Below are 843937 nucleotides of genomic sequence, written 5' to 3'. Positions count from 1 at the left end.
CAGCGACCTTTTTTTTCCAACTCCGGGAGCACCTGTTCCCGCCAGGATGCAATCCGAAGTTCGTTCCGCTCAGCAGCCCGCCCATCTGGCATCTGTGGGCTGAACCCCAACTTTCGTAGGATTTTACGGACGTGATCATGGTGGTACCACACCTCGAAGTGCCGCCCGATCAGCTCTGCCACGCGTTTTGTCGTCCAAGTTTCGTCAGGAAACCCATGCTGCAGAGCACCCTCCCGCAGGAGGGTGCGAAGCTGGTCGTGCTGAGACTCAGTCAGCCGAGCAGGACGACCAGAGCTGACCGTCGCTTGCAAGCTTCCCTTCTTTCTGAGCCGAGCACTCCAAGAAGTCACCGTGAGCACGGAGACGCCGAAGTGAGCAGCAATTTCGCGGTGTGTGTGGCTGCCTTGCTGCAGCCACTCGGTAGCAGCCAGACGCCGCTCCTCAAGTTGGGCACGAGAATATTGGTTCGGTTGCCATTCCACGGTCCCTAGAGTTTAGCAGCGCATACTTACGCCGTTATCAATAGTACGGCGGCGGTTGCGGCGGCCTTCATGGAGCGATTTGATTTTCATGATGCCGTTATCCGCGTCGTGCTTTTGGAAGGCCGGCCGGAAGACGCCTGCCGGATTGAACTGAATTGCCGCGAGGCCGCGTCGGGCGAATGGCTCGGCCTCCGCCTTCGCGTTGAGCAGCTGGGGGCTTTCCGCAAATCACCTCGCCGAGAGCCTGGGTCTGAAGCCGACCGATACCGCCGTAGATGGTGAGATTTGTTGGGAAGGAAAGCTTGAGTTTGAGAGCTAAAGCTTGTGCGCTGGTCTCTCAAGCCACATGGCTAACGCTTTTCTCGCTGCGGTTTATCCTGTTCTGTATCTCCTTTTCACTCAGCTCTTTAGGGTCCATCATGCCCTCGCCTCGCTGCTGGCGAGTGCAAACAGGGACTTTCAGGCGGCAAGCTGTAGCCTGCTCGGCACCTGCTGATACGGAGTCGGTCAGAGGTGCTGAGGGTGGCACCGGCTCTGATGGCGGCCGCAGCAGAGAAAGCCGAGGAGAAGGAAACGCAGCCGTAGCGGCGTGGCTGGCCGGCATTCTGTTCATACAGACGGGAGAATGGGGTGTTAGGGTGGCCCATGCAACAAGCGTCACGTGAAGGACGTAGTGGTGGGCTCTCGGCCCTGTTCAAGGTGGTGATGGCCCTGCTGCTGGTAGGCTTTCTGGCAGGGCTGGCCCTGCTGTGGCAGTACGGCCCACGCTTTGGGCTTTATTTGGTGCCGCCCACGCCTGCAGCCTATGCGGACACGGCCCTGAGCATGATGAATAATGGCTACTATGCTACGGGCGAGAAATGGCGTAAGGCACGTGCGGATGCTGTTGCAGCCACCCGGGAAGCCCCCAACTACGCAGCTATTTTCCCTGCGCTGCGGGAAGCGCTGGCAGTAGCTGGTGGCCCACACTCCAAACTGCTGGATGAAGGCCAAAGCCTCTCCGAGCGCATGGGGCCGCTGCAAAGTCCTGCCCTTGAAACCTCGGGTGGAATGACTATGGTGAAGGTGCCCGCAGTGGTGGCAGATGAAGTTGAGGTTCTGCAAAATTACGCGGATACGTTGGCTCAGGGATTGGTGAATGCCAAGGCTGCGACCAGCTGCGGCTGGATCATTGATCTACGGAACAATACGGGCGGCAACATGGAACCCATGCTGGCGGGGCTGAGCCCGCTGCTGGGCAATGGCCGCGTCGGTGGATTTGTGGATAATCAGGGCAATGCGACCGAGCTGTCTCTTCAAGACGGCGCAGTGCAACTCGGCGGCAGCTCAACGTTCAAAACGCCGCACTACCAAGAGGTCACTGGGCCGATTGCTGTGCTTCAGGATGGGCGGACGGCATCTTCTGGTGAGGTCGCGCTGCTGGCGTTTTATGGGCGCAGCAACACTCGCACATTCGGTGCGCCCAGTGCCGGGCTGTCGTCGGCCAATCAGGTTCGTAAGCTGTATGGTGGCACGGAAATGCTGGTGACCGTGGCACTGGACACGGACGCTGCGGGCAAGGTGTACGGCAATGTGCTTGAGCCGCAGCAGCCCACCGATCCCCAAGCAGCGCCGGAAGCGGCGCGTGCGTGGTTGATGGAGCAGTGTCACTAACCTGAGGCCGCAATCCTACGCGGTATTCGCCTGGCATGCCACAATCCTTTCATGACCAAAACCAAGCTGACCTATGTCACCGACACCTACTACATCTGGTATTGAGGCTTCAGCGAGGCGCTGCGGGGCTTTGCGTTGCGGTCCAGAACGCGGACCTTATCCATCTGGAAGTGCTGCCTGGTGGCCTGCTGGTCGGGGACCGGGTGCAGCCGGTCGGCGATAAACCCCGCCTGCTGGAATCGGCGGCGCGAGTAACAGAGATCATGGGCGTCCCTACCGGCGAGAGCTTTCGCCGGGCAGCCCCTTCTGAGGTCATTTCATATCAGTCGCGGAATACGCTGCTGGGGAACTGCACCAGGCTCTCGTTGCCGTCCCGACCCACGGCGGCCACGCCGAAGTAGTAGTTGTCCACCACCAGGCCGGTCATGGTGTATTCGTTGGTGCCGGCCGGCACCCAGACCGAGTGGCTCCACTGCGGCTCGGTGGTCAGGCGGTAGTAGATCTTGTGGCCCAGCAGGTTACGGCTGGGAGTGGGTTTCCAGCGCAGTTTGACAGCTGGCTGCACACCGCCGCCTAGGGCCACCTCGGTCGGTGCCGGGGGCGCCCAGCCCAGCGAGGCCAGCGCCGCCACGTTGGCGCCGGTCAGGCGGGCCGCGTAATCGAAATTCACGCCTTCAATCACGTCACCGTACTGGATCCCATTCTCGGTGCGGATGTCCTGGTGCTGACGGTTGTAGTTCTCGTTGGTTTCCATCACGCGCACGGCGGGAAAGCCAGCGTCGTTGAAAGGAGTGTGATGCCCGCCGCGTCCGAAACGGTCCAGGCGGTAGACCAGCATGGGGTTCAGCTGCGGCAGATAAGTCTGGGCGGTGCGGTGGATGTAGCGGGCCAGCTGCCGGCTGGGACCGTCCACCTCGCCGCCATAAAAGCGCCGCCGCTGTAGCGTCTGTCTGCTCATCGGCGCCCTGAAAGTAAGGCTCCGAGAAGATCCGGAAGCTCTGGTTGTCAATGACGCCGTTGACGCCTTCAATGTTGCCGATCATGTCGTTGTTCAGCACACCGATGATATTCCAGCCTTCTTCCTTGGCTTTCTTGGCCAGGAAGGTGCCCCCGTAAAGGTTCTGTTCTTCACCGCTCAGTCCTGCAAAGAGAATGGAGTTGGCAAAACGGTACTGGCTGAGGACCCTTGCCGCCTCAATGGTGCCCGACAGGCCGCTGGCATTGTCATTGGCGCCGGGGCTGACCAAGGTGGAGTTCATCACGTCCGAGACCCGGCTATCGATATCGCCGGACATGATGACATAGTCGTTGGGCCGATCGGTGCCGCGCAGCACGGCATAAACGTTGGTGACATAAGTGTCGCGGTCAATCCGCTCGCTGCCGGCCGGCACCAGCGTCCGCTGCTCGTAAATTTCAAGGCAGCCCCCACACTGCTGGCTGATTTTCTCGAATTCGCCTTTCATCCAGCGGGTGGCGGCACCTATGCCCTGCGTCTCTGAGGCCGTATCCGACATGGTGTGGCGGGTGCCAAAGCCGACCAGAGTGCGAATATCCTGTTCAATCCGGCCTGCCTGAGGAGCGGCGGCCAGCTGCATGACTCTGGGATCAAAAGCCGGCGCCGGCGCACGGAGCCGCGTCTGGACCGTGCCCTGCTGAGGCGTACGTTGCGGCCGTTCGTTGGCTGCAGACTGCGCTGGCTGACCGGAAGTCACAGCGGCAGGTGCAGCTGCTGGAGCCGTCACTGGCTGAGCCCCACCATCGGTAGCAGCCCGAGCCTGGGTCAGCAAAGCAAAGCTCATAAAGGCCAGCAACAGACTTGTTTTTTTGAACATAAGCTAAATTAGCGCTTTTTAAGATTGAGAAGCATGTTATGAAATAAGGGTTAAAATACAAGGTTTTTTACTTGTGAGATGCTTAGACTGCGCTACGAAGCTTCCGAGAGTCTGTCATTTGCTCTCGCTCTGCCGCTCCCGGATGGCCTCCAGAGCCGCGCCTACGTGAATAGTGTGGTTCATGTCGTGTTTCTGGAAGACCAGAATGCCCTGAGGATCAATCACGAACGAAGCGCGGCCGGCCACCCCGAGCAGGCCGGTCAGGCCGCCCAGCACGCCATAAGCCCGGCAGATGGTCTTGTCGGCGTCGGGCAGCAGGGGATAGGACAGCCCGCATTTCTCGCGGAAAGCGGCCTGCCCGCTGGGGGCGTCGGTGCTGATGCCAATGACCTGGGCATTCAGCGCCGTGAACTGCGGCAGGAACTGCTCGAATTTCTGGGCCTCGATCGAGCAGCCGTAGCTGTTGGCCTTGGGATAGAAGTACAGCACCACCCACCGCCCGCGCAGGTCGTGCAGCGTCACCGTCTGGCCGTCGTCGCTGACGCCGCTGAAATCGGGGGCCGGCTGGCCGGTCTGAGGTTTCATGGCCCCAGCCTAGCGGGTCAGGGAGAAGAAACCGGCAGGGCCGGGCTGGCCCGGAATTCTGCCGGCTTTTCGTGTGGGCGGAAGAATCGTTAAAGCAGGTTGCCGCTGCGGCCGAACACTTCCCAGATTTCCAGTTCGTTGCGGCCGGCCAGGGTGCCTTCCGGCAGGGTACGCCCGCCCTTGTGACCTTCTTTGAAGCTGGGGCTCTGCCGCCACGCTTCGAACGCCTCGCGGCTTTCCCAGTAGGTCAGCACGGTATAGGGCTGGCCCGGCGCGGTGGGGCGCAGCAGATGGGTGGCGAGGAACCCAGGCCGCTCTTCCACCTGACCGGGGCGGTTCAGAAAGCGCTCCTCGAATGCCCCGGCGTGCTCGGGGTTGACCGGAATGCGGTTGGCAACGGCAATCATTACAGGTCCTGCCAGACCGTGTCGCAGCGGTGCAGGCTGCGGAAATCGTCGGTCGTGTCCACGCCCTGTGGCTGGAAGGTGGCGACCGGAGCGCCACTGCGTTTCAGGCCGGGCCACTGCGGCAGGCCGGCGCCGTTGGGGTTGCCTGTCTTGGCGAAGTTGGCCCAGTAGGTGCGCATGGCGAGGGCCTGCTGGGCCTGCTGCGGCGTAAATTTGGCCGGGTCGCCCAGGCTGGCCGGAGCGTCAAAGATGCTGGGCAGTTCGGCGGCGTGGTAGGCCCCGTAGCTGGGAATTCCGGCGGTGGTGGGCACACTGATCGGTGCGCTGCGGTCGCGGAATTCGTAAGCGTAGACGGGCGCGCCGGCGCTGAGGTCACGGGCCAGATCGTTGGTGGGGCAGGCGAACACGCTATCGGTGGCCGCTGCCGCTGCAGACAGCGTGCGGGTGCCGGAGGCGCCCACCGGATAACTACTCAGCACCCGCAGCGCGCGGCCCCGGTTCAGTGCCAGGTTGAGCCCCAGGTACTCACGGGAGGAAAGGTCGCGGCGGGGGTCCCCCACCAGGGCGGCGAAGATGCGGGCTTCGTCCAGGTTGCTGCCGATCAGGACCGGCACCCGCTGCTGCTCACCGGCCGCAAAAACCCGGGCCGGGTCGCGTGGCAGGGTGGCGTCGCCAAACAGCGGGGGGAAGGGCACCAGACCTGGCAGCAGGCCCTCCGGCTGGGCGCGGGCCAGCCGCTCGGCCGGCAGGGCCCGCAGGCAGGCGGCGTCGTTGACGTCACAGCCCAGGGCCTGGGTCACCCGCTGGCTGTTGGCCACTGCCTCGGTGCGGGACACCGTGATGCCCTGCGCAGTGCAGGGGCCGCTCTGGATGATGGCCTTGTCGAAGAGGCCACGCGCTTCTGGAGCCACCAGCTGCTGGCAGATGCTCATGCCGCCGGCCGACTCGCCAAAGACAGTCACGTTGCGGGCGTCTCCACCAAATGCGGCGATGTTCTGCCGCACCCACTTCAGCGCCAGTTGCTGGTCCAGCAGACCATAGTTGCCTACGCGGCCACTGCCGTCATTCAGGCTTTCGGCGGCCAGGAAGCCCAGAGCGCCCAAGCGGTAGTTCAGGCTGACCGCCACCACATTCTGCTCACGTGCCAGTCGGCTGAGGTCATAGTCGCTGCCTGCGCCGTTCTGATAGCTGCCGCCGTGAATCCAGACCATGACCGGCAGCGGGCGGGCAGCCTGCGCCGTGCCTGCAGGGGCATACACGTTCAGCGTCAGGCAATCCTCGGCGCCGCGGGTGCGTTCAGGCTGTCCGGGATAAGACACCGTCTGGAGGCAGGCCGGGCCCGCAGCCGTGGCGACCCGGTTTTCCTCCCAGCGGGGCAGCGCTTTCGGGGCCCGCCAGCGTTGCTCGCCCACCGGCGGCTGCGCGTAGGGCAGGCCCATCCAGCGCTGCACGCCGCTCTGTGTGAAGCCGGTCACCGGGCCGGCCGGAGCGTCAACGCGGGTGGCCGGGTCCGGGGTTGGGCGGGCCGCAGCACTCTGGGGCGCGCCGCCCTGGGCCGCAGCGGCATTCTGCCGGACCGTGTCCTGGGATGTCGCCGGAGACATCGCAGGCTGAACAGCACCACTCTGAACAGCACCACTCTGAGCAGTGCCACTCTGGGCGGTGGCGGCTCCCAGCGAGAGCAGGGCGGTGGCGGCAGACAGCAGGGCAAGTCGTTTCATAGGGTCCTCCAGAAAGGGGGGAAAAGGGAAAGGGACGAGCGAAGAAAGCGGCAGATGGAAAGGGAAGAAAGAGAGGAGAGAGGGCTGAGTCAGGCTGACCAGAACTCGCCCAGTTCGGCAGCCAGGCGTTCGCCCTGTGCGGCACCCGCCCGAGCGGTGGCGGTGCGGGTGGCCGCCGAGAGCAGGTCAGGCCCAATAGCCTCGGCCGAGGCCTGATCCGGAGCCACCACCCGCACCGCTGCGCCGCCGGCTTCCAGGGCCTGCACTTCGGCCTGCAGAGAGGGCAGGTTGCCCAGCGGCATCAGCGCCACCACCAGCACCCGGCCGGCTCCGGCGGCCAGATCGGCGTTGGCGCCCGAGCGCACGCCGCCGTCCATATAGCGCCGGCCCTGAATGGCGACCGGCGCCCAGACCCCCGGCACCGCGCAGCTGGCCGCCACCGCCTGAAGCAGCGGCACGCCCGAGTCGCGGGTAAAGACGCGGGCCTCACCACTTTCGGCGTCAACCGCGGTCAGCTGCAACTGGCCCTGCGGCCACTCGCTCACCGGTAGGTCAAAGCGGGCGCTGAGCTGCGCTTCGGTTTCCGGTTCCAGGCCGCGTTCCAGCGCCCACTGACCGATGCGGCGGCGAATATTCAGCGGGTCGGGGCCGGCCTCGCGCACCAGCGCCTGAAACGCCCGGGCAAAGTCCAGCCCGGCGCCGGGCACGGCAGGCTGGCGCGGCGTGGCCGGCAGCTGCAGCTGATGCTCCAGCAGGGCTTCAGGTTCCTGCTCCGAAAGCAGCTGCGTGCCCACCGACGCCCCTGCCGAGGTCCCGATGGTGAGGTCCGGGCGCTCGCCGGCGTCGCTCAGGTTCAGCCCCTGTCGGGCCAGGCCAGTCAGCAGGCCCGCGCCCCAGGCAATGCCAGTCAGGCCGCCGCCGCTCAGTACCAGTGCCCTTGTCGCATCGTTGGTCATGTCTCTCATTGAATGCCTCTTCCTGCTGTTTTTCCGTGAAGTGAATGGGATATCTGATTCCGGGCGGAACGCCTGGGGGGCAGTCAGGCCCGGCGGCGCCTCAACACCGCGCCGAGGCCCATCTCGGCCGAGATGCGGGCTAGGGCCAGCAGCGGCGTCTCGCCGGCCTTGACCGACTCGCCCCGGGCCAGCCGGCGCATGGCGTCCTCGTACCAGGCAATTTCCAGGTAGCTGCTGCGGTCCAGCGGCCTTATCCCAGTCCGGAGGGGATGCACGTCGCTGCTGGCGTCCTTGCCGCTGAGCACCTGCCGGCTGAAGGCTGGGTCCGCCACCAGCGGCCGGCCCAGGCCCACCAGGTCGGCGGTGCCGTTCGCCACGGCGCTGCGGATGGTCGCCGCGTCACGGAACCCGCCGGTCACGCACACCGGCACGCCCGCCACTGCCCGCGCCCGCCGCGAGAAATCGGCAAAGAAGCCGCCGCGTTCGCCCTGGCCCAGCATCATCATCGGTTTCTCGTAGGTGCCGCCCGACAGCTCGATCAGGTCACAGCCCCGCTCGCCCAGCGCCTGCACCACGCGCAGGCTGTCTTCTTCCGAAAAGCCGCCCCGCATGAAATCGGACGAGTTCAGCTTCACGCCGACCGGAAAGCGTGGGCCCACCGCCGCCCGCACCGCGCTGAAGGTTTCCAGCAGAAAACGCATTCGGTTGTCCAGGCTGCCGCCGTACTCGTCGGTGCGGACATTGTGCCGGGGCGAGAGGAACTGTGACATCAGGTACCCGTGCGCCGCATGCAGCTGCACCCCGCTGAAGCCGGCCTGCTGCGCCAGCCGCGCCGAGCGGGCAAAGCGGGCACTCAGCTCATGGATTTCAGTCACTGTCAGCTCGCGCGGGGTTTCGAATGCGCGGGCCATGCCGCCGGAAAAAGGAAGGGCAGAGGGCGCCACCGTGCCGCCGGCATTCAGGCCCCGGGGTGCCTGCTTGCCGGGGTGGTTCAGCTGCACCCACGCCTGCGCGCCGTCCCGCTGCCCCTGCACCGCCCAGCTGTGGAACTCGGCCAGATGCCGCTCATCTTCCAGCACCACGTTGCCGGGCTCGCCCAGGGCGCGGGCGTCCACCATCACGTTGCCGGTCAGCAGCACGGCGGTGCCGCCCTCTGCCCAGCGGGCATACAGCGCCGGCAATTCGGGCCGGGGGGCGTGGTCGCGGGTGCCCAGCGCCTCGCTCATGGCGCCTTTTACCAGGCGGTTTTTCACGCTGACACCGCAGGGCAGCGTGAGGGGGTCGGTCACAGCAGTCATGAGGGGCAGTCTAGGCGCAGCCCTGCCGCCCGCAACATGAAGAGGCCTTGCCGCAGGCTTTAGCTGAGGTTGAGTTGACCGCCATAAAGAGCATTTGGCACAGGATTGGCCCAGCGGAGTGGCTATGGTCAGGTTAACTTTCATAGCCTGCGCTCTACTGCCGGGCTCTGTCTTTCCTTCCTTTCCTTCCGAGGCTCTATGACTGTGTCCCATACTTCTGCTTCCCTGGCCGGCTACCGGCCCCCGCTGCCCTCCGAGTCCTTTGCTGAGCGCGCCGAGGCAGCGTTCCGCGAGAAAATTCTGGCCCCCGATTTTCCCTGTGTGGCGGCCAAGGCGTCGGTGAATACCGACATGTACCGCCTGCACACTTACGGTGAAATGGCGACGCTGGGCAGCACGCTGGCGCTGGCCCGTGACCTGCGGGCTTTTCAGGCCGAGCAAAAGACACTGGATTCCGATTTCACCAGTTTCGTCAGCGTGTTCGAGGCCCCGGCCGAGATGGACGAACTGACTTTCGAGCAGCTGGTCTGGGAACAGCTGCACGCCCTGTCGCTGCTGGATGACCAGCCCTACAGCGAGGAGGTCAGCAGCGACTCCACCGCCCCCGATTTTGGCTACTCGTTCGGCGGTCAGGCTTTCTTTATCGTGGGCCTGCATCCCGGCGCCTCCCGCACCGCGCGGCGTTTCGCCTACCCGATGCTGGTCTTCAACTCGCATCACCAGTTCCGCCGGCTCAAGGCCGATGGGCGCTGGACCCGCTTTCAGCAGACCATTCGCGCCCGCGATATGAAGTTGCAGGGCTCCATCAACCCCAACCTGGCCGACTTCGGCACCGCTTCCGAGGCGCGGCAGTATTCTGGCCGGGCCGTGGAGCCGGACTGGCAGGCCCCGTTTGGCCGTTGCCCGTTCGGCTTTGATGCCGGAGGAGAGAACCCCGCAGCCCCGGCAGCGCGGCAAGAGGAGGAAAACGATTCATGACCCAACCCACTGACGGCTCCGGCCGTGACGAGACCCGCTACGACCTGACCCGGATTCCGCCCCAGAGCGGCAGCGGCTTTACCATGCAAAAGGGAGACCTTCTGGTGGTGATTGACCCCCAGGGCGAACAGGTGTCTGACCTGATGGCTTTTGCCGCCGGCAACAAGGAAGAATGGCTCTCTTCAGGCCGCACCTTCGACTACAACGAGACTATCTACCTGACCACCGGGCACGTGCTGTATTCCAACCGCTCGCGCCCAATGTTCACCCTGCTGCGCGACGACGTGGGCCGGCACGACTTCCTGCTGACGCCCTGCTCCACCGAAACTTTCGAGCTCCTCTACCCGCCCGGCACCGCCGAGGGCCACCCCAGCTGCTTTTCCAATCTGGTGCAGGCCTTTGCGCCCTACGGCATTCAGCCGGACCAGATTCCCACCACCATGAACATTTTCATGAATGTGCTGGTAGACGAGCAGGGCCGGGTCAACATCGGCCCGCCCATCTCGCAGCCGGGGCAGCGCCTGGAGCTGCGGGCCGAGATGGACCTGATCGTGGGCCTGACCGCCTGCTCGGCTGAGGGCAGCAACAACGGCACCTTCAAGCCGATTGATTATTTCGTGATTCCGGCCGCCGACCTGCCAGACAGCGCAGCGCAGTAAGCGAGTGCAGTAAACAAGTCAAGAAAGACCGCAACGCCGGCCTCACCAGGTTCTCTGGCAGGGCCGGCGTTTTCTCCGGAAGATCCGGGCAGCAAAAACCCCGCCGGGCGTGGCGGGGTGGATGGTGGCGACAGAGAGACTTGAACTCTCGACCTCACGATTATGAGTCGTGCGCTCTAACCAGCTGAGCTACGTCGCCTCAGGGCCGATATAGAGTAGCGTGATCGCCTGTGGGATGCAAGGGGGGCGGGGCCGCCGGGACGCTTACGGGTTGGTAAAAAAATGCTCGGAGCTGCCGCAGCGCTCGCAATCGGCGTAAAAGCGCAGGCCCTGTTTGCGGGTGCGGGTCGGCTCGCCGCAGTTGCGGCAGGCCCGGCGCGGCAGCGGGGTGTTGGCCCCGCAGTCCTGGCACTTGAAGTAATAGCTGTGGCCGAACAGGATTTTCAGGTGGGGGCTATGACACTGAGAGCAGGTCGGCAGCCACGCTCCAGCAGACGCTGGTGCAGCGGCTGCCCGCTTGGCCCCTGCTGGGGTGGGGCGCTTGTGCGGTACCGTTCTGGCCTGATCTTTCATCTGGCCTGGAGCCCCTTTGCCTCGCTCATCCCGCTGAGCCGGGGCGGATGCCGCTGGCAGTTTCTTCTCGCGGTGCTGCATCAGCAGAAAGCGGGAAACACGCTCGAATTCCTCGGCATTCAGGGTCAGGGCGGCGCGTCCCTGGGCGGCCTGCTGCTCAATCAGGCCCCGCGCGCGCTCCGGCACCTGATCAGCCTTGCAGACGGAGGGACGCTGCCCTTTGGTCTGCAGCACTCCCCGGTCACTGATGGCCACCAGCCCATCGATCTGCCAGCTGCTGAAGTCGCCCTGTAGCAGCCCAAAGAGAGTTTTGCGCCGCAGCTGGGCGGCGTGATCCTGGAGCAGTTGCCGCAGCAACTCGGCCTGCCGCTGGGCTTGCAGCACCGGCGAGGGCATGCCCTGCCAGTCACCATTCCACTTGCGCGACCATTCCTCGCGCTCGTTGATCCTGACGGCTGTCGAGACGCTCTTGCTCTCCACGATAATCATGCCGCTGCGGTGCAGGATCAGGTGATCCAGCTGGGCAGTTTCGCCCTTTCGCTGCAGCCGCAGGTTGTTGAAGACATGCACCGCCTGGTCCTCCCCAAACGCTCGCTGAAGATAGTGGGCCATTTGCTGCTCGGCCTCGTCGCCGGCGCGCTGGAATTTGTCCCTGGTGGGGGTGGGGCGGTGTTCTTTGACGATCATGGCTGCCTTACTCTAGCGGGAACCGGCGCGCAGCATGACAAAAAATGACGCCCGGGACAGACAATAAAAAAAGACCCGGCGGTTGAGCCAGGTCTTTTCTTCGGTTTGGTGGAGCTGAGGGGATTCGAACCCCTGACCTTCTGAATGCCATTCAGACGCGCTCCCAACTGCGCCACAGCCCCGAAGGCTCAGATAGATTACAGCGGAGACTGGGGCTTGTCAACACCCGGCCTCCGCGTTTGCCGGTTCAGGCTGGATTGCCCTGGTTCTGGTCGGCGCTGGCCTGAGCCTGTTGCGCCGCCAGCTGCACGTAGCCGTTGATCAGGTGAATTACCACCGGGTTGTGGGTGTGTACTCCGTGGGCTTCAGTTTCGGCATCGTTGGGCACGAAATGGACGATCACGGCGGCTTCGGCGTCGCGGGTCAGCAGGAAAGCTTCCTGGCCGGCCGCGGCGATGGGCGGCAGGCCCGTCAGGTCCGCCCGGACCAGGTCCACGCCGCGCGGGCAGAGTGATTCCAGCCGGTCGGCCAATTCCTGACTGCCGGCCATGTGCACCTGCTGCCGGGCGTTCAGAATCAGGTCCTCGCACAGCGAGCGCAGCGCCGCTTCGCCGTTGAGGTGATAGACCGCCTCGGGCGCCGGGTCGGGGGTCAGGCGCGACAGGTCGCGGTCCAGGGCTTCTAAGCGGTCACTGAAAGCACGCCGCGAACGGGTCAGATATTCGCGGGCGCTGAGCGGCGCGTATTCTAGCGGGTTTTGCCCCACCTTGCTGGCCAGCCCGCGGCCTTCGAGGCGCTCTAAGGTCTCATAGATTTTGGGCCGGGGAATCCCCGCCTGACGCGCCACCCGCGCCGGCACCGAGCGGCCCAGGGCCAACAGGGCCGTGTAGGCCCTCGCTTCATATTCGGTCAGGCCCAGGGCTTGCAGATGAATGACAGCGCTCACAGCTTTAGCATAAGGCACGCCTGTATAGGCCGGTAGTGAGATATACGCTGTTCATGAAGCCATAAAAGGTGACCCGCGCTGCTGAGTCACGGCAAAACGAGAGTCAAAGCCAGCCCAGCAGCCTTGGATGAAGATAAGCGGCTTATTCAGTCTTTGTCTCTGGGCCTCTAGAGGGCAGCGGCCAGCCGGGCAATCACCGCAGTTTTTTTCTTTCCTGCACGGCCAGCTGGTCTACCCGTTCGTTCTCATCGTGGCCGGCGTGGCCCTTGACCCACACGAAGGTCAGCTCGTGAATCCGCGCCTGCTCAATCAGGGCTTCCCAGAGGTCCTGATTCTTGACTGGCTCGCGACTGGCCGTCTTCCAGCCGTTGCGCATCCAGCCGGTGATCCAGCCGTCGGTAAAAGCTTTGCGCAGATACTGGCTGTCGGTCACCACCTGCACCTGACAGGGCCGCTTGAGGACCAGCAGGCCTTCGAGCAGCCCGCGCAGCTCCATGCGGTTGTTGGTGGTCTGCGTTTCGTTGCCGCTCAGCACCAGTTCGTGCTCGCCGTAGCGCAGGATGGTGGCCCAGCCACCGTGGCCCCGAGTGGTATCACACGCTCCGTCGCTAAACAGCGTGACCCGCTGACCGCTGACCGGAGCCGCCGGCTGAATGATGGCCCGCAGGGGCAGGCGGTCGCGCGCTGCAGCGTCTTTTCGGGTTCGTGGGCCTGGGCGCATCACAGTCTGGGAACTGTAGTGACCGGGGGTGCGTAGTGTCAAGTATGAAGCGCGTTCCTCCCGATCCCGGCAGCGGCCCCTGGCCGGACCAGCCGGCACCCCTGATCTCTGAGCCGGCTGCACACGGGCTGCGGGCCCCTGTGCCTGGCCTGGGTGTTCCGTCGGCGCTCCAGGCAGACGAGCGCACACCGGCCCTGGTGATTCACCTCTCGCCGCTGCTGGCTTTCGTGCTGCCGGCTTTCGGCAACCTGCTGGGCCCGCTGGCGGCGTGGCTGGTCTACCGCGACCGCAGCCCCCTGCTGGACAGCCAGGGCAAGGAAGCCCTCAACTTCCAGCTGTCTATGCTGATTTATTCGTTCGTGGGCACGCTGCTGCTGCTGGGCCTCTCGGCGCTGGGTTTCCTGGGCGGCTTTCTGGGCGCGGCGGCCGGCTCGGACCTGGCGGCTGGCATGGGCCTGTTCAGCGGCGCCGGGCTGCTGATGGCCCTGCTGCTGGGCGGATTTTTTCTCTACCTCCTGCCGATTGTCTTCATGGTGCTGGCGGCCCTGAGCGTCTCGGAAGGGCAGCCCTACCGTTATCCCCTGACCCTGCGGCTGCTGAAGTGAACAGTGGCAGACAGATGGCTGCTTTAGAGTGAGCAGCATGTTCAAGCTGTTCCGCCGCTCCGGTCAGGCCGGCCCGCAGTCCGGGCCCACAGAGCCGGCCCAGACCACCCTTTCTGCGCGTCCTGAAGTTCGGCGCAGCCAGAAGAGCAGTCAGCCGAAGGGCGGCGCTGCGCCGGCCCAATCATCTGCACCTGCCAAAGAATCCGGGCAGGCCGAAGAAGCTGTGCGTGCCGCCGGCCCCGAGCCGATCGTCCTAAGCCAGACGGTGCCCATGCGGGCCCGCCCCGAGGTGCTGTACCGGCTGGCGTTGGTGCCCACCCGGCGCGCCGCCTGGGATTCCAACATGGCCGAATCCGGCTGGGTAGACGACGCCCAGACCCTGAAAAACGGTGCCCGCGCCCGTTTCCGGCTGGTGCGCCGCATGAGTGGCCTGAAGTTTGAGGTGGAATACGGCGGCCTAAAAACCTCGCGCAGCGGTGGCTGGCGCAGCGTGCGCGGCGTGGGCCCGCTGGAGCAGTTGTCACAGCAGTGGACTTTCCAGCAGGTGCAGGGGCAGCCGGTCACTCAGGTGACCCTGACCCTGCGCGGGCAGGTGCGCTACCGCTGGGTACGTGCCCAGGTGGAGCGGATGCTCTACAACATGCTGCAGACCACCCTGCTGGATATGCAGCGCGAGATAGACGCCCCCACCGCCGGCCGCATCGAGGAGCTGAATCAGGAGGCGCGCCGCCAGCAGGAACAGCAGCGCAAGGCCGAGAAAGCCGCCCGCAAGGCAGCCAGGAAACGCCGCTAGATGCCCCAGCCTGCTTCTGAGCCACCCGTATCTGTACCGCCGCCGGAGCCTCCCGGCCGCCGGCCCGGTCTGCTGCGGCGCTGGCAGCTGGCCTACGCGCAGGCCAGTCCGCTGGGCAAGACCGTGCGCGACCTGGGCCTGGCTTACGGCGGCTACTTGCTGCTGCTGCCCCTAACACTGCTGCCGCAGTTCGCCATGAGCGAAGACAACGCCGCCGGTATCGGTGAGGCGTTTCAGACGGGCCTGGGCGGCTCCAACCCGTATCTGATTCTGGCCGGCGCAGCCCTGCTGCTCACCGTGCTGGCGCCGGTGGTCGAGGAACTGCTGTTCCGGGGTATTCCGCTGCTGCTGCGGCTGGGCCTGGACAGGGTGCTGCCGGCCCGCTTTCACCGCGCTGTCAGTGCAGTGCTGGGGGTGGCCTCGGCGGTGGTGTTCGCCCAGTCGCATAATCTGATGCCCGGCACCCTGCCGCTGCCGCAGCTGTGGCTGGGCCTGCTGACCTGGCGCGCCGCCAGCACCCGGGGCCTGCGCTACTCCATGTTGCTGCACGGCATGAACAACGGCGTGGTGGTCATCATATTCCTGCTGCTGTTTCTGACGCTGGGGCCAGATGTCCTGCAGGACGTGTCCACGCCTGCCCAGGCCCTGCCACTGCTCTCACCGGCGCCATAAATTCGGGTCGCTGCGGCGCGGTTTCCGGAAGGGTTCACGGGGGCTTATTTCTGAGCCTGAGCTGGGCAGAGGGCGCGTATCATGCCCCCATGACAGCAACGACGAAAACCGCAGCAGCGTTGGGCATGATCGGCCTGGGCAAGATGGGCGGCAACATGGTGCGCCGGCTTCTGGCAGGCGGCTGCCGGGTGGTGGGCTTTGACCGCGACGCCGCCGTGGTGGCCGGGCTGACCGAGCAGGGCATGGAAGGAGCGGCCAGCGTGGGCGCCATGCTGGAGCAGCTGGGTGAACCCGGCACCCGGGCCGTGTGGATGATGGTGCCGGCCGGGCCCATCACCCAGAGCGTGCTGGACGATCTGGCCGCCCAGATGGCGCCGGGCGACATCATCATTGACGGGGGCAACTCTAACTACAAAGACACCATGCGCCGCGCCGAGGAACTGCGTGCCCAGGGCCTGCACTATGTGGACGTGGGCACGTCCGGCGGGGTCTGGGGCCTCAAGGAAGGCTACGCCATGATGGTGGGCGGCGAGCAGGAGGCGGTGGAGCGCCTGCGGCCGCTGCTGGAAACGCTGGCCCCGGCGCCCGACCGTGGCTGGGGCCGGATGGGCCCGAGCGGCTCGGGGCACTACGTGAAGATGGTCCACAACGGCATCGAGTACGGCATGATGCAGGCTTACGCCGAGGGCTTCGAGCTGATGCGGGCCAAGGACGATTTCGGGCTGGATATGGGCCAGATTGCCGAACTGTGGCGCCACGGCAGCGTGATCCGCTCCTGGCTGCTGGACCTGACCGCCGAAGCGCTGCAGTCCGACACCGACCTCAGTGGTGTGAGCGATTACGTGGCCGACTCGGGCGAGGGCCGCTGGACCATCATTGATTCGATTGAAGAAGGCGTGCCCACCCCGGTCATCACCCTGGCCACCCAGATGCGTTTCCTTAGCCAGCAGGAGCTGAGCTACGCCGGCCAGATGCTCAGCGTGATGCGCCGCGCGTTTGGCGGCCACGCCGTCAAGACGGTGGAAGCCCACCGCGAAGAGGGGCTGGTGCCGGATATCAACCCTGCCCAGACCAGCGCCGCCGAACAGCTGGGTGAAACTGGCCAGCAGCGCGTGAAGGACCCCGAATGAGCAGCAAATCTCCCAAAGCCAGCAAGGCCAATAAAACCAAGGCCAGCCAGGACAAGGTAAAGGCCAGCCGCGGGGTGGCCGACACCGCCAGCGCTAAAAGCAGCCAGAAGGCCGGCAAGGCCCAGGCAACTGCTCAGGCCCAGAAAGCTGACAAAACCCAGAAAGCTGTCAAAACCCCGAAAGCGGCCAAGGCCCAGAAGGGGGCCAAGGCGGCCAAAGCCAGCGCTCCAAAAGCGGCCGGCAAGAAGCGCGCCGCTTCTCAGCCTGCGCCCAAACCGCAACCGGCCGCCGCCGCTGCCCCGGCGGGTCAGACTCAGCCAGGCGCGGCCACGGAGCCGGTCGGCAACCCTTTCCGCGACGTGATGCACCGGCAGAGCGCCCCCGAGCCGGCCACGCTGGTGATTTTCGGGGTCACCGGTGATCTCTCGCGGCGCAAGCTGCTGCCGGCCATTTTTGGGCTGTTCCAAGACGGCCTGCTGAATAGCGCGGTGCAGGTGCTGGGTATCGGCCGCCAGGAGATGGCGGCGGGCGAGTTCCGCAGCTACGTGGAAAAGGCCCTGCGCGAAAGCAGCGAAACCGACCAGATTGACGAGGGCAGCCTGCAGGCCTTCTTGCAGACGCTGGATTACCGTTTTGGCGACCTCTCGCAGCCGGATGTCTATGCCCAGATCGCCACTTTCTGTGACGAGCGCGATACGTCCAACGCCCTGTTTTATCTCTCGCTGCCGCCCAGCCTGTTTATCACCGTCAGCGACGGGCTGGCCGGGCAGGGCCTCCACCGTCAGGACGAGGGCTGGCGCCGGCTGGTGATCGAAAAACCGTTCGGGCGCGACCTGCAATCGGCCCGCGAGTTGCAGGCCCGGCTGACCCGCTACTGGGACGAGTCGCAGATTTACCGCATTGACCATTATCTGGGCAAGGAAACGGTGCAGAACCTGCTGGCGATCCGGTTCGGCAACGCCATTTTCGAGCCACTGTGGAACCGCAACCTGATTGACCATGTGCAGATCACGGCCTCCGAGGACCTGGGGCTGGAAGGCCGCGCCGCCTACTACGAGGAAGCCGGCGTGGTGCGCGACATGCTGCAAAATCACCTGCTGCAGCTGCTGGCCCTGACCGCGATGGAACCGCCTGCGCCCGGCTCGCCCGATGCCCTGCGCGACGAGAAAGTCAAAGTCTTTCAGGCGATTGGCCGGATTACCCCCGAAACGGCCGATCAGGTGGCGGTGCGCGGGCAGTACGCAGCCGGCACCCTCTACGGCGAGCGGCTGGCCGCCTACACCGACGAGGAAGGCGTCAGCCCCGACTCGCGGACGGCCACCTACGTAGCGGTGCGGCTGGAAGTGGACAACTGGCGCTGGCAGGGTGTGCCGTTTTTCCTGCGGACCGGCAAGCGGCTGCCCAAAAAAGTCACGGAAATCGCGGTGGTCTTCAAGCGCCCGCCGCTGAGCATCTTTCCCAATGTGGAGCGCAACGTGCTGGCCTTCCGGATTCAGCCGGATGAAGGGGTCAGCCTCAAGATCAGCTCCAAGATGCCGGGGCAGGAGATGGACCTGCGCGAGGTGGTGATGGACTTCCGCTACGACGCGTTCGGTGCGCCGCTGGAGAGCCCTTACTCGCGCCTGCTGCTGGACGCCCTGACCGGCGACGCTTCGCTGTTTCCCCGCGAGGAGGAAGTGATGGAATCCTGGCGCATTGTGCAGGGCCTGATCGACGCCTGGGAAGGCCAGGGCCGCCCGCAGCTGTACACCAGCGGTACCTGGGGCCCCGACGACGCCGACCGTCTGATCGGTGAGGACCGGCGCTGGAGACGGCTGTGAGCCCGGCCGCTCAGAAACGTGCGGCCCAGAGTCATGCCGCGCAGGGCCAGGCACCCGACCCGGCCTGCCTGGAGCCGCGCCTGACCACGGTGCGCGGCGCTGAGAACACTATCGGTGAACTGTGGGACTGCCTGGGTGTGCAAACCCGCGCGGCCACCGGCAACCTGGTGGCGCTGACCGAGCGCACCCACCTGAAAAAAGTGGAAGCGGCGCTGGCCGGGCTGCAGGGCCGCTACGCCGGGCGGCAGATTATCGGCGTGCTGGAAGGCAGCGACGTGGTCGAGGTGCAGGTCAGCCTGGTGCCGCAGGAGGGTGGGCGCTACGTGGAGCGGCTGGTGCTGGAAGCGGACGAGGAACAGCTGCGCGGCGCCATCCTGCCGCTGCTGCGCCCGGCCACCCTCAACTACATCTGGTGGGCGGCCGAGCGCCGGCCCGGCGGCCCGCTGCTGGCCGAGCTGACCGAACTGGCCGACAAGGTCATCTGTGATTCGCTGACGCTGGAGATCTGCCCGGGCCGGCATTACGCCCTGGCCGATCTGGGCTGGCCGCGCCTGAGCGGCTGGCGCGAGGCGTTAGCGCAGGTTTTCGACCGCCCCGAGGCGGCCCGGCAGCTGCCAGGGCTGCACGAGCTGCACCTGACTTACGCCGGGCAGAACGCACTGCCGGCGCAGTTGTTCGGCGCCTGGGTGGCCGACACCCTGGGCTGGCCGCATCTGGACGCTGTGCTGATCGAGTCCGAGGACTGTGGCCGCGAGAATAGTGACCTGTGCCGCGCCGAGCTGCTGGGGCCGGACGCCCGTTTCGTGCTGGAGGCCGATGAAGGCGGCACCCTGCACACCCACGCCGAGTGGCCAGAGGGCAGTTTCCAGACCAGCATGCATCTGCGCCGCATGACGCTGGCTGCCGGCCTGGCCGAAGCGCTGGCTGACGTCCACTCCTATCCCGCTTTTGAGCGGGCCTGGGCGCGGGTACATGCTGAGGACGCCTGGCGCTCTGGTCAGGAGACTGGCTGAAGCCTGGCACTCAGGAACATCAAAAAGCAGGCTGCGGTTCCACAAATGGGTGGAACCGCAGCCTGCTAACCCGTCTCTAGTGCTCTGGCTCAGGTTCCCGGAGCGAAGCGGGTGCTGCCCCGCAACCGCACAGCCGCGTAATAGGCCGCGGCCGCCGAGTAACAACTGAGCTGCGCATTGGCCGGCTTGCGCTCACAGATGGCCCACAGGTTCCGGCGGAAAGCCTCGTCGCTGGCGCGGCGGTTGGCCGCCGTCGGTTCCAGCACCCGCAGGTTGTGATAGGCAAAATCATGCACGTTGCAGGCCGGGGTAAAGTCCTCCCGGTGGCCCAAATCCAGCCCTTTGGGCGTGCTGCACCCGTTGCCTTCCCAGTCCAGCTCCGGCCAGAGCGGCTCCAGCCGGGGCCGGGCGGCCGCCAGCGCTTCAGGCGTGCCCCAGCCCAGCTGTTTGATCAGGGCAACAGCCTCGCTGGAGCGGGCCAGCAGGCTGGGAGGTGCCGGCTGCGGATGAAACGCCGGTGTGCAGCCGCTGAGCGCCAGACCCAGCAGGGCACCGGCGCCGGCCTGCTGCCACCGGCTCAGCATCAGCGGGCCGCGCTGATCAGGGCAGGAACGATCTCGTTCACGTCGCCCACGATGCCGTAGTCGGCCACCTTGAAGATGGGCGCTTCGGCGTCCTTGTTGATTGCCACGATGTACTTGCTCTTGCCCATGCCGGACAGGTGCTGCACCGCGCCGCTCACGCCCAGGGCGATATAAGCGCCGGGCTGCACGGTCTTCCCGGTCTGGCCCACCTGCTCACTGTAGGGGCGCCAGCCGGCGTCCACCACGGCGCGGGTCGCACCCACACCGGCACCGATGGCGTCGGCCAGGCCTTCGACCAGGGTGCCGAAGTTCTCGGAGCTGCCCACGCCGCGGCCGCCGGTCACGATCACGTCGGCTTCGGTCAGCGCCACGCGGTCCAGCTTTTCTTCGTTCTTGCCGGTCACCTGCAAGCGGGCCTGCGGCAGTTCCAGTTCCACGTCGTACTGGTCGGCAGTCTGGCCAGTGGCGGCCGCCGGGTTAAAGGCGCCGGGCTTGACGGTCACTACCACGGTGGGGGCGCTGGCCTGCTGGGTTTCGGTCACGCGGGCCAGGTACGAGTAACGCTGGCTCTGCAGGCCGCCGTCCACTGCCTGCAGGGCAATGGCGTCTTCCAGGTAGGGGGCGTCCAGCTTGACGGCCACGCGGGGCGCGTATTCACGGCCCGAGCGGCTGCCGCCGATCATGACCACGCTGGCCTGACCCTGCTGGGCAATCTGGGTGGCGGCGGCGGCCCACAGTTCGGCGTTGTACTGGGCCAGTTCGGGGCGGTCGGCCACCAGCACCTGATCGGCGTACTGGGCGGCCTGGTTGGCAATGTCACTCACGCCGCTGCCCAGCACCAGCACGGTCACGGGGCCGCTCTGGCCTGAAGCGCGGGCCGCCTGAATCATTTCGGCGGTGGACTTGGACAGCTGGCCGTCTTTGTATTCGGCAATAATCAGAATCATTTAAGGCACTCCTTCGGTTGGAAAGGGGAGAAGAGAAAACGGCTGGAAGGTTCGGGGTCCACCCGGCGCCCGGCGCATAGCCTGGGCGAGGCAGAACTCAGTTCAGGACTTTGGCTTCGTTGCGCAGCAGGTTCAGCAGTTCCTGCGCGGCGGCCTGCGGGTCCTTGCCGTCGATCAGCTGGTTCTTGCGCTGGCGCACCTGAATCTCGCTGCTCACCAGCTGCACGCCGTTTTCGGCGCCGAAGCGGCCCAGGTCTTCTTTGCGCAGTTCCTTTTTCTTGGCCTTCATGATGTTGGGCAGGGTGGGGTAGCGCGGTTCGTTCAGGCCCTGCTGGGTGGTGACCACGGCGGGCAGTTCCATCTGGAAGTTCTCGCTGCCGCTGTCCACATCGTGCTTGCCGGTCAGGGTGGTCCCGCTGATGCTCAGATCGTTGGTCCAGGTGGCCTGGGGCCAGCCCAGGCGTTCGGCGGTCGCGGCACCCAGGGCCTGGCTGTCCCAGTCGGCCTGCTGGCCGCCGGCCAGGATCAGCTGCACGCCTTCTTCCTGGGCGATGGTCGCCACGATGCGGCTCACGGCGATCGGGTCCATATAGCCTTCGGTTTCCACATGAATGGCGCGGTCAATGCCCATCGCCAGCGCGGTGCGCAGGGCGTCTTCGGTCTGGGCCGGGCCCACGGCCAGGCCGATGATCTCTTCAACGTCGGCGCCGCTTTCGCGCAGCTGCAGCGACTCTTCCACGCCGTACTCGTCCATACCGTCAATCACCATGGTGGTGCTGCTCAGATCTATCTGGCCACCGGCCGCTTTCACACGGGCTTCGGCGTCGGGAACTTGGCGAATCAGGGTCAGAATTTTCATAAGTGTCCTCCTGGAGAGCTGCTGGGCCGCCTCCTCGCTCTACTGCTTTGCTTTGGTGCGGCCCCGCTTCCGATTGATTCCGGCCTTTTCAGTCTAAAACAGGCCGCCTCCCCCGAATCCCCGGTAGCTGACACTGCGGCCGGGACGGAAAAGGTGGGGGAGAACGGCGCGGTGTCCATAAACTTGTACCGAGTTCAATTTTGCCGAAGTCTAACAGATTTGGCCGGTGGATTTGACGGGTCGATTTGGCCGGGCATTGGCGGTCGCTCAAGACTTTGGCCCTGCATATAGGGTCTGTTTTCAGAATCGCGTCACCCTGGCCCCCTAAACTGGAACTTATGAAAAAGATTCTGACAGTTGCAGTGCTGGCAGCCCTGGGCGTGGCCGGCGCTCAGAGTGGGGCTCGGACCCAGGTGGGCCAGAGTGGCGTGGAACTGGGCCTGACCGGTGGGTATGCCGGCGGCACGGGCGCCGAAGTGTTCGTCCATGTGCCTGCGGTGGCCGGCCCCATGGGCGTCAAGGTGAGCGGCAGCTTTGCCAACATCAAGGACGCAGTGAATGACGAAGCTGTTACCGGCGGCCTGTTCGACTTTGCCCAGGCAGGGTATACCGAGTCCGGCAGCCAGACGGTCTTTGGTGTGGACGGCACCTACCGCTTGGGCCAGGTGGCCCAGGGCGCCGATACCCTAGTCTATGCCGGTGGCCGCTACGGCGCCTTCAAAGCCAATGTGAGTGACGGAAATGGCAAAACTTCCACCTACTCCAGCAGTGCGTTCGGTGTGGGCGGCGGCTTACAGGTGGCTTATCCGGTGGCCAACAACGTGAGTGTGGTGGGCGACCTGGGTGTGGACCAGTTCTTTGGCGGCAATATCACCTACACCGACAGCTCCGGCCGCAGTGAAACCAGCCGTCCCGGTGACCCGGCCTACGCCACCCAGGACGAAATCTTCAACCAGCCCAGCACCGACATCAAGGCCAAAGTGGGCGTCAAGGTCCGGCTCTAAGCTGAGAACTTTTCCAGAACCCTGCAGCCTTTAGGGTTCCTTGCGGGCCGCCCCTGACCGGGTGGCCCGCTTTCTTTGTGGTCAGGCAACGCGGCCTATCATTTCAGGGTGACACGTTCCCGTCCTCCCCGGAAAGCTGCGCCCACGCAGACCACCGAGCCGGCCACCCAGACAGCGCCCCAGCTACAACCGATGGCGCCCGAGCCGCAGGGACCTATCCCCCTGCAGGAGGTCTCGCGGCCAGCAGCGCCGGGCCTTTCTTGGTTGCAGCGGGCTTTCGGCGTGGCACTGGCAGGAGCGGCTGGGCTGGCGATCATGTCTCTGCTGTTTGTCTTCTCGCTGGTCGCCTTCGTGACGGGCTATGGGACAGTCGGCACGGTGTTGCTGGCGCTGTTGCTGCTGGCTGCGCTAGGCACCGCTTACTTTGGGGTGCAGACCGCTCGCCGCAGTCTGAAAACCGGGCAGCAACAACTGCAGCGAGTTCAGCAGCGGGTGGGAGAGGCCCAGGAGCAGGTGCAGCAGCAATCGGCCCGGCGAGAACTGGTACGGCTCTGGACCCGTTACGGGACCCGGCTGCCGCCCCAGGTGCGGCCGGCGCTGCGCGGCGCCATCACGGCGACCGATGAGGCTCTGAAAGCCGTAGAAGGCGAACTCGGCCGCGAGCGCTACGAGGCGCAGCAGGCCGCCACCCGTGATCTGCCCGAGCTGCTGGACCTGTACAGCCGCGTGGGAAGTGATTCCGCCGAGCTGGCCGAGCTGGAACGTTCGCTGGCGCTGATTGAGCAGCGGATGCGTCAGATTGCCGCTTATATCACCGCCGAACAGCAACGTGAGTTTGCGGTACGCCGCGAATATCTCAACGACAAGTATGCCGAGGACTTACTGGACCCTGACCGCCCGCGGCCTTAAAGTGCTTCCCAAGTTTGACCAAAGTCACTTTGTGACTCTTCTCATGGATATGCCGCTGAGGCTGTCAGACTGGGACCTATGAAACATTTCGTGTTCCCGACCGCACAGCAGGCCGATGCTTTTGCCAACGAACTGAAGACCCAGGGCCTGGTGCGTGAAGACAGCCGCCAGCATGCCTACACCCAGGGCCAGACCGAAGGCTTCACTGGCCGCAGCACTGGCACCCAGTACACCACCGATCACTACGCAGCCGGCACCTACAGTGAAACTGCCGGCACCGAAGGCACCGATGTGGGCCAGGAAGCCATGAAGGGCACCGCTGTAGGCGCTGTGACCGGCGCTGCCGCTGGTCTGGCCGGCGCTGCTCTGGCCGGCGCGACTGCCGCTACCGTGGCAACCGGTGGCCTGGCTGCTCCCCTGATCGGCCTGACCCTGCTGGGCAGTGGCGTGGGCGCCGCTGTGGGCGCCGCTGGTGAAGCGGCCCGCGAAGCCGACGACGCCACCTACTACGACACCTACGACACCCCCTCGACCCAGTACAGCGCCCTGAACGAAACTTACCAGGGCGGTGGCCGCGCTGTGGCCGTGGATGACAACGTGCCCGAAGGCGCCCTGATGGACGCTGTCGCCAAGCACGGCGGCCGTCAGGTCAGCTGAGTTAAAGCTTCAGAGTAAATTCAAGTAAAAAAGTGGCAGCGTTCAGGCGCTGCCGCTTCATCTATCTTTTCGCCGCCCAACTGAAAAACCCCGCCATTGAATGACGGGGCTGTTCTTATCTCTTTGGTGTTTCAGAATAGAAGCTCAGCGCAGCTTTTCTGCCAGCCAGCGGCCCAGCTCGCTGATCTGTATCCGCTCCTGCGCCAGGGTGTCACGGTCACGGACCGTCACGGTGTTGGTCAGGGCTTCATCGTCGCCCTTGCCCACGGTATCGAAATCCACCGTTACGCAAAACGGTGTGCCCACTTCGTCGTGGCGGCGGTAAGCTTTGCCGATGTTGCCGCTTTCTTCGAGCAGAATGCGGCCCAGCCCCAGCTTCTGCAGATCGGCCTTGATCTGCCGGGCTAGGTCCACCAGTTCGGGCTTGTTGCGGGCCAGCGGAATCACCGCCACCTTGATGGGTGCGAGGTGTGGCTTCAGCTTCAGCACGGTGCGCTCGTTGCCGTTCTCCAGGGTTTCCTTGTGGTACGCCTCGCTCAGCACCGCCAGCATGGCGCGGTCCACGCCGGCCGAGGGCTCAATCACGAACGGCACCACCGGCTTGTTGGTGTCGGGGTGCGGAATGGTCAGCTTGGCGATGGAATCGTTGTTCTCCATCACCTGCGCGGTCAGCCCCAGTTCGGCCTGACCCTTGGTGTGCGAACCCAGGTCAAAATCGGTGCGGTTGGCGATGCCTTCGATTTCATCGTGGCCCAGGGTGGGGAAATCGTACATCAGGTCGTAGGTGCGCTTGGAGTAGTGCGCCAGGTCGTCCTTGGGCACGTTCTCCACGATGATCTTCTCGCGCGGCACGCCCTGGTCTTCCCACCATTGCAGGCGCTTTTGCAGCCAGTGCTCGTGCCACTCCTCATCGGTGCCGGGGGCGCAGAAGAACTCGATTTCCATCTGCTCCATCTCGCGCACCCGGAACACGAAGTTGCGCGGAGTGATCTCGTTGCGGAACGCCTTGCCGATCTGGGCGATACCGAACGGCAGCCGGCGGCTGGTGGAGTCCACCACATTCTTGAAGTTCAGGAAGATGCCCTGAGCGGTTTCGGGGCGCAGGTAGCCGAAAGAGTCCTCGTCGGCCACCGGGCCGATGGAAGTCTTGAACATCATGTTGAAGGGGCGCGGCTCGGTCCACTCGCCCACTTCGCCGCTGAAAGCGTCACGCACGCCGGCTTCCACCAGAATCTCGGCGGCGCGGGCCGGCTGCTCCATCAAGCGGGCCGAAACGGCGGCGATGTTGTCGGGCGATTCGTTCACGGCAGCGGCGACTTTGGCCAGCACGTCGGCCTTCTGGTCCTTGACCAGGTGGTCCAGGCGGTAACGCTTCTTGGTCTTCTTGTTGTCCACCATCGGGTCGTTGAAGGTGGCCTCGTGGCCGGAGTGCCGCAGCGCCAGCCGGTGCATGATGATCGAGGCGTCGAGGCCCTCCATATCGTCGCGCTCGTAGATGTTGGCGCGCCACCAGGCGTTCTTGATGTTGTTCTTCAGCTCCACGCCGAGGGGGCCGTAATCGTAAAAGCCCTGCAGGCCGCCGTAGATTTCACTGCTCTGAAAAATGAATCCGCGGCGCTTGCACAGGCTGACCAGTTCTTCCATCGTTTGTGCGGGCATGGTGTTTGTCCTTTCTTCCTTCGGGGTTCGCGGCAGGCGCTGAGGCACCCTGCCATAAAACGTGCCATAACAAAAAACGTCCCGGACGAGCCTGCACTGCACACTCATCCGGGGACGCACGGGACATGCGCGGTTCCACCCCAGTTCCGGCTGTGGCCCCACGCGTAAAACGCTGTGGCCGCTTTCCGGCACCTTTTCCTGTTGCTGTGGCTCCCCGCCTGCCTTTCTCGCTGCTGCCCGTCGCCTGACTTTCACCGTCTCAGGCTCGCTCGTGATGGCCTTGCAGCGGTACTCCTTGCGGCTCTCTGCCTGGATGCATTGTGGCGTGGCACTATGGAAAAATGCAAACATGACCGCCAATATTGACCGCTGGGCGCAACTGCTCAGCCATGAGCGCCTGCACGCTGCGCGCAGCCGGGGACACGCCGCTCATGACGAGGAAACGGGCCGGAGCGAGTTTGATGCCGACTACGGACGCCTGATTTTTTCCAGTGCATTTCGCCGCTTGCAGGATAAGACCCAGGTCTTTCCGCTGGCCAAGTCGGACTACACCCGTACGCGGCTGACTCACACACTGGAAGTGGCGAACGTGGGGCGTGGACTAGGCAAACATTTTGGGCTGCTCCTGCAAAAGCGCGGCGAGTTGCCGGGGCATCTGCACCCCGAAGACGTGGCCACCATCGTCAGCGTGGCCTGTCTGGCGCACGACATCGGCAATCCACCGTTTGGACACAGCGGCGAGGCGGCTATTCAGGAGTGGGCACAGCGGCACGAAAGCACGTTGCATGCGCAGATGTCGGCAGTGGAGTTCGGGGACCTGCGGCGCTTCGAGGGGAATGCCCAGAGCTTCCGCATTCTGGCCAGACTGTGGGCGCGTCAGCGTGAAGGTGGCGCACGGTTGACCCTGGCCAGTTACGGTGCCCTGCTCAAATACCCACGTGGCAGCGGACATGAGCGCGACAAAACTGACTGCGCAGGCAAAAAATTCAACTACTTTCAGGCGGATGCGACACTGGCAGAGGCAGTACGTGTGGGCCTCGGCTTGAGCGAACGCCGCGGTGCAGGCTGCTTTGCGCGGCATCCGCTGGTGTACCTGATGGAAGCCGCCGACGACATCTGCTACCGCGTGGTTGACCTGGAAGACTCGGAAGAGGCCGGGGTCATCTCGCGTGAACGTTTTGATGAGCTGCTGCGGCCCTTCTTGCCGGATTATTTACGCCGCATGTCCACTGCCGAATTGCGTGAACGCTCTACTTCCGAGCTCCGCGCACATGCCATTGGCGCGCTGATGGCTGCCGTAATGCATGTGGCGACCGCGCATCTGGACGAGTTGCGGGAAGGCACCTTCACACTGGCCCTGATAGATGCGATAGACCCGGAGATGCATGCCAGCTATGAAGCTCTGGGGGATGAAGTCAGGAAGACCGCCTATATAGATTCCCGGGTGCTGCAAGTAGAGTTTGCAGGCTTCAAGGTGATTGGCGGGCTACTGGACGAGTTGATGCAGGCGCTTCCGCCTAGCCTGGAGAGCAACGAGCGGCTCAGTAGCTCAGGACAGAAGTTGCTGAAGCTGCTGCCCAAGAAATACCTGCTGGTGCGGCCTGACGCGGACTTTCACGCTTTTGCCAAAGATGCAGACGCCGAAGCTATCGTGCGTGAACTGACGCCCTATGAGCGCACCTTGGTCATGACCGATTACGTTTCGGGGATGACAGACAGCTACGCGCTGGACATGCACCGCATCCTGACAGGGGTAAAGCTGCCCTAGCGTAGCGCTGCTGTGCGTCTGTCCGGGGCTGCCCCGGCCCCGGCTCTAAACTACCGGTATGACTCAGCCTTCTGAAAGCTCTTTCCAGGCCAGCGTTTCCAGTCTCAGCACGGCCGAGGTGCTGGACGCCCTGCGCGTGCAGCCGCAGCGCCCGCTGGAATTTTGGCTGCACGGCGAGCGGCTGGTGCCGGCCGGCTACCACCTCACCGAAATCGGCGCCGTCAGCACCGAGGCGGTGGACTGCGGCGGCCGGGTGGACCGCTGGCGCGAGACGGTGTTTCAGCTGATGGACGGCACCCCGGAAGAGGCGGAGCGTGGGTTCATGACCACCCGCAAGGCCCTGGCCATCTATGACCGGGTGGTCGGCCAGATCACGCTGGACCCGGCCGCCCCGGTGCGCTTCGAGTACGGCAACCTGTCCCGGCCGGCGCTGCGCTACGGCGTGGAGCGGCTGGAGCAGACGGATGAGCGGCTGACCGTTCACCTCAGCCTGCCGGGCGTGCAGTGCAAGGCGGGCGACGCCTGCAGGCTACCGGCCGGTCTGGTCACGGCGGGCGGCGAACTGACGGTGATGAGTACAGGCAGCTGTGAACCGGGCGGAGGCTGCTAGAGCCGGGCCTTTTGCCGCTGTGGAAGTATCATCGGAGTAAGTCACGCCTCTGGCTTTCCCGTATCCAGCCTGCACTGAGCTTCAGTCTCTCCGGATGCTGCGCAGTTGCACCTTCAGGTGGTCCAGACGCCTTCTTTGCAGCGGCGTGCGTGGGTCGGGAGCCAGAGTCAAGCTGGAGTGCCGGGCCAGAGCATCCACGACCTCATGATGGGTCAGGCCGTCAGTAGCAAGGTGATCTGCGGAGTCTAGAGCGGCCAGTCCATGCAAGCAGCGGTCTATCTGCTCGGCGCCCCAGCTGCTTGCTCCTTCGCCCCGCGAGCGCAAACGGCGCAGCAGGGTTTCCCGTGACGCCAGCAGGGCGGCGTGCCGCACCTCTATGCCGGCCCGGCGCAGGCCGCCCACGATGTCATCAAAATAATCCGGGTTCACCAGTGTCATAGGTACGATGATGAAGCGATTGCTGTGTAGGGCGCTGCGGGCCAGCAGGTCGCGGGTGCCGCTGCGCCACAGGGCGGTGTCCTGAAAATCGCCGCGCAGCTCCGGTGGGGTCATGCGCTGAATCCCGAAGCCCAGCTGCTCCGGGTCGCAGACGAACGCGCCGGGAAGGCGGAAGGCTAGGGCGTAAAGGGCGTAAGCTGCCTGGGTCTTGCCCACCCCAAAAGGACCATTAATCCACAGTACCGGCATAGGCGCAGCATAGCCATTTCTCTGACTGCCGCTGTGCCATGCTGCCGGTATGACCGACCCCCGCGTTTTTGCCAGCGTGCAGGCTCTCTGGAGTGGCGCTGCACTGGCCGACCCTTATCCGGTGTACCGGCAGCTTCACCGCCTGACTGACGGAGATGGGCTGCTGAACATTCCAGAGCTGGGCGGCACCTTTGCCGTATCGCACGCGGCCGCCAGCGCGGTGCTGCGCTCGCCGCAGGCCCGCTCGGCCGAGTGGGGGGTTAGCTACAGCGACGGTTCGCGGTTGCTGCAGCACATGATGCTGTTTCAAAACGGCGCTGAACACGCCCGGCTGCGTGTGGCTGAACATGCGCGAGCTGGGCATTGACTTGCTGACTTCGGCGCCGCAAAAAGGCTGGAGCAGCACCCCCTGCGCCGGCCTGGTGATGATGAGCGAGGCCGCCCGCGCCCGGGTGGAGGCCACCGAATCGGTCAGCTTCAGCCTGGACCTGAAAAAGTGGCTGAGCATCATGCAGGCCTATGAGGCCGGCGGCCATGCCTACCACGCCACCATGCCCACCGACGGCCTGCGCCAGTTCCGCGATACCGTCCGCGAAATCAAGGCCTTCGGGCTGGCCGAGGCCGAAGCGGCGCAGTGGGAACTGGGCCGGCAGGTGCGGCAGCTGCTGGAAGAGGCCGGTTTCCCCAGCGTGGCCGCCCCCCGCTTCCAGGCCCCCGGCGTGGTGGTCTGCTACACCGACCGCGAGGACATCCGCACCGGGCGCGCTTTTGCCCAGGCCGGCCTCCAGATCGCGGCAGGTGTGCCGCTGCAGTGCGGCGAGCCGGATGACTTCTCTACTTTCCGCCTGGGCCTGTTCGGGCTCGACAAATTGCAGGACGTGCCCGGCACGGTGACCCGCTTCCGTCAGGGGCTGGAACAGGTGCTGGCGGACCGCTGAGTGGTTGCCGGATAAGCGCTGAGCGCCGGGCTCTGACTCCCTAGCACACCAGTCGCCGGCGGCAGCTTTGCCCCGGCGGCTCTGCCGAATCAGGCATAGTGGGGGAGTGATGCAGCTCAAGGTGGCTTCCCATTCCGCGCCCAAGGCGCTGGCCGGCGCGGTGTCCGGCCTCCTGCGTGAGTCGCCGCAGGTGGAACTTCAGGCAGTCGGGCCGCAGGCGGTCAATCAGGCGGTCAAGGCGCTGGCCATCGCACGCGGCTACCTCGAAGGCGACGGCATCGACCTGATCGTGCAGCCGACGTTTGCACCGGCCAGCCGCGGCGGGGTGCAGATGCTGCTGCTGGTCACGGCCATTCGCCGGCTTTAGCCTGGGCTTAAGGTTCGGTTGCTATGCTGCAACCATCCGCAAGTACGGCACGTATTGCAGGTTGTGGGGATACGGCGGACTCGCTTGTTCGACACTGCTCCGCCGCAGACTGACTGAATTTCCGGCCCGGCTCAGGCCAAAGTGGCCCCTGGCGCGGAATCACAACTAAGGAGAACGATTGATGGACCCGATGATGTATAGCGCCGGCGGGAGCACATCCTATATGCCGCTGATTTTGCTGTTGATGGTGCTGTCGTTTGCTGTGCAGTTCTGGCTCAAGAACACCTACGGCCGCTGGATGAACGTGCGCAACAGCGCCGGCCTGACCGGGGCCGAGGTGGCCCGCCGCATGCTGGATGATGCCGGATTGCAGCACGTGCCGGTCAAAATGACTCCCGGTGAACTGAGCGACCACTACGACCCCATCAAGGACGAGGTGTACCTCAGCGAATCCAACTTCCGCCTGCCCAGCGTGGCGGGTGCTGCGGTGGCCGCGCACGAGGTGGGCCACGCCATTCAGGACAAAATCAGCATGCCGGCCCTGGTGGCCCGTGGCAAGCTGGCGGTGCCGCTGTCGATCGGCAGCAACCTGGCGCCGTGGATGTTCCTGATCGGTCTGGCGCTGCACTTTGGCCCGCTGATCTGGCTGGGCGTAATTCTGTTCGGTGGCGCGCTGCTGTTTCACCTGATTACCCTGCCGGTGGAGTTCGACGCCAGCCGCCGCGCCCTGGCTTACCTGCGCTCCAACGGCCTAGTCTCGGCCGGCGCCGAGAGCAGTGGTGCCCAGAAGGTGCTGACTGTGGCTGCCATGACCTACGTGCTGGCTTTCGCCATGGCGCTGGCCCAGTTCCTGCACTTCCTGGGCCTGGCCCGCAGCGACGACTGAGCCCTGGGGAGACCCAGCAGGCAATAAAAAAAGCGGCAGAGGGGAGAACCCTCTTGCCGCTTTTTTACTGCTGGATACCTGGCCTCAGACGTTGAAGCCGAACATCCGCATCTGGCGCTTGCCGTCTTCGGTCATCATTTCCATGTTCCACGGTGGCGTCCAGACGAATTCCACATTCACGTCGGACACGCCGTCCAGGCGGCCCACAGCCATTTCGGCGTCGGCGCGGATCAGGTCCTGTACCGGGCAGCCCACGCTGGTCAGGGTCATGGTGATCTCCACCTGTCCCGTGGGGTTAATCTCCACCTCGTAGATCAAGCCCAGGTCAACCACGTTCACCGGGATTTCCGGGTCCTTGACGATCTTGAGGGCTTCGAGTACCTGCTCGGTGGTGGGCAGGTCGCTGGCCGGCTGAACGTGGGGCAGATCCTGCGCGACCCAGTCGTTGGTGCCGCCCTGCAGGTTGTGCAGGCGGCTTTCGTCGTAGCCATGCTGGGCCAGGAACTCGGCGGCCTGCATGGAGCGCACGCCACTGCGGCAGATCAGAATGGTGTCCCGGTCCTGGGGAATTTCGCTGTAGCGCTCGGTCAGCTGGCTGAGGGGAATGTTGACGGCGCCTTCGGCATGCACGTCGGCGTACTCGTTTTCCTCGCGCACATCAATCAGCTGGTACTGATCGGTCTGCTGCAGCTTCTCGCTGGCTTCCTGGGGCGACAGTTCTCGAATAGACATAGAGCCAGCATAATTCAAGCGGCCGGGGTGAAATGTAGGGCCCCCTGACGCCGGCAGCGCGGGCTAGACTCGGGGTCATGACTCTCCCGCCGCTGCCCGGTTCTCAGGTCACCTTGATTGATCTGCGCCCCCAGGAACTGCGCTTTGCCGACCCGCTGGAAAAGCTGCTGCCGCAACACCCGGTGCGGGCGGTGTCGCTGGCCGCCATCGAGCAGGGCCAGCACGGGCTGACCCCGGCCGACGGCCCGCTGCTGGTACTGTGCGAGCGGGGCGTGCGCTCGCCGCTGGCCGCCCGCTTTCTGGAAGCCGACGGGCTGGACGCCCAGGTGTATCCCGGCGGCGTGCCGGCCCTGAAACGGGCCCTGAGTTCCCAGGAGTACTGAGTTCGCAGGAACACACTGATTCTGGAGCAGCGCCCCCGGCTTCAGGCGTCGCGCCGCAGCTGCCCGCAGGCCCACCAGGCCAGCGAATAGAGCAGCACGCTGCTGACGAACAGCGGCAGGTAGCCCCAGCGGTCGGCGGCCAGCCCACCCAGCACCGGAGCAAACAGGGCCACGCCCACCAGCGTGTTGAGGGTCCCGATATAGCGCCCACGCGACTCAGGCGGCGAGATGTTGAGCAGGTGATTGTTGTTGCCCAGGTTAAAGCCCTGCACCGCCACGCTGGAGAGCACGAACACCAGTCCGTAGGCCAGCGGCGGCCAGCCGAAGTGTCCGGCCAGCAGGGCGGTGGCCGGTGCCAGGGCCGCAAAAGCGGCCGCGTAGCGCAGAATCCGCCTGGAGCCTTTGCGCTCGGCCACCCGCTGCCAGCCCACGTTGCTGAGCGGGGCCGCCGCCGTGGTCGCCATCACGAAGGTGCCCAGTGACGCCGCCGGGAAGTCCAGGTCGCGCAGGGCGTACACCGCGTAAAAAGGCTCGCTGACAGCCCCAAAAGCCAGCAGCAGGCGCACGTTCTGAAAAGCTTTCAGGGCCGAATCCTGGAGCGAGTGCGGAATGGCGCGCAGTTCGCTGCGAAAGTTTCCCGGTGGCAGCGGCTGGTCCGGTGGTTCTTCCACCCGGCCGAACACGCCGTACCCGGCGGTCAGCGCCACGGTGCCCAGCAGGAAAATCAGGGCGTAGTTGTAGGGAAAAGCCAGCCCCGAACCCAGAATCCAGCGCACGCCCAGCCCCGAGAAGAAGGCCAGCAGTCCGCCGTAGAGGTTGCGGGTGCCGAAAAACCAGGCCCGGCGCGGCGCCGGCACCGTCTTGCTGACAATCTCCAGCCAGGGCAGCCCCGAGACGCCCGAGGCCAGGGCATTGACCAGCATCGCCAGCAAAAAGACCGTCAGGCAGAGGGCCGGCCAGTCGGTCAGGAAAGCGGCGCAGGCGGCCATCAGCAGGTAAGTGACCGTGCGCACCGTGGCGGCTGAGCGGTACAGCGGCAGCTTGTGCGTCAGCGGGCGCGCCCGCGCCGCGATATACAGCTGCGGCAGCATCCAGCCGCCCTGCCCGATGGCCGGCAGCAGCCCGATCACCACGTTGGGCGCGCCCAGCTTGGCCGCGAACCCGGCCATCACGATGGCCACGTTCATAAAGCCCTCGCCCAGCAGTACCAGCCAGCCGTTGAGCACGCCCAGGCGTTCGTTGGCAGACCAGTCCCGCCAGGGGCGAGTCAGAGAAGGACGCGGCATCCGCTGCATTATGCGCTCAGCTCTTGGCTCAGAGCTTGCCGCAGTTTCAGGCGCCCTGCGCCCGGGCGGCCCGCATCAGGGCCTGATCCTGCAGCAGGTCCAGCGCCGCGATGACTTCGCGCGAGCTGGCGGAGAAGCTGGTGACCAGCTGCCGCTGGGCGTGGGTGCGTTCGCCGGCCTCCACCGCTTCCAGCACCCCGGCCGCCTCGCGGTGAAAGTGGGCATGTTTGGCGCGCAGGTCGGTAAAGGCCGGCAGCTCGCCGTAGGCCCGTTCGCCGTCGCTGTGAATCCATTTGCCTAGAGCGCAGTTGTGGTCGGCCCGCACCGCACTGATGTCGAAGTCCTCTTGGCTCTCGCCCTGAATGGCGTCGCGCAGCCGCTTGGTCCAGTTCAGGTGTGCCTGCACGGCGCCGGGAATATCCAGCGTGGCAAGGTCGGCGTTGTCGGGATCGACCGATTCCGGTGCAACCGTGAGTGTTGGCCTGATAAAAATATTTTTAACCCAATCGAAAAAACCCATGCGCATCAAGCTATTCCGTGCCTCAGACAGAGAACTGACAGAACGCTGGATTAAAACCCGGCGGCAGATGTTTTGCTGAGTGCTCTGGAAAGGCCCGGCGGCAAGAAAATCTGTCAGGCACGAAAGAATCATCCCAGAAAAGATATTTAGCCTAAACCAGAGAGAATGAAAAAACCAATATCTCTGATATTAACAGCCTTTGTTGGACTGACCAGTTCAGCTCAGGCACAGGCAAACTGGACTGACCTGTGGCGGCTGTTGGGTACAGGCCAGTCCACCGTCCCCGGCGGCGACCTCGTCTACCAGTTGAAAGATGGGAAAGGCACGTCAGTTAATGTGGCCGCCAGCATACAAACCACAGGAGGATACGCATCTGCCATAGAGCTGACAGCTTTCAAGTTCGGCGGCCGCCTCAATGCGGCTGAAGTCGGGCTGCTAGCTTCTGATGTGAACCGGTTGGCGCAACAATGCTTCAACAGTTCACCGGACCGGAGTGCGGATATTCGCTGATTCTTGCTGAACAATAAGGCCGAAAATCGTAGCATTTTTTATACTGCTGGCACTCGCGGTGATGAGGCCGGGTTCGGTCCGCTGCGGGTGGCAGTCTCCAAACGGAATAATACCCAGGCCGATTCCATGTCCGTAGCTCTAAGCCGCAGTGGCCGACCTGGCACAGCCTCCTGGGTCAAGACCTGCGGGTTTTCTGGCTGACCCCTGGACCCCCTGGCCTGCGCTGCCACCTGCGCCGCCTGCCAATGTTCCCCAGTCCATCAACCTGGCCGCGCTGGCCCGCTACACTGGCCTGCTATGCTGACGCCCCCTGCCGTGCCCACCCCCCTGACCCGCAAGCCCGAAGTGATGGCCCCCGCCGGCGGCCGCGCCCAGATCCGGGCAGCGATAGAGGCCGGGGCCGACGCCGTGTTTTTCGGGGTGAATCCGCCCGAGGCAGACGCGCGGCAGGGCGGGGCCGGCTTTCATGCGCGGGCCAAAGTGGGTATCGCGTCCGAGGAACTGCCGGAAGTGATGCGCGAACTGCACGAGCGGGGCGTGCAGGGTTTTGTGACCTTCAACATTCTGGTGTTTGACCGTGAACTGCGCCGCGCCGAGAAAAGCCTGATCGCGCTGGCCGAAGCGGGCGTGGACGCCGTGATCGTGCAGGACCATGGGGTGGCCCGGCTGGCCCACGACATCTGCCCGGACCTGCACATCCACGGCTCGACCCAGATGAGCATCACCTCGGCCGAGGGCGCCGAGCTGGCCCGCCGGTTCGGGGCCAACCGGGTGGTGCTGGGCCGCGAGCTGAGCCTGAGCGACATCGAGCGCATTCGCCGCCAGACCGACCTGGAGCTGGAAACCTTCGTGCACGGGGCGCTGTGCGTAAGCTACTCGGGCCAGTGCTTTTCCTCCGAGGCCTGGGGTGGCCGCTCGGCCAACCGGGGGCAGTGCGCCCAGGCCTGCCGCCTGCCCTACGAGATGTTCGTGGACGGCGAGTACCGCGACCTGGGCGACGCCCGCTACCTGCTGTCGCCCGGCGACCTCTACACCCTGCACCAGATTCCCGAACTGGTCAGAATTAGCGTGGACTGCCTCAAGATTGAAGGCCGCTACAAGGACGCCGAGTTCGTGGCACTGACCACCGCGGCTTACCGCCGCGCGGTGGACGAAGCCTGGGCCGGGCTACCGCTGTCGGTGACGCCGCAGGAAGAACAGGACCTGGAGCAGATCTACTCGCGGGGGCTGGGGCCGCACTTCATGACCGGCACCAACCATCAGGCGGTGGTGCGTGGGCGCGCGCCCCGGCACCGTGGCGTGCGGGTGGGCACTGTGCGTGGTGTCACCGAGCGCGGCGTGCTGGTGGAGCTGGAACAGCCGGTCAAGCCCGGCGACGGTCTGGTGTTCGACCCCGCCAACTGGCGCAAGCCCGAGGGCCGCGAGGAAGGCGGCTTCGTGTACGGCCTGTGGCAAAGCGGCGTGCAGGTGGAAGCCGGGAATGTGCGCCCCGGCCGAGTCTACGAGCTGCGGTTCGGACGCGGCGCGGTGGACGGCGGCCGCGTGCGCGAGGGCGACCCGGTGTGGCGCACCCAGGACCCGGGCCTGAACGCCCGCATCCGCCCGCTGACCGACGCGGCCGACCCGGTGTACACCCGCCCGCTGGCGGCGCAGTTCGTGGGCCGACTGGGCGAGCTGCCCGCGCTGACCCTCACCGACGAAGAAGGCCGCAGCGTGACCGTGCAGGGCGAGAGCCCGCTGGGGGGGGCCCGCAACCGCGCTCTGGACGAGGCCGGTCTGCGCGAGCAGCTGGGGAAACTGGGCGGCACCGGCTATCACCTGGGCGAGTTCAGCGCCGAGCTGGAGCCGGGGCTGTTCCTGCCGCTGGGCGCGCTGAATGCCCTGCGCCGCGACGCGGTGGGTGCCCTGACCGAACTGCGCGGCCAGACCCCCGAGCGGACGGCGGTGCCGCAGCTGGCGGAAGCGCTGCGGGCCAGCGTGCAGCCGAGCGCAGCGGCCCCGGCCAGCCTGCCGCCGCAGCTGCACGTGCTGGTGCGGACACCCGAGCAACTGGAAGCCGCGCTGGCAGAGCGCCCCGACTCCATCACTCTGGATTATCTGGAACTCTATGGCCTGAAACCCAGCGTGCAGCGGGTCAAGGACGCCGGCATCACGGTGCGGGTCGCCAGCCCGCGCATTCTCAAGCCCACCGAGCAGAACCTCCAGAAATTCCTGCTGGGTCTGGACGCCGAGCTGCTGGTGCGCTCCGGTGGCCTGCTGGAAGGCCTGCAAGGTGTGGACGCGCCGCATCCGCTGACCGGTGACTTTTCCCTCAACGCCGCTAACGTGCTCACCACCCGCGCCCTGCTGGACCTGGGCCTTAGCCGCATTACACCCACTCATGACCTGAACGCGCAGCAAATCAGCGAGCTGGCCGAGTTGGTGGGCCCTGAGTCTCTGGAGCCGATCGCCTATCAGCACCTGCCGGTCTTTCACACCGAGCACTGCGTGTTCTGCCGCTTTCTCAGCGACGGCACCAACTACACCAACTGTGGCCACCCCTGCGAGTCACACCGGGTGGCCCTGAAAGACGAGCGCGGCGTGCAGCACCCGGTGATGGCCGATGTGGGCTGCCGCAACACGGTGTTCGAGGGCCGCCCGCAGGTGGCCGGCATGCACCTGGACGACTGGCGGGCGGCGGGCCTGCGGCACTTCCGGCTGGAATTCGTCCACGAGACGCCCAAGCAGGTGCGCGAGGTCATCGCCCTGCACCGGGACTACCTGGACGGCCGCCTGAGCAGCGCCGAGCTGGAAGAAGCGCTGGAAGGCCTGGGCGAGCAGGGCGTGACCGAGGGCAGCCTCTTCGTGCCGCGCGACTTCGGACTGCTGGACGAACTGCCGATGGTGTGAGCGTCAGCGGCGCTCCATGCTGCCCAGCAGAGCATCCAGACCCAGCTCGAAGCCGCCGGCCGGCCCGCTGGCTCCGAACAGGCCGCTGCGCTCCAGCTCGGCGTACCCATGCAGGAAGGTCCAGTAAGCGACTGCCCAGCCGGTGTCGTCCGGGTTGCCGCTGAGCCGGCCGACCAGCGCCAGCAGCGTATTCCAGAGCTGTTTGCCGGCACTCTGGGCCAGCGCCTCGGCACTGCGGGGAGCCGCCGGCTGCAGCAGCAGGGCATACAGATGGGGATGCTGGCGGGCATAGTCCAGATATTGCTGCGCGGCCTGCACCAGGGCTGCGCGCGCTGACGTGGCTGACCCGGCGGCCTTCTGGAGCTGGCGGTCCAGCTGCGCAGCGGCCAGGTCGCTCATGGCGTCCAGCAGCGTTTCGCGGCCGGGAAAGTGCCGGTACAGGCTACTGGGACGCACCTGCAGCTGTTCGGCCAGGGGGCGCATGGTAAGCGCTTCAGGGCCGCCGCTTTCCAGCAGAGTCAGTGCTGTGTCCAGAATCTGTTCGCGGCTGAGTTTGGCAGGTTGAGGCACGGTGAACAGTGTACGCCTTGAACTCTTGCCTTCCAAAACGTACGGCGTTCACCATGAAAACGAACGCCGTACGTTTTGTCTGGCCCGCAGCCCTGAGCGCCGAGGTTCCGACCGATCTCTGGCTGCCTGCCTCGCCGCAGCAGGTCTGGGCGGTGCTGAGCGATGTGGAACGCTACCCGGAGTGGAACCCAGTCATCGTGCGGCTGGACGGGCCGCTGGTCGCGGGAGCACGCATCACGTTTACCAATCGCAGTGTGGATGGACAGGAGATGACCTTTCGCCCTCGCCTGCTGACGGTGCAGCCGGATCAGGAACTGCGCTGGCAGGGGCAGCTGGGTCTGCCTGGCCTGTTCGACGGCGAACATTATTTTCTGCTCAGCGCTGAGAACGGCGGCACCCGGCTGGTTCACGGCGAGCATGTCCGGGGCCTGCTGGTGCCGTTGATGCGCGGCCGGCTGCGCGGCGATATCCGCGACAACTTCGGGCGGATGAACGAGGCGCTGGCACGGCGGCTGCAGGCCCAGGGCTGAAGCGGGGCTCTGCGGGCCGGGAAGCTCCCGCCCTCAGCCTTCCAGCTGCACGGCAGCATTCACCATAAAATCCGTTTGCAGAGCGTAATCCTTGCCGCCGGCATAGTCGCTGGCGGTCAAGACCAGGTTCACGTCCAGCACCCAGCGCCCGCCCTGTGAGTCGTACAGTTTGACGGCCAATGGAAAACTGAGCATCAGGCTGGTGAGGTGCCCGGCTGCGTCCTGCTCCGAGCGCTGCTGCGGCGGCTCCAGCAGGTCCAGGTGCAGCAGCTGGGCGCCGGCATCCTGAGACGCCAGGGCCGCGTGGACCTCGCCGGTCAGGAGGGCTGCGGCATTGCTGGTCAGCCGGGCCAGCAACGCGGCGGCGCCTGCGGCATGTTCCAGCCCAGTCAGGTACACGGTCTGGCCGCCGGGCAGGCTATGGCTGTGGACGGAAACCATGCCGGGCAGTCTAGCGGAGCCTGGCCTGGAGCCGGGAACCTGACCGACCCTGCACGGGGCTGTGCCAAGTTCGCCAGCCGGCGCCCCCTACACTGCGCGGGTGAGAGAGCAGCTCATACAAGTCAGCGACTATACCAAGCGCTTCGGACAGCAGACAGCGGTGGACAACCTCAGCTTCAGCGTGGGCGCAGGCGAGTTGTTCGGGCTGCTGGGCAGCAACGGGGCTGGCAAGACCACCACCATCCGGGCGCTGGTGGGGCTGACTCGGCCTACCGCCGGCGCTGTGCGGGTGGCCGGCTACGACGTATGGGCGCAGCCGCTGCAGGCCAAGGCCGCCTTCGGCTATATCCCCGACCGGCCCTACCTGTACGGCAAGCTGACTGCCCGTGAGCTGCTGCGGTTCGTGGCCGACCTTTACCGGGTGCCGAACCCTGGCCCAGAGATCGAGCGCTGGCTGGAGCTGTTTCGCCTGACCGAGTACGGCAATGAACTGGTGGAAACCTATTCGCACGGCATGCGCCAGAAAGTTGCCATTATCGCGGCAATGCTGCCCGACCCGCCGGTGCTGATTGTGGACGAACCGATGGTGGGGCTGGACCCCCACGCGGCGCGGCAGGTGCGTGAGCTGTTCCGTGCCCACGCCGACCGGGGCCGCGCCGTGCTGCTGACCACCCACTCGCTCCCGCTGGCCGAGGCCGTCTGTGACCGGCTGGTGGTGCTGGACCGAGGCCGGGTGCTGGGCGCCGGGACCATGGACGATCTGCGCGCCCAGACCGGCACCGTGGCCGGCGGAGTCGAAGGAGATAGCCTAGAACGGGTGTTTTTCCGGCTGCTGGAAGAAGAACAGATGAACGAACGCGCCGCCAGGGCCACGGCTGGGGCCGCCGAATGAGCCGCAGCGCGCCGTCGCTGCTGGCCCTCAAAGCCCGTGCCTCGGCCAATGCGTTTGCGCGGGCCAACAAACTGGGCTATCTGCTGCTGGGCCTGCTGGCCCTGGCGCTGATGTACGCCGGCGTAAAGGGCAGCTGGCAGGCGCTGAATTTCCTGGGCACTTTCGGAGATATCGGCTTGGCGGTGTTTGCACGGGTGCTGGAAATCGGGCTGATCGTGCTGACTTCCGGGGTGGCGTTCAGCGCCACTACAGCGGCCATCACCACGCTGTACCTCAGCGACGACCTCAATTTCCTGCTGGCACAGCCGCTGCCTGCCGCGCGGGTGTTCGGGCTGAAGGTCTTCGAGACTTTCCTGAACACGGCGCTGGTGCCGCTGCTGCTCACCTTGCCGGTGCTGCTGACCCTGGCGGCGTTTCTGGGGGCACCGGTCTGGGCGTATCCGGTCATTGTGCTGACCGGCGTGACCATCTTTGCTGCGCCGGTGGGCCTGGGCGCGCTGCTGGCGGTGGGCCTGATGCGGGCAGCACCGGCCGGCCGGGTGCGCGATGTGGCGACCGGGCTGGGCGTCGTCTTCAGCGCCGGGCTGGTGTTTGCGGTGCGGGCGATGCGCCCCGAGACTATCTTGAACCGGCTGCAGAACCCTGAAGATTTTGCCCGGGTGCTCAGCGAGTTTGCCGGCCCCACCAACCCGCTCCTGCCGCCTTCCTGGGCTGCACAGGGCGTGTGGCAAGCGGCGCGGGGCGAAATGCCACTGGCCCTGGTGCCGCTGCTGGCCCTGACCGCCGGTCTGCTGGCCCTGGCAACCTGGCTGGCCGGCAAGGCCTATCAGGAAGGTTGGGCCCGCGCTCTGGATTCGAGCACGCCCAAGCTGGACCCCCGGCCGCGCGGCCCCAGCGCCGGCGAACGCTGGCTGGGCCGGCTCGGTCCGGCCGGCACCCTGGCCTACAAGGACTGGCGGCTGATTCTGCGCGACCCCACCCAGTGGAGCCAGCTGCTGGTGGTGGTGGCCCTGGCCGGTGTGTACCTGATTTCGGTGCAGGGCGTGCCGCTGCCTTACCCACAATTCCGCGAGATTCTGGGTTATCTGCAGCTGGTCTTTCAGGGCTTTATCGTGGGCGCGGTGGCCGTGCGGCTGTCGTTTCCGGCGGTCAGTCTGGAGGGCCGCGCTTTCTGGCTGCTGCGTACTGGCCCCATTACCGCCCGGCAACTGGTGCTGAGCAAGTTTCTGTCGTTGCTGCCAGTCACGCTGCTGCTCAGTGTGGGGCTGGCGGTGGCCAGCGGCCGCATCATGGCAGTGGGGCCGGCGGTGATGCTGGTCGGGCTGCTGCTGGCCGTCAGCAACGCGCTGGTGATCACGGCGCTGGGCACCGGCATGGGCGCGGCCAACCCACGCTTTACCGCCGACAACCCGGCCGAAATCGGCGTCAGCCCGGCGGGGCTGGGCTTTATGGGCCTCAGCCTGCTGTACGCGGCCGGCTCGGCGGCGCTGCTGGGCAAAGCGGCCATCGGCAGCATCCTGCGCCCCGACCTGTTTTCCGGCTTCTCGGCGCTGTGGTCGCTGGAAGGCGTGCTGGGCCTGAGCGCCCTGCTGCTGCTGACCGTCTTCGGTACCTGGGGCGCCCTGCGGTTCGGCTGGCGGGGGCTGGAGCGCTGGGAATAGGCGCCTGCCGGGCCGGAAACTGCCTACTCGCAGCTCAGCGCCGCTTCCCGCGAGGCCCAGACATACTGCACCTGCTGGGGTGGCAGCGCCCGCAGAATGGCGGCCCGGCTCTGTGCAGGCTGGGCGCTGGCCTGAACGAGGTTCCCGGCGCGGTCATAGTCCAGCTGAATACGGCTGAGCCGCCGCCCCGCCTGCCAGCGCTCCTGCGTGACCTGGTTCTGCCGCCCGGCCCAGTCCAGCCAGAAGTTCCACTCGGTCCGCGCTGCGCCGCCCAACTCCACCTTCCGGAAACGCCGCAGCGTGCCGCGCCCATCGCGCCAGAAGGTCCGCGCTTCCTGACGGCCGCCACAGGGGTCCCGCCAGACGCGAGTCCGGGCGTGGTAGTGGCCCGCCGCAATCTGTTGGTTCACGAATGCGGCATTGTCGCTGGGAGCCGCCAGAGCGCCGGGCAGGCTGATCAGCAGCGCCAGGGACGGCACGAGGCGGGGCAGCAGGAAAGGGCGCATGGGCCCAGGCTAGCGTCTGTTCTGCACCGCAGCGTTGGGCAGCTGAGTAAAGTGCCGGGCTGTCAGACAGCGCTGTGGAAGCGGGCCAGCCGCCCCACCCAGCGCCGGGTCTGCGCCGGCGAGCGCAGCCGCATCACGTCCAGGTGGGGAGAGCGGGCCAGCTGGCGGGGCGTGGTGCGCCTCCGTTTCCAGTGAGTTTTGAAGAACCAGCGCAGAATGCCGTCGCGTGCCAGCAGGGTCTGCCACTGCTCCCGGTTGCCGTTCCAGAGTTCCTCACGCGTCCACATCCGCCGCAGCGTGCGCGTCAGCAGCCGCCAGAACACCACCGGAGCTGGGTAGTCCAGCCACACCACGGTGTCCGCACGCGGCCAGCTGATGTCCTGCGCTTTGGTGTAGTTGCCGTCCATCACCCAGGCGTCCTGCGCGGTAAAGGCGTCCACGGCGGCGCGGAACTCTGCAAGCGGCGCTTCCTGCCAGCCAGCCAGATGCTGCCAGGCGTCCTGCTCGGCGTGGGGAAGCCCCAGCACCCGCCCCAGTTCGCGGGCCAGGGTGGTCTTGCCGCTGCCGGTGGTGCCGATGACAAGGATTCGCCGTGGATGAGGTTTGAGCATCAGGGACTGAAGCTAGCGTGCCGGGCCCGGAAGAGGAATGCGCCAGATGGCTTAGCGGCGCGGGAAACAAAAGACAACCGCCGCTCCCGGTTGGAAACGGCGGTCCATCTGGTGGAGGCTAAGAGATTCGAACTCTTGACCCTCCGCTTGCAAAGCGGATGCTCTCCCGCTGAGCTAAGCCCCCTCAGCGCTGAAGAATCTTAGCACGGTTCTCATTTGTTGGCAAGCGTTACCCTGTGAAGCATGACGCACCTTTTTCCCCGCACGGCTTCCCGCTCGGGCCTCAGTGACACCATCGCCGCCGTGGCGACGGCGCCGGGGCATGCGGGGGTGGGGGTGGTGCGGGTCAGCGGCCCGCAGGCCCTGCCGCTGGCCGACCGGCTCTTCCGGGGTCGCTGCCAGCCTTCGGCCACGCCGGGCGGCCGTTTCCTGTTCGGACACCTGCTGGACGCGCAGGGCGAGGTGCTGGACGAGGGCCTGTGTCTGATTTTCCGGGGTCCGCATTCCTACACCGGCGAGGACGTGGCCGAATTCCAGACCCACGGCAGCCCCGCCGTGCTGGCCGAGGTGCTGACCCGTTCGCTGGAGCTGGGTGCTCGCCCTGCCCGGCCCGGCGAGTTCACGCTGCGGGCCTATCTGGCCGGCCGGCTGGACCTGACCCAGGCCGAAGCGGTGCTGAATCTGGTGGAATCCAGCACCGACACCGCCCGCCGGCAGGCCACCCTGGGGCTGTCGGGGGCGCTGGGCGAGCGGGTAGACGCCATCGCCCGCGACCTGACCCTGACTCTGTCCAGCATCGCCGCGCTGCTGGACTACCCCGACGAGGGCGTGCCGGAAGCGGAGCGCCAGGCCCCGCTGGCCCGCGCCGCCGCCGAACTGGAAGCCCTGCTGGGCACCGCGCAGGCCGGGCGGGCGGCGAATCAGGGTGCCCGCATCGCCTTGGTCGGGGCGCCCAACGCCGGCAAATCCAGCCTGCTGAATGCGCTGCTGGGCTACGAACGCTCGATCGTCACGCCGATTGCGGGCACCACCCGCGATTATCTGGAAGCGGGCCTCTCGCTGGCCGGAGTGCCGGTCACGCTGGTAGACACTGCCGGCCTGCGCGATACCGCAGACGTGGTGGAAGCGGCCGGGGTGCGGCAGGCCTACGCCCTGGCCGAAGGCGCCGACCTGGTGCTTACCCTCAGCGACGGCTCGCAGCCGCGTGAAGCGCTGCCGCTGACCCTACCGGCCGGCGCGCGGGCCATTCACCTGCGCACCAAGGCCGACCTGCTGGCCGCATGGGACGACCCCGCCTGCCTGCCGGTCAGCGCCCAGACCGGCGAGGGCCTGCCGGAACTGCGGGAGCGGCTCCAGGCCGAGTTGCTGGGCGACGCCTCCCGCAGTGAAGCCTGGCTGGGCAGCGAGCGGCAGGCCGACGCTGCCCGCCGGGCGCTGGAGCATGTGCAGCTGGCGCAGTCGCTTCCCGACGACCTGGCCTCCATCGAGCTGGAAGAAGCGCTGCTGGCACTTGCGGAGCTGACCGGCCGCGACGTGAAGGACGACGTGGTGGACGCCGTCTTTCGCAACTTCTGCGTGGGGAAATAGGGCAGAGGGGGCGAGGCACAGCCCACAGCCCGCAGCCGCTCTTATCCCACGCCCCCGGGCGCTCCTTACACTGCAGCATGCCCAAAATGACATATTGGATGGCTCTGACACTGGCCCTGTGGCCGGCTTCTGCCCTGGCGGGCGGCGGCAGCTCCGCTCCTGTGGCTGCGTCTGGAACGATGGTTTCGGCTGCCTCTATCCCCGCTTTACCTCTGCGCCGTGCGGAGCCGGCGGGCACGGTCTCTGCTCCTCGGTCTCCTGCTCCTCAGCCCTCTGCTCCTCAGGCCCCCGCAGTCCAGACCGAGAACACCACCCTCGCCCTGGGCGACTTCCAGAGTCCGGCGCAGTGGACTTATCCGGCGCAGCCCCAGGCCAGCGGCCGCGTACCCGCCGTCCTGCTGATTCACGGCTCCAGCCCGGCCGATATGGACTTTACCTACACCGGGCCGCAGGGACAGGTCGTGTCCAGCATCTTCAAGGACATCTCGCAGGCGCTGGGGCAGAGCGGCATTGCCAGCCTGCGCTACAACAAGCGTTATGTGAGCGGCCCCGGTCAGGTGGACTATGCCCGCTTTTACGGCCAAGCTGACCTGAACACCTTCCTGGCCGACGCCCAGACCGCTCTGGACACCATGCGCCACAACCCCTGCATAGACCCGAAGCAGATTTATGTGTATGGCTGGAGCGAAGGCAGCACTGTGGCTGCCGAACTGGTGCGCCGCAACCCCGATGTGGCGGGCCTGATCGTGCAGGGGCCGGTGGCGCTGGACTGGCCTGAACTCTTTGAAGCCCAGCTGACCGATGTGCAGTTGCCTTATCTGCGCCAGGTGGCTCCTGGCGGCCTGAGTGCCGAGAATCTGGCCGCCGTGCTGGCCGCGCCGGGCGCCGGCCTGGTGGCCCGCAACGCCGTGGGCTTTGCACTAGACCCCAGCAGCTTTACGGGCGGCGCGCCCAAACTCAACCCCGCTGCCGACCGTGATGGAAATGGCGTGATTGATCTGGACAGCGAGTACCTGACCGGGGCGCGGCAGAGCCTGGCGACGCAGCTGAACTCGCCTGCCGGATTCCTGAACATCTACAGCCCGGCGCGGGCGCTGCCCAGCGTGACCGCTCAGGCGCCGCAGCTGAAGGTGCCGGTGCTGGTCCTGCAAGGCACCAACGACGCCAACACGCCCGCCGCTTACCTGCCGCGCCTGACGGAAGCGCTGGACGCGGCCAGGGTGGACAGCACAGTGCGCCTGTATCCTGGCCTGGGCCACAGCCTGGGGCCGGCCACCAGCCTGGTGGCCGATGATTTCGCGCCGATTGCCCAAGAACCGCTGCGGGACTTGGTGAAGTGGCTGAGAGAAAAGAGCAGCCAGAAGTAGGCTGCGTCAGGGGCGGCAGGAAGGCCGGCGCCTCAGCTTTCCTCCGCCATCCCCAGCACGTCCAGCACGCCGCTGCCACGGGTGGCGTCTTCCAGCGCCTGAGCGAAGCTGGCCTCGTCCTCAGGGTAAAGCTGCAGCGGCAGCGTTACGCCTTCGGGTGTGTAAGCTTCCTCGCCCTTGATCACGTCCCAAGTGTCCAGCAGGTGGTACAGGGCGCCCTGCTCGGCAAAACCCACGCTGACCGTGGCTTGCAGCCGGGGCCGCACCACGAGGTGCTGGGCGGTCCGCAGCACCTCGGCCGCGCCGCCGCCGTAGGCCCGCGCCAGCCCGCCGGTGCCCAGCTTGACGCCGCCGTAATAGCGCACCACCACCACCATCACGTGTTGCAGCTCCTGGCCCTCGATGGCCCGCAGGATAGGCGCACCTGCCGTGCCGCCCGGTTCGCCGTCGTCGTTGAAGCGGTATAGCTCGCCGATGCGGTAAGCCCAGCAGTGGTGGGTGGCGTCCGGGTATTTGGCGCGCACTTCGGCCAGAAAAGCCAGCGCGTCCTGCGGGGTGTCGGCGCGGCGGGCATAAGCCAGGAACTCGCTGTTCTCGATCACGCTGCCGCAGCGGTGCGGAGCCGCCAGGGTGGTAAAAGGGTCGGGCAGCCGGGCGATGTCGGTCACAGCAGGCCCCGGCGCTCCAGTTCGGCCCGCGCCTGCCACAGCACCAGACAACTGCTGCCGTCCTGAATCTCGCCGCGTGCCAGCCGGGCGTAGGCTTCCGCCAGCGGCACGGTGAACCGCTCGATGGTTTCGGTGGCCTCGTGCGCCGTGTCGCCCAGGCGTACACCCAGTGCCAGCAGCGGCAGAAACACCACCCCGCTGATGCTGGGCTGCGTGTAAAAGCCCGGCAGCGCCACCCACTCGGCCGCCTCGCCGCCCACTTCCTCTTTCAGCTCGCGTGCGGCGGCGTCCAGCGGGGCCTCGCCACGCTCCACGCCGCCGGCCACGATCTCGGTGATGGTGGCCCGCAGCGGATAGCGGTATTGCCGGATCAGCACCGCTTCGCCGGCTTCCGTCACCGGCAACACGAATACGGCCTGGTGCCCACGCGGGCGGTACTGATAGTCGGTTTCCACGCCGGGGCGCACCTGTACCCGGTCCTGCAACACGCGGCGGGGCGGCCCGGCGAGTTCCTGGCTGCTCAGCGTCTGCCAGGGCTGCTGCTTGTCCTCGGTCAGCCGGGCCCAGCTCGGATGGGGCTGAAAACTCATGGTTCAGGCTAGCAGAAGCGGGCCTTACATCACCCGGTACATCCAGCCGTGCCGGTCCTCCTGTCGGCCGTACTGAATGCCGGTCAGGGTGTCATAAATCTCGGCGGTCACTGCTCCCTGCGCCAGTTCCACCTCGCCGCCTTCAAAGCCCAGCCGGCCGATGGGCGTGACCACCGCCGCCGTGCCGCAGGCGAACATCTCCGACACCTCGCCGCTGCGGATGTCCTGCACCAGCGCTTCAAAATTGATGGCCGTTTCCTCGACCTGCCGGCCCGCGCCGCGCAGCAGCTGGATGATGGCCGAGCGGGTGCCGCCTTCTAGGATGGTGCCGGTCAGCCCGGGTGTTTGCACCGTGCCGTCGCGGCGCACCACGAACACGTTCATGCCGCCCAGTTCTTCCAGGTTGGTGCCATGCACGCTGTCCAGGTAACAGACCTGCTCGTAGCCCTGGGCCTGAGCTTCCTGCTGCGGCAGCAGCGACGCGGCGTAGTTGCCGCCGGTCTTGGCGGCGCCGATACCGCCGGGGCCGGCGCGGTGGTACTGCTGGGTGACCCAGATGCTGACCGGTGCAAAGCCGTTCTTGAAATACGGCCCGCTGGGGCTGGCAATGCACAGATACCGCGCCGAGGCGCTGGGCTTGACCCCCAGCCCCGCGCCGTCACCGAAGATGAAAGGTCGCAGGTACAGGCTGCCGCCTTCCACGTGCGGCACGTACTCGTGGTCGGCCCGGATCAGGTCCACCAGGCTGGCCAGGAAATCCTCGGCCGGCAGTTCGGGCAGCGCCATCCGCCGGCAGGACGCTGCCAGCCGCTCGGCATTGAACATCGGCCGGAACAGCCAGATGCTGCCGTCGGCGTGCCGGTAGGCCTTGAGGCCCTCGAACACTTCCTGGGCGTAATGCAGCACGTTGGCGCTGGGGTCCAGCGGAATGGGGCCGTAGGGCAGCAATTGCAGCTCGCTCCAGCCGGTCTCGGCGGTCCAGCGTGCCGAGGCCATATGGTCGCTGAAATCGCTCCCAAAGCGCAGGTTCTGCATGATCTGTTCGCGCTCGGCGGCGCTGCGGGGGCGGGAACCTTCGCCGGTAGCGTAGCGGCCCTGCACGGTATCGGCGGTGGGCGCAGGGCGAGTGGCGGCGTCTTCGAGGGTGGTGGGTCGGGGTCCGGTCATAGGGAGTCTCCAGTCGGTGGGATGGGGCGGGTTCTTCAGCGAAACAAAATGATGTTAGGGTACCGGCAGTCTAGAGGACGCCGGCCAGCCTTGCAGGCGGAGCTGGGGGCCAGCCGGCCAATCTCAGCGCCGCTGCCCGGAGTCAGAGTGCCTGTTCGATATCGGCCTGCAGGTCGGCCAGTTCTTCCAGGCCCACCGTCATCCGGATGGTCTGCGGGCTGACACCGGCAGCGCGGCGCGCTTCCTCGGGCACCCGGCCGTGGGTGGTGGTCCAGGGATGCACCACCAGAGTGCGGGTGTCGCCCAGGTTGGGAGCGATACGCAGCAGCCCCAGCCGGCTCAGGAACCGTGAAGGGTCCGGCACGTCAAAAGTCAGGATGGCGCCCTTGCCATGCGGCAGATAACACTGCGCCCGCTCATACGAAGGGTGGCCCGGCAGCCCGCAGTAGCTCACGGCGCTGACCTTCTCCTGTTCGGCCAGCCACTCGGCCAGGGCCTGCGCCGTGGCGCACTCGCGGTCCAGCCGCACGCCCACCGTTTCCAGTCCCTGTCCCAGCAGAAAAGCCGAATGGGGCGCCAGGGTCATGCCCAGCTGACTGGCGCCCAGCCAGCGCTGCCACTGCGCCAGTGCCTGCTCGCCGTGCAGGGCCAGCGGGCTGCGCCCTCCGCCCCCGGTAAAAATGGGATTGCGGCTCAGGTCCGCGCCGTGGCCTACGCTGATGCTGCCGCCCATGACGCTGCCGTGCCCACCGGCCCATTTGGTCAGGCTCTGCACGCTCATGTCGGCGCCGTGTTCCAGCGGGCGCACCAGGTAGCCGGCGCCGCCCACCGTGTTGTCAATCGCCAGCAGGGCGCCGGCGGCGTGTGCCACCTCCGCCAGGCCACTCACGTCGGCCACGTCGCCGCTGGGATTCGAAATCATCTCGGCCCACAGTACCCGGGTACTCGGGCGCAGCGCCGCCTGCATCGCTGCGGGGCTGCCGTCGGTAAAGGTCGTCTCGATGCCCATCAGCGGCAAGACATTTTGCAGCAACCCGGCCGAGCCGCCGAACAGCGTGGCCGCCGAGACGATATGATCGCCGGCCCGGCACACGCTCATCAGTGCCGTGAAGGTGGCCGCCTGACCGCTGGAAAGCGCCAGGGTATGCGCGGCGCCTTCGAGGCTGCTGAGGCGTTCTTCGAGCTGCTGCACGGTCGGGTTCTGCATCCGGGCGTAACTCAGGCCGCCGCCACCGGCGAATTCTTCCTGTGCCTGTTCCAGATTCTCGAACTGAAACGCGGCCGCCGTATGAACCGGCAGGCCGATGCTCTGGCCCAGGCCGCGCGGAATCGCGCTCTGTACCGCGCGGGTGGCGTAGCCCCAGCCGGGTGCGGCCGGGTTCGGCTCTCCAGAGTGGGAGTGGGTGGTCGGCACCGGACAGTCTTGATCGTTCCCCATAGGTCACTGTAGTCCATCCGTTTGTCAGCGTTTCTGCGTGCAGCGCTGCCAGACAGCAGAAAACCCGTACCTGGGGAAGGTACGGGCTGCTTTGGTCAGGGGTGGGAGTGAGTGACTCAGTCGGTCGCGGGGGCCGGGGGCAGGCCCGGTTCCGGGCGAATCACAGTGGTTTCGCCTTCCTGACCCTGCACGCGGGCCACGGCGTCACGCACCACTTCGCCGGTAATCAGTTCCTGGGTCAGCAGGGCTTCGGCCACCTCGTGAATGGCGTCCTTGTACTCGGCAACCAAGGCCTTGGAGCGTTCGTAGGCACGGTATAGAATCCGCTTCACGTCCTCGTCCACCAGCTGAGCGGTGTGTTCGGAGTAGTTGCGGGTCTTGGCCATGTCCTCGCCCAGGAAGACGGGGCCGCCGTCGTCAGGGTTCAGGGCCATGTTGGCGAAGTTGTCGCCCATGCCCCACTCCAGCACCATCTTGCGGGCCATGTTGGTGGCCTTTCGGAAATCGTCGGCAGCGCCGCTGGTCACGGTGCCGATAAAGAATTCCTCGGCGGCGCGGCCACCCAGCGACACGACCAGCTGGTTTTCCAGCTTCTCGCGGCTCATCAGCACGTTTTCTTCTGGCAGGTAGAACGCGGCACCCAGCGCCCGGCCACGCGGAATAATGCTGACCTTCTGCAGTTTGTCGCTGCCAGGAATCACGGCGGCGGTCACGGCGTGCCCGGCTTCGTGATAGGCGATGGCGCGCTTTTCCTCGGGCCGGATGGTCAGCGAGCTGTTTTCCAGGCCCAGGGTGATCTTGTCGAGCGCCCGGTAAAAGTCGCTCATGTCGATCTTGGTCTTGCCGATGCGGGCCGCTTCCAGCGCCGCTTCGTTGGTCACGTTCTTGAGGTCGGCGCCCGAGAAGTAAGGGGTGCTCTGGGCAATTTCCGGCACGTTGACGCCTTCGCCCAGCGGCTTGTTGCGCAGGTGCACCTTGAGAATGGCCTCGCGCTCCTTGAGGTTGGGCAGGTCGATGGTCACCTGACGGTCGAAGCGGCCGGGGCGCAGCAGCGCGGGGTCCAGCACGTCGGGGCGGTTGGTGGCGGCCAGCACGATCACGTTGCTGGTCTTGTCGAAGCCGTCCATCTCGGAGAGGATCTGGTTGAGGGTCTGCTCGCGTTCGTCGTGTCCGCCGCCGATGCCGGCACCGCGCTTGCGGCCGATTGAGTCGATTTCGTCGATGAACATGATGGCCGGAGCGTTCTTGCGGGCGTCCTCGAACAGGGTCCGCACGCGGCTGGCGCCCACACCCACGAACATTTCCATGAATTCCGAAGCACTCACCGAGAAGAAAGGCACGTCGGCTTCACCGGCAATGGCGCGGGCCAGCAGGGTTTTCCCGGTTCCGGGAGGGCCCACCAAGAGCACACCCTTGGGAATCTCGGCGCCGATCTGGTGGTACTTGCCGGGGTTCTTCAGGAAGTCCACGACTTCGACCAGCTCTTTTTTGGCTTCTTCGTGCCCGGCCACGTCGGTGAACTTGGTTTCGACCTTGTTCTCCTTGCCGTACTTCTTGGCCTTGCTCTGGCCGAACTGCATCATGCCGCCCTGCGAGCTCTGCGCCCGGACGAAGAAGAAGTAGAACAGCGCGGCCAGCATCAGCAGCGGCAGCAGGCTCAGCAGAATGCTGAACCACTGGCTGGGCTCGCGGAAATTGACGGTGACGCCCTGCTTACGCAGTTCAGGCACCAGTTCGTCGTCGCGCACAGCCGAGGAGGGCGCGAGCTGCACCGTAACACCCTTGACTTCACGCGGCTGCGTGCCGCCGGGGGTGTCCACGTTCACCTGCGTCGGGGCAGTCAGATCGACCGTGGCACGCGAGCCCACGATATCGACCCGCTCGACCCGGTCCTGCTGCAGCAGGTTCTGGAATTCGGAATAGTTGACGGTGGGACGGCCCACGTTCGCGGTCTGCGAGAACATCAGCATCAGCGTGAGCACGAACAGGACAATCAGCCAGGGATTGAGCTTTTTCAAGAAAGGACCTCTGGGGAGTGAAGAAATGACCCGCGGGATGCCCCGCCTTATCGGGGGCCTGCGCAGCCTTGCTGGCGGCCGGTCAGGTCAGTGGCGTCAGTCTACCAACCCCCTGTTAAGAGATAGGGGCAAAAGACACCCGGCGCGGCGGCCGGAGCTTGACGGTTTCCTTAACCGGCCGGGAACCGGGCTTATCTTTGCGGTCATGGGGCGCATGGGTGCAGGCGCTTGGAGCGGGCTGCCGGCACATAGGTGCAGCTGACTCAGTCCAGCCGGTCGGTGCTCTGGGGCCGGGATGCGGCGTGGTCGCCATTTTCCTGCTGCGGTGCAGCGTTGTGTGACAGCGGGCTGTGCAGCAGTGGATTGTTCACAGCTGTGTTGTGCGCCGGGTCCAGTGGTGCGCCAGGCTGAGGTGCCGTAGGCGGGGCCGGGCGCTGGGTTGCCTGGGCAGGCGGGTTTAGAGAGCGGCCATGCTTGGTCCAGCCAAAGGCCCGCAGGGCGTCGGCCACCAGCCAGACGGTCAGCAGTCCCCACAGCACGGCAGGCAGCCAGCTCCCCGCGCTGGCGGCGCGGTAGGCGAGGGCGGCGGTCAGCACGCCCAGCAGCAGGCTGAGCACGAGGATGACCAGAGGCGAGGGACGGCGCTTGCCCAACATGCCTGGCAGTCTAGCCGCAGCTTTCTCACAGGGGCCCTACAGCACAGCGGCCCTGCAAGTTTCCGTCCCCGCTGGCCCGTGACAGAAGCTCTCCCCGTACACTGGAGCATATGAGTGCTTCTTCCCCCGTTTCCCCGGCAGACGCGCCCAAGGTGCTGGTGATGGTCAGCGGCAGCGTGGCGGCCATCAAGGCGCCTGCGGCGCTGCGGCGGCTGCGTGAGGCCGGCGCCCGGACCCAGGTGATTGCCACCCGCGCCGCCCTGGAGTTCGTGACCCCGCTGAGCCTGAGCACCGCCGGCGCCTGCGAAGTGGCGACCGACACGACCTGGTTTGCCGCGCAGCCGCAGGCCCAGCACCTGACTCTGGCCCGCTGTGACGTGGCTGTAATCGTGGGTGCCGGGGCCGACGCTCTGGCCCGCGCCGCGCAGGGCCGCGCCGAGGATTTGCTCAGTGCCACGCTACTCAGCGTGCGGGGCCCAGTGCTGTGGGTGCCGGCCATGAATGAACGGATGTGGCAGCATCCTGCCGTGCAGGCCAATGTGGAACGCCTGCGCAGTTTCGGGCACCATTTTCTGGGGCCGGTGTTCGGGGCCTTTGGTACGGCGGGCGAGGGAGAAGGTCTGGGCCGGATGGCCGAGCCGGAAGACATCGCCGCCGAAACGCTGCGCCTGGCCCGCCCCCGGCCGCAGGACCTGGCCGGCCGGAAAGTGGTGGTCTCGGCCGGGCCGACCCGCGAATACCTCGACCCGGTGCGGTATATCAGCAACCCCAGTTCCGGCAAGATGGGCTTTGCGGTGGCCGAGGCGGCGGCGGCGCGCGGCGCGGACGTGACGCTGATCAGCGGGCCGGCGCAGCTGCCTACGCCGGCCGGTGTGCGGCGGGTAGACATCCAGAGCGCTCTGGAACTGCACAGCGCCGTGGTGCAGGCTGCGCAGGACGCCGACTTGGTAGTGATGACCGCAGCGGTGGCTGACTACCGCGCCGCCGAGGTCAAGACCGAGAAAGAAGCCAAGGGCGGCGAAACCAAGACCATCGAGCTGGTGAAGAACCCGGATATTCTGGCCGCGTTGGGCGCCGACAAGGGCCGGCGGGTGCTGGTGGGCTTCGCTATGGAAACCCACGCCGGGGTGGAGCGCGCCGCTGGCAAGGCCCAGCGCAAGAACGCCGATTTTATCCTGCTGAACTACCCCACCCAGGAGGGCACCGCTTTCGGCGGCGACGACAATCAGGTCACGCTGGTCCGTGCCGACGGTTCCCACGAAGCCTGGCCGCGCCTCAGCAAACGCGAGGTGGCTGAGCGCCTGCTGGACCAGGCACAGGCCCTTTTGCCGGCGAATTAACTGCCGACAAACAGGAACTGGGCCGGGGAGCGCCGCCGGGTACGCTACACTGGGCCAGCGCTGTCTAAGCGGCTCCGACCCACAGTTGAAGAAAGCCTGTAGATTTATTCAGATATTCTGCATAAAATAACGCTCGTGCTATCGAAAGAACAACGCCAGCGTCTGATCCAGGACATCATCACCCGTGAAAGCATCTCGACGCAGGCCGAACTGGTCGAGCGGCTGCGGGCCGATGGGATCGCCGTCACGCAGGCCACCGTCAGCCGCGACATCAACGAACTGCGGCTGGTGCGCCTGCCGGTCGGCAAGGGCCGGCACCGTTACGCGCTGGCGCATGTGCAGAGCGAACTGGACCTCAGCGACGAAATCGCCCGGCTGTTTCAGAACTTTGTGCATGATATTGACCACGGCGAGAACATCCTGGTCATCAACACTGCCGAGGGCCATGCCAGCGGCGTGGCGTTGATTCTGGACCGCCTGCGCCGCGACGACATCGTGGGTACCCTGGCCGGGGAAAACACCATTCTGCTGGTGGCCCGTACCACCGCCGACGCCGAAGCCCTGGTCGAGGAACTGCACGAGCTGATGATGGGCTAAAGGCCCCGGCCTGATTCCTCGCTGGGGCCGGGAATCAGAGGTCAGGGAATATCGTCCTCATCCAGGGCAGGCAGGTCGCCCACCGGCAGGTCCACATAGGCCTGGGCGCCCTGGCCCGGCTGACTTTCCAGCCAGATGCGCCCTCCGTGGGCGTCCACGATTGAGCGGGCGATGCTGAGGCCCAGCCCGGCGCCGCCACGGTCACGGCTGCGCGAGTCTTCCAGGCGGTAGAAGCGGTCGAACAGTTTTTCCAGCTGTTCCTGGGCAATCCCGGGGCCGTTGTCCGAGACGCTGAGGCGCAGCCAGCCCGGTTGCGGCTGCACCGAGCCCAGTTCGATCCGGGTCGCGCCGGCTTTCAGGGCGTTGCTGATCAGGTTGTTCAGCACCTGCCGCAGCCGGTCTGGGTCGGCCTCGAAGGGAATGTCCGCGCCGCTGCTGACCAGCGCAGCGCCCTCGCCTTCCACCATCGGGCGCAGTTCACGCACGATTTCTTGCAGCAGCATCTGCGAAAACAGCAGCTGGGGCTTCAGTGTTAGCACCCCGCCGTCGGAACGGGCCAGTTGCAGCAGGCTACCGATCAGGTCGGTCATCCGGGCCGATTCACGCTGAATAATCTGTATGCTTTCGCGTTGCTGTGGGTCCAGCTGTGTGCGCCGCAGGAGGTAGGTGGCATGCCCGCCGATGGCCGTGACCGGGGTGCGCAGTTCGTGGCTGGCGTCGCTGGTAAAGCGGCGCTGCACCTCGAAGCTGTCTTCCAGCCGTTCCAGCATCCCGTTAAAGGCCAAAGCCAGCGCCTCGACCTCGTCGTCCGACTGCGGCACCGGCACCCGGGCCTGCAGGTTCTGTGAATCGATGCCCTCCACTGCCTGCCGGACCGCGCTGAGCGGCCGCAGGGCCCAGCCGGCCAGCGCATAGGCCCCGATACCGGCCAGGAAGCTGCCGATCAGGAGCAACGCTCCCATGATCAGCTGCAAGCGGGCCAGCGTGCGGTTGACTGCGGTCAGGCTGCGGCCCACGAAGGTCACCGCAACCAGGTCTTCGCGGCCGCCACCCTCCTTATAAAAGGGCAGAGAAGTCAGGGTGACCAGAATCCGCATAGGCTCAGGCTCAGCAAACTGCGGCTTGACCGAGCGGCTGATTAGGATCTGGCCGGAAGGTGCTTCTAGCAGGCGTGCCAGTTCGTGGTCGCTCAGTTCCAGCGGTGCCTGCGGGTCAATGCCTACCGGCCGCAGGCGCAGCGCTGCACTCTGCTTATGCACGAAATCCAGCAGCGCTTGCCGCGCGGCACTGTCCTTTGCAGCTGCCCATTCGGTCTGTAAGTTGGCGGTCTGCGAACTGGGCACCACCGGGTCTACCTGCACGACCGATGAGGGAAACTGGCTGCGAACCGCGGCCAGACTGCCACCGTCGGTGCGGTTGTCGCCTGCCGTCAGGTGCAGTCCCGGCACCAGCGCTATGAACTGGGTTTGGGTGTCGGCCAGGTCATTTTCCAGCGACCGCTCCAGGTCGTGCCGCATCATGGTCTGCACGGCAATGGCCGTCAGCAGCAGCAGGATGACCAGCAGAGCGGTGTAGAAAGTCGTCAGCCGGCGGCGCAGGGTGGTGGCGCGCCAGCGCTGACGGAGAGACTCCAGCATGACCGTTATTCTTCGCGCAGCACGTAGCCTACGCCGCGAACGGTATGAATCAGTCGGCGCTCACCGCCCTCTTCCAGCTTGCGGCGCAGGTAGCCGATATAAACGTCCACCACGTTGCTGCCGCCAGTGTATTCCGGCCAGACTTTTTCCTCGACTTCGAAGCGGGAAAAGACCTTGCCGGGGTTGCGGGCCAGCAGCTCCAGCAGCTCGAATTCCTTGGCAGACAACTCCACACGCCGTCCGCCCCGGAAAATCTCGCGGCCGTCCAGGTTCATCACCAGGTCGGCCACCCGCACCTCGCCGGTTACGGCCGGGTTCACGCGGCGCAGGTGAGCGCGCACGCGGGCCAGCAATTCCTCGATGGAAAAGGGCTTGATCAGGTAATCGTCAGCGCCCGAATCCAGGCCCTCGACCTTGTCCTGGATGCCGTCCTTGGCCGTCAGGATGATGATGGGGGTGTTGCTGGTCTTGCGGATGCGCCGGGCAACTTCCAGGCCGTCCAGCACCGGCAGCATCAGGTCCAGTACCACCAAGTCGGGAGCGACCTCGCGGAACTTGCTCAGCCCGGTGACGCCATCGTAGGCCACATCGGTGCTGTACCCTTCCGCCCCCAGTTCCAACTCAATGAAGCGGGCAATTTCTTTTTCGTCTTCGATGACGAGAACCAGGGGCTTGCGTTCCATGACGGCAGTCTAGTGGCATTCTCATGAGAAGGCGGGTGTGATCCTTAACCGGCTTTCATTTCATCACTGCCGGGGTGCAGGTTGGAAGGCACCGCGCGGTAGAAAACGGCCCCACTGCTCTGTAGCAACTCAAAACCGCGCAGGGGCGGTAGCGCCCGTGGCTGTAGCCGGCTGAAGCCCTGGCCGGGGCGGCTTTCTAGCAGCTGTGCCATTTCAGGACACAGTAGGGTCTCGCCGGGCAGGGCATTGCTGCACAGGCGCTGCGCCAGATGCAGCGGCAGGCCGCACGGCTGCGGCTCACGCCAGGGCAGGAGGGCCAGTTCTCCGGCGGCCAGCCCGGCCCGCAGGGTTAAGCTCAGGTCAAGTGCTCCAGCCAGCGGCAGGGCGCCCGTCAGCTGATGCGCCTGCTGCGCAGCTTCCAGCGCAGCTCCGGCCTGATCCGCCGGCCAGCAGGCCAGCGCAGCGTCACCCTGCAGGGGGAGAAGCCACCCCCCATATCCTTCCAGCAACTCCACTATTTGCAGGCTCCACTGGTTTAGTAGGGCGGACCAAGTAGAAAGGGGCAATTGCTGCGCCAGCGCGGTGCTGCCAACCAGATCCAGCATCAGAACACAGGACTGCGCGGCGGTGGAAAGAGGGAGTGCCTGAGCGGGGGGGTCAGGAAATAATTGCATAGGAAGCCTCAAGGGGGAGATTTGGAATATTTCCAGAAAGATCTGAAGATTAGAGCCAAATGATATCTCCTATAAGTCCCTGAAAAGTGTGCTGTGAACTTTTCAACTCCTCTGTCTTCAAGCTTCCTTTTAAGAAGTATGGATAGGACGAAAAAAAGCAGTGCCAAGGCATCTGCTATGCCTGGCACCTTCATGGAATATTCCAAATATCTTAGGCTGTTTTGTCAGTCCCTCTCTTCATTTGGCTGCCCTTTATGAGCCTCTCTCGGCCTTTTTCTCTAAGCGGTAACCATGTAAAGGGGACAGAGTGGTAAAACGCAACCACTCGCCCACCTGTACGGGTAGGGTCCAGCTGCCGGCCGGGTAGGGGGGATAAGATGGGCAGCTCAGGACCAGCGGCAAGCCAGCGTCAACCACCACGGCGCGGCGGGTCTGAGCGATCACCTGGCCCACCCCCTGTAAGCTGGAACGGCCCAGCGACTCAGCCCAGGGCTGCTCTGGCGGGGAGCCTTCCAGGTGGGTCAGATCCGGATCAATCAGGCCGTGGATCACCACGCGGGCCGGGCCAGTGGGCAGATATGGGCCGCAGCGGTCCAGCAGATACAGTGCCAGATCCCCACAGGCGAATTCCAGCAGAAACGAACCTTCCGGCCGGGGCAGCAGCTCTCCCTGCGCGGCGTAGGCGGCATAAGCGTCGGCAAAATCTCCGGGCGAACTTTCCAGCATCTCTAGCCCGCCTCAGCCTACCAGGGTGCGCCAGGTCACGTCGGCCACCACGCCCACCAGCATGGTGATGGCCAGCCACATGTTGGCGTCGAAGAAAGCGACGTTGGCGCGGGTCAGGTCGTCAGGGCGCACAATGGCATGTTCATAGAACAGAATGCCTCCCATGATCATTGCGGCCAGGTAATACCAGCCGCTGGCATGCACCGACCAGCCCACCGCCAGCAGCAGCAGGAAAGTCAGCAGGTGGCTCCACTTGGCAATCTGCAGCGCCTTGGGAATGCCAAAGCGGGCCGGAATGCTCTTGATACCGCTGCGCCGGTCAAAGTCATAGTCCATGGTGGCATAGATGGTGTCCAGCCCGATCATCCAGAAGATGACCACTGCCCATAGCAACCAGGCCGGCAGCGCAAAAGCGCCGGTTACCGCGATCCAGCCGCCGGCCGCCGCTGCCCCGTCGGTGATGCCCAGCCAGACATGGCACAGCCAAGTAAACCGCTTGGTGTAGGAATAGCCGATCAGGAAGACTACTGCCAGGGGCAGCAGGGCCATACACAGAGGATTGAGCTGCCACGCAGCAAAGATGAGGACCGCCAGGCTGACCGCCACCAGCGCCCAGGCCGCGCCCGGCGAGACCTTACCGGCCGGAATTTCACGGCCCTGGGTGCGGGGGTTGCGGGCGTCAATAAAGCGGTCAATGACCCGGTTGGCTCCCATGGCCGCCGTACGTGCCGCTGCCATCGCCACCGTCACCCAGATCAGGGTGTGCCAGCCGGGCCAGCCGGTCCCGTTTTGCCAGTAAGAAGCCAGCAGCATCCCGGCGTAGGCGAACGGCAAGGCAAACACGGTGTGCTCGAACTTGACCATCTCTAGGAACTGTTTTGGTGTGTTGGTGGGGGCGGCAGAGGCAGGCAAACTCACGTCTGTTCAGCATAAGCCCTGCCTGACGCATCCAGGGGGCCCCCTTCACAAAGCGGAGAAATCTGCTATAGTGCCGGGCGCGCAAGGAAGGCGAGGCGTAGCGCAGGCCGGTAGCGCACTTGGTTTGGGACCAAGGGGTCGCAGGTTCGAATCCTGTCGCCTCGACCATTAAAACTCCCTTGCACAACTTATGCGGGATTGGTGTAGTGGTAGCACAGCAGCCTTCCAAGCTTCTGGCCTCGGTTCGAGTCCGTGATCCCGCTCCAGACGAGACTTCCCCCGCGGGGAAGTTTTTTCTTTTTCTTGGCGCCGGCCTGCTGCTGCGCTATCATGACGCGGCTGACGCGCCGATGCACCCTTAGCTCAGCTGGATAGAGCAACCGCCTTCTAAGCGGTCGGTCGTAGGTTCAAGTCCTACAGGGTGCGCCAGAGGATTCCCCGCCTGGTGCGGGGCATTTTTTATTTACCTCAAGCGCACTTCAATCGTGGGTCTGCTCGCCCCGTTTGCTGCGGCCACGCTGCACCTGCAGCTCAGCGGCTGGCACATTTTCCAGCATGCCGTTTTCGGTAACGAGGTCCACCTGCCCGGCCAGGGGATGTAGCTTGGTCACTTTGCCGCAGGCGCCGCTTTCGGTGTGACAGGCGCGGGTGCCGCGGCGTGGCAGGTCACGCAGCAGTTCCAGGTACATTGGGTGTTCGTACTGCAAGCAGCACATCAGCCGGCCACATGGCCCGCTCAATTTATCGGGATTCAGGGGCAGTTGCTGATCTCGGGCCATCCGGATGGTGATGGGCGGCAATTCCTGTAAAAAGCGGCTGGAACAGTTTTCCCGCCCACAGGCCCCGATGGCACCCAGCACCACGGCCTGCTCGCGGGCTCCCACTGCTGTGAAATTGACCCGTGCCGGGGTGTACTGCCTGACTTCGGCAATCAGCCCCCGCAGGTCCAGACGGTCCTCGGCCGAGTAACTGAGGGTCAGCAGCGCCTCATCCAGCGTGAATTCCAGGCTGACGATCTTGACGGCCAAACGTAGCGCCCGTGCCTGTGCCCGCAGCGCCCACTTGATGTCCTCAGCCAAGGCGCTGAGGCGGGCCGCCTGTGCCAGGTCTTCCGGGGTGGCTGCCCGCAGAATCTCACCGCTGGGAGCTTGAGCAGCGTGGGGGCTGTCAGGTGCTGCCTCGCCGCGTGCCGAGGCCAGTTCCGGCCCCCGCTGGCCCTGGACGACCACCGGCGTGCCGCTGGGATAGGACTGCTCACTGATGACGGCATGAAGGGCCGGGCTGCGGGGGTAACGGACAAGCTGCATCTCTGTTCAGCATGCCACGCCGGGAGGCCGCGTATGGTGCCGCCCGGCGGGTTCTTGTCCGGAAGGTGCCTAGAACAAATGAAAAGCCCCCGCACGGGGCAGGAGCCAAAAAGGGGTGGTGCCGGCGGGGGGACTCGAACCCCCACGGTTTCCCGCTTGATTTTGAGTCAAGTGCGTCTACCAATTCCGCCACGCCGGCGCTGGGGCTTATTCGGCCAGACCTTCCAAATCTAGCGTGCTGCGGAAAGCCGGTCAACCTACAGGGCACTGGCTCTCCCTATGGGCGTGGCGGGCAGGCCGAAAAATGAGGCACGGCCTCAGCAAAATTGAAGAGAAGCCGCCCAGCGCTTAGGCGCCCTGTAGCGTAAGGCATGCGACGCTTACTTCCTTTTGCAGCCCTGTTGATAGTTCCCTCTGCGCTGGCTGGTGGTGCTGGCATGCCGCTGTCTGTGGCTCCCGCTGGACAGACCAGCCCGGTCACTTACCACCCCTCGGGCGGCACGCTGCCGTTTTCCGACGCGGTGGAAGTGGGCCACACCCTTTATCTCTCGGGCAAAATCGGTACTGGCGCCGACGGCAAGCTGGTGCCCGGCGGCGTGCAGGCCGAAACCCGGCAGGTCCTGGCCAATATTGAAGCCTCGCTGAACAAATACGGCTACGTGCGCGCCAATCTGGTCAAATGCACGGTCATGCTGGCAGATATGGGGGACTTTGCCGCCATGAACGAAATCTACGGCGCCTGGATGCCCCGGCCCTACCCGGCCCGCTCGGCCATGGGCGTGTCGGGTCTGGCCGCTGGGGCCAAAGTCGAAATCGAGTGCATCGCTGCCCGCTGAGTTGAACGCTGGCAGGCTGTCTCAGCACTGGGTCCAGCACAGCTGAGCGCCTGCCAACTGGAAGCTGGCCCGCCGCTTGGCCTACTGAGCGCATGATGTCCAGCGTGCCTGGGCCGAAGCCGGCGGCAGCCACCTCGGCCCAGGCAGCTGCCTCGGTGGTGGGCTGTACATCCACTTCTGACGGCACTTCTGGCAGGTTCCGTAGGTCATGTGTGTAAAGGTGCGGCAGGTAGTCCAGCCGGTAGCCCCATGCATTCAGGGCCGGCAGCAGGTATGGCAGGTCGGAAGAGAGCAGCTTGACCGTTGCCGGAAGCTGCTGCGCTGTGCAGAAAGCTTCGAACTCATAACTTGCACCTTGCATAGCTGAGCGAATAGCCGTGCTGGCGCAGGAATTCTTGCTCTTTCCGAAGCTGGCCCAGCAGGTGGTTGAGCCTGACTTCGGGGAACAAGGCGTAGAGAGCCAAGCGTGCAGCTTCCTTCAAGGTCAGGGCCTCTGAGCGGTGCAGCGTCGTCAGGGTGAAGGCCAGGAAGACCATCAAAATCCAGCGGTCCAGACCCCTGGCAGTTCGCAGCGCGAACTGCGCCAACCCAAACTGATGCTTCCCTTCTTTGAAAAACGACTCCAGTGCCCAGCGCCGTTTTCCTTCGGCCAGGATGTCATCCCCCTCTAACAGCTCAGACGACACCGCGAAGAATTCGCGGTCCCCACGGTCCATCCTCCCCAGAGACAGCGTTTCCAGAGGCCAGTTGGCGAGGTTGACGTACCCCCCATGCGGACAGTCCGCCACCGTCACCTGTCCAGGATGGTCTGTGCGTCGGTTGCTCCGCACACCCACCACGAACTCAAAACCCAGGCGCTGCACACCGTCCAGAAAGACAGCGGATTCGAATCCGCTGTCCGCCAGTACGCAGACCTGAAAGCGTTTCCCCACGAAGTCTGGCACCTCTTCCAGCAAGTCGAGGGCCAGCGTGACCGGGGTGCTGGTGTGCTTGCCCTGGTAGATCCGGTAAGAAATGGGGAACTTCAGTTCCCCATACTCGGCGAACAGGACCACCAGATGGATGCCGTGCCTGCCGTTGTAGACGCTGACGTAGGGCAGTTGAGTCCCCACCTTTTCCACCGTGGTCAGGTCCACACTGAGACGCAGACGAGGTCTGCGTTTGTGACGAGCCGCGTCCAGCAACATGCGCCATTGGGTGTCCTGCATCTCTTCCCAGCAACGGTCTGAATCCCAGTCGTAGATGTTGAAGAAACGGCTGAGTGCACTGGGGCTGACTCCCTCTGCCTGGCTGAACTTGGTCTTCTGACCTGGACTGTGGAAGAGGTGCAGCGAAGCCTCCAGGCTTCGCCGTTGGTACAGCGTCTCTGGAATGTCCAGAATCCGCTGTGAGAGAATATGGGTGCGCTCCCCTGAAACCTGTTTGTACACACTTCCAGAATTTCAGCTCTGGGAGCGCTTTTTGTCTCCCTATACAGGTGCAAGTTCTGAGTCGAAGGCCGCCCATTCTGTAGCTGTAGGTGCGCGCTGACCGCTGTGCCAAGCGGTGTCGAGCGGCGCACCCCGGCCAGCTTGTGCGGCCACCAGTGGCCCGAACTCATGCGCTTTGCCTCCGCTGAGCAGGGCACTGCGGCGGTGCGCCGCGATTTCGGCAGCGAGAAGCTGGGGCATGGAAGCAAGCATAAGAACAGTCTAGAAGGAACGCGACCTTTGCTCCCAGCCGGCGGCCATAAAGCGGGCGGGCTGCCGCAACTCTATGGCCGGGGCCCCGAAATCCCCCGCGCCCATCCCCTAAACTAGAGGGCAATGACCCGCAGCCCCCAGATCCGTAACTTTTCCATCATCGCCCACGTGGACCACGGCAAATCCACGCTGGCCGACCGTATCCTCGAACACCTCGGCGCGATGGGCGAGCGCGATAAGCGCGACCAAACCCTCGATACGCTGGAGCTGGAGCGCGAGCGCGGCATCACCATTAAATCCACGCCCATTCGCCTGAAATATCTGCGTGGCGACGAAGAATACATCTTCAACCTGATCGATACGCCCGGGCACGTGGACTTCAACTATGAGGTGTCGCGCTCGCTGGCCGCCTGCGAGGGCGTGCTGCTGCTGGTGGACGCCTCGCAGGGCGTGGAGGCGCAGACCATCGTGAACGCCTACCTCGCCATCGACAACGACCTGGAAATCGTGCCGGTGGTGAACAAGATCGACCTGCCGGCCGCCGACCCCGAGGGCGCTGCGCAGGAGCTGGAAGAGGTGATTGGGATTCCCGCCGAGGACGCCGTGTTCGCCAGCGGCAAGACCGGCCAGGGCGTGCCTGACATCCTCGAAGCCATTGTGGAAAAGATTCCGGCGCCGGTCGGCGACCCGGAAGCGCCGCTCAAAGCGCTGATTTTCGATTCCTTTTACGACGCTTACCAGGGCGTCATCCTGTTTGTACGGGTGCTGGAGGGCACCATCAACCCCAAGGACCAGATTTATCTGATGAACGCCGGCAAGTCCTTTGAGGTGGACAAGGTGGGCACTTTCAGCCCCGGCCTGGTGGTGGGCGACACCCTGGGCGCTGGCGCGGTGGGCTGGGTGGCCGCCGGCATCAAGGACATTCAGGATGCACAGGTGGGCGACACCCTGACTGGCCGGGATGAGCGCACTGCCGAAGCGTTCCCTGGCTTCAAGCCCGCGCAGCCGGTGGTGTTCTCGGGCCTTTATCCCACCGACACCGAGGATTACCGCAAGCTGCGTGAAGCTCTGGAAAAACTCAAATTGAACGACGCCGCCTTCTCCTTCGAGCCGGAAACTTCCGAGGCGCTGGGCTTCGGCTTTCGCTGCGGCTTTCTGGGGCTGCTGCACGCCGAAATCATCCAGGAGCGGCTGGAGCGCGAGTACGACCTCGACCTGATCGCCACTGCGCCCGCCGTGGTCTACCGGGTCACGCTGACCAATGGTGACGTGTTCGAGACCCAGAACCCCGCCGAGTTCCCCACCCGCGACCGGATCGAGTTGGTGGAGGAGCCTTACATCAAGCTGAGCGTGATGGTGCCTGAGGATTATGTGGGCCCGGTGATGCAGCTGCTGCAGGAGCGCCGCGGCGCCATGCAGACCATGAACTACGTGGGCAAGCGGGTAGAACTGGTCTATGAGGTGCCGTTCGCGGAAATCCTCTACGACTTCCACGACCGCCTGAAATCCATCTCGCGCGGATACGCCAGCATGGACTACGAGCAGATCGGCTACCGCGAGGGCGACCTGCGCAAGGTGGACATCATGGTCAACAACGAGGTGATCGACGCCCTGGCCGTGATCGTGCACGAATCCAAGTCCTACAGCCTGGGCCGCAAGATCGTGGACAAAATGGCCGAGGTGATTCCCCGGCAGATGTTCCCGGTGCCGGTGCAGGCCACCATCGGCGGCAAGATCATCGCCCGCGCCACCGTCAAGGCGTACCGCAAGGACGTGCTGGCCAAGTGTTACGGCGGCGATATCACCCGCAAGAAGAAGCTGCTGGAAAAGCAGAAAAAGGGCCGCGCCCGCATGAAGCAGTTCGGCACGGTGGAGGTGCCGCAGGAAGCTTTCTTGGCGGTGCTGGCTTCCGAAGACTGAGGCCTGGGCGTCCCTTCGGTGTGGGGAGCGGCCGTGTGGGGAGCAGCTGTGGCAGTCTGAAGGTTCCCCCGCTGCTCTGCACATCCGGCAATTTGTTAATAGAGCCGACAATGGCAGCATGACCCTGAGCCGCCCTCCCCACGCGCCCGAATTCGACAGCACCCTGGCGTTGCTGTCCGAGGGCTATCCCTTTTTTCTGCGCCGCGCCCGGCAACTGCACACGCCGGTCTTTGGCTTCCGGCTGGCCGGCGTGCCGTTCAAGGCCCTGAGCGGCGAGGCCGCCGCCCGGCTCTTTTACGATGAGGCGCTGTTTCAGCGTGAAGGCGGCACCCCGCCGCCCCTCAAGCACACGCTGCTGGGCGTAGGCGGGGTGCAGGGGCTGGACGACGCCGAGCACCGCTGGCGCAAGGACATGTTCATGTCGCTGATGACCCCGGCGGCCCTGGCCGAGATGCAGGCCATCACCCTGCGGCAGTGGCACGCTTACGCCGCCAAATGGGAAACCGCAGGAGAAATCGTGCTGCTGGACGAGGTCTCGGAGCTGCTGGCCCGCGCTGCCTGCGAGTGGGCCGGCGTGCCGCTGCCGGAAGCCGAAGTGCCGCTGCGGACCCGGCAACTGCGTGATCTGATCGAATCACCGGCGGCCCTCGACTTCAAGCAGGTGCAGGGCCGGCTCTCGCGCCGCGCCGCTGAGGCCTGGGCCGGGCGGATGGTCGCTGGCGTCCGCAGCGGCACGCTGGACGCCCCGGAAGGCCGCGCCCTGAAAGTGATTGCGCTGCACCGTGACCTCAGCGGTGAGCTGCTGACGCCCAAGGTGGCGGCGGTGGAGGTGCTGAATATTATCCGGCCCATCGTGGCGGTGGCCCGCTACGTGGTGTTTGAAGCTCTGGCGCTGCACGAATATCCTGCCGAGCAGGCGCGGGTGCGTCAGGGCGGCGCGGCCGAGGCCCGGCAATTCGCGCAGGAGGTGCGGCGCTTCTATCCCTTTTTCCCGGCGGCGCCTGCCCTGGTCCGTGAGACGTTTCGCTGGCAGGGGGTTACCTTCCGGCCCGGCGACCGGGTGATGCTGGACCTGTTCGGCACCAGCCGCGAGCAGGCGGTCTGGGGCGACCCCGACACCTTCCGCCCGGCCCGCTTTGCGACCTGGGACGGTTCGCCGTTCAACTTCGTGCCGCAGGGCGGCGGTGATCACTGGCTGGGGCACCGCTGCGCCGGCGAGTGGCTCACTATTGACCTGATGGTGCAAGCCGCGCAGTTCCTGACACGCGAGCTGACCTACCGGGTGCCGCCGCAGAACCTGGCGGTAAAATACAGCCGAATGCCGGCGCAGCCCCAGAGCGGATTCGTGACTGCGGACGTGCGCCGCAAGGAGGCGTAACTACGGCAACCTCAAGAGTCAAACGTGGCCGCCGCCTGCTGCTGGGCCTGGGCAGCCTGCTGCTGCTGCGCCGGGCCATGCGCTCGCCGCAGGCCCTGAGTAATCTCAACCGCGCCGTGCTGACGGCCGGGCTACAGCTGCACCGCGACCTGCGGTATGGCCCCGCCCCGCGGCAGACTCTGGACCTCTATGCACCGGCCAAAGCCAAGGATCTGCCGGTGATTCTGTTTATTCACGGTGGCTCGTGGGACCACGGCGACAAATCCGAGTACCGCTTTGTGGGTGAGAGCTTTGCCCGGGCCGGGTATCTGGTGGCCGTCATCAACTATCACCTGGCGCCGGAACACCGCTACCCGGTTTATATCCGTGACGCGGCGCTGGCGCTGGCCTGGCTGCGTGAGCATGCCGCGCAGTACGGCGGCGACCCCCAGCGGCTGTTCGTGGTGGGCCACTCGGCCGGGGCGTTCAACGCTGTGGAACTGACGGTTCACGGGCAGTGGCTGGAGGAAGTGGGCCTGACTCTGGCCGCGCTGGCAGGCGTGGTGGGCATCGCCGGCCCTTACGTGTACGATTTTCGCGACTATCCCACCCGGACCGCTTTCCCGGAGGGCGCCGACCCGGAAACGGTAATGCCGGTTTACCATGTGCGCCCCGACGCCCCACCCCACCTGCTGCTGGCTGCCGAGCAGGACCAGATGATTCCGCTGGAAAGCGCGCTGGAGATGGAAAAAGCGCTGCAGGCCGGCGGGGTTCCGGTCCGGCGGCGGGTATTGCCCCGGCTCAACCACTACACCAGCGTCGCGGCGCTGGCGCTGCCATTACCTTTCTGGGCGACACTCGCCCCGCCGTTCTCGAATTCTTGGATGAGCGTCTACGCGCTCTGGAGGCTGCCTCATGACCCGATCTCTTTTCCGTTCCGCTGCCCTGCTAGCCCCTGCTGCTCTGACTGCCGGCCTCACGGGCTGCTCTTCTCAGAACCTGCCACAGGACCTCAACCGCCTGGTGTCTACTGGCGGCTTGACCGTGCAGGCCGATCAGGCGTATGGCAGCGGCCCGCGCCAGCAGCTGGACATCTACGCGCCGGCCGGGGTTCATAACGCGCCTACTGTGCTGTTTATCCACGGCGGCAGCTGGAACAGCGGCAGTAAAGCCGAATACCGCTTTGTGGGCGAGAGCCTGGCGCGGGCCGGCTACGTGGTGGGCGTGATGAATTACCGCCTGGCACCTGAATACCGCTACCCCAGCTATGTGCAGGACAGCGCGCAGGCCCTGGCTTTTTTGCGGTCCCACGCCGCGCGGTACGGCGGCAGCCCCGACAACCTGTTTGTGATGGGCCACTCGGCCGGCGGCTTCAATGCGGTGGAAACGGTGGTCAACGAACGCTGGCTGAGTGAAGTCGGCGTGCCGGTGTCGTCGGTGCGCGGGGTGATCGGGCTGGCCGGGCCGTACTCCTACGATTTCCGGCAATTCTCCAGCCGCGAAGCTTTCCCGCAGGGCGGCACCCCCGACGAGATCATGCCCGACCGCCATGTGCGCCGGGACGCGCCGCCGCACCTGCTGCTGACCGCAGAAAACGACGGCACCGTGGCGCCCCAGAATGCTGTGAACATGGAGCGTGCCCTGAAAGCTGCCGGTGTGCCGGTAGAACGCCGCGAGATCCGCGGGGTCAACCATGTCACCATCGTGGCTGCACTGGCCCGGCCGCTGGGCTGGCTGGGCGACACCCGCAGCCAGGTACTGGACTTTATCGAGGCTCACCGCCTGCGCTAGAGCCTGCTTGCCTCCCTGCCTTCTGCCCCCCTGCCTGTGAGGAACCTCGCGCGGCACCTTACGGCAAGCTTTGGACTGCGGCCCCCCATCCATTCGGCGCGGGGGGCCGCCCCGTAGGGTGGTGGGCATGAAAGTCTCTTTTCACCTGTCAGCTCCGCCGGCGGGCGTGCCGGCCGTGTCCAGTCTGGGCGGCATTCAGGCCCTGCGCCGCGACCTGTTCCGGGTGCGGCTGCCCATGGTCAATGTCTATCTGCTGGGCGAGCCGGGTGGGCGCTGGGTGCTGGTAGACGCCGGCATGCCCGGCACCGCTGGCCTGATTCTGCGGGCGGCCCGCGAAATTCACGGTGCCCAGGCTCCCGCTGCCATCGTGATGACCCACGGTCACTTCGACCATGTGGGCGCGCTGCACGACCTGCTGCACCACTGGCCGGTGCCGGTTTACGCGCACGAGCTGGAACTGCCGTTTCTGACCGGTGAGGCGGCTTATCCGTTCCCCGATCCCACTGTGGGCGGCGTGATGAGCCTGCTGTCGCCAGCTTTCCTGCCCGGCCCCTTCGATTTTCGGCCGCAGGTCCGGGCGCTTTCGGGAGATGGGCCGGAAGGGGGTCAGGTGCCGCACGTAACCGGCTGGCGCTGGCTGCACACGCCCGGCCACGCTCCGGGCCATGTCTCACTGTGGCGCGAAGCTGACCGCACCCTGGTGGCCGGCGACGCTTTCGTGACCACCCCGCAGCAGACGGCCAGCGGCGCCCTGCTGAACGAGCCCATGCAGGTGGAAGGCCCGCCTCCCTATTACACGCCCAACTGGGAAGCGGCCCGCGCCTCGGTGCAGCGGCTGGCAGAGCTGGAGCCGGACCTGGCCGCGACCGGCCACGGCCACCCGATGGCCGGCGAGCCCCTGCGCCGTGAGCTGAGCGAGCTGGCCCGCCGCTTCGATGCCGAAGCGCTGCCCCCGCGCGGCTGGTATCTGTCGCACCCGGTACCCACCGAGCGGCGTGAACCCGGCGACCCCGACCCGGTCCGCACCCTCTTTCTGGGCAGCCTCGCTGCCGCAGCGGCGGCTGGGGCATGGCTGCGCCTGCGTCGCTGACACCTACGGCACCCTGCTGACAACCCATAGAAAAGCCGCGCTCCCGACTTGCTCGGAGCGCGGCTTTCTGGTTTTCTGCCCGGTTTACTTGAACTTGACCGAGTTCAGGATGGGGGTAAAGGTCTTGTCGCGGTTGGCGGCGTAGGTGGCAGGCTTGTCCAGCAGCTGGAAAGCGTAGACGTTCTTGGCGCCCAGGCCCATCCACAGCCGCATGCGCAGCTCGTTGCCGCCGCCGGTCAGCGAGTATTCCATTTCCTTGCCGGCGATATTACCGTAGGTGGCTTCCTTGGCACCCAGGCGCTTGAGGTTGATAGAACCGTTGTTGCTCAGTTCCTTTTCAAAGGCGGCCACAGCCTTGGGCAGCGTGTTGACGGCGGCCGTCTTGGGGATGTAAGTCAGGCGGATCAGCGGCAGGAAGGGTGCTTTCTGCGCCGAGGTCAGGTTCACGCCGGCAGGGCCTTTCATCTGCAGGCCGTACCAGTCGGCTGGCAGGCTGACGGTGTAGGGCAGGGCGTTTTCGGTGTAAGACACGTACTTCTGGGCCGAGGCGGGAGCAGCCAGCATGGTGACGGCAGCTGCGGCCAGGGCGATCTGGGGCTTGAAGTTCATGCCTTTACGCTAACAACCCCGTATGAGCGGAAGATTGGCCGAGCCTGACGGTTTTCTGATCTGGACAGGGAATTTCTTCTCCTGGCTGGCCCGGCTGCCTGTGCTCAGTTCTTATGGGAGGGTGCTGGCCGCTGGCCACAGCCGCAGCGGCACCGTGCCCAGAATGTCCTGGGACCGCACCGGGCCGTACTGCCGCGAATCCAGGCTGCTGCCCACCCGGCGGTTGTCGCCCATCACCCAGACCTCGCCGGGGCCCAGGGTACGCGGTGCCTGGTCTTCCAAGAACCCTTCCGCCGATACGTAACTCTCGGCCAGGGCACGGCCGTTGACCCAGACCCGGCCGCCGCGCAGCTCCAGACGGTCGCCCGGCACCGCCAGCACCCGCTTGATGTGGGCGGGCCGCGTCTGGAATTCCAATCCCAACAGTGAATGGGCAGTGTAAGCGTAGGGGCTGTCCGGCGGCCCCCGGAACACCACCACGCTGCCGCGCCGGGGAAAGTCCGGGTCCAGCCAGCGCGGGTATTTCAGCAGCAGCAAGGTGTCGCCGCTGTGCAGGGTAGGGTTCATGGAGTCGCCGCTCACCCGCGCCAGCGACGCGCCGAAGGCCAGCACCAGCCACAGCGCCAGGGTGCCCAGCAGCCAGGGCCAGCCCTCGTTCCAGAAAGTCCGGGCGCGGCCCGGTGGGCGGGGAGCAGGCGGCGTGGCAGAAGCAGGCGGCATCTCCAGAAGTCTAGAGCCTGAAGTTTAGAGGTTGTTCAGCCCCACGCCGCGGCCGGCCGCTTGCCGTTAGTCTGGAGGCCATGAGCCAGGAACTGAAAATTGACAAACACCAAGAAGGCACCGGCGCCCAGGCCCAGAAGGGGGATGTCGTCAGCGTGCACTACACCGGCCGCCTGGAAAACGGCCAGAAGTTCGACTCCAGCCACGACCGCGGCGAACCGATCCAGTTCGTGCTGGGCGCCGGGCAGGTCATCGCCGGCTGGGACCAGGGCATTGAGGGCATGCGGGTGGGCGATCAGGCCACCCTGACCATTCCCAGTGACCTGGCCTATGGCCTCCGCGGCGTTCCCGGTGTGATTCCCGGCGGCGCCACCCTGATTTTTGACGTGGAACTGGTGAACACTCGCCGCGGCTGAAGCCGCCTTTCTCTCCCCAATAGCTTTGCCGCGCCGTCTGGCGGTTCTGGCCTTCTTGCAGGCCGGGGCCGCTAGACTACTTTTTATGAGCAGAAGACGCCGGACGCGCCGGGCGGCGCCACCGCGTGACCGCTACGAGATGCAGCGCGAGCGCAATTACCAGTTCTGGAAGTCCAACCTGCTGGTCGACGCGGTGATGACGGTGATCGTGGCGCTGGGCCGTATCTGGGGGCGCTGAGCTTCAGCCTCTATCATGCGGGAACCTATGGCTGACGTGACCCGCAAAGACCTTGTCCACGCCCTGAACTCTGCCGCCGACCTGCTGGACGTGCTGGGCAGCGACGAGGGCGGCTTCCGGGCGGCAGCCTACCGCAATGCCGCCCGCAACCTCGACCGCTCCGAAACGTCCCTGGACGAACTGCGGGAGACCCGCTTTGCCGGCGTGCCCAAGGTCGGCAAGGGCATTGCCGCCGAGCTGATGGGCTACCTGGACAGCGGCCGCTTTGCTCCCCTGGACGAGGCCGCCGAACAGATTCCCGAAGGGGTGCAGAGCCTCTTTGCGGTGCGTGGCCTGGGCCCCAAGAAAGTGCGGGCCCTCTGGGACGCCGGCATTGATTCGTTGCCGAGACTGCGCGGCGCCGCCCAGAGCGGCGAGCTGGCGGCTGTGAAAGGCTTCGGGGCCAAGGGCGCTCAGGCGCTGGGACAGGCCGCGCAGTTCGTGCTGGATTCTCAGGACCGCTTCTTGCTGTCTCAGGGCCTGCTGGCCGGTGAGGGCGTGCAGCAGGCCCTCGCCGGTGCGGGGCTGGAAGCGCAGTTCAGCGGTGACCTGGGCCGGTTGCGCGATACCCTGCCGGGAGCCGACCTCGACCTGACCGGCGACCCGGCCGCCTGGGCCAGTGCCCTGGCCGGCACCGAGGGCTGGGAAGCCGGCGAAAGCAGCGCCGAGACCCTGAGCGGTCGCTTCGGCAGCGTGCCGGTCACGCTACACCGAGCAGCGGCCGGGTCGCCGGCTTTCCGGCCGTTCGACGAGCCGGAGCATGCCGGCCTGGACTTGCCCGACCCAGCCGAGCTGATTCAGACCCATGACATCCGTGGCATGCTGCACACCCACACGGTCTGGTCTGACGGGGTCTCTACCCTGCGTGAGATGGTAGACAGTGTGCTGGCACTGGGCCACGAGTACCTGGGCACCGGCGACCACTCGCAGTCGGCCGCCTACGCGGGCGGTATGACGCCGGAGCGCCTGCGCGAGTACATCGCCGAGATTCGCGGCCTGCAGGCAGAGGGCCTGCCCATCCTGGCCGGAGCCGAGGTGGACATTCTGGCCGATGGTTCGCTGGACTATGACGACGAACTGCTGGCCGAGCTGGATTACGTGGTGGCCAGCGTGCATTCGGCTTTCGGGCTGAGCCAGGCCGACCAGACCGAGCGGCTGGTGCGGGCCGCCTCGCACCCGCTGGTCAGCATTCTGGGTCACCCCACCGGCCGTCTGCTGCTGCGCCGCGAAGGCTACGCGGTGGACATCGACGCTGTGCTGGACGCCTGCGCCGCCGGCAACACCGCCGCCGAGATCAACGCCAACCCCTGGCGGCTGGACCTGCGCTGGCAAGACGCCCTGCGCTGGCGCAGCCGGGTCCGCTTCTCCATCAACACCGACGCCCACTCGCCGCGCGGCCTGCGCGACGTTCGCTACGGGGTGATGATGGCCCAGAAAGCCGGCCTGACCCCGGCCGACGTGGTCAATTGCCTGGAGCGTGACGCTTTTAAAGCCTGGGCACGCGGCTGACCGAATCCCGCCGGGGGAGGTCACTGCCGGAGCCGGGGGCCGCAGGCTAGAGTGGCTGCATGTACTACATCCGCAACGCCGACAATCATGACGTGACCGTCAACCTGGCGCTGGAAGCTTACCTGATTCGCCACCGGCTGGTGGACGGGCCGCTGCTGCTCTTTTACATCAACGACCCCTGCGTGATCGTGGGGCGCAACCAGAACACCATCGAGGAAATTGACCGTGACTACACCGAGTCGCACGGGGTGCCGGTGGTGCGCCGCTTCTCGGGCGGGGGCGCGGTGTATCAGGACCAGGGCAACCTCTGCTACTGCTTTATCAAGGACGACGACGGCTCTTTCCGGGATTTCGGCAGTTTCACCGGGCCGGTGGTGGAAGCCCTGCAGCGAATGGGAGCCAGCGACGCCGCGCTGCGTGGGCGCAACGACCTGGTGATCGGGGACCAGAAGATTTCCGGCAACGCCATGTATGTTTCGGGCGGCCGGATGACCGCGCACGGCACCCTGCTGTACGACGTGAACCTGGAAAATGTGGCAGCCGCGCTAAGACCTCCCCGCGAGAAAATCGAATCCAAAGGCATCAAGTCGGTGCGGGCCCGCGTGACCAACATCCGCCCCCACCTGGCGCCCGAGTATCAGCGCCTCAGCACCGGCGAGTTCCGCGACGAGATTCTGCGGCAGCTGGCCCAGCAGAGCGGCGGCGAGGCCACCGAGTATCAGCTGACACAGCACGACTGGCAGGAAATCGAGAAGATTCGCCAGGAGTATTTCCTGAATTGGGACTGGAACTTTGGCCGCTCGCCCGACTTCACGCTGGAGCGCCGCCGCAAATTTACCGGCGGACTGATTGACGTGCGGATGAACGTGGAGGAAAAACACATCAAGGACATCCGCATCTATGGTGATTTCTTTGCTCTGGACGACGTGACCGACCTGGAACGCGCCCTGACTGGCGTGCCCTACCGCCCTGAGGACATTGAGGCGGCCCTGGCGCCCTTCGACCTGAGCCGCTATTTCGGGGCGGTGGAGCGAGAGGAGTTCCTGCGGCTGGTCATCTGACCAGTCATTTGAAAGGCGCCGGGGCCGTTTCCCACCAGTTGCCGCGTGCCAACAGCAGGCCGAGGGCCAGCGCGGGGGCGTCCGGGTGGCTGCGGGCCTCATAGTCCCGGCACAGCGCCAGCAGCTGCGCCCTGAATTCGTCGGTGTCGCGCTCGCCCAGGCGCAGCTCCCGCAGGGTGAACAGTTGCGGCGCGGCAAAGCTGACCGGCAGGGGGCCGTCTAGCGTGCCCAATTCCAGCCGCCCCGCAGCCAGCCAGTACCCCCAGTCATCCCGGTCCTGCATGGCCGCCTGCGCAATCAGGTCTACCAGATGCCGCAGGCGGTCGCCATACTGCTGCCAGAAGAACTCGCTCACGCTGGCGGCGCCGGTCTGGGTATAGGGCACCAGCCAGGGCTGCGGCACCTGATAAAGGCGGATGGGGCGGCCCCGCCGGCGGCGTTCGCCCACTTGCGCGGCGATGCCGGCGCGCCGGAGTTTGTCCACGGTGCTGTAGGCCCGCCGCCCACTGATGCCGAGTTGTGCCGCCAGGTCGCCAACACTTAGCGGCTCACGCATCAGGGCGTGGAGCGCGAACAGCAGGTCCGGGTCCAGCAGCAGTTTGGCTTGGTGGGGCAGGACAACTCTCGGCTTGGGCATAGGTGTTTCCCAGGGTAGTGGTTCTCAACCTCGGCCGGACGCTTGGCCTGGAAGTTCAGGGCCGCTTTGCTGAGGTCATGCTCTGGCACCAACGTTCCTTTGGGGTGTGGCTTCTGGCCACCGCGCAAAACAGTTTCGGCTCGGCCCTTTCGGCGGCGGCAGTCAGCTTTCTGGTTCTGGAGCAGACGGGAGACGGGGCGGCCCTCGCCCTGACGCTGGCCCTGGGATTCCTGCCGGCTCTGCTGTTGCCACTGGTGGGTGTGTGGACAGACCGGCTGCCTCTGCAGTGGCCGCTGGTGAGCGCGGCGGTGCTGGGCGGCGCGGTGCAGTTGGCCCTGGCCGGGGCGGCGCTCAACCTGTCTGCTCTGGGCTGGACAGCCATTCCGGCCGGCTGGCTTTTTGCGGCGGCTCTTATTGGCGGCCTCGCCAGTGTCTGGGCGCAGCCGGCAGCGCAAAGTGCGGTGCCGCTGCTGGTCGGTGCCGATGGCCTGAGCTGGGCCAACGGGTTGCTGACGGGCACGCGGCAAACGGCCACCCTGCTCGGCTTTCTGGCGGGGGGTGGGCTGGTGGCGCTGGCAGGCGCCCTAGCTGCACTGCTGGTTGATGGGCTGACTTACCTGATAGCTGCACTGCTGACGGGTCTGCTGGTAAAGTTTCCGCCCCGCCCCTCGCGGCTGCCGGCCGCCTCCCCGCTGGCTGAACTCCGCGCCGGGGTCCAGACCTTGTGGCAGACACGGTCTCTGCGTCTGCTGCCCTGGCTGCTGCTGGCCCTGAACGCGGCGGGCGCTCCCCTGGAGGTGCTGATCCCGGCCGAAATGGAACGCCTGGGTGCAGGCGCAGCTGGTTACAGCGGCTTTCTGACCGCTCAGATGCTGGGCAGCCTGCTGGCCGGAGCTGGGACTGCCTGGGCCGGGCAGCACCTGCCGGCCCGCGCCGCCGTGCTGGGCTGGGGGCTAGGCGCGGTGGGTCTGCTGCTGCTTGCCGGCCTGCCAGCTGCCATAGGCACTGCTGTGCCGCTTGCCTGGGCAGCAGCGGCGCTGTTCGGCTTCGGAATGGCTCTCAGCAATGTCCTGATCATGACTCTGGTGGGTCAGAGTGTTCCGTCTGAGCAGCTGGGACGGGTCTTTGGCGTGCTGGGCAGTGTAAGCATGCTAGGCATGCCCCTGACCCTGCTGGCGCTGGCCGCCTGGGTGGGCCGGGTGCCGGCACCGGGGACCTCTTTCTGGCACTGGCGGCTACTCTGGTGCTGTGCGCTGCTGCCTTATGGCGCACCCTTGCCGGCGCTGGGGGGGCGCAGGGAGCAGGTGCCTGAGCTGCCCTTGGGGAGTCTGGGGCCAGCCCGGTGCACCTGCTTTACTCCGCCAGCAGCGCCTCGACGAATTCGGCAGCGTTGAAGGGTTGCAGGTCGTCGGCCTGTTCACCCACCCCGATAAACTTGATCGGCACCCCCAGCTCGCGCACGATGGGAATCAGGATGCCGCCCTTGGCGGTGCCGTCCAGCTTGGTGACCACCACGCCGCTCAGCGGCACCGACTCGTTGAATTTCTTGGCCTGTTGCAGGCCATTCTGGCCGGTCACGGCGTCCAGCACCATCCAGACTTCGGCCGGTTCGCCCTCGTCGGCCTTGCCGATGACCCGGTGCACCTTTTGCAGCTCCTGCATCAGGTTGTGCTGGTTGTGCAGTCGCCCGGCGGTATCCACCAGCAACAGGTCGGTGCCGCGGGCCTTGCGCGAGCTGGCGGCGTCGAACGCCACAGCGGCAGGGTCGCCGCCCTCGCGGCCCTGAATGACCGGCACGCCCAGGCGGTCGCCCCAGACTTCCAGCTGGGCACCGGCGGCGGCACGGAAAGTATCGCCGGCAGCGAACATCACGCTTTTGCCGTGCTCCATGTAGTGCTGGCCCAGCTTGGCAATGGTGGTGGTTTTGCCCACCCCGTTCACACCGATCACCATCACCACGTGCCCAGCCGGCTGCACCGGCGAGGGCGTCACGGCCGGCTGGAACCATGGGGACAGGCCGCTGTCATCTTCTTCGGCCTGTCCGGGCGGCTGCAGCTGCTCGATCAGGGCGTCGGACAGCGCTGCCAGCAGGTCGGGCCGGCGGCTGCTCTGCACGCTTTCCAGAATCTCGGCCGTGGCGGGGCCACCCACGTCGGCGGCCAGCAGGGCCATTTCCAGGTCTTCGAGCACCTCGGCGTTGCGGGCGTAAGAACGGAGATCCCGGCCCAGAAAGCCGGCATTCTGATTCAATTGGGCGCGGGTTTTTTGCAGCCCCCCGCGCAGTCGATCTGCCCATGTCATGCTCATACCATAGCGCCTGCCTGGCGCGGCAGCCGGGAGAGAAAACGCAATCTGCCGTGGGGGGCCTGCTCCGCTCAGTTGAGCAGCCGTGCCGGGGCCGCCGCCTGCTCGCGCCGCAGCCGGATCAGCCGCAGCCGCAGCGCCGGCAGCTGGGTGCGGGCCAGCGGGCCACGGTGCAGGGTTCTTTCGCCGCCGGGCAGCGGCAGGGTCAGCACCGGCACGTGATGGCCGTAAAGCTCGATCAGCCGGTCGTCGCCGGCAATGTCCATGCGTTCAAAGGGCAGGTCCCATTCCAGCAGCAGCGTTTCGGCCTGCTGGCACAGCTTGCAGCCGCTGCGGGTGTAGAAAACCGGGGTGGGGAAGGCGGCAGGTGAGTCGGTCATGCTGCCTGCGGTGTAGCACGGCGGGGCCGGTCTGCGCCAGACACTCTGTCCTGGCTGCCTTGGCCCCACGGTTGCCCCTACAATGTGGGCGATGCAGGCAAGGGCGCTCAGGCAGCACGAAATTCAGCAGCGTGGCGGACGGCAGAACAGGCGCTGGGCCAGGAGAGCGGCCTGGGCGGTGGCCCTGCTGCTGGTCCCGGCTGGAATGGCTGCTGGTGAAGCCGCTGCGGTTCCGGCCGGAGCTGTGACGTCGCCTGCCGTGACCCGTTCCGCGCCGGTCGCCCTTTCTCTGGAACTGCGGCAGGCGGCCGGGCAGAACCGGGTGTTCGTGTCGCTGCCGGCTGGCACGGTGCCTTTTGCCCCACAGGCCGGGGCGGAGGGTGGCGCGGCCTGGGTGGAGCTTCCGTTTGAGCTGGCCGTGCAGCAAGGCCGCTTGGGCACCGACGTGCCGGCCTACGCGGCCCAGGGCCATCGCCTCAGCCTGACGCTGGGGCCCGGCATCGGTGGGGTGCGCGCCCAGTTCTGGCCGGCGGTGGGCAGCTGGCCGCCGGGACTGGTCTTGGACCTGCTGCCGGTTGGATCAGAGGGCGCTTCCATTCAGCCCCGGTCTGCGTCTCAGCCTGGCCCGGCTGTGGCCGCTTCGCCTGCGCCGCTGCCACGGGCCACCCCGGCCGTGCCAGCGCCCGCTGTTCCCACCTCTCCCAAGGCCGGGCCTGTCCGGGCCAGCATCGTGCTGGACCCCGGACACGGTGGCATTGACCCCGGCATGACCAGCCGCTGGGTGCGCGAGGCAGACGTGAATCTGGATGTGGCGCTCCGCACGGCGCGGGCGCTGGAAGCCCACGGGGTGGCCGTCACCCTGACCCGCCGCAATGACAGCCACCTGAACCCCGACAAGGCCACCGACCTGAACCTGCGCTCGCGGATGGCGACCACCGGGCAGGTCAGTGCCTTTGTCAGCGTGCATGTCAATGCGGCGGCCAGTCCGGCGGCGCAGGGCATCGAAACCTATTATTTCGGGCAGCCACTGGCAGTCCAGGGCCGCAGTCTGGCGCTGCGCGAAAATGGCGGGGGAGACGTGGGCGCCGCGCTCACCGATCAGGCGGCCCGCTCGGCGCAGGGGGTGCTGGGCGATCTGCTCTCGCAGACCAAGCTGAGCTTTTCCCGCCGGCTGGCCGCTCTGGTCCAGGCCGAACTGGTGGCCGCCACCGGGGCGCAGAACCGTGGAGTGAGGACCGATGCCTTTTATGTGATTCGCAGCCCCACCACCCCCGCCATCCTGACCGAGCTGGGCTTCGGGTCCAGCCCGGCAGAAGGGCCGCGCCTGGCTTCTGCCGAGTACCGCCAGCGGCAGGCCGACGCCCTGGCACGGGCGGTGCTGCGCTTTCTGAACGCCCGCTAGCCCCTGCTTAGGGAGCAGCTGGCCCGGCCCGCTCCGGCACCCGGCGCACCAGCAAAATCCCGGCCACGAAAAACAGCGCCGCCAGCCCGAACACGGCCGTGTACCCGGCGGTGCCCCCGCCGCGGTTGAGGCTGTCCAGCAGGCTGCCCATCGGCAGGCTGACCACCTGCGGCGCCACAAAGGCCACGTGCCAGACGCCCATATCGCGGGCGTAGCTATTTTCGCTGGGCAGGGCGTCGCTGCCCAGTGCCCAGTCCACACTGGTAAAGGCCCCGAACCCCAGCCCAAACAGCGCGGCAATGCCCAGCGCCGGGAGATAACTGCCGTTCAGAATCAGCAGCACGGCGGCCAGCGCCATCATCCCGCCGGCGGCATAAATCACCGGTTTGCGGCCCAGCCGGTCGCTCAGTTGCCCGCCCAGCAGGGCGCTCACGATGCTGGCCACGATGATGGCCGCCAGCATCACCGAGGTGCTCTGCTCGGGGTTGCTCTGGCGCAGGACATCGCGGTTGTAGTAGTTCAGGAAAGGCTGCACCGAGTATTGGCCCAGCGCAAACAGCACCCGGGTCCAGAACACCCAGAAAAAGGGCGGATAGGCGAACAGCTCCCGCAGGCTGAGGCTGGGAGCTGTGGAGCCAGCAGAAGATGCCGGGGAGGGTTGTGGAGCGGCGGCCTGGTCGGCGCCAGCCACGCCCCGCAGCGTGATCAGGGCCGGCAGGGACAGCACGGCGGCAATCAGCAGATAGTTGGCGGCCGGGGGCAGGTGCAGCGCCGCGATGGCAAATGTGCTGCCGGCGGCCAGCAGCTGCCCCACTGCCTGCAGGGTCGCCATCACGCCCGAGTAGTGGCCGCGTTGCTGCACCGGCACCAGCTGCGGAATCAGCGCCGAGTAGGGCGCGGTGGCGTAATTATTGCCAAACTGCACCAGCAGGAAACCCAGCACGAACACCCCGAATCCGGCCGTGCCGCTCAGCCCGGCCACCGCGCCGCCCATCACCGCCAGCCCCAGCAGGTTGATCGTCAGCCCCCAGCGCAGGTAGGGCAGCCGCCGGCCGCTGCGGTCACTCTGCGCTCCCACGATAGGCGGCAGCACCAGCGCCACCAGCGCGCCCACCGCTGTCAGCAGGCCCAGCCAGGTGCCCTTGGCCGCCTCGCCCATAAACTGCACCACGCCGGCCGGCATGGCAATCAAGAGCAGCACCAGCCAGTGAAAAGCGGTACCGAACCAGAAAGCGGACAGGACAGCCGGATGCGGCGGCCCGGGGACAGGCTGTGGGATTTTGGGGGGCATCTGCAAGCCAAGTATAAAAGAGGGACACGGCTGCTGGCCCGGCCAACGAGCGGTGCGTCCTCCATGCTCTAGAGTAAGACCATGACGGCTTTTCTCGGGCGTGTGTGGCGGTGCGGTACGCTGCTGGGCCTGCTGAGTATCTGCCCCGGCGCGGTGCTGGCGGCCGCGCCTGCTCCGGCGGGCGCTGTTCCGGCTGTGGCGACTCCCGCAACAGTGGCAGATGCCGCCCCTGCTCAGGAGGACCTGCTGGCCGTCATCGGCAGTGGCCCCAGCGCCCTGCGGCTGACCCGCGCCGATTTCGAGCGGGCTTTCCGGCTGGCGGTGGGCGAATTGCTCAACCGCCAGGGCCTGCCGCTGCGCGACGATCTGTTTCAGGCTTTTGCGCCGTCTCGCAGCCAGTTTTTCGAGCAGTATGTCCGCGACCGGAAAACCGAGTATCTGGCCCGTCAGGCCCTACCGGATTTCGTTTACAGTGGGCCGCCGCGCATCGGGCCGCAGTCGTTTGCCCGGCCACAGGGCTACGCCGACTATCTCAGCGGCGCCGGATATCAGGGCGAGGCCGACTATCTGCAGGAAATGGCCCGCCGGGCGCTGACCGAAGCCTACCGCCAGCAACTGCTGCAGCGGTTTACTTTCAGCGACGCGGCCGTGCGGAACTTTTACGACCTCAACCGCGCCCGCTTCGTGCAGCGTGATGAAGCCTGCGCCCGGCATATCCTGGTGCTGGACGAGGCCCAGGCCCGCGACCTGCGCCAGCTACTGCTCTCGGGCGCTGACTTTGCGCTGCTGGCCCAGTCGGAAAGCCGTGACCCCGGCAGCGCATCGCGTGGGGGCGACCTGGGCTGCTTTGCCCCGGGCCAGACGGCTGACGCGTTCGATACTGCCCTGTTCGCCGGCATCCTGGGCGCCCCGCGGGTGGTGCAAACGGACCAGGGCTGGCATGTGCTGGAAGTGACCGAGCGCCGCCGCGCCGGGCTGCTGCCGCTGGAGCAGGCCGCCCCGCAGGTGCGCGAGTCGCTGGCCCGCAGTGCGGCTGCCCGGCTGCTGAACACCCAGCTGGCACAGGTGCCGGCGCAGCTCTTTCCGGAGCATCTGATGGGTGGCCCGCAGCCCTAAAGTTTCGGGCCGGGCTGAGCTGACTGGTTCAGCTGCCGAACGATCCGCTGCAAAAGCGTCCCTGCTGGTCCAGCGGCACGCTGCCGTCCGGAAAGAGGGTCAGCCCGGTCAGCGACTGGACCTTGGCCGGCGTCACCTCGTAGCGGCTGAAGCTGGTGTCGCTGGGCTGTGAGCGGTTGGGAATTACGAACGCGCGGGCTTCCTTGCCGGACACCACCACCTTGAACAGCGAATCCGGCACCGCCACTCCCTCCCCGATGGTCTTGGGATGTTTGCTCAGCACCGGCCCGCTCAGCACGAAGACCCCGCCCCGGTCACCTGCGCAGCTGCGCACCGCACTTTCCAGCGCCGCCCAGACGCCGGTGTTCATATGGTGGTTTTGCGGCACCATGTTGCTCAGGTAAAAGGATTCCTGCATGGCCTGTGGGCTGGACTTGAAATCGGCCGCTGGCGCCATGTGCCCGCGGTCGTAGCCGCTGCTGCGGTAATCGTTCAGCCCGGCGCTCTCACCGGCTGGCAGGTCGGGGTCCGGCACAAAGTTGTCCTGGCGCTGTACGTTGCCGCCCAGTTCAGTGGGGGAGAGGTATTCGCCCACCACCCGTGGCACGTGCCAGGCCGGATCGTAGAGCACCACATATTCCTGGCGGCACAGCAGCCGGGTGGAGACGCCGGCCGCTTCGGGGATGCCGCCGCGCCACTCGTCACGGCACTGGGCCGGGTCGCCCAGGGCGCCGGGCACCCGTTCACCGGAAGGCACCGGCAACCCGAGGTCGCCACCGCAGCCCCACAGGGCCGCCGCGCCGGCCACCAGGAGGCCCAGCAGCGAGAGGACAGTCTGATTGGTTCGGTTGGTCTGGGCGGAAGCTGACTTGCGCGGCATCGGCCGTCTATTCTAGCGGGCTCCCGCTCCGGCCGGGCACTGCCTGCCTACTGGTCCAGCTCGCTCAGCACCGCCCGGCCGATCACCAGCTGCTGAATCTCACTGGTGCCCTCATAGATTTCGGTGATTTTGGCGTCGCGGTAAAGTTTTTCTACCGGGTACTCGGCGCTGTAGCCGTTGCCGCCGAAAATCTGCACGGCGCTGCGGGTCACTTCCACGGCGGCTTCGCTGCCCAGCAGCTTGGCCATGCTGGCTTCCTTGGAAAACTTCTGCCCCGCGTCTTTCAGCCAGGCGGCCTTGAGGCCCACCAGCCGCGCCGCTTCCAGCTGGGTGGCCATCCTCGCCAGCCGGAAGCTCACTGCCTGGTGCCCCGCGATGGGCTTGCCGAACTGCTCGCGCTCGGCAGCGTAACGGGCGGCATGTTACAGCGCGGCCTGGGCAATGCCCACCCCCAGCATCCCGATCCCGATGCGGCCCGAATCCAGGCTGGACAGCGCGATGATCAGGCCCTGGCCTTCCTCGCCAATCATCTGGCTGGCCGGCACCCGCACATTCTCGAACGACACTGTGGTGGTGTGGGCGGCGTGCTGCCCCATCTTTTCCTCGGGCCGGCCAAAGCTTAGGCCTGGGGTGCCATCTTCCACCACAAAGCAGCTCACCCCACGGGCACCCTCGCCGCCGGTGCGGGCCATCACCATATAGATGTCGGCGTGGCCGCCGGACGTGATCCAGGCTTTAGATCCGCTGATCAGCCAGTCGTCGCCGTCGCGCACGGCGCGGGTCTTCAGGCTGGCGGCGTCGCTGCCGGCCTGTGGCTCGGTCAGGCAAAAAGCCCCCAGTTTCTCGCCGGCCGCCAGTGGCCGCAGGAAACGCTCCCGCTGCTCGTCGGTGCCATAGTTCAGAATCATCTGCTCGGGCAGGCCGTTCTGCACGCTCACAATCACCGCCACGCTGGGGTCGGCGGCGGCGATTTCGGCCAGGCACAGCGCATAGGTCACGCTGTCCAGCTCGGCGCCGTCCCACTCCTCGGGCACGGTGGCGCCCAGCAGACCCAGCTCGGCCAGACCTCGCAGCTGTGGCTCGGGCCATTTATGCTCACGGTCGTATTCGCGGGCCAGCGGCGCGATTTCACTGCGGCAAAAATCGCGCACATGCTGCACGATCAGCCGCCCCTCGTCATCCAGGGCAAAATTCATTTGTGGCATAGCAGCAGGCTAGCAGACCGGCCGCTGGGCCGGGGATTTCAGCCAGGGGCCAAGTCCAGCCAGGCGGGACCCCTGTCTAGCTGCAGCTCCTGCCGGGCTCAGGGTGCAGCTCTGTCCAGCTCGGCCTGGAGTGCCGCCTCAATCCCTTTGCCGCGCCAGCCGGCCGCTACGCTGATCAGCGGCTCAGCGCCCCCGGGCAGGGCCAACGCTGCGCCGATTACGCTGCCGCCGGCAATCGCCAGCGCAGCCTGCTGCACCTGTTCCAGATCAGCCTCAGGCAGCAATTGGCCGGCCGCTTTTGCCAAAGCTGGAGCCAGCGGCAGCAGCGGCCGGGTCACCCGCACCCGGGCGGGCAGCGGGGGCACACTCACTGCGCCGGGCCCTGTTCAATGGTGCCGGACCAGGGCTCGTAGCGGGTTTCGACCCGGTCGGTGTGGCTGCCCTTGGCATCTTTGATGGTGCGGTTGATGTGCAGGTACATGCCGGGGCGTGAACCCTCGACATAACGCCGCTGCCCGGGGGCCAGGTTGGGGTTCAGCACGTAGTGCGGCGCCGGGGCCGGCATCTGCGCGGTCACGACCGCGTCGCTGACCGTCACCTCGCGCTTGGGCTTGGTTCCCCACAGTTCCACCCGCAGGCGGCTGTGGGCGTTGTCGTTCAGCGTGCGCACCACCAGCGGGGCGCCGGTGTCGTTTTTCATCACCAGATCCAGGCCGGGATCGTACACCGCCGCCTCAAAGCCGGTCTGGGGCTCGTAGTAGGGCACCCGGTAGGTGTGCTGGTTGCGCTCCACCACCGGCAGACCCGCCTTATACAGGCTGCGGAAGGCGGTGGTGGATACCTGGCAGACCCCGCCGCCCAGGCCGTCCACCGTCTGCCCGCCCGAGATGATCAGCCCGCTCACGAAGCCGTCCTTGGCGGTGATGCCGCCCACCGCCTGCAGGAAGCTGAAGTTCTGGCCGGCCGGCACCACATAACCGTCCAGCTTCTGGGCGGCCACCCGCACGTTTTCGCGCCTTGATTCGCTGCTGCCGTCGTAGGTACTCTCGCCGGTGGCGATAAGTTGCAGCTTCGCCGGGTCGGGCAGGTCGTCCACCGTGAAGCTGGGCTGGGTGGTCTTGGCCGGCCAGACCGAGGTCTTCGTTTCCGGGTTCAGCAGGTCGCGCTCGAAGATCTTGCGGGCCTCGCTGCGCTGCACCTCGTATCCGCTGCGGCCTTCCTTGGGCAGCCACTGGCTTCCCTGCGCCACATAGCGGGCTGGCACGGCCGGATGGTCTACCTGCGCCAGCACGCTGTCGAAGGTCTTCTGGATGGCTTTGGCGTCGGGCTTGATGCCGTCTCGGGTCGCCCAGTACAGGTCCGCCACCTGCGGCACCGGCAGGGTAATGGCCGCGTCCGAATCTTTCAGCTGCACCTTCAGAGGCCGCAGCAGCGCGTTGCCTTTGTCCACCTGCGCTTTCAGTTTGGCCGGCGAATACTGCGAGGACACCGCCTGGAAAGGTACTGTCAGCTCGGTCTGGTCGGGGTGCGCGGCAAACTGCTGGGCGGCGGCCTGGGTGTCGGCGCGCTTGCCCTCGCGGCCGCCAGCCACCACGTAGCGGTAAGCTTTGCCGTCAAATTTCACCTCGCCGTCCTGGGGGGCAAAGCCCAGCGGGGCCGTCAGCTCAGCCAGCTTTCCGGCGGCTTTCTGGGGGTCCACTTTCGCGCTGACCTCGAAGTTGGCCGGCTGCGCCGAGCCGGTCAGGTGGCTCAGCCGCTCGGGCCAGCTGCGGCCAGTGGTGTAGGCCTGCGCCTGTTCAAGTGCAGCAGCTGTATCACGCTGCCAGCCCAGCTCGGCCGCGCTGACTTGCCAGCTCTGGTCGCCGGCCTTCACAGTGATCTGCGGCGCCGTGGGAAGGCGCCCGCTCAGCTGTGCCTGGGCCTGCTCGGTGCTCAGGCCGCCCACATCCACGCCCCCGACCCGCACACCGGGAGCCAGCTTGCCGTTGCTCTGCCCCAGGCTGAGGGCCAGGGCACTGCCCAGCAAAACAGTCAGGGCGGCGGCGCCCCAGATCCAGGGGGCGGAGCGGCGTGGGGGCGTCGGACGTTCGTTGGGGGCGGCATTCTCAGGCATCACATCCAGTCTAACAAGCCGGCCGGCCACCGGAGGTTAACGGTGCCGGCTGCTGCAGCCTTCATGAAGATGCCTGCCGTCAGGGCACGGCCAGTGGGTGCCCCCTTCCCCTCAGGGCTCCGGCACTGGCGCCGCGGCGGCCTGCGCTTCGGCGGCCTCGGCTGCGGCGTTGTCCATCGCCACCGCCACCTTATCGCCGTCTTCCAGGGCCACCACGAACTGGCTGCCTTCCAGCCGCACCCGGGTCAGAATCTGCTCGTCGCCGCTGGGCCGGGTGGCCGCGTGCAGCTCGATGTAATCCCGCAGCGGGGTGTTGATCACCTTGGAAGCCAGCACCTCCTCCACCTGAAAGATGCCGCCGGAGTTGTTCATGGTCACGCTGATCCGCACCGGGCGCTCCCGGCCCGGCTCAATCACCACCTGATCCACCGCCAGTGCGCTGATGGAGTGGATGTCCACGCTGCCCATCTTGAAAGCCTTGCGGCCGCGCCCTTTGGTGATGTCGGTGCCGTCGGCCACAGCCGTGATGCCGCCTTCGATGGTCAGGGGCGGCGGGTTCAGGTCGTGGCAGTTGATGGCGCCCAGGATAAAAGATCGCACCTTGATCCGCTTGAAGGGGTCGCTGTACAGCGGCGTCATGATCCGGTCCAGAATCGGAATTGCCAGGTTGACCCCGTGGACTTCGTGCCCGGCGCGGTGCACCTGGTTGCCGATGTCGTGCAGCATGGTGCTGAGAATCACCGTCAGCAGCACGTCGTCCTCATCTCCGATTCCACTCCCGATCAGGTCCGGCTTAACCCCGCCGCCCAGCAGCAGATGGGTGATGGTGATGCCCGCCGCGCCGGTGATGAAGGCGTGGACCCGGCCGTGATCGTTGTAACCCAGCTTGCGCATGGTGATGTAGTTCGCCATGTCCCAGTGCGCCAGGGCTTCGGGGTCGTTTTGCAGCGCCTCGAAAGCGGCCAGCGCCCGGGGCGCGTCGCTGAGGTCCGAGCGCAGCGACGCCTGCGCCGCGTCAATCAGCTTGGCCTTGGGCGTCTCGAAGCGCAGCTGCGGGTCGCGGTCCGGCTCCGGCGGCTGAATGGCGGCCAGGCGGGGATCACCGTCCAGCACCTCCAGCCGGAAGGTGCCGGTGCCCTGTCCGCTCTGGCACCCGCTGCCCGCTTGGGTTTCCTGCTCTGCCGGCTCCTTTTTCATTACTCGCCCTTGAATTCAGGCCGGCGCTTGTCCAAAAAGGCGCGGGTGCCTTCGGCAAAGTCGCTGGTGGCAACCGCCATGCCGAACAAGTCGGCCTCGATTTCCATGCCTTCTTCCACGCTGATGTGTGCGCCCCGGCGTACCGCTTCCTTGATCAGCGCCAGCGAAATCGGGGCGTTGCGGATCATCTGCTCGGCCACTTCACGGGCCTTGCTCAGCGGCTCGTCGGAGACATAGTTCACCAGGCCCATCTGCAGCGCTTCCTCGGCGTCAACCTGGCGGCCAGTTATCAGCATGTCCAGCGCGCGGCCGGCTCCGATCAGGCGTGGCAGGCGCTGGGTGCCGCCAAAGCCAGGAATCACGCCCAGGCTGGCTTCGGGCAGGCCCATTCGGGCACGCGGCGAGGCGATCCGGATGTCACAGGCCAGCGCCAGCTCCAGGCCGCCGCCCAGGGCAAAGCCCTGAATGCATGCGATGGTGGGCAGCGGCAGGTTATTCAGCGACTGCATCACTTCCTGCCCGCTCAGCGACAGCTCGCGGCCCGAGTAGACATTGTTCAGTTCACTCAGCTCACTGATATCGGCCCCGGCCACAAAAGCCTTCTCGCCGGCGCCGGTCACGATCAGGGCGCTGATGTCGGCGTTCTCGGCAATCAGGTCCACCACCTGTCCGATTTCCGTCAGGGTATCGCTGTTCAGGGCATTCAGTGCCTTGGGCCGGTTGATGGTCAGCACTGCCAGGGAGCCGTGCTGGTCCAGCTGCAGGTTGGAGAATTCCAGTTCATCAAAGAGGGTCATGCCCCTATAGTGGCACGCTGCGCCCGGCCGGAGAAACGGGGGAGTCCCTGAGGCTGGGCGCCTGCCCCAGACCTTCTGGTCAGCTGCCAAAAAAACCGCCCCCGGGGGAGCGGTTCCAGGAATGGAAGCCTCTGCGGCCTCCATCTGTCCAGGATCAGCGGACGCGCACGCCCTGGGACTTCAGCAGGCGGCGGGCGGTGGCGGTGGGCTGAGCGCCCTGTTCCAGCCAGTGCTGCGCACGCTCGACATCCACCTTCAGGAAGGTTTCGGACTTCTTGCGGGGGTCGTAGTAGCCCAGGTTTTCGATGTAACCGCCGTCACGGGGGCGGCGGGCATCGGCAACGACGATGCGGTAGTGGGGGTTGTGGGCCGAGCCAAAACGGGACAAACGAATCTTAACCATAGTAAATGCCTCAAGAATTTGGATTTGAGGGTGTGTCCGCCTGTAGGAGAAGCGGAACTATGCGCCTTACCAGCAGCCACGCAAAAAGCGCACCGCAGCAGCTTAGCAGAGGCGCCCCTGAGCCTGCAAGCAGAGCTGCGGCGTGCAGTGGGGTTTTCCCTTGCCCCTGCCCCGGCCAGATGCTAGGCTGAGGTGTTGCCGCGCCTAGACGCGCTGGCTATATCCAGGAGGATTAGGAGTTCATGGAAGATAAGACCCAGACCCCCGCCCAGGAAGGCGGGACGATTCAGCCCGATATGGGCACCGAGACCGCGACCCAGAGTGATGTGCAGCAGGAGCAGGAGCAGGAGCAGGTTCAGACCGAACAGGCCCAGCCCCAGGCTGCCCAGAGCGATGACCGCGATTACCCCGAAATGACCATGGAAGACGTGCTGGCGAGCGAAGCTCAGGAGCCCCAGAACGTCAACCGTGGCGATATTGTTGACGGCACCGTGGTGTTTATCGGTTCCGAAGGCATCGCCGTGGATATCGGCGCCAAGGTGGAAGGCATTGTGCCCCTGACCCAGCTGGGCGACGAGCCAATGACTGCCGAGGAAGCCCAGGCCCAGTACAAGCCTGGCGATCCCATCACCACTTACGTAGTGCGTGTGGACATGACCACCGGCCAGATTGTTCTCTCCAAGAAGCGCGCTGACCAGAACAAGGGCTGGCGCGTGCTGGAGAAGATGCAGGAAGAAGGCCAGACCTTCGAAGTTGATGTCTTGGAAAAGGTCCGTGGTGGTCTGGTGGCCCAGGTCGAAGGCATCCGCGCCTTCCTGCCGGCCAGCCAGGTGGACACCCGCCGCGTCAACGATCTGGATCCTTACGTTGGCAAGCCCCTGCAGGTGCAGCTGATTGAGCTGAACCGCAAGCGCAACCGCGTGATCATCAGCCACCGCGCCATTCTGGATGCCCAGAAGGAGCAGGCCAAGCAGGAAACCATGACCCACCTGGAATCCGGAGCCGTATTTGAAGGCACCGTGGTGGAAATCACCGATTTCGGTGTGTTTGTGAACCTGGGCGGCATCGACGGTCTGGTGCACCGCAGCGAGCTGACCTATGGCCGTTTCAATCACCCGCGCGAAGTGGTGTCGGTGGGCGATAAGGTTCAGGTGCAGGTGATCGACGTGGACGAAAGCCGCGAGCGTATCAACCTGAGCATGAAGGCCCTGACCAACGATCCCTGGGAAGGTGCCATGGACCGCTACAGCATTGGCCAGCGCGTCAAGGGCAAGGTCACCAACCTGACCAACTTCGGCGCTTTTGTCGAACTGGAACCCGGCCTCGAAGGTCTGGTGCACGTCAGCGAAATGAGCTGGACCAAGCGCGTGCGTCACCCCAATGAAGTGCTGACCGAAGGCGAAGAAACCGAGGCCGTGATCTTGCGAATGGACCCGGTGGAGCGCCGCATCAGCCTGGGTATTCGTCAGACCACGGATGATCCCTGGAGTGCCCTGCCCGACCGTTACCCGCCCGGCACCCCGGTGAAGGGTCACGTGACTGGCCTGACTGACTTCGGTGTCTTTATGGAAATCGAAGAAGGCATCGAGGGTCTGATTCACATCAGCGAACTGGATACCCAGCGTGTGAACAACCCGGCTGATCTGTTCAAGAAGGGCGACGAGATTGAAGCCGTCATCCTGAACATTGATCCTGTTGAGCAGCGCGCTAGCCTGTCGCGCCGCCGTGCGCTGGGTGGCGGCCCGGCTCCCCGCGAAGGTGGCAACCGTGACTTCGTCAGCCAGGGTGGCGGCAGCCGCAGCGACCGCTACAGTGGTGGTGGTGGAGGACGTGGCGGCCGCGGTGGCCGTGGTTCCGACTACAACTACTCGGCCAAAGATGCTAGCCAGGGCGGCAAGATCAGCACCAAGCTGGGCGACGTTTACGCTGACCTGTTCGCGCAGTTCGGCATGACCTCCGACAGCGATAAGAGCGAGAAGGCGGCCGATGAAAGCCAGGTCGAAAAGGTGCCCGGTATTCCCGACGCCGAATCGCCTAAGATGACCCCCGGAGAAGCTGTAGAGCTGACAGAAGGGTACGACAGCAGCGATACTGAAAATCAGTAAGAGCTGAAGTCTATTCCTGATTGGGAATGATCAAGAGGAAGGGCCAAGCGTAATGCTTGGCCCTTCCTCTTATGTTGCTGCGACGGCCTCTGCCCATATAGTTGAGGAGTTAGGCGACTAAAGGCTGTCACTACAAAGCCAGATCAACTGCAGAGTGAGAGAAAGCAAAAAAAGAGGAGGCCAACTGGCCTCCTCTTTTGCTCTGCCTGGAACTTAGCTGCGCTTGCGGTAGCTGTCGCCGAAGCGCTTGGAGAACTTCTCCACACGGCCTTCGGTGTCAACGAAGCGTTCTTCGCCGGTCCAGAAGGGGTGCGAGCCACTCCACACGTCCACGTGAATTTCGGGGCGGGTGGACAGGGTTTCCATCACGACCTGGCCCTGGTAGATAATTTTGCAGGGGACGGCCTTGGGGTGCAGATCATTCTTCATGGTTTCCTCCTTGACCACGTCTGGTGCGTGATCTTGAACCTTGAAATTATATCATAGCTCGCTGCAGGGCTGCTTGCAGCTTCAGATTGCGAGGCAATTTTACCGGCAACCAAAGAATAAAACGGCAAAATTAAAAAGGGGAAGGGCATAGCCCCCTCCCCTCAAGACGTCGCTAAAGTTACTGGATAACCTTGGTCACGACGCCGGCGCCGACGGTGCGGCCACCTTCGCGGATGGCGAAGCGCAGGCCTTCTTCCATGGCGATGGGCTTGATCAGCTCCACGGTGAACTCGATGTTGTCACCGGGCATCACCATTTCCACGCCTTCTTTCAGCTCCACCACGCCAGTCACGTCCGTGGTCCGGAAGTAGAACTGGGGGCGGTAACCGCCGAAGAACGCGCTGTGACGGCCACCTTCGTCCTTGCTCAGGATGTACACGCTGGCTTCGAACTTGGTGTGCGGGGTGATGCTGCCGGGCTTGGCCAGCACCTGTCCGCGTTCCACGTCGTCACGGTTCACACCGCGCAGCAGCACGCCCACGTTGTCGCCCGCCATGCCCTGATCCAGCAGCTTACGGTGCATTTCCACGCCGGTCACGGTGGTCTTCTTGGTGTCGGTCAGACCCACGATTTCCACTTCGTCGCCAACCTTCACGATGCCACGCTCCACACGGCCGGTCGCCACAGTACCGCGGCCGGTGATGGTGAACACGTCTTCGACAGGCATCAGGAAGCTCTTATCGGTGTCGCGTTCCGGGGTGGGGATGTAAGAGTCGATCGCGTCCAGCAGTTCCCAGATGCGGTCCACCCATTCGTCTTCGCCGCGGGCGGTCTTGGGGTTGGCCTGCAGGGCTTCGAGAGCCTTCAGGGCGCTGCCCTTGATGATCGGCAGATCATCGCCGGGGAATTCGTAGTTGCTGAGCAGTTCGCGAACTTCCATTTCGACCAGCTCGAGCAGTTCTTCGTCGTCGACCATGTCGACCTTGTTCATGAACACGACGATGTAAGGCACGCCGACCTGACGGGCGAGCAGGATGTGCTCGCGGGTCTGGGGCATAGGGCCGTCAGCGGAGCTGACGACCAGGATGGCGCCGTCCATCTGAGCTGCGCCGGTGATCATGTTCTTGACGTAGTCGGCGTGACCGGGGCAGTCCACGTGGGAGTAGTGACGGCCTTCGGTGTTGTATTCGACGTGGCTGGTGTTGATGGTGATACCGCGGGCCTTTTCTTCAGGGGCCTTGTCGATCTGGTCGTAAGCCAGGGTTTCGATGGTGTCGTCCATCGCAGCAGCGGTGAAGGTGATGGCCGCGGTCAGGGTAGTCTTACCGTGGTCAACGTGTCCGATGGTGCCCACGTTCACGTGGGGCTTGGTGCGTTCAAACGTACCTTTTGCCATATGTTCCTCCTGGGTTCTTTACCCGCTGGCGGGTAAGCCTTACTAGAATACACAACCTCTGCTCCTAAAAACACCGGCTGTGTCAGCTTGGCCCACTGCGCAGTATGACCAAAAAAAGTGACTTGCTTTCTAGGGCAAGTCACGGTCTGGAGCTCCTGGTCGGAATTGAACCGACGACCTCTCCCTTACCAAGGGAGTGCTCTACCTCTGAGCTACAGGAGCAGTACACCTCTGAAGGTGGTGGTGGGCAGGGGCGGATTCGAACCGCCGTACTCGTACGAGAACAGATTTACAGTCTGTCGCCTTTAACCACTCGGCCACCTACCCATGCTGCATTCAGTTATTCTTCGGCTCCGCATATGATTTGGAGCCACCCAGGAGAATTGAACTCCCAACCTTCCGATTACAAGTCGGGTGCTCTACCAGTTGAGCTAGGGTGGCTTGGCTTCCCTGTTTCAACCTTGCAGCCCGGTGAACCGAGCGGGGTCCCAGGTCAGAAGCTTGCTGCCGGCCTCCTTTGGCCCTCGCTCACTTCCGGATGGAGATAGTAACACCGGCGCCCAGGCGTGTCAACACTTCCTATTTTTCCGGCCACAATTTTCTTCAATCTCTCTCTGGCCGGCGGCTATTAGCCCAGGTGGGACAGGTGAGACCACCTCTGCAAGCCGGAGCACGGACAGAGGAGCCTGACCGCACTACACTAAACCTCTTGAGTCGGCTGCGGCGGACGAGACATATCAGGCCGGTAGAGAAGTTCGGCAAAGAGAAGAAGAAGGAGCCATCTGCGGCGAGAAGCTGCAAGCCACGAGGCGCTGTGGACTGCCGGGTGCGCGGTCCGGTAAAGGAGAATAGATGGACCGAAACCTGAGAGCACTGTGGGCTTATCTTTACCGGCACTGCCGGCAGTACCTGATTGGTATCGGGGCCGTGATGCTGTCCAACCTGGCGGCGCTGCTGCCTTTTTACTTTATCCGCCTGATCATCGACGGCCTGACGGCGCGGGTTGAGGGCGGCAGCCTGGCGGCCATCACCCTGACGCAGATCGGCTGGTATTCGCTGGGCATCGTGCTGGCCTCGCTGGTGTCGGGTGCGCTGACGCTGGTCATGCGCCGGCAGATCATCGTGGCCTCGCGCCAGATTGAGTACGAGGTTCGCCGCGACCTGTTCGCGCACCTCCAAACGCTGGACAAGGCCTATTTTGACCGGGCCCGCACCGGTGACCTGATGAACCGCCTGACCGGCGACCTGGGTTCGGTGCGGGAAATGCTGGGCTTTGGCGCCTGGCAGATCGTGAATATCGCGGCGTCCTTTACGGCCAGTCTGGCTGTCATGTTCTCGCTGAGCTGGCAGCTGACCCTGGTGGTGGTGGCGATTATGCCGATCATCGTCGGGGCTCTGTATGTGCTGGCCCGCATGATTAATGTGCGCCACACCTGGGTGCAGGAGCAGAACAGCCTGATCGCTGCCAAGTCGCAGGAGAACTTCAGCGGGGCGCGGGTGGTCAAGGGTTACGCGATGGAAGAACGTGAGCTGGAAGAGTACCGGGCCATGAACCTGGAACTGCTGCGCCGCAATATCGCTCTGACCAAGGTGGATGGGCCGCTGCGGTCGTTTGCGACCCTGCTGCTGGGCCTGGCCTTCGGGCTGGTGCTGCTGGTGGGGGGGCGCCAGATTCTGCAGGGCAATGGCGGCTTTACGGTAGGGATGTTCGTGCAGTTTGTGGGCACCCTGGACCGGCTGGCCTGGCCGATGCTGATGGCCGGCTGGATCACCTCGGTCACGCAGCGGGGGCTGGCGTCGTGGCGCCGGCTGGCCGAACTGTTCGACGCCCGCCCGGAAGTGGTGCGGATTCCCGAGGAAGCTGCCCCGCCGCTGCCTATTCGCGGCGAGGTGGACCTGAAACATGTGACCCTGCGCTACGGCTCCGCTGAGGTGCTGCACGACATCAACCTGCATATTCCGGCGGGAACTTTTCTGGGCGTCACCGGCCCGACCGGCAGTGGCAAGACCAGCCTGGCTCACCTGATTACCCGTGCGGTGGACCCCAGTGAGGGCCGGGTAGAACTGGACGGCCGCGACCTGCGGGCCATTCCGACCCAGCAGCTGCGCGAGGCAGTCGGCGTGGTGCCGCAGGAACCCTTCCTGTTCAGCGATACCCTGGCCAACAACATCACTTTTGGCCTGGAGCGCGAGCGCCTGCCGGTGATTCCGACTGGCGTCAGCGTGCTGGACGTTCCTGAGCCGCCGCTGATTCCCCAGCGTCCCGACGAGGGCCAGGTTCACCGCGCCGCCGAGCTGGCCGGGCTGGCTGGCGACGTGGAGCAGTTTCCCGAGGGCTATGGCACCATGCTCGGCGAGCGCGGCGTCACCCTGAGTGGGGGCCAGCGGCAGCGCACGGCGATTGCCCGCGCCATTGCCCGCGAGCCACGGGTACTGATTCTGGACGACAGCCTCAGCGCGGTGGATACCGAAACCGAGCGCCGCATCATCGAGGGCCTGCGTGAAGTGAGCAAGGGCCGCACCGTGATTCTGATTGCCCACCGCATCAGCACGCTGCGGCACGCTGACACCATCGCTGTGCTGGAAGAGGGCCGCCTGACCGAGCAGGGTAGCCACGAGGAACTGCTGGCCCTGGGCGGCCACTACGCCGAGCTGGACCGGCTCCAGAGCCTCAGCAGCGATGTCGAGCACGACGATGATGATAAGCCTGCCGAGCAACCGGCGCCGCCCATCCCCGTCCGTGCAGGAGGAACCGCATGACCCGCCCCGAAACGCTGAAACCTGAAACCCAGGATCTGGACTTCGCGCTGGTGCGGCGCATTCTGCGCTACGTGCGGCCCTACCTGATGCTGGCGCTGGGCGCAGTGGTGCTGACCCTGGCCCACTCGCTGATTCAGCCGCAGTTTGCCCTGATTCAGAAACATGCCATCGATGCCTATCTGGTGCCGTTCGAGCGCGACCGGGGTCTGGATACGGCCGCGCTGTACCAGGGCCTACTGACCGTGGCGCTGGGCTATATGGGCCTGCGCGTGCTGGATTTTGTGGTGCAGTACGCTTCCACCCTGGCAATCGGTTACCTGGGCCAGAATGTATTGCGCGATATCCGCGCCGACGTGTTCGGCAAATTGCAGCGCCTGCAGCTTTCCTACTTTGACCGCAACCCGGTGGGCCGGCTGATTACCCGCGTGACCAGCGACGTGGACGCCATCAACCAGTTCATTACCGGCGGCCTGGTCAGCCTGATCAACTCGGTGTTCCTGATTCTGGCCTACGTGTGGATCATGCTCAGTGTGGACTGGCGCCTCAGCCTGATCAGCTTTACGGTGCTGCCGCTGATGTACTGGGCCACCAATTTTTTCCGGGGCAAAATGCGCCAGGCTTTTCGCCGCACCCGGGTAGAGCAGGCCATCGTCAACACCCAGCTGAACGAGAACATCTCCGGGGCCATGACCGTGCAGCTGTTCGGGCGTGAGGCCCGCTCGGCGCTGGACTTTGACCATGCCAACCGCAACCTGCTGGCCGCGCACACCAACTCGGTGCAGTGGTTCTCGCTGTTCATGCCCACCGTGGCGTTGCTGGGCCAGTTGGCGGTGGCGCTGGTGGTGTACTTCGCCGCCTATTTCCTGTTGCAGGATCAGGCTGCAGGCGTGGTCGCCGGCGTAACGGTGGGGACCATCTTCGCCTTCGTGCAGTTCACCCAGCAGCTGTTCCAGCCGATTCAGGACCTGGCAGATGTATTCAACAACCTGCAGGCCGCGATGGCTTCCAGCGAGCGCATTTTCGAGGTGCTGGACGAGGAGGAAGAGATCACCGACCGGCCGGACGCCGCCTCGCTGGGCCAGCTGGAAGGCCGGGTTGACCTGGAAAATGTCTGGTTCGCCTACGACGCGGACGTCACCGCCGACACCCCCGACGACGATCCCCGCTGGATTCTGCGCGGTGTGGACCTGCATATCCGCCCCGGCGAAAGCGTGGCGCTGGTGGGAGCGACCGGGGCCGGCAAGACCAGCGTGACTGCCCTGATCAGCCGCTTCTACGATGTGCAGCGCGGCGCCGTCAAGGTGGACGGGCACGATGTGCGCGAACTGCGCCAGCATGACCTGCGCCGGCATGTGGGCGTGGTGTTGCAGGATGTCTTCCTGTTTGCCGGCACCATCGCTTCCAACCTCTCGCTGGGCAACCCGGCGGTAACCCAGGCCCAGATTGAGGAAGCCTGCCGCTATGTGGGCGTGCACGACTACATCATGAGCCTGCCGGGTGGCTACCAGACCGAAGTCCGCGAGCGCGGCGCCGGCCTCAGCACCGGCCAGAAACAGCTGCTGGCCTTTGCGCGGGCGCTGCTTCAGAATCCCGACATCATTCTTGTGCTGGACGAAGCCACCGCCAACGTGGACACCGAAACCGAGCTGCGCATTCAGGCGGCGCTGGAGCGGGTGATGCAGGGCCGCACGTCCATCATCATCGCCCACCGCCTCAGCACCATCGAAGGCTGTGACCGCATCGTGGTGATGCGCCGGGGCCGGATCGTGGAGCAGGGCAGCCACCAGGAACTGCTGGCGCAGGGCGGCTATTACTCCCGCCTGCAGCAGTTGCAGTACGCCGGACAAAGCCGCTTGGCCTGAGCAGGCGAGAAAGAAGCGCAGAGAGTAGGGGCGCAGAGAGCAGGGGCGGGGAAACCGGAGTGATCGGGCTTCCCACCCCTGCTCTCTGCCTGGCTCTGTCTGGCGTACCCGGCCACGGCCCCCAGAAACTGCGCACTACCGGCGCCCGGCTCTTGATTCGGCTTCCAGAATGACGCTAAAATGCTTCGGTTGAACCTGGGCCAGACGGGTTGCTCTGTCCACGGTTTCGGCAGCCACACCGCTCACCTGGATGCTGACAGGAAGAGAGAGCCACAGCGGCTCCGCTCGCGAGGGTGAAGGCATATTTCCAGCCCCAGATAGGAGTGATTGAACTGCCAACTGTACAGCAGCTTGTCCGTAAGGGTCGTAAGACCGTTGCCAAGAAGACCAAAGTGCCCGCTCTGAAGGGAAGCCCCTTCCGCCGTGGCGTGTGCACCGTGGTGAAAACCACCACCCCCAAAAAGCCCAACTCGGCTATGCGTAAGATTGCCCGTGTGCGCCTGAGCAGCGGCTATGAAGTGACCGCCTACATCCCCGGTGAAGGCCACAACCTGCAGGAACACTCCGTGGTGCTGATCCGCGGCGGCCGTGTGAAGGACCTTCCCGGTGTGCGTTACCACATCGTCCGTGGCGCGCTGGACACCCAGGGTGTGAAGGACCGGAACCAGGCCCGCAGTAAGTACGGCACAAAGAAGCCCAAAGCGGCCAAATAATCAGCCGGGACAGCCCGGGCCAGCGCCTTCTAAAGCGTGACGCCTGGGTTTCCCTGCTGCCGCAGCCGCCCCGGCCATCTGCCTCTATGCAGCTTCCGGCAGTGCCGTAAAAGCCTGAATTTTCCCTTTCCCTAACCCACTTTCTCCAAGGAGGAAAACTGAATGTCCCGTCGCCGTAGAGCAGAAGTGCGCCAACTGCAGCCCGACCTGGTTTACCAGGACGTGCTGGTGAGCGCCATGATCAACCGTCTGATGCAGGACGGCAAGAAGAACCTGGCCAGCCGTATTTTTTACGGAGCCTGCCGCCTGATCCAGGAACGCACCGGCCAGGAGCCCCTCAAGGTCTTCAAGGAAGCCTTTGAGAATATCAAGCCCCGCGTGGAAGTGCGCAGCCGCCGCGTGGGCGGCAGCACCTACCAGGTGCCTGTGGAGTTCGATAAGAATCCCCGCCGCCAGCAGAGCCTGACCCTGCGCTGGATGGTAAACGCCGCCAACAGCCGCCCCGAGCGCACCGCGATTGAGCGTCTGGCCGGCGAAATCATGGACGCTGCCGAAGGCCGTGGCGGCGCCATGAAGAAAAAAGACGACGTGGAGCGCATGGCCGAAGCCAACCGCGCCTACGCCCACTACCGCTGGTAATCGCTGCAGCTGGGGCAGGGGAAAGCAGGCCAGTCTTGGTTCCTGGCCCCTGCCCTTCTTGCAGAAGATGTTCAGCCTGAACGCTTTAACGTGCAGCGCGTGACAGATTGATCACGTAGGGCTGCCAAGATGAGGGAGTCTATGACCACCAAAGCCCAGAATTACCTGCAGAACTTCCGTAACATCGGGATTGCCGCGCACATTGACGCCGGCAAGACCACCACCACCGAGCGCATCCTGTACTACACCGGACGCATTCACCAGATCGGCGAAACCCACGAAGGCGCTTCGCAGATGGACTGGATGGAGCAGGAACGCGAGCGCGGCATTACCATCACCGCCGCCGCTACCACTGCCAAGTGGACCCGCTCCGGCACCGACGACGTCTACACCGTCAACATCATCGATACCCCCGGACACGTGGACTTCACCATTGAAGTAGAACGCTCCATGCGCGTGCTGGACGGCGCTGTGGCCGTGTTCGACGCTTCTCAGGGCGTGGAACCGCAGAGCGAAACCGTGTGGCGGCAGGCTGACCGTTACGGCGTGCCCCGTATCGCTTTCGCCAACAAGATGGACAAGACCGGCGCCAGCTTCGAACTGGTAATCAACGACATCAAGGAACGCCTAGGCGCTATTCCCGCTCCCGTGCAGTACCCGATGGGCGCTGAAAACGACTTCAAGGGCATCATTGATGTGATCCGCCGCCGCGCTTACTTCTACACCAACGACCTGGGTACTGACATCCGCGAGGAAGATGTGCCGGCCGAGTACAGCGAAAAGGTTGAAGAAATGCGCAGCCAGCTGATCGAAGCCGCGGCCGAAGTGGACGAAGAACTGATGATGATGTACCTCGAAGGCGAAGAGCCCAACGAGGAACAGCTGGTGGCTGCCCTGCGTCAGGGCACCGTCGAAAAGCAGATCTTCCCCGTGCTGTGCGGCAGCTCCCTGAAGAACAAGGGTGTACAGCTGCTGCTGGACGCTGTGGTGGATTATCTGCCCAGCCCCCTGGACGTGCCCCCCATCAAGGGCACCGTGGTGGACACCGAGGGCGAAACCATGGACTTCCCAGCCGATCCGGAAGGCCACCTGGCCGCGCTGGCGTTCAAGATCATGGCTGACCCTTACGTGGGCCGCCTGACCTTCGTGCGCGTGTACTCGGGCACCATGACCTCGGGCAGCTACATCTACAACGCTTCCAAGGGCAAGCGCGAACGCGTAGGCCGTCTGCTGAAGATGCACGCCAACAGCCGCGAAGAAGTGGATACCCTCAAGGCCGGCGAGCTGGGCGCCGTGATCGGGCTTAAGGACTCCGGTACCGGTAACACCCTGATCGGTGACGGTGACCCCGAAGTGCTGCTGGAAAGCATTGACGTGCCCGAACCCGTGATCAAGCTGGCCATTGAGCCCAAGACCAAGGCTGACCAGGAAAAGATGGGCCTGGGCCTGAGCAAGCTGGCCGAAGAAGACCCCACCTTCAGGGTGGAAACCGATGCCGAAAGCGGCCAGACCACCATCGCCGGCATGGGCGAGCTGCACCTGGAAATCCTGGTGGACCGCCTGAAGCGTGAATTCAAGGTGGAAGCCAACGTGGGCGCGCCCCAGGTGGCCTACCGCGAAACCATCACCAAGCCGGTGGACGTGGACAGCAAGTTCGCCCGTCAGTCGGGCGGCCGTGGTCAGTACGGCCACGTGAAGATCAAGGCTGAACCCCTGCAGCCCGGCGAAGGCTTCGTGTTCGAAAACGCCGTGGTGGGCGGTACCGTGCCCAAGGAGTACATCGCTCCTGCCCAGAAGGGTATCGAAGAAGCCATGCAGAGCGGCCCCATGCTGGGCTTCCCGGTGGTGGACCTGAAGGTTACCCTGTATGACGGCTCCTACCACGAAGTGGACTCCTCGGAAATGGCGTTTAAGATCGCCGGCTCCATGGCGCTGAAGGACGCGGTGCAGAAGGGCGCTCCGGCCATCCTGGAACCCGTGATGCGCGTTGAAGTGACCGTGCCGGAAGAGTACATGGGCGACATCATCGGCGATCTGAACAGCCGCCGCGGTCAGGTGCAGGGCATGGAAGCCCGCGGTAACGCGCAGCTGGTCAAGGCCTTCGTGCCCCTGAGTGAGATGTTCGGTTACGCCACCGACATGCGCTCCATGACCCAGGGCCGTGCCAACTACTCCATGTTCTTCGATCACTACAGCCAGGTGCCCAACAACCTGGCCCAGGAACTGATCAAGAAGTAAGGCCTCCCGCTTTTCCTGGAGAGCCGCTTTCCCGCGCAGGGAGAGCGGCTCCCTTTTTTATTTTCTTGGGTTTTTATTTCGTTAGGGTCGGCCGCCTTTTGCGAAGCCGGTTCCTGCCGCTGACCGCTAAGGCAGTTAAACTGCTAGGAATGACCCGCCAGAACACCCCCGATAAGACCCCCGATGCTTCCCGCCGCCCGGTTCCCAGCCAGCTGAAATGGCTGACCTTGCCCCTGACGATTGAGCTGATCAGCAACAGCATCGGCCTGCTGAGCCTGCCATTTGCGCAGGAGGAACTGATTGCCCAGATTCAGGCCACCCTGCCGCAGATGGGCATGGACGTGGAACTGACCCCGGCTATGCTCCAGACCACGCTCTGGACCACTTTCTTTCTGCTGATGGCCCTGACCCTGCTGGCTTATTACGTGCTAGAAGGCGTCAAAGACGGCCGGGGCTGGGCCTGGGTAATGTGTATCCTGATCGGCGTCTTCTCGCTGCTGAACCTGCCGTTCGGCCCTTTTATCGGGCTGGCGTTGCTGTACGGGGCTTTCCAGCCGCAGGTGCGCGCCTATTTCGGCTGCTGAGTTCTGAAAGGCTGGGGGCTGCTGGCCTTAGCCTGGCTCGGCACCCCAAAGAAAAAGGCGAGGAAGCGGCCCATCACGCTTTCCTCGCCTTGTCTTGTAGGGTGTCCTGCTCCCCGGGGCCTTATTCCTCGGCCTGCTGGCCCTTGCGCCCTTTCTTGTAAGGGCCTTTTTCCTTCCACTTCAGCCGCACCGGCACGCCGGCCAGGTCCAGGTCGTCGCGGATGCGGTTCTGGATAAAGCCTTCATAGGAGCGGGTCACGTAGTCGGCGCGGTTGCAGAAGATGGCAAAAGTAGGCGGCGCCGTTTCCACCTGGGTCATAAAGTACATCTTGAGCGGCCGGCCCCCGAAGTTGGGCACCGAGTGCTTGATCTGCCAGATTTCCAGCCAGCGGTTCAGCTCGGCGGTGGGGACGCGGGACTGCCACTTGTCGTACAGCTTCATGGCCTCGGCCAGCATGTCGTGGATGCCGTAGTCGTTGATGGCGCTGGTGTACACCCGCGGTGCATAGGCGATGTGGAACAGCTTCTGGTCCAGCTCCTTTTCGGTGCGCTTGAGTTCCTCGTCAGGCACCAGGTCCCACTTGTTGACCACCACGATGACTGGCTTGCCGCTGTCGTATGCCAGGTTTGCCAGCTTCAGCTCATGGTCGCCCAGGTCGTTGGCGTTGAGCACCAGCCAGATCAGGTCACTGCGCTCAATCGCGGCCTGCGAACGCTGAATGGCGTAGTCCTCAATGGCGGTGTCGGGCTTTTTGCGGATACCGGCGGTATCCACCAGCACGAAGCGCTGGCCGCCGTAGTCCCACTCCACGTCCAGGCTGTCGCGGGTGGTGCCGGGCACATCGGCCACGATGGCGCGGTCCGACTGGGTGATGGCGTTCAGCAGGCTGGATTTGCCCACGTTGGGCCGCCCGATCAGCGAGATGCGTATAGGTGCCACTTCTGACACGTCACCCTCGTCTTCGGGCAGGTGCTCCATGACGCGGTCCATCAGGTCGTCCAGGCCGCGGGCGTGCTCGGCGCTGATGGCAACCGGCTCACCGAAGCCCAGCGCCCACAGTTCGGCCAGATAGGGCTCGTGCTTGGGCGAATCGATCTTGTTGGCGACCACCACCACCGGCTTGCCCAGCCGGCGCAGCCAGTCGGCCACCTCGTAGTCGGCGGCACTCAGGCCGTCGCGGGGGTCCAACACGAAAATGACGGCGTCGGCGCCTTCCAGCGCCCACTCGGCTTTCTCGCGGATGACCATTTCCCACTCGTCACCGCTCCACAGGCCCCCGGTGTCCACCAGGGTGATGCGGTGGTTGTGGTGCAGCATGACGGCTTCCTTGGCGTCACGGGTCACACCGGGAAAGTCGGCCACCACGGCCTCGCGGCGGCCAATCAGGCGGTTGAACAGACTGGACTTGCCCACGTTGGGCCGGCCCACAATAGCTACTTTATGCATATAGACGCTCCTTTCGGTGCCGAGGCTCCCAGCGCGTCTATGCGGGGGCCTCGCCGCTGTCCGCGCCGGCACTTACTGCGCGGAGATGTGGTGGTTCACTATAAAGGACAGCTGCCTGACCTGGCTGTGAGCGCGGGCGTGATCTACCCTGGGGCCATGCAGGAACCGCCCCCGGATCACGCCCCACTTGACCCCATGCCCCCGGCCGCTGCCGCTCACGGCCGGATCGTGGTGACCCTGACTGGCGCCGGCGGCCAGCGCCTGACCCGCCTGGCCCGGGCCGCCGGCTGGCAGGCAGCGCTCTGGCCGGGGCTGACTTTTGTGCCCACCGGAAGGGCGGAGCAGCTGCGTAACCTGGGATCTTACAGTTGGCTGGCGCTGACCAGCCCACAGGGGGCGCGCAGCCTGATTCAGGGGTTGGAGGAACTGCACCTGAGCCCAGCGGCGCTGGCAGGCCTGCGGGTGGCGGCAGTGGGGGAGGGCACCGCCCGGCCGCTGGCCCGCTGGGGCCGCTCGCCCGACTTCGTGCCGGGGCAGGCCGACGCCCACTCGCTGGCCGCTGAATTGCCTTCCCGGCCCGGCGAGCAGGTGCTGCATGTGACCGGCGAAGGCAGCCGTGACCGCTTGCAGCGGGGGCTGGCTGACCGGGGGACCATTTACCGGCGGCTGGACCTGTACCGCTCACAGGCGGTCCACTACTCGGCCGAGGCCCGGCGGGACCTGACCGGCGCCGACTGGGTGGTGGTGGCCTCCGGTAGAGCGGCGGCGGGCCTGGCCGAGCAGCTGGGCACAGCGCTGCCCATTCTGGCGATGGGAAACCAGACGGCAGAGGCAGCCCGCGCGGCAGGCTTTGCCCGGGTGCGGCAGGCGGCGGAGCCGTCGGTGGAAGGACTGCTGGCCGCTCTGGGCGAACCCGCCTAAGAGGGGGGAGGAGAAGCCTCTCAAAAAGCGGCCCGCCCGACCGGTAGGAAACAAAAAAGTGCGTCCAGGCCGCTGTCTGAACGGTCAGTCTGGGACGGCCGCCCCCTGAAAACTGGAGTATGCTGGTGGCTGTTTTTGGGGCGTGCCTGCCTGCTCTGGCCCCTGTCGCCGCTGGCGCCGCCCTCACTGTTCCGCGCTGACGTCCGGCCCCGGCCGGCCTGCCAGCCCAGCTGCTCGGCCCACGCTCTACTTGCTTTCTTTCTGTTCCGTTTCGTGGAGGACTCTTTTGCTGCTGACTTGTCCCACGGCCCAGTCTTTGCTGGGCACCGCTGCCAACCCGCATCCCACCCTCGACTTCGCTGTGGTGGGCCTGAACCATCAAACGGCGCCGGTCTCGGTCCGTGAGCAGGCGGCTGTGCCGGTGCAGGGCGCCGGGGTGCTGTACGGCACCCTGCGCGAGTACGCCGACGAAGTGATGGTGGTCGCCACCTGTAACCGCACTGAGATTTATCTGGCCGGGGTCCACGGCTCGCTGGAAGCGGCGTTTAATCAGGCTTTCCAGGGTGACTTTACGGGTTATTTCTATCTGCACCATGAGCTTGACGCGGTGCAGCATCTTTACCGGGTGGTGGCTGGCCTGGACAGCCTGGTGGTGGGCGAGACCCAGATTCAGGGTCAGGTCAAGCGGGCGTTGGCCGAAGCTGGCAGCTTCCAGGCCACCGGCACCCTGATGAACAAGGTGGTGCAGAGTGCGCTGGCTGCCGGCAAACGGGTACGCAGCGAAACCGGGCTGAGCGACCGGGTGGTCAGCGTGTCGAGCGCCGCGGTGGAACTGGCGCACGAGGTACTGGGCGACTTGCAGGGCCACACCGCCCTGATTCTGGGCGCCGGTGAAACGGCCGAGCTGACCATGACCCACCTGCGGGCCGCCGGGGTTTCGGACGTGCTGGTGGTCAACCGCACCGAGGAGCGGGCCCGCTCACTGGCCGACCGCTGGGGTGGGCGCACCTGCCCTTATCAGGAGCTGCAGCGTGCCCTGCCACAGGCGGATGTGGTGATCGCTTCGGCGGCCGCACCGCACTGGGTGGTGCAGGGCGCTGATGCCCGGCAGGCCCTGCAGCAACGCGGTGGCCGGCCACTGTTCTTCTTCGATATCAGCCTGCCGCGAATCCTGGCGCCCGACATTGCGGAGGTGCCGGGAGCTTATCTTTATAACCTCGACGATCTGAACAGCATCGTGGCGCGCAACCTGGAATGGCGCCGCTCCACATTGCCGCAGGCGGAGGCCATCATCCGCGAGGCCGTGGCCGAGCTGCTGCGCTGGCACCTGACCCGCGACGCCCAGCTGCGCCGCCGTGCGGCTGCGGCGGCCCTGGCCGGCTGAGCAGCGCTGGCGGCAAGGCTGCAGGGCATGAGGCATGGTATAGGGGCACCGGCCAGACTTGCCCCGGGCTGCATGCTCTAGGCTGGGGCCATGAGCACTTTTTTCACCCCCGTGCCGTCGGGTGCGCTGCGGGTTACCGGGTCCGACCGCCTCGATTTTGTGCAGGGGCAGATGACCAACGACCTGCGCAGCTGCCCGGTGCCCGGCTATGTGGCCGCCTGCTTTCTGAACGTGCGTGGGCAGACCGAGCAGTTTGCCCGGATTTACCGCCGCCCTAACGACATCTACCTGCATCTGGACACCGGGCAAGCGCCCGAGCTGGCTGCCCGGCTGCGCCGCTATGTCATCTTCGATCAGGTGGAAATTGAGGACCTCAGTGACGACTTGCGGACCTTGCATCTGTGGGGCCGCTGGCCCGCAGCCCCGCAGCTGGCCGGCTGGCCGCAGGAGGCCGCTCAACTCGGTGCCGCTTGGACCGTTCAGCTGGGAGAAGCGCAGGTCCTGCTGGGCGCGGTGAACCGCAGTGGGCAGACCGGGCTGGACCTGCACTATCTGGCCCGGCAGGAGGCGCAGGTCCTGGAACACCTGCGGGCCGGCCTGACCCTGAGCGAGCGGTCCTGGGACGACCTGCAAGCAGCGCGGGTGGCGGCGGGCCTGCCCGACCCGGTGGCCGACGGCTTCCTGGGCTTTTTGCCGCAGGAGGTGGGCCTGGATCTCGGTGGGCCGCTGCCGGCCATCAGCTACCGCAAGGGCTGCTATGTGGGGCAGGAAATCATGGCGCGGTTGGAGGCCCGGGGCCAGGCCCGCTACGGCCTGAGCCGGCTGCAGGTGCCGGCCGGCACCCCGGTGCGCAGTGAGGTGCAGTCGGGCAGCCGGACCGTAGGCCAGACTGGACTGGAAGCCGGCGGCCTGGCGCTGTGCCGCCTGCGGCTGGACCTGCCTGCAGATGCGGCCCTGACTGTGAACGGCCAGCCGGTGGCCTTGGCTGCCGGTTCCCTTCCGTCCGGCGATGAGCGCTGACCCGGCAGGACCAAGCGGGCCCCTGACTCGCCAGCTGGCGCAGCTGACCGCCGGGCTCTCTACTGCTGATCCGGTGGAGCTGGTCCGAGCGGCCCGGCAAGCTTACGGCAGTTCCTTCGGGCTGACCGCCGCCGTGGGGGCTGTGCTGGGCCTGATTGGCCTGTGGCTGCGGCCGCTGGACCTGGGGGCCGAGACCGTACCGCTGACCCTGCTGGGCCTGGCCGCCGCGCTGGCCACCCTGATGTTCTGGCTGAGTGGCCGGCAATTGCGTCAGGCACTCGGTCGAGGCGGCACCGCCCGGCAGCGCCGCACCCAGTTGCTGGCGGCGGCTTTCGGGCTGGCGGCAGCGCCAGCGATTCCCTGGCTGCTGGCCTGCGCCGCGCTGCCGCGCCCGGGGCTGGCAGTGGCATTGGCCGCGCTGGCAGCTGTCACCTATGGCCTGGGCTGGCAGCAGCTGGGCCACTGGGCCCGTCTGCTCTGAGCGTTTCCCCCTGGTGTCTCACCGTTAGTAGAACAACACAAAAGGCACGGACCCAGCGCCCGTGCCTTTTGTGTGGAGAGATAGGGTCTAGTTCAGCGAGTGCGCGGGTCAAAGGCGTCGCGCAGGGCGTCACCGAAGAGGTTGAACGCCAGGCTGAACAGCACGATGAATCCTGCCGGGTACATCAGCACGTACCAGTATTCCGGCTTCAGCCAGGGGCGGGCAAAGTCGATCATCTGCCCCCACTCGGTGTAGCCCACCGGGTAGCCCAAGCCCAGGAACGACAGCGCTGCCACGCCCAGCGGCACCGTTGCCAGGTCCATCACGGCCAGGGTCAGCAAGGTGGCCACCGAATTGGGAACCACGTGCTTGAAGATCAGCCGGGCGTCGCTGCCGCCCAGAGCGCGGGCGGCGTCCACATATTCCATGCGGCGGGTCTTGAGCACGTCGGCACGAACATAGGTGGAGTAGCCGGACCAGCCGGTAATTACGAAGGCGATGATGATCGGAATGGTGGGGTCACCACCGGGGTTCTTGGCACGCAGAATGGTCAGGATCACGATGGTCAGCACCAGACCAGGCATGGCGAAGATCACGTCGATAAAGCGCTGGATAACATTATCCACCCAGCCGCCGAAGAAGCCCGAAATGGCCCCGACGATGGTACCGATGATCACGTTGATCGCCACGATGATAAAGGCCAGCTTGAACACCAGCCGGGTGCCCCAGATCATGCCGTGGAAGATGTTGTAGCCGTTCACGGTGCCAAAGGGAGCCTTGGCGCTGGGCGGCTGCGGGGCCTGCGCGAAGCTGATGCGCTGGGTCTGGTAGCACGAGAGCGGCGGCGCGAACATGGCCTTCCACATCACCGGGCTGGCCGGGTTATAGACCTGGCTCTGCTCGGTCATGCCCAGGTCGCGTGAGCAGTTGAACTTGGGCGGCGCGATCATGGGCGCGAACAGGGCCACCAGACCGAACAGCAGGGTGATCAGCATGCCGATCATGGCCAGCTTGTTGCGGCGCAGCTTGCGCATCGGCTTGCCCTGCCAGAAGTTCTGGAAGCGCGAGGTTTTCTTAACAGCCGGGACGTTCTGGGGAGTAGCGGTGGTCATCAGTCGTACCTCACGCGGGGATCAACGAGGGTGAAGCCGATATCGATCAGGGTGCGGATCACGACCACCAGCAGGGCCACGAAGATCGAGTATCCCAGCACCGAGGGAATATCCAGCGCGCGGGCCGAGTCGAGCAGCCAGCGGCCGATTCCGGGATAGGCATAGATGGATTCGGTGATCATCGAACCGGTCAGCAGGCCCAGCAGAATAAAGCCGCCCGAGTTGATGATCGGAATCAGGGCGTTGCGGCGGGCGTGCTTGTTGTTCACCACGCGTTTGCTGAGGCCCTTGGAGCGGGCGGTGCGCACGAAGTCGCTGGTCAGTGCTTCGAGCATGCTGGTACGCATCAGCTTCACGATGGTCGCAGTAATCACCAGCGAGAGCGTGGTTACTGGCAGCACCAGGTGAGAGAGGACGTCGCGGGCAATCCGCCACTGGCCGTTCAGCATGGCGTCGATGCTCAGCATCCCGGTGTACTTGTGGAGCTGTCCGGAGGCCACCAGCTGGTCCATCAGCAGGCGGTTTTCCACCGTGACCTGTCCGGGGCCAGGGGCCCAGCCCAGGTAGCCGTAAAACACGGCCAGCAGCACGATCCCCAGCACGAAGCTGGGCACCGAGAAGGCCAGCACCGCCAGTATGCGGATGATCTGGTCAACCACGCCGTCTTTTTTCAGTGCCGAGAGGGTGCCCAGCCAGACGCCGAGAACGATGATAGGAATAAAAGCGAAGAGGGTGAGCTCGATGGTGTTGGGCAGCCGGGTGAGGATGGCCTGCAGCACCGGCTCACCGACCGACTTGGAAAAGCCCAGGTCGCCCTGCAGGGCACTTTGCAGCCACTTGCCGTACTGCACCAAGAAAGACTGGTCCAGGCCGCGCTCGCGGATGATCTGGTCGATGTGGGCGGCTTGCTGCTCGTTGCGGACATAGCCCTGGGCACGCTGCACAGGAGTCAGCAGCATGGTCAGAGCCAGCACCAGCATGGTCAGCACCAGCATGATGAACGGGATCTGAAGCAGGCGTTTGACAATCAGATTGAACATTTCAGCTCCTGAAATGAGGAAGGGAAAACCGGGTGAAGGCCGGTGGGGGGAAAAGCAGGTCCAGAGAGAACCTGCCTGTTCGGAAGGAGAGGACGGGGTCCTCGCTGAGCCGGAACGCCTGAAAACAGGCCCGTTTCAGTAAAAAGAGATGGTCTTGCCCAGCAGCATAGCCTGCGCTGGGAAAGCCGGGGGCCGCCCGGGTACCTCGGCTGACTGGAACCATATGCCGCCGGGCCCAAGCGTCCTCGCCCAGGCGCAACTTCTGCTGGGTGGGACGGAGGGCGAAAAACGGAGCACACTGAAAGGTTCACTGACCCGGCCACAATACACCATTGTGAAAACTGGGTAAATATTCAGCCGCCTGCTGGCCCGGGCCGGCCGCGCTGCCTGTAGCCCAGGGGCAGGCGCATGAGCGTGTGCAGCAGCGCGGTGCGGCGTCAGGCAGGCACTAAGATAGAAAGGTATGGAACTGAACATCAACAAGAACGTGATGCGCGACATCGTCATGGCCGCTGTGGAGGACATTGACGGCATCTGCATCGCGCCTGTGCCCAACCCGGTTGGTGAGGTGCTCAAGGACAGCGAGACGGCCATGCTGCCCCGGGCGCTGCGCCTGACCCAGTCGCCTGAGGGCCGTTTTAGTGTGGACCTGGGCCTGAATGTGGATTACGGCCAGAACCTGCTGGACCTGGCCGCCCGCGCCCAGCGCTCGGTGGCCGAGAACCTGGAACTGATGTGCGGCTGCCAGGTGGACGCGGTGAATATTTCGGTGCTGGGCGTGTCGTTGCCGGCCAACCCGCGCGGCGCCCAGGCGGGGGCACTCTCTTGACCCGCCGCCGTGAACGCGGCGCCCCCAGCGGCAGCCGCCGCGCCGCCCGCGAGTTCGCCTTCCGCGCCCTGTTTGAGTCGGAGCGCGGCGAGCTGCCGCTGGAACAGGTGTTTATGCGCACCGCCGCTCAGATGCACGAGGGCGGCGACGACACCCTGACCCCGCTGACTCCCGAAGCTGTGGCTTTTGCCCGGTCGCTGGCCGAGGGCCTGGACATGCACTGGGAAGAGGTTCAGGACGCGCTGCACCGCACTATCCGGGGCTGGTCCTTTGACCAGATGGCCCAGACAGACCTGAACATCCTGCGCCTGGCCGCCTACGAGATGATGTTCACCAGTGAGCCTCACCCCCCGGTGATCGAGAGTGCCGTGCGGATTGCCCGCAAGTTTGGCGGCGAGGATTCGGGCCGTTTTGTCAACGGCGTGCTGGGCACCCTCAGCCGCAGCCTGGCCGAGCAGGCCCGCAGTCAGGACCGGCAGCCGGAAGCGGGCGCGGCGGAGGAAAGTGCCGCAAACGACGCTCTGGCCGGTTCCCCGGCCGAGCAGGACTAGGCGGTGCCGGCCCTGAATCTGGCCGGCCGGCCGGTGGCCGAGCAGCTGCTGGCCCGGGCAGCCGAGCGGGTGCAGCACCTGCCGCGTGCGCCCCGGCTGGCGCTGGTGCGGGTGGGCGACGACCCCGCCAGCGAAAGCTACGTGCGTTCCAAGGACAAGAAAGCGCATCAGGTCGGCATTCAGAGCGAGGTTCATGCCCTTGCGGAAAGCACGTCCTCGGCCGAGCTGCTGGCTCTGGTCGAGCGGCTGAATGCCGACCCCGGGGTAGACGGCATTCTGGTGCAGCTGCCGCTCCCGGCCCACATCGACGAGGAGCCGGTGCTGCTGGCGATAAACCCCGCCAAGGACGTGGACGGCTTTCACCCGGTGAACGTGGCGCAGATGTGGGCTGGCCGCGCTCGGCTGAATCCCTGCACGCCGGCCGGCGTTCTGGAGTTGCTGGCCTTTTACGGCATTCCGGTCGCGGGACGGCGCGCCGTAGTGGTGGGCCGCAGCGAGATCGTGGGCCGGCCAATGGCCGCCATGCTGCTGGGCCGTGACGCCACCGTGACCATCGCCCACAGCCGCACCGCCGACCTGGGCGCCGTAACCCGCGAAGCCGACATCCTGGTGGTGGCCGTGGGCCGCCCGCAGTTCATCACACCCGAGATGGTGAAGCCGGGCGCCACCGTGATCGATGTGGGCATCAACCGCACCGAGGTGGACGGCAAAGGCAAAATCGTGGGCGACGTTCACCCGGACGTGGCTGGCGTGGCCGGCGGCTTGACCCCGGTGCCGGGTGGCGTGGGGCTGCTGACGGTGGCGCAGCTGATGGCCAACACGGTGACGGCGGCGGAACTGCGGCGGCTGGACCGCTGAACCGGGCACCGGCAGCCCCTGCCCTGCGGCCCTCGGCCTTACCGCTGGGGGCCGGTTTTTGGCTACGCTGGGGCATGGGCAGACGCGAACGCTTTTCGCAGTACGAGTGGGCTGCATGGCCGGATGAAGGCTTGCAACAGGCTTACCGAGTGCCCTTTTTGGAGGATCTGGCCGTTGTACGGGTGGACTGGCGACAGCTGCCTTTCACCAATCCCTATGAGCTGCAAATTGACGTATGGCCCATGACGGCGTTGAGGCCAGAGCGTCTGCTCAAGCTGACCTGGACAGACCGGGTTTATGCGCTTGAACTGTATCCGGAGGAATATTCGCAGCCTTTTGCCGAAACTTGCTCCTGGCGCGGCGACTCGCCGGATTCGTCTTTTCTGGAAGTGATGAACGACCCGGACCCCTGGGTCACCGAAATTCTGCTGGAAAATCCGAGCTACGGAGTTTTCCCTCTGGGCGGGCGCCCGGTACAGGTGCATCCCGATACCTGGGAGCGCAACAAAGGAAATGAGGGCTGGGAGACGCCTACAGGCCGCTTTTCTCCGCCAGGGTCATGCCCCGCGCCTCTGGCCCTTTCCCAGGAGGCCGAGCTGGAACAACCCTGCCCCCGCTACCGTCACCTGTTTATTTCTTCTCTGTCCATGATGGTAGAAATTCTCTGTGAGGGCCTGCCGCGCTGGGAGTGGGTGGAAATCCCCGAAGGCAACTGAAGCCAGGGCTTAGACTGTCGGGCATGAGCTTCGAGTCGCTGCCCCAGCTAGAGATGGACGGTGGGGAATCCACCACCCTGCCCGCATTCGCCGCCATTCCGCGCCGCCAGACCGTGAGCGTGAACGTGGGCGGGGTGATGGTGGGATCGGCCCATCCCATCGTGGTGCAGAGCATGACCAACACCCACACCGCTGACGCCGAGGCCACCGCCATGCAGGTGGCGCAGCTGGCCCGCGCCGGCTCGGAACTGGTGCGCGTGACGGTGAACACCGGCGAGGCCGCCGCCGCCTTGCCCGAAATCGTGCAGCGGCTGGCCGACCTCGGCATTCAGGTGCCGATTGTGGGCGACTTTCACTACAACGGCCACAAATTGCTACGTGAGCACCCCGAAGCAGCCCGGTTGCTGGCGAAGTACCGCATCAACCCCGGCAACGTGGGCGCCGGGCAGCGGCACGACGCCAACTTCGCCACCATGATCGAGGTGGCCAAGGAGTACGGCAAGCCGGTGCGGATCGGGGTGAACTGGGGCAGCCTGGACCAGCAGGTGCTGGCGCGGCTGATGGACGAGAACGCCGCCCGGGGCAACCCGCGCAGCCCCACCGACGTGACCATCGACGCGATGGTGGTCTCGGCGCTCGAATCGGCAGCCTACGCGGAAAAGCTGGGGCTGCCGCACGACAAGATCATCATCAGCGTCAAGGTGAGCAGCGCCCCCGAGCTGTGGGCGGTATACCGCCGGCTGGCCGCGCAGTGCGACTACCCGCTGCACCTGGGCCTGACCGAAGCCGGCATGGGCATGAAGGGCATGGTGGCGACCTCGGTGGCGCTGGCCCCACTGCTCACCGAAGGCATTGGGGACACCATCCGCGTGAGCCTGACGCCGGAGCCGGGCGCCAGCCGCAAGCTGGAAGTGGAAGTGGCCCAGCAGATTCTGCAGAGTCTGGGCCTGCGCCAGTTTTTGCCACAGGTCACGAGTTGCCCCGGCTGCGGGCGCACCACCTCCACCTTCTTCCAGAGCCTGGCTCAGAAGATTCAGGACTATATCCGTGACCAGATGCCCGAGTGGAAGGCCCGCTACCCCGGTGTAGAAGACATGCAGGTGGCGGTAATGGGCTGCGTGGTGAACGGCCCCGGCGAGAGCAAGCACGCGCACATCGGCATTTCGCTGCCTGGCACCGGCGAGGACCCCCGCGCCCCGGTGTATCAGGACGGCCAGCTGCTGACCACCCTGAAAGGCCCCCGCATTGCCGAGGACTTCCAGGAATTGCTGGAAAAATACGTGCGGGAGCATTACGGCCAGCCACAGGTCTGAAAGCTGGGAGACCTCTGGAGCATGGGTCGCCTACCGCCTGGTCTATGAACGCTGGGGCGGGGAGCCTCAGCCGCCAGAGGTGGTCAGTGGTTATCTGGCCGAGGTGGCCCGGCGGCATGGCTGGACCTGGCACCCCGAACCCGGCGACCTTTACCAGCTGCGTGCTGTGGACCGCTTCGGCGCCAGCCTGGGCTGGGTGTTGCTGAGCAGCAACATTGCTGCTGTGGCGGCTGCGCCCTGCCAGCCCTATGTGACGCCCTGGCCTTTGCTGGGTGCCGGATTGTTGGATACGGGGCCGCTCTGGGACGCCCTCAGTGCGTCTGGTGTGCTGGTATTGCCGGACCCTGCCTGGCTGACCGCCGACCTTACTTCCAGCGAGCGGGCTAGACTGCTCGCCTCGGCTGCCGGCAATGGCTGGGAGGCGAAAGCGGTACAAAAGGAACGCCCCGGCACGCGGGCAGAGGTGCTCTTCAACACTTGGGACTGAGAGACTAAGACTTACACCAGCTCGTACAGGCCGCCCGCCACATCACGCAGGCGGCCTTCTTCTTTCAGCCGCCGGATCACGTGAATGGCCTGCGCCTCGGTCAGCGGGGAAGAGGCAGTCACGTCGGCCAGGCTGAAGCGCCCGCCGCAGCGGTAGGCCAGCCGCAGCAGCATTCGCTCCTGCACGTCGGCTGCGTCGGCACGGTTTTCCCGCGAGCCGAACAGCCGCCACAGCGCGTAGCCGGCCGCGACCCCCAGCAGCAGGGCCACCGGCATCATCCGCACGGCAAAGTCGGGGTCGGCGGCGCTGTCGGCCAGCGCGCGGGCCTGGGCGTGGGCCGCCGCAATCTGCTCGGGGGTGGCGTTTGCGGCCGCTTCCAGCCGGCGGGCGTCGCCGCGGGCGCCCAGATAACGGAAAATGGCCCCCAGGTTGCCATGCACGTAAAAGGCGGCAAAAGAAATCAGGCTGAAAGCGAAACCGAAAGTGGCCGCCGTCAGGGTCCGCAGAAACGTCATGGCGCCCATGCTACCCCTGGCCGGGAGGCGGCGGGCCGGGGCCGACTATACTGGCAGGCAATGAGCAGTTCGCAGCGGCAAAAATTCGGACTTGGTACGCCTTCTTCCTGGGGGTTGGGGGCCCTCCTGTTGCTGCCGGTGGGCCTGGGCAGCTGTGCCCGGCAGAACGACACCTTCCAGCCCCGCATCGTGGTCACGTCGCCCGAAGGCGGCGGGGTCGCCAAGGCCGACGACCTTTATCTCAAGGGCTACGTGATGGACGACCGCGGCGCCATTCAGCTCACCATCAACGATCAGGCTGTGCCGCTGGACGAGGGCAGCACCAAGATTCGCTACTTCAACTACCGGCCCAAAGTGCAGGGCGATAAGAACACCTTCGTGTTCAAGGCCCGCGACCGCGCCGGCAACGAAAGCAACCTGACCATGAACCTGGAACTGGACCCCCAGCCGCCGACCGTGCAGATCACTTCCTTCGAGCGCTTTGGTAAGACCATCCGGGTGGCGGGCGTGGCAACCGACAACGATCAGGTGGCCGAGGTGCTGGTGGACGGCCGCCGCCTGAACATCGCGGTGGACCAGAAAGTCACTTTCTATGCCGAAACGCAGGGCATCTACGCCGACGTGACCGTGATTGACCGCGCCGGCAACAAGGTCGAGCGCCGCGTTCAGTAAGGTGACCCGCTCAGGTGATTCAGTAGAGTGGTGAAGTCCAGCAAGACGGCACGGTCAAGTCCAACAGCACCCCGCCGCCTGACCCCGGCCGAGCTGCCGGCTCCGGACTGGTGGCCGGCTGCCGCTGAGGCACTGCTGGCCGCCCATGGCTATGGCCCACAGGGCCTGGCGCTGACCCCCAACCCCGAGCCGCTCGACGGCCTGATTCGCCTGATTCTGGCCCAGCAGAACACCTGGGCGGTGGCGCAGCGGCAGTGGGAAGCCCTCAAAGCCGCCTACCCGCGCTGGGAAGCGGCGCTGCTGGCCGAGCCGGATGAGATCGCGGCTGTGCTGAAAGGCGCTGGCGGTGGCCTGGCGCAGTCCAAGGCCAAAAGCATCTGGGGCATTTTGCAGCGGCTAGCAGAGGAGCGGGGCCAGCCCTCGCTGCGTTTCCTGCGCCGCCTGCCGCCCACTGAGGCCCGCGCTTTCCTGCAAGGGCTGCCTGGCGTGGGCCGGCGCACCGCCAGCTTGCTGCTGCTGTTTCATCTGGCACAGCCGGCGGCGGCCGTGGACGGCAATATCGAGCGGCTGCTGCACCGGCTGGAAGTGGTGCCGCCCGGCTGGAAGGCCGACCGGCAGGAAGAATGGCTCGAAGGCGTGCTGCCCGCTGATGCCGCCTACCGCGCCGCTTTTCACCGGGCCGGTGTGCGGCATGGCCGCGAGATTTGCACCCGGCGCGACCCGGCCTGTCCCGCCTGCGTGCTGCGGACGTGGTGCTCCTCGGCGCAGTTTTTTATGGGTGATGGGAATGCGGCCGCGCGCCCCACTGACTGAATGGGGTCCCAGTCTGAAACCTCCAACTGGAACGGCCGCGCCGACTGTGCTCTGCTGGCGCCGGTCAGCGTGGGCCATCTGCTAAACTGGACTGTTTATGCGTGTCTACGTACTGAGCGTGAGCAGCAGCCGGCTGAAAGTGGGGCTGGCGGATCTGACCCTGCCGGCCAGCGAGGGCGGCCCCGGGGCGCCTGAAGCGCTGGGGCCGGACGGCCGGCTGACCCTGAATCTGACCCGGGCCGACCTGCCGGTGGGCGACGACCTCCTCAACGGCACCGGCCTGAACCTGGAAAGCACCCTGGCGTATCTGGATCGCGAAACGGCCGACTGGCCCCGCCCCGACGCGGTGGCGACCCTGGCGCAGTGGGAGGACTCTTTTATGCTCGGCCACTGGGCGGCCCGCCCACAGGTCATCCGCACCGAGCCGGAGCAGTTGCCGCTGGCGCAGCAGAACCTGCCTACTGGAGCGGTGCTGGGCACCCGCGGCCTGCAACTGGCGATTGCCTGGGCACAGGCCCTGGGCGTGCCGCTGCTGACCGTGCCGCTGCCCCAGAGCGCCGAGCTGCCCCCTGAAGCCCGCGAAACCGGCATTCCGGGCCTGCGCCGCGAGCCACGCTTTCACGTGCTCAATTCGGAAATGGCGGCCCGTGAGGGAGCTTTCAACGTGGGTAAGCGTTTCAGTGAAGCGGCGGTGGTGGCCGCTCACCTGGGCAGCACCAGCAGCGTGACGGCCTATCAGGGCGGCCGGGTGGTCAACACCACCGGCTCGGGCCTGTTCGGCGGTCCGCTGGGGCTGCGGCAGGCCGGAATGCTGGCTCCTGCCACCTTGCAGCGCCTCTGGGAAGAAGCTGAGCAGGGCCAGCAGACCGCGCACCCCTGGACCGAGTTCTGGACCGGCGGAGGTGGGCTGCGTGCCCTGACCGGCTGCGGCACCGTACATGAGCTGATGACCAGCGAGGACAGCAGCCCGCAGGTGCAGGCGGCCGCCGCCGCTTTCGTGCATCAGGTGGCCTGCGCGGTGGGACAGCAGGTGGGGGCGTTGACCGTGCGCCCCGACGCCATCGTGCTGGCCGGCCCGCTGGCCCGCTGGGACAGCGTGATGGACCGCCTGGAAGCCCGGCTCAGCTGGATGGCCCCGGTCTTTGTTATCCCCGGCGACCCGGAATTCGAAGCGGTGGCCCGCGCCGCCGGCCGGGCGCTGATGGGCTGGGCGCCGGTGTCGGCCTGGCCGCCGGTGGCGGAAGATCTGGTACCGGAAGAAGCCGCTGGCCAGACTCAGGCTGTACAGCCGGCCCAGGCAGCGCAGACGGCTCAGCCGGCCGCTGAGCAGCCTGCTCCCAGCGCGTTACACTGAGCGGGCAGATGAAGCACCGAGGCCGCCGCCGCGAAACCGATCACACCCCCATCCGCGCCACCGCGATGTGGCGGGTGGATCAGGTGTTTCTGGCCCGTAAAGGTCAGCGGCTGGAAGTCACCTGCTCGCTGGTGAATGACCAGGGTGACCTGCGCAACCTCTCGGTGGTGGCTCCCACCTCCGACCCGGCCGAGGCGGTGCGGCATGCGGCGCAGTACGTGGCGGCTAAGGGCAACGTGTACTCGGCCAGCGAGGCGCGGCTGCGTTGGGCCCACGCCCAGATGCACACCGAGCAGGACGCCCTGGAGCGCGACTTCGAGCTGGAAGACGAGTTCTTTGACGCTTTCGAGGAAGTGCGCTTGGAAGTGCTGGACCGCCTCAGCTGAGTTGAGCCTCTCCCTTGACAGAACTGCCCAGCGGGGTTATTCTCTTTGAGCGCTGGAAACAGCCAAACGAAATAACGCAGGGTAGAGCAGTCTGGTAGCTCGTCGGGCTCATAACCCGGAGGTCGCAGGTTCAAATCCTGTCCCTGCAACCAAAGACATCACCCCCGCCGCGGGGTGGTTTTTTTTATGCTTTGTTGACCGCTTCTTGGGATCTGCCGCTCCGCCGGCGCCTTTGGTAAGGTGCCGCAGTGTTGTGCCCTGCTGGGCGCGGGATGATGGGGCTATGACTCAGAGTGAACATGGAACCGAACAGGCCATCTTTGCCGGTGGTTGCTTCTGGTGCACCGAAGCGGTGATGCTGCGGGTGTGCGGTGTGCAGCGGGTGGAAAGCGGCTATATCGGCGGCCGGCGCCCCAATCCTAGCTACGAACAGGTCTGCACCGGCGTCACTGGCCATGCCGAAGCGGTACGGGTGACCTTCGACCCTGCGCAGGTGACTTACCGCGACCTGCTGCACATCTTCTTCGGCACCCACGACCCCACCAGCCTTAACCGTCAGGGCGCCGACCGCGGCACCCAGTACCGCAGCGCCCTTTTCCCGCTGAACGATGCCCAGCGCGCCGAAGCCCAGGCCGTGATTGACGAACTGAACGCCAGCACCTACGACGGCCGCATCGTAACCAGCCTTGAGGACAACAGCGAGTTCTACGTGGCCGAGGACTATCACCAGGATTACTTTGCCAACAACCCCCAAAACCCTTACTGTGGCGCTGTGGTGGCCCCCAAGGTCGCCAAGCTGCGGCAAAGCTACTCGCACTTTCTCAGCGAGTAAGCGCGCTCTAGGCTGGGCAGGTTTTTAACCACTGGCACGGCCCTTTCTGTCATCTTCAGGCTTTTGCCGCAGCCGGGCGAAAGCCTGTTATGTTGAACCATGCAGCAAGTTGTGGCCGTCATCGGAGGAAGCCCGCAAGATACCCGGCTGGGCGCTGAAATTCTGCGCCCGCAGGGAGTCAGGCTGCTGGAGCGGCCCATCTCAGACTCGCCACGGTCGCAGACCCGCTTTCAGAACGCCGACCCGGCAGCCCGGCAGGATCATATGCGCGGCGTGCTGCGCGAGGTGCAGCAGCAGGGGGCGCAGGGCGTCTATGTGTACTGCAACTCGCTGAGCGGCTCCACCGACTTGCCCAGCCTCAGCCGCGAGTTGGCCCTGCCGCTGGTCACGCCGCTGCACGCTTACCGCGAGTGGGCCGGGGAATACCGCGCCCTGGGCGTCATGGCGGCCAATGCCAGCGGCCACGCCGGGATTGAGCGCACCTTGCTGGAAGCCAACCCACAGCTGCGCCTGACCCAGTTCGGCAGCCTGGACCTGGCCGACGCTGTCGAGGAGGGGCGCCCGCCGGAAGAAATTGTCCGCGATTTCCACCTGGCCGAGCTGACCATGCTGCTCTCGCAGTTGGGCGCGCAGGCCATCGTGCTGGGCTGCACCCACTTTCCAGCGTTCCGCTCGGCGTTGGCACCACTCAGCCCGGTGCCGCTGCTGGACCCCGCCAACGAGATGTGGCGGCAGCTGGCGCAGCAACTGCTCTAGGGAGAATCCTGCGGCCGGGCGCGTCTGGCTTGCCCGGCTTCTGTTATGCTGCTGGGCGGTAGACGGAAAGGCCGTCTGCGTTATTCATCCTTTTTTCCAGCAGTCCCGTGAGGCTGCACCCGCCCCGTGAGGCAGGAGAAGGAGCGACGAAATGAACCATTCCCTGATATGCCGTCAGCCCGAGCTGAACGGTGATTTTTTTTGTGCGCCGCTGTGCCTGAGCGGAGGCTGCCATGCCTGACGCCGCACAGCCCAAAGCCGTGATTCTGGACAGCCACGAGGTGCGCCGCGCCATGACTCGCATTGCCCACGAGATTATCGAGCGCAACAAGGGCGCCGAGGGCCTGGCCCTGATCGGGGTACATACCCGCGGCATTCCCCTGGCCGAACGCCTGGCCGCCAAGCTCAGTGAACTGGAAGGGGTCGAGGTGCCCACCGGCAGCCTGGACATCACCCTGTACCGCGACGACCTGAGCGAGGTGGCCCGGCAGCCGATCATCCGCGAGACGCAGGTGCCGTTCGACCTGGCGGTGCGCCGGGTGATTCTGGTGGACGATGTGCTGTTCACCGGCCGCACCGTGCGCGCCGCGCTCGACGCCCTGATTGACATCGGCCGGCCCAGCGGGATTCAGCTGGCGGTGCTGGTGGACCGGGGACACCGCGAACTGCCGATCCGCGCCGACTACGTGGGCAAGAACCTGCCCACCGCGCAGGACGAGGTGGTCAAGGTGAAACTGCAGGAAACCGACGGCACCGACAGTGTAGAGCTGTGGGACGGCACTGCGTTGAACAGTGCCGCGCTGAGCGGCGCCGCGCAGGACGGGGAAGGAGAGCGCGCATGACTGCCACAGGAATAGCTGGCCGCCCCAGACATCTACTGGACTTTCAGGACTGGTCCCCGGAGCGCCTCGGTGCCTTGCTGGACGGAGCCGACACCATGCTGAATGTGCTGTCGCGGCCGGTGAAAAAGGTGCCGGCCCTGCAGGGCCTGAGCGTGTGTACTGCGTTTTTCGAGAATTCCACCCGCACCAAGACCAGCTTTGAGCTGGCCGCCCGCCGCATGAGCGCCGACGTGGTGAGCTTTGCGGCCGGCAGCTCCAGCGTGAGCAAAGGCGAATCCTTGCGCGACACGGTCGAAACGCTGACCGCGTACCAGATGGACGCCTATATCGTGCGGCACTCGGCTTCGGGGGCGGCGCATCTGGTGGCCCGTTACTCCGGCAAGCCGGTGATCAACGCGGGCGACGGCCGCCGGGCCCATCCCACCCAGGCGCTGCTGGACGCTTACACCATTCGCCAGCAATACGGCGAGCTGCAGGGCAAAAAAGTGGCAATCGTGGGCGACATTCTGCACAGCCGAGTGGCCCGCTCCAACGCCGAGCTGCTGCCCAAGCTGGGCGCCGAGGTGGTGCTGTGCGGCCCCGCCACGCTGCTCCCGCTGGAACTGGGGCAGATGCCGGGCGTGACCGTGACCACCGACCCGCGCGCGGCGGTGCGCGGTGCCCACGCCGTGATGGCGCTGCGGCTGCAAAAAGAGCGGATGCAGGGCGGCTACTTGGCGTCCATGCAGGACTATATCGACACCTATCAGGTAAATGAGGCCCTGCTGGCCGAAGCCGAGGACGGCGCCATCGTGCTGCACCCTGGTCCGATGAACCGCGACCTGGAAATCAGCAGTGAGGTGGCCGACGGTGAGCGGAGCCGCATCCTCAAGCAGGTCGCCAACGGTCAGGCCGTGCGGATGAGCGTGCTGTACCACCTGCTGGTGGGCCGGGACTAGGACCGGATGAGCCAGCGGAGGCAAGCTGTGAGCATGAGTGCGAATGATCAACTTAGATCAAACCGGCGCACCCTGCCGCTGCTCTTTGCTCTGGTATTGCCCTCGGCGGCGCTGGCGTGCAGTCCGGCAGAGCCGATGATCCAGACCTGGGACGCGGGCACTCTCCCACACGGCTGGGAATCACGGCCCTGCAGCGCCGACTGGCAGCGGCAAGCCGGCGAGTTCGGGCGGGTGAGCTGTTACCAGCTGCCGGCTGGTACCTCTACGACCCGCATTGCCCAGGATGCCTGGCTGACCACCCTGGACCAGCTGTTGGTCGGGCACCCCGGCCCCCAGCACCAGCGGCTGACACGAACCTTTGGTTCGGAAGAAGTGCTGGACATTTATAACAAAGGGCAGCGGGGTATCTTCGTGAATTCCCTGTGGCAAAGACCTGCAGAGGCTTTCCTCCGTGACCAGCTGCGGGGAGTGGCCCAGGCGGCTCAGAAGCCAGGCGCGCAGCTGCCGGCGGGCCGCCCCGCCTGGCTGGGCGATGAGCGCCGGCACTGCAGCGAGCTGGCACCGCTGGATCACCGCTTTTTTGCCAGTTGCCGGGCAGAACTGCGCACCATGCAGGACGTGGACATTACGAGTGCCTCCGGTGAAACCCGGCTGGCACCGCTGCTCACTTTTCGCCTGCGCGCTGCGGCTGGGCTGCCGGCTGAACTGACGACTCCCCGTGATTATGCGGCTTATCTGACGGCCGGCGGCGGGTGCGCCGAAACCAGGGTTGCCGGGCTGAATGCCAAGCAGTACGCCGGCGTCTGGCCTCTGTATTGACTCTCCTGCATTGACTTTCCTGCCTGCTCCACCTCCGCTTTCCGTTTCTTCTCATTTCTTCCAAGGAGAACCCATGAACCTGACTTTTACCATCACCGACGTCAAGCGCCTCGGCAGCTCTGAGCGCCAGAGTGTCACCATCGAAGACGGCCTCATCAAAGGCTGGAACCTGCCCGCAGAGCAGCACGGCGAAACCGTGGACGGGCGCGGCGGCACCATCATCCCCGCGCTGATAGAACCGCACGCTCACCTGCGCGAGCCCGGCCAGACCGAAAAAGAAGACCTGGCCTCGGGCCTGGCGGCAGCGGCGGCGGGCGGCTACGGCAACGTGGTCTGCATGCCCAACACCACCCCGGTGATTGACGACCCGGCTGTTGTGCGGGCGCTGCAGGAAAAAGCGGCCGGACTGGGGCTGGCGCGGCTGCATGTGTCGGCGGCGCTGACCCAGGGCCAGGCCGGCGAGCAGCTGGCCGAGCTGAGCGCCCTCAAGGAAGCCGGTGCGGTGATGTTCACCGACGACGGCCGCACCAACGAGAACGCCCGTGTGCTGCAGCTGGGGCTGGAATATGCCGGCAGCCTGGACATGGTGGTCAGCGTGCACGCTGAAGACGCGACCCTGCGCGCCGACGGAGTGATGAACGAGGGCGAGGTATCGCAGGCTCTGGGCGTGCCGGGCAACCCCACCGCCGCCGAGGCCGCCCGCATTGCCCGCGACATGGAAATCGTGGCCTGGCTGCACGAACGGGGCAACCGGCCCCGCCTGCACGTGCAGCACCTTTCCAGTGCCGCCGGCCTGAACCGGGTGCGCGAAGCCAAGCGCCGTGGCCTGCCGGTCACCTGTGAGGTCAGCCCGCACCACCTCACCCTGACCGACGAGCGGCTGCGGTCCTTCGACGCCATGTACAAAGTGGCTCCGCCGCTGCGCACCCAGGCCGACGCCGACGAGCTGTTTGAGGGGCTGCTGGACGGCACGGTGGACTGCATCGGCACTGACCACGCGCCGCACACCCGCGCCGAAAAGGAGCGCGACCTGTTGGAAGCGCCCTTTGGTATTCCCTATATCGAGGTGGCCTGGCCGGTGATGTACACCCGCTTTGCCGAGAAGCTGGGCCTGGAAAAGCTGGTGGACCTGATGACCGCTGGCCCTGCCCGCGTGCTGGGCTGGCCCGAACCCAGCCTGGACGCCGGCGCCCCCGCCGACCTGATGGTGTTCGACCCGGACACCGAGCGCAAGGTGAACCCTGCGACCTTCCAGAGCAAGGCCAAGTTCTGCCCCTACGCCGGCGAAACCCTAAGGGGCTGGCCGCTGCTGACAGTGGTGGGCGGCGTGGTGGCCCACAGCGCTGAAGGCTGAACTATAGCCAGATTCCCGTGAAATCCTGGCCAGAACCGTGCTGATCTGCCGGCCCAGCCGGGGCAAGACATGACACTGCCGCAGGTGCTGGAGAGTTCCGTCTCCAGCTGCCTGCGGCTGTGGTGTAAAGGGTGCTGCTGACCTTGTTTAGTCGCCGGCGGGGGCCACGGCCGCGCCGTTGTAGCGTTCGCGGTCCAGCGTGCCTTCGCTGCGGCTGGTCAGGGTGCCGGCCACCATGGAGCCGCTCACGTTCAGGGCGGTGCGGCCCATGTCGATCAGCGGTTCCACAGAAATCAGGATGCCGGCCAGCGCCACCGGCAGGTTCATGCTGGACAGCACCAGAATGGCCGCAAAGGTGGCGCCGCCGCCCACCCCGGCCACCCCGAAGGAGCTGAGGGCCACCACGCCCATCAGGGTCAGGATGAAGTCGGGGGTCATGGGGTTGATGCCTACGGTGGGCGCAATCATGAACGCCAGCATGGCGGGGTAGACGCCGGCGCAGCCGTTCTGCCCGATAGAGATACCTAGCGAGCCGGCCAAGTTGGCGGTGCCTTCTTCCACGCCCAGCTGTTCACGCTGCGCCTGAATATTCAGCGGCAGGGTGCCGGCGCTGGAGCGCGAGCTGAAAGCGAACAGCATGACCGGGGCGGCTTTACGCAGGTAGGTCAGCGGGTTGAGGCCCGACAGTGCCAGCGCGGCCAGCTGCACCAGCAGCATGGTAATCAGCGCGGCGTAGCTGGCCAGCACGAACTTGCCCAGGTCCACGATGGCGGCGTAGTTGGTGGCGGCCACGGTAGAAGCCAGAATCGCCAGCACGCCGTAAGGGGTCAGGCGCAAAATCAGCTGCACCAGCCGCATGGTCACGGCGTGCAGGGCGTCCACACCGCTGCGGAAGGTGGCGGCCTCGGCCGGTTTCTTGTCGGCAATGCCCAGGTAAGCGATGCCCAGCAGCGCCGCGAAAATCACCGTGGCGATAGTGGACGTGGGCCGCGCTCCGGTCAGGTCGAGAAAGGGGTTGGTGGGCAGCAGTTCCAGCAGGCGCTGCGGCACGGTCTGCGCGCCCACGGTGGCCGCCTTTTCGGCGATGGTGGCGCCGCGTTCCAGCTCAGCCTGGCCCTGCACGATCTGCGAGGCGTCCAGCCCAAACAGGGCCACACTCGCCATGCCGATCAGGGCGGCGACGGCAGTCAGGCCCACCAGCCAGGCAATCACGCGCCCGGCGGTGCCGGCCAGGTTGCGGCGGGTGTCCATCCGGGTCAGGGCCGCCAGGATGGAGATAAAGACCAGCGGCATGGAAATCATTTGCAGCAGGTGCACGTAGCCGGTGCCGGCCAGCGCGTACCAGTCGCGCACGGCGTCCAGCGTGTCGGCGTCCTGCCCGGTCAGCAGGTGCAGGGCGCCGCCCAGCAGCAGACCCAGGCCCAGGGCCGTGAATACCCGGGCGGAAAAAGAATAGTGTTGCCGGTTCATCCAGTACAGCAGGGCAAACAGCAGCAGCAAGGCGGCAACACTGAGAATGACAGTCAGGGTCATGGGCACTCCTTGAAATGGGGGATTGGGGGAGGGCGAACAAAAGAAAACAGCAGGCGCCGGTCCTTTCTGAGGCAGAAGAGGACTGGAACCTGCTGGAACTGGCGCCGCAAGCTGAGGGAAGGAAAGTTCAGCGCGGGGAGTGCTTCACCAGACCGGGGGCCGCCGTCCAGCCGGAGCCGGACAACAGCTGCCTGCGGGTCTGGGCATCAGCATCACTCCTGAACTTTAGGTTTCTGGCAGCTGTCATGTCAAGAGAATCAATAACTTACTTTGCTTTTGCCTATACCTTTTCCTGCCGGCGACCCTGTTTGGGGTTTCCTTGAGGCAGCCAGCGTCTGTGCAGAGCGCGGCGTTATCCTGCCTGTCATGACCCGGCACGATATGAACGACATGGACATCAACCTCGGTGAAGACGTGCAGGTGGACGACACCAAGCCCGAAATCACCGCCGAGAAGCTGGAAAACGAGGACGTGCTGCGCAGTGGCACCGCCGAGGACATGAGCAACCCTAACGACGAGCCCGGTTTTGCCGACGGCCGCCGGGGTGGCTGGGACGGCGAAGACCGCCAGGGCGACCCCAACTCATTGTCCGGCAGTGACCTGGGGGGCGAGGAGCACGGCGGCGCAGGCACCGGCAGCAGCGGCGGCATTGACGGCGGCCCGCAGCGCTGAGTGCAGTCACGGCATTTGCCTGTGCAGGCGGCCTTTCCCGGAGAGGGGAGGGCCGCCTGAATTTTGCCTGCTGTTTGCCCTGCCGGGCGGCGGCCGGGCGCTACACTGGCCCCTATGACCGATTCCGCTCCCCTCACTTCTTACCGCGTCCAGATTGGGTCTGTGACCCGCGACCTGCCGGTGGTGCCAGTTTCTGACACCACTCGCGTGGCCCTGTTCAACATGCTGGGCGACACCGAAGTCACCGAAGCAGCCGGCAAAGAGCTGGCCAAGCGGCTGCCGGGCGACATCAAGATTCTGGTGACACCCGAGGTCAAAGCGCTGTCGCTGGCGCACGTGATCAGCCGCGAGTCGGGCGTGCCCTACGTGGTGGTGCGCAAGACCCAGAAGCCCTACATGGTGGACCCGGTGGTGCGCGACGTGGTGAGCATCACCACCGGCAAGCCCCAGACCCTGGTGATGGACGGCCTGGACGTGCAGAAAATCCGCGGTCAGAAAGTGGCCATTGTGGACGACGTGGTGTCCAGCGGCGGCACCCTCAACTCGCTGCGCGAAATCATCGAGGAAGTGGGCGGTGACCTCAGCGCGGTGCTGGCCGTGTTCACCGAAGGCGAGGAGCGCCCCGAGGTGACGGCACTGGGTCACCTGCCGCTGTTCTGAGCTTTCTGGGATGAGGCCTCCCGGCATGCTGACCCTGGCCCAGCGCAGCAACTTCCTGCCCCCGGTGGCCTGGGGGTATCCGGCGTGGCGGGCCCGGTCGCTGACGCTGCTGAGCGGCCAGCGCTTTTCGCTGCAGCGTGAAGCGGCTCTGTTCCTGGGGCACTGCCGCCCGCACCTGGGCGAGGCCTGGCTGGATATCGGCACCAGCGCCGGGTTCTATGCTGGGGTTCTGGCTGCTCAGGGCTGCCAGGTCACCGCCACCGACTTCAGCCCGGCCATGCTGCAGGTGGCCCGCCGCCGCAGCGGAAGTTCCCGGATTCGCTGGGCGCAACAGAACAGCGAAACCCTACCGCCCGACTGGGCTGGCCGCTTTGACGGCGTGACCATCGGGGCCACCCTGAACGAAACGGCTGACCCGGCCGCGTTGCTGCGCTCGGCGGCAGCGGCCCTGCGCCCCGGCGGCCAGCTGTGGCTGATGTTCCTGACGGCCACCGGCGGCCCGGTGCAGCGCTGCCTGGCCCGGCCGGTACTGGGCGGGCTGACTTTTCCTACAGGCGACTGGGTCACCGCGCAGCTGCCCGGCTGCCCGCTGGTCACGGCTGTGCAGTACGGTGCGGTGCGCTTCGAGCGGCGGGTGCGGGAGGCTTGAAGCCTGACTACCGCTGAAGGCGCAGGGCACGGTGCGGAGCTGGGCAATCCTCTAGGCTGGAGTTCATGACTGGAAGCGACAAGAGGCAACGTCTGACCGCCCTGGTGACGGGCACCGTGCAGGGGGTAGGCTACCGCTATTTCGTGCAGCGCCGCGCCCGCGACATGGAGCTGAGCGGCTACGCCGAGAACCTCAGCGACGGCCGGGTGGAGGTGGTGGCCGAGGGCTGGCCCGAGGACCTCGACCGGCTGGTGCACTGGCTCAAGCAGGGCCCGCCCCACGCCCGGGTGGAGGGCGTCGAATCCCAGCTGAGCGAGGCCACCGGCCTGCGGGGCTTTCATATCTACTGACCTGTTACCCGCTGGTCTGCTTGGTGGCCTGACCGGGGTGATTCTGGCCGGGGGGCGGTCGCGCCGCTTCGGGTCCGACAAGGCCCTGATCCAGCTCGGCGGCCTGACCCTGCTGGAACGGGTGGCCGCCAGCCTGGCCGGGTGCCCCCGGCGCCTGCTGCTGGCCCCGCCGGACCGTTACCGCTTGCCCGGCTGGACCGTGCAGTCCGAGCGCCGCCCCGGCGAGGGCCCGCTGGCTGCTCTAGAAACCGCTTTGGCCTGGGCTGAAGCGCAGGCGGGGCCCGGCTGGGTGGCCCTCAGCGGCACCGATTACCCGCTGCTGACCCCGGCGGTCTGGCAGGCTCTGGCGGCAGCGCGGCGCCCTGGAGGCCTGCTGGTGGGCTTTCAGGGCGCCGGCGGCCCGGACTCGCTCCCCGCCCTCTACCACACCACCCTGCGCCCCCGGGTCACGGCAGCTCTGGACGCCGGTGAGCGGCGATTGCTGCCCCCCTGGCTGCGGGACGCCGGCGAATGGCTGGTCCCGGCCCGGTTGGACCTGCCCGCTGCCCTGCTGGCCGACGCCGACACCCCCGCCGAGCTGGCCGCCCTGGCGGATCATCTGCCGCTGGAGGAAGTATGAAGCGGCCCGGTTCACTGCTGCGGGCTGGCTGGCTGGCGGTGGCTCTGACCGCCTGTAGTGACCAGCCCAGCCGCCAGAATGACGCAGCGACTGCTTCTCCAGCGGCCGCCGCGTCCAACTCTCCCGCCCATAAACCGGCAGTGGCGGCTTCCGGTACTGCGTCCAAGCCCCATCAGCCGGCTGCCCAGGCTGAAGCTCCGGGCCAGCGGTCTTTTAACAAGCACTGTGCTGGCTGCCACGGCAGCGCGGCCGGGGGCGGCTTCGGACCGGCGCTGAGGCCAGCGGCGCGCTGGTCGCCCGAGCGCTTTACGGCCGCCGTGCGACAGGGTCGGGGTGCCGCTGGCCCGCTGCTGTCCAGCATGCCCCGCTTCACGCCTGAAGTACTGTCCGACGCTTCACTTGCCCAGATTCAGCACTACCTGCGCACGCTGCCCTAAGAGGAAAGGCCGGCACTTCCGGCTTCCCTCAGCGCTCCGGCTCAGGACATGGCCGCGGCCACCACCTGCTCGGCTTCGGCCAGCACCTGCTGGAGATGCTCTTCGCCACGGAAGCTCTCGGCGTAAATCTTGTAGATGTCCTCGGTGCCGCTGGGCCGGGCGGCAAACCAGGCCTGCTCGGTGGTCACTTTCAGGCCGCCGATCGGCTGATCGTTGCCGGGCGCCCGGGTAAAGCGTCCGGTGATAGGGTCGCCGGCCAGGGCAGCCGCCTGCACCGCTTCGGGGCTCAGGCCGCTCAGCACTTTTTTCTGCTCGGCGCTGGCGGGGGCGTCCCGGCGAGCGTAAGCCGTGGCACCATAGCGCTCGCTGAGGGCTGCAAAGCGCTCGGCGGGGTTCTGGCCGGTACGCGCGGTGATTTCAGCCGCCAGTAGCCCGGCGATAATGCCGTCCTTGTCGGTGCTCCAGGGGCGGCCGTCCATCCGCAGAAAGCTGGCGCCAGCCGATTCCTCGCCGCCAAAGCCCAAGCTGCCGCCGAGCAGGCCCTCCACGAAATACTTGAAGCCCACCGGCACTTCCACCAGCCGGCGGCCCAGGCCCGCCGCGACCCGGTCAATCAGCGCCGAGCTGACCAGCGTCTTGCCGACGCCTGCCTCTGCCGGCCAGCCGGGGCGGTTCTGGAACAGATAATCGATCATCACTGCCAGATAGTGGTTGGGGTTCATCAGGCCCTGCGGGGTCACGATGCCGTGCCGGTCGGCGTCGGGGTCGTTGCCGATCGCCACGTCGAAGCGGTCTCGGTACTCCAGCAGCCCGGCCATCGCGTAGGGGCTGGAGCAGTCCATGCGAATCTTGCCGTCCTTGTCCAGCGGCATAAAGGCAAAGCGCGGGTCGATTTCCCGGTTCACGATTTCCAGGCCCAGCTGCCAGCGCTGCTCGATCGCTTCCCAGACCGGCAGGCTGCTGCCGCCCAGCGGGTCCACCCCGATCCGTATGCCCGCCTGGCGGATGGCGTCTAGATCAATCACTTCCGGCAGCGCTTCCACGTAAGGCGCGATAAAATCGAAAGTCTCCACAGCGGCCAGTGCGGCTTCCAGCGGCTGCTGCTTCACCTCGCGCAGCCCGCCGGCCAGCAGTTCGTTGGCCCGCGCCTGAATCTGGCCGGTCACGTCGGTGTCGGCCGGGCCACCGCTGGGCGGGTTGTATTTGAAGCCGCCGTCCTGCGGGGGGTTGTGACTGGGGGTGATCACGATGCCGTCGGCTTGCGCGGCCGGCTGCCCGGCATTGTGGGTCAAAATGGCGTGGCTGACCAGCGGCGTGGGAGTGAACTGCCCCGGCGTGGCCCGCACCCGGACCCCGTTGGCTGTCAGCACCCGCAGCGCCGTCAGAAAGGCGGGTTCGCTCAGGGCGTGGGTGTCGGCCCCCAGATACAGCGGCCCGCTGATGCCGGCTCCGGCGCGGTACTCGGCAGTCGCCTGACTGATGGCCAGGATGTGGCTTTCGGTAAAGGAACCGTCCAGCGAGGTGCCGCGGTGCCCACTGGTGCCGAAGGCGACCCGCTGCCCGGCCTGCGAGGGGTCCGGGCGGCGCTCGTAGTAGGCCGCCACCAGGTGCGGAATAGAGGTCAACTGGTCCAGAGGAGCGCGTTTTCCGGCAAGTGGATGGGTCATGGCCGGAGTCTAACGCCCGCTCTCAGCCGGAGCGGCGCAGCCTTAAGGAAGGGTCTGTCTGGCGCTGCGTGGCCTGACGGCGGTGCCGGCCGGGCCGCGCAGAGGGGGGTGCTACAGTGAGGCTGGAAACGCCGGGAGGCGGCAAAATGTGGTTGAGAGTTTCTTTGCTTCCGCTGAACTGCCGCCGCACAGCGTTTATGCTGATGGGCATATCGTGTGCCTGATTTCAAAGAATCAGGCGCGTCTTTCGGAGGACGGAATGCAAGAAGAACGGAAAACATCCATGGGCAGTGCCATCGTCGATGTCTTTGACGCCGGAGTAGCGCTGGTCAAAGCCGAGATCAACTCGTTTGCCCACACGCTCGGTGAGCTGGCCAAGTCCAAGGGTCTGGGCCTGATCATGCTGCTGTCGGCCCTGGTGCCGCTGACCTTGGCCCTGATCTTTTTGATCCTGGCAGTGTACTTCGGTCTGGTGGCCCTGGGCCTGCCCTGGTGGGCAGCCGCGCTGGTCATGTTCCTGGGCAGCCTGCTGGTCGCGGCCGTGATGGTGGCCCTGGGCATCAACAAGCTCAGCGAAGGCATCGGCCAGGAAAACCGCAGCCTGACCGAAGACGAGCGCTTGGAAGCCGAATACCTGGCCGAGCAGCGCCGCCGCCGCACCGAAGGCGCTGCTCCTGTCAGTGGCGCTGTGGTCGCTACCGGCGTGCCGGTCACGGTGGGCACCCAGCAGCGTCCGGTCGCCCACTACGAGCAGGGCGGTCAGGTGCAGACCAGTGCCTTCCAGCCTAGTGAAACCCAGTACGGTCAGAGCCACACCACCGTGGTGAGTGGCGGACCCAGCGTGCAGCGCGTGAGTGACGCTGGCCTGCGTGAGCCTGGCGAACCCAGCGGCATGGTGCAGCCTGACGTGGAAGGCGCTTACCCGGTTCCAGTGTACGAGCCCGGTGCTGAAGGCCGCGCAGAGTACTACGGTCAGGGCCTGAACGAGAAACTTGACCCCCAGACCCACGGTTCGCACCAGCCGGAGCACGATCCCAACGTAGTTCATCCTGAAGTGCTGGAAGGTGCCCCTGAGGTGCGGGTCAGCACCCAGCCCACCTACGCCGAGGATATGAGCCGCGCCGACCAAGGAGAACGCAAATGAGCAACAATGACCGCCCCCAGGCTGAACCTGTGGTGCTGCGGGCGCCGTCCAGCGACGGGACCCGTTACGAGGAAGTGCGTCTGCCGCTGACCGAAAAGGACCTGGCTCGCGAACGCCTGCGTGCCAAAGTGGACGTGCTGGCCGAAACCGCCAGCCTCAAAGTGCAACTGCAAAAAGAACCGCTCAAGATGCTGGGCGGCGCCTCGGCTGTTGGCGCGGTGCTGGGCCTGGCGCTGGGCAGCCAGCTGAAGCGCACCAAGAAGATTTACGTGGACGCCAACTCGCCAGTGAAGTACCAGAAGCGGCTGCTCAAGGCCCAGCAAAAGGAACAGGGCACCGACCTGGGCGGCGCACTGGTCGCCACGTTGGTAACGGTCGGCGCCCGCGCCCTGAGCAACACCATGGTGCGTGACCGCCTGCAGAACATGGCCGAAGATCTGCTGGTCAAGGCCGGCCAAAACCCGCAGGGCGGCCAGCCGGCCAGCCGCTCGGGTGGAAACAGCGCTGGCGGCCAGACCCGCCAGGTCGCCTCTGCGCTGCCCCGTCAGAACCAGAGCGTCGCTGCAGCTCCGGCTCGCCAGACCAGCAACCCGGCTGTCAGCCGCTTTCTGAAGCCGGGCAGTAACCCTGCTGAAGCCACCAGTGCTCCGGCCACCACCAGTACCACCGTGACTGCTGCCCCCAGTGCGCAAACGCAGACCCAGCCGGCGGCTGCGGCCCCCGCTCCAGCCAATTCCGGCATGGAAGCGCAGTTTGCCCACGCTCCGGCTCCGGCAGCGGGCACTCCGGAAGACCCCAATGGCCCGGTGCGTCACGCTGAAGTTCCTGGCAGCACGGTAAGTGCTCTGGCCGACGGTGCCCCTATTCAGCGGACTGAGCTGAAGAACCCCAACGCCGGCTGAGCCAAGCTCGGTACGATAAAAAAGACCCCCAGCGTGTGGCTGGGGGTCTTTTTTGCTGCCTGCTGAGATTCAGCTCCCGGCTGCCTTCTCATCTGCTGCCTGCGGCGCCCGCTCATCTAGCCAGTCAAGGATGATCTGGGCCGTTTCAGGGCCGCCCTGGTCGTTCAGCAATTCGTGGTAGCCACCTTCGATCAGGCGCAGGGTCTTGTCCTCGCTGGCGATGACCTGCACGAAACGCTGGCTGCCGGCCGGGTCGGCGATGTGGTCGTCGCTGCCGTGTACCACCAGTGCCGGCAGCTTGAAACTGGGATAAAGTTTCCAGCCACCCTGGCTGGCCTGCAGCATGGTGGCCGCCGTCAGCGCCGGCACCTTGCCGTGATACACCTGCGGGTCGGCCTGATAGGAGCGGACCGATTCCGGCAGGTGGCTCAGGTCGGCGGTGTCCAGCTCGGCCACCGGGAGCGAAGGCGCCAGCCGGGCCAGCAGCGGCGCAGCGCGGCGGGCAATCGCCGGTTCGTTCTCACCGATCAGCAGGGCCGGGCTGCTCAGCACCACACCGCTCAGGCCCCGGGGATCACGCGCCGCACTCAGGGCCGTGACCAGTCCGCCCAGCGAGTGGCCCAGCGCGTACACAGGTAGCGGCTGCCGGCGCAGCTGTTCGCGGGCCTTGAGATGGTCGCGGACCAGGGTTTCCACGTTCACCACGGCCCGGCGGCCCAGCGACTGCCCGTGGCTGCGCTGATCGTACCCGTAGACATCAAAGCCCAGGTCCAGCAGGGCCGGGATCAGCTGCTGGTAGTGGGTCACGTAGCGCGACAGATACTCCCCGAACCCGTGGGTCAGCAAGATGGCAGCGCGGGGATGGGCAGCCTTCCAGGCGCGACCCTCGACCGGGGCGCCGGTGGCCCAGACATGGGCAGACACGTTCACCCGCCCAGCATAGCAGCGCTGCACCGTCTGATAGGGTTGGTCGCATGGACTGGCTGTATGCGCTCATTTACGGGGTGGTTGAAGGGATCACCGAATTTCTGCCGATCAGTTCGACCGGGCACCTGATCGTCGCTGGACACCTGATGGGGGTGCCCTGGACCAAGGAAGTCAAGGACACCTTCGAGGTGGTCATTCAGGGCGGGGCCATTCTGTCGGTATTGGTGTACTACTGGAAAGATTTCGTAAGCCAGGCACAGGCGCTGAAAGCGGGCGGCGCACCGGCGCAGGACACCAAGCAGCTGTGGCTGGGTGTGCTGGTGGCCTGCTTGCCGGCCGCGCTGCTGGGCTTTGCCTTCAGCGACGTGATCAAGCAGTACCTGTTCCGCCCCAGCGTGGTGGCCTGGGCCCTGATCGTGGGCGGGGTGATTATCTGGTGGCTGGAAGAGCGCAAAACCCAGCCCACCGTGCATTCCATCGAGAAAATTGGCCTGAAGCGCTCGCTGATCATCGGTGCAGTGCAGTGCCTGGCGCTGCTGTGGCCCGGCTTCTCCCGCTCGGCCAGTTCCATCCTGGGCGGCATGCTGACCGGTCTGGACCGGCCTACCGCCACCAAGTTCAGCTTTTACCTGGGCATTCCGACCCTGGGCGGCGCCGCGCTGGTGGACCTGCTGCGCAGCCTGGACCAGCTGGCCGAAATCGGGTTGGGCACTGTGGCGATCGGGGCCGTCACCTCGTTTATCGTGGCTTACCTGTCGATCGGCTGGCTACTGCGTTTCGTGGCGACCAACAACTTCAAGCCGTTTGCGGTGTACCGTGTGATTGTGGGTGCCCTGATTCTGGCCCTGGTCTACAGCGGCAACTTGACCAACACGATCTGACCCGGCCTGGAGCCTCTCCCGCTGGCCCCGGCTTGGCTTGATAAAGAAAAGCTTACGCGCTGGGCAGACCGGCAGCGGCGGCGCCCGCTTTAGCATAAGCGGGTGCTTGACGTTTTTTCCCAGCCGGCCGACGGCATCCAGGATGCGCCCCACGACTCCCGCCTTAGCGCGGCGGGCTATCAGGTGGGCCTGCGGGCCATCAAACTGAACTGTGCCCACGACCGCCACACTCTAACCGAGGAACTGATGATGGGCCTCTCGGTGCCGCTGGAGACCACCGAAAGCTGGGACGCCCTGCTGGACGCCCTGACCCGGCCTGACCAGCCGGAGCGGTTCGGCATTCTGCTGCTGGGCTACCGCGACTTTCGCTACCGAATGCCGCGCCTCAGCAACGAACTGGACGCCACACTGACCGAGGCCCAGCGGCGGTTGGCCGCTCAGGGCAAGCAGCTGTACCTGCTGGCCGCCTATCCGGAAGCCGACCCACGGCATTTCTGAGTCGTTGTGGCCCAGAGTTTCGTGACCTCTGATCCGGCAGGCTTCCGCCCGCTTGGGCTATGCTGCCTTAGTGACTACTGAGCCGCTGCCCACGCCAGACGCCGGGCTGACCTACATTCTGGGGATTGATACCTCCTGTGACGACACCGGCGTAGGTGTGGTGCAGCTGACCCCGGCCGGGCCCCAGGTCCGGTCCAATATTATCTGGTCGCAGACCGTGCATGCCGAGTACGGCGGCGTGATGCCGGAACTGGCCAGCCGTGAGCACGTGGAGCGGATTGATACTCTGCTGCCGCGAGCACTGTCTGAAGCTGGTATTGGCCTACCGGACCTGGACGTGGTCGCGGCCACCAGTGGGCCGGGGCTGATGGGCGCCCTGCTGGTGGGCCTGATGTATGGCAAGGGGCTGGCCCAGGCTCTGAACTTGTCTTTTTACGCCACCCACCACCTGGAGGGCCACATTTACGCAGCGGCCAGTGAGGAGGGTCTGACCCCGCCGTATCTGGCGCTGGTGGTTTCCGGCGGGCACACCCACCTGTTTGATGTGACTGGCCCCGGCGAGTACCGCCTGGTGGGCGCCACCCGCGATGACGCGGCAGGCGAGGCCTTCGACAAAGTGGCCCGCCTGGCCGGCCTGGGCTACCCCGGCGGCCCCGCCATCAGCGCGGCTGCCGAGCGGGGTGATTCCCAGGCCGTGCCGTTCAAGCCGCCGCTGCAGGGCCAGCAGGGCTTCGAGTTCAGTTTCAGTGGTCTGAAGACGGCGGCCCTGCTGGCTTTTCAGCGGGGCGCCAGCCCCGAGGACCTGGCGGCCAGCTTTCAGCGAGCGGTGGTGCGGTCGCTGGTAGACACCACGGTGCGTGCGGCAGAAGCTCTGGGCCGGGAAACGGTGGTGGTCTCGGGCGGGGTGGCGGCCAACCGGGCGCTGCGTGAAGCCTTTGCCGCCACCGGTCTGCGGACCGCCTTTCCGGCCGGCGGCCTGAACACCGACAACGGCGCCATGATTGCGCTGGCCGGGGCGGCGGCGCTGCGGTCGGGCCGACCACCCAGCCGGCTGGACGGCGGCGCGGCGGCCTATGTGCCGCTGGCCCCGCTGCTGGCAAACCCGGACTTGGACACCTCGGCCCGGCGCAAGGCAAGGTAAAATACGCCTGTGCTGGTCTTCCGACTGCTGATGATTCTGGTGGGGCTGCTGGTGGGGTACGCCGCCAGCCAGGCCCTGTCTCTGACGCAAAACGGTAATGAGATGGCCCTGGTGAACAACGCTAGCCTGATGCTGGCCGGCGCCCTGATCGCTTTTCTGATCACGCCGCGCCTGGAGCCGGCGCTGTCCCGCCGCTTCGAACAGCTGCGGACGTGGTACAGCTCGCTGACCCCCAGCACGGTGGCGGCCGCAACCTTTGGCCTGATCGTGGCGCTGCTGCTGAGTGTGCTGCTTTCCAATCTGTTGGCAGGCCTGCCGTTTTATTCCTGGCCCATCAGTGTGCTGGTGACCCTGGGCCTGGGCTGGTTTTTCGTAACCTACTCGGTGCGGCACGCCGACGCTTTCGGGCTCCTCGCCAGTCAGCAGCAGGTGCGGCGCAAGCGCGGCAGCAAGATTCTGGACACCAACGTGATTATCGACGGGCGCATCGTGGAACTGGTCAAGGCGGGCTTTCTGGAAGGGGACCTGCTGGTGCCGGGTTTCGTGCTGCGCGAGCTACAACTGCTGGCCGATCACTCGGACGCGCAGCGCCGCACCCGTGGCAAACGCGGGCTGGCCGTGCTGGAAGAGCTGCAGGGACTGCGTCCACTGCGCATTGACGACTGGGACGACCCCAGCCTGGACAAGGTGGACGACAAACTGATCCGCTTTGCCCGCGAGACCGGCAGCAAGCTGGTCAGCAACGACAATGCCCTGAGCCGCATTGCCAAGCTGCAGGATGTGGACGTGCTGAGCGTCCACGAGGCGGCGGTGGCTCTGCGCCCGCAGGTGCAGGCGGGCGATTACCTCACCATTACCGTCAGCAAGGGTGGGCAGCAGCAGGGACAGGGCGTGGGCTACCTCGAAGACGGCACCATGGTGGTGGTAGAAGGTGGGCTCAAGTTCAAGGGCAAGCCGCTGCGGGTGATGGTGGTCAACAACGTGCAGACCAACGTGGGCCGCATGATCTTCGCCAAGCCGGATGAGGCTGCCTGACCCTGCCGGGGCCCCAGCAGGCCGGGACATGACCGTTGTCTAAAGGTGGGACCCGGCCAGCCGGCGGCCTTCCAGGGGCTAGGCTGAGGACCTAAGGAGTGCTTTCTTGCCGCAGATTCAACCCGCCATGAACCCGCACGCGCAGGAAGTCTGCCGCCAGATGACGCGGCGACACAGCCAGACCTTTTACCTGGGGTCACTCTTTTTTCCGCCGGTCCAGCGTCCGGCCGTCTGGGCGGTGTATGCCGCCTGCCGCGAGGTGGACGATCTGGTGGACGAACCGGGCCATGACCCTGCGGCGGCCGTTGAAGGTTGGTGGCAGCGGATGCAGGGCGCTTTTGCCGGCGAGGCCGCGCCGGGCGACCCGGTGGCGCAGGGGCTGGCCTGGGCCGCACAGCGGTATCCGCTGGACCTGAATGCCTTTGCCGATCTGCGCGCCGGGATGGAGCTGGACCTGCAAATGGATCAGCAGGGCCGCCGCTACGCCAGCCTGGCCGAGCTGGACCACTACTGCTACTGCGTGGGCGGCGTGGTGGGGCTGATGATTGCGCCCATCAGCGGGTATTCGGGCGGGCCACAGACTGTGCAGCAGGCGCTGCGGCTGGGCCAGGCCATGCAGATGACCAACATCCTGCGCGACGTGGGCGAGGACTGGGGACGCCGGCGCCTTTACCTGCCGCTGGATCTGCTGGCCCAGTTCGGCGTCACTGAGCAGGATATCGCGGCCGGCCGGGTCACCCCGCAGTACCGCGCCCTGATGGCGCACCTGAGTGCGCGCGCCCGCGCCGACTACGCTTATGGCCGCGCCGGACTGCCGCAGTTGCATGGGCGGGGGCGCTGGGCCGTGGCGGTGGCCGCCGAGCTGTACGAGGGCATCCTCGACGAGCTGGAAGCCAACGACTTCGACAACCTCAGCCGCCGGGCCATTGTCAGCCGGGGCCGTAAGCTGCGCCTGACCGCCCGCGCTGCCTTACAGGAAAGCGCGTCCCGCTGCTCCTTACGCGGCCGCCGCTGCCGCTCCGGAGCCGCCTGATTCTATGAACTCAGGGGCCGGGGCCTCTTGCTTTTCGCGTCCTTTTCTCTATCCCTCTAACGATCACCGGCCGCCCGTATCTCGTTTTCGTTTTCCTTCTCTGAACCCCCCCTTCCCTTTCTCTCCGAGGTGCCATGTCTATTTCTGTTTCTCCTTCCAGCCAGTCTGCCTCTGACCGCTCCACAGCCCCCCTGCGCAAGACCGCGCTGATTATCGGCTCGGGCTTTGGCGGCCTCAGCATGGGAATTCGCCTGCAAAGTCTGGGCTTCGATACCCAGATTCTGGAGCGGCTCGACGCCCCCGGCGGCCGCGCCTACCAGAAGCGCACCGAGGACGGCTACGTGTTCGACATGGGCCCCACCGTGCTGACGGTGCCCCACTTTATCGAGGAGCTGTTTGCGCTGGAGCGTGACCAGGCCGCTCTGGACGCTGCCGACTACCCACCCTCCACCCTGACCGGCGAACGCATTAAAGAAGGCTTGAGCGGCGGCCCGCGCACCAGCGATTACGTGCAGCTGGTGCCGATTCTGCCTTTTTACCGCATCTATTTCGATGACGGCACCTTCTTCGATTACGATGGCGACCCGGAACACACCCGCCAGCAGATTGCCGAGCTGGCCCCGGAAGACTTGCAGGGCTACGAGGACTTTAACCGCGACGCCCGCGCCATTTTCGAGCGGGGTTTTCTGGAACTGGGCTACACCCACTTTGGCGATCTGCCGACCATGCTGGCGGTGGTCCCCGACCTGCTGCGGCTGGACGCGGTGCGCACGCTGTTCTCGTTCACGTCCAAGTATTTCGCCAGCGACAAGATGCGGCAGGTGTTCTCGTTTGAAACTCTGCTGGTGGGCGGTAACCCGCTGAGCGTGCCGGCGATTTACGCCATGATTCACTTTGTCGAGAAGACCTGGGGCATTCACTACGCGATGGGCGGCACCGGGGCGCTGGTGCAGGCGCTGGTGCGCAAGTACGAGGAGCTGGGCGGCCAGATTCGCTACGGGGCCGGGGTAGAGGAGATTCTGACCACGCCGCGCCCTGGCCTGCTGGGCAAGCCGGCAGCGCGGGGCGTGCGGCTAGAAAGCGGCGAGGAGTTGCAGGCCGATATTGTCGTCAGCAACGGTGACTGGGCCAACACCTACCTCAAGCGACTGCCGGCGGCGGCCCGGCGGGTCAACAGCGACCTGCGCGTAAAAGCGGCGGCCCAGAGTATGGGCCTGGTGGTGGTGTATTTCGGGTTCCGGGACGAAGGCTACCCGCCGCTGGACCTGCGGCACCACAACATCATCCTGGGGCCGCGCTACGAGGAACTGCTGGGCGAGATCTTCAGCGGCGGTGCGCTGGGCGAGGATTTCAGCCAGTACCTGCACATTCCCACCCTGACCGACCCTGCGCTGGCCCCAGCCGGACACCACGCCGCCTACACCCTGATTCCGGTGCCCAACATGGCCGGGCGCGGCGCGGCGCTGAACTGGGCGGAGGAGGGGCCTGCGCTGGTGCGCCGGGTGATGGAATTCCTGGAAGAGCGCGGCTACATTCCCCACCTGGCCGAGCGGCTGACCCACCTGGAATGGATCACGCCCGATTACTTCGACCAGACGCTGGACAGCTACGTGGGCAACGCCTTTGGGCCGGAACCGAAGCTGATTCAGAGTGCTTTTTTCCGCCCGCACAATCGCAGCGAGGATGTGGAGGGGCTGTATCTGGTTGGCGCCAGCGCCCAGCCCGGCGGCGGCACCCCTAGCGTGATGATGTCGGCCAAGATGACGGCCCGGCTGATTGCCGAGGATTTCGGGATTCACCCGGACATCACGGGCGCAGTGCCGACGGGATACCCTACGGAATGACTTCCAGGCCCTACCCTGGCTCCCAGACCCCCGCCGAAGCCGTGGCCGAGCTACGCGCCTATCTGAAGCAGGCCGACACGGCTCAGGCGCGCCGGGGCCGGCATACCGAACTGGAACCGCTGACCCCCGCCATGCTGGCCGACACCGCCGCCGACTACGCCCGCTTGCTGGAAGCGGTGCGCCTGCTCTCGGAGCGCTACCCGGACGGCGAAGCATTGGCCGCCGATTACGACGCCTTTGCAGGGGCAAATGTGCTGCTGCGGGCGGCAGCCATCTCGGCCCTGAACCTGCTGGATACGCCCTGGCCCAGCTTTCCACGCCTGGGCCTGAACGACAGATTCGAGTATGAGGGGAGTGGGGCCGAGTTCGTGCGGGTCAAGGTGTCCGGGGCTGAAGTGATCCAGCGGCGCGGGCCAGCCAAAAAATGGACGGGCCCGCGCCGCTGGACGCCTGGAGGTTGGCGGCTCAGCTCTCCAGCCGCATCACCGTGCTGCCGGCAATGCTCTTGCTGACCAGCAGCTGGCTGGGCAGGCGCTCGCTGAGGCTTTCCACGTGCGTGACCACACCCACCATGCGGCCTTGGGTGCGCAGGTTCTCCAGCGCGCCGGCCACTGCTTCCATCGCCTGCGGGTCCAGAGTGCCGAAACCTTCGTCCAGAAACAGCGCGCCCAGAATCCGGTTGCCGGCCAGATAATCGCTCAGGGCAATCGCCAGGCTGAGCGAGGCCAGGAAGGTTTCGCCGCCCGACAGGGTCTTGACCCCGCGTGTCTCGCCGGCGTTCCAGAGGTCCTGCACGGCGTAGTCGCTGCCGTCGAGTGTCAGGCGGTAGCGGCCGTCGCTGATTTCAAAGAGGATGTGCCCGGCCCCGGTCAGCAGGTTGGCCTCGACCTCGGCCAGCAGGAATTGCTGGAACTCGTTGGCTTTCAGGCTATTGGCCAGGGTCTTCCAGGTGTCCATCCGTTCGCTGAGGCCACCAGTCTGCGCCTCGATTTCGGTCTTGCGGGCCAGGCGTTCGGCGGCACTTTTCTCCTCGGCTTCCAGGCGGCCGGCCTCGCTCCGCCCGGCGCCAATCTGGGCGTCCAGCGTGTGCAGCCGCGCTTGCAGACCCGGCAGGGCTTCCGGGTCGTATTCGGCGCCGCCCAGCGCCGCAGTCAACTGTTCACCCAGCGCGGCTTCCTGGGCGCTGAGGCTGTCCAGGCCGGCTCGCCAGCTCTGGGCCGCCTGCTCCAGCGCCAGGATGTCGCTTTCGGGCAGGGCGGCCGCTTTGGCGGCTTCGGCGCTCAGGCCCGACTGCTCCAGGGCGGCGTGCAGCTCCTGGGCAGCTTCGTCGGCCTCACGGCGGCGGCTCTCGGCATTCGTGCGCACCGAGCTGAGGGTGGCCTGGGCGGCAGCGGCAGCGCTGCTGGCTTCGGCCAGAGCCTGCGCGGCGGCCGTCAGGTTCCGGCGAATCTCGCCGATACGGGCCTGGGCCTTCTGGCGTTCGGCGGCCGGGTTCGGCCCGAAGGACCGCACCTGCTCGGCCAGGCCGGCCAGCAGGCGAGCCACCTGCTCGGCCGGGTCGCCGGCAATGCGTTCCAGCGCGGCGCGGTTATCGGCTTCGTCCTGGTCCAGCTGGGCCTGGGTGTCGCGCAGTTCGGCCTCGCGGCGGGCCAGGTCCTTGTCCAGCACGCCCAGTTCGGCGGTGGTTTCCTTGTACTGGGCGCGCAGGTCGTCGCGTAGGGCTGTGGCAGCGCTCAGGGCCTGGCGCAGCTGCTCGACCTCGGCCGTGCTGGGATGGGCCGGCAGGTGCGAAGCGTCTACCGGCTGCCCACACAGCGGGCAGGGTTCGCCCCCGCGCAGGTCCTGGGCAAAGGCGGCCAGCCCGGCGCGGCTTTCGGCGGCTCGCAGCTCGCTTTCGGCGTCTTTGGCCCGCTCGCCGGCCGCCTTGCCCTCGGCCAGAATGCGGGTCTGCTGGGCCTGGCGCAGCGCCTGCCGTTCCCGGTCGGCCGCAAAGCGTTCCTGATTGGCCTGGTGAGCGGCGCGGCGACTGCTCAGCTGCACCCGCTCCAGCCGCAGCTTTTCCAGTCGGTCGGCGTCGGCTTTGGCGGCCGCGTGGGCGTCTTCATCCCAGGGAAGCGGCTGGGCGTGGCGGCTGTCCGGAGTGCCCCCGGCGCGCTTCAGGCGGGCGGCCAGGGCCTCGGCGTCGCGCAGGGTCTCGGCGCGGGCTTCCAGGTCGGGAATCTGGGCTTCGGTCGCCTGGGCCTGCGCCTGCGCGGCACCCGCCTGCTCGGCGGCCTGCTGGGCTTGCTCGGCCTGTGCCTGGGCAGAACGCAGCTCGCTTTCTTCGCGCCCCAGGGCAATGCGGGCGCGGCCTTCGCGGTCAATCAGGGGCAGAATGCCGGCCACCCGCCGGGCCTGGGCGGCCCGCTCGGCGCCGCGCTCAATCTCGGCCTGGCGGCCCTGCTGCACAGCCAACCGGCGCCGGGCTTCTTCACGCGATTGCCACAGCCCCGCCACGTCCTGCCAGCGAACCATGCCTGCCGCGACTTCCTCACGCTCGTCCTGCCAGGTGTCCAGCTGCTCGGCCAGGGCGGCCCGCGCCCCGCGCAGTTCCTTCACCTGCGCCGCACTCACCCCGGCGTATTCGTTTTCCAGCAGGGCGTGCAGGCTGCTCAGCTCGAAACCCAGCGCCTTGGCCTGGTCGCCGGCGTAGCGGTGCATGGCGCGCACGTTGTCCAGGCCCATCAGCTCGCCCAGCAGTTCCTGGCGCTCCTTGCCGGTGCCGTGCAGCAGCCGGGCAAATTCGCCCTGCGGCAGCAGCACCGAGCGGGCAAAGGTCCGGAAGTCCAGCCCCACCAGCTCCTGCACCCGGGCGCTCACCACCCGCTGCCCGGCGCCGGGGGCCAGGTCTTTCCAGCGGCCGTCCGGCTGGCGCTGTTCCAGCCGGGTCTCGTTCTCGGCGGTGCGGCGGCCCTTGGTGCGGGCCACCCGGTACACCTGCGGCCCCTGCTCGGTTTGTAGTTCGAACACCAGCGCCACCGAGAGGGCCTGCTCGCCCTGCGAAATCAGCGCGTCCAGGCCAGTGGCGCCCAGGCGGGCCGTCTGCCCGTACAGCGCAAAGGTCATGGCGTCCAGCAGCGAGCTCTTGCCGCTGCCGGTCGGCCCCACCACCGCGAACAGGTCCAGCCCGTCAAAGTCCACCTCGGTGTGCTGGCGAAAAGCGGTAAAGCCGCTGAGGGTCAGGTGCAGCGGTCTCATACGGCGGCCTCTTCCTCGCCCTGGCCGCCGTCCACGTGGCTCAGCACGGCGTCCTGCGCTTCCCGGAAGGCTGCCCGCTGGCTGTCGGGCAGTGCCCCGCGCCTTTCCTGCCAGTAGCGCTCGTACAGCTCCATCAGGCTGAGGCCCTCGCGCTTGAGGCTGGGCAGGGCCAGGTCGTCCTGGGTGGCGCTCAGTTCCACGGCCAGCGCCGAGGGCAGCACTTTCAACACCCGGTCTTTTAGGCCGGCGGTGGCGGTGCCCTTGGGCGCCTCGACCAGCACTTTCAGCAGGGCACCGTCGGCCCGCTCGCGCTCGCGTTCCAGCCGGGCTTCCACCTGTTCCAGCGGCACCCGCAGGGTCCGCAGCTCACGGCCGCTGCTCAGCGGAATGGGGGTCACGCGGGCCGGCTGACCGGGCGAAACTTCCACCAGATTCACCTGTTTTTTCTCGCCGCCCTCGCCAAAGTCCAGCTGAATGACGCTGCCTGGGTAGTGCGCCAGCGGGGCGCCCGACATCTGCTGCGGCCGGTGAATGTGGCCCAGCGCCACGTACTGCGCGGTGGCCGGCAGCTGCTGCTCGGAGACGGTGTAGGCGTTGTCCAGGTGAAACTGCATCGTCTTTTCCGAGCCGCTGGGCTGGGCGCCGTCCAGCGTGGCATGTAGCATCAGCATGTTGACGTTGCCCGGCTGAAAGCCCCGGCTGAGGTGGTTCAGGAAAAAGTCCATCCCCTGACGGTATTTCTGCCGCCACTCGCCCACCTCGCCGCCCAGCAGGTCGGCGCCGCGAATCAGCCGCCGCTCCGAGAGGTAGGGCAGGGCGCCCACTGTCAGCGTTTCGCCGCTGCGGGTGGGCACGTGCCGGATCAGGGCGGCCGGGTCGGCGGTCACTTCGGCCACCAGCTGCACGTCAACCACGTTCAGCAGCCCGGTGACCGAGGCCAGCCGCGCCGCCGAGTCGTGGTTGCCGGCAATGGCGACGGCCGGAATCCCGGCGGCGCGCAGTTGCAGGAAAAAATCGAAAATGGCCGTTTCGGCATCGGCGCTGGGATTCGCCGTGTCGAACAGGTCGCCGCTGATCAGCACGGCGTCGGCCCGCTCGCTGACGGCCAGCCCCGCAATCTCGGTCAGGGCCGCGTGAATTTCGGGGGTCCGGTCAAAGCCTCTCAGCACGCGCCCAGCGTGAAAGTCGGCGGTGTGCAGTACGCGCATAACAGAAAGTCTAGCGCCTGGCCCGGGGCAGGGCCAGTGGCCGAAAGGGAAAGGGTTACTCGATGACTTCGGCGGCCTGGGTGGTCGTCTTCATGCGGAAGACCATATTCATGGTGCCGGCGTCCTTGCCGGTCATGGTCACGTTGAGCCGCATCCGCATCTCCTGGGTCGTGTTGAGGCTGCTGGGCAGGCCATTGGCACGGTAGCTGGACTGGCCCATCACGTTCAGGTCGGTGATGCTCGCGTTCGTCTGCATGGCACCGCTGCCGTCCGGGTTCTGGGCGCTGAAGCTCACCTTCCAGGGCTGCGCCTTGCCGATGGCGTCAAATACGTAGCGGCCCTGGGCATCAGTGCCGCGGTAGGTGGTCACGCTGGTCACGGTCAGCGGGTCGGCCTTGATGTTCTGGAAAGTGGCCTGAACCTCGGCGGCCTCGTCTTCGCTCAGGTCGGCAGACATCGACCCGACCAGGCCGCCCATCAGACCGCCCAGCAGCGCCTGCATATCTACTGTCTGGGTGCTGGTTTTGCTCTGGCCGGGCACCAGCGGAAAGCCGTACACGCCGGTGTCCTGCCCACCACTGACATTGTTCAGCTGGTCCTGGCTCAGTGCGGCGAAGGTCTGCTGAATCTCTTTGTTGTCGGATTCGATGCGGGTGGCGGTCAGGCGGCCGTCGGCGGCAATCCGCTGAATCACGCGCAGGGTAAAGTCATCCATTTCGCTTTCGGCCGGCATCTGGGTGGTGACCGAGGTGATCAGTTCACGTGAGCCGTCAGGGAAGACCTGGCCCACCGAAATCACCACGTCGGTCGGCGCGACCTCGGTGTCGCCCATTTCGGCAAACATCTGGCGCATTTCCTTGATGTCGTCCTGGCTCATTTCCTTGGCGGCGCTGCCGGTCGCCTGCACGTCTTCCAGCTCTATCTGCACCTTGGAAGTCTGACGCAGGGTCACGCTGGTGCCGCTGGGCGCCGTCAGCATGAACGTCCGGGCCTGAGCCGGCGTCATGGGCACCGGCTTGCCCGGGGTGGGTTCACCGACGGCAATGCTGGTGACAGGTGCCGGCACCGGCTTGCCCGGGGTGGGTTCGCCGACAGCGATGCTGCGAACGGGCGCGGGGCGCTGAGCCGGGGCGTTGAGCGGCAGCGCAGGAATCACCAGCGTGCTGCTCTGGAAGGTGCTGCCCGTGACCGGACGGGGCTGCGCCGGCGCCGGCGCAGGGCCGACGGGCGGCTGATATCCACCGGCCAGAGCCACAGGAGCAGAGACCAGCAGGGCACTCAAAATCAGTTTTCTCATACCTGATGGTACGGGGCGCTGGGGCCGCACGTTCCCACCGGGCCACTGTATGAACAGTGGGTAAACGTGGGAGGGCTAGGCTTGCATACCCGCTCCTCCGGTCCTTCTCCCGCCAGTACCTGCTGCCCCGAGCGGTTCGCCCAGCAGAAAGTGTGCGGTCAGGGTAAATAGGGTCTGGATATGGTCCAGATTGTCGAAGGTATGGTTGGAGTCCTCGATCAGGGCCAGCTCGGTGCCGGGACCCAGGGCCTCGGCATACCGCTCACCCCAGGCGCTGGGACAGTCCTCGTCGGCGTCGCCGTGCAGCACGGCCGCCACTCCGCCCCACTGCCGGGCGGCCCTGAGCGGGTTGAGCCGCAGCACCTCTTCCAGAAAGGGCCGGCCCAGCGGCCAGCCGCTGAGGTCCTGCGTGCCGGCCGGCAGCTGGCCGCCGGGGAGGTATTGCAGGAAATAGTCGGGCAGGGCCGGCGCCCACAGCGCCAGCCGGTGCGGGTTCACGCTCGCCGCGCTCTGCGCCGCCAGCAGGCCGCCCAGCGAGTGTCCCAACAGCATCAGCCGCTCGGGGTCGGTGTCCGGGTGGGCGCGCAGCCAGCCGGCGGCCGCCTGCACATCTTCCAGCTGCCGGGCCGGGGTAACGGCCGCAAAGTCGCCCTGCGAGTCGCCGTAGCCCCGGAAGTCGAAGCGCAGCACAGCCACGCCGCGCGCCGCCATCTGGCGGGCAAACAGGGTGTGCAGCCGGTGGTCGCCCGCCTTGTGGCCGGTAAAGCCGTGCAACATCAGCAGCGCGGGCCAGCCCCGGGCCGGGCGTTCCTGGCCCGCGCCGGCCGGCAGGTGCAGCAGACCGACCAGTTGTTCTTCACCCACCCGGAAACGAACCGGTTCCTCGTGCAGCAGCGTCATGGCAGACAGTCTAGAGGGTGACGGCCCGGCCCATCCGGGCTGCAGGTGCCCGTTCCAGCGCTCCGGCGCCAGCCGGGAAAAGCAGGGCCGCGGGAACGCTGGTCTGCTTGTCCAAATGCTTGCCCAAAAAGGCACCCGCACAACGGCCGCCCGGCGCCCGGGGCCTCTACAATAACTGCCGATGACCGCCGATCTGCCTGCCGAGCCTTTTGACATCCAGGGCGCGGTGCAGCGCGTGAGATTCCGCGCCGACAGCGGCTTTACCGTGATGACTGCCGACATTACCGGCCCCTACGGCGAGGACGAGGACGCCGCCGTGGTGGGCGTGATGCCCCCGCTGGACGCCGGCGACGGCTTCAAAGCGCTGGTGAAACTGGAAGAGCACAAGGACTACGGCTACCAGTACCGGGTGCTGAATCTGGTGCTCTCGGCGCAGCCGGCCGACCTCTCGGAAGAAGGGGTGGCCGCCTACCTGCAAGCCCGGGTGGGTGGCGTGGGCAAGGTTCTGGCCGGGCGCATTGCCGGGATGTTCGGCTCTGCCACCTTTGATGTGCTGGAAGAAGATCCACAGAAGCTGCTGCAGGTGCCGGGTGTCTCGGCGTCCACCCTGCACAAGATGGTCGCCAGCTGGGGCGAGCAGGGCCAGGAGCGGCGCACCCTGGCGGCGTTGCAGGGGCTGGGCCTGAGCATCAGCCAGGCGCAGCGGGCGCTGAAGCACTTTGGCGAAACGGCGGTGGAGACGTTGCAGGCTGACCTCTACACCCTGACCGAGGTGGAAGGCATCGGCTTTCTGACTGCCGACAAGCTGGCCCGCGAGCGCGGCATGGCCCTGACCGACCCGCGCCGGCTGACGGCCGCCGCCGTCTACGCGCTGCAACTGGCGGCCCAGGCCGGCGGGCACTCTTATCTGCCGCGCGCCCGCGCCGAGAAAGGCGTGGTGTATTCCACCCGCGTGTCGGAGGAGCTGGCGCACGAGGCGGTCAGCCGCGCCCTGGAACTGGACCGCCTCAAGGCCGATTACGACGCTGAGGGAAATGAGCGCATCTACCTGCCGCAGGCCCTGCGCGCCGAGAAAAAGCTGGCCCGCCTGATTCGCACCCTGCTGGCGACTCCGCCGCAAGAGGAATGGGCGGTGCCGGCCGGCGCGGGCATCGGCCTGAGCGAGGAACAGGCCAGCGTGCTGGACCTCTTGACCGGCGAGCGGCTGGTGGTGCTGACCGGCGGTCCCGGCACCGGCAAAAGCACCGCGACCAAGGCGGTGGTGGAAGTGGCCGAGGAACTGCGGCTGGAAGTGGGTCTGTGCGCCCCCACCGGCAAGGCTGCGCGGCGGCTGGGCGAGGTGACCGGCCGCCCCGCGCACACGGTACACCGCCTGCTGGGCTACGGCCCGAACGGGTTCCGGCACAACCATCTGGAGCCGGCCCCCTACGACCTGATTATCGTGGACGAGGTGAGCATGATGGGCGACGCGCTGATGCTGGCCCTGCTGAACGCGGTGCCGCCCGGCGCCCGGCTGCTGCTGGTGGGCGACACCAATCAGCTGCCGCCCATTGACGCTGGCCTGCCGCTGGGCGCCTTGACCCAGGCGGCCCCCACCGTGCGGCTGGAGAAGGTGTACCGCCAGGCCGCCGAAAACCCCATTATCGGCGCGGCGCACCGGCTGCTGCACGGCCAGCCCCCGCAGTGGCAGCGCATGAACGATGACGGTGACGACGAGGCCCGCGCCCAGCTCAGCCTGACCGAGGTGGACGCCGACGCCGGCGCCCGCCGGGTAGCGCTGGTGGTGCGCGAACTCGGCGGCCCGGCGCGGGCGCAGGTGCTCTCGCCGATGCGGCGCGGGCCGCTGGGTGTGGAGCGGCTGAATACGGTGCTGCAGCAGACCTTCAACCCCGGCGAGGGCGGCGTCAAGGTGGGCGGAGACGGGCTGGCCCGCGCCGGCGACGTGGTGGTGCAGACCAAGAACGACTACGACAACGAGATTTTCAACGGCACCCTGGGCACGGTGCTGGAAGAACGCGGCAGCCGGCTGCTGGTGGACTTTGACGGCAACGTGGTGGAGCTGGGCGGCATGGAGCTGTTCAACCTGCAACTCGGCTACGCGCTCACCGTTCACCGCGCCCAGGGCAGCGAGTGGCCGGCCGTGGTGGGCGTGCTGCACGAGGCGCATATGCCGATGCTCTCGCGGCCGCTGGCCTACACCGCCCTGACCCGCGCCCGCGAGGAATTCCACGCGGTAGGCTCGGCTTCGGCCTGGGCGCGGGCGGCCACTGCCCAGAAGGAAGAGCGCTACACGGCGCTGCTGGAACGGGTGCGGGGGCGCTGAAGAGCGTCTCTCCGGCCGCTCTGCCCGAACCCGCTACAATTCCTCCATGCAGTACGTCTCCACTCGCGGCTTTGCGGACCTAGGCACCTTCACGGACGTGCTGCTCTCTGGCCTGGCCCCCGACGGCGGGCTGGCGATGCCCCTGCGGATTCCCACCTTCAACCAGCCGGAGCTGGAGCGCCTGCGCCTGCTCAGCTACCCGGAGCTGGCCTACGAGGTGATGCGCCCTTTCATTTGCGACATTCCGGAAGCTGACCTGCGCCGGCTGCTGGAAGACACCTACCGCCCGGAGGTGTTCGGCAGTGCGGACATCACGCCGCTCACACCGCTGGGCCAGTCGGGGCTCTCGCTGCTGGAACTGTCCAACGGCCCCAGCCTCGCTTTCAAGGACATGGCGATGCAGTTTCTGGGCCACGCCTTTGAGTATGTGCTGGAAAAACGCGACCAGCGCGTGAATATTCTGGGTGCTACCTCCGGCGATACCGGCAGTGCTGCCGAATACGCCATGCGGGGCAAGCAGCGGGTGAACGTTTTTATGCTCTCGCCAAGAGGCCGGATGAGCCGCTTTCAGCAGGCCCAGATGTACAGCCTGGATGAACCGAACATCTTCAACATTGCCGTGGAAGGCGTGTTTGACGACTGCCAGGACCTGGTCAAAGGGGTGAATGCCGACGCCGAATTCAAGGCCCGCTATGACATTGGCGCCGTGAACTCCATCAACTGGGGCCGGGTGCTGGCGCAGGCGGTGTATTACTTCAAGGGCTATTTTGCGCTGGGGCTGCCGCAGGGCGCTGAGGCGGATTTCTGCGTGCCTAGCGGCAACTTTGGCAATGTGTTTGCCGGTTATCTCGCCAAGATGATGGGTCTGCCGATAGGGCAGCTGATCGTGGCCAGCAACGAGAACAGCGTGCTGCACGAGTTCTTCGGGAGCGGCATATATCACGTCTGGCCGGCCGACCGGGTGGCGGTCACTTCCAGCCCCAGCATGGACATCGGCAAGGCATCCAACTTCGAGCGTTTTCTGTACCTGATGGCCGGCAGTGACCCGGCCCAGACGGCAGAGTGGTGGGCCGAGGTGGCTGCGGGCCGCCCGGTGGACCTGCGCGGCACCGCCCACTGGGACGCGGTGGGGACCAGCGGTTTCCGGGCCGGACGCAGCACCCATGCCGACCGGCTGGCGACTATTCGCCGGGTGGACGCCGAATTCGGCCGCCTGATTGATCCCCACACCGCCGACGGCGTGCTGGTGGGTGCCCGCTTCCGGCGCGAAGGGGTGCCGATGGTCTGCCTGGAAACCGCTCTACCGGCCAAGTTCGGGGAAACGGTGCAGGAGGCGGTGGGCCGGATGCCGCAGCGCCCGGCGCAGTTTGAGGGCATTGAAGACCTTCCACGCCACTGCGAGGTGCTGCCCAACGACGCAGAGGCGCTCAAACACTTCATTGCGGAGAAGCTGGACCGGCAGGACTAAGACTGGCGGCCGCGTAAGCCAGTCCCGAGTGACGGCGCCTGGCGCCTTACAATTGTCAGGGAAGAAAAGCTGGCTGCGGGGATTTGTCTGGACATTTCGGACAAGACTGGACAGTCTTCGCCGGCTGCACCTATACTGCGCCCACTCGGCGGCCTGTTTCTCTGGGCCGCCTGTCAGGACACCCCATGACCCAGCCCACGCCCACCCCCGATCAAACGGCCCCGCGCGCCCTGCGCCTGGGGCTGGTGGGCTATGGGCGCATGGGCCACATCATCCGGATGGTGGCCGAGGAGCGGGGACACCGGGTCACGGCCATTGTTGATCCGCACGCGCCTGGTGCCACAGCTCCGGCGCTGACTCCGGAACTGGCAGAGCAGGTGGATGCCGTGATCGATTTCTCGGCGGCAGCCACCGCCCGCGACAACCTCCGCTTTTATGGCCGCAGCGGCCTGCCGGCGGTGGTCGGCACCACCGGCTGGTACGAGCAGCTGCCGGCCATTCAGGCCGAACTGGCCGAACTGCCCGCCGCCATCATCTGGTCGGGTAATTTCTCGATCGGGGTGCGGCTGTTTACCCGGCTGGCCGCACAGGCGGCGGCGCTGTTTGCACCTTTTGCCGATTACGACGCCTTGCTCCACGAGTTCCACCACGCCGGCAAGGCCGATAGCCCCAGCGGCACCGCCCTGGAACTGGCGCAGGCCGTGCAGGCCGAATGGACCCGGCAGCCAGAGTTGGAAATTGGCCGGCTGGACCGCCAGCGCCGCCCTGACGAGCTGCACCTGTCCAGCACCCGGGGCGGGTATTTTCCCGGCACCCACACGGTGATGTTCGACAGCCCCGCCGACACGGTTGAGCTGACCCACCGCGCCCGCACCCGGGAGGGCTTTGCGGCCGGCGCTGTGCAGGCGGCCGAGTGGCTGGTGCGGGGCACTCGGGCGGGCCGGCGCGGCCTATTTACCCTGGATGAACTGCTGGACGATGTCTTCGCCTCACGCGGCACCCAGCCTAAATCCAAACCTTCTCCGGATACCGCAGCGCGAAAACGCTAGAGGTTATCCGGAGAACGTTCTGATGTCCCTGTGAGAGAGGGGCCGCCCGGCGCAGCTGCCGCCGAACAGCCGTTCCCCTGAGGCCCACCCCGGCCCTGGATAACCTCACCTTTTCCCCGGCGTCCTTGCCCGCGCAGAGGGCCGCCTGCCCTGCACTTCCAAACCCCCTGGCCGCGCCGGCCCGCCCCCCGTTCCCACAGGAGAACCCCCACCATGACCACCGATACCTTGCGTCCCCTTGACCTCAGTGGCGTGTATACCGCGCTGATCACCCCTTTTACCCGTGACGGCTGGGTGGATGAAGCCGCCCTGGCCGACCTGATCGAATACCAGATTGAGTCGGGTGTCAGCGGGCTGGTGCCCTGCGGCACCACCGGCGAAAGCCCCACCCTGTCCCACGCCGAGCACGACCATGTGGTGGATTTCACCGTGCGGCAGGCGGCCGGGCGGGTGCCTGTGATTGCCGGCACCGGTTCCAACTCCACCGCCGAAGCCATTCAGCTCAGCCAGCATGCCGAGATGAGTGGAGTAGACGGCGTGCTGCTGATCAGCCCCTACTACAACAAGCCCACCCAGAAGGGCCTCTACCAGCATTTCCGGGCGGTGGCCGAAGCTGTCAACATTCCGGTCGTCCTCTACAACATTCAGGGACGCACTGCCGTCAACATCGAAACGCCCACCCTGGTGCGGTTGGCCCAAGACTGCCACAACATCGTGGGCGTCAAGGAAGCCAGCGGCAGCCTGGAGCAGATGTCGGGCGTTATTGAGCAGCGCCTGCCCGGCTTTCAGGTGGTGAGCGGCGACGACAACATGGTGCTGGACCTGCTGGAACTCGGCGGGCACGGCGTGATTTCGGTGGCGAGCAATGTCATCCCTGCGCAGATGGCCGAACTGGTGCGGCTGGCCCGCGCCGGGCAGCAGGCGGAAGCCCGCGCCCTGGAAGCCACCCTGGAACCGTTTTTCCGCGCCTGCTTCTGCGAGACCAACCCCATCCCCATCAAGACTGCGCTGGCCGAATACGGCTGGTGCGAGGAAACTTTCCGCCTGCCGATGACCACCCTGGAAGACGAGGCGCACCGCGAGCAGCTGTTGGACGCCCTGCGCCCGCTGGACGTGCGCCGGCGCACTCAGGACGCCTGACGGCCCCCGGCCAGCTCCCGCGCCGCTTATTCCCTTTCTCTTCCCAACGCTTTCCGAGGACCACCATGGCAAAAATCAATTCCAACTACCGCAAGCTCTCTGCCGGCTACCTGTTTCCCGAAATCAACCGCCGGGTGCGTGAATACGCCGCCCAGCACCCGGAATTGCCCCTTCACCGCCTGGGCATCGGCAACACCACCGAGCCGCTGACACCGGCGGTGCTGCGTGGCCTGCATGAGCGGGTGGATGCCCTGGGCCAGCGCGATACCTACACCGGCTACGGCGACGAGCAGGGCGAACCCGAACTGCGTGAGGCCCTGGTGGCCTACTACGCGGAGCGCGGCGTGACCCTGGACCCAGGCGAAATCTTCGTGAGCGACGGCGCCAAGGCCGACGCCGCCAACATCCAGAATCTGTTTGCGCAGGAGAGCGTGGTGGCCATTCAGAACCCGGCTTATCCGGTGTACGTGGACAGCAATGTGGTGGCCGGCCGCACCGGCGAGTACGACCCCCAGGCCGGTGCTTACGCGGGCCTGGTGCTGCTGGAAGGCAATCCGGACAACGGCTGGTTCGCCGCGCCCCCTGAGGAAAAGGTAGACGTGGTGTATCTGTGCAGCCCCAACAATCCCACCGGCGCGGTGGCGACCCGCCAGCAGCTGTCCGAGTGGGTGGACTACGCCCGGCAGCACCGGGCCGTCATCATCTTCGATGCCGCCTACGCCGAGTACATCGCTGACCCGGAGTTGCCGCGCTCCATCTACGAGATTGCCGGGGCCGAGGAGTGTGCCATTGAGCTGACCTCTTTTAGCAAGTTCGCGGGCTTTACCGGCGTGCGGCTGGGCTGGGCGGTGGTGCCGCTGGCCCTGCGCACCGAAGACAGCGAACCCGGCGAGCTGAACCGGATGTGGAACCGCCGCCAGAGCACCTTTTTCAACGGGGCCAGCAACATTGCCCAGAGCGGCGGCGCAGCGGCCCTCAGCCCGGCGGGGCAGGCTGAAAACCGGGCCCTGGTGGCCTATTACATGGAAAACGCCCGCATCATCCGCGCGGCGCTGCGCGAGCTGGGGCTGGACGTGACTGGCGGCGACAACGCGCCCTACCTGTGGGTGAAGACCCCTGGCAGCCTGGGCAGCTGGGACTTTTTCGACCAACTGCTGCAGGAAGCCCAGGTGGTCGTAACCCCCGGTGCGGGCTTCGGCTCGGCCGGAGAAGGCTACGTGCGCTTCTCGGCTTTTGGGCACCGTGAAAACATCGAGGCGGCGGTGCGCAGCTTGCAGAGCAACCTGACCCTTTAAGCCTTCCAGGCGCTCTACTTCCCTTTTTCTCTTCTTCCTCCCCGAAGGACACTTGCCATGACCCAGAAAACCCTGCCGGCCACCGAACAGCGCCTCACCGAACTGGCGCACGAACTGCCCACCCCGTTTCACCTCTACGACGAACGCGGCATCCGCGAGAATGCCCGCACCTTTATGCAGGCGTTTGCCTGGGCGCCGGGCTTCCGCAACTACTACGCGGTCAAGGCAGCTCCCACGCCTGCGCTGCTGAAAATCCTGGCCGAAGAAGGCTTCGGGGCCGACTGCTCGTCGCTGCCGGAGCTGGAGCTGGCGCAGCGTTGCGGCATCACCGGCGAGCACATCATGTTCACTTCCAACGACACGCCGCCGGAAGAGTTCCGCCGCGCCGCCGAGCTGGGAGCCGTCATCAACCTCGACGATATCACCCATATCGCGGCGCTGGAAGATGCGCTGGGCGGCCGCCTGCCGGAACTGCTGTCGTTCCGCTACAACCCCGGCCCCGAGCGCACCGGCAACGCGATTATCGGCAACCCGGTAGAAGCCAAGTACGGCGTGACTTCGGAGCAATTGCTGGACTGCTACCGCACCGCTCAGGAAAAGGGCGTGCGGCGCTTTGCCCTGCACACCATGGTCGCCAGCAATGAGCTGGACCCGCAGTTCATCATCGAAACGGCCCGGATGCTGTTCACTCTGGCGGTAAAGCTCCGGGACGAACTAGGTATCCAGCTGGAATTCGTGAACCTGGGCGGCGGCATCGGCATTCCTTACCGCCCGCAGGAGCAGGCCATGAGCTATCAGGAGGTGTCGGACGGCATCCGGAAGCTCTACGGTGAGATCATTCAGCCGGCCGGGCTGGACGGCCTGCGCCTCAGCTTCGAGTGTGGCCGGGTGATGACCGGGCCTTACGGGTATCTGGTCAGCCAGGTGCGGCACGTGACCCGCAAGTACAAGGATTACGTGGGCCTTGACGCCTCTATGGCGAACCTGATGCGCCCGGCGATGTACGGCAGCTATCACCACATCACCGTGCTGAACAAGCCGCAGGACGCTCCCCGGCAAGTGGTGGACGTGACCGGCTCACTGTGCGAGAACAATGACAAATTCGCTATTGACCGTGAGTTGCCGGTGATGCAGCCGGGCGACGTGGTGGTGATTCACGACGCTGGGGCCCACGGGCACAGCATGGGCTTTAACTACAACGGCAAACTGCGCAGCGCCGAGTACCTGCTGCGCGAGGACGGCCGCGTGGAGATGATTCGCCGCGCCGAGACGCTGGACGACCTGTTCGCCACCCTGGAGTGGTGACCGGCAGCGGAGCTCAGCGCCGGCGCCGCTTGGTGCAGTACATCTGCTGATCGGCCTGCCCCAGCAGAGCCTCGTAGTTCTGGGGGCTGCGTCCCAGGGCGTAGCCCACCGAGGTGTCCACCTGTAGGGTGCGCTGGCCCTGCTGGAGCGGGGCCGCCACGCTGCGCTGCAACTGCTGCGCGAAAGCTCCTGCCTGTGCCGCTTCCGTGAGGCCCGGCATCACCACCACGAACTCGTCGCCGCCCCAGCGAAAAATCCGTCCGGGCGCCGGGACGGCCTGTTGCAGCTGCCCGGCAACATGCTGCAGCATCCGGTCACCGGCCGTGTGGCCATAGGTGTCGTTGATTTCCTTGAAGCCGTTCAGGTCCAGCGAGAAGATGGCGTAGGGCTCGGTGTCGCCCAGGCCATAGCCGAAAAACTGGGTCAGTGCGGTGCGGTTGGAGAGCCCGGTCAGCTCGTCGTGGTAGGCCAGGTATTCCAGCTGGGCGCGGCTGTGCTGCAGTTCGCGGGTCAGGTCCTGACTGTCGCGGGCAGCCAGCCACTGCCGCGCCGTGACCATGGCCACCACCGCCAACGTGCCCCACAGAATGCCCTGGCTGCGCACCGAATCGGCCGGCAGCGTGAGTGCCAGAATCACGCAGACCACCAGCGCGGCTGCGTAGGGCAGCAACCGCAACAGCGGTTCGGCTGTCGCGGGCTGCGCGGGTCGCCGGTTCAGCGGCCAGAGCGCTGCGGCTTGCAGGGCAATGCCCCAGGACCACAGCAGGTCGGGCAGCGTGGCCGGCTGGTAGGTACGTCCCGGATCCAGATAAAGAATGTCGGCAATCACGAACCCGGTTAGGCCGACGCCCAGCAACAGGTGGGAGAGGTACTGGCGCTGTACCTGCAGCAGCACCATGCTGAGGCCCAGCACCAGCAGGTCCAGCAAAACGTAACTGAAATTCAGCAGGCCGAAAGGCCCCTGCAGGTTGTCCAGCAGCCGGCCAAGCAGCCGCTCCCACAGCACGATGCCGATGGTGCCGGCAATAATCAGCCCGTCCAGCGCGCGCCCGGCCTGCCGGCGGGTGGTGGGCTCTGCTGGCAGCAATCCCAGCAGGGCGGCCGTCATCAGCAGGTAGTAGCCCAGGTAAAAAATGTCTGCTGACGAAAACGCAGGGTAGGGCAGACCCCTCAGGTCCAGCGCGGTCAGCGCCGCGTCGCCGCCGAACTGGGCCAGGAAGGCCAGCAGGAAAGTGACCGGCACGCCCCTACGGCGCCAGAGCTGCCCGGCCAGCAGGACACTGGCGGCCAGCACACCCAGCGACAGCAGGCTGCCGGGCCACGCCGGCCCGGTGACCTGAGGCCCCAGACCACGTAGCAGGGTCCAGGCGGTCTGCCCCAGCAGCAGGGCAGCCAGCGGCAGCAGGGCAGTGCGGGAAAGCGGCGGCGGTCTGTTCACCTGATCAGCCGGCAGGCTAGCAAGCCGGGGGGGGCGCCGGCTCTTACAGCGTTCAAGGTGGCCGGGTCTGGAAAGTTCCGTCATCGCTGCCGCCCTGACCAGACGCGGGCAGGCTAACGGTGCTGACCACTGCGGGCCTTGGTGCTGTACATGTCGCTGTCGGCCAGGCCCAGCAGGGCTTCGTGGCTGTGGTTGCCCCGCCCTAGCGCGTAGCCTACCGACGTACCCACCCGCAGCGGCTGTCCGCGGTGCAGCATGGGTTCTTGCAAGCTGACGGTCAGCAGCCGGATCAGCGCTTCTGCCTCGGTGCTGCGTTCCAGGCCCGGCACCACAATCACGAATTCGTCGCCGCCCCAGCGAAAGATCTGCCCCGGCGCGGCCACTGCCCTGTTCAGCTGCCGGGCGGCATGGTGCAGCATCCGGTCACCTGTGGCGTGGCCGTAGGTATCGTTGATGTACTTGAACCCGTCCAGGTCCAGAGAAAAGATGGCATACGGCTCGGCAGGCCCCACGTGGTCCTCGAAAAACTGGTTGAAGGCCGAGCGGTTGGGAAGTCCGGTCAGGTCGTCGTGGTAGGCGAGATGTTCCAGCTCATGGCGGCTGGCTTCCAGTTGCTGCTGCATCTGCCGGTTGGCCCGGCTGGTTTCGGCCTGCCGCAGCATCACCAGACACACCACGGCCACGCTGCCTACCGAGACACCCAGCTGGCTCCAGGTGTGCTGCAGGTGCGCCGCCTGCAAACGGGGGTCGGTCTGGACCGCTGGCAAGAGTACGTCGCGCACAGCGCCCTCCAGCAGCAACGCGCAGCAGATGGCCACAGCGACATAGGGCAGGCGCCGCAGCAGTGGCTGCATTCTGGCTGGCAGTGGGCCACCCAGGCGTGGGGCCTGCGCACAGAGGTGCGGCAGCTGCCGGATACCCAGCGCCAGCAGGGTGCTGCCCCAGACCCACAGCAGCGGCTGCAACATCTCGCTGGTCTGTCCGGCCAGCAAGGCCAGATCGGCGGCGGCAAAGCACAACAGGCCCGCTGCACCCAGCGTGATGGCCGGGCCGCGGGCGCCGCGCAGCCACAGCATTGCCAGCAGTGTGATGCCGAGCAGCTGCGCGGCGGCGTAAGTCAGCAGCAGCGCTGCCAACAGCGGCTGCGTGTGCGCGGCGGCCACCTGGGTATCCAGCCCCAGTATCCAGACGACTACCCCGGCCGTGGTGGAGACGATCAAGGTGTCGGTCAGGGCCAGCCGCCCCGGCCAGCGCCCAGCACGCCGCAGCCGGTCCCAGCTTAGGCCCAGGGCCACGTCCAGCAGCACAAAAAACAGGCTGCCCAGCAGCAGAAAGGCTGGGGAGAGCCAGCTGGCCCCGTTTTGCTGAGAGCCGCTGAAATATTCCAGAGCACTCAGCAGTGGCGCCATCATGGCCGCTGCCAGCAGCGCCGCAGTGCGGGTCCGCTCCTGGAGCCACACCTGCACCGCCAGCAGGCCGGCGAAGACCTGCACGGCAGCAAAAAGCCAGCCGGAGGCTCCCGGCATTCCGGGCAGGTGCACAAAGCCCAGGGCCAGCGCGGTATAGACCAAGGCCGCCAGCAGCAGCAGGGCGGGCAGTGGCGCGGGAGGAGCTGTGGGGGTTGGGGGCGGGAGGCACTCTGGTCATGGGGCCGGAAAGGGTCCCGGGCAGCGGTGGCCCGGCGACTACACTGAGCAGTATGAAGCCCGCCCCTATACCGAAACATGACACCTCACCTCAGTCTTCTTATTTTCAGATTCGCGCGGCGCAGTTGCCCCCGGCGCTGCGTGAATATGGCGCGCCGCCCACCAAGCCGGGTGTGCGCGGCTATCCCGGCGTGGACGACGCCCAGCTGTTGCTGTTCCAGACCATGCTCAAGCGCAAGGTGCGGGGGCCAGTGCTGGACCTGAGTGCGATGGGCGGGCTGCTGGCCTCGCTGCCCGGTGTCGAGCTGCGCCCGGTGGAAGGCGCGGCGGCGGCGCTGACCGCGCTGCGGGCCGACGGATTGGAGCCGGTGGTGGCGGCTCCCGGAGACGACCTGCAGGCCCACTTCCCGGAGCCGGCCCGCACGGTGGCCTGCGTGCTGGCCGGTGACCGCGGTACTGCGTATGCCCAGGCCCAGGTCAGCTGGGCGCACGCCCACACTCCTCCCGGCGGCAAACTCTACCTGGCCGGCGACAAGGCCAAAGGCTTTGACCGCTACGTGCGGGCCGCGTCGCGGGCGTTCGGAACCGGCGAAACCATTGCCCGTGATGGAGGCATGCGGGTGGCGGTCCTGACCCGCCGCCCCGGCCCCACCCCCGAGTTACCAGCTGCCGAGAGCTACGAAGATCACGGCGTGAAAGTGGCGGGCCTGCCCGGCGTATTCAGCGCGGCCCGGGCAGACAAGGCCACCGGCATTCTGCTGGACACCTTGAGCGCCCTGCCAGGGCTGGACCTCAGCGGGCAGGCGGTACTGGACCTGGGCTGCGGCACCGGCCTGATCGGAGCCTGGGCCGCGCAGCGCGGCGCTGCCGTGACCCTGGCAGACGGCGACTTGCAGAGCGTGCGCAGCGCCCGGCTGACGCTGGAGGCCAATGGGCTGGCAGGTGAGGCCGTGCACTCGGATGTAGATTCGGAACTGGGCGAACGCCGCTTTGACCTGATTCTGACCAACCCGCCGTTTCACGTGGGGCGCGGCGTGGTGCTGGATGTGGCGCGCGAGTTCATCGCGGCGGCCCGCCGGCGGCTGAACCCCGGCGGCCGGCTGATTCTGGTCGCCAACGATTTCCTGCCGTACGAAGCCGAGCTGGCTGCCCTGGGGCCTGCCGAAGTACTGACCCATGAACGGGGGTTCAAGGTTCTGTCAGCCTGTAAGCGCGCTTAAACACATCCTGGCGCAGCGGCCGGATGCTAAACTACTGTGTTAATTTGTCCTGCCTGTCCCCGCCCACCGTCATTTGACCTGATCTGCTTTATCCTGCGCTTTTTTGCCAGTTGACCCGGCCCCTGCCCCCTCCGGTGCCTTTTCTGCACCCCTGGCCCCGGGCCGCTGGCACAGCGTACCGGGCAGCGCTTTTCCTTAATTCCTTCGCTTCTTTCCTCACTCTCCTGACCCCTGGAGGACCCATGGCTGAATCCAAGACTGCCAAGACCAAAAAAGCTGCTTCTGCTGCCGCGCCCGAAAAGGCAGCGGCCCCCAAGCCTGCCAAAAAGCCCACCGCCCGTAAAAAAGTCACCGCTGAAGACGCGGCCAAGGCCAAGCCAGCCCGCAAGGCGGCGGCCAAAAAACCGGCAGCCAAGAAGGCAGCCAAGCCGGCCGCCGGCGCTGAAGCGGCCGACGCCGACCGCCCGGCCCGCAAGGCCGACGGCTCGGACCGCGCCTACTACGCGCACCCAGCCATTCAGGAGCTGCTGAAGAATGCTAAGGCCAGCGGCCTGGTAACCAGTGAGGACGCCGCCGCCGCGCTGGCGACCGCGCTGGAAGCCAGCGGCATGGACCCCGACTCTAGCGATGAATTCGATGACCTGCAGCTGTACCTGGCGTCCAAGAACATCGAAGTGCAGGATGACGAGGACCCCGACGACGACACTGACAGCGACAGCGACAAGGAAGATGACGACGACGGCGAAGAAGAAGAGCGCTACTACGACGACATGCCCCGCGCCGTTTCCAACGACCCGGTGCGCCAGTACCTGCACGAGATCGGCCGAGTGCCGCTGCTGACCCTGGAAGAGGAAATCGCGCTGGCCCGCCGCATCGAAGACGGTGAATTTGCCCGCGTGGAGCTGGAAGAAAAGGGCGAGGAGCTGGACGACCGTGGCCGCCGCGCCCTGCAGCGCCGCATGGAAGACGGCGCCGCCGCCCGCCAGGGCCTGATCGAGGCCAACCTACGACTGGTGGTTTCGATCGCCAAGAAGTACACCGGCCGTGGCCTGAACTTCCTGGACCTGATTCAGGAAGGCAACCAGGGCCTGATCCGCGCCGTCGAGAAGTTCGAGTACCGCCGCCGCTACAAGTTCTCCACCTACGCCACTTGGTGGATCCGGCAGGCCATCAACCGCGCGATTGCCGACCAGGCCCGCACCATCCGTATTCCGGTGCACATGGTAGAAACCATCAACAAACTGACCCGCACCGCCCGGCAGCTGCAGCAGGAGCTGAGCCGCGAGGCGCTGCCCGAGGAAATCGCCGAAGCGATGGGTCCCGGCTGGGACGCCAACAAGGTGGAAGAAGTGCAGAAGGTCAGCCAGGAGCCGGTCAGCCTGGAAACCCCGATCGGTGACGAAAAGGACTCCTTCTACGGTGACTTTATCCCCGACGACAACCTCGACAGCCCGGTGGACAACGCCGCCAAGACCCTGCTCAGCGAGGAACTGGAAAAGGCCCTGGGTAAGCTCACCGAGCGCGAGGCGATGGTTCTGAAATTCCGCAAGGGCCTGGTAGACGGCCGCGAACACACCCTGGAGGAAGTGGGCCAGCGCTTCAACGTGACCCGCGAACGCATCCGCCAAATTGAGAACAAGGCGCTGCGCAAGCTGAAGTACCATGAAAGCCGCACCCGCAAGCTGCGCGATTTCCTGGAATAAGCTGCTCGCTACAAGCCAGTCAGGCAAAACCAGACAAGCCTCACCGCCGGGTGGGGCTTCTTTTTTGTGGGCCGCCCAGGAGCTTTGGCCCGCCGCGCCGAACAGGCGGGCTTTGGCCTCTGCTGTTTTCCATCCCCGCTGTTTTTGGCCCGCCGTTTTGGCATAGTGCCTTTATGACCCTGCCCAACGATCCAGAACAACTGCTGGAATTTGCCAACGGCATCATCGCCCAGCAGAGCTTTTCTACCCTGATTGGTGCTCGCTTCACGGCCATTGGTGACGGCATCGCCACGCTGGAAGTGCCGCTGCGGGATGACCTGCGCCAGCACCACGGGTTCGCGCACGGGGGCCTGATGGGCAGCATGGCCGACATCACCCTGACCTTTGTGGGCGCGCTGCACCTGGGCCCGCAGGTGCTGACCAGCGAGTTCAAAATCAATTTTATTCGCCCGGCGGTGGGTGAGAAACTGGTGGCCCGTGGGCAGCTGGTGGGCGGCACCTCGCGTCAGGCCGTGACCCGCTGTGACATCTACGCTGTGCGCTCCGGCGAGGACGGCCAGCTGGGCGAAGATAGACAGCCCAGCGAGAAACTGGTCGCCACCGCCCTCGGCACCATCGCGCTGCCGGACGCGGCCCCGCGCTCCAGCTGAGGCAGGCGGGGGCAGCGGCGCTGCTTATACTTGGGCCATGACACAAGCTGCGCCGGCGGCCGCTGGACCGTTCCCCCTGTGGCGTACCGTGGCCTTTGCCGCCCTGTCTCTGGTACTGGCCGGGATGGTGCCGCTGCCGGCGCTGCTGGGCCTGATGGCCGTCTTTGCCCTGACGGCCCAGGACACCCTGCGAGCTTACCGCTCTCAGCTCACCTTGTTGGTGCTGGCTGTGAACCTGCTGGTCACCCTCTGGCTGGCCATGCAGGCCGGGAATCAGCACTACATGGTGGCGGCCTTTTTCGTGGTGATCGCGCAGATGGCCACTGCATTTTTGGTCGTGCAGGCTGCCGAGCGTGCTGAGGAGCGCCGTGGGCGCGGCTGGCTGTGGCTGCTGCCGGCCTTCGTGCTGGCGCCGCACCCGCTGGGCCTGGTCAGCCTGGGGGCGGCCATTCTGCTGCAGCGCGGCACCGACGATGACACCCTGACGGGCGGCCGCTGGCAGGGTACCCGTCAGGACGCCCCTGGCTCCTCCGGTCGGGCGCCGGTCCTCTGGCCCTGGTTGGCCGGCGCGGCCGCTGCAGCGCTGCTGGCCGGCCTGCTGCTGCCCCGCGCCTCTTTGTGGGATCAGGCCACCGACTATATGGGCGTGACCGAGCACATCACGGTGGTGGACCATTCGGCTGTGCCGGGGGCTCCTGCTAAGCCGTCAGCGCTGCCGGGCTTACCGTCGGCACCGACTTTCCTGCCCGGCACTCCGGGGGCGGGTGCCAGCCAGGGCCTTGAGCGCACCGCGCAGGGCTATCTGAATCTGCTTGCGGTGCTGCTCCTGCTGACCATCATTCTTGCGGCGCTGTTCGGCCTCTGGCGTCAGCTGCGCCGTCCCGGTGGGCCTCCGGACTGGCGGCGGGTCTGGCCCCTGCTGGCGTTGCTGGCCCTGCCGCTCAGCCTGCTGGCGGTGATGCTGGCCGCCCAGTTTCAGGCGCTGGACATCACCGTGGCGGACGGCCAGCACGCGCCGGCACCTGCAGGCGGCGACGCCGGGCCGCTGGAAGCCGCCGTGCAGATAGTGGTGGACCTACTGGTGAATACGCCGCTGGGCAATCCGAATATCTACAACCTGCTGTTTCTGCTGCTGGGCACCCTGTTGCTGTTCGCCGTGCTAGCCGGGGTCTGGCGGCTGCTGACCGCCCGCTCCCGCGAGATCTATGCCTACGCGGAAACCCATGAGGCCGCCCCGGTGACGGCGTCTGCTCCGGTGGCGGCCTCTGCTCCGCTGCACCGGGTCCGGCTGGCTTACGCGCAGGTGGAACGGCATCTGACTGCAGCCGGGCGGCCGCGCCGTTCCAGCGAAACTCCCGCCGAATACCTGCGCCGGGTGGCCGCCGAGTGGCCGTCGCTGGCGGCGCCGCTGGCGACTCTGGGCGCCGCCTACAGCCCGGTGCGCTACGGCGGTGGCATCAGCGAGGGTCAGGCTGAGCAGGCCGAGAGAAGCGCCGCCGAGGTGCTGGCAACGCAGCCATCGGGGAAGTAGCCATGAATCGTCAGGTGTCGCTCTCCAGAATCATCATCCATGCGGCCTTGCCGCTCGTTCTTTGGGGCTGGCTGCCGTTCTGGGCTGTGCTGCTGCTGTGTTTGCTTTTCGCGGTAACGGCGCGGCGCGAAGAGTGGGAAATGTACCGCCTGTTGGGCGGAGCGCTGCTGGTGGGTTTCAGCTTCTGGCCGCTGCTGGAGGCTCAGTTCTCGGCGGGCGGCTGGCTTCCCGACTGGTGGCTCGCGCTGCTGCTGTTCTTGCGGTTGGTGGCCCTGTGGCTGGCGTGCCGCGCTGCCGAACTGCTGGCAGATGAGGGTGGCTCCTCCCGCAGTGAAACCCTGCGTGGCTGGGTGTTCTTGCTGCTGCCGCTGTTGTTGGCTCCGCACCCCGTGGGGCTGCTGGGGCTGGTGGCCGGCGCCCTGCTGCGGCCGGGACATGAGCGGACGCTGGCGCGGGCGGGCCGGCCGTTCCGCCCTGTACAGTCCAGTTCTGAGCCAAGCCGCGGGCAGAGTTTCTGGCAGACGCGGTGGGGGCAGGGTGCCTTGCCTCTGGCGGCGGTGCTGCTGATAGCGCTGTTGCTGCCCAGAACGTCTCTCCTCGGGCAGGTGGATGGCCGGGTGGCCGCTTCCCTGGAAACCATTCAGGCGGAAACGGTGGGCTGACAGGCGTATGCCTACCGCTGCGACAATGCTGACCCCACCACCTGCGGTCAGCAGGAATGGTATAGGCAGCAGGCCGTGCAGTCCGCGCCCACTGCAGGGTGCGACCCGGACCAGAAGGGCGTGACCTGGTTTGTTCGCGGAGGCCGGCGGCTGGGCACCAACGGCTGCGGCCTTTCGGAAGGCACGCAGAACATGGCCAAAGCCACGCTCGCCGCCGAGCAGCCCGCCGGTGGGGGCCGCTCCTGGGCCCGGGCTTGGTGGCTGGCCGGAGTGATGGGCCTGGCCCTGCTGGTGGTTTTTTTCCTGCGGCGTCATACCAAGCCTGCGGCACCTCCAGCCCCAACCACTCGGGCGTCCGTTTCTTCTCCTCCTGCCTCTGCTTTTGCTGCGCCCCTGCACCGCGTCCGCGCTGCCTACGCCCGTACCGAGGCTCACCTGAGCGCCGCTGGCCTGAGCCGCCGGGAAGCTGAAACCCCGGCCGAGTACCTGCGGCGAGTGGCCGCCGAGTGGCCGGGGCAAGCCGCCCCGCTGGCGACTCTGGGCGCGGCTTACGGCCCGGTGCGTTACGGCGGTGGCGTGACCGACGCTCAGGCTGAGGCTGCCGAGGGAGCCGCCGCGCTCATCCTGGCTGGCGCCCCGCCTGCCGCTCCCGTATCCTCCTCGGAACATTCCGCTGCTGATCGTTCTTCCTCCTCCGAAAGGCAAGGCCCCGCATGACCCAACCCGGCATGACCGACACTGACCCGCAGTTTTCTTCCGCCCCAGCCAGCGCTGTGATGGACCGCGTGCAGGCCAACGTGGCCCGCGTGCTGGTCGGCAAGGAGGATGTGACCCGGCTGGCGCTGGCCGGTATTCTGGCCGGCGGGCACATCCTGCTGGAAGACGCTCCCGGCACCGGCAAGACCATGCTGGCACGCGCCCTGGCCGCCAGTCTGGGCCTGGACTTTGCCCGCGTGCAGTTCACGCCCGACCTGCTGCCCAGCGACGTGACCGGGGTCAGCATCTACCGCGAGGGGCAGTTTCAGTTCGTGCCTGGCCCCATTTTTACCGGCATCCTGCTGGCCGACGAAATCAACCGCGCCACCCCCAAAACCCAGTCGGCGCTGCTCGAAGCGATGGGGGAGGGGCAGGTGACCGAGTCCGGCGTCACCCACCAGCTGCCCCGGCCTTTTGTGGTTATCGCCACCCAGAACCCGGTGGAGCACGAGGGCACCTACGCCCTGCCCGAAGCTCAGCTGGACCGTTTCCTGCTCAAGCTGTCGGTGGGCTACCCGGATCTGGAGCAGGAGGTGCAGATGCTGGGCCGGCTGCAATCCGCCCACCCGATAGACACGCTGGCGGCGGTGGCCGGTCCTGCCGACCTGCTGGCGGCGCAGCGGGCCGTGCGCGAAATCCGGGTCAGCCCCGACCTGCAGCGCTATCTGGCCTCCATCGTGGCGGCCACCCGCACGCACCCGCGCATCAGCCTGGGCGCCGGCCCCCGCGCTTCGCTGGGCATTCAGGCGGCGGCGCAGGCGCTGGCGTATCTGGCCGGGTGCGACTTCGTGACGCCAGATGACGTGAAGGCGGCCGCCCGCGGCGTGCTGCCTCACCGCTTACTGTTGAATATCGAGGCGCGGATGGCCGACATCGGCGCGGCGTCGCTGGTAGAAGAGATTCTGGGCACGGTGCCGGTGCCGGTCGAAACCCCCGGCGCGGTTGCCCAGGCCCAGGCTGCTCAGTCCCAGGCCACCTCCGAATCCACTTCCTCGGCAGGCTGAGCAGGTGAGTGCTGGCCTGCTCAGCGCATTCATCTGGCTGCTGTTTCTGGCGGCCCTGGCGGGGCTCGTCTGGTGGCTGTACCGGGGGCCGCCCCGCGTGGAGCTGACCCGTGAGCTGCGCCCGGCCGGCATGGTGGGCCAGGCCCAGCCGCTGACCGTCACTGCCGACATCGAAACGCGCCTGCCCACTCGCCTGGTGCTGGAAGACCCGCCCCCCCGCGCCGTGGTGCCGAGCCGCCCGGTGGTGTTTGGCGGGCTGTGGCAGGGCCGCCACACGGAGCACCTGGAGCTGACCCTGCAGCCCAACCGCCGGGGCGTGTACCGCTGGGAAGGCGCCGTGCTGCGCTGGGCCGATCCGCTGGGCCTGTTCTGGCGCTCCAGGCTGCTGGAGGTGCCGGCCAGCCTGGAAGCCTATCCCCAGACCCACGGTGTTGTCCTGCCGGAACTGCTGCGCCCGCTGCTCTCCGAAGGCCAGCTCACCCGCAATCTGGGCCTCAGCGACCCCATCAGCCTGCGGGGAGCGCGGCCCTACGTACCGGGCGACGCGCCGGGGCAGATTCACTGGAAGCTCTCGGCCCGCTCGCTCTCTACCGGCGGCGCCGGCAGCGTGCCGATGATCCGCGAACTGGAGCGCACGGCGGCTAGTTCGGTCACCATTTATCTGGATACGGGTGGCAACGCCACCTACCTCGAAAGCGCGGTGCGGTTGGCAGCCAGCCTGGCGGCGCAGGCCTGGGCAGATGGCCTACCCGTGTCCCTGGCAACGGCCGAGGGACAGACCCCGCCCGACCGCGCCGCTGAGGCCCAGCGGGCGGTCCTGCGTGCCCTGGCCGAGCTGGAGGGCAGCGGTCAGGCAGCGCCTGTGCTGCACCCGCCCCGCCCCGGCACCAACCTATTGGTAATCACCCAGTTTGCCCCCCCAGAACTGGTCACCCAGGCCCTGCGGGCCCGCGCCACCGCCAGCCGGGTCGCCATTATCGCCATGCCGGAAGGCTTTTACCTGGAACCCGGCGAGACCCCCCGCAAGCAGTGGGCCGGCGCCCCCGACACGGTGCGGCAGCTGGAAAAGCAGGCCGGCGTGCTGGCGGAGCGCGGCGTGCTGGTCTTTGTGCTGCGTGGCAACCAATCGGTGCTGCGGCTGAGCTGAGGCCAGGCCTGTGTTTCCGTGCTGGCAGGCGCCCCGCAATCTGTACTCCAGCACTCGGATTTATTCTGCCGAGCTGGTACAATGGGGAACGGCCAGATAGGAATGATTCCTAACAGAATGGCGGGAAACGAATATTTCGTGCCAAGCGCCAATACAGGAGGCAAGCTATGACGCACCAACTCGAAATCAAGAACCTGCACGCGTCCGTCGGCGATCAGCCGATTCTGAAGGGCATCAACCTGGTGGTGCCGCGCGGCGAACTGCACGCCATCATGGGCCCCAACGGCAACGGCAAGAGCACCCTTGCCAAGGTCATCGTGGGTGACCCCGAATACACCGTGACCGAAGGCGAAGTGCTGGTAGACGGCGTGAATATCCTGGATATGGAACCCGACGAGCGGGCCCGCCTGGGCGTGTTCCTGGCGTTCCAGTACCCGGTGGAAATCCCCGGCGTGACCATCGCCAACTTCCTGCGCCTCGCCATGCAGGCCCGCAAGCCCGAAGGTGAAGAAGTCTCGTTCAGCGAGTTCTACGGCAAGCTGCAAAGTGCACTCAAGACCCTGGAATGGGACGAGAGCATCGTGGAGCGTTACCTCAACGAAGGCATGTCTGGCGGCGAGAAGAAGCGCAACGAAATCCTGCAGATGCTGATGCTGGAACCCAACTACATCATTATGGACGAAACCGATTCGGGCCTGGACGTGGACGCCCTGAAGATCGTTTCGCACGGCGTGAACACCCTGCGCGGCCCCAACCTGGGCGGCTTGATCATCACCCACTACCAGCGCCTGCTGGACTACATCACCCCCGACAAGGTGCACATCATCGTGAACGGCCGCGTGGTGGAAACCGGGGGCCCCGAACTCGCCAAGAAGCTCGACACCGAGGGCTACGACTGGGTGAAGGAACTGGCGACCGCCTGAGAACTGGAATGGCGCGGTAACGGCGGTCAAAGCGGAGTTCTGCAGGAACCTGCTTAACCGCTCCCCGCGACCTTTTCCGGCACTTCAGGCCTTCTGCCCGCTTTTAAGGAGTCAAGATGACTGTCAATCCCGAAGCAGCAAGCATCAACACCGAATACGAATACGGCTGGAGCAACCCCGAGCGCTATGCCATCAAGGCCCCTAAGGGCCTGAGCCGCGAAGTGGTCGAGATGATCTCCAAGGCCAAGGACGAGCCGCAGTGGATGCTGGATTTCCGGCTCAAGGCGCTGGATATTTTCCTGAGCAAGCCGATGCCCGAGTGGGGTGCCGACCTCAGTGACCTGGACCTGGAAGACATCTACTACTACATCAAGCCCGAAGGTTACAACGCCCGCTCCTGGGACGACGTGCCCGAGGACGTAAAGCAGACCTTCGAGCGTCTGGGCATTCCCGAAGCCGAGCGCGCCGCGCTGGCCGGCGTGGGTGCACAGTACGAATCCGAAATGGTGTACCACAACCTCAAGGAAGAGTGGGAAAAGCTGGGCGTGGTCTTCCTGAGTATCGAAGACGGCATGCGCGAGTATCCCGAGCTGTTCCGTGAATACTTCGCCACTGTCATTCCTCCCGAAGACAACAAGTTCGCTGCCCTCAACTCGGCGGTGTGGTCGGGCGGTTCCTTCGTGTACGTGCCCAAGGGCGTAAAGGTGGATATTCCGCTGCAGACCTACTTCCGCATCAACGCGGAAAACAGCGGCCAGTTCGAGCGCACCCTGATCATCATCGAAGACGGCGCGCAGGCCCACTACATCGAAGGCTGCACCGCGCCCGCCTACAACAGTGATTCCTTCCACTCGGGCGTGATTGAAATCGTGGTGAAGGAAGGCGCCCGCTTCCGCTACTCCACCATCCAGAACTGGAGCCACAACGTTTACAACCTGGTGACCCAGCGCGCCGCCGTGTACGGCAGCGGCGTGATGGAATGGGTGGACGGCAACCTGGGCAGCAAGGTGACCATGAAGTACCCGGCCTGCTACCTGCTGGAAGACGGCGCCCGCGGCGAAGTGCTGAGCATCGCCATGGCCAGCCGCGGCCAGCACCAAGACGCCGGGGCCAAGATTGTTCACTTCGCGCCGCACACCAGCGGTTCTATCGTGTCCAAGTCCATCTCTAAGGACAGTGGCCGCAGCTCCTACCGCGGTCTGGTCAAGATCTACGAAGGTGCCCGCGGCGCCAAGACCAACGTGGAATGTGACGCCCTGCTGCTGGACGAGGAAGCCCGCACCGACACCTACCCCTACATCGAAATTGAGGAAAAGAGCGCCTCGGTGGGCCACGAAGCCACCGTCTCCAAGATCAACGACGAGCAGATTCTGTACCTGCAAAGCCGTGGCCTGAGCGAAGACGAAGCGGCGGGCCTGATTGTGCGCGGCTTTATTGAGCCGATTGCCAAGGAACTGCCGCTGGAATATGCGGTGGAACTGAACCGCTTGATTGAATTGGAAATGGAAGGTTCGGTGGGTTAACCGCTTGAGGGTATAAGGCAGCCATGCAAAGACGAAACCTGAAAATCTGGGGAATCGCCTTGGCCGCACTCGTTGCGGCAGCGTGGCTGTCTCTTACTGGCTGGGAGTATGGCGCAAAAACCTGGAACTTTCGGGCCGCGCACCGGGTGGTGGCCGTTAAGGACGTAACCAGGGACGGCCCATCTATGCCTTTCAGCTACCGGGACGTGTATTTTGTTACCACGCCGGAAAGCGCAGAAGCCGATGTCAAAGCTTGCGCCGCCGCCTTCGGGCATGACATGACGTCGGAGACGCAATTCACTCGCTGCCATGCCTTTCTTTCTGCTCATTCAGCCCAGCTGCAAATGCAGGCCAGTAAGGCCATCAAATGCGAAATTGCCCACTCAGAGCAGACACCTTATATGGATGCCAAGACAGTCAAAGTCGTCATTGAACGGGTGGCAACATGTGACCTTGGCTAAGGCCCAGCTTCTTTGCCCCCGCACCTTGCAGCTGGGTCAGTTTAGTGAGATGGCTCCGCTCCCGCCCCATCCCCTCACCAAGAGGAAAAACCCGAAACCACATGCTTTTTATCCAACAAATCACTGATTTTTCCTGCTGCTGGCCGCCCTGCTGTGGCTGTGGCTGTGGGCCACATCTGGCGGCGTGAACAGCTGGCAAACCTGGCTGTTCCGCGCCGGGCATCAGGTTGACAGTGTCACCGACGAGAACTACGGCTCGCATGAGGTGCGCTTTGTGCTGCGGCCCGGCGAAGATGTGGCGGCTGTACACGGCTGTGCACGGTCATTTGATAAGCAGCTGATGTCGGAGGGGATGTATGTGTACTGCATTGCTTACGCTTCGGCCACAGAAGCGCAGCAGGCGAAGCAGGGCGGGCCGTTTTGTGAGCGTGGCCGTGCCATTCAGCAGCTCTACAGTTCTGGTGCGCGCGCCGAGGTGTTCTTGAACCCTGAGCAGGGCTGTACCCGTTCGCCCCGGTTCCTGCCGGATTATGCCCGTACAGCGGGATAATACCCCGCAGATATGCTCTTGTCTTTTTCCGCTTTCAATGTTAAGGAGTCTCCATGACCAAATTTACTGAAACCCTCGCGCAGGTCGGTGGCCCGGAGTGGCTGACCGCCAAGCGCCAAGAATCGCTGGCCCTGTTCGAGTCGCTGCCGGTGCCCACCGAGGACGTGGAAGCCTGGAAGTACACCCGCGTAGAGGTGGACTTTGACAGCCTGCAGCCGCACCCCAAGCGGGACACGGTGCAGGACGTGTCGCAGCTGCCGGCCAGTGTGCAAAAACGCCTGAGCAGCACCGACGCCGGCGCATTTCTGGTGTTCGACGGTCCCGACGTGGTGTACCGCACCGAGCTGCCGCAGGAGCTGCAGGACAAGGGCGTGATCTTCACCGACCTGAAAACGGCTGTGGAACAGCATGCCGATCTGGTGCAGGGCTACCTCTACTCGGTGGTGCCGGCCGAAGTTCCTGACGACACCACCATCGCTGCGCCCGGCACCACGCCCAGCAAGTCGCCCGATCCCTCCGAGGGCAAATTCTCGGCGCTGGCGGCGGCCCTGTGGACCAACGGTGCTTTCGTGTACGTGCCGCGCGGGGTAGAGGTTGATCTGCCGCTGGGTTCCTTCCGGGTGATGAGCGCGGCGGACAGCTACACTGCCACCCGCACCCTGGTGGTGGCCGAGGACAACGCCGGCGTGACCTTTATCGATGAGCAGGACTCTGAGCCGCTGCAGAACGCTTACGCCATCGGCGCGGTGGAGCTGGTCGTCAAGCAGGGCGCACGTCTGCGCTATGTTTCCATCCAGAACTGGGGCAAAGGCGTGACCCACATCCAGCGCCAGCGCGGCGATGTGGACCGGGACGGCAAGCTGAATAGCCTGGTGGTGACCATGGGCGCCACCCTCAGCCGCACCGAAATGCAGAGCTACGTGCGCGGCAGCGGCGCCGAGAGCGAAATGCTGGCGCTGTACTTTGCTGACGAGGACCAGCACTTCGACCACTACACCCTGCAGCACCACGCCGCGCCGAACGCCTACTCCGACCTGCTGTATAAGGGCGTAGGCGCTGACCAGAGCGTGGGCGTGTTCAGCGGCATGATCAAGGTGGATCTGGGCGCCCAGAAGACCGACGCCTACCAGAAGCACCGCACCCTGATGCTGAGCAGCGAGGCCCGCAACTTCAGCGTGCCGCAGTTGGAAATCAATGCCAACGACGTGCGCTGCAGCCACGGTTCCACCACCGGCCCGGTGGGCGAGGAAGAGATGTTCTACCTGCGCTCGCGCGGCATCAACAAGGAAACGGCCGAGAAGATGCTGGTGACGGCTTTCCTGGAAGACGTGCTGAGCCGCGTGCCGCTGAAAAGCGTGACCGACTACATCGAAGGCATCATCGCCGAGAAGGTGGGCGCAGTCTAAGCCTCTGCCTCTTTTTCTGAGCGGTCAGTTTCCCCGGAGACTGGCCGCTTTTTCTGCGTGGTGTGCAGTTGCCGTAGGCCAGGCAAGGGGGCAAGTGGGGCAGACCCGCTCACATGCCACTTCACGGCTGGATGACTCCTGCCCGCTCAGCCTCCTGGAGCAATCGCTCTGCCGCTTGCCAGAGCTGTGGGAAGTCGGCCAGTGCGCTGCGCTTAAGCTTCAGCACGCGCCGCACGGTCAGCTCGGGGACCGCTCCTGCGCAGCCCAGACCACCTGCGCCGTCTGCAGTCTGGCCCCAGGTCAGCAGCATGGGTTGGAGCGAATCCAGCGCCTTTGCAAAGCGGGATTCTGGGGTCCGCTGCACTTCGTATTCTTGCCAGAGCGCGGTGAATTTGGCGGCTTGAGGTTCGGGCAAGAGCCCAAACAACTGCTTAGCAGCCTTGGCTTCGGCGGCGGCTTGGGCGGCCAGCGCCTCCGCCTGGGCGTCAAAGTGCAGGTCGCCCGCCCCAATTTCGACCAGGTCATGCACCAGCAGCAGACGAACCACCTGGGCCATGTCGGTTCCGGCGGGGGCGTACTCGGCCAGCGTCAGGGCCATCAGCGCCAAATGCCAGGAATGCTCGGCGCTGTTCTCGGGGCGGCTGCCGTCGTGCAACCGGGTGGTCCGGACAACAGACTTGAGCCGGTCACAGCTCAGCAGGAAATCCAGTTGGGCGGCCAGCGTAGGGTCGGTCATGCAGCACTCTACTGCTCTCCCCTGAACCGCTTCAGCTTATGACAGCTCCACTTCGCCGTCGTCCTCGCCCCACCACTGAATGCGCCGGGCGTCCACGGCCAGCATCACCAGCCCTTCGGTATCTAATCCGTCCCCGAACCACTGCCGCAGCTCCTCGTGCCAGTGATCTTTCATCACTCGCCGGTCGGTCAGCACGCGGGCTTCGCCCTGCACAGCCACAAACAAGAAGCCTTTTTCAGCTCTGAAATTCAGCTGCACATGTTTGTTTTTCTCTATATCGCGCACCATGCGTGAATCCTGCCAGGTGAAAAAGTAGCTGGTGCCGCTGTATTCCACCTCACCATTGTTGCTCATGGGCCGTGAGGACAGGCGGCCGTAATCGCTTACGGTGGTCAGGAGGCACAGGTCAATGCCGCGCATCTTGGCGGCAATATCTTTCAGGGTTTTGGCGGGCATGGCTTCAGCTTAGTGCAGGCCCTGTGTGAAAGACCGCCAAAACCGCCGGGAGCTGGGCTGAGCTGCCCGGCGGGAGGGGGTCTGTTCGGCCTGTGAGTTTACAGCCGGGCCAGTTCCCCACGGATGGTCTGGGCCAGCGCGGCGACGCCCCGGTCAATGTCCTCCAGCCCCGCGCTGCTGAAGCTTAGGCGCATGGTGTTCTGCCCGCCGCCCAGCGCGTAGAAGCACTCGCCGATCATGTAGGCCACCTTGCGCTCCACGGCGCGGGGCAGCATGGCAGTGGTGTTTACGCCGGTGGGCAGGGTCAGCCATAGAAACATGCCGCCTTCCGGCACCGTGTGTGTCACGCCCTGCGGCAGTTCGCGGTCCAGCACGGCCAGCATGTGGTCTGCGCGGGTGGCATACGACTGACGCAGTTTCTCGGTCTGCTCCGGCAGCAGTGGCAGCAGCTCGGTCACGATCATCTGGTTCAAGGTCGGCGTATGCATGTCGGCACCCTGCTTGGCCAGCACCAGCTTCTCGGTGATGGGCCGGGCCGCCATCACCCAGGCGTCGCGCAGGCCGGGAGCCAGCGTCTTGGAAAAGCTGGAGCAGTACAGCACGTGGCTGCGGTCGGGGTCGCCGCCGGTTCGCCGCAGCATCAGCTCGGCCAGGCTGGGAATAGGATCACCGCTGAAGCGCAGCTGGCCATAAGGATCGTCCTCCACCACAAATACGCCGTACTGGCTGGTCAGGTCCAGCAACTTTTCCCGCCGCTCCAGGCTGAGGGTGCGGCCGGTGGGGTTCTGAAAGTTGGGAATGGTGTAGATGAATTTGGGCGTGCGGCCCTGTGCGGCCAGGTCGCGCAGCACTTCGGCCAGAGCGTCCATGTCGATGCCGTGCTCATCGGTGGGAACAGCGGCGAAGTTGGGCCGGTAGGGCACGAACGACTGCACGGCGCCCATGTAGGTGGGGGTTTCCACCAGGATGGTGTCGCCGGGGTCAATAAAGATCTTGGCGACCAGGTCCAGCGACTGCTGCCCACCGGTCATGATCTGGATATGTTCCGGGGTCACGCGGCCCGCGCCGGGACAGGTGTTCTCGGCCAGCCACTCGCGCAGCGGCAGGAAGCCCTCGGTGGTGCCGTACTGCACGGCCTTCCAGCCGTAGCGGTCCAGGGCCTGAGCGCTGGCCTGGGCAATGCGGTCCATCGGGAACAGCTCGGGGGCCGGCAGCCCGCCGCCGAAGTTGACCAGGCCGGGCACCTGCGCCATCCGGAGCATGTCGCGCAGGGCGCTGCCGTTCACCGCACCGATACCGGCGCTGAAGGCCGCTTCAAACGCCGGTACAGCTGCTTGCGGCTGTGGGTGGGTGGTGAACTGGCTCTGGCTCCTGTCGGCTGTTCCGAGGGTTCCTTGCATGGGCCCAGCGTAGCGCAGCGGGCAATAAAAAATCAAAAGAACTGCTTCTGCTTCTATCTAAAAGAGAAAGAGAGAATCTGAAGCAATAAAATTTTAAGAACCGGCCCTCGTCCTGCCTGTAGGTCGGCTTTAGCTACAGGTAAAGCGGCTCATCTCCGGGTAGGTGGGCCCCCGGCCGCAATCTTTCTTTGGCAGCCCCTGAGGAGCCTAGGGGTAAGAAGGAGCAAAAAGTGTGCTTAGAACGCACCTTTGCTCCTTCCCTGCCTTCGTCGTTACCAGCCGCGTAACATGGCTCAGGCGCCGCGTGGGCGAGCCAGCACTTCCAGGTCGCCCAGGATGGCGGCAGCGGCCTTTTCCCCGCTTTCCAGCGCGCCCTGAATTCCGCTGAGACTGGTTACTTCCGAGGCCAGAAAGACATTTGGTAGTGCTGTACTGTGGCCGGGCAGCGTCTGCGCGTAACCGGCCGGTTGGGGGTACTGCACGTGCGGAATCCGGTCCACCGCCAGCAGGTCCAAGTCATCCACGGCGCCCCCGTACCACTCGCGCAGTTCGGCCAGGGCCAGCTCGGCCAGGGCGTCGTCATCGCCTTCAGGGATGCCCCACAGCGAGGTGATCAGCAGACCACGCTCGCCGGGCACCCGGTCCGGAAACACCTGGTCCAGCCACAGGACCTGATTCAGCCAGCCGCTGGGCCGGGCGTTCAGCTGCAGCCGGGGCTGCGGTTCCAGGGCTCCGGGCGCCCGGAAATGCAGGTAAGCGCTGCTGAGGCTGCCACGGTCCACCGGCCGAGGGTCGCCCGGCTGCTCGCCCAACAGCCGGGCGGCCGCAGGCGGGTCGGTGGCCACGATGACCTGCGCGGCCCGCATCTCGCCGGCGCTGGTCTGCAGGGTCACGCCGTCAGGGCCGCTCTGCAGGCTGTCTACCCGCACGCTGCGCTGCACGTCAAGGCCGGCCGCCAGCTGACGGGGCAGCTCGCTCATGCCCCGCCGGGGAATAGCCACGTCGCCGGTGATCAGCAGCCGCATGTAGTACTGAAACAGCGCCGCACTGGTCTTCATCTCGCGGTCGATGACCAGGCCGCCAAAAAAGGGAGCAAAGAACCGTTCCAGCGACCGCTCCGAGAAACCGCGCCCCAGCAGAAACTCGCGGGTGCTGGTGTCGGGGCCGTTCAGCAGGGCGTGGGGCGGCTGGGCCAGCAGCTCGGCGGCCAGCCGGGCGGCGTGCAGACGGTCGGCTGCAGTCATGGCACCGGCGGTCAGGTCGCCGGGCAGGGCACCGGGGTCACGGCGGGGGTCGCCCATGATCTCGGCCACGCCCCCTTCCTGGCGCAGCACCGCTGAGGGCCTGAGAACCACCAGGTCCAGCGCGTCATAGTCGAACTGCCGGCGGGCCGCCGGGTAATCGGTAAACATGCCCAGAAAGCCAGCGTCGATGGTGTAGCCGTCCACGTCGCGGCTCCAGACCCGGCCGCCCAGGTGCTCGTTTTTCTCCAGCACCCGCACCCGCTTGCCGGCCCGGTGCAGGGTCCGCGCGGCGCACAGGCCAGCCAGCCCGGCCCCCACGACGATAATGTCAGCAGTTTCAGAAAGCATGGCTCAGCCTAGAGCATCTGCTCCTGCTCCGGCTCAGGCGGGTTCCTGCTTCCAGCCCGGCACCCCGGCAATGCGGCGCTCGGCCCAGGCAAGGTCGGTGCGGTCCGGCCGGCACAGGTCCCACTCGCGCCCACCGGCGTAAGCGCCCATTACCCCGAAATCCGCGCTGTGGCTGGGGCAACAGTGCCCGGTACCCGCAGGCAGCAGCAGCACGTCTCCAGCCTGCACGGTCAGCTGCGGGCCGCCTGCGCCGCCCAGAATGACCTGTGCCTGTCCGCGCAGCACGGCCAGCGCTTCATGGGCGGTGCTGTGGTAGTGGTGAAAAGGGTAGATGCCGCCCTGCCAGCTGCCGCTCCAGTCACGCTCCAGCAGGTGCTGCCGGACCGCCTCCGGTGCGAGGTCCGTCAGGGCAGCGGGGTAGAGACGCGCAGCCAGCTGGTTGTTGGGCGCCTGGCCGCTAGGGACGGGCAGAGTTACCGAAACCGTCTGTGTGGTCATGCTCAGAGCTTAGCGGGCAGCTGTTCGCCCCAGCAAAAGCGCCACCAAAGGCGGACCATAAAAAAACCGGACCCACCCTGAGGGGAGCCCGGTTTCAAAAGCTCAGGAAAGACTCAGTTGTTTTCCTGGCCGCTCTTGGAGCGGATTTCTTCGGCCTTGTGGTTGTCCTTGTCCAGCTGACGGCCTTCGGTGCCTTCCTTGGTCTCGTCTTCGGTGTCCTGACCCATCGCGGCAGCTTCGGCGCCAGCAGCAGCGGCGGCTTCGGCTTCGGCAGCCAGTTCTTCTTCGGTCAGGCGGGGAGGCAGGATGCTGAGCACGGCAATTTCAGGCTCCATCACCAGCTTGACGCCTTCGGGCAGCTGCAGCTCGCCGGCGGTGATGTTGTCACCGATGGCCATGCCGGTCACGTCGGCCACGATTTCGTGGGGGATGCGGCGCGGGCCGGGGGCCAGCACGGTGATGTTGTGGTGCACGACGTCCAGCAGGCCGCCTTCGACTTCGCCCTGCGACTTGCCGGTCACGGTCAGCGGCACGTTGGCTTCGATTTCCTGGCCGTAGGTGACCATGTAGAAATCCACGTGCATGGGCACGCGGCGGCGCTTGTCCATCTGCACGGTCTTGACCAGTGCGGGGAAAGCTTCGGCGCCGTCGATGCTGATATCGAACAGGCCACTGATGCCCTGCTCACGGAAGATCTTGTCGAACATCTTGCGTTCGATGGCAAAGGAAACGTTCTTTTCCTTGTTGTAGGCGACGGCAGGGATCATGCCCTGTTCCAGCTTCTCGCCGCTCTTGCGGGCTTTTGCGTTAATATCCATAGTTTCCTCCAGGGGACCGTGCCTGTCCGTTACCGCGTGCCTTTAAGTGGGCCGCAGGCGCGCAGGGGGCGGGGCCACTCTTGGGGAGGGTGGTCAGCGCCGCCAGGCCACTGCTCGGAAAAATCCTGACCCGTATGGGTCCAGGCAACCGCAGCAGTATAGCAGACTTCGCGGCGCTTCCCCAGGCCAGAGGCCCCCGCTATGTGGCATAGTGGGGCGAATATGATTAGCGTAACTGACCTGCGTAACGGAACCAAAGTGGAAATGGACGGCGGCCTGTGGGAATGCCTGGATTACCTGCACCAGAAGATCGGCCGCGGCGGCGCCAAGGTGGTCGCCAAGTTCCGCAACCTGGAAACCGGCTCCATCGTGGACCGCACCTTCAACTCTGGTGAAAAGCTCCAGGACATCTTTATTGAAGGCAAGACCATGCAGTACCTCTACCCCGACGGCTCTGACTTCGTGTTCATGGACATGGAAACCTTCGACCAGGTGAACCTCAACGGCGTGCTGGTGGGTGACGCCAGCAAGTTCATGAAGGAAAACACCGAAGTGGAAGTGCAGTTCTACGGCGACAAGCCCCTGAAGATCACCCTGCCCAACCAGGTGATTCTGAAGATCACCCAGACCGACCCCGGTGTGCGCGGCGACACCGTGAGCGGCGGCACCAAGCCCGCCACCCTGGAAACCGGCGCCATTGTGCAGGTGCCTCTGTTCGTGGAACAGGACACCTCCATCAAGGTGGATACCCGCAGCGGCGAATACCTCAGCCGCGCCTGATTCCGGCTTTCCTGGCCGCTCCTGTCCCGCTGCGGGCAGGGGCGGTTTGTTTTGGTGGCAGCGGAAGCCAGCGCCCCGGCGCCCCTGGTTGTTGCAGTCCTTTTTTCGCTGCACCCTGTCCCGGCCTGCGGCGGCTGGCGGCACCGGCGGGTAGTGTGGCATCATCGGATGAGTCCCAGACTGACAATCCAGCTGTTCCTCAGGAGGAAAGAATCATGAATCCAGAAGATCTCAAGAAGATTCTCGACGCTCTGGCCCAGGCCGACGTGCGCGAGTTCAGCCTCAAAACCGGCTCTTTCGACCTGGACCTGCGCCGTGGCCCCCAGGCCGGCGGCCCTGGTCTGCCTGCCGCCGCGCCCGCTGCTCCGGCCTACCTGCCTGCCGCGCCTGCACCTATGCCGGCTCCGGCCGTTGCCTCCGCTCCCACCCCGGCGAGCGAGGCAAGCAGCGCTGCTGCACCCGCAGAAGCAGCGCCTGCCCCAGCAGAACCGGCCCCAGCGACTGCTCAGGTGCCGGTCGCCGCGCCGGCCAGCGCCGGCACCCCGGTCAAGGCGCCCATCGTGGGCACCTTCTACGCTTCCAGCAGCCCCGACGCCGCCCCTTACGTCAAGGTGGGCGACCGCGTTCAGGAAGGTCAGGTGCTGTGCATCATCGAAGCGATGAAACTGATGAACGAGATCGAAGCCGAAAGCAGCGGCGTGATCCGCGAAATCCTCGTCAAGAACGCCGAGCCGGTGGAGTTCGGTCAGACGCTGTTCATCATCGAGTAAACCCGGAGGGGCGTGGGGAGAGGCCAACCGCGCGGACCGCCGCGCCTAAGCTTTCCCCGCGCCCGCGCCCTTGCCGGAGGCAAAGCATGTTCAAGAAAATCCTGATCGCCAACCGGGGCGAAATCGCCCTGCGGATCATTCGCACTGCCCGCGAAATGGGCATCCAGACGGTGGTGGTGTATTCCACTGCCGACGAAAAGAGCCTGCCGGTGCTGCTGGCCGACGAATCGGTCTGCGTGGGTCCGCCTGCTTCGACCGATTCGTATCTCAAGGTGCAGAACGTCATCTCGGCGGCGCTGATGACCGGCGCTGAGGCCATTCACCCCGGCTACGGCTTTCTGGCCGAGAACCCCGACTTTGCCGAGATGTGCCGCGACCACGGCCTGGTCTTTATCGGCCCGACCCCTGAAAGCATGCGCGAGCTGGGCAGCAAGGCGGGCGGGCGCGAGATCGCGGCGGCGTCCAACGTGCCCACCGTGCCCGGCACCGGCGTGCTGGAAGGCACCGAGGCGGCTTTGAGCGCAGCCCGCGAAATCGGCTATCCGGTGCTGCTCAAGGCGTCGGCGGGCGGCGGCGGGCGCGGGCAGAAGGTGATTCGCTCAGACGAGGAGATGCAAAAGGGCTTCGCGCAGGCGCAGGAAGAAGCCCGGCTGTACTTCGGGGACCCGGCCATCATCATGGAAAAGTTCCTGGAAGAATTCCGCCACGTGGAAGTGCAGGTGATGGGCGACGGCCAGGGGCACGTCATCCACATCGGGGAGCGCGACTGCTCTATTCAGCGGCGCAACCAGAAGATGATTGAGGAAGCGCCTTCCACGCTGCCGGACGACCTGCGCCAGGAAATTCTGGCTGCTGGTGTGCGCCTGGCGAAGTACGTGAACTACGCCGGAGCCGGCACGCTGGAGTTCATTGTGGACCGGGCCGGCAACTACTACTTCATGGAGATGAACACCCGTATTCAGGTGGAACACTGCGTGTCCGAGATGATTTCGGGGCTGGATTTCGTGCGGCTGCAGATTCAGATTGCGGCGGGCGAGGGCCTGCATCTGCAGCAGGAGGACGTGCGGCTCCAGGGCCACGCCATCGAGTGCCGCATCAACGCCGAGGACCCCGACAAGGATTTCCGCCCGGCAGCGGGCAAAATCGAGGACGTTCACTTTGCCGGTGGCCCCAAGACCCGCATTGACAGCCATGTGTACAGCGGTTACTCGATTCCGCCGCACTACGACAGCCTGATCGGCAAGCTGATTGTCCACGACGACACCCGCGAACAGGGCATCGCCCGCATGAAGCGTGCCCTCGGTGAAACCGTGATTCAGGGGCCGAAGACGACCATTCCCCTGTACATCAAAATCATGGACAACCCCTTTTATCAGCAGGGCTCGGTGCTGACCAATTTCCTGAAGACGCGCATGGAGATGTGAGGGTTACTTCCGCGAACGGAGTGAGTAACCGTTGAAGGCCACCCTGCAATTGCTTTTGCTGTACTGAAGCTTAGAAAGACACCCCGTCAGCTTGCCTTAACCTTTTCTCGTTACAGTTGGCCGCAGATGCTCCCGCTCAGGCTGGGGCGTTGGCGGCCTTATTTTTTGTGGGGAGGTGTGGGCGTGAACAAAGGGGTGTTGGGTATAAGTTTCTTGGCATGAGCTTTGGCGGGCTGCACAACATCCATGACGGCTGAAACGCAGACGGTGCGGGCAGGTGACTTGCAAGTCAAGCTGGAAGCGCCGCGGTGGGTGTGGGACCGTAGCCTCTACCCGCTGAAGGTGACATACACCAACGTGGGCGACGCGCCAGTGGAGATGATGGACCCGTTTCAGTGCCCCTACATCTGGCAAGTGGAGGATGTGAGCACGGGAATCGTGCCAGAGCCAGAAAGGGCAGTGAACTATGGCTGCACCACTGAACTTCGCCCGCCCATCCCGCTTGGCCCTGGCAAGAGCTTGCGCGTGACCAACAAAGCCATCATTGGCGGGTTTCCGAAAGGCAAATACCGCATTCCCGCCAAGGTTTTGCCCGTGCATGTTGAGTACCGTAATCCTACTGAAGCTCCGCCCAGTCAGCAGGGGTTGGAGGAAGCGCATCCCGCGCCGCAGGAGGTACGCTTTGAAATCCGCTGAAGTGCTGAAAACCGTCCTGAAAGTCCTGGGCCTTGGCGTGCTGGCGTTGGTCGCTTGCGTCGTTTTTTTCATCTATGCCCCCCAAATCTTCTGGGGCAACTCGCAGGTGACGGCCACTTCGCAGGAGCGCGGTGGCCTCAGCGTCCGGCTGACGCACCCCCGGGTGGTGAAGGGGCGCGGTGACAGGATGACCATGACAGTGGTGAACCATACGTCTGGGCCGGTGACGCTAACTGAGCCGTTCAGCTGTTTTTCTACCGACTACACCCCCAAGTTCTATGACCAGCAGGGCAAACTGCATAGGGCAGACAGCACGGTGACCTGCCTGACCGTTGCCCTGCCGCCCATCACCCTCCCGGCGAATGGGTCGGAAACGGCGCAGGTAAGCCTCAATGTCGGGGGCGTCCCGCCCGGCAAGTACAAGGTGGTTTACGACTTCTCGCTTATCAGGCGAAACAGCGACCCGGACGCCCAGAATGTGGCTTTTACACAGGTGCGGCTCCCCCAGACGACAGAGATGCAGGTCGTGCCCTGGTGGCGGCTGTTCTAGTCCCTGCACCCAAGCCGCCGCTGCGCTTCTTCCAGCGTGAAGGTGTATGGCTTCACCTCCGGATGCGTGCGCCCCGGCTGGTATGTCACCGTGTCCGCGCCCCACTCGGCTTGCCCGGCCCACTCGGCACCCGGCCAGTACCCGCGCTCTAGCCTCTGCTGTGGGTGGGCGGTGCAGCGCAGGGTCAGGGCGTAATCACTCACTCGGCCATTGACGCCAGCGCCGCTTCAGATATCCACGCCGGCCAGCTCGTAGCCTTGCCAGGCGGCAGCTTCGATCGGGGGGCGCCAGACGTGAGAATCCTGATGCGAGTTGCCACAGCCTGCCAGGGAGAGGAGCAGTGGGAGCAGGAACCGGACCCGGCTTAGTGGCATGAGAGTTCTCCCGCTTCGGCCAGCCTGAAGGCATACGGCCTGGCCTTGCTCCCAGACCGGGGGCTGAGGGTGACTTTTTCCTGTGTCCATGCCACCTCTTCGCCGCCCCATCCACCCGCGCCCGGCCAGTACCCACGCTCCAGCTTCCGCTGTGGACGCTCGGCGCAGCGCAGGATGAGGGCGCTGTCAAAGTCCGCGATGTCTACGGCGGCCAGTTCATACCCCGCCCAGGCGGGGGTGGAAGCCAGAGGCCGCCAGACGTGGATGTCTCGCCGCGCAGGATGGCCGAAGCCATAAGCCAGAGGCACCACGATGCCGCCCAGTAGCAGCGGTACCACCACGGCCAGGGCAATGGGGAAGGGCAGAGGCAGACGCACCCCCACAGGATAGCCCCGCTAGACTGCCATTCATGACCCGCCGCTTCCGTGCCGTCGCTGTGCAGCCGCAGTGGCATGTAGACGACTTCACCACGCCCGCCGCCTTTGGGCGCTGGATGCAGGGGCAACTGGCACTGGCCCGCCCGCAGCTGGCGCCGGACCGGCCCAATCTGGTGGTGCTGACCGAGTTGAACGGCCTGCCGTTGCTGTTGCTGGGTGGGGTGAGGGCACAGACCTTTGAAGGCGCGGCCCGCGAGCTGGTGCTGCGCCACTGGCCGGCCGTGCTGCGGCTGATGCTGACCGAACGCGTCTCGGCCATCCGCGCCGTGCAGCTGCATCTGTCGCGCCTGACTGTGCCGCTGTACCTGAGCGTGTGCCGCAATCTGGCCCTGAGCCACGGGGTCTACCTCTGCGCCGGGTCGCTGCCGCTGCCGCGTTACCGGCTGGACGGGCGCGGGCGCATCCGCCGGGTGCCGGGCGTGCTGACCAACGCCAGCGTCATCTTCGGGCCGGATGGACGCCTGATAGGTGTGACCGACAAAGTGCACCTCACCCCGCCGGAGCAGCGCGGTGGGCTGGACTTCACGCCGGGCCGGCTGGACGAGCTGCGGGTCTTTCCCACGCCGGTGGGCGACCTGGGCGTGGCGATTTCGTTGGACGCTTTCCGCGCCGATGTGCGCGGGCGCCTGCAGGCGCAGGGCTGCACGGTGCTGCTGCAACCGGACGCCAACGGCTCGGCCTGGACGGCGGATGAGGGGCTGCCGCCCGACCCGTCCTGCATTCGCCCGCAGCCGCTGGCCTGGCTGGAGTCCAGCTGGCAGGCCACCACGTCGGGGCAGTTCCGCTCCACGGTGAACCCGATGGTGGTGGGCAACCTGCTGGACCTGACTTTTGACGGCCAGAGCGCCATCACTGGGCAGCTGGACGAAGGCGGAGAAGCCCGGAGCTATGTGATGACCGGGCCGCGTGGGGGTTTCCTGGCGCTGCTGCCCTGGGTGGCAGAGGGGTCAGACGAGGCACTGCGCGAGGCGGGCCGGCGGCGGGCGGCCGGCAGCGGCGACCCGCTGGAGAACCGTTACCGCACCGGCGTACTGGCGGCGGACTTGGACTTGCCCCCCTCTGCGGCGCCGGCGCCGGAGCCTACAGAGCACGAACAGGCGCTGCGGGCCTGGCTGTCTGGCCGTGCAGGCTGGCCGGCCTGAAGCCTTACCAGCTGCTGCCCCCGTTGTTGCCCCCGCCGCTGCTGCCACTGCTGCCGCTGCTCCAGGAATCGCCGCCTCCACTGCTGAAGCTGGAAGGACTGTCAGAGTGGTGCTGCGCCGCCTGCTGGGCGTTCCACTGGGCCTGCTCGGCGGCCTGTCGGGCCAGATCGGCCTGGTAATTCTGCCAGCTCTGATCAGACTGCGAGGCAGCCAGCAGCGCCCCGAACTGCCGGGCAATATCCACCCCGCTGCTGTCCTCGCGCCAGTCCCGCAGCTGGCCTTGCAGGTTGCGCAGGCGGCCCAGCCGGCGGCTGAGTTCCGGAGTTTGCTGCTCGGCCAGGCCCCGCTGGGTGTCTTCAATCTGCTGGCCCAGGGTCTTTTCGGCGTCGAACAGCAGTCGGTCGCGCTCGGCGGCTTCCTCGGCGGCCTCACGCCGCCATCGGGCCGCGCGCTGCCAGGCGCCGAAGCCCCACCAGCCCAGCCCACCGGCGCCCAGGCCCACGCCGGCCCAGACCCACCAGGGCAGCGGCTCAGGCGGTTCCAGGCCAGGGCCGGCGAAAGTCTCCGTGTCGGCCACTGCGGCCGGCGCCGGCTGCTCACGCAGCAACTCTTCCAGGCGGGCCAGCGTACCCGGATGGGCGAAGTCCAGCGACGGGTCGCCCTCCCGTGCCTGGTCCAGCGCCTGCTGCGCCGCGCCGTAGTCGCCCAGCTGCACCAGCGCCAGCGCCCGAAGGTAAAAGGCTTTGGGGTCGTCGCCCTCGGCCAGCAGCACGTCGGCAATCAGGCCCAGCGCCGCTTGCGGGTCGGTCTGCACCACCCGGTCGATGCCCTTGGGCGACTCGTAGGGCACCGAGAGGTCTTCTTCGTCCCACTGCGGCAGCGCCTGGGCCTCGGCCAGGACGGTGCGGGCTTCGTCCAGCCGGTTCTGGCGGGCCAGAATCCGCGCCAGCACCACCCGTGCCCGCGCCGAATCCGGCCGGGCCGCTGCGGCGGCGCGGGCGGCGGCCTCGGCCTGATCCAGCTGGCCGCTGTCCATCAGCTCCAGCACCTCGTCCGGGGTCAGCAGGGTCAGGACCGGCGCCCCGGCCAGCAGCTGCGTGGCCAGGGCCGCCTGGGGGGAGCGGTGAGGCAGCTGGGCCTGCGCGGCGCCATACACGCCGCTGGTCAGCGGAAGCAGCAGGGCCAGCAGTAGGCGGGCGGGCCGGACGGCGGGTCGGGGCAGCTCTGGCATAGGGAAGACCTCCTTGCCGCCGGTACGCAGCGGCGGCCCGCAAGGTTCTCGCCCCTGCCCCGGATGGCAGATGGTCAGCCGCGAATGGCGGCCAGCACCGCTGGAATGGCGTCCGGGTTTTCCAGGCTGCTCAGGTCGCCCTGCGCCTCGCCGCTGCCCAGCAGATCGCGCAGTACCCGGCGCATGATTTTGCCGCTGCGGGTGCGCGGCACCGTGTCCACCACCACCACACGCCCGGGGCGGGCAATGGCCCCTACCTCGCGCACGATGGCCTCGCTCAGCTCATGTTCCAGGGCCGCTCCTTTCTCTGCGCCGCCGCGGGGCACCACGAAAGCCACCGGCAGGGTGCCTTTCAGGTCGTCGTCTATGCCCACCACCGCCGCTTCGCTCACGGCCGGGTGGGTGATCAGCGCCGCTTCCAGCTCCATCGTCCCGATGCGGTGCCCGGCCACGTTGATCACATCGTCCAGCCGCCCGGTGACCCACAGCTGCCCGTCGTCGTCGATCAGGGCGGCGTCGTGGGCGGCGTAGCGGCCAGGGAAACTGCTCAGGTAGGTGCTCTCGTAGCGGCGGTGGTCGCCCCAGACCGTGCGCGCCAGCGAGGGAAATGGCTCGCTCAGTGTCAGGGCGCCCAGCTCGCCGGCCCCGGCGGGGGTGCCGTCTTCGCGCAGCACCTCGGCGCGGTAGCCGGGCAAGGGGTGCCCGCAGCTGCCGGCCCGGGTGGGGGTCAGGCCCACCATCGAGCTGGCCCAGGCGGTGCCGGTCTCGGTCTGGCCGTAGGTATTGTTCACGAACAGCCGGCCGCCGCCCAGCTGCCGCAGCGTCCAGTGAAAGGTTTCAGGGTCCAGCGGTTCACCTACCAGCGCCACCAGTTCCAGCCGGCTAAGGTCATACTGCCCAGCCAGCTCATCGCCGGCGCGGCGCATCATTCTCAGGGCGGTGGGCGCAGTGAAGATCTTGGTGACGCCGTAGCGCTGCATGATGTCGTAGGGCCGCCCGAAGTCCGGCGTGTCGATGCTGCCCTCGTACACCACGTGGGTGGCTCCGTGCGCCAGCCCGCCCACCAGCGCGAAGATGGGAAAAGTCAGCCAGCCCACGTCGGCGGTGCACCAATACACGTCGTGCGGCTGCAGGTTCGGCGACCATTTCACGTTGGCGTAGGCCCCGGTCAGGAACCCAATGCCCGAGTGGACCAGTCCCTTGGGTTTGGAGGTGGTGCCGGAGGTGTAAATGATAAAGCCGGGGTCGTTGGCTTCCAGCTCGGCCGGTGCGGCGCGGCGCTCGGTGGCGTCCAGCAGGGTCTGAAAGTCCAGCTCACCCGCCGGTAGCGGGGCTTCAGGATCAAGGCGCCGCGCCACGATCACCTGCGGCCGGCTGCTAGCGGGCGCGAACTCAATGCCGGCCAGCGCCTCGTCCAGCGTGGTTTTGAGGTCTACCCTGCGGCCGCGGCGCAGCGTGCCATCGGTGCAGACAATCACCTTGGGCGCGGCGTCTTCCAGCCGGTCCCGCACCGCGCCGGCGCTGAAGCCCGCAAAAATCACCGAGTAAATGGCCCCGATCCGGTAGCAGGCATGAATGGCGATAAACGCTTCCGGGGCGTTGGACATATAAACTGCCACCCGGTCCCCCCGACTCACGCCCAGGTCCTGCAGCGCAGCGGCAAAGCGGGCCACGGCGTCGGTCAGGCGGCCGTAAGTCCATTCCTCGCGCTGCCCGTCCTCGCGCTCGTAGAGCAGCGCGGTGCGCTCGGCCGGCCAGCGGTCCAGGCAGTTCACGCTGACATTGCCGGTGGCCCCTGGAAAATACCGGAAATCCCCGAAAGTGCCTTCCAGCCCCCGCGTGGGCGGCCTGAACCAGTCCAGTTCGCCGGCAATTCTCAGCCAGTACTCCTCGGGGCTGAGCTTCAGCCATTCCTGCGCCTCTTCGGCGTCAAACGGCCATTCCTGGGCCAGCAGGTCGGTGGGCGGAACCAGCGGTTGGTTGAGCAGCGCGAAATCCATGTTCATCGGGAAAGCTCCTGACCGGGGCCGGGCCGGCTGCGCCTGCGGGTTTTGGCGTGGCCGCCACTGCAGCGTGCCCGGTCCCTTCCCTGCCTATGGGCGGGGCGGGAAAGTGAGGCTGGCAAAAAAGAGAGACTGAATTGTGGAGATGCCGGCATCTTAGCCCAGGCGCCGGCAGCTTGTCACGCGCGGCCCAGCCTTTAGAATGCGGCCCGTGACCTCCGCACTCCCGTCCGGCCCCGGCCTTCTCCCGCCCGGCAGGCAGCCCCTGCTGGTGATCGATATCGGCAACACCAGCACGGTGCTGGGCCTGACCGGCGAGAGCGGGGGCATGGTGGATACCTGGCGTATCCGCACCAACCGCGAGATGCTCCCCGACGACCTGGCCCGGCAGGTGCGCAGCCTGTTCAGCATGGGCGGGCACGCGCTGCCCCGGCAGGCGGTACTGAGCAGCGTGGCCCCGCCGGTAGGCGAGAACTACGCCGAGGGCCTGCAGCGACGCTTCGGAATGGAAGTGTTCTCGGTGTCCAGCGCCAGCTTGCCGCAGGTGCGGGTGGAGCTGGACGACCCCTCGGTGGTGGGGGCCGACCGGCTGTGTAACCTGTTCGGCGCCGAGAAGTACCTGCGCCAGACCGGCTCTGAATACGCCATCGTGGTGGATTTCGGCACCTCTACCAACTTCGATGTGATTGGCCGGGGCCGCCGCTTTCTGGGTGGCGTGCTGGCGACCGGCCCGCAGGTGAGCGCCGACGCGCTGTTTACCCGCGCGGCCAAGCTGCCGCGTATTGCCCTGGAAGCCCCAGCCCAGGCGATTGGCCGCAACACAGTGGACGCCCTGAAGTCGGGGCTGGTGTTCGGTTACGCCGAGATGGTGGACGGCCTGCTGCGCCGGCTGCGCGCCGAGCTGGACGCCCCGGCCGTGACCGTCGCCACCGGCGGGTTTTCCAACGTGCTGCGCGGCATCTGCACCCAGGTAGACTTCTACGACGAGGGCCTGACCCTACGCGGCCTGATTGAGCTGTGGGAGCAAAAAGTCCAGGAAGAACAGGAGGAACGGGCATGACCGCGCCGGACCGCGCCTCAGCTTCTGCCAGCACGCCGGAGCCGCAGCAGGCCCTCTATATCGGCCGCTTTCAGCCGCCGCACCACGCGCATGTGGCCTCGGCGCTGGCGGCGCTGGAACATGCGCCCCGGCTCACGCTGGGCCTGGGCAGCGCCAACCTGGCCCGTTCCATCAAGAACCCCTGGACCCCGCAGGAGCGCGCCGAGCTGTGGCAGCTGGCCCTGACCGAAGCCGGCATAGACGTGGAGCGGGTGCGGTTCTGCCCGCTGCCCGACCGCTTCGATGCCGAGCGCTGGGCGGCCGACGTGCGCGGCCTGTTCGCGCCCGGCGAAAAGGTGCTGTTGGTGGGCTACGAGAAAGACGATTCCAGCGCCTACCTGCACTGGTTTCCTGGCTGGACACGGCTGGTGCTGCCGGAACTGGAAGGCGGCATCAGCGCCACCGAACTGCGCCGCGCCTATTTTCTGGAGGGGCCGCACTCGCCGCTGCTGGCCCAGCATCTGCCGGCCGCCACGCTGCCCTGGTTGCAGCGCTGGGCCCAGGCGCCCGACTACGCCCGGTTGCAGGCCGAGTGGGCCGCTGTAGCTGCGGCGCAGGCGGCCGCCCCCGGTGACAGCCGGCGCGAGCAGCTGTGGCTGTGGCAGGCCGGCGCAGATATTCATCTGCGGGTCCGCCATGACCCCATCGGAGACGGGCTCTGGGAGCTGCCGGGTGTGGGCTTGCCGGCCGGCAACGCAGGCGTTGGCACCCTGTACAGTGGCGGCGGCCGGACCCTCACCGGCGAGACGCTCAGTTGGGTAGAGCAGGCCGCGCCCCCGGCCGAGCTGCGCGGCGACCTGCTGCGGGTGCCGTTGGCCGAAGCCCTGGCGAACCCCCGGCAGTTCTACGCCGATCATGCGGTCATCCTGGAGAAGTTGCTGGGTTGACCGGGCCGCCGCCGCATGGCCGCAGGCGTGACAGATTCGCTTCACCTTCGCCGCGTATACTCAGCAGTAATGTTCCGAGTTCCTAAAGTTCTAGACAAACTCTTTGATAACAACCAGCGGGATGTGAATACCATCATCCGCACGGTCGTGCAGCCGGTCAACGCGCTGGAAGAGGAAATGAAAGGCGTCGAGGACCTGGCCGGGGCCTTTATGCAGCTGCGAAAGCGGGTGCAAGAAGGCGGCGAGACCCTTGACGACGTGATCGTGCCGGCTTTTGCCCTGATTCGTGAAGCGGGCAGCCGCTCGATCGGCAAGCGCCATTACGACGTGCAGCTGATCGGCGGCACGGCGCTGCACCAGGGCCGCATCGCGGAGATGCGCACCGGCGAGGGCAAGACGCTGGTGGCGACCCTGGCGCTGGCGCTCAATGCCCTGGAAGGCAAAGGCTGTCACTTGGTCACGGTGAACGATTACCTGGCGAAAGTGGGCATGGAGGAAATGAGCCTGCTGTACCGCACCCTGGGCCTCACCGTGGGCCTGGTGACGCGCGACATGCAGCCGCACGAGCGCCAAGCCGCCTACCAGGCCGACATCACCTACATCACCAACTCCGAGCTGGGCTTCGACTACCTGCGCGATAACATGGCCCAGAGCAAGGATTCGCTGGTGCTGCGCCCCGACCACCCTTTGCACTACGCCATCGTGGACGAGGTGGACTCGATTCTGATCGACGAGGCCCGCACCCCGCTGATCATTTCGGGCGCCGCCGAAAAGGCCACCGACCAGTATTACGTGATGAGCAAGCTGATTCGCCGTCTGCAAAAGGGCGAACCGGCCGAACCCGGTGTGCGCGAGGAACCGACCGGCGACTACGTGATCGAGGAAAAAGGCAAGCAGGTTCACCTCACCGAGCAGGGCATTGACAAGATCGAGCGGCTGCTGGGCATGGACGATCTCTACAGCCCCCAAAACATGGACAAGGCGCACATGATTCAGCAGGCCATCCGCGCCGCCGAGCTGTACCACCGCGAAAAAGACTACATCGTGAACGCCGAGGGCGAGGTCATCATCATCGACGAGTTCACCGGCCGCTCGATGCCGGGCCGCCGCTACGGCGAAGGGCTGCACCAGGCCATCGAAGCCAAGGAAGGCGTGAAGATCGAAAACGAGAACCAGACCCTGGCGACCGTGACCTATCAGAACTTCTTCCGGCTGTACGACAAGTTCGCCGGCATGACCGGGACCGCCAAGACCGAGGAAAAGGAATTCCTGGACATCTACGGCTCCGACGTTCTGGTGATTCCCACCAACCGCCCGATTCAGCGCGTGGACCTCAACGACCTGGTGTACCGCACCCGTGGCGGCAAATACGACGCGGTGGTGCGCGAGGTACAGGAAGTCCATGCCACCGGCCGGCCAGTGCTGATCGGCACGGCCAGCATCAACACCTCCGAGGAGATGAGCGCCAAGCTGCAGGAAGCCGGCATCCAGCACGCCGTATTGAACGCCAAGTTCGAGGCGCAGGAAGCCAGTATCGTGGCGCAGGCGGGCCGCTCGGGCACCGTGACCATTGCCACCAACATGGCTGGGCGCGGCACTGACATCATGCTGGGCGGCAACGACGAATTCATGATCGGGGAAGCGCTGGAACAGAACTTCGGCATCAGCCGCTACGCCCCCGAGGCCGAAGCCTTTATCAAGGCGGTCAGCCGCGGCAACGACAACGTATATGAGCTGGGCGCCCAGATTCCCGGCGTGTCCCGTGAGTTCGTGCAGCAGGCAGTGCAGCTGCACGCCGATACCCTGGCTGACCGCGACCGGGTCCGCGAGCTGGGTGGCCTGCACATCATCGGCACCGAGCGCCACGAGTCGCGCCGGATTGACAACCAGCTGCGCGGCCGCGCCGGCCGTCAGGGTGACCCCGGCTCCAGCCGCTTTTACCTGAGCTTTGATGACGACCTGATGCGGCTGTTCGCCAACGAGCGCGTGGTCGCCATGATGGACCGGGTGGGCTTCGACGATTCCGAAGCCATCGAGGCCAAGATGGTGACCGGCGCCATCGAAAAGGCGCAGTCGCGGGTGGAAGACCGCAACTTCGGGATCCGTAAGCAGCTGCTGGAATTCGACAACGTGATGAGCAACCAGCGCGAAACCATCTACGCTCAGCGCCGTGAAGTGCTGCTGGGCGAGGACGAGGAAGTCGAGCTGTCGGTGGAAGGCATGGTGGGCGACTACCTGGAACTGCTGCTGGATCAGTTCGCGCCGCCCGAGCAGTCTCCTGAGGACTGGGATCTGGAAACCCTGCGGGCCAGCGTGCTGGAAGCCATTCCCCAGCTGGAAAACTTCGATTTCGAGTCGCTGCGTTCGGTCAGTCCCGACGAGATGGACCAGCTACTGGTGTCGGCGGCGGCCGACGCCCTCGATGCCCGCAAGGAAGAGCTGAGCCCCACCATGCTCAACAGCCTCTCGCGCTACGTGATGCTGCAGGTGGTGGACCAGAACTGGAAGGAGCACCTTTACAACATGGACGTGTTGCGCCAGGGCATTGGCCTGCGCGGCTACGGCCAGCGCGACCCCTTCACCGAGTACAAGTTTGAAGCCACCAACATGTTCAACGAGATGATCGACACCCTCAAGGGCAGCGTGACCAAGCAGGTATTCCGGATGCAGTTCGGCTGAGCCATCCCGTTCCGGCCAGCGGTAAAGCAAAAGAGGAAAAAGAGGAAGGGCCGCCCAGCCGGAGCGCGGGCGGCCCTTCCTCTACGTTGGTGGTTGTTGTATTTGCTTACTTCAGTTCCGGCAGCTCCAATAGGGCTTCCAGCGCGGCGTAGGCGTCGGGGCGGGCCAGCAGCATCACCTCGTCTTCACGCAGAAGGCGCAGGCTGCGGCGCGGCAGGATGATTTCGCCGTCGCGCACCACGCCGGCCACTTCCACGCTGGGCGGCAGGGCCAGTTGCCCGATGGCGACCCCGCCCCAGGAGGCCGGCACCGGGCGGCGGTAGAGTTGCTGCTCGCCGCTGCCCGGCTGCGCCGCTGCGCTGCGCCGGCTGGCTTCGGCCAGAACCACTGCGGCGGCGTCGGCTTCCTCGGAGCGTTTGGAGCGGGAAGCCACCTGCGCGGGCAGCAGGCCCTGGCTGCCGCTCAGCACATGCGCCAGGCCGGTGGCCAGCAGCGCGGCGGGCAGCATGGCTTCGCCGCCCCAGGCCACCGCCAGCAGGGTGGCGGCCACCGGCACGTTGTGAGTCACGGTGAGAAAAGCGGCCGCGCCCAGCAGGGTCCCGAAGGCCGGGTCACCGCCCAGTAAGCCGCTCAGGCCGGTGCCTAGCAGCCCGCCCAGAGCCGCGCTGGGCAGTACGCCGGCGCCGAAAGCCAGCGCGGCACCCAGGGTCAGCAGCAGCCAGCGCCAGCCGGCCGTTTGCAGGGCACTACTGCCATCCAGCAGGCCGCTGAGGCCCAGGCCCATCCAGCCGCTGCCACCGCCCAGCACCTGTGGGCCCACCAGCAGCACCAGCCCGGCGGTCAGGGCACCGAAAGCGGCGCCGGCCAGTACCCGCGCCAGCACGCCGCGTAGCCGGGGGAGGCGCGCCGTGACGCGCAGCGCCAGCCAGGCTGCTGCAACGGCCGCCAGCGTTACTGCCAGGCCCAGCGGCAGGTCGGCCAGGCCCAGGCCGTCCAGCTGCGGGGTCATAAACAGCGGCTGGAAACCGAAAAACAGCCCATACACTGCGTAGGCCGTGACAGCAGAAAGCACGCACGACATCAGCACCTCGTACTCGAATTCGAGGCGGCGGTACAGCACCTCGGCCACCAGGACAGCGGCGGCCAGCGGTGCGTGCAGCACGGCGCCCAGGCCGGCAGCGGTCCCGGCCAGCACCAGGGTGCGGTTCTCACTGGCGCTCAGCCGGGTCATCAGGCCCAGCAAGCGGGTACCCAGCCGGCCCAGGGCGGCAAAGGCAGCGTCGCGCCCCACCAGTAGGCCTCCGGCTGACCCCAGCGCAGTGGCGCTGAGCGACTGGATTTCGCTGTCCAGCGCCCAGCGCTGCTCAGCGTCACTGCGCTTGCCCAGGCCAATGCGCACCACCTGATTGAGTGGCTCGCCGTCGCGGGGCATCAGCCAGACATACAGGGCGCCCAGGGCCGGCAGCAGCAGCAAGCCTAGGTGCTGAGGCGTGCCAAAGCTCATCATCAGGCCACCCTCGCCGGGAGCGCCGGGCGGCGCGTAGCCGGTGATAGACGCTGCAGCGCGGCTCAGGACTTCCAGCCCCAGCCGCAGCGCGGCGGCCAGCAGCCCGGTCAGCAGGCCGCCAGCCAGGCTGAGCAGCACCGGCCGCCCGCTCTGCCAGCGGCGCAGCAGCTTCTGTTGGCTGAACTGGGGCAGGGTGGGAAGGGTGGGCGGATGCATTCCCTTATGCTAAGCCATGCGGGCATGAGATCCGGATAGGAGGCCCCGTAGGCACATTGACGGCGAGTAGCGCACACGCCGGCACGCCCGCAGCGAACTTGCTATGCTGCGGCCCGACAATGAGTTCCGCTGTGCCGCCTTCTTCTTCCTCTGTCCGCCGTCGCCGCCGGCCCAACCGGCTGTGGGTCCGGCTGGGCCGCATTCCGCTGATGCCGATGGCACTGTGCCTGCTGTGCGGACTGGGCAGCGTGCAGATGCTGTTTCATATGGGTAACGGCATCTACCGCTCAGTGACCTGGGAACAGGAAACCCGGCAGACCCAGGCCGAAAACGCCCATCTGCGCCAGGAAATTCAGATTCTGAACGATGCCAAGGCACAGCTGAACAACCCCGAGTATCTGGAGCAGCAGGCTCGCTGCTGGGGTTATGTGGGCCGCGACGAAAAAGTCTTGGTGGTGCAGAATGCGCCGGCCAAGGTGGGCAGCAACTGCGACGAGTACCGCCTGCCCTGAATTTGTCTGCACAGGCGACGTAACACAAAAATGCCACCTCGCGCTAAGCGAAGTGGCACCTTTTGGCGGGCCCTGAAGGACTTGAACCCTCGACCTACGGTTTTGGAGACCGCCGCTCTACCAACTGAGCTAAGAACCCATGTTCTCCAGGCATCGTGCCCTGGAAGCTGAAACAGTTTAGCAGCCTCACCGGCGGCGTGCAAGGGGAGGGGCCGGGGCGCAGGCACTGGAACAGGTGCTGGAAGTAGTTAGGATAGAGAGCAAGGTTCCAATATTTTTCTGGCGTGCCGCCCCGTCCTACCTGTTTCCCGAGGAGAGTGATCCTGCCCGTGACGACCCGACCCATCTGCACCCTACCGACGCATCTGCCGCGACCATCGCCGCGACCCGCAACCGCATTCTGGCCACCACCGACGGCAGTGAACTGGGCAACCGCGCCCTGGAACATGCCCAGTCGCTGAGCCGGGCGCTGGGGGCCGAGCTGGTGATTCTGTATGTGCAGCGCGACCCCAGCGGCCCGATAGACGAATACAGCCGTGACCGGATCACTCCGGCCGACCTGCGCCGGCATCAGGAGCGGCTGACGGCGCTGCTGAGCGAGCGGTATCCGGACGCCAGACTGCGTTTCGAGCCGCGCTTGGGTAAGAGCATTCAGCGCATTGTGGTGCGGGTGCGCGAGCAGGAAGAGGCCAAAATGATCGTGATGTCCACCCACGGCCGCAGCGGCCTGCGCCGCGCCCTGCTGGGCAGCGTGGCCGAGGAAATCATGAAAAAAGCCCGGGTGCCGGTGTTGCTGATCAAGGGGGATCAGCCGGTGGTGAACTGGTGAGCCTGGGCAGACGCGGTCAGACTGCCCAGGCCCCGGTCCGATCTGTTCAGAGCAGGCCGCCGCCCAGTGTCAGCCGCAGCGCCGCCAGCCCGATCACCACGACGTTGAATGTCACCGCGCCCCGGTCGCGGGCCAGCACACCCAGCAGCAGTCCGAGCAGCGCCGGGGGCAACACCAGGAACCAGTTGAGCCAGCCGAGCAGCGGCAGCAAGCCGGCCATCAGACCCAGAAGCCCCAGAAAACCCAGCAGGATGGACAGGAATCTCATACCCCTCAGTACGTGCCCGGCGCTTCCGGGGTTCCCGGCCAGGCGTTTGTGGCACTTTCCAGCACCGGGTCACGAGGCGAAGTCGGTTGGCCGCCCGGCCGGTGTAGCCTGAAGGGCGTGACTTCCCCAAGCCGCCGCCGACCTGCCGCCCGCCTGCCCGGGGGGGCCACCAAACGCGCCCCGCTGGTGCTGGCGGCCCTGCGCCGCCTGTACCCGGACGCCCGCACCGAGCTGCAATTCCGTGACCCGTTCGAGCTGCTGGTGGCGACCGTGCTGAGTGCCCAGGCCACCGACGTAAGCGTGAACGCGGCTACTCCGGCGCTGTTTGCGGCCTACCCAGACGCAGCGGCCATGAGTCTGGCCGAGCCGGAAGACATCGAACCGTATATCCGCAGCATCGGGCTGTACCGGGCCAAGGCGAAGAACCTGGCCACCCTGGCCCGGCAGCTGATGGAGCGCCACGGTGGCGAGGTGCCCAACGACTTTGACGCGGTGGTGGCGCTGGCCGGCGCGGGCCGCAAGACCGCCAATGTGGTGCTCAGCAACGCTTACGGTCGGCCTGCCATTGCGGTGGATACCCATGTGGGCCGGCTCTCGCGCCGCCTGGGTCTCAGCGCGCAGACCGACCCCAATCGGGTCGAGGCCGACCTGATGCGGCTCTTTCCCGAAGAGGACTGGATTTTCCTGCACCACGCCCTGATTTTGCATGGCCGCCGGGTCTGTCTGGCCCGCCGCCCGCTGTGTGGGCAGTGTGCTCTGGCCGAATTCTGCCCCCGGATCGGCGTCGAGCCACGCTGATGGCCCGCTCCCGTTACTCTTCCCAGATCTGGCTGTTTCTGGCGGCCAGCTTCTCGTTTGGGTTGTCGCAGGCGTTTGTGGCGCTGTTTCTGAATTTCTATCTGCGCGAACTGGGCTTGGGGCCGCAGTGGCAGGGCATCATCAACGCGCTGCCGGCCCTGACCCTGGCTGCCGTCAGTCTGCCGCTGGTGGTGCTGGCCCGGCGGCTCAGTAACGCGCGGGTCATTCAGTTGGGTGCGGTGCTCAGCGTGCTGGGTCTGGGCCTGATTGCGCTGGCCCCCCGGCGCACTGCTGGCGATGGCCGGCGCCCTGCTGCAGGGCATGGGCAGCGCGGCGCTGGCGGTGTCGGGCGCCCCTTTCATGGCCAACAACTCCGACGAGCGGACCCGGGTGGGCCTCTTCACCATCCAGAGTGCCCTGATGGTGGGGGCCGGCTTCGTGGGCAACATGCTGGGTGGGCAGTTGCCGGGCCTCTACGCCGGCTGGACTGGCGCTGACCCCGGCAGTTTGGGTGCCCTGCGCACCGCCATGCTGGTGGCGGCGGCGTTGCAGCTGCTGGGCACCCTGCCCACCCTGGGCCTGCGCCCCAGCGTCAAGCCGGCGCAGCCGGGCCGCCGCGGCGCCCTGAGCATTCAGGACAAGCCCACCATGTTCCGGCTGGTGCTGCCCACCGTTTTTGTGGGTCTGGGGGCCGGCGCGACCATTCCTTTTCTGAACGTGTATATCGAGGGCCGCTTTGGCATCAGCTATTCCAGCCTGGGTACTCTCTTTGCCTGGACCAGCCTGGCTACGGCCGCCACGGTCCTGATTCAGCCCTGGCTGGTGCGGCGGCTGGGGCAGCTGGGAGCGGTGCTGGCGGTGCAGGCCTCCAGTCTGCCGTTTCTGGTGCTGCTGGGCTTTGCGCCTTATCTGTGGATGGTCACGCTGGCGCTGTTTATGCGCGGGGCCCTGATGAACGCCACCGGGCCGGTGTATTCGTCGTACGCGATGTCGGTGCTGAACGAGGCCGACCGGCCGATGTACTCGGCCACCAACACCATTCTCTGGAGCGGCAGCTGGGCGCTGGCCAGCCTCGCCTCGGGGGCGCTGCGGGCCGCCGGCTGGTTCGATTTCGCCACCAACTTCAACATCCTGTTTGCTTTTACGCTCCTGATGTACCTGGGCAACACCCTGGCCATCTATCTGGGTGTGTACCTGCCTGACCAACGCGGCGAGCTGCGCCGGCTGGGCGCAGAGGACTGAGCAGGCAGGGGAGAGGGGCCGGCGCTGGCCAGAACCAGTGTCCAGGACGGAGAATTCTTTTCTGTCCGGGAGAATGCACTAGACTGAGAACATGACCGATGCTGCCCGCCCCACCGAAAAAGGTGCCAGTCAAGCCACTTCGTCTGCCGCTCCAGGTGACCGGATAGCCACGCTGTTCGAAGTTCAGGACCTGGACCTGCAACTCGACGGACTGAGTGCCCGCGAGGCCGAACTGCCCGAGGAACTGACCGGGCTGCGCCGCGAGATGGACGACCTGAACAACCGCCTGGAAGACACCGAAATGGTGCTGGAACGCATAGAAGCCCAGACCCGCCGCCTGGACCTGGACCTGAAGACCACCCATGAGCAGATGGACCGCACCCGCGCCGAGCAGGAGAAGAACGCGTTCGATGCCCGCGCGCAGGCACAGTACGGCAGCCGGCTGCAGCAGCTGTCCGAGCGCGCCGAGGAGATGGAAGAGGACCTGGCCCCGCTGCGCGAGCGCGAAAGCAGCCTGCTGGCCGAATCCAAGGCCCTGCGTGAGCAGCACCGCGCCCTGCGCCCCCGCCTGGGCGAGCTGGAAGAGGCCGACGAGCAGCGCATTGCCGACCTGCGCGCTTCGGGTGAAGACATGCGCGAACGCCGCAAAGCCCTGCTGGGCCAGGTGGACCCCCGCACCGCCCGCGAGTACGAGACCATCCGCCGCTCCAAGGGCGGTCTGGGCATCGCCACGCTGGTGTCAGGCCGCTGCTCGGCCTGCAACGTGAGCCTGCCGGTCAACGTGCAGCAGCGGGTGTCGGCTGGCCGGGTGCCGCCGGTCAAGTGCCCCTCTTGCGGCCGTTTCCTGCTGACCCGCGCAGACGCCTGAAGCTCTGGCTCTGGTCTGCCCGCGCCGCGTTCAGCAAATGCTTGCACGCCTGTACCTCTGGCGCACTGATTGACAATCCGTTCCGGTAAGAGCCGGGGCCTCCCTCCCCTCCGGCCCTGGCTCTTACCGCGTCCTTTCTTTTCTGGAGAACCCTCTGACATGACCTCATCCGAACCGTCCGTTCCGGCTCCGGCCGATACCTCCCACACCCAGCACGTCAGCGACCAGCAGCGTCAGTCGGTGGCGCAGCACTTTGACGACAACGCTCAGCACATCGCCCGCCGCCAGTATCTTCAGCCGGATGACGGCGACCTGAGCGGCATGTTCAGCCGCATCGCCGGTTGGGTGGCCGCTGCCGAGCCGGAAGCGGAGCGCGAACGCTGGGCCGCAGGGTTCTTCGACCTGATGGCGTCCAAACGCTTTTGCCCCGGTGGCCGCGTGCTGGCTGGTGCCGGCACCCAGCATGGCAACGTGCTGAACTGCTTCGTGCAGGGCGCCACCGAACATGACCCCAGTTCGTTTGCCGGGGTGATGGAGGTGGCTTCCAAGCTGGCCCTGGTCACCAAAGTGGGCGGCGGCAATGGCGTGAACCTGGACGTGTACCGCCCCCGCTCCGGCGAGCGGCAGGCCGACGGCGGCGTGCGCGGCTGGGCTTACATGAGCGCCGAGCACCCCGACGTGTACGACTTTGTCCAGGGCCTGATGCGCCCCCCCACCCAGCCCGACGGCGACAAGGAGCCGGTGGCGGTCCGCAACTGGACCCGGGTGGTGTATGGGCAGGCCCTCAGCCCCGAGCTGACCCGGCTGGCCCGCGTCAACGGCGTGCAGGTGGTGCCCGCGCTGCCGGACGGCGTGCCGCGCGTGCCCGACGATATGGCCGGCATCATCGAAGCGGCCCGGCAGGTGGCCGAAACTGCCGGCCTGGGCCTGGAACCCCGGCTGGACCTCAGCGAGATGCGCCCCGAGGGTGCCCCGATCAGAGGCTCCGGCGGCACGTCTTCCGGCCCGGTCAGCTTCCTGCTGGAAATCTTCGACAACTTTCTGGAGTGGGCCAACCGCGGCGCCGAGCAGAGCGGCCCGGTCAACACCCTGCGCTACGTGTACGCGCCGGTGCTGCGGGTAGTGCGCCAGGGCGGCACCCGGCGCGGCGCGGGCATGGCGACCATCGCCATCGGGCACCCCGACGTGCTGGACTTCCTGACCGCCAAGGACCTCGACCGTGAGGGCGCCGAGGGCGATATCAGCACCTTCAACATCTCCATTCTGATCGGCACCGACTTCTGGGACACTCTGGAGCAGGGCGGCCTCTGGGTGCTGGACCCGCAGGAAGTGCCCGGCAAGTATTACCCGGTGCCCCAAAGTGGCGAGTACAGCGGCGAGTTGCCGCAGCTGCCGGCACGGGCGGCCGACGGCGCCCAGGCCATTCCGGTGTACAGCGGCGGCGTGCCAGCGCAGTGGCTGTGGGATCAGATCGCGCAGCACGCCTGGAGCACCGGCGAACCGGGCCTGATTTTCAACGACCGGGTCAACGAATACAGCGCCCTGAAGAATCTGGGCGAACGCTACGAGATTCGCAGCACCAACCCCTGCGGCGAGATTCCCCTCACGGTGGGTGAACCCTGCGACCTGGGCGCCATCAACCTGGCCGCCTACGTGAAGGGCAGCGAGTTCGACGAGGCGGCTTTCCGCGCCGATGTCCGCAGCTGCGTGCGCTTTTTGGATGACGTGCTGGACGTGAATGTGTTTGCGCTGGACGACAACCGCGAGACCAGCCAGGATCTGCGCCGCCTGGGCCTGGGCGTGATGGGCCTGGCCGACGCCCTGATCAAGCTGGGCCTGCGCTACGACTCCGAAGCGGGCCGCGAGACCATCTACCAGATCATGAGTACGCTGCGCGAGGAAGCGGTGGCCGAAAGTGAGCGCCTAGGCACCGAGCGCGGCGTGTACCCGGTCTTTGCGCGGCATCAGGAACAGATTCCCCACCCGCCGCGCCGCAACGTGGCAGTGCTGACGGTGGCCCCGACCGGCACCACTTCCATGCTGATGGGTGTCAGCAGCGGCATCGAGCCGGTGTTCAGCCCTTTTATCTGGCGCAAGATCGGCGCCGAGTACCGCGCCCTGCTGCACCCCCTCTTTGTGGAGATGCTGGGCAGCTACCCGCCCGCCGCCGGCATGGAGAAAGCCGGAGAGTGGGACTGGGACAAGGTGACCGAAGCGGTCAGCGAGAACCACGGCAGTGTGGTGGGCCTCAGCTTTATTCCGGCGGCGTTGCAGCAGGTGTTCGTATGCGCCCACGATATCTCCCCGGTAGACCATGTGCGGATGCAGGGCACCGTGCAACGGGCCTTTGATGACGGCGGGCAGTTCGCCGCCAACAGCCTCTCCAAGACCATCAACCTGCCCAACTCGGCCACCGTTCAGGATGTGCAGGACGCCTACGCCGAGGCTTACCGCACCGGCTGTAAGGGCATCACCGTGTACCGCGACGGTTCGCGGCAGTTCCAGGTGCTGAGCACCTCCAAAAGCAAGGCTGCCGAGGAAACTGCAGCGGCAGAAGAAGAGGCGGCGGGCGGCGCTCCGGCCACGCCCACGGCGGCTGCCCCGGCGGCCGGCAAGCCCGTGTTCCCCCGCCCGGCCCGCCTGAGCGGCGTGACCGATATGGTCAAGCTGACTGACCCCGGCACCGGGCAGCGCCGCTCTTTCCTGGTGACGGTCAACGGCATGGACGGTCACCCGGTCGAGGTGCTGGTCACCTCCGGCCGCGCCGGCGACGAGGCCAACGCCGACTCCGAAGCGCTGGGCCGGGTGGTCAGCATCGCCCTGCAGTACGGTGTGCCGGCCGGCGCCCTGGTCAAGACCCTGCGCGGCATCAACGGTGGCCTGTTCGGCTCCTACAACGGGCGCCTGGTGGGCTCCAAGGCCGACCTGATCGCGGTGGCGCTGGAAACCTTCGGCAAGGACGCGGCGGGCGGGACCGGCCGGCCAGCGGCGCGTGCTGCCGCCCCCGACCCGGCCCCGGCTACCGGCGCACCCAGCCTCAGCGGCGCCAGCGGCCTCGGCAGCGCCAGCAGTCAGCCTGAAGAGGGCCACGGCATCAGCACTGCCGGGCTGGAACAGGACCGCGAACGCTGCCCGATGTGCGAGGAAAAAGCCGTGATCCGTGAGGAAGGCTGTATGAAGTGCCAGGCCTGCGGCTACAGCAAGTGCGGCTGAGCAGTCCGGCCTGAAAGAAAATGACAGAGGGGAGGGGGGCAGGAAGAAAACCCGCCCTTCTGTCCTTTGCCTTTCATCTGCGCCTGTTATGCTGAGGGCAAACGCTGCGTGGGCTCCGGGCTAAGGCCCCGGCAGCCGCCCACTGGGCCCCTGAGGTACTGCCATGAACATCATTCTGACCGTTTTCCTGATCATTTACGCCCTCGTTGCGGTGGGCATCGTCTTTTTTGTGCTGCTGCAAACGCCCAAGCAGGCGGGTCTCTCGCCCAGCATGGCGTCGGGCGGTGACCTGTTTGGCGGCCAGGGGGTCGAAGGCGGCCTGATCCGCACCTCGGCCATCCTGGGTGGCCTGTTTATGCTGCTGGCCCTCCTAATTGACTACATTTCCTGAAGTTTCTGAAACGTTGGTCAGCTGCTTTTCGGCCCCACCATAGCGCATGGCTGGTGGGGGCGTTAATTTAGTTTTAGAAATGTGGAACACTCTCCCCGCCCGCTGCTGCACGGCCTCCTCTGGCTGCCGGCAGGCTGTCTGTACTTATGCAGGCGGCTGCATTAACAGGCGCCGGCGCCTGCAACGGTTGCCTGAACCTGGAATGAACAAACCATGTATGATGGCGGGCGTGTTCCGAACTGGAGGAAAATAATGACCCAACAGGGCGAAGTCCTGCTGGCCGTAAAAGGCCTCAAGACGTATTTCAATACGGACGAAGGTGTCGTCAAGAGCGTGGACGGCGTGACCTTTACTCTGAACAAGGGCGAAACGCTGGCCGTGGTCGGTGAGTCGGGGTCCGGAAAAAGCGTGACCAGTCTCAGCGTGATGCGCCTGATTCCCACCCCTCCCGGTGAGATTGCGGGCGGCGAGATTCTGTTCAATGACCGCGGCACCGTCAAGGACCTGACCAAGGTCTCCGAGGCCGAGATGCGGACCATTCGCGGCAACGAGATCTCCATGATCTTCCAGGAGCCGATGACCTCGCTGAACCCGGTCTATACCGTGGGCGACCAGATTGCCGAAGCGGTGATGCTGCACCAGAACAAGAACGCCAAGGAAGCCCGGCAGGCTGCCATCGATATGCTGAAGTTCGTGGGTATTCCGGCGCCCGAAAAGCGGGTGGACGAGTATCCCCACCAGCTGTCCGGCGGTATGCGTCAGCGCGTGATGATCGCCATGGCGCTCTCGTGCAACCCGGCGCTGCTCATCGCCGACGAGCCCACCACTGCGCTTGACGTGACCATTCAGGCGCAGATTCTGGACCTGATGCGCAAGCTGCAAGAAGAAATCGGCATGTCCATCCTGTTCATCACCCACAACCTGGGCGTGGTGGCAGAAATGGCCGACCGCGTGGTGGTGATGTACGGCGGCCGCGTGGTGGAAGAAGGCGATGTGGTCGAGATTTTCAAGGCTCCGCGCCACCCCTACACCATGGGCCTGCTGAACTCGATTCCCCGCCCGCTGACCGCCGAGGAAGCGGCCAACAAGAAGAAACTGCGCCTGGAAGCGATTCCCGGCAACGTGGTGAACCCGCTGAACCTGCCGCCCGGTTGTGCCTTTGAGCCGCGCTGCAAGTTCGCACTGCCCGCCTGCCGTGAGGCCGTACCCGCGCTGGAAGACACCGGCGGCGGCCACAGCGCCCGCTGCATCCGCTGGCAGGAATTTGAAGCGGTGCAGGAAAAGGGTGAGGAGTACCACACCCTGCACAGCCAGGAGGTGGCCCAGTGACTCGCCTGGAGAACGACGCGCCCCAGACCAGTGCAGCCGTCACCGAAGTAATTCCCGGTGCGGCAGGCAGTGTGACCGTGAGCGGCGACATGGCTGCTCCTGCGTCCTCGGTGGCGCCCGCAGCGCCAGCTGGGGCCATGCAGTCGGTGATGATCGGGACTTCGGTGCAGACCGGCGAGCCGGTGATGGCCGAAGTGCCGGCCTTCGTCCACGAGGGCACGCCCGGCGAAGCGCTGCTGAGTGTGCGCGACCTGCAAAAGCACTTCCCGATCAAGGGCGGCTTTTTCGGGCGCACCGTGGGTTCGGTCAAGGCCGTGGACGGCGTCACCTTTGACCTGTACCGCGGCGAAGTGGTGGGCCTGGTGGGCGAGTCGGGTTCCGGCAAGACCACCGTGGGCCGCACCCTGCTGCGGCTGATCGAACCGACCGGCGGCGACATCGTCTTCAAGGGCAAAGACGTCGTGAAGATGGACAAGCGTGCGCTGCGCGAGGTGCGCCGCGACATGCAGATCATCTTCCAGGATCCTTTTGCCAGCCTGGACCCCCGCATGACGGTCGAGGAAATCATCGGTGAGGCGCTGGATATCCACAAGCTGCACCAGGGCCCCGAGCGCAAGCCGCGCATTGCCGAACTGCTGCAGCGCGTGGGCATTCGCCCCGAGCAGATGGTTCGCTACCCACACGAGTTCTCGGGTGGTCAGCGCCAGCGCATCGGGATTGCCCGCGCCCTGGCGGTGGACCCCGACTTTATCGTGGCCGACGAGCCGGTTTCGGCGCTGGACGTGTCTATTCAGGCACAGGTGGTCAACCTGCTTCAGGATCTGCAGCAGGAACTGGGCCTTACCGTGCTGTTTATCGCGCACGACCTGCTGGTGGTGGAGTACATCTGTGACCGCATCATCGTGATGTACCTGGGCAAGATCATGGAAATTGCCCCCAGCCACCAGCTAAACAACGACCCCCAGCACCCCTACACCGAGGCGCTGCTGTCGGCCGCGCCGGTGCCGGACCCCACCATCAAGCGCCAGCGCATCATTCTGGAAGGCGATATCCCCAGCCCCATCAACCCGCCGAGTGGCTGCGTATTCCGCACCCGCTGCCGCTACGCGATTCCGCAGTGTGCCGAGGTGCTGCCGGCCCTGCGTGAGGTCAAGCCGGGCCAGTTCAAGGCCTGTATCCGCGACGATATTCTCTAAAGCGGCCCTGACGCTGTGGGGGCGGTTCCGGAAGGGGAGAACCTGACCGGGGCCGCCCCCTTTCTGTCTTTCTGCGAGGTGAAACATGAACCCTCTGGCTCTACTGAAGCGCTCGCTGACCAGCGGCTACTTTAATTTCACGTCCAGAAGCGGGCGGCGCGAGTACATCGTCTTTTCCCTGTCGGCCTGGCTGTTTCTGCTCTTGTCGGTTGGCATTGGCGTCCTGCTGCTTCCAGACTTTATCGCAGAAGACGCTCCGCTTACGCTTGCACAGAAGGTCTTCTTGGGACTGTTCACGCTGGTGTTGTTCGGATTGATTCCTCCCACCCTGGCAGTGAACGTACGCCGGCTGCATGATATGGGGCGCGGTGAAGGGCTCTACATCGCTGTGCTGGTGCTTTCCTTTATTCCGCTGCTGGGTGTGCTGATTCAGCTGCTGTTTACCCTCTATCTGGCGGTGGCCCCTGGACAGCCGGTGCCCAACCGCTGGGGCCCGCCCCCGCTGGAGCGCTGAAGCCCCGGCGCTGAAGCTGACGCCTGGCTGAAGCGAAATGAAAGGCCAGGCACTCTGGCCTTCACGGCGCGTTCCCGGCTGGACCTTAGCATCAGAGCATGAATACAAAAACGAACTGGGGCCTGGCCCTGCTGGGCGCTCTGACAGTGGCCGGCCTGGGAACGCTGGCTGGGCGCGGGCTGGAGCTGCCCGGCAGCGTAGCCCAAGCGCAAACCAGCCCAGAGAGCCCGGGTGGGAAGCAGACGGCAGGTGAACAGGGGACAGATGAGCAGACCCGGCCGGCCGCCAGCGAGTTGCGACTGTACGGCACTTTTGCTGAGGTGAGGACGCCCGTTACGGCGGCCGGAAAGAGCCTCAGCTACAGCTGGCCTGAAAACGCCTGGCAGGGGCTGGTGCCCGGCTCGCTGGACCTGGAGGGCCTGCCCTACACCCGCGCCGTTCATGCGCTGGATGCGCCCTGGCTGCAGCGCTATGAGGGCCAGGAAGTGACTCTCTATGAGGAAGGCCGCGCCAGCCGGGTCACGCTGATTCGTGCCCGCGACGGCCTGATCCGGGACCGCCGGGGGCAGTTCCGTCAGGTGCCGCCGCAGGAGCTGGCCGTGCCCGACCAGCCTCCCCTGGGCGGCAAAGGCGTAACCACCTCCACCTTCGACCTGCCCTCGCCCGGCAGCGGCACACTGACCTATCTGACCCGCTCGCTCGGCTGGTCACCGCGTTACACCCTGAATCTGGGCGGCGGCGCAGAGGGTGGCCCAGAGGACAGTGCAGACCCTCGCCCCAGCTCTCAGCGCTGGCCGACCTGCACAACCACAGTGACCTGGCCTATCAGGTGCAGACCACCGAACTGCTGGCAGGTGACGTGGGCCTGACGCCGGAGCCGGGTTCTCCGCTGGCGCGCGCCCAGACCACTGCGGCCACAGCGGAAACCGGCAGGGCCGCTTACGACATTGCCGCGCTGGAGAGCCTGAACAGGATTTACCGCTACGCCCTGCCGGGGCCGTTCGAGTTGCCGGCGGGCAGCACCGTCACCCTGCCCTTTATGACGCCGGCACTGAGCGACTTTGCCGCCTACGCGGGGTTGAACGCCGGGTTCAGTGCCCAGAGTACCCAGGGCGTGCTGAACCGCTCTTACCGCTTCCGGGCCGATCAGCCGCTGCCGGGGGGCACGCTGACCGTGCGCGAGCAGGGCCGCCTGGCCGGCCAGACCCGGCTGTCAGAAACTGCCGCTGGGCAGCCGGTGAACTTCTCGCTGGGCCGTGACCCGGACCTGAGCTACATCCGCAGTGTGGAAAAGGGCGCCGTGGTCCCGGAAGGAAAAGCCAAACGGGTGACCTACCGCGTGACTTACCGCCTGAAAAATGCCCGCTCAGAGCCGGTCCGCGCCGAAATCAACGAGCAGGTGTACGGTGACGCTCGGGTGAGCGGCGACGCTCAGCTGCAGGGCGGCAAGGTCCATCTGACTGCTGGGGTACCGGCCGGCGGCGGGCTGACCCGCAGCTTTACGGTCAGCCTGCGGCAGTAGCTGCAAAGAGCACCTCGGGTGGTCAGAAGCCGGCGGCCCGGCCAAATGACGACGGATGATGGCGGCCTCATCTGCGGCCGCCATCATCCTGCTCTCATGGTGGGTCAGGCGAGAGATGCCAGAGTCGGGATATGAAAAAAATCATGCTGGCTTTATTGGCTGCTCCGCTGCTGCTGGGGGCGGCCCAGGCCGCCGGGTCCCAGGCGGCGAACGCTGCGGCGGCGGACACCCAGAAAACGGATACTCAAGCCACTGAGCCGCAGAGAAGCGGCGCCCGCAGCGCCCCCGCGCAGGCGCCGGCAGAGCGGCAGCCCCTGAACGCCGATCTGCGGCTGTACCAGGATTTTGCCGAGGTGCGCCAGCCGGTGACGCCCCAGGGCGGCTCCCTGACGGTGGTGTGGCCCCAGAGTGCCTGGAGTGGCCTGATCCGCGATTCGCTGGAGCTGGAAGGTCTGCCCTACACCCGCGCCGTGCATGAAACCCAGGCGAGCTGGCTGGAAGGGCTGGAAGGCCGCCAGGTCGTGCTGCACGAACCCGGCCGTGACCCCGAGCGCGTGACCCTGGTACGTGCCCGTGACGTGCTGATCCGGGACGCGCAGGGCCTGTACCGCCGGGTGGATGCCGCGCAGCTGGCCTTTCCGGTGCTGCCGCCTGAAAGCGGTTACGGCGCGCTGCCAGTCAGCACCTTTACCCTAGCGGCTCCGGCTGCCGGCAAAGGCACCCTGAGCTACCTGACCCGTTCGCTCAGCTGGACCCCGCGCTACACCCTGCGTATCATCGGCGGCAAGCCCACGTTAGAAGCCCTGGCGGACGTGACCAACGGCACCGAGCTGAACTATCAGGTGGGCAGCACCGAGCTGCTGGCCGGCGATGTGAACCTGAACCGCGACTACGAGATGTACCGTGCGGTACCGGCTGCCGCCAACTTCGTTGCTGACACACAGAGCACCTCCGCCGGCAAAATCGCTCAGCAGGAAAGCCTCAACGGCATTTACCGCTACGCGCTGACCGAAGCGTTCGCCCTGCCGGCAAACAGCACCGTGACCCTGCCTTTCATGACGCCGGCCGTGAAAGATTTTGAAGCCTACGCGGGCCTCAAGCGCGGCTTTTCCGAGCAGGGTGACCGGGGCGTACTGAACCGCTACTACCGCTTCAAGGCCGACCGTGCCTTGCCCGGCGGCGGCCTGACCGTGCGCGAGGACGGCCGCGTGACCGGACAGACCCGCGTGCAGGAAACGGCGGCGGGGCAGCCGGTGGACTTCGCCCTGGGCCGCGACCCGGACGTGAGCTACCTGCGCTCGGTCCGCACCGTGAGCCGCAGCAGCCGCGCCGCCGTCTTTAAAGTTACTTACGCGCTGGAAAACAGCAAGCGGCAGCCGGTGAAGGTGGAAATCACCGAGACGGTCTATAGCGACCGCGCCGAGGTGAAGGCCGGGGCCGGAACGCAGGGCGAAGGCGTCAGCCGCAGCGGCAATGACGCCCGCCTGGCCCTGACCCTGCCGGCCGGCGGCCGGGCCGAGCGCACCTTTACCGTGACTATCCCGCAGTAAGGCTCGGGCACCTCCCAGCAAGACTGCCGTCCTCCCGGCCCGCACGCCGGGGGATTTTTTCCTCCGGTTTTTGCTGTGTTCCGGCCGGCCAGCGGCGGCCGGGGTGGCATACTGCGGGGCGTATGTCCGATTCGACTCAGCCCACCCCTGTTTCGTCTGATTCTGCCCGGCCCGGTGCCGCTGCTGTCCAACCGGCTGCCTCTCAGCCGCGCCGCCGCGTGCTGCTGCTGGCCGGCGGGCAGTCCGAGGAGCACGAGGTCAGCCTGTCCAGCGCCCGCTCGGTGCTGGCCGCGCTTCCCGCCGACCGCTATGACGTGACTGCGGTGGTCATTTCCAAGCAGGGCCGCTGGCTGCCCCCGGCCGAAACCGCGCAGGCTCTGGGCGCGGGCGTGGCCGAGTCGGGCGGCGCCCCCATGCTGCAGCAGGTGGCCGACGCTGCCGGCTACGACGTGGTGTTTCCGCTGCTGCACGGCCCAATGGGCGAAGACGGCACCGTGCAGGGCCTGCTGACCTTAGCGGGGCTGCCGTTTGTGGGCAGTGGCGTGCTGGGCAGCAGTGTGGGCATGGACAAGATCATGTCCAAGCTGGTGCTGGAAGCGGTGGGGATTCCGCAGGTGGCGTGGCGGCAGGCCAGCCGCGCCGAGTGGCAGCATGACCCGCAGGGCGTGCAGCGCCGCGCCGCCGAGCTGGGCTTTCCGCTGTTCGTCAAGCCGGCCAACATGGGCAGCAGCGTGGGCGTGAGCAAGGTTCATGACGCCGGCGAGCTGGAGGGCGCCCTAACCCTGGCTTTCCAGCACGACCGTCGGGTCATCATCGAAGCGGCCGCCGGCGCCAAGCCCCGCGAGGTGGAAGTGGGCATCCTGGGCAACGATGACCCCATTGCCAGCCCGGTGGGTGAACTGCGCTTCGACACCGACTTTTACGACTACGACACCAAATACACCGGGGGCCGCGCCGAGATGTTGATTCCGGCGCCGCTGCCTGAAGGGGTGCCGGAGCGGATTCAGGCGCTGGCGTTGCAGGCTTACCGCGCGCTGGACTGCGCCGGGCTGAGCCGGGTGGATTTCTTCTATGTGGAGGAAACCGGGGAACTGGTCCTCAACGAGATCAACACCATGCCCGGCTTTACCACCACGTCTATGTACCCTTCGCTGCTGGAGGCGTACGGCCTGAGCTACCCGGAACTGGTGGCCCGCCTGATTGAGCTGGCGCTGGAAAAGCGCTGACCTGCCCCGGAGGGGAGGAGAAGACCAGGGCCGGCCATTGCTGCGCCCTGTGACAGTCCTGCCAGCTTAACTGAGGCCATACTCAGTTATGGCGAGACCCAAGATCATCGAGACCGAGGACCTGGTGGCCGCCGCCCGCAGCGCCTTTCTGGAGCAGGGGGTGGGCGTCAGCACCGCTGAAATTGCGCGGCGGGCCGGGATTTCCGAGGGCACCCTCTTCAGCCGCTTTGCCACCAAAGAAGAGCTGTTCGAGGAAGCCATCGGCCTGAGCCGCTACGGGCGCTGGCGCTCTGAGCTGCTGGCACAGGTGGGGCGGGGCGAGGTGCGCCGTAACCTGGAACGCTGCGCCATGAGTTACCTGCAAGAAGCTCAGGACCTGCTCGACGCCCTGATGCTGGTCTTTTCGCGCGGGCACGCACCCGAGCATAACCCGCTGCTGGCCCGCCTGGGCAATCCGCTGGAGCAGGACACCGGCACCCTGGCCGGCTACCTGCGCGCCGAGCTGGAACTGGGCCGGCTGCGCCCGCTGGATACCGAACTGACTGCCCTGACCATTACCGGGGCCCTCAGTCAGTGGCTGCAGCAGGGGCGAATGCCGGCCTGCGGCGCCCCCCAGCCCGAGCGCGATCCGGGCCGCTTCGTGCGTGGCCTGTTCGACCTGCTGTGGCCCGGAATGGAACCTAAATGAGTCCTGACTTGAAAACCTGGCGTTCAGTCCACAGACTGGACACAGCCGCCCCCCGCCCCTCTTTCCCTGACGCAGGTGCCCTATGAACCGTTTTCGTTTGTCTTCCGTCTTGCTGCTGTCCGCGCTGCTGCCCGCCCTCGGCGGCTGCCGCCCTGCCGAACCCGCCGCCGAGCCGGCACCCCGGGTGGACGTATCTGCTCCCCCGCCCAAGGTGACGGCCCAGCCGGTGCAGGTGCTGGTGGCCGAGCGCGGCGCCCTGCGGGCCGAACGCCGGGTGACTGGCTCTGCCGAAGCCAGCCGCACCAGCAGTGTGGCGGCCCTGACCAGCGGCGCCCTGCTGGGCTACGACGTGGCCGAGGGCCAGAGCGTGGCGGCCGGCGGCGTGGTGGCCCGGCTGGACGACACCGACGCCCGCCAGGCCGTGCAGAACGCCCGCGCCCAGCTGGAACAGGCCCGCATCAGCGAGCAGAGCGCACGGCAAAGCCTCAGCGAGAATGCCGGGGCGCTGGAGGCAGCCGTGACGGCGGCGCAGTCCAGCCTTGACCTGTCGCAGCGGGAACTGCGGCGTGCCGAGGACGCTGGAGATGCCACCCCGGCCGCCCAGCTGGAAGCCGCCCGTGACCGGGTCACCCAGGCCCGCGCCGGGCTGGCCCAGGCTCAGGCGCAGCTGGCCGCCAACCGGGCTGGCACCGGCGGCACCGGCGCCAACCTGGAACTGCTGCGCTCGCAGGTGCAGTCGGCCCAGGCGGCTGTCACCCAGGCCGAAGACCGTCTGGGCCGCGCCCGCGTCACGGCGCCTTTTGCCGGCGTGGTGAGCAAGCAGCTGGTCCAACCAGGCGAATTTGCCGCCCAGGGCAGCCCGGTCTTCCGGCTAGTGGACGCCTCGGCGATCCGGGCGGCGTTCAGCGTGCCTCCGCAGGACGCCGCGCAGCTGTCTCCCGGCACCCGCATGAACCTGGGTTACGGCGGCACCAACTACGTGGCGGTGGTGGAAGGCGGCGAGCGGATTGCCGGCGAGGACCGGCAGGTACCACTGCGCGCCCGCATTCAGGGCGGCCGCGATATTCCGCTGGGGGCCAGCGTGCAGATTCGCTACCGCCTGGAACTGGCAGACGGCGTGCTGGTGCCCAGCCGCGCCATCAATGTCTCGGGTGCCGAGAACTACGTGTATGTGGCTGAAGGCGGCGTGGCCCGCCGGGTGCCGGTCACGGTGCAGGCGGAGAGCGACGGCCGGGTGGCGGTCAGCGGCCTGCCTGACGGTGCCCGGCTGATTTACCCGGTGCCCAGCTCACTGCGGGACGGCTCGAAAGTGCAGGTGCAGCCGGCTGCCAGGGCTGCTGCCGCTTCCGGCACCGCCACCGAAGGAGGAGACTCGTGAGCCAGCCGCAATCCGAATCCGGGGATAAGCCGCAGGCCAGCGCCCCGCTGCCGACCTCCGGCACGCCCGCGCCCGGGTACGACCGTTACGGCCGGCCCGACCCCTTTAAACCCCGCCCCCGGCCGCCTGCCCGACGGCTCGCCCGAACCATTGATTCACCCGGCGGTGCGCTTCAGCGTGCGCAACGTGGTGTTTTCTATCGGGATTTTCGTGGTGGTGGTGCTGCTGGGCCTGATCTCGGCCAGCCGTCTGGGCACCGACCTGCTGCCCAATTTCGAGGTGCCGGTGCTGGCGGTCAGCACCACTTACCCCGGTGCCAGCCCCGAACAGGTCAACCGCGAGGTCAGCACCCGGATCGAGAATGCCATCAGCACCGTGGCGGGCGTGACCGACGTGAACACCACTTCGGTCAGCAGCCAGTCGGCCGTGGTGATCACTTTTCAGGACGGGGTGGATATCGATTCGGCGGCCAACTCGGTGTCGCAGGCGGTCTCGGCCATCCGGGGCGCCCTGCCCGACGGCGCACAGGCTCCGGTGGTGCAGAAGTTCGACCCCAACGCTCAGCCGATTCTGACCCTGGCGCTGCTCTCGGGCGGCGTCGGCCCCGCCGAGGCGGCCCGCTACGCCGAAGACATTCTGGTGCCGCGCCTGCAACGCCTGCCGGGCGTGGCCGACGTGTCGGTGTCGGGTGGCCGCGAGCGGCGGGTGGAAGTGCTGCTGGACCCCGCCCGGATGAACACCTACAGCCTGAGCGCCGCGCAGGTGACCGGCGCCATCGGTGCCTCGGCGCTGGATATGCCGGCCGGCACCCTGGTGCAAGACGGCCAGGAAATCGCCTTTTCCACCCGCAACACGCCCGCCACCCTGCAGGACGTGGGCAACATCCTGGTGGATTCGTCGCGCGGCATTCAGATCAACGACATAGCCGACGTGCGCGACGCCAGCGAGGACGTCAGCAACCTCTCGCGGGTCAACCGGCAGCCGGCGGTGCTGCTGGATATCCGCAAGACCAGCGGCAGCAACTCGGTGGCGGTATCGAGCGCTGTGCGTGACGCCGTATCGGAGCAGGCCGCCGAGTTGCCGGCCGGCTACAGCCTGAGCGTGGCGACCGACACCACCGACATCACCCGTGCCACCGTGAACGATACCCTGCGCGAATTCCTGATTGCGGTGGCGGCGGTGGGCGTGATCGTGCTGCTGTTCCTAGGCCGGCTCAGCACCGTGTTTGCGGTGATTCTGGCGGTGCCTATCTCCATCAGCGCGGCGCCGCTGGTCTACAGCCAGCTGGGCTTTACCTTCAACATCGTCTCGCTGCTGGCGATCATTGTGGCGATCGGGATCGTGGTAGATGACTCTATTGTGGTGGCTGAGAACGTGCAGCGCTACCGCGACCTGGGCTACGGCCGGCTCAAGTCGGTGCTGCTGGGCGGCTCGGAAGTGTTCTCGGCCGTCACGGCGGCCAGCTTCGCGCTGCTCTCGGTGCTGATTCCGCTGAGCCTGATGCCGGGGCTGCTGGGGCAGTTCTTCAGCCAGTTCGGGCTGGGGCTCTCAGCCGCCATCCTGATGAGCTGGCTGGAAAGTCTGCTGTTCTTGACGGTGCGGCTGGCCTACACCCGCGACCGTGAGCCGGTGAGCTGGGCCGGCCTGCCCGGTGTGCTGGCGCAGTTCCCGGCCATGCTGGGCCAGGCGCTGAGCGGCGTGCGGACCGGGCGCGGCCTGCTGGCGCTGCTGCTGGCCGGCGCCGCCACCTGGCTGCTGGCCGACTGGGCGGCGCTGCGGCAAGGCTACCGGCTGGAACCCTGGGGCCTGGCCCTGATCAGCCTGCTGGCCCCGCTGACCCTGGCCGTGTTCCGTTACGTTACGGCCGCTTTGCTGGGCCTGCTGGAAGCCCTGACCGGCACCCTGCACCGCGGCACCGAAGCGGTGGTCTCGGCGCTGGCCCGCGCTTACGCTCGCTCGGTGCGCTGGCTGCTGGACCGGCCCTGGGCAGCGGTGCTGGCCGCCGGGCTGTTCTTGCTGAGTGCCCCGCTGGCGCTGCGCAGCGTGGGCTTCAGCTTTGTGCCGAAAAGTGACTCGGGCCTGCTGACGGTGCAGGTGGAATTGCCGCGCGGCAGTTCGCTGGACGCCACCAACGCCCTGACCGCGCGGGTAGAAGACGCCCTGATCGCCAAGCCGGAAGTCAAGCTGGTGCAGGCCGACGTGGGCTCCGGCGGCCCGCTGGCCGGCGCCCGCTCCAACGAATCGAACATCACCGTGAACCTGTCGCCCAAAGAGGAGCGCCCCGGCGTGCAGGACCTGGTCGAGCGTTACCGCACCGAGCTGGCTCCGCTGGCGGCGGCCGTCCCCGGCGCCGAAGTGCGGGTGTCATCGGTGGAAGCTGGCCCGGCCGGCAGCAGTGACATCAGCCTGGCGCTGGCCGCGCCCAATCAGGCCCTGCTGCGCCAGCGGCACGAGAAGGTCATTCAGCTGCTGCGTGACGACCCCAACGTGGCCAGCGTGACCAGCAGCCTGAGCGACACCCGCCAGGAACGGGTCTTTGTGCCGGACCCGGCCCGTCTGAGCGGCACCGGCCTGACCGCCAACGACGTTGCGGGTGCCCTGCGCACCTACAACGAGGGCAGCGTGGCCGGACAGCTGCGCCAGGGCGACACCGGCGAGGACATCGTGGTGCGGCTGGACCCGGCTCGGGTGCCCACCGAGCAGGCCCTGCTGGGCCAGACCGTTTACGCGCCGGCCCTGCGGGCCAATGTGCCGCTGGCCTCGCTGGGCGAATTCCGGATCGGGGAAGCGCCGGCCACGCTCTCGCGGCTGAACAAGGCCTTTACCGCCACGCTAGATATTGATCTGGTGCCGGGCGGCCCCAATGCCTTCGCTTACGGCAAGCAGCTCACCGACAAGGTGACTGCTGCCGGCCTGCTGACCGACAACGTGACCCTGGGCAACGCCAGTGCGTTCGGCAGCGCGGGCCTCACCCAGGACCTGATTTTCTACGGTCCGGTGCTGGTCGCGCTGGCGGCGCTGCTCACCTATCTGGTGCTGGGCAGCCAGTTCAACTCGTTCCGCTACCCGCTGTACCTGCTGCTGCCGGTGCCCCTGGCGCTGGTGGGCGGGCTTTGGTCGCTGAATATCTTCCGCACCGACCTGGACGTCATCACCATGATCGGGATGGTGATTCTGCTGGGTCTGAGTACCAAGAACTCCATCCTGTATCTGGAATTCGTGACCGAACGCCTGCGCTCGCAGCCGCTGCGGGCCGCCCTGATCGAAGCGGCCGAACTGCGCTTCCGGCCCATCCTGATGACCACCCTGACGGTGCTGGTCATCAGCATCCCGCTGATTCTGGGCCAGGGCGACGGCGCCGAGTTCCGCCGTGGCCTGGGCATCGTGATTCTGGGCGGTATCGTGACCTCCACGCTGCTCACCTTCTATGTGGTGCCCAGCGTGTTCTACTTGGGTGAACGCGGCCGCCAGAATACCCCTCCGGCGCCGGATGAAGCCCTGCCCACGGCAGAACCCGCCCCGGCCCCGCTCTGATTCCGGGGCCCCGCCTCCCCCCCCGGCGGCGGGGCCAGAAAAGTTGGCCTTAAAGTTAGCCTTTCCTTGATGCTGCCAGCGGCGCCTGCACCTGTTCGGTGCGGCGCCGTTACACTGTGGGCATACTGCGTGGGGATCACCTGCCCCTGGCAGCAAACCAAACAAGACCACACAGGGCCGGGCCCGGGTGCCCGCGCCAAGGAGCAGACAGAACACTATGGAATGGAGAAATCTTCCCGGCAGCGGCGGCGGATTCGAGGATAGAGGGGGAGGCGGCGGTGGTGGCGGTGGCCTGGCCATCGGCGGCATCGGCGGCCTGCTCTTGATGCTGGTGGCGGCCTTTTTCGGCATTGACCCGCGCATCGTGGCCAACAGCGGCGTGGTGCAGCAGCAACCGGCCCAGACGCAGACTCAGGCTCAATCCGGCGGGCAGCGCGACGAACTGAGCGATTTTCTCGACAGCATCGCCAAAAGCACCAACCAGGTCTGGGGCGACATCTTCAGCAAGGCGGGCCAGCAGTACACTCAGCCCAAATTCGCACGCTTCATCGGCCGTACCCAGACCGGCTGCGGCACCGGCACCAGCGGCATGGGGCCGTTCTATTGCCCAGTAGACAGCACCGTGTACCTCGACCCCAGCTTCTTCAATGAGATGCAGCAGCAACTGGGCGGCGGCGGCGACTTCGCCTACTCCTACGTGATCGCGCACGAGGTGGGGCACCACGTCCAGAACGAACTGGGCATCGCCGATCAGGTGCAGCGCCAGCAGCAGCGGATGTCCGAAGCCCAGGCCAACCGCCTAAGCGTGCGCACCGAGCTGCAGGCCGACTGCTTTGCCGGTGTGTGGGGCAATCACGTCTCGGACCTGGCCAAGCTGAACCAGGGCGACGTGCGTGAAGCGGTAGACACTGCCTCTGCCATTGGGGACGACACCCTGCAGTCGCGTGGCCGTGGCTACGTGGAGCCGGATTCCTTTACTCACGGCACGTCCGAGCAGCGAGTCAAGTGGTTCATGCAGGGCTTCAAGAGTGGCAGCCCTGACCAGTGCGACACCTTTAACGTGGATTACCGTCAGCTCTGAGCTGCTCTTAAGCAGTCCTGCTCACAACACAAAAAAGCCCCCCGCTTCTTCCCTTGTGAGAGGAAAAGCGGGGGGCTTTTTTATAGGGTTGCAGCTTACGCAGGTTTACATTGCCGGCATTGGGCTGGGGATACCGGGCACCGAGTCAGGCATACCAGGCATCCCGGGGGTGTCGGGGTTGCTGGGGGCATCCGGCGTGGGCAGGCCGGGGGTGTCTGGGTTGGGGTGGTCCTGAACCGGGGTGGGATCGGTGTCCTGTCCGGGCATCCGCTCCGGGCGGGGCGAAGGCACATCGGTAGGTTCGTTGGCGGGGCTGGGGGGACGGTCGTAAGGGCCGGTCGCTTGTTGCAGAGTCATCAGAAAACCTCCATCTGGGAACGGCAAAAGGGGGGGCGTACCTTCAGCATGGCACGCCCCCCGGGCCCAAACGTGACCCGCCGCGCTTGCTCAGCGCTTTCTAAATGAAATGTGCCGCTTTGGCGCCTTGCCTGAGTGGCTGTCCCGTTCTCGCTTCAGTTTTCGGGGTCGTCCAGCACGTAGGCCAGCATCAGGCGGCCGGTCTGTTCCAGCGCCTGGGTGTGGGTCCGCTCATACGAGTGGCTGGCGTCCACGCCGGGGCCGATCAGGGCCACTGGGAAGTCACCACCGGCCCGCCACGCCGCCGTGCCGTCCGAGGCGTAGTAGGGGTAGATGTCCACCCTGAGGTCCACTCCGCTGCGGGCGGCCACCTGCCGCAGCCGGCTGCTCAGGGCGTGGTCGTAGGGGCCGCCGCTGTCGCCCACGCAGAGGGTGCAGTGGTGCTCGGAGCTGGTCTGACCTTCGCCTACAGCGGCCATGTCCACCGCAATCAGCTCGTCCGTGTGCGGCGGAATCCCAGTGGCGGCGCCGTGACCGACTTCCTCGTAAGTGGTCACGTGGAAAGCCACGCTGCGCACAGGCGGCTGCTGCACCAGCACCCGGGTCAGGGCCAGAAACAGCGCCACCGCCGCTTTGTTGTCGATGTGGCGTGACTTGAGGTAGCCCGAGGGCATCAGCCGAGGCCGGGCGTCCAGCGAGACGAAATCGCCCACTTCCACACCCAGCACCCGCGTTTCGCTGGCCGAAGCGGTCACCTCGTCCAGCCGCACTTCCATTACGCTGGCGTCGCGCTTCAGGTCGCGCAGCGCCGGGCCGTGCACGTGGCTGCTCTGCTTGGTGTTGACCACTGTGCCGGTCAGCACCCGGCCCAGCTGGGTGTGCACCTTTACGTCCTCGCCTTCGATGGTGGCCCAGTCGTAGCCGCCCAGCATGCTCAGGGCCAGCCGGCCCGAGGGCTTGATGGCCTTGACCATCGCGCCCAGGGTGTCCACATGCCCGCTGAAAGTGACGTGGCCTTCGCGGCGCCCGGCGATTTCCCAGCTGAGCGAGCCTTTGCGGTTGCGGGCGCTTGGCACGCCCATCGCGGCCAGCTCGGCCTCGATCAATTCCACGGCGGCGGCCGTGTAGCCGGTGGGGCTGGGAGTATCCAGCAGACGGATCAGCACGTCCAGGGTGTAGTCCAGGTCCAGCGCGGGCAGGTCTTGCGATTTAAGGGTATTCATGCGGGCTCCTGTGGGTCGAAAGGGAAAGGGGAGAGTGGAATCAAGGAAAGCTGGCGACCCGCTCCCAGCGGCAGTAGCTCAGGCGCCTTGGTCCAGCGGCAACACGTGCAGGGTCAGGCCGTACTGCGTCGCACTGTCCAGCACGGCGGTCAGTTCGGGGGCGTCCGGCACGGCCAGCACGTCCAGCTCGGTGACGCCCATCGCCTGCAGCTGCGCGGCCAGGGTCTGCCCGCCGATCAGTTCGCCGGAAAAAGGATCACGGCCGGACGCCCGCACCAGCAGGTCGCCGTCCTCGGCGCGGATGTCTGGGTGCAGCACCCAGTCCCGCGAGAAGGTGTCCGGGGTCTGCGGAAACAGCCCGCCGTCCCACTGCACCAGAATGACCGGCAGGCCCTGTTCGCGGGCCTGCTGGAGACGCTGCCTGAAGTGCCGCAGGCGGGGATGATCGCCGGCAGAAGTGTCGAAATGGTGCCGCTGTACCGTCACAAAAAGCGGCAGCCGTGAAACAGAAGTCATGACACTGATGATAATGGTCTGAGAAGGTCTCCGGTAGGAAATCTCTCACCTGCGCCGGGGCCACCCGGGGTCCCGGCTGCTTTCAGCGGTCTTTGCCCTCCGCTGCAGCCGGTGCCTGTGCCTTGATGGTGGCAATGCTGGCGCCGCTGTCCACGTACACGGTCTGCCCGGTCATGCCGGTGCTGAGGTCGCTCAGCAGGAACAGGCCCAGGTTGCCCACTTCCTCGGGGGTGGGGTTGCGGCCCAGGGGAGCCACTTCGGCGGCGCTGCCGTACAGGGTGGCGAATGCGGGAATTGAGCGAGCGGCGATGGTCCGCATCGGCCCGGCGCTGATGGTGTTCACCCGAATCTGGCGCTCGCCCAGTTCCACCGCCAGGTAGCGGGTGGCCGCTTCCAGCGCGGCCTTGGCGGCGCCCATCACGTTGTACTTGGGCACCACCCGCTGCGAAGCCTGGAAGGTGAGGCTCACGATGCTGCCGCCGTCGCGCAGCAGCGGCTCGGCGTGCCGGGCGGCGCTGACCAGGGTATAGGCGCTGACGTTCATGGCAGTGTTCCAGTCCTCGGCGGTGGTGTCCAGAAAGCGGCCTTCCATCGCGGCGCGCGGCGCGAAGCCGATAGCATGCACCAGAAAGTCCAGCTCCCCGAATTCGTCCTTGGCCCGCTGAAACAGCGCCGTCAGGTCTTCTTCGCTGGTGGCGTCACACTGCTGAATCCAGGTGCCGGGGCGGCCAGCGGTCAGCTTTTCCAGCTCGCCCTTGAGGCGCTCGCCCTGGTAGGAGAAGCCGACCTGGCAGCCCGCTTCCAGCAGCCGCTCGGCGATGGCCCAGCCCAGCGAGCGGGCGTTGGCTACGCCCATCACCAGGGCGCGCTTGTCTGACATATCAATGCTAAGACTCATGCAGAAAAGTCTAGAGCATACATTTTTTTGGACCGCATCCAATCTTTTGGCGCCTTTGCCACTTTGCTGGTTATGGCTGCGGGCTCTCCAGAGCTGGGGAGGGATGCAGAATAAAACCGGCGTCAGAGTACCGAGAGACTCCGGGCCGCATACTGCCGGGGTGTCAGGCCTTTCTCCTTCTTTGCCGCTGGCGCCCCTGCCATTGGTGCGCTGCCCCCTGATTGCGCTGCCGCACGGCTTTACCACCCGGCGCGGTGGGCTCTCCGGCGGGCCCTATACGGGGCTGAACCTGGACGACCGGCAGGATGACCCGGCGACCGTGACCGAGAACCGCCGGCTGGCCGCTGCCGCGCTGGGCTACCGCCCGCATGAGGTGGCCCGGCTGGAGCAGGTTCACGGGCTGGACGTGCGGCCGGCCCGGGCCGGCGTGCAGACCGGCGACGCCCTGGTCACCGCTGACCCGGACCTGTTGCTCGCCATCGGCACCGCCGACTGCTACCCCATCCTGCTGGCCGATGAAGAAGCCGGCGTGATCGGCGCTGCGCACGCCGGCTGGCGCGGTACGACTGGGCGCATCGCCGCCCTGACTCTGGCCGCCATGACCCGGCTGGGTGCCCGCCCAGAGCGCACCCGCGCCGCCATCGGCGTGGGTATCTGCGCGGCGCAGTATCCGGTGGGGCAGGAGGTGGCGCAGGCTTTTCAGGCCGCCGGGCTGGGCGAGCACCTCGGTCCCGGGCGTCATCTTGACCTGGGCGCGACCAACCGCCAGATTCTGCTGGAAGCCGGGGTGGCTCCGCAGCACCTGTGGCAGGCCGGCGGGTGCAGCACCGACGCCCAGTTCTATTCTTATCGCCGCGACGCCGGGGTGACTGGGCGAATGTGGGGCATGATTGGCCTGCGTAGCGTGGCTCAGTTCATAGACCCCGCTGCCGGCTCCACTGAGCAGGACTCTTTTGAACAAAGCTATTCCGGACAGACACAGTCACTCTATGAAAGGCTGACCCCATGAGCCTGCTGAAACCGGACGATCTGATTCGTGGCGTGGCTGAAATCACGCCGGAATTTCTGGCGGTGCGTGGCCTGCGGGGTCTGCTGCTGGACCTGGACAATACTCTGGTGCCTTACCACTCCTATGACGATCACCCCGGCTCGGTGCGCTGGGTGCAGGAGATGAGCGGCGCAGGCATCCGGCTGGCCCTGCTCAGCAACGCCACCGCCCGCCGGGCCGAGGAATGGCGCGGCCGTCTGACCCTGGAAGGCGCTGGCATGGCCGGCAAGCCCAACCCGGCCGTTTTTCGCCGGGGCGCACGGAGGCTGGGGCTGCCCCCTCAGCAGGTGGGCATGGTGGGTGATCAGCTGTTTACCGACGTGCTGGGCGGCAATCTGGCCGGCCTCCACACCATTTTGGTCCATCCGCTGATTGACAATGCCCTGCCGCACACCCGCTTTGCCCGGATGCTGGAACGCTGGGTGCTGGCCCGCCACGGCCATGACTGGGGCCCACAGGTCTGGCAGCTGGTGGAGGAAAGCAGTGAGGGGAAGCACGGCACGCTGAATCACGCCTTACAGGAACCACCGCAGGCCGCCGCAGGCGCGCCCGCTGAACGCCGCGCTCCGGCCGGGCGCGGGCAGGAGGACATATGACACTCTCTATTGCAGACCGTAAACTGGGCGCTGTCCTGCTGGACGGCGGCTATATCAGTGACGACGACTTACAGCGCATGCTGGTGCGCCACGCCGAGGTCGGCGGGCGCTTGGCCGACGTGATGATTGATTCGGGCGTGGTGGGCGAAAAGCGTCTGGCCCATGCCATCGAGACCAGCCTGGGCATTCCGGTGGTGGACCTGATGACGGTTGAGCCTGAGCCGGAAGCGTTGGCCGCCTTGCCGGGCCAGCAGGCTCAGAACGCCGGCGCGCTGCCGTTCGCGCTGGAAGGGGACCTGCTCAAAGTCGCCATGATCGATCCTCTCTCGACCATCACGGTCGAGGTGCTGGAAGACGAGACCGGCTACGACATCGAGCCGTATCAGGCCATGCGGTCCGCGCTCAATTGGCGAATTGCCCTGCACTACCCCGAGCTGGGGCTGGAGCCGCAGCGCCCTGATCAGGCGCCGGCCGGCCAGGAACGGCTGGGCGATTATCTGGTGCGCAGCGCCCTGATCACGCCTCAGCAGCTGGAAAATGGCCTGAAGTTTCAGGAGCGGACCGGCGAGCCGCTGGGGCAAGTGCTGGTGGGACAGGGCGCCCTGAGCGAGGAACAGCTTTACCGCTCGCTGGCCGATCAGCACGGGCTGGAGTTCCTGGCTGATCTCAGCGGTATGACGGTGCCGGAACGGGTGCTGGACGTACTCTCGCGTTCCGACGCGGTGCGTTATGGTGCCCTGCCGCTCAGCCAGCAGCCGGAAGGGTACGAAATCGTCACCTACGACCCGCGGCACCTGGAGCAGGTTCAGGCGCTGGTCGGGTCGCCGGTGCGGTTCCTGATGAGCCTGCCTGGTCAGGTAGAAAAAGCCATCGAGAACTTTTACCCGGCTCCGGCCCCAGCTCCCTTCCGCGACGAGATGCAGTCGATCTATGCCCAGAGCGCCGGGCAGGCCAAGTCGCTGTCCGATGTGATCATGGAAATGGGCTTTGCCGACTCTGGCGATATCGAAGCGGCCATGCAGCAGCAGCAGCAGGGCGGCGGCCGGCTGGAAGATACCCTGGTGCAAAGCGGCAAGCTGAGCCCCGAGATGCTGGCGCAGTCGCTGGCGACCCAGCTGGGCTACGAATTTATTGACCCGGCCCGGAACCCCCCCGACAGCGGGGTCTCGATGATGGTGCCGGAAGCCACCGCCCGGCGCTATACCGTGGCGCCGGTGCGGCTGGAAGGCGAAGCATTGGTGGTCGCCATGAAAGATCCCCGCAACGTCTTTGCGCTGGATGACCTACGGCTGATCACCGGCCGCGAGATCACCCCCGCCGTGATGGTGGAAAAGGAAATCACCCGCCTGATCGAGAAATACTTCGGTTCCAAGGACATGGCCGAGCTGAACCAGCGCCTGCTGGAAGAAAGCCGCGAGCGCCAGAAGTTGCAGGAATCGTCACAGGAAGTGGATACCGCCCTGGACGACAATGCAGTGGTCCGCACGGTGGAAAACCTGATCCGGGAAGCGGTCTTGCAGGACGTCAGCGACATTCACATCGAACCCACCGAAACCGAGGTGCTGGTGCGCTACCGCATTGACGGTGCGCTGCGCCAGCACGCCGCACTGCCCAAAGGCTCGGCGCAGGCGCTGCTGGCCCGCATCAAGATCATGGGCGGGCTGGACATCGCCGAGCGGCGGGTGCCGCAGGACGGCCGCGTGCGCTTCCGTAAGGGCGCCATCGACATTGACCTGCGTCTGTCCACCCTGCCTACCGTTTACGGCGAGAAAGCCGTAATGCGTCTGCTGCAGAAAGCCGAAAACATCCCCGAAGTGGAGCAACTGGGCTTTTCCGACCACAATTTCCGCCGCTATATGGAAGTGATCGACAAGCCCAACGGCATCTTTCTGGTCACTGGCCCGACCGGCTCGGGCAAGTCGTTCACCAGTTTCTCCACGCTCAAGCGCATCGCCAAGCCGGAGAAGAACACCACCACCATCGAGGACCCGGTGGAATACGAGATTCCTGGCATCATGCAGAGCCAGGTGAACAACGCCGCCGGCATGACCTTCGCCCGGGCGCTGCGGGCGTTCCTGCGCCAGGACCCCGACATCATCTTCGTGGGGGAAATCCGTGACGGCGAAACGGCCAAGATCGCCACCGAAGCGGCGCTGACCGGGCACCTGGTGCTGGCGACCCTGCACACCAACGACGCCGCCGGCGCCATCGTGCGCCTGGAAGAAATGGGCGTGGAGCTGTTTAACATCGGCGCCGCCGTGATCGGGGTGCTGGCCCAGCGACTGGTGCGGCGGGTGTGCAAGGACTGCGCCCAGCCCACCACCGCCGACCCGGAAGTGCTGCGCCGGCTGGGCCTCAGCGAAGCGGATATTCAGGGCGCCCAGCTGATGAAAGGGGCCGGCTGCCCCCGCTGCGGCGGCACCGGCTACAAGGGCCGCACCGGCATTCACGAGCTGATGGTCATCGACGACACCATCCGCCGCGCCATCAATGCCGGCAAGACCGCCACCGACATCAAAGACATCGCCATTGACGAAGGGGAGATGTGGACCCTGCGCACAGACGGTATTCACAAGGCGCTGCAGGGCATCACCACCCTGGAAGAAGTGCTGGCAGTGACCAGCAACTGACGCCTGACTGGTCCTTTCCGTATTTCTTTGATTCCCCGCTCACAAGGAGACTGCTGCCATGACCCAGATTGCCCCTGACATTACTGACATCCTGAAATACGCCGCCGAGAGCGACGCGTCCGACGTGATTCTGACTGTAGGTCTGCCTCCGCAGTTCAAACTGCAGGGCCGCTATGAATCCAAGGACGAAGACGCCGTGCTCAAGCCGGTGGATACCCGCCGGCTGATGTATTCGATGATGAACGAAAAACAGCAGCGCACCTTTGAAGAGCGCCGCGAGCTGGACTTCTCGTTTGCGCTGGGTGACAAGGCCCGCTTCCGTGTGAACGCCTTTATGCAGCGCGGCAATGTGGGCGGCGTGATGCGTCTGATTCCTACCAAGGTTCGCTCGGTGCAGGAGATGGGGCTGCCGCAGAACGTCATCGACATCGCCAATGCGCCGCGCGGGTTGGTGCTGGTGACCGGCCCGACCGGCTCGGGGAAGAGCACTACCCTGGCCGCCATGATCGACCACATCAACGCCACCAAGCGCTTGCATATCGTGACCATCGAAGACCCGATCGAATTTATGCACGAGCACAAGCAGAGCATCATCAACCAGCGCGAGGTGCATGCCGACACCATGAGTTTCGAGAATGCTCTGCGCGCCTCGCTGCGTCAGGCCCCCGACGTGATTCTGGTGGGCGAAATGCGCGACTACGAAACCATCAAAGCCGCCGTGACCGCCGCCGAAACCGGGCACCTGGTGATGGGCACCCTGCACACCAACTCGGCGCCCGAGTCGATTGACCGCATCGTGGACGTGTTTCCCGAAGAGCAGCAGGAACAGATCCGGGTGCAGCTGGCCAACAACCTGGTGGCCATCATGACCCAGCAGTTGCTGCCGCGCGCCGACGGCAACGGCCGGGTGCTGGCCTATGAACTGCTGATTGCCAACCCGGCCATCCGCGCCTTGATCCGCGAGGGCAAGACCTACCAGATCGTCAGCTCGATGCAGACCGGCACCCGTGAGGGCATGGTCACCATGGACGCTTTCTTGGCACAGCTGTACCACCGCCGAGTGATCTCTTACGACGCCGGGCTGGAGCGGGCGGTCGACAGCAAGGAGTTTGCCCGGCTGGCTTCCGACAAGAGCGGCGACCTTGGCGGCAACATTCCGGCCGCCGGTTATGGCACCGCAGGCGGCGGCGCGGCAGCCGCACAGTCGGGCTATGGGCGGGGCAGCGCTGCGGGGGGTCCCGCTGGCGACCCCGGCAAGACCTACGGCCGCGGCTGAGACCCTGAGCGTTTAAGCGAAATAGAGTAAAACCCCGCCCCGAGAACGCATCTCTAGGGGCGGGGTTTTATTACTGACGATCAGGCTCAGGCGCCACTCAGGCGCCAGGTTGGGGGCGCTCGGGCTTGGGTGCGCTGACCGGGTCGGGGGTCAGGTCATCATTCTGCTCAGGCTTGGACAGCAGCAGCAGGCTCAGCACTTCACTGACCTTCTCGACCGAATGGACCTTCAGGTCGCCACGAATGCTTTCCGGCACGTCCTGCAGGTTGGGTTCGTTGTCTTTGGGGAAGATGACTTCGCGGATTCCGCCCTGGTGCGCGGCCAGCAGCTTTTCCTTCAGGCCGCCGATCGGCAGTACCCGGCCGCGCAGGCTGATTTCGCCGGTCATGGCCACGTCCATCCGCACCGGGCGTCCGGTCACGGCACTGATGATGGCGGTCGCGATGGTGATGCCGGCGCTGGGGCCGTCCTTGGGGGTGGCGCCGTCCGGGAAGTGGACGTGCAGGTCCATGTTCTTGTGGAAGTCGGGGTCAGCGCCGTATTCGGCGGCGTGGGCGCGCAGATAGGCAATGGCAGCAGCCACGCTTTCCTTCATCACGTCACCCAGCGAGCCGGTCATGTTGACCTTGCCGCTGCCCGGAGTGGCCAGCGCTTCGACCAGCAGCATGGTACCGCCCACGCTGGTCCAGGCCAGGCCCTGCGCCACGCCCACCTGGGGTTCCTTTTCCATCTTTTCGGGGTGGTGCAGCGCCACACCCAGGTAGTCGGGAATCTGCGGCGCGTCGATCACTCGCACGCCTTCCCAGGGGTGTTCCAGCAGCTCGCGGGCGGCCTTACGGGCCAGCTTGCTGATCTGGCGGTCCAGGTTCCGCACGCCGCTTTCGGCGGTGTATTCCTCCACCATGCGGTTCAGCGCGGCGTCGGTGATTTCCAGCCGGCCTTCGAGGCCGTGCGCCTTGATCTGCCGCGGCACCCGGTAGCGCTTGGCGATTTCCACCTTTTCCTGCTGGGTGTAGCCGGGAATCTGAATGACTTCCATGCGGTCCAGCAGCGGCCGGGGAATGGTCTGCAGGCTGTTGGCGGTGGTGATAAACATCACCTGCGAGAGGTCGTAGGGCACTTCCAGGTAGTGGTCCTGGAAAGTGTGATTCTGCTCGGGGTCCAGCACTTCCAGCATGGCGCTGGAAGGGTCACCGCGCCAGTCGCTGGACATCTTGTCGATTTCGTCCAGCAGGACGACGGGGTTCACCACACCGGCCTGCTTCATGCCCTGAATGATGCGGCCCGGCATCGAGCCGATGTAGGTGCGGCGGTGGCCGCGCACTTCGGCCTCGTCACGCATGCCGCCCAGTGCCATCCGCACGAACTTGCGGTTGAGGCTGCGGGCAATACTCTTGCCCAGCGAGGTCTTACCAACCCCGGGAGGGCCGACCAGGCACAGAATTGGGGCGCGCAGCTCGGCATCGTCGGTGCGTTCCTCGGCGGTACGTTCCTGGCGCTGCTCCTCGGTTTCGCCTTCCTTGTGGGTCAGCTGCCGCACGGCCAGGAATTCCAGAATGCGGTCTTTCACGTCGCCCAGGGCGTAGTGATCGGCATTCAGGATGTCCTCGGTGCGCGAGATGTCCAGGATTTCCTCGTCGCGCTGGCTCCAGGGCAGGTCCAGCAGCCATTCCACGTAGTTGCGGACCACGGTGCTTTCGGGGCTGCCTCCAGGCGTGCGTTCCAGGCGCTGAATTTCCTTGAGGGCCTTGTCCTTGACGCTCTGGGGCATACCGGCTGCTTCCAGCCGTTCCTTGAGCGCTTCGGCCTCGGCAGGGCCGTCTTCGCCGCCACCCAGCTCCTGACCGATGGCCTTCATCTGTTCGCGCAGGTAGTATTCGCGCTGGTTGGCGTCCATCTGCTCCTTGATGCGCCCAGCGATCTTCTTGTCGAGATTGAAGCGTTCCAGGTCACGGGTCAGGAAGCCCAGCACTTTTTCCAGGCGGGGGCGCAGTTCGGGCTCGGCCAACACAGCCTGCTTGTCTTCCACTTCCCAGGTGGCGTGATGGGTCACGCTATCGGCCAGCAGGCCGGCGTCGCTGAGGGCCTTCAGGTTTTCCAGCTGGTAGTTGTCCAGGCGCAGGCTCTTATTCTGGCGCTGGTATTCCTCAAAGCTGGACTTGATTTCGCTGACCAGTACGTCCAGCACCCGGGCCGCTTCGGCGTCGGGGGTGGCAATCTGGAAGGTTTCGGCCCGCACCCGCATGTAGGTGCTGGGCACTTCGTCCAGCACCCGGGCGCGCTCCTGCGCTTCAACCAGCACCTGATAGGTGTTGTCGGGCATCCGCACCACCTGCTTGACCACGCCCAGCACGCCAGTATCGAATAGCTCGGCGGCGGTGGGGTCGTCGGTGCGGGCTTCGCGCTGGGTCAGCAGCAGCACGCGGCGGTCGGCGGCCTGCGCTTCGTCCACGGCACGCTTGGACTTGGGCCGACCCACGTCCACATTCATGGTCATGCCCGGTATCAGGACGATATTTCTTAGTGCAACTACGGGAAGTTCCCAGATCATTCGGTGCTCCTTTGCGGAGAAGGTGGTAAAGGGAGAGATTCGGGGGCAGCCGGTATAGCGCGGCACCCCACTCTGCTAGACAAGCAGTCTAGAAGCTGGGGTGCGGGAACGCTGTAATGTGCGTTGCGATCTTACAGAAGATTAAGCAGACTTCTTGAGTCCCTTAGACTCAAGCAGGCGCATCGGATGATCGATGTGTTCCGGCTCGAACTTCAGGTCCTTGAGGCCCTCAAGCGGCAGCTCGAACAGCAGATCGGTCATGGCTTTTTCCAGCACTGCGCGCAGGCCACGGGCACCGGTCTTGCGCTCGCGGGCCCGCTTGGCGACTTCCTGCAGAGCTTCTTCGGTAAAGGTCAGATCCACGCCCTGAAAGCCGAACAGCGCCTGGTACTGCCGGATAATGGCACCTTGCGGCTCGGTGAGAATCCGCACCAGGGCGTCTTCGTCGAGGTCCTGCAGCTGCACCACCAGCGGCAACCGGCCCACGAACTCGGGAATCAGGCCGAATTTGACCAGATCCTCAGGCATAAAGCGCACTTCTTCGTGCTCTTCACCCTTGGCCTCGGCGCCAAAGCCCACGCTGCGCACGTTGGTGCGGCTGCGGGCAATGTCTTCCATGCCGTCGAACGCACCGCCCACGATAAACAGGATGTTGCGGGTGTCGACCTGCACCAGTTCCTGCTGAGGGTGCTTGCGGCCGCCCTGCGGCGGCACCTGCGCGGTGGTACCTTCGATGATCTTCAGCAGGGCCTGCTGCACGCCTTCGCCCGAGACGTCACGGGTGATGGAGGTGCCTTCGGACTTGCGGGCGATCTTGTCGATTTCGTCCACGTAGATGATGCCGCGCTCGGCCGCCTGCGGGTCGTAGTCGGCCGACTGCAGCAGGCGCACGATCACGTTTTCCACGTCATCGCCCACGTAGCCGGCTTCGGTCAGGGTGGTGGCGTCAGCAATAGCAAACGGCACTTCCAGCATCTCGGCCAGGCTCTGGGCCAGCAGGGTCTTGCCGGTGCCGGTCGGGCCGATCAGGAGGATGTTGCTCTTTTGCAGGCCGGCGTCGGGGTGCGACAGGCGCTGGTAGTGGTTCACCACGGCCACGGCCAGGGCTTTTTTGGCCTCGTCCTGACCGATCACGAATTCGTCGAGGTAGGCCTTGATTTCCTTGGGGCTGGGCAGTTCGGCCAGGTCGAACTCGGCGCCGGACTTTTTCATGCTCTGGCGCACCAGTTCCGAGGCGCGCTCGGCGCATTCGTTGCAGATAAAGGCGGTACGCCCGGGCGCTTCGATCAGCTGGGCGATCTGGGGGTGCTGCCGTCCACAAAACGAGCAGCGGTCACCGGTGACAGGTTTGGTCATGCGTTCTCCGTATCGTTGGTGCGTTCGATGACCTGATCAATCAGGCCGTATTCCTGGGCTTCGGCGGGCGACATGAAGTAGTCGCGCTCCATATCGCGCAGCAGTTTGTCGTGCGGCAGGTCGGTGTGCTTGTGGTAGATGCCCACCAGCTGATCGCGCAGGTTCAGCACTTCCTTGGCCTGCACTTCCAGGTCGGGGGTGTTGCCGCGGAAGCCGGCGCTGCCCTGGTGAATCATGATGCGGCTGTTGGGCAACGCCATGCGCTTGCCCTTGTCGCCGGCCATTAGGAGCACGCTGCCCATGCTCATGGCCATGCCCACGCAGATGGTGCTGATAGGAGCGCGCACATACTGCATGGTGTCGTAAATGGCGAGGCCCGCGTACACTTCACCGCCGGGGCAGTTGATGTACATCTGGATTTCCTGCTCGGGGTTCTGCGAGTCGAGCAGCAGCAGCTGCGCCACGATGGAGTTGGCCATCTGTGATTCCACCGGAGTGCCGACGAAGATGATGCGGTCCTTGAGCAGGCGCGAGTAGATGTCGTATGTCCGCTCGCCGCGCCCGGTCTGTTCAATCACGTAGGGGATGACACTCATACCCTCCAGTATCGCACGCACACTGCAGATAAAGGGAGGCAAAACAGACGTTAGGACAGCAGCTGACGAATTGATGAATATGGTCTCCCGGCTGCCCGGCCGGAGTGCGGCCGCCCCAGCAAAGCGCCGCGGAAAAGCCAAGCACCGGTTTTTCCGGTGCCGCTTTCCCACGGCGTCTAGATGTTTTTCATGCCGGCTGGCCGGGCGCTTCAATCCACGATCAGCGGAATCAGCACCGGATTGCGGCCGGTGGCCTTGCGCACGAAGCGGCGCACCTGCCCGTACATATCGTCGCGGACATCTTCAAGCCGGCGCTTGCTGCGCAGGCCCTCGGTCACGGCTTCCAGGGCCACCCGCTGGATTTCGGCGTCCAGCTCGGGGTTGGCCCGGGCAAACCCGCGCGAGACGACTTCTACATGCGGGGTGGGGTGCAGCACGGCCGTCAGCACCATGATGCCGTCCTGGCTCATGGCGCTGCGGTTCACCAGGATGTCGTCGCCGATGTCGCCCACGCCCAGGCCGTCCACATACACGGCGCCGGCCGGCACCGTGCCGGTCACCTTGAACTCGTTTTCTTCCAGGTGAACGATGTCGCCGTTGCGGGCAATCAGGGTGCGCTGCGGGGGCTGCGGCAGAGTCTGGGCCAGCCGGGCGTGGTTGATCTGGTGGCGCGGTTCGCCGTGCCAGGGCAGGAAGTACTTGGGCCGCACCAGATTCAGCACTTCGGCCAGCTCCTCGCGGCTGCCGTGGCCCGAGGCGTGGACCTTGTAGGTAGGCGGGTAATACACGTCGGTGCCGATCTCGTAGAGGTGGTTGATCACCAGATTGACCGCTTCCTCGTTGCCGGGAATCGGGTTGCTGGACAGAATCACCGAGTCGCCGCGCTTGAGGGCGATCTTGGCGTGGTTGCCGAAGGCCAGGCGGCTCAGCACGCTCATCGGCTGGCCCTGCGAGCCGGTGCAGAGAAACAGCACCTGCGAGTCCTGCAGACCCGCCACCTGATCCGAGGTCAGGAACGGCTCGGGCGCTTTCATAAAGCCCAGTTCCTGCGCCACCTGGGTGTATTTCAGCATCGAGCGGCCCTCGATGACCACCCGGCGGCCCTGGCGGTGGGCGATGTCCAGAATGTTCTGCAGCCGCAGCACCTGCGAGGCGAAGGTGGTCAGGAACACCCGGCCACGGCAGCCGGCAATCACTTCTTCGAGGTTGCGGGCAATCTCGGTTTCGGTGGGGGTGCGGCCCGGGCGCTCGGCGTTGGTAGAGTCGCTCAGCAGCAGCAGCACGCCCTCGTCACCGGCCTGCTTGAGCCTGGCGAGGTCACTCAGCTTGCCGTCACCGGGTTCCTCGTCCAGCTTGAAGTCGCCGGTATGCACCACCTGACCGACCGGCGTCTTGAGCACGTAGCCGGTGTTGTCGGGGATGGAGTGGGTCATCCGGAAGACGTCCATCTGGAAGTGCTGGCCGAAGTGCAGCCGGTCGCCGGCTTCCACCTCGCGGAAATCGACGTCACTGTCCTTGATGCCGAACTCGCGGAACTTCTCGCGGACCAGGCCCAGCGTCAGGGCGCCGCCGTAAATCGGCACCTTGGGCAGCCGGGGAACCAGATAGGGCAGACCGCCGATGTGGTCCTCGTGGCCGTGTGTCAGGTACCACCCTTTGATCAGGCCGGCGTTCTGCAGCAGATAGTCCATCCGGGGAATAATCAGGTCAATGCCCGGTTGGCTGGCGTCGGGAAAAGCCAGGCCGCCGTCTACCAGCAGGATTTCGTCTTCGTAGCGGTAAGCGGTGATGTTCTTGCCGATTTCACCCATGCCGCCCAGGGGGATGACCTGGAGGTGCGGGGCGGGCGTATCGCCGGTGTTGTTTTGGTTCATGGGGCTCCTTGGGGCCTGCCCAGGTACGGGCAGCGGCTGGACTCTCCCGCGTTCAGGGTGTGTCCAGTGGGGGATAGGGATTCGTTTCCAGCTTCCCCTCTGCCGGGGGCCGCACAGTGCCGGAAAGCAGAGAGCAGGAAAGAAAGAGGGCGAAAAGAGACGGTGGAAGGCGGAGTGAGGCCGGCCAGCCAGCTCGGGCGAAACACGGAAAAAACCGGAACACCAGTCCGGGAAGCCAGGCACTGCCGCAGTAGCCTTACGCTACCACAGCCGCCGCCCCCACTTCCGGGCAGTTTCTGGGGCGGAAAAGCGGCGCGGCTGTCTTTGCCGCCCACAGGCAGCGGCCGCTTCATCCCCCTTAAGGAAGCGTTATGATGAGGGGTAATGAGCGAACATCACATCTTGATCATCGAGGACGATCTGGACATCGCCAACGTCCTGAAGCTGGACCTGACCGATGCTGGATGCCAGGTGGACCACGCCGACGTGGCGATGACCGGCCTGATCAAGGCCCGCGAAGACAACCCGGATCTGATCATCCTGGACCTGGGCCTGCCCGACTTCGACGGCGGCGACGTGGTGCAGCGCCTGCGCAAGAACAGCGCCGTGCCGATCATCGTGCTGACTGCCCGCGACACCGTGGATGAAAAGGTGCGCCTGCTGGGCCTGGGGGCCGATGACTACATCATCAAGCCTTTTCACCCCGACGAGCTGCTGGCCCGGGTCAAAGTGCAGCTGCGCCAGCGCGTCACCGAAAGCCTGACGATGGGTGACCTGACCCTGGACCCCCAGAAGCGCCTGGCGACCTACAAGGGCGAGGAACTGCGGCTGAGCCCCAAGGAATTCGACATTCTCAGCCTGCTGATTCGCCAGCCGGGCCGGGTGTACTCGCGCGCCGAGATCGGCCAGGAAATCTGGCAGGGCCGCCTGCCCGAAGGCAGTAACGTGGTGGATGTCCACATGGCCAACCTGCGTGCCAAGCTGCGCGACCTGGACGGCTACGGCCTGCTGCGCACCGTGCGCGGCGTGGGTTATGCCCTGCGCGGCTGAGCACTGTCTGATAACAAAAAAGCCCCGGCCATCTGCCAGGGCTTTTTTGCATCTGTGGGTGATCTGACCCTGGACGCTGGCCGCAGCGGGCAGCCCGGCAGAGGTTACAGACAGCCGGCTCCGGCTGCCAGGACCGGTTGCGCCAGTGCCGCTTCCTGAAGCGCCCGCACCACGGCGTTGGTCAGACTTTCCAAGGTCGGTTGCTCGGCCAGCACCAGCCGGGAGAAACCGGCCGCACGGGCAGCCTGTTCGGTCTGGGGCCCGATCACGGCGGCCGTGAAATTGGTGCCGGCCACCTGCGCCAGAGCGCGGACACCGGCCGCTGAGGCCAGGGTCACCACCTGCGCCTCTTGCAGCTGGGCCTGCTGCGCTGCCGTCAGTCGCGCCGGTGCCGTGCGGTAGGTTTCGAGCGGCAGGTAGTCGAGCCCGCGCTCGGCGAGGCCCTGCTCCAGTACCGGGTCGGCATGCTGCGAGGTGGCGTGCAGCACGGTCTCGCCCGGCTCGGCCGGCAGTTCGGCAGCCAAAAAGCGTGAGCCGGAGCGGGTGGGCACCAGGTTGGGCGCCAGGCCAAACTCCCGCAGGGCCTGAGCAGTGCCGCTGCCCACCGCGGCCAGCTGCGCACCGGCCAGCAGCCGCAGGTCACGGCCAGCGGCCAGCAGGGTCTGGACCAGCGCACGCACCGCGTACTCGCTGCTGAACAGCAGCCAGCCGCTGAAACCGCTCAGCGCGCCGACCACCGTGCGTGGGCTGGAAGCCGGCTGAAAATTGAGCAGTGGAATCTCGCTGACCTGGGCTCCCTGGGCGCGCAGGAGCGCCGCCAGCTCACTGGCCGCCTGCACCCGGGTGCGGGTGACGGCCACCCGGGCACCTTGCAGGGGCAAAGATCGCGTGCCGGCCTCATCCGGGTGAAACCAGTCCAGTCGGCGGTGCAGCGCTGCTGGCTCGCCCACCACCGTCACGGCAGGGGCGCTCAGCCCGGCGGCCCGCACCCGCTCTGGCAGGTCGGCCAGCGTGCCCAGTACTGTGCGCTGCTGCGGCGTGCTGGCCCACTGGATGCAGGCGGCCGGCGTCTGCGGGCTGCGCCCGGCCGCGATCAGGTCACCTGTAATCTGCTGAAGGTGCCGCAGGCCCATCAGGAACACCAGGGTATCGACCCCGCCCAGCTCGGCATAAGAGGCTGGGCCATGCCGGTCGGTGCCGGTCAGCACGGCAAAGCTACGGCCCGCGCCCCGGTGCGTAACCGGAATCCCGGCGTAGGCGGCGGCCGCCAGCGCGCTGCTGACACCCGGCACGATTTCAAACGGCACTCCGGCCGCCTGGCAGGCCAGCGCTTCCTCGCTGCCGCGCCCGAACACGAAGGGATCGCCGCCCTTGAGCCGCACCACCCGCTGGCCGCCGCCCTGCCGGGCTTTGCTGACCAACAGGGCGTTGATGTCGTCCTGTGACCAAGACTGCTGGAAGCCGCGCTTGCCCACCTCCACGGTTTCGGCCTGTGGGCAGAGTGCTAGCAGGGCCGGGCTGACCAGGGCGTCGACCAGCACCACGTCGGCCTGTTCCAGCCGGGTGCGGGCCCGCAGGGTCAGCAGACCAGGGTCGCCGGGGCCGGCCCCGACCAGCGAGACGAACGGTTCAGACATGGGGAGCCTCCTGGGGCAGGGTGCCGGGCTTATCGGGCAGATCAGGCACAGGCACATCCAGCTGCCCACGCACTGCCGAGACCAGCAGAGTACAGGCTTCGGGGCAGGGAAGGGCCGGGCCGCCATTCAGAAAGGGAGGCTGCAGGACCTCCTGCGCCCAGAGAGCTGTTCGCAGGCAGCGCCCACAGACCTCCTCCCGCGCCCGGGCCAGTTGCTGGGGCGTGGCCTGGCCCACCCGCCGGTAAATCCCGCTTTGCCGCGCTGCTGTCTCGGCCCAGGGGATGACCAGCAGCTCGGCGTCCAGCCAGGCGGAAGCTTCTTCCAGCACGCCGGGATATACCGCGTGCAGGGCGGTTCGCAGGTCGGGCCCGGCCACGTGTGTCTGCCAGCCGCGCCGTAGGCCGCGCAGCGTGCGGATAGGGCGGTGTTCGCCTGCGGCAGTGCGGCCGGTAAAGGCGCTCAGGTCTTCTGGTGGGACGGCAGTCAGACTCCTCGGCTGGCTGTCCTGGTCAGCCCTGGTCCGGTCAGCCCAGTGGCGCAGCTCGAACGCGCCGCCCGGCTGGAGAGTAATACTCAGTTCGCCCACGCGCAGTTCACCTGCGCCCGTCTGCTCGGTCACGGTGGCCAGCCGCCGGCCGGCCCGCTGCCAGGCGGGGTGCTCCGGTGCCGGGTCGCTGCCGGCCAGACTGGCGTGGGCAAGTTCCAGGATTACCGCCGTCACGGCCGGATGGGTGCCGACCGGCCGGGCATAAAATACCTGGCGCGGCCCGCTTTCCGTCTCTATCCGGCTCTGCGGCCCCGTCAGGCCCAGGTCGGCCGGGATGGTTTCCTGGGTGTGCCAGCCTTCCGAGGCGAAGAAGGGAACCAGAATCACTTCGGGGGCCTGGGTCAGCGTGGGCCAGTCCTGCACCCGTGGCTCCTGGTCAAGGTACAGCGCGGCGACTTCGGCAAACTGCCCACGGCCGCGCAGCGCCCCGGCGGCCGCTTCGATGGCGGCGGCGCTGCGTTTATCGCGGCCGGTGCCGTGGCCCAGTACCACCAGCGCGGTGCGGGCCGGGTCCCAGTCGCCACGCACTTCCCGCGCCCGCGCCAGGAGAACTTCCGGCATGCCCGGCTGCACCCCGTAAGGCCGCAGGTAACGAATTCGCCGCCCGCCCTGTTCGGTCAGGCTGACCGGCTGCGCGGGCCCGGCCTCTGGTGCTAGGGCAGAGACCGGTGCCAGGCCCAGTTCCCGCGGAATCACCTGCCCGGTGAAGTACCCTTCCGAGACGAACAGCGGCACCACCGTCACGTCGCAGAAGCGGGCCTGCCGCAATAGACCGCGCAGCGCCGGCTCATCCTTCCAGTAGCCCTCCAGCACCTCGCCGAACACCCCCTGCGCGCGGACGGCCGCCGCATGTTGCCGCACCGCCGAGGCCGAATCCGCGTTCAGGTGCGAACCATGCCCCAGCAGAATCAGGCTGCGGCCCTGCGGCACTGTCCCCCGCCCGGTTGCTCTTTGTGGCGTGCTGGACGGCTCAACAGCTCTGGTGTCGCTTGTATTCCTCACAAACAGAGTTTACATTTACCAATACCAGTTATTCCAGTAACAAATAGCTGGCGCTCAGCCGGCTTTTTTTGTTACTCGCCTCTCATTTGAATACACAACGGAGCGCCCCATGTCCGATATCGAAGCCCTGAAAAAAGAATTGCCCCCCTTCCAGATTTTTGACCTGATTCCCCAGTACGCCGCCGCCGAGCAAATCGACCCCGAGAAAATCGACCTGCTGAAGTGGGCCGGCGTGTACCCGCAGCGCCCGCAGGAAGACGGCTTCCTGATGATGCGCGTGAAGGTGCCTACCGCCGAGTTGCACGCCGACGCGTTGCGGGTAGTCGCCAGTATCTCCGAGGACTTCGGACGCGGGCTGCTCGACGTGACCGACCGTCAGGCGTTCCAGTTTCATTGGCTGCGGATTCAGGACATTCCCGAGATTCTGAACCGGCTGGAAACGGTGGGCCTGCACACCAAGGGGGCCTGCGGCGACACCGTGCGCGCCGTGATCGCCTCGCCGCTGGCCGGTCTCGACGCCCGCGAGAAAATCGACGTGCGCCCGCTGGCCGCCGCGATGGAAGGCACCCTCAGCGGCAACCACGACTTCGAGGACCTGCCGCGCAAGTTCAAAATCAGCCTGACGGCCACCCCCGAGCTGGAAGGCATTCACCTCATCAACGACATCGGGTTTCTGGCGCATGAGGTCGATGGTGAAATCGGTTTTGACGTCTGGGTGGGCGGTGGCCTGGGCGCGGTCGCGCACCTCGCCGAGCGGCTGGGCGTGTTCATCCGGCCCGACGAGGTGGTCGAAGTGGGCCGCGCCATCGCGGGGGCGTACCGCGACCATGGCTACCGGGTGAACCGCAAAAAGAGCCGCCTGAAGTACCTCATCAAGGACCTCGGCCCGGCGAAGTTCCGCGAAATTGTGGAAACCGAGTACCTGGGTCGCCCGCTGCGCGACGGCCCGCCCGCACCGGTGGCCCGCTTCGGCGGCAGCGACGTGCTGGGTGTCAACCCGCAGAAAGACGGCCTGAACTACGTGGTGCTGACCACCACCGTGGGCCGTATCACCCCCGAGAAGGCCCGCCGCCTGGCTGACCTCGCTGAAAAGTACGGCAACGGGTACCTGCGGACCACCGCCTTCCAGAACATGATGATTCCCAACGTGCCCAGCGAGCGGGTGGACGCGCTAGTGGCCGAGTTGCAGGAGCTGGAACTGGCGCCCAAAGCCACGCTGCGCGGCACCACCATCGCCTGCACGGGTACGCAGTTTTGCCGCCTGGCGCAGACCGAAACCAAGGCGCGGGTGGCGGGCATGATTGACGAGCTGGAGCCGAGGCACAACGACCTCGACGTGCCGTTCGTCATCAACCTGACCGGCTGCTCGAACGCCTGCACCCGCTATCAGGTGGCCGACCTGGGCTTCATGGGCGCGCTGCGGGCCAACAAGGAAACCGGCAGCGAGGACGAGGTCTACAACGTGCACCTCGCCGGCAGCATCGGGCAGGCGCAGCGCACCGGCACCAAACTCAGGGGCATTGTGCCCGCCGAGCGGCTCACCGAGTACACCGACCGGGTGTTGAGCGACTTCAAGGCGAACAAGGCGCCGGGCGAGAGCTTCGTGGAATACGCCGACCGGGTAGGCCATCAGCGTTTCACTCCCGACGCTGTGCTGAGCGGCGAGCTGGTCGGCGCATGACAGCTGCCGCTGGGCGGGTTGTCTGGTTCACCGGCCTCTCCGGCGCGGGCAAAAGTACCCTGGCGACTGCCCTCTATGACGAACTGACCGCGCGCGGCGAAGCGGTGGAACTGCTCGACGGCGACGCCGTGCGCGAGAATTTGAGCAAAGGGCTGGGCTTTTCCAGAGAAGACCGCGACACCAACGTGCGCCGCATCGCCTTCGTGGCGGGCCTGCTCGCGGGGCACGGGGTCACGGTGCTCGTCAGCGCCATCAGCCCCTACGCCGACACCCGCCGCGAGGTGCTCGCCAGCTTGCCAAATGCGCTTGAGGTCTTCGTGGACGCGCCGCTGGAAGTCGTTACCGAGCGCGACGTGAAGGGCCTTTACCTCAAAGCCCTGGCTGGAGAAATCCCGCACTTTACGGGTGTCTCCGACCCCTACGAGGCGCCGGAAAATCCTGACCTGCACCTGCGGACCGACCGCATCAGCGTGGAAGACGGGGTAGGGCAACTGCTGGCGAGGCTGGAACAGGTGGGGGTTGAGCGATGACCGCTGAGCTGAGTTTCTCCGAGTTGGGAACCCCCGAGCAGGGCGGCGAGGCGCTCACCACCGAGCCGCGCGCTCCCCGCAGCGCACCGGGTCATGCCGACGCCTCGGCCCCCGCCTTCACGCCCGAGACTGACCCGCGTGACATCATCCGCTGGGCGCTGGCCGCGCACCCCGACCTGCTGATGCCGAGTGCCTTCAACCTCAACGGGGTGGTGCTGCTCGACCTTGCGGCGCAGGCGGGCTACCGGGGCGAGGTCGTCTTCGTGGACACCGGCTACCACTTCCCCGAAACGCTGGCGACCCGTGACCGGCTGGAAGGCCGCTACCCCGAGCTGACCTTCGTGACATTGAATGTGGGCGCGGCCCCGGAGGACGGCCAGACGCCCCCCGACCTGTACGTCAGCGACCCCGACGCCTGCTGCGCGGCCCGCAAGGTGGACCCTTTGCAGCAGTACCTGAAGCGGCAGAGCCCTTCGGCACTGCTCAACGCCCGCAGCCGCGACCAGGCGAGCACCCGCGCCGACATCCCCTTCGTGGAGGAGGGCGGCGCCCGGCGCAAGGTCAACCCGCTGGCCCACTGGACCCGTGAGCGACTGGAAGCCTACGCCGCCGCGCCGTGAAGCCCGGCGAGGACGCCCGCGCCGGCCGCTGGGCGGGCCGAGGCAAGACCGAATGCGGGCTGTGGCAAGGCGAGAACCGGTTGTAGATAGTCACTGGTTGATGGTTGATAGACCAGCTTCCGCACCTACATCAGACTCAAAATCACCTCCCCCTCTTGTCTATAAGTTGACCTTTCCCATCAACTATCAACCCTCGACCATTAACCCCTGACCATCACCGGAGACTCCCATGACCACTTTCCAGACCGCTCCCGTCACCCTTCCTGCGCCCCTGGGCGGCTCTCTGGTGCGCCGCATCTGGCGGCCCGGTCAGGACTTTGACCCCGCCGAACTCGCGGGCCGGCCCCGGCTGGAGCTCGGCAGCCGCAGCCTGGCCGACCTCGAAATGATCACCACTGGCGCCTACTCACCGCTCACCGGCTTTGTGGGCGAGGCCGATTACCTCAGCATCATCGAGCACCTGCGACTGGCTGACGGCACGCCCTGGAGCCTGCCCATCACGCTGCCGGTCACGCCGGAGCAGGCGGCTGGGCTGAGTGGCCGGATAGTTCTGACGCACGGCGGCGAGCCAATCGGCACCCTCGACATCGAGGAAAAGTACGCGGCGCAGAAAGAGCTGGAAGCCCGCGAAGTCTACCGCACGGGGGACGCGGCGCACCCCGGCGTGGCGGCGCTGTACGCCCAGGGCGACGTGTATCTGGCCGGGCCGGTCACGCTGTTCGAGGTGCCGCGCGGCGAGTTTCCCCGCGCCCACCGCACGCCCGCCGAGGTGCGCGAGGTCATCGAGGCACGCGGCTGGCGCTCCACCGTCGCCTTCCAGACCCGCAACCCCATCCACCGTGCCCACGAGTACCTGCAAAAAGTCGCGTTGGAACTGGTGGACGGCCTGCTGCTGCACCCGTTGGTCGGGCAGACGAAAGGCGACGACGTGCCCGCTGCCACCCGCATGGAAGCCTATGAGGTGCTGCTGCGCGGCTACTACCCGCAGGAGCGCACGCTGCTGAGCGTGTACCCCGCTGCCATGCGCTACGCCGGGCCGCGTGAGGCGATTGTCCACGCGCTGAGCCGCCGCAACTACGGGGCCACCCATTTCATCGTGGGACGCGACCACGCGGGCGTCGGAGATTATTACGGCACTTACGACGCGCAGGAGATTTTCAACACCTACAGCGCCGAGGAACTGGGCATCCGCATTCTGAAGTTCGAGCACACCTTCTACTGCCAGAGTTGCGGCCAACTGGTCAGCCCCCGCACCTGCCCGCACGACTCGTCATACCACCTCGTGCTGAGCGGGACTAAAGTGCGCGAGAAGCTGCGTGCTGGAGACAACCTGCCCGCCGAGTTCACCCGCCCCGAGGTGGCCGAGGTGCTGAGAAAAGCCTACCGCCGGTAAAGGAGGAGGGCCTGCGTGCCGGCGGCAGGCCCCCTTGCCTGGCTTCGGCTTCCCACCAGGTTGGCCCTCATGCCCTCTAAGTCTCCGGTTGGAATCCACAGCTCCCGAGGCTCGGTCTCGCGTCCGACCACCTGAACGCCGGAGCGCGGGGCAAAGCCGCTGCGGACGCCGAAGCGGGCCACGAAAAGCCTCCTGCCGAGTCACTGCGCTGCGCGTTCCAGGCGCGGGCAATGCCCCCAGCGTAACCCTGCTTCAGCACCGGATAAAAGATGGGCTGGTCAGGCAGCCTGAGCGGCCACGCTCGCCGGCCGCTTTCGGCCCCAGACGCAGTTCTTGCCGCCCGGTAGAGCGGTACAGCATGACCGTTTCGCCTGGCTGCGGCCAGGGAACGGTGGGTCCGGCCTTGGGGGAACGAGGGAGGCCCTGCCGGTTCATGGAAGCAGCAGCTGGGATAGAGAAAAGGGGAGCGACGCCTGGGCCGCTCCCCGTACTGCCGGCTGGGGCAGGGTTCAGATCTCCTTGACCGCCCAGTCGAAGCCGCCTTCTTGCTGCGGGTGCTTGCCGGTCACGGTGGCGTAAGCGGCCCGCTCCGGCGTGAGGTAAGTCTGGGCCACCCGGTTCACGTCGTCCAGCGTTACGGTGAGCAGCCGGGCCAGGTATGCTTCCTTGACCTCTACCGAGAAGCCGGAGTGGTCGCCGAAAAAGCGCATCCGGCCCACCGTGTCGGGGCTGGTGAGGGGATCAAGGGCCTTGCTGGCGCCCAGAATCGCTTCGGTGAGGTGGCTGGCCTTCAGGCGGCCGCCGCTCAGGAAGCTGGGGATACCGGCGAACACCTCGAAGGTGCGGCCCAGCTGCGGATCGCGGTAGCTGCTGAGGGTAAAGACCCCGGCGCGGCTGTCCAGCCCGGCGCTGGCTCCGTAGGCGCCGCCCTTCTCGCGGATTTCCTTGAGTAGGTATTCGCTGCGCAGCAGCCGCGTCAGCACCAGCAGGGCCGCGCTGTCGGGGTGGGTGAACGGCACGGTCTGCCAGGCCGCCGCGTTGAAGCTGACCGGCGAATCGGTCACGAAGGCCTGCGGCTGGCGGCCCAGCAGCAGGATGTCCGGCTGCGCCGCGTGGCCGCCGGCCGCGAATACCTGACCCAGGCTGGAAAGGTCCAGCGACAGGTCGTCTGGGGTGGCGGTCAGGGCCAGCAGCGCTTCACTGCCGGGCAGCAGGGCGGTAATGTCACCGAAAGTACCCAGCAGGCCGCTGAGGTCGGCATCTGGCTTGCTGAGTGCCCTGAGATACTCGAAGCTGGAGAGGCCGCTCATGGTTTCCTGCAGGGCCCCGGCGCGGCTGACCTGCGCGGCGGCCAGGCGCTCGGCGTAAGCGTTGCCAGCGCTGACCACACTGTTTTTCAGGGCAGCGTAACGTTGGGCCAGCAGCTGCCGCAGCCGTGGCTCGGTGAACTGTGGGTCGGCCAGCAGGTCGCGCATCAGTGCCGTGAGGTGCTCGCCGTTGCGGGCCAGCGCCTTGCCGCTTAGGGTCAGCGAGAGCTGCACGGTGTCCAGGTCGTCCGGGGCGTGTCCTACCCCAACGCTGGCGCCGATGCCGCCGGTCACGGCTTCGATGCGGCGGGCCAGCGCCAGATAGTCGCGCTCACCTGCGCCCGACTGGGTCAGTGCCCCGGCGTATAGCGGCAGCGCCCGCAGCTGGTCCTGGGTCACTTCCGGTAAACGGGCCTGAACGTCCAGGTAGGTCAGGCCGCCGGTGGGCTGGGGAATCCGGCCGAGGGTGGCGGCGCCGGCCGGTTCTTCGTGGTAGTCCGGGCGCGGCAGCTGGCGGGTCACGTCGCTCAGGCCCAGCGAGGGCAGCACCGATTCGTCTGGCTCATGGGCCTGGGCAGCGGCCAGCGCGGCGCTGTCGGCCACGATCTGGGCGCGGCCCGCGTCGTCCAGCGCGGCGCCCATCCGGGCCACCTGCTCGCGCTCGTCGGCTTCGGTCTGTTCGGCCAGAGTGGGGTCGGGTGTCAGGGTCAGGGTCACGCGGTCGGGGCTGTCCAACAGCCGGCGCAGCATCGGCTCGAACACCGGCCCCGCTCGCAGGTCCTCGCGCAGCCGGGTCAGCTCCGGTTCCAGCCGCAGCGCATCCGCCGGGTGGCCGCCGTACATCCAGGTGCCCATCATGCCGAACATTACGCCCAGGCCGTAGGGAAAGCCGGCGTTGCTCACTTCACGGCTGCTCAGCTCGAACTGGTGCAGGCTGCTCTCGATCAGTTCGGGGTCCAGGCCCTCATCGGCAATCTGGCGCAGGGTGTCCAGCACCAGAGTTTCCACCGCGTCTGTCTGGCCCAGCGGCAGGCCCTTGAGGCCGGCGGCAAAAGCGCCCTGGCGGTAGGAATCGCGGTAGCCGCCCACGTCGGCCAGCGAGGTGCCCAGGCCCGAATCGATCAGCGGCTGGGTCAGCGGCGCGGCCGGGTTGCCCAGCAAAACGTCGCTCAGCACGCTCCAGCGCAGGTTCTCGCTGGGGTCGGCGCTGTGGCCCAGTCGCCAGCCCACCACCACCTGCGAGCCGCGCTCCAGATCGCTGCCGGCGTAGGTCACTTCCTCGCGGCGCGGCGCATCGAAGCCGGCCTGGTCGGGAATGCTCACGTCCAGCGTCTGGGCGTCGAAGCGGCTCATCACCTCGCGCTCGATCACGTCCAGTACCTCTTCCAGCGGCATGTTGCCGTAGGAATAAAAGTAAGCGTTGGAAGGATGGTAGTGCGCGGCGTGAAAAGCCCGCATGCCCTCGTAGCTCAGGTTGGGAATCTCGGCAGGGTTGCCGCCCGAGTTGTTGGCATAGGTCAGGTCCGGGTACAGCGCCTTGCCGAAGGCCCGGTACAGCACGCTGCCGGGGGTCGCCATCGCACCTTTCATCTCGTTGTACACCACGCCGCCCAGTTTCAGCGGGCTGCTGGGGTCGTCGGGGGTCTCAAACTCCAGCCGCCAGCCGTCCTGCAAGAAGCTCTCGCGGCGCAGCAGCGGGAAAAAGGTGGCGTCCAAGTACACCGAGAGCAGGTTGAAAAAGTCGGTGCGGTTGCGGGTGGAAAAGGGGTAGGTGGTCCAGTCGGCGGCCGTCATGGCGTTCATGAAGGTGCTGAGCGACCGGGGAATCATGGTGAAAAAGGGGTCGGCCACCGGGTACTTTTCCGAGCCCATCAGCACGTTGTGTTCCAGGATGTGCGCCACACCGCTGGAATCCTGCGGCACGGTGGGGAAGGTGACGCCAAAAGCGAGATTGTCGTCCTCGCGCTGCACGTGGGCGTGCCGGGCGCCATTCTCGTGGCGCAGCAGCACCAGCGTGCCCTGCATCTCGGGCAGGTCGCAGACCTCTTCGGTCAGGTAGCGGCCTATCTTCTGGCCGGCTTGGGGCAACTTGGGAAGGGTCATAGTCATGCCCTCATGTTAGGCGCTACGGAGGGGAAGGAAGGGCGACCCGCTGCCGTTTCGGGGCCTCTGCCGCCGGCGATGCCGCTATCCTGACGCCCGATGACCACCCCTTTTGCCGAAGCCGTCACCGAACGCACCCGCACGCTGAACACCCGGCTGTGCGTGGGCCTGGACCCGCGCCTCAGCCACTACCGCGACGCCGACCACCTGCGCCAGCACACGCTGGAAGTGCTGGAAGCCACTGCGCCTTTTGCGGCCGCCGTCAAGCCGCAGCTGGCCTTTTACGAGGCGCTGGGCATCCAGGGCCTTCAGATTCTGGAAGAGGTCTGCGCCGCCGCCCGCGCCCTGGACCTGCCGCTGATTCTGGATGCCAAGCGCGGCGACATCGGCTCAACCGCTGAAGCCTACGCCGAGGCCTGGCTGACCCGTCAGCACGCCGGCGCGGCGCTCACCGTGAACCCTTTTCTGGGGTTTGGCACCCTGCAACCTTTTGTGCAGGCGGCCCGCGAGAACGGCGGCGGCCTGTTCGTACTGGTCAAGACCTCCAACCCCGATCAGGCGGACCTGCAGGGCGAGGGCATCAGCGAGCGCGTGGCGGCCGAGGTGGCCCGCCTGGGCACCGAGGAAGACAGCGAGTATGCCAGCGTGGGCGCTGTGGTGGGCGCCACGCACCCAAGCGACCTGGCCCTTTTCCGGGGGCTGATGCCCCAGGCCCTGTTGCTGCTGCCGGGACTGGGCGCGCAGGGAGCGCAGGCACGTGACCTGGCCGGAGCTTTTCACCCCGGCGGCACCGGCGCCCTGGCCAGCGCCAGCCGGGGCGTGCAGTATGCCAGCGGCCTGGACGTAGCAGCGGCGCAGGAAGCCGCCCGCACCTTCCGCGACGAGCTGAATGCAGCGCTGAGGTAGGCGGCTGGCCGGCAGCAAAAGAGACCCGGCTCCCCTCTGTGGGGCCGGGCCTCTTTTGTGGGTGTAAAGGCGCTCAGGCCTGAGCGGGGTTCTCGCCGGCTTCCAGTTCCAGGCCGGCAATCTCTTCCGGTTGGAAGAAGTATTTCTCGTTGCACCAGTGGCAGACCACTTCCTGGCCGCCTTCGTCCTGCATGTCCTGGCGCTCGGCTTCGTCAAAGAACATCAGGCTGCTGGCGGCGCGTTCACGCGAGCAGCGGCAGTCGAAGACCCAGGGCTCGGCATCTTCGCTGATCTGTGGTTCCAGGCCTTCCAGGGCGCGCTGCACGGTGCCCAGCAGGCCCACCTCGCGCATGGAGGTGGTCAGCAGGCCGATGCCGGCGATGTTCTGCTCCAGCTTGCTGAGGGTGGCGTCGCTCACGCCGGGCATCGCCTGCACCAGCAGGCCGCCGCTGACGGCCACCCGGCCGCCTTCTTCATACACGCCCAGCAGCAGCGCGTTGGGAATCTGTTCGCTGCGGGCCAGGTAGGTGCTGATGTCCTCGGCAATCTCACCGCTGACCAGTTCCACGCTGCCGGTCCAGGGCTCGGCGTTGGTCAGCAGCCGGGTCACGGCCAGTTCGCCTTCCTTGCCCACTACGCCGCTCACGTCCAGCTTGCCGTCGCTCTCGCGGGGGGGGAGGTCGGCGCCGGGCTCATGCACGTAGCCGCGCACGCTGCCGGGGTGGTAATTGCCGCCCACTTCGCCGCCGGCCGTGCCTTCAGCCACCACCCAGCCGATAGGGCCGCCGCCCTGAATGCGGACCGCCACCCGGCTGCCCACATCCTTGCCCAGCACCACCGACAGCAGACCGGCGCCCAGCAGGGTGCGGCCCAGCGCCGCCGTGGCGGTCTTGCTGAGATGATGGCGCTGGCGAACTTCTTCCACGATTTGGGTGCCGTCAATGGCGACCACCCGTAAAGTCCCCTGGGCGGCAATTCCGCGCAGGAGATAAGACTGTGCATAGGCAGAATCGGTCATTAATCCAATCTAGGGCAACTTGCCGAGCGACATGGTGCGGTTGGAGGCACTCTGACCTGCGGCAGGCGGGGCCCTGAGGGGCAGACAGCGGGGGAAAAACAGCATAAACACTCTCCAGAGGAGCTGAAGCTTCTACGGAATGACAGAGAAAAAGCTGGTTCGGTCCCGCAGCTGAGTGTCAAGAGAACCGTAATTTACAGACTTCCGCAAACGTTCGATAGCTAAGTTCTGTTCCTCTTTTTCAAATGCCTTTTCTGCCGGGATGTTAACTTATGCAAATTTATCTCATTTTATACAGTTTTCTGACCGGCTCTTTATAGACGTGAGGAAAACATGTAAGATTTACGTCTGGCGAGTTCAATTGACCCTGTGCCTGCCGGCTTGCTGCCGGCCGGTCAACCGCCCTGTGCTGCTGGCCCCTGCCGGCCGGTGGCCCCGAGGAGAACGAACATGAAAAGAATCTTTGCCCTGACCTCTTTGGCCCTGCTGCTGGGCTCGTGTGCCAACAACTCGGACACCACCTCCAGCACCACCACGACCACAACCACCACTTCCAGCACGAGCACCGAAACCGCTTCCGGCGCGGCGACTCCGGCCTCGGGCGCCGCGACCGTTTCGGCCGCCGGCAAGACCGACACCCTGGTCATTCAGCGCTCCAGCGATATTCCCACCACCGACCCCGGCACCTCCTACGACACGGCCAGCGGCGAAGTGCTGCAGAACGTCTACGAAACGCTGCTGTCCTACAAGGGCAAGTCCCTGAGCGACTTTGAAGGCGTGCTGGCAACCGAGTGGAAGGCCAATGACGCCGGCACCGAGTACCGCTTCACCCTGCGCCCCGATGTGAAGTTCCACACCGGCAACCCCTTCAAGTGCGCCGACGCCGAATACACCTTCCGGCGCAACCTGGTGACCAACGGCTCCGAATCGGGCAACTGGTTCCTGTCCGAGTCGCTGCTGGGCACCGGCTCCAACGCCAACGACGACAAGAGCATCACCTGGGACAAGATCAGCAACGCTGTGAAGTGTGACGGTGAAACCCTGGTCTTCACCCTGCCCAAGGCCGACCCAGCCTTCCTGGCCAAGCTGGCTTACACCGGCCAGGGCATCCTGGACTCCAAGCACGCCAAGGAAATCGGCGAGTGGGACGGCACCGAGGGCAACATGATGAAGCACGTGGGCGTGGACCTGACCGGCAGCCCCCTGGCCAAGGACCCCAGCGGCACCGGCCCCTACAAGATCGTCAGCAACGACTCGACCGGCGTGACCCTCAAGGCCTTTGACGGCTACTGGGGCGGCGCGGCGCCCATCAAGAACGTGGTGCTGAGCATCGTGCCCGAGCAGGCCAGCCGCCTGCAGGCTTTCCTCAACGGTGACGCCGACATGGTGGAAACTGGCGGCCGCGAAGTGGTGCAGACCCAGTTGGCCGGCCAGCCTGGCGTGACGGTGGTGGACGACCTGGAAACCCCCAGCACCTACGGCTTTACCATGAACCAGAACCTGGAAGGCAGCCCCAACCTGGGCAGCGGCAAGTGGGGTGACGGTATCCCCGCCAACTTCTTCCAGGACGCCAACATGCGCAAGTGCTTCGTGGACGCTTTCGACTACGATTCCTACATCCAGCAGGTGCAGATGGGTAAGGGCGAACAGCTCAACACCATGCTGCCCAAGTCCTTCCTGGGCTACGACCAGAGCCTCCCGGTCGCCAAGATGGACATGAACGCGTCCGAGGAAGCCTGTAAGGCGGCCCACGGCGGTCAGGCCTGGGAAAACGGCTTTACCCTGAACGCGGCCTACCGTGAAAACGACAAGGCCATGCAGACGGCGCTGGAAATCCTCAAGCAGAACATCGAAGGCATGAACCCCAAGTTCAAGATGAACCTCAAGCCTCTGCAGTGGAGCGAAGTGATCAGCAAGGCCAACGAACAGCCGATGATCTACGTGGGCTGGTCGCCTGACTACGCCGACCCGGACAACTTCATGCGCACCTTCTACCACTCCAAGGGCTTCTACCACGGCCGCGCGGGCTTTACCGAACCCGAACTGGACAAGCTGATTGACCAGGCACGCGACACCACCGACGAAGCTCAGCGCAAGCAGCTCTACAGCCAAATCGCCAAGCTGGCTGCCGAGAAGAACCTGTACATCCAGCTGCCGACCCAGGTGGGCGTCGCCGTGGTGCGCTCCAACGTGCAGGGCGCGACCGCCGAGAACTACAACCCCCTGAACAACAACACCTGGCTGTGGAAGGACCTGAGCAAGACTCAGTGATCTGATTCCTGGCAGGCGGCAGCGTCCTCAACCGGCTGCCGCCGCGCCCCCACAGTCCCAGAACCTGTGCCCCTGGCCCCGCGCCGGGGGTTTTTTCATGGGTTTGGCTGGTGAGCAAAAGGGAGATGAATAATTCATCCGGCACGGCCAGAACCTGCTGCTTTAAGGGCCAGTGGCGCTGGCTTTTACCGTATGGCAGAAGTCCGGAGGCAGCCAAGGAGCTTTGCCGGGGTATCGGATGAAAATAAGTTACAGGCCACTGGAATCTTTCGTCATGATTGTGTATTGTTACTCATCAGCTGTTTTATCTTCCCTTTGGCTTCCGGAATGGGGAAAAGGTTTTTTCTCCGTGTAAGAGCGCCTTTTTAATCCCCATTTTCGTGGACATTGGGTGAGAAGCTGGCCAACCTGCGGAAGGCCGGAGTGGTTGCATAGCTATTCCGGCCTTCTGATCCCCCCCAACAGAGGAGTACACATGAAAAAATCCGCCATCCTGCTGACCACCCTGGCCATGACGCTGGCTGCTTGCAGCACCAAGACCGAAACCACCACCAGCTCCACCACCACCTCGGCGGCGACCAGCACCGATACGGCCAGCACCACGTCCACCACTGACGCTTCGGGCACCACTGCGGCCAGCACGTCCGGCGCGGCGGCAAGTGGCACCGGCAAGACTGGTAAGGACACCATGGTCATTCAGGAATCCTCGGATATTCCTACTATGGACCCCGGCACCTCGTACGACACGGCCAGCGGCGAGATGTTGGAAAACATGTACGAAACGCTGCTGACCTTCAAAGGCACCTCTATCAACCAGTTTGAGGGCCTATTGGCCACCGACTGGAAGGAAGAGGATGGCGGCAAGCGCTACCGCTTCACCCTGCGCCCCGATGTGAAGTTCCACACCGGCAACCCCTTCAAGTGCGCCGACGCCGAATACACCTTCCGGCGCAACCTGGTGACCAACGGCTCCGAATCGGGCAACTGGTTCCTGTCCGAGTCGCTGCTGGGCACCGGCTCCAACGCCAACGACGACAAGAGCATCACCTGGGACAAGATCAGCAACGCTGTGAAGTGTGACGGCGAAACCCTGGTTTTCACCCTGCCCAAGGTGGACCCGGCCTTCCTATCCAAGCTGGCCTACACCGGCCAGGCCATCGTGGACTCCAAGCACGCCAAGGAAATTGGCGAGTGGGACGGCACCGAAAAGACCTGGAAGGATGCTGTGGGCGCCGACCTCAAGAAGAGTGCGCTGGCTAAGGACCCCAGCGGCACCGGTCCTTACAAGCTGGTGAGCGCCGACGCCAACACTATGACCTTTAAGGCGTTTGACGGCTACTGGGGCGGAGAAGCCCCCATCAAGAACGTGGTGCGTCAGCTGGTGCCTGAAGAATCCAGCCGTGTCCAGGCATTCCTGAACGGTGACGCCGACCGTGTCGAGTTCCCTAGCCGCGAAGTGATTGATACCCAGGTGAAGGGTCAGCCTGGCGTAACGGTGGAAGAGGGCGTGCCTGCCCTGAGCGCTTACGCTTTCCTGATGAACCAAAACCTGGAAGGCAGCACCAATATCGGCAGCGGCAAGTGGGGTGACGGTGTGCCCACCAACTTCTTCCAGGATGCCAACATGCGCAAGTGCTTTGTGGAAGCCTTCGATTACGACCAGTACATCGAACAGGTGTACATGGGCCACGCCAAGAAGCGCAATTTCATGCTGCCCCCCGAATTCCTGGGCTATGACGAAAGCATCGAGCCGGCCAAGTTCGACCTGAAGGCCGCTGCGGACGACTGCAAGGCAGCCCACGGCGGCGCGGCCTGGGAAAACGGCTTTACTGTGAACGCCGCTTACCACGAGGGCGGCAAGAGCATGCAGACGGCCCTGGAAATCCTGAAGCAAAATATCGAATCGCTGAACCCCAAGTTCAAGGTAAATGTGGTTCCCAAGCAGTGGAGCGAGATCATCGACCAGAAGAACAAGGAAGTGGTCGTGTACGGTGGTTGGTCGCCTGACTACGCCGACCCGGACAACTTCGTGCACACCATGTACCACTCCAAGGGTTACTACGCTCCCCGCGACGGCATCAACGACGCCGAAATCGACAAGTGGATCGATGAAGCCCGCAGCACCACCGACGTGGAAAAGCGTAAGGGTCTCTACAAACAGATTGCCCAGAAGGCCATGGACCAGTCCTACTTCATCCTGCTGCCGGTGCCCGAAGGTCAGAACGTGTACCGCGACAACCTGCAGGGCAAGACCGTCGCCACCACCAACCCCATGCTGGCCGGTGGTTGGCTGTGGAAAAACCTCAGCAAGACCCAGTGAGCTTCGCTCCCAGTTCCCTCTGAGCCTTTGCAGTCTCAAAGAAAGCTGCCCCCAGTGTGGGGCGGCTTTTTTGTGGTGCCCTTTCTGTCCTGCGGTTGCCTGGGAAGGCCAGCATAAATAGGGAGGGGGAGAGAAACGAGAAAATCAGGAACCGGCTGCCGCGCGGCTCCTGACTCTTAGGTTGAGGCTTGATTTGAGGAGAACCCAGTTAGGCCAGGTCTTCTACGATCTGGGCCATGTCCTTGCGGATACAGCTGAACATCGGGGTGTCCTGCAGGGTGTAGTTGCTGGCTTCGGTGTAGCGCAGGCGGTGAACCAGGTCCACGAATTCCTGCGGGTAATCGGAATCGAAGGCCACCACGAATTCCTGATCGTCGATGCCGTAGGAGTAGCTGGTGTTGATGCGCACGCCCTTGAACGGCTCGGAGGCGTAGATGTGTTCGTCCATCATGCCCTGACGGGAGTAGGGGGTCAGGTCGTACCATTCCCGTTTTTTCACGAAGGGATAGATGAACAGGTATTTGCCCTTGCCCGGCAGCATTTCCAGGCCGTGGCCGCTGCCTTCGATCCGCACCACATATTGGCTGCGCTTTTGCATGCTGAGGTAGTTGTAGGGCTGCGTCAGGTAGCCCATCAGCCGGGTGCGGTTCAGCCGGGCCTGAGCGTCCTGGAATTCGGCCGGGTCAAAAGCGATACGCCAGAGCATGAAATCGGTATCGCCGCGCACGCCCACCAGCGAGTAGGTGCGCTGAATCAGGCCCTTTTCAGCCGGGGCGCCTTCGGTCCAGCCTTCTGCGGCCCGCAGAAATTCGGTCTTGATCTCCTCACGCTCGGCGCGGGGCAGGCGGCGGAAAGCCGGGTCCAGCTTGTAAAAAGCGTAGTTGAGGTACTGGCGGTTGGCGTGGTCCGGTTCCTTCTGGCCCACCTGCCCGCTGGGGTCCAGGTCCACCATCCGGCCGCGGCCCTTGCGGGCGGCCACGGCGGGACCACTGGGCTGCATCGGCTGCCCACCGGCTTCACCAGCCGGGGCGCTGGGGGCCTGGGTGGCGGCCGGGCCGGGGGCTGCGGCTTGTTCTTCGGAGTTGCTCATGGCCTGTATTGTGCCACGTTTGCCCTGGCGGCTCGGGGGACGATTTTCCCGTCCTGGACTGACTGAAAGGTCGGTCGGGGAGTGTCACTGGGCTCCCTTTTGAGCCTGAGACTCTGGGCCATGGCTGCATTACCCTGAAGGCATGCCGTTCAAACACATTTCCTTCCTGACCCGCGACCTGGACCGGACCCTGACCTTCTACGCCTTGCTGGGCGCTGAGGAACTCAAGCGTCTGCAAACTGCTGAAGGGTACAGCCGCGCCGTGCTTGACCTGGGCGGGGGCGGCCGGGTCCAGTTTTTCCAGATTGCGGGCGAACTGCCGGCGCCACACCCGCACTGGGCCGAGCATCTGGCGCTGTATGTTGCTGACCTGCCGGCTCTGGTCCAGCGGCTCCAGGCGGCCGGCTATCCCCTCAGCCGGCCCCTGCAACCCAGCCCCGGCGGCCGCTTGATGGCTTTCGTGCAGGACCCGGACGGCCGCTCGGTGGAGCTGTTGCAGCAGGACTGAAGCCTGTTCAGCCGGGCGGCAGCCAACATGGCATGAAAAACCCCACCAGCGCAGCTGCGGGCGGGGGACTTCTGTAGGCGCGGCTGTCGCCGGAGCGCTTAGGGGCCTTCGGTGTACACCTTGGAGGAGTAGTAGTACTTCTCGACGGCCAGCTTGCCCAGCGCCACCAGCGGCACGGCGATCAGGGCGCCGGCAAAGCCCATCAGGCTGGCACCGATCAGGATGCTCAGCAGCACGGTGATGGGGTGTAGGTCGGTGGTCTTGGACAGCACGATCGGGCTGAGGAAGCTGCCCTCGACCTGATTGGCAACCACGAACACGGCGATGGCCAGCAGCACTTTGGTGATGCCCATCGGCGCCGCCAGCAGGACCGCCGGAATGGCCCCGATGATCGGTCCCAGGTAGGGAATGATGTTGAAGATGCCGGCCAGAAAGCCGATCGCCAGTGCGCTGGGAATTCCCAGCAGGCTCAGGCCAATGGCCACCACGGTGCCCACGAACAGGGCGATCAGCAGCTGCCCGCGCACATAGCCGCCGATGGCGGTGCCGGCCAGGTCCGAGAATTCCAGCACCTTGGGCTGCCAGGGGCGCGGAAACATCTTCAGCATGGCCTTGTTGACCCGGCTGTAGTCCAGCATCAGGTACACGCTCATCAGAATGATGATCAGCAGCTGTCCCAGCACGCTGCCGATGGTGGCGATCGAGGTGAACAGCGCGCCCTGCGGATTCAGCCACCTTTGCAGGATGGGCACCAGGTTGTTGCCCAGATTCTGAATATAGGTCTGGATCGTTTCGGTCACCCGGCCGCGTGCTTCTTCTAGGCCCGAAACACCGTGGGAATTCAGCCACTGAATCCAGCCGTCGGCCCAGCCCTGCACGTTCTGCACCAGCTGCGGCAGCTGCCGCAGCAGGTCAATCAGCTGCCCAGCAATGGTACCCAGCAACAAGCCTGCCAGGGTCAGCACGCCGGCCAGCAGCAGCAGCACGAACAGCACGCCAAGGCCGCGTGGCACCCGGCCCCGCTCCAGCCAGTTCAGCATCGGGTTGGCGATATAGGCGATCAGGTAAGCGACGGCAAAGCTGACCAGAATAGAGCTGATCTGGCCGGCAAAGAAGTAAGCGGCCACAGCCAGCAGCGCGAAGATAACCAGACGGAACCAGGGATTGCGCCAGGCGTACTGAAAAGCATTGGGAGGTTTGGGGCCAGAAATCACCCCTGCAGTATAGAAAGGTGGGCGGCATGGGAAGATGCGCCGCTCCTTAGCGAAACTTGGCCGTCCGGCTGAGGTGCTGGGGGGCTTCCGGGCGCGCCGGGGCGCAGAAGGCCTGCACCCGGCCGGGCAGATGCTCTAGACTCGGGGCCATGTCGACTGAAAGAACCTTTGCCATGATCAAACCCGACGGCGTGCGCCGTGGGCTGACCGCCGAAATTCTGCGCCGCATCGAGCTCAAGGGCTACCGCGTGGTGGGCCTGAAGCTGTACCAGATTCCCCGCGAAACCGCCGAAAGCCATTACGGCGAGCACCGCGAGAAGCCCTTTTTCGGTGAGCTGGTGGACTTCATCACCTCTGGCCCGGTGGTGGCTCTGGCCCTGGAAGGCGAAAACGCTATTTCCGGCTGGCGCAGCATGATGGGCGCCACCAACCCCGCCAGCGCTGCGCCCGGCACCATTCGCGGCGACCTGGCCACCAGCATGAGCGAGAACGTGACCCACGGTTCCGACAGCCCCGAAAGCGCCCAGCGCGAACTGGGCCTGTTCTTCCGCGAGGACGAACTGCTCGGCTGAGCCCATCGCTCTGACCCCTTTTCGGCTCCCGGTGCCCCGGCACCTGGGGCTTTTTTTGATGCTTCCGGTGTGACTCCTGTTCAGAGCTGCCGCTTTCGGGAATGGGCGGGGCCACTGGCCGGCTGCCGGCGCCTTATGCTGCAAGCATGCCGCATCACCTTGCCCTGGCCCTGACCGGATTTCTGCTGCTGACCCTGCTCACCCTGGGCCTGGGGCTACAGCTGCGGCTGTGGCAAACCGCGCGGCGCTGGCATCACCTGCTGTTTTTCGCGGTGGTCACTGGGGTACTGCTCAGCGGGGGGCTGGCCTGGCGGGCGGGCCGGACCTGGCTCTGGCTGCTGCCAGCGCTGGGGCTGCTGCTGCTGATGCCGCGCACCCGGCCGGGCCGCGGCGACCATTGGCGGCTGGCCCTGGTCAGCGCGGCGGCTTTTGTGCTGGGGGCCTGGGGAAGCTGGTAGGGCTCTGTCCTTCCAGGCCAGTCTGCCGCCGGCTCAGACCTCGGCCAGGGTGCCTAGCCCTCGGCGCTGGGCTTCCTGGTAGGCGCCCAGCGCTACTGCCAGGTCGAAATAGGCGGCTCCCACGCACTTGAAGAAGATGATCTCGTCTGCCGTTTCGCGGCCCGGCCGGGTGCCACAGGCCACACCCGCCAGGTCGGAATGCACCTGCTCAAAGCTCCAGAGCCCCTGCTCCTGCGCGTAGATCAGTTCGCCGGCCTCGTGCCGGGGGCCTTCCAGGGTGTCCAGGACAATCTTGTCGGCCCGCTGCACCGTGACCAGGTCTACCTCGCGCATGGACGGCAGGTAACTGCCGATGCCGCTGAGAAAGGTGCCCGGCTGCAGCGCCGCGCCGTCAAACACCGGGGTGCGGGACTGGGTTGCAGTGACCACCATGTCGGAAGCTTCGACCAGAGCCTCGGCGCTGGGGGCCACCAGAATCTCGGTGCCGGGCAGTTCGGGGCGCAGGGCTTCCGCCAGCTGCTGGGCCTTGTCGGCGCTCAGGTTGAACAGCCGCAGCTCGCGCAGTTCGCGCACCGCGGCCACCCCCCGAATCTGGTCGGGGGCCATTCCCCCGGTGCCGATCACGCCCAGGCGGCCCGCGTCCGGCCGGGCCAGATGGTCGGCGGCAATGCCGGTCAGGGCGCCGGTGCGCAGCCGGGTGAGGTGCGAGGCGTTCAGCAGGGCGGTATGCTCCCCGGTTGCAGCGTCGGTCAGCAGGGTCACGGCCTGGGTGGTGGGCCGCCCCTGGGCCGGGTTCTGCGGAAAGACCGACACCACCTTGCTGCCCAGTACTCCCTTGTTATCTAGCGCTCCCTTGCTACCTAGCGCCCCCAGCTCACCGATGGCGCTGGGCATATACAGGGTGCTGGCTTGCCCCGGCGACTCCAGCACCAGCCGGGGCGGGTTCTGCACCTGCCCGGCCTGCTGGGCCTCCAGCGCCGGCAGCAGGTCGCGCAGGGCCTCGCGTATGCCGTAAAAGGAGCGAATCTGCGCCTCACTGAGAATCAGCATGTCTTCAGCCCACCTGTTTGCCGGGAAGCGGGTCGAGCTGCTCGCCCTGGCGCTCGCGCACCCCTGCCACCGAGATCAGCGAGATGACTGCCGCCAGAATGATGTAAATGGCGACCGGCACATAGGAATTGTCATAGGCTTTTAGCAGCGCCGTGGCGACCAGCGGCGCTGTGCCGCCGGCCAGGGCCGCCCCGATCTGGTAGCCCAGGGTGATGCCGGTGTAGCGCACGTTGGACCGGAAGATTTCCGAGAACATGGTGCCCAGCACCGCCGTAATCGGCGCCCAGATGAACCCCAGGCCGATGATGGTGGCCAGAATCAGCAGCGGCACCGATTGCTGTTGCAGTAGCCAGAAATAGGGAAAGGCAAACAGCGCCATGGCCACCGTTCCGCCGATGTACAGCGGCTTGCGGCCCACCCGGTCCGAGAGCGCGCCCATCGCAGGAATCAGCAAGGTGGTGAACACGGTGCCCACCGTGACGGCCAGCAGGGTGCTGGTGCGGTCAAAGCCCAGCTGGGTGGTCGCATACGACACCACAAAGGTGCTGAAGATATAAAAGGGTGCCGTTTCTACCACCTTGGCACCGATGGCGATCAACACCTCGCGCCAGTGGGTCCGCAGGGTTTCCAGCAGCGGCACCTCGGCCAGTTCGCCCTGCTCGCGCGCCGCTTTGAACGAAGGCGTTTCGTCAATTTCCTGGCGTACCCACAGCCCGAAGACAATCAGCAGGGTGCTGAAGAGGAACGGCACCCGCCAGCCCCAGCTGAGAAACTGTTCTTCCGGCAGCAGGGTCATCAGCGACAGTGCCACGGTGCCCAGCAACATGCCCAGCGCCACGCCCATCTGCGGCACGCTGCCGAACAGGCCGCGTTTTTCTTTGGGGGCGTATTCCACCGCCAGCAGCAGCGCGCCGCCCCACTCGCCGCCGATGCCCAGGCCCTGAATCAGCCGCAGCAGAATCAGCAGCAAAGGGGCCCAGATGCCGATCATGTCGTAGGTGGGCAGCAGCCCGATGCCGACCGTAGCCACGCCCATCAGCGACAGGGTCAGCACCAGCGTCTGCTTGCGCCCGATCCGGTCTCCGATATGGCTGAACAGTACCCCACCAAAAGGCCGGATAAAAAAGGCCAGTGCCAGGGTGGCGTAGGAAAGCAGCAGGCCCACGGTGGGGTCGTGGGTGGGGAAGAACAATTTATTGAACACCAGGCCCGAGACGGTCCCGTACAGGAAATAGTCGAACCATTCGATGGTGCTTCCGGCCAGGCTGGCCAGCAGGACCCGGCGCGGCAGGGCGCCGGAAGGGAGAGCGGCAGCGGGGGTAGGTTGAGACATCAGGACTCCTCGGTGGGCCGCCTGCGCCAATAGGGAAAAAGCGGGAAAACAGGCGGCCAGATTGAAATGGGGTAGGTGTGACTATAGCGCCGCACCCGCCCCAGCGCGGTAGGCTGGCAGAGTGGAACTTCTTGATGGCATGCTGGCCCGCCGCACCACCAACGGCCCTTTCCGGCCCGACCCGGTCTCGCGTGAGCACCAGCGCATCCTGATGCGGGTGGCGCAGGCGGCCCCCAGCCATTTCAACTCGCAGCCCTGGCGCTTCGTGCTGATCGAGAACCCCGAGACCATCGCCCGCATCGCCGAGATTTCCGGCGAGAGCATGACCGAGCTGATTGACGCCGGGGTATTTTTCGAGCGTTACCGCCGCTATTTCCGCTTCACGCAGGCCGAGATGGAAGAGCGGCGCGACGGCATTCATATCGATCACCTGCCGGCGCCGCTGCGGCCTTTTACCCGGCACATCTTCAGCGACTCGGGCATCAGCATGATGCGCCGGCTGGGCGTGCCCAAGAAGCTGGGCGAAGACAACCGCAAGTTGGTGGCCGGCAGCCCTCTGCTGATGGCCGTGCTGCTGGACAAAGAGGAATACCGCCCCGGCGAACTGAGCGGGTTCTACTCGGTGTTCGGCATGGGCGCCGCGGTAGAAAACATCTGGAACGCTGTGGGCGAGCTGGGCATGGGCATTCAATTCGTCTCTACCCCGATGGAAATTCCCCGGCAGTGGCAGGCCATCCGCGAGCTGCTGAATGTGCCGCCCGAGCTGGAGCTGATGGCCGTGTACCGCCTGGGTTACCTGCCGTACGATCAGGGCCGGCCCAGCATTGACTGGAGCAGCCGGCACCGCAAACGGCCCTCGCAGTACGTGTACCGCGAGAAAGTAGGCCAGCCCGAGCAGGACGAGGAGTAAGACACAGAGTTGCTGGCAGGGGCGGAGACACCGCCTGTAACCCGTGAGGCCCGGTCCCTGGCTGTGGGACAACAAGAGGGCGCCGCCACTATTGGTGCCGGGCGCACCTTTCACAATAGGGCCGACCGGGTGCAGCCTTTTTCCGGGGCCGGGTGAGCGTTTTCTTTCTGGCCCCCGCAGGCCAGAGCTGAGCCCCTGAGGGAGCCCTATGAACCAACAACCGCCCGAACAGCCCGCCCCGCAGCCGGGAGCAGCGGCCGAGCCTGTTTCTTCCCCGCAGCCGCCGGCCGGTGCAGCCGCCGCCGGCACTTTTGCCCTGGGCGGTGACCTGCCAGTGGCCCGGCTGGGCTTCGGCGCCCTGCATACCGTGGGGCGTGGCGGCTGGGGGGAACCGGCCGACCCGGCCCTGGTGCAGGAACTGCTGGCGCTGTTGCCGCAGCTGGGCGTCAGCCTGATTGACACTGCCGACGCTTACGGGCCGCACATCAGCGAGGAACGGATCCGGCAGGCCCTGCACCCCTACGACACCGTGGTGGTGGCCACCAAGGGCGGGCAGGTGCGCCCCGGCCCCGGCGAGTGGCGGGCGCTGGGCCGGCCGGAGTATCTCAAGCAGGCCGCGCTGCTCTCGCGCCGCCGCCTGGGGGTCGAAAGCATTGACCTGTGGCAGCTGCACCGAATCGACCGCCGGGTGCCGCGCGACGAACAGTTCAGTGCTATCCGGGAACTGCGCGAGGAAGGCGTGATCCGGCATGTGGGCCTCAGCGAGTGCCAGATTGAAGACATTGAGCTGGCGCAGCGCTACTTTCCGGTGGCGACCGTGCAGAACATGTACAACCTGGTTTACCGCAGAAGCGAGGATGTCCTGAATTACTGCGCCGCGCAGGGCATCGGTTTTATGCCCTGGAATCCGCTGGGCGCCGGGCAGCTAACAGGTCAGGGCAGTGTGCTGGACGAGGTGGCCGCCGAGCTACAAGCGACCCCGGCGCAGGTGGCGCTGGCCTGGCTGCTGCGCCGTAGCCCGGTCATGCTGCCGATTCCCGGCACCGGCCGCCCCTCGCACCTGCGCGAGAACGTGGCGGCGGCCTCGCTGGTGCTGAGTGACGAACAGTTCGCTCGCCTGGACCGGGCCGGCCAGAGCCAGTGGCACCAGGAACTCTCCGACGAAGAAGAACTGCTTTAAGGGCGCGTTGAACCTGCCCTGACCTTTGGCGTCAGGGGAGGCGGTAAGGTGTAGATTAAACGCAGGTTCCTGACTCTTGCATTGGCAACTTCCAGTTGAACACTAGGAGTACTTGTCTGCCTTGCCCCTGTCTGCTTGTCTCTGTCCAGACTGGTCGAGACGGTGCCGGAGCCAATCAGGAATCCTCTGAGGAGACCATCTTATGAAGCAATTTCTGACCTTTGCCGCCCTGCCCCTGATTGCCTCTCTCACCCTGTCACAGGCCCTGGCTGTGCCGGCAGCCGATCCGGTACCCGCTTACAAGGATGTTGTAGCAGAAGTGACCGCCGACGACTACCGCGCCGTGGGCGCGCCGGTGCAGGGCCGCCTGGAAACGGACGGTCAGCGCCTGATTCCGCTCAAGGTGCCGGCCAATGGCAACTATCTGGTGCTGGCCGCCTGTGATGACGAATGTTATGACATCGACCTGTCGCTGTTCGGCGCCGACGGAACCCTGCTGTACCGCGACGACTATGATGACGACTTTCCGGTGGTGTACGGTGACAAGCTGAAAGCTGGCCAGACCATCTACGCCATGATCAGGATGTACGACTGCGCGAATGAAAAGGACGGCTGCCAGTACCGCCTGGGCCTGTTTGCCGAGAAGTAACAAAGTCAAGCGCGGGAAATGACCGTTGGATGGGGCTGCCTGGGAATTTCCGGGGCGGCCCCTTCTTGTTGACCTCACTTTTCCTGCCACGCCTGCGGTGAAGGTTACGGCCGGCTGCTTGGCTCGGGAGCACAATAGACGGTATGACACAGACCCCCGTGCTGCGCTCCCTGGTGACCGGGACCCCTCCCTACCAGGCCACCCAGGCCCAGATTCAGCAGACTGCCGAGCAACTGTTTCCCCGCCTCGCTTCGCGGTCCAGTCTGCAGGGCGTGTTTCACAATGCCCGCATTGACGAGCGCGCCGTGTCGCGGCCGCTGGACTGGTACCTGACTCCCCACTCCTTTGCCGAGAAGAACGCCGTGTTTGTGCAGGAAGCCCGCGCCTTGATCGGGCGGCTGTCTCAGCAGGCGCTGGACGAAGCGGGCGTGTCCCCACAGGACATTGACGCCGTGGTGGTGGTGAATACCACCGGCATCAGCACCCCCAGCCTGGACGCCTGGCTGATTCAGCACCTGGGCATCAGCCCGCAGGCGGCCCGGCTGCCGGTCTGGGGCCTGGGCTGCGCCGGTGGGGCCGGCGGGCTGGCCCGCGCCGCCGACCTGGTGCGGGCCGGACACCGCGCCGTGCTGTACGTGGCTGTGGAGCTGTGCAGCCTGACTTTTCTGCCGCAGGACGAATCCACCTCCAACTGGGTGGGCCTGGCCCTCTTTGCCGACGGCGCGGCCGCAGCGGTCCTGACCGCCCCTGACCTGGACGCGGCTCCGGCGCGGCTGGCGCTGCACGGTGCTCGCTCGACCCTGATTCCCGACAGCGAGGACATCATGGGTTGGGACGTGGTGGACGCGGGCCTGCGGGTCCGTTTCAGCCGCAGTATTCCTGCCCTGGTCCGCGAGATGATGGCAGGCAACGTAGCCGAGACACTGGACAGCGCCGGCTGGACTCAGGATGACCTGTCCTTTTACGCCGTTCACCCCGGCGGCGTGAAGGTGCTGGAAGCTTACGGCGAGGTGCTCAACCTGTCACCGGATGACCTGAGCGCCAGCTGGGACGTGCTGCGGCGCCACGGCAACATGAGCAGCGCCACCGTGCTGTTTGTGCTGGAACGGTTGCTGGCGTCCGGCGTGAAGGGGCGCGGCCTGCTGAGCGCGATGGGCCCGGGCTTCAGCGCTGAACAGGTGTTGCTCGAAGCCCTCTAACCTCCAGCTCTGTGATGACAGGGGTCAGCGAAATGCGTCCCAGAGCCGCGCCGCTGGCCCCTATGCTCTGCTACCCTGGCCCCTATGGCAAATCCTGATTTTGTAGGGCTGGTCACTTCGGTGCAGGCCACGGCGGAAGCGGCCCTGGGCCAGCTCAATGCGGCCACCAGCAGCGCGGCCCGCGACGGCCTGCTGGACGAATCGCGCTCGGCGCAGGTGGCCGAGCGTTCCCTGCGGCTGCTGGTGATGCTGGCCGAGAAGACCCGCGGCAACCTCGACTTTGAAGAAGCCGAGATTCTCAGCGACGCGGTGGCCTCGGTGCGCGAGCTGCAGGCAGCGAAAGCGGCTCAGGCCGGGGCAGCGGCGGCGGAGCCGAACTGATGCGGGCGGTCCTGCAGCGGGCGGCGCAGGGCCGCTGCACGGTGGAGGGGCAGGTAACCGGCCAGATCGGGCAGGGCCTGGTCGTGCTGCTGGGCGTGGGCCCGGAGGACACCTCCGCCGAGGCTGAGCAGCTGGCACAAAAAGTTGCCCGGCTACGCATCTTCAGCGATGATGCTGGCAAGATGAACCTCTCGGTGACGGATATCGGCGGCGCCGTACTCAGCATCAGCCAGTTCACCCTCTATGCCGACACCCGGCGCGGGAACCGGCCCAGCTTTACCGGCGCGGCCGCTCCGGCGCAGGCTCAGAAACTGTATCAGGCCTTCAACGCCGCGCTGCGTGCCGAGAACTTGCCAGTGGAGGAGGGCATCTTCGGCGCAGATATGCAGATTGAACTGCTCAACGACGGCCCGGTCACCCTGCTGCTGGACACGGACGACTGGAAATAAGCTTGCTGGCTGGCCGCTGCCGCAACCGGCAGCTCTGACACAGCAAAAAGCCGGGCAACGGGGAATCCTGTTGCCCGGCTTTTTATGGCTTGGAGATTACTTCAGCTTGGCCAGCAGCTGCTGGGCAGCCTGCTTGTCGCGCTTGTCCCAGAAGGTGTTGGCGGGCAGCGATACAGCCTTGTTCAGCTGGGCCACGGCCTGGGCCTTGTTGCTGTTGCCCAGCAGCATCAGGGCGCGGGCGTATTCCAGGCGGTGAATGATGCGGTTAGGTTCTAGGCCGATGGCCTTGTTGAAGTTAGGCACCACCTGATCAGGCTTGGCGCCGGTGGCTGCGCGGGCTGCGCCACCCTTGGCAGACAGTTCGGCGTTCCACAGACCCAGGGCCACGTAGGCACTGGCCATGTTGGGCTTGAGGCTGATGGCCTTTTGCAGGTTGGTCTTCATGTTGCCGGCCAGGCTGAGGCTCTGCAGGATACCGGCACTCTGGGCCAGACGGCCCTGGGCGCGGGCCAGCTCAAAGTAGCCTTCAGCATTGTTCTTGTTCATGCTGATGGCCTTCTGAGCGTAGCCCTGAGCCTGCTGGTAAAGGGCCTTATTGCCGTTCATGCCGGCACCCAGGGTGGTGGCTTCAGCGGCCAGGGCGTAACCGTCGCTGGTGTTCAGTGCGGCGGCCGCTTTGGCGGCGCCCTGCCAGTCGCCGGAATCCAGTTTGCTCTGGGCAGCGCTGAGGCTCTGGGCGCCGGCGGTGCTGAGGGTCAGGGCTACGCCCAGGGCAAGAGTAGGCATCGGGGTCTTGTACATAGTCTCCTCCGAGGCAAGACCGCATAGCAGCGGCTGCCCATTGTTCAGTCTGGTAAGTCTGTGAGCTTCAATGGAGCAGAAGCCCTACCCAGGCCTGAATATCTGTTTGATTTGAATCGAGTCCAAGTTTAGCCTCGGTCAAATGAACAAAACGGGAGCTGAAATACAAGTACCTTGACAAATTGTCAGCTGGATTTTAAATCGTTTGTCAAGAGCGGCCAGCAAGGCAGCAGAAACGGCGGCCTGTAGAGTTTGGCCGCCGCACAGCTTGGCTGCTCTGCCCGCTTCAGGGACGCTGGCCCAGACGCTCCAGCCCTTCGCTGGCCTGGGGATAGACAGGCCGCAGCGCCAGGGCACGGCGGTAAGCGGCAGCCGCCTGCTCGGGCTGCGTAGCGGCGGCCGCGCTGCTGCGTTCCAGGCTGAGACCCAGGTAATAGAACGCTTCGGGGTTCTCGCCGGTGGTGGCGGCGTCAGCAAAGTTGGCACGGGCGCGGGGCAGGTCGCCGGCGTCCAGATTCAGCCGGCCCAGATAATACGAGAAGTCGGGGTAGCTGCCGCCGCTCAGCTGTGGCGCTCGCTCCAGCTGTTCACGGGCAGTGCGCGGTTCGCGTGCCAGGTAACTGACCACCCCATACTGCCCCGCTGCATAGGCACTGGCCGGGGCCAGCTGCACCGCCAGTGCGGCCTGTGGGCGGGCCACCGCAAAGTTGCCGCCCTCGGCCAGCAGGCGGGCAAAGTAGGCGCGGTTGAGGCCGTCACGCGGCTGCGCCAGTACGGCCCGCTGAATGGTGGCGGTGGCGCCCGGCAGGTCACCGCTGGCGTACTGGGTTTCGGCCAGGTTGAACAGAATTACGCTCTCCTGCGGGTTGAGGCGGCTGGCCTGCTGAAAAGCCCGCACTGCGCCCGGCAGGTCGCCCTGAAAGCGCAACACATAGCCGCGCTCGTTCCAGATCTTGCTGCCTTCGGTGCCCCGGCGGCTGGCAGGAAGGCTGCTTAGCGCCCCTTCGGCGGCGTCCAGAGCGCTCAGCGCCGCACGCAGCTGGGGGTCGCTGTTGGCGGCTGGCCTGGTGCCAGCTGACTCAGCACTGCCCGGCTGAGGCAGCCGCGACTGGCGGAAAGCCTGTGAATAGGCCTGCGAAAGCGCGATCCGGGCACTGATGTTGGCCGGGTCCAGTTCAATCAGGCGGTTCAGGGTGGCGGCGGCCGCCTCGCTCTGGCCCAGCCGGGTCTGCGAGCGGGCCAGCCCCAGCAGGGCGTCGGGGTTGGTTGGGTTAGCGCGCACGGCAGCGTCATAGGCCACAGCGGCCCGCTGGAAGTTGCCCTGGCCGTAATAGAACTGGCCCACCGTCACATAATTGCTGGCCGAGATGGCCGGAGCCGGGGTGGGCGTCTGCACTTCAGCCTGTGCCTGAGCGGCCGGCAACGTCAACGCGAGGAGTCCGGCGCTCAGCCGCAACCACTTGGAAGTCAGAATGCTCACAGTTCCTCCACTATAAAACGGGACTCATGAACCCTGTGTTCATACCCAAAACGTCTCTGTTCAGGCTGTCCCTGCCTGAATGTTCAGGTCCAAAAAAAGCCCCCGGCGTGGGGGCCTGGGGCTCAAAAGCCGGCAGAAAGTTCAGCGGCTCTGAGGCAGACGAGTCTGGCCCACGTCACTGCCGGCCACCGATTCCGGCGTCTGGTCTACCTGCTTGGCTTTGTCCAGCATGCCCTGTTCCTGCACATCTTTGATGTCGTGCAGGTTGTTGGTGTCTTTGTCGCCACCTTCGGGGCTGGTCTCGGTCCGGGCGGGATGGTTCGGGTCACTCATGGGTTGTACCTCCTGTCTGAGATGAATTGAGCGTAACGCGCCTACACCGGCCGGGGGATGGAAAAGGCCTTGTGAGATCATTGACGCTCCGGCTGTCTTCTCAGTCGTCCCAGCCTTCTGGGCCGCCTTCGCCGCCGCCCTCACCACTGAAGGTCTTTTGCAGCCCACTAACCAGGGCCTGGGTTTCGGCTGGGGTCAGGCGCGCTTCAGGGTGCAGCGGCAGGTAGGTCTTTTCGGGCATTTCGCCCTTCTGCACCGTTTTGGCCGCCTCGTCAGCTTCCGGGCCGAAACCGGGCACACTCACGTTGAATTTGGAGCGGCCTTCATCCACGTGGTTCTGAACCAGCCAGGAGACGGGGGCCACGTTGGAATACCACGGCCAGGTGGTCTGGTTGCTGTGGCAGGCGGCGCAGGCCCGCGTGAACAGTTGCTCGGTCTGGGGGCTGTCCCACGGCGGCGTGGCTTGCACCGGCGGATTGGTGTGGGCACGGCCGTAGGGAATCAGTTGCAGCAATACCAGGGCGGCGGCCAGAGCTCCCAGCCACTTGGCCCAATTGCCAGTAGAACGGTTGCCGGAAGTGCGGTTGCTGGAGGGGCGGGGGCCAGTGGCCTGCAGGTGACGTTCGGGAGGGGTCATAGTGAGGTTCTCCTACTTGAATGCGGAAAGAGGGGCGGGGTTGGAAAAAAAGAAGGCGGGCGGGACCAACTGCCCGGCGGCGCCTTCCCTTTATTTCTCTAGTTCTCCTAGACCTGACGGCGCAGCAGGCGCAGGCCCATGAACACCACGAACACGGTGCCGCCTTCGTGCGCCACCACGCCCAGCGGCAGCGGCACGTGTCCGGCAATCGCCAGCGGCGAAATTAGCAGGATGACGCCGAAAGCGAAGGTCAGGTTGAATTTCACAGTGCGCCGGGCTTCGCGGGCCAGCCGCACGGCGCCGCCCAGCTTGTTCAGGTCACTCTGCATCAGCACCACGTCGGCCGATTCGATGGCCACGTCGGTACCGGAGCCGACCGCCACGCCCAGGTCGGCGCGGGCCAGGGCCGGAGCGTCGTTCACGCCGTCGCCCATCATGGCCACCGGGGCCGGCAGCTCACCGATAATCCGCAGCTTGTCTTCGGGGAGCAGCTCGTCGCGGTACTCGCTGAGGCCCACTTCCTGCGCCACGCCGGCGGCCTTCAGCCCGGCCACTGCCTGAGCGATGCCGGGGCGCAGCGCGTCGGCCACGCCCATCACGCCCAGCACCTGAGAGCCCAGACCGATTACCACTGTCGAGCTGCCCTGTGCGTTCAGCTCGGCCAGGGCAGTGTCCTGGGCAGGGGTCAGTGACGCACCTTCACGCTGCATCAGCCGCAGATTGCCGGCCCAGGCCTTATCGCCATTTTCTGTCCGCGCTTCGATGCCGTGGCCGGGAATGGCCTGGGCGTCACTGACCCGCTGCGGCGCAATGCCGCGCTCCTGCGCCGCCTGCACGATGGCCTGGGCGATGGGGTGCTCGGAGTGCGCTTCCAGGCCGGCGGCCAGCGCCAGCGCGGCCGGTTCGTCGTCGGCCACGGTGCGGGTCAGGGTCATCTTGGCCTGGGTCAGGGTGCCGGTCTTATCGAAGGCAACTGTATTCACGCCGGCCAAAGCGTCCAGCGCGGCGCTGCTCTTGAACAGCACACCACCTCTGGCCGCCGCTGCCATCGCGCTCAGCATCACGGCGGGGGTGGAAATTACCACGGCGCAGGGGCTGGCGACCACCATAAAGGTCATGGCGCGGTACCAGGCCGCCGCCGTCTCCAGCCCGCCCAGGAAATGCAGCCCGGCGAACACCAGCGGCACCGCCAGCAGCACGGTGGTGGCGTAGGGGCTTTCCCAGCGTTCGGTCAGCGTTTCGGTGCGGCTTTTCTCGGTCTGGGCTTGTTCCATCAGGCCCACCAGCCGTGCCAGGGTACTTTCTCCGGCGGGGCGCACGACTTCGGCCTCCACGCTGCCGTTCAGGTTCACGGTGCCCGACGCCAGCTCGGCGCCTACGGCCTTATCCACCGGGCGGCTTTCGCCGGTGATGGGTGATTCGTCCACGGCCGTGTTGCCCTGCACCACCCGCGCGTCGGCGGCGATGCGCTCGCCGGGGCGCACCAGCAGCAGGTCGCCCACCTGAATCTCGCCCAGCTGACACCAGCGCTCCACTCCGTCACGCCGGATGGTGGCGCCTTCGGGGCTGAGGTCCATCAGCGCGGCGATGGCGTTCTTGGTGCGGCCCATCGCCCAGTCCTGCAGGGTGTTGGAGAGGCTGAACAGGAACAGCAAAATGGCGCCGTCAGCAGCTTGCCCGATGCTGGCGGCCCCCAGTGCGGCCAGCACCATCAGCAGGTCCACGTCCAGCTGGCGCTCGGTGGTCAGGGTGTGAATGGCTTCGCGGGCCGCCGGAATGCCGCCGGTCAGGAAAGCCAGCAGGTAGCCGCCCTACATCAGGGCCGGCAGCTTCAGCAGATATTCGCCCAGCAGGCCCACCAACGTCAGGCAGGTCAGCAGCACCGCGCGGCGCAGCTCGGGCGAAAGCCGGAAAGCCTGGGTGGCCGGCGCCTCCGTCTGGGGGGCCGGCGGCACTGGCTGGCCATTCTTATTGACAGTAGAAGGTGAGGTCATCTTCGGCTCCTTGGAAAGCGTTGATTATTGAGAATCGTTCCTACTAAGGATATTGTAACCTATCCTTATGCCGCTCTCAACGCAGGAAACATACCGGAGTAGTCGGGATTGAGACTGCCTGAGCAGGCCCAAAAAAACCCGCCGCCTGGGCCGGGCGACGGGGAAGGAGTAGAGAGTTCGCTCTGTATAGCTTAGTCGCTGCGGCTCCAGAGGTACTCGTCCCGCCACGGCTCGCCCCGGCGAATCTGCGGCACTGGCAGCCCCAGCACCCGCGCTCCACCCTTGACGGCCGCCCGCAGCAGCACGCGGGGGTCCATTTCGGGATAGCGCTCACGGGCAAAAGCCAGCTCATCGCGAATATCCAGCGTTTCGCCGCTCGCCACCGAGTCGGTGCCCAGCGCGACCTCAACCCCCGCCGCCAGGAACTCGGCCAGCGGAAAGCGCCCGCATTCCAGGTTGGCGTTGGAGCGCGGGCAGCTGACCACGGCGCACCCGGCCTCCGCCACCCGGCGGATGTCCTCTGCAGTCACGTTCACCATGTGCACCAGCGTGGGCCGGTGCCGCAGCACTCCCAGTTCATCCAGGTAGCGCACCGGGGTCAGGTCCGGCTCCGGCGGGCGGCCCATCACTTCCGCGAACGTGGCCGGATACAGGGCGGGCAGCCGGTGCTCCCAGATGGGGCCGGCGCCGGTGGCGTACAGTTCCAGCTCGCCAGGATGCTCGGCGGTATGAATCTGTACCGGCAGGCCCTCGCCGGCCGCGTACTCGGTCACCAGCTGCAGCAGCGGAGCGCTGACCGTGTAGGTGGCGTGCGGCGAGACCCCCACCCGCAGCCCACCGGGGCGCTCCAGCCGGCGGAAACCCTCTATCTGCTCGCGGAAGCGGGCAAAGCGTTCCTGGGCCTGCTCGGGGCGGGGCCCCAGCACCTCGAAATACAGCACGCCGCTCAGGTCTTCGCGGGGCAGCAGCGCTTCCATCACCGCCGGATCCCAGACGATGTCGCCTACCGGCTGCCCCAGCCGCGCCAGGGTTTCTGCGCCGGCCAGGGCTCCGGCCAGCCCACGCTGGGCCTGCTGGGCGACCGCCACTTCAGGAATCCAGCGAAAATAGGGCAGCGCCTGAAAGCGGTAGGCGCTCATGTCCAGGTGGGTGTGGGCGTTGGCCGGCAGCGGGGAGATGATGTCGCCGGCGTCCACCTCACGCGCCTGGGGATAATTCTGCCGCAGCAAATCCGGATGGCCGGTGGCCGCCACCGCCGGCTTGGATGCGAGGGAGCCGCGCGAGACGATCACGCCGCCGGGCGACTGCGCTCCGCCGAGGCCGGTAAAAAGGGTGCCGGCGGTATACAGGATGGGGAAGAGGTCAGCGGAGGTTTGGGCGGGCTGGGGGTCGGTCATGCCCCCAGTATCTCCCGCAGCGTCTGCCGCGCCTGCGCCACCTGAGACGCCACGGTGCAGCGCTCGCGCAGGTCGAAGCCCAGGCTAGGGCGGTCCTCTGCTGCCGGCCGCAGTTCCGAAAAAGAGCCGTGAACCGCCCGGACCCCGCTTCGCCGCAGCAATTCGGGCAGGTGGCCTGGACGGACTCCGCTGCCAGCCAGCACCTCGAAGTGGGGGCCAGCCTGGGTTTGCAAGTGCCACAGCTGGTCAGCGCCGGCCAGCGCCGTGGGGGCGCCTCCCGAGGTGAGCACGCCGCTGTACCCCCAGCCCTGCAGCTGTTCCAGACTCTGCTGCAGATCAGCGCTCAGGTCAAAAGCGCGGTGGCACACCGCCTGCAGGCCGGCCGCAGCCGCGACCTCGGCCCAGAGGCGCATGGCGGCCGCGTCCAGTTCGCCGTTTTCCGCCAGGGCGCCTACCACCACGCCGGCGGCCCCGGCCTGCGCCGCATCCTGGAGTTCTTCCGCCATCAGCCCCACTTCATCCGGGGTGAACTGGAAGGGGCCTTCGCGGACGCGTATCAGCACATGCACCGGCACGCCCAGCGCGCACACGGCGCGGGTCAGCGCCGGCGAGGGTGTCAGGCCGCCGCTGCTGAGGCCGCTGCACAGTTCCAGCCGGTCGGCGCCTCCCGAGACGGCCTGCCGGGCGCTGCTCAGGCTGTCCACGCAGACTTCCAGCAGCGGCCCGGCGGCCGGTTCCGGTGCGGCTGCCACGCTTCAGCCTTCGCCCAAGCTGGGCCGCTGCTGCGCAGCGTACATGGCGGCCCCCACGATGCCGGCTTCGTTCTTCAGGGCGGCCGGGACCACCCGGCTGCGTTCCAGCTGCACGTAAGGCAGCCATTTGTCGGCCTTTTTGCTGACGCCGCCGCCCACCACGAACAGCGTGGGGCTGAACAGCAACTCTAGGTGGTTCAGGTAACGGCTGACCCGCCCGCCCCATTCCTCGTAACTGAGGCCCTTGTCCTCGCGTACCCGCGCCGAGGCCCAGCTTTCGGCGTGCCGGGCCTTGCCACTGCGGCTTTGCAGGAAGAGGTGGCCCAGTTCGGTGTTGGGCACCAGCTGCCCGTCCATCAGCAGGGCCGAGCCGATGCCGGTGCCCAGCGTGACCACCAGTACGGTGCCCTGCACGCCCTGCGCGGCCCCGAAGCGGGCTTCGGCCAGTCCGGCGGCGTCGGCGTCGTTCAGCAGGTGCACGTCAAAGTCGTCGCCCAGACCCTGGGTCATGAAAGTATCGGCGTCCATGCCCACCCACTGCTCGCTCACGTTGGCAGCGCTCAGGGTGCGGCCCCCCTGCACGATGCCGGGAAACGTCACCCCCACCGTGCCCTGATAGTCGAAATGCCGCATCAGCTGGCCCAGCACGTCCAGCACGGCGTCCGGCTCAGCGCCCTGGGGAGTAGGGATTCGCATTCGCTCGGCCAGCAGTTCGCCGGTTGTCACATCCACTGGCGCCGCTTTCATGCCACTGCCGCCGATATCCACGCCTAAGACCACGTCCATGGGGCAAATGCTAGCAGAGAGTCCCGGGGCCGCCGCGCCCCATAAAAAAACCGCCCCGGAGGGCGGCATTCTGCTTAAGCTGAACTGAGACTCAGGCGGCCTTCTGGCCTTCGCGGGCCTGCTTGGCGGTGTCCACCAGGGCCTTGAAGGTTTCGGGTTCGCGGGCGGCGATGTCGGCCAGCACCTTGCGGTTGAGGTCCACACCGGCCAGCTTCAGGCCGTTCATGAAGGTGGAGTAGTTCATGCCGTGCAGGCGGGCGCCGGCGTTGATACGCTGGATCCACAGGCGGCGGAAGTCACGCTTCTTGTTGCGGCGGTCGCGGTACTCGTAGGTCGCGGCGTTCAGCAGGGTCTGGAAGGCATTGCGGTACTGCTTGGAGCGAGAACCCCAGAAGCCCTTGGCCCGCTTCAGGACCTTCTTGTGACGGCGGCGGCGGATGATACCAGTCTTAGCGCGAGCCATTATTTACCTCCTGCGTAAGGCTTCATCGCCTTCATACGGGCCCATTCGCTCTTGGCCAGCACAAAGCCCTTGCCCTTTTTGCTGATGTCGTTCCCGCTCTTGCCGGTGTTCTGGTGGCGCTTGCCACTCTTGAACGCCATGACTTTGCCGGTTGCCGTGATCTTAATCCGGCGGGTGGCGCTCTTCTTGGTCTTCATCTTGGGCATAGTTCTCCTTTGAGGCGGTCCGGCATCTGCGTGCAGCAGAGCCGCCGTCTGGGGGTCAGGCCACTTTCAGCTTGTGTTTTGAAAGTCGTTAGGCGCCTGTTCTTACACCCCACTTTGCCAACTGAAAATTGTAGCGTTCCGGCGGTGGCGGTTCAAGTCGCCCGGGATGGATGCTGTCCCTGCACGATTTCCAGCCGGTTGCCCCAGGGGTCCTGTAAAAAAAGGCGCGGCACGCCGGCTTCCTCGTCGGCCTGCCAGGAGACGCCATGGGTGTCCAGTTGCTGGCCCACCGCCCCCAGGTCGGCGCAGCGCAGGGCCGGATGGCCTTTGTGGCGTGCCTGGAAATCCGCTGCCACGCCGACGTGAAGTTGCCGTCCATCCGGCAGCCCGAACCAGCAGCCGCCACGGGCAGCCAGGATCGGGGGCTTGCTCAACTCCGGCAGACCCAGCACTCCGGTGAAAAATTGCCGTGCGGCCGCCTCACAGCCAGCGGGGGCCTCTATCTGCACATGGTCCAGTCCGGTCAGCAAGGTCATGCCATAAAGGTAAGGCTTGCAAGTGATGCTGTGTTGTCACCAGCAGAAGTACAATTTACAATACCAGCACGCCGCTGTGCTTGGCCTTGTCCTGCGGTTCCACGTGAATGGTGACCCGGGTACCCTCAATTTCCGTTTCCAGCACGTTTTCCAGTCGGTCACAGATGGCGTGGGCTTCCGAGACCGTCATGTCGCCCGGCACCACCAGATGAAGCTCGATAAAGGTGATGCGCCCGGCGGTGCGGGTCAGCAGGTCATGGGCTTCCAGGGCGCCCTGGGCATGCTGCGCCAGCAGTTCTCGGATGTGGGCCTGGGTCTGCGGGTCGGCGCCGGCGTCCATCAGGCCGCCCACTGAGTCGCGCATCAGGTGCCAGCCGCTCCAGAGAATATTGAGGGCCACCGCACAGGCCAGCAGCGGGTCGAGCAGGGACCAGCCGGTCAGCCGGGCCAGCACCACGCCGGCCAGCACACCGGCCGAGGACACCACGTCGCTCAGCAGGTGCTTGCCGTCGGCCTGCAGTGCGGGCGAGCGGAATTGCTGCCCGGCCCGCAGCAGCCGCGAGGCCCACAGCCCGTTGACCACCGAGGCACCCACGCTGAGCGCCAGCCCCAGCGGGGGCAGCGTGACCGGCGCCGGGTGCAGCAGGTGCGGCGCCGCTTCCCACAGGATGGCCAGGGCTGCCAGCACGATCAAGACCCCTTCCAGCACGGCGCTGAGGTACTCGGCCTTGGAGTGCCCGAAGGGGTGATTCTCGTCGGCCGGGCGTGCAGAGACCCGCAGCGCGATCAGCGCCGCAACTGCAGCTGCCACGTTGATGATGCTTTCCAGGGCGTCTGAATACAGCGCCAGCGAGCCGGTCAGCCGGTAGGCCAGCCACTTCAGGCCCAGTACCAAGGCGGCGATGCCCACGCTGCCCCAGGCCAGCCGGATCAGCCGGGGGGCAGCGGGAGCGGGGGCAGGCTGGGCAGTCATAACAGTTCAGGGTAGCAGCCGGGCCGGGGGCGTACCGCCACTTCTGCACCCTCTGGCAGCAGGAAGCCGCGCAGGGTGCCGGCGCTCAGATCAACGATCAGGTAGGGAACCGCGTAGCTGGCCGCGGCGATGTCGGTGGCGCTGGGCTGCTGTGGCCCCCGGGGGTGGCTGTGGAACAGGCCCACCAGAGACAGCTGCTGCGCGCGCAGTTCCCGCAGGGCGCGGATCAATGCGGCGGGGTCGGCGCGGTACTGCACCTCGGCCCGCTCGGCCACGTTGGGCAGCGGCACGTAGACCTGAGCCTGCCAGCCCTCGCCGCTGCTGGTCCCGCCCAGCACGCCCACGCACTCTCTGGGCTGCTCCCGGCGGGCGTGGGCCCACAGCTGCCGGCGCAGGACCAGAGGCAACCACACGGTGGACAGGGCCGCAGACATGCCCAGAGCATACCCGCTGCTCCGCTTGTCTGCCCTGTCCTCAATCTGCTGCCCTGCCTTTACCTGGCGGCCGGGCCTCAGCTTTTGTCCGGCCCGGTGTTGACCGGCCCGGTGTTGACCGGCCCAGTGTTGTCCGGCCCAGTGTTGTCCGGCCCGGCGGCGCCCGGCTGATATGCTGGGGGGCGTGTCTAAGGCCCGCAGCGCTCAGGGGCGCAAGTCAAAATCTCCGGCCTCCCGCCGCCCGGCGGTGGCCCCAGCGGCCGGCTCTCCTCTCGACAGCGAGGCCATCGGGCTGCTGCTGATCGCGCTGGGGCTGTTTCTGGCGCTGTCTTTGCTGCTGCCGCTGCTGGATTCGCTGGGCGGTGGGCGGCTGAGTGGGCACCAGCCGCAGGGGGGCTTCAATCTGACCGGCACGGTGCGGGGCTTTTTCGTGCGTTGGCTGGGCTGGGCGGCGTATCTGCTGCCGGTCATTCCGCTGGGCTACGGTGCCCTGATCTTTACCGGCCGCTCGCTGCGGCGTTTCAGCCTGCGCCTGCTGGGCGGGGCGCTGGTGGCCCTGTCGCTGTCACTGCTGACGGCGCCGTTCTGGCCGGGTGTGGCCGGGGCGCTGGCTGTGCGGCTGCTGCACCCGGTGCTGGCGACGGTCGGGCTGGCCGCGCTGCTGCTGCCGCTGGCCCTGCTGCTGCTGGGGCTGGACCTGCTGCGCGGTCAGGCTCCGCTGAGCCATTTCCGGCAGGTGGGCCGGGGCTTTAGCCGCGCCGCCGTGTCGGGGGCCGACCGAATGGAAGATCTGGTGCAGGAACGCCGCGAGGGCCGCGAGGTGGCCCGCTCACGCGGCGCGCTGCGCGGTGAGCTGCGCCGGCACCTCTCGCAGCTGAGCGGCCTGCTGGAGCTGCGCCCCGAACATCCCGAACTGAAGCTGCAAGAAGGCGAGGTGCGGGCGGTGCTGGCCGAGGTACGTGGGCTGTCCGAGCAGGACGTGACCCACTACACGGCCGCCCTGCAGGACTGGGACCGCGCCCTGGAAGCTGCTGCCGTGCAGGAAATCGAAGCCCTGCGGGCGCGCCTGAGCAGCGAGAGCCAGCCGGCCGGCGACGTGGGTACCCAGGTGGAGGAAAAAGCCGAGGCGATTCGCCGGGGTCGCTGCGAGCTGGGCGCCGAATTGCACGCCACCCAGGCCAGCGCCGCGCTGGATGAGGTCCGCCACCGCCTGGTGGGTGAACTGACCCGTCTCGCGCAGCGGGCCGGCCGGCTGGAACGGGCCCGCAGCGCCGCCGATGCCCAGCTGGCCAAGGCTGCCAGGAACGGCAAAAAGGCTCCCGCCCTAGCGGCCCGGCTCAAGCTGCTGGGCCGGGAAAGTCGCGCCCATGCCGGCCGGCAGGAAGGCTGGCAAGCGCTGGCTGACGCTTGGACTGACTGGCAGACCCTGGAACCGCTATTCAGTGGCTGGCCCGACCTGGCCGCCGCTTATGACCGCTCGCCCAGCGAGGAAGCCGGCGCGGCGCTGGCCAAAGCGCTGGCTGCTCAGCCGCTGGATACCCTGCGCGAGCGGGCCGCCTGGACTGCAGCGCTGCAGGACGGCACCTTTCCGGCGCCGGTGGGCGGCATGCCGGCGGGGCAAGCCGCCCCTGTTATGTCTCCGGCCCCCGCGTCCGCGGCTCATCCCAAGCCGGCCCGCGCCCGGCCCGCCGCTGCGGCCAAGGTTGCTATCGAGGCAGAGCCCCCGGCCACCGACCCGGCCCTGGCTTTCGACTTTGCCGGCGATGTGCTGGAGGAACTGGCGCCCGCTGCACCGCCTGCCCCAACACGAAACCGCAGTGCAGCGTCCCCGGTTCCCCGCCCCGGCCCCACTGAGGAAGTGGACCCGGCCGCTGAAGTGGAGCCAGCTGACGACTGGCAACCTCCAGCTCCGCTGGCCCAGCCTGCACAGCGCACCGCCGACACCCCGCCCTGGGAGGGCTCCCGGGTGGGCGCCGCCCGCATGACGGTCAGCAGCCACGCGGCCCCGGAGCGCCCCCAACCGCAGCCTCAGCAGGCCGAGCGGCCCAAGCAGGGCGCGCTGGAACTGGCGCTGCCCTCCACCGACCTGCTGGACCCCATTCCGGCGGCGGCCCTCAACACCGCCGCGCTGGATGTGTCGGCCCGGCAGCGGGCGGCGCTGATCGACCAGACCCTGGCCGAATTCAACCTGCAAGCCCGGGTGGTGGACTTTGCCCGTGGACCCACCGTGACCCGCTACGAAATCGAGCCGGCCCCCGGCGAGAAAATCAGCCGCATCGCTTCGCTCTCCAACGACCTGGCCCGCGCGCTGGCGGTGGCGGGCGTGCGTATCGAGGCACCGGTGCCGGGCAAGAGCGTGATCGGCCTGGAAGTGCCCAACGCCGACCGCGAGCCGGTCACCTTTCACCAGGCGGTGGCTGCGCCCTCCTTCCAGCGCTCCAAGGCGGCGCTGCCCATCATCCTGGGCAAAAGCATTGACGGCGAGTTGCTGGTGGGCGACCTGGCCAAGATGCCACACCTCCTGATTGCCGGCTCGACCGGCTCGGGCAAGTCAGTGTGCGTCAACACCCTGATCAACTCGCTGCTGTTCCGCTTTTATCCCCAGGAACTGCGCTTCCTCATGATCGACCCCAAGATGGTGGAGCTGACTCCCTACGACGGCATTCCCCATCTGGTGCGCGGCGTGGTGACCAACCCGGTGGACGCCGCCGGGGTGCTGCTGGGCGCGGTGGCCCACATGGAGCGCCGCTACAAGATGATGAGCCAGGTGGGCGCCAAGAACCTGGGGCAGTTCAACGCCAAGATGCGCCAGACTGGCGAGCCGGAGTTGCCGCACCTGATCATCATCATCGACGAGCTGGCCGACCTGATGATCACCAGCCCCAAGGAGGTGGAAGCGGCCATTATGCGCCTGGCCCAGATGGCGCGCGCCACCGGCATGCACCTGGTGCTGGCGACCCAGCGGCCCAGCGTGGACATCCTGACCTCGCTCATCAAGGTGAACGTGCCGGCGCGGGTGGCTTTTGCGGTCAGCTCCGGGCACGATTCGCGCACCATTCTGGATTCGCTGGGGGCCGAGCGCCTGACCGGCATGGGCGACATGCTGTTTTACCAGCCGGGCCTGATCAAGCCGGTGCGGTTGCAGGGGCCGTTTATCAGCGAGGAAGAATCGGTGCGGGTCACTGGCCAGCTCAAGCGGATGATTTTTGAAGACCAGTTCGCGGAAGCTTACGGCGCAGACTTTGACGGCGCAGTGATGGCCGAAGGCCCCGGCGCCGACCCCGCCCAGATGGATTTCTCGGACCCCTACCTGCGCCAGGCGGCGCAGATCGTGGTGGAAGAGGGCCAGGGCAGCGTCTCGCGGCTGCAGCGCCGCCTCAGCGTGGGCCACGCCCGCGCCGGCAAGCTGATGGACATGCTCGAAGCGATGGGCATTGTCAGCAAGCACCAGGGCAGCAAGCCGCGCGATGTGCTTATTACCGAAGCCGACCTGCCGGAGTATTTCGGGCGCTGAGCTGAGGGAAGGGATGGGGGGGCGCCGACCAGCGCTGCAGCATGCTAGGGTCAGCCCATGAAAAGAGCTGATGCTCTGGCTGCCCTCTTGCTGTGCAGTGGCGCGGGTCTGGCAGCGCCTGCCCACGCCGCAGAGGTGAAACCGGTGTTTGCGGGAGAAGAGGCGTGGCCTATCGTGCCGCCCACCCGTTGTCCTAAGCTGCTGCAGGCCGCCTCAGTTCAGCAAAATGGCGCCAGTGTGCCGGAAAAGATTTACCGCTACGGGGCGCAGCTACAGACGGGCCAGCCCCTCCAGGTGGGCAGCTGCTGGAAAGGTAGACTGAACGGTGACCTGTTTATCCTGACCGGCTACACTTCTGCCTCTGCCGAAGGAGCGGTCATGCTGCAGTACCGTGGGCGAACCACTGTGCAGCCCTTGGGGCTGGGCACGCCGAATGTCCTGGCTTTTACCGGCCGGGCCGTCTGCTACTTGCCGAATCCGGCCAAAGGGATAGTGCAGGGCTTCGATATCGTCACCGGCCGCTCAGTCGCTGTGGGGGTTTGCCCTCAGCCGGCTGAGAGCCGCTCTGTCCTCGGCCTGAACAAAAGCTATCCTTTCGGCTACGGCGTGCGGCGCCTGGACGATTGAGCGGTTACTGCTTGATCACGGGGGAGGGCCACCGGCGGCTGTTAAGCCCAGCAGTGCCCGCGCTCCGCTTTCGCACTCCCGGCGGTAAGCGTGCAGGTCGGGCTGCTCCTCGGCCACGAAGCGCAGGCTGAGGCCCTCGACCAGCGCGCGGAGTTGCCGGGCGCGGGCGTCGGTGCCGCTCACGCCACCCAGCCGGGCCAGTTCCAGGTCCAGGGCGTGGGTCTGCGTCAGAAACTCGCGCTGCACGGCCATCAGTGCAGGGTCGTGGGCGGCGGCACTCTGAAAGTCCAGCCACACGGTATAAAAGCGCCGGGTGTTCTCTACGCCGTAAAACTGGTTTTCTACGTAGGCCCGCAGCTTGGCTTCGGGCGTTTCTGCCTGCCGCAGCGCCCGGCGAGTGGCGGCGGTCATGGTGCGGGTAAAGCGCTGCATCGCCGCCGTGAGCAGCCCCGCCTTGGAGCCGAAATGGTACATCAGCGTGCCGCGGCTCACACCAGCCTCGGCGGCGATATCGGCCAGGGTCACAGCGTGGTAGCCGCGCTCATAGATGGCCTGATAGACCGCGACCACCAGCGCAGTGCGGCGCTGCCGGTCCTGAATGGGGTCTACCCGGCGCGCCACAGCCTGCTCCCGCCGCTCCAGCGGCCCTCAGCCGGCATCGAATTCAATCCAGCGGGCCAGGTCAGGCCAGCAGGTGGCCGGCAGCGCGGCGGCCGCCTGCGAGCGGCCCGGCGGCAGCGCCGAAATGGTGCGGGCGCGGGTGCTGCCGGTCACGGTCCTGAGCACACCGCCCTGCGACAGGTACAGCTGCGCCACCTGGGCTTCACCCTGAGCACTGGGATAGACATAGGAGGCGAACAGGCCCCAGGTTTGCCCGCGTAATACCGGCCGCACCTGAATGTCCCGCACGCCCTGGCGGCTCAGCCCAGTCTTCAGGGCGCCGGCCAGCCGTGCGGCCGAGGCTTGGTCGCGCAGCAGCGGAAACGCTTGCCCCCGCCGCTCAGCGCGGTAGGTACACTGCCGGGCCGGGTCGGCCCACTGTCCAGCGGAAACCTCAGTCCATTTTCCCTGCGGAGCTGCGTGGGCGGCAGGCAGGAGGGCGAACAACGACAGGGCAGTGACAAACAGCGGGCGGCGCACGCCCCGTATCCTAGCGCGGCGCCCTCCGAATGGAGGCTCACTTTCCGCTAGGCTGTGCCCTATGCCCGTTTTTGCGGTGGATAAACCTCTTGGCTTGACGTCCCACGATGTGGTGGGCCGGGTGCGGCGGCTGCGCGGCACCCGGCGGGTCGGACACACCGGCACCCTGGACCCGCTGGCGACCGGCGTGCTGGTGGTCTGCGTAGAAGACAGCACCAAAGTGGTGCAGTTTATGGAGCGTGACTCCAAGGACTATCTGGCCTGGGTCAGCCTGGGAGGCAGCACCCCGACCCTGGACGCCGAAGGTCCGCTGGAGACCCGGTCGCCTGCTGACATGCCGTCACAGGCCGCGTTGGAGGAAGCTCTAGCCGGCTTTCTGGGCGACATTCAGCAGGTGCCGCCGCAGTACAGCGCCATTCAGGTGGGCGGCCGCCGGGCCTACGATGTGGCGCGGCGCGGAGGAGAGCTGGACCTGCCGGCCCGCCCGGTGACCATTCACCGGCTGGAGTTGCTGGGCGTCTACTCGTCGCTGGCGCAGGCACCGCAGCGGGTGAGCCGGGGTGCGGGCGGGTGGGCGCCGGACCCGGCCGGCCGCGAGGTGCCATTGCCGCCCGCCCTGGGCGAGTTTCCCACCCTGCTGCTCCGCGCTTCGGTGGGCAGCGGGACCTATCTGCGCTCGCTGGCCCGCGACCTGGGCACGGCGCTGGGCCAGCCGGCGCACCTTTCGGGCCTGCTGCGCACCCGCGCCGGCGCCTATGACCTGGCCGACTGCCTGCCGCTGGACGCGGTGGCCGACGCCGAGGGCCACTCTGACCTGAGCGCCCTGCCGTTTCCACAAGTGGAGGTCTCCGAGCAGACAGCTGCCGAACTGCGCCAGGGCAAGCGCCCCCGCTGCGCCGAAACGGGCCGCCTGACCGTGACCCACGCCGGCCGGCTGGTGGCTGTGGTGGACGGCGACGGTGAGCAGTGGAAAGTGGTGCGGGCCTGGAACTGAGCCGGCCGCAGCCCGCCAGCGCCCCCTTGCTAGACTGGGCGGATGAAGCGCGACCTAGACCGTTCTTTCGGCCCCCAGGACGAGGGCCCCGATATTGACGTGGAGGAGCTGGTAGAGTTCCTGGCTCAGCAGGTGGTGGATGACCCGGCGCAGGTGCAGGTGTACCGCCAGGGCCAGACCCTGCTGATCCGGGTGGGCGAGGGTGAAGAAGGCCGGCTGATCGGCCGCCAGGGCCGGGTCATTCAGGCCATTCGCACCCTGGCCCGCAGCGCCACCTCGCCCCGCGCCCGGCTGACGGTGGATTTGGACGGCCCGCGCGCAGGCCAGGGCAGTGGCCGCTCCTCCTTCTCCAGCCGGGAGCGCCGCTCGTGAACGCCCCCGAGAACACCACCCGGGTGGGCTATTTTCTGGGGCCGCAGGGCCTCAAGGGCGGCATCAAGCTGTTCGTGGTGGGCGAGGCCGAGCAGCTGGCCGAGCTGCCCCGCGTGTGGGTGGAAGGCTGGGGCTGGCTGAAGCTGCGCCGCACCGAGCTGACCTACCCCGGCATCGCCCTCTTCCTGAGTGGCATAGAGACTCGCGAGGCCGCTGCCGACCTGCGCGGCGCCCAGGTTTACGCCCACGACAATGAGTTGCCGGGGCTGGAAGAAGGCAGCTACTACTACCATCAGCTGCGCGGCCTGCCGGTGCTGAGCGGCGGCGCACAGGTCGGTGACGTGGTGGATGTGATGGACATGGGCTACCAGGACCTGCTGGTGGTCTCGCATGAGTACGGTGAGTCGCAGGTGCCGCTGCAGGCGCCCTACGTGGTGATTGAAGAAGATGACAGTGGCCAGCCGGCCCGCATTCTGCTGACCGAGGACACCCCGGCGGGCCTATTGGGCGAGCCGGATGCTGCGGAGAGCTGGGACGACGACTGGGACGGGGCAGACGACCGGCCAGCAGGAGCGGACGAAGAAGAGTGAGCCCGGTGCTGACTTTTTCCGTGCTGACCCTGTTCCCTGAACTGCTGCGCCCCTTTGCCGCCGAGGCCCTGCTGGGCAAGGCACAGGAGCGCGGGCTGGTGCAGGTGAATCTGCACGACCTGCGGCAGTGGTCCGGCAACCGGCACCACAAGGTGGATGACACCCCTTACGGCGGCGGCGCCGGTATGGTGATTCGGGTGGACGTGGTGGCCCGCGCCCTGGAAGCACTGCGTGAGCAGGGGCCGGTAGACGAAGTGGTGATGCTGACCCCGGCCGGCGAGACTTTCCGGCAGGCTACCGCTGAAGCCTGGGCCGCGCGCGGCGGCCACTGGGTGATTCTGTGCGGACGCTATGAAGGCTTTGACGCCCGCGTGGAGCGGCTGGTCACCCGCGAAGTGAGCATCGGTGACTTTGTGATGATGGGCGGCGAGGCGGCGGCCGCCTGCATCATGGAAGCGGTGGCGCGGCTGATCCCCGGCGTGCTGGGCGCGGAAGCTTCGCATCAGGACGATTCGTTCAGTTCGGGTCTGCTGGACTATCCGGAATATACCCGCCCGCAGGTCTGGGAAGGGGAGGGGGTGCCGGAGATTCTGCAGGGCGGCAACCACGGCGCCATTGCCGCCTGGCGGCGAGCACAGGCGCTGGGCCGCACCCTGGAACGCCGCCCCGACCTGCTGCCCACCGCCGGCCTGACCCCACAGGACTCTGCCGAACTGCTGCGGCTGGGAGCCAGCACCGAACAGCTGGCCGGCTGGAATGCCCCCGAGCCGCCCAGGCCAAAAGCCAAACGGCGTAAGAAAAAAGCCGCAGAGCCGGCATAAAAAAAGCCCCCGCAGGGGGGGGCAGCGTCAGAGGGGGCGCTCAGACGCCCAGGCGCTCGCGGCCACGGCGGGTCATCAGTTCCGGGTGGCCGGTGTCCAGCAGCGCCTCGTCGCGAATGCGGCAGGAGTCGCACAGGCCACAGGGCTCGGTGCCCCCGCTGTAGCAGCTCCAGGTGAGGTCCACCGGCACGCCCACGTCCAGCGCGGTGCGGACGATATCGGCCTTACTCATCTCCAGCAGCGGGGCGACCAGTCGTGCGCCGTGCCCCTCGCGGCCAGCCATCGTGGCCAGGTCGGCCAGGGTCTGGTAGGCGGCCAGATAGTCGGGCCGGCAGTCGGGATAGCCGGAGTAATCCACCGCCGTGATGCCCAGGTGCAGGCTGCCTGCGTCTATCGCTTCGGCCAGGGAAAGACCCACCGCAATAAAGACGGTGTTGCGCCCCGGCACGTAGGTGGGCGGAATCACGCCGCCCGGGGTGGCGTCCAGCGGCACGTCAATGGCCTGGTCGGTCAGAGCGCTGCCGCCAAAACTGCCGATGTTGATGTCAATGATGCGGTGTTCCGCCCCGAAGTGCGCGGCAATCTTGGCGGCCCGTTCCAGCTCCACGGTATGGCGCTGGCCGTAGCGAAAACTCAGGGCCGCCGGCTGGTAGCCGTTTCGGACGGCCAGGCCCAGCACCGTGCTGGAATCCAGCCCGCCCGACAGCAGCACCACGGCGCGGGGGTTGTCGTTGGGGAAAGTCATGTCTAGTACCCTAGCCTTTCGTTCCCGCCCAGCGGGATCAGGCGCTTGTCACTGTGCTCGTCCAGCTCATCTGCGCGGTACAGCTTGTGCATCTGGTAGCCGGCCCGCAGGCGCGGGTCTGCCTTGACAGCGTCGGTGATGGCGTTCAGCACCCGCATATCGCGCTCGCGGGCGCGGCTCCATTCCGGGTGCAGCCAGATCACTGCGTCGTCCCGCAGGCCACCCAGGGTCGCCAGTCCGGCCTGGATATCTTCCGGCTCGTGCACGATGATTTTTACCTCGTCGGCGCGGGCCACCACTTCCGGCAGCGGCCAGGTCTGGGTGGGCTTGGGCGACAGTGTGACCCAGTCCAGGCGGCCCTGCAGCGGGGCGATCCCGCTGGTCTCGATGTGCACCTGCCGGCCCAGCGCGTGCAGCGCTTCTGCTAGCGGGCCAAGGTCGAACAGAATCGGCTCGCCTCCGGTGATGATCACCACCGCGCCGGGCGGGCTTTCCTCGGCCACGGCGCGGGCCAGGGTGCCTGCGTCCAGCAGCTGCACAGCCGCCGGGCGGAAATCGGGGTGCCAGGTGCCGGCGCTGTCGCACCAGGGGCAGTGCTGCGGGCACCCGTACAGCCGGATAAAGTAAGCGGCCCGGCCCAGATGCACGCCCTCGCCCTGCCAGGTGTAGAAGCGCTCGTAGACCGGGTATTTGAGCGTGGAAGCAGAGGGCGCGGAGTTGCCTGGCCCTTCCGCTTCCCGCTCTACCAGCTCATTCCCAGTATTCACAGCACGACTCCGGCGTTTCCCACAGGAAGACCCGCAGTTTCAGGTCGGCGCCGTCGTCGCCCGCTTCCAGGTCCTGATGAATGCGGCGCATGGTCTCGCGGTGCAGAAAAGCGGCAATCACCTCGGCGGTGGTGTCAGCTCCGAGCTCAGGATGCTCGTTGAGGAACATATGGTCCAGCCCGCCCTGCTCCACGTCCTTCTTGGCCCATTTTAGGCTCTTGAAATCCGCCACCATGATGTCGCGCTTGATAAAGGCGCTGGGGCGCAGGCGCCCGCTTTCCAGTTCCATCCGCACCCGGTAGGTGTGGCCGTGCAGCCGCCCGCAGGGGCCGTCGTAGCCTTCAATAATGTGCGCCGAGTCGAAGGTGAACTCAGTAGACAGCTTCCAGGGCATCAGCTTTTCTGATCCTCGGCCACGTAGTTGGCCTTGACCACCGTGCGAATGCCGCCGCGCAGGCCATAGTCACAGTCAATGCTCAGGCTCAGCGGGTCCAGCAGCCCCACCAGGTCGGCCAGCACCCGCCGGGTGGCATGCTCGTGGAAGATGCCCACGAAGCGGTAGGAGGTCAGGTAGTACTTCAGGCTCTTGAGTTCCACGCACTTTTCGCGCGGCACGTAGCGGATCTCCAGCCGGCCGAAATCCGGCAGGCCGCTCCAGGGGCACACCGGGCTGAACTCGTCGGTGGTGATCACGATTTCGCTAGGCTCGCCCGGGTACTTGACCGGGTCGTCCTCGCGCATGGCCGGAAAGGTGCCCAGCACGTCCACGTCGATGGCGTCCAGGCCCTTGACGTCGTAACGGCGGTCGAAGCCGCCGCAGTCTTGCTGGGTGTCGGCAGGTTGGGTATCAGTCATGGTGTTTTCCTCCTCGGCGCCGGCGGGCCAGCTGTGACCACGGCGCAGGCCGGCAAAACAGGCCGGCCCGGAGCCCAGTCTAAGCGAAAGGTGCCCCGGCACAGTGTGCTTCTGGCCCAGTGTGCTTCCAGTCCAGTGTGCCTCTGGGCTGGTGTGATTCCGGATCGGTGTGTTTCTGGCGGCGGTCAGCGTCCGTCAGGCTCAGCTCTGAAACCGGGCGCCAAAATAAAAGCCACAGCGCACCTGGGGGTGTCTGCGGCCTGTTGTAGGCTCGCCTGTTTTTCAGGCAGCCCAGGTGCTTCTGAAAAAATCAGAGGGCGGTGGGGTCGGGGAAGGCCTGCGCCTTGTCGGCCTGGTCGTGCTCATTGTCGCGCAGCAGCCCTTCGGAACCCGCTTCTCCCACCTCGGGCGCGGCCGGCTGCGCTTCGCTGTCGGGGCGGCCAGTGTCGGGGTTCATGTTGGTGTCGGCAGTGGAACGGTCTCCAGGATCGGTCATGGGTCCACTGTGCCGCCTGCGCCTCCCCGGCAGGTGAAGCCGAATTTAGCGCGTCTACATGGAGCGCGCGCCCACCGCCTCGCCTACGCTGCGGAACCCTTCGCGCTCCAGCAGTCGGCTCAGGCCACGGGCAATTTCGGCTGGCAGGGTGGGCCCGCCGTAAATCAGGCCCGAGTAGACTTCCACCAGGCTGGCGCCGGCCAGAATCTTCTCGAAGGCGTCCTCGGCGCTGAAGATGCCGCCCACTCCCACAACCGGCACCCGGCCGCGTGCCTGCTGAAAGCCCAACCGGACCAGCTCTGTAGAGCGCTCCCGCAGCGGCCGCCCGCTCAGGCCGCCGCTTTCGCCCCGGTAGGAGCTGCGCAGCCCTTCGCGGCTCAGGGTGGTGTTGGAGATGATCAGGCCGTCGGCGCCTGCCTGCAAGACCGCGTCCACACTGGCTTCGAAATCGGCCGGGTGCAGGTCGGGGGCCAGTTTGACCAGCACCGGCGGCCGGCGGCGAGTGGTGCGCACCCGCTGCAACTCGGCCTCTTCCATGATCTCGTGCACCAGCGCCCGCAGGTCGCCGGCCGCCTGCAGGGCCCGCAGCCCCGGCGTATTGGGGCTGCTCACGTTGACGGCGAAAGCGTCGGCCACCGGATACAGCGCGGCCACGCAGCGGCGGTAATCCAGCGCCGCTTGCTCGTTGGGCGTCACCTTGTTCTTGCCGATGTTGACCCACACCGGGCACAGCCGGGAGCTTCCTTCCAGCCGCTCGCGCACCGCTTCCACGCCGTCGTTGTTAAAGCCCATCCGGTTGATCAGGGCGTCGTCTTCCGGCAGGCGGAACAGCCGGGGCCGCTCGTTGCCGCTCTGCGCCCGTGGGGTGATGGTGCCCACCTCCAGAAAGCCGAACCCCATCGCCCCGAAAGCCGGCACCGCTTCGGCGTTCTTGTCCAGCCCGGCCGCCAGCCCCAGCGGCGAGGCGAAATCACGGCCCCACAGCGTCTGGTGCAGCGCGGGGTTGCGTGGCAGGCTCAGCTCACGTGCCAGCCCTGGCAGCCCCGGCAGCTGTCCGGCGCGGCTCAGGCCCGCGATGGTGAGGTGGTGAATCTCCTCGGGATCGCGGCGAAACAGCTGCGGCTTGATCAGGTCACGGTAGAGGTGCATGTCGGGGCCCAGTTTACATGGCGGGGGCGCGACCTAACGGGCAGCGTCTGTGAGTCGTGAAGCGGGCTGCACCTCTCTGCCGGGCGGCCCCAGCACCTCGGCTGCCACCTGTAAGAAAGCGTCCAGCAGGGCGTCACGCTGCTCCCGAGGCCACACGGCCACGATGTCCACCAGCGGAGCGTCTTCCAGCGGGCGGTACGCCACGCCGTTCATGCCCAGCCCCTGAAAAAAGCTGATCGGCAGGAAAATCCCCACCCCCGCCGACACCAGCGAGAGCAGGGTGGGCACCTCCAGCGCCTCCTGCACCACCTGCGGGGTAAAGCCGGCCTCAGCGCACCACTGCATCACCTGATCGAAATAGGTGGCCCGCTGATGCCGGGGGAAAAACACGAAGTCCTCGTCTTTGAGGTCCTGGATCTTCAGCCGGGGCCGCGCCGCCAGCGGGTGCGAGGCGGGCAGTGCCGCCACCAGCGGCTCGCGCCACAGCGGCGCCGAATCCAGGCCGGGGTCGCGCACCGGCAGCAGCAGCAACCCCACCGAAATCTGCTCGCTGCGCAGCGCTTCCTCCTGCTCCTGTGCGCTCAGCTCGCGCAGTTCCACGCCCACCTCGGGAAAGCGTTCCTTGAACACCCGCACGATGTCCGGCAGGCCGCCGAAAGCCAGCCCGCTGACAAAGCCCACCGTCAGCCGGCCCACCTCGCCGCGCGCCGCCCGGCGGGTGCGTTCCAGTGTCTGGTCGGCCAGGGCCAGCGTTGCGCGAGCTCCGCTCAGGAACTCGCGGCCGGCCGGGGTCAGCCGGACTCGCCGGGTGCTGCGCTCCACCAGCGGCACGCCCACCTCCTCTTCCAGCCGGCGCACCGAACTGCTCAGCGCCTGCTGCACCACATAAACCCGCTCGGCGGCGCGTCCGAAGTGGCCTTCTTCGGCCAGGGCAATAAAATGGCGCAGGTGGCGAAGTTCCATGCGGGAGATGCTAAAGCGCAGGCCGGGTGGGGCGCTCGCCGGAAGTCACAGAGCTGCGTTAGCCTGGGGGCATGACCACGCCGCCGCGCTCCCGCCGCCGCGTGCCGCTCTGGGCCGCCGTGCTCGGCGCAGCGCTGGCGTTTTGGCTGGGGATTTGGACGATGTCGCCCAAAAGTGACACCATTTAGACCATGTGCGGGCATACACCTTTTTGCCCCGACCCGCTGGTGTATCTCAGCAACCTTGAACGCCAGCCTAATACCCTTGAGCAGTACGCTATTAACTTGCACCCACTGGAAAGCCGCCGCGTAGAGTTCGAGTTCGACTCGGCTGGACCGTGGGGCTGCCGCCTGAGATGGAATTGGAGGTCATTGAGGTCAGCCGTGAACAGTTTGAACCCAGGTACGAGCCGCTGAGTTACCGTGTTCCGCCTCTGAAGGGGTGGGGCGAGGCGACCTTGTATGAGGACCACGAACTCAAGGTCACCACCCCCAATATTCGCGGGAAAATGCCAACGGTAGGCCGTTTCCTGGTCATCGTCGCCGCCAAACGTGAGCTATCACAGGGCCGCAATGCGCTGAATTTCTATGTGCGGAAGCCCAGCACGCGCTGGGGCGGCAGCGGGCAGGTGTCGCTGCTGGTCTGGACACACAGCCACTGACGCCTCTGGGTCGCGGGCCAGCTGCCAGCTCACCCCATCCATTCACCATTAGATTTGGTTAATCGGTCTGCGTCCCTTTGTTGGCGTGGGCTGACAGAGCAGGCCTAGAATACGTTTATGACTCATCTTCCCGCTATTCCCCCCCGCGTGCGGCTGCCCGATCAGCAGCGCGAGGAGCTGAACCAGACCGAGACCCGCGAGTGGATCGATTCGCTGGCCTACGTGCTGGCCGATGGTGGCCGCAAGCGCAGCGCCGAACTGCTTGAAGCCTTGGACGCCTGGGCTTACGACCGTGGCGTGCCCATCGAGTACAAGCAGAGCACGCCGTACATCAACACCATTTCCTCGGGCCGGCAGCCCGACTACCCCGGTGACATGGAGCTGGAACACCGCATCCGCAACATCATCCGCTGGAACGCCGTGGTGATGGTCATCCGTGCCAACAAGGCGTCGGACGGCATCGGCGGGCACCTGGCCTCCTACGCCTCCAGCGCCGAGCTGCTGGAAGTGGGCTTCAACCACTTTTTCCGTGGCGCCGGCGCCGGCAAGGACCGCGACCTGGTGTTTTTCCAGGGGCACATCAGCCCCGGCATCTACGCCCGCTCCTTCCTGGAAGGCCGCTTCGACGAGGCGCGGCTGAACAACTTCCGCCGTGAACTGCAGCCCGACGGCCCCGGCCTGAGCAGCTACCCGCACCCCTGGCTGATGCCCGACTACTGGGAATTCCCCACCGTCAGCATGGGCCTGGGCCCCTTGCAGGCGGTGTATCAGGCCCGCTTCATGAAGTACCTGGAAAACCGTGGCCTCAAGGAAAAGGGCGACGGCAAAGTCTGGGCCTTTATGGGCGACGGCGAGATGGACGAGCCGCAGTCGGTGGCCGGGCTGCGCTTTGCCGCCTACGAGAACCTCGACAACCTGATTTTCGTGCTGAATGCCAACCTCCAGCGGCTGGACGGCCCGGTGCGCGCCAACTCCAAGGTGATTCAGGAGTTCGAGGCGCTGTTCCGTGGCGCCGGCTGGAACGTGATCAAAGTGGTGTGGGGCAGCAAGTGGGACGAACTGCTGACCAAGGAAGGCGCGCCGCTGATCATTCAGCGTTTCGAGCGCATGGTGGACGGCGAGTCGCAGCGCTACGCCGCGTTTGGGGCCAAGGAGCTGCGCGAGCAGTTCTTCAACACCCCCGAGTTGCAGCAGCTGATTGCCGAGTGGCGTGACGACGACCTGGCCCAGCTGAACCGTGGCGGCCACGACGTGCAGAAGGTCTATGCCGCCTATCAGGCTGCCGTGCAGCATAAAGGCAGCCCCACCGTGATCATCACCCGCACGGTGAAGGGCTACGGCCTGGGCGAAAGCGCCGAGGCCCGCAACGTGGCGCACCAGGTCAAGAAGCTGGACTTCGAGGCCATGAAGAACCTGCGCGATCTGCTGGACATCCCCCTGAACGACGAGCAAGTGGAGCACCTGGAGTTCTACCACCCCGGCGAGGACAGCCCCGAAGTGCAGTATGTGAAAGCACAGCGCGAGCAGCTGGGCGGGTTCATGCCGGCGCGCCAGGCCGAGTATCCCCACCCCACTGTGCCCGACGGCAAGTTCTACGAGGAATACGCGGCCGGCAGCGGCGAGCGTGAACTGAGCACCACCATGGCCGCCGTGAGCATCATGTCCAAGCTGCTGCGCGACAAGCAGATCGGTAAGTACATCGTGCCCATCGTGCCCGACGAGGCCCGCACCTTCGGGATGGACGCCCTGGTGCCGCGCGTGGGTATCTACTCGCCGCGCGGCCAGACCTACACCCCGGTGGACAGCGGTTCGCTGATGTACTACAAGGAAGCGGTGGACGGTCAGATGCTGGAAGAAGGCATCACCGAAGACGGCGCGATGGCCTCGTGGATTGCGGCCGGCACGGCCTATGCCCACTTCGGTATTCCTACCATGCCCTTTTACATGCTGTATTCCATGTTCGGCATGCAGCGGGTGGGCGACCTGGTCTGGGCCGCCGCCGACCAGCGCGCCCGTGGCTTTATCCTGGGCGCCACCGCGGGCCGCACCACCCTGGCGGGTGAGGGCCTGCAGCACCAAGACGGCAACAGCCACCTGCAAGCCTACGTGGTGCCCAACCTCAAGACCTACGATCCGGCTTTCGCTTACGAGCTGGCGGTGATTTTCGAGCACGGCATCCAGCGGATGTATGTGGAAGGCATCGACGAGTTTTATTACGTGACCGTGGACAACGAAAACGAGCGTCAGCCGGCCATGCCGGAAGACCACGAACGGGTCCGCGAGGGCATCGTCCGGGGCATGTACCTGTTCCAGCCGGCCGCCGACGCGCAGGGCCAGGAACTGCGTGCCCAGCTGCTGGCCTCCGGCCCGGCGATGGGCGCCGCACAGGAAGCGGTGGAACTGCTCAAGAAGTACGGCGTGGCGGCCGACCTGTGGAGCGTGACCTCGTACAAGGAACTGCATCAGGACGCCCTGCTGACCCAGCGCTGGAACATGCTGCACCCTACCGAGGACCCCAAAGTGTCTTTCGTGGCCAGTCAGCTGGACGAGCAGAGCGCACCCGGCGTACTGGTGTCGGTCAGCGACTATGTCAAGCTCGGCGCCGAGGGCCTTAACGGCCACCTCAGCCGCAAGCTCTGGACGCTGGGCACCGACGGCTTCGGCCGCAGCGAGGCCCGCGAGGAACTGCGCGACTTCTTCGAGGTAGACGCCCGGCACGTGGCTCTGACCGCCCTGTACGCGCTCAAGGACGAAGGCAAGCTGAAGGGCGAAGTGGTGGCGCAGGCGCTGCAGGACTTCGGTATTGACCCGGAGCGGCAGGCCCCGGTGCTGCGCTGAGTTGACCGGGCCAGACTGGAAGAGTGCAGCTTGGTTCCAGCCTGGCCTTTCCGACGTTTTTATTCATCAACACTCCAGAGGAGCCGAACAATGGCAACTGAACTGAAACTGCCCGACGTGGGCGACAATATTGAGCAGGCCACTGTGGTGACCATTCTGGTGAACCCCGGCGACACCATTTCCGAGGGCGACCCCATCATCGAAATCGAGACCGATAAGGCCGTGGTGGAAGTCCCGGCCACCGCTGGCGGCACGGTCGAGAGCATCGCCGTCAGCGTGGGTGACAAGGTGGCGGTGGGTGGCACCCTGCTGACCCTGGGCGGGGATAGGGCCGGCGCCCAGAGCGGCAGCAGTAGCAGCGACAGCGACGCTCCCCAGCAGGGCGACGGTGACCGCGCCATGCAGGCAGAGAGCACCACCACCAGCCCCAGTGATGCGCAGGCCAACAACGTGGCCGCCGAACAGCAACGCGCCCAGCAGGCCGAGGCCACTGGCGAAGCCGGCACGACCACTTCGGGTACGTCGGCTGCGGCCTCGGCGCCGGCCAGCGCGGGCGCCCAGAGTGCCGGCCAACAAGTGGTGCTGCCCGACGTGGGCGACAATATTGAGCAGGCCACTGTGGTGACCATTCTGGTGAACCCCGGCGACACCATTTCTGAGGGCGACCCCATCATCGAAATCGAAACCGACAAGGCTGTGGTAGAAGTCCCCGCCACCGCCGGCGGCACCGTGCAGAGCGTGAACGTGAAGGTGGGCGATCAGGTGAAGGTGGGCGCTCCGTTGCTGACCCTGAGTGGCGGCGCAGACAATGCGGCGCCCAGCGCTCAGCCGGCCGCATCCGCTGAAGCCGGCCAGCCTGCACCGGCAGCGCCACAGTCCGCCGCAGCCCCGACCGGCGAAGCCAGCGCTGCTGCCGGACAGCCAGCCGCCCAGGCCGCTGCACCACAGCAGTCCGGCACCCGGAACCCCAAAACCTACGAGGGCCGGCCCATCGTGCCGGCGGCCCCCAGCGTGCGCCGTCTGGCCCGTGAAATGCACATTGATATTCACGATGTGCACGGCACTGGCATCGCCGGGCGCATCAGCGAAGAAGACGTGCGCCGCACTGCCGGCACGCCCACGGCCCCGGCTGCAGCGGCTACGGCAGGTGCTCAGCCGGCGGCGCAGGCCCCAGTCGCCGCTGCACAGGCGCTGCCTGACTTCTCCAAGTGGGGCAACGTGACCCGCGAGGACATGAACGGCATTCGCCGCGCCACCGTGCGCTCCATGACCCAGGCCTGGACCACCATCCCGATGGTCACCCACTTCGACAAGGCCGACGTGACCGTGATGGAAGAAACCCGCAAGCGTTACGGCGAGCGGGTGCAGAAGGCCGGCGGCAAGCTCACCATGACCCATATCCTGATGAAGGTGGTGGCGAATGCCCTGCACCGTTTCCCCAAGTTTGGGGCCAGCCTGGACCTACAGAACGAACAGGTCGTCTACAAGGACTTCGTCAACATCGGCGTGGCGGTGGATACCCCGGTGGGCCTGCTGGTGCCGGTGGTCAAGGACGCCGACAAGAAGAGCATCACCGAACTGGTGCTGGACCTGACCGACCTGGCCGAGCGCGCCCGTGAACGCAAGCTCAAGCCCGACGAGATGCAGGGCGCGACCTTTACCATCTCCAACCTGGGCGGCATCGGCGGCCACGCTTTTACGCCGATCGTCAACAGCCCAGAAGTGGCGATTTTGGGTGTGTCGCGCGGCGGCATCGAGCCGGTCTGGAACCGGGAAAAAGGCGAGTTCGAGCCGCGCAACATGCTGCCGCTCTCGCTCACCTACGACCACCGCCTGATTGACGGCGCTGACGCGGCCCGCTTCCTGCGCTTTATTGCCGAGTCGCTGGAAGACCCGTTCCTGATCTCACTCTGAAGCTGATGAGAATCTGAGAAGGAAGCCGGCTGGTGGGCGTTGTCCCCCGGCCGGCTTTCTTCTATCTCACCTGTTGCCCCGTCCCAATGCGGCGGGCTTGCTAGCATAGGCTGTTATGAGTCAGCCGCTTGCCCTGTCCCCGCAGCCTGTCGCCCTCGCCATCAGCGGTGGGGGAGCGCGGTCTTTTTATCAGGTGGGGGCGCTGCAGGCGCTGGAAGATGCCGGCTTTACTTTCGGGGCGTTGGCCGGAACGTCGTCAGGGGCTATTCTGGCGGCGCTGCTGGCCGCCGGTCACACCGGGCGCGAGGTGCAGTCGCTGGTGCGCGAGGGGCACCCGCCCGGCTGGTTCGACCTGACCCTGGGGCGCGGGCTGGTGCAGCCGACCGGCCTGCAGGACTGGCTGACAGAGGTGCTGCCGGAAAATTTCGAAGACCTTCCCCTGCCGCTGATTATTCCGGCGACCGATATCCAGACCGGCGAGGAAGTCTCGTTTACCAAAGGCCCGCTGGTGCCGGCCATCATGGCCAGCAGCGCTTTTACCGGGGCCGTGTATCCCCTCAACTGCGAGGGCCGCTGGCTCTCGGATGGCGGGCTGGTCAACGAGGTTCCGGCTGATCTGGCCCGGCGCATCAGCCGGCTGCCCCTGATTGCGCTGGACGCCACTGCGCCGCTGCTGGAGCTGGATTTTCCTAAGCCCGGAACCAAGCGGGGCGGCCTGCTGGGGCTGGTGTCCACCCAGTCACCCACCCTGCCCGAGATTCTGCTGCAGGCCTTTACCATTACCCAGGGGCACCTCACCCACCGCAAGTTGCAGGAGGCGGCCCCCGAGTGGCTGGTGGATTTTGACCCGCTGCGCGACCTGACGCTGCAGAACCTGGATCAGCTGGACCGTGGGGTGGAAATCGGCTACGGCTTTATGCAGGACCTGCTGGACCGCCAGGCCCAGGCCGGCGCTGACGCTGACGAATCGGCGCCTGAGCAGAGTGTTTGAGCCTGGCCGCATTTAACGCCGGCGGGGGGGCCGGGACAGATCCGGGCCACCAGAGGAGCGGCGGCCCAGGCGCTCGCTGGGGCGTTCTTCTGTGGTCGTGTCGGCAGCTTCTTCACCGGCCAGGTCGTTCCAGTCTTCCTCGTCCCAGGAGTGATCACGCCAGCGGCGGCCAGCAGCCGGCGTGGGAATTACGGGGCTGGCCGGCTCAGGCTCTTCTTCCGGCGCCCAATCCATCCGACGTGGGCCGTGCTCGTCCTCATCCCAGGCTTCTGTAGGCCATTCCTCGGCGTCCCACTCGGCGGTGTCTTCAGGAGTGTCCATCTCCCAGCTGGGATCGTCCAGCAGCGTTTCTTCCGGCTCGGTGGTTGGAGGCACGCTGCCTGGCTGCGGCCCGGCTGCTGCGTCGGCCTTGGCTTTCACCCGGCGCTGGCGCGAGGGCCGGGGGGGGAAGGCCAGACCCAGCAAGCCCAGAATGCCCAGCAGTCCCCAGGGAAAACCCGGCGCCGGCAGCTTGACGACCGTGGCCGGCCGGGGCGCTTCGGTCACGGCTGCGGTGGCTGGTTCTGACGCAGCCGTGGTTGCTGCCGAGGTGCTGGCAGCAGAGGCTTCAGAGGTCTGGGTCTGTGAGGCGGCCAGCGGGGCAGGGGTAGGCGCGGCCGCCTGGGCCCCCGGCAGAGCCAGCAGCGCGGTGAGCAAAAAGGCGGGCAGGGCAGTGGAACGCATGGAGCTTCACTGTATAACGCCGCTCAGCGCAGGTAGTGTTCCCACTCCGGCTGGGTCTGCGCGAACTGGCCGTGCGCGAACGCCCGGAAGGATGGCACCCGTGGCCCGTGCTGCAGCGGCATCTGGGCCTCTTCGGGGGTGCGGCTGCCCTTGCGCTGGTTACAGTCGCGGCAGGCGGTGGTCACGTTGGTCCATTCGTGCCGGCCTCCCCGTGAGCGGGGCATCACATGGTCCAGGGTCAGATTCTCGCCGCTGCCGCAGTACTGGCAGGTAAAGGCGTCGCGCCGCAGCACATTGCGGCGGTTGAACGGCACCGCGAAGGTATTGGGCCGGCGCACATAACGCCGCAGCCGGATCACGCTGGGCACCTGCATGACGGTAGAAGGCGAGCGCACCACGTCGCGGCTTTCTTCCAGAACCTCGGCCACCCCGAACTGCGTCAGGGTGATGGCCCGCTTGATGCTGGTCACCTGAAGCGGCTCATACGAAGCGTTGAGCACCAGTACCCGTGCCGCATTCAGGTCACTGGCCGGCCGGCCGGTTGGCCGCGGTTCTTCCCGTCCCGCATGGTTCATGGCCGCATTTTAAGGGCAGGAAGTTAGGGAGATGTGAGCATTAAGGCACAGGCAGCCTCACGACCGCCACGCTCCGTCACCTTCAGGATTGCCAATCACCTGGCAGAAGTGGCTTTCAGACTCCCGTCTGCCAGGCTGGCATTGGCTTACTTGCCGCTGCGCCGGGGAACGATGGTTACGGCCAGCTTGGCACTGGTTTCAATTTCCGCCGCGTCGCCGCTCTGGTCCTCGCCGGGGGCTGGCAGGTACTTTGCCTGCACGCCCCAGTCGAAGCGGTTGCTGACGGCATTGTCCCTGGCCCGCACCCGGATGGGGAAGACGTCACCCACATGCACTACTGTTTTGGGCAGGTCAATCACCAGATCGTCACTCATGCTCTGGCCGCTCAGCTGAAAGGCGCCGGGGTGCCGGTCGCGCTGGTAGCCACCGATGCGGCCCTGCAGCTCGCGGCTTTGGCCGTTTTCCAGGGTGATTTCGCTCAGCTGCTTGCCGCCGGGTTCCGCCACGATCAGGTAGCCGCCGGCGCAGCCCAGGTTCCGCAGTTGCCCGATGTCGTAGGCCGACAGCAGCAGCGAGGGCACAAAGGAAGCCATCACCAGCCCCAGCCCGAACATGGCCTTGGGCCGGTCGTTCCACTGCGAAGCGGTCAGCGCCAGGCCGCCGGGCCCCAGCAGCAGCGGCATCAGCAGCGCCAAGACCGTGTGGCCCCGGCAGGGGTCTGAGAGAAACAATTGCCCCAGCCAGCGCACCAGCAACACGGCGGCGGCGGCCAAGGCCCAGCCCAGCAGGAAGGGCCGCAGCGGCCAGCCGAACGGCTCTTGCCCAGAGTCAATGTCGGTAAGGTGTGGCCCCGGAAATCCCGGTTGCCCGCCGGGCGTCGCCGGGCCGGTCAAGAGGCCACGGGTTCCGGAACCTGCGCGGCTTCGCAGCAGGGGCAGACGCCCATGAATTCCAGCCGGACATCGGTCACCCGGAAGCCCTGCGGCAGGGCTCCGGCCGGCAGCGGCGGCACCAGCTCGGCGTCAATATCGAAAATCGCGCCGCACTGCCGGCAGACGGCGTGGTGGTGGTGCTCGTCCTCGCGGCGAAAATCGTAGCAGGTGGCCCCGCCGGCCCGCTCAATCGTCACGGCCACGCCGTCACGCACCAGGGCGTCCAGGGTGCGGTAAACCGTCCCCAGACTGACCGTGGGCTGGAGTTTGCGGACTTCGGAATGGATCCAGGCGGCGTCGGGATGACAGCGGGCTGCGCGTAACACCTCGATGACCGCCTGGCGCTGCTTGGTCTGGCGTACCATCGTCATGCCTTCCAGCATAGCAAACCGCCTGCCACCGCCCTGAGACGGACGCTACGGTCGGGGCGCGCTGGACCTACAAGCGCCAGGCAGAACCTGCGGCACAATAAGTTATATGCCTGACCGCCTGCTGCCGCTGCTGACCGATACTCCCCAGTCCGGTGACGCCCTGGGTGCGGCCCTGGAGCTGAGCCGCGTCACCGTCCACTCGCTGGCCCACCGCCTGCAGGAGCAGGGCGTGCCGCTAGAGGTGAGCCGGGCCGGCTACGCGCTGGCCGCCGGCACACCGGCGCCAGGGCTGGTGCCGGTGCGGGGGCAGTTTGGTCAGGCGCTGCGGTATTTCGGGGAGGTGAGCAGCACCCAGGACACCCTGCATGACTGGGCCGCCGACCCGCAGAGCCCCGCTTCCCACGGCGCCGTGGTGGTGGCCGAGCGGCAGACGGCCGGCCGGGGCCGCCGGGGCCGCACCTGGCAGACCAGCGGCGGCAGTCTGGTGTTCAGCGTGTTGCTGCGGGGGCCGCTGCCACTGGCGAGCTTGCCCACCCTGCCGCTGGCCGCCGGCGTGGCGCTGCAGCGGGCGGTGGGCGGCGGGTTCCTGAAGTGGCCCAACGACCTGCTGGACGGAGAGGACCGTAAGCTGGCCGGCATCCTGCTGGAAGCGGAGCTGCGCGGCGAGGAAGCCCGGCAGGCGGTGCTGGGCATCGGCATTAACGTGAGCCAGGCGCCTTCCGGGGCCGCCACCGCCGAGCAGTTCCGCCCCGGCGTGTCCCGCGCCGAGCTGCTGGCCGATGTGCTGGGCGAACTGGAACACTGGCTCTCGGCCCCGGTTCCCGAAGTGCTGGATGCCTGGCGAGCGGTGAGCGCCACCCTGGGCCGCCAGGTGCGCTTTGAGCTGCCGGGCCAGAGCGCCCAGAACGGACAGAGTGGTGTGCTGGAAGGCCGGGCCAGCGACCTGGACGACCAGGGCAGCCTGCTGGTCTCCTTGCCGGACGGACAGTTGGTCCGGGTCGGAGCGGGCGACGTGGAACTGGTCGGACGCCTGACACCGGCCCAGACTGAGCTTTAGCCTTCAGCGAGTGGGGGAAAAGAGAATTGGACCGGGTTTACAGGCACCGGTTCGGTCGGGGCGCCCTCTGGCCGAACGGGGTGGCCTGGGCTATGCTGAGGCATTCCAAACCACAGCGGTTCCCTGCTTTCCGGTGTCCAGCATGGGCCGGGTTTCAGCTGGCCTGCCGCTGTGACCGATAAAAGGAGACTTCCCTATGACCCAGACCACCCACCCCACCCTGGCCGGCACGCTGGCCCCTGCTCCCTCGTTTGTCCGCGACCTGCTGCTCGTCGCCGGCGGCGCCCTGCTGGTCGCCCTGTTTGCCCAGGCTGAGATTCCGCTGCAGCCGGTGCCGATCACTCTGCAAACCCTGGGTGTGCTGCTGGTCGGTGCAGCCCTGGGCTGGAAGCGCGGCTTTGCGGCCCTGGCCCTGTACCTGGTGCTGGGCGCAGCGGGCCTGCCGGTGTTTGCCGGAGGCAGCGCTTCTATCGCCAAGTTTTTTGGGCCGACCGGCGGCTGTCTGCTGAGCTATCCCTTTGCCGCGGCCATGATTGGCTGGCTGGTGCAGCGTTTTGGGCTGGACCGCAACGTTCCCGGCGCCGCCGCAGCGATGCTGGCGGCCAGCGTGGTGATTTACGCTTTCGGCCTGCCCTGGCTGAGCGCCGTGACCGGCATGCACGGTCAGACGCTGCTGGCAAACGGTCTCTACCCCTTTGTCCTGGGCGACGCCCTTAAGATCGGCCTGGCCGCCTTGCTGCTGCCGGCAGCCTGGGCTTTCGCGCGCCGCTGAGTTTATACAGATAAAGAAAGCCCCCTCCTTCAGCGGGAGAGGGCTTCTTCTATCTACCGAGCGGAACTCAGACAGTGATTTCCGCGAAGCGGGCGTTCTTCTGAATAAAGTCCTTGCGCGGCTGCACGTCGCTGCCCATCAGGTCCTCGAAGATATCGTTGGCAATAAGCAGGTCGTCGATGGTGACGCGCTTCAGCACCCGGGTTTCGGGGTTCATGGTGGTGTCCCACAGCTGATCGGCGTTCATTTCGCCCAGACCCTTGAAGCGCTGAATCTCGAATTTCTTGCCGGCCTTGTTGGCTTCGGTCACCTTGGCGCGCAGTTCTTCGTCGCTGTAGAGGTACTCGCCGGTCTTCTGGCGGCCCACCGTGATGCGGTACAGCGGCGGCTGGGCAATGTAGAGGTGGCCATGCTCCACCACCGGCTTCATGTACCGGAAGAAGAAGGTCAGCAGCAGCGTGGTGATGTGGCCGCCGTCCATGTCGGCGTCGGTCATGATGATGATCTTGTGGTAGCGCAGCTGCTCCACGTCGAACCGCAGGTGCTCGCCGCTGCCGTCCACCCCGGCGCCAATGGCCGCGATCATGCTGCGAATCTCGGCGTTCTTGAGGCTCTTGTTCAGCTCGGCTTTTTCCACGTTCAGAATCTTGCCACGCAGCGGCAAAATCGCCTGGAAACGGCGTTCACGGCCACTCTTGGCACTGCCGCCGGCCGAGTTCCCTTCCACGATAAACAGCTCGCTCTCGGTGGGGTCCTGGCTGGAGCAGTCGGCCAGCTTGCCGGGCAGGTCGTCGTTTTCCAGCGGGTTGGAGCGCCGCACGATGTCGCGGGCCTTGCGGGCGGCTTCACGGGCGCGGGCTGCCTCGGCAGCTTTTTCCACGATGGTCTTGCCGACCTTGGGGTTTTCTTCCAGGAACTCGGCGAACTTCTCGCCCACGATGGCATTGACGGCCGTCTGCGCTTCGGAGTTCAGCAGCTTGACCTTGGCCTGAGACTCGAACTGCGGGTCGCCCAGCTTCACGCTGATCACGCAGTAAATGCCTTCCAGCAGGTCATCGCCGCTGGGGGCAGGGTTGCCGGACTTGATCAGGTTCTTGTCCTTGGCGTACTTGTTGAGGATACGGGTGTAAGCCGTCTTGAAGCCGGTCAGCGGGGTGCCGCCGTCGCGGGTGCGGATCATGTTGGCGTAGGTCAGGATGTTGTCGCTGGCGTAGCTGTTGGCGTGGATAAACGCCACTTCCACCTCGACCTCGTTGCTGGTGCCGCGCATCACGATGGGCTGGTCGTACAGCAGCTTGGTGCTGTCGGACACCAGCGACTGGGCAAAGTTGGCGATGCCGCCCTGCTCGTGGAAGACTTCTTCGCGCACTTCGCCGCCGTAGAGTTCGGTGCGCTCGTCGCGCAGCACGATCCGCAGGCCGGTCAGGTAAGCCAGCTCGCGCAGGCGGCGGCGAATCCGGTCATAGTCGAAGCGGTTCTCGAACTCCTTGAACACTTCCGAGTCCGGGTGAAAGCTGACTTTGGTGCTCCAGGTCACGTCCCCCGGCGTCTTGCCCAGCACTTCCAGCGGGGTGGTCACGTCGCCTTTTTCAAAGCGGATGTGGTGCAGCTGCCCGCCCTTGTTGACGGTCACGTCCAGGTAAGAGCTCAGCGCGTTCACCACGCTGGAGCCCACGCCGTGCAGCCCGCCCGACACCTTGTAGGCGCCCTGGCCGAACTTGCCCCCGGCGTGCAGCTCGGTGAAGATCACTTCGATGGCGGGGCGGCCCTCGGACTTCATCACGTCGACCGGAATCCCGCGGCCGTTGTCGGTCACGGTGGCGCTGCCGTCGGCGTGCATGGTCACGGTGATTTCGTTGGCGAAGCCGGCCAGGCCCTCGTCAATGGCGTTGTCGATGATTTCGGTCAGCAGCTGGTGATAGCCGTCGACGCCGGTGCCGCCCTGCACGTACATGCCGGGGCGCTTGCGAACGGCTTCGAGGCCCTTGAGGATGCTGATGGAATCGGCCGTGTAGTTGCTGTTGGGGTTGGTCATGGTCCTCCTGTGAAGCGGCGCCGCTCGGGCGGCCAGTTCCGGCTTCTGGTGTTGGGGTATTGTTTGCCCTGACCGCTGCTAGAGCAGAAAAGGAGCGACGCGGGCAAGGGAGAAATGTTGAGTCAGAGGCCGTGCTGGCCCCTGTGCAGGCACCTTCACAGTCTAGCACGTGAGGCAGGTTTTGCGAAATGCAAAACTGAGAATATGTTCTGAGCGTAATCAGCTGGCCAGCGGCCCCGCCCGAAGCGTGACCCTTTTCATAGTTGCCGGGTTCGGGGCACAATGGAAGGCAACATGCCACGACCCCTCCCTCTGTTCTGCCTGGGCCTGCTGCTGCTGGCCGGCTGCTCGGCCCCAGGCGCCGGGCCGGCTGACTCCTCGGCCGCTGCCACCACCGCCCCGGCAGAAGCCTGCGCCCTGCCCGGAGACGACGCTGCGGCCCTGCCGACCCAGACCCGCGCCGTGTTCATGCTGGACACCAGTGGCAGCATGGTGGGTCTGGGTGACGGCCGGGCAGACATCTTTGCCGGGGTCAAGGCGGCCATCGTGCGCTACGTGAACGAGCGCCGGCCGCAGGCGCTGGAGCTGTTCACTTTCGACAGCGGGCTGCGCTCGCACCACAGCTACACTCTGCCGGCTGACCGCGCCGCTTTTGACCGGGACATGGCGGCCCTGCAGGCCAATGGCAACAACACTTATCTCTACCGCTCGCTGAACAAGGCGCTGCCCACCATCCGCCCCGATCCCAAGCAGCTCACCAACGTGTTCGTGCTGACCGACGGGGTTGACAACGACCCGGCCCGCCGGGTGAGTGCCGCGCAGGGGCTGTCGGCTTTTCAGGCGCGCGGCCCGCTGGACAGCTTTCACTATCTGGCCCTGGGCACCCAGATTCCGGCCGACGCCCTGCAGGCGGTGCAGGCCAGCCGCTACGCCGAGGCCCGCACCTACCCGGTGGGCCAGCTGCCGGACCTGACCAGCCTGGGCACCCGTATTCAGCCGGTGCGCTCGCCGGAAGCCCTCAGCCTGAACCTGCCTGACGGCACGCCGGTGCAGCTGGCCATGCCGATGCTGCCGCGCCTGAGCCAGGTGTCGCTGCAAAAGGACCGGGTGGAGAGCAGTACGGTGCCGCTGCGGGTGCTGGGTCAGGTGCCCGACGGCACCGCCGGGCTGCTGTGCGCCGAGCCGGACCAGGCACCGGCCGCGCAGGCCCAGGCCTCCGGTGTGCAGGCTTCGGGAACGGCCACCGCAGCCCAGGCGGCTGGCGGCGTCATCCGGCCGCAGCGCACCCTGCTACGTTTTGCCCTCTCCGGCACCGAGGGCCTGCGCTGGCTGAACCCCGGCGCCGACCGCCGCCTGCGCCCCGGCGAGTCGGTCACGCTGCGCTACGCCCTCAGCCCGGCTGTGCGCGATAAGGATCTGCTGGGTTCGGGCTTCAATGTGGCGCCGGCCGGTGGCCTGAGCCCCGAGCTGCTGTACGAGCCGGGCAGCCGGCAGGTGGGCATCCGGGTGACCAACACCGGGCTGGCCGCCGGTCAGAGCGTGCCACTGGAATGGCTGCTGCCCGGCGGCACCGCGCTGCCGCTGACCACCATCACCGGTGGGGCCGGCACGCTGGCCGGACAGGTGGTGCCGGTGGCCGATACCCGCCCGGGCCGGGCCGAGCCGGACGCTGGCCCTGATCCGGACAGCGCAAACCCAGCCAGCGCAGCCCAGGCTTCAGGTGCGGCGACGACCGCCCGCCAGCCTGGGAAGCGCTCGCTCTGGCCGTTGCTGCTGGGCCTGGCCCTGCTGGGTGGGCTGCTGGCCCTGGCGCTGGTGGCCCGGCAGAGGCAGCAGGTGCGCCGCCGCGCCGCCAGCGCTGCGCCGCTGATTGCCGAGCGAGCCCGCAGCACCGGCGGGGAAGAGCGGGTGCGCTACGTGACGGTGTCGCAGGCGGAGCCGGTCAGCCCGGCGGCCGCTTACAGCCCCGCCTTCGAGCAGGACGTGCCCACCATCGAGGGCCTGGAATATTCGGAAGACCGGTTTCTGTGCCTGTTCGGCACCGACGGGCGGATGGGCGCAGTCAACGCGCCGGCCAGCGGCGCTTTCGACGTGGGACAGGTGGCCGGCGTGCCGCACCTCAGCGGCCTGCGAATGGAGCGGCACCGCGCCGGGCTGCGGCTGCTGCGGGTGCCGGCCGACCTGGAAGTCTCGCAGGGCACCCGGCTGCTGTCGCCCGGCGATGTGGTGCGCCCCGGCACCTTGCTGGGGCTCCAGATGGCCGAATCCAGCCGCGCCCGCACCCCACCTCTGGGCGAGCTGAGCGGCCTGGGCCTGCCGCTGCGCCTGACCTCCGACGGCGCGACCCTCAAGGTGATCGGCCGCTACGCCGAGCATCACCTGGGGCTGCCGGGCGGCATCACCGACCTGGGCGACGCCTGCAAGGCACCCTCGCTGCGTGGCCTGCGGGTCACGCTGCTGGGCGGCCGGGTCCTGATCGCCGATATTCCGGCGCGGCTGCGGCTGCTGCGCCCGCGCCTGCGCGGCGAGCCTGGCCCCAACCCGCCGCTGCGCCCCGGGACTTTCCTGCCCGCCGGCACCGAAGTACAGTTCAAGGGATATGAGGACGCCGAGTGATTGACTTTCTAAAAACGCTGCACGATTTTGTCTGGCCCAACAGCTGGGTGGCGGCTTTCCCGCTGCTGTCGCTGGCGCCCACGCCACTGGCGCTGGCTTCCACCGTTCTGTTCATCTGGAGCCTGGCGCCGGCCTTCAAGGGCCGGGTGGGTGCCGGCTTTCTGGGCTGGCTGGGCCTGACCTGCGTGCTGGCGCTGCTGCCGGTCGTCACCGGGCTGATTCTGGCCATCAGCGGCGGCAAGGTGCCCAGCGCCGTCGCCGCGCCCGCCGACGTGCAGCAGCGGCTGTGCGGCCAGGTATCCGACCTGACCCGCTACTGCCTGCCCGCCGACCCGCCACGCGACCTGGAACACTGGATGTACACCGCCTTTACCCTCTTTAGTCTGCTGGCTGTCGGGGCGCTGGCCCGTGGCCGCTGGAACGGTGACTTTCTGGGCGTGAATATCGGCCTAAAGCTGCTGCCGATCATCACCCTGTTTCTGGCCGGCTGCGTATACATGATTGGCCGGGTGGCGCTGGTGCCGGGCAATGCGGTGGGGGCCTGAGGCTGGACAACCGGCAGGGCAGGCGCCGGGCTGGTTTTTGCTCTAGCCTCGGCCCACGCCTGTCTTTCAGCCGCTTGACCTGAACTCCTGGCCCCGCGCGGACACCTTCCGGCATTACCAGGCTGCCTCCTGCACCTTCAACGTGACGGCCGAGGTGGAGGTCACGGCCCTGAAAGCGGCGCCGGTGCCGTTCGCTCCGGCGCTGATCTATTCCATCTGCCAGGCGGTCAATACCCTGCCGGCCCTGCGGATGACCCTGCAAGGCGGCCAGCCGGGCGTCTGGGACAGGATTCTGCCGGCCTATACAGTCTTCCGGCCAGAGAGCGAGACCTTCGCAGTGCTCTGGACCGAGCTGGCAGATTCCTTCCCGGCTTTCCTGGCGGCTTTTCAGGCTGACCAGGCCGCTTTCGCAGCCAGCCCCGGCTTCCAGCCCAAGGGACCGGCGGGACCGGCGCCGGCCGGAGCTATTAACATTTCTATCGTTCCCTGGCTGGGCCTGAGCGCCTTCGAGCTGTCGTTCGCCGGCGAAGACGAGTATCTGCTGCCGGTGTTCACGGCGGGCCGCTATCAGGAACGGGCCGGGCGGCTCTGGCTGCCATTGGCGGTCAAGGTCAATCACGCCGCCTGTGACGGCTGGCATGTGGCCCAGTTTTACCAGGAGTTGCAGGGGCGCCTGGACAGCTTTCAGCCTGGGCAAGGCTAATAGGAAAAAGCCGCCGGAGCAGAACTCGTCCTCCGGCGGCTTTTTCCTGCTTTGCTGCGGCTCAGCGTACCTGCGAGCCGCCGGGCAGCGGCTTATCCACCGTCAGCAGGTCCAGCTCGCCGTTCTCGCCCTCGGCGCTCAGGATCATGCCCTGGCTCATGATGCCGCGCATCTTGCGGGGGGCCAGGTTCGCCACGATCACCACCCGCTTGCCCACCAGCTCGGCCGGCTCAGGGAACCACTTGCGGATCCCGCTCAGGATGGTGCGTTCTTCGTCTCCCACCTTGAGGGTGAACTTGAGCAGCTTGTCGGCGTTTTCCAGCGGTTCACAGGCCAGCACTTCGGCCAGGCGCAGGTCCACCTTCAGGAAATCGTCAATGGTGATTTCGGGGGTGCTTTCCTCGGCAGCTTCCGGGGCCTGAGCCTGGGCCTGCTCGGTGGCAGCAGGCTGATCGGCGGTCGTTTCGGACATGGTGTGTGCTCCTTCTGGGCGGGATTTCTTCTTGGACTTCTTGTCTGCGGCGTTGCTGGCAGGGGTGGCGGCCGCTTCCGTCTCGCCGGGCTTTTCGGGCAGCTCCAGCTTGGGGAACAGCACATCGCCGGCCTGAATGCGGGTGCCGGCCGGGGTCAGGCCCCAGGCTTCTTCCAGCACGTAGTTCTCGCCTCCCAGGCCCAGCTGCCGGCGCAGTTCGCGGGCCTTGCCGGGGATGGCGCCTTCCAGGGCCACACTGGCAATCCGCAGGCCCTCGGCCACGGTGTACAGCACGGTGTCCAGCCGGCCGGCCTGTGCCTCGTCCTTGGCCAGCTTCCAGGGCTCGCTCTCGGCAATGTAGCGGTTCAGGTCGCGCACAAAGGCCATGGCGGCGTCCAGGGCCATATTCAGCCGGAAGTCGCCCACCAGCCCCAGCACCCGGCCTGGCAGTGCCCGAGCGTCGCTGATAATGCGCTGCTCGCGCTCGCCGTACTCGCCGGGCGTCGGAATCACGCCAGCGCGGTATTTCTCGATCATGCTGAGGCTGCGGGCCAGCAGGTTGCCCAGGTCGTTGGCCAGCTCACCGTTGTGGCGGCTCACCAGAATCGTCTCGCCGTAGGGGGTGTCGGCACCCATGCTGGATTCGCGCAGCAGACTGTAGCGAATAGAATCCAGCGGAAAATCGGCCACCAGCGTTTCGGGGTCGATAGCGTTGCCCAGCGACTTGCCCATCTTGCGGCCGTCCTCGGCCAGGATGTGGCTGTGGACAATCAGGCGCTCGTACATCGGCAGCCCGGCAGACTTCAGCATGGTGGGCCAGAAAATGGCGTGCGGCTTGAGAATATCCTTGCCAATCACGTGCCAGGTCTGCCCGGTCACGTCCTCGGGTGCGCCCTTGCTGACTGGGCCCGAGAGGTAAGCCAGCAGCGCGTCGAACCACACGTAGGTGACGTGTTCGGGGTCCCAGGGAATCGGCACACCCCAGGGAATCCGCTCGCGGGGCCGCGAGATGCTGAGGTCGCCCAGCGGCTCGCGCAGCATTTCCAGCACCTCGTTGCGGAAGCCGGTCGGCTGAATCAGGTCCGGGTGGGCTTCCAGATACTCACGCAGCCAGGGCTGGTACTTTTCCATCTTGAAAAAGTAGTTGGCCTCGCGCCGCAGTTCGGGCGGCTCCTTGTCGCCGGGCACGCGCCAGACACCGTCGGGGCCTTCCACCAGTTCCTTTTCGGTCACGTAGCGTTCGCTGCCCACCGAATACAGGCCCTCGTACTCGGCAAAGTAGATGTCGCCGGCGTCATAGACCCGCTGCAAAATCCGCTGCACGAATTCCTGGTGCTGGGGATCGGTGGTGCGGACAAACTCGTCCAGGCTGATGTCCAGCCGTTTCCACAGGCCCTGGAAAGCCCGCTCGGAGAGGTCGTTGACCAGTTCCTGGGCGGTCAGGCCCTGCGCGGCAGCGGCCTTGAGAATCTTTTCGCCGTGCTCGTCGGTGCCCAGCAGCAGGTGAGTGGGCCGGCCCGAGAGGCGCTGATAGCGGGCGATGGCGTCGGCCAGAATCTTTTCAAAGACGTGGCCGATGTGCGGCACGCCGTTGGCATAGTCGATGGCGGTGGTGATAAACAGTTGGTTTTCGGGAATAGTTTCAGTTTCAGTGTGAGTCATGCAGCTTCCTTTTGCCGGGCCGCGTGGCAGGCAGGGCAGAGAGCTTCAGTCTAGCCCCCCGCCCCGCGCCGGCCCGCCCGGCGGGAGTCTCAGAGGCCGAAGCGGGCGTAGATGTCGTCCACGTGCCGCAGGTACCACTGCAGGTCGAAGGCGGCGTCCAGCTCCTCTGCGCTGAGTGGGCTTTCCGGGTCCTGGGCCAGCAGGTCGCGCAGCCCTTCGCCGGTTTCCCAGGAGCGCAGGGCGTTGCGCTGCACGATGCCATAAGCGTCCTCGCGCAGCATGCCTTTTTCGTCGATCAAGGCGTGCAGCACCCGCTGGCTGAACACCAGCCCGCCCAGGTCGCCCAGGTTTTTCAGCATCCGCTCTGGGAACACCACCAGATTGTCCAGTACGCCGGTCAGCCGGCGCAGCGCATAGCTGGCGGCGGCAGTGGAATCGGGCAGAATGACGCGCTCGGCGCTGGAGTGCGAGATATCACGTTCGTGCCACAGCGCCACGTTTTCTAGGGCGGTCATGGCGTTGCCACGCAGCAGTCTGCTCAAACCGGTCACGTTCTCGGTCAGGATGGGGTTTTTCTTGTGCGGCATCGAGCTGCTGCCGGTCTGTCCCTTACCGAACGGCTCCATCGCCTCGCGCACTTCCGAGCGCTGCAGGTGCCGGATTTCCAGCGCGATTTTCTCGATGGTGGTGCCCAGAATCGCCAGGGCCATCATCAGTTCGGCGTGGCGGTCACGGGCCAGCGTCTGGTTGGTGACCGGGGCGGCCTGCCAGCCCCAAGCCTTGGCCACCGCTTCTTCAATCTGGGGGCTGACATGGGCGAAAGTGCCCACGCTGCCGCTCAGCATCACGACCTGCACGCGCTTTCTGGCCGCCTGCAGCCGTTCGAGGTCACGGTCCAGCGCCGCCATCCAATTTAGGAACTTCAGCCCGAAGGTCATCGGCTCGGCGTGGATGCCGTGGGTGCGGCCCACCGTGGGGGTGTGTTTGTACTCTGCGGCCTGCCGGCGGCATACGTCCCGCATCTTCTCGGTGTCAGCAATGATGATGCTCATGGCCTCGTCCAGCAGCAGGTTCTGGGCGGTGTCCACCACGTCGGTGGAGGTCAGGCCGTGGTGAATGAAGCGGGCTTCCTCGCCGTAGCGGTCGGTCAGCGCCCGGGTAAAGGCCACGATGTCGTGCCGGGTCACGGCTTCAATCTCGGCCACCTTCTGGGCAAAAGCCTCGTCCAGCGGGTCCTGCTCGGCCTTGCGGACCAGGGCTTCGTAGGCGCTCTGCGGCACCTCGCCGTTGGCGGCCTGGGCCTGCATGGCGCTCAGCTCCACTTTCAGCCAGGCGCGGTAGCGGTTCGCCTCGGACCAGAGGGTCTTCATTTCGGGGGTCAGGTAGCGGTCAATCATGTCAGGTCAGCTTAACGTCTGCGCCTCCCGGCCGGCGCGGAAGGGGTCTGGGAAGCAACGCTATCCGCAGATTCCGGCAAACCAAACCGGGCCGGAGAGAGCCGCACCGCTCTTTCCGGCCCGGGCCGGCCCCGGCGTTGTCCGGGGCTGGTTGATTCAGCGCTTTACTGCTTGACTACCCGCGCGCCACGCGGCAGGGCGCGCAGCTGTGCCTCGGTCACGCCGGTGTTGGTCTTGAAGTTGGTGACATTCAGGTCTACCGCCAGCTGACCGTCCGGCTGGAACATCTGCACCCGGGTGGGCCGCCAGCCCTGCGAGGTCACCCACACGTTGGCGGTGCCGGCCTTGGGGTTTTGCTTGGAGGTGGCCTGCAGCTTGAACAGCCGGCCACCGCCCGCGTTGCTGGTGCCCAGCAGCCGGACGTTGTAGCCGCTGCTGAGGTTGGCAGCGCTGCCCAGCTGGGTAAAGTCCAGCCCCAGGCCCGAGTTCTGGCCGGCGCGGTTCAGCGGCGAGACGGTGATCTGGTTGGAGAGGCTCCAGTACTGGCGCACTTCCCGGCGGTCAGACACGATCACGTCGCCGCTGAGGCTCTGCGGCTGGCGGAATTCCATCCGCACCACTTCGCGCGCCGGGATGGTGCGGACCAGAGCGTTCATGTTCTGGTTGGCGCCCTGCATCAGCAGGCGGCCGGAAAGCCGGAACGACAGGTCATGGGCGTTTTTCTGCATCTGGTCAACTTTGTAAAGCACGTCGTTGGCCGTCTGGGCGCTGGCCTGGGGCAGCAGGGCCAGCGCAGCGGTAAGAGAAAGGAGGACAGCTTTTTTCACAGGCTTAGTCTGTCATGAGACCCGGTGAGAACACCGCCGCCTGGCTGACGTTGGGTTAACGTCCTCAGCGCCCCGGAGTGTGACTGTGACGGCATTTGAGCGGTTGCGGACCAGGCTCAGTTGCGGCCCTCTGTCTGGTCTGATGGCCGGTGCAGCGGCAGCAGCAGTACGGCCCGGGCGGCGGTGCCGGCGGCGCCGGTGCTGCCCCGCACTTCCAGCTGGCCTTCTCCTGGCAGTGGCAACAGCAGCGCGGCGTCCCACTGCGCTCCCAGGCTGCCGCCGCTGCTGTCCCCGTTCGTCCAGGCGTCCGAGAGTGCGGCGCCCAGTTCCAGCTGTGAATCCTTTCCCAGCAGGTCGTAGCCCTGCCAGCGGGCGGTCAGTTCGCGGTGGGGGCCCAGCACGGTGGCCAGTGTTGTGCGCGAGCTTTGGCTGTCCCAGCCGGCGCCCAGCCGTAGCCCGGCACCCGTAGCGCGCTGCTCAGCGCCCAGCCGCAAGGTAAGGGTGCCCTGCGACTCGGCCCAGCTGTCGGGGTCCTGGTCGGCGGGGCTGACCAGTGCCAGCACGGCCGGGGCGCCGTCCACACTCCAGAGCTGCGGGCGCAGTTCCAGGTCGGCAGCGGTGCCCGCCTGATGGCCCCACTCGCGGGTCAGGGCGCCGAAGATGCCCGGCGCCAGCCGCCCACGCAGTGTGGCGGCCGCGTTGCTGCCCTGCGGGCGCCGGTCGGGGGTGGGGTCGCTCAGAGTGTCCAGCGGGCGCAGCAGCAGCAGCGGCGCGCTGAAGGTTTCCCCGTCTAGCTGCAGCTCCACCGGGCCGGCTGCCAGCCGGGCGTCGGCTGCCAGCCGGGCGCCGCCCTGCTCGCCTGAGCCACTCTCTCTGGCGGGAGTGCCCCAGAGCCACTGTGCCTCGCTGCCGGCTTCCGCGCTGCCCAGCAGCGGCAGCACCAGCGCCTGAGTATAACGGGCGCTGCCGTGCTGCCCACCGACCGTGAAGTCTAGCGTACCCCGGCCCAGCGCCACGCTGCGTAGGCCCAGCGCGGGGGAGACGCCCTGGGGGCTGGCCTCTGCGCCCAGGGTGATGCCGGCCTGGTCCAGCGCCTGCGACAGCGGCACAGCGGGCGGCAGCAGGCGGGCGGCAGCTCCGGCGGCTGAAAGCTGGTCAGGCTGAGTCTGATTGGGCTGAGTTTGATTGAGCCGGGCCGGTTGCACCTGTGCTGGGGGTTGGGTCTGGGCCTGGGCGCCGGGGGGCAGCAGCGCCGCCAGAGTCAGCAGCGAGAGGGCAGAGGCAGAGAACAAGCGGGACATGCTTTTACCATAGGTCACTGCGGGAGCCGGGTGGCATAGTTGACCCTGGCAGATGCCCAGGCCAGCTTCCAGGCTTGGCGGCAGTTCATGAAATCCTGGGCAAAGCGGCCCGCCAAGCGCCTAAACTGCCGCCATGAACCGTTCTTCTTTTGTCGGTTTCGGCCAGCGGGCGGCGCTGCTGGCCGGCCTGGGTGCCGCCCTGACTGCCTGCGCGCCGGCCCAGCTGAGTGGCCCGGCGGTGCAAGTGCCCACCTTTGAAACCCGCAGTGTCCGCCTCAGTGGCATTACCCTGCCGCAGGGCGGCCAGAGCGGCACGGCGCAGCTGCAGCTGGCGGTGCAGGTGCAGAACCCCAACGCTTTTCCGCTGCGGCTGCGTTCCTTCGATACCGACCTGTACCTGACCGGCCAGCCGGTGGCGCACCTGACCCTGCCGGATGTGGCCTTGCCTGCCCACGGCAGCGCCCTGCAGTCGGCCCAGGCCAGCGTGCCGCTGAACCTGAACGTGGCTTCCGAACTGCTGAAGGTGGCACGCGGCCAGGGCGTACCTTACCGCCTGGACGGCACCTTCACCGCCGACTTGGGCGTACTGGGCACCCCCACTTTTGGCCCGCTGACATTGACGCAGGGGCAGTGGCAGCAGCCGGCTATCCTGCCTTTCTGAGCCGGGGGGTCAGGGCATAGGGGAAGGTAGAAACTCTGCGCCGCGCCCGGCCAGCAGCCGCTCTACGCTGGCCTGCACCTGCGGGTGTTCATCACCGCGCAGCCGTTCCACCTCGGCCCATTCGCCCCACTGCGCCAGCGCCCAGGCGGCCGCCTCGCGCACCTCCCAGGCAGGGTCCTCGCGGCCGGCCAGCAGCAGCGGCCAGCCGCGGGGGGCGCGCAGATTGCCCAGCACATTCAGCGCGTTGCGGGCCATGCCCTTGCGGCGCGGGCGCAGCATGGCGCTGCCAGCCCACTCGCGGGCAAACTGCCGCTCGGAAACGCCGAAAAAGCGGCTGAGGTCCGGGTGTGCGAATTCCGGCCGGGGCTGGAATAGATGCGCCAGCGTGCCGGCCTTCACGCTCCAGGGACAGACCCCGCAGCAGATGTCACAGCCGAACAGCCACTCGCCCAGCGCGGCGCGGTGTTCCCACGGCAGCGGCCCGCGGTGTTCGATGGTCAGGTAACTCAGGCAGCGGTTCGCGTCAATCTTGCGGTCCGGTCCGATCGCGCCGGTGGGGCAGCTTTGCCCGCAGCGAAAGCAGCGCCCGCAGCGGTCGGGGTGAGCCTCTGGCGTCCCGGCCGGTGGCAGATCGGTCAGCAGTACCGCCAGCGTGAAAAAGGCACCCAGTTCGGTGCTGACCAGCATGCCGCTCTTGCTGCGCCAGCCCAGAAAGGACCGGGCGCCCAGCAGCCGCTCCATCACTGGGCCGTGGTCCACATAGCCCCTGGAGCGTACGCCCAGCGCGGCCGCCTCGGTGCTCAGGCGGTCCAGCACCGGCTGCAACTGGTCATGGTAGTCGGGGGTCCAGGCGTAGCGGGCCACCCGCCCCAGCCGGATACCGCCGGGCGGTGGGGGTGGCTCGGCGTACGCGTGCGAGATGCCCAGCACCAGCACCCGTCCGGCCCCGGTCAGCGACGTTCCCAGGTCGGCGCGGCGCGGCAGTTGCCGTTCCAGATAATCCATCCCGGCGTGCCGGCCCTGCGCCAGCCAGCCGGCGTATTCCTCGGCAGCGGCGGCCGGCACCTGCGCGTCGGCCCAGCCCACCACGTCAGCTCCCAGCTCCAGGGCCAGGTCAGAGAGGGTTTCGGCGGCAGCTTCGGCGTTCATTGCGGGGCCGAGTGTACTCCAGCAGCTTACCCGGCTGCTGGAAGCTCTACTCGATTTCCAGAATCATCGGGTGCGCCAGCCCGGCCGCCTGCGCGGCTTTCAGGGCGGCGCGGCCGTCGCTGGCTTCCACTGCCGCCATGAAGTGGGGGTCGGCGCTCAGGCTGACCAACACCCAGAAGTCTCCCCAGACCTGCAGGCCAAAGGCGCGGTCCATCACCTCGGCGGCCGTCTCCCAGACCGGCTCGGAGAGGTATTCCAGCGGGGCGATGTAGTGCAGTTCGCCGTCGGTGCCGGGGGTGCGGGCCACGTCACGGGCGTACTGCCGTTTCTCGTGGGTGCTGAGCGATTCCCAGTAGCCTTCGGTGCAGTAGCGCGCCGGAAAAGCGCTGAAGGTGTCGCGGCAGCGGGTGGGCCGCGACTCGTACTCACTGCACTGCCCGGTTTCCCGGTCCAGCAACGGACAGTAACCCACTTCCAGCCGGTGCCGCCGCACATACACGTCCTCGTCGGGCGCGGTGCGGGCGTTGGCGATCACCTTGCGGGCGTGTACCTGCACGTCAGCCAGCTTCTCCGCGCTCAGGGCGTCACGGACGACCAGCGCTTCGGCCAGACTGAGGCGAATCGGCATATTGCAACACCCGAAGCAGCCCGCGCCGCAAAACACCTGCCCGCCCTGGCGGGTAAAGCCGTCCAACCAGCGGCTGGCCTCGGTGCCGTAGTCGGCGTAGGCGTCCTGCACGGCAGCTGTCGCCATCCGGGTGGCCGGGGTGGGGGAAGGAACCGGCGCCGTCACAGGGCCGGGCCAGCGTTCTTAACTTGGGGAAAGTGGACTTGGGGAAAGTGGCCTCTCATTGCCCCCTATACTAGAGCCACTGTGTTCCTATTCAACCGACCGAAAAAGGACGAGGCCAGCAGCTCCCGGCCTGAAGAGCGCAGCCCGGCCACAGCGGCGGGCGATCCCACCCGCGTGCTGGCCGATCTGCTGGGCCGGCCCAACGTGGAAGGGTTGCTGGAAGGCGCCCTGGCGCACGCAGCGCAGCTGCTGGACAGCCCGGCCAAGGGCTACGCGGTGCTGCGCCGCGGCCAAGACGTGATCACGGCGGTGCATGGCTACCCCCGCTCACTGATCGGTCTCAGCCTGTCGGGCCCCTGGGCACAGATGCGCCCCCGCCTGCTGGCCGATGGCGCCCGCGAGCTGTATTCCATGAACACTCCGGAGGTGGTGCGCCAGCTGGACGCTGCCGGCATGAACGATATCCGCGTTTCGGCCATCGTGCCGCTGGTGGACAAGGGCCGCAACGTGGGTGCCCTGGTGCTGGACCTGCCCTCGGGCAGCGTGTCGGCCCAGCAGCAGGACGCCCTGAACCGCTGGGGCAGCGCCGTCACCCCGCTGCTGAGCGTGTTCGATGCCCGTGAGGAATGGCGCCAGGGATTGCGTCAGCTGACGGTGGCACTGGTCGAAGCGGTGGAGTCGCAGGACTTCGACGCTCTGGGCCACGCCCAGAAGGTGGCCGAGGTGAGTGGGCAGCTGGGCCGCAGCCTGGGCCTCAACGAGCGCGAGCTGGAGCAGCTGTGGTACGGCGCCATTCTGCACGACATCGGCAAGATCAACGGCGAGCAGGGCCATGCCAGCATCGGCGCCAACTTCCTGCACGGAGTGCCGCACTTGGCCGACGCTCAGAAAGCCATCCGGCACCACCACGAACATTTTGACGGCAGCGGTGAGCCCGACCATCTGGTGGGCGAGGATATTCCGCTGTATGCCCGCATCGTGGCGGTGGCCGACGCCCTGGTGCATGTGGGCGACGCCGGCCGCCTCAAGGGCCAGGCCGGCAAGAACCTGGACCCCCGCATCGTGGATCTGGCCCAGAAGTTGCCCCCACTGGACGGCTGAACCGAGCTGGGCCGGTGCCCCTGGGCGCAGCAAAAATCATCCGCAGCCCCCTGTAGCTTGCTGGGGCTGCGGATTTTGTGTGGTTCCGGGCGGTTCTGTGGCCCACTCAGGAGGTGGTTGGCTGGCCGACTGGCTGCGCCGGGGCGGCCGGTTCCTCGGCTGGGGCCATGACGGCTTCTTCCAGCGGTTCGGCCGCCGCCTCAGCTGGAGCCACGGCCGGAGCCGGAGCGGCGGCCGGCTGCGGCACCGGGCGGCGGGCGGCGCGCTCCATCTGGGCCAGGCCCCGGTTCACTTCACGCTGCGCGGAGTGGATGATGCCCAGCGCCGCGCCCATCACCAGCATGGATGAGAAGCCATAGCTGACCAACGGCAGCGGAACCCCGGTGACCGGGAAAAAGCCCACCGCCACGGCCAGGTTGATCATGGCCTGGCCCACAATCAAAAACATGCAGCCCACCGCCAGCACCGCCGAGCCGTGAACCGAGGGGCTGAGTGGCCGCACCTTCGAAGCCTGCTGCGCGATTTTCAGTGAGGCGGCCACAATCAGCCAGTAGGCGAACAGCACCGCCGCCACGCCGACAAAGCCTAGGCTGAAGCCGATCGAGGAAATCACCAAGTCGGTGTGGGCGGCAAACAGTTCGAACCGTGGCGCGTCCGGTCCCAGACCCCACAGGCCGCCGTTGGTCAGGTCACGGTGCGCCTTGCCAATCTGGTCGAGGCCCTGTTCCAGCACCTCATCGCGCTCGGTATGGCCGAACAGGCGCTCCTGAATGTAAGGGTTACGCTCCAGATACACGCTGATAAACGGCAGGCTGAGTAGCCCCAGGCCTAGCAAAAAAGCCGCAATATTGGTGATTCGCACGCCGGCCGAGTACATCACCACCACACCCAGCGCGAAGGTCAGCACGCTGGTGCCCAGGTCCGGCTCGACCAGAATCAGCAGGGTCGTGATGACGATCATGCCAGTGGCGCTGAGCAGTTTCTTGTACACGCCCCGGCGGGCAAAGAAGGAAGCCAGTTGCAGCACCAGCCCCAGCTTGGCGATTTCTGAAGGCTGAAAGCGCAGTGGCCCAAAGTCCAGCCAGCGGCGGGTGCCGCTGCTCTCGGCGGTGCCCACGCCGATAAACAGCACCATCACCAGCATCACCAGCGAGACCAGCCAGACCCACACGCCGCCTTTGAGAAAAACTTTGGGCCGCAGCTGCGCGACGCCCAGGGTCACGGCCAGCGACAGCAGCGCCTTGAGGCCGTGGTCCAGCGCCAGCCCTGGCTTGGCGTTGGCTACCCCGACCAGCCCCAGCACCAGCAGCAGAATCTGCGCAATGAGAAGGGGCAGGTTCATGGCCGGTCTCCGGGGGCCGGCTGGGCTGCGGTCCACTCCTGCACCGCCTGCCGGAAAGCGGCGCCGCGCTCCTGGTAGTTGCGGTACAGGTCGAACGACGTGCCAATCGGTGCCAGCAGCACGGTGCCCCGGCCTTCCGGTAGGTGGGTCATCGCCTGCGCGACGGCGGCCTGCATGGCGGCCATGCCGTCCTGCGCGGTGATGATGTCGCTGGGCAGGCCCAGTTCTGCGGCAAAGCGGGGCCCGTCTTCACCAAAGGCCACCACCTGCCGCACCCGGCCCTGCGCCGTTTCACGCAGCGGGGCCAGCTCGGCGCCCTTGTCGCGGCCACCCACCACCCAGACGATGGGCGGGCGGGCATGTTCCAGGGCCGACTGCACCGCCAGCGTGCGGGTGGCAATCGAGTCCTCGATGAACTGCACCCCCCGCCAGCGGCCCACTTCCTCGAAGCGGCCCCCCAGCGGCCGGGCCTGCCGCAGTGCCTGCGTCAGCCGGCCAGCCAGGTCCGGCACCTCACGGCCTAGCACTAGCAGGGCCGCTTCGGTGGCCAGCACGGCGGCAGCGGCGTTGGCCGGGTGAATGCCGCTGGGCAGTTCGGCCGGGTCCAGCAGCGGGGTGCCATCTGAGAGTGCCAGCCGCGCTGGGTCGAAATGCCGAGCCTGTGGCAGCGCTAGCAGACCGCGCAGGTGTTCGCCTTGCAACTGCATGGCCGGAGGCAGCAACAGCACATCGCCTGGCTGTTGCCCGTCGGCAATATGCAGTTTGGCGGCGTGATAGTTCTCTACGCTGCCGTGCCGGTCGAGGTGATCTATCCCCAGATTGGTGATGATCGCCACCGGGAAGCGCGTGCCGGCGATGCGTTCCAGCTGGAAACTGCTCAGCTCCACCACCGCGACCTCGCAGCGGTCGATCACGTCCAGCAGGGGGGGGTCGATATTGCCGCCTTCCAGGGCATTCACGCCGGCGGCCCGCAGCAGCTGCGCCGTCAGGGTGGTGGTGCCGCCCTTGCCGGCGGTGCCGGTCACGCCCACCAGGGTCACGCCGGGGCGCTGCCGGGCCGCCAGCGCCACCTCACCGATAATCTCGGCGCCGGAGCTCTGCAGCGCCAGCAGATCTGGGTGGTCAATCGGTACACCGGGCGCGGCCACCACGGTCTGGTAGCGCCGGTCTAGTGAGCCCGGCTGGAAGCCCAGTTCCTGCATCAGGGCCTGGTCCTCTGCGCCGGGGTTCGCGTCCAGCCACTCGGCCGCGAGGCCCTCGCCGTGCAGAAAACGGGCCACGCCGCGCCCGCTGCGGCCCAGACCGTAAATCAGCCAGGGGGGATCGGAGGAAAGGGAGTCTTGCTGCCTCTGGTCAGTCACAGCGCCTATGTTACGCGTCTTTGACCGGGGGCGCGGGGTCAAAGGTGGGGCGCTGGCCCAGGCAAAAGCCCAGAGAACAAACCCAGAGAACAAGCCGGTCACAAAAACAGGCAAAAGGAAGGGCGGCGCCCGCTGGTCAGGACGGGCGCCGCTTTTCTCAGGGGTCAGGCTGGGCCGGCTATTTCAGTTGAACAGGTCAATCAGCCGGTAGACGATCCAGCCCAGCACCAGGCAAGTAGGAATGGTGAAAATCCAGGCCTGCACGATCTTGCCGGCCACTTGCCACTTCACTTTCTTGAAGCCCTTGGTGGTGCCCACGCCCATGATGGCGCTGGACATGGTATGGGTGGTGCTGACCGGGATCCCCAGCGACGAGGCGCCGTCAATAATCAGCGCGGCGCTGGTTTCGGCCACGAAGCCGTCCACCGGCTTGAGGTCCACCACCTTGAAGCCCATGGTCTTGATGATGCGCCAGCCGCCAATGGCTGTGCCCAGGCCCATCGCAGTGGCGCAGGCATAGATGACCCACAGCGGCACGTGGTCGTACTGGGTGCCGAAATAGGCGCTCAGCGCGAAAGTCACGATCCCCATGGTCTTCTGGGCATCGTTGCGGCCGTGCGAGTAGGCCATGAAGGCGGCACTCAGAATCTGCAGCACCCGGAAATTGCGCGTGACCGCCGCCGGTTTCATCCAGCGCAGCACCAGCCATGACAGCAGGGCCATCAGGATAATCGGCGCGATAAAGCCCAGAATGGGGCTGTAAACCAGGCCCTTGAGGGTCTTGATCACCCCGTCGGGAATGATGATGCCCCAGCCGCCAGAGGCCACCCCGGCCCCCACCAGGCTGAAGATCAGCGCGTGGCTGGAGCTGCTGGGCAGGCCCTTCCACCAGGTGAACAGGTTCCAGATCACGGCGCTGACCAGGGCCGCGCCCACCAGTTCCAGCGTGGCGTACTGCTGCGGCACGATGTCCGAACTGATGGTCTTGGCCACGGCGGTGCCGGTCAGGGCGCCCACCACGTTCAGCACGGCCGCCATGGCGATGGCCTGCTGCGGGGTCAGCACCCGGGTGGCGACCGAGGTGGCGATGGCGTTGGCGGTGTCGTGAAAGCCGTTGATGAAGTCGAAAATCAGTGCCAGGGTCACGATGGCAATCAGGCCGAGAAGAGCCGCTTCCATAAAGTTCAGGCTCCCTTACGCGTTTTTCAGCAGAATGTTTTCGACCGTCTTGGCAACCCGCTGCGCCTGATCGGTGGCGTTTTCCAGCAGTTCCACGATCTCGCCCGAGCGCATCGCCAGAATCATCTGCGGCACTTCGGTCACGCCTTCGTAGAGCCGGCGGGCCACCTCGTCACCGATCAGATCGGCTTCGCCCTCCAGCTGCCGGATCTGCCCGGCCAGGGTCTGCAGCTGCGTTACCTGCCGGCCGTCTTCCAGCATCGGCATGCCCTGAGCCAGCAGGGCGCACTGCTGCTCCAGAATGCGGGCCAGCTGCGCCATCTGCGGCAGCGGCTGCGGAATGCTATAGAGGCTCATTTTGCGGGCGGCTTCTTCCATGTCGTCTACCAGGTCGTCCAGCTCGTGGTTTAGCGACAGGATATCCTCGCGGTCGAAGGGCACGATAAACGACTCGGCCAGCAGGTTGGTCAGCTCGCCGGCAATCCGGTCGCCCTCGTGTTCCAGGTCCAGCACACGCTGCACTTTGATGTCCACATCGGTGTAGTTTTCCAGCAGGTCCACCAGGGCCTGGGCCGTGGTGTGGGCATTGCGGGCGCTCTCGGCAAACTTGGCCGAGAACTTGGGATTTTGAGGCATAAATTTAGACAGCACTTTTCTCCACTCTCCTAACGCGTTCAGTATGTCAGGGGAGTGTCTGCCGTGTCATGTGGAGCCCGGGGTGGTGGGTCGCAGCCACTGAAAGCGTCCCTTTGGGCCGGCGTTCCCCAGTCTCATCCGCCGTCAGCTGGGAGCTGACAGGGTGGGGGTATGCCTGCACTGCTCTGCCGTCCGGTCCGTACCCTGGCCCTCGCTCTCCTGTCCGGCTTACTGTGCGCTGGAAGTGGGCTGGCTGCGACTGCTGGCCTGCACATTTTCCAGACCAAATCTGGCCAGCAGATTTATACGACAGTTGCTCCGGCTCGGGGTGTAGCAGTGCGTGGCAACCAGTTGTATTACCGCCAGAATCCCAATCTAAATGGCCGGGTGCTTTTTGACGCTGACCAGTACGGTAAGAACTCGGTGCTGCTAAGCGCGGCGCTGGGCCGGCAGAATGAGGTTTATGTTCTCGCCAACCTGCAAAAAGGGACGGAGAGCCAAAGCACGGTCCTCAGAATCAGAATCAGCGACGGTCTGGTCCTCAACAAGCTGCCACTGCGCCAGCTGGGCCTGGACAATGTCTCGCCGGCCGGGTTTGCCTATGACCAGTCCACTGGTGCGGTAAAGGTGCAGGCTGGGCGGGGGGACATGGTGCGGAGCGGCATTCCTTCTGCACGCAGCGGGACCTTCTGGGTCAGGGTGGCGGGCAAGCCCAGCATCGTCCGGGAGCGGCTGGACTGAGTAGGCCCAGTATTGGGTAGGCCCAGTTTAAGCAAGTACAGTTCAGGTAGGCCCGGTTTCTGTAAATCGCAGGCACAGGGCAGCGGGAAGAAGAGTGCTGTTCTCCTTCCCGCTGCCCTGTGCGTTTTCGCTCAGTCCTCGAAACGCTTCAGCACGTCGCGGCTGATCACCAGGCGCTGCACTTCGTCGGTGCCTTCGCCGATACGGGTCAGGCGGTTGTCGCGCCAGAAGCGTTCCACCGGGTACTCCTTGATGTAGCCGTAGCCGCCCAGCATCTGAATGGCCTCGTCGCAGGCTTCCACGCCCACCACGGTGGCGTAGTACTTGGCGCGGGCCACCGGAATGGTGAAGTTCTGCCCGGCGTCCTTGAGGTCGGCGGCCTTGCGAATAAGTAAGCGGGCGGCTTCCAGTTTGGTGTCCATCTCGGCCAGGCGGAAGGCGATGTTCTGGTTGTAGGCCAGCGGTTTGCCGAACTGCTGCCGGCCCAGGGTATAGCGGGCAGCGTATTCGAAGGCAGCGCGGCCCAGGCCCAGTCCCATCGCCCCGATACCCACGCGGCCGCCGTCCAGCACCCGCATCACGTCCTTGAAGGCATTGCCACGTTCACCCAGCAGTGCTTCGGCCGGTAGGTGAATATCCTCGAAAATCAGCTGCGCGGTGTCGCTGGAGCGCAGGCCCAGTTTGTCTTCCTTGCGGCCGATAGAAAAGCCTTGGACCTCGTCGCGGTTAAAGACAAAGGCGCTGATGCCGTCGTTCTTGCCCTTGCCCTCGCGGGGCGGGTCGGTGCGGGCCAGAATCACGTAGGTGCCGGCCACACTGCCCTGGGTGATGAAGTTCTTGGAGCCGTTCAGAATCCACGAGCCGTCCGGTTGCTCCTTGGCGTTGGTCTGCAGGCCGGCGCTGTCCGAGCCGCTGCCGGGTTCGGTCAGGCCCCAGGCGCCCAGCTTCTGCGCGCTGGCCAGGTCAGGCAGGAACTTGCGCTTCTGTTCCTCGTTGCCGCCGATCAGGATGTGGCCCTGGCACAGCGAGTTGTGGCTGGCCACCGTCAGGCAGAGTGAACCGTCCACCACGCCAATTTCTTCGATGATCATGGCGAAGGTGGCCGTGCTGAGGCCGGCGCCGCCGTATTCCTCGGGGGTCTGGGCGCCCATGATGCCCATCGCACCCAGCTCGCGGACCAGCTCGAAGGGAAATTCGCCGGTCTGGTCGCGCTCGGCGGCGCCCGGTTCCACCTTGTTCTTCAGGAAGGAGCGCAGCGAGGAAATGATGGTGCGCTGTTCGTCGTTCATGGGGGTGAGGTTGGGGTTGGCGGTCTGGGTCTGGCGGTCAAGGGTGCTGGTCATAGGGAGTACCTCCGGAATGGGGGGGAGCGGGGAGCTGTGAGCTGTGAGCTTTGAGGCTGCAGGTTGATGGGGGAGGAGCGGCTGGCCGGGGAGCTTACACCTGAAAGACACCCACCCGCAGTTCTTCCTGCCGGGGGTTCTGGGCGCAGGCTTCCAGCGACCGGATCAGGCGGGCGCGGGTGTCGTTGGGCTCGATGATCTCGTCCACCCACAGCCGGGCGGCGGCGTGGCGGGGGTCGAGTTCGGTGTCGTATTTTGACTTCACCTCGTCGTAGAGACGCTGGAGCTCCTCGTCGTCCGGCTCGTGGCCGCTGCGCCCCAGGGCCGCCAGCTGGATATCCAGCAGCGTCTTGGCCGCCGCGTTGCCGCTCATCACGGCGTATTTGGCGCTGGGCCACGCGAAGATGAAGCGTGGGCCGTAGGCTTTGCCGTTCATGGCGTAGTTGCCCGCGCCAAAGCTGCCGCCGGTGATGATGGTGATTTTGGGCACCACGCTGTTGGACACGGCGTTCACCAGTTTGGCGCCCCGGCGGATAATCCCTTCCTGCTCGGAGTCGCGGCCAACCATGAAGCCGGTCACGTCGCTCAGGAACACCAGGGGCACGCCCGCCTGATTGGCGTCGAGGATGAAACGGGCGGCCTTGTCTGCCGAGTCGCCGTAGATGACGCCGCCGACCTCGATGCGGGTGGTCAGGCCCGGAATGCCCCCGGCCTTCATCCGCTTCTTGATCACGGTGCGCTGGTTCGCCACGAAAGCTGCCGGAAAGCCACCCACCCGCGCAAACCCGCAGACGATGGTTTCGCCGTATTCGGGCTTGAATTCGTGGAACTCGCCGCCGTCAGCCAGTGACTTGATCAGCTCGCGCACGTCGTAGGTTTTGGTGCTGTCGAAGCCCACCAGCTCGGTGAGGTCGCGCTCCGGCGGGGCCTGAATCTCGCTGTTGGGCGTGCGGCGCCGGGCAAACGGGGCCAGCTCGCCCTGCGCGTACAGCCCGGCCAGTGCATGGATTCGCCGCAGGGCGCTCTCGTCGTCCGGTTCCTTGTAATCCACCGTGCCGGCGATGCTAGCGTGCATCTCGGCGCCGCCCAGCTCCTCGCTGTCCACGACCTGCCCGATAGCCGCCTTGACCAGCGCCGGGCCGGCCAGATACAGCCCGCTGCCCTCGGTCATGATCAGGGTGTCGCACATCACCGGCAGGTAAGCGCCGCCCGCCACGCAGTTGCCCATGATGGCGGCAATCTGGGGAATGCCCTGCGCCGACATCCGCGCATTCAGATAAAAGACCCGCCCGAAATCGTCCTGATCCGGGAAAATCTCGTCCTGCATCGGCAGGTACACGCCTGCCGAGTCCACCAGATACACCACCGGCAGGTGATTTTCCAGCGCGATGGTCTGCGCCCGGATCACCTTTTTGGCGGTGATGGGGAAAAAGGCGCCGGCTTTTACGGTGACGTCGTTGGCGACGATCATCCAGGGCCGTCCCTCGATCTGCCCGATGCCGGTGACCGTGCCGCCGCTGGGGCAACCGCCCACGTCCCCGTACATGCCGTAGCCGGCGAAAGTCATCAGTTCGTCGAATTCGCTGCCCTCATCCAGGAGCTGCCGGATGCGCTCGCGGGCCGTGAGGCGGTGCTTGTCGTGTTGTCTCTGCTGCGCTTTTGGGCCGCCCCCTGCCCGCATCTGCTCGGCGCTGCTCTGCAATTCCTGCAGGGCCTGCGACCAGGACGCGGACAGAGGCTGCGCGGCCTCTGCGCCGGTGCTATTCGGTTTCATGTGTAAAGCGAGTGTACCAAAAAAGCCCGCCAGGGACGAACGTCCATTCGGCGGGCCGCGTGACACCTCAAGGGTTTTTCTCAGGCCCGTTCCACCCATAGCGGCCCCTGCGGACCTAGAGTCAGCCCCGGCACGGGCGTGGTGCGGCCGTGCAGCGCCCGGAGCGGCGGCAACGACGCCAGCGTTTCACCCAGCAGCAGGTTGGCGAGGTGCATGCCCAGGCAGGTACGCTCGCCGCCGCCAAACGGCAGGTAAGCCCAGGCCGGTGGCTTGTGCGCCCAGCGCTCCGGAAGAAACTCGCTGGGCGCGTCCCAGAGTGCCTGGTCGCGGTGGGTCAGATAGGTGGAATACAGCGCCAGGGTACCGGCCGGGAGCAGATGACCGTGCCAGTCGAGGTCGCGGCCCAGTCGGCGGCTGCCCATCCAGCCGGGTGGATAGAGGCGCAGCACCTCCTTGATGACGGCTGGGTGCTGCTCCGGCGTGTGGCACTGCGGGGCCTGGGCCAACTCCCAGACAGCGTAGGCCAGGGCGTGGGTGGTGGTGTCGTGGGCGGCGGCCAGGGACACGCGGGCGTCTTCCATCCAACCCGGCTGCCGAATCAGCGTGCTGAGCAGGTCGGGCCGGGGGGCGGCGGCGCGGGCGCGGCCCAGCCGCAGCAGCTCACGGCGCACGGCTGCCAGCGTGGCCGGGCGCGGCAGCATCGGCGCTGGAAAAGGCCGGCGCAGGGGAGCCAGAAACCGCTCCAGCAGGGCGCTGTCAAAGTCGCCCGAGAAATAGGCCACGTTCAGCAGCTGGCGCACGGCGCTGTCAGCCCAGGCCAGGGCGTTGGTGGGGGCGTAGGGAAAAGCTGGCATCTGCCGCCTGAGCTCTGCCGTCATCTCAGCCAGCGCCGCCCGCGAGAAACCGGGGTTGAGGTCCCGGCGCCGCTCAACGTGCTGCGGCGCGTCGGTCACGATGACGCCGCCGTTGAGATAAGGCACCAGACTGGAAAAACTGCCCCGGCTGCGGAAGGTTGGCAGGTCGGTCAGCACGGCGCGGTTCCATTCCGGCGAGAATCCCACCACGGCGGGCCGGCCCAGATTCAGGCTGAACACGTCCAGCCCGGCGGCGCGGGCGGCCTGGGCGCCGGCTTCCAGCAGCGGCAGTGGGGCCGTTCCCCACTCCGGCAAGTGACCCAGCGGCGCGGGCACATGGGGATTCAGAGGCGGGTAAGGCAGGTTCACCGGCTCAGGCTAGCGCGCAGATCACGTGGCAAATGATTTGGGCGTGGCCAGATGAAGCCAGGACAACCAGATGCTGACCGGTTCTATTGCGCAACATTCAGATCTTTAGATACTGCCTGGAACATAATGGAAAGATTATTGTCATATCCACGTTATTATTGATAACGGCGTAAGTATGCGCTGCTAAACTCTAGGGACCGTGGAATGGCAACCGAACCAATATTCTCGTGCCCAACTTGAGGAGCGGCGTCTGGCTGCTACCGAGTGGCTGCAGCAAGGCAGCCACACACACCGCGAAATTGCTGCTCACTTCGGCGTCTCCGTGCTCACGGTGACTTCTTGGAGTGCTCGGCTCAGAAAGAAGGGAAGCTTGCAAGCGACGGTCAGCTCTGGTCGTCCTGCTCGGCTGACTGAGTCTCAGCACGACCAGCTTCGCACCCTCCTGCGGGAGGGTGCTCTGCAGCATGGGTTTCCTGACGAAACTTGGACGACAAAACGCGTGGCAGAGCTGATCGGGCGGCACTTCGAGGTGTGGTACCACCATGATCACGTCCGTAAAATCCTACGAAAGTTGGGGTTCAGCCCACAGATGCCAGATGGGCGGGCTGCTGAGCGGAACGAACTTCGGATTGCATCCTGGCGGGAACAGGTGCTCCCGGAGTTGGAAAAAAAAGGTCGCTGAGGGAGCCACAATCATCTATCTGGATGAGGTCGGATTCTCGTTGAAAGGCGTGCGAAGGCGAACGTGGTCACCCAGGGGCGTCACGCCCCTGGTCACGCTCAGAGCGAACTGGGAGAAGCTTTCGACGATTGGGGCGATCACTTCAGATGGACGATTCTTCCAGCACACAACATCCGGAGCGATCCGCAGTGGAGAAGTCATCCGATTCTTTGGGCACATCCTGCGCCAAGTTCAGGGGAACATCGTCGTGGTGCTGGACAATGCGAGAATTCATCACGCGAAAGTGACCCAGGCGTTCGTGGGTTCCCACGAACGCCTCTCTCTGATCTTTCTGCCTCCGTATGCTCCAGAGTTGAACCCGATCGAGTTGGTGTGGGCCTACGTCAAGCGCAATGTGTTGGGGAACTTTTGTGCCCACTCCATCAGAGCGCTGAAAAAGAGGCTTGTCACCGCCTGGCAGCGGGTCCGCTATATTCACCTGCCCCGTCAGCTTATGGACGCCAACTTACGCCGCTATCAATAATTTGTCCATGTGCCGGCCATTCTAACGGCCCGGCGCCGGCGGGGGAAACAGGTCTCCTAGGGATCACAGAACCTCAGCCAGATATTACGTTTATAGCGTATTACGTCCCAGACAGACTTTTCCGCGATACACTGCCCCCTATGCGTATTCGTCTCGACCCCTGGCCGGTGGACACCCAGAGCGCCCAGCTCACCCTGACGCCGTTCCGGGGAGATGTGTTCGATGTGGAAGGAGACTGGCGGGCGGTGGCCCCCCAGCCACTGCCCCAGAGCCTGCGCCGGGTGCTGGTGGTAGACGGCCGGCCGCGGATGGAAGCCCGGCTACTGCTGGAAGACGACCGCCAGGAGCTGAGCGTGGCAGGCTTTGGAGCCTACGCGGTGGGCGCGGTGGACCTTTGCCCGCACGGCACCCGGCAGGCCCACTTTCATGGGGTCGAGTCACAGCGGCTGCTGGCCCACAGCGGCGACCTGCGGCTGCAAGCCGAGGAACTGATTCCCCGCAACCCCCAGACCGGCCGGCTGATCTACCAGCCGCTGCGGTTTCACGGCAGCGACGTTCTGGGTGCGCAGGCCGCCATTCAAAAAGCCATGCTGGACGCCGAGCGAGCGCTGGCCTCGGCACTGGCTTCTCCCTTGCCGCTGGACGAGGAAGACCCGGACATGTTGCCCGACACCCTGGTGCTACAGGACGGCCCGGTGCGGGTGGGCGAGCAGGGCCGCGCGGTGCTGGGCTATATCAAGAGCCTCCACACCGACTACCTGGGCGCCGACCGCAGCGCCCTGCTGCGCGAGATGAAATGCGGCGAGCGCACCCCCATCCTGCGCTTCACGGTGGGCGACACCGGCGAGGAAGGCAGCCGGCAGACGGGCCGCGAGCAGCGCTTTACCTGGTTCGTGCGCCTGGCCGAAGCCGAGTTTTATCAGCATCCGCTGGCCGGGGTGATGCGGCTGGAAATGCATGCCCCTGAAGACGTGGATTTCGTGCCGCGCGCCGTGCGTGACATTGCCGACCTCTCCGGCACGCTGCTGTGCCGGCTGGGCAGTCAGCCGCACAAGGACGGCCGCGCGCCACAGAACCTGGTGCCCACCGCCGCGCTGGAACAGGAAATGAGCCGCCGCCTGGGCAACGCCGAGCTGGTGACCCGCCGCATCCGCGCCCATCTGGCTGCGCAGCACGCCCACGCCTGATGGCCCGAGAATTGTTTTTGCTGGGCGGCGTGGCCGCCCTGGACGCGTTTACCCCGCCCTGGCTGGAAGTCTGCGGGGAGCGGATTGCCGTGCTGTCGCATGCTCAGAGTGAGCGGCACGCGGCGCTGTACCGCGAGCTCTGGCCTGAGCGGCAGGTGGAGTTCGTGGCCCCGGCCGGGGACGGAACACTGGACCTGGACAGCGCCGCTGCGGTCATCTCCGGCGCCTCGGCGCTGTTCGTGGCCGGCGGCGAGACGGCCCGTTATCAGGAGCTGTACAGCACTGGTCCGCTGCGCGACCTGCTGCGGACCCGCTACCGCGCCGGCGTGCCCTACGCGGGCCTGTCGGCCGGGGCGCTGCTGGCGATGGAACACTGCCTGATTCCCGGCGAGGACAGCGCGGGCGGTGCCGACCATTTCCTGCCGGGCCTGGGCCTGCTGCCCGGCACGCTGCTGGGCGTTCACTTTGCCGAGCGGGGGGGTGCCGCCGCGCTGCACCGGCATCTGCGCGAGCGGCACGTTGCGACCGGCTGGGGCCTGGATGACGGGGTCACGCTGCATTTCTGCGACGAAGATCACCCGGTCAGCTATGGCGGCCCAGCTTTTCTGATGCGGCTATAACCTTTACTGCTCGCCTGTCTCTCGCTCCCCTTTTTCTATTCATCTGGAGTATTTCCCATGACCGATTTTGACCTGGCTGCCCCTGCCCTTCATCACCCTGCTCAGAATATTGGCCTGGTGATGGGCACTGAAGACGCCACGCCCACCGGCTTTTGGTTCGCCGTACTGCCCGGTGCCTCGGTGCAGATGGACGATCTGGTGGCGGTGCAGACCACCAAGCCCGACGGCAGCCCGGTGCGGTTCTTCGGCATCGTGGACCATGTGCGCACCCGGCACGAGGGCGTCAAGTTCGATTCCGACGTGCAGGACGTGATCCAGGGCATCCTGCCCGCCTCGGTCAGCTACGCGGCGCGGGTGCTGGTGACCCGGGTGGACCCCGAGGACTTTATTCCCCCGCAGCCGGGCGACCCGGTGCGGCACGCGGTGGGCGAGGAACTGGCGCTGGCCTTGAGCGCCGATAAGATGGACGACACCTTCGCCGGTGGCCTGCTGGCCGACGGACAGGTGCTGCCTATCAACTACCAGTTCGTGAACGGCGAACAGGGCGGCCACATCAACATTTCGGGGATCTCCGGGGTGGCGACCAAGACCAGTTACGCTCTCTTCTTGCTGCATTCCATCTTTCAGGGCGAGGTGCTGCGCAAGCGCCAGGAAGGCCACAATACCCGTGCCCTGATTTTTAACGTCAAGGGTGAGGACCTGCTGTTTCTGGACCAGCCCAACGCCCGCGTTGACGAGAAAGAAGGCCGGGTCAACGCCCGCAAAGGCTTTGGTGCCCAGGGCCGCTACGCCCGGCTGGGATTGCCGCAGCAGCCTTTTCGGAACGTGCAGTTTCTGGCCCCGCCCATCAGTGCCGGCGGCGACGCCATTCTGCCGGACGTGAAGCAGCGTAGCTCCGGCGTCACGGCGTTCGTGTTCTCGCTGCGCGAATTCTGCGAGCGGCGAATGCTGGCTTACGTATTCTCGGACGCGGCCAGCAGCCTGAACCTCGGTTTCGTGATCGGCAACGTGGAAGAACGCCTCTTCCGGCTGGCGCAGGAGCAAAAAGGCAGCGGCACCGGCCTGACCGTCTCCGACTGGCGGCCCGAGGAAAGCAGCGAAATCCCCGAGGATCTGGAATTCGACACCCTGGGCGGCATCACCATCACCCGCTTTGAGCAGCTGATTTCCTACATCGAATACAAGCTGCTGGAAGAGAACGAGGGCGAGGGCGACCGCAAATGGGTGCAGAAGCAGAACCCCGGCACCCTGCGGGCCTTCGTGCGGCGGATGCGCGGGGTGCAGAAGTACCTCAGCCCGCTGATCCGGGGCGACCTGGGCGCCGAGCAGGCCGTCCGCTACCGTCCCGACGTGCTGAAGGCGGGGATTCAGACCACAGTGGTGGATATTCACCTGCTCAGCGGCCCCGCGCAGATGTTCGTGGTGGGTGTGCTGCTGCGCGAGGTGTTCGAACACAAGGAGAAAATCGGCCGCAAGGACACCGTGTTCGTGGTGCTGGACGAGCTGAACAAGTACGCTCCCCGCGACAGCGACAGCCCCATCAAGGACGTGCTGCTGGACATTGCCGAACGTGGCCGCAGCCTGGGCATCATCCTGATCGGGGCTCAGCAGACCGCCTCCGAGGTGGAGCGCCGCATCGTGTCCAACGCGGCCATCCGGGTGGTGGGCCGGCTGGACATGGCCGAGGCCGAGCGGCCCGAGTACCGTTTCTTGCCGCAGAGCTTCCGGCAGCGGGCCGGTATCTTGCAGCCGGGCACCATGCTGGTCAGCCAGCCGGACGTGCCGAATCCGGTGCTGGTCAACTACCCCTTTCCGGCCTGGGCCACCCGCCGCGACGAGGTGAAACAGGCCGACGAGCGCCCGGCCGCCGAAGTGGGCGCGGAGCTGCTGGGGCTGTAAGCGGCCTTAGGCCATCTGGCGGATCCGGGGCAGGCACGGCGCCGCTTAGGCTGGGCGGGATGCCTCATGACCCCACCCTGTTTCTGGGCACGGCGCCGTATTACGTGCGTTTTCGCCCGCCCTACCCTGAAGCGCTCTTCGGGTTTTTATCAGAGCGGTTTGGTCTGACCTCGGGCAGCCGGGTGCTGGACCTGGGCTGTGGGCCCGGTTTGCTGGCTTTTCCGCTGGCGCGGCGGGTGGCCCAGGTGGTCGCGGCTGACCCGGACAAGGACATGCTAAGTGCTGGAGCGCAGCAGGCAGCGGCGCAGGGCCTAAGTAACCTCCGGTGGCTGCCCGCTCCTGCCGAGGCGCTTCCCGCCGGACTGGGGCCCTTCCGCCTGGCGACCATTGGCGACGCCTTTCACTGGATGGACCGGCCAGCGGTGCTTGAGCGGCTGCATGCCCTGACGGAGCCGGGCGGCGGCGTGGCGCTGGTGGGCAACCGCAGTATGTACGGCGAGTCGGGGAGCCCGGCGGTCAGAGAGGCCATCGCGCAAACTTTGAGCGAGTTCCTGGGGCCCCACAGGCGTGCCGGAGCCAGAACCTACCAGCCGCCGGCCACCGCCCACGAGGCCGTAATTGAGGCTTCAGCCTTTGGCAGCTACGAGCGCTGGAGCATTGGCTGGGAAGAGACTTGGTCGGTGCAGCGCGTGGTGGGCTTTCAGCATTCAGCTTCGTTTGCGGCGCCCCATCTGCTTGGAAGCCGCCTGGAAGCATTTGACCGCGCCCTGACGGCCCGCCTGGAGGCTGCAGTGAACGGCAGCGGGCAGGTGCTGGCCGGCCGTGAGGTGACGGCGCTGGTGCTGAGCCGCTGACCTGGGCCGAGCGGCTGAAAGGTAATAACGGCCCCTCCCGGCCCGTTGGTGCTGGTGGCTCATTCATGTGGGGTTCTCCCGTGCTGACCTGGGTGCGGGCATACCCGGTGCCGCGGCGAAGACGCGGCGCCTTCTGGTTGCTCCACCCGGCACCGAGCAGGCGGACATGCCGCAGCTGTCTCCCAAGGTGTGCCGCCTGGCCTCAGTGCCGCTGGACCCGCTCCCGTTCCCGGCGCTGGTCGTATCCAGTTCTGACGACCCGGTGGTGTCGCCTGCCTGGGCTGAAGCATTTGCGGCGCTGGGAAGGCCGGCAGTGTGTTCTGGCGCTGCCGGCCCTTAGCTCAGCCTTGCGAATCCCCGCCGCCCAGCAGCCGCTTGAGCAGGGCCAGCTGCCCCACGTGGTAGGCGGTGTGGTCGGCGATGAGCAGCAGCGAGCGCAACACGGTGTGGCTGGCATCCTGTGCGTGCGGCACCGGGGCATACAGGTTGGGCGCACTGTCCAGCAGGGCCAGCACAGCGGCCTGGTCGGCCGCATAAGCGTCGGCCTGCGCCTGCCATTCTTCTTTGCTGCCGTCCCGGTGCGGCCAGTAATCCGCCGGCCACTCGGGGGCCGAGTAGGTCCCAGCGCTGAGGTAATTCAGCAGGTCGCGCTGGGTGAACCGCAGGTGCCACAGCACCTCGAAAGCCGAGTAGGGTAGGTCGCCGGGCCGCTCATTGATACGCGCCAGCGGAAAGCCGTCCAGCACCTGCGCCAGAGTGGCATGGGCCTGCGGCTGGCTGAGCAGGGCAGACAGGTGAGAACGCAGCGGGTCCGGATGCGGCAAGTCTGAGTGTGCCATGGTTCTATCTTGGCAGTTGCCGGGACGCCCAGGCATCAGCCGTGACCGAACTTTTAAGGCAGACGCTCGCCGCAGTGAGGGCAGTAGCGGTAGGAGGCGGCCCGTTCTTCCTCTTCCTGCACTTCGGCCTCGGCAGCTTCTTTGGCGCGCTGCTGGTCCAGCTCCTCGGCAAAGCTGCTGGCAACCATCCCCGCCGGCAGGGCCACCATGCCGATGCTGAACAGCATGATGACGCCGGCGGCCAGCTTGCCCAGCGGCGTTTCCGGAAACACGTCGCCGTAGCCGGTGGTGGTCAGGGTGACGGTGGCCCACCACAGCGCTTCTGGGATGCTGCCAAACCCTGGCGTGCCCGCTGCCGATTCCGCCTGATACAGCACGCTGGCCGCAATCAGAACCAGCACCGCCGCGATCAGGAAAGTGGCGAACAGTTCACTTGACCGCTGCGAGATTACCCGCCCAATCAGCTGCAGCGACGTCGAGTAACGGCCCAGCCGCAGCAGCGAGAGCAACTTGAACAGCCGCAAGCTGGCCAGAGCGCTGCTGCCCGGCAGGATCAGCGTGACCACCACGGTGAGGTCAATCAGCGGCAGGGGCTGCAGGGCGTAGTGCAGGTAGGCCCGGGCCCCCGGCGGAGCACCCGGCCGCAGCGGCGCAGTGTAGAGCCGGCCCAGGTATTCCAGCCCGAACACGACCCCGCAGAACAGGTCGAAAATGCGGATGGCCCGGCCATACTCGTGCTGAATGCTGGGCACCGTGCTCAGCACCATCACCGTCACGTTCAGCAGAATCAGCAACGCCAGCAGCCGGTTGAACAGCTGCTCGGCCGGCCCTGAGCTGTCCTGGGGGTCCAGCAGCCCGTACACTTTCTGCCGGAAGGTGAGGGCGTCGGGTGGTGGGGGAGGGGGGGCTGAAGGCATCAGAAGAAGGGGTGGGTCCGGGGATCGGGGACAAAGAGAGGCACGCCGCTGGAAGAATGGGCCGGGCTCTTGGCCTGTTCCCATTTTTCCGCCGCTGGCCCTCCCCGGGCGGCCCTCAGTCTACGCTTCTGCCGAAAGCAGACCGGCCCGAAAAAGGCGGCAGAAGTCGGCCAACCCATCCAGTGCGCCCCAGCTTCCCCTTTTCTCAGCCTTCTACCCAGTGCGGCACGAAACTGGCCCGGTTGTCGGTGACCCGGCTGCGCCCCTCGCGGATGCCCAGCCCGCAGACCTCCTCGCCGGCGGCCCACACGCCCAGCACCGGATAACGCGGGCCGTCGGCCGCCTGAAAGGTGGGCAGTTCGGTATACGCCTGCTCCAGCAGGGGGTAGCCGGCGTAATCGCCCGGCGTCATGGCGGCGCCGGGTAACACCACGTTCTGGCCTTCGCGCGAGTACAGCGGCTTTTGCACTGTGGGGCCGCGCAAGGTGCCAGGGGTCAGGCTGGCCGGCAGAATCTGCGGGTCATCCGGGTACAGTTCGTGCAGCAGCGCCAGCAGCCCCTTGGAACTGCTGACCGCTTTCCACAGCGGCTCGATAAAGCGGGTCTGGGTCTGGGCCAGCGCTTCACCATCGCGGGCGTCCCAGGCAAACTCGAAGGGCCACAGCCACATCAGGTGCTGAATGGGCCGCGGCCAGCCGTCCAGCAGATAGGGCTCGCCGGGGGCCAGTCCCAGCTCGTCCACGTCCAGAAAGCTGCTGCGTAGCCCGGCGGCATTGGCCAGCTCGCGCAGATAGGTCACGGTGGCGATGTCCTCATCGTTCCAGGCGGCACTGAAGGTCACTTCATGGATGCCGCGCTCCCGCTTCAGGTGCGCCCACTGCTCGCCCAGCGCCTCGTGAATGGTGTTCCACTGCCCGGCCTGGGCCGGCAGCTCGCCGGCCGCCTGCCGGTCTTCCAGCCACTGCCACTGGCAGACGGCCGCTTCCAGCAAGCTGGTCGGGGTCTGGCCGTTGACCTCCAGCAGCTGTGGCACCTCACCGGGCCGGTAGGCCAGGTCTAGCCGCAGGTACACGCTGGGGTCGTCGCGGTCCCAGGATTCGCGCACCGCGTCTTCCAGAAAGTTAGGAATGCCCAGCTCGGCCAGCCGGCGCTCCGTGATCGCGTACTCGGTGGCGGCCAGCACCTGCCCGGTCAGCTGCTGAGCAGCCTGTTCCAGCGCGTCCACTTCAGCGCGGCTGAAAGTGTAGCCGGCGTCCTCGGCCCAGTACGGCACCGGGTGCTCGGGAACGGCACCGTACCACAGCATCCCCACCGCTTCTAGCCGCTGTTGCCAATCGGGGCGCGGCGCAAAGGAGCGGCGTTCCATCAGCCGCCGAAGGACCCGCCGGTGCGGTTGCCCCGGCTGCCCGGCACGGTGATGCGCGGCGGCGTGCTGGAGCGGCCGGCCGAGTTGCCAGGCGCCGTACTGCGGGTGGCGTCCCCGGCGCCGGTGCCCGCGCCTGTTCCAGTACCGCCGCTGCCCCGGGTGCCGGTAGAAAATCCCCCGCGTGAAATCCGCGGTGCCTGAAAGCGGCCAGAAAGCCGGCCGTCGCGGTCCACCTGATAGCCGCTGCGGCTGGCGCTGCCGTCGTTGTTGTAGCCCACCACCCGGCCGGCGCCGCCCCCGCCCCAGAAAAAGAACCACGGTCCGTAGTAGCCGCCCGAAGACTGGTTGCGCACACACGGGTTTTGCATGCCCTGGTCAATGTATTTCTGGTTCGCCTGGAGACACTGTTCGTAAGTGGCGTAGGTGTTGCGCTGATAGTCATTCACGTTTCCCCCCGGGGAGGAACACGACGCCATCAGCGCCGGCAGCGCGGCCAGCAGGGGCAGGTGGAACTTCTTCATTGTCTCAGAGTACGCGGCCAGTGGAGCGGAGGTTCCGCCCGGCTCTCTCCTGGCAATTCTGGCAGCTCTGGCCTAGCGGCTCAGTTCGATCATCAGCCGTTCCAGCACCCGCGCCGGGTCATGGCCGCGCTTGAGGTCCAGGTCTGCCTGCGCGACGCGGCCCAGGTGCTGGCGGATTCTGGTTTCGTTCAGCCGGCGGGCCACGGCCAGGGCTTTTTTTACCGGGTAGGGTTTGGCCCCCAGGCGCTGCGCGGCCGCGTTGTCATTCACCCGCCCGCCTGAGTCGGCCAGCAGCCCCACGCAGCGGGCAATCAGGCTGTACTGCCACACCACGGCGCCCAGCAGGCGGAAGGGGTCCTCGCCGCCGCGCAGCAGCCGGCCCAGCTGCTCTAGCGCCAGGGCCGGGCGGCCGGCGGTGGCCGCGTCCAACATGGCAAACGAGTCGCCGGCCTTTTCGCGGCCCACCACTGCCTGCACGGTGGCCTCGTCCAGCCGGGTGCCGGCCGGCAGGAACGAGAGCTTGTTCAGCTCGCCGGCCATGCCGGTCAGGTCGGTGCCGAACACGTCGGCCAGGTACTGTGCGGCGTCTTTTTCTAGCCTTAGGCCCTGGCTTTTGGCGTAGGGCAGCAGCCAGCCCAGCACGTCGCCGGGGCGCTGCGGGTTGGGGCTGCGAATCAGTTCGCCGTGGGCTTCATACACTTTGGCGCGGGTGGGTGGGGCCGTCACGTCCAGCACCAGCGCAGGGGCAGCGGCCCCCGTCAGCAGAGCCATCAGCTCCTTGCCGGGCTTGACGCCGGCGAGGTCCACAATCACCCCGCCGCCGCCAAAGAGACTGGGGGCCAGCAGCGGTTCCAGCCGCTCGGGGGTCACGTCGTCGCCGCTCAGGCGGGTCAGTTCGCTGCGGTCAATGCCGCGCTGCTCGGCCCAGTCGCGCAGCGCCAGTTCGGCCAGAAAGGGATGTCCACTGAAGGCGGCCAGCATGTCCAGCAGCATAGCGGCCGGGGGCGCGGCGCAGGGTGACACTGAACCTATAAAAAACGGCCCAGTAAAATGACCCAGCAAAACAGCCTGGCCTGCGGCATGTGCCGGGGCCGGGCTGAGCTGGAAGGAAAGGGCTTAGCGAATGACCTGAATCGAGTTGACCAGGTTGCGCACGGCGGTTTCGTTGGCCTTGTAGCCGGCGGCGCTGCCGTCGATGGTCACCACCAGCGGGCGGCCCTGCACCGAGGTCAGGCGCTGTTCCAGCCGGCGGTCACCGTTCTGCCCGGGCAGGGTCATCACGAACTGGGCCCACTGGTTGCCGCCCGAGCGCACGATGTCGGCGTTCAGCGACTTGATGCCGGGCAGCTGGCGGCGCAGCACCGGGGGGTACTGGGTCAGCAGGGCGGTCACTTCGTTGGGGCGCAGCGTAGAGCTGCGGTATTCCAGCGAAACCGACACCTTGCGGTCACGGGTCATAAAGACGGCGTCGGGGCGGGTGGCTGCGTTGGGAAAGGCGCGGGCGATGCCGGCGTTGCTCAGAATCAGAAAGCGGTTGTCTTTCTGAATGCTGACCGGCAGGCCGGTGTTCTGGGTGGCGCTGGCGGCCAGGACAGGAGCTCCCACAGAAGCGCCCAGCGCCGCAGCAGTCATCACGATATGGCTGACTTTCATGTTTCACAGCTTAACGGCTGAGCCTGACGGCGGGGTGAAGTGGTGATGAGGGAGCCCAGCTGCTGCCGGCGCGGCGCCCCCTACCCACGGCCCGCTGGCCCAAGCAAAAGCCCCCGCGCGGGGCGGGGGCTGACTGTGCTTTCCAGAAAATTGTGCTTTCCAGCAAACTGTGCTCTCTGGAAAAGGAGCGGGTAGGGGCTGGGCTCAGGCGTTGGCCTTGGGCTCGGTCGGCTGCGGGGTGTGTGGGTGGTGGCGGCCACGGCTCTCGTTCCACCACACCACCAGCGGCGCCACGATGTAGATGGACGAATAGGTGCCCACCAGAATACCGATCACCAGAATCAGGCTGAAGTCGCGCAGGACCGGCCCGCCCCAGATCAGCAGGGCGATCAGCGGCAGCATGGTGCTCAGCGAGGTCATCACTGTGCGCGACAGCGTCTGGTTGATCGAGGTGTTCACGATGTCGCGGTAGCTCTGGCCGCGCATGGACCGCATATTCTCGCGAATCCGGTCCGAAATGATGATCGAGTCGTTCAGCGAGTAGCCGATCAGGGTGAGGATCGCGGCCACCGTCGAGATGTTGAACTCCAGGCCCAGCAGGGCGTAGATGCCCAGCGCGATCGCCACGTCGTGAACGGTCGCCAGGATCGAGCCCAGGCCCATCACCAGGTCAAAGCGGAACCACACGTAGATCAGAATGCCGCTGAGGCCCAGCAGCATGGCGTAAAGGGTGTTGCGGGTCAGCTCGGCGCCCACGGTGGGGCCCACCGTTTCGCTGCTCTGCACCTGTCCGCCGCTGAGGGTCGCCAGCTGCTGGCCTACGGCCGCCACCTGTTCGGCCTTCAGCTCGGGCACCTTGATGGTGTACTGTTCGCCGGCAATGCCCGGCACGATGTCCTGCTGGATCACGGTGTTCTGCGGGGTCACCTGCTGCGCGCCGGCGGCCACCACTTTCTCGCGGATCTGTTCGGGGGTCACGGCGCTATCGAAGCGGGCGGTGACGGTGGTGCCGGAGCGGAAGTCCACCCCGTAGTTCAGGCCGTTGGCCGCCACGTAGCCGGCGCCGCCCAGGGCCAGCAGGATACTCAGGCCGCTGATCAGTGCGGCCGGCTTCATGAAGTTGATGCGCGGCTCGGTGATCCACTGCGGAGCGCTGAGGTTGGGGAAACGCTGCCCCAGCCAGCTCATCATCCAGCGGGCAAAGACCAGGTTGGAAAAGGTGGAAGCCAGCGTGCCGGCAATCACGGCCACAGCGAAGCCGCGCACCGGGCCGCTGGAGAACTGATACAGCGCGAACGCCGAGATCAGGTGGGTGGCGTTCACGTCCAGAATGGTCAGGGTGGAGTGTTCGTAGGCTTTGGCGATGGACTGGCGCACGCCCTTGCCATGGCGGCGTTCTTCCTTAAAGCGCTCGAAGGAAATCACGTTGCCGTCCACAGCGGCGCCGATGGTCAGCACCAGACCGGCGATGCCCGGCAGGGTCAGCGTGGAGCCGAAGCCGCCCAGCAGCCCGGTCAGGATGGCGCCCGAGAAAATCAAGCCCAGCGCGCCCACCAGACCCAGCCACAGGCCGTAGTACAGGAACAGCAGCACGAACACGGCGCCCAGGCCGATGATGCCGGCTTTCAGGCCGCTGTTGATGGCGTCGGCGCCCAGGCTGGGGCCGATAGAACGCTCGGCGGCGGTCTGCACCTGAATCGGCAGCGAGCCGCTTTCCAGCACCAGCGCCAGTTGCCCGGCCTGATCGGCGTCGAAGTCGCCGCTGATCTGCACGCCGCGGAACAGCTGCTCGTTGATGGTGGCGACCGACTGAATCTGGTTGTCCAGCACAATGGCCATCAGCTTGCCCACGTTGCGGCCGGTGAATTCACCGAACTGCTTGGCGCCGGCTTCGGTGTTGTCGAAGGCCACCACCCAGCGCCCAGACTGGTCAGTGGCGGCGCGGGCGTCGGCGATGATTTCCCCGGTGGCCTGCACCGGGCCCAGGTCGGTCAGCTTGTAGCCGCCGGTGGCGGGTTTGTCGGCGGCCAGCTTGGGATCGGGCTTGGCGCCTTCCTTGACGATCCGGAATTCCAGCCGGGCGGTCTTGCCGATCACGTCGCGCACCTGCTGCTGGATTTCGGGGGTGGCGCCGGGGGCTTCCACCACCACGCGGTCGTTGCTGGTCACGGTCACGGTGGGTTCGGCCACGCCCAGGGCGTCCACCCGGTTTTCCACGATGGTCTTGACCTTGTCCAGGTCCTCGCGGGTGTAGTCCTTGGTGGTCGGCTCCAGCTCGATGCGCAGGCCGCCGCGCAGGTCCAGGCCCAGCGTCACGGCCTGATACTGGTCGTTGTACAGCTGGGTGGGCGTCTCGGGGTGCTGCCAGGGCCGCCAGATAAAGGCCAGGGCGGTCAGAAAAGTCACCAGCAGCAGCAGCCCGGTCCAGGGACTGGGTCTGCCGCTGACTGGCGCGGCGCGGCGCCGGTCGCGGTCACGCCGCTGGCGCTGGTTGGGGTTGTTGAAAGTCAAAAGGGGTTCTCCTTAAGTAAGGGGGCTTGTAGAAAAGGCCAGGAAGTAAAGTCGGGCCCTGAGGCGGGGCGCACAGCTGCTAACCACCTTCCAGTTGCCACTTGCCGTAGTGACCCAGGCGCTGGCGCACCGGCCAGGGCTGCGGCCCGCCTTGCCGGGCAAACGGGCCGGCAGGCAGCGCTGCCGGCCAGCGCAGCACCGGCGGCAGGTCAGGCCAGGGCTGCGGCGGCTGGGTTTCGCGCCACAGCCGCCCGGTTTCATTGCCGGGCGCGGCGGCCAGCAGCGACCGCTCGGTCTGTTTGAGCACCGGCTGATCGGCCGCCGGGGAAGGCGCCGGGTCCAGTGCCGCTGGGTCCAGGGCCGCCGGCCCCAGCCCGTGTAGCCCCAGCAGCAGCGCGGCCAGCCAGCCCAGCCGCAGCCAAGAGAGCCGTGACCAGGGAAGTCTGGAAGGTGCGGGCAGGCTGCCGGCACAGGCGTCCGCCTCCCGCTGCGCCAAAGCGGCGCGCAGGCGATGCAAAGTCGTGGCAAAAGCATCGAGCATGGGGAAAATGAGGCTGCGGGGGAGCGCCGCTGGGCACAGCAGCGTATCCTGCACAAGCTAGCAGACTTGCGGCGCCGGGGCCGGTACAGGCTATGGGCCGCAGGCTGCCGCCAGCATAGACGCCGGACCTGTGCCCAGTCTGACTGCGGCGGCCCGCTTTGTTCCTGGCTATGGGACAATGCGGAGAACCCCGAAGTTCGCTAGACTGCCTTGAACTGAGTCCAAAATTCTGGCCAAAAGGCCCTGTCTGCCGCAGAAACTGCCGCCGATCCTTCACTTCTTCCCTCGGAGGTTGCTCCCCTTGTTACCCGAACTGCATAAAATCCTGTTCGCCCTGTACGCCGTGGTCACGGGCGTTTTCGTGCTGTGGGGCTTTTACCGCCTCTATCTGCGCGTTGGGCGCGGCGCTCCCGCGACCGAAACCCGTTTCGACAACCTGCCGGGGCGCATCGGCTATTCCATCGTCACCTCGCTGACCCAGGAACGGGTGTTCCGTAAGCGCCCGGCCATCGGCATTTTGCACTCGATGGTGTTTTACGGCTTTGTGTATTACCTCTTGGTCAACGTGGTGGACCTGATCGAAGGGTTTTTCCCGGTCGCCATTCACAGCGACAATCCGCTGGGCATCATCTACAACCTGCTGGCCGACCTGCTCAGTGCCTCGGTGATTCTGGGCGTGATCGGGCTGATGATCCGCCGCTTTTTCACCGCCAGCAAGCGTGACTTCAAGTTCAGCGAAAAGACGCTGCTGCACGACTGGGTCAAGGACGGCTACATCAAGCGCGACTCGATCATCGTCGCCAGCTTCATCATCTTCCATGTGGGCAGCCGCATGATCGCCCAGAGCAGCAAGATGGCGATGGAAGGCGGCGACCGCTGGCAGCCGTTCGCCACCTCGGTGGGCAACCTGCTGTTCGGCGGCCTCAGCGAAGCCGCGCAGATGAACTGGTGGCTGTTCGGGTTCTGGGGCGCGCTGGGTTCCATCCTGGCGTTCATGATCTATTTCCCGTACTCCAAGCACTTCCACTTTGTGGGCGCGCCGATCAACTACGCCTTCAAGCGCCCGGTCAACTCCGGCGTGCTGCCCCCGATGCCCGGCATCGAGGACGCCATGGAGCAGGACGAGCCCAAGCTGGGCGCAGAAAAGCTGGAAGACCTGGAATGGCCCCGGCTGCTGGACGCCTACGCCTGTATTCAGTGCAACCGCTGCCAGGATGTCTGCCCGGCCAACGCCACCGGCAAGGCCCTGAGCCCCGCCGCGCTGGAAATCAACAAGCGCATGGAGCTCAACAGCCTCGGCACCCACACCAGCCCCTTTACCCTGAAAAAGGCCGACTTTGAAGAAGGAGCCAGCACCGCCCGTCCGCTGCTGGAATACGCCATCAGCGAGGAAGCGGTCTGGGGCTGCACCACCTGCGGCGCCTGTATGCAGGTCTGCCCGGTGCAGGATGAACAGATGCTGGACATCGTGGATATTCGCCGCAACCTGGTGATGGTGCAGGGCGAGTTCCCGCAGCAGCTGCAAACCGCTTTCCGCGGCATGGAACGCGCCAGCAACCCCTGGGGCATCTCCCGGGACAAGCGCATGGACTGGGCCGAGGGCCTGAAAGTGCCTACCATCGACGAGAACCCCGAACCCGACGTGCTGTACTGGGTGGGCTGCGCCGCGTCTTACGACCCGGGCGCCCAGAAGGTGGCCCGCTCCTTCGTGCAGCTGCTGGACAAGGCCGGCGTGAACTACGCCGTACTGGGCAAAAAAGAAGCCTGCACCGGCGACAGCGCCCGGCGTGCCGGTAACGAGTTCCTCTACCAGCAGCTGGCCCAGGAAAACGTGGAAACCCTCAACGAGGTGCGCCCCAAGCTGATCGTGGCAACCTGCCCGCACTGCATGAACATGATCGGTCAGGAATACAAGCAGATTGGCGGCGACTATCAGGTCGTTCACCACACCGAGTACCTCCAGCAGCTGGTGGACGCCGGTCAGCTGCCCACCACCCAGCTGTCTGCCTCCGTCACCTACCACGACCCCTGCTACCTGGGCCGCCACAACGGCGTATATGATGCCCCCCGCTCGCTGATTACCCGGATGGCCGGTCAAGTGCTGGAACTGGAACGCAGCCGCGAGCAGAGCTTCTGCTGTGGCGCAGGCGGCGCGCAGTTCTGGAAGGAAGAAGAAGAAGGCAGCGAGCGCATCAGCGACAACCGCTTCAAGGAAATCCAGGCCCGCCTTGATGCCTCCAAGGAAGGCAAGGTGCTGGCGGTCGGTTGCCCCTTCTGCAAGTCGATGATGAACTCCACCCCGGCCAAGGCCGAAGCCGACGACATCGTGGTCAAGGACGTGGCCGAGCTGATGCTGGAAAGCGTGCAGCGTGCCAGCGGCGAGTGGGTGGAACCTGAAGTCCCGGTGGCCCCTGAAGGCCAGGCTGAAACGCCCAACACCCACCTGCCTGAAGCCCAGGGCGAAGTGCGCAATGCGCTGGACGAAGAAGAGGTCACGGCCGTGACCAACGCCCAGGTAGAAAATGCCCAGCCGATGCCCCCGGTTCAGCCGGCAGCCGGCGAGAAGGTCGAGCGCAAGGCCTGGACCCCCGGCGCTCCCGCTGCTCCGGCGGCCCAGCCGGCCCAGACTCAGCCTGCTCCCGCTGCTCCGGCCGCCACGGGTGAGCGCAAAGCCTGGACTCCTGGCGCCGCGGCAACCCCGGCTGCCGCCAAGGACGATGTGGCCCCGGCTGCAGGCGAACGCAAGGCCTGGAACCCGGCTGGTGCTGCGGCAACCCCGGCTGCTGCCAAGGATGATGTGACCCCGGCCGCAGGCGAACGCAAGGCCTGGAACCCGGCTGGTGCTGCGGCAACCCCAGCTGCCGCCAAGGACGACGTGGCCCCGGCTGCAGGTGAACGCAAAGCCTGGAACCCGGCTGCCAGCGCTGCCCCGGCCCAGAAACAGGATGCGGTCAAGGCTGCTCCCGCTGCCGCCGATCAGACCGCCCCGGCCCGCAAAGCCTGGAACCCAGGCGCCGCACCTGTGGCGGCTCCGGCGGCCCAGCCTCAGACGCCCGCCAAGGACGATGTCAGCTCCGCCCCGGTGCAGGCTGAAGCGGCCGCGCCCGCTCCGGCGGCCACCGGCGCCCGGCCCAAGTGGACTCCCGGTGCCGCCGCGCAGCCGCGCAACCAGGCCCCGGCCACGCCAGCGGCTGCGCCCGAAAACACTGCCGAGACGGCCATGCCCGCAGCGGTGGCTCCGGCCGTAACCCTAACCGAGACGCCCGCCGAACTGGCCGACCCGCAGGCCCCGGTGGTGGTGGATCTGCCGGCCACGGACAGCGACCAGCCGCGCGAAACCCAGCCAGCCCCGCAGGCTGTGGCTCCGGCAAGTGCCGAGACGACCGTACCTGCCCAGGACGCCGGCAGCAACGCCGAAACTGGCGCCACCGGCCGGCCCAAGTGGAAGCCTGGCCAGCACTAAGCTGAATCTCTGAATCCCTCTTTTTGACGGCCGCGCCGACTTCTTTGGAACTTCCCAGAAGTCGGCGCGGCTGCTCTGTGCCTGCTGGCTCTGGGTTTCCTGGCCCTGGGCTTTCTGGTGGCCGCCGGAAAAGGGGGCGGGGTAGACTGTGGCGGATGCCGCAGGTCGCCTTGCTCTGGTTGCTGTCTGAAATAAACCGGGAAGCCATATGCGCCTGAAACCGGCGGCGCTGTTGCTGGGCGCCGCCCTAGGGCTGAGCGGCGCCGGTGCCTGGTGGTGGAGCGGCGGCGTGGCGCTGCCTGGCTGGCCGGCTGGTCTGACGGCGGGGCTACAGCTGCTGGCCGGCCAGTCTGGCAGCAGGGCTGCACCTTTAGAGGCGAGTGACCTTCCGGCCTCGTCTCAGCCCGATAGTCCCTCCTCGGAAGCGCAGCCCACGCCCGAAGGCATCGCCAGCGAGCGGGCCGCCGACAGCGAAATGCCCCCGCAGGAGCCGGGCTGCCTGGGCCCTGCGCCGGCAGCTGCCAAGGCACCGGCGCCACCTTACCCGATGTCGGGCCGGCTGGGGCTTTGGGTGGCGGAGGTGGACCCCCGCACGCTAGAGGTGATCCGGGCGGTGGGCACCAACCCCGACAGCGTCTTTCCACTGGCCAGCACCTACAAACAGGCGGTGCTGTGGGCGGTGCTGCGCGAGATCGACGCTGGCCGCCTGTCGCCGGATGAGCGCTTTGAGATCACGCCGGCGGCTCAGAGTCTGGGCGATTATCCATTCGATAACAGCACTGCCCGCACCCTGACCGAGCGCATGATTCGCGACTCCGACAACACCGCGACTGACCTGTTGCAGCGGCGGGTGGGCCTGGAAAAAGTGCAGCGGGTGGCCGACGACCTGCACCTGTGCCAGACCCGGCTGATTCTGCCCACCAAGGACTGGTGGGTGATGGAAGCGGGCCTGAGCCAGACCTACCGGGACCACCCGGACTGGTGGCAGGCTGATAACCGCCTGGAGTTGGCGGCGCAGCTGGACGCCGAAGCCCAGCGCCACAGCGCCGCCGAGCTGGCCCCTAAACTGGACCACTATTTCGAGCAGCGGCATCAGCCGAGTGACGACCTGGGTACCCACAACCTCAGCACCCCTTACGAGTTCGCGACCCTGCTGGCCCACGCCTACTTGCGCAGCGGCCTAAGCGAGCGCGGCACCCGCTGGCAGCACGAGGTGGCCCAGCTGGGCTACGGCAAGTCGGCGCTGAGGGCCGGGCAGGTGGGCAATCTTCAGACCTTCTACGGCAAGGGGGGCAATGGCTGGCGCCTGCTCACCTACACCGGCTATTTCGTGACCAAAGACGGGCATCACGTGGTGTACGCCTTTATGCAGCACGGCGCCGATCAGCTATACACCATGCCCAACACCCACCGCGCCTTTGCCTGGATCAACGCCGCGGTGGACGAGGTGATCGGGCCGCAGCGGCGCAAGCCGGCGGCCTCAGCTGCCACCACCTCACAGGCTGCGGCAAGCCCCTAAGCTCTGCCCGCCGGTTCCTGCTCAGTTCTGGGTGTGGTTTTTGCCGGGGTCCAGAACCGCGCCCTGACTTTTCAGCAGGATGTTGACATCGTTGCCCAGCGCCTCCGGGCCACTGGCAACGATAGAACGTTGCAGGAGGTCGTGGCGGCCGTTCCAGCGCACCACCACTTCCGAAGCCTGCTGCGGCCGGTAGCCGATCCGGCGTTTTTCACCCGAACGCAGCTGCCCGAAATCCACCGTGGTGCCCCCCAGATCCACCGCCACGGGGCCGACCACTTCCGGCGTGGTGTTGGTCACGCTGACCACAGGCGTGCGGGCACTGCTGTCGGTACAGCCGCCCAGCGCGCCTGCCAGCGGAAGCAGCGTGAGTGCGGCGGCCAGCCGGTGGGCGCGCTGGTGAATCACAGCGTTTGTTCCTGCGCGGTCTGGGCGTCCAGGCGGGCCAGCTCGGCACTCACGGCGGCGTCCAGTTGCGCGCGGGCTTCCGGGTAGGGTGCATTCACGGTGGCCCCGGCGGCTGGGATATGCCCGCCGCCGCCCAGCGCCACTGCGATGTTCTGGGCGCTGAGGCCACCGCGCGAACGCAGCGAGAACTTGACCCGGTCGCCGTAATCCTTGACCAGCACCGCCAGCTGAGCGCCTTCGGCATTACGCAGCAGGCCCACGTAAGCATCTACCTCGTCCCAGCCGGCGCCGGCCCGTTCCAGCATGGCGTCGTCCACCCGGGCCAGCACCACCCGGCCACCACGGGTAAATTCCAGGGTACTCAGCACCTCGCGCAGCAGGGTGTAATAGGTGCGCGGGTTCTGCATCCGCTGCTCGTTCAGCCAGTTCAGTCGGGCGCCGTGTTCCAGCAGCCGGGCGCCGGTCCGCAGGGTGGTGGGGGTGGTGCTGGAAAACTGAAACGACCCGGTGTCGGTGATCAGGCCCAGCAGCAGCGGCGTGGCGAGGTGCTCGTTCCACTCGGTGCCCAGCGCGTCCAGCACGTCCACCATGATCTGCGCGGTGGCCGGCTGCGAGGGGTCCACCAGCAGAGCGTCGGCCTGCCGGGCGTTGGTGCCGTGATGGTCAATGTTCACGGTGGGACCGCTGAAGCTGCTCATGTTGGCGCCGCCCACCCGCACATGGTCATTGTTGTCCACGTCCAGCACGGCGGCCAGTGCTCCGTCCGGCCAGGCTTCCAGCGGGCCGCACAGCTCGCCCTCTTCCGGCAGAAACTGCAGGTAGCGCGGCAGGGTCATGGGCGCGCAGACCTCGCGGCCCAGTTGCCGCAGGGCGCGGGTCAGGCCCAGTACGCTACCCAGAGCGTCGCCGTCCGGGTTCTCGTGCGAGAGCACCACGACTGGGCCAGAGTGTTGCCGCAGCGCCTGGGCCACCTGCTGCACCTGCGCGGGGTAGTCGGCAGGGCCTCCATTATCGGTTCGGGTCATCTCCGCAGTATAGGTGCCTGTCTCTCATCTGACGGTGGCCTTTGGCAGTGGTTGCAGAGTGAAAAATTCAGGCTGGCCGGGCCTGCGGCGCCCGCCCGCATTCCTCATGGCCCTGACCGCTACACTGCGCAGTATGCCAACCCTGTTTTCCTCGCCGGGCCGTGCCCGCCGCTCGCTGCGGCTGGGGCTGGCGCTGCTGCCTGCGGCCCTGCTGGCTGCCTGCGGCGACGCTGCTCCGACCGGGCGGGTTTACCGCGATCCTCTGACCTTTGGCCGCAGCAGCCTGCCGGCGGCCTATCAGGGCGAAGCTTACGACGCCGCTCTGGACCTGCGCGGCGGCACTGGCCCTTACGGTGCCAAGCTGGCCAGCGGCACGCTGCCGGCCGGCCTGACCCTCAAAAACCTGCGCCTGGCCGGTACGCCCACCGAAATGGGCACCTTCCGCTTCAGCGTGGAAGCCAGCGACGCCAATCTAAGCAGCAAGGTGCAGGAATACACCCTGAACGTGGGCGACCTGCCGCCCCTGAAGCTGAGCCCCGAGCTGCCGCGCGCCGAGATTCGTGGGCGCACCCGGATTCCGCTGAACATTACCGGCCCGCGCACGGCCCGCGCCGCCCGGGTCACCTGGGAACTGCCCGAAGGCGCCCAGGTCACCCGCGTGCAGGGCGGCCCGTCCAACGGCATGCTGAAATGGGATCAGAAAGGCCGCACCCTGACGCTGGATCTGGGCTTCAAGGCGGTGCCCCGCGCCGGTGAGCAGGTGGCGCTGCTGTACGTGGACCCGGCCCACCCGCTGACGCTGGACACCAAAGCATTCAGTTTCCGGGTGCTGGACGGCGCCGGTAAGGAGTTGACCGCTCCTGCCACGTCAGCGCCGGCCCAGGCCGCTTCTTCACTGGCGAATTCTTCGGGGGCCACGGCTTCAGAGAGCGCTTCCTCGCTGTCCACCGCTGCTCCCGCTGACGCTTCGGGCCTGGCGGCGGAGGCCCCGGCGGCGCCCGCGGCCAGCGGTGCAGCCACAGCTCCGGCAGCCAGTGGCACGGCCACGGCCCCGGCCGGCTCCTCGCCCCGCCCCAAATGGCCCCGGCCTGGGCAGGGACAGGCCGGACCAACTGAACCGGCTCCCCAGCCTGCTCCCGCCACTCCGCCGGCGGTGCGCCCATGACGCGCGCCTTCTCGCAGCAGCGTTTGGCCCTGGGCCTGATCGCACTGGGTCTGAGTGCCGGCGTGGCCTCGGCGGCCGTGGCTCCCCGGCTGAGCCTGGAGCAGCAGGCCCGCCGCGCCGACCTGATTGTGCGCGGCTCGCTGGGCGCCCCCCAGACCGTGACCGAGGGGGCGGTCAGCTGGCGGGTCTACCCACTGACGCTGACCGAGACGGTGGCGGGAGATGCCGGCCGGCTGCCGCCACACGCCGGACAGCCCGCGCTGTATGTCTGGTCCGAAGCCGGCGACCTGCCCGAGTGGCGCACCGGCCAGGATGCTTTTTTCCTGCTCTACGCGGCTCGGCTGGATAGCCCGCTGGTGGGCTACAACCAGGGCTATTATCCGGTGGTGAACGGCAACGTGGCCCTACCTGCCGCTGAGGGGCAGCCAGCAACGTCCTCGGGCGCGGCTGCTGTTCCGCCTACAACCACTCCGCTGTTGCCTCAGCCACAACTGCCTACGCCACCCGCCGCTCCGGCTGCGGGCGCTCCACAGTCCGATGCCGCGCGTCCGGGCACGCTCCCGCCACCCGCCGACGACTCTCCCGATGCTCCTCCGGCGGCCGACCCTTCGGGCGACTTATCCCAGCTGCCCGGCCTGCCCAGTGCGGCCACGGCACCGGGAACGGCCCAGACCTCAGGGACAGTTCAGGCGCAGCCTCAGGCCCCCGAACAGACGTCCCAGACCACCCCGGCGGCCACCGCCCAGATCAGCACCGACGAGTTCCGCGCCCGGCTGTTGCGCGCCCGCAGCGGCCAGGGCAGCCCGGCCCAGAACAGTCAGATCCAGAACAGTCCAACTCAGAACAGCCCGACTCAGAACAGCCAGAACCCTAGGGGAGGCGGCCAGTGAGGCGGTCGGCTTTGTTGCTGGCAGCCCTGGGCCTTGGCGGCGGCGCCTCGGCGGCTGACCTGAACCTGCGTCCCCAGGGCGAGCCGCTGACCCGCGCTGTGCAGCAGGCGCTGGCTGAGCTGTCTACTCCCGGCCTGCCGCTGCGGCTGGTGACCCGCAGTGGCCCGCAGCTGTCCCTGGGCAGCCAGAGCGGCGTGCCCTTCAACCCCGATGAGGCGGTCCGCACCGTGGGGCGCGGTGAGCAGCGGCGCATCGAGATCAATCCTCAGGGCCCGCTGCCGCTGAACGAAGCGGTCCGGCAGGCGCTGGCCCAGGAATTCGAGCTGGACGCCTGGACGCCGGATGCTGCCCGGCTGCGCTTCAGCGGTGCCGACCTGAACGGTGACGGCGTCGTTGACCTGACCGACTTGGCCCTGCTGATGAATAACCTGGGCAGCAGTGGCCGGGGTGACCTGAACGGAGACCGCCAGGTGGATGACACCGATATCCGCCTCTTTGCCGAGCAGTACCGCCTGCCCTGAGGGCACCGGTACCCTCTCCCGGCCACACGCCTGAGCGGGATGGCCGGGCGTTCTCCTTTCTACAGTTCCCGTCCTCTAGACTGCGGGCATGACCCCTCTGCTTTTGCGGACGGCGCAGCGGACCGGCCGCCCGGCCCTGCTGGGCCTGCTCGGCGCGCTGTCTCTGACCCCGTCCCTGCCTGCGGCTGCTCAGACGCTTCCTCAGCCGGCGGCGGCCCAGTCTCAGCCCGCCCTGTCTCAGTCAACTCAGGCCCAGCCGAAAACGCCGCCGCGCGCCGCGCTGGCCTTGCCGGACCCGGCCCTGAGCCGCTTGGCAGTGGAGCTGAGCGGCACTGTAGGTGGCCGCTTTTACCGCTGCCCGCCCTCGCTGGAGCTGCCGGCCCAGGCCATCTGCCTGTATGTTCGCGGCGAAAGCGCGGCCCTGCAGACCCGGTTGGCCGCCCAGCTGTGCGGCCGGGCGCGGGGCTCCTGGCAAACCCGTGGCCCAGTACAGAGCCTGCCACTCCAGCTGGCTGCACCTACTCAGATCGCTGCACCTGAGCGGCCCTCTGAGGATCAGGCCCTCAGTCTGCTGGATCTCGGTGGGGGAGACCAGTTGCTGGTGCTGGGCCGCCCCTGGCCTGTAGCTGCCGCCGCCCCTGTGCCGTCTACCCCGGCCGAGGTGGACCTGTATCTGACGCCCGCCGACCTGATCGGCGTGGTGCGGGTGGAGCGCTTGGGTGAGCGGACCTACCGCCTCACGCCGCAGGGCGGCCAGCCGGCCAGCCTGAATACTGGCGAGCGCCAGCTTATCCAGGGCGGCAAAACCGCCTCCCTCCCGGCAGCGCTCCAGCAGCAGGGCGGCCAGCTGTATATCCCAGTCAGTGTGCTGAGGAGCATCGGCTGTGTCCTGTCTCCGACCGAGGGTGCGCTGACGGTAGCATGTGGAAACAGCAGCGTGGGCACGTCGCCGCGCCGCCTCTGACCCTGACCGTGAGGAAGGCCGCTATCGGCACTGCCTGACCATGAGTGCCGTTTTGACCGGGCCTTCATATCGGATTAGTCGCGTCTTGCGACAGGAACCCTGGGGCGGCAGCCTGCGTAATAGTAGGTGCAAGGAGGATTAACCATGAGCATTTTTGACCGACTGAGCCGACTGATCCGGGCCAATGTGAACGACATGATTTCCAAGGCCGAGGATCCCAGCCTGATTATCGAACAGAGCCTGCGTGACATGCGGGCCGCCTACACCGACGCTCGCCGCGAGGTGGCCGAGGCCATGAGCCAGAGCACCAAGCTGGAGCGTGAAGCCAAGACCAACGAAACCCTCGCCGAGGAATACAACAAGAAGGCTGAAGAAGCCCTGCGTGCCGACAAGGAAGATCTGGCCCGTGAAGCGCTGCGCCGCGCCCAGAACCACAAGGACCTGGCCGCTGGCTTCCATGAGCAGGCCGACGCCCAGAACGCCACGGTGGACAAGCTGAAGACCCAGCTGCGCGCCCTGGAAGCCAAGATTGACGAGATGGAATCCAAGCAGTCGCTGCTGGCCGCCCGTCAGAAGACCGCCCAGGCCGGCGCCACCCTGGAACGCATGAGCGGGTTCGACCAGGCCGGCGGTGCTATGGACGCCTTCAGCGAAATGGAAAAACGCGTGCAGGGCATGGAAGACAAGAACCAGGCCATGACCGAACTGCGCACCGAGAACGATATTGACGCGCAGCTGGCCAGCCTGGGCCGCGACCGCGACCTGGACGAAGCCATGGAAGCGCTCAAGCGCAAGGTGGGCCAGGACAAACAGGCTTAAGGTCAGCTTCCTCCCGGTTTTGGCCCAGTGTGGCCGGGCCAGGGAGACCGGCTGAACAGAAAAGAGCAGAGGTGCTGCGGCACTTCTGCCTTTTTTGCTGGCCTCTCTGTCTTTGCTTGTCTCCTTCTGGCGGCCTTTAGAGATGTGGGGAAATGCCGGCGCCTGGGACCCCGGGCCACGGTACGGGCGGCGGGAATGATTTACCCTAGGGGTCATGACTCGTTTCACCACTTTGCTGGGGCTGGCGCTGCTGGGCGGCAGTCTGGTGGCCTGCGCTCCGTCGCAGACGGCCGCCGCGCCTGAGGTCCGGGCCACGTCCAGCCTGGACCGGGTGTCGTTCTACCCCTCGCAGCCGGGGCTGGCCTGGACCTATCTGCCGCAGGGCGAGCCGGCCGACCGCACGCCGTATGTGCTGCGTTCGCTGGGGCCCACCATTTTCAAGGGCCAGACCGTCAGCGCTTTTTCGCTGACCGGGCGCGGCGCCGAGCAGACCTGGTACCGTCAGGCCAGCAACGACGGCGTGCGGCTGCTGGGCTTTACCAAGCCCGGCGTGCTGGTCAACCTGGAACCGGCCTGGCAGGAGTTGCCTGCCTCCGGTGACCTACGGGTTGGCGCCGCCTGGCAGGGCACCACCCGCGTCAGCGTAATGGACACTGAGAAAGACCGACTGGTTCGCAGCGGAACTCTGAATTACCGCTACGACATTCAGGACCGCCGCCAGATCACTGTGCCGGGCGGCACCTATGACGTCTTCGTGATTACCCGGCGGGTGTCCGACGACCTGGGAGGCCTCTTCCCAGCGGTGCAGCAGCTGTACTACGCGCCCTATATCGGCGAGGTCCGCACCTATGAAGATCTGCTGCTGACTGGCCAGAATTACGCCCGGCCAAAGGTTCAGCCATGACCGGCGCTGCTCCGTCCAGCACGCCGCTGCTGGATCAGATTCAGGGACCGGACGATCTTAAAAAGCTTTCCCGCAGTCAGCTGCCGGCCCTCAGTGCCGAGCTGCGGGGGGAAATCGTGCGGGTCTGCTCGGTGGGCGGCCTACACCTGGCTTCCAGCCTGGGCGCCACCGACGTGATCGTGGCGCTGCACTACGTGCTGAACTCGCCACGTGACCGCATTCTGTTCGACGTGGGCCACCAGGCTTACGCCCACAAGATGCTGACCGGCCGCCGGGACCAGATGAGCACCGTTAAGCAAGAAGGCGGCCTGAGCGGCTTTACCCGGGTGTCCGAAAGCGAGCACGATGCCATCACGGTGGGGCATGCCTCCACCAGCCTTGCCAATGCGCTGGGCATGGCCCTGGCCCGTGACGCCCGCGGTGAGGACTTCGAGGTGGCCGCCGTGATCGGTGACGGTGCCCTGACCGGCGGCATGGCCCTGGCCGCGCTCAATACCATCGGTGACCTGAACCCACGGATGCTGATCATTCTCAACGACAACGAGATGAGCATCTCGGAGAACGTGGGCGGCATCAACCGGTTTATGCGCAGCCTGCAGGTGCATCCCCTGATCCGCGAGGGCGAGGATGTGGGCCGCAAGGCGGTCAAGGCCGTCAGCAAGCCACTGGCCGACATCATGAGCCGCGCCAAGCACTCTACCCGGCACTTTTTCGACCCGGCCAGTGTCAATCCTTTTGCAGCGATGGGCCTGCGGTATGTGGGACCGGTCGACGGCCACAACGTGACCGAGCTGGTCTGGCTGCTGGAAAAGCTCAAGGAGCTGGACGGCCCCACCATCCTGCACGTGGTGACCCGCAAGGGCAAAGGCCTCAGCTACGCCGAGGAAGATCCCATCAAGTGGCACGGCCCGGCCAAGTTCGACCCGGCCACCGGCGAGTTTACCCCGTCCAACGCCTACAGCTGGAGCAGCGCCTTTGGCGACGCCGTGACCGAGTGGGCCAATGAGGACCCGGGCGTCTACGTGATCACGCCGGCCATGCGCGAGGGCAGCGGCTTGGTGCGCTACAGCCAGGCCCACCCGGACCGCTATGTGGATGTGGGCATTGCGGAAGACGTGGCCGTGACCGCCGCCGCCGGCATGGCTCTGCAGGGCATGAAACCCATCGTGGCGATTTATTCCACTTTTTTGCAGCGGGCTTACGATCAGGTGCTGCATGACGTGGCGATCGAGAACCTCAACGTGATTTTTGCGGTGGACCGTGGCGGCATCGTGGGCGCGGACGGCGCCACCCACAACGGCGTGTTCGACCTGAGCTTCCTGCGTTCTATCCCCAATGTGCAGATTGCTCTGCCCCGCGACACCCGCGAGCTGCGGGCCATGCTGAAAGGCGCGGCGCAGGTGGGCGGCCCGGTGGCAATTCGCTACCCGCGTGGCAACACCGATCAGGTGCCGGCTGGGGAATGGCCCAGCATCGAGTGGGGCACCTGGGAGCGGCTGAAAGCCGGCGACGATGTGGTGATTCTGGCCACAGGCAAGCCGCTGGCCGACGCCCTGGCTGCCGCTGGGGACCGCCCCGGCGTGGGCGTGGTGAATGCCCGCTTCGTCAAGCCGCTGGATGAATTCATGCTGCGCCAGATCGCTTCCTCGGCCCGGGCCATCGTCACGGTGGAGGACAACACGGTGGCCGGCGGCTTCGGCAGTGCGGTGCTGGAAACCCTGAGCCGCTGGGGCCTCAGCGTGCCGGTACGGGTGCTGGGCATTCCCGACCACTTTCAGGATCATGCCAAGCCCGAAAGCGTCTATGCCCGTGCCGGCATTGACGCCGCCGGAATTGCCCGGGTGCTGGACGAGTTGCAGGTTCCGGCGCCTGCGCCCGTTACCCATTCCTGAGTTTTCCTTCGTCTCAGAGTTCTGGGCCGCTTCCCTCGGGGGCGGCCTAACCTTTGCACTCTCGTGCCCGCTTTGTGCCCACGCTGGCTGCACATAAAGGCAGCTAACCGATCGGTCAGTTGCGGTGCTACACTTGCTGCTATGACCGCGTCTACTCCCTCGCCCGAGACCACCAAACGGGCGAAAATCATCCTGTTCTTCACCATCTTCACGGCCATGCTGGGCCTCAGTGTCCTGTTTCCCATCATCGGGCCGCTCAGCTTGCAGCTGGACCTTACGCCGGTACAGGCCGGCTGGTTTTCGACTGCCTACTCGCTGATGCAGCTGGTTTTCTCACCTGTCTGGGGCGCCCGCTCCGAGAAGGTGGGCCGCAAGCCGGCGCTGCTGATGGGGCTGGTGGGCTTTGCCCTCTCGTTCGGGCTGTTCGGTGTGTTTGCGCAGATGGGCCTGAACGGCGCCCTGAGCGGCACCCTGCTGTTCGGCCTGCTGGTGGCTTCTCGCGTGCTGGGCGGCATGCTGTCTAGCGCCACGCTGCCTACTGCTCAGGCCATGATGGCCGACCTGACCACCGAAGCTGACCGCGCCGGTGCGATGGGATTGATTGGCGCCGCTTTCGGTCTGGGCGTGGTGTTCGGCCCGGCACTGGGTGGGGTACTCTCTCAGTTCGGGCTGGTCGCCCCGGTGTACTTCAGCGCTGGCTTGGGCCTGCTGACCGCCATTGCCGCTTACTTTCTGGTGCCGGAAACCCGGGTACGCGGCGAAGGTGAGGAGCATCAGGCTGTGGACCGCGGCGCGGTGCTGCGCCGCAACGGTGTTCTGGCTTTCCTGGCGATCAGCGCCGTATTCACCATGGCGAGCGTCAGCATGGAACAGACCATCGCCTTCTTCGTGGGCGATACCCAGGGCCTTGACCCTCAGCGCACTGCTCAGACGGTGGGCATGATGCTGGGTATTTTCGGGGTGGTGTCGGCCGGTGTGCAGGGCGGAGCGATGCGCCGCCTGGGCAAGACCGTGCCACTCTCCACCCTGATTCCTGTCGGCATCCTGATCATGGGCATCGGCATGGCCCTGATTCCGCAGACCCGCAGCTTCTGGCCCACCACCCTGGCCCTCAGCCTGCTGGGCATCGGCTCGGCGGTGCTGGGCCCCAGCCTCAGCACGGCGCTGTCGCTGAGCGTGGGCCGCGACAACCAGGGCGCAGTGGCCGGTCTCAACTCCAGTGCGCTGGCGCTGGGCCGTATGTCGGGCCCCTTGATCGGCACGGCGCTGTATCAAAAAGTGGCCTGGGGTGCCCCCTACTACTTTGGTGAGGCGCTGCTGCTGTTGCTGCTGATCTACACCCTGATCGCCCGCCCGCCCTTCCCCAACAACGTGCAGCCGCAGCCTGAAGCGGGAGCCGGCGCGTGAGCCCAGCGGCCGCCGCGGCCAACCCCGGCCGCGCTGTGGCGGTACGGGTGCTGCACCGGGTGCTGAACGGCGAGAATTACGCGGCGCCGGCGCTGGACGTGGCCCTATCATCGGCCCGACTGCCGGCGCGTGACGCGGGGCTGGCGACCCATGTGGTGTATGGCACCCTGCGGTATCTGCCTGCCCTAGAGCTTTCACTCTCGCCGCTGCTGCGCGGCAAAACGGCCCCCAAAGCCCGGGCGCTACTGCTGGCCGGCGCCTTCGAGAAACTGTATCTGGGCACGGCTGAACACGCTGTGGTCAACGAGTACGTGACCCTGGCCCGCGAAACCCGCTTTGCCCCGCCTGGACTGGTCAATGCGGTGCTGCGCCGGGTACAGGCTCCGCCCGAAGACGACCAGAGCCCCGAAGCCCGCTACGCCCTGCCTGGGTGGCTGGCCGGCGAGCTGCGCCGGGTGTACGGCGAGCAGGCCGAGGCCGTGATGGACAGCCTGCTGGAACCGCAGCCCCTATGGCTGCGACTGGGCGAGCAGGGTCCGGACCTGCTGGAAACGGAAGGCAGCCTGATTGAGCGCACGGTGGGTGGAGTAGATCAGGTGGCGCTGGACCGGCCGCTGCGTCAGACGGCTGCCTATCAGGCCGGTCAGGCCCAGCCGGTCAATCCTGCCAGCGCGGCGGTGGTCACGGCGCTGGGCGACGTGCGAGGCCAGAAAGTGTACGACCTGGCCGGCGGCGCCGGAATCAAGGCGGCGCTGCTGGCGCTGGCCGGCGCCAATGTGACCAGCGTGGAGCTGCAGGAGCACAAACACGCGGCGGCCCGCAGCAACCTGAAACGCCTGGGCACCCGCGCCCGGCTGGTTACCCATGACCTGACCCGCCCGCTGGACGAGCCCCCGGCGCCGTTGGTGCTGCTGGACGCCCCCTGCAGTGGGAGCGGCACCCTGCGGGCTCACCCGGAAATCAAAACCCGCCTGACACCAGCCGCCGTAGAGGAAATGGCCGAGGTGCAGCGGCAGTTGCTGGACAACGCCGCCGCTCTGGTCGAACGCGGTGGTGTGCTGGTGTACTCGGTCTGCTCGGTCTTTCCCCAGGAAGGCACCGAGCGGGTGCAGGCTTTTCTGGAGGCCCACCCCGACTTCAGCGCTGAGCCCCTGCCCGAGCTGGGCGTGCCCACCCAGCCGGCGGCCATCGGCGCCCTGACCTTGCCGCTGGACGGCTTGGACGGCTTTTACATCGCTCGTCTGCGCCGGCAGGCCTGAAGCTGTGCAGGCGGCTCCTGTTCAGCACCCGGCCGGGCTTTATCTGAGTGTGACCGGCCAACCCGGAGAACTCGCTTCGGGGGAGGCTGCGCTGGAACTGGTCGGCTTCAGCTGGGAGCACGGCTGCGACTTGTTCTTGCTGGACGGAGCGCTGTTGCCGCCCGCTTTTTTTGATCTGAGCAGTGGCCTGGCCGGCGAGCTGCTCCAGAAGTTCAGCAATTACCAGCTGCGGGTGGCTGCTGTACTGCCTGACGTTGCGCCCGGCGAACGCTTCCGAGAGTTCATGGCCGAAACGAATCGGGGCCGTACCTTCGGCCTGTTCACTGGTCTCGAAGCTGCCCAGCACTGGCTACTGAGTAGCCCATAAACTGGACAATCCATAAAAAACGGGCCCGGTGTGGCCCGCTTCTTTTTTTGCCGAGGGTTAATCCACGTCCAGCGCGGCGTCCAGCGCCACTTCGATCATCTGGTTGAAGGTCAGTTGGCGTTCCTCGGCAGTGGTTTCTTCCTTGGAAATCAGGTGGTCGCTGACCGTCATGATGCCCAGGGCCTTGACGCCGTACTTGGCGGCCAGGGTATAGAGGCCGGCCGCTTCCATTTCTACCGCCAGCACGCCGAAACGGGCCCAACGCTCGTATTCCTTGGGATCGTCGGTGTAGAAGGTATCACTGCTGAGAATGTTGCCCACGTGCGTGGTGTAGCCGCGCTCGGTGGCAATCTGGTAGGCACGCAGCAGCAGGCTGAAATCGGCAATCGGGGCGAAGCTGGCCGTGCCGAAACGCAGGTTGTTGATGTTGGAATCGGTGCAGGCAGCCTGAGCCAGCACCAGGTCACGGATGTGAACCTGTTCCTGATAGCTGCCGCAGCTGCCCACCCGGATCAGCTTCTTGCAGCCGTAGAACTCAATCAGCTCGTTGATGTAGATCATGGCGCTGGGAATCCCCATGCCGGTGCCCTGCACGCTGACGGGCCGGCCCTTGTAGGTGCCGGTAAAGCCCAGCATGCCGCGCACGGTGTTGTGCTGCACCGGGTTGTCCAGGAACGTCTCGGCGATGAACTGTGCCCGCAGGGGGTCGCCTGGCAGCAGGACGGTTTCGGCAATCTGGCCTTTTTCGGCGCTCAAATGGACACTCATGCCCCCAGGGTAGCAGAGGGAAGCTGAAACGTGAGCGGCGGCAGCGGGCCAAAAAAATCCCCCGCGCGGGGCGGGGGAGCGGCCGGCACAGGGCCGGTTCCGTAGAGCGTGGGGGAAGAAGCCCCCAGCGGCTCAGGCCTGGGTTTCGGCGGCAGCCTTGGCCTTGTTGATGGCCTTGGCCAGACGGCTCTTTCTGCGGGCCGCGGCGTTCTTGTGCAGGGTCGAACCCTTGGCGGCCTTGTCGATCAGGCTCTCGGCCTTCTGCTGCATTTCGGCCACGTTTCCGCCTTCCTGGGCAGCGGCGACGGCTTTCTTGCTGAAGGTCTTGATGGTGCTCTTCTTGGAGCGGTTGCGCAGACGGCGCTTGAGGCTCTGACGGTGACGTTTCTGGGCGGAGGGGTGACGTAATGCCATGGTGTTCTCTCTTTCTCCCGGCTGTTGCGGGGCGGTCTCCCGGCCGTCCAGGGCAGGGAAACGCGAGCGCTCGGCGCTATGTGCAGCGAGACCGTGTGCAGTAAAACTTTGCATAGGTCAAACCTGCAGCCTAAGCGCGGGGCCCGGCCGGCCTGTCTGGCGGCTACGAGCCCGCTGCCCACCCACTGGATAGGCAACCGGCACAGCATAGCGCTTGCAGCCCCGCGCAGCAAGCGGCAGACTGGTTGTTATGAACAAGCGCCCCGCTGCTGCCGAATTGCAGTCGCCCCGCGACCGGCTGCTGGCCTACGCTTTTCAGGCCTTGTCGCGCCGCGCGCTGAGTGAAGCCGAACTGCGGGAGCGCCTGGAGCGCCGCAGCGACGATCCCGAACTGGTGGCCGAAGTATTGGCCCGCGTGCAGGAACTGGGCTACCAGAGCGACGAGGTGGTGGCCGAGGCCGAGGCGCGCCGCCGGGGCGTAGGTCAGTACCGGGTGCGGCAAAAGCTCAAGCAGCGCGGGCTGGACGACGACCTGATTCAGGAAACCCTGCAGGAACGCGACCCGGATGCAGAGGAAGACGACGCCCGCGAGCAGTTGCAGCGGCGTCTGGCCGGCTTTGCTCGCAAGAAGAACCCCCGCGCCAGCGCCTACGCCTGGCTGACCCGCCGTGGCTATCCCAGCGACGTGATTCGCCGGCTGCTGGAAGAGGTTAAAGACGAGTTGCCCGAACCCGAGCCGGCGCTGCGCCGCAGCAACTGGAGGTGTGGTGGGGGGAAGAATGGTGGTGGCTGGGGCCGCTCCTGAACCGGCTGCAAGAAATGTTCGGAGGCAGCCCTTGACCGTTCCGGCTCTGGGGCATACACTAATGGCCGGTTTCGAGGCGTAGCGCAGCCTGGTAGCGCACTTCGTTCGGGACGAAGGGGTCGGAGGTTCGAATCCTCTCGCCTCGACCACAAGAGGGCCTTCTGCATTTTTTCGGTGCAGGAGGCCCTTGCTTTTGTTTGGGTTGCTGAGGCCTGGGCCCACCTCCGTCTGGGTTGGCCGCGAGTGGGCCAACAGGACATAGGAAGCGCAGATTTATCTTCTACTTTGGTGCGGTCCTGAGGAGGAAAGCTCCAGCCACTCAGAGGCTGGATGAGAAGCCGACTGTCCGGTTCTCAGGGAAGCAATTCAGTGCAGTACGCAGTTTGCCAGTCTGATGCCCTGCTGACTTAAGGACTCACCAAACACATCTAAGGGATTATTGCCAGTGGCCCCACCAGAATGAAATGTTCCTCATGTTTGAGAGTGTCACCTTGAATGCGTCTCTGTTCTGTAGCCCGCCAGCCGGCTTTGTAAAAGGCTATTTGCTTTGAGGCACAGAACCCGGCCATTCCCCTTCGCCTTTTTCCGAGGTCTGTTCATGAAACAACGCATTTCTACCGCTCTGCTGCTGTCCACCGTTCTGCTGGGTTCCGCCTCGGCACAGTCCTCTTTCTCGGCTTCCGGCCAGACGGCTGATCAGAACGGCACGAATATGACCAGCACTGGCATGACCAGCACTGGCATGACCGGCACCGGCATGACTGGCACCTCCACTGGCAACACGAGCAACTTGGATGGCACCAGCAGCACCACCCCTGGAATGTCCAGTGTGACCTCGACCTCTGGGACCGCCACGGCAGTGACCAGCAACAGCCGGCTGCCCGAAAGTGCGCAGGCGGTGCGCCGTATTCTGGAAAGCCGTGGCCTGCAGAATGCCACTGGTCCAGTACAGCTGCCTGCTCTGCGCGGCCTGACCATTTCCAATAGCCTGCGGGCTCTGCTGCCTAATGCAGTGTGGGATCAGACCAGCACGGCTGCCAGTGGCACCGCTGCGGCAGGTGCGAACATGACCGGTGCTATGGGAACCGGTCTGAACAACAGCACCCTGGGTAACGGCAGCGCCAGCTCCGCTGCTACCGATGACACCAGCCTGAACAGTGACGATACGAGCAGCACCGGTGATCTGGAACAGGATGACAGCTTCTTTACTGACGCTGCTTCGGATATGGATACTTCTGATACCGGCACCGCTTCCAGCATGAGCACTGGCACTTCCAGCATGGGCGCTGGCGCCACTATGAGCACCGGCTCCACTATGGGCGCGACCACCGCGACCGGCGCCACTTCGGCTGCTGCGAGCACCACCACGGCTGATGAACAGGACGACCAGAGCGACATCCTCTCGGCCCTGGAAGCCGATGGCCGTTTCAGCACTTTCCTGAGCCTGGTTGAACAGGCCGGCCTGGAACAGACCCTGCTGGACGACAGCTACACCCTGCTGGTTCCGACCGACGACGCTTTTGCAGCGCTGGACCCCTCGGTGCTGGCCACCCTCAAGGCCGATCCCGATGCGCTTGGCTACGTGCTGGGCTACCACGTGATTCCCGGCAAGCAGACCCCCGGCCAGGGCGCGTTGGTGAATGTCTACGGCGAAACCTTACCGGCCAGCGTGAAGGTGAGCGGCAGCGCCATTACTGCCGGCTCCAGCCAGGCCTATGCGCTGAACAGCGTGATTGTGCCTGACCTGGGCAAGAGCAACAGCAAGTAAGCTCTGGCCTGGCCCTGACCGGCTGAGGCTTTGAAAAGCAGCGAAGCGGTCCTTTCCCTGAGATAACCAGAGGAAAGGGCCGTTTCGCTGCTGGGCTTGTGCCATCGTGTGGCCTGGCAGCTTGCCGTACACTCAGTCATGTTGCAAGACGTTTGGCTGGCGATAGATGAAGGCCGTTATGCAGACGCCGAGAAGATGCTGCGGAGTGACGAGGAGCTGCTGGTGTCACGGGCTGGGCAGATGGCGCTGGGCTACCTGCAAGCGCATACCGGGCGCGTGGGTGAGGCGCGGGAAGTGTTCACCCGCCTGCGCGAGTTGCACCGCGGTGAGGCCTGGGAACCTATTGCGCTGCACCAGCTGGCCCGCACCGAGCGGCTTGCCGGCGAATACCGTACCGGTCTGGACCTGCTGGCCCAGGAACGGACGCTGCTGGAAGGCCTGGAAGCCGACGAGCATCAACAGGCGGTCAATGCGCTGGAAACTGGCCTCTGTTACCTGCAGCTGGGTGAAGGGAACGAGGCGCGGGACTGGCTGGAACGCAGCTTGCGGCAGGCTGAGGGCGCAGAAGACCCCGAAGTGGCTGGCCACGCCGAGCGGTCCCTGGGCGAGTTGGCGCTGCAGCTGGACAATACCTACGCTGCCCACGAGCATTTCACCCGTGCGCTGGCTTTTTTTGAGGAAGCTGAGGACCGCTTTGCCCAGCAAGAGGTTCAGGCACAGCTGTCCGAACTGGAGCAGCCGCAGGCCTGAGTTCAGTGGTATGGGTGTGCCTACGAGCCCCCTGAAGGCGGTGCCGCGACCGGCCTTGCTGGCTAGCGGTTCAGCCGGAAGATGTCCAGGTCAGCGCGGTCCTGGGCGCTGGGGCCCAGAATCTGAGCGGTCAGCAGCCGCGCGGCCTGCACACTGTAGGTAATGCCGTTGCCGCCGTAGCCCAGAGCGAAGAGCAATCGCTCCTGCCCTGGCTTGGGGCCGATATAGGCCAGGCCGTCCTTGGTCTCACCGAAGGTACCGGCCCAGCTGTAGCCGATTTCGGTGTCCAGCTGGGGTTGCAGCCGGCGCAGTTTGCGGTGCAGCCGCTCGGCTTTGGCTTTCAAGCGGCGCTCCCGGCGGGCCGGCGAATAGAAATCATCGTCCTCGCCGCCGATGATGATGCGCCGTTCCCGGGTGGTGCGGGCGTACAGGTAAGGCCGCGCCGTTTCCCAGATCAGGCAGCCGTCCGGCCACAGCGGCGCGTCTTCCGGCAGCGGCTCGGTAACCAGCGCATAGGAATTTTTCAGCTGAGCCAGCCGCCGGACCAGGAATTGCTCGGCCTCGTAGCCGGTGGCCACGATCACCCAGCCCGCCTGAACCTGGATACCCCGGCCCGTGTGCAGGGTAAAGCCGCTGCGGTCCTCATCCAGCCGCTTTACCGGGGACTTCGGCATACTCCTCTTTGCCTGGGGCATCTTTGGAAGGCGCTGTGATCGTTTTGGTCACTGTGGCGTTCGCGCCAGCATCATAAGCGCCTAAACCAACTGAGACATCTGAACCCAGGTTGCCACTGTTTCCACAGGAAGTGAGCAGGAAAAATCCTACCGCCATGCCCAATGCTTTCTTCATATCTCCTCTGCTTCCGGCGGGCTGGACTGCTGGGTATAATACGCCAGGCGCTGCAGACCTGCCAGAAAATCGACATTTTCGACAGTGACATTTTGCCATTTTTCACTCTTGCTAATTTCTTTATCATCTTCAGGTTGAGCTGCTCCCAAGATGGCAGGTGAAAAATTCAAAATGCTACGGATGCCGGCCTGGACAAGAGTTTCGGCGGTCTGTTGGGCCGATTCTATTGGAACGGATAAAAAAGCCATGTCCACATGTTGCTGTGTCATGAATTCGGGAAGCTGCGCCAGCGGCCGGACCGGCAATCCGCCCACGATTTGACCGGCCGGTTGCGGAGCGGGGTCGAACAGCCCAACGTACTCGAAGCTGTATTCGGCCGCGATCGGAAAATGGGCAATGGCCTGTCCCAGCCGCCCCATGCCGACGATGATGATCTGCCAGGGCCGGTCCAGCCCCAGCACCCGGATGATTTTGCGCTTGAGGAGAGCCACGCTGTAGCCACGGCCGCGGGTGCCGACTGGGCCGACATGGGCCAAGTCTTTCCGCACCTGAAAAGCGGTGACCTGGGCCTGCGCCGCCAGCTCACCGGAGCTGACCTGCTGGGTGCCGGCCAGCTCCAGCGTTTCCAGCAGACGCAGATAGGTCACCAAGCGGCTGAGCGTAGCAGAGGGAATGGTCATGGGTGTCAGTGCCTTTGCTACGGAATGGTCAGGCGGCCCCAGCGGACCGCAGAACAGGCGGAAAGTTTGGGCCGGAAGTCAGACGAACTCAGCGCAGGCGGAAATGATCGTAGCCGTTGGCATCCAGCTGCGCTTCGGCACTGGCAATCTCATTGGCGGCAAAGGGACCGATGATGACCCGCACCCGCTCACCTTCTGGGGCATTGACACTGGGGCTGAAGCCCTGATTTTGCAGGTCGCTAACCAGTTGCTGGGCACGGTCAGGTTCGTCGAAAGCACCGATCTGGAGATAGACCGGGCCGGCAGAAGCCTGCTGTGCGGGCGCGGGTGTGGCCTGCTGCTGAGCAGGTTTGGGCTGGGCACGCGCTGCGGGCTGCGGGTTGGCCGGTTTGGGCGCTGCTTGCTGGCGGGCGGGTGCCTGCTGGGCCGGTTTGGGTGCGGCCTGTTGCTGGGCGGGTTTGGGCTCGGTACGCGCTGCGGGCTGCGGGTTGGCCGGCTTGGGCGCCGCTTGCTGACGAGTGGGTGCCTGCTGGGCCGGTTTGGGTGCGGCCTGCTGCTGAGCGGGTTTGGGCTCGGTACGCGCTGCGGGCTGTGAATTGGCCGGCTTGGGCGCCGCTTGCTGGCGAGCGGGTGCCTGCTGGGCCGGTTTGGGTGCGGCCTGCTGCTGAGCGGGTTTAGGCTCGGTACGTGCTGCGGGCTGCGGATTGGCCGGTTTGGGCGCCGCCTGCTGCTGGGCCGCCGCATTGGAGGCGGGTGCGCGGGAGGTGCTGCCGTCGTTGCTGGAGCTGGCCGGCTTGCTCGGTGCAGCGGCTCCCGGCCGGGGAGCGAACAGCGCCGCACTGGGATAGGCACGCTGAATATCGGCCAGTGCCTGCTGCGCAGAGGCGGCGTCGGCAAAGGGGCCGACTTGGGCCACCACTTCGTTCCCCAGGCTGATGGAGTAGACCGTGTAGCCCAGCGCCGCCACGCTGGCGGTCTGGTTGACAGCTGTCTTGGGTGTGCTGAAACCGCCCAGGCTGATGCGGTAGTCGCTGCGGGTGGGCACCCGGTCGGCACTGACCGGCACGGCGCCGCCGCTGCGGGGTGCCACGCTTGCCGCTGCATCAGTTACATCATTGCTGTCCGGAGTTGTCGCCGTTTGCGGAGTGTCGGAGGCACCAGAAGTATCGGTGTCGGTGGTGGCGTTGGCCGAAGCTTCATTGGTGGTGCTGGCCGGCGTCTGTGCTTCTTCGTCTGCCGGGGTGGTGGTCGGCGCCGGTGCCGTGACAGCCGGAGTGGGGGTGATGGTCACTTCTTCGGCCGGCTGTTCGGTAGCGGCGCCGCTGGCGGCCGCTTTATCGCCGGCGCTGGTTTGGGCTGCGCTGCTTTCTTCGGCCGGCTTGGCCGGGGTGCCGGGCGCAGCAGGAATCTCGGGCGGCGTTTTGGCCTGAGTGGCCTGGGTGGTCTGCGCCGTTTCGGTCGAGGCCTTGCGCTGTCCGAACAGCAGGGTGGCAAAGCCGATCAGCAGGGCCAGGACCACCAGACCAATCAGGATATCGGGGAGGCGGTTACGTCCTTCCAGTCGGCTCATTTTAGTACTCCTCTGGCAGCGGTGCTGCCCAGCGCGGCGGCGGTCTTGAAGGCCACCTTGGCTTCGGCCGCTTTGCCGGCGGCGCGGCGGGTCAGGCCCAGCAGATACCAGGCTTCGGCGTCTTTGGGGGTTTCGGCGACCAGGCCCAGCAGCAGCGTCTCGGCTTCGGCGGTGCGGCCGCTGGCCAGCAGGGCCGAGGCCAGATTACGGCGGGCCAGCGGGGTGGGGCTGAGGCGCACGCTTTCGCTCAGCGCTTCAGTGGCGGCGCTGTAGTTCTTCTGCTTGTACTCGCTCAGGCCTAGCCACAAAGAGGTGTCGGCCGCAGGCACGGCGGCTGCACTGGAACGCAGCGAGGTGCTGGCGTCGGCGTAACGGCCGCTGCGGTAGTCCAGCAGGCCCAGCACCAGTTCGGCGCGGGCGCGGGTTTCGGGGGTCAGAGCCGGCATCTTCAGGGCCACGGCCACGTCACGGCGGGCGTCGGCGTAGCGGCCCAGGTCCAGCCGCAACGCGGCCAGCTCGGTGCGGTAACCGGCATTTTTCGGTTGCAGCACTGCGGCCTCGCGGTAGGCTTGCAGGGCCCCGGCTTTATCGCCGGCGCGGCGGCGCAGGTCGCCCAGCAACGCAAAGGCTGGGGCGTTCTGATTGTTCAGGTGCAAGCTGTCCTGTACGGCAGTGATGGCCGCCTTGACATTACCCTGCCGCTCCAGCAACTGGCCCCGGCGCAGCAGCAGCCGGGCGCGTTCGCTGTTGCTGGTGGCGCTGGCCAGGGCACTTTCCACTTCGCTCAGGCCACGGTCGGGGAGGCCCTGCGCCTCATAGATATCGGCCAGCAGCAGCGCGGCGTCGGTGCGGGTGCCGGCGTTGCCCAGAGCGTCGTAGGTGCCGGGCAGTGCGGCGACGCCTTCGCCTGTCAGGGTCTGGACCTGAGCCAGCCGCAGTTGTAGCCGGGCGTCGCCTGGCGCCAGGGCCACCATGTCGCCCAGGGTCTGGCGCAGCCCGGCGTAATCTCCAGCGCGGGTCTGCTCAGCGGCCAGAGCTTCCAGCACGTACAGCTGGGTGTCTGGCCCGGCCGAGGTGCGCGCCAGCTCAGCGGCCCGCCGGAAAAAGTCCAGCGCCTGTGGGTACCGCTTTTCCTGTACGGCCAGCACGCCGAGGTTATAGGGCCCCTCGAAACGCTCAGGCGCCAGCGCGATCAGCTGGCCCAGCTCGAATTTGGCCGCTTCGGTTCTGCCCTGGGCCAGCAGGGCCAGCGCCAGACCGAAATGGGCCTCGGGGTGCCGGTAGTTCTGCGAGACCACCGCCTCAAAAGTGCGGGTGGCCTGAGCAGCGTTGCCTTTTCCCAGCGCCGTATAGGCTGCCTGCAGCCTGCCCTGCTGCTCGCTGGTCAGCGGAGGAAAGTTGGGGGCAGCCGGTGCCGCAGGGCCCTGGGCAGCTGGTGTACCGCTGGCCGGGGCAGCTGGCGCCTGCCCGTTCAGGTCGGCGGCCGCTTGATTGGCCGGCGCCATGATCTGTGTCAGGCGGTCTCGGACCTGCGGCACGATGCTGGGACTGGGACCGCCGATGCTGTCCAGCGTTCCGGAGATTCCGGCGGCGGCTGAGGTTTCAATCAGCGTCTGGGCCGCTGCGCCGCCCCAGAGCGAAACCCCAAGCCCGAGGGCCAGAGTCAAAGAGTGAGCTAACTTCATAACTGCCTCCTGTGGCTGCAAAGTGCCTCAGATTATCATCACTGCGTCACAAATCCATGAAGAAAAATGGGGGTATCGTTTCCTGGCGGCGGGAATGATCTTAGTTCCCGGCCGGAAGAGGGGCCCGTCTGGTCTACCCTGCAGTCATGGACCTCCGCTCTGCCCGCGCCGCTCTGCAAATCGCCCGCCGCGTTGCCGTTCTGACCGGTGCCGGGGTGAGTGCAGCCAGCGGCATTCCCACGTTCCGTGACGCCCAGAGCGGCCACTGGGCCCGTTTCCGGCCCGAGGACCTTGCCAGCCCGGAAGCCTACGCGGCCGACCCCGAGCTGGTCTGGGCCTGGTACGCCGGGCGCTACCGCGACGTGCTGGCAGCGCAGCCCAACCCGGCCCATCACCTGCTGGTACGGCTGGAACAGCAAAAAGGAGCTGGATTTTTTCTGGCGACCCAGAATGTGGACGGGCTGCATGCCCGCGCCGGCAGCGGAACTCGGGGCGGCCGGCTGGCCGAGCTGCACGGCAACCTGGCCTTGGCCCGCGACGAGGTGACCGGCGAAGTTTTCCCGCTGCCTGACCCTGCCCAGCTGAGCTTGCCGCCGCTGTCACCGGCCGGGCACCGGATGCGGCCAAACGTCGTCTGGTTCGGCGAATATCTGCCGGAAGAAGCCCTGCGAGCGGCCCAGCAAGCGTTCGCGCAAGCCGACATAGCCCTGATCATCGGCACCAGCGCCGTGGTCTATCCGGCGGCCGGGCTGGCACGGGATACCCTGCTGGGCGGGGGTAAAGTCATTGAGATCAATCCAGAGCCGACTGACCTGACACGCCTTGCCAGCTTCAGCCTGCGCGAGACGGCCGAGCGGGGCCTGGACCTGCTACTGACCGAGCATTTGAACGAGCACTGATTCCGCCTTTTCCCGGCCTCCATTCCAACCCGGCTCACACCCCGGATCAGCCCGGCAAGGTATAATTTCCCGATTATATGGCCGCGCTGCGGCCGGCGGGCCTGCTCAGGCCATGGGCTTGCCAGAACCGAGATGGTAGCGGCGCGGCGAAGAAAGTGGACGGTACGAAAGCGGCCCGGTCCCGGGAGCGTTTCTGCCAGGGCTTCTTTCAAGGCCACTCTAAGGCTTTTCCCGGCTGGCCTCGAATCCCCCCCGGCGTCCTGGCTCCCCCGCTTTCTATTTTCCTGCCTGCCTGTTTCCCTCAAGCCATTCGGGGCTTCCCTTACCGGAAAGGAGCCCCACCTATGACGGCTCAGAACATAACTTTCTCCCTGCCGGAAACTGAGATTTTCCCCGCCCGGATCAAGGCGGTTGAACCCGGCGGCGCGGCCGAAGCGGCTGGCGTGCGCCCCGGCGACATGCTGCTGCGCATGAACGGCCAGGCCGTGACCGACGTGCTGGCTTACCGCCGCATCCTCACCGAAGGCGACGTGGAACTGGAACTGGGCCGCCCTGCCGAATTGCAGCCCGCACCTTTCGGCATGCCCGGCATCGGCCGGGACAAGACCTGGCGGCCGGTGGGCCAGCCCCCGCTGCCCGAGTTTGACCGGGTGTGGCGCTTTAGCGTCAGCTGGGAAGACCCCGGCATCGAATTCGAGGATGTGCTGTTCGACGGCATCAAGAAGTGCGCCAACAAGTGTGATTTCTGTTATGTCCACCAGATGCCCAAGGGCTTTCGCAAGAGCCTTTACATCATGGACGACGATTACCGGCTGTCTTTCCTGTTCGGCTCGTTCGTGACCCTGACCAACCTCACCGAAGCCGACGTGCAGCGCATTCTGAACGAGAACCTCTCGCCTCTGTATGTCTCGGTGCACACCACCAACCAGGAACTGCGCCACGACATGATGAACTGGTGGAAACTGAAGGTCAAAGACGAGGCTTCGGTGGACATCAAGGGCATGCTGGAACGCCTCAGCGACATTGACCTGTACACCCAGGTGGTCCTACTGCCCGAACGCAACGACCGCGAGGAGCTGGACCATACGGTCGAGTATCTGGCGAGCCGGCCCAACGTGATCTCGGCGGCGGTGGTGCCGATCGGGCTGACCGGACACCGCCAGAATCTGGCCGAGGTGCGCACCTTTACCCGTGAAGAAGCAGAAGCCCGCGATACCATTCAGCGCCTGAACGTGTGGCGCCGGCGTTTCCTGGAGGAAAAGGGCACCCGCTTCGTGTTTCCCAGCGACGAGTTCTATCTGCTGGCCGGCGAACCGCTGCCCAGTGAGGAAGAATACGAGGGCTTTCCCATGCTGGAAAACGGCGTGGGTATGGTGCGCGATTTCCTGACCGAAGGTCTGCCGGCCGATCTGCCGGCTGCGCTGATGCACCCGATGAAAGTGATTTTGGGGACCGGCAGCCTCTTCGCCGAGACGCTGGACCGCGCTGTCGAGCCGCTGCGGGCCATTGGGGGCCTCGACCTGGAAGTGCGGGCCATTCGCAACATTACTTTCGGCGAAGTGACCAGCGTGGCGGGCCTGCTGACGGGCCGCTGCTTCCGGCACGGCGTCACCCCCGGCGAGGCCGACTTGCTGGTGGTGCCGCCCACCACGCTGCGCTACGGCACCGAGCTGATGTTGGACGACCTGAGCCTCACCGAGCTGCGCGCCGACCTGAAAATGGACGTCCGCCCCGGTGGCTCCACCCTGGGCGAGCTGGCCCGGGTGATTCTGGAAGGCGCCCAGAGCAGTGGCCTGCAGTGGGGCATGAGCGCACACGCGGTCAAGGAAGACCGCGGCCACGCCTGAGCGGAAAAGAAAAAAGGATCCCCGGCCCACCCCCTGCGGTGGGCCTTTTCTTTAGGCTGATTTCTCCAGGCCGGTTAGGGGCGCCGCTGTTCCGGTTCAGTTCATACCTTGGTCGGTGAAAAGACCGGAATTGTGACATAATTCCGCCCATGTTAGCTGGATTCAGAGATTTCATTATGCGTGGCAATGTGGTTGACCTGGCGGTCGGTGTGGTGATCGGGGCGGCCTTTAACAACGTGGTGTCGGCTTTTACCAAGGCTTTTCTGGACCCGCTGGTGCGGCTGGTGGGTGGCGGCGAGGTGGCCGGCTCCATCGTGCTGCGGGCGGCTTCGGCCACCCAGGACGCCATCGTGCTGGACTACGGCTCGTTTCTGACGTCGCTGATCAATTTCCTGCTGACGGCCGCTGTGCTGTATTTCTTTGTGGTGCAGCCCATGAATGTCGTCAACGAGCGGCTCAAGCGCAGCGAGAAGCCGGCGGTGGCCGAGCCCAGCAACGAGGAAAAACTGCTGGCCGAAATCCGCGACGCCCTGCGGCAGCAGCCACGCAGCTGAGCTGAGAGCCTGAGGGGCCCGGCCCCTTGTGATAGGGCCGGGCCGTTTTCTCTCAGCTCTCACCGGCGGGCACTAAGCTGTCAGGCAGTATGCGCCGAGTTTGGCTCCGCCCCCTTCTGGCTTTCCTGGCCGCCGCCCTGTTGCTGCTGTTGGCAGCGACCGGAGTGATGTATGTGGTCTGGACCCGTGACCTGCCCAGCGTGGACGATGTGGACCTGCTGGCCCTGGGCGGCGAGACCCGCGTCTATGACCGCAAGAACCGCCTGATCGGCGTGCTGACGCCCAGCCTCAGCAGCGGCGCCGTGGCCAGCGGTAACCTACTGGAACTGGGCGAGATCAGCCAGCCGCTGCGTAAAGCGGTGGTCAGCAGCGAGGACCGGCGCTTTAATACCCACCGCGGCGTGGACCTGATCGGGGTCAGCCGTGGCCTGCTTAAGGGCCTGTTCTTCGGGGACCTGGAAGGCGGCAGCTCGATTACCCAGCAGCTGGTCAAAAACACCCTGCTGGAAGACCTCAACGCCGAGCGCACCCTGGAGCGCAAGTTCAAAGAAGCGGTGCTGGCCTCGCGGGTCGAGAAGAACTTTTCCAAGTCGCAGATTCTGGCGGCTTACCTGAACGTGGTGTACTGGGGCAAGACCGACCGGCACTCGATCGTGGGGATTGATCAGGCGGCGCACGCCTATTTCGGCAAGGAAGCCGCGCAGCTGAACCTGGCCGAAAGTGCCTACCTGGCGGTGCTGATTCCGGCGCCCAACTCGCGCTATCAGAAGTTCGAGGAATTCCGCCCGCTGACCCGCAACCTGCTGAACCGGATGGTGGAAGACGGCAGCGTGACCCAGGCGCAGGCGGACCAGGCCTGGCGCACCCCAATTTATCCGGCCGGCTGGCGCATCGGCTGGAATGCCGACGGCAGCGTGCGCGGCGCCGTGTTGGAAAATCCGGGCCGATTGGAAGAGAACCTGCCGGCCCGGCCGCCGCAGGTGGCGTTTCACTATCTGCAGGCGGTGGGGCGCGAACTGGTGGCGCAACTGGGCCGCAAGGAAGCCTATTCCAGCGCCAAGATCGTGACCGGGCTGGACCTGGACGCCCAGCTGGCCGTCGAGAAAGCCGCCCGCGAGGCCCAGCTGCCGGCCGGGGCCACCCTGGGGATGGCTTTTGTGGACCCGGCCAACGGCGAAGTGACCGCGATGGTAGGCCAGCAGCTGGACGGCAGCCGCCCCGCCGACTGGGACAATGCCACGCAGTCGCGCCGGCAGGTGGGCAGCTCCATCAAGCCGTTCGTGTATACCCTGGCACTTTCGCAGGGCTGGCAGCAGAGCGACACTGTGCTAGACGCCCCGCTGTCCGGCGACTATCAGCCCAAGAACTACGATGGCCGCTGGCTGGGCCGCCCGGTCACGCTGCGCTACGCGCTGGACCATTCGCTAAATCTGCCCACCGTGCGGCTGGCGCAGGAGGTGGGTGTGGACAAGCTGGAAGGCAAGCTGACCCAGCTGGGCTTTCAGGTGCAGCCGAACCTGGGCCTCAGCCTCAGCATCGGCACGCTGGAGGCCAGCCCGCTACAGATGGCTTCGGCTTACGCGGCTTTTGCCAACGGCGGTCTCTACCGCCCGGCCACTTTCGTGCGGCAGGTGATAGACGAACAGGGCAAGGTGGTTTACCGCCGCCCCAAAGTGCCGGCGGTGCGGGTCTGGGACGAGCGGACCGCTTACCTGGGCCTGGATATGCTGCGCGGCGTGGTGGACGACCTCTCCGAGCGTCAGGGCGGCCTGGCTGCCCGCGCCCGCATTGAGGGCTGGCCGGTGGGCGGCAAGACCGGGACCACCAACGATATCCGCGACCTCTGGTTTGCCGGAGTGGTGCCGGGGGTGGCCGGAGCCGTCTGGGTGGGCCGCGAGGACAACCAGCCGCTGCCGTCTTGGGCCTACAGCGGCACGGTGCCGGCCCCGGTCTGGCAGAACGCGGTGCGCGGCCTGCTGGGCCAGCGCAAACCACAGGATTTTGCGGTGCCGCAGGGCATCGCCTTCGCAACGGTACGGCACATCAACATGGCTTTCCTGAGCGAGAAACTGCGCGGTGCGGCCGATGGCGCGCCCTCCGCCGGCTCGGGTGCTACGCCCCCGGCACCGGTCACGGACGCGGCCCCGGCAGCCCCCGAGCCGCCTGTCACCACTCAGCCCAAGACGGTCCCGGCCCTGCCGCCCGAGACGGCCCCGGACTCCTGGCCAGATGCGCCTGCGCCCGCTGCGCCGCCCCCCGAGCCGGATATCCTGCCGCCTGAGCAGTCCCAACCGGACCTGATGCCCCCGGCGGCCCCTGCTGTCCCTGAGGAAGTGCCCACTCCTGAAACCGACTTTGGAGCGCCGGCGACCCCGGCCGACCCGCTGCCGCTGCCGGACCTGAATGACCTGCAAAATGGAGCCAAGCAGGCCTGGGAAGATACCCAGCGTGCCGCAGAAGAGCGTGTACGTGAGGGTTTGCAGCAGGGCCGTGACCAGGCGAGCGATGGCCTGCAGCGGGCGCTGGATCAGGCGCGTGAGCAGTTACAGCAGCTGCCGCAGAATGTGCCGCAGGCCAATCCTTGATCCCGAGTCCAGAAAATTGTTGGCCAGCCCCCTACACTGTTCTCATGGACCCACAGCGGCTATTGCGTGAGAATCCACTGTTTTGTGGAGCGACGGAAGAAGCTCTCCGGGAAGCCGGCCGTGTGGCGGTGCCCTACCACTTTGAAGAGGGCGAGGTGCTGCTGTTTCAGGACCGTGACGGAGAACTGCTGCACCTGCTGACTTCCGGAGCGGTGCGCATCAGCCGGCTGGGCACCGGCCAGCTGGAACGCACGGTCAGCGAGCTGTACGCGCCCAATCTGGTGGGCGAAAGCGCCCTGTTGCTGGGCGGTGAGCGCAACGCGACCGTTACTGCCACCCTGCCCAGCGATACCCTGGCGCTGCACCGGCCACACCTGGAAATGATTGCCCGGCGCGACCCCACGCTGCTGTGGAACCTCGCCCGCATTCTGGCCGGGCGGGTGCGCGACTTGAACGACGAACTGATCGCCTCGGGGCATTCGACCGACGCGGCCTTGGCCCATGTGCTGCGCGGGCTGTACGCGCAGCGAGTGCAGGCCGGAATCCCCGACGCTCAGGCATTGCCTCTGACCCACGCGGACTTGATGGTGCGACTTTCGGCCAGCCGCGAGACGGTGTCGCGGGTGCTGCGGCGCTTTCAGAAACAGGGTCTGATCCGGGTGGCGGACGGCCGCCTGTACCTGCTGCGCCCCGAGGTGCTGGACGGCTACGACCCCGAAGACGGCCAGCACCACAGCGAGGCCTGAGCCGCGCGGAGCTGGCGAACATGACCGCTAAATAAGCCATTCGGCACAGCCGGCGCAGGGCGGGCGCTGCTAAGATACCGGGCGATGTTTGCCGACGCTGCCCTGGAAGCCCTGGATTTTCCCCGCGTGCGCGCTGCCCTCGCGCAGCGGGCTGCGACGGCGCTGGGCGTGGAGCGCTGCTCGTCGCTGCGGCCCAGCGACGACGCCGGGCGCATTGCCCGCGAGCTGGACGAAGTTGAAGACGCCCTGTTCGGTGTCAGCCTCTCGCTGGGGGGCATTTTTGATATCCGCGAATTGCAGGCCCGGGCCGCCGAGGGCCGGGTGCTCAGCGGCGGCGAGCTGCTGCAGGTGGCCTACTCGCTGGACGGCGCCATGACGGTGCGCCGCGCCATTCAGACCAATTCGCGCGGGCCGCTGCGTGAGGTGGCCCTGGGCCTGGGCGATCACTCCGAGCTGGTCAGCCGGTATCTGTCGGCCCTGACCCGCGAGGGCGAACTGCGCGATGAGGCCAGCCCCAAACTGCGCGACCTGCGCCGCCGCATCGACCCCCTGCGCGGCCGGATTCGTGACCGGCTCCAGGCCACGCTGGAACGCTGGTCGGACGTGCTGCAGGAGAATATCGTCACCCTGCGCCGTGACCGTTACGTGCTGCCGGTGCAGGCCAGCCGGGTGGGACAGGTGGACGGCATTATCGTGGACGCTTCGGCCACCGGGCAGACCTATTTCGTGGAACCGGCTGCCGTGACCGCTCTGAACAACGAGCTGACCCGGCTGCGCCTGGACGAGGAAGCCGAGGTGCGCCGGATCCTCACCGAACTGTCGGGTCTGCTGGCCCGCGACGCGGCGGTGCCGATGACGCTGGATACCATCGCCGAGCTGGACCTGATTGCGGCCAAGGCGGCGCTGGCCCGCGACTGGCGGCTCAACCGCGCCGAGCCGAATACCCCCGGCGACTACGACCTGCGGGCGGCCCGCCACCCCCTGATTGAGGGCGCTGTGGCGAACGATCTGGCGCTGGGCAGCGGGAGCGGTGGCCCCAGCCTGCTGCTGATTACCGGCCCCAACATGGGCGGTAAGACCGTGACCCTCAAGACATTGGGCCTGGCTGTGCTGATGAACCAGTGTGGCATGTACGTGGCTGCCGATCACGCCGAGCTGCCGGTGGTGCGGGACGTGCTGGTGGACATCGGGGATGAGCAGAGCATCGAAGCGTCTCTGAGTACTTTCGCCAGCCACCTGCAACACCTGCGGACCGTGCTGGAAGAAGCCGGCCCCGGCACCCTGATTCTGGTGGACGAGCTGGGCAGCGGCACCGACCCCGAAGAAGGCGCCGCACTCTCGCAGGCCATGATCGAAGGGCTGCTGGACCGTGACGCCCGCGGCATCATCACCTCGCACCTGGCGCCGCTGAAGCTGTTCGCGCTGGAAACGCCGGGCCTCAAAAACGCCAGCATGGGCTTTGAGGTCTCCACCCTGTCGCCCACCTATCAGCTGCAGGTGGGGCAGCCGGGCCGCTCTTACGCACTGGCGATTGCCGGGCGGATGGGCCTGCCGCGTGAGGTGCTGAGTCGCGCCGCCGAGGTGCTGGGCCCGGAAGCGGACCTGATGGAGCGGATGCTGGCCGGCATCGAGCAGGAACGCCGCGAGCTGAGCCAGCAGCTGGAAGCGGCCGCCGCTGCCCGCCGCGAAACCGAGGCGGCACTCGGTCAGGCCCGGCGCGAGCGCGACGAGCTGGCCGAGCGCCGCGACGAACTGCTGGCCGAGGCCACCCAGAAGGCGGAAGCGCTGTACGCCGACGCCGCCGAAAACGTGCGCCGGATGCGCCGCCGCGCCCAGGATGCCGAGGCCCGCCCCCGGGTGATGCAGGAACTGCGCGACCTGCGGCACGCCGCCCAGAAGGCACGCCCCAAACCCCGGGCTCCGCAGGAAAACCATGGTGACCCCATTCAGGTGGGCAGCGACGTAACGGTGCCGGCTTACGGCGCTTCCGGGCAAGTGCTGGAAATGCGCGGCGATCAGCTGGTGGTGCAACTGGGCCTGATGAAAGTCTCGGTGCGCCGCCGCGACGTGCGGCTCAAGCAGCCCGAAAAGCAGAAAAAGGCGGGAGGCGGGCCCCGCTTTACCGGCACCGTGCGCCGGCGGAACTTCGAGAAGGAAATCCAGCTGCGTGGCCTGGGCGTGGCCGAGGCCGAAGAAGAACTGCGGCAGGCCATCAACGAAGCTTATGCGCTTAAGGAAACTCCGCTGCGGGTGGTTCACGGCAAAGGTCAGGGCGTACTGCGCCGGTTGCTGCGCGATTATCTCAAGACCGACAAGCGGGTCGAGAGCTTCCACGACGCTGAAGCCAATCAGGGCGGCCACGGCGTCACGGTGGTCAACCTCAAGGTCTGATGCTGACCCTGGGCTGCGCAGCGGGCGGACCTACTCTGGCTGCTGTGCCTGCTTGGCCGCCTGCCGGGCCTGTAAGTCAGCCAGCTGGCTGAAGGCGGCCACCACCCGTGGAAAGCCCAGGTACGGCACGCAGAACAGCAGGGTTTCGCGCAGTTCCTGCTCGGTGGCGCCGGCTTGCATGGCACCCCGCAGGTGAGTTTTCAGTTCGCCGGGGCTGCCCAGGCTGGCCAGCAGAGCGCAGGCGATCAGTTCCTTGGTTTTCAGGTCCAGACCGGGGCGCTCATAGACCGTGTCGTAGGCAAAGTCACGGATATAAGCCATCAGGTCGGGGTCCAGCCCCGCCAGCCGCTGCAAAATCCGCTCTTCCTGTGAGCTGAAAATAACGCTGCGGGCCGAAGAATGTTAGTCCATGCCTCACCTCAAAGCATCGGCCGGGGCCAAGCTTCAGAGCGCCGGCAACAAAAAAACCCCCGCCATCCGGCAGGGGCAGCAGTCAAACGGCTAGAAGAAAAGCTTACTTGACTTCCTTGATTACGGCGTCGGTCAGGTCGCTGCCGTTTTCGGCAAAGACAACCAGGCCCTGCGCGGCAACCTTGCGGTCCATCACGATGCTGTAGCCGTTGGCCCTGGCGACCTTGGAGATGGCCGCGTCCACCGAGGTTTCGATGGGGGCCGACTGCTGGGCGATCTGCTTGCCGTAGTCCTGGAACTTGGAGTTGAAGGTGGTTTCCAGCTGGCTCAGCTGCTGGCGCTCGGCGGGGGTGGCCTTGTCACCCTTTTCCGCGATGGTAATCATCTGCTGGCGCAGGCCGCCCAGCTCGGTGTTGGCCTTCTGCTCAATGGACTTCACCTGGGTGTTGACGTTGCCGGCCTTGGGGTGGGCGGCGAACACACGGTCCACATCAACAAAGCCGACCTTCTGTGCCGGAGTCTGAGCGCTGGGGGCGACGGTGGCGGCAGCGACGGCAGCGACAGCGGAGAGGGGAAGCAGGACCTTGGCGGCTTTATTCATGGCTGCAAATTAGCATGTTCGTTTCTGAGTCGAATGAACCCAGTCTGACTCTAAGGTGATCATGAGAGTGCGGAGGCGTCCTCCAGGCTGGCCAGCCCAGTTTTCAAGGCGTAGAGGGCCGCCTGGGTGCGGCTTTCCAGCTCCAGCTTGCTCAGTAGCCGGCTCACATGGCTCTTGACGGTGGTCTCGCTGATCTCCAGCTGCGCGGCAATACCTTTGTTGTTCAGACCGTGCGCGATCAGCTGCAGCACTTCCACCTCCTTGGCGGTCAGGTGCTCGCGCATCTCGGGAGCGCGGAAGTCGCGCACCAGCCGCCGGGCCGCTTCGGGATGCAGCCGCACCTCGCCGCGGGCCGCTGCGTGAATCGCCTCGTTGAGCAGGTCACTGCTGGCGTCCTTGAGCAGATAAGAGGTGGCGCCAGCGGCCACAGCGCCGTTCACCTTGCTCTCTTCCAGGGTGGAGGTCAGCGCGATCACCTCGGTCTCCGGGCAGCAGCGCCGGATTTCGGCGGTGGCGGCGATGCCGTCCATCACCGGCATCAGCAGGTCCATCAACACCACATCGGGGCGCAGGGCCTGAACTGCCGCGACGGCCTCCGCGCCGTTGCTGGCTTCGCTCACGATGTCCAGGCTGGGGTCCAGCCCCAGAAACAGGCGCAGGCCTTGGCGCACCACCGCGTGGTCGTCGACCAGCAGAACACGGACGGGCGTGGAGGCTTCTTCAAGCGTGGGCGCGGGGGAAGGGCTGGTCATGGCTGGGTCGCTCCTTGGGGGGTGAGCAGGTTGAGGGACAGATCATTCGGTATTGGCAGGTCCAGGCTGATCTCAAGGACTGGGGCCCTGCCGGGTGCCTGAGCAGCCGGGCTGAGGAAACTGCCGTTCTGGTAAAGCATTCCTTTGGGCAGGTGGCTGGCCTGCATCCGGGTCTGTTCATTGCTGAGGCGTGAGAAGCTCAGGCGAAAAGCGGCGGTGGCCGGCAGATTCAGGGTCACGCTACCCCGTTCTGCCTGCAGCCGCAGCTGCCCGCTGGCGCCCGGGGGCAGGGTCACGTCCAGGTCACCCTGGGCGGTGGTGAGAGCAGTGTCGTTGTGTGCTGGCAACTGAGCTTCGATGTCGCCCAGCTGGCTGGTCAGCGTCAGGCGGCCCACCTGCGCCGAGTGGAGCCTGGCCTGCAGGTTACCAAAGCGGCTTTCGGCGCTGAGGGTGTCTATGGCAGTTGCGTGGCCGGCTGGAGCGCTCAGCGTCAGCGCTCCAGAGAGGCTTTCCAGCGCCACTTCCCCGGTCTGGCCGGCCGGCAGCTGCACGGTCTGCGGGCCGCTGGTGCTGTGGGTGTGCAGTGAATGTAGCGCCAGTGTCTGCAGGTCCAGTTGCTGCTCGCCGCCACCGCTGCGCGTGCTCAGGTCCAGCGCGGGGCCTGGGCTGAGCTGGGCTGCCAGGCGGTGCTCGACCTGCTGCCCCTGCGGCTGCAGATTGATGGTATTGGGCTTGGGTGCCGGGTCAACCAGCAGCTGAGCTTGCAGGTTGAGGGTGTCTCCCTGGCGCGTGGCGGTGACCTGCGGCGAGTTGAGCTGGCGGTGGTGGAAGGCCAGCCCCGCGGCCTGGCCCTGCGTGGTTGGCGGCAGGGCACCCACCTGCACCTCGGCCCGGTCGGTGGTCAGGCTGGCGTTCAGGGTCCGGGCACCGCCCAGCGGCACGGCCTGGGCTGTATCGGTGGCGCTCAGTGCAGGCGCCAGCTGAGTATTGAGGGCAGTCCAGGCGGCGGCTCCGCCTCCGGCCAGCAGTGCCAGCCCCAGCAGCAGCCGGCCCAGCACCGGCCCCAGCGGCCGGGCGTGGGGCCGTGGCTTTGGATTGGTCGGGACGGGAGAATTAGTCGCTGTCATGGTGTAACCTCCTGAGCGGTGCTGGATGAGTAGGTAGAAGCGGCAGAGTTGGAAAGCGCAGCGGTTGCCTCTGCCGGTGCCAGCGGGAGCCACAGCTGAACCGTGGTGCCCTGCCCGGGTGCGCTGCTCACCTGCAGCCGTCCGCCGGCCCCGGCGGCCCGCTCACGCATGGAACGCTGGCCCAGGGTGCCCCCGCCGGCCGCCTGCGGGTCGAAGCCCTGGCCGTCGTCCTGCACAGTCAGGTGCAGCTGATTGCCTTCCTGCTGCAAGGTGATGTTCACCTGCTGGGCGTGGGCGTGTTTGACCACGTTGTGCAGCGCTTCCAGCGCGATCCGGTAAGCGGCGGTCTGGGCGGCGGGGGACAGCAGCGGTTCTTCTGCGGGCCAGTCGGTCTGGACCTGCAACCCGTGCCGGGCCCGCAAAGCGTTCACCTGCTGATCCAGGGCAGCCAGCAGGCCCCCTTCGGCCAGTGCGTCGGGGCGCAGGCTGAACAGTAGGGCTTTCATCTCACTGACCCCGCCTTCTGCCAGGTGAATGGTGTAGTCCAGGCTGGCCTGCGCCCGCTCAGGTTGGGTCTCCAGGGTGGCGCGGGCTGCCTTGGCGCCCAGGGTGATGCCGTACAGCGCCTGCGCCACCGAGTCGTGCAGTTCGCGGGCCAGTCGGGCACGTTCTTCTTCCTCGGCGCGGTCGGCGGCGCGTTCGGCCAGCTGCGCCGCCTGCAGCGCGATGCCGGCGTGGTCGGCCATGCCGCTCAGCAGGGTCAGGGCGCCAGTGTCGGGTGGTTGTGTGGCTGGAAAAGTGGCGTGTAGGGCGCCCCAAGGCCTGCCGGCCACCCGCACCGGCAGCGAGGTCAGCACCTGCTGCGGCTGCTCCCCGTTGCTGCCCAGCGGCTGGACCCGTGGCGTATCAACGGCTTCCGCTGGTGCCGGCACTGGGGCGCCCGCCGCGGCCTGAGCGCCCTGTGGCCCGCTCAGCAGCACTCCATTGGCCCCGCTGCCCGCCTGGGCCTGTAGGGTGATTTGCTGCAAGGTGGCCCCCAGGTCCTCACCCAGCGCCACCTGTCCGGCTGCCTGACCCAGGGCCTGCACCGCCCGCTGTGCTTGGGCCAGGGCATCATCCGGGCGCAGCAGTAGGCTGGCCAGCGCAGCCCAGACTTGCCCCAGCAGTTGCACCAGTGCCGCGCTCAGCAGCAGCCCACCCAGGCCTGCCACACCCAGGGCCAACTGGGCTGACAGCGTCGGCTCGACCACCTGCTGGCCCAGGGTCAGGGTCAGGCCCAGCAGCGGCCAGACCGCTCCGGCCAGCGCCAACAATGTCAGGGTCAGCGCGACTGCCAGGATGCCCCAGGACATCAGCGCCAGGGGCAGGGCCAGCAGCTGAAACGCCGCGCCCCGCCACAGCGCCGGCTGCCGCACCTGAAAGCGCAGCCAGTCCAGCGGCGACCCCTGCGGAGCCCGCGCCGGGGCGCTAAACCGCAGGCCCAGCAGCCCGGCCAACCAGCGCTGCAGAGCGTTCAGCACCATCAGGGCCACCAGGGACAGCGGCAGAATCACGAAGCCAATCAACAGCGGCAACGTCACCACTCCGGTGAGGATGCCGGCGGTCAGCCCACTGGTTGCCAGCAGGCTGACCGGCAGGCTCAGCAGCAGATAAAGCCCGATGCGCCAGGTCATGGGGTCAAGCAGGTCGGCCAGCGGGGACAGCCGCCGCGCCGCCTGGGCCGGGGGAGCAGGGGAGAGAGACGGAGGAGAAAATGTCATGCGTCCACTCTAGGCAGCCGCATTGTTGGCGGCATCCTCCTTTAGATGGACGGCCACAATAAATAAAAAAGCCCCCCAGCGAGAACGGGGAGGCCACGCAGGGGGTCAGGCAGGAATCCGGATTTTCTGGCCCACTTCGATATGGTCGGGGTCGGAAATGTTGTTGTAATGGGCCAGCTTGCGGTACTCGTTCAGGTCGCCGTAGTAGCGCTGGGCAATCAGGCTGAGGGTGTCGCCGGCCTTGACGGTGTAGACTGTTTCGCCCTGCTCGTCTTTCTCCTTGGTCAGTTCCTTGGCGCCTTCATGCACCTTCAGGCCGCTGACGTCCACGCCCGCCACACCGCTGACGCCACGCGCCAGTTGCTCGGCCAGCCGCAGTTCGTGGTCGCTGTCCACCACGCCGCGCAGAATCACGCTTTTGCCGCTTTGCAGCACGTCGATAGGGTTGCCCTGCAGTTCACCATTGCTGCGAATGGCGCTGAGCACTTCCTTGGCTACCCGGCTGCTGTCTTCGATGTCCTGGTCGGCCGCTGCCGGGACGCCGCCCTGAGCGCTGGACGCGCTGGCCGGAGCTGCCTGGGCAGTGCTACCGGTATCCACCGGAACACTCTGGCTGCTGGCGCCGGCTGGAGCCTGCACGCTCACGCCCGACACGTCCACCGACTTCACGCCGCTCACACCTTCGGCCACCACCCGTGCGAGGTTCACGTGAGCCTGCGAGGGAGCTACGCCGGACAGGGTCACGGTGCCGCCTTTCTCCTGCACGTTCAGGCCCAGACCGCTGAGCTGCTTGTTGTCTTTGAGCGCGTCGCTGACGCGGTCAGCTGTCTTTTTACCAAAAGGCCACATGCGCTCAGTATGCGGAGGGCCCCCGGCCTTAATCCGCCCTAGGCCACATTCTAAGGGCTCTTCCAAGCTGGCGCCGGGTTTCGTGCTGGGCAGCGCCAGGGAGCCTCAGATGGGGTAATAAGAGCGGGGCTGACCGCGCACGAAATCACGGGTGGGCAGCCAGATCAGGGGCGAGCGTTCCTCGCATTCGGGCGGCGGGCCGTAGCGCATCAGGCTTTCCACCTGTTCCAGCGGCACCCAGCTGACGCCCACCACGTCAGGGTCGCTGGGCATCAGCTCGCCGCTGAACTGCGCCGTGAACCGCCCGAAGCTGGCAAAGCAGGCGTGGGGGGTGTCGGTCAGAATCTCGCCTTCCAGCAGGCTGACGAAATTCAGCTCCGAGATGCTCAGCCCGGTTTCGTACTTCACCTGCCGGACAGCCGCGCCGCCCAGACTCTCGCCGCTGTGGGCCTTGCCGCCGGGCAGACCGTAAAAGATGCTGCCGTCGTCCATCCGTTCCTGTACCAGCAGCAGCTGGCCGCCCTGGACCAGATAAACGTGGCTGGCCCGCTTGATGGGCAGGGTACGCGACAGAGGGTTCATGCCTTCTCCTTCTGCGCCGGCCCGCCGGCCGCCTGCTCCAGCTGCCGCTGCAGGCTTTCCGGCAGGCGCTGGGGCCGGTAGTTGTGGTCGGTCACGATGTGGCCGGTGTGCCCGGTTGCCAGCAGCTCGCCGCTGGGGCCGCGCAGTTCATAGCCGAAACGCAGGGTGCGCGAGCGGACTTCCTCTACCCGGGTCAGCAGCGTCAGTTCTTCGTCGTAGTGGGCGGCGCGGCGGTACTGCACGCCCAGATCGGTCAGCATCAGGTAAAAGCCCTGGGCTTCCACCTCGGCGTAACTGAGGTTCATGTCACGCATCAGGTCGCTGCGCCCGGCCTCGAACCAGACTGGATAGACCGCGTGATGGGCGACCCCCATCGCGTCGGTTTCGGCGTAGCGGACGCGCAGGGTGGTGGAATGCGGTACGGTGGATGCGGACATGGCTCCTATCATGCCGCTCCCGCCCGCCGTGAAACAAGCCGGGGCACGGCCGCACACGGCAGCTCAGAGAACGGTGCCGGAGCGGCCCGGCTGCTAGCCTGAGCGACATGACGGACGTTTCTGCTTCTGACCCTGCCGCTCCGGGCTCTGGCGCCCAGATCGGCGGCCGCACCGAGAAAGGCCAGCGCGGCTTTGATCTGGACCTGCATGTCACTTTCCGCACACCGCTGCCGCGCGAGGCGGCCCTGGCGGCGCTGCGGGCGCTCGACGGCCTGACGGTGGACCTGTACGCCCGGCTGGACACCCCGGCCGAGGTGCCTTCGGCCCGGCTGACTGGCCCGGTGCCCGAATTACAGCAGCTGCACGCGGCGCTGCGCGGCTGGCTGGCCGGCCCGGTGCGGGTGGTGGAAGTGGGCCGGCGCGGCTACCTGCGCTCGGCCGAGGGCTACACCGAGTGGATGCCCTGGCGGCGCAACGTGGTGCTGCCGCGTGAACGGGTAGATGAGGTGGGGCTGCGTGAGGGTGAAAAGTACATTCTGGAGTAAGGCGGCCTGGGCCGCAGCAGGGTGGAATGGGGCGGAGTGGGGCAGGGCGGGCCGGGGCGGCTGCGGTAAAGTGGGAACGATGAAGCTTTCTGTCTCCCGCTGTGCAGCGGTCAGCGTGTCTGCCGGGGAAGTTACGGCTGGCCGGCCGCGGCTGGAGCGGCGATGAACTACGCTGCCTTGCTGGCCGTGATGGTTCTGCTGGCCTTCGCCTTTCCCATTACCGTGCGCCTGGGCGAATACCTGGGCCTGCGTGCCGGGGTGGCCGCGGCGGCCCTGTGGGCAGTCCTGCTCTTTGCGTTGGCGCTGGTGTTTGTGCGCTGGCGAGTGGCGCAGGAGCGGAGCCGGGCCGAGCAGCTGGAACAGGGCCGCCGGCAGGTGCTGGCAAGCCCCAATGATCCGGCTGCTTACTACGTGAATGGGCAGCATCTGGCGCTGTTGCTGCTTCAGCGGGACCGCCGCCGCGAGGCCACCGAGCTGATTGACCGTTATGCCCGGCTGGGTGGCGCCCGCGACGCCGAAATCCTGGCGCTGCAAGAAGCCCTCTCCTCGGCCGACCGCTGGCGCTTCAAGCGCAAGGTGCCGGCCCGCCCGCCGGTGCGTGAGGTGCAAGCAGCCCAGAAAGAGCAGGAGCAGCAGGGCCAGAGTGAGAACGAGAACGAGGCCGCCGCTGGCCCGCGGGGCAGCGGGGCAGCAGGAGGAAAAGCATGAAGGCATACCGTGGGGTGGTCCGCAACGGCAAGGTGGAACTGATGGGCGGCGAGCTGCCGGAAGGCACCCGTGTGACCGTTACCGTGGGCGAACCGGAGCTGCTGCTGGCAACGCTGCTGCACTGGCTGCGCCGCACCCGCCGCATTCGCATCTGGCTGGGGCCGGCCGCTGGCATGTCCCGGCTGCGCCTGCGCCCCCGCCGCAAAGGCCTCCATCATGGCTAAGAAAATAAGTGAACAGGCTGGGCTGGAGGAACAGGGACAGGAGACTCTGAATAGTTCGGTAGAGCAGCAGAGTGAGCTAGCCATGCCTCTGGCCTCTGCAACAGACTTCACGGCAAGTTCTGCGGAAAGCAGTGCGGTGCCCCATCTCTGGCTGGTGCCCACGCCGGTGGGTAACCTGGGCGACATCACCTACCGGGCGGTGGAAGTGCTGCGCGGCGCCGACGCGGTGGCCTGCGAGGACACCCGCCGCACCGGCGCGCTGCTGCAGCATCTGGGCCTGCACCGGCCGCTGGTGCGGCTGGACGCCCACACCATGTACCGTGCCCCTCAGGTGCTGGACCAGTACCCCCGGCTGGCCTACGTGAGCGACGCCGGCACCCCCGGCATTTCCGACCCCGGCACCGAGTTGCTGCGCGAAGCGGTGGCCCGTGACATTCCCACCGAGGTGCTGCCGGGTGCCACCGCGTTCGTGCCGGCGCTGGTGCTGTCGGGACTGCCCACCGCCCGCTTTACTTTTGAGGGTTTCCTGCCGCGTTCGGGCCGTGAGCGCCGCGCCCGGCTGCAGACCATTGCCAGCCGGCCCGAACCCACCGTGCTGTACGAAAGTCCCCACCGCCTGCACGCCACGCTGCTGGACCTGGCCGCTGCCTGCACGCCGGAGCGCCCCGCCAGTGTCAGCCGCGAGCTGAGCAAGCGCTTTGAAGAAACCCGGCGCGGCACCCTGGCCGGGCTGGCCGAATACTTTTCCCAGGGCGTGCGCGGCGAGATCGTGGTGGTGGTGGGCGGGCAGACCGGCCCGACCGACTCCCCGCAAGTGGCCCCCGACTGGGAAGCGGTGGCGGCCGAGCTGGCCGAGCAGCATCTCAGCACCCGTGACCTGCGCGCGGCGCTGATGGAACGCGGCCTGAGCAAGAACGAAGCCTACGCGCTGGCCCTCAAGCACCGCTAGGCTGGGCTGGCTGTCTTCCGGAAGTCGTAAGCTGTCAGTTATGACAAGACCAGACACCACTTCCGGGAATGCTGATCAGATCGAAAACCGTGCCGGACTTCGCCGCATCGGGGTGCTGACCAGCGGGGGAGACGCCCCCGGCATGAACGCCGCCGTGCGCGCCGTGGTCCGGACCGCTTCCTATTACGGTGTGGGCGTGGTGGGCATTCGCCGCGGCTTCAACGGCCTACACGACGGCGAGATGGAGCTGCTGGGCCCGCGTGACGTGGCGAACATCATCCAGCGAGGCGGCACCCGGCTCTTGACGGCCCGCAGCCGGGCCTGGCGCACCCCCGAGGGGCGGGCGCAGGGTGCCGAACATCTGCGCCGCTGGGAGGTGGACGGTCTGGTGGTCATCGGCGGTGACGGCTCTTTCCACGGTGCGCACCTGCTGGCACAGGAACATGGCTTCCGGGTGATGGGTGTGCCGGGCACCATCGACAACGACCTGTACGGCACCGACTACACCATCGGTTATCACACCGCCGTGGAGACTGCTCTGGACGCGGTGGACAAGCTGCGCGACACCGGCGCCAGCCACGAGCGCATCTTCGTGATTGAGGTGATGGGCCGCCACGCCGGGCACATCGCGGTGGAAGTGGCGCTGGCCGGCGGCGCCGAGGAAGTGCTGGTGCCCGAGCGGCCCCGCGACCTCGCCGAAGTGGCCGAGGCTGTGCGCCAGAGCCAGGAACGCGGCAAAACCAGTTCCATCGTGATTGTGGCCGAAGGGTTCCCGGGCGGCGCCGAAGGGGTGGCCCGCGCCATTACCGAGGGCACCGGCGAGGAAACGCGGGCCACCATTCTGGGCCATATTCAGCGCGGCGGCAGCCCGGTGGCGCACGACCGGGTGCTGGCCTCGGTGCTGGGGCAGGCGGCGGTTGAGGCACTGCTGATGGGCCGCAGCGGCGAGATGGTGGGCGAAGTGGCCCATCAGCTGAACTTCGTGCCATTTGAAGATACTTGGAACCATAAAAAGGACGTGGCAAGAGCCAAATACCGCAGCGCCAAGCTGCTCAGCTGCTGAAACGGCGGTCCAGCAAAAAGCAGGCTCCCTCGTTTTTTGGAGGGAACCTGCTTTTTGCTTTTCTGATTCGGCGCCTTTCAGCCAGTGCCTTTCAGCCATTCAGTGCTGGTCGCTGCTCTGGCTGCCGTCTTTGCTCTGGTCTCCACGCTGTTTGGCGCGGCGGCGCAGTTCCTCGGCCAGCTCACTGAAATCCTCGCTGCTGGGCAGTACCCGGCGGCTTTGCTGCTTGGCTTCCTGCACCACTTGGACCTGCTCGTCCTTGCGGAACGGCAGCCCCTGCACCTTGCGCTCGAAGTAGGTCTGTGCCATGCGGCCCAGCGCGAAGGTCCAGCCATACACCAGTGGCGCCGTAACCACACCGCCCACCACTGGCAGGGCGATTTTGGCGACGCCACGCATGAACTGACGGGCAGCCATGCCGTAAGCCACCGTGACGCCCAGCTCGCGCGCAATCTCCGCCGAGCGCTCCAGGGTAATGTCGAAGCCGTAAATCTTGCCGATGTGCAGCACCATCTTGGCCTGGAGTGGCGTCAGGATCAGCATGTCGGCAAACGGCAGCGGTTCGATAGACACGGCGCCCGACAGCAGCGCCGCATTCTTGATTACTTCTTCGGCGTTCTGCTCCCGGGAGAGGTCAGGGTCCACGTCGAAGTTGAAGTTGTCCATGATCTGGCTGACAATTGGCGGCAACATGCTTCCAAGTCTAACAAGCCAGTGTGCCGGGAAACGGGCAGCGGGGGTTGAACAATCCTTTGTGTCCATAGCCTCTTTGTCTGTGCATTTCCGCGGCGGGGCAGTCTAGAGACAAAAAGACAAGGCCGCGCTCAGGGGGGGGAAGGTGCGAGGCCTTGGAGGTAAGAGTGAGGGTGGCTTCACCGCTCAACGACAGAATAAACGAAAGCGATTACACATTTATGACAATTCTTACGTTCTGGCGCTGGAACTTGTGCTCCGGCCGGGCCTCAGGCGCCGTAGGGGGCCAGGTCTTCCGGGGTAATCTGCCGGACCTGTGCCCCGATGCGCGTGGCCGCCAGACCGCCGGCTGCGTTTGCCATCCGGGCCGCAGCTTTGAGCGGTTGCCCGGTCATCACCGCGTGCGCAAAGACTGCTGTAAAGGTGTCGCCGGCCCCGGTGCTGTCGAGGGCATCCTCGTCCTGCGGCAGCACCGCGTCCACCAGCTCAGTTTCGCGCGGTGTCCAGACGATGCAGCCCATCGCCCCCACCTTGACAGCCACCTGGGTCAGCCCTTCATCCACCAGGGTCGCCAGCGCCGCACTGATAGACGAGGTGCCGGTCAGGGCCAGAATCTCGTGCTGGTTCAGGGTGAGATAATCTGCCTGGCTCACGTCATCGATCAGGCCTTGGCCCGCTTTATTGACGGCGCCGGTACCCAGGTCGATAAACAGCGGCACCGGCTTCTTGGCCTTTTTCGCGTAGTCGATCGCCTTAAGGGCGTATTCGCGCTGCTCGCCTTCGACCAGGCTGTAGGCACTGACGATCACCGCGTCGGCAGCCTCAATGTCTTTTTTCTTCAGCTTGGCCGGGTCCAGCTGCCGGTTGGCCCCGCCCGAGCTGATCATGGCGCGCTGGCCGTCGGCGGTCTGCATGACGGTGATGGTGCTGGTGGTGTCCTCGCTGGTGGTCTGAACGGCACTGTCCAGAACGCCGCTGGCCTGAACCTGACTGAGGGCGAACTGGGCGAACGGGTCCTGCCCCACACTGGTCGCCAGGGTGACCGTGTGGCCCAGCCGGGCCAGGGTCACAGCCATGGTGCCGCCCGAGCCGCCCGGCTGCATCACGGACCGCAGGGGATGAACTTCCTGGCCCGGTTCCGGGAGCCGGTCCAGATGATAAATATGGTCAACGTTCACGTCGCCAATAACAAAAAATTTCACGCAAAAACCTCCGGGGTCAGGTGCCGCCCGGTCATGCCAGTGTCTGCGCACCTGCGCGGCACCCCGCCGAGTGGCGAAGCATCCGGCCGGCTCAGCAGCGGCAGAGGACAGAGAAAGGCACCTGGAAAACGCACCGTCAATTTAGCACGGGCCCTCCGGGCCGCCTGTCAGGTTGCCTGACGTACTGCTGTGGCCTGGTGCTCCGGCTCCTGGCTAGGCAGCGGGCCGGCGGGATGCTACACTGCTTTCCTTGACCTGGAGAGTTGGCGCCCTGAGCGGGCCCCTCCAGAGGAAGATGTCCCCCCACGGGAAAGGACCTGCGAAGATGGCCCAAAGAGCATAGCGGCCCCCAAGGCGGGTTTCGGCAGGCAAACGACACTGGGTTATTTGCTGTCCTCGGGGTACATGTTCCCACGAAAGGACAAAAATGAATTTTAGCGAACTGATCGCGCCCGAACTCGCGGCGCGTCTGGCCGAGCGCGGCATCACCGACGCTTCTCCTATTCAGCAGGAAAGCCTGCCTCATACCCTGCAGGGCCGTGACCTGATTGGCCGTGCCCGCACCGGCACCGGCAAGACGCTGGCTTTTGCCCTGCCGATCATCCAGAGCCTGGAACCCAGCCGCGAACGCGCCCGTCTGCCGCGCGCCATCGTGGTGGCGCCTACCCGTGAGCTGGCCCGGCAGGTGGCCGCCGAGTTCGAGGAAACCGGCCGTGACCTGACGGTGTTGACCGTATACGGCGGCGCTGCTTACGGCCCGCAGGAAAACGCTCTGCGCCGTGGCGTGGACGTGGTGGTGGGCACCCCCGGCCGCCTGATTGACCACATGGAACGGGGCAACCTGGACCTGAGCGCTGTGCGCTTTGCCGTACTGGACGAGGCCGATGAAATGCTGAGCGTGGGCTTTGCTGACGCCATCGAAACCATTCTCAAGACCACTCCTGAAGGCCGACAGACCCTGCTGTTCAGTGCCACCCTGACCCCTGAAATCCGCCGCATTTCCAGCAAGTACCTGCATGATCCGCTGGTGGTAGATATGGTGGGCGAAGGCAAGAGCCAGGCCGCCCAGACGGTGGAACACCTCAAGGTGCGGGTGGGCCGCAGCCGTATCCGCGTGCTGGCCGATCTGCTCTCGGTTTACAACCCGGAAAAGGCCATCGTGTTTACCCGCACCAAGCGCGAAACCGACGAACTGGCTCTGGAACTGATTCACCGTGGCTTTGAAGCCGAAGCGCTGCACGGCGACTTGGCCCAGAGCCAGCGCGAACGCGCCTTGGGGTCTTTCCGCAGCGGCCGCACCTCCATCCTGGTGGCGACCGACGTGGCCGCCCGTGGCCTGGACATTCCCGAAGTGGACCTGGTGGTGCAGTTCCACCTGCCGCAGGATCCCGAAAGCTACGTGCACCGTTCGGGCCGTACCGGCCGCGCTGGCCGCACCGGCACCGCCATCATCATGTACGGTGACCGCGAGCAGCGCGATATTGCCGGTCTGGAGCGCGTGACCGGTGTGCGCTTTACCGAGCGCCCGCTGCCCACGCCCCGCGAAGTGCAGGACGCCAGCGCCAGCGCCAGCGCCGAAATGCTGCGCCGGGTAGACGCCGATGCCGCCGCCGGCTTTATGGATCAGGCCGAGGCCCTGCTGAGCGAAATGGGCGCTGAAGCCCTGGCCCGCGCCCTGGCCAAGATCAGCGGCGTGACCGAGCCTCAGGCGCCGGCCAGCCTGCTGAGCGGTGAAGAAGGTCTGACCACCTTGATTCTGCATGGCGACCGGATGAGTGTTGCTCGCACCGTGGCCCTGATTGCCCGCCATACGGACGTGGATACCCGCAAGCTGGGTAAGGTGCGTCAGTGGCGCGGCGGCGCGGTGGCCGATGTGCCCAGCCAGTATGTGGACGCCCTGATGAAGGCCAGCCCGCTGGACGGTGAAATCGGCGTGGAGGTGGCCCAGGAACTGCCCGAACTGTTCGAGCAGCCTACCCGCGAACGCCGTGAAGGTGGCCGTGGCCGCCGCTTCGACAACGAAGGTGATTTCCGCAGCGGCCGTGGCGGGCAGCGCAGTGGCCGTTCTCACGGCGACCGTGACCGCTCTTTCGGCGACCGGGGAGGCCGCAGCAGTGGCCGTTACGAAAGCCGTGACGGCGGCAGCCGTGGAGGCCGTGGTGGCAATGGCGGTGGCCGTAGCAGCGACCGTTTCGGCAACGACCGTGGCGGCTCGCGGGGCGGCAGCCGTGGAGGCCGCGACTTCAGCGACCGCGAGTTCAAGGGCTGAGCTGAGCGCCTAACTTCTACCAGCCACTAAGGGGCTGCTTTCCGTGAAGGAGGGCGGCCCTTTGTGCTGGAGCGATGTGGCGTGAGATATGGAGCATGAAGTCGGCGCCTCCTGACGGCGCTATAAAAAGCCATAAGAAAACCCCCGCCCAGGCCGGGTAGGGGTTTCTCTTTATTTGGCTGAAGCGCAGTGGCTCAGGCTGTTAGCCTCAGGCGTTCACTTCATTCTTGCTGCGGGCCAGGATAGAGCGCAGCACGGTCTGCAGGATGCCGCCGTTCTTGTAGTAGTCGATCTCCACCGGGGTGTCGATGCGGCACTGAACGGTCAGATTCCGCGAGTTGCCTTCCTTGTCGGTCACCACCAGGGTCACGTTCTGGCGGGGCTTGAGGTCGGCGGGCAGTTTGATGGTGAAGGTTTCGTCACCGTTGATGCCCAGGTTCTCGGCGCTTTCACCGTTGATGAACTGCAGCGGCAGCACGCCCATGCCCACCAGGTTGGAGCGGTGGATGCGTTCGTAGCTCTCGGCAATTACAGCCTTGACGCCCAGCAGGAAGGTACCCTTGGCGGCCCAGTCACGGCTGGAGCCCATGCCGTAGTCCTTCCCGGCAATCACCATCAGAGGCGTGCCGGCGGCCTTGTAGTTCTGGGCAGCGTCGTAGATGCTGGTCACTTCGCCGGTGGTGTAGTCGGTGGTAAAGCCACCTTCGGTGCCGGGAGCCAGCTGGTTCTTCAGGCGGATGTTGGCGAAGGTGCCACGGGTCATCACGCGGTCGTTGCCGCGGCGGCTGCCGTAGGAGTTGAAGTCCTTGGGTTCCACGCCCATCGAGGTCAGGAAACGGCCAGCGGGGGTGTCGGCCTTGAAGGAACCGGCCGGCGAGATGTGGTCGGTGGTGACTGAGTCGCCCACCTTCACCAGCGCGCGCGCACCTTCGATGTCGGCGATTTCGCGCAGGCCACCCGCAATGTCTTCGAAGAAGGGCGGGTTCTGGATGTAGGTGCTGTCTTCCTTCCAGTCGAACAGGTCACCTTCGGACACGGGGATAGCATTCCACTGCTCGTTGCTTTCCTCGATGCCGTCATAGATCTTCTTGAACATGTCCGCGTTGATGGCGGTGTCGTAGATCTGCTGAATTTCGGCGTTGCTGGGCCAGATATCGCGCAGGAACACGTCGCCGCCCTGTTCATCCTGACCGATAGGATCGTTCACGATGTCGTTGACCACGGTGCCGGCCAGCGCGTAGGCGACCACCAGAGGAGGCGAGGCGAGGTAGTTGGCCTTGATATGGGGGTTGATACGGCCTTCGAAGTTGCGGTTGCCCGACAGCACCGAGGCGGCCACCAGGTCACCTTCCTGAATGGCGTCCACCACCGGCTCAGGCAGCGGGCCGGAGTTGCCGATGCAGGTCATGCAGCCGTAGCCCACGGTGTTGAAGCCGATCTGGTCCAGGTATTCCTGCAGGCCGGCCTGTTCCAGATACTCGGTCACCACGCGCGAGCCGGGGGCCAGCGAGGTCTTCACCCAGGGCTTGACCTTCAGGCCCTTTTCCACCGCTTTCTTGGCCACCAGACCGGCAGCGATCAGCACGCTGGGGTTGGAGGTGTTGGTGCAGGAGGTGATGGAAGCCAGGGTCACGGCGCCGTGGCTGATCTGGATATCGGTGCCGGTGATAGTGCCCTGGTTGTCCAGCTGGTCTTCACTCAGTTCGAAGCCGCGCTGGCTGACCGGAGCGGTCAGGGCCTGGGCGAATTCGTTGTGCATATCGCTCAGGTTCACGCGGTCCTGCGGGCGCTTGGGGCCGGCCAGCGAGGGAACGATGCTGCCCAGGTCCAGTTCAATGGTATCGGTGAACACGGGGTCCGGGGTTTCGTCGGTGCGGAACAGGCCCTGAGCCTTGCAGTACTGCTCCACCAGTTCCACTTCGTCTTCCATGCGGCCGGTGCGGCGCAGGTAGCGCAGCGCTTCGTCGTCCACCGGGAAAAAGCCCATGGTGGCGCCGTATTCGGGGGCCATGTTTGCGATGGTGGCACGGTCGGGCAGGGTCATGTTGCTCAGGCCAGCGCCGTAGAATTCTACGAACTTGCCCACCACGCCTTTTTCGCGCAGCATCTGGGTCACGCGCAGCGCCAGGTCGGTGGCGGTGGCACCCTCGGGCATTTCGCCGGTGATCTTGAAGCCCACGACTTCGGGCATCAGCATGTAAATTGGCTGGCCCAGCATCACGGCTTCGGCTTCGATACCGCCCACGCCCCAGCCCACGATGCCCAGGCCGTTGATCATGGTGGTGTGCGAGTCGGTGCCCACCAGGCTGTCGGGGTACACGACCACGCCGTCGTCTTCGGGGCGGCTCTGCACGCCACGGGCCAGGTACTCCAGGTTCACCTGGTGCACGATGCCGGAAGCGGGCGGCACCACGCCGAAGTTGTCGAAGGCCTGCTGGCCCCAGCGCAGGAACTCGTAGCGCTCGCGGTTACGCTCGAATTCGATATCCATGTTGCTCTGCAGCGCCCATTCGGTGCCGAACACGTCCACCTGCACCGAGTGGTCGATCACCAGGTTCACCGGAATCAGGGGGTTGATCTTGTCGGGGTTGCCGCCCACCGACTTCATGGCTTCACGCATAGAGGCCAGGTCCACCACGGCCGGCACGCCGGTGAAGTCCTGCAGGATTACGCGAGCGGGCTTGAAGGGAATTTCCACTTCTTCGTTGCGGGGGCTCCAGCCGGCGACGGTCTTCACGTCGTCCTGGGTCACGTCGTAGTCGTTGGCTTCGCGCAGCACGCTTTCCAGCAGCACCTTGATGCTGAAGGGCAGCTGATCCACGTTGTGGCCCAGTTCCTTGAGCTTGTCTAGGCGGTAGTAGTAGTGCTTCTGGCCGGCGTACTCGCCCAGCACGTCACGGGCACCAAACAGGTTCTTCGCTTGTTCTGCCATGAATCTTCTCCTTTTTCCCCTTGTTGAATTGGTCTGGGGTATGCAGTCATCATACCGGGCCGGACGCAAAAAGGCCCGTAACCTGAGAGGTCACGGGGCCAGTTTTTATGTAACCTCTATAGAGACAACAAACTTCAGGCTACGCCCAGATGATCGGCCAGCACTCGCATCTGCTCCAGCGGCACGTCCTCGGCGCGGGCGTCTGGGCGCAGGCCGGCGGCGGCAATGGCGGCCTCGACGCGGTCCACCGGATGGCCGGCCATCTTCAGGTTGTTGCGCAGGGTCTTGCGGCGGTGGTGCAGCGCAGCGTCAATCAGGCGGATGTAGGCTTCGCTCGGCTGCGGCCGCTCACGGTCGAAGTCCAGCCGCACCACCGAACTGGTCACGGCGGGTGCCGGAATAAACGACCCCTTGGGCACGTCGCGCACCGGCCGCACGCTGCCGTAGAGGTGGGCCAGCGCTGTCAGAAAGCCGTAGTTGTCGTCGCCGGGCTGCGAGACCAGACGCTGCGCCACTTCCTTTTGCACCAGCACCGTGGCCGAGACGATGCTGGGCGCCCGCATGAAGCGCGAGAGCAGCGGGCCGGTGATGTAGTAGGGCAGGTTGGCAATCACCCGGGTGCCGGCCGGCAGCGCGGCGTAGTCGAATTCCAGGGCGTCGCCCCAGACGATGTTCACGTCCAGCCCACTCAGGGTTTCTTCCAGCACCGGCCGCAGGCCCTGGTCTTTTTCCAGGGTGGTGACCTGCGCGCCGCGCTCGGCCAGTTCGCGGGTTAGCACGCCCAGGCCCGGCCCCACCTCCAGCACGCTGACACCCGGCCCGGCCCCGCCTGCGTCCGCAATGGCCCGCAGGATGTTGCCGTCAATCAGGAAATTCTGCCCCAGGCTCTTGGTGGGGCGAATGCCGTGGCGCTGCATCAGGTCCTTGACGCGGGCGGGCGAGTAGAGGGGCGCGGAATCGGCGGCGTGTGGCTCGGTCATCCGGCCCACTGTAGAGCATTCAGGTGGAGCATCTGGCCCGCCGCAGACCTCTGGCCGGGGCCGCTTACTCGCCCCGCAGCACGCCTTTGCGCCCGCCCTGCAGCCCCAGCTCGGCGGTGGGCGGGGTACCGGGCAGTACCCGGCAGCTCTCAATGCTGCCCGGCAGCGGCTGCCCCAGCAGCTCGGCGCAGGGGCGGCCGTCTTTCGGCAGGGTCTGGCCGGCAGCGGCCCGCAGCGCTGCCTGGGCATAGTCGCGGCTCTCGCGGCTCTGGCTGAGCAGGTACCAGGTAAAGCCGGCCACCAGCAGCACGAACACGGCGGCCACGATGCCCAAATACTTCCAGGGGTTGAAGCTGAAATTCTGTGGTGCGGGCGGGGGAGCAGAGGGGGCTGACATGTCTTTCAGTTTGCCATAGTCTCCCCGCAGCCCTTACCTGATAGGATGACACTCAAGCCTTCTGCAAAAGCGTTATACTGTTTCCTATGCCCGCCGATACCAAGAACAAACCTGTGTATGTGATTTCCGTGGCGGCGGAGCTGGTGGCCATGCATCCCCAGACCCTGCGCCTCTACGAGCGTAAGGGCCTGATCAAACCCGGCCGCAACGGGGGGAAGACCCGGCTGTATTCCGAACGCGATATCAAACACCTGCGCGAGATTCGCCGCCTGACCCAGGAGCTGGGTGTGAACCTGGCCGGCGTGGAAGAGGTCATGCGCCTTCAGCACGAGCTGGACGATCTGCAGGGTGAGTTCGAGGCCGAGATCAAGCGAATTGAGGGCGAGATCCGCTCCCAGCAGCGGAGCAAGGCCCTGCCAGCCCCCGACGACCCCAAAGACCGGCCAGTCTATGTCATTTCTATCGCCGCCGAACTGGTGGATATGCACCCGCAGACCCTGCGCCTCTACGAACGCAAGGAACTGATTCGTCCTGGCCGCTCCAGCGGCAAGACCCGGCTGTACTCCGAGCGCGACATTGAGCACCTGCGCGAGATTCGCCGCCTCACCCAGGAACTGGGTGTGAACCTGGCCGGCGTGGAAGAGATCATGCGGCTGCGCCAAGAGCTGGAAGGCGCCCACGCCCGCATGGAAGGCAATGTGCGCCGTATCCAGCAGGACATTACCAAGCGGATGACCCAGTAGCGTGAACTGCCGGCACCGGAAGATCTGCAGGAATAACAAGTACCACAGCAAGTAATCACAGTAAGCAAGCTGCCCGGCCCGGCCGGAAAGCCAAAACACCGCTGCCCACTTTGCTCAGGGGCGGCGGCGCCGTTTGGCGCGAGCTTTAAATCTGTTCGACGTGGTCGGGGTGGTTCACTTCGGCCATGGAAACCCGCTCGGCTTCGTCCTCGAATTCCTGCAGGGTGTCGGTGATGATCTTGACGCCCTTCATCAGGTCTTCTTCGCTGATCACCAGCGGCGGGGCAAAGCGGATGATGTTGCCGTGGGTGGGCTTGGCCAGCAGGCCCTTGTCGGCCATTCGCAGGCAGATGTTCCAGGCGGTCTCGCTTTCTTCGTGATCGTTAATGACCACGGCGTTCAGCAGGCCCTTGCCGCGCACCAGCTTGGCGATTTTGCTGCCCTCGATGTACTCGCTGATGGCTGCGCGGAACTTCTGGCCCAGCTCCTCGGCGCGCTCGGCCAGCTTCTCTTCCTGGGCCACAGTCAGGGCGGCGACTGCTACGGCCGCCGCTACCGGGTTGCCGCCGAAGGTCGAGCCGTGCTGGCCAGGCTTGATCACGTTCATGATTTCGTCGTTGGCCAGCACCGCGCTGATGGGGTACACGCCGCCGGAAATGGCCTTGCCCAGAATCAGGATGTCGGGCTTGACGTCCTCGTGGTCCACCGCCAGGCGCCGGCCGGTGCGGCTGATGCCGGTCTGTACCTCGTCGGCGATAAACAGCACGCCGTGCTGCTCGCACAGGGCTTTGGCACCCTTCAGGTAGCCGTCGCTGGGTACGTACACGCCCGCTTCGCCCTGAATCGGTTCCACCAGAAAGCCGGCCACGTTGGGGTTGCTCTCCAGCGCCGCTTTCAGCGCCTCCAGATCGTCGTAGGGAATCCGGAGAAAGCCGTCGGTGTAAGGGCCGAAGTTCTTGCGGGCGGTTTCGTCGTTGGAAAAGGAAATGATAGTGGTGGTGCGGCCGTGGAAGTTGTTCTCACAGACGATGATCTGGGCCTGATTTTCGGGCAGGCCTTTTTTCTCGTAGGCCCACTTGCGGCACAGCTTGAGTGCCGTTTCCACCGCTTCGGCGCCGGTGTTCATCGGCAGCACCTTGTCGAAGCCGAAGTACTCGCACACGAATTTCTCGTACACGCCCAGCTTGTCGTTGTAAAAAGCCCGGCTGGTCAGCGCCAGCGTCTGGGCCTGTTCCACCATTGCGCTCACGATTTTGGGGTGGCCGTGACCCTGGTTCACCGCCGAGTAGGCCGAGAGGAAATCGAAATATTCCTTGCCCTCGGTGTCCCACACCTTGGCTCCCTGGCCGCGCGAGAGAACCACCGGCAGGGGGTGGTAGTTATGGGCTCCGTACTGGTCTTCCAGGGCGATGTAGTCTTGCTGGTTCATGTGGCTCCTCCTGTGGGGCGGGGCCTTCCGGGCGGCCAGGAGGCACAGGTGCCACGCCGGGACGCCGGAAGAAAAAAGAAAAAGGTGGAATGGGAAAGGTCCTGCACCGCTCAGCATAACGTGGGTGCGGTCCCTTCCCAGCAGCCCGCTGGCCGCACTAGGCGGCTTTTTCCCCAGCGCTGAGCGGCGCTGGATCAGTGCAAACAGTATTTATAAAAATACGCTAAGCGTCAAGGGGCACCTTTGACACTTGGAGAGACTGAGGGCAGCCGCTAAACCGCCGAGAGTCCTGAAAAGATGCTTTTGCAGGAGAGATATGTGGAATTATCAAGCGAATGCTTGTATAGAGGCGACTTGGGGCAGCGTTTGTCAGGATGCAACTCTATACCTCCCAGTTGAATAGCCCCGGCTTTTGCTTCCCCGGCACGGCGCTGGGCAGGCGACTTGCGCTAGACTGCTGGCATGTCAGCGTCCTGTTGCCCCTGCTGAGCGGTTCCGCGCTTGCCGCGCCCGCGCCTTCTTCCCGTTTTTCGGAATGCAGGCGCGGGTTTTTTGTTTTTGCCCTCCTTTCCCTTCTGGAGAACCCACCATGACTCAAACGCCCGACCCCACTGCCAGCGCCGCCACGGCTACCCCGGCCCACCTGCCCGATCCCGATATTCAGCTGCCCAACGTTCAGCTGCCCAACATTCAGCTGTACGACACCATGCAGCGCCAGAAAGTGCCCTTCGTGCCGGCTACGCCCGGTCACGTGGGCTTTTACCTCTGCGGCCCGACGGTTTACTCCGACGCCCACCTGGGTCACGCCAAGGCCAACGTGGCCTTTGACGTGGTGCGGCGGACCTTCGAGCATTTCGGGTACCGGGTGCGCTTCGTATCCAACATCACCGATGTGGGCCACCTGCAAAACGACGCGGACGACGGCGAGGACAAGTTGCAGGCCCGCGCCCGGCTGGAGCAGCTGGAGCCGATGGAAGTGGCCGACAAGTATTTCTGGTCTTTCGCGGACGATATGCGGGCGCTGAACGTGCGCCGGCCCAGCGTGAATCCGCGCGCCACCGGCCACATTCCCGAACAAATCGAACTGATTGAGGAACTGATCCGGCGTGGCCACGCCTATGAGTCACAGGGCAGCGTGTATTTCGACGTGTATTCCTGGCCTGAGTACGGCAAGCTGTCGGGCCGCCGGCTGGAGGAGCAGGCCGAAGGCACCCGCGAGGCCGTGCGCGAAGAAAAGCGCGACCCGCGAGACTTTGCGCTGTGGAAAAAGGCCGAACCCAGCCACCTGATGCGCTGGGAATCGCCCTGGAGCCTGGGCTTTCCCGGCTGGCACATCGAATGCTCGGCGATGAGCCTGAAATATCTGGGCGAGGGGTTCGATATTCATGGCGGCGGCCTGGACCTGCAGTTCCCACACCACGAGGCCGAAATTGCCCAGGCCGAGGCGGCCGGGCACCCGTTTGCCCGCTACTGGATGCACAACAACATGCTGACCATCAATGGCGAGAAGATGAGCAAGTCCAAGGGCAACTTCACGACCATCCACGACATCCTGCAGCGCTACGACCCGATGGTGGTGCGCTTCTTGCTGGTCAGCAGCCATTACCGCACCAATACCGAGATGAACGAGGACGCTTTTGCCAGTGCCCAGAGCGGCTACGCTCGCCTGACCGGCACCCTGGCCGAAGTGGAGCGCCGGCTGCGGGACGCTCCGGAAGGCCAGGACGCTGAGCTGGAGCAGAAGATTGCCGGACATGTGCAGGCCTTCGAGGATGCCATGCGTGACGATTTCAGCACGCCCAAAGCGGTGGCTGAGCTGTTTGGCCTGAGCAGCGACCTGAACGCGGCGCTGGCCGCCGGCCCGGTGCCACGCGGGGCGCTGGAACAGGCCCGTGACGCTTTCCGCTCGCTGGGTGGGGACGTGCTGGGCCTGTTCGCTGCCGGCAGCGCCGCTGAAGCGGCCGGGCAGGACGACGCCGAACTGGTGGATGCGCTGATGGAACTGGTGCTGCAAGCCCGGCAGAACTACCGCCTGAACAAGCAGTACGCCGAGGCTGACCAGCTGCGCGGCACGCTGAGCGAGGCCGGAATCACCATTGAGGACACCAAGGACGGGGCGCGCTGGAAGCGCTGAAGCCCGGCTAGACAGGTTTCCTCTCCGCCTGTGTAGAGAGCCGAACAAGCCGCCGCCGGGAGAAGTGTTCTTCCAGCGGCGGCCTTTTTTGCCCTGTCTCAGGTTTCAGCCCAGGGCGGCCAGTTGCTCGCGCAATGTCTGAGGGTCACGGGCCGGCAGCTGGCAGGCGTGGTTCACGCACAGGTAGGCGGTGCCACCACCCTCGCGGTCTTCCAGGACCGGCAGACCCTGTGGTGCGTCTGCCGGGGCCAGGGCCACGTAAGGCAGCAGAAATTCGGCGGCGACCTGTTCCAGCGGCGCACGCTCCTGCTGAGTGCCGATGATGGCCAGTTCGGTGTGCGGGGCTTCCAGCATGGCCGCTGCCTGCCACAGCCCGCCCATGCCGTGTGGGGCCTGCGCCAGCTCAGTGAGGTGGCTGGTCACGGTGCGGCGGGCCAGCCGCTCGCCGGCTTCGTCGCTGAAATAGCGGTTCATCCACAGGCCCAGCAGCGCAGCGGCCGCGTTGTCGCTGATGACAGCCGCATCGAAGGCGCTGCTCTGGCGAGTCAGCAGCGTTTCGGCGCGGCCGCCGCTGGAGTGGAATAGCCCGGCTTCCTCGTCCCAGAAGTCGCGCTGCACGATGTGCCACAGCTCGCGTGCCCAGTCCAGATACTCCAGCTCGCCGCTGGCCTGATACAGCGCGACCAGGCCCAGGCCGTACAGGGCGTGGTCTTCCAGTAGGCCTTCCACCCGCGGTGGCTGGCCGTCCAGCCAGCTGTGCCAGAGGGTGCCGTCCGGCTGGCGCAGGACAGCGCGCACCCAGGCGGCATTCTGCCGGGCCAGGTCCAGCCAGTGTTCCCCTTCCCCTGCGGCGCCCAGAATGCGGCCGGCGTCGGCCAGTGCAGCCAGCACCAGGCCGTTCCAGGAGGTCAGCACCTTGTCGTCGCGGTGCGGTTGGGGGCGCTGGGCACGGGCAGCCAGCAGGCGGGCACGCAGCTCAGGCAGGCGCTGACGCTGCTCTGGGGTCAGCGGGCCGGTCTGTGAGAGCACCGTGCGGCGCCCGGCGTCACGGCGGTGCGGGTCCTCGAAGTTGCCCTGCTCGGTCACACCGTAGTGGGCGCCCACCCAGTCGGCGTCTTCCTGGCCCAGCACCGCTTCCAGCTCGGCTGGAGTCCAGGTGGAGGTCAAGCCCTCGACACCCTGGGTGTCGGCGTCCTGGGCCGAGAAGAACCCGCCGGCCGGATGCCGCATCTCCCGTTCCAGATACCCGAGCGTGCCGCGGGCCATGTCCGCGAACTCGGTGTCGCCGCTCACCTGAAAGGCGGCCAGCAGCGTGCGGGTCAGCTGGGCGTTGTCGTACAGCATCTTCTCGAAGTGCGGCACCAGCCACGCAGCGTCCACCGAGTAGCGGTGAAAGCCGCCGCCCAGCTGGTCGTGAATGCCGCCGCGCCCCATCTGCCGCAGGGTGTGCAGCGCCATGGCCTGCCCCTGCCGGTCGCCCGACTTCAGCAGGAAATCCAGCGTGGTGGGCGACGGGAACTTGGGCGCGCCGCCGAAGCCTCCGGCCTGCGGGTCGAACAGCTGCGGCAGCACGTCCAGCGGCCGCTTCAGGAAGCCGGCCGGCCAGTCCTGCGCTTGCTCCGGGGCACCCGAGCGGCTGAGCGCCTGAATGTGGGCGGTCAGGGCCTGGGCGTTGGCGTCCAGGTCGGCGCGGCGGTGTTCCCAAGCGTCCGAAACCGCAGCCAGCATTCGCCGGAACGACGGCAGGCCCAGGCCCTCACGCGGCGGGTAGTAGGTGCCGGCATGAAACGGCTGGCGGTCATGGTTCAGGAACACTGTCATCGGCCAGCCGCCCTGCCCGGTCATCGCCTGGGTGGCGGCCATGTAGATGCTGTCCACATCGGGCCTTTCCTCGCGGTCCACCTTGATGTTCACGAATCCCTCGTTCATCTGCGCCGCCGTCCCCTCGTCCTCGAACGATTCGTGCGCCATCACGTGGCACCAGTGGCAGGTGCTGTAGCCGATGCTCAGCAGCACCGGCACGTCGCGGCGGCGCGCTTCCGCGAAGGCTTCGTCGCACCAGGGCCACCAGTGCACCGGGTTGCCGGCGTGCTGACGCAGATAGGGGCTGGACTCGCTGCCGAGGCGGTTGTGGCCGGGGGAGGAGGTGGGTTCGCTCATGCCGGCCAGCATAGGGGAGACGCAGCCGGGGAAATGGAGCAAAAGAAATGGAGTGATACGGCACCGGAGTTGCCGGACGCAAGCTGATACTCATAACTTGCACCTTGCATAGCTGAGCGAATAGCCGTGCTGGCGCAGGAATTCTTGCTCTTTCCGAAGCTGGCCCAGCAGGTGGTTGAGCCTGACTTCGGGGAACAAGGCGTAGAGAGCCAAGCGTGCAGCTTCCTTCAAGGTCAGGGCCTCTGAGCGGTGCAGCGTCGTCAGGGTGAAGGCCAGGAAGACCATCAAAATCCAGCGGTCCAGACCCCTGGCAGTTCGCAGCGCGAACTGCGCCAACCCAAACTGATGCTTCCCTTCTTTGAAAAACGACTCCAGTGCCCAGCGCCGTTTTCCTTCGGCCAGGATGTCATCCCCCTCTAACAGCTCAGACGACACCGCGAAGAATTCGCGGTCCCCACGGTCCATCCTCCCCAGAGACAGCGTTTCCAGAGGCCAGTTGGCGAGGTTGACGTACCCCCCATGCGGACAGTCCGCAACCGTCACCTGTCCAGGATGATCCGTGCGCCGGTTACTCCTCACACCCACCACGAACTCGAAACCGAGACGCTGCACACCGTCCAGAAAGACAGCGGATTCGAATCCACTGTCTGCCAGTACGCAGACCTGAAAGCGTTTCCCGACGAAGTCTGGCACCTCTTCCAGCAGGTCAAGGGCTAACGTGACGGGAGTGCTGGTGTACTTGCCCTGGTAGACCCGGTAAGAAATGGGGAACTTCAGTTCCCCATATTCGGCGAACAGGACCACCAGATGGATGCCGTGCCTGCCGTTGTAGACGCTGACGTAGGGCAGCTGAATTCCCACCTTTTCCACCGTGGTCAGATCCACGCTGAGCCGCAGACGAGGTCTGCGTTTGTGACGAGCTGTATCCAGCAGGATGCGCCACTGGAAGTCCTGCATCTCTTCCCGGCAGCGGTCTGAATCCCAGTCATAGACGTTGAAGAAGCGACTCAGTGCACTGGGGCTGACTCCCTCAGCCTGGCTGAACTTGGTCTTCTGACCTGGACTGTGGAAGAGGTGCAGCGAAGCCTGGAGGCTTCGCCGTTGGTACAGCGTCTCTGGAATGTCCAGAATCCGCTGTGAGAGAATATGGGTGCGCTCCCCTGAAACCTGTTTGTACACACTTCCAGAATTTCAGCTCTGGGAGCGCTTTTTGTCCGCCTATTCAGGTGCAAGTTCTGAGTGATACCCTCACTGCCCTGGCGTATGCTGGATCATGTTTCCCTCCAAGCAGACAGAAGCCAAACAAGTATGGGTCAAACTGGTCCTGGCAGCCTTGGCCGGCGCCGGGCTGGGCGGACCTGTTCTGGCGCAGTCGCCGCAGGCACGCGCTGCGCTGGCCGCTCCGGCCTCACGGCCACAGGCGCAGCCTTCTCTGAAGCGGCTGGTGGAGCTGGCCGCGCAGCCGGAGACGCCGGGCTGCTACGGCAATGTCTACTGTGTGCTGCGGCGTGACCTGCCTTCGGCCAGCCTGGACGACCGGGCAGCGTCCGGCGCCTGGGCGGGCGACAGTTATCAGGCGCGCTTGGACGTCTGGTGGAGCCGTGACGGGCGTGGGCTGCTGCTGCTGGACTGGAACTACTCCGCCGCTCCTCCCGGCTGCGGCGACTGGCCCTGTGGGTCCAGCGACCTCTATGTTCACCGTTACGTGAATGGCCGGGTAGTGGACGAGAAGTTTTCGCGGATCGGCGTGCCGTACCGGCTCCAGCCCTGGAGTGCCGTCAAGCCCGGCCTGCCGCCGGCGGTTCTGGCAGACGCCTCGGCGCGGGTACAGGCTTTCCGGCGCGCTGCGGGGGCACAGGGCGAGGTGTGGCTGGATGTGGAACTGCCTGATCGGCTTACCGACTCCCGGGTCAGCGACCTCAAAGTCTTCGTGACGAATGACGAGTCGCGGCTGCCCATCTACCGCCTGCGGTGGAACGCGGACCGGGGTGTGTTCGTGCCGGCCCGGCTGTAAGCGGCCGGTGGGGACCGGCTTCCACTACGCCATTTGGCCGATGAGGACACCGGCCAGGCCAGTCTAAGCTGGCCGGTATGACTCAGCTGACCTCGCTGCACCCTCACGAACTCTGCGGTTATTTCGTGGCTCAGCAGGGCTTTTACGGGCTGGCGCAGCCCCAGAAGCGGGCCGCTGCCATTCTGAGCCACTTCAGCGCAGCCGAGCAGGCTGAACTGGCGGGGGAATTTCTGGTGCTGCGTGAAGGCAGGGACATTGTGGCCGGGCTGGGCGTGTCGGAGGGGAAGTATGTTCAGGGCTTTTATGCCCGGGCCGCCGGCCCCCAGGTTGCCGGTCAGTGGCAGTCGCTGCTCCAGGCTCTGCGGGCGCAGCGCCCCGGCCCGCTGCGAGTGTATCTGGAAGCTCATCCGCAGTGGATCAGGCCCGACCTGGTAACTGCGCTGGAAGACGCCGGGTTCACGCGACGCACGTCTTACGGTCTGTCCAAGAACCTGTTCGGGCAGCCGCGCCACGCCGAGCTTGGCCGCCTCACCTCCTGGGACGACAGCACCGAAGCCGTGTTCCGGGCCACCTACGAACAGCTGGCAGGACCGCTGGATTTTGGCTGGGACACCGTCAAAGAGGTGGCGGTGGGCAGCGAGTTCACGCCGACGCTGTGGTATGTGCAGCCGGGGCACACGGTCTTCGGCATCGGCAGCAGCGGCCGGCACGAGAACCGACACCTTTACCGGCTGTGTGCGGCGCACTCGGACCAGCTCTGCCGTGCCGAGGTCATCGCGCTGGCCGAAACGGCCTTGATCGACCACGACGAAGCCTCGGTGTTGCATCTCTACGCTCCCGAGGGAGAAGTGGCCGGCTTGCAGGCGCAGGGCTACGTGGTGGGCCGCGCGGAAATTCACTACGACGCTTTGCCCTGAAGGGCCTGGCAAGTCTGGCCGCCTATTTGGCCCATGCTTTCAACACCTTTCGCCCGGGCAGTCCGGTCCGTTCCGTGCTCAGGACACTGCCGACCTGTCAAAGCTGGTCCGTAACGGCACTGGACTGGGCGGCTGACAGGCCACGTCAACTTTACCGGGTTGAGCGGCACGCGGACGATGCTATCACCGTGTCGCGCGGGACCATCCAGCCTCAGCACGGGTGCCAGACAAGCTGGATTTTCAGTGGCAGCAGGGCAGGCTGGAGCAGGTGAGGCGCGGCGGCCAGCCAGTGTCTGCGCAGCGGTTGCGCCTGCGGCAGTCCTGAGCGGCCACTTCCGGCTTTATTCATCCTTTATGCTGTAACGCAATGGACGCCAGAAAAGAGCAATCCAGCGCTTATGCCCGTGCCGGTGTGGATATTGATGCCGGCCACCGCGCTGTAGAACTGATGAAGGACGCGGTGGCCCGCACCCACACGCCCGCCGTGCTGGGCGGAATCGGCGGTTTCGGGGGCCTGTTCAGCCTGCGTGGGCTGAAAGACATGGAGGACCCGGTGCTGGTGGCCTCGACCGACGGCGTGGGCACCAAGACCAAGGTGGCGGTGCGCACCGGGCGCTTCGGCGGGCTGGGGCAGGACATCGTCAACCATTGCGTGAACGACATTCTGGTGCAGGGCGCCCGGCCGCTGGTGTTTCTGGATTATGTGGCGATGGGCAAACTTTCTCCCGAGCGGGTGGCCGAGGTCGTGACCGGCGCGGCAACCGCCTGCGAGGCGCTGGGCGTGGCCCTGCTGGGCGGCGAAACGGCCGAGATGCCCGGCGTGTACGTGGAAGGCGAACTGGATATCGTGGGCACCATCGTGGGCGCGGTGGACCGGCCCCGCCTGATTGACGGTCGGCGCATCGAACCCGGTGACAGCGTGATTGCCCTGCCTAGCGCCGGGCTGCACACCAACGGTTACTCGCTGGCCCGCATGGCACTGGACGACCTCGACTGGTCCGAGGCCCGCGCCGACCTGGGCGGGCAGACCCTGAACGACCTGCTCACCGTGCCGCACCGGGCCTATCTGGGCGCGTTCGATGTGCTGCAGGCGGCCGGCGTGGACATTCGCGGCATGGGCCACATCACCGGCGGCGGCCTGGTGGACAACCCACCCCGGGTGTTCCCAGAGGGCACCGGCATGCAGGTGGACCTGGGCAGCTGGACGGTGCCGCCGGTCTTTGAGCTGATCGTGCAGCGGGCCGGGGTGGAGCGGCAGGAGGCTTTCCGGGCGCTCAATATGGGCGTGGGCTTTCTGTTTATCGTGCCGGCGGCGCAGCAGGAACAGGCCCTCTCGGCGCTGCGCGGCGCCGGCGAGCAGCCCTGGGCGCTGGGCCGGATGGTGGAAGGGCAGGGCGTGACCCTTGGCTAAGCCGGGCCGGCCACGCCGCGCGCCGTTCGGCTTCCAGCTGCCCGACGGCGCCGGGTCTGCCGAGTTCTGGGTGGTGCGGCACGGTGAAAGCAGCTGGAACGCTTCGGGCCGCTACCAGGGCCAGACCGACGTGCCGCTCAGCTCACTGGGCGAGCTGCAGGTGCAGGCCCTGGCCCAGCGCCTCAGCGATCAGGAGTTCGCGGCAGTGTATTCCAGCGACCTGGCCCGGGCTCGCCTCACCGCTGAGGGAGTCGCGGAGCAGCTGGCTGGAAAGCCGCCGGTGCAGTTGGAACCCGGCCTGCGCGAAATCCAGGTGGGCAGACTGGCTGGCCTGACCTCGGCGGAGATCACCAGCCAGTTTCCCGAGTACCTGGAAGAATTGCAGCGCGACCCCTGGGCCGCCTGCCGCCCTGGCGGCGAGAGCATGCGCGACCTGTTCGTGCGCAGCCGTGAGACCTTCGCTGAACTGCGGGAACGCCACACCGGGCAGCGCGTTCTGGTGGTGACCCACGGCGGTCTGGTGCGGGTGGCGGTGGGACTGGCCCTGGGCGAGGAGGCTGGCCGTCAGGTCTGGTCCCGGCTCTCGGTGGGCAACGCCTCGATCACCCGGGTGATCCTGGGCGAACACAGCGGCACCCTGCTGGGCTTTAACGACGACGCCCATCTGGAACACCCGCTGGACACCCGCGACGGCAGCGGCCCGGCCGGGCTGATCACCTGAGCCCTGCTTTCTGGTGGTCGGTTCTCTAGAGAGAGGACGGCCAGCAAAAGAACAGGCCCAGCACCGTCATCTGCGGGCCGGGCCGGCTACTTGCGTTAGTGGGAAGACTCAGTCTTCCGAGTCGCCGCTGGGCTCTTCGGAGGTCACGAAGGGCAGGTTGCGGTCCAGCTGCGCGCGGTCCAGCCCGAAGCCGTACACGTAGGCGTTGGGAATGGTAAAGCCCAGATAGTCGATGGTGATTTCGGCTTTGCGGCGCGAGGGCTTGGACAGCAGCGAGGCGATCTTCAGCGAGGTGGGGTGCCGGCCTTCGAGGTACCCCATCAGGTACTTGAGGGTCAGCCCGGTGTCCACGATGTCTTCCACCACAATCACGTCGCGGTCCTTGATCGGAAACTGCAGGTCCTTGACCAGCTTGACCTCGCCGGTGGACTGCTGGGCGTTGCCGTACGAGCTGGCCTGCAGGAAATCCACCGTGACCGGCATCTGAATGGCGCGCACCAGGTCGGCGAAGAAGGGAAACGCGCCGTTGAGCACGCAGATCAAGTGGGGAACGCGGCCCGCGTGATCGGCTTCGATCTTGCGGGCCAGTTCCTGAATGCGGGCCTGAATTTCCTCGGCGGAGATTTGAACGGGACCTTGCCCCGGCTGATGACTCATGGCGATAGCTTAACATCCCGCCCCCGCCTCTGGCCTGCTGACCCCGGCACAAGGGCGGACAGAGGAGCCCTGACTTGACCCAGCGGCTTGGCTTAGCTGCCGCCGCCCGGCAGCTGGTAGGCGGCGCGGCGGCCCTGGCCGGTGCGTTCCAGGTGCCCGCTATCGGTCAGGCCGCGCAGCACCCGCCAGGCCTGGGCGCTGGTCAGGCCGCAGGCCTGGCGCAGGTCGGCGTTGCAGACGCGGCCGCGCTCGCGGGCCAGCGCCAGCGCAATGGCCCGGATTTCGGCGCGGCTGGGGCCGTGGGGGTGCTCCAGAGGCGCTGCCGTCAGGGCAGACGGGACGGCCGCCTGAGCTGGAGGCATGGGCGTAGGCTCCGGTTCTCCCGCTGGTGTTTTGGCGGGAGCCACTGCTTGTGCAGGCTGGCTCTGTTCCTGCCTTTGCTCCTGTCCCTGGCGTTGCAGTGCGGCGGCTGGAATGGCCTTGCCCCAGCCGCCGGCCCACAAGTTGGGGGCAGGTAGGTTGGGCGCGGGCGGGGCCGGGCGCAGCAGGGGTGCTGTGGGTACAGGTGCCCGGGCGGCCGGGGTCTGGCTGGGCGTGGGAGCCGGAACTGCGCTGTCCGGAGTAGAGCCAGCTTGCCGCAGGCTGGCCTGTTGCAGCGCCTCGCGGGCTTCAGGGCCCAGCAGGTAGGCGATGCCCCGGCCCACGCCGGCCCGCTCGATCAGCCGGGTGTCTTCCATCTGGCGCAGCAGCCGGGGCGTGCGGTCCTCGGCCAGTTGCAGGGCGCGGGCCAGCGCAGCGCGGGTGGCCTCGCCCTCGCGGGCCAGCACGCTCAGCACGATCAGCATGTCCAGCGAGAGTGTCTGCAGTTCTTCTTGCTTGCGGGCCACGAAGCGCACGAACTCGGCGTCGAAACCCATCGAGTGCAGGCTCAGTTCCACGGCGTCGGGGTAGGTGGTGAACTCGGGCGGTTCCTTGCCATGGCGCAGCATCAGCCCGAACATCTTGTCCACGCCCACCCCGGCCTGCTCGATCAGGCCCAGCCGGGCCAGCACATCGGCCAGCAGCGGGTTGCGCCGTTTGGGCTGGTGCCGCAGGATGTTGCCGGGAGTGATGCCGCCCGGCAGCCCGCCGGGGTTGAGAATATCCAGCCGGTTGGGGTACAGGTGCACATGCACCGCGTCACGTGACTGGTAATCGCGGTGGGTCAGTGCGTTGAGCAGCGCCTCGCGGTACACGGCTTCGTCCTGTTCCCAGACCTCGATCCGGAACAGGCCTACCTGCACCGGTGTGAAGCGGTTGCGGGCCTGAATCAGCTCGGCCAGCCGGCCCAGTGTGGCGGGAATGGGCCGCAGCAGGTCCTCGCGGAAGTGGAATTCCACGTCCAGCGTCTGGTGGTGATAAAAGCAGACCTCCGCCTGCGGCACGTGCGCCCGGATGGCGGCGGGGGTGCCGGCCAGCAGGATGGCGGCCAGGTTGGGCCGCAGCGCGCCGCCACTGGGCACCAGCAGTCCCAGCTCACGCAGAAAATCGATGTCTGGCAGGCCTGCAATGGGCGCCGAGCGCTGGCCCCCGCTGCGCCCAGCGAACAGGCGTAGCCGGCCCACCTCGGCCGGGTCCAGGTCGGCCAGCGAGGCGTCGGGGGGCACGCTGGCGGTGTAGTCTACGTCGGCTGCCGGCTCGGCCTCGGTCTGCGAGACCGGCACCAGATGCTGGCCGTCCCAGGCCACCACCGCGCCCTCCGGGTCCGACAGCACATAGGGCGCGCGCGGCACGAAGACGGAGAGTACCTCGCGGCCGCCCGGCTGGCGATGGCTCTGCACGTTCACGCTCAGCCGCCCGCCCGACAGCTCGAAAATGGCGTGGGTCAGCATCAGCGGGTGCAGGTCCTGCACGCCCTCGCCGCTGTCTTCCGCGCCCACCAGAATGGTGCCGCCCCGCGCGTTTGCCAGCCCTACGGCGTAGCGTGCCAATTCACCGGGCAGCACCGAGGCGGCCAGGTGAATGCAGTCGGGCCCCTGCGGGGGCACGGCGCCCAGCGGCGAAGGAGATGAGGCAGGCGGAGAAGAAGCAGGGGGGGAAGAAGCGGCGTCCGTCACTCGGCCCAGTGTAGCCGCTCAGAGTGCGGAGCCGTCTGAACGGCAGAGCCACTTGGCCGCTCAGACAGCCGCGACCGGCTCCAGAATCAAGTGCTCCAGGCGCTGAGCTGCCAGGCTGCGTTCGCGCAGGCCCGAGCGGTGGCTGCGCACCAGATCGGTCAGGGCCAGCAGCTGGTAGAGCCCCGGGTCACGCTGCGCCGCGCCCACCGCTTCGGGGCACAGCGGTTGCAGCGCGTAGCCCTCATTCGCGCCCTGCTCGTGCGGCCAGACCACCGGCTGCGCCGCCGTCCCTGGCAGTGGTGCCACCGCGCAGCCGGTGCTGACCCTGCGCACCAGCTCTTCACCCTCCTGCGGGGCCGGCAGAAAATACGGCACGCCCTTGACCAGCACGCTGACCAGTGAGGCCCGGATAGGTGTAAAGGTGCCGGGCCGCAGCAGCCGTGACACGGTGAGGCGCTCGCAGGCTTCATGCACCTGAGTTTGACTGAGCCCCAGTGATCTGCCCAGCAGGGCGTAAGAATGGGTCGGTGCCTCCGCCTGCAGCAGTTTGAGGGCTACCAGCAGATCCTGAGGACTCAACATGTCACCGACGCTAGCGGCCACTTGTCAGGGCTATGCCAGCTCATGTGCCTGCCAGCTCAACCCAGCCTGGCTTAGGGCCGGACCACAGCGCACCGTGCCGGGCCGGGGGGGTCAGCCCCCGATCTTCTGCCGGCCCAGCAGGGCGCGGCCCAGGGTCACTTCATCGGCGTATTCCAGGGCCGCGCCGACCTGCAGGCCGTAGGCGATCCGGCTCACCTCGGCGCCCAGCGGTTCCAGCAGGCGCTGGAGGTACAGGGCGGTGGCGTCGCCTTCCACAGTGGTGCCGGTCGCCAGAATCACTTCCATGCCGCTGCGGGCCCGTGGCAGCAGCTCGCGGATGTGCAGCTGTTCGGGGCCTACACCGTTCATGGGGCTCAGCACCCCGTGCAGCACGTGATACAGCCCCTGGTACTCGCCGCTGCGTTCCAGGGCGATCACGTCGCCGGGCTCTTCCACCACACAGATCAGGTCCTGATCACGGCTGGGATCGTTGCATACATCGCATAGCTCGGCGTCGGTGATGTTAAAACACACCGGGCAGGTGTGCAGGTCGGACTTGGCGGCCAGCAGTGCCTGCGAAAGCCGCTCAATGTCCTCGCGGGGCTGCTCGAAAAGATGAAAGGCCAGCCGCTGAGCGCTCTTGGGCCCGATGCCGGGCAGGCGCGACAGTTCACGGATCAGGGCGACCAGACTGGGAGGATATTTCACCCTGACAGCTTACCGGGTCACTCCAGCGGCAATTGCAGCCGGGGGAGGTGGCTGGAGCGGCCAAGGCTGCGGGGCCAGAGGCGGCAAAAAAACACCCCGCCGGAGCGGGGGCGCTGGTGGGCTGCCGGTCAGGCGCGGCCCGGGTACAGCTCAGAAGCCGGGAATCTGCAGGCCACGGGTGGCGTCCTGCTGCAGTTCATCCACCTGACCGGCAGCGTCCTGAATGGCCGCCAGAATCAGGTCTTCCAGCGCTTCCACGTCGTCGCCGTCCACCGCTTCGGGCTTGATCTTGAGGCTCTGCACCTTGCCGTGACCGTTCATGGTCACGCTGACCAGGCCGCTGGCAGTGCCTTCCACCGTCTTGGCCGCCAGGTCTTCCTGGATTCGGTTGGCCGCACTCTGGGCTTGCTGCATCTGCTTCATCAGGCGTTTCATGTCCATGTCCCGCAGTTTAGAACATCGGGCTGGCCGGAGCCGGGGCTACAAAGCCTGGGAGGGGAGGAGTCTGGGGCGCCAGGCACGGTGAACGCCGGGGCCGGCATGCTAAACTGCATTCCAGTCGGCCCGGCTGAACGGCAGCGCGGGTCACGTGGCGAAAAGCCACACCCAATTCAGTGCGGCCGCGCTGCGGCCCAGACAGCCGCTGCTCCAGTGCACATGTGCCCTGAGCACTCGTGCAGGAGCGGCGTGCGGAGGTGATAGCTATAGCGAAAGATCATAAGGTCAACGAGCAGATCAGGGTCCGTCAGATTCGCCTGATCGGGGCGAACGGAGAACAGGTCGGAATCATCGACACCAGGGACGCCCTGCGTATGGCGCGTGAAAAGAACCTGGACCTGGTGATGGTCAGCCCTCAGGCTGTGCCGCCGGTCTGCAAACTGCTTGATTATGGCCGCTTCCGCTACGAACAGCAGCAGAACGAGAAGGAAAACCGCAAGCGGGCCCGCTCTCAGGAAGTCAAGTCGATCAAGTACCGCGTCAAGATTGACGGCAACGACTTCAACACCAAGACCAACCACGTGCGCCGCTTCCTGGAAGCCGGGCACAAGGTCAAGGTGACCATCATGTTCCGTGGCCGTGAGCGTACCCACCCCGAGCTAGGCGAGCGCATTCTGGTGCGGGTGGCCGAGGTGCTGGAAGACGTGGGCACCCCCGAGAGCAAGCCCAGCATGATGGGTATGGACATGAACATGGTCATGGCCCCCAAGCCCGGCGCTGTCAAGAAAAATGCCAAGATTGAGGATATCGAGGCACAGAACGACGCCGAGGACGCTGCTGCTGCGGCCGCTGAAGCCAGTGAGCCCCAGGCCCCAGGGCGCACCCGCTTCCGACGCTGAAGCAGCTACCGAAGCCGGCGCCTGAGCCCAGCCCTCTACTCGGTTCTTTCTGGCTCCGGCTACCGCGGCCGGCCCAGGAAAAATGAGACAGAAGCCTGCCCCTTTTGGGCGGGTTTTTTGTTGCTGTAGGCGCTGGATAACTCCTCCTGGCCGCCTCACATTCAGGGCCCATCAAACCTTCATTCCGGGCATAAAGTGGCGCTTTCCTCTATTTGGTGCCGGTGGGTTGCTCGTATAACAGAGCACAGGAGCAGCCGGCAAATAGCGAGAAGGACGCTCCGCCGAGTGGCTGCTCTGCGACTGCTTGATGTCGCTGTGTTTCCAAGCCTGGTAGCCCTGCTGCCGCTTTCCCGACCCAGGAAGTCTATGTCCCGTTCTTTTGCTCTGCTGATAGCTGTACCTGCCCTGCTGATGTCCTGTGCTCCGGCTACTCAGATTTCTGCTCAGCCACAGCCCACGCCGGCTCAGGCCTGTGGCCTGCAGGCCGCTTCGATTGAAGTGAACCCGGCTGTCAACCAGACGGACCGCTGTTTCGCACAGCAGGCCGCCATGAGCGACATGTTTGAAATCCAGTCCTCCAAGCTGGCCCTGCAGCGCAGCACCAACGCTGATGTCAAGGCGTTTGCCGACCAGATCATCAAGGATCACACTGATGCCAGCAACAAGCTCAAAGACCGCGCTGGCAAGCTGAACATTGCTCTGCCTACCACCCTGGACGCCGCCAAGCTGGCCGACCTGCAAGCGCTACAGGTCAAGCAGGGCGCTGCGTTCGACCGAGTGTATGTCGCCGCGCAGATCAATGCTCACAACGATGCCATTGAGCTGTTCAAGGGCTACTTGGGACAGACTGGCACCAACGGCACCCTGCGCACCCACGCCGACGAAACCCTGCCTTACCTGACTCACCACCTGGAAATGGCCCGCGGCCTGAGCGCCAAGGTTCAGTAACCGGTAAAATCGCGGCTTTTAGAATGGCCCCGCTGGTTATCCTCTGTGACACTGGCGGGACTTCTTTTTGTTGGTAAAAGCCTTTAGACCCGCTGCCGACTGCTGCGGCCCAGCGCTGTGCCGCCCGCAATCAGATGGGCGGCCCGCAGCGGCTCCGGGACGTGGCCGGTGACGGTAAGCGCCGCCAGCGCTGCCCTGGCCTCGGCCAGGCTCAGGCCAGCCCGCTGCACCCAGACCTCGCCGCAGGGCTCCATCTCGCCGGCTTGCTGGACCAGCCGCCACTTGCGCTGGCCGCCCAGCACCTGCTCAAGCAGGGCGCGGCGAATGCGGGCCAGGTCAGGCTGCCGGCGGGCCACCACCAGCACCGGCAGGCCAGTCTGGGCATGCAACGTGTGAATATCCACCACATTGAACCCGGCCAGTGCGATGCCCTGCAGCAGAATCAGGCCCAGGTGGTCGCCGCCGTAGCCCTGCACCAGCCGGGCCAGCTCGCGGGTACTGTTGGCGCCGTCGCGCCGCACCTGCCCGCTGACCACACCGTGCAGAACAGGGCCGGTGTACACGGCTCCGAACACCGCCACGTTGCCGCGCCGCTCGCGGGCAAACGGCGCGTCATCAAAGCCGATGGCGTGGTGCAAACGCATGGTCTACCGCAGTTCGGCCGGCAGCGTGCCGCCCAGGGCCACCCAGGCTTCCAGCAGGTCGTCGGGCGGGGGGGCCACCAGCTGCAGCGGCTCTCTGGTTACCGGGTGCGGCACCGTCAGCTGCCAGGCGTGCAGGGCCTGACGCGGTATAGTTTCGCTGGCCCGCCCGTAGACTGCGTCGCCCACGATGGGACTGCCCAGGTGCGCCAGATGCACCCGGATCTGGTGGGTGCGGCCGGTGCGCGGCTCACAGCGGACCAGCGTCAGCGTGCGCCCGTGCCCGTCCGGATGCCGGCTCAGCGGGACAAAGCGGGTCTGCGCCTCACGCGGGTGAGCGCCGCCCACCGTCATCTTCTGGCGCTGCACTGGGTGGCGGCCCACCGGCGCGTCCACATTCACCGGCCCTTCCGCTTTCCACTCGCCGGCTGCAATCGCCAGATAGATTTTGCGGGTTTCCCGCGCCTTGAAACTGGCGGCCAGCGCGGCGTGGGCCTGCACTGTCTTGGCGACCACGATCACCCCGCTGGTGTCCTTGTCCAGCCGGTGGACAATGCCGGGGCGGTAGCCGGCGGGACTGTCAAAGTCTTGCTGCTCCGGCAGCTTCATTCGGCCCAGCAGCGCGTTGACCAGGGTGCCGCTGGTCACGCCCGGCGCCGGGTGGGTGACCATCCCCGGCGGCTTGTTGACGGCAATCAGGTGCTCGTCCTCGAACAGAATCTCCAGCGGAATATCTTCCGGTGCCACGCTCAGGTCGGCCGGCGGCGGGGGAGACACGCTCAGCGCCTCACCGCCGCGCAGCTTGAAACTGGCCTTGGTGACCGGGCGGCCGTCCACCAGCACCCGGCCCGCCGCAATCCAGCCGGTCAGCTGCGAGCGGCTCTGGCCGGTCAGTTCGGCGGCGACAGCGTCCAGCCGGCCGGGAGAGGCCGCGTATTGCTGGGTGGGGGGTTCATTCACTGGTGTTTCTCTCTTCTCGGGGGCGGACAACGGCTCAGCCTTTAAGCGCCGGAATCCGCAGGCCGCCGCGGCCGTCCCAGCCTTTGAAAGCATAGAAGCGGCCCGGTTCGCCGGTGCGCAGATAGTCCAGCAGCGGCTCGCGCATGGGCGGTGAATCCAGGCGCTCGCCGGCGTCTTCCGGGGTGCAGAAACGGGCTTCGGTGATAAAGCCGTCCGGGTCGCTGGGGTTCAGCAGGCCTTCCCAGGTGGCCTCGAACGCCACTGCGATGGCCCGCTCACCCCGGCGCTCATCCTCGATGTGCACGGTGTACACCATGTGCTGAATGCCGGTCAGCTTGAGGCCCGTTTCTTCCCAGATTTCGCGGTAGAGGGCTTCCAGCAGCGTCTCGCCCGGTTCCACCACGCCGCCGGGCAGGGTGTAGCGCACCCGGCCCTGGCCCTGCCAGTCGTTGCCGACCAGCAGCACCCGGCCAAAGCGGTCGCGCAGGATACCGGCGGCCACCAGCAGGTCACGCCGAGGCACGCTGGGTGCTCCCGTCTGCTGCGGCTGTGGCGCTTGCATCGGCCATTTCCAGCAGCTGCCGCTCCCGCTCGCTGCGGGCCAGGGCGCCCACCAGTTCTTCCAGCCGGCCCCCGATCACGCTGTCCAGCGGGAAGTTTTTGATGTCTCCCTCCAGCCGGTGATCGGTCACCCGGTTCTGGGGGTAGTTGTAGGTGCGCACTTTCTCGCTGCGGTCCCCGCTGCCGATCTGACTGCTGCGGGCCTCGCGCTCGCTGGCCTGCTGCCGCTCACGCTCACGCTCGGCCAGGCGGGAAGCCAGCACCATCAGCGCTTTTTCGCGGTTCTTGATCTGGCTGCGGCCGTCCTGGCATACCACCATGATCTCGTCGGGGGTGCCGGCGCGGTAGGTGGCCCGCACCGCGCTGTCGGTGGTGTTCACGCTCTGGCCGCCGGCTCCCTGCGAGCGGAACACGTCAATCCGGACTTCGCTGAGGTCCAGCTGCGCTTCGCTCTGCTCCACCTGAGGCAACACCGCCACCGTCACCGTGCTGGTGTGGATGCGGCCCTGCGACTCGGTGGCCGGCACACGCTGCACCCGGTGAACGCCACTTTCCCATTTGAAGGCGCGGTAGGCGTACTCGCCGGTCACCTCGGCCATCACCTTGCTGTAACCGCCCAGGTCGCTTTCGCCGGCGTCCAGCACTTCCAGCTTCAGCCTGGCCGCCTCGGCGTAGCGCGAGTACATCCGCAGCAGGTCGGCAGCGAACAGCCCAGCCTCGGCGCCGCCCGCCCCGGCGCGCAGTTCCAGCACCACGTCGCGCGGGTCGTTGGGATCGGTGGGCAGCAGCAGGATTTCCAGTTCGGCTTCCAGCGCTTCAAGGCGGGCCGCGATGCGGTCCAGCTCGGCCTGCGCCATCTCGCGCAGTTCGGCGTCGCTGCCCGGGTCGGCCAGCAACTCGCGGCTGCCTTCGCGCTCGGCGTTCAAGGTTTCATATTCACGGTAGAGGGTGACCAGCGGCGAGAGTTCGCGGTGCCGGCGGGTCAGCCGGGCGTATTCGCGGCCGCCGCCCTCCGCCAGCACGGCCGGGTCGCCCAGGGCGCGCTCCACCATGCCGAATTCGCTGACCAGTTCAGCCAGGCGTGGGCTTAGCATTCTGGCCCCCAGTCGTCCGGCTCACGTTCCGGGCCGGCACCGGAGAATTGTTGAGAGAAGTACACAGCTTGCATGAGAGACAGTCTACCGGCTGAGCCCATGAGGAACGGGGAGCCGGGGCAGGTTGCGGAGGTGGGCGTGCACTGCGCCGTGTCTGGCAGGGGAGTTTTCTGGCGGCAGCGTCATTGCTGGGCCGCTGGCTCTTGCCTGCGCGGAGGCAGGCACTGCCTGAGTGCAGGTTTGCTTTTCTGGTCTTCTTACCGTACGGTAGGTAGGTCGGAAGAGAGAGAGGAGTCGGGCCAGCCGGCCGCCCCACTCCGGACAGGAGAAGATGATATGGACGAATTCATTATTCAGCCGGCGCTGCATCAGGCGGTGGGCGGCACCACCCTACTGGTGGCATTGGTCGCTGCGGTACTGACCGTGATGGGTGCCCGCCGGGGCAAGTTCACCCAGGCCGCGTCCATTTCCATGATTGCCCTGCAGGTGGCGCTGCTGATCCAGACGCTGATTGGCATCAAGCTGCTGGACCAGGGCATGGGCGTGATGCAAAAGTACGTGCACTACCTGGGTGGCATCGGCGCTGTGGGTCTGCTGGTGCTGTTTTACTGGCTGCCCTGGCGCTCGGACGGCGCCCGCCCCAGAGGAGCGGCCGGCTTGACCTTGGCCTCCTTGGCCTTTACGGCGATGGCTTTTTTTATCGGCAACTACTACGTGAACAGCCTGCAGGGCTGAGGCCTTTGCCGGCCGGCCTGGACCCGGGCCTGAATGTGTATACTGTACCTATTCGGGCCTATCCCGGCTGAGTACTCGCCGGGTCCAAGACTGGCCCTGAATCTGGAGGTGGCGTATGAGACAACCCAACACTGTTCCCTGCTGCGCCGCCCCCGAAGCTCTTCGCTAGCTTCCTGCCTCTATCTGGCCTGAGGGCGGCTTCCCGAGTCGCCCTTTTTTCATGCCGTTTGGAGGCACATTTTGTCCTTTTCCCTTTTTAAAGCTGCCACCCTGACTCCTGAGACCACCACCGAGGCCCAGCGTTTGGCTCTGGGTCAGCTGCTGAGCGACCGCTACGCTCGCAGCTGGCCCGAAGAACCGCCGCTGGTGCCCGAGCTGGAAGCCAGGACACTGTTCACCAAAAGTGCTGGATCGTGGCGCCGCGTCTGGGCCGTCTGGGACGGGGCCGCCGCACTGGCCTGGGCCCAGCTGGAAGGCAGCCATCAGCACAACACCCACTCGGCCAGCCTGAACCTGCTGGTTCACCCGGATTATGAGGCCATGGCTGGCGATGCGCTGCGCCGCACACTCTGGACGGCTGTCGCTGATCCTGCCCGGGCGCAGGGCATAAAGATTGTCGCGACCTGGGGGGTAGACCGTTACCCGGAGGGGCTGGCGTTCCTGCCGGCAGCTGACCCCTATGCGTTGCACCGCTGGACCCGGGTGCCGGACGAGTATCTGGCGCGGGTGGCCGACCTGCAGGCGGTCATCAACGACATGCCCACCGGAGATTCCGAGCTGGGTGAGCTGGTCTACACGCCGCAGAACATCCGCGACCGTGAGGCGGAGGTGGCGGCCGACGGCGAAACCCGCTTTATGACCGCGCTGGAAGACACCCGCACGGGCCGCCTGGTCGCCTATTCCGAAACCTACTGGGGGCCGCAGCGCCCGGAACTGGCATACCAGGGCGCGACCGCCGTGCGGCGTGAGTGCCGGGGGCTGGCCCTGGGCAAATGGGTCAAGGCCGATATGCTGCGCTGGCTGCGAGAAGCAGCGCCGGGCGCCCGCTTCATCAAAACCAACGTGGCCGAGGAAAATGACGCCATGAACGCGCTGAACCGGGCGCTGGGGTTCCGACCCTACGCCGTCACGACCGAATGGGAGGTGCGGCTGTAGCCTAAGCTGGAACGGAAGCGCCCGGCGCGGGGGCAGTCAGGCCGCCGAACCTGCAAAGCGCACCCGCAGCCCGCGCAGTTCGTAGCCCTTGATGACCTCGTTGTAGCCCACCGACGGGTCGCGGCGCAGTTCCAGGTCGCGCCAGATCAGCAGCCGGCGCAGGAACACGTCGCTCTCGCGGATGGCTAAAAAGGCGCCGGGGCAGCGGTGGTGGCCGTCACCGAACGACAGCACCGGGTCCTGCACGCCGCGTGGCAGCGGGCGGTGGGGGCACAGCGCCTCGGCGTCCTCGCCCACCACGGCCTGGTCCACGTTGGCCTGCTGCACGTTCAGCGCCACCACCGAGCCGGCGGGAATGGTCACGCCGCCCACTTCCAGCTCGCGCTGCACCCGGCGGAACAGCTGCGTGACCACCGGCTCCAGCCGCAGAATCTCGTGCAGCACCGCGAAGCGCTCCTGCTCGGGGGCGTGCAGGTAACGGCCGCGCAGCTCTGCGTCGTGCAGCAGGTGCCAGGCCGCCGCCGAGATGAACTCGCGGGTGGTGACCATGCCGGCGGTGCCGTAGGTGAGGCACTCGGTCAGGATTTCCAGGTCGCTGTAGCCGCGCTCCAATAGATAGGAGATCAGGTCGTCCTGCGGGTCACGGCGCCGCCGGGCGATGGCGGGTTTCACGTCCAGCAGGAAAAAGTTCAGGGTGTGCCCCTGCATCAGCAGGCCGCGCGCCGGGCTGAGCTGATTGGTGCTGACCGGGTTACCGTCGCCGCCGGATTCCACAAAGTGGGTGATGCGGCGCTCCATGCCCGGCACCGCCGAATCGGTCAGGCCGATGACCTGCGCCGCCACCCGCACGGCCAGCTTCAGCGACAGGTCATCCAGGTTCTGCTCGCCGCCTTGCCACAGCTCCGCAATCAGGTCGTCGGCCAGCGCGGCGATAAACGGCTGGTACTCGGCCACGTGCTTGGGGGTGAAGTAGCGGGCGGTGGCCCGGCGCATCTCGTGGTGGTGTTCGCCCTCGGCGTACAACACCGGCGGGCGCCCCAGCATCCCGGTTTCGGTGGCGCTTTCGGCCATGAAGCCGGCCTGCGTCACGTCTTCCGAACGCAGAATCTGGCGCGAGAGGTCAAAGGAACCCACGTAATATACGCCGTCGTCGCCGCGCTGCACCGTCTGTGGGGGCTGGGGCGGCAAGCTGGGGCGGCGGGTCAGTGAGGCGGTCTGGGCAGAGCCGCTGGAAGGGCCATGAAAAGGGCAGCCGGAGGAAGCAGGCGTGGTCATCGGGAAAGCTCCTTGTGGTGGGGTTCTTGGTGGTGGCCTTGTGTGGGTTCTGTGTGGTGGGGTGAGGTGTCAGAAGGGGAAAGGGGACCGGCAGGATGCAGTGCCCGCAGCGCCCGGCTGAGGGTGAGCGTGTCGGGCAGGTCCGGCTGCGCCGCCAGCCCGGCCAGCGGCCTGCTGATGAATTCCAGCACGGTGCTTTCAGCCTGGGCCTGCAGCTGCCGCCCGGCCGCGCTGAGGTGCAGTTCGCTGCGTCGGGCGTCCTGGGCGTCGGTCTGACGGAGCAGCAGCCCGGCCGCTTCCAGCCGTGTCAGCGTGCGGCTGATGTCGTAGCGCGGCACGTTCAGCGCCTGCGCCAGCGCACTGGGCTGCTGCGTCCCGCCGCCGATGTAGCTCAGCACGATAAATTCACGCAGCGACAGGCCGTGGTGCCCGCGCAGTTGCCCCTCGCCGGCGCGGGTCAGGCCCTGCCAGGCGTCCCACAGGCTCATCAGAAACTGCATGGGGGGAGAGGCGGTGTCCGTCATTGATTGCAGTATGCAACCACTTGATGACGGCTGGATGACAAAGCGGTCAACCATTTCCCCAGGGCAACCGTGGCATGTCATGCGGTGCCAGGCGGCAGCGGTACGGAATACTGCTGGGCATGTCCCCCACCCGGCGCGAGTTTCTGAAATACGGTGCCCAACTGATCGGCACGGCGGCGGCGTTTGGGGGCGGCCTGACCCTGCTTACCCGCCGCGCGGCGCCGCCGGGGGAGGAAGAAGCGGCCTCGGCGGCTGCATCCGGCACCTCGGCAGCAGCCCGCCAGACCGACGAACGCGGCGACCTGGTGACCCCGTTTGCACTGGCGACGAGTTACAACAATTTCTACGAGCTGGGCTGGGACAAGAGCGACCCCGCCCGCAACGCCGAGCTGCTGCGCCGTTACATTGCCGGGCAACAGCCCTGGACCGTCACCTTCAGCGGTGAGGTGGAGCGCCCCGGCACCTATGACCTCTCGCGGCTGCTCGGTTGGGCTGACCAGCAGGAGCGCATCTACCGCCTGCGCTGCGTGGAAGCCTGGAGCATGGTGATGCCCTGGCGGGGGCTGCCGCTGGGTGACATTCTCCGGCGGGTGGGGTATACGTCTCAGGCGCGCTATGTGCAGTTCACGTCGGTGTTTGCGCCCCAGGCCCTGCCGGGGCAGCGCTCGGCCACGCTGGACTGGCCCTATGTGGAGGGCCTGCGGCTGGATGAGGCGCTGCATCCCCTGACCCTGCTGGCCACCGGCCTGCACGGCGAGGACCTGCCGGCCCAGAACGGCGCGCCGCTGCGGCTGGTGGTGCCCTGGAAGTACGGCTTCAAATCGGCCAAGAGCATCACCCATATCACCCTGACCCGTGAGCAGCCCGCGACCACCTGGCGGGTGGCGGCGCCGCAGGAATACGGCTTTTATGCCAATGTCAACCCGGAGGTGCCGCACCCCCGCTGGTCACAGGCCACCGAGCGGCGACTGGACGGCAGCGGCGGCCTGCTGAGCGAGCGGCGCGCCACCTTTCCTTTTAACGGGTACGCCGAGCAGGTGGCCGGGCTGTATGCCGGGCTGGACCTGCGGGAGAATTACTAATGTCGGCCGTGACCTCCCGCCGGCCGCGCTCCCGTCAGGCGCCGCTGCCCTGGTTGAAGTCGGCCGTCTGGCTGGGCGGGCTGCTGCCGCTGGCGGTGATGGCCCTGGACGCCAGGACCGGAGCGCTGGTGGCCAATCCGCTGAAGCGGTTGCTGTTGCAAACGGGCCTGCTGGCGCTGCTGACGCTCACCCTCTCGCTGGTCTGCACGCCGCTGCGCCGCTGGACCGGCTGGACCTGGCCGGCCCGCATTCGCCGTGAGCTGGGGTTGCTGGCTTTCGGCTACGCCGGCGCTCACCTGCTGCTGTATCTGCTGGACCAGGACGGCCTGAGCGGCCTGCCGGCCGACATCGTCAAGCGGCCGTTTATCACGGTAGGGGCGCTGGCCCTGGCCCTGCTGCTGCCTCTGGCCCTGACCAGCGGCAAGAACAGCGTGCGGCAGCTGGGCTATCTGCGCTGGCAGCGGCTGCACCGGCTGGTGTATCCGGCGGCGGCGCTGGGCGCACTGCACTTTTACTGGGGCGTGAAAGGCGACAAGACAGAGCCACTGCTCTATGCCGGCGTGCTGGCCGCGTTGCTGGGCTGGCGGTTGTGGCAGGCTGTGCCGCCTAAGGCGGCCGGGACGCCGGCCCGGCGACAGTAAGCCGGTTCAGCCGGGCCATACCGTGATGCTGCCTGTTGCGCCGTCCAGCCGCACCCGTGCCCCCAGCGGGAGCGTCAGCTGCGGCGAGGTGTGCCCGAAGTCCACATTCGCCACCACCGGCAGGTCCTCACGGCCAGCTTCTTTCAGCACGCGGCGAATCCACCTGTGCAGTTCGCCGTGCATTGCGTCTGTGTAGCCGCGTGGCAGGGCAAACAGCAGGCCACTCAACTCCTGCAACACCCCTTTGGCCGCCCAATTCCGCAGCCAGTAGCCCACCTGCGCAGGCGTGGGTACATCGTTGCTGGTTTCCAGGGCCATCACCGCGCCGCGCCAGAGGTGAAGTGGCAGCTCGCCGGGCGTCCCGCTCAGCATGTCCAGAATCTCGATACAGCCGCCCAGCAGGTGGCCTTCTATGGCCGTTTCACCGCCTTGCAACCACAGCCAATCACCTTCCGGGCCGGTGGGCCTGAAGGGCCGCCGGATTTCCTGCGCCGCCACATCGTTCCAGTCCTGCGGCGCTTCGGTCCTTTCCGGGGCAACATTCAGGGCGTAGCTTTCGCGGCCGAAGGCCCGCTGAATGAACCGGGCTGTGAACGGGTGAATGCCGCCATTCTCGGCCAGATCGGTCAGCACGGCGGGGCCGTGATAGGCCATCACGCCCGCTTTCAGAAACTGCGTCAGCATCACCGTGGCGTCGGAGTAGCCCATGAAAGCCTTGGGACGCCGCCGGATCAGGTCATGGTCCAGAAAAGGCAGCAGCCGGAGAGAATCGTCGCCGCCGATGATGCTCACCAGGCCGTCTATGTCGGGGTTTTCCAGCGCCCAGTGCAGGTCGTCGGCGCGGGCCTGCGGGTTCTCGTAGAGGTACTCCGGTCCCCGGAAAGCGTTCGGCGCGGCCACGATTTCCCAGCCCAGCGACTGGGCGGCCTGACGCACGCCGGCAGCGTAGCGGTGCGGCACCTCGGATACGAAACCGGCACTGAGGCTGAGCGCGGCCACGCGGGAACCGCTCACAAGGGGCCGGGGACGCACGAAGCGGGGAGTGTCCATAGGCCAGAGTAGCTGGGAAGGCGCGGCGGCCGTTAAGCGAAGTGGCTTATTCCGCCGGAGTCGCTGGCCCGGCCTGCTGCTTACAGGCCCAGCAGTCCCAGCGGCGCAGTGACGCCCAGTTCCCTGGAGAAGTCCTGCACCATTTTCCGTTCCTGTGGGGTCGCCACCGTCACCTTGCCGCCCAGGTCCGGCAGCGAGCCGCTGCTCTGCGAGCGGGCCAGTTCGCCCAGCACGCCGCTGAAATCCACCTGCGGCAGCCCCAGCGCCAGATTCACTTTTTGGCGGATAAAGGCGTAGCGCTCGCGGCTGAGGTTCTCGCGCACCAACCCCTGTTCCAGCGCGGCACGGGCCTCCGCCACCGAGCTGCCCAGCGCCCGCACAGCCTGCACGGCGGTCCAGGCGTTCACCGGCTCACCGGCCTGAACCCCTGCGTAAATCTGCTGAAGCTGCGGGAAGGTGCCGCCCATGCTTTTTCTAATCTCGCGGCGAATCCGCACGAACTTTTCCACCTCGGCGCGGGTGAGCGGGGCGCTGAGGTCTTCCGGCCGGCCGGCGCGGGGCTGCGCCGAGGCGGGGGCACCGTTCAGGGTGGCTGTCACCTGCCCGGTCAGGTTCCCGATGGCCGGCTGCACGAACCCGAACCAGCCCACGCCCAGCAGAATCAGGCTCAGTGCCAATGAGCCAAAGCAGCCCAGGGCGCTGCAACCCAGGCGGCGAATCATGCGGCGGCCTCTGTCGGGCGGGGTCGGTGGGGCAGGTTCATGAAGGCAGTCTAGACGCTGCTGGATTCTGCGTTGCTTGGTGCTGCGCCGCTTGGTGCTGCTCGCGTGTTCGCTGCCGCTCACGGGCCTGCAGCCAGCCCCAGAACAGCACGCAGGCCAGCAGCGCTTCGGCCAGGTCGCCCCAGTAGTACATTCGCCGCGCCGCTGCCTCGATAACAGCGGGCGCTTCTCCGGTGCCGCGCGGGTACAGGCCGGCGAACATCAGCTTGCCCAGAATGGAGTGCAGCGCCGCGCCGGCCAGCAAGGTTGCCAGCCGCCAGCGAAAAGGTGCCCGCAGCGGCGAGGGGTCCACCCCGGCCACCACTGCCGCATAAAGAAACCCGGCGGCAATCACGTGAAAGTGGACCAGCAGGTGCAGCCAGCCGTTTCCCAGCATGACGGCGTACAGCGGGGTGAGGTACAGCAGGTACATGCCACCCACATTCAGCGTGAGGGCCACCAGCGGATTCATCCACCAGCGCAGTGGTGCGCCGTGCAGGGCCGCCGCCACCCGCCGCGCCGCCGGCACGGGCAGCCCACGCAGCAACAGCGTGACCGGCTGGCCCAGTACCAGTGCCAGCGGGGCGAACATGCCCAGCAACATATGCTGCGTCATGTGAACGCGCAGGTTGGCGTGGCCGGCAACCATCAGGCCAGGGCTGAGGCCGTAGCCCAACATGGCGATACCCAGCGCGAACAGCAGACTGCGGTGGGGCGGCCAGCGGCGGCCCTGCCGGCGTTGCCGCAGCAGCAGCGCGGCGTAAGCCAGTGCCACGCCCACCACCAGCAGAGACAGCAGCATGATGGGATCGAAACCGCTGGCTCCATGCATTCCGGTTCCGTGCATGCCAGCTCCATGCATTCCGGCCCCGTGCAGCCCGGCAGGCACCGGGTGCAGGTGGTGGGCGTGGTTCATTGCGGCTGCCGCGCGGCCGGGTCGGCCAGGCCACGGCGCCACAGCACTGCGCCGGTCAGCAGCAGGGCCAGGGCAATGGCGTTCCAAGTCAGGTCATACGGCAAAATTTCCACGCCGTAGCGAATCTGGTGGATTTCCAGCACCTTGTGGTTGATGGTGCCGTCCCACAGCTGAAAAGCGCCCATCCCGGCGATGATGCCGGCCGCCAGCATCCGCCCCGAAAAGGCGCGGGCCTTGAGCATGTCCACCATCATGAAGCTGCCGGCAATCAGGGCAATCATCTGCGCGGCGTGAAATAGGCCGTCGCTGAACAGGCCCACCTTAGGGGTGGACTTGTCGTAAAAGTGGTGCCAGGCCAGCAGCTGGTGCAGGCCGATTTCATCTACGGCGGCCACCAACCCCACGCCGATCAGAAAGCCGATCCAGGCGTTGCGGCTCAGCTGGGCGTGGGACAGCGGGAAACGGACGCGGGCAGCAGGGGAAAAGGTCATGGGTCCTCCGGTGTGCAGTGGCGGCGTCTGAAAAGAAGAAAGAGTTTGGGTGCTCTTCTTTTTATCCTGCCCGTGCCTCCTCTGTCAAATCGGCACCGCCGGGCGTCAACTGGGCGAGTGCCACACCAGCAGCGCCCGCCCCCGCTCCAGACTGGCGGTCACAGGCCCGCCGGTAAGCGCCTCGTTGCTGAGGGTCCAGCCGCTGCCGAGTGGAATATCCGCCCCCTGCAGCGGCCAGCGCACCCCACTCAGCGAGAGGCCGCCCAGGTCGCTGAGCGCCACCACGCTCAGGGTGGTGCCCGGCGCCAGCTTCAGGCTCAGGCCGGTGCCGCCGACCAGCGGCCGGGCGTGTTCGTCGCCGCTGGTCAGCCAGAGGTCCAGCCCCTGTTCTGCCAGCCGCACCGCGCCCAGCAGCAACGCCGCCGCGTGGTCGAACCGCCCGCCGAAGGCTCCCACGACTGCCAGCCGGGTGCAGCCGGCCGCCAGCGCCAGCTGAGTGGCCAGTTCGCCATCGGTCTGGTCCTTGGCGGTGGGGTGAACTTCACGCGGCGCGTCCAGCTCGGTGCCAGTTGATGAATCGAAGTCGCCCACCCAGCGGTCCACCGCCAGGCCCAGTGCGGCGGCGTGCCGGGCGCCACCGTCGGCGGCAATCACCAAGTCGGGGGCCGGCAGCCAGCTCAGGTCGGCCGGCAGGCGGAGACGCCCGGCCACCAGCAGCCAGGCGGTGCGCGCCGGCGCGGGCGGCTGCGTGGTTGATGGTTCGGGATGGACGGGCATCACCCTGCCGCCGTTCCGGGGCTGGCCGGCGCAGGCTCATCGGACGCACGGTCGTCGGGCAGCAGCAGGGTGGTTGCCTCGTCCACTTGCAGGCGCAGCTGCAGCCCGCTGGCCGGGACACCTTCCAGCAGCTGGCTCTCCCGGGGGCTGAGGTGCAGTTTTAGCCTGCCCAGTGGGTGCCTGACCGTGACTTCCTGTCCCGAGTCGGTCAGCTGCGTGCGCGTGACCGGCCAGGGGTCGCCGGCGCCCAGGCGCAGCGCCTGTTCGGGAATCACCCTGGCCTGGCCGGTGCCTGGGAGCGCAAAAATGTTGCTATGGCCCAGAAAAGCCGCCACCCAGGCGGTGGCCGGCCGGGCGAAGAGCTCGGCGGCGCTGTCCACCTGCACGAGTTGCCCGGCCCGCATCACCGCCACCCGCTGCGCCACCGCCAGGGCCTCGCGCTGATCGTGGGTGACCAGCAGCGCGGCGGCCCGGGTCTGCGCCAGCAGGGTTTTCAGCTCGCCGCGCAGTTCATGCCGCAGTTTCTCGTCCAGGTTGCTCAGCGGTTCGTCCAGCAGCAGCAGCCCGGCGCCGGTCGCCAGGGCGCGGGCCACCGCCACCCGTTGCTGCTGCCCGCCGCTCAACTCGTCGGGGCGGCGGGCCGCCAGCGCCGAGAGGTCCACCAGTGCCAGCGCTTCCTGGGCGCACCGCTGCGCCTCGGCACGTGGCACCCGGCGCATCCGGGGCCCGTAGGCCACGTTGTCCAGCACGCTGAGGTGCGGAAACAGCGCGTAGTCCTGAAAGACCATGCCCACCCCCCGCGCCTCGGGCGGCTCACGGGTCACGTCCTGCCCGGCCATCCTGATCTGGCCGCTGTCCGGGCGTTCCAGTCCGGCCACCATTCTCAGTAGGGTGCTTTTGCCACAGCCGCTGGGGCCCAGCAGCGCCAGCGTTTCGCCGTTCGCCACGTCCAGGCTGAAGTCGTTCACAGCGGCGGTCTGCCCGTAGTGCTTGCTGAGGCGCTGAATGCTGAGGGCGGGAGCAGGACTGGACATCTTCTTCTATTGTGAAGCATGACTCTTCAGCCTGACCAGCGTACGGCCCTTCTCCTGGTGGATATCCAGGAAGGCTTTCGCTCTCCTGTGTGGGGACAGCGCAACAATCCCCAGGCTGAGGCGCAGGCGGCGCGGCTCCTGGCCCGCTGGCGCGAGCGGGGCTGGCCGGTCGTTCATATTCAGCACCTGTCCGGTGAGCCGGATTCGCCACTGAAAAAGGGCAGCGCCGGTACAGCCTTTCAGGCGGCCGTGCAGCCTCTACCCGGCGAGCCGGTCATGACCAAATCGGTCAACAGTGCCTTTATCGGTACGGGGCTGGAAGAGTATCTGCGCTCTCAGGCGATAACTGGTCTGGTCATCGCTGGACTGACCACCGACCACTGCGTCAGCACAACCACCCGCATGGCGGGCAACCTGGGCTTTCAGACCTGGCTGGTCGGAGACGCTGCGGCGACCTTTGGCAAAGAAGATGCTCAGGGCCGGTTTTTTGACGCCGAAACCCTGCACCAAGCTCACCTTGCCAGCCTGCACGGTGAATTTGCACAAGTGGTGCAAGCTGACGAGCTTTTGCAGGGCTTGGCCCAATAGCCTTCAGGTCACTTCGCCCTCGCCGCCGTCCAGCAGCCAGAAGCTCAGCAGGGCCAGAGCCAGCAGAATGGTTGCCAGGGCGCAGGCTTCGCCCAAGTTGCGCTCGCCGGGGCGGCCCAGTTTCTGGTACAGCTCCACGCTGAGGGTGGCCCATTCCGGCCGGGTCAGCACCAGCGTGGCGCCGAATTCGCCCAGCACCGTCGCCAGCGAGAGCGCCATGCCGCCGCGCAGGGCCGGCAGGGTCAGCGGCAAGGTCACGCTGCGCCAGCTCTGCCAGCCGCTGGCGCCCAGGGTGCGGGCGGCTTCCAGGGTGTGTTGCGGCAGCGCCCGTAGTGCCGGCAGCAGTGAGCGGGTCACCAGCGGGCAGGCCAGCAGGGTATAGGCGGCAATCAGCATCGGCAGTGTGGCAGCCTGGCGCGGGTAGGCCAGCAGGTAACCCACGGCCAGCGATACCGGCGACACCATCAGCGGCAGCATCGAGAGCAGGTCCAGCAACCGCGAGCGGGCGCGGGCGGCCCCCAGCGCGTGTAGCCCGCCCAGCAGCGTGGCGCCCAGCAGTGCCAGCGCCCCAAAGCGGAGGGTGTTGCCCAGGGCGTGCCCGGTCTGTGGGTCGTTCAGCACCACCTGCCAGAAACCGAGGGTCAGCCCGGCTGGCCCCACCAGCCCGCGTGCCACCACCGCCAGCAGCGGCACAAAACACAGTATAAACACCAGCGTCATCAGCCCCAGCCCCAGCCAGAGCGTGCCCCCAGTAGCGCGCGGCAGCTTGCGGGCCGGCGTGCCGCGCGCCGAGCCGGTCAGACCGACATAGGCCCAGGTCGCCGCCAGTGTCAGCAGCAGCTGGCCCACGATCAGGGCGCTGGCCTCGCCCAGCCGCAGCTGATAGGCGGTCAGGGTATAGATTTCCACTTCCAGCGTGGCGTATTTGGCCCCGCCCAGCACCAGCGGTAGCCCGAAGCTGAGCGCCGAATACAGAAAAGTCAGAATGGCCCCGGCCGCAATGCCCGGCAGTGCCAGCGGCAGCCCCACATTCAGCGCCGCTCGCCAGCCGGGCGCCCCCAGCGTGCGGGCGGCCCCCGGCAGCGAGGGCGAAATCCGCGAAAAACCGCCGTGGCTGAGCCGGATCATCACCGGCAGGTTGAAAAAGAGGTTGCCCAGCAGAATCAGCAGCGGGCCGTCGCTGGGCGAAAAAGGCAGCAGGCCGCTCAGCCAGCCGCGCGGCCCCAGCAGGGCGTTCAGCCCCAGCACCGCCACCAGCACCGGCGTCACGAACGGCAGCAGCAACAGCCGCAGCATTACCTGCCCGCCCGGCAGCCGGTAGCGCGAGAGCAGGTAGGCCAGCGGCACCCCCAGCAGCAGGGCCAGCCCCGCTGTCAGCCCCGCCTGGGCCAGAGTCCAGAGCAGCCGGCGCTGAAAATACGGCTGGGTCCAGACCTCTAGCTGAATGCCGCCTTCCAGCAGGGTGCGGGCCAGCGGCAGCGCCAGCAGCAGCGCCAGAAACAGCAGCGAGGGCGCGGCAATCAGCCAGCCACTCAGCGAGTCACCGGGAAAACGGCCCAGGAAAGCCTTCCAGGCAGCCGGGGCCGGGCGCCGGGTCATTCGGCCGCCCACCCGCTCTGCTGCTTGCTGCCGCTCGCCGCGTTCACTTCCGCTGCACGTTTTCTACCCAGGCATCTACCACAGCCTGCGGGTTCTGGGTCAGTTCCGGCTTGACCGGCTTCAGCTCGGTGGTTTCGGCCAGACCGAACACCGGGTCCAACTGGGTGCCCTCGGCGGCCGGGTACACCCACATGTTGGTGGGCAGGTCCTTTTGCACTTCCGGGTTCAGCATCCAGTCCACGAAAGCCTTGGCGGCGGCTTGGTTGCCGGCACTTTTCAGAATGCCCACCCCTTCCAGCTGCAGGTAGATGGTGCCGGGAATAAACAGGTTGCCGGTAGGTGCCTCGGCCGGCAGGCTGGCTGGGTCGTAGTTCTCGGCGTAGAAGACCTCGGCGGCCGGGCTGGTGCCGTAGCTTAACACCAGCGGGTATTTGCCGCCGGAACGGGTGAATTCGGTGTTGTAAGCGTCACTCCAGCCGCCCACGATTTTCATGCCGTTCGCCTTGGCCGCGTTCCACCACTGCCAGGCGCCCTCTTCGCCCAGTTCGTTGACGGTCGCCAGCAGCAGCGCCAGCCCCGGCGAAGACGTGGCCGGCGAGGGCACCACCAGACGGCTGGCATAGTCCTTGTTCTTCAGTTCGTCCAGTGTTTTGGGGAGCGGTAAGCCGGTCTTGGCCCAGGCAGCCCGGTCATAATTCAGGGCCACGATGCCGTAGTCTACGGTGTTCAGCAGGCCGTCTTCATCCAGGCGGTACTGCGCCGGCACGCTGCTGAGTGCCGGGCTGCGGTAAGGCTCCAGCAGGCCTTCGGCGCGGGCACGCGGCAGCATGGAGTTGTCCAGCCCATACACCACGTCGGCCAGCGGCGCTTTCTTGGTCAGAATCAGGCGGTTGAGCATCTCGCCGGCGTCGCCCGCCTTGATGATCTGCACCGTCACGCCGGTCTGCTGCTTGAACTTGTCCAGCATGCCGTCGCTCAGCGCAAAGGAATCGTGGACAATCACTTTCAGGTCGCCGCCGATCTTGTCGCGGTTCTCGGCTGCGCTGCTGCCGCTGGCCGCCGGGGCCTGACCTTGGGCCGCAGGCGCCGCTGAGGTGGTCTGACCGGCGCTGGCCTCAGCCATGCCTGTCTGCGTGGTGCTGGTGGCTGTGCTCTGTACCGAAGTCGCCTGGCTTGAGCCGGTCTGGGCCGAGCTGCTGCTCTGTTCCGGGGCGTTGCAGGCGCACAGGGCCAGCAGGGGAGAAAGAATCAAGGCAGATTTGTAGTTCATGCGCGCTCCTCCGGTCGTCCGCCGCAGGAGCCGGAAGCGGTAACCCGCTTCGCCGTATCGCTCCCTCCGCTGGCACGACCCAGTTCAGGTTCTGAGGGTATATCTCAGCCCCGCCTGACCGCTGCTGCGGCCCGGGGGGCACCCCTGCGTTCCGGGCCTGAGCATAGCAGAAGTGCCGCCAGCGCCGGTTTCCGGTAGAGATTGGGCGTTCGCTAAAGTGGCGGGTATGGCGACTCCGGGCAGCATTTATCTGATCACGTGGACGGTGGTGCAGGACCCCCAGGGCCGGGTGCTTCTGGCCCGGCGCAGTGGCGCCCACTTTGCCGATGGTCTGTGGAACCTGCCCGGTGGCGGCATAGAACCCGGCGAGGACCTGCGGGCGGCGGCCGCCCGTGAGGTGCGCGAGGAAGTGGGCCTGGAACTCTCGCCGGAAAGGCTGGAGTCGCTCGGCGTCAGCTCTTTTGACCAGACAGATGGCCAGGGCCTGCCGGTGCGGGGCGTCTCTTTCTTCTTCCGGGCACACTTCTGGAGCGGCGAGCCCCGTCCGCTGGACAAAACCGGCGCTCTGCTCTGGGCTGACCCGGCTGCCTTGCCACCGGGCTGCTTGCCCTGGCTGCCGCGGGCGCTGCAGCTGCATCTGCTGCAAGGCGCCCGGCTGACTCAGCAGCTTGGCGGAGTGGATCAGCCCGAGTGGACCCGGCTGGATTGAAGCCGGAAGTTGGGGGCAGCCAGACACCTTACCTTCTGACAAAAATCTATTTCTGAAACGGCGAGAACCCGCCAGGTGAGAGCATCTTTAAAAATTGAGATCGTATAAACAGCACCTTTTCCAAACCTACAGCTTCCACTCAACAAGCTCTCCGGGACTTGCGGCAGACTGCTTAGCGTAACGGAGCGGGTATCATATTCCGCTGAGTCCGCGCTTCCCGTCACGATTCCAAGTATCTGGAGGTACTTTCTATGACTAATATGATCAATGACCAGCTGGTGCGCCTGTCCGACCTGAGCCGCGACGACCAAATGACCTTCTTCAACGACAGCGACGTCTTCAACCCCATCGGCGCTACCGCCTACGGCGCCAACGGCGAGAAGATCGGTAGCGTCCGTGACGCGCTGGTCGTGGCCAACACCGGTGGCATCCGCTTCCTGATCGTGGACGTCGGCGGCTGGTTCAGCAGCAAGGAAGTGCTGGTGCCCGTGGGCTACGCCCGCATCGACGACAGCGGCGTGTACTTCGACAACCTGACCAAGGACCAGGTCGGCGCCATGCAACAATACCGCTACGGCGAAACCTACACCGACGATCAGTACAGCGAAGACCAGTTCATGCAGGACGAGCGCGTGCTGCGCGGCGACATGGACGAAGGTCAGTACCGTGAACGCGCCTACCAGACCCCTGGCCGTCTGCAGTTGCTCGAAGAGCGCCTGACCGTCAACAAGGAACGCTTCAAGGCTGGCAGCGTCCGTATCGGCAAGCACGTCGAAACCCGTCAGGAGCAGGTTGAAGTGCCCCTGCAGCGCGAAGAAGTGGTTATCACCCGCCACGAAGTGACCGACGGCAAGGCTGTGGAAGGCGCCCGCCTGGGCGAAGGCCAGCAGACCATGCAGGTGGATCTGGAAGCCGAACGCGCCAACATCGGCAAGGAAGCCTACGTCACCGAAGAAGTGGAAGTCGGCAAGCGCGCCGTGACCGAAACTCAGACCGTGACCGAAACCGTGGGCCGCGAAGTGCTGGATGTGGACCATGACGGACAGGTAGACGCGAACGACGCCAATACCGCCCGTACCGACATCAACGGCACCGACACCGGCCGCCGCTCCTAAGTCTTAAACTTCAGCCGAAAAAGGGCGGGTCTATCCCGCCTTTTTTCTTAGTTGCCTGGGCAGCCGGACTTGAAATTATGTCAGGCCAACCCAGGCAGGAAAAGAGGTCAAGTCATGACCGATGAACATCTGAAACCGGGTGAACGCCACCTGGAAGCCAACGAACAAACCCAGACTCCGGAGGTTCCCGCTGCTGGAGCGACCGACCAGAGTGCAGCTCAGGTGCCAGCCACCCAGACTCCAGTGGCTGGCCTGTCTGAAGCTGGCAGCACTAGCGCACAGAGCGAGCGTGACCTGCGCAGCGAAGCCGCTACGCTGCTGGCCGGTCAGAGTGACCGTCTGGTGCTGTACGAGGAACGCGCCCGGGTAGATGTGGTACGTGAGTCGCAGGGCGCCGTGACGGTCCGCAAAGTCGTGACCGAGCGTGAAGAGATGGTGCCGGTCACGCTGCGCTCGGAATGCCTGGAAATCCTGGTGCATGAGGGCGCCGGCTGCGTGCGGATGGGTGACCAGGAGCTGCAGCCTGGGCAGACCTATCAGGTGGAACTGACCACCGAGCGCGCCAACATCCAGAAGGAAATCGTGCCGATCAGCGAAGTGTCGTTCGAGAAGCGTGCCGTTTCCGAGGACGTACAGCAGACGGTCACCCTGCGCCGTGAGGTGCTGGATATTGAAGATCCCCAGAATCTGGTGGCCAACCGGGCCGAACTGGACCTAGGCGCCGGCTCTGCCCACGACACGGACCAGACTCCGCGCTGAAATAAATTGCCCTGTGACACAAGGCTTCCCGCGCTCCAGCGTTGTGGGAGCCTTTTTCATGTCTCTTTGACCTATCATAACGCCATGGCTTCTGACCGGCCTTCTGCCCGCGAGCTGACCGCCGCCGACCTGCAACCCACTGCGGATGGCTCGCTGACACTGCGTAGCCAGCGTTTCGGGCAAACATACGGCTCGGCCTTTGGTGCTGAAGCTCAGGCCCGGCAGGTATTCGTGGCCGGCACTGGCGTGGCGACGCTGGCCCGCCCACGGGTACTGGAAATTGGGTTCGGGGTGGGGCAGAACCTGCGCGCAACGCTCTCGGCGCGGGGTGAGGGGGGCCCCCTGGATTATCTGGCCTATGAGTACGACCCGGTGGCGGCCGGGCTGCTGGCTGAGTTATCGCAGGGATCAGCCGGCGCAGAGCATCCAGTCTGGCAGGAGGTGCTGCTCTCCTGGCCCCCGCCGCCGGGGGGAGAACTGCAGATCGGCGTGCGCCAGCAGCTTTTGCGGGTGCGCCAGATGAATGTTCTGACTGCCGAATTGCCGCTGGACTGGGCTGATGCGGTGTACCTGGACGGCTTTTCGCCTGAAGCCAACCCTGAGCTCTGGACCGAGGAATTTCTGGCACGGGTAGCCCAGGCGTTGCGCCCCGGCGGCGTGGTGGCAACCTATTCGGCTGCCGGCCGGGTGCGGCGCGCACTTCAGGCGGCTGGGCTACAGGTGGAAAAGTGTCCCGGCCCTCCCGGCAAGCGGGAATTTCTGCGGGCTGTGCGGCCATGAGCGATACAGGCCTGAGCGGCACAGAGCTGCTGGTGGTGGGGGCAGGCATTGCTGGCGCCGCGGTGGCGTACTGGGCGGCGCAGGCCGGCTGGCAGGTCACGGTGGTGGACGCTGGTCCGGGAACGGCGGCCAGCGAGGTGCCGTCCGCCCTGCTGAATCCGGTGCGGGGGCAGTCGGGCAAGGTGCCAGCGCGGGCCGCCGAGGGCCTGGCGCTGACTTGGGCGCTGATTGAGCAAATGGAAACCCAGGGACAGCTGGTGCCGCATGGCCGCACAGGTGTTCTGCGGCCGGTGCCGGATGAGGCGACCCAGCAACGCTTCCAGCGTAACCTGTCTGGCCTGGAGCACAGCTGGTGGGCGCCGCAGGAGGTGCCCGACCTGGCCCCGGGCTGGCAGGCCGCGCTGTTTTTGCCGCAGGGTGGTTGGGTAGACGGTGCCGCCCTCTGCCGCGCCCTGCTGAACGTGTCCGGAGCCCGGCGGGTGACTGGCCGGGTGGTCGCCGCTGAAGGCAGCTGGGTCCAGCTGGCCGACGGCACCCGTCTGGCGGCCGACGCGCTGGTCTGGTGTGGGGGCAGCTTCGGATCCGATATGCGTCCAGAAGGCCAGCAGCCGGCGCAGGGCCACCGTGCCGGCACCCTGTTAAGGCTGGCCCAGTCACCGGGCCCGCGGCCGCTGAGTTTTGGCGGCTACCTGGCACCGGCAGCGGTGGGGGGCATATTGGGCGCCACCTTCGAGCGGCCGACGGCACACTGGTCGGCGGTGCAGTTGCCGCTGTCTTCGCTGGACTGGTTGCTGGAACGCGGCGGGCGGCTGCGGTCCCTGGCCGGCCTGGAAGTGAGCGGGCAATGGAGCGGTACCCGCTTGAGCGGCCTGCGCGCTGGTCCGGCTGACTTGGGGACAGCTGCTCCGGAACAGGGGAGAGCAGGGCAGTGGGAGCTGACTGGGCTGGGCAGCAAAGGCTACCTGCTGGGCCCGTTGCTGGCCCGCGAGCTGGTGGCCCGGATAACCGGGGAACCAGCCCGGTCCTGAACCCTGCCCTGCAAATCAAGCGCTGATGCAACGCCGGTCTGCAGGAGCGGCAGGCGGCCCCGGCGGCCGTCCATTACAATGGAAAGCAATGTTGGAATTACTCTGCCCTGATCCCGGCTTGGCCCAGCAGGAGTGCCCATGCTGATTGCCGCCCTGCTGTCTTGGTTTCTGACCGGCCTGTTTATTCACCAGAGCAAAAAGCGCGGCTGGGGCCAGCCGGTGCGTGCCGACGGTCCCCAGTCTCACCTGGCCAAGGAAGGCACCCCCACCGCCGGCGGCGTGGCCTTCACACTGGTCACGCTGCTGGTGTGGCTGGTACTGTTTGCAACCGGTCACGGCGGCGGCATGCGCGAAGTGCTGCTGGTGCTGATTGCCCTGGGAATGGGGCTGGTCGGGGGGCTGGACGACTGGTTCAAAATTCAGTCACGGATGAAAGGCAGCGGCAAAAAGGAGCTGCTGGCCCGTGAGAAATTCCCGATGCAGATTCTGTTTGCGCTGATTTTTGCCTACTTCGCGGCGCCCTATGCCAGCCATGAACTGGTGCCTTCGCTGGGCCCGGTGGCCGATGTGCTGCTTTACACCTTCGTGATGGTAGGCGCCGTCAACGCCTTTAACTTCACCGATGGGCTGGACGGACTGCTGGCCGGAGTCGCCATTATCGTGCTGCTGCCGTTTATTGCGCTCTCGCCGGTCAGCGCTCTCTTGGTCGCGGCGCTGCTGGGCTTCCTGTGGTTCAATGCTCACCCTGCCAAGGTCTTTATGGGGGACATGGGCTCGCACGTGATCGGGGCCGTTGCAGCGGGTGTCTATATTCTCTACGGCGACGTGTGGCTGCTGCCCATTGCCGCCATTATCCCGGTGGTGGCGGTGCTGAGCGTGGTGATTCAGGTTATATCGTTCCGCACCCGTGGTGTCCGTGTCTTCAAGATGTCACCCATTCAGCACCACTTCGAGCTGAGCGGCTGGCCCGAAACCCAGGTCACGCAGCGCTTCTGGGTGATTACTGGCATCGCCACCGCGCTGGTGTGGTACCTGCTGGGCGGGCGCCCTTAGCCGTCCGTACCACCTGACGTGTGGGCGAGCAGCAGAGGCTTCCGGGTCTCTGCTGCTCGTTTCATCGCTGGCAGCGCTTATGCTGGAACACGTGAATCTGGACGCTTTGCCTGCCCGCCTCGCTGCCGCTGCCGCCCGCCGCAGCCCCCTGGCCGAGCAGGGCAACACCTTCTACCGCCTGCTGCACACCACCGAGATGGCCGACCTGTGCAGCCTGGACCAGGCCGGTACTGCGGGCGTATTGAGCCTCTACCGTGAGCTGGACCCCGCGCAGGAGGCCGAGCTGCTGGCCGCCCTGCAAGAGCCGTTGCAGGCGCTGGGACTGGATTCGCTCTACCTCAAGCGTCGCCCCGAGGTTGCCAGTCACCGGGCCAACACCGAACGGGACTGGCTGGCGCCGGCAGCCCCAGTCTGGGGACCGCCTCAGCCAGAGGTGACGGTGCTGGAACAGGGCCGCCCCTTTCTGATTCGCCCTGGCGGCGACCTCAGCACCGGCCTGTTCGCGGACGCCCGTCCCATGCGCGACTGGGTGCAGGAACAGGCGGCGGGCCGGCGGGTGCTCAATACCTTTGCCTATACCTGTGGCTTTGGCGTCAGCGCGGCGTTGGGCGGGGCGCACGGCGTCAAGAATGTGGACCTCTCGCGCCGGGTGCTGGCCTGGGGGCAGGAAAACTATGCCCTGAGCGGCCTCCCAGCTCCGGACATCGACTTTCTGTACGGCGACGTCTTCGACTGGCTGCGGCGCTTGCAACGGCGCAGTGACCGCTTCGATCTGCTGATTCTGGACCCCCCCAGCTTTGCGCGGCGGGGCCGGCAGACCTGGCGAGCCGAGAAAGATTACCCGGCGCTGGTGCAGGCGGCGGCCAGGCTGCTGGCCCCAGGCGGTCAGCTGCTGGCGATGACCAATCACGCCGGCCTGAGCGAGCGAACCTTCGGGCGGCAGGTGGCGCAGGGCCTGAATGAAGCTGGGCGCCGCGCCGGCCCGCCGCTCAGGCTGGCACCGGGCCTGGACTTTCCGGCGGCGACCCACCTGAAAGCCGGCGTCTGGCAGCTGGACTGACCCTGCGCCGGACGGCCCTGGCTGCCTGTCAGGGAGGCGTTACTAAGAGGGTAGTGGCAAGGAGGGCTGTGCTACCTTGTGGGCACCGGAAATTCGGGTATTTTAGACCCCGTCCAATGACCTGCCCGCCCTCTTACGGCGGCTTCCGTCCTGTTCCCGGCTGCCGGGGCGCTGGCCCGGCCCCCAGGACCCTTCCTTTCCTCCAGCACAGGAGTCTTCATGATTGATTTTTCCCTGACCGATGAGCAAAAACAGCTGCAGCAGCTGGCCCGTGACTTTACCCGCAAGGAAATTATTCCGGTGGCCGAGGAATACGACCGCCGCGAGGAAATGCCCTGGGACGTGATCCGCAAGGCGCACGAGGTGGGCCTGCTGAACGTGGGCGTGCCCGAGCATGCCGGCGGCCTGGGCCTGAGCATGGTCGATGAGTGCATCGTGGGCGAGGAACTGGCCTACGGCTGCATGGGCATCTTCACCATCATGATGGCTTCTGAGCTGGGCATGACCCCCATTCTGGTGGGCGGCACCGAGGAACAGCAGAAGCGCTTCCTGGGCCCCCTGGTGGAAAAGCCGGCCCTGGCCGCTTTCGCGCTGTCGGAACCCAACAACGGCTCCGACGCGGCCGGTATGCACACCACTGCCGTGCTGGACGGCGACGAATGGGTCATCAACGGCACCAAGATGTGGATTTCCAACGGCGGTGAGGCCGAAGTGACCGTGGTGTTTGCCACCACCGAACGCGGCGGCGGCCACCGCGCCACTGTGGCCCTGGTGGTGCCCAAGGGTGCCCCCGGCTTTACCTACAACAAGATCAAGCACAAGATGGGCCAGCGCGCCTCGCTGACCAGCGAACTGGTCTTCGAAAACGTGCGCGTGCCCAAGGAAAACCAGCTGGGCGGCCTGGGTGACGGCTTCAAGATTGCCATGAAGACGCTGGACAAGACCCGCGTGCCTGTGGCGGCCGGCAGCGTGGGCGTGGCCCGTCGTGCGCTGGACGAATCGGTCAAGTACTCCAAGGAGCGCGAAGCCTTCGGCACTCCCATCTCCAACTTCCAAGCGCTGCAGTTCAAGATGGCCGATATGGCGATTGGTATCGAAACCGGCCGCCTGATGTACCTCAAGGCCGCCTGGCTGGTTGACCAGGGCAACACCCACGGTTACGAATCGGCCATCGCCAAGGCCTACTGCTCGGATATGGCTTTCAACGCGGCCAATGAAGCGATTCAGATTCACGGTGGTTATGGCTACGTGGGCGAATACCCGGTCGAAAAGCTGCTGCGTGACGTCAAGCTCAACCAGATTTACGAAGGCACCAACGAAATTCAGCGCGTGGTGATCAGCCGCGCCCTGCTGAAGGACTGAGCCAGAACCGGGGACACTGCCAAGCGGCCTATTCCAGGCGGCTGGCCGTTTCCCTGCCCGACGGATTGCGTGGAGGCCGGGGCTGTGACAAAATGCACGCCAGTTTGCCCGCCCCTGCCTGTGCCGCTCAGCATGATCTCTCCAGGCCGCGCCGTGACTGTTTTTGCCCGACGTGGCTTGGCTCTTTTCTGACTGACCGGGCGGCCTCTGCCCCCATTTCACTGTGCCATTCGCCCATCAACAGGCAGACCTGAACTCTGCCGCGAAGGAGGACTGCGTGACCAACCCGAACCCCAATCCCAACTCGACCAAGCAGATCCGGCTGACCCGCGAAGGCTACGAGCGCCTGGAAAAAGCCCTGGCCCAGGAGCAGGAGCGCCTGACCGAAGCCACCCGCATCTTGCAGGAACAGATGGAAAACACCACCGACGCGGAAGACACCGGCCTGGAAGATGCCAAACGCGAAAAACGCCAGGTGGAAGCCCGCATCGAGGAGCTGGAAGATACCCTGGCGCGCGCCACCGTGATTGAGGGCGGCGCCGAGGACGGCGCGGTGAGCCTGGGCGCCACCGTGGTGCTGACCAACGAAACCGCCAAAAAGGAAATGACCGTGAAAGTGGTCAGCACCGCCGAAGCCAGTGTGCGCGGCAACGACAAGGTGCCCCGCATCAGCGACGACAGCCCGGTCGGCCGCGAGCTGATGGGCCGGCGCGAAGGCGAATCCTTCGTGGTGAACCTTGAAGGCGGCAAGCAGGTCAAGTACAAGGTCAAGACGGTCAGCTCCTGAGCTAATCCTGACGCTCAGAGCCTCTGATAAAAGAAGGCGGAATGCTTTCCCCAGGCCCGGCAAGGGCCCGAAGTGGGACCGGCGTTCCGCCTTCTCGCCGGCTGCATCCTTTAGACTTCTAGCCATGTCAGATGAAGGCCAGCACCCCACCGATACCAGCGCTCCCGATTACAGCCAGCTGCACGAGCAGACGGTCAGCCGCCTGAACAACCTCGCTGCTCAGGTGGACGCCGGGTTCGAAGCCCACCCGTATTCCTACGACCAGACCCACCACACCCGCGACGTAATGCGCGATCACCCGGCCGACGGCAGCGGCGAGACGGCCGGCAAATGGGCGCCGGGGCAGGAATGGCCCGCCGAGCAGTATTCGCTGGCGGGCCGCATCACCCTGATGCGCCACATGGGCAAAGCCGCTTTTGCCGAGCTGCAAGACGAGTGGGGCCAGATCCAGGTGTTCTTTTCCAAGGGAGACCTCGACACTTTCGCGGCCACCAAGAAAATTGACCTGGGCGACATCGTCGGTGTGAAGGGCTATCCCTTTACCACCAAGACCGGCCAGCTGACCCTGCACGTGACCGAGTGGCAGCCGCTGGTCAAGAGCCTGCACCCACTGCCCACCAAGAAAGGCGGGCTGCAAGACGAGGAGCTGCGCGCCCGCCGCCGTTACCTGGACCTGATCGTGAACCCGGAGCGCCGCTCGGCTTTCCGGACCCGCTCGCAGGCCATTCGTTATATCCGCAGTTTCCTGGACAGCCAGGGGTTCATGGAAGTGGAAGGTCCCACCCTGCAGGTGGTGCCCGGCGGCACCGAGGCCACGCCCTTTACCACTCACCACAAGGCGCTGGGCTACGACTTCAGCCTGCGGATCAGCCTGGAGCTGTACCTCAAGCGGCTGCTGGTGGGCGGTTTCGAGCGGGTGTACGAGATTGGCCGCAACTACCGCAACGAGGGCATCGACCGCACCCACAACCCCGAATTCACCATGCTGGAAGCCTATTTCGCCTACGGCGACTACAACGACATGATGAACCTGGTCGAGCAGATGCTCAACGGGTTGGTGAAGGAGGTGACCGGCGGCCAGGAAACCATCCGCTACCAGGGCCGCGAGCTGGATTTCAGCCTGCCGTTCAGGCGGCTGGACTTTGTGGAGGCGCTGAAGGGAAAGGCCGGGCTGGATTTTGACCCCCTGGACCTGGACCGGCTGCGGGCCTGGACCGACGAACGCCACCCCGAAATGCGTAGCGTGCCCAGCTACAAGCTGCTGGACAAGCTCAGCGGCGAGTACATTGAGCCGGACCTGCAGGACCCCACCTTCCTGACCAACATGCCGCTGGTAATCAGCCCGCTGGTCAAAAAGCACCGCGAGCGCGAGGGCCTCAGCGAGCGGGCCGACCTGTTTGTGGGCGGCTTTGAGCTGGCCCCGATCTATTCCGAGCTGAACGACGCCTTGGATCAGCGCCAGCGCTTTGAAGCCCAGACGGCCCGCCGCGAGGCCGGCGACGACGAAGCCCATCAGCAGGACGAGGACTTCCTGCTGGCGCTAGAATACGGCATGCCGCCCACCGCCGGCATGGGCATGGGCATGGACCGCCTCGCCATGCTGCTGACCGACAGCGACTCTATCCGCGACGTGCTGCTGTTCCCGCTGCTGCGCCCCGAAGCCGGCAAGGCAGCTGCGGCAGATGCGGACGCCCCAGCCCCAGTCGATAAGGCTGCTGAACAGGGCGGGCAGAGCGAAGAAAACGCGGGCACTGCTGGCTGAGCGGCCAGCTACACACCGTGCTCACAGGTGGCTCCCGGCCGGGGGCTGCCTTTTTTATTGATCTTTCTGGACTTCTTCGGCCGGCTCCTGATGGTTCTGGACCTGAAAGACTGGCGGCTCTGGCCCTGGGGGAGCTGTAACTGTCCAGAGAACGGACGCCGGCGCCGGCCGGCTGCGGTATGCTCTGAGGCAACCCACAATTCAGCTTTTCCGGTGCCGGCAGCGGGGATATTCTGTTCTGTTCATTTTCTTTGCTGCCGTCCCGGCCACAAGGAGATGACATGACCACACTTGACCGTCAGCCTGATTCTGCCGCGACTGCCCTGTAACCCGCGCACGGCCGCCTGCGCTTCGTTACGGCCGCCAGCCTGTTCGATGGGCACGACGCCAGCATCAATATCATGCGGCGCATCCTGCAGGCCCAGGGCGCCGAGGTGATTCACCTGGCCCACAACCGCAGCGTAGACGAGGTGGTCACGGCCGCCATTCAGGAGGATGCCCACGGCATTGCTGTCAGCAGTTATCAGGGCGGGCATGTGGAGTATTTCCGCTATATGCGCCAGCTGCTCGAAGAGCGCGGCGCCGGGCACATTCAGGTGTTTGGCGGGGGCGGCGGCGTGATCGTGCCGGCTGAAATCCGCGAGCTGCAAGACGCCGGCGTGATCATTTACTCGCCGGAGGACGGCCAGCGGCTGGGGCTGGTGGGCATGATCGAGGACGTGATGCGCCGCGCCGCTGCTGCCGAGCATCCGCAGGCGCCGGGCCTGGACATGCTGGCGCAGGGCGGCAACGCCGAGCTGGCCCGCTTTATCTCGGCGCTGGAAAATGGCACCCTGCCTGCGGAGGAGCGTGAACGGCTGCGCGAGCAGGCCGCTGGGATTCAGACGCCGGTGCTGGGCATCACCGGGACCGGCGGTGCCGGCAAATCCAGCCTGACCGACGAGCTGATCTCGCGCATTCGTCTGGATCAGGCTGATGCCAAGCGGGTGGCGATCATCTCCATTGACCCTTCGCGCCGCAAGTCGGGCGGGGCGCTGCTGGGTGACCGCATCCGCATGAATGCCATCGACACGCCGCAGGTGTATATGCGCTCGCTGGCGACCCGCGAGGCCGGCAGCGAGATCAGCGGAGCGCTGCCGGATGTGATCGCGGCCTGCCGGGTGGCCGGCTTTGACCTGATCGTGGTGGAAACGTCCGGCATCGGGCAGGGCGACGCGGCCATCACGCCACATGTGGACCTCAGCCTGTATGTGATGACGCCGGAATTCGGGGCGGCCAGCCAGCTGGAAAAAATCGACATGCTGGACTTTGCCGACCTGGTCGCCATCAATAAGTTTGACCGCCGGGGCGCTCAGGACGCCCAGCGCGACGTGGGCAAGCAGCTGCAGCGCAACCGTGAAGCCTGGGACCGGATGCCCGCCGACATGCCGGTGTACGGCACCCAGGCCAGCCTCTTTAACGACGATGGCGTCACCGCGCTGTATTTCGGCGTGAAGGACGCTCTGGCCGAGCGTGGCTACACCTGGCCGGAGGGCCGGCTGACCCGCCCTGACGGCAAAGCCAGCACCCGCACCCACGAGATCGTGCCGGCCAGCCGCGCCCGCTACGCTACCTGGCCGAGATTGCCGAAACGGTGCGCAGCTACCACGCCGAGACCGCAGCCCAGGCGCAGGTGGCGCGCGAGGTGCAGGACCTGCGGCACGCCCAGGACCTGAGCGGCGCTGACTTGGGTGCCCAGATTGCCGAGCGCGAGGAGCGGCTGACGCCCGAGAGCCGGAGCCTGCTGGACGCCTGGCCGCAGACCCAGGAGGATTATGCCGGCGACGAGATGGTGACCCAGGTGCGTGGGCGCGAGTTGCGCACCGAGCTGACCACCATAAGCCTCAGCGGGCTGCACATTCCCAAGGTGGCCCTGCCACGCCTGTCGGACCACGGCGACCTGCTGCGCTTTCTGCGCTCGGAAAACCTGCCGGGCCGCTTTCCCTTCACGGCCGGCGTGTTTCCCTTCAAGCGTGAGGGCGAAGATCCCACCCGGATGTTTGCCGGCGAGGGCGACGCCGCCCGCACCAACCGCCGCTTCCGCCTGATTTCCGAAGGGATGCCGGCCAAGCGCCTGAGTACCGCTTTCGACTCGGTCACGCTCTACGGACAGGACCCTGACCCCCGCCCCGATATTTACGGCAAGGTGGGCACCAGTGGCGTCAGCATCGCCACGCTGGACGATATGCGGGTGCTGTTCGACGGGTTCGACCTCAGCGACCCCTCCACCTCGGTGTCCATGACCATCAACGGCCCGGCGCCCACCATCCTGGCGATGTACCTGAATGTGGCGATTGAGAAGGACCTGGAAAAATTCCGGGAGCGCGAAGGCCGTGACCCTGCCCCGGAGGAGCGCGCTGCGCTGCACGCCGAGACGCTGCGGCAGGTGCGCGGCACCGTGCAGGCCGACATTCTCAAGGAAGACCAGGGGCAGAACACCTGTATCTTCAGCACCGAATTCAGCCTCAAGGTGATGGGCGATATTCAGGAATACTTCGTGCAGAACGAGGTCCGAAACTTCTACTCGGTGAGTATCAGCGGCTATCACATCGCGGAAGCCGGGGCCAACCCGATCACCCAGCTGGCCTTTACGCTTGCCAACGGCTTTACCTACGTGGAAAGTTACCTGGCGCGCGGTATGCAGATTGACGATTTCGCGCCTAATCTGAGCTTCTTTTTCTCCAACGGCATGGACCCGGAATATTCGGTGATGGGCCGGGTGGCGCGGCGCATCTGGGCCGTTGCCATGCGCGAGAAATACGGCGCCGCCGAGCGCAGCCAGAAGCTGAAGTACCATGTGCAGACTTCAGGCCGCTCGCTGCACGCGCAGGAGATGGATTTCAATGACATCCGCACCACCCTGCAGGCCCTGATCGCCATCTACGACAACACCAACAGCCTGCACACCAACGCTTACGACGAGGCGATCACCACCCCCAGCGCCGAGAGCGTGCGCCGGGCGCTGGCGATTCAGCTGATCATCAACCGCGAGTGGGGCGCTGCCAAGAACCAGAACCCTAACCAGGGCAGCTTCTTCTTCGAGCGGCTGACCGACATGGTGGAAGAAGCGGTGCTAGCCGAGTTCGAGCGCCTTTCCGAGCGCGGCGGCGTGCTGGGCGCCATGGAAACCGGCTACCAGCGCGGGCGGATTCAGGAAGAGTCCATGCTGTACGAGCACCAGAAGCATGACGGTACCCTGCCGATCATCGGGGTGAACACATTCCTGAACCCGAATCCCCAGGCGGCTCCTGAACTGGAACTGGCCCGCGGCACCGAGGAAGAAAAGCAGGCAGCGCTGCAGCGGCTTCGCAGCTTCCAGGCCGAACACGCCGCCGAAGCCCCCGCCATGCTGGAACGGCTGCGCCAGGCTGTGCTGGACGGTGACAACGTCTTCGAGGTGCTGATGGACGCGGTGCAGGTCTGCTCGCTGGGGCAGATCACAGGAGCGCTGTTCGAGGTGGGCGGGCAGTACCGCCGCAATATGTAAATGCCAGGCTGCTGGGAGCAGACCGGGGAAACGTTTGGTCTTTCCCGGACAGGCCGGAGAAAATGCTCTAGGCTAGAAGCCGCATGTTGAGAAAGCCCGCCCTGATCTTCACTGCCCTGCTGACGCTGGTGGCCTGCAAACCTGCTCCCGAGACGCAGACCGCGTCCGAGCCGGCGGTGCAGGCCCTTCCCATTCCCGCCGCCCCCGGAGCGGCTCCGGCCGATCCGCAGCCAGCCGAAGAGGCCGTCAAGGCGGCTCTGGTGGCCGAGCCGGAAGTGGCCCCGCCCCCAAAACCCAAGACGCAGGAGGTGGCGGGCGACCTGACCTGCTCGGGCGTGCTGGCCCGGCAGGCGGTGGAGGGCAAACTGGTGGTACCCACCGGCGCCAACTGCCGGCTGTTTGAAAGCCAGGTAAACCGGGGCGTGGAGTTGCAGCGCGGCTCGGCGCTGACCCTGGCGGACACCCAGGTGGGCGGCAATCTGCAGGGCAGCGAAGTTTATAACCTGGAAATTGAGGGCGGCCGGATCAAAGGCAATGTCGAGCTCTCACAGGGCCAGACGGCCAGCCTGACAGGTGCCCGGATAGACGGTGACCTAGACGTTTCCGGTCAGCAAGGCAGCGTGGTGATCAAGGGCACCCAGGTGGGCGGTGACCTGCTTTGCCAGGACAATGCCAGCGTGCAGGGCGGGGACAATCAGGTCACCGGTCAGCGCAGCGGCCAGTGCGCCGGCCTGTAAGCCAGGCTGCCAGCGCGCCCCCGGCAGCGGCCGGGTACAGATACAGAGAAAGAGAAAGAACCCCGGCCGAGCTGACCGGGGTTCCTGTGTGGAAAGTAGAGGAAAAGGAGGGGGGCTTAGGCCTGGGGCTTGAGCAGGTAGCCTTCGGTCACCCGGCGGTAGTCCTGCACCTGTTGCTGCTGCCAGGCTTCGTCGTAGCCGAGTTCTTCGGCCAGGAGCTCAGCCACGCGGGGTGCGGCTTCCATGCTGGCGCGGGCGTCCAGCAGCTGTGCGCGCAGGCGGCGGGCCAGCACGTCTTCCACGGTGCGGGCGCTTTCCATGCGGGCGGCCCAGCGCACTTCAGCTTCGGTGTAGGGAAGAGCCGGGTTCAGCGGTTTGTCGGAGCCGGGCAGCTGCTGGATACGGTGAGCATCGGTGCCGTACACCTTCCAGTGGTCCGGCTGGTCTTCGTCACTCCAGCCGTGCAGGTGCAGCGCCTGGGTGGTGCTGACCCGGTTGGGTAGCCCGGCGACCTTCTCGGACTTGTTCACGGTGTCTTCGCCCATGCGGCGGTAGGTGGTCCACTTGCCGCCGGTCAGGGTGACCAGGCCGCCGTCCGAGATCACCACGATGTGGTCACGGCTGATGGCCTTGGTATCGCTCTCGTCGGCCGGCTTGACCAGCGGGCGCAGGCCCACATACACACTGCGGACATCGTCACGGGTGGGCGCTTCGTCCATGTAACGGCCAGCGGTCCGCAGAATGAAGTCCACTTCCCCGGGCAGCGGGCGCGGCTCGAAGGAAGCTTCGGGCACAGCGGTGTCGGTGGTACCGATCACCACGTGGTCGTGCCAGGGCACGGCGAACAGCACACGGCCGTCGTCGGTGCGGGGAATCATGATGGCGCTGTTGCCGGGCAGGAACTTCTTGTCCACCACCACGTGCACGCCCTGGCTGGGCGACAGCATCGACTTGATGGCGGGGTCTTCCATCTTGCGGATGTCGTCCACCCACACGCCGGTGGCGTTGACCACGACCTTGCCGCGTGCCGAGTAGGCACTGCCGGTTTCCTCGTCGCGGAACTGCACGCCGCGCACTCGGCTGCCGTCCTTGATTAGGCCAGTCACGCGGGCGTGGTTCAGGGCCACACCGCCAAAGTCTTCCAGGGTCCGCAGCAGCGTGATGGCCATGCGGGCGTCGTCGAACTGACCGTCGAAGTACAGGATGCCGCCAGTCAGGCCGTCTTTCTTCAGGGTGGGAATCCGCTTCAGGGTCGCCTGCTTGTCCAAGTAGCGCGAGCTGCCCAGGCTCAGTCGGCCGGCCAGCAGGTCGTACATCTTCAGGCCGATGCCGTAAAAGGGAGCCGACCACCAGGTGTAGCAGGGCACCACGAATTCCAGGTCGCGCACCAGGTGCGGGGCGTTCTTGCGCAGCAGCCCGCGTTCGTGCAGGGCCTCGCGCACCAGGCTGACGTTGCCCTGGGCCAGGTAGCGCACGCCGCCGTGCACCAGCTTGGTGGAGCGGCTGGAGGTACCCTTGGCGTAGTCGTTGCCTTCCAGCAACAGCACCGAGTAGCCACGGGTGGCCGCTTCAACAGCGGTGCCCAGGCCGGAGGCGCCGCCGCCGATCACGATAAAGTCCCACTCCTTGTCCTGAGTGGCGGCCTGCAGCTGCGCGGTGCGGGGGTCAGAGTTCGGTTGAGTCATGGCAGAACATCCTTTCGAGATGAGGGGGTCTCTAGATTATGAACATATGTTCGCATACGCTGAACATAATTTCAAAAGGTGAAGCTTAATCAACTGTAGCCCGTTTGGGCGCAGGGGAGAACAGGCAAAGGGGCAGAAGAACCGCCGCTCAGCGGTGCCCTTCTGCCCCTCCGAGCGGCCTTGAACAGGTTTAGGATTCGGCCTGAATCCAGTTGCGGCTGCGCTCCACGGCGCGGCGCCACTCGGCCATGCGGCTTTCGCGCTCGTCGGCCGACATCTGCGGCTCAAAGGTCTTGTCCACCTTCCAGCCCTGCTCGATGGCGTCGGTGCTGTCCCAGTAGCCTACTGCCAGACCAGCCAGGTAAGCGGCGCCCAGCGTGGTGGTTTCGGTGATCTCGGGGCGTACCACCGGCACGCCCAGCAGGTCGGCCTGGAACTGCATCATCAGGTTGTTGCGGCTGGCGCCACCGTCCACACGCAGTTCCTTGAGTTCCAGTCCCGAGTCGCTCTGCATGGCCTGCAGCAGTTCGGCCGACTGGAACGCCACCGCTTCCAGCGCGGCGCGGGCGATGTGGGCCGCGGTGGTGCCACGGGTCAGGCCGGCCAGGGTGCCGCGGGCGTAGGGGTCCCAGTAGGGGGCGCCCAGGCCAGTAAAGGCCGGCACCAGATAAGCGCCGCCAGTGTCGGGCACGCGGGCCGCCAGTTTCTCCACTTCCTCGCTGGAGCGGATGATGCCCAGGCCGTCGCGCAGCCACTGCACCACGGCGCCGCCGATAAAGACGCTGCCTTCCAGAGCGTAGGTGCGCTGGCCGTCCAGCTGCCAGCCCACGGTGGTCAGCAGCTGATTGCGGCTGGGCACCGCCTCATGTTCGGTATTCATCAGCATAAAGCAGCCGGTGCCGTAGGTGTTCTTGGCCATGCCGCGTTCCAAGCAGGCCTGGCCGAAGGTGGCGGCCTGCTGGTCACCGGCAATGCCGGCAATCGGAATCCGGCTGCCGAACAGCCCGGCGGCGGTTTCGCCGTACACTTCGCTGGAGTTGCGGACTTCGGGCAGCATCGAGCGCGGCACGTTCAGCAGCGCCAACAGCTCATCGTCCCACTCGCCGGTGTGGATGTTGTACAGCAGGGTCCGGCTGGCGTTGGAAGCGTCGGTGATGTGCAGCTGGCCGCCGGTCAGGTTGTAGATCAGCCAGGAATCCACCGTGCCGAAAGCCAGGTCGCCGGCCTCGGCCGCCTCACGGGCGCCGGGCACGTTGTCCAGAATCCACTTGACCTTGGTGCCGCTGAAATAGGCGTCCAGCAACAGGCCGGTCTTTTCGCTGATCATCTGGTCCTGGCACTCGGCCTTGAGGCGGTCACACAGTTCGGCGGTGCGGCGGTCCTGCCACACGATGGCGTTGTGGATCGGCTGGCCGGTGTTGCGGTCCCAGACCACCGTGGTTTCACGCTGGTTGGTGATGCCGATGGCGGCGATGTTGCTGGCGCGCAGGCCGGCGCGGGTAATGGCTTCCTGAGCCACGCCGCTTTGGGTGCTCCAGATTTCCTCGGCGTTGTGTTCCACCCAGCCGGACTGGGGAAAGTGCTGCTCGAACTCGCGCTGCGCCACGGCCTTGATGTGGCCCAGGCGGTCGAAGACGATAGCGCGGCTGGACGTGGTGCCCTGATCGAGCGCCAGGATGTATTTGTTGTGGTTGGTCATGGGAAATGCCTTTCAGAAACCTTTTTAAAGAGAAAGCTGAGGGACGGCAAGGGAAGTGCAGAAAAAGCGCATTCCGGGCCGCAGCATACCGGAGCGGGGTCTCCCGGTGGCCACGGCCCGTTCAGTATGAGCGCCTTACTGGGGCCCAGCGTTGGGGCTGGGGTCGGCGCCCTGCTGCGGGCGGGTGTCGGCCATGTTGGCGGCGGCCAGCGGCCGGCCGATGCCCCAGTCGTAGATAAAGGCACCCAGCACGCTGCCGACCAGCGGGCCCAGGATGGGAATGGTCCACACGGTCAGGTCCTCAAAGCCGTTGTTCTTGAAGCCGGCCACCGCCGCGAACAGGCGCGGGCCCAGGTCGCGGGCGGGGTTGATGGCGTAGCCGTTCATGGCGCCGAAGCTCATGCCGATCGCCATGATCACCATCGCCACCGCCAGCGGGCCCCAGACACCGCCATCTTTGTTGTTCAGCTTGTCGCCGATGGCCAGAATCAGGCCCATCAGCAGGGCGGTGCCCACCACCTGATCCACAAAGCCGGGCCAGAAGCCGGGGTGCGCCGGGAAAGTGGCGAACACGCCAGTGGTGTGATCAAAAGCCGGGTCGGCCACCACCCACTGCGAGTGGTAGACGGCGAACACGATGGCGGCGCCCACAAAGGCGCCTAGCAGCTGCGCTGCCGTGTAGGGCAGCACCTTGGACCAGGGGAAACGGCCGGTGGCGGCCATGCCCACGCTGACAGCCGGGTTGAGGTGCGCGCCGCTGATGGTGCCAGAAATAAAAATACCCATCAGCACTGCAAAGCCCCAGCCGAACGTAATGTTGGTATAGCCGCCGTTCACAACTTGTCCGGGCATATCGGGGTTGGCGAACAGAACCACCATCGCCACCACACCGACCCCGAACAGGATCAGCACCATGGTGCCTAGGAATTCGGCAATACACTCCTGCATCAGAGTAAATTTCATACTTCTCCTTCAGGGGTCCAGGGACATGGTCCGGCAGGGCCCAGGCTGATTTCTTGGTGCCTGTATCGTGAAGGAGGCCTGAACAATTGTCAAGCTTTTGTGAGCAGATGTTCAAGATATCTTGGGCAAATGTCCCCTGGGAATCCGGTGCCTGGGGCCTTTTTCTGGCCTGGGCACGCTGGAGAAGTTAGGAGGCGAACTGGGTCGCCTGGCCGGCCACGATGTACCAGGTTAGGAACAGCCCAGCCAGCACCGCGCCGGTGTAGCTGCGGCCAGTCAGCCGGGCAAAATGGGTCAGGAAAAGCGAGACGAGCACCAGAATCGGCAGGAACTGAATGGCCACAATCACGTTTAGTGGTTCCGAGGGCGTGAACAGCAGTCCGGTGGTAAAAAGGCTGCCGTACTGCAGCGCCAAGAACAGCGCGAAGCCGCCGGCCAGCAGCAGCGCGTTGGTCAGGTAAGAGGGCTGGGTGCCCCGGCGCATCTGCCGCTGAAGGACCAGCGCGGTGACCCAAGTGTAGGCCAGGAACGGCGGCAGGTAAGCCAGGAACATGCCGAACTGGGCTTGGTTCATCAGCTTGAGCCCCACGAACCAGAAACGGAAATCCGACTTGAAGAAGAAATCGGTCAGCAGCAGCGCCAGGTAACCGCTGCCCAGCGCGCCCAGTGCCAGCAGTGCCGAGCGCCACAGCTGGCTGCCCAGGTTGAGCGGTGAGCGGCTGATGGGCGTAGCTGCCGTGGCTACCGGATTGGTGTTGGCTGCTCCCGTCCCTGCCGCGTTCAGAGCTGCGGCCCTGCCTCCTGCGGGAGCAACTTCAGCTGCTGGCTGGCGGCGCTGCCAGATCAGGTAGAGCACCAGTGAAATCAGGGTGTTCAGCAGCGCCCAGACCATGATCTGGTTGGTGATGCTCTGCGGCCACAGCGCATTTGCCGGCAAAGCTGTAGCGGCCCAGCGGAAAAAAGGGAAAAACGTCAGAACCGGCAGCAGCACCGTGATGGCGGCCGAGACCCACCAGCCGGCGTTGTTGGCGCGGGCTGGGGCCAGTGGGGCCTGGGCCAAAGGCGCGAAGTAGCGCGAGCGCATCAGCAGGCTGCCGCTGCCCATCACCAGCAACACGAAGCCGGCCCATCCCAGGGTGGTGCCCAATTCCTTCCAGGGCCAGATCTGGTTGGCGGCGGGCAGCGGCTGAGCGCCTGTCAGCGTCTGATCAAACCAGCTGATGGCGTGCCCGATGGCCTCACGCGAGAGGTGATCGCCGGGGTGGGTGGTTGCCGGGTTGTACAGTACCCGCGCGGTACCGTCAGCCACGTTGCCGTACACTTGCCCCGGCTGAATGGCAGCATCAGTGCCGAAGACTTTCTGCAGCTTTTTGCTCTGCGCGATGTCGCTGCCTTTTTTCACCTCCCACATCAGCGGGGCGAACTCGTCATAGCGGCTGAAGACCAGCGCCAGGTTGTGGGGGTACTCGGTGGTGCCTTCGGGCGCCCGCTTGGAGCCGGTGGACGACCCTTCCAGCACCATGGCCTTATACCCGTCCGGAATGGCAGCGGCGGCGCTCAGGATGGTCCAACCGCCCATCGAGTGCCCTTCCAGGCCGATGTTGTCCGGGTCCACGAAATCCAGGTTACGCAGGTAGTTCAGTCCGGCTGGGCCGCCGTAACCGTTGATGAAGGCAGGAGCTTGGCTGTAGCCGTGCCCTGCCTAATCCAGATTCAGCACCACATAGCCACGCCGGGCAAATTCCAGCGCGAAATCTCCCTGCGACTCGCGGGAATTGATGTAACCGTGTACTGCCAGAATGCCGGGGGCCGGGTGGTCCTTGCTGACGCCCCTGGGGATGTACAGATGGGCGCTCATCAGCTGGCCGTCTGTACCGGTAAAACGCAGGTCCTGAATCTCAACCTGTCCCCAGCCTGTCTGAATGCCGTAGGCGAGAGCGCCCCCAGCCAGAATCAGGCCAGCGCCCAGTGCAGTCATTTTCTTTCCGTTGGTCATAAAAGCCTCCGGGCGGCCCAGCGCGTGTCAGACAACCTGGCAAGGCTGCCTCCCGGCGCCAGGCGACGCCGTTTTTGTGATCTTGTCGCTGAGGTGCGCTGTGACAGACGCTGAAGCAGAGTTCCAGCCGGCGGCCACCTAAATCTGCATAGGCCCGCGCCGGCGGTACCCCAAAAGCGGTGCTGAATTGCAGTCTGAGAAACAGAATTATGATGAGCAGTCGGGTGGACACTTGTCAAGGCAGGCTGAACATTTGCTCGGTCTGGTCCCCGCTGGACCGGGGCAGAGGCTATGCTGAAATCCCATGACCTCCGTTTCACAGACTGCCCTGGCCGTGCAGGTGGCCCGGCTGTACTACCATCAGGGCCTGACTACCGGCGAAATTGCCGCCGAGCTGGGCCTCTCGCGGCCCAAAGTCAGCCGGCTGCTCTCGTTTGCCCGCGAGAGTGGCCTGGTGGAAATCAGGATTCACGACCCCGCCGCGCAGCCGCACTCGCTGGCCGGGCAATTGCAGGAGCGTTTTCCGGGTGTGCAGTTGCAGGTGGTCGGCGTGCCGCCGGGTAGCCCGGAAGAGGACTGGCTACCGCGAGTGGCGCAGGCCACGGCGGCGCTGCTCGACAGCCTACTGCGCAGCGGTATGACGGTGGGACTGGCCTGGGGCAACACCCTGGACGCCGTGTCGCACGCGCTGACGCCCCGGCGCCTGGGCAGCCTGGACTTTGTGCAGCTGAACGGCAGCGCCAACATTCAGGAGCTGGTCAGCGGCTTCGTGACCGATACCGTGACCCGCTTTGCCCGCAACTACGGCGGGCGGGCGCACCTGTTTCCGGTGCCCACCTTTTTCGACGACCCCCGCACCAAGCAGATGATGTGGCAGGAGCGCTCGGTGCGGCAGGTGCTGGACCTGCAGGCTCAGGCAGATGTGCTGCTCTACTCGGTGGGCAGCTCGGCGGCGGGGCGGCCCAGTCATGTCTATACCGCCGGTGCGCTGGATGAAGCCGCTCAGGCTGAGCTGGGCCGGCTGGGGGTGGCTGGCGACATCGCCACCGTGTTTTTCCGCGACGACGGCTCCTGGGAAGACCTGCCCATCAATGCGCGGGCCAGCGGACCAGACCTGGAATTTATTGCCTCACACCCGCAGTCGGTGTGCGTGGTTAGCGGCCTGGGCAAGGTGCCGGCCCTGCACGCGGCCCTGCGCGGCGGGCTGATGAAACGCCTGATTGTGGATGAACCCACTGCGCTGGCTCTGCTGCAACGCGTGACAGCGCCGGAAGCCTGAGTGGCCCAGGTGCGGGGAGAATTCTATTTCTGTGTCTCTCCCCGTTCCTTGCCCTGACCTAGAGCTGCTTGGGCATGTCCCGCCCGCTGGCGGCCTCGGCGGCCACAGTCGCCAGGTCGGCGCCCCCGGCAGCACTCACGGCGGCCAGCACCGCGCCTTCCACGATGGGGGCCTGCGCCACCTGCACCCGCGCCCGCTGGTCTTCGTCCAGCAGCTCCAGCGCCAGGGCGGTGTTCATGGCGGCGCTGCCCAGGTCCAGCAGCACCAGGGCCGCGTCGCCGGGGTCGCTCAGTGCGTCTTCCAGGGCAGCCTGAATGCGCGGGGCGCTGGTGCCCAGGCCGCCTTCCTCGGTGCCGCCGGCGGCAATCAGGCGCACGCCCCCGCCGCCCATCTGCCCGGCCAGGTCGCACACGCCCGAGGCGATCTGGTCACTGTGCGACACGATTACCAGATGCACTGTCATCCGTCACCCGCCACTTCGGCCAGGGCGCGGAACAGAAGCGCGCTGCTGGCGGCGCCGGGGTCAATGTGCCCGCGCGAGCGCTCGCCCAGGTAACTGGCGCGGCCCTTGTGGGCCACCAGCTCGGCGGTGGCGTCGCGGCCCTGCGCGGCGGCGCTGGCAGCGGCTTTCAGGTCGCCGCCGGCCAGGGCTTCCAGCGCCGGTTGCCAGGCGTCCAGCATGGTCTTGTCGCCGGGAGCCGCGCCGCCGCGCTGCACCAGCCCGTCGTAGCCGGCCTGTAGCGCGGCCCGCAGGTCCTCGGCGCTCCACTCGGCGGCCTGCGGGTTCACACCCGCCGCCCGCAGAAAAGCGGTGCCGTACAGCGGCCCGCTGGCCCCGCCCACCTTGGAAATAAAGCTCATGGCGGCAGCCTTGAAGGCGGAGGCCGGGGTTTCGGCGCCGGCGGTGGCGCCGGCGGCCGCCTGGGCGCCGCGCTGCATGCCGCTGCCATGATCGGCGTCCCCGATGGCAGCGTCCAGGGCGGTCAGCTCGGCGGCGTGTTCGTCGATCAGGTCGCGGAAGCGGGCAAAGAAAGCCTGGGCCTGGGCGGCAGTCAGTCCGTTGGTTGTGTCACTGCTCATTTCACACCCCCCAGCGCAGCGCGGCGGTGTTCACCGGTGCGTCCCACAGCCGCAGCAGTTCGTCGTCGGCGCGCAGCACGGTCAGGCTCAGGCCCTGCATTTCCAGGCTGGTCACGAAGTTGCCCACCAGATGCCGCGCCACTTTCAGGCCGCGTTCTTCCAGCAGCTGCACGGCGCGGCGGTGCGCGATGTACAGCTCCAACTGCGGCGTGCCGCCCATGCCGTTGGTCAGCAAAATGACCTGCTCGCCCGCAGCCGCTCCCAGGTCGCTCAGGATGGGGTCCAGCAGCGCCGCGACCAGTTCGTCGGCCGGGCGCATCGGCAGGCGCTCGCGGCCCGGTTCGCCGTGAATTCCGATTCCCAGCTCGAATTCGCCGTCTTCCAGGCTGAAGTTGGGCTGGCCAGCCGCCGGCACCGTCGCGCCGCTCAGCGCTAGACCCATGCTGCGGGTGCCGGCAATCACCCGCTCGGCCACCGCCTTGACCTCGGCCAGCGACTGCCCTTCTTCGGCGGCGGCGCCGGCAATTTTTTCCAGCAGCACGGTGCCGGCCACGCCCCGGCGCCCGGCGGTCCAGGTGCTGTCCTGCACGGCCACGTCGTCGTCAATGGTCACGCTGTCTGCTTTCAGGCCTTCCGCCTGGGCCAGTTCGGCGGCCAGCTCGAAATTCATCACGTCGCCGGTGTAGTTCTTGACGATAAACAGCACGCCGGCCTCGCTGCCTACCTCTTTTGCGGCGGCCAGCATCTGGTCGGGCACCGGGCTGGTAAAGACTTCGCCGGGGCAGGCGGCGGCCAGCATGCCCTGGCCCACGAACCCGGAGTGCAGCGGCTCGTGTCCGCTGCCCCCGCCGGAAATCAGCGCCACGCCGGCCGGCTTTTCACGCCGGGCCACGAACAGCGGCTCGGGGTGCAGGGTGACCAGGTCGGGGTGGGCCAGCGCGAAGCCCTCGCAGGCTTCCCGGACCACGTTCTGGGGGTCGTTGATGATTTTTTTCATGGCGTTCTCCTGAAAGGGGGCTTGTGGTTCCGTGTCTGGGCCGGGTTGTCCGCACCGGGCCAAGTAAAGAAAAAGTGCCGGAAGGTGTACCGGACCGTGTGGAACGGGGGAGGGCGGACAGGGCAGGCCAGAGAACCGGTTGGTGTGAAACAGTCTTATCTTACCCCCGGCGTTATCCTGCCCCTCATGACCGCGCCCCACCCGTCTGCCCCGGCCGAGCCGCCCGCCGAAGCCCACCGCCTGCTGCGTGACCTGTGGGGTTACGATTCCTTTCGCTGGCGTCAGGGCGAGATCGTGGCGCAGGTGGCCGGCGGCGGCGACGCCCTGGTGCTGATGCCCACCGGCGGCGGCAAGAGCCTGTGCTACCAGCTGCCTTCGCTGCTGCGCCCCGGCGTGGGCGTGGTGGTCAGTCCCCTGATTGCGCTGATGCAGGACCAGGTAGACGCCCTGCGGCAGCTGGGTATCCGGGCGGCGTTTCTGAATTCCAGCCTGAGCCTGGACAGCGTGCGCGAGGTGGAAGCGGCGCTGCGGGCCGGCGAGCTGGACCTGCTGTATGTGGCCCCCGAGCGCCTGCTGATGGAGGGGACCTTGCGGCTGCTGGAAAGCGTGCCGCTGGCCCTGTTCGCCATTGACGAGGCGCACTGCGTCAGCCAGTGGGGCCACGACTTCCGGCCCGAGTATCAGGGGCTGGGGGTGTTGGCAGAGCGCTTTCCGAACACGCCGCGTATCGCCCTGACCGCCACCGCCGACGACCGCACCCGCGCCGATATCGTGGCGGTGCTGGGGCTGGAGGGAGCGCCGCAGTTCACCGCGTCGTTCGACCGGCCCAACATCCAGTACCGGGTGGCCGGGAAGGACAACGCCAAGCGGCAGCTGCTGGACTTTATCCGCAGTGAACATGTCGGCGACGCGGGCATCGTGTACTGTTTGTCGCGCCGGTCGGTGGAGGAGACGGCCGCCTTCCTGTCCGAGAACGGCATAGAGGCGCTGCCCTACCACGCCGGGCTCTCTCACGCCCAGCGGCAGCAGGCCCAGGAACGGTTTCTGCGCGAAGACGGCCTGGTGGTGGTCGCCACCGTGGCGTTCGGCATGGGCATCGACAAGCCGGACGTGCGCTTCGTGGCGCACCTGGACCTGCCCAAGAGCCTGGAAGGTTACTACCAGGAAACCGGCCGGGCGGGCCGTGACGGCGAGCCCAGCACCGCCTGGATGGTGTACGGCCTGGGCGACGTGGTCAACCTGCGCCGGATGCTGGCTGGCAGCACGGCGCCCGAGTGGGTGCAGCGCATCGAGAGCGCCAAGCTGGACGCCCTGCTGGGCTACTGCGAGACGGCCGGCTGCCGGCGTGAGAACCTGCTGGCCTATTTCGGGCAGGAGTACCAGGGCCCCTGCGGCAACTGTGACAACTGCCTCAACCCCCCGCAGGTCCGCGAGATGACCCGCGAGGCGCAGATGGCCCTGAGCGCCGCTGTGCGCACCGGCAACCGCTACGGCGCCGCTCACCTGACCGACGTGCTGCTGGGCCGCGACACCGACAAGGTGCGGCAGGCCGGGCACCAGGCGCTGCCTACCTTCGGCGTGGGCGCGGAGCACGACGAGCGCACCTGGCGCGGGGTGCTGCGCCAGATGGTCAGCCTGGGCTACCTGGAAGCCGGCGAACACTACGGCCTAAGCGCCACCGCCAGAAGCCGCGAACTGCTGCGCGGCGGGGCCCAGTTCCTGCTGCGCGAGGAGGTGCTGCGGCCTACCAGCAACCGCCGCAAGTCGTCCAAATCTGCCGCTGCTCCGGCGGACCTGCCGGCCGCTGCCCAGCCAGCCTTCGAGGCCCTGCGCGAGTGGCGCGCCCAAGAAGCCAAGGCACAGGGCATGCCCGCCTACATCATCTTCGACAACAAGACGCTGGCGGCTATTGCAGCGCTGCGGCCTTCTTCGCTGGCGACCCTGGGCACCGTTAGCGGAGTGGGCGCCAAGAAGCTGGAGCAGTACGGGCAGGCGGTGCTGGACGTGCTGGGCGGCCTGGACTGAACCGCTGGGCGGCAAGAGCAGGAAAAAAGGGAAAGCGGCTGCACCGGCCCCTTCCCTTCAACTTTACTTTGCCGGAGCAGGCGCTCCCGCCTTTACCAGATGCGGATAGACAGGGTATACGGCACCTGACGGCCGCTGCGCGCCGCGTTGCGGGTTTGCAGCAGTCGCAGTTCGTAGCGGCCATCGAACGGCAAAATATAGTCGCCGCTGCGGTTGAGTGCCGGGGAGTAAGCTTCCATGTTCACGGCGTCGCGCAGGCTCTTATGGAACAGCACCGGCGTCAGCGGTTGCTGACCCACACCAACTTTTAGGTGCTGGCCCCGGTGGGCATAAAACACGTAGCTGTCGTAGTTGTAACCCCGGACCGTGCCACCGTAGCTGGCGCCGTAGGTTCCCGGCGCAAAGTGAATCTCGCGCTGCACACCGGCCGCGTTCGCCGCGCCGGGGAGCACGGCCAGGGCCAGGGTCAGGGCCAACTTGACGTGCTTGCTTACAGGCTTGTTCATGAGACACCTCCGTGAATTCAGTAGAGAGAGACAGGCAATATCAGGCGGCTGAGTGCTGCCCGGCTGCATGGTAGGACCATATGGTGACGCAAATCTGAAACCAGGATGGGAAGGCGCCGCTCACGCTTACCGGAACACCACCGTGCGGTGTCCGTTCAGCAGCACCCGGTGCTCGGCGTGCCAGGTCACTGCCTGGGCCAGCACCCGGCGCTCTACATCCTGCCCCTGCTGCACCATCGCCGCTACCGAGTCGGCGTGGGTGATGCGGGTCACGTCCTGCTCGATAATCGGGCCCTCGTCCAGGTCGGCCGTGACGTAGTGGGCGGTGGCGCCCATCAGCTTCACGCCGCGTGCGTAGGCCTGCGCGTAGGGCCGCGCTCCCTTGAACGACGGCAGGAACGAGTGGTGAATGTTGATGATGCGCCCCGACATCTGCCGGCACAGCTGATCCGAGAGAATCTGCATATAGCGGGCCAGCACCACCAGTTCCACGCCCTCGCGCTCGATCAGGTCCAGCAGCGCCGCTTCGGCCTGGGCTTTAGTCTCTGGCGTGACCGGCAGGTGAACGAACGGCACCCCGTAGAACTCGGCCAGCGGGGCCAGGTCGGGGTGATTGCCCACCACCGCTGCGATGTCCAGCGGCAGGGCGCGGGAACGCTGCCGGTACAGCAGGTCGCTCAGGCAGTGACCTTCTTTCGACACCATGATGACGGTTCTCAGCGGGCGGCCCTGGCGGTCCAACTGCCAGGTCATGCCGAAGCGTTCCGCCAGCACTGCCATGTCCTGCCGGAAAGCGGTTTCGTCGCCGGGCAGGTCGGTTTCCACCCGCATAAAAAAGAGCCCGGTGTCGGTGTCCCCGAACTGCTGTGACTGAATGATGTTGCCCCCGCTGGCGGCAATTGCCCCGCTGACCGCGTGGACGATGCCAGGTTGGTCCATGCACGAGAGGGTCAGAATCAGGGGGGTGACACGGGAAGCGGCAAAAGCGGGGTCCAGAACAGGCATCCGGCCAGTTTATCAGTTTCCGGCAGTGTCAGCCGCCGCAGGCCTGCGCCAGCAGCACCCCGATTTCGTCGCGGCCCATGCGGCGGCCGTGCAGGCGCAAGCCCGGCGGCAGGGTGCCCCCGGAGCTGGCCGGGCGAAACCGGAATTCGGGCCGCACGATCAGTTCTCGCCCGGCCGTCAGTGCCAGGGCAAAGTCGGTCTGCAGAGCGTAGTGGGCATTCAACTCTTCGCGTAGTCGCCCGGAGTCGCCGCCCAGAAAGGCCACCACCGCCGGGTGCGGCACGAAGTCGTGCTCCAGCTCACGCCGCAGCCGGGGTTCGTCCAGCAGAAAGCCGGCGCCGGTCAGCGTGTACCCGCCGATGCGCCGCCGGCAGGTCTGCGGCGTATCGCCGCGCAGCAGCGTGACCTGCCGGCCCGCCGCCTCGGCTCCGCGCAGGTAGCGCCAGAAAGTACCCAGGCTGGAATAGGTTGCCAGGCTGAGATACCCGGCGGGCCGCTGCGGGAGCGGGGACTTGGGCAGGCCGGCCGTCATGCTTACTGCCGCCCGGCCGCCCGGTCAGTCCTGTCCCTCTCAGCCATCGCTGGGGGTGCGCTTCTTGGGCTTGGTGGCCGCAAAGGCGGTCAGCCGCGCCAGCAGGTCGGGCGGGGTGTTGGTCAGCAGTTTGCCGGCGCTGGGGTTGCGGCCGGCGAAGTCTTCCACCCGGGTCATCAGTTCCGCGAACAGCTCTTCGGGGATGTTCAGCGCGGGGCTGAGGCGCACCGTGCGCTTGCTGCTCAGGCTCAGGTTGGCGATCACGCCGCTTCCATGCAGCTCGCGCATCGCCAGAATTGCGGTGGCCTCGTAGGCCAGCTCCTTGACGGCGCCGGGCAGCGGCAGCTGGCCCACCACCGGGTGAAACTGCATCGCCAGCAGCAAGCCCTGGCCGCGCACGTCCTGCAGCAGGCCGGGGTAGCGGCCTTGCAGCGCCTTCATCCGGGCCAGGCCCTGTTCGCCCAGCCGCAGCGACCGCTCCGGCAGATTCTGCTCTACCAGCAGTTCCAGCGAGCGCAGGCCTACCGCCATGCTCAGCGCTCCACCGCCAAAGGTGTTGGAGTGCCGCTTGGAGCTGAGGCCGCCCAGCATCTTCTTGTAGATGTCCTGCCGGGCGATGGTGGCGCCCACCGCACTCAGGCCGCCGCCCAGCGGCTTGGCGAGGGTGATGATGTCCGGGTCCAGGCCCTGCGCCGCCGACTCGAACCAGTGCCCGGTGCGGCCCAGGCCAGTCTGGATTTCGTCGGCGATGCAGACGATGCCGTGCTCGCGGCACAGGTCGCCCACCCCGGTCAGGAAGCCGATCGGCGGGATGATCACGCCGCCTTCGCCCTGAATCGGCTCCACGATGATGGCGGCCACGTTCTTGGCTCCCACCCGCCGCACCAGCGTTTTCAGGGCTTCCAGGTCACCGTAGGGGCTGGTCAGCGCGCCGGGCACCAGCGGCCGGAAGATGTCCTGATATTCCGGGTTGGGCGTCAGGCTGAGACTGCCGTAGGTTTTGCCGTGATAGGCGCCCCGGAACGAGATGAAATAGCTGGCGTTCGGCCGGTACGCCTTGGCGAACTTCAGCGCGCCTTCCACCGCTTCGGTGCCCGACGAGCAGAAAAAGACCTGGCTGTCAGCGTGCGAGGGCAGCTGTGAGGCCAGCAGCCGCACCAGGTTGGCACCCAGCGCCGCCCGCCATGAGCTGATGCTCTGCTGCGGCAGGACCATCGCCCGGTTTTTCTGCATGAATTCGGCCATAAAACCGGTCAGGTCGGGGTGCATTTCGCCGAAAGGGGTGGCGGCGTAGCTGGCGGCCATGATCAGCCGCTGGCCGTCCATGTCCTGCAGCTCCCAGGGGCTCAGGCGGGTAAAGGGGCCAGCCACGCCCAACATGTCGAGGCCGTACAGCAGCTCTTCGTTGCCGTACTTCAGGTCGAGGTCGCGGGCCTGCTGGGCGCTGAAGCTCTCGTTCAGCACGTCCTCGGCGCGGATCATGGGAGGAAGAGAAGAAGACATGAGTATGAGTGTAGCGCCGGTTCCTGAGTGCTGCTTTCCGGGCGCCGCTTTCCAGGAAATCGTTCCTGAGCCGGGGCTGACCCGCAGCCGTTATGCTCGGAGAATGCAACTGATCAGAATCAACCATGCGGGCGCCCCGCGCTGGGGCCGCCTGGAAGAAGGCACGGTTCACCTGCTGAGCGGCACGCTGCGCGGCGGTGGCCTGAGTGACAGCGAGGACACCGTGCCGTTTGACCCGGCAGTACTGCTGCCTCCGGCCGAACCCAGCAAGATCGTGTGCGTGGGCCGCAACTACGCCGACCACATCCGCGAGATGGGCCACGCCGGCCCCGGCGGCAGCGGCCTGCCGGCCGAGCCGGGCATCTTTCTCAAGGGCCCCAATGCGCTGGCCGAACCCGGCGGCGCCGTGGAGTATCCCGAATGGACCGAGAACTTTCACTTCGAGGGCGAGCTGGCGCTGGTGATCGGACAGCGCGCCAAGAACCTGAAGGCCAACGAGGCGCTGGGCGCAGTGCTGGGCTACACCTGTGCCCTGGACCTGACCGCCCGCGACCGGCAGAAAGAGGACCTGCAGTGGTTCCGCGCCAAGTCGGCTGACCGCTTCTGCCCGCTGGGCCCCTGGCTGGAAACCCAGCTGGACCCCACCGATCTGCATATTCAGACCCGCATCAACGGTGAGGTGAGGCAGGACGGCCGCACCTCGCACATGATCTTCGACCCGGTGCAGGTACTGGTGTATGTGTCGCGTTACGTGACGCTGGAACCCGGCGATATCGTGCTAACCGGCACTCCCGAGGGCGTGGGCCCGCTGCGGCGCGGCGACACGGTCGAGGTGGAAGTGGAAGGCATCGGCGTGCTGACCACCCCCATCGTCTGAGCAAGGGCCCGGCTCAGGTCGCGGCAGCTGCGCCTGGCTCTAGCAGGGTTCGCAGTTTGGCGGCCAGCGCCGCGTAGAACACCGGCCGGTGCAGGTAGGCCAGATGGTCGCCGCGCAGCTGCCCCGGCAGCGGGAACGTGGCGTCGTGGGCCTGCGGAATCACGCCTTCGGTGCGGAAGCTCAGCAGGTCGCTGTAGCTCTACACGTTCCAGAGATAACCCAGGTGTTCGCTCATGGTCCGCTGCGGCGCGGGATGCCCCGGCGGCAGAGTGTCTTCCATCATCAGGCCCAGTTCCTTGAACAGTCCCAGCTGACTGCCCACCGCGCACCAGAGGTCCACCCGCAGGTCCGCCAGTTCCGGGCGGCCGGGCAGCACACTGCTCAGCGCGTCGTAGACCAGCTGGCAGCCCAGGCTATGGCTGATCACCACCAGCGGTTCGTTCTCGGCTTTGGCTCTGGCGTGGGCCCGCTGCAAGGTCTCCACAATGCGCTGCGGCACCGGCCCGGGGTACTGCGGCGTGCCGCGCCCGTTGAGGTAGGTCAGGGCGTCGCCCAGAAAGATGGGCACGAAGTCTTCCAGCGGCCGGCGCACCTGCTGCAAGGTCTGCTGTAGCCGGCGGCGGCGCCGGGCCTGCCAGCTGGCCGGCAGCAGCGCCGGCTGAAAAGCGTGTCCCTCGCGCCGGGCGTCCACGGCGGCCAGCAGCACCTCACTCTGCACCTCGGGTGGCAGGGCGGCGGTCAGCAGCCGCACGCTCTCGTCGGCGGCCGTGTAGGCGGCTGCCTCGATGGTGGCGGGCCACAGTTCGGCCGGGATCTGCGGCAGCAGCGTGTCTTCCAGCCACTGCGCCAGCTCGGCGGGGGGCGCTTCCAGCGGGCGGGGCAGCTCGGGCGGCTGCGGGCTAAAGGCACCCCGGAAGCGGCCACCATGGGTGTACTGGGCGCCCAGGTCACCCCAGTAGAGCCATTCCATCTCCACCGCCTGCGGGTCGCCCGGGCGCATCACCGGGGCCAGATACTCGCGCAGCTGCGCCTCGATGGCCGGCCACTCGATGCCGCGGGTCATCTGGTGCAGGGTCTCCCAGCCGGGTCCGTCGCCCTCGCGGACAGCAACTCCATGCACGAAAATCAGCGGCATCTTTCCCCCGGGCCAGCGGTCAAGGTCGGCATGGGCTCAGCTTAGAGCTTTTAGGGGCTGCGGCGCCCCGCCTCAAACGTGCCGGCTGACCCTGCCGCGCGGCGGGGAAGGCCGTTACACTGAGGAATGACGCTGCATTTCCCCGAAGCGCCGCGCGCCTCGTACGCGCACCGGAAAGGACGTTCATGACCCATAACCGTTACGATGACCGCGCCCGGCTGGTGTTTCACTATGCCCGCGAGGAAGGCAACCGCCTGGGGCATGCCATGGTGGGCCCCGAACATTTGCTGCTGGGCCTGATGCGTGAGGGCGGCAGTGCGTACGCCGTGCTGAGCGAGTTCGGCGTGACCCTGGACTCGCTGCGTGAACGGGTGGAAGAAATCATCGGGCGCGGCGAGGGCTCGCGCCTGAACGACGCCCCCGCGATTACCCCGCGTGCCCGGCGCGTGATGGAGCTGGCCACCGCCGAGGCCCGCGAGATGGGCGCTCCGGTGACCTCCACCGAGCACCTGCTGCTGGGTATTCTGCGCGAGGGTGACGGGGTGGCGTACCGGATTCTGCAGGAAATCAGCAAGGACCCCGACACCATTCGCTGGCGCATTCTGGAACAGGGCGAGCGGAAAAAGCCCGACCCGGCTTCGTTGCCCACCCCGATGCTGGACGAGTTTGGCCGCGACCTGACCCGAATGGCCCGCGACGGCCGGCTGGACCCGGTGATCGGGCGCAGCGACGAAATCCGCCGCGTGACCCAGATTCTGACCCGCCGCACCAAGAACAACCCGGTGCTGATCGGCGACCCCGGCGTGGGCAAGACCGCCATCGTGGAAGGGCTGGCCCAGGCCATTGCCAGCGGCAAAGTGCCCCCGGCCCTCAAGGACAAGCGGGTGGTGAGCCTGGACCTCAGCGGCGTGGTGGCCGGCACCAAGTACCGCGGCGAATTCGAGGAACGCCTGCGCCAGATTATCGAAGAACTGCGGGCCAGCCGCGTGGTGGCTTTTATTGACGAGCTGCATACCCTGGTGGGTGCCGGTGGCTCGGAAGGCACCCTGGACGCTGCCAATATCATGAAGCCGGCCCTCTCGCGCGGTGAGATTCAGGTGGTGGGGGCAACCACCACCGGCGAGTACCACCGCTATATCGAGAAAGACGCGGCGCTGGAGCGGCGTTTCCAGCCGGTGATCGTGCTGGAACCCGGCCCGGCCGAAACGCTGGAAATCCTGCGTGGTATCCGGCCTTCCTACGAGGAACACCACGGCGTGTTGCTGCCGGACAACGTGCTGGAGCTGTCTATCCGCATGGGCGAACGCAGCCTGCCGGGCCGCAACTTTCCCGACAAGGCAATTGACCTGCTGGACGAGGCCGCCAGCCGGGTGAACCTCAACCTCAGCCTGGAACTGCCGGTCAGTCTCAGCGAGGAAGGCCAGCCGATGGTGACCCGCGAAGACCTGGAAAACGTGCTGAACTCGATGGGCGGCGTTTACTCCGACGACCGCGCCGCCGACCTGGTGGACCTGGAAAACGTGCTTGGCGAGCAGGTCTACGGCCAGCCGGAAGCGGTCAAGGCACTGGCCTCGGCGCTGCGGCGGGCCCGGTTGGGCCTGGGCGGGCGCAACCGGGTGTCGGCGTCGTTCCTGTTTGCCGGTCCCAGCGGCGTGGGCAAAACCCACCTCGCCAAGGCGCTGGCCCGCACCCTGTTTGGCTCGGAGCGCTCGCTGATTCGGCTGGACATGTCGGAATATCAGGAGCCGCACAGCGTGAGCAAACTGATCGGTTCGCCTCCCGGTTACGTGGGCCACGAGCAGGGCGGCCGCCTGACCGAAGCGGTGCGCCGTCAGCCGTTCAGCGTCATCCTGCTGGACGAGATTGAAAAGGCTCACCCTGACGTGTACAACGCTTTTTTACAGGTGTTCGAGGACGGCCGCTTGACCGACGGGCAGGGCCGCACGGTGGATTTCCGCCGCACCATCGTGATCATGACCTCCAACACCGGCTTCAACATCGGTCCTACGGTGGGCTTCAGCCCGGTGCAGGCCGATTCCAACGCGCCGCTGCGCCACATCTTCACCCCCGAGTTCCTCGACCGCCTGGACGACGTGATCAAGTTCCGGCCGCTGGGTGAGGCCGAACTGGAACGGGTGGCCGGGCAGCTGCTGGACGAGATGGCCGAGGAACTGGACAGCCGCGACATCGCCGTGAGCTTCGCGCCGGAGGTGGCCCCCTGGCTGGTCAGCAAGCTGAAGGCCCGCAGCCACAAGCATGCCCTGGGCAGCAGCCGGCAGCTGCGCACCCTGCTGCGCGAGGAGCTGGAAGACCCGCTGGCGCTGGAACTGATGGCCGCCGCCCCCGGCCCGGACGGCTGGCGGGTGGTGCTGGGCGAGGACGGCCTGGAATTCCGCCGTGACAAGCAGGTGAAGGCCAAGGCCACCCAGATTCTGGCCTGAGTAAATAGCCTGAGTGAAGAGACAGCTGGCAAGGCCGCCCCGGAATGGAGGCGGCCTTGTTGCACCCCGGCTGTCCTGCCTCAGCGCTTCTTCCTGCCCGGTATCTCTTCTTGCCCGGTATCTCTTCCTGCGCCGTGTCTATTCTTGTTCTGCGCCCAGCTCCTGCCCGCGCAGGGTGGCGGCCACCACCGCTTCGATCACGCTGCTGCGAAACCTGTGGGCTTCCAGCGCCTGAATGCCGGCGATGGTGGTGCCGCTGGGACTGCACACCTCGTCCTTGAGCAGGGCCGGGTGGGCGCGGCTTTCCAGCAGTTCGCCGCTGGCGCCCAGCAGCTTGCGGGCCAGTTCGCCGGCGACCGGCCGGGGCAGCCCCATCCGCACGCCACCGTCGGCCAGCGCCTCGGCAAAGGCGGCTGCGTAGGCCAGCCCCGAGGCGCTCATGCCGGTAAACGCGTCGAAAAGATGCTCGGGGATGTCGTAGGTGTCGCCCACCGCGCCGAACAGCTGCGTGGCAAAGGCCAGGTCGCCGGCCGCCTGCGCCTTGGGCGTGCCGGTCAGGGCGGTTTGCGAGCGGCCGATGGTGGCGGCCAGGCTGGGCATGGCCCGCACCACCCGGCCGGTGTTCAGGCCCCGGCGCAGCGTGCTCAGGGTCACGCCCGCCATGGTGCTGATATAACCGGCGTCGTACTGCGAGGCCCACTCGGCCACCTCCGGAAAGCTGCGCGGCTGCACACACACCAGAATGCGTTCGGCGCCGTTCAGCTCCTGCCGCCCGGCCGTCTGCACCCCGAAGCGTTCGGCCACCGCTGCCGCCTTGCGTGGGTCGCGGCCCAGCACCGCGATGTCGGCCGGGTCCACCACCCCCCGCGCCGTGATGCCCGCCAGCAGGGCGCTGCCCAGTTTTCCGGTGCCTATGATCGCCAGTTTCATGGGGGGCAGTATAGGGGCCGCTGCCGGAACCTCAAGGCCCGGTCAGACAGCTTAAAGGAAGCCGGAGTAGAGTGATTTTCACGGCATGAGAGCAGCTGGTCTGCTCGCCTGCCCCTTTTTATACGGCTCCCGGCCCGTGGTCCTCTGTGGCCCCGGTGCCGTGCGCCCAGCCAAGGAGGCTCTAATGAAAAAAGCTGTGATGTTGATGTCGGTTCTGGTGGCGGCGACCGGTTCTGCGTTCGCCGGTGGCGGCGCGGTGCCTGCGACCAAGGCCCCCCAGCCCACCGTGACCAGCCACCGCTACGCCTGCGCCAACGCCCAGAGCGTGCAGGTGCGTTACGTGGACACCGACCCGGTGCTGAAGCGTGACCCGGTGCTGGCCATAGTGAACTACCACGGTCAGAGCTACGGCCTGGCCCCGGCCGTCAGCGCCAGCGGCAGCCGCTTTGTGGGTCTGGCTGGTCTGAACACCGCCAGCGGCCTGGAATGGTGGGAACACCAGGGCGAAGGCACCCTGAGCACCTACAACCCGGCCAACGGCCAGACCAAGACTCTGGTCTCCGGCTGCCGCATTCAGCGCTGAACTGCACTGACACGATAACTGGCCGCTCCACCGGCCGAGAGTGGCGCGCGCCTCCCCTGACCGGGAGGCGTTTCCTTTTGGCGGCGCGCCGACCCGCTAGCATAGGCGGATGTTCAAAAGCTTCGATGGTTTCACTGACGATTACGGGCGCATCACGACCTGGCCCAGCAGCAAGCGCACCCAGCACAGAATGGCCATTCTGGATTATCTGACCGGCCTGTTCGAATCGGGCCGAATCTACTCGGCCGAGGAAGTCAGCCGGTTGCTGCGCGACCACGCCGACGACGCCTTGGAAGCGACCCTGCTGACCGAGCTGCTGGACGGCGACTACCTGACCCGTGACGAGCGCGGGCTGTGGCGCGCCGACAGCCGCCCGACCGGCGCCAACACGCCTGTGCGGGGCGACTAATGGCGCGCAGCAAGACGCAGTATGTCTGCCAGAGCTGCGGCTACACTTCGGCCAAGCCGCTGGGCCGCTGTCCCAACTGCCAGGCCTGGAACTCGTTCGAGGAACAGGAGGAGAAGCCGGCGGCCGGCGGTCGCTCCAGCCTGGGCGGAGCCTACGGCGGCATCAAGGGCGGCAAAGTCACGGCACTGAGCAGCGTGGGCCGGCGCGAGGAACCGCGCACCTCCAGCGGCATTCCCGAGCTGGACCGGGTGCTGGGCGGCGGGCTGGTGGCCGGCGGCGTTACATTGATCGGCGGCGAGCCGGGCATCGGCAAATCCACCTTGCTGCTGCAGGTGGCCGATCAGGTGGCGCGGCGTGACGGCACGGTGCTGTACGTGGCCGGCGAGGAATCGCTGGAACAGATTCGCCTGCGGGCCGACCGCCTGGGCGTGACCGGCGAAATCCAGCTGACCCGCGACACCCGCGCCGAGCACGTGGCGGCGCTGATGGAGGAGCATAAACCCGCGCTGTGCATCGTGGACTCTATCCAGACGGTGGTGGCCGAGGGCGAAGGCGTCAGCGGCGGCATCGCGCAGGTGCGTGAAGGCACCGCCGTGCTGACCCGCGCCGCCAAGGAAACTGGCACCGCCACTGTGCTGGTGGGCCACGTGACCAAGGAAGGCACCGTGGCCGGACCCAAAGTGATTGAGCACATCGTGGACACCACGGTGTTTCTGGAATCGGTGGGGGCTTTCCGGCTGCTGCGGAGCGTGAAGAACCGTTTCGGGCAGGCCGGCGAGCTGGGCGTGTTCGAGATGCGCGGCGAGGGGCTGGTGGCGGTGGAAAACCCCAGTGCCGCCTTCCTGGCCGAGCGCCCGGTGGGGGTGCCGGGCAGCGTGGTGGCTGCCACCATCGACGGGCAGCGGCCCATGCTGCTGGAAGTGCAGGCCCTGGCTGCCAAGACGCCGTTTCCCAACCCACGCCGGGTGGTGGTGGGCCTGGACCCGCGCCGGGTGGATGTGGTGCTGGCGGTGCTGGAGCGCCGGCTGGAGCTGACATTGGGCGGGCTGGACATCTACGTGAACCTGGCCGGCGGCCTGAAAGTCACCGATCCTGGCCTGGACCTGGCTGCCGCGCTGGCAGTGTATTCGGCAGTGGTGGGCCGCTCGCTGGCCGAGAACGTGGCTGTGTTCGGGGAAGTGGGGCTGGCCGGCGAGGTCCGCTCCACCACCGCCAGCCCCCGCCGCGCCGAGGAAGCCCGCCGGGCCGGCTACCAGCGTCTGATTGTGCCGCCGGGCCTGGAAGGTGCCGCCGGCATTCACAGCGTGGAAGAAGCGGTGGCCGCCGCCTGGAAGAAATAAAAAAACTGGGCGGGACCAGGGAAATTTCCCTGGTCTCGCCTTCTTTGTAACCTCTACTGAGTTGGTGTGCCTGCTTCAGAAGGGGAAAGACAGCTCTTCTTCGTCTTCCTCGTCCTCCTCATGCGGGGTCCTGGGCAGGTGGCCGTCGGGGGCCGGCGTTTCGGGGTGGGCCTTGCCGGTGCTGAAACTGCTCAGCAGGGTGGAGGCCACCACCAGCGCGCCGCCCATAAAGCCGCGGCTGCCGATCCGCTCGCCGATCAGGGCGTAGCTGAACACGGCCGCCCCCACCGGCTCCAGCGCGTAAATCAGGCTGGCCTCGGCGGCGCTGACCGACCGCTGGCCGATGGTCTGGAGCAGGGTGGTCAGCGCGGTGGCGATCACGCCCAGGTACAGCAGCGGCGCCCAGTAGCCGTCGCCAGGCAGCAGCCCATTGGTGCCTTCCAGGCCGCCGGTCAGTGCGGACAGCAGGGTCCAGATCCAGGCGTACAGCGCTACGCAGCTGACCTGCGCCAGGGTAAAAGGCAGGGCCGGGTGCCGGTTGGCCATGCCTTCCAGCGCGATGATAAACCCTGCGTAGGACACGGCGCAGCCCAGCGCCCAGGTGTCGCCGGCCACCCAGCTGCCGCCTTCCCAGGACAGCAGCCCCAGCCCGGCCACCGCCAGCGGCAGCGCCAGCCACAGCGTCCAGGGCATCCGGCGGCCCTGTGCGGCGGCCAGCCACAGCGGCACCAGCACCACGCTGAGTGCTGTGAAGAAAGCAGCGCGGTTGGCAGTGGTGGTGGTCAGGGCCACCGTCTGGGTGCCGTAGCTGGCAATCAGCCACGCGCCCAGAATGGCTCCGTCGCGCCACAGGCCCGGGCTGCGGGGGGCCAGGGTGCCGCGGCGGCGCCGGCGGCGGCGAATCCAGCTCACCGCCGGCGCCAGCAGCAGCGCCGCAACCGTAAAGCGCCAGGCCACCAGCACGGAAGGTGCCAGCTGATCGCCCAGAATCTTGGTCACGGCGAAGGTGCTGCCCCAGATGGCCGTAACCGCCAGCAGAATCAGAATGCCGCGCAGGTGAGCGTTCATCCTTCACCCAGCTTGCTCAGGGTAAACGACACCAAAAAGCCCAGCGCCGCGATCAGCCCCGACCAGTTGTGGTCTTCCTTGAAAGCGTCGGGAATCATGGTGTTCATCAGCATGGCGAGAATGCCGCCGGCTGCCACCGCCGTGGTGGCGGCCACGGTGGCCGGCGAGGCATGGTCAAAGGCGGTGTAGCCCAGCAGCGACGCCACCCCCAGCAGCAGGATCACGCCGGTCCACAGCAGCATGATCTGGCCGGGGCGGTAGTTCTTTTTCATGCCGGCGGCGCCCGAAAGCCCTTCGGGGATGTTGCTCAGGAAAATGGCAATCACCGTGACCAGGCTGACCGCGCTTCCCCCCAGCAGGCTGAGGCCTACCACGATGGATTCGGGAATGCCGTCAATCAGGGCGCCCACCACAAAGGCGGTGCCGCTTTCTTGGTCTTCCTTGTCGCCGCTGTTTCCCTGCCACCGTTCCATCAGGCTGGTGGCGGCCACGTAGAGTGCGGCGCCCCCCAGAAAGCCGGCCGCAGAGGCGGTCAGGCCACCCTGGCTGTAAGCTTCATCCATCAGTTCAAAGGCCAGGGCCGAAATCAGCACGCCCGAGCCAAAAGCCATCACGGCGGCCACCCAGGTTTCGGACAGGCGCAGGCGCAGGCCGGCCAGGGCGCCCAGCAGCAGCGCCGAGCCCGAAACCAGCCCCCAGAATCCAGCCTGAAGCGCTCCGGGCCAGGCAGCAATCACGTCCATTCAGGGCTCCTTTCTGAGCAGCAGGCTTTTGAGGTACAGGCTTTCCGGCACGCTGAGCAGGTGCGGGTGGTCGGCCGGCTGATAGGTGATGTCCACCACCTCGGCGCCGCAGCCGGCCAGGCCCGCAGCGACCCGCGAGGCGTCCAGCAGGTCGTTCACACTGATGTAATGGGCACAGGTGCTGACCAGCACGTAACCGCCGGGATTCAGCATTTCCAGCACCTGCGCGGTGCCGTCGGTAAAGATGCGCTTGGCACGCGGCAGGTCACCCTTCCGTTTGGCGAGGGTGGGCGGGTCGAATACGGCCGCGTCGAAACGGCGATTTTCCTTTTGCAGCGCCGCGAGCTGTTCCAGTGCGTCTCCCCAGCGCACGCCCACGGCCGCACCGTTGCGGCGGGCCACGCTTTCCAGAGTGGCCAGCGCCACGTTGTCCTTGTCGATGGCGACGGCTTTGGCACCCGCTTTGGCCGCGTGCAGGCTGAACGAGCCGGTGTAGGAATACACGTCCAGAAACTGCTGCCCCGGCCGGATCAGCGAGCGCATCAGCCGGCGGTTGTCGCGCTGGTCCAGGAAAAAGCCGGTCTTCTGGGCTTCCAGCGGCCGGAAAGACAGCGTCAGGTCGTCCTCGAAGAATTCCACCGTCTCTGGTAGGTCACCCCACAGTGCTCCGCTGGTCAGTTCCAGGCCTTCTTTGCGCCGCTCGCCGGTGTCGCTGCGCTCGAAGGCGGCCGCCGCGCCGGTTTCTTCCCGCAGCGCCCGCAGAATCAGGTCGCGGTGGCGTTCCACACCGGCGTTACGCAGCTGCACACTCAGCACTTCGCCGAACTGGTCGGCCACCACGCCGGGCATCCCGTCGGCCTCGGCGTGCAGCACCCGCAGGGCGTTGGTGCCCTGAATCCGGCCCTCACGGTGCCCTAGCGCCCGCCTGATCTGGCGGCGGTAAAAGTCCAGGTCCACCGCCTCGTCCTGCCAGGTCAGCAGCCGCAGCGGGGTGGCGCCCGCTTCGTTCCAGTAGCCACGGCCCACAAAAGAACCATCGGGGCCACGCACCGTAACCACCTCGCCGGGCGCGGTGCCCTGCGGGGCGTCCTGAATGTCCTGCTGGTGGCCGAATGGGTAGCGGCCCGCAATGCGGCGCACCGCCTGGGGGGTCAGAATCACGGCGGGGCCGGCGGCCGCAGCTCTCGGGGCCTGGCCCCGGCTGCGCTGGCCGACCTGGGGGGGATTACGTGGAGTGACAACTCCCCGCTCTAAAGAGCGAGGCTTCTCAGGCGACGACATAGATACCTTCCTTATCGTTCACACCTGAAGGCCGTGTCCCGGCCCGGAGAATGTTTCGCGCTGCATTCAAATCTGCATTGTCCTCATGCCCGCAAACCACGCACCGAAAACGCGATTGGCTTAGCCTGTTTTCCTTACAGCGGTGGCCGCATTGGTGACAGGTTTGCGAGGTGTACCGAGGGTCTACGCGAATCACACGCCGGGCAGCTTCTTCCGCTTTCAGGGCGAGGATGTCGAAAAACTGACTCCATCCGACATCGGAGATGGAGCGGGCCAAGTTGGACTTGACCATGTTGGAGACCTTCAAATCTTCGTGGGCGATGACGTCGTGTTCATTGACCAGTCTCCTTGCCGTCTTGTGGTGGAAGTCCAGTCGGGCGCGGCGGATTCGTTGATGAGTCTTGGCAACCAGCTTCACGGCTTTCTTGCGCCTGTTGCCGCCTTTCTTGCGGCGGGCAACGGTGCGCTGCTGGATGCGAAGCTTGCGGAGATTCTTCTGAAGATGGCGCGGGTTCTCCACGAACTCGCCGTCTGACGTGATGGCAAACCATGTTGTTCCTACGTCCACCCCGACGCTTGACCCCGTGGCGGGCAAGGAGCGCTGAGGAACTTCGCAGGTATAGACCGCATACCACTCGCCGCAGTCGTGGACGACTTGCAGGTTCTTTGGTACACCCTCCAGCGGGCGGTGAAACTTGCATTTCACGCTGCCGATTTTGGGAATGTTGATGCGCTTCCCGTCGTCGGTGGGCCTACCAGGGGTAAGCCAGCGGCCCTTCTTCTTATCCCAGACTTCTTTGAACTTAAAACTGGTCCAGCGCTGCATGGGTTTGAAGCGAGGGAATCCCGCTTTCTTGCCTTGCTTCAACCGAGAGAAGAAGCCCTTGAACGCCTTGTCCAGCCGCTCCAGTGGCTCTTGCAGGACATGGGAATAGACCGCAGCGAACTCCGGGCACTCAGCCTTGAGCGCTGTGAGTTCCTTCTGTTGGTCGTACCCCGTAACCGTCTTGCCTTGCTTCTTGTACGCCGCAATCCGCTGCTCTAGGGCAGCGTTGTACAGCGTGCGGGTGAGCCGCAGCGTGTTAAACATGGTGGCCTCTTGAAGCTTGGTTGGGTACAAGCGGTACTTGAACACCCGAATGGTGGTATCGTCTGACATGCGAAGCGGCTCCTCTCCGCTTTGCCACGGTCCCGGCTGGTGGTACAGCGCGGGGCCATTGCTCATTTAATTTACCACAGAACGTAGGGCTTAGGCTTAGCCGCCCTACCGGGCGGATGCCGCTAGACCCCGCGCTGAAGTACGGGGCATGCGCGTCATTTTCTGTCATAAAGAAGAGTGTAGGGCAGCGGACGGACGCGGTGGGAGAGGCCCGGGCATTCTACCGCTGGACCCCGCGCCGGCTCGCTGTGATTGATCACAGCAAAACGGACTACTGAAATAAACCGCTGCGAATCTTTCCCGCTGCACCTCAGCCACCGAAACACCGCAGAAAAAGAGGCCGCCTCCTGCGAAGCGGCTCCGTCTGCTGGTGCTGTTCTGAACGCCGTTCACCAGCCGGCGCGGGCGTAAGGCTGCGGCAATTCAGGCGTGATTCCGAATTCGCGGGCGGCCCGCTGCGGCCAGTGGGGGTCACGCAGCATGGCGCGGCCCAGTGCCACCCAGTCGGCCAGGCCCTCTTGCAGCACCTGTTCGGCCTGCATCGGGGTTTCGATTAGGCCCACCGTCATCACTTCCAGCTCGGGCGCGGCCTGCTTGATGGCCTGCGCGAACGGCACCTGATACAGCGGCTCAACCGGAATCTGCTGGCGGGGGTCCAGGCCGCCGGTGCTCACGTCCAACACGTCCACCCCCTCAAAGCGCAGGATTTTCGCCAGGGCCACTGACTGTTCCTCGTCCCAGCCGCCTTCCACCCAGTCAGTGGCGCTGATGCGGACCAGCAGCGGCAGGTGCTGCGGCCAGACCTCGCGCACTGCCCGGACCGTGTCCAGCAGCAGCCGGGTGCGGTTCTCGAACGAGCCACCGTAGTCGTCGGTGCGGGCGTTGCTCAGCGGCGAGAGAAACTGATGCAGCAAGTAGCCGTGCGCCGCGTGGATTTCCACCGTATCGAACCCGGCCACCTCGGCGCGGCGGGCAGCGGCGGCGAACAGGGCCGGCACGGCGGCAATCTCCTCGGCGGTCATTTCGCGCGGCTGGGGGTAATGCTCGCTGTAAGCCTGAGCGCTGGGCGCCAGCACCTCCCAGGCGCCGCGTTCCTCGGAGAGGGCGCCCTGGCCGTCGCCGGGGCGGTGGGTGGAGGCTTTGCGGCCGGCGTGCGCCAGCTGCACCCCCACTTTGGCGCCGTAGCGGTGGACAAAGTCGGTGATGTGACCCAGCGGGCCGATCTGCTCGTCACTCCACAGGCCCAGGTCATAAGGGCTGATGCGGCCTTCGGGGCTGACGGCGGTGGCTTCCAGCAGAATCAGCCCGGCGCCGCCCAGCGCGAACGAGCCGTAGTGGGCCAGGTGAAAGTCGTTGGCCACACCGTTCTGTGCCGAGTACATACACATCGGCGAAACGGCGATGCGGTTGCTGAGTTCGAGGCGTTTCATGCGGGCCGGCAGCAGCAGCTTGGGCGTCACCACCGGGTCGTCGGAGGAGGTCTGCGGGTGGGTGGGAATGGTCATGGCCCACAGTGTAAATCGGGGACAACCGTGATGAACCTGAGCATTTTAGGAATGCCTTGTGGCTTATCCTGTCGCCCTATGTCAGATACCCAACCCGCTGAGCCCCAACCCGCTGAGCCCCGGCCCCAGGCTGCGCCGGCCGCCTCCCGACACCAGAGCCCCGAACAGGTGCGCGAGTATTTCTCCGGCCACCGCACCGTGCGCCAGTACCGCACCGAGAACGGCCAGCCTATTCCGCTGCCCGGCGACCATCTGGACGCCATCCTCTACGCCGCGCAGCGTGCACCCACCCACTCCACCTCGCAGCTGTACTCCATCGTGCACCTGCAGGACCCGCAGCTGCGCGCCCAGATGGCCGAGCTGACCGGCAACGCGCATATCGCCACCGCCGGGGGTGCTTTCGTGCTGTGCGCCGACATGCACCGCATCCAGCAGATTCTGGCGCTGAGCGACGTGGAACCCGGTGCCTGGCCGGACGTGGCCGATCACTTCGCGGTGGGCGACGCGGTGATGGCCGGACAGAACCTGCTGACCGCCGCCGAAATGCTGGGGTATCAGGGCTGCTGGATCGGCGGCGTGCTGAACCACCTCTCCGAAATCGTGGAGGTGCTGGGGCTGCCGCACGGCGTGCTGCCCTTTTCGGCACTGACGGTGGGCCTCAGCGATGAGGACACTCCCTACCGTCCCCGGCTGGCCCGTGAAGCGGTGGTGCACACCGACCGCTACCGCGAAATCGGCACCGAGGAACTGCAGCAGAACATCGAGCAGATGAACCCTATCGCCTCGCGCGGCGGCCAGCCTGGCGACTGGGCCCGCCTGCTGAAGATGTACTGGGGCGCGGGCGGCGCCATGGAGCAGCGCGAAGCTGGCCTGAGCAGCGTCAAGGCGCAGCAAGGCCTGAAGTAAGCCGCAGAAGGGGAGAGAGAGGGCTGGGTGCGTTGATCCCGCCCGCCTGACCCTCTCCAGATGACCAGCCTCTCACCGTGATGTTCTGCGGTGGGAGGCTGGCCGTTTACAGTGGATGTGAAGTGCCCAGCGGCCAGCACTCCTGCACCGCGTAGGCCGCGCCCGGCCCCGGCTTCTGCATTAGCGCAAGGTGCTGGGCAGTCCAGCTGAACCCGTTTAGGTCTGCCAGCTCGGTTTCGGCGGCCGCCAGCAGCCGGGGCAGGTCTGCGCCGCGCCGGCCCAGCGCGAGCGAGAGGTGCGGCTGCATGGCCGGCCCCTCGTACCCAAAACGCTTGGGCGGGTTCAGGGCGTCCAGCAGGGCCAGATGCAGCGCCACTGCGTCCGGGCTGGCTACCGGCAAGTAGAGCGCCTGCCCGCGTGAGAACAGCCGGGCGGCACCCAGCGTCAGCGTGACCGGTGTAGCTGCGGCAGCCACCGCCTGTGCGGCCGGCCGCCAGGTCAGCTCCGGTCCCAGCCCACTGCGGGCTTTCACGGTGATGTGTGGCGTGGCGGCGGCGTCCTGGACGCCATGCTGCATGCGCCAGGCTTGCAGCCGCTCAGCTACTTCCGGCGGGGGCAGCAGCGCCAGCAGGAAGCTGGGGCCAACGTTCATGCCTCAGTCCTGCCGGCGGCTGGTGTTTTCCAGCAGCATCGCGTCGCCCAGCGAGTAGAAGCGGTAGCCGCTGTCCAGCGCCTCGCGGTAAGCGGCCTGAATGCGGTCTACGCCGGCAAAAGCAGCCACCAACAGCATCAGGGTGGAGCCCGGCAGGTGCAGGTTGGTGATCAGCAGGTCCGGCACCCGCACCGGGCGGCCTGGCGTGATGAAAATCCGGGTGTCGCCCTCGCCGCTGCTCACCTCGCCGCGTTCGTTCACGCTGCTTTCCAGCGCCCGCACGGTGGTGGTGCCCACCGCCACCACCCGCCGGCCTTCGGCGTGCGCCCGGTTGATGGCCGCTGCCGTCTCGGGCGAGATGTGGTACTGCTCGGCGTGCATGACGTGCTCCGACACTGAGCCCTGAATCGGCTTGAAGGTGCCGGCGCCCACGTGCAGCGTGATGGCGTGCTGCTCCACGCCCATCTCCCGCAGTTGGGCCATCAGCCCGGTGGTGAAGTGCAGCCCGGCGGTGGGCGCCGCCACCGAGCCGTTCTCGCGGGCGTAGACGGTCTGATAACGCTCGCGCCAGACCGTGTCGTCCTTGCCGGCCTGAATGTAAGGGGGCAGCGGCAGCCGCCCGATCTCGTCCAGGTGCGGCTTGATGTCGTGGTCAAAGCGCAGCAGCCGGGCACCGTCCTCTTGCACGCCCACCACCTCGGCGCGGTGCTGCTGGCCGCCGGGTTGCCCCAGCCACAGCTCATTTCCGGCGCGGCGGGCCGGTTTCAGGTAGGCGCTCCAGAGGTTGGTTTCTTCCTCGCGCAGCAGCATCACCTCGATCTGGCCGCCGCCCAGCCCATTCAAGGCCGGCTTGTAGGCCATTACCCGGGCGGGAATCACCCGGCTCTGGTTGAACACCAGCACGTCGCCGGGCCGCAGCAACTGCGGCAGGTCGTGAAAGATGTGGTGGCGCAGTTCGCCGTCTGCCCGCACCTCCATCAACCGCGAGGAATCGCGCGGCTCGGCGCCGGTCTGGGCAATGCGTTCCTGCGGCAGCTCAAAGTGCAGTTGGGCCAGCACCGCGTCAGAATCCGGCTGCGCCGTTTCGGTCGCCTGTGTGGCCCTGTCTTTGTGGTCCATCTCAGCCACTCCCTTACTCTTCTTCGGTGTCGGCTTTTTTGCGGGCCGGCATCAGGGCGCCGCTGAGGCCCGGCAGGTGGGTGAACTTGTCGGCCGCGTCGATCAGCTTCTGGGCGGTGTGTTCACGGAAGGCCAGCACTTCCACCCGCTTGCCGCGTTCCTGCAACAGTTCCACGATGTCGGTAAAGTCACCGTCACCGCTGCCCAGCACGACCACGTCAAGGTGGTCCATCATCCGCACCATGTCGGCCACCATGCCCATATCCCAGTTGCCCTCATAGATAGGCCGGCCCGAGTCGTTGACAAAGTGCAGCGTCAGGTTTATGCGCCGCACCTTGTAGCCCAGGGTGGACAGCTTGTAGATAAACGGCAGGGCGGTGCTTTCGCCCTCGCGCTCCACCGTGTAGGCGATAGCGTGAACCAACTCGCGGCCGTCGGTGCCGGCGTGCAGCAAGGTCTCGAAGTTCACGGTGCGTTCCAGCAGGTCACGGGCCGAGTGGTAGAGGTTCTGGGTGTCAATAAAAATGCCCACGCGGGGCTTGGGGGTAATGGACTGCATTGTGTTTTCTCCTGTTGTGGGGGGTCTGCGGTCACCTGAAAAAAGGCGTGGCGACCGCTCCTGCTAGCCTAGCGCAACCCGGCGCGGCCGGCTGAAAAAAGACCCCGCCCAAGCCGGTGCCGGCCTGGCGGGGTGCCTGACAGCAGGGCTGCCGGGGCCTCAGCGGGCCTGGCGCCAGAGTTCTTCCAGCACCTGCCGGGTGGCGTCCGGCTGGTCCCACTGCGGCAGGCCGTCGGTGCCGGCAATCCGCACAGCGGCCACGTTGCGCTTGGCATCGAACTGTGGCAGCAGATCGAACGAGACGAAGGGGTCCTTGTCATACAGCACGGCGGTGGGCACCGTCAGCTTGCTGTAGAGCTTGTCGTAGGCGCCTTGGGTAAACAGCTTGCCACTCAGGAAGTACAGCGGAGCGTTGGACGCGCCGGGCTGGCGGCTGGATTCCCAGGAGTACTGCACCACGTCCTCGGGCACCGGGCCGCGGAAGCTCTTGTTCAGGTAGTACTTCAGGCTGGCGCGGGTGCGCAGCAGGCTGTACAGCGGATCTTCAACCTTACTCAGCAGGTTGTAGGCCCGCTCACCACGGTCGCTCTCGGTGGACTGCTGGCTGCCTCCTCGGGCTTCACCCAGGCCGCTGGGGCTGAGTAGGGCCAGGCTGCGAATGCGGGGTTCTTGCAGCGCCGCGCGGGCGGCAAACTCACTGCCCAGCGACAGCGCGACCACGTCCACATCGGTGTCCAGCTTGTCCACCAGCGCCAGCAGGGCCTGGGACATCAGCTCGGGGGTGTATTTGGTGTCGGGGCGGTCACTCTGACCGAAGCCGGGCCAGTCCAGTGAGTACACCGGGCGCTTGCCGGCGTAAGCGTTCCACAGCGGCTTGACTTCGTAGGTGCTGGCGGCCGCGTTGACCGAGTGGGTCAGAATCAGCGGGCGGCCTTCGCCGCTGTCGCTGGCGTAATAGCGCACCTTGCCGAAGCCGGGCAGGTTCAATTCGCGCACTTCTCCGTTTACGGCAGGGCGCAGGCCGCGGGGCGTCTGGGACGGGTTGGCCTGCACCTGCTGGCTCTGGGCGGTACTGACCTGCACCGCCTGGGCTGCCGCCGCGCTGAACAGGCCGGCAGCCAGCAGCACCGCTGCGGCCGTTACAAGTTTGGGCGTCGTTTTCCGTTTCATATCAGACCTCCTTGGTAGTCAACTCCATATTAGTCAATCCTGACTACAGCTAAGATGAGCGGGTGACCAAACTTCCTTCAGACCGGCCCGCCTTGCCGGACGACGAGCGGATTCTGCTGCTGCTGGGTCTCTTGACCGAGCAGGACCGTCACGGCTACGAGATCAACGACTTTATTGAGCGCAATCTTGAGGCCGTTATTCGCCTTAAAAAAGCCACCGCCTATCAGTTGCTGGACCGCCTGGAAGCCCGTGAGCTGATTGTTAGCCACACTGAGGCGCAGGCTCAGCGGCCCACCCGGCGCGTTTTTCACCTGACTGAAGCCGGCCGGACCCACTTTTGTCAGCTGCTGGAAGACCAACTGCGTCAGGCCCCACCCCTGATTCCCGAGGGCAACGTGCCGGTGATGTTCTCCGAGTACATTGCGCCGCCGCAGTTGCTGACCGCGCTGCGGGAACGGCTGGCCCAGGTCGAGGCCCAGCTGGCCGGCTGCGACGCGGCCCGCCAGCCCTGCACCGCCGGCGTGGGGCTGGCGCTGGAGCGTATCGAGCGGCTGACCCGCGCCGATCGCGACTGGCTGCGGGACGCCGTGGCCCGGCTGGAGCGCGAGGTGGAAGCCGGGGGTGGCAGCGACTCGGCCTCTTCCGCAGGCTGAGCGTGGTCTCTGCGGCCAGTCCACTTCCCAGCTGATCTCAGCGCCGTACCTCGAAGCTCACGTCGGGCAGGCGCACCTGTTCCACATTCCCTCCAAAACCGGTGGGAAAGCTGGCTTGCAGGGTGTAGCGCCCTGCCGGAACCCGCTTTCCGAACGGGTCGCGTAGGTCCCAGCTCACCTCCCGGCGGCTGTCCTGCTGTGGATCTACCAGAGCCACCCGCTTCCCGGCCGCCACCCGGGTGGGGCCGATGCTGTTGGTGGTGCAGGTTCCGCCTGCCGGCTGGGGCCGCACCACCTCGCCCGACTCGTTCACCACCTGCCAGACCAGAGTGCCGCAGCGGCCCGGCTCAAAGACGAATTCCAGGTCCTGCTGGCCGGTGTTCTCGAACCAGAGGATGAAGGTCAGGGGTGTGCGCCCGCCGACTTGCTCTGGAGCTTCCAGCCAGGCGCGGAAGCTGGCATCCCAGGTGGTGCGGGGGGCCACCTCCCTGGGCGGCACGGCCCTGAAATGTACGGCGTCTAGCGGTATGCCGGCCCGCCGCAGCCGCTCCTGCGCGGCAGGAACGTGGTGCGGCAGCTCCAGGTCTGCTGTGACCCAGTTTTCGCGCCACAACTGCCCTACTCCATTGACCCCTTTGCCCCCTGCGGCCACCACTCTGGCCTGGGCCAGCTCCAGCGCGCTGTATTTGACCGGTTCCCAGCGCTTGACGTGGCCCCGGTAGTCATGTCCTTTCACGGCTTGCAACGCCTGGAGAATGTCCTCGCGGTTGGCCGGGGTGTCCTCAGTGAGCCGGATGACCCAGGGACCTTGACCATTTGAACCCCACATCTCGGCAAAGCTGGGCGCGCGCCGCGCAATGGCCGTTTCCTGCGAAGGCGCATAAAAGTGCCACCCGAACGACGTAGAGGCCAGCGGAATGACTGGCCAGAGCAGCGCCAGCATGGGAAGCAGTAGAAGCACAAGAAGCAGTGGCCACCAGCGACCAGCCGCGCTCTGGCGGGACCGCCGGCTCTCCCTGCAGCTGGGGGCATCTTCTGCATGGCTCCAGCCTATCTGAGCGCCCTGACGTGGTCCTGAGCGCCGCCGGAAAGCGCCGGGCCGCTTTTGCTTATGATGTCCTTATGACCACATCTCCGTCCGCCGACCTTTCCGCCCAGCTGGACCGCGAGTCGGCCCAGGCCGAACTGTTCGAGCTGCTGCGTATTCCCTCGGTCAGCTCCGACAGCACCCGCACAGCCGACATGGGCCGCACCGCCGAGTACCTGCGTGCCAAGCTGGCTGCCCTGGGCTTCAGCGCCCGGGTGGACCCGACCGCCGGGCATCCGGTGGTGTACGCCGAGCGCCTGAATGCTCCGGGCAAGCCCACCGTGCTGGTGTACGGCCACTACGACGTGCAGCCGGAAGACCCGGTCGAAGAATGGGTCAGCCCGCCTTTTGAGCCCGAGGTGCGGGACGGCCGCATCTATGCGCGCGGCGCCACCGACGACAAGGGCCAGGCCTACGCCCACGTGCGCGGCGCCGAGCTGCTGCTCTCGCAGGGCGAACTGCCGGTGAACCTCAAGTTCCTGCTGGAAGGCGAGGAGGAAATCGGCAGCCTGAACCTGGAAAGTTACCTCCAGGCCCACCGGGACGACCTGAAGTGCGATGTGATCGTGATTTCCGACGGCAGCCGCTTCGCCAAGGACGTGCCCACCGTCACCTACGGCCTGCGCGGTATCGCCTATGTGGACGTGCTGGTGCAGGGCGCCAGCCGTGACCTGCACTCCGGCTCCTACGGCGGCGCGGCGCCCAACCCCATCAACGCCCTGTGCGAAATCGTGGCTCAGCTCAAGGACGAGCAGGGCCGCATCACCATTCCCGGCTTTTACGATGGCGTGGCTCCCCTGACCGGCGAAGAACGCCAGATGTGGGCCGAGCTGCCGCACTCGGACGAAGAGTTTGCTGCCAGCATCGGCGCCTCGGCGCTGCCCGGCGAGGAAGGCTACACCACGCTGGAGCGCATCTGGGGCCGGCCCACGCTGGACGTGAACGGCATCTGGGGCGGCTTTCAGGGCGAAGGCAGCAAGACCGTGATTCCCGCCAAGGCCGGGGCCAAGGTCTCGTGCCGGCTGGTGCCTGGCCAGGACCCCGACGATATCCTGCGCCGGATGCAGGAGTACATTCCCACCCTGGCCCCGGCCGGCGTGCAGGTGGAAGTGCGGGCCTCGCACGGTGGGCAGCCGGTCAAGTTCGACCTGGACAGCCCCTTTATCAAGGCGGCCGACCACGCCCTGGAGCGGGTCTATGGCCGCTCGGCCGCCTTCGGCCGCACCGGGGGCAGCATTCCCATCGTGGCCGACTTCGTGCGCATTCTGGAAGCGCCGGTGCTGCTGGTGGACTTCGGCGTGAACGAGGACGGCCTGCACAGCCCCAACGAGAGCTTCTCGCAGGAGGATTACTTCAACGGGATTCTGACGAGTGCCTACCTGATGCAGGAAATCGCCCTTGCGAGTGAAAACGAGTAGCGAATGGGGCGGCGGGACGGCCCGCCACCCTGAAGGGAGTGAACGGTTGACAGAACAGAGAACCGGGGGCGGGGAACGGAACCGCCCAGCCCGCCTGGGTTTTCTGGCGTCGCACGGGGGCAGCGGGGCCAGGGCCATTGCTGCGGCCTGTGCAGCCGGTGAGCTGCCGGCCCAGCCGGTGGCGCTGGTCAGCAACAATTCCCGCAGTGCGGCACTGGCCTGGGCACAGGCTGGGGGCCTGACCGCCGCGCACCTGAGCAGTGCCCGCTTCCCGGACCCCGCTGCGCTGGACGGGGCCATTCTGGCCTTTTTGCAGCAGCAGGGGGTGGACGTGTTGGTGCTGAGCGGCTACATGAAGGCGCTGGGGCCGCAGGTGCTGGGGGCTTACGCTGGCCGCACGCTGAACATCCACCCCAGCCTGCTGCCGCGCCACGGCGGCCCCGGCATGTACGGGGACCGGGTGCATACGGCGGTGCTGGCCGCTGGCGACTCCGAGAGCGGGGCCTCGGTTCATCTGGTCACGGCCGGCATTGACGAAGGCCCGCTGCTGGCGCAAAGCCGGGTGCCGGTGCTGCCCGGCGACACGCTGGACACGCTGCGTGCCCGAGTGCAGGACAGCGAAGGCCCGCTGTATGTGCAGGCCCTGCGCGAGTTTCTGGTCAGAGGCGCTTAAAGCAGAGGCAACATGGCCGCCAGAGGTAAGAGATGGTGGCGGCCCTGCTTGCTCGTGTTGAGATGAAGCCAGTGTCACCTCCGCTGCGCTGCAAGCTGCCCGCGCCTATTTGCAATCCGGGTCAGCTTTGGGGTAAGCTGCTTGCCGCTGGAACGGTGTCCGAGTGGTTGAAGGAGCACGCCTGGAAAGCGTGTATAGGGGCAACTCTATCGAGGGTTCGAATCCCTCTCGTTCCGCCAGCTAAGAACAGGGCCGCCTTTTGGGGCGGCCTTGATCATTGTTAGCCGTGCTGTTCCTGCCTGGCTTAGCCGCGTACCCGCCAGGCCGCCCAGAATGGCAGCAGCGCCAGCATGCCGGCAGTCAGGGCCAGCGCCGGAAAGCCGGAGCGCGCCATCAGCAGACCGCCCAGCAGCGTGCCCAGCGCGGCGCCGGCAAAGGCCAGCGAATCGGCCGGGCCCTGCGCCGCCGGCCAGCGGGACAGCACCTTGGAACTGGTCAGCGAAATCAGATTCCAGCCCAGGCCCAGCACGAACATGCTGAGCAGCAGCCCAGCGCGGGTGCCGGTGACTGAGGTGCCGGCGGCCAGCAGCAGCAGTAACCCGCCCATGACGTAGCCAAAGCGCAGGCCCAGCCGGTCGATCAGCGGGCCGGTCAGCAGGCCGAAGGCGAACATTCCGGCGATGTGGCCCGACACCAGCCCGGCGATGGACCCATGTTCCAGCCCCATGTGGTGTGCCCGCAGCGGGGGCAGGCTCATCAGCGTGACCATGACCGCCTGCGCGGCAGCCAGCGCGGCGATGGTGCTTTTGACCCCCGGCGCCGCCAGTGACTCTGCGAGCGACGGTTTGGCTCCAGTTTGGCTGGTGTCGCTGTTGCTGGCCGGCGTCCCGGCAGCAGACGCCGCTGGCAGCGGCCGCCACAGCGCAATCATCACCGCGGCCAGGGCCAGCAGCCCGGCGCCCACCAGCCAGCCGGTCACTTCCTCGCCGGTGCCCAGGCGGCCGCTCAGAGCCGTGATCTGCGGGCCGAAGCCGGTCATCACCCAGGAACCCAGCACGCTCATCAGCATCAGCACGCCCAGTGCCAGCCCCCGCACCGGCGCCGGCACACTTTCGGCTGCCGCGTAGCGGGCCTGCTGAAAGCCGCCCTGCGCCGCTCCCAGGCCGGCGGCCCCGGCCAGAAACAGCGGTGTCAGGCCCCAGCGGGCGCCGGCAAAGCCCAGCAGGCCGCCCAGGCTGCCCAGCACAAAAGCGCTGCCCAGTCCGATCCGGCGGCCCCGGCGCAGCATAAGCACCCCGAAGCTGGACGCTGAAAGTGCCGCTGCCAGACTGATCAGGGTAGACGGCAGGCCACTGAGCTGCTCGCTGCCCAGGTCGGCCATGACCAGCGAGGCCAGAATGGTGCTGACGGTGGTGGCCCCGGTTGCCAGCGCCTGTGACAGGTAGAGCGGCCACAGCCGGGTCGCCAGACTGGCGAAGGTTGGCGGAGCAGGGGGAGCGGGTGAAACAGGGGAGACGGTCACCCAGGTACTATCGCATTCCCGGTCATGCTCTCTTTCCTGCCCACTTCTTGTGGTATGCCTGCCAATTCAGGAGAAATGGTTCAGCTGACCATCACCTCAGCATCAGAGTAAAATGGAAGAATCGTTCTCATGACTTCCCGAACTTTGCTGAATTGCCAGTTGCTTGGTGCCGCTTTGTTGCTGGGCTTGAGTCCGGCAGCGGCCCAGACGCAGGACGCCCAAGCTTCTCAGCCTACCCAGACCCAGGTCGCCTGGACTGCGGCAAATCCTGCCGCGCTGGCCGGCACCTGGACAGTGGTGGGTCCTGATGCGGCGTTGCCGGCTGCCGGAGGCCAGGCGCCCACCCTGATGCTGGACGGCCGCTCTAAGCTGTCTGCCGACACCGGCTGCAACCCTCTGAGCGGCCGTTACGCTGCTCGGGGCCAGGTGATGGTGACCTCCAACCTGGCCGTGACTGGCGCGCTGTGTGACCCACAGTCTGCCCGCACCGAAACTGCGCTCCTGGACCGCCTGAACCACCTGACCCATTTTTCGCTGGACGGAGAACTGCTGACCCTCAGCAGCACCCGCGGTGATCTGTTGTTGCGCCGCAGCGGCCCGGCCCTGAACCTGGGCAGTGAGATGACGCCGCGCCCGGCGACCCAGGAGACCGACATGACCCCGGCACCGCAGAATCAGAGCACCCAGCATCAAGACGATCAGGACCAGAATGGCCAGGAGCAGAGCGCAGCCCAGGGCTGGACCGTGCGCTCGCTGACGGTGGGCAGCCAGTTGGTGCCGCTCAGCCAGGACGCCCGTTTCGACCTGACCCGGTCGGCGGACGGTGTGCAGCTGTCCGGTACGCTGGGCTGCAACAGGCTGAATACTCAGGCCCAGGTTCAGAACCAGGCTCAGAGCAGCCAGTCCGAGGAATGGACTTTTGGTGGGGTCAGCTCTACCCGGATGGCCTGCTCCCCCGAACAGGCCCGTGCCGAGCAGGCCCTGAGCAGCGTGCTGCAAGGCAAGGTGCAGGTGCAGGCGAGTGGCGACCTGCTGACCCTGCGCTCCAGCGGCGGTGAAATGGTGCTGGAACGCGAAACCCCGGCAGCCGCGACTGACTAGGCAGCCAGCTACCGCAGCACCCAGCTGCGCCTGGACGGCCAGGACATCACCCTGGATCCGGCCCTGACCCTCAGCTTCGAGCCACAGCCGGACGGCAGCCTGCGCCTGAGTGGCAAGGCCGGCTGCAACCGCCTGCTGGGTAGCGGTCGGCCGGAAGGCCAGGGCTGGACCTTCGCAGCCCTGGGAACCACCATGATGGGTTGCCCACCCGACCTGGCCGCCAACGAGGACCGGATAGCCCAGCTGTTCAGCGAGCCGGTCAAGCTGTCCCGGGAAGGCGACGCCCTGGCCCTGCGCTCGGGCCGCGGCGAATTGCAACTGGCCCCGGTGACTGATTCGGCCGGTGACGCGGCCTCCCAGCCGGCCGGTACTGTTCCGGACACTCAGGCGGGCGGCCAGCTCAGCGGCAGTTACACCCTGACCGAGCTGCGCCGCGACGGCCAGGTCCTTGAGACCAGCGCCTTTGTGCGCCCGGTGACCCTCAGCTTTACTCGTGACGCTCAGGGCCGGGCCACCCTGGGCGGGTCTGACGGCTGCAACGCTTTCGGCGGCGCCTACGAATGGACCGGCGATTCCCTGCGCCTGAACGAACCTAGCGTGGGTACCCTGATGTTCTGCGCCGGCACCGAGAATCTGCCTAGCCTCTCGGCAGCGCTGAACGCCGCGCCGACCCTGACCCGGAGCGGCGACACCCTGACCCTCAGCAGCGGGGGCGTGGACTGGGTCTTCCGCCACGACTGAAGCGGCTCTATAGCCAGCTTTTCGTCTCTCTGCCGCCGGCCTCTGCGATGAGGCCTGGCGGCTTTTCCTGTTTTCCAGCGTCCACTTTTGATGCAGCTGTAGATGCTGTCGCTCCGCGCTCTTCCGCAGCCGCAATGAACTAGGCTGGAGGCATGGCTGATTCCCGGCCCCTCTCGCCGCCGCCTTTTTCGTTCCTCCCGGGCACCGCGCCAGACCCGCGCCGCCTGGCGGCCGTCCTGACCCAGAGCAGTGCGCTGCACGGTCACCTGTGCCCCCGGCAGCTGCTGGGGGTTCGCTCGGCGCTGCTGGCCGGACAGTTGCTGGGGCTGGATTTTCCCCGCACCGACAAGCGGGTGCTGGTGCTGGCCGAAACCGATGGCTGTTATGCCGACGGCCTCTCGGCGGCCAGCGGGTGCTGGCTGGGCCGGCGGACCCTGCGCCTGATGGACTACGGGCGGGTGGCGGCCACCTTCGTGGACACCCGCAGCGGGCAGGCCCTACGTATCTGGCCGCAGACCGACTTGCGTGAGCGGGTGCGCGCCGCCCGCCCGGAAGGGCAGAAACGCTATCAGGCGTATCTGGATGCTTACCGCAACTGGCCCGACGACCAGCTGCTCAGCGTGCGCGAGGTGGAGCTGAACTTTGACCTGGCCGGCCTGATCAGTGCGCCGGGCCAGCGCGAGGTGTGCAGCAGTTGCGGCGAGGAAGTCCTCAACGAGCGCTGGGCGGTGCGCGGGGAGCGGGTGCTGTGCCCGGCCTGTTTATCGGGAGCTTATTACCGCTAGAACACTGCTTGCCCCTGGCTGGCCCATGAAAAGCGCGCAGGGCACGAACACCTTTAACCAAGTTGTAACGCCCTGAGCGCAGCATGGCGCCATGAACAGAGTCCTTCCTGTCCTGGGCGTTACCGCCCTACTCGCGGCCGGCGCTTACGGCGGTTATCAGTTTGCCGAGCTGCGCGGAGAGCCGGCCCAGGTGGTGCGGCTCGATCCCGCTGCTTCGGAAACGGCCACGGCCAGCCCGGCCCAGGCGGCGGCCCAGACCCCGGCCCCTGCGGCGGAGGCAGCTCCGGCGGCCCGCGTGAGCGGTGACGGCGCCGCGGCCCGCACCGAATCCGAGCGGAATACGGCCGGCGTGGTGCGTTCCAGCTCCGACGGATTGGTGTTCGTGGAAACGACCAGCACGGTGCAGCCCAACTTGCAGCAGCAGATGCTGGACCAGCTGTTCGGCCACCAGGGTCAGGGCCAGCCGCAGCAGCCCCAGGAAGCTCAGGGCCTGGGCAGCGGCTTTTTCGTAACCGACAGCGGCGATATCCTGACCAACTACCACGTGGTGCAGGACGCCAGCGAAATCAATATCCGGCTGCACAAGGACGCCCGCTCCTACCCGGCCGAGGTGGTGGGCACCGCTCCCGACTACGACCTGGCGCTGATCCGCGCCAAGAACCTGCCCAAGGGCGAAATCCATGCCCTGCCGCTGGGCGACGACAAGCAGCTGGAAGTGGGCCTCAAAGCCATCGCGCTGGGTGCGCCGTTCGGGCTAGATTTCAGCGTGTCGGAAGGCATTATCTCCAGCCTGGAACGTCAGGCTCCGGTGGGCGTGGGTGACGTGTTGCAGCCGGTGATCCAGACCGACGCGGCCATCAACCCCGGCAATTCCGGCGGCCCGCTGCTGAACTCGGCCGGTCAGGTGGTGGGCGTCAACACCCAGATTCTGACCGGCGGCGTGGGTCAGAGCGCCGGGGTGGGCTTTGCCATTCCGGTCAGCACCGTCAAGCAACTGCTGCCCCAGTTGCAGGCCGGCCAGCACATCAAAACGCCGGTAATGGGGCTGTCCATGCTGGACCTGAGCAGCGCCGATCCCAAGCTGCTACAGGCCTCGGGTCTGCCGAGCGCCGGGGTGCTGGTCACGCGGGTCTATCCCGGCAGCCCGGCGGCGACGGCCGGTCTACGCGCCACTGAGGCGGTCCGGCGCGACGACGGCACGGTGGTGCCCAGCCCCGACTCGGACATCCTCACGGCGGTGGACGGCCACAAGATCGAAAGCTCGGAAGATATCCGCACCGCCATGATCGGCAAGCGGGTGGGCGATACGGTCACCCTGAGCGTGCAGCGCGGCAAGCAGACCAGCCAGCTGAAGCTGAAACTGACCGATTTCCACTTCAACTGAGCCCAGCTGGTTCCGGGGGGCCCCATATATTGCCGGTTATGGACCTTCTTCAACTTCTGACCGGACAAGCTCAGGCCCAGCAGATCGGCCAGCACCTGGGTGCCTCTCCCGAGCAGACCCAGGACGCCCTGCAGGCCGCCGTGCCGCTGCTGCTGGCAGCCCTGACCCGCAACGCCCAGCAGGGCCAGCCCCAGGCCGCCGCGCTGGAGCAGGCCGTGGCGCAGCATGACGGCCCGGCGCTGGACCAGTTCACCCGCTCGGGCCAGCTGCCGGACCTGCAGGACGGCCAGAACATCCTGGGCCACATCTTTGGCACTCCGGCGCAGCAGCAGGCGGCGGCCAACGTGGTCGGCCAGCGCTCGGGCCTTGACCCGCAGCTGGCCCTCCAGATCCTGAGCATTGCCGCGCCGCTGGTGCTGAATTACCTGAACCGCCAGCGTCCGGCCGGCGCGACTGCGGAGAATACGGCTCCTGCTCCGGCCGGCTCCGACATCACGGCTGTGCTGACCAGCGTACTGGGTGGCCTGCTGGCCGGCTCTGGCGCGCCTGCGGTGGCAGCCGGGCAGCCGGGTGGTTCTTCCGCGCAGACCACCACACCCGCGCCACAATCAAGCGCGGCGGGCGGTCTGGGCGGCCTGCTCGGGAGCCTCAACCGCGCCCTGGACCGCGACGGTGACGGCAGCGCCCTGAATGAAATCGTGGAGATGCTGGGCCACCGCTGTTCCTGACTGCGGGGCTGGAGTGGGCTGGGGCGGGTTTGGGTGACCCTTATCCTCGGGCCTTTGTCAGAAAATCGTCAATCGGACCGCCATACTGGAAAGCAGGATGCGTCCGGCTCTTCCCACCACCCCCCGGGTGTCTGTGCCCAGAGGCTGGCCCCAGCGGCTTGGGGCCGCAGTCGCTCTCTTGCTGCTGCTGGCGCTGCTGGGTGGTGGGGTGTCTCTGTGGCGTCTGACCGGCACTGGCCCCCACTACTGGGCGCTGGACGACGCCGGCTGGCGGCAGGCAGCGGCGTTGCCGGAAAGCAGCGGCACCCAGCAGCCACGCCGCAATATGGCCTACGCCGCGCAGGACTGGCTGGAAGCCGAGCGGCCGTTCCGCGCGCAGGTGCATGGCCGCTTGGGATCCGGTGACGCTTTTCCGGCGCCGGACACCGAGGCTTACCGGGTGGGCTGCGGCTTTACGGCCGCCCGCTGCGACACCGACGACTGGCTGGTGGTGCGTTATGACGTGGGCGGCCGGGTGGCGGAAACCCGCTTCGAGCCGGCGGGTGGCCGGCCCGCGCCCGGCGCCGAATGAGCTGCCGGTCCCCCTCGGCGTCCTGTCAGACGCGCTAAGCTGCGCTGCATGCAGCCAACCTCGCACCCTACCCCTACTCCTGCTTCTGGCCCCGACACCATTTACCTTACCGAGAAAGTGGTCTCGGGCGGCTGGGGGCTGGCCCGCGACGAATCCGGCGTGATTCTGATTCGCGGCGCCCTGCCCGGCGAGCGGGTGCGTGCCGAAGTGCGCAGTGGCAAGGGCGTGCGTCAGGGCCGCGTGACCGAGGTGCTGACCTCCAGCCCCGACCGGGTCAGCGGGTCTAGCCTGCCCACCACCGACCTGGCCCACGCCAGCTACCCGGCGCAGCTGCGCTACAAGCGCGAGTTTGTGGTGGAAGCCCTGACCCGCATCGCCAAGTTGAGCGGGCACCGGGTAGAGGAGACGGTGCCCAGCCCCGCGCAGCTGGGTTACCGCAGTGGCGCCCAGTATCTGGTGACGCCGCAGGGCCTGGCCTACCGTGAGCGCCGCGCACATAGCCCCCGCCTGATCGAGAGCGATCCCCTGATTGCACCGTTCGTGGCCGAGCTGCTCGACCGGCTGGACGTCTCGCAGCTGGCACCTGCCCAGGAGATTGCGGTGAGGGGGTCGTTTCTGACCGGCGAAATGGTCGCGGCCCTGATCGGCCCCGGCGAGCCGCGCGCTTATCTGCGCGCCGCCGATCACCTGATGGACCTGGGCGCCGCCGGCGTCAGTCTGGCGGCGCCGGCCGGCAAGCGCTTCAGCGCCGGCGTGCGCCTGATCGCCGGGGAAAGCAGTGTGCCGGAACGCTTCGGGGACGTGATTTTGCCGGTCAGCGCGGTGGGCTTCTCGCAGGTGAACCCGGCCGCCGCCGGCCTGGCCTACCGGCAGGTGGCCGAGCTGGCCGGGCAGGGGAGCCACGCCGCCGACCTCTACGGCGGGGCCGGCGCCATCGCGCGGCACCTCACCGGCAGCTTCGAGCAGGTGACGGTGCTGGACAGCTCGGCCGAGGCGCTGACCCGTGGTCGGCAGGCCGCCGGTGAAGCCGGTATCCGCAACATCACTTTCCAGCAGGGCGCCGCCGAGGACCTTGAAGAACTGAGCGCCGAGGTGATTGTGGTGGACCCGCCCCGCGCCGGCCTGGACCCGGCGGTGCGCGACCACATCCAGGCCTCGACCGCCGACCGGCTGGTATATGTGTCGTGCGACCCGGCCACCTGGGCCCGCGACGTGGGCGACTTGGTGGGCCGTGGCTGGCGCCTGGGCCGCACCGTGCCGCACGACTTTTACCCCCAAACCAGCCACGTCGAAGTGGTCAGTGTGCTGGAGCGCTGAGGAAGCTGCGCTCCGCCCAGCGGGAAGCTAAATCTCCAGCGGGAAAATAAAGGGGCCGTCAGCTGGGCGCTCTCCGTAGGTGGCAAATAGCCCTTAACCTGGAGACATGACACAAACAGGATGGAAAGCCTACGGGGCGACGTTGCTGCTGGTGGCTGGCCTGGGAACCGGGCACGCGTTGGCCGGCGGTTTAGCCGCTCCGGTCGCGCCCGCGCCGACCACCGCGCAGCCTGCCCGGGCAGCCGCTCCAGCACCGGCCGGGGCTGCCGTGTTGGAGCGGCTGGACCGGGTTTTGGGCGGAAATTATCTGGTGGGGCAGGTGCCGGCGGGTCTGACCCTGCCGCTGCCGCCGGGCGCCCGGGTGGTGGGGTCGCTGTTCGGAGACGTGCAGAGCGGCACTCCTGACAGCAACACCCTGGTGTATCTGGACACTGCCTTGTCTTCGGATGCGCTGGCGGCTTTTTATCAGGCGCAGCCCGATTGGCAGCGCGGCCACGAGCCTGGCTGGGACACTGGAGAGGGCCCCACGGGCTTCCTACCTGCCGAAAATGAGGCTGGCGCGAGCCGCTCACAGGTGTTTTACCGCACCGAGCCACCCACCGTGATTCAGCTGGTCCCTCTGCCTCAGCCGGGCCGCCAGGGCCAGCGGCCGCTGAATGTCTGGGTGACCAAGGGCGCTGATGCGGTACGGCAGGCCAGCCGCCCGCGCCGCACCAGCCCCGATTTGCCCGATTTGGAAGTGACTGGGCAGCCGGCCCTGCGCGCCCCGGCCGGGGTGACGGTGGGCAGTGGCGGCGCGGGCGGCAGCGACCGCGAGTGGTCGCAGTCGAGCGAGCTACGCGGCAAGATCACGCTGGCCGCGCTGCATGATCACTTCGCCGCGCAGCTGAAGCAGCAGGGCTGGACCGAGGCGGGCCGGCTGCCACCTCGCTGTGGACCCAGCCGGCCCGCCCGGGCCAGGACGCCCGCGAGCTGACCCTCAGCCTGAGCGAGCAGCCGAACCAGCAGTTCCTGGGCAATCTGCTGCTGCGCGTCTTGTCCCAGTAAAGCTGGCCTGCCCCGGCCCGGACTCCGGTTGCTTTCCGCCGTGGCCCGGACCGGTACACTGGGCGCTGTGTTACGTCTTGCATTCTGGCTGACTGCCTTGCTGCTGCTGCCTCTGGGGCTGGGCCTGTACTGGCTGCCCCAGCCCACCGCCAGCCTGATCGGTGCCTCGCCGCTGTGGCTGGTGCGCGGCACCGGCGCGTTGCTGACAGCCTGGGGCCTGGGCCTGCTGTACGGCGGCTACCGCGCCGACCCCACCGGCCGGGTCAATCTGGTGGCCGGCAACCTGCTGCTGGCCGCCACCCTGGGGGCGGCCGCCCTGCGGCTGGACTTGGCGCCGTTTGGACACAACTTGTTGCTGGGCGGTGCGGCGCTGCTGCTGGTGCTGGGCCTGATTGGGCTGCTGGCCGGCAGCGGTCAGGCTTCGCCGCGGCCTCCGGCTGGGCCAGTGGCGCCGGGCCGACCAGACCCGGAAAGCCGCGAGCCGGACACCGTGGTGCGCCATGACTGAGGGTGGCGAGCGCCTGCAAAAAGTCCTGGCCCGCGCCGGCGTCGCTTCCCGCCGCGCTGCCGAGGACCTGATTGAAGCTGGACGGGTCAAGGTCAACGGTGCGGCGGCGTCGCTGGGCCAGCGGGTGCAGCCGGAGGACCACATCACGGTAGATGGTCAGCCGGTTGCGGCGCCCGCCGCGCAGGTCACCTACATGCTGCACAAGCCGGCTGGGTTCGTGACCACCGCCCACGATGAGCTGGGCCGCAGTACCGTGCTGGACGCCATGCCGCCGGTGCCGGGCCTGCATCCGGTGGGCCGACTCGATAAAGACAGCGAGGGCCTGCTGATTCTGACCACCGACGGTGACCTCACCATGCGCCTGACCCATCCCCGCTTCGAGCACGAAAAGATCTACCGAGTCTGGTCCGATCCCTGGCCCGGTGCCGCCGAGCTGGCCGAACTGCGCCGCGGCGTCGAGCTGGAAGACGGCTTTGCCCGTGCCGAGGTGGAGCCGGCTCCCGGCGGAGCGCTGGCCCTGCTGCGCGAGGGCCGCAAGCGGCAGGTGCGCCGAATGTTCGCGGCGGTGGGCTGCCCGGTAGACCGGCTGCTGCGCTTCCGGGTCGGCGGCTTGTGGCTGGGCGACTTGGGCCCCGGCGAATACACCCAGCTGGGCCCGCGGGAGCTGGCCTGGCTGCTGCAGCCGGATGCAGGGCAGCAAACCCCCGAGCAGGCGCAGCAAGAAGCCCTGACCCGCCGCCTGTGGCTTTGAATCTGCTAGACTGGCGCGCCGGGAGACAGACGGCCGCGCCCGCAGGGGTCAAAACCTGCGCGGTGAGGAAAGTCTGGGCACCCCAGGGCAAGGATGCCAGCTAACGGCTGGTCGGCGAGCCCAGCGTCCCTGCCGCGCGCCTGCGGCGGGGAAAAGCGGTGAAGCCGAAGGACAGTGCCACAGAAACGAGACGGCCCGCGTCTACCAATGCCAGGCGTGGCAGGACACGGGTCAAGGTGAAACGGTGCGGTAAGAGCGCACCAGGTTCCCGGGAGACCGGGAGCGCTGGTAAACCCCATCCGGTGCAAGACCCGATAGTGCGTGAGGGCGGCCCGCCCGTGTGCAGCGCTAGGATGGTCGCTAGAGGCGTCTGGCAACAGGCGTCCCAGAGAGATGGTCGTCCCTGTATCTTTTTGGAAACAGGACAGAACCCAGCTTATCGTCTCCCGGCAGCGCTTCCCCGTGTGGGAGGCGCTTTTTTTGGACTTTGGGGTAGATGAGCCTTCAGTCGGGCCGCTGCCGCACTGCCCAGCCGGCTTCGCGGCAATACACGCCGCCTTTGTCCAGCCACAGCAGCGTGGCTTGCCCGCCCGGGCCGGTGCCGTGCAGCACTGCCGCCTGACCGAAAGCCGTGCCCAGTGCTGCCAGTTCCTCCGCGCTGATGCTGGCGATGAGGCAGGTAGGTTCCTGCCATTCGCCCTCGCCGTTGTGCCCGGGCAGGAAAGTCAGGCCGCGTTTCTGGAGTTGCTGTTCCAGTGCGGCCTGCCGCTCCTGGTTGGTGACCCGGTCTGCCTGCCAGCCCTGCGGATTCCAGGCAGTCACGATGCCCCAGCGGCCGGTGGCCCACCCCGGCGGCAGGCCAGGCTGCCGGGCGAGCCAGCCCCGCTCCCTGGCCGTGCCATAACTGGTGCTCCAGAAGGCGCGCTGCAGTTGCGGGTCAGGTGTCGTCATTGGTTTCGGCTTCAGCGTTAGCAGCGGTCCTGGCCGGTGGCAGCGCCAGGGTGTCCACCTCGCCGCCCATCAGTTCGTGCAGCACGGCAGTGGCAAAACTGCCGCGTGGCAGCGCGAACTGCACCGTGTAGCCGTCCGGCTCGGGGGTCAGCTGCGGCGCTTCCAGAAAAAACACCCGGGTCAGGCGCAGGTCACCGCGCAGCGCGGTCAGTTCGGCCGGGTCCAGCCCCAGCCGGTCTAGCGCGGCCTGCTCCAGTTCGCCGCCGGCCGCCCGCAGTGGCTTGCTCTTTTTGCCGAACAGGTTGCCCAGCGCACTTACCTCGCCGCGCTCGGCCCGCTCGCTTTCGGCCGGGTCATCCACCCAGAACTCGCCGCCGGTGGTGTGCTTCTTGGCCCGGTCGCCGACCAGCAGCCGGTCGAACAGCCCCCGCTCCAGCCGCAGGCTGAGGTAAGCGTTGAACACACTGCTTTGCAGCGACGACACCAGAAAGCGCTTGAGCCGGGGGTCCCGGATGGCCGATTCGCCGCGCAGCACCCGCACGCCTTCTGTGGCATTCAGCCCGCCCAGGCCAAACCGCTGTGGCCCGAAATAGTTGGGAATGCCCTGGACTTCCAGTTCGCGCAGCCGTGCGGCGGCCTGCTCGGCGGTGCCGGGCGCGCCGCGCACCTGCACCCGGAAACGGTTGCCCTGGAGGTGCCCCAGGCCCAGCTTGCTGGTGTGGCGGGCCGTTTCCAGTATCTCCACCCCCTCCAGCGCAAAGTGCGGCAGCCGGCTTTCGGCGGCGGCCGGCAGCGAAAGCCACTGGGTGGTCACGGCGTGGCGGTCTTTCTGGCCGGCGCTGCCAATGTCGCGGTCCTTGACGCGCAGCTGCCGGCTCAGCTCGCGGATCACGTGCGCGGTGGTGTGGTCGGATTTACGCAGATGAATCATCAGGTGTTCGCCCTCGTCGCTGGGCGGATAAAGCGGCAGTTCTTCCACCTGAAAGTCGGCCAGTTCACGGCGCAGTTGCCCGCCGGTGCCCTCCTCGGCGGGCCGGCCGCCCAGCCGCGCCAGGGCGCTCCAGCGAAAAGTCAGGGGGGCTGAGGCAGAGGACTCTGGAACCGGGAAGTCGGAAGACGCTTGGAAGCTCACGTCAGGCAGCTTAGACGAGCGCGGGGCCAAAGCGTGTGAGGGCGGGGTGGGCGAGGGCGGAGTGGGTGAGGGCAGGGCGGACGCCGCCGCCTGCAAAGTGGGAGCACCCGCCCTGGGGGGCAGCGACGTGGGGCGTCCTCACCCGGCTGTATTAGACTGGCCAGCATGCCTACGGCGGAACTCCGCGCCTTTCTCTTCGCCCACCCGGCGGCCCATTCCCTTTCTCCTGCGCTGCATCAGGCGGCCCTGGCGGCAGTGGGGTGGGCCGGCTCCTACCGCGCGGAGGACGTGCCGCCGGAGCAGCTGGCCGGGCGCATTCAGGCGCTGCGTGACGCGGCGGCCCAGGCCGGCCCCGGCGGCCCGGTGACCGGAGCCAACCTCAGCCTGCCGCACAAGGTGAGTGTGATGGCGCTGTTGGATGACCTCACGCCGGCCGCCCGCGCCATCGGGGCGGTCAATACCCTGTTCTGGCAAGGGGGCCAGCTGTGCGGCGACAACACCGACGCGCCGGGCCTGCGGGCGGCGCTGGAAGATGCCGGCTACCGGCCTGGCTCGGCGGGCACGGAGACGCAGGCGGTGGTGCTGGGCGCCGGGGGCGCGGCCCGCGCGGCGCTGTGGGTGCTGCGTGAATGGGGCGTGCCCACCCTGATTCTCAACCGCACCCCTGAGCGGGCACAGGCCCTGGCCGACGAGTGGCGGCAGCCCGGCTGGACGCCGCAGGCCGTAGCTGCCGGCGCGGTGAACTGGAGCCGGACCGGTCTGATTCTGAACGCCAGCAGCGCGGGGCTGTCCCGGCCCGACGAAACCCCGCTGGAGCTGTCGCCGGAGCAGTGGCAGCAGCTCCCGGCCGGCGCACTGGTGTATGACATGGTCTACCGCCCCGAATTCACCCGGCTGCGGCGCGACGCCGGGGCGCAGGGAGTCCGCAGCGAGGGTGGGCTGGGCATGCTGGCCCATCAGGCGGCCCTGGCCTTCGAGCGCTGGACCGGCGAGCGACCCGCTGCCGGCCTGCTGCTGGCGGCAGCCCGCCGTGAGTTGGCTCAGTCCGCAGAAGGTGCAGAGGTAAGAGGTACAGAGGTCAAGGGTGCGGCGGCCGGAGGCGCAGAGGCATGACGGCCCCTACTCCGTCAGTGGACAAGCGCCGGCGCTTCTCCCCCCGGCTGCAGATTTCGCTGGCGACCCAGTTGCTGGTCTTGATTGTGCTGGTCACGCTGATTTCGGCGCTGGCGGTGCATACCTACGTGCGCCAGCAGCAGCTTGCCGAAACGCGCAATCACCTTGATCTGCATGCCAAGGTCCTCAGTGACCGGCTGTCCGATTACGAGAACCTGCTGCTGTCGGGCTATTCCTTCCTGTATGCCGACAAGGTGCCCGGCACCAGCCTGGGCACTTTCGTCAACGGGCTGCATCTGGAGCAGTACTTTCCCAGCGTGCACCAGATGAGTATTTTGCGCTTCACCGGCCAGCGGCTCTCGGCCGCGCCGCTGCAGCTCGGCACGGTAGAGGTAAGCCCCGGCGCCGGTGAGCTAATCCGTCAGGAGGTCAACGCGGCGATGGCCGACGGCACCATTCACATCACGGCGCCGTTTACTGCCCGCAGCCGGGTACCGGGCGGCGAGGAGTACCGCTCGCTGATGATCATTCAGCCGTGCGCGCCGGCCCGGATGGCAGGCTCGACCTCCTGCGCGCTGTACCTGCTGGTCGACGTGGAACAGCTGCTGCAGGAGGTGGGGCAGCTGACCCCGATGCCCAACGAGCGCATCCGGATTCTGATGAACGGTCAGCCGCTGAACAGCTCTATGACAGGCGGCGCTGTGACTGGGAGCGCTGCGCCGAACAGCGCTGTGCCAGACAACTCCGTGCCAGACAAGTTTGTGTCAGACAAGGCGGCCGGCCAGGGCCTGACCACCCAGGTGAACCGGCTGGGCCACGAGTGGACCCTGCAGGCGCGGGTGCCGCAGCTGACGCTCAGCAATCCGTCCAGCCTGCTGGCCCCGTTGGTGCTCATGATGGGCCTGCTGGCCGGGTTGCTGACGCACCGGCTGGTCAGCGACCAGCTGCGGCTGAACCGCCGGCTGCACCAGGCCAACTTGGACCTGGGCGCCTCGCAAAGCTACCTGGAACAGTCGCGGGCCGACTTCTCGGCCATCTTTCAGGCGATGGACGGCGGCGCGGCCTTTACCACCCCCGACGGCTTTGTGCGCATGATGAACCGCCGCTACCTGGACCTGCTGGGCCTGAGCTTCCGCGAGGTGGCCGGGCAGCACATGGATCAGGTGCGTGACCGTACGGTGGTAGATGAACCCGGCAACCGCCGCGCCCTGTTCTCCGACGAGGCACCCGAGGAATACAGCGAGGTGGTGCGGCGCATGCACGGTCCCGGCGGCCAGACCTTCTGGGGCGAGATGAGCCGCAGCCGGGTGGTCGGCCAGGGCCAGGAACTGCTGGGCTACCTGCACGTGCTGCGCGACGTGAGCGAGGCGCTGGAAACCCAGCGACGCTTGCGCGATCAAGAGCAGCAGTCGCGCGCCGCGCTGGACGGGGTGCCGCACGTGCTGTGGCTGTCCAACCGCCTGGGCCGGCTGACCTATGCCAACCAGCAGTTCCGCGACCTGCTGAGCGGGCCGGCGGTGCGTGAGCAGGTGCATCCGGACGACCAGGCCACCTACGACCGGCTCTGGGAAGAGACGTACAGCCTGGGCCAGCAGCGTGAGGCCGATGTGCGCCTGGCGCTGCGCACCCCCGAGGCACTGTTCCTGCACCAGCAGGAGCCACAGGCGCCGGCGCCCGGTTGGCGCTGGGTGTCGCTCAAGGTGGCGCCGCTGGCCACCATCAGCGGCGAGGTGAACGAGTGGATCGCGGTGGCGACCGACGTGCATGCCCGCCTGCTGGCCGAGCAGCGGGCGGTGGCCGAGCAGGACCATTACCGCCTGGTCCTGAGCGGCATGCCGCAGCTGGTCTGGACAGCGGACGCCCAGTGGAACATCACCTATGTAAATGGCCGCTGGTACGAGTTGCAACCGGGCCTGCCTGCTCCGGCCGACCTGGCCGAACTGGCGCAGCCGGTACACCCGGACGATCTGGACAAGTTCCGCCGCGCCGTGACTGAGGCCCGCGAGCTCTCCCGCCCGCTGGAAGTCGAGGTGCAGATGGTGGGGCCCGAGGGTCTTTACCGCACCTACGTGGTGCGGGCCGTGCCGCTGCTGGGAGACGGCAGCGACGTGGTGGAATGGGTGGGCACCACCACCAATGTGGACGATCAGGTGCAGGCCGAGTTCAGTGCCCGGCTGATGGTGCAGATTTCCGATGCCCTCTCGCCGCCGCCCAGCCAGGGCAACGAGCTGCTGATTCAGCGCCGCAGTTACCAGATGGCGGTCGAGTTGCTGGCCGAGTCGCTGGGGGCGGCGGCGGCCTTGTGGCGGCTCGACCCCCTGCCGCCTGCCAGCCCGGATGATTCCGCTGGGCCGGCAGGCGCGGGCAGTGCGGCGCCCCGCTGGCAGGTTCACTGGCTGGGTCAGAGCTACCAAGACGAGTATCCGCTGACGCCGGAGCTGATGCAGACCATCGAGGGCCTGGTTTGTCAGGCGGCGCAGCGCCGCGAGAGCTTTATTGACCGGGCCTCGCCGCTGCTGCACCAGATCGGTGTCACCGAGTTCCTGTCGTTGCCGCTGCTGGGGCATGACGGCAGCCTGCGCGGCATGCTGGGACTGGCCTTCCTGCATCCGGTGCAGTCGCGCGACTACACCCTGGCCGGGCAGTTGGCGCAGCGTTTCGCCCTGGCGCTCGACAACGACATCCTGCGCCAGCGGGCCATTCAGGCGCAGCAGGACCTGCAGAACCTCAACCGCTCGCTGGAGCAGCGGGTGCAGGAGCGCACCCACGAGCTGGACGAGGCCAACCGCGAGCTGGAAGCCTTCAGCTACTCGGTCAGCCACGACCTGCGCACGCCGCTGCGGCACATGACCGGCTTTGGGGAATTGCTGCGCAAGAAGCTACAGGCTGAAAACGAGGACCTCTCGCGGCAGACCGACCGCTACCTGAACGTGATTCTGGAATCGGGCCAGCGAATGGGCCAGCTGATTGACGACCTGCTGGAGTTCTCGCGCACCGGCCGCGCCGAGCTGCGCCAACAGCAGGTGGACCTGGGCGCCCTGATCGGCCGGGTGTGGGAGGCGCTGCAGCCTGACCGCGAGGGCCGGCAGGTGGCCCTGCAGGTGGGCCCGCTGCCCACCGTCTACGGCGACGAGCGGCTGCTGGCACAGGTGTTTTCCAACCTGCTCAGCAACGCCCTGAAATACTCGCGCACCAAAGGCGAGGTGCTGATTCAGGTGGACAGCACCGAGGAAGGCAAGATGGCCGAAATCCGGGTTCGTGACAATGGTGTGGGCTTTGACCCGCGCTATACCGATAAACTGTTCGGTGTGTTTCAGCGACTGCATAGCAATGACGAATTCGAGGGCACCGGCATCGGGCTGGCCAATGTCCGGCGCATCATCATGCGCCACGGCGGGCAGGTGGCGGCCCAGGGCGAGCCGGGCGTGGGCGCCACCTTTACCGTGACGCTGCCGCTGGAGCCCCGGCCCGAACAGCCCGCGCTGCCCAGCGATGACAGCGCGAAAGGACCCCAGGCATGACTGCCGACACCGAACGTGTGCTGCGGGTCCTGCACCTGGAAGACAACGACCTTGACCATGAGCTGGTGGTGGAATCGCTGCGCGCCGACTTGCCCTGGGAGCTGGAAGTGCGCCGCGCCGAGGACGAGCCCGGCTTCCTGCACGAGCTGGAAACCTTCTCGCCCAACCTGATTCTCAGCGACTATGCGCTGCCCAGCTATGACGGCCTGCGGGCTTTCCGGGCAGCCGAGGAGCACGATCCCTACCTGCCGTTCCTGATCGTGACCGGCGCGATGGGCGAGGAAATCGCGGTGGACACCCTGCGCCAGGGCGTGACCGATTACATTCTCAAGCAGCGCTTGGAACGCCTCGCCCCCAGCGTGAAGCGGGCCATTGCCGAATACGACAGCCTGCGCCGCCAGGAAATGGCCGAGCAGGCGGTGCGCGAACTGAACCTGTCGTTGCAGCAGCGCCTGGAGGAAGTCGAGCGGCTGCGCGGCGTGGCCGAGGCGCAGCGCCAGCGGCTGGAAGTGCAGGCCCAGCAGCTGTCCGAAGCGCTGACCATGCAGCGCACCTTCCTGGCCGAAACCAGCCACGAACTGCGCACGCCGCTGACCGCCCTGCTGGGTTACCTGCACCGGCTGGAACGTGAAAAAGGCTCCTCGCAGACCCTCTCGGACGCCCGGCGGGTGGCTGAAAACATGACCCGGCTGGTGGGCGACCTGCTGCAGATCTCGCGCGGTGAACTGGTGCAGGAGATCGAAATGCATTTCGTGAACCTGGACCGGCTGGTCGAGCAGGTGGGCCGCGACTTCCAGGTGGAAGCGCGGCTGCTGGACCGGCCGCTGGAAGTGCTGGGCGACCCCGGCCGCCTGACCCAAATGTTGGTGAATCTGGTGGGCAACGCGGTGCGAGTGTGTGGCTCGCCGGAGCAGGTGTCGCTGGAAGCCCGCCGCGCCGAGGGCTTTGCCGAGGTCTGCGTGATTGACCACGGCCCCGGCGTCCCCGACGACATCAAGCCGCGCATCTTCGACAAGTTCTACCGTGGCAAGGAAGCCGGCTCGGCTGGGCTGGGCCTGACCATCGCCCAGCAGGTCGTGATCGGTCATCACGGGCAGATTGACGTGGTGGACACCCCCGGCGGCGGCGCCACTTTCCGGGTCCGGCTGCCGCTGCTGGAAGAAGAGGACGAGGTCTGGGAACCCGGCGACCTCGGCGAATTGCAGGAGGCTGAAGCGCTGGAGTAACTGCGCTCTTCACACTTCCCTAAAGGGCCGCCGCCAGCGTTACTGTGCTGGCGGCGGCCTTAGGCTTTTCTGTCTGCTTTTTTCCCGCTCAGCTGCGCCCTTCCAGCTCGGCGCCGGCTTCTTCCCAGTCCTGCATCACGGCTTCTAACTGCTGTTCCAGGGTGTGCGCAGCGCGGCCCAGTTCGGCAAAGTCGGCGTCCGGAGCTGCTTGGGCCAGGGCCAGCCCGGCGGCTTCCACCTCGGCTTCCAGCCGCTCGATGTCGGCTTCCAGCGCCTCCACCTTTTTGCCCAGCTGGTAGGTGTTGAGCCCGGCGTAGCGGGTCTGGGGGCCAGCTGAGGCTGCCGCTGCTGTTGTGGCTGTAGCCGGCGCCGTTTCAGCCACCCTTCTGGCCGGCGTAGGCGCCGCAGCCGCTTCCTCGGCGGCGCGTCGGGCGGCGTGCTGATCGCGGTAATCTTCCCAGCCAGGATAGCGGTAAAACTGCCCGTCTTCCACCAGCCAGACCTGATCGGCCAGCGCCTCGATAAAGGCGCGGTCGTGGCTCACCATCAGCAGGGTGCCGCCAAAGCCGGCCAGCGCGTCTTCCAGCGCCTCGACCATCTCCATGTCCAGGTGGTTGGTCGGTTCGTCCATCACCAGAAAGTTGTGGTCCTCCTGCGCCAGTTGAAGCAGCGCCAGCCGCGCTCGCTCGCCGCCCGAGAGGATGCGGGTGGGTTTGTCGTGCTGCTCATAGGGAAACAGAAAAGTGCCCAACAGGGTGTGGGCGTCGGTGTCTTTCTGGGTGTACTCGCGGGCCACGTCAAACAGCGTCTTTTCCGGATCTACCCCGCGCAGCTGCTGGTCGTAGTAGCCTACGCTCACGCGGGCGCCGGTCAGGGTGCGGCCACGCGGGTCGTCGGAAGGGTCCAGGCCCAGCAGGGTGCGCAGCAGCGTGGTCTTGCCGGCCCCGTTGCGCCCGATAATCGCCACCCGTTCACCCCGGCGCAGCTGCACCCGCACGTCCCGGAACAGCGTGCGCTGGCCCATCTGCCGGGTCAGGTGTTGCGCGTCCAGCACCACCTCACCGCTTTCGGGCGCGTGAAAAGTGATAGATGTGGTGCGCTGCTCGGGTGGGGGAGCCGCCACGGCGCTGGCCTGCAGCCGGTCTACCCGCGCCTGCATCGCCCCGGCGCGGCGCGCCAGCTTGGACATGCCCAGCCCCCACACCTTCATGCGGTCGGCGCTGGCCTGCAGGTCGGCAATGGCCTTTTGCTGCTGTGCGAACTGCGCGGCCTGCTGCTGCAGGTCCTGCTCCAGCGCGGCGCGGAACCGGGTGTAGCCGCCGGGATAGCGCTTCAGGGAGCCGTCCCGCAGGTAGGCGGTCTCGGTGGTCACGGCGTCCAGAAAGGCCCGGTCGTGGCTGATGGCCAGCACGGCGCCGGGGTAGCGGCCCAGGAAAGTTTCCAGCCACTCCACCATTACGATGTCGAGGTGATTGGTGGGTTCGTCGAGCAGCAGCACATCCGGGTTTTCCACCAGCAGCGCCGCCAGCCCCAGGCGGGTGCGCTCGCCACCCGAGAGCCGCGAGACGTCTTCTTGCTCGCGGCCCCGGAAGCCGAAAGCCAGAGCTGCCGCTTCCTTGCGGCTGCGGCGCTGAAACCCGCCGCGCCGCCCGAACTGTTCCAGCAGTTCCTCGTGGCGCAGGATGCTGGCCTCGCTGCCGTCGGCCATCGCGCCGGCGGCCTCGCTCAGTTCGGCTTCCAGGTCGTCCAGGTCGCGGAAAGCCGCTTCCAGCACGCCGTCTACCGTGCTGCCGGGGGCAAATTTGGGGTCCTGGTTCAGACTGCGGACCCGCACCCCCGGCGCCCGCAGCACCGTGCCGCCGTCGGGCAGCACCTCTCCGGTCAGCAGTTTCAGCAGGGTGGACTTGCCGGCGCCGTTGCGGCCCACCAGCCCGATGCGTTCGCCGGCATGCAGCGCAAAGTCGATGCCTTCCAGCACGCGGTGGGGTCCATAATATTTTTCGGCACTTCTGAGGGCAACCAGCACGCGGGGCAGTATAGCGGGGGCAGGCGGCCGCCCACAGAAGCCCTTTGCTGGGCCGGGAAACTCCGGCTCAGAGTTACGGACGGGGAAGGGCTGCTGGCTTTAAACTGCGGCGCATGTGGAAAGCCGCCGCCCAACTCGCTCCGCCTACCTTGACGCTGCTTCATTCGCTCGGAACTGTGCGGGCACAGCGGCAGATGCCGGGCAGCGGTAGGGTGCTGAACAGTGCGGCGCAGGCCCAGGCGCGTGGCGGCAAGCTGCGGGTGGCGGCCCGCTGCTCCGGCCAGGAAGTGTCTGGCCAGGAAGTGTTTGGAGAGTGAAGGCGGAATGACCTCCCTGAGAAACCCCCGGCGCTGGTGGCAGGTGCCGGGCCGCCATGCCAGCTGGCCTTACCTGCTGCTGGCCGGTCTGGTGCTGGGCGGCCTGCTGGGTGTGGTCTGGCCGGCCAATCCGGCAGCCTGGAGCCTGGCCTCGCAGGCGTTTCCACGGCCGGGCGGTCAGGTGGTGCTGGTTGACCTCGACGCCGCCAGCCTGGCCGACTACGGCCCCCTGAACTCCTGGAGCCCGGAGCTCTACCGGAGCGCGGCCGAGCAGTTGCAGCAGGCCGGCGCGAGCGCCGTGGGGCTGGATGTGGTGCTGGACCCGGCCCGCCGGGAAACAGCGCCGCTGGTCCAGGCCCTGACCCACAGTGGGGTGGTGCTGGCTGCTCCTACGCCGGACAGCGCCGCGCAGCCCGGCTACGGCTTCAGTGCCGTGAACAGCAGCCGGTTGCTGCAGCCCTACGCTTTTCAGACCGCCTACCCCACCGCCCAGGGAAAGCTGGTGCCCAGCTTGGCCTGGCGGCTGGCCCAAGCGGCTGGCGCCAGCGTGCCGCTGGAATCCCAGCCCCGCCTGCTGCACCGGTTTGTTCCATCTGCGCTGGACACACGCCTTAGCTTCCGCGACGTGGTGGCGGGCCGCTTCCCTCACGGGGACGTGCAGGGCAAAGTGGCCCTGATCGGTCAGGCCTCGCCCGACCCGGAGCGGCTGCCGGGCAGCGAACTTCAGGCCCGCGCCGCCGCCAGTCTGCTGGCACCGCCTTTTCTGAACTTTCCAGGCTGGGCCGTGGGCCTAATGGCGGCTCTGATCGCCGGGCTGAGCGTGGTGCTGGGCCGTTTCTGGGGGCTGGCACAGGCACTGCTGCTGCCGGCGCTGATGCTGCTGCTCTGGCGCGCCGGGGTGGCCCTGCCGGGCGTGACCCTCTCGCTCGCCGCCCTGACCGGGCTGCTGCTGGTGGGCGCCGAAGCTCTGCTGGTGCGGCGCAGCGCCCGGCTTCACAGCAGCGTTAACGAGCAGATGCTGGGCACCCGCGCCGGACTGTCACAGGCGGTGGAAACGCTACTGGCCGCTGCTGCTCCGGACGCCGGCCGGCCCTGCCTGTTCCTGGTGGAGCTGGAAGGCTACGCAGCGCTGCAGCAGCGGTTTGGCGTGACCTTGGCCGAGGAGGCGGTGGACCAGAGCCTGCAGCGGCTGCTGAGCCTTGCGCCGGTGGTGCCCCGGCTGGAAGGCTTCGGCTTTCGCTGGGACCGCGGCGAACTGGTATTTATCGTGGACCCGGTGCAGTCCGAGACCGAAGCCCGCGAGATCGCTGACTATTTCGCCCTGACCGTGAGCGGTGTGGTGCTGCGCGGGCAGTCGCTGCTTCCCCGCGGCGGATACGCCTGGGTGCGGAAACCCGAAGGCCTGGCGCTGGACGAGGTATCGGCCCACTCGCTGGTCGGGGCGGCCCGCCAGACCCTGCGGCCGGTGGTTGAGCCGCTGCCGCCGCAGCCCTAAGCTGACGCCGCTCCCGATGGCGACGCCCCAAAGCAAGCCGCCCGGAATCCTGATGGACCGGGCGGCTTGCTTTGGTTGTGAGTCTTTTCGCTGCGGGACCGCTCAGCGGCCCCACCTGTGGCGAGAGGTCAGGCGCTCAGGCGCCAACTTCTTCGCCCACCGCTTCGCTGACCGGGGCGGGGGTTGCCGCCAGATCGTCGCTGTCGTCCTGGGCACCGGCGGCAGTCGCTTCCGCGCCGCTCTGGTTGCCGGCGCGGATGGTGTTCAGCACCCGGCGGCGAATTTCTTCTTCCAGTTCGGGGCGCTCGGCAATGTACTGCATGGCCTTTTCCTTGCCCTGGCCGATGCGGTCGTCGCCGTAGGAGTAGAAGCTGCCGGCCTTCTTGATGATGTCCATGTCGGAGGCCAGGGTCACCAGGTCGTTCAGCTGGTCAAAGCCCTTGCCGTACACCAGCGCCAGTTCCACTTCCTTGAAGGGCGCGGCGACCTTGTTCTTGACGGTCTTGACCTTGACGGTGTTGGCCACGGCGTCGTTGCCCACCTTGATCGGCTGGCCGATCTTGCGCACGTCCAAGCGCACGCTGGAGTAGAACTTCAGCGCCCGGCCGCCGGTGGTGGTTTCGGGGTTGCCGTACATCACGCCGATCTTTTCACGGACCTGGTTGATGAAGATGGCGGCGGTGCCGGTCTTGGACAGAATCGAGGTCAGCTTGCGCAGGGCCTGGCTCATCAACCTGGCCTGCAGGCCGGGCAGCGAGTCGCCCATGTCGCCTTCGATTTCGGCCTTGGGGGTCAGGGCCGCCACCGAGTCCACCACCACGATGTCCATCGCGCCGGAGCGGACCAGCAGTTCCATGATTTCCAGCGCCTGCTCACCGTTGTCCGGCTGCGACACCAGCAGTTCGTCGGTGTTCACGCCTAGGGCGCGGGCATAGACCGGGTCCAGCGCGTGTTCGGCGTCAATAAAAGCAGCGGTGCCGCCGGCCTTCTGGGCCTGAGCGATGATGCTCAGGGCCAGGGTGGTCTTGCCGCCCGACTCGGGGCCGTAGATCTCGGTGACGCGGCCGCGCGGTACGCCGCCCACGCCCAGCGCCAGGTCCAGGCTCATGGAGCCGGTGGAGATGGTCTGCACGTCCAGCTTGCTCTCGGCGCCCAGCTTCATGATCGAGCCTTTGCCGAACTGCTTTTCAATCTGGCTCAGGGCGGTGTCGATGGCCTTCTGGCGTTCCTTGGCGTCGGTGGGCATCACGGTGGGTTCTTTGACGGTTCTGCTCATGAGTTCTCCTGTGCCTCTACGGCAGCTGCGGGTGCAGCGGGGTCCGAAATCTCGGGGGTGGGGTCGGGTGCGGCGGCGGCCAGCGGCGCGCCCCGCAACTCAAAGCGGGAGATGGTCTGGTAGATGGGGCCGGTCTTGCGCAGCACCGATTTCACCAGGCTGACGTGTCCGGCGGTCCAGCCGGTGTCTTCAAACACCAGCGGGGGCAGGCGCGGGGCGGGGCCTTTCTTGCGGGCCAGGGTGACATGGGCCTTGAACGCTTTGTCGTCGGTGTCCAGCCCCAGGTCGGCCACGCCGGCGCGCAGGGCGGCGGCCAGGCTGTCCAGCCCCTCGGCCTCGGTCTTGACGAACCAGACCCGGGGGCTGCCCTCGTTGGGAAAGTAGCCGGTGCCGCGCAGCAGGATGTCCAGCGGCGGCACTGAGCGGGCCGCCTCCACGCCAAGGCGTTTGAGGTCGTCCAGCCGCTCGGGCGGCACCCCCGGCAGGTACGCCAGGGTGATGTGCAGCTGCGAAGGCTCGACCCGGCGCCAGTTGCCGCGCAGCTTGCCTTGCGCCTGCGCCAGTTCGGCGGCTACAGCGTCCGGCACCTTGAGGGCATAAAACAGCCGCAGCCGGTTGCCCTCAGCGCCGCCGGAAGGATGCTGCCCGGAAGACCGCCGCCGCTGCTGGCCGTGCCCCTGGGGGCGGCGGCCCGTCACGCGGCGTGCCTGACGGCGGGCAGCGCAGTGAAAAGAGCGAGTGTCCGGAAAGTGTCGTGTTGTGTAGCGGTTGATTCTGTTCTGGGCATAACAACGCCTCGGAGTATAACCGAAAAGCGAAGTGAGGGCTAGGGGGGGGCCGGGGCGGGGGCTGGGGGCGGCGCCCCGGCGGCAAAGCTTGCCCGACTTCCAGACCTGCCGGCCCCCTGCGGGCTAGACTGAGGCAGTGACTACCGAGCCGACCCCCCAGCCCAACCGTTTTCGTGCTCGCTCCGTTTTCTCTGTCCTGGACGCTGCTGAGGTGACGCAGTGAGCGCCATTTACCAGCGGGCCAGGCCCATCCACTGGGACGAGGTGGTGGGTCAGGAACACATCAAAGGCGTCCTGAAAACTGCCCTGGAACAGGGCCGGGTGGGCCACGCCTACCTGTTCAGCGGGCCGCGCGGGGTGGGCAAGACGACTACCGCCCGCCTGATCGCCATGACCGCCAACTGCACCGGCCCGGAGCCCAAGCCCTGCGGCGAGTGCGAAAATTGCCGGGCGGTGCGGGCTGGGTCGCACCCCGACGTTTTGGAAATTGACGCAGCCAGCAACAACTCGGTGGAAGACGTGCGCGAGCTGCGCGAGAAAGTGGGCCTGGCGCCCATGCGCGGCGGCAAGAAAATCTACATCCTCGACGAAGCGCACATGATGTCCAGGGCGGCCTTCAACGCGCTGCTCAAGACGCTGGAAGAACCACCTGAGCACGTCATTTTCATTCTGGCGACCACCGAGCCGGAGAAAATCATTCCCACCATTCTCTCGCGCTGCCAGCACTACCGTTTTCGCCGCCTGACCGCCGAGGAGATTGCCGGCAAGCTGCAGGGACTGGCCGAGGCGGAGGGCGTGAGCGCCGAGCCGGAAGCCCTGAACCTGATGGGACGGCTGGCCGACGGCGCCATGCGCGACGGCGAAAGCCTGCTGGAGCGGATGCTGGCGGCCGGCACCGCCGTGACCCGCCGCGGCGTGGAAGAGGCGCTGGGCCTGCCGCCCGGTGAGCAGATGCGGACGCTGGCCGGCGCGCTGGTGCAGGGTGATGCGGCCCCGGCCATCAGCGGCGCGGGTGAGCTGTACCGCGCTGGATTTGCGGCCCGCACGGTGGTGGAGGGTCTGGTTGAGGCACTGTCGCAGGCCCTCCACGCCGAACTGGGCGTGATCCAGGGCCCCGAAGCCGACGCTGCCCGGCTGCCCGGCGCCGATGTGCCCCGGCTGCTGCGGCTGCAAGCGGCGCTGGACGAGCAGGAAAGCCGCTTTTCCCGCGCCGCCGACCTGCTGAGTCTGGAACTGGCCCTGACGCACGCCCTGCTGGCAGCGGACGAGGGCGAGGGGAATGGCGCGCCGGCCCGCGCCCCGGCGGCTCAGGGAGGTCAGGGCGGTGGCGCTACGGAACTCTCGGCCCGCCTGAGCCGGCTGGAACGTGAACTGGCGACCCTGCGGACCAGCAGTGCTCCCGCAGCCGCAGCGGCGCCAGCGGCTCCCCACACGGCCGCGCCGGTTGAGGATTTCGAACCGGTGCAGCGCCGCGCCCCGGCGGCTGCCCGCACGGCGGCGCCGGCCCGGGGACCGCAGGCGGCTGCTCCGGCGAGCGGCACCTGGGCCGATGTGCTGCAAGGTGCCAGCATGCAGACCCGCGCTTTTCTCAAGCCGGCCCGCATGCACGCCGAGGCCGGCTATGTGAGCCTCAGCTACGACGCCCGCAGCAGCTTCCACGCCCGGCAGATCATGACCAAGCTGGACGAGCTGACCCCGCTGCTGGAACAGGTGTTCGGTGCCGTCACGCTGGAAATCATCACCGCCGACAATGGGGGCGGCCGTAAGTTCCCGGTGGGCGGCGGGCAGGCGGCCCGCGAAGTGGCCGAGGACCCGGTTCCCGCCCCTGCTGCGGCGCAGGTGGCCCCACCCCGCCCCGCCCCTGCGCCGCAAGGAGACGTGATAGATGACTTCGACCCCCTGGCCCGCCACGCTGGGCCAGCCCACCCGGAGCCGGCTCAGCACCGTGAAGCGGCTCCAGCCCGGCCTGCCCCGGTGCAGCAGGACCAGGCGCAGGAAGACCATGGGCCGGATGAACAGATGCAGGGCAGCGAGGCTGAGGCCCAGCCCGCGCCACGCGACTCGGCCCCGCTGCGCCCGGCGCCGCCCTCCACCCCCGACGACATGGCCGAGGCGCCGCTGCCCGGTGAATCGCTGCCCTGGCAGGACAGCCCGGCCGAGCAGCCACCCCTGCCGGCCGGCACCGCCGAGCACACCCCCGAAACCCCGGCTGAAACGGCGTCCCGCGAGCTGTACCTGGGCGAGCCGGTCACCGAGGAGCCCAGCTGGGAAGACTTCGGCCCGCCCAGCGAGCGCAGCAGCAGCGCGGACGTGGCCCGGCCCCCGGCGCACGAGCCGGCCAGCCACGAGCGCCGGGGAGGCGGTGGTGCGCCGGGGGGAGCCACGCGGGGTGAACCCGCTGCTTCTGCCCCGGCCGCAGCGGCCAGTGCGGCCGCACCCATCCGCGATATCCGCGCCCACCCCATGTACGAGGACATCCGCAGCCGCTTTGCTGGGCAGGTCCGCGAGATCGGCAAGAACCGGACCCCGCCGCCCAGTGCCCCCGAAGAGGAGGGCGGCGACGAGGACGAATAAACCCGGAAAGCCAGCCCGGCGGGTCCGGCCGCTTAGAGCATCTGATAAAAAGCTGGCACAGCTTTGCTGCGGAGCAGAGAATGACGCAGGTGGCGGTGATGTTCCGGCGCCCGCGTCATTCGGAGGACTGCTCTAGACTGGAAGCATGGTTGCCTCTGCTTTCAGCGATCCCCAGCGGGCCTGGGCCTACTGCCCCGAAACGCCGCTGGCCGGCACGCCCGGCGGTCCCCTCAGCGGCCTGACTTTCTCGGTCAAGGACCTGTTCGGGGTGGCCGGCTGGCCGCTGCGGGCCAGCACCCGCGCCAGCCTGCCCGATGTCGCCCCCAGCCCACTTGTTGCCCGGCTGCTGGAGCTGGGCGCCAGCGCGGCCGGCAAGACCCACCTGCACGAGATTGCCATGGGCATTCTGGGCGCCAACGCTTTTGGCGGCACCGAGCATCCTTTCCTGCCGGGCCACGTGACCGGCGGCAGCAGTTCCGGGGCCGCTGTGACGGCAGCGCTGGGCCAGGTGGACTTTGCGCTGGGCACCGATACCGGCGGCTCTATCCGGGTGCCGTCGGCATGGTGCGGCGTGTACGGGTACAAGCCCACCAAGAACTACCCGGCCTGGCCCACCGAGGGTGTCCTGCCGCTCAGCCCCACCTGTGACCACACCGGCCCGCTGGCCCGCGAGTTCGGCACCATTCTGCGGGTGCAGGAAGCCCTGACTGGGGCGGCAGTGCCGCAGCAGAGCTGGGCCGGCATGCGGGTGGGCCTCTGGCGGCCGCAGGGCTGGCTGGACGCGGACGCGCAGCAGGCCCTTTCCAGCCTGGCGGCCCGGCTGGAACAGCAGGGCGCGGAGTTGCTGCCGCAACCGGTCACGCTGCCCAATATGCTGGATGCCTACAGCGACATCGTGGGTCACGAGGCGGCGCAGGTTCATGCGGCCGCACTGGCGCAGGCCGACCCCGGCTTCAGCCCGGATATTCTGGACAAACTGCGCGCCGGGCAGGGCCTGACTGGCGCCGCAGTCCAGGCCGCTTATGCCCGGCGCGAGAGCTACCGCCAGCTGCTTACAGACATCTTTGCCGGGTGTGACCTGATTCTGGCCCCGGCCGTGCCCTGCCTGCCGCCGCGTATCGGCGTGGAGGAGGCAGCGCTGCCGGACGGCCCCACCAACATTCGCCTGGCCGTGCTGCGGCTGACCGCCCCTTTCTCTCTGCTGGGCGCGCCGGCTGTGGCGCTGCCTTCCGGGGTGGACTGGCTGGGCGCGCAGCTGGTGGCCCCCTGGGGCGAGGACACCCGCTTGCTGGGGCTGGTGCGGGAACTGGCCGGATGAGGCACCGGGTCGCTGCCCTGGCCCTGGCACCGGTCCTGACCCTGGGCCTGAGCGCCTGCAGCGATTCCAGCCAGAAGCCGCTGGTCTGGGGAGCACCCAGCAAAGACGCCGAGGCGGAATGGCAGCAATACACTCAGCCCATCTTCATGAGCAGTGATGTCATGTCGGTCACTGGCAGCCGGAGCAGCGCCTTGCTGACTTTTCCGCCGCAGACGGCCGCTGTCATCAGCGTGCGGGTGGACAACCGCGGGCAGGCCCACGAGGGTCTGGTCGTGGCTGGAATTCAAGAAAGTCTGCAGCAGGCCACCGGCAAAGACAGGATTCCGCCCACGGCCCGTTACCAGCAGGAATGGACTATAGGCGAGCGGTTCCGCACCACCGCCCAAGAGCGGAAAACCTGCCTGACCGCCCTGGCAGCCCAGCAGGTGACCCACTGGAAGAAGCAGCTGGAACGGAGCCTGGTGGTCAGCCAGCCGAAATCCTGCCTGTCCGGCGCAGATACCGGCTGGCCTACTCAGCGGACAGCGCCGCTGCGGCTGGACGAGTGGAATACCCTTTACCTTTACGAGACGGCCGGCCGGAACCCCTGGGTGTATGCGGTGGCGGTGTATCCTTCCAGCCAGCCTCTGCGCGTGCAGGCGGGTGATTATGCAGGCCCGGTGATCGCCATTGCCGAGGCTGCCGCTGGCAAGCCGGTTCGCCTGGGCCTGGGCGGGCCGGACGGTCAGGACTCACCGGCCGGGCCACCGGTGCCCTCGCTGAGCGCGCTGCGCCAGCAGCTTCATTGAGTTGGGCAGTGAGCGGTGTCACTTGCCAGCTGGCTTCAGGCTCCAGCGATGTCCTCAGGTCGGCCGCAGCGCCAGAAGAGAGGGGCCCAGAGGGTAGGAGCGGCGTCATCCCCGGTCCCCAGCCCCTAACTCCGGCGCCCCGTGCACTTGCTGTGACAGCCGGCTATTTGGCCTCGTACCAGTTGTCGCTGATTCCGGCTTCCACCACCAACGGCACCTTCAGCTGCACCACGTTTTCCATCACTTGTTTGGTCAGCGCAGCGACTTCCTCGGCGCGTTCTTCGGGGGTTTCGATCAGTAGTTCGTCGTGCACCTGAATCAGCATCCGGGCGCCCAGCGCGTCCAGGCCCGGTTCCAGCGCTACCATCGCCATTTTCATGATGTCGGCGGCGGTGCCCTGAATTGGCATGTTGTAGGCCAGCCGCTCGCCGGCTTCGCGCAGGTTGCGGTTGCGGGCCTTCAGCTCCGGCACGTAGCGGCGGCGGCCGTACAGCGTTTCCACATAGCCGTGCTGCCGCCCGAATTCCAGCGTTTCGTCGATATAACGCTGAATGCCGGGATAGATGCCGAAATAGTTCTCGATAAAGCCGGTGGCCTCAGCATACGGAATCCCCAGCTCGTTGCTGAGCCGGTGGGCACTCATGCCGTACAGCACGCCGAAATTCACTGTCTTGGCAGCGCGGCGCTGGTCCGGGGTGATGGTGTCCTCGTCCAGCCCCAGCACCTGCGAGGCGGTGCGGCGGTGAATATCGGCCCCTTCCTGAAAAGCCCGCTGCATCGGCTCGTCGCCGGCGATGTGGGCCATCAGCCTCAGTTCCAGCTGCGAATAGTCGGCCGCCACCAGCCGGTAGCCGGGGTCCGCAATAAACCCGCGCCGGATTTCCCGGCCCTCTTCCGAGCGAATGGGAATGTTCTGGAGGTTGGGGTTCAGGCTGCTCAGGCGCCCGGTCGCCACGGCGGTCTGGGCAAAAGTGGTGTGCAGCCGCCCGGTGCGTGGGTTGACCAGCCGCGGCAAGGGGTCGAGGTAGGTGCCGCGCAGTTTTTCCAGCTCACGGTATTCCAGAATCAGGGGGATGATGGGATGCTCGCCCCGCAGCGGTTCCAGGGCGCTCATGGCGGTGGAGCGCTTGCCGGTCAGTTTGGTCTTCTTGCCGGTGTCCAGCCCCAGTTCATCGTACAGCACGGCTTCCAGCTGGTCGCGGCTGCGAATGCTGAATTCGTGCCCGGCCGCCTCGTAAATCTGGGCTTCCAGTCGGTCCAGCCGGCCCTGCAGGGCCAGCGACAGGCCCTGCAGATACTCGCTGTCCAGCCGTACGCCGCGCGCTTCCATCCGGGCCAGCACGCCGCTGAGGGGTTTTTCCACCGCTGTGTACAGCCGCATGCGGGCCTCGTCCAGCTGTGGGGGCAGCAGTTCCAGCAGCTGCGCGGCAATGGCCGCCCGCGCGGCCGCGTCGTCGGGCCAATCGGTGTTCAGGTAGCGCTTGGCCACTGCCGGCATGGCGGTGTTGGCCGGGTCCAGCAGGTAAGCCAGCAGCAGCGGGTCGTCGCCGGGGGTGACCTCACAGCCGCGCACGCTCAGCCAGGCCGCCAGGGCTTTGGCGCCGGCCGCGTCCAGTTCGTGCCCGCCCAGGGCGGCAGTCAGAACCGTTTCGTCCACTTCGGGCAGCGGTTCTTTTTTCTTGCCACGCTTCTTGGGTTTTTCCTCTGCGTCTCCTGAATCCAGCAGGCGGGGCGGCTCGCTACCTTGCAGGGGTGCCGGGTCATGCAGAGGCACCGGGCGGGCCACCTCACCGTCCAGCCAGGCGGCGCCGGTCAGACTGGCGGTCAGGTCGTCTTCGCGGCTTAGCAGGTAACCCCAGACCGCCTCCTGACCCTCCGGCAGCTCAGGCACCTGCCACTCGCCGGTTTCGGGCGGCTGAAACTCGGCCAGGGCGCCGCTTTCGGCCTGGTCGCTCTCTGCGGTGGGAGGGCTGGTCAGCTCTCCGGCCACCAGCCGGGCAATCTCGCCGCGCAGCGATTCCAGCTCCAGCTCGCCCAGCAGTTCGTTCAGTTGGGCGGGGTCGCCGGCGCCGCGCTCGGCGCGCAGCTCGCAGTCTAGGTCCAGGTCGCACACCATCTGCGACAGCTCACGGCTGAACCGCACGGCGTCCTCGCTGTCCAGCAGCTTTTTCCGGGTGCCTTTGGGTTCCAGCGTGCCGGCCTTGGCTGCTTCCAGCGCGGCGTCCAGCGTGCCGTATTCCTGCAGGATCTTGGTGGCGGTCTTGGGGCCGATGCCCTTGGCACCGGGGATGTTGTCGCTGGCGTCGCCGGTCAGGGCGCGGAAATCCACCCACTGGGACACCGTCACGCCGTACTTGTCCAGCACGTCCTGGGGGCCGAACAGCGAATTGTCGTTCTTGATGACCTTCACGTCATCGGCCAGCAGCTGATAGGCGTCGCGGTCAGAGGTCAGAATCCGCACCTGCATACCTTCTTGCTGCCCCCGCTTGGTCATCGTGGCGATCACGTCGTCGGCCTCGTAGCCGGGAACTTCCAGCCGCGGCCAGCCCAGCGCGTCTACCAGGGCCCGGATACGCCGAATCTGCGGCGGCAGGTCACCCGGCGTCTCGGCGCGGCCCGACTTGTAGTCCTCGTACTGCTCGTGGCGGAACGTGCCGCCGGGAGGGTCGAACACCACCACCAGCTGATTGCCTTTTTGCCGCGCCATCCGCAGGGCCTGGCGCATGAACCCGATGATGGCGTGGGTGCTTTCACCTTTGGAGTTGCTCAGCGGCGGTAGGGCGAAGTACGAGCGGAAAGCCAGCGCGTGGCCGTCGATCAAGACCAGGGTGTCCGGCTGCGGCGCAGCGGCGGGGGAGGGTGAAGACATGCCGCCAGTCTACAGGCGGCGAGTGGGAAACTCGGCTTCAGCTCCCACTTTGTTTCACCAGGCGAGAAGGGCTGCTTTCCCGGACAAAGACATAGCCATCGCAGGAATCCAGGTTCATGGGATACTGGTAGGTGGTACTGCCAGGCGCGTAGAGCAGCCCTATCTGCGAGAAGTTCATGCCCTTGCCCAGCCACTCTTTCAGTGCAGGCTGGGCCTGGAAATCTTTCAGGGAGATGTAGCCTGCAGGTTGCTCAGGAGGCAGGGCAGAGGCAGCTAAGCCGTCTATCTGATAAGCCACAGGCGGCAGCAGTTCCCGGGCTTCCCAGCGGCGATTGGGGCCAGAGAGTTCTTCAAAAGCATTCGCCTTCCCACGGCCTGGGGTTGAGCAGATGATTTGGTATCGTTCTGCGCCCAGGCTCTCCCCCAGGAAGGTCCCAATGCCCGACCCACTCCCGGGGAGGGAACGGCCGACATGGATGTTGTGTGCCCAGACGGCTCCTTTTCTCCCTGCGGTGGCCTTCTGGGCGTTGCGGGCCATGAACTCGTTCTCCAATGACAAACTGCGGTTGAGTGCGGCCGCGTTCTTGGGGTCGCGCGCCGCCGTGTACGCATCCAGCAGCTCGTCGAACTGCCCCAGAGCACCGGCCAGATACTGGATGTCAGCCAGTTTCGGGTCACTGGCCGGTAACTGTGCGACTGCGCCCGCCAGATTTTTGAGGGCCTGGCGCTCTTCGGGAAAAGCGTCGATATCATTGATGAACTTGTACCAGCGTTCGGGAGAGAGCTGAATCAGGGCGGCAGTGTTCCGCTTGGCGTCGCCTTCCAGCAGGAGCCGGTACAGTTCCCCAGCCGTAAACGAGGGAGTTCTTGAATCGATGCCCCAGACCTCAAAGGGCGGCTGGTGCCCGGCCTTGTTCTGCTGGCGCATCCAGGTCAACAGCTCGGAGGTGGTCTGCGTCGTAAAGTTGAACTGAGACAGGGCGAAGATGTCCCTCAGGTCTTCGTCCCCTTCGCCCAGAACCCAGCGGTTGAGTTTATAGACGTAGCCTGGGTCGGCCTCGAAGGTCAGCACCGTAAAGCCGTGGTGGGTGGCCAGCTGTTTGAACAGTTGGGCCTTGAGTTGGTGGATTTCCTCTGTTCCGTGAGACCCTTCGCCCAGGCCCACAAGTTGTGCTGCGCCATAAGGAGCCAGCCACGCAGGGTCATGCAGGTCACCGGCAAACTGCAGGGTGGGCAGCGGCTGCAGGACCTCCTTCACGGCTGCCTTTCGGCGGGCCAGAACCTCTGCTGCAGGTTTCAGTTCAGCCTCTACTGTCACTTGCTGGCCCTGGAACTCTGTCGTCTGCTTGAGCGGCTGGCTACGTTGGAGCTTCCACTGACCTTCACTCTGTCTCCAATAGTCGACCCCGTCGTTCGTCCAGGAAATGGGTGCCCTGGACTCTGCGATCACACCGCCAGGTCCCGCCAGGATCCCTTTGACGGCGGAACGTGTTTTCACCTCGAAACCGCCGTCAATAGGCTGGCTGCTCAGGATATCCAGCTGAGACTTCATCTCGCTGACCACGGAGTCTTGAGCAATGGCCCCGAGTCCTTTCCGGGTTTCCTGCTGGCCCAACAGTGTGGACTGGGTGTGGTCAGGGGTGGCGTGGTCCAGAATGAATCGGGTCGCGGCCAGACTCGTGTTTTGCTCCGCCAGCTGCCGGTAAAAGTCCTGGATTTCTGCGGGCAACTCGGCGCTTGCCTGAGCCTGCGCTTAAGAGATTGTCGCCCCAGTGGCAGCAGCTTCGGCGGGGGCCGAAGCCGCATTATCGCTGGGAGAAGGTTGACACCCGGCGAGGAGGAACGCCCCAAGCCAGGTGAATAATCGGTACTTTCTGAATTGCATGACTGCCCCTGATTGTATTGGAGCAGCGCTCAATTCGTATAAATTTAAGATCTAGGCTTCTTTTATTGCAGGCCCTTTCCCTCTGCCGTGCCACCCCGGCGCACCACCACACTGGGCGGTGACGCTTCCACGGCCGTCGCCTGAGCCGGAGCCTTGGCGGCGTGTCGGCCTAGGGGCAGGTGGTCGGCCAACGTGCGGGCCGGGGGGACGGGGGCCGGCGAGATGACCGGAGCAGCTTCTGCCCGGGGCGTGGACGGTGTGGTTGTCGCCGGTACTGGCTGGCCTGCCACTGACTGAGCTGAGGCCGGCTGGGGCTGGTCACCGCCGCTCCCTCCGCCCTGGGGCCCACGGTCCGGGCCGGGGGCTTTGCCGGCGCCCTGCAGCAGACCCAGCAGGTTCACACCGGTGGCCGTTTCCACCTGCTCCACCAGCCCGATCACGTTGCGCGGCAGCGTCTGCATGGCGCTCTGGGTGGCTTTGCCGTCGCCGGAATCGATCACGGTGATCCGGTCGATGTCCACCGCCTTCACGCTTTCGGCAAAAGTATCCACAATCGAAGGCAGCATGTTCAGCACGTAAGCGCGTTCGGCGTCTGGGCCAGTTTCGGCAAAAGCGGCGACAATCTGCCGCACCGCTTCGGCGCGGGCGCGGCCTTCTTCGATGATGGGCGCGGCCTCGGCCTGTGCCCGCAGCAGCTCTGCCTCGCGGCGGGCGCGGGCCGGCGCCACGATGTCGGCTTCCAAGCGTTTCTGGTTCAGGATGATGCGCTCTTGCTCCAGCTGCTGCTCGGCTGTGACCTTGGCCCGCTCGGCCGACACCTGCGCCTCGTTCTCGCGGGCGGCCGACTCGGCTTCCAGCTCGGCGCGGCGAATCCGCAGCTCGGTCTGCCGCTCCAGAATCGCCTGCTCGGAAATGGTTCTTGCGATGGTGGCGCGCTGTCGGGCCTGCGCCTCAGCCTCACTGGCCTCGGCGTCGCGGGCGGCCTCGGCGATGCGGGCTTCTTTGAGCACCTCGGCGGTTTGCCGGCGGCCGATGCTGCCCAGGTAGCCGCTCTCGTCGGTCACGTTCTGAATCTTGAGGGTGTCCAGCTTAATGCCGAGGCTGTTGAGGTCGTGCTCGGCCTCTTCCATCAGTGCCTCGGCAAAGCGCAGCCGGTCCTCGTTGATTTCCTCGGGCGTCAGGGTGGCGACCACCCCGCGCAAGTTGCCTTCCAGCGTGTCGCGCACGATGGCGGTCAACTGCTCGCGCGGCATATCCAGAAACCGCTCGATGGCGTTGGACAAAAAAGGCTCGTGGGCATTGACTTTCACGTTGGCCACCGCGTGAATCCTCAGCGGAATGCCGCCCTTGGAATAGGCGTTTTCGATGCCCAGGTCCAGCGGAATGGTGGTCAGGTCCATCCAGCTGGCCTTTTCCAGCACCGGAATGCGGAAGGCCCGCCCGCCGCGAATCACCCGGTAGCCTACCCGGTCACCGGCAGCCGTCGCGCGGCTGCGGCCCGAGATGACCAGCACCCGGTTGGGCGGCACCACGATCAGCATGCTCTGCAGCAAAATCAGCAGGAAGATGATGGCAATCAGGAACAGGCCGCCGATGATCAGGGTGGGAACCATGGTGTCTCCTTAGAGGCGAGGGGAAAGAGTGTGAAGGGGGGAGGGGCGTGGTTCTCGGGAAAAGGGAAAGTGGGGTGACTGGCTCAAGAACAGGGCTTTAGGTTCAGGGCTCTAGGTTCAGGGCATCCGGCCACTGTCCCAGGGCTGAACTTCCAGCACCCCGGCGTCTTCGGCGGTGACGATCACCTGCTGCCCGGCGGTCAGGGCCACCTCGCTGCGGGCGGCCAGCTGTTCTTGCTGCGCCCCCAGTTCCAGCGCCACCCGTCCCAGCCGGCCAGGGTGCAGCGGCACCACCACGGTGCCGACCCGGCCCACCAGGGTGGCCGCCTCGAACGAGACGTTGCCGTGCCGGCGGGCCAGCCGGAAAGCGGACGCAGTGGCGGCGCCGGCCAGTAGCCCGGTGACCAGGGCGGTCAGCAGCTGCACGGTGCCGCTCAGGCCCAGCAGCCGGCCCAGCACCCCCGCCAGCCCGAAAAAGGCCAGGAAAGACACCAGCGCCCGCATGGAAAACCAGGAGGCCAGATTGCCAGAGGACGGGTCGCCGGCGGCGCCGTGCGGCGGGGCGCTCAGGTCAGGGCTGAGGTCGGCGCCCGCGCCCGGGTCAAGGTCCAGATCCAGGTCGCTGCCGTGCCCGCCCAGCAGCGACAGCAGCAGCAGGCCGCCGCCGATAATCAGTGCGAGAAGATAGAAATCCATGTCTGCCGTGTGTCCTCCTGCTGAGGGATACGCGGCGAATGGCCCTAGAGTTTCCGGGCGGGGCTTGCAGAGTTCCCTTACGGCATCAGGCGCTCCAGCGCCCAGCCTTCACCCTGGCGCAGGTATACCAGCCGGTCGTGCATCCGGTTGGGGCGGCCCTGCCAGAACTCCCAGCGCTCCGGCACCAGCCGGAATCCGCCCCAGAAGTCGGGCCGGGGCACCTCCTGGCCCCCGAATTGCTCGTGCAGCGCGGCAAACTTGGCTTCCAGCGCTGCCCGGCTTTCGATAGGCGCGCTCTGCGGCGTACTGGCGAGCGCGGCCAGCTGGCTGTCGTGCGGGCGCTTGTGGAAATAAGCAGTGCTCTCCTCACTGCTGAGGCGCTCGACCCGGCCGCGCACCCGCACCTGCTGCTCCAGGGCGTCCCAGAAAAACAGCATTTCGGCCCGTGGGTTCCCGGCCAGGGCACGGCCTTTTTCCGACTCGTAGCCGGTATAAAAGCTCAGCTGGCCCTGCTCGTCTATGCCGCGCAGCAGCAAGGTCCGCACGCTGGGCTGCCCGCTGGCGTCGGCGGTGGCCAGGACAAAAGCGTAGGGCTCCCGGACCGCGCCACCTTGCAGGGCGGCCTTCAGCCACTCGCTGAACTGCTCAGCGGGGTCGGCCTTCAGCTCGTCCCGGCTCAGAGCGGCGCGGGTGTACGACAGGCGCAGATCGGTGAGATCGGTCATGGACTCAGTCTAGCGGGCTCTGTCTGGCGGGCAGGTGTCTGGCGGGCAGGTGCGGCTGGCTTTAGGGCACTGTCTTCAGGGCACTGTCTTCAGGGCGCCGCCGGCCAGCGGCAGGCGCTCCACCTCACCGGTGCCCCAGTTCACCTCGATCATCAGCTGCGCGGCTTGCCGCATCTGTGGCCGTGGCAGGTCACGGAACACCAGACTGCTGAGGCCCAGGCCGGCTGACGGTCCATTGCCGCTGCTGTCTGGGAAAAACCGCACCATGCCGGTCTGCGGCGCCAGGCGGCCCAGCTCCGCGCCGTTCGCGTCCAGCAGCACCAGGGCGGCGCTCCACTGCCGCGCTGCCGGCCCGGGCGTAGAGGTTGACGCCCAACACCGGGTGGTCTTCCAGCCAGCCGGAAGCCAGACTCTCCAGAGCGCTCAGGGCGATATTCTGCCGCGCAGAGCGGCCAGGCATGCCGGGCCGGCCATACTCGCCCAGGTCGCTGTAGTCCGGTCGGCATTGCCCCCGCAGCAGCTCGGCCGGAAGCGTGACACGCAACTGGCGGTCCGGCGGCCCCCAGCGTTTCCTGCGCCGCAGGAGAGAAGCAGGCCTGCAGATGAGCGGCCCGGTCCGGCCGCAGCAGCGCTTCGGGCCGCTGAGAGGGTACAGGACGCCCGGCCGGCGCACCGAGGGCCGCCGCCAGGACCAATGCTGAGAGTGACATGACCCAGTCTAGGGGCCTCTCAGCTTTCCGGCGAGTGCTGGCTTCCGGCGGTCAGCTGCTGGCACTGCGGGCAGAAATGGGTGCCGCGCTGCCCCAGCACGGTCTTTTCGAGTGGGGTGCCGCAGCGGGGGCACGGCTGGCCGCCCCGGCCATAAGCGGCGTGCTGCACCTGAAACCCGCCCCACTCGCCGCCCAGCTGCCGGTAGTTGCTCACGCCATTGCCCAGGCTGGAGCCGCCTGCGTCCACCGCTTCCCCCAGCACCTCACGGATGGCCCCGTGCAGCCTCTGGGCCTGCTCGGCGCTCAGGCGCTGCTGTGAGGGGTGAATGCGGGCCCGCCACAGTGCCTCGTCGGCGTAGATGTTGCCCACGCCCGCCACCGGCCGCTGGCTCAGCAGCCAGGGCTTGACGGCACCGGCGCGGGCGGCCGCCTCGGTAAACGCGTCCAGCCGGAAGTCGTCCGACAGTGGCTCCGGGCCCATCGCGGCCAGGGTGGGCAGCGCCGCGTACTCGCCGGCCGGCACCACCCGCACTTTGCCAAAGCGCCGGGGGTCATTGAAATAAAGTGGGCCGCTGTCCAGCAGCAGGGTCAGCCGGGTGTGCGGCGTTTCTTCCAGCCGAAAGCCTCCCGTCATCCCCAGATGCACGATCAGTTCACGGTCCGGCTCGGCGCCGGCGTCCGACAGCGGCAGAATCAGGTACTTGCCCCGGCGGCGCGGCTCCAGAATGGTGCGGCCGTGTGCCAGCTCGGTATCCGGGTATTTCTCAGGGTGCCGGTGCTGAATCTCCAGCACGGTCCGGCCGGTCACGATGGGCGCAATGGTGCGGCGGGTGGTTTCCACTTCGGGCAGTTCGGGCATATCAGAAGCAGGCTAGAGCTTCCCGGCCTGAGCGCCTGACGCCCACCCTACAGTTCCCGCCCAGCATTGCCTCTTTCAGGCCTTGTCGCCCAGCCGCCGCTCGGTGCCGGAGGTCAGCCGGGTGATGTTGTCGCGGTGCTGCCAGATCAGCAGCAGCGCCAGAAAGGTCAGAGCGGCGGTGCCGTACCAGGGCGGGGGCAGATGCACCATATAGCTGAAGGCCAGCAGCGCCAGCACGGCGGCCGCCCCGATGATGCTGCCGGCCGAGACGAAGCGGGTCAGCCACATGGTAAAGATGGCCAGCACGAAGGCGAAAAAGCCAATGGCCGGCGAAAGGGTCACCACCGTGCCGAAAGATGTGGCGACCCCTTTGCCGCCCCGCCCCCGCAGAAACACGCTGAAATTGTGCCCGACCACCGCCATCACGCCGCACAGCGCCACCCATTCATGGTCCAGCCCGGCCAGGCGCGCCAGCGTGACGGCCAGCACGCCTTTGAAGATGTCGAAGGTGGCCACGAACGCGGCCGGGCCCTTGCCCAGCGACCGGAGCACGTTGGTGGCGCCGCTGTTGCCGCTGCCGACCGTGCGGATATCCACCCCACGGGCGCGGGCCACCCACGCGGCGGCGGGGACCGCGCCCAGCAGATAACAGAGCGCAACCAGCAGCAAATTGGTGAGGATCACGTCTGACATTCTAAACATGTCGGGTGAAACAGAAGCCTTACCCCGCCTGGGCGTAGACTGCGGGCATATGAAAGTTGCCGTTATGGCCGATATTCACGGCAACCTGGGGGCCCTGCGCGCCGTGCTGCGCGACACTGAAGCCCGGGGCGTGGACCGCATCATCGTCAACGGGGACCTGGTCAACCGTGGCCCCGATTCTGTCGCCGTGATGGAAGAACTGCTGAAGCGCAGCGACGTAAGCTTCGTGCTGGGCAACCACGACGACCTGCTCAAGCTGTGGCAGGAGCGCTCGGAAAACCTGCCGCCCGAGTGGTTTACTGACCCTTTCTGGGAAGCCACCGCCTGGAACGCCGAGACGCTGGACCGGGCCGGGCTGCTGTATGTGCCGCAGCAGTGGAACTTCTCGGAGGTGCTGAAAGCAGACGGCCTGCCGGATGTCCTGATTGCCCACGGCACCACCGCCAACTACCGCGAGGGCCTCAGCGACCGCATGAGCGCGGGGCGGCTGCGTGAGGTGGCCGGGGGGCACCGGGTGGTGGTGGGCTCGCACATTCACCGGCCGGTGGTGCACCGCAGTGGCGACATTCTGGTGCTGAACACCGGCGGGGTAGGCGTCTCGGCCGATGGCGACCCCCGCGCCGCTTACCTGCTGCTTACGGCCACGGCGCAGGGCTGGCAGCCGGAAATTATACGGGTCAGCTACGACCGCCAGAGCAGCCTGCAGCGCTTTGCCGAGAGCGGCTACCTCGCCACTGGCCTGAGCGCCGAGATCTTCCGCCAGGAACTGCTCACCTCGCGCAGTCTCTACACGCCTTACTGGGCCTGGACCGAGGCCGAAGCGCTGCCGCGCAACGAGGCCACCTGGGACCAGTTCATGGCCGGCGACCACAACTGGAGCTGGCCGCCGGCCCGGGTGTAAAGCCGGCCTTAGCCTCGCTTCACTGCCCGCGCCGGCCAGAGTGCCATGCTGAGGTATGAGCAAAGACATGACCCGTGAAGAAGCAGTCCAGAAGGTCGCTGGCCTGATCAAAGACATCAAGTTCTGCATGCTGGTGACCCAGACCGAAGAAGGCCACCTGCACAGCCGCCCGGTGACCACCCAGGAAGAAGATTTTGACGGTGAGCTGTGGTTTATCGGCGGCAAGGACACCGAGTGGGTCAGCGATATCAAGGCCCGCCCCGAAATCAACCTGGCTTACGGCCAGCCCGACGGCCAGAACTACGTGAGCATCTCCGGCCGCGCCGAACTGATCGAAGACCGTGCCAAGCTGGAAGAAGTCTGGAGTGACTTTTACAAGGCTTATTTCCCCAAAGGCATTGACGACCCCAACGTGCAGCTGATCCACGTTGACCCGCACGGCGCCGAGCTGTGGGAAAGCAGCGGCAAGCTGGCTTCTGTCTTCCAGCTCGCCAAGGGCCTGGTCGCCGGCCAGCAGGCGGATATGGGTGACAACAGCACCGTCAAACTGGAAAACTGATCCCTAACTAAGGAAGCACCTGGAGCTGAAGATTTGGCTCCGGGTGCTTCCTTTTTGCCGTTTGGTCCGGCAGTTACTCGTCTTGGCTCTCGACGGTGATCAGTTTGTCGGGCACCGGCGAGTTCAGCACGATGCTGGTGTCACATTGCACGCCCAGGTCTACCAGTTCCATCACCAGGTCGTTGAGGGCGGTGATGTCGGTCACGGCCACCTTGAGCAGCGCGGCGAAGCGCCCGGTCAGGTGGTGGCATTCCAGGACATGGGGGTTTTCCTGGGCCCAGTGGTCCAGCTCGCCGAACTTCTCGCCGGTATCGAACACGCCTACAAAGGCCACCACGCCGTAGCCCAGGGCACCCAGCGACACCACCGCGCCGTAGGAACGAATAACGCCGGCCGCTTCCAGGCGGCTGAGCCGGTCCGAAACAGTGGGCGCCGAGACACCCAGGCGCCGGCCCAGCTCACGGATGCTGAGCCGGGCGTCGTGCTGCAGGGCGTCCACCAGCTGCAGGTCCAGCGAATCGAGTTTCGGCGCGCTGGAGCCGGTTTTGCGTTTGGGGTTGGGGCTGACATCGGTCTTTTTCATAAGGATCCTCGGAATTCTGCTTGAGCTTGGAAGGGGGAAAAGGGAAACAAGGGAACCAGGGCAGCCGGACTGGGCTGCTTCGTATCACTGGCAGCAGCCTCTGAGCCGGTGGCTGCCCGGCACGAGTCAGGCCCCATGGCCCGCGCTTCAGCTTGGCAGAAGAACAGTGGCTGGGGTGACCTACTTTACGATGTGTGAAACAGCTGCCGGAAAAATATACACCCGCTCCGTTCCAGACCGGACAGTATAGCTGAGCTGCCCCCCGGCTTGTGAACCCCTGCCGCGGCCCAGCGGCCCTACTCGCAGGCGGGTGCCCTGTACACTGCCCTGATGACCCAGCCTTCCCAGCTTTTGCCTGTCCCGGTGCTGGCCGTGCCGGCGGCTCTGCGGCGCTTTGCCGGCCAGCGGGTGGTGGCGGCGGTCTCGGGCGGAGCCGACAGTGTGGCGCTGCTGCGCGGGCTGCTGGCGGCCGGAGCACAGCCGCTGGTGGCGCACTTTGACCACGCGCTGCGCCCCGACTCGGCAGAGGACGCGGCCTGGGTGGCGGCGCTGGCCGCAGAGCTGGGCGTGCCCTACGCCGGCGGGCGGGCCGAGGTGGGCCGGGTGGCGCAGCAGCGCGGCTGGAATGTGGAGGCGGCGGCCCGGAGGCTGCGCTATTCGTTCCTGACCCGCACGGCCAAACAGGCAGGTATCGGCACGGTGCTGACCGCCCACACCCGCCGCGATCAGGCCGAAACCGTGCTGCTGCGGCTGCTGCGCGGCGAGGCGGTGTTGACCGGGATCGCTCCGCGCTGGGGTGGGGTGCAGCGTCCACTGCTGGACGTGACGCGGGAGGATGTGGAAGCCTACCTGCGCTCGCTGGGCCAGGACTGGCGCGAGGACGCCACCAACGCCGATACCGCTCTGACGCGGGTATGGCTGCGGCTGGAGGTGCTGCCGCTGCTGCGCTCGCGCTTTCCGGGAGTGGAGGAGGCGCTGGCACGGCAGGCGGTCACCGCTGCTGAGGACGACGTGGCCCTGACCGCGCTGGCGGCGGCTATTCAGCCACACACGCCGCTGGCCGGGCAGCCGGCGGCCGTGCTGCGCCGCTGGCTGCGCGCCGAACTGGGCCGGGCCGGGCTGGAGGTTCACGCCGGGCAGCTGCAGGCGCTGGCCGAAGCCCTGCAAAGCGGCAGCACCCGGCACCTGACCCTGCCGGGCGGGCAGCCGGCGAGTGCGACTGGCAGCCGCCTGGTGCTGCCCGGCACACCGCCGGACTTCAGTGCGCCGGAGTTTGCCTATCCAGCCGAGTGGCAGGCCCGCACGCCGCAGCCGGGCGACCGCATTCGCCTGAGCGGGGGCACCCGCAAACTCAGCGATGTCTTGGCCGAGCGGCGGGTGCCGCGTGAGCAGCGCTCGCAGGTGCCGCTGCTTGCCGCGCCCGACGGGGGGGTGCAGTGGGTGGGCCTGCATCCTCCGGTCTGGGCGGCTGGGGCCCGCGCCCAGACCGCCTGGCATGACCCCCTCTGGGAAGGCATGGAAGCCGCACTGGCACAGGCGCGGGAGGCCGCCGGGGCGCAGGAGGTGCCGGTGGGCGCAGCCGTGCTGGATGCGGGCGGGGCGGTGGTGGGCCTAGGCCGCAACCGCAGCCGCGAACGCGGCGACATGACCCGCCACGCCGAACTGGAAGCCCTGCGGGCGGCGGCCGCTCACCTCGGCACCGCTTACCTGAGCGGCTGCACCCTGGTAGTAACCCTGGAACCCTGCCCGATGTGCCTGGGCGCCGCCCTGGAAGCGCGAGTGGGGCGCATCGTATATGGCGCGGCCAACCCGCGGGCGGGGGCGCTAGGCGGGGTGCATGACCTGCTGGGCCACCACTGGGGCGTGCAGCCGGAGGTGCAGCGCGGCTACCGCGCCGGCGAGTGCGCCCGGCTGCTGCGCGACACCTTCGCTGGTTTCCGGCGCCAGCCCTGAAGTCAGCCGGCGGCGCCTGCCGTAACGCCAAAGTCTGCCAGTTCTTCGGCGCCGGGCCGCTGAAACCAGCCGTCCCAGGCCAGCAGCTGCTCGCGCGACACCTGAAAAGGGTGTTCGCCGCTGGCGTTGCGCCGCTCCAACCGCCGCCATAGCTCATCCAGCGGCAGGTCCAGCACGTGCAGCTGCACCCCCGCACCCAGTTCCAGCGCCCGCTGGCGGTACAGCCCGCGTTCCTGCGGTGTCCACAGGCCATAGTCCAGCACCACATCGGTGCCCAGTTCTAGTGTCCGGCGGGCCACCGACCAGAGCAGCTCGCGCTCCAGCAGGCCGCGTTTGCCGTCTATGTCGTCTACGCCGAACAGCGGTTTCATCCACTCGTCGGGGGTCAGGCACAGGGCGGGGCGGTCGCGCTCCAGCTTTCGGGCGAATGTCATCTTGCCGGCGCCCGGCAGGCCGACCAACAGGTGCAGGGTAGGCATCAGAAGGCCGATGATACGGGGCTGACAAGGGCGGCGCAAGCGCCAGGGCCACGGGCCAGAATCAGCCGCTCTGGGAATAGACCTGGGTACAGAGGCCCGGGAACGCCGCTTCCAGCTCACGCGCCAGTTGCCGCAGGCCCCACAGCTCGGTGCGGCGGTGTCCCAGCGCAGCAACTCCCAGGCCGCAGGCCTGAGCTGCTGCTGCCGCAGAAGGCCGCAGTTGCCCCGTCAGATAGACCTGAACGCCCTGCTGCGCCGCGAAGGTTATCAGTTCCGGGTTCATCGCATTCATCAGCGCCAGCACCAGTGGCGCCTGTGGTTCGGCCGGCAGCCAGGAGGTGTCTTCGCCGCCCAGTTCGCGGTGCAGCGCCGCTTGCAGGCTGGCCCAGTCGGGCTGCGGCGCGGTGGCACGCAGGCCCACCGTGCGGCCCTGCCAGCTCAGTTCGCTCACTTCTGTCCAGCCCAGCCGCGCGGCCAGGCGGTGGTTGGGGCCGGTGGTCAGGTGAAGATCAAAGCCGTCGTGGGCGCCCAGAATGCCCAGCTCAGGCCAGTTGCCACCTGCCCGGCGCGAACGGTGCAAAAACAGAGCGTCGGCGTCCAGGCTGGCAGGCAGGTCGCCCGGTTCCAGGGCAAGAGCCAGGCGGCGAATTGTCTGCGGCCCTCCCGGGCGGCGCAGCGGCTCCGGTTCCTGCAGCTCGCGCTGCAGCCAGGCCGCCAGATCAGACAGGGCAGGAAGGGTCATCTGCCCATCATGCGCCCTTCCTGCCCGGACTTCTCTTGGGTGAACGGACTCAGCTGAACGGGCTCAGCTGAACTGCTTCAGCACGCCTTCTAGCCGTTCCTTCTGCGTTCCGAAATCCGCCACGCGGCGCCGTTCCTCTTCCACCACTTCGGCGGGAGCGTTGGCCACGAAGCGTTCGTTGCTCAGCTTGCCCTGTGCCTGCTTGATCTGCTTCTCGAACTCGGCCAGGCGCTTGCGCTGCTTGCCCAGCCACTCGTCCACGTCCACGGTGCCTTCCAGCGGCACCCGCACGGTTACGCCCTGCTCCACGGCGCTCAGGGTGCGGCCTTCCAGCGCCGGCACCAGTTCCACCCGGGCAATCTGCTGCACCACCCGGGCGTTGCTCTGCACCACGGCCTGCATGTCGCCTTCCACTGCCACATTCAGCCGGTCCTGCGGCGACAGGCCCAGCTCGTTCTTGAGGCTGCGGGCGGCGCTCACGGTGGCGCGCAGGGCGTCAAAGGCGCGAGTGGCCTCGGCGTCATGCAGGGCCTCGTCGCTGCGGGGCCACTCGCTCAGCGCCACCTGACCCTGGTAGCCCAGCGCCTCGTACAGTTCGGAGGTGATGAACGGCATGAAGGGGTGCAGCAGCCCCAGAATCTGCGCCAGCACGGCTTTCAGCACCCGTCCGGTCGCCACGTCGCCGGCGTCCAGGGCCGGTTTGCTGGCCTCGATGTACCAGTCACAGAATTCGTCCCAGGCAAAAGCGTACAGGGTGCGAATCGCTGCGCCGATGTCCAGCTCGTCCAGCTGAGCGCTGGCTGCGGCGCTCACGTCGTTCAGGCGGCTGATGATCCAGCGGTCGGCCAGACCCAGTTCACCGCCGGCTTTCAGCTCCCGCAGCGCCTGCGCCGGGTCTTCCTGCGGCAGGTCCATATTCTGCAGCCGCATCTGGACGAAACGGGCCGCGTTCCAGAGCTTGTTGGCAAAATTGCGGCCCTGCTCGTAGCGGCGGTCGTCGTGCCGGATGTCCTGGCCGCCGGTGCTCAGGAACGCAAAGGCGAAGCGCGAGGCGTCCACCCCGTACTGGTCGAACAGTTCGTTGGGGTCGATGCCGTTGCCCTTGCTCTTGGACATCTTCTGGCCCTTAGCGTCCAGGTATAGCCCGTGCAGCATGATGTCTTTGAAAGGCGCCTGCCCGGTGTGCTCGTAGGCGGCCATCTGCATCCGCGCCACCCAGAAGAACAGGATGTCGTAGCCGGTCACCAGCACCGAGGTGGGGTAGAACTTCTTGAAGTCAGCGCTGCTTTCATCAGGCCAGCCCAGCGTGGAAAAGGGCCACAGGTTACTGGAAAACCAGGTGTCGAACACGTCCGGGTCGCGGCGCAGGTTCAGGTGCGCGTAGCGCGGGTCCTGGTCACAGTCAAGGTCGGGGTTGTCGCGGTCCGGCACGTAGATGTTGCCTTCCTCGTCGTACCACGCCGGGATCTGGTGGCCCCACCACAGCTGCCGGGAGATGTTCCAGTCACGGATGTTCTCCAGCCAGTCGCGGTTGATCTTCTCGTGGCGGGCCGGGGTCAGGCGCATGTCGCCGTTGTCCAGGCCCTGGAGCACCCGCTCGGCCAGCGGCTTCACGTTCACGAACCACTGCTCGCTGATAATCGGCTCCACCGGCACCTTGGTGCGTTCGCTCAGGCCAATGGCAACCTTGTAATCCTGTTCTTCCAGCAGGTCACCGCTCTCGCGCAGGGCACGCACCACCGCCTTGCGGCCCTCGAAGCGTTCCAGGCCGCGGAAGTCTTCCGGCACCAGGTCGCCGCTCAAGTTGCCTGCCAGGTCAATCACGCTGGGCCGGCTCAGGCCGTGGCGCTCGCCCACCTCAAAGTCGGTGGGGTCGTGGGCCGGGGTGATTTTCAGTGCGCCCACGCCGAAGTCCATCTCCACGGCCTCATCCGCGATGATGGGAATCCAGCGCTCGGTCAGCGGCACCCGCGCCTCTGCACCCACCAGATGGCGGAAGCGTTCGTCGTCGGGGTGCACGGCAATCGCCTGGTCGGCAAAGATGGTTTCCGGGCGCACGGTGGCGATGCGGATTTCGCCGGCCTCGCCGTTGCTGGCGGCGGCCTGCGGGTCGCGCAGTTCGTAGCGCAGGGTGTACATCTTGCCCTGGCGGTCCTCACGGGAAATTTCCAGGTCGCTGAGTGTGGTCTGGCTGACCGGGTCCCAGTTCACCATGCGTTCGCCGCGGTAGGCCAGGCCGTCGTGGTACAGGTCCACGAACTGCTTGCGCACCGCGTGGCTGAGGCCTTCGTCCATGGTGAAGCGCTCGCGGGTCCAGTCGGCGCTCACGCCCAAGCGGGTCAGCTGGCTGAGAATCTGCCCGCCAGACTGCCGCTTCCACTCCCAGACTTTCTCCAGGAATTGCTCGCGGCCCAGGTCAAAGCGGCTGACGCCCTGCTCTTTGAGCTGCCGCTCCACCATCACCTGCGTAGAGATGCCGGCGTGGTCCATGCCCGGCAGATACAGCGCCTCGAAACCGGCCATCCGCTTGTAGCGAATCAGGGTGTCGATCAGGGTGTTGTCCAGCGCGTGGCCCAGGTGCAGGCTGCCGGTCACGTTGGGTGGCGGAATCACGATGGTGAAGGGTGGCTTGTCGCTGTGGGCGTCGGCGCGGAACGGCTGCTCGCGCCACAGCCGGGCCCAGCGGGGCTCGGCAGCGCTGGGGTCGAACTGCGCAGGAAGGGCCGAGTCAGGTTGGGTAGAGTCGGGCTGGGTCATAGGGTCTCCTTGAACTTATGGACTTAGAGCGGGAAAGGGGAAGGGAGGATGGGGGTTCAGTTGCGGTAATAGCGTTCGGCGAACTTCTCGGCGTAGTCACGGACTTTTGGCAGGGCGGCGTCCATCTCCCAGTCGAGGTGCACGCTGCCCAGATCCGTGAAGCGGAAGCCGTAAAGTTCGCCGTCGGCGGCATGGGTCCAGACATCCGGGGCGTCCAGCGGGCCGGCGAAAGCGTAGGCGTGGCAGACCTGCCGGGTAAAGCGTTCAGGCAGCTGCGCCTCCCACAGATATGAGCAGAGATACTGCGGCCCGGCGATGTCCAGGCCGGATTCTTCCCACAGCTCGCGCCGGGCGGCCGCTTCGGGGGTTTCGCCCGCCTCCACGCCGCCGGCCGGCACCTGCACGCCAGCGTCGCCGTCAGGAATATGCCGTATCACCAGCAGTTCGCCGCCCAGCACCACAAAGCACATCGCCTTCTCGCGCAGGCCGTGTGCCGCCGCGTGGGCGCGCGCCGCTTCCAGACTGTCAAAAAAAGTCACCATTCAGCAGTTCTCCAGTGGCCCCCACCGCCAGCTTTCCCAGCGGGCTTAGCCGCGCTTGGGCGCTTCCGGGTGCGGACGAGACTGGGGGTCCAGGTCCCGCGGTACCACCGCTGTTCCCTGCTTTATGGGCAGGGCACTCATCATGCGCGGTGACGGGCGCGGGCCGGACGGGTCTAGTCACCTCTGCGCTCACGCGGGGGCTTTCTTCCGTCTGCTCGGGGGTGACTTTGGGCCGGCTGCCGTGTCCGCTGCGGCTTTCAGCCTGGGGCCGCGGCTCTCTGGTGGGCGTGCAGGGGGCCTACTTTCCCCTTCAGTGCATGGGCCGAGTATAGGTGACGGCCGCCGCCCGCGCCAAGTCTGGAAATCTGTCAGGCGGCCTCGCTTAGACTGCTGGATATGATTGCAGGCAATTTCTCGGTGTTTCCCTTCCTATCGGTCCTGCAGATGCTGATGTCTTCGGGACGCACCGGCCTGCTGGAAGTGCAGGGCCGCGCCGGCCTGGGCGAGTTGTGGCTGGAAGAAGGCACCATCATGCATGCGCGGGTGGGACAGCTGGAAGGCGAAAGCGCCATGCAGCTGCTGACCACCACCGAGAGCGGCGAATTCCAGTTCGGGGCCGCGCAGCCGGCACCCGAGCGGAGCCTCTCGCTCTCGGGTGATCTGGCCCTGCGGCAGCTGTTTCAGGAAACCGAGGCCTGGAAACCGCTGCTGGCGCAGTACGGCGACTGGTCACAGCTGATGGGCTTTACCGCACAGTGGAACGACCGGATTTCGGTGAACCGCCGGCAGTTTCAGGTGCTGCGCGGCGTCGAGCGCGGCCTGAGCATCGGAGAGATGCTGGAGCAGGCCGCGCTGCCCCCCCGGCTGCTGCTGAGCACCTTATTTCAGTTCCAGCAGGCTGGCCTGATCGAAGCCCGGGCCTGAACGCCGGCTGGTCGCTGCCTAGCGGCTGAACTCGCGTTCCAGCCACTCGCGGCGGCCACCGGCCACTTCCAACGCTGCGCCGGCCTGGGCCAGAAAACGGTCGGCAGCGGTCCTGGCCTCGTCTGCACTCACGCTGTAAGCGGCTGGGTCGCGCAGCACCTCACGCAGCAGCGCGAAGACCGGCGCGGCGGCAAAGTGCCGGCCGGCCACCTCCACCTCGGCCTCCCAGCCGAGAATCCATTCCAGGGTGTACAGCGCCGGGTCCAGTCCGCACGACCCCGGTGCCAGCACCCCTGGCAGGCTGGGAAAGGTGATGCGGTCCGCGCTCATTCCAGTGCTTCCAACTTGAAGCCGCGCTTGGCTTCCTGTAGCCGGGCAAAAGCCACTGCCGGGTCGTGCGGCGGGCAGATGATGGCGCCTTCCTCGTACCACTGCGGCAGGTACTTCTTGCGCATTTCCAGGCAGGTGACCGGATACAGATCGTAGCCCATCACGTAAGCGTAGGGCACATGCGCAGTGGTGGCGATCAGGTCGGCGGTGTAGACCAGGGTGTCGCCGCCGGACCGCAGCACCACGCCCTGCTGGCCCAGATTGTGTCCCGGCAGCGGCAGCACGCTCACGCCCGGCACGATTTCGCCCTCGCCCTCGACCAGGTCGAAGAGACCCGCGTCGGCAATCGGTTCGATGTAGCCGGCGATATAGCTGGCGCGGCTGCGCTCGTGGGCGTGCCGGGCGTCGTGCAGCTCCTGCTTTTGCACCACGTAGCGGGCGTTGGGGAAAGTGGGGTCGCCGGCCGGGGTCACGTTGCGCCCGGCATGATCGAAATGCAGGTGGGTGTTGATGACGATGTGGATGTCGTCCGGGCTGAGGCCCACGTCGTTCAGCCCCCGGAACACGGTTTCGTCGCGGTCCAGGGCGTACATGTTCTCGAACTTGTCGCCGCCCTGATCCCAGAAGCCGGTTTCCACCAGAATATTGCGGCCGTCCAGCTGAATCAGCAGCGGGTTGATACGCAGGCTGATGCGGTTGAGTTCGTCGGCGGGGTTCAGGTCGTTCCACAGCACTTTGGGAACGGTGCCGAACATGGCGCCTCCGTCCAGACGAAAGTGGCCGTCGGTCAGGGAGGTGACGGTCGTGTCGCCCACCCGCTGCTGAGTTGTCCATGACATGCCAGCAGTCTAGCGCGGCCGGGCCGCCTGGTCTGAGGTTGGGCCGGCACAGAAAATCCCCTCCCAGCCACGTGGGCGGAGAGGGGGAAAAGGGTCAGCAAGTGGAAAAGGGCGTGCTTACATCTGGGCTTCGGTGCGCGGCGGCTCGTGTTCATGGCCCAGCTCGTCGGCGTCCAGGTCCACCTGAGCGGCCGGGTCGTTGTACATGGCGGTGTCCAGCACGCCTTCACGCTGGGCCATCAGGACAGTCACGGCGGCGTCGCCGGTGATGTTCACAGCGGTGCGGGTCATGTCCAGCAGGCGGTCAATGCCGATGATCATGGCGATGCCTTCTACCGGCACGCCCACCTGGGTCAGCACGGTGGCCAGCATCACCAGGCCCACGCCCGGCACGCCGGCGGTGCCCACCGAAGCCAGCACGGCCATCACCACCACCGTGCCCAGCTGAGCCAGGGTCAGGTTGATGTCGTACACCTGCGCGATAAAGATCACGGCCACGCCCTGCATGATGGCGGTGCCGTCCATGTTGATGGTGGCGCCCAGCGGGATGGTAAAGCTGGAAATCTGGTTGGGCACGCCCAGCGCCTCGCGGGTGGTGCGCAGGTTCACCGGAATGGTGGCGTTGGAGCTGGAGGTGGAAAAGGCGAACAGCATCGCCGGGCGCATCTTGCGGATAAAGGTAAAAGGGTTCAGGCCGCTGAAGATTTTCAGCAGCAGCGGGTAGCTGACGAACAGGTGCACCAGCAGCACGACCAGCACGGTCATGAAGTACTTGAGCAGGGGCGCCAGGCTTTCGAAGCCCAGCCGGGCCACCACGCTGGCCATCAGGGCAAAGACCCCGATGGGTGCAAACACCATCACGATGTTCACCAACTGCATCACCACGTGGTTCCAGTCCTCGAAGGCGGCCTTGATGCGCTCGCCCGGCTTGCCCGAGAGCATGATCGCCAGGCCCAGCAAGATGGCGAAAAAGATGATCTGCAGCATGTTGCCTTCGGCCAGTGCGGCCACCGGGTTGCTGGGGATAATGCCCACCAGCACGTCGCTGACCGGCGGAGCCTTGGGGGCCTCGTAGCCGCTGGGCAGCGGCATGTCCACGCCCAGGCCGGGGTTGACGATCTTGGCCCCGATCAGCGCCAGCACGATGGCAAATGCGGTGGTCGCCAGATAGAACAGCATGGTGCCGATGCCCAGCCGGCCCAGCTTGGCCGGGTCGGAGAGCGAGGTGGTGCCCACCACCAGCGAGACGAACACCAGCGGCACCACCAGCAGCTTGAGCGCCGACATGAACAGGTTGCCGACCGTGCCGAACACGTCCTGATTGATGGTGTTCAGCACTGGCAGGCTGGGCGCCAGAAAGTTGAACAGCAGGCCCACGATCAGGCCGGCGATCAGGGCCGTCAGGATCTGGGTGGTCAGAGAGAGATTTTTCCAGGCAGTCATGGGAAAAGAGGTTCTCCTTTGGGGGAGAGTCCAGGCCCCTGGCCGGGCGGCCGGGTGCAGTGCAGGACAGGCGGAAGTGGGGTGCGGCACTCTTTCTTTTTCTCTGCTGGCCGCTGCAGCCTGGAGTGGACGCCGCCAGAATGCGGCTGGGCCAACACAGCTGAACGGATACGGCTGAATGAACAGGGCAGAGCTGGCTAAAAACGCGCCAGGAGCGCCGCAGGGCGGCAGAAACTGTTCTGCACCGGCTCCGGGCCCGCTCTCCGCTCAGAAGCTGAGGTGAGAGAGAAACAAAGCCAAGCTACAGAATGTCAGCACACTATGCGGGAACTTTCCCGGTTCTGTCAATTGCCGTCCCCGCTGGCATGACAATAAAAACCGCTTCCCGCGCTGGCCCGAAGGCCAGGGGAAGCGGCAGAAGCTGGCTTCAAGCAGATTGGATCAGGGGTGTGCCGGTGCCGGCTGGGTGCTCTGTCCGGAAGCCGCCGGCTGAGTGCTCTGGCTGGAGGCCGACTGGGGCAGGTCCGGCGTCTCGGCGTTCTTTTTCTTCGCTGCTTCCCGCTCCTTCTTGGCTTCCTCGGGGGTCATCTGCAGGTCCTGGCTGACCTTGCCGCTGCGGAAGTATTCCAGCGCGGCCCGCAGCTGCCGGTCACCCTGCAGGTCCACGGTGGCCTGCCCCTGCACCGAACTGCGCTCGCGGTGCGGGAACTCGCCGATGTACTTGAACACGCCGTCGCTGTCGGCCTTGGCCTTGACCTCCTGACCGTCTACCACCAGGGTCAGTTCGGTGCCGGGCTTGACGCCGCTGCCGGCGAAGTTCAGCGGAATGGGGAAGCGGGTGTCCTTGACCAAGATGTCGGGCAGGATGCCTTCCTTATTGATGCGGCGGCCGCCCGGCGTCACCCATTCGCTGTTCACGATGGCGACCCGGCCACCGTCGGGGGTGTCGAAAGGCAGCTGGGCCACGCCCTTGCCGAAGGTCTTTTCCCCGATCACGGTGGCCCGCTTCACGTCCTGCAGGGCGCCGCTGACCACCTCGGAAGCGCTGGCGCTGTTGTGGTTCACCAGCACGATCAGCTTGCCGCGGTAGTCGCCGGCGCTGTCGGTGGCCTCGCCGTAGAGGCGATTCACGCCGTCTTTTTGCCGCAGCGAGACGATGGGGCCTTTTTGCATGAACTGGTCGGCCACGTCCACCCCGGCGTTCAGCAGGCCGCCGCCGTTGTCGCGCAGGTCCAGAATCAGTTGGGTCACGCCGCGTGCCTTCATCTGCTGCACTGCCGCGCGGAACTGCTCCGACACCCGCTTGTTGTAGAAGCTGGTCAGGGCGATATAACCCACGCCGCCGTCCAGCACGGCCGTTTCCACGCTGACGTTGGGTACTTCCTTGCGCTTCATGGTGACGGTAAAGGGGTTGCCGTTCCGGGCGAACGTCACCGTGACCGGTGAACCCTGCTTGCCGCGCACCAGTTTGACCAGTTCATTGGTGGTGCTGTTGCGTACGTCTTTGCCGTCCACTTCCAGGAACACGTCGCCCATCTGCACGCCGGCCCCGAACGCTGCGCCGCCCTGGTACACCGTGCCGACCCGCACGCCCTTACCGCTGCGGTCACCCTCCAGCAGCACGCCGATGCCGTAGAACTGGCCTTCGAGGTTGGCGGCGTCAATTTCGTTTTCGGCCGGTTCCTCGTAGTAGGTGAATTCGTCGTTCAGGGCGCCCAGCGCCCCCTGGATGGCGCCGCGCAGCACCGCTTCGTTGTCCACGTCGTACAGATATTCGGTGTTCAGCAGGTTCAGCACCCGCGTGAAGCTGCGCCCCGTAGGAGAACGCAGCAGGTCGGCCGAGGTGTAGCCCGGCATCTGCGCGTAGGCCACGGCGGCGGTGCCGGCCAGCGCACCTGTCAGAAGCAGTACTTGTTTCCTGTTCACCCGGCCAGTGTACGCGCCTGGGGTTAGGCCAGCGCAAGAAAGCCCCCTAGAAGTCAGCCGGGCAAGAAAGCACCAGTGTAAGAACAAGCCCCAGTGTAAGAAAGTCGGCACCGTCCCCTCGGGTATGCTGGGGGCCGTGCCGGCAGCCGCTTCTTCTCCCATTTCTCCCATGATTCAGTTTGACCAGGTCTCGCTGCAGTACCCCGCCACCCGCACGCTGGCCCTCAGCCGCGTCAGTGCCCAGGTTGCCCGCGGCGAGTTCGTGTATCTGATCGGGCATTCGGGGGCGGGCAAAAGCAGCTTTATGAACCTGCTGCTCAAGCGGGCGCTGCCCACCTCCGGTGAGGTGAGCGTGGGCGGCGAGCCGCTGGGCCGCTACCGGGGCGGGCGGGTGGCCCTGCTGCGCCGGCGGATGGGCACCGTTTTTCAGGAGAATATGCTGCTGCCGCACCTCAGCGCCTACGACAACGTGGCCTTCGCGCTGCGGGTGACCGAAGCACCCCGGGTATCGTCGCTGGGCGGCTGGAACGAGCGGGTTAGTGGGGCGCTGCGGCTGGTGGGGCTGGACCATAAGCGGGCCGCGCTGCCGCATCAGCTCTCGCAGGGCGAGCAGCAGCGGGTGGCGATTGCCCGGGCGGCGGTGGGCAGCCCGCCCCTGCTGCTGGCCGACGAACCTACCGGCAACCTGGACCCCGAGAACAGCCACGAGGTGCTGCGGGTGCTGGAAAAGGTGAACGAGCGCGGCACCACCGTGCTGTTTGCCACCCATGCACACGATCTGGTGGACGCCCGGCGGCACCGCACCCTGACCCTGCGCCGCGGCGAACTGGTCCGCGACGACGCCGAAGGTGGGTATCAGCTGTGAAAGGCACTGTGAAGCGCACAGGCGCCAGCGGAGCCGTCACCCCGCGTGAGCACCTGCAAGCGGCGCTGGCGTCCATGCGCGGCAACCGCACCGCCGCGCTTGCCACCCTCACCACCATCACCCTGACGCTGCTGGTGCTGGGTGCGGTGCTGCTGGCCGGACAGAACCTGAACCGCACCCTCTCGGCGCTGGAACGGCAGGTGCAGGTGGCTGCTTTTCTCAGGCCCGGCGCCAACGGCCCGGCGCTGTTGCGGCATGCCCAGGCCTTGCCGGGCGTCACCCACGCCGAGCTGCTGACCCCCGAGCAGGTGCTGGCCGAAATGTCCCGTGACTATCCTTACACCGGGCAGGCAGCGCAACTGGCCGGCAACCCCTTTCCCGCCACCCTGCGCCTGCAGGTCAGCGGGGTAGAGCAAACCCGGGTGGTGGCCGCCGCCGCCGGCACCCTGGACGGCGTGGAATCGGTGGAATACGGCGCCGGCTACGTGGACCAGGCGCTGAATACCGTGCGGACGGTGCGGGCGGCCGGGCTGCTGCTGGCGGGCCTGCTGCTGGCCGGCACCCTGCTGAGCATTCTGAATGCGGTGCAGGTGAGCATGTATGCCCGGCGCAGCGAGATTGACGTGATGCGGCTGCTGGGGGCGCGCCGTTCCTTTATTCAGTGGCCTCACCTGCTTGAAGGCCTGTTGCTGGGGCTGGGCGGCGCTGCCCTGGCCGGGCTGCTGCTGCTGCCGCTGACCGCCCTGCTGACCCAGCGGGCCGCCGCGTTGGTGCCGGCGCTGCCGCTGGTGCAGGGTGCCGGCCCACTGCTGACCCTCTGGCTGGAACTGGCGGCCCTGGGCGCCGGGGTGGGGTTGCTGGGCAGCTGGCTGGCCTCGGGGCGCTACCTGCGGGAGCTGGAGTGAGGCCGCTGTGGCCCAGCCGCCGCTCCCTGGCCGCAGCGGCGCTGAGTGTCTCGCTGGGGCTGGGTCTTCCTCTGGGCCTGGTCTGGGCGCAGCAGGCGGCTCCGGCGCCTGACCCCCTAGCCCAGCAGCTGGTGCAACAGCAGGAGGTGGCCGGGCGCCAGCGGGCCGCGCTGGCCGAACTGCGTGACGCGGCCGCTTCGCTCAGCGCCAGTGAGCAGGCCACTTTGCGCCAACTGGACGACCTGAACGCCGAAATTGACCAGTTGCGGGGCCAGACGGCGTTGCTGGACCTGAAACGCCAGCAGGCCGAAAGCCGCCTGGGCGTCACCGAGCGCGACATTCTGGCCTTGCAGGCGCGGGTGGGGCAGCTGCGCGGCAGTGTGCGGCTGAACCTCGGGGCGCTGTACCGTGGCCGCAGCGGGCAGTATCTGGCGCTGCTGTCCCAGGCCCGGACCCTGCCTGAGCTGGTGCTGCGGCTGCGCTGGGCCAATTACGCCGGCGAGCGGCAGGTGGCGCTGATCCGGGAACTGGACACCGAAGTGGGCCAGCTCCAGGGCGAGCTGGCCAGCCAGACCCAGACCCGCGCCGAGCTACAAGCGGTGCAGGCCCAGCGTGAGCAGGCACTGGCCAGCCTGGCAGACCGGCAGGCCCAGGCCCAGACCCTGCTGGCCCAGCTGCGCCGCACGGCGGCCGGTCAGCGGCTGCTGGCCTTGCAGGGCCGCGCCGAACTGGCCCAGACCGGCCAGAACATCGCCGCGCTGCTGGACCTGACGGCGTCCCAGCAGCAGGCCCTCGAAGCTCAGCGCCGCCGCGAACTGGAAGCCCAGCGCCAGCGTCAGGCTGCGGCCGCCGCGCGGCTCCGCACTGCCGAGGCAGCCAGCACGCCGGGCCGGGCAGTTCCAGCGCCAGCTGCCAAACCAGCTCCGGCCCCCGCCCGTGCGCCTGCCCCGGTTGCGCCAGCTCCGGCGGCCGGGCGCCCGGTTACTGCTCCGGCCCCTGCTGCTCCGGCCCGGCCCACGCCTCCTGCTGTGGGTGCCCGACCACCATCAAATCCGCAGGCAGCCCCGCCGGTAAAGGCCCCGGCTGCGCCCAACCCCCGCCCGGCCGCAAAAGCATCAGCCCCGGCCGCGGCCACCCCTGTCCCGGCGGCCGCACCTGCCCCTGAACTTCCTGCCGAGGTGCCGCCGGTGGTGCTGCCCACCCCACAGCAGCTTTCCGAAGCCCGCACCCAGGCTGAGGCCGACGTGCAGCTGACCGAGGCACAGCTGGCGCCATTGCGTGGTCGGCTGGACGCCCTCACTTTCCCGCTGCCGGGTGGGCAGGTCAGCGAAGCCTATTCGCCGGACAGCCCCTGGGTGGTGATTCGCTCGGGCGGCGAGCGGCAGGCCAGCGCCCCCGCTGAGGGCGTGGTGCTGGCCGTGACTTCTTTCAGCTCGCTGGGCTGGGTGGTGCTGCTGGACCACGGCGGCGGGCTGGTCAGTGCCTCTTTGGGCCTCCGCCAGCCGCAGGTGACGGTGGGCGAACGGCTGGCGGCCGGCGCCCCGCTCGGTGAGATCGGTGGCAGCCCGGTCTTTGGCCCCGATGCCATGGCCTTTCAGGTGAGCCGGGTGAACGGCGAGCAGCGCACGCCCATTCCGCCGCCCTTCTAAACCACCACCCCTCCGGGCTCAGGCCTCGCGGCGGGTCAGGGTGTCCATCAGCGCCAGCAGCTCGGCAGCAGCGGCTCGGTCCGGGGCCTCCTCCAGGGCGCGGCCCAGCAGCTCCAGGCCCCGCCCGGCTTCCGCCCCGGCAAAGTCCTGTGCCGCCTGCACCGAGCCGCTGTCCTGCAGCCAGGTCAGCAGGTCGGCGATGACGGACGGGTCCTTGTCCTCGCGCCGGCGCCGCATCTGGTCCAGAAAGATGTGCCGCCGGGTTTCCTTGGCCTCCCGCAGCCAGTGCAGCACCACCAGGGTGCGCTTGCCTTCCAGCAGGTCGCCGCCGATTTCCTTGCCGTATTTGGCCGGGTCGCCCACCAGATTCAGCACGTCGTCACGGATCTGGAAGGCGGCACCCAGACTCAGGCCCGCCGGCTCGAAGTCGGGGTGCGGCGCCTTTCCGGCCGCCAGCGCCCCCAGCCGCAGCGGGGTTACGATGGTATAAAAGCCGGTCTTGAGCCGCACCATGTCCAGATAATCCTCCGGCGTCAGGTTCCATTCGCCGTGCTCCACCCAGCTCACGTCCAGATGCTGCCCCTCGGCGGTGCGGTGAATCATGGTCAGGAATTCGTCAAAGGCGCTGTCCAGCCCGGCTTTGCGGACCGCGGCCCACATGTAGGCGTGCAGGGCGTCGCCGGCATTCAGCGCCAGAGACACGCCGTGCTGCTTGTGCAGGGCCGGTGCGCCGCGCCGTTCGTCCGAGTCGTCCACGATGTCGTCGTGAATCAGCACCCAGTTCTGAAACAGCTCTAGCGCCGCCGCCAGCCACAGCGCTCGCTCCCAGCCGGGGCCGCCTTCTTGCAGCCCGTGCGCCCGCGCCGAGAGCAGCAGCAATTCCGAGCGAATCCCCTTGCCGCCCCGCTGCGGATAATCACGCAGCAGCTCGTAAAAGTGCCGCAGTTCGGGCCGGGAGGCCGATTCTGGCGTGGGCAGCAGCGACAGGGCCATCTCTTGCAGTTGGGGACGCATTGAGGCTCAGTCTAGCGGTCGGCCACGTGCAAGGAGGCAAAAGATCAAAAAAGGAGGCGCCGCCCCCGCCGGGACTGCGTCTCCTTCCAGATCAAGTCTGTGCTTCAGCCCTGAGTTTCTGTGCCCTGTGCTTCCACGTTCTGAATCGCGCGGTCCAGCCGTGCCAGCACCCGCTCCTTGCCCAGCACGTCCAGCAGGTCGCCCAGGTCGGGGCTCTGCATGGTGCCGGCCACAGCGGCGCGCACCGGGGGCATCACTTTGCCCAGCTTCAGCTCGCGCGCTTCGGCGTATTCGTGCAGGGCGTGCTTGGTGCTCTCGGCGTTCCAGTCCTGCACGCCAGCCAAAGCTTCACGCAGGTCCGGCAGCAGCTCGCCGCCCTTGTCCAGCGCCTTGCGGGCCTTGTCGTCCGTCTCGAAATCCTCGGACCAGAAGTAGCCAGTCATCGGGGCAAAATCGCCCAGCGTTTCGATGCGGGGAATCATCAGCCGCGCGACGGCCGCAAAATAGGTATCGTCGCCGGTGGGCAGGCCCTCGCCGAACTCGTTGAGGTAGGCCCGCAGCCGCGCCGTCACCTCGTCCTCGCTCAGCACCTCGCGCAGGTACTTGCCGTTCAGCCATTTCAGCTTGGTCACGTCGAAGGTAGAGCCGCCCAGCGACACCCGGTCCCACGAGAACTCGCGCACCATGTCGTCCACGCTGAAGATTTCCTCGCCGCCTGGCATGCTCCAGCCCATCATGCCCAGGTAGTTCAGCAGCGCTTCGGGCAGGATGCCCATTCGGCGGAAATCCTCCACGCTGGGGTCGCCGCGGCGCTTGGAATACTTCTTGCCGCCGGCCGAGAGCAGCCAGGGGGTATGAATCCATTCGGGTTCTTCCCAGCCCAGGCCTTCCAGAATCAGCTTGTGGATGGGGGTGGAGGTCAGCCACTCCTCGGCGCGAATCACGTGGGTCACGCCCATCAGGTGGTCGTCCACCATCGCGGCGAGGTGGTAGGTGGGAAAGCCGTCGCGCTTGAGCAGCACCTTGTCGTCCAGCTGGGCATTGTCGAACACCACGTCGCCGCGCAGGCGGTCATGCACCACCGTCTGGCCTTCCAGCGGCGCCTTGAGCCGGATCACGAATTCCTCGCCGGCAGCGGCGCGGCGGTCGGATTCCTCGCGGCTCAGGGCGCGGTCACGGCGGTCATAGCCCAGGTAGCTGTCCTTGCGGGCCTCGGCGGCCCGGCGGCGTTCTTCCAGTTCCTCTGGGGTATCGAAAGCGCGGTAAGCGGCGCCCGATTCCAGCAGCTGCCGGGCGTAATCCTGGTGCAGCCCGGCCCGCTGTGACTGGGTGTAAGGGCCCCGGTCGTCCTCGTTGCGGGGGCTGGCATCGGGGTGAATGCCCAGCCAGTCGAGCATGTCCAGAATGCGTGCCTCGCTCTGCGCGTTGTAGCGGTTGCGGTCGGTATCCTCGATCCGCACGATGAATTTGCCGCCCTGCTGGCGGGCAAACACCGAGTTGAACAGCGCCTGGTAGGCGGTGCCCACATGCGGGTCGCCGGTGGGGCTGGGGGCGATACGGGTCACGGCAGCTTGGTCAGACATCGGGCAACAGCATAGCGCCCATGCCCTACACTACCCGCCATGACGCCTCCTGACGCCGATTTCTATATCCGGCAGCTGCAGCTGGAACCGCACCCGGAAGGCGGGTACTACCGCCAGGTCTACGCCGGGGCCGAGACGCCGCTGCCGGACGGCCGCCGGCGGGCGCAGTACACCAGTATCTTTTTCCTGCTGCGCGCCGGGTTTCCTTCGCACCTGCACCGCCTGCGCTCCGACGAGCTGTGGTACTGGCACGCGGGCGCGGCGCTGACCCTGCACCTGCTGCACCCGGGCGGCCGCTACGACGCTGTGCGCCTGGGGCCGGACCTGGCCGGCGGCGAGGTGTTGCAGTATGCGGTGCCGGCCGGGGTGATTTTCGGCTCCAGTGTGGAGGTGGCCGGCGCCGGCCCGGCGTTCGGGGTGGTGAGCTGCATGGTGTCGCCCGGCTTTGACTTTGCCGACTTTGAGCTGTTCACCCAGGCCGAGCTGCTGGCGCAGTTTCCGCAGCAGGCAGAGGTCATTGCGCAGCTGGCCTACGCCGAACTGCCGTAAGCTCGTTCATATGTTGCGTTATCCCCCCTTCAAATCCTGCCCCTGTGGCTCCGGCCGCAGCTTCGCGTCCTGCTGTGGCCCCCGGCTGGACGGCACCCACCCCGCCGAAACCCCCGAGGCGCTGATGCGCTCGCGCTACACGGCCTTTGTCCTGAAAGACGCCCCCTACCTGCTGGCCACCTGGCACCCCGACACCCGCCCGGCCACGCTGGACCTGGACGGCCCCCGCTGGCTGAGCCTGACCGTTCACCGCGCCGCCGGGGATCAGGTCAGCTTCAGCGCCCGTTATCAGGAAGACGGCCAGAAGCAGACCTTGCGCGAGGACAGCCGCTTCGTGCAGCTGGAGAGGCGCTGGCTGTATCTGGACGGCGAACACCGCTGAAGCCACACGGGTCAGCCCACAAAGACAGAAAAATGGCCCTCCCGCCGGGGGAGAGCCATTCTGGTCGGTCAGGCGGGACTCAGTGCTGGTGGCCTTCCTCGGCGGCTTCGGCTGCCTCGGCGTCGGCCTGGGTGGGGTGAACCGTGCCGCGGGGATGCTCGGGTGGCGCATAGATGGAGTAGAGCTTCATCGGCTCATCACCGATATTGGTGATGTTGTGCCAAGTGCCGGCCGGCACCAGCACCGCCCAGTCGGCTTCCACTTCCTGGTCGAAAGTCAGGTTGTCCTCGGCGTCACCCATCTGCGCCCGTCCCCGGCCGCTTTCGAGGCGCAGGAACTGATCGATGTCAGGGTGAACTTCCAGGCCGACGTCGCCGCCCACCGGAATGCTCATCACCGTTAGCTGCAGGTTCTGGCCGGTCCACAGGGCCGTGCGGAAGTTGCTGTTCTGGAGTGTAGCGGCTTCGATGTCCACCGCGTAGGGCTGGGGGCCGTGGTCTTTCAGGTTCTGTTCTGCCATAGTCTGTCTCCTTCCTTTCTGATCCTCAGCCTACTCTTCTGGCTGTCGCGCCGCCGGGGCGAAGACAGCCCGGCTTTTCACCGCTTGCGCTTACGGACCGGCTTGCTTTCGGCCACCGCGTCCAGAGGGTGTGGGGCCGGGGCGGCAGCAGCCGGGCGCGGCGGCAGGCGCTGGGCGTCGATGCTGAGGCGGCCGGGGCCGGCCACCGCCAGCGTCAGGGTGCCGGCCACCAGCAGCAGCCAGTTCTCAAGAATCGGGTTGAGGATGCGGTTCAGCAGTTCGCGGCCCAGGCCCAGACCGGCCATCACGTCGCCCTGGGTCAGCACCAGCACGCTCAGCACTGCCAGGGTGCTCATGGTGGCCACCGGGCGCACCGCCAGCCCCAGCACCAGCAGCGGCCCGCCGATCAGTTCCAGCAGCGACAGCAGCGGCGCGAACAGCAGCGGAAACGGCAATCCCAGCCCGCGCCACTCGGCGGCCGTGCCCTCGATACCCACCACGAACAGGTGCTGATACCCGCGCAGCGCCAGCAGGGTGCCCAGGATCAGGCGCAGCAGCAACAGGGCCACGTCGGTCTGGTTCGGGCGGGAGGTTGCAGTCATAGCCCCAGTCCTAGAGCAGGTGCGGTCAGGTGGTCAGCCTGCCTCATTTCCAGCGGCCCTTGCTCCGGTAGCCGGCCTTGTTGCCGGCCACGGCGGTGCGGGCGCGAATCTGTTCATCGTCGTAGCGCAGCATCACCGCCAGTCGCTGGCGCGAGATGATGTGATGCGGGTTCTTGGGCACGAACGCCGTTACGATATCTATCCAGCCGTCGGAGTGATGTTCCACCACCACATGCAGCGGCAGTTTCACCCGGCAGGCTTCGAAGTAGCCGCACACCAGCCAGCGGCGCTCCTCGGGGTACACTGCCCGCACCCGGCCGCGCATCAGCACCTCGATGATGTCGCGTTCCAGAAAGCCTTCGGCGCGGGCGTGATTGATGGCGTGGGCCTTGACCTCGAAGCGTGACCACAGCACGGCGTCACGCAGCCGCTCATGCGCGCGCGAGAGCGAATGGGCGCTCAGGTCGATGCCTTCCAGCTCCTTTTCGCGCTGCGGTTTGACGGCTTTGGGCCTGTCCTTGGCAGCGGTCTGGGCCTGGGCTTCGCGCTTTTCGCGTCGCTCCCGTTTCTCGGCGCGGGCCAGTTCGCTGCGCAGCGACTGCAGCACTTCGAGCGGTGTGGATGATGGACTGGTCACGGCTCACCTCCGGAAAAATAAAGACCTGAGCGCCGGGTGCTTGCTCTCTGAGAACAAAAAAAAGTCCCGCCAGCACTCGGTCGTGCTTGGTGGGATATGTCTCAGGCGCACCCAGTTCAGGGCATGGGGGAAGTGTAGCAGTCTGGCCGGGGGCGGGGGTGGGAAACGGCGCACAATTTGGCGCTTTTCGCCCCCGCTCCGGACTCCTCAGCGGCTGCGGTATTCCTCGGTCGCCAGCCGGATGCACACGGCGACCCCTTCCATCGCCCGGCGCACCTCGTCCAGCGGGGGCCGGGTGGGGGCCAGGCGAATGTTGCGGCCGTCGTCCTGCCCCTTGGGAAAGGTGCTGCCCGCCGGCGTCAGGCTGATGCCGGCTGCTCCGGCCAGCTCAATCACGCGGGCGGCGACCGGCTCGGCGGTGTTCAGGCTGATGAAATAGCCGCCTCTGGGCGTAGTCCAGCTGGCATACTTGCCTTCCGTGCCCAGCTCGCGCGTGAGGATTTCGTCCACCGCCCCGAACTTGGGAGCAATCAGCCGGCCGTGGTCGGCCATCAGGCCTTCCAGCCCGCCGGGGTAGCCTTCCAGAAAGCGCACGTGCCGGGCCTGCTCGAACTTGTTGGGGCCGATGCTCTGGGCGTTCAGGTTCTTCTCCAGCCAGGCGATGTTGTCCTCGCTGCTGCCCACGAAGCCCAGGCCCGCGCCCGCAAAAGTGATTTTGGAAGTCGAGGCGTACACGAAAGCGCGGTTGGGAAACCCGGCGTCGCGGCACAGCGCCACCAGATTCACCGGTTGGTCGTGGTCATCCGGGCGCAGGTGGTGGGCGCGGTAGGCGTCGTCGGCGAAGATGGTGAAGTCCGGCGCGGCGGCCTGCAGACCGGCCAGCCGCGCAGCCTTCTCTGCGCTGATCGAGTCGCCGGTGGGGTTGGAATAGGTGGGCACGAACACGATGCCGCGCACGCTGGGATCCTGCGCCAGCTGCTCTACGGCGTCCAGGTCGGGGCCGTCGGCCTCCATCGGCACGCTGAGCAGCTCAAAGCCCAGGTGTTCCAGCAGCCCGAAGTGCCGGTCGTAGCCGGGCACCGTCACGATCATCCGGTTCGGCTGCCCCGCCCAGGGCCGGCCGCCGGGCAGGCCGTGCAGCAGTGCGAACATCAGCACCAGCCCCTGCAATTCCAGGCTGGAGTTGTTCCACACGATCACGTTCTCGTCCTTGAGGTCCAGGTAGTTGGCGGCCAGCGCCCGCGCCGAGGGCAAGCCCCGGATGCCGCCGGGGTAGTTGCGCAGGTCGGTGCCGTCCATCTGAAAATCGTGCTCGTTCAGGGCGCCGATCAGGCGGTTGGACAGGTCGAAATCCTGGTTGCTGGGCTGGCCGCGCTGCATGTTCAACTGGAGGCCCTGGGCCTGAAGGGCCTGATATTCGGCTCGGGCGTCGGAGACGGAAGTCGTCATGCCGCCCAGTGTACCCCCCCTGCTCCATTCGGCCCAGCTCCAATTCGGCCCGGCAGGCGGCAGGAGCGCGGGCAGCGTCCGGCACCTTGCCGGCGCAGGTCACGTTAGACTGCACGGCGTGAGCAAAGTCATCATCATCGGAGCCGGCGGGGTTGCCAACGTCACCGCCAAGAAGTGCGCCCAGAACGACGAGGTCTTCAGCGAAGTCCTGATCGCCACCCGCACGGTCGCCAAGGCCGACAAGATCGTGGCCGAGATTCACGAGCATATGCCGGGCAGCAAATGCAAGTTCAGCACGGCGACGGTAGACGCCGACAACGTGCCCGCGCTGGTGGAACTCATCAAGGGCTTTGGCCCGGAAATGGTGGTCAACCTCGCGCTGCCGTACCAGGACCTCACCATCATGGACGCCTGCCTGGAAACCGGCGTGCACTACCTCGACACCGCCAACTACGAGCCTAAGGACGTGGCGAAGTTCGAGTACTCTTGGCAGTGGGCGTATCAGGACCGCTTCAAGGAAAAAGGTCTGATGGCGCTGCTCGGCTGCGGCTTCGACCCCGGCGCGACCCAGGCGATGACTGCGCACCTCGCCAAGCACCACTTTTCCGAAATCCATTATCTCGACATCGTGGACTGCAACAACGGCAACCACGGTAAGGCGTTCGCCACCAACTTCAACCCCGAAATCAACATCCGCGAAATCACCGCCAACGGGCGCTACTTCGAGAACGGCGAGTGGGTGGAAACCGAGCCGCTGGAAATCTCGCAGGACATCTATTACCCCAACGTGGCGACCCGCAAAAGCTACGTGCTCTACCACGAGGAACTCGAATCCATCGTCAAGCACTTCCCGACCATCAAGCGCGCCCGCTTCTGGATGACTTTTGGCGAGGCGTACATCAAGCACCTGAACGTGCTGGAAGGCATCGGCATGACGAGCATCGAGCCCATCGAGTTCCGGGGCCAGCAGGTGGCGCCGATCGAATTCCTCAAGGCGGTGCTGCCCGCGCCCGAATCGCTCGCCGCGAACTACACCGGCCAGACCTGCATCGGCGTGCAGGCCAAAGGCCTCGGCAAGGACGGCCAGCCGAACGTGCATTTCGTGTACAACGTCAAGGACCACGCCGAGTGTTACCGCGAGGTGCAGGCACAGGGCGTGAGCTACACCACCGGCGTGCCCGCCATGATCGGCGCCATGCTGATGCTGCAGGGCGTCTGGAAGCAGCCGGGCGTCTGGAACGTCGAGCAGCTCGACCCTGACCCCTTCTTCGCCGCCATGAACCGCTGGGGCCTGCCCCTCAGCGAGCTGGGCGGCGTGGAGCTGGTCAAGGACTGAGCAGCCGGACCAAAAGAGCTGAAACAGAAAAGTCGAAACAGAACAGCCGGGGCAGCTGAGCACCCGGCTTTTTTCATGGTCCCCCAACAACCGGTTACAGCCGCTCGGCCGGCCAGGCCCGCACCACCAGTTCGTTCTAGTCCAGCAGCTGGCGGACCTCTTCGCGGTACCCGGCCCACCAGTCCCGGTCCAGTTCATCCACCATCACCTCATAGACAGTTACGTCGTCGCGGACGGTCTGGCCGCCTTCGTCCCACTGCCCCTCGGCCGGAGCGCGGGTGTGGGCGGTCACGCCGCCGAACCGTTCGCGCAGGGTGCGGCGAATACCGGCAAAAGTTTCTTCGGAAAAGGATGTCCTTCATTGTCATAAAGCGGCAGCAGGAGTTGCACGATATGCATGCCAGCCAGCCTAGCGGTTGAACGGCTGCGGACTGATGAGATGAAACCCGCGTGACTGCAAGTGGCTCTGCGAGTGCTGCGGCTCGGCCCGCTGTTGGGCCAGCTGGGTCAGGCCCTGGTTGGCTGTGACTCCGACTGCGCCCAGCACCAGCAGGGTCAGCAGCCAGCTGCCGCAGCGAAAAGCGGCCGGTTGTGCGCCTGTCTGCACAGCCGGCACCGCCTGCCCCCGCGCAAAAGCCCACAGCCGGGGCAAGTCGGCGGCCGCCAGCACCAGCGCCGTCAGCAGCAGGTGTCCGCTGAACAGCTTGACCGGCACATCGTAAAATAGGTTCAGTGCAAAGACGTTTGTCATGGTCACGGCCGCCACCAGGGCGCCCAGCGTGGCCGTGCGGCGGTGCAGCAGCAGCACGGCCGGCAGCACCTCGGCTACGCCGCCCACCCACTGATAGCCGGGACTGGTGGCCATAAAACGCCACAGCAGGCCCATTGGGCTGGAGTCGCCATAAGTGATGTCCAGCTGCTCAGGTCGCAGCAGCCCGAACTGCCCGAAATTGAATTTGATCAGCCCGTAAGTCAGCAGCCAGGTGGCCAGAAAGAAGCGCAGAAAGCCGCTCAGCGCCGGCGCTTGCCAGGGCGGCACCCGACGCTGAGTGGCCGTCCAGAGCGTGCCGGCCACCAGCGCTGTCAGGAACAGCAGGCCAAACAGCGTCCAGTCGAACACCGTGTCACCGCTGCCGGTGGGGACCAGGGGCGGCCAGGACTGGCCCAGCACGGCCTCGTAGAGCTGTCCCACTGCGCCATGCAGCCACAGCCGAGCGGCCGGCGGCAGGAAGAGAACCTGCCCGGCCACCAGAAAATACCCCGCCAGATAGACGGTCCCGAAGTTCAGCAGCCAGCGCCGCCACAGCGGCTAGGGCCTGGGCTGCGGGTGCGGGCCATTCAGCAGAGCTTCCATTTTCCCGGATACGCACTGTCCGCCCGGCGGGTTCCCCGCTGCCCTACACTGCCTCCATGTCCGACCTTCCTGCCCACTTCGATGCCGTCGTCTTTCCGGCGGCCCAGCTCGGCGGCACCGTTCAGGCGCAGCCCAGCAAGAACTACACCACCCGTTTTCTGCTGGCTGCGGCGCTGGCAGAGGGGGAAAGCGTGGTGCGCGGCGTGGCTCACAGCGAAGACGCCCAGGCGCTGATCCGGTCACTGCGGGCCTGGGGCGCCCGGATAGACCTGAGCGGCTCAGATGCCCGGGTCACCGGTTTTGGTGCCTGGCCCCAGCCCAGCACACGGTTAGATGTGGGCAACGCCGGCGCCGTGGCGCGCTTTCTGCTGGCGGTGGCTGCCCTGACCAGCGGCACTGAGGTCGTGACCGACTCGCCGCATTCGCTGGGGCAGCGGCCGATGGGCGACCTGCTGGACGCTTTGGAGGCACTGGGCCTCAGTGTGCACAGCGCCGCCGGGGGCCGCCTCCCGGTCGTGGTGGCGGGCGGCCCAGTGCCGGGCGGGGCCGTCACCATCAGCGCGGAGCGGTCCAGTCAGTTCCTGTCGGGCCTGCTGTTCGCCGCGCCGCTGCTGTCACACGGGCTGGACATCACCGTGACCGGCCAGATCAAAAGCGAGCCGCCCATCCGTCAGACGCTGGACACCCTGCGCCGCTTTGGCATTCAGGCCGAAGCCTCGGCGGACCTGCGCCGCATCCGGGTGCCGGGCGGACAGGCCTACCGGCCCGGCCACTACCCGGTGCCGGGCGATTATCCTGGCAGTGCCGCCCTGCTGGTTGCCGGGGCGGTGCGGCCCGGCAGCGTTACCGTGACTGGTCTGGACCCGGACGACCTGCAAGGCGAGCGGGCCGCCGTGGACGTGCTGCGGCAGATGGGCGCCGACATCCGGCAGGATGCTTCTGGCGTGACCGTGCGGGGCGGCCGCCCCCTCCAGGCGGTCACGTTGGACGGCGACACTTTCACTGACGCTGTGCAGGTGCTCTCGGCGGCAGCGGCGGCGTCCCAGGGCTGCACCACCTGGGAGAATGTGGCGACCCTGCGCCTCAAGGAGTGCGACCGCATCAGCGACACCCGCACCGAACTGCTGCGGCTGGGGCTTGAGGCACAGGAAACCGCCGACTCACTCACCGTCTGCGGCGGTCCGGTGTGCGGCCAGGTCACCGCCGATGGCCATGGTGACCACCGCATGATCATGCTGCTCAGTCTGCTGGCCCTGCAGGCCGACGGCCCGGTCACCATTACTGGAGCGCACCACATCCGCAAAAGCTACCCGGATTTTTTCGGGCACCTGCAGGCTCTGGGCGTGCGGGTGGAGGTGCAGGCCCACTAAATCGGCCATCCGGAAAGCAGCGGCGAATCTGGTATTCCCAGTTCGCCGCTGCCCTTAAAATGACTCTCTTACTTTTTGCGCTTGGAGGGTTTCTTCCCCATGCCGCCGGTGTCGGTGCGCTCCTTGGCATCGCGCATGAACGAGCGCAGCTTGGCCTCGAACTGCGGGCTCTGACGGCCGATCGCGCGCGGACGCGGGACTTCTTCGGGTTCTTCCAGCAGTTCCTTGATCGACAGGTCAAGCCGGCCACGTTCGTCGCGGCCCAGCACCTTCACCTCAACGTTTTCGCCTTCACGCACGTGGTCGTGAATGTTGCGCACAAACGAGTGAGCGATCTGGGAAATGTGGACCAAGCCGGTTTCGCCGTTTTCAAACTGAACGAATGCTCCGAAGTCGGTGACGCGGGTGATGCGTCCTTCGATAACTGCACCGGGGTCAAGCTGCACTAAGGGTGCCCTCCTGAAATTGCATGGGGCCATCTTACTACACAACTTCCATTCGGGACAGCTGCTACAGTTGAGGCGTTCCCAGAGTTCATCTTTCCGGAGGTCTGACCTATGCCCATTCCCCCACAGTTCCGCGCCCTCCAGGCCACCCGGCTCAAACATACCCACCCGGGGCAGGGCCACGCCGTCGAACCGGCACTGCTGACGGCAGCCGAACTGCCGCCCGGCGACGTGACCATCCGGGTCACCCATTCCAGCCTCAACTACAAAGACGGCCTGGCCCTGCAGGGCCGCCCCGGCATCCTCAAGACTTTTCCCATCGTGCCCGGCATTGACCTGGCCGGCGAGGTGATCGAAGGTTCCGGCGAGGGGTTCGGGCCGGGTGACCAGGTCGTAGTGACCGGCTGGGGCATCGGGGAGAGTATCAGCGGCGGCTACGCCGAGTACGCCCGGGTGCAGTCCGGCTGGGTCGAGCCGCTGCCGCACGGCACCGACGCCGCCTGGGCGATGGCGGTGGGTACCGCCGGCTTTACCGCCATGCTGGCGGTGCTGGCGCTGGAACGGCACACCCTTTACGGCTCCGCGCTGGACGGCCCGGTGCTGGTGACCGGCGCCACCGGTGGCGTGGGTAGCGTGGCCGTATCGCTGCTGGCCACCGCCGGGCACGAGGTTCACGCCAGCACCGGCAAGCAGCAGGAGGCTGACTACCTGCGTTCGCTGGGGGCCAGCGAGGTGCTGACACGTGAGGAAGTCAGCCGGTTGAACCGCCCGCTGGAATCCGAGCGCTGGGCCGCCGCCATTGATACGGTGGGCGGCAGCACCCTCAGCGGGGTGATGTCGGCGCTGCGCCGTCAGGGGGCGGTGTCTGTCTGCGGTTTGGCCGGCAGCGCCGAGCTGACCGCCACCGTCTTTCCGCTGATTCTGCGCGGGGTCAGCCTGCTGGGCATCGACTCGGTGGCCTGCCCGCGCCCGCTGCGCCGCGAAGCCTGGCAGCGTCTGGCCCGCGACCTGCCGGCCGAGCGCCTGGCCCCGATCACCCGCACCTATGGCCTGGATGACCTGCCGCAGCTCTCGCGGCGCATTCTGGACGGCGAACTGCGTGGCCGCAGCGTGATTGAAGTGGCGCAGCCTTAACGTGCGGCGGGCAGCATGGCTGCCTCAAAACAAGAGACCGGCAGGCGCTCCTTGATACTGGAGCGCCTGCCGGTCTCTGCGCCGAAGGCTAGCCTTAGCGGGGCGTGGCTCCTTCCAGAAACACGGCCAGCAGGGCGTCGCCGGCTTTTTCGCGGCCGGGATATGCCGGACCCGACACCAGCGGATACAGGATGCCCATCAGGGCGCGGGTCAGGTCGGCGGGGGAGAGGTCGCTGCGCAGTTCTCCGCGTTCCGCCGCCTCACCGACCATCTGGCTCAGGCCGCCCAGCCACACCCGGCGGTAGTGCTGCTCGAAGTCGGCCCGGCGCTCGGGCGCCACGTGCTTGAGCTCGCCGGCCAACTGCAGGCCCACCCAGTAATCCGGATTCTGGGCCAGCAGGCTGCCGACCAGGCTCTGCAGCTGTGACTTCAGGTCCGGCTGCCGGCGCATCTGCGCGATGATGCGTTCCAGGTCACCCACCGAGTCTTCCAGAATCGCCACGAACAGTGTTTCCTTGTCGGCGTAGTGGTGGTAGAGGGCCGGCTTGGTCACGCCGACCGCCAGCGCCACTTCGCGCATGGAGACGCCGTGGTAGCCGTGCGAAACGAACAGCTTGCCGGCTTCGGACAGAATGCGCTGGCGGGTGTCGGACAGTTTATGGGCGGCCTGATGAGGGGCAGGCTGGGGGGCCGCAGTGTTTTCGGGGCTTGCAGAACTCACAGCGCCCATCATAGCGGGCCGTGATGGGGATTACGGCTATGGCACTCATCACGCTGTTAGGCTGGGACGCTATGACTGTGCCCACTCCCACTTCTGTCCCCCCGGTTCCCAGCGCCGCCGGCGCCCGGGTGCTGTGCGCCATGTCCGGCGGCGTGGACTCCTCGGTGACCGCCTCGCTGCTCAAGGAACAGGGCTACAGCGTGGTGGGCGCCATGATGCGCTTTTGGCCCGACGACAAGAGCACCGAAACTTTCGATTCATGCTGCTCGCCGGCCGCCGCCTACGAGGCCCGGCGGGTGGCCGAGCAGGTGGGCGTGCCGTTTTACCTGCTGGACTACCGCGAGCAGTTCCAGCAGCACATCGTGGAACCGTTTATTGACGAATACGCCCGTGGCCGCACCCCCAACCCCTGTGTGAACTGCAACACCAAGGTCAAGTTCGATGAGCTGGTGAAGAAGGCCAAGATGCTGGGCTGCCAGTACGTGGCCACCGGCCACTATGTCAAGCGGGTGGAGAACGAACGCGGCGAGGTGGAGTTCTGGCGCGGCGACGATCCCCGCAAGGACCAGACCTATTTCCTGTGGGGCACCCCCCGCGAAACGCTGCCTTATATCCTTTTCCCGGTGGGCGAGCTGGAAAAGCCGCAGGTGCGCGAAATTGCCGCCGAGCGCGGCCTGCTCACAGCCCAGAAGCCCGAAAGCCAGAACATCTGCTTCGTGCCGGGCAAGGTGCAGGACTTTGTGGCCGAGCATCTGCCGCAGGTGCAGGGCCTGATTCGCGAAATCCGCACCGGCGAAGTGGTGGGTGAGCACCTGGGCACGCAGTTTTATACCCTGGGTCAGAAAAAGGGCCTGGGCCTTTATCAGTCCCACCGGGTGCGGCATGTGGTGCATCTGGACCCCCAGTCCCAAACCGTCTGGGTGGGCGATTACGAGGACTGCCTCTGGGACGGCCTGAGCACTTCGCAGGCCAACTACCTGATAGACCTCGCCGAGCTGCCCCGGCGGCTGGAAGTGCAGGTGCGTTACCGCACGGCTCCGATGGGCGCCACAGTGCTGCAGGCCGACGAGCACGGCTTTCGCCTTCAGTTTGATGAACCACAGTTCGCGGTGGCGCCGGGCCAGAGCGCAGTGCTGTATGACGGCCCCCGGCTGCTGGGCGGTGGCCTGATTGACGACCATACGCCGCTGCTGCCGGCGCTGTCCGGTGCCGAGTGACAGCGGGAATGCCCGGCGCTGGAACGGGTGCCTTACGGCTTTTTGATGCTACTCTGGATTGACTGACCCGAAGGTCAATACCAAGCCGGTGCACCTCAGCGGTGCATCTCTGCTGGAGGGGCTCGTCTCATCGTCTCAGAAGGTGACCGGGTTCCTTCAGTGAAGCGAGGAGGAAAGCGAATGTATAAGGGAAGAGAAGGTCAGTGGGCCTTTTTTCTGCACCGCCTGTCCGGTCTGGCCATCTTGGCCTATTTTCTGCTGCACGTGATCAGCATCAGCCTGATCATTTTCGGTGAAGACGCCTATATGCGGGTTCACCACCTGTACGACCTGTGGCCTTTCCGGATTGGCCTGATTCTGGTGACCGCTGGAGTGGCCTATCACGCCTTTAACGGCCTGCGCATCATGGCGATGGACTTCACCGGCCGCGGCGTGGCCTATCAGCGTCAGAGCTGGTATGGCGTGCTGGCCATCACTGCCCTGATCACTCTTTACACCATCTGGACCAACCTGCCCCGTATCATAGGAGGCTACTGATGACCCGCGCTCGCACCCTGATGGACGCCAAGGCCCAGTCCCACTCCAACGCCGAGCTGAACTGGTGGATTTTCATGCGGATCAGCGGTCTGATCCTGATTTTCCTGGTGCTGGGTCACATCTATATGACCTTTATCCAGGTTTCCGAAACCGACGCCACCTATCATGCGGTGGTGGCCAAGCTGAGCAACCCGGCCTGGAAACTCTATGACTGGTTGATTCTGACCCTGACCATGCTGCACGGCATCAACGGTGCGCGCTACTCGCTGGAAGACTACATCCGCTCCAACCCTGACCGGGCCTGGGTCAAGATGGTGGTCTTTACGCTGGCCGCCCTGATCTACGCCCTGGGCACCGTGGGCCTGTTCTCCATCTGAGCGAACCGCTCCTGCCTTTTGATCTTTTTCAAACCCCTCAGAAGTCAATTCAAAGGAAGTGACAATGCATCATCGTTATGACGTGGTCGTGGTCGGCGCCGGCGGCGCTGGCCTGATGGCCGCCCTCTATGCCTCCAAAGGCAATGTGTCGGTGGCCTGTGTGTCCAAGCTGTACCCCACCCGCTCCCACACCGGCGCGGCGCAGGGCGGCATCGGTGCCTCGCTGGGCAACGTGGGCGAAGACCACTGGGAATGGCACATGTTCGACACCATCAAGGGCGGCGACTATCTGACCGACCAGGACGCTGCCGAGGTGTTCGCCAAGGACATCGTGGAAGCCGTGATCGAGCTGGAACACATGGGCCTGCCGTTCTCGCGTGAAGCCGATGGCCGCATTGCCCAGCGTAAGTTCGGGGGTCACACCCGCGAATTCGGGAAGGCCGCCGTAGAGCGCGCCTGCTACGCCAAGGACCGCACTGGCCACATGATTCTGCAGACTCTCTACCAGCAGAACGTCAAGAACGGCACCACCTTCTACAACGAGTTCCACGTGTTCGACCTCCTGATCGAAGACGGACGCTGCACCGGCGTGGTGGCCTACGAACTGGCGACCGGCGAAATCCATACCTTCCATGCCAAGGCCGTGATTCTGGCGGCCGGCGGCTTTGGCCGGGTATTCAAGATCACATCCAACGCCTTTACCCTGACCGGCGACCTGATGAGCATCTACTACCGCAAGGGCCTGCCGCTGGAAGACATGGAGTTCTACCAGTTCCACCCCACTGGCCTCAGCAAGCTGGGTATTCTGGTGACCGAGGGCATCCGCGGTGAAGGCGGCATTCTGCGCAACATCAACGAAGAGCGCTTCATGGAACGCTACGCGCCGACCATTAAGGACTTGGCGCCCCGCGACATCGTGGCCCGCAGCATGGTCACTGAAATCCGCGAGGGCCGTGGTGTGGGCCCCGATAAGGACGCCATCTATATCGACCTGACCCACCTGCCACGCGAAACGGTGGAAGGCAAGCTGGCCGAAATTACCGACCTGGCGCGTACCTACCTGGGCCTTGACCCCCTCAAGGACATGGTGCTGGTGCAGCCCACCGCCCACTACGCGATGGGCGGGATTCCCACCGACATCGACGGCGAATGCCTCAGCGACGGCGAAGGCGGCAAGATCGAAGGGCTGTACGCCGCCGGCGAGCAGGCCTGTGTGTCTCTGCACGGCGCCAACCGCCTGGGCACCAACTCGCTGGGCGACTTGGTCGTGTTCGGCCGCCGCGCCGGGATTTCGGCTGCCAAGTACGCCCGCCAGGTGGACTACGGCGCGCTGCCCGAGCGTCCCGAAGACCAGACCCGCGAAATGCTGGACAACCTGCGACACGGCAGCGGCAAGGAAAACCCCGCCGACATCCGCAAGGTGCTGCAAGAAAGCATGATGAACAACGTGGGCATCTTCCGCAACGGCCCCGACATGGAAAAGCAGCGCGAGATTATCCGCGAGCTGAAAGAACGCTACAAGGGCGTAGGTGTGGCCGACGTGAGCGCCAAGTTCAACGGCGACCTGATCGACGCCGTGGAGCTGGGCTTCCTGCTTGACTGCGCCGAGGCCATGACCGCTTCGGCCATCAACCGCACCGAATCGCGCGGCGCCCACGAACGTGAGGACTACACCAGCCGCGACGACAAGAACTGGTTGAAGCACACCATGGCCTACAAGGATCTGAACAATGATGGCAACGTGCTGCTCGGCTACAAGCCGGTAGCGCTCAAGGGGTACACCCGTGCTTTTGAACCCAAGGCCCGCGTTTATTGAGCCTGCCAGCCGAATGCTGACAGAACCTCATCTCCAGGGAGACACCGAATGAACATCACCGTCAAGATTCTGCGTTTTGATCCCGAAAAGGACAAGAAGCAGCACTGGGAAAGCTACCTACAGGAAGTGCAGCCGACCGACCGCGTGCTGGACATCCTGCACCAGATCAAGTGGTTCCAGGACACCACCCTCAACTTCCGCCGTTCCTGCGGCCACGGCATTTGCGGCAGCGACGCCATGCTGATCAACGGCCGCAACCGCCTGGCCTGCAAGACCCTGGCCCGTGACGTGGTCGCTGACGGCGGCACCATTACCGTGGAGCCGATTCGCGGCCTGAAGGTCGTCAAGGACCTGGTGGTGGACATGGAGCCGTTCTTCGACTCCTACCGCGCCATCATGCCGTTCTTCGTGAACGAGTCGCCGGCTCCGGCCCGCGAGCGCCTGCAGTCTCCCGAACACGCCGAGCTGATGGCGCACTCCAGCAACTGCATCTTGTGCGCCTGCTGCACCACCTCCTGCCCCATCTTCTGGGCCAACGGCAGCTATCTGGGCCCGGCTTCCATCGTGCAGGCGCACCGCTTCATCTTCGACAGCCGCGATGAAGCCACCCAGCAGCGCCTGGGACTGATGAACCAGAACACCGGCGTGTGGCGCTGCCGCACCGCTTACAACTGCACCGAAGCCTGCCCACGTGAAATCCCCATCACTGAGCTGATTGAACAGGTCAAGCGCGCCGTGGTGTACGGCCAAGCCTGAGCCTGTAGCATTCCCAAAAAGAGAAGGCCCCTTCCAGAGTGGAGGGGCCTTCTCCTTTGGGCTGTTTGGTTTTACCGGCTGTTCTCCGGCTGAAATCGGGTTACTTTTCCTGCGCCTTGACTTCGCCGGTCACCTGCACCACGTCATGGACTTCCAGCTTATTGGGGCCGTCGAACGCTTCCTTGGGCAGGCTGCCCGAACGGGAGTGACCCTGGCGGAAAGCGTCGGAGCGGGTCCAGGCTTCAAAATCTTCGCGCGAGCGCCAAAAGGTCAGGACCACGAAGGGGTCACCTTCGGCAGTCGGGCGCAGCACCTGATTGGCGATAAAGCCTTCCATGCCGTCGACCAGGCCGGCGCGGTCCTGAAAGCGGGCTTCGAACTGATCGTGGTACTCGGGGTGAACGAAAATGCGGTTGGCAACGGTAATCATCTCAGGCCTCCTGATACTGCTGTGGGGCGGTGCCGGAATCGGCGTAGCGGCGGATAAATTCTTCCTGGGCTCCGGTCTCGATGGCGCCTTTGCGGGCAGAGCGCACCCGGGCAGTGGCTGTTTCCGCATCCAGGCCCATGCGGACCAGTAAGCAGGCGGCCAGCGTGCCGGTGCGGCCCAAACCACCCCGGCAGTGTAACACCACGTTCTGGCCGTCCAGCAGAGCGCCCAACGCTTCTTGCAGGGTGTCCTCGAACGCCTGCTCATTTTCAGGGGCGCAGCGGTCGGGAACCGGGCAGGTGATGACCTCGATATCTTGCGCCTGTGCCTGCTCAGCGTAGTCGGCGATGCCCAGCAGGTTGTATTCCGCCGGTTCCAGTAGCGAAACCAGCAGGGTCATACCCTGCTGCCGCAGTGTCCTGAAATCTTCGGCCAGGTCACGGTTGTGCTCAACGCCCGGTTGCAGCAGGCTGGGGCCTTTCTTGCCCGGCGCGAAGGTCAGGCCCAGGCGCCCCGGCCACAGCGAGGTGGGCACCCAGTCTATGCGGATAGGATTGGTGTTCCCGCTCATCAGCCCTCCTTCAGCCAGCGAGCAGCGTCCAGCGCGTGGTAGGTCAGGATGGTGTCGGCGCCGGCCCGCTTCATGCTGCCTAGTGTTTCCAGCACGGTGCGGCGCTCGTCCATGTAACCGGCCAATGCGGCGGCCTTGATCAGCGAATATTCGCCGCTCACGTTGTAGGCCACCAGCGGAAGATCAAACTCATCTCGCAGCAGCCGCAGCACGTCCAGATACGCCAGGGCCGGCTTGACCATCAGGAAATCGGCGCCCTGGGCCACGTCCAGCCGGGCCTCGTGCAGCGCCTCGCGGTAGCCGCCGGCCGGGTTCATCTGGTAGGTGGCGCGGTCGCCCACGCTGGGAGCACTGCCGGCCGCGTCACGGAAAGGACCATAGTAGGCGCTGGCGTACTTGACGGCGTAACTCATGATGGGCACCCGGGCGTGGCCGGCGGCGTCCAGAGCACTGCGCAGCGCCTCAATCTGGCCGTCCAGCATGGCGCTGGGGGCAATGATGTCGGCGCCGGCATCGGCCTGCGACACGGCGGTGCGGGCCAGCAGTTCCAGCGAGGGGTCGTTGTCCACGGTCCACTGGGTGCCGTCCTGCACCAGATGCCCGCAGTGGCCGTGGTCGGTGTATTCGCACAGGCAGGTATCGGCAATCACAGCGATATCTGGCGCGGCGGCCTTGATGGCGCGGGTGGCCTGCTGAATGACGCCGTCCGGCGCATACGCCTGGGTGCCTTCGGCATCCTTGTGATCCGGAATGCCGAACAGCACCACGGCTGGAATGCCCAGCGCCTGAGCCTCTTGGGCCTGCTCGGCGGCGGAGGCGTAGGTGTGGCGCATCACGCCGGGCATGGTGCTGATCTCAGTGACGTCCTGCCCTTCATGGACAAAAATGGGATGAATAAAGTCGGCGGGAGAAAGCTGAATCTCCTGAACCATCCGGCGAATGGCCGGGGTGCGGCGAAGTCTACGGGGCCTGTCTTGCATAGGCATCAGGCTAGCGCAGCTGATAAGAACAATGGTCTTGCAGGGCGCAAAGCCCTGTACTCTACCCCGGGGTGTTCCTCAGACTGTAAAGAGTTTCAGGCCCAGTTCCCAGCAGCGGCGCACCGCCCAGGTTCGCAGCTGCCCTACCTGCTCCGCTTCGCCTTGCAGAGTCAGGCGCCAGCAGGGTTGCCCCGCGCTTTCGCCGGCCCGCCGCTGCACACAGACATCACTGCGCTCTCCCTGCGCTTCCAGCTCGGCCCACCATTCGGCCGGTGGCTCGGACAGCAGGGTGAGATATTCAGCCGTCATGCGCCGGACTCATGCGTAGAGGTGTCACGCTCTGGCTCTGCAGGAAAAGGCTGCACCCGCAGCCCCCGGCGGTGGAGGGGAGGGTCTATCCGGCCTTTAGCCAGCAGCTGCTCGGCAGCCTCGGCGTCCAGACGCTCGATCTTCAGCAGGTAACTGCGCAGGCTCTCCGGCCCGTCAAAGCGGCGGGGATGGGGGTCGCCCTCGGTCAGCAGGTCCAGCCAGCGCATCTCAGAGTTCCCGCAGGTCTTCCATCAGTTGCCAGCCCAGCCCGGCAGGGGTGGCCTGCAGCAGGGGGTCCAGCGCCTGGCTGGCCGCCTGGGCGTCGCGGTGCAGTTCCTCGGCGCTGGGGCGCTCGTCATATACCCGCAGCACCGTGAACTGATAAAACAGCTGCCCGGCTGCCGGCTCACCGTTATCAAAAAAGGCGAAAGGCGGCTCAATCTCATCCCACAGGACGTTGGCCTCGTCCAGCTCGCGCGGCAGGTAAGCGTCCAGATCAATGCCCAGTTCGCGGGGGTGCCAGAGGTAGCCCTGGAGAAGGCGAATGGCAGCCCGACTGCCCTGGGGTCCAGCTTCGGTGGTCACGCTGCCTACCATAGCGCACTGCCCCGGCGGCATTCTTCTTTGCAGGCTTAAGCCTCCCTGAAAGCTCCTGGCCCTCAGGCCCTCTGCGGGTCTACACTGGAAAGGAACAGGCAGAAATATCCCTTAGCTCTGCCGAAAGGAGAAACTGAATATGGCTTTTGAACTTCCCAAACTGCCCTACGATTACAACGCTCTGGAACCGCACATCGACGCCCAGACCATGCAGATTCACCACACCAAGCACCACCAGACCTACGTGGACAACGCCAACAAGGCGCTGGAAGGCACCGAATGGGCCGACCGCGACGTGCTGGACGTAATTCAGAACCTGGACAGCGTGCCTGCCGATAAGAAGGGCGCCCTGCGCAACAACGCCGGCGGCCACGCCAACCACAGCATGTTCTGGACCGTGATGACCGGTGGCAACGGTGAAAACAACCAGCCCAGCGGTGAGCTGATGGACGCCATCAACAGCGCTTTTGGTTCCTTCGACGCCTTCAAGGAAAAGTTTGAAGACGCCGCCAAGACCCGCTTCGGCTCCGGCTGGGCCTGGCTGGTCGTCAAGGACGGACAGCTGGCCGTGGTGAGCACCGCCAACCAGGACAACCCCCTGATGGGTGAAGCCGTCGCCGGCGTGAGCGGCACCCCTATCCTGGGTGTGGACGTGTGGGAACACGCCTATTACCTGAACTACCAAAACCGCCGCCCCGATTACCTCAAGGCGTTCTGGAACGTGGTGAACTGGGACGAAGTGTCCCGCCGCTACGCCGCTGCCAAGTAAGGCATCACGCTGTGACTAAAGCCGCCCTCCGGGGCGGTTTTTTGTTGGTTGTCTTCTGGCAGGAGCGGGAATACAAAAAGGCTCCCGCCGGCCGGGCAGGAGCTACTTAACAGGAGCAGCAGATTCTTCAGCTTTCGCCGGCAGGCTGCGGCTGGTCCAGCGTTTCCTCGGGGATGCTGGCGAAGTCTCCCCGGCGGGCGGCGCGGCGGTCTTCCTCGGCGTCTTCGGCGGCCTGATACGCCTTGATGATGCGGCCGACCAGCGGGTGACGCACCACATCCACCTCCGTGAACTCGTGCCAGCCGATGCCTTCGATGGGCGACAGCACCCGCTTGGCGGTGGCCAGCCCGGAAGTGACGTGGCGCGGCAGGTCAATCTGGGTCACGTCGCCGGTCACGACCACCTTGGAAGAAAAGCCCATTCGGGTCAGGAACATTTTCATCTGCTCGCCGGTGGTGTTCTGCGCTTCATCCAGAATCACGAAGGCGTCGTTGAGGGTGCGGCCGCGCATAAAGGCCAGCGGGGCCACCTCAATCACGCCGCTTTGCAGGTACGACTCGAACTTTTCCTGGTCCAGCATGTCGTACAAGGCGTCATACAGCGGGCGCAGGTAAGGGTCAATCTTGGCCTGCAGGTCGCCCGGCAAGAAGCCCAGGCGTTCGCCGGCTTCCACCGCCGGCCGGGTCAGGATGATGCGCTTGACCTTCTTGGTCTTGAGTGCCTGCACCGCCATCGCCACGGCCAGATAGGTTTTGCCGGTACCGGCCGGGCCCACCCCGAACACGATGTCGCTGCTCTCTATCTTCTCGAGGTATTCCTTCTGGCTGGGCGTTTTGGGTTTGAGGCCACGCGGCAGGCTGAGGCCCTTGACCTCGGTCTCGGCGGCCAGGCTGCGGCCTTCGCCGCTGAGGCGGGCGCTGCGGCGCAGGTGGTCCGGGGTCAGTTCGCCGCCGCGGCGCACCACGTCCAGCGCGTCACGCACCATCCGCTCTGCCACCTCGACCTCTGCCGGCGTGCCGCTGATCTGCACGGTGCCGCCGCGTGCCCGGATCTGGGCCGGCAGCAGCTGGCGCATCAGCCGCAGGTTCTCATCGCCGGTGCCCAGCAGGGCCAGGGCTTCTTCGCGGTTTTCCAAGTCGATGTGCAGGGTGGTCTGCTCGGCGCTCTGTTCAGGCGCGTCTGCCGGGATTTCGGCAGGCAGCACGGTGGTTTCAGGCCCGGTCATGACAGACCCCCGGAGTGCAGCGGCAGGCAAAAGACGAAATGCGTGTTGGACATTGGCCCCAGTCTAGGCCACCGGCCGGGGCGCCCGTTATGGACCGGCGCACCTTTTGTGGCCGGGGCGCTTTGTTCTACTCTGGGCAGCATGAAACTTGCGATTGTCGGAGCCACCGGCGCGGTCGGGCACGAACTGCTGAAAGTCCTCGGGGAGAGCGAGCTGCCCATTGATGAGCTGCAACTCTATGCCAGCCCCCGCTCGGCCGGCACCCGGCTGCCGTTCCGGGACGGCGAACTAACCGTGCAGGCCATGCCCGAAGGGGCCATCCCCGCCGACGTCATTCTGGCTTCGGCTGGTGGGAGCCTCAGCCAGGCCATGGCGCCCAAATGGGTGGCCGGCGGCTCGCTGGTGATTGATAACTCCAGCGCCTTTCGCTACGACCCGGCGGTCCCGCTGGTGGTGCCTGAAGTGAACGGCGCGGCAGCACTGAAGCATCAGGGCATCATTGCCAACCCCAACTGCACCACCGCCATTGCCGCCGTTGCCGTGTACCCCATCTACCAGCGCTATGGCCTGCGCCGCATGATCGTCAGCACCTATCAGGCCACCTCGGGAGCCGGGCAAAAAGGCATTGAGGAACTGCGCGAGCAGACCCGTCAGGAGCTGGCCGGCGAGTCCTATGCGCCCGCTGCTTTTGCCCATCCCATCGCCTTTAACGTGATTCCTCACATCGACGTGTTTCAGGACAACGGCTACACCAAAGAGGAGATGAAAGTGGTGTGGGAGACCCGCAAGATTTTCGGGGACGAGTCGCTGAAAATCAGCTGCACAGCCGTGCGGATTCCCACTTTCCGCACCCACGCTGAGGCGATTACCCTGGACCTGGAGCGGCCCGCTACCCCGCAGGAAGTACGCGAGCTGCTGGCCGGGTCGGCCGGCGTGGAAGTGCGCGACGACACTGCTGGGGCACTGTATCCCATGCCGCTGACCGCTACCAGCAAGTACGACGTGGAGGTGGGCCGCATTCGCCAGAGCCTGGTGTTTGACGGTGGCATCGACCTGTTTGTGGCCGGCGATCAGCTGCTGAAGGGTGCTGCTCTCAACGCGGTGCAGATTGCCGAATACCTTTACCAGCAGGGCGCGCTGAAATAAAGACAAGTAAAGTGCAGAAGGAGGGGCCAGCGCCCCTTTTTTCTCCGCTACTGTTTGCTACTCGAATTACAAAATAAAGGCTGAAGGAGGAGACTAAGCTCCTTCTCTCAACCCCCCGACGCGTATCCGAACAGCCAGGCCGCCAGCACCACCGTCCCCAGGTCAAACGCCAACAGGAAGCCTACCCAGGACACCGCCTCGTCGGTCCAGCCACCGCTCAGCAGCACCGAGGTGATCCGCACAGTGGCAATCACCAACGGCACCAGCAGCGGAAAAGCCAGGGCAGGCAGCATTGCTTCGCGGGCCCGCAGGTTGACGGTCAGGCTGGCATAGAAGGTGGTGGCAGCGCTCAGGCCAAAAATGCCCAGCAGCAACACCGCAAAAAATCCCGGCCACGGCATCACCTGTCCAGCCCCCAGCGCCCCGAAGAGCATCAGCCCGGTGGGCAGGGTCACGGCGGCAATCAGCAGCAGTGGCAACAGTACCCCCAGCAGCTTGCCCAGATAGATGGCCGCCGGCGGAGCAGGGTAGAGCAGCAGCTGTTCCAGCGCGCCGGCTTCCGACTCGGCCGAGAAAGCCCGGCCCGCCGCCACCGCCGAGGCCAGGGTCAGCGCGGTCCACACCGCTCCGGCCGCCAGGTTGGCTGTGGCACCGGGGCTGCGGCCGTCTGGCGCTCCCAGGGCAAAGCCCTGCACCAGCAACACCAGCGCCACATAAAAAGCTGTTGCCAGCAGGGCGTCACGGGTGCGGCCCGCCAGCCGCAGGTCCTTGGCCGCCACCGCCCAGGCCACCCGCCAGGCGTTCACCCGGCCACCTCGCGCAGCTGCCCGGCCTCCAGGTGCAGTTGCCGGGGCGCCAGCCGGGCAGCCAGCTCCGGTTCGTGGGCTGCAATGACCAGGGTGGAGCCCCGGGCGCCAAGTTCGCCCAGCAGCTCCAGCACCAGCTGCCGCCCGGCTGCGTCCAGGTTGGCGAACGGTTCATCTACCAGGGTCAGCGGGCGTCCCAGCTGCCAGGCGCGGGCCAGCGCCAGCCGCTTGCGCATTCCTGCCGAAAGAAAGCGGGCCCGCCGGTCGGCGGCCGCTGCCAGCCCCACCCGCGCCAGGGCCGCGCCCGCACTGTCCAGTGGCTGCCCGTGCATTCTCAGGGCAAATTCCAGATTTTCACGGCAGGTCAGGTCCGGGTAGAGTGCCGCGTCCACCGGCATCAGGTGGACCTGCTCGCGCACGGCGGCGGCGTCGTGCAGGTCATAGCCCAGAATCCGGCCCTCGCCGCGGGTGGGCCGCAGTGCCGAGGCCAGCAGCCGCAGCAGGGTGGTCTTGCCGGCCCCGTTGGGCCCCAGCAGCGTAACGTGCTGCCCCTGGGGAATATCTAGGTCAATACCGCGCAGAATCACCTCCCGGCCCAGCCGCAGCCACAGGCCGCGCAGCTGCACGGCGTGGTGGGGGCCACCGGGCGTCAGACCCTGAGCCACTGCGGCATCACCTCATAAAAGAAAGACGACAGCACCGTGAAGTAACCGCTCAGCATCAGCAGGCCGACCGCCACCAGAATGGCCCCGCCCACCTTCTCGAAGATGCCGGTGTAGCGGTTGAGACCACGTAGGTTGATGCGGTCCCACAGCAGCGCAGCCAGCAGAAACGGCACCGCCAGGCCCAGGGTGTAGGTCATCAGCAGCACCACGCCCTGCGGCAGCGAGCTGGTGCTGGCCGCCAGACCCAGAATACTGCCCAGCGCTGGCCCCAGGCAGGGGCTCCATCCGAACGCGAAAGCAGCCCCCAGCGCCACTGGGCCGTAGCGGTCCGCGCCGCTCATCTGGCGGGTGTCGCGCATCATCCACGGCAGCCGGATCACGCCTAGCATCACTAGTCCGAAAAAGACGATCAGCGCCCCGGCCAGGCGGCCCAGCAACATCTTGTGAGGTGCCAGCAGGGCACCCAGTGCACTGGCAGTGGCACCCAGCGCAATAAAGACCAGCCCGAAACCGGCGATAAAACCCAGGGCACGGACCAGCGGCGCACGGGTGCCGCCGATCACCCCCAGATACGAGGGCACCAGCGGCAGTACGCAGGGACTGAGAAAAGACAGCAGCCCGGCGACAAAGGCGACCGTGAGTGTAGGGGCGCTGGCGGTTTCAACCATAACCGGCAGTCTAGCGCGCTGGCCGCCGCTGGCCGCATGAGGGTTGTCCCGGGGCCAAGCTAATTCAGCACCCGCTCCTGCGCCGGGTCCGGGGCCTGCCAGTCGGCCCGCAACACCCGCACCTCGCTGCTGCCGGCCGGGGTGTACCACACCCGCACGCCGCTCTGGTCCGGGGCGCGGCGCAGGCGCTGTTCGGCCGCCGGGGGTAGTCGCTTATCCAGCGCCAGAAAGGCGTTGCGGTGCGCCGGGGCCCAGCCACGCAGCAGCAGCTCCTGGCCGCTATCGTTGCGCAGCAGCAGGTCATGCTGACGCACGGTGACGCTCAGCTCGGGAGGGTCGGGCACTTGCCGGACCTGCCAGCGCACCTCGGTGCCGAAGGTAGGCGCTTCCCGCTTGCCCAGCGTGCTGGGCGGGAGCCAGCGGGCCGGCGGTCGCGCCGGGCGCCACAACAGACCGCTGAGCAGCCGGGCCAGTCCCCAGAGCGAGAGGGCCACGCCACCGCTCAGGCTGAGAAAGCTGGGCGGGTCGGCCAGTAATGCTGCGCCGCCCAGCACCGTCAGCACTAGACCCCAGCCCCACTCGGGCCGCTGCCGTGCGGGCACGAAGGCGCGCGGCCACCACTCGGCCAGCAGCAGCAGCGCCGCGCCGATGCCGAAGAGCGCCGGCACTTCCAGCAGCGGAGCCAGTGGCAGCAGCAACAGCCCCGGAATGCTCCACAGCGATACGGCCGGCCGCTGCCGGCGCCGCGCCGCAAAGGCCACCCGCGCCAACCAGTACAGCGCCAGCAGTCCCCAGGCGGCCAGAAACCAGATGTTCAGCCGTTCCAGAAAGGGCGTGGCCAGCAGGCTGCCGTCCATCAGGGCTGGCCCTGCCGCTGCGCCTCAGCAGCCAGGTGTTGCAGCTGGCCTTGCAGCAGCTCCCAGCCGGTTTCGACCGCGCCGCGTGAGCCAGGCAAGGCAAACAGCAGCGTGCGCCCGGCCAGCCCGCCGACCGCCCGCGAGAGCATCGCGGCGCCGCCCACCTGCTGATAAGACAGCATCCGGAACAGCTCGCCAAAGCCGGGCAGCGGCTTGGTCAGCAGACTTTCGATGACCGGCACCGTCACGTCGCGCCCGGTGATGCCGGTGCCGCCGGTGCTGAGCAGCAGATCGAAGCCGGCCGCCTGCCAGGCCCGCAGCTGCGTCTCAATAGCGTCTCGTTCGTCGGGCACGATGCTGTAGCCCTCCACATGATGTCCGGCCTCCTGCAGGGCCTGTACCAGAAAAGCCCCGCTGCGGTCGGTCTCGGGCGTGCGGGTGTCGCTGACGGTCAGCACGCCGCAGCGCAGACGGCGCGGCACGGCCGGCTGATGCCCGGAGGGCACGGAAGAAGGGACCGCTGAGGCTGAGGCAACCATGCTTTCACCATAGCCCTCCTGCCTCCTCTCAAGCGTTGATCAGGTCAGTTTTCAGCAGCTCTGCCGTCAGCGCCGCCGGGCCGCCGCCCGCCCCGCTTTCAGCACCTGCAACACCTGCTCGGGTAGCTGGTCATAGTCGGCCGCGGTGACATCGCTCAGGGGCTTGCGGCCCATGACGGCCAGCAGGTGCCCGCACTGTTCCTCGAAGAACTCGTGGTACTCCGCGGCGCTGCCCAGATGAATGCATTCCAGGGCCAGCACCTTCAGCCGGCCTTCCAGGCCCTGCACCGCCAGGAAATACGCAGCCTGCTCGGCGCTGGGGCCCAGTCGGTCTTCCAGGCCCAGAATCGCTTCGGGCCGGCGCATCAGCTCATCGGCGGCGCGGCGCACCACCGGATCGCGCATGGTGCGTTCACAGGCGCGGCAGGGCAGATGCGGGTCGGGTTCGCCGCAGACTGGACAGGGGGTCCAGCCCTGCTGCTCGCGCCAGCGCCGCGAGCGGGCCACTGCCTCGGCGGCGGCGCGGGCCACGTCGTGCAACTCCTCGCCGGCCGCCTGCGCTGCCTGCTCGGCCCGGGCCTGCTCTTCAGGGGGCAGCGGCGGCAGTTGTGGCGCGAGCGAGCGGCGGTTCCCCCCACCGGGCGCGGTCCAGCCGGTGCCGAAACGAATCTCGGTGACCTGTTCGGGTGTCACTCCGGCCGGCGCCGTGCTGATCAGCAGCTCATTAAGCCGGTGCATGAAATGGTGGCGCTGCATGCTGAGGTGATGCGCCGCCGCCGAGTCGCGGGCTTCTACGTGCAGCGTCCCGAACTGAAACGACCGCGCCCGGGTCAGCCGGGCCACTTCCGGCCCCACCGCCCGCGGCCATAGTAACAGCGCCTGTGCGCGGCGTACCCCGAAGCCCAGCCGGTTCTTGCCCAGGGTGGCGTCCATCAGTTCGCCCACGCTGCGCAGGTCACCCTCACGCCGGCCGCTGCGGGCGCGGGTGCGGTAGCTGGGCTTTTGGATGTAGGGCTTGTTGCTGTCTCCGTTACTCATGCCAGAACCTCCTGCGCGGTAAAGCGGCCGGCGGCGGCCTGCAGCACCAGCCGGGCGCCGGGGGGCTGCTCGGTGCCGGTCACGATGGCCTGCGGCACCGAGGCGGCCAGGTCCAGCAGGAACTGCCGGCGCTGCGGGTCCAGCTCGGCGGTCCAGTCGTCAATCAGGAGCACCGGCGGCTCCCCGAAGCGCTCGCTGAGCAGTTGTAGCTCGGCGTAGCGCAGCGAGAGCGCGGCGGTGCGTCCCTCTCCGCGGCTGGCATAGGTGCCGGCGCCCAGGCCGCCCAGGGTCAGTTCCAGGTCGTCGCGGTGCGGGCCGGTCAGGGTGACGCCACGGGCCAGTTCCTCGGCGCGGCGTGAGTGCAGCGTGGCTGCGTAACTTTCCGGGTCGGTGCTTTCCAGCAGCCGGAGTTCCAGCGTTTTGCGGCTGCCCAGCTCGGCGTTGGCCTGCCGGGCCAGTTCTTCCAGCCGTACCAGCGCCCGCTCGCGGAATTCCATGATCTCGCGGCCCAGAGTCACCAGCGGGCCGTCCCAGACGTCCAGCGCCCAGTCCTGACCTTCGCGCAGGGCGGCATTACGCTGCGACACCGTGCGCTCATAGCGGCTGAGCTGCTCGGCATACCGGGCGCTCAGGCGGCCCAGCAACGAGTCCAGATAGGCCCGGCGCTTGGAAGGCGAACCGAACACCAGCTCGGAATCTTCCGGGCGAATCAGCACGGCGCTGCCGCGCGGCAGGTCGCCGGTGCGGGCGCGCACGCCGTCCACCTTCAGCTGCCGCCGGCCGCGCCCGATACCCACCTCTTGCACACTGAGGCTGCCGCCTTCCAGCACATCGGCGCGCACGTAGGCTTCGGTCTGCCCGGCCCGCACCAGTTCTTCCAGCCGGCCCGCCTCGGTACGGCCGGTCAGTGCCAGATAAGCCGCTTCCAGCAGGTTGGTCTTGCCGGCCCCGTTCTCGCCCCACACGCCCGTGACCCCGGCCGGAAAGTCCAGCGTGTCGGGGGCCAGGTTGCGGTAGTTCAGGGTAGAGAGCTTGCTCAGGCGCACGCGCGACATTATAGGCGGCCGGCTGCGCCGCGAAAGTTCAGCAACGTTCAGTGCAGCGAGTCACCGGCGCGGCGCACGTCACGGGTCAGCCGTTCCAGATGAAAGGCGTTGCCGCCGCTGCCGAGCACGGCCGTTTCGCCCCTTTCACTGGAGCCGGTCACCAGCCAGGCCAGCTCGCGTTCACCGGCGCGGCGCACGTGCCGGCGCTGGCCCTGGGCGTCGGCGTCCAGAGCCAGCACGGCGGTAGGGACCCCTAAGCGCAGCAGCTCGGCCCGTAACCAGGCGATGGCTTCCGGCCCGCCGGCAATCAGGCCCTGCTCCAGATAAGGCTTGGGCTGGTTGTAGCGCACCGCCCGGCCATCACGCCGAGTCAGGTCGCCGCCCTGCGCGCGCAGCAGGGCGTGCCCAGCGGCAATATCCCACTCGGCGCGGGGCGACATGGTAAAGGTGGCATCCGCCTCGCCTGCCGCAATTCGGGCCAGCTTCAGGGCCGTAGAGCCGCTGGGCCGCATGCCCGGCAGCGGCAGGTCCTTCAGCTCGCGGCCGGTTTCCGTGACCGAGGTGGCCACGATATAGGGCTGTTCTGAACGCAGCGAGACCGGCTGCCCGTTTTTCCGCACGCCCATCCCAGCGGCACCCGAGAACAGCTCATCCGTCTCGGGTGCGTAGATCACGCCCAGCACCGGCTCGCCTGCCTCGGCCAGTCCGATAGACACGCAGTAGTCACTGCTGCCTTCGGTGTATTCCTTGGTGCCGTCAATCGGGTCAATCAACCAGACTCGCCGCCTGTCCAGACGCTGCCGGCTATCGCTCTCTTCTTCGGAAAGCAGGCCGTCTGCCGGGAAAGCGGCGGCCAGCTCCTGCATCAGCAGCTGCGAGGCGGCCCGGTCGGCCTGGGTCACCGGGTCATCGGCGCCGGTCTTGTGCTCCACGGTCAGGCCCTGCTGGCGCAGGCGCCGGATCAACTCACCGGCCTGACGGGCCAGCTGCTCTGCTGTGGCCAGTTCTTCGGTCATGCCTTGATCTTAGCGCCGCTTTCCTCCTCATCGTCGCCGAAATCCCAGATGTCCAGGTCGTCCACGGCGCTGCCCAGGTTGCTCAGCGCCGCCAGGTCCTCGGCGCGGGCCTGACCCTCGAAATGCACCCCCTGGGTCTGTCCGGCGGTCAGGTCGGCCATCACGTCGGGGGAGACGCCGGCAAACAGCTGCGCTGCCCGCTGCGGGGTGGCGTCCAGCAGCATTTCCTCCAGCACCTCGTCGGGAATCTCCTGCGAGACGCCGGCCCGGGCACTGGCCAGCAGCCCAGCGTCCACCGCCGGCCGCACGGCGCCCTCACCTTCCAGGGTGGCCCAGTCGGCCTGATTGGAGGCGGCTGGAGCGGGAGTGGCCGCTTCCCACCCGGCAGAAGGCACCTGAGCAGCAGGAACGGGTCTCTCGGCCTCGGCGCGGCTGGCGGACCCACTTCGCAGCCACAGGGCAGCCAAGGCGACAATGACAATCAGCAGGGCAATCAGAACGTAAGTCATGGGGATCCTTCGGGGAAATCGGGTGAAAGAAAAGATTCAGCAAGGGGCCCGGTGAATTCGGTGGCCCGCAAAAGCGTGGGGGATGAGAAAGCTCAGCTCATCTTAAAGGCACTTTCCTTGCACTTCTCTTGCGCCGCAGCTGCCTCCGCCAGCATGAAGACTGTGCAGGCCGGGGAATCTCTGCACTCAGGCCGCAAACAGCTCAGGGCTGCAGCCGGGTACGGTCGCGTGGGAAAGCGCGGGCCATTCGCACGTTGCTGAGGCCCAGCAGCAGCGCGGTGAGCCGCTCAGCGCCGATGGCAAAGCCGCCGTGCGGGGGCATGCCGTAGCGGAACACCTCGGCATATCCGCGCAGCGAGTCGGGGTTCAGGCCATAAGCTTCGATGCTCTCGGCCAGCATCTGCGGGTCGTGGATGCGCTGTCCGCCGGACGTGATTTCCAGGCCGCGCAGCAGCAGGTCGAAGCCGCGCGTCAGTGGCACGCCGTCCACCTCGCCTTCCGGGTAGGTGTAAAAAGGCCGGGCCACCCGCGGGAAACGGGTCACGAACACGAACTCGCTGCCGTGTTCGCGGGCGTAGTACTCGCCCAGCAGCCGCTCGCCTTCGGGGTCGAGGTCCTTGCCGCCCACCGCATGACCGAACTCGCGCTCCACCAGCGCGCGGGCCTCCAGCAGCGGAATGCGCGGAATCCGCTCGGGCACCTGCGGCAGCGTGGCACCTAGCAGCGTCAGCTCGGGGGCGCAGCGCTGGGCTACCCGCGCCAGCATCTGCCGCAGCACCTCGGTTTCCACGTCCATCACGTCCTCTTCCGAATCGATAAAGCCCAGCTCAGCGTCCAGGCTGAGGTACTCGGTCAGGTGCCGGCTGGTGTTGTGCTGCTCGCCGCGGAACACCGGGGCCACCTCGAACACCCGCTCGAAGGCGCCCACCATCATCTGCTTGTACAGCTGCGGGCTCTGGGCCAGGTAGGCCGGCTCACCGAAATAGTCCACCGTGAAGAGGTTGGCGCCGCCTTCCGCGCCGGCCTCCACAATCTTGGGCGTGCTGATTTCGGTAAAGCCCATGCCGTTCAGCGCCTCACGGAAGCCAGCCAGCAGCTCGGCCTGCACCCGCAGCGCGGCGCGTTCCTTCAGCCCACGCACCGTCACGGCGCGGTGGTTGAGTAGCGTGTCGGGGTGAACCCGGTTCAGCTTGGGCAGCTCCACCGGGGTCGCCTCGGCCGCCGCCGAGATCAGGCGCATAGCCTGCATCCGCACTTCCACCTCGCCTTCCCGCTTGGGGTGGGGCGTCACTGTGCCTACGATTTCCACGCTGCTCTCGGGCAGCGGCAGGTTCAGCTCCAGGCCGTCGCCCACGCCCTGCACGGCGCCGCTGCCGTCGCGCAGGGTCACAAACTGCAGGCCGCCGAGGTCGCGCCGCGAGAGAATCATGCCGCGCAGCCGCACCTCCTGCCCGGCGAGGCCGCCAAGGTCGCGGATAAAGGTGCGGGGCAGGGTCTGAGCGGGTGTCTGGGACTGCGCTGGCGTATCGGTAGGGGTGGTCATGGGTGGTCCTCCTGAGCATGGGGCGGGGGCAAAAAGCAAGTGGATAAAGAAAACCCCCGCTACCGGAAACTCGGAAAGCGGGGGCGCACACGGCGAAGACGTCCCCTAGCGGGAATCGTCATTATTCTGGTTGTTCGCCGTCGGCAACATGCTGGCAAGTGTAAGCTGCTCAGGGCCGAGTGTCAAGCGGATGACAGTTCTGCAGGGCCTTAGGGCACCAGTCCGCTGAGCGCCGGCCAGCCGTGCGCGAGGTTCAGCGCGGCGGCGGCCCGGGCGGCCAGCGCCGGCCAGGGGTCCAGCCGGGCCTGCACGCCCAGCAGGGGAATCGGGATCTCAGGGTCTTCGCGTTCCAGTACGCGCAGGTGCAGCTCACAGGCCGGGCTGCCGCTCACGCCCAGAGCCGGCTCCGCCTCGCGGCGAATTCTCACCCACGGCTGCGAGCGGTACTCGGCCCGGTAAGCGGCCAGCGCGTCGTGCTCGGAGTAGCCCTCGAACAGCGGCACCTGCAGCTGCACATCTTCACCGCCTGCCAGCAGCGGTTCCAGCCGGAAATGCCCGGTCAGCAGCGGCCGCAGCTGCTCCAGCCCGGCCTCGTCCAGCGACACCCCGACGGTCTCGCGCGGCGACACCACCCGGCCGCGCAGCAGCGGTTCCAGCGCCAGCGCGGCAGCCAGCACGTCCGGGGCCAGGGCAGCCAGCGGCGCCTCCGCGGTACTGGCCGGAGTCTGAAGCTCGGGCAGCACCGGCTGTCCGGCAGCGCCGGGGCGCAGGTCCACCCATTGTCCAGCGTCGCTGGGCAGCTCGCCGGTCCAGCCGGGGCAGATCACAGTCACGTCGGCCGCGCCGGGGGCGTCCACCACGCCCAGGTTGCGCCGACCGAACAGGCCCGGGTGCAGGTCCTCGGCCGACAGCCCGGTCTGCCCGGGTTCCACCAACTGTACGGTGCTCAGCTGCGGGTGCCAGGCGGTCCAGCGCAGCCACTCGGCGGCCAGCGGGTGCGCCGCGCCCACCACCTGAACCTTGAGCGGGTTCAGCGTTCCCAAGGCCAGGCTCCCGGCGCCGCCGCTGTTCCCACGGCACGCGGACCGGTATGCACCATCAGCGAACCGTTGACCGGGCCGCTCTCGGCCCAGACGATGGGATGCGACGCAGCAATCTGTTCACGCAGTGCGTCGGCGTCTTCCGGGTGAGACCCGTACAGCAGCGCCAGCCGCACCGGGGTGCCTTCGCCGTAGCGGCGGGTGATCTGCGCAGCGATCTCGCGGATGCCGCCCTTGTAGCCGCGTGCCTTGGCCGCCGTGGTATAGATGCCGCTGGGTTTTTCTACCGTCACCACCGGCTTGAGGTTCAGCAACCCGCCCAGGGTAGCCGCCACCTTGCCGATGCGTCCGCCGCGCTGCAGGAAATCCAGCGTCTCGACCGTGAAATACAGCTCGGTTTCGTCGCGGACCTGCTCGGCCCAGCGCAGCGCCGTTTCCAGTGATTCGCCGCGCTCGGCGGCGGTCATCAGGGCATGCAGCACAAAGGCCTGCGCCGCGCTGAGGCTGCCCGAGTTGAACAGCTGGATATCCAGCCCCGACAGCTCGCGGGCCTGTTCGGCCGCGTTGGCGCTGCCCGAAAGGCCGGTGCTGATGGTCAGCGCCACGATCTTGCGCGCACCCTGCGCGGCGGCCTGCCGGTAGGCGTCCAGCCAGGCCTGCGGGGTGGGCTGCGAGGTGCTGGGGTGAGGGTTCCCGGCCAGAATCCGGTCGATCAGCTCCTGGCGGGGCAGCTCGTGCATCGCGTAAGTCTCATTGCCAAAGGTGACCGAGAACGGGGCCACCGGCACCACGTTCTTCAGGCCGGGGTAGGCGTCCAGGCCGCCATCGGTCACCACCGTGAACTGGGGTTCAGTCATGAAAGCTCCACATCGTTCATCTGTTCTATCAGCTTCAGCGCGGCGGTATGGTCCTCGCCGGCGCCTACCATCCGCTCGGCAGCGCGGTACAGCCCGCCGGCCGCGCCCAGCAGCGGCGCCGCGCCTTTTTGCTCGGCCACCACATCCAGCCCGATGCCCACGTCCTTGGCCAGCAGCCCCAGCGCAAAGGTGGCCGGGAACTCGCGGGTCAGCACCCGCTGACCGATCAGGTTCTCGGTGGCATTGGAGCGGCCTGACGACGCGTTGATCACGTCCAGCGCCGCGCCCAGGTCCACGCCGCCGGCTTTCAGGGCGGCCAGCCCCTCGCCCGCCGCCCAGAGGTTCACGGCCAGCAGGGCGTTGTTGACGGCTTTCACCGCAAAGCCCGCGCCGGTAGGCCCCACATGCACCACCTTGCCGGCAAAGGCGAGGCGGGGGCGCACCCGCTCCAGCACCTGCGGGTCGCCGCCCACCATCACCGTCAGGGTGCCGGCTGCGGCGCCGTTGGTGCCACCGGAAACAGGGGCGTCCAGAAACTGCACGCCGCGCTTCTCCAGCCAGGCCGCCTGGGCACGGGCTTTGGCGGGGTGGCCGCTGGTGCAGTCCACCCAGATGGTGCCGGGTTGCAGCTGCCCGTCCAGCGCCCGCAGCACCTCCCAGACCTCGGCGGAGGTGGGCAGGCAGGAGAAGAGAACGTCGGCCTGGGCCAGTTCTTCCAGCGGGCGGGCTTCGCTGCCAAACTCGGCGGCGTGCGCTTCGGCGCGGGCAAAAGTGCGGTTCCAGACCAGGGTATCGAAATGCTGGGCCAGGTGTCCGGCCATGGGATAGCCCATCGCTCCCAGGCCGATAAATGCAGTACTCATGGCCGCCAGCTTAGCGCCAGCTGATACCCGCTCAGTAGAACATGAACTCAGTCAATTTTAAGTTTTAAATTACAAAAACAAACATGTAAAAACACAGACTTCCTCAAAATAATCAAACAGCCGCCGCCCCCCGATGCGGCATAGTGTCAGGAATGTCCACCGTCATCACCTCCCTGCAAAATCCAGCCGTCAAGCGCCTGGTTCGCCTGCGCAGCAGCCGGCGCGCCCGGGAAGGGGAGAACACCGTCCTGATCGAAGGCGCCCGCGAAACAGCCCGTGCCCTGGCCGCCGGCTGGCCAGCCAGCGAGCTGTATCTCTGCCCCGCATTCTTCAGCCCCGAAGCAGCCGACTTGGCACCGCAGCTCCCAGCAAATACAGTCACCGAACTCAGCCGCGACGCTTTCGCCAAGGTCAGCGGCCGCGAGCACCCGGACGGCATTCTGTTGCTGAGCCGCCCGCCTGCCGCCAGCTGGGAGACGCTGCCAGAAGGCGCCCTGATCGTGGTGCTGCACGGCCTGGAAAAACCTGGCAACGTGGGCGCCATCCTGCGTACGGTGGACGGCACCGGCCTGGGCGGCGTGCTGCTGCTGGGACGCGGCGCCGACCCCTACGGCCCCAATGTGATCCGCGCCTCACAGGGCAGCGTCTTTCATGTACCGCTCCTGCAAGCTGAAGAAGCCGAAGCGCTAGCCTGGCTGGAGGACAAAGGCTACTCGCTGGTGGCCTGCACCCCCGACGCGCCGCGCACGCTCTGGGAAGCAGACCTGAGCGGCCGGGTGGCCCTGCTGCTGGGCACCGAGCACGAGGGCCTGCCGGCCCACTGGCGCCGCGACGAATCCGCCATCTCCATTCCGATGCGCGGCGAGGCCGACAGCCTGAACGTCTCGACCGCAGCCGCCGTGGTGCTCTACGAGGCACTGCGCCAGCGGCAGTAAGCCCGGCTTCACAAAAAAAGGCGGCCACGCGGGCCGCCCGGATCTCATAGGTTGAATCAGGCCTGGGGCTGCTCAGGCTGCAGCTGCACGCCTTCCAGCGCAGCGTAGTCGTCCTGGAAGTGCATCAGCACGCCGCCAAAGAGGGTATCGAAGGTTTCCTGGGGCATTTCGGCCAGGGTGGGGTAGAAGCCCACGTATTCCAGCCAGACGTTGCCCTGAGGATCAATCGAACGGCTGAAAGCGCGTTCGCGGTTGCGCTGGTTCAGCATTTCCATCACTTCAGCCAGGCGGCCTTCATAGGTCTTCTGGGTCACGCAGGTGATTTCGAGGCGGCTGGTGTTCTGGGGGCCGTCGTTCACGGACACCAGCACGGCAGCGTCGCCCATTTCAAAGCGCCAGCCCATGCGGATAAAACGCTGGTTGGTCTCGGGGTTCTGGTCCATTTCCAGCTGGACTTCGCGTTCCTTGAGGTACTTGGCGATAGTATCCAGCGTCAGCAGAGCAGTTTCGGTCGTCATTTCTTTTCCTCCTTGGGGCCGGGGGGGCAGCCACTTGGCCGCCGCCACGGGGATCAAACCTGAACTATCCTAACATCCCGCCGCCCGCCGGGCGGCAAAGCGTCAAGGAGCGAGTCAGTTTCAGAGACGCCTCAGAAGCGTTCCTTGGGCGAGTGGCTCAGCACCTCATAGCCGCTCTCAGTCACCAGCACCAGATCCTCAATCCGCACACCGCCCAGGTCCTCGATATAGGCGCCCGGCTCAATGGTGATAACCATGCCTGGCTGCAACACGTCCTCGCTGCCACGGGCCAGGCGGGGGTTCTCATGCACCACCAGGCCCACGCCGTGCCCCAGCGAGTGAGCAAAAGCTTCGGCCAGGCCATGCTCAGCCAGCAGGTCGCGGGCCACCGCGTCCAGGTCGCCTGCCTGCATACCGGGCCGAATGGCTGCCACCGCCGCTTCCTCGGCCGCCAGCACGGCAGTGTAAATTCGCTGCAGTTCCGCGCTGGGCTCACCCACCGCCACCGTGCGAGTCATATCGGAGTTGTACCCGTTCAGGTTGGCCCCGAAATCCACCGTGACCAGGTCGCCGTCCTCAATCACCTTGTCGCTGGCGGCGCCGTGCGGCAGCGCACCCCGCACCCCGCTGGCCACGATCACGTCAAACGCACTGGTGGCCCCGGCCTGCCGGAGCCCCTGCTCCAGCGCAATCGCCACGTCCAGCTCACGCACGCCGGCCTTGATCATGGGCCTCACCTCGCCGAACACCCGGTCGGCCAGGTCCTGCGCGGCGCGGATACCGCTGATTTCAGCGTCCGTCTTGTAGAGTCGCAGCTCTTCTACCAGCCCCTCAGTGGGGTGGAACTGGGCCTGCCAGGCCGACTGCAGCCGCTCCAGGCCCGCCACGGTCAGGTTCGCCGCTTCGATGCCCACCTTCAACCCGGCCACCTTGGGCGCTGCCTGCTCCAGCGCGCTCAGGGGCGAGGCAATCACGACCTGCACGCCTTCTTCGGCGTCTTCCTTGGCCTGAACGGTGTAGCGGCTGTCGGTGTAGAGCAGCACTTCTGCCGGCGTCACCAGCACCCGGCCGTCGTCGGGATGGGTAAAGCCACTGAGATAACGCACGTTGGCCGGATCGGTCACCCACAGGGCCTGCAGGCCGCGGCCGGCCAGAGCACTTCTCACCTGTTCGATTTTTTCCATTTCTCCACGCTAACACGTCACTTTGTACCCAGTTCGGGAACAACGGCCGGGCCAGCAGATGAGAGGCTATACTCAGGAATCGGGACACCCAAACTATTTCCCACTTTTCCACAGGAGGAAGACTGTGAAGTTACACGAGTATCAGGGCAAAGAAATCCTGCGTGATTTCGGCGTCAACGTGCAGGAAGGCAAAGTCGCCACCACCCCCGAAGAAGTGCAGGCCATCTACCAGGAGTACGGCCAGCCGGTCGTGGTCAAGGCACAGGTGCATGTCGGCGGCCGCGGCAAGGCCGGCGGCGTGAAGTACAGCCCCAGCGAAGAAAAAGCGCTGGAAAACGCGGGGAACATCCTCGGCATGGACATCAAGGGCCTGACCGTGAACAAGGTCTTGGTCACCAAGGCCGTGGACATCGACGCGGGCACCGAGTACTACGTGGGCATGATCGTGGACCGCAACGTCCAGAGCTACACCCTGATGGCCTCGGCCGAGGGCGGCATGGAAATCGAGGAAGTCGCCGCCGCGACCCCCGAAAAGATCATCCGTCACCGCGTGGACCCCATCACCGGCCTGCGCCCCTACGAAGCGCGCGAAGTCGCCATCAAGGCCGGCTTCAAGGGCAACCTCAACAAGATCGCCGACATGATGGTCAAGATGAGCCGGGCCGCGCTTGAGCGCGACGCCGTGCTGGTCGAAATCAACCCGCTGTTCGTGGACGCCGACGGCACCCCCATCGCGCTGGACACCAAGTTCGAAGTGGACGACAACGCGATGTACCGCCACAAGGACATCGCCCACTACCGTGAGCTGTCGGCCGAGCACCCCCTCGAAGTCGAAGCCAGCGAGTACGGCTTCGCCTACGTGAAGCTCGAAGACGGCAACGTCGGCGTGCTGGGCAACGGCGCGGGCATCGTGATGACCACCCTGGACGTGGTGAACCGCGCCGGAGCCAAGCCGGCCAACTTCCTCGACATCGGCGGCGGCGCCAAGGCCGACGTGGTGTACAACGCGGTCAAGCTGGTGTCTAAAGACCCCGACGTCAAGGCCATCTTCATCAACATCTTCGGCGGCATCACCCGCGCCGACGAAGTTGCCAAGGGCGTCATCCGCGCGCTGGACGAAGGCATCCTGACCAAGCCGGTCCGCATGCGCATCGCCGGCACCGCCGAGGACGAAGCCAAGGCGCTGCTGAACGAAAAGAACAGCGACCTGATCAAGATGTACCCCACCATGTTCGAAGCAGCTGAAGAAGCGGCCAAGGAAGCGAACGCAGCGGAGGGCAAGTAATGGGAATTCTGGTAAATAAAGACAGCAAAGTGATCGTGCAGGGCATGACCGGCTCCGAAGGCGCCAAGCACAGCCGCGCGATGAAGGAATTCGGCACCCAGGTGGTCGCCGGCGTGACCCCCGGCAAGGGCGGCATGGACTTCGAAGGCTGGCCGATCTACAACTCGGTCGCTGAAGCCAAGGCCAAGCACGGCGCCGATGTCTCGATCATCTTTGTGCCCCCGGCCGGCGCCGCTGACGCCGTGCTGGAAGCCGCACACGCGGGCATTCCCCTGATCGTGCTGATCACCGAAGGCGTGCCCACCGTGGACATGATGCGCGCCGTGCAGGAAGTCAAGGAACTCGACGCGCACAGCAAGGCCGAAGGCGGCCAGGGCGTGCGCCTGATCGGCGGCAACTGCCCCGGTCTGGTCACCAACGGCGAATGCAAGGTGGGCATCATGCCCAACCGCATCTATGAAAAGCCCGGCCGCATCGGCCTGATCAGCCGCTCCGGCACCCTGACCTACGAAGCGGCCAAGCTGCTGAACGACGCAGGCATGGGCACCTCCACCACCGTCGGTATCGGCGGGGACCCGGTCATCGGCACCACTTTCTCTGACGTGCTGCCGATGTTCGAAGCCGACGAAGGCACCGACGCCGTGGTCGTGATTGGTGAAATCGGCGGCGCCGACGAAGAAGCTGCCGCCGATTACATCAAGAACCACATGAAGAAGCCTGTCGTGGCCTTCATCTCGGGCCGCAGCGCGCCCAAGGGCAAGCGCATGGGCCACGCCGGCGCCATCATCATGGGCGACGTGGGCACCCCCGAAAGCAAGCTCGCCGCCTTCAAGGCCGCGAACGTGCCGGTGGCCGACACCATGCCCGAAATCATCGACCTGGTCAAGACTGCTCTGAACCAGTAAGGCAGAACCTACACTGAAAAGAGGCCCCCACTTGAGGGGCCTTTTTTTGGCACCGCAGCATCGCTCAAGGTCCCGTCAGGCAGGGCCGCAAAGGCCGTGCTAGCCTCGTCATATGAACGTGATGAGAACGGCACTCACTGGCCTGGCGGCGCTGCTGCTGGGCAGCGGGACAGCGGCCCCGATGGTGCTGCAGGGCCAACTGAGTGGAGAAGTGCCGCCCAGCCTGAGCGTAGGCATCTGGACCGTGAGCCCTGCCGGCCAGCCCCAGCAACTGCTGGGCAGCGCCAGCGCGCCGCAGGGCCACTGGCAGGTGACCCTCAGCGCGCCGCCTGCGGCCGCGCCCACCCTGCAGGCCAGCAGCCTGAACTGGCCCGGCCTGCTGCCCCCGGTTGAGGTGTCGGGGGGCGGCAGCGGCCAGGAGCTGCGTGCTTATGCTTTCAGCGACAGCAACCACAACGGGCAGCCGGACCCCGGCGAGCCCCTGCGCGAAGTCCGGCTGCGAGACGGCGATCAACCGCTGTTTCTGGTCTGGGTGGACCGGCCGGTGCGGGTCAGCGGTGCCCACGGTTATCAGACCGAGCTGCAGGCCGGCTGGAACGCTCGGCAGCTGGTGCTGGGCCCCAGCATTCAGCTCAGGCCCTACAGTGGTCAGCCGCTGAATTCACGGCTGAGCCCCTGACAGAGCAGGCTCAGCCGCCCCAGCGCTCCAGAGTGGTACGGTAAGCCGCCAGATACTGCGGCACAATCCGGTCCGGATGAAAGACCTCCACCGCCCGCTGCCGGGCCGCCTGGCCCATCCGCGTCCGGACGGCCGGGTCGCCCAGAATCTCCAGCGCCGCGTGGGTCATGGCGTCCACGTCGCCCACCCCGGCCAGCAGCCCGCTGACGCCGTGTTCCACCACCTCGGGAATGCCGCCGGCGCGGGTCGCCACCACCGGCAGCTCGCAGCTCATGGCTTCCAGGGCACTCAGGCCAAAGCTCTCGTTGCTGCTGGGCAGCAAAAAGAGATCGCTGAGGCCCAGCACCGTTTCGATATCCGGAAAAGACCCCAGGAAGGCCACCCGGTCAGCGACGCCCAGGCGCTGCGCCCGCTCCAGCGCCGGCGCCCGCTCGGGGCCGTCGCCCACCATCAGCAGCCGGGCGGGCCGCTCGGCCGCCACCCCGGCAAAGACATCAATCACGTCATTCACCCGCTTGACCGGGCGGAAGTTGCTCACGTGAATCAGCAGGGCTTCATCCTCCTGGGCAAACTGCGCGCGCAGCTGCGGGTCATGCACCGGCCGGAAGCGCTGGCTGTCTACGAAATTATGAATCACCTCGATCTCGCGGTCGGTCTGAAAGACCTCGCGGGTCTGATCAGCCAGGAACTGCGATACGGCGGTGACATGGTGCGAGCGCTCGATGGCGTGGCGGGTGGTATGAAAAAAAGCCGGCTCGGCGCCCACCAGCGTCACGTCGGTGCCATGCAGGGTGGTCACCACCGGCGCCCGCCCGGTGATGGCGTGGGCGTGCAGCGCCGCCGTGGCGTGCGGAATGGCGTAGTGGGCGTGGGTCAGCTGTACCCCCTGTTCCAGAATCACTTCCGTCAGGGTGTTGGCGGCCGAGAGTTCCGGGTAAGGCTGCTCGAAGAGGGCATAGGCATACGAGCCGATCTGGTGAAAATAGGGCCCGTGCACGGCGCAGCGCCGGGTGGCCAGGCGAAAAGGAACCGCCGGCCCCACGAAATGCACGGCGTGACCCAGCTCGGTCATCAGCAGGCCCAGCTCGGTCGCCACCACCCCTGAGCCGCCGGCCCCGGTGTGGCACAGCACGGCAATATCCAGCGGAGAAGTCATGCGGCCAGTCTAGGGCAAAGCTCCGCCGCACAAAGGAGCGTGTGGCCGCCTCAGCGCTGCTCTAGGATAAGCAGCATGATCGCCGTGCTGACCGATTCCACCTGTGATCTGCCCCCGGCGGCCCTGCGTGAGCTGGGGGTGCAGATGTTGCTGCTGCAGGTCCAGCTGGGCAGCGTCTACTTGCGCGACTGGGAAGACGTACGCCCGGCCGAGGTCTTCGACCACCTGCAACGCGGCACCCCGGTCAGCACCGGCCCGGTGGCGGCCGAGGTGTTTCGCCGCTGCTACCGCGACCTGCTGGAGCGCTACGAGGGGGTGGTGTCGGTGCATATCTCGTCCGGCATCTCGCAGACGGTGGCACACGCCCGGCAGGCCGTAACGGCCCTGGGCGAAGCCGAGCGTATCCGGGTGGTGGACAGCGGCGTCTCATCGGTGCTGCTGGCCGCGCAGCGCGGCACGGGGCAGCCGCCTGGAGGACGTAGAGCAGGCCGCCCGCCGCACCCTGGCGCGGCAGTACGGCGAATTCACGGTTCCCAACCTGGACGCCCTGCGCCGCGGCGGCCGGGTCAGCGCCGTGCAGTATGCTGTGGGCAACCTGCTGGGCGTGCGCCCAGTGATCGCCTTCGACGACGGGCAGCTGCGGCCGGTGCGGCGGGCCCGCGCCGAGCAGGCCGCGCAGGACATTCTGGCCCAGCTGCGCCAACTGATGCAGGCGTCGGGGCTGAACATCCGCGCGGGGCGCACCCAGTCCATCGGCGCTGTGATCGGGGCGCACACCGGGCCGGGCATGTACGCCTTTGTGGCCGAGCCGTACGGGGAATAAGCGGCTAGAGCCGGGTCTGCAGAAAGTCCTTGACCGACTGCGCCGCTTTCAGGCCCATGCCCGGCACGGCGGCAATCTCCTGCACGTCGGCGGCGCGGATTTCCTCCAGGCTGGTGAAGTGTTCCAGCAGCGCGTCGCGCCGCTTGGGGCCGATGCCCGGCAGATCGTCGAAGATGCTGGCCGTCATCGCCTTGCCGCGCAGCTTGCGGTTGTAGCTCACCGAATAGTGGTGAACCTCGTCGCGGGCGTGAATCAGCACCCGCAGCGCCGGGTGGGTGTGCGGCAGGATCAGTTCCTTGCCGTCGCCCACCACGGTGCCGCTGCCCAGCCACCACTGCGCGCCGTAGGGGCTGGGCAGCACCAGAATCTCCTCGCGCTTGGCCAGGCCCACCACCGGCACCTGCACGCCGGCTTCTTTCAGGGCGTCCAGCGTGGCGTTCACCTGACCGCGTCCGCCGTCAATCAGCAGCAGGTCCGGCAGCGGCAACTTGTCGCTGAGCGACCCGGTAAAGCGCCGGTAGATGGTCTGATGCATGGCGGCGTAGTCGTCGGGATGGTCCAGCCCGCGCACCTTGAAGCGGCGGTACTCGCTCTTGCGGGCGCGGCCGCCTTCGAGCACCACCATTCCCGAGACGATATGGGTGCCGAACAGATTGGAGTTGTCGTAGCCCTCGATGCGCCAGGGCCGGTCGGGCAGGGCCAGCACCTCGCACAGGGCGTCCAGGCCGGGGTGATCGCCGCGGCGTTCCAGCACCGCCAGCTCGGATTCCAGGCCGTGCCCGGCGTTGCGCTGCGCCATCTCGACCAGGTCGGCCTTGTCGCCGCGCTGCGGCAGGCGCACACTGACCCGCTGCCCGGCCCGCTCGGAAAGAAAGTCGGCCCACAGGTCCATATCCTCCAACTGCTCGGGCAACAGCACCAGCGGGGGCAGGTGGGTGGCCTGGGTGTAGTAGTCCTGCATAAAAGCGGTCAGGATTTCCGCGGAGGTGCTGGTCTCGTCCCCGGTCAGAAAGCGCTTGTCGCGGCTGATCACCCGGCCGCCGCGCATGCGGAACAGCTGCACCATGGCGTACTCGCCGGCCTGCGCCACCCCCAGAAAGTCCAGATCGGCCGCCTCGGAGAGAAAAGCGTGCTGCTCGTTGCCGAACAGTTTCTCCACCGCCTGAATCCGGTCGCGCAGCCTTGCGGCCATCTCGAAATCCTGCCGGCCGGCCGCCGCCGCCATTTCCTCTTTCAGCCGCCGCACCACCGGGGCGGCGCGGCCTTCCAGCAGCGACTTCACGTCGTCCACCACCTGCGCGTACGTATCCGGGTCGGCCGCCTGAATGCAGGGCGCCAGGCAGCGTCCCATGTGGTAGTTCAAGCAGGGCCGGTCCTTGAGCTTCATGGGCAGGCCCGAGTTCTTGCGCAGCGGAAACATGGTGTCGATCAGGTGCTTGACCCGCCGCACCGCGCTGGCGTCGGGGTAGGGGCCGTAGTAGCTGGCGCCGTCGTTCAGCACCCGGCGCGTCACGATCAGCATCGGGAATTCCTCGTTGGTCAGCTTGAGGAAGGGGTAATGCTTGCCGTCCTTGAGCAGCACGTTGTAGTGCGGGCGGTGCTGCTTGATCAGGTTGGCTTCCAGCACCAGCGCCTCAACCTCGTTGGCGGTGGTGATGAATTCCAGCTCGTCGGCCAGTGCGGTGAACTTGCCACTCTTGCCGCCGGCCTTGAAGTGCTGCATCACCCGGCTGCGTAGGTTCTTGGCCTTGCCGATATAAATCGGGGTTCCTCCCTGACGGAAGATATACACGCCGGAAGTCACAGGAAGCACGGGAAGTTCGGACAGCTTCACCGGGCCAGTCTAGCGCCCAGCGCGCCAAATCTCTGGAACAGCCGGCGCTTTTGAGTAGCCTGGCTCCTATTTTCACAAGAGGAAAATTTAAATCTTTTTTTCACAAACCTGGTCAGAAGAAATGCCCTGCCTGCCGGGGGCAGGGCCAGTGGGGTGGGCGCTCAGTCCTGCGGCTGAACTTTCAGGCCCAGTTCGTCCAGCTGCGCGGGGGCCACCGGAGAGGGCGCGCCGGCCAGCAGGTCCTGGCCACGGTTGTTTTTGGGAAAGGCGATCACGTCGCGGATGCTGGCCGCACCGCTCAGCACCATCACCAGCCGGTCAAAGCCCCAGGCGGCGCCGCCGTGGGGGGGCGTGCCGTAGTCCAGCGCTTCGAGGAAGAAGCCGAACTTCTCCTGCGCTTCTTCCTCGCTCAGGCCGATGGCCTGGAACATCTGCCGCTGCGTGGCGGGGTCGTGAATACGGATGCTGCCGCCGCCGATCTCAAAGCCGTTCATCACCAGGTCGTAGGCCTGGGCACGGATCTCGCCTTGCCGCTCGCTGCCGAACAGCGCGGCGTCGTCCGGGTGCGGGGCAGTGAAAGGGTGGTGCATATAGGTCCAGGTACCGGATTCGGCGTCGAAGTCCAGCTGCGGGAAGTCGGTCACCCACAGCGGCGCGAACTCGGGGCCGCCGGCCGCCCAGTCAAACAGGTCGCGCAGCGCCAGCCGCACGGCGCCCAGGGCCTCTACAGCGGTGCGCCAGGCGCCGGCGGTGAACAGCAGCGTGCCGCCGTCCTCCACGCCGCTGCGCTCCAGCAGCTGCGGGGTGATGCCGCCCACGAACTTGGAAATCCCGCCGCTGAAGCTTTCGCCGCTGCGCTTGAGCCAGGCCAGGCCGCCGGCCCCGTTCTGCTTGGCGATGCGCTCCAGCTCGTCAATCTGCTTGCGGGTCAGTTCCGGTGCGGCGATCACCTTGACTGCCTCGGCGCCCGCAAATGCCTTGAACTCGCCGCCCGCAAACAGGTCGGTCACATCCACGAAGGCGTGCTCGAAGCGCAGGTCCGGCTTGTCGGAGCCGTAACGGTCCATCGCTTCCTGATACGTCAGGCGGGGCAGCGGCAGCGGCAATTCGCGCCCCAGCACGGTGCGGAAGATGTGTGCCAGCAGCCTGGAATTCAGCTCCAGCACGTCTTCTTGCTCCACAAAGCTCATTTCCATATCCAGCTGGGTGAAGTCCGGCTGGCGGTCGGCGCGCAGGTCCTCATCGCGGAAGCAGCGGGCCATCTGGTAGTAGCGGTCGTAGCCGGCCATCATCAGCATCTGCTTGAACAGCTGCGGGCTCTGCGGCAGCGCGTAGAACTCGCCCTCGCTCAGGCGGCTGGGCACCAGAAAGTCGCGCGCGCCTTCGGGGGTCGAGCGGGTCAGCATCGGCGTTTCCACGTTGATAAAGCCGTGCTCGGCCATAAATTCGGTGATGGCCGCCCACACCCGGGAGCGCAGCATCAGGTTCTGCTGCATCTCGGGCCGCCGCAGGTCGAGGTAACGGTAACGCAGCCGCAGGTCCTCGGAAACTTCACTGCCCCGGTCCAGCTCGAACGGTGGGGTCTTGGCGCGGTTGAGAATCTCCACCGCGTCCGCCAGCACCTCGAAGTCGGCCAGGCCGCCTTTGCGCTGAGACTCGGGGCGCTGCTGGAACTGCCCGCAGACCGTCACCACATACTCGCTGCGCAGCCGGTCCGCCTGGGCAAAAGCGCTGCTCTGGGGGTCTACCTGCACCTGCACGGTGCCGGAGCGGTCACGCAGCTCAAAGAAAATCAGCCCGCCGAGGTCGCGCCGGCGGCTGACCCAGCCCTGCAGGGTCACGGGACCCTGGTTCGATTCGTTCAGTTCACCGATCAGTGCGGTTCGTTTCATGAGTCTTCCCCCTGGAAAGTGGTCATCAGAAAAGTGTTCAGCTCGCCGAAAGGCACGGTGCTCGTTTCACCGCTGCCCAGATGCTTGAGCTTCAGGGCGTGGGCGGCGGCTTCCTCGCTGCCGATCACGCCGGCGTAGCGGGCCCCGAGCCGCGCGGCTTCCTTGTAAGCCTGCCCGGCGCCGCGCTTGCGGTAGCTGAACTCGGCCCCGCCCACGGCGCGGGCCTGCCGGGCCAGCTGCGCGGCCAGCGGCACCTGTGCCCCCTCCAGCGCGGCCAGATACAGCAGCGGGCCGGCCGGCTCGGGCACGCTCAGGCCCTCGTCCTGCATCGCCAGCAGAATGCGCTCAATGCCGAAAGCCCAGCCGATGCCCGGCACCTCGGCCTTGCTGCCCAGCTCCTGCGCCAGCCCGTCGTAGCGCCCGCCCCCGCCCAGCGCCGACTTGGCGCCGATGCCCTGGTGGTGCAGCTCCCAGGCAGTGCGGCGGTAGTAGTCCAGCCCGCGCACGATGGAAGGGTCAATCTCGAACGGCACCTCCCACTCGCGCAGGAACTCCTGCACCGCAGCAAAGTGCGCCCGGGCGTCCTCGCCCAGAAAGTCCAGCATCGGCCGCACGCCCAGCTCGGCGATCAATGCCTGGTCGGAGCTGCTCTTGGAATCCAGAATCCGCATCGGGTTGCGCTCCAGGCGCTCCTTGGAGTCGTCGGAGAGCGCGTCCAGGTGCGGGGCGAACAGTTCACGCAGGTACTCGTTGTAGGCGGCGCGGTCCTGCGGGTCCCCAATTGAGCCCAGCTGAATGCTCACGCCCCTGAGGCCCAGTTCGGTCACGATCTCCCACATCAGGGCGATCGCTTCGGCGTCGGCCAGCGGGTCACTGGAGCCGATGCACTCGTAGTCCACTTGATGAAACTGCCGCAGCCGGCCCTGCTGCACATTTTCAGCGCGGAACATCGGGCCGTGGGTCCACAGCTTGAGCGGTGAGCCCAGCTGCTTGAGCCCGTTTTCCAGGTAAGAGCGCACGATTGGTGCCGTGCCCTCGGGGCGCAGCACGAAGCCGCCGTGATCGCCCGCGTAATACACGGTGAACATCTCCTTGCGGACGATGTCGGTACTCCCGCCCACGCCGCGCTTGACCAGTGCCGCGTCCTCAAAAAGGGGCGTCGCGGTCAGGCGGGCGCCGGCGCGTTCCAGCACCTGCGCGGCCACCCGCTGCACATGGGCGTGCGCGCTGGCCTGAATGTCCAGGCTCAGCCCGGGGCTGCCGGGCGGAAGGTGATCCTTGGTTCCTTTGGGGCGCTGTAGAGTCATACAGCGCCGAGTCTATCAGCCACCCTGGCGGCAGCGCGAAAAAAGCCGGCTCCCGCTCGGGAACCGGCCAAAAGAAGAAGGTTGAAGGAGAGCTCAGGGCTGGGCAGTGGCCGCGGAGGCGGCCACCGGCGCAGGGGAGACGGCGGCCGGCTGCTGCACCGAGTACTGCAGGCCAGTGCTGCGCTGGCCGTCCACTTCCACGAACAGCCAGTTGCCGCCGACCGGAGCGTCCTGAGGAATAGTCAGCACGATCTGGCTGTCGGTCCAGCTCTGCACGGCGCTGGCCGGGAACACGTAACCGCCGCGGCCTTCGGCGTTGGTTAGCCGCACAGTGCCGTTGCTGGGGCCGCCCAGGTAGCGGCCCTGCAAGGTCAGCGTGCCGCCGCGGGCCACCGACGCCGAGGTCTTGATCAGCACGGGCGTCACCGTGGCCTGTAGGGCCGTCTGCTGGGTAGGGGCGCAGGCAGCCAGGCTGCCCAGGAAGGATAAAGAAATCAGGACACGTTTCATAGGGATCTCCTCTACAGTGGCAGTTTAATGAGGAACATGATGTCAGGTCAATCCACCGCCGCGCCTGCGGCCGCTTCCGCTTCCGGTTTTGCCGCGCAGCTGCTGGAAAAAGGCGTCTTGGTCATCAGCAACCCCAGAAGTGGTCAGGGGAGTGCCGGCAGCACGCTCTCGGAGCTGCTCAACCTGCTGCGCGGCCGGGGTGTGCCGCTGACCGAGCGGACCCTGGAAGGCGAGCGCCCGATGGACGACTTCATCCACGACCTGCCCGACTACGCCGCCGTGATCGGGGCCGGGGGCGACGGCACCGTCAGCTCGCTGGCCTACGCGCTGGCACGTCAGAAGTGGTCGGTGCCGCTGCTGGCCTTTCCCGCCGGCACCGCCAACCTGATCGCGCTGAACTTGGCGGTTCCCGACGATCCGCAGGCGCTGCTGGAGCTGCTGCTGTCCGGGCAGACCCTGGACCTGGACCTGGGTGAGCTGGTCACCGGCTACGGCCCGGCCGAGCGCCGCCGGGGCTTTGCCATGCTGGCCGGCGCGGGTGCAGACGCCAACATGATCCGCGAGAGCGAAGGCCTCAAGAAGCACTTCGGCACCATGGCCTATGTGATGGCAGCGCTGCGGCAGATCAACCCGCCGGTTACCACCTTTCATATCCGTGCCGATGGCGGGCCGGTGCAGTCGTTCCGGGGCATTGGGGTGATGGTTGCCAACCTGGGCCTGGTGCCGGGGCGGATTCCCATTACCCCGGACATCAGCCCCCGCGATGGCCGCTTCACGGTGATTCTGCTGCGCGAAGGCAACGTGCTGCGCCTGGGCGCCAACCTGCTCGACTCGCTGAAGGTCAAGTTCCGCCTGGGCGACCCGGCTTTCGACGACAACCTGGAAGTGTTCGGCGCCCAGGAAATTGAAGTGACGGCCGACGATCCTTTTCCGCTGCAGTTCGACGGCGAGCTGCATGTGGAGACCACACCTTTCCGGGCGCGGGTGCTGCCGCGGGCGGTGCGTTTCTTCACGGCCCAGACCGAAGCGGAGCTGCAGACCTGAGCCAGCCTGCATCCAGCCTCTCCCTTACCTAAACGACCTTAGGTAAGGGAGGTAAATCAGACCAAAAAGCAGGGGCGGCTCCGTTTCTTGGAGCGCCCCTGCGGGTTCGGTCATTAGACTGGCCGGCGCAGCGTCTCTTTTGCGCTGCCCTTCCTGCTCGGCTCAGATGAAGCCACAAGGTCCGAGAACAAACCCCTCCCCCCAGAGGGGCGCCGCCGGGGCGGCTTTCTCAGACGCCTTAGTATGGGTTTTCTCAACTTGGAGAAAAAGAGAAATCTTCAAGTTGACTCCGCCTCGGTCAAGGCGGCGGAAGCGGTCAGCCCTGGCTGCGGCCGGCTGCGGGCGCTCACATACAGCCAGGCGCCGGTGCTGAGCAGCATTACCGCTGCACCGGCGGACCACAGCACCCGGCTGCCGGCCGTATCGGCCCAGGGGCCCAGCAGCAGCATGGCCAGCGGCATTCCGGCCTGCGCAGTGGCCGAGATCAGCCCGAAGACCCGCCCGCGGAATTCCTCTGGAATCAGGGTCTGCCCCAGGTAGGCGATGGCCGTGTTGGTCAGGGCTACGCCGGCGCCCAGCACGGCCAGAGCGGCAAAAAAGGCGGCCAGCACCCGGCTTTGGGCCATCACGGCCAGGGCCAGACTGGCGGCCAGCAGCCCCAGCGGCAGGGCCTGCTGCGGGCCAAAGCGCTGGCCCAGGGCGGTCACGCTCAGGCTGCCCAGCAGCATGCCGCCCATCACAGTGCCCAGGGCCACCCCGTAAAAGTTCCCGCCTAGGCCGAAGCTGGCCAGGTGCTTGGGCAACAGCATCTGCATCGGGGCAAAGGCGATGTTGAGGACAAAAGCCAGCAGCGGAATCATGGCGAAACCGGGGTGCCTTCCCAGCACCTGCAGGCCGGAGCGAAAAGCCTGCCAGAAGCCTTCTTTCACCGGCGCCTTCACCCGCGCCGGCAGCTGAATTACCCCCAGGGCGGCGGCGCTGATCAGAAAGGTGGCCGCGTCCAGCAGCAGGGTCTGGCCTTGACCCAGCAGGGCCACCAGGCCGCTGCCCAGGAAGAGGCCAGCCAGCTGTGCACCCTGCTGCCCCATCCCCATCAGGCCATTGGCGCGGGCCAGCTGCTCGGGCGGCACCAGCCGCGGCAGCAGCGTGGAGGTGGCCGGCGAGGTGACCGCGGTGATCAGGCCGCTGAGCAGCACTGCACCGTTCAGCCAGAGCAGCCCGGCCCGGCCTGCCCGCCCAGCAGCCCGGCGGCCAGGCTCAGCACCAGCAGGCCCCGCAGCAGGTCGCCGGCAATCAGGAGCGGCCGCACCGGCACCCGGTCCACCACCACGCCGGCCAGCGGGCTCAGCAGCGCCGGCAACATGCCCAGTGCCAGGGTCACCCCCATCGCGCTGGGCTGCCCGGTCTGGTCATACACCTGCACCGCCACCACCACGGACGTCAGGGCGTTGCCGAAGACCGATTGCAGGCTGGCCAGCCAGTAGATGGTGAAATTGCGGGTCCAGAGCCGGGTGGCAGCAGACTGAGGGGGGGTCATGTTAGCAGCCTGTCATCAAGCTCCTTGCAATGAAACCGGCCTTTTCAAGTTGAGACTTGGCGCGTTTTCCTGGTCCAGTGGCCCTTCTCGCCCCGCCAGGCCAGGCCCACCAAGGCGGCGGCCAGCAGCAGCGCGGGCAGGTCTCCGGCGCGCTGGTAGACGGTCTGACCGTGCAGGCGCCGGTACTGCACCGAGAAACCCTGCTGTCCGTCCTGAACGACCTGGCGTGGGCGGCCCAGGTCGTCCACACTGCCGGCCCAGCCGCGCTGCACTGCCCGCAGCACCCAGCGCCGGTTCTCGATGGCGCGGACCCGGCCCATCTCGAAGTGCTGCCGGACCCCGGCGGCCGCGAACCACGAATCGTTGCTCACGTTGACCAGCACCTCGGCGCCCTGCCGCGCCAGCTGCCGCGCCGGCCAGCCGAAGACCGAGTCGTAACAGATATAGGCGCCGTAGCGAATGCCGCCCAGGTCTAGCGGCACCATCCGTGTGGCCGGCTGCAGACTGTCCAGCAGGTCGAAGCCGGTCAGCAGGCTCAGCTGAGTGTAGAGCGGGCGCAGCACCGTCTGAAAGGGAAAGGTTTCTCCGAACGGCAGTGGGCGGCCCTTGTGGTTCTCCCCCACCACCTGGCCGCTGGCGTCAATGGCCAGCACGCTGTTCTCGCTGCCAGAGGCCCGCCCGGCGCCGCTGATGCCGGGGCCCGGGAACAGCGCAAGGTCGCCCAGGTCACGGGCCAGCGCGGTTTCGGACCAGATGACCGGCTCGCCGGGGGCGCGGCTACGGCTGGCTTCCAGCAAGCTGGGCAGCAGCCGGCCCTGGTCCAACCGCTCGAAACCGTTGACGGTGGTCCGGGTCAGAAAGGCGCGGGCGACCGGGCCCTCGCCAGGAGTACGGGTCAGCCCGTAGCCGGCCGCCAGCGCCAGCAGGCCCAGGCTGAGGACCAGCGGCCGGCGCTGATGCCCGGAGAACCAGTCGGCCAGCGCGGCGGCCAGCGCCACGCCCAGCCAGGAGGCCAGCAGCACGCCGCCCAGGTCGGCGGTCTGAATGACCGGGGTATCCAGCCAGATGTAGCCCAGAGTAGGCCAGGGAAAAGCCAGGGTGCCCAGCGACCGCAGGTATTCCAGCCCTACCCAGCCGCCGGCCAGCGCCCACAGCCGGCGGCGCGGGCTGGAGAACAGCCGGCTGACCGCCCAGCCCAGCGCCGCAAAAAAGAGGGCTTCGGTGGCGTAAAGAATCAGGGCCAGGGCGCCGGCCGGGGGGAAACCAAAGATCTGCGCGGCCAGCACCGTGACCCACCACAGGTGCGCGCCCACGTAGCCGAAAGCACCCCAGCCCATCCGGCGGGCGGTGTCTCGCTGCGCGGCCAGACCCAGCCACGCCGCCAGCGGCAGCAGGCTCAGCCAGGGCACGGGGGTCAGGGTGGCCAGGCCGGTCAGCAGGCCGGCGGCCAGAGCGCCGGCAAGGGAGGGAAGTCGCACCGACACATCATACCCAGTCATGCCCGGCATCCTGTCCGCCCGGCAGCTGGGGACTGCGCTAAGATGAAGCCGACGTGCGACTGGCTTTTATCAGCGACATTCATGCCAACATTCAGGCGCTGACGGCGGCCGCGCAGTTTCTGGAGACCCAGGTGGTGGATCAGGTGGTGGTGGTGGGCGACCTGGTCGGCTACGGCGCCAACCCGGGACCGGTGATTGACTTTGTGCAGCAGCGGGGCTATTCGGTATGCCTGGGCTCCAGCGACCTGCGGGTGGCCCTGCCGCTGGGCAGCAGCAGTGGTCGGCATGGGGTGGCCGAGCAGGTGATCGGCTGGACCCGTGGCATGCTGCTGCCCACTCAGCTGGATTACCTGCGCTCGCTGCCGGTAGGCGGGCGGATCCGGACTCCGCAGGGCCGCATCCGTTTTTTCCACGGCAGTCCTCACGACCCCGAGCAGAAACTGGACCTGGCCGGCCCCGAGGAAAAATTGCAGGTGCTGGCCGCGCAGTTTCCGGCCCGGCTGATCGTCTCGGCCGGTACCCATATTCCTTTTCTGCGCCGGGTGGGCGAGGTGACTTTTCTGGATCCCGGCTCGGTGGGTTTCTCGCTGAACCGCGAGCCGGGCGCGGACGTGGCGGTGGTGGACTGCCTGCCCGGCGCGGATCCGCAGGTCACCCTGCATAAGGTGCCGTACGATGTGGCCTCGGCAGCGTTCGACGTGCTGGCCTGGGAACTCCCGGCTCAGATCGCCCAGGTGCTCAAGACGGGACACGGCTGATGCGCGCCCCCCGGCAGACCTTCTTGTATGCCGAGCCCGCAGAACAGGCCGAAACAGTCTCGGAAGTGCTGCTGGGTGAGGAACTGACAGTGCTGGAGCAGGCTGGCGAGTGGCAGCGGGTCCGGCTCGCTGCGGACGGTTACGAGGGCTGGGCACGGGTGCAGGCGGTTACAGTCCCGGCTGGCAGCTGGGCTCTGGTCACGGCGCTGCGGGGGCACATTTACGCAGCCCCGGCGGCGCAGGCCCCTCTGCTGGGGCGCTTGAGCCTGGGCAGCCGGGTCCGCCGGTCGGGCGAGGTGGTGGAAGGTGAAGAAGGCCGCCGCTGGGAGCGCCTGCTCTGGCCGGCTGGCTGGGTGAGCCGTGCAGTATTCCGGCCGCTGCCCTCTTCCCTGCCCGAGCTGGGGTTGGAATTTGTGGGCACCCCCTACCGCTGGGGCGGGCGCTCGGCCTGGGGGGTGGATTGCTCCGGGTTGATGCAGGTGCTTCATGCCGCGTACGGTCTGGCATTGCCGCGCGACTCCGGGCCGCAGCGCTCTGCCCTGCTGCCGGTGGATCTGCCGCAGGCGGGCGACCTGGCATTTTTCCCTGGGCACGTGGGTCTGATGCTGGACAGCGAATGCCTTCTCAACGCCACCTCTTACCAGATGGCGGTTACTGTAGATACTCTGGGCAGCGGCGAGTACGGCCGGCTGCTGGAACGTGACCTGCTGGGCTTCGGCCGCCCTGAATGGAGCTGACTATGATCACCTGGACCCCTTTTGAACTGCAGACGGCGCAGCCGTTCGGTATCGCTCGCTGGACCCATTCCACCTATCAGCGGGTGCGGGTGGACTGGACCCTGGACGGCGTCACCGGCCGGGGCGAGGCAGCGCCCAACGCCTTTTACGGTGAGACCGGCGCCACTGTTCCGGCAGCCCTGGAACAGCTAGAGCTAGCTGCGCGCGGCGGCCGGTGACGATCCCTGGGGGTTCCGTACCCTGGCGGCCCGGCTGGACGCGGCGCTGGGCCAGCATCCCAGCGCCAAGTGTGCCCTGGAAATGGCAACCCTGGAAGTCTGTGCGCTGAGCGTGGGCCGGCCGGTCCGTGAGCTGCTGGGGCTGCCAGCTGGCGAGGTGGCCGAGAGCAGTTACACTATCGGGCTGGCCGCCTTGCCGGAGATGGCGGCTCAGGCGCAAGCGGCGGTGGCGCGGGGGCACGGCATCCTGAAAGTGAAGCTGGGCACCGCGCAGGATGAGGCCATTTTGCAGACCCTGCGTGAGGTGGCGCCGGCAGTGACGCTGCGGGTGGATGCCAATGCGGCCTGGACCTTGCCGCAGGCCCGGCGCATGCTGGACGTGCTGGACGAGTACCGGGTGGAATTTCTGGAGCAACCGCTGCCGGCCGGCGACCTGGCCGGGCACGTGGCCCTGCGGCGTGCGGCGCGCCTGCCTCTCATTGCTGACGAGAGCCTGCATGCGGTGGGTAGTGTGCCGGCGTTAGCCGAAGCGTTCGACGGGGTGAATCTCAAGCCGGCCAAGCTGGGCGGGCCGCTGCAGGCCCTGCGAACGCTGGAGCTGGCGCGACTGCACGGCCTGGGCGTGATGATCGGCTGCATGATCGAGTCGTCACTGGGTATTGCGGCGGCGGCGATGCTGGCCCCGCTGTGCGACTGGGTGGATCTGGACTCTCCCCTGCTGCTGGCCTCGGACCCGGTGTCAGGCCTGGATTGGCAAGGTGGGCGGTTGCAGTTGCCAGCCGGGCCGGGCTGGGGGGTGGAGTGGAAGGCGGAGGAAGGACGCCGCTGAGGCGCTTTTTCCGCTGGTTTGTTTTTTCTATTATCTTTATTTTATAATTCGCAAACTAATCTCGAGCATGAAAAAAGGCCCCTTGTCGGGGCTCTCGTTTTCAGGGAAGCTGTACTTTAGCGGTCCAGACTGCTCAGGAACTTCAGTACTTCACGGTTAAAGCGGTCGGGGGCGTCCACCATCACCACGTGCCCGGCGTGGGGAATTTCTACATAGTGGCCGTTGGGCAGGGCATCTGCCAGGGCGCGGCCCAAGTCAGGCGGCACCAGTGCGTCGCGCTCGCCCCAGATCACCAGGGTAGGCAGCTGAATGGCCGGCAGCATCTCGCGGGTGGGGTGCCCCAGCAGGTCGCGGGTGGAACGCACCAGATTCAGCGGTCCGGCCCGCAGCGAGTCGAACAGAATGGTGGGCAGGAAGCTGACCCGCCCGGTCACGGCGGCGCGCGGCAGGTTCAGGGCGGCGCGGAACAGGTCGGTGTCCAGCAGACCTGAAGCGCAGGCCAGAATCAGGGCCCGCAGCCGTTCCGGGTGCCGTGAGGCCACGATGGTGGAAATCTGCCCGCCCATTGAGTGCCCCACCAGGGTCACGTCCTGCAGGTTCTGAGCTTCCAGCCAGGCACCGATCAGGTCGGCGGAGCCTTCTACCCCCAGCGACCGGTGCCGCCAGGCCGAGCCGAACCCGGTCAGCTCGATCACATACACCCGGAAATGGGCCGAGAAGGCCGGCAAGTTGCTGCGCCACCAGTGCCGCGACCCGCTCAGTCCGTGCACCAGCACCAGCGGCGGCCCGCTGCCGTATTCACGCCAGTGCAGCAGCCCGCCGCCACTCTCGAACGAGCAGTAGCGGGGCTCGAAAGCCGGCAGCCGGGGTCTAGCCACGTCCGGTCAGCTGCTGGAGGAATTCGGCGTTGTTGGCGGTCTTTCCCATCCGGGCGGTGAGCATTTCCATCGCGTCGGCGGGGTCCATGTCGCTGATCACCTTGCGCAGCAGCCAGATCTTGTCCAGCACAGGCTGGTCCAGCAGCAGTTCCTCGCGGCGGGTGCCAGACTTGAGAATGTCCAGCGCCGGGAAGATACGGCGTTCTTCCAGCCGGCGGCTGAGCACCAGTTCGGCGTTGCCGGTGCCCTTGAATTCCTCGAAGATCACGTCGTCCATGCGCGAGCCAGTTTCCACCAGCGCGGTGGCCAGGATGGTCAGGCTGCCGCCCTCGCGGGTGTTGCGGGCGGCGCCCAGGAACTTCTTGGGCCAGTGCAGTGCGTTAGAATCCAGCCCCCCTGAGAGGGTCCGGCCGGTGGGCGGCGTGACCAGGTTATTGGCGCGGGCCAGGCGGGTGATGGAGTCCAGCAGGATCACCACGTGCCCGCCCTCTTCCACGATGCGGCGCGCCCGCTCATGGACAAACTCGGCCACCCGCACGTGGCGCTGCGGCGGCTCGTCGAAGGTGGAAGCGATCACCTCGGCGCCGGCCACGCTCTCGCGGAAATCGGTCACTTCCTCGGGGCGTTCGTCTACCAGCAGCACCATCACGTGAATATCCGGATAGTTCTTCACGATGGAGTTGGCGATCTTCTTCATCAGGGTGGTTTTCCCGGCCTTGGGCGGCGCCACGATCAGGGCGCGCTGCCCGCGGCCGATCGGCACCAGCAGGTCCACCACCCGCAGCGAGATACCGTCGTCCATGCCGGGGTCTTCCAGCACCAGCTGCCGGTCGGGGAAGGTGGGGGTCAGGTCGTCGAAGCGGGGGCGGCTGCGGGCCGTTTCTGGGTCCACGCCGTTGACCGCCTGCACGTTCAGCAGGGTGGGGTAACGCTCGGTATCGCGCGGCGGACGCGAGAGGCCGATCACCTGGTCACCGGTCCGCAGCGCAAAGTCGCGGATCAGGCCGGAGGTGACCAGCGCCACCCGGCTGCCGGCGTCCAGCAGGTCGGTCTGCAGAAAGCCGTAGCCGTCCTCGGCCACGATCAGGTAGCCCTCGGCCAGCTGCTGCCCGCCCTGATCAGCCTGGGCTTCCAGCAGCCGCAGGATCAGGTCGTCTTTTTTCAGCTTGCGGTAGTCCTGAATGCCGGCCTGCGCGGCCAGCAGGTGCAGCTCCGGCAGAATCTTTTCGCGCAGGCTCTGAAAGGTCAGGCTCATTCCGCCTGCTTCTCCTGCCGGGTGCCCAGGGTGGCCCAGTCCTTCATGAAGCCAGCGATGCCCGCGTCGGTCAGCGGGTGCTGCACCATCTGCTTGAACACCTTGTAAGGAATGGTGGCCACGTCGGCGCCGGCCAGGGCCGACTGCACCACGTGCTGCGGGTGGCGAATAGAAGCGGCCAGCACCTGAGTGTCGATGTCACCCAGCACGTAGGCTTCCTTGATCTGGCGGATCAGCTCGATGCCGTCCCAGCCGATGTCATCCACCCGGCCCGCGAAGGGGCTGACATAGGTGGCGCCGGCGCGGGCGGCCAGTAGGGCCTGCGGCACGCTGAAGCACAGGGTCACGTTGGTCTTGATGCCTTCGTCCGTCAGGGTGCGGCAGGCCTGCAGTCCGGCGGGGGTCAGCGGCAGCTTGACCACGATGTGCTCGGACCAGGTACCGATATCACGGCCCTCGCTGATCATCTCTTCGGCGGTTTCGCCGGTCACTTCGGCCGAGATGGCGCCGCCCACCAGTTCAGCGATTTCGCTGACCACTTCGCGGAAGTCGCGGCCGGACTTGACGATCAGGCTGGGGTTGGTGGTGACGCCGCTGAGCACGCCCCAGCTGTTGATTTCGCGGATTTCGTCCATGATGGCGGTATCGATGAAAAATTTCATGCAGTTCTCCTTGCTGACGGGTTGTCGGGGGGAAGTTTGGGTCTGGTTTTAGTTTACTCCCCGGAGGCCGGGGCAAACACACCCTGAGGCACGCTGCTCACCGCCCAAGGGTCAGAGCTTCTGCTAGAGTGGACGGCAAATCAAGGCGACCGTGAGGCCAGTAGGGACCGCAAGATCGCCGCAGCGCAGCGAGCCGGGGACGGTGTGAGCCCGGCGCTGCGGCGCGGACCCCCGAACCATCCCCTCCCGCGCCGGTGGAAGAAATCCGGACCTGGCAAGAAGGGCCCCCGGAGACTAGACCCACCCGGACGCCCCCTGTCAGAGGGCTGCAACGAAGGCTCTTTTTCTGCGCCCCGCCTGGAGGCAGAAAAAAGCGAAGTTGGGTGGTACCGCGCCCCTGCAGAGGACGCCCCAACGCTTCTCCCCTGCCGCGAAAGGAGCCTTCCCCATGACCCAACCACCCGCCCCCAAATCTGCCCCTGCCTTTGCCCCGGTGCCGTCTCAGCCGGATTACGCCGGTCTGGAAGCCCGCATTCTCCAAAAGTGGAAAGACGAGCAGGTCTTCGAGCAAACCCAGAGCCGGCCCGCCGAGAAGGGCGAGTTCGTCTTTTATGAGGGCCCACCCACCGCCAACGGCGTGCCGGCGCTGCACCACGTGCTGGCCCGCGCTTTCAAGGACCTGTTTCCCCGTTACCGGGTGATGCAGGGCTACCACGTAACCCGCAAGGGCGGCTGGGACACCCACGGCCTGCCGGTGGAAATCAGCGTGGAAAAGAAGCTGGGGCTGCAGGGCCGCAACCACGGCGCCTCGCGCGAGGAGCTTGAGGAGTTTAACCGGCTGTGCCGCACCTCGGTGTGGGAAACCATCCAGGAGTGGAACACCATGACCGAACGCATGGGCTACTGGGTGGACCTGGAAGATCCTTACATCACCTACAACCAGGACTACGTGGAGTCGGTTTGGAACCTGCTCAAGCGGCTCTACGTTAAGGGCCTGCTGGCCCAGGACTACAAGGTGGTGCCGCTAAGCCCCAGAATCTCCAGCACGCTGTCCAAGGCGGAGCTGGGCGAGGTGGACTCCTACCGGATGGTGGACGACCCCAGCGTGTACGTGCGCTTTCCGGTGCTGTGGGACACCCTGCCGGAGCGGGCCCACGCCGCGCTGAGCAGCCTGAGCGGCGAGGACCGCCAGGGCCTGAGCCTCCTGATCTGGACCACCACCCCCTGGACCCTGCCCAGCAACACCCTGGCCGCCGTGAACCCGGAGCTGACCTATGTGGTGGCCCGCAGCGCGGCGGGACCACTGATCGTAGCCGAGGAAGCGGTGGAGCGCCTGAGCAGCCTGCACAAGGACCAGCCACCGCTGGAAGTGCTGACCCGTTTCCAGGGCCGCGACTTGGAAGGCGTGGAGTACGAGCCGCCCTTCCCCGAAGTGGCCCCGCAGCTCGGCGCGGTGCGGGAGCTGCACGAACGCCGCCCCGACGGCCGCCCGGTGATGCACTTCGTGGTGATGGCCGACTTCGTCAACGCGGCCGACGGCTCGGGCGTGGCGCACCAGGCCCCGGTCTACGGCGCCGAGGATATGGAAGTGGCCCGCCACTACGACGTGCCGCTTGTCTTCGGGGTGGATGACCACGGCATCCTGCAGGTGACCCACGAGAAAGGCCAGTTCTTCAAGGACGCCGACAAGGGCCTGATCCGCGACCTCAAGGAACGCGGGCTGATGTTCTGGGCCGGTACCCTCAAGCACCGTTATCCCTTCCACGACCGCACCGGCGACCCCATCCTGTATTTCGCCAAGAAGGGCTGGTATATCCGCACCTCGCAGGTGGCGGACGAGATGCTGGCCCAGAACGAGAAAATCAACTGGGTGCCGGAGAACATCAAGCACGGCCGCTTTGGCAAGTGGCTGGAAGGCAACGTGGACTGGGCCATCAGCCGCGAGCGTTACTGGGGCACGCCACTGCCGTTCTGGGTGTCGGAAAAGGGTGACCTGAAAGTGGTGGGCAGCCGTGCCGAACTCGAAGCCCTGACCGGGCGCGACCTCTCGGCGCTGGACCTGCACCGGCCTTACATTGACGATGTCACCTTTACCCTAGGCGGCCAGGAATACCGCCGGGTGCCGGAAGTGCTGGACGTGTGGTTCGATTCCGGCGCGATGCCTTACGCGCAGTGGGGCCTGCTGCTGGACGACCAGGGCCAGGCAGTGCGCGGCGGCGAAGCCTTTGAGCGGCACTACCCGGCCGACTTCATCTGCGAGGCGATTGACCAGACGCGCGGGTGGTTCTACTCACTGCACGCCATCAGCACCATGCTGTACGACCAGCCGGCCTACCGCAACGTGATCTCGCTGGGGCACATCGTGGACGAAAAGGGCCTCAAGATGTCCAAGTCCAAGGGCAACGTGGTGGCGCCGCTGCCGCTGTTCGACCGTTACGGGGCCGACAGCGTGCGCTGGTACATGTTCACCGCCAGCGACCCCGGCGACCAGAAACGCTTCTCCGAGCGGCTGGTGGCCGAGGCGCAGCGCGGCTTTGTCAGCACCCTGTGGAACGTGTACTCGTTCTTCGTGCTGTACGCCAATCTGGACCGGCCCGACCTCGGCGCAGCGCCGGCAGTGAGCGAGCGCCCCGAGATGGACCGCTGGCTGCTCAGCCGGCTGGAAGAAACCGTGCGCGACGTGACGCAGGCGCTGGACACCTACGACGCCCGCGGCGGCGGCCGGGCGCTGGCCGGGTTCGTGGACGAGCTGAGCAACTGGTACGTGCGCCGCTCGCGCGCCCGCTTCTGGACGGAGCAGGGGGCCGAGGTGGACACCGCCGCTTACGCCACGTTGCACGAAGCTCTGCTGACGGTGAGCCTGCTGGCCGCGCCGTTTACCCCTTTCCTGGCCGACGAGCTGTTCCGGAATCTGAGCGGCAAGGACGAATCTGTCCACCTGCAGGCCTGGCCGCAGCTGCGCCCCGAACGGCTGGACACGGAGCTGACTCGCAGCATGGCCGCTGTGATGAAAGTGGTGGAACTGGGCCGCGCCGTGCGTGGGCAGTACAACCTGCGCGCCCGGCAGCCGCTGGCAAAAGTGCAGGTGCGCCTGCCCGGCGCCGAGCTGGAAGCGGCCGTGCGCCGCGCCGAGGCGCAGGTGCTTGAAGAGCTGAACGTGAAGGCGGTGGAGTACCTCGGCGAAGGCGCCGACCTGGTGACCTACTCGCTACGCCCCAACCTGCCGGTGGTGGGCAAGAAGTACGGCAAGCAGCTGCCGGCGCTGAAAGCGGCGCTGGCCGCTGCCGACACGGCCGCCGTGGTGAAGGCCGTACAGGGCGGCGGCGTGGCGCGCCTGGGCGAGTTCGAGCTGAACGCCGACGAACTCCTGATTGACGCTTCGGCCCCCGGAGGCATGGCCGCTGCCGAGGACAGCGGTTATCTGGTCGCCTTCGATACCGAGCTGACCCGTGAGCTAATTCTCGAAGGCCTGGCCCGCGACCTGGTGCGCGGCATTCAGGAAGGCCGAAAGGCCGCCGGCTTCGAGGTATCGGACCGCATTCAGCTCGGCCTGGAGCTGAGCGGCGACGCACTGGAAGCGGCGCAGGCCTGGCAAGACTTCATCGCCGGTGAGGTGCTGGCCCGCGAGGTGAGCTACGGCCCCGGTGAGGGCTTCGGCGCCGAGGTCGAAGGCGGCACCGCCTGGCTGAAAAAGCTCTGAGGCTTTTCCCCAACTCAGCAGAAGCGGCTCCCTAGGAGGGCCGCTTTTTGTATTGGCCAACTTGTAAAGCTTATAAGGACTTTTATCCTGTAACTGTCAGAGGAACAGGCTGGAATTCAGGGCACAGGACAACCCGGCGCTCAACATTACCTCTCAGTTGTGGTCAGTACGCTGACCCACAGAACCGGAGGGAACCCGGTTCAATGGCCCCTGTCTGGCGGCCCGGCTGACCTGCCTACGAGCACCTGCCCTCCACCTGGGGCAGGTGCTTTTGCTGTGCCTGCAGCTGTGGCCCGGTCCCGGGGGCGGGGCCGCTAGACTGGGAGCCATGAGGTTCAGACTTCCATTTCTGCCATCGCTGCTGGCTGCGCTGCTGGCCGGCGGCGGCGCCCAAGCCCAGCTCTGGCACACGCCGCAGGCCACTGCCGCGCAGCCGCTGCTGAAGGGCTTTCAGGCCCAGGGCGACCTGCTGACGCGCGGCCAGACCCGCATCGAACTTGACCGCATCGGGCAGCGGGTCATCGGGGTATATGTCACGGCGCCCCGCAGCGACACCGACGGGGTGGCGCGGGCCATTCTGTCGGCCTGGGGTGCGCCGGAAACGGCAGTGCCGGATCTGAAAAAGGTGCTGGACGACCCCGGCTTTCAGCAGCAGGCGGCGACCCGGCTCTTTGAGGAAGTGGACCAGAGCGGCGGCAGCGTGGCGAATGTGCGGCTGCGTCAGGACGGCTGGCAGGCCTACACCGCGCTGAAGGTGTACCCGCAGAGCGCTTTCCCGAAAGAGAGCGCGTCCCTGGGGCAAGGCAACGCCCCGGCCCGGCTGGATTTGGTCAGCGATTTCCAGTGCCCCTACTGCCATCAGCTGTGGAACAGCGTCAGCATGGCCGAGTGGCGCAGCAAGCCGGGGGTTTACCAGCTGAACTACCACCACTTCCCGCTGTCGTTTCACCCGCTGGCGCTGCCGGCCGCGCAGGCCTCCGAGTGCGCCGCCGAGCAGGGCCGCTTCTGGGAGTTCTCGGACCGGCTGAATGAAGGCTTTGACACCTGGACCCGGCAGACGGACCCTGAGGCCCGCCGTAGCTTCCGTGACTATGCGCTGGGCGCCGGGGCCGCCCCAGAGCCGCTGGACCGCTGCCTGGGCCAGGACCACAGCCGGCAGATCATGGCAGGCGCCGACCGGCTGCAGCGCAGCCTGAACGTGACCGGCACACCCTCGGTGTACCTGAACGGCATCAAGCTGGGCAATTACAATGACGCTTCGGAAATCCGGGCCATCCGGGCCGTGACCGAGGCCGGACCCGGCGCTGCCAACGTGACTGAGCAGCGCCTCAAGACCCTGCGCTAGGGCGGCAGGCCGCCGCTTAGGCTCCGGCGGCCGCGCCCAGCCCGAAGGCGGCGTGAACGGCGCGGGTGGCGCGGTCCACCTCGTCATTCTCAATCGCGACCGACACGTTCAGCTCGCTGGAACCCTGCGAAATCATCAGGATGTTGGTCTCGGCCTCGGCCAGCGCCGTGAACATCCGCGCCGAGACGCCCCGCTGCCCGCGCATGCCGCCGCCCACGATGGCCAGTACCGCCTTGCCGGTCTGCTGGTCAAAGGAAAGGTCACCGCTGGCCGAAAGCTGCAGCGCTTCCATCGCCCGGCCGGCGTCGGCTTCCGGGATCGCCAGCGAGACGTTGCTCATCGAGCTGCTCTGCGACACCATCAAGAGGGTGATGTTCTCGCGGGCGATGGCGCCGAACAGGCTAGACACCACCTCCGGCACGCCCAGCACCCCGGCGCCGGTCACGTTGATCAGGCTGACATTGCGGATGGCGGTGACTGCCTTGACCGGGTGCCCCGGCACGTTGCCGGGTTCACGCTGCACCAGCGTGCCGGGGAAATCGGGGTCGGCGGCGCTCTTGACCCGCAGGGGAATGCCGCTGTCCTGCAAAGGGGTCACCGCCAGCGGGTGCAGCACCTTGGCCCCGAAATAGGCCAGCTCCATCACCTCACCGTAGCTGAGCACCGCGATGTTCTGGGCGTCGGGCACCACCCGGGGGTCGGCGGTCATGACGCCGTCCACGTCTTTCCAGGCCCAGACCTCATCGGCGCGCAGGGCTTCGGCCAGGATGGTGGCGCTGTAGTCGGTGCCGCCGCGGCCCAGGGTGGTCACCGAGCCGCCCTCGGTTTCGCCCATAAAGCCCGAGACCACCGGGGTCACGCCGGCGTCCAGCAGCCCGCCCAGGCGGTCTCGGATGCGCTCGGCACTGCCCGGCAGCGGGCGGGCTCCGCCGAAATGCCGGTCGGTCAGAATGCCGGCAGCACCGCCAGTCAGGTGGTGCGAACGCAGGTCCAGGCCGGTCAGGGCCAGGTCCATCAGCGGAGCACTGAGGCGCTCGCCAAAAGCCACGATCAGGTCGCGCGAGCGGGGGCTGAGTTCGCGCAGCAGATAGACCCCGTAGATGGCCTGCCGCAGCGTTTCGAGCAGTTCACGCAGTTCACGGACGGTGGCGCTGTCAGGCCGGCCACCCAGCTCGCCGGCGGCGGCCATATGGCGGTGACGGATTTCGGCCAGAGCGTCGTTGGCAGCAGCAATGTCGCCGGTTTCGGCGGCGTCCGCGATGCTCAGCAGCGAGTTGGTCACCCCGGCCATGGCCGAGACCACCACCACCACCCGCGCCCCCCGCGTCACCGAGCGGGCCACCAGCGAGGCGGAGTGACGAATAGCGGCGGCGTCCTGCATGTTGGTGCCACCAAATTTCATGACCAGCAGCGAGTGAGACATGCCGGCTATTGTACGGGAGGCAAGGCAGGAAAGACTTGTGAAAAAAAGGTTTTATAGCTTACCAAGTGTATAGTTTCACTTGAGAGTAAAAAAGTGCCCCCCCGGTGTCTGGCCGGGGGCTGAGCGTCAGAATGTCAGTGCAGATGAACAGGCGGCGCCGTCTCGCCCAGCCAGGTGGACACCAGCAGCGCCAGCAGCAACAGCGCCAGTTCCAGCCGCAGGGCCGGGCGGGGCGGCAGGGCACGGGCTAGCCGCTGGCGCAGCCAGCCGGCGGGCCGAGACGGCGGCCAGCACCAGGGTCAACTTGCCGGCCAGCACTGCGCCATAAGCCGAAGACAGCAAGGTAGCGAGGCTACCGCCGTTCACCAGCGCGGCGTAACTGCCGGTGAAGGCCAGCAGCAACAGGCAAAGCAGCGCAGGAACGGTCATGCGGTCCAGCTGTTCCCGCGGCTGCGCCGGTCCCAGCGCCAGGGCCAGCACCCCGCCCAGCCACACGCTCATGGCGGCCAAGTGCAGCATCTGCATGGCGGTGGTGGACAAGCCACCCAGGGCGGCGTGGCCCTGAACACCCAGGCCGTAGAGCAGCACCCCGGCCGGAAGCAACAGTAGCGGCCAGCGCCAGCGGCCCGCTTCGGCTGCCAGCAGGGCCAGGCCGCCAACCAGGGCCAGCAGCAGGGCGCGGCCGGCCGGCTCCTCCAGCAGGTAACTGCACAGGTCGGCCGGGGTCAGCGCCCCGAACTGTACCAGGGTCCAGGCTGCGGCGCCCAGGCCGCCCAGGGCCAGCAGCGCCAACCCCAGCGCCGGGACCCCGAGCGGCAGCTGACCCGGCCAGTGCCGCCGGGCGAAGGTGCCGCCCAGCAGCAGGGCCAAACCCAGCGCCTGCCCGAAAGCCAGCCCCAGCTCGGGGCCGGGGAGGGTCAGGGCTGCGGTCAACGGACCCGGAAGACCGACTGCCCGGTGACCGGATGGCCGTCGGCCGACATCAGGCGCCACATCATCACGTATTGCCCCGGTTTCAGGCCAGCTTTCAGCGGCACCGTCACGCCCTGCGAATGACCGCTGCGCGGCTGATAGCGGTCGGCGCGGGCAGCCTCGTCACCGCGCGCCGTGATCACCCGGCGGGTCAGCTCGGCTGCACTCTGACCAGCCGGCAGCGGGTACACCTTGAAGATGGAGTAGCGCAGGTTGACCGGTTCATCGAACCGCAGCGTGACGCTGGCAGGAGCGCTGACCACGCTGTTCGCGGCCGGCTGCATGCCGGTGATGGAAGTGTGGGCGCCGGCCAGCGGCAGACCGAGGGCAGCCAGCAGGGCCAGGGTACGTTTCAGGGAAGGCATCGGCAGTTCTCCTTAGTGGTGGTGCCCGGCCGGTGCAGCCGGGGCGGCGGTAACGGTCAGCCGGGGAGCCGGGAACTCGGCGTCCTCGTGGCCGGAGGTATCGGTCCATTCGGCGCGGCTGCCCCGGCATTCCTGCACAGCGGGGAAATACAGCGCGGTGCCAGGCTTGAGGTCAGGATCCAGAGCGCCGCGAAAGACGAATTCGTCGTACCACTCGCTGGGCAGGTTGCCGCCTGACCAGACAATCTCGCGGACGCCCTGATCATCGCTGACCGTCTTCAGACTCCAGCCGGGCTTGGGCATCGGCTTGACGCCGTACATCTCCTGCGGAATCCGCACCCGGACGGTGCGGGTCGCGGCGGCCCCGCAGCCGTGTGGCACCTGCAGCACTCCGCGGTAGATGCTGCCGGCCGGTGCGGACTGCACCTGCAAGCTGGTGTGCGCCAGGGCGCTGCCAGCGCTGAGGACGGCCAGAGACAAAAGGGTTAGGGTTCGTTTCATGGTGGGCTCCTTAAAGGAAAAAAGAAAGGGCGGAAAGCCGAGTGCTGTCGCTCAGAGCAGGCAGCTGGGCCGTCGGTTCTTTTTCCAGAGGAGGCGCGCGGGCGTCGGCGCAGCGCGGCAGGGCGCGGGCAGCCGCCTGCTGCTGTAGCGGTGCGGCCGGCAGGGGGTCCGGGGGCGGCAGCTGCAACATAAGGGGGCTGGCCGCCTCCCCGAACGCCTGGGTCACGCAAAAAGGACAGTGGGCGCCGTGGTCATGCCCGCTGTGTTGGCCCTGATGATCGCCGTGGTGCGGGCCAGCATGTTCGGCCGCGGCCAGAGGGTGGGCCTGCGCCGCCGCGTACAGCTCGGGGCTGAGGCCGTCGCCACTGCGCAGCTGAAAGGCGGCGCCGCCCAGCACGGCCAGGAGTGCCAGCAGCCAGGAGTGCCAGCAGCGCGCCCAGCACCTGCCTTCGCTGCTGACGCCACCGCCGCCGGATTCGGCGGAGCTGAGGCTGACACAGCAGGAGCAGGCGGCGCATTGGGGCAAAGTGTAGGGTGCGGCGCGGTGAAGATTGTCCCCGCGCAGCTCTGAATGGCCTGGAGGCGCAAGTGACCTCTGTCTGAACATTGTCGGGTACACTCTTAGTCAAGGGGCCGCTCTCCCCGAAAATTGACATGTGGTACAGATCCCGGTCCCGTGGAGGGAGCGCCCTCACAGGAGGAAACATGAAAGTAGGTATCAACGGTTTTGGCCGTATCGGCCGTCTGGTCTTCCGTATCCTGCAGTCCCGCGGCGTGGACGTGGTCGCCATCAACGACCTGACCGACAACAAAACGCTGGCGACGCTGCTCAAGTACGACTCCACCGCCGGCAAGTTCGACGGTGAAGTCAGCTACGACGACGAGTCGCTGACCGTCAACGGCAAGAAGATCACGGCGCTGGCTGAGCGTGATCCCGCCAAGATCAACTGGGCCGATCTGGGCGTAGACATCGTGGTCGAGTCCACCGGCTTTTTCACCGACCGTGAGGGTGCCAGCAAGCACCTGCAGGGCGGCGCCAAGAAGGTCATCATCACCGCACCGGCCAAGAACGAGGACATCTCCATCGTGCTGGGCGTGAACGAAGACCAGTACGACCCCGCGCAGCACCACATCATCTCCAACGCCAGCTGCACCACCAACTCGCTGGCCGCGCCCATGAAGGTGCTGGACGAAGCCCTGGGCATCGAAAAGGCCATCATGACCACGGTGCACTCCTACACCAACGACCAGAACATTCTGGACGCACCGCACAAGGATCCCCGCCGCGCCCGCGCCGCCGCGATCAACATCATCCCCACCTCCACCGGCGCCGCCAAGGCCGTGGCTCAGGTGTACCCGGCCGTGAAGGGCAAGTTCGACGGCACCTCGCTGCGCGTGCCTACCCCCACCGGCTCGATCAGCGACGTGACCGTGATTCTTAGCCGTGACGTGACCGCCGAGGAAGTCAACGACGTGTTCCGCAAGGCTGCCGAAGGCTCGCACAAGGGCATCATCGAATACACCGAAGATCCCATCGTGCTGACCGACATTCAGGGCAACCCCCACAGTGCCATTATCGACGGTGGCCTGACCATGGCCATGGGCAACCTGGTCAAGTTCTTCAGCTGGTACGACAACGAGTGGGGCTACTCCAACCGCATTGCCGACCTGACCCAGCTGGTGCAGAGCAAGGGCCAGTAAATTTTCCGACCGGCGGCTGACGGCAGGTGGCTTTTGCCGTCTGCTGCCGGCCGTTTTTCATGAGGTGAAAGATGCAGAACCTGAATGACCTGGATGTGCGCGGCAAGAAAGTGCTGGTGCGCGTGGATTACAACGTGCCCCTCAAGGACGGCAAGGTGGAGGACGACACCCGTATCACCGCTTCGCTGCCCACCTTGCAGCAGCTGCTGGACGGCGGCGCCGCCCTGATTCTGGCCAGCCACCTGGGCCGGCCCAAGAACGGCTACGAGGACAAATACAGCCTCAGGGGCATCGCCCCGGTGCTGGAAAAGCATCTGGGCCGGCCGGTGCAGTTTGTTGAGGGCCTGCCCGGCAGCGCTGAAGTGGCTGCGGCGGTCCGTGACCTGAAGCCCGGTGAAGTGGCGCTGCTGGACAACGTGCGCTTCGAGAGCGGCGAGGAAAAGAACGACGCTGCGCTGAATAACAAGTTGGCCGCCCTGGCCGATGCGTTCGTGCTGGACGCCTTTGGCAGCGCCCACCGCGCCCACTCCTCGGTGAGCGGTGTGGCGGCCAAACTGCCGCACGCCGCCGGCCTACTGCTGCAGCGCGAAGTGGACGCCCTGGGCAAACTGACCGGCACCCCCGAGCGCCCTTACGTGGTGATTATCGGCGGCGCCAAGGTGAGCGACAAGATCAAGGTGATCGAGAACCTGCTGCCCAAGGTGGACCGGATGCTGATCGGCGGCGGGATGATGTTCACTTTCCTGAAGGCACAGGGCGGCCAGATCGGCAGCAGCCTGGTGGAAGACGACCAGCTGGACTATGCCCGGAGCCTGCTGGAAAAATACGGCGATAAGCTGCTGCTGCCCAGTGACGCGGTGGCCGCCGATAAGTTCGCTGCCGACGCCCAGACGCAGGTGGTGCCGGCCGGCGAAATCCCGGACGGCTGGATGGGCCTGGACATCGGCCCCGATACCCGCGCCGCCTACACCGAAGCGCTGCAGGGCGCCAAAACCGTGTTCTGGAACGGCCCGATGGGTGTGTTCGAGATGGAAGCCTTTGCGGCCGGCACCAACGCGGTGGCCAAAGCGGTGGGCGAACTGGGGGCTCAGGGCGCCTACACCGTGATCGGCGGCGGCGACTCGGTCAGCGCCATCAACAAGAGCGGCTACGCGGACAAGGTCAGCCACATTTCTACCGGCGGCGGCGCCAGCCTGGAACTGCTGGAAGGCAAACAGCTGCCCGGCGTTGAGGCCATGCGGTGAGCGATGTGGGAAACCAGGTCCCGCTGGACGAAGCCCACGCCCTGGTACGGCGGCTGTTCGAGATTATTGACGGCCGCGACTTCGGGGCGCTGGGCGAGGTGTTCGCGCCGGACGCCGTCTACGAGCGGCCCGGCTATGAGCCGCTGGCAGGGCTGGAACGCCTGACCACCTTTTACCGCGACGAACGCATCATCATTTCCGGAGCCCATCAGGTCGAGGACGTGGCGAGCGGTGAGGGCGTGGTTATTTCGCGCGGCGTGTTCACCGGCAAGAGCCGGGACGGCGCCGACCTGAACGAGCGCTTCGCCGATGTGTACCGGGTTGAAGGCGGCAAAATCCGGCACCGCACCACCTATTTTTTCCGCGCCGCCATCTGAGGAGACGACATGAACAACCTACTGGCCCTGAACTGGAAAATGAACAAGACCCCCGCCGAGGCCAAAGCCTGGGCCGAGGAACTCCGCAGCGGGCTGCACCAGACCTACGCCGAAGTGGCGGTGCTGGCCCCGGCCATCGATCTGCCCACCCTGGCCGCCGAGCTGCCACAGAGCGTGGCTTTCGGTGCCCAGGACATCAGCGAGCATGAAAGCGGCGCCTACACCGGTGAGATCAGCGGCGCGATGCTGAAAGAGATCGGCGCCCGTTACGCTATCGTGGGCCACTCCGAGCGCCGCGAGTACCACGGCGAAACCGATGCGGTGGTGGCGGCCAAGGCCGCGCAGGCGCAGGCCAGCGGCCTGACCCCGGTTGTGTGCGTGGGCGAAGGCCTGGACGTGCGCGAGAAGGGCGAGCACGTGGCCTACACCCTGCAGCAGCTCAGGGGCTCGCTGGAAGGCGTGGGTGCTGACGTGGTGGTGGCCTATGAGCCGGTCTGGGCCATCGGCACCGGCAAGACGGCCACCGCCGACGACGCCGAGGAAATGGCCGCCGCGCTCCGTGAGGCGCTGCGGGACGCTTACGCTGGGCAGGCCGACGGCATCCGGGTGCTGTACGGTGGCAGCGTGAAGCCTGCCAACATCGCGGAAATCTGCGGCAAGCCCAACGTGAACGGTGCGCTGGTGGGTGGCGCCAGCCTCAAGGCGGCCGACGTGCTGGCGATGAACGAAGCGCTGCAGTAAAGCTTTCCCAGCGGGGAGGCAGTGAGAAAACGGCTGGGACAGTTCCCCGGCTTTCTCACTGCCTCCCCTGCCTTTTCCTATACTGCAGAGATGCAAATTTCTGACCTCCCAGGCCATATCGGTGAGACGGTCACGCTGACAGCGTGGCTGCAAGGCAAAAGCGGCAAAGGCAAGATTCAGTTTCTCAAGTTGCGCGACGGCTCGGGGTTCGTGCAGGGCACGGTGTTCAAGGGTGACGTTTCCGAGGAAGTGTTTGAGGCGGCCAAGCGGCTCAGCCAGGAGCAGTCGCTGGAGCTGACCGGCGAGGTGCGGGCCGACGAGCGCGCACCCAGCGGCGTGGAAATCAGCGTGCGGAGCCTGACCCCGCTGGCCGAGGTGGTGGGCGAATACCCGATTACCCCCAAGGAACACGGCATTGATTTTCTGCTGGACCACCGGCACCTGCACCTGCGGCACCGCCGCCCCTGGGCTGTGATGCGGATTCGCGACTCGGTGCAGAGCGGTATTGTGGAGTTCTTCCGTCAGGAAGGCTTTGTGCGTTTCGACGCTCCTTTCTTTACGCCCAACGCCGCCGAAGGCACCACCGAGCTGTTTGAGATCGACCTGTTCGGTGAGGACAAGGCTTATCTCTCGCAGACCGGGCAGCTGCATGCCGAAGCGGGCGCGCTGGCCTTTGGCAAGGTCTACACTTTCGGGCCCACCTTCCGCGCCGAGAAGTCCAAGACCCGCCGGCACCTGCTGGAATTCTGGATGGTGGAGCCGGAAGTGGCCCCCGCCACTCATCAGGACAACATGGCGTTGCAAGAGCGCTTCGTGTCGTTCCTGGTGCGCCGGGTGCTGAGCGAGTGCCGCCAGGAGCTGGAACTGCTGGGCCGCGACATTTCCAAGCTGGAGCCAGCCGCCGAGGGCAACTATCCCCGCGTCACCTACACCGAAGCACTGGAGATTATCCGCCGGCACATTGAGGAAGGTGACCTGCCGGACAACGTGCAGCCGGACGTGCAGCCGGTGGAATGGGGCGACGACTTCGGCGCGCCGCACGAGACCATTCTGGGCTTTCACTTTGACCGGCCGGTAATGGTGGAACGCTACCCGGCGGCTTTCAAGGCCTTTTACATGCAGCCGGATCCCCAAGACCCCCGGGTGGTGCTGTGCGACGACATGATTGCACCGGAAGGCTACGGCGAGATCATCGGCGGCTCCGAACGTATCCACGACTACGACCTGCTGAAGTCCAGGATTGAGGACGCCGGGCTGCCTCTGGAAGCGTTCGACTGGTACCTAGACCTGCGCCGTTTCGGCACGGTGCCGCACGCCGGCTTCGGCATGGGCCTGGAGCGTTTCGTGGCTTGGGTCACCGGCATTGACCATATCCGCGAGGCAATTCCGTTCCCGCGGATGTTGAACCGGATGTTCCCCTGAGCCAGAGCTGAGGGCAACACTGGGCCTTCCCTGCTGTAGTGGGGAGGGCTTCTTTTAAATGACGCCTTATTATGTAATAAGCTTACTAAGACCGAATCTCAGCGGCTGCCCTACACTGTCGGGATGTTAGATCTGGTCTGTATTGATGTAGACGGCACGCTGGTCGGCAGTGACAACGAGGTGCGGGCAGATGTCTGGGCAGCGCTGGAAGAAACCCGGGCGGCCGGCATCCGGCTGGTGCTGTGCAGTGGGCGGCCGGCTTTCGGCAAAGCGCGGGAGTATGCCGAGCGAATGCAGCCGGACGGCTGGCACGTGTTTCAGAATGGGGCTTCGGTGGTGCGGGTCAGCGACGGCGAGAGCTTGAGCAGCCCCTTTCCGCAGGACGCCCTGACGGCGCTGCTGGAAGCGGCCCAGCAGAGCGGATACCTGCTGGAAATCTATAGCGACCTCAGCTACGCTTCGACCTTGCGAGACGCGCAGGCCCGCGATCACGCCGCGCTGCTGGGGGTCCCCTTCCCTCCCCTATGGCCGCAGGAACTGACAGGTACGCTGGTCCGGGCCCAGTGGCTGGTGCGTCCTGATGAACTGGAGGCGGCGAAGGCCATCACGCCGGCTGGAGTGGCGCTGCATCCGGCCGGCAGCCCGCGCATGACCGAAACACTGTTCGTGTCCATGACGGCACCGGGTATCAGTAAAGGCAGTGCCATCCGGCGGATTGCCGAAACTTACGGGCTGTCGCTGGAGCGCAGCATGATGGTTGGAGACGGAGAAAACGACTTGCAGGCCATGGCGGTGGTGGGTCACCCGGTGGCGATGGGCAACGCCGAGCCGGTCGTCAAAGCAGCGGCGCGGCATCAGGTGAGCCATGTGGATCAAGGCGGTCTGCTGGAAGCGCTGGCGCTGGCCCGGCAGCTCTAAGCTGTAGCCACTGCTTAGCCCCGTTTTAGCCCCGTTCGCTCTGAACCGCCTGTGCCAGCGCGGCCAGCCCAGCGGGCGAATGCTGCTGCCCGGTTAGATACGTCAGCTGCCGCGCCAGCCGCAGGGCCGGCAGGTCACTCAGTTCCAGGCGGTGAGCAGCCGCGCTGGCCGGTAGCCGACCGGTCAGGTCCAGCAGGGTGTGATGCGCTTGCAGGACTCCAGCCGGCAGCAGACCCCCAGTGACCACAATCAGGCTGGCACGCTCGGCGAGGGTCTGCAAAGCGGGGTCGCGCCGGCTCAGGACGTATGCAGCTGTGACGGCGGGCACTTCTCGCTTCAGTCGTTCGGCGGCCGGCAGGCTGTCGGCAGCAAAGCCCACCTGCGCCAGCCCCAGCCGCGTCAGGGGCAAGGCATTCACCAGATCAGAGCCGTGGCCGATTACCAACGCACTGACACCCTGCGCCACGTAGCGGGCAGCCTCGACCACGTCGCTGAGGGCTTCGGCCAGGGTGTGGGTACCCTGGGAACCGGCGGCCAGCAGACCGCTGGGCAGGGCGACAGCGTCCACCCGTCTGGCCTGCTGCGCAGCCTCATCGGGCTGTACGGTCAGCAGAGCCTGCTCCTCATAGGTTGGATGAATCAGCACGCCACGGAGCCCCAGCACCTGCGCCGCAGCCAGAGATTCGCTCAGGTCGCTCGCCGGCAGCGGCAGGGCCAGATAGCCCAGATCGCGCAGCGCCTGTGCGGTGGCCGGTCCGCCTGTGCGGTGGCCGGTCCGTAGCCCAGCAGGCCCAGCAGCGGTGGGAAGGCGGCAGCAGAAGGGGGCATAGCTGCTATTATAACTTCCCTCTTTTATATGTAATTCGCGCAATAGATCAGTAGCAAAAGGAAACCCGCCACAGGGGCGGGCCAGTCATTATAAGTTGAGGTTATCTTTCCGAGCCGCTGATACCGGCGCTGCGGCCCAGGCCCTGCACCTGAACGTCGCTGAAGCGGCCATCCAGCTGCACGATGATCCAGGGACTGGTCAGCGCCTGAGTGGTCAAGGCTTCAACAGGTGGGGTCTTTTCGCGCACTTCGACCGTAGCCTGGCCACCGTTCATGCTGACCGAGCGCACTTCCAGCGAGTAACCCCCGGTGGCGCGGGTGCCCATAAAGATGCCTACCAGGGTGCGGCCCGTGACGCTGGGAGCACTGGGGCGCGAGGACTGACGGCCGTAAGCCAGGGCGTACAGTGCCTCGGCCTGGGCAGCGGTGGTCGCCACCTGAACGGTCGGGCCGCTGGCAGCGGCATTATTTCCCTGATCCAGAACCGAATAGTTCACGGTGCCTCCAGGCTGCGTGGTGCCGGGACGGGCCGGCGTGGTGGGAGCGGGACTAGGAGCTGCCGCACCTTCCACCCGTGCCACGCTCAGGGCGGTCAGGCGGTGTTCCTGCGGCTGGGGTTCCACCGAGAGGCGGCGGTCAGGAATGCTGCTGGGCGACAATACGCCCACTGCCAGCGCGCCCTGGCCGGACAGGGCCTGCGACAGAGCCGCCGCTTCCGAGTCGGTCAGGTCGCCGGCGCCCTGCAGGCCACTGGCTGGGCGGGCACTGATGCCGGAGCCAGCGGTGGCATTCAGCCGCAACCAACTGCGGCCGTCGGTGTAGTACAGCTCGGTGATGCCACCGGCGCTGGAAACATCGAACAGACCGCGTGCATTCCGGACCACCTTGGGCTGATTCACCGCCGTATCGAGGGTGCCGCGGTAGGTGGAGCTGCCGTTGACCAGCAGGGCGCCGCCAGCCTGGCCGGGCCCCGTCAGGCGCACCGGCTGCCCTTCGATACTGACCTGGGCTTCCTTGCCCGGGGTCAAGTCGCCATAGACCCAGGCCAGGCGCTGCTGCCCGCCGCCATACACCAGCGCCTCGTGCACCGACAGGCCGGAGGGGCCGGTCGCGGCGCAGCCGCTCAGAACGCCCACGCTCAGGGCGGCCATCATCATTCCAGTCTTGCGAGTCATACGCTCAGCATAGGGCGCCCAGGTGACGGCCAGCTGAAGCGTGCTTAGCAGCACCTTTAGCTGACTGCCATCCAGGCGTATGACGGCATCCACGAACCACTTTTAACCCTGTCGTGACCGGGCAGAGCGACGGCGCCCGCTGGCCGCCGTCACAGCGCCGCCGGCCAGCAGTTCGCGGGCGTGGTCCAGGGCAGCCCCGGAGGTCTGTCCACCCAGCATCCGTGCCAGTTCGGCCTCGCGCTCGGTCTGGTCCAGTCGTCGCACCCGGCTGACCGTACGGCCGTCTATCACTTCTTTTTCCACCCGGTAATGATGGTCGGCGCGGGCCGCAATCTGGGCCAGGTGGGTGACCACCATCACCTGCCGCTCCCGGCCCAGCTGCGCCAGCTGCTCGGCCACCGCCACTGCGGCCGTGCCCCCGATCCCGGCGTCCACCTCATCGAAGATCACCACCGGCGTCTCGGCGCCCACCACCGTGCTGATGGCCAGCATCACCCGCGAAAGCTCGCCGCCCGAAGCCACCTCAGCCAGCGGGCCCATATTCTCGCCGGGGTTGGCGCTGAACAGCAGGGTTACGTCACTCAGTCCACTGGCGGCGGGTTGTGGCAACGGGGTCAGGGCAAATTCCATCCGGGCGTGCGGCATTCCCAGCTGCCGGATCACGGCCAGCAGGCTCTCGGTCAGCGGGCCGGCCGCCGCCTCACGGGCCTGATCCAGCGCCTGCCCGGCCTGCTGCACGGCCGCAAATCGCCGCTCCACTTCGTCTTCCAGGTCGCCGGCGTCTGCCTGGTCCTGTTTCAGTTCGTTTAGCTCGCCCTCAGCCGCGTCCCCGAAAGCCAGCACGTCGCTCAGCTCGGGGCCGTATTTGGCCTTCAGGCGGCTTAGGGCCGCCAGCCGCTCCTCGATTCTGGCGACTTCCTCGGGGTCGGGGGCACTGGCCTCGGCAATGTCTCGCAGCTCGGGAATCAGGGCGGCCACCCCGTCCAGCGCTGTGCGTAGCTCGCCTAACAGGTCCTCGGAAGCCTGATCATGCCGGGCGCCGGCGGCCAGGGTTTTGATGGCCGCCTGCATCAGACCTTCGGCGCTGACCTCGCCGTCGGCCAGCAGGTCCAGGGTGCCAGCCGCCGCGCCGGCGATAGCCTCCTGATGGGTCAGGCGAGAGAGCTGCGCAGTGAGGGGTTCCTCCTCGCCCAGCTGCGGCGCCACTGCACGAATCTCGTCCACCTGATATTCCAGCAGGTCCAGCAACCGCGCCCGCTCACGCTCACCGGTGCGCAGGCGCTCCAGCCGGTTTGCTGCCGCCTGCCAGGCCGCGTAGGCCGCGCTGTACGCCTCTGCAGCTGCCACGCTGCGCAGGTCCAGCAGCCGGCGCTGCGCTGCGTGCGAGAGCAGAGTTACGGCCGAGTGCTGCCAGTGAATGGTCAGGCGCTCGGCCGCCCAGCCCGACAGCTCGCGCACCGCCACCACTTCGCCGTTCAGCCGGGCCACCGAGCGGCCCTGACGGCTGACGCGGCGCGAGCTGATGGCCTCGCCGTCTTCCCCGTCCCAGAAGCCGGTGACCAGCAGCTGCTCGGCGCCGCGGCGAATCAGGTCCGGTTTGGCGCGTTCGCCCAGCAGCAGGCCCAGGGCGTCCACAATGATGCTCTTGCCGGCGCCCGTCTCGCCGGTAAACACGCTCAGGCCGCCGCCCAGTTCCAGTTCCAGCGTTTCGATGGTGGCCAGCGACTGCACTTCCAGACGGGTCAGAGAAGGGGTCAGGGCCGCAGGGCGATTCACCCTCACAGTTTAACGTAGGGGCCTCCTCCCGCGGCAACGCGGCGGTCACATTGGCCGGGCCGGCGCTGCCTCATCCGGAAAGAAACGCTTAAAAAGAAGCTTAGAGATTCAACGCCCCAGCACAATGATGGTCTAGACTGGCAGCGTTAAAGGAGTTGATAGACATGGCTAAAAAATCTGGAATCTCCGCATCGAACCTGGTTCTGATGGGTGGCCTGGCAGCGCTGCTGCTGGACCGCAACCTGCGTGACCGCGTGGTGGGCACCACCCGCTCTGCCTACGATCAGGGCCGCGACCTGCTGGAAGAAGAAGTGGTGCCGGCCGTAAGCGACGCCGCCGCACAGGCCAGCCGCCTGGTGGACAACGTGCAGCAGAGCTGGCAGGACGGCGCCGAGCAGGCCGAAGACGCCTTGCATGGAGTGCGCCGCGGCGCCCGCAGCGCTGTTCGCAACCTGGCTGACCAGGGTGAAGATGTCCTCTTCCAGGCCCGTCACGGTGCCCACCAGCTGGCTGACCAGGGCGAAGACGCTCTGTTCCAGGCTCGCCGGGGCGCCCGCCGCACCGGCATGCAGCTGCTGGACCAGGGCGAAGATGCCCTGCACGGTGCCCGCCGCGGTGTCCGCAGCACTGCCCGCGACCTGGCGGATCAGGGTGAAGGCGCCCTCTTCCAGGCTCGCCGGGGTGCTCGCCGCGCCGGTATGCAGCTGCTGGATCAGGGAGACGACGCCCTGTACGGTGCCCGCAGCGCCGCCCGTGGCCTGGCCGATCAGGGCGAGGCAAAAGCCCGCAAGGTGCGCAAGGGAGCACGCCAGGTTGCCCGCCAGGGCGAAGACCAGCTGGACGATCTCCAGGGCGCTTTCCTGGGCTTCCTGAACCGCAGCGGTGACGAGCTCGAAGACCGCCGCCGCCACATGGAACGTGACCTGGGCCGTGCCCGCCGCGAAGCGGAGCGCGAACTGCGCCAGACCAAGCGCAAGTGGAACGCTGCCAAGCTGGAACGCGCCATTGACAAGAAGGTGGCCCCGCTGCAGAAGATGGCTGAACGTGAATTCGCGCAGTTCGAAAAGGACGTGCGCAAGCAGAAGCGTCAGGCCCGCTCCCAGGGCGGTGGCCTGAGCAGCGGCACTGTCCTGCTGGGGCTGTTGGGCGCCGGCGCTGTGGCCCTGGCCCGCTTTCCTGAAGCCCGCACCGCTGTGCTGGAAGGCGTAGAAAAAGTCTCGCCCGACGCCCGTCATCATCTGAAACGGGTAGGCCGCTCCTTCAAGGCCAGCGTGGGCGAACTGTGGATCGAAGGACCCAAGCCCAGCACCCAGCCGGCTCCGACCGCCAACAAGAGCGTGGCCGCGACCGGCGACGCCTCCAAGGACAGCGGTAACCCCAAGACCGGGACCCAGGCGCCGGCCAGCATGGGTGACGGCGCTACGGCCAGCAAGGCTGATCAGGGCAGCGACCACAAGAACGATCAGGACAAGGGCAGCCAGGCCAAGGATGACAAACACGGCAACGGCAATGTCAGCAACACCCCGAACGCCTGATCTCTAAATCCTCTTTCCTTTCAAATGGCAAGGCCCCGCCCACAAGGCGGGGTTTTTACTGTCTGTTGCCCTTCTTCGCCGCCCCTGGCCGTACCTACAGCGTGACAAAAGTCGGTTTGTTATCTGGACACACTTGCGGCACAATAGAAGCATCAGTTCAGCAGCAGGCTGCGAAAAGAGGCTTCCATAAGCCGTGCAGTCTCTTGACAGCGCACAGGCAGGCCCCGGCGCTGGGTTCCTGGCACAGGTACAGTTTCCCAGCATGACGCTCCCGGCGCTGAACCTTCAGAGACTGCGTGCGGCCGCTGCTGGGCAACCCCCGGAGGAAATTCTATGACTGCATCACAATCCCGCATCGACGACCTGCTCAAATCCAGCCAAGTGCACCGTAACCCTACGGTTCCCGAACTGTATGAAGCCGCGCTGCGCCGGGGCGAAGGCCAGCTGGCCCAGGGCGGTCCCCTGGTGGTTCAGACCAACAAGACCGGCCGCAGCCCCAAGGACCGCTTTATCGTGGAGGACGATCAGACCCGCGATATGGTCTGGTGGCAGGGGTTCAACCAGCCGATCAGCGCCGACGTGTTCGATAAGTTGCTGGACAAGATGCTGGCCTTCGCGCAGGACAAGGAACTGTTCGTGCAGGACCTCTATGCCGGCACCGACCCCGAGCAGCGCATCAAGGTGCGGTTCATTCAGGAAATGGCCTATCACTCGCTGTTCGTGAACAACATGTTCGTGCGCCCCAGCGCCGAGGAACGCCAGGGTTTCGAGCCCGACTGGACTGTGCTCAACATCCCCAGCTTCAAGGCCGACCCGGCCGTGGACGGCACCCGCAGCGACACCTTTATTCTGGTGAACTTCGGCCGCCGGATGATCATCGTGGGCGGCACCCAGTACGCCGGTGAGAACAAGAAAGGCATCTTTGGGGTGCTGAACTACCTGCTGCCTGAGCGCGGCGTGATGCCGATGCACTGCTCAGCCAACGTGGGCGAGGACGGCGACGTGGCACTGTTCTTCGGCCTGAGTGGCACCGGCAAAACCACCCTGAGCGCCGACCCCAGCCGCCGGCTGATCGGGGACGATGAGCACGGCTGGACCGAAAAGGGCGTGTTCAACTTCGAGGGCGGCTGCTACGCCAAGGTCATCAACCTGAACGCCGAAGCCGAGCCAGACATCTACCGCACCACCCATACCTACGGCACGGTGCTGGAAAACGTGGTGCTGGACGAAAACCGTGTGCCCGACCTGGACGACGGCAGCCTGACCGAGAACACCCGCAGCGCCTACCCTATTGAGCAGATTCACAACATCCAGCCGGGCAGCATCGCCGGCCACCCCAAGAACGTGGTCTTCCTGACCGCCGACGCTTTCGGAGTGCTGCCGCCCATTTCGCGGCTGTCGCTGGAGCAGATGGAATACCAGTTCATCTCCGGCTTTACTGCCAAGATTCCCGGCACCGAGCAGGGCGTGACCGAGCCGCAGCCCACTTTCAGCACCTGCTTCGGGGCACCGTTTATGCCGCGTCACCCCGGTCAGTACGCTGAACTGCTGGCCCAGAAGGTCAAGGAGCACGGCGCGGCTGTCTGGCTGGTGAACACCGGCTGGACCGGCGGGCAGTACGGCGAAGGCAAGCGCATGAGCATCCGCCACACCCGCGCCATGATCAACGCGGCGCTGGAAGGCAAGCTGGACGACGTGGAATTCGTCACCGAGCCCTACTTCGGCCTGAGCATTCCCACCCACGTTCCCGGTGTGCCGGATGAGGTACTGAACCCCCGCGACGCCTGGGCCGACAAGGAAGCCTACGAGGCCACCGCCAAGAAGCTGGCCGGCATGTTCCGCGAGAACTTCAAGCGCTTTGAAGCCGGCGTGCAGCCGGAAGTGACCGCTTCGATGCCCGACCACAGCTGAAGTTTTTCCTTCGCGTCACAATCAAAAAGCCCCAGCCGCTCTGGCTGGGGCTTTTTGATTGTGGACGTATACCGGCCCAGCAGGCGGCAAAAGCTCAGATCATCTGCAAAGGGGTGCTCAGGGCCGCCGCTTCAGGGGTCCACTGGGGCAATTCCTCCAGCGGCCGGCCCTGAGCGTCCACAATCTTGCCGTACAGCATATGTGGCGTGGCATGGTCAATCTTGACCTGATAGATGCCAGCGCCGTCAGCGCCCACCGCTTTGGGCACCACGGTGGGGTGCTGGCCGCGGGTGTGGCCTTCCAGGAAACCGGGGGTGTGGGCGTCGCCGCGGACCAGCACTTCCTGCACGGTGCCCACTTTGGCGGCGAACTTGCGCATGCTCCAGTCCTTCTGCTTGGCAATCAGGCGCTGCAGCCGCTCGGTCTTGACCTCGCGCGGCAGGTCGGTGAAGTGCTTGTAGCTGGGGGTGCCGGGGCGGGCCGAATAGATGAACATATAGGCACTGTCGTAGCCCACCTCGTCGTAGAGGTTCAGGGTCTGCTGGAAATCTTCCTCGGTTTCGCCGGGAAAGCCCACGATGATGTCGGTGTAGAGCACGGCATCGGGCATGTGCTTACGAATCTGGGCAATGTGGGTGAGGTACTTCTCGCGGTTGTACTCGCGGGCCATTCGCCGCAGCACCCGGTCGGAGCCGCTCTGCACCGGCAGGTGAATAAACTCGCACACAGCCGGGGTTTCCGCCATCGCCTGGGCCACGTCCTCGGTGAAATTCATGGGATGCGAGGTGGTGAACTTGATGCGCTCAATCCCGCTCTGCCCCACCAGCCGCAGCAGGTCGGCAAAGCTGGGGTAGCCGGCCAGGCGGGCGCCCTGGTCCACACCGTAAGCGTTCACGTTCTGGCCCAGCAGCGTCACTTCACGCACGCCGGCCGCCAGCTGCATATCCAGCTCGCGCAGGATGTCGTCGGGCGAGCGGCTGACCTGCGGGCCACGGGTGGTGGGCACGATGCAGTAGGTGCAGTGGTGGTCACAGCCACGCATGATGGTGAGGTGAGCCTGCAACTTGCCCTGCGGCGCCGGGGGAATATGCTCGTGAAGGTCGTCGCGGAAGTTCAGCGCCCAGAAACGCTCGTTGCTCTCCATCGCCTTGCCGATGTCCAGCAGGCTGCCGGGGCCCAGCAGAATATCCACCTCGAACTTGCGGGCAATCTGCTGGCCTTCTTCCAGCTGGGCCAGGCAACCCATCATGCCCACCACCAGCGGGCGGCGCTGCTTGGCCTTGCGCAGCTCGCCCAGCACGCTGCGGACCTTATCCACCGGCTTGCCGCGCACCGCGCAGGTGTTCAGCAGCACGAAATCGGCGCTGTCCATATCTTCAACCAGATCGGCGCCCAGGCTGACGAGCTGTGACTGCACCAGGTGGGTGTCGTACTCGTTCATCTGGCAGCCGTACGTAACGACATGTGCTTTCATCTTTTCTCCTCGGGGCTGACCGGATGGATTCCGGGGCCGCAGCTGGCCGGGGGCCCGGGCCTGGCTCATCTGGCCAGAGGCACCGGAGCCGGCAAGAGTCCTATCTTAGCGCCTGTGACTGCAAAACAGTCGGTACTTGCCCGCTGCCGCCACCTTTAGTTGCCAGAGAGGCTCAGAAGGTGCTGGCCGCAGGCAGCGATGCGGGCGCAGACGTGGGCACAGGCGTAGCCGGCTGGCCCTGCTCGCTGACCCGGTGCAGAGTCAGGTCAAAGTTCATCACCTGCTGCCCCAGCACCACCGTGCGCACCTGTCCCTGCAGCTGAGCGGTGCCGCCATTCAGGCTGAGGCTGGCGGTCAGATTGGCCGCGTGGCGGTTGCCTTTTTCAAACAACCGGGCACTCAGTGAACCGTCGCCCTCACCCACCGGAATAAATTCGCCGCTGAAGGTATAGCTCTTGTTGCTGCGCAGGTTGGTCAGTACGCCGGCCGCTTGCCCGTTTTTCTGCGAAACCGTCATCACCAGCCGGGCGGCCGATTCGCCGGTCAGACCCTTCAGCTGGCCCTCATAAGTCCCACTGTAGCGGGCTTCCAGAGGGGTATAAGGCGTCAGGCTACTGCCCAGCACGGTGCAGCCGCTGAGCAGCGCCGGGGCCAGAAGCAAGGCCGGCCATTTGCAGTTCATCATGCCCACACCCTAAAGCGCCGTACCTGACGGGGGATGAGACCCTGAGACCATTCCCACATTTGAGGATTCCTCACGTCTTTTAAACGCCCAGTCATTTAAGCGTCAGCTTGGCAGGGCATGATAGCGATATGAAAAAGATTGCATTGATGGCCCTGGGCCTGACCGGTGTGCTGGCAAGCTGTGGGGGAGCTGGCGTAAATGACAACTTACCTCCTACGACTAACTACACCTTGTCGCATGACGTGCGGATTGCCGGTACTGACAAAGTGATTACTTCTGGACATTATGTGATATGTGACGATCGTGAAACGAAAGTCACCACCAATGTGCAGTGGCTTCCTGGTACCCAATACTTAGAATTGTGGGCTCGCGGCACAGAGACTCGCAAAGAATTCAAGTTGGCCACCTATAAGGTCGCCAATATCAATCAGGGTGGGCAAGCGGCTATTCCCTTTACTTTCGGTAAAGATGTCTTGGCACCTCTGAGCATTGTGGTTAATCCAGCTCCTAACTTGCCTAATGTAAACGTTATTGGCTATACCAATTTAGGTATTCGAGCTGTTGATGCCTCCGGAAACACTGTAATGAACCCTGCTTACTCACAATACGTATTCCCTGTAATGCAAAGCTGCACAACGCTTTAAACCTTCAGCCTATAAAAAAGCCTCCTTCGCTGGGGGCTTTTTTTATGACTTTCCTATTTTACTGTGCGCCCAGCATCCGCAGCATGGGGCGCCACCAAGGAATCAGCAGCAGCAGCGGAATCCAGGCCAGCACCGTCCAGATCAGGGTATTGCGCCAGCGAGCGGCGTCGTTGGTTGCCAGCGGCGCGGCGGCGGGGGCCGGAGCCACAGTGCCGTCTGCACGGACGGCGGCCGGGGTGACTGGGGGCACGGCGCCGCGGGGAGGCTTGCTGGCGCGGTTGGCGAGGGTAGCGAATACAGCCGCAATCAGGGCCATGCCCAGGTGTTCCCAGCCAAAGCTCGAGCGGGGGCCATCCGGGAAAGGCGCCATACCGCTCATGCCCATCACCGCAAACAGAGCGATACCCAGCAACACCTGTACATGCAGGCTGCCCATAAAGGCCGAAAAGGGAGCGCGGGAGGTCATGGGGCCATGCGATTGCATGCCCATAAAGGCGTTGATCAGCGCCCAGAGCCCCGTCAGGAGCACCAGCCAGCGAATCCAGCTGTGGATGGTTAGCAAAACGGGATACACATTGTCCATGGCTACAGGCTAGTGGACAGTTCAGCAGGTTGTCTATTCATCCCATCCTGGGTAAAGGTTACATTTTGGACCGGGTGCAGAAATTTATATAAATGCGCTTCCAAAGCTGCTTTATGCTAATATCATTTCACTTTCATACTAAAGAGGAGGGAATATGGAGAGAAGATATGCAGCAATGGCCCTGGGTCTGACCGCAGCCTTGAGCGCGTGCGGAGGCTCACCCAGCAAGCCGGATCAGCCGACAGCCGAGATGATGACCCTGTCCGGGTCGGTGGCCGAGGGCCGCGCCCAGCAGGCGGTGGCCGGTGCTACCGTAACCGTCAAGGGGGGCGGCAGCGCCCAGACCGACGCCAGTGGTCACTTCACGGTCAGCGCACCCAAAGGGCTGGCCGAAGTCAACATCAGTAAGCCGGGATACGCCAGTACCCGCGTGGCAGGGCTAAACACAGCCGAAACCACCGAAATTGACGAAATCCTGCGGCCGGTGTTTGATCAGACGGCCACCACGGCAGCGCCGAGCATGAGCCTGAGTGTGCTGCGGGGTGACCCCGCCAACCCCAAAAACTGGGAACCGCTGAAGCCTGGGCAGCCTCTGGAGACTTACGGTGAGGACATCACCATCGGCGTTACCGTTCAGGCAGCCAGCCCGGAAACCAACACTTTCAAGACCGGCATCGCCACTCTGGAAGTGCCCGGCGGCACCAGCGGCTACCTGAATGCTGGCCTGACCCGCACCTTGTTCGGCAATCCGCGCGACGGCACCACTTCCTTTAGCTTCAAGGCTTCGGATCTGGCGCTTTATCAGGGCAAGGTGAACCTGCATGTGGTGGCCTACGACCTGAACAACAACAGAGTTCACCTGATTCAGCCGCTGAACGTGCTTTCGGCCAAGAACATCAAGCCGGCGGTGGCCCCCGAAAAGGTCAGCCCCTACGCGGTCACGTTTGCCGACAACCTGACTTTTGGTCCACAGAGCCTGCAGCCTGCCGCCCGCGAAGCCCTGATGGCGCAGCTGAGCGGCCTGCAAGCCGGCGTTCTGGGCCGTGAGGATCTGACGCCTCTGGCCGCGCCCGAAGGCGCTTCGCTGTGGGTGGATGTGCGCTTCAGCTATCCCAGCAAGGATCTGCCGCGCGCTTTCGAGCTGTGGCGGTCGTTTGACAACCTGAACTTTACCAAGGTGTTCTCGTCAGCACCAAAGCAGGTGGCCCAGGGCGGCGACCGGTTCATGATGCGCGATACCAGTCCGCAGCTGGCCGCCGGCCGGGAAGTGTTCTACAAGGTACGTGCCGTCAGTGATGCGGCAGACGGTGCAGCCGCCGAATCCGAAGCGGGCAGCACCACCCCGCTGAGCCGCTATAGCGTGCAGCTGGTCTCGCCAGCCCAGGCACAGACCGGCGTCAGCCTGACCCCCACCTTTACCTGGACCAGTCAGGGCGCCAGTGATGTCACCCGGAGCAGCGTTATCGTGCTGGACCGCGTGCAGGCTGAAGGCTACACCAGAGCCTGGACCAGCAAAAGCGTCGTGAACCAGCAAAGTGCGGTGTACAACTTCGACGGCGCAGCCAGCCAGCCGCAGCTGCAGCCCAACCACGCCTATGAATGGCAGCTGGCTTCAATCACCACCAATAAGGCTGGCAACGCCGTCGCTATCGCCGCTGATTACTTCAACGTATACGGCCTCTATGCCGCCAAATCAGGACCGGTGAACGAATTCGTGACCGGAGGAGGACAATGATGAATCACCGCCAGAGATTCGCTGGATTCCTGGGACTGTCGCTGCTGCTGGCCAGCTGCGGACAGCAACCGGCCGCCCACCAGCCGGCGCCCGCACCCGGCAAATCGGCCCCCGCCGTGCAGCCGGGCAGCGACCATGTCGGCCAGCAGCTGATTGTGGGCCTGGAGCCCGGCAGCGACGTGAACCAGGTTCTGAGCACGCTGAATGCCCGCCTGATTGACCAGAGCGGCCCGCTGAGTGCCATTCTGATCGAGGTGCCACAGGACTGGACCCTGGAAAAGGCCGCCAGCCTGCTGCGCTCGGTTCCGGGCGTCACCTACGCGGAACCCAACTACATCGCCACCAAGCCGGCCGAGCCGGAAAGTACGGCAACAAAGCCGCTGGGCGCGCAGAGCCTCTACGGCGGCATGAACGACCCTGAAATCGGCTACCAGTGGTTCCTGCGCAACATGAACGCCGCCGACGCCTGGAAAACCACCACCGGCAAAGGCATCCGCATCGGGGTGGCCGACGAGGATATTGACCGCCACCACCCTGACCTGGCGGCCAACATCGCTTACCCCGGCTATGACGCCCCCAACAAGGTCCTGATCACTCCCGAAACCCCCCACGACGGCGTGGGCCAGCACGGCACCTGGGTGTCCGGCACTGCCGCGGCGGTGGGCAACAACGGCATCGGCGGCGCGGGTGTGGCCCCGGGCGCCAGCATCGTGCCGATGACCATCACCCACAGCGGCACCGGCGCCTCCTACTGGGATTCGGCCAACGCTTTTGTCTGGGCCGTGACTGGCCCCGACGGCAAAGCCCCGGGCGAACAGGGCGACAGCGACACCCCGGCCGGCCACCACGGTTACGTGGACGTCGTGAACTATTCCTTTGGCGGCGACAACTACGCCCAGGTGCTGCGCGAAGGCATTCAGTACGTACTGCAGCACGGGGTGGTCTTCGTGACCTCGGCGGGCAACACCCCCACCACCGGCGCGTCCTCGGGAGCCTGGGTGCCCGGCGTCATCTCGGTGGCGGCCACCACGGCGACCGATACCCGCACTACTTTTTCCAACCGGGGCAGTCACCTCAGCGTAGCCGCGCCCGGTGAGAACATCTGGGTGACCGGCACCCGCAGCCGCATCAACGACCCCAGCAACAACGAATACGCCTACGTGAACGGCACCTCGTTCGCTGGCCCGGCCACAGCCGGTGCGGCCGCCCTGATTCTGGCCGCCGCCGCCGACAAGAACGCCGACGGCACGGTCGGCCGCGTGAACCTGACTCCGGCGCAGGTGCGCCACATTCTGGAAGACACCGCCTACAACCCCAGTGGCCGCTACAACACCGATCTGGGCTACGGCATCGTGCGGACCGACCGGGCTGTGCAGATGGCCCTGGACGACGCACCCCGCAAGGTGGTCAAGGGCGCCAGCCTGGACATGCGGTTCGTGGCGGCCGAGAACCCCAAAGTCGGTATTCCGCTGGTGGGCGTGACCATGAAAGGCTCGGAGCGCCGCCCGGATCAGCTGCTGTACGGGCAGTCGTCCTCGGGGGCTTTCGCATATCCCTCCGGACACGCCAGCTTCTACGAGATTGACGCCGGCCAGTACCAGCTGTTTGCCAGCGGGCCGCGCCCGATTCTGACCAATATCACCCCCGGCAGCAATGTGGCGCAGGTGCGCCTGAACCCCGGCGACACTGTTCACCTGGGCGAGCAAGGCACCGTGCGGCTGGACGTGCGGCTGCCGCGTGACGCCAACGAGCCCAACGATACGCTGGAACAGGCGCATGCCATCACTTACGGCGCGGCTGTCAACGCCGTGCTGAGTGAAGGCGACAAGGACTTCTACGCTTTCGAGGGCCGCGGCGGCGAGCAGGCCTTTATCGCCACCCAGACCACGCTGGGCGCACCCGACACGCGCCTGCGGGTGCTGGACGCCAGCGGCAAAGAACTGGCCAGCAACGCCAACTTCCGCGCCGACCTCAAAGATTCGGCGCTGACCTTCCGGGTGCCGGCAGACGGCCGCTACTTTATCGAAGTAACCGATCAGGCCAATGGCGGAGCGTTCAACAAGTACCTGCTGACGCTGACGCAGTGGCAGGGCACCGCGCCCGAACAGAACGAAGGCGGCAAGGTCGACAAAGATACTTTCAGCGGCGTGAACTGGAGCCGGGCCGTGAAGGCGGCCATGGGCCAGAGTTTTGACGCCACGGTTGATCCGGTCGGCGACATCGACGCTTTCCGGGTCAGCCTGAAGGCCGGTCAGCACCTGGTGGTGGACACCCTGAGCTACAAGAAGGGCGAGCCCGACCTGCTGCTGGGCCTGTTCGACGCCAATGGCAAGGTCCTGGCCACCAACGACGACTTCGTCGACCAAGATTCGCTGATCACTTTTGAAGTCCCCGCCGACGGCGATTACTATGTCGCGGCCAGTGGTTACGACGGCAAGGGCACAGGCAAGTACATCATCAGCTTTGCCGCAAGTCAGGACGCCGCCGAGTAAGGACTCTCCCCCGCGCCCCTCACACCTGAGAAAGCCCCGGCGACTCTCTGCCGGGGCCTTTTTCTTTTTATTGTTATTGCCGCGTCATTTCAGAGCAGAAGCTCAGGTCAGGCTCACAGCACGTCTTCGGCGGTGCCGCGCTTGCGCAGGTTGTTCTGGGTCTTGCGCCAGCGCAGCGCCTTGGTGATGACCGGAGCAGCGGCGTTGAGCGGCAGGTCGTAGGCAGGAAACCAGACCCGCTCTTCCGAGAACTTCAGCTTCATCTTGAACACGCCGTAAGAGTGCTTAGATTCGTCGAGTTCGCGGGGAATGCCCCAGAAGTCGAAGATGCGGTAGCCGTGAGCCTTGGCGTCCAGCAGGGCGTTCCAGTAGAAGGAATCGGGCGCCTTGGCGTCCTTGCGCGGCGAGCCGTCGGCGGTGGGGCGCTCGTCGCGCACGCTGCCGCCATAGAGGTAGCAGGTGGTGTCGCCCAGCGCCAGGAAGAAGCCGCCGGCCAGCGCGCGGCCCTCGTGCCGGGCCAGCACCAAATAACTCTCGCCGCCGTAGCGGTTGCCCTCACGCAGCATGGTTTCGTAGTAGGCACGGGGAAAAGAACCCAACTTGGCCCGCTCGTTGGTGGCGGTAAAGATTTCCCAGAAGCCCTCGAAGTCGGTGTCGCGGCCGGTAATCACGCCGCGCTTTTCAGCGGTGCGCACGTTGCGGCGCGCCATCGAGTGCAGGTCGGAGAACAGGTCTTTCTCGCTGGGGCCCAGGTGTTTGATGATGGTGTGTTCGGGCTGCTCGGTGGCGGCCCGCTCGAACGGACCGAAGGCCCCCGGAATGGGGTGGCTGTCGTCGTTGGCCGGAATCATCAGCGGGGGCTCGATCTTGAGCAGGGCGTCGGTGGGGCGGCGCACCGCCTGCACGGCCTGGCCGAAAGCGGGCAGCAGGTCAGTGTCCAGAATAGCTGGGCCACGCGGCGCGTACAGGGTGGAAAAGCCCGGCACCAGCCGCTTGCGGATCAGCTGCACCGCGCCCACCGTTTCCTCGCCGCGCCGCAGCAGGTAACGCTCGGGCTGCTGGCCCAGCACCCGCCGGGCCTCGCCGTAGCCCCAGCCCTGCAGGGGGCTGCTCAGAGGCATGGCGGCCACAACGTCGTTGTAAGCCTGGGGGTCGGTGGCAGGAATCAGCTGAATCGGGGTAGACACAGCGCCGATTCTAGCAGCGCAGGCATGGTTCAGGCGCCTGCCAGCCCGTCCCAGAACGCCTGCATGTCGGCCGGTAGCGGGTCGCGCAGCCGCACCTGGGCACCGTCCCAGGGAAAATGCAGGCTGGCGGCGTGCAGGGCCTGCCGGGCCATGCCCAGCCGGCGGGTCAGTTCCGGCGTCTGGCCGGTTTCGCGGAATTCCAGGAAAGCGTCCCGCTCGGGGCCATAGATTTTGTCGCCCACCAACGGCAGGCCCAGATGATACAGGTGCGCCCGAATCTGGTGCAGCCGGCCGGTGCGGGGCCGCGCTTCGATCAGGCTGTGGCCGGCGCGGCGTTCCAGCACCCGGAAAGCGGTAGCTGCCGGGCGGCCATCCGGCACCACCGCCTGACGCATGATGATCCGGTTGCCGCCGCCCAGGCCCAGCTCACCCAGCGGCGCGTCCAGTTCGCGCTCGTTCCAGGCCGGCTCGCCGCGCACGATGGCCTGGTAGGTCTTGGACACCAGGTGCTGCTTGAACAGCACGAAAAAGCGCCGCGCCGACTCCGGGTCGCGGCTGAGCAGCAGCAGGCCGGACGTCTCCCGGTCCAGCCGGTGGGGCGGCCCCAGTCCCGGCTCGCCGGTCTGCGCCTGCCAGTAACTGACCACGTCCGGGGCGCGGCTGCTGCCGTGTGACTGCACCGGATGGGTCAGCCACAGCGCCGGCTTGTGCAGGGCGTAAAAGTCGGGATGTTCCAGAATCAGGCGGGGCCGCGTCCCGGACGGGCCCGGCTCAGCCTCCACGGGCAAAGAGCTGTTCGGCCCCCAGGCGGCGCACCATGCCGCGCACCACCGCGCCCGCGTGCTGGGCCACCTGCGGGAAGAAGGTGGGGTAATCCACCCGGGCCTCGTGGTCGGCAGTGTCGCTGATGGCCCGGATCACCACGAAGGGCACCCCCGCTGCCGCGCAGACTTGCGCCACAGCCGCGCCTTCCATCTCGGCACAGTGGGCACCGTAAGCCTGCAGGCGGGCCGAGCCCTCGGCCGAGGCGATGAACTGGTCCCCGCTGGCAATACGGCCCTCGTACACCTGCACGGCGCTGACCGCTTCGGCGGCCGTCAGGGCCAGGTCACGCATATGCACGTCGGCCGCCCAGCTGGCCGGTTCACCGGGAATGGTGCCCAGGTCGTAGCCCAGCGGCGTCACGTCCACGTCGTGCTGAATCAGGTCGGTGCTGACCACCAGGTCGCCCACCTTCATGGCCGGGTGAACGCCGCCGGCCACGCCGGTAAAGATCACGCTGGTGGCGCCCTGGAGCAGCAGCACGGTGGCGGTCTTGGCCGCGTTGACCTTGCCGATTCCGCCCTGGGTCAGCATCACCGGCACGCCTTCGAGCTGGCCACGGTAAAGGGTCACGCCCAGCACCGTGTCCTCGGTCGCTTCTTCGAGCAGGTTTCGCAGCAGGCCGATCTCTTCGTCCATGGCGCCAATGATCGCTATCATGGCCCACAGTGTACCTGGGCCGGGAGGCCCCCGGCGCCGGGGCCTATGATGGGGTATGGCTTCCGATTCCCAGAGTCCCCACCGCTTCGACGCCCTGCACGCCGAAAACATCCGGCATCCCCTCAGCCTGAAATGGACGGCCTACCCCGCCGAAGCCCTGCCGCTGTGGGTGGCCGACATGGACCTGCCGGTGTCGGAGGAACTGCGCCTTGCCCTGGAAGAACGGCTGCGTGCCCCACTGGGCTACAGCCCCACCGGCAGCCCCGACAGCCGGCTGCGGCAGCTGCTGATTCGCCGTCTGGCCGAGCAGGGCGTGCCGGACCTGAGCGGCGAGGGAATCCGGCTGATGCCCTCGGTGGTACAGGGCCTCTACGCGGCGGTGGCCACATTCACGGCGCCCGGCGAAGGGGTGGTGGCGCTGACGCCCACCTACCCGCCCTTTCACATGGCGGTGCAGAATCAGGGCCGGGTGTGGCACAGCGCACCGCTGCTGGACGACGGCCAGAGCTGGCAGATTGACTGGGAAGCGCTGGAGCTGGCGCTGACCCCGGACACCCGGCTGCTGCTGCTGTGCCATCCCCATAACCCCACCGGCCGCGTCTGGACTGCCGAGGAGCTGACCCGGCTGGCCGAAGTGGCGCAGCGGCACGACCTGATCGTCTGTTCGGACGAGCTGCACGCCGACCTGCGCTACCCCGGCTCGCCCGAGTTCCGGTCCTTCGCCTCGCTGCCGGCGGCTGCCGACCGCACCCTGGTGCTGACCGGTCCCGGCAAAAGCTACAACATCGCCGGCATCGGTTCGGGAGCCATGATGAGCCGCACCCCGGAACTGCTGGCGCGGGTGCAGAGCGCCGTGGGCGGGTTGCTGGGACAGGTTTCGGCCTTTAACGTGAGCGCCTGGGAACTGGCCCTGACCCACGCTCAGCCCTGGCTGGCTGAGGTGCTGGCATACCTGCACGGCAACCGCGAACTGGTCAGCGAGTGGGCTGCCCGCGAACCGCTGGTGCGGTTTTACCCCCCCGAAGCCACCTACCTGGCCTGGCTGGACTTGCGGGCCCATCCCCAGGCCCAGCGAATGCAGGGTTACCTGATTAAGCAGGGCGTGGCCCTGAACGACGGCGCCACCTTTACCATCCCACAGGAAGCCGAGCTCTACCAGGGCTTTGTGCGGCTGAATTTCGCCACCTCGCGCCCAGTGCTGCGTGAGGCGCTGGAGCGGCTGAGCCGGGCGCTGGCCCAGTAACTCCCGGCTCCCGCAGCCGGGCAGAAGGTCAACAGGTACACTGGAGGGTGAAGAGCGCCCGGTCACCCGGCCGGCGGCGCTGTGCCCCACCTCTCCCCCACCATGTTCAGATTCCTGCCTCCCTTGCTGGCCGCCCTGGCCTTCAACCTGCCGGCCGCTGCGGCCGCGCAGACCGCTGTTCCTTCTCTTCCCTCCCTGGCAGCAAGCGAGCCTTCCCCGGCGATTCCGGCACAAGCGGCCGAGGCCTGGCACGGCACCATTGCCCAAAGAGGCCGGCAGGTGCCGGTGGGCCTGAACCTGCAAGGGGACAACCTGCAAGGGGACAGCGCCGAGCTGTGGCTGCCCGACCAGGGCATCCGGGGCGCGGCGGTGCGGGTCGTGAGCGACCCGGCCGGGGGGGCGTTCAGCGTTCAGCTGGAACACTGGCCGGGCCAGCCCCGGCTGCAACTGACCCGCAGCGGCACGGGCGCGGCCACCGTGCTGAGCGGCACCTTTCAGCAAGGCGGCTTCAGCTCGCCGCTGACACTCTGGCGCGGCGTGGTGACGCTACCGGCCCGGCCGCAGGAGCCACGCCCGCCACTGCCCTACCGCTCCCAGGAGGTCACGGTATGGGGCGCAGGGGCCACGGCGCTGCGCGGCACCCTGACCCTGCCGGCCGGGCCAGGGCCGTTTCCGGCGGCCTTGCTGCTCAGCGGCAGTGGCCCGCAGGACCGGGACTCCACCCTGCACGGCCACCGGCCTTTTCTGGTGCTGGCCGACCGGCTGACCCGACAGGGGTTTGCGGTGCTGCGGCTGGATGACCGCGGCACCGGGCGCTCGGGCGGCGACCTGTACAACTCACGCTACAGCGACCTGAGCGGCGACGCGCAGGCGGCAGTGGATTTTTTACGCGGGCTGCGTACCGTGCAGGCCGACCGGGTGGGCTTGATCGGGCATTCCGAAGGCGGCTGGGTGGCAGCCCAGGCTGCGCAGCGCCTCAGTCCGCCGCCGGCTTTTCTGGTGCTGCTGGGCAGCCCGGCGGTGCCGGGGAGCGAGTTGCTGGACCTGCAACTGCGGGCACAGCTTCAGGCACAGGGGCTGGGAGAGGCCGAGATTGAAGCGCGGGCGGCCGCCCAGGCCGAAGCGCTGGCCGGGCATCACGCCAGCCTGCTGACCGCGCCCCTACCCAGCAGCGAAATCGAGCAGGCTTGGCTGCACTCACGGGCGTTTGTGCAGTCACCCTATCTACAGGACTTTCTGGCCTATGACCCGCGCCCAGCACTGCGGGCGAACCGGGTACCCACCGTACCCACCCTGGCCGTCTTCGGGTCACATGACCTGCAGGTGCCTCCGGTGGCCGGCGCCGGCCCGCTGCGCAGGCTGCTGAGCGGCCCCCGCAGCGAGGTTCACGAGCTGAGCGGCCTCAACCACCTGCTGCAACCGGCCCGCAGCGGCCTGCCACAGGAATATGCCCAGATTCCCACCACGCTGGACCCGGCCGCCCTGGACCTGATCGGTCGCTGGTTGCAGCAGGCTGTGCGCTGAACCGCAATGCCATGCCGGGCGCCATACTTCCCGGGTGGCAGCCACGCCCACAGCTGGCCGCCCCTGAGCAGCTGCTGGAAAGGCTGGTGGGAAACGGTAGAATCTGGCACCTCTAAAAGGGGGCTGGGTGGGAAATGGTGGGCAAGCGGGGAAAAGGGTTGCTACACTGTCGGCAGCTGGGGCGCCCTGCCCCACCCGGCCTGGCTGAACTGGAGAAGACAGAAGACGTGCCTTACGGCGAATACCACTACAACCTTGACGACAAGGGCCGGCTGGTGCTGCCAGCGCCTTTTCGTGAGTTCGTGGAGGACGGTCTGATTCTGACCCGGGGAATGGAAGGGTGCCTGTATGTCTTTCCGCTGCCCGGGTGGCGCCGGGTGGAGCAGCAACTGGAAGGCCTGCCTATCACCGACGCCGGCTCAAGGGCGTTCGTGCGGTTCTTTTACTCAGGGGCCTTCAAGGGCCGGCTGGACGGACAGTCGCGCATCAGTGTGCCCCTCAGCCTGCGGCAGTTCGCCGCGCTGGACACCCAGGCCGTGGTGGTGGGCGCCCCGGGCCGGCTGGAACTCTGGAACCCGGAGCGCTGGCATGCCGCCATCGCCGGAACCTTCAGCGCCGGGGCCCTGCCCACAGGGCTACTACAGACCCTGACCGTTTGACTTTATGACCCTTCCTTTTCGCCCTCTTTCCCACCGGATGACCTCATGACCCAGGACCCCACAGCCCCCACCCCCCCCGCCGCTAACCCAGAAACCGCCACTCCGGCGCTCAGCCACCTGCCTGTCTTGCCCCAGGAAGTCCTGGAAGCGCTTCAGCCAGCGCCCGGACGCCTGATCGTGGACGGCACCCTGGGCGGCGCCGGCCACACCCGGCTGCTGCTGGAACGCGGCGCCGAGGTGATCGGTATTGACCAGGACCCTTACGCGCTGGAGCGGGTCCAGGCGGAAAACCTGCCGGGCCTGCGGACCCTGCGCGGCAACTTCCGCGATATGCCGGCGCTGCTGGCAGGGGCCGGCATTACGCAGGTGGACGGTATCCTGCTGGATATCGGGGTGAGTTCCTTTCAGCTGGACGACGCCGAGCGCGGATTTTCCTACCACAGCGAAGCGGCGCTGAATATGCGAATGAGTCAGAGTGGACCCAGCGCCGCCGACTTGGTCAACCGGCTGGAGGAAGCCGAGCTGGCCGCCCTGATTTACGAGTACGGCGAGGAAAAGCACTCGCGCCGGCTGGCCCGCGCCATCGTGGCGGCCCGGCAGAGCGCCCCGATTGAAACCACCACTGCCCTGGCCGACATCATCAAGCGGGCCTATCCGGGCTTTGCCAAAGGGATTCACCCGGCGCGGCGCACTTTTCAGGCCCTGCGAATTGCCGTGAACGACGAACTGGGCGCCCTGCGGGACGGCCTACAAGGCGCCGAGGCGCTGCTGGCCCCCGGCGGGCGCCTGGCCGTGATCTCCTTTCACTCGCTGGAAGACCGCATCGTCAAGCGCTTTTTGCTGGGCAGCTCGCGCCTGACCCCGCTGACCAAACGCCCCATCGTCGCCAGCGAGGAGGAACAGGCGGGCAACCCCCGCTCGCGCAGCGCCAAACTGCGGGTGGCTGAAGTGGCAGAGGCGCCGGCATGACGGCCCTCCCCGGGCCCGGCCAGAACCAAGGCCTCAGCGAAAGGGGCAGCGCTGAAAGTGCAGCTGCGGCGCCTCAGCCGGCCGCGCCGGCCCAAACGGCACAACCGGCCGCTGCACGGGCTCCGTCCCGCTGGCTGGACGAAACCCTGTGGCGCCGCTGGGCGCTGCGGCTGCTGAGCCTCTGGGTGCTGCTGGCCCTGCTGATGGTGGGGCTGCGGGTCAACACCGCCAGCATCCGTCCAGGGCTGCGCGACGCCATGACGGCCAAAGAGGACCTGGTCAAGCAGCGTGACGCCCTTTCTACCGAGGTGCAGTCGCTGGGCAGCGCCGGGCGAATTGCCCGCTGGGCCGAGGAAGCAGGGATGCTGCGCTTTGCCGACTCGCTCAAGCGCAGCACCGAGATTCAGGGGGTGCCCACGCCCAAAGCACCGGCCGCGCCGAGCGAAGCGCCGCTGCGGCTGAAGCTGCAATGGGGTCAGGGCGGTGGGGCGAATACGGACGCGGAGCCGGTCCCGGCAGCTGCGCCTTCAGCCACACCACAGCCCAGCCAGCCAGACCAGCCGGCCAGACCCGAACAGCCAGCCAATACTGAACAGCCGAGCGGCACCGAGCAGCCGGCGCAGTGAGCAGGGTCACCCTGCTGGCCTGTATACACGCCGGCCACCAAAGGAGAACACAAGCATGGAAGTAAAGATCCGGCAGCGGGCCCGGCTGCTCAAGACCATCGCCGCCCTGATTTTTCTGGGGCTGGCCTGGGGCTACGCTCAGCTGGAATGGTCCACCCCCAGCAGCCTCTCGCACTCGGTGGTGCAGGGCCGCGGCTCTATTCTGGCCGCCGACGGCACCGTGCTGGCCAGTTCGGTGGGCGGCGAGCGGCATTATCCGCAGGGCCCGCTGGCTGGGCAGGTGGTGGGCATGATGGGCACCCAAAAGGGCCTGGAAGGCATCGAAAATGCCTACAACCCGCAGCTTGAAAGTGGGCAAAACATCACCCTGACGCTGAATCCGCGCATCCAGGCGCAGGCCGAAGCTGCCCTGGCCCGGCGGATTCCCAAGTCGGGCGGGGACTCGGGCGCCGTGATTGTGCTGGAAACCCGGACCGGCCGCATTCTGGCCGACGCCAGCTATCCGCCGTTTGACCCCAACCACTGGCGCGACTACCAGCCCAGCGACTGGCGCAACCGGCCACTGCTGGACGTGTTTGAGCCGGGGTCGCCTATCAAGGGCCTGACGGTGGCCGCCGCGCTGAACGAGGGCGCGCTGACGCCCGAAACCGTATTCGACACCCCGATGCGGCGCTATGTGGGCGACAAATCTTCGGGCAGCACCATCGGAGACGCCGTGCAGCACCCGGCGAAGCTGACCACCACCGGCGTCCTGCGCTATTCCAGCAACGTGGGGATTTCGCATGTCGTGGAGCGGCTGCCCGGCACCAAACTGCGCGACTACCTGCTGGCTTACGGCTACGGCACCGACGTGGATCTGGGCCCGGTCCGCACCGAAACCGGCGTTCTTCAGAACGAGAACAAGTGGGATCCATTGGTCAGGACCACCAGCGGCTTCGGGCAGGGCATGAGCGGCACCACCCTGCAGCTGGCGGCCGCCTACAACGTGCTGGCCAACGACGGCCTGTACATTCCGCCCAAGCTGGTGGAAGGCAGCGAGTACGGGCAGCGGCGCGAGGTGCTGACCCACCCGCAGGCGCGGCAGATCAAGCCGATGCTGCAAACGGCGCTGGAAGGCATTCACCACGCCGCCGGCATCAACGGCTACAGCTGCGCCGGCAAGACCGGCACCGCCCAGATGGCCGGCGACGATGGCCGCTACATGAAAGGCCAGTACAACTCCACTTATGCCGGCTTCTGCCAGACGGTCGACCCCCGCATCACCATCGCGGTGATGGTGCACGGCGCCAAGGAGGCCAGCGGGGTGTACCAGGGCTCGACGCTGGCCGCCCCCATCTTCCAGGAGGTATCGGCAGGCATCATTTCGATGTGGGGCCTGCCGCCCGAGGAGCTGCCCGACGGCTATTCGGTGGGCAACCCGGCCGCGGTGCAGCGAGCGCAGGAGGAAGGTGGCAGCACAGCAGCTACCGCGACAGACAGCGCAGCTACCGAGGGCACAGCGGCAGAACCTGCGACCCCGGCAGAAAATGCGCCAGCAGCCCCCGCCAGCGACGGTGAGAACACAGCTCCAGCCGACACTGATGAGACTGTGCCCGCCACGGCCAGCGGTGCGGCCGGGGAGTGACCGCCGGCTGCTTCCGGACCTGGGCTCAGAGGTCCAGGGGCAGAGGTCCAGAGCCGGAAGTTCAGAGTAGCCCCCAGGCGGCGCAATGCCGTACACTGAAGCCGTGATTCTCTCTGCCCTACGGCATCCAGGACCCCGCGACTAGCCCTACCGCTCAGCCGCCGGGTCCCGCCTGTTTGTCAGGGCGGGATTTTTTTTATTCAGGTGCCTCTCAGGAACTGCACAGGAGCCAACCATGACCAGACCAGACATCCAAGAACCCCGGCCCGAACGCTATAACCCCCACGTCACCGAGAAAAAGTGGCAGGCCCGCTGGCAGGAAAGCGGCCTCTACACCTTCGACCCAAAGGCCGCTGGCGAGAAGCACTACGCGCTGACCATGTTTCCCTATCCCAGCGGAAACTTGCATATTGGGCACTGGTACGCCAACGTGGCGCCCGACGCCCACGCCCGCTGGATGCGGATGCGCGGCTACAACGTGCTGTTCCCGATGGCCTTCGACTCGTTTGGGCTGCCGGCCGAGAACGCCGCCATCAAACGCGGTATCAACCCGCGCACCTGGACCTACGACAACATCGCACACATGAAGGGCCAGTTCGGGCGAATGGGCACCATGATCGACTGGACCCGCAGTTTCGCCACCTCGGACCCGGAATACTACCGCTGGAACCAGTGGTTCTTTACCCAGTTCTTCAAGCGCGGCCTGGCCTACAAGAAAGGCGGCCTGGTCAACTGGTGCCCCAAGGACCAGACTGTGCTGGCCAACGAGCAGGTGGTGGGCGGCTGCTGCGAGCGCTGCGGCACCCCGGTGGAGCGGCGCAACCTCAGCCAGTGGTATCTGAAAATCACCGACTACGCCGAGCAGCTGCTGGACTTCAGCGCCACCGACATGCCCGAGCGCGTGCGGCTGATGCAGACCAACTGGATCGGCAAGTCGGTGGGTGCGGAAGTGACCTTCGGCACGCCGGCCGGCCCCGAAACCGTGTTCACCACCCGCCCCGACACGCTGATGGGCGCCAGCTTCATGGTGCTGGCCCCCGAGCATGCCAAGGTCAGCGAACTGACGACCGATGAGCAGCGGGCAGCGGTGGAAGCCTACGTGGCCGCTGCCGGCCGCAAGACCGACGTGGAACGCCAGCAGGAAGGCGAGAAAACCGGCGTCTGGACCGGCGCCTATGCCACCCACCCCATCAGCGGTGAGCAGCTGCCCATCTGGGTGGCCGATTACGTGCTGGTCACTTACGGCACCGGCTCGATCATGGCGGTGCCGGCGCACGACGAACGCGACTTCGCCTTTGCCAAGAAGTTCGGGCTGCCTATCCGCGAGGTGATCCGCCCTGAAGGCGGCGCTCCGCTGGACGTGGACGGCGACGAAGCCTACACCGGCGAAGGCGTCATCGTGAACTCCGGCGAGTTCGACGGCCTGCCCGGCGGCAAGGCCAGCATCGCGCAGGTGGTGGCCCGCTTGGAAGAGCTGGGCATTGCCCGCGCCAAGACCACCTACCGCCTGCGCGACTGGCTGGTGGGCCGCCAGCGCTACTGGGGCACGCCCATTCCCATCATTCACTGCGAGAAGTGTGGCCCGCAGCCGGTACCGGACGAGCAGCTGCCGGTGCGGTTGCCGGACGATGTGGAATTTACCCCCACCGGCCAGAGCCCGCTGAAACTGGACCGCGAGTGGGTGCAGACCACCTGCCCCAACTGCGGTGGCTCCGCCGAGCGCGATACCGACACCATGGATACCTTCGTGGATTCCAGCTGGTACATGTACCGTTACCTGTCGCCCGACTATGACGGCGGCCCCTTCGACCCGGCCCGTGAATTTCTGATGCCGGTGGACCTGTATACCGGCGGCATCGAACACGCCATTTTGCACCTGCTGTACAGCCGGTTCTGGACCAAGGTGATGCACGACATGGGCCTGACCGAGCGGACCGAGCCGTTTGCGCGGGTGCGCAACCAGGGCATGGTGCTGGGCGAAGACGGCGAGAAGATGTCCAAGTCGCGCGGCAACGTGGTGGACCCCGACGATCTGGTGGCCGAGTACGGCGCCGACACGGTCCGCACCTACCTGATGTTTATCGCGCCCTGGGAAATGGGCGGCCCCTGGGACCCGCAGGGCATCAACGGCCCCGCCAAGTGGCTGGGCCGGGTATGGACGCTGTTCTTCGGTGGTCAGCCGTCCGGCCCACATGAGAACATGACCGAAGCGGACCTGCGCTTTGCGGTGCATTCCACCCTCAAGAAGGTGGACGGCGACTTTGAGCGGATGAGCTTCAACACCATCATCGCCGCGCTGATGGAACTGACCAACGTGCTGGTCAAGGCCGGCCGCTCTGACCTGTACGGCACGCCCGCCTGGGAAGAAGCCCTGAACATCTTCAACCTGATGCTGGCGCCGGTCGTGCCGCACATCGCCGAGGAAGTCTGGCATGAGCGCGGCAGCCAGGAAAACAGTGATCAGAGAGGCAGCGTACACACCCAGCCCTGGCCGCAGGTGGACGAAACGGCGGCCGTGCGCGACACGGTGACCATCGGCGTGCAGGTGACCGGCAAGATGCGCGGCCAGATCGAGATCAGCCAGACGGCCAGCCAGGAAGACGCCCTGGCCGCCGCCAGCGCCGACGCCAACATCGCCAAGTTCTGGGAAGACAAGCAGATCGTCAAGGTGATCTATGTACCGGGCCGGATCCTGAATATCGTGGCGAAGTAACATCCGGGCAACCGCGCCGGTTCCCCTTCATGGGTGCCGGCGTTCTGTGTTGTTGGCCGGCCTTAAGGGCTTCTTCGCAAAAGTCCGGAATGGCGCTTGCCTCCTGATGCCGTCCCGGAAGCCGGGCTAGGGTGACGCCCGTATGCAACTGAAACCACAGGACGCTTCCCTGCCCACCATCGACGATCTTCAGGCCCTGCTGGTCGACCTCGACGGCACCCTGGTCGGTTCCAACGACGCCCACGCCCGCGCCTGGGTGCAGTCGCTGGCCGACCAGGGCATCGCCCGCGAGGAGAGCGAGGTGCGGCCCCTGATCGGCATGGGCGGCGACCAGCTGGTGCCCGAACTGACCGGCGAAAGTGACCAGAGCGAGCTGGGCAAGACGCTGACTCAGGGCTGGCAGGACCATTTCAAGCCGATGATCGCTGACCTGCCGGTGCTGCCGGGTGCCCGGGCTCTACTGGAATGGGCCCGGGAGCAGGGCCTACCGGTGGTGCTGGCCTCCAGTGGCGAGGACGAAATCGTGGACGCCTTACTGGACCACGCCGGCCTGAGCAACCTGATCAGCCAGCGGGTGCGGTCCGACGAGGCCGAAGCCAGCAAACCCGAACCCGATATTCTCCAGGCCGCGCTGGACAAGGCCGGCCTTCGCCCGGACCAGACGCTCTTTGTGGGTGACACCCGCTTCGACGCCGAAGCTGCAGCCAAGGCCGGCGTGCCGTGCGTGTTGCTGCGGGCCGGTGGCTCTCCCGACCTGGAAGGCGCCGCTTACGTGCTGGACGACGCCAATCTTCTGGTAGAGAAGCTGCGGGCCGCCGCTCAGAACTGACGCCCCAGCCTCAGCCGGGGTGGGGGTGGTTCAGCAGCCTGACAGCGCCCGGCAGCACTTCGGCCCGCAGCCAGGAGTGGGCGCCTTTCAGGTCACCGTCCACATGCAGCTGCACCGGGTGTTGCCAGTGCAACTCGGCAACTCGCCCGGCGGCGTAACGCACCGCCGGGTGGCCCAGATGCCGCCCGGCCCGCACCTGAGCAATTAGCGCAGGAATCTGCCGGCGCTGAATTTCGCCGGCCACCAGCAGATTAAGCTGGCCGTCGAACACGTCAGAGTGAGGGCTGAACTGAAAGCCGCCGCCCACCGAACTGGCATTCATCACCGAGCACAGCAACGTGAGCCCACTAGCCAGCGGCTGACCGTCCAGCTCGGCCAGGCAAGGATGCAGCGTCAGTTGCTGGAGTGTCGCCAGCGCAGCCCAGAGGTAACGCAAGGTGCCCTGTGTCCAAGCCGGTGCCAGCGGCAGATTGGCCGTCAGCTGAGCGTCAAATCCCATGCCTACCCCGTTGAGCGAGTAGGCTTCTCCAGCGGCTTGCCCGGCAGCGCCGTAGCGGATCCGCAGGGCATCGGCGGCACGGGGCGGCTGGTTCAAGCCGTCCAGAGCAGCGCGGTACTGGCCGGTTTTCAGGCCCAAGAACCCGGCAAAGTCGTTGCCGGTGCCCAGCGGCAGCAAGAGCAGGGGCCGCCGCTGTTCAATCACAGCCGGCAGGACCGCCGCCGCCGTGCCGTCTCCGCCGACTGCCGCTACTGCCCAGCCGGCGGGCAAGGCCTGCACGGCAGCCAGCGCCTCGGCCGGGCCAGCACTCTCAATCAGCCGGAATTCCAGCTTGCGGGCTTTCAGCTCGGCCTGCAGGCGGGGCCAGGCGCGCTCGGCGCGGCCCAGTCCGGCGCGGCGGTTCAGCACCACGGCCAGCGGGGGCGGACCGGCCCACAGTTCAGTGCTGGGGGCCGTCTGACCCGCCGTCACTGCCCGGGCGTCCAGTCGGCGGGGCGTTGGTCCAGCCCGAAGTGCCAGGCCACCGCCTGAGCGATGCGGCCGGCAGCTTTGCCGTCACCATAAGGATTCACCGCCCGGCGCATCGCTTCCAGCTCGGGGCCACCTCGTAGCAACTCGCGGCCCAGCGCCAGAATCTGGGCCGGATCAGTCCCGACCAGCCGCAGCACACCGGCCTCCACGCCCTCGGGTCGCTCGGTCACGTCGCGCAGCACTGCCACCGGGACCTTCAGCGCCGCGCCTTCTTCCTGCAACCCCCCGGAATCGGTCAGCAACAGGTCGCTGGCGGCCATCAGCGGGGCCATCTCGGCGTAGTCCAGCGGCTCGGTCAGGATAAAGTTCGGCAGGCCTTCCAGCGCCGGGCGCACCGCCTCCTGCACCGCCGGGTTCAGATGCACCGGATAGATGAAGGTGTGCCCAGGATGCTCGGCTGCCAGGGTCGCCAGGGCCTGCGCCATCTCGCGCATATGCGGCAGGTTCTCGCGGCGGTGCATGGTCACGGTAACCAGCTGCTGCCCATGCGACTTCAGGGCCTGCCATTCGGGGCGCAGCGGCAGGCGGCCGGCCACCTCGCGCACCGCGTCCACCGCTGTCTGGCCGGTCACAAAAATGCCTTCCGGCGCCTTGCCTTCGCGCAGCAGATTGGCGCGGCTGGCGGCAGTCGGGGCAAAATCCAGCGCCGAGAGCACGCCGGTCAGGCGCCGGTTGGCCTCCTCGGGAAAGGGAGCCTGCAGGTCGCCCGAACGCAGGCCCGCTTCCACATGACCCACCGGAACGCCCTCATAAAAAGCACTCAACGCCACGCAGAAACTGGTGGAGGTGTCCCCGTGAACCAGCACCATATCGGCGCCCAGCTCACGCAGCCGCTCGCCGGCCTGTGGCACGATTTTGCCGGTCAGCCTGGCCAGGGTCTGACGGTCGGTCATCACCTCCAGGTCCAGGTCAGCGCGCAGACCAAACACGCTCATGGCACTGTCCAGCATCTCGCGCTGCTGCCCGGTCGACAGAATCAGGGCCTCAAGGTCACCGCGCTGCTGCAGCGCCCGGTACACCGGGGCCATCTTGGTGGCTTCGGGGCGAGTGCCGAACGCCAGCACAACGCGGGGCTTCTGGTGAGCGGTCATCAGTGCTTCTCCTTCTGGTCTGCCTGCGTAGTTTGTTGCTGGGCGATTCCTTGCTGAGCCGGGTTCTGGCCAGCCGCCGACACCGCAGCTGCGCTGGCCTGCTCGCGGCGGTAAGCCAGCACCCGCACCGAAGCCACCAGCGCCAGCATCGCTATGATGCCCAGTCCGGTCACCATGATGGGCACCGGCTGCACGCCCTGCACGGCCATGCCCAGCAGGCCGAACACCAGCGCCACGCCCCAGAGGGTCAGCGCCGTCTTGCGGGCACTGGCGGTGCGGGCCAGCACCCGGTGGTGAATATGGGTCTTGTCGGGGTGGGCCAGCGGGTTGCGAATGCCGCGGGCCAGCCGGCCCAGCACCACCTGGGTGGTGTCCACGATGGGCAGCGCCAGCACCAGCAGCGGCAGCAGCACACTGGCTGAGGCGGTGGCCGTCACGGTGCCCAGCAGGCTGACTGCCGCCAGGGTAAAGCCCAGCAGGGTGCTGCCGGCGTCGCCCATGATGATGCGGCTGGGGTTGAAGTTGTAGCGCAGGTATCCCAGGGTCGAGCCGGCCAGGCCCGCCAGCAGGATGACAGCCGCCGCCCGGTCAGGAAACTGCGCCGCCGTGACCAGCAGCACCACGCTGGCGATAAAGGCCACGCCGCCCACCACGCCGTCCACCCCGTCCAGCAGGTTGACGGCGTTGGTCAGGCCCACGATCCACAGCCAGGTGGTCAGGATGCTCAGCGGCCCGTTGGGACCGTCCGGTACCACGCTGAGAAAGGGAATCGCGTTGAAGTCGATCATCAGGCCATTGACCATCAGCAGGGCGGCGGCCAGAGTCTGCACCAGCAACCGCACCAGCGGCGAGAGCCCGAATTGATCGTCAATAAAGCCCACCAGCACCAGCCAGGAGCCGCCCAGCAGGATAGCCAGCACCTGGATGTTCACCTCCTGAATGATGATGGGCCGCAGCGCCCAGGCCACCACCAGGCTCACCACGAAGCCGGCGAAAATGGCCAAACCGCCGGCATTGGCCAGCGGGCGGACATTCAGCCGCCTTTCGTTGGGCTGGTCGGCCCAGCCTTTTCCCAGGGCAAAGCGCAGCAGACGCGGAATAAAGGCCCAGGTAAAGACCAGGGCCGTGACGAACGTCAGGATGACGCTGAGAAAGCCGCGCCCGAAGGGGTCTGCAATACCCAGATCACCCGCTATGCTCTGCAATGTTTCCAGCATGTCCAGCCCCTTACTTGGTGCCGTAGATCCGGTCGCCGGCGTCTCCCAGGCCCGGCACGATATAGCCGTGGTCGTTGAGGCCCTGATCCACGGCGGCCGTCAGGATGTCCACGTCAGGATGGGCCTCCTGCACCACGGCGAGGCCTTCCGGAGCCGCCAGAATGCACATCAGGGTGATGCGCTCGGCGCCCATTTCCTTGAGTTTGTCGATGGCGGCCACTGCGCTGCCGCCGGTCGCCAGCATTGGGTCGGTCAGGAAGACCCGGCGGCTGCCGATGTCCTCGGGCAATTTGGAATAGTAAGCCACCGGCTGCAGGGTTTCGGGGTCGCGGTACATACCGATATGCCCCACCTTGGCCGCCGGAATCAGGTCGGTGATCGCCTCGGTCATGACCAGCCCGGCGCGCAAAATGGCGACCAGCGCCAGCTTCTTGCCGCTGAGCATGGGGAATTCTCCGCTCTGAACCGGAGTGGAAAACTGCACCGGCACCGTTTCCAGGTCGCGCATGGCCTCGTAAGCCAGCAGCAGGCTGAGTTCGCCGGCCAGTTCACGGAATTCCTTGACCCCGGTGCGCTCGTCGCGCATCAGGGAGAGTTTGTGCTTGATCAGGGGGTGCTCTACGACAGTCAGCATTTGGCCCCTACCATAGCGCCTTCCCTGCCCCGTCCGGCGGCTGCCCGCTTTCCCGGCGCCTCAGTAGTGGCCTCCGGTCCGCTTCTCGCTCAGGTCGATCTTGCCGCTGAAATTGTTGTATTCCACCTGCAGGTGGTAAAACCCCGGCTGACCGCCGGCCATCACCCGGATTTCCCAGGGCCGCCCCGGCACGCAGGCTGCGCTCTGCTGCACAGCACCATTGGCGCCCAGCATGTAGAAGTTGGCGCTGCCCTTGGTGGCCAAGCAGGTGCCCTCCACCCCCACCCGGTTGCCTTCTTCACTGGTGCGGAAGGTGTAGAGGCTCTTGCCCTTGGCGGCATACATCTGGGTGGGCATCATGGTAACCGCTCCCAGCCGCAGACCGACCGTGAAATAAAGACCGCCGACAATCAGCGCCAACACCGCGAGGACAACCTGCATGAGGCCCAGTCTAAGCGATGGCCGGCCCAGGCCCCAGCAAAGATGAGGTTCAGGGCCTGGCCGGGTTCAGAGGGCCCGCTTCAGCTGCGGCCGGGTTGCTACAGCAGCAACACCAGTAGCACCACCGTCAGCGCCAGCGAGGGCAGCTGCTCACGGGCCTGCCCCAGCCGCACCGCCCGCCAGGCCTGCAGCGCTAGCCGCAGGCCCAGCAGAGCTGCGACCGCCTCCACCGGCGGCATAGGGCCGCCCAGCACCGGAGACAGCAGGCCCAGCCCGGCCGCCAGCAACAGCACTGCGCTGATTTGCCACAGCAGGTCGGGACCCGGTGCCGGGACGGAAGGCTCCTGTTCCTGGGGCAACCGGGGTGGTTGCGAGGGCGAGGCCGCCACGCCTCAGTCCTGCACTTCCTGGCCTTGTTGCTGCGGTTCCTGTGCCGGCGCCGCCTCGGCCAGTTCCAGCACCAGGGCGCTGAGAGGCGGCAGGTTCAGCGACATCCGGGCCGGCTGACCCAGCAGCGGTTCCTCCCAGGCGCGGGGGTCACCCACCTCGTGGCTCCAGCCGCCGAAGCGGCCCTCGTCGGTGTTGAGGAGATAACGGTACTGCCCGGCCTGCGGCACCGGCAGGTGATAATTCTGGCGGTACACCGGCGTCATGTTCAGCACCACCACGCAGGACTGCCCGCTCTGCTGGTCCAAGCGGCGATACACGAAGACACTGTTCTCGGCGTCGTCGCCGTTCAGCCACTCCTGGCCGGCCGGTTCGACATCGTCCGCGTACCAGTCGCGGCGCTCGCTGTAGAGGCGGTTCAGCTCACGCACCAGTTCGGCCATGCCGGCGTGGTCGGGCCAGGCAGCCTTTTCCCAGGGCAGTGCCACGTCATGGTTCCATTCCTGCGAATGGGCGAATTCCTGGCCCATGAACAGCAGTTTCTTGCCGGGCGTGGTCCACATGTAGCCGTAAAAGGCGCGCAGGTTAGCCCGCTGCTGCTCCCAGTCGCCGGGGGCCTTAAGCACCAGCGGCTTCTTGCCGTGCACCACCTCGTCGTGACTGATGGCCAGCACGAAATGCTCGGTGCTGCGGTACACGTTAAAGAAAGTGATCTTGTGGTGCTCGTAGCGGCGGAACAGCGGGTCGGTGCCCAGGTAGGCCAGCGAATCATTCATCCAGCCCATCGCCCATTTGTAATCGAAGCCTAGGCCCTGCGGCACCGGGTGGGTCACGCCGGGGAAGGCAGTGCTTTCCTCGGCCACCATCATGCAGCCGGGGGCCATCTGGTGCACCACCTCATTCAGCCGCCGCAGGAAAGCGATGGCCTCCAGGTTTTCCCGGCCACCGTGAATGTTGGGCACCCATTCAGTGCGCGAGAAATCCAGATACAGCATCGAGGCCACCGCGTCCACCCGCAGGCCGTCGAGGTGGAAATCTTGCAGCCAGCGCAGCGCCGAGCCGATCAGGAACATGACGACCTCGTTGCGGCCGTAGTCGAAAATGTAGGTGTTCCAGTCGAAGTGAAAACCCTTGCGCGGGTCGGCGTATTCGTACAGCGGCGCGCCGTCGTAGCGGGCCAGGGCGTGGTCATCGGTCGGGAAGTGCCCCGGTACCCAGTCCAGCAGCACGCCGATGCCGCGGCCGTGCAGGTAATCTACCAGATACTTGAAGTCTTCCGGAGTACCGTGGCGCGCCGCCGGGGCGTAGTAGCCGGTCACCTGATAACCCCAGGAGCCGTAGAAAGGGTGAGCCATCGCGCCCATCAGCTCCACATGGGTAAAGCCCATCTGCTCCACATAATCGGCCAGCTGGTGCGCCAGTTCGCGGTAGCCCAGCGGCCGGCCCTGGTCGTCCAGCCGCCAGGAGCCTACGTGTACCTCGTAGATGCTGACCGGGCCGTCCCGGCGGGCGCTGCGCTGCGCCATCCATTCGGCGTCCTGCCACCGGTAGTCATCGGTCCAGATGATGCTGGCGGTGGCGGGCGGTTCCTCGAACGCGCGGGCGAAGGGGTCAATGCGGTCCACCGTGCGCCCGTCGGCGCCCTGGATGCGGAACTTGTACAGCTGCCCGGCCTGTGCGCCCGGCACGAAGGTGCCCCAGTAGCCCAGGTCCAGCCGGTCCAGCGGGTGGCTTTCCTGCCAGCCGTTGAAGTCCCCGACCACGTGAATGCCCTGAGCCTGCGGCGCCCAGACGGCGAAGCGCACGCCGGCCACGCCGCCTTCGGTCACCGGGTGAGCGCCCAGCAGGTGGTCGGGCCGCACCAGATCAGCGCCGGCCAGCTTTTGCAGGAATTCGTGGTTCAGCGGCAGCGGAAAGGGGGTAGCGGCAGAATCCTGACTCGACATACCGGCCAGTCTAGGCCCGGCAGCCAGGGGGGGTAAGCAGGCTAAAGGCTGCCGTAATCCGGCCCCCGCACCCGCGGCGTGGGGGCGGCAGTGGCCTAGCGGCGGCCGCCCACCCGCCAGCCTTCTTCGGAAATGCCGGCCTGGGTATTGACCGCCCGCGCCATCACAAACAGCAGGTCCGAGAGGCGATTGAGGTAAATCTGCGCGGCATGGTTGTACTCTTCCAGCTCGCCCAGGCGAATCGTCTCGCGCTCGGCGCGGCGGGCCACGGCGCGGGCCAGCTGCAGGTGTGCGGCCGCCAGGGTGCCGCCGGGATGCACGAACCCGGTAAACGGCGGCGCCGACTCCTGGTAACGGTCGATCATCGCTTCCAGGGTGGTCACATCCTCGTCGTCCATTCGCACCAGCTTGTCCTGATAGCGGCTGCCGGAGCGGGTCGCCAGGTCGGCACCCAGGTCGAACAGAGCATTTTGCAGATATTCGAGGTCGTGGTCCAGCGCCTGCCACTCCTGTGGCTGCTGTCCCTGCCCTTCTCCCTGCTGACCTGCTTGGTAGCGCAGGGCCGCCCGCGCCACTCCCAGCAGGCTGTTGAGTTCATCTACCGTGCCGTAGGCTTCCACCCGCGGGTGCGCCTTGCTGACCCGGTCGGTGCCGTACAGGCCGGTTTCACCTTTATCGCCGGTCTTGGTATACAGTTTCATCTTCTTTCCACCATAGGCGAAATGGCACCGGATGCGGGCGGCAGATAAGAATCTTTATAGACGGTGTCCTGGCAGATTACTCTGCGGTATGACTGCTTCAGCTTTCGCTGCCCCGCCGGCCGGCTGGGCCCCCGACCATCTGGTATTCGCCGCGGCCGACCTGGCCTCGGGCCAAGCCTGGCTGGAAGCGCAGCTGGGCGTGCCGCTGCAGCCGGGCGGGCAACACCCCCGCTTCGGCACCCACAACCGGCTGCTGGGCCTCAGCCTTGCCGGCAACAGCCGCTGCTACCTGGAAGTGATCGCCGCCGACCCGGCTGCCCCGGCACCGACCACGCCGCGCTGGTTCGAGCTGGATACTCCGGCCATGCAGGCGCGCATTGCCGGGCGGCCACGCCTGATTCACTGGGTGGCCGCCGTGCCCTCGCTGGCCGGGCATCCCGCGGCCATACCACTGACCCGGGGCCAGAGCCGCTGGCAGCTGACGGTGCCGCCGGACGGCTCGCTGCCCGGCGGTGGTCCCGAACCCAGCCTGATTGCCTGGGACACCCCTTCGCCGGCGCAGACTCTGCCAGACAGCGGCGTCTGCCTGGAAAGGCTGGAACTGTGCGGCCCACGCCCCGAGCGCCTGCACCCCTGGGCCGGGACCGAGCACGGCGCAGTCATCACGGTGCAGCCAGCGCCCCAGCCGGGCCTGCAGGCCACCTTTGGGACACCGGAAGGCCCGGTAACGCTGGACTGACCCGGAGCCTCAAAGTGCCCGGCGTGGGGGCCTGGGCCGGTGCAGCAGGGCGGCAGCCACCAGTCCGCCGATAAAGCCAAAGAGGTGGCCCTCGAAGGAGATGCGCGGATCGGTCGGCAGAATGCCCCAGAGGATGCCGCCGTACAGCACAGCCGCAATCACGGCCACCGCGATGGCCGCCGGGGTGCGTTCCCACCAGCCCACCCCCAGCAGGTAGGCGAAGTACCCGAAAATCAGGATGCTGGCGCCCAAATGCACGCTGCCGCCGCGCCCAAACAGCCAGATCAGGGTGCCGCCCACCACGGCAATAATCAGCGTGGCGGCCAGAAAGCGGCCCACCGACCGCACCGCCGACATAAAGGCCAGGGTTGCCAGCGGCGCGGTGTTGGCGATCAGGTGGCCCCAGCCGCCGTGCAAAAAAGGCGCGGTGAGCACATGCCACCAGGTGCCCGGCTGGCGCGGCCGGATGCCCAGACTGTCCAGGTGCAGGCCCGGCAGCAGATGGTCCACGATTTCCTGCACCCAGATCAGGCCCACCAGCAGCGCAGTAACCAGCGCGGCCGACAGGGCACGGGGGCGCTGCGGCTGCGGCGCCTGGGGCGGCACCGAGAAAGGGCGCGGGCGAACGGGAGAGGAAAAGCGGCTCACCCGCCCAGTCTAGGCAGTGCCGGGCGGCGCATCCTGAGCGGGGCCTTTAGAGGGCAGTGCCTTCTTTCAGTTCGCCCAGCCTTCCAGCGGCCAGGGTGGTGGGACTCCTTTCCTTGCCGCGCGCCGGCGGCCTATGCTCTGTTAACGCTAGACTTTGCAGCCGATCCTTGGAGGCGCTGAGCCCGGAGCCACCGACCTGGAAGAGTCGACCTGAAGTCACTGGCTCAGAACCGTTTCCGGCTGCCTTTCTCTCTTTCCATACCTGTTCCTCCCCCTTGCCACCCTTTAACCCGGACATGACATCCTGACGCTGCCTGTGGCCCTGCTGGCCGCTTTCTCCCGGCAGACGGGCCCATTTTCTCCGGACTGGACTTGGACTTTTTTCTGACTATGACCTATACCTCTGCTTCTTCCCGTCCCGACCGCCTGACCCCTTTGCTGGGCTGGGCCACGGTCCTCAGCCTACTGGCGACCCTCGCGCTGGGGCTCGGTGCACCGGCCGACCAGAACCAGGGCGTGCTGGTGCGGCTGCTGTTTATCCACGTGCCTTCGGCCTGGCTGAGTTACCTGGCCTATTTCGGCACCGGACTGTTCGGGCTGCTGTATCTGCTCAAGCGTGACCTAAAGTTCGACCGCCTGGCCCTGGCCTCAGCCGAGCTGGGGGTGCTGTTTACCATCTCCACCCTGGTGGGTGGCATGCTGTGGGCCAAACCCACCTGGGGTGCCTACTGGGTGTGGGACGCCCGGCTGACCACCACCGCTCTGAGCCTGGTGATTTACGGCGGTTACCTGCTGATCCGCAGCCTGACCGACGACCGCGACCGCCGCGCCCGGGTGGCCGCCGTGATCGGCCTGATGGGCACCCTCTACGTGCCGGTCAATTACATGGCGGTGGAATGGTGGCGCGGCGTGCACCAGACCCAGACTCTCAAGCTGCTGGGCAACCCTGATTTTGCCGCTTCGCCCATTTACGGCTGGATTCTGACGGTAGGCGTCGTCGCTTTTACCTTCATGTATCTGTATCTACTGCGGGTGCGCGCTAAAGTGGCCGAGCTGGCCGACGCCCGTGAGGAAGACGAGCTGCTGGCCGAGCTGCCTGCGGCCCAGGACCTGGAGGTGGCCCGTGGAGCATCCTGAACACGTCATCTATGTGGTGACCGTCTATATCGTGACTTTCGGTCTGCTGGCCGGCTACCTGCTGTGGCTGTGGCGGCAATTCCGGGCCGAGAAAAAGTGGGCCCAGGAACGCGCCCTGCGGCATGCCCCGCAGCCAGAGCCGGGCCACATCCCCCCGCCTTCCGAATCCCTGAGGTGATGCCATGACCCAATCCAATGCTTCTACGCCGCTGCCCCGCGCCCGCCGCCGCCGCCGCAACCCCCTGCCCTCCCTGCTGGGCGGCGGGGCGCTGCTGACATTGGCCGGCGTGCTGGCCTTCGGGTCGCTGGGCCAGAGCCTGGAATATTTCAAGACCCCCAGTGAATATCAGCAGGCCCAGGCCCAGTTGCAGGGCCGGCCGCTGCGCCTGGGCGGGCTGGTGCAGCACGCGCACTACAACCCCCAGACCCTGGAACTCACTTTTGACCTGACCGACGGCAGCGTGACTTACCCGGTGCACTACACCGGCGCCGTCAGCGACATGTTCAAAGAGGGTCAGGGCGCCATTGTGCGTGGCCGCTTTGACGACCAGTCCGGCGGTGTCTTCCAGGCCACCGAACTGATCGTCAAGCACTCGGAAGAATACCGGGTACCGCAGAATCAGGCCGATATCGACCAGCTGAAAGTGCTGCTGGGCAAAGACGAGAAGTCGGGCAAATAGTGGACCTGTTCAGCTGGTACGCCCTCAGTTTTTCCCAGAGTCCGCTGGCACTGCTGGGGCAACTTAGCCTGCTGCTGGCGCTGCTGTTCGGCGTCGGCGGGCTGTGGCAGGCCGTGGTGGGCGGGCGCACCGGCGACCCGCGCGCCACTCAGAGCGCCTCGCGCGCCATCGTGGCCGTCTTCGGGTTCGTTACCATCAGCATCGGCGCGCTGCTGACCGCCATGATCGGCAGCGACTTCAGCGTGCGCTACGTGGCCGAGCACTCCATGAGCACCAGCCCGCTGTGGATCCGCACCGCCGGGCTGTGGGGCGCGCTGGAAGGCTCGATCATGCTGTGGCTGTGGTTGCTGTCGCTCTACGCCCTGATTCTGACCCGCACCGCCCGGCGTGATGCGCTGCGGCCCTGGGTCTTCGGGGCGATGCTGTTCAGCCTGCTGTTTTTCCTGGGGGTCTGCACCACCATCGCCAGTCCCTTTACCCCGCTGGCAACCATTCCGGCGCAGGGTGCGGGGCCCAACCCGGCGCTGCAAAACCACTGGATGATGGCGGTTCACCCGGTGCTGCTGTACCTGGGCTTTGTGGGTCTGTCGGTGCCGTTCGCCTACGCGGTCGCCGCGCTGATTACCGGGCGGCTTTCGGAACACTGGGTCAGCACGGTGCGGCGCTGGACCCTGGTGGCCTGGGGTTTTCTGACCCTGGGCATCGTTTCGGGCGGCTGGTGGAGCTACGAAACCCTGGGCTGGGGCGGTTACTGGGCCTGGGACCCGGTGGAAAACGCCTCCTTTATTCCCTGGCTGCTGACCACCGCCTTCCTGCACTCCATCCAGATTCAGGAGCGCCGCGGCCTGATGAAAGGCTGGAATGTCTGGCTGATCGTGCTGGCCTACGCCAGTACGGTGCTGGGCACCTTCCTGAACCGCTCGGGCATCGTGCAGAGTGTGCACGCTTTTGCCGGCGGGCCGGTGGGCGGCGTGTTTTTCGGCTTCTTGGCGGTGCTGCTGCTGGGTGGCATCGCGCTGACTGCCTGGCGCACGCCCCGGCTGCGTGACCAGGGCGAACTGCCCGGCGTGGTCAGCCGCGAAGGGGCTTTCCTGGCCGGCAACTGGCTGTTTCTGGTGTTCGCCTTTATGGTGACGCTGGGCACCCTCTTCCCCACCTTGATCGAGGCCACCCAGGGCCACCGCGACACCTCGGTGGGTGCGCCCTTTTACAACGCGTTTGCGGTGCCGCTCAGCCTGGGGCTGCTGCTGCTGATGGGCATCGGCCCGCTGCTGCCCTGGCGCCGCGCAGAAGGTGCCTCGCTGTGGCAGGCGCTACGGCCCCTGCTGATCGCCGGCGGAGTAGCGGCCCTGGTTGCCGCGGCGCTGGGCATTCGCCATCCCGGTGTGCTGGCCACCATCGCCCTGGCTGCCTATAACCTGGTCGGCCTAGGCCTGCTGATTGCCCGGCAGTGGCAGGAACGTCAGGCCGCTGGCCTGGGCGGGAGCTTCGTGGGCCTGATCGGTTCGCAGCCACGGCGCTACGGGGCTTATCTGGCCCACATCGGGCTGGTGATGGTGGCGCTGGGCATCGTGTTCTCCACGGTGTACCGCCAAGACGCCCAGGCCACGCTCAATCTGAACCAACCCAAGACGCTGCTGCACGAACAATTGGAGCTGACCGGCACCCGCGCGGCGCAGCGCAGCGACGGCCACGCTCTGATCGCCGACGTGCGGATTGACGGCCGGCCCTTTGAAGCCCGGATGAACTTTTACCAGCAGGCCGGCAACATGGCTTTTCCTGCGCCGGCCGTACGCTACAGCTTCCTGGGCGACACCTACTTGGTGGTTACCGCTTTCGACGAAAAAAGCCAGTGGGCCAGCGTGCGCCTGATCGAAAGCCCGCTGATCGCCTGGCTGTGGTGGGGCACCGCCGTGATGATGCTGGGCACCGGGATTTCCCTGGTTTCGCCCCGCCGGCCGCGCCTGCCGGAACCGGCTGCGGCGCGCCCTGGCCTGCATCCCGCGCCCGCCGCCGATTAATCTCCTTCCCCCAACACCCCGCCTTCCCCTGAAAGGACTGTCATGACCCAACCTGCCCCGCACGACCCCGCTTCCAGCACCGGCACGCCTCAGTCCGGCCCGGCCTGGAAAAAATGGCTGCCCCCGCTGCTGGCTTTCGGGCTGGTGGCGGCGCTGGGCGCGGCGTTGTTCTCGCCCAGCCGCAACGAGACGGCCGGCGGGCCGCTGGTGGGCAAACCGGCCCCCGACTTTCAGCTGGTGAGCCTGGACGGCTCCAAGGTCAGCCTCAGCGAACTGCGCGGCCGCCCGGTGGTCCTGAACTTCTGGGCCTCTTGGTGTGGGCCCTGCCGCGGGGAAGCGCCGCTGTTCCGCGAACTCAGCGAAAAGCAGGGCAGCGGGGGGCTGGCGGTGGTGGGTGTTCTGTTCGAGGAAAAGAAAGAGCAGAATGCCCGCGACTTCATCAAGGAATACGCGCTGGCCTATCCCAACCTGCGCGACCCCAACCTGAACACCGCTATCGATTACGGCGTGGCCGCCATTCCCGAGACATTTTTTATCGATAAAGACGGCGTGATTCGTTACAAGGACAAAGGTGGCCTGGACCGCGAACGCCTCAACACCGGCCTGAAGACCATTGGCGTGGAGCCGCTGTGAATTGCGGTACACGTCCCTTGCGGAGCCTGCTGCTGGCCGCCCTGTTGGGGCTGGGCGCGCCGGCCCTGGCCGCTGCGCCGGCGGCCCCGGCGCTGTCAGCGCAGCAACAGGCCCGGGTCGAGAAATTGCAGGACACCCTGCGCTGCCCCATCTGCACCGGCGAATCCATCAGCGAAAGCTCCAATGACATCAGCCGCGAGATGCGCGCTGAGGTGGCGCGGCTGGTGGCGCAGGGCGAGAGTGACCGGCAGATTTACGACCATTTCGCCTCACGCTACGGGCAGTTCGTGTTGCTGGACCCGCCCAAGCAGGGGGCCAATCTGGTGCTGTGGGCCGGGCCACTGCTGGCACTGGGTGCCGGCGCCTGGTGGCTGCTGAGTACCCTGAAAGGCCGCGCCGGTACGGCACCGGCAACCATTACAGCCCAGGACAGCCCGGCGGCCGAGGACCCCGACCTGCAACCCTATCTGGAACAGGTTCAGCGTGACCTGGCGCAGCCGGCCCCGCACCACACCCAAGACCGGAGCGGCCCAACATGAGCATTGCCCTGATGCTGCTGCTTTTGCTGATGCTGCTGGCCGCGCTGGCCCTGGTGGTGCTGCCCTTTGCCCGGCCGGTCCAGGACCCGCTGGCAGGCCGCCGCAGCGAGCTGGAAGCGCAGCGAGATGACCTCTATGCTCAGCTGCGCGCCCTCCCCGACACGGCCGAGAATGATCTGGCCCGGCTGTCGCTGGAAGGCCGCGCCGCGCGGATACTGCGCCAGCTGGACGAACTGCCGGCGGCGCCCCCGGTTCCAGAGCGCCAGGGCCGGTCGGCCCGGCTGGCCCGCTGGGGCTGGGGTGCTGCCCTGGCGCTGACCCTGGCCGGTGCCCTGACCATCTTCCCCGTCTGGCAGAAACTGGGCATCGGTGAGGCCGAAGCCACCCAGGTGACGGCGGCACAGCAACTCCCGGGCCTGCGGACAGCAGCCCAGGCTCAGCACACCACGGCGGGCTATAATGCTTGGGGCGACGCCGCCTTTGAACAGGGCAGCTACACCGAGGCGCTGCGAGCCTACACAGACTCGCTCAAGCTGGACCCCCGCCAGCCGCAACCGCTGCGCCGCCTGGGCACCTTGCTGCTGAACCGCGAGAGCATGGGTGGTCAGCCACTCAGTGCGGAAGAAGCCGGGCAGGCTTTCGCCCTGATCCGCACAGCGGCGCAGCTGGCCCCCAAGGACCCCGAATCCCAACTGCTGCTCGGCTACGCGCTGGTCAAATTCGGAGCCGACAAAGAAGCTTTGGCAGCGCTGGAACGCTACCGTGAGCTGGACCCCCAGGGCCGCGACGCCGACGAACTGATCAGCTCAATCCGCAGTTCCCAGAACTCGTCCAGTCCGGCGCTGGCCATCTACTCGGCCAGCTGCGCCAGCTGCCACGGCCCAGCCGGCAACGGCGGCCTGGGGCCATCGCTGCGCGAATCCACGCTGACTCGCAGTGCCATGACGCAGGTCATCACAAAGGGCCAGGGAGCCATGCCCGCTTTCCCCGAACTCAAGGGCAAGAAGCTGGACGTTCTGCTGGACCTACTGGCCGAGTGGCAGCCGGGGGGCCAGGACAAGAGCGCCCCAGCCGGCAATCCGGCCAGCCCAGCCCGCGATCCTCGGGACCAGGGCAACAACGAAAGCGCCGGCAGCTTGAGTGGCAACGGCAAAGACCGCAGCGGCCAGCCCGCGGAAGTGCCCTCTTCGAATGCAGCGCCGTCCCAGGGGCAGGCGGGAGCGGGGCAGCCATGAGCGAGGCGGCTTCTCCCCCTCCAGCTCCAGAACCGCCCCGCCGCTTCCGGCAGATCAGCCGACGCACCCTGCTCAGTTATTGGTGGGCAGTGCCGGTGGCCGGGACCCTGGGCACGTTCGGCTGGCTGGGGCTGCGCGCCGGCCGCATCCTGACCCGCAAGAAGACGCCTGGAGAACCGGCTTTCGTGGCCGGCTCGCGTCAGGCTATTGCCCGCGTCAGCGATCTGGCAGCCGACTGGGACAGCCTGGAATTCACCTATCAGGGCGCACCGGCGGTCCTCTTACGGCTTCCAAAACCGACCCTGGGCGGGCTCAGCATTGGGGACCAGCATTTCGCTGCTTTCTCGCGGCGCTGCACTCACCAGGGCTGCCCGGTGGTGGTGGTGCGCGACCTGGAAATTCTGGCACTAGCCTACAACTACCGCACACCCGAAGGGCAGCATCCACAGCTGGGTTGCCCTTGCCACTACTCAGTGTTTGATCCTCTCAAGGCCGGTGAGGCGGTCTTCGGGCCGGCCACCCTGCCGCTGGCCCGGATTGCGCTTTCCAGTCAGGAGGGTCAACTCTTCGCCAGCGGAACGGAACAGGAATAACAGAGCAGAGTTTGTTGTGTGATCCGGAACTTTTTTAAAGCTGACGGCCAGCTGATGCTTTGCTGTCAATTCCCCAAGATAGGGGAAGGTGCGCAAGTATTTTCCTGGGGGCTTAAGGGATGCTATACTAGAGGTGCAGTGAGACGACCCTATACGGTGCCATGCACTGAGCAGGACCTTACCTTTTGAGGATTTAAGTTTATTTCTCACGTTCCCATGAGAATGCCGCTTTAGGGTACTGCTTAGGCACCGGCCGGGCTGGCAAGTAACGATACTTCCAAACCGGCTGTGCACAAGGAGAAAGTTATGCGTAAAACCATTATTGCGGCCACCCTGGCCATGACCGTTGGTGCTGCTGGCGCCCAGGCCGGTGGCGGCTATGCCGATAACACCCAGTACGTTGCTCCCACCACGACCACCACTGCTGCTCCTGTGAGCGGCTCCGTGGTGCTGACCGACGTGCCTGCCGGTCACTGGGCCCGCGACGCCGTCGAAGCTATCGTCAAGGCCGGTCTGATCCAGGGCTTCCCTGACGGCACATTCCGTGGCAACGAAAACCTGACCCGTTACCAGGCTGCCATGATTTTCCACCGTCTGCTGCAGAGCGGCGCGCTGAGCAACTCCAACGTCAGCGACCAGGATCTGCTGGTCATCACCCGTGGCATGCAGGAAGTCAGCACCGAGCTGGCCGCCATCAGCAGCCGCCTGACCGATGTGGAACGCCTGACCGTTGAGCAGCAGGCCCGTCTGGATTCGATCGAATCCGCTATCAACAATATGGGCAACACCGGCGACAACAGCGCTCTGATGAGCCGCATTGACGCTCTGGAAGCCCGTATCGCTCAGCTGGAAGGTGCTAACGCCACCGCTCCTGCTCCTGTGACCCCGGCTCCTGTGGTGCCCAGCGATAACACCGATAACGGTGACATCGTGATCGGTACCCCCGACACCACCGTGACCCCTGCAACCAAGAACATGTACGTGGGCATTGGTGGCGGTTACTACCCCAACAGCACCAACTACACCCCTACCAAGACCGAAGGCTGCATGAACACTCTGGGTAATGTCAGCCTGGGCAAGAACAACACCAACGCTAACAAAGCCAATGATCGCGTGAACTACTGCGGTAGCTTCTTCGGTACCGTGGGCAGCAGCAACCTGTACGGCCCGGTGGGTGGCCGCGTGAACGTGGAATACATCCCCGGTCGCGATAATGCCATCGCTGCTGACGTGAACGCCACCACTGGCTTCGACTTTGGTGCGGTTCAGCCTTACGCCGGCGCTGGTGTAGGTGTGGTGTACGCCAACAAGGCCGGCACCCCTGCCAACAGCAACACCGTCAAGAACTCCACCGACATCTACGGTAACCTGCTGGGCGGCGCTGACATCAAGGTGACCCCTAATGTAGGCGTGTTCGCTGAAGCCAATGGCAAGTACTTCTTCAGCGGCAACACCAGCGTGGCTCAGACCTCCGCTGGCGGCGACGGCAAGGGCCTGGGCTTCGGTGCCCGCGCCGGCTTCAAGCTGTTCTTCTAAGCCTCACTTCCATAAAAAAGTCCCCCAGAAATGGGGGCTTTTTTTATTCTTGGAACCTCTATCTTCTGCGGAAAGGTTCCTCTTGTCGTTGCTGCTGGACAGCCTCACTGTAAAGCTGCATCAAGGCTTTAGAGAGTAATTCTGGGTTGTGGTTGACCAGGGGAGCTGCTTGCTTATCTAGTAAAGGGGCATAACGTAGGCGGCTTTGCAGATACTGCTGACGGCTCCCAAGTGCTAACGGTTCGGCACCTTCTCGGGCATAGTGCTCTGTCATACCGGGCAGTAAGGGCTGATCATTCAGCAGCAGCCAGTCGGGCGCCCGGCCCAGATGCCTGGCAATCACCTGGAAATGATCACTCAGACTGAGTCCATCAGTCTCGCCGGGTTCGGTCATCAGACTGGCTACATAGACAAACGGAGCAGGAGAACGTCGGAGTGCTTCGCCCACTCCAGGCACCAGCAAGGCCGGCAGAATACTGGTGAAAAGGCTTCCTGGCCCCAGCACAATCAGTTCCGCTTCTGCGATAGCGGCCAGCACTTCTGGGACTGCGGGAAGGTCTGGGGGATCCAGCATGACCTGCTGCACTGTGGCCGCACCCAGTTCATCTGCCAGCCGACTTTCTCCCCGGACCCGCCGGCCGTCACTGAGCTGGGCTACCAGAGTAGTTGGCACCGTGGTCGCTGGATAAACCTTGCCCTGCATCTGCAAAATCTCGTGCAGGTCACCCAGGGCCGGCGCCAGGCCACCACGTTCTTCGCTGAGGGTGGCCAGCAGCAGGTTCCCAAAGGTATGCCCTTCTAAGCCCTCACCACGCCCGAAACGGTGGAGTAACAGCTGACTGAGCGCCGGGTGCGTGGACAGCGCAGCGTAGCAATCAGTCAAGTCACCGGGGGCGATCATGTTCAGGCTCTGGCGGAGTTGTCCGCTGGAGCCCCCATCATCCGCTACGGTGACCACAGCGGTCAGGTTACTGCTGTAGTATTTGAGCCCCCGTAGCAGATTGGAGAGGCCAGTGCCGCCACCGACCGCCACGATTCTCGGTCCACGGCTCAGAGCGTGCTGTACATACATTTCCTGCGCTGCGTGGCGTGGCTCCATCCCGGCGGCCCTAAGTAGGGTACGATTCATTTGCAGGATGCTGTAGCCGCCCAGCAGCAGCGCAGCCAGCAGCAGCACCAGCCCCAACACCCACGGCAGGGAAATCCCCGGCAGCAGCCAGAGCTGCAGCTGATAGATCGTTCCAGAAATCACGCCACGCAGAGGGCCCATCCAGGCAAAAGCCAGCAGCCCGAATGCTCCCAGGACCGACGCCAGCACAAACAGGAACATCCAGCGCTTGACGCGCAACCCCGGGGTCATCCAGCGGCGCAGGCGGTCAAGCCAGCCGGCAGAACCGGCCATTTTCTGCGGGCCGTTTCGAGCCGGATTGCCTACTGGCTCGGGAGGCCGGGCCGGGAGACCCGGCAAGCGGTTTTGCCTCATGGGACAGTCCCCCCAGCACCCTCACCCAACGGCGCCTCCACAACACTGGGCATATCCCGGTGCAGAATCAATTCAGGGTTCAGGTCGGTCAGCTCGCGGGCCAGCCGCTCGGTGACAGCCACTGAGCGGTGCTGCCCGCCGGTGCAACCGATACCCACCGAGTAGCCATGCCGGCCGGTCCGCTCAGCCCGCTCGGCCGCAGCTGCCACAAATGTCTTGAGCTGCTGATAAAACTCTTCGGCGTCCTGGGTAGCAAAAACGTGAGCGGCCACCTGCGGGTCCAGCCCCGTCAGCGGCCGCAGCTCTGGCAAGTAATAGGGATTAGGCAGACTGCGGACATCCAGTACCAAGTCCACGTCACGGGGTGGTGCGTGCTTGAAGCCAAAGCTCATCAGCCGCAGCTCGAAGCGTTGGTCAGTCTTGAGCAGGCCCGCCACCCGCTGTGACAGCTCCGGCACCGTCAGGTCGGTGGTGTCTATGACAGTATCTGCCAGTGCCCGCAGCGAAGCCAGCAGCTCACGCTCGCGGGCAAAGTCCAGCAGCAGGTTCTCTCCCAGGGGATGTTCGCGGCGCGAGAGGTTATAGCGCCGCAGCAGCACTTCGTCGTCCGCTTCGAGAAAAACCATCCGGATGTCCGGCGCCCGGAGCGACAGCCCACCGAAGCTGTCGTCCAGGTCATGCAGGAAAGCGCGGGTGCGTGCATCGGTGCTGACCGCCACATCCAGGATGCCCTGCGCCTGCGTCAGCTCGTACATGTGCTGCCACAGGGCTGGCGGCAGGTTGTCGGTAATCAGGTAGCCGGAATCTTCCAGCGTCCTGAGCAGAGAACTCTTGCCACTTCCCGACAGACCCGACACGATGACGAACGGCATGGGCCGAGTCTAGCGCGCGGGCCGCCGGAGGCTTGGCTCAGGCCGGCTGCAGGTTGGCGAACTTGACCAGCAGTTTCTTGTTGCCCACGCTGGCAAAGTGGACCGTCACCTCCTGCTTGTCACCCACGCCGGCCACCGCCAGCACCTGTCCTTCCCCAAATTTGGGATGCCGCACCTTTTCGCCGCCCCGGTAAGCCATCGCGCCGGTCAAGGGGCTGGTGTTCTTGACGGCGGCCGGCTGCGGCACAGCGCTGGGACGGAAATCCTTCCAGCTTTTCTGGCGGTAATCCACCGGCTGCCCAAAGGCATTCCAGGTCTCGAAATCCTGGCCGATCTCCTCCAGGAAGCGGCTGTCCTCGGCAGCGTTGGTGCGGCCGTATTGCATCCGGTTCTCGGCGGCGGTCAGGAACAGCCGCTCCATCGCGCGGGTGATGCCCACGTAAAAAAGCCGCCGCTCTTCCTCAATGCCGCCGCGTTCGTTCAGTGAATTGCGGCTGGGCAGCAGGCCCTCCTCTACTCCCACGATAAACACCACCGGGAATTCCAGACCCTTAGCGTTGTGCAGCGTCATCAGGGTGACGGCATCTTCCGGCACGCCCTTGTTCTCTTGCTGCGCCCGCATGTCGTCCACGCTGGCGACCAGGGCGGCGTCGTCCAGAAAATCCCCGATGGTGCCCTGGTTTTCCTGTGACCACTCCTCGGCCGCGCTGATCAGTTCTTCCAGGTTCTCCAGCCGCATCTGGCCCTCAGTGCCTTCCTGGCGCAGCATGTCCAGGTAACCACTGGTTTCCATCACGAAGCGCAGGAAAGGAGCTGGCTCGTAGTTGTCGGCGGCCTCACTCATGGCAGCCATCAGGGCGGCGAACTCGGTAGCCTTGGCGGCGCCGCGCTCCAGAATGCCGTCGTGTTCGGCGCGGGCACATGCTTCCAAGACCGAAGTGCCGTTGGCCTGCGCCCAGTTCAGCAGCCGGGTCAGCGAGCTGTCACCAATCCCGCGGCGCGGCCGGCCGATAATCCGGCGCAGCGCCACATCGTCGGCGGGGTTCAGGGCCAGCCGGGCATAGGCCAGAATGTCCCTGATCTCGCGGCGGTCATAGAAGCCCACGCCGCCCACGATCCGTGCCGGAATACCCACCCGCCGCAGCGATTCTTCAATCACCCGCGACTGGGCGTTGGTGCGGTAGAGAATCGCCATATGGGCAAAGTCACGGCCCTCGCCGTGCAGGCGGGTCAGCCAGTCGGCCACGAAATCGCCCTCGCCACGGTGGTCGGAAGCGCGGTGAAACACCACCGGGTGCTCGCCTTCCTTGACCGGGCGCAAGGTTTTTTCCAGACGCTCGGAGTTGTTCTCGATCAGGTGATTGGCCGCCGTCAGCACATTGGCGCTGGAGCGGTAATTGCTTTCCAGGCGGTACACCTTGGCGTCCGGATAGTCCTTCTGGAAGTCGAGGATGTTCTGGATATCCGCCCCACGGAAGCGGTAGATGCTCTGGTCGGGGTCGCCCACCACCAGCAGGTTGCGGTCGCGCGAGGCCAGCAGCCGGGTCAGTTCGTACTGGGCCTTATTGGTGTCCTGATACTCGTCCACATGGATAAAGCGGGCGCGGTTCTGCACCTTTTCCAGCACGGCCGGCACCTCCTGAAACAGCCGCACCGTCTCGGTAATCAGGTCCCCGAAGTCAATGGCGTTCTGAGCCTTCTTGCGGGCCTCGTACTGCCGGTAAGTTTCGGCCACCAGCTCGCGGGGCAGTCCGGCCAGATACGGCTCGCCGCTTCTTTCCAGGTGGGCCGGCGTTTCCAGGTTGCTCTTGGCCCGGTCGATTACGCCGCGCACCGCCCGCAGGTTGGTGTCTGGCCCGAAGCCCGACATCGAGCCGGTGATTTCCTTGAGAATATCCAATTGGTCGTCATCGTCGTAAATCACGAAGCCGCGCCGCAGGCCGATATGCTCGCCGTAAGAGCGCAGAATCCTCACCCCGGCCGAGTGAAAAGTGCTCATCCACAGCCGCTCGGCGCCCGGCACCAGCCGGCTGGCCCGTTCGCGCATCTCGGCGGCGGCCTTATTGGTAAATGTCACCGCCAGAATCTCGCCGGGATGGACACTGTAATGGTCAATCAGATGGGCGATGCGGTAAATCAGGGTGCGGGTCTTGCCGCTGCCCGCGCCCGCAATCACCAGCGCGGGGCCGGTAAAGTGATCGGCCGCTTCCGCCTGCTGTTCGTTGAGCTGCGAGAGAAGATCAAGGTCCTGGGGGGGAGCGTCAGCTTTCACGCGGGCCAGTGTAACAGCGCCGGCCTGCGGCAACCGTGGGCTGCGGGCCAGGCGAGGGCAAGTGAGGGCAGAGGCAGAGCAGGAGCGCTGGCCCGCGCCTTGCTGCTGCCCAGCCTCGTGGACATCCCTAACAGCTTGATTTATACTGGGTTGTTAGCCCGCCGACAGGCGGGATTTTACCAGCTTGAGCCTTCTGGCGCCCCGGCTCCAGAAACAAGCGCCCTGCTGGGAGCAGCGCTCCGGGAACGGAGTTCTGCGAAAGGAGTTTTGACATGGCTAAAGACGGACCCCGCATGATCATCAAGATGGAAAGCACCGCCGGCACGGGCTTTTACTACACCACCACCAAGAACCGCCGCAACACCCAGGAAAAGCTGGAGCTGCGCAAGTACGATCCTGTAGCCAAGAAGCACGTCACCTTCAAAGAGAAAAAGGTCTGATTCCCGGCTCCGGCTCGCTGCTTTCCGTCTGTTTCAGGCAGGAAGCCAGCGGGCTGCCGGCGAGGTGAGTGAATGAATCTGAGCCAGTATCTACAGGAATCACGCGAGGAACTCAGCCGCGTCAGCTGGCCGACCCGCGCGCAGGTATGGGAAGGAACCCAGGCGGTGCTGCTGTTTCTGGTGGCGCTGACCATTATCGTCTACCTGATGGACCTGCTCTTCACCACTTTGATTCAGGCGGTGTTGTTATGAGTATTGAATGGTACGCGGTCCACACCTATATCGGCCAGGAAGACCGGGTTGAGCAGAACCTGATGGAACGCGCCCGCAAACTGGGCATGTACGGCACCAAGATTTTCCAGGTCCTGCAGCCGAGCGAACGCGCCGTGGAGCTCAAAGAGGGCGGCAAGAAAGAAACCGTGGAGCGCAAGCTGTTCCCCGGTTATGTCTTCGTGCAGATGGATATCGAAGACGATGACGCCCCCGGCGAGCTGGGCGAATCCTGGGAAGTGGTCCGCAATACCAATGGCGTGACCGGCTTCGTGGGTACGGCCACCTACCCGGTTCCCCTCTCGCCCGACGAGGTGCAGCGCCTGCTGGTCTCGGTCGGTGTGGGCACCGCACCCAAGGTCGAAACGCCCAAGGTCCAGATCGACGTCAAACCCGGCGATATGGTCAAGGTGCAGAGCGGACCGTTCGCCGATTTCAATGGCGTGGTCAGCGAAGTGAACGCGGCGCAGGCCAAGGTCAAGGTGCTGGTCAGCATCTTCGGCCGCGAAACGCCAGTCGAACTGGATTTCGCACAAGTCAGCAAGTAAGGTCCTGGGCCCCGTGCCCGGCCGGCTCTTGCACCCGGCCCCCCGGGCTGGCATACTAAAAAAGTTGCTGCCTTGCGCAGCACTTAGCGCCAGCACCCCAAGGACATGAGCAGGCGTCACGGGGGAGCTAAGGAGGAGATATGAAGAAAGTTTTAGGGATTGTCAAGCTGCAACTTCCCGCAGGGAAGGCCACTCCGGCCCCTCCCGTGGGTCCCGCGCTCGGTCAGTACGGCGCCAACATCATGGAGTTCGCCAAGGCGTTCAACGCCCAGACCGCCGATAAGGGTGACGCGATCATCCCCGTGGAAATCACCATCTACGCGGACCGCTCGTTCACCTTCATCACCAAGACCCCTCCCATGAGCTACCTGATCCGCAAGGCCGCTGGCCTGGCGAAGGGAAGCGGCGAGCCCAACAAGAACAAAGTGGGCAAGCTGAACTGGGATCAGGTTCTGGAAATTGCCCAGACCAAGCTGCCCGACCTGAACGCCGGTTCGGTCGAAGCCGCTGCCAACACCGTGGCCGGCACTGCCCGCTCCATGGGCGTGACCATCGAAGGAGGCCCCAATGCCTAAGCATGGTAAGCGTTACCGCGCCCTGAAAGACAAGGTGGACCGCAGCCGGCAGTACCCCATCAGCGAAGCCGCCGGTCTGGTTAAGGAACTGGCCAACGCCAAGTTCGACGAAACCGTGGAAGTGCACTTCCGCCTGGGCATTGACCCCCGCAAGAGCGACCAGAGCGTGCGCGGCACCGTGGCCCTGCCTCACGGCACCGGCCGTGACGTGCGCGTGGCCGTGATCACCCGTGGCGACAACGTGGCCGCTGCTGAAGCTGCCGGTGCCGACGTGGTGGGCAGCGAAGACCTGATCGACCGCATCGCGGGTGGCTTCATGGACTTCGACGCCGTGGTGGCTACCCCCGATATGATGGCCCAGGTTGGCCAGAAGCTGGCCCGTCTGCTGGGCCCGCGTGGTCTGCTGCCTAACCCCAAGAGCGGCACCGTCGGTACCAACGTGGAAGAAATGGTGCGCGGTCTGAAGACCGGCCGCATCGAATTCCGCAACGACAAGACCGGCGTGATTCACGCTCCGATCGGCAAGGCCAGCTTCGAAGCCGACGCCCTGGCGGCCAACTACACCGCCCTGGTGCGTGCTCTGGAAGCCGCCCGTCCCGGCGCGACCAAGGGGATTTTCCTGCGCAGCGCCTACCTGACAAGCACCATGGGCCCCAGTGTTCAGCTGAGCCTCAGTGCCGCTGCTCAGGCCCAGGGCTGAGCCTTCCTCTTTTCCTTTTTGCCTGAATAACGGCACCCCGGTGCGAACAGCACCTCTTCAATTTCGGCACCGTAGACAGCGGGGACCCTTGCCAGGTTTAAATATCCCGCCGAGATGCCAGGTGCTCGCACCTGGACCTACCCGCTGCACATTGCAGCGCACCCATCCCAAGCGAAGGAGGTCAACATGGCCAATGAGCGTAACCAAAAAAGCCTGAGTGACCTGCAGCAGAGCCTGACTGGCGTGGAATCGTTCTACCTGGTGGACTACCAGGGTCTGAGCGCTGGACAGCTGTCCAAACTGCGTCAGGATATCCGTGAAAAGGGCGGCCAGATGATCGTGGCCAAGAACACCCTGATTCACCTGGCCCTGCAAAGCACCGAACAGGACTTCTCCGACATTCTCGCTGGACCCAGCGCCCTGGTGCTGGCCAGTGAAGACCCCGCTGGCGTGGCCAAGGCCCTCAGTGACGTGGCCAAGGGCAACGACGCCGGCATTCCCGCTTTCAAGGGCGGCTTTGTCGAAGGCAACCGCGTAGACACTGCCGTGATCACCAAGCTGGCCTCGCTGGGCAGCAAGCAGAGCCTGCAGGCCGAAATGGTCGGCGTGCTCTCCACCCACCTGGCGACCTTCATCGGTACCCTGGAAGCCTACAAAGACAAGCTGGACGCCGAAGGCGCCGCTTCTTAATCCCCACTTTCTCAAACAAATTCATCTCTGGAGGAAACCACCATGGCATACGACAAACAAGCTCTGATCGACCAACTCAGCCAACTGACCATCATGGAACTCGCCGACCTGATCGACGGCCTGAAGGAAACCTGGGGCGTTGAAGCCGTTGTGGCTGCTGGCGGCGCTGCCGGCGGCGCTGCTGCTCCCGCTGCCGAAGAAAAAGACGAGTTCGACGTGGTGCTGGTTGATGCCGGCTCCAGCAAGATCAACGTCATTAAGGAAATCCGCGCCATCACCGGCCTGGGCCTGAAGGAAGCCAAGGATATGGCTGAAAAGGGCGGCGCCGTGAAGGAAGCCGCTTCCAAGGACGAAGCCAACAAGATCAAGGAGCAGCTGGAAGCTGCTGGTGCCAAGGTCGAACTGAAGTAAGGTTCTGCCTGCAGTACCGAGGTGCAAAAGCCCCCGCCTATGTGGTGGGGGCTTTCTCGTTGCTGACCGGCTGAATGGCCCAGGTCAGAAAGTCAAAAGAGCCGCCCCTACAAAAGCTAGGCGGCTCGGCTCTTTTCAAAATGCGGAGGTGGAATTGCCCCCGTCTCCCCCGCCGGGTTTGCTCTTAGCGGCGCAGTTGCCGGCGCAGTCGCCCAGCCAGCTCGAACCATTCGCGTTCCTGCCGGCGGTAGAGTGGGGTGGCCTCATTCTCAATCTGGAGCAGGCGGTCTACCACAGCCTGCGCCTCCTCAGGGCGGCCCTGCTGCAGCAGAAATTCGGCGTAGCGGGCACGCGGCTCCTCGGTGGTGGCGGCCTGCATGGCCTCCTGATAGCTGGCTTCGGCCCCGCTGACGTTGCCCTGCTGCGTCTGGGCTTCGGCCAGCAGGGTCAGGGCCTGGGTGCGGGTGGCTGCCGAGGTCTGCAACTCTACCTGGGTCAGCTTCTGTTCGGCCTGCGCCGGCTGTCCCTGGGCCAGATCCAGCTGGGCAGCTGCCAGCAGCACCACCGGGTCGTCGCGGTAGAGGCCGTCCAGCAAAGGTTGCAAGGTGGCCTGCGCCTCATCCAGCCGGCCGGCGCGGGTCAGCAGGTGCGCCAGCTGACTGCGGTGGGCCAGAGTGTCGCTGCGGGTCAGGGCCTGCTGCGCCTCCGTGATCTTGGTTTCCAGCGGCTTGACTGCTTCCACACCGTTCTGCATGGTCTGCCGGACAGCGCGGCGGGTGCGGGTGCCACTCCCCTGCAAGGCTGGCAGCAGTTCGGTGAACAGGTAAAACAGCGTCACAAACAGGCCGCCCTGCGAGACGAAAACCCCGAACGCCAGGAAAGCCGCCCACAGCCAGTTGCGGGTAATTAGCGCGTGAACCAGACAGATGACGTTCAGGAACAGGACGATGTTCCAGAGGAAACTGGGCAGGCCAAAGGCCCCGGTACTGGAAAAATCCATAGCGGTAGCCTAGCGGTTCTCCTGAAGCCGCGCAGTGAGCAACGCTTCCAGCCCATCTTCGTCCAAGATGGCCGTTCCCAGCTGCTGCGCCCGCTCCAGCTTGGACCCGGCGTCCTCGCCAGCCAGGAGATAGCTGGTTTTGCCGGTCACGCTGCCAGTGACCCGGGCGCCCTGGGCTTCCAGCAGGGCTTTATAGTGTTCGCGCGGCTGGCTGAGGGTGCCGGTAATCACGAAGCTGAGGCCACTCAGGGCAGTGCCGCGTTCCTGCACCGTTTCGGGTGGGCGCACTCCGGCCGCGGCCAGCCGATGTAGCAGGTTCTGCATGGCGGGGTCATGCAGGGCCGCCACCAGATTCTCGGCAATCACCTCGCCCAGCCCTGGAACGGCGGCCACTGCGGCGACGTCGGCGGCCAGCAGGCGCTCGGGTGTGCCGAATTCGGCGGCCAGTGCCTGCGATACGCGGGCGCCCACATGCTGAATGCCCAGCGCATTGATGACTCGCCACAGCGGCCGGGTCTTGCTGGCTTCCAGCTGCGCCAAGATGTTGGCTGCTTTCTTCTCGCCGCTGCGTTCCAGACCAGCCAGTTGCTCGGCGCTCAGGGCGTAGAAGTCGGCGGCGTCGTGCACCAGCCCTTCGGCCAGCAGTTGCCGGATCAGGCGCTCGCCCACACCGCGAATGTCCATCGCCTCGCGGCTGACGAAATAGCTCAGGCGCTCGAACTGCTGCGCCGGGCAAGCCGGGTTGGGGCAGTAAGTATTGGCGTCACCTTCCGAGCGGACCAGGGCATGGCCGCATTCGGGGCAGTGAGTCGGAAAGGCAAACGGCTCTGCGCTGGCCGGCCGGCGGTCGGTCAGCACCCGCATAATCTGCGGAATCACCCCGCCCGACTTGCGGACCACCACCGTGTCTCCGATGCGGAGGTCCATCTCCCGCACAAAGTCCTCGTTGTGCAGCGTGGCTTTGCTGACGGTGCTGCCCTCAATCAGGCGCGGCTCAAGGTGAGCCAGCGGGGTGATCTTGCCGGTGCGGCCCACGCCCACCGTGATGCTTTCCAGCACCGTTTCGACTTCCTCGACCGGGAATTTGTAGGCGATGGCCCAGCGGGGGGCACGGCTGGTAAAGCCGGCTTCCTCTTCCAGCCGTAGATCATCCAGCTTGATCACGGTGCCGTCGGCGTCGAAAGGCAGATCCGGGCGCTGCGCCGTCATCTCGGCGTGATAAGCCAGGGCTTCCTTCAGGTCGGCCAGCGGGCGGGAATAGGGGCTGGTCGGAAAGCCCTGGGCCGCCAGCCACTCCAGCACCTCCCACTGGGTGCAGACCGGAACGCCGTCGCGCTTGCCCAGCGCGTAAAAGATGGCCTTGAGGCCACGGCTGCGGGTGATTTCAGGGTCTTTTTGCCGCAGGGCGCCGGCTGCGCCGTTGCGAGGGTTTTTCAGCAGCGGCTCGCCCAGTTCCTCGGCGTGGGCATTGAACGCCGCGAAATCCTCGCGGGCCAGGTACACTTCGCCGCGTACCTCCAGCTCGCCTTCTAGGCCCGGCAGCTGCTGCGGCAAACCAGGAATGGTCAGCACCTGGGCCGTCACCTTTTCCCCGGTGCGGCCGTTGCCACGGGTGGCGGCCCACTGCAGCTGGCCGTCGCGGTAATACAGGTCCACGCTCAGACCGTCAATTTTTAGCTCGCCGGTGTAACGAAAGTCGGCGCCGGCCGGGTCCATGTTCAGCGAGCGGGCCAGCCGCTCCTGCCAGCCGGCCACCTCCTCATCGTTAAAGGCGTTGTCCAGGCTGGTCATCGGGGTAGGGTGCTCTACAGCCTCAAACGCGCTGCTGACCGCTCCGCCAACTGCGGCGGTGGGGCTGCCGGTCGCCGCCCAGTCGGGATGCTCTGCTTCAGCGGCCCGGACCCGCCGGGCCAGGGCGTCGTATTCGTCGTCGGGGATCTCGGGGTCGTCCTGCTCGTAGTAGGCACGGTTATGGCGCTCAAGTTCGGCGCGCTGGACAAGGTATTCCGAATGGGTCAGCGGCTGGGGCTGTGACTGTAGCTCGGCGGACATGCACTCAGCATAGCGGGCCGGGCGCCCCGGCAGCTGCGGAGCACCCGGGCAACTGCGGCTCAGTCCTCGCCAGCGTGTTTTTCCAGAATGCGTTCCTCGGTGGCGCCCAGCCGCGCCGAAGCCGGGTCGGTGGCCGTGACCACCGCCGCTGCAATCGTCACCAGAGCGGTGGCAAAGTGCAGGGACAGGGTGCCCAGGTGGCCGAGGGCCAGCGCGGCACTGACAGCGGCACCGACCAGCAGCGCCAGCATGGAGCGGTCCAGCGACGGCACGTTGATCAGCCGCGAGGCGCTGTAGCGAACCAGGGCCAGCGAAGCGAAGATGGCGCTCAGCGACCAGGCCACCAGATTCAGGTTCAGCAGGTCGTGGTGCTCGTCCTCATAGGCGATGCCGTGCCCAAAGCCCACTCCCAGCATCATGATGGCGATGGTCAGCGGCAGGTGGGCGTACATCCAGGCCATCACCGCGCTGCCGCTGGAGCGCAGGTTCGCCACCAGCACTGGCAGCGCGCGTGATTGGTCGAAATACAGCCGGAATAGCGCGATACAGGCGATCAGGGCCAGCAGCGTGGGCGCCTGATCCAGAGCCGCCATCTCCTGCTGGCGCCCACCGGCCACCGCCTCGGTCACGATGCCGCCCAGCGCGATGATTTGCAGCAGTCCCACCCGCTCGGGCAGGTGCTCGTGATGCGGCAGAGCGTCGTGGTAATAGCGCTGAGTGATCAGGGGCGTCACCACCGTTACCAGCAGGGCCAGCGCCCACAGCACCAGCGTCAGGGTGCCGGTGGTGGGAATACTCAGCAGCCACAGCACCCCCGAGAGTGCCAGCCCGGCGGCCGTCAGCTGGGCCAGCCGCGCTGCCCCCGGCTCGCTGCGGGCCAGCAGCAGGTACATGGTGACCAGGGTAAAGCGGTTAAAAGCGTAGGCGGCCGAAAACAGCCAGCCGGTGTCGTTCAGGTCGCCGCGCAGGGTCAGGCTGAGCACTCCCAGCGTCAGCAGCTCCACCAGCGTGCCCAGGCGGTAGATCCGGTGCTGGTTGCCAAAGCGCGCCAAAAAAAGGGTGTTGCCCGACCAGACGGTCCACAAGGCCGAGAACATCAGCAGGAAAATCAGGATGTTTTCCGGCGCGAAACTGTCGCCCAGCCGCTTGGCCAGCTGGTCGAAGGACGTCACGAAAATCAGGTCGAAGAACAGTTCCAGCCAGCTGACTTTCTGGTCCTCGGAAGTCAGCTGGCCACGGTTCACCGTGCCGGTATTGAGTGAAATATCCTCCTGCTCAATATCCTGGTTCTCGACATCAACGCCGTCTTTGGGGCTGTTCTGGGTCATGGGCGCTCGCCCGTGGAGCCGGCCAGGAGACGCGGAGACAGCGGCCTCATCGCAGCTGTCCCAGGCCGCGGCGAATCAGGGCGTCGGCGGTCTGTTCGGGGTCGTCGGCCAGCAGAGAAGCCACCACGGTCCGCACCTGCGCCTCGCGGAAGCCCAGTGCCAGCAGGGCGTCGGTGGCGTCGGCACCGGCGGTGCTCATCATCACCGGCTTGCCGCCGCCCTTGGCCGGCACTGCGAGGTGCGCGGGCACCTTGCCCTGCACTTCCAGAATCAGACGCTCGGCCGTTTTCTTGCCCACGCCGCTCACGCTGGAGAGCAGCTTGGCGTCGCCGTCCAGAATGCCCTGCGCCAGGGTCGGCACCGGCATGGCCGAGAGCAGCGCCAGCCCCAGCTTGGGGCCCACGCCGCTGACCCCGGTCACCAGGTCGAACAGCTGGGCGCTGTCGGCATCATGAAAGCCGAACAGCAGCTGAGCGTCCTCACGCACGATGAAGCGGGTGTGCAGCTCGGCCACCTCGCCGGTCTTGAGCCGCGCCAGGGTGGACTGTGGACAGTGGACCTCATAGCCCAGGCCCCCGGTTTGCAGAACGGCACTGCCAGGGCGCACTTCGCGCACGGTGCCCGAGATGAAAACAATCACCCCGGCATTCTAGAGAATGGCCCCCTTCCCAAAAGAGAGGCCAGCGCGCAGCAGCTGGAAACCGAAGCTTTTTATTAAGTTGCCTCTCCCTATTACTCAGAACTTGCACCTGAATAGGCGGACAAAAAGCGCTCCCAGAGCTGAAATTCTGGAAGTGTGTACAAACAGGCTTCAGGGGAGCGCGTCCGTATTTTCGCACAGCAGGTTCTGGATATTCCAGAGACGCTGTACCAACGGCGAAGCCTGGAGGCTTCGCTGCACCTCTTCCACAGTCCAGGTCAGAAGACCAAGTTCAGCCAGGCTGAAGGAGCCAGCCCCAGTGCACTGAGTCGCTTCTTCAACGTCTATGACTGGGATTCAGACCGTTGCTGGGACGAGACGCAGGACATCCAGTGGCGCATTTTGTTGGACGTAGCTCACTCCAAACGCCGACCTCGGTTGCGGCTCAGTGTGGATCTGACCACGGTGGAAAAGGTGGGAACTCAGTTGCCCTTTGTCAGTGTGTACAACGGTAGACATGGCATCCACCTGGTCGTCCTGTTTGCCGAGTATGGGGAACTGAAGTTCCCCATTTCTTACCGGGTCTACCAGGGCAAGCACACCAGCACGCCCGTCACTCTGGCGCTCGACCTACTGGAAGAGGTGCCGGACTTCATCAAGAAACGTTTCCGGGTACGTGTCCTAGCGGACAGCGGCTTTGAAGCCGCTGTTTTTCTGGAAGGCGTGCAGCGTCTAGGTTTCGAGTTCGTGGTGGGTGTGCGGAGCAACCGACGCACGGATCATCCTGGGCGGGTGACAGTGGCGGATTGTCCGCACGGAGGGTATGTCAACCTCGCCAATTGGCCTCTGGAAACGCTGTCTCTGGGGAGGATGGACCGTGGGGACCGCGAATTCTTCGCGGTGTCGTCTGAACTGCTGGAGGGGGACGAGATCGTTGCTGAGGGTGCGCATCGCTGGGGGGTGGAATCCTTCTTTAAGGAAGGTAAGCACCAGTTTGGGTTGGCGCAGTTCGCGCTGCGAACTGCCAGGGGTCTGGACCGCTGGATTTTGATGGTCTTCCTGGCCTTCACCCTGACCATGCTGTACCGCTCAGAGGCCCTGATCTTGAAGGAAGCTGCACGCTTGGCTCTCTACGCCTTGTTCCCCGTAGTCAGGCTCAACCATCTTCTGAGTCAGCTCCAAAAAGAACGAGAATTTCTTCTCCAGCACGGCTATTCGCTCAGCTATGCAAGGTGCAAGTTATGAGCCTGACCATGCTGCATCGCTCAGAAGGGATGACCTTGAAAGAGGCGGCACGCCTGGCCCTCTACACCCTGTTCCCCGTAGTCAGGCTCAACCATCTTCTGAGTCAGCTCCAAAAAGAACGAGAATTTCTTCTCCAGCACGGCTATTCGCTCAGCTATGCAAGGTGCAACTTATGAGTATTAGGCAAGCAGCCGCCGGGCAGCCGGGCTTTTGTGACGCGCGCCCGGACGCAGGGGGGGCGGAGTGCTACCTTGGTTTCATGACGCAAAACCCCCAGCAGTACGATGTGATTATCGTGGGCGGCGGCCCCGCCGGACTGACGGCGGCCATCTACACCGGCCGCGGCGAACTCCGCACCCTGATCCTGGAACGTGGCCTGCCGGGCGGGCAGATTGCCCAGACCGAGGAGGTAGAGAACTACCCTGGTTTCCCCGAGGCGATCAGCGGCATGGAACTCAGCCAGCGGATGGTGCAGCAGGCCGAGAAATTCGGCGCCGTGATTGAGATGGACGAGGTGCAGAGCATTCAGCACACCACCGAAACGGAAGAGTATCCCTTTACCGTGCAGGGCTACTCGGGCACCTACCAGAGCAAGTCGGTGATCCTGACCACCGGCGCCGAGCCACGCCGGCTGGGCGTGCCGGGCGAGGAAAAGTTCTGGGGCAAAGGGGTCAGCACCTGCGCCACCTGTGACGGCTTCTTTTACCGTGGCAAGAAAGTGGTGGTGGTCGGGGGCGGCGACGCCGCCATGGAAGAAGGCCTCTTCCTGACCAAGTTTGCCGACGAAGTTACCCTGATTCACCGCCGGGATACCCTGCGGGCCAACAAGGCTGCGCAGGCCCGCGCCTTTGCCAATGAGAAGATGAAATTCATCTGGAACACGGCCGTAGAAGAGATCATGGGCGACGAGCAGGTGAACGCCGTGCGGCTGAAGAACCTCGAAACCGGCGAAGAAAAGGTGATGGAGACCGACGGAGTGTTTATCTTTATCGGCCACGTGCCCAACACCGATTTCGTGAAAGACACCGTGCAGCTGCGCTCCGATGGCTACGTGGACGTGCGCGACGACATCTATACCAGCGTGCCGCTGCTGTTCGCTGCCGGTGACGTGAGCGACTGGGTCTACCGCCAGCTGGCGACCAGCGTGGGCACCGGCACCCGCGCCGCCATGACCGCCGAGCGCTCCCTGGCCGAGCTGGAAGCGGCCTTCTCCCCGGCGGCCCAGCCGGCAGGCGAAACGGCCGCCAGCGCCGCCACTGACTGAGCAGCATCCTTCTTCGCCCCGCTCCGGCAGGGGTTCATAGAAAAGCTGACGGAGGCCCAAACACAGGGTTTCCGTCAGCTTTTTTACGGCGTCGCTGAGATTCCAGTGCCGCTGAGGTTCAGTCGCTGCTGATCAGCACCGGCTTTTCCTCATAAGGCTGAACCACCACAAAGCCGCTGCCCTCAAACACCATCTGGTAGGTTTCGCCGCCCCCGCGCCCCAGCAATGACCGCAGCGAGAGATCCACTTTCAGGTCGGGGCTGAGCCCATCACTCCAGGCCACCGTGGCGTTGGGGTCGGTAATCACGGGTTCGCCGGGCCGCACCGGCAAGGTCAGCGGCTGACCGTGGCTGAGAATCGCGGCCAGGCCGTGTCCGCTCAGGCGCACGCTGAACAGCCCGCCGCTGGCCCAGCCGGCCATCCGGCGGTGCATGGTGATGTCGTAACTTATGCTGTCTTCAAATGCCAGCAGGTCGTTGCCGTTCACGTTCAGGCTGTCACCTTCCAGCCGCAGCACCGTGATCTGCTTGCCCTGGTCAGCCAAGTAGCAGACACCCCGGCCTTCAATCCGGGTCAGCGGGGACATCTCGCTGGTTACTGCCCGCTTGAGTGCCTTCATCATGCCGCCGGCCAGCATGCCCTCGCGCTGAAAGGCGAGGTCGCCCTTGTAGGCCACCATCGCGCCCAGCTTGCTCCAGATACGGCCGTTCACGGTGGCCTCCAGCATCCGGGGAGATTCCAGCTCGAAGACGTCACCCGGATTATCGCGCTCAGCCGTGCGGCGCAGGAAGTCCTGCAAGCGGGTGCTGCCGGCGTCCTCCGGGGAGGCAGCAGGCTCGGTGGAGCGGCCAGATTCGGGTTGGGTCATGCCAGAAGTACGCGGTGCTGCCGGCCAGAGTTTCCAGGCGTGCAGGTCACGACTATTCCAGCAGCCCAATAGTACGTGCCCGGCTGACCGCTTCGGTGCGGTCACAGGCATCCAGCTTGCCGTACATCCGCGCCAGATGGTCCTTGACCGTGTCGGGGCTGATGCCCAGCTCGCGGGCAATCTCCTTGTTGCTGAGGCCCTGGGCCAGCAGCGGCAGCACCTCGCTCTCGCGGGAGGTCAGCCGCGGCACCTCTACCCGGGGCAGCCGGTCCCGGCCAGGGTCCTGGATAATCTCGCGCAGCTGCTCGGCCAGGGCCGGCGGGTCGGTTTCTTTGGAGAGATACCCTCTGGCGCCCGCTTCCCGCGCGGCCTGGATAATGGCCGGCTCGGAAAAGGTGGTGATCAGGATGCTCAGCACCTCGGGGCACTCGGCGCGCAGTTTCCGGCAGACCTCTATACCGGTCAGACCAGGCATTTTCACGTCCAGCAGGGCGGCAGTGGGCCGCAGCCGGCGGCAAACCTCCAGCGCTTCCACGCCGTCGGCCGCCTCGGCCACCACCTCGAAGCCCTGGTGCGAGAGAGCGTATTTCAGGCCCATCCGGAACAGTGGGTGGTCGTCAGCAATCACCAGGGTAAAAGGAACCAGGGTTTCCTGTGGATGCCGGGTTTCCTGCGGATGTAAGGGCTGTTCGGCCTCCACGAATCCGGCTTCACCGACCCGTTCTCCGGGACGGCGCTGCTCGGGGTCCAGCGCGGCGAGGCGCAACGGGGGCAACTCAGGCTGACTCATAAGACACTCCTTTGCGGCCCGGAGTCCGGCGCCGACAGACCAGATGATGAAGGCAGGGCACCCTCCGGGGGCTGCGGGCCAGCGGGGCCCGGCCCCGGTGCCGCCGGCAGCGGCAGATTCCGGTCCACCTCAGGCAGCGCCAGGGTAAAGACGGTCTGTCCCCGGCCCTGTTCCCCCGGCACTCTCAGGTACTCCAGCTGACCGCCGTGCGCCTCGGCGATGCGCCGGGCGATGAACAGCCCCAGGCCAGCGGTGCCGGCGGTGTATTGCTGCCCCGCGATCAGGGCCGGCTGGCTGTTGAATGGCTGCGCCAGCAACTCCAGCGGTTCGCAGAGGCCGGGGCCATCGTCACGGACCTGCAGGCCCTGCGGCGTCACCGCCAGCTCGACCCGGGAGTGGGCGTAGCGCAGCGCATTGTCGGCCAGGTTGATGACTGCCCGCTCCAGCACAGCCGCGTCCACCACTGCCTGCCCCTCCCCCACCACCGAGAGCGTCACCGGCCGGTCAGGGGCCAACGGCAGCCGGCCAGCCACCCGCTCCAGCAATGAACGCAGATCGGTGGGCTGCGGACTCAGGCGCACATCGTCGCGCTCGAAGCGGTGGGCGTCGGCCATCTGGCTGACCAAGGACAGCAGCCGGCGATTTTCGGCCAGCAGGTTGTCGCTGATCTCGCACTTCTGCTCCGGCGTCAGGTCGAAATGGGTCAGCGAGTGCACCAGGTGCCCAGTGGCGATCAGCGGCGTCTTGAGATCATGCACCAGGGTCGCCATAAAAGCGTTGCGGCGGTCCTGCTCGGTGCGGAGCCGGGCCAGCAACCCGGCAAAGGCCCGGCGCAGCGCAGCGATCTCGGCCGGGTCATCGGCCCTGGGCTCACCGAAATCACCCTGTTCAACCTCGGCCCGCAGCTGAATCAGGGGCCGCAGCAGCACGCCGCTCAGCAGCCAGGCCACCATCCCCGACAGCAGCGCCACCAGCACCATCCACACCGCCAAAGACAGCACCGGCAAGCGCGGGCCTGCCATCACCGTGACCACCAGATTGGGCAGGAACGCCAGCAGGGCGATCACCGCCGTGATCTGCACCCGCAGACTGGCCGGCCCCGCCGCCGGCGAGGCCGGGGCCTGCGGCGAGGTGGGCTGCGGGGCGCGGCGAACAGAACTCATGTTGCCGCCCACTGTAGGTTTAGGGCTCTGACAGCTCCGTCACCCTGCCGGGCCGCCGGGCAAGATAAACCCCGCCGCAGCCAAAAGTGAACGTTGCAGCCGCAGCACTCCTACGCGGGCCGGTACACTGGGCAGAATGACGAGGCCTGAAATTTCCGTGATCGGCGCTGGGCTGGCCGGCTCCGAAGCTGCCCTGAGCGCCGCGGCGCAGGGCGTGCATGTGCGCCTGTATGAGATGCGCCCTGCCAAAATGACCCCGGCGCACCGCTCCGGCGACTTTGCCGAACTGGTCTGCTCGACCAGCCTGGGCGGCGAGGGCGAGATGCAGTCCAAGGGCATGCTCCAAGCCGAACTGCGCTCGGTAGGCGGGGGCATCGTGGGCAGCGCCGACCAGAGCCGGGTGCCGGCCGGCAATGCGCTGGCCGTGGACCGCGAGGCTTTCAGCGCCCGCGTCACCGCCCTGATCCGGGCGCATCCCCTGATTGAAGTGATCGCCGGGGAAGTGGAACGCGTGCCGGACGGCATCTGCGTGATCGCCACAGGGCCGCTCACCTCCGACGCGCTGGCCGAAGACGTGCAGCGCCTGACCGGCTCCGAGCGCCTGAGCTTTTATGACGCTGCCGCGCCGGTCATCGACATCGACAGCATTGATATGGACATTGCCTGGCGGGCCGGACGCTACGAGCAAAGCGCCGACTACATCAACTGCCCCCTAACCAAGGCAGAGTATCTGCGCTTTATGACCGCGCTGGAGCAGGCCCGCAGCCATACCCCGCACGACTGGGAAAAGCTGGAATTCTTTGAAGGCTGTATGCCCATCGAGGAAATCGCCCGGCGCGGTGTGGACACCCCCCGTTTCGGTCCGATGTCGCCCAAGGGGCTGGACAATCCCAAAACAGGCCGCTGGCCTTACGCCGTCGTGCAACTCCGCCAGGAAGACGAAGGGGGCCGGATGTGGTCACTGGTCGGCTTTCAGACTGGGCTGAAGTGGGGTGACCAGAAGGAAGTGGTGCAGCTGATTCCCGGGCTACAAAACGCCGAAATCGTTCGCTACGGCGTGATGCACCGCAACACCTATCTGAACGCGCCGGATGTGCTGCTGGATACTCTGCAGCTCAAGGCCGACCCGCAGAAGTTCGTGGCGGGCGTGCTGGCCGGCACCGAGGGTTATCTGGAATCAGCTGCCACCGGCTGGCTGGCTGGCCTGAACGCGGCCCGGTTGGCCCAGGGCCTGGCGCCCAGCGTACCGCCCCAGACCAGCATGCTGGGCGGCCTGGTGCATTACCTGGCCAGTGCCAACCCCAAAGGCTTCCAGCCAATGAACGTGAACTGGGCGCTGGTGCCTGACCCCGAACTGCCAGCAGGTAAACGCAAATGGGGCAAGCGCGAAAAACGCCCCCTGATGTTCCGCGCTGGGCTGCAGGACTTCGGCACCTGGGCAGCCGCACAGGGGCTGGACGTGAAGCTGCCGGCCAGTGTGCTGGAAGAAAAGGAAGCCAGCGCGCCCGAGCCGGTTACAGCAGGCTGACCCCTGGGGAGGGGGCCAGATACCCTCTCCCCACCTTCTTCTTAGAAAGCCATAAAAAAACCGCCCCCATAAAGGAGGCGGCTGTCACTACAACCAGCATTATTATTGGCTCTTCCGCGTGGGAATGGCCGAGTGGTTCAGCGACAGAACAAACCTTACCAGCGTTCGCTGCGGCTGTCCGAAACCGGAGCCGGGTTGGTCACGACGACGTTCTTGGCCTGGGGGCCACGGTCGCCTTGTCCGTCTCCAACTTCGAATTCGACTTCGTCGCCTTCGTTGAGCTTACGGAAGCCGTTGCTCTGAATAGCGCTGTAGTGCACGAAAACGTCGGGGTTGCCGGGATGCTCAATGAAACCATACCCTTTTTCCACGCTAAACCACTTTACTCGTCCTTGAGGCATAAATCTCCTTGCATCTGGGCGGCGCGGCCGATATCTGCCCCTTGGGCAGCTATCACTTGTCTTGGCCGGTACTCAGACAAAAGCATTATGGCATGGAAGAGCCGCCAGGGTGAAAGATAGTGAAGGTCTGCTCTGGATTCTCTGCCCGGCGGCTGAAGTCCGGGACGCCCGGGGCACTATAGGCACTTGCCTATACTGGCCATATGGATGTCTCCCACGCCGCCCCCCACCCTGCCGCCGGCGGAACACAGCCGGGCGCCGGCGGGGTCGTTTTTAACCGGTCCGGCGCCGTTTTGCTGGTGCAGTACCGCGATGGCAGCTGGACTTTTCCCAAGGGCCACCTGGAACCGGGCGAGACGCCCGTGCAGACTGCTGCGCGCGAGGTGCTGGAAGAAACTGGCATTCAGGCTGCCGAACTCGGTTGGCTGCCCCCGACCCGTTACACCAACAACCGCGGGCAGCAACGCGAACTCACTTGGTTTCTGATGGAGGCGCGCAGCGAAACCGTGCGGCTGGAAGAGACCTTTCAGGCCGGCGGCTTCGTGACAGTGGCGCAGGCAGCTCAGCAGCTGAACTTCGCCGAAGACCAGCAGTTGCTGTGGCAGGCTGAGCAGCAAAGGGCGACTCTGCAGCGTGCAGGAGCTGCCAGAGGACCGCTCTACGCCCTGGATGAGCGTATGCCGCAGCTGCATCCCCGCGCCTACGTGGCTCCCACCGCTGCCGTTATCGGTTCGGTGGAACTGGCCGAGGACAGCTCGGTCTGGTTCGGCGCAGTGCTGCGCGGAGACATCGAACCGGTCCGGGTAGGTCCCCGCTCCAACGTGCAGGACGGCGCGGTGCTGCACACCGATCAAGGGCACCCCTGCATTCTGGAGGCGGACGTCACCGTGGGGCACGGGGCCATTGTTCACGGTGCCCACTGCGAGCAGGGCAGCCTGATCGGCATGGGGGCCACCTTGCTGAGCGGCTCGCGGGTGGGCCGTGGCGCCGTGGTGGGAGCCGGTGCCCTGCTGCGCGAAGGCGACGTGGTCCCCGATGGCATGGTGGCGGTGGGCGTGCCGGCACGGGTGGTCGGGTCAGTCGGCGCCTCCTTCGGTAATGCCGACCGCTATGTGGAAAAGGCCCAGCATTACCGCCAGCACCTCCGGGCGCTCCCCCAGGCCGAGGGTGAGGCGCAGGCAGACAGACACAACGACTTGCCCTAACGATCCGTCTGATAGCCGCCTATGCGCCCTTGCCAGGATTCCCAACTATGCTCAGGGGCCGGCGGGCTCCTGCGTTAGACTGACCTGATAAAAGCGTACCGAACGCCCTGGAGAAAAGACCCATGCCTGGAAGGGCCGCCCCCCGTCCCCCCCCCCCCCCCCGCCGCAGCAGCGAGGCGGCGCCGGCAGATGTATCAGCGGCAAATGACGGAAGTGCTACGACCGAACTCCCCCGCCTGCGCCCCCGCTTTCAGGACGTTCAACCTTTTCTGGCACGCTTTTTGCCAGAGGTGCCGCCCGGGCAGCTGGGCCTGAACACCGAGTTTTGTGACCTCTACATTTACCTGTCGTATCTGCATCTGCAGGAATGGAGCGGTTACCTGCACGCCCACCGCGAAGGCCACAACGTCTGGGTGCTGTTGCTGCGCGGCCGGCCGGCGACAGCAGCGGCCGACCGGCTGCTGAGCGGCGGCCCTATCCCGGCCGAAAGCATCGTGGGGCAGCAGGCGCTGGGCGAGCTGATTCTGACCTATCAGGGCGGCGCAGCGCTGGACGCCTATCCTCTGCCGGCCAGTTACGCCGAGCTGCTGAGTGGCCTGGGCAGCGGGGCACAGCAGTTTGAGCTGACCACAGAGTTCAGCGGAGTCTACGCTCGGCCGGAAGGTGCCGTGCTGTACAGCCGCGGCGAAGCGGTCGCCACGCTGGACGCGGGCCTGCCTTATGAGGGGGCTTTCCCGGTCAGTGGGCCGCCGCAGCCGCTGGTGCTGCCGCGCCACCTGGCCGGCTGGGCGCACAGCACCTATCAGCCCACCCTGCGCGGCCGGGACGTACTAAGCCCGATTACAGCTGCTCACAGCGAGTTTCATGCCGAGTTCGGCTACGGGCTGGCGCCGGCGCTGATGGCCGCCCTGATCCGGGGAGTGACACCGGCCGAGTTTGCGCTGGAGCACGACACACCGCTCTCGGAGATCGAGCTGTGGCTGACCCGCTTCCGGGAACAGGGTTACCTTGTCCGCTGAGGCGGCCCTGCGGCCCCCGCCTGGACCCACCGAACTGCTGCTGCTGCTGGGCGGGCCGCCGGAACTGCCCGGCCGCCTGCAGGCCGAGCTGCCAGGCGTCACCGTGCAGACGGTGCCGGGTGCTCAGGCCCTGCTGGAGCTGCCGGCGCACCTGCAACCCGGCGCGGTGGTGATCGTGAGCGGCAGCCTGGCCGAGAACTGGGCCGAAGTGTTGCCGCTGCTGCGGCGGCACAGTGGGCTGGACAACGCCGGCTGGCTGCTGCTGGACCGCCCCGACCAGTGGCCGGCGCTGCTGGCAGCCGGGGCGGATGTGGCGCTGCCGGTGAATACCCCCCCGCACCTGCTGGCTACCCAGGCACAGGCCCTGCTGCGCCGCGCCGGCGAACGCAGCGCACAGCGCTTTCAGCTGCGGCAGGTCGAGGGCGCGCTGGAAGGCTGGGAACGTGAGGAGAGAGTCCGCGATCAGCTGGTGCATATGCTGGTCCACGACCTGAAAAACCCCATCACGGCCATTCTGGGCCTGCTGGAAGTGGTCGCAGACGCCCCCCGGCTGCCGGCCGACGCCAGGGAACTGCTGGAAGTGGCCCGCGACGAGACCAGTCACCTGCTGCACCTGTCGCTGAATATGCTGGATGTCCGCAAGATTCAGGCCGGCAAGATGCAGCTCAAGCGCGAACTGCTCAGCCGCGACGATCTGGCCCAGACGGTGCAGCAAGCCCTGGGCGACGTAGGCGCCGGCCTGAGCGACCGGCACCTCAGCATTGACCTCGGTCCCATGCCGCCGCTGAGCGCCGACCCCACCATGCTGCGGCGGGTGCTGGCCAATCTGCTGAGCAACGCCCTAAAGCACACCACGCAGCACGGCTCGATCTGGCTGTCTTCGCGGGTGATGGGGAGTGAGCTGCACCTCAGCGTGGCCGACAACGGCGAAGGCATTCCCGCCGAGGATATTCCGCGCCTGTTCGCCGCCTTCGAGCAGTCACGCCTGACCCTGCACGGCCGCTTCGATACCGGCATGGGCCTGGCATTCTGCAAGCTGGCCGCCGAGGAACATGGGGGCCGCATCTGGGTAGAGTCCGAGCGCGGCCAGGGATCACGCTTCACCCTGGCCCTGCCGCTGGGCGAGCCGGCGGCGCAGGGCGAAGACGACGTGGAACTGCTGTTCTGAGTCGTTGCTGAACCCTGAAAACTAAGTCTTAGAGGGCCGGGCAGGTTCATCGCTGCCCGGCCCCCTGCTCAGGTCAGTTGCCGCTCAAGCCCACTTGATCAGGCCCAGCTCGAAATCGTTGCTCAGGCCAGGCAAAGCCGGATAGAGCCGCACGCCCACCTCGTACATGCCGCTGCGGTTCAGCGAGACGGTGGCAGAGTACTGGCCCCCTTCCTGCCGCTGCATCGGCATCCGCTCTACCCGGTGGCCGCGGCGCAGCACCACTTCGGCGCGCAGTTCGTCCGGGGCAATGCGGGCCGGGTTTACCTGCGCCGTAATCACCACCTGTGCGCCCGGCTCGGCGGTGGCCGGCAGGGTATGAGCAGCGCTGATGGCGACCTGGGGCCACTGGTTCTCAATCCAGGTCTTCCATTCGGCAATTTCGCGGGCGCGGCGAGCACCTTCCGGCACCAGCAGGTCATGGCGCTGGCTGAGCGGCAGATAATAGCCCTGCACATAATCAATCACCTGGCGCTGCATGGAAAACTGCGCACTGACCGACTCGATGGCGCTGCGTACCACCCGGCCCCAGCCCTCGGCGTCGCCGCGCACGTTACGGCTGTAGTAAAGCGGCACGATAGTCTGTTCCAGAGTCGAGTACAGGCTGAAGGCGTCGGCGTCGTCCTGCACGGCCTGATCAGCGTACTCGCGCTCCTCGCCAATAGGCCAGCCGTTGGCATTGTCCTCGCGGTGGCCTTCCACCCACCAGCCGTCCAGCACGCTGAAATTGGGGCTGCCGTTAAACGACGCCTTCATGCCGCTGGTGCCGGACGCTTCCATCGGCCGGCGAGGGTTGTTCATCCAGACATCCACCCCCTGTACCAGCCGGCGGGCCACGTGCATGTCGTAATTTTCCAGAATCACGATCTTGCCGCGGAACTCGGGCTGCTGCGAGAGGCGGTAAATTTCCTGAATCAGCGCCTTGCCGGGGTTGTCGGCCGGGTGGGCCTTGCCGGCGAACACAAACTGCACCGGGTGCTCAGGGTGGTTCACGATGCGGCTGAGGCGTTCGCGGTCGCGCAGCAGCAGGGTGGCCCGCTTATAAGTGGCAAAGCGCCGGGCAAAGCCGATGGTCAGCACGTCGGGGCTGAGCAGGGTCTCGGTGTAGGCCAGCTCGGCGGCCCCGGCCCCGTTGCGCAGCAGCATTTCACGCTGGTGGTCGCGCACAAAGGTGATCATCTCGGCCTTCATCTCGCGCTGCACCTCGGCCAGCTGCGCGTCCGAGAGCTTCTCTACATTCTGCCACAGCTCCGGCTCGTGCAGGCGCTCGGCCCAGTCCTGCGGCATCACGCTGCTCAAGAGGTCGCGCATGCGCTGGCTGGTGAAGCTGAAATTGTGCGCTCCGTTGGTCACGTGGCCGATCGGCACTTCTTCGGGGTAGAGGTCGGGATAGAGGCCCTTCCACATCTCGCGGCTGACCCGCCCGTGCAGCTTGGAGACACCGTTGGCCATGCGGCTCATCCGCAGACCGAACACGGTCATGTTGAAAGCCGGGCCGTTTGGTTCCATCGCCTCGTTGCGGGCCAGGCCATAAAGCTGCTCGCGCGAGGTGTGCAGCCGCGCCGGCCAGTCGCCCAGGTAACGGTCGATCAGGTCCCAGGAGAAAGTATCGTTCCCGGCCGGCACCGGGGTGTGGGTGGTAAAGAGGGTGCCGCCGGCCGTCAGCTCGTGGGCAGTGCGGAAATCCATACCCTGCTCCACCTGCTCGCGGATCCGTTCCAGGTTCAGCAGCCCGGCGTGGCCCTCGTTCATGTGCCAGACCTCGGCAGTTACACCGGCCGCACGCAGCGCCCTGACCCCGCCGATGCCCAGCAGCATGTATTGCTTGAGCCGCATTTCCTGGTCGCCGCCGTACAGGCGCGAGGTGAGCAGTCGGTCGTCGGGGTGGTTTTCGGGCACGTCAGTGTCCAGCAGCAACATCCGGATCCGGCCCACGACCAGTTGCCAGACTCGCGCCTCGACCCGGCGCCCGCCGATGTCCAGCGAGATGCGTAAGTCCTCGCGCTCGGGAGTGTGGATGGGGCGCACCGGCAGGGTGGTGACGTCCAGGTGGTCGTACTTTTCCTCCTGCCAGCCGTCGCGGCCCAGGGTCTGGCGGAAGTAGCCGTCGTGGAACAGCAGGCCCACCGCCGTAAACGGCAGACCCAGATCGGAAGCGCTCTTGCAGTGGTCGCCGGCCAGCACACCCAGCCCGCCCGAATAGATGGGCAGCGATTCGTGCAGCGCGTATTCCATGCTGAAATAGGCCACCGGCTTCAGGTCCTGCGCGTGGCGGCTGGCCCAGGTGTCGGTCCGGGACATGTAGGCGTCGAAGTCGGCCATCACCGCCTCGTAGCGGCGCACGAACTCGGGGTCGGCGGCGGCGCGCTCCATGTCCTCATTGCTGACTTCCAGCAGGCTGCGGACCGGGTTGTGACCGTAGGTTTCCCAGATGCCTGGGTCCAGGTCACGGTAGAGGGCACAGGCCCGTGGCTGCCAGCTCCAGTAGAGGTTGTAGGCCAGTTCCGACAGCCGCCCGATAGCGGCTGGGAGCTTGGGCAGCACCGTGATTTTGCCGAGAATATTCACGCCCCACAGCTTAGCGGAGGCCGGGGCTGGGCGGGCCTTTTTGCTGATCTATGGGCTTAGTGGGGGCCAGGGCGCACCGCCACGTCGTCCAGCGACACGTCACGCGGGGCCGCCAGCACGTAGCGCACCACGTCGGCCACCGTGGCAGGCTGGATGAATGCGGCCGGGTCGTACTCGGCGCCCTCCTGCTCGCGGATGGCCTGCTGCATTGGGGAGGCGGTACGGCCTGGGTAAAGGCTGGCGACCCGCACCCCGCTGGCGGCTTCTTCCTGCCGTAGGGCGTCGGCCAGGGCCTTGAGGGCGTGCTTGCTGGCAGCGTAGCTGGCCCAGCCGGGATTGGCCCGCAGGCCCGCGCCCGAGTTGATAAAGACCACCGTGCCGTGCGCCGCCCGCACCGAGGGCAGCAGCAGCCGGGTCAGCTCGGCGGGGGCGACCACGTTCACGGCCAGGGTCCAGCTCCAGCGGTCGTGCGGCTGCCCCGCGACCGCGCCCAGCTCGGCCACGCCGGCGTTGTGGACCAGATGGTGGGGGCGCAGATCGGCCACCGCGTCAGCAAAGGTGGCTGGGTGCAGCAGGTCCAGCTCCAGCAGTTGCACCTGCACGCCCGGCTGCGCCGCTTCTACCTCGCGCTGCAGGGCTTCCAGCGCGGCGCGGTTGCGGCCCTGCAGAATCAGGTCGTGGTCCGGGGCCAGAGCATGTGCGGTGGCCCGGCCGATGCCGCCGGTGGCGCCGGTAATCAGAGTGACGGGACGGGCGGCAACAGGCTCAGAAACAGGTAGAGGAGCGGTAGAAGTCATGCCTTCAGCCTACCCTGCTGTTTTCGGTCCAGGCGCGGCCCTAGGCCCAGCCGCCGCCTAGAGTGAGGCATGGCCCTGACTCTGACCCTGCTGGGCGGCGACTATGCCGTCTGCCGCTTGGACCCCGCTGCGCCGCTGCCCACCTGGGCCACCCAGGGAGCGTTCTGGACCGTCAGCCGCACCGCCGAGGAACTTTCGGTGCTGTGCGCGGCCGAGCAGGTGCCCGCCGGTGTGCGTGCGCAGGCCGGCTGGGCGGCACTGAAGCTGGAAGGCCCTTTTGCCTTCGAACTGACTGGCATTCTTGCCAGCGTGCTGGAACCGCTGCGGGACGCCGGCATCGGTATTTTTGCGGTCAGCACTTTCGATACCGACTATGTGCTGGTGGCCGGGCAGCAGCTGGCAGCGGCCATCACCGCGCTGGAGGCCGCCGGCCATCAGGTGCAGCGCTAGCGAAAGAAAGGGCTGAAAGAAGGCCAGGCCGGGAAACAGGGCCAAGCCGGTGCAGGAGCAGAGCCGCGAGAGGCAGAGCGGACACGGCGGCCCGGCCCTTGCTATGATTGGGGGCGATGTCTGCTGCTCCGCGCTGGCTGCGCTCCGGTCCACCCTGAGTCTCTGGCCTGGAGTCCTTTTCTTGCCCTGGTCCCTTTCCCGCCTCCGCACGCCGGAGACGCGGAAACTGGGCCTGCTTTTCCCAGAATCACCAGTCCAGAGTTACCCACTCAGAGTCGCCAGCCCGCCGGAGCCTCTTTCTCCGCTCCCCGTGTTCCCTGCCCCGCAGGGGGCGAGGCGGAGCCGTGACGCCAGGAGTACACCCATGACCCAGACCCAAGCCGCCCAACTTCAGGGCGAAATTGACCGCCGCCGCACCTTCGCTATCATTTCTCACCCCGACGCCGGCAAGACCACCATCACCGAGAAACTGCTGCTGTACGGGGGCGCCATTCAGGAAGCCGGCAGCGTGACCGCCAAGCAGGGCCGCAGCCACACCCAGTCCGACTGGATGAGCATCGAGCAGCAGCGCGGGATTTCCATTTCCAGCAGTGCGCTGACCTTCGAGTATGGTGGCCGGCATATCAACCTGCTGGATACCCCGGGACACCAGGACTTTTCCGAGGACACCTACCGCACCCTGACCGCCGCCGACTCGGCCCTGATGGTGCTGGACGCCGCCCGTGGCGTGCAAGCCCAGACCGAGAAGCTGTTCGCGGTGTGCCGCAACCGGGGTATTCCCATCCTGACTTTTGTGAACAAGATGGACCGCCCGGCGCTGGACCCCTTCGAGCTGCTGAATCAGGTGGAAGAATCGCTGGGCATCGTGGCGGTGCCGCTGACCTGGCCGATCGGCGACGGCCCCGACTTCAAGGGCGTATATGACCTGCAGACCAAGCGGGTGCTGGCTTTCGAGCGCACCTCCGGCGGCAAGCACCGCGCTCCGGTGCAGACGGCCGGCCTGGACGACCCCAAGCTGGCCGAACTGGTCGGCGCTGACCTGGCCGCCGCGCTGGCCGAGGCGGTGGAACTGATCGAAGGCGCCCTGCCGGAATTCAGCCTGGACGCTTTCCTGGCCGGCGAAATGACCCCGGTGTTCTTTGGCAGCGCCATGAACAACTTCGGGGTGGAGCACTTCCTGAGCAACTTCGTGCAGCTGGCCCCCGCGCCGGGGCCGGTGGAAACTGACCAGGGCCTGCGGGCACCCACCGAGGAGTTTGCCGGATTCATCTTCAAGCTGCAGGCCAACATGAGCCGCGCGCACCGTGACCGCACCGCCTATATGCGGGTGATGTCGGGCGAGTTCGACCGTGGGATGGACGTGATTCACGGCCGCACCGGGCGCAAGCTGCGGCTCTCGCAGGCGCACACGCTGTTTGCCCAGGACCGCGAAAAGGTGGAAGAAGCCTACCCCGGCGACATCGTGGGTCTGGTCAACCCCGGCGTGTTCCAGATTGGCGACGTGGTGAGCGTGAGCGGCAAAGTGGCATTGCCCAGCTTCCCACGCTTTACGCCCGAAACCTTTGCCAGCGTGTACCTCAAGGATGTGGGCAAGCGCAAGGCATTCATGAAGGGCCTGACCCAGCTGGCCGAAGAAGGCGTGGTGCAGGTGTTCTACCCCACTGACGGGGCGCGTGAGCCGTTCTTGGGTGCGGTAGGCCCGCTGCAGTTTGAGGTGTTCCAGGCGCGGCTGGAAGAGGAATACAAGGTGGAGGTAGAGATGAGCGTGACGAGTTATTCGCTGGTGCGCTGGATTGCCGGCGAGGAAGGCAGCGTGGCCCGCTTTGCCCGCACGATGGAAGACGATCAGGGCCGGCCGGTGATGCTGTTCAGAAGCAAATACGACCTGGACTACACCGCCGAGCAGCACCCGGAAATCGAGTTCCTGCCGCTGCCCAAGGACCTGACGCGCGTCGAATGACAGGGGTAGACCTCAGGGAATTTTCGGCGGCGGCCCTGGCCGGGGCGCAGGCCCTGCCCGAAGGGGCCGTCAAGGGCCTGAAACTGCGCCGGATGCCGCAGCAGGGCGTCAAGGGCAACGCCCGGGTGCGGGCCGGCAAACGCTGGTTCGCGCAGCGCTTCGTGCTGGACAGTGACGGACACCTCACCGAGAGCCGCTGCTCGTGCGGTGAGGTCCACTGCGCCCACCTGGCGCGGGTGCTCGGCAGTGTGCAGCTGGAACGGGCACAGCAGGCGCTGCTCAGCGGCGAACAGGAGCAGGCAACCGGGCCGGAGCAAGCGGCTGAGGCCAAACCCTCTGACGCGGCCGGGCAGACCCGCAACAACCAGCCCGGCAATGCCCAGGCCCAGCCGGCAGAAGTGGCCGCCGACAGTCCTGCCGGTGGCAGCGGCAAACACCGCAAAAAGCGCCGTAAGAACGCGGCTGGCACGCAGGACGCTGGAACTCCGGCTGCCGAGGCAGGCGCTCTGGCACCCGCCCCCTCCGGCAAACGCCGGGGCCGGGTCTCGCGGGCACGGGCCACCGCCGAGCAATACGGGCCTTTGCTTCAGGGGCTGCGCCGCCCGGAGGCGCCCCGGCGCGGGCAGGCGCTGCGCTACCGCCTGAACCTGATTCCCAACCCCGAAGGTGGCCCCGACCTGGTGAGTGTGGGCGTGGAGCAGGCCCGCTACACCCGCGCCGGCGTGCTGCTGCCCGAGCATTCACTGGAACTGCCGCCTGCCGGCAGCCTGGAGTGGCGCCGTGGCTGGCTGGACACCCTGCCGCCCGGTGCCGACAGCGACCGCGAACTGCTGCGCGGCCTGAGCGAATACGGCGACCCGGCCCTGCTGAACGACCAGCCGGTGCAGCTGCTGCGCCGCGAACTGCTGACCGACCACCTGCTGGCCTCATTGCTGGCCACTGGCCGGCTGCACGCCGGGGGCGACGCTCAACCGCTGGCCCCCGGCCCAGCCCGGCCCCTGCGCTACGCCTGGAAACAGCGCCGCGGCGGCGCGCAGCAGTTCGAGCTGCGCGCGCCGGCCGGGCTGGACGAACGCCAGATCTTCGGGCTGCACAGCCGCTGGTATCTGGACCGGGAAAACGGGCAGCTGGGCGAGGTGCTGGGCCTGCTGCCGCCCGCCGTGGAGCAGGCGATGCTGGACCTTTCGCCGCTGGCCCCCGAGCAGGCGGCCGCCACCCGTGTCCTCTTGGCCCAGCAGTTTCAGGAGCTGCTGGGTGAGCGGGCCGGCGAGGTGCCGCTCCCGCAGGCCATGCAGGAACACGCGGAAGTGGCCCCGCACCAGCCGGTGCTGACCTTGCATGAAACCGAGGTGCGGGCCGGCCGGGGCCGTCACCGCCAGACCCAGCCGGTGGCCGTGGCCGAGCTGCACCACGAGTACGCCGGGCAGCGCCTGGACGGAGACGCGGAGGGCGCTGCCCAGACCCTTTACCGCCGCGACCCAGACGCCGAAGCCCAAGCAGAGCGGCAGCTGGCTGGCAGCGGCCTGCACCCGCTGAGCGAGCTGTTTCCGGCCGCTACACAGCCGCAGCACCCCACGCTGGAACAGCTGTACAGCGTGACCGACCCGGCCGACTGGTACCACTTCCTGCAGGACGTGCGCCCGCGGCTGGAAGAGGCCGGCTTCCGGGTGGACCTGGCCCCCTCCTTTCCCTACCACTTTGCAGAAATCGAGGAATGGTACGGGGCCGCCGAGGAAAGCCGCCAAGGCGGCTGGTTCGACCTGGAACTGGGGGTCACGGTGGGCGGGCAGCGCCACAGCCTGCTGCCGCTGCTGACCGGGCTGCTGGAACGTCAGCCGGAATTGCTGGATTCGGCCACTCTGGCGGCCCTCCCGGATGACCGCCCACTGCTCACCGCGCTGCCGGACGGCCGCACCCTGGCCCTCCCTGCCGGGCGGGTGCGCGACATTCTCAGCGTGCTGGTGGAACTGCACCTGCAGGGCCGCCAGAGCAGTTCCTCGCTGCGGCTGTCGGTGCTGGACGCCGGCCGCCTGGCCGAGCTGGACCGGGCACTGGGCCTGCGCTGGCTGGGCCGCCAGGACCTGCTGGAACTGGGCCGGCGCCTGCAAGACTTTGGTGGCATTCCCCCGGTGCGGGCGCCGCGCGGCCTTCAGGCCCGGCTGCGGCCCTACCAGCGCCAGGGCCTGGGCTGGCTGCAATTCCTGCGCGAGTACGACCTGGGCGGCGTGCTGGCCGACGACATGGGGCTGGGCAAGACGGTCCAGACCCTGGCCCACCTGCTTACCGAGAAGCGCGCCGGCCGGGCCGAAGGCCGCCCCAGCCTGGTGGTGGCGCCCACCTCGGTGCTGGGCAACTGGCGCGCCGAGGCCGAGCGTTTCACGCCGGGCCTGCGGGTGCTGACCCTGCACGGCCCCGGCCGCCAGCAGTACTTTGGGCGGCTGGAGGACTACGACCTGGTGCTGACCAGCTACGCCCTGCTGCCGCGCGACATCGAGGCCCTGCGGGAGCAGCCGTTTCATCTGGTAATTCTGGACGAGGCACAGAACATCAAAAACCCGCGCAGCGCCGCTGCCAGGGCCGCACGGGCTTTGCAGGCCCGGTACCGGCTAGCGCTGACCGGCACCCCGCTGGAAAATCACCTGGGCGAGCTGTGGTCGCTGTTTCACTTTCTGATGCCGGGACTGCTGGGCAGCGAGCGGCAATTTGGTGAGCTGTACCGCACGCCTATCGAAAAAGCCGGCGATCTGGCCCGGCAGCGCGCCCTGGCGGCCCGCACCCGGCCTTTCGTGCTGCGGCGCGACAAGCGGCAGGTGGCCCGTGAGCTGCCCGACAAGACCGAGGTGGTGGTGCGGCTGGACCTGGAAGGCGACCAGCGCGACCTGTACGAGACGGTGCGGGTCAATCTGGAAGGCCGGGTGCGCCAGGAGCTGGAAGCCCGCGGCCTGGCCCGCTCCAGCGTGACCATTCTGGACGCGCTGCTGAAGCTGCGGCAGGCCGCTACCGACCCCCGGCTGGTGCGGCTGAGCATGGCCGCGCAGGTGCAGCACAACGCCAAGCGCGAATGGCTGCTGGCCCAGCTGCCGCAGATGGTGCAAGAAGGCCACCGGGTGCTGGTGTTCAGCCAGTTCGCCTCTTTGCTGGGGTTGCTGGAAACCGACCTCAAGGAGCTGGGTATCTCCTACAGCAAGCTGACCGGGCAGACCCGCCGGCGTGCCGAGGCCATCGAACGTTTTCAGAGCGGCGAGGCCGAGGTGTTTCTGATCAGCCTCAAGGCCGGGGGCGTGGGCCTCAACCTGACGGCGGCCGACACGGTGATTCACCTGGACCCCTGGTGGAACCCCGCCGCCGAAGCGCAGGCCACCGACCGCGCCTACCGCATCGGGCAGGACCAGCCGGTGTTCGTATACAAGCTGATTGCCGCCGGCAGCGTGGAGGAACGGATTCTGGAACTGCAGAGCCGCAAGGCCGCGCTGGCCCAGGGCGTGCTGGACGGTGGCCTGACCAGCGCCGCGCAGCTGACCCAGGCCGACCTGGACGCCCTGCTGGCCCCGCTGGCCGCCGGCGAGGAAAAGGGCAGCAGCGAAGCAGCCACCGGCCCCCTCCCCTTGCCGGCAGCTGAGGAAGCAGCGCCCAGGGCCCCCCGCCCAGCCCGCAAACCCGCGGCCCGGCGGGCCAAACAGGCGGCCGGAAAGGCAGAGAAGAGCAGCGCAGCAGCAGTCAAAGAAGAAGAGGAAGAAGCCCCAGAGCCCGAGCCGGTCGGATCCTGAACAGCTGAAGCCGGGAGGAAGGGGGGCAGCTGCCCCCTCCCCCTACGGCTCATCTCAGACGAACTGGCCGTCGCGCTGCCAGACTTCACCGTCCAGGCTGACGGTGCCGCCACCGGCCGCCGGACGCAGGTCGGTGATCAGGTCCCAGTGAATGCCGCTTTCGTTGAGGCCGCCGGTCTCCGGATAGGAGCGGCCCAGCGCCAGGTGGACGGTGCCGCCCATCTTCTCGTCGAAGAGGATGTTGCCGGTCGGGCGCTGAATTCCGAAGTTGGACCCGATACCGATTTCGCCGAGGCGGCGGGCGCCGGGGTCGGTGTCCAGCGCGGCCAGCAGCACGTCCTCGCCTTCGTCGGCGCGGGCGTCCACCACCAGACCGTCCCGGAATTCCAGCCGGGCGCCACGCACCCACTGACCGCCGTAAATGGTGGGCACGCTGAAGGTCACGTAACCGTTGGCGGTGTCCTCGATGGGGCCGGTGAACACCTCACCGCTGGGCATGTTGCGCCGCCCGTCCGAGTTGGACCAGGTACGGCCCCGCACCGAGAAGGTCAGGTCGGTGCCGGCATTCTGAATGCGGAACTGATCGGCGCGGCGCAGCCGCTCGATCAGGCCGGCCTGCATCTCGCGGATCTCGCCCCAAGCGGCCACCGGGTCGGCGCGGTCAAGAAACATCGCCCGCATCACGAAGTCCTCGAACTCGGGCAGCGGCATATTGGCCTGCTCAGCGGCAAATTCGGTCGGGTAGAGGGTCAGGCTCCACTTTTTCTGCGAGCGCACGGCGGCCAGCTGAGCGCCGCTGGCCACCAGCCGGGCGTGACGCTTCGGGTCGCCGGCCAGCGGGGCCTCGGGCGCCTTGACGCGCAGGGTGCCGTCCATCTGCTCCATGCTGAGCAGCTCGCCCTGGTGAACCTGGTCCAAGACATCATCGGCAGCCAGCGCCGCGAAATCGTCCAGCTGACCGGGATATTCCAGCTGCATCACCGGCCGGGCGCCGCGGCGCAGCACCGTGCGGTACAGCTCCTGCATCAGCGGCAGCGCCAGGGTCGAGCTGGCAAGTTGCAGGCGTTCGCCCAGCTGGGCGTACAGGCAGTAGTCCACCAGCAGTTCGGCATGCTTGGCGGGGTCGTAGGGAAGAAATGTTGGCATACTGCCCAGCCTAGACCATTCCGGCCGGCCCCCTCCCCAGGGGCCGCCCTACCCCACCCCCGCTTCCAGCAGGTCATGCACAATCCGGGCGGTCATGCCCCAGACCCGCACCCCCCGCGGAAAATACTCGTACATGGGGTACTCGCGGCCGTCCGGCAGGGTTCGCAGTGTGGGCGGCGCCGCCGTCTGGCGCAGTTCGTCCAGCGAGCAGAGCAGCAGCCGGTCCACCTCACCGGGGTTGAGCCGCAGCTGCTCTGGAAACTGGAAGCGCGCCAGCACCGGCGTCACGTGAAAGCCGATTGGCGTAAACACGTCGTCCAGCTCGCCCAGCAACGTCACGTTCTGCGGTGGCAAACCCACTTCCTCCCAGGCTTCCCGCAGCGCCGCCTGCACCGGCGTCTCGCCCGCTTCCAGCGACCCGCCCGCGAACGCCACCTGCCCCTGATGGGTGGGCAGGTCGGCCGAGCGCACCGTCAGCAGCAGCCGCGGCACCGGCTCCAGCGACAGCGCCGCCAGCACCGCCGCCCGCCGGAAATCGGGCAGGTCCAGCTGATGCCGCGAGCGCCGGGCCACCCAGGCGGCCCAGGGGTCGGCCGCCGGGTCATACAGGAGTGATTCTTCCAGGGGGTCCAGCGCCGGCTCAAGCTGTGGCTTCATCGGTGTTCCCGCTTCTCTCCTCTGCCGCCCGTAAGGCGCGGGCCGTGTGGTCGCGCAGCGCCAGCTCGGGGTTCACCCCGGCTGCCCGTGCCCAGGCCACCGCTGCAGCCAGCACCTCGGCTACGCCCTCGGCAGTCTCAGGGGCCTGCGTGACCGCCTGCAACAGCGCCGCACGGCCGCCGGGGACAGCGCCAGTCTTATGCTGAACCTGCCGCTCGCGTTCCAGGGCCCCCAACGCCGAGGGCAGCTGCTCGGCCAGCGTCTTCTCGCGGCCGCCGCGTTCCTCACGCTTAACTTGCTCCCACACGCCACGCACCTCGCTGGCCTGGGCCAGTGGCGCGTGGGCACCGAACACATGCGGATGGCGCCGCACCATCTTTTCCACGATGCCGCGCTCGATCTCGGCGTAGGAGAAAGTGCCGTGCTCCTCGGCAATCACCGAGTGAAAAGCCACCTGCAGCAGCACGTCCCCCAGCTCACTGCACAGCTCGGCGGGGCCTTCGGCTACGGCGTCTACCGCCTCGGCCGCTTCTTCCAGCAGGTAGGGGCGCAGCGACTCGTGGGTCTGTTCGCGGTCCCAGGGGCAGCCGCCCGGGGCACGCAGCCGGCGCAGGGTGGTCAGCAACTCTTGCATTTTCTTATGCTACGCCCCAGCCACTGCTACCGCCGCCCCGGCTGTGACGGCCAATCACCAGATTCAGCGGGTTTTCATACCCCGTCAGGTTGCGCGTGCGACACTCGGGGTCATGAAGAAGACCCTGTCCGCCGTGGCCCTGGCCACACTGACCGTTCTGCCCGCCGCACATGCTCAGGGGAGCAGCTGGGGCAACATCAACCCCGCCACCGCCACCTACGTGATTCTGAACCCCCAGGTCAACGGCAACCGCAGCCTGGTCAGCGCCGGCGACTACCAGACGGTCGTCAAGGCCCTCGCCAACGATTCGGCCGGCGCCCTCAAGCGCCGCTACCCCGGCGCCACCATCACCACCAATGCGAACACTCCCGGCGCCATCCAGGTCACCCCGGTGCTGAATGCCCCCGGCGCCCTGCTGCCCTGGGCCAAGTTCTCGGCCGCCATGAACCTGAAGCTGCCCAGTGGCCGCAGCGTGAATGTGGCGCAGAACTTCGGCGTGCTGGAGGTCTACAACCACCGCGCCGACGCCGCCAACTACATCTTCGATCAGCTGGCCAAGCAGCTGCCCTGAGCCTGCCGGGAGTCACTCAAGTGTCTCGTCCCCAGTCCCCTCCATGGGGGCTTTTTTTATGGGTCTAAACCGGAATTCGGCAATTTCCCACGTTGCCGGCGGCCCCGACGCGTTAGGGTCGGAGGCATGACGGATCAGAAAAAAGTTGGAGAAGGCAAGAGCGCGTTCGTAACGGGCGGCAGTAAGGGCATCGGCTACGCGGTAGCGCAGGCGCTGGCAAAAGCGGGCTACAGCGTGACCATCACCAGCCGCAACGAGCAGGAAGTCACCGGGGCCGCCGCCCAGATTGGCAGCCAGGTGCGCGGTGTGGTGTGCGACGTGCGCAACCCGCAGGCGCTGCAAGAAGCGGTAGATGTTCATACGGGCATTTTTGGCGGGCTGGACGTACTGTTCGTGAATGCCGGCGTGGGTAAGTTCGCCAACGTCAAGGACATGAGCGTGGAGGACTGGGACACGGTGGTAAACACCAACCTCAGCGGGGCGTTCTACACGGTCAAGGCGGCGTTGCCCGCGCTGACCCGGAGCGCCAAGCAGGGCGGCGGCTACATCTTCTTGCTCTCCAGCCTGGCCGGCAAGAACCCCTTTGCCGGTGGCGCCGCCTACAATGCCAGCAAGTTCGGCATGAACGGCCTGAGCGAAGTGCTGATGCTGGACCTGCGCGAGGACGACATCAAGGTGACGCAGTTCATGCCCGGCAGCGTGGCGACCTACTTCAATGACCACACCCCCAGCGAGGCCGACGCCTGGAAGATTCAGCCGGAAGACATCGCCCAGCTGACGGTGGACCTGCTGGAAATGCCGCGCCGCACGTTGCCCAGCCGGGTGGAAGTGCGCCCCAGCCGCCCGCCCAAGAAGTAAATGCCTAACCCGTAAGGCTGGGGCAGAAGGGTCCGTCTCGGATTCCTTCTGCCCTTTTTTGTGCTCTGCTGATGCTGAACCCGGTCCGGGGTCACGGCCGCTGTCCCGGCCCAGCCGCTAAACTGGAGCGTATGAGTCAAGATTCTGCTGCCTTTACCCCCGAACGCCCGCTGCGGGTGGCCGTGATCGGCTCCGGCCCCAGCGGCATCTACTCGGCCGAAAGCCTGATCAAGCAGGCCGACGTGCCGGTGGAGGTGGACATCTATGACCGCCTGCCCACCCCTTACGGCCTGGTACGCTACGGCGTGGCGCCAGACCACCTCACCATCAAGAGCGTGACCAAAGCTTTCGAGAAGACCCTCAACGACGACCGGGTACGCTTTTTGGGCAACGTAGAATTTGGCCGTGACCTGACCCGCGAGCAGATGCTGGCCCATTACGACGCCGTGATCTACGCGGTGGGGGCCAGCAGTGACCGCCATCTGGGTATTCCCGGCGAGGAGCTGGAAGGTTCTCTCAGCGCCACCGAGTTCGTGGCCTGGTACAACGGCCACCCCGACGCCGCCACCCGTGACCTGGACCTCAGCCGGGTGAGCGGCGTGGCCGTGGTGGGCGTGGGTAACGTAGCGCTGGACGTGAGCCGCATCCTGGCCAAGACCGCCGCCGAGCTGCACAGCTCCGACATCGCCGGGCACGCGCTGAATGTGCTGGAGCGCAGCGGTGTGAAGGACGTGTATATTCTGGGCCGCCGCGGCCCCCTGCAGGCCAAATTCACCACCAAGGAACTGCGCGAGTTCGGAGAGCTGGAAGCGGCCGGCGTGGACCTGCACCCGGAAGAAATTCAGGTGAGTGAGGCCGAAGAAGCCGCCATCGGCGATAACGTGGTGAAAAAGAACCTGGAAGTGCTGCGCGGCTTCCAGACGCTGGAGCAGCGGGACGTGCCGCGCACAGTGCATTTCCGTTTCCTGGTGTCCCCGGCTGAAATCCTGGGTGACGAGCAGGGCCGGGTGCGCGCGCTGCGTATCCAGAAAAACCGCCTGACCGAAAGCGGCAGCGCCGAGGGCACCGGCGAGTTCGAGGAGCTGCCGGTGCAGCTGGTGCTGCGCTCGGTAGGTTACCGGGGCGTGCCGCTGCCGGGCGTGCCGTTCGACGAGAAGTCCGGCACCATCGCCAACCAGGGCGGCCGGGTCACGGGCGGCCAGCAGGAATACACCGCCGGCTGGATCAAGCGCGGCCCCAGCGGCGTGATCGGCACCAACCGCAAGTGCGCGGCCGATACGGTCGCTCTGCTGCTGCAGGACGTCAGCAGCGGCGTCCTCACGCCCCGCACCGGCAGCCGTGAAGCCCTGGCCGATCTGCTGGCCCAGCACCCGGTGTACACCTACGAGGACTGGCAGGAACTGGACCGCTATGAAACCAGCCTCGGCGCCGAAGCAGGCCGCCCCCGCCATAAGGTGGTGCAGCTCGAAGAGATGCTGACCCACCGCCGCGGCTAAGGCGCACCTCTTTCTTCTCCAAGAAAACTGGAGGAGTCAGGGCCACAGCGAAAGTTTCCTCGCTGTGGCCCTGTTTCTTTTTGCTGGCCGTGCCCAGAGGCCCTCTTCAGGCCAGCCGGCTGGGGCCGATCTCGGCCTGATGGGGCCGGGGCTGAAGGCCTTGCTGGTCAATCAGGCGGCCCACCTGCTGGCAGCGGCACGAGCGCGAGCGGCACAGCAGCGCCTTGGGGTCACGCTGCAGCAACTCTACCGCCCGGTCCACCAGCGGCCGCAGCGGATAAAGCTGTAAGGTGGAGCGGCCCACCTGCACCCGGCGGCCCAGATCCTGCACATAAGGCGCCAGATTCCCGAAATCCGCCGAGCAATTGGGAAAAGCCATCTCGGCGATCCGGCCGTCCAGCTCGGCCCAGCGGGTCAGGTAAGGCACGCCCGCCAGATACTCGGCGTAGTGAACGGCGGTGCTGCTGTCCCACTCGGTGCCGATCATCAGCGAGTAGCCGTCCAGCTCGTAAAGCGCCCCCACCGGCCCGTAAGGCTGAGCCAGCGTCTGGCTGCGGGCCACATACTCAGCTTCCTGCCCTATTGCCACAAAGCTGAGGGTGGGATGAAACGACCGCGCGGCGTCCCCGCGCTCCACCATCTCCTGCGGCAGCCGGCCCAGCTCATGGCTGACCCGCCGGTCGCGGCTGAAGCGGGCGTGCACCGGGTCACTGGGACGGTACAGCATGGTGCCGTAAGTGAAAGCCGGCGCGGCCAGCGTGGCCGTGCGCCCCAGCAGGGTATCGACCAGGGTGCGCGAGCCGCCGTCCAGCCGCCCAAAGGAGCGTAGCGATGCGTGGGCCAGCACATGCTGGGTGCCGTCCAGTCCCAGTTCGGCCAGGCCAGCGTCCAGCTCGGCAGGCGTGACCACGGGTTTGTTCATCAGGGTAAACACAGGTTCCTATCCTATAGCGCCGGCAGCAGCGCGAAAAGGCGCTGGGCCGCCAAAGAGAGAGGGCCTGCGGCTCCTCCCGGCGGCAAGGAGCCAGGAGAGCCACAGGCCACACCCCAGAGAAAGACTTACTTCACGAACAACATCTGGCGGTAGGTGGGCAGCGTCCAGCGCTTGTCGCTGACCAGATGCTCCAGCTGATCGGCCACCCGGCGCACCTTGAGCATGGCCGGCAGCACGCTGTCGCGCACGTGGTGGGCCTTGTCGTGGGCTTCTTCCCCGCCCAGGTCGTCGTTGTGCTGGCGCAGTTCCTGCAGGGCACTGTACAGAGCGTCGGTCAGTTGTTCCACTTCACTGATCAGCGACTTGACCGCCTGACTTTCGCCCGAAGCGTACAGGTCGCGCAGATAGCTGAGGGTGTCGGGCAGCAGCACCGTCTGGGCGATGGTCTCGGTCAGCTCGCCTTCGATGTTCACCGTCTTGAAGTAGATGTCGAACATGATTTCCTGCCGGGCTTCCAGCTCGCGCTGGTTCAGCACCCGGTGGCGCGAGAACAGGTCGACGTTTTCCTGGCTGGTCAGGTACGGGAAAGCGTCCAAGCTGGTGCGCAGGTTCAGCAGGCCACGCTCGAACTCGGCCTCGTGGTGCCAGGCTTCGTTGTAGCCGTCTCCGTCGAACAGGATGCGCTTGTGCTGCGAGTAGGTTTCACGCACGATCTCGCCCACGGCTTTGTCGAGGTCCTCACCCGAGTCCAGCCGCTCCCGGAGCTGCGCCGTCAGCTGCTCTACCGCATCGGCCACGATCAGGTTCATTACAGTAATAGGCATCGAGATGCTCTGCGAGGAACCGGGCGCACGGAACTCGAACTTGTTGCCGGTAAAGGCAAACGGGCTGGTGCGGTTGCGGTCGCCGGCATGGCGGGGAATGTCGGGCAACACAGCGCTGCCCATGCCCAGCAGGCCCTTCTTCTCGCCGCGGCCGCCCTCGCCGCTCTCGATGCGTTTGAAGATTTCGGTCATTTCACTGCCGAAGAACATGGAGATGATGGCGGGCGGCGCTTCTTGGGCGCCCAGGCGGTGGTCGTTGCTGGCGCTCGCCACGCTGATTCGCAGCAGGTCCTGATGCTCGTCGACCGCCTTGATCATGGCCGCGCAGAAGAACAGAAACTGCAGGTTCTCGTGCGGAGTTTCGCCCAGCTCGAACAGGTTCTCGCCGGCGTTGGTGGACATGCTCCAGTTGCAGTGCTTGCCCGAACCATTCATACCGGCAAACGGCTTTTCATGCAGTAGGGCCACCAGGCGGTGGCGGCGGGCAGTGCCCTGCACCACCTGCATGGTCAGCTGCTGGTGGTCGGCGGCCACATTGGAATCCTCGAAGATCGGGGCCAGCTCGAATTGTCCGGGAGCCACTTCCTTGTGGCGGGTCTTGACCGGGATGCCCAGTGCATAAAGTTGCGTCTCGACATCGCTCATGAAGTTCAGCACGCGGTCAGGAATATGCCCGAAGTAGTGGTCTTCCAGCTCCTGGCCGCGGGGCGGCTTGGCGCCGAAGAGGGTCCGGCCCGCCATCATCAGGTCGGGGCGCTGGTAATAGAATTCCTCGGCAATCAGGAAATATTCCTGCTCGGCTCCCAGGGTCGAACCCACCCGGGTGCCGGCCGAGGCGCCGAACAGTTCCAGAGCCGGAACCACCGCGCGGTTCAGCGCTTCGCTAGAGCGCAGCAGCGGGGTCTTCTGGTCCAGCGCTTCGCCGTTCCAGGACACAAAAATGGCCGGAATACACAGGGTTGCGCCGGCATCGTGCCGCCTGATAAATGCGGGGCTGGTGGGGTCCCACACCGTGTAGCCACGGGCCTCGAAGGTGGCGCGCAGGCCGCCCGAAGGAAAGGACGAGGCGTCGGGTTCGGCCTGAATCAGTTCGCTGCCGCCGAATGCGGAGATGACTTTGCCGTCGCCCACTGGGCTGAGAAAGGAGTCGTGCTTCTCGGCGGTCGAGCCGGTCATCGGCTGGAACCAGTGGGTGTAGTGGGTGGCGCCGCGCTCCATGGCCCAGTTCTTCATCGCCAGAGCGACCGTATCGGCAATGCCCGCGTCGAGGTCGGCGCCGCGCTCGAAAGTCGCCTGCAGGCTCTTGAACACCGGCCGGCTCAGGCGGCTGCGCAGATCGTCCAGCGTCAGCACGTCACTGGCGTAGACCTCGTCAATCAGCTGCCGGGGCGAGGGCAAGTCACGCATGTTGGTCTGGCGGGAAGCGGAAATGACGTTGAAATCTTTATCCATGGATGACACCTCTTCATCTGGAAAGCCGGTCTTCCGGTCACGAGGAAGGCAGCTTGACCCACATAACTTTTGAAAACGCCTGCCGTGAAATGGGGCTGGCGCAATTCAAGGCCACAGTATAGGGGTGCATAAAAAAACGTGAAGCAGGTGGGCGCACGGTATTTTGGAGCCCAGGCTGCTAGACTAAAAGACCTTTTGCCCCATATAGCCCTTAAGGCTGTCGGCCGGCAGTGTCCAGCAGGGCAGTCAGCGCCTGCCTGACCTGCTCCCGTAGGTCCGGCAAACTCCTGGCATTTTCAACCACGGTATCGGCCCGGGCACGTTTTTGCTCGGGTGGCCACTGCGCCGCTTCGCGGGCCAACGCCTGTTCGCGGTTCAGCCCGCTGCGCTGCGCCAGCCGCGTCAGCCGCAGTTCCAGCGGAGCGTCCACCACCCACACGGCGTCCATCTCCTGGTCCAGGCTTTTTTCAAACAGCAGCGGAATATCCTGCACCACCCAGCTTTCGCCCCGTTCGGCAGCGGCCCGCAGCGCCTGCAGGGTGGCGGTGCGAATCCGGGGGTGGGTCAGGGCTTCAAGCTGCGCCAGCTGCGCGGGATCGGCGAAGACCCGGGCAGCCAGGGCGGCCCGGTCCAGCTGCGCCGCCGCTCCCTGCCCGCTGACCACTTCCGGCCAGAGGGCAGCCAGTTCAGCCAGCACCTCAGGGTCGTCAGTGACGCTGCGGGCCAGGGCGTCGGCATCAATCACGGTCAGGCCAGCTTCCCGCAGCAGCGCGGCCACGGTGCTTTTGCCCGCGCCGATGCTGCCGGTCAGCCCCAGGCGGCGGGGCAGCGCCCGTGGTGCCCCTGCCTCCCCAGCCGCAACGTCAGCGGCCGGCCGCTCCTGGCTCACTGCCCCGCCGCTCCGGACGTCGTCTGGCTGCTGGAGGAAGAAGCGTCCCCACTTCCCTGCCCCTGGCCGCCCGAAAGGTCCGGCGAGTAAGAAGGCAGGTCAGCCGTCTTGATACGGCGCATGATGACCTGCTCCGGCGGAGTGAATTCGGTCGCCAGACGGCCGGTGCGGCGGTCAAGGCCCACCAGCTCGGTGGAACTGGCGTCGCTGGGGTTCCATTCCGTTTCTCTGTAGCGCGCACCCTGGGCCGGCAGGGTCTGGCCCTCGGTGTCGGTGGCCGCGTCCTGGTAGCTGGGGTCGATGTAAGCGAACTTGACGCCCGGCAGCCACTGCTGGTCCGGATGCGGGGCAAACAGAATGCCCGGCGGCTGATGGTACTGGGTCTTGGTCTTGCCAGCGTGCGCCACTTCCATCATCCGCTTCCAGATCGGGGTATTGATCACGCCCGAGTAGGAGTTGATGGGCATGTTGCCGCCTTCTTGCTTACCGACCCACACCGCACCGGTATACAGCGGGGTGGTGCCCACGAACCATAGGTCCTTGGGACCGTTACTGGTCCCGGTCTTGCCAGCCACCGACCAGTCACCGAACTTGGCCCCGCTGGCCAGACCGCCGCGCTCCTGCGGAAGGTCGTTGACCACGCCGTGAATCATGTCCAGCCCCAGGTAAGCTACCTGTGGCGACCATACCCGCACCGGCTTGATGTTCTCGGTGGAGGCGTCGTACAGCACCTCGTCGCGGGCAGTGGTCACGCGGGTGATATAGCGAGGCTTGTAGTACAGCCCGCCGTTCACGAAAGGCGCGTAAGCCGCAGCCATATTTACCGGGGTGGTTTCGATGGCCCCCAGCGCAGCAGCCAGACCGGTGCCGTCGCTGGGCGGAATGCCCAGTTCGCCCAGCTTGCCGAAGAATTTTTCCAGCCCGATCCGGTCGGCCAGACGCACGGTGACCAGGTTCAGCGAGCGGTCGAGCGCCTCGCGGATGGTCATGTTGCGGAAGGTGGTGGCCCCTTCAAAGTTCTGCGGGCTGTATACACCACCTTTACAGGTGTCACACGGGAAGCTGACCGGGCGATCTTCCTCGCGGTGGTCCTGGCGCAGGCCGGTGCTCAGGCCCAGGGTATAGAGCAGCGGTTTGATGGTGGAACCGATCTGACGCTGGCCCTGTGCGGCGTTGTTCCAGTCGGGTAGAGGCTCGCCCTCGCGGATTTTCTGGCCGATCATGCCCAGCACCTCACCGTTGTAGGGGTTCAGGATGACGGCGCCCATCGTTGCGCCGTAGGGCAGTCGCCGGGCCTCGCGGCTGGCAATTTCTACGGCGTTCTGCACCTTCATATCCAGCGTGGTGTACACCCGCAGGCCGCCGGAACCATACACCTTGTCGCGGCCCAGCAACTGAATAAGTTCCTGCTCCACCTGCTGATTGAAGTGCGGTGCCCGGTTGGTGGTGACGTCGCGCAGTTCCTTGGCCTTGGGGTTCACCAGCTTGGCGCTGGCGATCACGCCCGGTTTGCTGTACTGCACTTTCCAGCCTTTGGGCTGTAGTTTCTCGGCCAGCGCCTGCTGATGCTGCTCCGGAGTAATCCAGCCGTCTTCCTGCATGCGGTCCAGCAGAAGCTTCATAAAGCCGTAGGTCTGCTCGAAGTTCTGGTAACGCTGGTAAGGATTAGGAATCAGCGCCGTCAGGTAGGAACTTTCGGCCAGCGACAGTTCACGCGGTGTCTTGCCCAGGTACGACTGCGCCGCCGAGTAGATGCCGTACAGTTCCACCGGGCCGCCGTCGCCCCAGTAAATCGCGTTGAGGTAGTTCTGGAGGATTTCCTCTTTGGTAAAGGAGCGCTCGACCTGCACACTGAGCATCCATTCCTTGACTTTGCGGTCCGGCGTGGCGCGGCCACCGAACTCGTCCCACAGCAGGGTGTTCTTGATCAGCTGGTTGGTGAGGGTACTGCCGCCCTGCACGTCCTTGCCCTGGGCAATGCGCTGCACCTGCCGGCCGATGCCGACCGGGTCAAGGCCGTAGTGCTCGAAGAAGTGCCGGTCTTCGTTGGAAATTACAGCGGCCGTCATGAAAGGGCTGATTTCATTGAGGCGCACCAGCGTGCGGCTGACTTTCTGCTCACCGATGCGCGGCACCAGGGTGCCCAGCGCCGTGCCGTCACGGGCGAACACCCGCGTCTCGGCGCCCAGCGTGAGGTTGTCCAGTTGATGATAGTCGGGCAGTTCTCCTGCCCATTTCATGGCGAAGGCGCCGGCCAGGCCAGCCCCGGCCAGCACCAGGGCCAGCACCAACGAAAAGAAGAATTTCAGAAATTTGCCCAACAGTCTCAAGTGTCTCTCCCTTGTCTCGCTGTGCAGCGATTTGCCCGCAGTCTACCGTCCCCGGGGTCAGGGCAGGTTAGAGGGCCGCTCCCGCAGTGGGGCAGCAATACAAAACGCCTCCCAAAAAACAACTTCCAAAAAAAGAGCCGGAGCAAGGAGCGCCCTGCGGCGGCTCCTCTCCGGCTCGCGGGCCCGGGCTGCCCGGGTCAGGTCGCAGGTTATTTCTTCTGGGCCGCCTGAGCGGCTGCGGCCTGGCGGGCAGCAATGCTCTCTTCGCGCAGCTGCCGGCGCAGGATCTTGCCCACGGCCGTCTTGGGCAGCTCGCTGCGAATTTCGATCGAGCGGGGAGCCTTGTAGGGGCTGAGGTGCTGGCGGCAGTACTTGATCAGGTCCTTCTCGGTGGCGCTCTGGCCCTCTTTAAAGGCCACCACGGCATGTACCGTTTCGCCGCGGTACTCGTCGGGCACACCGACCACGGCCGCTTCCAGCGCGGCCGGGTGGGCGTAGAGCACCTCTTCTACCTCGCGGGGGTAGATGTTGTAACCGCTGGCGATAATCAGGTCCTTCTTGCGGTCCACCACGTAGAAGAAGCCGTCCTCGTCCATGCGGGCCATGTCGCCGGTCAGCAGCCAGGTCTTGCCCTGGTATTCACGCAGCGCCTTGGCCGATTCGTCGGGGCGCTGCCAGTAGCCTTTCATCACCATCGGGCCGCTGACCCACAGCTCGCCCACTTCGCCCTGCGCCACGGCGTGACCGTCTTCATCCATCAAGATGGCGTCCACACCCGGCAGCGGCAGACCGATGGAGCCTTCGCGCTGTTCGCTGTTGACCGGGTTGACGTGGGTGATGGGGCTGGATTCGGTCAGGCCGTACCCTTCGACCAGGTTGGCGCCGCGGGTGATCTGCTTGAAAGTACGGGCCGTTTCCAGCGGCAAGGGTGCGCTGCCGCTGATGCAGGCGCGGATGGAAGTGAGGTCGTGCTTGGGGGTGTCGGGGTGGTGGTTGATGGCGTTGTAAAGGGTGGGTACCGCCGGGAAAAGGGTCGGCTTGACCCGGTCAATTTCTGAAAGCACCATCTTCAGGTCGCGCGGGTTGGGAATCATCACGGTGTGGCCGGCGCCCAAGACGTTCAGGTTCATGGAAGCGGTCATGCCGTAAACGTGGAAGTAAGGAATGGCCGCCAGACCGATTTCCTCGCCTTTTTTCAGGTCGCTCAGCCACGACCAAGCCTGCTCGGCGTTGGAAAGCATGTTGCGGTGGGTCAGCATGGCGCCCTTGGGCACGCCGGTGGTGCCGCCGGTGTACTGCAGCAGCGCGGTGTCGTCGGGGCGCAGGGTGACCGGGGCCGGAGTAGGCTGCTGGGAATCAATCACGCCCTTGAGCGGCAGAATTTTATCGGTCCAGTGAATCGGCACGTATTCCTTGTCAATCACCTGCTTGACGGGAAACAGCAGGTTCTTGGGGAACGGCAGGGCGTCCTGCACGCGGGCCACGAACACGCGGCCCACCGGCACCTCGAAGCGCACTTCGAGGTAGCGTGGCAGCAGTGAATCCAGAATGATCAAGGTGGTAGCGCCGCTGTCGACCAGCTGGTGCTTGAGCTCGTCTGCCACGTACAGCGGACTGGTGTTCACCACTACGGCACCGGCCAGCAGCGTGCCATAAAAAGACACCATGAACTGCGGCAGGTTGGGCAGCATGACCGCTACGCGGTCGCCAGGCTTGACGCCGGACTTTTGCAGGGCGGTCGCCAGCTGCTGTGTCTGCTGCCACAGCTGAGCGTAGGACAGTGTGGCGCCCAGAAAAGACACGGCCGGGCGCTCACCGAAATCACGGGCGTTGTCACGCAGTAGGTCGGTCAGCACGCGGTTGGAAGGGGTGAAATCATGCGGAACACCCTGTTCATACAGAGCGGTCCAGGGGCGGGACAGATAGGTCTGGGCGTGATCTTGCGTCATGAAATCTTTTCCTTTCGGGAAATACCGGCCTGCAGAAAAACCACAGTCCCGCACAGCATTTCCAGTGCTACGCCGGCAGCGCTAGGGGCTGCTACCCGCCTGAGCACGGCTGTCTAAAGTTCTCTTTGAACTCAGTATAATCACAATCCCAGATTTGACAAATCGTCAGTTTAACGTGCTGGCCCGGTGCTGCCCAGAGGCAGCTGTCCCCCGCCCCAGCAGGCGGCTGCGCGGCCGGCCCGAATGGTCTACTCTCGTGGGATGTCCGATACTGCTCCTGCTCCCGTGGCCGCCTACCGGCTGCTGCTTCCCGAAGATTACGACGCCCTGGCGGCCCTGGACCTGGCCGCGCAGCGCGAACTGGACCCCGGCTTCGATGCTCGGTCCGACCGCGAACGCGAAGGCCGGCTCAGCACCAGCCTGGGCGCCCTGAAGTTCTACGACCGCACCGGGCACTCCTTCGCCGCGCTGCGTGAAGGCCAGCTGGCCGGCATGGTGCTGGCCCAGAGTGTCTGGCAGGGTGACAAGCCCATCGTGCTGGTCCGCACCCTGCTGACCGACCCGGCCCTGCCCGGCGAGATGCGCCGCGAGATTTACCACGGCCTGCTGCGCGCCCTGTTCAAGAGCGCCTACGACACCGCCGTTTATGAGGTGCATTTCATCCCTCACCGCAGCTGGGACCTGGCAGACGACCTCGGCGACGTGCGGCGGCTGGGCGACTACGGGGTGCGTTACCTGGGCAGCCGCGAGGAAACGGCGCTGCCCGGCTGAATCGCTCGGCTGTGCGGCCCTGCCCCCGGGCAGGCAGCAGCGAAATGACAGACTCCCGCCAGACCCCACCTCTTATACTGCAGCCATGACGAACCCCACCCGAGTCCTACTGGGCGTGCGCGGTATGGACCGCGAAGCCGGAGAACGCGTCGCCGCGCACCTGCTGTCGCTGCCCGGTATCAGCAAAGCCGCTCCCGACACCGGTCAGATTGAAGTGCATTACGACCCCAGCCTCTACACCGTGATGGATCTGGTGCGGCAGGTGCGCTCGCAGGGCTTCCTGGCCGGCATGCTGTAAGCCTGTGAGTGTCCTGGGATACGTGGGCACCCTGACCCTGCGGCTGGAGATGCCCTGGGTCCGGTCGCTCAAGGAAAAACGCTCGCTGGTCAAGCCGGTGGTGGAGAAACTGAAAGTGCGCTTTCCGGTCACGGCGGCCCGGCTGGACGGTCTGGACGCCCACGACTGGGAGGTGATCGCCGTGGTGACGGTCAGCAACGATTACGCCTGGGTGGAAGAAACCCTGCGGCTGGCCGCTGACTTTGTGGCCACCGGCAATTATCAGGTGACCGAGGAATGGACAGAGATTACTCCGCTGGAATAACCCCTCTGCCCCAGAGAGGCAGCTGACTCGGCCCCCGCAATAACACGCCCCCGCCTTGAAGCGGGGGCTGACATTTGCCAGGAGAGCCGGAGCCTTGGCTGCCCCGACCTACTTCTTGGCCGGCTCGCCCAGCTGGCGGCTGAGTTCGCCGAAAGCGGGCGGCGGCGGCAGGGTCCGCAGCGCCGAGTCCTTCTCGGGGCTGGCCTCGCCGGCGCGGTTGTTGGCGCAGTCATAGTTCAACTTGGCCGGACGCTGCAGCGGCCAGACCACGAAAGCGGCGCGCCCGGCGATATCGTTGAGCGGCACCGTGCCAAAGGCCCGCGAGTCTTCCGAGCCGTTGGCCGAGCGGTTGTCACCCATCACAAAATATTGGCCCTGAGGCACCGTCAGCTCCAGCTGATCGGGCATGATGCCCTGCTGCGACGAAGTGGCCTGATTAGCGATAGAGCTTTCCCGGTCCCAGCAGCCCTGCTCCTGCCAGTAGGCGGTGGTAAAACGGGCGTCCAGCGGCTTGTCGTTAATCCACACGTCGCCGCCCTGAATGCGGATGTGGTCACCGCCCACGCCGATCACGCGTTTGACCAGATAGGGGCGGTAGTTCCACAGGCCATAAAAGTCACGGTTCAGGGTAGGCACCACTGCCGCAGCGGCCCGTGGCGGCTTGAAGACCACGATGTCACCGCGGTGAAACTCGCCGATGCCGGCGCGGTGCAGCCAGCTTTCGTACTTGGGCACGATCACCCGCTCGTGGTTGCGCAGGTTGGGCATCATGCTGACCCCGTCCACCATCACCATAGTGACGATGAACTGGGTGATCAGCAGCGCGAAGACGATGGGTTCAAGCCAGTCTTTCCAGAACTGTCCCATGCCGCTGCGGCGGGTTGCCGGTGCAGCAGACGCGCTCTGGAGATGACGCTCGCCAGTGACGCTGTCAGGAAACTGCTGGGGCGGCTGTGGCTGGGATGATTGTGGTTGGGACTGGGATATTGGGGACTGGGGGGGCGGCCCCTGAGAATCAGTCATGCATGGCCTCTTTCACTGCTCCGCATCTTATACCAAGCACGGCCCGCTGCCGAAGAGAAGGCAGCCAGCAGACAGAGAGAAGCGAGCGGCAAATGCTTTAGCATCGCGGTTATGACGCCTGCGACCCCGCCCCGCTTTCCGCCTATCTTGATGCTGCTGGCCGGCATGCTGACCATTCAGGGGGGCGCGGCGATTGCCAAGGGGCTGTTTCCGCAGGCGGGGCCACTGGGCACGGCCGGACTGCGGGTGGTGCTGGCTGCCGCGCTGCTCACGCTGCTGTTCCGGCCCGATTTTCGCCGCATCACGGGGCCGCAGTGGCGTCTGATTGTGCCTTACGGCCTGGCACTGGGCCTGATGAACTTGGTGTTCTACGCGGCGCTCTCCCGGCTGCCGCTGGGCGTGGCGGTGACCATTGAATTTACCGGGCCGCTGACGCTCTCGCTGCTGCTTTCGCGGCGGCCGGCCGACTTTCTGTGGGTGCTGCTGGCCGCTTCCGGTATCGCCCTGATGGCGCCCCTGGATCAGCTGGGCAGCGGCGGGATGCAGGGCCTGGACCCGCTGGGCATGGCTTTTGCGCTGCTGGCCGGGTTTTTCTGGGCGCTGTATATCGTGTTCGGGGGCCGGGTCAGCCGCGAGCTGTCGGGCACCCTCAGCGTGACGGCCGGCATGTGGGTGGCCGCTGCCGTGACCCTGCCTTTTGCGCTGGTGGGGGGCGGCACGGCGCTGTTCAGGCCGGGCGTGCTGCTGGCCGGCCTGGGGGTAGCCCTGCTGAGCAGCGCCATTCCCTACAGCCTGGAAATGCAGGCCATGAAGTTTATTCCGGCCAAGGTCTTTGGCGTGCTGAGCAGCCTGGAGCCGGCCATCGCCGCCATGGCGGGCCTGCTGCTGCTGGATGAGCAGCTGACGCTGACGCAGTTGCTGGCGCTGCTGTTTGTGATGACTGCCAGCGCTGGCATGACCCTGACCAACCAGAACCGCCCCGACCCCAGCGAAAGTGCCAATACCCTGCGCTGGAAGCGCCACCGCCGCTGGCGCCAAAGCCTGCGCGAGAAGCGTGAGGCGTGGAAAGCCGCAGAAAAATAGACTGGAGTAGGTTGTTACTACTCCAGTATGTACACCGGCCTGTTTCCCTTCCCTATCCTGGCGGCATGACCTGGAACCCGCAGCAGTACCACAAGTTCCGCGCGGCCCGCGAGCAGCCGGCCCACGACCTGCAGGCTCTTCTCCCAGAGCTCGCCTACCGGCAAGTGGCCGACCTGGGCTGCGGTACGGGAGAGCAGCCCCTGAGCCTGGCCCAGCGCCCCTAATCTCAGGTTCGAGCAGGGCGCCATTCAGGGTCTGCAGGGAGAGTACGACCTGCTGTACTCCAACGCGGCTCTGCAGTGAGTCGCGGATCACCCCGCGCTGCTGGCCGGGCTGTGGGCCCACCTGAACCCCGGTGGCGTGCTGGCGGTGCAGGTCCCGGCCAACCACGACCACGCCAGCCACCGCCTGCTTTCGGAAACGGCAGACGAATTCAGTGCCGAGCTGGGCGGTTACACCCGCTTCGGGACAGCCTACGGTGCTTCGCCAGTGCTGACTCCCGAAGCCTACGCCGAAGTGCTGGACGGTCTCGGAGCAGCGGACATGACTGTTCAGGCCCGCATCTATCCGGTGATTTTGAATGGGGCAGCGGGGCTGCTGGACTGGGTACGCGGCACCGCCCTGGTCCCTTACCTGTCGCGCCTGTCTGCAGAGGACGCGGCGCGGTTCGAAGCAGCCTATCTGGCACGGCTCCAGCAGGCTTTTCCGAGTGAACGGATCTTTTACGCTTTCAAACGGATTCTGTTCTTGGCGCGCAAAGCTTAGCTTTTCCGCCGGCTACCCTTTCCTTTTCGTTCCCTACCCTTTCCGTTCCAGGGCCCGTTTGGTCTTGGCGGTGGGCGCGTGGCTGGCCGGGTCGTCGGGCCAGGGGTGCTTGGGGTAACGGCCGCGCAGGTCCCGGCGCACCTCGAAGTAGCCGTGCTGCCAGAACGAACGCAGGTCCTGAGTCACCTGCACCGGGCGGCGGGCCGGCGACAGCAGGTGTAGCAGCACCGGGGTCCGGCCGCCGTTGACCGTCGGTGTGTCGTTGAGGCCGAACAGTTCCTGCAACTTGACGGCCAGCACCGGTGGGCTGCCGTCCGGGGCATACTCCAGCCGCACGCGGTTGCCGCTGGGCACCGTGAGATGGGTGGGCGCCAGTTCGTCCAGCTGCGCCGCCAGTGGCCAGGGCAGCTGTGCCTGCAAAGCCGGCAGCAGGTCCAGGCGGCCCATCGCCTCGCGGCTGCGGATGCCGCCCAGGAAAGGGGCCAGCCAGGCGGCCCGGCCCGCCAGCAGCACCGCGTCGGAAAGGTCAGGCCAGCCGGCTCCCGGATGCCAGGCCCGCAGCGATCCCACCCGGCTGCGCAGGGCCTGGGCGGCCGGGGAAAACCTGAGCAAATGCAATCCCTCGCGGCTGACGGCGGCCGCCACTGCCTCCGCTTCAGCGGCCGGGTCGCTGACAGCCAGTGGCCGGGTGTCCAGCACCAGCGCGCCGCGGCGCAGTTCCTCCTGCGCCAGCAGCCGGCCGGTGCGGGGGTCCCACTCGGTGCGGGGCAGCCACTCGGCGCCTACGGCCAGGTCCACGCGGTGCAGCGGCGCGGCCAGAAAAATGCGGCCTTCGGGGCCACGGCGGTTCTCGGCCACGCCGTCCAGATGGGCCACCGCCAGCGCCGCCTCTCCGCCCAGAGCGTCACCCGGCGGCAGCTCGGCGCCCTGCCCGCCGGCCAGCAGGAAGCGGCCCCCGCCTTCCGGCCGGGCCAGCGCCACTCGCTCGGGATACGCCAGCGCCAGCAGCCCGCCCACCGCATAGGGGTCGGCCGGGCGATCATCAGCCGAGGTGTTCAGCAGCCGGCGCCACTGCCGCGAGAGCCGCTCGGCGCCGGCCCAGGCGTCCAGCCGGCCAGCGGCGCGGGCGCGGCGCAGGGCCTGGACCCGGTCGGTCAGGTCGGCGCCGTCCAGCCGGGGACCGCGTTCTTCCAGCAGCGCGGCCACGTCAGCGGCCAGGGCGGGGTCGCGCGCGGCGGCCAGCAGGTGCGCCAGCCGGGGATGGGTGGGAAAGCGCAGCAGGGTCTGCCCCGCCGGGGTGAGGCGGCCGTCAGCGTCCAGCGCGCCCAGGCCGCGCAGCAGTTCGCCGGCTGCCTCCCAGGCCGGGGCCGGCGGCGTATCCAACCACTCCAGCCCGGTCCGGGCCGTCACGCCCCAGGCGGCCAGCTCCAGCCGCAGCGGGGCCAGGTCGGCCGCCAGGATTTCGGGGGGGCGGTCCGCGGCCAGCAGCGCCTGGGTGCGCTCGGGCCACAGCCGGTAAGCCACGCCGGGGCCGGTGCGCCCGGCCCGGCCGGCCCGCTGCTCGGCTTCGGCGCGGGTGACCCGGCCGGTGCGCAGGCCGCTGAGCCCGGTCGCCGGGTCATACGCCTGGAAACGGCGCTGGCCGCTGTCCACCACGGCCCGCACCCCTTCAATGGTGAGCGACGTTTCTGCAATAGAAGTGGCCAGAATCACCCGCCGCTGGCCCTGTGGGTCCGGCAAGACAGCGCGGCTCTGCTCGGCCGGGGACAGCTCGCCGTAGAGCGGCAGCACCAGCGCGGGCGCCCCGCTGAGGGCCGCTTGAGCTGCCCGGATCTCGCCCACGCCCGGCAGGAACGCCAGCACATCGCCGCTTTCCTCGGCCAGGGCGCGGCGCACGGCGGCAGCCACGGCCGGCCCAGTGTTGCCGCCGGGCAGCAGTTCCTGCGCAGCGTAACGCAGCTCCACCGGATAAGCCCGGCCTTCCGAACGGACCAATGGCGCGTCCAGCCGGGTAGGCAAGGACTCGTCCAGGGTGGCCGACATCAGCAGCACCCGCAGGTCATCGCGCAGCGCACCTTGCACCTCGCGCAGCAGGGCCAGGGCCAGGTCAGCGTTCAGACTGCGCTCGTGGAACTCGTCCAGAATGACCAGGCCTACCCCGCTGAGTTCCGGGTCCCGCTGAAGGCGGCGGGTCAGGATGCCCTCGGTGATCACTTCCAGCCGGGTACGCGGCGAAACGTGCGACTCGAACCGTACCCGGCTGCCCACCGTCCCCCCGACCGCTTCGCCCAGCGAGGCTGCCAGCCGCGCCGCCACCCCGCGCACCGCCACCCGGCGCGGTTGCAGCAGCAGCACTTGCTGTCCCGCCAGCCAGGGTTCATCCAACAGCTGCAGCGGCAGGCCAGTGGATTTGCCCGCGCCGGGAGGCGCCTGCAACAGCACCAGGGGATGGGCCGCCAGCGCGGCGCGCAGCTCAGGCAGGGCCGCCAGAGCCGGCAGCGAGGCGGAAGGGACAGCGTCAGTCACGCAGGACATCCTAGAGCAGTTCTCCGAATGACGCGTGCGTCGGAACAGCACCGCCGCTCGCTCCATTTTCTGCTCCGCAGCTTTGCAAGTCCGTCTTGCTCTTTGTTTTGCACTCGCTCTCTGCGAGCTGTACCAGTTCGCTCGTCAAAAAGCGGTGCCAGCTTTTTGTCAAATGCTCTAGAACAGCCGGGCGGCCTGTTACGGTGCGGTGTCCGGGGTTGTCTGCGGCTCCGGCGCGGCGTGGCCCTGGCACTGCCTTTCATCGTGCAGCGCCCCGCGTGGAATGCGCCGGCCGCAGCGGGGGCAGAGGCGAAAATACTCGGGCCGCTCCAGCGCGGCGCGGCGGGCCTGGGCCACCTCGTCGGCGGTGGCATAGGCCGGCAGCGCTTCGAGCGGTTCCCAGCGAGCCTGTGGGGTGTGCGGCAGCGGCCAGGTCACGGTGCAGACTTCCAGCCACAGCACGCTGTCCAGAGCGCGTCCGACCGGCACCATCCGGGTAAAGTCGCGCAGCAGTTCCTCATCGTTGGGGGCGTCGGACATGCCTGCCATTAAAGCAGGTGCAGCACGTCCCGCAGGTCCCGTAAGGTCGCGTCCGGCCGTTCCCCGCCTAATGGGTGCCCGGTTGGCAGCCAGGCGGCCCGCAGGCCCAGCCTCTGTGGTCCCCAGAGGTCGTTGCGCGGGGAGTCGCCCACGAACCATGCCTCGGCCGGAGCCACGCCCAGCGCATCCAGCGCCAGCTGATAGCTGTGCGGGTCGGGTTTGGCCACGCCAGCTTCCCGGCTGATGACTATCTTCCCGAAAAAGCCGGTCAGCCCACAAACAGCCAGAACTGCGCGCTGAGGCTCCGACCAGCCGTTCGTGACCAGAGCCAGCCTCACGCCTCTATTTTTTAATTCATATAGCACTTCGGTTGCGTACGGCATAGGTACAGCCCAGCGAGGCAGGTCGGCAAAATCGGTGAACAGCTCTCCTGGGCTCTGGGACAGCCCGAATTCCTGCACCAGATGGGGAAAGACCTCGCGCTTGGAGCGGTAGCCGAAGTCGTCCAGTTCCAGAAAGCGGGCACCGTACTCCGGCGGCAAACCAAAGCGCCGCAGGTGGCCCGGCAGCCAGCGCCGCAGCGTGGCGGAGCGGTCGTGCAAGGTGCCATCCAGGTCGAACAGGACGGCTTTTATGGCTGCACCTCCGGTAATTCCGGGCTGGCCGAGTCCGCAGCAGCCAACGCAGACAGCCGTTCCTCTATCTCCTGCACTGCCCGGCTGTCTTTCGCTGCATCGAAACTGGTTCGGGCGTTGGTGTAGGCGTCATGGGCCGCTTCGCTGCGGTCCTCCGCCCTGGCGAAGTCGCCGGCAGCACGCCACAGGCAGCCCAGTGTGGCCGGGTCATCGGCAGTGACGGCCTGGGCAAACGCCTCAGCCAGCGCCGCATGTGCAGCGCGCTCCTGCCCCAGTGCATGGCGGCACACTGCCAGCTCGTACCCGTTCACCGCGAGTTCCAGAGCGCCAGCTCCCTCCTGCTCCAGCAGCGCACGCTCCTGCTCGAACAGGGCCAGCGCGGCGGCAGGGTCGCCGGCTTCACGCTCCACCATGCCCAGCTGATGCAAGAAACGGTGCGCGTCCGGCTGGCCCTGGGCGGCCTGCCAGAGTTCCCGGTATACGGCGCGGGCCTCGTCAAAGCGGCCAGCGAAGGTGTAGGCATAGCCCAGCACGTGCCGCGCCTCCTGCGAAGGGTCGGGTTCCAGCAGGGCCGCCGCTTGGGCGTAGGCTCCAGCTTCTATCAGGGACCAGGCTTGCTGGATGGAATCGGCGGACATAGGGTCAGTTTATGCCTCGCCCACACCGGGGTCTTCATCCGGTGACTCGTGGAAGGCGGCGCCATACTCGCGCACGTCCTCGTGAATCAGGGTGGAGTTGAGGCTGACCGCCGCCACCATGCCGCTGGCCGCCGCGCTCATCACGTACTGTGGGGCACCGGTCATATCGCCGGCCGCCCACACGCCCCGGCGGCTGGTCATGCCGTTCTCGTTGACCACCCGCAGTTTGTCGCTGGGCCGGCAGGTGGCTGCGCTGGTCCTGGGTGGGATTCAGGAAAATGCCTTCCAGCTCCAGAGTCTCCCCACCATGAAAATGCACTGTGACGGTGTCCTTGCCCGACAGCCGCAGGATAGGCCGGGTGTCGAGGGCAATGCCCAGGCGCTGCAGGTCCAGGCGCTGCTCCTCAGTCAGTTCGTCGGGGCCGTCGGTCAGCAGGGTCAGGTGCTCGGTCCAGTTACGCAGGCTGAGGGCCAGATGGTGCCCTTCTTGATGGCTGCCCAGCACCGCCAGCGGCGCGCGCCGGTTGGGCCAGCCGTCACAGTAGGGACAGTGGTGGATGGTGCGGCCCCAGCGCTCCTTCAAGCCACTGACACGCGGCAGCAGGTCGCGGATGCCACTCGCCAGCAGCAGCCGGCGGGCCAGCACCCATTCGGTACCCAGCTGCACCCCGAACCCGTCACCGATCTCACGCACCTGACGGGCTGGCTCGCTGCGGACCGTCACGTCATAGGGCACCAGCTGTTCCAGCCCGATTCGCTTGAGTTCAACCGGGCGAATGCCGTCCCGGGTAAAGACCCCGTGGGCTTCCTGTGCCCGCGCGTTGCGGGGCGGACCACCGTCCAGCAGCAGCACCCGCTGGCGCGAGACGCCCAGCACCAGCGCCGCATTCAGTCCCGCCGGCCCAGCACCCACAATCACGGCGTCGTACTGCTCGGCGGTGCGGCACACCTCCTGCTCCAGCTCGGCCTGCGCGGGCACGGGGTCAGGCATGAGCCTCTCCAGACGGCATCTTTCCGGACCGTGTCTTGGCAAGCAGGAGCTGGGGCAAAACAAACATTGTTCAATTGTGACGCCCTGGGCCGGCCGCCGTCACCCGCACGGCATTAAGGTCCGCTCTCATATACGGCCCCACTGTGACCAGAAACGGAGCCAACCGCAAGACTCAAGACCTGTGTCAGATAATTTTAACCAGACTGTTCTAAGATGGTTCACATGAAAGCCAAGGCTGCCCTGTTTCTCGCTGCGCTCGCACTTCCGCTGAGCGCCTGCGGCACGGTGGGCAACGCGGGACCCAGCGCCGGCGAACTGCTGCGCGCCCCCACCTCGCTGAATCTGGCCGGCCGCACCCTGACGGCCGACGCCCGCCCCACCCTGAACGGCGAAGAACTCTCGACTCAGGTCAAAATCCACAGCTCGGCCAGCTCGCTGCCGCTGAACGCCCACTCGGTCTATCTGGTCACCCAGGGCGGCGTGTGGCGGGCCGACGCCCGCTGGCAGCCCAGCAGCTGCGGCGCCGGCTGCCGCGCCGTGCTGGCCAGCGGCCCGGCCGAGGGCCTGCTGCCCGGCGAAAACGTGCAGTTGGTCGTGCGGCTGCAAGACAGCAGCGGCCGCAACTTCTGGCTGCGTGACCAGAACACCGCCGTGGTCAAAGACTAACCTCTTCCCTGTCCTGCTTTATTTCTACAGTTCAGCCCCCGGCCTCTGGTGCGGGGGCTGAACTTTGCCATCTGGGGGCCTTCAGACACACCCTTCAGATGTGTATCATGTGCCCCCTTTAAGCTGAGCAGCATGACCAAGCTTTTTTCGCTGCCGGCCCTGGCGGCCGGGCTGGCCCTGCTGGCCGGCACCGCCCAGGCCCAGACCCTGATTCCGATGGATTCGCGCCCTGCGACCAGCCGCCTGCCCGCCGCTATTGCCGGCCTGAAAAGTGACGGGCTGAAAGTGGTGCCGCGTGAACTGCTGGGCACCGCGCAGCAGGGCGCTGACCCGGCGCGGCTGCTGGAATGGCTGCGCACTGAGGGCGCCGGCCGTGCCGACGAACCGCTGATCGTGGCGCTGGATTCGCTGGCTTACGGCGGGCTGGTGCAGTCGCGCAAAAGCACCGAGACGGCCGCCCGGATTCGCAGCCGGCTGCTGCCGCTGGCGCAGTGGCAGCGCGAAACCGGGCGGCCCATCTACGCCTTTATCACCATTCCGCGCCACCCTGACGCAGTGGACCGGCAGCGCAACTTCGAGGTGGCCCGGCTGATGACCCGCTGGGCGGCCGCCGGCGTCTTCAAGGAACTGCACATCGCCTGGGACGACGCCCTGCCCGGGAGCCCCGCCCCTGCCGAGGGCGCCCGACTGGCCGCTTTCGCCGCCGAGGTCGCCCCGGACAACGTCAAAGTCTACCCCGGCGCCGACGAGGTGCTGGCCCTGCTGAATGCCCGCGCCCTGACGCCGGCGCCCAAAACACTGCAGGCAGTGTATTCCGACCCCAAGGCCGCGCAGGAAGTCATCAAGTATGAGGGCATCCCCCTGACCCGCAGCGTGGAAAACCACGCCGGGGCGGCCGGCTTCCGGCTAGCCCAGGGCAGCGAGACGCCGGACATGACCGTCTATGTCTTTAACGGCGGCGACCCGCGCCAGGCGGCGCTGACCATTTCCTCGCTGCTGCGCCGGGGGCCAGTAGCCGTGGTGGACGTGGAAAAAGTCAATATGGGCAACACCCGGCTGTGGAAGGACCTGGGTACCCTAAAGCGCGACGCCAACCTGACAGCGCTGGCCGCCTGGGGCACCCCCGGTAACAACCTCGGCTCGGCGCTGGCACACGCCAAGCTGTGGCTGGACGGCGGCGTGGACCCGGCCCGACAGCAGGCCCTGCTGGCCCGCGAGTACGCCAACGACCTGATCTACTCCACTCGCCTGCGCGCCGCGCTGCGGGCCGCCATCCCCGAAGCGGAAATGAACACCCCGGCCGCCCAGGCCAAACTGATGGAGCTGGCCGCCGGCTATTTCCCGCTGCAACTGGGCGGGGAATACAGCCTCGACCAGGTCAACCTGCCCTGGGGCCGCTCGTTCGAGTGGGATTTCGACCTCAGCCCTGTGGAGTAAAGCCGGTGGGATGGAGCCGATGGAATAATCAGGGGAATCGGCCTCACCGGACCGGTTGCCAGGCCGCGCTGCCCGGTCCCTTTACGCAGCTTAATGTCCGCTGACCACGCCGGGCAGTCCTGCGGTCCTATGCTGGGCGCATGCAAGCGAACGAAACTGCCGCCTGGAAGGCCCTCGGCAACCTGGCTGCCGGGCCACGCGCCACCCTGAAGGACCTGTTTGCCGCCGACCCGGAGCGCGGCCAACGCCTGAGCGCCGAGGGCGCCGGCTGGCGCCTGGATTACTCCAAGCAGCGGGTAGACGACGAGATTCTGGCCGCCCTGTTCCGCCTGGCCCGCGAGCGCGGCGTGGAAGAGCGCCGGGACGCCATGCTGCGCGGCGAGAAAATCAACGTGACCGAAAACCGCGCCGTGCTGCACACTGCCCTGCGTGCCCCCCGGGGCGCCGATATCCGGGTGGACGGCGAGAACGTGGTGCCACAGGTCCATGCGGTGCTGGACCGGATGGCCGACTTTGCCGCCAAAGTCCGCTCCGGCGAGTGGCGTGGCTTTACCGGCCAGCGCATCCGCGCCGTGGTGAACATCGGCATCGGCGGGAGTGACTTGGGGCCGGTAATGACCGCCGAAGCGCTGGAACACTACAGCGACCGTGACCTGACGCTGCGGTTCGTCTCCAACATCGACGGCACCGACTTTGCCGAGAAGGTGCGGGACCTCGATCCGGCAGAGACGCTGTTTATCGTGTCCAGCAAGACCTTTACCACCCTGGAAACCATGACCAACGCCCACACGGCCCGCCGCTGGCTGCTGGACGCGCTGGGCGATGAAGCGGCAGTGGCGCGGCATTTCGTGGCAGTCAGCACCAACGCGGAGGAAGTGCAGCGCTTCGGCATAGACACCGCCAACATGTTCAGCTTCTGGGACTGGGTGGGCGGCCGCTACAGCGTGGACAGCGCTATTGGCCTGAGCCTGATGATCAGCGTAGGCCCGGAGCAGTTCCGCGAATTCCTGGCCGGCATGCACGAGATGGACCGCCACTTTGCCCAGGCACCGCTGGAACAGAACCTGCCGGCGCTGATGGCGCTGACCGGCATCTGGAACCAGAATTTCCTGGGGTCCTGCTCGCTGGCGGTGCTGCCCTACTCGCAGTACCTGCGCTCCTTTCCCGCCTACCTTCAGCAGCTGGACATGGAAAGCAACGGCAAGCACGTGACCCTGGAAGGCGAGCGGGTGGCGTTTGACACCGGCCCCATCGTGTGGGGACAGGCCGGCACCAACGGGCAGCACGCCTTTTACCAGCTGATTCACCAGGGCACCCGGCTGATTCCGTGTGACTTTATCGGCTTTGCCCGCAGCCTCAACCCACTGCCGGCCGGCGAGGAGGGAGAAGACCTGACCCACCAGGACCTGCTGATGGCCAACGTGTTCGCCCAGAGCGAGGCGCTGGCCTTTGGCAAGACTCCTGAGCAGGTGCGCGCGGACGGCGGCGTGCCGGAGGAACTGGTGCCGCACAAGGGCTTTGAAGGTAACCGCCCGTCATCTACCCTGCTGGCCCGCGAGCTGACGCCGCGCAGCCTGGGCGCCCTGATCGCCCTGTATGAACACAAGGTCTTCGTGCAGGGCGCCATCTGGGGCATCAACTCCTTTGACCAGTGGGGCGTGGAGCTGGGCAAGGTACTGGCGCAGAAGATCGTGCCGGAACTGAATGGTGATCAGGAACTGCACCACGATTCTTCCACCAACGCCCTGATCGAGTGGTACCGTCAGGAGCGCTAATACCCTGAGGGCAGGCGGCGTGGGCGTCCGCCTGTTCTTAGCCGGCCTGGCCGGTTTGCTTGGCATACTCCTGCAGGGCCGCTTCCTCGGCGGGAATGCGGACCAGCAGCAGCAACGCAGCATTCAGCACGCTGTAAGCCAGCGCAGTGCGCCAGGCTCCGACCGCCAGCGGCGCCGAGGCCATTTCCAACGCCACCACGGCGTAATTGGGATGTTTGAGGTAGCGGAAAGGGCCGCGCCGCACCCGCTCCCCGCCAGGGACAATCAGAATCCGGGTGTTCCAGTAGCGCCCCAGAGTGCGAATAACCCAGTAACGTAGCGGCTGCGCCAGCGCAAACACCAGCAGGGCCGGCAGGTTGACCCGGCCACGGCTGTGGCGGCCTTCCAACAGGGTCAACGCCATCCAGCTGGGATGCAGCACGAAAAAAGCCGGGTAGTGCTCCTGCCCGTATTCCTGCGCCCCGTTCGCCCGGGCCCAGGCCTCGTTGCGGCGGGCCACCCGCAGTTCCAGCAGGCGCTGCACGGTCAGGAAGCCGAACAGGTAAGGGGCGAAGCGGCGGGCGGACGGCAGTCGGAAACGCATGAGGTTCAGGGTAGACCATCCGGCCGGCCACCACAGGGAAAGAGCAGAAAAAGCAGGAGTCCCGGCACCAGCTAGACAGTGTGCGCGGCTCCTGCTCTTCTTTTCTTTTGGCTGACAGGGCCGGCTCAGGCCCGGGCAACCCAGCTCAGTCGCGGGCGGCCGGGGCCGCACTGTTCAGGCGGCCGGATTCTTCGGTCAGGTCGCGCAGACGGGCGGCCAGCTCGGGGGTCAGGGCGGCAGCGTCCACCCGCCAGCCCCAGTGCCCGGTGGCGCTGCCCGGCACATTCATGCGGGCCTCGCTGCCCAGCGCCAGCAGGTCCTGCAGGGGAGCCACCGCTGTGCGGGCGCGGCTGTGCCAGGCAATGCCCATCATCTGCCAGGGCACCTCTTCCTCGGCGGGGTCCGAGCTGGTAAAGGAGCGGAAATGATGCTTTTCCAGCTCAGAGGCGGTGCGCCACCAGCCCAGAGTGGTGTCATTGTCGTGGGTGCCGCTGTAGACTACCCGGTTGCGGACGATGTTGGCCGGATAAAAGGGGCTGTTCCAGAAGTCCTCGTCGGAAAAAGCGAACTGCAGCACCACCATGCCGGGCAGTTCGAACTCGTCGCGCAGCTCTTCCACCGCCGGGGTGATCACGCCCAGGTCCTCGGCAATGATGGGCAGGTCGCCTAGGCGGCGGCGCACCTCGGTCAGCAGCTCGCGGCCGGGGGCCGGCACCCAGCGGCCGCCGCGGGCATTCTCGGCCGGGTAGGGCACCTCCCAGTACGCTTCAAAGCCGCGGAAATGGTCCACCCGGATCAGGTCATACAGCTCGCGGCTGCGGGCAAAGCGGCCCACCCACCAGTCGAAGCCCTGGGCCTGCATCCGGTCCCAGCGGTAAAGCGGATTGCCCCACAACTGGCCGTCGGCCGCGAAATAATCGGGCGGCACGCCGGCCTGCACCTCGGGCTGGCCCTGCTCATCCAGCGCAAACAGGTCCTGGTGCGCCCAGACATCTGCCGAGTCCAACGCCACGAAAATAGGCAGGTCCCCGATAATCTGCACGCCGCGCTCGCCGGCATAGGCCCGCAGTGCCTGCCACTGCCGCTCAAACAGGAACTGAATAAAGCGGATATGCTCCACCACATCGAAATGTTCCTGCTGGAAACGGGTCAGCGCCGCCTGGTCGCGCCCACGGTACTGGCTTTCCCAGGCATACCAGGGCGCGCCGCCGTGCACTTCCTTGAGGGCACGGAACAGCGCGTAATTGTCCAGCCAGCTGGCCTGGGCGGCCTTGTAGGCCGTGAACTCCTCGGCGCTGACCTGCCCTTCCCCCGCCTGGAAACGGCGGTAGGCGGCCCACAGCAACTCACCGCGCCAGACCGTCTGGGCACTGAAATCCACCCGCTCGGGGTGTTGCTCGGGGCCAGTCATCAGGTCTTCCTCTTTCAGCAGGCCCCAGCTTTTCAGCTCGGCCAGGCTGATCAGCAGCGGGTTGCCTGCAAAGGCACCCAGTGTCTGGTAGGGGCTGTCGCCCAGACCGGTCGGGCCCAGCGGCAGAATCTGCCAGTAGGTCTGCCCGGCCTCCTGAAGCCAGTCCACCCACTGCCGGGCCTCGGGCCCCAGTTCGCCCAGGCCGTAGGGCCCCGGCAGGGAGGTGGGATGCAGCAGCACGCCGCTGGAACGCGGCCAGTCGGTCAGCCCGGCGCTGGGGCTGTCAGAAAGGGCAGGGGTCTGGGTCATGGCAGGACACTCCAAAGAGAACAAGTCGAAAAGGCGGAAAAAACGGAAAAAGCCTGTGCAGCGTGATGAAGCCGCAGCAAGCAGGACACAACAAACCTGCGGATCAGCTTAAAGCTAAAGCATTCTCCGCAGGTCAGCGCCGGCTGTTCCGGCCAGAGGAACCGGCACGGCACAGGGGGTACCGGGTCACGGCAGGCTCACTCGTAAGTGACTTCCAGCACCTCAAATTCCATGTTGCCTTTGGGGCCGGGCACCTGCACCCGTTCGCCGGGATGGGCGCCCATCAGTGCCTGTCCAATCGGGCTGGCGTCGCTCACCTTGCCGGCGCGCACATCGGCCTCAAAGGTGCCGACCAGTTCAAAAGTGCGCTCGGTCTTGCCGCTGCGGACCTTGACCTTGGCACCCAGGCCAGCGCCGCTGTCGGCATCTTCCGCCACGATCACGGCGCGCTCCAGCTGGTCTTCCAGTTCACGGATGCGGGCCTCGTTCTCGCTCTGCTCCATGCGGGCTTCGTCGTAGGCGGCACTTTCACGCAGGTCGCCGTCCTCAATGGCGCGGCCCATGTTTTCGCTGATCTGTTCGCGGCGGGTGGTCTTGAGGAAGTGCAGGGTTTCTTTCAGCCGGTCGTAACCGCGCTGAGTGATCGAGATTTTGGGAGCTGTCATAGCATTTCAGTATAGCGGGCCGGCTCAGGGACACGGAGACAGTTTTTTGGTGTCTCCTCCCGTATCTGCTGCGGCCCTTCCGAGCTTTAGAGCAGTTCTCCGAATTACGCGTGCGCCGGAACATCACCGCCACCCGCTCCATTCTCTGCTCCGCAGCTTTGCAAGTCCGTCCTGCTCTTTGTTTTGTACTCGCTCTCTGCGAGCTGTACCAGTCCGCTCGCCAAAAAGCTGGCACAGCCTTTTGTCAAATGCTCTAGCGCCGGCCGAAAGTCTGGGAGTGGGCCTGGGGCCGATTGTAGCCCTGGTCGCTCTCGATAGCTTTTTCACCCTCGAAATCGGCCTTGGTGACCAGCAGCCGGTATTCATGCGAGCTGGTGGCGGCTTCCAGGCCCTCCTCCATGCTGATCACGCCCTGCATATACAGCTGCGCCAGATGCTGGTCGAAGGTGTGCATGCCGCGCAGGTTGTCTTCCAGCATGGCGTCCTTGATCAGAGGAGTCTTGTCCTCTTCCTTGATGCTGTCCACCACCAGCGGCGTGCCGAGCAGGATTTCAGTGGCCAGGGCGCGCCCGTGCCCGTCGGCGCGGCGCAGCAGGCGCTGCGAGACGATGCCCACCAGCGATTCGGCAAACAGGTTGCGCACCTCGGTCCGCTCGTACGGCTGGAAGAAATCGATCACCCGGTTGATGGTCCGTAGGGCGTCCTGAGTATGCAAGGTACTGAGCACCAGATGCCCGGTCTGCGCCGCTGTCAGGGCCGCTTCCACCGTTTCCTTGTCACGCATTTCCCCGATCATGATCACGTCGGGGTCCTGGCGCATGGCGTATTTCAGTGCAGTGCGGAAATCGCGGGTGTCCACGCCGACCTCACGCTGCACCACGATGGATTTGCGGTTGCGGTGCATGATTTCGATAGGGTCTTCTATGGTAATGATGTGCCGGGCATGGGTGCGGTTGATGTGGTCCAGCACACTGGCCAGGGTGGTGCTTTTGCCGGAGCCGGTCGGGCCGGTCACCAGAATCAGGCCACGCGGCGACTCGGCCATGGTGCGCATCACCTCCTGGGGCAGACCCAGGGTCTCGAAGTCGGGAATCTGGTCGCGCACCACCCGCAGCACGATGCCCACCGAGCCGCGCTGCCGGAACACGTTGACTCGGAAGCGCCCGTGTCCCGCCAGGCTGTAAGCGGCGTCCAGTTCATTGCGGAACTCGAAATCCTCCCACTGCTCGGGGCTCAGCAGGGCCTGGGCATAGGCAGCCGTATCCTCGGGGCGCAGCACCTTGGAGCCGAACTGCACCAGATCCCCGTGGATCCGGCCCATTGGGGGGCTTCCAGCCTGAAGGTGCACGTCGCTGGCACCGGCATTGATCATTTCTATCAGCAGCTCGTCGATTCGGAACATAAGACTCCTTGCGGGGGACCGCTCAGCTTCCGGATGCCCGCCGTGCCCGGGGGCCAGCGCACATATGAGAGTACGGTCACGGTTCAGTATGCCGCAGCTGCCCGGGCCGTGCCGGGCAACTTGCGGTCTTTAGATGTCCGAAGAAGTTTCAGCTGCCAGCAGCGGCATATTGTCGATCAGACGCACGCCATGCAGCCGGCCGGCAAAGACCAGCCGCGCGCCGGCCGCCTGTTCGGGGCTCAGTTGACCCTGCAAGGGGTGCAGCTCAGCGTCCAGCAGGTGCAAGTAGTCCAGTTCCAGCGGCTCCTGCGCCAGCACTGCCTGCCCGGCCGCCAGCAAAGCCGCTGTGTCCCGTTCGCCGGCCGTATAGGCCGCCTGAATGGCCCGCAGCGCCCGCGAGATCACCGCGGCCTGCGCCTGCTGCTCCGCCGACAGATAACTGTTGCGGCTGCTGAGGGCCAGCCCGCTCGCTTCGCGCACCACCGGCACACCGACCACCTCGGCCGGCACGAACAGGTCGGCCACCATCCGGCGCACCACTGCCAGCTGCTGCCAGTCTTTCTCTCCGAAATAGATTCGGGCCGGCTGCACCAGCTGTAACAGTTTCAGTACGATGGTGGCGACCCCATCAAAATGCCCGGGCCGCGAAGCCCCTTCGACGCGAGTATTCAGCCCCGCCACGCTGACCGTGGTGGCGTGGCCGGCCGGGTAGATGTCCTGCGGCTGTGGATGAAACAGCAGCGCTGCGCCGGAAGCCTGTGCCAACGCTTGGTCGCGGGCCAAGTCACGCGGATAGTTGCTCAGGTCCTCGCTGGGCGCGAACTGGGTGGGATTCACGAACACACTGACCACCGTAAGCGCGTTCTCGGCGGCTGAGCGGCGAATCAGCGCAGCGTGCCCCTCGTGCAGGAAGCCCATGGTGGGCACCAGCCCCACACTCTGCCCCTGGCGGTGGGCGTCTTTCAGGGCGGCGCGCAGCTCGGCGGGGGTGGTGACGGTCCAGAGGCCAGCAGGTGAGGTGCCCGTCACAGACGGCGGGTCCTGTCAATCGCCAGGGCGTCCAGAATGGCGTTCAGCACCCAGGTGACCAGGCTCAGCAGCACCGAGCCCACGATGGCGGCCCCCAGACCATTCACGTCCAGCGCAGTAAATTCGGCCGTGAGCCACAGCATCAGCCCGTTGAGCACCAGGGTGAACAGCCCGAAAGTCAGTATGGTGATGGGCAGCGAGAGCAGCCCCAGCAGCGGCCGGACCAGGGCGTTGACCACCCCCAGCACCAGGGCGGCCAGCAGCACCTGCGGCCACTCGGTGCCGGGCGCGAAATTCACTCCGCTGTACATCCGGGTGACGGCATACAGCGACAGGGCACTCAAGATCAGATTCAGCAGGAATCTCATAGTGCCAGCATACTGCCGCTCAGGGAAAGGTAACTTGCTGCAAGCTTTCACCCTGGTCAGCCGAAACGGCCCTGAAAAAGCCTTACAGCCGCGCCTGCTCCCGCCACAGCGACAGCAGTTCGGGGGCAGTGACCTCGGCCGGCACCGCCCAGCCCAGCGAGCGGGCCAGCTCAGCGAGTACCCGTCCGGGCGTCACAGTGCCCCCGTCGCGCAGGTCGCGCAGCGCCGGTGCGCCGCCCCGCTTGGCCAGGCGTTCACCACGGTAATCGGTCATCAGCGGCACGTGCCAGTACTGCGGCCGGGGGAAACCCAGTGCCTGCTGCAAAGCGGCCTGGCGTGGGGTGGCCGGCCACAGGTCGGCGCCGCGCACCACGTCGGTGACGCCCATAGCAGCGTCGTCCACCACCACTGCCAGGTGATAGGCGTAGACTCCGTCATTACGGTGCAGCACGGGGTCGCCCACCTCGGCCGGGAGCGACTGGCAGAGCGTCTCGCCGCTGAGGCTGTCCTGCACGCAGATATGCCAGTCGGGCACCCGCCAGCGCCAGGCAGCCGGGCGCTGCGGGTCGTGGGGGTGAGTGCGGCAGGTGCCGGGATATACCGGCTCGGTGCCGTGCGGCGCTCCGGCAGCGTCCTGCACCGCCGCCTGAATCTCGCGGCGGGTGCAGGTGCAGGGGTAGGTGTCCAGCCGCGCTGCTGCCGCCGCGTAGTGTTCCAGCCGCTCCGACTGGCGGTATTCGGCGTCCCAGTCCAGGCCCAGCCACTCCAGGTCGCGCCGGGTCACGTCGTAAGCCCACGGTCTGACCCGGCCGGTGTCCAGGTCCTCAAAGCGCAGCAGGTGCTGGCCGCCCAAGGCGCGACTGTGCAGCCAGGCCAGCAATGCAGTACGGATGTTGCCCAGATGCAGCGCCCCGGTGGGGCTGGGAGCGTAGCGGCCTACCCGCCGCTCCCCGGCAAGTTCAGGCATCTAGCGGTCATCCTCCACATCTTCCGCGTCTGCTGCATCCTCCGCGGTTGCCCGGCCGCCGGCAGCTGCCATCTGTGCATCTTGGCGTTCCTGCAGCCAGCCGAGCAACAAATCATCCACCAGCTCGCTGAGGCTTTCGCCGCCTTCCGCTTTCAGCTCGCGCCAGGCGGCCCGGATAGTTTCGCGGCGCACGTACACCACTTCCACCTGTCCGCGTTCCAGCGGGTCCTCGGCGTGGCGGCTGCCCTTTTTGCCGTGGCCGGCGTCCTTGTCCAGTTTCCTGGCTTTCTTGGCCGCCTTTTTGGCTGCTTTTTTTCCAGTCTCGCTGTCCAGATACCCGAAGCGGGACATCAGAGCACCTCGCGCGACAGGGCCAGCAGGTCGTCCCAGGCGGCGGCCCGCTCATCGCGCACGTCGCGGCACAGCACGCCCTGTTCGGCCGCTTTCTGGTAAGCGGCGTACTGGCGCACCACCGTGTTTGCCACCCGGATGCCCAGGTCACGCAGGTCCTCGCGGGCGGTTTCGGCAGCGCGGCCCACCGGCGGCACCCGGGTCAGCACCGCCATGCTGCGCCGGGCCGCGCCGGGCTCGCTGCCCAGAAAGCCCATCAGCTCCTGGGCAGCGTCCAGCTCCAGCGGCGAAACCCCGCTGGGCACCAGAATCAGGTCAGCCCGCTCGGCCAGCTCGCGTAGGTCGCGGCGGCGGGGGCGGCCCTCGGTGTCCACGATCACCGCGTCCAGCCGGGCCAGCCGCTTGGGCTTGACATCGTCCGGGTCCAGCACCGGAAACGGCAGCCCCGGCCCGCGCCGGCTCCAGCGCAGCGAGCTGCCCACCCGGCCATCTTCATCAATCAGGACCGTTTCCAGGCCGCGTTCACTGAGTGCTCCGGCCAGATGAACCGCCAGCGTGCTTTTTCCCACGCCTCCCTTTTCCGAGGTGATGGCAATGATCTTGGGCATAGCAGCACTGTACCCCGGCGCCCTATGGCTGGGGCTGCCCGGCACGTTGGCCCGCCCGGCGCAGCGCTACACTGCGCGGCATGACTTCTGCTCAACCTCTCTCCCTGAAGGCCGAAGGCGCCCGCATCATGGCCGTCTTCGCTCACCCCGACGACGAAGCTTTTGCGGTGGCCGGCACGCTGGCCGCCTACGCCCAGGCCGGCGCCGAAATCACGCTGGTGTGCGCTACCCGCGGCGAGGCCGGCAAGATGACCGATCCCAGCATGACCGTCACCGACCTGGGCCAGCAACGCGAGGCCGAACTGCGGGCGGCCTGCCAGGCCATCGGGATTCCGGTACCGGTCTTTCTGGGCTACCACGACTCGGGCCGCTTCGAGCGCACCCGCCACGACGACCCGCTGGCCCTGATGAACGTGGACGTGCTGGATATCGAGGACAAGCTGCGCGCCCTGATTGAAGAGCGCCGCCCGCATGTCCTGATCACCTTTGATCCCCACGGCGGCTACGGCCACGTGGACCACCTGCAAATGCAGCGGGCCACGGTGAGCGCTTTCTTCTCAACCGGACATCTCCCCTACGGCGGCCCGCAGCGGCTGTACTACACCGTCTTTTCCAGCGAGGTGGCCCGCAACCTGAACATGATGGACCCCACCCGCGAACTGGAACCCGAGCGCTACGGCATCAGCGAAGCAACCGCCGCCGTGAAGATGAACGTAGCCGCCTACGCCGAGCAGAAAAAGGCTGCGCTGGCCGCGCACGGCACCTAGATGGGACCCGGCAGCGCCATGGGCCGGCTAAGCCCCGAGCAGCGCACCGACTTCGAGCAGCGGATGGTGGACCAGGAATGGTTCTCACTGGGCGGCACCCGCACGCCCATCTCCTCTTTCCCGCTGCCCGAACTGCTGAGTGGAGTGGACCTCAGCCGCTAAAGCGGGAGCAGACGCCGCAAATCAAATAACGCGCAGGGGCCGCCTAGAATTAAGCGGCCCCTGCTCTTTTCCTCTCTCTTTCCAGCCGCGCCTCAGCCGGGCAGGTTTTCCAGCACCCGCCGCACGCTCAGGCGCACCCGACCCAGGCTGGACAGGTCATCAAAAGCCACTGCCAGCACCTGTCCGTCCTGCCCGGGTGTCAGCAGCAGCGGGCCGCTTTCCAGGTCCAGCAGCAGGTCGTTCCAGCCCTGGGCGTTCAGGGTCTGCTGCAAGGTCTGCACAATCGCGCGGGCCGGCACCAGCAGGCTAGCAATGGTCGGGCCGCTGCCCACGTCACCGGCCTCGGCCAGCGACGTGCCATCGCTGCCATACAGTGCCGCCGCGTGAATACCGCGCCCTTCCAATAAGGAATCCAGCAGCAGCTGGGTCATGCCGGCACCTCGCCCTGACTTTGATTCAGGCCCTGATTCGGATTCAGGTTCTGGGCCTGCCCATCCGCCGGTGCCAGGTGGGGCAACTGGGCTAGCACCTCATCCATCAGCGCGGCCAGCCGTTGCTGCGCGGCGGAAGTGTCCATTCCGCGCACCAGCGCCGCTCCCAGGGTGTAGTCACCCTGGCTGAGGGCCACCACTTCCAGCGCCGGCATGGTAAAGGCCACCCGGCTCACCTCGCCCACACCCAGCCGGCGGCCCAGGCGGTCCAGCGACTCACGCAGCGCGGCCAGCTCGGCAGCCAGCAGGTCGGCGCCTTCGCCGGCAGCGGCCAGCGGCAGGCCGTCGCGGCCCACCAGCGCGGCGGCCGAGACACCGGGCAATTCACGCAGGCTGCCCAGACGGGGCGCCATTACAGCTCACCTGCCAGCTGCTGCGCGGTGGCGCGGGCGTACAGACGGGCCTGGCCCAGATTGGCGCGGCTGTCCAGGGCCAGCAACACGAAAAATTCAGCGTTGACCGGCTGCAAGAACACGCTCAGCTGTTCGCCGCGGATATACAGCTCGCGTGCCGCGCCGCCGCCGACCATGGCGTAAGCGTCGCTGGCGGCCCGCAGCAGCCCGGCGTGCTCGGCCACCAGCAGGTCCAGGCTGACTTCGGCGGCGCTGTGGCCCTCAACCAGCAGGCCGTCAAGCCCTCCAATGGCGGCTGCCCAGGCGCCGTCCACGTCCCTGACCAGTTGTGTGAGTTCGTTTAGCATTGCTCCGCATCATAGAGAAAGTGAGCTGTCATGGTTGTCACGTCCGGACCCGGAAAAAATGGTGCCGGCCTTGCTCCCGCGTGCTCTACCCCGCGCCCGGAAGCCCTGCGCCCCAGAACCCGCTCTGCGGCGTATTCCGGGGCCAAGTGCGCTAGAATACGGTCAGTCTTTGGAGGCGACTCGTTACGCCAGTAGCATAATTCTTGTGGTTCTGTTAGAATTTTACAGAATAACCGCCGCGCCCGGGCCTCCCGGGGCCGCGCCCGGTACCGCCTTCCCGCCTGCCCCGGCTGGGCCGTTTTCGCCGTTTGCCACCTCGGCGCGGCGTGGCCGGCCCAGCACAGAATGGAGTTTGCATGACCGGAATCCATCCCGTTGACATCACCTCTGAAGTCAAAACCAATTTTATCAACTACGCCATGAACGTGATCGTGGACCGGGCGCTGCCCGACGTGCGCGACGGCCTCAAGCCGGTGCAGCGCCGGATCATGTACGCGATGATGCTCGAAGGGCTCTACGCCAACCAGAAGCACGCCAAGTCGGCGGCCGTGGTGGGCGAAGTGATGAAGAAGTACCACCCCCACGGCGACTCCTCTATTTATGACGCGATGGTGCGTCTGGGCCAGTGGTGGAACATGCGCTACCCAATGGTGCACCCCCAGGGCAACTTCGGCTCGATCGACGGCGACCCGCCTGCCGCCATGCGTTATACCGAAGCCCGCATGACCAAGCTGGCCGAGGAACTGCTGGCCGACCTGGAAAAAGAAACCATCGTCATGAAGCCCAACTATGACGAAACCACCGAGGAACCCAGCGTGCTGCCGGCCGCCGTGCCCAACCTGTTGATCAACGGGGCTTCGGGCATCGCCGTGGGCATGGCGACCAACATCCCGCCGCACAACCTCACCGAGATCAGCAACGGCCTGCTGGCCCTGATCGATCACCCCAACATCACCCTGCCGGAGATGATGGAGCACGTGCAGGGCCCCGACTTCCCCACCGGCGGCCGGATTGCCAAGCAGGGCATTCAGGACGCCTACACCACCGGGCACGCCAGCCTCAAGGTGCGCGGCAAGGCCCGCATCGAGGAAAAGAACAACCGCTCGCAGATCGTGATTTCCGAGATTCCCTACCAGGTCAACAAGACCAACCTGATTCAGACCATCTCGGCGATGTACAAGGCCGGCAAGATTCCCGATATCTCGGCCCTGCGCGACGAATCGGACCGCAAAGAGCCGGTGCGTATCGTCATCGAACTCAAGCGCGGCGCGATTCCTACTCTGGTCCTGAACCAGCTGTACAAGTACACCCAGCTGCAAAGCACCTTCACGGTGATCAACCTCAGCATCGTGAACGGCGAGCCGCGGGTGCTGCCACTGATCGACACCATGCGTTATTTCCTGGATCACCGCCGCGAAGTGGTGACCCGCCGCACCCAATACGAGCTGCGCAAGGCCGAAGAGCGCGCCCATATCCTGGAAGGGCTGATCAAGGCGCTGGGCCATATTGACGAGGTCATCGCGCTGATCCGCGCCAGCAACACCGGCGCCGAAGCCCGTGACGCCCTGATGGCCCGCTTCGAGCTGAGCGAGCCGCAGGCCCAGGCCATCTTGGACATGCGCCTGCAGCGACTGGTAGGTCTGGAACGCGAAAAGCTGCAGAGCGAATACGACGACCTCCAGCAGCTGATTACCCGCCTGCGCGCCATTCTGGGCGACGAAAAGCTGCTGTGGCGCGAAATCAAGAAGGAAATCCGCGATATCCGCGACCGCTACGGCGACGAGCGCCGCTCGGCCATCACGGCTCTGGAAGAGGACATCTCCAAGGAAGACCTGATCGCCGTAGAAGACATGGTGATCACCATGACCGAGGCCGGTTACCTCAAGCGCACCACCCTGGACGCCTACCGCGCCCAGTCGCGTGGCGGCAGAGGCTCGCGCGGCGGTAAATTGCGCGAGGAAGACGTGAACACCCGCGTATTCGTAGGCTCCACCCACGATTACATGCTGTTCTTTACCGACCAGGGCCGGCTGTTCCACGAGAAAATCTACGATCTGCCCGAAGCCGCCCGTGACGCCAAGGGCTCGCACATCCGCAATCTGCTGCCTTCGCTGCGCGAGGACGAAAACATCGCCTCGGTGCAGAGCATCAAGGGCTTTGACGAAGAAGGCTCGTTCGTCTTTGCCACCAAGAACGGCATGGTCAAGCGCACCCGCATCACCGATTACGGCAACATCACCTCTGCGGGCCTGATCGCGATTAACCTGCAAGGCAGCGACGAGCTGATCTCGGTGGGCATCGTGAAGGACGGCAGCGATATCGTGCTGGCGACGCAGGAAGGCAAGGCCATGCGCTTCGCGGCCAGCGAGGTGCGCGACACCGGCCGCGCCACCCAGGGTGTGATCGGTATTCGCCTCAAGGGCGACGACCGGGTGGTCAGCATGGCGCTGGTTCCGCAGGACACCGACAGTGAACTGCTGGCCGTCAGCGAACATGGCCTGGGCAAGCGCACCCCGGTGAGCGACTATCCCAGCAAGGGCCGCGGCGGCCAGGGCGTGATTACCCTGGACGTGACCGAGAAGACCGGACGGCTGGTCACGCTGGCCCGGGTAGACGGCAACGAAGAACTGATGGTGCTGACCCAGGGCGGTCTGGTCATCCGCACCCGGGTGGAAGAGGTTCGGGTCACCGGCCGCAATGCTCAGGGCGTGAAGGTGATCAACCTGTCGGACAAGGACTGTGTGATCAGCGCCTTCCCCATCCGCAAGGAAGACGAACTATAAGCTTTGGGGACAAATCCGCCCACCTCTCCCTAAAGAAAAGGCCCTCCACCTGCAGGGGTCTTTTTCACAGCGTCAGATCGAGATCACCGTCACTATGTCTGCACTGTTGATTGCGCTTGCCAGACCGGCAGTCACAGAGCAGAGAGTCATCCCAGAAGCTTTTTCTTTGTCTCACAGCGACTTTGGAAGGCGTTATTCTGGGATCAGCAGAATTAAGAGGGCATGAAGCACGTTTGACCCAACAAAAGTGTTTACAAGAATGTGATGTAGGTGTACACTGTTGTCAGTGATAGGAATGATTCCTGGCAAGCAGCTAGAGCGCCAGAATCGCCTTCGCACCAACTTTCACTTCTCACCTTCACAGGACCTCTTAAGGAGACCTCGATGACTCAACTGACCCACCAGAGCGATATGACCGAAACCAAGACTCTGAGCGACAACTACGTGGATACCGTGACCCACCGCCCCGGCTCCGTCATTCTGTACCCTGGCCCCAGCGACATGCTGTACCGCGTTCAGAGCGGCCTGATCCGGATTCACACCATGGACGACGACGGCAATGGCCTGACCCTGCGTTACGTCAAGCCCGGCGAATACTTCGGTGAAGAAGCCCTCAGCGGCACCGAACGCGCCTACTTTGCCGAAGCCGTGACCGACTCGGCGGTGGACGTGATCAACCCGGCACTGATGAGCAGCGAAGACAACCTGATGGTCACCGGCCATCTGGTCAAGACCCTGGAACGCGCTTATGAAAGCATCTTCCGGTTGGTCGGCAAGCGTCTGCGCGCCCGCATCGCCGCCGAGCTGCTGGAACTGAAGGACACTGCCCTGGCCACCCAGCTGGACAGCGGTGAAACCATGATCTACGCTACCCACGATGAACTGGCCGCCGCTGTCGGCAGCGTGCGCGAAACCGTTACCAAAGTGGTTGGCGAACTCAGCCGCGACGGTGTGATCAGCGCTGGCTACGGCAAGATCACCCTCAAGGACAAAGACGCTCTGGCCGACATCGCGGCCGGCTGAGCAAGCCCCCTCGCTTCTCCTCTCCCTCAGCTGCTCGGTCACGTACCGGGCGGCTTTTTTTGCCGTACTGGATACTCTTTTGATGCTACTTTGATAAAGGGCGGAGCAAGTCCGGCAGCTTTTATTCTGGCTGGCCGGAGCCTATCCTGAAGCCATGCCAAAACTTTATACCGCTCATGCCACCGCTTATGGCGCCGCCGGAGAGAAAGTCGCCACCGACGACAGCCGCATTGATCTTCCCCTGAGCCTGCCGGTCGAACTGGGAGGCGAGGGCGGCGAAGGCACCAACCCCGAACAGCTGCTGGCTGCCGGCTACTCCGCCTGCTTCCAGGCGGCGCTGGGCATCGTGAGCAAGCGCCAGGAAATCAGCCTGTCGCCCGACACCCAGGTGAGCACCGAGCTGGAACTGCACGAAAACGGCGACGCCTACGACTTCAAGATTCACATTACGGTCAGCGGCAGCGACGTGGAAGGCGAGCAGTTGCAGCACCTGCTGGACGAAACCCTGAAAGTCTGCCCTATTACTCGCGCCACCCAGAACGCCGAACTGAGTGTCTCAGCCGGCTGAGACTGATTCTTTAGATTTCTGGTCGCCTCCTACGGGGGGCGGTTTTTTTATGCCTGCCTGCAACAGCGGTGGCGCATTAGGGTTTCGTTAATGCGGCACCTTACGGCTCCGGCCCCGGAACTAGACTGGCCGCATGGCTAACCTTTACGAAACCACCGTCAAAGTCCAGGGCGCCCGCAGCGGTTCTATCCAGAGCGAAGACGGCCGCCTGAGCCTCAACCTCAGCGTGCCCAAGGCGCTGGGCGGCGACGACGGCCAGGGCACCAACCCCGAACAGCTGTTTGCCGCCGGCTACGGCGCTTGCTTCCAGGGCGCCCTGGGCCTGGTGGCCCGCCGCCACCACATCCAGCTGCCGGCCGACGCCACCATCACCGCCACGGTGAGCATGGAAAAAGACAGCGTGTCTTTTCTGCTGAACGCTCACCTCGAAGGCCACTTCCCCGGCATGGACCGCGCCCAGGCCCAGCAGCTGATGGAAGAAACCCTGGATGTCTGCCCCTACTCCCGCGCCACCAAGGGCAACATGAACACCACCGTCAGCGTGGCGGAATAAGAGCCTTAAGCTCAGCGGGCGCTCCTGCGGGGGCGCCTTTTTACTGGACCTACTACCTACTGGTTTACTGAGCGGCTGGGGGCAGCGCAGACCGATGCTCTAGAGTACCGGCCATGATTCTGTCCTTCTCGGGCCCCAGGCAGTGGCAGGCACCGGCGTGACCCGGCTCACGGCCAGCTTCTTTCAGCGTGACCCGGTGGCAGTGGCCCGCGAACTGCTGGGCGCCACCCTGGTGCATACCGACCGCTACGGCGAGCAGATGGCCGGCCGCATCGTGGAGACGGAAGCCTACGACTGCCCCCGCGACCCAGCCTGCACCGCCGGGCGCTTTCATGCCGCCCGCAGCGCCGAGATGAGCATCGCGCCGGGGCACTGGCTGTTCTGGGCAGCGCACGGGCATCCCCTGCTCCAGGTCAGCTGCCGGGAAGAAGGCATCAGCGCCAGCGTGCTGATCCGGGCGCTGGAACCCCTGGAAGGCGTGGGTCAGATGCTGCTGCACCGCCCGGTCACCCGTGAGCGCGACCTGACCAACGGCCCGGCCAAGCTGGTGTATGCGCTGGGGCTGGTGCCAGGGCAGGTGGCGCACACGCCGGTGGACCGCCCGGACCTGTTTCTAGACTGGGCCGGGGCACTGCCGCCGGAACAGGTGGAAGTCACAGCGCGGGTGGGCATCAAAGAGGGCCGGCATCTGCCCTGGCGCTTCGTGCTGCGCGGCAATTCCTGGGTGTCGCCGGGGGTGCCGAGCATGGACCTTCAATTGGGCGGGCTGAGCCCCCTGGACAACTCGCCAGAGTAAGAACTGCCGGGCACCGGCGGCCAGCAGAGCGTGAAGCGGGTATCATCTCCCCCATGAGTGAACGGAAATATTTCGGCACCGATGGAGTCCGCTCGGTGGCCGGCCTGGCCCCGCTGACCGCCGACTGGGTTCTGAAGCTGGGCCAGGTGGCCGGCGAGGTGCTTAGCCGCCGCGCCCAGGGCCGGGCCAGCGTGGTGATCGGCAAGGACACCCGCCAGAGCGGCGACATGCTGGCCGCTGCCCTGGCTGCCGGCCTGACCAGCCGCGGCGTGAACGTGATTCACCTCGGGGTGCTGCCCACGCCGGGCGTGAGCTACCTGACCCGTTACCTGAATGCCGAGGCCGGCGTGGTGATCAGCGCCTCGCACAACCCGGCGGCCGACAACGGCATCAAGTTCTTCGGGTTCGACGGCGAGAAACTGCTGGACGCCACCGAGCTGGAAATCGAGGCCATGCTTGACCGGGTGGGCGACCTGGAGCCGGTGACCGGCGTGGACATGGGCAGCGTGACCAACTACGCCGAGGCCGAGCGGATCTACCTGAATTTTCTCAGCGAACACGCGCCGGACCTCAGCGGCCTCAAGATTGCGCTGGACTGTGCCAACGGGGCTTCATACCGCATCGCCCCCAAGGTATTTCAGGCGGCGGGCGCCGACGTGTTCGCCATTTACACCACACCCGACGGCCGCAACATCAACCGGGGCTGCGGCTCCACCCATATGGACCACCTGCGCCTGATCGTGGCGGAGGGCGAATACGACCTGGGCATCGCCTTTGACGGGGACGCCGACCGCGCCCTGCTGGTGGATTCGCGCGGCAACATGGTGCAGGGCGACCACATGCTGCTGCTGAACGCCCGCGCCCGCCGCGAGGAAAGCGTGGTGGCGACCATCATGACCAACATGGCTCTGGAAGTGAAGCTGCGCGCCGAAGCCAAGGCGCTGGAGCGTACCGCCGTGGGGGACCGCTACGTGCACGAGCGGCTGAAGTCCAAGGGACTGAGCCTGGGCGGCGAGCAGAGCGGGCACATGCTGTTTCTGGATGTGGCCCCTACCGGCGACGGCGTACTGACCGCCCTGCTGACCCTGGGCAGCATGAAACAGCTGGGTACCACCCTGGACGACCTGTACGACGAACTGGTGATGTTTCCCCAAACCCTGATCAACGTGCCGGTGGCCGACAAGAAAGCGATTGCCGGCGACGCTGAGGTGCAGGCCGCCGTGAGCGAGGCTGAAGCGACGCTGTCGGGCCGCGGCCGGGTGAACCTGCGGCCCTCGGGCACCGAGCAGCTGATCCGGGTGATGGTGGAAGGCCCCGACCAGACCGAGATCATGGATGTGGCCGAGCGGCTGGCCGGCGTGGTCCGGGCGCGCGGCGGTGCGGCAGCAGGCTGAACGCCGCCGCAGACCGCCCAGGAGGGGCAGACTGAGAGATAAGGTCTGGCCCTCCTTTTTTTCTTCCTGCGCGCTTTTTATGTGCGCCCCGCTGCCGGCCTCAGCGCAGCAGCCGTGCCTTGACCCGCGACAAGCTTTCATACAGCACCACGTTCAGGCCGCGCAGCCGGTCATAAGCGGTCAGGCCGCTGGGAGAAAAACTCCATTCCTCAGCCGGAACACTCAGGACTTCGGCCTTCAGTTCGCGGCGAAACAGTGCGGCGGCGCGGGCCGAGTGCGATGGGCTGGTCACCAGCAGCACCCGTTTCCAGCCATGCTGCGCTTCCAGCCCAGCCGCCTGCCGCGCCTCGTCGGCGGTGTCGGTCACGTTCTGTAGGGTCAGCAGCCGGGGCGGGACCGCGAACCAGCGACGCAGCTGGGCCGCTTCCAGGTCGCTGAGGCGGGGGCAGCTGGCCGGCGACAGCACATCCGACTGCGAACTGAGCACCAGCGTTTCCGCGTACCCGGCCCGCCAGAGGTCGATGCCGCGGCTGAGGCGGGCGGCACTGGCCGGTGCCGGGGTGCCCTCGGCGCAGTTCAGGCCGCCGCCCAGCACGATGATGGCGTCGGCGGGCGCCGGAGCCTGGGCCTCAGTCAGGGCCGCCATCGCATGTGGCACCAGCGGGGTAAACAGCGCAGCAGCGTACACCAGCGCGGCGGCGCCCAGCAAAGCCCGCAGCAGCCAGCGGCCCGGACGCCACAGCCCCAGCAACGCCCCGAGGCCGGTCAGCGGCAGCGCCAGCGCGCCAAAAGGCCCGTAGCCCACCAGAATCAGCAGGCTGGACAGCAGCACACCTGCCGCCAGACCGGCGCCAAGCCAGGACCAGAGGTAACCGGGCCGCAGGGCTGAACGTGAGCGGGCAGGCAGGTCAGGGGGGAGCGGGTCAGGCGCGGACATCACCGCACAGCATAAGGCGGGAACCCGGGCCAGAGAGGGGCGCACGAACGGCACAGACTCTATGCTGCAGAGATGACTGGACATGCTTCCCTAAGCGGCCGGACCATTCTGATTACCGGCGCCACCGAAGGCATCGGCCGGGCCACAGCCGCCGAGCTGAGCCGGCGGGGCGCCCGGGTGCTGCTGCTGGGCCGGAACCCGGAGAAGCTGGCAGCAGTGGCCCGCGAGGTCGGCGCTGCAGCCACCTTTCAGGCCGACCTCAGCGAACTGCAGCAGGTGGCGGCGGTCGCTGCCGACATCCGCCGCCGCGAGCCACTGCTGGACACCCTGATCAACAATGCGGGAGGGATTTTCGACCCCCGGCAGGAAACCCGCGAGGGACTGGAAATGACCTGGGCGCTGAACGTGCTTTCACCCTTCCTGCTGACCCGCGAACTGCTGCCGCTGCTGCGCGCCGCGCCGGACCCACGGATGATTATGGTGGCATCGGAGGCGCACCGGATGGGCCGGCTGGACCTGAACGACCCGGAGCAGAGGCACAGTTACCGGCCCTGGCCCGCCTACAACGCGTCCAAACTGGCTGCCGTCCTGCTGACCCGTGAACTGGCCCGCCGTGAACCCTGGCTGACAGCCGCCGCCCTGCATCCCGGCGTGGTCCGCAGCGGCTTTAACGGGAACAATGCCAGCCTGCAAGCCGCGCTCTGGAAGCTGGTGGACCGCTTTGCCATCTCCCCGGAAGAAGGCGCACAGACCAGTGTGTTTCTGGCGTCCACGCCCCAGCTGAGTGTGAACGGCAGCTACTGGAACCGCTGCCGGCTGGCGGCGCCCTCAGCGGCAGCGCTGGACGACGGGCTGGCGCTGGACACCTGGGAGACCTGCCAGGGCTATCTGCGCCGGCTGGGGCTGTAACCGGGTCCCGCCGGTAAGAATTTCAGGCCCGCTCCCACTCGATCACATTGCGGTGGCGGGCAAAATAGATGAACTGCGAGAGCATCAGCAGGGTATTGAACAGCACCGCCGAGAGCAGCCGGCCCGAGAGGTCGTACAGCTTGCCCACTGGCGTGTAGGGGCCGGCCGGGGTGGTCAGCGCCACGAACGACAGCGCCAGCACCAGCACACTGAGGGTCACGTTCAGCGGATACTTGTTGTTGGCGTAGAAATTGCGCACGGCCCCGCCGCGCCGCCGCCGCACCCGGCCGCTGGTCAGCTCGATGCGCTGGCTGTTTACGTCCAGCGCGATATTGACCCGGGTGCCGGGGCCTACTTTCAAGCTGGGGTCGTTCACCATTCGGGCGGTGACGGCCTCGGCCTGCTGCTGCACCTCAGTCAGCTGCTCGCCGAAAATCCGCACCGTGATCAGCCGCCGGTCGGCCGAGAGGTTGACCAGCGCCAGCACCGGGTGGGTGGACTGCGGCCAGCGGGCAAACACCAGCGCGCCCTCACGCACCTCGTCGCGGTCCTCCTGGCGCACCAGCTCAATCACTTCCGCCGCGTCGCGGGTGGGGGGATCTTCGGGCAGATATTCCAGGTACCAGCCCTCGAACATCTGCGCCCACAGTTCGATGTCGAGCGGGTTATGACCGCGCTCGACCGGAAAAGTGCAGATGGAACGGAGGAAAATCTGGGACACGGGGGCACACCTCGGGGCGGGCCCTAGCCTGCGCCGCTGCTCACCGGTCCCGATTGTAACCGCACGGCTCCTGGGCGGAAGAGAGAGCACCTTCAGGCAGGGCCGGCTCTGCTAGCCTTTTTCCCGTGCCGACCGTTGCCGAACTCGCTCAGCGCCTTGCCAAACCCCTGACCCTGGAACTGCGTTCCGGGTGCCACAACCGCGTGGTGGCCGGCGGGCTGGAAGGGCTGCTGCGCGGGCCACTGGCGAACCCTTTTCCGCAGGTCCGTGAATTGCTCGACGGCTACGCGGGCTGGAGCGAGCCCGAGCGGGAACAGGCGCTGGAGCGGGCGCTGAAAGCCCTGGAGGAAAAAGCCCAGGGGAAGCGGCCGGCTCACAAGGGGGCAGCCAGCGGCGAGCGCTCACCGGCCAGGACACGGGCCCAGGCGCAGACCCGCGAAACGGTGCCCCCGGCGCCGGCCGGCGAGGGGGGGCTGCGGCTGCCCATCGACGCGCCGATCGAGCGGCTGGACAGCGGGCGCGGCGGCGAACGCAAGCTCAAGGGCCTGGGCCTTTACAGCCTGCGCGACCTGCTGCACTACTACCCGCACCGCCACGAGGACCGCCGGGCGCTGCCCTCGCTGATGAATGTGGATGAGGGCCAGAAAGTCACGGTGCAGGGCGTGGTGGTCAGCCGCTTCAAGCGCACGCCCAAGCCACGCATGACCATTTTGGAAGCCACCCTGGAAACTGAAGGCGGCAGCCGGGTCAAGGCCACCTGGTTCAACCAGCCCTGGATGGAGCGGCAGCTGCGCGAGGGCGCCCGCGTCATCGTGACCGGGCGAGTCAAAAAGTTCGGACGCACCGCACAGCTGGCTGCCGAACACCTCGAAAGTCTGGACAGCGCCGAAGGCAGCCTCAGCACCGGGCGCATCGTGGGGGTGTACGACGCCAAAGAAGGGGTCAGTCAGGAATTTCTGCGGCGCGCGGCGTGGCGGGCGCTGCAGGCCGCGCCGCTGGACGACTACCTGCCGGCCCACTGGCGGCGCGAGTACGGCCTGACCACCCTGGCCGACGCCCTACAGGGTATTCATTTCCCGGCCGATGAAGCCCACCTCTCGCGGGCAATGAGCCGGCTGCGCTTCGACGAGTACCTCTTTCTGGAACTGCGGATGCTGCTGCAGGGCGAGGACGCCGTGCTTCAGGGCAAGCGTTTCCAGGCGCACCCGGAAGACATCGACCGCTTCGAAGGAGCGCTGCCGTTCCGCTTTACCGGGGCACAGCGGCGGGTGCTGGGCGAAATCGTGGAGGAAATGCGCTCCGACCGCCAGATGGCGCGGCTGGTGCAGGGCGACGTGGGATCCGGCAAGACGGCAGTGGCCGCCTGCGCCCTGTATCTGGCGGTGCGCGACGGCTACCAGGGCGCCCTGATGGCCCCCACCGAAATCCTGGCGCGGCAGCACTACGCCAACCTGCGCGGCTACCTCGAACCGCTGGACGTGCGGGTAGGCCTGCTGGTGGGCGCCATGACGCCCAAAGCCAAGCTGGACATGCAGAGCCGCATCGCGCTGGGCGAGGTGGACATCGTGGTGGGCACCCAGGCACTGATTCAGGAGAACGTGCAGTTCGACCACCTGGGGCTGGCCGTGATCGACGAGGAACACCGCTTCGGGGTGATGCAGCGCCGCCGGCTGCTGGAATCCCGCCCCGACGTGCTGGTGATGTCGGCCACACCGATTCCACGTTCGCTGGCGCTGACCGCCTACGGTGACCTGGAACTGAGCGTGATCGACGAGCTGCCGCCGGGCCGCACGCCGGTGGAAACCAAGCTGATTCAGGACGGTTACCGCACTCAGGCCTACGGCTTCGTGATGGGCCAGATTCGCCAGGGCCGCCAGGCTTACGTGGTCACGGCATTGATTGAAGAAAACGAGAACCTGGAACTGCTGGCCGCCACCGAACTGGCCCAGAACCTGGCCGAGATGCTGCCCGAAGCCCGCACCGGGCTACTGCACGGCAAGATGACGGCCGCCGAAAAGGACGCGGTGATGGACGCTTTCCGCGCCCACGAGTTCGACCTGCTGGTTTCTACCACCGTGATCGAGGTAGGCGTGGACGTGCCCAACGCCAGCGTGATGGTGATCGAAAACGCCGAGCGCTTCGGCCTCAGCCAGCTGCACCAGCTACGCGGGCGGGTAGGACGCGGCAGCGCCAAAAGCTACTGCGTGCTGATTGCCAGCGAGATGACCAAGAAAACCGAGGGGCGCCTGCGCATCATCGAAGGCTCCACCGACGGCTTCGTGATTGCCGAAGCCGACCTGAAGCTGCGCGGTCCCGGCGAGATTCGGGGCACCCGTCAGAGCGGGATTCCGGACCTGCGGCTGGGCGACCTCGCCAATGACGCCGAAGTGATCGAGCAGGCCCGGAGGCTTGCCAAGCACATCCTGTCCAATGATCCACGGCTGGAACACCCGCGCCTGCAATACCTGAGAAGCGAACTGCAAAACCGCAGCCAGAGCGTGGCCTTCCGGGAAGTGATCTGAGGTGAAACGCCCGCCCCTGATCGTGCTGCGCGGCAATTCCGGCAGCGGCAAGAGTTCGGTGGCGCGGGCGCTGCGTCAGCGGTACGGCTACGGGCTGGCCTGGGTGGAGCAGGACTATCTGCGGCGGGTGCTGCTGCGCGAGCACGACATTCCAGACGGCCACAACATCCGGCTGATCGAAACCAATGTGCGCTATTGCCTGGACGCCGGCTATGTCACCGTACTGGAAGGCATTTTGCAAAGCCGCCACTATGCGCCGATGCTGGAGCGGCTACACAGCGACTTCGGTGGGCACTGGTATTATTTTGACCTCTCCTTTGAGGAAACGGTGCGCCGCCACGCCGCCCGGCCCCAGGCGGCAGAGTTCGGCGCAGAGCAGATGAGCCAGTGGTATCAGGAGCGGGATGTGTTGCCTTTTGCGGCGGAACAGATCATCGGGCCGGAGAGTTCGCTGGAAGAGACGGCAGACCGGATTGCCCGCCAGGCGTTTGGAGAGCGGCAGCTAGGCTGAAACGCCTGGCCAGGAGGGGCAGGAGCAGCCTGCGTCAGCGCCTCTTCATCTCTACCCACTACACTGGCCCGCATGAAACGAGCCGCCACCCTGACCACCGCCCTGCTCCTGTTCTCCCCTGCCCTGGCTGCCAGTTACACCGTGCAGCCCGGCGACACGCTCTGGCGGATTGCCCAGGCCAGCGGCACCACCGTGGACGCTCTGCAGGCCGCCAACAACCTCAGCGGCAGCGCGCTGAGCGTGGGGCAGGTGTTGCAGCTGCCCGGCAGCGCGACCGCGCCGGCTGCCCCCAGCCCGGCGGTGAGCGCCAGCCTGCCGGGTGTGCAGGTACAGGCTCCGGCCCGGGTCAAGGAAGGTGATCCCTTCGTGCTGCGGCTGAGCGGCGAAAATGCGGCGCGGGCGCGGGTGCGCTTTCCCTCCGAGCTGAACGAGGACGTGCGCCGCCCGGGCGAGTGGCTCAGCCCGGTGCAGCTGGGCGGACAGCAGGTGATTCTGGGCCGGGTGGTGCTGGGCCAGAGCGCCCCGGTGCGCTACGAAGTAGAACTGGGCAGCCAGAGTGCCAGCGGGCAGTTTCCGGTGGGACCGCTGGGGCAGCCGGTGCAGAACCTCAACATGCCGGCCAGCATCGCCAGCGTGCTGCAAGACCCTCGCCGCGCCGAGGAAACCGCCGCCGTGGAGAAAGCCTACGAGCTGCGCGGGGCACCGGTCTGGACCGAGCCGTTCACCAACGCCATTCAGGGTGGGCGGCGCTCCTCGGGCTTCGGGCAGCCACGGCGGGAGCGGGCCGGCGCCAAGATCAACTACCACTACGGTATGGACTACTCAGCGCCGAAAGGCACCCGCGTGCAGGCGGTAAACCGCGGCCGGGTGGTGCTGGCTGCCACTTACCCAGTGCGCGGCGGCCTGGTGGTGATTGACCACGGGGCAGGGCTGCTCAGCATGTACTTTCACATGTCCAAAATCGAGGTGGCTCCTGGACAGACGGTGAAACGCGGTCAGAAGGTGGGCGAGGTCGGCTCGACCGGTTACTCCACCGGCCCGCACCTGCACCTGGAAATGCGGCTGCGCGGCGAGGCGGTGGACCCGGCCCGCTGGGTGGGCCAGCAGCTGCCCTGAGCCGGCGCCGGGCAAGCTGGCCCGCGCCCCGCTTCTCCCAACCCACGCTCAAGGCCGGGGCCCTCGCAGCAGCGGGGGTTTTTTTCTACCCTGTGAGTCTATGCCCAGCCGCACCGAAGCCCTGCAAGACGATTACCTGCGCCGCGAAGGCAACCAACCCGGCAAGTTCCGGTATCTCTACCCGGATGGCCGGCGTTATACCGACCAGGCCGGGCTGGAGCGCATCGCCGCGCTGGCGGTGCCGCCCGGGTACAGCGACGTGTATGTTTCGCCGGATGCGGACGCCGAGTTGCAGGCATTTGGCCGCGACGCAGCGGGGCGGCTGCAGTACCGTTATCACCCGGACTTCGTGCAGGGCCGCGCTCTTAAAAAGTGGCAGCGCCTCTCGCGCTTTGCCGGCACCCTGGCCGACCTGCGGACACTGACTACCGCCGACCTGCGCCGCAGCGGCCTGCCCCCGCGCAAGGTAATGGCGCTGATGATCCGGCTGCTGCACGTGGCGCACTTCCGGGTGGGCAGCGACACCTACGCCCGCGCCCACAAGACCTATGGCCTCAGCACCCTGCGCAAGCGGCATGTCAGCGTCGAGGGCAACACGGTGATGTTCAATTTCAAGGGCAAGCACGGCATTCAGCAGAGCAAGGCGGTGGTGGACCGCACCATCGCCGCCAACGTCGAGAAACTGCTGGAATTGCCGGGGCGCGACCTGTTTCAGGCGGTGGATGAGGGCACGCGGCGCCGCATCAAGGCCGCCGAGCTGAACGCCTACCTGCGCGAGCAGATCGGTCCCTTTACCGCCAAGGACTTCCGCACCTGGGGCGGCACCCTGCTGGCCGCCGAGTTCCTGGCCGAGTCGGGGGCCGCTGGCAGCGAGCGGAGCGCCAAGAAAGTGCTGCTGGAATGCGTGCGCACCGTGGCCGACGACCTGGGCAACACCCCGGCCGTGACCCGCGCCCACTACATCTGCCCGGTGATTTTCGACCGCTACCTCGAAGGCAAGGTGCTGGACGACTACGAGCCGCGCGCCGGCCGCACCCCGGCGGCGCTGGAAGGACTGACCCGCTCGGAAATGGCCCTCAAGCGCATGCTGGACTCGGAAAAGACCATCCGCACGCGTACCCGCAGGGCGTAGGCTGGAACCGTGGCGAACGCGCTGAAATTTCTCAACCACCCCGACGCGCTGGTGGCCTCAGTGGCGGCCGGCTACGCTCAGGGCGGCTTTCTGATGGACCTGGAAGAGGGCGAAGGCCCGCAGTGGTTCACGGTGGACACCCGCGCTCTGGTGCCGCTGACCGAAGCGGAGGGCCTGCACGTGGCGCGGCGGCTGCGGCGCCGGCTGGGGCAATTCGAAGTGCGGCGCAACGCGGCTTACCGCGAGGTGCTGGAAGGCTGCCGGGGCCGGCTGCCGGGCAGCCCCGAGCGCGAGGACGGCGAGTGGATCAGCGACGAAATGATTGAGATTTACGAGCACCTGCACGCGGCGGGCCTGAGCCATTGCTTTGAAGTCTGGCAGGACGGCGAACTGGCCGGCGGGGTGATGGGGATTGCGCTGGGCGGAGTCTTTTTTGCCGAAAGCAAATTCCACCGCGTGACCGACGCTTCCAAGGTGGCGCTGGTGCAGCTGGCCGCGCACCTGCACGCGCGCGGCTTTACTGTGCTGGACGCTCAGATTCAGAACTCTCACATCGCCCGGCTGGGGGTGTACGAACTCAGCAGCGAGGCCTTTGCGCCGCTGCTGAGCCGGGGGCTGGCGGTGGACGCCGAATTCTGAGTGCCAGCGTGGAACCTGCATAAACCATGCTGTGAGGGTTGAGTAACCGGTGAGCGCCTAGAGTACAGCTGATGCTCCGTAGCCGCCCCCCACAGCCGCCGGTCACCGAAACGGACCTGGACACGCCCGAGCTTCAGCAGGGCTGGCAAGTCCTGATACGGTGGGGGACCCTGGGGATTTTGCTGTCCTGCGCGATGGCCTGGTTCTGGTCTACTGGCGACACCTGGGACCGTCTGATAGATCCGCCGATATATGGCGTTCTGGCTGCGCTGCTGCTTACCGTTTTGGCTAACCGGCGGGGACAGATCTCGTTGTCAGCCCTGATCACATGGTTGCCAGTGAGCGCCAGCCTCTGGCTGCTGACCAAACTGGGGCTGCTGCTGGGACTGGGCAGCCCACTGAGCGTGCTGCTGCGCGAGATGAACGAGAGTCTGGTCTGGGTTCCTCCCCTGCTGGCCTGGAACATGCTGACCGGCGCCGAGCGGCAGGGCGGCCTGATTCCGTCCCAGATCATCCTGGCGCTGCTGACGGTGATTTGCTTGGTCGGCGGCACTTACTGGTTCCGGACCGTGGGCTGGGCGCCCGAGGCAGGCGGCGGCCTGGGCCAGCTGTGGCTGGCGTCACTGGTCACCTATGCCGGTATGTATTACTTCACCCAGCGCATGCAAAAGCTTCAGGCCATTCAAGGTGAACGCCGGGCACTGGCCCGGATGGCCTATCACGACCTGTTGACCGGCCTACCCAACCGCCTCAGCCTGGAGCAGGAATAGCAGGAGCGCACTGCGCCGGGCAGCGAGGAATTTACCCTGCTGTTTATTGACCTGGACTCGTTCAAGGTGGTCAACGACACCATGGGGCACGCCCTGGGGGATCAGCTGCTCCAGATGGTGGCCCAGACCCTGCCGCCGGCCGGCGCTCCCGTCGGGCAAGCCTTTCGCCTGAGCGGAGACGAGTTCGTGGTGCTGCTGCCACGCACCAGCAGCGAGCAGGCCCGGCAGCTGGCGCAGCAGCTTCAGCGCAATATTGCCGAGCGCAGCGCCCGGCAGCTGAGCGTGGGCGTCAGCCTCAGCATCGGCATCAGCTGCTTTCCGGATGATGGCCTGTCCCCGCAGGAGCTGCTGCGCCACGCCGACAGCGCCATGTACGCCGTCAAGCGCGAAGAGCGCGGGCAGGTGCGGCCTTACCACGCTGAGCAGGACCAGCAGACCGAGCGCTTTCAGCATGTGGCCCGCGCCATCGGGCAAAGCTCTCAGCCGGTGGAAGACGGGTTCCGGCTGGTCTATCAGCCGATCTACGACCTGCGCACCGGCCGGATCGTCAAGGCCGAGACGCTGCTGCGCTGGGACCACGGTGAGCTGGGCGCCCTCTCGCCGGCCGAGTTCATTCCGGTGGCCGAGCGGATCGGGCAGATGCCGCGCCTGGGCAGCTGGGTGCTGGAGCAGGCCTGCCAGGAAGCCCGCAGCTGGGACGATGTCAAGGTGAGCGTGAATGTCAGTGCGCATCAGCTGACCCGCAGCGACTTTGCCGCTCAGGTGGCCGGCGTGCTGCAGGCCAGTGGACTGAGCAGCCAGCAGCTGGAGCTGGAGCTGACCGAAACGGCGCAGCTGTACGGCGACGAGCGGGTCGAGCGCAACCTCGAGGAGCTGGACCGGCTGGGCATCGGGCTGAGTATCGACGATTTCGGGGCCGGCTACGCCAATCTCTCGCGGCTGCGCTCCCTGCAGATTTCGGGCATCAAGCTCGACCGCTCCCTGATTGACCCGCTGCCGGCGGGCGACGACTTCTGCCATCTGATTACAGAAGCCATGGCCGCGCTGAGTTACCGCTACAGCCTGGACCTGACCGCCGAGGGCCTGGAAACGCAGGAACACATTGACCTGGTCTACGAGATGGGCTGCCCACTGGGCCAGGGCTTTGCGCTCTCGCCGCCCCTGCCGCCGGACGCGCTGCGTGACCTGCTACGCCAGCCAGCATGCCCCACCGTGAGCGCCAGCGCCGAGGTCACCGCGCAGCGGCCTTCCGGCGACAAGTGGGTGGATACGCTGCGGTCCTGAAGTCCGACACCGGGCGCTGCCTGCCCCGCGCGCCAGGCCCGTACACTGAACGTCATGCAAGCTTCACCCATTACCCTGCTGCTGGCCGACGACCACCCGGTGGTGCGCAAGGGCACCCGCGAACCGCTGGAAGCGGAAGCCGACCTGCGCGTGCTGGGCGAGGCGAGCAGTGGCGCGGACGTGGTCGCCAAGGCGCAGGTGCTGAACCCCGACATCGTGCTGATGGACATGTCCATGCCCGACATGACCGGCGTGGAGGCCACCCGCCGCATCAAGGCGGGGCAGGGCCGCGTTTCGGTGCTGGTGCTGAGCAGCTACGACGACGACGCTTACGTGTTTGCCGCGCTGGAAGCGGGCGCGGCCGGCTACCTGCTCAAGGAGGCCAGCGAGGAAGAACTGCTGCGGGCCGTGCGCGCCGTGGCAGCCGGCGAAAGCGTGCTGCACCCCAGCATCGCCCGCAAGGTGATGGCCCGTTTCAGCGCGCAGGCGCCCGCCGAGATGGACCTCACCGAAGACCTCAGCCCGCGCGAGCTGGAAGTGCTGCGGGCAGCGGCACGCGGCGGCAGCAACAAGGACATCGCCCGCGCCCTGGGCATCTCGCCGCGCACGGTGCAGGTGCACCTGGGCAACGTCTTTTCCAAACTGAACGTGGGCAGCCGCACCGAGGCCGTGCTGGCAGGCATCCGGCGTGGCTGGATTGACCCGCAAGGCCTGTAGGGAGGCCGGAAACCTTGACTGAGCTGCCCTCCTCCCTCACCGTCCCCGCCACGCTGCCGGCCGAGCTGCTGACGCATACCGACACAGCCGCTTTTGCCGCAGCGCTGGCCGAGTGGGCCTGCGGCTGGGCCGGGGCACACGGCGTGGCCGTCTGGGTGCAGACCGGCGGGGGGCTAGAGCGGCTGGCCGAAAGCGGCCATGGCCTGACGCTGGCCACCGGAGAACTGGTGCGCCGCAGCCCACAGCCCTGTGAGGAAGGCCTGCTGTGCGCGCTCCCGTTCGGCGTAGTGCCGCACGCTTTCGGCACGCTGGAAGTGGTGGCCGGCCGCCCCGGGCTGGCGCAGGAATGGCCGGCACTGGCCGGCACGCTGGGGCTGGCGCTGGAAGCCACCCGCTCGCGCGAGCTGCAGGCCGGGCGCGGACGGGTGGCGGCGGCTATAGACCAGCTGGTGCGCCGCACCCATGGCAGCCTGGACCACGAACAGATTCTGACAGCGGTGGTGGAGGTGGCCGCGCAGGCCCTGGGCTTTCAGCGGGCCTTTGCAGGGCTGCTGGCCGGCCGGCCCGGCGAGCGGGGCTACGCGCCACTGCAGGAAATCTGGAGCACCGGCTTCGGGAACCGGCCACCCGGCGAGATCGGGGTGGGGCCGGTCACTTACGCTGCGCTGCTGGAACGCGGCGAGGTCATCAGTTACCGCGCGGCTCAGGACGCTGAGACTCCGCTGGGCCGCAGCCTGGCCTCGCTGGCGCCGCAGACGGCACTGCTGGCCCCGCTGCGGGTGCGCGGCGAACCGCTGGGTTTGCTGTACGCCGATTCGGACCGGGACGCTCCCGCCCCCGGCGACGCCGCACTGCTGCTGGAACTGGCCGAGCAGGCCGGGCTGGCCCTGGGCAGCGCCCGGCGCTTTGCCGAGGCCACCCGCGGGCGCCAGGGCGAAAGCGTGCTGCGCGAACTGGGGCTGGCCCTGGCCGGCAGCCTGCGCCTGAGCGACACCCTGGCGGAGTTGCTCTCACGCACGGCCGGGCTGTTCGGCGCCGACGCGGCGGCCCTCTATACTCCCGGCCCCGGCGGCCGTACGCTGGGCGTTCACTCGGCGCTCAACCTGCCCAGCGAGTGGGTGCTGCGCGCCCGGGTACGCCCCGGCAGTGGCCTGAGCGGGCAAGCATTTGCCACGGGCATGCGGGCCGAGTGCCGCGACTTTCCGGCCTCGGGGCTGGGCGGGGGCAGCCGCTACACCCGCGCCCTGTTGGCCGCCGGCGAGTATCCGTTCCGGGGGGTGCTGGCGCTGCCACTGACCACCCGGCGGGGGCCTTTCGGGGTGCTCACGCTGTACTACCACGCGCCTCTTCCGCTGGACGACACCGACCTGAAACTGGCCGACGCCCTCAGCGTGCAGGCGGCCCTCGCCATCGAAAACGCGCTGCTGTACGGCGAAGGCCAGGAACGTGAGCGTGAAGCTGCCACGTTGCTGGACATCTCACAGCGGCTGGAAGCAGGACTGACCCGCCACGATCTGGAGCGGCTGCTGGGTACCCTGCTGCGCGGCCTGCTGTGGCTGCCCGGCGTGGGCGCCGCCGCTCACGGAATGCCGCTCCCTGCCGGCGCCGAACTGGTAGAGCTGGCCGGGCAACTGGGCCGTGGCCCCAGGCCGCTGCCGCGCCGCTGGGTGCAGCCGGGGGCTGGCAGTGCCCTGCTGGCCCCGTTGCGCCACGGTCAGGAGGTACTGGGCCTGCTCTATGCCGACGATCCAGGGCTAGACCTGCCTCCGCAGGCCACCCTGCGGCTGGCCCACCGGCTGTGCAGCCACCTGGCCGACCGCCTTGGCCGGCAGCAACTGGCCGAAGCACTGGCCCGCTCGGAAGCCGGATACCGCCAGCTGGCCGAAAGCAGCCACGACCTGATTCTGACAGCCGACCCGCAGGGCCGGGTGCTCTACGCCAATCCGGCCGCCCGCCGTCTGCTGGCCGGGCATCCGCAAGCGGCCCTGGCGCCCCAGGCTCGGCTGGCCGAGTGGGTGGGGGGCGATGAGGCCGGCCAGGAACGCTGGACAGCGCTGTGGGCACAGGGACAGGGCCTGCGGGCCGGGCAGCCCCCCCTGCGCGCCGAAGTAACCCTGGCCGGGCGCCGGCTGGAACTGCAGCTGGGACCGCTGTCGGGCAGCCCCAGCCTGCTGGTGATGGGCCGCGACCTCAGCGAACACTACCGGCTGCTGGGCCAGATTTCACAGCGCGGGCAGGAACTGGCGGCCGCCTCGGCCCGCCGCGACGAGCTGCGCACTTTTCTGGCCCTGTTCACCCAGGCGCAGGAGGAAGAACGCCGCCGCATTTCCCGCGAGCTGCACGACGAAACCGCCCAGCTGCTGGTCGCCGCCCGCCGGCGGGTCCTGCGGCTGGAAAAACAGGCCCCGCAGGCCGCCGCCGATATTCAGGCCGTGGCCGGCGAACTGAGCGACATCGCCGCCGGGGTGCGGCGCTTTGCCCGTTTCCTGCGCCCTAGCGTGCTGGACGACCTGGGGCTGCTGCCTGCGCTGGAGTGGCTCTGCACCCAGGCCCGCACCCCGGCGCGGCTGGAAGTCAGCGGCGAGGAGCTGGTCCTCAGCCCCGCTCAGGAAGTCACCCTCTTCCGGCTGGTGGGCGAGGCTCTGGCAAATGTGGACAAACACGCCCGCGCCAACTCGGCAGCGGTGCGGATCACTTTCGGCCCCGGCAGCCTCCAGACCACTGTCAGCGACGACGGCCAGGGCTTCGACCCGGCTGCGGCGGCCGCGCTGGCGGCGCAGGGACACTTGGGCCTGCTGGGGCTGCGCGAACGTGCCCAGCTGGCCGGCGGCCGCCTGGAACTGGACAGCCGGCCCGGCGGGGGTACCCGGATCCATATCTGGCTGCCGGTCTGAGGAGCGGCCCGGAGCAGCCAGCCGCCGCTGCTCTAGACTGCCGGATATGACTTTCGACCTCTGGCTGGCCATCACTGCTCTGGGCCGCGACGAAGTGTTTATCGCCGTGCTGGCCCTGTATACCTGGCTGGTCAACCCGCGCGGGGCGCAGCAGCTGGGGGTGGCCTTCGCGCTGTCGTACCTGGTCAACTCGGCCCTGAAATATTCGCTGGACCTGCCCCGGCCCTTTACCGCCGGCGACACCGCACCCAGCGCAGCAGCCCGCGCCACCGCCGGCGGCCCCAGCTTTCCCAGCGGGCACGCCCAGCTGGGCAGTACCCTGTGGCTGGGATTGGCAGCGCAGCAGCGCCGGCCCTGGCTCTGGGCTGTAGCCGCGTTGCTGACCGGACTGATCGCCTACTCCCGCATCGCTCTGGGTGTCCACTACCCGGCCGATGTCCTGGCAGGTTTGGCGCTGGGCGTGGTGTTTGCAGCGCTGGCCGGCTCGCGGCACTGGGCACTGCCCAGCGATGCCCTATGGCGCTGGGGCGTCCTGGCCGCTGTGCTGCTGGCCTGCTTACTGCTGCCGGCCGGTATCCCCCGCGAACTGCCGGCCGGGCTAGGAATGCTGGCCGGGTTCTGGGCAGTGCAGCCGGATTATGCCCCACCGCGCGGCTGGGCCGGACGGCTGTTGGTGGGCGTCCTGGGACTGGCCCTGGTGCTGGCGCTTTATCTGGCCTTGTCGGTGCTGCTACCGGCCGCCTGGAAAGCGCTGGCAGTGGTTACAGCCCTGCGCTACGCCGTGCTGGTGCTGTTTGCAGGTGCGGCCGTGCCACGGCTGCTGGGCCGCTGGCTGCCACGCGAGCAGCCTGCGCTGCCGGTGGGGCAACAACCCCAGCGGGTCTAAGCGCAGACCGGCGAAAAAGGCGAGATTAGATTTTACTCAGCTCGCTGTACTTCATGATGGTCTCGTCTTCGCTGAGGAACTCGCCCTCGGCGTCAGGGCTCCAGACCACCTCGCCGCGAATCAGGGTGCGGCCGCTGACGCCGCTGATCGCCTGCAGAACGGCCTCAATCTCGCGGGCGCTGGGCTGATCGGTCTGACCCAGTGCCGGGAAAGCGTGCGCCGCCACCGCAATGGTCACCACCAGGTACAGATCGCCAATTTCTTTCTCATAGCGGTAATCGGTGGCGTGCTCGTAGGCCGAGCTGTCGTCATTGTTCTGGTAGTGGCTGGTGGTCTGGCGGGTAAAGGCGGCGCGGGCCTGGGTGGCCCAGGCGCCCACCTGGCCGTCGGTCTGCTGGGCGCCGCCGCCGGTCACGGCGACCCGGCCGTAGGTCCAGCGGGCCCGCTGCCGCAGCAGTACCACAGCCGCCTCCTGAATCATGCGGGCCAGGCCCTCGTCGGTATCAGGGTCGCCCCGGTGGGCCACTTCCTGCATCGCCGCCTTGACCTCGTCGCCGTGGGTCAGCGCCACCTGCACCAGCACCGCGCGGGCGCCGGTGTCTTCCAGACCGCCGGCCAGGCCACGGGCACCGCCGCTCATGGCCCGGCGCATGGAGCCGATCACCATGGTCATCACCACCCCGAACAGCACCAGGCCCAGGATGCCGCCGCCACCGCCGCCACCACCGATGATGATGGGGCCGCCCATCGGCACCGGATAAAACCCGCCGCCGCCGCTGTAGCCGCCACCCCGGTAGCCACCGCCACTGTAGCCGCCACCGGAATATCCGCCGCCGCTGTAGCCACCGCCCGAGTAGCCACCGCCACCCCGGCTGCTGCCGCCGAACCCGCCGCCCGACTGGGCCTGAGCGGCATTCAGTTCTGCAAAGGGAACTCCGGTCAGGCCTACCGGGGCCAGACCCAGCAGGGCGCTGAGGCCCAGCAGGGCCAGAACCCGGCCGAATGTCTTCTTGCTGCTCTGTGCTGCCTTGCGTGCCATATCGTTTCTCAGTCTAGGGGCTGACCCGGCCGGGCCGACGCAGAAGCCAAGCAGACCTAAAGGCTATGCTGCGTGCCATGACCCATTCTCAGCCCGGCGACAACCTGCATCTCACCCTTTCCCCGGAGCAGTGGGCCGGCTGGCTCGGCTCACTTTGCGAGCTGCCGGACGGCACCCCGGCGGCGCTGGCGCCGGCTGAGCGCCCCCCCCGGGCCGAACCGGTAGACGCCTACGCCCTGAGCGCCTACGCCGAAGCCCTGCAAAGCGCCGAGGTGGACGGTGAACTGTGGGACACCTACAGCGACCTGGAACTGGAAGGCGCAGACGACGAGGCCAAGGCCTGGGAAGAAATCAAGGCGTTTTACCGGGACCGAGGTTACGTGCTGCTGGAAGTGCGCGGCGGCCTGCAAGGCGGCGAACCCGAAGAATGGATTTTCGCGCCCGAGCTGCTGAAACGGCTGCGCCTCGGCGATTGGCTGGCCTGAGCAGGCGTACCTGTCCTCTGACAGAAGCGGCAGCTGCGCCCACCCGGCACTGATCAACCAAATCTGAATTCGCACATAATGCATACTCACATCCCGCGGGAAAACGTGACCTAGATTGGATATATGGGACGAAACAATAACCGTTATGACCGCAGGAACGATTCCGACTCCAACTCTTTTGGCAAACTGCTGATTTTTGGAGTGGTGCTGGGCGCCGGTATCTACCTGGTGACCCGCGAACAGAACCGCCGCGCCATTGACGCCAAGCTGTCCGAACTGGGCCTCAAAGACGCTGCCGAGGATCTGGGCAACAGCGTGTCCAAGGGCTGGGAACAGACCAAGCAGGCCGCTCAGGACGCCGGCAGCACCATCGCTTCGCAGGTGGCCGAAGTCGGCGACACGGCTGCCCACGCCGCCAAGGACGTGGCCGACACCGCCCGCGACAACCAGGGCACTGTGCAGCAGGCCGGCCAGCAGCTGAAGTCCGATGCTCAGGACGCCGCTTCCAAGGTCCAGGACAAGGCTGCGGGCGCCGTGGATCAGCTCAAGGACAAGGCTGAAGACGCCAAGGACGCTGCCCAGCAGAAAGCCGGCGAAGTCAAGCAGGACGTCCAGCAAGCCGGCGAACAGCTCAAGGACAAGGCTGAAGACGCCAAGGACGCTGCCCAGCAGAAGGCCGGCGAAGTCAAGCAGGACCTTCAGAAGGACAGCGGCAAGGGCACCCAGTCGGGCGCCTGGCCCTACACCAACAACACCGCCGCCAGCCAGAAGGGCAGCAGCAACGATACGGAAAGCATCATTGACACTGGCGCCAACCCCAGCAGCGGCAAGCCCAGCGAACGCAAGTTCTAAAGCTTAAACGCTCAATCCTGGCCCCTTTCCCAGTTCTGCCCGGCCCCGCATCACGCGGGGCTTTGTTTTGCCTGGTCATAGGTCACTCGCCCGCCCAGCTGCCAAAAAGTGGAAAACGGGAACGCCGCTTTTCCCACTTCAGCCACAGCGCGGCCAGGAGAAGCTGCTCTAGACTGCCTCCCATGACCACACAGGCCCGTCCCAAGCTAGAGCAGCCCCTCTCAGAAAGCCTTTTTGCCCGCGCCCGGCAGGTGACGCCCGGCGGGGTCAACAGCCCGGTGCGGGCCTTTGCCAGCGTGGGTGGGCATCCCCATTTCATCGCCCACTCGGAAGGCGCCTACCTGACCAATGCCGACGGTCAGCGCCTGCTGGATTACATCGGCTCCTGGGGTCCGATGATTCTGGGCCACAACCACCCGGCAGTGCGTGAAGCGGTCGCCGAGGCCCTGCAGGGCGGCACCTCTTTCGGTGCGCCCAACGAGCGCGAGGTGCTGCTGGCCGAGAAAGTGGTGGAGCTGACCCGGGAGCAGGGCGTGGAGCGGGTACGCTTCGTGAACTCCGGCACCGAGGCCACCATGAGTGCCCTGCGGCTGGCCCGTGGGGTCACCGGCCGCAAGTACATCGTGAAGTTCCGGGGCAATTACCACGGGCACGCCGACGGTCTGCTGGTCGAGGCCGGCAGCGGCCTGCTGACCACCGCGCGCGGCGAACTGGGCGAAGCGGCCCCCAGCAGCGCCGGCGTGCCGCCCGAGTACGCCGCCCTCACCCTGGTCAGCGAGTACAACGACCCGGCCGCGCTGGACCGGCTAATGCAGGAACGCGGTCAGGAGATTGCCGCCGTAATTTTCGAGCCGGTGGTGGGCAACTCCGGCGTGCTGATTCCCACGGCTGAATTTCTGGCCGCGCTGCACCGGGTACGCGAGCACGGCACCCTCCTGATTGCCGATGAGGTGATGACCGGTTTCCGGCTGTCGCTGCAGGGTGCCAGCGGCCGACTGGGCCTGCAGCCGGACCTGATCACCTGGGGCAAGATCATCGGTGGGGGCCTGCCGGTGGGAGCCTACGGCGGCCGCGCCGAAATCATGGAAGTGGTCTCGCCCAGTGGCCCGGTATATCAGGCCGGCACGCTGAGCGGCAATCCGCTGGCGATGGCCGCCGGCCTGGCAACCCTGACTGAACTGCAGGCTCACCCGGAAATCTATGCAGGGCTGGAACGCTATACGGCGGCACTGGCAGATGGCTTACGCGCCGCCGCTCAGGAAGCCGGCGTGCCGCTGACGGTCAACCAGATCGGTTCCATGCTGACAGCTTTTCATCAGGCGGCGCCGCAGGGCGGCATCAGCAGTTATCAGCAGGCCGCCCGCAGCGATACCCAGGCGTTTGCCGGCTGGTTCCGCGCCATGCTGGACCAGGGCGTGTACTGGGCACCCAGCCAGTTCGAGAGCATTTTTGTGAGCGCCGCGCACGGAGACGCTGAACTGAATCTCACGCTGGACGCTGCCCGGCGGGCCTATGCTGAACTCTGAAATGATCGCATACAACCTTTTTGCCGCCTGCCAGGGGCTGTCATGACCCTGCTGTCCAGTCCTCAGGAGCTGGCCGCGCACCTGCGGCCGGAAGGTGCCACCATCGCCGTTCTGGGCTTTCACCGTGATCCCAGCCGGGCGGCCCACTACGTGCCCGAGTACCTCTACCGGCGCGGTTTCAGGATCATTCCGGTCAACCCGGCTCTGACAGAAAGCGGCGAGGAATACTTCGGATGCCCGGCCGCGGCGCAGCTGTCGGACATTCAGGTGCCGGTGGATATCGTGCTGATTTTCCGCCGCTCGGACAAGGTCCACGAGCATCTGGACGACATCCTCAGCCTGAATCCGCGCCCCCGCCTGGTTTGGATGCAGCAGGGCATCCGTGACCCGCAGACGGCGGCCGCTCTGAACGCCGCTGGCATTGATGTAGTGCAGGACCGCTGCATGATGGTGGACCACCGCTCGCTGACCTGAGCCTGGCCTTTTCTGGTTATCCCCGCCGGACCACTCTGCCGCTCCTGGCGGGCACCTTGGCCAGGGCTTTATCCTCCGGCCGGCCCCTTGCACCGGGGCTGGCCGAAGGGATATACTCAAGTTTAGCCAACCATGATGGGTTGGAATGGAGCCTTCTAAGCACACCGGCTTTTCCCCGGAAGAAGAAAAGGACCAGACCTTGCCCACACCCACCAGCTGCCGTCTCTGCCCCGCCCCGCTCTACTCGAGCCAGGCACCTCAAAGCAAAGCGGCTTTTTTTGTCTTGGCCTCTCGCTGAGACTTTTTCGCGGCCAACTGTCCCTGCCCGGGGCGTTGGCCTAGCTGCGTTGAGTGTCGCTGCGGTTCCCCCGGTTCCCTGCTCCGCCCCGCCATCATTTCAAAACCCCCAATTCTCATGAGGTGGACATGCAGCCACGCCCAGAAATTCAGCGCTTCGGTGAAATTGCCGAAGTCATCCCGCTTCCCGAACTGACCGAAGTTCAGGTCCAATCGTTCCGCTCTTTCCTGCAAGAAGGCAAGGCGCCCAGCGAACGGACCAACTTTGGCCTGGAAAGCGCTTTCCGCGAAGTTTTCCCTATTGATGAAACCGAAAAAGGCCGCTCAACCGGCCTGGTTCTGGACTACCTGGAATACCGCCTGGGCGAGCCTCCCTACTCCCCCGAAGAGTGCCGTGAAAAGGACCTGACCTACCAGGCCCCGATGTACGCCAAGCTGCAGCTGATCCACAAGGACAGCGGCTTGATTAAAGAAGACCAGGTGTTCCTGGGCGACCTGCCCCTGATGACCCGTGACGGCTCGTTCGTGATCAACGGCGCCGACCGCGTGGTGATCTCGCAGATTCACCGTTCCCCCGGCGTGTACTTCACCAGCTCCTACAAGGGCCTGAAAAAGCAGTACTCGGCGGCCATCATCCCCATGCCCAAGCGTGGTCCCTGGATCGAGCTGGAATGGGCCGGCGACATGCTGGAAATGAAGGTAAACAAGCGCAAGTTCCCCGTCAGCCTGCTGCTGCGTGTGCTGGGCATGGACGACGGCCAGATCCGCGAACTGTTTGCCGAATTCGACCCGGAAATTCAGCTGGAAGACAAGACCACCGGCATGAACGCCGACGAAGCGCTGCTGCGGCTGTTTACCGTGCTGCGCCCCGGTGACCCGCCCAAGCGCGACAAGGCCACCCAGTACCTTTATGGCCTGCTGGCCGACCCCCGCCGTTACGACCTGGGCGAACCCGGCCGCTTCAAGATGAACACCAAGCTGGGCACCTGGCAGCGCACCGAGCCTACCCTGCTGTCGTTCCGTGACGGCCAGTTCTTTGATGAAGGCCTGGTGGACACCATCCGTTATCTGATGGCCCTGCAAAACGGCCTGGAAACCATCACCCTGGGCGCCGACGCTGACGGTGTGGCGCAGGAAGTCCTGGTGTACGAGGACGACATCGACCACCTGGGCAACCGCCGCGTGCGTACCGTCGGCGAACTGCTGGCCGATCAGCTACGCGTGGGCATGGGCCGTATGGCCCGCGGCGTGCGCGAGCGGATGCTGCTGGGTAACCCCGACGCCGCCACCCCCACCAAGCTGGTCAACAACCGCCCCATTGTGGCGGCCATGCGCGAGTTCTTCGGCCGCAGCCAGCTCTCGCAGTTCAAGGACCAGACCAACCCCCTTTCCGACCTGCGCCACAAGCGCCGTATCTCGGCCCTGGGCCCGGGCGGTCTGACCCGTGAACGCGCCGGCTTCGATGTGCGCGACGTGCACCGTACCCACTACGGCCGCATCTGCCCCATCGAGACGCCCGAAGGTGCCAACATCGGCCTGATCTCCTCGCTGTCCTCCTACTCCAAGGTGAATCCGCTGGGCTTTATCGAAGCGCCTTACCGCCGGGTAGAAGGTGGCGTGGTCACCGATGAAGTGGTCTACATGACCGCCGACATCGAAGACCGTTACACCATCGCGCAGGCCAACTCGCCGCTGAACGACGACAACACCTTCGCTGAAGAGCGCGTGCTGGCCCGTAAGCAGGGTGACCCCCTTCTGTACGATCCCGAAGAGATCGAGTATATGGACGTGTCACCCAAGCAGATCATCTCGATCAACACCTCGCTGATTCCTTTCCTGGAACACGACGACGCCAACCGCGCCTTGATGGGATCCAACATGCAGTCACAGGCGGTGCCGCTGGTCCGTGCCGAAAGCCCCGCCGTAGGTACCGGCGTGGAAGAGCGCGTGGTGACCGACTCGGGCACCAGCGTGGTCAGCGACGTGACCGGCGAAGTGATTTACGTGGACAGCCGCAACGTGCAGATCCGCCTGACCGAGGACGCCCCCGAGCTGGGCCTGAAGGTCGGCAACGTGCAGACCTTCGAGATGGTGCGCTTTACCCGCTCCAACCAGGGCACCAACCTCGACCAGCACCCCATCGTGGAATTCGGTGAGCAGGTCACCAAGGGTCAGGTCATCGCGGACGGTCCCGCCTCGCAGTTCGGCCGCCTGGCGCTGGGCCACAACATCACCGTGGCGATCATGCCGTTTGACGGCTTCAACTTCGAAGACGCCATCTGCATCTCCGAAAGCCTGGTCCGCAAGGACTTCTACACCTCGATTCACATCGAAAAAGACGAAATCGAAGCCCGCGATACCAAGCTGGGCCCGGAAAAGATCACCCGCGACATCCCCGGCCTGAGCGAAGCCGCCCTGCGCGACCTCGACGAAGACGGCGTGGTGCGTGTGGGCGCCGAAGTCAAGCCCGGCGACATCCTGGTCGGCAAGACCTCGTTCAAGGGCGAGTCGGAACCCAGCCCCGAAGAGCGGCTGCTGCGCTCCATCTTCGGTGAAAAGGCCCGTGAAGTGAAGGACACCTCGCTGCGCGTGCAGTCCGGTCAGGGCGGCATCGTGGTGAAGACGGTGCGTTTCCGCCGCGGCGACGAAGGCGTGGACCTCAAGCCCGGCGTGCGCGAAATGGTGCGCGTGTATGTGGCCCAGAAGCGCCAGCTGCAGGTGGGCGACAAGGTGGCAAACCGCCACGGGAACAAGGGCGTGGTCTCCAAGATTCTGCCTCCCGAGGACATGCCCTACCTGCCCGACGGAACCCCGGTGGACCTGGTGTTCAACCCGCTGGGTGTGCCTTCGCGCATGAACCTGGGCCAGATTCTGGAAACTCACCTGGGCGAAGTGGCCCGCCTGACCGGCAAGAAGTTCGTGACCCCGGTGTTCGACTCGGTGACCGAAGCGCGCATCAAGGACATGCTGGAAGAGCAGGCCGACCTGCGCCTGACGCAGCGCCGCGAAGACGGTCTGGGCCCGGACAAGCGCGAACAGGAAGTGCTGGACCGCGCCGCCAAGCTGGGTGTGATCAGCGAACCCGGCGAAGACTACGAAGGCGCCCTGCGGCAGCTGTCGCGCACCGGCAAGAGCGTGCTGTATGACGGCCGCACCGGCGAGCCGATCAGCGGCCCGGTGGTGGTGGGCATCATGTACGTGATGAAGCTGTACCACATGGTGGAAGACAAGCTGCACGCCCGCTCCACTGGCCCCTACAGCCTGATTACCCAGCAGCCGCTGGGCGGTAAGGCGCAGTTCGGTGGTCAGCGCTTCGGGGAAATGGAAGTGTGGGCGCTGGAAGCTTACGGCGCCGCACATACCCTCAAGGAAATGCTCACCATCAAGTCGGACGACATCGACGGCCGTGACGCCGCCTACCAGAGCATCGTCAAGGGCGACCCGGTCACCGAATCCACCATTCCCGAAAGCTTCAAGGTGCTGGTCAAGGAACTGCACTCGCTGGGCCTGGACGTGGAAGTGCTGGACGGCGCTGACAAGCCGGTGGACATCTTCGAAGGCATGATGCCTAAGCGCTAAGGGCTAACGGGGAATAAGGAAGTGTGCTGGGCACCCAGCGGCCGGTAAAAAAGCCACTTCCCGCCTCCCTTCCCTCCCTGCTCCCCACCTCAGCATTTCTCTCCGCTCTTAACTCCCGAAGGAGTCTGAATGAAAGAGTTCAACAAAGTCCGCATCGCCATTGCCAGCCCCGACAAGATCCGGGAATGGTCCTTTGGTGAGGTGGAAAAGCCCGAAACCATCAACTACCGCACCCTGAAGCCTGAGCGCGAAGGTCTGTTCGACGAACGGATCTTTGGCCCGATCAAGGACTACGAGTGCGCCTGCGGCCGCTACAAGCGCCAGCGCTACGAAGGCAAAGTCTGCGAACGTTGCGGCGTTGAAGTGACCTCCAGCAAGGTGCGCCGTTACCGCATGGGCCACATTGACCTGGCGACCCCGGCCGCGCACATCTGGTATTTCAAGGACAGCCCCAGCAAGATCGGTACCCTGCTGGACCTGACTGCCGGACAGCTGGAAAAAGTGCTGTACTTCTCCAGCTTCCTGGTCACTGACCCCCGCAACGCCCAGAAGGAAGGCCGCCCCATCAAGCGCGGCGAACTGCTGAGCGACGATGAATACCGTGAACTGCGTTTCGGCCGGCAGGAAACCTACGCCCTGCACGGCGGCGCCGAAGCTGAAGTCAAGGACGGCGACTACGTGACCCGTGGTCAGTCGCTGGGCGGCAATGCCGTGGCCAAGATGGACGGCCTGGCCCAGTACCGTTTCCCCCGCCGCGCCGAAATCGCTTACCGCGAAGCGCAGGAAGCCGCGCTGCCGGTCAGTGCCGGTCAGCTGGTTCAGCAGGAAAGCTTCAAGGCCGGCGAGCTGCTGGCCGAGCTGGAAGAAGACGTGCAGATCACCGCTCCGGTGGCCGGCGTGGCTTTCCTGAAGGAAATGGGCGAAGACTCGATGATGATCGAGCTGCGCGAGCAGGTGGACGAACCCGAGCCCGAAGACACCGAAGGTGAAGACGGCGAAGCTGCCCCCGCCAAGCGCGTCCCCAGCGGCAAGCTGCTGGCCAGCGTGTACATCCCCCACGGCATGGACGTGCAGGTCGTACACGGCGAAATCCTAGACGAAGGCGCTGTGCTGGCGCAGGCCGCCGCAGGCAAGATTCTGCGTGTGAGCCGCGACAGCCGCCTGAGCGACGTGACCTTCGGCAAGAAGGGTGACGTCACCCTGACCGCCCACTGGAACCGCCGCGCCGCTTACGACATTGACCCCACCATGCACGTGCTGGTCGGTGACGGCAGCGAAGTGCGCAAGGGCCAGAAAGTGGTCGGCGCCATCGACGAAGACGAAGAAATCATCGCCGAAGCCGACGGCGTGCTGACCATTCACGCTCCCGCTTCCATCATGGTGAGCAAGGCCAAGGTGTACGAATACCAGGACGAGCCGCTGGTGGTGAACGGTGACCGGGTGGAGCCCGGCGACGAACTGGCCGATTCCGGCAATCTGAAGTCCGAGATCTCGGGCCGGGTGGAAATCGACCTGGTGCGCAAGCAGGTGCGCGTGATCGAGTCGTACGACTTTGAAGCCAAGATGGGCGCCGAAGCCATCAAGGACATGCTGGACGATCTGGACCTGGACCAGCTGGAAGCCGAACTGAATGGCATGATGAGCGACAACTCCCGCCACAAGCGCGCCCGCGCCCGCAAACGGCTGGAAGTGGTGCGTGCGTTCCAGCGCAGCGGCAACAGCCCCAGCTGGATGGTCATGGAAACCGTGCCGGTGATGCCGCCTGATCTGCGCCCGATGGTGCAGGTGGACGGCGGCCGCTTTGCAACTTCCGACCTCAACGACCTGTACCGCCGCTTGATCAACCGCAACAACCGCCTCAAGAAGCTGATGAGTCAGGGTGCGCCCGACATGATCATCCGCAACGAAAAGCGGATGCTGCAAGAAGCGGTGGACGCCCTGATCGACAACGGCCGCCGTGGCAGCCCCGTGACCAACCCTGGCTCGGACCGCTCGCTGCGTTCGCTGACCGACCTGCTGGGCGGCAAGCAGGGCCGTTTCCGCCAGAACCTGCTGGGCAAGCGCGTGGACTACTCGGGCCGCTCGGTGATCGTGGTGGGTCCGCAGCTGCGGCTGCACCAGTGCGGTGTGCCCAAGCGTATGGCGCTGGAGCTGTTCAAGCCCTTCCTGTTCAAGTTGCTGGAAGAAAAGGGTGAAGTCACCAACATCAAGCAGGCCCGCAAGATGCTGGAACGCTACCGCGACACCAAAGACAGCGTCTGGGACTCGCTGGAAGAAGTGATTGAAGACAAGGTGGTGCTGCTCAACCGCGCCCCCACCCTGCACCGACTGGGCATTCAGGCTTTCGAGCCGGTGCTGGTTGAAGGTCAGTCTATCCAGCTGCACCCGCTGGTCTGTGAAGCCTTCAACGCCGACTTCGACGGTGACCAGATGGCGATTCACGTGCCGCTGAGCGCTCAGGCGCAGGCCGAAGCCCGCATTCAGATGCTGTCGGCCCACAACCTGCTCTCGCCCGCCAACGGCGAACCCAACGTGAAGCCCAGCCGTGACATCATTCTCGGTATCTTCACCCTGACCCAGCTGCGCCGCGACAGCCTGGGCGCCGGCAGCGAGTACACCTCGGAACCCGAAGCGCTGGAAGCGTTTGACCGTGGCGAGCTGCTGCTAAACAGCCCGGTGAGCGTCAACGGCCGCGAAACCAGCCCGGGCCGCCTGCGTTACCAGTTCTCCAGCCCCGACGAAGCCATTCACGCGGTAGACAGCGGCAAGATCGACTACCAGGATCACGTGACCATTCGCCTGAACGGCACGCTGTACGAATCCAGCGCCGGCCGGATGATCTTCCGCCGCCTGGTGGAAGAAGCCCTGGGCGAAAACGCCAGCATGGTGGACCAGCTGGTGCGCCTGGATGTAGCCTACGAGAAGGACAACCTCAAGGACATGGTCATGGCCTGCTACCGCGAGCTGGGCATTGAAGCCACCGCTCACCTGCTGGACGCCCTGAAGGACAGCGGCTTCAAGCTGTCGACCACTTCGGGCATCACCATCGGGATCGACGACATCGTGATTCCGCCGAACAAGGGTGACATCCTGGCCGACGCCGACGCCCAGGTGGCCGAAATCGAGCAGAACTACGAATTCGGCTTCATGACCGAAGAAGAACGCTACAAGCAGGTCGTGGACCTGTGGAACGACACCAAGGACGAAGTGAAGAACGCCATGTTCCAGAACTTCGCCGACAACTATCCCTTCAACCCGCTGTGGATCATGAGCCAGTCGGGCGCCCGTGGTAACGCTCAGCAGATCACCCAGCTGGCCGGGATGCGTGGCCTGATGGCCCGACCCGACGGCCGCACCATCGAAGTGCCGATTCGTGCGTCCTTCCGCGAAGGGCTGACGGTGCTGGAATACTTCATCTCGACCCACGGTGCCCGTAAGGGTGGGGCCGACACCGCACTGCGTACCGCCGACTCGGGTTACCTGACCCGTAAGCTGGTGGACGTGGCCCACGAAATCGTGGTGCGCGACCTTGACTGCGGCACCAACGACTACACCACCATGCCGCTGGGCGAAGTGGACAGCCGCACCGGCGAGTGGCGCACCCGCAAGGGCAGCGAACTGGAAACCAGCATCTATGGCCGCACCGTGGCTGTGGATATCGAACTGAGTGACCGGACCATTCCCGCCGACACCATGCTGGCGCTGGAAGACGTGCAGCAGATCGGCAAGGAAGCCGAAACCCTGCGCGAAGTGCATGTCTATACGCCCTTCAACTCGACCATCCGCAACGGCGTGGACCGCAAGTGCTACGGCTACGACCTGTCGCAGGCCAAGCCGGTCTCGCTGGGCGAAACCGTGGGCGTGGTGGCCGCCGAAAGTATCGGCGAACCCGGCACGCAGCTGACCATGCGCACCTTCCACACCGGCGGTGTGGCGGGCGGTGGCGGCGACATCACCATGGGTCTGCCGCGCGTGATCGAACTGTTCGAAGCCCGCAAGCCCAAGGTGCCGGCCATTCTGGCTGACCGCGACGGCGTGCTGCGGGTGGAAGAAGAAGAAGAACGTTACCTGCTGCGCATTGAAGCGGACGACGAGGAATTCTCCTCCAAGACCGCCATCAAGGTGCCCAAGACCCTACGTCTAGTGGTGCGCGACGGCGAACGGGTGGAAACCGGCCAGCCGCTGACCCGCGGCGCCGTGAACCCCCACGACCTGCTGGAATACAAGGGTATTGACGCCGTGCAGCGCTACTTGGTGGAAGAAGTGCAGCGGGTATACCGCAGCCAGGGCGTGAAGGTACACGACAAGCACATCGAAGTGATCGTGCGTCAGATGCTGCGCTTCGTGGAAATCACCAACGGCGGCGACACTGACCTGCTGGAAGGCCAGCTGGTGGAACGCTGGGACGTGCAGGACGCCAACGACGCCCTGGAAGCCGGCCAGACCCCGGCCAGCTGGAAGCCGATCCTGCTGGGCATCACCAAGTCGAGCCTGACCACCAAGTCTTGGCTGTCGGCCGCCTCGTTCCAGCACACCACCCACGTGCTGACCGAAGCCTCCATGCGCGGTCAGGTGGATGACCTGATCGGCCTGAAGGAGAACGTCATCCTCGGCAAGCTGATTCCGGCCGGCACTGGCCTGAACGCGGTGCGCGACATTCAGGTGGCTGACGACCGCACCTTGGAGCGCTATAACCCCGCTGCCGTGGCTGCCGCTCCGGCGCCCCGCAGCGAGGACCGCGAGGCCAACAACAGCGAAGCTCCAGCCACCGGCGCGGCCCTCTAAGTCCTCTCAGATCAGCTCTAAAAAACCCCCCGCCGCTGGGCAGGGGGCTTTTTTATTGGCTGCGGTTTTACTGGGCCGGGCGCTCGTAGGCTTCGTCGTAAAGCTGAGCGTAGCGTTCACCCAGTTGCAGAATGAACCGCATCTCCAGCCGCGAGGCCCGGGCGCTCAGGCGCACTTCCACGCTCAGCATCAGGGTGGAATAGGCCAGTGAAAGCGCGCCCAGCACCGCCAGCACGGTGGGCAGCAGGCCGGTATTGCCTTTGGTCAGTTCGCGGGCGCCAATCAGGACACTGGCCAGCACGAACAGGCTGATGGCGATGTAGAGGCCGGTCATGGCCCGCAGCAGCATCCGGCTGCGCTGCGAGTGGATTTCCAGCTGCTGCATGATCATGTCTTTTTCGGCGTTGGCCAGGGCCTCGTCCAGATGATCGCCCTCGACCAGGCCGCGGAAACGCTCGGCCTGGTGCCGGATGCGGTCAGTAACCCGCCCCACCCGGGTGGTGGTGCTGACCAGAATGGCGCCGGCCCCGCTGATCAGCACCGCCGGTGTGATCATGGCGGTCAGGATGGTCAGGCCGGAATCCATCAGGGCCGGACAGCGGGCGCCGGCACTGGACTAGTTGCTGGGCTGACCGAAGTCGAGCCGGCTGGAGCTGGACCTGAAGGAGTAGAAGCAGGCGCTGGCACAGATGCCGGAGCCGGAGTGGCAGTGGCCGGCAAGCGGCTCAGCAGAGTCAGCGTCTGGGCGTCTGGCCCTTCAAAGCCGGGGCTGTAGGCCCGGATCAGCACTGCTACTGCGTCGCCCAACTGCCAGGCAGCTTCCAGACGGTAGGCGGCCACGCAGGCGCGGTTTTCGGGCAAGCGGGTGCCGTCACGGAACCAATCCTGGCCGTTGACCCTGAGGCGCAGGCCCACCGGCGCGGCCGGCAGCAGCCCCGCCGCCGTGCAGGTATTGAAAGCAGCCTGGGGACTTACCTCAATGTTCTGCACACCACCGGGCGCCCCCTTGGCGAGGGTCACGGTCTGCGGGTCCTGGGCCGGCCAGCCGCTCAGCGAAGGCAGCGGTGCGCCCTGGGCCCACAGCACCCGGCCCGGCACCGGGCGCTCTAGCCCCAGCGCTCTGAGCCGGGCAGCATGTTTGGTCAGCAGGTCCTGGGCCAGCTGCTCGGAGGTTCTGGTGCCGGCACCAGCTTCCTCGCGGGCCACCAGGCGCTCTTCCAGCATTACCCCTACCCCCTGGCGCACCACCCGCAGCTGGGCTGCCGGGAACCCGCTGCCGTCTTCGGTCCAGTAGGTCAGCATCAGGTGATAGGCCCCGTCCGGGCTGAACCCGTAGAGGTACGGCTGGGGCAGGTTGGCGGCGGCCGCCTGTGTGGCCAGCAGCGCCGGCAGGGTCAGCAACAAGGCACGCTTCATAGGGTCAGGATACCCCCCGGCGGGCCGCCTGGCCGGTCCGCCCGACACTCCAGCGCGGTGGGCGCGGCGGGATACAATGCGCCCATGCGCTCCCCCCTGCCCCCGCAGCTGTACGCCTACGGCACAGTTTCGGCCATGCTTCTGATGGTGGCCGCGCTGATCTGGCCGCCGCTAAGCCCTTACGCCGTGGCCTGGATGGCCGCCATTCCGGTGGTGGGCGCCCTCTGGGTGGCCGTGACCGCCTGGCGCCACGACCGGCCGCTCAGCGTGGCGGCGCTGCTGGCGGTACTGGGGCTGGCCGCCGTATTTTTCGGGCGGGGCCTGATTCCGTAAGTCCGCTCCTGTAGGCCGGATTCCGTGGACTGGATTCCGTAAACTGGGGTATGAGCAAAGCACCTTTCCGGCTGGACGGCAGGCGCGCCCTGATCACGGGCGCTTCCAAGGGCATCGGGTTTGCAGCGGCGCAGCTGATGCGCGAGCTGGGTGCCGAGGTGACCATCGCCGCACGGACCGGGGCCGAAGTGCAGGCCGCGGCAGAGAGCATCGGGGCCGCCTGGTTCGCCGCCGACGTGAGTACGTCAGAGGGCGTGCAGGCCGCGCTGGACGCCGCCGGGCAGGTGGATATCCTGGTGTCCAACGCCGGCGGGCCACCTCCCTCGCTGCCCAGCGAAGTGACGGAAGCTGCCTGGGAACAGGGCTACCAGACCAATTTTCTCAGTACCGTGCGGCTGGCGGGCGGCGCGCTGCCGGGCATGCGCGAGCGTGGCTGGGGCCGCATCATTGCCGTTACGTCCATGACGGTGGGGCACCCGGCCATTAACCTGCCGGTCAGCAACGCGCTGCGGGCCGCCGTGACCAACCACCTGCGCACCCTCAGCCTGGAAGTGGGCGCCGATGGCGTGACTTGCAACACGGTGGCCCCCGGTTACACCGCCACGCAGCGCCTCAAGGACCTGCACTCCGGCCCAAGGCAGGCCGCCGCCCTGGCCGGGAGCATTCCACTGAAACGCTTCGGGGAGCCGCGCGAGGTGGGTGCCGCCATCGCCTTTCTGGCGTCGGACGAGGCTGCCTATATCACTGGGCAGGAACTGCTGGTGGACGGCGGGTACTCGATTTGACCATGTCACCCCACCCGGAGCCGGCCGCTGCACCGCTGGCCCGCGTGAGCACCTGGGGCTTTCCGGCGCGGCTGGCCCTGCTGCTGGGCGGGCTGGTGCTGTACGGCCTGAGCCTGCGGCTGATGATTGATGCTGGCGTGGGCGTGGCGCCCTGGGACGTGCTGCACACTGGGCTAGCCGGGCGATTTCCGGTCACGGTGGGCCAGGCCAGCATCCTGATCGGGCTGGTGATCGTGGCCTGTAGCCGGCTGCTGTTGGGGCAGCCTATCGGACTGGGCACTGTGCTGAACACCCTGCTGGTGGGGCTGTTCGTGGCCCTGTTCGCCGGGCTGCCGGCTCCGGCCGGACTGGAGCTGCGCTGGGCCGAACTGCTGGCCGGCACCCTGCTGCTGGGGCTGGCGACCGGTACATATGTGGCCGCCGGGTTGGGTGCCGGACCCCGCGACGGGCTGGTGCTGGGGCTGTCACGCCTGACCGGCCTCAGCGTGGCGCGGCTGCGCACTGGTCTGGAACTGGCCGTGCTGGCCCTGGGCTGGGCACTGGGCGGACAGATCGGCTTGGGCACCGCTGCTTTTGCCCTGCTCAGCGGCCCGGCGATGGGCTGGGGACTGGGGCTTTACGGACTGAGCCGGGGTGAAAGCCGGCCACCGGTCTCAGGAGCGGCAACCCAGCGCTAGCCTAAGCTCAGCCGGGAGACAGCTCGCGGTGAAAGACGCTGAGGGCCTGCACGGGGGTGTACATGTTGCGGGTGGCCAGCAGGTCGCCGGAAAGGCTGAAGATTCGTAGCAGCTGACCACCCTGCGGCACCGCGTAGATTTGCCCACGGGGGCCCACGCCCAGCAGCCAGAGTGCCTCGGCCGGTTCTCCCGCCTCGCGGCTGAGCGAAACCGGAGCGCTGGCAGTGCCCTCGGCATCCACCCGGCGCACCTTGCCGGCGACGGCGTCCACCAGATACACTGCGCCGCTGGCATCCACCGTCAGGCCGCTCAGGGTCCGCAGTTCATCCGAGCCGCGTTCCAGCCGGAAGGCCAGCCGCGACACATACCCGCCCTGCGGGGTAAAGCGCTGCACCCGCTGATTGCCCGAATCCAGCACATAGAGATAGTCGGCCGACGCGCAGAGGGCCTGGGGCCGGTGAAACTCACCCTCCTGCTCACCCGGACCGCCGAAGCGGAAGCGGAACTCGCCGGCCGGCCCGTAAGCCTTGACCTGCTGTGACTCAGCGTCCAGCACGTAGGTGAGGTCGCCCAGCACTGCCAGCCCCGCCGGGTGCAGCAGCTCGGCTTCGCCCAGGCCGTAGTGACCGAACTGCCGCAGCGGCAACCCCTGGGAATCCAGCGCCCACACCTGCCCGCCGGAAAGCCCCGGCTGCGCGAACCCCACCAGCAGTTGCCCGTTGGCGCCGCGGCCCAGCGCACTGGGCACCCCCGGCAGCGCCAGGTCCTGTTCTCCCTCGGCAGCGCTGCTGCCCCAGCTCTGGCGCAGTTTGCCCTCGGTATCCAGCAGCCGCAGCGTACCCCGGGGATCGTCCACCACCAAGGCCAGAACATCGGCGTCCTCAAAGGCTTCGTCAATCAGGATGTCGTCGTCCAGCGCGGCAATGACTTCATCGAGGTTGGGCCGGCGGTCGGGGTCTTTCTCGATCATCTGCAGAATCAGGTCGTTCAGGCGGCTGGGCACCCCGCGCCGCACCTGATTGGGCGGCTTGGGATCCTCGAACACCTGCTGATGCACCACCGATTCGTAGCTGCCCTCGAAAGCAGCCTGACCGGACACCATTTCATAGCCCAGCAGACCCAGTGCATACAGGTCGCTGCGGACGTCGGTGCGGATGCCCTTGGCCTGCTCGGGGGCCATGTAGGTGGGCGTGCCCACCCGCGCCCCGGTCATGGTGAGGCGCGAGAGGGCCTGACCCACCGCAATGCCGAAATCCATCAGCTTGACGCCGCCGGGCCGCAGCTGTTCGCCGTCCCAGGCATCTTCCAGCAGCATCACGTTGGAGGGCTTCAGGTCGCGGTGCACCACCTTGTGCAGGTGAATATGCCGCAGGGCGTCGGCCAGGGCGCGGAAGACCTGCACCGCTTCGGGCAGGGTCATGCGGCGCTGCTCCAGCACCTGCTCCAGCGAAATTCCCCTAAGGTATTCCATCGCGATGTAATACTCGCCGCCGCTCATGCGGTAGTCGAACACCCGCACGATGTTGGGGTGGTCGAACCGGCTGAGAATCTCGGCCTCGCGGAAAAAGCGCTTGACGAATTTCTCGTCGGTCAGGTACTTCTCCTGCGGCACCTTGAGGGCGGCTGTCAGGCCGTCGCTGCGGCGGTGCGCCAGATAGACGCTGCCCATGCCGCCCACGCCCACCCGCCGCTCGACAGAGTACTCGGCGAAATCCAGCTGCTGCGCTTCTGGCAGGTCCAGCTCGGTGGTCAGGCCCGGCACCCAAGTGCGGCGGTTCGGGCCGGGGTGCGCCTCGGGCAGCGAGCGACCGCGCCGTTCCCGCTCCCTTTCCAGCTCCAGCTCCGGTTCGCGGACCAGCTGCCGCAGCCAGCGCGGGTGACGGTTCCGCGACAGCGCTCCTCCCAGCAGGCCCGGCAGCGCGGCGGCCAGCAGCACCAGCAGGGCCTGCACCCGCCCGGGCCCGCTGTCTACCTGCCAGTTGACCGCCAGCAGCAGGATCAGCAAGGCCAGCAGCACCGCCAGAATCAGGGCGCGCAGGGTCCGCTCGGCCGGAAACATCATCAGGCGCAGACTGGCCACGAACAGGCCCAGCAGCAGCGCCACATTAATCATTTCGGTCATGCCGGTTCCACCCGGAGGGGCGCCCGACGCGGCCTTTTCCTGCACTGCACTCGATTCTCTCGCATCACCTTCCCCATCCCGCCGCTCAGCTTAACCGAAGGATCATGGCGGGTCCGCACGCAGCGCCGGCCTTCCTGTGCAGCCCTTCGCTGCTTTTCCGGCTCTCAGAGTAGCCCCCTGGCGGTCTCGGGACTCTCACATCCGGGAAGCGCCCGGCGCGAAACGGCGCTGGAACAGCGGTGGAACGAAACCCACTCATTCAGCCGGAAAGCCGCTCTTTTGGAGCGCGGCGGCGCGGCGGGCCCCCCTATACTGAGCGCTGATGTGGGCGCAGACGAGGACTGAGCGATGAGGGCGGAAGACTGGCTGGAAGAGCTGGTGCAGCTTTATGAGTACCGGGTGGAAGATCTCAGCTTCGGGCGCAGTCCCAGAGGAGACCGCCGCAGCTTTCAGGAACTGCGCGAAACCCTGCTGTTCTCAGATGGGCTGGACGGGCCGGCCCGCTCCCGGCTGATGCAGGCCGAGCGGCAGTTCCGCGAGCTGCAGCGCCAGGGCCGGGTGCACTTCGCTGCGGTGCAGCGCCCCCGCCCACAGTCCCGTCCGGCTGCCGACCCGGCCGGGGTTCTGCGCCGGCTGAGCGACCGGCTGTGGGAAGCGGACGCCCGGCGCTGGGTTTTCGCGCAGCTGTGGGCCGCCCGCTGTGAGCCGCGGCTGCTGCCGCTGCGCGCGCTGGCCACCATCGCCGAGAACCTGCAGCGCCAGCAACACCGCCAGGCCCCCCGGCCGCTGATCACGCTGGAAGAAGCGCTCGACAGTGGTCTGGCCGGCCCGCAGCAGACCGACACCCTGACCGCCGCCCTGCTGCCCCTGATCATGACTGCCGCTGGGCGACAACTGCTGGCCCGTGGAGCGCGGGGCCTCCGGGACCGGGCGCTGACGGCCGCGCCTGTGCCTTCGGGCATGACTGGCGCCCCGCTGCCGGCGCCCGGCTGGGCCGAAGAACAGCAGCAACTGGAGCGCACAGCGGCAGTGCTGGAGCAACTGCTGGTCAACTGGCCTTTTCATAGCCCGGCCCCGGCCGAGCCGGACTGGCTGACGCCGGCAGAGCAGGAGAGTGCCAGCGCCGGTGGCCGGTTACTGGCGCTGGACCTGAGCGGCCTGGACGAGACGCCGCGGCAAGTGCAGTGGCGCGGGCTGACCCTGGAACTGTGCTGCAGCGGCAACGACGTCAAACTGAAGCTCTCGGCCAGCGGCGAAGCGGCCGAGGAGCAACTCCAGCTGAAGCGTGAACTCCCCGCCGAGCTGCGGCTGTGGAGTTTTGAGCTGGCCGGTCAGCTGATTCACGCGGTGCTGGAAGACGACCTGCTTTTGCTGCGCAGCGAGAGGGCCGCCCCGCACGGGCTACAGACCCTGGCCGGCCGGGCCCGGCTGAGCCTGTTTCTGGCCCGGCCACAGCAGGCCTACGCGGCCATGCGGCTGGCCCGCGCCGCCGCACTGATTCTGCGTGGCCGCCCGCTGACCGGCACCGACCTTTCGGCTGCCACCAACGCGGCCCGCTATACAGCCGCCCTGCCTGCCCAGCTGGGGCAACTGGCCGGCCGCGGCCTGGAAGCCCTGCTGGTCCTGAGCACCCATCTGAGCGCCGGGCAGCGCTCCCGGCAGCTACAGGAGGCAGCACTGGCGGTGGGCCTCAGCGCCGCCGAAGGCCGGCTGCTGGCCGAACTGCTCGGCACCGCCGCCCTGCCGGACCTGATTTTCGATCCCGAGGTTCTGGAGGCCGGCGGCTTTCCGGCCTACCGGACCTTTACCCTGTTGCAGCGGCCGGCTGAAGGCCGCGCCCTGAGCGTGCCGGGCCAACCGGTGCAACTGCTGGCCGAGGGCAACGAACTGAGCGCGCAGCTACAGGGGCAGACCCAGGAACAGCCGGTCCAGCCGCTGGACGATCTGCTGATCTGGCCGCTGCCGCAGGCTGGGCTGGCCCTGGTACAGCATGAGGGCCAGCTGGCCCAGGCGACACTCGCCTATGAGCAGGCGGCACCCAGCGGGGCCTTCGCTTCCGCCAAAGCCAGCCGCTAGGACAGGCAGAGCCGGCCCCGGAACGCTTGTCGGCAGTGGCCCGGCTCTGCCAAGCTGAGCCGCGAGATGCCCGTGTCCAAATCTGTGTCCATGTCTGTATCTGCCGAGTCTGCCCTGCTGCTCCCCTCCGCCACGCCCCTCCAGGCACTGACCGTGACCACCCTGAACCTCAACGGCGTACGCTCAGCGCGGCGCAAGGGGCTGGACGACTGGCTGCGCCGCCACGCGCCGGACGTGCTGCTGCTGCAGGAAATCCGCGCCCCAGCCATGCCGGAGTTTCTGGAGGCGCTGGGCTACCACTCGGCCTGGTATCCGGCGCAGAAGGCCGGCTACAGCGGGGTGGCGCTGGCCAGCCGCCTGCCGCTGGAAGACGTAAGCCTAGGCATGCAGCACGAGGCCATGGACGCCGAAGGCCGGCTGATTTCGGCGCGGGTGGGTGGGGTGCGGTTCGCCAGCGTCTACCTGCCCAGCGGCTCCTCCGGCGAGGTGCGCCAGCAGTTCAAAGAGCGGCTGCTGCTGGATTATCAATCCTGGACCGAGCGGCAGTTGCCCCTGGGTCCTTTGGTCATCGGCGGCGACTACAACATTGCCCATCAGGAGATCGACCTAAAGAACTGGCGCAGCAACCGGGGCAACAGCGGGTTTTTGCCGCAGGAGCGCGAGTGGATGAGCGGGCATCTGGCCAGCGGTCTGAGCGACAGCCACCGCCTGTGGCTGGGAGAACGCGCCGAATATACCTGGTGGAGCAACCGCGGCCAGGCCTATGTTAACGACACCGGCTGGCGCATCGATTACCTGCTGACCTCCGGCGTGGAGGCGGCGGACGTATGGGTGGACCGCGCCGCCCGCCTGAGCGACCACGCCCCGCTGACCGCACGCATCTGGCCCAGCGCGCTCAGCACAGAAGTGGGCAGCGGCGCGTGATAGAATCACTTTGCTGCCAGGTGACAGGACAAGAAGGTTCCCGCTTCACGGCGGGGCCTTCCGGGCCACCTGAGACAAGCAACCTTCTGCAGGCCGCAGAACTTTCCTCACCCGTTTCCGGAGTGCGGACCGGAGGCCCTGCTTGGCCGCTTCCCCGCGTGAAGAACGAAGCGGCGCAGGGCCGCATCCCCGGCCCAGGCCCAGCCCAGCGGGCATGACCGTGTAAAGATTTCCAGCCCACCGCTGCCGGCCCCTCCGAAACCGGAAAGACATCACTTTCAAGTCTGCCCTCTGTCCTGACAGGTGCTTCATGCCAAAAACCAACCCAAAGTCGGCCCCCTCGGAAGATCAGATCTCCCCAGAGGCCGGCACCGAACAGACACCAGAATCTTCCCGCGAGGCGGCCGTGACCGAACAGGGCGCCGCGGATCAACCGGCAGCCAAGCCCGCCGCCAAAAAAGCCGGCCGTAAACCGGCGGCCAAGAAAGCTGCCAGCGACCCGGCTGCCGACGCTCAGGCAGAACAGCCGGCCGCCAAGAAAAGTGCCGGCAAAAGCAAGAGCGCGCCAAAAACGAAGCGAACTTCCCGGAAAGCCGGGAGTGACGCTGACGCCGCCGTGCCTACCGTGACGGACCCGGCAGCAGAAGCCACCGGCGCCGCGGCCCAGGTTGCCGAAACACAGACCGCTGAGGCGCAGCCGGAAACTCCGAACACCGCAGCCGAGCCGGCCAAGCAGCCCCGCCGCACCAGCCGCGGCCGCAAAGCCGCAGCCCCGGAAGCGGAAGCCACTGCAAACGCGGACCAGGCGGAAAAGCCGGCCGGGCGCAAAACGGGCCGGACCAGCCGGCGCAAAGCCGCCGAACCCCTCAGCGAGCCCGCGCCGGAGCAGACGGCAGCAGCCGACGCCGCTGAAGCTCAGGCCCAGCCGGCAAATACGGAGCCTGCGCCTACCGAAACCGCCAAGAAGCCTGCCAGGCGCCAGACCCGCCGCAGCACGGCCAAATCTGCTCAGGCTGCGGAGGAGACAGCCAACGCCGCCCACACTGCCGCTGAAGAAAAGCCGGCTGAAGCTGAAGCGGCGCAGCCAGCTCCAGCCACCCAGCCCAAACCCCAACGCAAGAGCCGGAGCGGCCGGACCAAAAAGGCAACCCAGGACGCACCAGACACAGCTGCCCCGACCCTGACGGTCGCCGCCGACGCCGAAGCTCAGCAGCCGCTGACCGATTCGGCCCGGGTTGCCGCCGAGGTAGACGCGGGCAGCGCCGCGGCCCCAGCCGAAGCCGCCCAGCCGGCCCCCGCCGCTCCTCGCAAGTCCCGCCGGGGCCGCAGCAGCCGTGCGGCGACTCCCACTGAGGCGGCACCCGAGGCAGAACCGGCCCCCAAAGCCCTTGAAGCCGGCGCAACTGACCCCACCAGCGCCCCAGCTTCCGAACCTGAAGTGTCTGCTCCCGCCCCAGTCCAGGAAGTTGCAGCCCAGGAGGCCCCGGCTCAGGACGAAGGGGCGCAGGAGGAAGAACCGCTGGTGCTGCAACGGCCCAAAGGCCGCAGCCAGGGCCAGCGCCACGCTGACCATGCCGAAACGCCCGAGCCCGAACTGGTGGAAAAACTCAGCGGAGTGGAACTGGTTGCACCTCAGGGTGAAACTGGTACGGCGCCGCAGGAACAAAGCGGTCAGGACGCCGGTGGTCAGAGCGACGTGCTGGCCGGAGTGCTGCCCGAGTTGCCGCCGCTGCCCGAAACGGCCGCGCCAGTCACCGCCGAAGGCCCGCAGCTGGACGATCCAGTGCAGGAGCTGCTGGTCAGCCAGCTGCGCTCTATCGGGCGGCCCATTCACGTGCGCGACCTGGAGAAATCCTTTACCCGCCAGAAAGCCCGGCTGGTCGGAGGCTGGCGCGACATCGAAGGCGTGCTGGAACAGCTGACCCGCGCCGGCATCGTGGTGCGCACCCGCAAGAAGACCTACGGCCTGCCCGAAGCGATGAATCTGGTCCGGGGCCGCTTCCAGGCCTCGGCCGCCGGGTTCGGCTTCGTGGTGCCTGACACTGGCCGCGACGACTACTACGTGCCGCCGGAAGACACCCTGGAAGCCTGGAACGGCGACACCGTGCTGGTGCGCCCAGAAGGCCACGGTGCCCGCGGCAGCAACAGTGGCCGGCGCGGCAGCCGCTTTGACGGCAACCCGCAGGCCAGCGTGGTCCGCATCGTGCAGCGGCATTACTCGCAGCTGGTGGGCACCCTGGAATACAGCCACGGCTACCCCATCCTGAAGGCCGACGACTTCCGGGCGCGGCACCGCATCTTGCTGGTCAGCGACGGCACCGAGGAGCTGGAAACCGGCGCCCGCGTGGTGGTGGACCTCTACTGGCCCGAAGACACCGGCGAGGACGAGGTGTTCGGAGCCATCAGCCGGGTGCTGGGCGAGGAAGACGACCCCGAGACCGAAACCGAAGCGGTGATGGTCAAGTACGGCCTGCGCGGCGAATTCCCGCCCGAAGTGCTGAGCGAAGCGGGCCGCATCCCCAACGCGGTGCCGCCTGAAGCGCTGCGGGGCCGGATGGACCTGCGCGACCTGAACACCTTCACGGTGGACGGCCGCGATGCCAAGGACTTCGACGACGCGATTCATATCCAGCCCACCGAGCAGGGCACGTTCCTGGTGGGTGTCCACATCGCGGACGTGAGCCACTATGTGCAGGCCGGCAGCGAGCTGGACGGCGAAGCTTATGCCCGCGCCACCAGCGTGTATCTGCCGGGCCGGGTGCTGCCGATGCTGCCCGAACACCTCAGCAACGGGGTGTGCAGCCTGGTGCCGAACGAGGACCGCCTCACCATGAGCGCCCTGGTCGAACTCTCGGGTGAGGGCGAGATCCTGAACGTGGAAATCGGCCCCAGCGTGATTCATTCCAAGGCGCGGCTCACCTACGACGAGGTGCAGGCGTACAGCGAAGCCACCTCGCCGCTGCCCGAGCAGGCCCGTCAACTGGAGGGTGACCTGCACCTGCTGCTGAAAATCACCAGCAAGCTGCGGCAGGCCCGGCTGCGGGAAGGCAGCCTGGACTTCAAGATGCGCGAGGTCAAGGTGGACGTGGACGAACAGGGCCGCATGGAACTGATTCCTCTGCGCGAGGAAACGGCCCGCGGCATGATCGAGGACCTGATGCTGCTGGCCAACAAGGTGGTGGCGCACTTCCTGATCGAGCGCAACGTGCCGGCGCTGTTCCGGATTCACGAGGAACCCACCCTGCAACGCTTCCAGGACGTGACGCAGGCCATCGGGCGGCTGGGGCTGTCGTTCCCCGGCGGTGAACCGACCCCGCAGGCTTATCAGGACGTGCTCAAGCAGGTGCGCGGCACCCCGCGCGAAAGCGTGGTAAACACCCTGCTGCTGCGTTCGATGCAGCAGGCCAAGTACGCCGGCGAGAACCTGGGGCACTTCGGCCTGGCGTTCGACGAGTACCTGCACTTCACCTCACCGATTCGCCGCTATCCGGACCTGCTGGTTCACCGGGTGCTGCGCGGCGTGCTGAGCGGCGTGCTGAGCGGTGAACTGCGCAGTGGCAGCCGCGAGGTGGCGCAGCTGCGTTCGGTGCTGCCCGCCATGGGCGAACACACCTCCGACCGCGAGCGCAACGCCGCCGAGGCCGAGCGCGACCTGACCAAGTACTATCAGGCCAAGTGGGCGCAGGAACACGAGGGCGCCAGCTTTATGGGCAACGTGTCGGGTGTGGTGGCCAGCGGCCTGTTCGTGGCGCTGGAAAACGGCGTGGAAGGCAAGCTGCACATCAGCCACCTGGACGACGACTACTACATCTATCTGGAAGACGCCCAGATGCTGAAAGGCCGCAGCAACGGCCGCATTTTCCGCCTGGGCGACCCGGTGGCCGTGACCATTTCCGAGGTCAAGCCGCTGGCCCGTCAGATTGATTTCACCGTGCCGGAAGAGGGCACTGAACTAGAGGAGATTGTTATGAGCGAGAATCAGCCTTCGGGCAACAAGACCCAGACCACCGGGCAGAAGGTGGAAGGCCAGCGCGTGCGCGCCCGCCGCCGCGAGGACCGCGAGCAGGAGCGCCAGCAGAAGCTGTCGGGCGTGCGCCCCTCCCAGCCGCGCTTCACGCTGGATGAGGACAGCAGCGGCCGCAGTGGTCAGGCAGCCGGCCAGAATCAGGCCCAATCTCAGGGCCAGGACCAGGGCCGCGGTGGGCGGCAGAACGGCCGCAGCGCCGAAGGAAACCGGGGCCAAGGTGGCCGCAGCAACCGCGACGGCAGCGGGCGTGAAAACGGTGGGCGCGACGCCGGCCGGCCCCGCAGCGGCGGTCAGGGCGGCGGCAACGGCCGGCGCCGGGTCATCACGCTGGAACGGCCCCGCAACGAGCACCTGCGCCCGGTCAACGTGACTGTGCAGCGGATGTACTTCGGCGACTGGAGCGTAGACAACATGCCCGAGGATGACGGCGGCAGCAGCAGCTACGGCGGCCGCCCCCCCCGCGGCGGCCAGGGCCAACGCAGCGGTGGCCGGAGCGCGGCCGGTGGACGTGACAGCCGGCAGACCGCCGGCGCGCGCAGCCGGGGCAGCGAAGGCAACCACGCAGGTCAGAACGGCGGCCAGAGTGGTGAAGGTGACCGCCGCCGGCGCCGCCGCCGCAGCCGCCGCCCTGGCAGCGAAACGCAGCAGGGATAAGCGCCCGCGCAGGCTCCGCCAAATAGCCCCATAAAAAAGCCACCCCGTGCAGGGTGGCTTTTTGTTGTTCTGTTGGCTCCTACTACCAGCTGTAGTGCCGGGCCACCGAGCGCTGCACCCGGCGCATCTGCTCGGGCGTGATCAGGCCCATCGCCATCGCGTGTCCGGCAGCGTAGAGGCTGTCGGCGGCCAAAACCATTTCCACCCCGGCGGCGCGGACCTCCTCGCGGATTCTCAGCACGGCCTGATCGGTCGCCGCGTCCGACACATCGCGGATATACACCGCCAGCACCCGCCCGGGGTGGCGGCGCACCACTTCAGCGTAGATCTGGGGATCATGCTCGCCGCTGTCGCCCACCAGCACGAATTTCATATCGGGGAAGCGCTCGAAAATGCGCTCAATAACCCCGTGCTTGTAATCGTTGTGCCCGGCCAGCAGATCAAACCCCCAGTTGCGCAGGAACATCGGCCCCAGCGGAATCTGGCGGTAACTCAGAAACTGCCACAACAGGTCGAAAAAGTTCCAGGGACTGCTCGACACATAAAAAATCGGGTTGCGGCCGCCGCCCTGCTGCACCAGGCCGTGGTAAAAGGCGCCCACGCCCGGAAAAGGCAGTCGGGTACGGGCGTTGCCGGTCAGGCTGGTCATCAGCATCCGGGGCATGCTGGTCACGTCCGACTGAATCACAGTGTCGTCCAGGTCGGAGATGATGCCAAAAGCCGGGTGGTCCACCACCTGCACCCGCGCGCGGCTCATCTCGCCGCGGCCCTCGATGCTGAGCGGCGCCTCGTACCAGCCGGCCGGCACGGCGCCGCCCGGGTGAAACACCAGGTTGAAGTAGCCGTCGGGGCCGCTGCTGCTGTGCACCGCTTCACCCCGGAAGGTGCCGGTCACCTCCACGCCGCTCACCTCGCGCGAGAACAGCCGGCGCATGATGTTCAGAAAGTTGCGCCAGCGGGCGTCGCCGACCCGGGGCGGCGTGGTCACGCGCGGCAGCAGCACCCGGCCCTGAACCTCCACCTGCTCGGGCGAGCCCCAGCCCACGTAAGGCTGCACCACCAGCTTGCCGCGGGCCCGGCGCGGCTGCACGAACCCGCTGAACGCCTGATCGGCCGCCGTGACGGCCCGCTCCGCGTAGGGCAGTGCCTGTTTGAGAAGAGTGCGGACAAAAGTCATACAGCTGCAGTGTAGTGCCTGTCTCTGCCCTGGCCTCCGCCGCTCCCGCTGCACTCCGTCCGCATTCCGGTCCCTGTCTCAGGCCGGATTTTTCTCTCAGCGGCGCGTCAGCTCCAGGCGGCATACTCCGGGCTGTGAACTCTGCCTTTCGGATGACTGCCCTGGCCCTGCTGAGCCTGAGCCTTGCGGAACCGGTCCAGGCCATCTCTGTCCTGCCGGTGCAGCCGGCGCTGCCGGTAGCTGCGCCAGCCGCAAATGTGCCGCCAGTGACCGCGCCGGCTTTCCCCTTTCTGCCGCTTCCTGCAACTGCTCAGCCCTCCACTGCCCGGCCCACAACTGCCCAGCCCACGCCCTTCAGCCCGGCGACCAGCAGCTCTGTGCCCAACGCCCCCCGCCCCGCCGCCAGCACGTCCCTGCCTTACCATCCGGCCGCGGCCCTGAGCGCGCAGCAGACTTACCTACAGGACATCGGCCTGACCCGCGCCTGGGCGCAGCGGGGCCGGGTGGCGGCGCCGGTCACGGTGGCGGTACTGGACACCGGCTACACGCCACATCCCCAGTTGCAGGGCCGCATTCTCAACGGCTACGACTTCGTGAGTGACGCTCAGCGGGCCGGTGACGGGGACGGCCGCGACCCCGACGCTTCGGGCGTGGGGCAGTTCGCCTTTCACAGCGAGATGGTCTCGGGCATCATCGGGGCGGATCAGGCCGGGGCCGGCATGGCCGGCATCAACCCCGCCGCGCAGATTCTGGCGGTGCGGGTCGCCGACGAAAACGGCATGATCGCCCCCGGCGACCTGGCCGACGGCCTGCGCTGGGCCGCAGGATTGCCGGTGGCCGGCGTGCCGCGCAACCCAGCGCCGGCCCGCATCATCAACACCTCACTCTTTGCCGACTGGCTGCCCGACCGCGGCTGTGACCCCCGCATCGCGGCCGCCGTAAACGATGTGACCCGCGCCGGCGCCCTGGTGGTGGTGGGCGCCGGCAACGAGAACCGCGACGCCGGGCTGCTCTCCCCGGCCAGCTGCGCGGGGGTCCTCACCGTGACCGGGGTGGACGACAGCGGTCAGCGCCCGGATTACGCCAACTGGGGCTCAGCGGTGGCGCTGGCGGCGCCCAGCGGCGTCCCGGAGCGGGGGCTGGTGGCCAGCACCGCGCTGGACGCAGCCGGCCGGCCGGCCCCGCTGCACGCCCACCGCCAGAACGGCACGTCGTTCGCGGCGCCGCAGGTGAGCGCGGCGGCCAGCCTGTTGCTGGGCCTGCGGCCCGACCTCAGCCCCGCCGAGCTGCGCAGCGCCCTGACCCGCACGGCTGCCCCCTGGGGCCCCCGGGGCTGTGACCCCGACCCCCGCAAAAGCTGCGGCGCCGGCGTGCTGAACGTGGCCGCCGCGCTGGACTGGGTCAGCCGCCTGCCGCCTGCCTCCTCCCCCGCCCCGCAGCGCGGCCCGGCGTCCCTGGCCCCGCTGCGTCCCCAACGCTAGACTGGCAGCCATGTACGCACCTCCGTGGCGCATCTGGCTGGTCACTTTCCTCATCATCGGGTGGGGCGGGCTGGCGATGCGGTTTTTCTTCTTCAAAAATGACCCGGTGCTGGGCAGCATGTCTATTCTGCTGGCCATGATGAACGCCTATTTCCTCTGGCAGCTGACCCGGCCGGGTGGCCCCGGCCAGAGTGGCCCTCCGGGGTGCAGACCGCCGGAAGAGTAAGCGCCGCCGGTTTGCCCAGGGATTTTTGCCGTAAGAGACGCCGGAAATTTCCGGCCAACCGGGGCAAAGCAGAGTCAGGTTACTGCCCGCCGCAGCAAAACCCTTAGACTGGGGCCTATGAACAGCGCTGGCCTGATCGAACGCCCCGTCACCTGGGTGGCGCTGGCGGGCTTTATGGGCACCGGCAAAAGCCGCGTGGGCTGGGAGCTGGCCCGCGCCCTGGCGCTGCATTACGTGGACACCGACAAACTGATTGCCAAGGTGGCCGGCAAGAGCATCCCACAGATGTTCGACGAAGAAGGCGAGGACTATTTCCGCGCCTGTGAGCGTGAGGTGGTCGAGCGGGTCAGCCGGCTGGACCATGCCGTAATCAGCCTGGGCGGCGGCACCTTCAACCACGAACAGAACCGCCAGGCCCTGCTGGAACGCGGCCCGGTGGTGGTGCTGTGGGCCAGCCCCGAGACGGTCTACCAGCGCACCAAACACTCGGACCGGCCGCTGCTGCAGGTGCCCGACCCCCTCTCCAAGATTCGCCTGCTGATGAACGAGCGCCAGCCGCACTACCAGAAAGGCACCATTCACGTGCACAGCGACGGCCGGCCCTCGGAGGAAGTGGTGGAGGAAGTCATTGAGCAGCTATGGCAGTGGCAGGCGCAGCAGGCGGCCGCCAGTGCTCCGGATGGATATGAGAATCTGAGACATGGCACCGACTAATCTGCCCCCCCTACGCGTCCCCTGGCCGGGCCAGGACCGCTCCACAGCTGTGGAGATCGGCAGTGGCATCCTGGCACAGGCCAGCGTGCCCGAACCCCAAGTGGCCCTGCTGCACGACAGCGCCCTGCCGGATGAGTGGGTGCAGCGAGCACGCCAGGCCCTGAACCCCGCCCTGGTCCTCCCGGTCACTTCAGGCGAAAGCGGCAAAACCCTGCAGGAAGTGGAGCGGCTGCTCTCGGCCCTGGCTCAGGGCGGCCTGACCCGCGCCGGCGCCGTGGTGGGGCTGGGCGGCGGCGCCACCACCGACGTGGCCGGTTTCGTGGCCGCCAGCTACCTGCGCGGTGTGTCTTTTTATGCGGCCCCCACCACCCTGCTGGGCATGGTGGATGCCGCCATCGGCGGCAAAACCGGCGTCAACCTGCCGGAAGGCAAGAATCTGGTGGGGGCCTTCTGGCCGCCCCGGACCGTCTGGTGCGATACCGAAACGCTGGATACCTTGCCGCCGCGCGACTTTCGCTCGGGCGCGGCCGAGGTGTTCAAGCATGGCCTGCTGGCTCGCCCGGAACTGCTGACCCAGGTGCTGCCTTCGGCCTTCAGCGCCGCCGGGCTGACCCGCTTTTCCGAGTGGCTGCCCGAGCTGGTACACAGCGCCGCCGCCGTCAAGGCGGAAGTGGTGGCCCGCGATCCCACCGAGCAGGGCGAGCGGGCTTTTCTCAACCTGGGCCACACCCTGGCGCACGCGCTAGAAGCCTACACCCGCCACAAACTGCCGCACGGCGAGGCGGTGGGCTACGGCCTGCACTTTGCGGCCCTGCTCAGCGAGGCGCAGGGGGCCAGCGGCCTGAGCGGTTACACCCGCGCTTTTTTGAACTGGCAAAGCCCCGAGCCGCTGCCCCGATTGCAGCTGGATTCGCTGTGGCCCTTTATCGCCCGCGACAAGAAAGCCGACGAGCTGGGCGTGCGCTGGGTGCTGCTGCGGGACATCGCTGAGACGTATCTGGCCCGGCTGAGCCGCGAACAGGTGGCCGGCGTGTTCGAGCAGTGGCGGCGGGACATCTAGCCGGCAGCAACAGAGCGCCCGGGCCGGAAAGAATACTCTAGCCTGAAGGCATGATTCTGGTCCTGAACGGCCCCAACCTCAACTGCCTCGGTACCCGCGAACCGGGCATTTACGGCTCCGGCACCCTAGCCGACCTGGAAGGGCTGTGTGAGCGGTGGGCCGGGGAACTGGGCACCAGCGTGCAGTGCCGCCAGAGTAACTTCGAAGGCCAGCTGATCGAGTGGATTCAGGAAGCGGAGGCCGCAGGCTTTGAAGGCATCGTGCTGAATCCGGGGGCGTTTACCCATTATTCCTACGCTATCCGCGACGCCATTGCCGGGCAGCTGCTGCCGGTGGTGGAAGTTCACATCAGCCACGTGGACGCCCGCGAGGAGTTTCGCCGCATCAGCGTGGTGGCGCCGGTCTGCCGCGGCAAGCTGAGCGGGTTCGGGTTCCTGGGCTACCGGCTGGCGCTGGAAGCGCTGGTGACTGCCCCGTGAACCGAGTGGGGCCGGTGGAGTTAGAAGGGGCGCTGGTCCGACTGGAACCGCTGCGCCCCGAACACGCCCCGGAGCTGATCGCCGCCGCGAGTGACGGCCGACTCTGGGAGCTGTGGTACACCAGCGTGCCCGCGCCGCAGGACATGGCGGCTGAAATTGAACGGCGGCTGCGCCTCCAGGCGGCCGGCAGCATGGTGCCTTTCAGCATCCGCCGCCGCAGCGATGGGCGCCTGGTGGGTCAGACCAGTTACATGAACATCGACCAGAGCCTGCCACGGGTGGAAATCGGCAGCACCTGGCTGGCCGCCAGCACTCATGGCAAAGGCCTGAACGCTGAGGCCAAACGGCTGCTGCTGGCCCACGCTTTTGGGGCGCTGGGCTGCCCGGCGGTGGAGCTGCGAACCCACTGGCTGAACACTCAGTCACGGGCGGCTATTGAGCGGCTGGGCGCCAAGCTGGACGGCATTCTGCGGGCGCATACCCGCGCCCAGGACGGCACCCTGCGTGACACCTGCGTGTATTCCATCACCCAGAGCGAGTGGCCAGCGGTCAGAAGTGGCCTGGATCACCGCCTGGGCCGGCATCTGCCTCAGGGCTGAAGCTGACGACACAGGCAAAGAGGCCCCAGTGCTGGAGCCTTCCACTGCGTCTGTGCTGTGTACTGCGCTCTTGACTTGCAGTTTACTTGTGACTTACAGGTTACTTGCGGGGCGGGTTACGGAAACCTTTGCGCTGGGGCGTGCCCGGCATTCCCATTCCCGGCATGCCGGGCATATTTGGCATTTTTCCGTCCTGCATGCCCTGCAGCATCTTCATCATCATCTTCATCTGCTCGTGCATCTTCAGCAACTTGTTCACGTCAGCCACCTCGTGCCCGGAGCCCTTGGCGACACGCTCACGGCGGCTGGCATTGATGATGCGGGGATTACGGCGTTCTTCCAGCGTCATGGCGCTGATCATGGCGTCAATGCGCTGCACTTCCTTTTCATCTACCGTGAAGCCCTCGGGTAGGGCGCGGCTCATGCCGGGAATCAACTTGATCAACTCGGCGATGGGGCCCATGCGGCGAATCTGACGCAGCTGTCCCAGCAGATCGTCCAGGTCGAAGTCGCCCGGCTGCTTATCGGTAGGGCCGGTCAGCTGGGCCGCCTCGGCCCGCTCGATCAGGCCCATCACGTCGCCCATCCCCAGAATGCGCCCGGCAATGCGGTCAGGGTAGAACGGCTCCAGACCATTCAGCTTCTCGGAAACCCCGGCAAAGTAGATCGGGCGGCCGGTCACGCTACGGGCGCTGAGGGCCGCACCGCCGCGCGCGTCGCCGTCCAGCTTGGTCATGATCAGGCCGGTTACCTGCACCTGCTCATCAAAGTTGCGGGCCACATTCAGCGCTTCCTGACCGGTCATGGCGTCCACCACCAGCATGGTTTCGGTGGGCCGCAGCTCCCGCTTGAGGGCGGCGAGGTCGTTCATCAGCGCGGCGTCCACCTGCAGGCGGCCGGCGGTATCCACAATCACCAGATCAGCGGGTCTTTCGGCCAGCTGGGCTTCGATACGTTCACGGGTCGTGGCGGGAGCTTCGCCGTCTTCCACCTTCAGCACCGGCACGCCGACCTGCCGGGCCAGCACTTCCAGCTGGTCTCGGGCCGCGGGGCGCTGGGTGTCGGCCGCCACCAGCAGAATCTTTTTGCCCTGTTTCTTGTACAGCTGGGCCAGCTTGCCGGTGCTGGTGGTCTTGCCGGCGCCCTGCAGGCCCACCATGAACCACACGTTGCGGCCTGGCTGCAAGGTAGGTTCGGCCTTCTCGCCGCCCAGCATGTTCACCAGCTCGTCATGCACCAGCTTGATGATGGTCTGGCCAGCGTCCAGCTCGCCGCTCACGCCGCCCACCTTCTGTCCCACCATCTGCTCGCTGACTGTCGCCACAAAATCCTTGGCCACCGCGAAGTTCACGTCCGCTTCGAGCAGTGCCATACGAATTTCACGCATGGTCGCTTTGACCTGCTCTTCGCTCAGTTTGTCCTTGCCGCCCACCTTCGCCAGGATGTCCTGCAACTTGTTTCCGAGGGATTCAAACATATCTGGTCAGGCTAGCACGCACCGCTGCGGCAGACTGAAGCCGCTGCACAGGGCCTGCTGCCGCGTATGGCAGCCACCTGAGCAGCGGTCAGCACCCCGCTTCCGGCGGCAAAATAGCTCGGCTGTTTTTAGAACAGGTAATTCAGTATTTCTCAGAACTTGCACCTGTATAGGGAGACAAAAAGCGCTCCCAGAGCTGAAATTCTGGAAGTGTGTACAAACAGGCTTCAGGGGAGCGCGCCCATATTCTCTCACAGCGGATTCTGGACATTCCAGAGACGCTGTACCAACGGCGAAGCCTGGAGGCTTCGCTGCACCTCTTCCACAGTCCAGGTCAGAAGACCAACTTCAGCCAGGCTGAGGGAGTCAGTCCCAGTGCACTCAGCCGTTTCTTCAACATCTATGACTGGGATTCAGACCGCTGCTGGGAAGAGATGCAGGACTTCCAGAGGCGCATCCTGCTGGATACAGCTCGTCACAAACGCCGACCTCGGTTGCGGCTCAGCGTGGATCTGACCACGGTGGAAAAGGTGGGAACTCAGCTGCCCTATGTCAGTGTGTACAACGGTAGGCACGGCATCCATCTGGTGGTCTTGTTCGCCGAATATGGGGAACTGAAGTTCCCCATTTCTTACCGGATCTACCAGGGCAAGCACACCAGCACCCCGGTCACACTGGCCCTCGACTTGCTGGAAGAGGTGCCAGACTTCGTGGGGAAACGCTTTCAGGTCTGCGTACTGGCGGACAGCGGATTCGAATCCGCTGTCTTTCTGGACGGTGTGCAGCGCCTGGGTTTCGAGTTCGTGGTGGGTGTGAGGAGCAACCGGCGCACAGACCATCCTGGACAGGTGACGGTGGCGGACTGTCCGCATGGGGGGTACGTCAACCTCGCCAACTGGCCTCTGGAAACGCTGTCTCTGGGGAGGATGGACCGTGGGGACCGCGAATTCTTCGCGGTGTCGTCTGAGCTGTTAGAGGGGGATGACATCCTGGCCGAAGGAAAACGGCGCTGGGCGCTGGAATCCTTTTTTAAGGAGGGAAAGCATCAGTTTGGGTTGGCGCAGTTCGCGCTGCGAACTGCCAGGGGTCTGGACCGCTGGATTTTGATGGTCTTCCTGGCCTTCACCCTGACCATGCTGTACCGCTCTGAGGACATGACCTTGAAAGAGGCGGCACGCCTGGCCCTCTACACCCTGTTCCCCGTAGTCAGGCTCAACCATCTTCTGAGTCAGCTCCAAAAAGAACGAGAATTTCTTCTCCAGCACGGCTATTCGCTCAGCTATGCAAGGTGCAACTCATGAGTCTAGGGATAGTAGAGAAGTAGCTTTACCCATAATAAAAAACCCCGCTTCAAGGCGGGGTTCTTTTGTTGGTGGATGATGAGGGATTTGAACCCCCGACCCTTCGCTTGTAAGGCGAACGCTCTACCGCTGAGCTAATCATCCGCTTCAGAGCTTAACCATATTAAGGGGCGGCCCGGCTTCTGTCAATTCGCCGGGCCGCCCCTTCTCCGCCGGTCAGCGCGTCAGCTTAAAACTGAGCGCGGCTGCGGTAGCGGGTCAGCAGTTCATCCTTGAGTTCGCCGAAGGGCACACCTTTGCGCTCCTTGTGGCCTTCAGCGGTGCGTTCGCGCACGCTCACAGCCTGGGCTTCCTGCTCCTTATCGCCCACAATCAGCATCACCGGAATCTTTTTCAGTTCGGCGTCACGCACCTTGGCGTTCATGCGGTCGCTGCCGGTGTCCACCTCAGCACGCAGGCCAGCATTCACCAGGTCACGGCGCAGCTGCTCGGCGTATTCGTTGTGGCGGTCAGCGATGGGGATAATCATGATCTGACGCGGCGCCAGCCAGAAGGGGAAGTTGCCAGCGGTGTTCTCGATCAGGAAAGCGGTCATGCGTTCCATCGTCGAAATGACCCCACGGTGAATCATCACCGGGCGCTGGCGCGAGCCGTCTTCGGCCACGTATTCCAGGTCGAATTTCTGCGGCAGCAGGAAGTCCAGCTGCGCCGTGCTGATGGTCTCGTCCTTGCCCAGGGCGCTGCGCACCTGCACGTCCAGCTTGGGGCCGTAGAAGGCCGCGTCGCCGGGCGACTCATAGTAGTCCACGCCCAAGTCGGCCAGCGCTTCACGCAGCTGCGCCTCGGCGGTGTCCCACATCTGGTCGTCCTGGTAGTACTTCTCGGTGTCGGCCGGGTCACGCAGCGACAGGCGGTAGCTGTAATCCTCAAAGCCCAGCACCTCGTAGACTTCCTGAATCATCCGTACAACCGCCTTGAATTCTTCCTGAATCTGGTCGGGGCGGCAGAAGATGTGCGCGTCGTTCAGGGTCATGCTGCGCACCCGCGACAGGCCGGTCAGCTGACCGCTCTGCTCATAGCGGTACATGGTGCCCAGCTCGGCGATCTTGATGGGCAGCTCGCGGTAGGAATGCGGCTTGTGAGCGTAGATCTGGATGTGGTGCGGGCAGTTCATCGGCCGCAGCACCAGTTCTTCCTGGTCCAGATACATCACCGGGAACATGTCTTCCTTGTAATGGTCCCAGTGCCCGCTGATCTTGTACAGCTCGGACTTGGCCAGCGCCGGCGAGTACACGTGCTGGTAACCGTTTTTCAGTTCCACATCCACGATAAAGCGTTCCAGCTCGCGCCGGATGGTCGCTCCGGCCGGCAGCCAGATGGGCAGGCCGGGGCCAATTACGTCACTGGTGAAAAACAGGTCCAGTTCCTTGCCCAGGCGGCGGTGGTCACGGCGCTTGGCTTCTTCCAGCAGGTGCAGGTACTCATCCAGCTCCTTCTGGGTCGCAAACGCCACCCCGTAAATACGCTGCAAGATGGGGTTGTTCTCTTTGCCGCGCCAGTAGGCGCCGGAAGTGCTCATCAGCTTGAAGGCGCCGGGCAGGCGGCCGGTACTGGGAAAGTGGGGGCCACGGCACAGGTCGGTGTAGTCGCCCTGGGTGTAAAGGGTGATCGGCTCGTCTTCCGACAGGCTGCGGATCAGCTCGGTCTTGTAAGGGTCGTAGGCGAACAGCTCCAGCGCTTCATTCCGGCTCACCTCGCGGCGGCTGAATTCTTCCTTGCGGCCGAGAATCTCGTGCATCCGCCGCTCGATTTCCGGCAGGTCTTCTTCGCTGAGGGGTTCGGGCAGGTCAAAGTCCTGGTACCAGCCGTTTTCGATGGCCGGACCTACGCCGCGCTTGATCTGGTCGGCGCTATAGCCTTTGGCGCGGTAGAACTCGCCCACCGCCTGGCTCATGACGTGGCCCAGCGAGTGCCGGAACACGGCGGCCGCGTCGCCGGGATTCTTTTTGGTAATCAGGCTGACCTGAGCGCCGTCGGGGAGAGGCGTCATCAGATCGGTCAGCTCGCCGTTGGCCGTAGCAGCCACCGCGTCGCCGGCCAGGCGCTCGGAAATCTGGCGGGCCACGTCCAGCGCCGTGGCTCCCTGAGGAAGCTCAAGTTGTTTGCCGTCGGGAAGGGTAATGTGCATAAGGGTTCTCCAATTTGCAATAAGAAAGCGTGGCCCACCGCAGAAAAGCCGCCTGAAAGCCGGGAATGGGGCCTTCAGGCGCTCAGAGTTCGGGTCAGACTGCGCATGGCACGCCGACTATCATCCTGGCCGTCCCTGACCAGGCCACAGATGGGGTCAGGAAAGAAGGGGCCTCGGGACATGGGTCCATGATACCCACTGGCCGCCCGGCACGGCAAGGCGGAAATACGGCAGAAGTCTTACCCGCGGCCCGGATTTGACAAGACGCGCCAATGGTCCCTATACTTCCTTTCGCGCTTGAGAAGCGGCCCCGCAGCAAAAAGGGACACCGCAGCGCTCCCCGCGAGCATACGGGGGGTTGGCCGAGTGGTTGAAGGCAGCAGTCTTGAAAACTGCAGTAGGGCAACCTACCGGGGGTTCGAATCCCTCACCCTCCGCCAAGCAAGCGCCGCACAATCTGGGGAGGTGGGTGAGTGGCTGAAACCGCACCCCTGCTAAGGGTGTATACCGCAAGGTATCGAGGGTTCGAATCCCTCCCTCTCCGCCATGTGCGTACCCATAGCTCAGCTGGATAGAGCGTCTGACTACGGATCAGAAGGTCGGGGGTTCGAATCCTCCTGGGTACACCACAAGCTCCCACCCCCCGCGGGTGGGTTTTTTTATTGCCGGTTTCTTTTGCTCTGATCCGGCTACCTGTTTCCCTCTTGCACCCACGGCTTCTGACCGCTATACTCCCTTCCTGCCTGAGCGCAAGCAGAAGGCCCAGCTCCAGAAATGTACCCATAGCTCAGCTGGATAGAGCGTCTGACTACGGATCAGAAGGTCGGGGGTTCGAATCCTCCTGGGTACACCACAAGCTCCCACCCCCCGCGGGTGGGTTTTTTATTGTTGTAGGGCCAGACCGCTGTCCCGGTTACAGGGCAGCACTATGACTATGATCACGTTCCAGGCAAATGCTCCGTATGATGAGGCATGACGAACGTTTCGCCAACGGCAGGGCCGCCCAGCGCTCCCCGGTTTCTGAGCGTAGACGATGCCATTGACCGCATCGGATTGGAGCTTTTCAGTGGCGGCTGCTGGCCGTCTGTGGCCTGACCTGGGCAGCCGACGCGGCAGAAGTGCTGCTGATGGGCTTTGCCATGCCCGGCATCAGCGCCGAGTTCGGGCTACATAAGGGTGCTCCGGAAATCACCTGGCTGCTGACCGCCACTTTTGCAGGGATGTTTGTGGGCGCAGCTTTCTGGGGCTACGTGGCCGACCGGATCGGGCGGCGCCGCGTCTTCCTGACCACGGCAACGCTGGGGGTGGTGTTCGGGCTGGCCGGTGCGTTTGCCCTGACCGTGCCTCTGCTGCTGCTGGCCCGCTTTCTGACCGGATTTGCCATTGGCGGCACCCTGCCGGTGGACTACGCCATGATGGCCGAGTTCGTGCCTACCCGCTGGCGCGGCAAATTCCTGGTGTATCTGGAAAGTTTCTGGGCGGTGGGCACCATTCTGGTGGCCGGAACAGCCTGGCTGCTCAGCACGCAGCTGCCGCCCGAAGCCGCCTGGCGCTGGTTGCTGGGGCTGGCGGCGCTGCCGGGCCTGGTCGGGCTGCTGGTGCGGCTGGGCATTCCCGATTCGCCGCGGCATCTGCTGCTGCGCGGTCAGGGCAGTCAGGCCCGCGCCGCCGTGGAAACGGTGGCCCGTGTCAACGGTGAGCCCCGAGTCCTGCAGGGCGAAGAACTGGCCCGGCCCCACAGCGACGCCCAGCCCCGGCCCATAGAGTTGCTGCGCGGTCCCCTGGGCCGCCGCACCGCCCTGCTGGGTGCGGTCTGGTTCGGGCTCTCGCTGGGGTACTACGGCATTTTCAGCTGGCTGCCCAGCTTCCTGAAAGCCGGCGGTATGGAACTGGGTCAGGTGTACCGCACCACGCTGTTGCTGGCGCTGGCACAGCTGCCCGGCTATGTTCTCTCGGCTTATCTGGTGGACCGCATCGGGCGGCGGGCCACGGTGAGCGGCTTCCTGGCGCTGGGCGCGGTGGACGCGTACCTGTTCCTGTCGGCCAATACGCCGCAGTTGGTGCTGGGCACCTCGGCGCTGCTGTCGTTCGCGCTGCTGGGCGCCTGGGGCGCAGTGTACGCCTACACCCCGGAACTGTTTCCCACCCGCCTGCGCTCCACCGGCATGGGCCTGATGAGCAGCCTGGCCCGCGCCGCCAGCCTGGTGTCGCCCAGCCTGGGTGCGCTGCTGCTGACTGGGCACCTCGGCGTGGCCCTCAGCGTGTTTGCGCTGTGTTTTGCGGTGGCGGCCGTGTGTGCCTGGAGCATCGGCATCGAGACGCGGGGCCAGCCGTTGGATGAGGTTACGGCCTGAACCACCGCGCTGGGCTGGAGGCCACTCCTCCGCTCTGCCCCGTCCCTGCCGGGCAGGCGGGTACGCTAGCGTAAGGCCCTGGCAGGCGCGGCTCTGTCGCCGCTTTCCCTCGCTGCCGCGTCCATGAACCGGCTCCTCAAGCTTCTCCCTCACACAATCTTCCCCATTTGGAGGCCCCATGAATCCCGTGACCCCCACCCAGCAAAAGGAGCTGGTCAGCTCCTCGGCGCTGTTTACCGACCTTTACCAGCTCACCATGATGCAGGGCTATTTCCTGCAGGGCATGCACACCCAGCAAGCCACCTTCGACCTGTACTACCGCAAGCAGCCTTATAGCGGCGGCTTTGCAGTCTGGGCCGGGCTGGAACCTGCGCTGGACTACCTTGAAGGCCTGCGGTTCAGCGAGGAAGACCTGGCGTACCTGGGGTCGCTGAGCCTGTTCCGCCCCGAATTCATAGCGGCGCTGCGCGAGTGGCGCTTCAGTGGCACCGTGACCGCTTTCCGCGAAGGGCGAATCGTCTTTCCGCATGTGCCGCTGCTGAGCGTCACCGCCCCTCTGTGGGAGGCACAGCTGGTGGAAACGGCGCTGCTGAACACCCTCAACTTCCAGACCCTGGTGGCGACCAAGGCCGCCCGCTGCGTGATTGCCGCTGCCAGCAGCCCCCACGGCGGCGAGGTGGTGGAATTCGGTGCCCGGCGCGCCCAGGGCCCCAACGGCTCGCTGAGCGCGGCGCGGGCCGCCTTCGTGGGCGGGGCGGGCGCCACCTCCAACGTGGAAGCGGGCCTGCGCTACGGCCTGCCGCTGTCGGGCACCCACTCCCACGCCTGGGTGCAGAGCTTCGGCAGCGAGCTGGAAGCGTTCCGGGCCTACGCCAAAATCTACCCGGACAGCACCGTGCTGCTGCTGGACACCGTGGATACCCTGAAAAGTGGCCTGGTCAACGCGCTGACGGTGGCCCGCGAACTGCGCGAAGCTGGCCATGAGCTCAAGGGCGTGCGCCTGGACAGCGGGGATCTGGTGTACCTCAGCCGCCGGGTGCGCGCCGCGCTGGACGAGGCCGGCTTCCCGGAAGTGAAAATCATCGCCTCCAACGACCTGGACGAACAGGTGATCTCCTCAGTGATTGCCGAGGGCGGGCGCATCGACGCTTACGGCATCGGCACCCAGCTGGCGACGGCCGGCGGAGAGGGTGGCGGCGCGCTGGGCGGCGTGTACAAGCTGGCCGAGCTGAGCGGCGAGCCCAAGATGAAGCTGACCGGCGACCCGATCAAGAGCAACGTGCCGGGAGTCAAGCGGGTCTGGCGTGGCCGCGACAGCGAAGGCACCCTCAGCTTCGACGTGATCACGCTGGGCGAAAAGCCACAGGAGGGTGATTTCGTCAGCGACCCCACCAACCCGCTCAAGCACACCTACCTGCCGGCACTGGACTGGGAAGACGCCCGCGAGGTGGTGATGCGGGAGGGCCGCCGCCTGCACACTGCCGAGGACCTGCCAGCCATTCAGGCCCGCGCCCGCGCCGAGGCGCTGCAGCTGCAAGAAGGCACCCTGCGCCTGCTGAACCCGCACCACTACAAGGTGAGCATCGGGCAAGACGTGGCCGAGTTGCGCGACCAGACCATCCGCGCCATTCGCGCCGACCGGGTGGGCAGCTGAGCCAGCCCTGAGTTCAGAGAAAGCGGGGGCCCCAGGCGGGGCCTTCTTTCTTTTGGTCGCCAGAAGTCTTCAGCGCTCGGTGCCGTGCAGCGGGACGTGACCGGGGAACCCGATCAGCCAGTCGAGCAGGTCACCGACGATGGCGCTGGCCGTGACCATACCGCCGGCGCCACCCCCGGCGAAAAACAGCGGCCCGCATTCCTCGCCCTCGTACACCATCGCGTTGCGGCTGGCCCCGGCGGTGCATAGGGCGTGATCGGCCGGCAGGGCCTGCGGGGCGACGCGGGCATGCCAGCCCTCCCCTGCCCCGCCCCGGCGCAGTTCGGCCACCAGCTTGTAGCGTTCACCGCGCCCGGCGGCCGCCTGCATCATCTCAGGGGTCAGGGCCTCGATGCCCTGCACCTCAATCTGCTGGTAATCGAAATCTCCGCCGATACAGAAACGGGCCAGCACGGCCAGCTTGTGGGCGCTGTCAAAGCCGCCCACGTCCAGGGTAGGCGGGTCCTCGGCGTAACCCAGCGCCTGCGCCTGCGCCAGAGCTTCAGCGTACGGCAGCCCCGCTTCCATCTGGGTCAGGATAAAGTTACAGGTGCCGTTCAGCACGGCCTGAAGGCTCTGAAAGGTGCTGGCCCGCAGCACGGTGCTCATCGGGCCGATCACTGGCGTGCCGGCCATCACGCTGGCCTCGTAATACAACTGCCCGGCCAGCGCGTAGGGACGCAGTTCGTCCCAGCACTCGGCCAGCAGCGCCTTGTTGGCGGTGATCACCGGGCGGCCGCTTTGCAGGTAAGGCCGCAGCAGTTCCAGCGGGCGCCGGGTGCCGCCCATCATTTCCAGCACCGCCGAGCATTCGTTCAGGAAAGCGGGGTCCTCGGTCAGCGGGGTGCCGGCCGGCACGTCACGGGGGCGGCCGGCGTCGCGCACCAGCACGCCAGCAACCCGGATGCGGACGCCCATTTCCTCAAAGACCGGGCGGCGGCGCTCCAGCAGCTGCAGTACGGCGGTGCCCACGCTGCCGCAGCCCAGCAGACCCAGGGTAATTTCGCGCACCGGAACCTGGTGCAGCGCGTGAATCGGATGACTGGGGGTCGGACTTTGCATGGTTCAGCTTAAGCGATGGCCGGGGCGCGGGAGCCCCAGCTAGAGCACCAGCGCCTTCGCCTCGCCGCCCAGCCGGTCCCAAAGGGTAAAAGCGGCGCGGACACCGGGGCGAATCCAGCCTTCATCACTCCAGCCGGCGGCGATGGCCGGACCGCGGGTGTGGGCCCACAGCACTTCCTCCGGCGTGAGCGCCTCGCCGGGGGCAATCTGCAGGCCACCTTCACCTGTACGGGTCACACTGGCCCGGAAGTTCTCCTGGGCGCTGGGCGGCACCACCGGGGCGTCGCTGCCAAACGCCAGAACAGCGCCGTGGTTCAGCAGGCTGCGGCTGGCGAAGCTGAGGTCCTCGCGGTGCGGCAGCAGCTCATGAATCAGCGCGGCGTCACCCGGCATCTGTGAGGGTTGCAGGCTGGCAATCAACCCCCGAAACAGCGGCAGGTCCTCGGCACGCAGGTGCTGAGCGTGCTCGATGCGCAGGCGCAGGCCGCGGGCGTCGGCCAGCGGACGCAGCTGCTGATAAACCTTCAGCACCTCGGTGTTGGCCCGGTCACCGATGGCGTGGGTGATGGGCACGAGGCCCAGTTCCAGGGCACGGCGGCCGCGCTCCAGAATCAGCTCAGGCGAGTCGACCGAGATGCCGGTGCCCGAGCCGTCGGCGTAGCCGGGCGCGTGCATCCAGGCGGTGCGGCTGCCCAGCGCTCCATCCGAGAAGAACTTGACCCCGCCCCACTGAAAACGGCTTCCACCTCCGCTGCCGCCCAGGCCCAGGCGAGCGGCAGTATCCAGCTCGGTGTGTGGCAAGCAGGCCCAGACCCGCAGGCCCAGTTCGCCGCGGCGGTCCAGTTCCTGCAGGGCCAGCGCGGCCTGCGGCGGCTCAAAGGCCATGGTATGGGTGCTGACAAAGCCACGGGCGCGCAGGTCGCTGTCGGCTGCCCGCGCGGCGGCCAGGAACTCGGCGTCGCTGGGTTCCGGAATCACGCGGGCCACCAGCGCGCAGGCATTTTCCAGCAGGGTGCCCAGCCCCGGCGTCCGCACGATCTGCCCGCCCTGCGGGTCCGGGGTGCCGGCGTGAATCCCGGCCAGCTCCAGAGCGCGGCTGTTGGCCCACAGCAGGTGCAGGTCACGTGAGAATAGCGCCACCGGGTGGTGGGGACTGACCGCGTCGAGGTCAGCGGCGCTGGGGTAGCCGCTCAGGCCCATCTCGGACAGCAAAAAGCTACCGCCCTGAATCCACTGCCCCGGCGCGGTGCAGGCTGCGCGCTCAGCCAGCCGCCGCTGCACCTCGGCCACCGAGCGGACCCCGTGCAGCCCCAGCTGCGAGAGCGTAAAGCCGTAAGTGACCAGATGGGTATGGGCGTCGCACAGCCCTGGCGTCAGCAATAGGTCGCGGTGGTCCAGCACCTCGGCGCCCGGCGCACGGGCACTCAGCTCGGTGCGGCTGCCTACCGCCAGCACCCGCCCGGCGTCCACCAGCGCAGCTTCAGCCCCCACAGATTCAGCATGGGGCTCCGGCGCGTCTGGAGCGGCGGCCTGAGTGAGCACCTGGGCCAGGATCAGTCGTGGGTGGGGCATACGTCACCCTATCCCAAGCTGCTCTGGCGGGCGCGCGGCAGGCTGGACGCAAGATATGAGCAGCCCCTGAGAAGCGGCTGCTACACTGACGGCTATGCCCAAAGTGCTTGTGGTGGACGACGACGCTGCCATCCTGAAACTGATCTCCGTGATCCTGACCCGCTCGGGCCACGACGTGCGGACGGCCAGCCATCCGGTCGAGGCCCTGGATCTGATGAAAGTTTTTGTTCCGGATCTGGTCATCAGCGACGTGGTGATGCCCTACATGACCGGGCTGGACTTCCTGGAAAAGATGCGCGAGGACGAGAAACTGGCCCGTGTGCCTTTTATGCTGCTGTCCAGCCACGCCGAGCGGGCCGATATCCGCCGGGGCATGAACCTGGGCGCCGACGATTACCTGCCCAAGCCGTTTACCCCCGCCGACCTGAATGGAGCGGTGGAAGCCCGGCTGCGGCGCGCCGGCATGACGCTGCAGGGCGAAAGCGGCCTGAAAGCCACGACGCTGGGCAGCGCACAGGTGACCCAAGACGGCGAGGTGGTGTCGTGGGTGTCACGCAAGGCGCTGGAGCTGTTTTTCTTCCTGCTGGAGCACGGCGAAGTCACCTCGTGGGAGGCGGCCGAAGCGCTGTGGCCGGAAAAGGACGAATCGCGCGCCAGCAGCCTCTTTCACACCACGCTGCACCGCCTGCGCAAGTCACTGGGCAGCGACGCCGTGACCAGCACCAACCGCCGCTACAGCCTCTCCGACGAGGTCCGCCCTGAATACGACGTGCAGCGTTTCGAGCTGCTGGCGGCGCAGGCCGAGCAGGGCAAGCTGGGCCTGGAAGAACTGCGCGAGGTGGTGGGGCTGTACGGCGAGTACCTGCCGGGCAGCGACGGCCCCTGGATTGACGACGTGCGCGCCCGGCTGGAAGGGCTGCAGCTGAGCGTGCTGGACAGCGCCGCCGCTGCCGCGCAGCAGGCCGGCAGCCACAAGGAGACGGCCGGCTACCTGCAAAAAGCCCTCAGCATCGACCCGATGGGCGACAAGCACTGGGAGCAGCTGACAGCCGCCATGGAAGCGCTGGGCGACGGCTCACGCGCCCGGCAGGCCAGCGAGCGCGAGATGTGGTGGGACAGCGACTTCGGCTAAAGCGGTATGGGGGCAGCGCCGGAAAGTCCGGCTGGCCCCCTTTTATTAGACTTTTGCCATTAAACTGGGGTTATGCCTCTTGGACCCTATGAAATGATCCTGATAGCCGTGCTGCTGGGGCTGCCGGTGCTGGCTACTGCTGCGCTGGTCCTGCTGCTGCTGCGCGCCCGCAAGACCGACAGCCCCGCCGAGCAGGCCCGCATCCGGGAACTGGAAGACCGGATTCAGGAGCTGGAACAGGCGCAAAAGCGCCGGCGCTAAGGCCGCCGACCGGACTCCAGGGCATCTGCGTCCAGGTCCAGTGGCGGGGCCAGCCAGCCGGCCGCCTCGGCAGCGGGGACCGGACGGCCCAGCAGAAAGCCCTGCACCTTGTCACAGCCCAGGTCGCACAGCAGCGCCAGCTGGTCTTCCGTCTCGACCCCTTCGGCGGTGACCTTGAGGCCCAGCCCGCGTGCGATGGCAGTCACGCCTTCCATCACCACCCGCGCCTCGCGGAACGAAGCGTCCTGCATGGTGCCGGCAAAATCCTGAATAAACGAGCGGTCGATCTTCAGCTGCTCGAACGGAAGCTGCCGCAACAAGCTGAGGCTGGAATAGCCGGTGCCGAAGTCGTCAATGGCAATCCGGATGCCATGCGAGCGCAGCGCTGCGATATGGCGGCCGGCCAAATCCTTGTCGTGCAGCACCAGGCTTTCGGTCAGTTCCAGCACCAGCCGGCTGCCGGGCAGCCCGCATTCTTCCAGCGTCTGTACCACCCGCTCCACGAACTCGGGCTGCTCGAACTGACGCACCGACACGTTGACGGCCATGCTCAGGCCTCGCTGCCCGAAGTCCCAGGTGGCGGCCTGCCGGCAGGCTTCGTGCAGCACCCAGTAGCCCAGTTCCACGATGACCCCGGTTTCCTCGGCCAGTGGAATAAAGGCGGCCGGAGACACCTGCCCCAGGCGGGAGCTGTTCCAGCGCACCAGCGCCTCGTAGCCGGTCAGGTGCCGGCCCGGCAGCTCGAACTGAGGTTGATAATGCAGCGTCAGCTCACCGCCGCTGACCGCCCGCCGCAGCTCGCGCTCCAGCCGGCGGCGTTCCGCCTCGGCCACACTGAGTGCCGGCGTGTAGGCCAGCACCCGGCTCCCGGCGGCCCGCTTGGCCTGGGTCATGGCCAGGTCCACGTTCTGGAACAGCTGCGCTGCGGCAGCGCTGTCGAGCGGAGCCAGCACCGTCGCCACCGACACCCGCAGCTCAATCTGATACGGCTCGATGTTGTAAGACTCCTGCAGGGCACGCAAAATGCGTTCTGCCCGCTGGTTCAGGTCAGCCGCGCCAGCAATGCCGCAGGCCAGCACTGCAAACTCGTCGCCGCTGACCCGGCCGACCAGATCGGTGTCGCCGGCCAGGGCCAGCAGCCGCTGCGCCACCGCCACCAGCACCTGGTCCCCGCTGGCGTAACCGTAGCGGTCATTGATTTCGCGGAAACAGTCCAGGTTGACCAGAATCAGGCCCTTTTCCTCCTGGGGAGCACGCACCTCCAGCAACTGGCTCAGGCGTTCGTGCAACCAGGAGCGGTTCATCAGGCCGGTCAGCTGATCGTGGGTGGCGCGGTAACGCAGCTCAACCTCCGTCTCACGCAAAATCAGGTTGGCCTCGGCCAGTTCGACCCGGCGCAGGCGCTCCACCTCGGCGCGGTGGCGCAGCTCGCCGACCCGCGCCTGCAAGGTCAGCGCTGCGGTGCGGCGCTGCACGTCGCGGGTATGCACAGTCTGTTCCAAATCACGCTGCTCACGGACCAGTTCCAGGGCCTGGCCCAGGTCACCCTGCTGCTCGGCGACACGGGCCAGCATTTCCAGCACCCGGGCCCGGTCATGTGCCCCAAAGCCGGGGTTCAGGTCACACCAGCGCCTCGCCCAGCACGGCAGCGGCCTGCTGAGGATAGCCCTGAGCCAGATACAGCCGGCCCAGCAACAGCCGCAACTCGTTGAGGGTTTCAGAGTTGCCGTAGCCCGCTATCAGGCCGGGGGCCGGCCGCACCATCTCCAGCGCTTCCGGCAGCTGACCGCGGTCCAGCAGCAGTTGCCCCAGCACCGTGCGCGCCCGGCACTCGAAGGGCCGCAGGCCCGTGTCCTGGCACAGTGTCAGCGCCTCGTGGGCGTAGGCCAGCGCCTGCTCTGGGTCCTGATACACCGGCCATTCTTGCGCCAGACAGATCAGCAGGTCGGCCAGATACACCGGGTCGTTCAGCGCCCGCACCGGCGCCAGCAGCTCAGAGTGAATCTCGTAGGCCTGCTCGGTGTGGCCCAGGTACATGTGCAGCGCCGCGATGTTGGTCATCACCCGGCAGCGGGCGCGGTCGTCCTGCAATTCCTGGGCCAGTTTCAGGCTCGCCAGGTAGTATTCCAGCGCCTCGGCGGTCAGGCCGGCCGGGCGGTGGGCCATGCCCAGCAGGTTCAGGCAGCGGCTTTCCAGGGCCCGCGCGCCCAGGCTGCGGGCCAGGGACAGCGCCTGATCGGCGCGGCGAATCGCGGACGGATAGTCACACTGGAAAAAGCCACAGAGGCCCAGCAGGCACAGCACCTCAGCTTCCAGGTCGCGGTGGCCAGCGGCACGAGCCTCAGCCAGCATGCTTTCCAGCGTGGCCTGAGCCAGCGCGGGATCGCCTTGATGCAGCGTTCTGTCCAGTTCGGCCAGAGCGGTGCGCAGGGCATCAGGGGAAGCAAAGATCACGAAAATCATATTAAACGGTTTGGCACAGCAAAAAGCGCAACTTTGCGCCATCCGAGCTGCCGGAGCACTTCTCTGTCAGCAACGCCGCGGCGGCCACCCCGCCGGTGCCGCTATACTCGCGGTTATGACCGCGCCAGACTCCACCACTCCTCCACTGACCACGGCGGACATCCGCCGCAAATTCCTGGAATTCTTTCAGAGCAAGGGGCACCTGATTCTGCCGGGCCACTCGGTGATCGCCCCCGACCCCACCACCATGTTCACGGTGGCCGGCATGCAGCAGTTCAAGCCGCAGTTCATGGGCGCGCCGGCCGTGTTCAGCCAGGGCGAAAGCAAGCGCGTGACCACCGCGCAAAAATGCGTGCGAATGGACGACATCGAGAACGTGGGCCGCACCCGGCGCCACCTCAGCCTGTTCGAGATGATGGGCAACTTCTCGTTTGGCGACTACTTCAAGCGCGATACCATCGCCTGGGCCTGGGAATTTCTGACCAGCCCCGAGTGGATGGGCTTTGACCGTGACCGATTGTACGTGACCATCTATGTGGACGACGATGAAGCTTTCGGGTACTGGACCGAGGATCACGGGCTGCCGGCCGACCACATTCACCGCTTCGGCGCCGACGAGAACTTCTGGCCGGCCGACGCGCCTCTGCAGGGCCCCAACGGCCCCTGCGGTCCCTGCAGCGAGATTTACTACGACCGTGGCCCCAAGTACGGCGACGACACCTGGGCCGACTACGCCGAGACCCGTGAGAGCGCCCGCTTTCTGGAAGTGTGGAACCTGGTGTTCCCCGAGTTCGACCGCCAGGGTCTGGACGAGAACGGCGAGCCGGTGCTGGCCCCGCTGCCGTTCAAGAACATCGATACCGGCATGGGACTGGAACGGGTTGCCAGCGTGGTGCAGGACGTGCCCGACTTCTACACCAACGACGTGTTCGCGCCGCTGATCGAGAAGATCGCGGAGCTGAGCGGCCGGCCCTACGAGGGCGAGCAGAGCGTGTCACACCGGGTGATTGCCGAACATGCCCGCTCGGTAAGCATGGTGATCGCGGACGGCGTGGCCCTCAGCAACACCGGCCGCGGCTACGTGGTCCGCAAGGTGCTGCGCCGCGCCAGCCGGCACGCCTACCTGCTGGGCCTGACCGAGCCGAGCATCTATCAGCTGGTGCCGCTGGTGGTGGAGCGCATGAAAGACGGCTACCCCGAACTGGTGACCGAGCAGGGCCGGGTGCAGGCCGCCATTCTGGCCGAGGAAGAACGTTTCCTGCGGACCCTGGAAGGCGGCATGCAGCGCCTGAACGGCCTGCTGGAGAGCCTGGGAGACGAAAAGGTGCTAAGCGGCGAGGACGCCTTTACTCTGTACGATACCTACGGCTTCCCGCTGGACCTGACCCAGGAGATTGCCGCCGAGCACGGCGTGGATGTGGACGTAACCGGCTACGAGGTCGCGCTGGAACGCGCCCAGGAAACCGCCCGCGCCGGCAGCAAGTTCGGCAAGTCGGAGCTGTTCGACGCCGGCGCCGAAGCGGTGCAGAATCTGCCGCAGACCGAATTCGTAGGCTATGACCTGCTGGACGCCGAGGGCGAAGTGCTGGCCGTGCTGGAGGGCGAAGGCGGCACTCACCGGACCGTGGTGCTGGACCGTACCCCCTTTTACGCCGAGGGCGGCGGCGAGGTGGGCGACACCGGCCGGCTGGAATGGACCAACGCGGCGGGCGAACGCGGTGAGGGCCGGGTCCTGAACACCCACAAGGTGGGCGGTGTCTTCCTGCACGAGGTGGACGTGCTCAGCGGCGAACTGAGCCAGGGCCAGCGGGTGCGCGGCGTAGTGGGCCCCGAGCGGGCCGCCATTCAGCGCCATCACACCGCCACCCACCTGCTGCACGCGGCGCTGCGGGCTGTGCTGGGCAGCGGGGTGCGGCAGGCCGGTTCGCTGGTGGCCCCAGGCCGGTTGCGCTTTGACTTTACCCATGCGGCGGCCCTCAGCGCCGAGGAACTGGCCGCGGTGGAAACCCTGGTCAGCCGCTGGGTCAGCGCCAACTTCCCGGTTCACTGGCAGGAAATGCCGATTGAGGCGGCCAAGGCCGCCGGCGCCACTGCCCTGTTCGGCGAGAAATACGGCGACACGGTACGGGTGGTCAACGTGGAAGGTGACGTGGATTACCAGGGCGCGGCGGTCCATTCGATGGAGCTGTGCGGCGGGGCACATGTGCGCCGCACCGGCGATATCGGCGCGTTTGTGCTGCTCAGCGACGAGAACGTGGCGGCCGGCGTGCGCCGTATCGAGGCGCTGGCCGGTGAAGCCGCCACCGCCTGGGTGCGCGGGCAACTGGGGCAGCTGGGCCGGGCGGCCAACCTGCTGAATACCGGCAGCGAGGGCCTGGAAGACCGCATCTCCGGGTTGCAGGGCCAGCTGCGCGGCGCAGAAAAGGAAGTGGTACAGCTCAAGCAGCAGCTGGCCGAAGCCCAGATGGGTGGCGGCAGCGCCGGCGGGGACATCCGCGAGCTGGGCGGCTACCGGGTGGCCGCCGTGCGCCTGAGCGGCGTGGAAGGTGGAGCCCTGCGCGGCGCGGCCGACAAGCTGCTGGAGAGCAGCGGCGCCGACCTGGTGGTGGTGGCCAGCGACAGCGGTCTGGTGGTCAAGGCCAGCAAGGACGCAGTCGCCAGAGGTGCCCACGCCGGGCAACTGATCGGCCGGCTGGCCGCGGCCGGCGGCGGCAAGGGCGGCGGCCGCCCCGACATGGCGCAGGCCGGCGTGCAGAACGCTGACGCGGCGCTGGCGGCCCTGGAAAGCGCGCTGGGCTGAGCCCCGGCTTCTGATTAACCTTCAGCGCGAGCCCCAGCCGCCGGCAAGCTTTTTCCCAGCTGCCGGCGGCTGGGCTGTTCTCTGTCTTCCTGCTTACCGGTGCCCCTCCTCAATCACGTCCACGGCACCGGGGCAGATACTCTATCCTGCTCTTCAGGATGAGGCGAAATTCACAGCCGCAGGAGCGGATTCAGCGACTGATTACCGCCGGGCGCTGGCTGTGTAATCGCTCCAGCCAGCAGGCTTACCGCTTTGCTCGGCAGGCCGTATCCGAGGCAGAGCAGGGCGGCGATGAGGCCCGGCCGCTGCTGGCGCAGGCGCTGAACCTGCTGGGCACCATCGAGATTGACCTGGGGCAGCAGGGCGCGGCGCGCTCCAGCTTTCGCCGCGCCCGCGAGGAAGCGCTGCGGCTGGGCGACGCCGGGCTGCAAATCAAGGTCGCCAACAACATGGCGCTGCTGCACCACACCGCCGGCGAATGGCACAGCGCGGCGCAGCAGTTTCTGCTGGCCCAGACACTCAGCCGCCGCAGCGAGGTGCAGGTGCCCCCAGCGCTGGCCAGTATTGTGCAGGCCAATCTGGCGAACCTGCACAGCCGCTGGGGCGACCCGGAGCGCACCCTGCACCTGATTGATGCCTATCATCTGCTGGACGACCCGGCCGAAATCGTGCGGGCACACGCTCAGCTGGGCCATGTCAACGCGCATCTGATGCTGGCCGAGCAGTGCCAGCGGCTGGAGCGACTGGACGACCGCGAGCAGCATTTGCAGCAAGCTGAGGCAGCCCTAAACCGCTTTCCTGGCCTACCGGAGACCGAGTTCTCATACTACAGCGGGCGCCGTGATCTGGAAGCACAGCTGCTGGCACAGCGGGGCGAAGCCGACCGGGCCAGCGACCTGCTGCGTGAGGCGCTGGCCCGGCTGCGCGGGCAATTCATGGACGGCGAAATTGACCTGCAGCTGCAACTGAGCCGGCTGTTGCTGCAACGTTCAGGGCAAGATGCACAGGCGCCAAACACCGGTGAACTGGGCGCCGCGCAGCAGGAAGCCGAGAACCTGCTGCAAGCCGCCCTGACCCTGATGGACCGCTGGGGCAAACACTACCTGCGGCTGGAAGCACTGGAACTGCTGGCCAGTCTCTACGAACAGCAGGGCCGGATGGCCGAGGCCCTGGCGGTCATGCACCGGATCACGGCGGAACTGCGGGCCCAGGCCGCCTGGCCGTCTCCCAGTGCCGAGCTCTCGCCCACCCCCAGCGACCTGCTGGCCGGCAGCAGCACGCCGCAGACCGAGTGGCAACAGCGCCTGCAACTGGCCGAGGACCTGGCCCGCCAGGACGCCCTGACCGGCACTGTCAATCGCCGAGGCGCCGACGAAGCACTGCCGGGGTTGTTGCAGCAGCAGCGGCCGCCCGCGCATCTGCTGCACCTGATGCTGATTGACCTGGACCATTTCAAGCAGGTCAACGACAACCACTCGCACGCGATGGGCGACCGGGTGCTGTGTTCGCTGGCCGGACTGCTGCAGGACGTGGCAGGACTGGACGCCTTGACGGCCCGCTACGGCGGTGAGGAATTTCTGGTGGCCCTGAGCGGCGCCCGGCGTCAGGAAGCCCGCCGGGTGGCCGAGCAGATTCGGCTGCGGACCATGGGCCTTTCCTGGGAGGGATCACCGGTGCAGGTCACCGTCAGCGTGGGGCTGACCACCGCCGCCCCGCACGACACGGTCAGCTCGCTGCTGGCCCGCGCCGACGAGGCCCTGTACCGCGCCAAACACAGCGGGCGGAACCGGGTGGTGGAACTGCCCCCCGGCGCCTGACGTGCTCTGGGCCGCAGACGCTAGCATCTGTGGCATGACCCTGACGCTCGCTGCACTCGTGATCGGACTGCTGGCCGGAATCCTGGGCGCCATCCTGGGACTGGGCGGCGGCGTGGTGGTCGTGCCGGCCCTCAGCCTGGCTTCGGACGCACTGGGTCATCCGCTGCCTATCGCCGCGACCATCGCCGTCAGTCAGGTGGGGGTGCTGGCGGTGGGCCTCAGCGGCGCGGCCGGCTACCTGGAGCGCGGGCTGGTACGGACACGCACCGGTTACCTCTATGCTCCGCTGACCATTGCCGGCGGCGTGATCGGCAGCCTGCTGGGGCTGGTGCTGCCGGCCAAAGCGGTGGCGACCGTGTTTGCAGGGCTGCTGCTCTACTCAGCCTACAAGCTGCTGCGCGGCGGGCGCCGGGTGGAAGAAGGCGGGGCCGCCAGCCCCTGGGCCGCGCCGGGCATGGGCTTCGCCGGCATCATGAGCGGGCTGCTGGGCATCGGCGGCGGCACGGTGCAGGTGCCGGTGATGAACCTGCTGGGCGGACTGCCGCTGCGCGAAGCCATCGCCACCTCCACCTTCATTATGGGCCTGACAGCGGTGGGCAACACCCTGATTTACCAGGCCGGCGGGCTGCTGGACCCGGCGCTGGCCTGCGCCATCGCGCTGGGGGTACTGTTCGGTGCCCGCGCCGGCGCCGGGCTGCAGGAAAAAATCCCGGCGACGCAGCTCAAGACCATCTTCGCGGCGCTGCTGCTGCTCACGGCCGCGCAGCTGCTGTGGAAATACTGGCTCTGACCCGCAGCCGGGCCTGTGTGCTGGGTGCCAAGTCTCAGGCCCGGCGCTCCCCTATACTTGCGCGCGTGGAAAGAATCATGTTTCGCGCCAAAATTCACCGCGCCACCGTGACCCAGGCCGACCTGGACTACGTAGGCAGCGTGACCATTGATCAGGACCTGCTGGACGCCGCCGACATCCTCCCAGGTGAAAAGGTGGATATCTGGAACATCACCAACGGCAACCGCCTGCACACCTACGCCCTCAGCGGTGCGCGCGGCAGCGGTGTGATCGGCATCAACGGGGCCGCCGCCCATCTGGTGAGTCCGGGCGACCTGGTCATCATTGCCGCTTTCGGCAACTACAGCGAGGAAGAAGCCCGCAGCCTGACCCCGAAAGTGGTACTGGTAGACGAAAAGAACCGGCTGCTGCAACAGGAGGAAGCCGGAAAGAAATAAGACTAAACTGTGAGCTGCCGGGGCGTTTTGGCCCTGCCGGAAAAATGACCGCATGGTAAGGTGATAGGAATGAAAAGTAAGTATGCTCTGGCCATGATCGTGTTGCTGCTGCTGGGTATCGGTGGCTCGGTGCTCGGGTACCGTACGGCGGTCGGCAAAGTAGAAGCCAAGGAACACCCGAAAACCAGTGCCCCCGAAAAGCCGGCGGCCGGCGGCGAAACTGCGGCCACAGCAGGCGACCAGCAGGCCGCTACCCCGCCTTCCGGCGGCCAGGAACCCACCCCGGCCAAGCCTGAAGACGGCACCCAGCAGGGTCAGACTGCTGAAGGCGGCCAGGACTCGCCCGGCGCCGACACCAAGCAGGAAGCCGACGCCACCACGGCCGCCACGGCCACCGGCGACGCCAATGCCGGCCACACGACTTTCTCCAGCACCTGTGGCGGTTGCCACGGCGCCGACGGCCAGGGCGGTGTCGGCCCGGCCATGACCAAGGACGCCACCGGCTGGTCACAGCCCGAATTCTTCTCCACGGTGCGCGAAGGCAACTCGCCGCGTGGTGAGCTGGCCGCCATGATGCCCCGTTTCGCCAAGGAACAGGTTTCCGATGACGACCTGAACAACATCTACGCCTGGGTTCAGTCGCTGAAGTAAGCTCGCCCGCGTCCCCAGCCACGCTACCAAGGCCTACCGCAAATGCGGTGGGCCTTTTTTGTGCGCTGTCAGCTGCTGGTCCCGAATTAGTGCGGCGGGACCGGCAGCGCCACAAGTGCGGCGGCCAGCGCCTGCATGCCCTCTTGCAAGCGTGGCCCGGGTCGGCCCAGACCGCTTTCAGGAATGCAGACCACGGCGGCGCCCAACCCGCGTGCCTCCATCACCTCGGGGCGCAGCTTCCGCACACCACACCATGAGCAGGTCATCAGGTCGGGAGCGGCGGCCCAGACTTCTTCCAGGGTCAGGGGGCTGCTGCGGCCGGGCCGCTGTGCAAAAGCGTTCTCGGCACCCAGAGCGGCCAGCAGGTGCGTGACCCACGAGTCGCGGGTGGCCGCGATGATCGGCCGCGGCCACCATTCCACCATCACCCGGGGGGGACGGGGCCAGGCGGCCAGGGCTTGCCGGCTTTGCTGGCCCAGCGCCGCCAACTCGGCCAGAAAACGCTGGGCTTCTTCTTCTCCGCGCTCCGGGCAACCGGCCGCCTGCGCCACCTGCCGGATGTCGCCAGCAATGTCCTGCGGGGTGATGGGGTCCAGCACCAGCACCGGCAGCCCCGCTTCCCGGACCTGCTGCACCACTCGCTCCAGCCCAGGCACGCTCAGGCTGGCCAGCACCAGATCCGGCCTGGCCGCTGCCAGCGCCGCCACATCAATCTGCTGATCGGGGCCCAGCCGCACGGCACGCTCCAGTCCAGGCGTATCGGAATGGCTGTCGACTGCCACCACCTGCTCCAGCAGGCCCAACCGGTCCAGAATCTCGGTGTTGCTGCACACCAGCGAGGCCAGGCGCAGCGGCTCGCCGCGCCCCACCGTTTCAGAAGAAGGCATGCGGCAGTCTAGAGCACCGGCCGCTGGCCCAGGGGAGGAGGCCTCCGCAGCCCACCCTATGGCACAATGGAGCGACGATGAAGCCCTCTGCGGGACATTCTGCGGGACAGCCGCCAGCAGCAACGCGGGCCGGGCAGGGCGGCGGTGATACACTCAGTGCCGTGTTTGCCCAGGCTCTTCCCCTTCTGACAGCGCTGCTGGCTGTCGGGGTAATGGGCTACGCGGCCGCCGAGGGCAATCAGGCCCTGATGGCCGCCTCGGCGGTGCTGCTGGCGGCACTGACCACCGCCCTGAGCGGACTGGTGCGCTGGATTGACCTGATCGCTTATCCGGTCGCTTTTCTGGGGTTTATGGCGCTGTTTCCCCAGCAGCTGCAGTTGGAAGACCTGCTGACGGCCGCCCTGATCCTGATGGGCCTGTTCCTGATCATCTACCGCGAGCAGCTGAATATCAGCGAGTTGCACTGGCAGCAGCGCACTGTGGGCGCCCTGCGCAGCGGCAGCGAACGGCTGGCGCAGGCGCAGACGGCAGAGCAGGTGATCGAGGCCGGGACCGAGATGATTCACGAGCTGGGGCTGGCGCCCAACCTGGCGTACCTGGCCTACCGGGGCGGCAGCCCGCAGATTCTGGCGGCCCGCGGCGCCTTCGAGCCTTTTCTGCGGCAGCCGATTTTCCCCAGTCACAACGACAGCCGCTCGGTGCAGGCTGACCACTGGGTGGTGGAAGAGGCACTGGTACGGCTGCCGCGCGAGCAGCGAGGGCGCTATCTGGCGGTGCCGGTCAGCAACCGCGACACCCAGCACCTGGGCACCATCGTGCTGGCCCGCCCCGGCGCCGCCGACTTTCAGTCGGATAACCTGGGCGTGCTGGAGTCGTTTACCCGGCTGATGGGCGCGCAGTTGGGGCAATTCGCGGCCATTGACGAGCTGCGGGAAGCGCAGGACCTCAGCCTCAAGGCGCTGGGCGGCACCCTGGAGCAGCGCGACGACGAAACCGGCGGCCACACCGGCCGGGTGGTGGAACTCAGCCTGCAACTGGGCCGGGCACTGGGCTTCAGCGAGGCCCGGCTGACGTCTCTGCGCTGGGGTGCTTACCTGCACGACCTGGGCAAAATCGCCATTCCCGATTCGATTCTGCACAAGCCTGGCATGCTGACCCCGGCCGAGCGCAAGGTGATGGAGACGCATACCCGGGTGGGCTACGACCTGCTGCAAAACCTGCACTTCCTGCCGACCGAGACGCTGGATCTGGTGCGTTATCACCACGAGAAATGGGACGGCAGCGGCTACCCGGCGGGCTTACGCGGCACCGAGATTCCCGAAACGGCGCGGGTGTTCAGCATCGTGGATGTCTATGACGCGCTGACCAGCGAGCGGCCCTACAAGGACGCCTGGAGCCAGCAGCAGGCCCTCTCGGAAATCAGAAAGCAGGCCGGCCAGCACTTTGACCCGCACTATGTGGACGTGTTCGTGCGAATGCTGCAGGAAGAAGGCGCCGGCAGCCTGCTGGAACAGTGAGCGAACCCGGTGACCAGTTCCTCCCTGCCCCTGCCAGACAAGTGCAGGAACAACAGCAGCTGCGGCAACAGGCTCAGGCGCTGGTGGCCGAGTTGGCACAGAGCCCGCAGCACAGCCCCGAATTCCGCCGGCTGGTAGCCTCGCTCCAGGCGCTGGGACAGACGGCCCAGATCCGCGCAGCACGCGCTGGCCGCTCGGCGCTGCCGCCAGTGGCCGCCGGCCAGGCCCAGGCGCTGGCAGAGTTGCGGCAACTGGTGGCACAACTGCAGCCGCCCCGGCGGGGACCATTGGCGCGGCTGCTGGGCCGCCGCCCTGCCCTGGGCCCCACGCCGGAAGCCTACGCGGAGGTGGCTGCCCGCAGTGGGCCGCTGCTGGAGCAGCTTTACCGCAGTCAGGACGAGCTGCGCCGGCAGCAGGCCACCCTGGGCGGCGAGCTTGACCGGCTGGCGGCTGGCCAGGCCGAACTGGAACGGGCGCTGGCCCTGGCCACTGAGCTGGACCAGCTGTTGAGTGCCAGCCTGCCGGAGCTGGAAGCCCGGCAGCCGCTGCACGCCGCCGCCGTGCGCGACGAGGCGCTCTACGCGGTCCGGGGCCAGCGCACCGACCTGAGTACTGCCCTGGCCACCGCCGCGCAGGCCCGGCTGGCGCTGGACCTGACCCGCCAGCAGGCGGCGGGGCTGGACGAACAGCTGGGACGAGCGGCGGCCGGAGTGGTCACGGCACTGAAGCTGGCCCGGCGTGCCTCGCAGGCCGCAGCGCAGCGGGCCGCCGCCGCGGAGGCCGGCGAGCAGCTGAAAGGCGCTCAACAGCGCCTGGAAACCGCCGCCAGCCTGGATGACCTCAATGCAGCACTGAGGCAGGCTTATGCCGCGCTGGACGACCTGGAACAGCTGGACCATGAGGCCCGAACCTCGCGGTAGCCTTCTTACTTAGTGGCCGGGTCAGCCGGCCAGTTCGCAGCGCAGCATCACGGTGGCCGGCTCCGGGACAAAGCCCAGTGCCCGGTTAACCGCCAGCATCGGGGCGTTGCCGGCATGGTTGGACGTGTGGGCCGTATGTGCGCCGCGCTGCTGTGCCGCCCGCAGGGCTGCCACCTTCAGGGCAAGCGCCACGCCCCGGCCCTGCCACTGCGGTTCCACGCCGGTCAGGCCGGTGTGCAGCACGCCGGGCTCCAGTTCCAGAAACAGCTCGGTGAGGCCCACCCACTCGCCCTGCGGCGTCACCGCCAGGAGCAGGCCACGCGAGTCTATCTTCTGCCCCACCCGCGCCATCCAGACCTCAAACGGCCAGGGCTGCAGGGCGGCCTGCCCCGGCACATCCGCCAACCGCGAGGCGATCAACGCATACAGCCGCCGCGCCTCGGCCCCCCCGAACTCGCGCCCGGCCAGTTCCTCGGCCAGCGAGCGGACCCGCAGCCCGGCCTGCCCGGCCCGTCGCTCACGTGCCGCGAACATGCTGGGCTGGAAAGCTGTCAGGTCCAGGGTGCTGCCGAACATCCGGTCATACTCACAGAAGCCGGCGGCCTGATAGGCGGCCAGCTCGGGGCGGTCCTCCTGCACACGGGTGATGACCGTACTGGCTCCGGCCACCTGTGCCTCTTCCAGCCCGGCCCGCAGCAGCGCCGGCAACAGCGCGGGCTCCCGGCTGCCCACCAGCAGGTTCAGCCAGCCGGGTTGGTTTTCGGTGCGGGGAAAGTCCAGCGTATGCAGCTCGGCCGGCTCACCCCCGCGCATGGCCCAGAGGCGGCCACCATATTCACCAGGGCGGCGCTCACAGTCACGCTGGCGCAGAGTCTCCGCGCTCGCTGCACGGTCAGGGCGCCAGGCGGCCAGCGCCTGCGCGAAAGCGTCCAGGTCGGTCACAGGCAGCAGGGTGAAGTCGGCCATCACCCCACTGTATCTGCCCCGTTGTCACAGTTGGAACCGCTGCGGAGACATTGCCCCGGCGGTGCATTACCCTGAAGCATGACCCCCGCTGCGCCGCCCACCACCGCTTTCGGCTCCTTCCTGCCCGGCGACCGCGTGCTGGACTACCGCATCCGCCCGCTGTACCCGCAGACACCTGCGCTGAGCGGCCCGGCCTTCACGGTGCGGCTGGAGCCCGGCTGCAACCTGATGCTGCACGCGGCCATCTACCACGCGCCGGCCGGGTCGGTGCTGGTGGTGCAGTCGCCGGACCTGCGCCACGCGGTGGCCGGGGGCAACGTGTGCCTGACCGCGCAGCAAAACGGGATTGCCGGCATGGTGATTAACGGGATGATTCGTGACCGCGCCGAGATCGAGGCCGCCGGTTTCCCGGTCTATGCGCTGGGCACTACCCCTATTCCCGGCAGCAAGGACCCGCGCGGCGACTGGCAGCAGCCGGTTCAGTGCGGCGGCGTCACGGTGCATCCTGGCGACTGGCTGGTGGCCGACAGCGAAGGCATTCTGTGCCTGCCGGCCGATCAGGCCCCGGCACTTCTGGAACGGGCGCGGCAGGCCGAGGCCAAGGAAGCGGCGCAGTCGCTGGCAGACTGGCAAGCCGACCACCGCCGCAAGGTGGACGCCGCCCTGGCCCGCCGCGGGGGCAGCTGAGTTCCACTGTCCTGGAGGCAAGCAGCAGGGGGATGGATGAGGCGACGCCCAAGGCTCTCTATCCGGGCATGACCTAGACTGCGGCCATGCAAACAGCGCTGATAGCCACGCTGGCACTCGTCCTCGGCGGTGCTGGCGCTCCGGCAGGCACGCCTTCTGTTCCCGTGTCCGCCTCGCCGGTTGCTCCAGCGGCGGCCGCACGGCCGGTGGTGCAGGTGCCGCTCCATTTTCAAGAAGGCTGCCGGGGGGGCAGCGACTCCGTGGTCTGCTCCAGCAGCGAAGCGGCGCTCTCGGCAGAGCAGGTCACAGCACTGGCAGGGCTGTTTGGGCTGGCGGTCAGGTTCCGTCCGGCACAGGCCGGTGAAGAGGGGCCATTTCTGGACCTCAGCGTGACCACGGGCCGCATTGGGCTGACGGGAATCGGCACCGGTCCCAGATTCAAGCAGGGCGGCAAAGCCTACTACTCGGCCAGCACCATACTGGGTTTTACCGCGCAGGTGACGGACGGAGCGTACTTCACTGCAACCCCGCAGCTGTCCCTGCATACGGGCCGAGCCACACTGAATATGGGACCGGTCAGCCCGCAGCGGCAGCGCGAATTCTTCTCCGGACTGGCCGCTTCCGCAGCCGGAATTCTGTTGCAGCCGCTGCTGAATAGGCCGCTCTCATGTGACGCGCCAGATGTGTGTCATTATCCCGGCATCTCCACTTACGTTTGGGGCGGGCACCCCCAGCGCATCCAGACCGGGCTGCCAGCAGGCGAAGTGGCTCTGCTGGTGATGACCGGGCAGGGCCTGGGGCCAGAGCAGACGCCCGGTATCATCACTGCCGCCAGCCTGGTGCAGCCGGGCGGTTGGGCCACTTTCTATCTGCCGCAGGCCCCGGCGCAGCTGGTCACCGACCCCGCCCGGATCACGCTGCAGCCGCAGGACGCCGGCAATGCGCTGCTGGTGCGGCTGACCGGTACGCCGCTGGATCAGCTGGCGGGGCGGGGCATCGTCAGGGGCGCGGCCCTCCCCCGCTGAGCGGCGGCCAGCCTTGCGGGGCAGTCCAGTCTGTTCCCTGCTGCACCGGCTTTTCCTGCGCTGCGCCCTATACTGCGGGGCATGACCAAAACCGACCTGACCGAGCCAGCGACGCAAGATAATCCGTTGCTGGACATCAAATTCCAGATTCCCTTCGACCAGCTCAAACCCGAGCATGCCAAGCCCGCCATCGACACCCTGTTGGAGCAGACCCGCGCGGCACTGCAGCAACTGTCCCAGGCCGGCGAGGGTGACTACGCCGGCTTTACCGACGAACTGGACCGCCTGACCCGCGAGCTGGACACCGCACGCAGCGTGGTGAGCCACATGGACAGCGTGATGGCGACCGACGAGTGGCGCGCCGCCGAGGAAGCCATTTTGCCGGGCGTGACCGAGTTCTACACGTCGCTGGGACTGGACGCCGGGCTGTGGCAGGCGCTGAAAGCCTACGCCGCGACGCCGGCCGCACAGGAACTGGACCCGGTGCGGGCCCGCTTCCTGAAGTTGACCATGGACGAGTTCCGCCGGGGCGGCGCCGACCTGCCGGACGACCAGAAAGCCCGGTTGCAGCAGCTGAACACCGAGCTGGCACAGACCACCAACCAATTCAGCAAGAACGTGCTGGACTCGATTGCCGCCTATGAGCTGTACGTGCCGGCCGAGCGTCTGGCCGGGGTGCCGCAGCGGGTGCAGGACGCCACCCGCGCCGACGCCGAAGCGCGCGGCAAAGAGGGCCACCGCCTGACCCTACACGCCCCGACCCTGCAGCCTCTTCTGGTTTACGCCGACGACCGCGAGCTGCGCCGCGAGCTGTGGCAGGCCAACACCCTGGTGGGCCAGCAGCCGGGCCGCGACAACCGGCCCCTGATTCGCCGCATCCTGCAGCTGCGCCGCGAGCGGGCCGAGCTGCTGGGCTACCGCAACTTTGCCGACCTGGTGCTGGAAGACCGCATGGCCGGGTCCGGTCAGGCGGCCCTGAACTTCGAGCGCGACCTGGAAGCCAAGACCCGCCCCGCCTGGGAACGCGAGAACGCCGAGCTGGAAGCCTACTACCGCAGCCGGGCCGGCGCAGACGCCCCAGCGCTGGAACACTGGGACATTCCCTACTGGGCCGAGAAACAGCGCCAGGAAAAGTACGACTTTGACGAAGAAGAGCTGCGCCCCTACTTCGAGCTGAGCAGCGTGCTGAGCGGCCTGTTCGAGATCGTGCACCGGGTGTACGGCATCACGGTCAAAGAAGCCCAGGCCCCCGGCTGGCACCCCGACGTGCGCTACTACGACATCTTTGCGGAAGGCGGCGAACATATCGCCAGCTTCTACACCGACTGGTTCCCCCGCGACACCAAGCGCGGCGGTGCCTGGATGAACGCCTTCGTGACCGGCGGCCCCGATATTGACGCACAGGGCGGCCAGATCTTCAGCCCTCACCTGGGCCTGATGTGCGGCAACATGACCCCTCCCGGCAAGGACACGCCGGCACTGCTGTCGCTGCGCGAGGTAGAGACGGTCTTTCACGAGTTCGGGCACCTGCTGCACCATGCCCTGAGCCGGGTGGAAGTCCGCTCGCTCAGCGGCACCAACGTGGCCTGGGACTTCGTGGAGCTGCCCAGCCAGCTGATGGAAAACTGGGTCTGGCAGCGTGAAGCGCTGGACCTGTTCGCACGGCACTACCAGACCGGCGAACGCATCCCCGATGATCTCTTCCGCAAGATGCTGGCCGCCCGCAACTACCGCGCCGCCAACCTGGCGATGCGGCAGTATTCTTTCGGCCTGACCGACCTGAGCCTGCACGTGGAATACGACCCCGGCAGTGAACAGGACCCGGTGGCCTACGCCCGCGAAACCATGCAACGCTTCCATGACCTGCCGCTGCCGGAGAACTACGCGATGGTGGCGCAGTTCGGGCACCTGTTTGCCGACCCGGTCGGTTACGGCGCCGGCTACTACTCCTACAAGTGGGCCGAAGTGCTGGATGCCGACGCTTTCTCGCGCTTCGAGCAGGAAGGCATCTTCAACCGGGACACCGGCCGCGAATTCGTGGACCGGCTGCTGGGCCAGGGCGGCAGCGCCGATCCCGCCGTGCTGTACCGCAACTTCATGGGCCGCGACCCCGACCCGGAAGCCCTGCTGCGCCGCAGCGGCCTGCTGCCTTGAGCCGGAGCCGAATAAGAGAGCGCCGCTAAACAAAGGGGCCGCCGGAGAGCTTGATGCTTCCTGGCGGCCCTTCTTTCTTCTTGAGCCTCAATCTTCAGCCCAGCCGCGCTTTCCAGTCTTTTTTCAGGGCAGCGTATTCCCCGTGGGCCTCGGCCTGGTCCCATTTCGCCTTGAAAATGCGGGCTGCTTCGGCCTTGACCGGGTCCTCGGGCTGGCGGGGCAGCTCGGCGCGGCCGTGCGCACCCGACTGGCCTTTTTTGTCATCCGGCACCGGGCCATCGTACTTTTTGCCGCCCTTGTGGTTGGCGTAGCGGCGGGCGCGGGTAAAGCCCATCTGCAGAAACTTACGGGCCATGTCGGCGCCCACGAAGTCACCCTGCGCCAGATAGTCCAGGAACATGGCGTAAATCTGCTCGCTGCTCTCGCGGGCCTTGTCGGGCGTGGCGAAGCGCCAGTACGGCAAAATCTCGGCCTTGTACGGCTGCACCAGCAGCACGCCCTGTTCGCCCTTTCCGACCCGGTACAGCTCCGGCTGCTCGCGCAGGTCCAGCCCGGCGTAGTGCAGGTCGTAATCGAAGTCGCGGTCCGACTTTTTCTGCGGTCCCTTGGAAATTCGTTTCTGGTCAGCGTCAGCCACCCTGCTCCTCCACATCACTGATGAACTCCAGCAGCGAGCCGTCCGGATCACGGAAATACACGCTCTGGCCCATGCCTTTCGCGCCTGGCCGCCTCACCGGGCAGGAAATAATTTCTACGCCCCGCGCCGTGAGGTGAGCCTGAGCCCCGGCCACTGGGCCAGGCCACTCGAAGCACAGGTCCGAATTCCCCGGCTGCACCGGCAGGCGGGCCACCTCCTGCACGCTCAGGCCCGGCCCATGCACATTCAGCTGCTGTTCGACGGTGCGGTAGGCGAAGCCGGCCCCATTCGCTCTCACCTCCGCCCCCAAAACCTCAGCGTAAAAGTGGTTGGAGACCTCCCAGCTGGTCACATGGATAACGGCATGGTCCAATCTCAGCATCTCGTCTCCCCTATCCAGGCCTGGCCCACGCCGGTAGGCGGGCCTGACCTACTCTGCCGCTTAGCGGTGACGCTGCATGTACTCGTCGTCCATCATCGCCTGAAGCATCCAGCGAATCTTGTCGGTGGTAGCGGCGTAGCCGTTGTACATATCGGCGGTGGCGGGGTCGTCGTTCTCGTCGGCGGTAAGGCTGTCGTCGCGGAAGCCCTTGCTCACGCGGGTCAGGTCAGTGACCAGATCCTGCACCTGGGCGTAGGCGTCGCGCACGGTTTCGGTAGGCACCTGCACCACGCTGTAGCGGTCCAGGTCGCTGGGGGCCGCCACCGGGCTGCCGCCCAGGGCCACCAGCCGCTCGGCCAGCTCGTCGATGGCGGGGAAGAATTCCGCGATGAATTCGTCGTAGGCGGGGTGCAGGTCGCGGAAGTAGCGGCCGCGAATATCCCAGTGGTACTTCTTGAACTTCAGGTAGAGACTGATGGTGGTGGCGAGGTTCCGCTGCAGGGTTTCGGCCACCGCGCCAAACTGCTCTTCCGAGAGGTAGTTGTGGTCTACCAGCTGGTTATTCTGAACTTCGAGGTGCGCGGCGTCGGTCTCAGTAGGCTGAGCGGCGGCCGGCTGGGCCTGAGAAGCCTGAGCCTTTTTGGGTTGCGCCTTACCCGCGTGGGCTTTGTCAGGCTGAGCTTTGGTCGCGCTGGTCTTGCTGGCCGGCTTCTTGGTGTCCTTCTTCACTTTCGTCATGCGGTCAGGATACGCTCCACAGCAGCCGGTTCTCCACGGCCTGCGCGGTGACGGCCCCCTGGGTCAAGAACTCCTTAAGGTGGGCCGCGACCACGGCGCGGTTAAGCAGCAGCGGGCCCATTTGCGCCATCTGAACGCCCGCCCGCTGGGCCACCCGGGCCAACAGCTCGTCCACGCCGGCCGCTCCCTGGCTCACAGCGTCCAGCACCCATCCGGTGGTCTGCTGATACGAGGCCACGTTCTGCTCGGCCAGCGCGGCCAGCGCGGAAGACGGGGCGCCATGCCCCACCAGCACGGTGCCAATGCCAGCAAGCTCGCCCAGCGCGCGGGCCGACGCTTTCTGGGCGGCGGAATCGGCGCAGAAGGTCAGGGGGTGCTTGGCGAGGGCTTCCGGCCCGAACAGGGCGTCGGCAGCGTACAGCACGTCACCAGCCCGCACGGCGAACATCTGCGCGGCGTGTCCGGACACGTCCAGCAGCTCCACCTCGGCCCCGCCCAAGACATGCCGGCCCGCTTCCAGTGGCTGCGCGGGCGAGGCCGGGGCCAGCAGAAACTTGGTGTTCAGCTCATCGGGCGGCAAGGCGCCGTACAGCGACAGCGGCTCCAGCACCGGATAGCGGATGATAGCCGCTTCCAGCGGCGGCGCGTAGACTGGCAGGTCCGGAAACTTTTTCAGGATGTGGGCGTTACCACCGTGGTGGTCGGTGTGGCTGTGGGTGTTCAGGACAGCGCTGGGGGTCAGGCCCTCAGCGGCCAGCCCCCGCAGCAGCTTGCGCGCCTGGGCGTCGTCCAGCCCGGTGTCCACAATCAGGGCGTTGCCGGCGCCGTCATCAACCACCACGCTGGACACGGCGCCGCCCAGCCACCACACCCGGTCCGAAATCCGCTGCAAGGCCATAGTTCAGTGTAAAGGCAAAGAGAGAGGGCAGGAGCAGTCCCCGGCCGCCTCTGCCCTCTTTTTTTGCCTCTGTCTTCCCTTAGCAGGCAGACAGCTCCTGCATCAGTTGCTGTGCAGCACGTTCATGATGTCGCCGTCCTGCATCACGTACTCCTTGCCTTCGGTGCGGACCCAGCCTTTGGCCTTGGCGCCGGCCCAGCCACCAGCCTCCACCATCTTCTCCCACTCGATGACCTCGGCGCGGATAAAGCCGTTTTCCAGGTCGGTGTGGATCTCGCCGGCTGCTTCAGGGGCCTTTTCGCCACGGCGAATGGTCCAGGCGCGCACTTCCTTCTCGCCGGAGGTGATGAAGGTGATCAGCCCCAGGGTGTCGTAGCCCACCTTGACCAGCTGATCGAGGCCCGATTCCTGCACCCCCAGCTCCTGCAGGAACTCGCGGGCTTCCTCTTCAGGCATCTCGGCCAGCTCGCCCTCGATCTGGGCGCTGATTTTGACGACCTGGGCGCCCTCACGCTCAGCGTACTCGCGCACGGCCTGCACATGGGCGTTGTCTTCCAGTAGTTCGTCCTCGCCCACGTTCGCCACATAAATGACCGGCTTGGTGGTGATCAGCCCGAAATCCTTGGGCACCGGCATGTCGTAGCTGCCGGCGCGGGCCGGCTTGCCCTCACTCAGCACCGCGATGATCTGCTCGGCCAGCGAGGCCAGGGCCGCCGCTTCCTTGTCATTGCCCTTGGCCTTGCGCTGCAGGCCCACCAACCGCTTTTCCAGGCCACCCAGATCGGCCAGGATCAGCTCGGTGTTGATGGTTTCGATGTCGTCGAGGGGGTCCACCCGGCCCGACACGTGAATCACGTTATCGTCTTCAAAGCAGCGCACCACATGGGCGATGGCGTCCACCTCACGGATATTGGCCAGGAACTGGTTGCCCAGGCCTTCGCCCTGGCTGGCGCCCTTGACCAGCCCGGCAATGTCCACAAACTCCACATAGGTGGGAATAATCGGCGGCACCCGGTCACCCTTGGTAAAGACCTGGCTCAGCGCGCTGAGGCGCTCGTCGGGCACGGTCACGCGGCCCACGTTGGGCTCGATGGTGGCGAAAGGATAGTTGGCCGCCAGCGCGGTGGCGCGGGTGATGGCGTTGAACAGGGTGGATTTTCCGACGTTGGGCAACCCCACGATACCTACGGCGAGGTTAGGCATAGTAGTTCTCCTGCGCGTTGTTGACAGACTTCTTCATAACTGTTCAGTGTATCAGGGCAGCGGGATTTGGACGTAGATGACCTCGCCGGCCACTCACACCGGGGGTGAAGCTGACTGACTCAGAACTTGCACCTGAATAGGCGGACAAAAAGCGCTCCCAGAGCTGAAATTCTGGAAGTGTGTACAAACAGGTTTCAGGGGAGCGCGCCCATATTCTCTCACAGCGGATTCTGGACATTCCAGAGACGCTGTACCAACGGCGAAGCCTGGAGGCTTCGCTGCACCTTTTCCACAGTCCAGGTCAGAAGACCAAGTTCAGCCAGGCTGAGGGAGTCAGTCCCAGTGCACTGAGTCGCTTCTTCAACGTCTATGACTGGGATTCAGACCGCTGCCGGGAAGAGATGCAGGACTTCCAGTGGCGCATCCTGCTGGATACAGCTCGTCACAAACGTAGACCTCGAATGCGGCTCAGCGTGGATCTGACCACGGTGGAAAAGGTGGGAACTCAGCTGCCCTATGTCAGTGTCTACAACGGCAGGCACGGCATCCATCTGGTGGTCTTGTTCGCCGAATATGGGGAACTGAAGTTCCCCATTTCCTACCGGGTGTACCAGGGCAAGCACACCAGCACGCCCGTCACGCTGGCCCTCGACTTGCTGGAAGAGGTGCCAGACTTCGTGGGGAAACGCTTTCAGGTCTGCGTACTGGCAGACAGTGGATTCGAATCCGCTGTCTTTCTGGACGGTGTGCAGCGCCTGGGTTTTGAGTTCGTGGTGGGTGTGCGGAGCAACCGGCGCACGGACCATCCTGGGCGGGTGACGGTGGCGGATTGTCCGCATGGGGGGTACGTTAACCTCGCCAACTGGCCTCTGGAAACGCTGTCTCTGGGGAGGATGGACCGTGGGGACCGCGAAGAATTCGCGGTGTCGTCTGAGCTGTTAGAGGGGGATGACATCCTGGCCGAAGGAAAACGGCGCTGGGCACTGGAGTCGTTTTTCAAAGAAGGGAAGCATCAGTTTGGGTTGGCGCAGTTCGCGCTGCGAACTGCCAGGGGTCTGGACCGCTGGATTTTGATGGTCTTTCTAGCCTTCACCCTGACGACGCTGCACCGCTCAGAGGCCCTGACCTTGAAGGAAGCTGCACGCTTGGCTCTCTACGCCTTGTTCCCAGGAGTCAGGCTCAACCACCTGCTGGGCCAGCTTCGGAAAGAGCAAGAATTCCTGCGCCAGCACGGCTATTCGCTCAGCTATGCAAGGTGCAACTTATGAGCTAGAAGTAGCTGAGGCGATGAATGCTCAAGGCGCTGAGGCATACGTAGTGCAAGGGGATGGCTGGACAATAATCCAGAACGGCATGGGCAGAAGATCAAGGGATTGCCGGTGCTGGGAGATATTTCCTGGCTAGCGAACCATCCTGGCGTGGCCGTCCATGTCGCCATCGGTTCGCCTGCTGTGCGGTACCGGGTGGTTCGGCAAATTGAAGCTCTGGGGCCACGCGAGTTTGCCACTCTGATCCACCCCGGAGCGCATATAGGCCGCCATGTTCGCATCGGCGCAGGCAGCATTGTTTGTGCCGGGGCCAGTATCACCACGGACGTGCAGACTGGCCGTCATAACCTGATCAATAACCAGGCAGCCGTAGCCCATGACGTTATGCTAGGAGACTTTGTTACCGTAGCCCCCAACGCCACTTTAAGCGGCAATGTGCAGGTGGGTGACGGCGTGGACTTCGGTACTGGAGCCATAGCCATCCAAGGCCTGCAGATTGGTGAGTGGTCCATTGTGGGAGCTGGCGCTGTGTTGATCAGCGACCTGCCGGGCAACTGCACAGCGGTAGGTGTGCCTGTGCGGCCCATCAAGTACCGAGAAGCCGGTTGGCACGAGTAACCCTCTTACAATCTGACCAACACCAGGGATCAGCCCGGCGCCGGGTTTTTCTGGTAACAGCATCCCCGGCGCGGTAGCTCTGGACCTACTGATGGTCTTCGGGCGCTACGCCACCACCGGACAGCTGGACGAAGAGATTCTCGTGAGCCTGAACTCAGCGTCCTGATCACATACTCTATGCGCGAGCAGGTACACGGTTTCTGGAAGCGCAACGGCCTGTCGGTAACCCTGTTCCTGATGTTCGCTGCCGCGTGGCTGATGCACCTGTTCAGCTCCTGGAAGGACGCCGCGCAGGAGGCGCAGGCCAAAGGTGAAGGCGCCCTCAGCCTGCTGCAGTTCATGCAGGAGCCGGAGTTTTGGTTCGACTCGAACCAGAACTGGCAGAGCGAATTTCTGGCCGTCGCCTCCATCGTGCTGCTGTCCATTTTCCTGCGGCAGATCGGCTCGGCGCAGTCCAAGGGCGTCACCGAGCCCAACAGCAAGACCGGCGCCTGAGGGCAGCCGGGGCGCGGGACCACCAGGCAGGGCCACCAGCAGCGCTATGAAAAAAAGGCAGCCGGGGAGGCTGCCTCTTTCTTTTCCGGGTGCGAACGCTCCGGCAGAGCCGGTAGGGTTACTGCTCGACTTCCACCATTTCGCTGGCTTCGATGATGTCGCCTTCCTGCACGTCATCCCAGTCCAGGTTGATTCCGCACTCCAGGCCCTGACGCACTTCACGCACATCATCCTTGAAACGTTTGAGCCCGGCCACGGTGCCTTCGTACACCACGTCCTTGCCACGGGTCACGCGGGCCTGAGCGCCACGCTTGAACAGGCCGTCGGTCACGTAGGAACCGGCGATGTTGCCGTTCTTGGGGTGGTGAATGATCATGCGGACTTCGGCGCGGCCCAGGTACTGCTCCTCGTACACCGGGTCCTGGTTGCCCTTGATCAGGCGGTCCACCTCGTCGATCATCTCGTAAATGATCCGGTAGCTCTTGAGGTCGATCTCCTTGGTTTCGGCGGCCTTCTTCACGGCGCCACTGGGCACCACGCTGAAGCACAGGATGGTGGCGTCGGCAGTCGAGGCCAGCAGCACGTCACCCTCGGTGGGAGCACCGATGCCGGCCAGCATCACGTTCAGCTTGACCTCGTCGGTCTCCTTCTTCGCCAGAATGCCCTGAATGGCTTCCAGGCTGCCCTGGGTGTCGGCGCGCAGGATCAGGTTGACCGTGTGCACCTCGTTCAGCGGGCCGAGGATGTCGTCCAGGCTCAGCTTGGGCTTCTTGCGGGCTTCTTCTTCCTCACGGCGCTGGTCCTGGCGCTGGGTCACCAGCTCGCGGGCCTCGTGTTCGCCGGGGGCGCTGGCCACCAGTTCACCGCTGCTGGGCGCGTCGCTGAAGCCCAGAATCTGCACCGGGGTGCTGGGGCCGGCTTCCTTGATGCGCTTGCCGGCGCTGTCGGTCATGGCTTTCACCTTGCCGTAGCTTTCGCCCACCACCAGGAAATCACCCACCTTGAGGGTGCCGCCCTGCACCATCACGGTCGCCAGCACGCCGGCCTGCTTGTCCACCCGGCTTTCAATGATCACGCCGCTGAATTCTCCCTTGGGATCGGCCCGCAGGTCTTCAAGTTCGGCAGTCAGTGAAATGTATTCCAGCAGGTCTTCCACGCCTTCACCGGTGCGGGCACTGACCGGCACGGTGATCACGTCACCGCCGTAATCCTCCGGCACCAGGTTGATAGAGGTCAGGTCGGCCTTGACGCGCTCGGGGTCGGCCTGCGGCAGGTCCACCTTGTTGATCGCCACGATCATCGGCACCTTTGCCGCCTGCGCGTGAGCAATAGCTTCGCGGGTCTGGGGCATCAGCGAGTCGTCGGCCGCAATCACGATAATGGCGATATCGGCGACGTTGGCCCCACGGGCGCGGATGGTGGTGAAAGCTTCGTGGCCGGGAGTATCGATAAACACGATCTTGCCGCGGCTGGTCTGGGCTTCAAAAGCCCCCACGTGCTGGGTAATCCCGCCGGCTTCCTTGGCCGCCACCTTACTGGAGCGGATGTAGTCCAGCAGACTGGTCTTGCCGTGGTCCACGTGGCCCATGATGGTGACCACGGGTGCGCGGTGCGGCAGGCCTTCGCGGGCTTCCGCTTCGGCCTGGGCAGCCTGTTCTTCAGCTTCCAGTGCGGCCAGCTCGGCCTGTTCTTCGGGGCTCAGACCGCTTGCCTTCTCAGAAGCAGGTTGATCTGCGGCAGCGCTGGCCTGGGCCGACTGCGGCGTAGCGGCCGTTTCGGTACCGGCAGCACTTTCTTCCGCGACGATGCCTTTGATCAGGTCCACGGTGTCTTCTTCGATGGTGCTGCTCACGCTTTTGTAAGCGACTCCCAGGTCGTCCAGAATACTGAGCATTCTGGCGTTCTCGACCCCGAGTTCTTTCGCGAGGGTATAAATACGAACTTTGGACATTGACTCACCTCCAGGTGAGGGTAAAAAAGAGAAAAAAGGGCGTTCAGCGCATGGCGCGGTCCTCTGAAACAAGGGCGGGGCGCCGGAGAGCGGGGCAGGAGGTCATAGCCGGGCAGGGCCGGAAAGCTGGGAGTGCGGGGCTTCGGTGGCCGGCTGGTCTGCCTGCGCTTGGGTCAGTTGCCCGGCGAGGGCCGGCGCAGCGGCGCCAAAAGTGCGGCGCAGTTTCTTCTCATTCCAGCAGGCCGGGTTATCCGCGCACAGGTAAAAGCCGCGTCCGGGGAGCCGGCGGGCGCCGGGGCCGGTCAGCTCCCAGCCGCCGCCAGTTTTCCGGGTCAGCCGCAGCAGTTCCGCCTGTGGGCGGGTGCGGCGGCAGGCCACGCAGGTTCGCTGCGGCGCTGCACTTCCCTGTTCGGCTGGTCCGGCTGGCCCTTGCGGTTTCACTGGCTCTGGTCACCTGCCTGATTCGTTTGGGCCTGGTCCGTCTGGGCCTGGTCTGCCGTCTCGTCGCCGGCGTCTGCCGGGGCGCTGCCAGCAAACAGGGCGTCGAACGCAGCGGCGCCCTTGCTGTCGGCCTTGCTGCCCTCTTCTTCCATTGCCTGCTTCATGGCGGCGTCCAGGTCGCTGACGGCGGCCGTTTCGCGCAGGTCAATCTTCTGGCCGGTCAGCTTGGCGGCCAGGCGCACGTTCTGCCCGCCCTTACCGATTGCCAGCGACAGCTGATCCGGGGTCACGGTCACGGTAGCGGTTCCGGTTTCCTCGTCCAGTTCGATGGGGCCGACCTTGGCCGGGCTCAGGGCGTTGCGGATAAATTCGCGCTGGTCGTCGTCCCACAGGATCACGTCCACGCGCTCGCGGCCCAGTTCGCCAGTCACGGCCTGAATACGGCCGCCGCGGTGCCCGATGCAGGCGCCTATAGGGTCCACGTTGGAATTGTTGGAATACACCGCCACCTTGGAACGCTGCCCGGCTTCGCGGCTGACCGCTTTGATTTCCACCACGCCGTTTTGCACTTCGGGGATTTCCTGCCGCAGCAGGTAGTCCAGCAAGCGTTCGTCGGCGCGGCTGGCCAGGATGGTCGGGCCCTTAGGAGTCTTGCGCACTTCCTTGAGGTAGATCTTGACGCGGTTGCCGGGGGTCAGCTTCTCGCCGGGAATCTGCTCGCGGGGTGGCATGATCGCCTCGCCGGCGCCCAGTTCCACGAACCAGTTGCCTTTATTGTCGCTGCGCACCACCTGAGCGGTCAGCACCTGGCCTTCGCGGTCCTTGTACTCGTTGTAGACCACGTTGCGCTCGGTTTCGCGCATCTTCTGGGTCAGGGTCTGCTTGGCGGCCTGCAGGGCGATGCGGGAGAATTCCTCGCGCTCCACCGGGAACTCCATTTCCATGCCAACTTCCACGCCGGGGTCCAGCTCCAGCGCTTCGGCCAGCGAGATCTGCATATTCTCGTCCTCGACCTTTTCCACCACTTCTTTGATGATCAGCACTTCCAGATCACCGTTTTGGGGGTCCAGGTGAACCTCAACCCGTTTTTCGGCGTCGATGTTGCGCTTGTAGGCCAGAGCCAGCGATTCCTCGAAAGCTTCGATCAGTTGTATTTCGTTGATATTGCGTTGCTGCGCCACTTCACGCAGCGCGTCCGCAAAATTGATGTCCTGTGACATGAGTCCTCCTCTTGTCTGTAGGTGCCCTGGTTCCCTGTTGTTGCCTAGGGCCGCCAGAGCCGGGACCGGCGGGCCTCAGCCGAAGCCGCCGGGGAAGTCAGCTCAGCGGTGTTCGCTGGGGAATTCGGCCAGGTTGGCCTTGATCTCTGCAATGCGCAGGGTCAGGTCGCCCTGGCCCGGCACATCAAAGGTCACTTCCTCGCCGTTCACGGCCTTGATCGGCGCCGTAAAAGCATGCTTGCCGCCGCGCACTTTGGCCTTGAGGCCCAGCATCCGCTCGAAATGACGGGTGCGCAGCAGCGGCCGCTTGGCACCGGGCGATTCGATTTCCAGGCGGTATTCGCCCCCGATAGGATCGGCCTCGTCCAGCCAGTTGCTCAGGCGGCGGGTGGCCTGTTCGATGTCGTCTACCGTGACCGGCTGTTCGTCCATCCGGTCAAGGCGCACCAGCAGCACCGGGCGCCCGGACGCGTTTTGCATCTGGACTTCCAGCAGTTCGTATTCCTCGCCGAGCTGCTGGGCTATTTGGTTGTTCAGGTCTGAGTTGTTATTCATATGTCCGGCCCACTTGGGCCGCGCTCACCTCCTCCAAGAAAAAAGGTGGGCTCCTTCGCCCGCCTCCCGTTCGAGGCTTGAGACCTCAGTATAACAGGCCCGGCCTCTGCCGCCAAAAAGAGCGGTCTACACCCCATTTCCGGCGTTTTGCCTCTTTCGCCGCTCAGCCCTCGCTGCTCAGCGGCGGCATGGCCGAGAAGGCCGGTGAGATGACGATCCGGTCTTCTTGAATGCGGGCCAGTTCAGCTTCGGCGGGGGCTTCCAGCCGGCGCATGGTACTCAGCGAGCTGCCCTCGGGCGAGCGGGCCAGAGCGTCTGCGATTCGGATCTGGGCGCTGGCAATCGGCCGCGCCCAGACGATGGCCGAGGTGTTGCCGTACGCGCCGGCGTGGGCCACCCCGCGCAGGGCGCCCATCACGATGATGTCGCCGCCCGCCACGATTTCCACACCCGGGTTCACGTCGCCCAGCACCACCACGCTGCCGCCGTATTCGCGCCGGAATCCCGAGCGCAGCGAGTGCGGCAGGATCACGGTGCGGTTGGGGTCGTCGGACGCGGTGGCCGGGCTTTCCTCGCGGGCGCGGTCTACTTCGGGCGTGACCGGGGCGGCCGGAGCCGCCACCGACACCCGCGGGGCGCGGACCCGGTTGACCCGCCCGCCGGATAAGGCCACTACGCTGATGGCGTCGGCCACGGCGTCAGGGGCCGTGTCGCCCTGAATTTCCAGGGTCACGTTGACCCGCGCCAGATTCTGACTTTCCAGGGCACGCCGGACCCCGGCTCCCGTGTCTCCCGGTTCCAAGGTCACCATCAGGCCGCCGTGCGTTTCTCGCTGCTTCACCCTGTCATCTTAATGCAGAGACCTGACGCTGCCAGACCTGCGGCCTGCCCAGTCAGCAAAACAGCCAGCAACCGGCGCCCTGCGCTCAGCTGTCCGACTGAAGCAGCAAGACCACCGCCAGCCCCACCGCCGCGCCCAGGGCCGTTTCGCCGGCGCGGGCGGTCAGCAGCGGCAAAGACGCGCTGGGATGGGCCAGCTGTGACATCAGCAGCGCCAGCGGTGTGATGAACAGCAGCGCCAGGCCGTAGTTGCGCGCAATGTAGATTTCCGCCATGAACTGCAGCAGCACGATCAAACCCGCCATCTGCCAGGGGTGCAGCGGCAGGGCCAGCAGCAGACCGGTGATTCCCACCCCACCCAGGGTGCCGAAGATGCGGTGCAGGCTGCGCTGCACCCGGGCCTGGTGGCCCAGCACGCCCACCGGGGCGGCCGCCGCGACCATCGCCCAGTCGGTGTGGTGCAGGCCCAGCCGCAGGCTCAAGGCGCCGGCCAGACCCACAGCCAGCAGGTGGCGCAGGCCATAGCGCCCCAGTTCCGCGCTGCTCAGTGAGGCGGGCAGGGCCGGCGCCAGTTCCTCCGGACGCCGCCGCCCCGACACGTGGGCTCCCAGCCAGCCGAGGGCCACGCTCAGGCTGGCCGAAGCCAGCGCCACGCCGGTGCCCAGCAGGTAGCTCGGCGGGTGCGCCACGCTGGCCACCACCGCCAGCGCAAACACGAAAAAAAGAGCGCCAGCCGGCCGCAGTCCCAGCCGCGCGCCCAGCACTGCCGTGACCAGACTGACCACCGCCGTAACCGCCACCGTCACCCCGCCGCCCAGCCCGCTGTGGGCCAGCAGCAGGCCCAAGGCCACGCAGCTGCATAGCAGAGCCGCCGCCTGCGCCTGATGGACCAGCCGCGACCGCTGTGGCTCATGCCGGCCGTAAATGCCGGTAAAGGCTCCGAATGCGGCATACACCGACAGGTCCAGCCGGTTCAGCGCCAGCAGCAGCAACAACGGCAGGGCCACCCCCAGGGCAATCCGGGTGGCCGGCCAGTGGTCACGCCGGGCCGGGGCCACCCTCAGTAAATCGCGGGTCAACATCTCTTTCCAGGGTACGCTTCTCGCCGCGCGGCGGCCAAATAAGGCACGAAAAAGCCCCCGGCCGGAAAAGGCCAGGGGCAGGGGCAATCAGGCCAGAACTTACTTGATGCTCAGTTCCCAGCGCAGGTGGGTGGCCATCTTCATCAGGTGAGCCGGAATGCCGGTCATCGCCACGCGGTAGTCGCCGGGCAGGTTGATGGCGCCCACGGCCATCAGGCCGCCCAGGCTGACAAATTCACCCAGGCTGTGGGGTTCGTAAGGCTCAGCAGCTTCGCCATGCGAGAGGCGCATCAGGTTCATGGCGGTGTGGCGGCCTTCCTGACCAGCGTGCTGCGCGGTGGAAGGAATCGGGGCACCGTCGCTGGCGTTGGCCGCAGCCATATCACCAATCACGAACACGCCGGGGTAGTTGACGGCCTGTAGGGTCTGGTCCACCTTGATGCGGTTACCAGGGCCACCCACGATGTTTTCGCCGCGAATCAGGTTGCGGGCGCGGATACCGCCGGTCCAGACGATCTTGCCGCCTTCGATCTGACGGCGTTCGCCGGCCTGGTTTTCTACCGTCACGCTGCCGGCGGCCGCTTCCACGATCTTGTGGCTGGTCAGAATTTCGACGTGGTAGTCGCGCAGCACGTCAATAGCACGTTCACGCAGCTTGGCGTCCACGGTGGGCAGTACGGTCGGGCCGGCTTCCACCAGGTACAGTTTCAGGCGGGGCAGGCCGGTGCGGTAGCTGAGTTCCTCGGAACGCTGCGCCAGCTCGGTGATCAGCTCGGTGCCGGTCAGGCCCGCGCCGCCAATCACCACGTCACGGCTGCCGGTAAAACCGGGTTCAAAGGCCTTATTGACCCAGTCGTAGATCTTCTCGGCGTCTTCAATTTCCTTGAGCACATCGGCCGTTTCCTGCAGGCCCTTGATGCCGTAGAAGTTGGTTTCCGAACCCATCGACACCACCAGGTTGTCGTATTCCAGCACGCGGCCGTCCTTGAGGTGCACGGACTTGGTGTCCAGGTCCACGTGCTCCACGCTGGCCTGTTCGTATTCCACACCAGTGCCGTGCAGCAGCGGCTGAATCGGGGTGGTCACGGTGCGGCCGTGTGCAGCCGCTTCGTGCAGCAGGGTGTAATAGGTGTGGTAAGGACGCTGATCAATCAGCAGGGTGTCCATCTCTGCAGTAGGTTTCAGGGCGGTGGCGGTCGCCATACCGCCGTAGCCGGCGCCCAGGATAATGGTCTTCATGGTCTGTCTCCTCCAAAATGCGGTGGCAAATATCAGTGTGATGGGACGTGGGGGGAAAGCTGCTCGGGCCTTGGCCCTGCGGCCAATTACAGCAGTGTAGTTGTCCAGACTACCCAGTGCAACCGCTGCCGCAAGCAGCGCTATAACCCCCACATCTTACCTCAAGGTCAGCAGTTCTGCGCTCCCCCGGGCGGGGGCCGGGCGTCAGCCTTCCTTCATGGTGCCGGGCCCGGTCAGCCTGGACTTCGCTGCCACAACAAGCCCAGAAACAGCTGCGCTTTTCTGGCCCAGCCAGTAGAAACAAACGCAGCCAACAGGAACGCAGCCAGCAAAAAGAAGTGGGGCGGCTGGGCGAGGCCCAGGTCTTCCCACTCCTTTTGTTTGTCCTCTTATCTTCTCTTCTTTTTGTCTTTTGGCAGCTTGGCAGCCAGGCTTCAGTACTGGCGGCCGAACAGCAGGCGCTTGCCGTAAGCGGCCGGCCGACCGGTATGCACGCACACGCCGCCTTCTTCACGCTCGCCAAAGAACTCGGCGTCGTCAAACGGCACGTTGCGGGCAGTGGCCTTGGTGTCTTCCTTAATCTGGCGCTCGGATTCGGGGTCGCCGCAGTGAAAGGCGCGGACCCACTTGCCGGCCTCGATGGCCGCCTTGAATTCGTCGTAGGTGTCTACGGTGACGGTGTTTTCCAGCATGAAGTTCTTGGCCCGCTCGTAGAGGTAGTGCTGAATGCCGTCCAGGCGGGCGTCCATGCCGGCCAGAGCGTCTACCCGGCCCAGGGTTTCCTTTTCCTCGCTGGTGCGGTTCTTGACCACCAGCTGCCCGGCTTCCAGGTCGCGGGGGCCCAATTCGATGCGCACCGGCACACCCTTGAGTTCCCAGTCATTGTACTTGAAGCCGTTGGTGAGGCCTTCGCGGTCATCCACCTTCACACGGATGCCCTCGCGCTGCAATTCCTGCGCCAGCTTGCGGGCTTCTTCCACCATCCGGGCAAAGTCATCCTTGCGGCCCACCGGCACGATCACCACCTGATAAGGCGCAATATTGGGCGGCATGATCAGCCCGAAGTCGTCACCGTGGGTCATGATCAGCGCGCCGATGATGCGGCTGCTGAGACCCCAGGAGGTGGTGTAGGCAAATTCCTCGCGCTGTTCGGCAGTCTGGAATTTGACCTCGAAGGCGCGGCTGAAGTTCTGGCCCAGGTAGTGACTGGTGCCGGACTGCAGCGCCTTGCCGTCGCGCATCATGCCCTCGATGGAATAGGTGTTCTCGGCGCCGGCAAAGCGCTCGGTGACGGTCTTTTCGCCGCGCACCACCGGCAGCGCCAGTACGTCACGGCAAAAGGCGTGGTATTCGTCCAGCTGCTGGCGCACCTCGGCGCGGGCTTCGGCCTCAGTGGTGTGGGCGGTGTGGCCTTCTTGCCAGAAGAACTCGGACGTGCGCAGAAAAGGCTTGGTGCGCAGCTCGGCGCGGAACACGCTGCCCCACTGGTTGTGCAGAAAGGGCAGGTCGCGGTAGGAGTTCAGCCAGCCGGACCACATGTGCCCGATGATGGTTTCGGAGGTGGGGCGCATCACGTAAGGCTCGGCCAGTTCCTCGGTGCCGATCTTGCTCACGGTAAACAGCTCCGGCGCAAAGCCCTCGACGTGATCAGCCTCTTTCATGATGAAGCCCATCGGAATCAGGGTAGGAAACAGCAGATTTTGGTGCCCAGTGGCCTTGAAGCGGTCGTCCAGATCGCGCTGGATGCGCTCCCAAAGTGCCGTGCCGTAAGGCTTGACCACCATGGCGCCCGCCACCGGGGAATGATCGGCCAGGTCGGCCTTTTTCACGACCTCGTTGTACCAGTCGTTAAAGTCTGTACTCTGGGGCGTCACGCCGTACTGCTGCGCCTTTTTGTCCTGCCTGTTCTTGTCCTGCTTGCCATCTTGTGTCATCCGCTTCAGGATAACCGGCTCCGGCCGCTGCCGCAGCGCGCCCAGCCCTCCCCCGCCCCTAAGCCGCTCCATCTGGCCTTTATCTTTACAAGCATGCTGGCCTGTGTTACTCTTCTTTCCGCTGGCCTGAGCAGAGGCCATCCGCACATCTGGCGCTGTAGCCAAGTGGTAAGGCAGAGCTCTGCAAAAGCTCCACCACCGGTTCGAGTCCGGTCAGCGCCTCCAAACTTTTACCCGGTCTGAACCTTTCAGATATAGTTCCGTAGCTCAGGGGTAGAGCACTACCTTGACACGGTAGGGGTCAGCGGTTCAAATCCGCTCGGAACTACCAACGTAAGAAGCCCGCCGCAAGGCGGGTTTTTCTTTTGTATTGCGCCACCCAGCGGCTGGGCCGTCTGCATTGGCACAAAAAGACAGCAGGCTAAGGCGCTGTAACTGGGCAAATTTGTTCCCGGCAGCTCTGGGCCTTTTCTATGCTTTAGATGTGCGTAAATATCTAGCTGCGTTAGCCTTTGCTGCCCTGACCACCGCCTCCGCAGCGGGTCAGATTCCTGGTCAGCCGATCTACTATTTTCCAGGCCGGGATGCCATGACCGATGCGAATCAGAGTTCTCTCGCCATTGCCGAGGTCAACGATACCGGAGCCAATACGTTTGTCGGCGTCTTCTGTGATGGAAAGGGCGGATATGACATCCTCCTCAAAACCAAAAATCCGCTCATGACCAAGAATGACTTGGACCTGGACCGCTCCCCGAAGGTCATGTACCGCATTGACGCCGAGACTCCCAAAACTGTCTCAACGAAGACAGCTACCCTGAAAAACGCACCTGACCTGACAGCGGTCTGGTTTACCGAACAGGCCGAAAAGGAAATCTACCGGGCCTTCGTGAGGGGACGGTCTAAAGTCACCATGCGGGTGCTGCGGGACGGTATGGCGCCGCTGGACTATGTCTTCACAGCCAAGGGATTTCTCGCCGGGATGGAAAAGATCGGCAACTGCCGCTGAGTTGACACCCCGCGCCGTCTCCTCCACCGGGCCGCTCTCAGAACACCTGCGCTAGACTCGCTTCCGAACGCGCAGCACACGTCCTTGTTCTTCTGAAAGGCCCCCTTCCCGTGACGACGCCCGTGTCCCCACACCCTTCCACCTTTGCCCGCGCCAGAGCGCTGATTTCGGCCAGTGCCCTGCACCAGAACCTGCGCTTTTTGAGCGAGAAGGCCGGCGTGCCGCTCCTATGGCCGATGAAGGCCAACGCCTACGGCCACGGAATAGACGTGGTGGCCCCGGTGGCTGCCGAGTCGGAAGCGGTGTGGGGCATGGCGGTGGCGACCCCGGCCGAGGCGCTGGAGCTGACCGAGCAGCTGCGCGGCCTGAACTGCCCCAAGCCGGTGATGATCTTCGGGGCGTCCTTCCCGGACGAGTGGCCTGCGCTAGTGGCGGCCGGCGTGCACCTGACCATCAGCACCCTGGCCGAAGCCGAGGCGCTGCCGGAGGGCGCCCAGGCCCACCTGAAGGTCAACACCGGCATGAACCGCCTGGGCGCGAGCCCCGCCGACGCTGTAGCGGTTGGGCGGCGGCTGGAAGAACGCGAGCTGCTGGCCGGCGTCTTTTCTCACTTCACCGAGGCCGAGGAACCCGACCAGACCCTCTCACGCCAGCAATTCCAGACTTTTCAGGCGGTGGCGCAGCACTTTCCAGAGGTCAGACACCACATGGGCAACTCGGCGGCGGTGCTGAATCTGGGGCCCCTGCCGGGCATGGCGCTGGCCCGCCCCGGCCTGAGCGCCTATGGCGTCATGCCGCCGAGCGGCGCGCCAGGGCTGACCCCAGCCATGACCTTGCAGGCACGCATTACCTATCTGCACACGGCCGCCGCCGGCGAGCGGGTCAGTTACAACGGCCTGAGTACCCTGGACCGCGACAGCCTGATCGCCACCGTAGCTATCGGCTACGCAGACGGCTACCCGCGCCGCGCCACCGGGCAAGCCGAAGTCCTGATCGGCGGCGAGCGGCGCCCGGTACTGGGCCGGGTCTGCATGGATCAATTGATGGTGGACGCCACTGGGCTGGACCTGCGCGCCGGCGACTGGGTGACTCTCTGGGGCCGTGACGCGGGCGGGCAGGAGCTTCACATCTCAGAAGTGGCGCGCTGGAGCGAGATGGCCGAATATGAGATCTTCACCCGCCTGAGCACCCGGATTCAGCGGGTCGCGGCGCCCTGAGGCCCGCCCGGCGCGGCAGAATATCAGCCATGACTGAACTTTCTGCCGGCCAGCCCTACGCCGCACCTCTGCGCTGGACCTCCGGGGACCCCGCAGCTGCCGCACATATCCTGCAGGCCACCGCCCGCAGCGTGCTGGACCGCGGCCACGAGGAGCTGTGGCCGCCCGACACCCTGACGGTAGACGCCCTGGCACAGGACTACCCCGCCGCAGGCTGGCAGGTGGCCTGGCAGGGCGAGCAGCCGGTGGGCTGCTTTGTGCTGATGAACCCCGACCCGGTGTTCTGGGCCGAAAAGCCGGCCGGCGAGGCACTGTACCTGCACAAGCTGGCGGTGCACCCGGCCGCCCAGGGCCAGGGCCTGAGCTTGCTGCTGCTGCGCCGCGCCGAGGAGCTGACCCGTGAGGCGCAGCGGCGCTGGCTGCGGCTGGACACCGACGTGACCCGGCCAGGCCTGCAGGCCATTTACACCAGCTTCGGGTTCGAGACGGTGGACCGGCAGCAGGTGATGACCTTCGAGGTGTTCCGGTATCAGAAGGAAGTCTGAGCCGTCTGGCCCGACGCTCAGCCGCTTCAGCGCCGCCCAGACTCACTTCTATTCCCAGCCACAGAAGAATCAGTTCTCTGCTTATTAAATTTGACAAAGCTGCACTCAGGTTTTATACTTTGAGAACATTGAGCGAAGACTACATTCCCACCTTTGTGGAGGTGACCGAATCTTGAATCCTGAACGATTTACCAAAAGTGCCACCCAGGCCATCGCGGCCGCGCAGGAACTGGCGCAGCAGAACGGACAGCAGACGCTGACCCCCGCGCACCTGATGCGGTCCCTGCTGGACAACGACACCGCCGCCCATGCCCTGACCCTGGCCGGTGCCGACCTGACCGCGCTGCAGGGCAGCCTGGACGCGGCCCTGGCCAAACTGCCCCGCGTGCAGGGCGGCGGTGGGCAACTGTACATGGACAACGCCCTGCAGCGGGCCTTCCAGAAAGCCGAAACGCTGGCCGAGCAGCAGAACGACTCCTTCGTGGCAGCCGACGTTCTGCTGCTGGCGGTCCGCGGCGAACTGAATGACCGCAACCTTCCCGGCGAGGCCGAGCTGAACCGGGCCATCACCGAACAGCGAAAGGGGAAAAACGTGACCGATAAAACTTCCGAGGCGCAGTTTGATGCGCTGAACAAATACGGCACCGATCTGACGGCGCGCGCCCGGGACGGCGAATTCGATCCCGTGATTGGCCGCGACGAAGAAATCCGCCGTACTATGCAGATTCTTCTGAGGCGCACCAAGAACAACCCGGTGCTGATCGGGGAACCCGGCGTCGGCAAGACGGCCATCGTCGAGGGCCTCGCCATGCGGATCGTGAGCGGCGACGTGCCTGAAGGCCTCAAAGACAAGCGCATCGTGAGCCTGGAAATGGGCAGCCTGCTGGCCGGCGCCAAGTTCCGCGGCGAGTTCGAAGAACGCCTCAAGGGCGTTATCGATGAAGTGGTGCAGTCGGCCGGACAGATCATTCTGTTCGTGGACGAAATCCACACCATCGTGGGTGCCGGCAAGACCGAAGGCAGCCCCGACGCCGGCAACATGCTCAAGCCGGCCCTGGCGCGCGGCGAACTGCACCTGATCGGGGCCACCACCCTGGACGAATACCGCGAGATCGAAAAGGACCCGGCGCTAGAACGCCGTTTCCAGCCGGTGTTCGTGGATGAGCCGACCGTGGAAGACACCATTTCCATCCTGCGCGGGATCAAGGAACGCTATCAGGTGCACCACAACGTGGAAATCACCGACCCGGCGCTGGTGGCGGCCGCACAGCTCTCGAACCGCTATATCACCGACCGGCAGCTACCTGACAAAGCGATTGACCTGATCGACGAATCGGCGGCCCGGCTGCGTATGGCGCTGGAATCCAGCCCCGAGCGGATTGACCAGTTGCAGCGCCGCAAGTTGCAGCTGGAAATTGAGCGCGAAGCCCTGAAAAAGGAAAAGGACCAGGACAGCATTGCCCGCCTGGCCGACATTGACGACAACCTGCGTGTTCTGACCGACGAACTGGCCGAAGTGCGCAGCCGCTGGGAAGCCGAGCGGGGCGAAGTCTCCGAACTGCGCCAGAAGCGTGAAGCGCTGGACGCCGTCCGCACCGAAATCGAAAAGGCCCGGCGCGACTACGACCTGCAAAAGGCCGCCGAGCTGGAATACGGCCGGCTGCCGCAGCTGGAAAAAGAAGTGCAGGCGCTGGAGCAAAAGCTCAAGGGCGCCGAGTTCGCCCACACCCAGGTGACCGAGGAAGACGTGGCGCAGGTGGTCAGCCGCTGGACCGGGATTCCGGTCAGCAAGCTGATGGAAGGCGAGCGCGAAAAGCTGCTGCGGCTGGAAGGCGAGCTGCACAAGCGCGTGATCGGGCAGGAACGGGCCATCGAATCAGTGGCCGACACCATCCGCCGCGCCCGCGCCGGCCTGAACGACCCCAACCGCCCGCTGGGCAGCTTCATGTTCCTGGGCCCGACCGGCGTCGGCAAGACCGAGCTGGCCAAGGCGCTGGCCGAGTTCCTGTTCGATTCCAGCGAAGCGATGGTGCGCATTGACATGTCCGAGTACATGGAGAAACACACCGTGGCCCGCCTCATCGGGGCCCCTCCCGGATACGTGGGCTATGAGGAAGGCGGCCAGCTGACCGAAGCCGTGCGCCGCCGCCCCTACAGCGTGATTCTGCTGGACGAAATCGAAAAGGCACACCCCGACGTATTCAACGTGCTGTTGCAGGTGCTGGACGACGGCCGCCTGACCGACGGACAGGGCCGCACGGTGGATTTCCGCAACACCCTGATTATTCTGACCAGCAACATCGGCAGCCGGCTGATTCTGGAAATGCAGGCCCAGAACCAGCCGGCAGACGACATTCGCGAGGCGGTGCTGACCGAGCTGCGCGAGCACTTCCGCCCCGAGTTCCTCAACCGGGTGGACGACATCATCGTCTTTGACGCCCTGACCGCCGACAACCTACGGCAGATCGTGGATATTCAGCTGGGCGGCCTGCGCCAGCGCCTGGCCGAGCGCCGGGTAGCGCTGCACCTGACGGACGCCGCCAAGGACCAGCTGGCTTCCGTGGGCTACGATCCGGCCTTCGGTGCGCGGCCGCTGAAGCGCGCCATCAGCCGCGAGATCGAGACGCCGCTGGCCCGCCGCATCCTCAGCGGCGAGGTGCCGGACAACTCGGTGCTGAACGTGGACTATCAGAACGGCAACTTCACTTTCGGCAGCGGCAGCCTGAACTGATAACGGGCTGGAAAGAAAAAGGCTGGGGCTTAGGCTCCAGCCTTTTTTGGCTTCTGTGGCTGTTGCTGTGGGGTCCCCGATAGACCGGACATAACAGCCTACGCGGATCCTCAAACCTCAGCAGCAGGCCGGGCCAGCACCGTCTGCGCGCCCGTGACCCGCTCGCCTACCCGCACGGCCGGGCGGAACTCTTCTCCAAAGGTCAGCACCACCAGAGCGCCGCGTTCCAGAAAAGCCAGCTTGTTGCCCCGGCGCACCGGCTCGCCGGCGCTGAAATAGGTCCGGGCCACCAGCCGGGTACCAGCCGGCGCGGCCAGAGTCACGTCTGCCCCATTTCCCAGGGATGCACTCAGCGCCAGCGTCAGAGCGTCGGCAGGGCGACTCTGTTCTGGCAGGCGGACTGGCTGCCGCGTCAGCACCTGCACCGTTCCGTCCTGCGGCGCGTAGATATAGCGCACACTGAGAGGGCTCAGGGCCACGCCCAGCTGCCAGCCCTGGCCGGGGCCTTCGGCACGGCGCACAAATGCCACCGTGCCGTCCGCAGGCGCAACCAAGCCAGTTTTGTCGGGAGGCAGGCGTACCGGGTCGCGGTAGCGGTAGCTGCGCTGATAATAAGCAGCGGCCAGCGCCGCAGCGCCCAGACCGATCAGCAGTTTTCTGTACCTCATAGGGCAAGTATAAGGAGAGGCCCGAATTACCCGGAGCCTCTCCTCTAGCCTGGGGATTCTGGGTGCCGCAGTCTTCAGCGGGCCAGGATGGTCACACTGTTGAGCGCGTCGGCCTGCACGGGAATAGGCTGCTCGCCGCCTGCGCCGCTGCGGGCCGTCCGGGTCAATTTCTGCAGGGCGTCCATGCCGTCCACCACCCGGCCAAACACGGTGTACTGGCCGTTGAGGAAGCTGGCCGGCGCCAGGGTAATAAAGAACTGGCTGCCCTGTGAATCCGGCGAGGCGCTGCGGGCCATGCCCAGCACACCAGCGTCATTGAAGTTCAGGCCGTTGTTCACCTCATAGCCAAACGTGTAGCCGGGACCACCGGTGCCCCAGTCGCTTTGCCGAGACAGGTCCGCACTGAGGGGATCGCCACCCTGCGCCATAAAGCCATCAATCACGCGGTGAAAGCGGGTACCAGCATAAAAGTGGTTGCGGGCCAGAAACACGAAGTTGTTTACAGCCTGCGGGGCCTTGTCGGGGTACAGCTCCAGGGTGATCAGGCCCTCGGAGGTGTTCAGCACGGCGCGGTACTGCTTACCGGGTTCGGTCACCTGCTCGGCGCGGGCGAAAGTCCGCTGGGGCTGGGCCGTCAGGTACGGCAGCGCCTGCCAGCCGGCGTCTTTCTGCGCGGTTTCGGCCTTGTTTATCACAGCCGAGGTGGGCACCTGATAGCGGGCCTGGGTGGTGCCGTCACGCTGCTCCATGGCTTTCATGCCGGCCTGCTGAGCAGGTGCGCAGGAGGCGAGCAGCGCAGCAGGCAGAATCCAGATCAGTTTTTTCATGGCCCCCATTCTACGGCGCCGCTCTGACATCTTGCCTATCTGACGGACGACTTTTCTCAGCCCAGGCACGCGGGCAGGCCAGCGCCTATTCCAGCGGCAGAGCCGTGGTCTGCTTTTCCTGCTTGACCACCAGAATCGAATCGGTGTGCTGCACCAGCGGATTGGCGGCCAGCACGTCCACCAGAAAACGCTGATACTCCATCAGGTCGCGGGTCGCCACTTTCAGAAAATAGTCGGTGCCGCCCAGGCACAGGTAGCATTCCAGCACCTCGGGGCGGCGGCGCATCTGCTCGCCGAACGTTTCAAATCCAGCCTTAGTCTGCCCCGATAAGGTCACCCGCACCATCACCAGAAAGCCGCGTCCGATCATTTCCGGGTCCAGCAGCGCCACGTAACGCCGGATCAGCCCGGCTTCTTCCAGCCGGCGCACCCGCCGCAGGGTGGGGGCCGGGGTCAGGCCCACCTCGTCGGCCAGTTCGGTGTTGGCAATCCGGCCGTCGCGCTGCAGGATATCCAGCAAACGCAGATCAATCTCGTCAAGTTCCAGGGGCGCCATATTTCTCCGGAGATTAGCAGCTTTACGCAGCCTTGTTGCGCCGAAGGCCCCAAGAAGCCATATCCAGCGCAATCGCCTTACGCCAGTGCAGCGTTAAGATTGCGTTATCACTTCAGCGCAGTAAGGCAGCAGGCCGCCCGCCTCAGCGGGCAGTCTCAGCCTGGCCGGGGGTTCCCTTTTCGGGTCCCGACCTGCGCTCAGAGCCAAGGAGGCAAGCGATGCATATTGGAGTTCCAAAGGAAATCAAGGTCAAGGAAAACCGGGTCGCCATGACCCCCGGCGGCGTGGAAACACTGGTGCGGCGCGGCCACAGCGTGACGGTCGAAGCCGGCGCCGGCCTGGGCAGCAGCTTCAGCGACGAAGCCTATCAGCAGGCGGGCGCCCAACTGGGCAGCGCCGCCGACGCCTGGGGCGCCGAGATGGTGGTCAAGGTCAAGGAGCCGGTGGAAAGCGAATACGGCTACCTCAGAGACGACCTGCTGCTGTTCACCTACCTGCACCTGGCCGCCGACCGCCCCCTGACCGACGCGCTGCTGAAGGCCGGCACCACCGCCATCGCCTACGAAACCGTGCAGCACAGCGACGGCAGCTTGCCGCTGCTGATGCCCATGAGCGAAGTGGCCGGCCGCCTGAGCGTGCAGGCCGGCGCCTATCACCTGCAGAAGCCTGCCGGTGGCCGCGGCGTGCTGCTGGGTGGCGTGCCCGGCGTCAAGCCCGGCAACGTGACCATCGTGGGCGGCGGCGTGGTGGGCACCAACGCGGCCAAGATGGCGATGGGTCTGGGCGCACACGTGACTATTCTGGACGTGTCGCAGCGCCGGCTGTCTTACCTGGACGACGTGTTCTTCGGCCGCATCACCACCATGATGAGCAGCGAAGCCAACTTACGCGACCTGCTGCCCACCACCGATCTCCTGATCGGCGCGGTGCTGATTCCCGGCGCCAAGGCCCCGCACCTGGTCACCCGCGACATGCTGAGCCTGATGCCCGAAGGCGCCGTGATTGTGGACGTGGCGGTGGACCAGGGCGGCTGCGTGGAAACCAGTCACCCCACCACCCACGACGACCCCACCTACGAGGTTGACGGCGTTATCCATTACGGCGTGGCGAACATGCCCGGCGCCGTGCCGCGTACCTCGACCCTGGCCCTGACCAACCAGACCATGCCTTACGTGCTGCAGCTGGCCGACAAGGGCGTGCAGGCGCTGAACAGCAACGCTTCGCTGCTGCCAGGCCTGAACACTTACCAGGGCAAGCTGACCAACCAGCCGGTCGCCGAAGCCTTTGACATGTCCTGGGAAAAGGCAGGCGAAGTGCTGCAGGGCAGCCAGGCCTAAACCTTCACAAGTCAACAAAACAGGGGCCGCGCTCATAAGAGGCGGCCCCTGTTTTGTTGTTCAGTTCAACTACTGGAACCAGCGGCCCAGTTGCCAGCCGCTTGCTTCGCTTAGTCCATTGCCGAAGCGAGGTTCACTTCCGGCTGATGCACATCAGCGCCGATGCTGCGCAGGCGAGCCGCCAGATTTTCGTAGCCACGGTTCAGATATTCCACGCCGTCAATCACGGTTTCGCCGTCGGCGGTCAGGGCAGCGATAAAGAGCGCTGCACCGGCGCGCAGGTCGGCCGCCTTGACCGGGGCACCACGCAGCCGGGTGCCGCGGATAATCTGGCTGTAGCCGCTCACCTTGATGTCGGCGCCCATCCGCTGCAATTCGGCCACGTGGGTCAGGCGGTCCTTGTAAACCGGGTCCTGCACGATGCTGGTGCCGTCCACGGTGGCCAGCAGGGCGCTCATCTGCGGCTGCAGATCGGTCGGAAAGCCCGGGTAGCTCTGGGTGGTCACGTCGGCCGGGCGCAGCAGGCCCTGGGTGGCGTCCACCACCAGCGAGTCATTGGATTCCACCACTTTGACACCCATTTCGCCCAGTTTGCTGCTCAGCGCGCGCACGTGATCGGGGCGCAGGTCGGTCAGGGTCAGGCGGCTACGAGTGGCAGCGGCAGCCAGCATAAAGGTGCCGGCTTCGATGCGGTCAGGGATGACCCGGTATTCGCCGCCGCGCAGGGCCCGGACACCGTGAATTTCCAGGGTATTGGTGCCGGCGCCGCGAATATCGGCCCCCAGCGAGTTCAGGAAGCCGATCAGGTCCACCACGTCGGTGTCGATAGAAGCGTTTTCCAGGGTCACCTGAGTGCCCTCGCCTAGCACCGAGGCCAAGATGGCGTTGTGGGTGCCGCCCACGGTCAGCATCTCAAATACGAAACGGCCGCCGAAGTGGTTGGTGCGGGTGGCGTGGAAGTTGCCACCTTCCTCGGCCACATCAATGCCCAGGGCGCGGAAGGCCTTCACATGCTGGTCCACCGGGCGGAACCCGAAGGCGCAGCCGCCGGGCATACTGACGGTGGCCTCACCGGCGCGGCCCAGCAGGGCGCCCATCATGATGAACGACGCGCGCATTTTGCTGACCAGCGCGTAAGGCGCATCGGTGTGCAGCAATTCGGGGGTGTGGATGGTCAGGCTGTTGGGGCCGGTCCAGGCATGGCGGGCGCCGACGTGGCTGGCCAGTTCCAGAATGGTGTAGACATCGCTGAGGCGGGGAATGCCATGCAGGGTAATCGGCTCACTACTGAGCAGGCTGGCCACCAGGATGGGCAGGGCGGCATTTTTACTGGGCTGAACAGCCAACTCTCCTCCAAGGGGACGTCCGCCTTGGATACGCAGTGGGGATAGATGCATGGGTGGTTCCTTTCAGGGCTGCAGCAGCAGCAGGAGGGTGAAATAAGCCTGGCCGGTCCCCGGCAATGCCGGTGGGGGTAGGCACCGTTTTAACCCCCGTTTCCCACAAATATGTGAGGAGGACCAATCTCGTGCTGCATAGTAGCAAGCCCTGGCCGGGGGTGTCCACGGAATTTCAGCCACATTTCTCAGAATCCGGTAAGCGGGCTTACATTGAAACCGGGAGCACTGTAGCTCCAGTTAAAAATATATCAGCTTACTTTTCTACCCTGCGCCAAGTGAAAGAGCAACTATCCTTCCATCTGTTAGACAGGCAGTGGTACAATGTGCTTGCCGGTGACGCTTACTGGAAGCCACCGCCCTGTGGATCTCTCCTGAAAGGTGGGCCCGCTGCCTCAGTCGGCGCCGCCGGGGCGCAGGGCCAGGGTCTGCCCGCTGCTCAGCTGCGCCACGGTCGAGCTGTCCAGCACGCGCCGGGCACTCAGGTAACGGGGAGCCCAATAACGGTCGGCTTCCAGCTTGTCGATGACTACCCGGCCATAGTAGGAATTGGCATTCACGAACTGGTCGTTGCCCAGGTAAATCCCCACGTGGGTCACGCTGCCGCGGCCCACCGTATCGAAAAAGACCAGGTCGCCGCCGTGCAGCGAGGAACGCGGCACCGCTTTCCCCACCCTGGCCTGCTGGGCGCTGGTGCGCGGCAGGGTCAATCCCAGCGGCTGGAACACCCGCACCACGAAGGAGCTGCAATCCACGCCGGTGGCCGAGTTGCCGCCGTACACGTAAGGGGTGTTCAGCATCGCCATGGCGTTGCGGCGCCAGCCCAGGGATTCGCTGGCGCTGTCGGCCAGAGTTGAAGCAGCCGGGGCCGTTACCGAGAAAGCCGGGGACTCGGCCAGCACCTCGGCGGGCATGGGCCGCGCCTGAGGGGCAGCCGGAATAGCCAGCCACTGACCGATTTCGATGTTGGTGTCGCTCAGGCCGTTGGCCGCCTGCAGGGCTTCTACCGTCAGGCCGTTGTTGCGGGCCAGGCTATAGAGAGTGTCGCCCTTGACCACCTGCCGCGGAGGGATCACGGCCACTTTGAGGGTCTGCCCCACTTCCAGGTCGTGGGAGGCCAAACCGTTAAGGTCCAGCAGCTGCGGCACGGTCAGGCCGTACTCGCGGGCCAGGTTGTAGGCGGTGTCGCCGCGTTTCACCACGACCTCGTTGTAGGAGGTCAGTTGCTGCGGGGCAGCGGCGGCGGCCGGCACTCCGGCAGGAATGTCGGGCTGAGCAAAAGCGCTGCCCGCCAGCAGACCAAAGCAGGTCAGGGCGGGCAACAGGGCCCGGGACAGACGGACACTGAAAAGGGACAATGGGTCACCAGTTATCGGCATAGGCTCACTCTCTTTCAGGGGCAGAGGTTCGGAGCGTCGCTGACGTCCTGGCTGCCCGGAATCTGTCTTTTGGTCAGACTTTGCTCAACCAAGGTAACATCCATCACTTAATTTGCCAAGATCTAGTTCTCATAAAAGGTGTTCAGTAGCGTCAGGCACGCATCGGGCCTGCGGGCTCTTGGCCCCCGGAAGTACCTTTTTGCCTGAAAAAAGACAATCGGCGCTATGCTGACAGCCATTCATGGAACTGTCCCTACGCGAACGCCAAAAGGAACGGCGCCGCAGCGAAATCTACGAGGCCGCCATTTCTCTGTTCAAACAAAGCGGCTTCGAACACACCACGGCCACCGAGATTGCCCGGGCCAGCGGAGTCTCGCGCGGCACGTTTTTCAATTACTACCCTTACAAGGAAGCGGTGCTGCTGGACTACGGCAGCCTGGTGGTGGACAAGCTGGAAGCCGAAGCCAAGCAGCGGCTGAACGAGGGCCGGCCGCCGCTGCAGGTGCTGTACGAGGTCTGGTCGCTGCTGGCCGACGAGAACGCCCGCGAGCGCGACCTGTTTCCCCCGCTGGCCTACGAGGTGATGAATCCTAACCCCGAGCGCGCCCAGACCGCTTACCGGGCGCTGCGGCTGAGCGGGGTGGTGGAGCTGATTTTACGGCCTCTGCACGAGGCCGGCGAACTACGCTCGGACCTCAGCCTGGCCCGGATCAGCAACCTGATTGCCGACACCTACCTGCTGGTGGCGCTGCGCTGGAGTGCTTACGGCACCGGCCGCGGCCTGCACGACGAGCTGCGGATGTCGCTAGACCTGCTGCTGGGCGGCGCCCTCAAGCGCTGAGCGAGAGGCAATTTTTCTGCGTCGTGGCGCCCTTCCTGCCGTCATTGCCGGGGAAACGCTATACTCCTTTGCTGAAGCCCACGACAAAGCAGCCGCGGCCAGCTCGCATCCACTGACCACAGCAAGGAGTACCGGTGGCCAACAAGGACTCAGGAAAAAAAGGCAAGGCAGACAAGCAGGCCGCCAGCAGCGAAACGCTGGACCTGCTGGTCGGCCCGCCGAAGCATGCCTGGCCTTTTAGCCGTGGGCTGCTGATCCGTACCCTGCTGCATGCTGGAGCCAACCGCAAGGAGGCGGCCAGCATCGCCCGCTATGTGGAGCAGTACCTGCGTGACCATGCCTTAAGCCCCATCCGCACCGAGGACCTGCACGACCTGCTGGTGCGGGTCACCAAGGAGCAGTCCGGCCGCTCGCTGGCCCGCAAGGTAGAGCAGCAGACGCCCTTTTTTCAGGATATTCAGGTGCGCTCGCAAAGCGGCAAGATGCCGTTTTCGCGTTCGGTGCTGGCCCGGCGGCTGGACGATACCGGCCTGGACACCAAAGAAGCCTACGCGGCGGCCCGCCAGGTGGAGCTTTATCTGCGCGAAAAAGGCCTGCGTGAAGTCAGCGCCGAGGAATTGCAGGACCACGCCGCCGAGGTGCTGGCGCAGAAATACGGCGAACATTTTGCCCGGACCTACCGCTTCAGCCTGAGCCATCAGGGGCGGGTAGGGGTCATCAGCACTGACAGCCCGGAACACGAGCAGCCGATTCCGTTCAGCAAGGGGATTCTGATGCAGTCGCTGCTGGCGGCCGGAGCGGCGCCGGACGCCGCCCGCACCCTGGCCCGCGCCGTGCAGCGCGACCTGCAGGGCACCGGCGACCGGGTGGTGACCCGCGCCCAGATTCGCCGGATGGTGCAGCGCCGCCTGCGCGACGAAACCGGCAAACATGTCAGCGCTCGCTACGGGCTGCTGCGGGCCATTCGGCACCTGCCGCGGCCACTGCTGGTGATGATCGGCGGGGTGTCCGGCACCGGCAAGTCCCACCTGGCATCGGAAGTGGCGTACCGGCTGGGCATTCCCCGGATCATCAACACCGATTCGGTACGCGAGGTGATGCGGGCCATGATCTCGCCGCAGCTGATGCCCACGCTGCACACCAGCACCTTTCAAGCCTGGAAATACCTGCTGCCGCCCGGAGAGCACCGGCCCGAGCACCCGGATCAGCAGGCGCTGGAAATCGGCTTCCGCGAGCAGACCCGGCAGGTGTCGGTGGGCCTGAACGCCATCGCCCAGCGCCTGATTCACGAGAATGCCGACCTGGTGGCCGAAGGGGTGCATCTGGTGCCCGGGTTTCTGGACCCCCGGCTGGCCGAGAATGCCATCGTGGTGCAGGTGCTGTTGGTGATTCCCGACGAGGACGAACACCGCTCGCGCTTTACCCGGCGCGAAAAGGAAACGGCGGCGGCGCGGCCCGAAAGCCGTTATCTGCAGAGCTTTCAGGAAATCCGTAGCCTGCAGGACTACCTGATCCGGGTGGCCGAGCGCCACGAGGTGCCCATTCTGGATCATCTCTCGCTGGACGAGCAGGCCGAGCGCACGGTGGATATTGTCCTGGCGCAGCTGCCGGCCGCCCTCAAGGAACTGGGCGACGACCACAGCAGAGACGGCAGCGATGAGGAAGAAATGAGCTTTCTGGAATATGCCAGCGCGCTGCAGGGCTTCCCGGCCAGCGCACCGGAACAGGGAACGGGCGAAGGCAGCTAAGCCGGACTCGGGCGGGCAAAGTCGCCGGTTCCAGTCAGCCGAATACTTCCAGGCCCTGCTCCACCACGCTGGCGTGTCCTGCCACGGTAAGGGCATGGTCGGCGTTGTAGCCGCCGGCCATCATGCTGACCACCGGCAACCCGGCGTCGCGGGCCCAGGTCAGTACCCGGCGGTTGCGTTCGTGGATGCCGTCCAGCGTGAGCACAAAGCGGCCGAAACGGTCGCCGGCCAGCACGTCGGCGCCGGCCAGAAACAGCAACAGGTCGGGGCGAAAAGCTTCCAGTGCCGGCAGCGCCTGCCCCGACAGCACCTCCAGATACTGGGCGTCGGTCGTGCCGTCGGGCAGGCCCAGGTCCAGGCTGCTGCGCTGCTTACGGAAAGGGTAATTGCGCTCGCCGTGGATACTGAGGGTAAAGGCCTGCGGCTCATGCTCCAGTAGAGCTGCGGTACCGTCGCCCTGATGCACGTCGAGGTCCAGCACCGCCACCCGCTGCGCCCAGCCCTCGTCCAGCGCCAGCCGGGACAGGATAGCGGCGTCGTTAATCAGGCAAAACCCACCGGCCTGCGCCGCAAAGGCATGGTGGGTGCCACCGGCCAGATTGGCGCCCCAGCCCAGAGTGCGGGCGTCGTGCAGCGCGGCCAGGCTGCCCCCGGCGGCCCGCATGGTGCGCACTATCATCTCCTCGGACCAGGGCAGGCCGAACTCGCGCTCCTCCTTCCGGGTCACCTCGCCCCGGCGCCAGCGGCGCAGGTAGTGCGAATCGTGGACCCGGCCCGCCTGGGCCCAGCGCAGCCGAGGAGCGGTCAGCACCGGCAACAGCGGCAAGACCCGCTCGCGCACGCCTTCATACTTGTACTGCGGAAAGCGGTGACCTTCGGGCAGCGGAAAGGTAAATTCGGCCGGGCTGTAGGCGCGGAAAGGATGGATGAATCTGGGAAAAGTCGCCGCAGGCGCAGAGGTCGGCTCTGTCATCAGAGCTTGACGAACTCCTGCACGCCCAGCACGAACAGCACGGCGCCGCCCACCTCGACTTCCAGCGGCTCGGTCACCAGACCTTCGCCCTGCTCGGCCAGCGGAATGGCCGGGCTCATCATGCGGCTGCGGGTACGGCAGTTCAGCGAGATGAGGTCCTTGAGTTCGTCCAGCCGGGCCCGCGAGACCCCGATCATCAAGGTGGTGTTGCCCTCGCGCAGGAACCCGCCGGAACTCGACAGCCGGGTGACGTCCAGCCGGGCCTGAGCCAGCGCCCGCATCAGCTTGGGCACGTCGGCATCCTGGATTACGGCCAGCACCAGCAATTCGGCAGGAACGGCAGAATAAGGCATGGCCCCATGCTAGCAAAGGCCCCGGCGCACGGCCGGGACCTCTTTTCTCTCGTCTAGTTTTGTTCCAGCTGCAAGAGGCGGCGCGCCACAGGCAGAGCGCCAGGCCGCTCGCTCAGCTGGCCGGGGTCTTCACGCGCTTGCGGACCGCCGGCTTTTTGGGAGCCGCTTCGCTGCCTGCCGCTGCGGCCGCACTCTCGGCGACAGCTGCCTCAGTTTTATCGGCCTTATCAGCTGCAGCCGCTTTGGTGCTGGCTTTCTTGGCAGCCGGCTTGGCCGCTTTCTTGGCGGGCGTGGCCGCTTTTTCGCCGTCTGCAGCGTCGGGCTGAGCAGTATCGGTCTTGGCTGTGTCCGTCTTGGCTGCCTTGGTGCTGGCCTTTTTGGCGGCCGGCTTCTTGGCGGGCTTGGTGGCCGCTTCAGTGTCATCGCTGGCCGCGGCCTTGGTCTTTCTGGCCGCCTTGGCTGCTGGCTTCTTGGCGGCGGGGCGGCTGCTTTCCTCGTCGGCAGCGGCTTCAGCGGCAGCGGCAGCTTCCGCCGTTTCGGCGTCGAGGGCCTGCTGCTCCTTGAGGCGGAAGATCACCAGGCTGCCCACAAAGGTGCAGGTGATCTGCCCGTGGGCGTTCAGCAGCGAGAGCGCAGCCATCACTTCCTCGCGGGTCAGGCGCAGCTGGTCACTCATGTACAGCGCCGAGTCGGCGCGGCCTTCGAGGTACTCGCGGATACGCAGGGCGTCTTCGGTCAGCGGGGTGGCGGGTACATCGGCCAGGCCAGGGTCGGCCAGGCCGTACACGGCGCGGGTGCCGGTGCCGGGCAGGCGGCGCACCCGGCCCTGATCCAGCAGGCTTGCCAGCGCGGCCCGCAGGTGCGACAGCGCCAGGCCAGTGGTCTTGGCCAGCTCGGTTTCGACCCATTCGGGTTTGGAGTCCAGCGCTTCCAGCACCAGCTTCTCGTTGGCGCGGCGGGTTTCCTGCAGGTCTTCCAGGGTGGGGGGGTTAAACATGGTTTGTTTCCTCCGTTGAGAGCCGCCCGGAGGCGGCAGAGCAGTTGAGTGTGAAATTGGGCGCCGGAGGATCCATCTCCCCGCGGCCGGGCCGTTTCGCAGCATTGTCAGTCAGGAAACAGCGGGGCGCCGAAGGAACACAGAGCCGGCAAAATACTTCTCCCAGTATGCCGTATTCACGCTGCTGGCGCGGCGAGGTGACTCACACAGCTGCGGCCCTTTTCTGCTGACCTTTTCTGCCAGTCTGCCTGCCCGTGCCTGTGCCACACTGGAGCCCATGACTGCACCTGCTTTCTCCGACCCGCCGCTGCTGGAATTGCGGCAGCTCAGCAAGCGTTACGGCACCTTCACGGCGCTGGAAGACGTGACGTTGCAGGTGGCCGGCGGGCAGGTGTTCGGCCTGCTGGGGCCCAACGGTGCCGGCAAGACCACGCTGCTGCGGATTCTGGCGACCCTGCTGCAGCCCAGCAGCGGCAGCGCGCAGGTGGCCGGGCTGGACGTGGCGGCCCAGCCGGACGGGGTGCGGCAGCTGATCGGGGTGGTGAACGGCGGCATGGGCCTGCCGGCCCGGCTGACCGGACGGGAAATCCTGCATTCTTTTGCGGGGTTTTACGGCCTGAGCCGCGCCCAGGCCGAGGCGCGCATTGCCGAACTGGACGCCGCACTGGACCTGGGCCGCACCCTGGACACCCGGGCCGGCGAATATTCCACCGGCATGCGCCAGAAAGTGACCATCGCCCGCGCCGTGATTCAGGACCCGGCGGTGCTGATTCTGGATGAAGCGGCCAGCGGCCTGGACATCTTCGCGCGCCGGGCGCTGCTGGACTGGGTGGCGGCCGCCCGCCGGCCCGGAAAACTCACGCTCTACTCCACCCACGTGATGAGCGAGGTGGAAGAGGTCTGCGACCGGGTGGCGGTGCTGCACGCGGGCCGGCTGCTGGCCGAGGGCACCCAGCCGGAGCTGCTGGCCCACACCCGGGCCGCTTCTTTAGAAGAAGCTTTTTTCCGGCTGGTTGAGCTGGACGAGGCGGCGCACCCACAGGACACGGCACATGCGTCCTGATTTTGTCTGGCGGGTGGCGGCCCGCGACCTGCTCTCCACCCTGCGCGATACCCGCACACTGCTGGGCACGGTGCTGATTCCGCTGGTGCTGATTCCCGTACTGATGCTGGGCACGCCGCTGCTGCTGGGGCAGTTTATCGGCGGGCAGGCGCAAAAGCGCCAGCAGGTGGGCGTAATGGGCACGCTGCCGGCGGAGCTGCGCGAACGGCTGGGGCAAGATGGACAGCCTGAGCAGACCGGAGCGGGAGCGGGGGCGGAACATACCGGGGTCGAACTGGTGCCGCTGAACGGCAATTCGCCGGAGGTAGCCCGGCAGGCGGTGCAGAGCGAGCAGGTGGACGCTGTGATCCGGGTCACGGCGCCGCTGCCTGAGCGCGAAGGTGATGCCCCGGCGCAGGTACAGGTTTTCGCCAAGCTGAATTCGCTGGCCGCCCAGACCGGCGCGCTGGGCAAGGTGGAAGCGGCGGTCACAAGTTACAACCACGCCCTGGCCGCCCGCCGGCTGGCAGCGGCCGGGCTGAGCGAGGACGACCTCTCGCCGGTCAGGCTGGACCGGCAGGACGCGTCCACCGTGCAGGAGGCCAGCAGCGGGCAACTGGCTTTCTTGATTCCGCTGCTGATGATGAACTTTATTCTCTCGGGCGCGATGGCAACAGCGCTGGACAGCACCGCCGGCGAGAAGGAACGCGGCACGCTGGAAAGCCTGCTGGTCAGCCCGGTGCGGCGCAGCGAGGTGGTGGCCGGCAAGCTGCTGGCCACCACCCTCAGCGCGCTGGTCGCAGCGCTGTTCAGCGTGCTGGGCTTTCTGGGCACCGGCCTGATTGCCGGTCTTTTGCTACAGCGCGGCGGCATGCAGGCCGATTTGTCACAGGCGTTTGGCGGTCAGCTGGCCCTGGGCGCCGGCGGTTTCGCCAGCCTGCTGCTGAGCGCAGTGGGCGCCGCACTGCTGCTGAGTGCCCTCCTGATTGCCCTGAGCATCTACGCCCGCTCGTACAAGGAAGCCCAGACCTACGTGACGCCGCTGTCGCTGGTGATCGTGCTGCCGGCGCTGTTCCTGCAGTTCAGCGACGGGTTCTCTACGGCCTTTTACGCCATTCCACTGTTCGGCTCAATGCTGAGCGTGATGGATTCGGTGACCGGCACCCTGAAATGGCCGCAGCTGTGGCTGTCGCTGGGGGCCAACCTGCTGACCACGCTGCTGCTGGCGGCGCTGGCCCTGCGTTCCTTCCAGCGCGAGGAAGTGATTTTCCGCAACTGAGGGCTGAAGGGAGGGGTCCATTGTGCCTGCGGCATACTTGCGCCGTGCCCCTTACTGATGTGCCCCTCAGCGCCGTGAACCTGCGCCCCCGCCTGGACGCCCGCGACCCGGCCGTGCTGGGCCTGCTGGCCCTGGCGGCCTTCCCGGACCCGGCCCGGTTGGAGCGTACTTGCCAGCGCTACGCCGAAGAAGGCTGGCTGCTGCTGGGCCTAGAAGAAGGCGGAAAGCTGCTGGGGTTGATTGGGCTGGCAGTGTCGGAAACTGGAGAAGGGCCGGTCACCATCCTGCACATCGCGGTAACAGCCGGCGACCAGCGGCGAGGCCTGGGCCGGCGGTTGCTGACGCTGGCGCAGGCCCACGCGCCTGCACGTGAACTGACCTCCGAAACCGACGCCGCAGCCGTGGGGTTTTACCGGGCCTGCGGGTTCCGGGTCCGGTCGCTGGGCGAGAAGTATCCTGGTGTGGAGCGCTTCGGCTGCACCCGGGCTGCCAGTACTGCCGGGTCAGACCCCGAATGCGAAATGTGACCTGAATGATCACACATCTAGCCTGACTGCCCAGCACCTTAATCTGGGTTCATCTGGGCCTCAGCCGCCCGGCTGAGCTTTCGGCACATTCATTGCGGCGGGCGGGCCCAGGCTTGCCGCCGCGCTTCCCCGGCAGGCGGAAGCGGCAAGAGGTAGAGATGATCAAAGGCAAAGAACTGCTGGGCAGGCACGTCGTGGACCTGAGCACCGGCGAGCGGGTAGACAGCGTGCGGGACATTGTGTTCGACCATGGAGCCAATCTGGTGCTGGGCCTGGTGGTAGACGGCGGCGGCACCTGGCTGCGGCGGCACGACCGCCTGATTCCCTTCTCGGCGGTGTATTCGGTGGGCGAAGACGCCGTGATGATCACCTCGGCGCAGGACACCGCCAGCGAGGAAGAACAGGCCCGCATGAAGGAGCTGATGGCTTCGGACGTGAATCTGGTGGGCATGTCGCTGCTGACCTCGCACGGCGAGGACCTGGGCAAGATCAGCGACGTGATTTTTGACGAGTACAGCGGCCGCGTCACCGGCTATGAGGTGTCCGGCGGGCTCTTTGGCGGTGCGGCCGGCGGCGGCAGTTCCTATGTGCCGGCGCCCGAAAGCGTGCAGATCGGCAAGGACGTGGCCATCGTGCCGGCCAGCGTGGCCGAGGAACTGCGCCGCACCGGCGGGCAGTGGCCCAGCGAGGCGCCGCAGGAAGCGCACCCCTACGGCAGCGACCACAACACCGAGGAACTGGCCGAGGAAGCGGCGCTGCGGCAGCGGGAATACGCGGTGGGCCGGATTGCCGGCACCAGCATTGTCCTGCCCGACGGCACCGTGGTGGCCGAGAAAGGCGAGCCCATCACCGAGGAGCAGGCCATCCGCGCCGAGCGCTCCGGCCGGCTGATGGTACTGGTCAGCACGTCGCTGAGCCCCGAAGAAGCTGAAGCGGCGGCCCTGCCAGAGCAGACAGTTCAGGAGGGGGAAGCACCTCAAAACCTGGAGCCCCTTCAGGACATGCCACTGCAAGTGGAAACTGCCGCCACAGAAGCAGTCTTTGCAGCGGCTCCTGCGGCAGAAGCGAGCGATGCGGCCGCTTCAGACGGCCTGGCTCCTCAGTCTCTGGCTCCTCAATTTCTGGCACCCAGCGATCTGGTGGGCCGCCGGGTCCGGGAAGACGTGCTGGACGGAGGCGGCAACCTGATCGCCGCGCAGGGGCAGATCATCACCCCGGCCGTGCTGACCCGCGCCGAAGAACAGGGCGCGCTGGAACAGCTGCAACGCCACCTGCGCGGCACCGAATCGGCCGCCGAGCCGGTGGACCTGGGCGAATACGAACGCCGCAGCGCCGAGCCGGCGCGGCCACAGCCACACGCTGCCCCAACCGAGGCGCATGAACCGGCAGAAACCATGCAGCTGGAAGCCACACCCGTAGAACCTGTCGTGGTTGAAAGTGCGCCGCTGGACACGGCACTAGTAGACACGGCGCCGGCACACCCGGAACCTCTGCTGATTCCCGACCAGGAAGGGCGCCTCAGCCCATTGGGCAGCAATTCTGTTGAGAGCACAGAGAATCCCCGGCCGATGCGTGCCCGTGAGGAGCAGGTGGCCCACCTCAGCGAACCGCTGCCAGGTCAGGAGCCGGGGCTGCTAGAAAAAGCCGGCCGCTGGCTGAGCGACCGCCGCGAGGAGCTGCTGCACGGCCCCGAAGAACGCGAGCTGGTGCAGGTACATGAGCAGTGGGGTGCTCCCCTTGAGACAGCCGAGCCGCCGGTGCCGGAGCACTCTGCCGATACAGTGACGGCACCGAACATCGCCGTAACCCCAGCCCAAGCGGACGACGCGCTGATCTTCAGCGGTCCCGCGCCGGAGGTTCAGGAGCAGCCGGACCTGTCCAGTGCGCCAGCGGCGCCGGCAGCTATGTCCCTCTCCGCAGGGGGGCCAGCCGGTACACCGGCCCCGGCCCGGCCCGCAGCTGACCCGCTGCAACCGGCCGGTGCCATGCCCGAGCTGACCGAAAGCCCCGCCGAGCTGCAAGCGGAACTGGCCCACCCTGCCCCGGCGCTGCAGCACACGCCGCAGCCCCCGCTGGACCCGGCCCGGCTGGCCGCCGACCCGTTGCAACCCCGCGGCGCAGAACCCGGCCCAGGTATCGCTACGGATTCGGCCGCAGCGGCCCAGCCGGAAGACCACCAGCCCACTGAGCTGCTGCCGCTGAACAGCCCCAGCAGCGAGTCGTTCGATCAGGCAATCGAGCACATCATCAGCGAGGCTTACGGCTGGCCGGTCTCGCGGGCCATCCGGGCCGAAAGCGGTGAAGAGGTGCTGCCGGAAGGCGGCCGCGTCACTCCGGCCGTGGTGGCCGAGGCCCGCCGCCTGGGCGTGCTGCGAGAACTGCTCAGTGCAGTGGAACGCGGACAGTAAGGCCGGAGAGCCCTCAGCCAACGCGGCCAGCATGGGCGCCTCCCTCCGAATACAGAAAGGGAGGCGCCCCCGCGCTACAGGCCAGCCGGTATGATGTCCGCCGATGCCTGTACCGCCGACCCCTGGACCTGACTGGCCTGGACCCGACTGGCTTAGACCTGACGGGCCCAGCTCCAGCCCCAACGGAACGGCCCCCCTTCCCCTGCTGCCGGCAGCGCAGCCGGGTGAGGCAATGGAATATCAGGTCCGGCTGGCACGACCCGGCGCTGAACCGTTCACCGGCAGCCTGAGTGATCTGGCCGCAGCCTTACGAGGCAGTGAACTGAGCCCGCAGCAAGTGCCGCTGCTGGCACTGACCAACGCGGTCCTGGCCTGGCTGAAAGCCCACCCGGCCTGGCAGGGCACGCATCCTCCGGCGGAAGTTTTGCCGCCGTTGGCCGCGGTCATCGCCCTGAAGGCCCGGCTGCTGCTGCCGCCCGCCGCTGAATCAGGCGGCTGGGATGACCTGGACGGCGAGCCGGACGACTGGGCCGACGATTCGGACATCGCCGGCGGGGTTGAGGCCCTGGCCGAACTGGACCGGGCAGTGCGGTTTCTCAGTCAGCGGCGCGCGCAGCGCAGCGGGCTGATCCCGGCGCCGGTGCCCCGGCCAGCGCTGGAGCTGCCCCGCCGGCAGCGCCCTCCCCGCCAGGGCCAGAACCTGCGCCAGCTGCTGGACGCGGCCCGCGCCGCCGTGCGCGAGGTCGAGGTGCCGCTGCTGGCCCGCGAACGCCTCAGCCTGAAAGGGGCGCTGGCCGCTCTGCTGGCTTTTGGGCGGCAGCTGGGCCATTTCAGCTTCAGCGGCATTACTGCGCAGGACTGGGGCGAACACACCACCTATTTTGCAGCGCTGCTGGAAGCGGTCAAGACCGGTGACCTACGAGCCGAGCAGACCGAGCCCTACGGTGAGATTCAGATCGCGCAGGGGCCGGCAGCTGGGGACGGGTCAGCCGAGGCAAAGCGCCCCGACTCCATCGTCTGACCACCGCTCGGGGCCTGACAGGCAGCGACCTGTTCCAAGAGCCGCCAAACCAAAAAAGAGGGGCCAGCCTTCCAAAGCTGGCCCCTCCCCTGCTCCTGCCCGGCCGCCTGGCCTGAGCAAGAGCCGCCGTGTCTCCGTGACGCTCTGACAGGTCTTCCCTGCCAGTCTTACTGACCCGTCGCGGCAGCGCTGCCTTCGGCGGGAGCGGCCTGAGCACCCGAGGCGCTCTCATTCTCAGCCGGCGTGGTGGCCGCTTCGGAGGCCGCAGCGCCCGAAGTCGTTTCCGAGGTGGCGGCGCCTGAAGTGGCTGCACCCGACGCAGTGGCCGGCGCTTCTGCGGCCACCCGGGCCTTCTGGGCATCCAGCACTTCCTTGAGGTGGTTGACCGGCTTGAAGGCCGCCACCTTGCCCGAGAGGAACTCCTCGCCCTTGGTGCCCTGCTTCTCGTTAAAGAGGCTGGTTTCCAGCGTGTTGCGGACCTCATCGAACGGCAGCACCCGGCCGGGTTGCAGGTCGGCCACCGAGACGACCTTCCAGCCGTCCTTGGCCTGCACGATGTCAGTCAGGCTGGTGTCGCCCACCGCGCGCAGTTTGCCCTCGAAAATGGCCTGCAGGACCGAGGGGTCCAGGGTGTCGCTGTCGGGGTGAATGGTGCCGCGTTCCGACACGATGCCGCCCGCCTTGGTGGCCGCCTTGGTGAAGTCACCGCCCTGCCAGTCCTGGCGGAAGGCCAGAGCCTGTTCGCGGCTGGGGAAAGTGGCTTCCGAGACAGCGGCGCTGCCCGGCACCTGGAACTGGGCCTTGCCTTCCTCGTAGGCCTTGCGCAGTTCCTGGTCGCTGACTTTCACGTCGCGGCCGCCGTAAGCGATCAGTCCACTGACCAGGTCCTGGCGGGTGCCCACCACCTTGACGCCTTCTTGCTGCACGATGGTCGGCGCGGCGTACTCGCGAATCAGCTGCTCCACCACCGAGGGCTTGAGCATGCCGTTGACCATGTCACCCAGTTGGCCGCCGTTCATGCCCTGCACCATCATCATCAGCTGCTGGTTTTGCAGCACCCGGCCCACCACTTCCGAGTAGGGAATCTTCTTGCCGTTCACCTCGGCCACGGTGGGATCTTCGTACTTCCAGGCCGGGTCCACCACTTCAATCTTGGCGGCAGCCAGCTGCTGGTCCATGAACTGCTCGACGGCGGCGGCCTTCTTGCTCTTTTCCAGGGCAGTCTTCACGTCGGCCTTGACCTGTTCATAGGGCTTGGTCTGGGGGGGCAGCAGTTCTTCCACCTTCACGATATAAAAGCGGCCACCGCTGGCAACCACTTCGGTCAGGCCGGGCGAGGGCAGCGATTGCACCGCCTTGGCCACCTCGTCGGGCAGCACCACCGTTTCGACTGGTTGCAGCGCGCCCTTTTCGCCCAGGGCACCCAGGGCGCCGCCGCTGGCCGCGTTTTCTTCCTTGCTGTTCTTGCGGGCCAGCTCGGCAAAGTCGGCACCGCCGCGCGCCTGGGCCAGCACCTTCTGGGCCTGGGCCTGGTCGTCCAGCACAATTTCCCGGCCCTTGATGCGCTGCTCGGTCTGGAACAGCGTGGGGTTCAGGTCATAGTAGGTCTTCATCTCGTCTTCGGTAGGCGCGGGAGCCGATTTCTCGATTTCCTCGGTCTGGCGCTGCAGAGCCAGGCCTTCTTTGACCTGCTGGCGGTATTCCGAGTCGCTCAGGCCCACCCGCTGCAGGGCGTCGGTCCAGGCGGCGTTGTCGGTCAGCTTGTTGTCCTCACGCACCTTGGTCACTTCGGCGTCTACGTCCTGCCGGGTCACGTTGATGTCCCCAGCGGCCTGGGTCATCACTTCCTGGCGGATCACCTGCGAAATCAGAAAAGTGCGGAAATCGTCCTGCAAGACGCCGCCCTGTGCCTTGAAGGGCGAGGGGTTGTTCTGCTCAATGCTCTTGAGCTTCTCGGCGGTGATGGCCTTGCCGTTGACCCGGATGGCCGGCGTGCCCTTTTCACCGCGAATAGAGTTCATGATGTTCTGGGCGCCGTCGCCAGGCAGGAACTGCAGGGCCATGCCGCCCACCAGCAGCAGGGACAGAACGATCAGCAGGGCGTTTACGGCAGTTTTCTTGTTCACTTGAAGTTCTCCTCGGGGACGTGATACTTTACTTGAGTTTCCGCTACGTACCCGTAGCTCAGCTGGATAGAGCGTTAGCCTCCGGAGCTAAAGGTCGTTGGTTCGAATCCAATCGGGTACACCACAAAAGCGCCACCCCGCAGGGTGGTGTTTTTTCGTTGGCTGGGGGTTAACACCCGCTGTCCAGCCCGTTGTTGGCACGCCTTCAAACACGCGGGCGATTGTATCACGCACCTCTGTGAGCATCCTGGCCGGCTTTTCTTTCGCCTGCCCCGCTCCTGCCTGGCGCCGCCGTACACCGCCCAAAGGAAAGCGCGTGCCCTCCCCCGCCGCGGCGGACCCGCTAAGATTCAGCCCATGAGTCTTCATTCTTTACTGCTGGCCCTGCCGGGCAGCTACAGCGGGCCAGTGCAGCTACAAAGCGGGCCTTACGGCGTTGTGGGTACCGGCGAAGGCACCCTGGCCGCCCTGCTGGCCGAACCCCTGATTGCCGCGTCGCTGAGCACCAGCGGCACCCAGTTCGTGCTGAGCAGCCCCGACAGTGCGCCGCTGGCCCTGGAATACACTGCCCTGGCCGAAGCGGCGGGCGCGCAGGTGCGCCGGGTTGCCACCGGCGGCGACGCCGAACACATCGACACCCTGATTCCGGCCGGCGTGACGGCTGCCTATCACGGGGCACAGTATCTGGCCTACGCCAGCGGCCACGCCGATGAGGCGCAGGAAGCCGACCGGCTGCTGGCCACACTGGCGCAAAGCTGCGCGGGCGAGGAAACTGAGAGCAACCCCGCCCGCGAGCTGGCCTGGCGCCTGCACGGCCGCACGCCGCTGCTGCTGGCAGACGAAGGCGCCGAAGGATTGGTGCTGGCCTGGCAACACCTGCTGGCCCGGACCGGCAAAAGCTACAGCGTGCCGGTGCTGGGCGATCCCCTACCGGTGCTGAGCGGCATGTTCGAGGCGCAGCACGAGCAGGGCGACGGCAAGGTGGGGCTGCTGCTGGGCGACCTCAGCCCGCGGCTGGACCTGGGGCGCGAGATCATGGAAAGCCGGGTGGACGAGGTGATTCACCTGCCTTTCCCCGACCACAACACCGACAGCGACTATGCGCCGGGCCTGGCACTGTGGTATCTGGGCGCCTGGACTGCACTGTATCTGGCTGAAATCGGCGGGCAGTCGCCGGAAGACAGCCCGGTGCTGCGCCGCGCCCAGGCCGAACTGAGCGGCGAGAGCGCCGAAGAATAAAGCGCTGAAGAAGAAGGTACAGGCGGAAATTTATGGGCCGGGGCCAGCGCTCTGGTCTTTTGAGCTCTGGCCTTTTTGCTGCCTAATGCGGCCGGGTTCAGTCGTCTCCGGCCGCTGCCAGGGGTTCCGGCGCGGCCGGCCGAGACAGCTCCAGGCCGCTCAGAGCACGCACGGCATGGTCCCAGCCGGCATCGTCCAGCGTGAGGTAAGCGTGGGCCCACTGAAAGCGGTGGTAGCCTTCGGCGCCGCTGGGATCAGCGTCCAGCGTGGCCAGGGTGGCGCGGCCCCAGGCAAACGTCGCCGGGGCGGCTCCGGCCGGGCGGGCCCCCAGCCAACGCTCCAGCGTCGCGGCCGGCGGCAGGCCGAACAGCACCAGCGGCAGCTCCGGCGCGGCGTCGTCCGGCTGCAGGTAATGCAGCCCGGGCAACTGGGCTTGCAGCGAAGTCAGGAGCGCCCCCTCCGCATAGACAGCCACGCCGCTGCCACGGGTACGCAGGCGGGCCAGCACCCGGTCCGGCGTGCGGCGTACCGCCAGCCTGGCTTCAGTGCCTGTCATGTCAGCCGACACCTCCAGTCCGACAGGCACAGGCAGCGGCGCCAGCTGCAACGCCTGCGGAGGGCGCAGCTCCTCGGCTTCCCACTCGGCGCTGGTGCGGCCCCGGAAGTCCGAGCGCCGCAGCCGCACCGCCAGGTCACGGGGGCCGGTCGCGGCCTCCTGCTCGCGGAACTTGACCCCGCGCAGGCCGGCCGCCTGAAACTGCAGGGTGTCGTGGTTGCGGCCCACCAGCCGCGCCCCACTCAGCGGCGTGCGCAGGTGCCACAGCGGGGGCCGCAGCCCCTCACCATAAGGCTCGAACGCCTGCAATTCCTGCCAGAGGTCCAGCCCGGCGTAGGAGGCCGGCAGCGGCGCGTCCAGCGTGACCTGCGGCACCGGCGCCGGAAACTGAGCGGCGTAGTCCTGCAGGCGGCCGCGCAGCTGCGGCAGATTGGCCTCGTCCAGCGAGAAGCCGGCCGCGCCGGGGTGCCCGCCGTATTTCAGCAGCAGGTCGTGGCTGTAGCGCAGCCCCCCCACCGCGCTGATGCCAGGAGTGGAGCGCACCGAACCTTTACCCTGCGCCACGATATAGACCGGCCGGTAGAACTTTTCCAGCAGCTTGCTGGCCACGATGCCCATCACGCCGGGGTGCCAGTCCGGGTGGGTGACCAGCAGCGCTTTTTCGCCTGGGTCCACCAAGTCCAGTGCCTGACGGTACATCCGGTCCTGCAACTCGCGGCGCTCGGCGTTGCTGACTTCCAGCAGCTGCGCCAGTGCCGCCGCCTGCTGCGGGCTGGCGGTGGTCAGCAGTTCCAGCGCCCGGTCGGCCTCGCCCATCCGCCCGGCCGCGTTGATGCGGGGGGCCAGCATGAAGGCCACGTCGCGGGCCGAAGGTGCCTTGACCCCACTCAGGTCCAGCAGCGCCCGCAGACCCACAATTTCGGTCGCGGGCAATTCGGCCAGGCCGGCGCCCACCAGGGCGCGGTTCTCGCCGGTCAGCGGGGCCACGTCCGCGATGGTGCCCAGGGTCGCCAGGGCGCTCAGCGGGCGCGGCTCGGGCAGGCCCAGTTCCTGATACAGCGCCCAGAGCAGGTGATAAGCCACCCCCGCCCCGGTCAGGTTGTGCTGCGCCGGGTCGTACCCGGCCGTCAGCTCAGGATGCACCACCAGGCAGTCGGGAAAAGTGGGGGGCGGCGCGTGGTGGTCGGTCACGATAACGTCTATGCCACGTTCCAGCAGCCCGGCCACTTCCGCGTGGTTGGAAACGCCGCAGTCCACCGTGACCAGCAGGTCACAGCTCTGGGCGTGCTCGTCCAGTTTGGAAGGGTGAATGCCGTAGCCCTCATTCAGCCGGTGGGGAATAAAGCCGTGGACATCGGCGTCCAGCGCCCGCAGGCCCAGCACCAGAATGGCGGTGGCCGTCACGCCGTCGGCGTCGTAGTCGCCGTGAATCCGCAGGCGTTTGCCGGCGCGGATGGCCGCTGCTATCCGCCGCGCCGCCTCGCGCAGACCGGGGTTGGGCGTGAGGCGGTGTTCCGGTGTCAGCAGCTCGGGGCGCAGACCACGGCCATACACCCACTGCGCCGCCGGCGCCGACAGACCGTAGCGGCTCATGATGTCCTGTAGGGCCGGTAGCGGGGCCGGGCGGGCCAGTTGCCAGTGGGCCTGCGGCGCGGCCTGTGGAATGTCAGGCTGGCCGCTCAAGGCTGCACCTCTGCGGCCAGCTGAGGCTCAGGGTCAGCCGGAGTAGCAGGCGCAGCTTCTGAACCGGCCGGCGCCGCATACTGCGCTTGCAGCAGCGCCTGGAGGTGGCGTTCGCGTTCAGCCAGCAGGCGCTCGGTGCGCTGGCGCTGAGCCCGCAGCATCAGCAGGGCCGGCAGCAGCATCAGCAGACTCCATAGCGCGCCCAGCACCGTAAAGCCCACCAGCCCCTGCGCCTGCGTGACCAGCGACACTTCCGGCGAGAACAACCACGGCACGCTTAGGGTGCCGCCGTTTTCCAGGGCAGTCAGCAAGAGCAACCCGCCCAGCAGCGCGGTCGCAAGAATCTGAAGGGCGAACAGCACTTGCACGGGCCAAAGTCTAGCAGGGGGTGCCCGGCCATCGCTGGCACCGCGCTTGCCTTTGGGCGCTTTCGTTGTGTCGCTGGGCCGCGCAAACCCGGTCGCTCAGCCGGTGGCCGGCAGGCTGGCCAGCACGTGCCGGGCCCGCGGCACTTTCTTGCCGCGCTCGGCGGCGAACTCGTACGGCTCGTTCATCATCAGCCAGTAGAGGTCGTGCAGGTAGGTGAGCGCCAGATAGGCCCGCAGCCGCCGCAGGGTGGCCGGGGTGCGGTCCGGCAGCAGCCGCAGCACCGCGGCCAGGCTCTCGTCAGCGCCCAAGAGGTCCAGCGTGCCGGTCTTGAGCAGCGCCAAATCGCGCAGCGGGTCGTCCCAGTCGGCATTGGTCCAGTCGATCAGCATCACCTCGCCGCCCGGATCGATCAGGATGTTGTCCTGCCAGAGATCGAGGTGGCAAAACGACGCCGGCTGCTGGAATTCGCCGGCCTGCAGCGGGCCTTCCACCGCCGCGAAGAT

At 66.3% G+C, this 843937-nt stretch carries 788 protein-coding genes, 22 tRNA genes, 1 other RNA gene, 8 pseudogenes and 1 riboswitch (1 of these 820 cut by a window edge); of the genes and pseudogenes, 430 read left to right on the top strand and 389 right to left on the bottom strand.

Features of this window, described 5'->3' with window-relative positions:
* Positions 1 to 482 (bottom strand): transposase (locus OCI36_RS07050; RefSeq protein ID WP_261663422.1); only part of this gene is annotated, 482 nt, incomplete at its 3' end.
* A gap of 645 nt (positions 483 to 1127) precedes the next feature.
* Between OCI36_RS07050 and OCI36_RS07045 the strand changes: the two genes are divergently transcribed.
* Entirely contained in the window at positions 1128 to 2135 is a 1008-nt protein-coding gene (locus OCI36_RS07045) for a S41 family peptidase (protein ID WP_261664356.1), read from the top strand.
* A gap of 322 nt (positions 2136 to 2457) precedes the next feature.
* On the opposite strand, the gene OCI36_RS07040 is transcribed toward OCI36_RS07045, so the two are convergent.
* From OCI36_RS07040 to OCI36_RS07010, 7 genes are all read right to left on the bottom strand, one after another.
* Entirely contained in the window at positions 2458 to 2898 is a 441-nt protein-coding gene (locus OCI36_RS07040; RefSeq protein WP_261664355.1) for a hypothetical protein, read from the bottom strand.
* Positions 2819 to 3730 (bottom strand): M28 family peptidase, encoded by a 912-nt coding sequence (locus OCI36_RS07035; protein ID WP_261664354.1) that lies wholly within the window; start codon positions 3728 to 3730, stop codon positions 2819 to 2821. Before OCI36_RS07035 ends, OCI36_RS07040 begins: the two co-directional genes overlap by 80 nt.
* A 351-nt stretch (positions 3731 to 4081) precedes the next feature.
* Positions 4082 to 4552 carry a peroxiredoxin gene (locus tag OCI36_RS07030; RefSeq protein WP_261664353.1) on the bottom strand — a complete coding sequence of 157 codons (471 nt, stop codon included), beginning with the start codon at positions 4550 to 4552 and terminating at the stop codon, positions 4082 to 4084.
* Positions 4553 to 4641: 89 nt separating this feature from the next.
* The gene (locus tag OCI36_RS07025) at positions 4642 to 4959 is read right to left on the bottom strand and encodes an antibiotic biosynthesis monooxygenase family protein (RefSeq protein WP_261664352.1); all 318 of its coding nucleotides are present in this window, start codon (positions 4957 to 4959) and stop codon (positions 4642 to 4644) included.
* Complete coding sequence (locus OCI36_RS07020; protein WP_261664351.1) at positions 4959 to 6680, bottom strand: carboxylesterase/lipase family protein; 1722 nt, start codon at positions 6678 to 6680, stop codon at positions 4959 to 4961. The genes OCI36_RS07025 and OCI36_RS07020 overlap by 1 nt, the downstream gene beginning before the upstream one ends.
* Positions 6681 to 6769: 89 nt before the next feature.
* Positions 6770 to 7636 carry a patatin-like phospholipase family protein gene (locus tag OCI36_RS07015; protein ID WP_261664350.1) on the bottom strand — a complete coding sequence of 289 codons (867 nt, stop codon included), beginning with the start codon at positions 7634 to 7636 and terminating at the stop codon, positions 6770 to 6772.
* A gap of 83 nt (positions 7637 to 7719) precedes the next feature.
* The gene (locus OCI36_RS07010) at positions 7720 to 8934 is read right to left on the bottom strand and encodes an NADH:flavin oxidoreductase/NADH oxidase family protein (RefSeq protein WP_261664349.1); all 1215 of its coding nucleotides are present in this window, start codon (positions 8932 to 8934) and stop codon (positions 7720 to 7722) included.
* A gap of 204 nt (positions 8935 to 9138) precedes the next feature.
* Here OCI36_RS07010 and gntA point away from each other — a divergent pair, with 204 nt between their 5' ends.
* Both gntA and OCI36_RS07000 read left to right on the top strand, forming a co-directional pair.
* On the top strand, positions 9139 to 9912 hold the full coding sequence (gntA, locus tag OCI36_RS07005) for a guanitoxin biosynthesis heme-dependent pre-guanitoxin N-hydroxylase GntA (protein ID WP_261664348.1): 774 nt from the start codon (positions 9139 to 9141) through the stop codon (positions 9910 to 9912).
* Entirely contained in the window at positions 9909 to 10571 is a 663-nt protein-coding gene (locus tag OCI36_RS07000) for a DUF1989 domain-containing protein (protein ID WP_261664347.1), read from the top strand. Before gntA ends, OCI36_RS07000 begins: the two co-directional genes overlap by 4 nt.
* 122 nt (positions 10572 to 10693) lie before the next feature.
* On the opposite strand, the gene OCI36_RS06995 is transcribed toward OCI36_RS07000, so the two are convergent.
* The 5 genes from OCI36_RS06995 to rnhA all read right to left on the bottom strand — a co-directional run bounded on the left by OCI36_RS06995 (position 10694) and on the right by rnhA (position 13498).
* Positions 10694 to 10770 (bottom strand) — tRNA-Met (locus OCI36_RS06995).
* A gap of 65 nt (positions 10771 to 10835) precedes the next feature.
* Positions 10836 to 11831 (bottom strand): nuclease-related domain-containing protein, encoded by a 996-nt coding sequence (locus tag OCI36_RS06990; protein WP_261664346.1) that lies wholly within the window; start codon positions 11829 to 11831, stop codon positions 10836 to 10838.
* Positions 11832 to 11937: 106 nt separating this feature from the next.
* Positions 11938 to 12013: transfer RNA gene (locus tag OCI36_RS06985), tRNA-Ala, on the bottom strand.
* A 65-nt stretch (positions 12014 to 12078) separates the two neighbouring features.
* Positions 12079 to 12777 (bottom strand): TrmB family transcriptional regulator, encoded by a 699-nt coding sequence (locus OCI36_RS06980; RefSeq protein ID WP_261664345.1) that lies wholly within the window; start codon positions 12775 to 12777, stop codon positions 12079 to 12081.
* Positions 12778 to 12970: 193 nt separating this feature from the next.
* On the bottom strand, positions 12971 to 13498 hold the full coding sequence (gene rnhA / locus OCI36_RS06975; protein WP_261664394.1) for a ribonuclease HI: 528 nt from the start codon (positions 13496 to 13498) through the stop codon (positions 12971 to 12973).
* A gap of 44 nt (positions 13499 to 13542) precedes the next feature.
* Here rnhA and OCI36_RS06970 point away from each other — a divergent pair, with 44 nt between their 5' ends.
* From OCI36_RS06970 to OCI36_RS06945, 6 genes are all read left to right on the top strand, one after another.
* Complete coding sequence (locus OCI36_RS06970) at positions 13543 to 14103, top strand: DUF4870 domain-containing protein (protein WP_261664344.1); 561 nt, start codon at positions 13543 to 13545, stop codon at positions 14101 to 14103.
* A gap of 37 nt (positions 14104 to 14140) precedes the next feature.
* Positions 14141 to 14896 carry an SRPBCC family protein gene (locus OCI36_RS06965; RefSeq protein WP_261664343.1) on the top strand — a complete coding sequence of 252 codons (756 nt, stop codon included), beginning with the start codon at positions 14141 to 14143 and terminating at the stop codon, positions 14894 to 14896.
* Positions 14897 to 15568 (top strand): CPBP family intramembrane glutamic endopeptidase, encoded by a 672-nt coding sequence (locus tag OCI36_RS06960; RefSeq protein WP_261664342.1) that lies wholly within the window; start codon positions 14897 to 14899, stop codon positions 15566 to 15568.
* An 89-nt stretch (positions 15569 to 15657) separates the two neighbouring features.
* Positions 15658 to 16698: a phosphogluconate dehydrogenase (NAD(+)-dependent, decarboxylating) gene (gnd, locus tag OCI36_RS06955; RefSeq protein ID WP_261664341.1), complete on the top strand. Its 1041-nt coding sequence runs from the start codon at positions 15658 to 15660 to the stop codon at positions 16696 to 16698.
* Positions 16695 to 18518 (top strand): glucose-6-phosphate dehydrogenase, encoded by a 1824-nt coding sequence (gene zwf / locus OCI36_RS06950; protein ID WP_261664340.1) that lies wholly within the window; start codon positions 16695 to 16697, stop codon positions 18516 to 18518. The genes gnd and zwf overlap by 4 nt, the downstream gene beginning before the upstream one ends.
* Positions 18515 to 19531 (top strand): glucose-6-phosphate dehydrogenase assembly protein OpcA, encoded by a 1017-nt coding sequence (locus OCI36_RS06945; RefSeq protein ID WP_261664339.1) that lies wholly within the window; start codon positions 18515 to 18517, stop codon positions 19529 to 19531. The genes zwf and OCI36_RS06945 overlap by 4 nt, the downstream gene beginning before the upstream one ends.
* 89 nt (positions 19532 to 19620) lie before the next feature.
* On the opposite strand, the gene OCI36_RS06940 is transcribed toward OCI36_RS06945, so the two are convergent.
* The 3 genes from OCI36_RS06940 to OCI36_RS06930 form a co-directional block, all read right to left on the bottom strand.
* Positions 19621 to 20115: a phospholipase gene (locus OCI36_RS06940; RefSeq protein WP_261664338.1), complete on the bottom strand. Its 495-nt coding sequence runs from the start codon at positions 20113 to 20115 to the stop codon at positions 19621 to 19623.
* On the bottom strand, positions 20115 to 21062 hold the full coding sequence (locus OCI36_RS06935; protein ID WP_261664337.1) for an electron transfer flavoprotein subunit alpha/FixB family protein: 948 nt from the start codon (positions 21060 to 21062) through the stop codon (positions 20115 to 20117). Before OCI36_RS06935 ends, OCI36_RS06940 begins: the two co-directional genes overlap by 1 nt.
* Before the next feature lie 97 nt (positions 21063 to 21159).
* Entirely contained in the window at positions 21160 to 21921 is a 762-nt protein-coding gene (locus tag OCI36_RS06930) for an electron transfer flavoprotein subunit beta/FixA family protein (protein WP_261664336.1), read from the bottom strand.
* A 338-nt stretch (positions 21922 to 22259) separates the two neighbouring features.
* Here OCI36_RS06930 and OCI36_RS06925 point away from each other — a divergent pair, with 338 nt between their 5' ends.
* The 3 genes from OCI36_RS06925 (at position 22260) to OCI36_RS06915 (ending at position 24491) form a co-directional block, all read left to right on the top strand.
* The gene (locus OCI36_RS06925; protein ID WP_261664335.1) at positions 22260 to 22925 is read left to right on the top strand and encodes a hypothetical protein; all 666 of its coding nucleotides are present in this window, start codon (positions 22260 to 22262) and stop codon (positions 22923 to 22925) included.
* A gap of 108 nt (positions 22926 to 23033) precedes the next feature.
* Positions 23034 to 23834: a hypothetical protein gene (locus OCI36_RS06920; RefSeq protein WP_261664334.1), complete on the top strand. Its 801-nt coding sequence runs from the start codon at positions 23034 to 23036 to the stop codon at positions 23832 to 23834.
* Between the two features lie 78 nt (positions 23835 to 23912).
* On the top strand, positions 23913 to 24491 hold the full coding sequence (locus OCI36_RS06915) for a hypothetical protein (RefSeq protein WP_261664333.1): 579 nt from the start codon (positions 23913 to 23915) through the stop codon (positions 24489 to 24491).
* A 144-nt stretch (positions 24492 to 24635) separates the two neighbouring features.
* On the opposite strand, the gene OCI36_RS06910 is transcribed toward OCI36_RS06915, so the two are convergent.
* Positions 24636 to 26150 (bottom strand): glycine--tRNA ligase, encoded by a 1515-nt coding sequence (locus tag OCI36_RS06910; protein ID WP_261664332.1) that lies wholly within the window; start codon positions 26148 to 26150, stop codon positions 24636 to 24638.
* A gap of 349 nt (positions 26151 to 26499) precedes the next feature.
* On the opposite strand from OCI36_RS06910, the gene dgt reads away from it, so the two are divergent.
* Both dgt and OCI36_RS06900 read left to right on the top strand, forming a co-directional pair.
* On the top strand, positions 26500 to 27918 hold the full coding sequence (gene dgt / locus OCI36_RS06905) for a dGTP triphosphohydrolase (RefSeq protein ID WP_261664331.1): 1419 nt from the start codon (positions 26500 to 26502) through the stop codon (positions 27916 to 27918).
* A gap of 58 nt (positions 27919 to 27976) precedes the next feature.
* Positions 27977 to 28528 (top strand): DUF6428 family protein, encoded by a 552-nt coding sequence (locus tag OCI36_RS06900; protein ID WP_261664330.1) that lies wholly within the window; start codon positions 27977 to 27979, stop codon positions 28526 to 28528.
* Positions 28529 to 28609: 81 nt separating this feature from the next.
* Here OCI36_RS06900 and OCI36_RS06895 read toward each other — a convergent pair whose 3' ends face one another.
* Entirely contained in the window at positions 28610 to 29215 is a 606-nt protein-coding gene (locus OCI36_RS06895; protein WP_261664329.1) for an ATP-binding protein, read from the bottom strand.
* A gap of 49 nt (positions 29216 to 29264) precedes the next feature.
* On the opposite strand from OCI36_RS06895, the gene OCI36_RS06890 reads away from it, so the two are divergent.
* From OCI36_RS06890 to OCI36_RS06875, 4 genes are all read left to right on the top strand, one after another.
* Positions 29265 to 29582, top strand: coding sequence for a hypothetical protein (locus OCI36_RS06890; RefSeq protein ID WP_261664328.1), 318 nt, complete (start codon positions 29265 to 29267; stop codon positions 29580 to 29582).
* Entirely contained in the window at positions 29551 to 30153 is a 603-nt protein-coding gene (locus OCI36_RS06885) for a hypothetical protein (protein ID WP_261664327.1), read from the top strand. Before OCI36_RS06890 ends, OCI36_RS06885 begins: the two co-directional genes overlap by 32 nt.
* A gap of 121 nt (positions 30154 to 30274) precedes the next feature.
* Complete coding sequence (locus OCI36_RS06880) at positions 30275 to 30520, top strand: stage V sporulation protein S (protein ID WP_315941251.1); 246 nt, start codon at positions 30275 to 30277, stop codon at positions 30518 to 30520.
* Between the two features lie 181 nt (positions 30521 to 30701).
* The gene (locus OCI36_RS06875; protein WP_261664325.1) at positions 30702 to 31406 is read left to right on the top strand and encodes a zinc metallopeptidase; all 705 of its coding nucleotides are present in this window, start codon (positions 30702 to 30704) and stop codon (positions 31404 to 31406) included.
* 84 nt (positions 31407 to 31490) lie between these two features.
* On the opposite strand, the gene OCI36_RS13325 is transcribed toward OCI36_RS06875, so the two are convergent.
* Both OCI36_RS13325 and OCI36_RS13320 read right to left on the bottom strand, forming a co-directional pair.
* Positions 31491 to 31805: a metal-sulfur cluster assembly factor gene (locus tag OCI36_RS13325; protein WP_315941258.1), complete on the bottom strand. Its 315-nt coding sequence runs from the start codon at positions 31803 to 31805 to the stop codon at positions 31491 to 31493.
* A 45-nt stretch (positions 31806 to 31850) separates the two neighbouring features.
* Positions 31851 to 32138: pseudogene (locus OCI36_RS13320) on the bottom strand (rhodanese-like domain-containing protein); the annotation flags it as partial.
* A gap of 77 nt (positions 32139 to 32215) precedes the next feature.
* Here OCI36_RS13320 and OCI36_RS06865 point away from each other — a divergent pair.
* The gene (locus OCI36_RS06865) at positions 32216 to 32521 is read left to right on the top strand and encodes a rhodanese-like domain-containing protein (protein WP_261664323.1); all 306 of its coding nucleotides are present in this window, start codon (positions 32216 to 32218) and stop codon (positions 32519 to 32521) included.
* Between the two features lie 41 nt (positions 32522 to 32562).
* On the opposite strand, the gene OCI36_RS06860 is transcribed toward OCI36_RS06865, so the two are convergent.
* Entirely contained in the window at positions 32563 to 33807 is a 1245-nt protein-coding gene (locus OCI36_RS06860; RefSeq protein WP_261664322.1) for an MFS transporter, read from the bottom strand.
* A 46-nt stretch (positions 33808 to 33853) separates the two neighbouring features.
* Positions 33854 to 34327, bottom strand: coding sequence for a CZB domain-containing protein (locus tag OCI36_RS06855; RefSeq protein ID WP_261664321.1), 474 nt, complete (start codon positions 34325 to 34327; stop codon positions 33854 to 33856).
* Positions 34328 to 34492: 165 nt separating this feature from the next.
* Here OCI36_RS06855 and OCI36_RS06850 point away from each other — a divergent pair, with 165 nt between their 5' ends.
* Positions 34493 to 34837 carry a hypothetical protein gene (locus tag OCI36_RS06850; RefSeq protein WP_261664320.1) on the top strand — a complete coding sequence of 115 codons (345 nt, stop codon included), beginning with the start codon at positions 34493 to 34495 and terminating at the stop codon, positions 34835 to 34837.
* Between the two features lie 348 nt (positions 34838 to 35185).
* Positions 35186 to 37726, top strand: coding sequence for a DUF3656 domain-containing protein (locus tag OCI36_RS06845; RefSeq protein WP_409996726.1), 2541 nt, complete (start codon positions 35186 to 35188; stop codon positions 37724 to 37726).
* A 3-nt stretch (positions 37727 to 37729) separates the two neighbouring features.
* Here the strand turns inward: OCI36_RS06845 and OCI36_RS06840 are convergent, their stop codons facing one another.
* Positions 37730 to 38296: a TetR/AcrR family transcriptional regulator gene (locus tag OCI36_RS06840; RefSeq protein WP_261664318.1), complete on the bottom strand. Its 567-nt coding sequence runs from the start codon at positions 38294 to 38296 to the stop codon at positions 37730 to 37732.
* Positions 38297 to 38349: 53 nt separating this feature from the next.
* Here OCI36_RS06840 and OCI36_RS06835 point away from each other — a divergent pair, with 53 nt between their 5' ends.
* Entirely contained in the window at positions 38350 to 38826 is a 477-nt protein-coding gene (locus tag OCI36_RS06835) for an SRPBCC domain-containing protein (RefSeq protein ID WP_261664317.1), read from the top strand.
* 33 nt (positions 38827 to 38859) lie between these two features.
* Here OCI36_RS06835 and OCI36_RS06830 read toward each other — a convergent pair whose 3' ends face one another.
* Positions 38860 to 39267 carry a hypothetical protein gene (locus OCI36_RS06830; protein WP_261664316.1) on the bottom strand — a complete coding sequence of 136 codons (408 nt, stop codon included), beginning with the start codon at positions 39265 to 39267 and terminating at the stop codon, positions 38860 to 38862.
* 100 nt (positions 39268 to 39367) lie between these two features.
* Between OCI36_RS06830 and OCI36_RS06825 the strand changes: the two genes are divergently transcribed.
* A complete protein-coding gene (locus OCI36_RS06825; RefSeq protein ID WP_261664315.1) occupies positions 39368 to 40159 on the top strand; it encodes an ABC transporter ATP-binding protein in 792 nt (263 codons plus the stop codon).
* Entirely contained in the window at positions 40156 to 41820 is a 1665-nt protein-coding gene (locus OCI36_RS06820) for a putative ABC transporter permease subunit (protein WP_261664314.1), read from the top strand. The genes OCI36_RS06825 and OCI36_RS06820 overlap by 4 nt, the downstream gene beginning before the upstream one ends.
* Before the next feature lie 23 nt (positions 41821 to 41843).
* Here the strand turns inward: OCI36_RS06820 and OCI36_RS06815 are convergent, their stop codons facing one another.
* From OCI36_RS06815 to OCI36_RS06805, 3 genes are all read right to left on the bottom strand, one after another.
* On the bottom strand, positions 41844 to 42326 hold the full coding sequence (locus tag OCI36_RS06815; protein WP_261664313.1) for a hypothetical protein: 483 nt from the start codon (positions 42324 to 42326) through the stop codon (positions 41844 to 41846).
* 62 nt (positions 42327 to 42388) lie between these two features.
* On the bottom strand, positions 42389 to 42937 hold the full coding sequence (locus OCI36_RS06810; protein WP_261664312.1) for an adenylate kinase: 549 nt from the start codon (positions 42935 to 42937) through the stop codon (positions 42389 to 42391).
* A 109-nt stretch (positions 42938 to 43046) separates the two neighbouring features.
* Positions 43047 to 43121 (bottom strand) — tRNA-Ala (locus OCI36_RS06805).
* A gap of 59 nt (positions 43122 to 43180) precedes the next feature.
* Between OCI36_RS06805 and mnmE the strand changes: the two genes are divergently transcribed.
* Both mnmE and OCI36_RS06795 read left to right on the top strand, forming a co-directional pair.
* Entirely contained in the window at positions 43181 to 44524 is a 1344-nt protein-coding gene (gene mnmE, locus OCI36_RS06800; RefSeq protein WP_261664311.1) for a tRNA uridine-5-carboxymethylaminomethyl(34) synthesis GTPase MnmE, read from the top strand.
* Between the two features lie 77 nt (positions 44525 to 44601).
* Positions 44602 to 45891, top strand: a complete 1290-nt coding sequence (locus tag OCI36_RS06795; RefSeq protein ID WP_261664310.1) for an alpha/beta hydrolase family protein — start codon at positions 44602 to 44604, stop codon at positions 45889 to 45891.
* Positions 45892 to 45923: 32 nt separating this feature from the next.
* On the opposite strand, the gene OCI36_RS06790 is transcribed toward OCI36_RS06795, so the two are convergent.
* From OCI36_RS06790 to OCI36_RS06765, 6 genes are all read right to left on the bottom strand, one after another.
* On the bottom strand, positions 45924 to 46550 hold the full coding sequence (locus tag OCI36_RS06790; protein ID WP_261664393.1) for an IMPACT family protein: 627 nt from the start codon (positions 46548 to 46550) through the stop codon (positions 45924 to 45926).
* Positions 46551 to 46555: 5 nt separating this feature from the next.
* On the bottom strand, positions 46556 to 47149 hold the full coding sequence (locus OCI36_RS06785; protein WP_261664309.1) for an NUDIX domain-containing protein: 594 nt from the start codon (positions 47147 to 47149) through the stop codon (positions 46556 to 46558).
* 24 nt (positions 47150 to 47173) lie between these two features.
* Positions 47174 to 48316, bottom strand: coding sequence for a branched-chain amino acid aminotransferase (locus OCI36_RS06780; RefSeq protein WP_261664308.1), 1143 nt, complete (start codon positions 48314 to 48316; stop codon positions 47174 to 47176).
* 142 nt (positions 48317 to 48458) lie between these two features.
* Positions 48459 to 49754 carry an aminotransferase class V-fold PLP-dependent enzyme gene (locus tag OCI36_RS06775; protein WP_261664307.1) on the bottom strand — a complete coding sequence of 432 codons (1296 nt, stop codon included), beginning with the start codon at positions 49752 to 49754 and terminating at the stop codon, positions 48459 to 48461.
* Between the two features lie 116 nt (positions 49755 to 49870).
* Positions 49871 to 51772, bottom strand: coding sequence for an ATP-dependent zinc metalloprotease FtsH (ftsH, locus tag OCI36_RS06770; RefSeq protein WP_261664306.1), 1902 nt, complete (start codon positions 51770 to 51772; stop codon positions 49871 to 49873).
* Between the two features lie 263 nt (positions 51773 to 52035).
* The gene (locus OCI36_RS06765) at positions 52036 to 52428 is read right to left on the bottom strand and encodes a hypothetical protein (RefSeq protein WP_261664305.1); all 393 of its coding nucleotides are present in this window, start codon (positions 52426 to 52428) and stop codon (positions 52036 to 52038) included.
* 110 nt (positions 52429 to 52538) lie between these two features.
* Here OCI36_RS06765 and coaBC point away from each other — a divergent pair, with 110 nt between their 5' ends.
* Together coaBC and argR are read left to right on the top strand one after the other, a co-directional pair.
* A complete protein-coding gene (gene coaBC / locus OCI36_RS06760; RefSeq protein WP_261664304.1) occupies positions 52539 to 53768 on the top strand; it encodes a bifunctional phosphopantothenoylcysteine decarboxylase/phosphopantothenate--cysteine ligase CoaBC in 1230 nt (409 codons plus the stop codon).
* Between the two features lie 135 nt (positions 53769 to 53903).
* Positions 53904 to 54365, top strand: a complete 462-nt coding sequence (gene argR / locus OCI36_RS06755; RefSeq protein WP_013615251.1) for an arginine repressor — start codon at positions 53904 to 53906, stop codon at positions 54363 to 54365.
* A 41-nt stretch (positions 54366 to 54406) separates the two neighbouring features.
* Here argR and OCI36_RS06750 read toward each other — a convergent pair whose 3' ends face one another.
* The 5 genes from OCI36_RS06750 to mqnP form a co-directional block, all read right to left on the bottom strand.
* A complete protein-coding gene (locus OCI36_RS06750; RefSeq protein ID WP_261664303.1) occupies positions 54407 to 56002 on the bottom strand; it encodes a sensor histidine kinase in 1596 nt (531 codons plus the stop codon).
* Between the two features lie 5 nt (positions 56003 to 56007).
* A complete protein-coding gene (locus tag OCI36_RS06745; RefSeq protein WP_261664302.1) occupies positions 56008 to 56685 on the bottom strand; it encodes a response regulator transcription factor in 678 nt (225 codons plus the stop codon).
* Between the two features lie 44 nt (positions 56686 to 56729).
* Complete coding sequence (locus OCI36_RS06740; RefSeq protein ID WP_261664301.1) at positions 56730 to 57290, bottom strand: adenylate/guanylate cyclase domain-containing protein; 561 nt, start codon at positions 57288 to 57290, stop codon at positions 56730 to 56732.
* Between the two features lie 321 nt (positions 57291 to 57611).
* Positions 57612 to 58085, bottom strand: coding sequence for a hypothetical protein (locus tag OCI36_RS06735; RefSeq protein WP_261664300.1), 474 nt, complete (start codon positions 58083 to 58085; stop codon positions 57612 to 57614).
* A 12-nt stretch (positions 58086 to 58097) separates the two neighbouring features.
* A complete protein-coding gene (mqnP, locus tag OCI36_RS06730) occupies positions 58098 to 59003 on the bottom strand; it encodes a menaquinone biosynthesis prenyltransferase MqnP (protein WP_261664299.1) in 906 nt (301 codons plus the stop codon).
* Between the two features lie 91 nt (positions 59004 to 59094).
* Here mqnP and OCI36_RS06725 point away from each other — a divergent pair.
* The 3 genes from OCI36_RS06725 (at position 59095) to OCI36_RS06715 (ending at position 59432) form a co-directional block, all read left to right on the top strand.
* Positions 59095 to 59171: transfer RNA gene (locus tag OCI36_RS06725), tRNA-Pro, on the top strand.
* A 24-nt stretch (positions 59172 to 59195) separates the two neighbouring features.
* Positions 59196 to 59269, top strand: a tRNA-Gly gene (locus OCI36_RS06720).
* 86 nt (positions 59270 to 59355) lie between these two features.
* Positions 59356 to 59432 (top strand) — tRNA-Arg (locus OCI36_RS06715).
* Between the two features lie 50 nt (positions 59433 to 59482).
* Here OCI36_RS06715 and OCI36_RS06710 read toward each other — a convergent pair.
* Positions 59483 to 60310: a stage 0 sporulation family protein gene (locus tag OCI36_RS06710; protein ID WP_261664298.1), complete on the bottom strand. Its 828-nt coding sequence runs from the start codon at positions 60308 to 60310 to the stop codon at positions 59483 to 59485.
* A 116-nt stretch (positions 60311 to 60426) separates the two neighbouring features.
* A tRNA-Leu gene (locus OCI36_RS06705) sits at positions 60427 to 60509 on the bottom strand.
* A 238-nt stretch (positions 60510 to 60747) separates the two neighbouring features.
* Here OCI36_RS06705 and OCI36_RS06700 point away from each other — a divergent pair.
* Positions 60748 to 61146 (top strand): RidA family protein, encoded by a 399-nt coding sequence (locus OCI36_RS06700; protein WP_261664297.1) that lies wholly within the window; start codon positions 60748 to 60750, stop codon positions 61144 to 61146.
* 341 nt (positions 61147 to 61487) lie between these two features.
* Here the strand turns inward: OCI36_RS06700 and OCI36_RS06695 are convergent, their stop codons facing one another.
* Positions 61488 to 62576, bottom strand: coding sequence for a transposase (locus OCI36_RS06695; protein ID WP_261664296.1), 1089 nt, complete (start codon positions 62574 to 62576; stop codon positions 61488 to 61490).
* 39 nt (positions 62577 to 62615) lie between these two features.
* Positions 62616 to 62816 carry a hypothetical protein gene (locus OCI36_RS06690; protein WP_261664295.1) on the bottom strand — a complete coding sequence of 67 codons (201 nt, stop codon included), beginning with the start codon at positions 62814 to 62816 and terminating at the stop codon, positions 62616 to 62618.
* 135 nt (positions 62817 to 62951) lie between these two features.
* Between OCI36_RS06690 and lepA the strand changes: the two genes are divergently transcribed.
* The 5 genes from lepA to OCI36_RS06665 all read left to right on the top strand — a co-directional run bounded on the left by lepA (position 62952) and on the right by OCI36_RS06665 (position 68986).
* Positions 62952 to 64748 (top strand): translation elongation factor 4, encoded by a 1797-nt coding sequence (gene lepA, locus OCI36_RS06685; protein ID WP_261664294.1) that lies wholly within the window; start codon positions 62952 to 62954, stop codon positions 64746 to 64748.
* Between the two features lie 118 nt (positions 64749 to 64866).
* Positions 64867 to 66126: a cytochrome P450 gene (locus OCI36_RS06680; RefSeq protein ID WP_261664293.1), complete on the top strand. Its 1260-nt coding sequence runs from the start codon at positions 64867 to 64869 to the stop codon at positions 66124 to 66126.
* Between the two features lie 77 nt (positions 66127 to 66203).
* Positions 66204 to 67223 (top strand): alpha/beta hydrolase, encoded by a 1020-nt coding sequence (locus OCI36_RS13315; protein ID WP_315941250.1) that lies wholly within the window; start codon positions 66204 to 66206, stop codon positions 67221 to 67223.
* Complete coding sequence (locus OCI36_RS06670; protein WP_409996720.1) at positions 67144 to 67896, top strand: alpha/beta hydrolase; 753 nt, start codon at positions 67144 to 67146, stop codon at positions 67894 to 67896. The genes OCI36_RS13315 and OCI36_RS06670 overlap by 80 nt, the downstream gene beginning before the upstream one ends.
* Positions 67897 to 68023: 127 nt before the next feature.
* Entirely contained in the window at positions 68024 to 68986 is a 963-nt protein-coding gene (locus OCI36_RS06665) for an MBL fold metallo-hydrolase (RefSeq protein WP_261664291.1), read from the top strand.
* 84 nt (positions 68987 to 69070) lie between these two features.
* Here the strand turns inward: OCI36_RS06665 and OCI36_RS06660 are convergent, their stop codons facing one another.
* Both OCI36_RS06660 and lepB (OCI36_RS06655) read right to left on the bottom strand, forming a co-directional pair.
* Positions 69071 to 69595, bottom strand: a complete 525-nt coding sequence (locus OCI36_RS06660) for a hypothetical protein (protein ID WP_261664290.1) — start codon at positions 69593 to 69595, stop codon at positions 69071 to 69073.
* A gap of 111 nt (positions 69596 to 69706) precedes the next feature.
* Entirely contained in the window at positions 69707 to 70315 is a 609-nt protein-coding gene (gene lepB, locus OCI36_RS06655) for a signal peptidase I (RefSeq protein ID WP_261664289.1), read from the bottom strand.
* A gap of 80 nt (positions 70316 to 70395) precedes the next feature.
* On the opposite strand from lepB (OCI36_RS06655), the gene OCI36_RS06650 reads away from it, so the two are divergent.
* From OCI36_RS06650 to OCI36_RS06635, 4 genes are all read left to right on the top strand, one after another.
* The gene (locus tag OCI36_RS06650; protein WP_261664288.1) at positions 70396 to 70731 is read left to right on the top strand and encodes an FKBP-type peptidyl-prolyl cis-trans isomerase; all 336 of its coding nucleotides are present in this window, start codon (positions 70396 to 70398) and stop codon (positions 70729 to 70731) included.
* A gap of 85 nt (positions 70732 to 70816) precedes the next feature.
* Positions 70817 to 70969 carry a hypothetical protein gene (locus OCI36_RS06645; RefSeq protein ID WP_261664287.1) on the top strand — a complete coding sequence of 51 codons (153 nt, stop codon included), beginning with the start codon at positions 70817 to 70819 and terminating at the stop codon, positions 70967 to 70969.
* 27 nt (positions 70970 to 70996) lie between these two features.
* Positions 70997 to 72517, top strand: a complete 1521-nt coding sequence (locus OCI36_RS06640; protein ID WP_261664286.1) for a DNA polymerase/3'-5' exonuclease PolX — start codon at positions 70997 to 70999, stop codon at positions 72515 to 72517.
* 59 nt (positions 72518 to 72576) lie between these two features.
* Positions 72577 to 73578, top strand: a complete 1002-nt coding sequence (locus OCI36_RS06635; RefSeq protein ID WP_261664285.1) for a lipoate--protein ligase — start codon at positions 72577 to 72579, stop codon at positions 73576 to 73578.
* 4 nt (positions 73579 to 73582) lie between these two features.
* Here OCI36_RS06635 and OCI36_RS06630 read toward each other — a convergent pair whose 3' ends face one another.
* Entirely contained in the window at positions 73583 to 74215 is a 633-nt protein-coding gene (locus tag OCI36_RS06630) for a winged helix-turn-helix domain-containing protein (protein WP_261664284.1), read from the bottom strand.
* A 77-nt stretch (positions 74216 to 74292) separates the two neighbouring features.
* Between OCI36_RS06630 and OCI36_RS06625 the strand changes: the two genes are divergently transcribed.
* Entirely contained in the window at positions 74293 to 75609 is a 1317-nt protein-coding gene (locus OCI36_RS06625; RefSeq protein ID WP_261664283.1) for an MFS transporter, read from the top strand.
* Here OCI36_RS06625 and ftsY read toward each other — a convergent pair.
* The gene (gene ftsY, locus OCI36_RS06620; protein ID WP_261664282.1) at positions 75569 to 76516 is read right to left on the bottom strand and encodes a signal recognition particle-docking protein FtsY; all 948 of its coding nucleotides are present in this window, start codon (positions 76514 to 76516) and stop codon (positions 75569 to 75571) included. The two genes, OCI36_RS06625 and ftsY, sit on opposite strands and share 41 nt — an antisense overlap.
* 74 nt (positions 76517 to 76590) lie before the next feature.
* Positions 76591 to 76899, bottom strand: a complete 309-nt coding sequence (locus OCI36_RS06615; protein WP_261664281.1) for a glutaredoxin family protein — start codon at positions 76897 to 76899, stop codon at positions 76591 to 76593.
* 259 nt (positions 76900 to 77158) lie between these two features.
* Here OCI36_RS06615 and OCI36_RS06610 point away from each other — a divergent pair, with 259 nt between their 5' ends.
* Positions 77159 to 78301, top strand: coding sequence for an N-acetylmuramoyl-L-alanine amidase (locus tag OCI36_RS06610; protein ID WP_261664280.1), 1143 nt, complete (start codon positions 77159 to 77161; stop codon positions 78299 to 78301).
* A gap of 7 nt (positions 78302 to 78308) precedes the next feature.
* Here the strand turns inward: OCI36_RS06610 and OCI36_RS06605 are convergent, their stop codons facing one another.
* Positions 78309 to 79592, bottom strand: coding sequence for an MFS transporter (locus OCI36_RS06605; protein WP_261664279.1), 1284 nt, complete (start codon positions 79590 to 79592; stop codon positions 78309 to 78311).
* An 81-nt stretch (positions 79593 to 79673) separates the two neighbouring features.
* Between OCI36_RS06605 and OCI36_RS06600 the strand changes: the two genes are divergently transcribed.
* Positions 79674 to 80708 (top strand): peptidylprolyl isomerase, encoded by a 1035-nt coding sequence (locus OCI36_RS06600; protein WP_261664278.1) that lies wholly within the window; start codon positions 79674 to 79676, stop codon positions 80706 to 80708.
* Positions 80709 to 80736: 28 nt separating this feature from the next.
* Here OCI36_RS06600 and OCI36_RS06595 read toward each other — a convergent pair whose 3' ends face one another.
* From OCI36_RS06595 to rpsP, 7 genes and pseudogenes are all read right to left on the bottom strand, one after another.
* Entirely contained in the window at positions 80737 to 81588 is an 852-nt protein-coding gene (locus OCI36_RS06595) for a DNA/RNA non-specific endonuclease (protein ID WP_261664277.1), read from the bottom strand.
* A 47-nt stretch (positions 81589 to 81635) separates the two neighbouring features.
* Positions 81636 to 82793, bottom strand: a pseudogene (locus tag OCI36_RS06590) (acyl-CoA dehydrogenase).
* A 98-nt stretch (positions 82794 to 82891) separates the two neighbouring features.
* Positions 82892 to 83158 carry a hypothetical protein gene (locus OCI36_RS06585; RefSeq protein WP_261664276.1) on the bottom strand — a complete coding sequence of 89 codons (267 nt, stop codon included), beginning with the start codon at positions 83156 to 83158 and terminating at the stop codon, positions 82892 to 82894.
* A 2-nt stretch (positions 83159 to 83160) separates the two neighbouring features.
* Positions 83161 to 84906 carry a VanW family protein gene (locus OCI36_RS06580; RefSeq protein WP_261664275.1) on the bottom strand — a complete coding sequence of 582 codons (1746 nt, stop codon included), beginning with the start codon at positions 84904 to 84906 and terminating at the stop codon, positions 83161 to 83163.
* A 111-nt stretch (positions 84907 to 85017) separates the two neighbouring features.
* Positions 85018 to 86103 carry a phosphohydrolase gene (locus tag OCI36_RS06575; protein WP_261664274.1) on the bottom strand — a complete coding sequence of 362 codons (1086 nt, stop codon included), beginning with the start codon at positions 86101 to 86103 and terminating at the stop codon, positions 85018 to 85020.
* Positions 86103 to 86900 carry an enoyl-CoA hydratase-related protein gene (locus tag OCI36_RS06570; RefSeq protein ID WP_261664273.1) on the bottom strand — a complete coding sequence of 266 codons (798 nt, stop codon included), beginning with the start codon at positions 86898 to 86900 and terminating at the stop codon, positions 86103 to 86105. The genes OCI36_RS06575 and OCI36_RS06570 overlap by 1 nt, the downstream gene beginning before the upstream one ends.
* 154 nt (positions 86901 to 87054) lie before the next feature.
* Positions 87055 to 87303, bottom strand: coding sequence for a 30S ribosomal protein S16 (gene rpsP, locus OCI36_RS06565; protein WP_261664272.1), 249 nt, complete (start codon positions 87301 to 87303; stop codon positions 87055 to 87057).
* A 242-nt stretch (positions 87304 to 87545) separates the two neighbouring features.
* Between rpsP and OCI36_RS06560 the strand changes: the two genes are divergently transcribed.
* Entirely contained in the window at positions 87546 to 89408 is a 1863-nt protein-coding gene (locus tag OCI36_RS06560) for a 30S ribosomal protein S1 (protein ID WP_261664271.1), read from the top strand.
* 213 nt (positions 89409 to 89621) lie between these two features.
* Here OCI36_RS06560 and rpmE read toward each other — a convergent pair whose 3' ends face one another.
* From rpmE to OCI36_RS06535, 5 genes are all read right to left on the bottom strand, one after another.
* Positions 89622 to 89837, bottom strand: a complete 216-nt coding sequence (gene rpmE, locus OCI36_RS06555) for a 50S ribosomal protein L31 (RefSeq protein WP_261664270.1) — start codon at positions 89835 to 89837, stop codon at positions 89622 to 89624.
* 178 nt (positions 89838 to 90015) lie between these two features.
* Positions 90016 to 91233: an elongation factor Tu gene (gene tuf, locus OCI36_RS06550; protein WP_261663289.1), complete on the bottom strand. Its 1218-nt coding sequence runs from the start codon at positions 91231 to 91233 to the stop codon at positions 90016 to 90018.
* 147 nt (positions 91234 to 91380) lie between these two features.
* A tRNA-Thr gene (locus OCI36_RS06545) sits at positions 91381 to 91455 on the bottom strand.
* A 19-nt stretch (positions 91456 to 91474) separates the two neighbouring features.
* Positions 91475 to 91560: transfer RNA gene (locus OCI36_RS06540), tRNA-Tyr, on the bottom strand.
* A 38-nt stretch (positions 91561 to 91598) separates the two neighbouring features.
* A tRNA-Thr gene (locus tag OCI36_RS06535) sits at positions 91599 to 91674 on the bottom strand.
* 411 nt (positions 91675 to 92085) lie between these two features.
* Here OCI36_RS06535 and OCI36_RS06530 point away from each other — a divergent pair.
* The 6 genes from OCI36_RS06530 (at position 92086) to OCI36_RS06505 (ending at position 100029) form a co-directional block, all read left to right on the top strand.
* Positions 92086 to 93993, top strand: coding sequence for an ABC transporter ATP-binding protein (locus OCI36_RS06530; RefSeq protein ID WP_261664269.1), 1908 nt, complete (start codon positions 92086 to 92088; stop codon positions 93991 to 93993).
* The gene (locus OCI36_RS06525) at positions 93990 to 95855 is read left to right on the top strand and encodes an ABC transporter ATP-binding protein (RefSeq protein ID WP_261664268.1); all 1866 of its coding nucleotides are present in this window, start codon (positions 93990 to 93992) and stop codon (positions 95853 to 95855) included. Before OCI36_RS06530 ends, OCI36_RS06525 begins: the two co-directional genes overlap by 4 nt.
* Before the next feature lie 332 nt (positions 95856 to 96187).
* Complete coding sequence (rpsL, locus tag OCI36_RS06520) at positions 96188 to 96568, top strand: 30S ribosomal protein S12 (RefSeq protein WP_261664392.1); 381 nt, start codon at positions 96188 to 96190, stop codon at positions 96566 to 96568.
* A 162-nt stretch (positions 96569 to 96730) separates the two neighbouring features.
* Positions 96731 to 97207: a 30S ribosomal protein S7 gene (rpsG, locus tag OCI36_RS06515; RefSeq protein WP_261664267.1), complete on the top strand. Its 477-nt coding sequence runs from the start codon at positions 96731 to 96733 to the stop codon at positions 97205 to 97207.
* A 141-nt stretch (positions 97208 to 97348) separates the two neighbouring features.
* Positions 97349 to 99445 (top strand): elongation factor G, encoded by a 2097-nt coding sequence (fusA, locus tag OCI36_RS06510; protein WP_261664266.1) that lies wholly within the window; start codon positions 97349 to 97351, stop codon positions 99443 to 99445.
* Positions 99446 to 99594: 149 nt separating this feature from the next.
* Positions 99595 to 100029: a hypothetical protein gene (locus OCI36_RS06505; RefSeq protein ID WP_261664265.1), complete on the top strand. Its 435-nt coding sequence runs from the start codon at positions 99595 to 99597 to the stop codon at positions 100027 to 100029.
* Between the two features lie 121 nt (positions 100030 to 100150).
* On the opposite strand, the gene der is transcribed toward OCI36_RS06505, so the two are convergent.
* Positions 100151 to 101476: a ribosome biogenesis GTPase Der gene (der, locus tag OCI36_RS06500; RefSeq protein WP_261664264.1), complete on the bottom strand. Its 1326-nt coding sequence runs from the start codon at positions 101474 to 101476 to the stop codon at positions 100151 to 100153.
* A 90-nt stretch (positions 101477 to 101566) separates the two neighbouring features.
* Between der and OCI36_RS06495 the strand changes: the two genes are divergently transcribed.
* The 4 genes from OCI36_RS06495 (at position 101567) to OCI36_RS06480 (ending at position 105282) form a co-directional block, all read left to right on the top strand.
* A complete protein-coding gene (locus OCI36_RS06495; protein ID WP_261664263.1) occupies positions 101567 to 102397 on the top strand; it encodes a uroporphyrinogen-III synthase in 831 nt (276 codons plus the stop codon).
* Positions 102398 to 102683: 286 nt separating this feature from the next.
* Entirely contained in the window at positions 102684 to 103781 is a 1098-nt protein-coding gene (hemA, locus tag OCI36_RS06490; RefSeq protein WP_261664262.1) for a glutamyl-tRNA reductase, read from the top strand.
* Positions 103782 to 103871: 90 nt separating this feature from the next.
* Complete coding sequence (locus OCI36_RS06485) at positions 103872 to 104801, top strand: YgfZ/GcvT domain-containing protein (protein ID WP_261664261.1); 930 nt, start codon at positions 103872 to 103874, stop codon at positions 104799 to 104801.
* A complete protein-coding gene (locus OCI36_RS06480; RefSeq protein WP_261664260.1) occupies positions 104791 to 105282 on the top strand; it encodes a hypothetical protein in 492 nt (163 codons plus the stop codon). The genes OCI36_RS06485 and OCI36_RS06480 overlap by 11 nt, the downstream gene beginning before the upstream one ends.
* Before the next feature lie 92 nt (positions 105283 to 105374).
* On the opposite strand, the gene OCI36_RS06475 is transcribed toward OCI36_RS06480, so the two are convergent.
* Both OCI36_RS06475 and OCI36_RS06470 read right to left on the bottom strand, forming a co-directional pair.
* Positions 105375 to 106394, bottom strand: a complete 1020-nt coding sequence (locus tag OCI36_RS06475; RefSeq protein ID WP_261664259.1) for an ABC transporter permease — start codon at positions 106392 to 106394, stop codon at positions 105375 to 105377.
* Positions 106394 to 107434, bottom strand: a complete 1041-nt coding sequence (locus tag OCI36_RS06470; RefSeq protein WP_261664258.1) for an ABC transporter permease — start codon at positions 107432 to 107434, stop codon at positions 106394 to 106396. The genes OCI36_RS06475 and OCI36_RS06470 overlap by 1 nt, the downstream gene beginning before the upstream one ends.
* Before the next feature lie 463 nt (positions 107435 to 107897).
* Here OCI36_RS06470 and OCI36_RS06465 point away from each other — a divergent pair, with 463 nt between their 5' ends.
* The 6 genes from OCI36_RS06465 to OCI36_RS06440 all read left to right on the top strand — a co-directional run bounded on the left by OCI36_RS06465 (position 107898) and on the right by OCI36_RS06440 (position 112188).
* The gene (locus OCI36_RS06465; protein ID WP_261664257.1) at positions 107898 to 108263 is read left to right on the top strand and encodes an Asp23/Gls24 family envelope stress response protein; all 366 of its coding nucleotides are present in this window, start codon (positions 107898 to 107900) and stop codon (positions 108261 to 108263) included.
* The gene (gene nusB, locus OCI36_RS06460; RefSeq protein ID WP_261664256.1) at positions 108260 to 108814 is read left to right on the top strand and encodes a transcription antitermination factor NusB; all 555 of its coding nucleotides are present in this window, start codon (positions 108260 to 108262) and stop codon (positions 108812 to 108814) included. The genes OCI36_RS06465 and nusB overlap by 4 nt, the downstream gene beginning before the upstream one ends.
* Positions 108815 to 108817: 3 nt before the next feature.
* A complete protein-coding gene (locus OCI36_RS06455) occupies positions 108818 to 109672 on the top strand; it encodes a bifunctional 5,10-methylenetetrahydrofolate dehydrogenase/5,10-methenyltetrahydrofolate cyclohydrolase (protein ID WP_261664255.1) in 855 nt (284 codons plus the stop codon).
* Positions 109673 to 109746: 74 nt separating this feature from the next.
* The gene (locus OCI36_RS06450; RefSeq protein WP_261664254.1) at positions 109747 to 110388 is read left to right on the top strand and encodes a hypothetical protein; all 642 of its coding nucleotides are present in this window, start codon (positions 109747 to 109749) and stop codon (positions 110386 to 110388) included.
* A gap of 23 nt (positions 110389 to 110411) precedes the next feature.
* On the top strand, positions 110412 to 111701 hold the full coding sequence (gene ispG / locus OCI36_RS06445; RefSeq protein ID WP_261664253.1) for a flavodoxin-dependent (E)-4-hydroxy-3-methylbut-2-enyl-diphosphate synthase: 1290 nt from the start codon (positions 110412 to 110414) through the stop codon (positions 111699 to 111701).
* Between the two features lie 79 nt (positions 111702 to 111780).
* Positions 111781 to 112188, top strand: coding sequence for a hypothetical protein (locus tag OCI36_RS06440; protein WP_261664252.1), 408 nt, complete (start codon positions 111781 to 111783; stop codon positions 112186 to 112188).
* An 11-nt stretch (positions 112189 to 112199) separates the two neighbouring features.
* Here OCI36_RS06440 and OCI36_RS06435 read toward each other — a convergent pair whose 3' ends face one another.
* Positions 112200 to 112703, bottom strand: a complete 504-nt coding sequence (locus tag OCI36_RS06435) for a hypothetical protein (RefSeq protein WP_261664251.1) — start codon at positions 112701 to 112703, stop codon at positions 112200 to 112202.
* Between the two features lie 60 nt (positions 112704 to 112763).
* Between OCI36_RS06435 and OCI36_RS06430 the strand changes: the two genes are divergently transcribed.
* From OCI36_RS06430 to OCI36_RS06380, 11 genes are all read left to right on the top strand, one after another.
* Positions 112764 to 113375: a hypothetical protein gene (locus tag OCI36_RS06430; protein ID WP_261664250.1), complete on the top strand. Its 612-nt coding sequence runs from the start codon at positions 112764 to 112766 to the stop codon at positions 113373 to 113375.
* 30 nt (positions 113376 to 113405) lie between these two features.
* Positions 113406 to 114188: an endonuclease III domain-containing protein gene (gene nth, locus OCI36_RS06425; protein WP_261664249.1), complete on the top strand. Its 783-nt coding sequence runs from the start codon at positions 113406 to 113408 to the stop codon at positions 114186 to 114188.
* 97 nt (positions 114189 to 114285) lie between these two features.
* A complete protein-coding gene (locus OCI36_RS06420) occupies positions 114286 to 115542 on the top strand; it encodes a butyrate kinase (RefSeq protein ID WP_261664248.1) in 1257 nt (418 codons plus the stop codon).
* Positions 115543 to 115550: 8 nt separating this feature from the next.
* Positions 115551 to 115928, top strand: coding sequence for a hypothetical protein (locus tag OCI36_RS06415; RefSeq protein WP_261664247.1), 378 nt, complete (start codon positions 115551 to 115553; stop codon positions 115926 to 115928).
* A gap of 75 nt (positions 115929 to 116003) precedes the next feature.
* Positions 116004 to 116080 (top strand) — tRNA-Met (locus OCI36_RS06410).
* A 131-nt stretch (positions 116081 to 116211) separates the two neighbouring features.
* On the top strand, positions 116212 to 116760 hold the full coding sequence (msrA, locus tag OCI36_RS06405; protein WP_261664246.1) for a peptide-methionine (S)-S-oxide reductase MsrA: 549 nt from the start codon (positions 116212 to 116214) through the stop codon (positions 116758 to 116760).
* 99 nt (positions 116761 to 116859) lie between these two features.
* Positions 116860 to 117516 carry an aspartate/glutamate racemase family protein gene (locus OCI36_RS06400; RefSeq protein WP_261664245.1) on the top strand — a complete coding sequence of 219 codons (657 nt, stop codon included), beginning with the start codon at positions 116860 to 116862 and terminating at the stop codon, positions 117514 to 117516.
* Positions 117517 to 117749: 233 nt separating this feature from the next.
* On the top strand, positions 117750 to 118358 hold the full coding sequence (pyrR, locus tag OCI36_RS06395) for a bifunctional pyr operon transcriptional regulator/uracil phosphoribosyltransferase PyrR (RefSeq protein WP_261664244.1): 609 nt from the start codon (positions 117750 to 117752) through the stop codon (positions 118356 to 118358).
* Positions 118355 to 119296: an aspartate carbamoyltransferase catalytic subunit gene (locus OCI36_RS06390; RefSeq protein WP_261664243.1), complete on the top strand. Its 942-nt coding sequence runs from the start codon at positions 118355 to 118357 to the stop codon at positions 119294 to 119296. The genes pyrR and OCI36_RS06390 overlap by 4 nt, the downstream gene beginning before the upstream one ends.
* A gap of 33 nt (positions 119297 to 119329) precedes the next feature.
* Positions 119330 to 120115 (top strand): hypothetical protein, encoded by a 786-nt coding sequence (locus OCI36_RS06385; RefSeq protein WP_261664242.1) that lies wholly within the window; start codon positions 119330 to 119332, stop codon positions 120113 to 120115.
* Positions 120116 to 120194: 79 nt separating this feature from the next.
* Positions 120195 to 121469, top strand: a complete 1275-nt coding sequence (locus OCI36_RS06380; protein ID WP_409996725.1) for a dihydroorotase — start codon at positions 120195 to 120197, stop codon at positions 121467 to 121469.
* Between the two features lie 147 nt (positions 121470 to 121616).
* On the opposite strand, the gene OCI36_RS06375 is transcribed toward OCI36_RS06380, so the two are convergent.
* A complete protein-coding gene (locus OCI36_RS06375; protein WP_315941249.1) occupies positions 121617 to 123002 on the bottom strand; it encodes an L-cystine transporter in 1386 nt (461 codons plus the stop codon).
* Positions 123003 to 123368: 366 nt separating this feature from the next.
* On the opposite strand from OCI36_RS06375, the gene OCI36_RS06370 reads away from it, so the two are divergent.
* From OCI36_RS06370 to OCI36_RS06345, 6 genes are all read left to right on the top strand, one after another.
* Positions 123369 to 123674, top strand: a complete 306-nt coding sequence (locus OCI36_RS06370; protein WP_261664240.1) for a hypothetical protein — start codon at positions 123369 to 123371, stop codon at positions 123672 to 123674.
* 114 nt (positions 123675 to 123788) lie between these two features.
* Positions 123789 to 124334: a phosphoribosyltransferase family protein gene (locus OCI36_RS06365; protein WP_261664239.1), complete on the top strand. Its 546-nt coding sequence runs from the start codon at positions 123789 to 123791 to the stop codon at positions 124332 to 124334.
* A 25-nt stretch (positions 124335 to 124359) separates the two neighbouring features.
* Positions 124360 to 124983 carry a class I SAM-dependent methyltransferase gene (locus tag OCI36_RS06360; protein ID WP_261664238.1) on the top strand — a complete coding sequence of 208 codons (624 nt, stop codon included), beginning with the start codon at positions 124360 to 124362 and terminating at the stop codon, positions 124981 to 124983.
* A 65-nt stretch (positions 124984 to 125048) separates the two neighbouring features.
* Positions 125049 to 125333: an acylphosphatase gene (locus tag OCI36_RS06355; protein WP_261664237.1), complete on the top strand. Its 285-nt coding sequence runs from the start codon at positions 125049 to 125051 to the stop codon at positions 125331 to 125333.
* 37 nt (positions 125334 to 125370) lie between these two features.
* Positions 125371 to 125952: a molybdenum cofactor guanylyltransferase gene (locus OCI36_RS06350; RefSeq protein WP_315941248.1), complete on the top strand. Its 582-nt coding sequence runs from the start codon at positions 125371 to 125373 to the stop codon at positions 125950 to 125952.
* Positions 125949 to 126389, top strand: a complete 441-nt coding sequence (locus OCI36_RS06345) for a c-type cytochrome (RefSeq protein ID WP_261664236.1) — start codon at positions 125949 to 125951, stop codon at positions 126387 to 126389. The genes OCI36_RS06350 and OCI36_RS06345 overlap by 4 nt, the downstream gene beginning before the upstream one ends.
* A gap of 41 nt (positions 126390 to 126430) precedes the next feature.
* Here OCI36_RS06345 and pgm read toward each other — a convergent pair whose 3' ends face one another.
* A complete protein-coding gene (pgm, locus tag OCI36_RS06340) occupies positions 126431 to 128056 on the bottom strand; it encodes a phosphoglucomutase (alpha-D-glucose-1,6-bisphosphate-dependent) (protein WP_261664235.1) in 1626 nt (541 codons plus the stop codon).
* 283 nt (positions 128057 to 128339) lie between these two features.
* Here pgm and OCI36_RS06335 point away from each other — a divergent pair, with 283 nt between their 5' ends.
* The gene (locus OCI36_RS06335; RefSeq protein ID WP_261664234.1) at positions 128340 to 129200 is read left to right on the top strand and encodes a phage holin family protein; all 861 of its coding nucleotides are present in this window, start codon (positions 128340 to 128342) and stop codon (positions 129198 to 129200) included.
* A complete protein-coding gene (locus tag OCI36_RS06330; protein ID WP_261664233.1) occupies positions 129197 to 130102 on the top strand; it encodes a hypothetical protein in 906 nt (301 codons plus the stop codon). Before OCI36_RS06335 ends, OCI36_RS06330 begins: the two co-directional genes overlap by 4 nt.
* A 69-nt stretch (positions 130103 to 130171) precedes the next feature.
* On the opposite strand, the gene OCI36_RS06325 is transcribed toward OCI36_RS06330, so the two are convergent.
* Entirely contained in the window at positions 130172 to 131032 is an 861-nt protein-coding gene (locus OCI36_RS06325) for an alpha/beta hydrolase (protein WP_261664232.1), read from the bottom strand.
* Positions 131033 to 131076: 44 nt separating this feature from the next.
* On the opposite strand from OCI36_RS06325, the gene OCI36_RS06320 reads away from it, so the two are divergent.
* From OCI36_RS06320 to OCI36_RS06290, 7 genes are all read left to right on the top strand, one after another.
* Positions 131077 to 131910, top strand: coding sequence for an undecaprenyl-diphosphate phosphatase (locus OCI36_RS06320; protein ID WP_261664231.1), 834 nt, complete (start codon positions 131077 to 131079; stop codon positions 131908 to 131910).
* A gap of 102 nt (positions 131911 to 132012) precedes the next feature.
* Positions 132013 to 132408, top strand: a complete 396-nt coding sequence (locus OCI36_RS06315) for a barstar family protein (protein ID WP_261664230.1) — start codon at positions 132013 to 132015, stop codon at positions 132406 to 132408.
* A gap of 70 nt (positions 132409 to 132478) precedes the next feature.
* The gene (gene tsaD / locus OCI36_RS06310; protein ID WP_261664229.1) at positions 132479 to 133549 is read left to right on the top strand and encodes a tRNA (adenosine(37)-N6)-threonylcarbamoyltransferase complex transferase subunit TsaD; all 1071 of its coding nucleotides are present in this window, start codon (positions 132479 to 132481) and stop codon (positions 133547 to 133549) included.
* 9 nt (positions 133550 to 133558) lie between these two features.
* The gene (locus OCI36_RS06305) at positions 133559 to 134584 is read left to right on the top strand and encodes a PIN/TRAM domain-containing protein (RefSeq protein WP_261664228.1); all 1026 of its coding nucleotides are present in this window, start codon (positions 133559 to 133561) and stop codon (positions 134582 to 134584) included.
* A 106-nt stretch (positions 134585 to 134690) separates the two neighbouring features.
* Positions 134691 to 135617 (top strand): phytoene/squalene synthase family protein, encoded by a 927-nt coding sequence (locus OCI36_RS06300; RefSeq protein ID WP_261664227.1) that lies wholly within the window; start codon positions 134691 to 134693, stop codon positions 135615 to 135617.
* A 134-nt stretch (positions 135618 to 135751) separates the two neighbouring features.
* The gene (gene crtI / locus OCI36_RS06295; RefSeq protein ID WP_261664226.1) at positions 135752 to 137461 is read left to right on the top strand and encodes a phytoene desaturase family protein; all 1710 of its coding nucleotides are present in this window, start codon (positions 135752 to 135754) and stop codon (positions 137459 to 137461) included.
* Complete coding sequence (locus tag OCI36_RS06290; protein ID WP_261664225.1) at positions 137458 to 137973, top strand: hypothetical protein; 516 nt, start codon at positions 137458 to 137460, stop codon at positions 137971 to 137973. Before crtI ends, OCI36_RS06290 begins: the two co-directional genes overlap by 4 nt.
* Here OCI36_RS06290 and OCI36_RS06285 read toward each other — a convergent pair.
* The 4 genes from OCI36_RS06285 to OCI36_RS06270 all read right to left on the bottom strand — a co-directional run bounded on the left by OCI36_RS06285 (position 137927) and on the right by OCI36_RS06270 (position 144103).
* Positions 137927 to 140698, bottom strand: coding sequence for an AAA family ATPase (locus OCI36_RS06285; RefSeq protein ID WP_261664224.1), 2772 nt, complete (start codon positions 140696 to 140698; stop codon positions 137927 to 137929). The two genes, OCI36_RS06290 and OCI36_RS06285, sit on opposite strands and share 47 nt — an antisense overlap.
* Complete coding sequence (locus tag OCI36_RS06280; protein WP_261664223.1) at positions 140695 to 141906, bottom strand: exonuclease SbcCD subunit D; 1212 nt, start codon at positions 141904 to 141906, stop codon at positions 140695 to 140697. Before OCI36_RS06280 ends, OCI36_RS06285 begins: the two co-directional genes overlap by 4 nt.
* Positions 141907 to 141961: 55 nt before the next feature.
* Complete coding sequence (locus tag OCI36_RS06275) at positions 141962 to 143203, bottom strand: hypothetical protein (RefSeq protein WP_261664222.1); 1242 nt, start codon at positions 143201 to 143203, stop codon at positions 141962 to 141964.
* 75 nt (positions 143204 to 143278) lie between these two features.
* Entirely contained in the window at positions 143279 to 144103 is an 825-nt protein-coding gene (locus OCI36_RS06270) for an alpha/beta hydrolase family protein (protein ID WP_261664221.1), read from the bottom strand.
* A 181-nt stretch (positions 144104 to 144284) separates the two neighbouring features.
* On the opposite strand from OCI36_RS06270, the gene OCI36_RS06265 reads away from it, so the two are divergent.
* The 6 genes from OCI36_RS06265 to OCI36_RS06240 all read left to right on the top strand — a co-directional run bounded on the left by OCI36_RS06265 (position 144285) and on the right by OCI36_RS06240 (position 152683).
* Positions 144285 to 146426, top strand: coding sequence for an ATP-dependent RecD-like DNA helicase (locus tag OCI36_RS06265; RefSeq protein WP_261664220.1), 2142 nt, complete (start codon positions 144285 to 144287; stop codon positions 146424 to 146426).
* Between the two features lie 46 nt (positions 146427 to 146472).
* The gene (gene thrC / locus OCI36_RS06260) at positions 146473 to 147894 is read left to right on the top strand and encodes a threonine synthase (RefSeq protein ID WP_261664219.1); all 1422 of its coding nucleotides are present in this window, start codon (positions 146473 to 146475) and stop codon (positions 147892 to 147894) included.
* A 185-nt stretch (positions 147895 to 148079) separates the two neighbouring features.
* Complete coding sequence (gene dapB / locus OCI36_RS06255) at positions 148080 to 148943, top strand: 4-hydroxy-tetrahydrodipicolinate reductase (RefSeq protein ID WP_261664218.1); 864 nt, start codon at positions 148080 to 148082, stop codon at positions 148941 to 148943.
* A 213-nt stretch (positions 148944 to 149156) separates the two neighbouring features.
* Positions 149157 to 150083, top strand: coding sequence for a 4-hydroxy-tetrahydrodipicolinate synthase (gene dapA, locus OCI36_RS06250; protein WP_261664217.1), 927 nt, complete (start codon positions 149157 to 149159; stop codon positions 150081 to 150083).
* A gap of 65 nt (positions 150084 to 150148) precedes the next feature.
* Entirely contained in the window at positions 150149 to 151378 is a 1230-nt protein-coding gene (locus OCI36_RS06245) for an LL-diaminopimelate aminotransferase (protein WP_261664216.1), read from the top strand.
* A gap of 57 nt (positions 151379 to 151435) precedes the next feature.
* Positions 151436 to 152683, top strand: coding sequence for a diaminopimelate decarboxylase (locus OCI36_RS06240; RefSeq protein WP_261664215.1), 1248 nt, complete (start codon positions 151436 to 151438; stop codon positions 152681 to 152683).
* Between the two features lie 13 nt (positions 152684 to 152696).
* On the opposite strand, the gene OCI36_RS06235 is transcribed toward OCI36_RS06240, so the two are convergent.
* The gene (locus OCI36_RS06235; RefSeq protein ID WP_261664214.1) at positions 152697 to 154121 is read right to left on the bottom strand and encodes a GGDEF domain-containing protein; all 1425 of its coding nucleotides are present in this window, start codon (positions 154119 to 154121) and stop codon (positions 152697 to 152699) included.
* A 113-nt stretch (positions 154122 to 154234) separates the two neighbouring features.
* Positions 154235 to 155692 (bottom strand): GGDEF domain-containing protein, encoded by a 1458-nt coding sequence (locus OCI36_RS06230; protein ID WP_261664213.1) that lies wholly within the window; start codon positions 155690 to 155692, stop codon positions 154235 to 154237.
* Between the two features lie 128 nt (positions 155693 to 155820).
* Between OCI36_RS06230 and OCI36_RS06225 the strand changes: the two genes are divergently transcribed.
* From OCI36_RS06225 to sufD, 13 genes are all read left to right on the top strand, one after another.
* Complete coding sequence (locus OCI36_RS06225) at positions 155821 to 156987, top strand: class I SAM-dependent methyltransferase (RefSeq protein ID WP_261664212.1); 1167 nt, start codon at positions 155821 to 155823, stop codon at positions 156985 to 156987.
* 242 nt (positions 156988 to 157229) lie between these two features.
* On the top strand, positions 157230 to 158690 hold the full coding sequence (gene rpoD, locus OCI36_RS06220) for an RNA polymerase sigma factor RpoD (protein WP_261664211.1): 1461 nt from the start codon (positions 157230 to 157232) through the stop codon (positions 158688 to 158690).
* A gap of 173 nt (positions 158691 to 158863) precedes the next feature.
* Complete coding sequence (locus OCI36_RS06215) at positions 158864 to 159340, top strand: PaaI family thioesterase (protein ID WP_261664210.1); 477 nt, start codon at positions 158864 to 158866, stop codon at positions 159338 to 159340.
* 37 nt (positions 159341 to 159377) lie between these two features.
* Positions 159378 to 160871 (top strand): DUF4129 domain-containing protein, encoded by a 1494-nt coding sequence (locus tag OCI36_RS06210; RefSeq protein WP_261664209.1) that lies wholly within the window; start codon positions 159378 to 159380, stop codon positions 160869 to 160871.
* Positions 160872 to 160873: 2 nt separating this feature from the next.
* Positions 160874 to 161533, top strand: coding sequence for a hypothetical protein (locus tag OCI36_RS06205; protein WP_261664208.1), 660 nt, complete (start codon positions 160874 to 160876; stop codon positions 161531 to 161533).
* Positions 161534 to 161653: 120 nt separating this feature from the next.
* Positions 161654 to 162250, top strand: a complete 597-nt coding sequence (locus OCI36_RS06200; protein ID WP_261664207.1) for a DUF4129 domain-containing protein — start codon at positions 161654 to 161656, stop codon at positions 162248 to 162250.
* Between the two features lie 11 nt (positions 162251 to 162261).
* The gene (locus tag OCI36_RS06195; protein ID WP_409996724.1) at positions 162262 to 163293 is read left to right on the top strand and encodes an AAA family ATPase; all 1032 of its coding nucleotides are present in this window, start codon (positions 162262 to 162264) and stop codon (positions 163291 to 163293) included.
* Between the two features lie 4 nt (positions 163294 to 163297).
* Positions 163298 to 164440 (top strand): DUF58 domain-containing protein, encoded by a 1143-nt coding sequence (locus OCI36_RS06190; RefSeq protein WP_261664206.1) that lies wholly within the window; start codon positions 163298 to 163300, stop codon positions 164438 to 164440.
* A 167-nt stretch (positions 164441 to 164607) separates the two neighbouring features.
* On the top strand, positions 164608 to 165363 hold the full coding sequence (sufC, locus tag OCI36_RS06185) for a Fe-S cluster assembly ATPase SufC (protein ID WP_261664205.1): 756 nt from the start codon (positions 164608 to 164610) through the stop codon (positions 165361 to 165363).
* 116 nt (positions 165364 to 165479) lie between these two features.
* Positions 165480 to 166886: a Fe-S cluster assembly protein SufB gene (gene sufB / locus OCI36_RS06180; protein WP_261664204.1), complete on the top strand. Its 1407-nt coding sequence runs from the start codon at positions 165480 to 165482 to the stop codon at positions 166884 to 166886.
* 23 nt (positions 166887 to 166909) lie between these two features.
* Positions 166910 to 167347, top strand: a complete 438-nt coding sequence (locus OCI36_RS06175) for a hypothetical protein (protein ID WP_261664203.1) — start codon at positions 166910 to 166912, stop codon at positions 167345 to 167347.
* Between the two features lie 184 nt (positions 167348 to 167531).
* Positions 167532 to 167897, top strand: coding sequence for a hypothetical protein (locus OCI36_RS06170; RefSeq protein ID WP_261664202.1), 366 nt, complete (start codon positions 167532 to 167534; stop codon positions 167895 to 167897).
* Between the two features lie 53 nt (positions 167898 to 167950).
* Positions 167951 to 169303 (top strand): Fe-S cluster assembly protein SufD, encoded by a 1353-nt coding sequence (sufD, locus tag OCI36_RS06165; protein WP_261664201.1) that lies wholly within the window; start codon positions 167951 to 167953, stop codon positions 169301 to 169303.
* Between the two features lie 121 nt (positions 169304 to 169424).
* Here sufD and OCI36_RS06160 read toward each other — a convergent pair whose 3' ends face one another.
* The 6 genes from OCI36_RS06160 to OCI36_RS06135 all read right to left on the bottom strand — a co-directional run bounded on the left by OCI36_RS06160 (position 169425) and on the right by OCI36_RS06135 (position 174803).
* Positions 169425 to 170039: an HD domain-containing protein gene (locus OCI36_RS06160; protein WP_261664200.1), complete on the bottom strand. Its 615-nt coding sequence runs from the start codon at positions 170037 to 170039 to the stop codon at positions 169425 to 169427.
* Between the two features lie 36 nt (positions 170040 to 170075).
* Positions 170076 to 170495: a pyridoxamine 5'-phosphate oxidase family protein gene (locus OCI36_RS06155; RefSeq protein WP_261664199.1), complete on the bottom strand. Its 420-nt coding sequence runs from the start codon at positions 170493 to 170495 to the stop codon at positions 170076 to 170078.
* Positions 170496 to 170593: 98 nt separating this feature from the next.
* A complete protein-coding gene (locus OCI36_RS06150; protein ID WP_409996719.1) occupies positions 170594 to 171895 on the bottom strand; it encodes a PLP-dependent aminotransferase family protein in 1302 nt (433 codons plus the stop codon).
* A 293-nt stretch (positions 171896 to 172188) separates the two neighbouring features.
* Positions 172189 to 173487 (bottom strand): NAD(P)/FAD-dependent oxidoreductase, encoded by a 1299-nt coding sequence (locus OCI36_RS06145; protein WP_261664198.1) that lies wholly within the window; start codon positions 173485 to 173487, stop codon positions 172189 to 172191.
* A 33-nt stretch (positions 173488 to 173520) separates the two neighbouring features.
* Positions 173521 to 173985 carry a cupin domain-containing protein gene (locus tag OCI36_RS06140; protein ID WP_261664197.1) on the bottom strand — a complete coding sequence of 155 codons (465 nt, stop codon included), beginning with the start codon at positions 173983 to 173985 and terminating at the stop codon, positions 173521 to 173523.
* 113 nt (positions 173986 to 174098) lie between these two features.
* Positions 174099 to 174803 carry a 50S ribosomal protein L25 gene (locus OCI36_RS06135; RefSeq protein WP_261664196.1) on the bottom strand — a complete coding sequence of 235 codons (705 nt, stop codon included), beginning with the start codon at positions 174801 to 174803 and terminating at the stop codon, positions 174099 to 174101.
* A 222-nt stretch (positions 174804 to 175025) separates the two neighbouring features.
* Between OCI36_RS06135 and efp the strand changes: the two genes are divergently transcribed.
* The 5 genes from efp to OCI36_RS06110 all read left to right on the top strand — a co-directional run bounded on the left by efp (position 175026) and on the right by OCI36_RS06110 (position 179023).
* Positions 175026 to 175583, top strand: coding sequence for an elongation factor P (gene efp / locus OCI36_RS06130; RefSeq protein WP_261664195.1), 558 nt, complete (start codon positions 175026 to 175028; stop codon positions 175581 to 175583).
* Positions 175584 to 175798: 215 nt separating this feature from the next.
* Positions 175799 to 176353 carry an acetyl-CoA carboxylase biotin carboxyl carrier protein gene (accB, locus tag OCI36_RS06125; protein ID WP_261664194.1) on the top strand — a complete coding sequence of 185 codons (555 nt, stop codon included), beginning with the start codon at positions 175799 to 175801 and terminating at the stop codon, positions 176351 to 176353.
* 86 nt (positions 176354 to 176439) lie between these two features.
* Entirely contained in the window at positions 176440 to 177777 is a 1338-nt protein-coding gene (gene accC / locus OCI36_RS06120; protein ID WP_261664193.1) for an acetyl-CoA carboxylase biotin carboxylase subunit, read from the top strand.
* 246 nt (positions 177778 to 178023) lie between these two features.
* Positions 178024 to 178473, top strand: coding sequence for a hypothetical protein (locus OCI36_RS06115; RefSeq protein ID WP_261664192.1), 450 nt, complete (start codon positions 178024 to 178026; stop codon positions 178471 to 178473).
* Positions 178460 to 179023: a hypothetical protein gene (locus tag OCI36_RS06110; RefSeq protein ID WP_261664191.1), complete on the top strand. Its 564-nt coding sequence runs from the start codon at positions 178460 to 178462 to the stop codon at positions 179021 to 179023. The genes OCI36_RS06115 and OCI36_RS06110 overlap by 14 nt, the downstream gene beginning before the upstream one ends.
* On the opposite strand, the gene OCI36_RS06105 is transcribed toward OCI36_RS06110, so the two are convergent.
* Together OCI36_RS06105 and OCI36_RS06100 are read right to left on the bottom strand one after the other, a co-directional pair.
* Positions 179020 to 179226 carry a hypothetical protein gene (locus tag OCI36_RS06105; protein WP_261664190.1) on the bottom strand — a complete coding sequence of 69 codons (207 nt, stop codon included), beginning with the start codon at positions 179224 to 179226 and terminating at the stop codon, positions 179020 to 179022. The genes OCI36_RS06110 and OCI36_RS06105 overlap by 4 nt on opposite strands.
* A gap of 161 nt (positions 179227 to 179387) precedes the next feature.
* The gene (locus tag OCI36_RS06100; RefSeq protein ID WP_261664189.1) at positions 179388 to 179774 is read right to left on the bottom strand and encodes a hypothetical protein; all 387 of its coding nucleotides are present in this window, start codon (positions 179772 to 179774) and stop codon (positions 179388 to 179390) included.
* A gap of 32 nt (positions 179775 to 179806) precedes the next feature.
* Between OCI36_RS06100 and OCI36_RS06095 the strand changes: the two genes are divergently transcribed.
* Entirely contained in the window at positions 179807 to 180976 is a 1170-nt protein-coding gene (locus OCI36_RS06095; RefSeq protein WP_261664188.1) for a nitrilase-related carbon-nitrogen hydrolase, read from the top strand.
* A 4-nt stretch (positions 180977 to 180980) separates the two neighbouring features.
* On the opposite strand, the gene OCI36_RS06090 is transcribed toward OCI36_RS06095, so the two are convergent.
* Positions 180981 to 182207, bottom strand: a complete 1227-nt coding sequence (locus OCI36_RS06090; RefSeq protein WP_261664187.1) for a tetratricopeptide repeat protein — start codon at positions 182205 to 182207, stop codon at positions 180981 to 180983.
* 74 nt (positions 182208 to 182281) lie between these two features.
* Positions 182282 to 184213, bottom strand: coding sequence for an AMP-binding protein (locus tag OCI36_RS06085; protein WP_261664186.1), 1932 nt, complete (start codon positions 184211 to 184213; stop codon positions 182282 to 182284).
* A 199-nt stretch (positions 184214 to 184412) separates the two neighbouring features.
* Here OCI36_RS06085 and OCI36_RS06080 point away from each other — a divergent pair, with 199 nt between their 5' ends.
* The 3 genes from OCI36_RS06080 (at position 184413) to secA (ending at position 188875) form a co-directional block, all read left to right on the top strand.
* Complete coding sequence (locus tag OCI36_RS06080; protein ID WP_261664185.1) at positions 184413 to 185270, top strand: type III pantothenate kinase; 858 nt, start codon at positions 184413 to 184415, stop codon at positions 185268 to 185270.
* Positions 185267 to 186196, top strand: a complete 930-nt coding sequence (locus tag OCI36_RS06075) for an adenylyltransferase/cytidyltransferase family protein (RefSeq protein ID WP_261664184.1) — start codon at positions 185267 to 185269, stop codon at positions 186194 to 186196. Before OCI36_RS06080 ends, OCI36_RS06075 begins: the two co-directional genes overlap by 4 nt.
* Positions 186197 to 186265: 69 nt before the next feature.
* Positions 186266 to 188875, top strand: a complete 2610-nt coding sequence (secA, locus tag OCI36_RS06070) for a preprotein translocase subunit SecA (protein WP_261664183.1) — start codon at positions 186266 to 186268, stop codon at positions 188873 to 188875.
* Positions 188876 to 188981: 106 nt separating this feature from the next.
* Here secA and OCI36_RS06065 read toward each other — a convergent pair whose 3' ends face one another.
* Positions 188982 to 190598, bottom strand: a complete 1617-nt coding sequence (locus OCI36_RS06065) for a chloride channel protein (protein ID WP_261664182.1) — start codon at positions 190596 to 190598, stop codon at positions 188982 to 188984.
* Between the two features lie 119 nt (positions 190599 to 190717).
* On the opposite strand from OCI36_RS06065, the gene OCI36_RS06060 reads away from it, so the two are divergent.
* Entirely contained in the window at positions 190718 to 191110 is a 393-nt protein-coding gene (locus OCI36_RS06060) for an FtsB family cell division protein (RefSeq protein WP_261664181.1), read from the top strand.
* Between the two features lie 63 nt (positions 191111 to 191173).
* Here the strand turns inward: OCI36_RS06060 and OCI36_RS06055 are convergent.
* Positions 191174 to 191249 (bottom strand) — tRNA-Trp (locus OCI36_RS06055).
* A gap of 96 nt (positions 191250 to 191345) precedes the next feature.
* Here OCI36_RS06055 and OCI36_RS06050 point away from each other — a divergent pair.
* Complete coding sequence (locus tag OCI36_RS06050) at positions 191346 to 191939, top strand: universal stress protein (protein ID WP_261664180.1); 594 nt, start codon at positions 191346 to 191348, stop codon at positions 191937 to 191939.
* Positions 191940 to 191985: 46 nt separating this feature from the next.
* On the opposite strand, the gene OCI36_RS06045 is transcribed toward OCI36_RS06050, so the two are convergent.
* On the bottom strand, positions 191986 to 192207 hold the full coding sequence (locus OCI36_RS06045; protein ID WP_261664179.1) for a hypothetical protein: 222 nt from the start codon (positions 192205 to 192207) through the stop codon (positions 191986 to 191988).
* 117 nt (positions 192208 to 192324) lie between these two features.
* Between OCI36_RS06045 and nth (OCI36_RS06040) the strand changes: the two genes are divergently transcribed.
* The 16 genes from nth (OCI36_RS06040) (at position 192325) to OCI36_RS05965 (ending at position 212737) form a co-directional block, all read left to right on the top strand.
* Positions 192325 to 193005, top strand: coding sequence for an endonuclease III (nth, locus tag OCI36_RS06040; RefSeq protein WP_261664178.1), 681 nt, complete (start codon positions 192325 to 192327; stop codon positions 193003 to 193005).
* Between the two features lie 267 nt (positions 193006 to 193272).
* Entirely contained in the window at positions 193273 to 194247 is a 975-nt protein-coding gene (locus OCI36_RS06035; protein WP_315941247.1) for an MFS transporter, read from the top strand.
* Positions 194248 to 194338: 91 nt separating this feature from the next.
* Positions 194339 to 195115 (top strand): zinc ribbon domain-containing protein, encoded by a 777-nt coding sequence (locus OCI36_RS06030; RefSeq protein WP_261664177.1) that lies wholly within the window; start codon positions 194339 to 194341, stop codon positions 195113 to 195115.
* A 159-nt stretch (positions 195116 to 195274) separates the two neighbouring features.
* Positions 195275 to 198328 carry an adenosylcobalamin-dependent ribonucleoside-diphosphate reductase gene (locus tag OCI36_RS06025; RefSeq protein ID WP_261664176.1) on the top strand — a complete coding sequence of 1018 codons (3054 nt, stop codon included), beginning with the start codon at positions 195275 to 195277 and terminating at the stop codon, positions 198326 to 198328.
* A gap of 169 nt (positions 198329 to 198497) precedes the next feature.
* Entirely contained in the window at positions 198498 to 198719 is a 222-nt protein-coding gene (gene secG / locus OCI36_RS06020) for a preprotein translocase subunit SecG (RefSeq protein WP_261664388.1), read from the top strand.
* Between the two features lie 252 nt (positions 198720 to 198971).
* Positions 198972 to 200048 (top strand): ABC transporter ATP-binding protein, encoded by a 1077-nt coding sequence (locus OCI36_RS06015; protein ID WP_261664175.1) that lies wholly within the window; start codon positions 198972 to 198974, stop codon positions 200046 to 200048.
* A 185-nt stretch (positions 200049 to 200233) separates the two neighbouring features.
* Positions 200234 to 201244: an ABC transporter ATP-binding protein gene (locus OCI36_RS06010; RefSeq protein ID WP_261664387.1), complete on the top strand. Its 1011-nt coding sequence runs from the start codon at positions 200234 to 200236 to the stop codon at positions 201242 to 201244.
* An 85-nt stretch (positions 201245 to 201329) separates the two neighbouring features.
* Positions 201330 to 201758, top strand: coding sequence for a DUF805 domain-containing protein (locus tag OCI36_RS06005; RefSeq protein ID WP_261664174.1), 429 nt, complete (start codon positions 201330 to 201332; stop codon positions 201756 to 201758).
* 98 nt (positions 201759 to 201856) lie between these two features.
* A complete protein-coding gene (locus OCI36_RS06000; protein WP_261664173.1) occupies positions 201857 to 202627 on the top strand; it encodes a hypothetical protein in 771 nt (256 codons plus the stop codon).
* A complete protein-coding gene (locus OCI36_RS05995) occupies positions 202588 to 203280 on the top strand; it encodes a hypothetical protein (RefSeq protein ID WP_261664172.1) in 693 nt (230 codons plus the stop codon). Before OCI36_RS06000 ends, OCI36_RS05995 begins: the two co-directional genes overlap by 40 nt.
* 131 nt (positions 203281 to 203411) lie before the next feature.
* On the top strand, positions 203412 to 204830 hold the full coding sequence (locus OCI36_RS05990; protein WP_261664171.1) for a hypothetical protein: 1419 nt from the start codon (positions 203412 to 203414) through the stop codon (positions 204828 to 204830).
* Between the two features lie 122 nt (positions 204831 to 204952).
* Entirely contained in the window at positions 204953 to 206056 is a 1104-nt protein-coding gene (locus tag OCI36_RS05985) for a D-alanine--D-alanine ligase family protein (RefSeq protein WP_261664170.1), read from the top strand.
* A gap of 88 nt (positions 206057 to 206144) precedes the next feature.
* Positions 206145 to 206744 (top strand): TetR/AcrR family transcriptional regulator, encoded by a 600-nt coding sequence (locus tag OCI36_RS05980; protein WP_261664169.1) that lies wholly within the window; start codon positions 206145 to 206147, stop codon positions 206742 to 206744.
* 82 nt (positions 206745 to 206826) lie between these two features.
* Positions 206827 to 208122 carry an efflux RND transporter periplasmic adaptor subunit gene (locus OCI36_RS05975; RefSeq protein ID WP_261664168.1) on the top strand — a complete coding sequence of 432 codons (1296 nt, stop codon included), beginning with the start codon at positions 206827 to 206829 and terminating at the stop codon, positions 208120 to 208122.
* Between the two features lie 150 nt (positions 208123 to 208272).
* Positions 208273 to 211656 carry an efflux RND transporter permease subunit gene (locus tag OCI36_RS05970; RefSeq protein ID WP_261664167.1) on the top strand — a complete coding sequence of 1128 codons (3384 nt, stop codon included), beginning with the start codon at positions 208273 to 208275 and terminating at the stop codon, positions 211654 to 211656.
* A gap of 217 nt (positions 211657 to 211873) precedes the next feature.
* Positions 211874 to 212737: a neutral zinc metallopeptidase gene (locus tag OCI36_RS05965; protein WP_261664166.1), complete on the top strand. Its 864-nt coding sequence runs from the start codon at positions 211874 to 211876 to the stop codon at positions 212735 to 212737.
* A gap of 105 nt (positions 212738 to 212842) precedes the next feature.
* Here OCI36_RS05965 and OCI36_RS05960 read toward each other — a convergent pair whose 3' ends face one another.
* The 4 genes from OCI36_RS05960 to OCI36_RS05945 form a co-directional block, all read right to left on the bottom strand.
* Positions 212843 to 213094 (bottom strand): hypothetical protein, encoded by a 252-nt coding sequence (locus tag OCI36_RS05960; protein WP_261664165.1) that lies wholly within the window; start codon positions 213092 to 213094, stop codon positions 212843 to 212845.
* Positions 213095 to 213249: 155 nt separating this feature from the next.
* On the bottom strand, positions 213250 to 214317 hold the full coding sequence (locus OCI36_RS05955; protein WP_261664164.1) for a M42 family metallopeptidase: 1068 nt from the start codon (positions 214315 to 214317) through the stop codon (positions 213250 to 213252).
* Positions 214318 to 214395: 78 nt separating this feature from the next.
* The gene (locus OCI36_RS05950) at positions 214396 to 214833 is read right to left on the bottom strand and encodes an isochorismatase (RefSeq protein ID WP_261664163.1); all 438 of its coding nucleotides are present in this window, start codon (positions 214831 to 214833) and stop codon (positions 214396 to 214398) included.
* Between the two features lie 82 nt (positions 214834 to 214915).
* Positions 214916 to 215731: an enoyl-ACP reductase gene (locus OCI36_RS05945; protein WP_261664162.1), complete on the bottom strand. Its 816-nt coding sequence runs from the start codon at positions 215729 to 215731 to the stop codon at positions 214916 to 214918.
* Between the two features lie 160 nt (positions 215732 to 215891).
* Here OCI36_RS05945 and OCI36_RS05940 point away from each other — a divergent pair, with 160 nt between their 5' ends.
* The 4 genes and pseudogenes from OCI36_RS05940 to OCI36_RS05925 all read left to right on the top strand — a co-directional run bounded on the left by OCI36_RS05940 (position 215892) and on the right by OCI36_RS05925 (position 221281).
* Entirely contained in the window at positions 215892 to 216740 is an 849-nt protein-coding gene (locus OCI36_RS05940) for a polyphenol oxidase family protein (RefSeq protein WP_261664161.1), read from the top strand.
* Positions 216737 to 217234 (top strand): annotated as a pseudogene (locus OCI36_RS05935) (YqeG family HAD IIIA-type phosphatase); the annotation flags it as partial. The gene OCI36_RS05940 and the pseudogene OCI36_RS05935, both read left to right, overlap by 4 nt.
* 137 nt (positions 217235 to 217371) lie before the next feature.
* Positions 217372 to 220005 (top strand): type II/IV secretion system protein, encoded by a 2634-nt coding sequence (locus tag OCI36_RS05930; protein ID WP_261664160.1) that lies wholly within the window; start codon positions 217372 to 217374, stop codon positions 220003 to 220005.
* Between the two features lie 58 nt (positions 220006 to 220063).
* The gene (locus tag OCI36_RS05925; protein WP_261664159.1) at positions 220064 to 221281 is read left to right on the top strand and encodes a type IV pilus twitching motility protein PilT; all 1218 of its coding nucleotides are present in this window, start codon (positions 220064 to 220066) and stop codon (positions 221279 to 221281) included.
* A 97-nt stretch (positions 221282 to 221378) separates the two neighbouring features.
* Here the strand turns inward: OCI36_RS05925 and lon are convergent, their stop codons facing one another.
* The 4 genes from lon to OCI36_RS05905 all read right to left on the bottom strand — a co-directional run bounded on the left by lon (position 221379) and on the right by OCI36_RS05905 (position 227658).
* Positions 221379 to 223832 carry an endopeptidase La gene (gene lon / locus OCI36_RS05920; RefSeq protein ID WP_261664158.1) on the bottom strand — a complete coding sequence of 818 codons (2454 nt, stop codon included), beginning with the start codon at positions 223830 to 223832 and terminating at the stop codon, positions 221379 to 221381.
* Positions 223833 to 223973: 141 nt separating this feature from the next.
* Positions 223974 to 225188 carry an ATP-dependent Clp protease ATP-binding subunit ClpX gene (gene clpX / locus OCI36_RS05915; protein ID WP_261664157.1) on the bottom strand — a complete coding sequence of 405 codons (1215 nt, stop codon included), beginning with the start codon at positions 225186 to 225188 and terminating at the stop codon, positions 223974 to 223976.
* The gene (gene clpP, locus OCI36_RS05910) at positions 225185 to 225793 is read right to left on the bottom strand and encodes an ATP-dependent Clp protease proteolytic subunit (RefSeq protein WP_315941256.1); all 609 of its coding nucleotides are present in this window, start codon (positions 225791 to 225793) and stop codon (positions 225185 to 225187) included. The genes clpX and clpP overlap by 4 nt, the downstream gene beginning before the upstream one ends.
* 200 nt (positions 225794 to 225993) lie before the next feature.
* A complete protein-coding gene (locus OCI36_RS05905; protein ID WP_261664155.1) occupies positions 225994 to 227658 on the bottom strand; it encodes a ribonuclease J in 1665 nt (554 codons plus the stop codon).
* A 384-nt stretch (positions 227659 to 228042) separates the two neighbouring features.
* Between OCI36_RS05905 and OCI36_RS05900 the strand changes: the two genes are divergently transcribed.
* Positions 228043 to 228708 (top strand): response regulator transcription factor, encoded by a 666-nt coding sequence (locus OCI36_RS05900; protein ID WP_261664154.1) that lies wholly within the window; start codon positions 228043 to 228045, stop codon positions 228706 to 228708.
* Between the two features lie 104 nt (positions 228709 to 228812).
* On the opposite strand, the gene cobA is transcribed toward OCI36_RS05900, so the two are convergent.
* Together cobA and OCI36_RS05890 are read right to left on the bottom strand one after the other, a co-directional pair.
* Positions 228813 to 230345, bottom strand: a complete 1533-nt coding sequence (gene cobA / locus OCI36_RS05895) for a uroporphyrinogen-III C-methyltransferase (RefSeq protein ID WP_261664153.1) — start codon at positions 230343 to 230345, stop codon at positions 228813 to 228815.
* Complete coding sequence (locus OCI36_RS05890) at positions 230338 to 231894, bottom strand: CbiX/SirB N-terminal domain-containing protein (protein ID WP_261664152.1); 1557 nt, start codon at positions 231892 to 231894, stop codon at positions 230338 to 230340. Before OCI36_RS05890 ends, cobA begins: the two co-directional genes overlap by 8 nt.
* A gap of 109 nt (positions 231895 to 232003) precedes the next feature.
* On the opposite strand from OCI36_RS05890, the gene OCI36_RS05885 reads away from it, so the two are divergent.
* From OCI36_RS05885 to sat, 4 genes and pseudogenes are all read left to right on the top strand, one after another.
* Positions 232004 to 233575 carry a nitrite/sulfite reductase gene (locus tag OCI36_RS05885; RefSeq protein WP_261664151.1) on the top strand — a complete coding sequence of 524 codons (1572 nt, stop codon included), beginning with the start codon at positions 232004 to 232006 and terminating at the stop codon, positions 233573 to 233575.
* Positions 233572 to 234105: an adenylyl-sulfate kinase gene (gene cysC / locus OCI36_RS05880; RefSeq protein ID WP_261664150.1), complete on the top strand. Its 534-nt coding sequence runs from the start codon at positions 233572 to 233574 to the stop codon at positions 234103 to 234105. The genes OCI36_RS05885 and cysC overlap by 4 nt, the downstream gene beginning before the upstream one ends.
* Positions 234102 to 234811, top strand: a pseudogene (locus OCI36_RS05875) (phosphoadenosine phosphosulfate reductase family protein). Before cysC ends, OCI36_RS05875 begins: the two are co-directional and overlap by 4 nt.
* Positions 234812 to 234954: 143 nt before the next feature.
* Positions 234955 to 236118 (top strand): sulfate adenylyltransferase, encoded by a 1164-nt coding sequence (sat, locus tag OCI36_RS05870; RefSeq protein WP_261664149.1) that lies wholly within the window; start codon positions 234955 to 234957, stop codon positions 236116 to 236118.
* Positions 236119 to 236627: 509 nt separating this feature from the next.
* On the opposite strand, the gene OCI36_RS05865 is transcribed toward sat, so the two are convergent.
* A complete protein-coding gene (locus OCI36_RS05865) occupies positions 236628 to 239534 on the bottom strand; it encodes an insulinase family protein (RefSeq protein WP_261664148.1) in 2907 nt (968 codons plus the stop codon).
* Between the two features lie 93 nt (positions 239535 to 239627).
* Here OCI36_RS05865 and pyrF point away from each other — a divergent pair, with 93 nt between their 5' ends.
* Entirely contained in the window at positions 239628 to 240434 is an 807-nt protein-coding gene (pyrF, locus tag OCI36_RS05860; RefSeq protein ID WP_261664147.1) for an orotidine-5'-phosphate decarboxylase, read from the top strand.
* A 73-nt stretch (positions 240435 to 240507) separates the two neighbouring features.
* On the opposite strand, the gene OCI36_RS05855 is transcribed toward pyrF, so the two are convergent.
* Positions 240508 to 241452: an Hsp33 family molecular chaperone HslO gene (locus tag OCI36_RS05855; RefSeq protein ID WP_261664146.1), complete on the bottom strand. Its 945-nt coding sequence runs from the start codon at positions 241450 to 241452 to the stop codon at positions 240508 to 240510.
* A 450-nt stretch (positions 241453 to 241902) separates the two neighbouring features.
* Here OCI36_RS05855 and OCI36_RS05850 point away from each other — a divergent pair, with 450 nt between their 5' ends.
* Together OCI36_RS05850 and OCI36_RS05845 are read left to right on the top strand one after the other, a co-directional pair.
* Entirely contained in the window at positions 241903 to 243723 is a 1821-nt protein-coding gene (locus tag OCI36_RS05850; RefSeq protein WP_261664145.1) for an ABC transporter substrate-binding protein, read from the top strand.
* A gap of 475 nt (positions 243724 to 244198) precedes the next feature.
* Positions 244199 to 246043: an ABC transporter substrate-binding protein gene (locus tag OCI36_RS05845; protein WP_261664144.1), complete on the top strand. Its 1845-nt coding sequence runs from the start codon at positions 244199 to 244201 to the stop codon at positions 246041 to 246043.
* Between the two features lie 208 nt (positions 246044 to 246251).
* Here the strand turns inward: OCI36_RS05845 and OCI36_RS05840 are convergent, their stop codons facing one another.
* Positions 246252 to 247043 (bottom strand): chlorite dismutase family protein, encoded by a 792-nt coding sequence (locus OCI36_RS05840; protein ID WP_261664386.1) that lies wholly within the window; start codon positions 247041 to 247043, stop codon positions 246252 to 246254.
* 232 nt (positions 247044 to 247275) lie between these two features.
* Here OCI36_RS05840 and OCI36_RS05835 point away from each other — a divergent pair, with 232 nt between their 5' ends.
* Positions 247276 to 247641 (top strand): VOC family protein, encoded by a 366-nt coding sequence (locus OCI36_RS05835; RefSeq protein WP_261664143.1) that lies wholly within the window; start codon positions 247276 to 247278, stop codon positions 247639 to 247641.
* Positions 247642 to 247739: 98 nt separating this feature from the next.
* On the opposite strand, the gene OCI36_RS05830 is transcribed toward OCI36_RS05835, so the two are convergent.
* Positions 247740 to 248855 carry an AI-2E family transporter gene (locus tag OCI36_RS05830; protein WP_261664142.1) on the bottom strand — a complete coding sequence of 372 codons (1116 nt, stop codon included), beginning with the start codon at positions 248853 to 248855 and terminating at the stop codon, positions 247740 to 247742.
* 149 nt (positions 248856 to 249004) lie between these two features.
* Here OCI36_RS05830 and ndk point away from each other — a divergent pair, with 149 nt between their 5' ends.
* Both ndk and OCI36_RS05820 read left to right on the top strand, forming a co-directional pair.
* Positions 249005 to 249427: a nucleoside-diphosphate kinase gene (gene ndk, locus OCI36_RS05825; protein ID WP_261664141.1), complete on the top strand. Its 423-nt coding sequence runs from the start codon at positions 249005 to 249007 to the stop codon at positions 249425 to 249427.
* 146 nt (positions 249428 to 249573) lie between these two features.
* Positions 249574 to 249885: a hypothetical protein gene (locus tag OCI36_RS05820; RefSeq protein WP_261664140.1), complete on the top strand. Its 312-nt coding sequence runs from the start codon at positions 249574 to 249576 to the stop codon at positions 249883 to 249885.
* Between the two features lie 33 nt (positions 249886 to 249918).
* Here OCI36_RS05820 and OCI36_RS05815 read toward each other — a convergent pair whose 3' ends face one another.
* Both OCI36_RS05815 and OCI36_RS05810 read right to left on the bottom strand, forming a co-directional pair.
* Complete coding sequence (locus OCI36_RS05815) at positions 249919 to 250935, bottom strand: ornithine cyclodeaminase family protein (protein ID WP_261664139.1); 1017 nt, start codon at positions 250933 to 250935, stop codon at positions 249919 to 249921.
* Between the two features lie 4 nt (positions 250936 to 250939).
* Positions 250940 to 252268: an MFS transporter gene (locus OCI36_RS05810; protein ID WP_261664138.1), complete on the bottom strand. Its 1329-nt coding sequence runs from the start codon at positions 252266 to 252268 to the stop codon at positions 250940 to 250942.
* Between the two features lie 139 nt (positions 252269 to 252407).
* On the opposite strand from OCI36_RS05810, the gene OCI36_RS05805 reads away from it, so the two are divergent.
* From OCI36_RS05805 to dtd, 6 genes are all read left to right on the top strand, one after another.
* Positions 252408 to 253178, top strand: coding sequence for a nitroreductase family protein (locus OCI36_RS05805; RefSeq protein ID WP_261664385.1), 771 nt, complete (start codon positions 252408 to 252410; stop codon positions 253176 to 253178).
* Between the two features lie 208 nt (positions 253179 to 253386).
* Positions 253387 to 254358: an aldo/keto reductase gene (locus tag OCI36_RS05800; protein WP_261664137.1), complete on the top strand. Its 972-nt coding sequence runs from the start codon at positions 253387 to 253389 to the stop codon at positions 254356 to 254358.
* Between the two features lie 202 nt (positions 254359 to 254560).
* Positions 254561 to 255007: a hypothetical protein gene (locus tag OCI36_RS05795; RefSeq protein WP_261664136.1), complete on the top strand. Its 447-nt coding sequence runs from the start codon at positions 254561 to 254563 to the stop codon at positions 255005 to 255007.
* A 143-nt stretch (positions 255008 to 255150) separates the two neighbouring features.
* Positions 255151 to 256206, top strand: a complete 1056-nt coding sequence (locus OCI36_RS05790; RefSeq protein WP_261664135.1) for a type III polyketide synthase — start codon at positions 255151 to 255153, stop codon at positions 256204 to 256206.
* 84 nt (positions 256207 to 256290) lie between these two features.
* Positions 256291 to 256587: a DUF1844 domain-containing protein gene (locus OCI36_RS05785; RefSeq protein ID WP_261664134.1), complete on the top strand. Its 297-nt coding sequence runs from the start codon at positions 256291 to 256293 to the stop codon at positions 256585 to 256587.
* Entirely contained in the window at positions 256587 to 257036 is a 450-nt protein-coding gene (gene dtd / locus OCI36_RS05780; RefSeq protein ID WP_261664133.1) for a D-aminoacyl-tRNA deacylase, read from the top strand. Before OCI36_RS05785 ends, dtd begins: the two co-directional genes overlap by 1 nt.
* A 96-nt stretch (positions 257037 to 257132) precedes the next feature.
* On the opposite strand, the gene OCI36_RS05775 is transcribed toward dtd, so the two are convergent.
* From OCI36_RS05775 to OCI36_RS05710, 14 genes are all read right to left on the bottom strand, one after another.
* A complete protein-coding gene (locus OCI36_RS05775; protein WP_261664132.1) occupies positions 257133 to 257837 on the bottom strand; it encodes a tetratricopeptide repeat protein in 705 nt (234 codons plus the stop codon).
* 286 nt (positions 257838 to 258123) lie between these two features.
* Positions 258124 to 259317, bottom strand: a complete 1194-nt coding sequence (locus OCI36_RS05770) for a tetratricopeptide repeat protein (protein WP_261664131.1) — start codon at positions 259315 to 259317, stop codon at positions 258124 to 258126.
* Between the two features lie 141 nt (positions 259318 to 259458).
* Positions 259459 to 259650 carry a hypothetical protein gene (locus OCI36_RS05765; protein ID WP_261664130.1) on the bottom strand — a complete coding sequence of 64 codons (192 nt, stop codon included), beginning with the start codon at positions 259648 to 259650 and terminating at the stop codon, positions 259459 to 259461.
* 100 nt (positions 259651 to 259750) lie between these two features.
* Positions 259751 to 260287 (bottom strand): heme-binding domain-containing protein, encoded by a 537-nt coding sequence (locus tag OCI36_RS05760; protein WP_261664129.1) that lies wholly within the window; start codon positions 260285 to 260287, stop codon positions 259751 to 259753.
* 107 nt (positions 260288 to 260394) lie between these two features.
* A complete protein-coding gene (locus OCI36_RS05755; protein WP_261664128.1) occupies positions 260395 to 262011 on the bottom strand; it encodes a heavy metal translocating P-type ATPase in 1617 nt (538 codons plus the stop codon).
* A gap of 87 nt (positions 262012 to 262098) precedes the next feature.
* Positions 262099 to 262281 carry a hypothetical protein gene (locus OCI36_RS05750; RefSeq protein WP_261664127.1) on the bottom strand — a complete coding sequence of 61 codons (183 nt, stop codon included), beginning with the start codon at positions 262279 to 262281 and terminating at the stop codon, positions 262099 to 262101.
* A gap of 191 nt (positions 262282 to 262472) precedes the next feature.
* Complete coding sequence (locus OCI36_RS05745) at positions 262473 to 263678, bottom strand: amidohydrolase family protein (RefSeq protein ID WP_261664126.1); 1206 nt, start codon at positions 263676 to 263678, stop codon at positions 262473 to 262475.
* The gene (locus OCI36_RS05740) at positions 263675 to 264430 is read right to left on the bottom strand and encodes a copper homeostasis protein CutC (RefSeq protein WP_261664125.1); all 756 of its coding nucleotides are present in this window, start codon (positions 264428 to 264430) and stop codon (positions 263675 to 263677) included. Before OCI36_RS05740 ends, OCI36_RS05745 begins: the two co-directional genes overlap by 4 nt.
* Positions 264431 to 264433: 3 nt before the next feature.
* Entirely contained in the window at positions 264434 to 265216 is a 783-nt protein-coding gene (ppgK, locus tag OCI36_RS05735) for a polyphosphate--glucose phosphotransferase (protein ID WP_261664124.1), read from the bottom strand.
* A gap of 91 nt (positions 265217 to 265307) precedes the next feature.
* Positions 265308 to 265679 (bottom strand): 50S ribosomal protein L20, encoded by a 372-nt coding sequence (gene rplT, locus OCI36_RS05730; protein WP_261664123.1) that lies wholly within the window; start codon positions 265677 to 265679, stop codon positions 265308 to 265310.
* Entirely contained in the window at positions 265679 to 265885 is a 207-nt protein-coding gene (rpmI, locus tag OCI36_RS05725; RefSeq protein WP_261664122.1) for a 50S ribosomal protein L35, read from the bottom strand. The genes rplT and rpmI overlap by 1 nt, the downstream gene beginning before the upstream one ends.
* 152 nt (positions 265886 to 266037) lie before the next feature.
* Positions 266038 to 266421, bottom strand: a complete 384-nt coding sequence (locus OCI36_RS05720) for a VOC family protein (RefSeq protein WP_261664121.1) — start codon at positions 266419 to 266421, stop codon at positions 266038 to 266040.
* Positions 266422 to 266476: 55 nt separating this feature from the next.
* Positions 266477 to 267394: a cation diffusion facilitator family transporter gene (locus OCI36_RS05715; protein WP_261664120.1), complete on the bottom strand. Its 918-nt coding sequence runs from the start codon at positions 267392 to 267394 to the stop codon at positions 266477 to 266479.
* Entirely contained in the window at positions 267391 to 267828 is a 438-nt protein-coding gene (locus tag OCI36_RS05710; protein ID WP_261664119.1) for a M67 family metallopeptidase, read from the bottom strand. The genes OCI36_RS05715 and OCI36_RS05710 overlap by 4 nt, the downstream gene beginning before the upstream one ends.
* A gap of 172 nt (positions 267829 to 268000) precedes the next feature.
* Here OCI36_RS05710 and OCI36_RS05705 point away from each other — a divergent pair, with 172 nt between their 5' ends.
* Both OCI36_RS05705 and OCI36_RS05700 read left to right on the top strand, forming a co-directional pair.
* Complete coding sequence (locus OCI36_RS05705) at positions 268001 to 271342, top strand: DNA translocase FtsK (RefSeq protein WP_261664118.1); 3342 nt, start codon at positions 268001 to 268003, stop codon at positions 271340 to 271342.
* 57 nt (positions 271343 to 271399) lie between these two features.
* The gene (locus OCI36_RS05700) at positions 271400 to 271969 is read left to right on the top strand and encodes a hypothetical protein (RefSeq protein ID WP_261664117.1); all 570 of its coding nucleotides are present in this window, start codon (positions 271400 to 271402) and stop codon (positions 271967 to 271969) included.
* Between the two features lie 15 nt (positions 271970 to 271984).
* On the opposite strand, the gene OCI36_RS05695 is transcribed toward OCI36_RS05700, so the two are convergent.
* A complete protein-coding gene (locus tag OCI36_RS05695; protein ID WP_261664116.1) occupies positions 271985 to 272590 on the bottom strand; it encodes a TetR family transcriptional regulator in 606 nt (201 codons plus the stop codon).
* A 27-nt stretch (positions 272591 to 272617) separates the two neighbouring features.
* A complete protein-coding gene (locus tag OCI36_RS05690) occupies positions 272618 to 273109 on the bottom strand; it encodes a hypothetical protein (RefSeq protein ID WP_261664115.1) in 492 nt (163 codons plus the stop codon).
* A 61-nt stretch (positions 273110 to 273170) separates the two neighbouring features.
* On the opposite strand from OCI36_RS05690, the gene truB reads away from it, so the two are divergent.
* From truB to trmD, 4 genes are read left to right on the top strand one after another with little or no spacing between them, the layout of a single operon-like run.
* Positions 273171 to 274103, top strand: a complete 933-nt coding sequence (gene truB, locus OCI36_RS05685) for a tRNA pseudouridine(55) synthase TruB (RefSeq protein WP_261664114.1) — start codon at positions 273171 to 273173, stop codon at positions 274101 to 274103.
* 42 nt (positions 274104 to 274145) lie between these two features.
* On the top strand, positions 274146 to 274475 hold the full coding sequence (locus OCI36_RS05680; protein ID WP_261664113.1) for a KH domain-containing protein: 330 nt from the start codon (positions 274146 to 274148) through the stop codon (positions 274473 to 274475).
* Positions 274472 to 275065, top strand: a complete 594-nt coding sequence (rimM, locus tag OCI36_RS05675; protein WP_261664112.1) for a ribosome maturation factor RimM — start codon at positions 274472 to 274474, stop codon at positions 275063 to 275065. Before OCI36_RS05680 ends, rimM begins: the two co-directional genes overlap by 4 nt.
* A gap of 5 nt (positions 275066 to 275070) precedes the next feature.
* Positions 275071 to 275886 carry a tRNA (guanosine(37)-N1)-methyltransferase TrmD gene (gene trmD / locus OCI36_RS05670; RefSeq protein WP_261664111.1) on the top strand — a complete coding sequence of 272 codons (816 nt, stop codon included), beginning with the start codon at positions 275071 to 275073 and terminating at the stop codon, positions 275884 to 275886.
* A 40-nt stretch (positions 275887 to 275926) separates the two neighbouring features.
* Here trmD and queC read toward each other — a convergent pair whose 3' ends face one another.
* From queC to OCI36_RS05635, 7 genes are all read right to left on the bottom strand, one after another.
* The gene (gene queC / locus OCI36_RS05665) at positions 275927 to 276631 is read right to left on the bottom strand and encodes a 7-cyano-7-deazaguanine synthase QueC (protein ID WP_261664110.1); all 705 of its coding nucleotides are present in this window, start codon (positions 276629 to 276631) and stop codon (positions 275927 to 275929) included.
* Positions 276632 to 276633: 2 nt separating this feature from the next.
* Positions 276634 to 277398 (bottom strand): 7-carboxy-7-deazaguanine synthase QueE, encoded by a 765-nt coding sequence (locus tag OCI36_RS05660; RefSeq protein WP_261664109.1) that lies wholly within the window; start codon positions 277396 to 277398, stop codon positions 276634 to 276636.
* Complete coding sequence (locus OCI36_RS05655; protein ID WP_261664108.1) at positions 277382 to 277792, bottom strand: 6-pyruvoyl trahydropterin synthase family protein; 411 nt, start codon at positions 277790 to 277792, stop codon at positions 277382 to 277384. Before OCI36_RS05655 ends, OCI36_RS05660 begins: the two co-directional genes overlap by 17 nt.
* Positions 277792 to 278253: a preQ(1) synthase gene (gene queF, locus OCI36_RS05650; RefSeq protein WP_261664107.1), complete on the bottom strand. Its 462-nt coding sequence runs from the start codon at positions 278251 to 278253 to the stop codon at positions 277792 to 277794. The genes OCI36_RS05655 and queF overlap by 1 nt, the downstream gene beginning before the upstream one ends.
* A gap of 310 nt (positions 278254 to 278563) precedes the next feature.
* Entirely contained in the window at positions 278564 to 278749 is a 186-nt protein-coding gene (locus tag OCI36_RS05645; RefSeq protein ID WP_261664106.1) for a hypothetical protein, read from the bottom strand.
* 54 nt (positions 278750 to 278803) lie between these two features.
* Positions 278804 to 279898 carry a quinone-dependent dihydroorotate dehydrogenase gene (locus OCI36_RS05640; protein WP_261664105.1) on the bottom strand — a complete coding sequence of 365 codons (1095 nt, stop codon included), beginning with the start codon at positions 279896 to 279898 and terminating at the stop codon, positions 278804 to 278806.
* Positions 279899 to 279931: 33 nt separating this feature from the next.
* Positions 279932 to 280861 carry a LysR family transcriptional regulator gene (locus OCI36_RS05635; protein ID WP_261664104.1) on the bottom strand — a complete coding sequence of 310 codons (930 nt, stop codon included), beginning with the start codon at positions 280859 to 280861 and terminating at the stop codon, positions 279932 to 279934.
* A 355-nt stretch (positions 280862 to 281216) separates the two neighbouring features.
* Between OCI36_RS05635 and OCI36_RS05630 the strand changes: the two genes are divergently transcribed.
* The 4 genes from OCI36_RS05630 to OCI36_RS05615 all read left to right on the top strand — a co-directional run bounded on the left by OCI36_RS05630 (position 281217) and on the right by OCI36_RS05615 (position 287265).
* Positions 281217 to 281522, top strand: coding sequence for a hypothetical protein (locus OCI36_RS05630; protein ID WP_261664103.1), 306 nt, complete (start codon positions 281217 to 281219; stop codon positions 281520 to 281522).
* A 117-nt stretch (positions 281523 to 281639) separates the two neighbouring features.
* A complete protein-coding gene (gene aceE / locus OCI36_RS05625; RefSeq protein ID WP_261664102.1) occupies positions 281640 to 284360 on the top strand; it encodes a pyruvate dehydrogenase (acetyl-transferring), homodimeric type in 2721 nt (906 codons plus the stop codon).
* 90 nt (positions 284361 to 284450) lie between these two features.
* Positions 284451 to 286274 carry a dihydrolipoyllysine-residue acetyltransferase gene (aceF, locus tag OCI36_RS05620; protein WP_261664101.1) on the top strand — a complete coding sequence of 608 codons (1824 nt, stop codon included), beginning with the start codon at positions 284451 to 284453 and terminating at the stop codon, positions 286272 to 286274.
* Between the two features lie 115 nt (positions 286275 to 286389).
* Positions 286390 to 287265 (top strand): patatin-like phospholipase family protein, encoded by an 876-nt coding sequence (locus OCI36_RS05615; RefSeq protein WP_261664100.1) that lies wholly within the window; start codon positions 286390 to 286392, stop codon positions 287263 to 287265.
* Between the two features lie 12 nt (positions 287266 to 287277).
* On the opposite strand, the gene OCI36_RS05610 is transcribed toward OCI36_RS05615, so the two are convergent.
* The 4 genes from OCI36_RS05610 to OCI36_RS05595 all read right to left on the bottom strand — a co-directional run bounded on the left by OCI36_RS05610 (position 287278) and on the right by OCI36_RS05595 (position 289866).
* On the bottom strand, positions 287278 to 287988 hold the full coding sequence (locus tag OCI36_RS05610; protein ID WP_261664099.1) for a hypothetical protein: 711 nt from the start codon (positions 287986 to 287988) through the stop codon (positions 287278 to 287280).
* A gap of 23 nt (positions 287989 to 288011) precedes the next feature.
* On the bottom strand, positions 288012 to 288563 hold the full coding sequence (locus OCI36_RS05605) for an HNH endonuclease (RefSeq protein WP_261664098.1): 552 nt from the start codon (positions 288561 to 288563) through the stop codon (positions 288012 to 288014).
* Positions 288564 to 288709: 146 nt separating this feature from the next.
* On the bottom strand, positions 288710 to 289456 hold the full coding sequence (locus OCI36_RS05600; protein WP_261664097.1) for a hypothetical protein: 747 nt from the start codon (positions 289454 to 289456) through the stop codon (positions 288710 to 288712).
* Entirely contained in the window at positions 289453 to 289866 is a 414-nt protein-coding gene (locus OCI36_RS05595) for a Fur family transcriptional regulator (RefSeq protein ID WP_261664096.1), read from the bottom strand. Before OCI36_RS05595 ends, OCI36_RS05600 begins: the two co-directional genes overlap by 4 nt.
* Positions 289867 to 289972: 106 nt before the next feature.
* Here OCI36_RS05595 and OCI36_RS05590 point away from each other — a divergent pair, with 106 nt between their 5' ends.
* Together OCI36_RS05590 and OCI36_RS05585 are read left to right on the top strand one after the other, a co-directional pair.
* The gene (locus tag OCI36_RS05590) at positions 289973 to 290923 is read left to right on the top strand and encodes a biotin--[acetyl-CoA-carboxylase] ligase (RefSeq protein WP_261664095.1); all 951 of its coding nucleotides are present in this window, start codon (positions 289973 to 289975) and stop codon (positions 290921 to 290923) included.
* Between the two features lie 196 nt (positions 290924 to 291119).
* Positions 291120 to 291695 (top strand): biotin transporter BioY, encoded by a 576-nt coding sequence (locus OCI36_RS05585; RefSeq protein ID WP_261664094.1) that lies wholly within the window; start codon positions 291120 to 291122, stop codon positions 291693 to 291695.
* Positions 291696 to 291762: 67 nt separating this feature from the next.
* Here the strand turns inward: OCI36_RS05585 and OCI36_RS05580 are convergent, their stop codons facing one another.
* Positions 291763 to 293730, bottom strand: a complete 1968-nt coding sequence (locus OCI36_RS05580; RefSeq protein WP_261664093.1) for a DNA topoisomerase subunit B — start codon at positions 293728 to 293730, stop codon at positions 291763 to 291765.
* A gap of 294 nt (positions 293731 to 294024) precedes the next feature.
* Between OCI36_RS05580 and OCI36_RS05575 the strand changes: the two genes are divergently transcribed.
* The 3 genes and pseudogenes from OCI36_RS05575 to OCI36_RS05565 all read left to right on the top strand — a co-directional run.
* Positions 294025 to 296346 carry a vWA domain-containing protein gene (locus OCI36_RS05575; protein WP_261664092.1) on the top strand — a complete coding sequence of 774 codons (2322 nt, stop codon included), beginning with the start codon at positions 294025 to 294027 and terminating at the stop codon, positions 296344 to 296346.
* Positions 296343 to 296891, top strand: a complete 549-nt coding sequence (locus tag OCI36_RS05570; RefSeq protein WP_261664091.1) for a hypothetical protein — start codon at positions 296343 to 296345, stop codon at positions 296889 to 296891. Before OCI36_RS05575 ends, OCI36_RS05570 begins: the two co-directional genes overlap by 4 nt.
* A 76-nt stretch (positions 296892 to 296967) precedes the next feature.
* A pseudogene (locus OCI36_RS05565) lies at positions 296968 to 297594 on the top strand (CatA-like O-acetyltransferase); the annotation flags it as partial.
* 61 nt (positions 297595 to 297655) lie between these two features.
* On the opposite strand, the gene metG reads toward OCI36_RS05565, so the two are convergent.
* The 4 genes from metG to OCI36_RS05545 all read right to left on the bottom strand — a co-directional run bounded on the left by metG (position 297656) and on the right by OCI36_RS05545 (position 303253).
* Positions 297656 to 299728: a methionine--tRNA ligase gene (gene metG / locus OCI36_RS05560; RefSeq protein ID WP_261664090.1), complete on the bottom strand. Its 2073-nt coding sequence runs from the start codon at positions 299726 to 299728 to the stop codon at positions 297656 to 297658.
* Between the two features lie 89 nt (positions 299729 to 299817).
* Positions 299818 to 301125 carry an adenylosuccinate lyase gene (gene purB, locus OCI36_RS05555; RefSeq protein ID WP_261664089.1) on the bottom strand — a complete coding sequence of 436 codons (1308 nt, stop codon included), beginning with the start codon at positions 301123 to 301125 and terminating at the stop codon, positions 299818 to 299820.
* Positions 301126 to 301289: 164 nt separating this feature from the next.
* Positions 301290 to 301952, bottom strand: a complete 663-nt coding sequence (locus OCI36_RS05550; RefSeq protein ID WP_261664088.1) for an outer membrane lipoprotein carrier protein LolA — start codon at positions 301950 to 301952, stop codon at positions 301290 to 301292.
* Positions 301953 to 302068: 116 nt separating this feature from the next.
* Positions 302069 to 303253, bottom strand: a complete 1185-nt coding sequence (locus OCI36_RS05545; RefSeq protein ID WP_261664087.1) for a hypothetical protein — start codon at positions 303251 to 303253, stop codon at positions 302069 to 302071.
* A gap of 133 nt (positions 303254 to 303386) precedes the next feature.
* Here OCI36_RS05545 and OCI36_RS05540 point away from each other — a divergent pair, with 133 nt between their 5' ends.
* Positions 303387 to 303914, top strand: a complete 528-nt coding sequence (locus tag OCI36_RS05540) for an LEA type 2 family protein (protein WP_261664086.1) — start codon at positions 303387 to 303389, stop codon at positions 303912 to 303914.
* Positions 303915 to 303923: 9 nt separating this feature from the next.
* Here OCI36_RS05540 and queG read toward each other — a convergent pair whose 3' ends face one another.
* Positions 303924 to 305063 (bottom strand): tRNA epoxyqueuosine(34) reductase QueG, encoded by a 1140-nt coding sequence (gene queG / locus OCI36_RS05535; protein ID WP_261664085.1) that lies wholly within the window; start codon positions 305061 to 305063, stop codon positions 303924 to 303926.
* Between the two features lie 46 nt (positions 305064 to 305109).
* Positions 305110 to 305856 (bottom strand): YkgJ family cysteine cluster protein, encoded by a 747-nt coding sequence (locus OCI36_RS05530; RefSeq protein ID WP_261664084.1) that lies wholly within the window; start codon positions 305854 to 305856, stop codon positions 305110 to 305112.
* Between the two features lie 174 nt (positions 305857 to 306030).
* Between OCI36_RS05530 and OCI36_RS05525 the strand changes: the two genes are divergently transcribed.
* A complete protein-coding gene (locus tag OCI36_RS05525; protein WP_261664384.1) occupies positions 306031 to 306957 on the top strand; it encodes an HD domain-containing phosphohydrolase in 927 nt (308 codons plus the stop codon).
* A 106-nt stretch (positions 306958 to 307063) separates the two neighbouring features.
* Here the strand turns inward: OCI36_RS05525 and OCI36_RS05520 are convergent, their stop codons facing one another.
* From OCI36_RS05520 to OCI36_RS05505, 4 genes are all read right to left on the bottom strand, one after another.
* Positions 307064 to 308299 (bottom strand): FtsW/RodA/SpoVE family cell cycle protein, encoded by a 1236-nt coding sequence (locus tag OCI36_RS05520; protein WP_261664083.1) that lies wholly within the window; start codon positions 308297 to 308299, stop codon positions 307064 to 307066.
* The gene (gene murD, locus OCI36_RS05515) at positions 308296 to 309660 is read right to left on the bottom strand and encodes a UDP-N-acetylmuramoyl-L-alanine--D-glutamate ligase (RefSeq protein WP_261664082.1); all 1365 of its coding nucleotides are present in this window, start codon (positions 309658 to 309660) and stop codon (positions 308296 to 308298) included. The genes OCI36_RS05520 and murD overlap by 4 nt, the downstream gene beginning before the upstream one ends.
* A 183-nt stretch (positions 309661 to 309843) precedes the next feature.
* Positions 309844 to 310839 (bottom strand): inorganic phosphate transporter, encoded by a 996-nt coding sequence (locus tag OCI36_RS05510; protein WP_261664081.1) that lies wholly within the window; start codon positions 310837 to 310839, stop codon positions 309844 to 309846.
* 15 nt (positions 310840 to 310854) lie between these two features.
* Positions 310855 to 311475, bottom strand: coding sequence for a DUF47 domain-containing protein (locus OCI36_RS05505; RefSeq protein WP_261664080.1), 621 nt, complete (start codon positions 311473 to 311475; stop codon positions 310855 to 310857).
* A 171-nt stretch (positions 311476 to 311646) separates the two neighbouring features.
* Between OCI36_RS05505 and OCI36_RS05500 the strand changes: the two genes are divergently transcribed.
* Positions 311647 to 312216: a hypothetical protein gene (locus OCI36_RS05500; RefSeq protein WP_261664079.1), complete on the top strand. Its 570-nt coding sequence runs from the start codon at positions 311647 to 311649 to the stop codon at positions 312214 to 312216.
* Positions 312217 to 312347: 131 nt separating this feature from the next.
* On the opposite strand, the gene OCI36_RS05495 is transcribed toward OCI36_RS05500, so the two are convergent.
* From OCI36_RS05495 to OCI36_RS05485, 3 genes are all read right to left on the bottom strand, one after another.
* Positions 312348 to 313559: an acyl-CoA dehydrogenase family protein gene (locus tag OCI36_RS05495; protein ID WP_261664078.1), complete on the bottom strand. Its 1212-nt coding sequence runs from the start codon at positions 313557 to 313559 to the stop codon at positions 312348 to 312350.
* Between the two features lie 94 nt (positions 313560 to 313653).
* Positions 313654 to 315333 carry an acyl-CoA carboxylase subunit beta gene (locus tag OCI36_RS05490; protein WP_261664077.1) on the bottom strand — a complete coding sequence of 560 codons (1680 nt, stop codon included), beginning with the start codon at positions 315331 to 315333 and terminating at the stop codon, positions 313654 to 313656.
* A gap of 80 nt (positions 315334 to 315413) precedes the next feature.
* Positions 315414 to 316556 carry a cytochrome P450 gene (locus OCI36_RS05485; protein ID WP_261664076.1) on the bottom strand — a complete coding sequence of 381 codons (1143 nt, stop codon included), beginning with the start codon at positions 316554 to 316556 and terminating at the stop codon, positions 315414 to 315416.
* Between the two features lie 199 nt (positions 316557 to 316755).
* On the opposite strand from OCI36_RS05485, the gene OCI36_RS05480 reads away from it, so the two are divergent.
* The 6 genes from OCI36_RS05480 to OCI36_RS13420 all read left to right on the top strand — a co-directional run bounded on the left by OCI36_RS05480 (position 316756) and on the right by OCI36_RS13420 (position 322661).
* Positions 316756 to 317761 (top strand): IS630 family transposase gene (locus tag OCI36_RS05480; RefSeq protein ID WP_261664074.1). Its coding sequence is split into 2 segments (ribosomal slippage): positions 316756 to 317223 and positions 317225 to 317761, totalling 1005 coding nucleotides; the frame shifts between segments, so codons are not numbered across the junction.
* A gap of 140 nt (positions 317762 to 317901) precedes the next feature.
* Positions 317902 to 318948 (top strand): DNA double-strand break repair nuclease NurA, encoded by a 1047-nt coding sequence (locus tag OCI36_RS05475; protein WP_261664072.1) that lies wholly within the window; start codon positions 317902 to 317904, stop codon positions 318946 to 318948.
* Positions 318948 to 319568: a Type 1 glutamine amidotransferase-like domain-containing protein gene (locus tag OCI36_RS05470; RefSeq protein WP_261664071.1), complete on the top strand. Its 621-nt coding sequence runs from the start codon at positions 318948 to 318950 to the stop codon at positions 319566 to 319568. Before OCI36_RS05475 ends, OCI36_RS05470 begins: the two co-directional genes overlap by 1 nt.
* Positions 319569 to 319625: 57 nt before the next feature.
* Complete coding sequence (locus OCI36_RS05465; RefSeq protein ID WP_261664070.1) at positions 319626 to 321467, top strand: ATP-binding protein; 1842 nt, start codon at positions 319626 to 319628, stop codon at positions 321465 to 321467.
* A 59-nt stretch (positions 321468 to 321526) separates the two neighbouring features.
* Entirely contained in the window at positions 321527 to 322321 is a 795-nt protein-coding gene (locus OCI36_RS05460; protein WP_261664069.1) for a class I SAM-dependent methyltransferase, read from the top strand.
* A 67-nt stretch (positions 322322 to 322388) separates the two neighbouring features.
* Positions 322389 to 322661, top strand: a complete 273-nt coding sequence (locus OCI36_RS13420) for an alpha/beta hydrolase (RefSeq protein ID WP_409996718.1) — start codon at positions 322389 to 322391, stop codon at positions 322659 to 322661.
* Position 322662: 1 nt separating this feature from the next.
* Here OCI36_RS13420 and OCI36_RS05450 read toward each other — a convergent pair whose 3' ends face one another.
* From OCI36_RS05450 to OCI36_RS05415, 8 genes are all read right to left on the bottom strand, one after another.
* Entirely contained in the window at positions 322663 to 323160 is a 498-nt protein-coding gene (locus tag OCI36_RS05450) for a DinB family protein (protein ID WP_261664067.1), read from the bottom strand.
* Positions 323161 to 323213: 53 nt separating this feature from the next.
* Entirely contained in the window at positions 323214 to 324077 is an 864-nt protein-coding gene (locus OCI36_RS05445; RefSeq protein WP_261664066.1) for an ion transporter, read from the bottom strand.
* A 205-nt stretch (positions 324078 to 324282) separates the two neighbouring features.
* Entirely contained in the window at positions 324283 to 325443 is a 1161-nt protein-coding gene (locus tag OCI36_RS05440; RefSeq protein WP_261664065.1) for a glutathionylspermidine synthase family protein, read from the bottom strand.
* Positions 325443 to 325964, bottom strand: coding sequence for a hypothetical protein (locus tag OCI36_RS05435; RefSeq protein WP_261664064.1), 522 nt, complete (start codon positions 325962 to 325964; stop codon positions 325443 to 325445). Before OCI36_RS05435 ends, OCI36_RS05440 begins: the two co-directional genes overlap by 1 nt.
* Before the next feature lie 72 nt (positions 325965 to 326036).
* On the bottom strand, positions 326037 to 326945 hold the full coding sequence (gene holA / locus OCI36_RS05430) for a DNA polymerase III subunit delta (RefSeq protein ID WP_261664063.1): 909 nt from the start codon (positions 326943 to 326945) through the stop codon (positions 326037 to 326039).
* Positions 326946 to 327080: 135 nt separating this feature from the next.
* The gene (locus OCI36_RS05425) at positions 327081 to 327617 is read right to left on the bottom strand and encodes a hypothetical protein (RefSeq protein ID WP_261664062.1); all 537 of its coding nucleotides are present in this window, start codon (positions 327615 to 327617) and stop codon (positions 327081 to 327083) included.
* A 204-nt stretch (positions 327618 to 327821) separates the two neighbouring features.
* Entirely contained in the window at positions 327822 to 330128 is a 2307-nt protein-coding gene (secD, locus tag OCI36_RS05420) for a protein translocase subunit SecD (protein WP_261664061.1), read from the bottom strand.
* 79 nt (positions 330129 to 330207) lie between these two features.
* Positions 330208 to 330669 (bottom strand): hypothetical protein, encoded by a 462-nt coding sequence (locus OCI36_RS05415; protein WP_261664060.1) that lies wholly within the window; start codon positions 330667 to 330669, stop codon positions 330208 to 330210.
* 301 nt (positions 330670 to 330970) lie between these two features.
* On the opposite strand from OCI36_RS05415, the gene OCI36_RS05410 reads away from it, so the two are divergent.
* Both OCI36_RS05410 and OCI36_RS05405 read left to right on the top strand, forming a co-directional pair.
* On the top strand, positions 330971 to 334132 hold the full coding sequence (locus tag OCI36_RS05410) for a (Fe-S)-binding protein (RefSeq protein ID WP_261664059.1): 3162 nt from the start codon (positions 330971 to 330973) through the stop codon (positions 334130 to 334132).
* 208 nt (positions 334133 to 334340) lie between these two features.
* Positions 334341 to 335651 carry a serine hydrolase gene (locus OCI36_RS05405; RefSeq protein ID WP_261664058.1) on the top strand — a complete coding sequence of 437 codons (1311 nt, stop codon included), beginning with the start codon at positions 334341 to 334343 and terminating at the stop codon, positions 335649 to 335651.
* 21 nt (positions 335652 to 335672) lie between these two features.
* Here OCI36_RS05405 and OCI36_RS05400 read toward each other — a convergent pair whose 3' ends face one another.
* Positions 335673 to 336056, bottom strand: a complete 384-nt coding sequence (locus tag OCI36_RS05400) for a hypothetical protein (RefSeq protein WP_261664057.1) — start codon at positions 336054 to 336056, stop codon at positions 335673 to 335675.
* Complete coding sequence (locus tag OCI36_RS05395; RefSeq protein WP_261664056.1) at positions 336053 to 337081, bottom strand: DHH family phosphoesterase; 1029 nt, start codon at positions 337079 to 337081, stop codon at positions 336053 to 336055. Before OCI36_RS05395 ends, OCI36_RS05400 begins: the two co-directional genes overlap by 4 nt.
* 133 nt (positions 337082 to 337214) lie before the next feature.
* Here OCI36_RS05395 and OCI36_RS05390 point away from each other — a divergent pair, with 133 nt between their 5' ends.
* The 10 genes from OCI36_RS05390 to OCI36_RS05345 all read left to right on the top strand — a co-directional run bounded on the left by OCI36_RS05390 (position 337215) and on the right by OCI36_RS05345 (position 347269).
* On the top strand, positions 337215 to 338246 hold the full coding sequence (locus OCI36_RS05390; RefSeq protein WP_261664055.1) for an Ig domain-containing protein: 1032 nt from the start codon (positions 337215 to 337217) through the stop codon (positions 338244 to 338246).
* The gene (locus tag OCI36_RS05385; protein ID WP_261664054.1) at positions 338243 to 339136 is read left to right on the top strand and encodes a hypothetical protein; all 894 of its coding nucleotides are present in this window, start codon (positions 338243 to 338245) and stop codon (positions 339134 to 339136) included. The genes OCI36_RS05390 and OCI36_RS05385 overlap by 4 nt, the downstream gene beginning before the upstream one ends.
* 11 nt (positions 339137 to 339147) lie before the next feature.
* Entirely contained in the window at positions 339148 to 339657 is a 510-nt protein-coding gene (locus OCI36_RS05380; protein WP_261664053.1) for a hypothetical protein, read from the top strand.
* Positions 339658 to 339745: 88 nt separating this feature from the next.
* On the top strand, positions 339746 to 340621 hold the full coding sequence (locus tag OCI36_RS05375; RefSeq protein WP_261664052.1) for a hypothetical protein: 876 nt from the start codon (positions 339746 to 339748) through the stop codon (positions 340619 to 340621).
* A 144-nt stretch (positions 340622 to 340765) separates the two neighbouring features.
* Positions 340766 to 341440 carry a PspA/IM30 family protein gene (locus OCI36_RS05370; RefSeq protein WP_261664051.1) on the top strand — a complete coding sequence of 225 codons (675 nt, stop codon included), beginning with the start codon at positions 340766 to 340768 and terminating at the stop codon, positions 341438 to 341440.
* A 214-nt stretch (positions 341441 to 341654) separates the two neighbouring features.
* The gene (locus tag OCI36_RS05365; RefSeq protein WP_261664050.1) at positions 341655 to 342344 is read left to right on the top strand and encodes a hypothetical protein; all 690 of its coding nucleotides are present in this window, start codon (positions 341655 to 341657) and stop codon (positions 342342 to 342344) included.
* Positions 342341 to 344236 (top strand): 1-deoxy-D-xylulose-5-phosphate synthase, encoded by a 1896-nt coding sequence (dxs, locus tag OCI36_RS05360; RefSeq protein WP_261664049.1) that lies wholly within the window; start codon positions 342341 to 342343, stop codon positions 344234 to 344236. Before OCI36_RS05365 ends, dxs begins: the two co-directional genes overlap by 4 nt.
* Positions 344237 to 344377: 141 nt before the next feature.
* Positions 344378 to 345643, top strand: a complete 1266-nt coding sequence (locus tag OCI36_RS05355) for an MFS transporter (protein WP_261664048.1) — start codon at positions 344378 to 344380, stop codon at positions 345641 to 345643.
* Positions 345640 to 346902, top strand: coding sequence for an RsmB/NOP family class I SAM-dependent RNA methyltransferase (locus tag OCI36_RS05350; RefSeq protein ID WP_261664047.1), 1263 nt, complete (start codon positions 345640 to 345642; stop codon positions 346900 to 346902). The genes OCI36_RS05355 and OCI36_RS05350 overlap by 4 nt, the downstream gene beginning before the upstream one ends.
* 49 nt (positions 346903 to 346951) lie before the next feature.
* A complete protein-coding gene (locus OCI36_RS05345; RefSeq protein ID WP_261664046.1) occupies positions 346952 to 347269 on the top strand; it encodes a DUF4180 domain-containing protein in 318 nt (105 codons plus the stop codon).
* A gap of 57 nt (positions 347270 to 347326) precedes the next feature.
* Here the strand turns inward: OCI36_RS05345 and deoD are convergent, their stop codons facing one another.
* Both deoD and rpsT read right to left on the bottom strand, forming a co-directional pair.
* Positions 347327 to 348037, bottom strand: a complete 711-nt coding sequence (gene deoD, locus OCI36_RS05340; protein ID WP_261664045.1) for a purine-nucleoside phosphorylase — start codon at positions 348035 to 348037, stop codon at positions 347327 to 347329.
* 132 nt (positions 348038 to 348169) lie between these two features.
* A complete protein-coding gene (gene rpsT / locus OCI36_RS05335) occupies positions 348170 to 348451 on the bottom strand; it encodes a 30S ribosomal protein S20 (RefSeq protein ID WP_261664044.1) in 282 nt (93 codons plus the stop codon).
* A 250-nt stretch (positions 348452 to 348701) separates the two neighbouring features.
* Between rpsT and OCI36_RS05330 the strand changes: the two genes are divergently transcribed.
* From OCI36_RS05330 to OCI36_RS05315, 4 genes are all read left to right on the top strand, one after another.
* Positions 348702 to 349256 (top strand): RecX family transcriptional regulator, encoded by a 555-nt coding sequence (locus tag OCI36_RS05330; protein ID WP_261664043.1) that lies wholly within the window; start codon positions 348702 to 348704, stop codon positions 349254 to 349256.
* A gap of 72 nt (positions 349257 to 349328) precedes the next feature.
* Positions 349329 to 349405: transfer RNA gene (locus OCI36_RS05325), tRNA-Pro, on the top strand.
* Between the two features lie 449 nt (positions 349406 to 349854).
* The gene (locus tag OCI36_RS05320) at positions 349855 to 351024 is read left to right on the top strand and encodes a fasciclin domain-containing protein (RefSeq protein WP_261664042.1); all 1170 of its coding nucleotides are present in this window, start codon (positions 349855 to 349857) and stop codon (positions 351022 to 351024) included.
* A 138-nt stretch (positions 351025 to 351162) separates the two neighbouring features.
* Positions 351163 to 351774, top strand: coding sequence for a hypothetical protein (locus OCI36_RS05315; RefSeq protein ID WP_261664041.1), 612 nt, complete (start codon positions 351163 to 351165; stop codon positions 351772 to 351774).
* Positions 351775 to 351836: 62 nt separating this feature from the next.
* Here OCI36_RS05315 and OCI36_RS05310 read toward each other — a convergent pair whose 3' ends face one another.
* The 5 genes from OCI36_RS05310 to OCI36_RS05290 form a co-directional block, all read right to left on the bottom strand.
* Entirely contained in the window at positions 351837 to 352448 is a 612-nt protein-coding gene (locus tag OCI36_RS05310; RefSeq protein ID WP_261664040.1) for an NAD(P)/FAD-dependent oxidoreductase, read from the bottom strand.
* Complete coding sequence (locus OCI36_RS05305; protein ID WP_261664039.1) at positions 352417 to 352623, bottom strand: hypothetical protein; 207 nt, start codon at positions 352621 to 352623, stop codon at positions 352417 to 352419. Before OCI36_RS05305 ends, OCI36_RS05310 begins: the two co-directional genes overlap by 32 nt.
* The gene (locus OCI36_RS05300) at positions 352620 to 353303 is read right to left on the bottom strand and encodes a redox-sensing transcriptional repressor Rex (RefSeq protein WP_261664038.1); all 684 of its coding nucleotides are present in this window, start codon (positions 353301 to 353303) and stop codon (positions 352620 to 352622) included. Before OCI36_RS05300 ends, OCI36_RS05305 begins: the two co-directional genes overlap by 4 nt.
* Positions 353304 to 353391: 88 nt before the next feature.
* Complete coding sequence (locus OCI36_RS05295) at positions 353392 to 354873, bottom strand: SPOR domain-containing protein (protein WP_261664037.1); 1482 nt, start codon at positions 354871 to 354873, stop codon at positions 353392 to 353394.
* Positions 354870 to 356558 carry a tetratricopeptide repeat protein gene (locus tag OCI36_RS05290; RefSeq protein WP_261664036.1) on the bottom strand — a complete coding sequence of 563 codons (1689 nt, stop codon included), beginning with the start codon at positions 356556 to 356558 and terminating at the stop codon, positions 354870 to 354872. The genes OCI36_RS05295 and OCI36_RS05290 overlap by 4 nt, the downstream gene beginning before the upstream one ends.
* A 146-nt stretch (positions 356559 to 356704) precedes the next feature.
* Here OCI36_RS05290 and OCI36_RS05285 point away from each other — a divergent pair, with 146 nt between their 5' ends.
* The 6 genes from OCI36_RS05285 to OCI36_RS05260 all read left to right on the top strand — a co-directional run bounded on the left by OCI36_RS05285 (position 356705) and on the right by OCI36_RS05260 (position 365580).
* Positions 356705 to 357457 carry a Sir2 family NAD-dependent protein deacetylase gene (locus OCI36_RS05285; protein WP_261664035.1) on the top strand — a complete coding sequence of 251 codons (753 nt, stop codon included), beginning with the start codon at positions 356705 to 356707 and terminating at the stop codon, positions 357455 to 357457.
* Between the two features lie 344 nt (positions 357458 to 357801).
* On the top strand, positions 357802 to 359304 hold the full coding sequence (locus tag OCI36_RS05280; RefSeq protein WP_261664034.1) for a DUF512 domain-containing protein: 1503 nt from the start codon (positions 357802 to 357804) through the stop codon (positions 359302 to 359304).
* A gap of 149 nt (positions 359305 to 359453) precedes the next feature.
* Positions 359454 to 359858 carry a large conductance mechanosensitive channel protein MscL gene (gene mscL, locus OCI36_RS05275; protein WP_261664033.1) on the top strand — a complete coding sequence of 135 codons (405 nt, stop codon included), beginning with the start codon at positions 359454 to 359456 and terminating at the stop codon, positions 359856 to 359858.
* Positions 359859 to 359947: 89 nt separating this feature from the next.
* Positions 359948 to 362443: a transglycosylase domain-containing protein gene (locus OCI36_RS05270; RefSeq protein WP_261664032.1), complete on the top strand. Its 2496-nt coding sequence runs from the start codon at positions 359948 to 359950 to the stop codon at positions 362441 to 362443.
* 44 nt (positions 362444 to 362487) lie between these two features.
* The gene (locus OCI36_RS05265; protein WP_261664031.1) at positions 362488 to 363189 is read left to right on the top strand and encodes a Crp/Fnr family transcriptional regulator; all 702 of its coding nucleotides are present in this window, start codon (positions 362488 to 362490) and stop codon (positions 363187 to 363189) included.
* Between the two features lie 84 nt (positions 363190 to 363273).
* Positions 363274 to 365580, top strand: coding sequence for an endonuclease MutS2 (locus tag OCI36_RS05260; protein ID WP_261664030.1), 2307 nt, complete (start codon positions 363274 to 363276; stop codon positions 365578 to 365580).
* A 30-nt stretch (positions 365581 to 365610) separates the two neighbouring features.
* On the opposite strand, the gene OCI36_RS05255 is transcribed toward OCI36_RS05260, so the two are convergent.
* The 8 genes from OCI36_RS05255 to OCI36_RS05220 all read right to left on the bottom strand — a co-directional run bounded on the left by OCI36_RS05255 (position 365611) and on the right by OCI36_RS05220 (position 372099).
* Entirely contained in the window at positions 365611 to 365961 is a 351-nt protein-coding gene (locus tag OCI36_RS05255) for a carboxymuconolactone decarboxylase family protein (protein WP_261664383.1), read from the bottom strand.
* A gap of 133 nt (positions 365962 to 366094) precedes the next feature.
* Positions 366095 to 366592 (bottom strand): OmpH family outer membrane protein, encoded by a 498-nt coding sequence (locus OCI36_RS05250; protein ID WP_261664029.1) that lies wholly within the window; start codon positions 366590 to 366592, stop codon positions 366095 to 366097.
* Between the two features lie 59 nt (positions 366593 to 366651).
* Positions 366652 to 367344 (bottom strand): response regulator, encoded by a 693-nt coding sequence (locus OCI36_RS05245; RefSeq protein WP_261664028.1) that lies wholly within the window; start codon positions 367342 to 367344, stop codon positions 366652 to 366654.
* On the bottom strand, positions 367341 to 368471 hold the full coding sequence (locus tag OCI36_RS05240; protein WP_261664027.1) for a DUF4097 domain-containing protein: 1131 nt from the start codon (positions 368469 to 368471) through the stop codon (positions 367341 to 367343). Before OCI36_RS05240 ends, OCI36_RS05245 begins: the two co-directional genes overlap by 4 nt.
* Complete coding sequence (locus tag OCI36_RS05235) at positions 368468 to 370231, bottom strand: sensor histidine kinase (RefSeq protein WP_261664026.1); 1764 nt, start codon at positions 370229 to 370231, stop codon at positions 368468 to 368470. Before OCI36_RS05235 ends, OCI36_RS05240 begins: the two co-directional genes overlap by 4 nt.
* Positions 370232 to 370336: 105 nt before the next feature.
* Positions 370337 to 371080, bottom strand: a complete 744-nt coding sequence (locus OCI36_RS05230) for a BON domain-containing protein (protein WP_261664024.1) — start codon at positions 371078 to 371080, stop codon at positions 370337 to 370339.
* A gap of 105 nt (positions 371081 to 371185) precedes the next feature.
* Complete coding sequence (locus OCI36_RS05225; RefSeq protein WP_261664023.1) at positions 371186 to 371662, bottom strand: NUDIX domain-containing protein; 477 nt, start codon at positions 371660 to 371662, stop codon at positions 371186 to 371188.
* Positions 371659 to 372099: an acyl-CoA thioesterase gene (locus OCI36_RS05220; RefSeq protein WP_261664022.1), complete on the bottom strand. Its 441-nt coding sequence runs from the start codon at positions 372097 to 372099 to the stop codon at positions 371659 to 371661. Before OCI36_RS05220 ends, OCI36_RS05225 begins: the two co-directional genes overlap by 4 nt.
* A 107-nt stretch (positions 372100 to 372206) precedes the next feature.
* Between OCI36_RS05220 and OCI36_RS05215 the strand changes: the two genes are divergently transcribed.
* The 5 genes from OCI36_RS05215 (at position 372207) to pfkA (ending at position 375588) form a co-directional block, all read left to right on the top strand.
* Positions 372207 to 372644 carry a hypothetical protein gene (locus OCI36_RS05215; protein WP_261664021.1) on the top strand — a complete coding sequence of 146 codons (438 nt, stop codon included), beginning with the start codon at positions 372207 to 372209 and terminating at the stop codon, positions 372642 to 372644.
* 162 nt (positions 372645 to 372806) lie between these two features.
* Positions 372807 to 373352: a hypothetical protein gene (locus OCI36_RS05210; protein WP_261664020.1), complete on the top strand. Its 546-nt coding sequence runs from the start codon at positions 372807 to 372809 to the stop codon at positions 373350 to 373352.
* Positions 373349 to 373576, top strand: a complete 228-nt coding sequence (locus OCI36_RS05205) for a hypothetical protein (protein ID WP_261664019.1) — start codon at positions 373349 to 373351, stop codon at positions 373574 to 373576. Before OCI36_RS05210 ends, OCI36_RS05205 begins: the two co-directional genes overlap by 4 nt.
* 82 nt (positions 373577 to 373658) lie before the next feature.
* Entirely contained in the window at positions 373659 to 374525 is an 867-nt protein-coding gene (gene rsmI, locus OCI36_RS05200; protein WP_261664018.1) for a 16S rRNA (cytidine(1402)-2'-O)-methyltransferase, read from the top strand.
* Positions 374526 to 374565: 40 nt separating this feature from the next.
* The gene (gene pfkA, locus OCI36_RS05195) at positions 374566 to 375588 is read left to right on the top strand and encodes a 6-phosphofructokinase (RefSeq protein ID WP_261664016.1); all 1023 of its coding nucleotides are present in this window, start codon (positions 374566 to 374568) and stop codon (positions 375586 to 375588) included.
* Positions 375589 to 375687: 99 nt separating this feature from the next.
* Here pfkA and OCI36_RS05190 read toward each other — a convergent pair whose 3' ends face one another.
* Both OCI36_RS05190 and OCI36_RS05185 read right to left on the bottom strand, forming a co-directional pair.
* Complete coding sequence (locus OCI36_RS05190; RefSeq protein ID WP_261664014.1) at positions 375688 to 376281, bottom strand: YcjF family protein; 594 nt, start codon at positions 376279 to 376281, stop codon at positions 375688 to 375690.
* A gap of 269 nt (positions 376282 to 376550) precedes the next feature.
* Positions 376551 to 377483 (bottom strand): carbohydrate kinase family protein, encoded by a 933-nt coding sequence (locus OCI36_RS05185; RefSeq protein ID WP_261664013.1) that lies wholly within the window; start codon positions 377481 to 377483, stop codon positions 376551 to 376553.
* A gap of 427 nt (positions 377484 to 377910) precedes the next feature.
* Between OCI36_RS05185 and OCI36_RS05180 the strand changes: the two genes are divergently transcribed.
* Complete coding sequence (locus OCI36_RS05180; protein ID WP_261664012.1) at positions 377911 to 379752, top strand: DEAD/DEAH box helicase; 1842 nt, start codon at positions 377911 to 377913, stop codon at positions 379750 to 379752.
* A gap of 208 nt (positions 379753 to 379960) precedes the next feature.
* Here OCI36_RS05180 and acnA read toward each other — a convergent pair whose 3' ends face one another.
* The 3 genes from acnA to OCI36_RS05165 all read right to left on the bottom strand — a co-directional run bounded on the left by acnA (position 379961) and on the right by OCI36_RS05165 (position 384061).
* Complete coding sequence (gene acnA / locus OCI36_RS05175) at positions 379961 to 382684, bottom strand: aconitate hydratase AcnA (RefSeq protein ID WP_261664011.1); 2724 nt, start codon at positions 382682 to 382684, stop codon at positions 379961 to 379963.
* A gap of 134 nt (positions 382685 to 382818) precedes the next feature.
* The gene (gene rsmA, locus OCI36_RS05170; RefSeq protein ID WP_261664010.1) at positions 382819 to 383664 is read right to left on the bottom strand and encodes a 16S rRNA (adenine(1518)-N(6)/adenine(1519)-N(6))-dimethyltransferase RsmA; all 846 of its coding nucleotides are present in this window, start codon (positions 383662 to 383664) and stop codon (positions 382819 to 382821) included.
* A 64-nt stretch (positions 383665 to 383728) separates the two neighbouring features.
* A complete protein-coding gene (locus OCI36_RS05165; protein ID WP_261664009.1) occupies positions 383729 to 384061 on the bottom strand; it encodes a hypothetical protein in 333 nt (110 codons plus the stop codon).
* An 86-nt stretch (positions 384062 to 384147) separates the two neighbouring features.
* Between OCI36_RS05165 and hspR the strand changes: the two genes are divergently transcribed.
* The gene (hspR, locus tag OCI36_RS05160; protein ID WP_261664008.1) at positions 384148 to 384804 is read left to right on the top strand and encodes a heat shock protein transcriptional repressor HspR, fused homodimer type; all 657 of its coding nucleotides are present in this window, start codon (positions 384148 to 384150) and stop codon (positions 384802 to 384804) included.
* A gap of 145 nt (positions 384805 to 384949) precedes the next feature.
* Here the strand turns inward: hspR and rocD are convergent, their stop codons facing one another.
* A complete protein-coding gene (gene rocD / locus OCI36_RS05155) occupies positions 384950 to 386233 on the bottom strand; it encodes an ornithine--oxo-acid transaminase (protein ID WP_261664007.1) in 1284 nt (427 codons plus the stop codon).
* 589 nt (positions 386234 to 386822) lie between these two features.
* Here rocD and cysS point away from each other — a divergent pair.
* Positions 386823 to 388367: a cysteine--tRNA ligase gene (gene cysS, locus OCI36_RS05150; protein WP_261664006.1), complete on the top strand. Its 1545-nt coding sequence runs from the start codon at positions 386823 to 386825 to the stop codon at positions 388365 to 388367.
* 105 nt (positions 388368 to 388472) lie between these two features.
* Here cysS and OCI36_RS05145 read toward each other — a convergent pair whose 3' ends face one another.
* Together OCI36_RS05145 and OCI36_RS05140 are read right to left on the bottom strand one after the other, a co-directional pair.
* On the bottom strand, positions 388473 to 390527 hold the full coding sequence (locus OCI36_RS05145) for a thioredoxin domain-containing protein (RefSeq protein ID WP_261664005.1): 2055 nt from the start codon (positions 390525 to 390527) through the stop codon (positions 388473 to 388475).
* 90 nt (positions 390528 to 390617) lie between these two features.
* On the bottom strand, positions 390618 to 391706 hold the full coding sequence (locus tag OCI36_RS05140; RefSeq protein WP_261664004.1) for a transposase: 1089 nt from the start codon (positions 391704 to 391706) through the stop codon (positions 390618 to 390620).
* A gap of 94 nt (positions 391707 to 391800) precedes the next feature.
* On the opposite strand from OCI36_RS05140, the gene OCI36_RS05135 reads away from it, so the two are divergent.
* The 4 genes from OCI36_RS05135 (at position 391801) to OCI36_RS05120 (ending at position 395590) form a co-directional block, all read left to right on the top strand.
* Positions 391801 to 392541 (top strand): hypothetical protein, encoded by a 741-nt coding sequence (locus OCI36_RS05135; protein WP_261664003.1) that lies wholly within the window; start codon positions 391801 to 391803, stop codon positions 392539 to 392541.
* 77 nt (positions 392542 to 392618) lie between these two features.
* The gene (locus OCI36_RS05130; protein WP_261664002.1) at positions 392619 to 393458 is read left to right on the top strand and encodes a hypothetical protein; all 840 of its coding nucleotides are present in this window, start codon (positions 392619 to 392621) and stop codon (positions 393456 to 393458) included.
* A gap of 367 nt (positions 393459 to 393825) precedes the next feature.
* Positions 393826 to 394869 (top strand): phosphoribosylformylglycinamidine cyclo-ligase, encoded by a 1044-nt coding sequence (gene purM, locus OCI36_RS05125; protein WP_261664001.1) that lies wholly within the window; start codon positions 393826 to 393828, stop codon positions 394867 to 394869.
* The gene (locus OCI36_RS05120; RefSeq protein WP_261664000.1) at positions 394862 to 395590 is read left to right on the top strand and encodes a histidine phosphatase family protein; all 729 of its coding nucleotides are present in this window, start codon (positions 394862 to 394864) and stop codon (positions 395588 to 395590) included. The genes purM and OCI36_RS05120 overlap by 8 nt, the downstream gene beginning before the upstream one ends.
* Before the next feature lie 108 nt (positions 395591 to 395698).
* Here OCI36_RS05120 and hpt read toward each other — a convergent pair whose 3' ends face one another.
* From hpt to OCI36_RS05095, 5 genes are all read right to left on the bottom strand, one after another.
* Positions 395699 to 396247, bottom strand: coding sequence for a hypoxanthine phosphoribosyltransferase (gene hpt, locus OCI36_RS05115; protein WP_261663999.1), 549 nt, complete (start codon positions 396245 to 396247; stop codon positions 395699 to 395701).
* A gap of 92 nt (positions 396248 to 396339) precedes the next feature.
* A complete protein-coding gene (locus OCI36_RS05110; protein ID WP_409996717.1) occupies positions 396340 to 398343 on the bottom strand; it encodes an ATP-binding protein in 2004 nt (667 codons plus the stop codon).
* Positions 398344 to 398403: 60 nt separating this feature from the next.
* Positions 398404 to 398925, bottom strand: coding sequence for a hypothetical protein (locus OCI36_RS05105; protein WP_261663998.1), 522 nt, complete (start codon positions 398923 to 398925; stop codon positions 398404 to 398406).
* A gap of 111 nt (positions 398926 to 399036) precedes the next feature.
* Positions 399037 to 399633 carry a recombination mediator RecR gene (recR, locus tag OCI36_RS05100; protein WP_261663997.1) on the bottom strand — a complete coding sequence of 199 codons (597 nt, stop codon included), beginning with the start codon at positions 399631 to 399633 and terminating at the stop codon, positions 399037 to 399039.
* Between the two features lie 150 nt (positions 399634 to 399783).
* Positions 399784 to 400074, bottom strand: a complete 291-nt coding sequence (locus OCI36_RS05095; protein ID WP_261663996.1) for a YbaB/EbfC family nucleoid-associated protein — start codon at positions 400072 to 400074, stop codon at positions 399784 to 399786.
* Positions 400075 to 400328: 254 nt separating this feature from the next.
* Here OCI36_RS05095 and infC point away from each other — a divergent pair, with 254 nt between their 5' ends.
* Together infC and OCI36_RS05085 are read left to right on the top strand one after the other, a co-directional pair.
* On the top strand, positions 400329 to 400970 hold the full coding sequence (gene infC / locus OCI36_RS05090) for a translation initiation factor IF-3 (protein WP_261663995.1): 642 nt from the start codon (positions 400329 to 400331) through the stop codon (positions 400968 to 400970).
* A 366-nt stretch (positions 400971 to 401336) separates the two neighbouring features.
* Positions 401337 to 401918, top strand: coding sequence for a DUF4142 domain-containing protein (locus tag OCI36_RS05085; RefSeq protein ID WP_261663994.1), 582 nt, complete (start codon positions 401337 to 401339; stop codon positions 401916 to 401918).
* An 83-nt stretch (positions 401919 to 402001) separates the two neighbouring features.
* On the opposite strand, the gene OCI36_RS05080 is transcribed toward OCI36_RS05085, so the two are convergent.
* Genes OCI36_RS05080 through prfA form a run of 4 tightly spaced genes read right to left on the bottom strand, consistent with a single transcriptional unit; the run spans position 402002 to position 405174 of the window.
* The gene (locus tag OCI36_RS05080; RefSeq protein WP_261663993.1) at positions 402002 to 402562 is read right to left on the bottom strand and encodes a DUF99 family protein; all 561 of its coding nucleotides are present in this window, start codon (positions 402560 to 402562) and stop codon (positions 402002 to 402004) included.
* Between the two features lie 3 nt (positions 402563 to 402565).
* Positions 402566 to 403519, bottom strand: a complete 954-nt coding sequence (locus tag OCI36_RS05075; protein WP_261663992.1) for an RluA family pseudouridine synthase — start codon at positions 403517 to 403519, stop codon at positions 402566 to 402568.
* Between the two features lie 34 nt (positions 403520 to 403553).
* Positions 403554 to 404042 carry an NUDIX hydrolase gene (locus OCI36_RS05070; protein WP_261663991.1) on the bottom strand — a complete coding sequence of 163 codons (489 nt, stop codon included), beginning with the start codon at positions 404040 to 404042 and terminating at the stop codon, positions 403554 to 403556.
* Entirely contained in the window at positions 404029 to 405174 is a 1146-nt protein-coding gene (gene prfA / locus OCI36_RS05065) for a peptide chain release factor 1 (protein ID WP_261663990.1), read from the bottom strand. The genes OCI36_RS05070 and prfA overlap by 14 nt, the downstream gene beginning before the upstream one ends.
* Positions 405175 to 405510: 336 nt before the next feature.
* On the opposite strand from prfA, the gene OCI36_RS05060 reads away from it, so the two are divergent.
* Positions 405511 to 405909 carry a hypothetical protein gene (locus tag OCI36_RS05060; RefSeq protein WP_261663989.1) on the top strand — a complete coding sequence of 133 codons (399 nt, stop codon included), beginning with the start codon at positions 405511 to 405513 and terminating at the stop codon, positions 405907 to 405909.
* 240 nt (positions 405910 to 406149) lie between these two features.
* Positions 406150 to 407064 carry a GNAT family N-acetyltransferase gene (locus OCI36_RS05055; RefSeq protein ID WP_261663988.1) on the top strand — a complete coding sequence of 305 codons (915 nt, stop codon included), beginning with the start codon at positions 406150 to 406152 and terminating at the stop codon, positions 407062 to 407064.
* 36 nt (positions 407065 to 407100) lie between these two features.
* On the opposite strand, the gene OCI36_RS05050 is transcribed toward OCI36_RS05055, so the two are convergent.
* Positions 407101 to 408339, bottom strand: coding sequence for a cytochrome P450 (locus tag OCI36_RS05050; RefSeq protein WP_261663987.1), 1239 nt, complete (start codon positions 408337 to 408339; stop codon positions 407101 to 407103).
* Positions 408336 to 408863 (bottom strand): MarR family winged helix-turn-helix transcriptional regulator, encoded by a 528-nt coding sequence (locus OCI36_RS05045; protein ID WP_261663986.1) that lies wholly within the window; start codon positions 408861 to 408863, stop codon positions 408336 to 408338. Before OCI36_RS05045 ends, OCI36_RS05050 begins: the two co-directional genes overlap by 4 nt.
* Positions 408864 to 408982: 119 nt before the next feature.
* Here OCI36_RS05045 and msrP point away from each other — a divergent pair, with 119 nt between their 5' ends.
* Together msrP and OCI36_RS05035 are read left to right on the top strand one after the other, a co-directional pair.
* A complete protein-coding gene (msrP, locus tag OCI36_RS05040; protein WP_261663984.1) occupies positions 408983 to 409945 on the top strand; it encodes a protein-methionine-sulfoxide reductase catalytic subunit MsrP in 963 nt (320 codons plus the stop codon).
* Between the two features lie 98 nt (positions 409946 to 410043).
* Entirely contained in the window at positions 410044 to 410586 is a 543-nt protein-coding gene (locus OCI36_RS05035) for a sulfite oxidase heme-binding subunit YedZ (RefSeq protein WP_261664381.1), read from the top strand.
* A gap of 6 nt (positions 410587 to 410592) precedes the next feature.
* On the opposite strand, the gene OCI36_RS05030 is transcribed toward OCI36_RS05035, so the two are convergent.
* The 6 genes from OCI36_RS05030 to OCI36_RS05005 form a co-directional block, all read right to left on the bottom strand.
* Positions 410593 to 411636 (bottom strand): S66 peptidase family protein, encoded by a 1044-nt coding sequence (locus tag OCI36_RS05030; RefSeq protein WP_261663983.1) that lies wholly within the window; start codon positions 411634 to 411636, stop codon positions 410593 to 410595.
* An 80-nt stretch (positions 411637 to 411716) separates the two neighbouring features.
* Positions 411717 to 412358 carry a hypothetical protein gene (locus OCI36_RS05025; protein WP_261663982.1) on the bottom strand — a complete coding sequence of 214 codons (642 nt, stop codon included), beginning with the start codon at positions 412356 to 412358 and terminating at the stop codon, positions 411717 to 411719.
* 37 nt (positions 412359 to 412395) lie between these two features.
* Positions 412396 to 413313, bottom strand: coding sequence for a cytochrome c oxidase assembly protein (locus tag OCI36_RS05020; protein ID WP_261663981.1), 918 nt, complete (start codon positions 413311 to 413313; stop codon positions 412396 to 412398).
* Positions 413310 to 413804: a DUF2243 domain-containing protein gene (locus OCI36_RS05015; protein WP_261663980.1), complete on the bottom strand. Its 495-nt coding sequence runs from the start codon at positions 413802 to 413804 to the stop codon at positions 413310 to 413312. The genes OCI36_RS05020 and OCI36_RS05015 overlap by 4 nt, the downstream gene beginning before the upstream one ends.
* Before the next feature lie 105 nt (positions 413805 to 413909).
* Positions 413910 to 414581: a thiamine diphosphokinase gene (locus OCI36_RS05010; protein ID WP_261663979.1), complete on the bottom strand. Its 672-nt coding sequence runs from the start codon at positions 414579 to 414581 to the stop codon at positions 413910 to 413912.
* Positions 414581 to 415615 (bottom strand): ABC transporter ATP-binding protein, encoded by a 1035-nt coding sequence (locus OCI36_RS05005; RefSeq protein WP_261663978.1) that lies wholly within the window; start codon positions 415613 to 415615, stop codon positions 414581 to 414583. The genes OCI36_RS05010 and OCI36_RS05005 overlap by 1 nt, the downstream gene beginning before the upstream one ends.
* 18 nt (positions 415616 to 415633) lie before the next feature.
* Here OCI36_RS05005 and OCI36_RS05000 point away from each other — a divergent pair, with 18 nt between their 5' ends.
* Positions 415634 to 416203 carry a cysteine hydrolase family protein gene (locus OCI36_RS05000; RefSeq protein ID WP_261663977.1) on the top strand — a complete coding sequence of 190 codons (570 nt, stop codon included), beginning with the start codon at positions 415634 to 415636 and terminating at the stop codon, positions 416201 to 416203.
* Between the two features lie 3 nt (positions 416204 to 416206).
* Here OCI36_RS05000 and OCI36_RS04995 read toward each other — a convergent pair whose 3' ends face one another.
* Together OCI36_RS04995 and OCI36_RS04990 are read right to left on the bottom strand one after the other, a co-directional pair.
* Positions 416207 to 417802 carry an ABC transporter permease gene (locus OCI36_RS04995; RefSeq protein WP_261663976.1) on the bottom strand — a complete coding sequence of 532 codons (1596 nt, stop codon included), beginning with the start codon at positions 417800 to 417802 and terminating at the stop codon, positions 416207 to 416209.
* Positions 417803 to 417845: 43 nt separating this feature from the next.
* Positions 417846 to 419072 (bottom strand): thiamine ABC transporter substrate-binding protein, encoded by a 1227-nt coding sequence (locus tag OCI36_RS04990; RefSeq protein ID WP_261663975.1) that lies wholly within the window; start codon positions 419070 to 419072, stop codon positions 417846 to 417848.
* A gap of 44 nt (positions 419073 to 419116) precedes the next feature.
* Positions 419117 to 419228: riboswitch (TPP riboswitch) on the bottom strand.
* A 70-nt stretch (positions 419229 to 419298) separates the two neighbouring features.
* Here OCI36_RS04990 and OCI36_RS04985 point away from each other — a divergent pair.
* The 13 genes from OCI36_RS04985 to OCI36_RS04925 all read left to right on the top strand — a co-directional run bounded on the left by OCI36_RS04985 (position 419299) and on the right by OCI36_RS04925 (position 433750).
* Positions 419299 to 419781 (top strand): NUDIX hydrolase, encoded by a 483-nt coding sequence (locus OCI36_RS04985; RefSeq protein ID WP_261663974.1) that lies wholly within the window; start codon positions 419299 to 419301, stop codon positions 419779 to 419781.
* A gap of 251 nt (positions 419782 to 420032) precedes the next feature.
* Positions 420033 to 420896: a PRC and DUF2382 domain-containing protein gene (locus OCI36_RS04980; RefSeq protein WP_261663973.1), complete on the top strand. Its 864-nt coding sequence runs from the start codon at positions 420033 to 420035 to the stop codon at positions 420894 to 420896.
* 114 nt (positions 420897 to 421010) lie between these two features.
* Positions 421011 to 421655, top strand: a complete 645-nt coding sequence (locus OCI36_RS04975; protein WP_261663972.1) for a YsnF/AvaK domain-containing protein — start codon at positions 421011 to 421013, stop codon at positions 421653 to 421655.
* 84 nt (positions 421656 to 421739) lie between these two features.
* Positions 421740 to 422435, top strand: coding sequence for a tRNA (5-methylaminomethyl-2-thiouridine)(34)-methyltransferase MnmD (gene mnmD / locus OCI36_RS04970; protein ID WP_261663971.1), 696 nt, complete (start codon positions 421740 to 421742; stop codon positions 422433 to 422435).
* Positions 422432 to 423463 (top strand): FAD-binding oxidoreductase, encoded by a 1032-nt coding sequence (locus OCI36_RS04965; protein WP_261663970.1) that lies wholly within the window; start codon positions 422432 to 422434, stop codon positions 423461 to 423463. The genes mnmD and OCI36_RS04965 overlap by 4 nt, the downstream gene beginning before the upstream one ends.
* A 138-nt stretch (positions 423464 to 423601) precedes the next feature.
* Positions 423602 to 424516, top strand: coding sequence for a phospho-N-acetylmuramoyl-pentapeptide-transferase (locus OCI36_RS04960; protein WP_261663969.1), 915 nt, complete (start codon positions 423602 to 423604; stop codon positions 424514 to 424516).
* A 91-nt stretch (positions 424517 to 424607) separates the two neighbouring features.
* Positions 424608 to 425576: a class I SAM-dependent rRNA methyltransferase gene (locus tag OCI36_RS04955; RefSeq protein ID WP_409996716.1), complete on the top strand. Its 969-nt coding sequence runs from the start codon at positions 424608 to 424610 to the stop codon at positions 425574 to 425576.
* A 219-nt stretch (positions 425577 to 425795) separates the two neighbouring features.
* Entirely contained in the window at positions 425796 to 426938 is a 1143-nt protein-coding gene (locus OCI36_RS04950; protein WP_261663967.1) for an acyl-CoA dehydrogenase family protein, read from the top strand.
* 277 nt (positions 426939 to 427215) lie between these two features.
* On the top strand, positions 427216 to 427725 hold the full coding sequence (locus OCI36_RS04945; protein ID WP_261663966.1) for a GreA/GreB family elongation factor: 510 nt from the start codon (positions 427216 to 427218) through the stop codon (positions 427723 to 427725).
* Between the two features lie 124 nt (positions 427726 to 427849).
* A complete protein-coding gene (gene lysS, locus OCI36_RS04940; RefSeq protein WP_261663965.1) occupies positions 427850 to 429487 on the top strand; it encodes a lysine--tRNA ligase in 1638 nt (545 codons plus the stop codon).
* Positions 429488 to 429888: 401 nt separating this feature from the next.
* Positions 429889 to 431202, top strand: coding sequence for a cobalamin-dependent protein (locus OCI36_RS04935; protein ID WP_261663964.1), 1314 nt, complete (start codon positions 429889 to 429891; stop codon positions 431200 to 431202).
* Positions 431121 to 433013: a methylmalonyl-CoA mutase family protein gene (locus OCI36_RS04930; protein WP_261663963.1), complete on the top strand. Its 1893-nt coding sequence runs from the start codon at positions 431121 to 431123 to the stop codon at positions 433011 to 433013. Before OCI36_RS04935 ends, OCI36_RS04930 begins: the two co-directional genes overlap by 82 nt.
* Positions 433014 to 433096: 83 nt before the next feature.
* On the top strand, positions 433097 to 433750 hold the full coding sequence (locus tag OCI36_RS04925; protein ID WP_261663962.1) for a hypothetical protein: 654 nt from the start codon (positions 433097 to 433099) through the stop codon (positions 433748 to 433750).
* Positions 433751 to 433866: 116 nt separating this feature from the next.
* On the opposite strand, the gene OCI36_RS04920 is transcribed toward OCI36_RS04925, so the two are convergent.
* From OCI36_RS04920 to OCI36_RS04900, 5 genes are all read right to left on the bottom strand, one after another.
* The gene (locus tag OCI36_RS04920) at positions 433867 to 435435 is read right to left on the bottom strand and encodes a glycerol-3-phosphate dehydrogenase/oxidase (RefSeq protein WP_261663961.1); all 1569 of its coding nucleotides are present in this window, start codon (positions 435433 to 435435) and stop codon (positions 433867 to 433869) included.
* Between the two features lie 190 nt (positions 435436 to 435625).
* Positions 435626 to 437134 carry a glycerol kinase GlpK gene (glpK, locus tag OCI36_RS04915; protein ID WP_261663960.1) on the bottom strand — a complete coding sequence of 503 codons (1509 nt, stop codon included), beginning with the start codon at positions 437132 to 437134 and terminating at the stop codon, positions 435626 to 435628.
* Between the two features lie 135 nt (positions 437135 to 437269).
* Entirely contained in the window at positions 437270 to 438097 is an 828-nt protein-coding gene (locus OCI36_RS04910; protein WP_261663959.1) for an MIP/aquaporin family protein, read from the bottom strand.
* 187 nt (positions 438098 to 438284) lie between these two features.
* Entirely contained in the window at positions 438285 to 439739 is a 1455-nt protein-coding gene (locus OCI36_RS04905) for an alpha/beta hydrolase family protein (protein WP_261664380.1), read from the bottom strand.
* A 60-nt stretch (positions 439740 to 439799) separates the two neighbouring features.
* A complete protein-coding gene (locus OCI36_RS04900) occupies positions 439800 to 440093 on the bottom strand; it encodes an acetylxylan esterase (protein ID WP_261663958.1) in 294 nt (97 codons plus the stop codon).
* A gap of 304 nt (positions 440094 to 440397) precedes the next feature.
* Between OCI36_RS04900 and OCI36_RS04895 the strand changes: the two genes are divergently transcribed.
* The gene (locus OCI36_RS04895) at positions 440398 to 441372 is read left to right on the top strand and encodes a sugar-binding transcriptional regulator (RefSeq protein WP_261663957.1); all 975 of its coding nucleotides are present in this window, start codon (positions 440398 to 440400) and stop codon (positions 441370 to 441372) included.
* Positions 441373 to 441430: 58 nt separating this feature from the next.
* On the opposite strand, the gene dhaM is transcribed toward OCI36_RS04895, so the two are convergent.
* Genes dhaM through dhaK form a run of 3 tightly spaced genes read right to left on the bottom strand, consistent with a single transcriptional unit; the run spans position 441431 to position 443449 of the window.
* Positions 441431 to 441835 carry a dihydroxyacetone kinase phosphoryl donor subunit DhaM gene (gene dhaM / locus OCI36_RS04890; protein ID WP_261663956.1) on the bottom strand — a complete coding sequence of 135 codons (405 nt, stop codon included), beginning with the start codon at positions 441833 to 441835 and terminating at the stop codon, positions 441431 to 441433.
* Positions 441832 to 442452: a dihydroxyacetone kinase subunit DhaL gene (gene dhaL, locus OCI36_RS04885; RefSeq protein WP_261663955.1), complete on the bottom strand. Its 621-nt coding sequence runs from the start codon at positions 442450 to 442452 to the stop codon at positions 441832 to 441834. The genes dhaM and dhaL overlap by 4 nt, the downstream gene beginning before the upstream one ends.
* A 1-nt stretch (position 442453) precedes the next feature.
* On the bottom strand, positions 442454 to 443449 hold the full coding sequence (gene dhaK, locus OCI36_RS04880) for a dihydroxyacetone kinase subunit DhaK (RefSeq protein WP_261663954.1): 996 nt from the start codon (positions 443447 to 443449) through the stop codon (positions 442454 to 442456).
* A 186-nt stretch (positions 443450 to 443635) separates the two neighbouring features.
* Between dhaK and recQ the strand changes: the two genes are divergently transcribed.
* Entirely contained in the window at positions 443636 to 445474 is a 1839-nt protein-coding gene (gene recQ / locus OCI36_RS04875) for a DNA helicase RecQ (protein WP_315941245.1), read from the top strand.
* A gap of 92 nt (positions 445475 to 445566) precedes the next feature.
* Here the strand turns inward: recQ and OCI36_RS04870 are convergent, their stop codons facing one another.
* From OCI36_RS04870 to OCI36_RS04855, 4 genes are all read right to left on the bottom strand, one after another.
* Positions 445567 to 445980: a hypothetical protein gene (locus OCI36_RS04870; RefSeq protein ID WP_261663953.1), complete on the bottom strand. Its 414-nt coding sequence runs from the start codon at positions 445978 to 445980 to the stop codon at positions 445567 to 445569.
* A gap of 126 nt (positions 445981 to 446106) precedes the next feature.
* Positions 446107 to 446985 carry a formyltetrahydrofolate deformylase gene (purU, locus tag OCI36_RS04865; protein WP_261663951.1) on the bottom strand — a complete coding sequence of 293 codons (879 nt, stop codon included), beginning with the start codon at positions 446983 to 446985 and terminating at the stop codon, positions 446107 to 446109.
* 28 nt (positions 446986 to 447013) lie between these two features.
* Positions 447014 to 447517 (bottom strand): hypothetical protein, encoded by a 504-nt coding sequence (locus tag OCI36_RS04860; RefSeq protein WP_261663950.1) that lies wholly within the window; start codon positions 447515 to 447517, stop codon positions 447014 to 447016.
* A 39-nt stretch (positions 447518 to 447556) separates the two neighbouring features.
* Positions 447557 to 449020, bottom strand: a complete 1464-nt coding sequence (locus OCI36_RS04855) for an aspartate aminotransferase family protein (RefSeq protein ID WP_261663949.1) — start codon at positions 449018 to 449020, stop codon at positions 447557 to 447559.
* A 103-nt stretch (positions 449021 to 449123) separates the two neighbouring features.
* On the opposite strand from OCI36_RS04855, the gene OCI36_RS04850 reads away from it, so the two are divergent.
* A complete protein-coding gene (locus OCI36_RS04850) occupies positions 449124 to 449897 on the top strand; it encodes a fumarylacetoacetate hydrolase family protein (protein ID WP_261663948.1) in 774 nt (257 codons plus the stop codon).
* A 13-nt stretch (positions 449898 to 449910) separates the two neighbouring features.
* On the opposite strand, the gene OCI36_RS04845 is transcribed toward OCI36_RS04850, so the two are convergent.
* A complete protein-coding gene (locus tag OCI36_RS04845) occupies positions 449911 to 450060 on the bottom strand; it encodes a hypothetical protein (protein ID WP_261663947.1) in 150 nt (49 codons plus the stop codon).
* A gap of 36 nt (positions 450061 to 450096) precedes the next feature.
* Positions 450097 to 451032 (bottom strand): hypothetical protein, encoded by a 936-nt coding sequence (locus OCI36_RS04840; protein WP_261663946.1) that lies wholly within the window; start codon positions 451030 to 451032, stop codon positions 450097 to 450099.
* A 185-nt stretch (positions 451033 to 451217) separates the two neighbouring features.
* Between OCI36_RS04840 and OCI36_RS04835 the strand changes: the two genes are divergently transcribed.
* Positions 451218 to 453473 carry an ATP-dependent Clp protease ATP-binding subunit gene (locus OCI36_RS04835; RefSeq protein ID WP_261663945.1) on the top strand — a complete coding sequence of 752 codons (2256 nt, stop codon included), beginning with the start codon at positions 451218 to 451220 and terminating at the stop codon, positions 453471 to 453473.
* Between the two features lie 138 nt (positions 453474 to 453611).
* Here OCI36_RS04835 and proC read toward each other — a convergent pair whose 3' ends face one another.
* Positions 453612 to 454403, bottom strand: coding sequence for a pyrroline-5-carboxylate reductase (gene proC / locus OCI36_RS04830; protein WP_261663944.1), 792 nt, complete (start codon positions 454401 to 454403; stop codon positions 453612 to 453614).
* Between the two features lie 184 nt (positions 454404 to 454587).
* On the opposite strand from proC, the gene OCI36_RS04825 reads away from it, so the two are divergent.
* The 3 genes from OCI36_RS04825 (at position 454588) to radA (ending at position 456735) form a co-directional block, all read left to right on the top strand.
* Complete coding sequence (locus OCI36_RS04825; protein WP_261663942.1) at positions 454588 to 454986, top strand: MliC family protein; 399 nt, start codon at positions 454588 to 454590, stop codon at positions 454984 to 454986.
* A gap of 109 nt (positions 454987 to 455095) precedes the next feature.
* Positions 455096 to 455395, top strand: coding sequence for a DUF2087 domain-containing protein (locus OCI36_RS04820; RefSeq protein ID WP_261663941.1), 300 nt, complete (start codon positions 455096 to 455098; stop codon positions 455393 to 455395).
* Complete coding sequence (gene radA / locus OCI36_RS04815) at positions 455395 to 456735, top strand: DNA repair protein RadA (RefSeq protein WP_261663940.1); 1341 nt, start codon at positions 455395 to 455397, stop codon at positions 456733 to 456735. The genes OCI36_RS04820 and radA overlap by 1 nt, the downstream gene beginning before the upstream one ends.
* A 75-nt stretch (positions 456736 to 456810) precedes the next feature.
* Here radA and OCI36_RS04810 read toward each other — a convergent pair whose 3' ends face one another.
* From OCI36_RS04810 to OCI36_RS04790, 5 genes are all read right to left on the bottom strand, one after another.
* Positions 456811 to 457803, bottom strand: a complete 993-nt coding sequence (locus OCI36_RS04810) for a DMT family transporter (RefSeq protein WP_261663939.1) — start codon at positions 457801 to 457803, stop codon at positions 456811 to 456813.
* Positions 457800 to 458546, bottom strand: a complete 747-nt coding sequence (locus OCI36_RS04805; RefSeq protein WP_261663938.1) for a ZIP family metal transporter — start codon at positions 458544 to 458546, stop codon at positions 457800 to 457802. The genes OCI36_RS04810 and OCI36_RS04805 overlap by 4 nt, the downstream gene beginning before the upstream one ends.
* Positions 458547 to 459707, bottom strand: coding sequence for a class I SAM-dependent rRNA methyltransferase (locus tag OCI36_RS04800; RefSeq protein WP_261663937.1), 1161 nt, complete (start codon positions 459705 to 459707; stop codon positions 458547 to 458549).
* 106 nt (positions 459708 to 459813) lie between these two features.
* Positions 459814 to 460986, bottom strand: coding sequence for an RNA-guided endonuclease InsQ/TnpB family protein (locus OCI36_RS04795; protein WP_261663936.1), 1173 nt, complete (start codon positions 460984 to 460986; stop codon positions 459814 to 459816).
* A 389-nt stretch (positions 460987 to 461375) separates the two neighbouring features.
* Positions 461376 to 462491 (bottom strand): NADH:flavin oxidoreductase/NADH oxidase, encoded by a 1116-nt coding sequence (locus OCI36_RS04790; RefSeq protein WP_261663935.1) that lies wholly within the window; start codon positions 462489 to 462491, stop codon positions 461376 to 461378.
* A 78-nt stretch (positions 462492 to 462569) separates the two neighbouring features.
* On the opposite strand from OCI36_RS04790, the gene OCI36_RS04785 reads away from it, so the two are divergent.
* Positions 462570 to 463397: a nitroreductase family protein gene (locus tag OCI36_RS04785; RefSeq protein ID WP_261663934.1), complete on the top strand. Its 828-nt coding sequence runs from the start codon at positions 462570 to 462572 to the stop codon at positions 463395 to 463397.
* 106 nt (positions 463398 to 463503) lie between these two features.
* On the opposite strand, the gene OCI36_RS04780 is transcribed toward OCI36_RS04785, so the two are convergent.
* From OCI36_RS04780 to OCI36_RS04765, 4 genes are all read right to left on the bottom strand, one after another.
* Positions 463504 to 464049, bottom strand: coding sequence for a 2'-5' RNA ligase family protein (locus OCI36_RS04780; RefSeq protein ID WP_261663933.1), 546 nt, complete (start codon positions 464047 to 464049; stop codon positions 463504 to 463506).
* A gap of 3 nt (positions 464050 to 464052) precedes the next feature.
* On the bottom strand, positions 464053 to 465168 hold the full coding sequence (gene queA, locus OCI36_RS04775) for a tRNA preQ1(34) S-adenosylmethionine ribosyltransferase-isomerase QueA (protein WP_261663932.1): 1116 nt from the start codon (positions 465166 to 465168) through the stop codon (positions 464053 to 464055).
* Positions 465169 to 465181: 13 nt separating this feature from the next.
* Positions 465182 to 465727, bottom strand: coding sequence for an NYN domain-containing protein (locus OCI36_RS04770; protein WP_261663931.1), 546 nt, complete (start codon positions 465725 to 465727; stop codon positions 465182 to 465184).
* 159 nt (positions 465728 to 465886) lie between these two features.
* Positions 465887 to 466897 (bottom strand): alpha/beta fold hydrolase, encoded by a 1011-nt coding sequence (locus OCI36_RS04765; protein ID WP_261663930.1) that lies wholly within the window; start codon positions 466895 to 466897, stop codon positions 465887 to 465889.
* Between the two features lie 62 nt (positions 466898 to 466959).
* Between OCI36_RS04765 and OCI36_RS04760 the strand changes: the two genes are divergently transcribed.
* On the top strand, positions 466960 to 467550 hold the full coding sequence (locus OCI36_RS04760) for a PadR family transcriptional regulator (protein WP_261663929.1): 591 nt from the start codon (positions 466960 to 466962) through the stop codon (positions 467548 to 467550).
* Between the two features lie 37 nt (positions 467551 to 467587).
* Here the strand turns inward: OCI36_RS04760 and OCI36_RS04755 are convergent, their stop codons facing one another.
* Positions 467588 to 468493, bottom strand: a complete 906-nt coding sequence (locus OCI36_RS04755) for a hypothetical protein (protein ID WP_261663928.1) — start codon at positions 468491 to 468493, stop codon at positions 467588 to 467590.
* Between the two features lie 179 nt (positions 468494 to 468672).
* Between OCI36_RS04755 and OCI36_RS04750 the strand changes: the two genes are divergently transcribed.
* From OCI36_RS04750 to OCI36_RS04740, 3 genes are all read left to right on the top strand, one after another.
* Positions 468673 to 470055 carry a dipeptidase gene (locus OCI36_RS04750; RefSeq protein ID WP_261663927.1) on the top strand — a complete coding sequence of 461 codons (1383 nt, stop codon included), beginning with the start codon at positions 468673 to 468675 and terminating at the stop codon, positions 470053 to 470055.
* 46 nt (positions 470056 to 470101) lie between these two features.
* On the top strand, positions 470102 to 470728 hold the full coding sequence (locus OCI36_RS04745) for a phosphoribosylglycinamide formyltransferase (RefSeq protein ID WP_261663926.1): 627 nt from the start codon (positions 470102 to 470104) through the stop codon (positions 470726 to 470728).
* Between the two features lie 149 nt (positions 470729 to 470877).
* Positions 470878 to 470967, top strand: a tRNA-Ser gene (locus OCI36_RS04740).
* A 65-nt stretch (positions 470968 to 471032) separates the two neighbouring features.
* Here OCI36_RS04740 and OCI36_RS04735 read toward each other — a convergent pair.
* Positions 471033 to 472250 carry an MFS transporter gene (locus OCI36_RS04735; RefSeq protein WP_261663925.1) on the bottom strand — a complete coding sequence of 406 codons (1218 nt, stop codon included), beginning with the start codon at positions 472248 to 472250 and terminating at the stop codon, positions 471033 to 471035.
* Between the two features lie 129 nt (positions 472251 to 472379).
* Here OCI36_RS04735 and OCI36_RS04730 point away from each other — a divergent pair, with 129 nt between their 5' ends.
* From OCI36_RS04730 to rnpB, 11 genes are all read left to right on the top strand, one after another.
* Complete coding sequence (locus OCI36_RS04730) at positions 472380 to 473351, top strand: META domain-containing protein (protein ID WP_261663924.1); 972 nt, start codon at positions 472380 to 472382, stop codon at positions 473349 to 473351.
* Positions 473352 to 473375: 24 nt separating this feature from the next.
* A complete protein-coding gene (locus OCI36_RS04725) occupies positions 473376 to 474092 on the top strand; it encodes an META domain-containing protein (RefSeq protein ID WP_315941254.1) in 717 nt (238 codons plus the stop codon).
* 152 nt (positions 474093 to 474244) lie between these two features.
* Positions 474245 to 474877 carry an FmdE family protein gene (locus tag OCI36_RS04720; RefSeq protein ID WP_261663923.1) on the top strand — a complete coding sequence of 211 codons (633 nt, stop codon included), beginning with the start codon at positions 474245 to 474247 and terminating at the stop codon, positions 474875 to 474877.
* Positions 474878 to 474968: 91 nt separating this feature from the next.
* Complete coding sequence (locus OCI36_RS04715) at positions 474969 to 476261, top strand: S1C family serine protease (protein ID WP_261663922.1); 1293 nt, start codon at positions 474969 to 474971, stop codon at positions 476259 to 476261.
* Between the two features lie 38 nt (positions 476262 to 476299).
* The gene (locus tag OCI36_RS04710) at positions 476300 to 476989 is read left to right on the top strand and encodes a DUF937 domain-containing protein (protein ID WP_261663921.1); all 690 of its coding nucleotides are present in this window, start codon (positions 476300 to 476302) and stop codon (positions 476987 to 476989) included.
* Positions 476990 to 477086: 97 nt separating this feature from the next.
* Complete coding sequence (locus tag OCI36_RS04705) at positions 477087 to 477560, top strand: hypothetical protein (protein WP_261663920.1); 474 nt, start codon at positions 477087 to 477089, stop codon at positions 477558 to 477560.
* 48 nt (positions 477561 to 477608) lie between these two features.
* Positions 477609 to 478877 carry a class I SAM-dependent RNA methyltransferase gene (locus tag OCI36_RS04700; protein ID WP_261663919.1) on the top strand — a complete coding sequence of 423 codons (1269 nt, stop codon included), beginning with the start codon at positions 477609 to 477611 and terminating at the stop codon, positions 478875 to 478877.
* A gap of 106 nt (positions 478878 to 478983) precedes the next feature.
* Complete coding sequence (locus OCI36_RS04695) at positions 478984 to 479853, top strand: hypothetical protein (RefSeq protein WP_261663918.1); 870 nt, start codon at positions 478984 to 478986, stop codon at positions 479851 to 479853.
* A 138-nt stretch (positions 479854 to 479991) separates the two neighbouring features.
* Complete coding sequence (locus OCI36_RS04690; RefSeq protein WP_261663917.1) at positions 479992 to 480432, top strand: hypothetical protein; 441 nt, start codon at positions 479992 to 479994, stop codon at positions 480430 to 480432.
* Positions 480425 to 481183 carry a pseudouridine synthase gene (locus OCI36_RS04685; RefSeq protein ID WP_261663916.1) on the top strand — a complete coding sequence of 253 codons (759 nt, stop codon included), beginning with the start codon at positions 480425 to 480427 and terminating at the stop codon, positions 481181 to 481183. The genes OCI36_RS04690 and OCI36_RS04685 overlap by 8 nt, the downstream gene beginning before the upstream one ends.
* 17 nt (positions 481184 to 481200) lie before the next feature.
* Positions 481201 to 481638, top strand: an RNA gene (gene rnpB / locus OCI36_RS04680) — RNase P RNA component class A.
* 49 nt (positions 481639 to 481687) lie between these two features.
* Here the strand turns inward: rnpB and OCI36_RS04675 are convergent.
* On the bottom strand, positions 481688 to 482134 hold the full coding sequence (locus tag OCI36_RS04675; RefSeq protein ID WP_261663915.1) for a DUF3293 domain-containing protein: 447 nt from the start codon (positions 482132 to 482134) through the stop codon (positions 481688 to 481690).
* A complete protein-coding gene (truD, locus tag OCI36_RS04670; protein WP_261663914.1) occupies positions 482121 to 483266 on the bottom strand; it encodes a tRNA pseudouridine(13) synthase TruD in 1146 nt (381 codons plus the stop codon). The genes OCI36_RS04675 and truD overlap by 14 nt, the downstream gene beginning before the upstream one ends.
* A gap of 165 nt (positions 483267 to 483431) precedes the next feature.
* On the opposite strand from truD, the gene OCI36_RS04665 reads away from it, so the two are divergent.
* From OCI36_RS04665 to OCI36_RS04655, 3 genes are read left to right on the top strand one after another with little or no spacing between them, the layout of a single operon-like run.
* On the top strand, positions 483432 to 484379 hold the full coding sequence (locus OCI36_RS04665) for a shikimate dehydrogenase (RefSeq protein ID WP_261663913.1): 948 nt from the start codon (positions 483432 to 483434) through the stop codon (positions 484377 to 484379).
* Positions 484376 to 487900, top strand: coding sequence for an ATP-binding protein (locus tag OCI36_RS04660; protein ID WP_261663912.1), 3525 nt, complete (start codon positions 484376 to 484378; stop codon positions 487898 to 487900). The genes OCI36_RS04665 and OCI36_RS04660 overlap by 4 nt, the downstream gene beginning before the upstream one ends.
* Positions 487897 to 489126: a hybrid sensor histidine kinase/response regulator gene (locus tag OCI36_RS04655; RefSeq protein WP_261663911.1), complete on the top strand. Its 1230-nt coding sequence runs from the start codon at positions 487897 to 487899 to the stop codon at positions 489124 to 489126. Before OCI36_RS04660 ends, OCI36_RS04655 begins: the two co-directional genes overlap by 4 nt.
* A gap of 88 nt (positions 489127 to 489214) precedes the next feature.
* Here the strand turns inward: OCI36_RS04655 and OCI36_RS04650 are convergent, their stop codons facing one another.
* The gene (locus OCI36_RS04650; protein ID WP_315941244.1) at positions 489215 to 491152 is read right to left on the bottom strand and encodes an ABC-F family ATP-binding cassette domain-containing protein; all 1938 of its coding nucleotides are present in this window, start codon (positions 491150 to 491152) and stop codon (positions 489215 to 489217) included.
* A gap of 113 nt (positions 491153 to 491265) precedes the next feature.
* Between OCI36_RS04650 and OCI36_RS04645 the strand changes: the two genes are divergently transcribed.
* Together OCI36_RS04645 and OCI36_RS04640 are read left to right on the top strand one after the other, a co-directional pair.
* Positions 491266 to 491469 carry a hypothetical protein gene (locus tag OCI36_RS04645; protein WP_261663910.1) on the top strand — a complete coding sequence of 68 codons (204 nt, stop codon included), beginning with the start codon at positions 491266 to 491268 and terminating at the stop codon, positions 491467 to 491469.
* Positions 491470 to 491476: 7 nt separating this feature from the next.
* A complete protein-coding gene (locus tag OCI36_RS04640; protein WP_261663909.1) occupies positions 491477 to 492964 on the top strand; it encodes a CHASE2 domain-containing protein in 1488 nt (495 codons plus the stop codon).
* Positions 492965 to 493100: 136 nt separating this feature from the next.
* Here OCI36_RS04640 and recA read toward each other — a convergent pair whose 3' ends face one another.
* Together recA and thpR are read right to left on the bottom strand one after the other, a co-directional pair.
* On the bottom strand, positions 493101 to 494210 hold the full coding sequence (gene recA, locus OCI36_RS04635; protein ID WP_261664377.1) for a recombinase RecA: 1110 nt from the start codon (positions 494208 to 494210) through the stop codon (positions 493101 to 493103).
* 26 nt (positions 494211 to 494236) lie between these two features.
* A complete protein-coding gene (thpR, locus tag OCI36_RS04630) occupies positions 494237 to 494938 on the bottom strand; it encodes an RNA 2',3'-cyclic phosphodiesterase (protein ID WP_261663908.1) in 702 nt (233 codons plus the stop codon).
* Positions 494939 to 495247: 309 nt separating this feature from the next.
* Here thpR and dnaX point away from each other — a divergent pair, with 309 nt between their 5' ends.
* The 3 genes from dnaX (at position 495248) to OCI36_RS04615 (ending at position 499708) form a co-directional block, all read left to right on the top strand.
* A complete protein-coding gene (dnaX, locus tag OCI36_RS04625; protein ID WP_261663907.1) occupies positions 495248 to 497602 on the top strand; it encodes a DNA polymerase III subunit gamma/tau in 2355 nt (784 codons plus the stop codon).
* A gap of 145 nt (positions 497603 to 497747) precedes the next feature.
* Entirely contained in the window at positions 497748 to 498920 is a 1173-nt protein-coding gene (locus tag OCI36_RS04620; RefSeq protein ID WP_261663906.1) for an amidase, read from the top strand.
* Positions 498917 to 499708: a hypothetical protein gene (locus OCI36_RS04615; RefSeq protein ID WP_261663905.1), complete on the top strand. Its 792-nt coding sequence runs from the start codon at positions 498917 to 498919 to the stop codon at positions 499706 to 499708. The genes OCI36_RS04620 and OCI36_RS04615 overlap by 4 nt, the downstream gene beginning before the upstream one ends.
* 163 nt (positions 499709 to 499871) lie before the next feature.
* On the opposite strand, the gene polA is transcribed toward OCI36_RS04615, so the two are convergent.
* The 8 genes from polA to plsY form a co-directional block, all read right to left on the bottom strand.
* On the bottom strand, positions 499872 to 502577 hold the full coding sequence (gene polA / locus OCI36_RS04610) for a DNA polymerase I (RefSeq protein ID WP_261663903.1): 2706 nt from the start codon (positions 502575 to 502577) through the stop codon (positions 499872 to 499874).
* Positions 502578 to 502614: 37 nt separating this feature from the next.
* Positions 502615 to 504306, bottom strand: a complete 1692-nt coding sequence (locus OCI36_RS04605; protein WP_261663902.1) for an erythromycin esterase family protein — start codon at positions 504304 to 504306, stop codon at positions 502615 to 502617.
* 218 nt (positions 504307 to 504524) lie between these two features.
* On the bottom strand, positions 504525 to 506075 hold the full coding sequence (locus tag OCI36_RS04600) for a flotillin family protein (protein ID WP_261663901.1): 1551 nt from the start codon (positions 506073 to 506075) through the stop codon (positions 504525 to 504527).
* Positions 506076 to 506192: 117 nt separating this feature from the next.
* Positions 506193 to 506771, bottom strand: coding sequence for an NfeD family protein (locus OCI36_RS04595; protein ID WP_261663900.1), 579 nt, complete (start codon positions 506769 to 506771; stop codon positions 506193 to 506195).
* Between the two features lie 77 nt (positions 506772 to 506848).
* Complete coding sequence (pdxH, locus tag OCI36_RS04590) at positions 506849 to 507496, bottom strand: pyridoxamine 5'-phosphate oxidase (protein ID WP_261663899.1); 648 nt, start codon at positions 507494 to 507496, stop codon at positions 506849 to 506851.
* Positions 507497 to 507571: 75 nt separating this feature from the next.
* Positions 507572 to 507817 (bottom strand): hypothetical protein, encoded by a 246-nt coding sequence (locus tag OCI36_RS04585; RefSeq protein WP_261663898.1) that lies wholly within the window; start codon positions 507815 to 507817, stop codon positions 507572 to 507574.
* Positions 507818 to 508225: 408 nt separating this feature from the next.
* Positions 508226 to 509065, bottom strand: coding sequence for a DNA-formamidopyrimidine glycosylase (locus tag OCI36_RS04580; protein WP_261663897.1), 840 nt, complete (start codon positions 509063 to 509065; stop codon positions 508226 to 508228).
* Positions 509066 to 509140: 75 nt separating this feature from the next.
* Entirely contained in the window at positions 509141 to 509758 is a 618-nt protein-coding gene (gene plsY, locus OCI36_RS04575) for a glycerol-3-phosphate 1-O-acyltransferase PlsY (protein ID WP_261663896.1), read from the bottom strand.
* Positions 509759 to 509816: 58 nt separating this feature from the next.
* Here plsY and OCI36_RS04570 point away from each other — a divergent pair, with 58 nt between their 5' ends.
* Both OCI36_RS04570 and OCI36_RS04565 read left to right on the top strand, forming a co-directional pair.
* Positions 509817 to 510668 carry a metallophosphoesterase family protein gene (locus tag OCI36_RS04570; protein ID WP_261663895.1) on the top strand — a complete coding sequence of 284 codons (852 nt, stop codon included), beginning with the start codon at positions 509817 to 509819 and terminating at the stop codon, positions 510666 to 510668.
* A gap of 55 nt (positions 510669 to 510723) precedes the next feature.
* Positions 510724 to 511227, top strand: coding sequence for a pyridoxamine 5'-phosphate oxidase family protein (locus tag OCI36_RS04565; protein WP_261663894.1), 504 nt, complete (start codon positions 510724 to 510726; stop codon positions 511225 to 511227).
* Between the two features lie 73 nt (positions 511228 to 511300).
* Here OCI36_RS04565 and OCI36_RS04560 read toward each other — a convergent pair whose 3' ends face one another.
* Positions 511301 to 511810: an Lrp/AsnC family transcriptional regulator gene (locus OCI36_RS04560; protein ID WP_261663893.1), complete on the bottom strand. Its 510-nt coding sequence runs from the start codon at positions 511808 to 511810 to the stop codon at positions 511301 to 511303.
* A 330-nt stretch (positions 511811 to 512140) separates the two neighbouring features.
* On the opposite strand from OCI36_RS04560, the gene tilS reads away from it, so the two are divergent.
* Entirely contained in the window at positions 512141 to 513763 is a 1623-nt protein-coding gene (tilS, locus tag OCI36_RS04555) for a tRNA lysidine(34) synthetase TilS (RefSeq protein ID WP_261663892.1), read from the top strand.
* Between the two features lie 2 nt (positions 513764 to 513765).
* On the opposite strand, the gene OCI36_RS04550 is transcribed toward tilS, so the two are convergent.
* The 4 genes from OCI36_RS04550 to OCI36_RS04535 all read right to left on the bottom strand — a co-directional run bounded on the left by OCI36_RS04550 (position 513766) and on the right by OCI36_RS04535 (position 518283).
* Entirely contained in the window at positions 513766 to 514242 is a 477-nt protein-coding gene (locus OCI36_RS04550) for an AAA family ATPase (RefSeq protein ID WP_261663891.1), read from the bottom strand.
* 61 nt (positions 514243 to 514303) lie between these two features.
* Positions 514304 to 514984: a Nif3-like dinuclear metal center hexameric protein gene (locus OCI36_RS04545; RefSeq protein WP_261663890.1), complete on the bottom strand. Its 681-nt coding sequence runs from the start codon at positions 514982 to 514984 to the stop codon at positions 514304 to 514306.
* A 63-nt stretch (positions 514985 to 515047) separates the two neighbouring features.
* Positions 515048 to 517741, bottom strand: coding sequence for a valine--tRNA ligase (locus OCI36_RS04540; protein ID WP_261663888.1), 2694 nt, complete (start codon positions 517739 to 517741; stop codon positions 515048 to 515050).
* A 56-nt stretch (positions 517742 to 517797) separates the two neighbouring features.
* Positions 517798 to 518283: an NUDIX domain-containing protein gene (locus tag OCI36_RS04535; protein ID WP_261663887.1), complete on the bottom strand. Its 486-nt coding sequence runs from the start codon at positions 518281 to 518283 to the stop codon at positions 517798 to 517800.
* 396 nt (positions 518284 to 518679) lie between these two features.
* Here OCI36_RS04535 and OCI36_RS04530 point away from each other — a divergent pair, with 396 nt between their 5' ends.
* Positions 518680 to 519207: a DUF4388 domain-containing protein gene (locus tag OCI36_RS04530; protein WP_261663886.1), complete on the top strand. Its 528-nt coding sequence runs from the start codon at positions 518680 to 518682 to the stop codon at positions 519205 to 519207.
* Positions 519208 to 519225: 18 nt separating this feature from the next.
* Here the strand turns inward: OCI36_RS04530 and OCI36_RS04525 are convergent, their stop codons facing one another.
* The 4 genes from OCI36_RS04525 to OCI36_RS04510 all read right to left on the bottom strand — a co-directional run bounded on the left by OCI36_RS04525 (position 519226) and on the right by OCI36_RS04510 (position 523745).
* Complete coding sequence (locus OCI36_RS04525; protein ID WP_261663885.1) at positions 519226 to 519537, bottom strand: hypothetical protein; 312 nt, start codon at positions 519535 to 519537, stop codon at positions 519226 to 519228.
* On the bottom strand, positions 519534 to 520376 hold the full coding sequence (locus OCI36_RS04520; protein WP_261663884.1) for an MBL fold metallo-hydrolase: 843 nt from the start codon (positions 520374 to 520376) through the stop codon (positions 519534 to 519536). Before OCI36_RS04520 ends, OCI36_RS04525 begins: the two co-directional genes overlap by 4 nt.
* 117 nt (positions 520377 to 520493) lie before the next feature.
* Positions 520494 to 521819, bottom strand: a complete 1326-nt coding sequence (locus tag OCI36_RS04515) for a dicarboxylate/amino acid:cation symporter (protein WP_261663883.1) — start codon at positions 521817 to 521819, stop codon at positions 520494 to 520496.
* Positions 521820 to 522260: 441 nt separating this feature from the next.
* Positions 522261 to 523745 carry a S41 family peptidase gene (locus OCI36_RS04510; protein ID WP_261663882.1) on the bottom strand — a complete coding sequence of 495 codons (1485 nt, stop codon included), beginning with the start codon at positions 523743 to 523745 and terminating at the stop codon, positions 522261 to 522263.
* A gap of 169 nt (positions 523746 to 523914) precedes the next feature.
* Here OCI36_RS04510 and OCI36_RS04505 point away from each other — a divergent pair, with 169 nt between their 5' ends.
* From OCI36_RS04505 to OCI36_RS04495, 3 genes are read left to right on the top strand one after another with little or no spacing between them, the layout of a single operon-like run.
* On the top strand, positions 523915 to 524610 hold the full coding sequence (locus OCI36_RS04505; protein WP_261663881.1) for a cell division ATP-binding protein FtsE: 696 nt from the start codon (positions 523915 to 523917) through the stop codon (positions 524608 to 524610).
* Positions 524607 to 525515 carry a cell division protein FtsX gene (locus OCI36_RS04500; RefSeq protein ID WP_261663880.1) on the top strand — a complete coding sequence of 303 codons (909 nt, stop codon included), beginning with the start codon at positions 524607 to 524609 and terminating at the stop codon, positions 525513 to 525515. The genes OCI36_RS04505 and OCI36_RS04500 overlap by 4 nt, the downstream gene beginning before the upstream one ends.
* Positions 525512 to 527164 (top strand): peptidoglycan DD-metalloendopeptidase family protein, encoded by a 1653-nt coding sequence (locus OCI36_RS04495; protein ID WP_261663879.1) that lies wholly within the window; start codon positions 525512 to 525514, stop codon positions 527162 to 527164. The genes OCI36_RS04500 and OCI36_RS04495 overlap by 4 nt, the downstream gene beginning before the upstream one ends.
* Before the next feature lie 18 nt (positions 527165 to 527182).
* On the opposite strand, the gene OCI36_RS04490 is transcribed toward OCI36_RS04495, so the two are convergent.
* Positions 527183 to 528178 carry a polyprenyl synthetase family protein gene (locus tag OCI36_RS04490; protein WP_261663878.1) on the bottom strand — a complete coding sequence of 332 codons (996 nt, stop codon included), beginning with the start codon at positions 528176 to 528178 and terminating at the stop codon, positions 527183 to 527185.
* 104 nt (positions 528179 to 528282) lie between these two features.
* The gene (gltX, locus tag OCI36_RS04485) at positions 528283 to 529761 is read right to left on the bottom strand and encodes a glutamate--tRNA ligase (RefSeq protein WP_261663877.1); all 1479 of its coding nucleotides are present in this window, start codon (positions 529759 to 529761) and stop codon (positions 528283 to 528285) included.
* A 39-nt stretch (positions 529762 to 529800) separates the two neighbouring features.
* Between gltX and OCI36_RS04480 the strand changes: the two genes are divergently transcribed.
* Entirely contained in the window at positions 529801 to 530310 is a 510-nt protein-coding gene (locus tag OCI36_RS04480; RefSeq protein ID WP_261663876.1) for a cupin domain-containing protein, read from the top strand.
* A gap of 10 nt (positions 530311 to 530320) precedes the next feature.
* Positions 530321 to 530692 (top strand): YchJ family protein, encoded by a 372-nt coding sequence (locus OCI36_RS04475; RefSeq protein ID WP_261663875.1) that lies wholly within the window; start codon positions 530321 to 530323, stop codon positions 530690 to 530692.
* 79 nt (positions 530693 to 530771) lie between these two features.
* Here OCI36_RS04475 and OCI36_RS04470 read toward each other — a convergent pair whose 3' ends face one another.
* The 4 genes from OCI36_RS04470 to OCI36_RS04455 form a co-directional block, all read right to left on the bottom strand.
* Positions 530772 to 531212, bottom strand: coding sequence for a cupin domain-containing protein (locus OCI36_RS04470; protein ID WP_261663874.1), 441 nt, complete (start codon positions 531210 to 531212; stop codon positions 530772 to 530774).
* Between the two features lie 77 nt (positions 531213 to 531289).
* Positions 531290 to 531814 carry a DoxX family protein gene (locus OCI36_RS04465; RefSeq protein WP_261663873.1) on the bottom strand — a complete coding sequence of 175 codons (525 nt, stop codon included), beginning with the start codon at positions 531812 to 531814 and terminating at the stop codon, positions 531290 to 531292.
* A 43-nt stretch (positions 531815 to 531857) separates the two neighbouring features.
* Positions 531858 to 532451: a DUF4258 domain-containing protein gene (locus tag OCI36_RS04460; protein WP_261663872.1), complete on the bottom strand. Its 594-nt coding sequence runs from the start codon at positions 532449 to 532451 to the stop codon at positions 531858 to 531860.
* Between the two features lie 207 nt (positions 532452 to 532658).
* Positions 532659 to 533900 carry an aminotransferase class I/II-fold pyridoxal phosphate-dependent enzyme gene (locus OCI36_RS04455; protein ID WP_261663871.1) on the bottom strand — a complete coding sequence of 414 codons (1242 nt, stop codon included), beginning with the start codon at positions 533898 to 533900 and terminating at the stop codon, positions 532659 to 532661.
* Between the two features lie 118 nt (positions 533901 to 534018).
* Here OCI36_RS04455 and OCI36_RS04450 point away from each other — a divergent pair, with 118 nt between their 5' ends.
* Complete coding sequence (locus OCI36_RS04450; RefSeq protein ID WP_261663870.1) at positions 534019 to 535236, top strand: saccharopine dehydrogenase family protein; 1218 nt, start codon at positions 534019 to 534021, stop codon at positions 535234 to 535236.
* A 136-nt stretch (positions 535237 to 535372) separates the two neighbouring features.
* Here OCI36_RS04450 and OCI36_RS04445 read toward each other — a convergent pair whose 3' ends face one another.
* Positions 535373 to 535528: a hypothetical protein gene (locus OCI36_RS04445; RefSeq protein WP_261663869.1), complete on the bottom strand. Its 156-nt coding sequence runs from the start codon at positions 535526 to 535528 to the stop codon at positions 535373 to 535375.
* A gap of 117 nt (positions 535529 to 535645) precedes the next feature.
* Complete coding sequence (locus OCI36_RS04440) at positions 535646 to 536485, bottom strand: hypothetical protein (RefSeq protein ID WP_261663868.1); 840 nt, start codon at positions 536483 to 536485, stop codon at positions 535646 to 535648.
* A gap of 161 nt (positions 536486 to 536646) precedes the next feature.
* On the opposite strand from OCI36_RS04440, the gene aroA reads away from it, so the two are divergent.
* Entirely contained in the window at positions 536647 to 537960 is a 1314-nt protein-coding gene (gene aroA / locus OCI36_RS04435) for a 3-phosphoshikimate 1-carboxyvinyltransferase (RefSeq protein WP_261663867.1), read from the top strand.
* A gap of 68 nt (positions 537961 to 538028) precedes the next feature.
* Here aroA and OCI36_RS04430 read toward each other — a convergent pair whose 3' ends face one another.
* Entirely contained in the window at positions 538029 to 538439 is a 411-nt protein-coding gene (locus OCI36_RS04430; RefSeq protein ID WP_261663866.1) for a S1 RNA-binding domain-containing protein, read from the bottom strand.
* A 78-nt stretch (positions 538440 to 538517) separates the two neighbouring features.
* On the opposite strand from OCI36_RS04430, the gene OCI36_RS04425 reads away from it, so the two are divergent.
* A complete protein-coding gene (locus OCI36_RS04425) occupies positions 538518 to 539540 on the top strand; it encodes an MDR family oxidoreductase (RefSeq protein WP_261663865.1) in 1023 nt (340 codons plus the stop codon).
* 94 nt (positions 539541 to 539634) lie between these two features.
* On the opposite strand, the gene OCI36_RS04420 is transcribed toward OCI36_RS04425, so the two are convergent.
* A complete protein-coding gene (locus OCI36_RS04420) occupies positions 539635 to 540270 on the bottom strand; it encodes a TetR/AcrR family transcriptional regulator (protein ID WP_409996723.1) in 636 nt (211 codons plus the stop codon).
* A gap of 62 nt (positions 540271 to 540332) precedes the next feature.
* Between OCI36_RS04420 and mnmA the strand changes: the two genes are divergently transcribed.
* The 5 genes from mnmA (at position 540333) to OCI36_RS04395 (ending at position 544964) form a co-directional block, all read left to right on the top strand.
* Entirely contained in the window at positions 540333 to 541478 is a 1146-nt protein-coding gene (mnmA, locus tag OCI36_RS04415) for a tRNA 2-thiouridine(34) synthase MnmA (RefSeq protein WP_261663863.1), read from the top strand.
* A gap of 180 nt (positions 541479 to 541658) precedes the next feature.
* Positions 541659 to 542015, top strand: a complete 357-nt coding sequence (sdhC, locus tag OCI36_RS04410; RefSeq protein ID WP_261663862.1) for a succinate dehydrogenase, cytochrome b556 subunit — start codon at positions 541659 to 541661, stop codon at positions 542013 to 542015.
* On the top strand, positions 542015 to 542392 hold the full coding sequence (locus OCI36_RS04405; protein WP_261663861.1) for a succinate dehydrogenase hydrophobic membrane anchor subunit: 378 nt from the start codon (positions 542015 to 542017) through the stop codon (positions 542390 to 542392). The genes sdhC and OCI36_RS04405 overlap by 1 nt, the downstream gene beginning before the upstream one ends.
* 64 nt (positions 542393 to 542456) lie before the next feature.
* Positions 542457 to 544208 carry a succinate dehydrogenase flavoprotein subunit gene (gene sdhA, locus OCI36_RS04400; protein ID WP_261663860.1) on the top strand — a complete coding sequence of 584 codons (1752 nt, stop codon included), beginning with the start codon at positions 542457 to 542459 and terminating at the stop codon, positions 544206 to 544208.
* Positions 544209 to 544256: 48 nt separating this feature from the next.
* On the top strand, positions 544257 to 544964 hold the full coding sequence (locus OCI36_RS04395; protein ID WP_261663859.1) for a succinate dehydrogenase iron-sulfur subunit: 708 nt from the start codon (positions 544257 to 544259) through the stop codon (positions 544962 to 544964).
* Between the two features lie 100 nt (positions 544965 to 545064).
* On the opposite strand, the gene OCI36_RS04390 is transcribed toward OCI36_RS04395, so the two are convergent.
* The 6 genes from OCI36_RS04390 to OCI36_RS04365 all read right to left on the bottom strand — a co-directional run bounded on the left by OCI36_RS04390 (position 545065) and on the right by OCI36_RS04365 (position 547851).
* Positions 545065 to 545394, bottom strand: coding sequence for an antibiotic biosynthesis monooxygenase family protein (locus OCI36_RS04390; protein ID WP_261663858.1), 330 nt, complete (start codon positions 545392 to 545394; stop codon positions 545065 to 545067).
* A gap of 1 nt (position 545395) precedes the next feature.
* Positions 545396 to 545965, bottom strand: a complete 570-nt coding sequence (locus OCI36_RS04385; RefSeq protein ID WP_261663857.1) for a cyclin-dependent kinase inhibitor 3 family protein — start codon at positions 545963 to 545965, stop codon at positions 545396 to 545398.
* Positions 545965 to 546945, bottom strand: a complete 981-nt coding sequence (gene hemB / locus OCI36_RS04380) for a porphobilinogen synthase (protein WP_261663856.1) — start codon at positions 546943 to 546945, stop codon at positions 545965 to 545967. The genes OCI36_RS04385 and hemB overlap by 1 nt, the downstream gene beginning before the upstream one ends.
* 78 nt (positions 546946 to 547023) lie before the next feature.
* Complete coding sequence (locus OCI36_RS04375) at positions 547024 to 547254, bottom strand: hypothetical protein (protein WP_261663855.1); 231 nt, start codon at positions 547252 to 547254, stop codon at positions 547024 to 547026.
* Complete coding sequence (locus OCI36_RS04370) at positions 547251 to 547481, bottom strand: hypothetical protein (RefSeq protein ID WP_261663854.1); 231 nt, start codon at positions 547479 to 547481, stop codon at positions 547251 to 547253. Before OCI36_RS04370 ends, OCI36_RS04375 begins: the two co-directional genes overlap by 4 nt.
* 1 nt (position 547482) lies before the next feature.
* Positions 547483 to 547851, bottom strand: a complete 369-nt coding sequence (locus OCI36_RS04365) for a DUF3208 domain-containing protein (RefSeq protein ID WP_261663853.1) — start codon at positions 547849 to 547851, stop codon at positions 547483 to 547485.
* 139 nt (positions 547852 to 547990) lie between these two features.
* On the opposite strand from OCI36_RS04365, the gene sodA reads away from it, so the two are divergent.
* Positions 547991 to 548620: a superoxide dismutase [Mn] gene (gene sodA / locus OCI36_RS04360; protein ID WP_261663852.1), complete on the top strand. Its 630-nt coding sequence runs from the start codon at positions 547991 to 547993 to the stop codon at positions 548618 to 548620.
* 127 nt (positions 548621 to 548747) lie between these two features.
* On the opposite strand, the gene OCI36_RS04355 is transcribed toward sodA, so the two are convergent.
* The gene (locus tag OCI36_RS04355; RefSeq protein WP_261663851.1) at positions 548748 to 549845 is read right to left on the bottom strand and encodes a PhoH family protein; all 1098 of its coding nucleotides are present in this window, start codon (positions 549843 to 549845) and stop codon (positions 548748 to 548750) included.
* 141 nt (positions 549846 to 549986) lie between these two features.
* Here OCI36_RS04355 and OCI36_RS04350 point away from each other — a divergent pair, with 141 nt between their 5' ends.
* A complete protein-coding gene (locus OCI36_RS04350; RefSeq protein ID WP_261663850.1) occupies positions 549987 to 550991 on the top strand; it encodes an aspartate-semialdehyde dehydrogenase in 1005 nt (334 codons plus the stop codon).
* Between the two features lie 107 nt (positions 550992 to 551098).
* Here the strand turns inward: OCI36_RS04350 and OCI36_RS04345 are convergent, their stop codons facing one another.
* From OCI36_RS04345 to OCI36_RS04285, 13 genes are all read right to left on the bottom strand, one after another.
* A complete protein-coding gene (locus tag OCI36_RS04345; protein ID WP_261663849.1) occupies positions 551099 to 551797 on the bottom strand; it encodes a heme exporter protein CcmB in 699 nt (232 codons plus the stop codon).
* Positions 551794 to 552462, bottom strand: a complete 669-nt coding sequence (gene ccmA, locus OCI36_RS04340; RefSeq protein WP_261663848.1) for a heme ABC exporter ATP-binding protein CcmA — start codon at positions 552460 to 552462, stop codon at positions 551794 to 551796. The genes OCI36_RS04345 and ccmA overlap by 4 nt, the downstream gene beginning before the upstream one ends.
* On the bottom strand, positions 552447 to 553130 hold the full coding sequence (locus OCI36_RS04335; RefSeq protein WP_261663847.1) for a cytochrome c biogenesis CcdA family protein: 684 nt from the start codon (positions 553128 to 553130) through the stop codon (positions 552447 to 552449). Before OCI36_RS04335 ends, ccmA begins: the two co-directional genes overlap by 16 nt.
* Before the next feature lie 59 nt (positions 553131 to 553189).
* On the bottom strand, positions 553190 to 553987 hold the full coding sequence (locus OCI36_RS04330) for a hypothetical protein (RefSeq protein WP_261663846.1): 798 nt from the start codon (positions 553985 to 553987) through the stop codon (positions 553190 to 553192).
* Positions 553987 to 554469, bottom strand: coding sequence for a molybdenum cofactor biosynthesis protein B (locus OCI36_RS04325; protein ID WP_261663845.1), 483 nt, complete (start codon positions 554467 to 554469; stop codon positions 553987 to 553989). The genes OCI36_RS04330 and OCI36_RS04325 overlap by 1 nt, the downstream gene beginning before the upstream one ends.
* Before the next feature lie 123 nt (positions 554470 to 554592).
* Entirely contained in the window at positions 554593 to 555564 is a 972-nt protein-coding gene (locus OCI36_RS04320; RefSeq protein ID WP_261663844.1) for a DUF721 domain-containing protein, read from the bottom strand.
* Entirely contained in the window at positions 555561 to 556619 is a 1059-nt protein-coding gene (gene recF / locus OCI36_RS04315) for a DNA replication/repair protein RecF (RefSeq protein WP_261663843.1), read from the bottom strand. The genes OCI36_RS04320 and recF overlap by 4 nt, the downstream gene beginning before the upstream one ends.
* A gap of 38 nt (positions 556620 to 556657) precedes the next feature.
* Complete coding sequence (locus tag OCI36_RS04310) at positions 556658 to 557626, bottom strand: 3'(2'),5'-bisphosphate nucleotidase CysQ (RefSeq protein WP_261663842.1); 969 nt, start codon at positions 557624 to 557626, stop codon at positions 556658 to 556660.
* On the bottom strand, positions 557623 to 558135 hold the full coding sequence (locus tag OCI36_RS04305) for a hypothetical protein (protein ID WP_261663841.1): 513 nt from the start codon (positions 558133 to 558135) through the stop codon (positions 557623 to 557625). The genes OCI36_RS04310 and OCI36_RS04305 overlap by 4 nt, the downstream gene beginning before the upstream one ends.
* A 202-nt stretch (positions 558136 to 558337) precedes the next feature.
* Entirely contained in the window at positions 558338 to 559678 is a 1341-nt protein-coding gene (gene aspS / locus OCI36_RS04300) for an aspartate--tRNA(Asn) ligase (protein ID WP_261663840.1), read from the bottom strand.
* A gap of 209 nt (positions 559679 to 559887) precedes the next feature.
* On the bottom strand, positions 559888 to 560721 hold the full coding sequence (locus OCI36_RS04295) for a hypothetical protein (protein ID WP_261663839.1): 834 nt from the start codon (positions 560719 to 560721) through the stop codon (positions 559888 to 559890).
* The gene (locus OCI36_RS04290) at positions 560709 to 561575 is read right to left on the bottom strand and encodes a DegV family protein (RefSeq protein ID WP_261663838.1); all 867 of its coding nucleotides are present in this window, start codon (positions 561573 to 561575) and stop codon (positions 560709 to 560711) included. The genes OCI36_RS04295 and OCI36_RS04290 overlap by 13 nt, the downstream gene beginning before the upstream one ends.
* Complete coding sequence (locus tag OCI36_RS04285; protein WP_261663837.1) at positions 561572 to 562438, bottom strand: NAD(P)-dependent oxidoreductase; 867 nt, start codon at positions 562436 to 562438, stop codon at positions 561572 to 561574. Before OCI36_RS04285 ends, OCI36_RS04290 begins: the two co-directional genes overlap by 4 nt.
* 152 nt (positions 562439 to 562590) lie before the next feature.
* On the opposite strand from OCI36_RS04285, the gene OCI36_RS04280 reads away from it, so the two are divergent.
* Complete coding sequence (locus tag OCI36_RS04280; RefSeq protein WP_261663836.1) at positions 562591 to 563373, top strand: TrmH family RNA methyltransferase; 783 nt, start codon at positions 562591 to 562593, stop codon at positions 563371 to 563373.
* Between the two features lie 56 nt (positions 563374 to 563429).
* Here the strand turns inward: OCI36_RS04280 and OCI36_RS04275 are convergent, their stop codons facing one another.
* Both OCI36_RS04275 and OCI36_RS04270 read right to left on the bottom strand, forming a co-directional pair.
* On the bottom strand, positions 563430 to 563891 hold the full coding sequence (locus OCI36_RS04275; protein ID WP_261663835.1) for a YbjN domain-containing protein: 462 nt from the start codon (positions 563889 to 563891) through the stop codon (positions 563430 to 563432).
* Between the two features lie 131 nt (positions 563892 to 564022).
* The gene (locus OCI36_RS04270; RefSeq protein ID WP_261663834.1) at positions 564023 to 565075 is read right to left on the bottom strand and encodes a M24 family metallopeptidase; all 1053 of its coding nucleotides are present in this window, start codon (positions 565073 to 565075) and stop codon (positions 564023 to 564025) included.
* Between the two features lie 124 nt (positions 565076 to 565199).
* Between OCI36_RS04270 and sucC the strand changes: the two genes are divergently transcribed.
* The 3 genes from sucC (at position 565200) to OCI36_RS04255 (ending at position 567944) form a co-directional block, all read left to right on the top strand.
* Positions 565200 to 566360, top strand: coding sequence for an ADP-forming succinate--CoA ligase subunit beta (gene sucC / locus OCI36_RS04265; RefSeq protein ID WP_261663833.1), 1161 nt, complete (start codon positions 565200 to 565202; stop codon positions 566358 to 566360).
* Positions 566360 to 567265: a succinate--CoA ligase subunit alpha gene (gene sucD, locus OCI36_RS04260; protein ID WP_261663832.1), complete on the top strand. Its 906-nt coding sequence runs from the start codon at positions 566360 to 566362 to the stop codon at positions 567263 to 567265. The genes sucC and sucD overlap by 1 nt, the downstream gene beginning before the upstream one ends.
* Positions 567266 to 567377: 112 nt before the next feature.
* Complete coding sequence (locus OCI36_RS04255; protein WP_261663830.1) at positions 567378 to 567944, top strand: hypothetical protein; 567 nt, start codon at positions 567378 to 567380, stop codon at positions 567942 to 567944.
* Positions 567945 to 567954: 10 nt separating this feature from the next.
* Here OCI36_RS04255 and bshA read toward each other — a convergent pair whose 3' ends face one another.
* Positions 567955 to 569100 (bottom strand): N-acetyl-alpha-D-glucosaminyl L-malate synthase BshA, encoded by a 1146-nt coding sequence (gene bshA, locus OCI36_RS04250; protein ID WP_261663828.1) that lies wholly within the window; start codon positions 569098 to 569100, stop codon positions 567955 to 567957.
* Between the two features lie 75 nt (positions 569101 to 569175).
* Here bshA and OCI36_RS04245 point away from each other — a divergent pair.
* Positions 569176 to 569487: pseudogene (locus OCI36_RS04245) on the top strand (DegV family protein); the annotation flags it as partial.
* Positions 569488 to 569569: 82 nt separating this feature from the next.
* Positions 569570 to 569923: a DegV family protein gene (locus OCI36_RS04240; RefSeq protein WP_315941253.1), complete on the top strand. Its 354-nt coding sequence runs from the start codon at positions 569570 to 569572 to the stop codon at positions 569921 to 569923.
* Positions 569924 to 569927: 4 nt separating this feature from the next.
* Here the strand turns inward: OCI36_RS04240 and uvrC are convergent, their stop codons facing one another.
* From uvrC to OCI36_RS04220, 4 genes are all read right to left on the bottom strand, one after another.
* Complete coding sequence (uvrC, locus tag OCI36_RS04235) at positions 569928 to 571757, bottom strand: excinuclease ABC subunit UvrC (protein ID WP_261663827.1); 1830 nt, start codon at positions 571755 to 571757, stop codon at positions 569928 to 569930.
* Between the two features lie 161 nt (positions 571758 to 571918).
* On the bottom strand, positions 571919 to 573649 hold the full coding sequence (gene aspS, locus OCI36_RS04230) for an aspartate--tRNA ligase (RefSeq protein WP_261663826.1): 1731 nt from the start codon (positions 573647 to 573649) through the stop codon (positions 571919 to 571921).
* Positions 573646 to 574956 (bottom strand): histidine--tRNA ligase, encoded by a 1311-nt coding sequence (gene hisS, locus OCI36_RS04225; protein ID WP_261663825.1) that lies wholly within the window; start codon positions 574954 to 574956, stop codon positions 573646 to 573648. The genes aspS (OCI36_RS04230) and hisS overlap by 4 nt, the downstream gene beginning before the upstream one ends.
* A 93-nt stretch (positions 574957 to 575049) precedes the next feature.
* Positions 575050 to 575466, bottom strand: coding sequence for an IPT/TIG domain-containing protein (locus tag OCI36_RS04220; RefSeq protein WP_261663824.1), 417 nt, complete (start codon positions 575464 to 575466; stop codon positions 575050 to 575052).
* A gap of 39 nt (positions 575467 to 575505) precedes the next feature.
* On the opposite strand from OCI36_RS04220, the gene OCI36_RS04215 reads away from it, so the two are divergent.
* Positions 575506 to 576510, top strand: coding sequence for a diacylglycerol/lipid kinase family protein (locus tag OCI36_RS04215; protein ID WP_261663823.1), 1005 nt, complete (start codon positions 575506 to 575508; stop codon positions 576508 to 576510).
* 278 nt (positions 576511 to 576788) lie between these two features.
* Here the strand turns inward: OCI36_RS04215 and OCI36_RS04210 are convergent, their stop codons facing one another.
* The 3 genes from OCI36_RS04210 to lnt are packed head-to-tail and all read right to left on the bottom strand — an operon-like array spanning position 576789 to position 579546.
* A complete protein-coding gene (locus OCI36_RS04210; RefSeq protein ID WP_261663822.1) occupies positions 576789 to 577706 on the bottom strand; it encodes an MFS transporter in 918 nt (305 codons plus the stop codon).
* A gap of 8 nt (positions 577707 to 577714) precedes the next feature.
* Positions 577715 to 578047 (bottom strand): hypothetical protein, encoded by a 333-nt coding sequence (locus OCI36_RS04205; RefSeq protein WP_261663821.1) that lies wholly within the window; start codon positions 578045 to 578047, stop codon positions 577715 to 577717.
* Between the two features lie 44 nt (positions 578048 to 578091).
* Positions 578092 to 579546, bottom strand: a complete 1455-nt coding sequence (lnt, locus tag OCI36_RS04200) for an apolipoprotein N-acyltransferase (RefSeq protein ID WP_261663820.1) — start codon at positions 579544 to 579546, stop codon at positions 578092 to 578094.
* 53 nt (positions 579547 to 579599) lie between these two features.
* Between lnt and OCI36_RS04195 the strand changes: the two genes are divergently transcribed.
* The 4 genes from OCI36_RS04195 (at position 579600) to OCI36_RS04180 (ending at position 582088) form a co-directional block, all read left to right on the top strand.
* Positions 579600 to 580304 carry a metallophosphoesterase family protein gene (locus OCI36_RS04195; RefSeq protein WP_261663819.1) on the top strand — a complete coding sequence of 235 codons (705 nt, stop codon included), beginning with the start codon at positions 579600 to 579602 and terminating at the stop codon, positions 580302 to 580304.
* On the top strand, positions 580304 to 581041 hold the full coding sequence (locus tag OCI36_RS04190) for a C40 family peptidase (RefSeq protein ID WP_261663818.1): 738 nt from the start codon (positions 580304 to 580306) through the stop codon (positions 581039 to 581041). Before OCI36_RS04195 ends, OCI36_RS04190 begins: the two co-directional genes overlap by 1 nt.
* 2 nt (positions 581042 to 581043) lie before the next feature.
* On the top strand, positions 581044 to 581259 hold the full coding sequence (locus tag OCI36_RS04185) for a hypothetical protein (protein ID WP_261663817.1): 216 nt from the start codon (positions 581044 to 581046) through the stop codon (positions 581257 to 581259).
* Positions 581260 to 581341: 82 nt separating this feature from the next.
* Complete coding sequence (locus OCI36_RS04180) at positions 581342 to 582088, top strand: mandelate racemase/muconate lactonizing enzyme family protein (RefSeq protein WP_261663816.1); 747 nt, start codon at positions 581342 to 581344, stop codon at positions 582086 to 582088.
* Between the two features lie 116 nt (positions 582089 to 582204).
* On the opposite strand, the gene OCI36_RS04175 is transcribed toward OCI36_RS04180, so the two are convergent.
* From OCI36_RS04175 to fsa, 3 genes are read right to left on the bottom strand one after another with little or no spacing between them, the layout of a single operon-like run.
* Positions 582205 to 582966, bottom strand: a complete 762-nt coding sequence (locus tag OCI36_RS04175) for an alpha/beta fold hydrolase (RefSeq protein WP_261663815.1) — start codon at positions 582964 to 582966, stop codon at positions 582205 to 582207.
* Positions 582959 to 584221 carry a transcription termination factor Rho gene (gene rho, locus OCI36_RS04170; protein ID WP_261663814.1) on the bottom strand — a complete coding sequence of 421 codons (1263 nt, stop codon included), beginning with the start codon at positions 584219 to 584221 and terminating at the stop codon, positions 582959 to 582961. The genes OCI36_RS04175 and rho overlap by 8 nt, the downstream gene beginning before the upstream one ends.
* Complete coding sequence (gene fsa, locus OCI36_RS04165; protein WP_261663813.1) at positions 584218 to 584883, bottom strand: fructose-6-phosphate aldolase; 666 nt, start codon at positions 584881 to 584883, stop codon at positions 584218 to 584220. Before fsa ends, rho begins: the two co-directional genes overlap by 4 nt.
* Positions 584884 to 585331: 448 nt before the next feature.
* On the opposite strand from fsa, the gene ileS reads away from it, so the two are divergent.
* Together ileS and OCI36_RS04155 are read left to right on the top strand one after the other, a co-directional pair.
* A complete protein-coding gene (gene ileS / locus OCI36_RS04160) occupies positions 585332 to 588583 on the top strand; it encodes an isoleucine--tRNA ligase (protein ID WP_261663812.1) in 3252 nt (1083 codons plus the stop codon).
* 328 nt (positions 588584 to 588911) lie between these two features.
* Positions 588912 to 589928 (top strand): DsbA family protein, encoded by a 1017-nt coding sequence (locus tag OCI36_RS04155; protein ID WP_261663811.1) that lies wholly within the window; start codon positions 588912 to 588914, stop codon positions 589926 to 589928.
* A 16-nt stretch (positions 589929 to 589944) separates the two neighbouring features.
* Here OCI36_RS04155 and OCI36_RS04150 read toward each other — a convergent pair whose 3' ends face one another.
* The 5 genes from OCI36_RS04150 to OCI36_RS04130 all read right to left on the bottom strand — a co-directional run bounded on the left by OCI36_RS04150 (position 589945) and on the right by OCI36_RS04130 (position 593715).
* Entirely contained in the window at positions 589945 to 591351 is a 1407-nt protein-coding gene (locus tag OCI36_RS04150) for an aspartate kinase (RefSeq protein WP_261663810.1), read from the bottom strand.
* Between the two features lie 126 nt (positions 591352 to 591477).
* Entirely contained in the window at positions 591478 to 592284 is an 807-nt protein-coding gene (locus OCI36_RS04145) for a hypothetical protein (protein WP_261663809.1), read from the bottom strand.
* The gene (locus OCI36_RS04140) at positions 592281 to 592688 is read right to left on the bottom strand and encodes a copper resistance CopC family protein (RefSeq protein WP_261663808.1); all 408 of its coding nucleotides are present in this window, start codon (positions 592686 to 592688) and stop codon (positions 592281 to 592283) included. Before OCI36_RS04140 ends, OCI36_RS04145 begins: the two co-directional genes overlap by 4 nt.
* Positions 592689 to 592700: 12 nt before the next feature.
* Positions 592701 to 593189, bottom strand: coding sequence for a YcnI family protein (locus OCI36_RS04135; RefSeq protein WP_261663807.1), 489 nt, complete (start codon positions 593187 to 593189; stop codon positions 592701 to 592703).
* Between the two features lie 10 nt (positions 593190 to 593199).
* Positions 593200 to 593715, bottom strand: a complete 516-nt coding sequence (locus OCI36_RS04130; protein WP_261663806.1) for a DUF2946 family protein — start codon at positions 593713 to 593715, stop codon at positions 593200 to 593202.
* 179 nt (positions 593716 to 593894) lie between these two features.
* On the opposite strand from OCI36_RS04130, the gene gap reads away from it, so the two are divergent.
* The 6 genes from gap (at position 593895) to OCI36_RS04100 (ending at position 599592) form a co-directional block, all read left to right on the top strand.
* The gene (gap, locus tag OCI36_RS04125; RefSeq protein ID WP_261663805.1) at positions 593895 to 594890 is read left to right on the top strand and encodes a type I glyceraldehyde-3-phosphate dehydrogenase; all 996 of its coding nucleotides are present in this window, start codon (positions 593895 to 593897) and stop codon (positions 594888 to 594890) included.
* Between the two features lie 71 nt (positions 594891 to 594961).
* Entirely contained in the window at positions 594962 to 596134 is a 1173-nt protein-coding gene (locus OCI36_RS04120; RefSeq protein WP_261663804.1) for a phosphoglycerate kinase, read from the top strand.
* Between the two features lie 5 nt (positions 596135 to 596139).
* Complete coding sequence (locus tag OCI36_RS04115; RefSeq protein WP_261663803.1) at positions 596140 to 596511, top strand: nuclear transport factor 2 family protein; 372 nt, start codon at positions 596140 to 596142, stop codon at positions 596509 to 596511.
* A 9-nt stretch (positions 596512 to 596520) separates the two neighbouring features.
* Positions 596521 to 597252, top strand: coding sequence for a triose-phosphate isomerase (tpiA, locus tag OCI36_RS04110; RefSeq protein WP_261663802.1), 732 nt, complete (start codon positions 596521 to 596523; stop codon positions 597250 to 597252).
* A gap of 90 nt (positions 597253 to 597342) precedes the next feature.
* The gene (gene asnS, locus OCI36_RS04105) at positions 597343 to 598674 is read left to right on the top strand and encodes an asparagine--tRNA ligase (RefSeq protein WP_261663801.1); all 1332 of its coding nucleotides are present in this window, start codon (positions 597343 to 597345) and stop codon (positions 598672 to 598674) included.
* Between the two features lie 123 nt (positions 598675 to 598797).
* Positions 598798 to 599592, top strand: coding sequence for a Cof-type HAD-IIB family hydrolase (locus tag OCI36_RS04100; RefSeq protein ID WP_261663800.1), 795 nt, complete (start codon positions 598798 to 598800; stop codon positions 599590 to 599592).
* 25 nt (positions 599593 to 599617) lie between these two features.
* Here OCI36_RS04100 and OCI36_RS04095 read toward each other — a convergent pair whose 3' ends face one another.
* From OCI36_RS04095 to recN, 3 genes are all read right to left on the bottom strand, one after another.
* Positions 599618 to 600463: a shikimate dehydrogenase gene (locus OCI36_RS04095; protein WP_261663799.1), complete on the bottom strand. Its 846-nt coding sequence runs from the start codon at positions 600461 to 600463 to the stop codon at positions 599618 to 599620.
* 58 nt (positions 600464 to 600521) lie between these two features.
* Positions 600522 to 601595 (bottom strand): protease complex subunit PrcB family protein, encoded by a 1074-nt coding sequence (locus OCI36_RS04090; RefSeq protein WP_261663798.1) that lies wholly within the window; start codon positions 601593 to 601595, stop codon positions 600522 to 600524.
* A gap of 102 nt (positions 601596 to 601697) precedes the next feature.
* On the bottom strand, positions 601698 to 603371 hold the full coding sequence (recN, locus tag OCI36_RS04085) for a DNA repair protein RecN (RefSeq protein WP_261663797.1): 1674 nt from the start codon (positions 603369 to 603371) through the stop codon (positions 601698 to 601700).
* A gap of 164 nt (positions 603372 to 603535) precedes the next feature.
* Between recN and OCI36_RS04080 the strand changes: the two genes are divergently transcribed.
* Together OCI36_RS04080 and OCI36_RS04075 are read left to right on the top strand one after the other, a co-directional pair.
* A complete protein-coding gene (locus OCI36_RS04080; RefSeq protein WP_261663796.1) occupies positions 603536 to 604906 on the top strand; it encodes a hypothetical protein in 1371 nt (456 codons plus the stop codon).
* Positions 604907 to 605239: 333 nt separating this feature from the next.
* The gene (locus OCI36_RS04075; RefSeq protein ID WP_261663795.1) at positions 605240 to 606817 is read left to right on the top strand and encodes a phosphoenolpyruvate carboxykinase; all 1578 of its coding nucleotides are present in this window, start codon (positions 605240 to 605242) and stop codon (positions 606815 to 606817) included.
* Positions 606818 to 606911: 94 nt separating this feature from the next.
* Here the strand turns inward: OCI36_RS04075 and miaB are convergent, their stop codons facing one another.
* Entirely contained in the window at positions 606912 to 608291 is a 1380-nt protein-coding gene (gene miaB / locus OCI36_RS04070) for a tRNA (N6-isopentenyl adenosine(37)-C2)-methylthiotransferase MiaB (protein ID WP_261663794.1), read from the bottom strand.
* Between the two features lie 172 nt (positions 608292 to 608463).
* A complete protein-coding gene (locus OCI36_RS13415) occupies positions 608464 to 608598 on the bottom strand; it encodes a hypothetical protein (protein WP_409996715.1) in 135 nt (44 codons plus the stop codon).
* Positions 608599 to 608617: 19 nt separating this feature from the next.
* Here OCI36_RS13415 and cas5 point away from each other — a divergent pair, with 19 nt between their 5' ends.
* On the top strand, positions 608618 to 608743 hold the full coding sequence (gene cas5 / locus OCI36_RS13410; protein WP_409996714.1) for a CRISPR-associated protein Cas5: 126 nt from the start codon (positions 608618 to 608620) through the stop codon (positions 608741 to 608743).
* 361 nt (positions 608744 to 609104) lie between these two features.
* Entirely contained in the window at positions 609105 to 609620 is a 516-nt protein-coding gene (locus OCI36_RS04060; RefSeq protein WP_261663792.1) for a hypothetical protein, read from the top strand.
* 58 nt (positions 609621 to 609678) lie between these two features.
* On the opposite strand, the gene OCI36_RS04055 is transcribed toward OCI36_RS04060, so the two are convergent.
* Positions 609679 to 610203 (bottom strand): hypothetical protein, encoded by a 525-nt coding sequence (locus OCI36_RS04055; RefSeq protein ID WP_261663791.1) that lies wholly within the window; start codon positions 610201 to 610203, stop codon positions 609679 to 609681.
* A gap of 250 nt (positions 610204 to 610453) precedes the next feature.
* On the opposite strand from OCI36_RS04055, the gene OCI36_RS04050 reads away from it, so the two are divergent.
* Together OCI36_RS04050 and OCI36_RS04045 are read left to right on the top strand one after the other, a co-directional pair.
* A complete protein-coding gene (locus OCI36_RS04050) occupies positions 610454 to 611938 on the top strand; it encodes a carboxypeptidase-like regulatory domain-containing protein (protein ID WP_261663790.1) in 1485 nt (494 codons plus the stop codon).
* Positions 611938 to 614430: a S8 family serine peptidase gene (locus OCI36_RS04045; protein ID WP_261663789.1), complete on the top strand. Its 2493-nt coding sequence runs from the start codon at positions 611938 to 611940 to the stop codon at positions 614428 to 614430. The genes OCI36_RS04050 and OCI36_RS04045 overlap by 1 nt, the downstream gene beginning before the upstream one ends.
* A gap of 113 nt (positions 614431 to 614543) precedes the next feature.
* On the opposite strand, the gene OCI36_RS04040 is transcribed toward OCI36_RS04045, so the two are convergent.
* The 3 genes from OCI36_RS04040 to OCI36_RS04030 are packed head-to-tail and all read right to left on the bottom strand — an operon-like array spanning position 614544 to position 617099.
* Entirely contained in the window at positions 614544 to 615617 is a 1074-nt protein-coding gene (locus tag OCI36_RS04040) for a lipid II:glycine glycyltransferase FemX (protein ID WP_261663788.1), read from the bottom strand.
* 29 nt (positions 615618 to 615646) lie between these two features.
* Positions 615647 to 616399, bottom strand: a complete 753-nt coding sequence (locus OCI36_RS04035; RefSeq protein ID WP_261664375.1) for an RluA family pseudouridine synthase — start codon at positions 616397 to 616399, stop codon at positions 615647 to 615649.
* Positions 616389 to 617099, bottom strand: coding sequence for a 5'-methylthioadenosine/adenosylhomocysteine nucleosidase (locus OCI36_RS04030; RefSeq protein ID WP_261663787.1), 711 nt, complete (start codon positions 617097 to 617099; stop codon positions 616389 to 616391). Before OCI36_RS04030 ends, OCI36_RS04035 begins: the two co-directional genes overlap by 11 nt.
* A gap of 55 nt (positions 617100 to 617154) precedes the next feature.
* Between OCI36_RS04030 and OCI36_RS04025 the strand changes: the two genes are divergently transcribed.
* From OCI36_RS04025 to OCI36_RS03990, 8 genes are all read left to right on the top strand, one after another.
* Positions 617155 to 618342: a MalY/PatB family protein gene (locus OCI36_RS04025; RefSeq protein WP_261663786.1), complete on the top strand. Its 1188-nt coding sequence runs from the start codon at positions 617155 to 617157 to the stop codon at positions 618340 to 618342.
* Between the two features lie 102 nt (positions 618343 to 618444).
* Positions 618445 to 619866 carry an alpha/beta fold hydrolase gene (locus tag OCI36_RS04020; protein ID WP_261663785.1) on the top strand — a complete coding sequence of 474 codons (1422 nt, stop codon included), beginning with the start codon at positions 618445 to 618447 and terminating at the stop codon, positions 619864 to 619866.
* A 227-nt stretch (positions 619867 to 620093) separates the two neighbouring features.
* Positions 620094 to 620525, top strand: coding sequence for a division/cell wall cluster transcriptional repressor MraZ (gene mraZ, locus OCI36_RS04015; RefSeq protein WP_261663784.1), 432 nt, complete (start codon positions 620094 to 620096; stop codon positions 620523 to 620525).
* A 45-nt stretch (positions 620526 to 620570) separates the two neighbouring features.
* Positions 620571 to 621494, top strand: coding sequence for a 16S rRNA (cytosine(1402)-N(4))-methyltransferase RsmH (gene rsmH, locus OCI36_RS04010; protein ID WP_261663783.1), 924 nt, complete (start codon positions 620571 to 620573; stop codon positions 621492 to 621494).
* Positions 621491 to 622120, top strand: coding sequence for a hypothetical protein (locus OCI36_RS04005; protein ID WP_261663782.1), 630 nt, complete (start codon positions 621491 to 621493; stop codon positions 622118 to 622120). Before rsmH ends, OCI36_RS04005 begins: the two co-directional genes overlap by 4 nt.
* 55 nt (positions 622121 to 622175) lie before the next feature.
* Positions 622176 to 623744, top strand: a complete 1569-nt coding sequence (locus tag OCI36_RS04000) for a penicillin-binding protein 2 (protein ID WP_315941242.1) — start codon at positions 622176 to 622178, stop codon at positions 623742 to 623744.
* A gap of 235 nt (positions 623745 to 623979) precedes the next feature.
* Entirely contained in the window at positions 623980 to 626457 is a 2478-nt protein-coding gene (leuS, locus tag OCI36_RS03995; RefSeq protein ID WP_261663781.1) for a leucine--tRNA ligase, read from the top strand.
* A 142-nt stretch (positions 626458 to 626599) separates the two neighbouring features.
* A complete protein-coding gene (locus tag OCI36_RS03990; RefSeq protein WP_261663780.1) occupies positions 626600 to 627286 on the top strand; it encodes an HAD family hydrolase in 687 nt (228 codons plus the stop codon).
* Between the two features lie 10 nt (positions 627287 to 627296).
* Here OCI36_RS03990 and OCI36_RS03985 read toward each other — a convergent pair whose 3' ends face one another.
* The 8 genes from OCI36_RS03985 to OCI36_RS03950 all read right to left on the bottom strand — a co-directional run bounded on the left by OCI36_RS03985 (position 627297) and on the right by OCI36_RS03950 (position 634733).
* Positions 627297 to 628256, bottom strand: coding sequence for a diacylglycerol/lipid kinase family protein (locus OCI36_RS03985; RefSeq protein ID WP_261663779.1), 960 nt, complete (start codon positions 628254 to 628256; stop codon positions 627297 to 627299).
* Positions 628253 to 629407, bottom strand: a complete 1155-nt coding sequence (wecB, locus tag OCI36_RS03980) for a non-hydrolyzing UDP-N-acetylglucosamine 2-epimerase (protein WP_261663778.1) — start codon at positions 629405 to 629407, stop codon at positions 628253 to 628255. Before wecB ends, OCI36_RS03985 begins: the two co-directional genes overlap by 4 nt.
* On the bottom strand, positions 629407 to 630624 hold the full coding sequence (locus tag OCI36_RS03975) for a glycosyltransferase family 4 protein (protein ID WP_409996713.1): 1218 nt from the start codon (positions 630622 to 630624) through the stop codon (positions 629407 to 629409). The genes wecB and OCI36_RS03975 overlap by 1 nt, the downstream gene beginning before the upstream one ends.
* 10 nt (positions 630625 to 630634) lie before the next feature.
* The gene (gene upp / locus OCI36_RS03970; protein ID WP_261663777.1) at positions 630635 to 631258 is read right to left on the bottom strand and encodes a uracil phosphoribosyltransferase; all 624 of its coding nucleotides are present in this window, start codon (positions 631256 to 631258) and stop codon (positions 630635 to 630637) included.
* Positions 631259 to 631318: 60 nt separating this feature from the next.
* Entirely contained in the window at positions 631319 to 631699 is a 381-nt protein-coding gene (locus OCI36_RS03965; protein WP_261663776.1) for a hypothetical protein, read from the bottom strand.
* A 98-nt stretch (positions 631700 to 631797) separates the two neighbouring features.
* Positions 631798 to 632058, bottom strand: coding sequence for a hypothetical protein (locus tag OCI36_RS03960; RefSeq protein WP_261663775.1), 261 nt, complete (start codon positions 632056 to 632058; stop codon positions 631798 to 631800).
* Positions 632059 to 632091: 33 nt separating this feature from the next.
* Positions 632092 to 634032: a 1,4-alpha-glucan branching protein GlgB gene (gene glgB, locus OCI36_RS03955; RefSeq protein WP_261663774.1), complete on the bottom strand. Its 1941-nt coding sequence runs from the start codon at positions 634030 to 634032 to the stop codon at positions 632092 to 632094.
* A gap of 95 nt (positions 634033 to 634127) precedes the next feature.
* A complete protein-coding gene (locus tag OCI36_RS03950) occupies positions 634128 to 634733 on the bottom strand; it encodes a cob(I)yrinic acid a,c-diamide adenosyltransferase (RefSeq protein WP_261663773.1) in 606 nt (201 codons plus the stop codon).
* Positions 634734 to 634821: 88 nt separating this feature from the next.
* Here OCI36_RS03950 and OCI36_RS03945 point away from each other — a divergent pair, with 88 nt between their 5' ends.
* Positions 634822 to 635472, top strand: a complete 651-nt coding sequence (locus OCI36_RS03945; RefSeq protein WP_261663772.1) for a VOC family protein — start codon at positions 634822 to 634824, stop codon at positions 635470 to 635472.
* A 9-nt stretch (positions 635473 to 635481) separates the two neighbouring features.
* Here the strand turns inward: OCI36_RS03945 and OCI36_RS03940 are convergent, their stop codons facing one another.
* Positions 635482 to 636120: a rhomboid family intramembrane serine protease gene (locus OCI36_RS03940; protein ID WP_261663771.1), complete on the bottom strand. Its 639-nt coding sequence runs from the start codon at positions 636118 to 636120 to the stop codon at positions 635482 to 635484.
* A gap of 390 nt (positions 636121 to 636510) precedes the next feature.
* On the opposite strand from OCI36_RS03940, the gene ccsA reads away from it, so the two are divergent.
* The 9 genes from ccsA (at position 636511) to OCI36_RS03895 (ending at position 644494) form a co-directional block, all read left to right on the top strand.
* Positions 636511 to 637257 (top strand): cytochrome c biogenesis protein CcsA, encoded by a 747-nt coding sequence (gene ccsA / locus OCI36_RS03935; protein ID WP_261663770.1) that lies wholly within the window; start codon positions 636511 to 636513, stop codon positions 637255 to 637257.
* A complete protein-coding gene (locus tag OCI36_RS03930; protein WP_261663769.1) occupies positions 637244 to 637435 on the top strand; it encodes a hypothetical protein in 192 nt (63 codons plus the stop codon). Before ccsA ends, OCI36_RS03930 begins: the two co-directional genes overlap by 14 nt.
* 4 nt (positions 637436 to 637439) lie before the next feature.
* Positions 637440 to 637937 (top strand): cytochrome c maturation protein CcmE, encoded by a 498-nt coding sequence (ccmE, locus tag OCI36_RS03925; protein ID WP_261663768.1) that lies wholly within the window; start codon positions 637440 to 637442, stop codon positions 637935 to 637937.
* Positions 637937 to 639958 (top strand): heme lyase CcmF/NrfE family subunit, encoded by a 2022-nt coding sequence (locus tag OCI36_RS03920; RefSeq protein WP_261663767.1) that lies wholly within the window; start codon positions 637937 to 637939, stop codon positions 639956 to 639958. Before ccmE ends, OCI36_RS03920 begins: the two co-directional genes overlap by 1 nt.
* Before the next feature lie 42 nt (positions 639959 to 640000).
* Positions 640001 to 640591: a TlpA family protein disulfide reductase gene (locus tag OCI36_RS03915; RefSeq protein WP_261663766.1), complete on the top strand. Its 591-nt coding sequence runs from the start codon at positions 640001 to 640003 to the stop codon at positions 640589 to 640591.
* A gap of 17 nt (positions 640592 to 640608) precedes the next feature.
* Positions 640609 to 641130 (top strand): cytochrome c-type biogenesis protein CcmH, encoded by a 522-nt coding sequence (locus OCI36_RS03910; protein WP_261663765.1) that lies wholly within the window; start codon positions 640609 to 640611, stop codon positions 641128 to 641130.
* Positions 641127 to 642365, top strand: a complete 1239-nt coding sequence (locus OCI36_RS03905) for a c-type cytochrome (RefSeq protein ID WP_261663764.1) — start codon at positions 641127 to 641129, stop codon at positions 642363 to 642365. The genes OCI36_RS03910 and OCI36_RS03905 overlap by 4 nt, the downstream gene beginning before the upstream one ends.
* Positions 642362 to 642958 carry a Rieske 2Fe-2S domain-containing protein gene (locus tag OCI36_RS03900; protein WP_261663763.1) on the top strand — a complete coding sequence of 199 codons (597 nt, stop codon included), beginning with the start codon at positions 642362 to 642364 and terminating at the stop codon, positions 642956 to 642958. The genes OCI36_RS03905 and OCI36_RS03900 overlap by 4 nt, the downstream gene beginning before the upstream one ends.
* 306 nt (positions 642959 to 643264) lie before the next feature.
* Positions 643265 to 644494: an outer membrane protein gene (locus OCI36_RS03895; protein WP_261663762.1), complete on the top strand. Its 1230-nt coding sequence runs from the start codon at positions 643265 to 643267 to the stop codon at positions 644492 to 644494.
* Between the two features lie 58 nt (positions 644495 to 644552).
* Here the strand turns inward: OCI36_RS03895 and yvcK are convergent, their stop codons facing one another.
* The 3 genes from yvcK to OCI36_RS03880 all read right to left on the bottom strand — a co-directional run bounded on the left by yvcK (position 644553) and on the right by OCI36_RS03880 (position 649121).
* A complete protein-coding gene (yvcK, locus tag OCI36_RS03890) occupies positions 644553 to 645896 on the bottom strand; it encodes a uridine diphosphate-N-acetylglucosamine-binding protein YvcK (protein ID WP_261663761.1) in 1344 nt (447 codons plus the stop codon).
* A gap of 77 nt (positions 645897 to 645973) precedes the next feature.
* Entirely contained in the window at positions 645974 to 646849 is an 876-nt protein-coding gene (rapZ, locus tag OCI36_RS03885) for an RNase adapter RapZ (protein ID WP_261663760.1), read from the bottom strand.
* 37 nt (positions 646850 to 646886) lie between these two features.
* Positions 646887 to 649121: an ATP-dependent helicase gene (locus tag OCI36_RS03880; protein ID WP_261663759.1), complete on the bottom strand. Its 2235-nt coding sequence runs from the start codon at positions 649119 to 649121 to the stop codon at positions 646887 to 646889.
* A 272-nt stretch (positions 649122 to 649393) separates the two neighbouring features.
* On the opposite strand from OCI36_RS03880, the gene rpmG reads away from it, so the two are divergent.
* From rpmG to rplL, 7 genes are all read left to right on the top strand, one after another.
* Positions 649394 to 649561 (top strand): 50S ribosomal protein L33, encoded by a 168-nt coding sequence (rpmG, locus tag OCI36_RS03875; RefSeq protein WP_013614649.1) that lies wholly within the window; start codon positions 649394 to 649396, stop codon positions 649559 to 649561.
* 72 nt (positions 649562 to 649633) lie between these two features.
* Positions 649634 to 649813, top strand: coding sequence for a preprotein translocase subunit SecE (secE, locus tag OCI36_RS03870; RefSeq protein WP_261663758.1), 180 nt, complete (start codon positions 649634 to 649636; stop codon positions 649811 to 649813).
* Positions 649810 to 650379, top strand: a complete 570-nt coding sequence (gene nusG, locus OCI36_RS03865) for a transcription termination/antitermination protein NusG (protein WP_261663757.1) — start codon at positions 649810 to 649812, stop codon at positions 650377 to 650379. The genes secE and nusG overlap by 4 nt, the downstream gene beginning before the upstream one ends.
* 140 nt (positions 650380 to 650519) lie before the next feature.
* On the top strand, positions 650520 to 650954 hold the full coding sequence (gene rplK / locus OCI36_RS03860) for a 50S ribosomal protein L11 (RefSeq protein WP_261663756.1): 435 nt from the start codon (positions 650520 to 650522) through the stop codon (positions 650952 to 650954).
* Positions 650947 to 651654: a 50S ribosomal protein L1 gene (rplA, locus tag OCI36_RS03855; protein WP_261663755.1), complete on the top strand. Its 708-nt coding sequence runs from the start codon at positions 650947 to 650949 to the stop codon at positions 651652 to 651654. Before rplK ends, rplA begins: the two co-directional genes overlap by 8 nt.
* Positions 651655 to 651840: 186 nt before the next feature.
* On the top strand, positions 651841 to 652344 hold the full coding sequence (gene rplJ / locus OCI36_RS03850; protein ID WP_261663754.1) for a 50S ribosomal protein L10: 504 nt from the start codon (positions 651841 to 651843) through the stop codon (positions 652342 to 652344).
* A 42-nt stretch (positions 652345 to 652386) separates the two neighbouring features.
* Positions 652387 to 652755, top strand: coding sequence for a 50S ribosomal protein L7/L12 (rplL, locus tag OCI36_RS03845; RefSeq protein ID WP_261663753.1), 369 nt, complete (start codon positions 652387 to 652389; stop codon positions 652753 to 652755).
* A 184-nt stretch (positions 652756 to 652939) separates the two neighbouring features.
* Here the strand turns inward: rplL and OCI36_RS03840 are convergent, their stop codons facing one another.
* The 4 genes from OCI36_RS03840 to ruvA are packed head-to-tail and all read right to left on the bottom strand — an operon-like array spanning position 652940 to position 657775.
* Positions 652940 to 653755: a tetratricopeptide repeat protein gene (locus tag OCI36_RS03840; protein ID WP_261663752.1), complete on the bottom strand. Its 816-nt coding sequence runs from the start codon at positions 653753 to 653755 to the stop codon at positions 652940 to 652942.
* Positions 653756 to 653764: 9 nt separating this feature from the next.
* Complete coding sequence (gene ligA, locus OCI36_RS03835) at positions 653765 to 655807, bottom strand: NAD-dependent DNA ligase LigA (RefSeq protein WP_261663751.1); 2043 nt, start codon at positions 655805 to 655807, stop codon at positions 653765 to 653767.
* A 59-nt stretch (positions 655808 to 655866) separates the two neighbouring features.
* Positions 655867 to 657135 (bottom strand): low temperature requirement protein A, encoded by a 1269-nt coding sequence (locus tag OCI36_RS03830; protein ID WP_261663750.1) that lies wholly within the window; start codon positions 657133 to 657135, stop codon positions 655867 to 655869.
* 46 nt (positions 657136 to 657181) lie between these two features.
* Positions 657182 to 657775 (bottom strand): Holliday junction branch migration protein RuvA, encoded by a 594-nt coding sequence (gene ruvA / locus OCI36_RS03825; RefSeq protein WP_261663749.1) that lies wholly within the window; start codon positions 657773 to 657775, stop codon positions 657182 to 657184.
* Between the two features lie 156 nt (positions 657776 to 657931).
* Between ruvA and OCI36_RS03820 the strand changes: the two genes are divergently transcribed.
* The 3 genes from OCI36_RS03820 (at position 657932) to trxB (ending at position 660284) form a co-directional block, all read left to right on the top strand.
* Positions 657932 to 659020 (top strand): transposase, encoded by a 1089-nt coding sequence (locus OCI36_RS03820; protein WP_261663748.1) that lies wholly within the window; start codon positions 657932 to 657934, stop codon positions 659018 to 659020.
* Entirely contained in the window at positions 659017 to 659196 is a 180-nt protein-coding gene (locus OCI36_RS03815) for a hypothetical protein (RefSeq protein WP_261663747.1), read from the top strand. Before OCI36_RS03820 ends, OCI36_RS03815 begins: the two co-directional genes overlap by 4 nt.
* An 83-nt stretch (positions 659197 to 659279) precedes the next feature.
* Positions 659280 to 660284, top strand: coding sequence for a thioredoxin-disulfide reductase (gene trxB / locus OCI36_RS03810; RefSeq protein WP_261663746.1), 1005 nt, complete (start codon positions 659280 to 659282; stop codon positions 660282 to 660284).
* A 118-nt stretch (positions 660285 to 660402) separates the two neighbouring features.
* Here trxB and OCI36_RS03805 read toward each other — a convergent pair whose 3' ends face one another.
* The 3 genes from OCI36_RS03805 to OCI36_RS03795 form a co-directional block, all read right to left on the bottom strand.
* The gene (locus tag OCI36_RS03805; RefSeq protein ID WP_261663745.1) at positions 660403 to 661152 is read right to left on the bottom strand and encodes an AIM24 family protein; all 750 of its coding nucleotides are present in this window, start codon (positions 661150 to 661152) and stop codon (positions 660403 to 660405) included.
* 52 nt (positions 661153 to 661204) lie between these two features.
* Positions 661205 to 661783 carry a response regulator transcription factor gene (locus tag OCI36_RS03800; RefSeq protein ID WP_261664373.1) on the bottom strand — a complete coding sequence of 193 codons (579 nt, stop codon included), beginning with the start codon at positions 661781 to 661783 and terminating at the stop codon, positions 661205 to 661207.
* A 155-nt stretch (positions 661784 to 661938) separates the two neighbouring features.
* A complete protein-coding gene (locus tag OCI36_RS03795; RefSeq protein WP_261663744.1) occupies positions 661939 to 663105 on the bottom strand; it encodes a sensor histidine kinase in 1167 nt (388 codons plus the stop codon).
* A 127-nt stretch (positions 663106 to 663232) separates the two neighbouring features.
* On the opposite strand from OCI36_RS03795, the gene trmFO reads away from it, so the two are divergent.
* Positions 663233 to 664633 (top strand): methylenetetrahydrofolate--tRNA-(uracil(54)-C(5))-methyltransferase (FADH(2)-oxidizing) TrmFO, encoded by a 1401-nt coding sequence (trmFO, locus tag OCI36_RS03790; RefSeq protein WP_409996722.1) that lies wholly within the window; start codon positions 663233 to 663235, stop codon positions 664631 to 664633.
* 155 nt (positions 664634 to 664788) lie between these two features.
* Here the strand turns inward: trmFO and OCI36_RS03785 are convergent, their stop codons facing one another.
* The gene (locus OCI36_RS03785) at positions 664789 to 665034 is read right to left on the bottom strand and encodes a cold-shock protein (protein WP_261663743.1); all 246 of its coding nucleotides are present in this window, start codon (positions 665032 to 665034) and stop codon (positions 664789 to 664791) included.
* 203 nt (positions 665035 to 665237) lie between these two features.
* Between OCI36_RS03785 and OCI36_RS13310 the strand changes: the two genes are divergently transcribed.
* The 3 genes from OCI36_RS13310 (at position 665238) to OCI36_RS03765 (ending at position 668426) form a co-directional block, all read left to right on the top strand.
* Complete coding sequence (locus tag OCI36_RS13310) at positions 665238 to 666239, top strand: NUDIX domain-containing protein (RefSeq protein ID WP_315941241.1); 1002 nt, start codon at positions 665238 to 665240, stop codon at positions 666237 to 666239.
* A gap of 290 nt (positions 666240 to 666529) precedes the next feature.
* The gene (locus tag OCI36_RS03770) at positions 666530 to 667258 is read left to right on the top strand and encodes a hypothetical protein (RefSeq protein WP_261663742.1); all 729 of its coding nucleotides are present in this window, start codon (positions 666530 to 666532) and stop codon (positions 667256 to 667258) included.
* Positions 667248 to 668426, top strand: a complete 1179-nt coding sequence (locus OCI36_RS03765; protein ID WP_261663741.1) for a sensor histidine kinase — start codon at positions 667248 to 667250, stop codon at positions 668424 to 668426. The genes OCI36_RS03770 and OCI36_RS03765 overlap by 11 nt, the downstream gene beginning before the upstream one ends.
* An 84-nt stretch (positions 668427 to 668510) precedes the next feature.
* Here OCI36_RS03765 and glgP read toward each other — a convergent pair whose 3' ends face one another.
* Together glgP and OCI36_RS03755 are read right to left on the bottom strand one after the other, a co-directional pair.
* Positions 668511 to 671033: an alpha-glucan family phosphorylase gene (gene glgP, locus OCI36_RS03760; RefSeq protein WP_261663740.1), complete on the bottom strand. Its 2523-nt coding sequence runs from the start codon at positions 671031 to 671033 to the stop codon at positions 668511 to 668513.
* A 56-nt stretch (positions 671034 to 671089) separates the two neighbouring features.
* Positions 671090 to 671830 (bottom strand): SDR family oxidoreductase, encoded by a 741-nt coding sequence (locus OCI36_RS03755; protein WP_261663739.1) that lies wholly within the window; start codon positions 671828 to 671830, stop codon positions 671090 to 671092.
* 69 nt (positions 671831 to 671899) lie between these two features.
* Here OCI36_RS03755 and OCI36_RS03750 point away from each other — a divergent pair, with 69 nt between their 5' ends.
* From OCI36_RS03750 to OCI36_RS03740, 3 genes are all read left to right on the top strand, one after another.
* A complete protein-coding gene (locus OCI36_RS03750; RefSeq protein WP_261663738.1) occupies positions 671900 to 672280 on the top strand; it encodes an ACT domain-containing protein in 381 nt (126 codons plus the stop codon).
* 364 nt (positions 672281 to 672644) lie between these two features.
* On the top strand, positions 672645 to 674240 hold the full coding sequence (locus OCI36_RS03745) for a peptide chain release factor 3 (RefSeq protein ID WP_261663737.1): 1596 nt from the start codon (positions 672645 to 672647) through the stop codon (positions 674238 to 674240).
* Positions 674237 to 678007, top strand: a complete 3771-nt coding sequence (locus OCI36_RS03740; RefSeq protein WP_261663736.1) for a DEAD/DEAH box helicase — start codon at positions 674237 to 674239, stop codon at positions 678005 to 678007. The genes OCI36_RS03745 and OCI36_RS03740 overlap by 4 nt, the downstream gene beginning before the upstream one ends.
* Positions 678008 to 678061: 54 nt before the next feature.
* Here OCI36_RS03740 and OCI36_RS03735 read toward each other — a convergent pair whose 3' ends face one another.
* From OCI36_RS03735 to OCI36_RS03725, 3 genes are read right to left on the bottom strand one after another with little or no spacing between them, the layout of a single operon-like run.
* Positions 678062 to 679153, bottom strand: a complete 1092-nt coding sequence (locus OCI36_RS03735) for an aminopeptidase (RefSeq protein ID WP_261663735.1) — start codon at positions 679151 to 679153, stop codon at positions 678062 to 678064.
* Between the two features lie 48 nt (positions 679154 to 679201).
* Positions 679202 to 679810 (bottom strand): NUDIX hydrolase, encoded by a 609-nt coding sequence (locus tag OCI36_RS03730; RefSeq protein WP_261663734.1) that lies wholly within the window; start codon positions 679808 to 679810, stop codon positions 679202 to 679204.
* Positions 679794 to 680444: a MazG nucleotide pyrophosphohydrolase domain-containing protein gene (locus OCI36_RS03725; RefSeq protein ID WP_261663733.1), complete on the bottom strand. Its 651-nt coding sequence runs from the start codon at positions 680442 to 680444 to the stop codon at positions 679794 to 679796. Before OCI36_RS03725 ends, OCI36_RS03730 begins: the two co-directional genes overlap by 17 nt.
* Before the next feature lie 112 nt (positions 680445 to 680556).
* On the opposite strand from OCI36_RS03725, the gene OCI36_RS03720 reads away from it, so the two are divergent.
* From OCI36_RS03720 to OCI36_RS03710, 3 genes are all read left to right on the top strand, one after another.
* Entirely contained in the window at positions 680557 to 681015 is a 459-nt protein-coding gene (locus OCI36_RS03720) for a hypothetical protein (protein WP_261663732.1), read from the top strand.
* Between the two features lie 126 nt (positions 681016 to 681141).
* Entirely contained in the window at positions 681142 to 681873 is a 732-nt protein-coding gene (locus OCI36_RS03715) for an SDR family oxidoreductase (RefSeq protein WP_261663731.1), read from the top strand.
* 131 nt (positions 681874 to 682004) lie between these two features.
* A complete protein-coding gene (locus OCI36_RS03710; RefSeq protein ID WP_261663730.1) occupies positions 682005 to 683369 on the top strand; it encodes an FAD-dependent oxidoreductase in 1365 nt (454 codons plus the stop codon).
* A 106-nt stretch (positions 683370 to 683475) separates the two neighbouring features.
* Here the strand turns inward: OCI36_RS03710 and OCI36_RS03705 are convergent, their stop codons facing one another.
* The 5 genes from OCI36_RS03705 to OCI36_RS03685 form a co-directional block, all read right to left on the bottom strand.
* On the bottom strand, positions 683476 to 684291 hold the full coding sequence (locus OCI36_RS03705; RefSeq protein WP_261663729.1) for an AAC(3) family N-acetyltransferase: 816 nt from the start codon (positions 684289 to 684291) through the stop codon (positions 683476 to 683478).
* Between the two features lie 137 nt (positions 684292 to 684428).
* Complete coding sequence (locus OCI36_RS03700; RefSeq protein WP_261663728.1) at positions 684429 to 686579, bottom strand: glutamine synthetase III; 2151 nt, start codon at positions 686577 to 686579, stop codon at positions 684429 to 684431.
* 211 nt (positions 686580 to 686790) lie between these two features.
* Positions 686791 to 687468, bottom strand: coding sequence for a dephospho-CoA kinase (gene coaE / locus OCI36_RS03695; RefSeq protein WP_261663727.1), 678 nt, complete (start codon positions 687466 to 687468; stop codon positions 686791 to 686793).
* Complete coding sequence (locus OCI36_RS03690) at positions 687465 to 689792, bottom strand: transglycosylase domain-containing protein (RefSeq protein WP_409996721.1); 2328 nt, start codon at positions 689790 to 689792, stop codon at positions 687465 to 687467. Before OCI36_RS03690 ends, coaE begins: the two co-directional genes overlap by 4 nt.
* 215 nt (positions 689793 to 690007) lie before the next feature.
* A complete protein-coding gene (locus OCI36_RS03685; RefSeq protein WP_261663725.1) occupies positions 690008 to 691747 on the bottom strand; it encodes a long-chain-fatty-acid--CoA ligase in 1740 nt (579 codons plus the stop codon).
* 261 nt (positions 691748 to 692008) lie between these two features.
* Here OCI36_RS03685 and OCI36_RS03680 point away from each other — a divergent pair, with 261 nt between their 5' ends.
* From OCI36_RS03680 to OCI36_RS03670, 3 genes are all read left to right on the top strand, one after another.
* Positions 692009 to 692518, top strand: coding sequence for a DUF1999 domain-containing protein (locus tag OCI36_RS03680; RefSeq protein ID WP_261663724.1), 510 nt, complete (start codon positions 692009 to 692011; stop codon positions 692516 to 692518).
* Between the two features lie 85 nt (positions 692519 to 692603).
* The gene (locus tag OCI36_RS03675; RefSeq protein ID WP_261663723.1) at positions 692604 to 692816 is read left to right on the top strand and encodes a heavy-metal-associated domain-containing protein; all 213 of its coding nucleotides are present in this window, start codon (positions 692604 to 692606) and stop codon (positions 692814 to 692816) included.
* Between the two features lie 4 nt (positions 692817 to 692820).
* Positions 692821 to 693120, top strand: coding sequence for a DUF503 domain-containing protein (locus OCI36_RS03670; protein WP_261663722.1), 300 nt, complete (start codon positions 692821 to 692823; stop codon positions 693118 to 693120).
* 108 nt (positions 693121 to 693228) lie between these two features.
* Here OCI36_RS03670 and lepB (OCI36_RS03665) read toward each other — a convergent pair whose 3' ends face one another.
* On the bottom strand, positions 693229 to 694143 hold the full coding sequence (lepB, locus tag OCI36_RS03665; RefSeq protein ID WP_261663721.1) for a signal peptidase I: 915 nt from the start codon (positions 694141 to 694143) through the stop codon (positions 693229 to 693231).
* A gap of 111 nt (positions 694144 to 694254) precedes the next feature.
* Here lepB (OCI36_RS03665) and OCI36_RS03660 point away from each other — a divergent pair, with 111 nt between their 5' ends.
* The 3 genes from OCI36_RS03660 (at position 694255) to OCI36_RS13300 (ending at position 695991) form a co-directional block, all read left to right on the top strand.
* On the top strand, positions 694255 to 695226 hold the full coding sequence (locus OCI36_RS03660) for an EamA family transporter (RefSeq protein WP_261663720.1): 972 nt from the start codon (positions 694255 to 694257) through the stop codon (positions 695224 to 695226).
* A 65-nt stretch (positions 695227 to 695291) separates the two neighbouring features.
* Positions 695292 to 695450 carry a hypothetical protein gene (locus OCI36_RS13305; RefSeq protein WP_315941240.1) on the top strand — a complete coding sequence of 53 codons (159 nt, stop codon included), beginning with the start codon at positions 695292 to 695294 and terminating at the stop codon, positions 695448 to 695450.
* A 136-nt stretch (positions 695451 to 695586) separates the two neighbouring features.
* Entirely contained in the window at positions 695587 to 695991 is a 405-nt protein-coding gene (locus OCI36_RS13300) for a hypothetical protein (protein ID WP_315941239.1), read from the top strand.
* 33 nt (positions 695992 to 696024) lie between these two features.
* Here the strand turns inward: OCI36_RS13300 and hrpB are convergent, their stop codons facing one another.
* The 5 genes from hrpB to OCI36_RS03630 form a co-directional block, all read right to left on the bottom strand.
* Entirely contained in the window at positions 696025 to 698526 is a 2502-nt protein-coding gene (gene hrpB / locus OCI36_RS03650; RefSeq protein WP_409996712.1) for an ATP-dependent helicase HrpB, read from the bottom strand.
* A gap of 189 nt (positions 698527 to 698715) precedes the next feature.
* Complete coding sequence (locus tag OCI36_RS03645; RefSeq protein WP_261663718.1) at positions 698716 to 699057, bottom strand: hypothetical protein; 342 nt, start codon at positions 699055 to 699057, stop codon at positions 698716 to 698718.
* A gap of 8 nt (positions 699058 to 699065) precedes the next feature.
* Positions 699066 to 699671: an HAD family hydrolase gene (locus OCI36_RS03640; protein ID WP_261664370.1), complete on the bottom strand. Its 606-nt coding sequence runs from the start codon at positions 699669 to 699671 to the stop codon at positions 699066 to 699068.
* Positions 699672 to 699688: 17 nt separating this feature from the next.
* The gene (locus OCI36_RS03635; protein WP_261663717.1) at positions 699689 to 700330 is read right to left on the bottom strand and encodes a tetratricopeptide repeat protein; all 642 of its coding nucleotides are present in this window, start codon (positions 700328 to 700330) and stop codon (positions 699689 to 699691) included.
* 34 nt (positions 700331 to 700364) lie between these two features.
* Complete coding sequence (locus OCI36_RS03630) at positions 700365 to 701321, bottom strand: NAD(P)/FAD-dependent oxidoreductase (protein WP_315941238.1); 957 nt, start codon at positions 701319 to 701321, stop codon at positions 700365 to 700367.
* A gap of 222 nt (positions 701322 to 701543) precedes the next feature.
* Here OCI36_RS03630 and OCI36_RS03625 point away from each other — a divergent pair, with 222 nt between their 5' ends.
* The 3 genes from OCI36_RS03625 to pgi all read left to right on the top strand — a co-directional run bounded on the left by OCI36_RS03625 (position 701544) and on the right by pgi (position 705199).
* Positions 701544 to 701987 (top strand): hypothetical protein, encoded by a 444-nt coding sequence (locus OCI36_RS03625; protein WP_261663716.1) that lies wholly within the window; start codon positions 701544 to 701546, stop codon positions 701985 to 701987.
* Between the two features lie 132 nt (positions 701988 to 702119).
* Entirely contained in the window at positions 702120 to 703424 is a 1305-nt protein-coding gene (locus tag OCI36_RS03620; protein WP_261663715.1) for a DUF4127 family protein, read from the top strand.
* Positions 703425 to 703564: 140 nt separating this feature from the next.
* Positions 703565 to 705199 (top strand): glucose-6-phosphate isomerase, encoded by a 1635-nt coding sequence (gene pgi / locus OCI36_RS03615; protein WP_261663714.1) that lies wholly within the window; start codon positions 703565 to 703567, stop codon positions 705197 to 705199.
* Between the two features lie 37 nt (positions 705200 to 705236).
* Here the strand turns inward: pgi and OCI36_RS03610 are convergent, their stop codons facing one another.
* The 9 genes from OCI36_RS03610 to OCI36_RS03570 all read right to left on the bottom strand — a co-directional run bounded on the left by OCI36_RS03610 (position 705237) and on the right by OCI36_RS03570 (position 712892).
* Entirely contained in the window at positions 705237 to 705782 is a 546-nt protein-coding gene (locus OCI36_RS03610; RefSeq protein ID WP_261663713.1) for an isoprenylcysteine carboxyl methyltransferase family protein, read from the bottom strand.
* A 145-nt stretch (positions 705783 to 705927) separates the two neighbouring features.
* Positions 705928 to 707502, bottom strand: coding sequence for a 4-alpha-glucanotransferase (gene malQ, locus OCI36_RS03605; protein ID WP_261663712.1), 1575 nt, complete (start codon positions 707500 to 707502; stop codon positions 705928 to 705930).
* 197 nt (positions 707503 to 707699) lie between these two features.
* Entirely contained in the window at positions 707700 to 708167 is a 468-nt protein-coding gene (greA, locus tag OCI36_RS03600) for a transcription elongation factor GreA (RefSeq protein ID WP_261663711.1), read from the bottom strand.
* Between the two features lie 253 nt (positions 708168 to 708420).
* Entirely contained in the window at positions 708421 to 709569 is a 1149-nt protein-coding gene (locus OCI36_RS03595) for a type IV pilus twitching motility protein PilT (protein ID WP_261663710.1), read from the bottom strand.
* Between the two features lie 129 nt (positions 709570 to 709698).
* The gene (gene panC, locus OCI36_RS03590) at positions 709699 to 710598 is read right to left on the bottom strand and encodes a pantoate--beta-alanine ligase (protein ID WP_261663709.1); all 900 of its coding nucleotides are present in this window, start codon (positions 710596 to 710598) and stop codon (positions 709699 to 709701) included.
* Positions 710595 to 710966, bottom strand: coding sequence for a phage holin family protein (locus OCI36_RS03585; protein WP_261663708.1), 372 nt, complete (start codon positions 710964 to 710966; stop codon positions 710595 to 710597). Before OCI36_RS03585 ends, panC begins: the two co-directional genes overlap by 4 nt.
* Before the next feature lie 82 nt (positions 710967 to 711048).
* Positions 711049 to 711933, bottom strand: coding sequence for a tRNA glutamyl-Q(34) synthetase GluQRS (gluQRS, locus tag OCI36_RS03580; protein ID WP_261663707.1), 885 nt, complete (start codon positions 711931 to 711933; stop codon positions 711049 to 711051).
* A complete protein-coding gene (locus OCI36_RS03575; protein ID WP_261663706.1) occupies positions 711934 to 712284 on the bottom strand; it encodes a hypothetical protein in 351 nt (116 codons plus the stop codon).
* Complete coding sequence (locus OCI36_RS03570; protein ID WP_261663705.1) at positions 712284 to 712892, bottom strand: ParA family protein; 609 nt, start codon at positions 712890 to 712892, stop codon at positions 712284 to 712286. Before OCI36_RS03570 ends, OCI36_RS03575 begins: the two co-directional genes overlap by 1 nt.
* Before the next feature lie 80 nt (positions 712893 to 712972).
* Between OCI36_RS03570 and OCI36_RS03565 the strand changes: the two genes are divergently transcribed.
* Both OCI36_RS03565 and OCI36_RS13295 read left to right on the top strand, forming a co-directional pair.
* Positions 712973 to 713659, top strand: coding sequence for a PIG-L deacetylase family protein (locus OCI36_RS03565; protein WP_315941237.1), 687 nt, complete (start codon positions 712973 to 712975; stop codon positions 713657 to 713659).
* An 18-nt stretch (positions 713660 to 713677) separates the two neighbouring features.
* Positions 713678 to 713821, top strand: a complete 144-nt coding sequence (locus OCI36_RS13295; RefSeq protein WP_315941236.1) for a hypothetical protein — start codon at positions 713678 to 713680, stop codon at positions 713819 to 713821.
* A 92-nt stretch (positions 713822 to 713913) separates the two neighbouring features.
* On the opposite strand, the gene OCI36_RS03560 is transcribed toward OCI36_RS13295, so the two are convergent.
* The 3 genes from OCI36_RS03560 to OCI36_RS03550 are packed head-to-tail and all read right to left on the bottom strand — an operon-like array spanning position 713914 to position 715012.
* The gene (locus OCI36_RS03560) at positions 713914 to 714252 is read right to left on the bottom strand and encodes a roadblock/LC7 domain-containing protein (RefSeq protein WP_261663704.1); all 339 of its coding nucleotides are present in this window, start codon (positions 714250 to 714252) and stop codon (positions 713914 to 713916) included.
* Positions 714249 to 714665: a roadblock/LC7 domain-containing protein gene (locus tag OCI36_RS03555; RefSeq protein ID WP_261663703.1), complete on the bottom strand. Its 417-nt coding sequence runs from the start codon at positions 714663 to 714665 to the stop codon at positions 714249 to 714251. The genes OCI36_RS03560 and OCI36_RS03555 overlap by 4 nt, the downstream gene beginning before the upstream one ends.
* Entirely contained in the window at positions 714665 to 715012 is a 348-nt protein-coding gene (locus tag OCI36_RS03550) for a roadblock/LC7 domain-containing protein (protein ID WP_261663702.1), read from the bottom strand. Before OCI36_RS03550 ends, OCI36_RS03555 begins: the two co-directional genes overlap by 1 nt.
* Before the next feature lie 356 nt (positions 715013 to 715368).
* Between OCI36_RS03550 and gyrA the strand changes: the two genes are divergently transcribed.
* The 6 genes from gyrA (at position 715369) to glmM (ending at position 722129) form a co-directional block, all read left to right on the top strand.
* Positions 715369 to 717795 (top strand): DNA gyrase subunit A, encoded by a 2427-nt coding sequence (gyrA, locus tag OCI36_RS03545; protein ID WP_261663701.1) that lies wholly within the window; start codon positions 715369 to 715371, stop codon positions 717793 to 717795.
* A gap of 384 nt (positions 717796 to 718179) precedes the next feature.
* The gene (locus OCI36_RS03540) at positions 718180 to 718818 is read left to right on the top strand and encodes a helix-turn-helix domain-containing protein (protein ID WP_409996711.1); all 639 of its coding nucleotides are present in this window, start codon (positions 718180 to 718182) and stop codon (positions 718816 to 718818) included.
* Between the two features lie 154 nt (positions 718819 to 718972).
* The gene (locus OCI36_RS03535) at positions 718973 to 719386 is read left to right on the top strand and encodes an Ohr family peroxiredoxin (protein WP_261663699.1); all 414 of its coding nucleotides are present in this window, start codon (positions 718973 to 718975) and stop codon (positions 719384 to 719386) included.
* 133 nt (positions 719387 to 719519) lie between these two features.
* Entirely contained in the window at positions 719520 to 719939 is a 420-nt protein-coding gene (locus OCI36_RS03530; RefSeq protein ID WP_261663698.1) for an organic hydroperoxide resistance protein, read from the top strand.
* A 157-nt stretch (positions 719940 to 720096) separates the two neighbouring features.
* On the top strand, positions 720097 to 720735 hold the full coding sequence (locus tag OCI36_RS03525; RefSeq protein WP_261663697.1) for a DNA-3-methyladenine glycosylase: 639 nt from the start codon (positions 720097 to 720099) through the stop codon (positions 720733 to 720735).
* A gap of 53 nt (positions 720736 to 720788) precedes the next feature.
* Positions 720789 to 722129 carry a phosphoglucosamine mutase gene (gene glmM, locus OCI36_RS03520; RefSeq protein WP_261663696.1) on the top strand — a complete coding sequence of 447 codons (1341 nt, stop codon included), beginning with the start codon at positions 720789 to 720791 and terminating at the stop codon, positions 722127 to 722129.
* A gap of 100 nt (positions 722130 to 722229) precedes the next feature.
* Here the strand turns inward: glmM and OCI36_RS03515 are convergent, their stop codons facing one another.
* Entirely contained in the window at positions 722230 to 723066 is an 837-nt protein-coding gene (locus tag OCI36_RS03515) for a YdcF family protein (protein ID WP_261663695.1), read from the bottom strand.
* 72 nt (positions 723067 to 723138) lie between these two features.
* On the opposite strand from OCI36_RS03515, the gene OCI36_RS03510 reads away from it, so the two are divergent.
* Entirely contained in the window at positions 723139 to 723975 is an 837-nt protein-coding gene (locus OCI36_RS03510) for an SDR family NAD(P)-dependent oxidoreductase (protein ID WP_261663694.1), read from the top strand.
* Positions 723976 to 723997: 22 nt separating this feature from the next.
* On the opposite strand, the gene OCI36_RS03505 is transcribed toward OCI36_RS03510, so the two are convergent.
* Positions 723998 to 724696 carry a hypothetical protein gene (locus OCI36_RS03505; protein ID WP_261663693.1) on the bottom strand — a complete coding sequence of 233 codons (699 nt, stop codon included), beginning with the start codon at positions 724694 to 724696 and terminating at the stop codon, positions 723998 to 724000.
* 125 nt (positions 724697 to 724821) lie between these two features.
* Between OCI36_RS03505 and recG the strand changes: the two genes are divergently transcribed.
* The 11 genes and pseudogenes from recG to OCI36_RS03450 all read left to right on the top strand — a co-directional run bounded on the left by recG (position 724822) and on the right by OCI36_RS03450 (position 737167).
* Complete coding sequence (gene recG / locus OCI36_RS03500) at positions 724822 to 727218, top strand: ATP-dependent DNA helicase RecG (RefSeq protein ID WP_261663692.1); 2397 nt, start codon at positions 724822 to 724824, stop codon at positions 727216 to 727218.
* 1 nt (position 727219) lies between these two features.
* On the top strand, positions 727220 to 727729 hold the full coding sequence (locus OCI36_RS03495; protein ID WP_261663691.1) for a kinase: 510 nt from the start codon (positions 727220 to 727222) through the stop codon (positions 727727 to 727729).
* A 72-nt stretch (positions 727730 to 727801) separates the two neighbouring features.
* Positions 727802 to 728845: a peptidoglycan DD-metalloendopeptidase family protein gene (locus OCI36_RS03490; RefSeq protein WP_261663690.1), complete on the top strand. Its 1044-nt coding sequence runs from the start codon at positions 727802 to 727804 to the stop codon at positions 728843 to 728845.
* Between the two features lie 100 nt (positions 728846 to 728945).
* Entirely contained in the window at positions 728946 to 729977 is a 1032-nt protein-coding gene (locus OCI36_RS03485; RefSeq protein ID WP_261663689.1) for a DNA topoisomerase IB, read from the top strand.
* Between the two features lie 9 nt (positions 729978 to 729986).
* On the top strand, positions 729987 to 730616 hold the full coding sequence (gene aat, locus OCI36_RS03480) for a leucyl/phenylalanyl-tRNA--protein transferase (protein ID WP_261663688.1): 630 nt from the start codon (positions 729987 to 729989) through the stop codon (positions 730614 to 730616).
* 71 nt (positions 730617 to 730687) lie between these two features.
* Entirely contained in the window at positions 730688 to 731386 is a 699-nt protein-coding gene (locus OCI36_RS03475; protein WP_261663687.1) for a GGDEF domain-containing protein, read from the top strand.
* A gap of 18 nt (positions 731387 to 731404) precedes the next feature.
* A pseudogene (locus tag OCI36_RS03470) lies at positions 731405 to 731779 on the top strand (GGDEF domain-containing protein); the annotation flags it as partial.
* Complete coding sequence (locus OCI36_RS03465; protein ID WP_261664368.1) at positions 731756 to 732670, top strand: EAL domain-containing protein; 915 nt, start codon at positions 731756 to 731758, stop codon at positions 732668 to 732670. The pseudogene OCI36_RS03470 and the gene OCI36_RS03465, both read left to right, overlap by 24 nt.
* A gap of 54 nt (positions 732671 to 732724) precedes the next feature.
* Complete coding sequence (locus OCI36_RS03460; RefSeq protein ID WP_261663686.1) at positions 732725 to 733387, top strand: response regulator; 663 nt, start codon at positions 732725 to 732727, stop codon at positions 733385 to 733387.
* Positions 733388 to 733401: 14 nt separating this feature from the next.
* Positions 733402 to 736281: a GAF domain-containing protein gene (locus OCI36_RS03455; protein ID WP_261663685.1), complete on the top strand. Its 2880-nt coding sequence runs from the start codon at positions 733402 to 733404 to the stop codon at positions 736279 to 736281.
* 46 nt (positions 736282 to 736327) lie between these two features.
* Complete coding sequence (locus tag OCI36_RS03450) at positions 736328 to 737167, top strand: phosphatase PAP2 family protein (protein WP_261663684.1); 840 nt, start codon at positions 736328 to 736330, stop codon at positions 737165 to 737167.
* Between the two features lie 25 nt (positions 737168 to 737192).
* On the opposite strand, the gene OCI36_RS03445 is transcribed toward OCI36_RS03450, so the two are convergent.
* On the bottom strand, positions 737193 to 738206 hold the full coding sequence (locus OCI36_RS03445; protein ID WP_261663683.1) for a DUF1517 domain-containing protein: 1014 nt from the start codon (positions 738204 to 738206) through the stop codon (positions 737193 to 737195).
* A 77-nt stretch (positions 738207 to 738283) separates the two neighbouring features.
* On the opposite strand from OCI36_RS03445, the gene OCI36_RS03440 reads away from it, so the two are divergent.
* From OCI36_RS03440 to rpoC, 6 genes are all read left to right on the top strand, one after another.
* Positions 738284 to 738691, top strand: coding sequence for a hypothetical protein (locus OCI36_RS03440; protein ID WP_261663682.1), 408 nt, complete (start codon positions 738284 to 738286; stop codon positions 738689 to 738691).
* A gap of 123 nt (positions 738692 to 738814) precedes the next feature.
* Positions 738815 to 739543, top strand: coding sequence for a hypothetical protein (locus OCI36_RS03435; RefSeq protein WP_261663681.1), 729 nt, complete (start codon positions 738815 to 738817; stop codon positions 739541 to 739543).
* Between the two features lie 182 nt (positions 739544 to 739725).
* Positions 739726 to 741069, top strand: a complete 1344-nt coding sequence (gene hemL / locus OCI36_RS03430; RefSeq protein WP_261663680.1) for a glutamate-1-semialdehyde 2,1-aminomutase — start codon at positions 739726 to 739728, stop codon at positions 741067 to 741069.
* Positions 741070 to 741111: 42 nt separating this feature from the next.
* Complete coding sequence (locus tag OCI36_RS03425; RefSeq protein WP_261663679.1) at positions 741112 to 741543, top strand: CoA-binding protein; 432 nt, start codon at positions 741112 to 741114, stop codon at positions 741541 to 741543.
* A 426-nt stretch (positions 741544 to 741969) separates the two neighbouring features.
* The gene (locus OCI36_RS03420) at positions 741970 to 745419 is read left to right on the top strand and encodes a DNA-directed RNA polymerase subunit beta (protein ID WP_261663678.1); all 3450 of its coding nucleotides are present in this window, start codon (positions 741970 to 741972) and stop codon (positions 745417 to 745419) included.
* Between the two features lie 129 nt (positions 745420 to 745548).
* Complete coding sequence (rpoC, locus tag OCI36_RS03415) at positions 745549 to 750204, top strand: DNA-directed RNA polymerase subunit beta' (protein WP_261663677.1); 4656 nt, start codon at positions 745549 to 745551, stop codon at positions 750202 to 750204.
* Between the two features lie 67 nt (positions 750205 to 750271).
* Here the strand turns inward: rpoC and OCI36_RS03410 are convergent, their stop codons facing one another.
* Positions 750272 to 750790, bottom strand: coding sequence for a DUF2721 domain-containing protein (locus OCI36_RS03410; RefSeq protein WP_261663676.1), 519 nt, complete (start codon positions 750788 to 750790; stop codon positions 750272 to 750274).
* Positions 750790 to 751620 (bottom strand): DUF2259 domain-containing protein, encoded by an 831-nt coding sequence (locus OCI36_RS03405; protein WP_261663675.1) that lies wholly within the window; start codon positions 751618 to 751620, stop codon positions 750790 to 750792. Before OCI36_RS03405 ends, OCI36_RS03410 begins: the two co-directional genes overlap by 1 nt.
* A gap of 84 nt (positions 751621 to 751704) precedes the next feature.
* Here OCI36_RS03405 and OCI36_RS03400 point away from each other — a divergent pair, with 84 nt between their 5' ends.
* From OCI36_RS03400 to OCI36_RS03390, 3 genes are read left to right on the top strand one after another with little or no spacing between them, the layout of a single operon-like run.
* A complete protein-coding gene (locus tag OCI36_RS03400) occupies positions 751705 to 751953 on the top strand; it encodes a hypothetical protein (protein ID WP_261663674.1) in 249 nt (82 codons plus the stop codon).
* 50 nt (positions 751954 to 752003) lie between these two features.
* Entirely contained in the window at positions 752004 to 752738 is a 735-nt protein-coding gene (locus OCI36_RS03395; RefSeq protein ID WP_261663673.1) for an SDR family oxidoreductase, read from the top strand.
* A gap of 2 nt (positions 752739 to 752740) precedes the next feature.
* A complete protein-coding gene (locus OCI36_RS03390) occupies positions 752741 to 753415 on the top strand; it encodes a YczE/YyaS/YitT family protein (protein ID WP_261664367.1) in 675 nt (224 codons plus the stop codon).
* A gap of 7 nt (positions 753416 to 753422) precedes the next feature.
* Here the strand turns inward: OCI36_RS03390 and OCI36_RS03385 are convergent, their stop codons facing one another.
* Positions 753423 to 755537, bottom strand: a complete 2115-nt coding sequence (locus tag OCI36_RS03385) for a protein kinase domain-containing protein (RefSeq protein WP_261663672.1) — start codon at positions 755535 to 755537, stop codon at positions 753423 to 753425.
* Positions 755538 to 755885: 348 nt separating this feature from the next.
* Between OCI36_RS03385 and OCI36_RS03380 the strand changes: the two genes are divergently transcribed.
* From OCI36_RS03380 to rnr, 3 genes are all read left to right on the top strand, one after another.
* Positions 755886 to 757613, top strand: a complete 1728-nt coding sequence (locus OCI36_RS03380) for a hypothetical protein (RefSeq protein ID WP_261663671.1) — start codon at positions 755886 to 755888, stop codon at positions 757611 to 757613.
* 90 nt (positions 757614 to 757703) lie between these two features.
* The gene (locus OCI36_RS03375; RefSeq protein WP_261663670.1) at positions 757704 to 758537 is read left to right on the top strand and encodes an exodeoxyribonuclease III; all 834 of its coding nucleotides are present in this window, start codon (positions 757704 to 757706) and stop codon (positions 758535 to 758537) included.
* A 310-nt stretch (positions 758538 to 758847) separates the two neighbouring features.
* Complete coding sequence (gene rnr, locus OCI36_RS03370; protein ID WP_261663669.1) at positions 758848 to 763218, top strand: ribonuclease R; 4371 nt, start codon at positions 758848 to 758850, stop codon at positions 763216 to 763218.
* An 82-nt stretch (positions 763219 to 763300) separates the two neighbouring features.
* Here rnr and OCI36_RS03365 read toward each other — a convergent pair whose 3' ends face one another.
* The gene (locus OCI36_RS03365) at positions 763301 to 764395 is read right to left on the bottom strand and encodes an App1 family protein (protein ID WP_261663668.1); all 1095 of its coding nucleotides are present in this window, start codon (positions 764393 to 764395) and stop codon (positions 763301 to 763303) included.
* A 134-nt stretch (positions 764396 to 764529) separates the two neighbouring features.
* Between OCI36_RS03365 and OCI36_RS03360 the strand changes: the two genes are divergently transcribed.
* The 6 genes from OCI36_RS03360 to OCI36_RS03335 all read left to right on the top strand — a co-directional run bounded on the left by OCI36_RS03360 (position 764530) and on the right by OCI36_RS03335 (position 768954).
* Complete coding sequence (locus OCI36_RS03360; RefSeq protein WP_261663667.1) at positions 764530 to 765876, top strand: S8 family serine peptidase; 1347 nt, start codon at positions 764530 to 764532, stop codon at positions 765874 to 765876.
* Between the two features lie 10 nt (positions 765877 to 765886).
* Complete coding sequence (locus OCI36_RS03355; RefSeq protein ID WP_261663666.1) at positions 765887 to 766102, top strand: hypothetical protein; 216 nt, start codon at positions 765887 to 765889, stop codon at positions 766100 to 766102.
* Between the two features lie 117 nt (positions 766103 to 766219).
* Entirely contained in the window at positions 766220 to 766816 is a 597-nt protein-coding gene (locus OCI36_RS03350) for a shikimate kinase (protein ID WP_261663665.1), read from the top strand.
* A complete protein-coding gene (gene aroB / locus OCI36_RS03345) occupies positions 766803 to 767876 on the top strand; it encodes a 3-dehydroquinate synthase (RefSeq protein WP_261663664.1) in 1074 nt (357 codons plus the stop codon). Before OCI36_RS03350 ends, aroB begins: the two co-directional genes overlap by 14 nt.
* Before the next feature lie 50 nt (positions 767877 to 767926).
* The gene (gene aroQ, locus OCI36_RS03340; RefSeq protein WP_261663663.1) at positions 767927 to 768355 is read left to right on the top strand and encodes a type II 3-dehydroquinate dehydratase; all 429 of its coding nucleotides are present in this window, start codon (positions 767927 to 767929) and stop codon (positions 768353 to 768355) included.
* Positions 768352 to 768954 carry a GNAT family N-acetyltransferase gene (locus tag OCI36_RS03335; protein WP_261663662.1) on the top strand — a complete coding sequence of 201 codons (603 nt, stop codon included), beginning with the start codon at positions 768352 to 768354 and terminating at the stop codon, positions 768952 to 768954. Before aroQ ends, OCI36_RS03335 begins: the two co-directional genes overlap by 4 nt.
* Positions 768955 to 769054: 100 nt before the next feature.
* Here OCI36_RS03335 and ffh read toward each other — a convergent pair whose 3' ends face one another.
* Positions 769055 to 770431 carry a signal recognition particle protein gene (gene ffh / locus OCI36_RS03330; protein WP_261663661.1) on the bottom strand — a complete coding sequence of 459 codons (1377 nt, stop codon included), beginning with the start codon at positions 770429 to 770431 and terminating at the stop codon, positions 769055 to 769057.
* 212 nt (positions 770432 to 770643) lie between these two features.
* Between ffh and OCI36_RS03325 the strand changes: the two genes are divergently transcribed.
* Positions 770644 to 771732, top strand: a complete 1089-nt coding sequence (locus tag OCI36_RS03325) for a transposase (RefSeq protein WP_261663660.1) — start codon at positions 770644 to 770646, stop codon at positions 771730 to 771732.
* 69 nt (positions 771733 to 771801) lie between these two features.
* Here OCI36_RS03325 and OCI36_RS03320 read toward each other — a convergent pair.
* Positions 771802 to 771876 (bottom strand) — tRNA-Val (locus tag OCI36_RS03320).
* 85 nt (positions 771877 to 771961) lie between these two features.
* Positions 771962 to 773920: a threonine--tRNA ligase gene (thrS, locus tag OCI36_RS03315; protein WP_261663659.1), complete on the bottom strand. Its 1959-nt coding sequence runs from the start codon at positions 773918 to 773920 to the stop codon at positions 771962 to 771964.
* Positions 773921 to 774272: 352 nt separating this feature from the next.
* Here thrS and OCI36_RS03310 point away from each other — a divergent pair.
* From OCI36_RS03310 to OCI36_RS03285, 6 genes are all read left to right on the top strand, one after another.
* Positions 774273 to 774360, top strand: a tRNA-Ser gene (locus OCI36_RS03310).
* A gap of 19 nt (positions 774361 to 774379) precedes the next feature.
* Positions 774380 to 774467: transfer RNA gene (locus OCI36_RS03305), tRNA-Ser, on the top strand.
* 5 nt (positions 774468 to 774472) lie between these two features.
* A tRNA-Arg gene (locus tag OCI36_RS03300) sits at positions 774473 to 774549 on the top strand.
* A gap of 147 nt (positions 774550 to 774696) precedes the next feature.
* Positions 774697 to 774773: transfer RNA gene (locus OCI36_RS03295), tRNA-Arg, on the top strand.
* Between the two features lie 274 nt (positions 774774 to 775047).
* Entirely contained in the window at positions 775048 to 776274 is a 1227-nt protein-coding gene (locus OCI36_RS03290; protein WP_261663658.1) for an MFS transporter, read from the top strand.
* Positions 776275 to 776452: 178 nt separating this feature from the next.
* Positions 776453 to 777928, top strand: a complete 1476-nt coding sequence (locus OCI36_RS03285) for a nicotinate phosphoribosyltransferase (RefSeq protein ID WP_261663657.1) — start codon at positions 776453 to 776455, stop codon at positions 777926 to 777928.
* A gap of 69 nt (positions 777929 to 777997) precedes the next feature.
* Here the strand turns inward: OCI36_RS03285 and OCI36_RS03280 are convergent, their stop codons facing one another.
* Positions 777998 to 779029, bottom strand: a complete 1032-nt coding sequence (locus tag OCI36_RS03280; protein WP_261663656.1) for a homoserine dehydrogenase — start codon at positions 779027 to 779029, stop codon at positions 777998 to 778000.
* A gap of 39 nt (positions 779030 to 779068) precedes the next feature.
* Complete coding sequence (locus OCI36_RS03275; RefSeq protein WP_261663655.1) at positions 779069 to 780601, bottom strand: amidohydrolase; 1533 nt, start codon at positions 780599 to 780601, stop codon at positions 779069 to 779071.
* Between the two features lie 94 nt (positions 780602 to 780695).
* Here OCI36_RS03275 and OCI36_RS03270 point away from each other — a divergent pair, with 94 nt between their 5' ends.
* Both OCI36_RS03270 and OCI36_RS03265 read left to right on the top strand, forming a co-directional pair.
* The gene (locus tag OCI36_RS03270) at positions 780696 to 781733 is read left to right on the top strand and encodes a response regulator (RefSeq protein ID WP_261663654.1); all 1038 of its coding nucleotides are present in this window, start codon (positions 780696 to 780698) and stop codon (positions 781731 to 781733) included.
* A 72-nt stretch (positions 781734 to 781805) separates the two neighbouring features.
* A complete protein-coding gene (locus OCI36_RS03265; protein WP_261663653.1) occupies positions 781806 to 781994 on the top strand; it encodes a hypothetical protein in 189 nt (62 codons plus the stop codon).
* Here the strand turns inward: OCI36_RS03265 and OCI36_RS03260 are convergent.
* Entirely contained in the window at positions 781991 to 783568 is a 1578-nt protein-coding gene (locus tag OCI36_RS03260; RefSeq protein ID WP_261663652.1) for a putative bifunctional diguanylate cyclase/phosphodiesterase, read from the bottom strand. The genes OCI36_RS03265 and OCI36_RS03260 overlap by 4 nt on opposite strands.
* 46 nt (positions 783569 to 783614) lie before the next feature.
* Positions 783615 to 784448, bottom strand: coding sequence for a hypothetical protein (locus tag OCI36_RS03255; protein WP_261663650.1), 834 nt, complete (start codon positions 784446 to 784448; stop codon positions 783615 to 783617).
* Between the two features lie 124 nt (positions 784449 to 784572).
* Between OCI36_RS03255 and alaS the strand changes: the two genes are divergently transcribed.
* From alaS to OCI36_RS03230, 5 genes are all read left to right on the top strand, one after another.
* Positions 784573 to 787257: an alanine--tRNA ligase gene (alaS, locus tag OCI36_RS03250; protein WP_261663649.1), complete on the top strand. Its 2685-nt coding sequence runs from the start codon at positions 784573 to 784575 to the stop codon at positions 787255 to 787257.
* A gap of 158 nt (positions 787258 to 787415) precedes the next feature.
* Complete coding sequence (locus OCI36_RS03245; RefSeq protein WP_261663648.1) at positions 787416 to 789074, top strand: GGDEF domain-containing protein; 1659 nt, start codon at positions 787416 to 787418, stop codon at positions 789072 to 789074.
* Between the two features lie 34 nt (positions 789075 to 789108).
* Positions 789109 to 789864, top strand: coding sequence for a sulfite exporter TauE/SafE family protein (locus OCI36_RS03240; protein WP_261663647.1), 756 nt, complete (start codon positions 789109 to 789111; stop codon positions 789862 to 789864).
* Between the two features lie 65 nt (positions 789865 to 789929).
* Positions 789930 to 790301 (top strand): aspartate 1-decarboxylase, encoded by a 372-nt coding sequence (gene panD, locus OCI36_RS03235; RefSeq protein WP_261663646.1) that lies wholly within the window; start codon positions 789930 to 789932, stop codon positions 790299 to 790301.
* A 69-nt stretch (positions 790302 to 790370) separates the two neighbouring features.
* Positions 790371 to 790952, top strand: coding sequence for a c-type cytochrome (locus OCI36_RS03230; protein ID WP_261663645.1), 582 nt, complete (start codon positions 790371 to 790373; stop codon positions 790950 to 790952).
* 86 nt (positions 790953 to 791038) lie between these two features.
* On the opposite strand, the gene OCI36_RS03225 is transcribed toward OCI36_RS03230, so the two are convergent.
* The gene (locus OCI36_RS03225) at positions 791039 to 791839 is read right to left on the bottom strand and encodes a helical backbone metal receptor (RefSeq protein ID WP_261663644.1); all 801 of its coding nucleotides are present in this window, start codon (positions 791837 to 791839) and stop codon (positions 791039 to 791041) included.
* A 161-nt stretch (positions 791840 to 792000) separates the two neighbouring features.
* Here OCI36_RS03225 and OCI36_RS03220 point away from each other — a divergent pair, with 161 nt between their 5' ends.
* Together OCI36_RS03220 and OCI36_RS03215 are read left to right on the top strand one after the other, a co-directional pair.
* On the top strand, positions 792001 to 793356 hold the full coding sequence (locus tag OCI36_RS03220; protein ID WP_261663643.1) for an HD-GYP domain-containing protein: 1356 nt from the start codon (positions 792001 to 792003) through the stop codon (positions 793354 to 793356).
* The gene (locus OCI36_RS03215) at positions 793353 to 794276 is read left to right on the top strand and encodes a toxic anion resistance protein (protein WP_261663642.1); all 924 of its coding nucleotides are present in this window, start codon (positions 793353 to 793355) and stop codon (positions 794274 to 794276) included. The genes OCI36_RS03220 and OCI36_RS03215 overlap by 4 nt, the downstream gene beginning before the upstream one ends.
* Before the next feature lie 21 nt (positions 794277 to 794297).
* Here the strand turns inward: OCI36_RS03215 and OCI36_RS03210 are convergent, their stop codons facing one another.
* Positions 794298 to 795242 (bottom strand): GNAT family N-acetyltransferase, encoded by a 945-nt coding sequence (locus OCI36_RS03210; protein ID WP_261663641.1) that lies wholly within the window; start codon positions 795240 to 795242, stop codon positions 794298 to 794300.
* A gap of 78 nt (positions 795243 to 795320) precedes the next feature.
* Here OCI36_RS03210 and OCI36_RS03205 point away from each other — a divergent pair, with 78 nt between their 5' ends.
* The 3 genes from OCI36_RS03205 to OCI36_RS03195 all read left to right on the top strand — a co-directional run bounded on the left by OCI36_RS03205 (position 795321) and on the right by OCI36_RS03195 (position 799108).
* On the top strand, positions 795321 to 795929 hold the full coding sequence (locus OCI36_RS03205) for an RraA family protein (RefSeq protein WP_261663640.1): 609 nt from the start codon (positions 795321 to 795323) through the stop codon (positions 795927 to 795929).
* Positions 795930 to 796015: 86 nt separating this feature from the next.
* Complete coding sequence (locus OCI36_RS03200) at positions 796016 to 796954, top strand: hypothetical protein (RefSeq protein WP_261663639.1); 939 nt, start codon at positions 796016 to 796018, stop codon at positions 796952 to 796954.
* Between the two features lie 81 nt (positions 796955 to 797035).
* Complete coding sequence (locus tag OCI36_RS03195; protein ID WP_261663638.1) at positions 797036 to 799108, top strand: M3 family metallopeptidase; 2073 nt, start codon at positions 797036 to 797038, stop codon at positions 799106 to 799108.
* Positions 799109 to 799202: 94 nt separating this feature from the next.
* On the opposite strand, the gene OCI36_RS03190 is transcribed toward OCI36_RS03195, so the two are convergent.
* The 5 genes from OCI36_RS03190 to ychF all read right to left on the bottom strand — a co-directional run bounded on the left by OCI36_RS03190 (position 799203) and on the right by ychF (position 802966).
* Positions 799203 to 799745, bottom strand: coding sequence for a DUF4385 domain-containing protein (locus OCI36_RS03190; RefSeq protein ID WP_261663637.1), 543 nt, complete (start codon positions 799743 to 799745; stop codon positions 799203 to 799205).
* The gene (locus OCI36_RS03185) at positions 799738 to 800127 is read right to left on the bottom strand and encodes a VOC family virulence protein (RefSeq protein WP_261663636.1); all 390 of its coding nucleotides are present in this window, start codon (positions 800125 to 800127) and stop codon (positions 799738 to 799740) included. Before OCI36_RS03185 ends, OCI36_RS03190 begins: the two co-directional genes overlap by 8 nt.
* A gap of 60 nt (positions 800128 to 800187) precedes the next feature.
* Complete coding sequence (locus tag OCI36_RS03180) at positions 800188 to 800865, bottom strand: Dps family protein (RefSeq protein ID WP_261663635.1); 678 nt, start codon at positions 800863 to 800865, stop codon at positions 800188 to 800190.
* Between the two features lie 4 nt (positions 800866 to 800869).
* On the bottom strand, positions 800870 to 801763 hold the full coding sequence (locus OCI36_RS03175; RefSeq protein ID WP_261663634.1) for an MBL fold metallo-hydrolase: 894 nt from the start codon (positions 801761 to 801763) through the stop codon (positions 800870 to 800872).
* A 102-nt stretch (positions 801764 to 801865) separates the two neighbouring features.
* Entirely contained in the window at positions 801866 to 802966 is a 1101-nt protein-coding gene (ychF, locus tag OCI36_RS03170) for a redox-regulated ATPase YchF (protein WP_261663633.1), read from the bottom strand.
* 179 nt (positions 802967 to 803145) lie between these two features.
* On the opposite strand from ychF, the gene OCI36_RS03165 reads away from it, so the two are divergent.
* The 3 genes from OCI36_RS03165 to OCI36_RS03155 all read left to right on the top strand — a co-directional run bounded on the left by OCI36_RS03165 (position 803146) and on the right by OCI36_RS03155 (position 805347).
* The gene (locus tag OCI36_RS03165; protein WP_261663632.1) at positions 803146 to 804234 is read left to right on the top strand and encodes a transposase; all 1089 of its coding nucleotides are present in this window, start codon (positions 803146 to 803148) and stop codon (positions 804232 to 804234) included.
* Positions 804235 to 804276: 42 nt separating this feature from the next.
* Complete coding sequence (locus OCI36_RS03160; protein WP_315941252.1) at positions 804277 to 804852, top strand: acetyltransferase; 576 nt, start codon at positions 804277 to 804279, stop codon at positions 804850 to 804852.
* Between the two features lie 177 nt (positions 804853 to 805029).
* Positions 805030 to 805347, top strand: a complete 318-nt coding sequence (locus tag OCI36_RS03155) for a DUF6766 family protein (RefSeq protein WP_261663631.1) — start codon at positions 805030 to 805032, stop codon at positions 805345 to 805347.
* A 118-nt stretch (positions 805348 to 805465) separates the two neighbouring features.
* Here OCI36_RS03155 and infB read toward each other — a convergent pair whose 3' ends face one another.
* From infB to proS, 8 genes are all read right to left on the bottom strand, one after another.
* The gene (infB, locus tag OCI36_RS03150; RefSeq protein WP_261663630.1) at positions 805466 to 807298 is read right to left on the bottom strand and encodes a translation initiation factor IF-2; all 1833 of its coding nucleotides are present in this window, start codon (positions 807296 to 807298) and stop codon (positions 805466 to 805468) included.
* A gap of 102 nt (positions 807299 to 807400) precedes the next feature.
* Positions 807401 to 807739, bottom strand: a complete 339-nt coding sequence (locus OCI36_RS03145) for a YlxR family protein (RefSeq protein ID WP_261663629.1) — start codon at positions 807737 to 807739, stop codon at positions 807401 to 807403.
* Positions 807736 to 808959 (bottom strand): transcription termination factor NusA, encoded by a 1224-nt coding sequence (gene nusA, locus OCI36_RS03140; protein WP_261663628.1) that lies wholly within the window; start codon positions 808957 to 808959, stop codon positions 807736 to 807738. The genes OCI36_RS03145 and nusA overlap by 4 nt, the downstream gene beginning before the upstream one ends.
* A gap of 102 nt (positions 808960 to 809061) precedes the next feature.
* A complete protein-coding gene (rimP, locus tag OCI36_RS03135; RefSeq protein ID WP_261663627.1) occupies positions 809062 to 809514 on the bottom strand; it encodes a ribosome maturation factor RimP in 453 nt (150 codons plus the stop codon).
* Positions 809515 to 809677: 163 nt separating this feature from the next.
* The gene (locus OCI36_RS03130; protein WP_261663625.1) at positions 809678 to 810355 is read right to left on the bottom strand and encodes a septum site-determining protein MinC; all 678 of its coding nucleotides are present in this window, start codon (positions 810353 to 810355) and stop codon (positions 809678 to 809680) included.
* An 85-nt stretch (positions 810356 to 810440) separates the two neighbouring features.
* Positions 810441 to 811436, bottom strand: coding sequence for an FUSC family protein (locus OCI36_RS03125; protein WP_261663623.1), 996 nt, complete (start codon positions 811434 to 811436; stop codon positions 810441 to 810443).
* A gap of 99 nt (positions 811437 to 811535) precedes the next feature.
* Entirely contained in the window at positions 811536 to 812675 is a 1140-nt protein-coding gene (locus OCI36_RS03120; RefSeq protein WP_261663621.1) for an NAD(P)/FAD-dependent oxidoreductase, read from the bottom strand.
* Between the two features lie 434 nt (positions 812676 to 813109).
* Positions 813110 to 814609, bottom strand: coding sequence for a proline--tRNA ligase (gene proS, locus OCI36_RS03115; RefSeq protein ID WP_261663620.1), 1500 nt, complete (start codon positions 814607 to 814609; stop codon positions 813110 to 813112).
* A 151-nt stretch (positions 814610 to 814760) separates the two neighbouring features.
* Here proS and OCI36_RS03110 point away from each other — a divergent pair.
* The 6 genes from OCI36_RS03110 (at position 814761) to clpB (ending at position 820108) form a co-directional block, all read left to right on the top strand.
* Positions 814761 to 814834 (top strand) — tRNA-Cys (locus OCI36_RS03110).
* 31 nt (positions 814835 to 814865) lie between these two features.
* Positions 814866 to 814940, top strand: a tRNA-Val gene (locus OCI36_RS03105).
* A 153-nt stretch (positions 814941 to 815093) separates the two neighbouring features.
* Complete coding sequence (locus OCI36_RS03100) at positions 815094 to 815615, top strand: hypothetical protein (protein WP_261663619.1); 522 nt, start codon at positions 815094 to 815096, stop codon at positions 815613 to 815615.
* A gap of 110 nt (positions 815616 to 815725) precedes the next feature.
* Positions 815726 to 816832: an alanine racemase gene (alr, locus tag OCI36_RS03095; RefSeq protein WP_261663618.1), complete on the top strand. Its 1107-nt coding sequence runs from the start codon at positions 815726 to 815728 to the stop codon at positions 816830 to 816832.
* Positions 816833 to 816861: 29 nt separating this feature from the next.
* Positions 816862 to 817377: a GNAT family N-acetyltransferase gene (locus tag OCI36_RS03090; RefSeq protein ID WP_261663617.1), complete on the top strand. Its 516-nt coding sequence runs from the start codon at positions 816862 to 816864 to the stop codon at positions 817375 to 817377.
* A gap of 172 nt (positions 817378 to 817549) precedes the next feature.
* Positions 817550 to 820108 (top strand): ATP-dependent chaperone ClpB, encoded by a 2559-nt coding sequence (gene clpB / locus OCI36_RS03085; RefSeq protein WP_261663616.1) that lies wholly within the window; start codon positions 817550 to 817552, stop codon positions 820106 to 820108.
* A gap of 110 nt (positions 820109 to 820218) precedes the next feature.
* On the opposite strand, the gene OCI36_RS03080 is transcribed toward clpB, so the two are convergent.
* From OCI36_RS03080 to OCI36_RS03070, 3 genes are all read right to left on the bottom strand, one after another.
* A complete protein-coding gene (locus tag OCI36_RS03080; RefSeq protein WP_261663615.1) occupies positions 820219 to 820776 on the bottom strand; it encodes a phosphatidylserine decarboxylase in 558 nt (185 codons plus the stop codon).
* A gap of 74 nt (positions 820777 to 820850) precedes the next feature.
* Positions 820851 to 821603, bottom strand: coding sequence for a peptidylprolyl isomerase (locus tag OCI36_RS03075; protein WP_261663614.1), 753 nt, complete (start codon positions 821601 to 821603; stop codon positions 820851 to 820853).
* An 85-nt stretch (positions 821604 to 821688) separates the two neighbouring features.
* A complete protein-coding gene (locus OCI36_RS03070) occupies positions 821689 to 822159 on the bottom strand; it encodes an Lrp/AsnC family transcriptional regulator (protein WP_261663613.1) in 471 nt (156 codons plus the stop codon).
* A gap of 218 nt (positions 822160 to 822377) precedes the next feature.
* Here OCI36_RS03070 and ald point away from each other — a divergent pair, with 218 nt between their 5' ends.
* Positions 822378 to 823496, top strand: coding sequence for an alanine dehydrogenase (gene ald / locus OCI36_RS03065; RefSeq protein WP_261663612.1), 1119 nt, complete (start codon positions 822378 to 822380; stop codon positions 823494 to 823496).
* A 110-nt stretch (positions 823497 to 823606) separates the two neighbouring features.
* Here ald and murA read toward each other — a convergent pair whose 3' ends face one another.
* Positions 823607 to 824893, bottom strand: a complete 1287-nt coding sequence (gene murA, locus OCI36_RS03060; protein ID WP_261663611.1) for a UDP-N-acetylglucosamine 1-carboxyvinyltransferase — start codon at positions 824891 to 824893, stop codon at positions 823607 to 823609.
* A gap of 395 nt (positions 824894 to 825288) precedes the next feature.
* A complete protein-coding gene (locus OCI36_RS03055) occupies positions 825289 to 826272 on the bottom strand; it encodes a C40 family peptidase (RefSeq protein ID WP_261663610.1) in 984 nt (327 codons plus the stop codon).
* Between the two features lie 241 nt (positions 826273 to 826513).
* Here OCI36_RS03055 and OCI36_RS03050 point away from each other — a divergent pair, with 241 nt between their 5' ends.
* The gene (locus OCI36_RS03050) at positions 826514 to 827113 is read left to right on the top strand and encodes a TetR/AcrR family transcriptional regulator (RefSeq protein ID WP_315941235.1); all 600 of its coding nucleotides are present in this window, start codon (positions 826514 to 826516) and stop codon (positions 827111 to 827113) included.
* A 134-nt stretch (positions 827114 to 827247) separates the two neighbouring features.
* Positions 827248 to 828861 carry an ATP cone domain-containing protein gene (locus tag OCI36_RS03045; protein ID WP_261663609.1) on the top strand — a complete coding sequence of 538 codons (1614 nt, stop codon included), beginning with the start codon at positions 827248 to 827250 and terminating at the stop codon, positions 828859 to 828861.
* 34 nt (positions 828862 to 828895) lie between these two features.
* Here OCI36_RS03045 and OCI36_RS03040 read toward each other — a convergent pair whose 3' ends face one another.
* The 3 genes and pseudogenes from OCI36_RS03040 to OCI36_RS13290 form a co-directional block, all read right to left on the bottom strand.
* Positions 828896 to 829834, bottom strand: a complete 939-nt coding sequence (locus OCI36_RS03040; protein ID WP_261663608.1) for a histone deacetylase — start codon at positions 829832 to 829834, stop codon at positions 828896 to 828898.
* On the bottom strand, positions 829834 to 830187 hold the full coding sequence (locus OCI36_RS03035) for a cyclic-di-AMP receptor (protein ID WP_261663607.1): 354 nt from the start codon (positions 830185 to 830187) through the stop codon (positions 829834 to 829836). The genes OCI36_RS03040 and OCI36_RS03035 overlap by 1 nt, the downstream gene beginning before the upstream one ends.
* Before the next feature lie 535 nt (positions 830188 to 830722).
* Positions 830723 to 831184: pseudogene (locus OCI36_RS13290) on the bottom strand (transcriptional regulator); the annotation flags it as partial.
* Positions 831185 to 831491: 307 nt separating this feature from the next.
* Between OCI36_RS13290 and OCI36_RS03025 the strand changes: the two are divergent.
* From OCI36_RS03025 to OCI36_RS03005, 5 genes are all read left to right on the top strand, one after another.
* Positions 831492 to 832247 (top strand): ATP-binding cassette domain-containing protein, encoded by a 756-nt coding sequence (locus OCI36_RS03025; protein WP_261664364.1) that lies wholly within the window; start codon positions 831492 to 831494, stop codon positions 832245 to 832247.
* Positions 832237 to 833505: an ABC transporter permease gene (locus OCI36_RS03020; protein ID WP_261663605.1), complete on the top strand. Its 1269-nt coding sequence runs from the start codon at positions 832237 to 832239 to the stop codon at positions 833503 to 833505. The genes OCI36_RS03025 and OCI36_RS03020 overlap by 11 nt, the downstream gene beginning before the upstream one ends.
* A 44-nt stretch (positions 833506 to 833549) precedes the next feature.
* Positions 833550 to 834032, top strand: a complete 483-nt coding sequence (locus OCI36_RS03015) for a GNAT family N-acetyltransferase (RefSeq protein ID WP_261663604.1) — start codon at positions 833550 to 833552, stop codon at positions 834030 to 834032.
* Positions 834033 to 834190: 158 nt separating this feature from the next.
* Positions 834191 to 836440 carry a PRC-barrel domain-containing protein gene (locus OCI36_RS03010; RefSeq protein ID WP_261663603.1) on the top strand — a complete coding sequence of 750 codons (2250 nt, stop codon included), beginning with the start codon at positions 834191 to 834193 and terminating at the stop codon, positions 836438 to 836440.
* Positions 836441 to 836672: 232 nt separating this feature from the next.
* Positions 836673 to 837461, top strand: coding sequence for a segregation/condensation protein A (locus OCI36_RS03005; RefSeq protein ID WP_261663602.1), 789 nt, complete (start codon positions 836673 to 836675; stop codon positions 837459 to 837461).
* A 167-nt stretch (positions 837462 to 837628) separates the two neighbouring features.
* Here the strand turns inward: OCI36_RS03005 and OCI36_RS03000 are convergent, their stop codons facing one another.
* Positions 837629 to 839587 carry a peptidyl-prolyl cis-trans isomerase gene (locus OCI36_RS03000; protein ID WP_261663601.1) on the bottom strand — a complete coding sequence of 653 codons (1959 nt, stop codon included), beginning with the start codon at positions 839585 to 839587 and terminating at the stop codon, positions 837629 to 837631.
* A 47-nt stretch (positions 839588 to 839634) separates the two neighbouring features.
* Here OCI36_RS03000 and OCI36_RS02995 point away from each other — a divergent pair.
* Positions 839635 to 839711, top strand: a tRNA-Arg gene (locus tag OCI36_RS02995).
* A gap of 233 nt (positions 839712 to 839944) precedes the next feature.
* Positions 839945 to 840826 (top strand): SIS domain-containing protein, encoded by an 882-nt coding sequence (locus OCI36_RS02990; RefSeq protein ID WP_261663600.1) that lies wholly within the window; start codon positions 839945 to 839947, stop codon positions 840824 to 840826.
* 97 nt (positions 840827 to 840923) lie between these two features.
* Here the strand turns inward: OCI36_RS02990 and recJ are convergent, their stop codons facing one another.
* The 3 genes from recJ to OCI36_RS02975 form a co-directional block, all read right to left on the bottom strand.
* Positions 840924 to 842975 carry a single-stranded-DNA-specific exonuclease RecJ gene (recJ, locus tag OCI36_RS02985; protein WP_261664363.1) on the bottom strand — a complete coding sequence of 684 codons (2052 nt, stop codon included), beginning with the start codon at positions 842973 to 842975 and terminating at the stop codon, positions 840924 to 840926.
* Between the two features lie 86 nt (positions 842976 to 843061).
* A complete protein-coding gene (locus OCI36_RS02980) occupies positions 843062 to 843433 on the bottom strand; it encodes a hypothetical protein (protein ID WP_261663599.1) in 372 nt (123 codons plus the stop codon).
* A 96-nt stretch (positions 843434 to 843529) separates the two neighbouring features.
* Positions 843530 to 843937, bottom strand: the end of a protein-coding gene (locus OCI36_RS02975) for a phosphotransferase family protein (protein ID WP_261663598.1). Its footprint extends 414 nt past the window's final position; only the last 408 of its 822 coding nucleotides appear in the window; its start codon lies beyond the right edge, outside the window; it ends in the stop codon at positions 843530 to 843532.

This window comes from Deinococcus sp. Marseille-Q6407 (genome assembly GCF_946848805.1).
Taxonomy (GTDB): Bacteria; Deinococcota; Deinococci; order Deinococcales; family Deinococcaceae; genus Deinococcus.
This window is presented reverse-complemented; position numbering and strand designations above follow the sequence as displayed.

Bases quoted from the DNA above. Each gene is read 5' to 3' on its own strand.
- OCI36_RS07045 (WP_261664356.1), top strand. From the start codon at position 1,128: ATGCAACAAGCGTCACGTGAAGGACGTAGTGGTGGGCTCTCGGCCCTG.
- OCI36_RS07035 (WP_261664354.1), bottom strand. From the start codon at position 3,730: ATGCAGCTGGCCGCCGCTCCTCAGGCAGGCCGGATTGAACAGGATATT.
- OCI36_RS07030 (WP_261664353.1), bottom strand. From the start codon at position 4,552: ATGAAACCTCAGACCGGCCAGCCGGCCCCCGATTTCAGCGGCGTCAGC.
- OCI36_RS07025 (WP_261664352.1), bottom strand. From the start codon at position 4,959: ATGATTGCCGTTGCCAACCGCATTCCGGTCAACCCCGAGCACGCCGGG.
- OCI36_RS07020 (WP_261664351.1), bottom strand. From the start codon at position 6,680: ATGAAACGACTTGCCCTGCTGTCTGCCGCCACCGCCCTGCTCTCGCTG.
- OCI36_RS07015 (WP_261664350.1), bottom strand. From the start codon at position 7,636: ATGACCAACGATGCGACAAGGGCACTGGTACTGAGCGGCGGCGGCCTG.
- OCI36_RS07010 (WP_261664349.1), bottom strand. From the start codon at position 8,934: ATGACTGCTGTGACCGACCCCCTCACGCTGCCCTGCGGTGTCAGCGTG.
- OCI36_RS07000 (WP_261664347.1), top strand. From the start codon at position 9,909: ATGACCCAACCCACTGACGGCTCCGGCCGTGACGAGACCCGCTACGAC.
- OCI36_RS06990 (WP_261664346.1), bottom strand. From the start codon at position 11,831: ATGATCGTCAAAGAACACCGCCCCACCCCCACCAGGGACAAATTCCAG.
- rnhA (WP_261664394.1), bottom strand. From the start codon at position 13,498: ATGCGCCCAGGCCCACGAACCCGAAAAGACGCTGCAGCGCGCGACCGC.
- OCI36_RS06970 (WP_261664344.1), top strand. From the start codon at position 13,543: ATGAAGCGCGTTCCTCCCGATCCCGGCAGCGGCCCCTGGCCGGACCAG.
- OCI36_RS06965 (WP_261664343.1), top strand. From the start codon at position 14,141: ATGTTCAAGCTGTTCCGCCGCTCCGGTCAGGCCGGCCCGCAGTCCGGG.
- OCI36_RS06960 (WP_261664342.1), top strand. From the start codon at position 14,897: ATGCCCCAGCCTGCTTCTGAGCCACCCGTATCTGTACCGCCGCCGGAG.
- gnd (WP_261664341.1), top strand. From the start codon at position 15,658: ATGACAGCAACGACGAAAACCGCAGCAGCGTTGGGCATGATCGGCCTG.
- zwf (WP_261664340.1), top strand. From the start codon at position 16,695: ATGAGCAGCAAATCTCCCAAAGCCAGCAAGGCCAATAAAACCAAGGCC.
- OCI36_RS06940 (WP_261664338.1), bottom strand. From the start codon at position 20,115: ATGCTGAGCCGGTGGCAGCAGGCCGGCGCCGGTGCCCTGCTGGGTCTG.
- OCI36_RS06935 (WP_261664337.1), bottom strand. From the start codon at position 21,062: ATGATTCTGATTATTGCCGAATACAAAGACGGCCAGCTGTCCAAGTCC.
- OCI36_RS06930 (WP_261664336.1), bottom strand. From the start codon at position 21,921: ATGAAAATTCTGACCCTGATTCGCCAAGTTCCCGACGCCGAAGCCCGT.
- OCI36_RS06925 (WP_261664335.1), top strand. From the start codon at position 22,260: ATGAAAAAGATTCTGACAGTTGCAGTGCTGGCAGCCCTGGGCGTGGCC.
- OCI36_RS06915 (WP_261664333.1), top strand. From the start codon at position 23,913: ATGAAACATTTCGTGTTCCCGACCGCACAGCAGGCCGATGCTTTTGCC.
- OCI36_RS06910 (WP_261664332.1), bottom strand. From the start codon at position 26,150: ATGCCCGCACAAACGATGGAAGAACTGGTCAGCCTGTGCAAGCGCCGC.
- dgt (WP_261664331.1), top strand. From the start codon at position 26,500: ATGACCGCCAATATTGACCGCTGGGCGCAACTGCTCAGCCATGAGCGC.
- OCI36_RS06900 (WP_261664330.1), top strand. From the start codon at position 27,977: ATGACTCAGCCTTCTGAAAGCTCTTTCCAGGCCAGCGTTTCCAGTCTC.
- OCI36_RS06895 (WP_261664329.1), bottom strand. From the start codon at position 29,215: ATGCCGGTACTGTGGATTAATGGTCCTTTTGGGGTGGGCAAGACCCAG.
- OCI36_RS06890 (WP_261664328.1), top strand. From the start codon at position 29,265: ATGACCGACCCCCGCGTTTTTGCCAGCGTGCAGGCTCTCTGGAGTGGC.
- OCI36_RS06875 (WP_261664325.1), top strand. From the start codon at position 30,702: ATGGACCCGATGATGTATAGCGCCGGCGGGAGCACATCCTATATGCCG.
- OCI36_RS06865 (WP_261664323.1), top strand. From the start codon at position 32,216: ATGACTCTCCCGCCGCTGCCCGGTTCTCAGGTCACCTTGATTGATCTG.
- OCI36_RS06860 (WP_261664322.1), bottom strand. From the start codon at position 33,807: ATGCCGCGTCCTTCTCTGACTCGCCCCTGGCGGGACTGGTCTGCCAAC.
- OCI36_RS06855 (WP_261664321.1), bottom strand. From the start codon at position 34,327: ATGGGTTTTTTCGATTGGGTTAAAAATATTTTTATCAGGCCAACACTC.
- OCI36_RS06850 (WP_261664320.1), top strand. From the start codon at position 34,493: ATGAAAAAACCAATATCTCTGATATTAACAGCCTTTGTTGGACTGACC.
- OCI36_RS06845 (WP_409996726.1), top strand. From the start codon at position 35,186: ATGGCCCCCGCCGGCGGCCGCGCCCAGATCCGGGCAGCGATAGAGGCC.
- OCI36_RS06835 (WP_261664317.1), top strand. From the start codon at position 38,350: ATGAAAACGAACGCCGTACGTTTTGTCTGGCCCGCAGCCCTGAGCGCC.
- OCI36_RS06830 (WP_261664316.1), bottom strand. From the start codon at position 39,267: ATGGTTTCCGTCCACAGCCATAGCCTGCCCGGCGGCCAGACCGTGTAC.
- OCI36_RS06820 (WP_261664314.1), top strand. From the start codon at position 40,156: ATGAGCCGCAGCGCGCCGTCGCTGCTGGCCCTCAAAGCCCGTGCCTCG.
- OCI36_RS06815 (WP_261664313.1), bottom strand. From the start codon at position 42,326: ATGCGCCCTTTCCTGCTGCCCCGCCTCGTGCCGTCCCTGGCGCTGCTG.
- OCI36_RS06810 (WP_261664312.1), bottom strand. From the start codon at position 42,937: ATGCTCAAACCTCATCCACGGCGAATCCTTGTCATCGGCACCACCGGC.
- mnmE (WP_261664311.1), top strand. From the start codon at position 43,181: ATGACGCACCTTTTTCCCCGCACGGCTTCCCGCTCGGGCCTCAGTGAC.
- OCI36_RS06795 (WP_261664310.1), top strand. From the start codon at position 44,602: ATGCCCAAAATGACATATTGGATGGCTCTGACACTGGCCCTGTGGCCG.
- OCI36_RS06785 (WP_261664309.1), bottom strand. From the start codon at position 47,149: ATGAGTTTTCAGCCCCATCCGAGCTGGGCCCGGCTGACCGAGGACAAG.
- OCI36_RS06780 (WP_261664308.1), bottom strand. From the start codon at position 48,316: ATGACCGGACCCCGACCCACCACCCTCGAAGACGCCGCCACTCGCCCT.
- OCI36_RS06775 (WP_261664307.1), bottom strand. From the start codon at position 49,754: ATGGGGAACGATCAAGACTGTCCGGTGCCGACCACCCACTCCCACTCT.
- OCI36_RS06765 (WP_261664305.1), bottom strand. From the start codon at position 52,428: ATGTTGGGCAAGCGCCGTCCCTCGCCTCTGGTCATCCTCGTGCTCAGC.
- coaBC (WP_261664304.1), top strand. From the start codon at position 52,539: ATGAGTGCTTCTTCCCCCGTTTCCCCGGCAGACGCGCCCAAGGTGCTG.
- OCI36_RS06750 (WP_261664303.1), bottom strand. From the start codon at position 56,002: ATGCTGGAGTCTCTCCGTCAGCGCTGGCGCGCCACCACCCTGCGCCGC.
- OCI36_RS06745 (WP_261664302.1), bottom strand. From the start codon at position 56,685: ATGGAACGCAAGCCCCTGGTTCTCGTCATCGAAGACGAAAAAGAAATT.
- OCI36_RS06740 (WP_261664301.1), bottom strand. From the start codon at position 57,290: ATGCTGGATCTGGTTGGCAGCACCGCGCTGGCGCAGCAATTGCCCCTT.
- OCI36_RS06735 (WP_261664300.1), bottom strand. From the start codon at position 58,085: ATGCTGGAAAGTTCGCCCGGAGATTTTGCCGACGCTTATGCCGCCTAC.
- OCI36_RS06710 (WP_261664298.1), bottom strand. From the start codon at position 60,310: ATGCAGCTTGTCCGTTACCCCCGCAGCCCGGCCCTTCATGCCGTCATC.
- OCI36_RS06700 (WP_261664297.1), top strand. From the start codon at position 60,748: ATGCCGCTGTCTGTGGCTCCCGCTGGACAGACCAGCCCGGTCACTTAC.
- OCI36_RS06690 (WP_261664295.1), bottom strand. From the start codon at position 62,816: ATGCCCCAGCTTCTCGCTGCCGAAATCGCGGCGCACCGCCGCAGTGCC.
- lepA (WP_261664294.1), top strand. From the start codon at position 62,952: ATGACCCGCAGCCCCCAGATCCGTAACTTTTCCATCATCGCCCACGTG.
- OCI36_RS06680 (WP_261664293.1), top strand. From the start codon at position 64,867: ATGACCCTGAGCCGCCCTCCCCACGCGCCCGAATTCGACAGCACCCTG.
- OCI36_RS13315 (WP_315941250.1), top strand. From the start codon at position 66,204: ATGCGCTCGCCGCAGGCCCTGAGTAATCTCAACCGCGCCGTGCTGACG.
- OCI36_RS06665 (WP_261664291.1), top strand. From the start codon at position 68,024: ATGAAAGTCTCTTTTCACCTGTCAGCTCCGCCGGCGGGCGTGCCGGCC.
- OCI36_RS06660 (WP_261664290.1), bottom strand. From the start codon at position 69,595: ATGAACTTCAAGCCCCAGATCGCCCTGGCCGCAGCTGCCGTCACCATG.
- lepB (WP_261664289.1), bottom strand. From the start codon at position 70,315: ATGCCGCCTGCTTCTGCCACGCCGCCTGCTCCCCGCCCACCGGGCCGC.
- OCI36_RS06650 (WP_261664288.1), top strand. From the start codon at position 70,396: ATGAGCCAGGAACTGAAAATTGACAAACACCAAGAAGGCACCGGCGCC.
- OCI36_RS06645 (WP_261664287.1), top strand. From the start codon at position 70,817: ATGAGCAGAAGACGCCGGACGCGCCGGGCGGCGCCACCGCGTGACCGC.
- OCI36_RS06640 (WP_261664286.1), top strand. From the start codon at position 70,997: ATGGCTGACGTGACCCGCAAAGACCTTGTCCACGCCCTGAACTCTGCC.
- OCI36_RS06635 (WP_261664285.1), top strand. From the start codon at position 72,577: ATGTACTACATCCGCAACGCCGACAATCATGACGTGACCGTCAACCTG.
- OCI36_RS06630 (WP_261664284.1), bottom strand. From the start codon at position 74,215: ATGCCCAAGCCGAGAGTTGTCCTGCCCCACCAAGCCAAACTGCTGCTG.
- OCI36_RS06625 (WP_261664283.1), top strand. From the start codon at position 74,293: ATGCTCTGGCACCAACGTTCCTTTGGGGTGTGGCTTCTGGCCACCGCG.
- ftsY (WP_261664282.1), bottom strand. From the start codon at position 76,516: ATGACATGGGCAGATCGACTGCGCGGGGGGCTGCAAAAAACCCGCGCC.
- OCI36_RS06615 (WP_261664281.1), bottom strand. From the start codon at position 76,899: ATGACCGACTCACCTGCCGCCTTCCCCACCCCGGTTTTCTACACCCGC.
- OCI36_RS06605 (WP_261664279.1), bottom strand. From the start codon at position 79,592: ATGCCCCCCAAAATCCCACAGCCTGTCCCCGGGCCGCCGCATCCGGCT.
- OCI36_RS06600 (WP_261664278.1), top strand. From the start codon at position 79,674: ATGACGGCTTTTCTCGGGCGTGTGTGGCGGTGCGGTACGCTGCTGGGC.
- OCI36_RS06595 (WP_261664277.1), bottom strand. From the start codon at position 81,588: ATGCCGCGCAAGTCAGCTTCCGCCCAGACCAACCGAACCAATCAGACT.
- OCI36_RS06580 (WP_261664275.1), bottom strand. From the start codon at position 84,906: ATGCCTGAGAATGCCGCCCCCAACGAACGTCCGACGCCCCCACGCCGC.
- OCI36_RS06575 (WP_261664274.1), bottom strand. From the start codon at position 86,103: ATGAAAAAGGAGCCGGCAGAGCAGGAAACCCAAGCGGGCAGCGGGTGC.
- OCI36_RS06570 (WP_261664273.1), bottom strand. From the start codon at position 86,900: ATGACCCTCTTTGATGAACTGGAATTCTCCAACCTGCAGCTGGACCAG.
- rpsP (WP_261664272.1), bottom strand. From the start codon at position 87,303: ATGGTTAAGATTCGTTTGTCCCGTTTTGGCTCGGCCCACAACCCCCAC.
- OCI36_RS06560 (WP_261664271.1), top strand. From the start codon at position 87,546: ATGGAAGATAAGACCCAGACCCCCGCCCAGGAAGGCGGGACGATTCAG.
- rpmE (WP_261664270.1), bottom strand. From the start codon at position 89,837: ATGAAGAATGATCTGCACCCCAAGGCCGTCCCCTGCAAAATTATCTAC.
- tuf (WP_261663289.1), bottom strand. From the start codon at position 91,233: ATGGCAAAAGGTACGTTTGAACGCACCAAGCCCCACGTGAACGTGGGC.
- OCI36_RS06530 (WP_261664269.1), top strand. From the start codon at position 92,086: ATGGACCGAAACCTGAGAGCACTGTGGGCTTATCTTTACCGGCACTGC.
- OCI36_RS06525 (WP_261664268.1), top strand. From the start codon at position 93,990: ATGACCCGCCCCGAAACGCTGAAACCTGAAACCCAGGATCTGGACTTC.
- rpsG (WP_261664267.1), top strand. From the start codon at position 96,731: ATGTCCCGTCGCCGTAGAGCAGAAGTGCGCCAACTGCAGCCCGACCTG.
- fusA (WP_261664266.1), top strand. From the start codon at position 97,349: ATGACCACCAAAGCCCAGAATTACCTGCAGAACTTCCGTAACATCGGG.
- OCI36_RS06505 (WP_261664265.1), top strand. From the start codon at position 99,595: ATGACCCGCCAGAACACCCCCGATAAGACCCCCGATGCTTCCCGCCGC.
- der (WP_261664264.1), bottom strand. From the start codon at position 101,476: ATGCATAAAGTAGCTATTGTGGGCCGGCCCAACGTGGGCAAGTCCAGT.
- OCI36_RS06485 (WP_261664261.1), top strand. From the start codon at position 103,872: ATGAGCACTTTTTTCACCCCCGTGCCGTCGGGTGCGCTGCGGGTTACC.
- OCI36_RS06480 (WP_261664260.1), top strand. From the start codon at position 104,791: ATGAGCGCTGACCCGGCAGGACCAAGCGGGCCCCTGACTCGCCAGCTG.
- OCI36_RS06475 (WP_261664259.1), bottom strand. From the start codon at position 106,394: ATGACCACCGCTACTCCCCAGAACGTCCCGGCTGTTAAGAAAACCTCG.
- OCI36_RS06470 (WP_261664258.1), bottom strand. From the start codon at position 107,434: ATGTTCAATCTGATTGTCAAACGCCTGCTTCAGATCCCGTTCATCATG.
- OCI36_RS06465 (WP_261664257.1), top strand. From the start codon at position 107,898: ATGGAACTGAACATCAACAAGAACGTGATGCGCGACATCGTCATGGCC.
- OCI36_RS06450 (WP_261664254.1), top strand. From the start codon at position 109,747: ATGGGCAGACGCGAACGCTTTTCGCAGTACGAGTGGGCTGCATGGCCG.
- ispG (WP_261664253.1), top strand. From the start codon at position 110,412: ATGAGCTTCGAGTCGCTGCCCCAGCTAGAGATGGACGGTGGGGAATCC.
- OCI36_RS06435 (WP_261664251.1), bottom strand. From the start codon at position 112,703: ATGACGTTTCTGCGGACCCTGACGGCGGCCACTTTCGGTTTCGCTTTC.
- OCI36_RS06430 (WP_261664250.1), top strand. From the start codon at position 112,764: ATGAGCAGTTCGCAGCGGCAAAAATTCGGACTTGGTACGCCTTCTTCC.
- OCI36_RS06420 (WP_261664248.1), top strand. From the start codon at position 114,286: ATGCGTGTCTACGTACTGAGCGTGAGCAGCAGCCGGCTGAAAGTGGGG.
- OCI36_RS06415 (WP_261664247.1), top strand. From the start codon at position 115,551: ATGAAGCACCGAGGCCGCCGCCGCGAAACCGATCACACCCCCATCCGC.
- msrA (WP_261664246.1), top strand. From the start codon at position 116,212: ATGACTCAGAGTGAACATGGAACCGAACAGGCCATCTTTGCCGGTGGT.
- OCI36_RS06400 (WP_261664245.1), top strand. From the start codon at position 116,860: ATGCAGCAAGTTGTGGCCGTCATCGGAGGAAGCCCGCAAGATACCCGG.
- pyrR (WP_261664244.1), top strand. From the start codon at position 117,750: ATGCCTGACGCCGCACAGCCCAAAGCCGTGATTCTGGACAGCCACGAG.
- OCI36_RS06390 (WP_261664243.1), top strand. From the start codon at position 118,355: ATGACTGCCACAGGAATAGCTGGCCGCCCCAGACATCTACTGGACTTT.
- OCI36_RS06385 (WP_261664242.1), top strand. From the start codon at position 119,330: ATGAGTGCGAATGATCAACTTAGATCAAACCGGCGCACCCTGCCGCTG.
- OCI36_RS06375 (WP_315941249.1), bottom strand. From the start codon at position 123,002: ATGACCCTGACTGTCATTCTCAGTGTTGCCGCCTTGCTGCTGCTGTTT.
- OCI36_RS06370 (WP_261664240.1), top strand. From the start codon at position 123,369: ATGACCCGGCACGATATGAACGACATGGACATCAACCTCGGTGAAGAC.
- OCI36_RS06365 (WP_261664239.1), top strand. From the start codon at position 123,789: ATGACCGATTCCGCTCCCCTCACTTCTTACCGCGTCCAGATTGGGTCT.
- OCI36_RS06360 (WP_261664238.1), top strand. From the start codon at position 124,360: ATGCTGACCCTGGCCCAGCGCAGCAACTTCCTGCCCCCGGTGGCCTGG.
- OCI36_RS06355 (WP_261664237.1), top strand. From the start codon at position 125,049: ATGACTGGAAGCGACAAGAGGCAACGTCTGACCGCCCTGGTGACGGGC.
- OCI36_RS06345 (WP_261664236.1), top strand. From the start codon at position 125,949: ATGAAGCGGCCCGGTTCACTGCTGCGGGCTGGCTGGCTGGCGGTGGCT.
- pgm (WP_261664235.1), bottom strand. From the start codon at position 128,056: ATGACCCATCCACTTGCCGGAAAACGCGCTCCTCTGGACCAGTTGACC.
- OCI36_RS06335 (WP_261664234.1), top strand. From the start codon at position 128,340: ATGGGCAGTGCCATCGTCGATGTCTTTGACGCCGGAGTAGCGCTGGTC.
- OCI36_RS06330 (WP_261664233.1), top strand. From the start codon at position 129,197: ATGAGCAACAATGACCGCCCCCAGGCTGAACCTGTGGTGCTGCGGGCG.
- OCI36_RS06320 (WP_261664231.1), top strand. From the start codon at position 131,077: ATGGACTGGCTGTATGCGCTCATTTACGGGGTGGTTGAAGGGATCACC.
- crtI (WP_261664226.1), top strand. From the start codon at position 135,752: ATGTCTATTTCTGTTTCTCCTTCCAGCCAGTCTGCCTCTGACCGCTCC.
- OCI36_RS06290 (WP_261664225.1), top strand. From the start codon at position 137,458: ATGACTTCCAGGCCCTACCCTGGCTCCCAGACCCCCGCCGAAGCCGTG.
- OCI36_RS06285 (WP_261664224.1), bottom strand. From the start codon at position 140,698: ATGAGACCGCTGCACCTGACCCTCAGCGGCTTTACCGCTTTTCGCCAG.
- OCI36_RS06280 (WP_261664223.1), bottom strand. From the start codon at position 141,906: ATGCGCGTACTGCACACCGCCGACTTTCACGCTGGGCGCGTGCTGAGA.
- OCI36_RS06275 (WP_261664222.1), bottom strand. From the start codon at position 143,203: ATGAGAAAACTGATTTTGAGTGCCCTGCTGGTCTCTGCTCCTGTGGCT.
- OCI36_RS06270 (WP_261664221.1), bottom strand. From the start codon at position 144,103: ATGACGCTGCTGCACGAGGAACCGGTTCGTTTCCGGGTGGGTGAAGAA.
- OCI36_RS06265 (WP_261664220.1), top strand. From the start codon at position 144,285: ATGACCGCCGATCTGCCTGCCGAGCCTTTTGACATCCAGGGCGCGGTG.
- thrC (WP_261664219.1), top strand. From the start codon at position 146,473: ATGCAGTACGTCTCCACTCGCGGCTTTGCGGACCTAGGCACCTTCACG.
- dapB (WP_261664218.1), top strand. From the start codon at position 148,080: ATGACCCAGCCCACGCCCACCCCCGATCAAACGGCCCCGCGCGCCCTG.
- dapA (WP_261664217.1), top strand. From the start codon at position 149,157: ATGACCACCGATACCTTGCGTCCCCTTGACCTCAGTGGCGTGTATACC.
- OCI36_RS06245 (WP_261664216.1), top strand. From the start codon at position 150,149: ATGGCAAAAATCAATTCCAACTACCGCAAGCTCTCTGCCGGCTACCTG.
- OCI36_RS06240 (WP_261664215.1), top strand. From the start codon at position 151,436: ATGACCCAGAAAACCCTGCCGGCCACCGAACAGCGCCTCACCGAACTG.
- OCI36_RS06225 (WP_261664212.1), top strand. From the start codon at position 155,821: ATGAAGCCCGCCCCTATACCGAAACATGACACCTCACCTCAGTCTTCT.
- rpoD (WP_261664211.1), top strand. From the start codon at position 157,230: ATGGCTGAATCCAAGACTGCCAAGACCAAAAAAGCTGCTTCTGCTGCC.
- OCI36_RS06215 (WP_261664210.1), top strand. From the start codon at position 158,864: ATGACCCTGCCCAACGATCCAGAACAACTGCTGGAATTTGCCAACGGC.
- OCI36_RS06210 (WP_261664209.1), top strand. From the start codon at position 159,378: ATGACACAAGCTGCGCCGGCGGCCGCTGGACCGTTCCCCCTGTGGCGT.
- OCI36_RS06205 (WP_261664208.1), top strand. From the start codon at position 160,874: ATGAATCGTCAGGTGTCGCTCTCCAGAATCATCATCCATGCGGCCTTG.
- OCI36_RS06195 (WP_409996724.1), top strand. From the start codon at position 162,262: ATGACCGACACTGACCCGCAGTTTTCTTCCGCCCCAGCCAGCGCTGTG.
- sufC (WP_261664205.1), top strand. From the start codon at position 164,608: ATGACGCACCAACTCGAAATCAAGAACCTGCACGCGTCCGTCGGCGAT.
- sufB (WP_261664204.1), top strand. From the start codon at position 165,480: ATGACTGTCAATCCCGAAGCAGCAAGCATCAACACCGAATACGAATAC.
- OCI36_RS06175 (WP_261664203.1), top strand. From the start codon at position 166,910: ATGCAAAGACGAAACCTGAAAATCTGGGGAATCGCCTTGGCCGCACTC.
- sufD (WP_261664201.1), top strand. From the start codon at position 167,951: ATGACCAAATTTACTGAAACCCTCGCGCAGGTCGGTGGCCCGGAGTGG.
- OCI36_RS06160 (WP_261664200.1), bottom strand. From the start codon at position 170,039: ATGACCGACCCTACGCTGGCCGCCCAACTGGATTTCCTGCTGAGCTGT.
- OCI36_RS06155 (WP_261664199.1), bottom strand. From the start codon at position 170,495: ATGCCCGCCAAAACCCTGAAAGATATTGCCGCCAAGATGCGCGGCATT.
- OCI36_RS06150 (WP_409996719.1), bottom strand. From the start codon at position 171,895: ATGCAAGGAACCCTCGGAACAGCCGACAGGAGCCAGAGCCAGTTCACC.
- OCI36_RS06145 (WP_261664198.1), bottom strand. From the start codon at position 173,487: ATGCTTTCTGAAACTGCTGACATTATCGTCGTGGGGGCCGGGCTGGCT.
- OCI36_RS06140 (WP_261664197.1), bottom strand. From the start codon at position 173,985: ATGACCACACAGACGGTTTCGGTAACTCTGCCCGTCCCTAGCGGCCAG.
- OCI36_RS06135 (WP_261664196.1), bottom strand. From the start codon at position 174,803: ATGGATATTAACGCAAAAGCCCGCAAGAGCGGCGAGAAGCTGGAACAG.
- efp (WP_261664195.1), top strand. From the start codon at position 175,026: ATGATTAGCGTAACTGACCTGCGTAACGGAACCAAAGTGGAAATGGAC.
- accB (WP_261664194.1), top strand. From the start codon at position 175,799: ATGAATCCAGAAGATCTCAAGAAGATTCTCGACGCTCTGGCCCAGGCC.
- accC (WP_261664193.1), top strand. From the start codon at position 176,440: ATGTTCAAGAAAATCCTGATCGCCAACCGGGGCGAAATCGCCCTGCGG.
- OCI36_RS06115 (WP_261664192.1), top strand. From the start codon at position 178,024: ATGACGGCTGAAACGCAGACGGTGCGGGCAGGTGACTTGCAAGTCAAG.
- OCI36_RS06095 (WP_261664188.1), top strand. From the start codon at position 179,807: ATGACCCGCCGCTTCCGTGCCGTCGCTGTGCAGCCGCAGTGGCATGTA.
- OCI36_RS06090 (WP_261664187.1), bottom strand. From the start codon at position 182,207: ATGCCAGAGCTGCCCCGACCCGCCGTCCGGCCCGCCCGCCTACTGCTG.
- OCI36_RS06085 (WP_261664186.1), bottom strand. From the start codon at position 184,213: ATGAACATGGATTTCGCGCTGCTCAACCAACCGCTGGTTCCGCCCACC.
- OCI36_RS06080 (WP_261664185.1), top strand. From the start codon at position 184,413: ATGCGGCCCGTGACCTCCGCACTCCCGTCCGGCCCCGGCCTTCTCCCG.
- OCI36_RS06075 (WP_261664184.1), top strand. From the start codon at position 185,267: ATGACCGCGCCGGACCGCGCCTCAGCTTCTGCCAGCACGCCGGAGCCG.
- secA (WP_261664183.1), top strand. From the start codon at position 186,266: ATGTTCCGAGTTCCTAAAGTTCTAGACAAACTCTTTGATAACAACCAG.
- OCI36_RS06065 (WP_261664182.1), bottom strand. From the start codon at position 190,598: ATGCATCCGCCCACCCTTCCCACCCTGCCCCAGTTCAGCCAACAGAAG.
- OCI36_RS06060 (WP_261664181.1), top strand. From the start codon at position 190,718: ATGAGTTCCGCTGTGCCGCCTTCTTCTTCCTCTGTCCGCCGTCGCCGC.
- OCI36_RS06045 (WP_261664179.1), bottom strand. From the start codon at position 192,207: ATGAGATTCCTGTCCATCCTGCTGGGTTTTCTGGGGCTTCTGGGTCTG.
- OCI36_RS06030 (WP_261664177.1), top strand. From the start codon at position 194,339: ATGACCGATGCTGCCCGCCCCACCGAAAAAGGTGCCAGTCAAGCCACT.
- OCI36_RS06025 (WP_261664176.1), top strand. From the start codon at position 195,275: ATGACCTCATCCGAACCGTCCGTTCCGGCTCCGGCCGATACCTCCCAC.
- OCI36_RS06015 (WP_261664175.1), top strand. From the start codon at position 198,972: ATGACCCAACAGGGCGAAGTCCTGCTGGCCGTAAAAGGCCTCAAGACG.
- OCI36_RS06010 (WP_261664387.1), top strand. From the start codon at position 200,234: ATGGCCGAAGTGCCGGCCTTCGTCCACGAGGGCACGCCCGGCGAAGCG.
- OCI36_RS06005 (WP_261664174.1), top strand. From the start codon at position 201,330: ATGAACCCTCTGGCTCTACTGAAGCGCTCGCTGACCAGCGGCTACTTT.
- OCI36_RS06000 (WP_261664173.1), top strand. From the start codon at position 201,857: ATGAATACAAAAACGAACTGGGGCCTGGCCCTGCTGGGCGCTCTGACA.
- OCI36_RS05990 (WP_261664171.1), top strand. From the start codon at position 203,412: ATGAAAAAAATCATGCTGGCTTTATTGGCTGCTCCGCTGCTGCTGGGG.
- OCI36_RS05985 (WP_261664170.1), top strand. From the start codon at position 204,953: ATGTCCGATTCGACTCAGCCCACCCCTGTTTCGTCTGATTCTGCCCGG.
- OCI36_RS05980 (WP_261664169.1), top strand. From the start codon at position 206,145: ATGGCGAGACCCAAGATCATCGAGACCGAGGACCTGGTGGCCGCCGCC.
- OCI36_RS05975 (WP_261664168.1), top strand. From the start codon at position 206,827: ATGAACCGTTTTCGTTTGTCTTCCGTCTTGCTGCTGTCCGCGCTGCTG.
- OCI36_RS05965 (WP_261664166.1), top strand. From the start codon at position 211,874: ATGGAATGGAGAAATCTTCCCGGCAGCGGCGGCGGATTCGAGGATAGA.
- OCI36_RS05960 (WP_261664165.1), bottom strand. From the start codon at position 213,094: ATGACTCTGCAACAAGCGACCGGCCCTTACGACCGTCCCCCCAGCCCC.
- OCI36_RS05955 (WP_261664164.1), bottom strand. From the start codon at position 214,317: ATGAATACCCTTAAATCGCAAGACCTGCCCGCGCTGGACCTGGACTAC.
- OCI36_RS05950 (WP_261664163.1), bottom strand. From the start codon at position 214,833: ATGACTTCTGTTTCACGGCTGCCGCTTTTTGTGACGGTACAGCGGCAC.
- OCI36_RS05945 (WP_261664162.1), bottom strand. From the start codon at position 215,731: ATGAGTCTTAGCATTGATATGTCAGACAAGCGCGCCCTGGTGATGGGC.
- OCI36_RS05930 (WP_261664160.1), top strand. From the start codon at position 217,372: ATGACACTCTCTATTGCAGACCGTAAACTGGGCGCTGTCCTGCTGGAC.
- OCI36_RS05925 (WP_261664159.1), top strand. From the start codon at position 220,064: ATGACCCAGATTGCCCCTGACATTACTGACATCCTGAAATACGCCGCC.
- lon (WP_261664158.1), bottom strand. From the start codon at position 223,832: ATGATCTGGGAACTTCCCGTAGTTGCACTAAGAAATATCGTCCTGATA.
- clpX (WP_261664157.1), bottom strand. From the start codon at position 225,188: ATGACCAAACCTGTCACCGGTGACCGCTGCTCGTTTTGTGGACGGCAG.
- OCI36_RS05905 (WP_261664155.1), bottom strand. From the start codon at position 227,658: ATGAACCAAAACAACACCGGCGATACGCCCGCCCCGCACCTCCAGGTC.
- OCI36_RS05900 (WP_261664154.1), top strand. From the start codon at position 228,043: ATGAGCGAACATCACATCTTGATCATCGAGGACGATCTGGACATCGCC.
- cobA (WP_261664153.1), bottom strand. From the start codon at position 230,345: ATGTCTGAACCGTTCGTCTCGCTGGTCGGGGCCGGCCCCGGCGACCCT.
- OCI36_RS05885 (WP_261664151.1), top strand. From the start codon at position 232,004: ATGTCCGATATCGAAGCCCTGAAAAAAGAATTGCCCCCCTTCCAGATT.
- cysC (WP_261664150.1), top strand. From the start codon at position 233,572: ATGACAGCTGCCGCTGGGCGGGTTGTCTGGTTCACCGGCCTCTCCGGC.
- sat (WP_261664149.1), top strand. From the start codon at position 234,955: ATGACCACTTTCCAGACCGCTCCCGTCACCCTTCCTGCGCCCCTGGGC.
- OCI36_RS05865 (WP_261664148.1), bottom strand. From the start codon at position 239,534: ATGACTATGACCCTTCCCAAGTTGCCCCAAGCCGGCCAGAAGATAGGC.
- pyrF (WP_261664147.1), top strand. From the start codon at position 239,628: ATGACCACCCCTTTTGCCGAAGCCGTCACCGAACGCACCCGCACGCTG.
- OCI36_RS05855 (WP_261664146.1), bottom strand. From the start codon at position 241,452: ATGACCGATTCTGCCTATGCACAGTCTTATCTCCTGCGCGGAATTGCC.
- OCI36_RS05850 (WP_261664145.1), top strand. From the start codon at position 241,903: ATGAAAAGAATCTTTGCCCTGACCTCTTTGGCCCTGCTGCTGGGCTCG.
- OCI36_RS05845 (WP_261664144.1), top strand. From the start codon at position 244,199: ATGAAAAAATCCGCCATCCTGCTGACCACCCTGGCCATGACGCTGGCT.
- OCI36_RS05840 (WP_261664386.1), bottom strand. From the start codon at position 247,043: ATGCAGCCCAGTGGTCCCGCCGTGGCCGCCCGCAAGGGCCGCGGCCGG.
- OCI36_RS05835 (WP_261664143.1), top strand. From the start codon at position 247,276: ATGCCGTTCAAACACATTTCCTTCCTGACCCGCGACCTGGACCGGACC.
- ndk (WP_261664141.1), top strand. From the start codon at position 249,005: ATGTCGACTGAAAGAACCTTTGCCATGATCAAACCCGACGGCGTGCGC.
- OCI36_RS05820 (WP_261664140.1), top strand. From the start codon at position 249,574: ATGCCGCATCACCTTGCCCTGGCCCTGACCGGATTTCTGCTGCTGACC.
- OCI36_RS05815 (WP_261664139.1), bottom strand. From the start codon at position 250,935: ATGCTGATTCTCAGTGAGGCGCAGATTCGCTCCTTTTACGGCATACGC.
- OCI36_RS05810 (WP_261664138.1), bottom strand. From the start codon at position 252,268: ATGTCTCAACCTACCCCCGCTGCCGCTCTCCCTTCCGGCGCCCTGCCG.
- OCI36_RS05805 (WP_261664385.1), top strand. From the start codon at position 252,408: ATGCTGGCCCGCCGCACCACCAACGGCCCTTTCCGGCCCGACCCGGTC.
- OCI36_RS05800 (WP_261664137.1), top strand. From the start codon at position 253,387: ATGAACCAACAACCGCCCGAACAGCCCGCCCCGCAGCCGGGAGCAGCG.
- OCI36_RS05795 (WP_261664136.1), top strand. From the start codon at position 254,561: ATGAAGCAATTTCTGACCTTTGCCGCCCTGCCCCTGATTGCCTCTCTC.
- OCI36_RS05790 (WP_261664135.1), top strand. From the start codon at position 255,151: ATGACACAGACCCCCGTGCTGCGCTCCCTGGTGACCGGGACCCCTCCC.
- OCI36_RS05785 (WP_261664134.1), top strand. From the start codon at position 256,291: ATGGCAAATCCTGATTTTGTAGGGCTGGTCACTTCGGTGCAGGCCACG.
- dtd (WP_261664133.1), top strand. From the start codon at position 256,587: ATGCGGGCGGTCCTGCAGCGGGCGGCGCAGGGCCGCTGCACGGTGGAG.
- OCI36_RS05775 (WP_261664132.1), bottom strand. From the start codon at position 257,837: ATGTACAAGACCCCGATGCCTACTCTTGCCCTGGGCGTAGCCCTGACC.
- OCI36_RS05765 (WP_261664130.1), bottom strand. From the start codon at position 259,650: ATGAGTGACCCGAACCATCCCGCCCGGACCGAGACCAGCCCCGAAGGT.
- OCI36_RS05760 (WP_261664129.1), bottom strand. From the start codon at position 260,287: ATGACCCCTCCCGAACGTCACCTGCAGGCCACTGGCCCCCGCCCCTCC.
- OCI36_RS05750 (WP_261664127.1), bottom strand. From the start codon at position 262,281: ATGACCTCACCTTCTACTGTCAATAAGAATGGCCAGCCAGTGCCGCCG.
- OCI36_RS05745 (WP_261664126.1), bottom strand. From the start codon at position 263,678: ATGACCGACCCCCAGCCCGCCCAAACCTCCGCTGACCTCTTCCCCATC.
- ppgK (WP_261664124.1), bottom strand. From the start codon at position 265,216: ATGGACGTGGTCTTAGGCGTGGATATCGGCGGCAGTGGCATGAAAGCG.
- rplT (WP_261664123.1), bottom strand. From the start codon at position 265,679: ATGGCTCGCGCTAAGACTGGTATCATCCGCCGCCGCCGTCACAAGAAG.
- rpmI (WP_261664122.1), bottom strand. From the start codon at position 265,885: ATGCCCAAGATGAAGACCAAGAAGAGCGCCACCCGCCGGATTAAGATC.
- OCI36_RS05720 (WP_261664121.1), bottom strand. From the start codon at position 266,421: ATGACCTTGCTGACCGGACTGGACCATGTGCAGATAGAGGCCCCCGCT.
- OCI36_RS05715 (WP_261664120.1), bottom strand. From the start codon at position 267,394: ATGACTGCCCAGCCTGCCCCCGCTCCCGCTGCCCCCCGGCTGATCCGG.
- OCI36_RS05710 (WP_261664119.1), bottom strand. From the start codon at position 267,828: ATGTCTGCGGCCCTGTCCACCGTGTGGTTGCCTCTGGTCCTGCGCCGG.
- OCI36_RS05705 (WP_261664118.1), top strand. From the start codon at position 268,001: ATGCTGGGGGGCGTGTCTAAGGCCCGCAGCGCTCAGGGGCGCAAGTCA.
- OCI36_RS05700 (WP_261664117.1), top strand. From the start codon at position 271,400: ATGAAAAGAGCTGATGCTCTGGCTGCCCTCTTGCTGTGCAGTGGCGCG.
- truB (WP_261664114.1), top strand. From the start codon at position 273,171: ATGCCCGTTTTTGCGGTGGATAAACCTCTTGGCTTGACGTCCCACGAT.
- OCI36_RS05680 (WP_261664113.1), top strand. From the start codon at position 274,146: ATGAAGCGCGACCTAGACCGTTCTTTCGGCCCCCAGGACGAGGGCCCC.
- queC (WP_261664110.1), bottom strand. From the start codon at position 276,631: ATGACTTTCCCCAACGACAACCCCCGCGCCGTGGTGCTGCTGTCGGGC.
- OCI36_RS05655 (WP_261664108.1), bottom strand. From the start codon at position 277,792: ATGCCCTGGAAGCTGTCTACTGAGTTCACCTTCGACTCGGCGCACATT.
- queF (WP_261664107.1), bottom strand. From the start codon at position 278,253: ATGACTGATACCCAACCTGCCGACACCCAGCAAGACTGCGGCGGCTTC.
- OCI36_RS05645 (WP_261664106.1), bottom strand. From the start codon at position 278,749: ATGACCGATCCTGGAGACCGTTCCACTGCCGACACCAACATGAACCCC.
- OCI36_RS05640 (WP_261664105.1), bottom strand. From the start codon at position 279,898: ATGCACCTCTACCGTGACCTGATCAAGCCGCAGCTGTTTCGCCGCGAT.
- OCI36_RS05635 (WP_261664104.1), bottom strand. From the start codon at position 280,861: ATGGAACTTCGCCACCTGCGCCATTTTATTGCCCTGGCCGAAGAAGGC.
- OCI36_RS05630 (WP_261664103.1), top strand. From the start codon at position 281,217: ATGGAATTGGAGGTCATTGAGGTCAGCCGTGAACAGTTTGAACCCAGG.
- aceE (WP_261664102.1), top strand. From the start codon at position 281,640: ATGACTCATCTTCCCGCTATTCCCCCCCGCGTGCGGCTGCCCGATCAG.
- aceF (WP_261664101.1), top strand. From the start codon at position 284,451: ATGGCAACTGAACTGAAACTGCCCGACGTGGGCGACAATATTGAGCAG.
- OCI36_RS05615 (WP_261664100.1), top strand. From the start codon at position 286,390: ATGAGTCAGCCGCTTGCCCTGTCCCCGCAGCCTGTCGCCCTCGCCATC.
- OCI36_RS05610 (WP_261664099.1), bottom strand. From the start codon at position 287,988: ATGCGTTCCACTGCCCTGCCCGCCTTTTTGCTCACCGCGCTGCTGGCT.
- OCI36_RS05605 (WP_261664098.1), bottom strand. From the start codon at position 288,563: ATGAACCATGCGGGACGGGAAGAACCGCGGCCAACCGGCCGGCCGGCC.
- OCI36_RS05595 (WP_261664096.1), bottom strand. From the start codon at position 289,866: ATGACGATGGTACGCCAGACCAAGCAGCGCCAGGCGGTCATCGAGGTG.
- OCI36_RS05590 (WP_261664095.1), top strand. From the start codon at position 289,973: ATGCCTGACCGCCTGCTGCCGCTGCTGACCGATACTCCCCAGTCCGGT.
- OCI36_RS05585 (WP_261664094.1), top strand. From the start codon at position 291,120: ATGACCCAGACCACCCACCCCACCCTGGCCGGCACGCTGGCCCCTGCT.
- OCI36_RS05580 (WP_261664093.1), bottom strand. From the start codon at position 293,730: ATGACCAACCCCAACAGCAACTACACGGCCGATTCCATCAGCATCCTC.
- OCI36_RS05575 (WP_261664092.1), top strand. From the start codon at position 294,025: ATGCCACGACCCCTCCCTCTGTTCTGCCTGGGCCTGCTGCTGCTGGCC.
- metG (WP_261664090.1), bottom strand. From the start codon at position 299,728: ATGACTCACACTGAAACTGAAACTATTCCCGAAAACCAACTGTTTATC.
- purB (WP_261664089.1), bottom strand. From the start codon at position 301,125: ATGATTGACCGCTACCTGACCCCCGAAATGAAGACCCTCTGGTCCGAG.
- OCI36_RS05545 (WP_261664087.1), bottom strand. From the start codon at position 303,253: ATGTCCCGCTTGTTCTCTGCCTCTGCCCTCTCGCTGCTGACTCTGGCG.
- OCI36_RS05540 (WP_261664086.1), top strand. From the start codon at position 303,387: ATGAACCGTTCTTCTTTTGTCGGTTTCGGCCAGCGGGCGGCGCTGCTG.
- queG (WP_261664085.1), bottom strand. From the start codon at position 305,063: ATGAACGCCGAAGCTGCCGCCGAAACCCTCTCTGACCTGGCCCTGGAG.
- OCI36_RS05520 (WP_261664083.1), bottom strand. From the start codon at position 308,299: ATGAACCTGCCCCTTCTCATTGCGCAGATTCTGCTGCTGGTGCTGGGG.
- OCI36_RS05510 (WP_261664081.1), bottom strand. From the start codon at position 310,839: ATGGAAGCGGCTCTTCTCGGCCTGATTGCCATCGTGACCCTGGCACTG.
- OCI36_RS05505 (WP_261664080.1), bottom strand. From the start codon at position 311,475: ATGCCTCAAAATCCCAAGTTCTCGGCCAAGTTTGCCGAGAGCGCCCGC.
- OCI36_RS05500 (WP_261664079.1), top strand. From the start codon at position 311,647: ATGCCTGCACTGCTCTGCCGTCCGGTCCGTACCCTGGCCCTCGCTCTC.
- OCI36_RS05495 (WP_261664078.1), bottom strand. From the start codon at position 313,559: ATGACCAGCACCCTTGACCGCCAGACCCAGACCGCCAACCCCAACCTC.
- OCI36_RS05490 (WP_261664077.1), bottom strand. From the start codon at position 315,333: ATGAAACCGAATAGCACCGGCGCAGAGGCCGCGCAGCCTCTGTCCGCG.
- OCI36_RS05475 (WP_261664072.1), top strand. From the start codon at position 317,902: ATGCGTATTCGTCTCGACCCCTGGCCGGTGGACACCCAGAGCGCCCAG.
- OCI36_RS05470 (WP_261664071.1), top strand. From the start codon at position 318,948: ATGGCCCGAGAATTGTTTTTGCTGGGCGGCGTGGCCGCCCTGGACGCG.
- OCI36_RS05465 (WP_261664070.1), top strand. From the start codon at position 319,626: ATGACCGATTTTGACCTGGCTGCCCCTGCCCTTCATCACCCTGCTCAG.
- OCI36_RS05460 (WP_261664069.1), top strand. From the start codon at position 321,527: ATGCCTCATGACCCCACCCTGTTTCTGGGCACGGCGCCGTATTACGTG.
- OCI36_RS05450 (WP_261664067.1), bottom strand. From the start codon at position 323,160: ATGGCACACTCAGACTTGCCGCATCCGGACCCGCTGCGTTCTCACCTG.
- OCI36_RS05445 (WP_261664066.1), bottom strand. From the start codon at position 324,077: ATGCCTTCAGCCCCCCCTCCCCCACCACCCGACGCCCTCACCTTCCGG.
- OCI36_RS05440 (WP_261664065.1), bottom strand. From the start codon at position 325,443: ATGGAACGCCGCTCCTTTGCGCCGCGCCCCGATTGGCAACAGCGGCTA.
- OCI36_RS05435 (WP_261664064.1), bottom strand. From the start codon at position 325,964: ATGAAGAAGTTCCACCTGCCCCTGCTGGCCGCGCTGCCGGCGCTGATG.
- holA (WP_261664063.1), bottom strand. From the start codon at position 326,945: ATGCTGGCCGCCTTCAGTGGACATCCCTTTCTGGCCGAACTGGCGCTG.
- OCI36_RS05425 (WP_261664062.1), bottom strand. From the start codon at position 327,617: ATGAAAGTCAGCCATATCGTGATGACTGCTGCGGCGCTGGGCGCTTCT.
- OCI36_RS05415 (WP_261664060.1), bottom strand. From the start codon at position 330,669: ATGCTCGATGCTTTTGCCACGACTTTGCATCGCCTGCGCGCCGCTTTG.
- OCI36_RS05405 (WP_261664058.1), top strand. From the start codon at position 334,341: ATGCGCCTGAAACCGGCGGCGCTGTTGCTGGGCGCCGCCCTAGGGCTG.
- OCI36_RS05395 (WP_261664056.1), bottom strand. From the start codon at position 337,081: ATGACCCGAACCGATAATGGAGGCCCTGCCGACTACCCCGCGCAGGTG.
- OCI36_RS05390 (WP_261664055.1), top strand. From the start codon at position 337,215: ATGCCAACCCTGTTTTCCTCGCCGGGCCGTGCCCGCCGCTCGCTGCGG.
- OCI36_RS05385 (WP_261664054.1), top strand. From the start codon at position 338,243: ATGACGCGCGCCTTCTCGCAGCAGCGTTTGGCCCTGGGCCTGATCGCA.
- OCI36_RS05375 (WP_261664052.1), top strand. From the start codon at position 339,746: ATGACCCCTCTGCTTTTGCGGACGGCGCAGCGGACCGGCCGCCCGGCC.
- OCI36_RS05370 (WP_261664051.1), top strand. From the start codon at position 340,766: ATGAGCATTTTTGACCGACTGAGCCGACTGATCCGGGCCAATGTGAAC.
- OCI36_RS05365 (WP_261664050.1), top strand. From the start codon at position 341,655: ATGACTCGTTTCACCACTTTGCTGGGGCTGGCGCTGCTGGGCGGCAGT.
- dxs (WP_261664049.1), top strand. From the start codon at position 342,341: ATGACCGGCGCTGCTCCGTCCAGCACGCCGCTGCTGGATCAGATTCAG.
- OCI36_RS05355 (WP_261664048.1), top strand. From the start codon at position 344,378: ATGACCGCGTCTACTCCCTCGCCCGAGACCACCAAACGGGCGAAAATC.
- deoD (WP_261664045.1), bottom strand. From the start codon at position 348,037: ATGAGTGTCCATTTGAGCGCCGAAAAAGGCCAGATTGCCGAAACCGTC.
- rpsT (WP_261664044.1), bottom strand. From the start codon at position 348,451: ATGGCATTACGTCACCCCTCCGCCCAGAAACGTCACCGTCAGAGCCTC.
- OCI36_RS05330 (WP_261664043.1), top strand. From the start codon at position 348,702: ATGAACAAGCGCCCCGCTGCTGCCGAATTGCAGTCGCCCCGCGACCGG.
- OCI36_RS05320 (WP_261664042.1), top strand. From the start codon at position 349,855: ATGAAACAACGCATTTCTACCGCTCTGCTGCTGTCCACCGTTCTGCTG.
- OCI36_RS05315 (WP_261664041.1), top strand. From the start codon at position 351,163: ATGTTGCAAGACGTTTGGCTGGCGATAGATGAAGGCCGTTATGCAGAC.
- OCI36_RS05310 (WP_261664040.1), bottom strand. From the start codon at position 352,448: ATGCCGAAGTCCCCGGTAAAGCGGCTGGATGAGGACCGCAGCGGCTTT.
- OCI36_RS05305 (WP_261664039.1), bottom strand. From the start codon at position 352,623: ATGAAGAAAGCATTGGGCATGGCGGTAGGATTTTTCCTGCTCACTTCC.
- OCI36_RS05300 (WP_261664038.1), bottom strand. From the start codon at position 353,303: ATGACCATTCCCTCTGCTACGCTCAGCCGCTTGGTGACCTATCTGCGT.
- OCI36_RS05295 (WP_261664037.1), bottom strand. From the start codon at position 354,873: ATGAGCCGACTGGAAGGACGTAACCGCCTCCCCGATATCCTGATTGGT.
- OCI36_RS05290 (WP_261664036.1), bottom strand. From the start codon at position 356,558: ATGAAGTTAGCTCACTCTTTGACTCTGGCCCTCGGGCTTGGGGTTTCG.
- OCI36_RS05285 (WP_261664035.1), top strand. From the start codon at position 356,705: ATGGACCTCCGCTCTGCCCGCGCCGCTCTGCAAATCGCCCGCCGCGTT.
- OCI36_RS05280 (WP_261664034.1), top strand. From the start codon at position 357,802: ATGACGGCTCAGAACATAACTTTCTCCCTGCCGGAAACTGAGATTTTC.
- mscL (WP_261664033.1), top strand. From the start codon at position 359,454: ATGTTAGCTGGATTCAGAGATTTCATTATGCGTGGCAATGTGGTTGAC.
- OCI36_RS05270 (WP_261664032.1), top strand. From the start codon at position 359,948: ATGCGCCGAGTTTGGCTCCGCCCCCTTCTGGCTTTCCTGGCCGCCGCC.
- OCI36_RS05265 (WP_261664031.1), top strand. From the start codon at position 362,488: ATGGACCCACAGCGGCTATTGCGTGAGAATCCACTGTTTTGTGGAGCG.
- OCI36_RS05260 (WP_261664030.1), top strand. From the start codon at position 363,274: ATGTTTGCCGACGCTGCCCTGGAAGCCCTGGATTTTCCCCGCGTGCGC.
- OCI36_RS05250 (WP_261664029.1), bottom strand. From the start codon at position 366,592: ATGAATAAAGCCGCCAAGGTCCTGCTTCCCCTCTCCGCTGTCGCTGCC.
- OCI36_RS05245 (WP_261664028.1), bottom strand. From the start codon at position 367,344: ATGACCAGCCCTTCCCCCGCGCCCACGCTTGAAGAAGCCTCCACGCCC.
- OCI36_RS05240 (WP_261664027.1), bottom strand. From the start codon at position 368,471: ATGACAGCGACTAATTCTCCCGTCCCGACCAATCCAAAGCCACGGCCC.
- OCI36_RS05235 (WP_261664026.1), bottom strand. From the start codon at position 370,231: ATGACATTTTCTCCTCCGTCTCTCTCCCCTGCTCCCCCGGCCCAGGCG.
- OCI36_RS05230 (WP_261664024.1), bottom strand. From the start codon at position 371,080: ATGTGGCCTTTTGGTAAAAAGACAGCTGACCGCGTCAGCGACGCGCTC.
- OCI36_RS05225 (WP_261664023.1), bottom strand. From the start codon at position 371,662: ATGAACCCTCTGTCGCGTACCCTGCCCATCAAGCGGGCCAGCCACGTT.
- OCI36_RS05220 (WP_261664022.1), bottom strand. From the start codon at position 372,099: ATGTCCGCATCCACCGTACCGCATTCCACCACCCTGCGCGTCCGCTAC.
- OCI36_RS05215 (WP_261664021.1), top strand. From the start codon at position 372,207: ATGACGGACGTTTCTGCTTCTGACCCTGCCGCTCCGGGCTCTGGCGCC.
- OCI36_RS05210 (WP_261664020.1), top strand. From the start codon at position 372,807: ATGAACTACGCTGCCTTGCTGGCCGTGATGGTTCTGCTGGCCTTCGCC.
- OCI36_RS05205 (WP_261664019.1), top strand. From the start codon at position 373,349: ATGAAGGCATACCGTGGGGTGGTCCGCAACGGCAAGGTGGAACTGATG.
- rsmI (WP_261664018.1), top strand. From the start codon at position 373,659: ATGCCTCTGGCCTCTGCAACAGACTTCACGGCAAGTTCTGCGGAAAGC.
- pfkA (WP_261664016.1), top strand. From the start codon at position 374,566: ATGACAAGACCAGACACCACTTCCGGGAATGCTGATCAGATCGAAAAC.
- OCI36_RS05190 (WP_261664014.1), bottom strand. From the start codon at position 376,281: ATGTTGCCGCCAATTGTCAGCCAGATCATGGACAACTTCAACTTCGAC.
- OCI36_RS05180 (WP_261664012.1), top strand. From the start codon at position 377,911: ATGAATTTTAGCGAACTGATCGCGCCCGAACTCGCGGCGCGTCTGGCC.
- acnA (WP_261664011.1), bottom strand. From the start codon at position 382,684: ATGGCAGAACAAGCGAAGAACCTGTTTGGTGCCCGTGACGTGCTGGGC.
- rsmA (WP_261664010.1), bottom strand. From the start codon at position 383,664: ATGACCGAGCCACACGCCGCCGATTCCGCGCCCCTCTACTCGCCCGCC.
- OCI36_RS05165 (WP_261664009.1), bottom strand. From the start codon at position 384,061: ATGTCAGCCCCCTCTGCTCCCCCGCCCGCACCACAGAATTTCAGCTTC.
- hspR (WP_261664008.1), top strand. From the start codon at position 384,148: ATGCCCGCCGATACCAAGAACAAACCTGTGTATGTGATTTCCGTGGCG.
- rocD (WP_261664007.1), bottom strand. From the start codon at position 386,233: ATGAACCAGCAAGACTACATCGCCCTGGAAGACCAGTACGGAGCCCAT.
- cysS (WP_261664006.1), top strand. From the start codon at position 386,823: ATGACTCAAACGCCCGACCCCACTGCCAGCGCCGCCACGGCTACCCCG.
- OCI36_RS05145 (WP_261664005.1), bottom strand. From the start codon at position 390,527: ATGAGCGAACCCACCTCCTCCCCCGGCCACAACCGCCTCGGCAGCGAG.
- OCI36_RS05135 (WP_261664003.1), top strand. From the start codon at position 391,801: ATGTTTCCCTCCAAGCAGACAGAAGCCAAACAAGTATGGGTCAAACTG.
- OCI36_RS05130 (WP_261664002.1), top strand. From the start codon at position 392,619: ATGACTCAGCTGACCTCGCTGCACCCTCACGAACTCTGCGGTTATTTC.
- purM (WP_261664001.1), top strand. From the start codon at position 393,826: ATGGACGCCAGAAAAGAGCAATCCAGCGCTTATGCCCGTGCCGGTGTG.
- hpt (WP_261663999.1), bottom strand. From the start codon at position 396,247: ATGAGTCATCAGCCGGGGCAAGGTCCCGTTCAAATCTCCGCCGAGGAA.
- OCI36_RS05105 (WP_261663998.1), bottom strand. From the start codon at position 398,925: ATGTTGAGTCCTCAGGATCTGCTGGTAGCCCTCAAACTGCTGCAGGCG.
- OCI36_RS05095 (WP_261663996.1), bottom strand. From the start codon at position 400,074: ATGGACATGAAACGCCTGATGAAGCAGATGCAGCAAGCCCAGAGTGCG.
- OCI36_RS05085 (WP_261663994.1), top strand. From the start codon at position 401,337: ATGTCCCGTTCTTTTGCTCTGCTGATAGCTGTACCTGCCCTGCTGATG.
- OCI36_RS05080 (WP_261663993.1), bottom strand. From the start codon at position 402,562: ATGCGTTTGCACCACGCCATCGGCTTTGATGACGCGCCGTTTGCCCGC.
- prfA (WP_261663990.1), bottom strand. From the start codon at position 405,174: ATGCTAAGCCCACGCCTGGCTGAACTGGTCAGCGAATTCGGCATGGTG.
- OCI36_RS05060 (WP_261663989.1), top strand. From the start codon at position 405,511: ATGGACGAATTCATTATTCAGCCGGCGCTGCATCAGGCGGTGGGCGGC.
- OCI36_RS05050 (WP_261663987.1), bottom strand. From the start codon at position 408,339: ATGACCACGCCTGCTTCCTCCGGCTGCCCTTTTCATGGCCCTTCCAGC.
- OCI36_RS05045 (WP_261663986.1), bottom strand. From the start codon at position 408,863: ATGACGGACACCGCCTCTCCCCCCATGCAGTTTCTGATGAGCCTGTGG.
- msrP (WP_261663984.1), top strand. From the start codon at position 408,983: ATGTCCCCCACCCGGCGCGAGTTTCTGAAATACGGTGCCCAACTGATC.
- OCI36_RS05035 (WP_261664381.1), top strand. From the start codon at position 410,044: ATGGCCCTGGACGCCAGGACCGGAGCGCTGGTGGCCAATCCGCTGAAG.
- OCI36_RS05030 (WP_261663983.1), bottom strand. From the start codon at position 411,636: ATGGACACTCCCCGCTTCGTGCGTCCCCGGCCCCTTGTGAGCGGTTCC.
- OCI36_RS05025 (WP_261663982.1), bottom strand. From the start codon at position 412,358: ATGATTCGCCGCCTGGGTTGCAGCGCCCTGGGCTGCTTTGGCTCATTG.
- OCI36_RS05020 (WP_261663981.1), bottom strand. From the start codon at position 413,313: ATGAACCACGCCCACCACCTGCACCCGGTGCCTGCCGGGCTGCACGGG.
- OCI36_RS05015 (WP_261663980.1), bottom strand. From the start codon at position 413,804: ATGACCTTTTCCCCTGCTGCCCGCGTCCGTTTCCCGCTGTCCCACGCC.
- OCI36_RS05010 (WP_261663979.1), bottom strand. From the start codon at position 414,581: ATGCCCGTCCATCCCGAACCATCAACCACGCAGCCGCCCGCGCCGGCG.
- OCI36_RS05005 (WP_261663978.1), bottom strand. From the start codon at position 415,615: ATGTCCAGTCCTGCTCCCGCCCTCAGCATTCAGCGCCTCAGCAAGCAC.
- OCI36_RS05000 (WP_261663977.1), top strand. From the start codon at position 415,634: ATGACTCTTCAGCCTGACCAGCGTACGGCCCTTCTCCTGGTGGATATC.
- OCI36_RS04995 (WP_261663976.1), bottom strand. From the start codon at position 417,802: ATGACCCGGCGCCCGGCCCCGGCTGCCTGGAAGGCTTTCCTGGGCCGT.
- OCI36_RS04990 (WP_261663975.1), bottom strand. From the start codon at position 419,072: ATGAACTACAAATCTGCCTTGATTCTTTCTCCCCTGCTGGCCCTGTGC.
- OCI36_RS04985 (WP_261663974.1), top strand. From the start codon at position 419,299: ATGGCGACTCCGGGCAGCATTTATCTGATCACGTGGACGGTGGTGCAG.
- OCI36_RS04980 (WP_261663973.1), top strand. From the start codon at position 420,033: ATGACTAATATGATCAATGACCAGCTGGTGCGCCTGTCCGACCTGAGC.
- OCI36_RS04975 (WP_261663972.1), top strand. From the start codon at position 421,011: ATGACCGATGAACATCTGAAACCGGGTGAACGCCACCTGGAAGCCAAC.
- mnmD (WP_261663971.1), top strand. From the start codon at position 421,740: ATGGCTTCTGACCGGCCTTCTGCCCGCGAGCTGACCGCCGCCGACCTG.
- OCI36_RS04965 (WP_261663970.1), top strand. From the start codon at position 422,432: ATGAGCGATACAGGCCTGAGCGGCACAGAGCTGCTGGTGGTGGGGGCA.
- OCI36_RS04960 (WP_261663969.1), top strand. From the start codon at position 423,602: ATGCTGATTGCCGCCCTGCTGTCTTGGTTTCTGACCGGCCTGTTTATT.
- OCI36_RS04950 (WP_261663967.1), top strand. From the start codon at position 425,796: ATGATTGATTTTTCCCTGACCGATGAGCAAAAACAGCTGCAGCAGCTG.
- lysS (WP_261663965.1), top strand. From the start codon at position 427,850: ATGTCAGATGAAGGCCAGCACCCCACCGATACCAGCGCTCCCGATTAC.
- OCI36_RS04935 (WP_261663964.1), top strand. From the start codon at position 429,889: ATGCGGCGCATCCTGCAGGCCCAGGGCGCCGAGGTGATTCACCTGGCC.
- OCI36_RS04925 (WP_261663962.1), top strand. From the start codon at position 433,097: ATGTTGAGAAAGCCCGCCCTGATCTTCACTGCCCTGCTGACGCTGGTG.
- OCI36_RS04920 (WP_261663961.1), bottom strand. From the start codon at position 435,435: ATGACTCAACCGAACTCTGACCCCCGCACCGCGCAGCTGCAGGCCGCC.
- glpK (WP_261663960.1), bottom strand. From the start codon at position 437,134: ATGACCAACCACAACAAATACATCCTGGCGCTCGATCAGGGCACCACG.
- OCI36_RS04910 (WP_261663959.1), bottom strand. From the start codon at position 438,097: ATGAAATTTACTCTGATGCAGGAGTGTATTGCCGAATTCCTAGGCACC.
- OCI36_RS04900 (WP_261663958.1), bottom strand. From the start codon at position 440,093: ATGACCAACGGAAAGAAAATGACTGCACTGGGCGCTGGCCTGATTCTG.
- OCI36_RS04895 (WP_261663957.1), top strand. From the start codon at position 440,398: ATGACCTCCGTTTCACAGACTGCCCTGGCCGTGCAGGTGGCCCGGCTG.
- dhaM (WP_261663956.1), bottom strand. From the start codon at position 441,835: ATGACAGTGCATCTGGTAATCGTGTCGCACAGTGACCAGATCGCCTCG.
- dhaL (WP_261663955.1), bottom strand. From the start codon at position 442,452: ATGAGCAGTGACACAACCAACGGACTGACTGCCGCCCAGGCCCAGGCT.
- dhaK (WP_261663954.1), bottom strand. From the start codon at position 443,449: ATGAAAAAAATCATCAACGACCCCCAGAACGTGGTCCGGGAAGCCTGC.
- recQ (WP_315941245.1), top strand. From the start codon at position 443,636: ATGACCGCGCCCCACCCGTCTGCCCCGGCCGAGCCGCCCGCCGAAGCC.
- OCI36_RS04870 (WP_261663953.1), bottom strand. From the start codon at position 445,980: ATGAACAAGCCTGTAAGCAAGCACGTCAAGTTGGCCCTGACCCTGGCC.
- purU (WP_261663951.1), bottom strand. From the start codon at position 446,985: ATGCCTGTTCTGGACCCCGCTTTTGCCGCTTCCCGTGTCACCCCCCTG.
- OCI36_RS04860 (WP_261663950.1), bottom strand. From the start codon at position 447,517: ATGACGGCCGGCCTGCCCAAGTCCCCGCTCCCGCAGCGGCCCGCCGGG.
- OCI36_RS04855 (WP_261663949.1), bottom strand. From the start codon at position 449,020: ATGTCTTCTTCTCTTCCTCCCATGATCCGCGCCGAGGACGTGCTGAAC.
- OCI36_RS04850 (WP_261663948.1), top strand. From the start codon at position 449,124: ATGCAACTGATCAGAATCAACCATGCGGGCGCCCCGCGCTGGGGCCGC.
- OCI36_RS04840 (WP_261663946.1), bottom strand. From the start codon at position 451,032: ATGCCGCTGATTTTCGTGCATGGAGTTGCTGTCCGCGAGGGCGACGGA.
- OCI36_RS04835 (WP_261663945.1), top strand. From the start codon at position 451,218: ATGACCCATAACCGTTACGATGACCGCGCCCGGCTGGTGTTTCACTAT.
- proC (WP_261663944.1), bottom strand. From the start codon at position 454,403: ATGAAACTGGCGATCATAGGCACCGGAAAACTGGGCAGCGCCCTGCTG.
- OCI36_RS04825 (WP_261663942.1), top strand. From the start codon at position 454,588: ATGAAAAAAGCTGTGATGTTGATGTCGGTTCTGGTGGCGGCGACCGGT.
- OCI36_RS04820 (WP_261663941.1), top strand. From the start codon at position 455,096: ATGTTCAAAAGCTTCGATGGTTTCACTGACGATTACGGGCGCATCACG.
- radA (WP_261663940.1), top strand. From the start codon at position 455,395: ATGGCGCGCAGCAAGACGCAGTATGTCTGCCAGAGCTGCGGCTACACT.
- OCI36_RS04810 (WP_261663939.1), bottom strand. From the start codon at position 457,803: ATGAACGCTCACCTGCGCGGCATTCTGATTCTGCTGGCGGTTACGGCC.
- OCI36_RS04805 (WP_261663938.1), bottom strand. From the start codon at position 458,546: ATGGACGTGATTGCTGCCTGGCCCGGAGCGCTTCAGGCTGGATTCTGG.
- OCI36_RS04795 (WP_261663936.1), bottom strand. From the start codon at position 460,986: ATGTCAGACGATACCACCATTCGGGTGTTCAAGTACCGCTTGTACCCA.
- OCI36_RS04790 (WP_261663935.1), bottom strand. From the start codon at position 462,491: ATGACCATTCCCACCCACCCGCAGACCTCCTCCGACGACCCGGTGGTG.
- OCI36_RS04785 (WP_261663934.1), top strand. From the start codon at position 462,570: ATGTCAGATACCCAACCCGCTGAGCCCCAACCCGCTGAGCCCCGGCCC.
- OCI36_RS04780 (WP_261663933.1), bottom strand. From the start codon at position 464,049: ATGAACGTTGGCCCCAGCTTCCTGCTGGCGCTGCTGCCCCCGCCGGAA.
- queA (WP_261663932.1), bottom strand. From the start codon at position 465,168: ATGGACCACAAAGACAGGGCCACACAGGCGACCGAAACGGCGCAGCCG.
- OCI36_RS04770 (WP_261663931.1), bottom strand. From the start codon at position 465,727: ATGCAGTCCATTACCCCCAAGCCCCGCGTGGGCATTTTTATTGACACC.
- OCI36_RS04765 (WP_261663930.1), bottom strand. From the start codon at position 466,897: ATGAAACGGAAAACGACGCCCAAACTTGTAACGGCCGCAGCGGTGCTG.
- OCI36_RS04755 (WP_261663928.1), bottom strand. From the start codon at position 468,493: ATGCTGGCGCTGCTCTGGCCAGTCATTCCGCTGGCCTCTACGTCGTTC.
- OCI36_RS04750 (WP_261663927.1), top strand. From the start codon at position 468,673: ATGACCACATCTCCGTCCGCCGACCTTTCCGCCCAGCTGGACCGCGAG.
- OCI36_RS04730 (WP_261663924.1), top strand. From the start codon at position 472,380: ATGACTTCCCGAACTTTGCTGAATTGCCAGTTGCTTGGTGCCGCTTTG.
- OCI36_RS04720 (WP_261663923.1), top strand. From the start codon at position 474,245: ATGGCTGATTCCCGGCCCCTCTCGCCGCCGCCTTTTTCGTTCCTCCCG.
- OCI36_RS04715 (WP_261663922.1), top strand. From the start codon at position 474,969: ATGAACAGAGTCCTTCCTGTCCTGGGCGTTACCGCCCTACTCGCGGCC.
- OCI36_RS04710 (WP_261663921.1), top strand. From the start codon at position 476,300: ATGGACCTTCTTCAACTTCTGACCGGACAAGCTCAGGCCCAGCAGATC.
- OCI36_RS04705 (WP_261663920.1), top strand. From the start codon at position 477,087: ATGCGTCCGGCTCTTCCCACCACCCCCCGGGTGTCTGTGCCCAGAGGC.
- OCI36_RS04700 (WP_261663919.1), top strand. From the start codon at position 477,609: ATGCAGCCAACCTCGCACCCTACCCCTACTCCTGCTTCTGGCCCCGAC.
- OCI36_RS04695 (WP_261663918.1), top strand. From the start codon at position 478,984: ATGACACAAACAGGATGGAAAGCCTACGGGGCGACGTTGCTGCTGGTG.
- OCI36_RS04685 (WP_261663916.1), top strand. From the start codon at position 480,425: ATGACTGAGGGTGGCGAGCGCCTGCAAAAAGTCCTGGCCCGCGCCGGC.
- OCI36_RS04675 (WP_261663915.1), bottom strand. From the start codon at position 482,134: ATGACGACACCTGACCCGCAACTGCAGCGCGCCTTCTGGAGCACCAGT.
- OCI36_RS04665 (WP_261663913.1), top strand. From the start codon at position 483,432: ATGCCTACGGCGGAACTCCGCGCCTTTCTCTTCGCCCACCCGGCGGCC.
- OCI36_RS04660 (WP_261663912.1), top strand. From the start codon at position 484,376: ATGACGGCCCCTACTCCGTCAGTGGACAAGCGCCGGCGCTTCTCCCCC.
- OCI36_RS04655 (WP_261663911.1), top strand. From the start codon at position 487,897: ATGACTGCCGACACCGAACGTGTGCTGCGGGTCCTGCACCTGGAAGAC.
- OCI36_RS04645 (WP_261663910.1), top strand. From the start codon at position 491,266: ATGTGGAAAGCCGCCGCCCAACTCGCTCCGCCTACCTTGACGCTGCTT.
- OCI36_RS04640 (WP_261663909.1), top strand. From the start codon at position 491,477: ATGACCTCCCTGAGAAACCCCCGGCGCTGGTGGCAGGTGCCGGGCCGC.
- recA (WP_261664377.1), bottom strand. From the start codon at position 494,210: ATGCCCACCGACGCCAAGGAACGCCAGAAGGCCATCGACACCGCCCTG.
- OCI36_RS04620 (WP_261663906.1), top strand. From the start codon at position 497,748: ATGGTTGCCTCTGCTTTCAGCGATCCCCAGCGGGCCTGGGCCTACTGC.
- OCI36_RS04615 (WP_261663905.1), top strand. From the start codon at position 498,917: ATGAGGCACCGGGTCGCTGCCCTGGCCCTGGCACCGGTCCTGACCCTG.
- polA (WP_261663903.1), bottom strand. From the start codon at position 502,577: ATGTCTTCACCCTCCCCCGCCGCTGCGCCGCAGCCGGACACCCTGGTC.
- OCI36_RS04600 (WP_261663901.1), bottom strand. From the start codon at position 506,075: ATGGTTCCCACCCTGATCATCGGCGGCCTGTTCCTGATTGCCATCATC.
- OCI36_RS04595 (WP_261663900.1), bottom strand. From the start codon at position 506,771: ATGGATTTCTATCTTCTCGCACTGATTATCGGCGGCGGCCTGCTGCTG.
- pdxH (WP_261663899.1), bottom strand. From the start codon at position 507,496: ATGACCGATCTCACCGATCTGCGCCTGTCGTACACCCGCGCCGCTCTG.
- OCI36_RS04580 (WP_261663897.1), bottom strand. From the start codon at position 509,065: ATGCCCGAACTGCCCGAAGTGGAAACCACCCGCCGCACCATTGCGCCC.
- plsY (WP_261663896.1), bottom strand. From the start codon at position 509,758: ATGTCAGACGTGATCCTCACCAATTTGCTGCTGGTTGCGCTCTGTTAT.
- OCI36_RS04570 (WP_261663895.1), top strand. From the start codon at position 509,817: ATGAAAGTTGCCGTTATGGCCGATATTCACGGCAACCTGGGGGCCCTG.
- OCI36_RS04565 (WP_261663894.1), top strand. From the start codon at position 510,724: ATGAGCAAAGACATGACCCGTGAAGAAGCAGTCCAGAAGGTCGCTGGC.
- OCI36_RS04560 (WP_261663893.1), bottom strand. From the start codon at position 511,810: ATGAAAAAGACCGATGTCAGCCCCAACCCCAAACGCAAAACCGGCTCC.
- tilS (WP_261663892.1), top strand. From the start codon at position 512,141: ATGACCCAGCCTTCCCAGCTTTTGCCTGTCCCGGTGCTGGCCGTGCCG.
- OCI36_RS04550 (WP_261663891.1), bottom strand. From the start codon at position 514,242: ATGCCTACCCTGCACCTGTTGGTCGGCCTGCCGGGCGCCGGCAAGATG.
- OCI36_RS04545 (WP_261663890.1), bottom strand. From the start codon at position 514,984: ATGACCCTTCCTGCCCTGTCTGATCTGGCGGCCTGGCTGCAGCGCGAG.
- OCI36_RS04540 (WP_261663888.1), bottom strand. From the start codon at position 517,741: ATGACCCAGCCCGACTCTACCCAACCTGACTCGGCCCTTCCTGCGCAG.
- OCI36_RS04535 (WP_261663887.1), bottom strand. From the start codon at position 518,283: ATGGTGACTTTTTTTGACAGTCTGGAAGCGGCGCGCGCCCACGCGGCG.
- OCI36_RS04530 (WP_261663886.1), top strand. From the start codon at position 518,680: ATGATTGCAGGCAATTTCTCGGTGTTTCCCTTCCTATCGGTCCTGCAG.
- OCI36_RS04525 (WP_261663885.1), bottom strand. From the start codon at position 519,537: ATGAGCGCGGACCGCATCACCTTTCCCAGCCTGCCAGGGGTGCTGGCA.
- OCI36_RS04520 (WP_261663884.1), bottom strand. From the start codon at position 520,376: ATGTCATGGACAACTCAGCAGCGGGTGGGCGACACGACCGTCACCTCC.
- OCI36_RS04515 (WP_261663883.1), bottom strand. From the start codon at position 521,819: ATGACTGCCTGGAAAAATCTCTCTCTGACCACCCAGATCCTGACGGCC.
- OCI36_RS04505 (WP_261663881.1), top strand. From the start codon at position 523,915: ATGATTCAGTTTGACCAGGTCTCGCTGCAGTACCCCGCCACCCGCACG.
- OCI36_RS04490 (WP_261663878.1), bottom strand. From the start codon at position 528,178: ATGCGTCCCCAACTGCAAGAGATGGCCCTGTCGCTGCTGCCCACGCCA.
- gltX (WP_261663877.1), bottom strand. From the start codon at position 529,761: ATGTCTGACCAAGCTGCCGTGACCCGTATCGCCCCCAGCCCCACCGGC.
- OCI36_RS04480 (WP_261663876.1), top strand. From the start codon at position 529,801: ATGACGCCTCCTGACGCCGATTTCTATATCCGGCAGCTGCAGCTGGAA.
- OCI36_RS04475 (WP_261663875.1), top strand. From the start codon at position 530,321: ATGTTGCGTTATCCCCCCTTCAAATCCTGCCCCTGTGGCTCCGGCCGC.
- OCI36_RS04470 (WP_261663874.1), bottom strand. From the start codon at position 531,212: ATGGCAGAACAGAACCTGAAAGACCACGGCCCCCAGCCCTACGCGGTG.
- OCI36_RS04465 (WP_261663873.1), bottom strand. From the start codon at position 531,814: ATGACTGCAACCTCCCGCCCGAACCAGACCGACGTGGCCCTGTTGCTG.
- OCI36_RS04455 (WP_261663871.1), bottom strand. From the start codon at position 533,900: ATGACGACTTCCGTCTCCGACGCCCGAGCCGAATATCAGGCCCTTCAG.
- aroA (WP_261663867.1), top strand. From the start codon at position 536,647: ATGTCCGACCTTCCTGCCCACTTCGATGCCGTCGTCTTTCCGGCGGCC.
- OCI36_RS04430 (WP_261663866.1), bottom strand. From the start codon at position 538,439: ATGGCCCCATGCAATTTCAGGAGGGCACCCTTAGTGCAGCTTGACCCC.
- OCI36_RS04425 (WP_261663865.1), top strand. From the start codon at position 538,518: ATGCCCATTCCCCCACAGTTCCGCGCCCTCCAGGCCACCCGGCTCAAA.
- OCI36_RS04420 (WP_409996723.1), bottom strand. From the start codon at position 540,270: ATGGGCGCTGTGAGTTCTGCAAGCCCCGAAAACACTGCGGCCCCCCAG.
- mnmA (WP_261663863.1), top strand. From the start codon at position 540,333: ATGACTGTGCCCACTCCCACTTCTGTCCCCCCGGTTCCCAGCGCCGCC.
- sdhC (WP_261663862.1), top strand. From the start codon at position 541,659: ATGTATAAGGGAAGAGAAGGTCAGTGGGCCTTTTTTCTGCACCGCCTG.
- OCI36_RS04405 (WP_261663861.1), top strand. From the start codon at position 542,015: ATGACCCGCGCTCGCACCCTGATGGACGCCAAGGCCCAGTCCCACTCC.
- sdhA (WP_261663860.1), top strand. From the start codon at position 542,457: ATGCATCATCGTTATGACGTGGTCGTGGTCGGCGCCGGCGGCGCTGGC.
- OCI36_RS04395 (WP_261663859.1), top strand. From the start codon at position 544,257: ATGAACATCACCGTCAAGATTCTGCGTTTTGATCCCGAAAAGGACAAG.
- OCI36_RS04390 (WP_261663858.1), bottom strand. From the start codon at position 545,394: ATGATTACCGTTGCCAACCGCATTTTCGTTCACCCCGAGTACCACGAT.
- OCI36_RS04385 (WP_261663857.1), bottom strand. From the start codon at position 545,965: ATGAGCGGGAACACCAATCCTATCCGCATAGACTGGGTGCCCACCTCG.
- hemB (WP_261663856.1), bottom strand. From the start codon at position 546,945: ATGCAAGACAGGCCCCGTAGACTTCGCCGCACCCCGGCCATTCGCCGG.
- OCI36_RS04375 (WP_261663855.1), bottom strand. From the start codon at position 547,254: ATGACGGCTGAATATCTCACCCTGCTGTCCGAGCCACCGGCCGAATGG.
- OCI36_RS04370 (WP_261663854.1), bottom strand. From the start codon at position 547,481: ATGCGCTGGCTGGACCTGCTGACCGAGGGCGACCCCCATCCCCGCCGC.
- OCI36_RS04365 (WP_261663853.1), bottom strand. From the start codon at position 547,851: ATGGTAGGCAGCGTGACCACCGAAGCTGGACCCCAGGGCAGTCGGGCT.
- sodA (WP_261663852.1), top strand. From the start codon at position 547,991: ATGGCTTTTGAACTTCCCAAACTGCCCTACGATTACAACGCTCTGGAA.
- OCI36_RS04355 (WP_261663851.1), bottom strand. From the start codon at position 549,845: ATGACCGGGCCTGAAACCACCGTGCTGCCTGCCGAAATCCCGGCAGAC.
- OCI36_RS04350 (WP_261663850.1), top strand. From the start codon at position 549,987: ATGAAACTTGCGATTGTCGGAGCCACCGGCGCGGTCGGGCACGAACTG.
- OCI36_RS04335 (WP_261663847.1), bottom strand. From the start codon at position 553,130: ATGGTTGAAACCGCCAGCGCCCCTACACTCACGGTCGCCTTTGTCGCC.
- OCI36_RS04330 (WP_261663846.1), bottom strand. From the start codon at position 553,987: ATGGACGGCAGCCTGCTGGCCACGCCCTTTCTGGAACGGCTGAACATC.
- OCI36_RS04320 (WP_261663844.1), bottom strand. From the start codon at position 555,564: ATGAGTAACGGAGACAGCAACAAGCCCTACATCCAAAAGCCCAGCTAC.
- recF (WP_261663843.1), bottom strand. From the start codon at position 556,619: ATGTCGCGCGTGCGCCTGAGCAAGCTCTCTACCCTGAACTACCGCAAC.
- OCI36_RS04310 (WP_261663842.1), bottom strand. From the start codon at position 557,626: ATGACCGAAGAACTGGCCACAGCAGAGCAGCTGGCCCGTCAGGCCGGT.
- OCI36_RS04305 (WP_261663841.1), bottom strand. From the start codon at position 558,135: ATGACTTACGTTCTGATTGCCCTGCTGATTGTCATTGTCGCCTTGGCT.
- aspS (WP_261663840.1), bottom strand. From the start codon at position 559,678: ATGACCACCCCTACCGATACGCCAGCGCAGTCCCAGACACCCGCTCAG.
- OCI36_RS04290 (WP_261663838.1), bottom strand. From the start codon at position 561,575: ATGACTGAACCCCAGTTCACGGTGGTGACCGATGGCGGCCTGGACGCC.
- OCI36_RS04285 (WP_261663837.1), bottom strand. From the start codon at position 562,438: ATGAGTACTGCATTTATCGGCCTGGGAGCGATGGGCTATCCCATGGCC.
- OCI36_RS04280 (WP_261663836.1), top strand. From the start codon at position 562,591: ATGTCCACCGTCATCACCTCCCTGCAAAATCCAGCCGTCAAGCGCCTG.
- OCI36_RS04275 (WP_261663835.1), bottom strand. From the start codon at position 563,891: ATGACGACCGAAACTGCTCTGCTGACGCTGGATACTATCGCCAAGTAC.
- OCI36_RS04270 (WP_261663834.1), bottom strand. From the start codon at position 565,075: ATGGAAAAAATCGAACAGGTGAGAAGTGCTCTGGCCGGCCGCGGCCTG.
- sucD (WP_261663832.1), top strand. From the start codon at position 566,360: ATGGGAATTCTGGTAAATAAAGACAGCAAAGTGATCGTGCAGGGCATG.
- OCI36_RS04255 (WP_261663830.1), top strand. From the start codon at position 567,378: ATGAACGTGATGAGAACGGCACTCACTGGCCTGGCGGCGCTGCTGCTG.
- bshA (WP_261663828.1), bottom strand. From the start codon at position 569,100: ATGACTTCTCCGCTGGATATTGCCGTGCTGTGCCACACCGGGGCCGGC.
- aspS (WP_261663826.1), bottom strand. From the start codon at position 573,649: ATGAAACGAACCGCACTGATCGGTGAACTGAACGAATCGAACCAGGGT.
- hisS (WP_261663825.1), bottom strand. From the start codon at position 574,956: ATGACTCTACAGCGCCCCAAAGGAACCAAGGATCACCTTCCGCCCGGC.
- OCI36_RS04220 (WP_261663824.1), bottom strand. From the start codon at position 575,466: ATGAAACGTGTCCTGATTTCTTTATCCTTCCTGGGCAGCCTGGCTGCC.
- OCI36_RS04215 (WP_261663823.1), top strand. From the start codon at position 575,506: ATGTCAGGTCAATCCACCGCCGCGCCTGCGGCCGCTTCCGCTTCCGGT.
- OCI36_RS04205 (WP_261663821.1), bottom strand. From the start codon at position 578,047: ATGACCCCCCCTCAGTCTGCTGCCACCCGGCTCTGGACCCGCAATTTC.
- lnt (WP_261663820.1), bottom strand. From the start codon at position 579,546: ATGACTGGGTATGATGTGTCGGTGCGACTTCCCTCCCTTGCCGGCGCT.
- OCI36_RS04190 (WP_261663818.1), top strand. From the start codon at position 580,304: ATGCGCGCCCCCCGGCAGACCTTCTTGTATGCCGAGCCCGCAGAACAG.
- OCI36_RS04185 (WP_261663817.1), top strand. From the start codon at position 581,044: ATGATCACCTGGACCCCTTTTGAACTGCAGACGGCGCAGCCGTTCGGT.
- OCI36_RS04180 (WP_261663816.1), top strand. From the start codon at position 581,342: ATGGCAACCCTGGAAGTCTGTGCGCTGAGCGTGGGCCGGCCGGTCCGT.
- rho (WP_261663814.1), bottom strand. From the start codon at position 584,221: ATGAGCCTGACCTTTCAGAGCCTGCGCGAAAAGATTCTGCCGGAGCTG.
- fsa (WP_261663813.1), bottom strand. From the start codon at position 584,883: ATGAAATTTTTCATCGATACCGCCATCATGGACGAAATCCGCGAAATC.
- ileS (WP_261663812.1), top strand. From the start codon at position 585,332: ATGACCCAACCACCCGCCCCCAAATCTGCCCCTGCCTTTGCCCCGGTG.
- OCI36_RS04155 (WP_261663811.1), top strand. From the start codon at position 588,912: ATGAGGTTCAGACTTCCATTTCTGCCATCGCTGCTGGCTGCGCTGCTG.
- OCI36_RS04150 (WP_261663810.1), bottom strand. From the start codon at position 591,351: ATGTCTCACTCGCTGCTGGTCATGAAATTTGGTGGCACCAACATGCAG.
- OCI36_RS04140 (WP_261663808.1), bottom strand. From the start codon at position 592,688: ATGCCTTCCCTGAAACGTACCCTGGCCCTGCTGGCTGCCCTCGGTCTG.
- OCI36_RS04135 (WP_261663807.1), bottom strand. From the start codon at position 593,189: ATGAAACGAACCCTAACCCTTTTGTCTCTGGCCGTCCTCAGCGCTGGC.
- gap (WP_261663805.1), top strand. From the start codon at position 593,895: ATGAAAGTAGGTATCAACGGTTTTGGCCGTATCGGCCGTCTGGTCTTC.
- OCI36_RS04120 (WP_261663804.1), top strand. From the start codon at position 594,962: ATGCAGAACCTGAATGACCTGGATGTGCGCGGCAAGAAAGTGCTGGTG.
- tpiA (WP_261663802.1), top strand. From the start codon at position 596,521: ATGAACAACCTACTGGCCCTGAACTGGAAAATGAACAAGACCCCCGCC.
- asnS (WP_261663801.1), top strand. From the start codon at position 597,343: ATGCAAATTTCTGACCTCCCAGGCCATATCGGTGAGACGGTCACGCTG.
- OCI36_RS04100 (WP_261663800.1), top strand. From the start codon at position 598,798: ATGTTAGATCTGGTCTGTATTGATGTAGACGGCACGCTGGTCGGCAGT.
- OCI36_RS04090 (WP_261663798.1), bottom strand. From the start codon at position 601,595: ATGACTCGCAAGACTGGAATGATGATGGCCGCCCTGAGCGTGGGCGTT.
- OCI36_RS04080 (WP_261663796.1), top strand. From the start codon at position 603,536: ATGGCTAAAAAATCTGGAATCTCCGCATCGAACCTGGTTCTGATGGGT.
- OCI36_RS04075 (WP_261663795.1), top strand. From the start codon at position 605,240: ATGACTGCATCACAATCCCGCATCGACGACCTGCTCAAATCCAGCCAA.
- miaB (WP_261663794.1), bottom strand. From the start codon at position 608,291: ATGAAAGCACATGTCGTTACGTACGGCTGCCAGATGAACGAGTACGAC.
- OCI36_RS04060 (WP_261663792.1), top strand. From the start codon at position 609,105: ATGAAAAAGATTGCATTGATGGCCCTGGGCCTGACCGGTGTGCTGGCA.
- OCI36_RS04055 (WP_261663791.1), bottom strand. From the start codon at position 610,203: ATGGACAATGTGTATCCCGTTTTGCTAACCATCCACAGCTGGATTCGC.
- OCI36_RS04050 (WP_261663790.1), top strand. From the start codon at position 610,454: ATGATGACCCTGTCCGGGTCGGTGGCCGAGGGCCGCGCCCAGCAGGCG.
- OCI36_RS04045 (WP_261663789.1), top strand. From the start codon at position 611,938: ATGAATCACCGCCAGAGATTCGCTGGATTCCTGGGACTGTCGCTGCTG.
- OCI36_RS04030 (WP_261663787.1), bottom strand. From the start codon at position 617,099: ATGATAGCGATCATTGGCGCCATGGACGAAGAGATCGGCCTGCTGCGA.
- OCI36_RS04025 (WP_261663786.1), top strand. From the start codon at position 617,155: ATGGCTTCCGATTCCCAGAGTCCCCACCGCTTCGACGCCCTGCACGCC.
- OCI36_RS04020 (WP_261663785.1), top strand. From the start codon at position 618,445: ATGTTCAGATTCCTGCCTCCCTTGCTGGCCGCCCTGGCCTTCAACCTG.
- rsmH (WP_261663783.1), top strand. From the start codon at position 620,571: ATGACCCAGGACCCCACAGCCCCCACCCCCCCCGCCGCTAACCCAGAA.
- OCI36_RS04005 (WP_261663782.1), top strand. From the start codon at position 621,491: ATGACGGCCCTCCCCGGGCCCGGCCAGAACCAAGGCCTCAGCGAAAGG.
- OCI36_RS04000 (WP_315941242.1), top strand. From the start codon at position 622,176: ATGGAAGTAAAGATCCGGCAGCGGGCCCGGCTGCTCAAGACCATCGCC.
- leuS (WP_261663781.1), top strand. From the start codon at position 623,980: ATGACCAGACCAGACATCCAAGAACCCCGGCCCGAACGCTATAACCCC.
- OCI36_RS03990 (WP_261663780.1), top strand. From the start codon at position 626,600: ATGCAACTGAAACCACAGGACGCTTCCCTGCCCACCATCGACGATCTT.
- wecB (WP_261663778.1), bottom strand. From the start codon at position 629,407: ATGACCGCTCACCAGAAGCCCCGCGTTGTGCTGGCGTTCGGCACTCGC.
- OCI36_RS03975 (WP_409996713.1), bottom strand. From the start codon at position 630,624: ATGCTGGAAACATTGCAGAGCATAGCGGGTGATCTGGGTATTGCAGAC.
- upp (WP_261663777.1), bottom strand. From the start codon at position 631,258: ATGCTGACTGTCGTAGAGCACCCCCTGATCAAGCACAAACTCTCCCTG.
- OCI36_RS03965 (WP_261663776.1), bottom strand. From the start codon at position 631,699: ATGCAGGTTGTCCTCGCGGTGTTGGCGCTGATTGTCGGCGGTCTTTAT.
- glgB (WP_261663774.1), bottom strand. From the start codon at position 634,032: ATGTCGAGTCAGGATTCTGCCGCTACCCCCTTTCCGCTGCCGCTGAAC.
- OCI36_RS03950 (WP_261663773.1), bottom strand. From the start codon at position 634,733: ATGAAACTGTATACCAAGACCGGCGATAAAGGTGAAACCGGCCTGTAC.
- OCI36_RS03945 (WP_261663772.1), top strand. From the start codon at position 634,822: ATGACTGCTTCAGCTTTCGCTGCCCCGCCGGCCGGCTGGGCCCCCGAC.
- ccsA (WP_261663770.1), top strand. From the start codon at position 636,511: ATGACCTATACCTCTGCTTCTTCCCGTCCCGACCGCCTGACCCCTTTG.
- ccmE (WP_261663768.1), top strand. From the start codon at position 637,440: ATGACCCAATCCAATGCTTCTACGCCGCTGCCCCGCGCCCGCCGCCGC.
- OCI36_RS03915 (WP_261663766.1), top strand. From the start codon at position 640,001: ATGACCCAACCTGCCCCGCACGACCCCGCTTCCAGCACCGGCACGCCT.
- OCI36_RS03905 (WP_261663764.1), top strand. From the start codon at position 641,127: ATGAGCATTGCCCTGATGCTGCTGCTTTTGCTGATGCTGCTGGCCGCG.
- OCI36_RS03900 (WP_261663763.1), top strand. From the start codon at position 642,362: ATGAGCGAGGCGGCTTCTCCCCCTCCAGCTCCAGAACCGCCCCGCCGC.
- OCI36_RS03895 (WP_261663762.1), top strand. From the start codon at position 643,265: ATGCGTAAAACCATTATTGCGGCCACCCTGGCCATGACCGTTGGTGCT.
- yvcK (WP_261663761.1), bottom strand. From the start codon at position 645,896: ATGGCCGGTTCTGCCGGCTGGCTTGACCGCCTGCGCCGCTGGATGACC.
- rapZ (WP_261663760.1), bottom strand. From the start codon at position 646,849: ATGCCGTTCGTCATCGTGTCGGGTCTGTCGGGAAGTGGCAAGAGTTCT.
- rpmG (WP_013614649.1), top strand. From the start codon at position 649,394: ATGGCTAAAGACGGACCCCGCATGATCATCAAGATGGAAAGCACCGCC.
- secE (WP_261663758.1), top strand. From the start codon at position 649,634: ATGAATCTGAGCCAGTATCTACAGGAATCACGCGAGGAACTCAGCCGC.
- nusG (WP_261663757.1), top strand. From the start codon at position 649,810: ATGAGTATTGAATGGTACGCGGTCCACACCTATATCGGCCAGGAAGAC.
- rplK (WP_261663756.1), top strand. From the start codon at position 650,520: ATGAAGAAAGTTTTAGGGATTGTCAAGCTGCAACTTCCCGCAGGGAAG.
- rplA (WP_261663755.1), top strand. From the start codon at position 650,947: ATGCCTAAGCATGGTAAGCGTTACCGCGCCCTGAAAGACAAGGTGGAC.
- rplJ (WP_261663754.1), top strand. From the start codon at position 651,841: ATGGCCAATGAGCGTAACCAAAAAAGCCTGAGTGACCTGCAGCAGAGC.
- rplL (WP_261663753.1), top strand. From the start codon at position 652,387: ATGGCATACGACAAACAAGCTCTGATCGACCAACTCAGCCAACTGACC.
- OCI36_RS03840 (WP_261663752.1), bottom strand. From the start codon at position 653,755: ATGGATTTTTCCAGTACCGGGGCCTTTGGCCTGCCCAGTTTCCTCTGG.
- ligA (WP_261663751.1), bottom strand. From the start codon at position 655,807: ATGTCCGCCGAGCTACAGTCACAGCCCCAGCCGCTGACCCATTCGGAA.
- OCI36_RS03830 (WP_261663750.1), bottom strand. From the start codon at position 657,135: ATGACCCAGAACAGCCCCAAAGACGGCGTTGATGTCGAGAACCAGGAT.
- OCI36_RS03815 (WP_261663747.1), top strand. From the start codon at position 659,017: ATGAGCCTGACCATGCTGCATCGCTCAGAAGGGATGACCTTGAAAGAG.
- trxB (WP_261663746.1), top strand. From the start codon at position 659,280: ATGACGCAAAACCCCCAGCAGTACGATGTGATTATCGTGGGCGGCGGC.
- OCI36_RS03805 (WP_261663745.1), bottom strand. From the start codon at position 661,152: ATGACCCAACCCGAATCTGGCCGCTCCACCGAGCCTGCTGCCTCCCCG.
- OCI36_RS03795 (WP_261663744.1), bottom strand. From the start codon at position 663,105: ATGAGTTCTGTTCGCCGCGCCCCGCAGCCCACCTCGCCGCAGGCCCCG.
- OCI36_RS03785 (WP_261663743.1), bottom strand. From the start codon at position 665,034: ATGCCTCAAGGACGAGTAAAGTGGTTTAGCGTGGAAAAAGGGTATGGT.
- OCI36_RS13310 (WP_315941241.1), top strand. From the start codon at position 665,238: ATGGATGTCTCCCACGCCGCCCCCCACCCTGCCGCCGGCGGAACACAG.
- OCI36_RS03755 (WP_261663739.1), bottom strand. From the start codon at position 671,830: ATGACTTCTACCGCTCCTCTACCTGTTTCTGAGCCTGTTGCCGCCCGT.
- OCI36_RS03750 (WP_261663738.1), top strand. From the start codon at position 671,900: ATGGCCCTGACTCTGACCCTGCTGGGCGGCGACTATGCCGTCTGCCGC.
- OCI36_RS03745 (WP_261663737.1), top strand. From the start codon at position 672,645: ATGACCCAGACCCAAGCCGCCCAACTTCAGGGCGAAATTGACCGCCGC.
- OCI36_RS03740 (WP_261663736.1), top strand. From the start codon at position 674,237: ATGACAGGGGTAGACCTCAGGGAATTTTCGGCGGCGGCCCTGGCCGGG.
- OCI36_RS03735 (WP_261663735.1), bottom strand. From the start codon at position 679,153: ATGCCAACATTTCTTCCCTACGACCCCGCCAAGCATGCCGAACTGCTG.
- OCI36_RS03730 (WP_261663734.1), bottom strand. From the start codon at position 679,810: ATGAAGCCACAGCTTGAGCCGGCGCTGGACCCCCTGGAAGAATCACTC.
- OCI36_RS03725 (WP_261663733.1), bottom strand. From the start codon at position 680,444: ATGCAAGAGTTGCTGACCACCCTGCGCCGGCTGCGTGCCCCGGGCGGC.
- OCI36_RS03720 (WP_261663732.1), top strand. From the start codon at position 680,557: ATGAAGAAGACCCTGTCCGCCGTGGCCCTGGCCACACTGACCGTTCTG.
- OCI36_RS03715 (WP_261663731.1), top strand. From the start codon at position 681,142: ATGACGGATCAGAAAAAAGTTGGAGAAGGCAAGAGCGCGTTCGTAACG.
- OCI36_RS03710 (WP_261663730.1), top strand. From the start codon at position 682,005: ATGAGTCAAGATTCTGCTGCCTTTACCCCCGAACGCCCGCTGCGGGTG.
- OCI36_RS03705 (WP_261663729.1), bottom strand. From the start codon at position 684,291: ATGAACAAACCCGTGGTCACGCCTGCCGAGCTGGACGCTGGCCTGGCC.
- OCI36_RS03700 (WP_261663728.1), bottom strand. From the start codon at position 686,579: ATGGATAAAGATTTCAACGTCATTTCCGCTTCCCGCCAGACCAACATG.
- OCI36_RS03685 (WP_261663725.1), bottom strand. From the start codon at position 691,747: ATGACGCAAGATCACGCCCAGACCTATCTGTCCCGCCCCTGGACCGCT.
- OCI36_RS03680 (WP_261663724.1), top strand. From the start codon at position 692,009: ATGTCCGATACTGCTCCTGCTCCCGTGGCCGCCTACCGGCTGCTGCTT.
- OCI36_RS03675 (WP_261663723.1), top strand. From the start codon at position 692,604: ATGACGAACCCCACCCGAGTCCTACTGGGCGTGCGCGGTATGGACCGC.
- lepB (WP_261663721.1), bottom strand. From the start codon at position 694,143: ATGACTGATTCTCAGGGGCCGCCCCCCCAGTCCCCAATATCCCAGTCC.
- OCI36_RS03660 (WP_261663720.1), top strand. From the start codon at position 694,255: ATGACGCCTGCGACCCCGCCCCGCTTTCCGCCTATCTTGATGCTGCTG.
- OCI36_RS13305 (WP_315941240.1), top strand. From the start codon at position 695,292: ATGACCTGGAACCCGCAGCAGTACCACAAGTTCCGCGCGGCCCGCGAG.
- hrpB (WP_409996712.1), bottom strand. From the start codon at position 698,526: ATGTCCTGCGTGACTGACGCTGTCCCTTCCGCCTCGCTGCCGGCTCTG.
- OCI36_RS03645 (WP_261663718.1), bottom strand. From the start codon at position 699,057: ATGTCCGACGCCCCCAACGATGAGGAACTGCTGCGCGACTTTACCCGG.
- OCI36_RS03635 (WP_261663717.1), bottom strand. From the start codon at position 700,330: ATGTCCGCCGATTCCATCCAGCAAGCCTGGTCCCTGATAGAAGCTGGA.
- OCI36_RS03630 (WP_315941238.1), bottom strand. From the start codon at position 701,321: ATGCCTGACCCCGTGCCCGCGCAGGCCGAGCTGGAGCAGGAGGTGTGC.
- OCI36_RS03625 (WP_261663716.1), top strand. From the start codon at position 701,544: ATGAAAGCCAAGGCTGCCCTGTTTCTCGCTGCGCTCGCACTTCCGCTG.
- OCI36_RS03620 (WP_261663715.1), top strand. From the start codon at position 702,120: ATGACCAAGCTTTTTTCGCTGCCGGCCCTGGCGGCCGGGCTGGCCCTG.
- pgi (WP_261663714.1), top strand. From the start codon at position 703,565: ATGCAAGCGAACGAAACTGCCGCCTGGAAGGCCCTCGGCAACCTGGCT.
- OCI36_RS03610 (WP_261663713.1), bottom strand. From the start codon at position 705,782: ATGCGTTTCCGACTGCCGTCCGCCCGCCGCTTCGCCCCTTACCTGTTC.
- malQ (WP_261663712.1), bottom strand. From the start codon at position 707,502: ATGACCCAGACCCCTGCCCTTTCTGACAGCCCCAGCGCCGGGCTGACC.
- greA (WP_261663711.1), bottom strand. From the start codon at position 708,167: ATGACAGCTCCCAAAATCTCGATCACTCAGCGCGGTTACGACCGGCTG.
- OCI36_RS03595 (WP_261663710.1), bottom strand. From the start codon at position 709,569: ATGTTCCGAATCGACGAGCTGCTGATAGAAATGATCAATGCCGGTGCC.
- OCI36_RS03585 (WP_261663708.1), bottom strand. From the start codon at position 710,966: ATGAGATTCCTGCTGAATCTGATCTTGAGTGCCCTGTCGCTGTATGCC.
- gluQRS (WP_261663707.1), bottom strand. From the start codon at position 711,933: ATGCCTGAACTTGCCGGGGAGCGGCGGGTAGGCCGCTACGCTCCCAGC.
- OCI36_RS03575 (WP_261663706.1), bottom strand. From the start codon at position 712,284: ATGTCCCGCTTCGGGTATCTGGACAGCGAGACTGGAAAAAAAGCAGCC.
- OCI36_RS03570 (WP_261663705.1), bottom strand. From the start codon at position 712,892: ATGCCCAAGATCATTGCCATCACCTCGGAAAAGGGAGGCGTGGGAAAA.
- OCI36_RS03565 (WP_315941237.1), top strand. From the start codon at position 712,973: ATGACTTCTGCTCAACCTCTCTCCCTGAAGGCCGAAGGCGCCCGCATC.
- OCI36_RS13295 (WP_315941236.1), top strand. From the start codon at position 713,678: ATGGGCCGGCTAAGCCCCGAGCAGCGCACCGACTTCGAGCAGCGGATG.
- OCI36_RS03560 (WP_261663704.1), bottom strand. From the start codon at position 714,252: ATGACCCAGCTGCTGCTGGATTCCTTATTGGAAGGGCGCGGTATTCAC.
- OCI36_RS03555 (WP_261663703.1), bottom strand. From the start codon at position 714,665: ATGGCGCCCCGTCTGGGCAGCCTGCGTGAATTGCCCGGTGTCTCGGCC.
- OCI36_RS03550 (WP_261663702.1), bottom strand. From the start codon at position 715,012: ATGCTAAACGAACTCACACAACTGGTCAGGGACGTGGACGGCGCCTGG.
- gyrA (WP_261663701.1), top strand. From the start codon at position 715,369: ATGACCGGAATCCATCCCGTTGACATCACCTCTGAAGTCAAAACCAAT.
- OCI36_RS03540 (WP_409996711.1), top strand. From the start codon at position 718,180: ATGACTCAACTGACCCACCAGAGCGATATGACCGAAACCAAGACTCTG.
- OCI36_RS03535 (WP_261663699.1), top strand. From the start codon at position 718,973: ATGCCAAAACTTTATACCGCTCATGCCACCGCTTATGGCGCCGCCGGA.
- OCI36_RS03530 (WP_261663698.1), top strand. From the start codon at position 719,520: ATGGCTAACCTTTACGAAACCACCGTCAAAGTCCAGGGCGCCCGCAGC.
- glmM (WP_261663696.1), top strand. From the start codon at position 720,789: ATGAGTGAACGGAAATATTTCGGCACCGATGGAGTCCGCTCGGTGGCC.
- OCI36_RS03515 (WP_261663695.1), bottom strand. From the start codon at position 723,066: ATGTCCGCGCCTGACCCGCTCCCCCCTGACCTGCCTGCCCGCTCACGT.
- OCI36_RS03510 (WP_261663694.1), top strand. From the start codon at position 723,139: ATGACTGGACATGCTTCCCTAAGCGGCCGGACCATTCTGATTACCGGC.
- OCI36_RS03490 (WP_261663690.1), top strand. From the start codon at position 727,802: ATGAAACGAGCCGCCACCCTGACCACCGCCCTGCTCCTGTTCTCCCCT.
- OCI36_RS03485 (WP_261663689.1), top strand. From the start codon at position 728,946: ATGCCCAGCCGCACCGAAGCCCTGCAAGACGATTACCTGCGCCGCGAA.
- OCI36_RS03475 (WP_261663687.1), top strand. From the start codon at position 730,688: ATGCTCCGTAGCCGCCCCCCACAGCCGCCGGTCACCGAAACGGACCTG.
- OCI36_RS03465 (WP_261664368.1), top strand. From the start codon at position 731,756: ATGTACGCCGTCAAGCGCGAAGAGCGCGGGCAGGTGCGGCCTTACCAC.
- OCI36_RS03460 (WP_261663686.1), top strand. From the start codon at position 732,725: ATGCAAGCTTCACCCATTACCCTGCTGCTGGCCGACGACCACCCGGTG.
- OCI36_RS03450 (WP_261663684.1), top strand. From the start codon at position 736,328: ATGACTTTCGACCTCTGGCTGGCCATCACTGCTCTGGGCCGCGACGAA.
- OCI36_RS03445 (WP_261663683.1), bottom strand. From the start codon at position 738,206: ATGGCACGCAAGGCAGCACAGAGCAGCAAGAAGACATTCGGCCGGGTT.
- OCI36_RS03440 (WP_261663682.1), top strand. From the start codon at position 738,284: ATGACCCATTCTCAGCCCGGCGACAACCTGCATCTCACCCTTTCCCCG.
- OCI36_RS03435 (WP_261663681.1), top strand. From the start codon at position 738,815: ATGGGACGAAACAATAACCGTTATGACCGCAGGAACGATTCCGACTCC.
- hemL (WP_261663680.1), top strand. From the start codon at position 739,726: ATGACCACACAGGCCCGTCCCAAGCTAGAGCAGCCCCTCTCAGAAAGC.
- OCI36_RS03425 (WP_261663679.1), top strand. From the start codon at position 741,112: ATGACCCTGCTGTCCAGTCCTCAGGAGCTGGCCGCGCACCTGCGGCCG.
- OCI36_RS03420 (WP_261663678.1), top strand. From the start codon at position 741,970: ATGCAGCCACGCCCAGAAATTCAGCGCTTCGGTGAAATTGCCGAAGTC.
- rpoC (WP_261663677.1), top strand. From the start codon at position 745,549: ATGAAAGAGTTCAACAAAGTCCGCATCGCCATTGCCAGCCCCGACAAG.
- OCI36_RS03410 (WP_261663676.1), bottom strand. From the start codon at position 750,790: ATGGATTCCGGCCTGACCATCCTGACCGCCATGATCACACCGGCGGTG.
- OCI36_RS03405 (WP_261663675.1), bottom strand. From the start codon at position 751,620: ATGAAGCGTGCCTTGTTGCTGACCCTGCCGGCGCTGCTGGCCACACAG.
- OCI36_RS03400 (WP_261663674.1), top strand. From the start codon at position 751,705: ATGCGCTCCCCCCTGCCCCCGCAGCTGTACGCCTACGGCACAGTTTCG.
- OCI36_RS03395 (WP_261663673.1), top strand. From the start codon at position 752,004: ATGAGCAAAGCACCTTTCCGGCTGGACGGCAGGCGCGCCCTGATCACG.
- OCI36_RS03390 (WP_261664367.1), top strand. From the start codon at position 752,741: ATGTCACCCCACCCGGAGCCGGCCGCTGCACCGCTGGCCCGCGTGAGC.
- OCI36_RS03385 (WP_261663672.1), bottom strand. From the start codon at position 755,537: ATGACCGAAATGATTAATGTGGCGCTGCTGCTGGGCCTGTTCGTGGCC.
- OCI36_RS03380 (WP_261663671.1), top strand. From the start codon at position 755,886: ATGAGGGCGGAAGACTGGCTGGAAGAGCTGGTGCAGCTTTATGAGTAC.
- OCI36_RS03375 (WP_261663670.1), top strand. From the start codon at position 757,704: ATGTCTGTATCTGCCGAGTCTGCCCTGCTGCTCCCCTCCGCCACGCCC.
- rnr (WP_261663669.1), top strand. From the start codon at position 758,848: ATGCCAAAAACCAACCCAAAGTCGGCCCCCTCGGAAGATCAGATCTCC.
- OCI36_RS03365 (WP_261663668.1), bottom strand. From the start codon at position 764,395: ATGACTTTTGTCCGCACTCTTCTCAAACAGGCACTGCCCTACGCGGAG.
- OCI36_RS03355 (WP_261663666.1), top strand. From the start codon at position 765,887: ATGTACGCACCTCCGTGGCGCATCTGGCTGGTCACTTTCCTCATCATC.
- OCI36_RS03350 (WP_261663665.1), top strand. From the start codon at position 766,220: ATGAACAGCGCTGGCCTGATCGAACGCCCCGTCACCTGGGTGGCGCTG.
- aroB (WP_261663664.1), top strand. From the start codon at position 766,803: ATGGCACCGACTAATCTGCCCCCCCTACGCGTCCCCTGGCCGGGCCAG.
- aroQ (WP_261663663.1), top strand. From the start codon at position 767,927: ATGATTCTGGTCCTGAACGGCCCCAACCTCAACTGCCTCGGTACCCGC.
- ffh (WP_261663661.1), bottom strand. From the start codon at position 770,431: ATGTTTGAATCCCTCGGAAACAAGTTGCAGGACATCCTGGCGAAGGTG.
- thrS (WP_261663659.1), bottom strand. From the start codon at position 773,920: ATGCACATTACCCTTCCCGACGGCAAACAACTTGAGCTTCCTCAGGGA.
- OCI36_RS03290 (WP_261663658.1), top strand. From the start codon at position 775,048: ATGGGCTTTGCCATGCCCGGCATCAGCGCCGAGTTCGGGCTACATAAG.
- OCI36_RS03285 (WP_261663657.1), top strand. From the start codon at position 776,453: ATGAATCCCGTGACCCCCACCCAGCAAAAGGAGCTGGTCAGCTCCTCG.
- OCI36_RS03280 (WP_261663656.1), bottom strand. From the start codon at position 779,029: ATGCAAAGTCCGACCCCCAGTCATCCGATTCACGCGCTGCACCAGGTT.
- OCI36_RS03275 (WP_261663655.1), bottom strand. From the start codon at position 780,601: ATGCCCCACCCACGACTGATCCTGGCCCAGGTGCTCACTCAGGCCGCC.
- OCI36_RS03270 (WP_261663654.1), top strand. From the start codon at position 780,696: ATGCCCAAAGTGCTTGTGGTGGACGACGACGCTGCCATCCTGAAACTG.
- OCI36_RS03265 (WP_261663653.1), top strand. From the start codon at position 781,806: ATGCCTCTTGGACCCTATGAAATGATCCTGATAGCCGTGCTGCTGGGG.
- OCI36_RS03260 (WP_261663652.1), bottom strand. From the start codon at position 783,568: ATGCTGGCCCGTGTCGCCGAGCAGCAGGGTGACCTGGGCCAGGCCCTG.
- alaS (WP_261663649.1), top strand. From the start codon at position 784,573: ATGACCGCGCCAGACTCCACCACTCCTCCACTGACCACGGCGGACATC.
- OCI36_RS03245 (WP_261663648.1), top strand. From the start codon at position 787,416: ATGAGGCGAAATTCACAGCCGCAGGAGCGGATTCAGCGACTGATTACC.
- OCI36_RS03240 (WP_261663647.1), top strand. From the start codon at position 789,109: ATGACCCTGACGCTCGCTGCACTCGTGATCGGACTGCTGGCCGGAATC.
- OCI36_RS03230 (WP_261663645.1), top strand. From the start codon at position 790,371: ATGAAAAGTAAGTATGCTCTGGCCATGATCGTGTTGCTGCTGCTGGGT.
- OCI36_RS03225 (WP_261663644.1), bottom strand. From the start codon at position 791,839: ATGCCTTCTTCTGAAACGGTGGGGCGCGGCGAGCCGCTGCGCCTGGCC.
- OCI36_RS03210 (WP_261663641.1), bottom strand. From the start codon at position 795,242: ATGGCCGACTTCACCCTGCTGCCTGTGACCGACCTGGACGCTTTCGCG.
- OCI36_RS03205 (WP_261663640.1), top strand. From the start codon at position 795,321: ATGACCCCCGCTGCGCCGCCCACCACCGCTTTCGGCTCCTTCCTGCCC.
- OCI36_RS03200 (WP_261663639.1), top strand. From the start codon at position 796,016: ATGCAAACAGCGCTGATAGCCACGCTGGCACTCGTCCTCGGCGGTGCT.
- OCI36_RS03195 (WP_261663638.1), top strand. From the start codon at position 797,036: ATGACCAAAACCGACCTGACCGAGCCAGCGACGCAAGATAATCCGTTG.
- OCI36_RS03185 (WP_261663636.1), bottom strand. From the start codon at position 800,127: ATGCTGAGATTGGACCATGCCGTTATCCATGTGACCAGCTGGGAGGTC.
- OCI36_RS03180 (WP_261663635.1), bottom strand. From the start codon at position 800,865: ATGACGAAAGTGAAGAAGGACACCAAGAAGCCGGCCAGCAAGACCAGC.
- OCI36_RS03175 (WP_261663634.1), bottom strand. From the start codon at position 801,763: ATGGCCTTGCAGCGGATTTCGGACCGGGTGTGGTGGCTGGGCGGCGCC.
- ychF (WP_261663633.1), bottom strand. From the start codon at position 802,966: ATGCCTAACCTCGCCGTAGGTATCGTGGGGTTGCCCAACGTCGGAAAA.
- OCI36_RS03155 (WP_261663631.1), top strand. From the start codon at position 805,030: ATGCGCGAGCAGGTACACGGTTTCTGGAAGCGCAACGGCCTGTCGGTA.
- infB (WP_261663630.1), bottom strand. From the start codon at position 807,298: ATGTCCAAAGTTCGTATTTATACCCTCGCGAAAGAACTCGGGGTCGAG.
- nusA (WP_261663628.1), bottom strand. From the start codon at position 808,959: ATGTCACAGGACATCAATTTTGCGGACGCGCTGCGTGAAGTGGCGCAG.
- rimP (WP_261663627.1), bottom strand. From the start codon at position 809,514: ATGAATAACAACTCAGACCTGAACAACCAAATAGCCCAGCAGCTCGGC.
- OCI36_RS03125 (WP_261663623.1), bottom strand. From the start codon at position 811,436: ATGTTGACCCGCGATTTACTGAGGGTGGCCCCGGCCCGGCGTGACCAC.
- OCI36_RS03120 (WP_261663621.1), bottom strand. From the start codon at position 812,675: ATGAAGACCATTATCCTGGGCGCCGGCTACGGCGGTATGGCGACCGCC.
- proS (WP_261663620.1), bottom strand. From the start codon at position 814,609: ATGACACAAGATGGCAAGCAGGACAAGAACAGGCAGGACAAAAAGGCG.
- OCI36_RS03090 (WP_261663617.1), top strand. From the start codon at position 816,862: ATGACTGAACTTTCTGCCGGCCAGCCCTACGCCGCACCTCTGCGCTGG.
- OCI36_RS03080 (WP_261663615.1), bottom strand. From the start codon at position 820,776: ATGAGGTACAGAAAACTGCTGATCGGTCTGGGCGCTGCGGCGCTGGCC.
- OCI36_RS03075 (WP_261663614.1), bottom strand. From the start codon at position 821,603: ATGAAAAAACTGATCTGGATTCTGCCTGCTGCGCTGCTCGCCTCCTGC.
- OCI36_RS03070 (WP_261663613.1), bottom strand. From the start codon at position 822,159: ATGGCGCCCCTGGAACTTGACGAGATTGATCTGCGTTTGCTGGATATC.
- ald (WP_261663612.1), top strand. From the start codon at position 822,378: ATGCATATTGGAGTTCCAAAGGAAATCAAGGTCAAGGAAAACCGGGTC.
- murA (WP_261663611.1), bottom strand. From the start codon at position 824,893: ATGCATCTATCCCCACTGCGTATCCAAGGCGGACGTCCCCTTGGAGGA.
- OCI36_RS03055 (WP_261663610.1), bottom strand. From the start codon at position 826,272: ATGCCGATAACTGGTGACCCATTGTCCCTTTTCAGTGTCCGTCTGTCC.
- OCI36_RS03050 (WP_315941235.1), top strand. From the start codon at position 826,514: ATGGAACTGTCCCTACGCGAACGCCAAAAGGAACGGCGCCGCAGCGAA.
- OCI36_RS03040 (WP_261663608.1), bottom strand. From the start codon at position 829,834: ATGACAGAGCCGACCTCTGCGCCTGCGGCGACTTTTCCCAGATTCATC.
- OCI36_RS03035 (WP_261663607.1), bottom strand. From the start codon at position 830,187: ATGCCTTATTCTGCCGTTCCTGCCGAATTGCTGGTGCTGGCCGTAATC.
- OCI36_RS03020 (WP_261663605.1), top strand. From the start codon at position 832,237: ATGCGTCCTGATTTTGTCTGGCGGGTGGCGGCCCGCGACCTGCTCTCC.
- OCI36_RS03010 (WP_261663603.1), top strand. From the start codon at position 834,191: ATGATCAAAGGCAAAGAACTGCTGGGCAGGCACGTCGTGGACCTGAGC.
- OCI36_RS03005 (WP_261663602.1), top strand. From the start codon at position 836,673: ATGGAATATCAGGTCCGGCTGGCACGACCCGGCGCTGAACCGTTCACC.
- OCI36_RS02990 (WP_261663600.1), top strand. From the start codon at position 839,945: ATGAGTCTTCATTCTTTACTGCTGGCCCTGCCGGGCAGCTACAGCGGG.
- recJ (WP_261664363.1), bottom strand. From the start codon at position 842,975: ATGAGCCGCTACGGTCTGTCGGCGCCGGCGGCGCAGTGGGTGTATGGC.